This window comes from Nocardia pseudovaccinii (assembly GCF_050942345.1).
Classification (GTDB): domain Bacteria; phylum Actinomycetota; class Actinomycetes; order Mycobacteriales; family Mycobacteriaceae; genus Nocardia; species Nocardia pseudovaccinii.
Genome location: NZ_CP192074.1, coordinates 115,344 through 1,038,089, shown reverse-complemented (window position 1 = coordinate 1,038,089; position 922,746 = coordinate 115,344). Strand labels below are relative to the sequence as shown.

Annotated in this window: 818 protein-coding genes, 12 tRNA genes, 1 other RNA gene, 12 pseudogenes and 4 riboswitches (2 of these 847 running past the window's edge); of the genes and pseudogenes, 389 read left to right on the top strand and 454 right to left on the bottom strand. The window is 65.2% G+C overall.

What is annotated here, in order from left to right; all coding sequences use genetic code 11:
• The 4 genes from ACQPZ2_RS04755 to ACQPZ2_RS04740 form a co-directional block, all read left to right on the top strand.
• On the top strand, window positions 1-33 hold the 3' end of the coding sequence (locus ACQPZ2_RS04755; RefSeq protein ID WP_433524469.1) for an FAD-dependent oxidoreductase. The gene continues 1,635 nt to the left of window position 1, outside the view; 33 of the gene's 1,668 nt are visible here — the last part of the coding sequence; its start codon lies off the left edge, out of view; its stop codon occupies window positions 31-33.
• Window positions 34-47: 14 nt separating this feature from the next.
• Window positions 48-1,550 (top strand): ATP-binding protein, encoded by a 1,503-nt coding sequence (locus ACQPZ2_RS04750; protein WP_433524468.1) that lies wholly within the window; start codon window positions 48-50, stop codon window positions 1,548-1,550.
• Window positions 1,550-1,903: a UBP-type zinc finger domain-containing protein gene (locus tag ACQPZ2_RS04745; protein WP_357476544.1), complete on the top strand. Its 354-nt coding sequence runs from the start codon at window positions 1,550-1,552 to the stop codon at window positions 1,901-1,903. Before ACQPZ2_RS04750 ends, ACQPZ2_RS04745 begins: the two co-directional genes overlap by 1 nt.
• A 72-nt stretch (window positions 1,904-1,975) precedes the next feature.
• A complete protein-coding gene (locus ACQPZ2_RS04740; protein WP_433524467.1) occupies window positions 1,976-2,416 on the top strand; it encodes a hypothetical protein in 441 nt (146 codons plus the stop codon).
• Between the two features lie 99 nt (window positions 2,417-2,515).
• On the opposite strand, the gene ACQPZ2_RS04735 is transcribed toward ACQPZ2_RS04740, so the two are convergent.
• A complete protein-coding gene (locus ACQPZ2_RS04735) occupies window positions 2,516-3,133 on the bottom strand; it encodes a hypothetical protein (RefSeq protein ID WP_063044918.1) in 618 nt (205 codons plus the stop codon).
• A 492-nt stretch (window positions 3,134-3,625) separates the two neighbouring features.
• Here ACQPZ2_RS04735 and ACQPZ2_RS04730 point away from each other — a divergent pair, with 492 nt between their 5' ends.
• The 8 genes from ACQPZ2_RS04730 (at window position 3,626) to mnhG (ending at window position 13,423) form a co-directional block, all read left to right on the top strand.
• Window positions 3,626-5,884 carry an AAA family ATPase gene (locus ACQPZ2_RS04730; protein ID WP_433524466.1) on the top strand — a complete coding sequence of 753 codons (2,259 nt, stop codon included), beginning with the start codon at window positions 3,626-3,628 and terminating at the stop codon, window positions 5,882-5,884.
• 119 nt (window positions 5,885-6,003) lie between these two features.
• Complete coding sequence (locus tag ACQPZ2_RS04725; RefSeq protein WP_433524465.1) at window positions 6,004-7,311, top strand: hypothetical protein; 1,308 nt, start codon at window positions 6,004-6,006, stop codon at window positions 7,309-7,311.
• A 111-nt stretch (window positions 7,312-7,422) separates the two neighbouring features.
• The gene (locus tag ACQPZ2_RS04720; protein WP_433524464.1) at window positions 7,423-10,305 is read left to right on the top strand and encodes a Na+/H+ antiporter subunit A; all 2,883 of its coding nucleotides are present in this window, start codon (window positions 7,423-7,425) and stop codon (window positions 10,303-10,305) included.
• Window positions 10,302-10,673: a Na(+)/H(+) antiporter subunit C gene (locus tag ACQPZ2_RS04715; RefSeq protein ID WP_433524463.1), complete on the top strand. Its 372-nt coding sequence runs from the start codon at window positions 10,302-10,304 to the stop codon at window positions 10,671-10,673. Before ACQPZ2_RS04720 ends, ACQPZ2_RS04715 begins: the two co-directional genes overlap by 4 nt.
• Window positions 10,670-12,274 (top strand): Na+/H+ antiporter subunit D, encoded by a 1,605-nt coding sequence (locus tag ACQPZ2_RS04710; protein WP_433524462.1) that lies wholly within the window; start codon window positions 10,670-10,672, stop codon window positions 12,272-12,274. Before ACQPZ2_RS04715 ends, ACQPZ2_RS04710 begins: the two co-directional genes overlap by 4 nt.
• A complete protein-coding gene (locus tag ACQPZ2_RS04705) occupies window positions 12,271-12,837 on the top strand; it encodes a Na+/H+ antiporter subunit E (RefSeq protein WP_433524461.1) in 567 nt (188 codons plus the stop codon). Before ACQPZ2_RS04710 ends, ACQPZ2_RS04705 begins: the two co-directional genes overlap by 4 nt.
• On the top strand, window positions 12,834-13,094 hold the full coding sequence (locus ACQPZ2_RS04700; RefSeq protein WP_433524460.1) for a monovalent cation/H+ antiporter complex subunit F: 261 nt from the start codon (window positions 12,834-12,836) through the stop codon (window positions 13,092-13,094). The genes ACQPZ2_RS04705 and ACQPZ2_RS04700 overlap by 4 nt, the downstream gene beginning before the upstream one ends.
• On the top strand, window positions 13,091-13,423 hold the full coding sequence (mnhG, locus tag ACQPZ2_RS04695; protein ID WP_433524459.1) for a monovalent cation/H(+) antiporter subunit G: 333 nt from the start codon (window positions 13,091-13,093) through the stop codon (window positions 13,421-13,423). The genes ACQPZ2_RS04700 and mnhG overlap by 4 nt, the downstream gene beginning before the upstream one ends.
• Window positions 13,424-13,430: 7 nt before the next feature.
• Here the strand turns inward: mnhG and ACQPZ2_RS04690 are convergent, their stop codons facing one another.
• From ACQPZ2_RS04690 to ACQPZ2_RS04670, 5 genes are all read right to left on the bottom strand, one after another.
• Window positions 13,431-14,717, bottom strand: a complete 1,287-nt coding sequence (locus tag ACQPZ2_RS04690) for a DUF5933 domain-containing protein (RefSeq protein ID WP_433527324.1) — start codon at window positions 14,715-14,717, stop codon at window positions 13,431-13,433.
• A gap of 209 nt (window positions 14,718-14,926) precedes the next feature.
• Complete coding sequence (locus tag ACQPZ2_RS04685; RefSeq protein WP_433524458.1) at window positions 14,927-16,072, bottom strand: glutamate--cysteine ligase; 1,146 nt, start codon at window positions 16,070-16,072, stop codon at window positions 14,927-14,929.
• 13 nt (window positions 16,073-16,085) lie between these two features.
• Complete coding sequence (sodC, locus tag ACQPZ2_RS04680; protein WP_063044908.1) at window positions 16,086-16,772, bottom strand: superoxide dismutase[Cu-Zn]; 687 nt, start codon at window positions 16,770-16,772, stop codon at window positions 16,086-16,088.
• Between the two features lie 130 nt (window positions 16,773-16,902).
• Window positions 16,903-17,463 carry a LytR C-terminal domain-containing protein gene (locus tag ACQPZ2_RS04675; protein ID WP_433524457.1) on the bottom strand — a complete coding sequence of 187 codons (561 nt, stop codon included), beginning with the start codon at window positions 17,461-17,463 and terminating at the stop codon, window positions 16,903-16,905.
• 227 nt (window positions 17,464-17,690) lie between these two features.
• Entirely contained in the window at window positions 17,691-18,032 is a 342-nt protein-coding gene (locus ACQPZ2_RS04670; RefSeq protein ID WP_433524456.1) for a DUF3263 domain-containing protein, read from the bottom strand.
• A gap of 186 nt (window positions 18,033-18,218) precedes the next feature.
• Between ACQPZ2_RS04670 and ACQPZ2_RS04665 the strand changes: the two genes are divergently transcribed.
• From ACQPZ2_RS04665 to ACQPZ2_RS04655, 3 genes are read left to right on the top strand one after another with little or no spacing between them, the layout of a single operon-like run.
• Window positions 18,219-18,809: a peptide deformylase gene (locus ACQPZ2_RS04665; protein WP_357476583.1), complete on the top strand. Its 591-nt coding sequence runs from the start codon at window positions 18,219-18,221 to the stop codon at window positions 18,807-18,809.
• A complete protein-coding gene (locus tag ACQPZ2_RS04660) occupies window positions 18,802-19,791 on the top strand; it encodes an N-acetylglutamate synthase, CG3035 family (RefSeq protein WP_433524455.1) in 990 nt (329 codons plus the stop codon). The genes ACQPZ2_RS04665 and ACQPZ2_RS04660 overlap by 8 nt, the downstream gene beginning before the upstream one ends.
• 55 nt (window positions 19,792-19,846) lie before the next feature.
• Window positions 19,847-20,662 (top strand): exodeoxyribonuclease III, encoded by an 816-nt coding sequence (locus ACQPZ2_RS04655; protein WP_433524454.1) that lies wholly within the window; start codon window positions 19,847-19,849, stop codon window positions 20,660-20,662.
• A 230-nt stretch (window positions 20,663-20,892) separates the two neighbouring features.
• Here ACQPZ2_RS04655 and ACQPZ2_RS04650 read toward each other — a convergent pair whose 3' ends face one another.
• A complete protein-coding gene (locus tag ACQPZ2_RS04650; protein WP_433524453.1) occupies window positions 20,893-22,815 on the bottom strand; it encodes an acyl-CoA dehydrogenase in 1,923 nt (640 codons plus the stop codon).
• 139 nt (window positions 22,816-22,954) lie between these two features.
• On the opposite strand from ACQPZ2_RS04650, the gene ACQPZ2_RS04645 reads away from it, so the two are divergent.
• The 3 genes from ACQPZ2_RS04645 (at window position 22,955) to fahA (ending at window position 26,146) form a co-directional block, all read left to right on the top strand.
• Window positions 22,955-23,581 carry a TetR/AcrR family transcriptional regulator gene (locus tag ACQPZ2_RS04645; RefSeq protein WP_433524452.1) on the top strand — a complete coding sequence of 209 codons (627 nt, stop codon included), beginning with the start codon at window positions 22,955-22,957 and terminating at the stop codon, window positions 23,579-23,581.
• Window positions 23,582-23,717: 136 nt separating this feature from the next.
• Entirely contained in the window at window positions 23,718-24,974 is a 1,257-nt protein-coding gene (locus ACQPZ2_RS04640) for a homogentisate 1,2-dioxygenase (protein ID WP_433524451.1), read from the top strand.
• The gene (fahA, locus tag ACQPZ2_RS04635; protein ID WP_433524450.1) at window positions 24,971-26,146 is read left to right on the top strand and encodes a fumarylacetoacetase; all 1,176 of its coding nucleotides are present in this window, start codon (window positions 24,971-24,973) and stop codon (window positions 26,144-26,146) included. The genes ACQPZ2_RS04640 and fahA overlap by 4 nt, the downstream gene beginning before the upstream one ends.
• Window positions 26,147-26,149: 3 nt before the next feature.
• Here the strand turns inward: fahA and ACQPZ2_RS04630 are convergent, their stop codons facing one another.
• Complete coding sequence (locus ACQPZ2_RS04630; RefSeq protein ID WP_433524449.1) at window positions 26,150-26,836, bottom strand: TetR/AcrR family transcriptional regulator; 687 nt, start codon at window positions 26,834-26,836, stop codon at window positions 26,150-26,152.
• A gap of 96 nt (window positions 26,837-26,932) precedes the next feature.
• On the opposite strand from ACQPZ2_RS04630, the gene ACQPZ2_RS04625 reads away from it, so the two are divergent.
• Window positions 26,933-28,318, top strand: a complete 1,386-nt coding sequence (locus ACQPZ2_RS04625) for a lipase family protein (RefSeq protein ID WP_433524448.1) — start codon at window positions 26,933-26,935, stop codon at window positions 28,316-28,318.
• Between the two features lie 114 nt (window positions 28,319-28,432).
• Here ACQPZ2_RS04625 and thiC read toward each other — a convergent pair whose 3' ends face one another.
• Complete coding sequence (gene thiC, locus ACQPZ2_RS04620; protein ID WP_433524447.1) at window positions 28,433-30,058, bottom strand: phosphomethylpyrimidine synthase ThiC; 1,626 nt, start codon at window positions 30,056-30,058, stop codon at window positions 28,433-28,435.
• Window positions 30,049-30,175, bottom strand: a riboswitch (TPP riboswitch). Its footprint overlaps the gene before it by 10 nt.
• A 108-nt stretch (window positions 30,176-30,283) precedes the next feature.
• Between thiC and ACQPZ2_RS04615 the strand changes: the two genes are divergently transcribed.
• A complete protein-coding gene (locus tag ACQPZ2_RS04615; RefSeq protein WP_433524446.1) occupies window positions 30,284-30,478 on the top strand; it encodes a hypothetical protein in 195 nt (64 codons plus the stop codon).
• Here the strand turns inward: ACQPZ2_RS04615 and ACQPZ2_RS04610 are convergent.
• Window positions 30,471-30,953 (bottom strand): VOC family protein, encoded by a 483-nt coding sequence (locus tag ACQPZ2_RS04610; RefSeq protein WP_433524445.1) that lies wholly within the window; start codon window positions 30,951-30,953, stop codon window positions 30,471-30,473. The two genes, ACQPZ2_RS04615 and ACQPZ2_RS04610, sit on opposite strands and share 8 nt — an antisense overlap.
• Window positions 30,954-31,020: 67 nt before the next feature.
• Window positions 31,021-31,428, bottom strand: coding sequence for a hypothetical protein (locus ACQPZ2_RS04605; protein ID WP_433524444.1), 408 nt, complete (start codon window positions 31,426-31,428; stop codon window positions 31,021-31,023).
• Window positions 31,429-31,486: 58 nt separating this feature from the next.
• Between ACQPZ2_RS04605 and ACQPZ2_RS04600 the strand changes: the two genes are divergently transcribed.
• A complete protein-coding gene (locus tag ACQPZ2_RS04600; protein WP_433524443.1) occupies window positions 31,487-31,948 on the top strand; it encodes a MarR family winged helix-turn-helix transcriptional regulator in 462 nt (153 codons plus the stop codon).
• A 27-nt stretch (window positions 31,949-31,975) separates the two neighbouring features.
• Here the strand turns inward: ACQPZ2_RS04600 and ACQPZ2_RS04595 are convergent, their stop codons facing one another.
• Both ACQPZ2_RS04595 and ACQPZ2_RS04590 read right to left on the bottom strand, forming a co-directional pair.
• Window positions 31,976-32,515, bottom strand: a complete 540-nt coding sequence (locus ACQPZ2_RS04595) for a YceI family protein (RefSeq protein WP_433524442.1) — start codon at window positions 32,513-32,515, stop codon at window positions 31,976-31,978.
• Window positions 32,516-32,517: 2 nt separating this feature from the next.
• A complete protein-coding gene (locus ACQPZ2_RS04590) occupies window positions 32,518-32,847 on the bottom strand; it encodes a hypothetical protein (protein WP_433524441.1) in 330 nt (109 codons plus the stop codon).
• Window positions 32,848-32,980: 133 nt separating this feature from the next.
• On the opposite strand from ACQPZ2_RS04590, the gene ACQPZ2_RS04585 reads away from it, so the two are divergent.
• Window positions 32,981-35,761 carry an ATP-binding protein gene (locus tag ACQPZ2_RS04585; RefSeq protein ID WP_433524440.1) on the top strand — a complete coding sequence of 927 codons (2,781 nt, stop codon included), beginning with the start codon at window positions 32,981-32,983 and terminating at the stop codon, window positions 35,759-35,761.
• A 17-nt stretch (window positions 35,762-35,778) separates the two neighbouring features.
• On the opposite strand, the gene ACQPZ2_RS04580 is transcribed toward ACQPZ2_RS04585, so the two are convergent.
• Window positions 35,779-37,254: an MDR family MFS transporter gene (locus tag ACQPZ2_RS04580; RefSeq protein WP_433524439.1), complete on the bottom strand. Its 1,476-nt coding sequence runs from the start codon at window positions 37,252-37,254 to the stop codon at window positions 35,779-35,781.
• A 121-nt stretch (window positions 37,255-37,375) separates the two neighbouring features.
• On the opposite strand from ACQPZ2_RS04580, the gene ACQPZ2_RS04575 reads away from it, so the two are divergent.
• Together ACQPZ2_RS04575 and ACQPZ2_RS04570 are read left to right on the top strand one after the other, a co-directional pair.
• The gene (locus ACQPZ2_RS04575) at window positions 37,376-37,945 is read left to right on the top strand and encodes a TetR/AcrR family transcriptional regulator (RefSeq protein WP_433524438.1); all 570 of its coding nucleotides are present in this window, start codon (window positions 37,376-37,378) and stop codon (window positions 37,943-37,945) included.
• Between the two features lie 384 nt (window positions 37,946-38,329).
• Window positions 38,330-38,806 (top strand): DUF1772 domain-containing protein, encoded by a 477-nt coding sequence (locus ACQPZ2_RS04570; RefSeq protein ID WP_433524437.1) that lies wholly within the window; start codon window positions 38,330-38,332, stop codon window positions 38,804-38,806.
• Between the two features lie 83 nt (window positions 38,807-38,889).
• Here the strand turns inward: ACQPZ2_RS04570 and ACQPZ2_RS04565 are convergent, their stop codons facing one another.
• A complete protein-coding gene (locus ACQPZ2_RS04565; RefSeq protein WP_433524436.1) occupies window positions 38,890-39,447 on the bottom strand; it encodes a TetR/AcrR family transcriptional regulator in 558 nt (185 codons plus the stop codon).
• A 39-nt stretch (window positions 39,448-39,486) separates the two neighbouring features.
• Here ACQPZ2_RS04565 and ACQPZ2_RS04560 point away from each other — a divergent pair, with 39 nt between their 5' ends.
• The 3 genes from ACQPZ2_RS04560 to ACQPZ2_RS04550 all read left to right on the top strand — a co-directional run bounded on the left by ACQPZ2_RS04560 (window position 39,487) and on the right by ACQPZ2_RS04550 (window position 43,344).
• Window positions 39,487-40,731, top strand: a complete 1,245-nt coding sequence (locus ACQPZ2_RS04560; RefSeq protein ID WP_433524435.1) for a KasA/KasB family beta-ketoacyl-ACP synthase — start codon at window positions 39,487-39,489, stop codon at window positions 40,729-40,731.
• 81 nt (window positions 40,732-40,812) lie between these two features.
• Window positions 40,813-41,604: a thioesterase family protein gene (locus tag ACQPZ2_RS04555; RefSeq protein WP_433524434.1), complete on the top strand. Its 792-nt coding sequence runs from the start codon at window positions 40,813-40,815 to the stop codon at window positions 41,602-41,604.
• A 234-nt stretch (window positions 41,605-41,838) separates the two neighbouring features.
• Window positions 41,839-43,344, top strand: coding sequence for an SH3 domain-containing protein (locus ACQPZ2_RS04550; RefSeq protein ID WP_433524433.1), 1,506 nt, complete (start codon window positions 41,839-41,841; stop codon window positions 43,342-43,344).
• A gap of 37 nt (window positions 43,345-43,381) precedes the next feature.
• Here the strand turns inward: ACQPZ2_RS04550 and ACQPZ2_RS04545 are convergent, their stop codons facing one another.
• Together ACQPZ2_RS04545 and ACQPZ2_RS04540 are read right to left on the bottom strand one after the other, a co-directional pair.
• Entirely contained in the window at window positions 43,382-43,789 is a 408-nt protein-coding gene (locus tag ACQPZ2_RS04545; protein ID WP_433527323.1) for a VOC family protein, read from the bottom strand.
• Between the two features lie 73 nt (window positions 43,790-43,862).
• The gene (locus tag ACQPZ2_RS04540; protein WP_433524432.1) at window positions 43,863-44,510 is read right to left on the bottom strand and encodes a TetR/AcrR family transcriptional regulator; all 648 of its coding nucleotides are present in this window, start codon (window positions 44,508-44,510) and stop codon (window positions 43,863-43,865) included.
• Window positions 44,511-44,595: 85 nt separating this feature from the next.
• Between ACQPZ2_RS04540 and ACQPZ2_RS04535 the strand changes: the two genes are divergently transcribed.
• On the top strand, window positions 44,596-45,732 hold the full coding sequence (locus ACQPZ2_RS04535) for an epoxide hydrolase family protein (RefSeq protein ID WP_433524431.1): 1,137 nt from the start codon (window positions 44,596-44,598) through the stop codon (window positions 45,730-45,732).
• Between the two features lie 243 nt (window positions 45,733-45,975).
• Window positions 45,976-46,599 (top strand): NAD(P)-dependent oxidoreductase, encoded by a 624-nt coding sequence (locus tag ACQPZ2_RS04530; RefSeq protein WP_433524430.1) that lies wholly within the window; start codon window positions 45,976-45,978, stop codon window positions 46,597-46,599.
• A 74-nt stretch (window positions 46,600-46,673) separates the two neighbouring features.
• Here ACQPZ2_RS04530 and ACQPZ2_RS04525 read toward each other — a convergent pair whose 3' ends face one another.
• Entirely contained in the window at window positions 46,674-47,882 is a 1,209-nt protein-coding gene (locus ACQPZ2_RS04525) for a GTP-binding protein (protein ID WP_433524429.1), read from the bottom strand.
• Window positions 47,883-47,996: 114 nt separating this feature from the next.
• Between ACQPZ2_RS04525 and thiD the strand changes: the two genes are divergently transcribed.
• Entirely contained in the window at window positions 47,997-48,839 is an 843-nt protein-coding gene (gene thiD, locus ACQPZ2_RS04520) for a bifunctional hydroxymethylpyrimidine kinase/phosphomethylpyrimidine kinase (protein WP_433524428.1), read from the top strand.
• Window positions 48,840-49,037: 198 nt separating this feature from the next.
• Here the strand turns inward: thiD and ACQPZ2_RS04515 are convergent, their stop codons facing one another.
• The gene (locus ACQPZ2_RS04515; RefSeq protein WP_433524427.1) at window positions 49,038-49,682 is read right to left on the bottom strand and encodes a TetR/AcrR family transcriptional regulator; all 645 of its coding nucleotides are present in this window, start codon (window positions 49,680-49,682) and stop codon (window positions 49,038-49,040) included.
• 228 nt (window positions 49,683-49,910) lie between these two features.
• Between ACQPZ2_RS04515 and ACQPZ2_RS04510 the strand changes: the two genes are divergently transcribed.
• The 3 genes from ACQPZ2_RS04510 (at window position 49,911) to ACQPZ2_RS04500 (ending at window position 53,932) form a co-directional block, all read left to right on the top strand.
• On the top strand, window positions 49,911-50,549 hold the full coding sequence (locus ACQPZ2_RS04510) for a class I SAM-dependent methyltransferase (RefSeq protein WP_433524426.1): 639 nt from the start codon (window positions 49,911-49,913) through the stop codon (window positions 50,547-50,549).
• Window positions 50,550-50,618: 69 nt separating this feature from the next.
• The gene (locus tag ACQPZ2_RS04505; RefSeq protein ID WP_357476666.1) at window positions 50,619-51,875 is read left to right on the top strand and encodes a bifunctional glycosyltransferase family 2/GtrA family protein; all 1,257 of its coding nucleotides are present in this window, start codon (window positions 50,619-50,621) and stop codon (window positions 51,873-51,875) included.
• Entirely contained in the window at window positions 51,872-53,932 is a 2,061-nt protein-coding gene (locus ACQPZ2_RS04500; RefSeq protein WP_433524425.1) for an ArnT family glycosyltransferase, read from the top strand. The genes ACQPZ2_RS04505 and ACQPZ2_RS04500 overlap by 4 nt, the downstream gene beginning before the upstream one ends.
• A 126-nt stretch (window positions 53,933-54,058) precedes the next feature.
• Here ACQPZ2_RS04500 and ACQPZ2_RS04495 read toward each other — a convergent pair whose 3' ends face one another.
• Window positions 54,059-54,832 carry an SDR family oxidoreductase gene (locus tag ACQPZ2_RS04495; protein ID WP_433524424.1) on the bottom strand — a complete coding sequence of 258 codons (774 nt, stop codon included), beginning with the start codon at window positions 54,830-54,832 and terminating at the stop codon, window positions 54,059-54,061.
• Between the two features lie 217 nt (window positions 54,833-55,049).
• Here ACQPZ2_RS04495 and ACQPZ2_RS04490 point away from each other — a divergent pair, with 217 nt between their 5' ends.
• Together ACQPZ2_RS04490 and ACQPZ2_RS04485 are read left to right on the top strand one after the other, a co-directional pair.
• Window positions 55,050-55,439, top strand: a complete 390-nt coding sequence (locus tag ACQPZ2_RS04490; RefSeq protein ID WP_433524423.1) for a hypothetical protein — start codon at window positions 55,050-55,052, stop codon at window positions 55,437-55,439.
• Between the two features lie 40 nt (window positions 55,440-55,479).
• Window positions 55,480-56,514 (top strand): hypothetical protein, encoded by a 1,035-nt coding sequence (locus ACQPZ2_RS04485; protein WP_433524422.1) that lies wholly within the window; start codon window positions 55,480-55,482, stop codon window positions 56,512-56,514.
• Between the two features lie 336 nt (window positions 56,515-56,850).
• On the opposite strand, the gene ACQPZ2_RS04480 is transcribed toward ACQPZ2_RS04485, so the two are convergent.
• The 7 genes from ACQPZ2_RS04480 to ACQPZ2_RS04450 all read right to left on the bottom strand — a co-directional run bounded on the left by ACQPZ2_RS04480 (window position 56,851) and on the right by ACQPZ2_RS04450 (window position 66,009).
• Complete coding sequence (locus ACQPZ2_RS04480) at window positions 56,851-57,489, bottom strand: TetR/AcrR family transcriptional regulator (protein WP_433524421.1); 639 nt, start codon at window positions 57,487-57,489, stop codon at window positions 56,851-56,853.
• Window positions 57,490-57,493: 4 nt separating this feature from the next.
• Window positions 57,494-58,276 (bottom strand): enoyl-CoA hydratase family protein, encoded by a 783-nt coding sequence (locus ACQPZ2_RS04475; protein WP_433524420.1) that lies wholly within the window; start codon window positions 58,274-58,276, stop codon window positions 57,494-57,496.
• 68 nt (window positions 58,277-58,344) lie between these two features.
• Window positions 58,345-59,505: an acyl-CoA dehydrogenase family protein gene (locus ACQPZ2_RS04470; protein ID WP_433524419.1), complete on the bottom strand. Its 1,161-nt coding sequence runs from the start codon at window positions 59,503-59,505 to the stop codon at window positions 58,345-58,347.
• Window positions 59,505-61,550, bottom strand: coding sequence for an acetyl/propionyl/methylcrotonyl-CoA carboxylase subunit alpha (locus tag ACQPZ2_RS04465; protein ID WP_433524418.1), 2,046 nt, complete (start codon window positions 61,548-61,550; stop codon window positions 59,505-59,507). Before ACQPZ2_RS04465 ends, ACQPZ2_RS04470 begins: the two co-directional genes overlap by 1 nt.
• A gap of 6 nt (window positions 61,551-61,556) precedes the next feature.
• Window positions 61,557-63,155 (bottom strand): acyl-CoA carboxylase subunit beta, encoded by a 1,599-nt coding sequence (locus tag ACQPZ2_RS04460; protein WP_433524417.1) that lies wholly within the window; start codon window positions 63,153-63,155, stop codon window positions 61,557-61,559.
• The gene (locus tag ACQPZ2_RS04455) at window positions 63,152-64,300 is read right to left on the bottom strand and encodes an acyl-CoA dehydrogenase family protein (protein ID WP_397050069.1); all 1,149 of its coding nucleotides are present in this window, start codon (window positions 64,298-64,300) and stop codon (window positions 63,152-63,154) included. Before ACQPZ2_RS04455 ends, ACQPZ2_RS04460 begins: the two co-directional genes overlap by 4 nt.
• Window positions 64,297-66,009: an acyclic terpene utilization AtuA family protein gene (locus ACQPZ2_RS04450; protein ID WP_433524416.1), complete on the bottom strand. Its 1,713-nt coding sequence runs from the start codon at window positions 66,007-66,009 to the stop codon at window positions 64,297-64,299. The genes ACQPZ2_RS04455 and ACQPZ2_RS04450 overlap by 4 nt, the downstream gene beginning before the upstream one ends.
• Before the next feature lie 157 nt (window positions 66,010-66,166).
• On the opposite strand from ACQPZ2_RS04450, the gene ACQPZ2_RS04445 reads away from it, so the two are divergent.
• On the top strand, window positions 66,167-66,310 hold the full coding sequence (locus ACQPZ2_RS04445; RefSeq protein WP_169814675.1) for a hypothetical protein: 144 nt from the start codon (window positions 66,167-66,169) through the stop codon (window positions 66,308-66,310).
• Window positions 66,311-66,467: 157 nt separating this feature from the next.
• Here ACQPZ2_RS04445 and ACQPZ2_RS04440 read toward each other — a convergent pair whose 3' ends face one another.
• The 4 genes from ACQPZ2_RS04440 to ACQPZ2_RS04425 all read right to left on the bottom strand — a co-directional run bounded on the left by ACQPZ2_RS04440 (window position 66,468) and on the right by ACQPZ2_RS04425 (window position 70,052).
• Complete coding sequence (locus ACQPZ2_RS04440; RefSeq protein ID WP_433527322.1) at window positions 66,468-67,259, bottom strand: adenylate/guanylate cyclase domain-containing protein; 792 nt, start codon at window positions 67,257-67,259, stop codon at window positions 66,468-66,470.
• 501 nt (window positions 67,260-67,760) lie between these two features.
• Window positions 67,761-68,519, bottom strand: a complete 759-nt coding sequence (locus ACQPZ2_RS04435; RefSeq protein WP_040696716.1) for an ABC transporter permease — start codon at window positions 68,517-68,519, stop codon at window positions 67,761-67,763.
• On the bottom strand, window positions 68,519-69,463 hold the full coding sequence (locus tag ACQPZ2_RS04430) for an ABC transporter ATP-binding protein (protein WP_433524415.1): 945 nt from the start codon (window positions 69,461-69,463) through the stop codon (window positions 68,519-68,521). Before ACQPZ2_RS04430 ends, ACQPZ2_RS04435 begins: the two co-directional genes overlap by 1 nt.
• 283 nt (window positions 69,464-69,746) lie before the next feature.
• Window positions 69,747-70,052, bottom strand: a complete 306-nt coding sequence (locus tag ACQPZ2_RS04425; RefSeq protein WP_433524414.1) for a hypothetical protein — start codon at window positions 70,050-70,052, stop codon at window positions 69,747-69,749.
• 133 nt (window positions 70,053-70,185) lie between these two features.
• Between ACQPZ2_RS04425 and ACQPZ2_RS04420 the strand changes: the two genes are divergently transcribed.
• The gene (locus ACQPZ2_RS04420; RefSeq protein ID WP_433524413.1) at window positions 70,186-71,373 is read left to right on the top strand and encodes a helix-turn-helix domain-containing protein; all 1,188 of its coding nucleotides are present in this window, start codon (window positions 70,186-70,188) and stop codon (window positions 71,371-71,373) included.
• Between the two features lie 176 nt (window positions 71,374-71,549).
• Here ACQPZ2_RS04420 and ACQPZ2_RS04415 read toward each other — a convergent pair whose 3' ends face one another.
• Genes ACQPZ2_RS04415 through thiO form a run of 3 tightly spaced genes read right to left on the bottom strand, consistent with a single transcriptional unit; the run spans window position 71,550 to window position 73,622 of the window.
• Window positions 71,550-72,323: a thiazole synthase gene (locus tag ACQPZ2_RS04415; RefSeq protein WP_433524412.1), complete on the bottom strand. Its 774-nt coding sequence runs from the start codon at window positions 72,321-72,323 to the stop codon at window positions 71,550-71,552.
• On the bottom strand, window positions 72,316-72,528 hold the full coding sequence (gene thiS / locus ACQPZ2_RS04410) for a sulfur carrier protein ThiS (RefSeq protein WP_433524411.1): 213 nt from the start codon (window positions 72,526-72,528) through the stop codon (window positions 72,316-72,318). Before thiS ends, ACQPZ2_RS04415 begins: the two co-directional genes overlap by 8 nt.
• On the bottom strand, window positions 72,525-73,622 hold the full coding sequence (gene thiO, locus ACQPZ2_RS04405; RefSeq protein WP_433524410.1) for a glycine oxidase ThiO: 1,098 nt from the start codon (window positions 73,620-73,622) through the stop codon (window positions 72,525-72,527). Before thiO ends, thiS begins: the two co-directional genes overlap by 4 nt.
• 57 nt (window positions 73,623-73,679) lie before the next feature.
• Here thiO and thiE point away from each other — a divergent pair, with 57 nt between their 5' ends.
• Entirely contained in the window at window positions 73,680-74,387 is a 708-nt protein-coding gene (gene thiE, locus ACQPZ2_RS04400) for a thiamine phosphate synthase (protein ID WP_433524409.1), read from the top strand.
• Window positions 74,388-74,544: 157 nt separating this feature from the next.
• Here thiE and ACQPZ2_RS04395 read toward each other — a convergent pair whose 3' ends face one another.
• On the bottom strand, window positions 74,545-75,252 hold the full coding sequence (locus ACQPZ2_RS04395) for an NUDIX hydrolase (RefSeq protein ID WP_433524408.1): 708 nt from the start codon (window positions 75,250-75,252) through the stop codon (window positions 74,545-74,547).
• A gap of 114 nt (window positions 75,253-75,366) precedes the next feature.
• On the opposite strand from ACQPZ2_RS04395, the gene ACQPZ2_RS04390 reads away from it, so the two are divergent.
• The 3 genes from ACQPZ2_RS04390 to ACQPZ2_RS04380 are packed head-to-tail and all read left to right on the top strand — an operon-like array spanning window position 75,367 to window position 80,266.
• Window positions 75,367-76,746 carry a hypothetical protein gene (locus ACQPZ2_RS04390; RefSeq protein WP_433524407.1) on the top strand — a complete coding sequence of 460 codons (1,380 nt, stop codon included), beginning with the start codon at window positions 75,367-75,369 and terminating at the stop codon, window positions 76,744-76,746.
• On the top strand, window positions 76,743-77,720 hold the full coding sequence (locus ACQPZ2_RS04385) for a glutamate ABC transporter substrate-binding protein (protein WP_433524406.1): 978 nt from the start codon (window positions 76,743-76,745) through the stop codon (window positions 77,718-77,720). The genes ACQPZ2_RS04390 and ACQPZ2_RS04385 overlap by 4 nt, the downstream gene beginning before the upstream one ends.
• A 5-nt stretch (window positions 77,721-77,725) precedes the next feature.
• Window positions 77,726-80,266 carry a tetratricopeptide repeat protein gene (locus ACQPZ2_RS04380; protein WP_433524405.1) on the top strand — a complete coding sequence of 847 codons (2,541 nt, stop codon included), beginning with the start codon at window positions 77,726-77,728 and terminating at the stop codon, window positions 80,264-80,266.
• A gap of 270 nt (window positions 80,267-80,536) precedes the next feature.
• Here the strand turns inward: ACQPZ2_RS04380 and ACQPZ2_RS04375 are convergent, their stop codons facing one another.
• Window positions 80,537-81,745 carry an acetate kinase gene (locus tag ACQPZ2_RS04375; protein ID WP_433524404.1) on the bottom strand — a complete coding sequence of 403 codons (1,209 nt, stop codon included), beginning with the start codon at window positions 81,743-81,745 and terminating at the stop codon, window positions 80,537-80,539.
• 90 nt (window positions 81,746-81,835) lie between these two features.
• Window positions 81,836-83,908 carry a phosphate acetyltransferase gene (gene pta, locus ACQPZ2_RS04370; RefSeq protein WP_433524403.1) on the bottom strand — a complete coding sequence of 691 codons (2,073 nt, stop codon included), beginning with the start codon at window positions 83,906-83,908 and terminating at the stop codon, window positions 81,836-81,838.
• Window positions 83,909-84,002: 94 nt separating this feature from the next.
• Here pta and ACQPZ2_RS04365 point away from each other — a divergent pair, with 94 nt between their 5' ends.
• Window positions 84,003-84,506, top strand: a complete 504-nt coding sequence (locus ACQPZ2_RS04365; RefSeq protein WP_433524402.1) for a nitroreductase family deazaflavin-dependent oxidoreductase — start codon at window positions 84,003-84,005, stop codon at window positions 84,504-84,506.
• 95 nt (window positions 84,507-84,601) lie between these two features.
• Entirely contained in the window at window positions 84,602-84,901 is a 300-nt protein-coding gene (locus ACQPZ2_RS04360) for a hypothetical protein (protein WP_433524401.1), read from the top strand.
• Between the two features lie 112 nt (window positions 84,902-85,013).
• Here ACQPZ2_RS04360 and fgd read toward each other — a convergent pair whose 3' ends face one another.
• Window positions 85,014-86,024 (bottom strand): glucose-6-phosphate dehydrogenase (coenzyme-F420), encoded by a 1,011-nt coding sequence (fgd, locus tag ACQPZ2_RS04355; RefSeq protein ID WP_433524400.1) that lies wholly within the window; start codon window positions 86,022-86,024, stop codon window positions 85,014-85,016.
• Window positions 86,025-86,360: 336 nt separating this feature from the next.
• On the opposite strand from fgd, the gene ACQPZ2_RS04350 reads away from it, so the two are divergent.
• Entirely contained in the window at window positions 86,361-87,158 is a 798-nt protein-coding gene (locus tag ACQPZ2_RS04350; RefSeq protein ID WP_063047175.1) for an HAD-IIA family hydrolase, read from the top strand.
• A gap of 141 nt (window positions 87,159-87,299) precedes the next feature.
• On the opposite strand, the gene ACQPZ2_RS04345 is transcribed toward ACQPZ2_RS04350, so the two are convergent.
• The 4 genes from ACQPZ2_RS04345 to ACQPZ2_RS04330 form a co-directional block, all read right to left on the bottom strand.
• Window positions 87,300-87,752, bottom strand: a complete 453-nt coding sequence (locus ACQPZ2_RS04345) for a MarR family winged helix-turn-helix transcriptional regulator (RefSeq protein ID WP_063047158.1) — start codon at window positions 87,750-87,752, stop codon at window positions 87,300-87,302.
• Window positions 87,749-88,387 carry a DJ-1/PfpI family protein gene (locus ACQPZ2_RS04340; RefSeq protein WP_433524399.1) on the bottom strand — a complete coding sequence of 213 codons (639 nt, stop codon included), beginning with the start codon at window positions 88,385-88,387 and terminating at the stop codon, window positions 87,749-87,751. Before ACQPZ2_RS04340 ends, ACQPZ2_RS04345 begins: the two co-directional genes overlap by 4 nt.
• A gap of 40 nt (window positions 88,388-88,427) precedes the next feature.
• A complete protein-coding gene (locus tag ACQPZ2_RS04335) occupies window positions 88,428-88,874 on the bottom strand; it encodes an RpiB/LacA/LacB family sugar-phosphate isomerase (protein WP_433524398.1) in 447 nt (148 codons plus the stop codon).
• 88 nt (window positions 88,875-88,962) lie between these two features.
• The gene (locus ACQPZ2_RS04330) at window positions 88,963-89,706 is read right to left on the bottom strand and encodes an SDR family NAD(P)-dependent oxidoreductase (RefSeq protein WP_433524397.1); all 744 of its coding nucleotides are present in this window, start codon (window positions 89,704-89,706) and stop codon (window positions 88,963-88,965) included.
• A gap of 202 nt (window positions 89,707-89,908) precedes the next feature.
• On the opposite strand from ACQPZ2_RS04330, the gene ACQPZ2_RS04325 reads away from it, so the two are divergent.
• On the top strand, window positions 89,909-91,390 hold the full coding sequence (locus tag ACQPZ2_RS04325) for a recombinase family protein (RefSeq protein ID WP_433524396.1): 1,482 nt from the start codon (window positions 89,909-89,911) through the stop codon (window positions 91,388-91,390).
• A 273-nt stretch (window positions 91,391-91,663) separates the two neighbouring features.
• Here ACQPZ2_RS04325 and ACQPZ2_RS04320 read toward each other — a convergent pair whose 3' ends face one another.
• From ACQPZ2_RS04320 to ACQPZ2_RS04305, 4 genes are all read right to left on the bottom strand, one after another.
• Window positions 91,664-93,448 carry a replication initiator gene (locus ACQPZ2_RS04320; RefSeq protein ID WP_433524395.1) on the bottom strand — a complete coding sequence of 595 codons (1,785 nt, stop codon included), beginning with the start codon at window positions 93,446-93,448 and terminating at the stop codon, window positions 91,664-91,666.
• 353 nt (window positions 93,449-93,801) lie between these two features.
• On the bottom strand, window positions 93,802-95,265 hold the full coding sequence (locus tag ACQPZ2_RS04315) for an FtsK/SpoIIIE domain-containing protein (RefSeq protein ID WP_433524394.1): 1,464 nt from the start codon (window positions 95,263-95,265) through the stop codon (window positions 93,802-93,804).
• Between the two features lie 131 nt (window positions 95,266-95,396).
• Window positions 95,397-95,789 carry a hypothetical protein gene (locus ACQPZ2_RS04310; protein WP_433524393.1) on the bottom strand — a complete coding sequence of 131 codons (393 nt, stop codon included), beginning with the start codon at window positions 95,787-95,789 and terminating at the stop codon, window positions 95,397-95,399.
• Window positions 95,790-97,050: 1,261 nt separating this feature from the next.
• Window positions 97,051-98,178 (bottom strand): helix-turn-helix domain-containing protein, encoded by a 1,128-nt coding sequence (locus ACQPZ2_RS04305; RefSeq protein WP_433524392.1) that lies wholly within the window; start codon window positions 98,176-98,178, stop codon window positions 97,051-97,053.
• Between the two features lie 1,141 nt (window positions 98,179-99,319).
• On the opposite strand from ACQPZ2_RS04305, the gene ACQPZ2_RS04300 reads away from it, so the two are divergent.
• The 4 genes from ACQPZ2_RS04300 to ACQPZ2_RS04285 are packed head-to-tail and all read left to right on the top strand — an operon-like array spanning window position 99,320 to window position 101,533.
• Window positions 99,320-99,655, top strand: a complete 336-nt coding sequence (locus ACQPZ2_RS04300; RefSeq protein ID WP_433524391.1) for a hypothetical protein — start codon at window positions 99,320-99,322, stop codon at window positions 99,653-99,655.
• Window positions 99,648-99,866, top strand: coding sequence for a hypothetical protein (locus tag ACQPZ2_RS04295; RefSeq protein ID WP_433524390.1), 219 nt, complete (start codon window positions 99,648-99,650; stop codon window positions 99,864-99,866). Before ACQPZ2_RS04300 ends, ACQPZ2_RS04295 begins: the two co-directional genes overlap by 8 nt.
• A gap of 51 nt (window positions 99,867-99,917) precedes the next feature.
• The gene (locus tag ACQPZ2_RS04290; protein ID WP_433524389.1) at window positions 99,918-100,406 is read left to right on the top strand and encodes a hypothetical protein; all 489 of its coding nucleotides are present in this window, start codon (window positions 99,918-99,920) and stop codon (window positions 100,404-100,406) included.
• Window positions 100,407-100,429: 23 nt separating this feature from the next.
• Entirely contained in the window at window positions 100,430-101,533 is a 1,104-nt protein-coding gene (locus ACQPZ2_RS04285) for a hypothetical protein (RefSeq protein ID WP_433524388.1), read from the top strand.
• A gap of 146 nt (window positions 101,534-101,679) precedes the next feature.
• Here the strand turns inward: ACQPZ2_RS04285 and ACQPZ2_RS04280 are convergent, their stop codons facing one another.
• Window positions 101,680-102,054: a hypothetical protein gene (locus ACQPZ2_RS04280; RefSeq protein ID WP_433524387.1), complete on the bottom strand. Its 375-nt coding sequence runs from the start codon at window positions 102,052-102,054 to the stop codon at window positions 101,680-101,682.
• A 430-nt stretch (window positions 102,055-102,484) separates the two neighbouring features.
• A complete protein-coding gene (locus ACQPZ2_RS04275; RefSeq protein ID WP_433524386.1) occupies window positions 102,485-102,979 on the bottom strand; it encodes an RDD family protein in 495 nt (164 codons plus the stop codon).
• 284 nt (window positions 102,980-103,263) lie between these two features.
• Here ACQPZ2_RS04275 and ACQPZ2_RS04270 point away from each other — a divergent pair, with 284 nt between their 5' ends.
• Window positions 103,264-103,761 (top strand): DUF456 domain-containing protein, encoded by a 498-nt coding sequence (locus ACQPZ2_RS04270; protein WP_433524385.1) that lies wholly within the window; start codon window positions 103,264-103,266, stop codon window positions 103,759-103,761.
• A 34-nt stretch (window positions 103,762-103,795) separates the two neighbouring features.
• On the opposite strand, the gene ACQPZ2_RS04265 is transcribed toward ACQPZ2_RS04270, so the two are convergent.
• The 3 genes from ACQPZ2_RS04265 to ACQPZ2_RS04255 all read right to left on the bottom strand — a co-directional run bounded on the left by ACQPZ2_RS04265 (window position 103,796) and on the right by ACQPZ2_RS04255 (window position 106,601).
• Window positions 103,796-104,095 (bottom strand): DUF4190 domain-containing protein, encoded by a 300-nt coding sequence (locus tag ACQPZ2_RS04265; RefSeq protein ID WP_433524384.1) that lies wholly within the window; start codon window positions 104,093-104,095, stop codon window positions 103,796-103,798.
• 93 nt (window positions 104,096-104,188) lie between these two features.
• Window positions 104,189-105,061, bottom strand: coding sequence for an amidohydrolase family protein (locus ACQPZ2_RS04260; protein ID WP_433524383.1), 873 nt, complete (start codon window positions 105,059-105,061; stop codon window positions 104,189-104,191).
• Window positions 105,062-105,185: 124 nt separating this feature from the next.
• The gene (locus tag ACQPZ2_RS04255) at window positions 105,186-106,601 is read right to left on the bottom strand and encodes an FAD-dependent oxidoreductase (protein ID WP_433524382.1); all 1,416 of its coding nucleotides are present in this window, start codon (window positions 106,599-106,601) and stop codon (window positions 105,186-105,188) included.
• Window positions 106,602-106,954: 353 nt separating this feature from the next.
• Between ACQPZ2_RS04255 and ACQPZ2_RS04250 the strand changes: the two genes are divergently transcribed.
• From ACQPZ2_RS04250 to ACQPZ2_RS04240, 3 genes are all read left to right on the top strand, one after another.
• Window positions 106,955-107,410 carry an Rv0361 family membrane protein gene (locus ACQPZ2_RS04250; protein ID WP_433524381.1) on the top strand — a complete coding sequence of 152 codons (456 nt, stop codon included), beginning with the start codon at window positions 106,955-106,957 and terminating at the stop codon, window positions 107,408-107,410.
• Between the two features lie 65 nt (window positions 107,411-107,475).
• Window positions 107,476-107,592, top strand: a riboswitch (SAM riboswitch).
• Between the two features lie 14 nt (window positions 107,593-107,606).
• Window positions 107,607-108,023, top strand: a complete 417-nt coding sequence (locus ACQPZ2_RS04245; protein WP_040686280.1) for a rhodanese-like domain-containing protein — start codon at window positions 107,607-107,609, stop codon at window positions 108,021-108,023.
• Window positions 108,020-109,234 (top strand): O-succinylhomoserine sulfhydrylase, encoded by a 1,215-nt coding sequence (locus ACQPZ2_RS04240; protein WP_433524380.1) that lies wholly within the window; start codon window positions 108,020-108,022, stop codon window positions 109,232-109,234. The genes ACQPZ2_RS04245 and ACQPZ2_RS04240 overlap by 4 nt, the downstream gene beginning before the upstream one ends.
• 116 nt (window positions 109,235-109,350) lie before the next feature.
• On the opposite strand, the gene ACQPZ2_RS04235 is transcribed toward ACQPZ2_RS04240, so the two are convergent.
• The 3 genes from ACQPZ2_RS04235 to ACQPZ2_RS04225 are packed head-to-tail and all read right to left on the bottom strand — an operon-like array spanning window position 109,351 to window position 110,960.
• Window positions 109,351-110,022, bottom strand: a complete 672-nt coding sequence (locus tag ACQPZ2_RS04235) for a hypothetical protein (protein WP_433524379.1) — start codon at window positions 110,020-110,022, stop codon at window positions 109,351-109,353.
• Between the two features lie 47 nt (window positions 110,023-110,069).
• Window positions 110,070-110,210, bottom strand: coding sequence for a hypothetical protein (locus tag ACQPZ2_RS04230; protein WP_433524378.1), 141 nt, complete (start codon window positions 110,208-110,210; stop codon window positions 110,070-110,072).
• A gap of 3 nt (window positions 110,211-110,213) precedes the next feature.
• Complete coding sequence (locus ACQPZ2_RS04225; protein ID WP_433524377.1) at window positions 110,214-110,960, bottom strand: hypothetical protein; 747 nt, start codon at window positions 110,958-110,960, stop codon at window positions 110,214-110,216.
• 373 nt (window positions 110,961-111,333) lie between these two features.
• Between ACQPZ2_RS04225 and ACQPZ2_RS04220 the strand changes: the two genes are divergently transcribed.
• Window positions 111,334-111,819 carry a hypothetical protein gene (locus ACQPZ2_RS04220; protein ID WP_433524376.1) on the top strand — a complete coding sequence of 162 codons (486 nt, stop codon included), beginning with the start codon at window positions 111,334-111,336 and terminating at the stop codon, window positions 111,817-111,819.
• Here ACQPZ2_RS04220 and ACQPZ2_RS04215 read toward each other — a convergent pair.
• The 3 genes from ACQPZ2_RS04215 to ACQPZ2_RS04205 all read right to left on the bottom strand — a co-directional run bounded on the left by ACQPZ2_RS04215 (window position 111,786) and on the right by ACQPZ2_RS04205 (window position 114,407).
• Window positions 111,786-112,997, bottom strand: a complete 1,212-nt coding sequence (locus ACQPZ2_RS04215) for a cytochrome P450 (protein ID WP_433524375.1) — start codon at window positions 112,995-112,997, stop codon at window positions 111,786-111,788. The two genes, ACQPZ2_RS04220 and ACQPZ2_RS04215, sit on opposite strands and share 34 nt — an antisense overlap.
• A gap of 46 nt (window positions 112,998-113,043) precedes the next feature.
• Window positions 113,044-113,244 (bottom strand): ferredoxin, encoded by a 201-nt coding sequence (locus tag ACQPZ2_RS04210; protein WP_433524374.1) that lies wholly within the window; start codon window positions 113,242-113,244, stop codon window positions 113,044-113,046.
• 518 nt (window positions 113,245-113,762) lie between these two features.
• Complete coding sequence (locus ACQPZ2_RS04205; RefSeq protein ID WP_433524373.1) at window positions 113,763-114,407, bottom strand: hypothetical protein; 645 nt, start codon at window positions 114,405-114,407, stop codon at window positions 113,763-113,765.
• 308 nt (window positions 114,408-114,715) lie between these two features.
• On the opposite strand from ACQPZ2_RS04205, the gene ACQPZ2_RS04200 reads away from it, so the two are divergent.
• Window positions 114,716-117,922 carry a BTAD domain-containing putative transcriptional regulator gene (locus tag ACQPZ2_RS04200; protein WP_433524372.1) on the top strand — a complete coding sequence of 1,069 codons (3,207 nt, stop codon included), beginning with the start codon at window positions 114,716-114,718 and terminating at the stop codon, window positions 117,920-117,922.
• On the opposite strand, the gene ACQPZ2_RS04195 is transcribed toward ACQPZ2_RS04200, so the two are convergent.
• The 3 genes from ACQPZ2_RS04195 to ACQPZ2_RS04185 form a co-directional block, all read right to left on the bottom strand.
• Window positions 117,906-118,667 (bottom strand): ABC transporter permease, encoded by a 762-nt coding sequence (locus tag ACQPZ2_RS04195; protein WP_433524371.1) that lies wholly within the window; start codon window positions 118,665-118,667, stop codon window positions 117,906-117,908. The genes ACQPZ2_RS04200 and ACQPZ2_RS04195 overlap by 17 nt on opposite strands.
• The gene (locus ACQPZ2_RS04190) at window positions 118,664-119,608 is read right to left on the bottom strand and encodes an ATP-binding cassette domain-containing protein (RefSeq protein WP_433524370.1); all 945 of its coding nucleotides are present in this window, start codon (window positions 119,606-119,608) and stop codon (window positions 118,664-118,666) included. The genes ACQPZ2_RS04195 and ACQPZ2_RS04190 overlap by 4 nt, the downstream gene beginning before the upstream one ends.
• A gap of 95 nt (window positions 119,609-119,703) precedes the next feature.
• Window positions 119,704-120,270 carry a TetR/AcrR family transcriptional regulator gene (locus ACQPZ2_RS04185; RefSeq protein WP_433524369.1) on the bottom strand — a complete coding sequence of 189 codons (567 nt, stop codon included), beginning with the start codon at window positions 120,268-120,270 and terminating at the stop codon, window positions 119,704-119,706.
• Window positions 120,271-120,356: 86 nt separating this feature from the next.
• On the opposite strand from ACQPZ2_RS04185, the gene ACQPZ2_RS04180 reads away from it, so the two are divergent.
• A complete protein-coding gene (locus tag ACQPZ2_RS04180; protein WP_433524368.1) occupies window positions 120,357-120,671 on the top strand; it encodes a hypothetical protein in 315 nt (104 codons plus the stop codon).
• Between the two features lie 167 nt (window positions 120,672-120,838).
• Window positions 120,839-121,894: a CaiB/BaiF CoA transferase family protein gene (locus ACQPZ2_RS04175; RefSeq protein ID WP_433527321.1), complete on the top strand. Its 1,056-nt coding sequence runs from the start codon at window positions 120,839-120,841 to the stop codon at window positions 121,892-121,894.
• An 18-nt stretch (window positions 121,895-121,912) separates the two neighbouring features.
• Here the strand turns inward: ACQPZ2_RS04175 and ACQPZ2_RS04170 are convergent, their stop codons facing one another.
• Together ACQPZ2_RS04170 and ACQPZ2_RS04165 are read right to left on the bottom strand one after the other, a co-directional pair.
• Window positions 121,913-122,614 (bottom strand): NUDIX hydrolase, encoded by a 702-nt coding sequence (locus ACQPZ2_RS04170; protein ID WP_433524367.1) that lies wholly within the window; start codon window positions 122,612-122,614, stop codon window positions 121,913-121,915.
• 23 nt (window positions 122,615-122,637) lie between these two features.
• A complete protein-coding gene (locus tag ACQPZ2_RS04165) occupies window positions 122,638-124,140 on the bottom strand; it encodes a PLP-dependent aminotransferase family protein (protein WP_433524366.1) in 1,503 nt (500 codons plus the stop codon).
• 62 nt (window positions 124,141-124,202) lie between these two features.
• Between ACQPZ2_RS04165 and ACQPZ2_RS04160 the strand changes: the two genes are divergently transcribed.
• The 5 genes from ACQPZ2_RS04160 (at window position 124,203) to ACQPZ2_RS04140 (ending at window position 126,270) form a co-directional block, all read left to right on the top strand.
• Window positions 124,203-124,517, top strand: a complete 315-nt coding sequence (locus ACQPZ2_RS04160; protein ID WP_433524365.1) for a hypothetical protein — start codon at window positions 124,203-124,205, stop codon at window positions 124,515-124,517.
• Window positions 124,518-124,569: 52 nt separating this feature from the next.
• Window positions 124,570-125,142 (top strand): methylated-DNA--[protein]-cysteine S-methyltransferase, encoded by a 573-nt coding sequence (locus tag ACQPZ2_RS04155; protein ID WP_433524364.1) that lies wholly within the window; start codon window positions 124,570-124,572, stop codon window positions 125,140-125,142.
• A gap of 71 nt (window positions 125,143-125,213) precedes the next feature.
• A complete protein-coding gene (locus tag ACQPZ2_RS04150; protein WP_433524363.1) occupies window positions 125,214-125,429 on the top strand; it encodes a type II toxin-antitoxin system VapB family antitoxin in 216 nt (71 codons plus the stop codon).
• A gap of 54 nt (window positions 125,430-125,483) precedes the next feature.
• Window positions 125,484-125,852 (top strand): PIN domain nuclease, encoded by a 369-nt coding sequence (locus ACQPZ2_RS04145; RefSeq protein WP_433527320.1) that lies wholly within the window; start codon window positions 125,484-125,486, stop codon window positions 125,850-125,852.
• Between the two features lie 7 nt (window positions 125,853-125,859).
• Window positions 125,860-126,270 (top strand): cupin domain-containing protein, encoded by a 411-nt coding sequence (locus tag ACQPZ2_RS04140; protein WP_433524362.1) that lies wholly within the window; start codon window positions 125,860-125,862, stop codon window positions 126,268-126,270.
• On the opposite strand, the gene ACQPZ2_RS04135 is transcribed toward ACQPZ2_RS04140, so the two are convergent.
• Together ACQPZ2_RS04135 and ACQPZ2_RS04130 are read right to left on the bottom strand one after the other, a co-directional pair.
• Window positions 126,271-126,600: a hypothetical protein gene (locus tag ACQPZ2_RS04135; RefSeq protein ID WP_433524361.1), complete on the bottom strand. Its 330-nt coding sequence runs from the start codon at window positions 126,598-126,600 to the stop codon at window positions 126,271-126,273.
• Window positions 126,600-127,838 (bottom strand): Rieske 2Fe-2S domain-containing protein, encoded by a 1,239-nt coding sequence (locus ACQPZ2_RS04130; RefSeq protein WP_433524360.1) that lies wholly within the window; start codon window positions 127,836-127,838, stop codon window positions 126,600-126,602. The genes ACQPZ2_RS04135 and ACQPZ2_RS04130 overlap by 1 nt, the downstream gene beginning before the upstream one ends.
• A 198-nt stretch (window positions 127,839-128,036) precedes the next feature.
• Here ACQPZ2_RS04130 and hsaA point away from each other — a divergent pair, with 198 nt between their 5' ends.
• From hsaA to hsaB, 4 genes are all read left to right on the top strand, one after another.
• The gene (gene hsaA / locus ACQPZ2_RS04125) at window positions 128,037-129,200 is read left to right on the top strand and encodes a 3-hydroxy-9,10-secoandrosta-1,3,5(10)-triene-9,17-dione monooxygenase oxygenase subunit (RefSeq protein ID WP_433524359.1); all 1,164 of its coding nucleotides are present in this window, start codon (window positions 128,037-128,039) and stop codon (window positions 129,198-129,200) included.
• Window positions 129,201-129,202: 2 nt separating this feature from the next.
• The gene (hsaD, locus tag ACQPZ2_RS04120; protein ID WP_387294520.1) at window positions 129,203-130,081 is read left to right on the top strand and encodes a 4,5:9,10-diseco-3-hydroxy-5,9,17-trioxoandrosta-1(10),2-diene-4-oate hydrolase; all 879 of its coding nucleotides are present in this window, start codon (window positions 129,203-129,205) and stop codon (window positions 130,079-130,081) included.
• Window positions 130,081-130,986 carry an iron-dependent extradiol dioxygenase HsaC gene (gene hsaC / locus ACQPZ2_RS04115; RefSeq protein WP_387294519.1) on the top strand — a complete coding sequence of 302 codons (906 nt, stop codon included), beginning with the start codon at window positions 130,081-130,083 and terminating at the stop codon, window positions 130,984-130,986. Before hsaD ends, hsaC begins: the two co-directional genes overlap by 1 nt.
• A 169-nt stretch (window positions 130,987-131,155) precedes the next feature.
• Window positions 131,156-131,731 (top strand): 3-hydroxy-9,10-secoandrosta-1,3,5(10)-triene-9,17-dione monooxygenase reductase subunit, encoded by a 576-nt coding sequence (gene hsaB, locus ACQPZ2_RS04110; RefSeq protein ID WP_397056443.1) that lies wholly within the window; start codon window positions 131,156-131,158, stop codon window positions 131,729-131,731.
• A gap of 41 nt (window positions 131,732-131,772) precedes the next feature.
• Here the strand turns inward: hsaB and ACQPZ2_RS04105 are convergent, their stop codons facing one another.
• Window positions 131,773-133,281 carry an MFS transporter gene (locus ACQPZ2_RS04105; RefSeq protein ID WP_433524358.1) on the bottom strand — a complete coding sequence of 503 codons (1,509 nt, stop codon included), beginning with the start codon at window positions 133,279-133,281 and terminating at the stop codon, window positions 131,773-131,775.
• Between the two features lie 127 nt (window positions 133,282-133,408).
• Between ACQPZ2_RS04105 and ACQPZ2_RS04100 the strand changes: the two genes are divergently transcribed.
• Window positions 133,409-133,978, top strand: coding sequence for a TetR/AcrR family transcriptional regulator (locus ACQPZ2_RS04100; protein ID WP_433524357.1), 570 nt, complete (start codon window positions 133,409-133,411; stop codon window positions 133,976-133,978).
• A 197-nt stretch (window positions 133,979-134,175) separates the two neighbouring features.
• Here ACQPZ2_RS04100 and ACQPZ2_RS04095 read toward each other — a convergent pair.
• From ACQPZ2_RS04095 to ACQPZ2_RS04035, 13 genes are all read right to left on the bottom strand, one after another.
• A tRNA-Lys gene (locus ACQPZ2_RS04095) sits at window positions 134,176-134,251 on the bottom strand.
• A 4-nt stretch (window positions 134,252-134,255) separates the two neighbouring features.
• A tRNA-Asp gene (locus ACQPZ2_RS04090) sits at window positions 134,256-134,328 on the bottom strand.
• A gap of 4 nt (window positions 134,329-134,332) precedes the next feature.
• Window positions 134,333-134,405: transfer RNA gene (locus ACQPZ2_RS04085), tRNA-Phe, on the bottom strand.
• A gap of 18 nt (window positions 134,406-134,423) precedes the next feature.
• Window positions 134,424-134,499 (bottom strand) — tRNA-Glu (locus tag ACQPZ2_RS04080).
• A 278-nt stretch (window positions 134,500-134,777) separates the two neighbouring features.
• Window positions 134,778-135,509, bottom strand: a complete 732-nt coding sequence (locus ACQPZ2_RS04075; RefSeq protein WP_433524356.1) for a hypothetical protein — start codon at window positions 135,507-135,509, stop codon at window positions 134,778-134,780.
• Between the two features lie 84 nt (window positions 135,510-135,593).
• Window positions 135,594-137,315, bottom strand: coding sequence for an asparagine synthetase B family protein (locus ACQPZ2_RS04070; RefSeq protein WP_433524355.1), 1,722 nt, complete (start codon window positions 137,313-137,315; stop codon window positions 135,594-135,596).
• An 8-nt stretch (window positions 137,316-137,323) separates the two neighbouring features.
• A complete protein-coding gene (locus ACQPZ2_RS04065; RefSeq protein ID WP_433524354.1) occupies window positions 137,324-137,809 on the bottom strand; it encodes a hypothetical protein in 486 nt (161 codons plus the stop codon).
• Between the two features lie 12 nt (window positions 137,810-137,821).
• Window positions 137,822-138,865, bottom strand: coding sequence for a hypothetical protein (locus ACQPZ2_RS04060; RefSeq protein ID WP_433524353.1), 1,044 nt, complete (start codon window positions 138,863-138,865; stop codon window positions 137,822-137,824).
• Window positions 138,850-139,830 carry a hypothetical protein gene (locus tag ACQPZ2_RS04055; RefSeq protein ID WP_433524352.1) on the bottom strand — a complete coding sequence of 327 codons (981 nt, stop codon included), beginning with the start codon at window positions 139,828-139,830 and terminating at the stop codon, window positions 138,850-138,852. Before ACQPZ2_RS04055 ends, ACQPZ2_RS04060 begins: the two co-directional genes overlap by 16 nt.
• A gap of 149 nt (window positions 139,831-139,979) precedes the next feature.
• Complete coding sequence (gene dmpG, locus ACQPZ2_RS04050) at window positions 139,980-141,014, bottom strand: 4-hydroxy-2-oxovalerate aldolase (protein ID WP_433524351.1); 1,035 nt, start codon at window positions 141,012-141,014, stop codon at window positions 139,980-139,982.
• Between the two features lie 12 nt (window positions 141,015-141,026).
• On the bottom strand, window positions 141,027-141,941 hold the full coding sequence (locus tag ACQPZ2_RS04045; RefSeq protein WP_040686235.1) for an acetaldehyde dehydrogenase (acetylating): 915 nt from the start codon (window positions 141,939-141,941) through the stop codon (window positions 141,027-141,029).
• A 10-nt stretch (window positions 141,942-141,951) separates the two neighbouring features.
• On the bottom strand, window positions 141,952-142,737 hold the full coding sequence (locus tag ACQPZ2_RS04040; RefSeq protein WP_433524350.1) for a 2-keto-4-pentenoate hydratase: 786 nt from the start codon (window positions 142,735-142,737) through the stop codon (window positions 141,952-141,954).
• 1 nt (window position 142,738) lies between these two features.
• A complete protein-coding gene (locus tag ACQPZ2_RS04035) occupies window positions 142,739-144,415 on the bottom strand; it encodes an FAD-binding protein (protein WP_433524349.1) in 1,677 nt (558 codons plus the stop codon).
• A gap of 105 nt (window positions 144,416-144,520) precedes the next feature.
• On the opposite strand from ACQPZ2_RS04035, the gene kstD reads away from it, so the two are divergent.
• Window positions 144,521-146,245: a 3-oxosteroid 1-dehydrogenase gene (kstD, locus tag ACQPZ2_RS04030; protein ID WP_433524348.1), complete on the top strand. Its 1,725-nt coding sequence runs from the start codon at window positions 144,521-144,523 to the stop codon at window positions 146,243-146,245.
• 168 nt (window positions 146,246-146,413) lie between these two features.
• Window positions 146,414-147,274, top strand: a complete 861-nt coding sequence (locus ACQPZ2_RS04025; protein ID WP_433524347.1) for a MaoC/PaaZ C-terminal domain-containing protein — start codon at window positions 146,414-146,416, stop codon at window positions 147,272-147,274.
• 333 nt (window positions 147,275-147,607) lie between these two features.
• On the opposite strand, the gene ACQPZ2_RS04020 is transcribed toward ACQPZ2_RS04025, so the two are convergent.
• The 6 genes from ACQPZ2_RS04020 to zapE all read right to left on the bottom strand — a co-directional run bounded on the left by ACQPZ2_RS04020 (window position 147,608) and on the right by zapE (window position 153,144).
• A complete protein-coding gene (locus tag ACQPZ2_RS04020; protein WP_433524346.1) occupies window positions 147,608-148,063 on the bottom strand; it encodes a hypothetical protein in 456 nt (151 codons plus the stop codon).
• Window positions 148,060-149,319: a DUF58 domain-containing protein gene (locus ACQPZ2_RS04015; protein WP_433527319.1), complete on the bottom strand. Its 1,260-nt coding sequence runs from the start codon at window positions 149,317-149,319 to the stop codon at window positions 148,060-148,062. Before ACQPZ2_RS04015 ends, ACQPZ2_RS04020 begins: the two co-directional genes overlap by 4 nt.
• 133 nt (window positions 149,320-149,452) lie before the next feature.
• Window positions 149,453-150,415: an AAA family ATPase gene (locus tag ACQPZ2_RS04010; RefSeq protein ID WP_063042731.1), complete on the bottom strand. Its 963-nt coding sequence runs from the start codon at window positions 150,413-150,415 to the stop codon at window positions 149,453-149,455.
• A gap of 198 nt (window positions 150,416-150,613) precedes the next feature.
• Window positions 150,614-151,108: a hypothetical protein gene (locus tag ACQPZ2_RS04005; protein ID WP_433524345.1), complete on the bottom strand. Its 495-nt coding sequence runs from the start codon at window positions 151,106-151,108 to the stop codon at window positions 150,614-150,616.
• Complete coding sequence (locus ACQPZ2_RS04000; protein ID WP_433524344.1) at window positions 151,105-152,052, bottom strand: DUF4129 domain-containing protein; 948 nt, start codon at window positions 152,050-152,052, stop codon at window positions 151,105-151,107. Before ACQPZ2_RS04000 ends, ACQPZ2_RS04005 begins: the two co-directional genes overlap by 4 nt.
• Before the next feature lie 138 nt (window positions 152,053-152,190).
• Window positions 152,191-153,144 (bottom strand): cell division protein ZapE, encoded by a 954-nt coding sequence (gene zapE / locus ACQPZ2_RS03995; RefSeq protein ID WP_433524343.1) that lies wholly within the window; start codon window positions 153,142-153,144, stop codon window positions 152,191-152,193.
• A 40-nt stretch (window positions 153,145-153,184) separates the two neighbouring features.
• On the opposite strand from zapE, the gene ACQPZ2_RS03990 reads away from it, so the two are divergent.
• The gene (locus ACQPZ2_RS03990) at window positions 153,185-153,787 is read left to right on the top strand and encodes a TetR/AcrR family transcriptional regulator (RefSeq protein WP_433524342.1); all 603 of its coding nucleotides are present in this window, start codon (window positions 153,185-153,187) and stop codon (window positions 153,785-153,787) included.
• A 90-nt stretch (window positions 153,788-153,877) separates the two neighbouring features.
• Here ACQPZ2_RS03990 and ACQPZ2_RS03985 read toward each other — a convergent pair whose 3' ends face one another.
• Complete coding sequence (locus ACQPZ2_RS03985) at window positions 153,878-154,318, bottom strand: NUDIX domain-containing protein (RefSeq protein ID WP_433524341.1); 441 nt, start codon at window positions 154,316-154,318, stop codon at window positions 153,878-153,880.
• A 46-nt stretch (window positions 154,319-154,364) separates the two neighbouring features.
• On the opposite strand from ACQPZ2_RS03985, the gene ACQPZ2_RS03980 reads away from it, so the two are divergent.
• Window positions 154,365-154,577, top strand: a complete 213-nt coding sequence (locus ACQPZ2_RS03980) for a hypothetical protein (protein WP_063042736.1) — start codon at window positions 154,365-154,367, stop codon at window positions 154,575-154,577.
• Window positions 154,574-155,011, top strand: a complete 438-nt coding sequence (locus ACQPZ2_RS03975) for a type II toxin-antitoxin system toxin ribonuclease C26 (protein WP_433524340.1) — start codon at window positions 154,574-154,576, stop codon at window positions 155,009-155,011. Before ACQPZ2_RS03980 ends, ACQPZ2_RS03975 begins: the two co-directional genes overlap by 4 nt.
• Before the next feature lie 76 nt (window positions 155,012-155,087).
• Here the strand turns inward: ACQPZ2_RS03975 and ACQPZ2_RS03970 are convergent, their stop codons facing one another.
• Genes ACQPZ2_RS03970 through ACQPZ2_RS03945 form a run of 6 tightly spaced genes read right to left on the bottom strand, consistent with a single transcriptional unit; the run spans window position 155,088 to window position 162,160 of the window.
• Window positions 155,088-156,275, bottom strand: a complete 1,188-nt coding sequence (locus ACQPZ2_RS03970) for a lipid-transfer protein (protein WP_433524339.1) — start codon at window positions 156,273-156,275, stop codon at window positions 155,088-155,090.
• Window positions 156,275-156,685: a MaoC family dehydratase gene (locus ACQPZ2_RS03965; RefSeq protein ID WP_433524338.1), complete on the bottom strand. Its 411-nt coding sequence runs from the start codon at window positions 156,683-156,685 to the stop codon at window positions 156,275-156,277. Before ACQPZ2_RS03965 ends, ACQPZ2_RS03970 begins: the two co-directional genes overlap by 1 nt.
• A complete protein-coding gene (locus ACQPZ2_RS03960; RefSeq protein WP_433524337.1) occupies window positions 156,682-157,653 on the bottom strand; it encodes a bifunctional MaoC family dehydratase N-terminal/OB-fold nucleic acid binding domain-containing protein in 972 nt (323 codons plus the stop codon). Before ACQPZ2_RS03960 ends, ACQPZ2_RS03965 begins: the two co-directional genes overlap by 4 nt.
• 10 nt (window positions 157,654-157,663) lie before the next feature.
• A complete protein-coding gene (locus ACQPZ2_RS03955; protein WP_433524336.1) occupies window positions 157,664-158,824 on the bottom strand; it encodes an acyl-CoA dehydrogenase family protein in 1,161 nt (386 codons plus the stop codon).
• Window positions 158,809-159,873, bottom strand: coding sequence for an acyl-CoA dehydrogenase family protein (locus tag ACQPZ2_RS03950; RefSeq protein ID WP_433524335.1), 1,065 nt, complete (start codon window positions 159,871-159,873; stop codon window positions 158,809-158,811). The genes ACQPZ2_RS03955 and ACQPZ2_RS03950 overlap by 16 nt, the downstream gene beginning before the upstream one ends.
• A gap of 25 nt (window positions 159,874-159,898) precedes the next feature.
• Window positions 159,899-162,160 carry an acyl-CoA dehydrogenase family protein gene (locus tag ACQPZ2_RS03945; protein WP_433527318.1) on the bottom strand — a complete coding sequence of 754 codons (2,262 nt, stop codon included), beginning with the start codon at window positions 162,158-162,160 and terminating at the stop codon, window positions 159,899-159,901.
• A gap of 165 nt (window positions 162,161-162,325) precedes the next feature.
• Between ACQPZ2_RS03945 and kstR the strand changes: the two genes are divergently transcribed.
• The 5 genes from kstR to ACQPZ2_RS03920 all read left to right on the top strand — a co-directional run bounded on the left by kstR (window position 162,326) and on the right by ACQPZ2_RS03920 (window position 168,710).
• Window positions 162,326-162,988: a cholesterol catabolism transcriptional regulator KstR gene (kstR, locus tag ACQPZ2_RS03940; protein ID WP_387294489.1), complete on the top strand. Its 663-nt coding sequence runs from the start codon at window positions 162,326-162,328 to the stop codon at window positions 162,986-162,988.
• 288 nt (window positions 162,989-163,276) lie between these two features.
• Window positions 163,277-165,847, top strand: a complete 2,571-nt coding sequence (otsB, locus tag ACQPZ2_RS03935) for a trehalose-phosphatase (protein WP_433524334.1) — start codon at window positions 163,277-163,279, stop codon at window positions 165,845-165,847.
• Window positions 165,848-166,037: 190 nt separating this feature from the next.
• Window positions 166,038-166,919: a metal ABC transporter solute-binding protein, Zn/Mn family gene (locus ACQPZ2_RS03930; protein WP_433524333.1), complete on the top strand. Its 882-nt coding sequence runs from the start codon at window positions 166,038-166,040 to the stop codon at window positions 166,917-166,919.
• 10 nt (window positions 166,920-166,929) lie between these two features.
• Window positions 166,930-167,844, top strand: coding sequence for a metal ABC transporter ATP-binding protein (locus tag ACQPZ2_RS03925; protein ID WP_433524332.1), 915 nt, complete (start codon window positions 166,930-166,932; stop codon window positions 167,842-167,844).
• 29 nt (window positions 167,845-167,873) lie between these two features.
• Window positions 167,874-168,710 (top strand): metal ABC transporter permease, encoded by an 837-nt coding sequence (locus ACQPZ2_RS03920; RefSeq protein WP_433527317.1) that lies wholly within the window; start codon window positions 167,874-167,876, stop codon window positions 168,708-168,710.
• A gap of 138 nt (window positions 168,711-168,848) precedes the next feature.
• On the opposite strand, the gene ACQPZ2_RS03915 is transcribed toward ACQPZ2_RS03920, so the two are convergent.
• Window positions 168,849-169,370 carry a hypothetical protein gene (locus ACQPZ2_RS03915; RefSeq protein ID WP_433524331.1) on the bottom strand — a complete coding sequence of 174 codons (522 nt, stop codon included), beginning with the start codon at window positions 169,368-169,370 and terminating at the stop codon, window positions 168,849-168,851.
• Window positions 169,371-169,602: 232 nt separating this feature from the next.
• On the opposite strand from ACQPZ2_RS03915, the gene ACQPZ2_RS03910 reads away from it, so the two are divergent.
• Both ACQPZ2_RS03910 and ACQPZ2_RS03905 read left to right on the top strand, forming a co-directional pair.
• Complete coding sequence (locus ACQPZ2_RS03910) at window positions 169,603-170,778, top strand: acyl-CoA dehydrogenase family protein (RefSeq protein ID WP_433524330.1); 1,176 nt, start codon at window positions 169,603-169,605, stop codon at window positions 170,776-170,778.
• A gap of 216 nt (window positions 170,779-170,994) precedes the next feature.
• The gene (locus tag ACQPZ2_RS03905) at window positions 170,995-171,804 is read left to right on the top strand and encodes an enoyl-CoA hydratase/isomerase family protein (RefSeq protein ID WP_433524329.1); all 810 of its coding nucleotides are present in this window, start codon (window positions 170,995-170,997) and stop codon (window positions 171,802-171,804) included.
• A gap of 10 nt (window positions 171,805-171,814) precedes the next feature.
• Here ACQPZ2_RS03905 and ACQPZ2_RS03900 read toward each other — a convergent pair whose 3' ends face one another.
• The 6 genes from ACQPZ2_RS03900 to carD form a co-directional block, all read right to left on the bottom strand.
• Complete coding sequence (locus tag ACQPZ2_RS03900) at window positions 171,815-172,093, bottom strand: DUF4190 domain-containing protein (RefSeq protein ID WP_433524328.1); 279 nt, start codon at window positions 172,091-172,093, stop codon at window positions 171,815-171,817.
• A gap of 147 nt (window positions 172,094-172,240) precedes the next feature.
• Complete coding sequence (gene rlmB / locus ACQPZ2_RS03895; RefSeq protein WP_063042756.1) at window positions 172,241-173,218, bottom strand: 23S rRNA (guanosine(2251)-2'-O)-methyltransferase RlmB; 978 nt, start codon at window positions 173,216-173,218, stop codon at window positions 172,241-172,243.
• Window positions 173,218-174,645 carry a cysteine--tRNA ligase gene (cysS, locus tag ACQPZ2_RS03890; RefSeq protein WP_433524327.1) on the bottom strand — a complete coding sequence of 476 codons (1,428 nt, stop codon included), beginning with the start codon at window positions 174,643-174,645 and terminating at the stop codon, window positions 173,218-173,220. Before cysS ends, rlmB begins: the two co-directional genes overlap by 1 nt.
• Window positions 174,646-174,709: 64 nt before the next feature.
• Window positions 174,710-175,177 (bottom strand): 2-C-methyl-D-erythritol 2,4-cyclodiphosphate synthase, encoded by a 468-nt coding sequence (gene ispF / locus ACQPZ2_RS03885; protein ID WP_433527316.1) that lies wholly within the window; start codon window positions 175,175-175,177, stop codon window positions 174,710-174,712.
• Window positions 175,178-175,179: 2 nt separating this feature from the next.
• On the bottom strand, window positions 175,180-175,884 hold the full coding sequence (ispD, locus tag ACQPZ2_RS03880; protein WP_433524326.1) for a 2-C-methyl-D-erythritol 4-phosphate cytidylyltransferase: 705 nt from the start codon (window positions 175,882-175,884) through the stop codon (window positions 175,180-175,182).
• 2 nt (window positions 175,885-175,886) lie between these two features.
• Window positions 175,887-176,375: an RNA polymerase-binding transcription factor CarD gene (carD, locus tag ACQPZ2_RS03875; RefSeq protein ID WP_011206964.1), complete on the bottom strand. Its 489-nt coding sequence runs from the start codon at window positions 176,373-176,375 to the stop codon at window positions 175,887-175,889.
• Window positions 176,376-176,809: 434 nt separating this feature from the next.
• Here carD and ACQPZ2_RS03870 point away from each other — a divergent pair, with 434 nt between their 5' ends.
• Both ACQPZ2_RS03870 and radA read left to right on the top strand, forming a co-directional pair.
• Entirely contained in the window at window positions 176,810-177,529 is a 720-nt protein-coding gene (locus ACQPZ2_RS03870) for a hypothetical protein (protein ID WP_433524325.1), read from the top strand.
• Between the two features lie 105 nt (window positions 177,530-177,634).
• Window positions 177,635-179,041, top strand: coding sequence for a DNA repair protein RadA (radA, locus tag ACQPZ2_RS03865; RefSeq protein WP_433524324.1), 1,407 nt, complete (start codon window positions 177,635-177,637; stop codon window positions 179,039-179,041).
• A gap of 110 nt (window positions 179,042-179,151) precedes the next feature.
• Here the strand turns inward: radA and ACQPZ2_RS03860 are convergent, their stop codons facing one another.
• The gene (locus tag ACQPZ2_RS03860) at window positions 179,152-179,832 is read right to left on the bottom strand and encodes a hypothetical protein (RefSeq protein WP_433524323.1); all 681 of its coding nucleotides are present in this window, start codon (window positions 179,830-179,832) and stop codon (window positions 179,152-179,154) included.
• Between the two features lie 121 nt (window positions 179,833-179,953).
• Window positions 179,954-180,577 (bottom strand): carbonic anhydrase, encoded by a 624-nt coding sequence (locus tag ACQPZ2_RS03855; protein ID WP_040686204.1) that lies wholly within the window; start codon window positions 180,575-180,577, stop codon window positions 179,954-179,956.
• 147 nt (window positions 180,578-180,724) lie between these two features.
• Between ACQPZ2_RS03855 and ACQPZ2_RS03850 the strand changes: the two genes are divergently transcribed.
• On the top strand, window positions 180,725-181,636 hold the full coding sequence (locus ACQPZ2_RS03850; RefSeq protein WP_433527315.1) for an A/G-specific adenine glycosylase: 912 nt from the start codon (window positions 180,725-180,727) through the stop codon (window positions 181,634-181,636).
• A gap of 6 nt (window positions 181,637-181,642) precedes the next feature.
• On the opposite strand, the gene ACQPZ2_RS03845 is transcribed toward ACQPZ2_RS03850, so the two are convergent.
• Entirely contained in the window at window positions 181,643-182,395 is a 753-nt protein-coding gene (locus ACQPZ2_RS03845; protein ID WP_433524322.1) for an alpha/beta fold hydrolase, read from the bottom strand.
• A gap of 214 nt (window positions 182,396-182,609) precedes the next feature.
• On the opposite strand from ACQPZ2_RS03845, the gene mhuD reads away from it, so the two are divergent.
• From mhuD to ACQPZ2_RS03825, 4 genes are all read left to right on the top strand, one after another.
• Complete coding sequence (gene mhuD, locus ACQPZ2_RS03840) at window positions 182,610-182,924, top strand: mycobilin-forming heme oxygenase MhuD (RefSeq protein WP_040686177.1); 315 nt, start codon at window positions 182,610-182,612, stop codon at window positions 182,922-182,924.
• A gap of 65 nt (window positions 182,925-182,989) precedes the next feature.
• Window positions 182,990-183,142: riboswitch (cobalamin riboswitch) on the top strand.
• Window positions 183,143-183,173: 31 nt separating this feature from the next.
• Complete coding sequence (locus tag ACQPZ2_RS03835) at window positions 183,174-183,368, top strand: CbtB domain-containing protein (protein WP_433524321.1); 195 nt, start codon at window positions 183,174-183,176, stop codon at window positions 183,366-183,368.
• Complete coding sequence (locus ACQPZ2_RS03830) at window positions 183,359-184,141, top strand: CbtA family protein (RefSeq protein ID WP_433524320.1); 783 nt, start codon at window positions 183,359-183,361, stop codon at window positions 184,139-184,141. Before ACQPZ2_RS03835 ends, ACQPZ2_RS03830 begins: the two co-directional genes overlap by 10 nt.
• A gap of 36 nt (window positions 184,142-184,177) precedes the next feature.
• Complete coding sequence (locus ACQPZ2_RS03825) at window positions 184,178-184,648, top strand: hypothetical protein (RefSeq protein ID WP_433524319.1); 471 nt, start codon at window positions 184,178-184,180, stop codon at window positions 184,646-184,648.
• Window positions 184,649-184,722: 74 nt separating this feature from the next.
• On the opposite strand, the gene ACQPZ2_RS03820 is transcribed toward ACQPZ2_RS03825, so the two are convergent.
• Together ACQPZ2_RS03820 and ACQPZ2_RS03815 are read right to left on the bottom strand one after the other, a co-directional pair.
• Window positions 184,723-185,415, bottom strand: coding sequence for a response regulator transcription factor (locus tag ACQPZ2_RS03820; RefSeq protein ID WP_433524318.1), 693 nt, complete (start codon window positions 185,413-185,415; stop codon window positions 184,723-184,725).
• On the bottom strand, window positions 185,412-186,707 hold the full coding sequence (locus tag ACQPZ2_RS03815) for a sensor histidine kinase (protein ID WP_433524317.1): 1,296 nt from the start codon (window positions 186,705-186,707) through the stop codon (window positions 185,412-185,414). Before ACQPZ2_RS03815 ends, ACQPZ2_RS03820 begins: the two co-directional genes overlap by 4 nt.
• 269 nt (window positions 186,708-186,976) lie before the next feature.
• Between ACQPZ2_RS03815 and ACQPZ2_RS03810 the strand changes: the two genes are divergently transcribed.
• Both ACQPZ2_RS03810 and ACQPZ2_RS03805 read left to right on the top strand, forming a co-directional pair.
• Window positions 186,977-187,879, top strand: a complete 903-nt coding sequence (locus ACQPZ2_RS03810) for an ABC transporter ATP-binding protein (RefSeq protein WP_433524316.1) — start codon at window positions 186,977-186,979, stop codon at window positions 187,877-187,879.
• Window positions 187,876-188,736 carry an ABC transporter permease subunit gene (locus ACQPZ2_RS03805; protein ID WP_433524315.1) on the top strand — a complete coding sequence of 287 codons (861 nt, stop codon included), beginning with the start codon at window positions 187,876-187,878 and terminating at the stop codon, window positions 188,734-188,736. The genes ACQPZ2_RS03810 and ACQPZ2_RS03805 overlap by 4 nt, the downstream gene beginning before the upstream one ends.
• 56 nt (window positions 188,737-188,792) lie before the next feature.
• Here ACQPZ2_RS03805 and ACQPZ2_RS03800 read toward each other — a convergent pair whose 3' ends face one another.
• On the bottom strand, window positions 188,793-189,398 hold the full coding sequence (locus tag ACQPZ2_RS03800; RefSeq protein ID WP_433524314.1) for a TetR/AcrR family transcriptional regulator: 606 nt from the start codon (window positions 189,396-189,398) through the stop codon (window positions 188,793-188,795).
• Window positions 189,399-189,499: 101 nt separating this feature from the next.
• On the opposite strand from ACQPZ2_RS03800, the gene ACQPZ2_RS03795 reads away from it, so the two are divergent.
• From ACQPZ2_RS03795 to ACQPZ2_RS03770, 6 genes are all read left to right on the top strand, one after another.
• Complete coding sequence (locus ACQPZ2_RS03795) at window positions 189,500-190,144, top strand: FMN-dependent NADH-azoreductase (protein WP_433524313.1); 645 nt, start codon at window positions 189,500-189,502, stop codon at window positions 190,142-190,144.
• A gap of 38 nt (window positions 190,145-190,182) precedes the next feature.
• A complete protein-coding gene (locus tag ACQPZ2_RS03790) occupies window positions 190,183-190,503 on the top strand; it encodes a DMT family transporter (RefSeq protein ID WP_063042772.1) in 321 nt (106 codons plus the stop codon).
• 292 nt (window positions 190,504-190,795) lie between these two features.
• Window positions 190,796-191,236, top strand: coding sequence for an OsmC family peroxiredoxin (locus tag ACQPZ2_RS03785; protein WP_433524312.1), 441 nt, complete (start codon window positions 190,796-190,798; stop codon window positions 191,234-191,236).
• Window positions 191,237-191,372: 136 nt separating this feature from the next.
• A complete protein-coding gene (locus tag ACQPZ2_RS03780; protein ID WP_433524311.1) occupies window positions 191,373-191,636 on the top strand; it encodes an SHOCT domain-containing protein in 264 nt (87 codons plus the stop codon).
• Window positions 191,633-192,439, top strand: a complete 807-nt coding sequence (locus ACQPZ2_RS03775; RefSeq protein WP_433524310.1) for an LLM class flavin-dependent oxidoreductase — start codon at window positions 191,633-191,635, stop codon at window positions 192,437-192,439. The genes ACQPZ2_RS03780 and ACQPZ2_RS03775 overlap by 4 nt, the downstream gene beginning before the upstream one ends.
• 47 nt (window positions 192,440-192,486) lie before the next feature.
• Window positions 192,487-192,570, top strand: coding sequence for a pentapeptide repeat-containing protein (locus ACQPZ2_RS03770; protein ID WP_433527314.1), 84 nt, complete (start codon window positions 192,487-192,489; stop codon window positions 192,568-192,570).
• Window positions 192,571-192,597: 27 nt separating this feature from the next.
• On the opposite strand, the gene ACQPZ2_RS03765 is transcribed toward ACQPZ2_RS03770, so the two are convergent.
• The 5 genes from ACQPZ2_RS03765 to ACQPZ2_RS03745 all read right to left on the bottom strand — a co-directional run bounded on the left by ACQPZ2_RS03765 (window position 192,598) and on the right by ACQPZ2_RS03745 (window position 198,983).
• A complete protein-coding gene (locus tag ACQPZ2_RS03765; protein ID WP_387294250.1) occupies window positions 192,598-193,245 on the bottom strand; it encodes a vWA domain-containing protein in 648 nt (215 codons plus the stop codon).
• Between the two features lie 126 nt (window positions 193,246-193,371).
• On the bottom strand, window positions 193,372-195,933 hold the full coding sequence (locus ACQPZ2_RS03760; protein ID WP_063042776.1) for an ATP-dependent Clp protease ATP-binding subunit: 2,562 nt from the start codon (window positions 195,931-195,933) through the stop codon (window positions 193,372-193,374).
• 250 nt (window positions 195,934-196,183) lie between these two features.
• On the bottom strand, window positions 196,184-197,122 hold the full coding sequence (locus ACQPZ2_RS03755) for an esterase/lipase family protein (protein WP_433524309.1): 939 nt from the start codon (window positions 197,120-197,122) through the stop codon (window positions 196,184-196,186).
• Window positions 197,123-197,223: 101 nt separating this feature from the next.
• A complete protein-coding gene (locus ACQPZ2_RS03750) occupies window positions 197,224-198,057 on the bottom strand; it encodes an alpha/beta fold hydrolase (RefSeq protein WP_433524308.1) in 834 nt (277 codons plus the stop codon).
• A complete protein-coding gene (locus ACQPZ2_RS03745) occupies window positions 198,054-198,983 on the bottom strand; it encodes an SDR family NAD(P)-dependent oxidoreductase (protein ID WP_433524307.1) in 930 nt (309 codons plus the stop codon). Before ACQPZ2_RS03745 ends, ACQPZ2_RS03750 begins: the two co-directional genes overlap by 4 nt.
• 275 nt (window positions 198,984-199,258) lie before the next feature.
• Between ACQPZ2_RS03745 and ACQPZ2_RS03740 the strand changes: the two genes are divergently transcribed.
• From ACQPZ2_RS03740 to ACQPZ2_RS03730, 3 genes are read left to right on the top strand one after another with little or no spacing between them, the layout of a single operon-like run.
• Window positions 199,259-206,431 carry an amino acid adenylation domain-containing protein gene (locus ACQPZ2_RS03740; RefSeq protein ID WP_433524306.1) on the top strand — a complete coding sequence of 2,391 codons (7,173 nt, stop codon included), beginning with the start codon at window positions 199,259-199,261 and terminating at the stop codon, window positions 206,429-206,431.
• Between the two features lie 5 nt (window positions 206,432-206,436).
• Window positions 206,437-207,627, top strand: coding sequence for an FAD-dependent monooxygenase (locus ACQPZ2_RS03735; RefSeq protein ID WP_433524305.1), 1,191 nt, complete (start codon window positions 206,437-206,439; stop codon window positions 207,625-207,627).
• Entirely contained in the window at window positions 207,627-208,946 is a 1,320-nt protein-coding gene (locus ACQPZ2_RS03730) for a phthiocerol/phthiodiolone dimycocerosyl transferase family protein (RefSeq protein ID WP_433524304.1), read from the top strand. Before ACQPZ2_RS03735 ends, ACQPZ2_RS03730 begins: the two co-directional genes overlap by 1 nt.
• Before the next feature lie 83 nt (window positions 208,947-209,029).
• Here ACQPZ2_RS03730 and ACQPZ2_RS03725 read toward each other — a convergent pair whose 3' ends face one another.
• The 17 genes from ACQPZ2_RS03725 to ftsH all read right to left on the bottom strand — a co-directional run bounded on the left by ACQPZ2_RS03725 (window position 209,030) and on the right by ftsH (window position 224,330).
• A complete protein-coding gene (locus ACQPZ2_RS03725; RefSeq protein ID WP_433524303.1) occupies window positions 209,030-209,704 on the bottom strand; it encodes a DUF1772 domain-containing protein in 675 nt (224 codons plus the stop codon).
• 136 nt (window positions 209,705-209,840) lie between these two features.
• On the bottom strand, window positions 209,841-210,401 hold the full coding sequence (locus tag ACQPZ2_RS03720; RefSeq protein WP_245672443.1) for an FHA domain-containing protein: 561 nt from the start codon (window positions 210,399-210,401) through the stop codon (window positions 209,841-209,843).
• A gap of 251 nt (window positions 210,402-210,652) precedes the next feature.
• Entirely contained in the window at window positions 210,653-211,012 is a 360-nt protein-coding gene (locus ACQPZ2_RS03715) for a histone-like nucleoid-structuring protein Lsr2 (protein WP_040686163.1), read from the bottom strand.
• 115 nt (window positions 211,013-211,127) lie between these two features.
• Window positions 211,128-212,594, bottom strand: coding sequence for a lysine--tRNA ligase (gene lysS / locus ACQPZ2_RS03710; protein ID WP_433527313.1), 1,467 nt, complete (start codon window positions 212,592-212,594; stop codon window positions 211,128-211,130).
• Window positions 212,595-212,904: 310 nt separating this feature from the next.
• Window positions 212,905-213,327, bottom strand: a complete 423-nt coding sequence (locus tag ACQPZ2_RS03705) for a rhodanese-like domain-containing protein (protein WP_063042793.1) — start codon at window positions 213,325-213,327, stop codon at window positions 212,905-212,907.
• Between the two features lie 8 nt (window positions 213,328-213,335).
• Complete coding sequence (locus tag ACQPZ2_RS03700) at window positions 213,336-213,932, bottom strand: cysteine dioxygenase (protein WP_433524302.1); 597 nt, start codon at window positions 213,930-213,932, stop codon at window positions 213,336-213,338.
• A gap of 179 nt (window positions 213,933-214,111) precedes the next feature.
• Window positions 214,112-214,906 (bottom strand): type III pantothenate kinase, encoded by a 795-nt coding sequence (locus ACQPZ2_RS03695; protein ID WP_433524301.1) that lies wholly within the window; start codon window positions 214,904-214,906, stop codon window positions 214,112-214,114.
• On the bottom strand, window positions 214,906-215,325 hold the full coding sequence (gene panD, locus ACQPZ2_RS03690; protein WP_040686161.1) for an aspartate 1-decarboxylase: 420 nt from the start codon (window positions 215,323-215,325) through the stop codon (window positions 214,906-214,908). Before panD ends, ACQPZ2_RS03695 begins: the two co-directional genes overlap by 1 nt.
• A gap of 14 nt (window positions 215,326-215,339) precedes the next feature.
• The gene (gene panC / locus ACQPZ2_RS03685; RefSeq protein WP_433524300.1) at window positions 215,340-216,332 is read right to left on the bottom strand and encodes a pantoate--beta-alanine ligase; all 993 of its coding nucleotides are present in this window, start codon (window positions 216,330-216,332) and stop codon (window positions 215,340-215,342) included.
• Window positions 216,329-217,273 (bottom strand): Rossmann-like and DUF2520 domain-containing protein, encoded by a 945-nt coding sequence (locus tag ACQPZ2_RS03680; RefSeq protein WP_433524299.1) that lies wholly within the window; start codon window positions 217,271-217,273, stop codon window positions 216,329-216,331. Before ACQPZ2_RS03680 ends, panC begins: the two co-directional genes overlap by 4 nt.
• 435 nt (window positions 217,274-217,708) lie before the next feature.
• Window positions 217,709-218,743, bottom strand: a complete 1,035-nt coding sequence (locus tag ACQPZ2_RS03675; protein ID WP_433524298.1) for a DUF6779 domain-containing protein — start codon at window positions 218,741-218,743, stop codon at window positions 217,709-217,711.
• A gap of 70 nt (window positions 218,744-218,813) precedes the next feature.
• On the bottom strand, window positions 218,814-219,284 hold the full coding sequence (locus ACQPZ2_RS03670) for a DUF3180 domain-containing protein (protein ID WP_433527312.1): 471 nt from the start codon (window positions 219,282-219,284) through the stop codon (window positions 218,814-218,816).
• Window positions 219,285-219,286: 2 nt separating this feature from the next.
• The gene (gene folK / locus ACQPZ2_RS03665) at window positions 219,287-219,823 is read right to left on the bottom strand and encodes a 2-amino-4-hydroxy-6-hydroxymethyldihydropteridine diphosphokinase (protein WP_433524297.1); all 537 of its coding nucleotides are present in this window, start codon (window positions 219,821-219,823) and stop codon (window positions 219,287-219,289) included.
• Window positions 219,820-220,206, bottom strand: coding sequence for a dihydroneopterin aldolase (gene folB / locus ACQPZ2_RS03660; protein ID WP_433527311.1), 387 nt, complete (start codon window positions 220,204-220,206; stop codon window positions 219,820-219,822). Before folB ends, folK begins: the two co-directional genes overlap by 4 nt.
• Window positions 220,207-220,250: 44 nt before the next feature.
• Window positions 220,251-221,078 (bottom strand): dihydropteroate synthase, encoded by an 828-nt coding sequence (gene folP, locus ACQPZ2_RS03655; RefSeq protein WP_433527310.1) that lies wholly within the window; start codon window positions 221,076-221,078, stop codon window positions 220,251-220,253.
• Between the two features lie 80 nt (window positions 221,079-221,158).
• Entirely contained in the window at window positions 221,159-221,749 is a 591-nt protein-coding gene (folE, locus tag ACQPZ2_RS03650) for a GTP cyclohydrolase I FolE (RefSeq protein WP_040686186.1), read from the bottom strand.
• 199 nt (window positions 221,750-221,948) lie between these two features.
• Complete coding sequence (gene ftsH / locus ACQPZ2_RS03645; protein ID WP_433524296.1) at window positions 221,949-224,330, bottom strand: ATP-dependent zinc metalloprotease FtsH; 2,382 nt, start codon at window positions 224,328-224,330, stop codon at window positions 221,949-221,951.
• A 279-nt stretch (window positions 224,331-224,609) separates the two neighbouring features.
• Here ftsH and ACQPZ2_RS03640 point away from each other — a divergent pair, with 279 nt between their 5' ends.
• On the top strand, window positions 224,610-225,557 hold the full coding sequence (locus tag ACQPZ2_RS03640; RefSeq protein ID WP_433524295.1) for a hypothetical protein: 948 nt from the start codon (window positions 224,610-224,612) through the stop codon (window positions 225,555-225,557).
• On the opposite strand, the gene ACQPZ2_RS03635 is transcribed toward ACQPZ2_RS03640, so the two are convergent.
• On the bottom strand, window positions 225,537-226,370 hold the full coding sequence (locus ACQPZ2_RS03635; protein WP_433524294.1) for a DUF1266 domain-containing protein: 834 nt from the start codon (window positions 226,368-226,370) through the stop codon (window positions 225,537-225,539). The genes ACQPZ2_RS03640 and ACQPZ2_RS03635 overlap by 21 nt on opposite strands.
• A 109-nt stretch (window positions 226,371-226,479) precedes the next feature.
• Between ACQPZ2_RS03635 and ACQPZ2_RS03630 the strand changes: the two genes are divergently transcribed.
• Entirely contained in the window at window positions 226,480-226,731 is a 252-nt protein-coding gene (locus ACQPZ2_RS03630) for a DUF2277 domain-containing protein (RefSeq protein ID WP_063042800.1), read from the top strand.
• A gap of 11 nt (window positions 226,732-226,742) precedes the next feature.
• Here the strand turns inward: ACQPZ2_RS03630 and ACQPZ2_RS03625 are convergent, their stop codons facing one another.
• A complete protein-coding gene (locus ACQPZ2_RS03625) occupies window positions 226,743-228,035 on the bottom strand; it encodes a PucR family transcriptional regulator (RefSeq protein WP_433524293.1) in 1,293 nt (430 codons plus the stop codon).
• Window positions 228,036-228,334: 299 nt separating this feature from the next.
• Here ACQPZ2_RS03625 and ACQPZ2_RS03620 point away from each other — a divergent pair, with 299 nt between their 5' ends.
• The 3 genes from ACQPZ2_RS03620 (at window position 228,335) to ACQPZ2_RS03610 (ending at window position 232,124) form a co-directional block, all read left to right on the top strand.
• Entirely contained in the window at window positions 228,335-229,858 is a 1,524-nt protein-coding gene (locus ACQPZ2_RS03620) for an aldehyde dehydrogenase family protein (protein WP_433527309.1), read from the top strand.
• A 65-nt stretch (window positions 229,859-229,923) separates the two neighbouring features.
• On the top strand, window positions 229,924-230,796 hold the full coding sequence (locus tag ACQPZ2_RS03615) for an SDR family oxidoreductase (protein ID WP_433527308.1): 873 nt from the start codon (window positions 229,924-229,926) through the stop codon (window positions 230,794-230,796).
• Between the two features lie 437 nt (window positions 230,797-231,233).
• Window positions 231,234-232,124 carry a LysR family transcriptional regulator gene (locus tag ACQPZ2_RS03610; RefSeq protein ID WP_063042803.1) on the top strand — a complete coding sequence of 297 codons (891 nt, stop codon included), beginning with the start codon at window positions 231,234-231,236 and terminating at the stop codon, window positions 232,122-232,124.
• Window positions 232,125-232,369: 245 nt separating this feature from the next.
• On the opposite strand, the gene ACQPZ2_RS03605 is transcribed toward ACQPZ2_RS03610, so the two are convergent.
• Window positions 232,370-233,740 carry an amidase gene (locus tag ACQPZ2_RS03605; protein ID WP_433527307.1) on the bottom strand — a complete coding sequence of 457 codons (1,371 nt, stop codon included), beginning with the start codon at window positions 233,738-233,740 and terminating at the stop codon, window positions 232,370-232,372.
• A 410-nt stretch (window positions 233,741-234,150) separates the two neighbouring features.
• Here ACQPZ2_RS03605 and ACQPZ2_RS03600 point away from each other — a divergent pair, with 410 nt between their 5' ends.
• From ACQPZ2_RS03600 to ACQPZ2_RS03590, 3 genes are read left to right on the top strand one after another with little or no spacing between them, the layout of a single operon-like run.
• On the top strand, window positions 234,151-236,712 hold the full coding sequence (locus ACQPZ2_RS03600; RefSeq protein ID WP_433524292.1) for a serine/threonine-protein kinase: 2,562 nt from the start codon (window positions 234,151-234,153) through the stop codon (window positions 236,710-236,712).
• Window positions 236,709-238,949 carry a protein kinase domain-containing protein gene (locus ACQPZ2_RS03595; protein WP_433524291.1) on the top strand — a complete coding sequence of 747 codons (2,241 nt, stop codon included), beginning with the start codon at window positions 236,709-236,711 and terminating at the stop codon, window positions 238,947-238,949. Before ACQPZ2_RS03600 ends, ACQPZ2_RS03595 begins: the two co-directional genes overlap by 4 nt.
• The gene (locus ACQPZ2_RS03590) at window positions 238,946-239,659 is read left to right on the top strand and encodes a cyclase family protein (RefSeq protein ID WP_433524290.1); all 714 of its coding nucleotides are present in this window, start codon (window positions 238,946-238,948) and stop codon (window positions 239,657-239,659) included. The genes ACQPZ2_RS03595 and ACQPZ2_RS03590 overlap by 4 nt, the downstream gene beginning before the upstream one ends.
• Here the strand turns inward: ACQPZ2_RS03590 and hpt are convergent, their stop codons facing one another.
• From hpt to ACQPZ2_RS03570, 4 genes are all read right to left on the bottom strand, one after another.
• Complete coding sequence (gene hpt / locus ACQPZ2_RS03585; RefSeq protein WP_063042806.1) at window positions 239,660-240,217, bottom strand: hypoxanthine phosphoribosyltransferase; 558 nt, start codon at window positions 240,215-240,217, stop codon at window positions 239,660-239,662.
• Between the two features lie 49 nt (window positions 240,218-240,266).
• Window positions 240,267-241,286 (bottom strand): tRNA lysidine(34) synthetase TilS, encoded by a 1,020-nt coding sequence (gene tilS, locus ACQPZ2_RS03580; protein ID WP_433524289.1) that lies wholly within the window; start codon window positions 241,284-241,286, stop codon window positions 240,267-240,269.
• 71 nt (window positions 241,287-241,357) lie between these two features.
• Window positions 241,358-241,741, bottom strand: a complete 384-nt coding sequence (locus ACQPZ2_RS03575; protein WP_433527306.1) for a PPOX class F420-dependent oxidoreductase — start codon at window positions 241,739-241,741, stop codon at window positions 241,358-241,360.
• A 47-nt stretch (window positions 241,742-241,788) separates the two neighbouring features.
• The gene (locus ACQPZ2_RS03570) at window positions 241,789-242,382 is read right to left on the bottom strand and encodes a dihydrofolate reductase family protein (RefSeq protein ID WP_433524288.1); all 594 of its coding nucleotides are present in this window, start codon (window positions 242,380-242,382) and stop codon (window positions 241,789-241,791) included.
• Between the two features lie 90 nt (window positions 242,383-242,472).
• On the opposite strand from ACQPZ2_RS03570, the gene ACQPZ2_RS03565 reads away from it, so the two are divergent.
• Window positions 242,473-242,925: a winged helix-turn-helix transcriptional regulator gene (locus ACQPZ2_RS03565; protein WP_433524287.1), complete on the top strand. Its 453-nt coding sequence runs from the start codon at window positions 242,473-242,475 to the stop codon at window positions 242,923-242,925.
• A 51-nt stretch (window positions 242,926-242,976) separates the two neighbouring features.
• Here ACQPZ2_RS03565 and ACQPZ2_RS03560 read toward each other — a convergent pair whose 3' ends face one another.
• Together ACQPZ2_RS03560 and dacB are read right to left on the bottom strand one after the other, a co-directional pair.
• Window positions 242,977-244,092: a zinc-dependent metalloprotease gene (locus ACQPZ2_RS03560; RefSeq protein ID WP_433524286.1), complete on the bottom strand. Its 1,116-nt coding sequence runs from the start codon at window positions 244,090-244,092 to the stop codon at window positions 242,977-242,979.
• Between the two features lie 13 nt (window positions 244,093-244,105).
• Window positions 244,106-245,545 carry a D-alanyl-D-alanine carboxypeptidase/D-alanyl-D-alanine endopeptidase gene (dacB, locus tag ACQPZ2_RS03555; protein WP_433527305.1) on the bottom strand — a complete coding sequence of 480 codons (1,440 nt, stop codon included), beginning with the start codon at window positions 245,543-245,545 and terminating at the stop codon, window positions 244,106-244,108.
• Window positions 245,546-245,758: 213 nt separating this feature from the next.
• Here dacB and ACQPZ2_RS03550 point away from each other — a divergent pair, with 213 nt between their 5' ends.
• Entirely contained in the window at window positions 245,759-246,250 is a 492-nt protein-coding gene (locus ACQPZ2_RS03550; protein ID WP_433524285.1) for an inorganic diphosphatase, read from the top strand.
• Window positions 246,251-246,438: 188 nt separating this feature from the next.
• On the opposite strand, the gene ACQPZ2_RS03545 is transcribed toward ACQPZ2_RS03550, so the two are convergent.
• Both ACQPZ2_RS03545 and ACQPZ2_RS03540 read right to left on the bottom strand, forming a co-directional pair.
• On the bottom strand, window positions 246,439-246,702 hold the full coding sequence (locus ACQPZ2_RS03545; protein ID WP_063042810.1) for a hypothetical protein: 264 nt from the start codon (window positions 246,700-246,702) through the stop codon (window positions 246,439-246,441).
• A gap of 204 nt (window positions 246,703-246,906) precedes the next feature.
• Complete coding sequence (locus ACQPZ2_RS03540) at window positions 246,907-247,059, bottom strand: hypothetical protein (protein WP_433524284.1); 153 nt, start codon at window positions 247,057-247,059, stop codon at window positions 246,907-246,909.
• A gap of 186 nt (window positions 247,060-247,245) precedes the next feature.
• Here ACQPZ2_RS03540 and ACQPZ2_RS03535 point away from each other — a divergent pair, with 186 nt between their 5' ends.
• The 4 genes from ACQPZ2_RS03535 (at window position 247,246) to ACQPZ2_RS03520 (ending at window position 255,629) form a co-directional block, all read left to right on the top strand.
• Window positions 247,246-247,749, top strand: coding sequence for a YbaB/EbfC family nucleoid-associated protein (locus ACQPZ2_RS03535; protein WP_433524283.1), 504 nt, complete (start codon window positions 247,246-247,248; stop codon window positions 247,747-247,749).
• Window positions 247,749-248,069: a WXG100 family type VII secretion target gene (locus tag ACQPZ2_RS03530; protein ID WP_433524282.1), complete on the top strand. Its 321-nt coding sequence runs from the start codon at window positions 247,749-247,751 to the stop codon at window positions 248,067-248,069. The genes ACQPZ2_RS03535 and ACQPZ2_RS03530 overlap by 1 nt, the downstream gene beginning before the upstream one ends.
• Before the next feature lies 1 nt (window position 248,070).
• Window positions 248,071-254,592 carry an ADP-ribosyltransferase gene (locus tag ACQPZ2_RS03525; RefSeq protein ID WP_433524281.1) on the top strand — a complete coding sequence of 2,174 codons (6,522 nt, stop codon included), beginning with the start codon at window positions 248,071-248,073 and terminating at the stop codon, window positions 254,590-254,592.
• A 104-nt stretch (window positions 254,593-254,696) separates the two neighbouring features.
• A complete protein-coding gene (locus ACQPZ2_RS03520) occupies window positions 254,697-255,629 on the top strand; it encodes a hypothetical protein (protein ID WP_433524280.1) in 933 nt (310 codons plus the stop codon).
• A 384-nt stretch (window positions 255,630-256,013) separates the two neighbouring features.
• Here the strand turns inward: ACQPZ2_RS03520 and ACQPZ2_RS03515 are convergent, their stop codons facing one another.
• Together ACQPZ2_RS03515 and ACQPZ2_RS03510 are read right to left on the bottom strand one after the other, a co-directional pair.
• Window positions 256,014-256,232, bottom strand: a complete 219-nt coding sequence (locus tag ACQPZ2_RS03515) for a hypothetical protein (RefSeq protein WP_433524279.1) — start codon at window positions 256,230-256,232, stop codon at window positions 256,014-256,016.
• 260 nt (window positions 256,233-256,492) lie between these two features.
• Entirely contained in the window at window positions 256,493-256,918 is a 426-nt protein-coding gene (locus ACQPZ2_RS03510; RefSeq protein WP_433524278.1) for a DUF4254 domain-containing protein, read from the bottom strand.
• A 405-nt stretch (window positions 256,919-257,323) separates the two neighbouring features.
• Between ACQPZ2_RS03510 and ACQPZ2_RS03505 the strand changes: the two genes are divergently transcribed.
• From ACQPZ2_RS03505 to ACQPZ2_RS03480, 6 genes are all read left to right on the top strand, one after another.
• Window positions 257,324-258,232 carry a helix-turn-helix domain-containing protein gene (locus ACQPZ2_RS03505; RefSeq protein WP_433524277.1) on the top strand — a complete coding sequence of 303 codons (909 nt, stop codon included), beginning with the start codon at window positions 257,324-257,326 and terminating at the stop codon, window positions 258,230-258,232.
• A complete protein-coding gene (locus tag ACQPZ2_RS03500) occupies window positions 258,201-258,419 on the top strand; it encodes a DUF397 domain-containing protein (RefSeq protein ID WP_433524276.1) in 219 nt (72 codons plus the stop codon). The genes ACQPZ2_RS03505 and ACQPZ2_RS03500 overlap by 32 nt, the downstream gene beginning before the upstream one ends.
• A gap of 163 nt (window positions 258,420-258,582) precedes the next feature.
• Entirely contained in the window at window positions 258,583-259,170 is a 588-nt protein-coding gene (locus tag ACQPZ2_RS03495) for a DUF3558 domain-containing protein (protein ID WP_433524275.1), read from the top strand.
• A 10-nt stretch (window positions 259,171-259,180) separates the two neighbouring features.
• Window positions 259,181-259,558, top strand: a complete 378-nt coding sequence (locus tag ACQPZ2_RS03490) for a hypothetical protein (RefSeq protein ID WP_433524274.1) — start codon at window positions 259,181-259,183, stop codon at window positions 259,556-259,558.
• Window positions 259,555-260,823, top strand: a complete 1,269-nt coding sequence (locus ACQPZ2_RS03485) for a hypothetical protein (protein WP_433524273.1) — start codon at window positions 259,555-259,557, stop codon at window positions 260,821-260,823. The genes ACQPZ2_RS03490 and ACQPZ2_RS03485 overlap by 4 nt, the downstream gene beginning before the upstream one ends.
• 252 nt (window positions 260,824-261,075) lie before the next feature.
• Complete coding sequence (locus ACQPZ2_RS03480) at window positions 261,076-261,891, top strand: ESX secretion-associated protein EspG (protein ID WP_433524272.1); 816 nt, start codon at window positions 261,076-261,078, stop codon at window positions 261,889-261,891.
• Window positions 261,892-262,089: 198 nt separating this feature from the next.
• Here ACQPZ2_RS03480 and ACQPZ2_RS03475 read toward each other — a convergent pair whose 3' ends face one another.
• The 5 genes from ACQPZ2_RS03475 to ACQPZ2_RS03455 all read right to left on the bottom strand — a co-directional run bounded on the left by ACQPZ2_RS03475 (window position 262,090) and on the right by ACQPZ2_RS03455 (window position 266,654).
• Window positions 262,090-262,308 carry a hypothetical protein gene (locus ACQPZ2_RS03475; protein ID WP_433524271.1) on the bottom strand — a complete coding sequence of 73 codons (219 nt, stop codon included), beginning with the start codon at window positions 262,306-262,308 and terminating at the stop codon, window positions 262,090-262,092.
• Between the two features lie 258 nt (window positions 262,309-262,566).
• Entirely contained in the window at window positions 262,567-263,322 is a 756-nt protein-coding gene (locus ACQPZ2_RS03470; RefSeq protein WP_433524270.1) for a maleylpyruvate isomerase family mycothiol-dependent enzyme, read from the bottom strand.
• A gap of 124 nt (window positions 263,323-263,446) precedes the next feature.
• On the bottom strand, window positions 263,447-265,240 hold the full coding sequence (locus ACQPZ2_RS03465) for an MDR family MFS transporter (protein ID WP_433524269.1): 1,794 nt from the start codon (window positions 265,238-265,240) through the stop codon (window positions 263,447-263,449).
• Window positions 265,237-265,743, bottom strand: a complete 507-nt coding sequence (locus ACQPZ2_RS03460; protein ID WP_433524268.1) for a MarR family winged helix-turn-helix transcriptional regulator — start codon at window positions 265,741-265,743, stop codon at window positions 265,237-265,239. The genes ACQPZ2_RS03465 and ACQPZ2_RS03460 overlap by 4 nt, the downstream gene beginning before the upstream one ends.
• Before the next feature lie 89 nt (window positions 265,744-265,832).
• Window positions 265,833-266,654, bottom strand: a complete 822-nt coding sequence (locus ACQPZ2_RS03455) for a crotonase/enoyl-CoA hydratase family protein (protein ID WP_433524267.1) — start codon at window positions 266,652-266,654, stop codon at window positions 265,833-265,835.
• Window positions 266,655-266,816: 162 nt separating this feature from the next.
• On the opposite strand from ACQPZ2_RS03455, the gene ACQPZ2_RS03450 reads away from it, so the two are divergent.
• Both ACQPZ2_RS03450 and ACQPZ2_RS03445 read left to right on the top strand, forming a co-directional pair.
• Entirely contained in the window at window positions 266,817-267,290 is a 474-nt protein-coding gene (locus ACQPZ2_RS03450; protein WP_040686103.1) for a YbaK/EbsC family protein, read from the top strand.
• A 33-nt stretch (window positions 267,291-267,323) separates the two neighbouring features.
• Complete coding sequence (locus ACQPZ2_RS03445; protein WP_433524266.1) at window positions 267,324-267,875, top strand: flavin reductase family protein; 552 nt, start codon at window positions 267,324-267,326, stop codon at window positions 267,873-267,875.
• Between the two features lie 33 nt (window positions 267,876-267,908).
• Here the strand turns inward: ACQPZ2_RS03445 and ACQPZ2_RS03440 are convergent, their stop codons facing one another.
• From ACQPZ2_RS03440 to ACQPZ2_RS03425, 4 genes are all read right to left on the bottom strand, one after another.
• On the bottom strand, window positions 267,909-269,111 hold the full coding sequence (locus tag ACQPZ2_RS03440) for a hypothetical protein (protein WP_433524265.1): 1,203 nt from the start codon (window positions 269,109-269,111) through the stop codon (window positions 267,909-267,911).
• Window positions 269,112-269,115: 4 nt separating this feature from the next.
• Entirely contained in the window at window positions 269,116-269,460 is a 345-nt protein-coding gene (locus ACQPZ2_RS03435) for a hypothetical protein (RefSeq protein ID WP_433524264.1), read from the bottom strand.
• Between the two features lie 3 nt (window positions 269,461-269,463).
• On the bottom strand, window positions 269,464-269,976 hold the full coding sequence (locus ACQPZ2_RS03430; RefSeq protein WP_433524263.1) for a YbaB/EbfC family nucleoid-associated protein: 513 nt from the start codon (window positions 269,974-269,976) through the stop codon (window positions 269,464-269,466).
• A 267-nt stretch (window positions 269,977-270,243) separates the two neighbouring features.
• Entirely contained in the window at window positions 270,244-271,566 is a 1,323-nt protein-coding gene (locus ACQPZ2_RS03425) for an aminotransferase class V-fold PLP-dependent enzyme (RefSeq protein ID WP_433524262.1), read from the bottom strand.
• 45 nt (window positions 271,567-271,611) lie between these two features.
• A riboswitch (SAM riboswitch) is annotated at window positions 271,612-271,725 on the bottom strand.
• A 113-nt stretch (window positions 271,726-271,838) separates the two neighbouring features.
• On the opposite strand from ACQPZ2_RS03425, the gene ACQPZ2_RS03420 reads away from it, so the two are divergent.
• Window positions 271,839-272,474 (top strand): LysE family translocator, encoded by a 636-nt coding sequence (locus ACQPZ2_RS03420; RefSeq protein WP_433524261.1) that lies wholly within the window; start codon window positions 271,839-271,841, stop codon window positions 272,472-272,474.
• Between the two features lie 44 nt (window positions 272,475-272,518).
• Here ACQPZ2_RS03420 and ACQPZ2_RS03415 read toward each other — a convergent pair whose 3' ends face one another.
• A complete protein-coding gene (locus ACQPZ2_RS03415) occupies window positions 272,519-273,946 on the bottom strand; it encodes a DHA2 family efflux MFS transporter permease subunit (protein WP_433524260.1) in 1,428 nt (475 codons plus the stop codon).
• A gap of 81 nt (window positions 273,947-274,027) precedes the next feature.
• Between ACQPZ2_RS03415 and ACQPZ2_RS03410 the strand changes: the two genes are divergently transcribed.
• The 3 genes from ACQPZ2_RS03410 (at window position 274,028) to ACQPZ2_RS03400 (ending at window position 279,954) form a co-directional block, all read left to right on the top strand.
• Window positions 274,028-274,450, top strand: a complete 423-nt coding sequence (locus tag ACQPZ2_RS03410) for a MarR family winged helix-turn-helix transcriptional regulator (RefSeq protein ID WP_433524259.1) — start codon at window positions 274,028-274,030, stop codon at window positions 274,448-274,450.
• Between the two features lie 117 nt (window positions 274,451-274,567).
• Window positions 274,568-278,599 carry a Pls/PosA family non-ribosomal peptide synthetase gene (locus ACQPZ2_RS03405; protein WP_433527304.1) on the top strand — a complete coding sequence of 1,344 codons (4,032 nt, stop codon included), beginning with the start codon at window positions 274,568-274,570 and terminating at the stop codon, window positions 278,597-278,599.
• On the top strand, window positions 278,599-279,954 hold the full coding sequence (locus tag ACQPZ2_RS03400) for a M1 family metallopeptidase (protein WP_433524258.1): 1,356 nt from the start codon (window positions 278,599-278,601) through the stop codon (window positions 279,952-279,954). Before ACQPZ2_RS03405 ends, ACQPZ2_RS03400 begins: the two co-directional genes overlap by 1 nt.
• Before the next feature lie 7 nt (window positions 279,955-279,961).
• Here ACQPZ2_RS03400 and ACQPZ2_RS03395 read toward each other — a convergent pair whose 3' ends face one another.
• From ACQPZ2_RS03395 to ACQPZ2_RS03385, 3 genes are read right to left on the bottom strand one after another with little or no spacing between them, the layout of a single operon-like run.
• Window positions 279,962-280,150 (bottom strand): hypothetical protein, encoded by a 189-nt coding sequence (locus ACQPZ2_RS03395; RefSeq protein WP_364479570.1) that lies wholly within the window; start codon window positions 280,148-280,150, stop codon window positions 279,962-279,964.
• Window positions 280,151-280,173: 23 nt separating this feature from the next.
• Window positions 280,174-280,686 carry a DUF2752 domain-containing protein gene (locus ACQPZ2_RS03390; protein ID WP_433524257.1) on the bottom strand — a complete coding sequence of 171 codons (513 nt, stop codon included), beginning with the start codon at window positions 280,684-280,686 and terminating at the stop codon, window positions 280,174-280,176.
• A gap of 53 nt (window positions 280,687-280,739) precedes the next feature.
• Complete coding sequence (locus ACQPZ2_RS03385; protein ID WP_433524256.1) at window positions 280,740-281,117, bottom strand: glyoxalase superfamily protein; 378 nt, start codon at window positions 281,115-281,117, stop codon at window positions 280,740-280,742.
• Between the two features lie 77 nt (window positions 281,118-281,194).
• On the opposite strand from ACQPZ2_RS03385, the gene ACQPZ2_RS03380 reads away from it, so the two are divergent.
• Both ACQPZ2_RS03380 and ACQPZ2_RS03375 read left to right on the top strand, forming a co-directional pair.
• Window positions 281,195-281,464 (top strand): hypothetical protein, encoded by a 270-nt coding sequence (locus tag ACQPZ2_RS03380; RefSeq protein WP_433524255.1) that lies wholly within the window; start codon window positions 281,195-281,197, stop codon window positions 281,462-281,464.
• Window positions 281,465-281,776: 312 nt separating this feature from the next.
• Window positions 281,777-282,832 carry an alpha/beta fold hydrolase gene (locus ACQPZ2_RS03375; protein ID WP_433524254.1) on the top strand — a complete coding sequence of 352 codons (1,056 nt, stop codon included), beginning with the start codon at window positions 281,777-281,779 and terminating at the stop codon, window positions 282,830-282,832.
• A gap of 91 nt (window positions 282,833-282,923) precedes the next feature.
• Here the strand turns inward: ACQPZ2_RS03375 and ACQPZ2_RS03370 are convergent, their stop codons facing one another.
• Window positions 282,924-283,742, bottom strand: a complete 819-nt coding sequence (locus tag ACQPZ2_RS03370) for an alpha/beta fold hydrolase (RefSeq protein WP_433524253.1) — start codon at window positions 283,740-283,742, stop codon at window positions 282,924-282,926.
• Window positions 283,743-283,747: 5 nt separating this feature from the next.
• Complete coding sequence (locus ACQPZ2_RS03365) at window positions 283,748-285,145, bottom strand: FAD-binding oxidoreductase (protein WP_433524252.1); 1,398 nt, start codon at window positions 285,143-285,145, stop codon at window positions 283,748-283,750.
• A gap of 261 nt (window positions 285,146-285,406) precedes the next feature.
• On the opposite strand from ACQPZ2_RS03365, the gene ACQPZ2_RS03360 reads away from it, so the two are divergent.
• The 3 genes from ACQPZ2_RS03360 (at window position 285,407) to ACQPZ2_RS03350 (ending at window position 289,251) form a co-directional block, all read left to right on the top strand.
• Entirely contained in the window at window positions 285,407-286,459 is a 1,053-nt protein-coding gene (locus ACQPZ2_RS03360; protein WP_433524251.1) for an alpha/beta hydrolase, read from the top strand.
• A 365-nt stretch (window positions 286,460-286,824) separates the two neighbouring features.
• A complete protein-coding gene (locus ACQPZ2_RS03355; protein WP_433524250.1) occupies window positions 286,825-288,195 on the top strand; it encodes a S1 family peptidase in 1,371 nt (456 codons plus the stop codon).
• A gap of 60 nt (window positions 288,196-288,255) precedes the next feature.
• Window positions 288,256-289,251 carry a transglycosylase SLT domain-containing protein gene (locus ACQPZ2_RS03350; RefSeq protein WP_433524249.1) on the top strand — a complete coding sequence of 332 codons (996 nt, stop codon included), beginning with the start codon at window positions 288,256-288,258 and terminating at the stop codon, window positions 289,249-289,251.
• A 6-nt stretch (window positions 289,252-289,257) separates the two neighbouring features.
• Here ACQPZ2_RS03350 and ACQPZ2_RS03345 read toward each other — a convergent pair whose 3' ends face one another.
• The 3 genes from ACQPZ2_RS03345 to ACQPZ2_RS03335 form a co-directional block, all read right to left on the bottom strand.
• Window positions 289,258-290,556 carry a YhgE/Pip domain-containing protein gene (locus ACQPZ2_RS03345; protein WP_433524248.1) on the bottom strand — a complete coding sequence of 433 codons (1,299 nt, stop codon included), beginning with the start codon at window positions 290,554-290,556 and terminating at the stop codon, window positions 289,258-289,260.
• A gap of 67 nt (window positions 290,557-290,623) precedes the next feature.
• Window positions 290,624-291,628 (bottom strand): alpha/beta hydrolase, encoded by a 1,005-nt coding sequence (locus ACQPZ2_RS03340; RefSeq protein WP_433527303.1) that lies wholly within the window; start codon window positions 291,626-291,628, stop codon window positions 290,624-290,626.
• Window positions 291,619-291,936: a hypothetical protein gene (locus ACQPZ2_RS03335; protein ID WP_433524247.1), complete on the bottom strand. Its 318-nt coding sequence runs from the start codon at window positions 291,934-291,936 to the stop codon at window positions 291,619-291,621. The genes ACQPZ2_RS03340 and ACQPZ2_RS03335 overlap by 10 nt, the downstream gene beginning before the upstream one ends.
• A 247-nt stretch (window positions 291,937-292,183) precedes the next feature.
• Here ACQPZ2_RS03335 and ACQPZ2_RS03330 point away from each other — a divergent pair, with 247 nt between their 5' ends.
• The 5 genes from ACQPZ2_RS03330 to ACQPZ2_RS03310 all read left to right on the top strand — a co-directional run bounded on the left by ACQPZ2_RS03330 (window position 292,184) and on the right by ACQPZ2_RS03310 (window position 300,162).
• Window positions 292,184-294,499 (top strand): ATP-binding protein, encoded by a 2,316-nt coding sequence (locus ACQPZ2_RS03330; protein ID WP_433524246.1) that lies wholly within the window; start codon window positions 292,184-292,186, stop codon window positions 294,497-294,499.
• 138 nt (window positions 294,500-294,637) lie between these two features.
• Complete coding sequence (locus ACQPZ2_RS03325) at window positions 294,638-295,420, top strand: Zn-ribbon domain-containing OB-fold protein (protein ID WP_433524245.1); 783 nt, start codon at window positions 294,638-294,640, stop codon at window positions 295,418-295,420.
• A gap of 116 nt (window positions 295,421-295,536) precedes the next feature.
• Complete coding sequence (locus ACQPZ2_RS03320) at window positions 295,537-297,963, top strand: ATP-binding protein (RefSeq protein ID WP_433524244.1); 2,427 nt, start codon at window positions 295,537-295,539, stop codon at window positions 297,961-297,963.
• Between the two features lie 344 nt (window positions 297,964-298,307).
• Window positions 298,308-298,937 (top strand): MspA family porin, encoded by a 630-nt coding sequence (locus ACQPZ2_RS03315; protein WP_433524243.1) that lies wholly within the window; start codon window positions 298,308-298,310, stop codon window positions 298,935-298,937.
• A gap of 505 nt (window positions 298,938-299,442) precedes the next feature.
• Complete coding sequence (locus tag ACQPZ2_RS03310; RefSeq protein WP_433524242.1) at window positions 299,443-300,162, top strand: TetR/AcrR family transcriptional regulator; 720 nt, start codon at window positions 299,443-299,445, stop codon at window positions 300,160-300,162.
• Between the two features lie 200 nt (window positions 300,163-300,362).
• Here the strand turns inward: ACQPZ2_RS03310 and ACQPZ2_RS03305 are convergent, their stop codons facing one another.
• From ACQPZ2_RS03305 to ACQPZ2_RS03295, 3 genes are all read right to left on the bottom strand, one after another.
• Window positions 300,363-302,078 carry an ABC transporter ATP-binding protein gene (locus ACQPZ2_RS03305; RefSeq protein ID WP_433524241.1) on the bottom strand — a complete coding sequence of 572 codons (1,716 nt, stop codon included), beginning with the start codon at window positions 302,076-302,078 and terminating at the stop codon, window positions 300,363-300,365.
• Window positions 302,075-303,910 (bottom strand): ABC transporter ATP-binding protein, encoded by a 1,836-nt coding sequence (locus ACQPZ2_RS03300; protein WP_433524240.1) that lies wholly within the window; start codon window positions 303,908-303,910, stop codon window positions 302,075-302,077. Before ACQPZ2_RS03300 ends, ACQPZ2_RS03305 begins: the two co-directional genes overlap by 4 nt.
• A 644-nt stretch (window positions 303,911-304,554) precedes the next feature.
• Window positions 304,555-304,914: an Rv2640c family ArsR-like transcriptional regulator gene (locus tag ACQPZ2_RS03295; protein WP_433524239.1), complete on the bottom strand. Its 360-nt coding sequence runs from the start codon at window positions 304,912-304,914 to the stop codon at window positions 304,555-304,557.
• A gap of 99 nt (window positions 304,915-305,013) precedes the next feature.
• Between ACQPZ2_RS03295 and ACQPZ2_RS03290 the strand changes: the two genes are divergently transcribed.
• From ACQPZ2_RS03290 to ACQPZ2_RS03275, 4 genes are all read left to right on the top strand, one after another.
• Window positions 305,014-305,523, top strand: a complete 510-nt coding sequence (locus ACQPZ2_RS03290; protein WP_433524238.1) for an ArsI/CadI family heavy metal resistance metalloenzyme — start codon at window positions 305,014-305,016, stop codon at window positions 305,521-305,523.
• A gap of 74 nt (window positions 305,524-305,597) precedes the next feature.
• A complete protein-coding gene (locus ACQPZ2_RS03285; RefSeq protein WP_433524237.1) occupies window positions 305,598-305,969 on the top strand; it encodes an ArsR/SmtB family transcription factor in 372 nt (123 codons plus the stop codon).
• Complete coding sequence (locus ACQPZ2_RS03280) at window positions 305,966-306,730, top strand: aquaporin (RefSeq protein WP_433524236.1); 765 nt, start codon at window positions 305,966-305,968, stop codon at window positions 306,728-306,730. Before ACQPZ2_RS03285 ends, ACQPZ2_RS03280 begins: the two co-directional genes overlap by 4 nt.
• A gap of 68 nt (window positions 306,731-306,798) precedes the next feature.
• Window positions 306,799-307,212: an arsenate reductase ArsC gene (locus ACQPZ2_RS03275; protein ID WP_433524235.1), complete on the top strand. Its 414-nt coding sequence runs from the start codon at window positions 306,799-306,801 to the stop codon at window positions 307,210-307,212.
• Window positions 307,213-307,422: 210 nt separating this feature from the next.
• On the opposite strand, the gene ACQPZ2_RS03270 is transcribed toward ACQPZ2_RS03275, so the two are convergent.
• The 6 genes from ACQPZ2_RS03270 to ACQPZ2_RS03245 form a co-directional block, all read right to left on the bottom strand.
• Window positions 307,423-309,885 carry an FHA domain-containing protein gene (locus ACQPZ2_RS03270; RefSeq protein WP_433524234.1) on the bottom strand — a complete coding sequence of 821 codons (2,463 nt, stop codon included), beginning with the start codon at window positions 309,883-309,885 and terminating at the stop codon, window positions 307,423-307,425.
• Window positions 309,886-310,340: 455 nt separating this feature from the next.
• Window positions 310,341-310,526 carry a YnfA family protein gene (locus tag ACQPZ2_RS03265; RefSeq protein WP_433524233.1) on the bottom strand — a complete coding sequence of 62 codons (186 nt, stop codon included), beginning with the start codon at window positions 310,524-310,526 and terminating at the stop codon, window positions 310,341-310,343.
• Between the two features lie 830 nt (window positions 310,527-311,356).
• A complete protein-coding gene (locus tag ACQPZ2_RS03260; RefSeq protein WP_433524232.1) occupies window positions 311,357-311,968 on the bottom strand; it encodes a hypothetical protein in 612 nt (203 codons plus the stop codon).
• A gap of 175 nt (window positions 311,969-312,143) precedes the next feature.
• Window positions 312,144-313,124, bottom strand: coding sequence for a hypothetical protein (locus tag ACQPZ2_RS03255; protein WP_433524231.1), 981 nt, complete (start codon window positions 313,122-313,124; stop codon window positions 312,144-312,146).
• A 611-nt stretch (window positions 313,125-313,735) separates the two neighbouring features.
• Entirely contained in the window at window positions 313,736-314,629 is an 894-nt protein-coding gene (locus ACQPZ2_RS03250) for an IS982 family transposase (protein ID WP_433523944.1), read from the bottom strand.
• Window positions 314,613-315,392 carry a TIGR02679 domain-containing protein gene (locus ACQPZ2_RS03245; RefSeq protein WP_433524230.1) on the bottom strand — a complete coding sequence of 260 codons (780 nt, stop codon included), beginning with the start codon at window positions 315,390-315,392 and terminating at the stop codon, window positions 314,613-314,615. Before ACQPZ2_RS03245 ends, ACQPZ2_RS03250 begins: the two co-directional genes overlap by 17 nt.
• An 86-nt stretch (window positions 315,393-315,478) precedes the next feature.
• Here ACQPZ2_RS03245 and ACQPZ2_RS03240 point away from each other — a divergent pair, with 86 nt between their 5' ends.
• Complete coding sequence (locus ACQPZ2_RS03240) at window positions 315,479-315,739, top strand: hypothetical protein (RefSeq protein WP_433524229.1); 261 nt, start codon at window positions 315,479-315,481, stop codon at window positions 315,737-315,739.
• A 198-nt stretch (window positions 315,740-315,937) separates the two neighbouring features.
• On the opposite strand, the gene ACQPZ2_RS03235 is transcribed toward ACQPZ2_RS03240, so the two are convergent.
• The 3 genes from ACQPZ2_RS03235 to ACQPZ2_RS03225 all read right to left on the bottom strand — a co-directional run bounded on the left by ACQPZ2_RS03235 (window position 315,938) and on the right by ACQPZ2_RS03225 (window position 317,943).
• Window positions 315,938-316,546: a hypothetical protein gene (locus tag ACQPZ2_RS03235; protein ID WP_433524228.1), complete on the bottom strand. Its 609-nt coding sequence runs from the start codon at window positions 316,544-316,546 to the stop codon at window positions 315,938-315,940.
• A gap of 50 nt (window positions 316,547-316,596) precedes the next feature.
• Window positions 316,597-317,079, bottom strand: a complete 483-nt coding sequence (locus ACQPZ2_RS03230; RefSeq protein WP_433524227.1) for a hypothetical protein — start codon at window positions 317,077-317,079, stop codon at window positions 316,597-316,599.
• Between the two features lie 408 nt (window positions 317,080-317,487).
• Entirely contained in the window at window positions 317,488-317,943 is a 456-nt protein-coding gene (locus tag ACQPZ2_RS03225; RefSeq protein WP_433524226.1) for a hypothetical protein, read from the bottom strand.
• A 231-nt stretch (window positions 317,944-318,174) separates the two neighbouring features.
• On the opposite strand from ACQPZ2_RS03225, the gene ACQPZ2_RS03220 reads away from it, so the two are divergent.
• A complete protein-coding gene (locus ACQPZ2_RS03220) occupies window positions 318,175-318,594 on the top strand; it encodes a DUF4231 domain-containing protein (RefSeq protein ID WP_433524225.1) in 420 nt (139 codons plus the stop codon).
• A 52-nt stretch (window positions 318,595-318,646) separates the two neighbouring features.
• Here ACQPZ2_RS03220 and ACQPZ2_RS03215 read toward each other — a convergent pair.
• A pseudogene (locus tag ACQPZ2_RS03215) lies at window positions 318,647-318,907 on the bottom strand (IS256 family transposase); the annotation flags it as partial.
• 125 nt (window positions 318,908-319,032) lie between these two features.
• Here ACQPZ2_RS03215 and ACQPZ2_RS03210 point away from each other — a divergent pair.
• From ACQPZ2_RS03210 to ACQPZ2_RS03200, 3 genes are read left to right on the top strand one after another with little or no spacing between them, the layout of a single operon-like run.
• Window positions 319,033-320,139, top strand: coding sequence for a site-specific integrase (locus ACQPZ2_RS03210; protein ID WP_433523938.1), 1,107 nt, complete (start codon window positions 319,033-319,035; stop codon window positions 320,137-320,139).
• Complete coding sequence (locus tag ACQPZ2_RS03205; RefSeq protein WP_433523937.1) at window positions 320,136-322,355, top strand: tyrosine-type recombinase/integrase; 2,220 nt, start codon at window positions 320,136-320,138, stop codon at window positions 322,353-322,355. The genes ACQPZ2_RS03210 and ACQPZ2_RS03205 overlap by 4 nt, the downstream gene beginning before the upstream one ends.
• The gene (locus ACQPZ2_RS03200; protein ID WP_433523936.1) at window positions 322,345-322,764 is read left to right on the top strand and encodes a DUF6262 family protein; all 420 of its coding nucleotides are present in this window, start codon (window positions 322,345-322,347) and stop codon (window positions 322,762-322,764) included. The genes ACQPZ2_RS03205 and ACQPZ2_RS03200 overlap by 11 nt, the downstream gene beginning before the upstream one ends.
• Window positions 322,765-322,861: 97 nt before the next feature.
• Here ACQPZ2_RS03200 and ACQPZ2_RS03195 read toward each other — a convergent pair.
• From ACQPZ2_RS03195 to ACQPZ2_RS03160, 8 genes and pseudogenes are all read right to left on the bottom strand, one after another.
• Window positions 322,862-323,927 (bottom strand): annotated as a pseudogene (locus ACQPZ2_RS03195) (IS256 family transposase); the annotation flags it as partial.
• Between the two features lie 219 nt (window positions 323,928-324,146).
• Complete coding sequence (locus tag ACQPZ2_RS03190; protein WP_433524224.1) at window positions 324,147-327,608, bottom strand: TIR domain-containing protein; 3,462 nt, start codon at window positions 327,606-327,608, stop codon at window positions 324,147-324,149.
• A 1,003-nt stretch (window positions 327,609-328,611) separates the two neighbouring features.
• Entirely contained in the window at window positions 328,612-328,923 is a 312-nt protein-coding gene (locus tag ACQPZ2_RS03185) for a hypothetical protein (RefSeq protein ID WP_433524223.1), read from the bottom strand.
• A gap of 440 nt (window positions 328,924-329,363) precedes the next feature.
• Window positions 329,364-330,092 (bottom strand): lytic transglycosylase domain-containing protein, encoded by a 729-nt coding sequence (locus tag ACQPZ2_RS03180; protein ID WP_433524222.1) that lies wholly within the window; start codon window positions 330,090-330,092, stop codon window positions 329,364-329,366.
• Window positions 330,093-330,220: 128 nt separating this feature from the next.
• A complete protein-coding gene (locus tag ACQPZ2_RS03175; RefSeq protein ID WP_433524221.1) occupies window positions 330,221-331,306 on the bottom strand; it encodes a hypothetical protein in 1,086 nt (361 codons plus the stop codon).
• Between the two features lie 955 nt (window positions 331,307-332,261).
• A complete protein-coding gene (locus ACQPZ2_RS03170) occupies window positions 332,262-338,609 on the bottom strand; it encodes a PA14 domain-containing protein (RefSeq protein ID WP_433524220.1) in 6,348 nt (2,115 codons plus the stop codon).
• A gap of 433 nt (window positions 338,610-339,042) precedes the next feature.
• Window positions 339,043-339,228, bottom strand: coding sequence for a hypothetical protein (locus ACQPZ2_RS03165; RefSeq protein WP_433524219.1), 186 nt, complete (start codon window positions 339,226-339,228; stop codon window positions 339,043-339,045).
• A gap of 1,311 nt (window positions 339,229-340,539) precedes the next feature.
• Window positions 340,540-340,827 carry a hypothetical protein gene (locus ACQPZ2_RS03160; protein ID WP_433524218.1) on the bottom strand — a complete coding sequence of 96 codons (288 nt, stop codon included), beginning with the start codon at window positions 340,825-340,827 and terminating at the stop codon, window positions 340,540-340,542.
• 359 nt (window positions 340,828-341,186) lie between these two features.
• Here ACQPZ2_RS03160 and ACQPZ2_RS03155 point away from each other — a divergent pair, with 359 nt between their 5' ends.
• Window positions 341,187-342,062 (top strand): GNAT family N-acetyltransferase, encoded by an 876-nt coding sequence (locus ACQPZ2_RS03155; protein ID WP_433524217.1) that lies wholly within the window; start codon window positions 341,187-341,189, stop codon window positions 342,060-342,062.
• A gap of 123 nt (window positions 342,063-342,185) precedes the next feature.
• On the opposite strand, the gene ACQPZ2_RS03150 is transcribed toward ACQPZ2_RS03155, so the two are convergent.
• From ACQPZ2_RS03150 to ACQPZ2_RS03140, 3 genes and pseudogenes are all read right to left on the bottom strand, one after another.
• Window positions 342,186-342,692 carry an SMI1/KNR4 family protein gene (locus ACQPZ2_RS03150; protein ID WP_433524216.1) on the bottom strand — a complete coding sequence of 169 codons (507 nt, stop codon included), beginning with the start codon at window positions 342,690-342,692 and terminating at the stop codon, window positions 342,186-342,188.
• A gap of 511 nt (window positions 342,693-343,203) precedes the next feature.
• Complete coding sequence (locus tag ACQPZ2_RS03145) at window positions 343,204-343,497, bottom strand: hypothetical protein (RefSeq protein ID WP_433524215.1); 294 nt, start codon at window positions 343,495-343,497, stop codon at window positions 343,204-343,206.
• Window positions 343,457-343,648: pseudogene (locus ACQPZ2_RS03140) on the bottom strand (hypothetical protein); the annotation flags it as partial. The gene ACQPZ2_RS03145 and the pseudogene ACQPZ2_RS03140, both read right to left, overlap by 41 nt.
• Before the next feature lie 862 nt (window positions 343,649-344,510).
• Between ACQPZ2_RS03140 and ACQPZ2_RS03135 the strand changes: the two are divergent.
• Window positions 344,511-345,878 (top strand): site-specific integrase, encoded by a 1,368-nt coding sequence (locus ACQPZ2_RS03135; RefSeq protein WP_433524214.1) that lies wholly within the window; start codon window positions 344,511-344,513, stop codon window positions 345,876-345,878.
• A 598-nt stretch (window positions 345,879-346,476) separates the two neighbouring features.
• Here ACQPZ2_RS03135 and ACQPZ2_RS03130 read toward each other — a convergent pair.
• From ACQPZ2_RS03130 to ACQPZ2_RS03105, 6 genes are all read right to left on the bottom strand, one after another.
• Window positions 346,477-346,552: transfer RNA gene (locus ACQPZ2_RS03130), tRNA-Thr, on the bottom strand.
• Between the two features lie 166 nt (window positions 346,553-346,718).
• Window positions 346,719-349,961, bottom strand: coding sequence for a protein kinase domain-containing protein (locus ACQPZ2_RS03125; protein WP_433524213.1), 3,243 nt, complete (start codon window positions 349,959-349,961; stop codon window positions 346,719-346,721).
• Window positions 349,962-350,261: 300 nt separating this feature from the next.
• On the bottom strand, window positions 350,262-351,467 hold the full coding sequence (locus ACQPZ2_RS03120) for a DNA polymerase III subunit delta' (protein ID WP_433524212.1): 1,206 nt from the start codon (window positions 351,465-351,467) through the stop codon (window positions 350,262-350,264).
• A gap of 59 nt (window positions 351,468-351,526) precedes the next feature.
• Window positions 351,527-352,030, bottom strand: a complete 504-nt coding sequence (locus ACQPZ2_RS03115) for a DinB family protein (RefSeq protein WP_433524211.1) — start codon at window positions 352,028-352,030, stop codon at window positions 351,527-351,529.
• A gap of 66 nt (window positions 352,031-352,096) precedes the next feature.
• The gene (gene topA / locus ACQPZ2_RS03110; RefSeq protein ID WP_433527302.1) at window positions 352,097-354,895 is read right to left on the bottom strand and encodes a type I DNA topoisomerase; all 2,799 of its coding nucleotides are present in this window, start codon (window positions 354,893-354,895) and stop codon (window positions 352,097-352,099) included.
• A 354-nt stretch (window positions 354,896-355,249) separates the two neighbouring features.
• On the bottom strand, window positions 355,250-355,456 hold the full coding sequence (locus tag ACQPZ2_RS03105; protein ID WP_011206895.1) for a cold-shock protein: 207 nt from the start codon (window positions 355,454-355,456) through the stop codon (window positions 355,250-355,252).
• Between the two features lie 499 nt (window positions 355,457-355,955).
• On the opposite strand from ACQPZ2_RS03105, the gene ACQPZ2_RS03100 reads away from it, so the two are divergent.
• On the top strand, window positions 355,956-358,274 hold the full coding sequence (locus tag ACQPZ2_RS03100) for a DEAD/DEAH box helicase (protein WP_433524210.1): 2,319 nt from the start codon (window positions 355,956-355,958) through the stop codon (window positions 358,272-358,274).
• A gap of 333 nt (window positions 358,275-358,607) precedes the next feature.
• On the opposite strand, the gene ACQPZ2_RS03095 is transcribed toward ACQPZ2_RS03100, so the two are convergent.
• From ACQPZ2_RS03095 to ssd, 7 genes are all read right to left on the bottom strand, one after another.
• Complete coding sequence (locus tag ACQPZ2_RS03095) at window positions 358,608-358,997, bottom strand: Rv3654c family TadE-like protein (protein WP_433524209.1); 390 nt, start codon at window positions 358,995-358,997, stop codon at window positions 358,608-358,610.
• 521 nt (window positions 358,998-359,518) lie between these two features.
• Window positions 359,519-359,833, bottom strand: coding sequence for a TadE family type IV pilus minor pilin (locus ACQPZ2_RS03090; protein WP_433524208.1), 315 nt, complete (start codon window positions 359,831-359,833; stop codon window positions 359,519-359,521).
• A gap of 62 nt (window positions 359,834-359,895) precedes the next feature.
• A complete protein-coding gene (locus ACQPZ2_RS03085; protein WP_433524207.1) occupies window positions 359,896-360,105 on the bottom strand; it encodes a DUF4244 domain-containing protein in 210 nt (69 codons plus the stop codon).
• Window positions 360,106-360,786: 681 nt separating this feature from the next.
• Window positions 360,787-361,332, bottom strand: coding sequence for a type II secretion system F family protein (locus tag ACQPZ2_RS03080; protein ID WP_433524206.1), 546 nt, complete (start codon window positions 361,330-361,332; stop codon window positions 360,787-360,789).
• Window positions 361,333-361,444: 112 nt separating this feature from the next.
• Window positions 361,445-362,236 carry a type II secretion system F family protein gene (locus ACQPZ2_RS03075; RefSeq protein ID WP_433524205.1) on the bottom strand — a complete coding sequence of 264 codons (792 nt, stop codon included), beginning with the start codon at window positions 362,234-362,236 and terminating at the stop codon, window positions 361,445-361,447.
• Window positions 362,237-362,444: 208 nt separating this feature from the next.
• Window positions 362,445-363,632, bottom strand: coding sequence for a TadA family conjugal transfer-associated ATPase (locus tag ACQPZ2_RS03070; RefSeq protein ID WP_433524204.1), 1,188 nt, complete (start codon window positions 363,630-363,632; stop codon window positions 362,445-362,447).
• On the bottom strand, window positions 363,629-364,738 hold the full coding sequence (ssd, locus tag ACQPZ2_RS03065) for a septum site-determining protein Ssd (RefSeq protein ID WP_433524203.1): 1,110 nt from the start codon (window positions 364,736-364,738) through the stop codon (window positions 363,629-363,631). The genes ACQPZ2_RS03070 and ssd overlap by 4 nt, the downstream gene beginning before the upstream one ends.
• Before the next feature lie 367 nt (window positions 364,739-365,105).
• Here ssd and ACQPZ2_RS03060 point away from each other — a divergent pair, with 367 nt between their 5' ends.
• Window positions 365,106-365,975, top strand: a complete 870-nt coding sequence (locus ACQPZ2_RS03060) for an HAD family hydrolase (RefSeq protein WP_433524202.1) — start codon at window positions 365,106-365,108, stop codon at window positions 365,973-365,975.
• A 492-nt stretch (window positions 365,976-366,467) separates the two neighbouring features.
• Here the strand turns inward: ACQPZ2_RS03060 and ACQPZ2_RS03055 are convergent, their stop codons facing one another.
• From ACQPZ2_RS03055 to ACQPZ2_RS03035, 5 genes are all read right to left on the bottom strand, one after another.
• Window positions 366,468-367,214, bottom strand: a complete 747-nt coding sequence (locus ACQPZ2_RS03055; RefSeq protein ID WP_433524201.1) for an oxidoreductase — start codon at window positions 367,212-367,214, stop codon at window positions 366,468-366,470.
• 253 nt (window positions 367,215-367,467) lie between these two features.
• The gene (locus tag ACQPZ2_RS03050; RefSeq protein WP_433524200.1) at window positions 367,468-369,159 is read right to left on the bottom strand and encodes a dipeptide ABC transporter ATP-binding protein; all 1,692 of its coding nucleotides are present in this window, start codon (window positions 369,157-369,159) and stop codon (window positions 367,468-367,470) included.
• An 8-nt stretch (window positions 369,160-369,167) separates the two neighbouring features.
• A complete protein-coding gene (locus ACQPZ2_RS03045) occupies window positions 369,168-370,121 on the bottom strand; it encodes an ABC transporter permease (RefSeq protein WP_433524199.1) in 954 nt (317 codons plus the stop codon).
• Window positions 370,114-371,040, bottom strand: a complete 927-nt coding sequence (locus ACQPZ2_RS03040) for an ABC transporter permease (protein ID WP_040686063.1) — start codon at window positions 371,038-371,040, stop codon at window positions 370,114-370,116. The genes ACQPZ2_RS03045 and ACQPZ2_RS03040 overlap by 8 nt, the downstream gene beginning before the upstream one ends.
• 64 nt (window positions 371,041-371,104) lie before the next feature.
• A complete protein-coding gene (locus ACQPZ2_RS03035; protein WP_433524198.1) occupies window positions 371,105-372,679 on the bottom strand; it encodes a peptide ABC transporter substrate-binding protein in 1,575 nt (524 codons plus the stop codon).
• Between the two features lie 458 nt (window positions 372,680-373,137).
• Here ACQPZ2_RS03035 and acs point away from each other — a divergent pair, with 458 nt between their 5' ends.
• The 4 genes from acs to ACQPZ2_RS03015 all read left to right on the top strand — a co-directional run bounded on the left by acs (window position 373,138) and on the right by ACQPZ2_RS03015 (window position 378,032).
• On the top strand, window positions 373,138-375,090 hold the full coding sequence (gene acs / locus ACQPZ2_RS03030; protein ID WP_433524197.1) for an acetate--CoA ligase: 1,953 nt from the start codon (window positions 373,138-373,140) through the stop codon (window positions 375,088-375,090).
• A gap of 170 nt (window positions 375,091-375,260) precedes the next feature.
• Window positions 375,261-376,520 carry a Na+/H+ antiporter NhaA gene (gene nhaA / locus ACQPZ2_RS03025; RefSeq protein WP_433527301.1) on the top strand — a complete coding sequence of 420 codons (1,260 nt, stop codon included), beginning with the start codon at window positions 375,261-375,263 and terminating at the stop codon, window positions 376,518-376,520.
• Entirely contained in the window at window positions 376,517-377,032 is a 516-nt protein-coding gene (locus ACQPZ2_RS03020) for a phage holin family protein (RefSeq protein ID WP_433524196.1), read from the top strand. Before nhaA ends, ACQPZ2_RS03020 begins: the two co-directional genes overlap by 4 nt.
• 64 nt (window positions 377,033-377,096) lie before the next feature.
• Entirely contained in the window at window positions 377,097-378,032 is a 936-nt protein-coding gene (locus ACQPZ2_RS03015; RefSeq protein ID WP_084509564.1) for an alpha/beta fold hydrolase, read from the top strand.
• A gap of 297 nt (window positions 378,033-378,329) precedes the next feature.
• Here the strand turns inward: ACQPZ2_RS03015 and ACQPZ2_RS03010 are convergent, their stop codons facing one another.
• From ACQPZ2_RS03010 to nth, 4 genes are read right to left on the bottom strand one after another with little or no spacing between them, the layout of a single operon-like run.
• Complete coding sequence (locus tag ACQPZ2_RS03010; protein ID WP_433524195.1) at window positions 378,330-379,523, bottom strand: MarP family serine protease; 1,194 nt, start codon at window positions 379,521-379,523, stop codon at window positions 378,330-378,332.
• Complete coding sequence (locus tag ACQPZ2_RS03005; protein WP_433524194.1) at window positions 379,520-380,239, bottom strand: NUDIX hydrolase; 720 nt, start codon at window positions 380,237-380,239, stop codon at window positions 379,520-379,522. Before ACQPZ2_RS03005 ends, ACQPZ2_RS03010 begins: the two co-directional genes overlap by 4 nt.
• Entirely contained in the window at window positions 380,236-380,871 is a 636-nt protein-coding gene (locus ACQPZ2_RS03000) for a TlpA family protein disulfide reductase (RefSeq protein ID WP_433524193.1), read from the bottom strand. The genes ACQPZ2_RS03005 and ACQPZ2_RS03000 overlap by 4 nt, the downstream gene beginning before the upstream one ends.
• Window positions 380,868-381,548 carry an endonuclease III gene (nth, locus tag ACQPZ2_RS02995; protein WP_433527300.1) on the bottom strand — a complete coding sequence of 227 codons (681 nt, stop codon included), beginning with the start codon at window positions 381,546-381,548 and terminating at the stop codon, window positions 380,868-380,870. The genes ACQPZ2_RS03000 and nth overlap by 4 nt, the downstream gene beginning before the upstream one ends.
• Window positions 381,549-381,792: 244 nt before the next feature.
• Here nth and ACQPZ2_RS02990 point away from each other — a divergent pair, with 244 nt between their 5' ends.
• Window positions 381,793-382,035 carry a hypothetical protein gene (locus tag ACQPZ2_RS02990; RefSeq protein WP_040686056.1) on the top strand — a complete coding sequence of 81 codons (243 nt, stop codon included), beginning with the start codon at window positions 381,793-381,795 and terminating at the stop codon, window positions 382,033-382,035.
• Between the two features lie 147 nt (window positions 382,036-382,182).
• Window positions 382,183-382,857: a Crp/Fnr family transcriptional regulator gene (locus ACQPZ2_RS02985; protein ID WP_011206875.1), complete on the top strand. Its 675-nt coding sequence runs from the start codon at window positions 382,183-382,185 to the stop codon at window positions 382,855-382,857.
• Window positions 382,858-382,989: 132 nt separating this feature from the next.
• Here ACQPZ2_RS02985 and ACQPZ2_RS02980 read toward each other — a convergent pair whose 3' ends face one another.
• From ACQPZ2_RS02980 to ACQPZ2_RS02970, 3 genes are read right to left on the bottom strand one after another with little or no spacing between them, the layout of a single operon-like run.
• Window positions 382,990-383,784 carry an MBL fold metallo-hydrolase gene (locus ACQPZ2_RS02980; protein WP_433524192.1) on the bottom strand — a complete coding sequence of 265 codons (795 nt, stop codon included), beginning with the start codon at window positions 383,782-383,784 and terminating at the stop codon, window positions 382,990-382,992.
• 9 nt (window positions 383,785-383,793) lie between these two features.
• Entirely contained in the window at window positions 383,794-384,252 is a 459-nt protein-coding gene (locus ACQPZ2_RS02975; protein ID WP_063046861.1) for a RidA family protein, read from the bottom strand.
• An 18-nt stretch (window positions 384,253-384,270) separates the two neighbouring features.
• Complete coding sequence (locus ACQPZ2_RS02970; protein ID WP_085998464.1) at window positions 384,271-384,432, bottom strand: DUF4177 domain-containing protein; 162 nt, start codon at window positions 384,430-384,432, stop codon at window positions 384,271-384,273.
• 423 nt (window positions 384,433-384,855) lie between these two features.
• Between ACQPZ2_RS02970 and ACQPZ2_RS02965 the strand changes: the two genes are divergently transcribed.
• The gene (locus ACQPZ2_RS02965) at window positions 384,856-385,875 is read left to right on the top strand and encodes an ArsA-related P-loop ATPase (RefSeq protein WP_433527299.1); all 1,020 of its coding nucleotides are present in this window, start codon (window positions 384,856-384,858) and stop codon (window positions 385,873-385,875) included.
• Complete coding sequence (locus ACQPZ2_RS02960) at window positions 385,872-387,011, top strand: ArsA family ATPase (RefSeq protein WP_433524191.1); 1,140 nt, start codon at window positions 385,872-385,874, stop codon at window positions 387,009-387,011. The genes ACQPZ2_RS02965 and ACQPZ2_RS02960 overlap by 4 nt, the downstream gene beginning before the upstream one ends.
• Before the next feature lie 113 nt (window positions 387,012-387,124).
• Here the strand turns inward: ACQPZ2_RS02960 and ACQPZ2_RS02955 are convergent, their stop codons facing one another.
• Window positions 387,125-387,448: a WhiB family transcriptional regulator gene (locus ACQPZ2_RS02955; RefSeq protein WP_040686051.1), complete on the bottom strand. Its 324-nt coding sequence runs from the start codon at window positions 387,446-387,448 to the stop codon at window positions 387,125-387,127.
• 368 nt (window positions 387,449-387,816) lie between these two features.
• Here ACQPZ2_RS02955 and ACQPZ2_RS02950 point away from each other — a divergent pair, with 368 nt between their 5' ends.
• A complete protein-coding gene (locus ACQPZ2_RS02950) occupies window positions 387,817-390,189 on the top strand; it encodes a penicillin-binding protein (protein ID WP_433524190.1) in 2,373 nt (790 codons plus the stop codon).
• Window positions 390,190-390,250: 61 nt separating this feature from the next.
• Here ACQPZ2_RS02950 and ACQPZ2_RS02945 read toward each other — a convergent pair whose 3' ends face one another.
• Window positions 390,251-390,715 carry a GatB/YqeY domain-containing protein gene (locus ACQPZ2_RS02945; protein WP_063046865.1) on the bottom strand — a complete coding sequence of 155 codons (465 nt, stop codon included), beginning with the start codon at window positions 390,713-390,715 and terminating at the stop codon, window positions 390,251-390,253.
• A 169-nt stretch (window positions 390,716-390,884) separates the two neighbouring features.
• On the opposite strand from ACQPZ2_RS02945, the gene ACQPZ2_RS02940 reads away from it, so the two are divergent.
• From ACQPZ2_RS02940 to ACQPZ2_RS02910, 7 genes are all read left to right on the top strand, one after another.
• Window positions 390,885-391,847, top strand: a complete 963-nt coding sequence (locus ACQPZ2_RS02940) for a metallophosphoesterase (RefSeq protein ID WP_433524189.1) — start codon at window positions 390,885-390,887, stop codon at window positions 391,845-391,847.
• A 304-nt stretch (window positions 391,848-392,151) separates the two neighbouring features.
• The gene (locus ACQPZ2_RS02935; RefSeq protein ID WP_433524188.1) at window positions 392,152-393,390 is read left to right on the top strand and encodes a hypothetical protein; all 1,239 of its coding nucleotides are present in this window, start codon (window positions 392,152-392,154) and stop codon (window positions 393,388-393,390) included.
• 60 nt (window positions 393,391-393,450) lie between these two features.
• Window positions 393,451-393,524 (top strand) — tRNA-Pro (locus ACQPZ2_RS02930).
• A gap of 484 nt (window positions 393,525-394,008) precedes the next feature.
• Entirely contained in the window at window positions 394,009-394,716 is a 708-nt protein-coding gene (locus ACQPZ2_RS02925) for a GntR family transcriptional regulator (RefSeq protein WP_063046868.1), read from the top strand.
• 10 nt (window positions 394,717-394,726) lie between these two features.
• A complete protein-coding gene (gene uca, locus ACQPZ2_RS02920) occupies window positions 394,727-398,377 on the top strand; it encodes an urea carboxylase (protein ID WP_433524187.1) in 3,651 nt (1,216 codons plus the stop codon).
• On the top strand, window positions 398,374-400,107 hold the full coding sequence (atzF, locus tag ACQPZ2_RS02915) for an allophanate hydrolase (protein WP_433524186.1): 1,734 nt from the start codon (window positions 398,374-398,376) through the stop codon (window positions 400,105-400,107). Before uca ends, atzF begins: the two co-directional genes overlap by 4 nt.
• Before the next feature lie 97 nt (window positions 400,108-400,204).
• Entirely contained in the window at window positions 400,205-401,443 is a 1,239-nt protein-coding gene (locus ACQPZ2_RS02910; protein WP_433524185.1) for an FAD-dependent monooxygenase, read from the top strand.
• A 613-nt stretch (window positions 401,444-402,056) separates the two neighbouring features.
• Here ACQPZ2_RS02910 and ACQPZ2_RS02905 read toward each other — a convergent pair.
• The 3 genes from ACQPZ2_RS02905 to ACQPZ2_RS02895 form a co-directional block, all read right to left on the bottom strand.
• Window positions 402,057-403,517 (bottom strand): catalase, encoded by a 1,461-nt coding sequence (locus tag ACQPZ2_RS02905; RefSeq protein WP_433524184.1) that lies wholly within the window; start codon window positions 403,515-403,517, stop codon window positions 402,057-402,059.
• Window positions 403,514-403,960, bottom strand: a complete 447-nt coding sequence (locus tag ACQPZ2_RS02900; RefSeq protein ID WP_433524183.1) for a Fur family transcriptional regulator — start codon at window positions 403,958-403,960, stop codon at window positions 403,514-403,516. The genes ACQPZ2_RS02905 and ACQPZ2_RS02900 overlap by 4 nt, the downstream gene beginning before the upstream one ends.
• Before the next feature lie 721 nt (window positions 403,961-404,681).
• On the bottom strand, window positions 404,682-406,223 hold the full coding sequence (locus ACQPZ2_RS02895; RefSeq protein ID WP_433524182.1) for an AAA family ATPase: 1,542 nt from the start codon (window positions 406,221-406,223) through the stop codon (window positions 404,682-404,684).
• A gap of 694 nt (window positions 406,224-406,917) precedes the next feature.
• On the opposite strand from ACQPZ2_RS02895, the gene ACQPZ2_RS02890 reads away from it, so the two are divergent.
• Window positions 406,918-408,147: an APC family permease gene (locus tag ACQPZ2_RS02890; protein WP_433524181.1), complete on the top strand. Its 1,230-nt coding sequence runs from the start codon at window positions 406,918-406,920 to the stop codon at window positions 408,145-408,147.
• Window positions 408,148-408,752: 605 nt separating this feature from the next.
• Window positions 408,753-410,102 carry a serine hydrolase domain-containing protein gene (locus ACQPZ2_RS02885; RefSeq protein WP_433524180.1) on the top strand — a complete coding sequence of 450 codons (1,350 nt, stop codon included), beginning with the start codon at window positions 408,753-408,755 and terminating at the stop codon, window positions 410,100-410,102.
• Window position 410,103: 1 nt separating this feature from the next.
• Here ACQPZ2_RS02885 and ACQPZ2_RS02880 read toward each other — a convergent pair whose 3' ends face one another.
• Entirely contained in the window at window positions 410,104-410,622 is a 519-nt protein-coding gene (locus ACQPZ2_RS02880) for a PaaI family thioesterase (protein WP_433524179.1), read from the bottom strand.
• Window positions 410,619-411,512, bottom strand: a complete 894-nt coding sequence (locus tag ACQPZ2_RS02875; protein WP_433524178.1) for an oxygenase MpaB family protein — start codon at window positions 411,510-411,512, stop codon at window positions 410,619-410,621. The genes ACQPZ2_RS02880 and ACQPZ2_RS02875 overlap by 4 nt, the downstream gene beginning before the upstream one ends.
• Window positions 411,513-411,588: 76 nt before the next feature.
• Here ACQPZ2_RS02875 and ACQPZ2_RS02870 point away from each other — a divergent pair, with 76 nt between their 5' ends.
• Window positions 411,589-412,218, top strand: coding sequence for a TetR/AcrR family transcriptional regulator (locus ACQPZ2_RS02870; protein ID WP_433524177.1), 630 nt, complete (start codon window positions 411,589-411,591; stop codon window positions 412,216-412,218).
• 236 nt (window positions 412,219-412,454) lie between these two features.
• Here the strand turns inward: ACQPZ2_RS02870 and ACQPZ2_RS02865 are convergent, their stop codons facing one another.
• Together ACQPZ2_RS02865 and ACQPZ2_RS02860 are read right to left on the bottom strand one after the other, a co-directional pair.
• Complete coding sequence (locus ACQPZ2_RS02865) at window positions 412,455-413,366, bottom strand: aminotransferase class IV (protein ID WP_433524176.1); 912 nt, start codon at window positions 413,364-413,366, stop codon at window positions 412,455-412,457.
• 66 nt (window positions 413,367-413,432) lie between these two features.
• Window positions 413,433-413,852 carry a nuclear transport factor 2 family protein gene (locus ACQPZ2_RS02860; protein ID WP_433524175.1) on the bottom strand — a complete coding sequence of 140 codons (420 nt, stop codon included), beginning with the start codon at window positions 413,850-413,852 and terminating at the stop codon, window positions 413,433-413,435.
• A 94-nt stretch (window positions 413,853-413,946) separates the two neighbouring features.
• Here ACQPZ2_RS02860 and ACQPZ2_RS02855 point away from each other — a divergent pair, with 94 nt between their 5' ends.
• A complete protein-coding gene (locus ACQPZ2_RS02855; protein WP_433524174.1) occupies window positions 413,947-414,510 on the top strand; it encodes a TetR/AcrR family transcriptional regulator in 564 nt (187 codons plus the stop codon).
• Between the two features lie 36 nt (window positions 414,511-414,546).
• On the opposite strand, the gene ACQPZ2_RS02850 is transcribed toward ACQPZ2_RS02855, so the two are convergent.
• Window positions 414,547-415,512 (bottom strand): alpha/beta fold hydrolase, encoded by a 966-nt coding sequence (locus ACQPZ2_RS02850; RefSeq protein WP_433524173.1) that lies wholly within the window; start codon window positions 415,510-415,512, stop codon window positions 414,547-414,549.
• A gap of 69 nt (window positions 415,513-415,581) precedes the next feature.
• Here ACQPZ2_RS02850 and ACQPZ2_RS02845 point away from each other — a divergent pair, with 69 nt between their 5' ends.
• Window positions 415,582-416,325, top strand: coding sequence for a helix-turn-helix domain-containing protein (locus tag ACQPZ2_RS02845; protein WP_433524172.1), 744 nt, complete (start codon window positions 415,582-415,584; stop codon window positions 416,323-416,325).
• Between the two features lie 57 nt (window positions 416,326-416,382).
• Here ACQPZ2_RS02845 and ACQPZ2_RS02840 read toward each other — a convergent pair whose 3' ends face one another.
• Window positions 416,383-417,417 (bottom strand): aspartate-semialdehyde dehydrogenase, encoded by a 1,035-nt coding sequence (locus tag ACQPZ2_RS02840; RefSeq protein WP_433524171.1) that lies wholly within the window; start codon window positions 417,415-417,417, stop codon window positions 416,383-416,385.
• Between the two features lie 2 nt (window positions 417,418-417,419).
• Complete coding sequence (locus ACQPZ2_RS02835) at window positions 417,420-418,685, bottom strand: aspartate kinase (RefSeq protein ID WP_063046385.1); 1,266 nt, start codon at window positions 418,683-418,685, stop codon at window positions 417,420-417,422.
• Window positions 418,686-419,019: 334 nt separating this feature from the next.
• Between ACQPZ2_RS02835 and ACQPZ2_RS02830 the strand changes: the two genes are divergently transcribed.
• Window positions 419,020-419,328 (top strand): hypothetical protein, encoded by a 309-nt coding sequence (locus tag ACQPZ2_RS02830; RefSeq protein ID WP_433524170.1) that lies wholly within the window; start codon window positions 419,020-419,022, stop codon window positions 419,326-419,328.
• A gap of 4 nt (window positions 419,329-419,332) precedes the next feature.
• Complete coding sequence (locus tag ACQPZ2_RS02825; protein WP_433524169.1) at window positions 419,333-419,740, top strand: YjbQ family protein; 408 nt, start codon at window positions 419,333-419,335, stop codon at window positions 419,738-419,740.
• Here the strand turns inward: ACQPZ2_RS02825 and ACQPZ2_RS02820 are convergent.
• On the bottom strand, window positions 419,737-422,391 hold the full coding sequence (locus ACQPZ2_RS02820) for a helix-turn-helix transcriptional regulator (RefSeq protein ID WP_433524168.1): 2,655 nt from the start codon (window positions 422,389-422,391) through the stop codon (window positions 419,737-419,739). The genes ACQPZ2_RS02825 and ACQPZ2_RS02820 overlap by 4 nt on opposite strands.
• Before the next feature lie 159 nt (window positions 422,392-422,550).
• Here ACQPZ2_RS02820 and ACQPZ2_RS02815 point away from each other — a divergent pair, with 159 nt between their 5' ends.
• The gene (locus ACQPZ2_RS02815; RefSeq protein WP_433524167.1) at window positions 422,551-423,150 is read left to right on the top strand and encodes a dihydrofolate reductase family protein; all 600 of its coding nucleotides are present in this window, start codon (window positions 422,551-422,553) and stop codon (window positions 423,148-423,150) included.
• Window positions 423,151-423,196: 46 nt separating this feature from the next.
• On the opposite strand, the gene ACQPZ2_RS02810 is transcribed toward ACQPZ2_RS02815, so the two are convergent.
• Window positions 423,197-423,769 (bottom strand): dihydrofolate reductase family protein, encoded by a 573-nt coding sequence (locus tag ACQPZ2_RS02810; protein WP_433524166.1) that lies wholly within the window; start codon window positions 423,767-423,769, stop codon window positions 423,197-423,199.
• Between the two features lie 33 nt (window positions 423,770-423,802).
• Window positions 423,803-424,378: a dihydrofolate reductase family protein gene (locus ACQPZ2_RS02805; protein WP_433524165.1), complete on the bottom strand. Its 576-nt coding sequence runs from the start codon at window positions 424,376-424,378 to the stop codon at window positions 423,803-423,805.
• Window positions 424,379-424,436: 58 nt separating this feature from the next.
• Here ACQPZ2_RS02805 and ACQPZ2_RS02800 point away from each other — a divergent pair, with 58 nt between their 5' ends.
• From ACQPZ2_RS02800 to ACQPZ2_RS02785, 4 genes are all read left to right on the top strand, one after another.
• Window positions 424,437-425,027 (top strand): TetR/AcrR family transcriptional regulator, encoded by a 591-nt coding sequence (locus ACQPZ2_RS02800; protein ID WP_433524164.1) that lies wholly within the window; start codon window positions 424,437-424,439, stop codon window positions 425,025-425,027.
• A gap of 60 nt (window positions 425,028-425,087) precedes the next feature.
• Window positions 425,088-425,276, top strand: a complete 189-nt coding sequence (locus ACQPZ2_RS02795; RefSeq protein WP_040686020.1) for a DUF1918 domain-containing protein — start codon at window positions 425,088-425,090, stop codon at window positions 425,274-425,276.
• Window positions 425,277-425,579: 303 nt separating this feature from the next.
• On the top strand, window positions 425,580-426,038 hold the full coding sequence (locus ACQPZ2_RS02790; protein ID WP_433524163.1) for an SRPBCC family protein: 459 nt from the start codon (window positions 425,580-425,582) through the stop codon (window positions 426,036-426,038).
• 38 nt (window positions 426,039-426,076) lie between these two features.
• Window positions 426,077-427,288 carry a low temperature requirement protein A gene (locus ACQPZ2_RS02785; protein WP_433524162.1) on the top strand — a complete coding sequence of 404 codons (1,212 nt, stop codon included), beginning with the start codon at window positions 426,077-426,079 and terminating at the stop codon, window positions 427,286-427,288.
• Here ACQPZ2_RS02785 and ACQPZ2_RS02780 read toward each other — a convergent pair.
• The 4 genes from ACQPZ2_RS02780 to ACQPZ2_RS02765 form a co-directional block, all read right to left on the bottom strand.
• Window positions 427,266-428,114 (bottom strand): ion transporter, encoded by an 849-nt coding sequence (locus ACQPZ2_RS02780; RefSeq protein ID WP_433524161.1) that lies wholly within the window; start codon window positions 428,112-428,114, stop codon window positions 427,266-427,268. The genes ACQPZ2_RS02785 and ACQPZ2_RS02780 overlap by 23 nt on opposite strands.
• Window positions 428,115-428,171: 57 nt before the next feature.
• On the bottom strand, window positions 428,172-429,794 hold the full coding sequence (locus ACQPZ2_RS02775; RefSeq protein ID WP_433524160.1) for a GMC oxidoreductase: 1,623 nt from the start codon (window positions 429,792-429,794) through the stop codon (window positions 428,172-428,174).
• Between the two features lie 120 nt (window positions 429,795-429,914).
• The gene (locus ACQPZ2_RS02770) at window positions 429,915-431,492 is read right to left on the bottom strand and encodes an alpha/beta hydrolase (RefSeq protein ID WP_433524159.1); all 1,578 of its coding nucleotides are present in this window, start codon (window positions 431,490-431,492) and stop codon (window positions 429,915-429,917) included.
• A 120-nt stretch (window positions 431,493-431,612) separates the two neighbouring features.
• Window positions 431,613-432,380 (bottom strand): sulfite exporter TauE/SafE family protein, encoded by a 768-nt coding sequence (locus ACQPZ2_RS02765; RefSeq protein ID WP_433524158.1) that lies wholly within the window; start codon window positions 432,378-432,380, stop codon window positions 431,613-431,615.
• Window positions 432,381-432,610: 230 nt separating this feature from the next.
• Between ACQPZ2_RS02765 and leuA the strand changes: the two genes are divergently transcribed.
• Window positions 432,611-434,404 carry a 2-isopropylmalate synthase gene (leuA, locus tag ACQPZ2_RS02760; RefSeq protein ID WP_433524157.1) on the top strand — a complete coding sequence of 598 codons (1,794 nt, stop codon included), beginning with the start codon at window positions 432,611-432,613 and terminating at the stop codon, window positions 434,402-434,404.
• Window positions 434,405-434,727: 323 nt separating this feature from the next.
• Window positions 434,728-436,377 carry an AAA family ATPase gene (locus ACQPZ2_RS02755; protein WP_433524156.1) on the top strand — a complete coding sequence of 550 codons (1,650 nt, stop codon included), beginning with the start codon at window positions 434,728-434,730 and terminating at the stop codon, window positions 436,375-436,377.
• A 490-nt stretch (window positions 436,378-436,867) separates the two neighbouring features.
• Here the strand turns inward: ACQPZ2_RS02755 and ACQPZ2_RS02750 are convergent, their stop codons facing one another.
• Window positions 436,868-437,764: a LysR family transcriptional regulator gene (locus ACQPZ2_RS02750; protein WP_433527298.1), complete on the bottom strand. Its 897-nt coding sequence runs from the start codon at window positions 437,762-437,764 to the stop codon at window positions 436,868-436,870.
• 661 nt (window positions 437,765-438,425) lie between these two features.
• Here ACQPZ2_RS02750 and ACQPZ2_RS02745 point away from each other — a divergent pair.
• The 7 genes and pseudogenes from ACQPZ2_RS02745 (at window position 438,426) to ACQPZ2_RS02715 (ending at window position 445,878) form a co-directional block, all read left to right on the top strand.
• Complete coding sequence (locus tag ACQPZ2_RS02745) at window positions 438,426-439,394, top strand: EamA family transporter (protein WP_433524155.1); 969 nt, start codon at window positions 438,426-438,428, stop codon at window positions 439,392-439,394.
• 487 nt (window positions 439,395-439,881) lie between these two features.
• Window positions 439,882-441,600: a hydroxysqualene dehydroxylase gene (locus ACQPZ2_RS02740; RefSeq protein ID WP_433524154.1), complete on the top strand. Its 1,719-nt coding sequence runs from the start codon at window positions 439,882-439,884 to the stop codon at window positions 441,598-441,600.
• A gap of 214 nt (window positions 441,601-441,814) precedes the next feature.
• A pseudogene (locus tag ACQPZ2_RS02735) lies at window positions 441,815-442,388 on the top strand (pyridoxamine 5'-phosphate oxidase family protein).
• 71 nt (window positions 442,389-442,459) lie between these two features.
• Window positions 442,460-443,695 carry a MurT ligase domain-containing protein gene (locus tag ACQPZ2_RS02730; RefSeq protein ID WP_433524153.1) on the top strand — a complete coding sequence of 412 codons (1,236 nt, stop codon included), beginning with the start codon at window positions 442,460-442,462 and terminating at the stop codon, window positions 443,693-443,695.
• 40 nt (window positions 443,696-443,735) lie between these two features.
• Window positions 443,736-444,455 (top strand): type 1 glutamine amidotransferase, encoded by a 720-nt coding sequence (locus tag ACQPZ2_RS02725; RefSeq protein ID WP_433524152.1) that lies wholly within the window; start codon window positions 443,736-443,738, stop codon window positions 444,453-444,455.
• 75 nt (window positions 444,456-444,530) lie between these two features.
• On the top strand, window positions 444,531-445,406 hold the full coding sequence (locus tag ACQPZ2_RS02720; protein WP_433524151.1) for a DUF2637 domain-containing protein: 876 nt from the start codon (window positions 444,531-444,533) through the stop codon (window positions 445,404-445,406).
• A gap of 46 nt (window positions 445,407-445,452) precedes the next feature.
• Window positions 445,453-445,878 (top strand): hypothetical protein, encoded by a 426-nt coding sequence (locus tag ACQPZ2_RS02715; RefSeq protein ID WP_433524150.1) that lies wholly within the window; start codon window positions 445,453-445,455, stop codon window positions 445,876-445,878.
• Between the two features lie 31 nt (window positions 445,879-445,909).
• Here the strand turns inward: ACQPZ2_RS02715 and ACQPZ2_RS02710 are convergent.
• The 5 genes and pseudogenes from ACQPZ2_RS02710 to ACQPZ2_RS02690 form a co-directional block, all read right to left on the bottom strand.
• Window positions 445,910-447,010 (bottom strand): annotated as a pseudogene (locus ACQPZ2_RS02710) (zinc-binding metallopeptidase family protein); the annotation flags it as partial.
• 4 nt (window positions 447,011-447,014) lie between these two features.
• The gene (locus ACQPZ2_RS02705; RefSeq protein ID WP_433524149.1) at window positions 447,015-447,929 is read right to left on the bottom strand and encodes a transglutaminase family protein; all 915 of its coding nucleotides are present in this window, start codon (window positions 447,927-447,929) and stop codon (window positions 447,015-447,017) included.
• The gene (locus ACQPZ2_RS02700) at window positions 447,926-451,051 is read right to left on the bottom strand and encodes a circularly permuted type 2 ATP-grasp protein (RefSeq protein WP_433527297.1); all 3,126 of its coding nucleotides are present in this window, start codon (window positions 451,049-451,051) and stop codon (window positions 447,926-447,928) included. Before ACQPZ2_RS02700 ends, ACQPZ2_RS02705 begins: the two co-directional genes overlap by 4 nt.
• Window positions 451,052-451,079: 28 nt before the next feature.
• Window positions 451,080-454,724 (bottom strand): DUF2126 domain-containing protein, encoded by a 3,645-nt coding sequence (locus ACQPZ2_RS02695; protein ID WP_433524148.1) that lies wholly within the window; start codon window positions 454,722-454,724, stop codon window positions 451,080-451,082.
• A 523-nt stretch (window positions 454,725-455,247) separates the two neighbouring features.
• Window positions 455,248-455,856 carry a hypothetical protein gene (locus ACQPZ2_RS02690; RefSeq protein WP_063046361.1) on the bottom strand — a complete coding sequence of 203 codons (609 nt, stop codon included), beginning with the start codon at window positions 455,854-455,856 and terminating at the stop codon, window positions 455,248-455,250.
• A gap of 178 nt (window positions 455,857-456,034) precedes the next feature.
• Between ACQPZ2_RS02690 and ACQPZ2_RS02685 the strand changes: the two genes are divergently transcribed.
• From ACQPZ2_RS02685 to ACQPZ2_RS02675, 3 genes are read left to right on the top strand one after another with little or no spacing between them, the layout of a single operon-like run.
• On the top strand, window positions 456,035-456,367 hold the full coding sequence (locus ACQPZ2_RS02685) for a YbaB/EbfC family nucleoid-associated protein (protein ID WP_084509499.1): 333 nt from the start codon (window positions 456,035-456,037) through the stop codon (window positions 456,365-456,367).
• A gap of 13 nt (window positions 456,368-456,380) precedes the next feature.
• Complete coding sequence (gene recR, locus ACQPZ2_RS02680) at window positions 456,381-456,989, top strand: recombination mediator RecR (protein WP_040685989.1); 609 nt, start codon at window positions 456,381-456,383, stop codon at window positions 456,987-456,989.
• Window positions 456,990-457,025: 36 nt separating this feature from the next.
• Window positions 457,026-457,640, top strand: a complete 615-nt coding sequence (locus ACQPZ2_RS02675) for a LysE family translocator (protein WP_433524147.1) — start codon at window positions 457,026-457,028, stop codon at window positions 457,638-457,640.
• A 2-nt stretch (window positions 457,641-457,642) separates the two neighbouring features.
• On the opposite strand, the gene ACQPZ2_RS02670 is transcribed toward ACQPZ2_RS02675, so the two are convergent.
• Both ACQPZ2_RS02670 and ACQPZ2_RS02665 read right to left on the bottom strand, forming a co-directional pair.
• Window positions 457,643-458,287 (bottom strand): hypothetical protein, encoded by a 645-nt coding sequence (locus tag ACQPZ2_RS02670; protein ID WP_433524146.1) that lies wholly within the window; start codon window positions 458,285-458,287, stop codon window positions 457,643-457,645.
• A 102-nt stretch (window positions 458,288-458,389) separates the two neighbouring features.
• Window positions 458,390-459,868, bottom strand: coding sequence for a DUF6882 domain-containing protein (locus ACQPZ2_RS02665; protein WP_433524145.1), 1,479 nt, complete (start codon window positions 459,866-459,868; stop codon window positions 458,390-458,392).
• A 183-nt stretch (window positions 459,869-460,051) separates the two neighbouring features.
• On the opposite strand from ACQPZ2_RS02665, the gene ACQPZ2_RS02660 reads away from it, so the two are divergent.
• Window positions 460,052-460,867, top strand: coding sequence for a MerR family transcriptional regulator (locus tag ACQPZ2_RS02660; RefSeq protein WP_433524144.1), 816 nt, complete (start codon window positions 460,052-460,054; stop codon window positions 460,865-460,867).
• A gap of 16 nt (window positions 460,868-460,883) precedes the next feature.
• Entirely contained in the window at window positions 460,884-461,234 is a 351-nt protein-coding gene (locus tag ACQPZ2_RS02655; protein ID WP_433524143.1) for a VOC family protein, read from the top strand.
• A gap of 38 nt (window positions 461,235-461,272) precedes the next feature.
• Here ACQPZ2_RS02655 and ACQPZ2_RS02650 read toward each other — a convergent pair whose 3' ends face one another.
• A complete protein-coding gene (locus ACQPZ2_RS02650; protein ID WP_387294110.1) occupies window positions 461,273-461,707 on the bottom strand; it encodes an SRPBCC family protein in 435 nt (144 codons plus the stop codon).
• Between the two features lie 313 nt (window positions 461,708-462,020).
• Here ACQPZ2_RS02650 and ACQPZ2_RS02645 point away from each other — a divergent pair, with 313 nt between their 5' ends.
• A complete protein-coding gene (locus tag ACQPZ2_RS02645) occupies window positions 462,021-463,457 on the top strand; it encodes an FAD-binding oxidoreductase (protein WP_433524142.1) in 1,437 nt (478 codons plus the stop codon).
• Entirely contained in the window at window positions 463,454-464,770 is a 1,317-nt protein-coding gene (locus ACQPZ2_RS02640) for a class I SAM-dependent methyltransferase (protein WP_387294108.1), read from the top strand. Before ACQPZ2_RS02645 ends, ACQPZ2_RS02640 begins: the two co-directional genes overlap by 4 nt.
• Before the next feature lie 22 nt (window positions 464,771-464,792).
• Here ACQPZ2_RS02640 and ACQPZ2_RS02635 read toward each other — a convergent pair whose 3' ends face one another.
• From ACQPZ2_RS02635 to ACQPZ2_RS02625, 3 genes are all read right to left on the bottom strand, one after another.
• Window positions 464,793-468,377, bottom strand: coding sequence for a protein kinase domain-containing protein (locus ACQPZ2_RS02635; protein WP_433524141.1), 3,585 nt, complete (start codon window positions 468,375-468,377; stop codon window positions 464,793-464,795).
• Window positions 468,378-468,544: 167 nt separating this feature from the next.
• Complete coding sequence (locus tag ACQPZ2_RS02630; protein ID WP_433524140.1) at window positions 468,545-469,036, bottom strand: SgcJ/EcaC family oxidoreductase; 492 nt, start codon at window positions 469,034-469,036, stop codon at window positions 468,545-468,547.
• 146 nt (window positions 469,037-469,182) lie between these two features.
• Complete coding sequence (locus tag ACQPZ2_RS02625; protein WP_433524139.1) at window positions 469,183-469,677, bottom strand: SgcJ/EcaC family oxidoreductase; 495 nt, start codon at window positions 469,675-469,677, stop codon at window positions 469,183-469,185.
• 92 nt (window positions 469,678-469,769) lie between these two features.
• Between ACQPZ2_RS02625 and ACQPZ2_RS02620 the strand changes: the two genes are divergently transcribed.
• Entirely contained in the window at window positions 469,770-470,222 is a 453-nt protein-coding gene (locus ACQPZ2_RS02620; RefSeq protein ID WP_433524138.1) for a MarR family winged helix-turn-helix transcriptional regulator, read from the top strand.
• Between the two features lie 24 nt (window positions 470,223-470,246).
• Here the strand turns inward: ACQPZ2_RS02620 and ACQPZ2_RS02615 are convergent.
• The 4 genes and pseudogenes from ACQPZ2_RS02615 to ACQPZ2_RS02600 form a co-directional block, all read right to left on the bottom strand.
• Window positions 470,247-471,210, bottom strand: a pseudogene (locus ACQPZ2_RS02615) (esterase-like activity of phytase family protein).
• 395 nt (window positions 471,211-471,605) lie between these two features.
• Complete coding sequence (locus ACQPZ2_RS02610; RefSeq protein WP_433524137.1) at window positions 471,606-473,756, bottom strand: 3-hydroxyacyl-CoA dehydrogenase NAD-binding domain-containing protein; 2,151 nt, start codon at window positions 473,754-473,756, stop codon at window positions 471,606-471,608.
• Window positions 473,757-473,871: 115 nt separating this feature from the next.
• Complete coding sequence (locus ACQPZ2_RS02605) at window positions 473,872-475,086, bottom strand: acetyl-CoA C-acetyltransferase (protein ID WP_387294101.1); 1,215 nt, start codon at window positions 475,084-475,086, stop codon at window positions 473,872-473,874.
• A gap of 1,874 nt (window positions 475,087-476,960) precedes the next feature.
• Window positions 476,961-478,478: pseudogene (locus ACQPZ2_RS02600) on the bottom strand (DNA polymerase III subunit gamma and tau); the annotation flags it as partial.
• 319 nt (window positions 478,479-478,797) lie between these two features.
• On the opposite strand from ACQPZ2_RS02600, the gene ACQPZ2_RS02595 reads away from it, so the two are divergent.
• Window positions 478,798-479,769, top strand: coding sequence for a hypothetical protein (locus ACQPZ2_RS02595; protein ID WP_433524136.1), 972 nt, complete (start codon window positions 478,798-478,800; stop codon window positions 479,767-479,769).
• Between the two features lie 82 nt (window positions 479,770-479,851).
• Window positions 479,852-481,147, top strand: a complete 1,296-nt coding sequence (locus ACQPZ2_RS02590; protein WP_433524135.1) for an ammonium transporter — start codon at window positions 479,852-479,854, stop codon at window positions 481,145-481,147.
• A gap of 76 nt (window positions 481,148-481,223) precedes the next feature.
• On the opposite strand, the gene ACQPZ2_RS02585 is transcribed toward ACQPZ2_RS02590, so the two are convergent.
• On the bottom strand, window positions 481,224-482,396 hold the full coding sequence (locus ACQPZ2_RS02585; RefSeq protein ID WP_433524134.1) for a neutral zinc metallopeptidase: 1,173 nt from the start codon (window positions 482,394-482,396) through the stop codon (window positions 481,224-481,226).
• 4 nt (window positions 482,397-482,400) lie between these two features.
• A complete protein-coding gene (locus tag ACQPZ2_RS02580) occupies window positions 482,401-483,564 on the bottom strand; it encodes a neutral zinc metallopeptidase (RefSeq protein ID WP_433524133.1) in 1,164 nt (387 codons plus the stop codon).
• Window positions 483,565-483,794: 230 nt separating this feature from the next.
• Between ACQPZ2_RS02580 and ACQPZ2_RS02575 the strand changes: the two genes are divergently transcribed.
• Window positions 483,795-485,381 carry a DUF2207 family protein gene (locus ACQPZ2_RS02575; RefSeq protein ID WP_433524132.1) on the top strand — a complete coding sequence of 529 codons (1,587 nt, stop codon included), beginning with the start codon at window positions 483,795-483,797 and terminating at the stop codon, window positions 485,379-485,381.
• Window positions 485,382-485,640: 259 nt separating this feature from the next.
• Here ACQPZ2_RS02575 and ACQPZ2_RS02570 read toward each other — a convergent pair whose 3' ends face one another.
• The 5 genes from ACQPZ2_RS02570 to ACQPZ2_RS02550 form a co-directional block, all read right to left on the bottom strand.
• On the bottom strand, window positions 485,641-486,906 hold the full coding sequence (locus ACQPZ2_RS02570) for an ROK family protein (protein WP_433524131.1): 1,266 nt from the start codon (window positions 486,904-486,906) through the stop codon (window positions 485,641-485,643).
• A gap of 402 nt (window positions 486,907-487,308) precedes the next feature.
• Window positions 487,309-488,742 (bottom strand): MFS transporter, encoded by a 1,434-nt coding sequence (locus tag ACQPZ2_RS02565; protein WP_433527296.1) that lies wholly within the window; start codon window positions 488,740-488,742, stop codon window positions 487,309-487,311.
• A gap of 141 nt (window positions 488,743-488,883) precedes the next feature.
• A complete protein-coding gene (locus ACQPZ2_RS02560; RefSeq protein ID WP_433524130.1) occupies window positions 488,884-489,273 on the bottom strand; it encodes a hypothetical protein in 390 nt (129 codons plus the stop codon).
• 154 nt (window positions 489,274-489,427) lie between these two features.
• A complete protein-coding gene (locus tag ACQPZ2_RS02555; protein ID WP_433524129.1) occupies window positions 489,428-490,141 on the bottom strand; it encodes a hypothetical protein in 714 nt (237 codons plus the stop codon).
• Between the two features lie 113 nt (window positions 490,142-490,254).
• Window positions 490,255-490,848, bottom strand: coding sequence for an HhH-GPD-type base excision DNA repair protein (locus ACQPZ2_RS02550; protein ID WP_433524128.1), 594 nt, complete (start codon window positions 490,846-490,848; stop codon window positions 490,255-490,257).
• Window positions 490,849-491,043: 195 nt separating this feature from the next.
• Here ACQPZ2_RS02550 and ACQPZ2_RS02545 point away from each other — a divergent pair, with 195 nt between their 5' ends.
• Window positions 491,044-491,850, top strand: a complete 807-nt coding sequence (locus tag ACQPZ2_RS02545; RefSeq protein WP_433524127.1) for a methyltransferase domain-containing protein — start codon at window positions 491,044-491,046, stop codon at window positions 491,848-491,850.
• 60 nt (window positions 491,851-491,910) lie between these two features.
• Here ACQPZ2_RS02545 and ACQPZ2_RS02540 read toward each other — a convergent pair whose 3' ends face one another.
• Together ACQPZ2_RS02540 and ffs are read right to left on the bottom strand one after the other, a co-directional pair.
• Window positions 491,911-493,200: an aminotransferase class I/II-fold pyridoxal phosphate-dependent enzyme gene (locus tag ACQPZ2_RS02540; RefSeq protein ID WP_433524126.1), complete on the bottom strand. Its 1,290-nt coding sequence runs from the start codon at window positions 493,198-493,200 to the stop codon at window positions 491,911-491,913.
• Between the two features lie 143 nt (window positions 493,201-493,343).
• Window positions 493,344-493,438, bottom strand: an RNA gene (gene ffs, locus ACQPZ2_RS02535) — signal recognition particle sRNA small type.
• Window positions 493,439-493,579: 141 nt separating this feature from the next.
• On the opposite strand from ffs, the gene ACQPZ2_RS02530 reads away from it, so the two are divergent.
• The 4 genes from ACQPZ2_RS02530 to ACQPZ2_RS02515 all read left to right on the top strand — a co-directional run bounded on the left by ACQPZ2_RS02530 (window position 493,580) and on the right by ACQPZ2_RS02515 (window position 497,429).
• Window positions 493,580-493,667 (top strand) — tRNA-Ser (locus tag ACQPZ2_RS02530).
• Window positions 493,668-494,057: 390 nt separating this feature from the next.
• The gene (locus ACQPZ2_RS02525) at window positions 494,058-494,891 is read left to right on the top strand and encodes a hypothetical protein (RefSeq protein ID WP_433524125.1); all 834 of its coding nucleotides are present in this window, start codon (window positions 494,058-494,060) and stop codon (window positions 494,889-494,891) included.
• Between the two features lie 386 nt (window positions 494,892-495,277).
• Window positions 495,278-496,276, top strand: a complete 999-nt coding sequence (locus ACQPZ2_RS02520) for an NADPH:quinone oxidoreductase family protein (RefSeq protein WP_433524124.1) — start codon at window positions 495,278-495,280, stop codon at window positions 496,274-496,276.
• 148 nt (window positions 496,277-496,424) lie between these two features.
• Window positions 496,425-497,429, top strand: a complete 1,005-nt coding sequence (locus tag ACQPZ2_RS02515) for an RNA polymerase subunit sigma-70 (RefSeq protein ID WP_433524123.1) — start codon at window positions 496,425-496,427, stop codon at window positions 497,427-497,429.
• 151 nt (window positions 497,430-497,580) lie between these two features.
• On the opposite strand, the gene ACQPZ2_RS02510 is transcribed toward ACQPZ2_RS02515, so the two are convergent.
• Both ACQPZ2_RS02510 and ACQPZ2_RS02505 read right to left on the bottom strand, forming a co-directional pair.
• The gene (locus tag ACQPZ2_RS02510) at window positions 497,581-498,312 is read right to left on the bottom strand and encodes a hypothetical protein (protein ID WP_433524122.1); all 732 of its coding nucleotides are present in this window, start codon (window positions 498,310-498,312) and stop codon (window positions 497,581-497,583) included.
• A 123-nt stretch (window positions 498,313-498,435) separates the two neighbouring features.
• A complete protein-coding gene (locus tag ACQPZ2_RS02505) occupies window positions 498,436-500,118 on the bottom strand; it encodes a WS/DGAT domain-containing protein (RefSeq protein ID WP_433524121.1) in 1,683 nt (560 codons plus the stop codon).
• 167 nt (window positions 500,119-500,285) lie between these two features.
• Here ACQPZ2_RS02505 and qcrB point away from each other — a divergent pair, with 167 nt between their 5' ends.
• A complete protein-coding gene (qcrB, locus tag ACQPZ2_RS02500) occupies window positions 500,286-501,911 on the top strand; it encodes a cytochrome bc1 complex cytochrome b subunit (protein ID WP_433524120.1) in 1,626 nt (541 codons plus the stop codon).
• Between the two features lie 82 nt (window positions 501,912-501,993).
• Here qcrB and ACQPZ2_RS02495 read toward each other — a convergent pair whose 3' ends face one another.
• Window positions 501,994-502,203, bottom strand: coding sequence for a DUF397 domain-containing protein (locus tag ACQPZ2_RS02495; RefSeq protein WP_433524119.1), 210 nt, complete (start codon window positions 502,201-502,203; stop codon window positions 501,994-501,996).
• Between the two features lie 421 nt (window positions 502,204-502,624).
• On the opposite strand from ACQPZ2_RS02495, the gene ACQPZ2_RS02490 reads away from it, so the two are divergent.
• Genes ACQPZ2_RS02490 through ACQPZ2_RS02480 form a run of 3 tightly spaced genes read left to right on the top strand, consistent with a single transcriptional unit; the run spans window position 502,625 to window position 504,816 of the window.
• Window positions 502,625-503,113: a DUF309 domain-containing protein gene (locus tag ACQPZ2_RS02490; RefSeq protein WP_433524118.1), complete on the top strand. Its 489-nt coding sequence runs from the start codon at window positions 502,625-502,627 to the stop codon at window positions 503,111-503,113.
• Window positions 503,114-503,133: 20 nt separating this feature from the next.
• Window positions 503,134-504,066, top strand: coding sequence for a tRNA glutamyl-Q(34) synthetase GluQRS (gene gluQRS / locus ACQPZ2_RS02485; protein WP_433524117.1), 933 nt, complete (start codon window positions 503,134-503,136; stop codon window positions 504,064-504,066).
• A 45-nt stretch (window positions 504,067-504,111) separates the two neighbouring features.
• Window positions 504,112-504,816 (top strand): RDD family protein, encoded by a 705-nt coding sequence (locus ACQPZ2_RS02480; protein ID WP_433524116.1) that lies wholly within the window; start codon window positions 504,112-504,114, stop codon window positions 504,814-504,816.
• Window positions 504,817-504,882: 66 nt separating this feature from the next.
• On the opposite strand, the gene ACQPZ2_RS02475 is transcribed toward ACQPZ2_RS02480, so the two are convergent.
• A complete protein-coding gene (locus ACQPZ2_RS02475) occupies window positions 504,883-505,395 on the bottom strand; it encodes a DUF4190 domain-containing protein (protein ID WP_387294078.1) in 513 nt (170 codons plus the stop codon).
• A 29-nt stretch (window positions 505,396-505,424) separates the two neighbouring features.
• Here ACQPZ2_RS02475 and ACQPZ2_RS02470 point away from each other — a divergent pair, with 29 nt between their 5' ends.
• Window positions 505,425-506,207, top strand: coding sequence for a queuosine precursor transporter (locus tag ACQPZ2_RS02470; RefSeq protein ID WP_433524115.1), 783 nt, complete (start codon window positions 505,425-505,427; stop codon window positions 506,205-506,207).
• 180 nt (window positions 506,208-506,387) lie between these two features.
• On the opposite strand, the gene tgt is transcribed toward ACQPZ2_RS02470, so the two are convergent.
• The 5 genes and pseudogenes from tgt to ACQPZ2_RS02445 form a co-directional block, all read right to left on the bottom strand.
• Window positions 506,388-507,629 (bottom strand): tRNA guanosine(34) transglycosylase Tgt, encoded by a 1,242-nt coding sequence (tgt, locus tag ACQPZ2_RS02465; RefSeq protein ID WP_433524114.1) that lies wholly within the window; start codon window positions 507,627-507,629, stop codon window positions 506,388-506,390.
• Between the two features lie 77 nt (window positions 507,630-507,706).
• Complete coding sequence (locus tag ACQPZ2_RS02460; protein ID WP_433524113.1) at window positions 507,707-509,620, bottom strand: ABC transporter ATP-binding protein; 1,914 nt, start codon at window positions 509,618-509,620, stop codon at window positions 507,707-507,709.
• 77 nt (window positions 509,621-509,697) lie between these two features.
• Window positions 509,698-511,425, bottom strand: a pseudogene (locus ACQPZ2_RS02455) (ABC transporter ATP-binding protein); the annotation flags it as partial.
• A 104-nt stretch (window positions 511,426-511,529) separates the two neighbouring features.
• Window positions 511,530-512,024 carry an RrF2 family transcriptional regulator gene (locus ACQPZ2_RS02450; protein ID WP_433524112.1) on the bottom strand — a complete coding sequence of 165 codons (495 nt, stop codon included), beginning with the start codon at window positions 512,022-512,024 and terminating at the stop codon, window positions 511,530-511,532.
• A gap of 38 nt (window positions 512,025-512,062) precedes the next feature.
• Window positions 512,063-512,656, bottom strand: a complete 594-nt coding sequence (locus ACQPZ2_RS02445) for a TetR/AcrR family transcriptional regulator (protein ID WP_063047050.1) — start codon at window positions 512,654-512,656, stop codon at window positions 512,063-512,065.
• Window positions 512,657-512,899: 243 nt separating this feature from the next.
• On the opposite strand from ACQPZ2_RS02445, the gene ACQPZ2_RS02440 reads away from it, so the two are divergent.
• Window positions 512,900-515,197, top strand: a complete 2,298-nt coding sequence (locus tag ACQPZ2_RS02440; protein ID WP_433524111.1) for an MMPL family transporter — start codon at window positions 512,900-512,902, stop codon at window positions 515,195-515,197.
• 184 nt (window positions 515,198-515,381) lie between these two features.
• Here ACQPZ2_RS02440 and ACQPZ2_RS02435 read toward each other — a convergent pair whose 3' ends face one another.
• The gene (locus ACQPZ2_RS02435) at window positions 515,382-515,633 is read right to left on the bottom strand and encodes a hypothetical protein (RefSeq protein WP_433524110.1); all 252 of its coding nucleotides are present in this window, start codon (window positions 515,631-515,633) and stop codon (window positions 515,382-515,384) included.
• A gap of 290 nt (window positions 515,634-515,923) precedes the next feature.
• Here ACQPZ2_RS02435 and ACQPZ2_RS02430 point away from each other — a divergent pair, with 290 nt between their 5' ends.
• Window positions 515,924-516,583, top strand: coding sequence for an EamA family transporter (locus ACQPZ2_RS02430; RefSeq protein WP_433524109.1), 660 nt, complete (start codon window positions 515,924-515,926; stop codon window positions 516,581-516,583).
• Here the strand turns inward: ACQPZ2_RS02430 and ACQPZ2_RS02425 are convergent.
• Both ACQPZ2_RS02425 and ACQPZ2_RS02420 read right to left on the bottom strand, forming a co-directional pair.
• On the bottom strand, window positions 516,522-516,722 hold the full coding sequence (locus tag ACQPZ2_RS02425) for a hypothetical protein (protein WP_063047073.1): 201 nt from the start codon (window positions 516,720-516,722) through the stop codon (window positions 516,522-516,524). The two genes, ACQPZ2_RS02430 and ACQPZ2_RS02425, sit on opposite strands and share 62 nt — an antisense overlap.
• A 163-nt stretch (window positions 516,723-516,885) precedes the next feature.
• Entirely contained in the window at window positions 516,886-517,101 is a 216-nt protein-coding gene (locus tag ACQPZ2_RS02420; protein WP_063047047.1) for a hypothetical protein, read from the bottom strand.
• Between the two features lie 144 nt (window positions 517,102-517,245).
• Between ACQPZ2_RS02420 and ACQPZ2_RS02415 the strand changes: the two genes are divergently transcribed.
• The 4 genes from ACQPZ2_RS02415 (at window position 517,246) to ACQPZ2_RS02400 (ending at window position 518,680) form a co-directional block, all read left to right on the top strand.
• The gene (locus tag ACQPZ2_RS02415; RefSeq protein ID WP_433524108.1) at window positions 517,246-517,533 is read left to right on the top strand and encodes a DUF6191 domain-containing protein; all 288 of its coding nucleotides are present in this window, start codon (window positions 517,246-517,248) and stop codon (window positions 517,531-517,533) included.
• Window positions 517,534-517,599: 66 nt separating this feature from the next.
• Entirely contained in the window at window positions 517,600-517,782 is a 183-nt protein-coding gene (locus ACQPZ2_RS02410; protein ID WP_433524107.1) for a hypothetical protein, read from the top strand.
• Window positions 517,783-518,087: 305 nt separating this feature from the next.
• The gene (locus tag ACQPZ2_RS02405; RefSeq protein WP_433524106.1) at window positions 518,088-518,288 is read left to right on the top strand and encodes a hypothetical protein; all 201 of its coding nucleotides are present in this window, start codon (window positions 518,088-518,090) and stop codon (window positions 518,286-518,288) included.
• Window positions 518,285-518,680, top strand: a complete 396-nt coding sequence (locus ACQPZ2_RS02400) for a type II toxin-antitoxin system death-on-curing family toxin (protein WP_433524105.1) — start codon at window positions 518,285-518,287, stop codon at window positions 518,678-518,680. Before ACQPZ2_RS02405 ends, ACQPZ2_RS02400 begins: the two co-directional genes overlap by 4 nt.
• Before the next feature lie 86 nt (window positions 518,681-518,766).
• On the opposite strand, the gene ACQPZ2_RS02395 is transcribed toward ACQPZ2_RS02400, so the two are convergent.
• The 3 genes from ACQPZ2_RS02395 to ACQPZ2_RS02385 form a co-directional block, all read right to left on the bottom strand.
• Window positions 518,767-518,854 (bottom strand) — tRNA-Ser (locus tag ACQPZ2_RS02395).
• A 62-nt stretch (window positions 518,855-518,916) separates the two neighbouring features.
• Window positions 518,917-519,351 carry a nucleoside deaminase gene (locus tag ACQPZ2_RS02390; RefSeq protein WP_433527718.1) on the bottom strand — a complete coding sequence of 145 codons (435 nt, stop codon included), beginning with the start codon at window positions 519,349-519,351 and terminating at the stop codon, window positions 518,917-518,919.
• Window positions 519,352-519,379: 28 nt separating this feature from the next.
• Window positions 519,380-519,919, bottom strand: coding sequence for a tRNA adenosine deaminase-associated protein (locus ACQPZ2_RS02385; RefSeq protein ID WP_063039593.1), 540 nt, complete (start codon window positions 519,917-519,919; stop codon window positions 519,380-519,382).
• A 57-nt stretch (window positions 519,920-519,976) separates the two neighbouring features.
• Between ACQPZ2_RS02385 and ACQPZ2_RS02380 the strand changes: the two genes are divergently transcribed.
• Window positions 519,977-520,927 carry a prephenate dehydrogenase gene (locus ACQPZ2_RS02380; RefSeq protein WP_433524104.1) on the top strand — a complete coding sequence of 317 codons (951 nt, stop codon included), beginning with the start codon at window positions 519,977-519,979 and terminating at the stop codon, window positions 520,925-520,927.
• A 15-nt stretch (window positions 520,928-520,942) separates the two neighbouring features.
• On the opposite strand, the gene ACQPZ2_RS02375 is transcribed toward ACQPZ2_RS02380, so the two are convergent.
• The 5 genes from ACQPZ2_RS02375 to ACQPZ2_RS02355 all read right to left on the bottom strand — a co-directional run bounded on the left by ACQPZ2_RS02375 (window position 520,943) and on the right by ACQPZ2_RS02355 (window position 529,162).
• Entirely contained in the window at window positions 520,943-521,458 is a 516-nt protein-coding gene (locus ACQPZ2_RS02375) for a putative glycolipid-binding domain-containing protein (RefSeq protein ID WP_040685928.1), read from the bottom strand.
• Window positions 521,459-521,584: 126 nt separating this feature from the next.
• Window positions 521,585-523,804, bottom strand: a complete 2,220-nt coding sequence (locus ACQPZ2_RS02370) for an ABC transporter ATP-binding protein (RefSeq protein ID WP_433524103.1) — start codon at window positions 523,802-523,804, stop codon at window positions 521,585-521,587.
• Window positions 523,801-525,621: an ABC transporter ATP-binding protein gene (locus ACQPZ2_RS02365; RefSeq protein ID WP_433524102.1), complete on the bottom strand. Its 1,821-nt coding sequence runs from the start codon at window positions 525,619-525,621 to the stop codon at window positions 523,801-523,803. Before ACQPZ2_RS02365 ends, ACQPZ2_RS02370 begins: the two co-directional genes overlap by 4 nt.
• Before the next feature lie 263 nt (window positions 525,622-525,884).
• Entirely contained in the window at window positions 525,885-527,804 is a 1,920-nt protein-coding gene (fadD32, locus tag ACQPZ2_RS02360; protein ID WP_433524101.1) for a long-chain-fatty-acid--AMP ligase FadD32, read from the bottom strand.
• 107 nt (window positions 527,805-527,911) lie between these two features.
• Entirely contained in the window at window positions 527,912-529,162 is a 1,251-nt protein-coding gene (locus tag ACQPZ2_RS02355; RefSeq protein ID WP_433524100.1) for a KasA/KasB family beta-ketoacyl-ACP synthase, read from the bottom strand.
• A 239-nt stretch (window positions 529,163-529,401) separates the two neighbouring features.
• On the opposite strand from ACQPZ2_RS02355, the gene ACQPZ2_RS02350 reads away from it, so the two are divergent.
• The 3 genes from ACQPZ2_RS02350 (at window position 529,402) to ACQPZ2_RS02340 (ending at window position 532,001) form a co-directional block, all read left to right on the top strand.
• Window positions 529,402-530,556 (top strand): DNA cytosine methyltransferase, encoded by a 1,155-nt coding sequence (locus ACQPZ2_RS02350; RefSeq protein ID WP_433524099.1) that lies wholly within the window; start codon window positions 529,402-529,404, stop codon window positions 530,554-530,556.
• Between the two features lie 13 nt (window positions 530,557-530,569).
• Window positions 530,570-530,992 carry a very short patch repair endonuclease gene (locus ACQPZ2_RS02345; RefSeq protein ID WP_433524098.1) on the top strand — a complete coding sequence of 141 codons (423 nt, stop codon included), beginning with the start codon at window positions 530,570-530,572 and terminating at the stop codon, window positions 530,990-530,992.
• A 298-nt stretch (window positions 530,993-531,290) separates the two neighbouring features.
• On the top strand, window positions 531,291-532,001 hold the full coding sequence (locus tag ACQPZ2_RS02340; protein ID WP_433524097.1) for a DUF998 domain-containing protein: 711 nt from the start codon (window positions 531,291-531,293) through the stop codon (window positions 531,999-532,001).
• Here ACQPZ2_RS02340 and ACQPZ2_RS02335 read toward each other — a convergent pair.
• Window positions 531,998-533,566 carry an esterase-like activity of phytase family protein gene (locus ACQPZ2_RS02335; protein ID WP_433524096.1) on the bottom strand — a complete coding sequence of 523 codons (1,569 nt, stop codon included), beginning with the start codon at window positions 533,564-533,566 and terminating at the stop codon, window positions 531,998-532,000. The two genes, ACQPZ2_RS02340 and ACQPZ2_RS02335, sit on opposite strands and share 4 nt — an antisense overlap.
• Before the next feature lie 71 nt (window positions 533,567-533,637).
• Here ACQPZ2_RS02335 and ACQPZ2_RS02330 point away from each other — a divergent pair, with 71 nt between their 5' ends.
• Both ACQPZ2_RS02330 and ACQPZ2_RS02325 read left to right on the top strand, forming a co-directional pair.
• Window positions 533,638-534,048, top strand: coding sequence for a RidA family protein (locus ACQPZ2_RS02330; protein ID WP_433524095.1), 411 nt, complete (start codon window positions 533,638-533,640; stop codon window positions 534,046-534,048).
• Between the two features lie 10 nt (window positions 534,049-534,058).
• Window positions 534,059-534,787 (top strand): maleylpyruvate isomerase family mycothiol-dependent enzyme, encoded by a 729-nt coding sequence (locus tag ACQPZ2_RS02325; protein ID WP_433524094.1) that lies wholly within the window; start codon window positions 534,059-534,061, stop codon window positions 534,785-534,787.
• Here the strand turns inward: ACQPZ2_RS02325 and ACQPZ2_RS02320 are convergent.
• From ACQPZ2_RS02320 to ACQPZ2_RS02300, 5 genes are read right to left on the bottom strand one after another with little or no spacing between them, the layout of a single operon-like run.
• Window positions 534,750-535,202 carry a hypothetical protein gene (locus ACQPZ2_RS02320; RefSeq protein ID WP_433524093.1) on the bottom strand — a complete coding sequence of 151 codons (453 nt, stop codon included), beginning with the start codon at window positions 535,200-535,202 and terminating at the stop codon, window positions 534,750-534,752. The two genes, ACQPZ2_RS02325 and ACQPZ2_RS02320, sit on opposite strands and share 38 nt — an antisense overlap.
• Complete coding sequence (locus tag ACQPZ2_RS02315) at window positions 535,199-536,347, bottom strand: molybdopterin-dependent oxidoreductase (RefSeq protein WP_433524092.1); 1,149 nt, start codon at window positions 536,345-536,347, stop codon at window positions 535,199-535,201. Before ACQPZ2_RS02315 ends, ACQPZ2_RS02320 begins: the two co-directional genes overlap by 4 nt.
• Window positions 536,348-536,388: 41 nt before the next feature.
• Window positions 536,389-537,045, bottom strand: coding sequence for a methyltransferase domain-containing protein (locus tag ACQPZ2_RS02310; RefSeq protein ID WP_433524091.1), 657 nt, complete (start codon window positions 537,043-537,045; stop codon window positions 536,389-536,391).
• On the bottom strand, window positions 537,042-537,737 hold the full coding sequence (locus tag ACQPZ2_RS02305) for a TIGR04282 family arsenosugar biosynthesis glycosyltransferase (RefSeq protein WP_433524090.1): 696 nt from the start codon (window positions 537,735-537,737) through the stop codon (window positions 537,042-537,044). Before ACQPZ2_RS02305 ends, ACQPZ2_RS02310 begins: the two co-directional genes overlap by 4 nt.
• Window positions 537,734-538,405, bottom strand: coding sequence for a glycosyltransferase family 2 protein (locus tag ACQPZ2_RS02300; protein WP_433524089.1), 672 nt, complete (start codon window positions 538,403-538,405; stop codon window positions 537,734-537,736). The genes ACQPZ2_RS02305 and ACQPZ2_RS02300 overlap by 4 nt, the downstream gene beginning before the upstream one ends.
• A 124-nt stretch (window positions 538,406-538,529) precedes the next feature.
• Here ACQPZ2_RS02300 and ACQPZ2_RS02295 point away from each other — a divergent pair, with 124 nt between their 5' ends.
• The 3 genes from ACQPZ2_RS02295 to ACQPZ2_RS02285 are packed head-to-tail and all read left to right on the top strand — an operon-like array spanning window position 538,530 to window position 541,569.
• The gene (locus ACQPZ2_RS02295) at window positions 538,530-539,852 is read left to right on the top strand and encodes a hypothetical protein (RefSeq protein ID WP_433524088.1); all 1,323 of its coding nucleotides are present in this window, start codon (window positions 538,530-538,532) and stop codon (window positions 539,850-539,852) included.
• A 3-nt stretch (window positions 539,853-539,855) separates the two neighbouring features.
• The gene (locus ACQPZ2_RS02290; RefSeq protein WP_387295711.1) at window positions 539,856-540,551 is read left to right on the top strand and encodes a response regulator transcription factor; all 696 of its coding nucleotides are present in this window, start codon (window positions 539,856-539,858) and stop codon (window positions 540,549-540,551) included.
• A complete protein-coding gene (locus ACQPZ2_RS02285; RefSeq protein WP_245720862.1) occupies window positions 540,544-541,569 on the top strand; it encodes a sensor histidine kinase in 1,026 nt (341 codons plus the stop codon). Before ACQPZ2_RS02290 ends, ACQPZ2_RS02285 begins: the two co-directional genes overlap by 8 nt.
• Before the next feature lies 1 nt (window position 541,570).
• On the opposite strand, the gene ACQPZ2_RS02280 is transcribed toward ACQPZ2_RS02285, so the two are convergent.
• The 4 genes from ACQPZ2_RS02280 to ACQPZ2_RS02265 form a co-directional block, all read right to left on the bottom strand.
• Window positions 541,571-542,623: an NAD-dependent epimerase/dehydratase family protein gene (locus tag ACQPZ2_RS02280; RefSeq protein ID WP_433524087.1), complete on the bottom strand. Its 1,053-nt coding sequence runs from the start codon at window positions 542,621-542,623 to the stop codon at window positions 541,571-541,573.
• A 522-nt stretch (window positions 542,624-543,145) separates the two neighbouring features.
• On the bottom strand, window positions 543,146-543,763 hold the full coding sequence (locus ACQPZ2_RS02275) for a carboxymuconolactone decarboxylase family protein (protein WP_433524086.1): 618 nt from the start codon (window positions 543,761-543,763) through the stop codon (window positions 543,146-543,148).
• 2 nt (window positions 543,764-543,765) lie between these two features.
• Window positions 543,766-544,089, bottom strand: a complete 324-nt coding sequence (locus ACQPZ2_RS02270) for a hypothetical protein (RefSeq protein WP_433524085.1) — start codon at window positions 544,087-544,089, stop codon at window positions 543,766-543,768.
• 46 nt (window positions 544,090-544,135) lie between these two features.
• Entirely contained in the window at window positions 544,136-545,209 is a 1,074-nt protein-coding gene (locus tag ACQPZ2_RS02265; RefSeq protein ID WP_433524084.1) for a nitric oxide synthase oxygenase, read from the bottom strand.
• Window positions 545,210-545,677: 468 nt separating this feature from the next.
• Here ACQPZ2_RS02265 and ACQPZ2_RS02260 point away from each other — a divergent pair, with 468 nt between their 5' ends.
• Both ACQPZ2_RS02260 and ACQPZ2_RS02255 read left to right on the top strand, forming a co-directional pair.
• The gene (locus ACQPZ2_RS02260) at window positions 545,678-546,784 is read left to right on the top strand and encodes a HoxN/HupN/NixA family nickel/cobalt transporter (protein ID WP_433524083.1); all 1,107 of its coding nucleotides are present in this window, start codon (window positions 545,678-545,680) and stop codon (window positions 546,782-546,784) included.
• Between the two features lie 85 nt (window positions 546,785-546,869).
• Window positions 546,870-547,934: an alpha/beta hydrolase gene (locus ACQPZ2_RS02255; protein ID WP_433524082.1), complete on the top strand. Its 1,065-nt coding sequence runs from the start codon at window positions 546,870-546,872 to the stop codon at window positions 547,932-547,934.
• Here ACQPZ2_RS02255 and hisC read toward each other — a convergent pair.
• A complete protein-coding gene (gene hisC / locus ACQPZ2_RS02250) occupies window positions 547,931-549,013 on the bottom strand; it encodes a histidinol-phosphate transaminase (RefSeq protein WP_433524081.1) in 1,083 nt (360 codons plus the stop codon). The two genes, ACQPZ2_RS02255 and hisC, sit on opposite strands and share 4 nt — an antisense overlap.
• A 96-nt stretch (window positions 549,014-549,109) precedes the next feature.
• Here hisC and ACQPZ2_RS02245 point away from each other — a divergent pair, with 96 nt between their 5' ends.
• From ACQPZ2_RS02245 to ACQPZ2_RS02235, 3 genes are all read left to right on the top strand, one after another.
• Window positions 549,110-549,850: a dienelactone hydrolase family protein gene (locus ACQPZ2_RS02245; protein ID WP_433524080.1), complete on the top strand. Its 741-nt coding sequence runs from the start codon at window positions 549,110-549,112 to the stop codon at window positions 549,848-549,850.
• A 91-nt stretch (window positions 549,851-549,941) separates the two neighbouring features.
• Window positions 549,942-550,031: transfer RNA gene (locus ACQPZ2_RS02240), tRNA-Ser, on the top strand.
• Between the two features lie 40 nt (window positions 550,032-550,071).
• A tRNA-Arg gene (locus ACQPZ2_RS02235) sits at window positions 550,072-550,147 on the top strand.
• A 95-nt stretch (window positions 550,148-550,242) separates the two neighbouring features.
• On the opposite strand, the gene ACQPZ2_RS02230 is transcribed toward ACQPZ2_RS02235, so the two are convergent.
• The 7 genes from ACQPZ2_RS02230 to ACQPZ2_RS02200 all read right to left on the bottom strand — a co-directional run bounded on the left by ACQPZ2_RS02230 (window position 550,243) and on the right by ACQPZ2_RS02200 (window position 559,082).
• The gene (locus ACQPZ2_RS02230) at window positions 550,243-551,538 is read right to left on the bottom strand and encodes a tyrosine-type recombinase/integrase (RefSeq protein ID WP_433524079.1); all 1,296 of its coding nucleotides are present in this window, start codon (window positions 551,536-551,538) and stop codon (window positions 550,243-550,245) included.
• 27 nt (window positions 551,539-551,565) lie between these two features.
• Window positions 551,566-551,964 carry a helix-turn-helix transcriptional regulator gene (locus ACQPZ2_RS02225; RefSeq protein ID WP_433524078.1) on the bottom strand — a complete coding sequence of 133 codons (399 nt, stop codon included), beginning with the start codon at window positions 551,962-551,964 and terminating at the stop codon, window positions 551,566-551,568.
• Between the two features lie 606 nt (window positions 551,965-552,570).
• Window positions 552,571-552,846: a hypothetical protein gene (locus tag ACQPZ2_RS02220; RefSeq protein ID WP_433524077.1), complete on the bottom strand. Its 276-nt coding sequence runs from the start codon at window positions 552,844-552,846 to the stop codon at window positions 552,571-552,573.
• Window positions 552,843-555,824 (bottom strand): PrgI family mobile element protein, encoded by a 2,982-nt coding sequence (locus ACQPZ2_RS02215; RefSeq protein WP_433524076.1) that lies wholly within the window; start codon window positions 555,822-555,824, stop codon window positions 552,843-552,845. Before ACQPZ2_RS02215 ends, ACQPZ2_RS02220 begins: the two co-directional genes overlap by 4 nt.
• Window positions 555,821-557,695: a hypothetical protein gene (locus ACQPZ2_RS02210; protein ID WP_433524075.1), complete on the bottom strand. Its 1,875-nt coding sequence runs from the start codon at window positions 557,693-557,695 to the stop codon at window positions 555,821-555,823. The genes ACQPZ2_RS02215 and ACQPZ2_RS02210 overlap by 4 nt, the downstream gene beginning before the upstream one ends.
• Before the next feature lie 2 nt (window positions 557,696-557,697).
• Complete coding sequence (locus ACQPZ2_RS02205) at window positions 557,698-558,105, bottom strand: pilin (protein WP_433524074.1); 408 nt, start codon at window positions 558,103-558,105, stop codon at window positions 557,698-557,700.
• Window positions 558,096-559,082, bottom strand: coding sequence for a hypothetical protein (locus ACQPZ2_RS02200; RefSeq protein WP_433524073.1), 987 nt, complete (start codon window positions 559,080-559,082; stop codon window positions 558,096-558,098). The genes ACQPZ2_RS02205 and ACQPZ2_RS02200 overlap by 10 nt, the downstream gene beginning before the upstream one ends.
• Before the next feature lie 480 nt (window positions 559,083-559,562).
• On the opposite strand from ACQPZ2_RS02200, the gene ACQPZ2_RS02195 reads away from it, so the two are divergent.
• The 6 genes from ACQPZ2_RS02195 to ACQPZ2_RS02170 all read left to right on the top strand — a co-directional run bounded on the left by ACQPZ2_RS02195 (window position 559,563) and on the right by ACQPZ2_RS02170 (window position 567,623).
• A complete protein-coding gene (locus tag ACQPZ2_RS02195) occupies window positions 559,563-560,267 on the top strand; it encodes a hypothetical protein (protein ID WP_433524072.1) in 705 nt (234 codons plus the stop codon).
• 86 nt (window positions 560,268-560,353) lie between these two features.
• The gene (locus ACQPZ2_RS02190) at window positions 560,354-561,382 is read left to right on the top strand and encodes a TRM11 family SAM-dependent methyltransferase (RefSeq protein WP_433524071.1); all 1,029 of its coding nucleotides are present in this window, start codon (window positions 560,354-560,356) and stop codon (window positions 561,380-561,382) included.
• Complete coding sequence (locus tag ACQPZ2_RS02185; protein WP_433524070.1) at window positions 561,379-563,922, top strand: type IV secretory system conjugative DNA transfer family protein; 2,544 nt, start codon at window positions 561,379-561,381, stop codon at window positions 563,920-563,922. Before ACQPZ2_RS02190 ends, ACQPZ2_RS02185 begins: the two co-directional genes overlap by 4 nt.
• A 166-nt stretch (window positions 563,923-564,088) precedes the next feature.
• Complete coding sequence (locus tag ACQPZ2_RS02180) at window positions 564,089-565,009, top strand: replication-relaxation family protein (RefSeq protein ID WP_433524069.1); 921 nt, start codon at window positions 564,089-564,091, stop codon at window positions 565,007-565,009.
• A gap of 7 nt (window positions 565,010-565,016) precedes the next feature.
• Window positions 565,017-566,030 carry an NlpC/P60 family protein gene (locus ACQPZ2_RS02175; protein WP_433524068.1) on the top strand — a complete coding sequence of 338 codons (1,014 nt, stop codon included), beginning with the start codon at window positions 565,017-565,019 and terminating at the stop codon, window positions 566,028-566,030.
• Between the two features lie 126 nt (window positions 566,031-566,156).
• The gene (locus ACQPZ2_RS02170; protein ID WP_433524067.1) at window positions 566,157-567,623 is read left to right on the top strand and encodes a cutinase family protein; all 1,467 of its coding nucleotides are present in this window, start codon (window positions 566,157-566,159) and stop codon (window positions 567,621-567,623) included.
• A 94-nt stretch (window positions 567,624-567,717) separates the two neighbouring features.
• Here the strand turns inward: ACQPZ2_RS02170 and ACQPZ2_RS02165 are convergent, their stop codons facing one another.
• The 11 genes from ACQPZ2_RS02165 to ACQPZ2_RS02115 all read right to left on the bottom strand — a co-directional run bounded on the left by ACQPZ2_RS02165 (window position 567,718) and on the right by ACQPZ2_RS02115 (window position 581,314).
• The gene (locus ACQPZ2_RS02165) at window positions 567,718-568,140 is read right to left on the bottom strand and encodes a hypothetical protein (protein WP_433524066.1); all 423 of its coding nucleotides are present in this window, start codon (window positions 568,138-568,140) and stop codon (window positions 567,718-567,720) included.
• 138 nt (window positions 568,141-568,278) lie between these two features.
• Window positions 568,279-569,625: a hypothetical protein gene (locus ACQPZ2_RS02160; protein WP_433524065.1), complete on the bottom strand. Its 1,347-nt coding sequence runs from the start codon at window positions 569,623-569,625 to the stop codon at window positions 568,279-568,281.
• A 116-nt stretch (window positions 569,626-569,741) separates the two neighbouring features.
• Entirely contained in the window at window positions 569,742-570,599 is an 858-nt protein-coding gene (locus ACQPZ2_RS02155; protein WP_433524064.1) for a hypothetical protein, read from the bottom strand.
• Window positions 570,600-570,855: 256 nt separating this feature from the next.
• Window positions 570,856-571,290 (bottom strand): hypothetical protein, encoded by a 435-nt coding sequence (locus tag ACQPZ2_RS02150; protein WP_433524063.1) that lies wholly within the window; start codon window positions 571,288-571,290, stop codon window positions 570,856-570,858.
• Window positions 571,291-571,500: 210 nt separating this feature from the next.
• The gene (locus ACQPZ2_RS02145; RefSeq protein ID WP_433524062.1) at window positions 571,501-573,201 is read right to left on the bottom strand and encodes a VWA domain-containing protein; all 1,701 of its coding nucleotides are present in this window, start codon (window positions 573,199-573,201) and stop codon (window positions 571,501-571,503) included.
• A gap of 47 nt (window positions 573,202-573,248) precedes the next feature.
• Window positions 573,249-574,415, bottom strand: a complete 1,167-nt coding sequence (locus ACQPZ2_RS02140; RefSeq protein ID WP_433524061.1) for an AAA family ATPase — start codon at window positions 574,413-574,415, stop codon at window positions 573,249-573,251.
• A gap of 804 nt (window positions 574,416-575,219) precedes the next feature.
• Window positions 575,220-577,073 (bottom strand): BTAD domain-containing putative transcriptional regulator, encoded by a 1,854-nt coding sequence (locus ACQPZ2_RS02135; protein ID WP_433524060.1) that lies wholly within the window; start codon window positions 577,071-577,073, stop codon window positions 575,220-575,222.
• Between the two features lie 103 nt (window positions 577,074-577,176).
• Complete coding sequence (locus ACQPZ2_RS02130; protein ID WP_433524059.1) at window positions 577,177-577,956, bottom strand: hypothetical protein; 780 nt, start codon at window positions 577,954-577,956, stop codon at window positions 577,177-577,179.
• Between the two features lie 102 nt (window positions 577,957-578,058).
• On the bottom strand, window positions 578,059-579,186 hold the full coding sequence (locus ACQPZ2_RS02125; RefSeq protein ID WP_433524058.1) for a lipase family protein: 1,128 nt from the start codon (window positions 579,184-579,186) through the stop codon (window positions 578,059-578,061).
• Complete coding sequence (locus ACQPZ2_RS02120; protein WP_433524057.1) at window positions 579,183-580,298, bottom strand: cutinase family protein; 1,116 nt, start codon at window positions 580,296-580,298, stop codon at window positions 579,183-579,185. The genes ACQPZ2_RS02125 and ACQPZ2_RS02120 overlap by 4 nt, the downstream gene beginning before the upstream one ends.
• Before the next feature lie 116 nt (window positions 580,299-580,414).
• Window positions 580,415-581,314 (bottom strand): hypothetical protein, encoded by a 900-nt coding sequence (locus ACQPZ2_RS02115; protein WP_433524056.1) that lies wholly within the window; start codon window positions 581,312-581,314, stop codon window positions 580,415-580,417.
• A 621-nt stretch (window positions 581,315-581,935) separates the two neighbouring features.
• Here ACQPZ2_RS02115 and ACQPZ2_RS02110 point away from each other — a divergent pair.
• Window positions 581,936-582,751: a helix-turn-helix domain-containing protein gene (locus tag ACQPZ2_RS02110; protein WP_433524055.1), complete on the top strand. Its 816-nt coding sequence runs from the start codon at window positions 581,936-581,938 to the stop codon at window positions 582,749-582,751.
• Window positions 582,752-583,678: 927 nt separating this feature from the next.
• Here the strand turns inward: ACQPZ2_RS02110 and ACQPZ2_RS02105 are convergent.
• The 3 genes from ACQPZ2_RS02105 to ACQPZ2_RS02095 form a co-directional block, all read right to left on the bottom strand.
• Window positions 583,679-584,053 (bottom strand): hypothetical protein, encoded by a 375-nt coding sequence (locus ACQPZ2_RS02105; RefSeq protein WP_433524054.1) that lies wholly within the window; start codon window positions 584,051-584,053, stop codon window positions 583,679-583,681.
• A gap of 386 nt (window positions 584,054-584,439) precedes the next feature.
• Window positions 584,440-584,808: a DUF397 domain-containing protein gene (locus tag ACQPZ2_RS02100; RefSeq protein WP_433524053.1), complete on the bottom strand. Its 369-nt coding sequence runs from the start codon at window positions 584,806-584,808 to the stop codon at window positions 584,440-584,442.
• A gap of 9 nt (window positions 584,809-584,817) precedes the next feature.
• Window positions 584,818-585,675, bottom strand: coding sequence for a helix-turn-helix domain-containing protein (locus tag ACQPZ2_RS02095; protein ID WP_433524052.1), 858 nt, complete (start codon window positions 585,673-585,675; stop codon window positions 584,818-584,820).
• Between the two features lie 629 nt (window positions 585,676-586,304).
• Here ACQPZ2_RS02095 and ACQPZ2_RS02090 point away from each other — a divergent pair.
• From ACQPZ2_RS02090 to ACQPZ2_RS02070, 5 genes are all read left to right on the top strand, one after another.
• Complete coding sequence (locus ACQPZ2_RS02090; RefSeq protein WP_433524051.1) at window positions 586,305-586,778, top strand: hypothetical protein; 474 nt, start codon at window positions 586,305-586,307, stop codon at window positions 586,776-586,778.
• Between the two features lie 225 nt (window positions 586,779-587,003).
• On the top strand, window positions 587,004-587,273 hold the full coding sequence (locus tag ACQPZ2_RS02085; RefSeq protein ID WP_433524050.1) for a DUF4254 domain-containing protein: 270 nt from the start codon (window positions 587,004-587,006) through the stop codon (window positions 587,271-587,273).
• A complete protein-coding gene (locus tag ACQPZ2_RS02080; protein WP_433524049.1) occupies window positions 587,270-587,707 on the top strand; it encodes a hypothetical protein in 438 nt (145 codons plus the stop codon). Before ACQPZ2_RS02085 ends, ACQPZ2_RS02080 begins: the two co-directional genes overlap by 4 nt.
• A gap of 553 nt (window positions 587,708-588,260) precedes the next feature.
• A complete protein-coding gene (locus ACQPZ2_RS02075) occupies window positions 588,261-588,596 on the top strand; it encodes a hypothetical protein (RefSeq protein WP_433524048.1) in 336 nt (111 codons plus the stop codon).
• Between the two features lie 196 nt (window positions 588,597-588,792).
• Window positions 588,793-589,236, top strand: a complete 444-nt coding sequence (locus tag ACQPZ2_RS02070) for a DUF4254 domain-containing protein (protein ID WP_433524047.1) — start codon at window positions 588,793-588,795, stop codon at window positions 589,234-589,236.
• A 10-nt stretch (window positions 589,237-589,246) separates the two neighbouring features.
• Here the strand turns inward: ACQPZ2_RS02070 and ACQPZ2_RS02065 are convergent, their stop codons facing one another.
• Entirely contained in the window at window positions 589,247-590,005 is a 759-nt protein-coding gene (locus tag ACQPZ2_RS02065) for an ESX secretion-associated protein EspG (protein ID WP_433524046.1), read from the bottom strand.
• 1,469 nt (window positions 590,006-591,474) lie between these two features.
• Here ACQPZ2_RS02065 and ACQPZ2_RS02060 point away from each other — a divergent pair.
• The 3 genes from ACQPZ2_RS02060 (at window position 591,475) to ACQPZ2_RS02050 (ending at window position 592,868) form a co-directional block, all read left to right on the top strand.
• Window positions 591,475-591,630, top strand: coding sequence for a hypothetical protein (locus ACQPZ2_RS02060; protein WP_433524045.1), 156 nt, complete (start codon window positions 591,475-591,477; stop codon window positions 591,628-591,630).
• A 237-nt stretch (window positions 591,631-591,867) separates the two neighbouring features.
• Window positions 591,868-592,266 (top strand): hypothetical protein, encoded by a 399-nt coding sequence (locus tag ACQPZ2_RS02055; protein WP_433524044.1) that lies wholly within the window; start codon window positions 591,868-591,870, stop codon window positions 592,264-592,266.
• Window positions 592,263-592,868 (top strand): DUF3558 domain-containing protein, encoded by a 606-nt coding sequence (locus tag ACQPZ2_RS02050; protein ID WP_433524043.1) that lies wholly within the window; start codon window positions 592,263-592,265, stop codon window positions 592,866-592,868. The genes ACQPZ2_RS02055 and ACQPZ2_RS02050 overlap by 4 nt, the downstream gene beginning before the upstream one ends.
• A gap of 14 nt (window positions 592,869-592,882) precedes the next feature.
• Here the strand turns inward: ACQPZ2_RS02050 and ACQPZ2_RS02045 are convergent, their stop codons facing one another.
• The 6 genes from ACQPZ2_RS02045 to ACQPZ2_RS02020 are packed head-to-tail and all read right to left on the bottom strand — an operon-like array spanning window position 592,883 to window position 600,818.
• The gene (locus tag ACQPZ2_RS02045; protein WP_433524042.1) at window positions 592,883-593,692 is read right to left on the bottom strand and encodes a hypothetical protein; all 810 of its coding nucleotides are present in this window, start codon (window positions 593,690-593,692) and stop codon (window positions 592,883-592,885) included.
• Window positions 593,658-595,964: a hypothetical protein gene (locus tag ACQPZ2_RS02040; RefSeq protein ID WP_433524041.1), complete on the bottom strand. Its 2,307-nt coding sequence runs from the start codon at window positions 595,962-595,964 to the stop codon at window positions 593,658-593,660. The genes ACQPZ2_RS02045 and ACQPZ2_RS02040 overlap by 35 nt, the downstream gene beginning before the upstream one ends.
• 8 nt (window positions 595,965-595,972) lie before the next feature.
• Window positions 595,973-596,293 (bottom strand): hypothetical protein, encoded by a 321-nt coding sequence (locus ACQPZ2_RS02035; protein ID WP_433524040.1) that lies wholly within the window; start codon window positions 596,291-596,293, stop codon window positions 595,973-595,975.
• Between the two features lie 60 nt (window positions 596,294-596,353).
• Entirely contained in the window at window positions 596,354-597,289 is a 936-nt protein-coding gene (locus ACQPZ2_RS02030; protein ID WP_433524039.1) for an aminoglycoside phosphotransferase family protein, read from the bottom strand.
• The gene (locus tag ACQPZ2_RS02025) at window positions 597,286-598,416 is read right to left on the bottom strand and encodes an aminotransferase class V-fold PLP-dependent enzyme (RefSeq protein ID WP_433524038.1); all 1,131 of its coding nucleotides are present in this window, start codon (window positions 598,414-598,416) and stop codon (window positions 597,286-597,288) included. The genes ACQPZ2_RS02030 and ACQPZ2_RS02025 overlap by 4 nt, the downstream gene beginning before the upstream one ends.
• Entirely contained in the window at window positions 598,413-600,818 is a 2,406-nt protein-coding gene (locus ACQPZ2_RS02020; protein WP_433524037.1) for an ATP-binding protein, read from the bottom strand. Before ACQPZ2_RS02020 ends, ACQPZ2_RS02025 begins: the two co-directional genes overlap by 4 nt.
• A 428-nt stretch (window positions 600,819-601,246) precedes the next feature.
• Here ACQPZ2_RS02020 and ACQPZ2_RS02015 point away from each other — a divergent pair, with 428 nt between their 5' ends.
• The 5 genes from ACQPZ2_RS02015 (at window position 601,247) to ACQPZ2_RS01995 (ending at window position 611,957) form a co-directional block, all read left to right on the top strand.
• The gene (locus tag ACQPZ2_RS02015; protein ID WP_433524036.1) at window positions 601,247-604,921 is read left to right on the top strand and encodes a DEAD/DEAH box helicase family protein; all 3,675 of its coding nucleotides are present in this window, start codon (window positions 601,247-601,249) and stop codon (window positions 604,919-604,921) included.
• Entirely contained in the window at window positions 604,918-606,456 is a 1,539-nt protein-coding gene (locus ACQPZ2_RS02010; protein ID WP_433524035.1) for a restriction endonuclease subunit S, read from the top strand. Before ACQPZ2_RS02015 ends, ACQPZ2_RS02010 begins: the two co-directional genes overlap by 4 nt.
• A 5-nt stretch (window positions 606,457-606,461) precedes the next feature.
• Window positions 606,462-608,081 carry an N-6 DNA methylase gene (locus ACQPZ2_RS02005; protein ID WP_433524034.1) on the top strand — a complete coding sequence of 540 codons (1,620 nt, stop codon included), beginning with the start codon at window positions 606,462-606,464 and terminating at the stop codon, window positions 608,079-608,081.
• Between the two features lie 94 nt (window positions 608,082-608,175).
• On the top strand, window positions 608,176-609,735 hold the full coding sequence (locus ACQPZ2_RS02000) for an N-6 DNA methylase (RefSeq protein WP_433524033.1): 1,560 nt from the start codon (window positions 608,176-608,178) through the stop codon (window positions 609,733-609,735).
• 107 nt (window positions 609,736-609,842) lie between these two features.
• Window positions 609,843-611,957: an AIPR family protein gene (locus tag ACQPZ2_RS01995; RefSeq protein ID WP_433524032.1), complete on the top strand. Its 2,115-nt coding sequence runs from the start codon at window positions 609,843-609,845 to the stop codon at window positions 611,955-611,957.
• Window positions 611,958-612,341: 384 nt separating this feature from the next.
• Here the strand turns inward: ACQPZ2_RS01995 and ACQPZ2_RS01990 are convergent, their stop codons facing one another.
• Window positions 612,342-613,148 carry a hypothetical protein gene (locus ACQPZ2_RS01990; protein ID WP_433524031.1) on the bottom strand — a complete coding sequence of 269 codons (807 nt, stop codon included), beginning with the start codon at window positions 613,146-613,148 and terminating at the stop codon, window positions 612,342-612,344.
• 889 nt (window positions 613,149-614,037) lie between these two features.
• Window positions 614,038-615,024: a hypothetical protein gene (locus ACQPZ2_RS01985; protein ID WP_433524030.1), complete on the bottom strand. Its 987-nt coding sequence runs from the start codon at window positions 615,022-615,024 to the stop codon at window positions 614,038-614,040.
• 613 nt (window positions 615,025-615,637) lie between these two features.
• Here ACQPZ2_RS01985 and ACQPZ2_RS01980 point away from each other — a divergent pair.
• A complete protein-coding gene (locus ACQPZ2_RS01980) occupies window positions 615,638-616,222 on the top strand; it encodes an IS1634 family transposase (RefSeq protein WP_433527717.1) in 585 nt (194 codons plus the stop codon).
• A 590-nt stretch (window positions 616,223-616,812) separates the two neighbouring features.
• Here ACQPZ2_RS01980 and ACQPZ2_RS01975 read toward each other — a convergent pair.
• Both ACQPZ2_RS01975 and ACQPZ2_RS01970 read right to left on the bottom strand, forming a co-directional pair.
• On the bottom strand, window positions 616,813-618,555 hold the full coding sequence (locus ACQPZ2_RS01975) for an ATP-dependent nuclease (RefSeq protein WP_433524029.1): 1,743 nt from the start codon (window positions 618,553-618,555) through the stop codon (window positions 616,813-616,815).
• A 202-nt stretch (window positions 618,556-618,757) separates the two neighbouring features.
• Window positions 618,758-620,161: an IS1380 family transposase gene (locus ACQPZ2_RS01970; protein WP_433522759.1), complete on the bottom strand. Its 1,404-nt coding sequence runs from the start codon at window positions 620,159-620,161 to the stop codon at window positions 618,758-618,760.
• Window positions 620,162-620,524: 363 nt separating this feature from the next.
• On the opposite strand from ACQPZ2_RS01970, the gene ACQPZ2_RS01965 reads away from it, so the two are divergent.
• The 3 genes from ACQPZ2_RS01965 to ACQPZ2_RS01955 all read left to right on the top strand — a co-directional run bounded on the left by ACQPZ2_RS01965 (window position 620,525) and on the right by ACQPZ2_RS01955 (window position 621,516).
• Complete coding sequence (locus ACQPZ2_RS01965; RefSeq protein ID WP_433524028.1) at window positions 620,525-620,710, top strand: hypothetical protein; 186 nt, start codon at window positions 620,525-620,527, stop codon at window positions 620,708-620,710.
• Complete coding sequence (locus ACQPZ2_RS01960) at window positions 620,685-620,924, top strand: hypothetical protein (RefSeq protein ID WP_433524027.1); 240 nt, start codon at window positions 620,685-620,687, stop codon at window positions 620,922-620,924. Before ACQPZ2_RS01965 ends, ACQPZ2_RS01960 begins: the two co-directional genes overlap by 26 nt.
• 76 nt (window positions 620,925-621,000) lie before the next feature.
• On the top strand, window positions 621,001-621,516 hold the full coding sequence (locus ACQPZ2_RS01955; RefSeq protein WP_433524026.1) for a hypothetical protein: 516 nt from the start codon (window positions 621,001-621,003) through the stop codon (window positions 621,514-621,516).
• 73 nt (window positions 621,517-621,589) lie between these two features.
• Here ACQPZ2_RS01955 and ACQPZ2_RS01950 read toward each other — a convergent pair whose 3' ends face one another.
• The 4 genes from ACQPZ2_RS01950 to ACQPZ2_RS01935 form a co-directional block, all read right to left on the bottom strand.
• Window positions 621,590-621,751, bottom strand: coding sequence for a hypothetical protein (locus tag ACQPZ2_RS01950; RefSeq protein ID WP_433524025.1), 162 nt, complete (start codon window positions 621,749-621,751; stop codon window positions 621,590-621,592).
• A gap of 544 nt (window positions 621,752-622,295) precedes the next feature.
• Window positions 622,296-622,568, bottom strand: coding sequence for a hypothetical protein (locus tag ACQPZ2_RS01945; protein WP_433524024.1), 273 nt, complete (start codon window positions 622,566-622,568; stop codon window positions 622,296-622,298).
• Window positions 622,569-622,676: 108 nt separating this feature from the next.
• Window positions 622,677-623,513 (bottom strand): hypothetical protein, encoded by an 837-nt coding sequence (locus tag ACQPZ2_RS01940; protein ID WP_433524023.1) that lies wholly within the window; start codon window positions 623,511-623,513, stop codon window positions 622,677-622,679.
• A gap of 153 nt (window positions 623,514-623,666) precedes the next feature.
• On the bottom strand, window positions 623,667-624,668 hold the full coding sequence (locus tag ACQPZ2_RS01935) for an NAD(P)H-quinone oxidoreductase (RefSeq protein ID WP_433524022.1): 1,002 nt from the start codon (window positions 624,666-624,668) through the stop codon (window positions 623,667-623,669).
• Window positions 624,669-624,972: 304 nt separating this feature from the next.
• On the opposite strand from ACQPZ2_RS01935, the gene ACQPZ2_RS01930 reads away from it, so the two are divergent.
• From ACQPZ2_RS01930 to ACQPZ2_RS01920, 3 genes are all read left to right on the top strand, one after another.
• Complete coding sequence (locus ACQPZ2_RS01930) at window positions 624,973-626,148, top strand: lactate 2-monooxygenase (RefSeq protein ID WP_433524021.1); 1,176 nt, start codon at window positions 624,973-624,975, stop codon at window positions 626,146-626,148.
• Between the two features lie 194 nt (window positions 626,149-626,342).
• Entirely contained in the window at window positions 626,343-626,750 is a 408-nt protein-coding gene (locus ACQPZ2_RS01925) for a MarR family winged helix-turn-helix transcriptional regulator (RefSeq protein WP_306306451.1), read from the top strand.
• 44 nt (window positions 626,751-626,794) lie between these two features.
• A tRNA-Ser gene (locus tag ACQPZ2_RS01920) sits at window positions 626,795-626,882 on the top strand.
• Window positions 626,883-627,047: 165 nt separating this feature from the next.
• On the opposite strand, the gene ACQPZ2_RS01915 is transcribed toward ACQPZ2_RS01920, so the two are convergent.
• Window positions 627,048-628,100 (bottom strand): hypothetical protein, encoded by a 1,053-nt coding sequence (locus ACQPZ2_RS01915; protein WP_433524020.1) that lies wholly within the window; start codon window positions 628,098-628,100, stop codon window positions 627,048-627,050.
• Between the two features lie 317 nt (window positions 628,101-628,417).
• On the opposite strand from ACQPZ2_RS01915, the gene ACQPZ2_RS01910 reads away from it, so the two are divergent.
• Together ACQPZ2_RS01910 and ACQPZ2_RS01905 are read left to right on the top strand one after the other, a co-directional pair.
• Window positions 628,418-628,945: a DUF4231 domain-containing protein gene (locus ACQPZ2_RS01910; protein WP_433524019.1), complete on the top strand. Its 528-nt coding sequence runs from the start codon at window positions 628,418-628,420 to the stop codon at window positions 628,943-628,945.
• A 64-nt stretch (window positions 628,946-629,009) separates the two neighbouring features.
• The gene (locus tag ACQPZ2_RS01905; RefSeq protein WP_433524018.1) at window positions 629,010-629,360 is read left to right on the top strand and encodes a hypothetical protein; all 351 of its coding nucleotides are present in this window, start codon (window positions 629,010-629,012) and stop codon (window positions 629,358-629,360) included.
• A 19-nt stretch (window positions 629,361-629,379) separates the two neighbouring features.
• Here ACQPZ2_RS01905 and ACQPZ2_RS01900 read toward each other — a convergent pair whose 3' ends face one another.
• Window positions 629,380-630,582, bottom strand: a complete 1,203-nt coding sequence (locus tag ACQPZ2_RS01900; RefSeq protein WP_063039776.1) for a cysteine desulfurase-like protein — start codon at window positions 630,580-630,582, stop codon at window positions 629,380-629,382.
• Window positions 630,583-630,811: 229 nt separating this feature from the next.
• On the opposite strand from ACQPZ2_RS01900, the gene ACQPZ2_RS01895 reads away from it, so the two are divergent.
• The 8 genes from ACQPZ2_RS01895 to ACQPZ2_RS01860 all read left to right on the top strand — a co-directional run bounded on the left by ACQPZ2_RS01895 (window position 630,812) and on the right by ACQPZ2_RS01860 (window position 638,422).
• Complete coding sequence (locus tag ACQPZ2_RS01895) at window positions 630,812-631,420, top strand: bacterial proteasome activator family protein (RefSeq protein ID WP_157124223.1); 609 nt, start codon at window positions 630,812-630,814, stop codon at window positions 631,418-631,420.
• A gap of 319 nt (window positions 631,421-631,739) precedes the next feature.
• Complete coding sequence (gene wzm, locus ACQPZ2_RS01890) at window positions 631,740-632,621, top strand: galactan export ABC transporter permease subunit Wzm/RfbD (RefSeq protein WP_433527716.1); 882 nt, start codon at window positions 631,740-631,742, stop codon at window positions 632,619-632,621.
• A gap of 13 nt (window positions 632,622-632,634) precedes the next feature.
• Window positions 632,635-633,474 (top strand): galactan export ABC transporter ATP-binding subunit Wzt/RfbE, encoded by an 840-nt coding sequence (wzt, locus tag ACQPZ2_RS01885; protein WP_063039778.1) that lies wholly within the window; start codon window positions 632,635-632,637, stop codon window positions 633,472-633,474.
• 287 nt (window positions 633,475-633,761) lie between these two features.
• The gene (glfT1, locus tag ACQPZ2_RS01880) at window positions 633,762-634,712 is read left to right on the top strand and encodes a galactofuranosyltransferase GlfT1 (protein ID WP_063039806.1); all 951 of its coding nucleotides are present in this window, start codon (window positions 633,762-633,764) and stop codon (window positions 634,710-634,712) included.
• Between the two features lie 202 nt (window positions 634,713-634,914).
• Complete coding sequence (rsgA, locus tag ACQPZ2_RS01875; protein WP_433524017.1) at window positions 634,915-636,036, top strand: ribosome small subunit-dependent GTPase A; 1,122 nt, start codon at window positions 634,915-634,917, stop codon at window positions 636,034-636,036.
• A gap of 56 nt (window positions 636,037-636,092) precedes the next feature.
• On the top strand, window positions 636,093-636,797 hold the full coding sequence (locus tag ACQPZ2_RS01870) for a hypothetical protein (protein WP_433524016.1): 705 nt from the start codon (window positions 636,093-636,095) through the stop codon (window positions 636,795-636,797).
• A gap of 185 nt (window positions 636,798-636,982) precedes the next feature.
• Window positions 636,983-637,834: an SDR family oxidoreductase gene (locus tag ACQPZ2_RS01865; RefSeq protein ID WP_433524015.1), complete on the top strand. Its 852-nt coding sequence runs from the start codon at window positions 636,983-636,985 to the stop codon at window positions 637,832-637,834.
• Window positions 637,835-637,894: 60 nt separating this feature from the next.
• The gene (locus ACQPZ2_RS01860; protein WP_433524014.1) at window positions 637,895-638,422 is read left to right on the top strand and encodes an O-acetyl-ADP-ribose deacetylase; all 528 of its coding nucleotides are present in this window, start codon (window positions 637,895-637,897) and stop codon (window positions 638,420-638,422) included.
• Between the two features lie 63 nt (window positions 638,423-638,485).
• Here ACQPZ2_RS01860 and ACQPZ2_RS01855 read toward each other — a convergent pair whose 3' ends face one another.
• Both ACQPZ2_RS01855 and ACQPZ2_RS01850 read right to left on the bottom strand, forming a co-directional pair.
• On the bottom strand, window positions 638,486-640,381 hold the full coding sequence (locus ACQPZ2_RS01855; RefSeq protein WP_433524013.1) for a glycosyltransferase: 1,896 nt from the start codon (window positions 640,379-640,381) through the stop codon (window positions 638,486-638,488).
• A gap of 124 nt (window positions 640,382-640,505) precedes the next feature.
• Window positions 640,506-641,042 (bottom strand): GtrA family protein, encoded by a 537-nt coding sequence (locus ACQPZ2_RS01850; RefSeq protein WP_245720867.1) that lies wholly within the window; start codon window positions 641,040-641,042, stop codon window positions 640,506-640,508.
• 108 nt (window positions 641,043-641,150) lie between these two features.
• Between ACQPZ2_RS01850 and ACQPZ2_RS01845 the strand changes: the two genes are divergently transcribed.
• Entirely contained in the window at window positions 641,151-642,131 is a 981-nt protein-coding gene (locus ACQPZ2_RS01845) for a glycosyltransferase (RefSeq protein ID WP_433524012.1), read from the top strand.
• A complete protein-coding gene (locus tag ACQPZ2_RS01840) occupies window positions 642,128-643,714 on the top strand; it encodes a DUF2142 domain-containing protein (RefSeq protein ID WP_433524011.1) in 1,587 nt (528 codons plus the stop codon). The genes ACQPZ2_RS01845 and ACQPZ2_RS01840 overlap by 4 nt, the downstream gene beginning before the upstream one ends.
• A 1-nt stretch (window position 643,715) precedes the next feature.
• On the opposite strand, the gene rfbB is transcribed toward ACQPZ2_RS01840, so the two are convergent.
• A complete protein-coding gene (gene rfbB / locus ACQPZ2_RS01835; protein WP_433524010.1) occupies window positions 643,716-644,723 on the bottom strand; it encodes a dTDP-glucose 4,6-dehydratase in 1,008 nt (335 codons plus the stop codon).
• Between the two features lie 341 nt (window positions 644,724-645,064).
• Between rfbB and ACQPZ2_RS01830 the strand changes: the two genes are divergently transcribed.
• The gene (locus tag ACQPZ2_RS01830) at window positions 645,065-645,781 is read left to right on the top strand and encodes a hypothetical protein (RefSeq protein WP_433524009.1); all 717 of its coding nucleotides are present in this window, start codon (window positions 645,065-645,067) and stop codon (window positions 645,779-645,781) included.
• Window positions 645,782-646,129: 348 nt separating this feature from the next.
• Here ACQPZ2_RS01830 and ACQPZ2_RS01825 read toward each other — a convergent pair whose 3' ends face one another.
• A complete protein-coding gene (locus tag ACQPZ2_RS01825; protein WP_084508370.1) occupies window positions 646,130-647,137 on the bottom strand; it encodes an alpha/beta hydrolase in 1,008 nt (335 codons plus the stop codon).
• 220 nt (window positions 647,138-647,357) lie between these two features.
• On the opposite strand from ACQPZ2_RS01825, the gene rfbA reads away from it, so the two are divergent.
• From rfbA to ACQPZ2_RS01805, 4 genes are all read left to right on the top strand, one after another.
• Window positions 647,358-648,230 carry a glucose-1-phosphate thymidylyltransferase RfbA gene (gene rfbA, locus ACQPZ2_RS01820; protein WP_063039813.1) on the top strand — a complete coding sequence of 291 codons (873 nt, stop codon included), beginning with the start codon at window positions 647,358-647,360 and terminating at the stop codon, window positions 648,228-648,230.
• 3 nt (window positions 648,231-648,233) lie between these two features.
• Window positions 648,234-648,782 (top strand): dTDP-4-dehydrorhamnose 3,5-epimerase family protein, encoded by a 549-nt coding sequence (locus ACQPZ2_RS01815; RefSeq protein ID WP_433524008.1) that lies wholly within the window; start codon window positions 648,234-648,236, stop codon window positions 648,780-648,782.
• A gap of 108 nt (window positions 648,783-648,890) precedes the next feature.
• Window positions 648,891-650,342: an IS607 family element RNA-guided endonuclease TnpB gene (gene tnpB / locus ACQPZ2_RS01810; RefSeq protein WP_433524007.1), complete on the top strand. Its 1,452-nt coding sequence runs from the start codon at window positions 648,891-648,893 to the stop codon at window positions 650,340-650,342.
• A gap of 78 nt (window positions 650,343-650,420) precedes the next feature.
• Window positions 650,421-650,843 carry a MarR family winged helix-turn-helix transcriptional regulator gene (locus ACQPZ2_RS01805; protein ID WP_433524006.1) on the top strand — a complete coding sequence of 141 codons (423 nt, stop codon included), beginning with the start codon at window positions 650,421-650,423 and terminating at the stop codon, window positions 650,841-650,843.
• Window positions 650,844-651,085: 242 nt separating this feature from the next.
• Here the strand turns inward: ACQPZ2_RS01805 and ACQPZ2_RS01800 are convergent, their stop codons facing one another.
• Window positions 651,086-651,961 (bottom strand): helix-turn-helix domain-containing protein, encoded by an 876-nt coding sequence (locus tag ACQPZ2_RS01800; RefSeq protein ID WP_433524005.1) that lies wholly within the window; start codon window positions 651,959-651,961, stop codon window positions 651,086-651,088.
• Window positions 651,962-652,100: 139 nt separating this feature from the next.
• Entirely contained in the window at window positions 652,101-652,655 is a 555-nt protein-coding gene (locus ACQPZ2_RS01795) for a DUF4282 domain-containing protein (protein WP_433524004.1), read from the bottom strand.
• A gap of 289 nt (window positions 652,656-652,944) precedes the next feature.
• On the opposite strand from ACQPZ2_RS01795, the gene ACQPZ2_RS01790 reads away from it, so the two are divergent.
• The 3 genes from ACQPZ2_RS01790 to ACQPZ2_RS01780 all read left to right on the top strand — a co-directional run bounded on the left by ACQPZ2_RS01790 (window position 652,945) and on the right by ACQPZ2_RS01780 (window position 656,748).
• The gene (locus ACQPZ2_RS01790) at window positions 652,945-653,424 is read left to right on the top strand and encodes a hypothetical protein (RefSeq protein WP_433524003.1); all 480 of its coding nucleotides are present in this window, start codon (window positions 652,945-652,947) and stop codon (window positions 653,422-653,424) included.
• 241 nt (window positions 653,425-653,665) lie between these two features.
• Complete coding sequence (locus tag ACQPZ2_RS01785; protein ID WP_433524002.1) at window positions 653,666-655,915, top strand: molybdopterin-dependent oxidoreductase; 2,250 nt, start codon at window positions 653,666-653,668, stop codon at window positions 655,913-655,915.
• A 215-nt stretch (window positions 655,916-656,130) separates the two neighbouring features.
• Complete coding sequence (locus ACQPZ2_RS01780) at window positions 656,131-656,748, top strand: pyridoxamine 5'-phosphate oxidase family protein (protein WP_433524001.1); 618 nt, start codon at window positions 656,131-656,133, stop codon at window positions 656,746-656,748.
• Window positions 656,749-656,907: 159 nt separating this feature from the next.
• Here the strand turns inward: ACQPZ2_RS01780 and ACQPZ2_RS01775 are convergent, their stop codons facing one another.
• A complete protein-coding gene (locus tag ACQPZ2_RS01775; protein ID WP_433527715.1) occupies window positions 656,908-657,348 on the bottom strand; it encodes a GtrA family protein in 441 nt (146 codons plus the stop codon).
• A 242-nt stretch (window positions 657,349-657,590) separates the two neighbouring features.
• Here ACQPZ2_RS01775 and ACQPZ2_RS01770 point away from each other — a divergent pair, with 242 nt between their 5' ends.
• The 6 genes from ACQPZ2_RS01770 to ACQPZ2_RS01745 all read left to right on the top strand — a co-directional run bounded on the left by ACQPZ2_RS01770 (window position 657,591) and on the right by ACQPZ2_RS01745 (window position 668,438).
• Window positions 657,591-659,045 carry an FAD-binding oxidoreductase gene (locus ACQPZ2_RS01770; protein WP_063039823.1) on the top strand — a complete coding sequence of 485 codons (1,455 nt, stop codon included), beginning with the start codon at window positions 657,591-657,593 and terminating at the stop codon, window positions 659,043-659,045.
• Window positions 659,042-659,803: a decaprenylphospho-beta-D-erythro-pentofuranosid-2-ulose 2-reductase gene (locus ACQPZ2_RS01765; protein ID WP_433524000.1), complete on the top strand. Its 762-nt coding sequence runs from the start codon at window positions 659,042-659,044 to the stop codon at window positions 659,801-659,803. The genes ACQPZ2_RS01770 and ACQPZ2_RS01765 overlap by 4 nt, the downstream gene beginning before the upstream one ends.
• A gap of 352 nt (window positions 659,804-660,155) precedes the next feature.
• Window positions 660,156-662,363, top strand: a complete 2,208-nt coding sequence (locus ACQPZ2_RS01760; protein ID WP_433527714.1) for a galactan 5-O-arabinofuranosyltransferase — start codon at window positions 660,156-660,158, stop codon at window positions 662,361-662,363.
• 229 nt (window positions 662,364-662,592) lie between these two features.
• A complete protein-coding gene (locus ACQPZ2_RS01755) occupies window positions 662,593-664,434 on the top strand; it encodes a glycosyl transferase (protein ID WP_433523999.1) in 1,842 nt (613 codons plus the stop codon).
• Between the two features lie 59 nt (window positions 664,435-664,493).
• The gene (locus ACQPZ2_RS01750) at window positions 664,494-667,937 is read left to right on the top strand and encodes an arabinosyltransferase domain-containing protein (RefSeq protein WP_433523998.1); all 3,444 of its coding nucleotides are present in this window, start codon (window positions 664,494-664,496) and stop codon (window positions 667,935-667,937) included.
• Between the two features lie 87 nt (window positions 667,938-668,024).
• Entirely contained in the window at window positions 668,025-668,438 is a 414-nt protein-coding gene (locus tag ACQPZ2_RS01745) for a hypothetical protein (protein WP_433523997.1), read from the top strand.
• Between the two features lie 64 nt (window positions 668,439-668,502).
• Here ACQPZ2_RS01745 and ACQPZ2_RS01740 read toward each other — a convergent pair whose 3' ends face one another.
• On the bottom strand, window positions 668,503-668,937 hold the full coding sequence (locus ACQPZ2_RS01740) for a pyridoxal-phosphate dependent enzyme (RefSeq protein WP_433523996.1): 435 nt from the start codon (window positions 668,935-668,937) through the stop codon (window positions 668,503-668,505).
• A 12-nt stretch (window positions 668,938-668,949) separates the two neighbouring features.
• The gene (locus tag ACQPZ2_RS01735; RefSeq protein ID WP_433523995.1) at window positions 668,950-669,879 is read right to left on the bottom strand and encodes an NADP-dependent oxidoreductase; all 930 of its coding nucleotides are present in this window, start codon (window positions 669,877-669,879) and stop codon (window positions 668,950-668,952) included.
• Between the two features lie 105 nt (window positions 669,880-669,984).
• Between ACQPZ2_RS01735 and ACQPZ2_RS01730 the strand changes: the two genes are divergently transcribed.
• The gene (locus ACQPZ2_RS01730) at window positions 669,985-670,386 is read left to right on the top strand and encodes a winged helix-turn-helix transcriptional regulator (RefSeq protein ID WP_433523994.1); all 402 of its coding nucleotides are present in this window, start codon (window positions 669,985-669,987) and stop codon (window positions 670,384-670,386) included.
• 64 nt (window positions 670,387-670,450) lie between these two features.
• Window positions 670,451-670,612, top strand: a complete 162-nt coding sequence (locus tag ACQPZ2_RS01725) for a hypothetical protein (RefSeq protein ID WP_169814469.1) — start codon at window positions 670,451-670,453, stop codon at window positions 670,610-670,612.
• A 211-nt stretch (window positions 670,613-670,823) separates the two neighbouring features.
• On the opposite strand, the gene ACQPZ2_RS01720 is transcribed toward ACQPZ2_RS01725, so the two are convergent.
• Window positions 670,824-674,192: an arabinosyltransferase domain-containing protein gene (locus tag ACQPZ2_RS01720; protein ID WP_433523993.1), complete on the bottom strand. Its 3,369-nt coding sequence runs from the start codon at window positions 674,190-674,192 to the stop codon at window positions 670,824-670,826.
• Between the two features lie 375 nt (window positions 674,193-674,567).
• Here ACQPZ2_RS01720 and ACQPZ2_RS01715 point away from each other — a divergent pair, with 375 nt between their 5' ends.
• Window positions 674,568-675,065 (top strand): peptidylprolyl isomerase, encoded by a 498-nt coding sequence (locus ACQPZ2_RS01715; RefSeq protein ID WP_063039842.1) that lies wholly within the window; start codon window positions 674,568-674,570, stop codon window positions 675,063-675,065.
• 60 nt (window positions 675,066-675,125) lie between these two features.
• Here the strand turns inward: ACQPZ2_RS01715 and ACQPZ2_RS01710 are convergent, their stop codons facing one another.
• From ACQPZ2_RS01710 to glf, 16 genes are all read right to left on the bottom strand, one after another.
• Window positions 675,126-676,670, bottom strand: coding sequence for an acyl-CoA carboxylase subunit beta (locus ACQPZ2_RS01710; RefSeq protein WP_433523992.1), 1,545 nt, complete (start codon window positions 676,668-676,670; stop codon window positions 675,126-675,128).
• A gap of 25 nt (window positions 676,671-676,695) precedes the next feature.
• The gene (gene pks13, locus ACQPZ2_RS01705) at window positions 676,696-682,110 is read right to left on the bottom strand and encodes a polyketide synthase Pks13 (protein WP_433523991.1); all 5,415 of its coding nucleotides are present in this window, start codon (window positions 682,108-682,110) and stop codon (window positions 676,696-676,698) included.
• 135 nt (window positions 682,111-682,245) lie between these two features.
• The gene (fadD32, locus tag ACQPZ2_RS01700) at window positions 682,246-684,162 is read right to left on the bottom strand and encodes a long-chain-fatty-acid--AMP ligase FadD32 (RefSeq protein ID WP_433523990.1); all 1,917 of its coding nucleotides are present in this window, start codon (window positions 684,160-684,162) and stop codon (window positions 682,246-682,248) included.
• Window positions 684,163-684,354: 192 nt separating this feature from the next.
• Window positions 684,355-685,395 carry an LLM class F420-dependent oxidoreductase gene (locus ACQPZ2_RS01695; RefSeq protein ID WP_433523989.1) on the bottom strand — a complete coding sequence of 347 codons (1,041 nt, stop codon included), beginning with the start codon at window positions 685,393-685,395 and terminating at the stop codon, window positions 684,355-684,357.
• A 188-nt stretch (window positions 685,396-685,583) separates the two neighbouring features.
• The gene (locus ACQPZ2_RS01690) at window positions 685,584-686,573 is read right to left on the bottom strand and encodes a cutinase family protein (RefSeq protein WP_433523988.1); all 990 of its coding nucleotides are present in this window, start codon (window positions 686,571-686,573) and stop codon (window positions 685,584-685,586) included.
• Window positions 686,570-687,094, bottom strand: coding sequence for a DUF732 domain-containing protein (locus ACQPZ2_RS01685; protein WP_433523987.1), 525 nt, complete (start codon window positions 687,092-687,094; stop codon window positions 686,570-686,572). Before ACQPZ2_RS01685 ends, ACQPZ2_RS01690 begins: the two co-directional genes overlap by 4 nt.
• Window positions 687,095-687,196: 102 nt before the next feature.
• Window positions 687,197-688,999 carry an alpha/beta hydrolase-fold protein gene (locus tag ACQPZ2_RS01680; RefSeq protein ID WP_433527713.1) on the bottom strand — a complete coding sequence of 601 codons (1,803 nt, stop codon included), beginning with the start codon at window positions 688,997-688,999 and terminating at the stop codon, window positions 687,197-687,199.
• Window positions 689,000-689,209: 210 nt separating this feature from the next.
• Complete coding sequence (locus ACQPZ2_RS01675) at window positions 689,210-690,247, bottom strand: alpha/beta hydrolase (protein ID WP_084508382.1); 1,038 nt, start codon at window positions 690,245-690,247, stop codon at window positions 689,210-689,212.
• Window positions 690,248-690,586: 339 nt separating this feature from the next.
• Window positions 690,587-690,859, bottom strand: coding sequence for a hypothetical protein (locus ACQPZ2_RS01670; RefSeq protein WP_433523986.1), 273 nt, complete (start codon window positions 690,857-690,859; stop codon window positions 690,587-690,589).
• Window positions 690,860-691,270: 411 nt separating this feature from the next.
• Window positions 691,271-692,374 carry an alpha/beta hydrolase gene (locus ACQPZ2_RS01665; protein ID WP_433523985.1) on the bottom strand — a complete coding sequence of 368 codons (1,104 nt, stop codon included), beginning with the start codon at window positions 692,372-692,374 and terminating at the stop codon, window positions 691,271-691,273.
• A 454-nt stretch (window positions 692,375-692,828) separates the two neighbouring features.
• The gene (locus ACQPZ2_RS01660) at window positions 692,829-693,836 is read right to left on the bottom strand and encodes an alpha/beta hydrolase (RefSeq protein WP_364480166.1); all 1,008 of its coding nucleotides are present in this window, start codon (window positions 693,834-693,836) and stop codon (window positions 692,829-692,831) included.
• 323 nt (window positions 693,837-694,159) lie between these two features.
• Window positions 694,160-696,103, bottom strand: coding sequence for a flagellar motor control protein ZomB (gene zomB, locus ACQPZ2_RS01655; RefSeq protein WP_433527712.1), 1,944 nt, complete (start codon window positions 696,101-696,103; stop codon window positions 694,160-694,162).
• A 7-nt stretch (window positions 696,104-696,110) separates the two neighbouring features.
• Window positions 696,111-697,043 (bottom strand): decaprenyl-phosphate phosphoribosyltransferase, encoded by a 933-nt coding sequence (locus tag ACQPZ2_RS01650; RefSeq protein WP_063039856.1) that lies wholly within the window; start codon window positions 697,041-697,043, stop codon window positions 696,111-696,113.
• A 1-nt stretch (window position 697,044) separates the two neighbouring features.
• Entirely contained in the window at window positions 697,045-697,590 is a 546-nt protein-coding gene (locus tag ACQPZ2_RS01645; protein WP_387295948.1) for a phosphatase PAP2 family protein, read from the bottom strand.
• An 80-nt stretch (window positions 697,591-697,670) separates the two neighbouring features.
• A complete protein-coding gene (locus tag ACQPZ2_RS01640) occupies window positions 697,671-699,602 on the bottom strand; it encodes a glycosyltransferase (RefSeq protein WP_433523984.1) in 1,932 nt (643 codons plus the stop codon).
• 77 nt (window positions 699,603-699,679) lie between these two features.
• Window positions 699,680-700,909, bottom strand: coding sequence for a UDP-galactopyranose mutase (glf, locus tag ACQPZ2_RS01635; protein WP_433523983.1), 1,230 nt, complete (start codon window positions 700,907-700,909; stop codon window positions 699,680-699,682).
• Between the two features lie 201 nt (window positions 700,910-701,110).
• Here glf and ACQPZ2_RS01630 point away from each other — a divergent pair, with 201 nt between their 5' ends.
• Window positions 701,111-702,316, top strand: a complete 1,206-nt coding sequence (locus tag ACQPZ2_RS01630; protein ID WP_433523982.1) for a hypothetical protein — start codon at window positions 701,111-701,113, stop codon at window positions 702,314-702,316.
• 7 nt (window positions 702,317-702,323) lie between these two features.
• Here ACQPZ2_RS01630 and ACQPZ2_RS01625 read toward each other — a convergent pair whose 3' ends face one another.
• Together ACQPZ2_RS01625 and ACQPZ2_RS01620 are read right to left on the bottom strand one after the other, a co-directional pair.
• Window positions 702,324-702,995 carry an enoyl-CoA hydratase/isomerase family protein gene (locus tag ACQPZ2_RS01625; RefSeq protein WP_433523981.1) on the bottom strand — a complete coding sequence of 224 codons (672 nt, stop codon included), beginning with the start codon at window positions 702,993-702,995 and terminating at the stop codon, window positions 702,324-702,326.
• Between the two features lie 102 nt (window positions 702,996-703,097).
• The gene (locus ACQPZ2_RS01620) at window positions 703,098-703,820 is read right to left on the bottom strand and encodes an SDR family NAD(P)-dependent oxidoreductase (protein ID WP_433523980.1); all 723 of its coding nucleotides are present in this window, start codon (window positions 703,818-703,820) and stop codon (window positions 703,098-703,100) included.
• A 104-nt stretch (window positions 703,821-703,924) separates the two neighbouring features.
• Between ACQPZ2_RS01620 and ACQPZ2_RS01615 the strand changes: the two genes are divergently transcribed.
• Window positions 703,925-704,551 carry a TetR/AcrR family transcriptional regulator gene (locus ACQPZ2_RS01615; protein ID WP_433523979.1) on the top strand — a complete coding sequence of 209 codons (627 nt, stop codon included), beginning with the start codon at window positions 703,925-703,927 and terminating at the stop codon, window positions 704,549-704,551.
• Window positions 704,552-704,644: 93 nt separating this feature from the next.
• Here the strand turns inward: ACQPZ2_RS01615 and ACQPZ2_RS01610 are convergent, their stop codons facing one another.
• The 3 genes from ACQPZ2_RS01610 to ACQPZ2_RS01600 all read right to left on the bottom strand — a co-directional run bounded on the left by ACQPZ2_RS01610 (window position 704,645) and on the right by ACQPZ2_RS01600 (window position 707,100).
• Complete coding sequence (locus ACQPZ2_RS01610; protein ID WP_433523978.1) at window positions 704,645-705,196, bottom strand: hypothetical protein; 552 nt, start codon at window positions 705,194-705,196, stop codon at window positions 704,645-704,647.
• Window positions 705,197-705,343: 147 nt separating this feature from the next.
• Window positions 705,344-706,105 carry a MerR family transcriptional regulator gene (locus tag ACQPZ2_RS01605; RefSeq protein WP_433523977.1) on the bottom strand — a complete coding sequence of 254 codons (762 nt, stop codon included), beginning with the start codon at window positions 706,103-706,105 and terminating at the stop codon, window positions 705,344-705,346.
• Between the two features lie 68 nt (window positions 706,106-706,173).
• The gene (locus ACQPZ2_RS01600) at window positions 706,174-707,100 is read right to left on the bottom strand and encodes an EamA family transporter (protein WP_433523976.1); all 927 of its coding nucleotides are present in this window, start codon (window positions 707,098-707,100) and stop codon (window positions 706,174-706,176) included.
• Between the two features lie 70 nt (window positions 707,101-707,170).
• On the opposite strand from ACQPZ2_RS01600, the gene ACQPZ2_RS01595 reads away from it, so the two are divergent.
• The gene (locus tag ACQPZ2_RS01595; RefSeq protein ID WP_433523975.1) at window positions 707,171-707,707 is read left to right on the top strand and encodes a MarR family winged helix-turn-helix transcriptional regulator; all 537 of its coding nucleotides are present in this window, start codon (window positions 707,171-707,173) and stop codon (window positions 707,705-707,707) included.
• Between the two features lie 168 nt (window positions 707,708-707,875).
• Here ACQPZ2_RS01595 and ACQPZ2_RS01590 read toward each other — a convergent pair whose 3' ends face one another.
• A complete protein-coding gene (locus tag ACQPZ2_RS01590; RefSeq protein WP_433523974.1) occupies window positions 707,876-709,612 on the bottom strand; it encodes a SpoIID/LytB domain-containing protein in 1,737 nt (578 codons plus the stop codon).
• Window positions 709,613-709,883: 271 nt separating this feature from the next.
• On the opposite strand from ACQPZ2_RS01590, the gene ACQPZ2_RS01585 reads away from it, so the two are divergent.
• Window positions 709,884-712,265 (top strand): N-acetylmuramoyl-L-alanine amidase, encoded by a 2,382-nt coding sequence (locus tag ACQPZ2_RS01585; RefSeq protein WP_433523973.1) that lies wholly within the window; start codon window positions 709,884-709,886, stop codon window positions 712,263-712,265.
• 9 nt (window positions 712,266-712,274) lie between these two features.
• On the opposite strand, the gene ACQPZ2_RS01580 is transcribed toward ACQPZ2_RS01585, so the two are convergent.
• Together ACQPZ2_RS01580 and ACQPZ2_RS01575 are read right to left on the bottom strand one after the other, a co-directional pair.
• Window positions 712,275-713,075 (bottom strand): HAD family hydrolase, encoded by an 801-nt coding sequence (locus tag ACQPZ2_RS01580; RefSeq protein ID WP_433527711.1) that lies wholly within the window; start codon window positions 713,073-713,075, stop codon window positions 712,275-712,277.
• 74 nt (window positions 713,076-713,149) lie between these two features.
• Entirely contained in the window at window positions 713,150-714,070 is a 921-nt protein-coding gene (locus ACQPZ2_RS01575; protein WP_433523972.1) for a hypothetical protein, read from the bottom strand.
• 159 nt (window positions 714,071-714,229) lie between these two features.
• Here ACQPZ2_RS01575 and ACQPZ2_RS01570 point away from each other — a divergent pair, with 159 nt between their 5' ends.
• From ACQPZ2_RS01570 to ACQPZ2_RS01530, 9 genes are all read left to right on the top strand, one after another.
• Entirely contained in the window at window positions 714,230-715,207 is a 978-nt protein-coding gene (locus ACQPZ2_RS01570; protein WP_433523971.1) for an ABC transporter permease, read from the top strand.
• Entirely contained in the window at window positions 715,204-716,145 is a 942-nt protein-coding gene (locus ACQPZ2_RS01565; protein ID WP_433523970.1) for an ABC transporter permease, read from the top strand. The genes ACQPZ2_RS01570 and ACQPZ2_RS01565 overlap by 4 nt, the downstream gene beginning before the upstream one ends.
• Window positions 716,142-718,016, top strand: coding sequence for an ABC transporter ATP-binding protein (locus ACQPZ2_RS01560; protein WP_433523969.1), 1,875 nt, complete (start codon window positions 716,142-716,144; stop codon window positions 718,014-718,016). The genes ACQPZ2_RS01565 and ACQPZ2_RS01560 overlap by 4 nt, the downstream gene beginning before the upstream one ends.
• 12 nt (window positions 718,017-718,028) lie before the next feature.
• Window positions 718,029-719,702: an ABC transporter family substrate-binding protein gene (locus ACQPZ2_RS01555; RefSeq protein WP_433523968.1), complete on the top strand. Its 1,674-nt coding sequence runs from the start codon at window positions 718,029-718,031 to the stop codon at window positions 719,700-719,702.
• Window positions 719,699-721,384 carry an ABC transporter family substrate-binding protein gene (locus ACQPZ2_RS01550; protein WP_433523967.1) on the top strand — a complete coding sequence of 562 codons (1,686 nt, stop codon included), beginning with the start codon at window positions 719,699-719,701 and terminating at the stop codon, window positions 721,382-721,384. Before ACQPZ2_RS01555 ends, ACQPZ2_RS01550 begins: the two co-directional genes overlap by 4 nt.
• Window positions 721,381-723,048, top strand: a complete 1,668-nt coding sequence (locus ACQPZ2_RS01545; RefSeq protein ID WP_433523966.1) for an ABC transporter family substrate-binding protein — start codon at window positions 721,381-721,383, stop codon at window positions 723,046-723,048. Before ACQPZ2_RS01550 ends, ACQPZ2_RS01545 begins: the two co-directional genes overlap by 4 nt.
• The gene (locus ACQPZ2_RS01540; protein WP_433523965.1) at window positions 723,045-723,821 is read left to right on the top strand and encodes a hypothetical protein; all 777 of its coding nucleotides are present in this window, start codon (window positions 723,045-723,047) and stop codon (window positions 723,819-723,821) included. Before ACQPZ2_RS01545 ends, ACQPZ2_RS01540 begins: the two co-directional genes overlap by 4 nt.
• Before the next feature lie 205 nt (window positions 723,822-724,026).
• Window positions 724,027-724,764, top strand: coding sequence for a FadR/GntR family transcriptional regulator (locus ACQPZ2_RS01535; protein ID WP_433523964.1), 738 nt, complete (start codon window positions 724,027-724,029; stop codon window positions 724,762-724,764).
• A gap of 108 nt (window positions 724,765-724,872) precedes the next feature.
• Window positions 724,873-725,583, top strand: coding sequence for a sterol desaturase family protein (locus ACQPZ2_RS01530; RefSeq protein ID WP_433523963.1), 711 nt, complete (start codon window positions 724,873-724,875; stop codon window positions 725,581-725,583).
• Window positions 725,584-725,588: 5 nt separating this feature from the next.
• Here ACQPZ2_RS01530 and ACQPZ2_RS01525 read toward each other — a convergent pair whose 3' ends face one another.
• Window positions 725,589-726,146 carry a TetR/AcrR family transcriptional regulator gene (locus ACQPZ2_RS01525; protein ID WP_433523962.1) on the bottom strand — a complete coding sequence of 186 codons (558 nt, stop codon included), beginning with the start codon at window positions 726,144-726,146 and terminating at the stop codon, window positions 725,589-725,591.
• 118 nt (window positions 726,147-726,264) lie between these two features.
• On the opposite strand from ACQPZ2_RS01525, the gene ACQPZ2_RS01520 reads away from it, so the two are divergent.
• From ACQPZ2_RS01520 to ACQPZ2_RS01510, 3 genes are all read left to right on the top strand, one after another.
• A complete protein-coding gene (locus ACQPZ2_RS01520; RefSeq protein ID WP_433523961.1) occupies window positions 726,265-727,020 on the top strand; it encodes a carboxymuconolactone decarboxylase family protein in 756 nt (251 codons plus the stop codon).
• A gap of 155 nt (window positions 727,021-727,175) precedes the next feature.
• Window positions 727,176-728,081 carry a hypothetical protein gene (locus ACQPZ2_RS01515; protein WP_433523960.1) on the top strand — a complete coding sequence of 302 codons (906 nt, stop codon included), beginning with the start codon at window positions 727,176-727,178 and terminating at the stop codon, window positions 728,079-728,081.
• 34 nt (window positions 728,082-728,115) lie between these two features.
• Window positions 728,116-730,356: a heavy metal translocating P-type ATPase gene (locus ACQPZ2_RS01510; RefSeq protein WP_433523959.1), complete on the top strand. Its 2,241-nt coding sequence runs from the start codon at window positions 728,116-728,118 to the stop codon at window positions 730,354-730,356.
• Between the two features lie 365 nt (window positions 730,357-730,721).
• On the opposite strand, the gene ACQPZ2_RS01505 is transcribed toward ACQPZ2_RS01510, so the two are convergent.
• Window positions 730,722-731,297 (bottom strand): maleylpyruvate isomerase family mycothiol-dependent enzyme, encoded by a 576-nt coding sequence (locus tag ACQPZ2_RS01505; RefSeq protein WP_433523958.1) that lies wholly within the window; start codon window positions 731,295-731,297, stop codon window positions 730,722-730,724.
• A 72-nt stretch (window positions 731,298-731,369) separates the two neighbouring features.
• Between ACQPZ2_RS01505 and ACQPZ2_RS01500 the strand changes: the two genes are divergently transcribed.
• The 3 genes from ACQPZ2_RS01500 to ACQPZ2_RS01490 all read left to right on the top strand — a co-directional run bounded on the left by ACQPZ2_RS01500 (window position 731,370) and on the right by ACQPZ2_RS01490 (window position 734,329).
• On the top strand, window positions 731,370-732,299 hold the full coding sequence (locus ACQPZ2_RS01500) for a MerR family transcriptional regulator (RefSeq protein ID WP_433523957.1): 930 nt from the start codon (window positions 731,370-731,372) through the stop codon (window positions 732,297-732,299).
• A gap of 188 nt (window positions 732,300-732,487) precedes the next feature.
• Window positions 732,488-733,132 carry a dihydrofolate reductase family protein gene (locus ACQPZ2_RS01495; protein ID WP_433523956.1) on the top strand — a complete coding sequence of 215 codons (645 nt, stop codon included), beginning with the start codon at window positions 732,488-732,490 and terminating at the stop codon, window positions 733,130-733,132.
• A 159-nt stretch (window positions 733,133-733,291) separates the two neighbouring features.
• Window positions 733,292-734,329, top strand: coding sequence for an alpha/beta hydrolase (locus ACQPZ2_RS01490; protein WP_433523955.1), 1,038 nt, complete (start codon window positions 733,292-733,294; stop codon window positions 734,327-734,329).
• 6 nt (window positions 734,330-734,335) lie between these two features.
• Here the strand turns inward: ACQPZ2_RS01490 and ACQPZ2_RS01485 are convergent, their stop codons facing one another.
• The 8 genes from ACQPZ2_RS01485 to ACQPZ2_RS01450 form a co-directional block, all read right to left on the bottom strand.
• A complete protein-coding gene (locus ACQPZ2_RS01485) occupies window positions 734,336-735,385 on the bottom strand; it encodes an ABC transporter ATP-binding protein (protein ID WP_433523954.1) in 1,050 nt (349 codons plus the stop codon).
• On the bottom strand, window positions 735,382-736,194 hold the full coding sequence (gene modB / locus ACQPZ2_RS01480) for a molybdate ABC transporter permease subunit (RefSeq protein ID WP_433527710.1): 813 nt from the start codon (window positions 736,192-736,194) through the stop codon (window positions 735,382-735,384). Before modB ends, ACQPZ2_RS01485 begins: the two co-directional genes overlap by 4 nt.
• Window positions 736,194-736,973 carry a molybdate ABC transporter substrate-binding protein gene (gene modA, locus ACQPZ2_RS01475; protein ID WP_433523953.1) on the bottom strand — a complete coding sequence of 260 codons (780 nt, stop codon included), beginning with the start codon at window positions 736,971-736,973 and terminating at the stop codon, window positions 736,194-736,196. The genes modB and modA overlap by 1 nt, the downstream gene beginning before the upstream one ends.
• A 5-nt stretch (window positions 736,974-736,978) precedes the next feature.
• Window positions 736,979-737,377 carry a TOBE domain-containing protein gene (locus ACQPZ2_RS01470; RefSeq protein ID WP_063039958.1) on the bottom strand — a complete coding sequence of 133 codons (399 nt, stop codon included), beginning with the start codon at window positions 737,375-737,377 and terminating at the stop codon, window positions 736,979-736,981.
• Window positions 737,378-737,535: 158 nt separating this feature from the next.
• Complete coding sequence (locus ACQPZ2_RS01465; RefSeq protein ID WP_433523952.1) at window positions 737,536-739,077, bottom strand: protein kinase domain-containing protein; 1,542 nt, start codon at window positions 739,075-739,077, stop codon at window positions 737,536-737,538.
• Window positions 739,078-739,164: 87 nt separating this feature from the next.
• Entirely contained in the window at window positions 739,165-739,521 is a 357-nt protein-coding gene (locus tag ACQPZ2_RS01460) for a hypothetical protein (protein WP_433523951.1), read from the bottom strand.
• A gap of 161 nt (window positions 739,522-739,682) precedes the next feature.
• Complete coding sequence (locus ACQPZ2_RS01455) at window positions 739,683-740,531, bottom strand: PHP domain-containing protein (RefSeq protein WP_433523950.1); 849 nt, start codon at window positions 740,529-740,531, stop codon at window positions 739,683-739,685.
• A 110-nt stretch (window positions 740,532-740,641) separates the two neighbouring features.
• Complete coding sequence (locus ACQPZ2_RS01450; RefSeq protein ID WP_433523949.1) at window positions 740,642-741,640, bottom strand: methyltransferase; 999 nt, start codon at window positions 741,638-741,640, stop codon at window positions 740,642-740,644.
• A gap of 618 nt (window positions 741,641-742,258) precedes the next feature.
• On the opposite strand from ACQPZ2_RS01450, the gene ACQPZ2_RS01445 reads away from it, so the two are divergent.
• Window positions 742,259-742,609, top strand: coding sequence for a glycine zipper domain-containing protein (locus tag ACQPZ2_RS01445; protein WP_063039937.1), 351 nt, complete (start codon window positions 742,259-742,261; stop codon window positions 742,607-742,609).
• Window positions 742,610-743,261: 652 nt separating this feature from the next.
• Window positions 743,262-743,492 carry a DUF6400 family protein gene (locus ACQPZ2_RS01440; RefSeq protein WP_433523948.1) on the top strand — a complete coding sequence of 77 codons (231 nt, stop codon included), beginning with the start codon at window positions 743,262-743,264 and terminating at the stop codon, window positions 743,490-743,492.
• Between the two features lie 11 nt (window positions 743,493-743,503).
• Here ACQPZ2_RS01440 and ACQPZ2_RS01435 read toward each other — a convergent pair whose 3' ends face one another.
• Together ACQPZ2_RS01435 and ACQPZ2_RS01430 are read right to left on the bottom strand one after the other, a co-directional pair.
• On the bottom strand, window positions 743,504-744,454 hold the full coding sequence (locus ACQPZ2_RS01435) for an LppP/LprE family lipoprotein (RefSeq protein ID WP_433523947.1): 951 nt from the start codon (window positions 744,452-744,454) through the stop codon (window positions 743,504-743,506).
• Between the two features lie 431 nt (window positions 744,455-744,885).
• A complete protein-coding gene (locus ACQPZ2_RS01430) occupies window positions 744,886-745,806 on the bottom strand; it encodes an NADP-dependent oxidoreductase (protein WP_433523946.1) in 921 nt (306 codons plus the stop codon).
• A 60-nt stretch (window positions 745,807-745,866) separates the two neighbouring features.
• Here ACQPZ2_RS01430 and ACQPZ2_RS01425 point away from each other — a divergent pair, with 60 nt between their 5' ends.
• The gene (locus tag ACQPZ2_RS01425; RefSeq protein WP_433523945.1) at window positions 745,867-746,493 is read left to right on the top strand and encodes an HD domain-containing protein; all 627 of its coding nucleotides are present in this window, start codon (window positions 745,867-745,869) and stop codon (window positions 746,491-746,493) included.
• 69 nt (window positions 746,494-746,562) lie between these two features.
• The gene (locus tag ACQPZ2_RS01420; protein ID WP_433523944.1) at window positions 746,563-747,456 is read left to right on the top strand and encodes an IS982 family transposase; all 894 of its coding nucleotides are present in this window, start codon (window positions 746,563-746,565) and stop codon (window positions 747,454-747,456) included.
• 102 nt (window positions 747,457-747,558) lie between these two features.
• On the opposite strand, the gene ACQPZ2_RS01415 is transcribed toward ACQPZ2_RS01420, so the two are convergent.
• Window positions 747,559-748,746, bottom strand: a complete 1,188-nt coding sequence (locus tag ACQPZ2_RS01415; protein ID WP_433523943.1) for an FG-GAP repeat domain-containing protein — start codon at window positions 748,744-748,746, stop codon at window positions 747,559-747,561.
• A gap of 180 nt (window positions 748,747-748,926) precedes the next feature.
• Between ACQPZ2_RS01415 and ACQPZ2_RS01410 the strand changes: the two genes are divergently transcribed.
• Window positions 748,927-749,148, top strand: a complete 222-nt coding sequence (locus ACQPZ2_RS01410) for a hypothetical protein (RefSeq protein WP_433523942.1) — start codon at window positions 748,927-748,929, stop codon at window positions 749,146-749,148.
• 264 nt (window positions 749,149-749,412) lie between these two features.
• The gene (locus ACQPZ2_RS01405) at window positions 749,413-749,703 is read left to right on the top strand and encodes a hypothetical protein (protein WP_433523941.1); all 291 of its coding nucleotides are present in this window, start codon (window positions 749,413-749,415) and stop codon (window positions 749,701-749,703) included.
• Between the two features lie 85 nt (window positions 749,704-749,788).
• On the opposite strand, the gene ACQPZ2_RS01400 is transcribed toward ACQPZ2_RS01405, so the two are convergent.
• Window positions 749,789-750,439 (bottom strand): hypothetical protein, encoded by a 651-nt coding sequence (locus tag ACQPZ2_RS01400; RefSeq protein ID WP_433523940.1) that lies wholly within the window; start codon window positions 750,437-750,439, stop codon window positions 749,789-749,791.
• 282 nt (window positions 750,440-750,721) lie between these two features.
• Between ACQPZ2_RS01400 and ACQPZ2_RS01395 the strand changes: the two genes are divergently transcribed.
• Window positions 750,722-750,907, top strand: coding sequence for a hypothetical protein (locus tag ACQPZ2_RS01395; protein WP_433523939.1), 186 nt, complete (start codon window positions 750,722-750,724; stop codon window positions 750,905-750,907).
• Window positions 750,908-751,098: 191 nt separating this feature from the next.
• On the opposite strand, the pseudogene ACQPZ2_RS01390 reads toward ACQPZ2_RS01395, so the two are convergent.
• Window positions 751,099-751,354: pseudogene (locus tag ACQPZ2_RS01390) on the bottom strand (IS256 family transposase); the annotation flags it as partial.
• Between the two features lie 125 nt (window positions 751,355-751,479).
• Between ACQPZ2_RS01390 and ACQPZ2_RS01385 the strand changes: the two are divergent.
• The 3 genes from ACQPZ2_RS01385 to ACQPZ2_RS01375 are packed head-to-tail and all read left to right on the top strand — an operon-like array spanning window position 751,480 to window position 755,211.
• The gene (locus ACQPZ2_RS01385; protein WP_433523938.1) at window positions 751,480-752,586 is read left to right on the top strand and encodes a site-specific integrase; all 1,107 of its coding nucleotides are present in this window, start codon (window positions 751,480-751,482) and stop codon (window positions 752,584-752,586) included.
• On the top strand, window positions 752,583-754,802 hold the full coding sequence (locus ACQPZ2_RS01380) for a tyrosine-type recombinase/integrase (protein ID WP_433523937.1): 2,220 nt from the start codon (window positions 752,583-752,585) through the stop codon (window positions 754,800-754,802). The genes ACQPZ2_RS01385 and ACQPZ2_RS01380 overlap by 4 nt, the downstream gene beginning before the upstream one ends.
• On the top strand, window positions 754,792-755,211 hold the full coding sequence (locus tag ACQPZ2_RS01375) for a DUF6262 family protein (protein WP_433523936.1): 420 nt from the start codon (window positions 754,792-754,794) through the stop codon (window positions 755,209-755,211). Before ACQPZ2_RS01380 ends, ACQPZ2_RS01375 begins: the two co-directional genes overlap by 11 nt.
• A 97-nt stretch (window positions 755,212-755,308) precedes the next feature.
• Here ACQPZ2_RS01375 and ACQPZ2_RS01370 read toward each other — a convergent pair.
• Window positions 755,309-755,548 (bottom strand): annotated as a pseudogene (locus ACQPZ2_RS01370) (transposase); the annotation flags it as partial.
• A 150-nt stretch (window positions 755,549-755,698) separates the two neighbouring features.
• Window positions 755,699-756,307, bottom strand: a complete 609-nt coding sequence (locus tag ACQPZ2_RS01365) for a hypothetical protein (protein ID WP_433527730.1) — start codon at window positions 756,305-756,307, stop codon at window positions 755,699-755,701.
• Between the two features lie 1,748 nt (window positions 756,308-758,055).
• Between ACQPZ2_RS01365 and ltrA the strand changes: the two are divergent.
• Together ltrA and ACQPZ2_RS01355 are read left to right on the top strand one after the other, a co-directional pair.
• A pseudogene (gene ltrA, locus ACQPZ2_RS01360) lies at window positions 758,056-758,991 on the top strand (group II intron reverse transcriptase/maturase); the annotation flags it as partial.
• Window positions 758,974-759,057: a group II intron maturase-specific domain-containing protein gene (locus tag ACQPZ2_RS01355; RefSeq protein ID WP_433527709.1), complete on the top strand. Its 84-nt coding sequence runs from the start codon at window positions 758,974-758,976 to the stop codon at window positions 759,055-759,057. The pseudogene ltrA and the gene ACQPZ2_RS01355, both read left to right, overlap by 18 nt.
• A 348-nt stretch (window positions 759,058-759,405) precedes the next feature.
• Here ACQPZ2_RS01355 and ACQPZ2_RS01350 read toward each other — a convergent pair whose 3' ends face one another.
• Genes ACQPZ2_RS01350 through ACQPZ2_RS01340 form a run of 3 tightly spaced genes read right to left on the bottom strand, consistent with a single transcriptional unit; the run spans window position 759,406 to window position 762,403 of the window.
• Window positions 759,406-761,010, bottom strand: coding sequence for a hypothetical protein (locus ACQPZ2_RS01350; protein WP_433521534.1), 1,605 nt, complete (start codon window positions 761,008-761,010; stop codon window positions 759,406-759,408).
• Window positions 761,007-761,330 carry a helix-turn-helix domain-containing protein gene (locus ACQPZ2_RS01345; protein ID WP_433521535.1) on the bottom strand — a complete coding sequence of 108 codons (324 nt, stop codon included), beginning with the start codon at window positions 761,328-761,330 and terminating at the stop codon, window positions 761,007-761,009. The genes ACQPZ2_RS01350 and ACQPZ2_RS01345 overlap by 4 nt, the downstream gene beginning before the upstream one ends.
• Window positions 761,327-762,403: a tyrosine-type recombinase/integrase gene (locus ACQPZ2_RS01340; RefSeq protein WP_433521536.1), complete on the bottom strand. Its 1,077-nt coding sequence runs from the start codon at window positions 762,401-762,403 to the stop codon at window positions 761,327-761,329. Before ACQPZ2_RS01340 ends, ACQPZ2_RS01345 begins: the two co-directional genes overlap by 4 nt.
• Window positions 762,404-762,918: 515 nt before the next feature.
• Between ACQPZ2_RS01340 and ACQPZ2_RS01335 the strand changes: the two genes are divergently transcribed.
• Complete coding sequence (locus ACQPZ2_RS01335) at window positions 762,919-763,230, top strand: hypothetical protein (protein ID WP_433523935.1); 312 nt, start codon at window positions 762,919-762,921, stop codon at window positions 763,228-763,230.
• Window positions 763,231-763,749: 519 nt separating this feature from the next.
• Here the strand turns inward: ACQPZ2_RS01335 and ACQPZ2_RS01330 are convergent.
• Complete coding sequence (locus ACQPZ2_RS01330; protein ID WP_433523934.1) at window positions 763,750-764,364, bottom strand: GNAT family N-acetyltransferase; 615 nt, start codon at window positions 764,362-764,364, stop codon at window positions 763,750-763,752.
• A gap of 112 nt (window positions 764,365-764,476) precedes the next feature.
• On the opposite strand from ACQPZ2_RS01330, the gene ACQPZ2_RS01325 reads away from it, so the two are divergent.
• On the top strand, window positions 764,477-765,433 hold the full coding sequence (locus ACQPZ2_RS01325) for a TetR/AcrR family transcriptional regulator (RefSeq protein ID WP_433523933.1): 957 nt from the start codon (window positions 764,477-764,479) through the stop codon (window positions 765,431-765,433).
• Between the two features lie 35 nt (window positions 765,434-765,468).
• On the opposite strand, the pseudogene ACQPZ2_RS01320 reads toward ACQPZ2_RS01325, so the two are convergent.
• A pseudogene (locus ACQPZ2_RS01320) lies at window positions 765,469-765,564 on the bottom strand (transcriptional regulator); the annotation flags it as partial.
• A 453-nt stretch (window positions 765,565-766,017) separates the two neighbouring features.
• Entirely contained in the window at window positions 766,018-766,914 is an 897-nt protein-coding gene (locus ACQPZ2_RS01315; RefSeq protein ID WP_433523932.1) for a LysR family transcriptional regulator, read from the bottom strand.
• 48 nt (window positions 766,915-766,962) lie between these two features.
• On the opposite strand from ACQPZ2_RS01315, the gene ACQPZ2_RS01310 reads away from it, so the two are divergent.
• On the top strand, window positions 766,963-767,700 hold the full coding sequence (locus tag ACQPZ2_RS01310) for an SDR family oxidoreductase (protein ID WP_433523931.1): 738 nt from the start codon (window positions 766,963-766,965) through the stop codon (window positions 767,698-767,700).
• 73 nt (window positions 767,701-767,773) lie between these two features.
• Window positions 767,774-768,697: an NADP-dependent oxidoreductase gene (locus tag ACQPZ2_RS01305; RefSeq protein ID WP_433523930.1), complete on the top strand. Its 924-nt coding sequence runs from the start codon at window positions 767,774-767,776 to the stop codon at window positions 768,695-768,697.
• Window positions 768,698-769,111: 414 nt separating this feature from the next.
• Here the strand turns inward: ACQPZ2_RS01305 and ACQPZ2_RS01300 are convergent, their stop codons facing one another.
• The 3 genes from ACQPZ2_RS01300 to ACQPZ2_RS01290 all read right to left on the bottom strand — a co-directional run bounded on the left by ACQPZ2_RS01300 (window position 769,112) and on the right by ACQPZ2_RS01290 (window position 772,048).
• Entirely contained in the window at window positions 769,112-769,429 is a 318-nt protein-coding gene (locus ACQPZ2_RS01300) for a DUF222 domain-containing protein (protein ID WP_433523929.1), read from the bottom strand.
• 445 nt (window positions 769,430-769,874) lie between these two features.
• Window positions 769,875-771,032 carry a hypothetical protein gene (locus tag ACQPZ2_RS01295; RefSeq protein WP_433523928.1) on the bottom strand — a complete coding sequence of 386 codons (1,158 nt, stop codon included), beginning with the start codon at window positions 771,030-771,032 and terminating at the stop codon, window positions 769,875-769,877.
• 92 nt (window positions 771,033-771,124) lie between these two features.
• The gene (locus tag ACQPZ2_RS01290) at window positions 771,125-772,048 is read right to left on the bottom strand and encodes a zinc-binding dehydrogenase (RefSeq protein WP_433523927.1); all 924 of its coding nucleotides are present in this window, start codon (window positions 772,046-772,048) and stop codon (window positions 771,125-771,127) included.
• A gap of 130 nt (window positions 772,049-772,178) precedes the next feature.
• Here ACQPZ2_RS01290 and ACQPZ2_RS01285 point away from each other — a divergent pair, with 130 nt between their 5' ends.
• The 5 genes from ACQPZ2_RS01285 to ACQPZ2_RS01265 all read left to right on the top strand — a co-directional run bounded on the left by ACQPZ2_RS01285 (window position 772,179) and on the right by ACQPZ2_RS01265 (window position 776,016).
• A complete protein-coding gene (locus tag ACQPZ2_RS01285; RefSeq protein ID WP_433523926.1) occupies window positions 772,179-772,832 on the top strand; it encodes a TetR/AcrR family transcriptional regulator in 654 nt (217 codons plus the stop codon).
• Between the two features lie 259 nt (window positions 772,833-773,091).
• Window positions 773,092-774,459 carry a serine hydrolase domain-containing protein gene (locus ACQPZ2_RS01280; RefSeq protein ID WP_433523925.1) on the top strand — a complete coding sequence of 456 codons (1,368 nt, stop codon included), beginning with the start codon at window positions 773,092-773,094 and terminating at the stop codon, window positions 774,457-774,459.
• Window positions 774,460-774,502: 43 nt separating this feature from the next.
• The gene (locus ACQPZ2_RS01275) at window positions 774,503-775,258 is read left to right on the top strand and encodes a MerR family transcriptional regulator (protein ID WP_433523924.1); all 756 of its coding nucleotides are present in this window, start codon (window positions 774,503-774,505) and stop codon (window positions 775,256-775,258) included.
• Between the two features lie 195 nt (window positions 775,259-775,453).
• The gene (locus tag ACQPZ2_RS01270; RefSeq protein WP_433523923.1) at window positions 775,454-775,738 is read left to right on the top strand and encodes a hypothetical protein; all 285 of its coding nucleotides are present in this window, start codon (window positions 775,454-775,456) and stop codon (window positions 775,736-775,738) included.
• Window positions 775,735-776,016 carry a hypothetical protein gene (locus ACQPZ2_RS01265; RefSeq protein ID WP_433523922.1) on the top strand — a complete coding sequence of 94 codons (282 nt, stop codon included), beginning with the start codon at window positions 775,735-775,737 and terminating at the stop codon, window positions 776,014-776,016. Before ACQPZ2_RS01270 ends, ACQPZ2_RS01265 begins: the two co-directional genes overlap by 4 nt.
• A gap of 534 nt (window positions 776,017-776,550) precedes the next feature.
• Here ACQPZ2_RS01265 and ACQPZ2_RS01260 read toward each other — a convergent pair.
• Together ACQPZ2_RS01260 and ACQPZ2_RS01255 are read right to left on the bottom strand one after the other, a co-directional pair.
• On the bottom strand, window positions 776,551-777,729 hold the full coding sequence (locus ACQPZ2_RS01260; protein ID WP_433523921.1) for a cytochrome P450: 1,179 nt from the start codon (window positions 777,727-777,729) through the stop codon (window positions 776,551-776,553).
• A gap of 230 nt (window positions 777,730-777,959) precedes the next feature.
• Window positions 777,960-778,544 (bottom strand): GNAT family N-acetyltransferase, encoded by a 585-nt coding sequence (locus ACQPZ2_RS01255; RefSeq protein ID WP_433523920.1) that lies wholly within the window; start codon window positions 778,542-778,544, stop codon window positions 777,960-777,962.
• A gap of 477 nt (window positions 778,545-779,021) precedes the next feature.
• On the opposite strand from ACQPZ2_RS01255, the gene ACQPZ2_RS01250 reads away from it, so the two are divergent.
• Window positions 779,022-779,711 carry a recombinase family protein gene (locus ACQPZ2_RS01250; protein WP_433523919.1) on the top strand — a complete coding sequence of 230 codons (690 nt, stop codon included), beginning with the start codon at window positions 779,022-779,024 and terminating at the stop codon, window positions 779,709-779,711.
• On the opposite strand, the gene ACQPZ2_RS01245 is transcribed toward ACQPZ2_RS01250, so the two are convergent.
• Window positions 779,593-780,018 carry a hypothetical protein gene (locus ACQPZ2_RS01245; protein ID WP_433527729.1) on the bottom strand — a complete coding sequence of 142 codons (426 nt, stop codon included), beginning with the start codon at window positions 780,016-780,018 and terminating at the stop codon, window positions 779,593-779,595. The genes ACQPZ2_RS01250 and ACQPZ2_RS01245 overlap by 119 nt on opposite strands.
• Before the next feature lie 546 nt (window positions 780,019-780,564).
• On the opposite strand from ACQPZ2_RS01245, the gene ACQPZ2_RS01240 reads away from it, so the two are divergent.
• Window positions 780,565-780,795 (top strand): hypothetical protein, encoded by a 231-nt coding sequence (locus tag ACQPZ2_RS01240; protein ID WP_063047801.1) that lies wholly within the window; start codon window positions 780,565-780,567, stop codon window positions 780,793-780,795.
• A 216-nt stretch (window positions 780,796-781,011) separates the two neighbouring features.
• On the opposite strand, the gene ACQPZ2_RS01235 is transcribed toward ACQPZ2_RS01240, so the two are convergent.
• The 6 genes from ACQPZ2_RS01235 to ACQPZ2_RS01210 form a co-directional block, all read right to left on the bottom strand.
• A complete protein-coding gene (locus ACQPZ2_RS01235; RefSeq protein WP_433523918.1) occupies window positions 781,012-781,497 on the bottom strand; it encodes a hypothetical protein in 486 nt (161 codons plus the stop codon).
• Window positions 781,498-782,171: 674 nt separating this feature from the next.
• A complete protein-coding gene (locus ACQPZ2_RS01230) occupies window positions 782,172-782,963 on the bottom strand; it encodes a hypothetical protein (protein WP_433523917.1) in 792 nt (263 codons plus the stop codon).
• A gap of 237 nt (window positions 782,964-783,200) precedes the next feature.
• Window positions 783,201-784,037, bottom strand: a complete 837-nt coding sequence (locus tag ACQPZ2_RS01225; protein ID WP_433523916.1) for a hypothetical protein — start codon at window positions 784,035-784,037, stop codon at window positions 783,201-783,203.
• Window positions 784,038-784,310: 273 nt separating this feature from the next.
• A complete protein-coding gene (locus ACQPZ2_RS01220; protein WP_433527708.1) occupies window positions 784,311-785,150 on the bottom strand; it encodes an alpha/beta fold hydrolase in 840 nt (279 codons plus the stop codon).
• Between the two features lie 600 nt (window positions 785,151-785,750).
• The gene (locus tag ACQPZ2_RS01215; protein ID WP_433523915.1) at window positions 785,751-786,206 is read right to left on the bottom strand and encodes an SRPBCC family protein; all 456 of its coding nucleotides are present in this window, start codon (window positions 786,204-786,206) and stop codon (window positions 785,751-785,753) included.
• A 73-nt stretch (window positions 786,207-786,279) separates the two neighbouring features.
• A complete protein-coding gene (locus ACQPZ2_RS01210; protein ID WP_433523914.1) occupies window positions 786,280-787,059 on the bottom strand; it encodes an oxidoreductase in 780 nt (259 codons plus the stop codon).
• Between the two features lie 176 nt (window positions 787,060-787,235).
• Here ACQPZ2_RS01210 and ACQPZ2_RS01205 point away from each other — a divergent pair, with 176 nt between their 5' ends.
• The 3 genes from ACQPZ2_RS01205 (at window position 787,236) to ACQPZ2_RS01195 (ending at window position 788,560) form a co-directional block, all read left to right on the top strand.
• Entirely contained in the window at window positions 787,236-787,718 is a 483-nt protein-coding gene (locus ACQPZ2_RS01205; RefSeq protein ID WP_433523913.1) for a MarR family winged helix-turn-helix transcriptional regulator, read from the top strand.
• Between the two features lie 74 nt (window positions 787,719-787,792).
• Window positions 787,793-787,936: an Lsr2 dimerization domain-containing protein gene (locus ACQPZ2_RS01200; RefSeq protein WP_433527707.1), complete on the top strand. Its 144-nt coding sequence runs from the start codon at window positions 787,793-787,795 to the stop codon at window positions 787,934-787,936.
• Window positions 787,937-788,131: 195 nt separating this feature from the next.
• A complete protein-coding gene (locus tag ACQPZ2_RS01195) occupies window positions 788,132-788,560 on the top strand; it encodes a DoxX family protein (RefSeq protein ID WP_433523912.1) in 429 nt (142 codons plus the stop codon).
• A gap of 510 nt (window positions 788,561-789,070) precedes the next feature.
• Here the strand turns inward: ACQPZ2_RS01195 and ACQPZ2_RS01190 are convergent.
• Entirely contained in the window at window positions 789,071-790,000 is a 930-nt protein-coding gene (locus tag ACQPZ2_RS01190) for a DUF6585 family protein (protein ID WP_433523911.1), read from the bottom strand.
• A 651-nt stretch (window positions 790,001-790,651) separates the two neighbouring features.
• On the opposite strand from ACQPZ2_RS01190, the gene ACQPZ2_RS01185 reads away from it, so the two are divergent.
• A complete protein-coding gene (locus ACQPZ2_RS01185; RefSeq protein ID WP_433523910.1) occupies window positions 790,652-791,293 on the top strand; it encodes an RNA polymerase sigma factor in 642 nt (213 codons plus the stop codon).
• A gap of 340 nt (window positions 791,294-791,633) precedes the next feature.
• Entirely contained in the window at window positions 791,634-792,476 is an 843-nt protein-coding gene (gene ppgK, locus ACQPZ2_RS01180) for a polyphosphate--glucose phosphotransferase (RefSeq protein ID WP_433523909.1), read from the top strand.
• 85 nt (window positions 792,477-792,561) lie between these two features.
• On the opposite strand, the gene ACQPZ2_RS01175 is transcribed toward ppgK, so the two are convergent.
• Window positions 792,562-793,329, bottom strand: a complete 768-nt coding sequence (locus tag ACQPZ2_RS01175; protein WP_433523908.1) for a pirin family protein — start codon at window positions 793,327-793,329, stop codon at window positions 792,562-792,564.
• A gap of 263 nt (window positions 793,330-793,592) precedes the next feature.
• Between ACQPZ2_RS01175 and ACQPZ2_RS01170 the strand changes: the two genes are divergently transcribed.
• Both ACQPZ2_RS01170 and ACQPZ2_RS01165 read left to right on the top strand, forming a co-directional pair.
• Window positions 793,593-793,730 carry a hypothetical protein gene (locus ACQPZ2_RS01170; RefSeq protein WP_433523907.1) on the top strand — a complete coding sequence of 46 codons (138 nt, stop codon included), beginning with the start codon at window positions 793,593-793,595 and terminating at the stop codon, window positions 793,728-793,730.
• A 328-nt stretch (window positions 793,731-794,058) separates the two neighbouring features.
• Complete coding sequence (locus ACQPZ2_RS01165) at window positions 794,059-794,844, top strand: SDR family NAD(P)-dependent oxidoreductase (RefSeq protein ID WP_433523906.1); 786 nt, start codon at window positions 794,059-794,061, stop codon at window positions 794,842-794,844.
• 81 nt (window positions 794,845-794,925) lie between these two features.
• Here ACQPZ2_RS01165 and ACQPZ2_RS01160 read toward each other — a convergent pair whose 3' ends face one another.
• Both ACQPZ2_RS01160 and ACQPZ2_RS01155 read right to left on the bottom strand, forming a co-directional pair.
• A complete protein-coding gene (locus ACQPZ2_RS01160; protein WP_433523905.1) occupies window positions 794,926-796,293 on the bottom strand; it encodes a zinc-dependent alcohol dehydrogenase family protein in 1,368 nt (455 codons plus the stop codon).
• A 497-nt stretch (window positions 796,294-796,790) separates the two neighbouring features.
• Entirely contained in the window at window positions 796,791-797,693 is a 903-nt protein-coding gene (locus ACQPZ2_RS01155) for a LysR family transcriptional regulator (protein WP_433523904.1), read from the bottom strand.
• Between the two features lie 149 nt (window positions 797,694-797,842).
• Between ACQPZ2_RS01155 and ACQPZ2_RS01150 the strand changes: the two genes are divergently transcribed.
• The 4 genes from ACQPZ2_RS01150 (at window position 797,843) to ACQPZ2_RS01135 (ending at window position 800,985) form a co-directional block, all read left to right on the top strand.
• The gene (locus tag ACQPZ2_RS01150) at window positions 797,843-798,154 is read left to right on the top strand and encodes an EthD family reductase (protein WP_433523903.1); all 312 of its coding nucleotides are present in this window, start codon (window positions 797,843-797,845) and stop codon (window positions 798,152-798,154) included.
• Between the two features lie 599 nt (window positions 798,155-798,753).
• Window positions 798,754-799,086, top strand: coding sequence for a hypothetical protein (locus tag ACQPZ2_RS01145; RefSeq protein WP_433523902.1), 333 nt, complete (start codon window positions 798,754-798,756; stop codon window positions 799,084-799,086).
• Entirely contained in the window at window positions 799,083-800,258 is a 1,176-nt protein-coding gene (locus tag ACQPZ2_RS01140; RefSeq protein WP_433523901.1) for a hypothetical protein, read from the top strand. Before ACQPZ2_RS01145 ends, ACQPZ2_RS01140 begins: the two co-directional genes overlap by 4 nt.
• A 232-nt stretch (window positions 800,259-800,490) precedes the next feature.
• A complete protein-coding gene (locus ACQPZ2_RS01135) occupies window positions 800,491-800,985 on the top strand; it encodes a DUF6933 domain-containing protein (protein WP_433523900.1) in 495 nt (164 codons plus the stop codon).
• Between the two features lie 119 nt (window positions 800,986-801,104).
• On the opposite strand, the gene ACQPZ2_RS01130 is transcribed toward ACQPZ2_RS01135, so the two are convergent.
• Together ACQPZ2_RS01130 and ACQPZ2_RS01125 are read right to left on the bottom strand one after the other, a co-directional pair.
• Window positions 801,105-801,509 carry a type II toxin-antitoxin system VapC family toxin gene (locus tag ACQPZ2_RS01130; protein WP_397036528.1) on the bottom strand — a complete coding sequence of 135 codons (405 nt, stop codon included), beginning with the start codon at window positions 801,507-801,509 and terminating at the stop codon, window positions 801,105-801,107.
• Window positions 801,506-801,742, bottom strand: a complete 237-nt coding sequence (locus ACQPZ2_RS01125) for a FitA-like ribbon-helix-helix domain-containing protein (RefSeq protein ID WP_397043418.1) — start codon at window positions 801,740-801,742, stop codon at window positions 801,506-801,508. Before ACQPZ2_RS01125 ends, ACQPZ2_RS01130 begins: the two co-directional genes overlap by 4 nt.
• 239 nt (window positions 801,743-801,981) lie before the next feature.
• Here ACQPZ2_RS01125 and ACQPZ2_RS01120 point away from each other — a divergent pair, with 239 nt between their 5' ends.
• Window positions 801,982-803,427, top strand: coding sequence for an ATP-binding protein (locus ACQPZ2_RS01120; RefSeq protein ID WP_433523899.1), 1,446 nt, complete (start codon window positions 801,982-801,984; stop codon window positions 803,425-803,427).
• Between the two features lie 318 nt (window positions 803,428-803,745).
• On the top strand, window positions 803,746-806,130 hold the full coding sequence (locus ACQPZ2_RS01115; protein WP_433523898.1) for a TOTE conflict system archaeo-eukaryotic primase domain-containing protein: 2,385 nt from the start codon (window positions 803,746-803,748) through the stop codon (window positions 806,128-806,130).
• A gap of 192 nt (window positions 806,131-806,322) precedes the next feature.
• Here the strand turns inward: ACQPZ2_RS01115 and ACQPZ2_RS01110 are convergent, their stop codons facing one another.
• Window positions 806,323-806,529: a hypothetical protein gene (locus tag ACQPZ2_RS01110; RefSeq protein WP_433523897.1), complete on the bottom strand. Its 207-nt coding sequence runs from the start codon at window positions 806,527-806,529 to the stop codon at window positions 806,323-806,325.
• 1,017 nt (window positions 806,530-807,546) lie between these two features.
• Between ACQPZ2_RS01110 and ACQPZ2_RS01105 the strand changes: the two genes are divergently transcribed.
• Genes ACQPZ2_RS01105 through ACQPZ2_RS01090 form a run of 4 tightly spaced genes read left to right on the top strand, consistent with a single transcriptional unit; the run spans window position 807,547 to window position 809,858 of the window.
• Window positions 807,547-807,786, top strand: a complete 240-nt coding sequence (locus tag ACQPZ2_RS01105; protein ID WP_387290387.1) for a YbaB/EbfC family nucleoid-associated protein — start codon at window positions 807,547-807,549, stop codon at window positions 807,784-807,786.
• Complete coding sequence (locus ACQPZ2_RS01100; RefSeq protein ID WP_433523896.1) at window positions 807,783-808,076, top strand: type VII secretion target; 294 nt, start codon at window positions 807,783-807,785, stop codon at window positions 808,074-808,076. The genes ACQPZ2_RS01105 and ACQPZ2_RS01100 overlap by 4 nt, the downstream gene beginning before the upstream one ends.
• A 2-nt stretch (window positions 808,077-808,078) precedes the next feature.
• Window positions 808,079-809,296, top strand: coding sequence for a DUF6973 domain-containing protein (locus ACQPZ2_RS01095; protein ID WP_433523895.1), 1,218 nt, complete (start codon window positions 808,079-808,081; stop codon window positions 809,294-809,296).
• 7 nt (window positions 809,297-809,303) lie between these two features.
• Window positions 809,304-809,858, top strand: a complete 555-nt coding sequence (locus tag ACQPZ2_RS01090; RefSeq protein WP_433523894.1) for a hypothetical protein — start codon at window positions 809,304-809,306, stop codon at window positions 809,856-809,858.
• 290 nt (window positions 809,859-810,148) lie between these two features.
• Here ACQPZ2_RS01090 and ACQPZ2_RS01085 read toward each other — a convergent pair whose 3' ends face one another.
• Window positions 810,149-812,938: an AAA domain-containing protein gene (locus ACQPZ2_RS01085; RefSeq protein ID WP_433523893.1), complete on the bottom strand. Its 2,790-nt coding sequence runs from the start codon at window positions 812,936-812,938 to the stop codon at window positions 810,149-810,151.
• A 261-nt stretch (window positions 812,939-813,199) separates the two neighbouring features.
• Here ACQPZ2_RS01085 and ACQPZ2_RS01080 point away from each other — a divergent pair, with 261 nt between their 5' ends.
• Window positions 813,200-813,757 carry a hypothetical protein gene (locus ACQPZ2_RS01080; protein ID WP_433523892.1) on the top strand — a complete coding sequence of 186 codons (558 nt, stop codon included), beginning with the start codon at window positions 813,200-813,202 and terminating at the stop codon, window positions 813,755-813,757.
• Window positions 813,758-814,031: 274 nt separating this feature from the next.
• Here ACQPZ2_RS01080 and brxL read toward each other — a convergent pair whose 3' ends face one another.
• From brxL to ACQPZ2_RS01035, 9 genes are all read right to left on the bottom strand, one after another.
• The gene (brxL, locus tag ACQPZ2_RS01075; protein ID WP_433527706.1) at window positions 814,032-816,116 is read right to left on the bottom strand and encodes a BREX system Lon protease-like protein BrxL; all 2,085 of its coding nucleotides are present in this window, start codon (window positions 816,114-816,116) and stop codon (window positions 814,032-814,034) included.
• Entirely contained in the window at window positions 816,113-816,892 is a 780-nt protein-coding gene (locus ACQPZ2_RS01070) for a nucleotidyl transferase AbiEii/AbiGii toxin family protein (RefSeq protein ID WP_433523891.1), read from the bottom strand. The genes brxL and ACQPZ2_RS01070 overlap by 4 nt, the downstream gene beginning before the upstream one ends.
• Window positions 816,889-817,536, bottom strand: coding sequence for a type IV toxin-antitoxin system AbiEi family antitoxin domain-containing protein (locus ACQPZ2_RS01065; RefSeq protein WP_433523890.1), 648 nt, complete (start codon window positions 817,534-817,536; stop codon window positions 816,889-816,891). The genes ACQPZ2_RS01070 and ACQPZ2_RS01065 overlap by 4 nt, the downstream gene beginning before the upstream one ends.
• Window positions 817,537-817,599: 63 nt before the next feature.
• On the bottom strand, window positions 817,600-820,128 hold the full coding sequence (gene pglZ / locus ACQPZ2_RS01060) for a BREX-1 system phosphatase PglZ type A (protein ID WP_433523889.1): 2,529 nt from the start codon (window positions 820,126-820,128) through the stop codon (window positions 817,600-817,602).
• Window positions 820,125-823,673, bottom strand: a complete 3,549-nt coding sequence (gene pglX / locus ACQPZ2_RS01055; RefSeq protein ID WP_433523888.1) for a BREX-1 system adenine-specific DNA-methyltransferase PglX — start codon at window positions 823,671-823,673, stop codon at window positions 820,125-820,127. Before pglX ends, pglZ begins: the two co-directional genes overlap by 4 nt.
• A 43-nt stretch (window positions 823,674-823,716) precedes the next feature.
• Entirely contained in the window at window positions 823,717-827,265 is a 3,549-nt protein-coding gene (brxC, locus tag ACQPZ2_RS01050; protein ID WP_433523887.1) for a BREX system P-loop protein BrxC, read from the bottom strand.
• Window positions 827,265-827,888: a DUF1788 domain-containing protein gene (locus ACQPZ2_RS01045; RefSeq protein WP_433523886.1), complete on the bottom strand. Its 624-nt coding sequence runs from the start codon at window positions 827,886-827,888 to the stop codon at window positions 827,265-827,267. Before ACQPZ2_RS01045 ends, brxC begins: the two co-directional genes overlap by 1 nt.
• Window positions 827,885-828,520, bottom strand: coding sequence for a DUF1819 family protein (locus tag ACQPZ2_RS01040; protein WP_433523885.1), 636 nt, complete (start codon window positions 828,518-828,520; stop codon window positions 827,885-827,887). Before ACQPZ2_RS01040 ends, ACQPZ2_RS01045 begins: the two co-directional genes overlap by 4 nt.
• Window positions 828,521-828,716: 196 nt before the next feature.
• Window positions 828,717-828,908: a hypothetical protein gene (locus ACQPZ2_RS01035; RefSeq protein ID WP_433523884.1), complete on the bottom strand. Its 192-nt coding sequence runs from the start codon at window positions 828,906-828,908 to the stop codon at window positions 828,717-828,719.
• A 973-nt stretch (window positions 828,909-829,881) separates the two neighbouring features.
• Here ACQPZ2_RS01035 and ACQPZ2_RS01030 point away from each other — a divergent pair.
• The 9 genes from ACQPZ2_RS01030 to ACQPZ2_RS00990 all read left to right on the top strand — a co-directional run bounded on the left by ACQPZ2_RS01030 (window position 829,882) and on the right by ACQPZ2_RS00990 (window position 837,853).
• The gene (locus tag ACQPZ2_RS01030) at window positions 829,882-830,418 is read left to right on the top strand and encodes a hypothetical protein (protein WP_433523883.1); all 537 of its coding nucleotides are present in this window, start codon (window positions 829,882-829,884) and stop codon (window positions 830,416-830,418) included.
• Window positions 830,415-830,999 carry a 3'-5' exonuclease gene (locus ACQPZ2_RS01025; protein WP_433523882.1) on the top strand — a complete coding sequence of 195 codons (585 nt, stop codon included), beginning with the start codon at window positions 830,415-830,417 and terminating at the stop codon, window positions 830,997-830,999. The genes ACQPZ2_RS01030 and ACQPZ2_RS01025 overlap by 4 nt, the downstream gene beginning before the upstream one ends.
• Window positions 830,996-831,577, top strand: coding sequence for a hypothetical protein (locus ACQPZ2_RS01020; protein ID WP_433523881.1), 582 nt, complete (start codon window positions 830,996-830,998; stop codon window positions 831,575-831,577). Before ACQPZ2_RS01025 ends, ACQPZ2_RS01020 begins: the two co-directional genes overlap by 4 nt.
• Before the next feature lie 31 nt (window positions 831,578-831,608).
• Window positions 831,609-832,271 carry a hypothetical protein gene (locus tag ACQPZ2_RS01015; RefSeq protein ID WP_433523880.1) on the top strand — a complete coding sequence of 221 codons (663 nt, stop codon included), beginning with the start codon at window positions 831,609-831,611 and terminating at the stop codon, window positions 832,269-832,271.
• A gap of 142 nt (window positions 832,272-832,413) precedes the next feature.
• Window positions 832,414-832,737: a hypothetical protein gene (locus ACQPZ2_RS01010; protein WP_433523879.1), complete on the top strand. Its 324-nt coding sequence runs from the start codon at window positions 832,414-832,416 to the stop codon at window positions 832,735-832,737.
• 81 nt (window positions 832,738-832,818) lie between these two features.
• On the top strand, window positions 832,819-833,472 hold the full coding sequence (locus ACQPZ2_RS01005) for a DUF4352 domain-containing protein (protein ID WP_433523878.1): 654 nt from the start codon (window positions 832,819-832,821) through the stop codon (window positions 833,470-833,472).
• A gap of 110 nt (window positions 833,473-833,582) precedes the next feature.
• Window positions 833,583-834,809 carry a DNA sulfur modification protein DndB gene (locus ACQPZ2_RS01000; protein WP_433523877.1) on the top strand — a complete coding sequence of 409 codons (1,227 nt, stop codon included), beginning with the start codon at window positions 833,583-833,585 and terminating at the stop codon, window positions 834,807-834,809.
• A 1-nt stretch (window position 834,810) separates the two neighbouring features.
• Window positions 834,811-835,173, top strand: a complete 363-nt coding sequence (locus ACQPZ2_RS00995) for a hypothetical protein (protein ID WP_433523876.1) — start codon at window positions 834,811-834,813, stop codon at window positions 835,171-835,173.
• Window positions 835,174-835,480: 307 nt separating this feature from the next.
• Window positions 835,481-837,853, top strand: coding sequence for a DEAD/DEAH box helicase (locus tag ACQPZ2_RS00990; RefSeq protein ID WP_433523875.1), 2,373 nt, complete (start codon window positions 835,481-835,483; stop codon window positions 837,851-837,853).
• Between the two features lie 92 nt (window positions 837,854-837,945).
• Here the strand turns inward: ACQPZ2_RS00990 and ACQPZ2_RS00985 are convergent, their stop codons facing one another.
• From ACQPZ2_RS00985 to ACQPZ2_RS00970, 4 genes are all read right to left on the bottom strand, one after another.
• Complete coding sequence (locus ACQPZ2_RS00985) at window positions 837,946-840,771, bottom strand: GmrSD restriction endonuclease domain-containing protein (RefSeq protein WP_433523874.1); 2,826 nt, start codon at window positions 840,769-840,771, stop codon at window positions 837,946-837,948.
• 508 nt (window positions 840,772-841,279) lie between these two features.
• Window positions 841,280-841,900 carry a hypothetical protein gene (locus ACQPZ2_RS00980; protein ID WP_433523873.1) on the bottom strand — a complete coding sequence of 207 codons (621 nt, stop codon included), beginning with the start codon at window positions 841,898-841,900 and terminating at the stop codon, window positions 841,280-841,282.
• Between the two features lie 346 nt (window positions 841,901-842,246).
• Window positions 842,247-842,588 (bottom strand): DUF397 domain-containing protein, encoded by a 342-nt coding sequence (locus tag ACQPZ2_RS00975; protein WP_433523872.1) that lies wholly within the window; start codon window positions 842,586-842,588, stop codon window positions 842,247-842,249.
• A 4-nt stretch (window positions 842,589-842,592) separates the two neighbouring features.
• Window positions 842,593-843,462: a DUF5753 domain-containing protein gene (locus tag ACQPZ2_RS00970; RefSeq protein WP_433523871.1), complete on the bottom strand. Its 870-nt coding sequence runs from the start codon at window positions 843,460-843,462 to the stop codon at window positions 842,593-842,595.
• Between the two features lie 192 nt (window positions 843,463-843,654).
• Here ACQPZ2_RS00970 and ACQPZ2_RS00965 point away from each other — a divergent pair, with 192 nt between their 5' ends.
• The 5 genes from ACQPZ2_RS00965 (at window position 843,655) to ACQPZ2_RS00945 (ending at window position 846,897) form a co-directional block, all read left to right on the top strand.
• Entirely contained in the window at window positions 843,655-843,924 is a 270-nt protein-coding gene (locus ACQPZ2_RS00965) for a hypothetical protein (RefSeq protein WP_433523870.1), read from the top strand.
• 166 nt (window positions 843,925-844,090) lie between these two features.
• Window positions 844,091-844,558 (top strand): hypothetical protein, encoded by a 468-nt coding sequence (locus ACQPZ2_RS00960; protein ID WP_433523869.1) that lies wholly within the window; start codon window positions 844,091-844,093, stop codon window positions 844,556-844,558.
• Between the two features lie 4 nt (window positions 844,559-844,562).
• Window positions 844,563-845,048, top strand: a complete 486-nt coding sequence (locus ACQPZ2_RS00955) for a DUF4254 domain-containing protein (protein WP_433523868.1) — start codon at window positions 844,563-844,565, stop codon at window positions 845,046-845,048.
• Complete coding sequence (locus tag ACQPZ2_RS00950) at window positions 845,045-845,476, top strand: DUF4254 domain-containing protein (protein WP_433523867.1); 432 nt, start codon at window positions 845,045-845,047, stop codon at window positions 845,474-845,476. Before ACQPZ2_RS00955 ends, ACQPZ2_RS00950 begins: the two co-directional genes overlap by 4 nt.
• Window positions 845,477-846,423: 947 nt before the next feature.
• On the top strand, window positions 846,424-846,897 hold the full coding sequence (locus ACQPZ2_RS00945; protein WP_433523866.1) for a DUF4254 domain-containing protein: 474 nt from the start codon (window positions 846,424-846,426) through the stop codon (window positions 846,895-846,897).
• A 7-nt stretch (window positions 846,898-846,904) separates the two neighbouring features.
• Here ACQPZ2_RS00945 and ACQPZ2_RS00940 read toward each other — a convergent pair whose 3' ends face one another.
• Window positions 846,905-847,666 (bottom strand): ESX secretion-associated protein EspG, encoded by a 762-nt coding sequence (locus ACQPZ2_RS00940; protein WP_433523865.1) that lies wholly within the window; start codon window positions 847,664-847,666, stop codon window positions 846,905-846,907.
• Window positions 847,663-849,426, bottom strand: coding sequence for a hypothetical protein (locus ACQPZ2_RS00935; protein ID WP_433523864.1), 1,764 nt, complete (start codon window positions 849,424-849,426; stop codon window positions 847,663-847,665). The genes ACQPZ2_RS00940 and ACQPZ2_RS00935 overlap by 4 nt, the downstream gene beginning before the upstream one ends.
• A gap of 197 nt (window positions 849,427-849,623) precedes the next feature.
• Here ACQPZ2_RS00935 and ACQPZ2_RS00930 point away from each other — a divergent pair, with 197 nt between their 5' ends.
• From ACQPZ2_RS00930 to ACQPZ2_RS00920, 3 genes are read left to right on the top strand one after another with little or no spacing between them, the layout of a single operon-like run.
• Entirely contained in the window at window positions 849,624-849,944 is a 321-nt protein-coding gene (locus ACQPZ2_RS00930) for a hypothetical protein (RefSeq protein ID WP_433523863.1), read from the top strand.
• Between the two features lie 12 nt (window positions 849,945-849,956).
• The gene (locus ACQPZ2_RS00925) at window positions 849,957-852,230 is read left to right on the top strand and encodes a hypothetical protein (RefSeq protein ID WP_433523862.1); all 2,274 of its coding nucleotides are present in this window, start codon (window positions 849,957-849,959) and stop codon (window positions 852,228-852,230) included.
• Between the two features lie 51 nt (window positions 852,231-852,281).
• Window positions 852,282-852,815, top strand: a complete 534-nt coding sequence (locus ACQPZ2_RS00920; RefSeq protein WP_433523861.1) for a hypothetical protein — start codon at window positions 852,282-852,284, stop codon at window positions 852,813-852,815.
• Between the two features lie 4 nt (window positions 852,816-852,819).
• Here ACQPZ2_RS00920 and ACQPZ2_RS00915 read toward each other — a convergent pair whose 3' ends face one another.
• Both ACQPZ2_RS00915 and ACQPZ2_RS00910 read right to left on the bottom strand, forming a co-directional pair.
• Complete coding sequence (locus ACQPZ2_RS00915; protein ID WP_433523860.1) at window positions 852,820-853,419, bottom strand: DUF3558 domain-containing protein; 600 nt, start codon at window positions 853,417-853,419, stop codon at window positions 852,820-852,822.
• A complete protein-coding gene (locus ACQPZ2_RS00910; protein WP_433523859.1) occupies window positions 853,416-853,814 on the bottom strand; it encodes a hypothetical protein in 399 nt (132 codons plus the stop codon). The genes ACQPZ2_RS00915 and ACQPZ2_RS00910 overlap by 4 nt, the downstream gene beginning before the upstream one ends.
• A gap of 439 nt (window positions 853,815-854,253) precedes the next feature.
• Between ACQPZ2_RS00910 and ACQPZ2_RS00905 the strand changes: the two genes are divergently transcribed.
• Window positions 854,254-855,300 (top strand): hypothetical protein, encoded by a 1,047-nt coding sequence (locus ACQPZ2_RS00905; protein WP_433523858.1) that lies wholly within the window; start codon window positions 854,254-854,256, stop codon window positions 855,298-855,300.
• 127 nt (window positions 855,301-855,427) lie between these two features.
• Here the strand turns inward: ACQPZ2_RS00905 and ACQPZ2_RS00900 are convergent, their stop codons facing one another.
• Window positions 855,428-855,685 (bottom strand): hypothetical protein, encoded by a 258-nt coding sequence (locus ACQPZ2_RS00900; protein ID WP_433523857.1) that lies wholly within the window; start codon window positions 855,683-855,685, stop codon window positions 855,428-855,430.
• 54 nt (window positions 855,686-855,739) lie between these two features.
• On the opposite strand from ACQPZ2_RS00900, the gene ACQPZ2_RS00895 reads away from it, so the two are divergent.
• Window positions 855,740-856,834: an ADP-ribosylglycohydrolase family protein gene (locus tag ACQPZ2_RS00895; protein WP_433523856.1), complete on the top strand. Its 1,095-nt coding sequence runs from the start codon at window positions 855,740-855,742 to the stop codon at window positions 856,832-856,834.
• A gap of 182 nt (window positions 856,835-857,016) precedes the next feature.
• The gene (locus ACQPZ2_RS00890; protein WP_433523855.1) at window positions 857,017-857,994 is read left to right on the top strand and encodes an ADP-ribosylglycohydrolase family protein; all 978 of its coding nucleotides are present in this window, start codon (window positions 857,017-857,019) and stop codon (window positions 857,992-857,994) included.
• A gap of 103 nt (window positions 857,995-858,097) precedes the next feature.
• Here the strand turns inward: ACQPZ2_RS00890 and ACQPZ2_RS00885 are convergent, their stop codons facing one another.
• The 6 genes from ACQPZ2_RS00885 to ACQPZ2_RS00860 all read right to left on the bottom strand — a co-directional run bounded on the left by ACQPZ2_RS00885 (window position 858,098) and on the right by ACQPZ2_RS00860 (window position 861,830).
• Window positions 858,098-858,910, bottom strand: coding sequence for a TY-Chap domain-containing protein (locus ACQPZ2_RS00885; RefSeq protein ID WP_433523854.1), 813 nt, complete (start codon window positions 858,908-858,910; stop codon window positions 858,098-858,100).
• Window positions 858,907-859,389: a DUF6301 family protein gene (locus tag ACQPZ2_RS00880; RefSeq protein WP_433523853.1), complete on the bottom strand. Its 483-nt coding sequence runs from the start codon at window positions 859,387-859,389 to the stop codon at window positions 858,907-858,909. Before ACQPZ2_RS00880 ends, ACQPZ2_RS00885 begins: the two co-directional genes overlap by 4 nt.
• 135 nt (window positions 859,390-859,524) lie before the next feature.
• Window positions 859,525-860,592, bottom strand: coding sequence for a DUF6301 family protein (locus tag ACQPZ2_RS00875; protein ID WP_433523852.1), 1,068 nt, complete (start codon window positions 860,590-860,592; stop codon window positions 859,525-859,527).
• 22 nt (window positions 860,593-860,614) lie between these two features.
• Complete coding sequence (locus tag ACQPZ2_RS00870) at window positions 860,615-860,845, bottom strand: hypothetical protein (protein ID WP_433523851.1); 231 nt, start codon at window positions 860,843-860,845, stop codon at window positions 860,615-860,617.
• A 41-nt stretch (window positions 860,846-860,886) separates the two neighbouring features.
• Window positions 860,887-861,336, bottom strand: a complete 450-nt coding sequence (locus ACQPZ2_RS00865) for a TY-Chap domain-containing protein (RefSeq protein ID WP_433523850.1) — start codon at window positions 861,334-861,336, stop codon at window positions 860,887-860,889.
• Window positions 861,333-861,830, bottom strand: coding sequence for a DUF6301 family protein (locus tag ACQPZ2_RS00860; protein WP_433523849.1), 498 nt, complete (start codon window positions 861,828-861,830; stop codon window positions 861,333-861,335). Before ACQPZ2_RS00860 ends, ACQPZ2_RS00865 begins: the two co-directional genes overlap by 4 nt.
• A gap of 43 nt (window positions 861,831-861,873) precedes the next feature.
• On the opposite strand from ACQPZ2_RS00860, the gene ACQPZ2_RS00855 reads away from it, so the two are divergent.
• On the top strand, window positions 861,874-862,086 hold the full coding sequence (locus ACQPZ2_RS00855; RefSeq protein WP_433523848.1) for a hypothetical protein: 213 nt from the start codon (window positions 861,874-861,876) through the stop codon (window positions 862,084-862,086).
• A 93-nt stretch (window positions 862,087-862,179) separates the two neighbouring features.
• Here the strand turns inward: ACQPZ2_RS00855 and ACQPZ2_RS00850 are convergent, their stop codons facing one another.
• Together ACQPZ2_RS00850 and ACQPZ2_RS00845 are read right to left on the bottom strand one after the other, a co-directional pair.
• Complete coding sequence (locus ACQPZ2_RS00850) at window positions 862,180-862,530, bottom strand: hypothetical protein (RefSeq protein WP_433523847.1); 351 nt, start codon at window positions 862,528-862,530, stop codon at window positions 862,180-862,182.
• A 221-nt stretch (window positions 862,531-862,751) separates the two neighbouring features.
• A complete protein-coding gene (locus ACQPZ2_RS00845) occupies window positions 862,752-862,982 on the bottom strand; it encodes a hypothetical protein (RefSeq protein WP_433523846.1) in 231 nt (76 codons plus the stop codon).
• Between the two features lie 77 nt (window positions 862,983-863,059).
• Here ACQPZ2_RS00845 and ACQPZ2_RS00840 point away from each other — a divergent pair, with 77 nt between their 5' ends.
• Window positions 863,060-863,953, top strand: a complete 894-nt coding sequence (locus ACQPZ2_RS00840) for an IS982 family transposase (protein ID WP_433523587.1) — start codon at window positions 863,060-863,062, stop codon at window positions 863,951-863,953.
• A gap of 21 nt (window positions 863,954-863,974) precedes the next feature.
• Here the strand turns inward: ACQPZ2_RS00840 and ACQPZ2_RS00835 are convergent, their stop codons facing one another.
• Window positions 863,975-864,145, bottom strand: coding sequence for a hypothetical protein (locus ACQPZ2_RS00835; RefSeq protein WP_433523845.1), 171 nt, complete (start codon window positions 864,143-864,145; stop codon window positions 863,975-863,977).
• Window positions 864,142-864,453 carry a hypothetical protein gene (locus tag ACQPZ2_RS00830; RefSeq protein WP_433523844.1) on the bottom strand — a complete coding sequence of 104 codons (312 nt, stop codon included), beginning with the start codon at window positions 864,451-864,453 and terminating at the stop codon, window positions 864,142-864,144. Before ACQPZ2_RS00830 ends, ACQPZ2_RS00835 begins: the two co-directional genes overlap by 4 nt.
• 411 nt (window positions 864,454-864,864) lie before the next feature.
• Here ACQPZ2_RS00830 and ACQPZ2_RS00825 point away from each other — a divergent pair, with 411 nt between their 5' ends.
• The 5 genes from ACQPZ2_RS00825 to ACQPZ2_RS00805 all read left to right on the top strand — a co-directional run bounded on the left by ACQPZ2_RS00825 (window position 864,865) and on the right by ACQPZ2_RS00805 (window position 867,975).
• Window positions 864,865-865,155: a WXG100 family type VII secretion target gene (locus ACQPZ2_RS00825; protein ID WP_433523843.1), complete on the top strand. Its 291-nt coding sequence runs from the start codon at window positions 864,865-864,867 to the stop codon at window positions 865,153-865,155.
• A 34-nt stretch (window positions 865,156-865,189) separates the two neighbouring features.
• Complete coding sequence (locus ACQPZ2_RS00820; RefSeq protein ID WP_433523842.1) at window positions 865,190-865,480, top strand: WXG100 family type VII secretion target; 291 nt, start codon at window positions 865,190-865,192, stop codon at window positions 865,478-865,480.
• The gene (locus tag ACQPZ2_RS00815; protein ID WP_433523841.1) at window positions 865,477-866,934 is read left to right on the top strand and encodes an ADP-ribosyltransferase; all 1,458 of its coding nucleotides are present in this window, start codon (window positions 865,477-865,479) and stop codon (window positions 866,932-866,934) included. The genes ACQPZ2_RS00820 and ACQPZ2_RS00815 overlap by 4 nt, the downstream gene beginning before the upstream one ends.
• 11 nt (window positions 866,935-866,945) lie before the next feature.
• Window positions 866,946-867,233: a hypothetical protein gene (locus ACQPZ2_RS00810; protein WP_433523840.1), complete on the top strand. Its 288-nt coding sequence runs from the start codon at window positions 866,946-866,948 to the stop codon at window positions 867,231-867,233.
• 460 nt (window positions 867,234-867,693) lie between these two features.
• Window positions 867,694-867,975, top strand: coding sequence for a DUF6881 domain-containing protein (locus tag ACQPZ2_RS00805; protein ID WP_433523839.1), 282 nt, complete (start codon window positions 867,694-867,696; stop codon window positions 867,973-867,975).
• Window positions 867,976-869,427: 1,452 nt separating this feature from the next.
• Here the strand turns inward: ACQPZ2_RS00805 and ACQPZ2_RS00800 are convergent.
• The 8 genes from ACQPZ2_RS00800 to ACQPZ2_RS00765 form a co-directional block, all read right to left on the bottom strand.
• Entirely contained in the window at window positions 869,428-869,910 is a 483-nt protein-coding gene (locus ACQPZ2_RS00800; protein WP_433523838.1) for a SitI3 family protein, read from the bottom strand.
• A 16-nt stretch (window positions 869,911-869,926) separates the two neighbouring features.
• Complete coding sequence (locus ACQPZ2_RS00795; RefSeq protein WP_433523837.1) at window positions 869,927-871,384, bottom strand: hypothetical protein; 1,458 nt, start codon at window positions 871,382-871,384, stop codon at window positions 869,927-869,929.
• Window positions 871,381-871,692, bottom strand: a complete 312-nt coding sequence (locus ACQPZ2_RS00790; RefSeq protein WP_433523836.1) for a WXG100 family type VII secretion target — start codon at window positions 871,690-871,692, stop codon at window positions 871,381-871,383. The genes ACQPZ2_RS00795 and ACQPZ2_RS00790 overlap by 4 nt, the downstream gene beginning before the upstream one ends.
• Window positions 871,693-871,715: 23 nt before the next feature.
• Window positions 871,716-872,039 carry a WXG100 family type VII secretion target gene (locus ACQPZ2_RS00785; RefSeq protein WP_433523835.1) on the bottom strand — a complete coding sequence of 108 codons (324 nt, stop codon included), beginning with the start codon at window positions 872,037-872,039 and terminating at the stop codon, window positions 871,716-871,718.
• Window positions 872,040-872,088: 49 nt separating this feature from the next.
• On the bottom strand, window positions 872,089-872,517 hold the full coding sequence (locus ACQPZ2_RS00780; RefSeq protein WP_433523834.1) for a hypothetical protein: 429 nt from the start codon (window positions 872,515-872,517) through the stop codon (window positions 872,089-872,091).
• A 70-nt stretch (window positions 872,518-872,587) separates the two neighbouring features.
• Window positions 872,588-872,728, bottom strand: a complete 141-nt coding sequence (locus ACQPZ2_RS00775; RefSeq protein ID WP_433523833.1) for a hypothetical protein — start codon at window positions 872,726-872,728, stop codon at window positions 872,588-872,590.
• A gap of 471 nt (window positions 872,729-873,199) precedes the next feature.
• On the bottom strand, window positions 873,200-874,993 hold the full coding sequence (locus tag ACQPZ2_RS00770) for a putative bifunctional diguanylate cyclase/phosphodiesterase (protein WP_433523832.1): 1,794 nt from the start codon (window positions 874,991-874,993) through the stop codon (window positions 873,200-873,202).
• A 248-nt stretch (window positions 874,994-875,241) separates the two neighbouring features.
• Window positions 875,242-876,162, bottom strand: a complete 921-nt coding sequence (locus tag ACQPZ2_RS00765) for a hypothetical protein (RefSeq protein WP_433523831.1) — start codon at window positions 876,160-876,162, stop codon at window positions 875,242-875,244.
• 231 nt (window positions 876,163-876,393) lie between these two features.
• On the opposite strand from ACQPZ2_RS00765, the gene ACQPZ2_RS00760 reads away from it, so the two are divergent.
• Entirely contained in the window at window positions 876,394-876,615 is a 222-nt protein-coding gene (locus ACQPZ2_RS00760; protein WP_433523830.1) for a hypothetical protein, read from the top strand.
• Window positions 876,616-876,648: 33 nt separating this feature from the next.
• Here the strand turns inward: ACQPZ2_RS00760 and ACQPZ2_RS00755 are convergent, their stop codons facing one another.
• Window positions 876,649-876,828, bottom strand: coding sequence for a DUF4232 domain-containing protein (locus ACQPZ2_RS00755; protein WP_433523829.1), 180 nt, complete (start codon window positions 876,826-876,828; stop codon window positions 876,649-876,651).
• Between the two features lie 386 nt (window positions 876,829-877,214).
• Here ACQPZ2_RS00755 and ACQPZ2_RS00750 point away from each other — a divergent pair, with 386 nt between their 5' ends.
• From ACQPZ2_RS00750 to ACQPZ2_RS00740, 3 genes are all read left to right on the top strand, one after another.
• On the top strand, window positions 877,215-877,508 hold the full coding sequence (locus ACQPZ2_RS00750; RefSeq protein ID WP_433523828.1) for a hypothetical protein: 294 nt from the start codon (window positions 877,215-877,217) through the stop codon (window positions 877,506-877,508).
• 62 nt (window positions 877,509-877,570) lie between these two features.
• Window positions 877,571-878,008, top strand: a complete 438-nt coding sequence (locus tag ACQPZ2_RS00745) for a hypothetical protein (RefSeq protein WP_433523827.1) — start codon at window positions 877,571-877,573, stop codon at window positions 878,006-878,008.
• Window positions 878,009-878,275: 267 nt separating this feature from the next.
• Complete coding sequence (locus ACQPZ2_RS00740; RefSeq protein WP_433523826.1) at window positions 878,276-878,680, top strand: nuclear transport factor 2 family protein; 405 nt, start codon at window positions 878,276-878,278, stop codon at window positions 878,678-878,680.
• A gap of 478 nt (window positions 878,681-879,158) precedes the next feature.
• Here the strand turns inward: ACQPZ2_RS00740 and ACQPZ2_RS00735 are convergent, their stop codons facing one another.
• Window positions 879,159-879,584 (bottom strand): tautomerase family protein, encoded by a 426-nt coding sequence (locus ACQPZ2_RS00735; RefSeq protein ID WP_433523825.1) that lies wholly within the window; start codon window positions 879,582-879,584, stop codon window positions 879,159-879,161.
• 98 nt (window positions 879,585-879,682) lie between these two features.
• Here ACQPZ2_RS00735 and ACQPZ2_RS00730 point away from each other — a divergent pair, with 98 nt between their 5' ends.
• Window positions 879,683-880,252, top strand: a complete 570-nt coding sequence (locus ACQPZ2_RS00730; RefSeq protein WP_433523824.1) for a TetR/AcrR family transcriptional regulator — start codon at window positions 879,683-879,685, stop codon at window positions 880,250-880,252.
• A 600-nt stretch (window positions 880,253-880,852) separates the two neighbouring features.
• Here ACQPZ2_RS00730 and ACQPZ2_RS00725 read toward each other — a convergent pair.
• The 3 genes from ACQPZ2_RS00725 to ACQPZ2_RS00715 are packed head-to-tail and all read right to left on the bottom strand — an operon-like array spanning window position 880,853 to window position 883,821.
• Complete coding sequence (locus ACQPZ2_RS00725) at window positions 880,853-881,863, bottom strand: TniQ family protein (RefSeq protein WP_433523823.1); 1,011 nt, start codon at window positions 881,861-881,863, stop codon at window positions 880,853-880,855.
• Between the two features lie 6 nt (window positions 881,864-881,869).
• Window positions 881,870-882,898: an ATP-binding protein gene (locus ACQPZ2_RS00720; protein ID WP_433523822.1), complete on the bottom strand. Its 1,029-nt coding sequence runs from the start codon at window positions 882,896-882,898 to the stop codon at window positions 881,870-881,872.
• Window positions 882,895-883,821, bottom strand: coding sequence for a Mu transposase C-terminal domain-containing protein (locus ACQPZ2_RS00715; protein WP_433523821.1), 927 nt, complete (start codon window positions 883,819-883,821; stop codon window positions 882,895-882,897). Before ACQPZ2_RS00715 ends, ACQPZ2_RS00720 begins: the two co-directional genes overlap by 4 nt.
• A 26-nt stretch (window positions 883,822-883,847) precedes the next feature.
• Between ACQPZ2_RS00715 and ACQPZ2_RS00710 the strand changes: the two genes are divergently transcribed.
• The 3 genes from ACQPZ2_RS00710 to ACQPZ2_RS00700 all read left to right on the top strand — a co-directional run bounded on the left by ACQPZ2_RS00710 (window position 883,848) and on the right by ACQPZ2_RS00700 (window position 887,158).
• Window positions 883,848-884,096, top strand: coding sequence for a DUF5372 family protein (locus tag ACQPZ2_RS00710; protein WP_433520634.1), 249 nt, complete (start codon window positions 883,848-883,850; stop codon window positions 884,094-884,096).
• 189 nt (window positions 884,097-884,285) lie between these two features.
• Entirely contained in the window at window positions 884,286-884,771 is a 486-nt protein-coding gene (locus ACQPZ2_RS00705; protein ID WP_433520635.1) for a helix-turn-helix domain-containing protein, read from the top strand.
• 287 nt (window positions 884,772-885,058) lie between these two features.
• Window positions 885,059-887,158: a recombinase family protein gene (locus ACQPZ2_RS00700; protein ID WP_433520636.1), complete on the top strand. Its 2,100-nt coding sequence runs from the start codon at window positions 885,059-885,061 to the stop codon at window positions 887,156-887,158.
• On the opposite strand, the gene ACQPZ2_RS00695 is transcribed toward ACQPZ2_RS00700, so the two are convergent.
• Window positions 887,135-888,370 (bottom strand): hypothetical protein, encoded by a 1,236-nt coding sequence (locus ACQPZ2_RS00695; RefSeq protein ID WP_433523820.1) that lies wholly within the window; start codon window positions 888,368-888,370, stop codon window positions 887,135-887,137. The genes ACQPZ2_RS00700 and ACQPZ2_RS00695 overlap by 24 nt on opposite strands.
• The gene (locus ACQPZ2_RS00690) at window positions 888,370-889,173 is read right to left on the bottom strand and encodes a TnsA-like heteromeric transposase endonuclease subunit (protein WP_433523819.1); all 804 of its coding nucleotides are present in this window, start codon (window positions 889,171-889,173) and stop codon (window positions 888,370-888,372) included. Before ACQPZ2_RS00690 ends, ACQPZ2_RS00695 begins: the two co-directional genes overlap by 1 nt.
• Before the next feature lie 190 nt (window positions 889,174-889,363).
• Here ACQPZ2_RS00690 and mobF point away from each other — a divergent pair, with 190 nt between their 5' ends.
• Together mobF and ACQPZ2_RS00680 are read left to right on the top strand one after the other, a co-directional pair.
• Complete coding sequence (mobF, locus tag ACQPZ2_RS00685) at window positions 889,364-894,208, top strand: MobF family relaxase (RefSeq protein ID WP_433523818.1); 4,845 nt, start codon at window positions 889,364-889,366, stop codon at window positions 894,206-894,208.
• A gap of 1,200 nt (window positions 894,209-895,408) precedes the next feature.
• Window positions 895,409-895,822 (top strand): NUDIX domain-containing protein, encoded by a 414-nt coding sequence (locus ACQPZ2_RS00680; RefSeq protein WP_433523817.1) that lies wholly within the window; start codon window positions 895,409-895,411, stop codon window positions 895,820-895,822.
• Between the two features lie 870 nt (window positions 895,823-896,692).
• On the opposite strand, the gene ACQPZ2_RS00675 is transcribed toward ACQPZ2_RS00680, so the two are convergent.
• Window positions 896,693-897,115 carry a hypothetical protein gene (locus ACQPZ2_RS00675; protein WP_433523816.1) on the bottom strand — a complete coding sequence of 141 codons (423 nt, stop codon included), beginning with the start codon at window positions 897,113-897,115 and terminating at the stop codon, window positions 896,693-896,695.
• Between the two features lie 63 nt (window positions 897,116-897,178).
• Here ACQPZ2_RS00675 and ACQPZ2_RS00670 point away from each other — a divergent pair, with 63 nt between their 5' ends.
• Together ACQPZ2_RS00670 and ACQPZ2_RS00665 are read left to right on the top strand one after the other, a co-directional pair.
• Complete coding sequence (locus tag ACQPZ2_RS00670; RefSeq protein ID WP_433523815.1) at window positions 897,179-898,321, top strand: epoxide hydrolase family protein; 1,143 nt, start codon at window positions 897,179-897,181, stop codon at window positions 898,319-898,321.
• A gap of 515 nt (window positions 898,322-898,836) precedes the next feature.
• A complete protein-coding gene (locus ACQPZ2_RS00665) occupies window positions 898,837-899,481 on the top strand; it encodes a hypothetical protein (RefSeq protein WP_433523814.1) in 645 nt (214 codons plus the stop codon).
• Between the two features lie 153 nt (window positions 899,482-899,634).
• Here the strand turns inward: ACQPZ2_RS00665 and ACQPZ2_RS00660 are convergent, their stop codons facing one another.
• Window positions 899,635-900,204, bottom strand: a complete 570-nt coding sequence (locus ACQPZ2_RS00660) for a hypothetical protein (protein WP_433523813.1) — start codon at window positions 900,202-900,204, stop codon at window positions 899,635-899,637.
• Between the two features lie 73 nt (window positions 900,205-900,277).
• On the opposite strand from ACQPZ2_RS00660, the gene ACQPZ2_RS00655 reads away from it, so the two are divergent.
• Window positions 900,278-900,529, top strand: coding sequence for a hypothetical protein (locus tag ACQPZ2_RS00655; protein ID WP_433523812.1), 252 nt, complete (start codon window positions 900,278-900,280; stop codon window positions 900,527-900,529).
• 86 nt (window positions 900,530-900,615) lie between these two features.
• Here ACQPZ2_RS00655 and ACQPZ2_RS00650 read toward each other — a convergent pair whose 3' ends face one another.
• Both ACQPZ2_RS00650 and ACQPZ2_RS00645 read right to left on the bottom strand, forming a co-directional pair.
• Window positions 900,616-900,921: a restriction endonuclease gene (locus tag ACQPZ2_RS00650; RefSeq protein WP_433523811.1), complete on the bottom strand. Its 306-nt coding sequence runs from the start codon at window positions 900,919-900,921 to the stop codon at window positions 900,616-900,618.
• 185 nt (window positions 900,922-901,106) lie between these two features.
• A complete protein-coding gene (locus ACQPZ2_RS00645; protein WP_433523810.1) occupies window positions 901,107-901,775 on the bottom strand; it encodes a hypothetical protein in 669 nt (222 codons plus the stop codon).
• 210 nt (window positions 901,776-901,985) lie between these two features.
• Between ACQPZ2_RS00645 and ACQPZ2_RS00640 the strand changes: the two genes are divergently transcribed.
• The 4 genes from ACQPZ2_RS00640 to ACQPZ2_RS00625 all read left to right on the top strand — a co-directional run bounded on the left by ACQPZ2_RS00640 (window position 901,986) and on the right by ACQPZ2_RS00625 (window position 906,508).
• Complete coding sequence (locus tag ACQPZ2_RS00640; RefSeq protein ID WP_433527705.1) at window positions 901,986-902,951, top strand: recombinase family protein; 966 nt, start codon at window positions 901,986-901,988, stop codon at window positions 902,949-902,951.
• On the top strand, window positions 902,948-903,799 hold the full coding sequence (locus ACQPZ2_RS00635; RefSeq protein ID WP_433523809.1) for a hypothetical protein: 852 nt from the start codon (window positions 902,948-902,950) through the stop codon (window positions 903,797-903,799). Before ACQPZ2_RS00640 ends, ACQPZ2_RS00635 begins: the two co-directional genes overlap by 4 nt.
• Before the next feature lie 464 nt (window positions 903,800-904,263).
• Entirely contained in the window at window positions 904,264-904,641 is a 378-nt protein-coding gene (locus ACQPZ2_RS00630) for a hypothetical protein (RefSeq protein WP_433523808.1), read from the top strand.
• A gap of 1,516 nt (window positions 904,642-906,157) precedes the next feature.
• Window positions 906,158-906,508 (top strand): hypothetical protein, encoded by a 351-nt coding sequence (locus tag ACQPZ2_RS00625; RefSeq protein WP_433523807.1) that lies wholly within the window; start codon window positions 906,158-906,160, stop codon window positions 906,506-906,508.
• 39 nt (window positions 906,509-906,547) lie between these two features.
• Here ACQPZ2_RS00625 and ACQPZ2_RS00620 read toward each other — a convergent pair whose 3' ends face one another.
• The 5 genes from ACQPZ2_RS00620 to ACQPZ2_RS00600 form a co-directional block, all read right to left on the bottom strand.
• Entirely contained in the window at window positions 906,548-907,063 is a 516-nt protein-coding gene (locus tag ACQPZ2_RS00620) for a hypothetical protein (protein ID WP_433523806.1), read from the bottom strand.
• Between the two features lie 352 nt (window positions 907,064-907,415).
• Window positions 907,416-908,438, bottom strand: a complete 1,023-nt coding sequence (locus tag ACQPZ2_RS00615; RefSeq protein WP_433523805.1) for a hypothetical protein — start codon at window positions 908,436-908,438, stop codon at window positions 907,416-907,418.
• Window positions 908,439-908,505: 67 nt separating this feature from the next.
• The gene (locus ACQPZ2_RS00610; RefSeq protein WP_433523804.1) at window positions 908,506-909,756 is read right to left on the bottom strand and encodes a tyrosine-type recombinase/integrase; all 1,251 of its coding nucleotides are present in this window, start codon (window positions 909,754-909,756) and stop codon (window positions 908,506-908,508) included.
• 125 nt (window positions 909,757-909,881) lie between these two features.
• Window positions 909,882-909,957 (bottom strand) — tRNA-Gly (locus ACQPZ2_RS00605).
• A gap of 99 nt (window positions 909,958-910,056) precedes the next feature.
• Complete coding sequence (locus tag ACQPZ2_RS00600) at window positions 910,057-910,923, bottom strand: NAD(P)H-binding protein (RefSeq protein WP_433523803.1); 867 nt, start codon at window positions 910,921-910,923, stop codon at window positions 910,057-910,059.
• Window positions 910,924-911,025: 102 nt separating this feature from the next.
• On the opposite strand from ACQPZ2_RS00600, the gene ACQPZ2_RS00595 reads away from it, so the two are divergent.
• Complete coding sequence (locus tag ACQPZ2_RS00595) at window positions 911,026-911,799, top strand: helix-turn-helix domain-containing protein (protein WP_433527704.1); 774 nt, start codon at window positions 911,026-911,028, stop codon at window positions 911,797-911,799.
• On the opposite strand, the gene ACQPZ2_RS00590 is transcribed toward ACQPZ2_RS00595, so the two are convergent.
• On the bottom strand, window positions 911,720-912,556 hold the full coding sequence (locus ACQPZ2_RS00590) for a lysophospholipid acyltransferase family protein (RefSeq protein WP_433523802.1): 837 nt from the start codon (window positions 912,554-912,556) through the stop codon (window positions 911,720-911,722). The genes ACQPZ2_RS00595 and ACQPZ2_RS00590 overlap by 80 nt on opposite strands.
• Window positions 912,557-912,564: 8 nt before the next feature.
• Window positions 912,565-913,317 (bottom strand): lysophospholipid acyltransferase family protein, encoded by a 753-nt coding sequence (locus ACQPZ2_RS00585; RefSeq protein ID WP_433523801.1) that lies wholly within the window; start codon window positions 913,315-913,317, stop codon window positions 912,565-912,567.
• 100 nt (window positions 913,318-913,417) lie between these two features.
• Here ACQPZ2_RS00585 and ACQPZ2_RS00580 point away from each other — a divergent pair, with 100 nt between their 5' ends.
• From ACQPZ2_RS00580 to ACQPZ2_RS00570, 3 genes are all read left to right on the top strand, one after another.
• Window positions 913,418-914,335 (top strand): hypothetical protein, encoded by a 918-nt coding sequence (locus tag ACQPZ2_RS00580; RefSeq protein WP_433523800.1) that lies wholly within the window; start codon window positions 913,418-913,420, stop codon window positions 914,333-914,335.
• 42 nt (window positions 914,336-914,377) lie between these two features.
• Complete coding sequence (locus ACQPZ2_RS00575; RefSeq protein WP_433527703.1) at window positions 914,378-915,916, top strand: Rieske 2Fe-2S domain-containing protein; 1,539 nt, start codon at window positions 914,378-914,380, stop codon at window positions 915,914-915,916.
• Window positions 915,917-916,096: 180 nt separating this feature from the next.
• On the top strand, window positions 916,097-916,429 hold the full coding sequence (locus ACQPZ2_RS00570) for a hypothetical protein (protein WP_433523799.1): 333 nt from the start codon (window positions 916,097-916,099) through the stop codon (window positions 916,427-916,429).
• Window positions 916,430-917,011: 582 nt separating this feature from the next.
• Here the strand turns inward: ACQPZ2_RS00570 and ACQPZ2_RS00565 are convergent.
• Both ACQPZ2_RS00565 and ACQPZ2_RS00560 read right to left on the bottom strand, forming a co-directional pair.
• Window positions 917,012-917,968 (bottom strand): DMT family transporter, encoded by a 957-nt coding sequence (locus ACQPZ2_RS00565; RefSeq protein ID WP_433523798.1) that lies wholly within the window; start codon window positions 917,966-917,968, stop codon window positions 917,012-917,014.
• A gap of 793 nt (window positions 917,969-918,761) precedes the next feature.
• Window positions 918,762-920,015, bottom strand: a complete 1,254-nt coding sequence (locus ACQPZ2_RS00560) for an oxygenase MpaB family protein (RefSeq protein WP_433523797.1) — start codon at window positions 920,013-920,015, stop codon at window positions 918,762-918,764.
• Window positions 920,016-920,124: 109 nt separating this feature from the next.
• On the opposite strand from ACQPZ2_RS00560, the gene ACQPZ2_RS00555 reads away from it, so the two are divergent.
• On the top strand, window positions 920,125-920,769 hold the full coding sequence (locus ACQPZ2_RS00555) for a TetR/AcrR family transcriptional regulator (RefSeq protein ID WP_433523796.1): 645 nt from the start codon (window positions 920,125-920,127) through the stop codon (window positions 920,767-920,769).
• Between the two features lie 48 nt (window positions 920,770-920,817).
• Here ACQPZ2_RS00555 and ACQPZ2_RS00550 read toward each other — a convergent pair whose 3' ends face one another.
• Window positions 920,818-922,281, bottom strand: coding sequence for an MFS transporter (locus ACQPZ2_RS00550; RefSeq protein WP_433523795.1), 1,464 nt, complete (start codon window positions 922,279-922,281; stop codon window positions 920,818-920,820).
• A gap of 111 nt (window positions 922,282-922,392) precedes the next feature.
• On the bottom strand, window positions 922,393-922,746 hold the 3' end of the coding sequence (locus ACQPZ2_RS00545; RefSeq protein ID WP_433523794.1) for a putative bifunctional diguanylate cyclase/phosphodiesterase. 1,509 nt of this gene lie beyond the right edge of the window; the window shows 354 of its 1,863 coding nt (coding positions 1,510-1,863); its start codon lies off the right edge, out of view; it ends in the stop codon at window positions 922,393-922,395.

The window sequence follows — 922,746 nt, the reverse complement described above, 5'->3', positions numbered from 1 at the left end:
GCGGTCATGCTCGTGCATCGGTACCTGGCGTGATAGGAGGCTGGACCATGAATTCGAAGGAGACAGCGGATCGCAGCAGTCATCTGGTCTGCGATCCCGCGGAGCTGCGCAGCCTCTTTCTCTTCGAGAAGCTCACCGACGAACAGCTGAATCTGCTGTGCGCCGATGGCCGCATCGAGATCGTCGAACCGGGACTGGTCTTCCGCGAGGGCGATCCGGCCACCTGCTTCTACGTGATGATCGAGGGGGAGGTGCAGCTCACCAAGCTGTCCGGCGGCGCCGAGATCGAGACATCGCGCACCGACTATCGCGGCGCGTACGCGGGGGCGTGGACGGCCTATCTCGGTGACAAGGTCGACCAGGTGTACACCGGTTCGATGTATGTGACCCGCCGGTCGCGGTTCTTCGTACTGGATGCGGGCACCTTCGCGCGGATGATGCACGACTGGTTCCCGATGGCCGTGCACCTGCTCGAGGGCGCATTCTTCGGTAACCGCAACTCCGCCGAGCGGATCGCCCAGCGCGAACGCCTGCTCGCATTGGGCTCGCTCTCGGCGGGACTGACCCATGAGCTGAACAATCCGGCGGCCGCGGCCGTGCGCGCCACCTCCGGGCTGCGCGACCGGGTCGCGGGCATGCGGCACAAGTTGGCCATGATGGCGCAGGGCAAGTTCGACACCGCGTCGCTGGAAGCGCTGGTGCGCCTGCAGGAGGAGGCCGCGGCCCAGGTCGCGAAGGCCCCGGAGCTGACGACGCTGGAGGCCTCCGAGCGCGAGGACATCCTCAGCGAGTGGCTGGATGACCACGGCATCGACGATGGCTGGAACCTGGCCCCGAATTTCGTACAGGCGGGCTTCGATGTGGACTGGCTGGAACGGGTTTCGGCCACCCTGGAGGACTGCCCCGACCAGGTGTTCCAGGGCGCGATCCGGTGGCTGAACTACACCATCGAGACCGAACTGCTGATGAACGAGATCGCCGATTCGACCACGCGCATCTCCACTCTGATCGGCGCGGCCAAACAGTATTCGCAGATGGACCGGGCGCCGTTCCAGGTGGTCGACATCCACGAACTGCTCGACAGCACGCTGGTGATGCTGAGTCGCAAGATCGGCGACGGCGTCAAGGTGGTCAAGGAATACGACCGTGCACTGCCGGAAGTGCCCTGCTACGCGGCGGAATTGAATCAGGTGTGGACGAACCTGATCGATAACGCGGTATACGCGATGAACGGCGCGGGCACGCTCACCATCCGTACCAGGCACGAAAACGACTGCGCCGTGATCGAGATCGGCGATACCGGCCCCGGCGTACCGGCCGACGTGCGCAGCCGTATCTTCGAACCGTTCTTCACCACCAAGCCGGTGGGCGAGGGAACCGGTCTCGGCCTGGACATTTCGTTCCGCATCGTGGTGAACAAGCACCACGGCGATATCCAGCTCGATTCCGAGCCGGGCAATACCCGATTCACGGTCTGGCTCCCGCTGAACCGTCCCGAGGAAATGCCGGACTCCGGCGACCGTTCCGAAGCCGATGCAGGAGGTCAGTGATGACGCAGGAGTTGGAGGGTATCGATCCCGCGGTCGCGCCCAGCGGTCCGGGCTGTATGGAATGCGAGGCGGCTCAGGGCTGGTGGGTGCACCTGCGGCGCTGTGCGCAGTGCGGCCATATCGGCTGCTGCGACACCTCGCCGGAGCAGCACGCCTCCAAACACGCCAAGGACACCGGACATCCGTTCATCCAGAGCTATGAGCCGGGTGAGGATTGGTTCTTCGACTTCCGCTCCGACGAGATGTACAGCGGCGGACCGGAACTGGCACCGCCGACACATCATCCGGTGGACCAGCCTGCCCCGGGACCGCGTGGCCGGGTGCCCGCCGATTGGCAGAGTCGCATCCACTGATCACGCTCCCACCCGGTACCCTGCTCCGGACGCGCCGGAGACTCCGGCGCCGCGAGTCACCGGGGAACGCACGTGATCAAGCGAGTTACCGCCATCGTCCTAGCCACCGGGGCGGTGGCCGTCGCGCTGGCCGGATGTGGCAGTTCGGACGATTCCAGCTCCGACGCGAACGGTCTGCGCAAGGGCGCGACGGGCACCAGTACGCCCGCTGGCACCACGTCCGCGACCGGCGCGGCGCCGACCACGGCCGCCGCAGCACCGACCACCACCAAGACCACGGCGAGCTACCCCTCGCTCGGCCCCGCGTCGAGCACCACCTGCGGTGAGTTCAAGAAGTTGGACAGCACCGAGGAGAAGGAGCTGATCGAGAAGGTGCTCGCGGAGAATCCGGGCAGTGAGTTCGAGGGCAGCCCGAACGTCGCACTCGGCACCGCCAAACTCGTCTGCCTGGCCCCCACCTACGCCGATACCCCGGTCGCGGTGGCCGCCGGAATCGTCGCAAAGGACAAGTAGGGCCGCGCTGCTCGGTCGCAGCACCGGCGGCACATACACAGAACGCGCGTACACAGCGGGCAGGCGCTGTGTACGCGCGTTCTATTTATGGCGCGACGATCAGGGCTGACCGGTGGCGAACGCGATCACGGCGTCGAGGAACTCCTGGCCGCCCATGACGTATCCGCCGATCAGCGCACCGGCCGGGATGCTGATGATCCACAGGAAGGGGATGAAAGCCCCGATGACGGCACCGATGACGATGCCTGGCAGGTTCTTGTTGACCTGCTCCATGAGCCGGTCGTAGGAGCTGATGTCCTTCAGCCCCGCGATGTCCTTCAGCTTCGCGGAGTCCGCCGGGGTCATCGTCGAAGCCAGCGCGACGGTGCGGCCGTCCGCGCTGATCTGCTGGCTCACCGCGATCGGGAGGCCCGCGACCTCGGAGCGCAGCGGCACCTGGTCCACCGTCGCGCCGTCGTCGGACTTCAGCAGAACTGCGGCGCCGTCCGAGGCGAGCTCGAACCGGCCGCTGTCAACCGCCCAGGTGATGGTCTTATCAGTCGGGGAAACCGTTGTGTGGTAGTTGATTCCGTGTGCAACACCAGAAGTCACGTCCCCCCTCGTCACTGCCGCCGGCTGATCGGTCGCCACGGCGGGCTGCCCATTGGCGGTAGCCGCGGTAATCCCCACCGCGGTGACGGCCATGAAGACAGCAGTAGTGATCTTTCCGAACTTCATTCTTGAATTCCCTCCACTTTGTTGTCCCGCCCAGACAAGGGGCGGGACCAGAACGTTAGCGCGCGGAATTCGTTGTCGCACACCGGGGTTCGTCAATCATGAAATCGTGACAATTGCCGAAATTTAGCTATCCGCAGCTCGGCGGTTCGATTTGCGATGCACTCAGGCAACGTGAGTGATGTTTCACATTTGCTCGAGCCGAGCTTCAGCTCCGCGGCGTGTTTAGCCGCGACTAATGCGATCAACTCGGACAGACGTACCAGTCTCCGGGGCGAAATCACTGGCCAGAGCGCACTGCCGCGACTGCACGTCCGATCGGTGATATCGACGACGTTCCCCGACTGTTTTCGGTTCCGTGAGTACATTCACAATTTCGGATTGCCGGGCGCATTAGCGGATCGGGGCACTCGCCATCGGCGATTTTCCGCATAATCTCGGATCTATCCGACGGACCGCCGACCAACCGGGGCCGGACGCGGGCAGAATGACACGGTGGCAGAACTCGCGCTCACCGCTCGACTGAATCCCTCCGCCGCAGACGCCAGGCGCGGGGTAGTCCGGTTACATCCGGAGGCGCTGACCGCGCTCGGCCTGCGAGAATGGGACGGTATCGCGCTGATCGGGGCACGGCGCACGGCCGCGGTGGTCGGGGTGGCCCCGTCAGGCACACCGGCCGGGGTGGCACTGCTCGACGACGTCACGCTGTCCAATGCGGGGCTGCGCGAGGACACGAATGTGGTGGTCTCGCCCGCGACGGTGTACGGCGCCAAGCAGATCTCGGTGAGCGGTTCGGTGCATGCCACCAGGACCATTCCGGCGGCGACGCTGCGGCAGGCGCTGCTCGGCAAGGTGGTCACGGTCGGCGACGCGGTATCGCTACTGCCCCGCGACCTCGGTCCGGATATCAGTTCTTCGGCTGCTACCCAGGCACTTTCGCGCACGTTCGGCATCGCCTGGACCACCGAGTTGCTGACCGTCACCGCGACCGATCCCGGCCGCGCTCCGGTGAGCGTGCAGCCGAATACCGCGGTGGTCTGGGGCGCGAGTGCGGTGGCGGCCCGGGACTCCGCCGATCGGGCGGCGGCCGGGCTGCCGGTACCCGCGGGCGAGGCCGCGCGTGGGGCCACTGAAGCCGCGGCGCTGGCCGCGACCAATGGGGCGGGCGCGGGTTGGACCGCGACCGTCGGCGAGTCGGCCATTCCGGTCGAGGACCTGGCTGGTGCGCATGGGCAGGCGGCGAAACTCCAGGAGTGGCTCAGCCTCGCGCTCGACGAACCGGAACTGCTGAAGGCCCTCGGCGCCACACCGCATCTCGGGGTCTTGATCACCGGCCCGGCCGGGGTCGGCAAGGCCACACTGGCGCGTGCGGTGGCAGCGCCGCGGCGCATTGTCGAACTGGATGGTCCGACGGTCGGCGCGGCCGAAAGCGGTGCACGGCTGCGCGAGGTCGCGGCCGCGGTGGCCGAAATCGGTTCCGGACGGGGCGGAATCCTGCTCGTCACCGATATCGACGCACTGCTGCCCGCACCGGCCGAACCGGTCGCCACACTTATCCTTGACCAGTTGCGCGCGGCGATCGCCGAGCCCTGCGTGGCCCTGCTGGCTACCACCGCGCATCCGGCCGGTGCCGATCCGCGGCTGCGCGCACCCGATCTCTGCGATCGTGAACTCGCACTCGCGCTGCCGACCGCGGCCGTACGCAAGGCGCTGCTGGAGCAACTGTTGCGCAAGGTACCCACCATGGACCTGAAGCTGGACGAAATCGCCTCGCGCACACCCGGATTCGTGGTTTCCGATCTGGCCGCGCTGTGCCGGGAGGCGGCACTGCGCGCAGCGTCGCGGGCGAGTAAACAACAGTCGGAGCCGGAGCTGACCCAACCCGACCTGCTCGGCGCCACCGAAGTGATCCGGCCGCTATCGCGTTCCGGGACCGAGGAACTCGCGATCGGCAGCCTCAGCCTGGACGACGTCGGGGACATGGTCGAAACCAAAGAGGCGCTCACCGAAACCGTGCTCTGGCCGCTGCGCCACCCGGACTCGTTCGCCCGCCTCGGTATTCGTCCGCCGCGCGGCGTACTGCTCTACGGCCCGCCGGGCTGCGGTAAAACCTTCCTGATCCGCGCACTGGCCGGGACCGGTCAGCTCAGCGTGCATGCGGTCAAGGGCGCCGAGTTGATGGACAAATGGGTCGGCGCATCCGAGCGTGCGGTGCGCGAATTGTTCCAGCGCGCGCGCGATTCCGCGCCATCGCTGATCTTCCTGGACGAGGTGGACGCACTCGCGCCGCGCCGCGGTCAGAGCAGCGACTCCGGCGTCGGTGACCGCGTGGTCGCGGCACTGCTCACCGAACTCGACGGTGTGGAACCGCTGCGCGATGTGGTGGTGCTCGGCGCGACGAACCGTCCGGAACTGATCGATCCCGCACTGCTTCGCCCGGGCCGATTGGAACGGCTGATCTTCGTGCCGCCGCCGGATGGCGATGCCCGACTGGAGATCCTGCGGGCCGCCGGGAAATCGGTGCCGCTGGCCGCCGATGTCGACCTGGCCGCGCTCGCCGCCGATCTGGACGGCTATTCCGCGGCCGATTGCAGTGCGCTGCTGCGTGAAGCCGCATTGGCCGCGATGCGCCGGGATGTGGACGCCGCCGATGTCACCGCCGGGGATGTCGCGGCGGCCAGGGCGGTGGTGCGTCCGTCGCTCGATGCCGAGCAGGTCGAGTCGCTGCGCCGGTACGCGGACAACCGCAGATAGCCGATCGTCGCAATCCTCCGGTAATCGCTGTCTTCCTGCATTTTCCGCATATCCGACATATTCGGGCAATATGGGCGCAATCACCGGTTCCCGCGTCGAGCGCGGGTAAGTTCGACCAGGTGCGCAAGATCGGCAATGCGATCGACACGATCACGGCCTTCTTCGGGGCCGCGGTCGCGGGCGTCGCGATGTTCCTGCCGATCACCTTCAGTTGGAGCGCCGACACTTCGCCGTATCGGTTGGCCAGCCTGAACAACAGCGTCCCGCGCGGCGCCGCGATCGGGGTGATCGTCGCGGTGGCCGTCGCGGTGCTGGTGATCACCTTCCACAAGCCGCTGGTGGCATGGGCGGCAGCACTGTTCGGCGCGACCGCCATGGACATCAATCACTTCGCCGGACGCCATGTTTCCTCGGCCGACCTGCTGACCACCCAGAACTATCTGGATTCGATTCTGGCCGGTGTGCTGCTCGGCGCGTTGGGCGCGGCGGTGCTGCGCCGGCCGGGTCCAGCGGCCGGCTTCGCGATCGGCGCCGCGGGCTTCTTCGTCTTCGGTGATCTCGCGGAACTGCTGGAGATCGCCGACGGCAATCCATACGCGGTGCTCGAGACACCGCCACGCTGGCTCGTCAGCATCGCGGTGGTCCTGCTGATCATCAGTACGCTGCGCAATCGGTCCCAGCCCGAGAGATCGAAGCCGCCGCGGATCGCCGTCGAACTTCCGGTCACGCCGATCCTGGCATCGATGGTGCTGGCACTGGTCATCCTGGCCATTACCGAATGGCTGGCGCGGCAGTATCAACATGCGCCGAACGTCAGTCATGCGGTCGAAATCGGGATGGCGGTCGCCGCGACGATCATCGCCGCCACCGCCGCGGCCATGCTGCTACCCGGGCGCGACGGCACCGGAGTGTATCTGGCGGTGAGTCTGGTAGCCGCCGCCGAAGCGATCGGCGGCAATCCGCGGCCCGGGTGGAGCATCGCCGCGCTGATCGCGATCACCGCCGTCGGACTGCTGATCGGGGTCCGACTGCCTTCGACGTTCATCGCCATCCTGCTGATCACCGGACTCGCGGTATTCGCCCTGGTGAAATCCTCCGACGCCCATCGCTATGTGACCGCGGCGGGCAGCGCGGTCCTGGCACTCACGGCCGGTTACTGCTGCGGCACCGCGCGTCCCCGCTATGCACCGAGCGGGGTGCTCGCCATTTCCGCGCTGTATCTGCCGTCGATCATCACGGCCCTGCCGCACGACACCGCCGAATGGCCGCTGAACGGCGGCGCCGACCATCAAGCGCTGGCCGGCCGGACCGCGCTCGCGATCGCCCTCGGTTCGGCCCTCGGGTTGGTGGTGTTGCGCCGATTCCGGCCGCGCAGCCGCCCCAGGCCGGGGCGATCCGTCGACGACGAAACGTTAGCGGATATATAGCCCACCCGGCAGGAGATGGCATACGCCATATTCGCTCGGCCGACGAAACCCCCAGGCTCCAAGTAGGATCATTCGGTATCACCCCGCCGCAACTACCCGACGGAGTGCAGTTTGCTCGGAATCCTGCTCGCGCTCGTGACAGCCGCACTCGCGGCACCGTTGTGCGTGTGGGCGTTGGGGCGCAACGGTTTCTACGTACTCGCGCTCGTACCGTTCGGCTGTCTCGGCTGGGTGATCGCGAATTGGGGTAGGACACAGCGGGTTCGGGTCAGTTGGGCGCCGAGCATCGAGATGAATATCGAGCTGCGCTTCGATTCGCTGGCCGCCATCATGTCTGCGCTGGTGCTCGGCATCGGCGCGGTGATTCTGGCTTATTGCGCACGGTATTTCGAGGACGACGAACTGCGGCTGCAGGTGTTCGCGGCCCAGTTGGTCGCCTTCGCCGGGGCCATGTTCGGCCTGGTCACCAGCGATAATATGTTGCTGCTCTTCGTCTTCTGGGAAATGACGACAGTGTTGTCGTTCCTGTTGGTCGGCCACAATGCCGAACAGGCGGTGAGCAGGCGGGCCGCGATCCAGGCGCTCTTGGTGACCGGGGCGGGCGGGCTGGCGATGCTGGTCGGGATCGTCATCCTCGGTCAGGTGAGCGGCAGTTATCTGCTGTCCGATCTGCTCGCCGGACCGCCCTCGGGCACCGCAGTGGACGTCGCGGTGGTGCTGCTGCTGGTCGGGGCATTGAGCAAGTCGGCGATCGTGCCGCTGCACTTCTGGCTACCGGGTGCGATGGCGGCGCCGACACCGGTTAGCGCGTATCTGCACGCGGCGGCCATGGTGAAGGCGGGCGTCTATCTGGTGGCGCGGTTGGCGCCGGTATTCGCGGAAAGCCCGGCCTGGCATCCGCTGATTCTCACGCTGGGCGTGGCGTCGATGGTGCTGGCAGGGTTGCGGTCGTTGCAGGTCACGGATCTGAAGCTGGTGCTCGCCTTCGGGACGGTGAGCCAGTTGGGGTTCCTGATCGTGCTGGTCGGGCTGGGGACACCGGATGCCGCACTGGCCGGTGCGGCCTTGATCGTGGCGCATGCGCTGTTCAAGGCATGTTTGTTCATGGTGGTCGGGATCATCGATCACGGGGCGGGTACGCGGGATCTGCGGGAGTTGTCGGGGCTGGGGCGGCGTGCGCCGGTGCTGTGCGGGGTCGCGGTGCTGGCGGCGCTCAGTATGGCCGGGATTCCGCCGCTGCTCGGGTTCGTGGGCAAGGAAAGCGCACTGGCCGCGGTGTTGGATGCGGGTGTGCTTGCCGAACCGGCCAGGGCCGCGTTGGCCGTCGGGGTGGTGCTGGGGTCAATGTTGACCGTCGGCTACAGCATTCGGTTCATTTGGGGAGCTTTTGCGGATAGGGAGTTGCCGTCCCGAGAGCCCAAAAGTGGAGACCTGCACGGGGACGTGCGCCTTGCGGAGCAGGGTTGTTCGGAATCTGGTCACTGGCATGCGCCGGGCGCGCAGTTCACGGCCGCACCCGCATTGCTTGCGGTTGTGAGCTCGGTAGCAGGTCTCTGCGCACCATGGATGGACGAACTGCTGAGCCCCTACGCGAAAAGCCTTCCCGGCGTTCTCGATTCGCACCTCGCACTTTGGCATGGCTTCAATGTCCCACTGGCACTGACGATCCTGATCATCTGCGCGGGCATCGTGGTGTTCCAGCTGCGTGATCGCATCGGCGAATCCGCGACCATGCTCGGCAATGCCGACCGCGCCTACGACGCCACCTTGCGTGCCATGGACCGGCTGTCGCTGCGGATGACCGGTGCGGTGCAGCGCGGTTCGCTGCCGCTGAGTCAGGCGGCGATCCTGGTGACATTGATCCTGCTGCCGACGGTGCTGCTCGCGCTCGGCACACGCACCGGAGTTCGCCTGCGCCTGTGGGATTCGCCGTTCCAGGTCGCCATCGGCGCGATCATGGCCGTCATGGCGCTGGCCGCGACGGTGCTGCGCAACCGGTTGGCCGCCGTGCTCGTCGTCGGCGTCACCGGTTACGGCTGCGGTGTGATCTTCGCGCTGCACGGTGCGCCCGATCTGGCGTTGACCCAATTCCTGGTCGAGACACTGACATTGGTGATCTTCGTGCTGGTGCTGCGGGCCTTCCCGGCCGAAATCGACGAAAGCCGCACGGCCGCATTCAAAGTGCGTCGGGCGATCCTGTCCGCGCTGGTCGGCGCGTCGGTCGCGGTGCTGGCCGCTTTCGCGGTCGCGGCCCGCTCCACCGAACCCATCTGGCGCCTGATCCCCGATGCCGCATACACATTCGGCGGTGGCAAGAACGCCGTCAATGTTCTGCTCGTCGATATCCGGGCCTGGGATACCCTCGGCGAGATCTCGGTGCTCGTCGTGGCCGCGACCGGTGTGGCATCGCTGGTATTCCGCAGCCGACGTTTCGGCAGCGCGCCGCGCGCGGTGGACTCCCCGGACTACGATCCGGACCTGATCAGCTGGTTGCCCGCGGGGCGGCTGGTGGATCGGCGTGAACGATCGATGGTCCTACAGGTCACCACCCGACTGGTCTTCCCCACCATCATGGTGCTGTCGGTGTACTTCTTCTTCTCCGGCCACAATGCGCCGGGTGGCGGTTTCGCGGGCGGACTGACCGCCGGACTAGCACTGACGCTGCGCTATCTCGCGGGCGGGCGCTACGAACTCGGCGAGGCACTGCCCGTCGATGCGGGACATCTGCTCGGCGGCGGGCTGGCGCTGGCCGCCGGAACCGCGAGCACCTCATTGCTGCTCGGCGCACCGCCGCTGTCGTCGGCGATCCTGGAGGTGACGCTGCCGGTGATCGGGCACGTCAAGGTGGTCACCGCATTGTTCTTCGATCTCGGCGTCTATCTCATCGTGGTCGGCCTGGTCCTGGACGTGCTGCGCAGCCTCGGCGCGCGCCTGGAAAGTGAGCTGGCCACCGACGAGGACGAATCCGCCTCGGCGCAAGGACGTTTCCAGTGAGTGCGAATCTGACCCTGCTGATCCTGATCGGGATTCTCGTCGCGTGCGGTGTCTATCTGATCCTCGAACGCGCGGTCTCGAAAATGCTGCTCGGCATGATCCTGTTCGGTAATGCGGTGAATCTGCTGATCCTGACGGTCGGCGGACGGGACGGTCGGCCACCCATCCGCGGTGAGGGCAACGATATGGCCGATCCGCTGGCCCAGGCCATGGTGCTCACCGCGATCGTGATCACCATGGGCCTGGCGGCCTTCGTGCTCGCCCTCGCCTATCGCTCCTACATCCTCACCACCACCGACACCGTGCAGAACGATCCGGAGGACGCCGAGGTCGCGGCCCGGCGCGAGGCAGAGGATCCGGAGCATTGAGTCTGCTGACCACGCTCGCGCCGCTACCGGTCCTGGTGCCCCTGCTCGGGGCGGCGGGCACGCTGGTGTTCGGTCGGCGGCCGCGTATCCAGCGCTTCGTCATGATTTTCGTGCTGTCGGTCGTGGTGGGCATCTGCGGGGTGCTGCTGTATCTGGTCGATCGCGACGGGACCACTGCGTTGCAGGTCGGCGGCTGGGGTACGCCGATCGGCATCACGCTGGTGGTCGATCGACTATCCGCGGCCATGCTGCTCGTCTCCGCGATCGTGCTGCTGGCCGTCTCGGTCTACGGTGCGGGCCAGAACATCCGCGACGGTGACGAGCGCCAGCCGACCTCGATCTATCGACCGACGTATCTCGTACTCACCGCGGGTGTTTCGGCCGCATTCCTGGCCGGTGATCTGTTCAACCTGTTCGTCGGCTTCGAAATCCTGCTCGCCGCATCGTTCGTGCTGCTCACCGTCGGCGCGACCGCGGACCGGATCCGCGCCGGTATCGCGTATGTGATGGTCTCGATGGTGTCGTCGCTCATCTTCCTGACCGGCATCGCGCTGGCCTACGCGGCCACCGGAACACTGAACCTGGCCCAGTTGGCGGTGCGCATGGGCCAGGTGCCCAACGGTATTCGAATGGCCGTCTACGCGGTGCTATTGGTCTCCTTCGGTATCAAGGCGGCGGTCTTCCCGCTCTCGAACTGGCTGCCCGACTCCTACCCGACCGCACCCGCGCCGGTGACCGCCGTTTTCGCGGGCCTGCTGACGAAGGTCGGTGTGTACGCGATCATCCGGACGCACTCCCTGCTGTTCCCGGACGGCGGATTGGACGATGTGCTGCTGGTCTGCGGCCTGCTCACCATGGTGGTCGGCATCTTCGGCGCCATCGCGCAGAGCGATATCCGGCGCCTGCTGTCGTTCACCCTGGTGAGTCACATCGGCTACATGGTGTTCGGCATCGGACTCTCCACCGCCGCAGGCCTTTCCGGCGCGGTGTTCTATGTGGCGCACCACATTCTGGTGCAGACGGCGCTGTTCCTGGTGGTCGGACTGATCGAGCGGCAGGCGGGATCGGTATCGCTGCGACGACTGGGTGGTCTGGCGGCGGCGAGTCCGCTGCTGGCGATCCTCTTCCTGGTGCCCGCCTTGAATCTCGGTGGGATACCGCCGTTCTCGGGATTCATCGGCAAGGTCGCATTGCTGCAGGCGGGTGCGGCGGCGGGAAGCGTACTGGCCTGGGTGCTCGTCGCGGGGTCGGTGCTGACCAGCCTGCTGACGCTGTATGCCATGGCGCGGGTATGGAGCAAGGCTTTCTGGCGACCGCGCGTCGAGGCGCCGGAGGGGCATCTCACCGCGGCGAAACCGCCGACGCTGGTGGAGGATTCGACTGATGTGCTCTATGACGAGCGCACCGATCCGGGACGCATGCCGCTGCTGATGGTCGGCTCGACGGCGGCACTGGTCGTGGTCGGTCTGTGCCTGACCGTATTCGCCGGTCCGATTCTGCGCATCGCGGACCGCGCCGCCGACGATCTGAGCAATCCGGCGGTGTATGTCGGTGCGGTGCTCGGCAATTCGCAGGCCGATGCGAAGGGAACGACCCGATGAGCACCGTCCGTCGCCTTGTCCCGAATCGATCGACGGTCGTGCGCATAGGCGTGCTGTTGTGGCTGACGATCGTGTGGTTGACGCTCTGGGGCGATCTCAGTGTGGGCAATCTGCTGGCCGGTCTCGTTGTCGGTGTGTTGATCATGTTGACCTTGCCGCTGCCGCGCGTGCCGGTATCCGGCCGCCTGCATCCGCTGTCGCTGATCGAATTGATCGTCGTCAGTTCGTATTACGCACTGGAATCCAGTCTGCAGGTGGCCTGGTTCGCGATCCGTCCGGCGCCGCCGCCGGTCTCCGGTGTGCTGCGGGTGAATCTGAGTGTGCGATCCGATCTGGTGCTGGTGCTGTGCGCCGATGTGCTCAATCTGATTCCGGGCACCATGGTGCTGGAGATCGATCGGCAACGCTGTGTCTTCTATGTGCACGTCCTGGACGTGAGCAGCGAAAAGGCGGTCGACACGTTCTACCGGATCACCCGGCGGCTGGAGCGGCTGCTCATCTCGTCGTTCGAACGCCCCACCGAATGGCGTTCGGCCCGAACAACTCCGGAGGTGGAGTCGTGAACGTTGTCGCGATGGTGGCGGGCATCATGCTGATGGCCGCCGCGGTGATCGTCAGTTACCGCATCCTGGCCGGTCCGAGCACCCTGGACCGCGTTGTCGGCATTGATTCGCTGATGGCCATCGCCGCCTCCGGCCTGGCGGTCTGGGCCGCCTACAGCGACGACACCACGGTCGTTCCCGCGATCGTCGCGCTGGCGCTGGTCGGCTTCCTCGGCTCCGCGGCGGTATCCCGATTCCGCGTTCGGGATGACGTATGAATCTGTGGCACTTGGCCTCCGGGGTCCTCATCCTGAGCGGAGCGACACTCGCGCTGACCGCATCGATCGCGATCGTGCGCTTTCCTGACACGCTCTCGCGCATGCACGCCGCCACGAAACCCCAGGTCGTAGGCCTGATCCTGGTGCTGGAAGGTGTGGCGATCCAGTTGCGCGGGCACGGCAATATCTGGCTGCTGGCGCTGGTCGGGCTGTTCACGCTGCTCACCGCGCCGGTCATCGCGCATCTGATCGGGCGGACGGCCTATCGGGAGCAGCGCTACCGTGACGGCCTGTTGCGGGTGAACGAGTTGCGGGACAACACGTTGTGAGCTGAGGCTATCGAGCAGCGCCGACCGGAACCTCTTCCGCCTCGAGCACCGGAGCCCCGGCAAACCACGTCGCATGGAATGCCGCGGCCATAGCGGCCAGCAGCGCGAGCACGACAGTCCCGGCCAGCACCGGATATTCGGCCATCGAAACCGCCAGATAGCGGAACGAGAGCAACAGCGCGGCGAGGATCACCGCACCGAACAGCACCAGGCGCATCCGGAACCAACCCCAGCCACGCTCGGGATCGCGCAGTGCGGATTCGACGGTCAAGCACAGCACCGCACCGGCAACCAGATCGACGCCGTAGTGGTAGCCGAAACCCAGTGTCGCGGTCAGCGTGGCGGCCAACCAGAACGCGCCGAGGCAGCGCAGCCACAGCGGAGCCTGCGAGCCGTCCGTGTCCCGGCGGGTGTGCACGAAGACCGACAACGCCCAAGCCGTGTGCATGGAGGGCATGCAGTTGCGTGGCGTGAAGGAGTCGAAGGACAGCGGCGCCGGATTGCGATCGATGGGCGGGACGAAATCGGGCCAGAAGTTGCCCACCTGCATGCCGTGGCCGTCCGCTGCGTAGCCGAACATCGGGCCGACCACCGGGAAGATCACGTAGATGACCGGACCGAGCAGTCCGAGCACCAGGAAGGTGCGCACCAGATAGTGGGTCGGCCACACCCCGCTCGTTACCACCCGGCGCAGCTGCCACACCGCGACGACGATCGCCGCCACCGGCAGTTCGATATAGACCCAGTGCAGCACCGCGTAGACCACCGGTCCGAGCGCATCCACCACGCGGCCCATCACCCAGGACGGATCACCGAGCGCATGGTCGGCCAGCGCCACGTAGACGTCATAGACCTGCGGCCGGCTGACGACCGTAATGTGCAGCCACACATCACCGACCTTGGTGGCCAGCACCAGTAATGCGCCCAGCGCGGCGGCGTGCAGCGCATTGCGGCGCTCCAGCCCGCTCCAGCGGAATCCGGCGACCAGCGCCAGACCGGTGAGCACGAAAGTCGGCCCATTGCCGATGGCGAACGACTCACCACTCAGCAGTCGAACACTCGCCCACACCACGTCGATACCCGCCGCGATGCCGACCGCGATCATCCTGCGGCGCTTGGAGATTCCGACCAGGGCCAGAACGAGTCCGGCCCACGGCACCGACATGGACTTGGGTGTGCCGACATAGTCGTGCCACAGACTGCCGAGCGGCCCCTCGAAATCGTGCCCGATCGAACCCACCTGTAGGGCGATGAGCAGCACCGGCACCGCCGCGATCGCGGCCGCCGTCCAGATCCGCGAGCGCTCGGTATTCGATTTGCGGCGCTCCCGGGTCCCTCCATGGTTACGCTCCGCTACCGCCTCCGGGCCCGTCGCTCGCGCCGCGGAGACGCTGCCACCCTTTTGACTCGGATCTTCGACCAGCACGTCGACCATAGTAAACGGCGAATGAACGCCATCCCCCTGACCAGCTGAACGTCAGCCGACCTTTCGACCAGGCAGAATTACTGGTCCAACTCCTTGACCAGGGCATCGACCACCGCGACCAGATCGCCCTGGGTGCTCGCGGCCACTTTGCGCTGCCGCTGGTACGACGCGCCGCGCTGTGGGATCTCCGCCACCAGTGCGAGTTCGTCCGCACAACCGAGCCGCTTGGCGGTCGGCTCCAACCGCTGCAGCAGATCCATCAGATCATCGGTGACCAACCGCTCATTGCTGTCGTCGTCCACGATGACGATCGCGTCGAGGCCGTAGCGGGCCGCGCGCCATTTGTTCTCCTGGACATGCCACGGCGGGATGGTCGGCAGCGTCTCGCCGTTGTCGAGGCGCTGATCGAGATCGACGATCAGGCAGTGGATGAGTGCGGCCATGGCCGCCAGCTCCGCACGGGTCGAGATCCCATCGCAGACGCGCACCTCGATGGTGCCCCATTTCGGTGCGGGCCGGATATCCCAGTGCATGCCGCCGAGCTGTTCGAAAACCCCGGTCTTCATCTGGTCGTGCACGAAATGCTCGAACTGGGTCCAGTTTTCGAATTGGAACGGCAGACCGGCGGTGGGCAGCTGCTGGAACATCAACGTCCGGTTGCTGGCATAGCCGGTATCGGCGCCCGCCCACATCGGCGAGGACGCGGACAGCGACAGCAGATGCGGATACGACAGCAGCAGCGAGTTGAGGATCGGAAAAACCTTCTCGCCGTGCGAAACTCCGACATGCACATGGACGCCCCAGATCATCATCTGGCGGCCCCACCACTGGGTGCGATCGATCAGTTCGTCGTAATGCGCTGAGCGCGTCAATTGTTGGGCCGACCACTGGGCGAACGGATGGGTGCCCGCGCAGAACAGATCGACGCCGAGCGGATCGGCGGCACGGCGCACGGTATCCATGGTGCCGCGCAGATCGTCGACCGCCTCGCCCACGGTGTTGTGCACACCGGTGACGAGCTCGACCGTATTGCGCAGTAATTCCTTGGTGACCTGCGGGGTTCCGTCGTATGCGTGTAGGTCACCAAGCGAATCGAATACGGCCGCAGCGGTATTCGACAGATCGCGGGTCACCTTGTCGACGAGCGCGATCTCCCATTCGATACCGATGGTCGGCCGGGGCGACCCGGGGAAGGGAACCCGCGCGATTGCTGTCCCGGCCATATCGGTGACCTTGCTACTGGATTACACCGCAGGCGATGCGACCGCCAGCGTCGCCCGTCGCCAGTGTGGTGTCGTCCGGGCCGGCAACGCCGTCGGCGCGGACATAACGGTTGGGGATATTGCCGAAGTTATCGGCGTCGGCGTGGATCATCAGGGCCTTGCCCTTGATGTCGTCCAGCGTCACCGCATCGGTGGTGGTGACCAGTTTGGCCGAACCGTCGGCACGGACCTCGAGCGAGGTCAGGTCGCCGCTGGCCGGATGGGCGTTTGCGCTGCCGACCTGCAGGTGGCCGCCGGCCGACAGGAAGTCACCCGCGGGTCCGCCGGTGGGCGCGACCGAGTTGGGCTCGCACTTGCCGACCTGGTGGATGTGCAGGCCGTGGAAGCCGGGACGCAAGCCGTGCGCCTCGATGCTGACCTGCAGGTGGTTGCCGTCCTTGGTGATGTTCGCGACGGCGACCGAGGAACCCGCGGGGTCCTTGAGGTCGACCTTCACCCCGGTGTTGGCATTCGGGGCGCCCGTCTCGGTGCCGGATTCACCGGCAGGCGGGGCGGACGCACCGGTCCACACGGGCGGCGTAGTTCCCTGGACGTCGCTCGACTCCTGACTGTTCGAGCAGGCGGCGAGGCCGAAGACCGCGACAGCGAGCACCGGGGTCACAGTGCGCCAGGACGGGCGACGAGTTGTGGACGGGGCCATCGGGGGAACTCCTTTACGAGTACCGAGTTTACGAGTAAAGCTGGGTGGACACGTTCGTTACCGGACAAGATGATGCCACGCCCGCCGTGTCGCACCCGTGACCGGGCCGTGTCGCGAGCCCCCGGACTGGTCAGTTGCCCGTGACAACCACCGTCACGCCCGAACCCGACCCACCGGAGCGCGGCTCGGCGGTCGCGCCCAGTTCATCGGCTATGGCCAGTGCGGCTTCTTTCTCGCCGGGGTTATTGCCGTAGTACACAGTCGTATTCGTGAGATTGGGGCCGGGATAGTTGCCTACCTCGGCGACCGTCCAGCCGTTGGCGGTGAGCTCGCCCGCGGTGCGCGAGGCCAGTCCGACAATGGTGCTGTTGTTCAGAACATGTACCGGGACAGCGCGATTCGCCGTGGTTGTCGTCGGCGACGACGTCGTGGTCGACGGCTTCGTGGTGGCCGGCGCCGAACTGGTCAGTGCCGCACTCGTGGTCTGCACCGGCGCGTTGGTCGTCGCGACCGCCGTGGTGGCGGCGGACCGACTCGTCGTGCTCGAGGGATCACCCGCCCCCGAGGTATCGGAATCCGAACTCGATAACGACATCGCGCCGAGGCCCGCGAAAACGATGGCCAGCGCGATCAACACCATCGCCAGCGCGCGCAACGGCGGCCCGCCGGAGGTGGGATTCGGGTAGCTCACGGCTGCGCCTCGCTGGCGCTCGGCTCCGCCGTGCGCCACGGCGCGCTGTGCCTTTGATTCACTCGCTGACGCTCGCTCACGGCTGCGCCTCGCTGGCGCTCGGCTCCGCCGTGCGCCACGGCGCGCTGTGTTGACGGTTCACTCGCTGACGCTCGCTCACGCTAATGACCCTATCCGCAAACCGTCCCCTGTGGTCTCTGCGCAGGGTCCGCTTTTACGGTGGCGCGTCATACCTGGAAGCCGAGCCTCCGAGCGGCTCGCGCCTTCTGCCTGCTCGCCCGCAGTCGACGCAACCGCTTCACCAGCATGGGATCGGCCGCAAGCGCCTCCGGCCGATCCACTACCGCATTGAGTACCTGGTAGTACCTGGTCGGCGACATGCCGAACAGTTCACGAATGGCCTCTTCTTTAGCCCCGGCGTACTTCCACCACTGCCGTTCGAAGGCCAGGATGTCGTGTTCGCGACGGCTGAGGCCGTCACCATCGACTTGCTCGGCTGCCGTGACATCTTCGCTCGCAGAAGGGCCGTCCTGGATCCCGGAAAGATTCCGAGCCGCTGCGCCGTCCATCTTGCTCCCTCGCCGAGTGACCACCAGAGGAAAATGATGCTTGTACGTCGCGGATCATTCAACCACGGGCCGTGGGATTGCCCCAGCACCGTCGCGGCGTGTTCGCTACCGGTCGGTAGCGAGTCTCGACCACCCGCGATCGCGGCGGCTGCGACCCCTGCGAGCCCATCGGCAATAATTGCCCCCATGGCAATCCTCCCCATCGTGATCGTCGGTGACCCGGTTCTGCACAATCCGACCGAGCAGGTCACCCAGACGCCGGAGGAACTGGCCGAGCTGATCGCGGATATGTACGAGACGCTCGATGCCGCCAACGGCGTCGGACTGGCCGCGAACCAGGTCGGCGTGCCGCTGCGGCTGTTCGTCTACGACTGCCCCGATGTCGGCGCCAACGGCTCGGCCGTCCGACGCAAGGGCGCGGTGATCAATCCGGTGCTGGAGACCTCGGAGATTCCGGAGACCATGCCGGATCCCGATGACAATGACGAGGGCTGCCTGTCGGTGCCCGGTGAGCAGTTCCCCACCGGCCGCGCCGAATGGGCGCGCGTCACCGGAACCGACGAGCACGGCGAACCGGTCGAGATCGAGGGCAAGGGTTTCTTCGCGCGCATGCTGCAGCACGAGGTCGGACATCTCGACGGATTCCTCTATGTGGATGTGCTGATCGGCCGCAATGCCCGCGCGGCCAAGAAGGCGATCAAGCGGAACGGTTGGGGCACACCGGGACTCAGCTGGATTCCGGGTACCGTGCCCGACCCGTTCGGACACGATGACTGATCCTGCGGGTGATTCGTTACTGCCCGATATCCAGTTGGGTCGGCGCGTGGTGCTGCGGTACCGGTTGCCTGCGGGTTATCCACAACCGCTCACAGATGTGATCGGGGAACTGGTTTCGCTGGATCCGCCTACCGTGCGAGCCGCGGACGGGCAGGTCGTCGCGGTCGCGGTGGATCGCGTGGTCGCGCTGAAAGCGTTGGGGCCGAGGCCGATTCGCACCAGGGAGATTCGGGCGCTGGAAGCCGCGGCGGCCTACGGCTGGCCCGGTATCGAACAGGGTTGGATCGACGGCTGGCTACTGCGGGCCGGAAACGGCTATACCAACCGCGCCAATTCCGCTGTGCCGCTTGGCAGCTCGGACGGTCCGGCGGCGCTGGGCGCGGATACGCTGCAACGGATCGGCGAGTGGTACACCGCGCATGGGCTGCCGGTGCAGATCGCGCTGCCGGATCGGCTCGCTTCGCTGCCGCCGGGCTGGCGGAGTTGGCGGGAAACCAAGCTGCTGGCGATCGATATCGAGAATTTCGTACTGCCGCAGGGACCACGGATGGTGCGCATCGTGCCCGCACCCGATGACGCCTGGTTGTCGATGCACCGCTACGGCGGCGAAGATCCTGCGACGCAGCCTGTTTCGACGCCGCCGGTGGTGCATGTGCTCACGGCCGTGCACGACGGCGAGGTGGGTTTCGCCTCGCTCGGATTGCCGCAGCCCATCGCGATCGGCCGCGGCGCACTCACCACCGCGCCGGACGGCCGCCGCTGGATCGGCCTGACCTGCGTCGCGGTGGCGGCCGAACACCGCAGGCACGGACTGGGCTCGCTGATCTGCGCGGAGCTGATCCGCTGGGGCGCCGACCGCGGCGCCACCCATGCATACCTCCAGGTCGAGGCCGAAAATATTCCGGCCCTCGCGATGTATCACCAGTTGGGCTTCCTCGACCACCACACCTACCGCTATGCCGCACCGGACGGCTCTCGCTGAACCTACTTCTCCTGCGGTACAACAGACCTATAGCCCATTGCGAAGGAAGGCATCCGTGCGTCTCGCGACCTGGAACGTCAATTCGATCCGCTCCCGCCTCGACCGGGTGGCGGACTTTCTCGACCGCCAGGACATCGATGTGCTCGCGATGCAGGAAACCAAATGCCGCGACGACCAGTTCCCGTTCGAACGCTTCGACGAACTCGGCTATGAGGTCGCCCATATCGGGTTGAACCAGTGGAACGGTGTCGCCATCGCCTCCCGCATCGGCCTCGACGATGTGGCGGCCGCGTTCCCGGACCAGCCCGGCTTCGACAAGGATGCGGCCGAATCGCTGATCAGCACCCCGATCGTGGAATCGCGCGCACTCGGTGCGACCTGCGGCGGAGTGCGGGTGTGGAGCCTGTACGTCCCCAACGGCCGCACCCTGCACGACCCGCACTACACCTACAAACTGGAATGGCTTGCCGCCCTGCGCGCCAACGGCGCCGAGTGGCTCGCCGAGAATCCGGAGGCACAGATCGCCCTGGTCGGCGACTGGAATATCGCCCCGACCGACGACGACGTCTGGTCCGTCGAATTCTTCGCCGACAAAACCCATACCTCCCAACCCGAACGCGACGCCTTCAACGCCATCGTCGAAACCGGCTTCGCCGACGTCATGCGCCCCTACGCCCCCGGCCCCGGCGTCTACACCTACTGGGACTACACCCAACTGCGCTTCCCCCGAAAAGAAGGCATGCGCATCGATTTCATCCTCGCCTCCCCCGCACTCGCTAACCGCGCAGTGGACGGGTTTGTCGACCGCGAGGAACGAAAAGGCAAGAGCCCCAGCGACCACGCCCCGGTGATCGCCGAATTCACCGACTAGGGAGCGGAATTCTCAGCGCTGCGGCAAGCTCCTCGAACTCCGCTGTCGTCATGAGTGCTTCTCGGGCGACGGCCACACACGGACAATAATGCGCCGAGCGTCGCGGCACAGGTGCTTTCATCACCCCACACCCGCGATCACACATGTTTGGTGACGAGCAGCCTGTCGCCGGACCCAGCCGCCGCGCAGGCGGTGATGACGCACGGCGCGCGGGTCTCGAGTCCTTCGGACTAGGGGTTCATCTCGTAGGTACCGGCGTGGGCTCGTGCCTGTGTGAGTACCTGGTCGAATCGCGGGCGGGAGGGGATCGGGCGGCGGACGAGGTCTAGAGCTCGGGTCTGTTGGGACTTGGTTGCGGTGGGTTTGGTGTGCAGGGTCAGGGCGTTCTTGGAGAATTCGCGGACGAAGACGTCGAAGAGTTGGTCCAGCACATCCGTTGTGGTGCCTTCGATTTCGGCCTGCTCCAAGATGAGCTGGGCGTAGGGCACCGCGGTGAACAGTTCGCCTATGGCGAAGAGGAAATCTACATCGCGCTGTTGTGCCGGGGTCGGTGCGGCGGCGGCCAGGAGAGTCTGGAAGGCGAGGGCCTGTTCCAGGAAGAGGGCGACGTTCGGTACGTGCGCGAACTTTTCGAAGACCGGGCGCCAGTCGCGGAAGCGGATTCGGCCGAGGCCGCTGCTCGGGCCCTGCCGGAACAGGAATTCGTCGTCGGCGGCATCGCGGCGGGTTGGCACGGGATCATAACTGGCACTGGCCAATTCGGCGCGCAGTTTGGGCACTGCCGCACCGGCGCGCGGGGTGAGCTTGCGGCTCGACCAGCTCAGCGCACCGGAAACCGCCCGAACCGTCCCCTTGGGCGCGACACCCGTACCGGGCAGGTAACGCAGCGCGACCAATCCGGCATCGGCGGGATGGAACATGTAGTTGGCCATGAATTTCAGCGACAGCGCCATATTCACATGCACGGTGCCTTCTAGCCGCGGCAGTCCGAAGAGCCCGAGCACAGCCATCGGGAAGTACATATCGTTTTCGAAACCGCGGGCCGCGATGACATCCGCGAGATCCTCGGTGATCCGCTGTCCCTGCCGGGTCACGGTCATTTTCTCGATCGCATTGAACAGCAGGTAGCGGCGGTCGTCCGGGGATGCGCAGCGCATGTAGTCGATGGCGCGCTCGCTGTAGAGCTTCATACCGAGCAGCCGCGCGTAGGAATCGGCCAGCAGCGATTGCACCTGCGGGAACTCGGTTACCCGGTGCCCGAACAGGATTCGGTTCTCGGCGTGGGTGATCGCCTCGTAGAAGGCGTGTTCACAGGCGCCGACCGCGCCGAATCCGAGATTGAACTTGCCTACATTGACCGTATTCATCGCGGCGTGGAAAGCATCCTCGCCGCGATGCAGGATGTCCTGCTCGGCGACCGGATATTTCTCCAGATCGAAGGCCGCCACATACATCTGGCTGTCAACGACATTGCGGCGCAACTTGTAGTTCTTGTGTTTGCTGTCCGCAACGAAGAACAGATACCCCTCGTAATCCTCCTGCGTCGGCTTGCTTTCCAGCGCCTTCGCGCTGTCGATGATGGGTTTGTCGGCCCGGCGACCGAATACCGACACCATCCCGGCCAGATTGCCGTTGCCGATGTAATGCTTACTGCCGGAAGCCGTATAGCCGCCACCAGGCTCGGGTGTGAGCACCATATCCGTCGAGTAGACGTCCGCGCCGTGTTCCTTCTCCGAGAGTCCGAAGGCGAAGATCTCACCGGAATCCAGCAGCGCGGCGGCCTTCTGCTTTGCGGCCTTGTTCTCGCTCTGCCAGATCGGGCCGAGCCCCAGAATGGTGACCTGCCAGACGTACCAGTAGGACATGCCGTAGAAGCCGAGAATTTTGCTCATCATCGCGATCCGACCGGTATCCCAGCGCTTGTTCGGATCGCCATTGGCCTCGGCCGCCGGGGTGAGGAAGGTGGCGAAGACCCGCTCCCGCTTCACGAAATCGAGGAAGTCGGCGTACCAGATCCGCTCCCGATCGTCGTGCTTCAGCGCCGCTTTCCCCCTGGCCTCGAACCACTCCACGGTGGCGCGCAGGAGCCTGCGGGTCTCCGCGTCGAACTCGGCGAATTCGCAGGTCTTCGGGTTGAACAGGGTTTCGGTCATCGATGACTCCTCATTGATCGGACAATGAACCCGGCACTTCATTCGCGACTGTAGCATTATTGTTCGCTGATGTAGGAATTTGATCTTCAGGCCCGGTACCAGGGCGAACCCGGTGAGTAACGCTGATATCTTGGTGCCCATGGGTAGCGAGACGGCCGTGCAGCCACGGCAGCGGGCACAGCATCTCGGCCCCGAGCGGCGTCGCCCCCAGGTGCTCGACACCGCGCTGGCGATTGCCGTCGAGCACGGCGTCGCGGCGGTCACCATGGCCGCGATCGCCGATCGGATGAATGTGACCCGACCGGTGGTCTACGCCTGCTTTCCGGATCGCGTCGAGTTGATCGAGGCGCTCATCCAGCGCGAGGAGAGCTTCCTGGTCGGCGGACTGCTCGAGGTGCTGCCGCCCCGGGATGTCGACGCGGGCGAGACCGTATTCGTCGACGGCTTCCGCGCACTGCTGGAGAAGGCAGCCGAGCGACCGGATGCGTGGCGGCTGCTCTACGGCAATCCCGATCCGGCCGTAGCGGATTCGTTCGGGCGCGGTCGCGAGCTCGCCATCGAGCGCTGCACCACGCTGCTGCGACCGACGCTGCGCGCGTGGGGAACCGAGGACGCCCAGCGCAAGTTGCCGGTGCTGGTCGAGCTGTGGGTGTCCGCGGGTGAAGGCGCGGTGCGCACGCTGCTGGCGGGCGAGGGCGGGTGGGATCCGCAGAGCCTCGGGGCCTTTGTCGGGGCGGCCGTGTACCGCGCATTGCGTCACGCCTGACAATTGTTCAGCACTTCACCCCATCGCTAGGCGAAATGCCGCAGAAGGCGGCAGAGGACCGACAAAATGTCCACCGTACCGGCCGTTCCGGCACTACGATGGAAGCAAATCCAGCGGTCCAGCCGGAGGTGCGGTCATGGCGTTCTATCGGCAGGTGGGAGCGGTGCCGCCGAAGCGGCACACCCAGCATCGAGACGACCGGGGACGGCTCTACTACGAAGAGCTGATGGGCGAGGAGGGCTTCTCCGGCGATTCCTCGCTGCTGTATCACCGAGGCCTGCCGCCCGCCATCGTCGATTCGACGGTATGGGAGCTGCCGGACCAGACCCTCACCCCGAATCATCCACTGCGCCATCGACATCTGCGCCTGCACAACCTCTTCCCCGGCGATACACCGGCGGGAACCGATCCGGTTACCGGCCGTCGACTGCTGCTGGGCAATGCGGATGTGCGGATCTCCTATGTGGTAGCCAAGGGTGCCTCACCGCTGTACCGCAATGCCATCGGCGACGAGCTGGTGTACGTGGAATCCGGTGCGGCCGTTGTCGAAACGGTCTTCGGCACCGTCCCCGCGCGGCAGGGCGACCAGGTGCTGATTCCACGCGCGACCACGCACCGCTGGCTACCGAGCGGCCCGGAACCGCTGCGCGCGTATGTGATCGAAGCAGCCAGCCACATCACGCCGCCGAAGCGCTATCTCTCGAAATTCGGTCAGCTGCTGGAACATTCGCCGTACTGCGAGCGGGATCTGCACGGGCCGGGGGAACCGCTGGTCGCCACCGGAACCGATATCGAGGTGCTGGTGAAGCATCGACCCGGCGGTCAGGTGGTCGGTACGCGGATGATCTATGCGACGCACCCGTTCGATGTGGTCGGCTGGGACGGCTGCCTGTATCCGCTCACCTTCAATATCGCCGATTTCGAACCGCTCACCGGCCGGGTGCACCAGCCGCCGCCCGCCCATCAGGCATTCGAGGGGATCAATTTCGTGGTGTGCAATTTCGTACCGCGCAAGGTCGACTACCACCCGCTATCGATTCCGGTGCCGTACTACCACTCCAATGTCGACAGCGACGAGATCATGTTCTACTGCGGCGGAAACTACGAGGCACGCAGGGGTTCCGGCATCGGGCAGGGTTCGGTATCGGTACATCCCGGCGGTTATGCGCACGGTCCGCAGCCGGGCGCGTATGAGCGCAGCATCGGCATCGATTTCTTCGATGAACTCGCGGTCATGGTCGATACCTTCCGACCGCTCGAACTCGGCGAAGGCGCGCTGGCCTGCGAGGATCCCGGATATGCGTGGACCTGGTCCGGTCGCGGACCGCAGTCCGACGGACACCGGCAACCGAATCAGCGCCCGCACGCGAATCAGCGCCGTGGGCCCGCATGAAGACCCGCATCGAGGTTCCCGACAACACCCTCTTCGGTCCGAACAATCTTCCCTACGGCGTCTTCGCGCCGGAGGGCCAGGACTTCCGGGTGGGCGTGCGACTCGGCGAGCAAGTCATCGATCTCGCCGCGGCACTGGAGGATCCGGTATTCGCCGAGCCGAGCCTCAATGCCTTCATGGCGGCAGGGCCACGTCGATGGCGGGAGGTGCGCAACCGGATCCGCGAGCTGATCGATGACGAAATACCCAGGGAGGCCGTGCATCTACTGCACGATGTGCGCACCAAGCTGCCGGTAGAGATCGGTGATTATGTCGACTTCTACGCCAGCATCGACCACGCGACGAACCTCGGCAGGCTCTTCCGCCCCGATGCCGAACCGCTGCTGCCCAATTGGCGGCATCTGCCGGTCGGATATCACGGACGCGCGGGCACCGTCGTCGTCTCGGGGACCGAGGTCGTGCGGCCGCACGGCCAACTCCGAACCACCTCCGGCACACCGGCTTTCGGACCTTCGCGACGTCTCGATATCGAAGCCGAGCTCGGATTCGTGGTCGGAGTCGGATCCGAACTCGGCACACCCATCGACATCGACCAGTTCGCCGAGCACGTCTTCGGCGTCGCGCTGGTGAACGATTGGTCCGCACGCGATATCCAGGCCTGGGAGTACCAGCCGCTCGGACCGTTTCTCGGCAAGTCCTTCGCGACCTCGCTCTCGGCCTGGATAACGCCGCTGGCCGCCTTGGAGACCGCCCGCATTCGGCTGCCGAAGCAAGAACCCGAGCCGCTGCCCTACCTGCGGGGCAGCCAGCGGTGGGGACTCGATATCGACCTGGCCGTGCACTGGAACGGCCAAACCGTCTCGCATCCACCGTATTCCCGGATGTACTGGTCACCGGCGCAGATGCTGGCCCATCTCACCGCGAACGGCGCTGCCACGCGCACCGGCGACCTCTACGCCTCCGGCACCATCTCCGGATCGGAACCGGACCAGCGCGGTTCGTTCATCGAATTGTCCTGGGGTGGAGCCGAACCCGTCACGGTGAACGGGCTGCACCGGACCTTCCTGGAGGACGGCGACGAGGTAGTCATCACGGCATCGGCCCGGGGTGCGAATGCGCGGCGTATCGGCCTCGGCGAGGTCCGCGGGCGCATCTGGCATGCGCGCGAGTGAGATTCAACGCACGGCAGTACGTGCGCCCGCGTCGACAACGGCGATGAACCGCTGCAGATCCTCGATCAGCGTATCGACCGTATCGGGCGCGCCACCGTCGTCATGATGGTGCAGCCAGTCCGCGACGAGTTCGAACATGCCGCCAATAGTCGCCAGCGCCAGAGCGATTCGCTTGCGCTGCGCCTCCGGATCCGATGCCGCCGCGCCCGACCACTGCTGATCGAGAAAGGCGGCCGACCAGCGCCGATTACCGCGCCGTTGCCTCTCCACCGCGGGTGAGATGCCGCCCGCCTCGCCGAATGTCACCTTGGCCAGCCGCGGATCATCGGCAATGGCGTGCACGAAGGCCGCGATAATGGCCTGTGCGCGCTGCGGCCATGGCAGTTCGGCGGAGGCGGTGGCCGCCTCGATAGCCCGCTGCTGAATCTGCTCGGTGATGTGCGTGAGCAGCGCGACGTAGCACGCTTCCTTGCTGTCGAAATGATCGTAGAAACCCTTGGTCCCGACGAACGCGCGCTGACAGATCTGCTCGATCGACGTACCCGAAAAGCTTTGCTCGGCAAATAGTTCGGTGGCCGCGTCGAGCAGTTGGCTGCGCCGTTGCGCGCTGCGCTGCTCGGCATCGAGACCACGGATGCGGCGCCGCGCCGGAGTCGGATCGGGCCGCGCGGCGGATTTGCTGCGGGTCATACCTCGACCATAGCCGGAGCAGTTTCAGAAAGACTTCTTGTTGGTAATAGGAAGTCGTGTTGTAATCACTGTCACGTCGATGAGGAAGGGACAGACGTGGCAGTGATCGATGAGGATCCGATACGTCGGCGCGGATTGCGCGTGGTGGCCGCGCTGGTATCAATGACGATGGCATTGCTGGTCGCAGGCGTCACGACCACGCCCGCCACCGCTGTGCCTGTGCCGCAACAGGATTCGTTCTATCAACCGCCGGAGGGCTTCGAGACGCAGGAACTCGGCACGATTCTGCGCTCGCGCGAGGTGCAGCTGGCGGTGCTGACCGTACTTCCGCTGAGCGTGCGCACATGGCAGCTGCTCTACCGCAGCACCGATCTGTTCGGACAGCCGACCGCCGCCGTCAGCACCGTGATCCTGCCCGCGGGCGCGGATCCGAACCGGTCGCGTCCGCTGGTCTCGCTGCAGTTCTACTACGACAGCGCCAGCATCGCCTGCTCGCCGTCGTTCGTACTGCAGCAGGGCGCCGGGCTGCCTGGCGTCGAAGGCATCCACTCACAGAGCGAGCTGATCGCGATCGCCGCACTGATCAGCCAGGGCTGGGCCATTTCGGTGCCGGACTACGAGGGCCTCGACGGACATCTCGCGGTAGCCGAAGAGCCTGGATATATGACCCTCGACGGCATCCGAGCCGCCGAGCGATTCGAACCGCTCGGCCTCGACGGCGCGAATACCCCGGTGGCGCTGTGGGGTTATTCCGGCGGCGGCATGGGCAGCGGCTGGGCCGCCGAGATGCAGCCGAGCTATGCGCCGGAGCTGAACGTGAAGGGTGCCGCGCTCGGTGCGCCGGTTTCGGATGTCGAATCCCTGCTGCACGTCAACGGATCCATGTTCTCCAGCCTCATCGGCATCGGCGTCTCCTCGCTCTACAACGCCTACCCCAAGTTTCGCGAGGCGACCGATCAGTATCTGACGCCCGAGGGCAAGGCACTGATGAACCGGACCAACTCACAGTGCCTGCCACGCAATGCACTGACCCAGATGTTCACCGATTACCAACGGATTCTGACGATTCCGATCGCGCAGTACCTCGCGCTACCGGAAGTCCGCGAGGTATTCGACGCGACCGTCCTCGGCAAACACACCCCGACCGCGCCGCTGTTCATCTACCAGGGCGTCCTGGACGAGGCCGTCCCGATCTGGACCACCGATCGCCTGAACCAGCAGTGGTGCGCGGACGGTGCGTCGATCGTCTACAAACGCGACCACCTCAGCGAACACCTGAGCCTTCCATCGCTCGGCATGGCCGATACCTTCAACTGGCTGAAGTCCCGCCTGGCTCCCGATGCGCCGGATCAGGTCGGCTGTCGCACCGAGAACGTGGTTTCCATGCTCGCCGATTTCAACGCCCTGCTCACCCAGATAGAGATCAATTTGAACGCCACCTTCGGTGCCCTCGGTTTCCCGATCGGCCCACGCGAACGCTGATCACGCAACTCCCTCGGCACCAATTTGTGCGAATCCACTCCTGAGCGGCGGATTCTTCGTGTACCTTCCAAGGGAAGCCCCGGACCACCAGTTGGTCCGGGGCTATCGCCATTTTTACGACACGACCGGCAAATACACCTGTGCGCCGTGGTCGGCGAATTCAGCGGACTTCTCCGCCATGCCGGCTTGCAGCGCCTCCGTCTCGGTGAGCCCCTGGCGCGCGGCGTATTCCCGCACATCGGCGGAGATGCGCATGGAGCAGAACTTCGGTCCGCACATGGAGCAGAAGTGAGCGGTCTTGGCGGGTTCGGCGGGAAGGGTTTCGTCGTGGTACTCGCGGGCGGTATCCGGATCGAGGGAGAGGGCGAACTGGTCGCGCCAGCGGAATTCGAACCGCGCCTTGGACAGCTCGTTATCCCGGTCCTGGGCGTGCGGATGACCTTTGGCGAGGTCAGCGGCGTGCGCGGCGATCTTGTAGGTGATCACGCCGACCTTGACGTCGTCGCGGTTGGGCAGACCAAGGTGCTCCTTGGGCGTGACATAGCAGAGCATCGCGGTACCCGCCTGGGCGATGATGGCCGCGCCGATGGCCGAGGTGATGTGGTCGTAGGCGGGTGCGATATCGGTGGCGAGCGGGCCCAGGGTGTAGAACGGCGCCTCCTCGCACAGCTCCTCCTCCAGCCGCACGTTCTCCACGATCTTGTGCATCGGCACGTGCCCCGGGCCCTCGATCATGACCTGCACGCCATGTGATTTCGCGATCTTGGTCAGCTCACCGAGCGTGCGCAGCTCGGCGAACTGGGCCTCGTCATTGGCATCGGCGATGGAGCCGGGGCGCAGGCCGTCACCGAGGGAGAAGGTCACGTCGTAACGCGCCAGGATCTCGCAGAGTTCGGCGAAGTTGGTGTACAGGAACGACTCCTGATGATGCGCCAGACACCATGCGGCCATGATGGATCCGCCGCGCGAGACGATGCCGGTGACCCGCTTGGCGGTCAGCGGCACATAGCGCAGCAGCACACCGGCGTGCACGGTCATATAGTCGACGCCCTGCTCGCACTGCTCGATCACGGTGTCGCGGTAGATCTCCCAGGTGAGCGCGGTCGGATCGCCGTTCACCTTCTCCAGCGCCTGATAGATCGGCACGGTGCCGACCGGCACGGGCGAGTTGCGCAGGATCCATTCGCGCGTCTCGTGAATGTTCTTGCCGGTGGACAGATCCATGATGGTGTCCGCGCCCCAGCGGGTGGCCCACACCATCTTCTCCACCTCCTCCGCGATCGAGGAGGACACGGCCGAATTGCCGATATTGGCATTGATCTTCACCAGGAACTTCTTGCCGATAATGGTCGGCTCCAGCTCCGGATGCTTGTGATTGGCCGGGATGACCGCTCGACCGGCGGCGACCTCGTCACGCACCAGCTCCGGCGTGACGCCCTCGCGCGCGGCGATGAAGCGCATCTCGGGGGTGATGATGCCCTGCCGCGCCCAGGCCAGCTGGGTCGGCGGACCGTCGACCCCGGGTTTGGTCCAGCTGTCGCGCAGCTTCGGTAGCCCGGCCTCCAGATCGATGGACGCCGTGTCATCGGTGTACGGGCCCGAGGTGTCGTAGACGTCGAAGTGCTCGCCATTGGTCAGATTGATCCGGCGCACCGGAATGCGCAGGTCATCGACCTCTTGGTAGTGCTTGACGCTGCCTTCGATCGGACCGGTGGTCACGGAATCTACAGGTGTGCCCATGATATCCTCCCTACGCCGGCATTACCCGGTCAGGTTCATACGGTCGACGGCCCTGAACGCCCGAATTGGGCTAGCCGTCCTCTCAGCCCGCTGGTGCGAGCCCCCGTTGGTGTGTGAAATTTTCCCGCCCGACGATACCTTTCCACGTCCGCGCCCCGCCCGGCGATCGGAGGAACATACAGCGAAGCGCCCGAGGCCCGACCGGGCGCCGGTACATTCCTCAGGGTGAAATTCATCCTGGAGGTAGATCTGGATGCCCTGCCCGACGGCGTGGCCGCGCCGGCCGATCTCGCCGATGAGCTCGGCCGGATCCTGCGCTATTGGGGCGGAAATATGAAGCACTACCAGATCACCGAGGGTGACAGCTCCGCGATCTACAACTCCGGATACCGGGAGGTCGGCTCCTGGCAGATCAGCTGACCTTGCCCTCGTAGGCGTCCCGCATGCCCTGCAGGTCGATCTTCTGCATACCGAGCATCGCCTGCGTGGCGCGGTTCGCGGCCGCGCGGTCGGTACTCGTCAACAGGGTGTCGGCTTCGACGGGCCAGATCTGCCAGGGAATACCGTATTTGTCGTTGAGCCAACCACATTCGATCGGCTGGCCGCCGTCGGCGAGCAGTGCCGTCCAGAGCCGGTCGACCTCGTCCTGGCTGTCGCAATTCACCAGCAGTGACATGGCGTGGGTGTAGTGGTAATCGCCGCCGCCGTTGATGGCGGTGAACTTCTGTCCGTTGAGTTCGAAGTCGACGAGCATCGTCAGCCCGGCTTCGCGCGGACCCACCTCGGAGTAGGGCACGACATTGGTGATCTTCGAATCCTCGAACAGCGAACAGTAGAACTCGGCGGCCTCCTCGGCCTGGGTGTCGTACCAGAGGTTCGTGACGATTTTCTGCATGGTGGTCCTCCCGATCGGTGTGCCTGTATTAGTGCCGACGGTGCTGGCGGACGGAATTCATCGCCCGTCAGTAGGACTGGAGCTCGATCAGGGTACCCGCTGGGTCGCGCAGGTGGGCTGTGCGCAGGTTCGGACCCCAGTTCGGTCGATCGGTCGCGGCGGCGGCCAGGGTCGCGCCGTTGCGCAGGCACAGGTCGAGGCCCGTGTCGACGTCGGGCACCCGGCAGACGAACATCACGGCATCCTGCGCGGGTGCGGCGGTGACGGGCAGATCGGTGGTGCCGACGACTTCGGACATCGCGCCGCGATCGAAGAGCACGAGTACCGCTCGGTCGTCGACATCCCAGTTCGCGTAGGGGCCCGCCGCGGTGCCTTTGATCAGCTTCGCGCCGATGAGCTCCGGGAGGACGGCGTTGTAGAAGTCGAAGCATTCGGCGAAACGGGTGACGAGCAGTCTCGAGTACAGGGCGTCCACGCTGTCTCCTTATTAGTAGGTGTATACCTATCGTAGGTTCTATCCTATAATTCTTCGCATGGACTCCGCGCGTGCACTTCCGCCGAGCCTGCTCGGCCTCGAGACCTACCTGCTGTCGCGGGTGGGCAAGGTCGCGCGGGGACGGTTCGCCGATCGGCTTGCGGCGCGCGGGCTTCGGCTGTGGCATATGGCGGTACTCGCCGCGCTCGCCGATTTCGGGCCGCACGCGCAGCGCGATCTGGGCATTCGGCTCGACATCCATCCGAGCGATGTGGCGAAGATCGTCGACGAATTGGCGAGTGCCGGTCAGGTCGAACGCACCCGCGATCGCGCCGATCGCCGTCGAATGTCGGTGCGGATCACCAGGACCGGCCGGGCCCTGCTGCGTGCCCTCGAGAATGAGGCGCGGCAGGTGCGTGACGAGATCCTCGGCCCACTCGGCCAGGAAGAGCGAATTATGCTGTCGGACATGTTGCTTCGGTTGTTCGAGCACACGCACCCGAACTCCGGCGCGGACTGACCCCTCGTCGGCCCGCGCCGGAGATCGTCAGTCCGACTCGGCCTCCGGGCGCAAAAGCACATTCAGGTCGATCGCGATATGCCGTCCGATCATCAACTCCGGCGCCCGGATACCGATTTCCCGCCGGTCCAGCACGGCATGGGCGAACAGCCGGACGGTGTCGTCGGGACCGAGGACGAATCTGGTTACGGTGCAGATGAGTTCGACCCGTCGTCCGCGCACCTGTGCCGTCCCGGCGACTCGCCACTCACCAGCCGGATCCGTGATGTGGTCGGCGGTGAACGTCATCAGCGGATACCGGTCCAGATCGAGCAGGCGGCGGGCACGCAGATCCCGGTCGCGCCGGGCATGCCCGGTGTCGATCGCACCCAGATCGACCGTGCCGGTGACGGTTTCGGGCCTACCGCCGGGTCCGGTGGTCAACCGACCGTCCCGGATCGGCGTCCGGCCGTAGACGGTGCGGCCGAAGTTGGCGACGGTGAATTCGGCTCGGCTGTGCGCCGGATCGACCACCCAGTGTCGTTGGCCGCGTTGCAGCTGTGGCTCGACGAGCAGTGTCCACGTCATGGCTAGCCCCGATCCGCATAGATGTCGGCGGAGACCCGATGGGCGATCACCGGATAGGTCTCCACCCGGTCGGGGCCGGGCAGCAGTGCCATATCCTCGCCGGGCAGCAGTTCGGTGGCGAGGATCGCGCGCTGCGCGGCGAGCAGCACATCCTCGGATTCGGCGAACACCACGATCATCCCGGACCCGTCGTGGCGGCGCAGCTCGTAGGTGGTGAGCAGTCCTGGGACACCGGCGAGCGCCGGTCCGATGCGGTGCCGGGACGCGAAGTCCGCCGCGGCCAATTGGTCGGTGCTGCGTGGTCCGTCGAAACAGACGAGTTGTGCGTACATCGGAAATGCTCCTGATCTGCGGGAATGATGTACTCAGCTTCGGCGGTACGGCAGCGGCGCGAATCAGTGCGACCACGTACGCGCGGTACTGAACCTCGCGCGCGGTCCGCCGAGCGCGTGGATACTGCTGCCTATGCAAGACCCGCTGATCGGTCGTCATCGCGAGCTCGCCCGCCTGCGGGCCGCTGTGCTCGCGGCCGCCGCGGGACCGGGGCGGTTGGTCCTGATCGACGGACCGGCCGGAATCGGCAAGACCCGGCTGGCCGAGCACACCGCTGCGCTGGCCGCCGAGTGCGGGCTGCGCGTCGGCCGTGGCTTCGCTGTCGACGATGCGGGGATGCCGCCGCTGTGGCCGTGGCATCGGCTCGGCCGCGACCTTCCGGAGTTGGCCGAAGCACTGGCGGGTGGCGACGCCGTGCGGTGGGAGGATTCGGCCTCGCAACGGTTTCGGATGTTCACCGTCTTCGCCGACGCGCTCGAAGCGGCCGCGGCCCCAGCCGGACTCGCGGTGGTGCTGGAGGATCTGCACTGGGCCGACCGGACCTCACTACTGCTGCTGCGGCACATCGCCGCCGAACTCCCGCACCAGCGGTTGCTCCTAGTCGCCACCGCACGCGACACCGCCCACGGGCCCTATCTCGAACAATTGCCGGACCTGGTACGGATGCCGCACACCCAGACGATGCCGCTGACCGGACTATCGGTCGAGGAGGTCCGGTATTGGTTGCGCCACGCCGCGCCCACCCTGGATACCGCGGCCGCCGACCGACTACACGAACGCACCGGCGGCAACCCGCTCTACGTTCGGCTCGTCGTCGAATCGTCCGGCGAATCCGATCCGGATCCATTGTCCCGTCCAGGTTTTCGACGGCTGGCATTGGCACAGATCGATCGGCTCGACGCGGCGACCAGGACGGTATTGCGGGCCGCGAGCGTACTCGGCGAGCGGATCGAACCGGAATTACTCGAACAGCTCACGGGCGCCGATGTGGAAACGGCGCTCGATACGGCAGTGACCGCCGGTGTGGTCCGCCACCCCGACAACGGCGCGGTCGCATTCGTCCACGCGCTGATCCGCGATGCGATCTACGCCGAATTGTCGCCCTCGAAGCGAATGTCATTGCACCGCAGCGCCGCCGAGTTGCTCGCCGCCCGGGCCGATGGCGATCCTTCGGCGGCCGGACCGATCGCGACTCACCTGCGAAGGGCGAGCGGCCAGGACACCGACGCCGACTGCGCACACTGGGCTCGCATTGCCGCCGAATCCGCCCGCGCGACGACCGCCTACGACGAGGCGATCCGCTTCCACGAATGGGCGATCGAGGCGACCGGACCGAGCGCACCCGGCCCGCTGCGGGCCGAGCTGTTGATCGAACTCGCGCGCAGCGAATTCGAGGCCGGTCGCATCGACGACAGCATCGGCCATTGCGCACAGGCCGGGGCGATCGCGGAGCAGGCGAGCCGCCCCGACCTCGTCGCGGCGGCCGGGCTGGTGGTGCACGGTATCGGTACCCCGAAGGTAATCGCCACAGTGGACCAACTGTGCCGCAGCGCATTACGCGGCTTGTCCGCCGATTCCGACAGCGCGTCGATCGCCCGGCTCACCGCGCATCGCGCCATGGCGGCCGCACAGATCGGCGAATGCGACCGTGCCAGAGAACTTTCCGCGACGGCCATGGGGACCGCCGAACGCAGCGGCGATCCCGACACTCTGCTCGATGCCATCCACGCCCGCCACCTCGCCCTTTCGGCGCCGCAATTCCTCGCCGAGCGGATGGACCTCGTCGAACGCGCCATCGAAATCGGCGACCGGGCGCGTCAGCCGCTGGCCCGGCTGTGGGGCTATCTATGGCAGGCCTCGGCCGCATTCCAACTCGGTGACCTCGGCCTGGTCGACCGAGCGATCATCGAGCTGGAGCAGGTCGCCGAGCGGGGACGCCTGCCGATCGCCCGCTGGCATCTGCATCGACTCGATGCCACCCGCGCAGCACTAACCGGAGACTTCGTCACGGCCGACGAAAGCAATAACGCCGCATTCGAACTCGCCATCCGGATGGGCGACGAGTCGCTGCTCGGTTTGCACCACGCGTTCCGCGGGCTGATGAACATGGTGCAGGGATATGTGTCCGAAACCGAAGCCGCCGAGCGATTCGCGGCGATGCGCCATGCGCCGCAGATACCGTTGATCCGGATCTTCCTCCCGATGACACGCGCCCTGGCCGGCGATCTCGACGAGGCGCGCGCGCTGTTCCAGGAGTTCCGGGAATTGCCCGGCACCTTCCAGATCGGTCCGCATTGGCTCGGGCTGCTCTACAACCTCGGTTTCACCGCGGTGCTGTTGCGCGACAAGGAAACCGCCGAGCGCACCTACCAGGCGTTCGGCCCCGACGACGGCTACTACCTCGGAGACGGCGGCGCTGTGCTGTGCTCCGGTTCGATCGCCCGCCCGATCGCCGACCTCGCGTTCACCGCCGGACGAGTCGACGCCGCGATCGAGCACTACCAGCGTGCGATCGCGATGGACAGCCGGATCGGCGCGCGCCCCTTTCTGGCGCTGAGCCGCCTCGGGCTGGCCGACGCACTGCGCACCCGGGGCGCGCCCGGAGATCTGCGCGCCGCCCGGTCGGCGATAACCGAAGCGGCACAGGAATTTCGGCGACTCGATATGACGCACCGCCTGCGGGCCGCCGATACGCTGCTCGCCGAGATCGACCGGGCGGGCCGCAACGCGAACCCGCTGACCGCCCGCGAAACCGAGGTCGCGGACCTGCTCGCGGATGGCCTCGCCAACCGCGAGATCGCCACTCGGCTGGTACTTTCCGAGCGCACGGTGGAGACGCATGTCCGCAGCATCCTGGCCAAGTTGGGATTTCAGAATCGAACCGAGATCGCGGCGTGGCGCCTGCGCTCCTGAGCAGGCGCCGTACCGCATCAGGCAGCGGCCTTGCTTTCGGGCTTGTCGATGGCGACCGGCTCGGGAGCCTTGCCGCGCAACGGAACTTCTTCGATGAACCAGGCGATCAGGAAGCCCAGTGCGCAGATGGCGGCGGCGGCCAGGAAGACGTGGCCGGTGCCGGAGGCGAAGGCCGCGAGATAGCCGTGTCCCTCGGTGGGTACATGGCCCTGTAGCGCCCTGGTGAACAGGGATCCGAAGGCCGCGACGCCGATTGATCCGCCCAGGGTTCGGAACAGTGTGACCGCACCGGATGCCGCGCCGATATTCGCCAACTCCACGCTGTTCTGCGCGACGGCGGTGGAAAGCTGCATCGAGAAGCCGAGCCCGGTGCCCATCAGCGCCATGGCGAAACCCGTTGTCAGACGACCGGTTTCGGTGTCGATGGCAGACAGCAGTACTGCGCCCGCAGTGAGGAACAGCCCGCCCAGAATGAAGAAGATCTTGTACTTGCCGGTCGCGGTCATCCGCTTCCCGACGATCTGGGAGACCACCAGCAGCGGCAACATCATCGGCAGCAGGAGCAGTCCGGAGTTCGCGGCCGATGCACCCTGCACCGTCTGCTGGAACAGCGGCAGATACAACACCGATCCGAACATGACCACGCCGCCGACCAGGGCGGTCAATGCGGCCAGGGTGAGATTGCGGGTGCGGAAGATTCCCAGCGGGATCACCGGATCGACGGCCTGGCGTTCGATCACCAGGAATGCGGCCAAGGCGGCCACCGCGAGCACGGCGAGTCCGACGATCCGCGCCGAGAGCCACGCGTAGTCGACACCGCCCCAGGTCGCGATCAGCACCAGGGCGGCGATCGCGGTCGTGAGCGCGAGAATGCCCGCGTAGTCGATGGTCACCTTCCTGCGCGCGGCGGGCAGTTCGAGCCGCCACCACGACCACGCGAAGGCCACCAGCCCCAGCGGAATATTGATATAGAAGGCCCAGCGCCAGTCGAGTCCGTCGGTGATCACACCGCCGACCAGTGGGCCGCCGATGGTGCCGACGGCCATCGTGGTGGCGGTCATGCCCTGATACTTTCCGCGTTCGCGCGGCGGGACCAGCGCGCCGATGACGGCGAATGCGGTGACCGCGATACCGCCCGCGCCGAGGCCCTGCAGTGCGCGGAATCCGATCAGCGCGGGCATCGACCAGGACGCGCCCGCCAGCACCGAGCCGATCAGGAAGACGCCGATGGCACTGAGGAATACGGTCTTTCGGCTGTACAGGTCGCCGAGTTTCGCCCATACCGGCGTCGAGATCGCCGACAGCAGGGTGTAGGCGGTCACCACCCAGGCGACGTGGGACAGTCCGCCCAATTCGCGCACGATCGTCGGCATCGCGGTGCCGACGATCGCGTTGTCCAACATTGCCAGCAGCATCGCCAGCAGCACCCCGGCCAGTACCGATCGGATCTGTCGCGTGGGTGCGGTCTTCGTCTCGGTCATTTCTGCGGACATGGCCGCTCACCTCCTTCTCGGCAGTTCAGGAACTGCCAACCGCTTCAGAAAATCACAGTCGCTACAAAAGTACAACTGCTCCGACTTTGGTGCAGATAGCTCAATCGGGTAGAGTTGCCGCATGACCGCGACGACCGGGCGCAGGGAGCGCAAGAAGGCACAGACGCGGCAAGCCCTGGCCGATGCCGCGACAAAGCTGTTCACCGAACGCGGCTACGACAATGTCGGCGTCCGGGAGGTCGCCGAGGCGGCGGACGTATCGCTGAGCACGCTGTTCAAGCACTTCCCCAATAAGGAATCACTGGTCTTCGACCTGGACGCGGATATCGAGGCCGAGCTGGTGGCGGCCGTCCGCGACCGGACCGCCGGGCAATCGGTCATCCACGCACTGCGCGACTACCTGATGCGCACCCGCACCGCGCGCAGCGACGATCCCGGAATCGTCGCCTTTCATCGCCTCGTCGACTCGACGCCCGCGCTGCGCGAGTACGCGCACCAGATGCTGCTGCGGCACGAATCCGCATTGGCGACCGCGATCGCCGAAGCGACCGGCGCACCGGCGGGCGATCTCGCGGCCGCGGGACTCGCCCACTTCGCGCTGGAAGCCGCCAAAGTCGCGAGCACCAGGGAAGATCCGGCGAGCGCGTTCCACGAGTTGTTCGACCTGCTCGAAAACGGCTGGGGCCGGTAGCTTCCGGAGAACCGGTGCCGAGTTCGTGGTTGAACCCGGAAACCGCGCCCGCCTATCCGGCGGGACCAGCACCGCCGCGGCGGCGGTGATCGCAAGTCCGTCACCGAGTCCGAAGGCATAATCCCGCGGACCGATCCGATCAGATGCTCGCCTAGAGTCCGGCGGCCGCTGCGCTCTGGACCTTCGCCAACCTCAGCAACCCCTCGGACACAGGCACACCTGCACACCCATCCGGTATTCCGTCAGCCTTCCCAGCATTTCAGCTAACAGCACGCTACCGATCCGACCGGTGCGATGGCATGCGGAATCCCGATATCGGTTGACTAAGAGTTCTAGCGTTGCTAGATTCTCTATCAACGCTACAAGCACAGAACGGAACAGCTCATGATCACCACACTCATCCAGGTCGTCGCCATCGTCTCAGTCCTCGCGAACGCCGTCGTCTACGGCACCGACGCCTGCTTCGCACTGATCACGCGGTCGGTGTACGACAAGCTGGACGACCGGACGGTGACCATCTCAGCGGGCTGGGGTCACTACTACGGCGACCGCCGGATGCCGATCGTCGGGATCAGCGGTGTGGTAACCGCCGTTGTGGCAACGGCTCTCGCGGCGATCAGCGGCCACGCGGCAGCGGCGATCGCGGCGGGTATCGCCGTCGTGGCACTGGTGACCTGGCTCGGCATCTACGTTCGGGTGGCGAAGCCGGTGAACACCCAGCAGACCGCCGCGGCGCACTCCGGCGTCATTCCGTCGAATGCTCGTGCGCTGCAGGACAAGTGGAACAGCGTAATCAACGGCCGGGTGGCCCTGCAGTTCACCGCCATCGCCGCGCTCTGCGCCGCGATCGCCCTCGCCTGACGCTCCTCATCGAAAACCCTGTGTCGGCCGCACCTGCAAGGTGCGGCCGACACAGGGTTTTCGCGTGCTCCGAAATATATTGCCTAGCGGATGGTTTGGTCGATCAACCTGCGCGCCGCCCGGTCGGTGCGCTCCACGTCACCGGTTATCAACCGATCCTGAATGATGCCGCGCAGCCCCGAAACCAGCAGCGTGGCAACGGCTTCCGGATCATCGATCGACTCGATTCGGCGCAGCGCATCCGCGAGCGTCCCGATGAAGGTCGCGATCGCGGCATTCGCGTATTCGCCATAGGGACTACCCGGCGCACAGGCCGCCCCCAGCACCTGCAGCAGCACCCGCACACTCGTCGTGGCCTCCCCCGCGATATTCACCGCGCAGAATTCGCCGAGCCGCTCGCGCAGCGAAGCCGCATCGGAGACCCCCGCGAAGACCAAGGCGATATCCGGGCGCTGCGTGGTCAGCGCCTGTACCAGCAGTTCTTCCTTGGTATCGAAGTAGTGGATCAGCATGCGCGAACTGGTGCCGAGTTCGGCGGCGAGCGGGCGCAACGACAGGTCACCGAGGCCGTGGGCAGCGATGTATTCGACGACGCCGGCCAGCAGGTCGGCGCGTTTCGCGTGGTCGAGTGGACGAGCCATGGGTTGACTGTAGCGATTGGTACAGGTATTCATGACATCGTGACTGTAACAATCGCTTCAGAAACTCGCCCGGCCGTCGTGGTCACCGCAGTCGCCGCGACCACATCGATCGCCGATGACATCGACCAGACCTGGTCCGGACTGCTCGCCGGGCACAGCGGTATCGGCATGCTCGCCGACGATTTCGTGGCCGAATACGATCTGCCGGTCCGCATCGGCGGCAAGTTGAAGTCACGGCCGGGCGATCAGCTCACCCGCGTCGAACAGCGCCGCCACTCCTATGTCGAGCAGATGGCACTGGTATTGGGCCGCCAGGTCTGGTGCAATGCGGGCGCACCCGAGGTCGAGGGTGAGCGGCTCGCGGTCGTCATCGGCACCGGGCTCGGCGGCGGCGACGCGCTGATCAATGCCGTCGATTCGATGCGCGACGGCGGCTACCGGAAGGTATCGCCGATGTCGGTGCCGATGGTTATGCCGAATGGTCCGGCCGCGACGGTCGGGCTCGAAATCGGTGCCAAGGCAGGGGTTTTCGCGCCGGTCTCGGCCTGTTCCTCCGGTTCGGAGGCGATCGCGCATGCCTGGCGGCTGATCACTACCGGCGAGGCGGATGTCGTGGTGGCCGGTGGCGTCGAGGGGCATATCGATGCGGTGCCGATCGCGAGTTTCGCCATGATGCGGGCGATGAGCACGCGCAATGACGAACCGGAGCGGGCATCGCGGCCATTCGACCGGGATCGCGACGGGTTCGTCTTCGGCGAAGCGGGGGCACTGCTGGTGCTGGAGTCCGAGCGGCATGCGCGGGCGCGCGGTGCGCGGATCCACGGCCGGGTTTTGGGCGCGGGGATCACCTCGGACGCCTATCACATCGTCGCGTCGGAGCCGGAGGGCATCGGTGCGGCGCGCGCCATGCGCAAGGCGATATGCACTGCCGGACTGCAGGTTTCGGATATTCAGCACGTCAATGCGCACGCCACCTCGACATCGATCGGCGATGCGTCGGAAGCCAATGCCATCACCGCGGTGACGCCGGAGGCATCGGTCTACGCGCCCAAATCCGCACTCGGCCATTCGATCGGCGCGGTCGGTGCGCTCGAATCCATCCTCACCATGCTGACGCTGCGCGACCAAATCGTCCCGCCCACATTGAATCTCGACAATCGAGACCTGGAGATCGACCTCGATATCGTGGCGGGCGCGCCCCGCGAGCAGCGCATCGACTTCGCGCTCAACAATTCGTTCGGCTTCGGCGGCCACAATGTCGCCCTGGCCTTCGGCCGGGCGTAGCGGTGGCTGCTCGTTGCCGCGGGGTAGCGTCGTAGCAGAATCGTTAACCGTACGAACAATCCAGCGGAACGGGACAACGACGTGGCCGACGCCTTCTACACCCCAGATCCGGCGAACCCGAATCGGTTCGTCTCGACCGAACTGACCCGCGGTCCGTGGTCACCCGACGCCCAGCACGCCGGACCACCATCCGCGCTGCTCGGACACGCGATCGAACGCTGTGAGCCGAGGGCCGGATTCCAGGTCGGGCGGGTCGCGGTGGAAATCCTCGGCCCGGTTCCCTTGGAGCCGCTGACGGTGCAGACGCGGGTGGCCCGCCCCGGGCGCAGTGTGGAGCTGATCGAAGCAACCCTGTCCACCGATCGCGGACCGGTCATGCGGGCGAATGCCTGGCGATTCAAACTCGCCGAGCCGGAGCTCGAACTGCCCGAACAGTTCCTGCCGACCGGTGCCCGTCCCGGACCGGATCAGGCAGTGCCGTCCCACTTTCCGTCGACCCAACCCATCGGTTTCCACACCGGCATCGACTATCGCTTCGTGTCCGGGTCGTTCGCCGATCCCGGCCCGGCGATCTGCTGGATCCGGCTGAAGTATCCGATCGTCGCCGGTACCACGCCGAGTCCGATGGAACGCACACTCGCCGCGGCGGATTCGGGTAATGGTGTCAGCCGGGTGCTGGATTGGAACCGATACCTGTTCATCAATACCGATCTCACGGTCACGCTGCACCGACAGCCGGTCGGCGAATGGGTCTGCCTGGACGCCGCCACCTATCCGCAACCGCACGGCATCGGCTTGGCCGAGTCCGCGCTCTTCGACGAGAAGGGTCCGCTGGGCCGCAGCACCCAAACCCTGTTCCTCGGCCCGCGCTAGCTCGGCTGCAACCTGCGCGGTCGAAGATCGCGGCCGTGCGCGGGCGCCGTCGGATCCGGTTAACCGGCAGACCGGATCAATGCCGTGAACGGTCCGAACTTCGCAGGTCGAGACCGCCGTCCGGACTGTTGCTGAGCAATCGCCGCATGTGAAACCATAAATGTGATTCGGTCGACCCGAGACGCCCACCGAGCCGCTTTCGCGCGGCCACCCGGACGCGGGAAGGAGTCGACGATGTTGATGCGTTTCCGACTGGACCCGGACCAACTCGCCGCGGCCATGTCCATCGCCGGGCTGAAGCCGGGACCACGGTCCGCGCTGCCGCTGACGACCCCGCCGTCCGACCCGGCAGCGGCGCTGCGGGACACCGGACTACTCGAAGCGGACGACCGGCTCACCGGACCGGCCGATGCAGCACTGCGGATCGCCGCCGATCCCGCGCATACCACCGCCGTCACCGCCAACCGCGTCGGGCAGGACAACCGGACAGCGGCGCTGCTGCTGCGCGGAGACGAAGAAGGCACCTTCGTCATGCAGGCCGGGACCGGCGACGAGGGCTTCGATTTCACCGTCGTGCCAACGCTCACCCAGGCCACCATGCTGGTCGACCAACTGCTCGATCTCACCTCCTACGGCCCCGGATTCGCCTCGCCGCCGATCGACCTCGATCTCATCGCATTCGCCGCACTGCTCGCCGCCGCCGATGCGGCACAGGAGGCCCGCCTGGCCGGGGTCCTGCGTCGAGACGTCGCGGCCGGACCGCTCGAGCTGCGCGCGCTCGAGCTGGAGGAGCAACTCGCCAAGGGGCTGGCCGCGGGCGACACTCGTTGGGCCTTGTCCGCCGCCCAGGGCGCCACACCGGTCTCGCTAGCGGCGGCGGCCGGCCGGATGACGGAGGGACTGGCGCGGCTGGCGTCGCTCAGCCTTGTTCGACTGGAGGCGCTCGGCAGCTACCGATTCACCGATGCCGGGACCGCGGTGGCACGGTCGTTCGGTCAACTGTTGACGACCGGGAGCATTGCCGTAATGGACGGTGCGGCAACGAAACAGGACGCGCTCGCCCATTTCACGGTGTTCCGATCGACGTTCTCGACCCGGTTCGCATGCTGGCGCGAGCTTGCGGCGCGCAATCCGCGTGCCGAATTGTTGGAGACCACAACCGAAGTCGCGCTCAGGCTGGTGCGCGACGTGCTGGATCCCGCCGTGGTCAAGCCGTTCGCCGGTGGCATACCGGCATTCGACGCGTCTGCCGCACCCACGGAAGCGGTGCCTGCGGTCGAGCGCGGAAGCACTCCGGCATTTCATCCGACCCACCAGGTGCCCGCCAACGGCATGCCCGCATGGGCCACTCCCGACTCGACCCGGCCGCCCGTCGCCCGTATCGAACCGCGCGTCGAACTCCAGATCCTCGATCGCTCCGGCGACTGGGCGAATATCGTCTGCAACAACGGCTGGACCGCATGGGTCGACGGCCGCGCCATCGAACCCCTTGCCGCCCTCTGGTACCCGACCCACCTGGTACCCGAGGGCGGATTGGACGCATGGGCCGCGCCCGATCCGAGCCTCGGCCCCATCACCAGCATCGATCCCGGCGTCGAACTCCAGATCCTGGGCCGCGCCGGGGACTGGGCGCATATCGCCTGCAACAACGGCTGGACCGCATGGGTCGACGGCCGCGCGATCCAACCCCTCGCCCGGCCAGGTGCACCCTGGACGTCCACCGGCGACAGGAACATCTGATGACCCGGTCACGAGATCACGGGACCACCAGAACGAGCTAGGGGCGTGTCGAAATCTGCTGGACCGCCCAGCCATTGCCGTCCGGATCGGAGAAGAAGCAGAAGCCGACATTGTCGAGCGGGTCGGGCACCGGCCGGGGATTGGTGCCGAGCACCTGGACTTCGCTGACCTCGACGCCGCGCTCGACCAATTCGGCGTGGGCCTTGCGGATATCGGGGACGACGAGTTGCAGGCCGTGTATCGAGCCCGGTTCCATCTTCGGGACTCCGCCCTTGCCGATCACAATGGAACAGCCCGAGCCGGGCGGCGTCAGCTGTACGAGCCGGATCTCGTCGCCGATTTCGGTGTCGAAGTCGAGGTCGAAACCCACCTTGTTCGAATAGAAGTCCTTGGCCCGGTCGATATCCGACACCGGCACGATCACGACCTCGAGTGTCCAGTTCATGGCGAGTCCCTTCGCTGCTGTGGACATGGGCATGCCTGAATGTGCAGACCGCGAGCGGCGGCCGAAATCATCGCTATATGCGCGGTTTCCAGCGCCATGCGAATTCACCCGCCTCCGGCGGAGGACCGGGCAGTTCACCTTTTCCCGCGAGCCCCGTGATCAGCATGGCGAGCACGCGTCTGCGCAGTTCCGCGGTTCGGGCCTGGTCCGGCATGGCGATGGCCGCACACGATTCCAGGACGAGACCGAGGTCATTGGCATTCGCATCCGCGCGCAGGCGACCGGAGGCGTGCGCCCGCCGGACCAGTTCCTCGGTGACTTCACCCGAATGCATGACGTCCGGCAGCATCGACTCGTCCGGGGTGAAGGTGCCCGCCAAATGCACGGTCAACGAGTGCACGTCCGCGTCGACGACCCGTTCCAGGAATCCGATCAGACCGTGCCAGCCGTCCGAATCCTCCAGTGCGGCATCGGCTTCGGTGTTGTAGCGGCGTAGGCCCTCGTGGCAGAGGGTGCGCAACAGCACGTCTTTGCTCGGGTAGCGGCGGTAGAGGGCGCTGATGCCCACTCCGGCTCGCTCGGCGACGGCGGCGATGGGGGCGTTGGCGTCGGCGAGGAAGACCGCGCGGGCGGCCTCGAGGATGAGCCCGTCGTTGCGGGCGGCCTGCGCCTTGCGTCCGGGCAGACCCTTCTGAGCTGGGGCATCGGATGTTTTCGGCATGAGTTCAGACTAGCACTTGAAACGGAATGATCCGTTCTGATACTGTTCAAACAGAACGAAGCATTCCGTTTCACAAGGAGTAGAGATGACCGCCATCACCCCCTTCACCATCGACGTCCCGCAGGCAAAGCTCGACGACCTGGCCGACCGGCTGTCCCGGGCCCTCTACCCGAACGAATTGCCCGGCGTCGGCGACGCCTACGGGGTACCGAACGAGCGGGTACGGGATCTCGCCGAGTACTGGCTGGAGCGCTTCGACTGGCGCGCGCTGGAGGCGAAGCTGAACTCCTACCCGCAGTTCACCACCGAGATCGACGGCGAAGATATCCACTTCATGCACATCAGGTCCTCCCGGCCGGATGCGCTGCCGGTGATCCTGACCCACGGCTGGCCGGGTTCGGTGCTCGAATACCTCGATGTCATCGCGCCGCTGACCGAGCCGGAATCCGCCGATGAGCCCGCCTTCCACCTGGTCATCCCGTCGCTGCCGGGATTCGGATTCTCCGGGCCGACTCGCAGCACCGGATGGGGCACCCTCCGCACCGCTGCGGCCTGGGCGGAGCTGATGGGTCGACTGGGCTACGCCCGCTACGGCGCCATCGGCAACGACGGTGGCTCGATGGTCTCACCGGAGATCGGACGGCTGGATTCCGATCACGTCGTCGGAGTGCATGTGACGCAGCTGTTTTCGTTCCCGTCCGGTGATCCGTCGGAGTTCGAGGGGCTGTCCGAGGAGGACATGGCGGCGCTGCAGCACCTGCAGTGGTTCCACGAGAACAAGATGGCCTTCAACGCCTTGCACAGCCAGCAGCCGCAGACGCTGGCGTTCGCGCTGGCCGATTCGCCGGTCGGATTGCTCGGCTGGAATGCGCAACTGTTCGGCGAGAGCCTCGACGAGGAGTTCGTGATCGGCAATGTGGCCATCTACTGGCTGACCGGAACGGCCGGGTCGTCGCTGCGGTTCTACTACGAGAATGCGCACACCGCGCAGCAGCCGAGCGGACCGACCACGGTGCCGACCGGACTGGCGATGTTCAAAGGTGATTTCCAGTCGATTCGCCGGTTCGCCGAGCGCGATCACAGCAACATCGTCAGCTGGAATTCTTACAACGTCGGCTCCGCCCAAGGCGGCCCGAACGATGCGGCCGGACACTACGCCGCGCATGAGGCACCGCAGGTGATCGTCGCCGATATCCGGCAGTTCTTCGCCAAGCTCGGCTGAGCACACAGCGCAACGGCCCGCATCCGTTTCCGGACGCGGGCCGTTGCGCGTTTCCAGCAGAGAGCCTCTCGTATGTCTTCGAGACGCACGGCCATGGCTCGTCTCGCTCTCCGTTGATGTACTGGATTCACCAACAGCTCAACAGTTTTCAACACCCGCGGTGCGAGCGTCAGGCCCGGAGGCGGCAGCCTGCGTAACCACGTAGGGCCCGGGAGCACCGCAAATTCAGCAAAGGAGAACATCATGCGTATCGCAGTCTTCGGAGCCACCAGCACCGTCGGTCGGCTGGTCGTCGAGCAGGCGCTCGAGCAGGGGCACGAGGTCACCGCCTTTACTCGCAATGCGGTCAGTGTCGGACAGCGGCACGAGCGGTTGCACATCGTCGAGGGCGATGTGCTGGATACGAATTCGGTGGAGCGGGCCGTGGCCGGGCAGGATGCGGTGTTGATCTCGCTGGGTGCGGGCCGTAAGGGTGTCATCCGGGCCGAAGGCACCCGCGCGGTGCTCGAGGCGATGGACCGGACCGGCGTCGAGCGCCTGATCTGCCAGACCACCCTGGGCGTCGGCGACAGCCGCGGCAACCTGAACTTCCTCTGGAAGTACGTGATGTTCGGGATGCTGCTGCGCGAGGCCTACGCCGACCACGTCAAGCAGGAAGAATACGTCCGCGCGAGCAACCTCGACTGGACCATCGTGCGCCCGAGCGCCTTCACCGACGGCCCCCGCACCGACGCGTTCCGTCAGGGCTTCCCCGCCGACGCCAAGGGCCTCTCCCTCAAAATCGCCCGCGCCGACATAGCCGCCTTCATGCTCACCCAACTCACCGACCCCACCTACACCCGCCAGGCCCCCGGCATCTCCAACTAGTGACCGAGAATGCCGTGGTGGAGGGGCGCTCTCGACGGTTGCCTGCGTGGACGCATGGTGAACGGTGGTCCAGGTCAGTGCTGGTGGAGAGTGCCCCAGGTGGGGAAGGGGTCGGGGTAGGTGGTCCAGGTGGTGGGGCCCGCGCTGAGTTCGTCGTCGGTGAGGAGGGCGGCGTCGAGGAGGGCGCTGATGTGGGTGGTGTCGAGTTTTATGCCGATGAAGACGATTTCCTGGCCTGCGGGGACTTCGAGGGCGGACCACCAGGCGGCGGGTTCGAAGGTGAGGTTGGGACCGGCTTGGGACCAGATTGCGGCGAGGTCGGGGCGGCTGGCCAGCCAGCAGAACCCCTTGCTGCGCAACATGCCTCGGAGTTGAGTGAGGGCGTCGGCGAGGCGCTCGGGATGGAAGGGGCGGTCGGCGGTGTAGGTGAGGCTGCCGATGCCGTATTCCTCGGTTTCCGGGATGTGGCCGCCCGCCAGTTCCTCGTCCCAGCCATCGGATTCGGCGGCCAGCACCGGGTTGTAGCGGCCGGTCGCGAGCACCTCCGCGAGATCCACCGCCCCCTTCTCGGTGCGCAGCACATGGGCGCGTGGATTGAGCCGTCGCACAGTGGCTTCCACGGTTCCGGCGGCATTGGCGCTGACCAGGTCCGTCTTGTTGATCAGCAGGACATCGGCGAATTCGACCTGATCGACCAGCAGGTCGGCGATGGTGCGCGTATCGCCGTCGCCCGCTTCGAGATTGCGCTCGGTGAGGGCCTGCCCGCGGGCGATTTCAGCGAGGAAGGTGGAGGCGTCCACCACGGTGACCATGGTGTCCAGGCGGGCGATATCGCCGAGTTTGAAGCCGTCCTCGAATTCCCAGTCGAAGGTCGCGGCGACCGGCATCGGCTCGGAGATGCCGGTGGATTCGATGACCAGCTGATCGAATCGGCCCGCGCGGGCGAGCCTGCCGACCGCCTCGATCAGATCCTCGCGCAGCGTGCAGCAGATGCAGCCATTGGTCAGTTCGACCAGCTTCTCCTCGGTGCGGTCCAGGTGCCCGTTGCTCGCTGCGCTCGCCGGCCACGGCCGCTGTGTTGAATTCGGGGCGCGCTTCGCTTGCCCCTGCCCGGCGACGAGTGCGGCATCGATATTGACCTCGCTCATGTCGTTGACGATGACCGCGACGCGGCGACCGTCGCGATTGGCCAGGATGTGGTTGAGCAGGGTCGTCTTACCCGCGCCGAGGAAGCCGGAGAGCACGGTGACGGGCAGCAGGTCAGGGGTCGATGAAGCGGTCATTTCTTAATGATAATGGTTTTCAATTAACCGCAGACCACGCGCCGCCAATCGGGGCAGCACAGAGGTATGCGATCGGGCAGATCGGAATCGCCGGACAACGCTAGGGTCTGGGGTGTGAAATTCCTGCCGCTCGCGCCCGACGGGCAGACCCCGGTTCGCGTACTCACTATCGCCGGGACCGACTCCGGCGGCGGCGCGGGTATTCAGGCCGATTCGCGGACCATGGCCCTGTGCGGGGTGCACGCATGCGTTGCGGTGGCCGCGGTGACGGTGCAGAACTCGGTCGGGGTGAGCGGGTTCCACGAGATTCCGCCGCAGGTCGTGGCCGATCAGGTGCGCGCGGTCGTCGGGGATATCGGGGTCGGAGCCGCCAAGACCGGGATGCTGGCCTCGACCGCGATCATCGAGTCGGTCGCGACGGTCTGTCAGGAAGTCGGGATCGGACGGGATCGGACGCCGCTGGTGGTCGATCCGGTCGCGGCATCCATGCACGGCGATCCGCTGCTGCACGAGGAGGCGCTGGATGCCGTGCGGCACACGCTGATTCCGCTGGCCACGGTGGTGACGCCGAATCTCGACGAGGTGCGGCTGATCACCGGGATCGAGGTCATCGACGATGCCTCGGCTCGGCGCGCGGCGGAGGCGCTGCACAAGCTCGGAGCGCAATGGGCCATCGTCAAGGGCGGCCATCTGCGATCCTCGGAGGTGAGCACCGACCTGCTCTTCGACGGCGATCGCTTCCTCGAGTTCACCGCGCCGCGGATCACCACCGGCAACGACCACGGCGGCGGCGACACCTTGGCCGCGGCCATCGCATGCGCACTCGCCAATGGTTACCCGGTGCCCGATGCCGTCGAGTTCGCCAAGGACTGGACCTACCGCTGCCTGGCCGCCTCCTACGACCTCGGCGCAGGTCACGGCCCCGTTTCCCCGTTGTGGCGGCTATCCGCCTCCTGACGCCCGGCGCACCCGCTGTCATTGGGCATGCGGACTTCGCTGGTGCCGGTGGGTTCCGAAACTTGTCGGTGGGTGGGGTCATACTGTGGGCATCGCAGACACCGTTGGCCTCGACGATGCGGTTGACGAGAACGATGGGGTTCGAAGTGGATGCGGGAGCCGACCGCTAATGGCGCGCTCGCGGTCGGTGCGTACAAGTCAGTCGCTGGAGAACGCGAGGTGCAGCGGTTGGTCCGCGTCCATGCGGATGCCGTTCAGTCGCGCATTGGCCTCGGCCAGTGCGGAGATGATCTCGGCCAGGTAGGCGACGAACTTCTCGATCGGCATGGTGTGTGCCTGTAGCCGGTTCGCACCGAGCCACCAGTCGGTGGCCGAGGCCACCGCACCGAATACCGAATAGTTGACGAGTTCGACGCTGGACACCTCGACGGATTTGTCGGCGAGCAGTCCGGTGAACAGATCCGCGGCCCGCTTGGCCGATTGCCGAGCCGACTGCAGCGCCCGCTCGGATTCATCGGCCCGCTGCGTGAAGTGGCTGTGCAGCATGAACCGGAAAACATTGGGGTGCTCGGAAACCACGAGCACATATTCGGCCGCGCCCCGCCGAATCAACTCCCGCGCAGAATCATTCGTCAGATCGGCGCTGGAAACGATTCGCTCCCACAGCATGTCGCGAACCCGGTCGACAATCGCGTTGTACAGATCGGTCTTGTCCTCGAAGTGCCGATAGAGTTTGGGCTTGGCCGCCCCGGCCTCCTTCGCGATATCGCCCATGCTCACCTCGGGTCCGAACTTGTCCAGCGCCCGAAACGCCGCATCGACGAATTCCGCCCGAACCTTCACCCGATGCTCCCGCCACCGCTCGGTCCGAGCATCGACCCGCCTGGGCGTCCCCGCATCCACTCCCCGCCCACTGCGCATCACAAATCCGACCGTACCAATACCTGCACCCGACCTAGGTAGACGCGGTTGCCGGAACGGCAACAAAGTTGGCGCTGTCGCGGACCCTGCGTACATCATGCGAACAGGGTCGATGGACCGAGATACGCGACTTCGATGGGAGAACGACGCATGACCGAGAGCACCGCTTCTGGCAACACCCAGGAGTTCTGGGAGGGGTTCTATCAGGATCGGGATCAGGTGTGGACCGGCAATCCCAATCCGTTGTTGGTGCGGGAGGCCGTGGAGCTCGAGCCGGGGACCGCGTTGGACCTCGGATGTGGTGAGGGTGCGGACGCTGTTTGGCTCGCGGGGCGCGGGTGGCGGGTTACCGCGGTCGATGTGTCCCCGACAGCGCTGCGGCGTGCGGCTGTGCATGCCGATGAGGCGGGCGTCGGGGAGCGCATCACATTCGCGGAACATGATCTGGCGCAATCGTTTCCGGACGGAGAGTTCGATCTGGTCTCGGCGCAGTTCTTTCATTCGCCGGTGGCGCAGGACCAGGAGCGTACGAAGGTTCTGCGGCGGGCCGCCGAGGCGGTGGGCGTCGGCGGGGTCTTGTTGATTGCGGGGCATGCGGGATGGCCGTCGTTTGTGCAGGATCGGCATGACGTGCACTTCCCGACCATGGATGAGGTGCTCGACGGGCTGGCTCTCGGGCCGGACTGGAACGTGGAGACCAAGGATGCGGTCGAGCGGGAAGTCACGTGGCCGGAGGGGCAGGTGGGGCTACGTACCGACACCGTGTTGCGGATTCGGCGAGTGCGGTAGCCGCGGTCCCCAGGAACCTCACAGGTAGAGCCCAGCTAGGGTCCAGCGCGGTTCGCGAGGGTAGTCACCATGACCGAATCGACGACCGCCGCGCACCGGGCGGAAATGACCGAAACGGTGATCACGCCCGTGCTGGACGTCGTGATCCCCGTCTACAACGAAGAGGCCGACCTGGGTGTCTGCGTGCGGCGGCTGCACGCCTACTTGCGCGACGGATTCCCGTTCCCGGCGCGGATCACCGTAGCCGACAATGCGAGCACCGACGACACCATGCAGGTCGCGCAGTTGCTCGCCGATGAACTCGATGACGTGCGGGTCGTGCACCTCGACGCCAAGGGCCGCGGCCGCGCATTGCGCGCGGTGTGGGAGCACTCCGACGCCCAGGTGGTCGCCTACATGGACGTGGATCTGTCGACCGACCTCAATGCGCTGCTGCCCCTGGTCGCGCCGCTGATCTCGGGCCACTCCGATCTGGCCATCGGCACCCGGCTCGACGCGGCATCGCGGGTAGTACGCGGACCCAAGCGCGAAATCATCTCGCGCTGCTACAACCTGATCCTGAAAGCCTCACTGCAGGCGCGCTTTTCGGATGCGCAGTGCGGTTTCAAGGCGATGCGCACCGATGTGGCGCGGCGACTGCTGCCGCTGGTGCAGGACGGTGAATGGTTCTTCGACACCGAGCTCTTGGTGCTCGCCGAGCGGGCCGGGCTGCGCATCCACGAGGTGCCGGTCGACTGGATCGACGATCCGGACAGCCGGGTCGACATCATCGACACCGCGCGCAAGGATCTACTCGGCGTGTGGCGACTGTTGCGCGGACTGACCACCGGTGCGCTGCCGTTGGACGAGCTGCGCCGCTCGGTCGGCCGTGAACCACTGGTTCCCGGTGTGCCGTTGGGGATGGTCGGGCAGGTGGTGCGGTTCGCGATAGTCGGCGTCATCTCCACGCTCGCCTATATGCTGCTGTACCTGGTGTTGCAGCCCATGACCGGCGCGCAGGTCGCGAACTTCGTCGCGCTGCTGATCACCGCGGTCGGCAATACCGCCGCCAACCGCGCCTTCACCTTCGGGGTGCGCGGGTCGAATGGCGTTGTGTCACACCAATTCCAGGGTCTGCTGATCTTCGGCTTCGGCTTATTGGTCACCAGCGGATCGTTGTTCGCCCTGCACCGTTGGGCACCCGACGCCGCCGTTCATCTGGAATTGTTCGTACTCGTGGTCGCCAATCTCATTGCCACGCTGATCCGATTCGTCGGCCTGCGCTGGGTCTTCCGCAATCCGACCGCCACCCGCACGGCGCTGGTCACCGAGGGCGGACAACAGTGACGGCTACGCTCACGCCACCGTCGACAGCGGTACCGCCGCGATCGCGCCCCGAGCGCGAGATCGGCTGGGAGTACCCGGCTTTGGCGGTACTGCTGCTCGGGACCGGAATCGCCTACCTGTGCAACCTCAGTGCCAGCGGGTGGGCGAATTCCTTCTACTCCGCCGCGGTACAGGCGGGCTCGGAGTCCTGGAAGGCCTTCTTCTTCGGCTCCTCGGATGCGGCGAACTCGATCACCGTCGACAAACCACCGGCCTCGCTGTGGCTTATGGAACTGTCGGTGCGGGCATTCGGACTGAATTCCTGGAGCATCCTGGTTCCGGAGGTCCTGCTCGGCGTCGCCTCGGTCGCACTGGTGTGGGCGACGGTGCGCAGGCCCTTCGGCCCGGCGGCCGGACTCATCGCCGGACTGGCGCTCGCGGTGACGCCGGTCGCCGCACTGATGTTCCGGTTCAACAACCCGGATGCGCTGCTGGTATTCCTGATGATCGCGGCGGCCTGGGCGATGACCAGGGCGGTCGAGGACGGACGCACCCGCTGGCTGGTACTCACCGGTGCCTTCATCGGATTCGGATTCCTCACCAAGCAATTGCAGGTGCTGCTGGTGGTGCCCACACTGGCGCTGACCTATCTGTTCGCCGGTCCGCCCAAACTCGGCAAGCGGATCCTGCAGCTGCTCGCGGCGGGTTTGTCGATGATCGTCGCGGCCGGGTGGTGGCTGCTCACGGTCGAACTGTGGCCCGCGTCTTCGCGACCGTGGATCGGTGGGTCGCAAAACAATTCGATTGTCGAACTCACTCTCGGCTACAACGGTCTCGGTCGCTTGAACGGCAATGAACACGGCAGCGTCACCCCCGGCGGTGGCGATATGCCGCGCGGTGGTGGCGGCGGTGGCAGCATGTGGGGCAGCACCGGCATCACCCGGATGTTCGAACCGGCGCAGGGCGGTCAGATCGCCTGGCTCATCCCCGCCGCATCGGTCGCGCTGGTAGCGGGAATTCTGTTGCGCGGCAAGGCAGCTCGCACCGATGGAAGGCGCGCGGCGCTGATCCTGTGGGGTGGTTGGCTGCTGGTGACCGGGTTGACCTTCAGCTTCATGGCGGGCATCTTCCACCAGTACTACACGGTGGCGCTGGCTCCGGCGGTCGCCGCATTGGTCGGTATCGGTGCGGTTCAGCTGTGGCGGGATCGGCACCGGCTGTGGGTCCGATTGTTCGCGGGGCTCGCGGTCGGCCTGACCACCGCGACGTCATGGATGTTGTTGTCACGCAGCTCGAGCTTCGTGCCGTGGTTGCGCTGGGCGGTGCTTGTGGTCGGTGTGCTCGCGACCATCGCGGTACTGCTGCCCGCACCACGGAAGGTAGCGCTGGTCGCGGCATTGGCGGCCGCATTCACCGGATTCGCCGGGCCCGTCGCGTATTCCGCCCAGACCATTTCGACCGGACACGAGGGCGGGATCCCGTCGGCGGGACCGAATGTCGGGATGTTCGGCCATCGCCCCGGCGACGAGGGCGGCTTCGGTGGTCCCGGCGGCTTCGGTGGTCCCGGCGGTCCCGCTGGCAGTATGCCCGGTGGACGAAACACTGACGGCCGCAATGCGAATGGCGCTCAGGGTAGAGAGGCCACCATGCAAGGCGGCAACGAGGCCGCGGGCAATCCGATGATGGGCGGACCCGCCGGTGGTCTGCTCGGCGCGAGCAGGCCGAGTGAGAAGGTCATCGCGCTGCTGGAAAACAATGGCTCCGACTACACCTGGGTCGCCGCGGCCACCGGCTCCAACAGTGCCGCCGGATTCCAGCTGGCCACCGAACTGCCGGTCATGCCGGTCGGCGGCTTCAACGGCAGCGACCCGTCGCCGACCTTGGATCAGTTCAAGCAGTATGTCGCCGACGGAAAGATCCACTACTTCATCGGCAGTGGCAATCGCGGCGGCGAGGATGGCGGTTTCGGTTTCGGCCGCTCCGGCACCAGCAGCGAGATCAGTAAGTGGGTGGAAGAACACTTCACCGCGACCGCAGTCGACGGCATCACCCTGTACGACCTGACCGCCGCCCACTGATCCACACCGGCGGGATCCGCACCCCTTCGGGGAACCCGCATCGGGTGCGGATCCCGACAACCAGTGCGGGTTGGCACGCAAAGTAATTCGCCCGGTGCGTGTGCCCCGGGCGAATTGCCTTGCGGATCAGGCGTACGCGGCTTCGAGCCACTCCGCGAACGTCGGCCCGGCCAGCTCGGCGTGCGCACCCGGCAGCAGCCCACCGTTCTCGAACTGCTCACGATCCGGATTCGCCGCATCACTCGACTCGATCACTTGGGCAGGCGCACCGAGCTTTGCCGCGAGCAGACCGGCCGCGCCCGCCATGGTCTCCGGCTGCGGACCCGCGATCTCGGGGAACGGCCCGTCGAGCGACTCCGGCACGGGATGCACCGCCAATTCCACCAGCGCCTCGGCCACCGCACGTGCGGCGACCAACTGGGTGCGCATCTTCGGCAGGTACGCGACCTCGCCCTGGGTCCCCCACTGCACCATCACCTCGACCAACTCATGGAACTGTGCCGCGCGCAGAATCTGCACCGGCAGCGGCCCTTCCAGCAGCGCGGCCTCATGCGCCAGCTTCGCGGCGTTGTATCCGGCGAGCGATCCATCGATGCCGATGATGGACACCACGACCAACCGCTCGACACCGGCCTTCCGCCCCGCCTCGTGCAGGTTGCGCGCCGCGGCCCGGAAGAATTCGGTCGCGATGGCCTGGTCCGCGGACGGCGTGCTGGACGCGTCGATGACGACATCCACACCGTCGAGCGCTTCCACGAGCCCGACCCCGGTCTCGATATCCACCCCGTTGGCCCGGGAGAATGCGACGACCTCGTGCCCCTGCTCGTTGAGCACGTCCACGACGTGACGGCCGAGCCGTCCGGTCGCTCCGGCAACCGCGATCTTCTTGGTATTCGACATGATTCCCGCTCCTGCTTTTCGCTGCGCTGTTCCGCTTTCACAGTGAGGACGACGCAGGGCGCACGAGTGTGACATGCCGTTTCGGACCGTTCCTCGAGATCTCTTTACCTGCTTCCTCGAAATCCTCTTAATGCGGCATTCATTCGAAACCCTTTCGCACGCCGCGAACTCCGGGAATGATGATCCAGTTGCGCCAACTCCGACCATCAGGAAAAACGTGAGAAGCATTTCGAGATTCGTCCTAACCGTCATCGGCGCACTCGTCGCCGTCGCGCTCACCATCGGCTTCGCCTCGACCGCATCGGCCGCGCCGGGTGAAGCGCCCCAGCCGACCGCACCGGTCGCGACCGCGCCGATCGCCGCGGCAGCCGAACCGACCCCGCAGGCCGACCTCATCGGGCAGTGCCTGGCGCCCGGCGACACCATCGAGGTCAGGACGCTGGTCGGCGGTCTGGTCGGTGCCACCATCGGCGGCATCGCGGGCCTGCCGCTCTTCTTCGTCGGCGCTATTCCGGGACTGGTCATCGGTGGACTCCTCGGCGTCCTCATCGGTTCCACCTCTTACGCGGTCGACGAGGGCCACATGCAGCAGGCAGGGCTCTGCTGACCGCGAATTCCCTTTAGTGGCAAGCTGTTAGCGTGCGGGTATGAGTTCGACCACCGATCGATTCATCGATGCCGTATTCGATTTCGAGAGCGCGGTGCACGCGCAGGACTCGCAGGCGCAGCAACAAGCTCACTCGGAACTGCATCGCTGCTACCGATCAGCGACTCCGGAAGAGCTTGCGCAGGGCGGGAAGCGGCTCGCGGAGCTGCTGCCCGATGTGCCGACGGGACCGCGAGCGAATATCGCGGTCCTCATCGGCGCGTGCGTCGAGGGTGGTGCGGATCCCGTGGCTTGCGCACCCGGCGTGCTGGCGAATCTCGCGATAACACTCGGCGGCGCAAAGGAATTCGCCGAGAAGTGGACGGCGGCGGCCGATGGCGTCGACGTACCCGACCCCGAACAGTTCGAGCTGGACCCGGACCTGTTCGAGGTCTTCGGATTCGACCCGACGCTGGCGTGGTGGACGCTGGACCTCTGGAGCCGTGCCGGTCTGGCCATGTTGCAGCACAAGGAAGTTCGGCAGAAGTTCGGACAGTCCGGCCGCGAGATCATCCGGGAGCGGCACGACGCACTCGGCGAAATCTCCGACCGGTGGGACAAATGCCTCGGCTACGCGCTGATCGTGCTGGACGACGAGCCGGTCGTCGTGCTGCACCGTGAAACCGGCACCGGCTACGCCATGCGAATGACCGGCATCGGCGACAACTTCCAATTGCACACCCTGGTCGCCGACGCCCTCATCGGCGGCGGACATATTCCGGGCGAGGCACCGGCGGCGGAGGCGGTCGCCATGTGCCGCGATATGCCCGGCATGGTGCATACCACCGGATCGTTCAATCTGGTCGCGCCGGACGGCAGCTGGATCTGGAACGAGGGCACGCCTTCCGATATTCCGGTGGTCGACGGCACCCGCCTGCTGGTCCTGGATCCGCCGCCGTACCAACGCACTTGGCCCGCGGGACGCTTCTTCCCGCATATGGTCGGCGACCTGACGCTGGAACGGGTGCTCACCGCGGACGAAACGGCCGCCTGGTTCCAGCATGTGTCACCGGCCAAGGATTCGAACGAGGACTAGCGGCTCACGCCCTGGTCCGCCCGACGACTCAGCGCCACCCGGCAATCCAGCTCCGGCCCGGCAACTCAACCTCGCCCCGCGACTCAACCCCGCCCGGCAACTCAACCCCGCCCGGCAATCCAGCTCCGGCCCGGCAACTCAACCTCGCCCGGCAACTCAACCTCGCCCGGCAACTCAGCCCCGCCCGGCAACTCAACCTCGCCCGGCAACTCAGCCCCGCCCGGCAACTCAGCCCCGCCCGGCAACTCAACCTCGCCCGGCAACTCAGCCCCGCCCGGCAACTCAGCCCCGCCCCGCGACTCAACCCCGCCCGGCAACTCAGCAGAGCGCCGGGCGTCAGGGCGGTGGGGCGTGCAGCGCCGCGTGCAGCGTGGCCGCCCATTGGGACACGATCTGCTTGCGGCGCGCCGAGTCATCGGTCAGGACATCGGCCAGCCCGAGGCCGCGCGCCATATCCAGCGTCGCCTGAACAAGGTGATGGGCAACCGGATCGGCGTCGTCGACGCCGAGCGCCTCCACTGCCCGCCGATGCGATCTACGCCCGAATTTGGCTTCCAGCGGCACAATTCGCTCCCGCAGCGCGGGATCGGCGGCCGCATGCGTCCACACCTGCAGCGCCGCCTTGAACAGCGGGCTGGTGAAGGATTCGACCAACCCGGCCACCACCGCCTCGGTGCGCTCGACCCCCTCGGCCAGCGCGGCCACCGACTTCGCCTCGTCCTTGGCCTGCTGGGTGCGGGTGTCGAACATGTACTCGAGTGCGGCGGTGATCAGGTCTTCCCTGGTCGGGAAGTGATGCTGGGCAGCGCCCCGCGACACCCCTGCACGTTCCGCGACCACCGAGACCGTGGCCGCCGCCCAGCCCATTTCGGCCAGGCAATCGATGGTCGCCTCGAGCAAGCGCTGCCGGGTGGCCCGGCTGCGGTCCTGCTTGGGTTCGTGCGGCGCCACTGGGGGCCTGGAGATCGCTGCCATGGCGCTATTCTGCCCAGCTCGGTGGACGGCGCTGCAAAAAGGCCAGCATCCCCTCGTGCACCTCGGGCGTGCCGAAGAAGCTCGCCGAGCGGGTGGCGAGCTCCTCGGCGGAGCTGTCGAACTCGGCCAGGATGCCCGCGTTGACCAATCGCTTGGCCTCGGCGAGCCCCTGCGGGGACCCCTTGCGCAGCTCCGCGCACAGCCGGGTCACCTCGGCCGCCGGATCGTCGGCGGTGATGGTGACCAGACCGATCTGTTCGGCGATATCCGCGCCGAACTTCTCGCCGGTGAGGTAGTAGCGACTTGCCGCGCGCGGGCTGAGCCGGGGCAGCAGGGTCAGCGAAATCATGAACGGCGCCAACCCGATTCGCACTTCGGTGAGTGCGAAACTGCTGCCGGGACCGGCGACGACGATGTCACAGGCCGCGACGATGCCCATACCGCCCGCGCGCACATTGCCGTCGATCCGCGCGATGATCGGCTTCGGCGTTTCGACGAGTCTGCGCAGTACGCCGATCATCACCCGGGTGCGCTCGTCGGCGGCCACCGCCGGATCGGCATTGCTGGCCTCGGTGAGGTCCGCGCCCGCGCAGAAGGTATTGCCGGTGTGCGCGAGCACGATGCCGCGGACGGCGGGATCCGCCGCGGCGTCGTCGAGGCCCTGAAGGAGCTCGACGACCAACCGCGACGACAGCGCGTTGCGGTTGTGCGGCGAATCCAGGGTCAGCGTGGCGAATCCATTGCTGACCTCGTAACGCACGTGTGGTGCGGTCGATGTCTCGGTCATCGTCCCTCCTGTAGCGGCATCGGACCCGATCCTTCGTCGACCAGGCATCGGGCGACGAGGGCTGGGTGTCAGTAGGACTTCGGCAGGCCCAGCGAGTATTGGGCGACGAAATTCAGGACCATCTCCCGGCTGACCGGCGCGATGCGGCCGATACGGGCCGCGGCGAGCATCGCGGCGAGGCCGTATTCCTTGGTGAGGCCCGCACCGCCGTGGGTCTGGATGGCCTGATCGAGCGCCTTGATACTCGCTTCCGCCGCAGCGTATTTCGCCATATTCGCGGCCTCGGCCGCACCCATCTCATCGCCCGCGTCGTAGAGCGTCGCGGCCTTCTGCATCATCAGCCTGGCCAGCTCCACTTCGACCTTCACCGCGGCGAGCGGATGCGAAATGCCTTGGTGCGCACCGATCGGCGTCTTCCACACCGTGCGTTCCTTGGCGTATTCGACGGCACGATCGATGGCATAGCGGCCCAGGCCGACGGCCATGGCCGCGCCCATGATGCGCTCCGGGTTGAGGCCCGCGAACAGCTGCATGAGCGCGGCGTCTTCCTTGCCTACCAAGGCATCCGACGGCAGGCGCACGTCATCGAGGAACAGCGTGAACTGGTGGTCCGGCTCGATGATGTCCATTTCCTGTGGCGTCTTGACGAAGCCGGGGGCATCGGTGGGCACGATGAACAGCGCGGGCTTGAGCTTGCCGGTCTTGTGGTCCTCGGTGCGCGACACGATGAGCACGGCCTCCGCCTGGTCCACGCCGGAAATGAAGATCTTGCGGCCGTTGAGGATCCAGTCGTCGCCGTCGCGACGCGCGGTGGTGGTGATCTGGTGCGAGTTCGAACCCGCGTCGGGTTCGGTGATGCCGAAGACCATCTTGGCGGTGCCGTCGGCGAGTTCGGGCAGCCACTGCTGCTTCTGCTCATCGGTGCCGTATTTGGTGATGATGGTGCCGCAGATGGCCGGTGAGACCACCATCAGCAGCAGGCCCGCGCCCTGCGCGGACAGCTCCTCCATGACCAGCGCGAGCTCGTACATGCCCGCGCCACCGCCGCCGAACTCCTCCGGCAGATTCACGCCGAGGAACCCGAGTTTGCCTGCCTCATCCCACAATTCGGTGAGCGGTTCGTTCTTGCGCGCCTTCGGCAGCACGTAATCGCGGAAGCTGTACTTCGCGGCGAGCCCGGCCACCGCGGCCCGTAGCGCCTTCTGCTCTTCGGTTTCGATAAAACTCATCAGTTCTCCTGGGATTCGGTGGGATCGACGACGGCGAGCACGGCGCCGACATCGACCTGCTGGCCGACGGTGACATTGAGGGCGCTGAGCACGCCGGCGGCGGGCGCGGAGATGGTGTGCTCCATCTTCATGGCCTCCAGCCACAGAATCGGCTGGCCCTGTTCGACGGCACTGCCGACCTCGGCGCCGATGCGAATCACGCTGCCCGGCATGGGTGCGAGCAATGAACCGTGCGCGACCTGATCGGCCGGATCGCTGAAGCGCGGCAGTCGGCGCACCGACACGGGTCCCAGCGGCGAATCCACGCAGACCAGATCGCCGTAGCGGGCGATATCGAATTGCCTGCGCACCAGCCCGCGTTCGCCTGGAACCGCGAGAACCACGCGCTCGGGACCTGCCTGCACCAATTCGAGTCCATCGTGACCGTCCACCGCGACACCGGTTCGGGTGAAGCGGTAACCGATGTCATGTGTTCCGCTGGTGCGGCTTTCGTACGATTTGTGCTGCGACTGCGACGGCAGATTCCGCCAGCCCGCGGGCAGCCCGCCGCCGACCCCGGCCGCCTTCCGGTTCGCCGCGGCATCCGCGAGTGCGGCGGCGACGATGGACAGTGCCTCATCGGCCTCGGTCGCCAAAGGCGCGGAGAGTGAATCCAATCCGTGTGTTTCGAAGAATGCGGTATCGGTGTCTCCGGCCAGGAATGCCGGATGCCGCAGCACCCGCACCAGTAGATCGCGGTTGGTCACCAGACCGTGAATCTTGGCCCGCTGCAAGGCCGTTGCCAACAGCCGTGCCGCATCGCCGCGCGTCTCGGCGTAGGAGATGACCTTCGCAAGCATCGGGTCGTAGTGCACACCGACAACCGAACCGTCGACCACACCGGTATCCAGACGCACGCCCGGTCGCTCGAGCACCTCGAATTCGGTTACCACCGAAGGGATATCGAGCCGATGCACCGTCCCGCTCTGCGGCTGCCACTCGTTCGCGGGATCCTCGGCATACAGCCGCACCTCGATCGAGTGCCCACGCAGCGCGGGCGGCGCGGCAGCCAACTCGCCGCCCGCCGCGACCTCCAGCTGAGTCCGCACCAGATCCAGTCCGGTGGTGCATTCGGTGACCGGATGTTCCACCTGCAGCCGGGTATTCATCTCCAGGAAGAAGAAGTCACCCGCCTCGTCGGCGAGGAATTCCACGGTCCCGGCACCGGTGTAGCCGATCGCACCGGCCGCCAGCCTGGCCGCCTCGAACAGCCGCTCGCGCATGGTGTCGATCCGCTCGACCAGCGGCGACGGCGCCTCCTCGACCACCTTCTGGTGGCGGCGCTGAATGGAGCATTCCCGCTCGCCGACGGCCCAGATGGTGCCATGGGTATCGGCCATGACCTGGACCTCGATATGCCTGCCGGTCTCCAGGAACCGCTCGCAGAACACCGTCGGATCACCGAATGCCGATTCGGCTTCCCGGCGCGCGGCGGCGATCTGCGGTTCCAGATCGGCGAGTTCGCGCACCACACGCATGCCGCGCCCGCCACCACCGGCAGAGGCCTTGATCAGCACCGGCAGCTGCGCCGCGGTGACCTCGTCCGGATCGAGTTCGGCGAGTACCGGAACTCCGGCCGCGTCCATCATCTTCTTGGCAGCGACCTTCGAACCCATCTGCTCGATCGCCTCGACCGGGGGGCCGATCCACACCAGTCCGGCCGCCAGCACAGCCTGTGCGAATTCCGCATTCTCGGAAAGGAATCCGTAACCGGGATGGATCGCGTCAGCACCGGTGGCCAAGGCCGCCTCGATGATCAGTTCGCCGCGTAGGTAGGTCTCGGCCGGGGTATTGCCCGGAAGACGAACCGCCGCATCGGCTTCGGCGACATGCGGTGCCGCGGCATCCGCATCGGAGTAGACCGCGACCGTGCCGATCCCCATGCGACGACAGGTCGCGAAAACCCGGCGGGCGATCTCACCACGGTTGGCTACCAAAACATTGGTGAATGGCCCACCCGGCACCCGACCGCCGCCCCTCATCGAATCGCTACGCGATGCAGTCATTTTCCCTCACATCCGGAAGACGCCGAAGCCATCGGCGCCCTTGACTGGGGCATTGTGAATGGCCGACAACGCCATTCCCAATACCGTGCGGGTATCACGGGGGTCGATCACACCGTCGTCGTACAGCCGCCCCGACATGAACATCGGCAGCGATTCGGCCTCGATCTGCGCCTCCACCATCGCGCGCATCCCGGCATCGGCCTCCTCGTTGAACGGAATGCCCTTGGACTCGGCGGCCGCCCGGCCCACGATCGAGATCACACCGGCCAACTGCGCGCCGCCCATGACGGCGGATTTCGCACTGGGCCAAGCGAAAACGAATCGCGGATCGTAGGCGCGACCGCACATGCCGTAATGGCCCGCACCGTAGGACGCGCCCATCAGCAGCGAAATATGCGGCACCTTCGAATTCGAGACCGCATTGATCATCATCGCGCCGTGTTTGATGATGCCCTTCTGCTCGAACTCCTTGCCGACCATGTAGCCGGTGGTGTTGTGCAGGAACAGCAGTGGCGTATTCGACTGGTTGGCCAGCTGGATGAACTGGGTCGCCTTCTGCGACTCCTCCGAGAACAGCACGCCGCGCGCATTGGCGAGAATGCCGACCGGATAACCGTGCAACTCCGCCCATCCGGTGACCAGGCTGCTGCCATAGAGCGGTTTGAATTCGTCGAAATCGGAGCCGTCGACGACGCGGGCGATCACCTCGCGCGGATCGAACGGAATCTTCAGATCGGACGGGACGATGCCGAGCAGATCCTCCTGGTCGTACCGCGGCTCGATCACCTCCGCGCGCGGTGCCGGACCCTGCTTCTTCCAGTTCAGGCGCTTGATGATCGAGCGGCCGATGCGGATCGCGTCCTGCTCGTCGACCGCCAGATAATCGGCCAGACCCGAGACGCGCGCGTGCATATCCGCGCCACCGAGCGATTCGTCATCGGATTCCTCACCGGTGGCCATCTTGACCAGTGGCGGCCCGCCGAGGAATACCTTGGAGCGCTCCTTGATCATCACCGTGTAGTCGGACATGCCGGGGATGTAAGCGCCGCCCGCGGTGGAATTGCCGAAAACCAAAGCGATGGTGGGGATTCCGGCCGCCGAGGCCCTGGTGAGATCGCGGAACATCCGTCCGCCGGGTACGAAGACTTCCTTCTGCGTCGGCAGATCCGCGCCGCCGGATTCGACGAGTCCGATCACCGGTAGCCGGTTCTGCATGACGATGTCGTTCATGCGCAGGTTCTTGCGCAGCGTCCACGGATTCGAGGTGCCGCCGCGCACCGTGGGATCCGGCGCGACGATCATGCATTCGACGCCCTCGACAATGCCGATACCGCACACCACGCTCGCCCCGACGTGGAAGTCGCTGCCCCACGCGGCAAGTGGGCAAAGCTCGAGGAATGGTGAATCCTCGTCGATGAGCAGTTCGATGCGCTCGCGCGCGGTCAGCTTGCCGCGCTTGCGATGCCGGGCCAGCTTGTCCGGGCCACCGCCCGCGACGGCCTTGGCGAATTCGGCCTCCACCTCGGTGAGTTTGCTGGTCATGGCCTCGGCCGCGGCCGCGTATTCCGGCGATGCGGTATCGAGTGTGGTGCGTAGTGTCGTCAAGACTGGTACCCCAATCGTTTCGCCGCCAGTCCGGTCAGGATTTCCGTTGTGCCACCGCCGATGCCGAGAATGCGGATATCGCGGTATTGCCGCTCGACCTCGGATTCGCGCATATAGCCGAGGCCGCCGAACAGTTGCACGGCCTGATTGGCCACCCATTCGCCCGCCTCCACGGCGGTGTTCTTGGCGAAGCACACCTCGGCGATCAGATCGGTTTCGCCATCGGCGCTGCGCTGCACCACATCTCGGGTATAGACGCGGGCCACGTCGATGCGTCGGGCCATTTCGGTCACGGTGTTCTGCACGGCCTGCCTGCTGATCAGCGGGCGGCCGAAAGTCTCGCGGTTGCGCACCCAGTCCAGGGTCAGGTCCAGGCAGCGCTGGGCCTGCGAATACGCCTGCACCGCAAGCCCGACCCGCTCGCTGACGAACGCACCGGCGATCTGATAGAAGCCGGAATTCTCCGGTCCGACCAGATTCTCTACCGGCACGCGGACATCCACATAGGACAGTTCGGCGGTATCGGAGGCCAGCCAGCCCATCTTGTCGAGCTTGCGGCTGACCGTGAAGCCCGGCGTGCCCTTCTCCACCACCAGCAGCGAAATGCCGCCGGAGCCGGGGCCGCCCGTGCGCACGGCGGTCACCACGAAATCGGCGCGCACACCCGAGGTGATGTAGGTCTTGGCCCCATTGACGATGTAGTGGTCGCCATCGCGGCGTGCGGTGGTGGTGAGGTGGCCGACATCGGAGCCGCCGCCAGGTTCGGTAATGGCGAGCGAGCCGATCTTCTCCCCGGCCAGTGTCGGGCGTGCGAAGCGCTCGATCAGGTCTTCATTGCCGGAGGCGATAATGTGGGGCACCGCGATACCGCAGGTGAACAGCGAGGCGAACAGGCCGCCGGAGCAGCCGGCCTGATGCATTTCCTCGCAGACGATCATGGCGTCGATACCGTCACCGCCGGAACCGCCTGCGGATTCCGGGAATTGGATGCCGAGCAGGCCGAGCGCTCCGGCCTTCTTGTGCAGTTCGCGCGGGATCTCGCCGTCACGCTCCCAGGCGTCGAGGTACGGAAGAACCTCGCGCTCGGCGAAACCCCTGACGGTGGCGCGCAATTCGCGCCGTTCCGGCGTATTCCACGGACTCACAGCAACTCCAATGGGATATCAACATAACGCGAGCGCAGCCATTCGCCGAGCCCTTTGGCCTGTGGATCGAAGCGGGCCTGGTAGGCCACACCCTGTCCGAGCAGACCCTCGATAATGAAGTTCACGGCACGCAGATTCGGCAGTACGTGCCGGGTGACGGTCAGCGGCGCGGCCTCGGGCAGCAGTTCCTTGATCCGCTCCACCGTCAGCGTATGCGCCAGCCAGCGCCACTGCTCATCGGTGCGAACCCATACGCCGATATTGGCATTGCCGCCCTTGTCGCCGCTGCGGGCCAGCGCAATCGTGCCCAGCGGTGCCCGTCGAGTTCCGTTGGCGGACAATGGCTCCGGCAGTTCCGGCTCGGCTACCTCCGCCAATTTCAGAGTGTCCGACGCGGGTGCGATATCGACGCGAGTGCCTTGCGGCAGCACCGCCGCATGCGGTACTTCGGCGGCATCGACGAATCCCGGCGTGTACACGCCGTACGGCGAGCCGTTGCCAGGCAGGCTGGTGAAGTTGGTCCCCGGATAACTGGCCAATGCCAGCTCGACCGCGACATTGGAGAACGAGCGGCCGACCTTGTTCGGATCCGGATCGCGAACCACGCAGCGCAGCAAAGCGCTTGCCTGCTCCTCGGTTTCGGCGTCCGGCCGGTCGAGACGCGCCAGCGTCCAGGTCAATTCCGCAGGCCGCACGGGCAGCCAGGACTCCAGTTGTCGTTGCGCCAGTTGGGCTTTCGCCTCGATGTCGAGTCCGGTGAGCACGAACTCCATCTCATTGCGGAAACCGCCGAGAGTATTCAACGAAACCTTGAGTTGCGGCGGCGGCGCTTCGCCGGTCACACCGCTGATCAACACGCGATCCGAACCTTCTTGACTCAGCTCGATCGTGTCCAGCCGCGTGGTGACATCCGGCCCCGCATAACGCGCACTCTGGATCTCGTACATCAGCTGTGCCGCAACGGTATCCACCGTGACCGCGCCGCCCGTGCCCCGATGTTTCGTGATGACGCTGCTGCCGTCCCTGCGCACTTCGGCGATCGGGAAACCGGGCCGTCCGAGATCGGCCAACTCGGTGAAGAAGGCGAAGTTACCACCGGTGGCCTGTGTACTGCACTCGATGACATGTCCGGCCACCACCGCACCGGCAAGCTGGTCGTAATCGGTTCGCCCCCAACCGAAATGAGCGGCGGCCGGGCCGACGATCACCGAAGCATCGGTGACCCGGCCGGTGACCACGATATCCGCGCCCGCATTCAAACATTCGACGATGCCCCAGGCACCGAGATAGGCATTCGCGGTCAGCGGTGACCCGAGGCCGAGCTCGCCCGCTCGGCTGAGCAGGTCGTCACCCTCGACGTGCGCGACCTTGGCATCCAGTCCGAGATCCGCCGCAACCTTGCGCAGCTTCTCCGCGAGCCCGGCCGGGTTGAGACCGCCCGCATTGGTGACGATCTGAACATTGCGTTCCAGCGCCAGCCCGAGGCAGTCCTCGATCTGCCGGACGAAGGTCTTGGCATAGCCGAGGCTGGGATCCTTCATCCGGTCCCGGCCGAGGATCAGCATGGTCAACTCGGCGAGATAGTCCCCGGTGAGCACATCGAGCTGCCCGCCCTCGAGCATCTCCCGCATGGCGCTGAGCCGATCACCGTAGAACCCGGAACAGTTGCCGATACGGATGAGCTCCGGATCGGCGGCCAGCATACTCATCAGCTGGAAGGCCCTCCTGTGCGGCGAACCGTCCCGGCGCGCCGCGTTGCGCCGCCGGTGAAGTCCGCGTTCCGGAGTCCAGCATCACACCCGGTCCAGAAAAAAGCAAGCACGCGTGCTTGTTAATTGCACATGGCACGCGAGGCAGAATGACCAGATGTCCTCCGTCATCCTGTTCGCGCTGGCCGGGTTCCTGCTGGGCGGGGCCTACTCCACCTGGAAGACCACCCGGCCACTCGCTATCGCCCTGCTGGTGCTCGCCGCCCTAGCGACCGCGGGCGCGGTCGCCTGGTTGATGTAAACCCACTCAACACCACGGAGCGAGTCTTACGAGCGACCGTTCGCGGCCCGTCTCGCATCCGAGTGGCCGAAGCGCATGCGACGAAGTCGCGAGTCTCGGCCGCTCGGATGCGAGACACCAGGGGGCCGCGAACACGCGGCGCCGCAGGCGCCGCAAATCAGACAGAGTTCAGGCGGAAGATCCGCAGATCCTCCGGCACGCCGCTCAGTGGTGCGGCGAAGAAACTGCGCCTATACGGCTTGACCGAGAACCCGAGCTCCTCGAGCGTCTCCGGTTCGACGGACTGCAATGTCGCGTGCGAAAGCATGGTGTTGCCGTTGCCCCCGGCCTCCATCACACGAGCGGCGATCGTCACATCCACGCCGAGCCAGTCGCCGCCGATCTCGCGCGGCGAGCCGGTGTGCAGACCGATCCGCATCTGCGGGCGATAACCACGCACGCTGACGTCGGCCAGATTCCGTTTCGCCTGCACAGCGGCACGCACCGCATGATCGGCCGAGGTGAACACGGCCATCACACCGTCGCCCATGCGCTTGACCACCTGACCGCCGCGATCGGCGATCGGCGGCTCGATGGCCTTGGCAACCCCGCGCAACAGTTCGAGGGTCGCCTCATCGCCCGCCGAAAGCGACCAACTGGAGAACGCCACCAGATCGGTGAACATCACAGTTATTTCTTCGCTACCTCGACCGCGACCGACGCGCTCCAACATGGCCTGCCAGACCTGCAGTGCGCCGAATCCGATTTCCCGGGCCGCGCTCGGCGTATCACCGACCAACTTATCCGCCGCGCGCGCCACCGCGCGGGCGCCACCCGGACCCGAAACCGACAGTGGGTCACCGAAAGACGGATCACCCGGCAGTTGTTCACGCGCCTTGCGCAGCACACCGATGATGTCGGGCCGCTGGTTCGCGGCATTCATCAAGGCGGAGAACTGCCCGCGTCGCATTCCCGAGCCGGGACGACGAGCGGATCGGTCCTCATCGGCGGGCACCAACGGTATGGTCACCTCGGACGGAACGCCCCCGTCGTCTTCCGGTTCCGTCCCCGGCTCAGCACCGCCGGAAGGTGTTTCGGTCACGCCCCGAGCGTATCTCAGCCGACCAACCGTCGGCGGGTTACTTATTGTCGCCACCTGCGCCCCCTCGATCAGACTGAGCGGGCACAACGCCGGGTCCGCCAATGGGTAACTCACTGGTTGCTGACTCCGAGAGTAGCCAGCATCGATTCTGGATGGAAGCGGTGCCGGGGTTAGTTTCCGGGATGTTCACATACTGCCTGGATTGCCCGAATACATACACCGACCCGGTGTGGAAGGGGATTCACACACCGGGCCGATGTTCGCATAGTCCGCCGGGCAGTGGCGGACAGTGCGCGGGGCGCTCGGACCTCCCGACAAGGTCGGCACCCGTCACCCGAGCGGCGAGGGAGGGCAACTCGGGTAGTTCAATCATGCATCGCGTTGGTTGACCATAACCAGTGCACCGCCGAAGACAATTGCGACGAAAGCCGCGAAGTAGAGCAGGCCGCCCCACGGTCCCCAGTGCCAGTTCGCGGTCGATTCCGATGCGCTGTAGAAGTGGCTCGCATTCGCGAACGGCAGGAACGGCTGCACATTGCGCCCGAAGCTGCCGAAGGCGCCGAGCAGCGGCTCGATGAGCAGAGGCCAGAGCACGATCAGCGAAATCGCCGCAGCCGACTGCCGGACCAGCACGCCGATGCCGACCGCCAGGATCACGCTGAGCAGGGCATAGATCGGAATGCCGTAGATCTCGCGCCAAGCGTCGCCGCCGGAAAGCGTCAGGTTGTTGCTCGCATCGCCGCCGATCGCCTTGGCGATCGCGAAGGCGGCAAAGGCCAGCACGATCGTGAGCACCGCGCCGTACACGCCGACCAGACCCGCCTTGGTGGCGATCACCTTGGCGCGATGCGGTGTCGCCTGGTAGGTGGTCCGGATGATGCCGAAGCGGTATTCGCTGGTCACGGTCAACGTGGCCATGATCATCAGGACCATCACGCCGAATCCGCTGATCCCGCCGACCGCGGTGGCGACGGTCAGGTCGAGCGCGTTCTCCTTGCCCGAGGACGAGCGGGCCACCGCCGCGAACAGCGCGGCCAAGCCGAGGGCGAGCACCACCACGATCGCCGAGCACCACCACGGCGACCTGGTCGAGGTGAGCTTGATACGTTCCGCTGCCAGCACGCCCATCAGAGCGCACCTCCCATCACCTGGTCGAAGCCTTCGCCGTGGTACTGCACCGCGCCGCCGGTCATCCGCATGAATGCCTCCTCCAGCGAGGCCCGCTGCGGTGCCAATTCGTACAGGGTGATGTCGTTCGAACCGGCCAGCTTGCCGACCGCGTCGCTGGTCACCCCGGCGACGACCAATGCGGCGCCGTCCTGGCCGGTGCCGTCCTCGCGGACGGTCATGCCATTGGAGGTGAGCAGGCTGCGCAACTGCTCGAGCTGCGGACTGCGCACGCGCACCGACTGTTCCGAGGCGCGGTCGATGAATTCCTGGGTGGTCGAATCGGAAATCAGCTGACCGCGTCCGATCACGACCAAATGTTCTGCGGTCTGGGCCATTTCGGAGAGCAGATGGCTCGAGACCAGCACCGTCCGCCCCTCGGCCGCGAGCCGCTGCATGAAGCGGCGGATCCAGAGGATGCCCTCGGGGTCCAGGCCGTTCACGGGCTCGTCGAACAGCAGTATCGGCGGATCGCCGAGCAGCGCCCCGGCCAGGCCGAGCCGCTGCGACATGCCGAGGGAGAAGCCTCCGGCATTTTTACCCGCCACCTCGGAGAGGCCCACCAGCCGCAGCACCTCGTCCACGCGGGACATGGCGATCTCGTTGGAGGCGGCCATCCACTGCAGATGCGCGCGGGCCGAACGGTTCGGATGCACCCACTTGGCATCCAGCAGCGCACCGACGGAGCGCAGCGGATGGTCCAGCTCGTGGTACGGCTTGCCCTGGATCAATGCGGTGCCCGCGGTGGGCTTGTCCAGGCCGAGGATCATCCGCATGGTGGTGGATTTACCGGCGCCGTTCGGCCCAAGAAAGCCCGTCACCTGTCCGGGTCGAACGGTGAAGGAGAGATCTTGAACCGCGACGGTCTGCCCGTAATGCTTGGTCAGGCCCCTCAGCTCGATCATGATGACCAGCTTTCCTCATTGCGCGGCCACGCGCGTCATTAAATGGTGCCGAGTTCAATCATCCTCGAGGATGAGGCGGGCCCCAGGGCCGCATCAGGGAAATCCCTCTGACGGCCATCTCCGTTAACGCGGCAGGTCTCGGAGCGGCTCGACGTCGGAGGTAGCGAACAGGGCTAGTCGTCGTCCTCGTGATCGCGGTCAGGGGTTGGCCAGCACACCACACCAACAAGCACCGCCAGCGGCAACCCGGCCGCCACAGCCAACCCGAGCACAACCGTCCCGTTCATTCGGCAGGGGCGATGGCCGCCCAACGGTGGAACGACAGCCGTGGCAGCACGATCTCCACATCGGCCACGCTCATGATCGCGTTCACCGCAAGCACATTCAGGTGTTCGAGCGACGGCGCGATCACCGCATCGACATCAGCACAGCGCACCTGGTCGACCAGCGGAAGCGGCGACAACTCCGACGGCCAGATCAGCGCGTACCCGAGCCGCTGCGCCAGCCGCCGAACCTGCGCCGCGTCCCAGTCGGCCGCCGAACTGATATCGAGGTCGACCCATCCCAACGCGGTCGGCTCGTCTCGCATCGCATTACCCCCTCGTTCGCATGGTTGGCACCCGCCGCCGAGGACCGGAAAGGTCAACCCGACAGCGGGGCTGACCTGTAGCGTCGCCCTCCGAGCGCCTGCGAAGCGCCACAGCGTGTGGCACTGTTGGGGTATGGATGAGATGGGGGTCGGTGCCCGCACCTCCAGGGCACGCAAGCTCGCGCGGCTGACGCAGATCCAGCTTGCGGCGAAGGCCAACGTCTCGCTGTCGCTGCTACGCAAAGTCGAACAGGGCGACCGGCCCGCCTCACCCGCGTTCATCGCCGCTATCGCCCGCGTGCTGGGAGTGAGCATCGGCGACTTGACCGGTCAGCCGTACACGCCCGACAGCGCTGACGCGGCGGCACACGCCACCATTCCCGAGCTGCGGCGCGCGATCGTGGCATTCAACGACGAACCCCTCACGGGGCCAACCACATTCGACGATCTGACGACGGCGCTCGATCGTGTGCGCCAGGGTATGCGCCGCGCCCGATACACCGATCTGACCGCAGATCTGCCGGACGTTATTCGTGGGCTGCACATGCTCGCCGACAACGAGAACCCCGGCCGCGAACTGGAAGCCATCTACTCGACGTTGGCCTACGCCTACAGCAAGGCCATGCTGTTCGCTTATCAGTACGGCTATCTCGACTTGGCGGGACTCGCCGCGGAGCGCTGTGGTTGGGCAGCCGACCGCAGCGGCGACCCGATCTGGCCGCTTGCCGCTGAGTACAACCGGGCGTTGATCCTGCTGTACTCAGGCGCCTATGTCGCGGGCTCGAAAACCATCGAACGCGCCTACACCGCCAGCGAGCAACTGGACACGACACCAGATCTGCTCGCAGTGCGGGGCGCACTGCACCTGCGTGGGTCGATCCTGTCCGCCCGCGCACTCGACGGCGACACCGCGGAGTCGCACATACAGGAAGCCCGCGGTATCGCCGAGGCGATCGGCGACGACCGGTACCGCAACTACGGGACCGGATTTCGGCCCTCGAACGTCGCCATCCACTCCGTCGCCGTACCGGTCGAGTTGTCCGACGGGACCACCGCCGTGTCACGGGCCGAAAGCATCCGCCTACCTGCCTCGGTGGCACCCTCCCGCGCCGGGCACCACTTCATCGACGTATCGCGCGCGTGGCTGTTGCACGGCGACAAGCAGCGCGCCCTCGGCAGTCTCGAGCAAGCGCGGATGGTGGCTCCGGAATTGACTCGCAACCACCCCCAAGTTCACGAAACGGTTCGTGTGATCGCTCGCGCCCGGCGCGGCACGGACACACTCGCACGCTTCGCCCGATGGGCCAACGTCAAGATCTGAACTCGACATCAGCCCGGCCGACCGCAGACTCCTGCGCGCGCCGAAAGCTGCACATGCCTGTGCGGCGCATCCGCATGCGGCCGGAGGAGTATGCGCGGCTTCCAGTGCTCGCTTCATGCGCCTGACTCGCGCGTATCGACGCGTCGCCGAACAACGCGCGACAGGATCTCCCTGACTCAGCGGGCCGGTGAGGAGGCTTGGGCCCAAAAGCGTTTGGGAATGCGGCCTGCGTGACGGGCCAGGTGACCGGCATTGACCGCGTCCTTCATGGCCGCCGCCATGAGAGCAGGGTGCTGGGCGCGGGTCACGGCGGTGGCGAGCAATACCGCCGAGCAGCCGAGTTCCATGGCAAGCGCCGCATCGCTCGCGGTGCCGATGCCCGCGTCGAGGATGACCGGGACGCCCGCAGCCGCCACGATCATCTCGATATTGTGCGGGTTGCCGATGCCGAGGCCGGTGCCGATCGGGGCGCCGAGGGGCATGACCGCGGCGCAGCCCGCGTCCTCCAGTCGGCGGGCCAAGATCGGGTCGTCGGTGGTGTAGGGCAGCACGACGAATCCGGCGTCGACCAATTGTTCTGCGGCGGTGAGCAATTCGATCGGATCGGGGAGCAGGGTGCGCTCGTCGGCGATCACCTCGAGTTTGACCCAGTTGGTGTCGAGCGCCTCGGCGGCCAGTTGCGCGGTGAGCACGGCCTCTGCGGCCGTCCGACAGCCCGCGGTGTTGGGTAGTGGCATGATCTCGAGGCGTTTGAGCAGGTCGAGGACGCCGGTGCCGCCGACGGCGTCGACCCGGCGCATGGCGACCGTGGTGAGCTCGGTGCCCGAGGCGATCAGCGCCTCCTCCAGCACGGCGAGACTCTCGGCGCCGCCGGTGCCCATGATGAGGCGAGAGCCGAACCGCTTGCCCGCAATCTCCAGTGCGTCAGGGGTTTCCAGTGCGTCAGCCACCCTGAACCGCCGTCAGCACTTCGATCTCCCAGCCACGGCCGACCGGCTCGTCCCAGCGGGACTTCGGGAAAACCGCACCGTCCACCGCGAGCGCGACGCCCTGGCACGGCAGCCCGAGACGATCGAGCAGTTCACGCACCGTGAGGGATCCGTCGAATTCGTGGTCCTGCCCGTTAACGGTGACACCGATGGGAACCGAGGTCATCGAACTCCTCCTGCAGATGTAGCGAGTGACGGCGGGTGCGCCGTCGAAAAACGGTGGGGGTCGGCGGCTTTCGCGTCATCGAGCGATTCGCCATCGAGCAGGCTCAGCACCGCGTCCACGGTGAGCGGCACCGCGAGCATGCCGTTGCGGCCGTGGCCGGTGGCCGTCACGATCCGGTCGGTGAGCCGTCCGATCAAGGGCAGGTTGTCGGGGGTGCCAGGCCTGGATCCGGCACTGGCCTCGGCCAATTCGTATTCGCCGATACCGGGCAGCACCGCCTCGGCGTCGGCGATCAGATCGCGGACTCCGGCAACGGTCACCGTCGTGTCGTAGCCCGCCTCGTATTGTGTTGCGCCGACGACGATTCCGTCCGCGCGCGGCACCAGGTAGACCTGCCTCCCGTGCACGCGCGCGCGAATCACGCGCAGCGGTGGGGGTGTCGCGCCCGGACGATGGCGCAGCCGCAGGATCTCGCCCTTCACCGGGCGGACCGGGAGTCCGGGCCACAGCAGCGACGATGCCGCCCCCGCGGCGAGCACGATTTGGTCGTGCGGCAGTGCGCCCACCGCGTCGACCGTCTCGGCGCGTACCTCGACTCCTGCTGTGCCGCAAGCATTTTGGAGTGCTTCGAGCAGCAGCCGGTTGTCGATTGCGGGTTCGGCGGCGGCGCGCAGACCGGCGCGCACGGTGCGCGTCAGCGCGGGTTCCAGCGCGCGCACACCGGCTCGGTCGAGCACCTCGAGCTCATGGCCTCGGCCGCCGACCCATTCGGCCACCGTGCGCAGATCGGCGGCATCCGCGCCATCCAGCGCGACGGTCAGGGTTTCCTCGGCGACGAATACCGATACACCGGTGGTCGATTCCAGCCGGGCGGCGAAGTCGGGCCAGCGGGCCAGCGAGGCGGCGCCGAATTCGAGGACCAGGTCCTCCCCCGGCCAGCCCTCGGACAGTGGTGCGAGCATCCCCCCGGCAACCCAGGAGGCGCCGGAGCCGACGGCGGGATCGAATACGGTGACCGACCATCCCGCCTCGGCCGCCCGCCAGGCGGCGGCGAGTCCGATGGCGCCGCCACCGACGACGGCCAGAGTCCGCATTTGATCCACCTGCCTCACTATTCGCATCCCCACGGTAGCGCGACTACGGTCGAGCACGTGCAACCCTCCCACCAGTTCCGGCCCCTATCGCCCAGGGAGCGTTTGGCTACCGCCCGGCTGTATCTCTGCACGGACGCGCGCAGGGAGAAGGGCGACCTGGCCAGGTTCGCCGAGGCCGCGTTCGCGGGCGGTGTCGACATCATTCAGCTCAGGGATAAGGGGTCACCCGGCGAGGCGAAGTTCGGCCCGCTCGAGGCCAAGGCCGAGATCGGCGCACTCGCCGAATTGAAGGCCGCGGCCCGCAGGCACGGCGCACTGGTCGGGGTGAACGACCGCGCCGATATCGCGCTCGCCGCCGGGGCCGATGTGCTGCACCTCGGACAGAACGATCTGCCGCCGTGGTACGCCCGGCGCATTCTCGGACCCGATGTGGTGATCGGGCGCTCCACCACAAACCGTGCGCAGGCCGGGCTCGCGGCGGTCGACGAGCACATCGACTATTTCTGCACCGGACCGGTGTGGGCCACACCGACCAAGCCGGGACGTCAGGCGGCGGGCCTGGACCTGGTGCGTTCCACCTCCGACGCCCACCCGACCCGGCCGTGGTTCGCGATCGGCGGCATCGACGCCGAACGCCTACCCGAGGTGCTGGCGGCGGGAGCCGAGCGCGTCGTCGTGGTGCGCGCGATCACCGAGGCGCGGGATCCAGAGGCGGCGGCGCGGCAACTGAAGACCGCGCTGCTGCAAAACGCTCAGATCGGCTGAGACTCGCGTTGGCGCGATCTCGAGGTGACGCTGCTCACCAAGCCTCGGCCCGGCCGGGGCCTGCTCTCGGAGCAGTGCTGCTTCAGAGCGTGCGGCTTCGGCGAAGTCTGGCATTCCAGTCCATGCACTCGCGAAAAAGTACACGCTGGGCCCCTGTTCAGGACAGCACTTGAACTCGGGTGAACGACAAGATCGAATCGGCTGGGGCGGTCTCCGCTTTCGCGCCCGTCCGCACGGCATCCGTCGCATCAATATCCGCGTCGACGATGCGGGCGTAGGCACCTGGGCCTTCGGGATCCGCGTGCAACCAGACGAAGCCCTGGTCCGCGAGGTCGACAGTACGAGGCAGCGCGGCCGCGACCGTACCGGCGTCGTCCACCTCGATGTCGTCGAGGCAGACGCGCGCCGGAGCCGCCCGCAATGCGGGCCAGGAGGCCGCGAAGCCGGGGTGCAGCGGATGGCTGTCGACCTCGCCCTCGGGGACCCAGGCCAACGCACTGCTCTCCCGGTTGCGACTGGTCGGCAGAGTCATCACGGCATCGGCGACAACGGTGGTGTAAGTCCAGCCGCTCAACGCCGTCGCGGTGATTCGCTCGCCGCGCACCCGAACATCGGCGGGATCGATGCCCGCTTCTTCCCATGCCTCGCGAACCGCCGCGTGCACCGGGGTCTCGTGACTGTCACGGGCGCCGCCGGGCAGCGCCCAGGTGCCGCCCTGATGACTCCACGGCGCGCGGTGCTGCAACAACACCGCGGAACCGCCGCCCGCGAGCGGGGCGCGCAGCAGAAGTCCGGCGGCGCCGAAGCGGCCCCAATGCCGCAATCCGTCCGGGCCGCGTGACCAACCGTCACCGTCACCACGCATCTGGTTACCATCCTCATCTAGCCGTCGCGCGGTTGTTTCACACGCCACGGCGCCGGTAAGACCACAATAAGCTCCCAGCAGGAGCACATGTGCGCACCAACCGGGGAGGTGGAGATGGCAGCGCTCGACTCGACGACGGCCCCGCGGCCGCCGTCGGTCACGGCCGATGTCGGGCCCGAGCGGCTGGACGTGCCGCGCGAAGCTGGGCTACGCGCCCATCTGGACCCGGCCAACCTACGATCCTTCGCGCTATCGACACCGGGTCGGCTCATCGCCATCGGTCTGCTGCTCATCGGCCTGTGCTTGGCCGCGGGCATGATGACCGCCGCCACGGTGAGCGATCGCCAGCAGGCACTGGACATCCTGCTCGACGACACCGAGCCGGACGCGAACTCCTCCCACCACCTCTACACGTCGCTGTCCATCGCGGACGCCGCGGCGAGTACCGCGTTCATCGCGGGCGGCCTGGAACCGGAGACCGTGCGCGATCGCTACAGCCAGGCACTGGGCGAGGCGTCCGCGGAATTGGTGACGCAATCGGGCCACGCGGCCGGACAGGCCACCGACGACAACCCGGATACCCGACTGCGTACCGGCATCGCCACCGGCCTGCCGGTCTACTCTGGTCTGGTCGAAACCGCCCGCGCGAACAATCGCAACGGGTACCCGGTCGGCGCCGCGTATTTGAGCGAGGCATCGAATCAGATGCAGACCGTCCTGCTGCCGATGGCCGCACAACTGCAGAGCCATCGCTCCGATGCCGTGAGCGCGGCCCAGCGGCATCACGTGCAGCCGCCGTGGTCCGCTATCGGTGTGCTGATCCTGGCGCTGGGAGCGCTGATCTGGGCGCAGTTCGATCTGTCGAAGCGCTGGCATCGCGTGCTCAATCCGGGACTGCTGCTCGCCTCCACCGGGATGCTGATCCTGTTGGCGTGGACGCTGGTCGCCGGATCGGTCTCGGCCGCGGAGATGATCGGCGGCCGCGACCACGGCGCGGTGCCGAGTTCCCGTTTGACCGAGAGCCGCATCCTGACCCAGCAGGCGCGTTCGGCGGAGACGCTGAAACTGGTGCGCCGCGACGCCACCGGCGATTATGACCGGACCTACGAGTCCAGCGTCACCCGGCTCGACGAACTGCTCAACGGCTATCCGTCCGATGCGCCGGAGGCCGATGAGATCGCGAAGGCTCGTGCGGCGCTTACCCGTTGGCGAGCGGCCCATCAGCGCATGAACGACACCCTCGCCCACGGCGATTTCGTCGGGGCGGCGACGGTGGCGACCGGGGCGGGCCCGGCGGATGCCGCGGCACAGGTGGAATCACTGGACGACGCATTGGGCCTGGCCCTGGACGCGACGCGCGATACGTTGCGCGACAACATCTCCGGCGCGGCCCGATCACTGGACTTCCTGGCGCCGGGCGCGATGGTGTTGGGGATACTCGCCGCAGGCTATGTCGGCCTCGGCATCTGGCCGCGACTTCGGGAGTACCGGTGAACCGCGTGCGCGGGCTACTCGCCGCGCTCGCCGCAATCGCCCTGCTCGCCGGGTGCGCGGCGGGCTCGGACACGATCGATACGAAGATCACCGAATACACCGAACCGCCACTGCCCGCCAAAGCCGTTTCGATACCGACGGACTCACCGATACCAGCCGAACGCGACGAGCAGTGCGGCGATCCGACCGCGAGTCTGCGGCCCACCGGAGCGGGTGCGGCCGCCCGTGGACCGACGATCGATGCGATTCGGGCCCGCGGTCGGCTGGTGGTCGGATTGGATACCGGCAGTAACCTTTTCAGCTTCCGTGATCCGGTGAGCGGCACGATTGTCGGGTTCGATGCCGATATAGCCAGGGAGGTCGCGCGCGATCTGTTCGGTAGTCCGGAGCAGATCGAGTACCGCAGTCTCGGGTCCGCGGAGCGCGAGTCCGCGCTGCAGAATCATCTCGTCGATATTGTCGCCAAGACGATGACGATCAACTGCGAGCGGAGGCAGAAGGTCAGCTTCTCGACCGTCTATCTGCACGCGAATCAGCGCGTGCTCGCGGTGAAGAACTCCGGTATCCGAAGTCTGGCCGATTTGGCCGGTAAGCGGGTGTGCATCGTATCCGGCACCACCTCGCTGGATCACATGCGCCGCGAGCAGCCCCGCGCGGCCATCCTCACCGTGCCGACCTGGGCCGACTGTTTGGTCGTGCTGCAGCAGCGTCAAGTCGACGCGATCAGCACCGACGACGCCGTACTCGCGGGTCTGGCGACGCAGGACTCGTCGTACACCGAGTTGGTCGGCCCCAGCATCAGCGTCGAGCCCTACGGCATCGGAATCCCCAAGGGCAACGACGATCTCGTCCGCTTCGTAAACGGCACGCTGGAGCGCATCCGCAATGACGGCACATGGGCCCGGCTGTACCAGCAATACCTGATCGCTCTAGGGCCGGTCCCAGCGCCGCCCGTCGCGACCTATCAGGACTGACTGCGATGACATCACCGCACGATGCCACCGATTCGACCGAGGGCGAGCCGAAGGAACCCGCCGAGGAATCCGGAGAAAGCACCAGGGCAACCACGTTCGTCGAACCAGATACGGCCGAACCGGGCTCCGCGGCCATCGAAACGATCAGATGGTCACCGGGCACCGGCCCCGAGGCCGAAAACCTGGGTCACGAGGCCACTCCCGGCACCGGGGAGACCGGCGGCGAATCCGCTCGTCGACACTCCGCCTCCGCCGAGACGACCCGTGACCACCCCGCCTCCGCGGAAACGATCCGCCACCAACCCGCGTCCGGCGAAACCGTTCGCCGCGACAATATGGCCGCCGAATTCACCGTCGGCGCGTGGAATGCCCCGGAACCGACCTCCGCCGCGACCATGCGCACCTCCGGCCGCAGCGTCCGCACCGCGCGCTCGCGACCGACCACCCGCAAACTCGGCGCGGGACTGGTCACGATTCCGAATATCCCGCCCGCCGATCCGCGCACCGCGGTGCTCGCCGATCCCGTCGTCTCCGAGGGCAGGCGCTTCTGTTGGCGCTGCGGCAACCCCGTCGGCCGCGCCACCGCGACCCGCCCCGCGACAACCGCGGGTACCTGCGAAACCTGCGGTGCACCATATGATTTCCGCCCGTCACTGCACGACGGCGATATGGTGTCGAGCCAGTACGAGATCCAGGGCTGTATCGCGCACGGTGGACTCGGCTGGATCTACCTCGCGATCGACCGCAATGTCAGCGACCGCTGGGTCGTCCTGAAGGGTTTGCTGCACGCGGGCGATACCGAGGCGCAGGCGGTGGCCGTCGCCGAACGCCAATTCCTCGCCGAGGTGGCACATCCCAGCATCGTCAAGATCCACAACTTCGTCGAGCACACCGGCCCCGACGGCGAGTCCATCGGTTACATCGTCATGGAGTACGTCGGCGGCCGCTCGCTGCGGGATATGCTCGACACCTATCCGCGGCCGGAGCGGATGCCGGTCCCCGAGGCGATCGCGTATCTGCTGGAGATCCTGCCCGCGCTGGAGTATCTGCATTCGATCGGGTTGACCTACAACGACCTCAAACCCGACAACATCATGGTCACCGAGGATCAGGTCAAACTCATCGACCTCGGTGCCGTCGCCACCATCGATGCCTACGGAAATCTCTACGGCACCAGGGGTTTTCAGGCACCCGAGATCGCCAGGACCGGCCCGACCGTGGCCTCGGACATCTACACGGTCGGACGGACGCTGGCCGTGCTGACGCTGAGCATGCCGATGGAACAGGGACGCTATCTCGACGGCATTCCCGACCCCGCCGACCATTCGGTGCTCGAACGCTACGAGTTCTTCCATCGCCTGCTGCTGTGCGCGACCGATCCCGATCCCGAGCGCCGCTTCCCCTCCGCGCGCGTCATGTCTGCGCAATTGGCCGGGGTACTGCGCGAGATCCTGTCCATGGAGACCGGCGCCGAACATCCACAGCTGTCCACAGTTTTCAGTCCACAGCGTGGTAGCTTCGGCACCGAGGAGTTGATCAGCCAAACCGACGCCTATGCCGACGGCATCGCCAGAAGCAATCTGCTGCGCGCCGTCGAAGTGGCTGCCGCCCTTCCGGTTCCGCTGATCGATCCGACGGACGCATCGGTGCCGGTGCTCGCGGCCGTGGCACATCCGGAACCGAACGATGCGCTCGCGGCGTTGCAGGAGGCACATGAGCGCGCAGTGGCCGATCCCGAAAAAACGCAGGAGACATGGGATCTGGAGCTGACGCTGGCCGAGGCCAAGCTCCGGCTCGAACTCGGCGAACCGGCGGCCGTGCTGCAGATGCTGGCACAGCTGCCCGGCGATCACGACTGGCGCATCGACTGGTTTCTGGGCCAAGCCCAGCTGCTCGAGTTGGATTACGAACAGGCCTTCAACAGCTTCGACGCGGTGCTGCGAGTGCTGCCCGGCGAGATCGCGCCCAAGCTCGCACTCGCGGCGACCGCGGAACTCGTTCTGCAGCATTGGGATTCGGACGACCACGAACAGTGGCGGGCTTATGCGGAGAAGTTCTACGCTACGGTCTGGCGCACCGATCGCGCCGTGGTGAGCGCCGCATTCGGCCTGGCCAGGCAGTCGGCCGAGGCGGGTGAGGTCGACGAGGCCGTGCGCGCGCTCGACGAGGTGCCCGCCGCCTCCCGGCACTACACAACGGCCCGGATGACCGCGGTGTGGCTATTGCTCACCGCCGCTCCGATCGCCGAGCTCCCCGAATCCACCCTGCACCTTTCGGCCTCGCGCGTCGTCGGTCTGCCCGGTGGGGAGAGCCGCGCGACCCAGATGCGTGTGCTCGTCCTCGGTGCCGCGCTGGCCTGGCTGCAATCGGGCAATACGCCGAGGACCGACGGGGCGACCCTGTTCGGCGCGCCGTTCACCGAGCGCGAGCTGCGCGCGGGCACCGAGGCCGGACTGCGCGCCCTGGCCCGCAGCGCCCCCGGCCGCAATCACCGCTATGCGCTGGTCGACCTGGCGAATTCCATCCGAGCCAAGACCTGGATCTGATCGCCGCAAAACAAAACCCGGCCGGGAGGGAACGCCGGCCGGGCTCGGATCTCGATTCGCGGAGCAGTCGGCACACCGATGATCCCCGGGGTTCCGCGCTTCCGGCCCGCCCCGGGGGCAGCCGGAGCGGGCACATCGGGAGCGGCGAGGGCATCGCGGACCCGATAGCGGCGGAGGTCCGGCCCCGGTTACGGCGTCCGGCGCGAACCTGATCCGATACCAATACTGCCGCAGCGAGTGTGAGGATTCCGTGAGGTTTTCTTGAGCCGCTCAATCTGCTCGCTGATCTGCGACAACACGGAGTGCGGCCTGCGCGATCGCCAATTCCTCATTGGTCGGCACAACGAGCACGGCGACCTCCGCGTCCGGTGCGGAGATGTGCCGGGCCGCGCGATCTTCGGCGGTATTGCGGTCGGGATCGACTCGGATGCCGAAGCGCGACAGCCCGGCGAGTGCGTCGGCGCGGACCTGCGGGCTGTTCTCGCCGACGCCCGCGGTGAAGGTGATGGCATCGACGCCGCCGAGCTCGATCAGGTAGGCGCCGAGGTAGCGGCGCAAGCGGTGGATGTACACGTCGTAGGCCAGTCGGGCCGCGGGGTCGCCCGCGTCGATGAGCCGCTGCAACTCACGGAAGTCGTTGACGCCGGATAGTCCCTTGAGTCCCGCGTTGCGGTTCAGCATTTCGTCGATCTGGTCGACATCCATGTGGGCCGCACGGACCAGATGCGCGAAGATCCCGGGATCGAGATCGCCGCCCCTGGTGCCCATCACCAGTCCCTCCAGCGGGGTGAGGCCCATGGTGGTGTCGATCGGGTGTCCACCGCGGATGGCCGATGCCGAGGCGCCGTTGCCGAGGTGGAAGATGATCTGATTCAGGTCCGCGGGATCTCGATCGAGCAGCGCGGCCGCCCGGCCCGAAACGTACTCGTGCGACGTGCCATGGAAGCCGTACTTCCGGATGCCATGCGCGGCAGCGAGTTTCGCGTCGATGGCGTAGGTCTTGGCGGCATCGGGCAGGCCGTGGAAGAACGCGGTATCGAAGACCGCCACCTGCGGCACGCCGGGCAGCAGCGCACGCGCACTCTCGATGCCCGCGACGTTCGCCGGATTGTGCAGCGGCGCAAGCGAAGACAAGTCGGATATGGCCGCGACCACGCCGTCATCGATGAGCGTCGGCCGGTAGAACACTTCGCCCCCGTGCACCACGCGGTGCCCGACCGCGCGCACCCCCACGGTGGCCAGGTCGTGGCCGGATTCGGCGAACACATCGAAAACCAGCCGCAGCCCCGCCGTGTGATCGGCGATCGGCTCACGACGTTCGATGGTTCGGCCATCGACCTTGTGCTCGATCCCGGCCTGCTCCTCGCCGATCCGATCGACCATGCCGGACGCGGCGACCACACCCGACTCCGGGTCCAACAGCTGGTATTTGATCGACGACGAGCCGGAATTGATCACCAGCACCAGGTCATTTGTCATACCAGCACCTCCTGCATCACACGCGTGCCCCGCACTCGGTCAGCAACCGCGAACCCGGCCCCATTGTTCCGCCGTGTGCCGCACCGCACATCAGCCTTCCTGCGCCTGGATCGCGGTGATGGCAACCGTGTTGACGATGTCGGCGACGAGCGCACCGCGGGACAGATCGTTGACCGGTTTGCGCAGCCCCTGCAGCACCGGGCCGATCGCGATCGCACCGGCGCTGCGCTGCACCGCCTTGTAGGTGTTGTTACCGGTGTTGAGGTCGGGAAACACGAAGACCGTTGCGCGCCCGGCCACTTCGGAATCCGGGAGTTTGGTGGTGGCAACGCTGGGTTCGATCGCGGCGTCGTACTGGATCGGGCCCTCGACCAGCAGTTCCGGCTCGCGCTCGCGAACCAGTTCGGTGGCGACGCGCACCTTGTCCACATCGGCGCCGCTGCCGGATTCACCGGTCGAGTAGGACAGCATCGCGACGCGCGGGTCGACGCCGAAGCGGGCCGCGGTGTGCGCGGACGAGATCGCGATATCGGCCAGCTGCTCCGAGGTCGGATCGGGCACGACGGCGCAGTCACCGTAGGCGAGCACCCGGTCGGCCAGGCACATGAGGAACACACTGGAGACGGTGGAGACGCCCGGCACGGTCTTGATGATCTCGAAGGACGGCCGGATGGTGTGCGCCGTGGTGTGCGCGGCGCCGGAGACCATGCCGTCGGCGATGCCCTTGTGCACCATCATGGTGCCGAAATACGAGATATCGGCCATGGTTTCGCGGGCGCGCTCGAGTGTCATGCCCTTGTGCTTGCGCAGTTCGGTGTATTCCGCGGCGAATTCGTCGAGATAGCCGGACGTGCGCGGGTCGAGTACCCGTGCGGCCGAGATATCGACGCCGAGTTCGGCGGCGCGGGCGCGCACCGCAGCCTCGTCGCCGAGAATGACCAGATCCGCGATCTTGCGCTGCAGCACCCGTCCCGCCGCGCGCAGGATGCGGTCGTCGTCGCCCTCGGGCAGCACAATGGTCTTGCGGTCCGCCCTGGCGCGTTCGATCAGCTGGTATTCGAACATCTGCGGCGTCACCACGGAGGTATCCGGAATTTCGATGCGCTGCAACAACTCCGACGCGTCGATATGCTGCTCCATCAGGGCCAGCGCGGTGTCGACCTTGCGCGGGCTGCCCGCCGACATGCGGCCGCGGGTGCGGTAGGCGGCGCTCGCGGCGTCGTAGGTGCCCAGTTCGGTGGTGAGGATCGGCAGTTTGGGTTTGAGGCCGTTCATCAGCCTGGCGATGGCCGGATGCGGCAGCATGCCGCCGTTCATGATGATGCCCGACAGCGACGGAAAGCCTTCCGCCTCATGCGCATTCACGACACTGAGCAGCACGTCGGAGCGATCGCCCGGCGCGATGACCACGACACCGTCGACCAACCGTTCCAGAATATGTTCGGCCGTCATGCCGCCGACCATGACCTGCAATGCCTCACGCTGCAGCAATTCCACATCGCCGCTGTACATTTCACCGCCGATCGCGGTACACAGCTCGGCCATGGTCGGCGAAATCAGCAGCGGCACTTCGGGTAGCGTCCACGAGGGCACATCGAAGCCCTTCAACGCGACGCCGACTTCGTCCAATCGCGCTGGATCGCAACGGTTCGCGATGATGGCCACCAAGTGCGCATGTTCGAGGGACAGCTCGTGTGCACACAGCTCGGCCAGCTGCTCGACCTCGTCCGCAGTGCGGCCGGAACCGCGCACGACCAGCAGTACGGGCGCGCCGAGGTTCACCGCGATACGGGCATTGAAGCGCAACTCGCTCGGGCTGGCCACATCGGTGTAGTCGCTGCCGACGATCACCACCGCGTCACACAGCTTCGCGACCTCGTGGAACCGCATCACGATCTCGCTGATCGCGGCATCCGGATCGGCGTGCACCTGCTCGTAGGTGACGCCGATGGCCTGCGCGTAATCGATATCGGCGGTGCTGTGCTCGAGCAGCAGTTCCAGGATGTAGTCCGGCTCGGTGGTCGAGCGGGTGATCGGCCGGAATACGCCGACCCGGGCGGTGGTCGCGCACAGCATCTGGAGCATGCCGAGGGCCACCGTCGACTTTCCGGTGTCACCCTCCGGAGATGCGATGTACACAGCGGATGGAGCGGTATCGGCCATGTCCGCGAGCTTAGTGAACCCGCGGCTACTCAGACCGTGCGGCGAGACGGCGATCACGAATTCCTATTGGCACGAATCCGGATATAGTCCGGGCATGGCTGAGCAATTCCCGAAGCGGCAGTGGGGTTCGAACACCAATTTTCTTGCCCGCCTAGCGACCGAGCTCGCATCTACCAAACCCGGGTCGTGGCTGATTCGGAAGGTCACGCCGCTGGATCGGGCCATCCTCGAGCGCACCGACGCCAAGTACACCCTCCTCGGCCCGATCGGCGCCCCGGTCATGCTGCTGACCACCACCGGCCGCAAATCCGGTGAGCCGCGCACCCAACCATTGCTCTGCCTGCACGACGGCGACACCATCTACGTGATCGGCAGCAACTTCGGCCAGCAGCATCATCCGGCCTGGACCACCAACCTGCTGGCGAACCCGAATGCCACCGTCGCCATCGCGGGCCAGCGCATCCCTGTGCGCGCCACCCTGGTCGAATCCGACAAGGACACCCTGTTCGCCCGCTTCGTCGAGATCACCAGCGCGTACCGCGTCTACCGCACCCGCACCGCCCGAGATCTCCGTATTTTCGCCCTCACCCGCACCTGACCAACCGGACCTGCCACGGACTCGGCACCGCACTAGTTGTCATCCCGTGTGGGTCCAGAGCGCTGATGTGCTCCGGGAATCACCGAGGAGATGACGTGGCTGAGCAGAGTTGGCAGCTCATGCAAGGAAAGCGCCTGATCGGGATGCTGGTCCAGGACGAAGTCGACATGTTCTGGACAGACTGCCACTTCGCGCCGGGCCCCGGCTGGGCGGACCTCCAGCCCCTCTTCGCAGCCTCACGCGACGCCTGGCGAAACGGCGACATGGAGGCGGCGGTCGAAGCCGATGATGCAATCCATGCACAAGGACTTGTTCTCGTGCCGGTTGACAGCGGGGCGCTGCTCACCGAGTTTCTCCTTCGTATCAACGGTGACAAGGCCCGCCTTCGCTACTGACAGTCGCCTCCGCTGGAACATTTCGCCGAAGCTGCGGCGATGCCCGGCTGAATATCAGCGGGCGAGCCCATCGATATTCAGCCGGTACGACCGAGGCCGAAGCAGTTGCGGCTCAGCCCAAAGCGCGCAGGCGGGGTGCGAGGTCGCGCTGGAAGAGGTCGAGGAAGCGGGACTGGTCGTGGCCGGGGGCGTGGAAGACCAGGTGGTTGAGGCCGGCGTCGAGGTACGGCTTGATCTGTTCGACGGCCTGATCCGGATCATCGGCGACGATCCAGCGCTTGGCGATCTGCTCGATCGGGAGGGCGTCGGCGGCGGCCTCCATTTCGATCGGGTCGGTAATCGAGTGCTTCTGTTCGGCGGTCAGCGAGAGCGGGGCCCAGAAGCGCGTATTCTCCAGTGCCAGTTCGGGATCGGTGTCGTAGGAGATCTTGATCTCGATCATCCGGTCGATCTGCTCGACGGCGCGCCCGGCCTTGGCGGCGCCCTCCGCGACGGCGGGCATCAGCTTCTCGGTGTAGAGGTCCATGCCCTTGCCGGAGGTGCAGATGAAACCGTCACCTGCACGGCCCGCATAGCGCGCGACCAGCGGTCCGCCCGCGGCGATGTAGATCGGGATACCGCCCTTGGGCACGTCGTAGATCGAGGCGCCGACGGTCTTGTAGTACTCGCCGTCGAAGTCGGTGCGCTCACCGGTCCACAGCGCGCGCATGAGGTCGACGGATTCGCGCAGCCGAGCGAAACGCTCCTTGAATTCCGGCCATTCGCCGGTGTAGCCGGTGGCGATCTCATTGAGCGCCTCACCGCTGCCGACACCGAGCATGATGCGGTCCGGGTAGAGACAACCCATGGTCGCGAAGGCCTGCGCGATCACGGCGGGGTTGTAGCGGAAGGTCGGGGTGAGCACCGAGGTGCCGAGTTGGATGCGTTTGGTGCGCTCGCCGACCGCGGCCATCCAGGCCAGCGAGAACGGCGCATGCCCGCCCTTGTGCCGCCACGGCTGGAAATGGTCGCTCACCGTTGCGCTGTCCAGGCCGTGTTCCTCGGCCGCCACCGCGATTTCCACCAATTCCCGCGGTCCGAACTGTTCCGCCGACGCCTTGTATCCGAGCTTGAGATCACCCATATGCGCCACTCCTGTCGCTTCGCTCAACGGTCCGTGCGGGAGGTTCCGCACACCGTCGGCCGCCTGAATCCCGCGACCGCATCCCGGTACAACCGCAAGGGCGACACGGGAGTTCCCGAGCCCATCGGCCTACCTGAGCGCTGCGCGATCGGTTCTCACACGGCCTCCCCTCGACCATAGTCAGCGCCATTCGACGAGGTGTGCCGGGTCGCACCTGGGCCATCGCACAGCCGGTGGGCATCACATACCGTCCGCGGGATGCCCACCGGATGTGGGGATGGTCGCATCGGGACCGGTATTCGCGCGGTGGATGGGCGGATAGCCGACAATTGGCTTGTGAGTACACCAGATGAGCCGATCCTGTCCTACCTCACCGATATGGATGGGGTGCTGGTGCACGAAGACCATCTGGTGCCCGGCGCCGACAAGTTCCTGGCCGAGCTGCGCGGCAATGAGATCCCGTTCCTGGTGCTCACCAATAACTCGATCCGCACGCCGCGCGATCTGCAGGCCCGCCTGCGCCACACCGGACTCGATATTCCGGAGGAGGCGATCTGGACCTCGGCGCTGGCCACCGCGACCTTCCTCAACGACCAGCGCCCCAATGGAACCGCCTATGTGGTCGGCGAATCCGGACTCACCACCGCGCTGCACGAAATCGGCTATGTGCTGACCGATAGCGATCCGGACTACGTGGTGCTCGGCGAAACCCGCACCTACTCGTTCGAGGCGATCACCACCGCGATCCGCCTGGTCGACCGGGGTGCGCGCTTCATCGCCACCAACCCGGACGCGACGGGACCCTCCCGCGAGGGTCTGCTCCCCGCGACCGGCTCGGTGGCCGCGCTGATCACCCGCGCGACCGGCAAGGAGCCGTACTACGTCGGCAAGCCGAACCCGCTGATGATGCGTTCGGCACTGCGCCGGATCGGCGCACATTCACAGTCGACGGTGATGATCGGCGACCGGATGGACACCGATATCGTCTCGGGGCTCGAGGCGGGCATGCGGACCGTCCTGGTCACCACCGGCATCTCCACTCGCGAGTCGGTCGAGCAGTTCCCCTACCGCCCGACCCTGGTTGTCGATTCGGTTGCCGACCTCGTCGGTCGAACCGACAAGCCCTTCGCCTGACGCGCGCGGATTCACACCCTGCACCGACGCACACCGAATAAGGGCGCGGGCTCGCGTGAGCGGATTCGCTCAGCCGGTCATCGACTGGGCCGATTGACCACTGGGTGGCAGCGTCGGGGTGAGCGCGTTCGGAATCGGTCATCAGGTCTGGTCGGTAATGGCGTCGAGCGCAGCGGAGAGTCGCGTCATGACCTGAGCGGTCAGCGCGAATTGCTCGGCACCGAGTTCATCGGCGAGACGTTTCGCCATCACCCTGTGCTGTGGATTGATGCGCTTGATCGCCTCGCGACCCGCGTCGGTGACCGCAACGAGTTTGGCCCGGCGGTGCGCGGGATTCGGCTGGAACTCGGCAAGTCCCTTGTCCACCAACAGATCCGCGATGCGTTGCACACTCTGCCGGGTGATCCCCATGGCTCGGGCGATTCCGGCCACCGGCAGCGGTTCGCGCAGCACCGCACCGAGCACCTGCCACCACGCCGCCGTGATTCCCCCCGGAGCGGCCAATTCCTCTGCGATGGCGAGGAATTGACCGTTCAGCTGGAACGAGGTGATCGCGACCGTCGCGAAGAGTTCCTGCTCGGGCGTGTCACTCATACCGTGGCGACCCGCTGCGCCTCGTACTCGGAAAGTGCGGCGAAGCCCGCCGGATCGCTCTGGCCGTACAAGCGGTACCACGCGTCCAGCACATGCGGTTCATAGACATCGAGCCTGCGCAACACCTCGCGGGCGAATTCGAAGGGCGCGGTCGGGCCCGCCGTGATGAGATCGCCGTCCAGTACCGCAGCCCGGTCCAGATAGCGACCGCCGCCCGAATATCCGCTGTAGGCAAGGTATTCCGCGGCCGCGCCGGTATGGGCGTGGTTATCGAGGAGCCCTTCCTTCGCCAATCCGAAGGTGGCACCGCAGATCGCCGCGACCGGAACCCCCGCGTCCAGAAACTCCCGCGCCTTGTGCACGAAGGGCACGAGTTCGCCGGTCTCCCAAGTGTCGGCGCCGGGCAGGATCAGCATCGCGCTCGCGGCGGGCGTGAGATCGGCGAGCACCATATCCGGCACGATCCGCATCCCGCCCGTCGTGATGATCGGATCGGCGGTGAGTCCAACGGTCCGCACCCGGAACGTTCCCGGCGCTTTCTGCCAGCTGGGCCGATTGATATGCGCGGTCGCCGCACCGACCTCCCAGTCGGCAAGCGTGTCGTAAACGGCCGTATGAACTGTCTTCGTAGGCATGACAGTATGCTGTCATATTTGACAGCATACTGTCAATGGATCAACGTCTGCGTTCGATCTTCGCCAGATGCGCGATATTGGCGCGATCCTCCACATCAGTGCTCGGTTCACCGCCGAACCACGCGTCCAGGATCTCCGTCAACTCCGCCCTGGAAGTCGAACGCAGGCTCAGCGCAAGCACATTCGCGTCATTCCACTTCCGCGCACCAGCCGCCGTCACCGCATCACCACACAGCGCGGCCCGGATCCCCGCCACCTTGTTGGCGGCAATAGAAGCCCCGGTCCCCGTCCAACAGCACACCACCCCCTGCTCCGCCCGCCCCTCGGCCACATCCCGCGCCGCCGCCTCGCTGGCCCACGCCCAGTCGTCGCGCTCACTATCCGACAGCGCCCCATGCACCAACGTCTCGAACCCCCGCCGCCCGAGCTCCACCACCAGCTCCTCGGCCACCCCCACCCGCTCATCCGCCGCAACCGAAATTCGCATACCCCAAGCGTAATAACGCCCCCACCGCCCAGCCTCGAAAACGGCGGGTGGCCTGTCCTCGGTCCCGAGGACAGGCCACCCGCTCCGGTCACCAGCCGACGGGACCGAGGCGATCGATGAAGATCCCGGTCGGCCCGTCGGCGTCGATCGTCGCGAGTTCGAGGATCGAGTCGGTGCCCTCGGTGACCGTCAGCTGGCCGGTGTGATTGTTCATATCGGTGGCCGCGAATTTACGATTCGCGACCTCGCCAGGAGTCGCGACATTGAACTTGATCTTCGGCAGTGCCTGGGCGTACCGCACGGTGATCATGTTCAGCGCCGCTTTCGACGAGCTGTAGGCGAGCTCGTGCATCTTCGAGACGGGCTGCTCCGGATCGGTCACGACCGCGAAGGAACCGCCACCACTCGACACCATCACCACCCGCGGATTGTCCGCCACCTGCAGCAACGGCAGAAACGCATGCGTGACCCGGATCGGTCCGTACACGTTGGTGTCGTAGACGGAGTGGATTTCGTCAGCGGTCGCGTCCGCGGGCGCGACAATATTCCCCGGTGCACCGGCGTTGTTGATCAACACATCCAGCCGGTCGGTGTGTTCGCGCACGAGCCGTACCGCATCCGACACCGACTCCTCCGAGGTCACATCCAGCGGCACCATCACGACGTTCACCCCCTCAGCGGCGAGCTCGTCCGCGGCGGCCTGCCCGCGAGCCGCGTCGCGCGAGCCGAGGAAAACCGTCCACCCCTGTTCCCCGAGCCGCCGCGCCGCTTCGAGACCGAGACCCTTGTTGGCTCCGGTGATCAGCACTGTGGTCTGTTCTGTATTCGTCATGCCCACTGAGACGCACCGGACCGCTCGCGCTGTGACAACCTGTGAGCGGCCTCACAAACACCGGGAATCGACACTGTGCACCCACCCGGCGAATAGGCCAGAATCCTGGCAGCGTGACAAGACGCGGAAAGCGGAGGGACCGGCAGTGTCAGCTTGGGGTGAGGTCGTTGTCGGCCTGCCGATTATTTCATAAACTACCCCCATGGCATCGAATCAGAACCAGCGTGCTCGTTCGGCTACCGGGAACGTGCTGCGCGTCGGTGGACGCAAGGTACGCTCGGCCGCGATCTACGCCCGCATATCTTCTGATGTTTCTGGTGAAAAGCTCGGCGTCGCAAGACAATTGGAAGACTGCCGGAAGCTGGCAGAGGAACGCGGTTGGCACGTCGGCGATGAGTACGTCGACAACGACATCAGCGCCTATTCCGGCAAGCCGCGCCCCGAGTATCTGCGGATGCTGGCCGATCTGGAGTCCGGTGCAAGGGATGCAGTCATCGTCTACAACCTGGACCGGTTGCACCGCATCCCGAGCGAGTTGGAGGACTTCATCAGCCTGTGCGATCGGGTCGGTATGCACGAAGTCGCTACGGTCACCGCGGATATCGACCTGGGCAACGATGATGGCCTGTTCATGGCTCGCATATTCGCCGCTTTCGCTGCCAAGGAGTCGGGCCGGAAGTCTGCGCGTGGCAAGCGGAAGGCGCGACAGAGCGCCGAGGCCGGGTTGCCCCATGGCCCGAATCGCCCGTTCGGCTATGAGGACGACAAGGTGACAATCCGTGACAGTGAGGCCGAGATCATCCGCCAGTTGGTGAACCGCCTCATTGCCGGAGAGTCGATGCGCTCGCTTACAACGTGGCTGAACTCCACCGATACGCCGACCGTTCTGGGTGCCGCACGCTGGCGAACGACCACAGTCAAAAGCGTCATCTGCTCGGCACGAATTGCCGGGCTGCGCACCCACAACGGAGAAATCGTCGGACCGGGGATCTGGGAGCCGATCATCACCGTCGAGCAACGGGAGCAGGTGCTTGCCAGATTTGCCGAGAGAGCCCGTTCCGGACGGCGAGCGCCACGTACCTATCTCCTGTCGGGGTTGCTGCGGTGCGGGCGGTGTGACACACCGTTGATGTCCTCCACCAAACACAAGTCTCCTGACAAAAAGGTTCGCCGCTACATCTGCTTCAACGGCCCCGATCGCGGTGGTTGCGGCCGGTTGACTGTCGTCGCTGAACCGGTAGAGGACCTGTTGAGAGATAGCGCGTTCATCCGACTCGACTCTGATGAACTCAGGCAGGCATGGGAAGGCCGTGTGAAGGCCAATCCCGATCTCGCGCAGCTCAATCAAGAGATCGAGGAGGACACCCGAGCCCTCACCGAACTTGCCGAGCTCTATGCCGCCCGCCCCCGTCGCATCACCGCCGCCGAATGGATGGCCGCACGTGATCCGATCGAGGCACGCATTCGTGACGCACGCCGCGCAATCGCCCACGTCGCTGACTCCACCGGATTGTCCGACCTGATCGGCAAGGGCGAGATTCTGCGCGAACAGTGGCCGGACCTGCTGATCGACCGGCGGCAAGCCATTATCAAAGCGACCTTGCGTTATGCCACTATCGCGCCGGGGACTCCAGGAGCGCGCAGTCTCGATATCAACCGTGTACAGCCCTTGTGGCGCGAGTAGGGCATGTCTAGCGGCTGATCGGATTGCCGAAGCATTCCAGTGCCAAGTTCCGCCGATCGTCCTATCGTTCGTCGCCAACGCTACGGGTTCCGCCTTGGCGTGATCGGCACCCCCGTACCCGTGCAGATGGCCCGCCCAGCAACGCAACCACTGTTCGAACCGTCGCCGCATCCCGCTGCACGACCGCCACCCCCTGGCGCTCACAACTTGTGGTCAGCCACTTCATGAATTCTTCTCGGCTCCATGGCCGCTCCCACACATCGGTCTCGGACTTCACAGATCTCGCCCGTCAGCCCCAGTTGCCGAACAACACTCGGCCACACCGCCGCCAGGGTCGTCATCGGTGCCGGGTGGGTATTGCGCGGCGAGCATGGCCCGGTCGTATTCGGCGCGCCAGGCGATGCGTTGGGCTATGGCGGCCATGAGCAGATGCGCCCGCGAGGGGATGCGGGTTCCGGGCGCGATCCTGGCCCAGGTGTAGCGGTGCGGGTCTGGGGTGGGTTTGTCGATTCCCACCGCCGCGAGGGTGGCGCGGACGAATTCCATTCGGTCGGCCTGGTGGTCACCGAGGGTTTTCCCGGTCCACAGTTCCGAGGTCAGCACCCGGTTACCTGGCAAACCCAAGGTTTCGCGTCGATGCGCCCGCGCCTTGCAGCGGCCAGGTTGCATCCGTGATTTCGCACCCTTGGGGACGATCCCGTACAACAGCCACACACTGCACCGTTCCGAACACGGTGTGCGACACAGCGCTTGGTGTAGGCGCTCGTAATGGGCGTGTTGCCGTGCGGTTTTCGCTTCCAGTACCTCACTGACCGATTTCGTGAGGTACTTGCACAGGTAGCCGATATGCCGGTTGGCTTCCTCCGTGCCGCCCAAGATGCCCTTGGAATGCACCTGTGTACCGAACCGCACCAGGTGCGCCGGGTCCTCGTGATCCCAGGTGGTTTCCATCGCGGCATCCCAGCTTCGCAACGGTTCCCGTGTGTCCGGGTCGACGAACGTCTTGCGCTCCCGGTCCCACAACGGCACCCGCGCCCCGCCGTAGACCATCTCGGCCGGCTGCGGCCACCACACTTGGTGATAGGTAGCTTCGGTGACTTGCCGAATGATCCGGTGCGGGATGTCACCGCGGATCGCGATATGCACATGCGGTGCGCCGCGCCGTTGGGGTTCGACGCTGGCGAAGTACTGCACGTTCCAGCCGACCACGCGGCGCAGGTTTTGAATCCAGCGGGAGAACAACCGAGCGAACCAGATCGCATCCCACGCCGCCCGCTCGTAGTCGTAGCTGTCGAGGTCGATGGGGGTGCCGTCGTCGCGATCAACGCGCCCGTAGCTGTCCAGGGTGAGTGTGATCATCATTGAGGGTTTGAACTTGCCCGCGTACTCCCGCCCGAGCGTGCGGTTCTGGATCGGGTTACGCGGCAGTTCCGGCACGTCCGGGCGGCGACGGGTAGACCGAGCACGCCCGGTGTCGGTGTCAGGATCTGCATCACTGTCAGGATCGGTACCGCTGTCAGCATCGTCGGAGTCGGTATCGGGGTCAGGGTCGACCTCGATACCGGCATTGGTGATGTCCTGCGGTGCTGGCGTTTTGCCGCGCATTCCCAAAGCTGCCAGCTGTTTGTCCACCCACACGATTTCCGCGCGCACTTCCTCCGCGTCTTGGGTCCAGCCTTTGGATTCGGCTTCGGTCAACGTCACCATCAGATCAGCCCGGTAGTACATGAGGCCGGTCTGATCGAATGTCGGTTGTGCACGCGGTATTTCGGGTTCGTGGTCCAGGTGCCAGCCTTCGCGGCACTGGGCAAGTCGCAACGCCTTCGCCTTGCTCGCGCACACCGTGCACACCGCTTCCATCGTGTTGCCACACGGCACCGGGATATGCGAGACCGCCCCCGTCATGGTGTCGGTGCGTTCGAGGACCATCGGCCGGATGCACACCCCGAACCGTTTCGCGGTTTCCACCGCCACCTCATCGAACGACGGCCCCCGCTCAGGTGGTTTCTCGTCGCCCTCGCTTGCGTGTGTCTGGCCGTCGCCGACCGTGTTTGTCATGAGATCACCTGTCCCGTCTCGAAGACGCGGCACCAGGCCGAGCGCGAATCTTGGCCCGATGCCGCATGGAATCTAAAAGCCAACTGCCGGAACAGATTTCAGTAGTGAATGTGACGCCGCCGGTACGACAGTCACCAGGCGCTACCCGCGCCGCAAAGTTTTCGAGGATGCGCTACCCGCGCTGAATGAGAATGCCGCTCGCAGAGGATGTTTCGTGATTTTGCCCGGCGCGGCTTATACCAGGCCAACTATCGTTGTCGAAGTGCGTGGTTCCCCTAGTAATTGGGGGTATTGATCAGGGGCGTTCCCATACCGTGAGGCTGGCGATGACCATCGAGGCAGATCGGGTTTGTTCATGCTGCCCCGTCGTCTTGGTCCCTGTCGGCGGGTTTGCTCATGTCCACGATCGGTTCGCCGTCGGTATCGCGCGGTAGCGGCGGGTAGGTAGCCATGATCCAGCGGATATCGTCGTCGGTGACGTGGTAGGCGCGTGCCCGCGTGATGTCGGTGGAGCCTTCTTCTTGGACGTAGGCGACACCGGGTGTCGTTTCCGGGATTTCATCGCACAACGCGCCCCGATCACGACCGGACGGCCCGAACAACATGTTCGGCTGAGTTGGTTCGGCCATGCGCAGCCCCAACCGGCACGGAAAAAGCTGCCTCATCTCAACGATGTCCTTACTCGGGTCCTGAAGACACGCCACGACCGGAGCAGCGACCGCGCGAGACTGGGTCAGCACCACACCCAACAACCGCGAGATTTCGTCTTTGATCTTGCGGTCGCTGTAATAGGCGGTCAGGCTCGCGGCCTCATCGATGAGCACCACCACCAGCGGCTCATCCACGGTCGGTGTGATCTTGCGTTCCCACTTGTCCATATAGATGTTTCCGCGTTCCTGCACCAACTCCACCGCATCCCGCAGGATCGCGACAGCGCCCGGACCGTTATCAGATGCGAAGCGCGCTAACCACTTTCGAGCGGCACCGTATTCCATACCGCCCTTCGGGTCGATCATCCACAACACCACCCAGCCCTCTCGGATAGCTGGACCCAACGCGGCGATCAACGACCACACCACCGAGCCCTTGCCCGAGCCGGTCTCACCGGCCACCAAGATCTGATTGCCCAGCAGCCGCACTTGCCACGGTGTGCCCATCTCGGTCAACCCGATCGTAAGTGCTTCCAGGTCAACGGTTTTCGGCTCCACCCGAGGAAACGGGACCGGTTCCAACAGCCGATCGGCGTGGATGACCTGCACCCGCACCCACCCAGGTTCCGCGAGACGCACCCGCACTCGCAGCGCCCCGAACGAGTGCCGTAACGCATCAGCCTGCTTGGCCCACTGCTCTGCGGTTTGTCCCTTCAACAGCTTGATCAGCAGCTCATCGGCGGTATCGCCGATAGTGACTTTCGCCAGCCGTGGTGTCAGCACGCCGGTATCGAGGATCGTGGTCAGCTTGTGCAGCGCGGTGAGGGTCTTCCAGCCGCGCCGGTAGCGCTTCCACGACAGGTACCGCGACCGTATCCGTCCCCACACCCATCGGCGCCACGAGTTCGGCCACCACGCCCACCACAACACCCACCCAGCCACCGACAACGCCGCCACCCCAACCCCGTACGGCCAGCCCAGCCACCACCACACCGCCCCAGCACCCGCGACCGGGAGCGAGATCATCGGGAACAGCAGTGCCCACCACAGCACATGCGCCAACCCCAGCACTGCCGCTTCGAGGGTGAACATCAATGCTTGGCCGAGATCATCGAGCACCGTTGGTGTCCCGGTAGGGGGTTTCTGATATTCCGCTGAACGGATCATGACAAAACCTTTCGAGATGTAGCGAATGTTCTTGCTCTACAGGCGATTACGACGCCCGGTAGGGTTATGCGGGGTGGGTCCGCTCACGCAGACGAGTGGACCCACCCCGCTTTGTGTGTCAACGCCTGAAGTCAGGCGCTTTTCGCGTTCGAACCGCTCGGGCGAGGCCCGGGAGCCGGGGCGTACCCGGTGGCCCGCACGATGTAGGCCAGGTACTTGAATTGGTCCTGACCAGCGATCCGGGGTTGCAGCGTGACACCGGTCAGCGTGACCGGCCGGAGGTTGTCTCCGATCTCCGCTGCCGTGGGTACCGGTTCCTCATCCGCCAGCAAGATCACTTCATAGCTGGCCCGGCGCGCGGTGCGTTCGGCTGGATCACTCACGGTGATCTTCCACTGCAACAATCCGGTGACAGGGTCACGCTTGTGCGGTCCCGGCCGGTTCGGATCACCGGTATATTCGGTATCCGCACGGACCGGCCCCATCTGGTAGCAGCCAGCGTAGAAATGATTTTCGAACGGCACCGGGAACCGGTATTCCTTCCGTGGATCTTTTTGATCTTTCAGTGATTCAGTAGCCATTGGCGTGGCCTTTCTGGGTTATGTGTTCGATGTGTGTCGAGGACGACCATCAGAAACCTCACAGACGGTCAAGGGCACGGCATCAACCGCGCCGTCAAGGGCTCATGACCAGCGCAACCGGTGGCCCACGCGCCCCTGACCACACCCCATCGACCCGGCACCAGCCCGCCAGCTCCCCACACCTGACGACCCCGCTCGACTTTCCACCTACGCCCCCATGCTCTACTGTGGACACAGCAGAACCTCCGTTTCTGCGACCAGTGATAAGAGGGGACTCCAACACCGACGACCAAATCGCATTGGAGTTTCTTTTGCGTTCACGGCTGTCCCCTCGTTGGCGCGGGGGGACAGCTCGCGAAACTTATTCGGAATTACCGATATGTAATTCTTTCCGCATAATTTTCACCTCCTTTCTCCGATTGCCATGATCGCCCGGTACTCCAGCGGATGTGTGGTCTACCCACACTCGCGCTGCGACATCGATGGCCCAAGACGCACATCCACGAGAGGTCGCAGCCTCGAAGCACATGGCAGGACAACAGAACTCGCGCGGGCAAACCACACCATCACGTACCGCGCAACACTCAGCGGCACGGACACTTCCGCGCGTGAATCGGGACTCACCCATGATCGGGTGCCACTCGACCGATTCGTACCAGGGCAGGCTTGAACCCGGCGTCACCGGAACAACCTCCTCTCTCCCAACGCCGATCCGTGATCATCCCCTGGTGCACTTCCATTGGACCTGCCCCACCAGCACGCGTCAAGCAACCCCCGCAACAAACCCACACGCAAGTCATGGGAAACCGCAACGCATGTCGCGCACGTCACACTCCATGCCATGAATCGGCACTGCTCCGCGATAGACCTGCCCAGCACTGAATCTCCTTGTCCGTCAGTAGAAGACGCCGCAACCGGCCGCGCAGACCACGCGAAACAGCAAGGCATCCGCATCGAAAATCCGTTACCGGAACAAGAGATTCAGAAGAAGGGTGACACCGCCGGGCCGACGCCACGGGCGCTACACGCGCGAAAAGGATTCGGTGACATAAGAAGCGCTGTACCGCGCGCGGGCCGCCACTAACACGCATCACTCATAGACAAGACGGCACCATCGAGCATACGCCTACCCAAGACCTACCCCGGACTGCGCCGAAGCTGCTTGTGCACCAACAACTTACAGTCAGTGATCGGACTAGGCCGGTTACCAGCCACCGCGGCCGCTGAGCATCAGCTCAATCTCAACAACCCGCCGCTCCAACCGCGCCGAATGAATACCATCCGCAGCCTTCCTAGCGGCCCCGATAGTCTCCTGCGCCGCGTCGAAATCTCGGTTTCGCGCGTACGACTCCGCCAGCCAAGTCTGATAGAGCGCGACCTCCCGCGCCCGATCCTTCGGATAGTTGTCGATCGCCCGTTGCAGCAAAGGCCGGGCGCGCGACGGATCGCCCAGTTCCACGAAGCATCGTCCCGCCATCACATCGATTTCGGATCGGTCCATCCAGTACACCCATTCGGGTTCCTCGACACCAGCTGTCCGCCGCCCATAGGTGTCGTCCACGGTATCCAGGGCGCGCATTGCGCCATCACGGTCACGGGCGCGGGCTGCGGCCCATGCCACTCGCTCAGTCAGCAGCGCTGCGACCACCGGTGTGGGCCCCTGTGCCCCTTTGACCGCAGTGCGGGCCAGAAGGACGGCCTCATCCGGGTGGCCGACGTTCGCGATCTGATAACTCAAGCTCGAGAGCAGTTGGCCCGTGAGTATGCGATCCCCTGCCTGCCTAGCTGCTTTCGCGCCGTCCAGATAGGTGTATTGGGCGTGCCCGTAGTACCCAGCATCACTGGCGACCCATCCAACGAGCTGTGAGAGCTCGCCAGCCGCCGTCAAGAGGCGACGGCCGATGTCGTCGGCATAGCTGCATTCGTTGATGACCGTTCGGAGGTCTTCAAGTTCCTTGACGACGAGCGGGAACAGGTCCTTGCCGCCGACCGCGTCGTCAAGATGGCGGAGGTCAATAACGCGCTGCTCAACGTCGTCCGCAAGTGAACGCCCAACCCGATGCCCTACCGCCGAGTGAGTGACCGGAGCGGAATCAGACACCAGCCACTCATGAGCCAGCCGGATCGGGTCATCCGGCGGTGCCGTCAAGGCCGATATGGGGATATTCAACGCACGCGAGTAGGCAACGATGTGCTCCGGCTTCACGTCCCGCTGATCATTCTCCAACATGCCGAGCATCGACTTGGAGAAGTGAGTCCTGGCCGCGACAGCCGACAGGCTGACCCCTTGTGATTCGCGGGCCAGCCGAAGCAGTGAGCCGGGCTTATCCATGGATCTGCGGCACCGATCTGTGGACGCTAGTGGACGCTGAACTTGTTCTCTGTCAAGCCTTCTGACACGAGACTACTACTCAGTGCACGTCAGCCGACGTTTCATCAAGAACCGACGCCCGTGCGCGGCGCTCGTAGCCCGGATGTCGGCCGATTCCCCTGCCTTCATCGGCACGCCAACATTCGGGACGGGTGCAACTAGCCGCCGTACTGAGGGGTCACGATGTCGAGCCCAGATCTACCGCACCGCCCAGCATTCGTTGGCCCGCCGATCCCGTGGCCGGTCGACCGCCGTCGCCATGTTATCGAGCAGTGCATCAACGCTCTACACGAGTGGCAACCCGAGCAAACCCACACCGAACAACCCGACGCAGAGGTCTAAACCGATGGACCACATACCTTTTGGCGATACCGCGCTGTCCCGCTGCCACTTCTACAGACGGGCGTGTGATCTTCCCGCGAATGTCGACCCGCCTCAGCTCGGCCGGATCGTGATGAAGGTTGAGCACGTGGGGGCGCTGACCATGCCCGCTCACCTCGGTCAGTCCGTGAAAACCCATATGCAGCAGCGTGGTTCGGATCTTGGCCCGGTGTGCTCTCACCCACGCCAGAACAGGTGGACATTCCTCATCCGACCGGACATCCCCGATGACACGCGCCTGTTCGCTGAGATGTACCGCCTCGATGTCCAGGTAATACGTGCGGGCGGCACCGTGGCGTTACCGTCGCCAGCCGATCAAGGCACACAGTTCCGACGGTGGATCGAACCGCCACGGTGCACGTTCCGACCGTCTGGGCTTGTCGTCGTCGATGCGATTCGCGCGTGTTCGGGTCGGTATCGGCCCGTGCGGAGGTGGGCCGCTCATGTCTGAATGTGACTGTGGGCCGTGGGTCAAACTCTCCATGTGCGGGATTGGGAGCATCAACGGCAAGACCGGGGAGTTGGAGTCAGTCCAGTGTCCGTCCCGCTTCTGCATGACTATGGCCCCGCTGGTCGACGGGAAGATCGGTGACCATTACGGCATCACGGACCTGCTGTCTCCGTTGCCGTGTCCGTGGATCGGGGTTCGGGTTGTGAATGACGTCGACGACTTCATACCTGATGACTCCGCACCAGTCCCCCCGACACAAGGGCAGCGGCCATGACAGTCAATACTTTGGCTCCGAAGGCGATTGGTGTTCTTTCGCTCGATGTGAGCGGACCGCACCGGTTGCGGGACGAACGAGTGATCACCGAGTTGGCGCAGCGACGCGGTTACGCCCTGACTGGGTTGGTCACCATCGGTGACGACACGTTCATGCCGACAGCCCTCATTGTGGGGACGGCACGCGGCAAGGGAGCAGCGGCGGTAATCGCGCCGAGCATGGCCCACTTCAGCAGTCGCGTCCGGGCTATCGCTCTGGCGTGTGACTTGATCACGCCTACCAAGTTCGTGGCCTGCACGGGCACCGAACGGTTACGGAGCCGTCATGAGTGAACAAGTTTCCCCACTACCGGACGTACCCGACGTGCACCTGAGCGTGTTCCTCCACGGGGTGCGGATGGACTTCGCCGCATGTCTTACCGCCGCACTAACTTTCATCGAAGAGCATCGGGCACGCCACTACGTCGACGCGGTAAATGTGCTCCCTGGCGACACCACCGGCCTTCAGCGCCTACCGAATGAACGACTCTTCCTGTCACCGTGAGATGAGAGACTAACCGGGCACGGACAGTGACTATACGGAGGGATGATCGGCGTGGGAAATGATGAACAGATCGGTTTCGATATCGAATTCGATGACAAAACCCAGGAATTTTTGGATTGGGCCGCACCCGAGCATATGGAATCGAAGATAAGTAGGTTCCTCACCGAAACCGTTCCCGATGTCGCGGACTATTCGACGGATACATGGTGGAAGCCTCCGCTGTTGACTCGCATTCTCGAAGCCGCGAAAGAACTGTTCGCCGACCCGGATGGATTCATTGCGCCCGAGAACCGGGACCGCGCGGACCAGTTCGTCCGATTCCTCGGCGAATGCTGTATACGGCGGAATCCCGGAATGACGTGGACGAACAAGCCGGAATACGGAACACTCCCGCCGCTGTATACCGATTTCGGGCCAGCTGTCCACTATGCCGATACCGGGCTGACAGAGACGCCGAAATCACTGGTGAACTGGCTTTTCGACGATGACGGTCCGAAGATGGTCGATTATTGCATTCGAACGGCTGGAAAACCAGTCTGATTTGAACCAGCGAGGGGGGCGCTGTGCCCGACGAATACGATGCCGCTCGGCGCGACATGTCGAATTACGAAAAAGGACTCTATTTCGAACTCGGTAGAGCGCATATACGAGGTGAAACCCCAGAAAGAGGCTGGGTGCGGCAATTCGCGATATCAATCAACGGCAAGAGTCGCATACTGGATTCAGCCCGCTCCGACGGAAAAGGCGTCAGAAGTGTCGAACGAAAATCGGGAAGAGTAAACGAAGCAGACGCGCGAAAGCAACTCGGCCTAGAGCGGCAAGGGCTCGACTCCAGGCAAGTGACTCACAGCACTTGGGAAACGGTCGAAGGCGAAAAAGTCCCGGATAAAGTGCTCGGCGATATGCAGAAATTGGCGCTTGATTTTCCCGGACGGTTTCGTCACGAGACCGTTTCCCGCGCTGATGCGGCGCGAGCGATACGACTCGGTCAGTCCCTGGTATCTCAGCAACTCGAATTGATCAGGGCATACGAGCTGACTCGTGCCGACCGTGCACGTAAACGGCTAGGGAAAATCCGAGAAATCGTGCGGGCGCGGGAAGCCAAGGCGAAAGACGAGCGCGCTCAAGAGAAAGCGCCTCAGCAGCGAGGAATAACGAAAGAGCGAGACGAGCAGGCGCGGGAGAACAAGGCTCGAGACGAACGCGCCAGGGTCGAACCTGAGCCTGCCACACGGGTAATGCGGGAACTTCCGACCTGGGCGCAGATACTCACCCGAGAAGACAACCGAGATAACGCGCAACCGCCCACCCGCACCGACCGGGAAGCGCAAGCGCTGGAGATGCCCGGCCTAGAGATCAAACCGGGACACGCACAAGAACCCCCGGCACCACCACCCGCACCACAGCGAACCCCGGAGCAGACACAGGCGAACGCTCTGGCACGAGCTGTACAGGAACGCGACAACGCGAGAGCACTAGCAATAGAAAATGGGCTATCGCCACAGATGATGGGCATTCTCGGACTTAACAGCAACGACCCACCCAAGATGATCGACGCCGACGCAGCGCGGATAGACGCCGAGTCTGAACGGAGCCGGTCGATACATCAGCAACGCGAACGTGAACGCTCCGAACGCGAACGCGAAGGCCGACACCGTGGCGAGTAGCGCTGGAATTCTGAGCCCCGCTGTGGCGGATTCGGCTACCCCAGTCCTGGAACCTGCGTGCGAGGTTGCCTGCCGGGATGCGTCGCGGATCGAGCGGGCTTACCGATCAGTCTCGCGAAATCTGTTGTGCCGCAAGCTTGATGACCTTATGTAGAGAGTGAAAGAAGATTGGGAGCCCCCGGAAGAGAAAGAAAAAAGATGAAATGGTCGCAATACTGCGGCCTCAGGCCATACGCGCGATAACACTTCGCCAAGAACTCCTCATACATTGGTCCTTGGCCGTTGTCATTTGTGTAGTTCTTAACCTCTGCGAGAAACATTTGGCCGTCGAACTCGCCGCCACGCATGAAGCCGCCCAAGTCGAACGAAAAGGTCTCTCCTGCCGCCTGATCGAAGGTCAGCTTCGCAACAGCTGCCGGATGAGGGTTGAGCCATCGCGCATCAACTCGCGTAGTCCGGTCAAGCCAACGCTTGGCGTCCTGCGCTCCACGTGCACCCTTAACGTGCAGGCTTTCTCCCACCGCTCCCACCTATAAGAGGCTACTGCAATCGCAGTTCAGTTGCGGTTTCTTGACGAAGCCTGGCGATACACCACCATCCTGCCTGAGGCAGAACCACTTTCGGCTCATGCCTCGGCCGACACCCTTCCTGCCTGTACGCGCATGACGCTCGACTAGATGGGGCTGATGAGCGGCACCCGACAAGTGCTCGCTGCCTGGAATCATCCTTGCGTGGCATGCAGTGTGCCGACCCGGCCAAACGTACCCGCACCTTCGCACCGGTCGCCCGCAGCACCGACGGAATATAGGCTGCATCAGTGGAAACGTACGCCCATCAGGGGTGGTTTTTAGTACTTGTCGGCCTCATCAACAAGACAGCGCCATCGGGCATACCCCACCCGAGAGCTACCCCGCACTACGTCGAAACTGGTTGCGTGCCAACAATTCACGGTCAGCGATAGCGCTGGTAGGCGACAACTTGGGTTCCTCCGGCCAATCGGTCGTGAATTCCCTGGTGCGTAGGGCTTTTCGAGATCGTGTATCCGATGTTCAGTGCTATGGCGAAGGAAATCAGCGCGAACAAATCCGTGTCGGGGGTAGCGATGAGCACTAGCAGGTAGCAGTTGCGGATCAGGGCCGCCGCGAAGCTCGGTTTGCTCGCGTTCCCGGCGCCCCGTACCCGCAGACCCAGCACCCGCATGCCGGGACTCCAACCCACCCAAGCCTGGAACCCCACAAAGTAGAGCAACATCAGGGCCGCAACGATAAGACGGCGGGTGAGCTCGCTCAATCCACCGGTCAGTCCGGTAGCTCCAACTGCGAAGAAGACGGGCAGGAGAAGGACAGTCGAGGCGACAAAATCGATCAACAACGCGGCGAACCGGATCCCTGCCCCCGGCAGTGTTTGTTGTGGTAGCGATCCTAACGGTCGTTGGTCGGCAGCCATGTTTCGGCTCCTCTCGGCTTCGTGCTTGTGGGAGACCCGGTGAGCGGCTCGATTCCCGCCGTGGGCTATTCACCATCTTGTGCACGATCCAGCGACGCGAATACCCAACCTAGGGCTTAGCTCATTAACAGTGCACAACCAAAACCCTTGGGTGATCGATCCCAATCCCAGGGTGCCTATCGACGTCCGACCCTCAGTTGTTGCGGCACTCGTCTGGTTGCAATCGTTCATCGGCCCGGTCGCTCCAACTCGCTGTGGGCCACCGGCACACATAGGCTTGTCCTGTGGAAACGTACGCCCATCAGGGGTGGTTTTTAGTACTTGTCGGCCTGGTAATTCTGGTCGGGCTGGTCGGGATCATCGTCCCGATTCTGCCGGGGGTCATTTTGATCTTCGGCGCCGTTGCCGTGTGGGCGTTCATGACCGGGGGTGCGACGGCGTGGATCGTATTCGCCATCAGCACAGCATTTCTGGTGCTGTCCGGCGTCATCAAATACACCTGGCCGGGCCGGAAGATGAAGGATGCGGGCGTATCCAATCGCGCGCTGTTCATCGGCGCGATCTTCGGCATCGTCGGCTTCTTCATCATCCCCGTAGTCGGGTTGTTCGTGGGGTTCGTTCTGGGCGTATACCTTTCGGAGCTGCATCGACTCCGCGACAACCAACCTGCCTGGCAGGCAACGGTTCACGCCCTCGAGGGTGTGGGTCTGTCGATGCTCATCGAACTCTTCGGTGCGCTGCTGGCGACCGGGGTGTGGGTCATCGGTGCCATCGTGACCTGAGTCGGGGCGAGATCGATGGCGAGTTGCAGGGCTACTAGGCGATGACGCCGACGATCAGCGCGACGATGATTATTACCACTGCCACGACGATGATTGCCGAGGCGATGATTCCGCAGATGTAGCCTGCCATCACCATGCCGCGGCCACCGATCGTGCCGCCGGAACGATCGATGGCGGTCAGTGCGCGCCGCCCCATGAACCAGGCGAACGGCCCGAACAGGGGCCAGATCACCAGGCTCAGAACCCCGAGAATCAATATCAACACGGCCTGGGGATGATCGCTCTGCGGCTGTGGATAACTTGGGTAACCGCCCCACGCTGGAGTTTCGGTCATACAAGAAGCGTATGACCAACCGCGCTGGCGACAGGACGGACTCGGCAAATCAGCGGAAGACGCGGCGGCGACCGGCCCGCGGCCGAGTCGCACTCACTCGATGGCGGGGAACGGAATCGTGTCGGCCGGTTCGAGTCTCGGTAGCTCATCGCGCCGCAGCGGCAGGGTCGGCTGCTCGGTGCGGTGGATCGGCAGGGTAGGCGTCGGATCGGCCTGGATCGCCCGTTCGCGGGCGGGCAGTCGATAGAACGCCCGCGCGTTGTCCTCCAGCACCTTGAACATATCGGTGCCCACCACATCGCAGATCAGATCGACATCGGAATCCCGGAACGGTCGCCCCGCGCGGGTGCCGGGGAGATCGGTGCCGAACATCAGCGCCTCGGGATTGACCGCGTGGATCCGGCGCAGCGTATCGGCCACTTTCATCTGCACCCGACCGAAGCCGGTCGCCTTCACCCGCGCCCCGCGATCCACCAGATCCAGCAGATAGGGCAAACCCTCCTCGGACATGCCGAGATGGTCTATGGAGAACACCGGCAGCTTCGAGATCACCGGCTGCATCGAGGTGAGCATGTTGCCGTCGATATACACCTCGACATGCCAGCCGACGAGGTCGTGCGCGCGCAATGCCTGCAGCGTCATCGCGGTGATATCCGGGGCCGCGCGCTTGACGTTGAACCGCAGCGCACGCACACCGATCCGGTCGAGTTCGATGATCTCTTCGTCGGTGGCGTCGGGGTCCAGCGCGGTGACGCCGACCCACCCCTCGCCGAGCTCCGCGAGCGCCGCTTTCAGGTAGGTCTGATCGGTGCCTTGGAAGGATCCGCTGACCACGGCACCGCCGCCGACATCGAAGCGCGACATACGCTTTCGATAATCGGCGATGGTGAACGGGTCGGGCAGGTAGCCCTCGTTCTCGGCCAGCGCGAACCGCGGGTCGAAGATGTGGAGATGGGCATCGAACACTTGTACAGAATGCCTCAGAGACGGAATTTCCGCTGCCGCAGACCCGACAGATTTTGTGCTGGCGCGCCCGGGTCGGATTGTCGAGAACCACAGGAGGCGACGGTCGCCCCCTGCGGCATTCGTACTAGACCTTGTGCGGCTCGCTGGCGCGCAGCATGTCCTCGCGCTCGACGACCTTGACGCGCTCGCGGCCCTCCGGCTCGCCGAGGGCGCGCTCGTGCGCGTCCAGGCGGTACCAGCCCTGCCACGTGGTGAACGGGATGCCCTTGCTCTCCAGGAATTCGGTGACCGCATCGAGTTCCGGCTCGGCGGCCGGGACGAAGTTCACGCTGTCGTCGAGCAGGCAGGCAACGGTCTCGTTGGCGTCGCCCTTGGTGTGGCCGATGAGGCCGACCGGACCGCGCTTGATCCAGCCGGTGACGTAGGTGGCGGGCAGATAGCGGTCCGCACCGTCGGCGTCCTCGTCGGCGAGGACGCGTCCGGCCTCGTTCGGAACGACACCGGCCTGATCGTCGAACGGCAGGTTGGTCAGGTTCTGCGACAGGTAACCCACGGCGCGGTAGACGGCCTGGACATCCCAGTCCTTGAACACTCCGGTGCCCTTGACATTGCCGGTGCCGTCGAGCTGGGTGCGCTCGGTGCGCAGGCCCGCGACCTTGCCGTCCTCGCCGAGGATCTCGGCCGGGGACTCGAAGAAGTGCAGGAACAACTTGTGCGGGCGGTTACCGACATCGCGGATGGCCCACTGCTCCAGCGTGTTGGCGATCATGTCGACCTGCTTGGAGTGCCGGCGCGCGGCCTCGGAGCCCTCGTCGTAGTCGATGTCCTCGGGATCGACGATGACCTCGATGGTCGGGGAATGATCGAGTTCGCGCAGCTCGAGCGGGGTGAACTTGGCCTGCGCCGGGCCGCGGCGGCCGAAGACGTGCACCTCGATCGCCTTGTTGGCCTTCAGGCCGTTGTAGACGTTCGGCGGGATCTCGGTCGGCAGCAGTTCGTCGCCGGTCTTGGCCAGCACGCGCGCCACGTCGAGTGCGACATTGCCGACACCCAGGACCGCGACCTTCTCCGCCTCCAGCGGCCAGGTGCGCGGCACGTCCGGATGCCCGTCGTACCAGGAGACGAAGTCCGCGGCGCCGTAGCTGCCGTCGAGGTCGATGCCGGGGATGGGCAGCGCGCGGTCGGCGTTGGCGCCGGTGGAGAAGATCACCGCGTCATAGAACGTGCGCAGATCGTCGAGGGTGATGTCGGTGCCGTAATCGATATTGCCGAGCAGGCGGACCTGCGGCTTGTCCAGCACCTTGTGCAGGGCGGTGATGATGCCCTTGATGCGCGGATGGTCCGGCGCGACGCCGTAGCGGATCAACCCGAACGGCGCGGGCATGCGCTCGTACAGGTCGATGCTCACCTCGGCATCGGACTTCATCAACGCGTCGGCGGCGTAGATTCCGGCCGGCCCCGCGCCCACGATCGCGATGCGAAGCGGGCGAGGCCCCGCGGTGTGCGCGCCAGGCCCGGAGGAGGCAGCTTGCGTAACCACGGAGGGCCCGTGCGCACCGCTAGTCGACTCAGCACTCTGTTCGGTCATCTTTTACGCGCACCCTTATGGTCGAAATAATTACGGCGTCAGTCTTAGCTTAGGCTAACTTGACGCACCCTCTCGGTCGCATCTGCTGATGCGAACAGGCGGCCATCTCGGCTATGACAGCAGGCCGCAGTCTCGCGATTCTATCGGTGGCACAGCGCGCACCCTGCGGCGGTGCGTACACCGGGTGTTTGCTGCCCCGGCCCACCTACCGTGACTACCCGCTCTGCGCACATCTATCAAATCCGCGCGGCACGCGTCTCGGGGCCGAATGCCGGATACCGCCGTCCACCAGGGATGATCGACCCATGACAGAGCAGCAGGGCACCGATGAAGAACCCGTAATCGAGGTCGATCAGACCGATCGTCGCTCCATCGCGCCGTTCATCGCGGCGGCCGTCTTCGCCGCTGTCGTGCTGGTCGCGATCGTGCTCGGTGCGGTGCTTTCGCCCGCTGAGAAAAATGTCACAGAATCGGACAAGATCGCGGCCGCGGTGCAGCGCTACGCGGAGGCCCGCGCCACCACCGACAGCACGCCGCCGCCTGCCGTGGCCTGTCCGGGCTTCGACGAGAGCAAGACGCCGCTCGCCGGTCAGTTCGGCGGGGCCGCGGCCGGAAAGTCGATCAAGGTGACCAAGATTGAGAATGCGATGGTCGACGGCGATAAGGCCAAGGCGACGGTGACCATCGCGGTCGACGGCCGGGAAACCCCGGCAACCTGGAATCTGACCCGCTCCCAAGACCGATGGATCGTCTGCGGTTGATTCCTTGTGCGCGGTGCGAAATGGGGTTTGACATGGCGGCCCCTACCCAGGCAATCTCATTTTCAGGTCATGAGTACCAGCGCCAAGCCCCGGCTGGCTGGTCGGCAACCCTCCTCCGCGGTGGGGTGCTCCGGGTGACGACCTGGCCGTGTACCGAAACCCAGGTGCGGCAAGCGTGGATTCACAGGAGGATCGCATGACATATGCCGGTGACATCACCCCACAGCAGGCGTGGGAGTTGTTGCAGGACAATCCCGAAGCTGTCTTGGTAGACGTGCGCACCGAGGCCGAATGGCGTTTCGTCGGTGTGCCGGATACGACCTCGATCGAACGGCCGACGGTGCTGATCGAATGGGTCGACAGCAACGGCGCCCGCAACGGTGAGTTCGTCGAGCAGCTGACCAAGGCGCTGGAGGGGCGGGATCCGGCCGCACCCGTCGTCTTCCTCTGTCGCTCCGGACAGCGTTCCATCGGTGCGGCGGTCGCCGCGACCGGGGCCGGCATCGCCCCGTCGTTCAATGTGCTGGAGGGCTTCGAAGGCCCGATCGATGAGCTCGGACATCGCGGCGGCTCCGGCTGGCGCGCCATCGGCCTGCCCTGGCGGCAGTCATGATCACCGGCGGTTCGTTCGACAAGCCGCTGCCCGAGGGCGTCGGTCCCGCGACGCTCGGCGTGCGAGGTGGCCTGCGCCGCTCGGGATTCGAGGAAACCGCCGAGGCGCTGTATCTGTCCTCCGGTTTCGTCTATGAGAGCGCCGAGGCGGCCGAGGCCGCGTTCACCGGCGATATCGAGCATTTCGTGTACTCCCGCTACGGCAACCCGACGGTCGCCATGTTCGAGGAGCGGCTGCGTCTGATCGACGGCGCCGAAGCATGTTTCGCTACCGCGAGCGGCATGTCGGCCGTATTCACCGCGCTCGGTGCGCTTCTGGGCGCGGGCGATCGACTTGTGGCCGCGCGCAGCCTGTTCGGCTCGTGCTTCGTGGTCTGCAACGAGATCCTGCCGCGCTGGGGCGTGGAGACGGTCTTCGTCGACGGCGATGATCTGGATCAGTGGGAGCAGGCGCTTTCGGTGCCGACCCAGGCCGTGTTCTTCGAGACACCGGCCAATCCGATGCAGACGCTGGTCGACGTGCGCCGGGTGACCGAACTCGCACACGCCGCGGGCGCGAAAGTGGTGCTGGACAACGTCTTCGCCACGCCGCTGCTGCAGCGCGGTTTCGAACTCGGTGCGGACGTGCTGGTGTATTCGGGCACCAAGCACATCGACGGTCAGGGCCGGGTGCTCGGCGGTGCGATCCTCGGCGCCCAGGACTACATCGACGGTCCGGTGAAAAACCTTATGCGCCATACCGGTCCGGCGCTGAGCCCGTTCAACGCGTGGACCCTGCTCAAGGGCTTGGAGACCATGCCGCTGCGTGTGCGCCACTCGACCGAATCCGCACTGCGCATCGCCAGCTTCCTCGAGAGCAACAAATCCATCTCATGGGTGCGCTATCCGTACCTGGAGTCGCATCCGCAGTACGACCTGGCGACCAGCCAGATGAGCGGCGGCGGCACCGTGGTCACCTTCGAACTGAACGCGCCGGAGGCCGAGGCCAAGAAGCGCGCCTTCGAGGTCCTCAACCGCCTGCGCATCATCGATATCTCCAACAACCTCGGCGATTCCAAAACCCTCATCACCCATCCCGCCACCACAACCCACCGCGCCATGGGACCTGAAGGGCGCGCCACCATCGGCCTGTCCGACGGTGTCGTCCGGATCTCGGTTGGGCTCGAGGATGTCGAGGATCTGCTGAGCGATTTGGACTACGCGCTCAGCTAGACGTGACGTTGGTGGCCGGTTTCCGGCGGCAGGCGCCGCCGGAAATGCGGCCGACCTTCTTTACATAGACGTGGATCAGGTGCCAGGACCAGCGGGCGATGATCGCCGCTGGGCACCTAATTCGCAGGTTTCGGCGAAGAGTTCTGCGCCCATTTGGTCGTACCGTCGGGCGCGTTGAGCGTCTCGAACAGTTCCACGGCCGAAAGCATCAGGACCGGTCCCCCGGCAGCAATTGTCCCCAGAATGCCGCCGATCCCCGCACCGGCGATCGCGGCAGGTATGCAGCCGACCGCGAACAGCGGCAGGCCCACAATGCATCCGGTGACGCCCCCTACGACCAGGCCGATCACGGTGCCGACCCATGTGCCGAGCGTGGCGGCGAGCCCCAATCGGGTCGAGAACTCCGCCATCGCGGCCTGGTTCTCGACCGGCGATGCGATCGGCGTCGCGGTCGGCGCGGCGGCGGGTCTCAGCTCACCGGGCGTCAACCGCAGCTCCTTCGCGTCTTTGCTGAGTGTGGAGTCGACTGTGAGCACCTTGTCGCCCACGGTGAATCGCGTTGGCATGACCAGCACGGGTGCGCCGCTCTCATCGCGAATCGTGAACGAGCTGTGCTCGTGGTCGAGTTCGAAGGTCCCTCCCGAGAGCGTGGTTGTCACAACACGTTCCACCGAGGTGACCTTGTACTCGATGTCATGTTCGGCGGGCGCTTCCGCGTGGGCGGTTACCGGCGCGATTGCCGCAACACATGCGATACCGATCGCCGCGATGCGCGAGGTTTCGATCACGAAATGTCCTTTTCTATTTCCTGGTCGGGCATGTTCTATTTCCTGGATCAGGCATGCGAGACGGACCTGCGCATCCCGATTGTCGTTTCACCGCAGGGCATTCCGGTCCCGAGCCAGCAGCGGTCGGCACCGAAGAAATCGGCGAAGTCCTCGATCAGCTCGAAACTGGAGATGGCATCGATGTCCACGCCTCAGTCGCCATCGTGCCCATCCGAGAAGTAACTGGGGACGCACGCGCGATCCAGCCGGGCGGGATACGGGTCGCCCAATCGGACCGGTAGGTGGCCCTTCCGATACGCACGGTCCACGTGGATCTGCGATAGCGGTTCGGAACCGAGTGCCCGGAACTCCCACCGTGATCCCGTGGCATCCGGTTGCCAACCGTCCGGATCGATCGCGTACACCCGCTGGACCAGTCGGTCGACGACGACGATGGCGTAATGGGCGTTGTGTCTCGCGGCGGTGCTCACCCGCCACCATCGCCGATCTCGCTCGTAGAGCACTTCGGACGACCGGAGCGCAGACGGCCCGGCATCCGGCCACGGCTGCGAGATGATGAGCGCAATACGTTCACCGACCGCAGTGAGGGTGCCCCAGCGCTGATAGGTATGCGCCCGGTCCAGGCCAGTGACGGCGGCGACGTCGCCCAGCCCCGCCGTATGGTCGAGGGCGGCGGCGGCAGCTTCCAACATCCCGGCGTCGATCTCGTTCGCGAGCACACTGTGCACTCGCAGCAGGGCCAGTTGGAACTCGCGCGCCTGCACGAATTCCAGCTCACCGTCTTCATAGCGTGTCCAAGCCTGTGGTCCGAGCCCGCTCAGCTGGCCGGCAAGTCCGACGAGAATGGTCCGCACGGATCGTGACAGCCATAACCGTTCAGTTGCCCACATATCACGAGAAAAGGCATACCCGCCGCCTTCTACTTGCACATCGGTCATAGCCAAGGACTCTAGCTCGGAGATCCCCCCAGTTCACAGATTTACCGGATCGATCTTAATTAAATTTGCCCCGAATAGCCCTCTGATAGCTAGATATTCGCTATCGGCCAAGCGGTTGGTTCGTGGCTACCTCTTGCTCGATCTCGAAAGACACCAGCCGAAACGGTCTTCCGGTCCACGACTTCGGCTCGAACAAAACCTGGACCCCCGATAGCAGACCTTGGGCGAAGCGAATGCCCGATGCCCTCCCCCAACCGATCGGCCAGCGTAACGATATGGCATCCCACCAACGACGTCTGGGCATATGTGCGTTCCCGAACACTGTCGATGCTCGAAAAGGGAGTACACACTGATTGCGCCACCGACGAATCCGATGACATCCACGGCCGCCGAACCCGCCGCCATGGCCAACCGGTTCGATTGGTCGATCATTCACGCCGACGACACGCTGGTGGTGACGTTCGGAGCGGAACGGGCCGGAATCGAGCTACCCGCTCCACTGCGAATCGGCGTGGAGTTGTTCTTCCAGGACAACGGCCTATCGGGACCCACCATCGCGATCGGTGGTCCGGTCGGGCGCCATATCCGGCTCGTCACCGGCATCAGCAAGGCCGACCGGGCCATCGAGTACCTCCAACACTGCGGGGCGGTGCTCCACGTCGGCCGCGCCGTATGGCCCCTACCTCCCGTTTCGGGACTCGGCTTCGCATGGTCGGCGGACGGCGGGCACGGCCATCGCATACCTCCGCTCGTAGCGGTCGCCGCCGCGGTTCGAGCGGTACGCCTGTACACCCCCGATGGACTCGAGCAATTTCCGGGGCAAAGTCACCAGGTGACCGGCAGTTCGTGGACGCCGTAGATATTCATGTCGGTCCTGAGTTTCACCTCGTCGGCGGGGATGGCGAGTTCGAGGGTCGGGAGACGACGCAGCAGTCCATCGAAACCAGCGCGCATTTCGATGCGGGCCAACTGCTGGCCGAGGCATTGGTGGATGCCGTGGCCGAAGGCGACCAGACCGCGGGCCCTGCGGTGGATGTCCAGGGTGTCGGGGTTGTGGAAGCGCCGGGCGTCGCGGTTGGCGGCCAGTAGCGAGATGACGACGGTCGATCCCTTGCCGATCGTTTCGCCACCGAGTTCGATGTCCTCCGTGGCGTAGCGATAGAAGATGTCGGCAACGGACAGGTAGCGCATGAGCTCCTCGACCGCATCGGGCACCAACTCCGGGTCGGCGCGCAGTTCGGCCAGCTGCTCGGGGTGCTCCAAGAGCGCGAAGGTGCCCAGTCCCAGCATGTTGGCGGTGGTTTCGTGCCCCGCGAGCAGCAGCAGGAAGGCGATGCCGGTCAGTTCCTCGATGGTGAGGTCGTCATCGCGGGCCAGGTCCGACAGGATGTCCTCGCCGGGTTCGGCGCGTTTGCGCGTGACAAGTCCGGCCAGGTACATGGTCATCGCCCCGTACGCGGCCATCTTCTCCTCGAGCGCCTGGTCCTTGACCAGGAACTTGGCGGAGTTGACCTGGAAGGTGTCCCGGTCCTCGTAGGGAACACCGAGCAGTTCGCAGATCACCAGCGAGGGCACCGGCAGCGCGAACGCCTTGACCAGGTCGACCGGCGGGGTCAGACGCGCCATCTCGTCCAGCTGCCGTTCGACGATGTCGATGATGTGCTCTTCGAGCTGCTTCATCCGCTTGACGGTGAAGGCGCCGGTGAGCTTGCGGCGCAGCCGGGTGTGGTCCGGCGGGTCCATGGCGACGAACAAGCCCGGGATCTGCGGGGAAGGTTCGGTAGCGACCGGCATGCCGGGGGTCTCGTACGGCACGTGGACAATGCCGATGTCCTGGCGAGAGCTGAACCGGGTGTCGGCCATGAGCTGGCGGACCTCCTCGTAGCCGGTGACCAACCAGCCCTCGTGACCGTCGGGGAAGACGAGGGGACTGACCGGGCGAGCCTCGCGCAGCCGGGTGATTTCGCGAGGCGGATCGAAAGGGCCCGCATTGCGTTCCATGGGGAGGCCGTGGGGGACGGGAACCGTTTCACTCATTGGGTTTTCCTGATCAGGTAGTAGAGAAAAAGTTGGAAAGCGGGCGCTAATCGCCGGAGACGATGGTGATCGCGCCGGACGGACACACTTCGGCGGCCTCGCGCACGGCCGCTTCCCGCTCGGGCGCAGGTGTGCGGTCCAGCGGCACCACCCGGCCGTCCTCGGCGTCCTGGTCGAACACTCCGGGGGCGGTCAGTACGCACATGCCTGCGCCGATGCAGCGCTCCCGGTCCACTCTGAGTTCCATCGGTTATCCCTTGTTCCAAATGACCGGGAAGGAGCGCGCGTCGTAGATAAGCGCGTCGGTGCGCAGCTCGATGGCATCGGGGATCGCCTTGTCCCCGTATGGCTTCCGCGGTCCAGAAGCTGAAGTTGCTGAACTATTCACATGAACACTGTCGCCAGCCCGGCTGATATCGACCTGACACCGACCTGACACGTCCACCGAGACGGCGTTCGCCCTGGTCAGACGGCCGCAGCCGCACCCAGCGAATTGCCGGCCAGCACAACGCCGTCCATCTCCGTGACGGTCGGAGCCCCTACCGGCGTTGATCGCCGTACCGGTTCGAAGCGGCCACGTGGCCGTTCGGAAAATCAACGGGGCCGAGATCATGTCGGGCAGCCACACCGCAGTTCGAAGTGCGACCACCGGCAAGCCGACCGCGCCCGGCTGCACGACGCTGATGTGGCGTCGTGCGGCCGGTGAGCGGTATGGCGTGGGCAGCGCCGGTGTGCGGTGCTGTCGTGGCCGCGGAGCCGGGTGCACTAGGCGGCGATAGCGTGCCGAATGATGATGTTGCCGTATGAGTTTCGCGCATAGACCTGCACGGTGTCCTCGTTGCGCTCCGCCCGGCCGACCGGTTGCATCTGGTTCTGCACGGTGCCGTACTGGGCGTTGGTTTCCACCCGGGCCGCGCTGCCCGGATGGATGCCTACCTCCAGCTCGCCCATGGAGGTTTCCAGCCGGAGCACGCCGCGCGATGCTTCGCCGATGCGGATATTGCCCTTGGCGGCTTTCGCGGTCACCGAACCGAGCGGGCGCTCGACGATGATGTCTCCGGCGGCGATCTCCAGGTCGCACTGGCCGAGTTCGCCGGTGCCCAGCAATCGGCCCACACCGGCGGTGCCCTCGAGCCGGGAGCCGGTGGGCACCTCGATGGTCACCTCGATCGACGGGTTGCCGCCGAACGGTGTGTAGGTCCGCCAGTCCTTCGGCGTTTTCACGGTCAGGGTGCCCGCGACGAAATCGACCTCGGTCTGCTCGGCCGCGCGCACGTCGCCCTTCTTGGACGCATCGGCCGGCCGGACATCGACGATGGTGTCGGTGCGATCGGAGGCGATGACCGTGACGTTGCCCGAGAGCACCTCGACGGTGACGGCGATCGGTTCCGGGGTCTGGAATGTAGTCATGGCTGTTACTCCTTCAGCGTGGTGTGTCGGCCGGGTCAGCGGATCCAGCCGGTGGTTGCGGTGTTGTTGACGTGAACACTGTCGCGAGCCCCGCTGATATCGACCTGACATCGATCTGACATGCGCACTGACACGGCGTTCGGCCTGGTCACAGCCGACAAGGAGTGACGGACAGGCACCGGTCCACCCGCGACAAGGCCGCATATCGCGCGATCGGCGGCATCGAATCGCCTGCCCCGCAGCGTGTTCCGCCATCGAAGCGTCGTCACCCGAGGGGCGGCCCGCGCTGACCTCTCGTTCACGGCAGAATGGTCCGGGTGCAGATCGGAATGCTTGGACCGCTCGAAATCCGACTAGACGACGGCGGATTGATCGAGGTACCGGGCACCCGGCTGCGGGCGCTGTTGATCGCCCTTGCGCTCGAACCCGGCCGCGCGGTCCCGAAAGCGACGCTGGTCGACTGGATTTGGGGTGAACAGCCGCCCTCCGACGCGGCGAACGCCTTGCAGGCACTGGTCTCCCGGCTGCGGCGGGTGGTGCCGGACGGGTCGCTCGACGTGCAGGCGGGCGGATACCGGCTGACGGTGCGATCCGACGCTGTCGACGCCGTGCGGTTCGAACAGCTTCTCGACCAGGCACGCGGCGGTGCCGACGCACAACAGGCCGAGCTGCTGCGCGAGGCTCTCGACCTCTGGCGCGGTGCGCTGATGCAGGACATCGGTGTGCAGGACAGTGAAGCCGCCGACGCCGTGCTCACCCGGCTCGAGGGACTGCGCCTGGCCGCGACGGAGGATCTGTACGAAGCGGAGATCCGCCTCGGCCGGGGTGCGGAGCTGGTCGCCGAGCTGACCGAGCTGGTGGCCCGGCATCCGGTGCGGGAACGGCTCGTCGCCGCGCTGATGCGGGCATTGGTCGCCGCGGGTCGTGGCGCCGAAGCGCTGGTCGTGTACCAACGGGCCAGGGAAGCACTCGCCGACACGCTGGGCGTGGATCCCGCACCGGAACTCTCCGCTCTGCACGTTGCGCTGCTGCGCGGCGAAATCGGAGCGCAGGACAACGAACGCAAGACGAACCTGCGGGCCGAGTTGACCAGCTTCGTCGGCAAGAACGGGGACATTGCCGCGGTGCGCGAACTCATTGCGGCACATCGGCTCACCACGGTGACCGGGCCCGGCGGCTCGGGGAAAACCAGGCTGGCCCTGGAAACCGCACGCACCCTGCTCGACGACCTGCCGGACGGGGCCTGGCTGGTCGAACTGGCCTCCGTCGGCGCGGGTGATGACGTGGCGCAATCGGCGATCGCCGCACTGGGGCTCCGGGATGCGCTGCTCGGCGCCGCACCGAATGCGGAACCGATGCACCGGCTCATCGCGGCGCTGCGCGAGCGCGAGACGTTGTTGATCCTGGACAACTGCGAACACGTGATCGACGCCGCGGCGGCATTCGCCCACCGGCTGCTCGGGGAATGTCAGCGGCTGCGGATCCTCGCGACGAGCAGGGAACCGCTCGGCATCACGGGCGAGGCGTTATGGCAGGTCGTGCCGCTGGCGTTGCCCGCCGAGGACGCGGACCCCGGCGAGATCGAATCCTCCTCCGCCGTACAGCTGTTGCGGGACCGGGCCGGTGCGGTGCACAAAGATCTCGCGGCCGATGCCCGCACACTGGCGACCATGGCGCGCGTCTGCCGGGCGCTCGACGGGATACCACTGGCGATCGAACTGGCCGCGGCCAGACTGCGCACCATGTCCCTCGATCAGCTCGCCAACCGCCTCGACGATCGGTTCCGCCTGCTGACCGGCGGCAGCCGTACCGCGATCCCGCAGCACCGGACGTTGCGAGCGGTGGTCGACTGGAGCTGGGAGCTGCTCACCGACGCTGAACGGATGGTGCTGCGCAGACTCTCGGTGTTCTCCGGCGGCGCGAGTTTGGAGGCGGCCGAGCAGGTCTGCGCGGACACGGGCGCGCCCGAAGGGCAGGGGGGCGGGAAAAACACGGCGGTCGAGCGGTGGGAGGTGCTGGAGCTGCTGACCGCGCTGACCGAGAAATCGCTGCTGCTCTCCGTAGCGGACAGTGCTCCACCCGCCGGCTCGGCCGGTGAGCCGCGCTATCGGATGCTCGACACGATCAAGCAATACGCCCGGGAGCGGCTCGTTGCGTCGGGGGAATCAGATCTTGTACGCCGAGAACATCTTTCGTACGTCACCGAACTCGCCGCGACCGCGGAGCCGCACCTGCGCCGCGCCGACCAGCTGGAGTGGCTCGCCACGCTCGAGGCCGAGCACGACAACATCGCCGTCGCGATGCGCGGCGCGCTCGCGGCAGGGGACGCGGCCGGGGCGATGCGGCTCGCGGCGGCAGCGGGCTGGTACTGGTGGCTCAGCGGGCACAAGGCCGAGGGCATGGAGCTGATCACCGCGGCCGCCGACCTGCCCGGCGAGGTGGACGATGAGACCCTGGCCATCGTGTACGGGCTGATCGTGCACTTCATGTCCTCCGGACCCAATGACGAGCGCCAGGTGGACGAATGGATCCACAAGGCTTACCGGTTCAGCCTGCGCAGTCGGTCCCGCTACCCGCTGCTGTCGTTCACCGCCGCGCTGGAACACATGTTGCAGGGACCGGACCAGTATCTGTCCGCGTTCGAACCGCTGCTCACCGACGAAGACCCCTGGGTGCGTGCACTGGCCCGGCTGCTCCTCGGCAGGATGCGGATCGTGCTCGGCCAGGACGGGCGGGAGGCGGACGAGTATCTCGAGACCGCGCTGGCCGAGTTCCGGGCCATCGGCGAGCGCTGGGGGATTTCGTTCGCGCTGACCGAGCTGGCGGATCGCATCGCCGTGCGCGGCGAATTCGCCACTGCCTGCGAGTATTTCGATCAGGCGATCGCGGTGGTCACCGAGGTGGGCACGATCGACGATGTCGTCCGAATGCGGTCGCGGCAGGCTCAGCTGTACTGGCTGCTGGGCGATGCGGAGGCGAGCGCGGCGGCCATGGCCGAGGCGCAGCGGTGCGCGGATCAGTCCGCTTGGCCGAACACACTGGCTGTTCTGGCACTGGAGAAGGCGGAACTGGCCCGGTGGAGCGGCGACACCGAGCAGACACACCGGCAGATCGAGGTCGCGACGACCGCACTGGGCAGCGATGCGGAGCAGGCGCAGATCAGGGCGGTGACACACAACCTGCTCGGCTACCTCGCAGCCGGTCTCGACGAAGCCCGCGAAGAATACGCGGCGGCCTTCCGGGCGGCGTCCGAGGCGGGATACGCGCCCCTCATCGCCCAGGTACTCGTCGGAATCGCGGACCTGGCGCTGCGTGCCGACCGAATCGAGCAGGCCGCGCGCCTGGTCGCGGCGAGTGCCGGAGTACGCGGACTGCCCGATCGTTCCCAACCGGATGCGGCCCGCATCGAGCAGACAGCACGACATCGCCTCGGTGAAGCGCGCTTCACCGAGGCGATGACCGAGGGTGCGGAGGCGGACTGGCGCGAACTGGCCGCGACTACGCTCGCTTGTTGAACGTGGCACGTGACCACAGGTATCCGACGATGGCGAACCCGGCGCACCAGGCCAGCGCGGCGGCCGTGTAGCCGCCCGACGGGTGACCGTTCAGAAATCCACGCAACGCTTCGATGATCGGTGTGAAGGGCTGATACTGCGCGAACTGCCGAACGCCCTGTCCCATCTTGTCGGCAGGCACGACCGCGCTGCTCACAAAGGGCAGCATGATCAGCGGCACAACGCCCATGCCCGCGGATTCCGGGGTTTTCGCAGCCATACCCAAGGCGACCGTGAGCCAGGACGCCGCGAAAGAGGTTGCCGCCATGATGCCGATCGCGCCGAGCCAGTCGAGCGCGGTCGCGGGCGGCCGGAACCCCAGCGCGAAGGCCACACCGATAACGGCCGTGATGGCAACCGCGTTGGTCAGTATGGTGGCCACGACGTGACCGGTCAGTACGGCGCTACGGGAGACATCCATGACCTTGAACCGGTTGATGATGCCCTTGGCCATATCGGAGCTCACCGATACCGCGGTGCCGGACAGCCCGTAGCTGATGGCCAGCAGGATCATGCCCGGTGTCGCGTAATCGATGTAGTGCTCGCCGACATCGAAGGCGCTGCCGAACACGTACACGAAGATCAACATCATCACGACCGGCATCAGAGCCGCGTTGAATACCGTGACCGGAGTCCGGGCGATGTGTTTGAAGTTGCGCCGCAGCATGATCGTCGAATCGGCCAGCGGTGCGGAAATGGTGCTCATTGTGCGTTGGCCTCCGTGGTCGCGTGACCGGTCAGGGAAAGGAAAACATCATCGAGGTCGGGGGTGTGGACGGAGACCTCATCGGCCTCGATCGCGATTTCGGCGAGCCGATCCAGCAGGTGGCGCAGTGATTTCGTGCCGCCGTCGCCCGGCACCCGCAAGGTCAGGGCCTCGTCGTCGCGGGTGGAGCCGGGCAGGATGCCCGCCGCCGCATCCAGTTCCACGACAGTGGTGAACCGGAGCCGGATGTGGCTGCCCGGTACCCGGCGCTTGAGATCGTCGGGACTGCCCTCGGCGACTATCCGGCCCTGGTCGAGCACCGCGATCCGGTCGGCCAGCTGATCGGCTTCCTCGAGGTACTGCGTGGTGAGGAAGATCGTCACACCACCGGCCGTCAAATCCCGCACGATCTCCCACATCGTGCGACGGCTACGCGGATCCAGCCCCGTTGTCGGCTCGTCGAGGAAAACGATTTCCGGCCTGGTGACCAGCGTCATCGCCAGGTCCAGCTTCCGGCGCATACCGCCGGAATAGGTCGCTGTCCGCTTTCGCGCCGACTCCACCAGATCGAATCGTTCCAGCAGCTCGGTGACCACCCGCTTGGCCTCGCCGCCCCGCAGACGGTGCAGATCCGCCATCAACTGGAGGTTCTCTTCCCCCGTCAGCAGATCATCCACCGCGGCGAACTGGCCGGTGACTCCGATCGCCGCGCGCACCGCTTTGGTCTCGGACGCGATATCGTGCCCGGCGACATGCGCCGTGCCGCCATCGGCCTTCAACAGCGTGGTCAGCACGTTCACTGTCGTCGTCTTGCCCGCCCCATTCGGACCGAGCAGCGAAAAGATCGTCCCCGCACCGATATTCAAATCAATGCCATCGAGGACGACCTTGTCCCCGTAGGCCTTCCGCAGCCCGGAAGCCGCAATTGCTGAAGTTGTCATGCGACGACTGTCATCGGCCGACCTGATACTGACCTGACACCGACCTGACACGTCCACTGACACGGTGTTCGACCTGGTCAGCTCGGATTCGAGGGTTAGGCCGTCGGGCCGCAGGCGATGTCGAGGAAGGCTCCGCGGAGCAGCGCGGTGATCCGCTCGGGCGAGGCGTCACGCAGTCCGTCGAGCTGGAGCAAATGTCGGCCGACGACGGTGCCGATGGTGATCGCGCCGATGAGCCCGGCGCGCAGGTCCGCATCGTCGTCGGCCAGATGCTCGGCGGCTTGCCGCTGCCGGGACACCATGGCGAGACGCACTTCGGCGGCGGCATCGGGGTGGGTGAACATGGACCGGATCGCGGCGAGGGCGTCGGCGGGCTGCTGGGCGAGCTTGGTTTCGAGGGCCGTGAGCAGTTGGCCTGCCGCCTCTTCGGGTGTGCCGGTCACCATGTCCTCCTGTTCGAAACCGGAAGCCTGGGCGAAGAGGTTGTCTTTCGACCCGAAATAGCGCATCACCAGTCCGGGATCGGTCTGCGCCTCGGCGGCGATCGCGCGAATGGTGGCCCGGTCGTAGCCGACCTCTGCGAACAACCGCCGGGCCGCATCCAGGATCCGGGATTGTGTGCTCTGCCGTTGCTCGGCGCGGCTGAGAGGGCGAGAATTCATGGGCTCAGTCTACGGCCGTTGACCGAATCGAAGTTCCATGCTAACTTTCAGTCAACAACCGTTGACTGAAAAGAAGGTGGCTCGCCATGTGGCAAACGATGCTGTTGTCAGCACTGTCCGGACTGTTCGGCGCGAATGCGGTCCCGCATTTCGTCAAAGGCATGGTCGGCGAACAGTTTCCGAATGTGTGGGGTAACGATCCGCTGCGCAATGCGGTGGCAGGCACCTTCGGACTCGCACTCGCGGTCGTCATCGGATACTGGGCCGACCTACCGTCGCATGTCTACGCGGGAATCGGTGCAGCCCTGCTGGGCGCGCTGCTGATGGCGGTATTCCACGGCCGCGGCGGGGCTTATCGACTCAACTCCGCCTTAGGGCTCGCGAACCCGTCTCGCATATAGCTTCGGCGTTATTGTCATACTGTCAATACAGCCTCGGGTTGCCCGGGGAGCGCTGGATCAACGACGAACCGAGGTAGGGCGTGACCACACCATCCACCGCCACAGGGTTTACCCACCCCGCCGGCTCCGCCGGCTGCCATCCCCCTGGACAGGGCCCGCTCGCGGGCATCAAGGTCATCGAGCTGGCCGGTATCGGCCCCGGTCCGCATGCGGCGCTGCTGCTGGCCGACCTCGGCGCCGATGTGGTGCGGGTACAGCGGCCCGGCATGCTGCCCGGCTTCATGGAGCGGCCGCAGTGGCGCGGGCGCACCATCGTCGAGGCGAATCTGAAGGATCCGGCGGATATCGAGAAGGTGCTCGCACTCGCCGAGAAGGCCGATGTGCTGATCGAGGGCTTCCGGCCCGGCGTCACCGAGCGCATGGGCCTCGGCCCGGATGCGGTGCTGGCACGCAATCCGCGGTTGGTCTACGGCCGGATGACCGGCTGGGGTCAGGACGGTCCGCTGGCCGAACGCGCCGGACACGACATCAATTACATTTCGCTGACCGGTGTGCTGCACGCCATCGGCCGCAAGGGCGAGCGGCCGGTGCCGCCGCTGAATATGGTCGGCGACTTCGGTGGCGGCTCGATGTTCCTGGTATTCGGCATTCTCGCGGCCCTTGTGGAGCGGCAGAATTCCGGTAAGGGGCAGGTCATCGATTCGGCGATGATCGATGGGGCGCTTGCTCTTTCGCACATGATCTGGGGCATGCGCGGCATGGGTCTGTGGTCGGATGAGCGCGGCACCAACCTGCTCGATACGGGTATGTCGTTCTACGACACGTACGAGACCTCGGACGGCAAGTACATGGCCGTCGGGGCGATCGAGGCGCAGTTCTACGCGGAACTGTTGCAGGGCTTGGAAATTGATCCCGAGGGCCTGCCGATGCAGCTCGATCCGAATGGCCAGGATCAGCTGAAGAAGCTGTTCACGGAGAAGTTCAAGACCAAGACGCGCGACGAGTGGGCCGCGATCTTCGACGGCACCGACGCGTGCACGACACCGGTGCTGACCTTCACCGAGGCAGAACAGAATCCGCACATTGCCGCCCGCACCGGATTGATCGAGATCGACGGTGTCGTCCAGCACGCGCCGGCCCCGCGCTTCTCGCGCACCCCTGCCGGTACGCCCACCCCGCCGCCGAGCGAGGCGACGCCGATCGAATCCGTCTGGGTGGACTGAAAACTACGGCCTTCTGAGCTAGTTCCGCGTCCATTCCGGCTGGGCGAAATGCGCGATCCGTGCGGCGTCGGGGTCTCGGCCGAGCAGTATGACTTCGCGGAACTGCCAGAGCATGGCACCGGTCGGTGCGTGGATGGTCATGTTCTCGGCGAGGCGCATCTGCAGGAGACCGGGGCCGTCGTAGGGCACGGAAGGGGCATCGGGCCGCAGATCCTGTTGTCGCACCGCCTCGTTCGGATGCACCCAATGCGGGACATCGTCGGCGGCCAGCCGGGCGAGATCCACTTGATGGACCGAGTGGACCTCGTCCGGACTTGGCCGCAACTCGGACGCGTCGGCGAGAGCCGCCACGATCGGCGTGATGACGAAACCCGATGCGGCGGGAAAGTCGTCGAGCCTGCCGAGCAGGTCGGCCGGGCTCGCGGTCAGTCCGAGTTCCTCGTGCAATTCACGTATTGCCGCCTGCTCAACGGTTTCCCCGTCGTCGACCCGCCCACCCGGCAGCGCCCATTGCCCGGCATTGCGCCCGCGATACGCGCGTCTGATGACCATCACCGACGGCGGACCGTCTACCGCCACCACGCACAACAACACCGCCGCGCGGCGAAGACCCGGTGCGTCGGCAACCTCCGTATGCGGAAATCCGCCCAACCGCGCGCTCGCCAACTCACGGAAGCCGTCAACACTATCGGGGACACGCGGTCCCGAAATGAGATCCATACCCTCGATATTGCACTACCCGATCAGTAGCAGGTGAGCGGTTGGAGGGGGTCGGCGGCGCGGGGGGTGAGGGCTTCGTATGCGGTGGCGATGGACTTCACCGCCAAACGGAGTTCGGGTTCGGGGTGGGTGAAGGGCAGGCGGATGAAGCGTTCGAAGGCGCCCTGAACACCGAATCTCGGTCCGGCGGCGAGCAATACACCGTGGTTGGGGGCGGTGGCGGCCAGTGCCGTCGAGACCGGAGCCGGTAGCTGCGCCCAGACCGACATGCCGCCGTCGCCGACGATCGTGCGCCAGTCCGGCAACTCCTCGCCGAGCGTGGCGAGCAGGGCCGCACGCTGGGCGCGGAGTTGATCGCGACGGCGGGTGAGGATGGTGCCCGCATTCTCCAGCAGGTGGATGGTGGCCAACTGATCCATGACGGGCGTGCCGAGGTCGACGGTGGAGCGGATGCCGAGCAGTTTGGTGATCAGTGACTGGTTGGTGCGGATCCAGCCGACGCGCAGACCACCCCAGAAGGATTTCGAGGCCGAGCCGATGGTGATGATCTCGCTGCCCTTGGCGAAGGCCGCGACCGGCGGCGGCGCGGTCCGGTCGGTCAGGCTCAGGTCCACCATCGACTCGTCGATCACCACGGTCATCCGGGTCTCACGGGCGATGGCGGTCAGTTCGGCGCGGCCGTCGGCGTCGAGCAGCAGGCCGGTCGGGTTGTTGAAATCCGGCACCAGGTAGGCCAGGGTGGCCGCGGTTTGCCTTGCGGCACTGCGGATTCCGTCGAGATCCCAGCCGGATTCCGGGGTTTCGGGACGCAGCGGCACCGGCACCGGGCGGGCGCCGACATCGCGGATCGCCTCGATGGCATTCGGATAGGTCGGGTGGTCGATCAGCACCCGGGCCGCGGGTGCGGTGAGCACATTGAGCAGCAGGCGCAGACCGTGCTGGGCACCCAGGGTGACCAGGATCTGGTCCGGTTCGGTGGGCAGGCCGCGTTCGGTGTAGCGGCGGGCCAGTGCCTCGCGCAGCGCGAGCACACCGACCGGATCCATACCATGCGTGCCGAGATAGGCCGGAAGACCTTGCAGTGCAACGGAGTACGCCTCCTGCATCTCCAGGGGCGCGGCCATCGCGGCGTAGGTCATATCGATGGTCGGCAGTTCCGGTTGCGCCATCATCGCCAGGATGCTGCGGGCCGGTTTGGTGCCGTCGTGCTGCACGTCGCGCGGGAGGGCGACGGTACTGCGCGAACCCTGACGGCTGATCAGGTAGCCGCGTTCGCGCAGCAGGCTGTAGGTGGAGGTGATGGTCGTGCGACTGACGCCGAGCGTGGTGGCGAGGTCGCGCTCACTGGGCAGTGCGACGCCGAGCGGTGCGCGACCATCGTGGATGAGCAGGCGGATGCCTTCGGCGAGAGCCAGATAGGCCGGGCGCGTCGACCGGCGCTCCCCCGGTTCGCCGTTCTCGTCCGCACTGCGCCAACTCCCCAGATCGCGGGCAAGGCTGGCGGCACCGATAACTCTCGTCGACATAAAGTCCAGTATTAGCGAAGTGGATATTCAATGACAAGGCCAGTGCGCGCACCCTTGCTTCTATGACCGCCCTCGCCACCCTCCTCGTCATCGCCGCCTTCGCCTATCTCGTCCACCGATTCGCCCCGCGGCGCCCGAGCGAGGTTTTCCGCCTCGAACGGTTCCACGCGCCGGGCCCGCTGACCGACTGGTCGCCTTCCTACTACGAAAACCAGCGTCAATACGCGGATCTCACCGCGATCTACGGCCGCAACGATGTGCCGGATCCGGACGCTCCGGCCCTCACACATCCCGAGCGGACCGCGCAGCGCCGGATCTCGAACCCGAGTTGCGGGGCGGTGAAGCCGACCGTCGGTGGTATCCAGGCCAGTTTTTGAGAACTGGACTGGTCTGATCGAAGATGTCGGACCGGGCGTGCACACTGACCGTATGAGTGCTTCCGCTCGCCCGGTCACCGGGTCGGCGCTGTTCGAAACCGCGATCGGCACCTGCGCGATCGCCTGGACCGACGACCACGTATTCCGATTCGGACTGCCCGAGGCGAGCCCCGCCGCGACGCGGACCCGGATCATGCGCCGCAGCAGCCGAATTCCGGACACCGAGGAAATTCCGGAGGCGAAACCCACCGGCCCGATCGCCGAAGCCATCGCCCGCATCCAGGCCCACCTCGCCGGGAAACTCGACGATCTGCGCTGGATTCCCGTGAGCACCAATGGAATTCCGGAATTCCACCGCACCGTCTACGAAGTCACCCGCGCCATCGACCCCGGCCACACCCTCAGCTATGGCCAGGTCGCCGACCGTATCGGCGCACCAGGCGCGGCCCAGGCCGTCGGACAGGCCCTCGGCCGCAACCCGATCCCTCTGATCATCCCCTGCCACCGAGTCCTGGCCGCCGACCACGCCCTCACCGGCTTCTCCGCCCCCGGCGGCATCACCACCAAACAACGCCTCCTGGAAATCGAACGCACCCCCGGCTTCGGTGAACCCACTCTCTTCTGACCAGAATCGCCTCGACCGCGTATATCTGCGCCGATATCCTTGATATACGACTAGATATCAAGGGGTTGCGCATGGCTCGGACTGTGATCGATGTCGATGATCAACTGCTTGCCGACGTCTCGAAAACGCTGGGTACCAGCACAAAAAAGGACACGGTGAATTCGGCGCTCCGTGAAGTGCTGGAGAACCGGCGACGGATACTTGCCCTGATACGACTGCAGGATGCCGCCGCCGACGGCGCCTTCGATATGGGTCTGCTCGAGGACAAGCGGAACTACCGGCGGTGAGCGCGGCCCAGTTCTTGATCGACACCAGCGCATTGGTGCCGATCATGAAACAGGATCCGGGCGCCTTCGCAACGTGCGGCAGCGGCGGGGCTGATCGCTGTTTGCCCGATCGTCGAGCTCGAGTTCTTCTACTATGCGCGTTCCATGGCCGATCGGGAACAGACCGTCGGCGACATGCGGGTGCTGTTCGGCTGGGAACCCGTCGATGATCGGGCCTACGCCCGCGCCTGGGAGGTTCAAGCCGAGCTCACCGAGCGGGGACGGCATCGCAGCGCGGGCCCGGTCGATCTCGTCCTCGCGGCCACTGCCGAGTTGCGCGGGCTGACTTTGCTGCATCGCGATCACGACTTCGACTGCATCGCCGCGGTGACCGGTCAGCCGCATCAGTGGCTGGGCTCCCAGAAAACCGTCGATCGGGCATAGTCTGGGCATGAGTGATGACCGACCGGCGCTGGCTGTCGCACTGGATTTGGAGCCGCATCCGGAGGGCGGGTGGTATCGGCAAACCTGGCGTAGTGCGGTGGAATTCACGCCCGAGGGGTACCCGGGGTCGCGAGCCAGTGGAACCGCCATCTATTTCTTGCTGATGCCTGGTGAGCGGTCGGCGCCGCACACGGTGCGGTCGGATGAGGTGTGGTTGTGGCATCGGGGCGGGGCGCTGGTGCTCGACATCGGGGGCGAGGAGGTTGTCCTCGGGCCCGATGTCGAGCACGGTCAGGTACTGCAGGCCGTGGTGCCCGGCGGGGTCAGTCAGGCCGCGCGGCCGACTGGCGATGAATACGTGCTGGTCAGCTGCGTCGTTGCGCCGGGATTCGACTTCGCCGACTTCACCCTCGACTGATCAGTCGATTTCCAGCACACCCTCGTCGACGGCCCATTTGATCGTCTTCTCCAGTTGCGCACAGGTTTCCGGACGTCCCGGCCCGTGCCCCTGCGCGCTGAGCCTGGCGAAGACCGGGCAGCGCGCGGCCGGATTCTCGGTCCACTGCACCGAGGTCTGGTGCGACGAACTCTTGCGCACCAGCACCTCGCTCTGGCACGACTGACACCGCAGCGGCGTCAGCCCCTCCTCCAGATAGCGCTGCTTGTCGACGACGGTCTGGGCCTGCACCGCGGCCCGCCGCGCCGGTTGGTCGGCGAAGTCGGGTGCTTTCGCCCAGGTTGCCGCCATCAGACGCCTGCTTCCGCTTCCGTTTCCCGCTTGCGCCGCAGGTTCTCGGCGACCTCGGCCTCCCACGCTTCATTCGCCTTGGTGGTATCCACCTCGAATTCGAAGCGCTGGGTCATCTTGTCGGTCACCTCGGCCAGATCCACATAGAACTGGTCGTACCACCGGCGCAGCTGGTAGACGGGGCCGTCCTCCTCGCAGAGCAGCGGATTCTCGACCTTGGACTTGTGCTTCCAGATCTCGACATCCTGCAGGAACCCGACGCTGATGCCCTCGGTCATCTTCGCGGCCAACTTATCGGCCATCTCGCCGTCGACGCCCTTCGGCTTCTCCAGCGAGACACCCCACTGCAGCACGAACGAATCCTGCGTCACCGGGTAGTGACAGTTGATCAGGACGCTCTTGACCTCGTATCCGCTGTAAATATTGACCAGCGGATTGATCATGTAGGAGGGCCCGAAGTACGACGCCTCCGACTTCAGCAGGGTGTCGCCGCCATACTTGGAGGCCATGCCGATATCGGGACGACCCTTGGTCTCCAGGAACTGAGTGGCGATATGCCCCTCGAAGACATTCTTGAAGTACGTCGGGAAGGCGAAGTGGATATAGAAGAAGTGGGCCATATCCACCACGTTGTCGATGATCTCGCGGCAGTTCGCGCCCTCGATCAGCAGGGAGTTCCAGGTCCATTCGGTCCACCCGCTGTCGAGTTCTTCGCTCGGGTTGCCATCCGCGTCGGTATAGGGCCCGACGATGTGCGGAATGGTGATCTCCGGCGGCGGCGGGCTGCCCTCGTGGTCGTGCCAGACGAAAAGCTGTCCATTGCGCTCGAGCGTGGTCCATTTACGGGTCCGCGCCAGCGGCGGCACGCGCCGCGCGTAGGGAATCGCGCTGCATTTGCCACTGGTGCCCGACCAGCGCCAGTCGTGGAACGGGCAGGCGATGTCGCCGTCCTTGACCTCGCCCATGCTCAGGTCGCCACCCATATGCCTGCAGTAGGCGTCCAGCACCCGGAGTTCGTCATTGCTGTCGACCCAGACGACGAGCTTGGTTCCGAACACCTCGACCGCGTGCGGCTTGCCGTCGCGGAACGACTTCGCCAACCCGAGGCAATGCCATCCCCGCGCGTATCGGGTGGGCACGGAGCCCACATCGAGCTCGCGGACCTTACCCACCCCGTCGGCTGCGCCTCCTGCCGTCCCCCTTCCCTTCGCACCGCTCCCCAGTGGGGTAACTGCCATCGCGATTCCTCCTCCTTCTGTACTAGAACACGTTACAAAAATGTCGCGTTCCACGCCAGCGATTCCGTCGACCACCTGCGAATCGGTGACGAATGCCCCTTATGGTCACCCGTTCTCGACAGAAATAAGAACCTGTTCTAGTCTCAGAGGCAAATGAGTACCGGTTACCAATCCGACCAGGCAGGAGCAGGTCCCGCGATGACGCAAGAAGTGACCGAACGGGTCGAAGCACTGTTGCCGACGCTGCGCGAGCGCGCACAGGAAGCCGAGGACCTGCGGCGCATCCCCGACGAATCGATGAAGGCACTGCAGGAGACCGGCTTCTTCCACCTGCTGCAGCCCAAGCAGTGGGGCGGCCACGCGGCCGATCCGGTCGTGTTCTACGACACCGTTCGCAAGCTCGCCAGCGCATGCGGCTCCACCGGCTGGGTGGCGGGCATCGTCGGCGTGCACAACTGGCACCTCGCATTGTTCGACCAGCAAGCGCAGGAAGATGTGTGGGGCGAGGACAACGAGGTCCGGATCTCCTCGTCGTACGCCCCGATGGGCGCGGGCACGGTTGTCGACGGCGGCTACATCGTCAAGGGCGCGTGGGCCTGGTCCTCGGGCTCGGATCACGCCACCTGGGCGGTGCTCGGCGGTCCGGTGATCAAGGACGGCAAGCCGGTCGACTTCGGCAGCTTCCTTATCCCGCGCACCGACTACCGCATCGATGACGTGTGGAATGTGGTCGGCCTGCGTGGCACCGGCTCCAATACCGTTGTGGTGGAGGATGTTTTCGTGCCGAAGCATCGGTTCCTCAGCTTCCGGGCGATGAGCGAGCTGAAGTCCCCCGGCCTGGAACAGAACACCGATCCGGTGTACAAGATGCCGTGGGGCACAATCCATCCCACGACCATCTCCGCGCCGATCGTCGGTATGGCATACGGCGCGTATGCCGCCCATGTCGAACATCAGGGCAAGCGGGTGCGCGCGGCCTACGCCGGTGAGAAGGCCAAGGAAGATCCGTTCACCAAGGTGCGGGTCGCCGAGGCCTCCAGCGATATCGATGCGGCCTGGCGTCAGCTGTCCGGCAATGTCGCCGACGAATACGCACTGCTGGTGGCGGGCAAGGAGATTCCGTTCGACCTGCGGGTGCGAGCACGCCGCGACCAGGTACGCGCGACCGGCAGGGCGATCGCCTCCATCGATAAGCTCTTCGAAGCCTCCGGCGCCACCGCACTCGCGAACGGCACTCCGCTGCAACGCTTCTGGCGCGACGCGCACGCCGGGCGGGTGCACGCCGCCAATGATCCCGAACGCGCCTATGTCATGTACGGCACGCACGAATTCGGGCTTCCGGTTACCGACGGCATGGTCTAGCCGTGACGGCGACAACCGAACTCACCTTCGAATCGACCTCGCGATACGCGCAGGCGCGGCCCGATCTGCGCCTGCACTATCACGAGGCCGGAGTCGGCAACGGCCCGACGATCGTGCTGCTGCACGGCGGCGGGCCCGGCGCCTCCTCGTGGTCGAACTTCGCCCGCAATATCCCGGTGCTGGCACGCGAGTTCCACGTGCTCGCGGTGGATCAGCCGGGATTCGGGCTCTCGGACAAGCCGACCGAGCATCCGCAGTACTTCGCGCACAGCGCCTCGGCGCTGAAGGATCTGCTCGACGCGCTGGAGATCACCGGCCGTGTACACCTGCTGGGCAATTCGCTCGGCGGCGGTACCGCGGTGCGCTTCGCGCTGGACTATCCGGATCGGGCGGGCAAGCTGGTGCTGATGGGTCCGGGCGGGTTGAGCGTCAACCTGTTCGCACCGGATCCGACCGAGGGCGTGAAGAACCTCGCGAAGTTCAATTACGAGCCGACCAGGGAAAACCTGGAGGCATTCCTGCGGATCATGGTCTTCGATCAGTCGCTGATCACCGACGAGCTGATCGATGAGCGCTTCGCCTCGGCCAGCACGCCCGAGGCGCTGGCCGCGACCAGGGCGATGGGAAAGTCCTTCGCCGGAGCCGATTTCGAGCAGGGCATGATCTGGCGCGACGCCTATAAGCTGCGCCAGCCGGTGCTGCTCATCTGGGGCCGGGAAGATCGGGTGAATCCACTCGACGGCGCGCTGGTCGCGACGAAGATGATCCCACGGGTGCAGCTGCACGTTTTCGGTGGTTGCGGGCACTGGGCCCAGCTGGAGAAGTTCGACGAATTCAACCGGCTGGCAACGGATTTCCTTGCCGGTGTGAAGGAGAAGTGATGGGCATTCGATCACTGGCGTATCTGCGCATCGAGGCCACCGATATGGCGGCCTGGCGCGAATACGGGCTCAAGGTGCTCGGCATGGTCGAGGGCAAGGGCAGCAATCCCGAGGCGCTCTATCTGCGCATGGACGACTTCCCGGCTCGGCTCGTCATCTCGCCGGGCGAGAAGGATCAGCTCCAGGTCTCCGGCTGGGAGACGGCCAATGCCGCTGAACTGCAGGATATTCGGGACCGGCTGGATGCGGCCGGGGTGCCGTTCAAGGAGGGCACCGCACAGGAGAAGGCCGATCGCCGGGTCTACGAGCTGATCTCGTTCGAGGATCCCTCGGGCAATACCCTCGAGGCGTTTCACGGTGCGGCACTGGAACACCGGCGCGTGGTCAGCCCGTACGGACACCGATTCGTCACGGGCGAACAGGGACTCGGCCATGTGGTGCTCAGCACCAAGGACGACGCCGCCGCGCTGACCTTCTACCGCGATGTGCTCGGCTTCCGGCTGCGCGACTCGATGCGGCTGCCACCGCAGATGGTCGGGCGGCCCGCCGACGGCGAACCGGCCTGGCTGCGCTTCTTCGGCTGCAACCCGCGCCACCACTCGCTGGCCTTCCTGCCCATGCCGACCCCGAGCGGCATCGTGCACCTGATGCTCGAGGTGGAGGGCTCCGACGATGTCGGGCTCTGCCTGGATCGCGCACTGCGCAAGAAGGTGAAGATGTCGGCGACGCTGGGCCGGCACGTCAACGACAAGATGCTGTCGTTCTATATGAAGACACCGGGCGGCTTCGACGTCGAATTCGGTTGTGAAGGTCTGGAAGTCGACGACGCCGACTGGATCGCACGGGAATCCACCGCGGTCAGCCTGTGGGGTCACGACTTCACGGTTGGACAGCGGCAGCCGTGAGCGAGCTTGCGAGCGAACAATCCAACACAGCCGAGCTCTCGCTCGCGCCGGAGCGAAGCGGAGGCGTGAGCGAGCGTCGGCGAGTGAACCAAACAACACAGCTGCATCGCATTGTGGAGCCGAGCGCCAGCGAGGCGAAGTAATGCTCGACAGGGCGAGCGGGGAGACCATGACGACCGACGAATATCCGGCGATCGACGGGCGACAGTTCCGAAATGTATTGGGGCAGTTCTGCACCGGCATCACGGTGATCACCACCTTCGATGCCGATGCGGCCCCGATCGGGTTCGCCTGCCAATCCTTTGCCGCCCTGTCACTCGACCCACCCCTCGTGCTGTTCTGCCCGACCAAGACCTCCCGGTCCTGGGCGGCGATCGAACAGTCGGGAGGCTTCTGTGTGAACGTCCTCGCTGAGGAACAGCAGCAACTGTGTGCCCGCTTCGGTTCCCGCGAACCCGATAAGTTCGCCGAAACCAAGTGGCACACCTCGGAACTGGAGCTCCCGCTCCTGGACGACGCATTGGCCACCATCCAGTGCAAGGTGGACAGCGTCGTCGACGGCGGCGATCACTACATCGTGATCGGCCGGGTGCTGGCCCTGTCGGAGTCGACCAGCTCCGGCAGGCCGCTGTTGTTCTACCGCGGCCAGTACACCGCCATCGAACCGGATAAGACCGTCCCGGCTCCCTGGCGGCACGACCTGGAGCATTTCCTCACAACGACAACGCTGGACACCTGGCTCTGAAAATATGGCCCCGCCCGGAATCACCCGGGCGGGGCCATATTTCACTCCGCAGTACGCGTGCTGCGGAAGGTGAGGGCGACGGCGAAGGTCAGCGCGGCGATGACCACGGCACCGGCGAAGGCGGTCGTGATGCCGCTGACCAGGGCGTGGTGTGCCGAACCTCCGGCATCACGGGCGGCGGTGCCGAAGACGGTGACCAGAATGGCGAGGCCGAGGGAGGCGCCGGTCTGCTGCAGGGTCTGCAGCGCGCCGCCCGCGGCACCGGCTTCGGTCGGCGCAACGCTCGACATGATGATCACATTGAGCGGTGAAAAGGCGAGGCCGATACCGCTTCCCATCAGGATCATTGCGATGAACAGCATCGGGAAGTAGTCGGTGTCGACCGTCAGCCGGGTCAGCAGCACCAAACCGGCCGCCATCAGCAGCGTGCCGATTACCGTCACCGGTTTCGGACCGAAGCGCGGCAGCAGCCGCGGGATCAGCCGGATCATGGTGAACATCATCAGCGCGGTCGGCATGAAGGCGAAACCCGTTGCCAGCGCGCTCAATCCGCGCACTTCCTGCAGGTACTGGGTGAGGAAGAAGAACATCGACATACCGGCCATCGGGCCGAGGAACATATTGGCGTAGGCCGCGGCGCGATTGCGATCGACGAACAGTCGCAGCGGCAGCAGGGGCTGGGCCGTGCGCGCCTCGATGGTCAGGAAGGCGATGATCAAGGCCGCGCCGACAGCCAGCCAGATATCGGTGCCCGCATCGCTCCAGCCGTGTGATGCGGCGCTGATGAAGCCGTAGACCAAGGCGGCGACGCCGCCGGTCGCGGTGACCGCACCGGGCAGGTCGAGGCGGGCGGGCTGACGCCCTGCGGCGGGAGCGACGGGCTCGGAGGCGGCGGCGGAGCGTGACCACGGAGAGACCCGCGAGCGCCGCAAATCCAACCCAGCATCCGGGAGATAACGCAGCGCCAGCACTACAACGGCCAGTCCGAAGGGCACATTGATGAACAGCGCGGAACGCCAGGTCAGCCATTCGGTCAGCAGGCCCCCGACGATCAGACCGATCGCGAAGCCCGCACTGGACATGCCGGAAAACAACGCGAGCACCCGCATCCGGGCCTTGGGTTCACTGAATGTGGTGGTCAGCAGCGCCAGGGTGCTCGGACCGGCCATGGCCCCGCCGATGCCCTGCACAACACGGGCGACGAGCAGCCAGGTGGCCGATGGCGCCAGCCCGCCCGCCAGCGAGGCCAGGGTGAACAGTGCCGTACCGGCGATGAACAGGTTGCGACGGCCGAACAGATCACCGGCACGGCCGCCGAGCAGCAGTAGACCGCCGAAGACCAGGGTGTAGGCGTTCATCACCCAGGACAGGTTGGTCGCGCTGAAGTGCAGGTCGGTGCGGATGCGCGGCAGCGCCACATTCATCACGGTGATGTCGAGGATGATCATCAATTGGCAGGTCAGCAGCGTGACCAGCACAATGCCGGACCGAAGCCGACCGGCACTGGAGATTGCGGGCACACGGGTGTCCGCGGACATGGTGGTGGACAAAAGAACGCTCCATCGAATGGGACTCAAACGGAGGGAGCCTCCGCTTCCGATAGAGCTATCATATGGAGGGTTCCTCCAGTTACGCAAGCCTATCTGGAGGGTCCTTCCGTTTTCCAGTGGAGGGAACATGGCAGCACCGTCGACAGGACGGCCGATGCGCGCGGACGCCCGGCGCAACTACGAGCGGATCATCACATCCGCTCAGGAGGCATTCGCCGAGCAAGGTCCCGACGCCCCGCTGGAAGAGATCGCCCGCCGCGCCGGGGTCGGCATCGGCACGCTCTACCGGCACTTTCCCAGCCGCGAGGTGCTGGTCGAAACCGTATACCGTTCCAGCATCGAACAATTGAGCGCCCGTGCTCACGAGCTGCTCGAAACCCATTCGGCTGCTGCGGCTTTCGAGACATGGCTGCGTGAACAGGTGCAGTGGGTGATGGACAATCGCAGCCTCGCGACCACGATGAAGGCCGGGATGGACAAGGGCTCACCGACCTTCACCCTGTGTCGAACGTTGATCACGGATGCCGCGGCCGCGCTGCTGCGAGCCGCACAGGATTCCGGTGATATCCGTCACGATATCGAGCCGCGCGATCTGCTCAGGTTCGGCCACGGCATCGGGGTCGCCTGCGAAACGGTTCCCGAGGCCGCCGGTCGCATGCTCGATGTGACGCTGGACGGTATGCGCCCGCCGAAGTAGCGCGTGGTGGAAGGCCGAGGTGTCGATCCCCATCCCATTCGCATGGGACCAGCCGTTTTCAAGACGGTGACGGACGCCGGTCCGCATGACTTTCCGGGCGCATGTGCGCGGAAAGACGAGGGCACGATCCCCAAGGTTTTCAGGCCTCGATTCGCTTAGCAAGCGATCCCAGACACCCGTCTGGTCGACTTTCCCGGTGGTGCGCCCGGTAGGGCTCGAACCTACGACCCTCGGATTAAAAGTCCGCAGCTCTACCAACTGAGCTACAGGCGCATCGCGACCTCGACGGGAATCGAACCCGCGTCGTTCTGATCGACAATCAGAGTGCTCGACCAACAGAGCACGAGGCCATCGTGGTTTCTGAAGGATTCGAACCTTCGACACCTCGGGCTTCAACCGAGTGCTCTGCCAACTGAGCTGAGAAACCGTGGAACGAAAAATGTTGTGACGCAGATCGGAATCGAACCGACGTGGTCCCTGAATGAAAGTCAGGTTGCCCATACCAACAGAGCAACTGCGCCGAAAAAGCAGAAGGGCCGCTCCCCGGCATTTGCCTGGTGCAGCCCTGTGACACAAGAGATCTATGTCATGGACCACCCGGCTCATCGAACGAAAGACCCTGGGACAGAGCACTTTCCAAGGCAGCATCGAACAAGCGCGCACGCTCATCGAATTTCGCCTTGGTGGTCATTGCCGGGTCCTTCCCTTCAACATCGGTGTACCCAAACATAAGCACGGCACCGCACGATCGCAACCGAATTAAATCGGCCACTCCTGCCGGAATTGGTCGCGGAGTCCGCTAGGTGAGCGACGTGCAGGTGGCGGCATCCGGCAATTCCTCTGCGAGGAAGACGGTTTGGGCCATCATCTTGAAGCCGGACATCTGTTCGCGGAAGACCTCGATGGACTCTTCCGGATGGACCGAGTCGATGACGGCGTGGGGACCGATGGCATTGAACTGATGGCTCACGCCGCGGGGGATCTGCATATCGACGAAGGAGCAGGGCGGGACGATCAGGTTGTATCTGGTGCGGTGCAGACCGGGCGGGGTATCGGGTAGATCGTCCTCGAATTGGTCGGGCGCGAAGGGCGTAACTCCTTCGACGTCGGTTACGCGGAACGGCGAGAGGCTGCTCACCCGGATGTGGGTGTCCGGACCGGTCATCATGCGGACGAAACGCAGGCCGGTGTGCAGATGCATGCGCGAGCAGATGCCGCGTTCCGCGGCATTGTAGAAATCCATGATGTAGCGGTCGGCGAAGAAGCCGTCGAAGGGCGACTCGATCATGTAGACGTCGCCCTCTTCGAAGGTCTGCGAGCGGATGATGCCATCCGCGTCGGGGACGGTCGCGGCGCGGCTCGCCTTCGCATTCCGGACGATCTGGGCGAAGGCCTGTACGACGACCGCGGCGACCTCCGCGGGGAATTGCGCGACGGGCGTGACGACATTGCGTCCCGCGTCGACGAATTCGGCAAGGTCGTGGATCTCGTTCTCATCGTCCGCGTGGTGTTTGATTCGGGGATCGGACATGCGGCTCCTACCTCAACCTACGAATGCGACTCACGGCTGCGCCTCGCTGATGCTCGCGCACGGCTGCGCCTGCATGACGCTCGCTCACGGCCCGACTTCGAAGGACCGCAACCACAGTTCCAACGACAGCACCAGCCACAATTTGCCGCCTTGCCTCGGCAGCAGTGCGCCATCACCGCGCAGCCACGAGCGGATGGTGTCCGCACGGAACAGGCCGCGCGCGCGTGCGGACGAGCCGAGCAGCAGGTCGTGTCCGAGATCGCGCAGCGGCCCGGAGAGCCACTGCTGCACCGGAACTCGCATACCGCTCTTCGGGCGGTCCACGATGGTCGCCGGAAGTAGATCGCGCACAGCCTGTTTGAGAATCCACTTTTCGCTGGTACCGGCCAGCTTGAACCGGCCAGGGACGCGGAAGGCGTGGTCGATGACCGCGCGGTCGAACAACGGTGCACGACCCTCCGAACCGCTCGCGGCGGTGAGTCGTTCGACCTTGGTGAGGATGTGATGCGCGCCTTTGGTGCGCAGGTTGGTGTGCAGCAGTTGGTTCAGCAGGCTGGTCATCCGGCCCTGGCGCAGGTAGGGCGAGAGCAGGTCGGTCAGTGGCGGCGCCTCTGCCAGTGCGGTCAGGACGTCGGGGCTGAGTAGCACCGGCAGGTCGCTGTAGCACTTGCGGTAGCTGTCCAGATAGGCCAGCGCTCTCGCGTCCGGAGACGGGTCGTCGCGAGATAGTTCGAAGATCAGCATCGGCAGGTTCTTCGGACCGCCGAAGACCGGATCGCCGCCCTCGCCGTTGAGCACGACCCGAATGCCATCCGCGGCAACGGCTTCCGCAAGCATCAGGTTGGGTACGGTAAGTGGGTCGCCGACCGGGCAGTCGAGTAGCGACACAGTCTCCGCCAATCGCGACGCGACCGTTTCACCTGGCACGGTGAGCACTCGATGTTCGGTATTGCAATGTGTGGCAACGAGTCCGGAGTACGCGAGTTCGTTCGGCGTGGTCCCGCCGAAGCTGATGGAATACGAGCGCACACGCTGATCGTGCAGTTTGGCGGCGAGAGCGGTGACGAGACTGCTGTCGATGCCGCCGGAGAGCAGCACCCCGACCGGCTCGCCCGCGGGCAGTCGTCGGGCGACCGCGTCCTCGAGTAGTTCGCGGAGTTCGAGTGCGTGGTCGGCGGCCGATCGGTTGTCCTCGACTTCCACTGGCTCCCAGTAGGTTTCCTCGGTCATCGAGCCGTCGCCGTGCAGCCGGACACAGCGTCCCGGCAGGACCTCGTGGATGCCACGCAGCAGCGTCTCGGTTCCCGGCAGGTAGGCGAAGGTGAGGAAGGAGCGAACCGCGGGCAGATGCAGACCGGTCCGCAGGCTGGGCCATCGGTGCAATGCGCGTAGCGATGTGGATGCGGCCCAGCCTTTGCCCGCGCGTGCGTGGAATAGCGTGCGGGTGCCGACGTGATCGCGGATCAACACCAGGTCGTCGCCGTCGGCGATGGCGAGTGCGAACATGCCATCGGCGGCGGCGATTCCGTCGAGTCCTAGACGGGCGTAGCAGTGCAACAGCAGTTCAGCGTCGGCGCAGTCCGGCGGTGCGTCCGTGCCGAGTCGGGCGCGCAGCTGTGCCGCGTTGAACAGCGTGACCTCACCTACGGCCGTCAGCTCACCAACAGTGCAGGGATATGACGCAATGCCCGGACCATCGAGTAACCCCAGCGCATAACGACCGGTCACCGACACCGGATCGCCGCCGACCGCCCGCACCTGCTCGGCCGGATCGTCCGGCGTCAGGAATGCACACCAACGAGACATCTTTTCCCTCAGCCGAAATCGCCGCCGTCGTCCCCGCCGTCGTCATCCCAACCGCCGTAATCGCCGCCCCCGTCGCTGGAACCGGACGACTGCGCGGCCGCCTGGCGGCGCAACTCCTCCTCTTCCTCGGCACTCATCGCACTCGGCGGCATGACCAGCGCGCCGAGCAGCGCACCGCCCGCCACCGCGGCCAGGATGCCGCCGAGCCGACCACCGAACGAGGACCGATTGACGGTCAACGCGCCGTCACCCCAGAGCGTCCGCCCGAACCCCGCCTCCCTGCCATAAACCACGGATCCGTTGCGGTGCGTACGCTTCACGATCTTCGGCCCGAGCCCCTCATCGGTCCCCGAGTTACCCCGATCATCGCGCCAGGAGACCACCCCCTGCGCACCACGCGTCCGCCACTCCTGACGCCCATCGGCATACCGCCGATGCACGGACCCGTCAGCAAGCAACTCATCGGTATACGTAATCTGCCGATGCTCCGGCACAGCACTTCCCTTTCATGCGGCGGGCCAAGTCAGAAAGCCCGTCGTTCGGGCGCGGCGCAGTTCGGGCAGGCCGGTGCGGGGTGGGCGAACCTCGCGGACGAGGCGGTGCACGGTGCGCAGAAGCGATGCCGGGCGCACCGCTTCGACCTCGACGAACCGGCCGCGGCGTAGCCATGCGCGTTCCCATGCGTCCAACTGCGCTGCCTGAGCGCGCTGGACGTCGCGCGCACACGAATCCACGTGCGTCGCCCACGCACTCGAGGCCGAGTCGGGGCGCAGAACTTGGCGCTCGCTCGATCGGACCTGCGCCGTTTCAGCACTCGACTCAGGATCGTGCAACTCTGCACGATCCAGCGAATCCACGGACGCGATCTGAGCACTCGACTCCGAGCGGTGCAACGCTTCGCGCTCCCGCGGATCGATCTGCGCGGCAACGGCACTCGACATCGCGCCGCGAAGGTGGGTCAGGTGCAAGGTGCCTGCTTGACGGGGGCGCAGGCCCAGCGGGACTACTCGTACGCCTTCCGGAATCTCGGTCAGGTCTGCCAGCCGGGCCGGGAAGGTGAGGCCGTTGGGGCTTGCGTCGTGCAGGAGGTAGATGGTGCCGTCGACTCGGGCGAGCATTTCGGCGATGCCGGGGTCGAGGGGGAGTTCGGACGCGCTGAGGACCGGGCAGGCGGATTCCATGGGTAATCCGTTGGCGCGCAGCATTTGTGCTATCGCGTCGGACTCGCAGACGAGTAGACGGGGCAGGCCGTAGTCGAAGAGGTCGGGTTCGGGGGTGTGGAGTCCGGCGCGGGTGGTTCGGGGTGGCGTCGGTGTCAGTAGGCCCGGGAACTCTTGACGGTCGAGAGCGGTGCGGAAGGTGGCGTAGCTCAGAGGTGCGGGGACTGTGAAGGCGAACCGGCGTGGCGCTCGATGCGTCGGCGTAAATACGCGGCAGAGCTCGTAATAGAGCTGACGCTCGGTGAATCGGATGACGCTCGGGGCGGCGGCGCGGTCGGCCGCGATGCGGAGCAGCCGATCGAGCACGTGCTGCTTCACCGGGTCGGCCACGTGAGGAAACCTACCTCGCGGGCGGCCCGGCGATCCGGATCGGCCGCATCCTCGATCCGCTCGACCGCCTGTTCCAGCACCATGAGCAGCTTCGCGGGCGGAATAGCGGCGATCGGCGACCACCACCCCTCGGCGAGCCATTCGATCTCCGCCGCCGACAGCGGCTCACCATGCAGAAATGCGGTGTCCTGCGGCTGCGGCTCCCGCAGCCGCAGCGCCGACGCATTGGCCAGTACCGCACGCGGTGACAGGCCGACCACCACGGCCCGGTTCCCGAGCGCGACGCGAGCCTTCCCGGCAAGCGCGATGCCGGGCAGGCTCGCATCGTGCAGCACGATCACCGGCACATCCGGCGGCAGCTGATCGATGCGGTCCGTCAACGCCATCGCCCAGGTCTGCGACACATTGTTTGCGGCAAGGCAGGCGAGCACGCTGCGATCCGGGCACAACACCGCGAATCGAGGCCGGTCCACGGCCGGTGGCCGCACCAACCCCTCGTCGACCGAGCCGGGCGGCGGGCCACCGTAAATCGGCGTCCACCGACCGACGACATCCCGGCGGAAGATGTCGTACGACACCGGCATTCGCACTGTGGCCCGGCTCAGGAACCACGGCCGCGCCACGCCGATTCCGACGATGGCCAGCGCAAATACCAGCGCGCCGAGCGGGAACACCACACCCGGCGGCGCCGCGCCGCTCACCATCAGGAAAAAGGCGACCACGACGATGGCCACCCCGACTCCGATACGCACCCGCTTGAACACGCGCGCCACATCCGGAACCTTCTTGCGTCCGGCCGCATACCAGAGCTGCACCAGCGTGTACCGCAGTCCGCGCCCGTCACCGAGCCGCTCGGCGAGCTTGCGCATCCGGATATCGTGCAGCCCGAGCGGACTTTCCTTCGGTTCGAGCGCGAATTCCCGCTTACACGTCGAACAGCGCCGACCGCCGCGCTCCTTGCGCAACAGGTTCGCATTGCAATGCGGACAGATCACAATTCATGATCGCCGATGCCCCCGCCCGTCCGCGACCCCCGAATTCGAATGTTCACCTGTCGCTCGCCGTAACCGCGAAAAGGCCGCGACCGAACCGGTCGCGGCCTTTCGCAGAGGGATCAGGCAGAGACAGACGCCTCACGCTGAAGTTCGAGCGCGATATCGATCAACTGGTCCTCCTGGCCACCGACCAACTTGCGCTTACCCGCACGCACCAACATTTCGGCAGCCGAAACCCCATAGCGCTCGGCCTGACGCTCGGCATGCTTCAGGAAGCTGGAATACACGCCCGCATAACCCATCATCAGAGACTGGCGATCCAGCAGGCATTCCTGCGGCATGACCGGCCGCACCACATCTTCGGCCGCATCGGCGATCGCGAAGAAATCGATACCGGTCTTGATACCGAGCTTGTCGCAGACACCGACGAACGCCTCGACGGGCGTATTGCCCGCACCCGCGCCGAATCGCCGCGCGCTGCCGTCGATTTGCTTCGCACCGGCGCGAACCGCATAGATCGAGTTGGCAACCGCCAGATCCAGGTTCTCGTGCCCGTGGAAGCCGACCTGGGCGTCATCGCCGAGTTCGGCGACCAGCGCCGCGACCCGGTCCGAAACCTGTTCGAGCACAAGCGCACCCGCGGAGTCCACCACGTAGACGCACTGGCATCCGGCATCGGCCATGATGCGTGCCTGCTTGGCGAGCGCCTCCGGCGGCTGGGTGTGCGACATCATCAGGAAGCCGACGGTTTCCAGCCCCAGTTCCCGCGCGAGACCGAAGTGCTGGATCGATACGTCCGCCTCGGTGCAGTGCGTGGCGATGCGGCAGATCGATGCGCCGTTGTCCTGGGAGACCTTGATGTCCTCTTTGACGCCGACGCCGGGCAGCATGAGCACCGCGATCTTGGCCCGCTTCGCCGTCTCCGCGGCGATCTTGACCAGCTCCTGCTCGGGAGTGCGCGAGAAGCCGTAGTTGAACGACGAGCCGCCGAGGCCGTCGCCGTGCGTCACCTCGATGACCGGCACACCGGAGCCGTCCAGCGCGGTCACGATATTGCGCACGTCGTCGGCGGTGAACTGGTGGCGCTTGTGGTGCGAACCGTCACGCAGCGACGTGTCGGTGACGCGGATGTCGAGTTCTGCGGAATATGCCATGGTTGAGCTCCTTTACACCCGGGCCGACAGAATCTGCTTCGCCATGACCTCGCCCACCTGGGTGGCGGCCGCGGTCATGATGTCGAGGTTGCCCGCGTAGGGCGGCAGGAAATCGCCGGCGCCCTCGACCTCCACGAACACCGAAACCTTCGCCATCCCACCGGAAACCACCGACGGCGGGTCGAATTGCGGCTCGTTCAGCAGCCGGTAGCCGGGCACGTACTTCTGGATATCGGCGACCATCCGATGGATGGAATCCGCGATCGCATCGGTATCGGCGTCCTCGGGAATCGCGCAGAAAATGGTGTCGCGCATGATCATCGGCGGTTCGGCCGGGTTCAGAATGATGATGGCCTTGCCGCGCTGTGCACCGCCGATAGTCTCCACACCACGCGAGGTGGTCTTGGTGAACTCATCGATATTGGCGCGGGTGCCCGGTCCGGCGGACACCGACGACACCGAGGCGACGATTTCGGCGTAGACCACCGGCACCACCCGCGATACCGCCGCGACGATCGGAATGGTGGCCTGACCACCGCAGGTGATCATATTGACGTTCGGCGCATCGAGATTCGCGCCGACCAGATTCACCGGCGGCACCACGGCGGGCCCGACCGCGGCGGGCGTGAGATCGACCGCGCGAATTCCGGCCTCGGCGTATTTCGGAGCGGCCGCTCGATGTACATATGCCGAGGTCGCCTCGAATACCAGATCCGGCAGTTCCGACTGCGCGAGCAACCAGTCCACGCCCTCGTGCGAGGTTTCCAGCCCGAGCCCGCGGGCGCGCTTCAAACCCTCGCTCTCCGGGTCGATTCCGATCATCCACTTCGGTTCCACCGTGGTGGAGCGCAGCAGTTTGTACAGCAGATCGGTGCTGATATTGCCGGATCCGACGATCGCGGCGGTGACGGTCCCCGTTTCGGACACGGCAAGCCTCCTATTTGAATTGCAAACGGACAGAACCGAGTCCGGCGAACTCGGCGTGGAACGAATCGCCCGCGCGGGCATCGATGGCGCGAGTGCAGGAGCCGGGCAGCACAATGTCGCCCGCCTTCAACCGCACCCCGAAACTGGCGACCTTGCGCGCCAACCAGGCCACCGCGATCACCGGATCGCCGAGCACCGCATCGCTGCGCCCCTCCGCGACCACCTCACCATTACGGGTGAGCACGGCGTCGATGGCCTTGATATCCAGGTCTTTCGGCGCGACCCGCGCCGCACCCAGCACGAAACCGGCCGAGGACGCGTTATCGGAAATGGTGTCGGCCAGCCCGATCTGCCAATCTTTGATCCGCGAATCGATCAGCTCGATGGACGGCGCGCAGGCGACCGTCGCTGCGAGCACATCGGCCTCGGTGCATTCTTCGCCGGGCAGATCCGCGCCGAGCACGAATCCGACCTCGACCTCGACTCGCGGAATCAGATAGCGCGAGGTCTCGACCGGAACATCCTCGAAGACCTCCATATCCGCGAGCAGATGACCGTAATCGGGTTCGTCCACACCCATCATCTGCTGCATGGCCAGCGACGAAAGTCCGACCTTGTGCCCGACCACCTTCGCGCCGTTGTCGAGTTTGCGCCGGATATTGATCAGCTGGATCTCGTAGGCGTCGACGACATCGATATCCGGATGCCTGGCGATGAGCGGGTCGATGCCGACCCGATCGCGTTCGGCGGCCTCGAGTTCATCGGCCAATTCGATTCGTACCGCGTCGGACAGCACGCTAGTTTCCTTCCACTGTTGTCGCTTCGGGCACCGCTGCCCGCGAAAGCACTTCGGCGCCTGCCACGAATCTGCCCGCACGCCGACCGGAGAAAATGCAGTCGGCCAGGGACAATCCACTGACATAGGAGTCCGAGCAGATACCGACCGCCGTCCGGCCGGCCGCGTACAGGCCGGGAATATCGGTTCCGGCAGTGGATTTCACCGCCCCGGTGTCCTCATCGACGACGACTCCGCCGAGGGTGAGCATCGGGCACGGATTGACGACGCTCGGTTTGATACCCACATCCAACAACCAGAACGGCCCGGCCCCCACCGTTTTGGTGAACTCGGCGGGCTTGCCGACCGGATCGGGCGCACCGTTCGCGATCGCGGCATTGTGCTCGGCGACGGTGGCACGCAATCCGTCGGCATTGATACCGGCCTTCGCCGCGACGGCGTCCAGAGTTTCGCCGCGCACGGCATTGCGCCGCATGGCCTCGAACTGCCCGCGCTGGAACCAGGCCGACTGCGTCCGAATCTGTGAGATCGCGGTGCGCATGAGTCCGTCGTCGGCGAGCAGCCAGCCCTTACCGCCGTGTTCGGTGATCAGTGCGTGGCCGACCGCGGCACCGTAGCGGGTCTCATCGATGACCCGGCGACCTTCCGCATCGACCAGCACGGAACCGGTAAATGCACTGGGCGGCAAGATGAATCGCCACGCCGAGACATTGCCCATCCGGTCCGTCGCCGCACCGACCTGCTCGGCCATCCGGATGCCGCTGCCGTCATCACCGGTGGTGCCCAGCGCGAGTCCGCCGCGGTATTGCGGCCCGTACTCCCGCAGCATCTCCCGATTCGCGATGAATCCGCCCGCGCTGAGCACCACACCGCGACGGGCCTGAATCCGAATTCTCGTGCGGTACCTGCGATCGAGCTTCGCGAGCTGGCGCTCCATCGCCTTGCGCAGCGGCGGATAGTAGATGCCCGGCTTGGCGGCGATTTTCGCTATGCGGGTGTAGCGATCCCGGACCCGCCCAGGGGCGTCGCGCAGTGACTCGCATTCGACGCCGATCACGGTGCCGTTGTCATCGGTGATCAATCGCGTTGCCTGCGTGAGGGTTTCGACCCGAACCCCGCGTCGCGACGCCGAGGCGGCCAGCGGACCGGTGAGCTTCTTGCCGGACGTGCCCTTGCCCTTGACCCGGTGACCGCGCTGCGCGGGCGTCGCGACCTCGCGGCCGTAACCGGAGACCTCACTGCCGGAGTAGTAGAGGTAGTAGCTGTCGTTCGGATACGACGTCTTGTACGGACACAGCGACGCCTCGAACGGCACACCGTGTCCCTTCAGCCATTCGATCAGCGCCGGACTCTCGTCCACGAACCGCCGCAGCGTCTCGGGCGTGACCGCCGTGCCGACCTCACGCTCGAGATAGGCCAGCATCTGCTCGGGCGTATCGCGCACCCCGGCCTCGTGCTGCACGGAGGTGCCGCCGCCCGCGTAGATGATGCCGCCGGACAATGCCGACGCCCCGCCACCGGCGAAACGCTCCAGCACCAGCACCTGCGCACCCGACTCGGTCGCTTCCAGCGCGGCCGCGGCCCCCGCCGCGCCGTAGCCGACGACGACAACGTCGGCGGTCAGGTCCCATTCGCCGCTGGCGACTGCTCGCAGGTCGCTCGAAACAACACCGCCCATGTACATCACTCCGGTCAGAAACTGAAACAAGTTTTCTCGACGAATGGAACGTCGAGTGCGTCTTCTGCCACTCAACATAGACCAAATGCGGTCCCATTCTATAACGTGTTCTACATGACTGATCCGGTTAACGATCCGCGCAGCTACGATGTGGTGGTGGTCGGCAGCGGTGCTGCCGGAATGACTGCCGCCCTCGCGGCGGCCCACCATGGGCTGAGTGCGGTGATCATTGAAAAAGCCGCGCATTACGGCGGTTCGACCGCACGCTCCGGGGGTGGCGTGTGGATCCCCGGCAACAAGGCACTGAAGGCCTCCGGTCGTCCCGACGATCGCGAGGACGCCCGCACCTACCTGCACAGCATCATCGGCGACGTGGTGCCCAAGGACCGGATCGACACCTACATCGACCGTGGCGCGGAGGCCTTCGACTTCGTCCTCGACCACACCCCGCTGAAGATGAAGTGGGTGCCCGGCTACTCCGACTACTACCCGGAGGCCCCGGGCGGCCTCGGCCAGGGGCGCTCGTGCGAGCCCGCGCCGTTCAATGCCAAGATCCTCGGTGAAGAGCGGTTCAACCTCGAGCCCCCGTATGCCAAGGCCCCGCTCAATGTCGTCGTCATGCAGGCCGACTTCGTCCGGCTCAACCTGATCCGTCGCCATCCCAAGGGCATCATGCGGGCCATGCGGGTCGGCGCCCGCACCTACTTCGCCAAGTGGACCGGCAAGCACATCCTCGGCATGGGACAGGCGATTATCGCCGCCATGCGCAAGGGCCTCATCGACGCGAATGTGCCGCTGCTGCTGAACACTCCACTGACCGAACTTGTCGTGGAGAACGGCGTGGTCACCGGCGTCGAGGCCGAGCACAACGGCGAGACCGTGCGGTTCACCGCCAAATACGGTGTGGTGCTCGCCAGCGGCGGTTTCGAGCACAACGCCGAAATGCGCACCAAGTACCAGCGCCAGCCCATCACCACCGAGTGGACCACGGGCGCGGCCGCCAATACCGGCGACGGCATCAATGCCGGGATGGAAGCCGGCGGCGCGGTCGACTTCATGGAGGATTCCTGGTGGGGGCCGACCATCTTCAAGGGCGGAAAGCCGTGGTTCGCGCTGGCCGAGCGGAATCTGCCCGGCACCATCATGGTCAACGCCGACGGTAAGCGATTCGGAAATGAGTCCGCTCCTTACGTCGAGGCTGTGCACACCATGTACGGCGGCGAATACGGGCAGGGTGAGGGTCCGGGCGAGAACATCCCCGCATGGTTGGTGTTCGACCAGCGCTACCGGAACCGCTACATCTTCGCCGGACTGCAGCCTGGTCAGCGGTTTCCGTCCCGCTGGATGGAAAACGACCTGATTGTCAAGGCCGATAGCCTCGCGGAGTTGGCCAGCAGGATCGGCGTGCCCACCGAGAATCTGACGTCGACCGTCGAGCGGTTCAACAAGTTCGCCGAGACTGGTAAGGACGAGGATTTCGGCCGCGGCAACAGCCACTACGACCGGTACTACGGCGATCCGACGGTGAAGCCGAACCCGTGCCTTGCCGGGCTCGTGCAGGGTCCGTTCTACGCGGCCAAGATCGTGCCGGGCGACCTCGGCACCAAGGGCGGCCTGGTCGCCGACACCGCCGGGCGGGTCCTGCGCGAGGACGGCACCGTGATCGAGGGTCTGTACGCCTCCGGCAATAGCGCGACCCCCGTCATGGGTCATACGTACGCGGGCCCCGGCGCGACCATCGGCCCCGCGATCACTTTCGGCTACCTGGCGGTATTGGATATCGCCGAGCGCAAGAAGCAGCAGTCGGCCAAGGCCACCGCCGAGGCATAGGCGTGGCGTCCCACGGAGCGGACGCCACCTTGCCCGTCGCGGCCCGGCCACCGCACGATCGATCCGAGGCAATTGCCACAAGGGCCTCGGATCGCTGGGATACGCCCACGACGGGTCGCCCGCATGCCGCAGGTGATCTGTCCACAAGCATTCACAAGGGAGAACTCGATGCCCATCGACCCGAAAATCGCGCTCGGCGCGGAACTGCCGAGCGGGGAGTTCACTTGGACGCCATCCGAAGTGCAGCTCTACCACCTGGGCCTCGGGGCTGGCACACGCTGGTCGGATCCGGCCGAACTACGCTACGTCGACGACCGCGATCCGCAGGTACTGCCGACCTTCGCGACCGTGGCACCTACCTTCCACGACACCGAGCCACCGAAGGTGCAGTTCCCCGGCATCGACATCGATCTGGCGAAGGTCGTGCACGGCCACCAGGAAATCGAAGTGCACCGCCCGATTCCGGCCGCGGGCAAGGCGACCATCACCAGGCGCATCACCGAACTCTGGGATAAAGGCTCCGCCGCCGTCGTGGTGCAGGAGCATACGATCACCGGTTCCGACGGCGCACCGCTGTGGACCGCACGCTCATCCATCTTCGCCAAGGGTGAGGGCGGCTTCGGCGGCGAACGCGGCCCGAGCACCAAGGCCGAACTCCCCGACCGCGCCCCGGATTTCGACGTCACCACCCCGACCCTCCCCCAGCAGGCCCTGCTCTACCGCATGTGCGGCGACCGCAACCCCCTGCACTCGGATCCCGAATTCGCCCGCGCCGCAGGCTTCCCCGCCCCGATCCTGCACGGCCTGTGCACCTACGGCATCGTCTGCAAAACCGCCACCGACACCGTGCTCGATTCGGACGCCAGCCGCGTCACCGGCTTCCGCGCCCGCTTCGCGGGCGTCCTCTACCCCGGCGAAACCATCCGCACCCGAATCTGGCGCACGGACGCCGAACTCATCATCAGCGCCACCGTCGCCGACCGCGCCGACGCCCCCGTCCTCGCCGACGTCAGCCTCCGCTTCACCTGAGCACTGGACGTCTGATCACGATGTACTGGTGGAGGCAAACGCCCGAGAGCACCCCTCCACCAGTACATTTTCGGGACAAAGGGAGGCCTGGGCGGGCAGCATTGCGTCGGCCACTTCAACCCCAACCACATCCTCGAGGCTTAGGAGCCTCGGTGCCTAGGTCGCAGGATGCGACTATGACCTCAACTGGGCACGCGCGCGGCCCCGTCGTCGCGTGCCCGTTTGATTGCGACGAGTTGCGGCCAAGGCGAAAGCCCCTCCACGAATGCATTCTCGAGGCACAGGGAAGCCTCGGTGCGGGGTAAGCCTAGGCTGCGGGATTCCAGCATGACCTCAACTGCGCGCGGTCGCGGTCTCATCGTTGCGTGCTCGTTTGATTGCGACGCCCTGAATGACCAAGGCGTACAGCAGGATCACCAGGATCGGGGCGGCGATCGGGACCCAGGCCAAGCGCAACGGGAGCAGCGCCGCGCCGACAGCTACCGCAGAAAATGCCACCGCGCCGGTGACGGATGGGACCGTGGTCGGGACAACGCCAACCGGCGCGGACACCGTCGCGGTATTCAGCAGATAAGCCGTAGCCACCAAACCTGCTGCGGCAGCGGCCAGTACACCCGTATCAGCCACGGCGAGCACCCCGATCGCGAGGAGCACCGCGCCGACCGCGGGGAGCCGGAACCACCAGCCCGCCACCACCAGCGCCGCCGCCGGAATCCCGGCCCATGGCGTCATCAAGGTCACCGAGGTCACCAGTAGCACCCCGGACAGAACGGCGAGGAATCGAATCATCGGCGCACCCTTACGGTTCGGCGATGGTCCGGGATCAATCGCATGACCTGATCCAGTCGGGCGTCTTCGGTCCAGGCCACGATATCGACGCCGACGGTTCCCATATCCCGATACATCGAGGCGCGCTCCAGATTCCACATCCGCGCCAGGGTCGGATCGAGATGCTCGTGGAAAGGTGTGCCGCGCAGGACATCGACCACCACCACCACATGTCCGCGCTTGCGCAGATCGATCAGCGCGAGCGCGAACTGAGTGTCCAGCAGGGTGGTGAAAGCGACGATGATCGCACCGAGCGGCACGGCCGCATGCGGCGCCAAGGTGCCGGTGGTCGGGATGTGCTCATCGCCGACATCGAGCACGGTATCCACGATCCGATAGAACTGCCGCCGCCCGATATCCGGGCGCAGCCAGCGCGGGGACTGGCCGAGGCAGACCACCGCGGTCCGGTCACCGGCCTGCAGCGTCGACTGCACCACCTGCGCCGCACCGCGCACCGACAGCTCGAGCGAATCGGTGGCCGGGCCCGGCGCCTGCTGCGAAGTGTCAACCAGCACAACCACATCCGCGGACCGGTTGGTCAGCCGCTCGGTGACATATAGTCGCCCGCGCCGCGCACTCACCGGCCAGTTCACGATGCGGAGCTGATCGCCGGGCGCGTAGGCACGGATATCGGCGTACTCCACGCCCGGACCGTGCTTGCGGGTCAGGTGAGTGCCGAGCCGTTCGGGAAGTTCGGTGCGCGGCAACTTCATTCGCTGCGGGTCGGTGATCGGGTAGACGAACAGTTGTCCCGCGGGCAGCACCGCGGAGGCCACGGACAGCCCCGCCGGGCTCAGCGCGGTGACCCGCACCGACAGCGGATAGCGACCCCAGCGGTCCGCCGTCAGAGCCAACCGCAGCCCGGCGGGCGCCGTCCCGGAATCGATCGCCTCCTCGATGTCGATCCCGAGTCCCGCGAACTTCTCCGGCTTCAACCGAAGCAACGCGTGACCCGATTCTACGAAGGCGCCGATCGTCGTGACGATCTCCTCCGTCTCGAAGCACCGCAGCGTGCCGCCGCCGTCCACCTGGATCCGGGTCCTGGACTGCTGCCACGGCGCGGTCGCCAGCACACCGAGCAGTGGAGCCGCGAAGACGACCAGTTGCCAGCGACCGAGCACCACCGCGAGTAGCAGCGCCACCGCCGCGCTCACCGCCAGCATGAACACCAACGGCGCTGGACGCCAGCGCAATTCGGCCTCGACGGCGGCACTCATATCCCGATGCCGCGCCCCGCCCGCCATCGGCTCGTCCCTGGTCGGTGGTCGCGCCGCCATGGCATTGGCCGCCGCGATCCCTTGGATGACGGGGGCGGTGGAATCCGGCTGGGTCATGCCCTTTCCCGCCGGATCATGTCACCGACGCGCGCGGAACCGGCAGACGGCGCAGCAATTCGGTGATCACGTCCTCGCCGCGGATCCGGCGCACCCACATCTCGGGCCGCAAGGTGATCCGGTGCGCCATGGCCGGAACGGCCAGCGCCTTGACGTCTTCCGGAATCACATAGTCGCGCCCGAGCAGCAGCGCACGGGCCCGCGACATCTGCACCAGATCGAGTTCGGCGCGCGGACTCGCACCCACCTCGACCTGCGGATGCGCACGCGTCGCACCGGCCAGCGCGACCACGTAGCTGACCACGTCCGGATGCACCGTGACGAATTCGACGGACTGGCGCATCTCCAACAGGCCGTTCGCATCGACCACCTGCACCACCTGCGGTGTCGCCGAACCGCGCTCCAAGCGGCGGCGGATCATCTGGCGTTCGTCGTTCTCGGACAGATAGCCCAGCCGCAGCTGCATGGCGAACCGGTCCAGCTGCGCCTCCGGCAGCGGATAGGTGCCCTCGTATTCGATCGGATTATCCGTGGCGAGCACGATGAAAGGCTGTGGCAGCGGGAAGGTTTCGCCGTCGATGCTGACCTGGCCCTCGGCCATCGCCTCCAGCAGCGCGGCCTGGGTCTTCGGTGGGGTGCGGTTGATCTCGTCGGCCAGCAGCACATTGGTGAAGACCGGTCCGCGCCGGAAATTGAACCGGCCCGTGGACATGTCGTAGATGGTGGAGCCGAGCAGATCGGCGGGCAGCAGGTCGGGCGTGAATTGCACGCGGGTGAAGTCCAGGCCGAGCGCGGCGGCGAAGGACCTGGCGATGAGCGTCTTGCCGAGGCCGGGCAGATCCTCGATCAGGATGTGACCGCCGGCAAGTACGGCGATCATGATCAGCTGCAACTCATCCCGCTTGCCGACGATCACCCGGGACAGTTCCCGGAGCACCGCCTCGCTGCGCTGGATGGTCGTGTCCATCGGCATCGTCATATGTCTACTCGCACTTGCCTCAAACCCATTCTCCTACGACGGTATTCAATTTGGCAGGAGCGGGGCCCTACATGGTTACGCAAGCTGCCTCCTCCGGGCCTGACCGCTCATGCCTGCGCCTCGCTGGCGCTCGGCTCCGGCATGCGCGTTGCGCGCTGTGTCATGATTCGCTCACTTCGTTCGCTCATGCCGGGTCGATTACATCTTTTGCAAGCAGCGCAGGATTTCGTCCAGCGCCGCCCGCCCCGGTGCGGGAGTCGTCTGATCCCGCAGTGCCGAGTTGGCCGGATCGACCCAGCGCCACAGTTCCGGGCCGAACTGCAAAATTCCGGCGGCCTCGGTCGCCTTGCGGTTCTTGGCGACCCGCAGGCCGGTGGACAACTCGAACTCCTTGGCCAGCAGCGGACGCAGATGCCGATCCCAGTCGGCTCTGGTGCCGTCCGCGCGATCGGCGAGCATCTCCGCTCTGGCATGCCAGTGCCGCAGCATCTCGGCGGGACCGTTGTCGATATCGTCGGATCCGGTATCGGTTTTGATGGCCGAACGGCCGGTCAACGACCAGATGAGCTGAATCATGGCCAGCGCCACCGGAACTCCGGCGGCGATGAGCAACGCACCACGGGCCTTGCCGAGGGTGATGAGCTCGATCAGCACGATGAGGATCAGCGCACCGATCACGATCGCGCGGTTCATACCATCTCCCCTTGCAGATCGGCCAGCACGATGCGCAGCAGTTGTTCGGCCCGCATCCGCTGCCACTCCAGCATCGAATGCGGACTGAACCTGGCCTCTTCGAAGAGCGCGACCAATTCCCTGGCCGACGCGTCGTGCAGTGCACCGCGCTCGAAGGCGCGGGCCAGCACCTCCATCGGGGTATCCGATGCAAGTGGCGCGGCCGCGCGATCGAAAGACAGCCCACGTTCCATCGCGACGTAACAGGCGATGATGGCCTCGCGCGGATCCTGGCCGGGCACATTCATGGCGGCCAGACCCATCTCGGCCGCCCTGGCCAGCGAACCCGCGACCGTCGGCGCGGCCGGCGGTACCGGAACCGGCACCACACGCGGCTTGCGCTGCCCCGCCACCGCGACCACGATCAGCCCGATCAATGCCCCGCCGACCAGCACGGCGGCAGCGACAATGGCCACCAGTAGTGCCGTCCCGGTGAGGTGCTGGGTGGGCGCGCCGTCGGGGGTCGCGGGGGCGGTGACCGCTTCCTGCGGGGTGCGGGTGGTGGTACCGCGCGGCCCCGATGACGGCGTCGGCTCACCCTCGCGGCCGAATCCGACGAAGAAGACCGCCGACGCCGCCGCGACGATCAAGGAAACGACCGCCAGCGCGGCCAGCACCAGTAGGCCGGTGCGGCCGAGCAGTCCATGTCTGCGCTCGGAATCACGATCCACCTCCGGCATGGCCAGCGGCAGTCGGTGCTGGCTGGCGATCACCCCGGCGATCAGGATCACGACCGATACCGTGAGCAGTACCGGCATCAATACCACCGAAATCGCCGATGGCACCGTGCGGTGATCGCCGGAATCATGGGCCCCGGGAATATGGCCGCGCAGCGCTATCGCGGCACACGCCAGTAGCGTGATCAGCACGATCACGCGCGATATCGGCGCTCCCGCCCTGGCCACTTGCTACCACCACATCTGAGTACAGCTCTGAACAGGCACATAGTTACATGCCGAGTGGTCCGCTCGGGAGTGAATCGAATACTTAGGATCGGCTCCTTTTTTATCCGTAACCGGCAGTGCACTCGAGTGGGTGCGCAGCTAGCGGAGCCCGATGGATTCGGGCTGACGGAGTTCGCTCAGGCGGCTTGCGGTCCGTGCCAGATCGGGGACGGTGGGAACGTCTGCCACCAGGTCGGATAGTGCGGTGCGCGCCTCGAGGGTGAGTTCGAGATCGGCGTCGTAGAGCACGTCGACCAGATTGGTGAAGCGCATCGCCCAGTCGGACGGGACCTCGCGCAAGGGTGGGACGTTGCGCAAGGTCCATCGGTGAAAGCGCTGTGCGAGTTCGACGTAGTCCGAGGCGGCGGTGGCGGTGCCGCACAGGGCGGTGAAGTCGAAAGTGATGGCGGAGCCGTCGACGGCGTCGGCCCGGATCTCGCGGGCACCCGAAACAACAACCTCTGCGGAGTCGGCATCTCTCGCATCGTCGATGCGGTAACAACCGGACGCGAAGCCAGTGCCGCTGTGCGCGGCGCGGGTGCGGTAGTCGAGTGGGCCGTCGACCGAGACGATATCCAGATGCGCGCGGATGCGCGCGATGGCCGGCAGGAAGCGGTCGTGGAACAGCGGGTTGGGCAGCAGCTGCTCCGGCGGGTAATTCGAGGTCACCACCAGGACGATGCGGCGCGCGAATAGGGCGTCCAGCATGCGGGCGATCAGCATGGCATCGCCGATATCGTGCACGTGGAATTCGTCGAAGCAGACCAGTTCGGCATGATCGAGCAGGTTGTCGATGGCCTTGTCGATGGAGCCCGATTCGTGTGCCGCGGTGTGCAATTGGGCGAAAAAGTTGTGGAAGTGGAAGCGGCGCTTACGGTTCGACGCTATGCCCGCGAAGAAGTCGTCCATCAGCATGGTTTTGCCGCGACCGGGTCTGCCGTGCAGGTAGACGCCGCGGTGCCGCTTCATCGGCCTGCCGTGCCGGTCGAGCAGTCCGAGCAGGCGTGCGCGCGCCCGGAGCTGATCGGTATCCAGCGTGACGTTGTCTGCCATGACATCCTCCTGATCCTCTACAGTTGTAGAGGATCGGCAGATGCGGCCGCCAGAGAAGGTGATGATGTCCACAACCGACCGACGCGCGGCACTCGTCGACGCCGCCATCGATGTGATTGCCAGCCAGGGCATTCGAGCGCTCACCCACCGCGCCCTCGATACCGCTCTCGAGCTGCCCGGCGGCTCGGCCTCCTATTACTTCCGCACCAAACGCGCGCTCATCGAGGCGATCGCGGACCGGATCACCACCCGCTCCCGCGACGACTTCGCCGCCGCCGAGCTCACCCCGTCACCATCCCTCGAGCCCGATGACATCGCGAAGGCCATAGCCACCTGGCTCGACCGCTTACTCGTCGACCGTCGCAATCACCTGATCGTCCGGCATGCGCTGATCATCGATCTGCTCGGCGACCCGCAATTGCACCGGCGGCTGACACACAGCCTTTTCTCGACCGAGCGGGCGCGAGAACTATTCCACGCCCTGGGTTTTCCCGATCCCGATGCGGCCGCCGCCGACTTCATCGCGGTACTCGAAGGCGCGGTGTTCGATAGATTCGCCGGCGCGCGGGCCTATGTTCCGGCAGGCACCCGAGACAGCGTCGACCAGCTCGCAGCTGTGCTGTCCCGCCAACTCACCCCGTAGTCCCCAGGGCTACTACGCCGAGTCGCTATAAGGGCGTGCCCGTTGCGAACCCGGGCTATCCCGCCAACTGACACCCCGTCGATCCCGGAGCTACCTCGTCCAGCCCAACTCGCTATAGGGCGTGCCACTCGTGAAACCACGGATTCCGGTTGCGGAATAGCGAATCAGCGACTCTTCGGGCAACGCTTCGAGCGAAAACCAGCGCAGCCCATAGCTCTTGTCCGGCTCGCGATTCACCGGCTCACCCGCCCAGCGCAGCGCATGGAAGAACAGCCCGAGCCGGGCTTCCCGCCCGGAGCTGGTCACGTGTGCGGTATGAATCAGGCGCAGCTCCGCGGGGTCTATGACGACCCCGATCTCCTCTCCCGCCTCACGCGCGGCAGCAGCGGTCGCGGACTCGCCGGACTCCAGCTTCCCCGCAGGCAGATGCCACAGACCGTCGAACTCGTCCGGACTGCGCCGCCTGCTGAGCAACAGCTCACCGTCGCAGACGAGCAGAATATGCACGTCGACAAGATGACGCTCGGCCATCAGGCTCCTCCCCTGCTTGCGCGTGTCGCTCGGTATACTAATCGGTATGACCGCTACAACCATCAAGGTGCCGAAGGCAACCCGCGACCGGCTGCACCGGCTAGCGGCCGCCCACGGATTGACGCTTGCACAGCAAATCGACCGACTGATCGACGAGAGCGCGAAAAAACCTCGCCCAACGATCGGCGGCTACCGCAGCGACCGGCCACTCAACGCTGAAGAGATCGACGAGGAGCTGGCCCGAGGCTTCGGCGAGTGACCGCACTTATCATTGACACAAGTGCCATTCTGGCCTCATTCGACGAGGCGTATCCGGAGCATCCAGCCATCGCACACATCCTTGGCGAGGCCGTCGACCTGCTGGTTGTATCGCCATTCATCGTCGCCGAAGCCGACTACATGCTGTCGTCGCGGCTTGGAGCCGATGCTGCCCGCGCCTTCGGCCAGGATGTCGTGACAGGCGCTTATGAGCTGGCCGAGTGGACCGCCGAGGACCACGCCGTCGCGGTGGCAATCACACGTCAATTCAACGGGCCGAAGGATTACATCGGAATCGCCGACGCGTCGAATGTCGTACTAGCAGACCGTTACCGCACCACCGCGGTTGTGACCCTGGACCAGCGGCACTTTCGCCAACTCCGCCCGCTCTGGGGTGCTGACCAATTCACTCTGCTCCCCTACGACGCCAACTGATCAGGTCTCGGAATTCGGCATCCACTCTTCGACCCGATCATACGACGGACGGATCTCGGCGAATGCCGAGATCCGCTCAGTTCGCGCTGAGTACCAACCCCGAGGTCGGGACGCCCGTGCCCGCGGTGACCAAGATGTGCTCCAGGTTCGCCACCGGGTTGACGGAGGTGCCGCGGATCTGCCGCACCGCCTCGGCAATCCCGTTCATGCCGTGGATATAGGCCTCGCCCAGCTGTCCGCCGTGGGTGTTCAGCGGTAGGCGGCCACCGACTTCGATCGCGCCGTCGGCAATGAAATCCTTTGCCTCACCGCGTCCGCAGAAGCCGAGTTCCTCCAGCTGCATGAGGACGAACGGAGTGAAGTGGTCGTAGAGGATGGCTGCTTGCATATCCTCCGGACCCAAACCACTCTGCTCCCAGAGCTGATCGCCGACCAGACCCATCTCCGGCAGGCCCGTGAGGGCGTCACGGTAGTAGCTGGTCATGACATATTGGTCGGCACCGGAACCCTGTGCGGCAGCGGCGATTACGGCCGGACGCTGCGGCAGGTCCCGGGCCCGCTCGACGCTGGTGACCACGATCGCGACACCACCGTCGGACTCCTGGCAGCAGTCCAGCAGATGCAGCGGTTCGGCGATCCAGCGCGAATTCTGGTGATCGTCCAGGGTGATCGGCTTGCCGTAGAAGAAGGCGGCCGGGTTCACCGCGGCGTGTTTGCGGTCGGCGACGGCGACGCGGCCGAAGTCCGCGCTCGTCGCGCCGTAGACGTGCATATACCTGCGGGCGACCATGGCCACCTGCGCGGCCGGTGTCCCCAGCCCCTGTGGATACGACCAGCCCGCATCAATGCCCGAGGAGGTCGGGGCGGTGGCCAGCGCGGTGGAGAACTGGCCGAAGCGCGATACCGAACGCTCGTTGAAGGCGCGATAGGCGACAACCACATCGGCGACGCCGGTGGCGACCGCCATGGCGGCCTGCTGAATGGTCGCGCAGGCGGCACCGCCGCCATATCCGATGTGGCTGAAGAACTTCAGCTGTGGGATACCGACGGCGCGTGCCACGGCCGCCTGGGTATTGGTATCCATGGTGAAGGTGGTCAGGCCGTCCACATCGGCGGGAGTGAGGCCCGCGTCGGCGAGCGCCGCGGTGACCGCCTCGGCGGCCAAACGCAATTCGCTGCGGCCGGAGTCCTTGGAGAAGTCGGTGGCGCCGATGCCGACAATGGCGGCGCGGCCGGAAATCCCGGTGGTGCTGTCAGCGGTCATCATGGCCTCCGCAGTGCGATAACGGCTTTCGCCGTGATGTGGTCACCGAGGCTGTCGCGGCCGATGACATCGATATGGATGTCGTCGCCGTGGATCGCGGAGACGGTGCCGGAAAGTGTCAGCGTGTCACCGGCATACAGCGGTACCCCTAGACGCAGCGCGACCGATTTGACGATGGCGCGCGGTCCGGCCCAGTCGGTGACGAAGCGCTGCACCAGCCCGGTATCGGTGAGGATATTGACGAAGATGTCCTTGGAACCACGGGCGACGGCCTTGTCCCTGTCGTGGTGCACATCCTGAAAGTCCCTGGTGGCCAAGGCTGTACTGATCACGAAGGTCGGATCGGCGGTAATGACCAACTCGGGCAGCGCGGTGCCGACCTCGATGGTGGCCGGTTCGACGTAGGTCATGCGATCACCCGCCAGACCGGCAGCACGGCCTCGTCGTCGAGCTTCTCGAACTCCACCTGCACCGGCAGGCCGATCTTCACATCGGCCGGATCGACGCCGCGCAGCTCACCGAGCATCCGCACACCCTCCTCCAATTCGACCAGCGCGACCACGAAAGGCAGTTGCCGCCCGGGCACTTTCGGCGCGTGATGCACGACGTAGCTGAACACTTCACCGCGCCCGGCGGCGACGACATAGTCGGTCTGCTCCGACTTGTCCTGCCACAGCGCCGGGATCGGCGGATGCCGCAGCGTGCCGTCCGGCAGCCGCTGGATCCGCAGCTCCCCGACCTTGGTGCCCTCCCAGAAGAATTCGGTATCCCAGGAGACCAGCGGTTTGACCCGTTCGCCCGCGGGCGCCTTCGGCGCGGCACCGGTGCCGGGCGCGAATTTGAGCAGCCGGAACAGCATTTCGGCAATGACCTCGTCACCGACGTGCCAACTGGTCTGGAAGGTGACGAACCAGCCATCGCCGAGCGCGGTCTTCTTCGGCCCGCGAATCTCGGAAAGCCTGCTGGTCACCGAGATCTGCTCGCCGACATTCACATACCGGTGATAGGTCTGCTGACAGTCGGTCGCGACCACGGAGGTATAGCCCGCGCTGTCGAGCAGGTCGGTGACCTGCGCCATCGGATCATCGGCCGGACGAGAACCGTTGAGCCCGAACATGGTCCACACCTGTGCCATGGCCGGTGGGGCCACGGTGCCGGGATGTCCGGCGGCACGCGCGGCCTCCTCGTCGACGTAGATCGGATTCCGATCCCCGAGCGCCTCCACCCAGTTGTTGATCATCGGCTGGTTCACCGGGTCACGCCCGAGGCGTGGCGCGCAATCACCCGCCGCGATGATCTTCTCGGCGGCTTCGGTAATCGCTTCCGGAGTCATGGTTTCCGGCACGCGCGGCTCCTTGTCGTCGTCCGTATCGCGCATCGGCGCGGATTCATCGAGGTACCCGAGGCAGTTTCAGCCCGGAGGAGGCGACCAGTTCGCGCATCACCTCGTTGACGCCGCCGCCGAAGGTCACCACCAGATTCTGTTTGGTTCTGCGGTCCAGCCAGGTCAGCAGTTCGGCGGTGTCCGGATCGGCCGGATCGCCGTAATGCCCGACGATCTCCTCGGCCAACCGGCCCGCCTCCTGCAGCGATTCGGTGGAATACACCTTGGTTGCCGAGGCATCGGCGATCACGGTGGCCTGGTCACCGTCGACGGTCGCCGCGACCTGCCAGTTCAACAGTTCGTTGAGCCGAGCCATGGCGTGCACGCGACCGAGCGAACGGCGCACATCCGCCTCGGCGAGCACACCGCGCGACTGGGCCCATTCGCGCGCCCGGTCGTAGAGCTGTTCGATCTTGCCGGACGGGCCGAGGCTCACCCGCTCGTGGTTGAGCTGGGTGGTGATCAGTCGCCACCCCTTGTTCTCCTCGCCCACCAGCATGTCGGCGGGCACCCGGACATTGTCGAAATACGTGGCGTTGGTGTGGTGCGCACCATCGCAGGTGATGATCGGCGTCCAGGAGTAGCCGGGATCGGTGGTGTCCACGATCAGGATGGTGATGCCCCGGTGCCGCGATTCGACCGAGCCGGTGCGACAGGCCAGCCAGACATAGTCGGCCTCATGCGCACCGGTGGTGAAGATCTTCTGCCCGTTGACGATCCAATCGCCGGATTCGTCGCGCACCGCACTCGTGCGCAGCGCGGCGAGGTCGGTGCCCGCCTCCGGTTCGGAGTAGCCGATCGCGAAATGGATATCGCCGGAGAGGATTCCGGGCAGGAACTTCGCCTTCTGCGCGTCGGTGCCGAAGCTCTGCAGCGTCGGCCCGACCGTCAACAAGGTGACCAGCGGCAGCGGAACATCCGCGCGCACCGCCTCATTGAAGAAGATCTGCTGCTCCATCGGCCCGAAACCCTGGCCGCCGAACTCCTTCGGCCACCCGACACCGAGCCAACCGTCCGCACCCATCCGGCGCACCACCGCGCGGTAGGCGTCACCGTGGCGGTTGATCGCCATCTCGGCCTCCTCCTCGGGAGTGACGAGATCGGCGAAGTACGCACGCAATTCATCGCGCAGCTTGCGCTGCTCCGCGGTCAGATCGATGAACATCTGGCCCCCAATCGATCGAGTCGGAACGATTCGCCGCCGAGCCAGCGGGCGATGTCCTTGGCCTGCGAGAAGTAGCGGTGCATCGGGTGGGTCACATCGACCCCGAGGCCACCGTGCAGGTGATGGCATTTCTGCATGGCCGCGGGCAGTTCCGAGGTCACCGTGTAGGCGAGCACATCGAGGTCGTCATCGATGCGCTCCTGATGCTGGGGCGTCGAATCAGACTGTGCCAGTGCCCAGTTCGCCGAAACGGCGGCGGCGTGCAGGGTCCGCGAGACGACGTACACATCGGCGATCTGCTGTGCGACGGCCTGGAATTCGGCGAGCGGCCGATTGAACTGCCGCCGGGTCCGCAGGTGCTCGGCGGTGAGCACGAGCGCACCTTTGAGCAGTCCGTCCGCGGTCGCGCCGATCGAGGCGACGGCCAACCGGTGCAGTTCACCGATGCCGCCGGGCAGCAGTTGCTCGGCCGGAATCTCGACCTGGTCCAGGCGCACCGAACATTCCGGAATCCCGCCGGAAGCCGGTGACGGTGTCAGGGTGAGTCCGGCCGAATCCGAATCAACCAGTGCGATACCGGAATTCGTCGGAATCAAGAGCCAGCGCGCCTGCTCCGCATACGGCACCGCCACCTTGTGACCGGTGATGCGCACGGTGTCGCCATCGGAGACCGCGGTGGTCTCCGGCTTGACCACGAACGGATTCGCACGCTCGCTGAGCGCGGCGGTGAGCACCGCACCCTTGGCGACCTCGGGATAGACCCGCTCGGCGACGCTGTCCGGCAATGCGGCCAGTAACGGCAGCAGGCCGAGGCCCAGGGTCGGCATGGCGGGCACCGCCACCGCCTCGGCGGCCAGTTCGGTCAACAGGACCGAGACCTCCGCCAAGCCCATACCGTCACCACCGAACTGCTCCGGCAGCGCGAGCGAGAGTAGTCCGGTCTCGATCAGACTCGGCCACAGCTCGATATCGCGTGCCGGTTCACGCTCCAGCAAACTCACGACGACCTCGGCCACGGCATCCTGGCCCTCGTCCCGGGTGAAGTCCACGCTTTACTCCCAGTTGGTTGGTCGACTAGCTGTCCGCATCGCGAGGCAGTCCGAGGATTCGCTCACCAGCCACGGTCAACAGAATCTGCTCGGTTCCACCAGCGATCGACAAACACCGCGTGAGCAGGAACTCTTTTACCACCTCTGAGTCCTGCGCACCGGTTGGACCTGCCGTTTCCACCGCGAATTCGGCCACTGCCTGGCGGTGCCGGACACCGACGAGCTTGCGCACACTGCTCTGCGCTCCCGGATCACCGCCCGCCAGCATCCGAACCGCGGCACGCTGTTCCAGCAATAATCCAGCGATCGCATCGGCGACAAAGCCGCCGAGCCGATCGTTCAATAGCTCCGCGCCGGGCCCGGTGGCGGGCAGTTTGGCGATGAGCTCCTCCAGCACCGGCCCGATCCCGTTGCCGCCCATGGCGACTCGTTCGGTCGACAGGGTCGAGCGGGCGATCTTCCAGCCGTTGTTCAGCGCGCCGACCAGACCGTCGTCGGGCACGAAGACGTCATCGAGGAAGACCTCGCTGAACCGCGCCTCCCCGGTGATCTGCACCAGCGGACGCACCTCGAGTCCGGCACTGCGCATATCGACGAGGAAGTAGCTGATGCCGCGGTGCTTCGGTGCGTCCGGATCGGTCCGGGCCAGGCAGATCGCCCAGTTCGCCCGATCACCCAGCGACGTCCACACCTTCTGTCCGCGCAGCACCCAGCCGCCGTCGACCTTCTTGGCGGTGGTGCGCAGCGCGGCCAGATCCGAACCGGCCTCCGGCTCACTGAACAGCTGACACCAGACCACCTCGCCGCGCAGCGTCGGCCACGCGAAGCGGTCGATCTGCTCCTGGGTGCCGTGCTGCAGCAGGGTCGGAATGGCCCAGCCGCCGATCGCCAGATCCGGCGACTCCAGGCCCGCGCGCCGCAGTTCCTCCGAAATCACCAGTCCCGTCATGGGATTCGCGCCACGCCCGTACGGTGCGGGCCAGTGCGGCATGGCGAGCCCGGCGTCGACCAGTGCATTGCGCCGCTGATCGGCAGGCAGCGCGGCGATCGCGGCCACCTCGGCGGCCAGCTCGTTCGCATTGCTGTCGTCGACCTCGACGCCGGCTGTGTTCGATTCGCGGCGCTCCCGGGCCCCTCCGTGGTTACGCTCCGCTGCCTCCTCCGGGGCCGTCGCTCGCGCCGCTGTGTTCGATTCGCGGCGCTCCCGGGCCCCTCCGTGGTTACGCTCCGCTGCCTCCTCCGGGGCCGTCGCTCGCGCCGCAGAGGCGAAGACCCGATCCGCACCCGTAGTCCGACGCTGCCCCGCCCGGGTCAGCTCCGTGACCCTGGCCCGCCAGCGCGCCGATCCACCGAGCAGCTGCCGCAGTGCGGTGGCCCGGCGCAGGTAGAAGTGCGCGTCGTGCTCCCAGGTGAAACCTATGCCACCGAGCACCTGAATGCAGTCCTTGGCGGTCTCGACCGCGGCGTCCAGCGAGATCGTGGCGGCGATGGCGGCCGCGATGGGCAGTTCCGCACCGCCCTCGTCGACCGCGGCCGCGGCATCGGCCGCGACGGAACGGATCAGCTCGGCCCGGCAGAGCATCCACGCGCAAATGTGTTTGAGCGCTTGGAAAGAGCCGATCTTGCGCCCGAATTGCTCACGCACCTTGGCGTATTCGACGGCGGTCTCCAGGCACCAGCCCGCCACACCGGCGAGCTCGGCCGAAACCAGTACCGCGAGAAGATCTTCCACCGCATGCGGCGACTCGAACACCCGGTCCGCGGGCACTCGCACCTCGGCGCAGTGCACACGCGCCAGTGGCGTACTCGGGTCAGCGGGTGCCAGCGCCTCGACACGTAAGCCGTCGGCATCGGGCCCGATCACGCACCAGCGCAACCCATCCGGCGTCTGCACCGGCAACAGCACCGAAGTACCCGGCGCAGCGCCGAGCACCGATTCCCAGACACCCGTGAGCAACAACTCATCGGATGCGACCGGTACCCTCACCACGTCCCCGACAACGAAGTCGAGCGCAACACCGCACGGCATATCCTCGGCGAGCGCGCCCGCGGTGACCAGGTTCGCCAATGCGGTGGACAGCACCGGCCCACCGACCAGATCGTGCGCCGCCTGCTCGACCAATACCGCCAGGTCGGCGACCGATCCACCGAGGCCGCCTGCCGCTTCGGCAATGGCGACCCGGAAAATTCCGAAGTCCGCCAACCCGGGCCAATATGCGCGCCAGAAGTCCGTCGGCTCGTCCCGCATTGTTGCAATAGGACGTACCGATCCGGCCCATCCGCGCATCGACTCCTGAACGGCTTTATGCTCGTCAGTGGTGGCGATGGTCACAGTCCGTACCGCCTTTCCGGCGTGACTCCCACACCTAGAACATGTTCTAATATCCTAGCTGGGCGGAAGTCAAGAGACGACCGATGCCCGTTGCCGGAATGCAGGAAAGGACTCTCATCAATGGCCAGTCCCTCCCGATCGCAGCCAGCCGATTCGAATGCGGCCGGGCAAGCATCGGCCACCGCGACGGTCACGACGCTGAGCGAGGACGAGCTCAGCTCGGCCGCGCAGCGGGAACGGCGTAAGCGAATTCTGGACGCGACGCTCGCACTGGCCTCCAAGGGTGGTTACGACGCGGTGCAGATGCGCGCGGTGGCCGAACGCGCCGACGTGGCGGTCGGCACGCTGTACCGGTATTTCCCGTCCAAGGTGCATCTGCTCGTTTCCGCGCTGTCGCGGGAATTCGAGCAGATCGAGGGCAAACGCAAACCACTTGCCGGCCAGACGCCGAACGAGCGCATGCATCTGCTGCTGACCCAGATCACCCGGATGATGCAGCGCGACCCCTTGCTCACCGAGGCGATGACGCGTGCGTTCATGTTCGCCGACGCCTCGGCCGCCGCGGAGGTCGACCGGGTCGGCAAGGTGATGGACCGGGTATTCGCCAGGGCGATGAACGACGGCGAGCCCACCGAACGCCAGTTGGCGATCGCGCGGGTCATCAGCGATGTCTGGCTGTCGAATCTGGTCGCCTGGCTGACCAGACGCGCCTCGGCCACCGATGTGACCGAGCGACTGGAACTCACCGTGGATCTACTGCTCGGCGACAACGGCGGCCGCTAGCGACCGCTTGCTGGTCGCTCGAAAAGGCCAGCCGCCAGCTAGCACCGGTCAGCTCATGCCCGGCAAATCGACCGGGCCTGTCGCGCAGCATCAATCGAATCGGCCGACGTGAACCTGCACACGCTGGTGGTTGTGTAAAAACGCGTCAGCTGGGCAGATCCAATACGGGGCGGCTAGACGCGTGCGCAATCATGCGCACGCCACGCGGCGCGCTTCGGTGCGGCAAATTCAACACAGTATTGTCACGCGTGCCCCTGAAAAAACTCCTCCGATCACTAGGTTGGATGCGTGAGCGCACAGGATCTGCCACTGGAACTTCGCCGTGCACTGTCGACGGTCGCGCGCGTGCCACGGCTTTTGGTCGCATCGGACTACGACGGGACGATCGCACCCATCGTGTCCGACCCGGCGAAAGCTTTTCCACATCGGGAATCGGTAAGCGCGCTACGAGCGCTTGCCGGTCTCACCGGAACGACCGCCGCCGTGATCTCCGGCCGTGCCCTGCGAGATCTCGCGGCATTGTCGCGACTTCCGGTCGAGGTGCAACTTATCGGTAGTCATGGTTCGGAATTCGATGTGGGTTTCGTGCATGCCATCGACAATGACGCCAAACAACTGCTGGTCGAAGTCCAGACCAGTCTGACGCAGATCGCCGCGGAAAATCCCGGCGCCAGCGTCGAGATCAAACCGGCCAGCGTCGCGCTGCATGTGCGCAATGCGAGTCCGGAAATCGGGCTGCGCGCGCTCAAAGCGGTGCGCCAGGGTGCGGCCTGCTGGGTCGGCGTGCAGGTGACCGAGGGTAAATCGGTTATCGAGCTCGCGGTGATCCAGACGGATAAGGGCGTCGCGCTCGATACCGTCCGGCATCAGGAGGGTGCTTCGGCCGCGGTGTTCTTCGGCGACGACGTCACCGACGAGAAGGCCTTCCGCATGCTGTCCGGCCCGGATGTCGGCATCAAGGTCGGCGACGGCGAGAGCCTGGCCAAATATCGGGTCGACACCACCGAGGCGGTGTCCTGGGCGCTGGCCTTCCTGCTCGAGGAACGGCGCACCTGGTTGGCGGGGGCGAGCGCGCCGCGCATCGAGCGGCTGAGCATGCTGGCCAGTCCGCGCTCGGTGGCGCTGCTCACACCCGACGCGACCGTCACCTGGTTCTGCCACCCCGAGCCCGATTCGGCCGCGGTCTTCGCCCATCTGCTCGGCGGACCGCAGGCCGGACACTTCACCATCGAGCCGGAACGTCCCGGTCTGCCGCTGTCGCAGCGCTACATCGACGGCACCATGACCGTCGAAACCCGCTGGGCCAAACTGCAAGTGGTGGACTACCTGCCGCACGATGTGGCCCCCACCCGCACCGACCTGACCCGGGTGATCACCGGCGACGCTAAGGCCGTCGTAACCTTCGCGCCCCGACCGGAATTCGGTCAGGTACCGGTCAGCATCGAAATCGAATCGAACGGACTGCGCGTAGTCGGCACCAACGATCCGATGGTGCTGCGCTCCCCCGGTGTGCACTGGCAGATCCATTCCGACGGTATGCACAGCTCCGCGCGCGCCGTCGTCGATCCGTCCCGCGGCCCGATCGTGCTGGAAATGCGCTGCGGCACGCAGGATCTCGCGCCCGCCATGGTCAGCGAACCGGAGCGGCGCAGGGATGCCGAGGACTACTGGTCCAAGTGGGCGGCCAAATTGCAACTGCCGCCGCTGAAACCGGATCTGATGAAGCGTTCGGCACTCACGCTGCGCGGGCTGGTGCACGCGCCGTCGGGTTCGATCCTGGCCGCCGCCACTACCTCCCTGCCGGAAGACATTGGCGGCGTACGCAACTGGGACTACCGCTACTGCTGGCTCCGCGATGCCTCGCTGACCGCACAGGCGCTGGTTTCGCTCGGCTCGCTGACCGAGGCCGAGGAGTTCCTCGGCTGGGTGCACCGGGTCCTGGAGACGCTGCCCGGTCCGGAACGCCTGCACCCGCTGTACACGCTCTACGGCGAAACCCTGCCGCCCGAGGCATCGATCGATCAGCTGCCCGGCTATGCGGGTTCGCGTCCGGTCCGCGTCGGCAACGCCGCGAATATGCAAGTGCAGCTGGATGTTTTCGGTCCGATCGTCGATCTCATCGCATCGCTGGCACACGGTCGCGAGGCGAAGGGGCTGACCGACCCGGACAAGTCGCTGCCGGACGCCGACTGGGAACTGGTGCACGCCATGGTCTCCGCGGTGCAGCGGCGCTGGCAGGAACCCGACCACGGCATCTGGGAGATCCGCGGCAACCCGCGCCACCACGTGTACTCGAAGGTGATGGGCTGGCTGACCGTGGACCGGGCGATCACTCTCGCGCAGCGGTTCCAGCGTCAGATCGATCCGCTCTGGATCACGTTGCGCGACACCATCGCCGACGAGGTGAAGTCCAAGGGCTGGAACGACGACGTCCAGTCCTACACCGCCGCCTACGACGGCACCGATCTGGACGCGGCCACCCTGCACATCGGCCTCAGCGGACTGATCGACCCGTCGGATCCGCGTTTCGCGGCGACAGTGGTCGCCACCGAGGCGGAGCTGCGCAGTGGCTCGACGGTGTACCGGTACCACCACGACGACGGCCTGCCCGGCGGCGAAGGCGGCTTCCACCTGTGTGCGGCCTGGTTGGTCGAGGCGTATCTGCTGATCGGTAAGCGCTCGGATGCCGAGGCGCTGTTCGCGCAGCTGGTCGATGTCGCCGGACCGACTGGTCTGCTCAGCGAGGAGTACGACCCGGTCGCCGAACGCTCACTCGGCAACCATCCACAGGCATACAGCCATCTCGGCCTGCTGCGCTGTGCACAGCTGCTGGGCAAGCCGGTGGAAGCGCTCGTCTGAGCCGACCGCCACACAGTTCCGGGCCCGCGAACCGATCGGTTCGCGGGCCCGGCCCGTATCCGGGTCGAGTGACGCGGCAAACATCGACTCGTGCCGAACCGGGGCCTCCTGCTACAGTTCAAATGGTAACGATTTCCATTATGATCTAGAGCACGCTCAGATCTGCCGCACTGCCAGGAGTACCCCGCGCGTGAGCACACGGATTGCCATCAGATTCGCCGGTATCGCCGTGGGGGTAGCCACCGCTCTGGCGCTCACCGCCTGCGGTAGTTCGAAGGATTCGGATAAGCCGAGCGTCGTCGCGTCCACCAATGTCTGGGGCAATATCGCGGCAACCATCGCGGGCCCAGATGCCTCGGTGACCGCGCTGATCACCGATCCCGCCGCCGATCCGCATTCGCACGAAACCTCGGCCGTGGAGTCGGCCAAGATCAGCGATGCCGATCTGGTCGTCTTCAATGGCGGCGGCTACGACGAGTTCATCGAGAAGGCGATCCAGGGCAAGGACAAGCGCACCGTCGACGCATTCGAATCCCGCACCGACAAGAGCGACGAGAACGAGCACGTCTTCTACGACATCGGCACGGTGAGCACGGTCGCCGACCGGATCGCGAGTGCCCTCGGCGAAATCGACTCCGTCCACGCCACCGCCTACGCCGACCGCGCCGCCGCATTCAAGAGCCAGCTGAGCGCGATCACCGCCGCCGCCACCAAGATCGCGGGCGAGCACCCGAAGACCCCGGTGCTGCAGACCGAACCGCTGGCGCACTACCTCTTGGTCACCGCCGGAACCCAGGATCTGACCCCGCACGAATTCCAGGAGGCGATCGAGCAGGAAACCGATCCGGCTCCCGCCGCTGTCGCCGCCACCCAGGATCTGCTGACCGGTAAGAAGGTTCGCGCGCTGATCTACAACATCCAGACCGAGGACAAGATCACCAAGGATTTGCGGGCGCTCGCGCAGTCGAATGGCCTACCCATCGTCGAGGTGACCGAAACGCTGCCCGGCGGTGTGGATTACATTCAGTGGCAGACCAAGAACGCCCAGGCCCTGGCCCTGGCGCTGGCCTGATCGCAATCGCATGACTAGGGGAGCCACGCTGACCACCGAAGACACCGACAAGGTGGAGCGGCGGTCCGATACCCGCTCAGCCGCCGTCGAACTCGATTCCGCCAGCCTGTCGTTCGGCGAACGCAAGCTTTGGCAAGGACTGGATCTCGAGATCGCACCTGGTGAATTCGTCGCGGTCCTCGGGCCGAACGGATCCGGTAAGACCTCACTGCTGAAGGTGCTGCTCGGTCAGCTCGCGCTCAGCTCCGGCACCGCCGATATCGCAGGTGGGCCCGCACGGGCGGGCAATCCTGATATCGGCTATGTGCCGCAACAGAAGACGATAGATGCCGGTGTGCAACTGCGCGGGGTCGATCTGGTCGGACTCGGCGTCGACGGGCACCGCTGGGGCCTCGGACTGCGGCGTCGCGCCGAGCGCAAGCATAAGGTCCGCGCGGCCATCGCCGATGTGGGCGCGGAGAAATTCGCTTATGCGCCATTGGAATCCATGTCCGGCGGCGAACAGCAGCGGCTGCGGGTCGCACAGGCGTTGGTCGGCGATCCCAAGGTGCTGCTCTGTGATGAACCGCTGCTGAGCCTCGATCTGGCGAATCAGCGGTTGGTTTCGGAACTGATCGATCGACGCAGGCGGACCCATGACACCGCAGTGCTTTTCGTGACGCACGAGATCAATCCCATTCTGCCGCTGGTGGATCGGGTGCTGTATCTGGTCGACGGGAAGTTCCGGATCGGTACGCCGGACGAGGTGATGACCTCGGCGGTGCTCTCGGAGCTGTACCAGACCGAGGTCGATGTGCTGCGGGTGCGCGGGCGGCTGGTCGTCGTCGGCACCGGCGACACCATGGACGCGCTCGGTGCGGCCGGTGCCCAGCACTGCGCGACGCTTGCCGATGAGCTGCCCGAATCGGCCGGGGTCCGTTCGTGAACGACAAGCTGTCCGATGTCGTCTCGAAGATGTTCGACTTCACCACCACCGCGGACCTGCTCTCGTATTCCTTCGTCCAGCAGGCGGTACTCGCGGCCGCGCTGCTCGGACTGCTGGCCGGTGTGATCGGGCCGCTGATCATCAGCAGGCAGATGTCGTTCGCGGTACACGGCACCAGCGAGCTCTCGCTGACCGGTGCGGCCGCCGCGCTGCTCGCCGGAGTCGGGGTCGGGCTGGGCGCGATCGTCGGCTCGGTGGTGGCGGCAGTGCTGTTCAGTTTGCTCGGCACCAAAGCCAGAGAACGCGATTCGGTGATCGCGGTGGTGCTGTCGTTCGGACTCGGGCTCTCGGTGCTGTTCCTGTGGCTCGGTCCCGAACGCGCCGGATCGAAATTCTCACTGCTGACCGGTCAGGTGGTCAGCGTCGGCTACAACGGGCTGGCACTGCTGCTGACCTGCACCGTTTTGGTGCTCGCCGTACTCGCGGTGGTGTACCGGCCGCTGCTTTTCGCGAGCTCGGATCCCGAAGTCGCACTCGCCCGCGGGGTTCCGGTGCGGGCGCTTTCGGTGGTGTTCGCGGTCATGCTCGGCATTACCGCGGCCTTCGGTGTGCAGATCGTCGGCGCGCTGCTAGTGCTCGCCCTGCTCATCACGCCCGCGGCCGCTGCGGCGCAACTGACCGCGAATCCGGTGCGCGCCACCGTGCTCGCGGTGGTGTTCGCGGAAACCGCGGCGGTGGGCGGCATCCTGTTGTCGCTCGCGCCCGGCGTTCCGGTCTCCACCTTCGTCACCACCATCTCCTTCCTGATCTACCTGGTCTGTCGCCTTCTCGGCCCCCGGCGCCGTCAGGCCGCCCGCGCCCGCTGACCCCGCTCACCAACCCGTGCCGGTGCCGCCCACTTATCGCTCACCGCGCACGGGATCATGCGTGCCGCGCACGGCTACCGGCACAGCGCGCGGGCCAGGTGCCCGCGCTTGGCGAGCACCTGGCCGGTGGGCGGTGGATCAGACCGTGAACAGAGCGATCAGGACCACGATCGAACCGCCGAAGACGATGACGTGGCGCAGGTTCTGCAGGTACGGGGTCACCCAGCGGGGAAAGGCGGCTTCGGCGACGTCGAGGAAGCGCTGGACGCCGATGCGGGCCAGTTCCGGGTCACCCTTGCGGGCGAAGGCGGCCTGGACGCTCTTGGCGGCCGTCAGGTTGCTGTACAGGATCGCGACATTGCCGAGCAGCACCAGCACCTGGAAGATCCAGGACAGTGTCCGGCCCCAGTCGTTGCCCGCCAGATTCAGCACGGCCATCGCGGTCATCACCAGTGCGATCCCGACCGGGGCCCAGGTCTCGTGGCCACCCGCGTCGAACCGCATACCGTTCTCCCCGAGGACCCCGGGGCGCACACCCTGACGGGCCAGCTCGGCATCGGCGGCGGCCTGGGCGGCGGCTCCGTAGCGGTGGCGCACCAGCGGAATGCTGACGAAAGCGAGAGCGATCAGCAGTTGGGCGACGGCTGCGACGGTCATCATGGCGGTTCTCCTCATCGGGTTGTTCGTCGAGTGGCTCCTCGAATGACCGAACGATCTCCCGCCGCGCTGACAGCGCGCTGACACCTGATCGGCCCGCGCTGACAACAGCCATCAGCGCAGGTCAGCAAGGCTCTAGTCGGCCGTAGCAACCGTTTGATGGCAGTCGCCTTCAGTCGAACGCCCCCGGTTTCGTATGCTCGACCCACGCGCCCCATCTAACGAATGGTGACCAATGATCGACTTCACGATTCCCGCCGAACTCGCCGCAGAACGCGACCGGGTCCGCCAGTTCGTCATCGACAAGATCGTCCCCTTCGAGCGCGATCCGCGACTCACCTCGCACGGCCCCACCGACGAATTGCGTCAGGAACTCGTCGAGCTGGCACGCGCGGAAAAACTCCTGACCGTGCAGGCGCCGGAAGCCCTCGGCGGGCGCGGCCTCACCCATATCGAGCAGGCCGTGATCTACGAGGCGGCGGGCTGGTCCACCCTCGGCCCGGTCGCCATGAACTGCGCCGCGCCCGACGAGGGCAATATGTTCCTGCTCTCCAAGATCGCCAACCCGGATCAGGTCGAGCGCCACCTCGCACCCGCCGTCGCCGGACACCGGCGCACCGTCTTCGCGATGACCGAACCGGACGGCGCGGGTTCGGACCCGAATCAGTTGGCCACCGAGGCCGTCTTCGACGGCGAGAACTTCACCATCAACGGCCGCAAATGGCTCATCACCGGCGCGGACGGCGCGAAGACCTGGATCATCATGGCGCGCGTCGCACCGAACCCGCATGTGCCCGACGGCCCGACACTGTTCCTGACCGAAGGCGACCAGCCCGGCATCGTGATCGAACGCACCATGAACACCATGGACCGCAATTACGTCGGCGGTCACGGCGTGGTGCGCTTCGAGAATCTGGTGCTGCCCAAGGACGCGCTGCTCGGCGAAACCGGTCAGGCACTGCGTTACGCCCAGCTGCGACTGGCTCCGGCCCGGCTCACCCACTGCATGCGCTGGCTCGGCGCGGCCGAACGCGCACAGTCCATCGCTGTCGAATACGCCAGGACCCGCACCGCCTTCGGCAAACCGATCGGCGACCACGAGGGCGTTTCGTTCATGCTGGCCGATAACGAGATCGCACTGCACCAGTGCCGCCTCACCATCTGGCATGCTTGCTGGCTGATGGACCAGGGCGAGAAGGCCAGGCATGAGAGCTCGATCGCGAAGGCATACGTGTCCGAGGAGTTGTTCAAGGTCGCCGACCGCTGCGTACAGGTGCTCGGCGGCATCGGCATCAGCGATGAGACGGTCGTCGAAATGATCTTCCGCGACATGCGCGCCTTCCGTCTCTACGACGGCCCCACCGAGGTGCACAAGTACGCCATCGGCCGCCATGTGTTGCGGCTGCGTTGATTTGCCGCGCCTGCGGCGCGGCGTGTTCGCGGCCCCCTTCTGTCTCGCGTCCGAGCCGTCGAGACTCGCGACTACGTCGCATGCGCTTCGACGGCTCGGACGCGAGACGGGCCGCGAACGTCGCTCGTAAGACTCGCTCCGTGCGGGGTGACCAGTGCTTGAACGGCCTTTGCCAGGCTCGGCACGCAGCCCCATAGGTCGACTAACATGCCAGGCATGAGTTCGGAACTGCTCGTCGATGTCTCCGCGGGCATCGCCGTCCTCACCCTCAACAGACCCGCACAGCAGAATGCCGTCACCCCGGCCATGGCCGCCGAATTGAGTGCGGCACTGCAGCGTTGCGACGTCGAGGATGCGATTCGCGCCGTCGTCATTACCGGTACAGCACCCGCGTTCTGCGCGGGTGCGGATCTGTCCAACCGGGTCGGCGAGGTCAGCGCGACCATCGAACCGGCGCCGTGGCGGGTGCGCAAACCGGTGATCGCAGCGGTGAACGGGCATGCGGTCGGCATCGGACTCGCGCTGGCCCTGCAATGCGATCTGCGGTACATGGCACAGGACGCCGTCTACGGACTGAATCAGGTGCGTCGCGGGGTACTCGCCGACGGCTACGCGCACTGGACGCTGCCGCGGCTGGTCGGCATGGCCAATGCCGCCGACATCATGCTGACCGGTCGCACCTTCGACGGCGACGAGGCCAAGGCCATGGGCCTGGCCAATGGCTGCCTGCCCGCGGGCGAGGTGCTGCCGACGGCACTCGCCATCGCCCATGACATCACGAACGGCGCGGCGCCGCTGCCGGTGGCACTGTCGAAGCGGCTGCTATGGGAGAGCCTCGGTATGAGCCCGGCCATGGTCGGCCAGCTGGAGACCGATCTGAACGAGCACGTCGGCAAGAGCATCGACGGCGGTGAGGCGATGGCTGCATTCCGGGATCGCCGCCAGCCCAATTGGACCGGCAGTATCAGCGAGGAATGGCCGGCCTGGGACAGCACGGGCGACAAGCAACGGCCCAGCCTGGATTGACCCGCTCGGGTTACGCGCGGCCGCCGACCAGGATGAGCAGGAAAACGATCGCCATGCAGACCATGAGGATCGTGCCGACAACGCCGAGGATGTAGCCGACCAGCACCTGGGCGCGGCCGCCGTAACCGCCGTGGGACTCCTCGATCTGGTCGAGCGCGCGTCTGCCGAGCGCCCAGGCCACCGGTCCCAGCACACCGCAGCAGAACAGACTCGCCGCACCGAGCGCCAGCACCGCCGTTGCGTGCGGATGCTCGATCGTCTCCTGGGGAGCCTGGTTCGGGATGACCACGAGTCGAATTCTACGGGGCCGGAGTCGATTTGCGGTTCAACCCCGGCGGCCGATTTGCCCGATCGACCGCGATCGGTGATTTGCGGTCCGCCCGTTGCGGTTCGAACGCGTCGCCGATTCGGCGGTGCACCAGCCGACTTCCGGTGCTCAGGCCCGGCGCTGACGCGCGATCTCGGAGAGTACGACCCCCGCCGCCACGGAAGCGTTCAACGATTCCACCGGACCCGCCATCGGAATGCCGAGGATCGAATCACAGGTCTCGCGAACCAGCCGGGACAGGCCCTTACCTTCCGAGCCGACCACGACCACGGTGGGAATGCTGCCGTCGAAATCATCGAGGATGGTGTCACCGCCCGCGTCGAGTCCGACGATCTGAAACCCCTGCGATGCCCAATCCTTCAGTGTGCGAGTGAGATTCGTCGCGCGGGCGACCGGAAGCCGGGCCGCGGCACCGGCACTGGTGCGCCAGGCCACCGCGGTTACGCTGGCGCTGCGCCGCTGCGGAATCAGCACGCCCTGGCCGCCGAAAGCGGCCACCGAACGGATCACGGCACCCAGATTGCGCGGATCGGAAATATTGTCCAGCGCGACCAGCAGCGCGGGTTCGGCCGAATCCTGGACCCGCGCAACCAGATCATCCGGATGGGCGTACCGATACGGCGGCACCTGCAGCGCAACACCCTGATGCAGTCCATTGGCGCTCAACCGATCCAGATCGGTGCGTGGCACCTCCAGGATCGAAATGCCCGCATCTGCGGCAATCTTCACACTTTCGGTGAGCCGGTCGTCGTTCTCGGTGCCCACCGCGACGTACAGCGCGGTCGCGGGCACACCCGCACGCAGACATTCGACGACCGGATTGCGGCCGAGCACCATCTCCGGACCGTCATCGCTCTTGCGTCCAGCCGGGCGAGCACCACCGCGCGGACCCGGCCTACCTTGAGCCGCGGCCTTCGCCTTGGCGGCCGCGCGCTTGGCGGCGGGATGTTTGGTGCGCGCCTCGGCGGGCGGGGTCGCACCGCGCGGTTCCAGACCGCGCCGACGCTGTCCACCCGAGCCGACGACCGCGCCCTTCTTGCTGCCGCCCTTACGAATCGCGCCTCGACGCTGCGAATTACCTGCCATCAGTTCGCCTTTCCACGCTGTACCGCGCCCGGCGAATGCTGTGCCGCACCCAGCGACCATTCCGGACCCTGTGCGGTATCGGTCACTTCGATTCCGGCGGCCTGCAACCGGTCCCGCGCCGCATCGGCGCTGGCCCAGTCCTTCGCGGCGCGCGCCTGCTGGCGGCGGTCGAGTTCGGCGCGCACCAAGACGTCCAGGGCATCGAGCGCGACGGAACTGTCCTGTGGGCTGTACCACTGCGGGTCGAACGGGCAGACGCCGAGGATATTCAGCATGGCCCGGACCTGCCCGGCCAATTCGACCGCCTCGTCGATCGCACCCGATTCCAGCGCCTTATTGCCCTCGTGCACAACGCGGTGCACCTCGGCCAGGGCCCGCGGAATCGCCAGATCGTCGTCGAGTGCCTCGGCGAACGCATCGGTCCACTTACCGACCGCGATCTCCCCGGCCCGTTCGGCCACCCGGTGCACGAACGCCTCGATGCGCTGGTACGAGGCCGCGGCGTCGTAGAGCGCCTTGTCCGAGTACTCCAGCATCGAGCGGTAGTGCGCGCTGCCCAGGTAGAACCGAAGTTCAACGGCCCGAACCTTTTTCAGGACATTCGGCACCGAGAGCACATTGCCGAGCGATTTGGACATCTTCTCGCCGCCCATGGTCACCCAGCCGTTGTGCAGCCAGTACTGCGCGAAACCGGCACCGGCCGCCTTCGACTGGGCGATCTCGTTCTCATGGTGCGGGAAGACCAGATCCATTCCGCCGCAATGGATATCGAATTCGGGGCCGAGATAGAACTCGGCCATCGCGGAGCATTCGAGATGCCAGCCGGGCCGACCGGGACCCCACGGCGACGGCCAGGTGGGCTCACCGGGTTTGGCGGCCTTCCACAGCGTGAAGTCGCGCGGATCGCGCTTGCCCGCACCGGCGCTCTCGCCCTGGTGCACGTCATCGAGTTTGTGCCCGGACAGGCTGCCGTACTCCGGATAGCTGACCACGTCGAAGTAGACGTTGCCCTCCGAGGCATAGGCGTGCCCGCGCTCGATCAACCGCTGCATCAGATCGATCATCTGGGTGATGTGGCCGGTCGCGCGTGGCTCCACCGAAGGCGGCAGTACGCCGAGGGTCTGGTAGGCGTTGTCGAAGGCGCGCTCATAGGTGGACGCCCACTCCCACCAGGGCCGGCCCGCTTCGGCGGCCTTGGTCAGGATCTTGTCCTCGATATCGGTGACATTGCGGATGAACCACACGTCGTAGTCGTGGGCGAGCAGCCAGCGCCGTAGTACGTCGAACGCGACTCCGCTGCGCACATGGCCGATATGTGGTTCCCCCTGCACGGTGGCGCCACAGAGGTACACCGAGGCACGGCCGGGGACCAGTGGCGCGAAATCGCGCATGGTCCGCGTGTCGGTGTCAAAAAGGCGCAGAGTCACGGAAGTCGATCCTAGCTGGTAGATAAGGCCGTTCACGGAGCGGCTCAGGTCGGCGGAGGCTGGATCAGCGACACTCTTGTAGCAGGGCGGTAGCCACTGCCGCAATGCCCTCGCCGCGACCGGTCAACCCGAGGCCGTCGGTTGTGGTGCCCGACACCGAGACCGGGGCGCCGAGCAGCTCGCCGAGCACCTCTTGGGCCTCGGCGCGACGCGGTCCGATCTTCGGCCGATTGCCGATCACCTGGACCGCCGCGTTGACGATTTCGAAGTCCGCCTCGTCAAGGAGCCTTCGCACTTCTTTGAGCATGGCCGCACCGGAAACGCCTGCCCATTCCGGCCGTCCGGTACCGAAGACCGCGCCGACATCGCCGAGTCCGGCGGCGGAAAGCAGCGCATCGCACAGTGCGTGCGCGGCGACATCGCCGTCGGAATGTCCGGCGCAGCCGTCGTCGCCCTCGAAAAGCAGACCCGCCATCCAGCACGGCCTGCCCGCTTCGATGGGATGGACATCGCTGCCGATGCCGACGCGCATACTCATGACAGACCCACCGTCCGGGCACCGTCGAGCACGGCATTCGCCAGCAGCAGATCGAGCCGGGTGGTGATCTTGAAAGCCATGGGGTCGCCCGGAATGGTGCGCACCCGGGTGCCGAGCAGTTCGACCAGCCCCGCGTCGTCGGTGGCCTGCAGGCGCTCATCGGCATAGGCCGCGCGCAGCAAGTCGGCGGCGAAACCCTGCGGAGTCTGAATGGCGCGCAGACCGGCGCGGTCGGGCGTACCGGTGACCTCGCCGCGCGCGTCGACGGATTTGATGGTGTCCACCACCGGCAATGCGGGCACGACGGCTTCGGCACCGGCGCGCAGTTCCGCGACGACCCGGGCGATCAGCTCGGGCGGGGTCAGTGCGCGGGCGGCGTCGTGCACCAGGAAGTGGGCGGCATCGGGGGCGGCGGCGATACCGCAGCGCACCGAATCGGTGCGCTCGGCGCCGCCGATGACCACGCACACCGACTCCGAGGGCGGCAGCAGGGCAACGGCGCTCTCGACGAGTTCGGTGGGGACCATCACGATGATCCGGTCGACCGCCCCGGAGGCGATCAGGCCGTCGACGGCCAGCCGGACCATAGGTGTGCCGCCGACCGTGACGAACGCCTTGGGTGTCGATTCACCCAGACGAACGCCACGGCCGGCGGCAGGCACCAACGCAACGACGGATCCGTCGCTGTTAGAAACGTTCACGGTCAGGAAGCCGCGGCGAGAACCTCATCGAGGAGCGTCTCGGCCTTGCCGTCATCGGTCCCCTCGGCGAGCGCGAGCTCACCGACGAGGATCTGACGGGCCTTGGCCAGCATCCGCTTCTCACCCGCAGACAGGCCGCGGTCCTGCTCCCGACGCCATAGATCGCGAACGACCTCGGCAACCTTGTTCACATCGCCGGAGGCGAGCTTCTCCAGGTTGGCCTTGTAGCGGCGAGACCAGTTAGTCGGTTCTTCGGTGTGCGGCGCACGCAGCACCTGGAAGACTCGGTCGAGACCCTCCTGGCCGACAACGTCGCGCACGCCGACATATTCGGCGTTTTCTGCGGGAACGCGAACAGTCAGGTCACCTTGGGCGACCTTGAGGACCAGATACTCTTTTTGCTCACCCTTGATGGTGCGAGTCTCGATTGCTTCGATCAGCGCCGCTCCGTGGTGGGGGTAAACGACGGTGTCTCCGACCTTAAAAATCATGTGTCCCGTGCCCCTTTCGATGTTCACAGTTTAACATGCGACTCGGTAACGGCGCGATCAACTGTGCAGGTCAGGGCCACAACGAGCCAACCGCGGGGGTTGACAGAACCGGTGCGGTGTGCATTGCGTTGTGCCAGAACAGGTTATCGACCGGCGCGGACAGCACACCGGACGGTCCGCGAACCCAGCAGCGTGTCCGCCACCGCGCCGCCGCCACGCAAAACCGTTACCCAACGGATGCCGAGCAACGGGGTGTCCGAACCATCCATCTCTGGGAACCACCACGGAGCGAGTCTTACGAGCGACCGTTCGCGGCGGCGCAGGCGCGGCAATTAGACACAGCCCGCGCGCCCGCGCCGCGGAGGCTACTACTACGCTGCCTAGTTATTACTCTCCCTAGCGGAGTGAGCCCGGTCGACATGGAGGGACAACCCGTGACTGCCCTGAAAGCTGTGACCGCCTCGACAGGGGCGCGTCGTCGCATGGTTTCGGTTGCCGTGCTCGCCGCCGGAGCAGCGCTCGTGCTGTCCGGCTGTAGCGCAGGCCAGATCTCGCAGACCGCGACCCAGGTCGCCGCGGTCAACGGCAACCACGCCGACATCGACCGGATCTCGCTGCGCAATGTGCACATCGTCTTCCCGGCCACGGGCACCGACTACACCAACACCAAGGGCGGCAAGGCGATCATCGCGCTGTCGGTCGTCAACAACGGCGAGACCGTCACCGACGAGCTGACCAGCATCACCACCGACCTCGGCACGGTGAAGATCACCCCGCCCGCAGGCGCCTCGGCCTTCAAGATCGCCCCGCAGCAGACCGTCGTCGCGGCGACCTCCCCCACCAGCGCAACCGCCGCCAAGTCCGACGAGCACGGTGCGACGCCGAGCAGCACTGCCGCGCCGACCACCAGCGCCACGCCCGACTCGCACGGGGCAAGCGACAAGACCACCGTCGATCCGGAGAAGAAGCCGGGTCTGATCGAGATCACCGGTCTGTCCAAGGACATCATCCCCGGCCTCACCTACCCGGTGACGTTCAACTTCAAGCAGAACGGCACCGTGACCGTGCAGGTCCCGGTCGACGCCGGTGCGGTCACCGAACGGCACGAAGGCCAGACCGCCGCGACCGAGGGCGAGCACAAGGGCGGACACTGATCCGCTGACCGCCCCCGGGCAACGTACGGCTGTCGCGCATTCGCGCGGCAGCCGTTTTCGTATCTGTCGAGCCCGCTTGTCGGGGGTGGTACGTAAGGTGCGCCTGTGGCCAAGACCAAGTCGATCTTCCGATGCTCCGAATGCCGGTACGAGGTCGCCAAGTGGGTGGGCAAATGCCCGGACTGCGGCGCATGGGGCACCGTCGACGAGGTAGCCGGATCGGCGGCGACCGCGGCATCGCCGATCGGGCGCAAGGCCATGCTGCCGAGCACCGCCGCCGCGCCCATCTCGCATATCGATTCGAAGGTCACCAAGGCCAGGCCGACCGGTGTCGAGGAACTCGACCGGGTGCTGGGCGGGGGCATCGTGCCCGGATCGGTCGTACTGCTCTCCGGTGAGCCCGGAGTCGGCAAATCGACGTTGCTGTTGGAGGTCGCCCACCGTTGGGCCACTCAGCGTGAGGAGAAGTCGCTGTATGTCACCGCCGAGGAATCGGCCGGACAGGTTCGGCTGCGCGCCGACCGGACCAATGCGGTGCACGAAAGGGTCTATCTCGCAGCGGAATCGGATCTGTCGATCGTGCTCGGCCATGTCGAACAGGTGCGCCCGACACTGCTGGTGGTCGACTCGGTGCAGACCATGCTCGTGCCGGAGGTGGACGGCACCATCGGCGGCGTCACCCAGGTACGCGCGGTGGCGGCGGCGCTCACGTCACTGGCCAAGGCGAGCGGGATCGCGGTGCTGCTGGTCGGACATGTCACAAAGGACGGCAATGTCGCGGGCCCGCGCACGCTCGAACATCTGGTGGATGTGGTGCTGCAGTTCGAGGGCGACAAGAACTCCACACTGCGCATGGTGCGCGGCATCAAGAACCGATTCGGCAGCTCCGACGAGGTCGGCTGTTTCGAATTGCACGACGACGGGATCTCCTGCGTCACCGATCCGTCCGGGCTGTTTCTGCACCACCGCACCGATTCGGTATCGGGTACGGCGGTCACGGTCGCGATGGACGGTAAACGGCCGCTGGTCGCCGAGGTGCAGGGCCTGACCGTGCACACCGAGATCCCGAATCCGCGGCGGGCGGTGAGCGGGCTGGACTACAACCGGGTCGCGATGGTGCTCGCCGTACTGCAGAGCCGCGGGCGGGTGTTCCTCGGCAAGCACGACGTGTACGCCGCGACCGTCGGCGGCATGCGCCTGCTGGAGCCAGCCGCGGATCTCGCTGTGGCACTTGCCATTGCGAGCGCCGAACGCGATCAGGCGCTGCCGGTCGGCTGGGTCATCCTCGGCGAGGTCGGGCTGGCGGGCGAGGTGCGCCGGGTCACGGGATTGGAGCGCAGACTCGCCGAGGCCGAACGCCTCGGCTTCACCACCGCCCTGGTGCCGCCCGGCTTGGCACGTACCAAGAGCGGCATGAAGATCCACGAGGTGACCGACGTCAAGTCGGCCATCCGCCTAGCCGGTCTGCGCAAACAGCGCGCCGCAACCACCGAGACCGCCCCCGACTTCTGAGCCGACAATGACTCTCGGACAACCTGAGTGATCACGCACAGCCAGTGGCTATCACGCGCAAGCCATAGCCTGTGCGCGATGACCACTGGATATGTAAGAGCGACCGAGGGTCAGGCGATGTTGAAGGGTTCGGCGGCGCTGCGGAGTGAGCCCAGTTGGGCGACAACGGCGTACGCGCCGGGCGGAACCTGGACGCGGTCGCCCGCACAGTTGGGTTGGGAGGTCGAGCCCGACCAGGTGACCATGAAGGCCGCCTGCTCGCCGCGGTTCAAGGTGCGGACGTCGGGGGCGCCGTCCGGGTAGCAGTCGGTGCTCGACCATAGGCGGCGCTGGCCGTCGAGGCTGGTCACCGAGACCTGCTGCAGTCCGGAGCCGACATCGCGCGAACAGGCCGTGGACGAGATATTGGTGATCACGATGCCGAATACCGGATTCTCACCGGTCTTGTAGGTCGGCTGCTCGACGGTCACCTTCACCGCGAGCGACTGATCCGGACAGATACCCGCGGCGACCTGGCTGGCGCTCGCGGCCGCAGCGGTAGTGCCGGTGGGCTTCGCGCTGGATTCGCCGGTGGTCGGCGACGGCGTCGAGGAGGATGCGCCCGCGGGCTTATTCGTCGCCGACGCGGAACTGGTCGCGGCCGCCTTTGCCGCACCGGGCGAATCGCCGCCGCGCGTGACCGTCAAGACCAACCAGATCACCAGTGCGAGCGCCACGACCAGAACACCTACGGCGAGCGCGCGGCGTCGCCAGTAGATCTCCGGAGGCAGCGGTCCATTCGGTTCCAGCACGGAGTCAACGGTAAGGGCACGATCCGGTACAGCGACTCAGGACCCCGGCGTGTCGGATCGGAAAACCCGCGCGCGGCAGGTAAATTCCGCTCCCACCGCTGGATGTCTCGGATCGGCCGGATCAGACCAGCTCACCGATATTGCCGACGACCCGCTGCAACTTGACTTCGCCCTCGGCCAGTTTGTATGTGACGCAGGCGATCGCGCATTCACCCGTGGCAACGCGCTGCGAAATGATCATCGAGCGCTGCATGAGCAGCCGGCTGGTCTCCACCACATGCCTGGCCTCCATCTCGTCGACGGTGGACAGCCCTTCCCGGCGCCCGATCAGAATCGACGGCGTGACTCGCTCGACCACACTGCGGATGAATCCGCCGGGCACCTCGCCGCCGTCCAGCGCGTCGATGGTGGCCTTCACCGCACCGCAGCTGTCATGGCCGAGCACCACGATCAGCGGCACATTCAAGACCTGCACGCCGTACTCGATCGAGCCGAGCACCGAGCTGTCCACGACATGGCCCGCGGTGCGCACGACGAACATATCGCCGAGGCCCTGGTCGAAAATCAGCTCGGCCGCCACGCGGGAGTCACCGCAGCCGAAGAGGATCGCGTGCGGGTGCTGGCCGCTGACGAGCTTGGCCCGGTCGGCCGCGCCCTGACTAGGATGCAGCAGGTTGCCGTTCACGAAGCGTGCATTGCCCTCGCGAAGGGATTTCCAGGCACTGATCGGGTTGGAATCCGGCATACCGACCATTGTGCACATCGCAATGGTTACCAGCGAGTCCGGTTCGTTACGGCTCGGCAAATATCGACCGGCCGCAGGACAATAGGAACGGTGAGGGCAGTGTCGGAAGGCGGCGCAGCGCAACAGCGTGCAGGCGGAAAACCCAAGATCACGACGGGTGCCAACCGGGTGGATGCGGAATCGTTGCTGGACTGGTATCGGGAGACCGCGCGGGATCTGCCGTGGCGGCGCAAGGACGTCACTGCCTGGCAGATCCTGATGAGCGAGATCATGCTGCAGCAGACGCCGGTGGTACGGGTCGAACCGATCTGGCGGGAGTGGGTCGCGCGCTGGCCGGTCCCCTCCGCCATGGCGGCCTCGTCGCAGGCCGAGGTGCTGCGTGCCTGGGGCAAGCTCGGATATCCGCGCCGGGCGCTGCGGCTGCACGAATGCGCGAAGGTGCTCGCCGAGGAACACGGTGACGAAGTGCCGACCGATGTGGATGTGCTGCTCGGTTTGCCGGGTATCGGCGCGTATACCGCGCGCGCGGTGGCCTGTTTCGCCTACGGACAGCGGGTTCCGGTGGTGGACACCAATGTTCGCCGGGTGGTGGCGCGTGCGGTGCACGGGCGCGCGGAGGCCGGTAATCCGTCGTCGCGCGATCTGCCCGAGACCGAGGCGCTGCTGCCGCACCGAATCGACCATGCCGCAATATTTTCCGCCGCGCTGATGGAACTGGGCGCGACGGTGTGCACCGCGCGCACGCCCGACTGCTCGCGTTGCCCGCTGCCGCAATGCGCCTGGGTTTCGGCGGGCAGACCGGTCTCGGATGTGGTGCGCAAGACCCAGAAGTACGAGGGCACCGATCGTCAGGCGCGCGGTCGGCTGCTCGACGTGTTGCGCGACGCGACCGGTCCGGTCGAGCGAATCCGGTTGGATATGGCCTGGACTCGCGACCCCGGCCAGCGCGACCGAGCTTTGGACTCCCTGCTGGTCGACGGCTTGATCGAGCAAACCTCGGACGGGTTGTTCGCGCTGGCCGGTGAGGGCTGGACAATCGGGGTTTCGAGGCCGGGCTGAACAGCCTCATGCGGGAAGGTTCAAAACTTTCCGGAGGAAGGCTTCGACCTCGGTGCGGTAGCGCTCGGGTTGGTCGTCGTGCACCAGATGGCCCGCGTCCGGGATGCGGACGTAGGCGGCGTCCGGGTGGACGTCGGCCATCTGTCGCATCTGGCCCTCGGGGGTGATGGTGAATTCGCCCTCGATCAAGAGAACGGGCGCTTCGACCGCGCGCCATTGCGCCCAGAAGTCGCGGGTCCCCCACTCCTCGGAGATATCGCGGAAGGTGGCGACCGAACCGTGCAGGCGGTAGCCGTCGGGGCCGTGCTCGAAGGAGTCGAGGAAGTAGCGCCCGGCGACCGGGCCGAAGTAGTCCAGCACCGCATCGGCATCCGGAAACGGCTGCGGCCAGGACTCGATCATGGCCGCCCAGTTCGCTGCGGTGCGGCCGCGGAAGTCGGGGGCGATATCCTCGACCACCAGCGCGCGCACCCGCTCCGGATATCCCGCGGCGAAAACCCAGCCGTGCAGACCGCCCATCGAATGGCCGATGACCACCATGGGTTCGGAAATTTCGGCGGTGGCCGCGGCGAGGTCATCGATGAAGGCCTCGGTGGTCAGTTCCACGGGCGCGGGACGACCGTGACCGGCGGCGTCGAAGGTGTAGACATGGCCGAACTTGCGCAGCCAGTCGAGGTGATCGCGCCAGGTGCGGGCACTGCCCATCAGTCCGTGCAACAGCAGGATCGGCACCCCTGCTCCACCTTCGTCATACAACACTGTGACATTTTGCAGCGCGGCCCCCTGGTGTCTCGCATCCGACCCTTTCGAGCGACCTGCAAGCAGTCGCTAGCGGCGCAGCCGAGACTCGCGACTTCGTCGCATGCGCTTCGGCCGCTCGGCTGTGTCGATGGCCGCGCCTTCGCGCGGACGCGAGACGGGCAAGACTCGCTCCGTGGTAGCCGAGTTCATCGGCGAACGTATTGTCGAGCGCATGGCTGTTGTGAAGATCAATGCGATCGAGGTTCCGGAGGGCGCGGGCCCCGAGTTGGAGAAGCGATTCGCCCATCGCGCGCACGCGGTCGAGGGCTCGCCGGGCTTCCTCGGCTTCCAGTTGCTGCGGCCGGTAGCCGGGGAGAACCGGTATTTCGTTGTCACCCAGTGGGATTCGGAGGAGTCGTTCGCTGCGTGGCGCGACGGTCCCGCGCGCGAGGCCCATGCAGGCGAGCGGCAGAAGCCGGTTTCGACGGGTGCCTCGCTACTGGAATTCGAGGTCGTACTGGACGTCGCGGCCAAGTCCGCTTCCTGAAACCGCTGGGCAGACGCGGCGCGCGACTCGCCCATTCCGGCCTGGGCAAGTTACCCGCCGTGTTGACGGCGGGTGTGGACAGATGTCACAGTTCGAAATGACAAACGCGAGGGTGACGCGGTAATTCGGTGAAATTCCGGAGCGGTCGCGCCACTGTGTTCTTGCACCGAGTCCTTGGTGCCGGAAAGCCAGACACCGGCACCTTCGCACCGAACAACTCACGGGACGCGCATCCCTAGGAGGACTCGAATGGCTATCGCGCATTCACCGATTCGGGCAACTGATTCACTCGGCACGCTGCTCATCGCAGTGGGCGTCGTTCTTCTCGCATTGCTCACGCTGTACCTGGTCGGCTTCGACCAGGGCGTCATCTCGCGCAGCGGGATGTACCTGCATGAGCTCATGCACGACGGACGTCACCTGCTCGGTGTGCCGTGCCATTGATCGGATCGCTCAAGACCCTGCTGCTCCGTGGCCTGCTGGCCGGTCTCATCGCCGGTCTGCTGGCCGCGACAGTGGGCTACTTCGTCGGCGAACCCAAGATCGACGCCGCCATCTCCATCGAAGAGGCCAATACCGCCAAGGCCGCCGAGCACGCCCAGGAACCGGCCGGGCATACGCACGGTGACGAGGAAGAACCGCTGGTCAGTCGGTCCGGACAGAAGTTCGGGCAGTTCCTCGCGCTCGGACTCGCCGGGCTCGCGCTCGGGGCGATCTTCGCTTCGGTCGCGCATTTCGCACGCCGGTACACCACCTTGTCGGGGCCGAAGCTCGCGCTGGGATTGGCATCGGCCGGTTGGACCGCGATCGTGGCGGTGCCGTTCTTCAAGTACCCGGCCAATCCGCCCGCCGTGGGTGAACCGGACACCATCAACCAGCGCACCCTGCTGTGGTTGGCGGCGGTGCTACTCGGACTCGCTGCCGTCGGTATCGGGCTGTACGTCTACAAACTGCTTGCCGCGCAACTCGGTACGGTCCGGCTGATCGCCGGGGTCGCGGCGTTCGTCCTCGTCGTCGTACTCGGGTACGTCCTGTTGCCCGGTGTGAACGAGGTGAAGGACGACTTCCCGGCCGTACTGCTGTGGCAGTTCCGTGCCACATCGCTCGGCGAGACGGCCACCCTGTGGGCCTGCCTCGGCCTCGGTTTCGCGGCGCTCACCGAATTCGCCACGCGCGATAGCACTCCGGTACGAGAAACAGCCGCTACCGCGGGCTGATCCGGAGTTCGGACCGCAAAAGGCAGTGTCGGTCGCATGACCGGCACTGCCTTTTCCGTACAGCCACGAACCGACCCACCGCGCTCGGTTTCCGTGGCGTTCACCGGCCTCGTCGTCGCGCTGCTCTGCGGCGTCGGCGAGGCCATCACCTACACGGCCGTGCAATTGGACCGCCCGAACGCCGATATCGGCTCGCTCGCAACGGGTCTGGCCATTCGCGGCGGCATCTACCTGGTGGTTCTCGGCGTTGCCATCCAGATGGCGCGCGGTGCCCGCTGGGCCAGACTGGTGCTCACCTTCGGCATCGGCGTAATCGGCCTGGCCTCGCTGATCATCGAACCACTGGCAGCCACGTTGTCCGCCAAGCAAATCGGCGACCTGTTCGCCGACCTCACCGCATCCGCGGTGATCACCGGAACCTTCCGCACCGGGCACATCCTGGCCGTCCTGGTCGCCATCCCCGCCATGTACCACCCGACCGCGCGCCCCCACTTCCGGCGCACCTAGATGGCCTCGCATACCCAGTGCCTATCTCGCACCGGCTATTTGGTATGCGAAGTAGTCACCAGGTATGCGCAGACTCACTGCCACCGGGGCCGGACCAGGCCGGATTCGTAGGCCATGACCACGAGTTGGGTGCGGTCTCTGGCGTCCAATTTCATGAGGATGCGGCTGACGTGGGTGCGGGCGGTGGCAGGGCTCATGAAGAGGCGTTCGCCGATTTCGGCATTGGTGAGGCCCTCGGCTACCAGGGTCATGACCTCGCGCTCGCGGTCGGTGAGTTCGGTGAAGGCGGCGGGTGGGGGTTGTTTGGCATGGGCGGAGAATTCGGCGATGAGGCGGCGGGTGACGCCGGGTGAGAGCAGGGCGTCACCCGCGGCGACGACCCGGATGGCGCGGACGAGATCGGCGGGTTCGGTGTGTTTGACCAGGAATCCCGTCGCACCCGCGCGCATTGCTTCGAAGACGTATTCATCGAGTTCGAAGGTGGTCAGCACGACCACCTTCACCTCGGCGAGTTTCGGATCCTCGGCGATCATCCTGGTGGCGGCAAGGCCGTCCAGGACCGGCATTCTGATATCCATCAGGACCACGTCGGGGGTCAGGCTGCGGGTCATGCGGACGGCCTGTTCGCCGTTGTCGGCCTCACCCACCACCTCGATGTCCTCCTGCGCGTCGAGCAGGGCGGCGAAACCGCCGCGCACCAGGGCTTGGTCGTCGGCAACCAATACCCGGACAGGCCCGCCCGTGTCCCTCGAATTGCCGCCGTTCATCGCGCCTCCTCCTGAGCCCCCACCTGGGTCGGTAGCCGGGCCACCACGCGGAATCCGCCACTCGGCCGCGGACCCGCGATGAGCTGGCCGCCCAGGGCGTGTGCGCGCTCGCGCATGCCGAGAATGCCATTGCCGCCGCTCGCTCCGGACTTCGATTGTGTGCCGGTGGCGCGAGCGTTGTCGATGGTGATCTCGACCGAATCGGCGGCATAGCGGATGGTTACCGCGGCCGGTGCGCCAGGCGCGTGGCGGACCACATTGGTCAGCGATTCCTGGATGATGCGGGCCGCCGCCACATCGACGACGCTGGGCAGTTTGTGTGCGGTGCCGATAATGCGGGTGTCGACCGTGAGACCGGCGGCGCGGGTGCGCTGCAGCAGTGCGTCCAGGTCCTCGATGCTCGGGGCCGGGCTCCGCGGGGCGGGCGGCGGCGGAGCTTCGACGCTGCGGGCATCCGAATTATCTCGGGCCCGCTCGGAATCGGGGCGTGCGGGCGCGGATTCCGGCTCGACCTCCGAGTCGCGCACTTCGGCCGCGCTGCCACTGCGGATCGAGTGCAACAGCGTATGCACCTCGGCCAACGCATCCTTACTCGCCGCTTTGATTGCCGCGAGCGCCGATTCGGCCTGTTCCGGTTTCCTGTCGAAGAGCTCCAGCGCCACCGAGGACTGCACATTGATCAGCGAAAGACTATGCGCCAGTACATCGTGCAGTTCGCGCGCGATCGCGAGCCGTTCCTCGCTGGCCCGCCGTTCGCGCTGCGCCTCCTCATCACGGCGTGCCGCCTCGGCCCGCTGCCTGCGTGCCACCAGGACCGCTTGCCGCTGGCGGATCCCCTCCGCGATCGCGACCAGCACACCCAGCCAGGCGATCATGCCGAAGGCCAGCCACGGGTCGGCCGGATGCCCGACCAGCGCGGGCAGCGGCCAGACCAGCGCAAGATAGCCGATCGGCGCGAGCGGATATGTCCACCAGCGCGATCCGACGATCGCGGCAGTGATGAATGCGATCACCAGCGAGACGAAGATCGGGCCGTAGCCATAACCGCGCAGCAGGTACACCGCGCAGGACGCGATCGTCACGAGCAGCGCGGGCAGCGGGTAGGCACGGCGTAGCAATAACGCCACCGGTCCGATGAGCAACAGCACATAGCCGAACGCGTCGAGCGAGTGCACTCCGGTCTGGCGCAGGTTGGCATTGCGTCCTCCGGCGACCTGGATCGCCGCGACGACCAGCGCGAGCACCCAGTCCTGAACGACTGGGCCACGTTTCGATTCCCCTGGCGCTGTCACACTTGCAGCCTATTAGCCCGGACCGGCCACGACGTCCGCCGCGCTACGTATGCTCCCCGCCTCCCCGAGTATTTGCCGGGCATCGGCGCCGCAACGGTCGCGTCGCGGGCCGTCGGTCGAGGTGACCGCCAAGAGTGGGCGTTCACCTGCGCGCCTGCGAAATCGGTCGTCGCGCCCGCTGCCACGGCGCCTCGTAGGCCGCGGTACGTACGCCGAGCACCGCCGCGCGACGGATGCGTCACCCCTGGTCGGGGGCGGATTCTCGGTGCATGACAGATTCCGTCGTGGTCACCGCAGGGCTGACCAAACGCTATGGCACCCACGCCGCCGTCGACCGCGTGCATATGCATGTCGCACCCGGCGAGATCTACGGCTTCCTCGGTCCGAACGGCGCGGGCAAGACCACCACGCTGCGAATGCTGGTCGGATTGATCCGTCCGACCGAGGGCTCCGCCACCGTGCTCGGACATACCCCGGGCGATCCGGCCGTGGTCCGCCGCATCGGCGTCCTCATCGAGGGCCCGGGCTTCTACCCCTACCTCACCGGCCGCGACAACCTGCGGGTACTCGCGAAATACGGCGGCCTAGCGCGTGCCGACGTCGAGGACGCACTCGACCGCGTCGGGCTCGCCAATCGCGCCGACGACAAATTCCGCACCTACTCCCTCGGCATGAAGCAGCGCCTCGGCGTCGGCGCGGCCCTGCTCGGCCGTCCCGATCTGCTGATCCTGGACGAGCCGACCAATGGTCTCGACCCGCAGGGCATGGCCGAAATGCGCGAGCTCATCACAACTCTCGCCGGTGATGGTCATACCGTGCTGCTGTCCAGCCACATGCTCAGCGAGGTGCAGGAGATCTGCGATCGCGTCGGGGTGATCTCCGGCGGGCAACTGCTCACCGAATCCACGGTCGCCGAATTGCGCGGCGCCTCTTCGCTTTTGCTACGGGCCGAACCGCTCGAGGTGGCTTTTCCCGCAGTGCGCCGAGCGGTCGGCGAGCGCTCGGCCATGTTGACCGCGGGCGGTATTCGGATCGAGGCCGGTGCGGACAGCGCGCCGGTGGTCGCGCGAGCGGTCGTCGAATCCGGCGCGGATCTGCTGGAGCTGCGGACCGATGAAAAGTCCCTGGAAGAAGTGTTCTTCGAAATGACCCAATTGGAGCCTGCGAAATGAACGGGACCGTGAAAGACCTGATGGCGAGCACGAGAGCGGAAATGCTGCGGCTGCGTAAGTGGCCCGCATTCTGGATCATTCTCGGCACCTGGATTCTGCTGAATCTCACCTTCGCCTACCTGTTCAACTACCTCGCCTACTCCTCCGGCGATATGAAGACGATGTCGAACGGCGTGCCCAAAGACGTGCTGCTGCACCAGATGTTGCCCGCCGCGGTGCCGGAGGTGTTCACCCAGGGCATGGCGATGTTCGGTGGTGCGCTGATGCTCATTCTGGGCGCATTGACCATCGGTAGCGGATATGGCTGGGGCACTTGGAAAACCGTGCTCACCCAGGGTCCGTCGCGGACCGATGCGATCGGCGGTGCGCTGATCAGCTTGGCGGTCACGGTTATCGGACTGGTGTGTGCCGCGTTCGTCGCGGATATCGGGGTCGCCTCGGTTATCGCGATAACCCGATCACAGTCGCTCGCACTGCCAGACCTCGGCCAGGCGGTGTACGGAATCATCACCGGCACAGCGATTCTCGGGATGTGGACGCTGGCGGGCGCACTGATCGGGGCGATCGCACGCGGTCCCGCACTTGCCGTCGGACTCGGGCTGGTGTGGGTACTGGTGGTGGAGAACCTGCTGCGCGGTGTCGCGGCGATCTTCAGCCCGATCAAGGTGCTCACCGATCATCTGCCCGGCACCGCGGCAGGTTCGATGGCGGGTGCGATGCGGACCGTCGAAGGGCCGTCGACGCCGGGGGTGCTCGACATCCTGTCGCGGACTCAGTCGCTCATCGCGCTGGTGGTGTACGTGGGACTCTTCGCGGCGGGCACGACGTGGCTGGTGCGGCGGCGCGATATGGTCTGATCCCACAGGCACCGAAAACCGTTGGCGGACAACAGTTCGTCAGCGGTTCGGCGCATTCAGGGCTCGGACAGCACGGAGCGGGCCAGTTCGGCCAGCGCCGCCGCGATCTGCGCGGAAGTGAGACCCCGCGCCCGCTGATGCCGGTAGACCTCGGCGGCCAACGGCGCGAGCAGCGAATCGACCATGGCGTCCGGTTCCCCGACGCCTGCGGCCACCAACAGCGACCGGACGTGCAGGAACCAGAAGCCGTACGCACCGGTCGCGAACCGCGCGCCGCCGGTCTCCGCGCCGAGCACCAAATCCGCGTGCCCGTCCAATAATTCGACCATGGCGGCATAGAAGGCGGCGAGCCGTTCGGCGGGTGGTGCGCCGGGGCCGAGCGGTGGTTCGCCGCGCAACAACTGCTCCTGCAGTGCGCGTTCGTGTTCGTCGAGCAGTGCGACGGCGATCGAATTCGTATCCGGATAGCGGCGATACAGCGTGCCGCGTCCGACCCCCGCCGCCTTGGCGATGTCGTCCATCGTGACGGTGCGCGGATCTCGCGTTGCGAACAGTTCGGCGGCCGCGGCGAGCACCTTGGCCCGGTTGCGGGCCGCGTCCGCGCGCTCGGTAGGCACCGTGGGTTCCGAATGCCCGCCGAGCAGGTCTATATCGCTGTTCACCGGCCCGACTGTACTCGACTTTCCAAGCAAGTGGACAGATCGTCCGGTTATCGGTACGGTTCAACCGGACATAGTGTCCAGTTAAATGCACGGGAGAGATCGTGAGCACGTTGTTGCACCTCGATGCCAGCGCACGGCGTCGTTCCCTCAGCCGGGAACTGAGCGCGACATTCGCCGAGGCGTGGCGCACCGAGAATCCGGAGGGCGGCTATATCTATCGCGACCTGGCGGCTGACCCGGCGCCCTTCATCGACGAGGCATGGACCGAACTCTGCGATGCCGTCCTCGCCCAACCCAGCACTGATCTGAACCGCCTCGCCGAACTGGTCCGCACACCGCGACAGGCCGCCGCCTGGGCGATTGTGGAGCCGCTGCTGACCGAGGTACTGGCCGCCGATGTGATTCTGATCGGCACCCCGATGTACAACTACTCGATCCCGGCAGCGCTCGAGGCCTGGCTCGATCAGGTGACGTTTCCGCGAATGTCCTCGGGTGACAGGCGATTCGTTGTCGTCTCCGCACGCGGCGGGTCCTATGCACCCGGCGCCCCCAAGGCCGCCTTCGACTATCAAGAGCGCTATCTGCGCGATTTCTTCGCGGGCCATTTCGCCGTCACCGACACCGTCTTCGTCAATGCGGAACTCGCCAATTCGAGGCAGGACCCAGCACTCGCGCATCTGCGCGGCAAGCATGACGAGTCCTATTCGGCCGCGATGGAATCCGCGCGCTACCTGGCCAGCCGCTAGCGACTGCGCACAGGTCGCTCGAAACGATCGGAGTACCGATGAATTGGATCATTCTCGGCATCGCCGGACTGGTGGAGATCATCTGGTCGCAGAGCATCAAGCCGACCGAGAACTTCACGCGCCTCGTCCCGACCGTCATCTGCTTCGTACTCGGCGCGGTCGCGGTGTATCTGCTGTCGCGGGCCATGCAGACCCTGCCGGTCGGCACGGCCTATGCGGTCTTCACCGGAATCGGCGCGGTGGGCGCGATCAGCCTCGGTGTCGTGATCAACAAGGACCCGATGAGCGCGGGACGGCTGCTGGCGCTGTCGCTGATTCTCGGCGGCATCGTGCTGGCGCGCGTCACCAATCCGGAGTGAGCAGCTCCGGCGGTCCAGTCCGAACCATGATCGAACCAGTGTGGGGGCCAGATCTACTTCGGTACTCGACTTCGCTTGGCGCACGCGGGATTTGCCGATAAGGCGGCCCGCGACCGGAATTCCGAGGCCTGGCCGCTGGTACTCGAACAGCTCGATCAGCGCACGACCGAGCCCGCCTGACCATCACCTCCTGGTGCACTCGATTCGGACTGCTGCCTCCGCACGCGTCGCCGGGGCGGCGGGGGTAGGTTCGACTGCGAATTGTGATTCACACATCTTCGAAAGGACCGTGATGCCCACACGTACCGCGCGCACCGCTTGGACCGGTGGCCTCCAGGACGGCTCCGGCCAGGTCGAGCTGGCCAGTTCCGGTGTCGGCAAGTACGACGTCTCCTTCCCCAAGCGCGCCGCCGACGACGCCGACGGCACCACCAGCCCCGAGGAACTGATCGCGGCGGCGCACTCCTCCTGCTTCGCCATGGCCCTCTCGGCCCAGATCGGCAATGCCGGTGGCACGCCCGAGAGCCTGGACGTCACCGCCGATGTGACCCTCGGCCCGGATCCGGACGGCGGCTTCCGCATCAGCGCCATCAAACTGACCGTCCGCGGCCGGGTATCCGGCCTGGACGCCGACGGCTTCGCCGCCGCGGCGGCCGCCGCCAAGGCGGGCTGCCCGGTCAGCAAGGCCCTCGCCGGGGTGGACAGCATCACCCTCGACGCCGCCCTCGCCTGACTTCCCGGCTCCTCGCACAGCCAGCCTGTGCGAGGAGCCCAGTGGTTATGCGAGCGCCGCGTACGCGCACAGGCGTAGGGCGAATATCGTCGGCAGGCCGATGTCCGGGTGGCGGTGTCGGGCGCAGGGTTGGGTCATGAACATTTTCGCGCAACCCGAGGCCATGACCTTCTTGGCCGATCACTATGACGGCGGATGGCATCCCTGGCCGTTCTTCTGGATCTTCCCATTGCTGTTCTGGGCCACCGTCATCGTCTTCTTCGTATTCGCGCGGCGGCGGTTCCGGGGTCACCAGAGTGGAATCGGTACGCTGCGAACCGCATTCGCGCGCGGCGAGATCACCGAGGATCAATATCGGAGTCGACTGGCGGTGCTGCGCGAACGCGGAGGGAAGTCATGACCATCGCCTTCGGCATCATCATCACACCGCGTTCGGGCTCCGAATGGGCCCGCGCGGTACAAAGCGCCGAACAGCAGGGCTATCAGACGATCCTCCTTCCGGACACCCTGAACACCCCGTCCCCCTTCCCCGCACTCGCGGCCGCCGCCGCGGTGACCACCACCATCCGACTCCGCCCGAACGTCTTGGCCGCTCCGCTGCGCAATCCGGCCGCCACCGTGCGCGAAACCGCCGCACTGCAACTGCTTTCGGACGGACGATTCGAACTCGGCATCGGGTCGGGGCGTCCCGATGCGAACGCCGAGGCCGAACGACTCGGCATGCCTTGGGGTTCGCCTGCCCAGCGCCGCGAGCAACTCATCGCCACCGTGGCTGCCGTTCGCGAACACCTCGATCCGGCGCCGCCGATCGTCGTCGCCGCGAATGGACCTCGAATGCTCACTGTCGCAGCAGGTTCAGCCGATCGAGTGCTACTTGCCGCGGGGCCGGATGCGACCGAGGCCGATCTTGCCGAGATGGTCCGGATCGTGCGCGACAATACCGATCGCGATGTGCGCTTCACCCATCAACTGGTCGGTATCGGTGACGAACTGCCGTTCTGGTTGAGCAAGCGGCTCGGACTCACCGCGGACGGACTGCGCGCGGCCGGATCGGCGGGTGTGCTCGACGGCGATCCGGCCACGGTCGCCGAGGTGCTCGAATACCGCAGGGAGAAGTACGGCATCGATGAACTGATCGTCCCCGGCGAACTGGCGCAAGCCTTCGCCCCGGCGCTCGCCCTGTGCACGAACTCGTCCGACTAACCGGAAGCCCCTAACCCGCCACAGCGCCGCGGTCGCAATTCTCGCGACTGCGGCGCTGTGCTGATATGCGCTGTGCTGATATGCGCGGGGCTGATATGCGCGGGGCTGTTATGCGCGGGGCGCTGTGCTGATATGCGCGCCCGTCATTGCCTGCGAAACTACTGCGCGTCCGGATTGGCCGCCTGGCGTTCGGCATCGGTGAATCCATCCACCGCCTGCCCCGGCGCGGCCATACTGCGCCGCGCCGAATATGCCGCGGCCGACGCGAATGCCCCGGCCGCTCCGGCCGGTGTCGCACCGTAGGTCAGCGAGCGCCGCGGATCGAATCCCAATTCGGACCCCACCGCTACCGCATCCATATTCGCGCCGAGGAATACGAAATCCCAGGAGTACACCTCCTGTTGCTGCGTAATCAGCGCCCGCACCGCGGCATGCGTCCATTCCCGGCTGGAATTCTCGTGCCCATCGGTGAGCACAACGACGATCACCGTGCCCGGCCGCTCGTGCTCGGGTCGAGCCGAGAGTTCCCGGCCGATATCGGTCACCAGCCGCCCCACTGCGTCGTACAGTGCGGTTCCACCGCGCGGCTGCAGGCTCAGCGGCGGCACCTCGGCGATCGGCCGATTCGCATAGACCAGTTCGTATTCGGTATCGAACTGCGCGAGCGTCACCAGCGTCGTCTTCGGTACCTTGCGCTGTTCTTCGATGTAGGCATCGAAGCCGCCCTCGGTGTCGGTTTTGATCGCCTGCATGGAACCCGACCGATCCAGCAGAACCGCGATCGATGTCAGATCTGAATTTGTCACCTAGCACCCCCGTGATAGTTGTCCGAATGACCGCTCCCCACGGTACGCCGCCGCTCGGACGTGCGAATTCCAGAAAAATGCCGCCCACCGGAAATCCGGTGGGCGGCATCTTCTAGCCGTTGCGATTTACTCGCCGGCGGCCTCGGCCGTGGTGGTGCCTTCGCCCGCACCCGTGAGCACGACCTCCGGCTTCTCCTCGGTGGCTGCCGCCTTGGTCAGCTTCGCCTTGCCGGTGAAGGTGAACTTGGCGTTCTCGCCGGAGCCCTCGCCGTCCCAGCCCTCGACGTCGACCACGATGGTCTGTCCCGGACCGATCTCGCCGAAGAGGATCTTCTCCGACAGCTGGTCCTCGATCTCGCGCTGGATGGTCCGGCGCAGCGGACGGGCGCCGAGCACCGGATCGAAGCCGCGCTTGGCAAGCAGTGCCTTGCCCTGCGGGGACAGCTCGATCTCCATGTCCTTGTTCTTCAGCTGCGTGGCGACGCGGCCGATCATCAGATCCACCATCATCACGATCTGATCCGTGGTGAGCTGGTGGAAGACGATCACGTCGTCGATGCGGTTGAGGAACTCGGGCCGGAAGTGCTTCTTCAGCTCGTCGTTGACCTTGAGCTTCATCCGCTCGTAGTTCGAACCCTCGGCGTTGGACTGGGTGAAGCCCAGGCCGACCGCCTTGGAGATGTCCGAGGTACCCAGGTTCGAGGTGAAGATCAGCACGGTGTTCTTGAAGTCGACCGTACGTCCCTGGCCGTCGGTGAGACGACCGTCCTCGAGGACCTGCAACAGGGTGTTGTAGATCTCCTGATGTGCCTTTTCGATCTCGTCGAACAGAACCACGGAGAACGGCTTGCGGCGCACCTTCTCGGTGAGCTGGCCGCCCTCTTCGTAGCCCACGTACCCGGGTGGGGCACCGAAGAGCCGCGATGCGGTGAAGCGGTCGTGGAACTCGCCCATATCGATCTGGATGAGCGCGTCGTCGTCGCCGAACAGGAAGTTCGCCAGCGCCTTGGACAGCTCGGTCTTACCGACACCGGACGGACCGGCGAAGATGAACGAGCCCGAGGGACGCTTCGGATCCTTCAGACCGGCGCGGGTGCGGCGGATCGCCTTCGACACGGCCTTGACCGCGTCCTCCTGGCCGATGATCCGCTTGTGCAGCTCGTCCTCCATCCGGAGCAGACGGGTGGTCTCCTCCTCGGTGAGCTTGAACACCGGGATACCGGTCCAGTTGGCCAGCACCTCTGCGATCTGCTCGTCGTCGACCTCGGCCACGACATCCAGATCACCGGAGCGCCACTGCTTTTCGCGCTCGGCGCGCTTGGCGACCAGCTGCTTTTCCTTATCGCGCAGCCGCGCCGCCTTCTCGAAGTCCTGCGCGTCGATGGCGCTTTCCTTCTCCCGGCGCGCATCGGCGATCTTGTCGTCGAATTCGCGCAGGTCCGGCGGGGCGGTCATGCGACGGATGCGCATCCGCGCACCGGCCTCGTCGATCAGGTCGATCGCCTTGTCCGGCAGGAACCGGTCGTTGATGTAGCGGTCGGCCAGGGTGGCCGCGGCCACCAGCGCGCCGTCGGTGATGGAGACCCGGTGGTGCGCCTCGTAGCGGTCGCGCAGACCCTTGAGGATGTTGATGGTGTGCTCGACCGTCGGCTCGCCGACCTGGACCGGCTGGAACCGGCGCTCGAGTGCGGCGTCCTTCTCGATGTACTTGCGGTACTCGTCGAGGGTGGTCGCACCGATGGTCTGCAGCTCACCGCGGGCCAGCTTCGGCTTGAGGATCGAGGCGGCGTCGATCGCGCCCTCGGCGGCACCCGCGCCGACGAGCGTGTGCAGCTCGTCGATGAACAGGATGATGTCGCCGCGGGTGTTGATCTCCTTGAGCACCTTCTTCAGGCGCTCTTCGAAGTCACCGCGGTAGCGGCTGCCCGCGACCAGGGAACCCAGGTCGAGGGTGTAGAGCTGCTTGTCCTTCAGCGTCTCCGGGACCTCGCCATTGACGATGGCCTGGGCCAGACCCTCGACCACGGCGGTCTTACCGACACCGGGCTCACCGATGAGGACGGGGTTGTTCTTGGTGCGGCGGCTCAGCACCTGCATGACGCGCTCGATTTCCTTCGAGCGGCCGATGACCGGGTCGAGCTTGCCCTCGAGGGCGGCCTGGGTCAGGTTGCGGCCGAACTGGTCGAGCACCAGCGAGGTGGACGGGGTACCGGCCTCGCCGCGCGAACCGGATTCCACCGGCTCCTTGCCCTGGTATCCGGACAGCAGCTGGATGACCTGCTGGCGCACCCGGTTGAGATCCGCACCCAGCTTCACCAGCACCTGCGCCGCGACACCCTCACCTTCACGGATCAGGCCGAGCAGAATGTGCTCGGTGCCGATGTAGTTGTGGCCGAGCTGCAGCGCCTCGCGCAGGCTCAGTTCCAGCACCTTCTTGGCACGCGGGGTGAACGGGATGTGACCGGACGGAGCCTGCTGGCCCTGGCCGATGATCTCCTCCACCTGGCTGCGCACACCCTCCAGCGAAATACCAAGGGATTCCAGCGACTTCGCCGCTACGCCCTCGCCCTCGTGGATCAACCCAAGCAGGATGTGCTCGGTGCCGATGTAGTTGTGGTTGAGCATCCGGGCCTCTTCTTGGGCCAGGACAACGACGCGCCTCGCGCGGTCGGTGAACCTCTCGAACATCGCTCCCTCACTCTCCTGCTCCGAAATTCTGGCATCCGACGCTTCCGTGGCGTCAGCCTGCCATGAAGCCCGGGGGTTGCGGCCCCGGCCTCCACTCTAGTTGGCAGGGGATTACGCCGCCTCCAGTCCACCCTATTGGGGACCGGCGACAACACGGTCATTCACTCATAACGTGCTAGTTGCGGGATACGTTTCCGCTCAGGTTTTGCCCTCAGCGAAATCGCCGCTCGCCGCTTCCCAGCCGTGGGTGTCACCCGGTGAACGGCGGGACGAACTCGCACGGCACCTCGCGCGCATGCGCCGGATCGAGGGCGTTGAGCACGAAGCGGGCGGTGCGCGGACTGCCCGCGATCGCCAGATGTTCGGAGAAGTCGATCGCGCAACCGTCCTGGACCACGATATTCGTCGCGTTCGGCCCTGGCACGAAGCCCGAGTCGTACGGGACGACGATCTCGTCCAGGCTGCCCATGATGTTGGTGTAGGTGATGCCGGGAACGTATACGCCGTCGCTGTTGAGATCCCGCAGGAAGGTTGAATCGCGTAACAACTCGGTGCAGGCCTGGCACAGCGAACCCGCCGCAGCCTGGAAGTACGGCCCGGCGCCGAGCCGGTCGGCGAATGCGGCCACATCCGCTCCGCCGCCCGCATTGGTACCGCGCCAGGCCGGTGCGATCGATACATATTTATCGATCTTGTCCGCACCGCCGAGCCGCTTGGCGTAGTAGTTCGGCAGCACCGTGCCTTGCGAATGCCCGACCACGTCCACCTTGCTCGCCCCGGTCGCCGCGAGCACCCGATCCACGAACGCCGCGAACTGCACCGCGCTCTGCTCGATCGGCAGCATCCCGCCGACCGCGGAGATCGGCCACGGCAGATCGTAGGCGCCGTAGGTCAACGAGAAGACGCAGTAACCTTCGTTCGCGAGCAGCGGCGCGTACAGCCCCCAATTCGTCTGCGCCCCACCACCCGTACCGTGTGCGAGCACCACCGGATTCGGATGCGCCGCACTGGGCTGACACCCCCAATCATTCGAACCCGGCAGCGAGCCACCATGATTCACCAGCTCATTCGGGATTCCGGCGAAGAAGTTGTAGTCGACCGGATATTCGGCCTGCGCACTACCACCCGCACCGACCCACAGCACGGCCAGCACGGCAACGACGATTGCGGACCCGGAAACACGCCGCATGGAGACCTCCAAAATCTGGAACGTGTTCCAGAACGTAGCGCAACTTATCGTCGCACCCGAGGCAGTTGAGACAACTCACGGAAGGAATCGCCGAGCGAAGTTCAGTGCGCAGCCAAGAACCGGGCGATCTCGATGGCGAGCCGCCGGGGTTGGTCCAGCGGAATACAGGTGGCGCTGTCGGCGATCTCGACGAGTTCACCATCGCCGAAGGCGGCCGCGAGCCGGGCGCCGTGGTCACGCGGCATGAGCTTGTCCCCGACAGCCCAGACCACGAGGGCGGGGCCGTCGAATCCGGCGACGGCCGCCGCCCATCGCTCCAGTTGATCGCGGGAATAGTCGTCGGACAGGATCTTTCGAACGTCTCTGCGCACCTCGGCCTCGGTCGCGAAGGGCAGCTGCCAGCGCTCGGACAGCTCCGCCGGAATCGGGCGCAGGGAAGTCGCGTCATTGCCCGCCAGCATCCGGCGCACCGCCGCACGTCGCGTCACCCAGCCCATCGCGGCGAACGCGCCCGGCACCCGGGCGGCCCTGGAGAAGGCCCGGCCCGCCGCCCCGGGCGGATAGTTGTCGAACGCTTCACAGGCACAGGCGACGATCGCTCGCAGCCGTTTGCCATAGCCCTCTGCCAGCATGACTTGAGCCGCGCCCCAATGGTTTTGCACGAGCGTCACGCGATCCAAATCCAAGCTCGCGCAGAAGTCGTCGACCAGCGCGGCGAGTCCGCGCACGGTCAGATCGGCATCCTGGCGCATCGGCAGGCGATGACTGCCCAGCGGCCATGTCGGCCGGATGTAGCGAAAACCCGTCGGCAGCTGCGCGACCACCCGATCCCACACCGCGGCATCCTTCATCGCACCGTGCAGGAACACCACCGGCGCACCCTCGCCCGATTCGACATATTCGATCGGCCCTGCGGGCAGCTCGATCACCTTCATCGCGTGCTCATCGCCGAAACAGTCTGCACCACGGCGGAATTGCTCCCGGTCGACTTGGCCAGCACCAAGTCCAGGATGCGATCCGGCAGCAGTCGGGCGGCGAGGGTGGAGGCCAGCGAGTCCAGGCCGACCCGGTACCTGGTCTTCGGATTGCGTGCTGTCAGAGCATGTTCCACCGCCTTGGCGAACTGCTCAGGCTTGGTCCTGCTGGACTTCGCCAGTCCCTCGTTCATCGCGACGAAGGCCGTGAAGCGTGCGCGGTAGAGCGCGGCGATATCGGGCGGGGCCTGTTCGAGCACGCGCTCCGCGGTATCGGAAACCTTGCCCCAGATCGGGGTCAGGATCGCGCCCGGCTCGATCACCGAGACGCTGACCGACTGGGCCGCGAGTTCGCGCCGCAGCGAATCGGACAACCCCTCCTTCGCGAATTGCGATGCGGCATAGGCGCCGAGAAACGGCGAGGCCACCCGGCCGACACCCGAACCGACATTGACGATCCGGCCGACCGGACCGGCCGTGGCGGTGCCGACGCGCAGCAGCGGCAGGAAGGTCCGGGTCACGGCGACCGCACCGATGACGTTCACCTCGAGCTGATACCGCAGGTCCTCGCTGCTGAGGCATTCCAGCGGCGCCGAATAACAGACGCCCGCGTTGTTCACCAGACCGAGCAGACCGTCCGCGCCACAGGTCTGCGCGATCCTTTCCCCGGCTGCCGCGATGGCACTTTCCGATGTGACATCGAGATGGATCGGAACGAGCCGCTCGGACTCGTTCGCCAACTCCTTGCCGACGACATCCGATCGCACCCCAGCAAACACCTGGAATCCCTTGGCCGCGAGATGGATCGCGGCCACCCGCCCCAATCCTGACGACGCACCGGTGACGAGAACCACGCCGCGCGGTCCAACCGAATTGGTCGCTTGCATAAGTACCTCATATTCGTCAAACAATCGGTCGCCGAGGGTGAAAGTTGTCACGATCGGCGACATCTGGATAGGTCGACACTTGCTACCCACGGGTAGGACAAGTCAAGGTAGGCACATCTGGTCGTGCGCTGCAAGCGGGCGGGCGAATGTGCGCAACGAAGCGCGGGGGTTCGGACTTCGCCACTTGAATTATCTTCGGTCACACCGGATTTCGTGCTGCCTAACGAACATTTGGCTCGGCAGTTGTGCGCCGAGACAAATGTAGGAGACGTTCGATGGTCATTCGTTCCAATTCATCCGAGTCCACCGAGAAGTATCGGCCGCTGACCGCGTATCAGCGTGACCTGATGGCGGTCGCATCGCGCCACCCAGACCTGCCGATCGTGCAGGCGTCGGGCTACAGCCACATCGACACAGCGGTCGAAACGGAACGGATGCGCCGATGTGCGGAACTGACCTTCCTCCGCAACGACGCGCCGCGCCTGCGCATCGAGTTCACCGAAGGTGAACTTCGGCAACGTATCAGCAATGAATTGCCCGAGCTCGAGGTGCACGATTTCTCCGGCGCGCCCGATCCGGAACAGGCCTGCCTGGACTGGATGCTCGCGGCCAATCGACGCACCATCACCGCGGATTCCGCGATGTTCCGGCTGGCGATTCTCATCGATACCCCGGAGTCGTTCTACCTCTACGGTCGCATGCACCACGCCGTCGGCGATGCGTGGACGATGAATCTCCTACTCGGACAGATCATTACCGACTACGAGAGCAAGACTCCCATCGACCACCTACCCGACTACCAGATGCCGTCGTATCTGTCGTTTGCCGAACGGGAGGAGGAGTACCGCGGGTCCGAGCGCTGGTCCGCGGACCGCGAGTGGTTCACCGGCTATCTCGACGGCGTCGTACCCGCGCTGTTCTCGCGCACGGCCTCGTTGGACACCGTCCGGCGCGGGTCGCAGACCTTCCGGGTAGATCCGGAACTGGTCGAAGCGATTCGCCGCACCGGGATCTCGATCTTCTCCGTGACCTCGGCCGCCATCGCCGCATATCTGTCGACCGTGCACCGCACCGATGAGATCGTGCTCGGCGTGCCGATGCTCAACCGGAATACGCCCGAGGACATGATGACCGCGGGCGACTTCACCAATATGGTGCCGCTGCGGGTGCGCTTGGACGGCGACCCGACCCTGCTACAGGTGGCCACGCGCATCGCAGGCGAGGTCCGACAGCTCAAGAAGCGCCAGGGCTTCGCCTACGGCGACATCGTTCGTGCCCTCACCGAACGTCACGCGGTCATGCCGACCCTGTTCGACGTCACCTACTCCTACAGCCGGATGCCGTCGTCCGACCACATCGAGCGATTGATGGAGCGCTCCCGGATCTTCTCCGCGGGCACGGTGGCCGAATCGGTGAATATCGTTGCCGTCGAGCACGAACGCGATGGCCGCCTGGACCTGCATATCTTCGAATCCCAGGATGTTTTCGACACCGACTTCCCGATCATCGCGGCAATTCGGCAGGTCACCGGATTGCTGCGCGCGGCATTGGCACGACAGGATGTCCCCATCCGCGAACTCGACTGGCTGCCCGACGTCGATCGGGCCGCGCTCGCCGCCCTCGAAAATGGTCCGACCGTCGACTTTCCGGACACCACGTTGGATCGGATCTTCGCCGAACAGGCGGCACGCGATCCGGACGCGATCGCGGTGGTCTTCGAGGACACCGTGCTCAGCTACGGCGAACTGCTCGCACAGGCTGATCGACTCGCCGCGGACCTGGTCCGCCGCGGCGTCCAGCGCGATGAGCGAATCCCGGTGGTGCTGCGGCGTTCTCCCGATCTGCTCATCGCGATCTACGGTGTGCTGCGGGCGGGCTGCGCCTATGTTCCGATCGATCCGAACTATCCGGCCGACCGAATCGCCACCGTCGTCCAGGAGAGCCGGGCCCGATACGCCATCACCACGCCGGACCTCGACGTCGCCGCGACCGGCCCGGAGCTCACCCGGCTCACCGTCTACCCCGAATACGACGACGATCCGGGCGAATCACGCACCGCGCCATCGGATTTGGCATACGTGATCTTCACCTCGGGCTCGACCGGTAGGCCCAAGGGCGTGATGGTCGAGCATCGGTCGGTCGTGAACCGGCTGACGTGGATGCAGAATCGGTACCCACTCGACTCGACCGATGTGATCCTGCAGAAGACACCGGCGACCTTCGATGTGTCGGTATGGGAACTCATGTGGTGGACAACGGCCGGGGCGCGCGTCGCACTGCTCGAACCGGATGGTGAGCGCGATCCGCGTCGGATCGTCGATGCCATCGAAGCACACGGCGTCACGGTCATGCATTTCGTACCGTCGATGCTCGGACCGTTCCTGTCCGAACTGAGCCGTGATCCCGCAGCACTGCGGCGGGTTTCGACGCTCGAACGCGTCTTCTGCAGCGGTGAGGCGCTCCCCGCCGAGTTGGTGTCACGGTTCGGCAAGGTCTTCGCGGCGCTGCCCGAAACACCGCAATTGGTAAACCTCTACGGGCCTACCGAAGCCACCGTCGACGTTTCCTACTTCGACTGCCCCACCGGTGCAACGGAACTCGAGGTCGTCCCGATCGGCCGCCCGATCGAGAACATCACACTGCTCATCCTCGATGACAACGGGAGACGCGTTCCGCTCGGTATGCAGGGTGAGTTGAACATCGCCGGAGTCGGCGTGGCGCGCGGCTACCTCGACCGCCCCGATCTCACCGCCGCCGCCTTTGTCGACGATCCGTCGGTACCGGGCGGTCGTCGCTACCGGACCGGCGATATCGCCCGCTGGCTGGCCGATGGCACCATCGAGTATCTGGGCCGCCGCGACGATCAAGTGAAGATCCGCGGCAACCGGGTGACGCTCGGCGAAGTCGAGAACCAACTGCTGGCCTGCCCCGGCGTACGAGCCGCGGCCGTGATCGACCAACCATCGCAATCCCACGGTAGCTATCTGATCGGCTATTTCGTCACTGAGTCGGCGGGCAGCGCGAGCGACGAGACGGTTGCCGCACATCTGGCCCGCCACCTCCCCGCATATATGGTGCCGAGCCGGATCATTCAACTGGACGAGATCCCGCTGACCGCCAACGGCAAACTGGACCGCCGTGCGCTGGCCGCCTCCGGCGCGCACGCGGTTACCACCGTGGGTGCGCAACCGCGCAGCGCAACCGAACGGGCACTGGTGGAACTGTGCGCTCAGGTGCTCGGCGCCCGGATCGGCATCCACGACAACTTCTTCACCCACGGCGGTGACTCCATCCTGGCGCTGGCCCTGCGCACCGCCGCCGAACAGCGCGGGCTCTATCTCGATGTGGATGTGCTGTTCACCAAGCCGACCATCGCGGAACTGGCCGCACATGTCGCCGACCATCCGCAGTCGACTCCGAACCATGTCGCGGCGCGGTTCGAATTGCTGCCGCTGGTCGACCGGGCCGCGGTCGACTTCGCCGCGGACGCGTTCCCGGTCACCTCGCTCCAGCTCGGCATGCTCTTCCACGCAGCCGAGCGGGCGGATTCCACCCTGTACAAGGACGTATTCCGATACCGGGTGGCAATGCCGTGGCGGGAGACGGAATTCCGAGCCGCCGTCGACCGGCTCGTCACCCGCCAACCCGCCTTGCGGTCATCGTTCGATCTGACCTCGTATTCGATACCGCTGCAGATCGTGCACCATCGGGTCGAGCAGGTGCTGTCGGTGGCCACCGACGCCGATGCGCGCGAGATCGACCAATACATCCAGGAGCGTAGGCATTTCGCCTATGACATCGGTGCCGCCGCGCTGTTCCGGCTGCGCGCCTATATCCACGCCGACACCATCGACCTCGTTCTGAGCTTTCATCACGCCATCCTGGACGGCTGGAGTGTGGCGAATCTCATGCGATCGTTGCTCCAGGATTACCTGAGCCACATCGGTTTCCAGATTCCGGCACTGGACCAGCGAGCGCTGTCTTCCACCGTGCTCGCCGAATACGCCAAGGCCGAACAGCTGGCCGAGACCGACGCCGGGCATGCGCAGTACTGGCAGGAGTTCCTCGCCGGTTCGAATCCGACGGCGCTGCCATCCGCACTGGCCCATCTGCCCGTAATCGATCCGATCGAGAAGCCGCGGGTGACCCATGTCCTACCGCGCGGCCTCCAAGCCGCGGCAACCCGGTTCGCGACCGAACATCAGGTCACGACGAAAGCATTATTCCTCGCCGCGCATTGCCTCGCCCTGCGCGCACTGACGGGCCACGTCGACGTGACCACCGGTGTGATCGGCCACGGCAGGCCGGGCCGGGCCGACGCGGAATCCGTTGCGGGACTGTTCCTCAACACACTCCCGATACGTCTCGACAACACCGCCGTCACCTGGCTCGCTGCCGTCGAGCAGGTCGCACAGCGCGAGCGCGACCAATATCCGCACCGACGCTATCCGCTGCGCGCGATCCTTGCCGATATCGCCGCGAGCGGATCCGGCCGGTCACACGGCAGTTCGGTATTCGAGACGGCGTTCAACTTCGTGAACTACCACGTCTTCAGCACGGTCACCGCAGTGGCGGGCATCGAGTTCCGCGGATTCGACGTACGCGAGGAAACGAACTTCCCTGCGCTGCTGACGGTGGCCACCGATCCGCGCGATGGACGGATGCTGATCCGTGTCGACGGCGATACCTCGCTCACCCGAGAGCAGTGCGACACCCTGGCACAAACCTGCATCCGGATGCTCACCTGCATTATCGACGACCCGGCAGGTCCGATCGATACGGGCAGCGCCCGGATCCGCGCCGCCGATGTGGCACAGCAGATCACCGATCGCGCGGCACGCCAGCCGGATTCGCTCGCGGTCCGGTCGAATAGCCTGACCTGGACCTACGACGAATTCGCCGAGCGCGTCGACATTATCGCGGGAAAGCTGGTCGCACTGCGACTACCGCCGCACGCGCGAATCGGCGTGCTGATGAACCGGCGACCAGAGCTCATCGCCACCGTCGTCGCGATCGCGAAGGCGGGCGCGGTATGTGTGCCGCTGGATGTGAATTATCCGGAGCACCGCCTGCGGCTGATGATCGACCGGTCGAAGCCGGCCCGGATCATCGCCGACGCCGAATACGCCGAACTGGTCACCGACCGGAACCTGCTGCTGGATGCCGGAACACTCACCGGCGCAACGGGCGACCCCGTGGGGCCATTGCCCGTCATCGCCCCCGAAGCGCCCGCCTACGTGCTGTTCACCTCAGGATCGACCGGCGAACCCAAGGGCGTGGTGATGCCGCACCGGGCGCTGGCCAATCTGGTCGATTGGCAGAACCACACCGCATCGGGGACCCGCGCACTGAGCACCATCCAGTACGCACCGCTCAGCTTCGACGTCTCCTTCCAGGAGATCTTCGCGACGCTGGCCGCGGGCGGGCTGCTGCGGCTCGCCGAAGCCACCCATCGCTCGGATATGACCGCATTGCTCGACACCGTGATCACCGAGAATGTACAGCGGCTGTTCCTGCCGTTCGTCGCGCTACAGGCATTCGCCGAAACCGCCATCGCCACCGATCGTTACCCGACGGGTTTGCGCGTGCTGGCCTCCTCCGGTGAGCAGCTGCGACTGACGCCGGAGATCCGGACACTGCTCGCCGCACTTCCGGACGTGCTACTGGAAAACCAGTACGGCCCAACGGAAACCCATGTCGCGCTGAGTCAGCCGCTCACCCGAGCGCCTTACGAACTGCCCGCATTGCCGCCCATCGGCTACCCCATCGACGGCGCCTCGGTGCACCTGCTCGACGATAGGTTGCGTCCGGTACCGACGGGCATGATCGGCGAGATCTACCTCGGCGGGCTCGCGGTCGCGACGGGCTACGAGGGACGGGGCGGCCTCACCGCACAACGCTTCGTGCCTGCCGGACCGAATGGCGAAATCGTCTACCGAACAGGCGATCTCGGCTTCCGATTGGCAACCGGCGCGGTGGTGTGCCAAGGCCGCGCGGACAGCCAGGTGAAGATTCGCGGCTTCCGGGTGGAACCGGCCGAGGTGGAATTGCAGATCGGCGCCCTGACCGGGGAATTTCCAGGCATCCGCGAATCGGCCGTGGTGGCGCGCGAATTCGGCGGCATCGACGGTGTGCTGACCGCCTTCCTGGTCGGCGACGAACTGAATACCGATGTCCCCGCCTTGATCGCCCGGCTGCGCACAGTTCTCCCCACGCACATGGTGCCCGCCCAGTTCGCCTGGCTGGACGAGCTGCCGAAGACGCCGAGCGGTAAACGCGACGACCGCGCCCTGCGCGAAATGCGCCTGGATTTCGTCGCGGACGCGGCCGACTACACACCGCCACGCGATGAGATCGAGGCCGCCGTCGCCGAGATCATGGCCGAATTCGCGGGGTTGCCTACTATCGGCGCCGACCAGAACTTCTTCGACGCGGGTGGTACCTCGGTCGGGGCCATGCGCGTGGTGCTGAGTATGAGTCGCCGCTGGGATACCGAAATTCCGCTGGACACCTTCGTCAACGCCCCCACCGCGGCCGCACTCGCGGCGATCGTCCGCAATGACGGTCGCCGCGCCTTCGATCCGCTGGTCACCTTGCAAACCGGGAATCCGGAGGTGGCTCCGCTGTTCCTGGTGCATCCGATCGGCGGAAATGTGCTGTGCTATCTCCCGCTGACCAAACACCTGCCGGATGATCGTCCGGTATACGCCCTGCAGGCCGCGGGCGCCGATATCGGCAGTGAGCCGATCCGGTCCATGGAGCAGTTGGCCGCCTCCTATATCGAGGCGATCCGGCGAGTACATCCCGGCGGGCCGTGCCATCTCGCCGGTTGGTCGTTCGGCGGCTATGTGGCGCTGGAAATTTCGCGTCAGCTGCCGAAATCCGAAGTGGCCAGTCTCACGCTGCTCGACACCATTGCCCTGCGGCCCGGCGAACGCGCACCCATCGCGGAGAAATCCCTGATGCGCTGGTTCTTCCAAGAATTGCTCTGGTATGCGCGCGGCGCGGGCGCGGCCGCCTTCGATTTCGAAGACGAGATCGAGGACACCGACGAATTGTTCGCGCGCATGCTGGCGGAGGCGATCGAAGCCGGAATTCTGCCCGCGGACAGTTCCGCCCGCTCGATCCGTCGGCTGTACAACATCTTCGAGGCGAATTCGACTGCGGCACGTAACTATCGGCTGAAACCACTGGATCGCGATGTGACCCTGCTGCGGGCCGAAGAAGGTCTGCCGCCGGGGGTCGATATGGCCCATCAGATCGCGGGCACCATGTACAACAGCGATTCCAATGGCTGGGGGGATTACGTCGTGGGATCGCTCGACATCGTGTCGATCCCCGGCGATCACCTGAACATGATGATCGATCCGCACGTCGCGGCGCTGGCCACCACACTGGCGGGCGCGCTCGACGCGACGGAATCAGTGACCAGCACGGTGGGGCGGTAATACGAATGGGCAGGACGAAAGCCATCGTGCTCGGCGCGGGCATCGGCGGTCTGACCACCGCCGCCGCGCTGCGCCGTGCGGGCATCGGTGTCGAAATCTTCGAGGCGGCACCGCAACAGCGCAAGACCGGAACCGGCCTCGGGCTGGCATCGAACGCGACCGCCGTGCTCGACGCACTCGGCATCGAGTTCGGATCGATAGCGCAGACCATGCGCAAGTTCGAATTGCGCACGGCGGCAGGCGAACTGATGCGAGAGATACCGATCGCGGCGATCACTGCCGAACTCGGCACCCCGATCATCACCATTCACCGCAACGAGCTGATCGACGCCATGCATGCCGCTGCGGGCGATACCCCGATCCACTACGACGCGCGCGCCACCGGATATGCGGTGCGCGCGGACGGCGGTGTCGAGGTGCGCTTCGCTGACGGCCGCAGCACCGTCGGCGATCTGCTGATCGGCGCCGACGGTATCCGATCCGTCGTGCGTGCCCGATTGCAAGGCGAGCGACCACCGACGGAGTACGGATATCTGTGCTGGCTCGCGATCATCCCGTTCCGCCACGCTCGGATAACCGAGGGCTATGCGGGCCACTATTGGGGTCCCGGTCAGCGTTTCGGTCTCATCGATATCGGTGGCGGCCGCGCCTACTGGTGGGGTACCAAGAATATGCCTGCCACACAGGCGCGCGACTGGCGCGGCGGTAAGGACGACATACTTGCGGCCTTCGCGGGTTGGGCGCCCGAGGTGCGCCAGGCGATCAGGGAAACCGACGAAGCGGCGATTGTCGCGGTGCCCGCCCAGGACCGGCCGTTCTCCACGCATTGGGGCACCGGACCGGTCACCCTGGTCGGCGATGCCGCGCATCCGATGCTGACCAGCCTGAGTCAGGGCGCCGGGTCAGCTATCGAGGACGGCTACGTACTGGCCAGGAGTCTGGCGGTGCGCCTGGCTTCCGGCGGCGATGTGGCCGCCGGACTGCGGGATTACGAGAAGGCGCGGATTCCGCGCACCAGGGCTCTCGTGGCAGGTTCCCGACGCCTCAGCATGACCGAACAACTGGCCGATCCGGTGGCGTGCGCGGCGCGGAACCTCTTGCTGAAGTACGTTCCTACCACGGTGCTGCAGCGGGTCAATATGGAGCCGATGCGCTTCACTGTGGAACCGATGCCTGCGCCGGAACAGGTGAATTGATGCCGATTTCGCTGGCACGACCACTCAGCCCGATCGAACGCTGGTATTGGATTCTCGATCAGGTCTCGCCGTTGAACGTGATATCGCGCGTGCGGGTGCACGGTGAGCTGGATACGGCGACATTGCGCACGGCCGCCGAAGCGCTGGCTCGGCGGCATCCGTTGCTGCGAGTCGCCATCGCGGCGGACGCCGAGGGCGCGAACCCGAGATTCGTGCCGACCGATGCGGCGATCACGGTGCGCGCCATCACCGGCGACGACCGCACCTGGGAGCATGAGGTCGACGGTGTCGAACTCGCCGAATCGACCGATTGGACGCGCGGACCGCTGGCCAGGATCCTGCATGTCGCGGTGCGGCTCGACGATGGCAGCGCCGCGCACGACCTGGTCTTCGTGGTATCCCACGTCATCGCGGACGGTACCTCGGCGCTCACCCTGCTCCAGGATCTGGTGACCTTCGCCGCGACCGCGCCGGGCGCGGTCACCGAACTCGATACCTTCGATCCGCCGGAACAGCGGCTGCCGAGGAAGTTTCGCGGTGTGCTCGGCGCGGCCCGCTCCGTGCGGGTCGCGCTCGCGGAGGAGCTGAACCGTGCCGCCGCTCGGCCGAGGCGACTCGAGCCCCAAGCCGGCGTGGCCCCCTCGGCACGGCGCACCCGCCTGATCCGGCGCGAACTCGGCGGCGACGAACTCGCGCGGCTGAGCGCGGCCTGCCGGGCACACGACGTCTCCGTGCACGGAGCCCTCGGTGCCGCACTGACCTCCGCCATCGGGGCGCAGCTGACGCCGGGGCGCGCCGACAAGCTGAGTATCGGCTCACCGGTCGACTTCCGCGGCGAGTTGGCGCCACCGGTCGGGACGCAGGAGGCGGGGGCCTATGTGTGCACCCTGCCCACCGTGCTCGAATATGGTCCCGCCGTCGACTTCTGGTCCACTGCGGCACGTTTGAACAAGGACCTGCGGGAGCGGTCCTCGGCGGACCGATGCTTCGCTCTGGTCTCGATGCTCGGCGTCGTTACACCGAAGTCGTTGGCGCACAGCGCCAAGACCATGCGAATGGCCGAGCAGCGCGGACCCGGCAATATCTGTCTGTCGAATATCGGCCGCTACGATTTCGCGCACCGGATCGGCCCGTGGCGGTTATCCGGTGCCCAGTTCATTGCCGGGATCTCGATGAGCGGATACTACGTCGGTACGGTGAATTCCAGCCACGGCGCGTTGTTTTGGAACTTCACCTATATCGAAGGGATCGTATCCGAGGGGCGCGCACGGCGAATCGCGGATGACACGCTGGATCTGGTCCGACAAGCATCGTCCTGACCACGGGCAACCCCGAAAACCGCCGTCGGCGAGCCGATCACTGATCGACCCGCCGACTGCGGCAGAGAACTGGCGGTGGATTCCTACGCCAGAGAATGCGCACCCATCGGCTGCAAGCCGGGCTGTCCCTGTCCGAATCCGTACTGCTGAGCCATGATCGGCGCCCGGTACGGCTGACCGGCGGACTGCGGACCGACACTCGGCATCGGCCGAGACTGCGAAATCTGCTGTGTGCCAACCGTACCCGCGGCTTGCGTGCGGCCGTGCTGAATACCGGCCACGAACAGCGCCCCGGTCAGCACCAGGAAGGCCAGTGTGTGCAGGATGGCGCGGAGGATATTCCAACGGACCCAAGCGGATTCGAAATCGGCGCGCACCTTTGCCAGGTCACCGATCTGGGCCGGGTCGCCTGCCGCCGCGAGTTGGTCGTTGAGTGGGACATTCAATCCGGAGGTGACCGCGAAGGCGATCACATTGAGTGCCAGGGCCACACCGAGCCAGATCAAGGTGGTGCGGTGTTCCTTGCCCAGGTGCAGCGCCGCCGCGAGCAGGGTGAAGCCGACGGTGCCGAGGAATCCGAGCATGAACCACGGGTTGATGATGACCACATTGATCTTCTGCATCACATCGATCAGCACGCGATCGTCGGTGCGGTTCAGCGCAGGCATCACCGATATCGCATAAGCGTAGAAAACGCCCGCGATCAAGCCGGTTGCGAGGGTGGCCGCCACCAGCGCGGCGAGTCGTAGCGCGAACATGAATTTCTCCTGCCTCGGAACCCGGACCTGATCCGATTTGCTCGGTCCGGCGATGAATCAAGTACACCGGCAACCGTCGCGACCATCCATGGTTCAAGCGCTCGGCTACCTAAGCGAGAGTCCACGCCCGCCCGCGTCACAAGTCCCGGTCGGAGATCAACCCACTTTGCATGGCCAAACCGGCCAGTCGGACTCTTTTCTGATTCTGCGGCAGATTTTCCACACCGAACTTGGCGAACAGTGCCCGCAGATGTGTCTTGATCGCATCGACGCTGAGGAACAATTCCTCGGCGATCTGTTGATTCGAAGCCGGGGTCGCGAAACCCGCGCCGTTCTTATATGGACGGCACAGCGCGACCAGCACCGCGCGCTGGGTATCGGTCAGTGAGCGCAGCGTGGGAATAGTGCCGGTCGAGGTCCGCGTCGCATCGTCGACAACGCCGCCGAAATCGTGGAACGAGACCAGCGAGGTACCGACCCGGATCCGATCGCCCGCCATCAACCGACGCCGCCCGACGAGTCGCTCGCCGTTGACGAAGGTGCCGTTGCGGGACAGGCCGTCATCGACGATCGTCCAGTGCGCGCCGAGATACTCGACGGCAGCATGCAGCCGCGAGACCTCCGCGTCCCAGCGCAGCGCCAGATCGGCCTGCGGGGAACGTCCGATGGTGACGCGCTGCTGGTCCGGGGTGAGCATGAACTCCTGCTGCCGACCCGAGTCATCAGTGAATCGCAATAGCGATCCGACGAAACCAGTCACTGCGCCGATACCTCATCTCTCCATACCGCCAGTGACGCTCTTCGCACAGTTCCATGGTGCCGCGTCCTGGTACCGCGAGCAAGATCGAGTCGACTCCGAACCTTCCTCATATCGAAGGCCTATCACAAACGAGACGCCGCCCGGGCGTCGCACGATTCGCCCGGGCGGCAGCCCAATTAAATAAGAACTCAGCCCTTCGCGGCCTTGTTGTACGCATCGGTGATGTCGGCCGAGATACGACCCCGCGCGGACACCTTGTGTCCATTCCGGCGCGCCCACTCGCGAATTGCAGCGCTTTGTTCACGATCGATCGAGACCCGGCTCTTTGCAGCTCCGGGAGCAGCGACCGCAGCCTTGACCCGCCGCCGACCACTGACCCGCCGAGCACTCGAAACCCACTCTTCCAAGCCGTCGCGCAGCTTCGCCGCATTTGCCGACGACAGGTCGATCTCGTACGACACACCGTCGATCGCAAACTCAATGGTCTCGTCCGCGATGGACTCACCATCGACATCGTCGATCAGGCTAACGGTGACCTTCTTTGCCATGAGATGAACGTCCTCTCGAAATCGTGCGACCCGCATACTAGGCCGATTACCCGAGGCAAGAATACCCCGAATTCGAAAAATTCCAAGACGAGGGCCGAACTATGCAATCCGATCGTCAGCGAGTGACTGGACGCACAATTGGGAACAGTATCGTTTCCCGGATTCCCAATCCCGTGAGTGCCATCAACAAGCGATCGATTCCCATACCCGTACCCGTTGTCGGAGGCATGCCGTGCTCCATCGCGGCGAGGAAGTCCTCGTCGAGTGCCATCGCCTCGTCATCACCTTGTGCGGCAAGCCGCGCTTGATCCACGAACCGCTCGCGCTGGATCACCGGATCGACCAACTCCGAATAGCCAGTTGCCAACTCGAAGCCGCGCACATAGAGGTCCCACTTCTCGGTAACTCCGGGCTTGCTGCGATGCTGTCTGGTCAGCGGTGATGTCTCGACCGGGAAGTCACGCACGAAAGTCGGGGCGTAGAGCTTGTCACCGTACTGGTGCTCCCACAGTTCTTCGACAAGTTTGCCGTGGCCATAGCCCTTGTCCTCGGGAATTTCGAGTCCGACCCGATCTGCGAGTGCAAGTAATTCCTCGATCGAAGTTTCCGGAGTCACCGATACACCCAGTGCGTCCGACAGTGAGGGGTACATCTCGACCGTCGCCCACTCACCGCGGAGATCGTATTCGGTGCCATCTGCAAGGGTTACCACCTGCGTGCCGAAGACCTCCTCGGCAACTTCCTGCACCAATTCCCGAATCATCCGTGCGGAGTCATCGTAGGTGCCGTACGCCTCATAGGTTTCCAACATTGCGAACTCTGGGGAGTGCGTGGAGTCCGACCCCTCGTTCCGGAAGTTCCTGTTGATCTCGAAGACCTGTTCCAGGCCACCGACCACACAGCGCTTGAGGAACAGTTCGGGCGCAATTCGCAGGTAGAGATCGATATCGAGGGCATTGGAATGGGTGACGAACGGTCGCGCCGCCGCACCGCCGTGCAGCGTCTGCAGCATCGGCGTCTCCACCTCGAGGAAGCCGCGGCGCTCGAGCGCGTTGCGCATCGCGCGCACCACCGCGACCCTGGTCCTGGCCATTTCCCTGGCCTCGGGGCGCACGATCAGATCGACATAGCGCTGCCGAACCCGCGACTCCTCGTTCATCTCCTTGTGCGCCACCGGCAGCGGCCGCAGGGCCTTGGCCGACATGGCCCAGGAATCGGCCATAACGCTCAATTCACCGGTTCGTGAGGAGATCACCTCGCCGTGCACGAATACGAAGTCTCCGAGGTCTACATCGGCCTTCCAGGCCGCCAGTGCGTCGGCTCCGACACCGTTGAGGCTGATCATCGCCTGCAGTTTGGTGCCGTCACCCTCCTGCAGCGTCGCGAAACACAGCTTGCCGGTATTACGCAGGAAAATGACGCGCCCGACGACACCGGCCTGCAGACCGGTCTGGGTGTCCGGCTCGAGCTCCGGATAGGCGGCCCGAATTTCGCCGAGAGTATGTGTGCGCGGCACCACCACCGGATAGGCATCACCGCCATCGGCGATCAACCGCTCGCGCTTCTCGCGCCGAATCCGCATCTGCTCCGGAACATCGTCCGCAGCGGGCGCGGGACGGTTGGCTTGCCCCGCAGGAACCGAACCCGCGGAGCGACCGGATGAAGGCGTGTTCGGGTTGCTCACGTTCAACAACACTAGCGGGCACCGGAAATCGATTTGCGGGCCGCCCGGGCACGACCGACCGCTAACGAATCAGCGGGGCCCGGAACGGTCCGTCATGTCCTGTTTCGCGACCTTCTCCGGGACGCCGAATAGCGGGCGCACTCCGGCAATCATCCGAAAGCCATTGCGCGCCCGTATGTTTCGAGATGGAAGTGGTTTCGGCCCGAATTTACAGTGTTGCCAGCGCCTCGACCTCGCGGGCGAAGTGCGGTGCCCGGACCCCGACACTGAGCAGACCGGCCGCCTTCATTGCCTGATAGCCACCGATCACATCGGTGGCCCGATGCAGGCCGAGTTCCTGCAGCGCGGCCGCGGCGAGACTGGAGGTAAAGCCCTCCGAGCAGACGACGATCCATTCCACATCGTGATCGGTGGCCAGTGCCAGCCGGGCCGAACTCGACGGATCCAAACGCCATTCCAAGACATTCCGTTCGATCACCAGCGCGCCCGGCAGTGCGCCCTCACGTGCGCGCTGCGCCTGCGGCCGGATATCGACCAGAATCGCGCCCCGATCGAGCGCCTGCGGCGTTTCGAAGGCATAGATCCGATTCAGGCGGGCCCGCGCGTTCTCGAGCATCTGATCGATGGACAAACGGGTCATCACATATCACCTTCGGGCTGGTCGGTGAGGACGGTTCGGGAGCGCCGCAGGGTGCCGTGGCCGGTCACCTCGTAATAGGACATGGCGGTGAGCGGCGGTGAATAAGCGTGCACGCTGAGCGTCGGATCGAGCGGCCCGGCAGATTCCATTGCAGCTGGCGCGCGCATCACATCGTGCACCCAGCCGATCGGGAACGAGGCCTGGTCTCCCGCGGTCAGCGTGCGCCTGCGCAGTTCCGTTCCGTTCCAGCGGAATTCCGAGAGCGCGCCGCTGAGCACGGTCAGTGCGCCGAGCGAACCGGCGTGGTCGTGCAATTCGGTGGACTTGCCGGGAGTCCAGCTGATCAGCCAGACATCGACCTCGTCGTCGGAAAGCAGCCGAGTGGCCCAGCGCTCATCGGCGGGCCAAATTCCATTGGCGGGCAACAGATGGTCGTAACGTCCCGCGAGTACGTCTTCGGCGCCCTCGTCGGTCAGCCGGAGCAAATCGGCGGGACGCAGGCGGGTGGGTAATGCGGAGGAGACGGCACGATCCAACGGCGGGGTGGCCGAAAGGGCACTACGTGCGGAATCGAGGGAAAGAACAGAAGAACGCATCAGCGAATCTCCAGGAGTATGTCAACGGTCGAGGGACTTGGTCAGCCTCGAACGGTCGAGGCAGGTCAGCCTCGACAACACTCCTGGGTGCTCACGCGGGAATACACGGATGCGAGTGTAGCAGCGCGAAAACCGGCGGCAAAGCGCCTGGTCATGCGTGAGCACTCCGGGTGGGCATATCAACTGCCCCTACGGCGCTGATTGCGCTCGTAGACCAGGCGCAATCCGGTCAATGTGAGATGCGGCTCGTGGTGGTCGATGGTCTCCGATTCCGGCACGATCAACGGTGCGGTGGCGCCGGTCGCGACCACCGCGACATCGTCACCGGCGAATGCGTCGAATTCATCGCGAATCCGATCGATCAGGCCGTCCACCAAACCGGCGAAGCCGAATATCGCGCCGGATTGGATGGCCTCGACGGTGTTCTTGCCGACCACCGAACGCGGGCGCGCCAACTCCACCCGGCGCAATGCGGCACGCTCGATGAGCGCCTCGCTGGAGATCTCCACTCCCGGTGCGAGCACACCGCCGAGAAACTCGCCCTTGGCCGACACCAGATCAACGGTGGTGGCGGTGCCGAAATCCACGACAATCGCGGCCGTGCCGAAACGATGATGTGCGGCAAGGGTGTTCACGATGCGGTCCGCGCCGATTTCCTTGGGATTGTCGACGAGCAGCGGAATACCGGTTCGCACACCGGGTTCCACCACCACATGCGGCACATGATCCCAATAGCGATTGAGCATCGATCTGATCTCGCGCAGTACCGGCGGCACGGTGGACAACGCCGAAACTCCGACGATCTCCTCGACCTGATCGCCGACCAATCCGCGCACTTGCATGGCGAATTCATCCGCGGTCAGCAGCGGATTGGTATGCATCCGCCAGTGCCGCGCCAACTTCGCGTGATTACCACTGCCCGAGAACAATCCGAGCTCGATGCTCGTATTTCGGACATCGATGGCCAGCAGCATCAGACGGTGGTCAGTGAGCGCGGGGTGACCAGACCGGAACCCGCCGGGGCATGCGCCGGATCGGAACCGAGATCGGTCGCGCGATTGTGCTCGTCGACGAAGACGACCTTCGGGGCATATTCCTTCAGCTCCGCCTCGTCCATCATGCCGTAGGCGATCAGGATGACCAGATCGCCGGGATGCACGAGATGGGCGGCGGCGCCATTGATCCCGATAACACCGGAGCCGCGCTCACCGGCGATCACATAGGTCTCCAGCCGGGCGCCGTTATCGATATCGACAATGCAGACCTGCTCACCCTCGAGCAGATCGGCGGCGTCGAGCAGATCCTGGTCGACGGTCACCGAACCGACATAGTGCAGATCGGCGTGGGTCACCGTGGCACGGTGGATCTTCGACTTCATCATGGTGCGCAACATCGCTGTCGCCCTTCCTAAATATTGGCCTGGGCAGGCTGGGAGTCGGTCGCGGCGGTGCGCGAATCGGGAAGTGTGGGGCCGCTAGCGACTGCTTGCAGGTCGCTCGAAACAACACTGCCGCCATCGACGGAGGCGCCGAGCGCGATGGCCGTGTTGTCGATCAGGCGGGTCGAGCCGACCTTGGCGGCGATGAGCAGTCGCGCATTGCCGTTCGCGGGGGCGGGGCCGAGCGTGGACGACCGCAATTCGAGATAGTCGGCATCGACACCGGGGGTCGCATCGAGCACTGCGCGGGCGGCCGCCAGCACGGCATCGGCGCCGAGCGCGCCCGCATGCCGACCCGCGGCCAGCGCCGCCGACAGAGCCAGCGCCGATTCGCGCTGTGCCGCATCGAGATACCGATTGCGGGAGGACAGTGCGAGACCGTCGGGTTCGCGAACCGTCGGCAGCGGCACGATCTTGACGTCCATATTCAGATCACGCACCATCTGCCGGATCAGCGTGAGCTGCTGATAGTCCTTCTCGCCGAAGAAAGCCTCGGTCGGGCGCGCGATATTCAGCAGCTTCGCGACCACCGTCAGCATGCCCGCGAAATGCGTCGGGCGGCTGGCTCCTTCGAGCTCGGCGCCTATCGGGCCCGGATGCACGGTGGTGCGCGGCCCGTCCGGATACATATCCGACGCGCTCGGCGCGAATACCAGCTCCACACCCTCGTCGCGCAGCAACTCGACGTCGGCGTCGAGGGTCCGCGGATATTTGTCCAGATCCTCGTTCGCACCGAACTGCAGGGGATTCACGAAAATCGAGACGATGACCACCTGATTGGTCCGCTTGGCCCGGCGCACGATCTCGAGGTGTCCCTCGTGCAGTGCGCCCATGGTCGGCACCAGGCCGACGGTACGGCCGACCCCGCGCAGGGCCTTGGAGACCGCGGCGATCACCTCGGGATCGTGGTGCACGGTCAGCTCGCCGCGGCGGTAAGCGCCGCGCAATTTCGGATCCATCATCGGCCTCCTTCCAGCAGCTCGATCAGAGCCGGATTGGTCTTGGCGCGTTCGGCCGTGCGCAGCGATATGGCGCGATAGCCCGCGGCCAGCCGTATATCGACCGCTTCCAGAGCGGTCAGATGGGCGGCAACGGCATCCGCATCGCCACGCGCCACCGGGCCGGTCAGCGCGGACTGACCGCGGCGCAGGGCATTGTCGAGCGCGGCGGAGGCCAAGGGGGCGAGCAGGCGTTCGGCCAGACCGTTGGGTTGATCGTCGACGATCTGCTGGCCGAGCAGGCCGGGGCCCGCCAGCGCGGCGCGCAGTGCGTCGACCGCGTCCAGGATGACCGTCACCAGGTGATTACTGCCGTGTGCGAGCGCGGCGTGATAGAGCTGGCGATTTTCTTCCTGCACTCGGACCGGCTCGCCGCCCATTTCGATCACCAGCGATTGCGCGATGGCGAAGCCGATTTCGTCGGCGGCGGTAATGCCGAAGCAGGCATTGCCGAGCCGGGCGACGTCCTCGTCGTGTCCGGTGAAGGTCATGGCCGGATGGATGGCCAGCGGCAGTACGCCACGCTCGGCCAGCGGAGCAAGCACGCCGACGCCATTGGCGCCGGAGGTGTGCGCGACGATGGTGCCTGCCCGGACCACCCCCGCGGATGCGAGCCCGCGCACCAGCCCGGGTAGTTCGGCGTCGGGTACGGCAAGCAGCAGCAGTTCGCTGCGTGCGGCCACCTCCTCGACCGGCAGGATCTCGGAATCGGGTAGTCGGGTGCGGGCCCGATGCACCGAGGCATCGGAAATGGCGGCCACGCCGAACACCACGTGTCCGGCACGCTCGAGCGCCGCGCCGAGTGCGGAGCCGACGCGTCCCGCCGAGACGATTCCCACCGTCAAGCGTGCAGGCGCGGGGTCGCCCGAAGCAGCGTTGTCAGGGTTGACGCTTCTCGAGGTCAACGTTGTCCTCTCGATGTCGTTCCAGTCCCGGACAGCCGGGTACCAGACGTTCCGCACCGAGAATATCGGCCCGTGGCTTGCCGATGCCACGGGGCACCGCGTGATTTACAACGCAGTGCTGTGTCTGATTTGCCGCGCCTTCGCGCGGCGTGTTCGCGGCCCCCGGGTGTCTCGCGTCCGAGTCGTCGAGACTCGCGACTTCGTCGCATGCGCTTCGACGACTCGGATGCGAGACGGGCCGCGAACGGTCGCTCGTAAGACTCGCTCCGCCGTGGTCGCGGATGACGGATCGTTCGGCACTCCCGGCACACGCACGGGGCAGACGAGTCCCGAGCCCACGGCGCATGCGCTTCGGCCCCTTGGCCGCGAACGGGCCGCTCGTAAGACTCGCTCCATTCAAGGGCAGGATGCGGATCCGTCACCGTTCGACGTGGATCAGCGCCCAGTGCGTCCCTTTTCTTCGGACTGCAGGTTCGCCATGATCTCGGCCACCGAAAGTCGGCGCGAGGAATTGCCGGAGTCGGCGTTCGGATCGACGCGGCGACGGCGGCGGGAGGTGGCGGTGCCCAGCGGCGGGACGGTGGTCGTCGGGTGCTCCGGATGTGGCGTCGGGGTGGACGGCTCCGGTGGCTCGGCTTCGGACGCGGTGGGCTCCGGCTCCGAAAGGCGCGGCGGCACGGTGTACTCCAACGGCTGCAGCCGCGGGGGGACACCGGTCTTTTCCGGATCCTCGGTGAACGCGTCGGCCCAGCCGCCGGTGGTGGTGACTGGGTCGTTGTCGACCTCGGCGTCGGCGATATCCGCATCATCGAAATCGTCGGCGGAGACGATCGCGGTCTCCGCGGTCACCGGGTCGTCGAAGGGGCTGGCGAACCGCGGGGGCTCCGGATGATCCGATTCGAAGACCGGGGTAAAGGTGCTGGGCGATTGCTGGAACGCCATGTCCAGCCAGGTGTCGGCATTCGCCGAGCTATTGTTGGCCGAATTTCCGAATGCGCTCGGCAACTCTTGAATCCGGGTCGCATCGGCGCGCAATGCGGGTCGATCCATCGGCAGATCACCGTCGAAGAGCCGCTGCAGACTCTCGCGAAGCACGGTCAGTTCGGCGCGCAGCGCGGCCATTTCGGCCGCATCGGCACCCACTTCCGCGCGCACCCGCGCTTCGACGCCGAGCTCGTATTCGCGTCGGGCGGTCACCTCGCGTTCCAACTGGAGCTCGTACACCGTCTGCAGGTCACGGACCTTGGCCTTATCGATCGTGGCTTCCTTGCGGTACCGCGTCGCGGCCAAAGCGCCGACGACGGCCGCCCACAGCGCCGCCACCAAGCCGATCCGAACAAACTGCAGACGGTCACTGAAAACCAGGAAAACGCTGGCAACCAGACCGAGCAGAATCAATACGCCGATGAACAATTTTCCCGCGTCGTCCCGCCGTCGACGAGAGGTGCTGCTACGGGAGGGTGAAACCATGCACGCCAGGGTAGCTTGATCAGCCAGCCGCGCCCAGATTCCCGTGCGGTGATTCCGGCGAGATTATTTGCTATGTAGTTGCCGGATCGTCTGAAGGGTCCTCGGGAGCCCGACAGCAATACTCCAGCCATAGCGCCGCAGCAACCAAAGCCACCCCCGCCAGCATCCCGACAATGGCGCCGGGACTATCCGCACCCGCCGCATTCAAGGTGCCGCGCTGCGGAAAGACCCAGAAAAGGAACCCGAGCCAGACACCGGCGGCAAGCGAGCCGACCTGCGCGGACGCCTTCGCGAGCGCGACCGCGCGGGCCGCGGTGATCGGATGCAACTGGTGGCTGCCGTCGCCGATCTGATGTTCACTGACCCGTCCGCGAATTACGAAGCCGAGCGCGACTTCGATCGCGGCGACCGGATAAAGCGATGCGCCCGCGTAAATCGAGATCGGCGGGAAACTGCCATAGGCCATCCGCGTGAGCACCCAGGCGATGAGCGCCGCGATGACGACATTGGCGATGAGATCGAGAATCCGGGTCGGCTTCAGTTTCACGACGCCGATCCCTCCGCGGCGGCCGACAGCACGAATTCGGTCGGCCGGACTCCGGCGCGCTCGGCCGCGTCGAGTTCGGCGAGCCGGTCGCGCACCGGCCGGGCGGTTCCATCGACATCGAGTTCCGCGTCCGGCTGCACATCCAGCCAGGGGATGAGCACAAAGGCCCGGTTGTGCGCCTGTGGATGCGGCAGGGTCAATTCCGGATCGCCGCTGCGGCACACCACGCCGCCCTCGGCACACCACACCACGTCGACATCGAGAGTACGTGCGCCCCAACGCACCTCGCGCACCCGCCCGGCGGCCTGCTCCAGCTGTTGTCCGATGCGCAGCCAATCGTGCGCACCGAACTCCGGATCATCAACCAGCACAACGGCATTGAGATAGTCGTCCTGATCGACCCCGCCCCATGGCGCAGTCGAGTACACCGGCGAAACCGCGACCACCCGATCCCCCAGCCCCTCGACAACACTGCGCAGATGTGCGAGCCGATCGCCCAGATTCGAGCCGATCGACAAGACGGCGCTACTCATGCCACCACTCCCCGCTGCCGCGAGGTGACCACGCGGACATCGGCGAAGGTATGCGGAATCGGCGCGGACGGTTTGTGCACGACGACCTCGACCGACTGGATGCGGGGATCGGTCATCACATCGTCGGCGATCTCGGCGACCACCTTTTCGATGAGATTGCGCGGCGGGCCCTGGATGATCTGCACGGCGCGCTCGGCGAGGACACCGTAGTCGATGGTGTTCGCGAGGTCGTCGGTGGCCGCGGCGGCGGCGAAATCGGTCCATACCGTCAGATCGACCAGGAACTCCTGGCCGTCGCGGCGTTCGTAGTCGAAGCAGCCGTGATAGCCATAGGCGCGCAGGCCGCGCAGCTCGATCCGGTCCAGCTGCTCGGGCCCACCCATCTCCCGGCCACCACCCCTCATCGAAGCGCTGCGCGATGCTGCGGTCATAGATCGGCTCCTCTGGTGCTGTTTCGGGCGGCACGCAGCCAGGCGTCGGTCACGGCAATAGCATCCAGCGAGGCGCGCACATCGTGGACGCGGACACCCCAGGCGCCGTGCAGGGCGGCCAGCGCCGACACCGTCGCGGTGGCGGTCTCCCGGCCGTCGGGCGGGCGCGGCCCATCGGCATCGGCGAGCAGGGCGCCGAGGAATCGTTTACGGGAGGCGCCGATGAGAATCGGCAGCCCGTGGCCGACCAATTCGGGCAGTGCGCCGAGCAGCGCCCAATTGTGTTCGGCATTCTTGGCGAAGCCGAGGCCGGGATCGAGTACCAGCCGGGACCGATCCACGCCGGCCGCAACGGCCAGATCCACCTGTGCGGTCAATTCGGCGAGCACCTCGGCGACCACATCGTCGTAGTGGTCGGCCGGACCGGTGTGCCGATAGTCCGCGCCCGCCCGCCAGTGCATGAGGATCCACGGAACCTCAGCTGCCGCAACGACTTTCACCATATCGGGATCGGCGCGGCCACCGGAGACATCGTTGACGACCGAAACTCCGGCCGCGATCGCCGCCTCGGCGACACCGGCCCGCATGGTGTCCACACTGGTCGGCACACCGGCAGCTACCAAGCCGCGAATGACCGGAACCACCCGCGCGGCCTCGGTTTCCGGGTCGATCCGCACCGCACCGGGCCGGGTCGACTCGCCGCCGATATCGATGATGTCGGCGCCCGCCTCGTACAGCTCTATGCCGTGTGCGATGGCAAGGCTCGGATCGAGATAACGGCCGCCGTCGGAGAACGAATCGCTGGTGACGTTCACGACGCCCATCACCACGCAGGAGCGACTATCGCGCGGCGCGACACTGCTCCGGAGGGAATCGGGGGCGTGGGTCGACACCGCGCGGTGCCTCACTTCCGCAGGATCAGATCGAGGGCCTCGGCCCGCGAGGCGGCGTTGGACTGCAGCAGACCGCGCACAGCGGAGGTGGTGGTGCTGGCGCCGGGCTTGCGGATACCGCGCATGGCCATGCACAGGTGCTCGGCCTCGATCACGACGATGGCGCCGCGCGGATCCAGCTTGCGCATGACGGCATCTGCGATCTGGCTGGTCAGCCGCTCCTGCACCTGCGGACGCTTGGCGTACAGATCGACCAGCCTGGCCAGTTTGGACAGTCCGGTCACCCGGCCGTGCGGGCCCGGAATGTAGCCGACGTGCGCGACGCCGTGGAACGACACCAGATGGTGCTCACAGGTCGAATACAGCGGGATATCGCGAACCAGCACCAGTTCCTGGTGGCCCTCGTCGAAGGTGGTGTTCAGCACCGCATCCGGCTCGGTGAAGAGCCCGGCGAACATCTCCCGGTATGCGCGGGCCACCCGTGCGGGCGTATCGATCAGGCCGGGCCGGTCCGGATTCTCACCGACCGCGATCAGCAATTCCCGGATCGCGGCCTCGGCGCGGGGCTGGTCGAACGGGCTGCCGGTCTCCAGTGCGATCAGATCCGGTTCGGCCGGGCCGACACCGTTGTACTTGACCGGTTCGTCGAATTCGTCGAAAGCTTTGGCATTCGCAACGGCACCACCGCTCACATGCCCGGGCCCACCGACGTGATTGTTGGCCGACAATCGAGGACACCTCCAAAATCTCGGGCGCGAGCAATCTCCCCGCACCCAGATGGTCGAGCCTAATCGGCACGTGTCAGTGCCGACCGTTCGGTCCATCCCAATCGTGGTTCTCGCCCTCGTTATTCCCGGTGCCGTTGGCGGGCTCGTCATAGCCGTCGTTGCCGCGGCCCGGCTGACCCCATGGCTGCTGCGGCTGCGGGTAGCCGTGGCGCGGCTGCGGCTCACCCTGCCAGCCGCCGTAACCGGGCTGACCCGACTGCTGCTGCGGCTCGTCGCGCGGCGGCCAGCCCGGAGCGGACCAACCGGCCGGAGCACCGTAATCCGGCCGCGAGCCGTGCGTCGCGCCCTGTCGCGGATAAGCCGGGGAGGGCGCCTGCGGCAACGGGTAACCGGGCGCGGGCTGCTGGGGGTGACCGCCGCCATAGCGCGGTTCCTGATAACCGCCGTCCGGATAGCCATTGGCCGCGGCGGGTTCGCGCTGCGGCAGCTTCGGCAGGCCCGGCGCCTGCGGGGGCCACGGCTCGCCGCGTTCGGCGGCCAGTTCACCCGGGGTCTTCACCGGGGGCTTGTCCGACGGCACGCGCTCGCCGAAATCGTTGAACGCGGTGATGCGCGGACGCTTCTCCACCGCGGCGAGGATCTCCTCGAGATCCTTGCGGTGCAAGGTCTCCCGCTCCAGCAGTGCCGTGGCGAGCACATCGAGCACATCGCGGTACTCGTTGAGGATGGCCCACGCCTCGGTGTGCGCGGCCTCGATGAGATTGCGCACCTCCTCGTCGATGGCACCGGCAACCTCGTGCGAGTAATCCGAACCCATGCCCATCGAACGTCCGAGGAACGGGTCGCCCTGCTCCTGGCCGTAGCGCACCGCGCCCAGCCGCGCGCTCATGCCGTATTCGGTGACCATCGCGCGCGCGATCTTGGTGGCCTGGTCGATATCCGAGGACGCGCCGGTGGTCGGCTCGTGGAACACCAGTTCCTCGGCCGCGCGGCCGCCCATCGCCATGACCAGGCGGGCGATCATCTCCGAGCGAGTCATCAGGCCCTTGTCGTCCTCGGGCACCGTCATGGCGTGGCCGCCGGTGCGGCCGCGGGCCAGAATGGTGACCTTGTAGACCGGCTCGATATCCGGCATCGCCCAGGCGGCCAGGGTGTGACCACCCTCGTGGTAGGCGGTGATCTTCTTCTCGTGCTCGCTGATGATGCGGCTCTTGCGGCGCGGACCACCGATGACGCGGTCCACCGATTCCTCGAGCTGCTCCCCGCTGATCACCGCGCCGTTCTCGCGTGCGGTGAGCAGCGCGGCCTCGTTGACGACATTGGCCAGATCCGCGCCGGACATGCCGACGGTGCGCTTGGCCAGACCGTCGAGATCGGCCTCGGGCGAGATCGGCTTGCCCTGCGAATGCACCCGCAGGATGGCGCGCCGTCCGGCCAGATCCGGATTGCTGACCGGGATCTGCCGGTCGAAGCGGCCCGGCCGCAGCAGCGCCGGATCGAGGATGTCGGGGCGGTTGGTCGCGGCGATCAGGATGATGCCGGTGCGATCGCCGAAGCCGTCCATCTCGACGAGCAACTGGTTCAGGGTCTGCTCGCGCTCGTCGTGGCCGCCGCCGAGGCCGGCGCCACGCTGGCGGCCGACCGCGTCGATCTCGTCGACGAAGATGATGCACGGGCTGTTCTGCTTGGCCTGTTCGAACAGGTCGCGCACGCGGGAGGCGCCGACACCGACGAACATTTCGACGAAGTCCGAACCGGAGATGGTGAAGAACGGCACCCCGGCCTCGCCCGCGACGGCGCGCGCCAGCAGGGTCTTACCGGTACCGGGCGGGCCGTAGAGCAGCACGCCCTTCGGGATCTTCGCGCCCAGTGCCTGGTAGCGGACCGGGTTCTGCAGGAAGTCCTTGATTTCGTACAGCTCTTCGACGGCCTCGTCGGCGCCGGCCACATCCGCGAAGGTGGTCTTGGGCATGTCCTTGGACAGCTGTTTGGCCTTGGACTTGCCGAAGCCCATCATGCCGCCGCGACCACCGCCCTGCATGCGCGACATCACAAAGATGAACAGGCCCAGCAAGATCACCATCGGCAGCACGAACAGCAGGATCTGGGTGAACCAGCTGTCCTGCTTGACCACGGTGTTGAACGGTGCGCCGGACTTCTGCACGGTGTCGAAGACCTGGTTGGAGGTCTCACTGCCGCCCGGATACTTGGCAATGATCTTCTTGGAGCCGGAAGTCGCGTCGTTCCCGTTGTTCAGCTCGATGCGCAGCTGCTGCTCACGATCGTCGATCTGGACGTTCTTGACGTTGCTCTTGTCGTTCAGCTGACTCAACGCCACCGAGGTATCGACGCTCTTCCAGCCGCGCGTGTCATTGCCGAAATAGCTGAACGCATAGATCACGAGCAAGATGCCCGAGACTATGGCCAGGGTGCGAAACACAGTCTTGCGGTTCATAGAGCTTAGGCCGGGCGGCCAGTCCTTTCCGGGTGTCTCCGGTGCATGCCTAGCGTGGCGTCGGGCGCGTCCCGTCCGGTAGTTCGGATGCGGACATGCCACGTTACCGCGTACGGTCTAGTCGATACATCGCGCAGTTCGGCAGCTGGTGTAGTTCGACAGGTAAACGGTCGGGGAACGTCCGTGGTTCCCGAAGTCTCCGGTCGGGTTACGCCAAGTGGTCACAATCATGTCATGTTCGGCCTATCGTGAGCGACGACACATAAGAGCGCAGGGGGTATGGACATAGTTGAGCTACGGACACCCACAGCGATACTGCGGCACGGCCGTGGACGACTGATCGTTCTACGCCCGGGCAGCGATGGCGAGCGCGTCCTCGATGTGCCGGTCACCGATCTGCTCAAGGTCCGGCTGAACCGCCGCGCCGACGATGCCGTCGTCATCGAGATCTATCTGCGTTATCCCACGCCCGTGCTCACCGGCGTGCCCGCCGACCGCACCCCGCTACCGGTATTGATAGCCGAACACGATTTCCCCGCGGCCGCCGAGATCGTCGAGCGCATCAACGGTCAGATTTTGGCCAGCCAGCGCATCGATGTGGCCGCACCCGATCTGCAGCCGCCCGCCCCGCAGTGGGGTAAGAGCGGGCCGACCAGAGCCGATGTCGATCGAGCCGTGCGGCGGATGGCCCCCAAACGCGAAGCCAAGGCGGCGATAGCCGCCCTGCACCGCTACGTCACCATCGACGAATACGTGCTGGAGACCGCCATCGTCGTCGCACATCCGCCCGCAGGCACCGGCCCCGGACTGCTGGCCGCGACCACCGGACGGCTGCTGTTCATCTCCATCGGCCCCGGCGACAGGTACGCCCACGAGCTACCCATTCCGGTCGTCATGTGGGCTCGCACCACCGACGGCGCCGTCACGACACCCGGTGAGATCGGCCCGGTGCGCGGCGAGACCGGCATCGATGTGCACGACGGAAACGTCACGTTGCATTTCACCGGCAACGATCGAGCCGATACCGAGCGCGTCACCTGCGCGGTGAATTTCGCCGTCCGGCGCGATTCGGCCGACGGCGCGGCCGGACCGGCCGATCCGGGCGTCGCGCAGCTCTATTCCGAATGGGAATTGCTGGTGGAGCGGCATTCTCTCGGCATGGTCGATGACGGACAGTTCCAGCGCTACGGCCGCGGGATTCTGCGCTCACTCCCCGACGGGCACTGATTGCAGCGTGATCCGCCGCCACGGGCTGGTCGGACGCAACCACAGGCGCAGCAGTTCCATGCGCCGATCCACGCCGCCGTTCTTGAGTTCGGCCAGATCCTCACAGGCCTGCCAGTAGGTCCAGCCGGTCAGGTAGGCATCGCCGAATTGGCGCCAATTCTGGTATTTGCGCTGAGCCAGCGGCAGCGCCCGCATCAAATAATCCCAGGCCACCTCGGCGTCGAGATAACCCGCGGTGAAGGCCATTCGGGCCACCGCGACCACCCGGGCCAGATCCCAGGCATGGATATCGCTCGGCAGCGGACGGGCCAGATGATCGGTGAAACCGATTTTGATCGCCTGCGACCAGATGTCGTAATCGCGGACCAGCGCCTCCGGATTGTCCATCCCCCGGAACGAGCCCACCTGCCGCAGGAAGGCGCGGTGCCGATCGGCCCGCTCACCGAACCGGTCGCGTTCACTGGCATTGATCGACGCCATCACCAGCGGATGCACCATCGCGTACAGCGGCGCGTGCATACCCTCGAGCAACTGCTCCATCGAGGCCTGCGCCTCGGTGCCGTCGGTGATGCCCCATGCGCCGGTGAGCGTATCGATGGCGAGTTCACGCCGGTCACCGAGCGGATGGTCGCGCTCGGGACCGAGCAGCAGCGCGTCGTGGAAGGCATCCCAGCGCACCGAATAGAAGCCGCCGAGTGCAAGCGCACGCAATTCGTCATCCGATACCGCCGCGCCGGACCAGTGGTCCTCTTCCCGCTTGTCGAGCTCGTCGTAGGGGAATGTTGTCAAGGTGGGTACACCGCGGGCAGGCATACCCCCGATTGTTCACCATCGATCTTGGATGGACCTGTGTAATCGCTCGGCTTTGTCGGATCTGTTTCTTGGCCTGCCTTACCCCGACCATGGGCAGTAGTGTGCTCCCATGAGTAGCAACATCACCCTCCTTCGTGGCCTGGATCCTGCGCCTACCGAGCAGGAAATCTATGCTGCCGCACTGCAGTATGTGCGTACGGTCGGTGGCGTGTCCGGCCTGAGCACCACAACCAAGGCAGCCGTCGACAAGGCGGTGAACGCCATCGCGGCGGCGACCACGCAATTGCTCGCGGATTTACCGGATGTGCGCGTCGCACCGGTCACCGAACCGCCACTACGCCAGGTCGCGGAGGCGGAGTAGTTCGTAGCGTTTCAAGGTAGGGCGTCTGCGCCGTAGGTGGCGACGCAGGCCAGTGCGATCTCCAGCGGCAGGCTGCGCGCTTCGATCGGATGGCCGAGCAGTTCCTCGATCCGCTGGATCCGATAGCGGACCGTGTTCTTGTGCACATCGAGTAATTTCGCCGTGGCCTCCGGGCTGCGATGGCTTTTCAGATATGCGTGCAGTGTTTCGCGCAGTCGTGTGGCATTGACATCACGGCCCGCCAGTGCGCGTAATTCGCGCCCGATCAGACCGCGCATGGCCGCGTCGTCGGCGCCCGCCAGATAGGCGATCTCCACCTCGCGATATGCGGTGACCCGCGCTCGATCCGCTGGACCGCGCTCGGCGACGTGCCTGGCCGCGACGGCCTCGTGATGGCTCTGCCGGAACCCGGCGGTCTGCGGCGCGGGCACCCCGAACGCGGCCCGCACCGGCGGCTCGACCTGACCGTGCACGATTCGCTCGATCTCCCCTGGCACCGCCAATTCGGCGGCATGCGCGTCGTCGTCCAAACCAGCCCAGGCCCACATGCCGCTCGCGCCGGAGGCCACGGTGAGCACGTGGCCACTGCCGAGCGCTGTGCCCAATCGCGTCGCGACCCGATCCAGCAGCCCGCTCGCCTCGCTGTCCTGCTCACCGGTGGTCTCATCGGTCCACAGCACAAATGCCAAGTGCTGCTTGGCAAGTCGATAGCCGAGCCGGACCGAGGCCTGGTCGATATCGAGTTCGTCACCGGCGAGCAGGGCACGCACGATTTCGGTGCGCCGGTTGAGCGCGGCGCGCATGACCCGCTCGCGTTCCTCCATGTAGGTATCGGTGAGCGTCTCCACCGAAATGCTGACCCATCTGGTGGAACGCTCGAACAGTCGCAGCATTACCGCCCGCTCGATCTCGGGCGGGGGCTGCCGTTCGTCGACGGCGTCGGTCATGTAGTCGAGTACCGCCTCCTGCCCGACGTGATAGGTCCGCAGCAGCAGCCGCAGGTCGTAACCGCGTCGGGCGAGGGTTCGGGCGAAGGCGTGTGCCTCCTCCGGCAAGGCGAATTCGATGGTGTCGCTGGTGAGATTGGCCAGCACCACCCGCGCGTGTGCGCGGGTGCTCGCAGCCAGGTCGCGGCGCATATCGCGATCGGCGAGTTCCGGGATATGCGCGATGATCGCGTTGTCGAGGCGATCGACGACCTGTTCGAGCGCCCGGGTGCGCATGGTCTCGTAGACGTATTCGGCCAGCCAGTCGCGAACCACCGCGCTATTCGGGCTGATCGCCGCCGGGCGGCCGGTGGTCATGAAACCTCCGGGTTGTACCTAGAGAACAAAAACAGCCTCATTCGTTGACAAATCGGGCCAAGAAAGTCCGAGAACCTTGTGCCACGATCATAGGTCAGTGAACTGATTCACAGCGATCAGCACAACGTCAGTGGGAGAACAGCGTGACCGATACGGTGCCCGGCGCGGCCGAGAAGAAAACTGCGCGTAAGACAACGGCGAAACAAGACGCGGCGCGAGCGACGGGCGCGGAGGCAGTAGCGGAGCGTGACCACGGAGCGCCCCGGGAGCGCCGCGAATCGGACACCGCTCCGGCACCGATCGAGGTACGCAATCCGGGCACCGGGGCGGTGGTCGGGTCCGTGCCGAACGAGAGCGCTGACGCGGTCGCGGCAAAGATCCGCGAATTGCGCCTGTACCAGCCGGAATGGGAGGCCATCGGCCCCGACGGGCGCAAGGAATGGCTGCTGAAGCTGCAGGACTGGATCATCGACAACACCGAGCATCTGGCCGATGTGCTGCAGGCCGAGGCGGGCAAGCCCCGCGTGGACGCGCTGATCGACCCGGCCTTCTCGACCGATCTCATCGGCTACTACGCGCGCCGGGCCGGGAAATTCCTCGCCGACGACCATCCCTCGCCGCACAGCCCGCTGGCCCGGGTCAAGAAGCTGACCACCGTGTACAAGCCGTATCCCGTGGTCGGCGTGATCACGCCGTGGAACTTCCCGCTGGCCATGCCGGTCATCGATGTGATCCCGGCGCTGGCCGCCGGTGCCGCGGTGATCCTCAAGCCGTCGGAGGTGACTCCGCTTTCGGCGATCGAATTGGCAAGGGGCTGGGCCGAAATCGGTGCGCCGCCGGTTTTCGCCGTGGTCACCGGCGCTGGTGCGACCGGTGCCGCGGTGGTCGAGAATGCCGACTACATCCAGTTCACGGGTTCGACCGCGACCGGGCGCAAGATCGCCGCCGCCTGTGTCGAGCGGTTGATTCCCTACAGCCTGGAATTGGGCGGTAAGGATCCGGCGATTGTGCTGGCCGACGCCGATCTGGATCGGGCCGCGCACGGCATCGCCTTCGGCGGCATGTTCAACTCGGGCCAGGTCTGCATTTCGGTGGAGCGGGTGTATGTCGAGGCTCCGGTCTACGACGAATTCGTCGCCAAGCTCACCGATGCGGTCGAGAATCTGCGCCAGGGCCTGGACGGTCGCGAGTCCAAATACGACGTGGGCGCGCTGGCCAACGAGAACCAGGTCCAGATCGTGCAGCGGCATGTCGACGAGGCCGTCGCGGCGGGCGCCAAGGTGACCACCGGTGGCAAGCGCACCGGTGTCGGCACTCTGTTCGAACCGACCGTGCTCGTCGATGTCGACCACACCATGTCCTGCATTACCGAGGAGACCTTCGGCCCGACCCTGCCGGTGATCAAGGTCGCCGACGAGGCGGAAGCCGTTCGGCTGGCCAATGATTCGATCTACGGCCTCTCGGCCTCGGTCTGGACCGGCGATAAGGATCGCGGCGAGCGTGTGGCCCGTGCCCTCGAAGCCGGAGCGGTGAATATCAACGACGTCTTCGTCAACCTGTTCAGCTTCGCGCTGCCGATGGGCGGTTGGGGGCAATCCGGTGTCGGCGCACGCTGGGGCGGTCCGAACGGAGTTCGCAAATACTGCAGGCAGAAGGCGATCACCACGCCGATCCTGCCGACCCAGCAGAAGGAACTGCTCTGGTTCCCGTACCAGATGCCGAAGGTGCTGTTCGGGCTCGGCGCGATGCGTGCCGCGGGAGCTCGCGGACTGCGTCGCATCGACATTGCCGCAATTCTGAAACTCAAGGGAGACAACAAGTGACCGCGGAGCGAGCGAAGGGCCCGGAGGCACAAGGTGGGGGCCGTCAGAGCGGCGCCCCGCAAGGGGTGCGCGCGCACGGAGGGCACCGGGAGCTCCGCAAATCCAACACAGACGGGGCGAAGGTTCGCGGCAAGGTCGTCGTCATCACCGGTGGCGCGCGCGGCATCGGACTGGCCACGGCGACCGCACTGCAGGCGCTCGGCGCCAAGATCGCGATCGGCGATATCGACGAGACCACGGTCAAGGAGTCCGGCACCGCCCGCGATTTCGAGCTGTACGGGCGGCTCGACGTCACCGATCCCAGCTCGTTCGAGAGCTTCCTCGACGAGGTCGAGCGCACCGTCGGCCCGATCGACGTGCTGATCAACAATGCGGGCATCATGCCGACCGGCAGATTCGCCGATGAGCCGGACCAGATCACCCGCCGGATTCTGGATATCAATGTCTACGGCGTGATCCTCGGCTCCAAGCTGGGCCTGGCCCGCATGCTGCCGCGCAAGCGCGGACACATCATCAATATCGCCTCGCTCGCCGGCGAAACGCATATCCCGGGCCTGGCGACATACAACGCCAGCAAGCATGCGGTGCTCGGCTTCACCGACACCCTGCGCGAGGAGTACCGGGGTTCGGGTGTCGCGTTCTCCTCGGTGCTGCCGACGCTGACGAATACCGAACTCGGCTCCGGCGTGAGCGGCCCGAAGCTGCTGCGCCCGGCCGAACCGGAGGAGATCGCCGATGCGATCGCCGCGCTGATCGCCGAGCCGAAGTCCAAGGTCCGGGTCACCGCGGTGGCCGGATTCCTGTCGCAGCTGGTGAATCTGCTGCCCGAGCCGGTGGCCGATGGACTGGCCAGGGCGCTGGGTTCGAGCAATGCCTTCCTCGACGACGTGGACGTGGCCAAGCGCAAGGCCTACGAGGATCGGGCACGCAGCCTCTGAGCGATCGACGAAGGCGCCGTGGCCGGGTCATCGACCACGGCGCCTTCGCGCGTCCGAACACCCCCGCGACTGCCGTCTCCGGACCGTTCGAACGAGACAGCAAACAAAATTGTGACCAACATCACTTCAGCTACCCCTAACGGCATCACCCTCGTTGCGGGCCGGTTTCCCGACAGTGACCGGCCACACTTCAGCACCTCCCCGGCGCGGTCCACAGACCCCATCGTCGCCGCATCGTTGCTGGTCATATGCCCAATTAACTTGCGCGCGGCAGCGCGGGTCCCGAGTGCTGGAGATTCGCGGAGTCGATGATGCAAATGACCATGACAAGCCATATGCTGTGTCTAACAAACCTGCCGACTGTTTCGGCTGCCATATCCAGACTTTCCGGCCTCAATAGGCTGGAAATTCAGGACCGATTCTGATAGCAAGGGGCTATGGACCCGCATTTGCGCGACCTGCGGTATTTCGTCGCCGTCGCTGAGGAACTGCACTTCACCAACGCCGCTCAGCGGCTGCACATCGCTCAACCCACCCTCTCGCGTCAGATTCGTCAGCTGGAACGCCAGCTCGACGTGGTCCTGTTCGACCGCAACCAGCGCAGCGTCGCGCTGACCGTCGCGGGCAAGGAGCTACTCGAAGGCGCCCGCAAGATCCTCGAGCTGTGGGAGGTCACCAACGTCTCCCTGCAGGAGGCGGGTGAGGTGCTGCGCGTCGGCATCCAATCCGCGCTCGGCCGCGGGCTGCTCAACGATCTGGAGAGCGCGAGCGGGCACCGCCTGGCGCTGCACGCCGCCTCCTGGACCGACCCGTCCAGTGGTCTGGCCGGTCGACAGGCCGACCTCGCTCTGGTCTGGCTTCCACTACCCGATCCGAACCGATACCGCTGGCAGGTGCTGCGCACCGAGCCGCGCTGGGTGCTGCTGCCGGAGAACCATCCGCTGGCCGAGAACGACACCATCGACTTCGCCGACCTGCTGGACGAACCGTTCATCGCACTGCCCACCGAGGCCGGTGCGGTGCGCGACTTCTGGCTCGGCAACGATGCCCGCAACGGCCGTCAGCCCAAGATCGGCGCCGAAGCGGCGACCCCCGAGGACAAGCTGGAGGCCGTGAGCCTCGGCCTCGGCGTCTGCCTGCTGGCCGAGAACAATGTGCCGATGTACCGCTGGCCGGGTCTGACCGCTCGCCCGCTCGCCGGACTCGCCCCGTGCGAACTTGCGGTGGCCTGGCGCGCCGACGACAACCGGCCCACCATCCTCGAATTCGCCGCACGCGCGGTGGACGGTGGTTTCGCGGTGCAGCATCAGCCCGCTATCGCAGGCTGATCGCTCGTCCCGGTCAAGCTCCTCCCAGCCCGACGGAGCGAGTCTTACGAGCAACCCGTTCGCGGCCCGTCTCGCGTCCGCGCCGAAGGCGCGGCCATCGAACACAGCCGAGTCGTCGAAGCGCATACGACGCAGTCGTATGTCTCGACGGCGCCGTCAGCGACTGCTTGCAGGTCGCTCGAAAGGGCCGGACGCGAGACACCCGGGGCCGCGAACACGCCGCGCCGCAGGCGCGGCAATCGGATTTAGTCGTTCACCGTTCGCTTCCAGGGGTGGATCGACTCGAGTTGAGCCGCGAGGCGCAGCAGGATCGATTCACTACCGGGCGGTGCCGTGAGTTGGGCGGCGACCGGTGTTTTGGATCTCGGGTGCATTCCCATCGGGATCGAGGCAGCGGGCCAGCCGACCAGATTCCACAGCGGTGTGAACGGTGAATACCGAGCGCTGATAACAACATTCGCGAGCCAACCGAGAGTGTGCCAGGCCCTGGCCCGGGGTGGCGGGGCGGCGAGCGTCGGGGTGATCACCACGTGGTAGCGCTCGAAGAAATCCAGCAGTTGCGCCTCGACCCGGTCCACCTGCGCCGGGCGTACCAGCCGCAGCCGCTGGACGAGCCGACCGAGTGCGATGTGGCGGCGGGTGCGCCGCTGCAGACGTTCGGGGCGGACGAGATTCGCGGCCTCCCGCGCGCCGTATGCCAACCAGCGCAGGCCGACCGAAACGAGCGATTCGCCGTAGGGCAGTGTCACCGATTCCACCAGGTGCCCGGCCGCGGCGGCGGCCGAAGCAGCGGTGCGGGCCGCCGCGGTCCAGTGCCGATCGACCCGGAACATCCGGGACGGTGGCGCCACGGCCAGCCCGATGCGTAGTCGGCCCGGCGGTTCCAACTCGGCTAGGTCCGGACGCGCGGCCAGCACCGACAGCATGAGTGCGGCATCGCCGACTGTCGTTGCGAGCACACCGTTTTCGACCATCCCGGACCAGGAATCGACGCCTACCTCGGCCGGTACGGTGTGCCGCCCCGGCTTGAGCCCGAACACCCCGCAGCAGGCCGCGGGAATGCGCACCGAACCAAGCCCGTCGTTGCCGTGCGCCACCGGCACCAACCCGGCCGCCACGGCCGCGGCCGAACCACCGGACGAGCCACCGGAGCTGCGGGCGGAATTCCACGGGTTCCGACCGATGCGGCCCTCGCTCTCGGTCGTACCCCACAGGCCGAGTTCGGGGACCGCGGTCAGCCCGACCACCACCGCGCCCGCGGCCCGCAGCCTGCACACCACCGGGTGGTCGGCGGTCGCCGGGCGGGTATCGGTCGCGGTGGAACCGGCGAGAACCGATTCACCCTCGACCGCGATGTTGTGTTTTATCGCGATGGGCACACCCGCCAGCGGCAGCAGATCCAGATCGGAACGCTGTTCCAGCGCGAGTGCCTCGGCCCGTGCTTTAGCCGAGCGAACGACCGTGAACGCATTCGTCTTTCGGTTCTCGGCGGCGATCAGATCCAGCGCGGTATCGACGGTTTCGGTCGGCGTCAGCGAGCCGTCACGCACACTCGCCGCGATTGCCGCCGCCGGACCTCGTGACAGGCCGGTTTCGCGTGGCATGCTGGAATCCATCGAAGCATGTACGGCGTCGGTCCCGCCCACCGCGACCCCACGGGCGGCCTGCACCTCCGGGGCTTCAACAGCCTCCGGAGCGGTCGAATCCGTCGCTGTCGGATCCGCCGCCGCGACGCCACCCGCCGCGGCCGTCACGGTATTCGATTTACGGCGCTGTTCCCGGGTTTTTCCGTGGTCACGCTCCGCTACCGCCTCCGCGCCCGTCGCTCGCGCCGCAGTGTTGTTCATGTGCTGGTTCTTCCCCGTCGCATCGTTGTCGAAATCGGGTGATCCACTGTTGTGGCGCAAGTTATCATTTCGATTACTGCTCGGGGGACGATGTCGTCGGGTGTGGCGGAAATTCAGCGACACATCCACCGAACGGCCACTGCGGATACTCGACATCCGCTCAGCAAGTAGGTCCGAAAATGAGTGCTGATCCCGAAAATACGCACCGAACCGATCTCGACACCGAGCCGGCCAGAGACTGGGGCGAGTCGCCGTCGCATACCGAGAACGATGTGGTCGAGGCCTTCTCGACCGCATGGGAATCGGCGCGCCGGCCACCGGAGATCGCCGACTTTCTGCCCGATGCCGAATCCTTGCGCCGGGCCGCCCTGATCGAATTGATCCGCGTCGACCTGCGACATCGCTGGATCCGGGTCCCCGAGACGCCGACGCCGCGTAAACGGCTTTTCGACTACTGCGCCGAGTTTCCGGAACTCGAACCGGGCGGCATTCCGGCCGGTTTGGTGTACGAAGAGTTCGTCATCCGCAGACACAGCGGTGAACGTGTCGATCCGAAGGATTATCTGCGGGAATATCCGGAACAAGCGGCGGAATTGCGCGCGCTGCTCAATGTCGACGACATCGACCAGAGCACCCGCCGGGCGGCGCTGGAGGATTCGGTGCTGACCGAGTTCGCCAATACCCGCGCGGCGGCCGAACTGAGCCGGACCGTGCAAGCCGATCAAACCGTCGGACTGAACCAAACCCAGCAGTCCGTTCGTAATACTGACGTGACGCGCACGACCGTCGGTCCGACCGAGACGGCGACCGCCATTCCGACCACGATCGGAACCGGTCCGGGGAAATTCAACGCCCTCGACCGGATCGAGATCGGCCAATCCATCGACGACTTCGACCTGCTCACCGGACTCGGCAGCGGCGCATTCGCCCGGGTATTCCTGGCCAGGCAGCGATCATTGCAGCGCTTGGTCGCGGTGAAGATCTCCGCCGACCACGGCACCGAACCGCAGACCCTGGCCCAGCTCGACCACGACTACATCGTGCGCGTCTTCGATCAGCGGCTGCTCGGCACCGATGACGCCCGCGATCCGGCCATGCGCCGACTCCGGCTGCTGTACATGCAGTTCCTGCCCGGCGGCACCCTGCTCGGCGTGCTGCGCTGGGCACGCGCGACCCCACCCGCCGAACGCAGCGGACAACTACTGCTGGACGCGGTCGACGCGGCCATGGAGGAGAAGGGCGAAATCCGCCCGACCGATTCCAGCGTGCGCGCCGAGATCGCCGGACTGAGCTGGCCGGAAACCGTGGCCTGGCTGGGCCGCAGATTGGCCGAGGCGCTGGAATACGCCTCCGCGCACGGCGTACTGCACCGCGATGTGAAACCGGCCAATATCCTGCTCACCGCGGAGGCGGTGCCGAAGCTGGCCGATTTCAATATCAGCTTCAGCCGCAATGTGGCGGGCACCAGTCCGGTGGCCTATTTCGGCGGCTCACTGGCGTATATGTCGCCCGAACAGTTGGAGGCCTGCCACCCCGGCCGCGAGCGCACGGCCGAGGATCTGGATACCCGTTCCGATATCTACTCCCTGGGCGTGGTGCTGTGGGAATTGCTCACCGGCGCGAAACCGTTCGACGATTCCACCGCGGCTGACCACGGCGACGATACGGCGCTCGAGGGCATGCTGGAACGCCGCACCGTCGGGGTGGACGACACGGCGCTGCAACGCGTTCCGGCGAATTGCCCAGCGGCGCTGCAGCGGGTGCTGCTGACCTGTCTGGAATCGGACCGGACACGGCGCTGGGCCAATGGCGGTGTGCTGGCCAAGCAGTTCGACCTGTGCATGGACCCGAGGGCCCGGGATCTGGTCGACCCGCCGCCCGGCAGTTGGCGGCTGAAGTTGCGCGCGTGGCGGCTGGTGATCGTGTCGCTGGCCATCGGCATTCCGAATATCCTCGCCTCGGCATACAACATCCAGCACAACCAGCATCTGATCGTGGACCGGCTCCCCGAGGACGCCGGGCGCACCTTCATGATCATCACCACCGTGGTGAACGGAATCTTCTTCCCGCTCGGGGCGGCGCTGATCCTCTATATGTCCCGGAGAATGCTCACGGTGCCGCACGGGCTGCGCCGCCACCGCCGCTACGACGCCGAGACGCTGCGCCTGGCCAGAGCGGATTCCCTGCTGTTCGGCGACCGCGCGGTGTGGGTGGTCTTCTCGCTGTGGGTGCTCGCCGGGTTCACCTTCCCGATCGCGCTGCAATTGGCGGCCGGGGACGTGCCCGCCCGCGCGGTGGTGCACTTCCTCACCTCGATCGTGGTGTGCGGCGCGATCGCGATGGCGTACCCGTTCTTCCTGGTGTGCTTCTTCATGGTCCGCTGCATCTATCCGATCTTCCTGCGGCACGGGGAGATCAGTACCGAGGACGCGGTGTGGCTGCGCGGCCTGGATCGCCGCGCCAACGGATATCTGGCGGTCGCGGCCTCGGTGCCGTTGCTCGCGGTGGCGGGCGTGACCTTCCTGCCGCCCGGCGATATTCCGATGGTGATCGCCGCGGTGCGCGTGCTCTGTGTGGGCGGCATCATCGCGTTCATCGGCTCCTACCTGCTCTTCCGGGCACTGGAGGCCGATCTGCGCGCACTGGAGCGGGTCGTCGCGCCAGCGGATTCCCTTGACCGCGATCATGTTTCGGCGGACCGGGAGCGCGACAGGCCGGCCGTGCCGGAGCCGCGATCGTGACAGCTGCCGATTTCGCGGATCGAGGCGAGACCGACCCCATATCCAGATTCACCGAAGATTGGCAGCACTGCCTGCGTGGCGAGCGGACCGAACCACCTCCGATCGTGGAGTACGTCCCCGACGGCACCCAGGCGCGGCTGGCGGTACTCACCGATCTGGTTCGCATCGATCTGCGCCACCGCTGGGATCGGGAAGGCCTCGGCAAACGCATCGCCGAGTACCGCAAGGAATTTCCCGAGGTCGAGCACAGTGCGGAATTGGTCGATCTGCTCTGTGAGGAGTTCCTGGCCCGACGCCGATACGGCTCGCTGGAACTGGCGGATTTCCTCGCCGAATATCCGGAGCTGGCGCAGGATGTGCGCGCGCGGCTGGCCGTTTACGCCGACGACGACGCCGCTACGGCCGATACCGAGCGAGCCGCCGCGCTGGTCGCCGGTCTGACACCGGGTCATCGGATCGATGACTTCGATCTGCTCACCGATCTGGGCACCGGCACCCTCGGCCGGGTCTTCCTCGCCAGGCAGCGTTCCATGCAACGTCTCGTCGCCGTGCGGCTTTCGGCGGGCCGCGCGGCGGGCGGGCACAGCATGGCGCAACTGGATCATCCGCATCTGGTGCGCGTTTTCGATCAGCGCCTGGTCACTGCCGCGACACCGGAGGCCCCCGCATCGACCCGGCTGGTCTACATGCAGTACCTGCCCGGCGGTACGGCAGCCGGAGTGCTCGCCGAGCGGCGGCGCGGCCCGGAATCCGAGGGCGGTGCCCTGCTGCTGCGCGCCATCGATGCCGCCATGGAGGCCAGGGGCGAGATCCGGCCGTCGGATTCGAGTGTGCGCGCCGAAATCGCCGCACTCAGCTGGCCGGAGACGGTGGCCTGGATCGGCAGACGACTGGCCGACGCGCTCAACTACGCCGAGCAGCACGGCGTACTGCATCGCGATATCAAACCGGCGAATGTGCTGTTCACCGCCGAGGGTATCCCCAAGTTCACCGATTTCGCCGCGCGCACGGCGGCACCCCGCACGGCGGCGAATCCGCTGGCCGCCGAACCGGATTCGCTGCCGTACCGCTCCCCCGAACAACTCGCCGAACTCCTCGATCCGGCCGCACCGCCGTCCGGCCGCAGCAGCGATATCTACTCCCTCGGCGTGCTGCTGTGGGAAATGCTCACCGGCGCGATGCCGTTCGACGATCCGCCGATACCCGCCGATCCGGACGCCCGCGCCGCAACCATCGCGACCATGGTCGCCCGGCGCGAGCGCGGCGTCACCGCGCAGACGCTGGAGCAGCTGCCCGCGGACACCCCGAGCGCGCTGCGGCGGGTGCTGCTGGAATGTCTGCGGACCGATCCGCAGCGCCGCTGGCGCAATGGCGCAGAACTCGCCGCGCAACTGGATCTGTGCCTGGACGAGCGCGCCAGGGAACTGGTCGATCCGGCACCGACCAGTTTTGCGTACCGGTCGCGTGGCTGGCTCATACCGATCCTCACGCTGTGCGTCGGCGTGCCGAATCTCCTTGCCAGCGTCTACAACATCAACCTGAACAACTCACTGATCATCGATCGGATGACCGCGGCCGACCAGGAACGGTTCGCCGCGGGCGGCCTGATCACAAATCTCATCGCCTTTCCGATGGCCGGATTGCTGCTGCTTTTCCTCACCCGCCGCCCGCTGACCATCGGATTCCGGCTGGCCCGCGGTCACGAATACTCGCCGCGCACGCTGGCCGCCGCCCGGCGCGACACCCTGCAGATGGGTGACTGGGCGGTCTGGGTGCCGTTCGGGTTCTGGCTGCTCGCCGGGCTGGTGTGGCCTTTGGCGCCGGTATTCTTCGGGGTCGAGCTACCGCGCGCGACCTTTTTGCACTTCTTCGCCGCACAGGTGGTGTGCGCCGCGATCGCACTGGCGTATCCGTTCTTCCCGATCATGGTTTACGCGGTGCGTTCGATTTATCCACAGCTGCTTGTGCGCGGCGGCATCGGCGCCGAGGACGAGGAGCAGCTGCGCAAACTCGCCAAGCGCGGAAACTTCTATCTGGGCGTCGCCGCATCGGTGCCGCTGCTCGGCGTGGCCAGCGCGACCTTCGTCGAGGCCGCCGATCTGGATTTGGTGATCGTTCCGGTGCGGGTGCTCAGCGTGGGTGGCATCCTGGCATTCGTGCTCACCTATCGGTTGTTCCGGATGCTCGAGGCCGATCTGCTGGCCTTGGCACGTGCGATTCCGCAGCGGAAGCGATGACCGACCCGCGGCCGTTCAGACGGCTGGTCAGCCTTTCTCATGTCCACGATCCGGCGACGGCGCCGCTGTTTCCCGGTGATCCCGAATTCCGGACCGATATTGTCGCGACGGTCGCGAACGACGGCTATTACCTGCGCTATATCCAGCAGGGCGAGCACACCGGAACCCATTGGGGCGCACCGATCCACTTCCATGCCGACGGACTGGCCGCCGACGAATTGGATCTCGACGATCTGTTCTTGCCCGCAGTGAAAATCGACGTGCGGGACCAATGTGCGAACGATCGGGATTACGCGATCGACATCGCTGATCTGCGGGAGTGGGAGGGTCGGCACGGGCGGATACCCGATGGCTCGGCGGTGGTGGCCTGGACCGGGTGGGACGAGAAATGGGGAACGCCGGAATTCATCGGAACCGGCGAAAGTGCCGATCACCAACCGGGATTCGCGGTCGAGACGGTGAAATGGTTATTGCGGACCGGACGGCTGGGGCGGCGTGGCGCGCTCGGCATCGATACGTTCGGACCCGATCTGGGGACCGACGACACCTATGAGGTGTCGAAGCTGCTGTATCGCGAACATCGGATCAGCTTGGAATGTCTGGCGAATCTCGCCGAACTACCCGTCACCGGCGCCTGGGTATTGGTCGGCGGTGCGCTGTACAGCGGTGGGTCCGGTTCGCCCGCAACAATATTCGCCATGCTGCCCTGATTACGCGCCGCCGTAGACCTTCGGGTCGAGTGTGCCGATATACGGCAGGTCGCGGTAGCGCTCGGCATAGTCGAGGCCGTAGCCGACGACGAATTCGTTCGGAATATCGAAGCCGACGTGCGCGACTTCCACGTGGGTGCGTAGCGCGTCCGGCTTGCGTAGCAGGGTGACGACCTCGAGCGAGGCCGGATTGCGGGTGGACAGATTGCGCTTGAGCCAGGACAGCGTGAGACCGGAGTCGATGATGTCCTCGACGATCAGCACGTTGCGGCCCGCGATGTCCTTGTCCAGGTCCTTCATGATGCGCACGACACCGGAGGACGAGGTGGACGAGCCGTAGGAGGAGACGGCCATGAATTCCATCTGGGTGGGAATCGGCAGCGCCTTGGCGAGATCGGTCATGAAGAAGATGGCGCCCTTGAGCACGCCGACCAGCAGCAGATCCCCCTCGGGGGCATCGGCCGGATAACGCTTGGCAATCAGCTCGGCCAACTCCTGGGTCTTGGCCGCGATCTGTTCCTCGGTGATCAGCACCGACGCGATATCGCCCTCGTACACGTCAGTTGGTTTCCCTTCCCTGGTGTCTCCCCGGCCGACCCATTATGTGTCATCGGCTCCCTTGCAGACGCAAAGTCAGCCTGCCATGTTCGCGCGCCGCGACCAACCTGCGCCCCGGCTGCCCGCCGCCCACCGCGACGCCACCCTGTCCGCGCCATGCGGTAATCAATTCGTCAACCGCCTGTAAATGCTTGTTGGTCAGGGCTTTAGCGCCACCGGCCAGCAACCAGGCACGGATAGCGCGCCGGCGCAAGGCCGCGGGGGCAGTGGCGAGGGTCTCTATCGAGAGGGTCGGGCCATCACTCGCCGGACCGGCGCTCGCGGTTCGTAACAACTCGTCGGCCAGCGCGTCCAATACCGCACCGTCATCGCGCAACTGCTCGGCCGTCCGCGCCAGCGCCCCCGCGACCCCACCGCCGAGCACCTCCTCCAGCAGCGGCAGAACCTCGTTCCGCAACCGGACCCTGGTGAACTCCGCCGCCGAATTGTGCGGATCCTCGAACGGCGTCAGTCCGATATCGACACACAACTGCCTGGTCACCGCCCGCCGCACCCCCAACAGCGGCCGTCCCCACGGATCAACGAACGCCGCCATCCCCTGAATCGACCGCCCACCCGATCCCCGCCCCAACCCCAGCAACACGGTCTCGGCCTGATCATCGAGCGTGTGCCCGAGCAGCACCGGCAACCCACCCCGCGCCCCGTCGAGCGCCGCATACCGAGCCGCCCGCGCCGCCGCCTCCATTCCCCCGTCCGCACCGACCTCGACCGCCAGCACATGTGCCGACCGACACCCCAGCGCCAACGCCGCGGCCGCCGCCTCAGCCGCCACCCTGTCCGACCCCGCCTGCAACTGATGATCCACGACCAGCGCGTCGACCTGCCCTGCCTCCGCTACCGCAGCCGCCGTCAATGCCAGCGAATCCGCACCACCGGACAACGCGACCGCCACATCACCCGTCGCATAATCGGCCAGCCATCCCCGCACCGCCCGCCGCACCTCGAGCACCGCCTCGGTCTCGGGCAGCCGTCGCGAATTCCCTGGCATCGCTCCCGCCGTCCGGCTCATATCCGGAGACTACCGATGACCAGTGCCCTCGATTCGCTCGGCAAGCTCCACGATGGGGCCTTCGCCACCGCTCATGAGACGCCTACCGTCTGCCGCTCGGGTTCGATGATTGCGACCACGCGCTCTTTGTCTCGTGAATACGGCTGACCGATGTACTTGTCGGCCAACCGGTCGATGATCGTCCAGGCCGCATCGCCTTCGAGCCACTCGATGACACGGCCGCGCAGGATGACCGGCTGGAACGGGTTGTCGGCCGGTGTCAGGGAGAGCGCGACCCGCGGGTCGCGACGCAGATTGCGGGCCTTGCGGCTGTCCGGGCCGGTGAGGAACACGATGTGGTCGCCGTGCGTGCCGACCCAGACCGGGATGGAATGTGGGGCACCGTCCGGCAGGACGGTGGCGAGGTGGGCGATAGAGGTGCCGTCGAGGACGCGGCGTACGTACGGGTCGAGCATCGTGGTCATCTCCTGGCGTGGGTTCCGGATGGGCTGGTCGTCGGAGGTCATCGCACTACCTCGTAGTGCAGGTGGGTGATGCCGGGCGCCGGGACGGCCTCGACGAGGCGCAAACGCACGTGCTCGGGCAGCGACTGGAAGAAGGGGCGTCCGTCGCCGAGCAGGACCGGAACCTGATGCAGGATCACCTCGTCGACGAGTCCCGCCCGCAATGCCTCGGTCACGACACCGCCACCCATCAGGCCGACGTCCTTGCCACCCGCCGCCACACGGGCCGCCGCGATCGCGTCTTCGATGCCGGTCGCGATAAGGGTCTGCCGGTCGGTCAGCTCCGGTGCCGCCCGATGGCTGAGGACGAAGAGCCCGGCCTTCGGGTGTGGACTGCCGCCGCCGAAATGGTCGGAATCTTCGTAGGTGTTGCGGCCGGCCACGACCGCGCCCACCCGTGCGGCGAGTGCGTCGAATACCCGGGCGCTTGGCTCGCTCAGCCCGAACCCGTCGAACACCCGGCTCGGTGTGTCGCCGTTGAAATACCAGTCGAAGAGCATCGTCGCGTCGCCGAGGCCGCGCCCGGCGCCAGGATCGCGGCCCGTGATGTAACCGTCGACCGAAACCGCGTGCGCGCTGATGACCTTGCTCATCTCCGCAATCCTCTCTGAGTTCCCTTAAGAGACGCTATGACCATAACAGTCAAAGTTCCCTAAGGGAACTCAGATGGCTAAACTGGTTTTATGCAGCGCACGGACTTCAGCAAAATGGCGTGCTCGATCGCGCGCACGCTCGACGTCATCGGGGAGCCCTGGTCGCCGCTGATCCTGCGCGACGTATGGGTCGGACTCAGCCGGTTCGAACAGCTCCAAGCCGACCTCGGTATCTCACGCAAGGTCCTGACCGAGCGGCTGAACCACCTCGTCGACCAGGGCGTGCTCGACCGCCGCCCCTACGACCAGCGACCGCGTTACGAGTACGTACTGACGGAGAAGGGCACCGAGCTGGTCGACCTGCTCATGGTGATGACCGGCTGGGGAGACAAATGGCTCGCGGGCGAAGCCGGTCCGCCGGTGCTCTACCGCCACCACGCCTGCGGCGAGATCAGCAGCGTCGACCTGCGCTGTGCCCACTGCGGCGAGCCGATGCACGCGAACGACATCGACCCGCTGCCAGGCCCCGGCGCAGCCGTGTGATGCACCCGCTGGCACGAACCGAAACACGTTCGGGCGCAAAGCAATAGAGAACTACCCGAGGACACGCGCCACCCAGCGCTCAGGGGCCTCGATCTCCGTTGCGAGCGGAAGGGTTTCGGGGTTGGTCCAGACGGTGTTGAACTGGGCCATGCCGACTTGCGCCACCACCGCGTCGACGAATTTCTTGCCGCGGACGTATTGAGCGACCTTGGCGTCCACGCCGAGCAGGGCACGCAGCAGGCGTTGGACCGGGTTGGTGGGGCGTTTGCGGCGCTTGTCGAAGGCGGCGCGGATTTGTTCGACGGTCGGGATGACGGCGGGGCCGACAGCATCCATGACGTGGTCGGCGTGGCCTTCCAGGAGGGTCCCGAGCATCAGCAGGCGGTCCAGGGCTTCGCGCTGCGGCGGGGCCTGGGTCGCACGGAGCAGGCCGACGACGCCGCGGGAATTCGGGTCCTCGGTGCCGGTGCCGCGACGACGGTCGCGCACCTCTTCGACGAGGCGACCGAGCATTTCGGCGAGCGGTTCGTCGCCGACTTCACCGAGGATGTCGACATTGGCGCGCATGTAATCGGCCAGCCACGGCGCGGAGGAGAACTGCACCCGGTGGGTCACCTCGTGCAGGCAGACCCAGAAGCGGAAGTCGGTCGGCGAGACACCGAGTGCGCGCTCGACGGCCATGATGTTCGGCGCGACGAGCAGCAGCGTCCCATCGGGTCCGGTGAACGGGTCGTACTGGCCGAGGATCGCGGTGGACAGGAAGGCAAGCATCGCGCCCGCTTGCACACCGGCGGGTTTGCCTGCGAGCAGGCCCTTGTCCGATACCTTCCCGGTGCCGGTCAGCTGGGCCATGGAATCGGCGGCCGCATTGATCCAGCCAGGCCGGTCGACGATCAGGGCCGAGGGCACCGGCTGATCGTCGAGCAGACCGCTCACCTCACGAACCGGCCCCTCCGCCCGCACCGATGCCTCGGCCAGCTCGCTCACTACCTGTTCGGCCGAGTATCGCGAGGTCCGCGGGCCGGACGGCACCAGCGCGGCGCCGGTGCGCGCGGCAAGGCGCCAATCGACGGCACCGGAAAATCCGGAGCGTCTGCGCTCGGCCGGAGCGTCCGCACCCGAATTCACGGCGGGCGCGGCGCCCGATTTGTCAGTGCCTTCGAACATGGTCAACCACCCGTCACGAGCATCCACAGTTACGCAGCGTGCCGGCGATGGCGTCCAATGCGGGCCGGCTCAGCTCCGGTGGCCGATCGTTCGACATCAATGCGAAGGTCAATACCCGCCCATCGCTGTCCAGCACATACCCGACCAACGTGCTCGCCACCGACAGAGTTCCGGTCTTGGCCCGCACCCAGCCCGCGCCGCCCCGGTTCTGCGTGACATAACGGATGCTCAGCGACCCCGTCGCACCCGCGATGGGCAGATCGTCGAGCAGCGGCGCCAGGGTGGTCGCGATCCGATCGTTTTCCGGCCTGGCCTTGGTGTTGCTCGGTTGCACGGCATTGGCCCCGCTCGGCTTCGCCGCGGTCGAGATGATCTTGCCGAGCAGCCGGGCAGGCACCCGGTCCTCGGTCGACAGGCCGCTGCTATCGCGCATCGAAAGTCCGTTGAGATCGAATCCGCCCTTGCCGAGCGCGGTTTCGAGAGCGGTGACGGCTCCGGTGAACGACGCCTCGTTACCGGACGCGACCGCGATCTCGCGGCCGATGGCCTCGGCGAGCACATTGTCGGAATGGACCATGGTGTCGCGCAACCGGTCCCGCAGCGGCGCGGATTGCACGCTCGCCACCTCGGTCGCACCGGCGGCGGCATTGCCGATCCGCACCTTGGCGGGATCGAGTCCGAGTTCGATTGCCAATCGCTGTCCGGTGGCCAGGGCCGGAGTCGGGGTGCGCGGCGAGTACTCCACCAGCGGGTCGAGGCGGCCGCCGTCGAGCATGACCGGATCCATCGGTGCGATCGAACCCTCGCCGATATCGACCGGATCCCAGCCGGGCGCCATGGGCGGGCCGGAATACGCGGAGGTGTCGACCACGATGGTGTCGACGGGATGGCCGGAGGCCTTGATCTGTGACACCAGATCCGACAGCCGCGGCCCGTTCGGGTAATACCCATTGCCGTCGGGCTGCGCGGTCAGCGTCGGATCGCCGCCGCCGACGAGCACGAGTTCATTGGGTGCGGATCCGGTGACGACGCGGGTGGTCACCCGATGATCCGCGGGCAGGGTGAGCAGGGCGGCCGCGGTGGTGAGGACCTTGGCGGTGGACGACGGAATCATCGGCTTGTCGGATTCGGCGCTCCACAGCACGGTCGCGGAGTCGGCATCGGTGACCTCACCGGCGAATGCACCGAGGTCCGGATTGGCAACCACCTGCGCGAGTGCGGCGGCGACACCGGACGGAGTCGGCGCGGGCGCATTCGAGGGCGCCGGCGCGACCTGCGGCAACGGTTTGACCGGGTCGGGCGGCGCGGCGATGGTGAGCCCGCCGTGCCGGAATTCCTCGGTCCACGGTTTGACCGCGATCACCACGCCTGCCCCCGCACCGAGTAGCAAGGCCAGCATGAACGCGACGCCGATCCAGATATTGCGGCGTCGCTTGGCGGCCAAGCCACCGATATTCCTATTGCTGCCACCCACCACGTGCCCGCCGTCTCTCCGTCTCGTATCGCTGCACCGTCACACCGTCGCCGGTCCACCCACCTACCGCACCCAAGTGCCCGCGGACCACACTATCCTCGTTCCGGCACCGTTCCCCCCGAACACCTGTCGAGTCGGCGTTCCGACGACCGCGACGCGACAGTCCCTCAGAAGCATCAGTAAGGAGATGGCGTGGAGTTCGACGTCACCATCGAGATCCCCAAGGGTTCTCGGAACAAGTACGAGGTCGATCACGAGACCGGTCGGGTCCGGCTCGACCGCTTCCTCTACACGTCCATGGTCTACCCGGCCGACTACGGCTACATCGAGAACACCCTCGGCGAGGACGGCGACCCGCTGGACGCCCTGGTCCTGCTGCCGGAGCCGGTGTTTCCGGGCTGCCTGATCGAGGTGCGCCCGGTCGCGATGTACAAGATGGTCGACGAGAAGGGCGGCGACGACAAAGTCCTGTGCGTGCCCGCGGGCGACAAGCGCTGGGACCACATCCAGGACCTGGCCGATGTGCCGGAGTTCGAACTGGCCGCGATCAAGCACTTCTTCGAGCGCTACAAGGATCTGGAACCGGGCAAGTTCGTCAAGGGCTCGGAGTGGGTCGGTCGCGCCGAGGCCGAGGCCGAGGTGGAGGCATCGATCAAGCGGCTGCAGGAGCACGGCGGCCACTGAGTCTTGTTGGGGCGGTGGATAATTCGCTCCTGACCGAAAGCGGAAAGTCCGGTGCGTCCGGACTTCCCGCTTTCCTCGTCATCGCGGCACGATATCCAGGTGCCCCGAAGCGGATGGAGACAAACGTCAACGACTGAGCGCCACGGTTACGGGGTGCTGCCCGGGGCGCTCGTGACTACGTCGTCGGGCTACGAGTTCTCCCCCGGTTCCCTGGTGACGGGGAATGGATTCATGTTGTCGTCGAATCCGGGAACATCACGCATCTTGTCACGAAGGCTGTCCGGTGCGTAGTTGCCGGAGTTGTCGAGGCTGTCGAGATAGTCCCAGCGCAATTTGGCAAATCTCTCTCGGTCCTCGGGTGACAGCGCAGCCTGTTCGGCTTCGGATTCGGCACGGATTCGTGCGAACACCTCGGGATCCCAACCCGGCGGGGTCTTCTCGGTACCACTCATTGTCATGCACCTCTTCTATAAGTCGTTATAACTGAGTGTCATCGAATCGCCTGCTGCTCAGCCACTCATCGAACGAAAGGCTTTTGGTGGACGCCCGTTGCGGCAGTTCGGGATTGACTGAGCTGTTGCCTCCCCTTCCAGCGTTATCGCCGACGGTATCCGCCCAGCGGCGTCAAAGGCAATGTCGAACACGGGTTGTCGAGGTCACTGCCCGGTTCGGTCGTAGTCGACGGCGAATGTGCGCAACCCCGCGACTGAGAACTGGTCGAGGGCAGCGTCCACGTCGAACCGCGCCGGGTCGAGCGGCTCGGCAATGGTGTCGACAGTGACGGCCCTGCGTCGGCGGCCGCAACCCATACTGCCACCGCGTTTCTCGCTCTACGCCCTGGTCCCCAGTATGAGACTCCGTAACGGGTCCGACGCTGCCGCACCGTTTGCCCTTCACAGGTGCCCAATGTAGAAATCATCCGATCGATGGAACCGACAGCCACTGCGCCGCGTCGGAACTATTGACAGATCGATTTCCGGGAAGTGGGTGGGCGTATGGCCGGCAGCGAGCAGAACGCACTGCGTGCGCGCAACGACGCGCTGCGCGACCAGGTCGATTCGCTGATGGAAATCTTCGAGCGGCAGCGCCGCGAGCTCGCCGACGTGCAGTCCCGCCTGGCCGCCACCACCGGCGAGGCCTGGTCCAGCGACAACCTAGTCCGGGTGGTCGCCAATATCTCCGGCATCCCGCTCGAAGTACATCTGACCCCGGAGGCCTTCAAACGCTCCACGCCGGAAAAACTGGGCCACTCCATAACCGAGGCGGCTCAGGCAGCGGCCGCCGCAGCCGCCACACAGTCCCAACAGGCGTTCGCCCCCATTCAAGCACTCGCCGGCGACATACCGGACCTTCCCGATCTGGTACCCGGGGCACCCAGCATCAACGACCTGTTGCAACCATCCCGGCCCGAATCCACGTCACAGCCCGCGGCACCTCCACCGGACAGCGACGACGAAGACGACTACTACCGCAGCCGCTCCTATCTGCGGGACCGCTGATGAGCAGCCTGAAGGCAGACCCGGACGCCCTGCGCGCCACCCAGCCGAAATTCAGAGATGTGGCCGAGCGCGTCAAGACCGCCGCACAGAATCTGCGGCGGGTCATCGACGCCGAGGGGCCGTGCTGGGGTTCGGACACGCCGGGCACGGAGTTCGCCAAGGGCTACGCCGAACCGGCGAAGAAGACCTTGGAGCAGGTCGGAAATCTGTCGGATGTGCTGTCGGGCCTGGGCGACAACGTAAAGACCATCGCCGACCAGTTGCAGCAGCAGGACCAGCAGCGGGCCGGCGCGCTGACGCAACAGCGGTCCGAGCTCTGATATGGGGATCGAGATCCCCGACGAACTGCAATGGGTCGCCAAATACGTTGTGGGCGCTGGAGATTGGCCCGAGGGTGACGAAACCGCCATGCGCCGGATCGGCCACGCCTGGGGCGAGCTGGCCACCGCTCTCGGAGAAATCCGAACCGACTCCGACCACGTAGCTCAGGCCGCGCTGAACGCATTGGAAGCCGGCCAGACCCACGACGCGTTCGACAGTTACTGGAATCAGGTCGACGGCCAGGAAGGCATGCTGCCGCAACTGATCGAAAGCGCCAAGGAACTGTCGGACCAAATCGACGATGGCGCAGCCGATATCGAGCACACCAAATACGTGATCATCGGAGCGCTCGTAGTCTTCGCGATCCAGATGATTCAGGCGATAGCTACCGCCGCCACCGGCATCGGCGCCCCGGCCGCCGCCGCGGAAGAAGCCGCCTTCCAGGTCGCCACCCGGCTCACGATCCGCATGGTGATCAAAGAGCTGATTCAGAAGCTGATGAGCAGGGCCACCGCCAAGGCCGCCTTCTGGGGCGTCATGCAAAGCGCCGGCGTCGATCTGGGCGCGTCGGTGTTGCAGATGGCCCAGGGTAAGCGCGGCGGTCTCACCCTGGATGAGGCGAAAAACCTTGGCCGCGAGACGCTCACAGGCGCCATTGGCGGCGCGCTCGGCGGGGCGCTCGGCTCCGGTGGCGTCGGTAGTCACGCGGTCGACGCTGTCGAATCCAAAGTGGGCAAATTCGCGACGCAGACCGCGACCGACGCTGCTGCGGGCGCGGTTGGCGTAGTAGCAGGCACTGCGGCCACGGTACCGGTCGGCGGCAAGTTCGAACTCGACCCGACCACAGTCGCCACCTCGTCATTGGCCGGCGCCGCCGGCGCCACTGCCGGTCAACACGTCGGCGGCGCGATCCACGAGGCGCGCACCTCCGGAAACGACTCCGCCTCAGGCCATTCCGGAAATACCGATCACGACACCGGTAATCGCGCACCGACGAGCCCGTCCAGCAGCGAGAACCCCGGCGGAACTTCCTCAGCTGGACAACAACATTCAGGTGCTGCGGAACCTTCACCTACCAGTGCGACAGGGACACAACACACCTCACAGGACACGGGGAATACGACCGCACCCGGTTCGCACGACACCAGCAACACGACCACGCCCAGCTCGCACGACACCGGCAACACGCCCGGTTCACACGGCACCGGCAACACGCCCGGTTCGCACGACACCGGGAATACGTCCTCCCCCAGTTCGGACAACGGCGGTAGTACTCAGCCCAACTCACACACAACCGAGGCACCCGCTCCCACACACGACGACAACAGCCCGACCGCCACCCAGAGCTCGGAAGTCGGTGCTCCGCAACATAATCCGTCAACCAGTGGGCAGGAAGTCGGCAGTACGCCCACGCACTCCGAGCACCCGGTCTCATCCACTCACGACAGCGCCACAACACAAACCCCCCACGACAGCACTCCGACGCAGACCGCTCACGACAGCGCCCCCGTCCAACACGATTCCAGCGCCAACACCCAAGGCGCACATCAGCCCTCGCCGACCGCACACGAGCCGTCCTCAGCTCACCATGACAACGGCAGCCCGACCGGCGCCAGCCTCGACCTACCACCGGTCGACAGACCGCCGACAACTACACCCCACGACACCGGAACCGTCGCCAACGACAGCGCGACCACACAACACGACACCACCCGCCCGAGCCCGCACCAGAGTTCGCCAACTGGCTCAGCACAGCACGATGTCAACGCGAATACCACTGGCTCACAACATGATTCGTCCACGACGCAACCGCTTGGCCACACATCCACGCCCTCGCACACCGACAGTACGAGCAGTGCGGCGGGCCAACCACATCCGTCCGGCGCCGAGCCGACCGTCTCCGCTTCACCCAGAGGCGCGGATCAAACAACTTCCACCACAACGCACCAGTCCAACCAACCGGACAGCACTGCGGCCTCCACACAGGTAAGTTCCGCCGACACCGCCACCACAACGGGTTCATCCACCGGCATGCCCGCCACGAGCGGCAGCCTCGGCACCCACGCCGGAGCGGGCTCCAACGCCGCCGAGGGCCACCGCTCCAGCATCCCCAACTACACCCCGACCACCGACACCGCCCACGCACCATCGCGCACTGGCACCTCCACTGCCCCAGGCCATCCCAATGCCAGTCCACGACCGGAACCCGCCAGGGCCGACACCGCCCGGCCGCGCACCGACCGCACAAACCTCACCCCCGACATCCCTCGTGCCACGCCACCCGATCCAGCCCGCACAGCACCAGCACGCCCCGATGCGGCCGCACCCCGTGCCGACCGAAACCCCACCCACACCAACACCCCGTCACGCGCACCGCACGAGCCACCGGTTGCGGCACCGCGCAGCGGCGAACGCTACGACACACTATGGGGACGACACGATGGCGCTACTGATCTACTACAACCGAATCAGGAACGACCCGAACGAGGTGGAATACCAGTTCGGGGAGACGAGGGACAATCTCGACCGCGTCCTGACGATCGACACGACGAACAACACCGCCCGCACGGACCAACCGGAGGACGTGATTCTCCGGTCCGCGGCGGGACAGATCACGCTCCGGGCGAAACGCGAGAAAGCGTGGCCCCAGAACGGGGTAATCGCCTCTTAACCGAGGGCGGCGAGCGCCGCGACACATCGGTCCCCGAACCGGTCGATAGTCCATCTCGGGGTGCAGCGCCTGGTGAAGGTGAGCACGGTACCGATCATCCGTCCCTCGACGGTAGTGGTGAGAACGTGGCGCCGGAGCAGTCTCAGAGCGGCGGGACAATTCGTCCGCGGAACCCGCTTGATTATGCCGCCCAAGATAAGTGGGCACGCGATGCGTACGAAACCATCCGTGCGTCGGGTGCCGATGTGCACGACATGGCCGAGAACCTGTCGGCGGTGACGCGCGGCGATGGTTCGATCGGTTTCAGCGAGCATGAGCTCGGACAGGTGAAGCAGCATCTGTTCGAAGACGACCACAAGCTGAGCGTGTTCGACGACGACGGAAACGTCGTAGGTTACGAGAACCGCCGCTTCGATGCCGATCCCGATATCGCCGAGGCTTGGATGCGGCTTTCTCGCGGCGAGCCGCTACCAGCCGACATCAGGCTGCTGGAACATGAACTGGCAGAGGCCGGATACCTTCGGGAGTACCCGGATGCCAGCTACCACGAAGCCCATGCTCACGCCAATACGAAGGCAAACTGGGAAGACGACATCCCCGGGCGCACCGGCGAGAACTACCAAGATTGGGGAGACAAAGATGGCGCTGTACGTGGTCTACCGGAAGACCGCGGAAACCGAGACCGAGGTGACCTACCGGTTCGGGAGCAACGAGACAGAACTGAACCGGGAACTGGTGATCGAGAAGAACGGCTCGGCCGTCAGAGCGGTGGACGCAACGACCGACCCACTGGTGATGAAGGTCGCCGCACGAATACTGGCGCGGAAGGGGACCGATCCGAACTGGCCGGGCGGAGGCGGAATCCAGGCCTGAACGACCAATCGCCGGAGTCTCCTCGCGAGGAGCGACCCGCCGGTCCGACACACCAGGAGGCGCCCGAGTCGCAGCCTGACCCGAGTTCGACGCCGGAGGAACAGGCCGCTAAAGATGCCTGTGATCGGCTACCACAAGCTGAACGCGAGGCCATCGAGGACTACGCCGGCGACGCATACAACGAGATCAACCGCCATTTACGGTTCGGCGAGGAACTTCACACGGTCTCCCCGGAGACCATCGAGTTGATTCGCAGTGGTCTGGACAAGCTCCCGGACCATGTCGGACCGGTGAAGAGATCGATCATGCTCGCACCGGAGGCCATAGAGAAGTTCTGGTACGACAACCGGCCCGGCGCGGTCGTCGAGGATCCAGGGTTCGTGTCGACGTCGAAGACCCAGTTCAAGTGGAACCCGAACGTCAAGCTGACAATCGTTTCGGCTACCGGGAAAGACATTTCGTTCCTGCGGCCTCCCGGCAAGCGCGGTGAAGCAGAGGTCCTCATTCCAGACGGCAGACAGTTCCGCGTGCTGGATCGTGAGATGGACTCCGACGGAACCCTGCACATCACATGGGAAGAGATCACCGATTCACCACGGTCGCCCGACAGCAGCGATTCGGACAGTGCTTCAACTCCGCGTGACCTGGAACCAGATCAGCCTTTCCCGCAGGAATCCGTTCCGGACAGCAATGTGGCCTTCTCGCTCGACCTCTCGGATTCAGCAGCGCCGGTCGAACCGCACCGGTCCGAGTCGCCACCTGGCCACGAGCCGAGTGCGCGCGAAAAGCTCGCTCCCTACGAACCACATCCCGAGCCGACGTCCGAACGTCCCTCTGAACCTGTGCATTCGGAAGGGTCCCGCCGTATCGAGGACTCTGACCCTGACGGGTACGCCCCGCGTCCTGAGGGGAAGTCCGACGATCACCATGTCCCCTCCCGCGTGGATGAGCAACAGCACAGCCCGGCGCATGACAGCGATCATCAGCCCAATCCCGATCGCCCCAAATCCCTGACGCCGCATCTGAAAGACCGCTTCGAAGAACTGCGAACCCTTGCCACGGAGATCGGGCTGGCCGACCGCGACCCCGCCCGGCAACACGAACTCCCCGGTCTCCGCGCCGAATTCGCCCACCGATTCGACAAACTAGGACTGCTGGACACAGACCCGTCGAGCACACCCTGGAGACTGCTCGACGAGCACCAACCAGAACTCGCCAAATACATGGCGGATCACCAAAGGTACCTCCTTCCGGCCCCTTCCGAGGCCGTAGAACGTGCTCCCGACAGCCACTCCCGAAGCAGCGGCGTGGACGGAATGGAAATCCAGCGCACCCCGGGTGAGCACTCGACCGAGTCCGGGTTGCCTGCAGATCTCTCACCAGCGAGAAGTGCGTCCGTTGCCCACCCGGAACAACCACGCCCACAAGAACATCCGGCAAACCACGAACACACACCAGAACACGCCAGAGCCGGCGAACATGCACCGGAACACCCCGGTACCCGCGAGCACAACCCGGAGACCTCCGACAGACCGAACCAACCGTCACACGCCCAGGACCGTCCTGCGAGCGCACCCGAACACCAACCGACCCGCACCGACCACCCCGAAACACCGCACCGCCCAACCGAACCCGATACGGCACCGCGATGGGCCCATCAAGACCCGAACTACCACCTGAACGCCGCCAGGCTGCCCGACTGGTGGCCCCACGCGGGCGAGCACACCACGCCCCGATCACCCGAACCCGATACATCCACCCCAGCAAGAGCCACTGAGACCCAACCCGCGGCCAGACCCGATGAATCCAGCCGCCCGAACCCCGCGCCCTACCGCTCCGCTAACGAACATCTCACGCGTGCACCCGAATCCGAACCTCCGACACAATCGGCGCCACGTGCCCGGCCAGACAGCCCTGCCGAGGCGTCCCACCCGACAACTCGCCCGAATACGCAGCATCCCGCGCCAGCCGCTGATGGACATCGACCGATGCCCGACGAAGGCCAGGTTCACCGTGACGGTGTCAGGCGTTTCGGCACGGACGACGCCGGCCAGCGATACGGCGACAACCGTCTGGCCCGCGCGCTACACAGCCTGCCATCCGAGCTGCGCAACGCCGTCTACAAGTACACCGTGCAGTCGTTCCCGAATGGGTTCCTGCGAGGACACAATCCTGCCGAGGCGGTGGGCAGGCATTTCGATTTCCTGCGCCGCGAAAGTCACGCTGTCGCCGCACTCACTCACGCGAACCACGGCCGGATGCCGACGAAATCCGACCTGGAAGCATTGGCGCGCCGCCCAGACCTGAACCCCTATCAGCGTCAGTGGGTTGACTACCTGCGCGCACAACCGGACACCCAAACTCGGCTGGACAAGCTCAAGGAGAACGAGCAGAACTGGGGTTTTCTGCATCACTATTTCGAAGGTCCACCGACGGTCGAACGGTTCAATCAGCTGATCGCGGAAATCGATGCGGCAATCACGACGCCGCTTCCGGAATCGGTTCAGGTGATACGCGGACTCCATGACATCTCGTTCTTGGAGACAGCCGAGGGACATCTCCTGGGCAACGGCGATCCACGGGCATTGATAGGTACTGTGCAGGCCGAACGCTCCCACATGTCAACGTCCCTGGGCACCAACCTGACTCAGGTCGACGGGCACAACTACCGCATTCGAGTCGAGATGAACGTCCCCGCTGGGACCCCCGGCCTGTGGATGGGGCGCAACAGCCACTACCCCGATCAACGCGAACTGATACTGCCCCGAAATCTCGAATACCGGATCACAAATGTGGTTCAGACCGGCTGGATCCTCACCAAAAACGGTCACCAGCCCACATATACGGTGCACGCTGAGGTGGTGCAGGCTCCGCCTACAGCTTGGGGTACCTCCGATGCAACCAATGTCACGTCAATTTCCGAAGACGCCGATACGGACGAAACCGAATATCCAATAATTCCACCCACTGGAACATGAATGTTATTCGAACTGCATAACAGAGCGGAGGTCTCCCGACGAGTCCTTCGATGACGCGACAGCGGCATACTTCTAACAGACCCACCAGCGACGGAGTGCCGACGATGACCGAACCACCGTTTTGGATGCAATCACACAACCCCGACGAGCGGCACCATCCAGGCATGCCGACAAACCAGACCGGCCCGACCCCGTTTGATGCATCGGACTACGAGTACGATTGGAGCCCCGAACCGCCGCCCGGCACACCGGAGTATCCGTACGATCCATGGAAAATCTCTCCGAGGCGGGAAGCGTACGAACGGTGGACGCGTAAACCGCTGCTGGCTTGGCCGGTCGTTGTGCACGGCGAATTCATGGGTGTCGTGTGGGCATCGAAGGAGCACGACTCGGCAGCGGTCCTCCGTCTCCTCAGCCGTCCTGACGGTTGGATGGACGTCTGGGAGGCCCGACTCGATGAGGCCTATCGGCAAGGTTTGCGCCCGACGGACGCGGTGGGCCGTTGGATCGGCGCACCCGAAGATCCGGTCGGCGGCCACATCCCCAGCGACGTTCCCCCATACGAGGCACCGAATCTTGCGACCCTCTACCAGCGAATAAACCCGGGTGGCCCGCCGGCCCCGAACCCGTGGATCCAGGATGGCGAGTTCCCCGATGGAACTCCTGTCGATCGTTCACAAGGATGGGGACCGCTGGTCAGTTCACCGCTGTCACGGTATCCAACCGACACGCAGTCGCCGGTCCGATTCTTCCCCGTAACGAAGAACGCGACAGTGCTCGGCTACCTGTGGGCATCAACGACCGGTGAAGCCGCCGACTACCTCCCCCGCAGTGCAGCTGGAGCAGCGGGTGTAGCAGCCGCAGGGCTCTGGCAGTTGTGGCTGAGCCGAGCCTATAAGGAACGATTGTCGTCACTGCAGGCTCTAGACCGCTGCCAGAACATGCCGGAGGACCATTTGTCCGGCGTCATCGGAGGCCATGCCTCACTCAGCGAGCTTCCATCCCTCGATCAGCTGAAAAGCATTGCTCGGCAATAACTTTGCCGACATTTCCGAAACGTTCGGTAAGACGCCATGATAGCGCGGGTGATCAGTCTGCTCAGCAGTCTCCAGGACAGCGGCACCTGCGCCACGAGATCGATTGCCGCCTGCGCGGTCATGCGGTTCGGTTGAGCAGTGCCTCGATCATCGCATCGTGGCTCCAGCGGATGGCCAGGTGCCACAGCAAGTACCGTCTGGATGGAAGTCCAGGAGACCCGAGCCCATGAGCAATCGGCGGACGGATTCGGTAGAAATGAATCCGCGCGCCCGAAGATCCGGTCAGTGGTCCCCTGAGCACAACGAAAAGCGGGAAGTCCTGTTCGAACTTCCCGCTTTTGATTATGGTGCGGTGCCGCCGATTTCGGTTATCGGCGGATCAGGTCAGTAGTAGATGTAGAGATCCCAGCCGCTGTAGGTTTCGACGCACTCGTAGTAGTAGCCGCCGGTGGTTGGCGAGGCGCCGTCCGCCGCACACGCCGCGGAGGTGGCGTAGGTGCCGTAGTAGTAGCTCGTGGCCGCGGACGCGGTTGCTGCCGTCGACACCCCGGCGACGGCGGCGATGGCGAGAAGACCGGCCGCGATGAAGGACTTGATTCGCATTTCACTGCTCCTGAAAGCGAGGTTGATTGATTACCTCGCTTACATTAAGGACAGCAAACGCCCCGAACAGCCAACCCTAGGGCTCGAACAACCACCCCCTTGGGCAATACCACCTTCCCCACCCACCCACGCGCCCAAGGCTTCTCGGCCACAGCGTCGCCGAGAATGTGTCCCTGGAAGGCGGCTGTCGATGTTTGCGTCCACCAGTACATGGTGATCTTGAAGTGCCATGTGGCGCGACGACCCTGTGGTGCGGCGGTTCACGGGCCGCCGGGGAGTCGGCGACGGCCCTCGGCGAGGTCGTGCACCAGATCCTCGTAACCAATGGCCAATTCGACCAGCGCCTCCCAGGCGTCGCCGAGGTCGTAGTCCGTTGCGCTCGCCAGGGCGGCGTAGGCGATGGCGGTGAATTGAGCGAGCCGGTCGATCACCGCGCCCAGCGTTTCGGTGTGCACCGAGGTGCTGCCATGCGCGGGCGGCAACTGCGCACGGACCCAATGATTGATCTGGTGCACCAATTTCCCTCTCCCACAATCGATATCATCGCTGCGACCGCTGGCTGCGAGTCGACTCTCGTGCAGGCACGTGAGTTCATAGGCGGCGTGTAGCAGCGGGTGCGCGGCGTGCTCGACGCCGCGGCAGGCACGCAGCACCTCCCCCTTGGTCGGCAGCGGTTCGATCAGCAAGTACATCCTCGGTGCGCACGCGGCCGGATCGCGTCGGCGACCGCACTATGGTCCTCGGCATCCGCGACTCGCCTCGGCACGTTCGGGTGCGCGCGGTCGAACCTCGAGATGCGCGGCCGGTCTCGGTGGTCCATCGGTTGCCTCGATTCGTCTCGGTGAATTCGAAGCGCCCGGCCGAAACTGCGGATAAGCGGCAATCCGTTGTGATCCAATAGGTTTCTCGAGTTTCCTACGGCTCTCCGACCGGGCGCGGCAACAGCACAGCACGCGACAGGCGGAGGAGTCAGCGTCTATATGAGGTCTGCATTCGAATCGCGCCAAAAGGCGAGGACAAGTTCCGTGTCCGCGGATCGGTACATCCGCGGCCACATCACACTCGTTTCCGAAAAACTGAAGTAGGGGGCCATGACGGATTCCGGAAGTACGGTGCCACGACGACAACTCGGCCGCCATCTGCGTGACCTGCGCTTACAGGCCGGGATAAGCATGCCCGAGGCGGCGCAGCTGATCGAACGCGGCACGACGACCTTGCAGCGGTTGGAGACCGGGCAGGCGAATCGGATACGGCTGCTCGATATTCGAGAGCTGTGTGCGGTGTATGACGCGGAAGAGGTGGTTACGGCAGGGCTGCTGGGGTTGGCGCAGCAGGCGTCTGGGAAGTGTTGGTGGCATGAGTATGGGAAGTTGATTCCGCAGGACTTCAACGTCTACGTGGGGCTGGAGGCAGCGGCGAGGCGGCTGACGTCGTATGCGCCGGATGTCGTGTTGGGCTTGCTGCAGACTCCCGGCTACGCGCGTGTCCTCGCTCGTGACGTGTACCCGAACGACACCGAGGACGAAATCAATCGCCGCGTGCAACTGAAGCTTCGGCGACAGCGCGCAATCACTCGCAAACGGCGGCCAGTCGAACTGAAGGTAGTTCTTTTGGAGTGTGCTCTGCGTCGGGTCGTCGGCGATGCCAGGACGATGAGCGCCCAATTGCGGCATCTTGCGGACGTTTCAACATTGCCGAACGTCTCGCTGCGTATCCTTCCGCACTCGGAGGTTACCCCCTTGGGTGATCCCATCGGGCTGTTTACGATCGTCGACTTCGATGTCGACAAGAAGGGAGAGCCGATCGAGCCATCGGTTGTCTACCTCGAAAACTTCACGGGGGATTTGTATTTGGAGTCACCACATCATGTCCAGCGCTACCATGTTGCCCATGACGCCATCTGGCGGCGAGCGCTGGACGAGACCGCAAGCAGGAGCCTGCTTCGGCAAATCGCAAGGGAGTACGCCGGTGACCAACAAGTACGACGTCGACCTGTCTGAAGCCCGGTGGTTCAAGAGCATCCGCAGCTCGGGCGGCAAGGATTGCGTCGAGGTCGCCTTCCTGGTCGACTCCCTCGTCGGTGTGCGGGACTCGAAAAGCCCGGACGGTCCAGCACTGGTCTTCACCCCCGATCAGTGGGATGCCTTCACTGCGGCCGTCTCCGATGGAAAGTTCAGCCAGTCCTGAGTGATCGATACGAAGCCTCCCGCACGATGTGAGTGCGGGAGGCTTTCGGTATCCGATCATGCCTCGTCTCATTGCCGGTCTCCTGCGCCAGACGGTAGGGTTGCGGGGCAATGGGGGATTGCGTGTGGCCCCGCAGGACGGGTGGCAGCGAAGGGGTTCGCGGATGGTCGGTACAGCGAAGGTGCCGCGCACTGCGGCCCTGATCCTCGGCGCGGCGCTAGTGCTTGTCGGATGCAATGACAACGCAGGGGATAGCGCCCCGTCGCCGAGCAGCACGAAAGCGTCGGCAGGTACGACGGCGGCCGCCACTACATCAAAAGATTCCGAAGCAGCGATCTGGAATCCCTGTGACCTACCCGACTCCGCGATATCCGCACTTGGACTGAACACCGCCAGCAAAGACAACACCGTCGCCGGAGTCGACCCGACGGGCTGGAAGGTCTGTGCTTGGCAGGCCGGAGCAAAGACATACGACTTCACGATTTTCTCGTCCACCCACACGCTGGAAGAAGTCCAACAGCGAAGCGACCGCGAGGGTTTCACACCTACAACCGTCGGCTCGCACCGAGCGCTGCAATACCGGGTTGTAGGCGACAAGCACCAGCTGAAGTGCTATATCAGCGCAGAAGTACCACACGGGATGGTCGACTTCCTAGTCGTGAACCGGTATCTCGTGCAAGGCGCGAGCGAACCATGTGCCGAGGTGCGCCGACTGAGTGACGCTTTGGTCGAATACCTGCCTAAAGGTTGAGGAGGGGGAAATGATCAATGGCGTTGATCCGAGTGAATGGACGCGATTGCTCGACAAGGCAAACGCCGGTGAGCTCTCACTTGATCCAGAAGTAGGGAAGGGGTTGGACAAGGTCTGCGACGACCACCTCGACCGCCTTCGCAACGTCTACACCAAGATTGAGGCGATCAGCCAAATTACTGGGTTTGGCACATTCAATTCGGGCCAGATCTTGGAGAAGAAGTTCTCCGAGACCGCTACGGGAACCGACCGGTCCCTGGACACGGTGATCGAACAGCACATCGAGTCCGTCGAAACCGTGAAACAGGTTGTCGCACAGGCAATCGCGAACTTCGTCGCCCAAGACCAAGACCGCGCCTCCCAATTTGCGCAGGTGACTCCGGAATGACCTACGAGGACTACCAACGCCGGGTGATCGAGGCCCAAGAGCAGTGGAACCGGGACCGCGACTGGATCTACAAAACAGAATCGGGCTACAACGGTTTCGACGGCGAGACACAACCGCCGCACATCACGACTCCGGACAGCTACGACCATCTCACCCTCGAACAAATGCAGACCGCCGTCTCGGCGATGAAGCCGAAACTCGTCGATGACGCGGTCACCATGTGGGCGAATATCGGCGCGGACCTGACCGGCACCTTCGAGGTCTTCAAGCGCGAATTCGGTCGCACGATCACCGGCCAGAACGGTTACACCGGATGGACCGGTGCCGCCGCGCAGGCAGCCACGACCGCAGTGAACAACTACTACGACAAGTCTGTCCCGCTGGCGCAGGCAGCCACACTGACCAGTCTCAAGCTCTCGGAAATGAAGACCGGCCTGGAGCAGACCCAGGCATTGATGCCGGGGCTGACCGAACGTCCGGATATCGCGGGAAAGACGCTACCCAAAGACGGCGTCATGAAGACCGGCGAATACACCAGCACCGAGGCCGAGCAAGAGGGGCGCAGAATCCTGCGCACAGTTTACGGCCAGGTCGCGGGCCAGACAGATGTCGGTGTCCCCTACATGCCCACCGCGCCGACGATCACCGATGGCCCCGGCCCGGCCACCCCGGGCCGTGATCCCGGTGGCTCACAGGGACTTTCAGGTTCCGATGACGGTTCCTCGGGTTCCGGTAGCGACGGCACGGAGGGCTCGGGCAACCAGGGCCAGGATTCGGTCCAGCCGACGAGCGCCGACGAATCCACAACCCCGTCGACGACAACACCGGACGCCACCACCGCCGCCAGCACCACGCCCCAAAGTACGACTGCGACAACGCAATCCGCCTATCCAACGACCGCGACCCCGAGCACGCCCACCCCGGGCCTCAACACGCCTGGCATCGGAACCACCACCGGCCGCCCAACCGGCACCCCAGGCACCACCCAGGGCAGCCCCGGCCGCAGCATCAACGGCACACCAGCGACCGCGACGACCACAGCCGCCGCAACCACCCGCCAGAGCACCGCGACAACAGGCCGCTCCGGCATGTCCGGCATGGGCGCCCCCGGCCAGAGCAAGTCCAACGACGAAGACCGCAAAAAGGGCATCCCCGACTACCTCATCACCGCCGAACACGGCCAAGAACTAACCGGCCTGGACTCCCCGCCCAAAACCATCCCCCCGGTAATCGGCGCAGGCCCCGACGATGCGACCCGCTACTAACCCCGTGCCCACCGGATCCTCCCAACGCCGTACCCAATACCGCACCCCCGCAGGTCAATTCGCACGCTACACGCGAATTCGCGGGCCAATAGCGTGCGCTCCGCGCAAATCGATGGGCACCAGCGGCCCGAGCAAGACAGCACACGCGGCAGGTGAATCGGCGCATGGCGGCACCTGAGCGAGGCCGGGCGGCGAGAACGACGGAGTGGGTAAGCGCGCGGAATGACAATCGGTGAAGGCGGCGGAGTGGGCATGGACAGCGGGACGGCGGTCGGCAGTGGCGATGGGGTGGGTAGGCACAGGCTCACCGGACTGGAGTTCGAAATCCTTTGGGCCGCATATGGTCGCGACCGCCTGCCCTATCCACTGCACTATCGCACCGATATCGCCGACTTCGATGAGCTGAAGCGCCACCGGGAGGCCGCCGTCAGTTCCCTGCTCGCCAAGTACTCGCCCGAGCTCGAACGCGCCATCGAGGTGTTACTAGAGCCGGATGTCCGTGTCGAGTCGAAGGGATTCGGGGGTGCCGATCTATCGCACACCTACCGGTTCCACGGCGCGATCCATGCTCATGCCGGTGCCGCCCTACACCAATTCCCCGGCCCGAATCCGGACACCGGCGGCGATGTTCTCGTAACCTATTGCACCGCAGAGCAAGTCGCCCGCTACGCAGTGGCCGCGTTACCCGCGTGCGGACCCGGCACCCACCCGCCGTTGGAGATCCGCCGCGCGGAAATCACCGCCGAGCGCGACCGCCACATCCGCCGCGCCCACGACCTCGGCCCAATCGACCAGCTCGACCGCATCTTCCAGCGCCCCCGTTCCGCCTTCGGCGAAATAACCATCTGCCCCGGCCCAGCCCTCGACGCACGCCCTACCCCGGCCCGCGGTTTCTGGTGGATGGACTACCCCGACGGCCGCTACTACGTGAAACCCGGCGACCCCATCATCGCCAAACCCATAGCCCCCCACGCCATGTCCACCGAAATCCACCGCCTCACCACCCTCACCCAGCGCTACCACCACGAAGACCGCGAACACGAAGAATACCTCCGCACCCGCCACTGAACCGGCCCACGCCGCCATGGCTGAGACCGTAGGATCCGAGGCCCGGCAAGTACGTCAAGGGCTCGTAGTGGGGCGGTCGCCCCGAGGCCGAGGTGGAAGCCACGCTCAAGCGGCTGCAGGAGAACGGCGGCCACTGCAGCACAACGAAAAGCGGGAAATCCGGTGCGTTCGGACGTCCCGCTTCTCGATCTCGTTCGATCAGTAGTAGATGTACAGTTCCCAGCCGTTGTAGGTCTGGACGCACTTCCAGTAGTTGCCGCCGGTTCTGGGCGAAGCGCCGTCCGTGGCACACGCCTTGTAGGTGGTATAGGTGCCGTAGTAGTAGCCGGTGGCTGCCGACGCGGTTGCTGCCGTCGACACCCCGGCGACGGCGGCGGCGGAGAGAAGACCGGCCGCGATGATGGACTTGATTCGCATTCCACTGCTCCTGAAGCGAGGTTGATTGATTACCTCACCTACGGTAGGGACAGCAAATGTCCAGCACAGCCAACCCTAGGGCTCGGACAACCGCCCCCTGGGGCAATTCCACCTACTCCACCCTGTGTCCGGAGCGGGTCCGGTACGCCGCCGCGAGAACCAGGATGCCGCCATCGACGCGCGTATGGAAAGCTCAGTGCCGTAAGAGCATTCGGCTGCTCAGGGTAGGTGCGAACGGAAACCGACAATGCCGAAGGTTCAGAATTCGATGCGTTCCAGCCAGGTCGTGAGCACGGACAAATCCCCGGAGATCTGCAACCGTGGGCTGTCGACCGGGATCCGGCGTAGCAACAGGAGGAACAGAGCCACGGCGGTACCGTGAACCGTCAGCAATGCCGGTGCCGGGCTGTCGCCGATGGCGATCGTGTCGCCGGATCGCACAATTGTCCAGCTGTCGTCGGTATCGACGGCGCGTAGGCGCAAGCTGGCGCCTACCTCGAGCGGTGTCTCGAAGCGCGGCCCCCTCTCGACGATCTCGAGGAACTCCGACAGCCCGTCAGCGCCGAGTTCGGGGGCGATGTTCACCTCGCGGTCGAGGGCGAGCAGGGCGTCGGCGCGGTGCGCGGTCGCCTCGTGCAGGCGTCGGCGCACCCACCACTCGGCCGGGCGCGGGGGGCCGAACGGCGTCCACACCGGGACGTCGGAACCCACTGTGTCGATATTGTCGATCACCGCTCGGGCACCCGCTCGCAGCCATCGGTCGGCCTCATCCATCTCGCGTGGCCGACGGACATCGGGAACCTGCTGGAATTCCAGGAATTCGGTGGCCCGGTCGGCGATCATCGCTGCGGCCCAACGGTTTCCACCGCCAACGTGAGCGATCAGGTTGGCCAGGGTCCAATCCGGGCAGGTCGGTATCGGCGTCTTCGGGTCGGCGGACCGATACAGGTCGGCGAGTAGATCGGTCTCGTCCAGCAATGCTTTACGCAATGCCGTCGCGTCGAGAGATGTCACGAATTCGACTCTAACCACAAATCGATTCGATGAGTCCTGCGAACACCGCTGCCAGGAACCGTGAAACGGATCGCGCCCGGCCCCGGAGACTGCCGGGGCCGGGCGCGATTCACTGTGGACGGATTCAGGCGGAACCGACACCGCCGGATCTCGGCCCGGCACCGTCGGTAGCACTCACCGCATCCTCGGGCGGGCTGATTGCCTCGCCCCCGGCGGTCAACAACCCGGTGCGCTCGAGCACATCCGGCCCGGCACCGTTCGCCGACACATCACCCTTGGCCGCCTCGATACCGCCGACCGTACGCAGCGGCACTTCCTTCCAGAACAGCACCAGGATCAGCCCGAGCAGTGCCATGCCGGTCACCGACAGGAACACCGTCGACATCGATTCCGCGAAACCGACCTTGAACGGCCGCGCCAGTTCCGGGCTGAGCTGCTGCACGATCGAGCTGTCCTTCAGTACCCCACCGGCGGCCGAAGTGTCCTGCGCGAGAAGACCTTTCGCGAGCGCGGCGTCGGCGGGATTGCTGCTCTGCGCAGCCTCGACCACCGCGTGCTGGAAGGCCGGATCGGTGGCCGCGGACCTCATCTCGGTGGAGATATTCGGCGTCAACTGCGCGAAGAGGATCGAAAGGAATACCGCGACACCCATCGTGCCGCCGATCTGCCGGAAGAACGTGGCCGCAGCGGTGGAGACGCCCATATCCTTGGGCGGCAACGCATTCTGCACCGCTATGGTGAGCGGCTGCATGAGATTGCCGAGTCCGAAACCGGTGGCGGCCATGAAGATCATCGCGACCCACAGCGGGCTGTCGGCGTTCACGAAGTGCAGTAGAAACAGGCCAAGCGTCAACACGGTCGCGCCGATGAGCGGGAAGATCCGATAACGACCGGTGCGCGAGATCAGCTGGCCGGATACGACCGAGCCGGTCATCATCCCGAGCACCATCGGCAGCATCTGCAGACCCGCCAGCGTCGGACTGGATCCCCGCACCACCTGCAGGTACTGCGGCAGCAGCGAAATACCGCCGAACATCGCCGAGCCGACCACGACCGAGATCACCACGCCGAGCGCGAAGGTCTTATTGGCGAACATCCGCAGCGGAATCAGCGCCTTATCCTTCATTGCCTTCTCGACCAGCACGAACCCGATGACGCCGAGCACACCGATCACGTAGCAGAGGATGGATCGTCCACTGCCCCAACCCCATTCGCGGCCCTGCTCGGCAACGATGAGCAGCGGCACCAGTCCGATCGCCAGCACGAGCACACCCCACCAGTCGACCCGGTCGGTGGAATGCGGCCGCTTCGGCAGCTTGAGCACTCTGGAGACGACGCCGAGCGCGACCAGACCGATCGGCACGTTGACGAGGAAGACCCAGCGCCAGCCGCTGATCCCGAGGATGCTGTCCTGTCCGGCCAGCACACCACCGAGCACCGGGCCGATCACGCTCGAGGTGCCGAATACCGCGAGGAAGTAGCCCTGGTACTTGGCGCGTTCACGCGGGCTGACGATATCGCCGAGGATGGTCAGCGCCAGCGACATCAGGCCGCCCGCACCGAGTCCCTGGAATGCGCGGAATGCCGCGAGCTCGTACATCGACTGCGCCATCGTGCACAGCAGCGAACCGACCACGAAGATCGAGATCGCCGCCATGAAGAAGGGCTTGCGGCCGAACATATCGGACAACTTGCCGTACAGCGGCGTCGCGAGCGTCGCGGTGATCAGATAGGCGGTGGTCGCCCATGCCTGCATCGAATAGCCGTCGAGATCGTCGGCGATGGTGCGAATCGCGGTGGAGACGATCGTCTGGTCCAGCGCCGCGAGCAGCATGCCGAGCAGCAGACCGCTCATGATGGTCAGGATCTGCCTGTGGGTGAAACCCGTGGGCTCCGCCACGGTGGCCGGTGCGGTCACGAATCGTTCTCCGTCCGAAGGTCGTAAAGGTTGTGGTCTTCGCGCATGGCCGCGATCATGGCGGGCTTGGCCTGCTCGTAGTCGTCGACGAACTTCCGCAGCAGCCCGGCGAAGGTGGCCCGGTCCTGCGGCGTCCAAGCCGCCATCACCCGGGTCAGGTTTTCGTGTCGACGCCTGCGGATCCGCTCGGCGACCTCCCGACCGTGCTCGGTGACGACCAGTACGGTGGCGCGGCCGTCATTGCGATCGGCCTGCCGCTCGACCAGCTTCCGTTCGACCAGATGGGCGATGTGCCGACTGACCGTCGACGCATCCGAATGCACCGCATCGGCGAGTGCGCCCGAGCGCATCGGCCCGTCACAGAGCAGCCGGAACAGAATCGCGAAGGCCGCGGGATCCACGCCGTCCCGGCTGCGCAGCTGCGCCGCGGTCCGATCGCGCATGCGCTGTAGCCGGGTGAGCTGCATCGCGATCGCCTCGACCGACAGCCCGTCCTCATCCACTCGACTCACCTTTACTTGCGTCAATCAATTAGTTGCGTGATACAAGTATGTGTGCGAGCCAACGGCTAGGGCAAGCGAATATGCGGCCTTTACCGGCCCTTGAACTCCGGCGCTCGCTTTTCGAACACCGACTGGATCGCCTCGGTCAGATCCTCGGAGGGCAGGAATGCTGCGTTCCACGCGGAGACATAGCGCAACCCGGCGGCCACCTGATCCTTGGTGCGCTGCTCGAGCACATCCTTCGCACCCTGCACTACCAGCGGCGGATTCGCGGCGATCTCGCGCGCGATGGCGTGCGCCGCGTCCAGTACCGCCTCCTGATCGGCGAATACATCGTTGACCAGGCCGATCTTCTCGGCACGCGCCGCGTCGATGTCCTTACCGGTGTAGGCGAGTTCGCGCAGATGTCCCTCGCCGATGATGCCGGGCAGCCGGTGCAGCGACCCGATATCGGCGACGATCGCGACCTTCGCCTCACGCAGGCTGAACTTCGCGTCCGCGCTCGCGTAGCGGATATCGGCGGCGGCGATCAGATCCAGCCCGCCGCCGATGCACCAGCCGGAAATCGCGGCGATGACCGGCTTGCGGCAATCGGCCACCGCGGTCACCGAAGCCTGCATCCGGCGCACCTCGTAGAGGAAGTCGGTGCGCGGCGCGGCCAGCGCCTTATCCGCCATCAGCGGACCGAACGTACCGGCCATCGCAGGCAGGTCGAGTCCGTAGGAGAAATGTTTTCCGGAACCGGTGAGCACAATCGCACGAACCTCGGGATCGGCGTCCAGCTCACGGAAAATCTCCGGCAGCTCCCGCCAGAAGTCCGGACCCATGGCATTGCCCTTGCCGGGGCCGGTCAGCGTGACCTGCGCGATATGGTCCTTGGTTTCAACGGTGAAAGCCTGCCAATCAGTCATTCGTATAGCGTAAAGCAGATGCGGCCGAGCCAGCCGACCAGTCCGTGCTGCCCGCAAATGCTGTGCAAAGTCGGTGCGCCGCACTGGTTCTCCGTCGTACATCCCGACCACTGACCGAAAACTCGACCGGCATACTGCCCGCAATCGCTCTACTCTGGTTCCATGCGCAGGTCGCTTCCACCAGTCGCATGCCGGGTCGCGGATACCCTGATCGCGCGCGGCCACCATGGTGTCATCGTCACTCAGCCCGCCCCCACGCCCACCGCCGCCGATGCCGCGCGGGCACTCGGCGTCGATGTGGGCGCCATCACGAAATCGCTGGTGTTCCTCCTGGATGATGATCCGGTGCTGCTGCTTGTTTCCGGCGCACACCAGGTCGACCTCGGGCGCACCGGCGAACGGCTGGAAGGCAAGCTCACCCGCGCCCCCGCCGCGATGGTGCAGGAGGTGACCGGTCAGCCCATCGGCGGCATCGCACCGGTCGGCCATCCCACCAACCTGCCGACCTGGGTGGACAACGTGCTGTCCACGCACCGGGAGGTCTGGGCCGCGGGCGGCCATCCGAACACCGTGTTCCGGACCTCGTTTCGCGAACTGGTGCGCATCACCGCCGGGCTTCCGATCGACGTGGACTGAGCGCCACATGAGCACCGGGCGTAGTTTCGTCATGTGACTGAAGCTCAACCCCCCGCCACGGACATCCAGATTCCCGATGATCTGAGCGGTATCACCGCCGAGCTGTATCGCGCCTCCATGCGGCACTATCCGGCGGGCGTCACCGTCGTCACCCTGGGCTCCACGAACGGCCCGGTCGGCTTCACCGCGACCTCCTTCGCATCGCTGTCGCTGGAGCCGCCGCTGGTCTCGTTCAATATCGCCCACACCTCGTCGAGCCTGACGGCACTGCAGGCGGCCGACTCCGTGGTGGTCCATTTCCTCGGCGAACACCAGCACGATCTGGCCAAGCGCTTCGCCCGCACCGCCGATCAACGCTTCAGCGACCGATCCCTGTGGACCACGCTGGACACCGGTGAGCCCGTGCTGCACGGCACGCCCATCTGGATCCGCGCCACCATCCAGCAGTTGATCCCCATCGGTGACCACACCCTCGTCGTCGGCCTGGTCACCCGGGTCCACGACAACACCGACGAACAGCCCAGCGCCGCTCCCCTGCTCTACTACCGCGGCCGCTACTACCGCCCGACCTCGCTCGAAGACTGAACGCGACCGGGCGGATTCACCTGCGCGGCAACGCTATAGATCGAGCGATGAGCCGGTGCGCACGTCGATGTGGAAGGTGTCACCCGCACCCATATCCAGTGATGAGGGTGAGGTCGAGGTCGGGGTCAGCTCGTCTTGGCCGGGTTCCTTCGGTGGTGGATCAGTGGTCGGCTCAGGTGGACTCACGGGCGAGGTGCTCGTGGTATACGGACCGTGCGTCGACGTCGGCACGGTCGTGTCGTGGATCGAAGTAGGCGTCGGCGTCGTGGACGGTGCCACATACGGCGAGTGCTGCGGCGAAGAATCATCGGTCGACGTACCGGCGGTAAAAGTCGTGCCCCCGGGCGACGAACTCACATACGGCGCGTGCTGCGGAGTCGATGAATCGTCGCCCGATGTACCGGCGGTGAAAGTCGTACCCCCGGGCGACGTGCTCACATAGGGCGCGTGCTGCGTGGTTGTCGTGTCCGACGTGTCGGTCTGTTGCGAACCATCGTGCAGCGCCTTGTAATTGCGCGCCGGCCCGAACACCGTGGTGGTGAGCTGCTCCGCCAACTTCTTCGTATCGGTGGAATTGAACCCGAGTTTGTTCAGCGCCCCCTGGATCGCCCCATCCAGTGCCCCGCGCTCGCCCGATTCGACCAGCCGATCGACGTCGTAACCGTCGCGCGTACCCATCTCGATCCCGATGGTCTGTCGCAGGAATTCCATTGCGGTACTTGTCAATGCGCCGGTGGCCGCCTTGATCACCGTCTGGGTGAGGATCTGCTGGATCAGCTTGCGCAGCGCCTGTGTGATGGCGGTGCGAATCGCGACCTGCATCGCCGCCGCCTCGGCCGTACTCGCACCGAGGGTCGGCACCGCCGCCGCGGCGGCCGCGGCCAACTGAATGGCGGTGTAGATCAGCATCGAGATGATGTACAGCTTGATGGCCAGAATCAGCGATGCGTAGATCCGCAGTGCCAGGGCGATATCGCGGAGCAGATCGGTGAGCGTCTCGACCGCCTGCATCGTCTTCTGCCGATAGCGTTCGATCGCGTCGTGGGTCTCGCCCTCGATATGGCCGAGTGCCTCTTGGAATTTGGTATCGATCTTGCCGGAGTACTTCTCCAGCGTATTCGCCATCGCCTCGGCCTTGTTGCCCAAACTGAACAGCTTGGTCTCATCCGCCTTCGGCCAGCGATAGACGACGACCGCCGCCACCGGCTCCAGCGCCGCTGGTATCTGCAATCCCATGCGGTTATCCCTTGCCGTTCTCGTCGAGAAGACCGGTGATCTTCTCGACGGCCGACTCGAAGTCCCCATCGGTCGTAGTCACGGCATCCGCGACGGCGGTGAAACGTTTTTGGAGCGATCCGAGCAGGCTGACCACGCCGTCGAGCATCTCGGTCGCATCCTCGACAGGGCCCAGGAAGTTCCGCAGGAAGGCCTGTCCGAATTCGTCATCGCCGATGCCATCGCCGTCCTCGCTCAGCGCGCTGGTGAATTCCGCTACCTCGGTGGCGAATTCGGTGCCCAGCGAACCGATTTCGGTCGCGATCGAACGGAACTGCTCGGGATCGAGCCGGAAGTTGCTGTTGCCCATGACCTACCAGCCCTTCCAGTGCGGGCCCTCGTCGTCCGGATCCGCGTCCAGCCGCCGGGGGAACTCGATCTGCGGTTCCGTTTCGGGCTCCGGCGGAGGCGGCGGCAGGATATTCCCGTCGGGCCGGGCGATCGTCGGCAGTTCGCCGAACGGATCCTCGGGCAGCCCGACCTCCGATACCGCCGCCAGCACCGGCGCCAGGCGCGCGTCGAGCTGCTCCTTGGCGGCCCGGGCCGCGGCCTGCGCCGCCTCGGTCATCGCCGCACCGAGCCGCTCCGGATTCGAGCGCTTGAACGCCTCCGGCGCCACCCACACATCCAGCGGAATGCCCGCCGAATTCGCCGTCACCCGAACCAGCTGATCCTGGGACCAGCCCTGCACTGTCAGGTTGGCCAGCTCGGATTTCGCCGCGCCGAACTGCTCTAGCTGCCGCTCATAGACATCGGACATCTGGTCGACTCGGCCGCGCATCCCGTCCGTCCAGGACTGGAGCGCGTCCCGCTCTGCCGAATTCATTCAGCCGCCTTTCCGTTCCCCCCGCCCCGGCCGGACGAGTGCCATCACCCTTCTAGACGCAAGGGCTGGAGTGGCGGTTCCGTGGTGGCGCAAATTGTTCGGTGAATTCTTCAGAGCGAAGCCTGCGTGCCCGAGGGATCACGCCAGCCTGGCCGAATCCGCTTGCGAGGTCCCGCGCATGTTCTTCCGATGCTCGTGGATTCATCCGGTCCTCGGACCGCGTCGGCCGATGCCGCGCGGCGGCTACGACTGCGCGGGCGGCTCCGATCAGCCGATCGAGCAGGGCGCGGCACCGTCGTTGGCATCGGGGCGGGCAAAGGGACGGGTCTCGGGTGTCGGATTCCAAAGTCCGTCAGTACTGGCGTATTTCCACGACGCCCCCTCGTCGACCAGGGTGGCGATGGCATCGACCAGCCGATCCACATCGCCGGAGCTGGTACCGAGGCCGATGCTGGCACGCAGCGCACCGTCCAGGCCGAGCCGCTCGAGCAGCGGGTGCGCGCAGAAGCGGCCGTCGCGAATACCGATGCCGTGTTCGGCGGAGAGATAGGCCGCGACGTGTCCGGGGACGAATCCGTCCAGGGTGAAGGCGACGATGCCGACGGTGTCGGGGCTGTCGTCCCAGATGCGCAGCAGGCTGACACCCGGAATCGCGGACAGCCCGGCGCGCAGGCGATCGGCGAGCCGTCGCTCATGCGTGGCAAGGGTTTTCGGATCGATCGCGCACAGCGCGTCACATGCGGCGGCGAGTGCGGCCGCGCCGAGGACATTCGGCGAACCGGCCTCGTGACGCTGCGGTGCCGATGCCCATTCCGCGCCGGTAGTGGTGACCTCGCGGACCGCCCCGCCGCCCGCCAGATACGGTTCGGCGGCATCCAGCCAATCCCGGCGTCCGACAAGCACTCCCGCGCCGAACGGTGCGTAGAGCTTGTGACCGGAAAAGGCGAGGTAGTCGATTCCGGTGGCGCGCAGGCTGATTCGACGATGCGGTGCCAGTTGCGCGGCATCGACCAGTATCCGCGCACCGCACTGGTGCGCGATGGTGGCCAGGCGCTCGAGCGGCAGCACCTCACCGGTCACATTCGACGCGCCGGTGACCGCGAGCAATGCCGCCGGCTTACTGCACAATTCGGCGATCAGCTGACGGATCGTCTCCTCGACGGTCGCCGCGGCCTTGACGACGCGGCGACCGCGCCGGGTCCAGGGCAGGAAGTTCGCATGATGTTCGATATCCAGCACCACGGTGTCGCCGGGCACACAGGCGGCGAGCAGATTCAGCGAATCGGTGGTGTTGCGGGTGAACACCACGACCTGGTCGTCGGCGGCGTCGAGGAAGCGGGTGACCGAACCGCGCGCGGCCTCATAGCACTCGGTGGAGATCCGCGAGGCGTAACCGGCGCCGCGGTGCACGCTCGCGTAGAACGGCAGCAGCTGCTGCACGCGGTCGGTGACCTGCGCCAATGCCGGTGCGCTAGCGGCGTAGTCGAAGTTTGTGCAGGTGGTCGTTCCGCCCTGCACGAGCGGCACCTGGAGGTCGTCGCCGGAAACCCGGGCGAGGGAAGCACAGCTCTGCTCAACTACAGCGGTCATCACAAATCCCATCGGCTGTAGGACCCGAAATCAGGTGATCATCCGAGTCCGCGCTTGCCGCACCCGGTCGGGCTGCGGCCTGGTCGTCACCCGGAGCACCCCACCGCGGAGGAGGGTTGCCGACCAGCTAGCCGGGGCTTGACGCTGGTACTCATGACCTGAACCGAGATTGGCAGATGCCGCACCGCCCTGTCAACCGGCTCCTTTCTGCATATACATGCAGTCTAATAAATAACCTTGCAATCCAGGGTGATGTGCGGTCTGATCGAGAGGTGACGCTTTCCCTGCTGCTCAGCTTTGTCGGCCTGTGCATTCTGCTGTCGATCACGCCCGGCCCGGATTCGTTCCTGGTGCTGCGATTCTCGATCGTGGACGCGCGCCCTGGCATTGCCGCGGCGATCGGCTCGGCATTGGGCGGGATCGTGTGGGCGGTGGTGGTCGCGGCGGGCGTCGCCGCCCTGCTGGAACAGTCCGCGACCGCCTACCGGATGCTCAAGGTGATCGGCGGAATCTACTTGGTGTACTTGGGCATTCGCGCGCTGATCGATCACCGCAAGCAGCGCAGAGCGGGCACCGCCGCGGCGTCCGGGCAGTCGGCCGCGGGGGCCCCCGCCTCGATCCGATCGGCATTCGCCGCAGGCCTGGTTTCGTGCATGTTCAACCCGAAGGTCGGGCTGTTCTACCTGGCGGTACTGCCGCAATTCCTCACCGATGTCACGTTCTCGAACACTCTCGCGCTCGGGGCCATCGAATGCTCCATTGCCGCCGTCGAGATGATCCTGCTCGCCGTGCTGGCGTCACGAGCGGTTGCGATGTTGCGCCGCCCACAGGTTCGCGATCGGCTCGAACAGATCAGCGCGGCCGTTCTCGCCGCACTCGGCATCGGCACGGCCGCTTCCGCCGCGTGATCCGTCATGCGCCTGGCCGGTCGCCACCGACCAGGCGCACGGCGTTACCGGTTCGGCTGAATCTCCTTGCGCCACAGCAATAGTGACGCTATCAACGAGATGACCGACGCTGCCGTGAGCCACCAGAACGCTTGCCGGAACCCGTCATCCACCGACAATCCCGCAGCGGCCGCGCGATACAGCACCACCGCGAGCAATGCCGCTCCGATCGACCCACCGACCCGCTGCAGAATATTCACGAACGATGCCGCATCCGGCAGCTGCTCGGGCCGTGCCGCGGCGTAGGCCGCAGCGATGATCGGCACCCCGGTCAATCCGGTCGCCACGCCGCGGATCAATAGAAGTGCCTGCACGACAACGGGATTCATCGAAGCATCGCCGAGCGCGAACGGCACGGTGACCGCGGCCGTCACTACACTGCCGACCACCGCGACCACGCCCCCGCCGTACCGATCGGTCAACCGGCCGCCGATGGGCAACGCGATGATGCCACCGATCCCGAAGGACATGAGCAACAAGCCCGTCGCGATGAGACCGTCGCGGTGCAGCACTTGAAAGTACAACGGCAGCAATAGCATTGCCCCGAACAGCGACGCACCGGCGAAGAAGTTCGCCACATTCGCCGTCGCGAATACCGGATGCCGGAACAGTCCGACATCGAGCAGGCTCCCGCCACCACCGCGCACCGACCGCACCACGAACAGGCCGAGCGCCAGCACCCCGACCACCACCGACACCCACACCGTCGGCGCGGAAACGCCACCGCGACTGCCGAATTCGCCCAGCCCATAGACCAGCGCCGACAGCCCGACCGCGATCAATGCGAATCCGGTGGCATCGAATCGACCGCCGTTGCCCGACGCCTGCGCCCGCGGTAACAACCGGCGCCCCAGGACGAATGCCACCAGCCCGAACGGGATATTGATCAGGAACAACCACTCCCAGTCCAGATTCGCCAGCATGACGCCGCCGATGGTCGGCCCGACCGCGGGCGCTGCGACCACCGCGATGCCGACGACACTCATCACCCGCCCCAACCGCTGCGGACCCGCGACCTGCCCGAGCAGCGTCTGCCCTGCGGGCACCAATAGCCCCGCGGCCAGACCCTGCGCGATCCGAAAACCGATGAGCCAGCGGATATTCGGTGCCAGCGCACAGAGTCCGGAGGTCACCGTGAATCCGGCGAGCGCGGTCAACCAGACCCGGTCCATTCCGAATTGCCGTCCGAGCCAACCGCACAGCGGCAGCGTGACGGCGAGTGCGAGCAGATACCCGCTCGCGATCCACTGGGCACTGTCCAGCGCCGCACCGAGATCCGTCGCGATGGAGTTCAGCCCGATATTCACCAGCGACGTGTCCAACATGCTCATGACGGCGCCGAAGACCACCACACCGGCCACCCGCCAGACCTGCGCGGGAATGGGTTCGAGTGCGGGCGCGGTGGCGGCGACTGCCGTTCGGGTATCCGACATGGATCCTCCGCTATTTGTAGACAACCTAGATTGCGGAGATTATCAACAATCTAGCTCCTCAACAATAGATACAATTACCGAATGCCCGCTGACCACATTCATCCCCGCGGCCTGCTCCGCTTCCCGACGTACGCGCTCGGCAAGCTGCACAAGGCCGTACACGCCGAGATGGGCACGTCATTGCGTGAACACTGGGTGCTGGTCTGCCTGGAGGAATTCGACGACCTGTCCCAGCAGCAGGTCTCCACCGCGCTCGGCATCGACCGCAGCGAGGTGGTCCGGCTGATCGACGGCCTGGAGGAGTCCGGATTCGTCACCCGCACCCGCGATTCAACGGACCGGCGCAAATACCGGCTGTCCATCACCCAGGCCGGACGCGCCGAGCGCCGCAAGACCGATGAACTCATCGAAGAGGCCGCCAAGCGGGTGCTGTACCGCCTCGACGAAGACGAGCGGCAGACCCTGCACCGCCTTGCATTGAAGGCGCTGGGCGAAGAACTCTGACCGATACCGCAGGTACCGTAGACAGTTGGTCACCGTGGCGTTTGCCCACTGGTAACCCTGCTGTGAAACAACAACGAGGAAGCGCTAGGCAGGTCTATGAGAGGTGGGCAGGACGTGATGCTGCGGCCGCAGGTCGACACCGCGGCGGGCACAGACCCGACCGACGGGCTCCGCACGCCCGAACCCTTGCTACGCGCCGCACTCGCGCCGCAGGCCAGGACCCTTGTCGACATCCTCAACAGCACCGCGCAAGCCCACCCGGAGGCGCCCGCGATCGATGACGGTCGCGTGGTGCTCAGCTACACCGAATTGCTGGCCGAAATCGACGCCGGAGTCGTGCGCTTGACCGCCGCGGGTGTGCATCCCGGCGACCGCGTCGGCGTGCGCATGCCGTCGGGCACGCATGAGCTTTACGTCACTATTCTGGCGATCCTTTTTGCCGGTGCGGCGTACGTCCCGGTGGACGCCGACGATCCGGACGAGCGCGCCCGGCTCGTCTTCGGTGAGGCCCGCGTCACCGCGATCGTGACCGCGGCAGGCATCGAGCCGACGGCCGTCGAACGGCCCGAGTCCGCTGACGCCTCGACGGTTCGCCCCACCCCCGGCGACGACGCGTGGATCATCTTCACCTCCGGATCCACCGGAACCCCGAAGGGCGTCGCGGTCACCCACCGCAATGCCGCCGCCTTCGTCGACGCGGAAGCGCGCCTGTTCCTGCCGGATGCCCCGATCGGACCGGACGACCGGGTTCTCGCCGGACTCTCGGTCGCCTTCGACGCCTCCTGCGAGGAAATGTGGCTGGCCTGGCGCAACGGCGCATGCCTGGTGCCCGCGCCGCGCACCCTGGTCCGTACCGGCGCGGATCTCGGTCCCTGGCTGGTCCGCCGCGAAATCAGCATCGTCTCGACGGTTCCCACCCTCGCCGCGACCTGGCCCGCCGAGGCGCTCGACCCGGTCCGGCTGCTGATCTTCGGCGGTGAGGCGGTGCCGCCCGAACTCGCCGAACGCCTTGCCGGAAAACCCGCGGCGCGAGCGACGGGCCCGGAGGAGGCAGCGGAGCGTAGCCACGCAGGGCCCCGCGAACGCCGCACATCGGATACAGATTCGGAACGCGAGGTCTGGAATACCTACGGCCCCACCGAAGCAACGGTGGTCGCCTGTGCGGCGCTGCTCGACGGCGGCTTCCCGGTCCGCATCGGACTACCGCTGGACGGCTGGGATCTTGCCGTCGTCGATGCCGCCGGAAATCCGGTGGACGAGGGCGAATCCGGTGAACTCGTGATCGGCGGCGTCGGCCTGGCCCGCTACCTCGATCCGGTCAAGGACGCCGAAAAGTACGCTCCGCTACCGTCACTCGGCTGGGAGCGCGCCTACCGCAGCGGCGATCTGGTTCGCAAGGACAGCGCGGGTCTGGTCTTCCTCGGCCGCGCCGACGATCAGATCAAACTCGGCGGCCGCCGCATCGAACTCGGCGAACTCGACAACGCCCTGCAGCACCTACCCGGCGTCACCGGTGCCGCGGCCGCGATCCGAACCACCAAGGCGGGCAATAAGATCCTGGTCGGCTACCTGACCGGCACCGCTCCCGATTTCGACCTCAGGGCCGCCAGAGCCCAGCTCGCCGAACAACTTCCGGCCCCGTTGGTCCCCCGGCTCGCCATCGTCCCCGACCTGCCCACCCGCACCTCGGGCAAGGTCGATCGCGACGCTCTGCCGTGGCCGCTGCCGAACACCGCCGAACCCGACACCGCGACCGGCGATCTCACCGAAACCGAGCAATGGATTGCCGGACTGTGGGATTCGATTCTCGGCGCCGAGGTCACCGGTCCGGATACCGACTTCTTCGATCTCGGCGGTGGCTCGCTATCGGCGGCGCAACTGGTCACCGCGCTGCGCGAACGTTATCCGCGGATCACCGTCGCCGATCTCTACGACCATCCTCGCCTCGGCGCATTGGCCGAACTGCTCGACGAGACCGCGCCGAGCGCCGCCGTCGAGGAACGCATCGTGCGCCCGACGCCGCCGCGCGCCCAGTGGACCCAGGTGCTGGCCACCATCCCGCTGACGACCCTCACCGGACTGCAGTGGCTCACCTGGTTGGCCATTGTCGGCAATATCGCGGGCTGGTCCGGCTCGCTGCCGTGGTTGCCGCATCTGTCCTGGTGGTGGACGCTGGCCGCGTTCCTGCTGTTCATCTCCCCACCCGGTCGCATGGTGATCTGCGCGACCGGCGCTCGGATTCTGCTGCGCGGGGTGCGGCCCGGCAGTTATGCGCGCGGCGGATCGGAGCACCTGCGACTGTGGGCGGCGGTACGACTCTCGGAGGCCAGCGGCGCCGAGAGTCTCTCCGGCGCACCGTGGATGGTGCCGTTCGCACGGGCGCTCGGCGCGAAGATCGGCACGGGCGTCGATCTGCACACCCTGCCGCCGGTCACCGGCATGCTCGAACTCGGCGACGGCTGCAGTGTGGAGCCCGAGGTCGACCTGTCCGGCTATTGGATCGACGGCGATGTGGTGCACATCGGACCGATCACCATCGGTGCGGGCGCGGTGATCGGCGCGCGCTCGATCCTGTTGCCCGGCAGCAAAATCGGTAAGAATGCCGAGATCGCGGCCGGATCTTCGGTATCGGGCAGGGTGAAGGCTGAACAGGAGTGGGCAGGCTCGCCCGCCACGAAAGTCGGTAAGGCCCAGCATCGTTGGCCGTCGCATACTCCGGCGCGGGCCGCGCACTGGGTCGCGATTTTCGGCGTGACCTCGATGGCATTGGCGGCCATGCCCATTCTCGGTCTGGCCACCGGCGGCGCATTCATCGCCTGGTTCATCCGCGATGCCCGCACACTCGCGGGTGCGCTCGGCAAGGGTTTCGCGATCCTGCCTGTCGCAACACTGCTGAGCCTGGCCGTGTACGCGGTGGCCACGGTCATCGCGGTCCGGCTGCTCAGCATCGGACTCACCGAGGGTCATCATCCCGTGCGCAGCCGGGTCGGCTGGCAGGCCTGGGCCACCGAGCGGCTGCTGGATTCGGCGCGCACCTTCCTGTTCCCGCTCTACGCAAGCTTGCTGACCCCGCTGTGGCTGCGCCTGCTCGGCGCGAAGGTCGGTAAGAGCGTCGAGGCGTCCACGGTGCTGCTGCTGCCGAAATTCACCACCGTCGCCGACGGCGCGTTCCTCGCCGACGACACCATGATCGCCAGTTACGAACTCGGCGGCGGCTGGCTGCACATCGGCGACGCGAAGGTCGGCAAGCGCGCCTTCCTCGGCAACTCCGGTATGACCGCACCCGGCCGACGGGTGCCGAAAAACGGGCTGGTCGCCGTACTTTCGGCCGCACCGTCCAAGGCCAAGGCGGGTTCGTCCTGGCTCGGCAGCCCACCGGTGCGACTGCGGCGCGCCTCCGAAAGCGGCGATACCGAACGCACCTTCGATCCGCCGCTGCGGCTGAAGGTGTTCCGCGGCATAGTCGAGACCTGCCGGCTCGTCCCGGTGCTCGTGAGCTTCGCCATCGGCCTGGGCGTGCTGTTCACGCTGGCCTGGATCGCGGAATCGGCCGGATACCTGATCGCCGGACTGCTCTGCGGTTTCGTCCTGATGGCCGCCGGTGCGATCGCGGGGGCCAGTGCGGTCACCGCGAAGTGGTTACTGGTCGGGCGAATCCGCGCCGAGGAGCATCCGCTGTGGAGTTCGTTCGTGTGGCGTAACGAGGTCGCCGACACCTTCGTCGAAACCGTCGCCGCGCCGTGGTTCGCGCGCGCCGCGACCGGTACCCCCGTACTGAATCTGTGGCTTCGTGGACTCGGCGCGAAGATCGGACGCGGGGTATGGTGCGAGTCCTATTGGCTACCGGAGGCGGACCTGGTGACACTCGGTGACGGCGCGACCGTGGAACGCGGCTGTGTGGTGCAGACCCACCTCTTCCACGATCGAATCATGGCCATGGACACCGTGACCCTCGACGCGGGCGCCACCCTCGGGCCGCACTGCGTCGCCCTGCCCGCCGCAGGCATCGGCGCGGGCGCGACCGTCGGCCCCGCCTCGCTGGTCATGCGCGGTGACACCGTGCCGCCGTCCACCCGCTGGTGGGGCAATCCGATCGCGCCGTGGTCGAGTGCGGCGCCGAGCCTCAGCGAGGCGGGAGCGACCTCCTGATGGCGGGCAAGTACTACGAAGAGCCCGTCGACGAATACCTACCGCAGAACGGAAATTGGGGCTACCGGGTATCACGGTACGAACTCGAGATCACCTATAAGGTCGCCAGTAATCGCATGGCAGGCCGAGCTCGGATCATCGCGGTCACCGACGCAGTCCGTGACCGTTTCGCGCTCGACCTGTCCCAGTCGCTCACCGTGTCCAAGGTGCTCGTCAACGGCACCAAGGCCGCGAAATACTCCCACCAGCACGGCAAGCTCGTCATCACACCGCAGCACCGCATCCCGGCGGGTGGGGTGCTCGAGCTGGTCATCCAATACGCCGGGCTGCCGAAGCCGGTGCGCGGGCCGTGGGGCGAGGTCGGCTGGGAGGAACTGACCGAGGGCGCGCTGGTGGCAAGCCAGCCCAACGGCGCCGCGTCCTGGTTTCCCTGCGACGACCACCCGAGTTCCAAAGCCAGCTACCGGATTTCGATCACCACCGACACCCCGTACTACGCACTCGCCAACGGCACCTTGATGCGCAAGCAGACCAAGGCCAGTCAGACCACCTGGGTCTACGAACAGTCCGAGCCGATGTCGAGCTACTTGGCGACCATCCAGATCGGCCAGTACCGCAAGCACCGCATCGACACCCCGCGCGGTTCGGTGCCGATACAGGCCATCATCCCGGCCCGGCTGCGCGCCAGCTTCGACCACGACTTCGAGCGCCAACAGCAGATGATGGAAGTCTTTTCCGAGAAGTTCGGCCCGTACCCATTCGAGGCCTACACGGTCGTGGTCACCGACGACGAACTGGAAATCCCCATCGAGGCCCAGGGCATCTCCGTCTTCGGCGCCAACCACTGCGACGGCCGCCGCGGCGCGGAACGCCTTGTCGCACACGAACTCGCGCACCAGTGGTTCGGCAACAGCCTCACCATCTGGCAGTGGCGTGACATCTGGCTACACGAAGGCTTCGCCTGTTACGCCGAATGGATCTGGTCCGAAGCCGCGGGCGGGCCCACCGCGGACCAATTGGCCCGCGCCGCCCGGCACAACCTGTCCCGTGAACCGCAGGACATCATCATCGGCGACCCCGGCCCGCGACGTATGTTCGACGACCGCGTGTACAAACGCGGCGCGCTCACCCTGCATACGCTGCGCCTGGAACTCGGCGAACTCGCCTTCTGGGATCTGCTGCGCGAGTGGACGATCCGGTACCGCCACGGCTCGGTCACTACGGAGGAATTCACCGATCTGGCCAGCCACTACAGTCTGGTGCCGCTGCGGCCGCTCTGGGACGCGTGGCTGCTCGGTGAGCCGCTGCCGCAACTGCCGCCCTCCGGCGGGCAGGTCGATACGACATCGCGCTGAGGCGCCGTCAGAAGACCAGGTAGCGCGCGGCCAGTTCTTCGACCAACGGATCGTCGTCGGCGACGCTGTTCAGCGCATCGAGATCGGACTCGACCGAGATCAGGCGCGGATCGTCCTGTTCCGAGTCGGGTGTGCCGTCCTCGGCGAGCTGGCGCAATAGTTTCGCCCGCACACGTTCCTTCAGCGAATCACTCATATACGAAGCCTGCCTGAAAACGGCTAGACCGGCGTGAGCCAGGTCCCCCACGGCGTATTTCGCAACACCGTATAGCCGATGAGCAGCGCGAAGAACACCCACATTGTGGTGCGGCCGAGTCGAGGTAGTCGCATCCGCTCACCGCGCCAGGCACGGATCGACCAGTCACCGATCCACAGCACGAAGGCCAGCACCAGCGGCAGCACGAGCAGATTGCTGTGTATCGCATCGAGAATTCGGCCGTCGGTCAGATTGTGCATGCCCCGCATGCCGCCGCAGCCGGGGCAGTAGAACCCCGTCAACGCATAGACCGGGCAAATGCCATAGGAGCCTTCGCCATGTGGATCGCGGAAGTGCAGCAGCAGCGCCGCCCCGATGCCGACGCCCGCGGCGACCAGCGGCCAGCCCATAGCGCGCAAGCCGGTGCGCCTGGCCTGCTCCGGTTGCGCGGCCGACTCCGGGCTCACCACCGACTCCGGGCTCACCACCGACTCCGGGCTGTCGACCGGTTCCGGCACCACATGCGTTGTCTTCACAAGAATCAACGGTAGCCTCGGCCCACCTGACACCGCCACAGCTCAGGGCCGCCTTATTCGGGTTGCGCGAACCGCAACGTATTGCCGAACGGATCGGCCAATTCGAACCCTGGCCCGCCGGGCCCATCCTCCGGACATCCCGGCTTCGCGTACCGATAGTCCTTGCCCGCCAGCTCGGCATGCAGTGCCTTGATGTCGTCCACCGCTATCCACACCACCGTTCCGGGAGTGCCGTCACCGTGATGCTCACTCAAATGCACCTTCGCCGACGACCGCGACACCTGCGCATACAACGGAAAGTTCGCACCGAACCGGTGTTCCCAGTCCACAGTGAATCCCAGATAGTCGCGGTAGAACTCGTACGCCTTGGCAATATCGAATATGCGCAGCACCGGAATCGGCGCCGCCAATCGGACCGCATCGGAAGCCATGCGCGAAATCATCGCAGCAGCTACCGACATGATCGATTCGGTCCGGCATTTCCGCAGCTAGAGTAGAATTTCGCGACGTGGAAGCCGCTGGTGTTACCCGGCTCGACGGATTCGGGGTCAGCGCGGCTCGCAAGCTCGAATTCGGGCATGTGGGCCACTGGTACGCACCTCCGGACAGCGATTCCTCCGGCTCGGTCGCGGTCGAAATAGACCCCGGAGACGGTTCGTCCGTTGTCGTTTTCGTGCGCGCCCCCAACCGCCGCGACATCCCCGGTGATTTCCATCCGGACGACCAGGTCTGCCTGGTGATGCCCGAGGATATCGCCGATTTCCTGACTCCCAGCTGACCGCCGACCGCACCCGGTGTCGGGATCCGCGCCCCAGAACCGGGCCGATCCCGAGAACGGGTGCGCGATTGCGGGGTGGGACAGGGGGATTGGGGGCAAGACAGGGTGGGCGGCGGGGGTAACGGCTGCCTCGGGCACAGGCGATATCAAGGAAGAAGAGCTCGTGCTCAATGTTTCTTCCAGTAGGACTATTGGCCGACCTAATTTCGGGTATCCATCCGATAGAACCAGGATTTCCGCCACCGGGGCGCTAGCAGTAGCAAGCACTCAGCTTGCACTGTACTGTGGCGGCAGACACAAAGGAGTGCTCGAATGCTGGTCAAGTCGATGAGGACGCTGGCGGAAGTGCGCGGAGACGAACCGTTGACCGCCGCCTACCGTGCTGGACTACGGTCGCGGACATACCGGACCACGTCGCTCAACAAGCCCGCCGCCACACCCGAGATCATCCCGGTCACCACCGTGGACGGGGCCAAGCTCAGGGTCCATGCCTACGGTCCCGCCGACGGCGACGTCATCGTCTTGATCCACGGCTGGAGCTGCTGCATCGAGTACTGGAATCCGCAGATCAATGCCTTCGCCGACCGCTACCGCGTGCTCGCCTACGATCAGCGCGGCCACGGCGAGAGCACCCTCGGCAGCACCGGCCCGGGCGCGCAGACACTGGCCGACGACCTCGAAGCAGTGCTCGAGGCCGCTCTCCCGGTCGGCAAGCGCGCCGTCCTCGTCGGCCACAGCATGGGTGGAATCACCCTGCAGGCGTGGGCATCTCGCTATCCGGAACAGGTCGGTCGGCGCGCCGCCGCGGTCGTCATGGCCAATACCGCGGCCAGCGATATCCGGTACGAAACCGACCTGCTGCCGCTGTTCAACAAGCCGCTCATGGTGGCCGAGCGACCGGTGACGGTACTCGGCGCCAGCATCCGTGTCCCGCTCGTCATCGCGGAAACCGCACTCGCCGCGCCGATTCCGCTGCCGGGCGGGTGGCCGGTCAGCGCGGTATTCAAGGCCCGCGTCATGTCCAAGCCCGCCACCCGTGACGAGGTGGACTTCGCACTCGGCATCGTCCGCTCGTGTCGCCCGCTCACCCGCGGCCTGCATGCCGCGGCCCTCGCCGACTTGGACCTGGGCGATGCCGCGAAGCACCTGACAGTGCCGACCACGGTCATCGCGGGCGCCGAAGACCACCTGCTGCCCGAGCGCATGTCCCGCCCGATCGTCGAGGCTCTCGCCAAGGCAGGTCACCTCGCCGACTACCAGGTCTGGCCCACCGGCCACCTCGGCAATATCGAGGCCGCGGACCGCTTCAACACCCTGCTCGCGGACGTGGTCCAGCGCGCCGACCCACGCACGGCCGCCGCGGGCTGACCCCAACCTCTGCTGGGGCTGGTCGACGGCGCCCGGCCCCAGCGGAAAGTTCCTGGAATACCGCTCGTCACCGTCGTTGCCGGGATAGGAACTACTTATTGATCGGATGTTGGCGCAGGAAATGGCGGACCACGGCGTCGAACGCCTTCGGCGCCTCGAGGTTGCAGCAGTGGCCGACACCGGGAATCACGACCAACTGCGAGCCGGGGATGCTCGCGTGCAATCCCTCGGCGATGCGCAGCGGCGCTCGCTCGTCGAGCTCGCCGTTGAGGATCAGCGTGGGGACGGCGATGGTGGGTAGCACGTCACGCAGGTCGGCCTCCGCGAATGCCGACAGTATCGCGACCATGCCGCTCGGCCGGGAATCGGACATGATCGCCAGCATCTCGTCGATCCACTCCCGCGGGATCGGCGTGGCGAAGAATGTCGGGAGGTAGGACTCGGCCCACTCGGCCGGTGGCCGCTGGGTCTGCTCCCGTATCCGCCGCACCCGCTCGTCCACCACATCCGCGGGCAGCGATCCCGCCCACCCGGCGTACGCGCCGACGAGAATCAACGAGCGCGGCACATCGGGGTGGCGGCGATACAGCTCGATGGCCAGGCCGCCACCGAACGACAGCCCGAGCACATGTGGATGTCCGATCCCGAGTTCCCGAATCAATCCCGCCAATGTGTCGGCGTAATAACCGAGGCGCACACCTTCCGGCGGATCGTCGGACCTGCCGCATCCAGGTGCATCCCAGGCAATGACCGTGTACTCGTCGGCGAGCGACTCCAGCTGCAGCCGCCACGATCGGCTGTCCTCCCATCCGCCGTGGAGCAACACCAGCGGCGGACCGGCACCCACCATCCGGTAGGCGATCGACTGCCCATCGACCTCGATCCGAGCTGAATCGGCCGCGACCTTCATCGCGATCAGCCCGGCTTGATATTGGCGTTGCGGTGGAAAACATTCTCGGGGTCGTACTCGGTCTTGATATCGGCCAGCTTCGCGTATTTGGCGAGTCCATAGGATGCGCGGACCCGGTCCTCGCCCGCCTCCGCCATGAAGTTGACATACCCGCCCTGGTTGGAAGCGAAGGGGCACAGCGCTTCCCAGGTCGAGCGCACCCACGCCCTGTCGGCGGCCAATATCTCGGCGTCGGGTGCGGCGGCTTCGATATTGCATACGTAGTGGGCCGAGCGCGCGCCGCCGAATGCGGTGTCGTCCTCGCCGACGGCAGTAAAGGCGCCATCGAGTACGAAGATCGGCATGAACGAGAGCGGCGATGTCTTCTGCCCCGCCTGCGCGGTCAGAATCGCGATCACGTCGTCGGAGAAGTCGTCGAGATCGAGCGCCTTCTCATATCCGTGGATACCCCACGGCGCCGCCACATCGAGCATCGACTGCAATCCGGTAAAGGGAATCGGCGCAATGAATTCGAAGAGCGGGGCGAGCGCACTGCGGATCGGCGCCACCATCTCGGCATGTTCTTCGGCAGTGCCGTAACCGGCGACGATAAGGGCATGGCCCGGCACGAAGTGGTACTGCTCCGGCACGAAAGGTTCCGGCGGCGCGGATAAAGCGACGCCGACCAGCACTCCCGACCTTGGCGGCATCGTCGGTATGAACGCACGAATCAGATGTAGCGCGGCATCCCCATCCGTCAGCGGCCAGAAGAAGAATCCGACGTGCACTTCGGGCCCGATCCGATGCGTGCGATATTCGAATTCGGTGACGATTCCGAAGTTTCCGCCACCACCGCGCAACGCCCAGAACAGGTCCGGATTCTCACTGCCGGACGCCCGCACGATCCGGCTATCGGCAAGGACGACCTGCGCCGAGACGAGATTGTCGATCGACAGTCCGGCCACGCGGGTCAGCCAACCGATGCCACCACCCAGGGTGAGGCCACCCACGCCGGTATCGCTGATCACGCCGCCGGGCACGGCCAGTCCGTACGCCTGGGTCGCGGCATCCATATCCGCCATCGTCGCGCCGCCGCCGACCACGGCTCTCCCGGCTATCGGATCCACCACGACGCGATTCATCACACCGAGATTGATCATCAGGCCGCCGTCGCAGACCGCCGTGCCACTGTAGGCGTGGGCACCGCCGCGCACCGCTACCTCGAGGTCGTTTTCCCTGGCGAAAGCCAAGGCCGCGGCCACGTCCTCGGTGGAAAGGCACTGGGCGATCACTGCGGGCCGCCGGTCGATGGCCCCGTTCCAGATGGCCCGGGCATGGTCGTAACCCGCGTCGTCAGGAGCGAATACCGGCCCGCCGATCGCGGATCTCAGTGCTCTGAAGTCGAAACTCATTGTTTGGGTCATGGCATTTCTCCAGCCACCGGTCCCCGACCACTCGTGGAAGAGCGGGTCACGCTGTCCGCGTCGCCGACTCTTGCTGCGGCACCGACACGTAGGTGGTGCTATCCGAATGCCACGCACACAACCAGCCCATCCGGATGATGTGGCGCGCTTGACATATTAACGCTGGTGCACGGCAGCCGTACCTGGTTTCGGTCCGGTGCCGACCTACCGGCGACGTGTCGGTGCGGCACCGGCCGGAATCTTGGTGCTAAAAGCTTGGGTATGGACAGGGGTGTAATCGGAGGAATACATAGATCGGTAGTCGGCATCGCGTTGGTGGGGATGCTCGTCGGTGCGACGCTGGGTGCGCCGTCGGCCTTTGCCGAGGCCACCACATCCACGCAGATTTCTACGGATACGGCGTCGGACGACGGTTCGCACATAACCGGCGTCGAGTACATCGACGACCGAAATATCCGACTTCAGGTCTATTCCGCGGCGATGGGCGCTGAATTTCCGGTCGAGATCCAGCGGCCCGCGGACGACTCGGTTCCCCGGCCGACGCTATATCTATTGAACGGTGCGGGCGGCGGTGAGGACGATGCATCGTGGCAGGCACAGAGCGATGCGCGGCAGTTCATGTCGGACAAAGATGTCAACCTGGTCCAGCCGATCGGCGGCAGGTTCAGTTACTACACCGACTGGCTCGAGGACGACCCGGTACTGGGCCGCAATAAATGGAAGACCTACCTTACCGATGAATTGCCACCGCTGATCAATGCCGCACTCGGCACCAACGGAGTCAACGCGATCGCGGGAATTTCCGCTTCCACCGCCACGGTATTGGCATTGCCGATCGCCAGACCCGACCTCTACCGAGCGGCTGCCGCATACAGCGGCTGCGCGCAGACAAGCGATCCGATCGGTTCCAGGTTCCTGAAGCTCGTGATCGCCTGGGGTGGCGGGAACGCCGACCACATGTGGGGCCCGGTCGGTTCGCCCGAATGGACGGAAAACGATCCATACCTGCACGCCGATAAATTGCGCGGCATCGATCTCTATCTTTCGTCAGGTAATGGCCTGCCCGGAAAATATGACACGCTGAACGGCGCGCATGCCGAGCCCGGCCTCGACGGACTGACAAATCAGGTTCTGCTCGGCGGTGCGATCGAAGCAGCGGCGAATTACTGCATGAAGAATCTACAGGCGAAACTGATATCGCTCGGCATTCCGGCGACGTACAACTTCGACGAGGGCACGCACTCGTGGGGTTATTGGGAAGACGAATTGAAGCGGTCGTGGCCGGTCCTCGAGCACGGACTCGGCTTGTCCTAGCGCATTGAAACCGAACCCGGGACGGAGCCCTTTCGGCGTCCGCCCCGCGTTCGGTTGTCAAGGCTAGAGGATGGAGAAAATAATACCGAGCAGTGCGCCAATGGCCGGTCCGAGAATGCTTCCAAGACCCAGCAGCAGCACGAGCGTCCTCCTATTTTCGGCGGGGTGGCGATGGACCGGTGCGATCATCCCAAGCGCCGCATAGTCGACAGTTCAACGGTCTCGGCGTGTCGGCAAGTTGTCCGGCGTAGACATCGGGCTCGACCGGCGCGGAAACCGACACGCTATGAACCAAATAGTCCGATTTGTGACGCATGTGACATAGCGTCATCGAATACTTCGGCGCTTGGTCAGGAGGCGGCTCGATGAGGTCGGGTATTCGTACGCGGCGGGCAGCGCTCGGCTGCTGTGCCGCATTGGCAATGGCGGGTTCGATCGCGCATCCGGCAGCAGCCGCACCAAAGCCCGATACCGCCCCGCTACCGCCCGGACTGATCGCCGCCGTGGCGAGTGACCTCGGAATGGATGCGCGCGAATATCTCGTACGCGCCGAAACCGCCCGGCGGCTGGCCGAATTCGCACAGCAGGCCCGCGCCGCATACCCGGCCGTATTCGCCGGGATCCGGATGAGTGACGACCGTCCGATCGTCTCCCTCGCCGAAGGTGAGCGCACGGCGGACGCCAAATCCATCGCAGAAAAGGCCGGATTCAGCGTGGAAACCGTTGCCGACAGTGAGCGCACCCTCGATGCCCGCCGCGTCGCGTTCGAACGTTGGTTATCCGGTCAGCCGAGCACCGTCGTCGACTCGATTGTCGCCTACGGCATCGACGTGGTGACCAACAGTTTCGCCGTTCGCCTGGCCGATGACGTGCGGTTGCCGACCGATATCGGGCCGATCCAGTCGGTGACGGCCGTACTGCCGGAAGCCCGGACCGACGACACCGCCATCGGCATCCAGGCGATCGCGGGAATCGAAGCCGACGGCGACATCATCGGTGGCCAGCCGTTCGGCATCAAGGTCGACGGAAAAGCACACAGGTGCTCGTTCGGCTTCAATGCCACCGACGCCGACGGCAATGCCGTGAATATCACCGCCGGACACTGCGACCCGAACAACGTTGTCGAACCATCCGCGAAAACCACTGAGCCCCAACGCGTCTACGAATTCAAAGAAGGACAGCTCGGCAAGGAGATCGGTGACTTCACGGTCTCCCGGTTCGCCCCCGAGGACTACGCGATCGTGCGGATCAACGAGACCTACGCGCCGCGCTTCCGGAACAACCTGGTATCCACCCAGAAAATGGATTCACCGGCGCAGGCGCCCGACCTGAATGTGAACGGCGGTAATGCGGGACAGTCGCGAGGCGCCGGTTCGGATGTGCTGCGCATCGACGGAACGACCGAGCCGGTTGTCGGAGCGGCCGTGTGCAAAACCGGCTTCACATCCGGATATTCGTGCGGGACGGTGCTGGCGGCCGGGCAAAAGGGCCTGTTACGCGGTCACGGCGACCAACCGGTCAAGATCGAGAATATGTTCTATGCCGCCCTCTGCGGACAGCGCGGCGACAGCGGTGGACCGATCTTCGCAGGCACCAAGGCACTCGGCCTCAGCAGCGCCATCGTCACGGTGAACTCCTCCTTCGATCTCGGATGCGGCCACGTCCCACTGCTGCTCGGCCAGCCGATCAGCAGTGTGCTGCAAGACAATCCGGGTTTGACCATTCGGACGAACTGATTCAGGCGAGCTCATGACACCCATCGATATGGAAGGCAAATACATCTAAGGAGCGAATCGATGCTGCGCGTTGTCGCGGCCGCCATCGCGGTCGGAGCACTCATGGTTTGTGCCGGTCCAGCCGTTGCCGAGGGTTTGGGCGGCAGCGTCGTCACGTTCGCCAATGCGCCGAACGACGAGGGTGCAACGTCCGCTGACAGTCTGGCCGAGAGCGGCACGACATCCGCCGACGGACTGAGCAACAGTGCCGCCACGCCCGCCGATGCCCCCGACAACAGTGCCGCCCCGTCCGCCGACGGTCTGGGCGGGGGCGTCAGCACTTCCGCCGACAGTCCGAACGACAGCGTCACCCCATCCGCCGACGACCAGGATGGCAGCCCCGCCACGCCGGCAGACAGGCTGAGCGAGCACGTCGGCACGCCCCCCGACAGTCCGAACGACAGCCTCACCCCATCCGCCGACAACCAGGATGGCAGCCCCGCCACGCCGGCAGACGGGCTGAGCGAGCACGTCGGCACGCCCCCCGACCGGCTGAACGGCAACACGACCACGCCCGTCAACGCCCCCGACAACGGTGCCTCTGCAGACAGTCCGGGCGCGAGCGTCGACACTTCAGCCAACGGCCTGGACGACAGCCTCGCCACCTCCGCCGAGGAGAGCGACGATACTGCGCCCGCCGACGAGACCGACGACACTATCGCCGTCACTCCCGCCGCCAGCCCGCCAGACAGTGGAACAACCCCTGCCGGACTCGCGCTCTCACTGGTCCGCTTGGGCACCAGAGCTCTCGCCCTGACAGTGGTACCACTGCACCAGTTCCCAGCCTTCGACGCCGTCATCACCCACGAAAGCGGTTGGGATGTCTTCGCCATCAACCCGAAAAGCGGCGCCTACGGCCTCGGCCAAGCACTGCCCGCCGAAAAGATGCAAACCCACGGCGCCGACTGGCGCTTCAACCCGCTGACCCAAATCCGCTGGACCTACGACTACATGAACGAGCGCTACGGCAGCCCCGACGGCGCCTGGGCATTCTGGCAGGCACACCACTGGTACTGACCAGTGTCAGCTCTTTGCCGGAGCGCGGTGCAGTTCTTTCCGGTCGTAGTAGCGAGTGACGACGCCGCCCACGACGAGTCCGATGACCAGGCCGAGCAGCGTCATCCAGATCGCCCGGGTCAGTCCGGCGGAGCCGTCGGCGTTGAAATACAGGATGGCCCTGATGCCGAGGTACACCTGGTGCATCGGTTCGAAATCGGCAAGCCAGGCAACGGATTTCGGGATCGCCTCGATCGGAATGGTGCCGCCGGAGGACGGCAGGCCGAGCACGATGAACAGGATGAGGTTGACCAGCAGACCGGCGGTGCCGAGCGCTGACACGATCGACAACGCGGTGACGCCGACCGCGATGATCGCGAAGGTGCTGTAGAGGAACAACAGCAGCGGCCGATCGATCGGCATGCCGAGCCAATGCCCGACCGCCATGAATATCCCGGCCACGACCGGCGCGGTACCGGTGATCACGCCCCACTTCAACAGCAATGTCCCCAACCGGGAAATCGGCGTCGGCGGATAGTGCACATACCAGGGACCGAATTCGGTCGGTGCGAAACCGAGCGACGAATCGACCATCCCATTGATCACCATGGCGCCGGTGAATCCGGCCAGCAGCACCATCATCGTGTAGAAGAAGGCCGTCAAACCGCCGCCCGTACCCGACGGCAGGGGATGGAACGGGGTGACGACCACATCGATCGGCTGCGCCAGCATCAGCCGACTCAGGCCGACCAGTTCCGGCGCCGATCCGGACGATTGCAGCTGGGTCTGCACGGTCTCGGTGAGCTGCTTGCCGACGGTCTGATTCGCTTGCGCGAGTGCGCTTCCGGCCACCGTCTGCACGACCTGGGATGAGAACGCACCGGACCGCGGATTGGTGTACACCGTGATGATCGGCCGACTGACATCGCCGGGCACCACGCTGGCGGCGGCGAAAATTCCGAGCCGCTTGGTGAAGTCGCTCGGAATGACGATCGCCCCGTACACATTGCCCGAGTTCAACTCTTGCTGCGCCTCGTTGATGCCGAGCACCCGCAGATCGACTTTGTCGCTCGGCGTCTGCCGCACCAGCGCATCACTGATCTGCTTGCCCACATTGGTCGGCTTCCCGCCGATCAGATCCCCGCTGTCCTGATCGACCAATGCGATCGGAAAGCTGTGCAGATGCTTCGACGGATCGACCACATACGCGAGATACATCGTGGCCAGCAGGGCCATGAGCAGCGACACCACAACCGCCGGTGCGAGCCACACACGTGCGCGCGATCGACGAGAATTCGTCTGCTCGACCTCTTCCGGGTTCGTCATGACAGCACCGTAATTGCTGGATCCAGACGAATGGGGTGATTGCCGAACTGTGTCTGAGCGGGGCGGGTCAAGCCACAATCTGGCGGTGGAACAGACCCAGGTCGTCGATCGCGGCTCGGGCGTCGGAAAGGAAATCCGAGGCGACGTGGTGGACGTGCGGCGCGCGGTCCCAGACCTGCAGCTGTACCGGGACGTCCGCTTCGACGCAGCGGCGGGCCAGCATTTCCGCGTCGGGCAGCAGGCATTCGGTGGAGCCGACCTGGATCAGGACCGGAGGTAGACCGGTGAAGTCGTGGTTGACCGGCGACCATGTCGGATCGAGTTCGCCGTCGAGGGCGACGCCGCGCCGCACGATTGTTTCCAGGATCCGAGTAGGGATATAGGAATCGAGGTGCCGGTTGGGGTGGGCGTTTCGGGTCGTCGAATCGAAGTCGGCCCACGGTGCGATCGCGGAGATACCGCCGGGCATCGGCAAGCCGCGTTCCCGGATTGCCAGCATCAGCCGGAAGGCCAGCCCACCGCCTGCCGAGTCACCGGAGACGATGATGCGCTCGGGTTGGAAGCCGTGCTCGAGCAGGTAGACATAGGACTCGACGGCGTCGTCGAGGGTCTCGGTGAAATGCGCGCCGGGCAGGTGCCGGTAGTCGACATTGAATGCGGGCATCCGGCTCGCGCGTCCGATTTTGGCGACGAGGCGCCGATGGGTGTTCAAACCGCCGCCGATAAACCCACCACCGTGGAAGTACAGCAGCGCCGAATCTTGTCGCTGCCACGGGGCGGGCAGATCGTCGTTCCACAACCATTCGGCGCGGAAGTTACCCAGCTGAACGGTCCAGCGTTTGGTGCCTTTCGGAGGCACGAGTGCGGCAGCCGGTAGATCAATGAGCCGACTGAGCCAGAGTGCGCGCGCGAACCGGCCGTGACCACCTATCAGCGCCAGGGTTGCCAACCCGAACCCGACTGTGCCGCGCAGCAGCGGATGGGCGATTCGAGTTCCGATACTTGCTTGGTTGGCTGGTTCGACAGTCGGTAAGGATGCTTCGGGCCGCGCAACTGCCGCGGTCACGACCATTGCCATTGTCTGCCCTTATTCGGGCATGGCGGAATAAGGGTGGTCCAGAAGTCGCGGCGCACCGCGTCCCACAGCTTCGTCAGACCCGGATGGAGTTCTCGTGCTTGCACGAGATCCGGATAAGCGGCCGGGCCGAACGAGAGCACCGGCGAAGCATCGGATGTGTCGTGCACGGCGACGATCGAGATCAGGCGATTCTGGATCAAACGCCACGTCACGCGCAGTCCGTCGAATTCGGTTCGGCATACGTCATCCATGGCCGACCCCCGGTTGTCGTGGATGTAGCTCGCGTCTTTGGCTACCCTCATCGACGGGGCACGCTCGGTGAGATGTCAAGGTCGACCTCCTGCTCACAACTGATAGATCGAGCCTCACAGATCCGGCACACACTGACATGGGTAGAAACACCCACTTCTCCACCCAAATCCGCAGTTCGCGCATGTTGAGACCGCATTAGGACGCACCGATGGGTAGCGCTCCGGCACCAACCGGTTCGGGAACGACCTTCGCAAACCGGGCCCTTACAGGGCTCCCGGCACGGTTAGATTAGGTCTCATGGGGCGAAGTAAGCCCACTCGCGTGGTCGGTAACCTGCCATTCGCGGTGACAAGTTTCGTCGGACGGCAACGGGAGATCCGCGAGGTCCGCGAGCTGCTCGCGACGGCTCGGTTGGTCACGCTCACCGGTGTGGGTGGTGTCGGAAAGACTCGGCTCGCCAGCGAGGTAGCGGCCGCTTCCGGCCGGTCGTTCCCGGACGGGGTATGGCTGGTCGACCTGTCCGCCGTCGTCGATGCCGATCTGGTGGCACAGACGGTGCTGACCAGCCTCGCGTTGGTGGACGTATCGAACCGGACCATCGAGCAGCAGCTCGTCGAGTACCTGGCGGATCGTCAGGCATTGATAGTGCTGGACAACTGCGAACACCTGGTGGATGCGTGCAGCGCGCTCTGCAACGTGCTGCTGCGATCCTGTGCCGGGCTGCGGATTCTGACCACCAGTCGCGAGCTGCTCGACGTCGCGGGCGAGCACGTTTACACGGTTCCGACGCTGTCGATGCCGACCCCTTACGATCCGGTGACGCTCGGGGGGCTGACCGCCTACGATGCGCCGACGATGCTGGTGGAGCGGGCTCGGGCGGTGCGCCCGGACCTGACCCTGACCGAACGTGATGCGGATGTGGTGGTGCGGGTCTGCGAGCGTCTGGACGGGATTCCGCTCGCTATCGAGCTCGCCGCGTCTCGGCTGCGGTCGCTATCGCTGCCCGCCGTCCTGGACCGGCTCGAGGACCGATTCTTGCTGTTGGCCGGTTCGGTCCGGGCCGCTGTGCCTCGGCAGCGGACGCTTCGGGCCCTGATCGACTGGAGCTACGAACTGTGCCTGCCGACCGAACAGTTGCTGTGGGCGCGACTGTCGGTGTTCTCCGGTGGCTTCACCCTCGCCGCGGCCGAGGGCGTCTGCGCTGGTCCCGACCTGCCGCGCGAACGCATTCTGGACCTGATCGACCATCTGGTCGCACAGTCGATCCTGGCGCCCGTACCGACCGTCGGCCCACCGCGGTATCGGATGCTGGAAACGATCCGCGAATACGGCTCGCATCGGCTGACCGAGCGGGATGAGACCAGCGCCATGCGCAAACGGCATTGCGACCACTACCTCGCACTCGCCGAGCAGATCGCCGCAGCCTGGAACGGCCCCGGCCAAGCGGCCGGTCTGGCCGAGTTGCGCGCCGAACGCGACAATCTGCAAGCCGCGCTGGACTGGGCGACGAGCACACCGGCCGCCGTCCGCGAAGCACTGGCGCTGGTCACCGCCCTGCGCTATCACTGGTGCACCGACGGGTTCCTCGGTGAAGGACGGCGATGGATCGATAAGGCGTTGTACACTGCCGACTACTCCGGCCCGGAGCGAATCTCCGCACTGTGGGTGGCGGGCTGGGCGCGGTTGCTGCTGGGCGACATCGATGCGGCCACTGTGGCGCTCGACGAATGCGCTGAGCGCGCGGCGGCGGTGGGCGATCGCCACGCGCTGGGCTGGGTGACCTGTCTGCGCGGCACAGCCCAGTTGTTCCCCGGACATCTCGCACCGGCCATCGCAGCGTTCGAGCGGGCCGCCGAGGATTACACGGACGATGACGAGGTGGTCCGCATGACCCTGTTCCAACTCTCCATGACCATGGCACACGCCGGTGACCACAGGGCGGGAGCGACGGCCCGCCGCGGCATCGAACTGGCCGATCAGCAGGGCGAACGGTTGACCAAATCCTATTCACTGATGGCCCTCGGCTACGACCAGTACGTCCGCGGCGAATACGACAGTGCGGTCGAGTCGACGCGTGCCGCCCTGGAGATCCAGCGCGAATTCAACGACCATGTCGGCGCGGCGCTGATGATGGAATTGCTGGCCTGGATCGCCGCTGCCCGCGGCGAATACCGGCACGCGGCGCGACTGATGGGCGCGGTCGGATCGGTATGGCGGCGCATCGGCACCTCGATCGCGGCGTTCGGACCACATCTCGGCGCACAGCACTCGGCCTGCGAGCACACCCTCGCCAAGTCACTGCGGCAGGCGGAGCACGACGCGGAAAGAGGACACGGTGCGGCACTGGATCACGCCCACGCGATCCAATACGCACTCGATCCCAGCCAGGCCGCCCAAGAATCGGACGAGCACGAAGACACCATGCTCACGGCCCGCGAGCGGCAGGTGGCCGAACTCGTCACACAGGGCCTCAGCAACCGGCAGATCGCCGAACGGCTCGTGCTGTCGACGCGCACCATCGACCGGCACCTGGAGAACATCCTCTGCAAACTCGGCTACTCGTCTCGGGCACAAATAGCCGCCTGGACCGCGCGCACGCATCGCCTGCGCTAGCCCCTCGACCGGGTCGCGATACGGACCGGTCGGCAGAAATGGGTATACCCGTGGTAGTTCTACCGTGGTGTTCGGGTGCCGAGAAGGCGACGCTTGGTGGGGACAGCATCCATGGCTATCACCACACCGAGGTTTCCCATGTCCGAGCAGACAGACGAGTACGGTGGCAGACCCACCGGGACCGATACCGCAATGATGATCCGGCGCTGTGGACGCTGTGACAAATTGTTCGCGCCGCTGACCGCCGAATGTTCGTCGTGCCGGTCCTGGGATCTCGAGTGGTCGCCGTCGTCGGGCCTCGGTTCGATCGTGTCGTGGCGGCTCGTACACCGAAGTGTGAGCCGTCCGCACGCCCAGGTGGTGCCGTTGACCATCGCCATTGTGGAACTCGACGAGGGGCCGTGGGTGTACGCGACGATCGAGGGTGACGTCGCACCGTCCGCGAATCTGCCGATCCGGGTGCGATTCGAGCCGCGTCCTCGGATCGATCGATTCCCGGTGTTCACCGTCTGCCGTGCGACGCCGGATCCGGATGGCACCGTTCGTCCCGCGGCACAGCGCGTGTGTGCTGCGACCGATATGCGCCCGACGCATCGTCCCCCTGTCGAACATCGCTACGACGCGTGGTGGGTGCGGACCTCGCTGCGCGAGTGTGAGCTCATGGAAAGCACGAAGGCCCTCGACGCGGCCGCGAAAGCCCTGATCAGCTTCGCGATCCGCTGGGCGCCGTTCGGCGGCGCCACGGCAGGCGAACTGCTTGTGACCTTCGGCGTGACCCGGCGTCGGTTCCTGCACATGGTGGATGAGGCACTGGACCCACGACACACCGATAGCGTCAAGGTGCGCGGGTTGAAGCATCATTTGCGGGACGCCTTGGCACAGGCCTGGCAGATGAGTCCCACCGCGCTCCCTACCGCCTGATGTAGAAGAGCAACTCGCGATCCGTTCACCTTTGTTGGCGATACGCTGACATTGTCGAAAGGTGAGCGCATGGCGCCCGGTGCTCGCGCACATGCCGAGTGGATTTCCCGCCGCTGATGACAACGGATGACCCACTCCGGACCCGCCGCGACGCGATCGCACCCGTCACGGCCGATTCGCGCGCGTCCGGGCTCGAGGACGCGTCGCAGATCCGGGCATGGGCCCCGCCGCCACCGCTGGCGGGCGGCCGCACCGGCGAGCTGCCGCTGGAGCTGACCAGTTTCGTCGACCGCCGCACCGAGACGGCGGAGGTGAAAAATCTGTTGTCCACCCACCGACTGGTGACGTTGGCCGGGATCGGTGGCGTCGGCAAGACCCGGCTTGCGCTGCGAGCGGCGGCGAACGCTCGACGCGATTTCGCCGATGGGGTCTGGGTTGTCGAACTGGCCGACGTGCGCGAACCGTCGATGCTGGTCGAAATCGTGGCGGCCACCCTTGGCCTGCTCGACCAGTCCGACCAGCCGTTGCTCGACGTGCTGGTCCAGTTCCTCAGCTCGCGGGAAATGCTGCTGGTTCTCGACAACTGCGAACAAGTGGTGGCGGCCTCGGCGGATCTGGTCGAGACGCTGTTGCTGGCCTGTCCGAATCTGCGGATTCTCGCCACCAGCCGCGAGCCGCTGGACATCGCCGGGGAAGCGACCGTGCGGGTCTTGCCGCTGACGGTCCCGGATCCCGACCACGAACCCGCATTTCGCGGCCTGCCCAAATACGACGCCGTGACATTGTTCGCCGACCGCGCCGCCGCGGTGGTGCCGGGCTTCGAACTCTCCGAGGACAACAAGACCACCGTGGCGCGGATCTGTTCCCGGCTGGACGGATTGCCGCTGGCGATCGAACTCGCGGCCGCTCGGATGCGCGCCATGTCGCCCGAACAGATCCTGCAGCGGCTCACCGACCGGTACACGCTGCTCACCCGCGGTAGCCGCACCGCGCCGACGCGACAGCAGACGCTGCGGTGGTGCATCGACTGGAGCTACCAGCTGTGCACGCCGGTCGAGCAGCGGATATGGGCCCGGTTATCGGTATTCGCCGGCGGCTTCGAACTCGATGCCGCCGAGGAGGTATGCGGTGTCGACTTGGCGCCGGACGGTCTGCTCGATGCGCTGTCCTCCCTGGTGGACAAGTCGATCGTGATCCGGGAGGAACCCGATGGCGTCGTGCGCTTCCGGATGTTCGAGACCATGCGCGACTACGGTCGGGAGAAGCTGCAGGAGAGCAGCGAATACCGGGATCTGCGTCGACGCCACCGCGACTGGTACGAGCGATTGGCCCTGGATTCGGAGGCGGGGTGGATCGGCGACCGGCAGCTCGGCCGGCTCGCGCGGCTCGACCGTGAACAACCGAATTTCCGGGACGCGCTCGAGTTCTGCCTTGCCGAAGACAGTGCGGAAGCCGCCGAAGCCGGGTTGCGCACCGCCGCCGCCCTATACCTGTTCTGGAGCTTCCGGGGCCAGTACGGCGAAGGCCGACGCTGGCTCGACCGCATCCTGTCCCACCCCGCCGCGCACTCGATACCCGATCGCGTCAAAGCACTGCTCGCGAGCACGATCATGGCGGCGGTTCAGGGAAACCTGGAGCGCGCCGCCGACTTTGTGGAGCAGGCGCGCACGCTCGCCGAACAGGACCCCGCGCCCACCACCAAGGCGCTGGCCGCGGCCGCCGAGGGAGCCCTGGCACTGTATCGACGTGAACACGCTCGGGCGGTATCCGTGCTCGAGCCCACGCTCGCGGTGTTCGAATCGAATACGCGAGGGCATCGGTATATCTCCACATTGTCGATGCTCGGCTGGGCGTACGGACTCCTGGGAGATGCAAAGCGATCGATCGAATATCGCGAGCAGATACTTTCCATCACCGAAGCGTGCGGCGAATCGCTGTTTCGGTCGACCACGCTGTGGGGGAGCGGCATTGCCGCATGGCAGCAGGGCGAGCATTCGCAGGCAGAAGAAGTGCTGCTGGAATCGCTGCGAATCAGCCGGCACATACCCAGCCCCCTCGTCGCGGCACTTGCCATCGAGGCGCTGGCCTGGACCGCCGACAATGGTGAACGCGCGGCCATGCTGATGGGTGCCGCGGAATACCTGTTGCGCTCCGCCTCAGGCGTCACGACTTTCTTCAACGAGCTATCCCACTTTCACGACGAATGCGAGCGCAAGGTGCGCCGCGCACTCGGTGACCGAGGATTCGATGCCGCGTTCCGCCGCGGACAAGCCATGGGGTTGAGCGCCGCGGTGTCCTACGCCCTGCGGGAACCACCGACCACCGCACCACACGATTCAGCAACGACGCTGACCAAGCGCGAGCTGGAAGTCGCGCACCTTGTCGCCCAGGGACTCACCAACAAACAGATCGCCGCAAAACTGGTGCTCTCCCAACGCACCGCACAGCACCACGTCGAACACATCCTGAGCAAACTCGGATTCAATTCCCGCACCCAGATCGCCGCCTGGATCGTGGACGAGGCCGAGCACGAGCGTTCTTGACCGTGCCGCCCGGGTTGATCAAAACCCCTTGGGCCCAGCACAACTGGCTAGGGTCACGACGATCCCGTCAGGCACCGGGATTCTCGAGTCGCGCTCCGTCGATGTCCGGCTTGTCGACAGGCCGGATGAGTAACAGGGCTCATGAGATCAGTTGTCCCGTAGATGCGGTAGGGTCTGCCCGAAGGTTCGAGTGCTGGTCCCGTATCGAACCTCCTGCGCGGGTAGACACTTCGAGTCCCGGTGTCGCGAGCGATCTATTTCTACGGAACAGTCTGTGTCGGTAATTATTCGACTGGAGTGGCATGACCAGGAAATATCTCAAGTTTATTGCATCGCTCACGGCGATGATCGGTGCAGCGACTTGCATTGCCAACGCACCCGCCGAGGCGGCACCTGGCGAAGCCGGTGCCGGTGGCATGCACCTCGTCGCGGCGGTGGATGTGAACAATTTCGCCCTGGCCGGAGACGATGTAACACAAGGAATCCCGTTCGTGCACGCGGCCAAAGTGTCCGGGGATTACTCGGTGTCTGTCAGCGGCGGTTCAACCGTCCGCGATGGGGAAATTGCGATCGGATACTTGATCGGTTGCGCCGTGGATATCTCCGAAGGCGTCACCATCGGGATTGCGCCGAGCGTCGGCGTCAGCGCGGGTATCGCACCCTCGCTCGCGTTGACCCTCGGCGACTCGACCAGCGTCACTGTTGCGATTCAACCGAGTTTCGGCGTCAATGCCGGTCTCGCCGGAGCGATCTCGGTAACCGTCGTACCCGGGCGGGTCACGGCGGCGGTTATCGGTGCGGCCAGCCTGGATCAGGACGCAGCGTTCCCCTACACATTCAGTCACACCAATACGCCACTGAACGTCAACGGATGCCTGTCGCCCGCATCAGCCATGCCGTTCGTCACCGCGCGCGTCGACGGCATCAACGGAACCGCCCAGACAACCGGCTACGGAACACAATTCACGTTCTAGACGACACTGCCGCCGCAATCGCCGACCCCCTACAACGACCGCGGGGAAGGGATCCGGGGGTCGGCCCTCCGAGCAGCCCGAGCATTCCAAGTTCGGAGCAACACGAACGGCGTGATCACGTTCCGGGTCGGGCCACGCGTCTCTGTCTTTCTCGCACAACCTGGGAGTGAGCCGTTCAGAGGGATCGTCTGGAAGGGTCGACCCCAAAATCAGCGATTCCGTCGATGCGGGTCCGCCGCCCCGTCACCAGGCGCGATGACCGACCCATCGGCCTGTTCGGCTTCAACTCCTGGCAACGCTTCCACCGCGACGCGGTGCTGCGCGGCACCATTTTGTTGGCGATGGTCTTTGCCCGCTGTTGCCCTCTCCTCCAGCCACAACACCCGTGCGGCGTCGGTGAACTGGGTGGCGCTTCCAAGGCCAGGTATCCCATGCACGCCGCAAGTGGCTGTCTGTCGTTCGGATGCCGCGCTCCCGGCTGCGACTCATCGTGGAGGATGGACAGATGCCCGCAGAAGCACACCCTGCGAAGAGGGTCGGCCGACCACCGCGCTTGTCCGTGGAGGCGATCATCGCCGCTGCCGATCGCATCCTGGAGACAGAAGGGCCGGACAAACTGTCGATGCGGCGCCTGGCGAGTGAACTGGATAGCGCGCCGATGACGCTGTACTACCACGTGCGCGACAAAGATGAGCTGCTGCTGCTCGTGCTGGAGGCGCACGCCAAGCACATACCGCGCCCGGACCTTCCGGACGATCCCCGTGAACGGCTCACCGCGACAGCTCTCCTGCTCTACGAATTGCTCGCCGAGCGTGCTTGGATCGTCGAAGTATTGACCGCCGACGACCTTTTCGCCCCCGCCGCCCTTTGGTTCGTCGAAATGATGATCGGCGCCGCCGTCGATCACGGCTGCACACCCGAACAAGCCGTCGACGTTTACCGCACGATCTGGTACTACATTGTCGGCAACCTGATCATCCGGGTGAACAGCAGACGCCATCTGGCCCGGACCGGCACCCCGATCTATCGCGACCGAGCCATCGCCGATCTGACGACCGACACCCACCCACACCTCGCGGCAGTCGCCGATCGCTGGGCCGAACTCACCACCCGTGATTCACATCGACAAGGCTTGGCCGCGCTCGTCGACGGATTGCTGCCGATCCGCCCCGACGTGCCCGATAACTCGGCAGCCCGGACGAAGCGAGGCCCCGCACACCAGTAGCCCGCCGCGGAACAACACCGCCACCCGAGTCTGGTCCGGGTGCTATTGCGATGCGCGAAACAGAAGATCCATGCTGTCTACCCACGCGGTGTCACCCTCCGGGAACTGGACGCCAGACAGCACCTGTCTGGGGCGAGTAGCTCTGGCACAGCATGCTCTGGCGGAAGGGTCCCGCAGCGAGTGTCGATCAACTTCCCGGCTCACTCACCCGCGACCGGCGTCAGGGAGATATTCCAGAACTCGGCGTAGCGGCCACCGTGGTGCAGGAGCTCGTCGTGGGTGCCTTGTTCGACGATTCGGCCGCCGTCGAGGAAGACGATGCGATCGGCGCGTTGAACGGTCCGCAGTCGATGCGCGACCAGCACCACCGTGCGGCCCGCCATCAGGCGCTCGATACCGTCGTGGACAGCGGCCTCGTTGACCGGGTCCAGTGCCGAGGTCACCTCGTCCAGTAGCACGATGGGCGCGTTCTTCAGCAGTGCTCGCGCGATCGAAACACGTTGGCGCTCACCACCGGACAGCAGTGCGCCGCCTTCACCGACATCGGTCGCCCAGCCGTCGGGTAGTCGCTCGATCACCTCGTCCAATCGTGCCGCCGTCGCCGCCGCCCGGACCTCGGCATCCTCGGCGTCGGGACGGCCGAGGCGCACGTTGTCCTCGATGGTGCCGTCGAAGAGATAAACGTCTTGGAAGACGATGGCGATCTGCGCCATCAACACCTCGGTCGCCATCGCGCGCACGTCCACCCCGCCGATCCGTACCGCGCCGGTGTCCACGTCGTAGAACCGCGCGAGCAGTTGCAGCAGGGTGCTCTTACCCGCACCCGAGGGGCCGACAACGGCGAGCCGCTCGCCGTGTGGCACCGACAGCGACACGTCGTCGAATACCGTGCGATCGCCGTGGCCGAAGGTGACGGATTCGAACTCCAGGTCGTGGCTCATGGGTTGAATCGGTTCGGGAGCTTGCGGCAGCGGTTCGGTGCGCAAGACCGTGTCCAGTCTCGCCAGCACGGATTGCGCACCGCGTAGTTTGCCACCGATTTCCGACAGTGACAGCAGCGGATCGGCGCAGCGGGCGGCCAGCACCAGGATCGCCAAAAGCTCTGCCGTGCCGATATTTCCGCCGAGTGCGAGGTAGGCGCCCAGAGCCAACAGCGCGGTGAACATCACCTGCACCGTGAGGGTCAGGCCCACTACGCCCGGTAGCGCCGACAAAGTGGTGCGGCGGGATATGCGCTGAACTTCGTGCAGCGAGTTGTCGAGCAACCGGAAGCGTTCGGTGGTGCGGCCCCCGGCCCGCAGCACCGGCTGGGCCTGCAGATATTCGATCACGCGCCCGCTGGCCTCGTGGTCGCTTTCGTGGCGCTGCGCATCGTCGGCGGCCATCGAGCGTCCGGACCAGATTCGGATCGCCGCAACGATCGGAGCGGCCAGCAATGCGGCCAGTCCCAGTTGCCAATTGAAGGCGAACATCACGACCACGATCGTCAAGGGAGTAACCGCGGCGGAGATGAACGGTGCCAGCAGATGCGCGATCACGCTCATCGCCTGCAGGACACCGCGACTGGCCAGGACCGACACCTCGCCCACCCGGAATGCGCTGTACCAGCCGATCGGCAATCGGGCCAGATGGTCACCGAGCCGGTGATACATGCCGCGCAACAGCGTTGTCCCGACGCGGAAACCGGACAGGTCGCTGCGGTAGCGCAGCCCCGCGTAGACCACGACGACGGCGCCGAAAGCGATCAGCCAGGGCCGGGCGTTGGCCGGTTCGCTCCCGAACAGTGCCCGCAGCACCGGAACCAGCAGTGCGTAGGACAAACCCTCGACTACCGCGGTTGTTGTCATGAGGGCCAAGGTGCGACGCACCGGCCCGGCGTACTCGGGTCCCAGTACGCGCAGCAGCATTCGAATCATCGGGGCTCGTCTCCTTGTGCGCCACAGTGGATTTCGATCTTGTCGATAGTCACCGACCGATGTGATCGCCAGAACGCAGCGAACCTTCCGTTCCGCGCCAGCAACTCGGCGGGCCTGCCGCGCTCGACGATGACCCCGTTCTCCAGCACCACAACGGTGTCGGCGTCGGCAATCGTTTCCAGGCGATGAGCGATGACGAGAATCGTGCGATCACCCGCAAGCGCCGAAAGTGCCTGACGCACGGCCTGTTCGGTTTGCGGGTCGGCGAAGGCGGTCGCCTCGTCGAGTACCAGCACGGGTGTGTCGGTGAGCAGTGCGCGGGCCAGTGAGATTCGTTGTGCCTCACCACCGGACAGTTCGACCTCATCGCCGATGACCGACTCGTATCCGCGCGGCAACTCGAGGATTCGATCGTGAATATTCGCCAGCCGGGCGGCGCGAACCACCTCGTCGAGGTCGGCATGGGGCACCGCCAGCGCGATATTGTCCGCGATTGACGCCCGCAGCAGCCGAACATCCTGGAAGACAAAGGAAACCATCCGATACAGCGCACCGCTGCCGAGCTCGCGCAGGTCGACGCCGCCGAGCAGGACCGAACCGTGGGTCGGGTCGAAGAACCGCGGCAACAGCTGGACCAGCGTGGACTTGCCGCTGCCCGACGGCCCGATAATCGCGGTGCGGGTGCCGGGCTCGAGTACCAGATCGATCCCGCGCAGCACCTCGCGATCGGCGTCGTAGCCGAAGCGGACATCACGCAGTTCCACCCGGTGGCCTTGTGCCGCGATCGGCTGCGTGGGCTCGGGAAGTGACTGCACCGCAAGCACTTCCCGGATCCGTCCGACCGCGCGCCGGGCGGACTGCAGATCGTCGAAGCCGTGGCCGAGGGCCGCCACCGGAGCGGTCAGGCCGAGGCCGAGTAGCAGGAACGGCAGCAGGTCAGCCGGGGCCATGCCGCCGCTGATGATCAGTACCGCACCACCGATCAGCACGACCAGCAGCACGAACGGCGGTGACAGCACCAGCTGCATCCCTGCGGCGACCGCGGAGACACCGCGCACCCACCGGTAGAAGGTGGCGACGAAATCGTCTGCGGCCGTGCGGAATCTACGGTGGGCGCGCCCGGCTCCGCCGAACGCCTTGACCACCGCGATCCCCTGCACGAACTCGACGACCGAACTCGAAATCCGCCCCATGGCCGCATCGAACTCCTCCTGCTCGCGCAGTCGGATCGGGGTCATCATCAGGGGCACCAGCGCGACTGCCAGCACCACCGGTATCAGCGTGATCAACGTCAGCCGCCAGTCGATGGTGAACAAGTAGATCAGCGACACCAGCGGTACTACGAATGCGGAGACGAGTTCGCCGGGGGTGTGGGCGATGAACGGGTGCACGGCACCCACGTCTTCCCCGACGACCTTAGCCAGCTCCCCGGTCCGGCGCCGGGAGAACCAGCCGACCGGTACGCGCCCCAGCCGCGCGGCCAGTTGCCTGCGAAACGACAGTTGCACCCGGCCGTCGAGAAGATGCCCGATCCCGGAGGATGCCGTCGTGCACAGCAGTCGGACGAACAATCCGACCGCACCCGCGATCACCACGAACCAGACATGACCGTGATCGACCGGGTTGGGCGACAACAGAATTCGACCCAATTCGATAACCGCCAGCAGCGGCGCCAGACCCGCGACAGCACCGATTACTTGAAGGATGACAACGGCGGCGAAACTCCCCAGGTAAGGGCGCAGCAGCTCCGCCACGCTTGGTCCGGCCGCGAAATCGGCATCCGATGGTCGTGTGGACTGCTCGCTCGCCTCGGCGAGGCCAGTTGTGGTCATCGCTAACCCCTCTCTTTTTAGTACGCGTACGAATAGAGTACATGGGCGGAATGAAAGTCGGCTCCAGACGGAAGGTGCCGGACAGTGATGAGTGAGATCGATCAGCGGTTCGAAGAGCATCGGAGCGAGGCACTGCAGCTCCTGGCGGCGGCGCTCGATTCCGAGGCGTCGACGTCGAGTGCGGTGCAGCGCAACATGATTGCCACTACCCACGTGCATGCCACGCTCGAGCCGTCGCGCAGGACATGCGAGAACGGCGCCCGAGCCAGGAGATGCGGCCGACTGCGGGACACAGACCGCGGATCGTGGTGATGGATCCCGAAATTGATCGCGAACACCCGCCGCGATCGACCGACCGTGATCGTGGATCTTCCCGGTCGACCCGGTCTCAGCGACCCGCGTCGGCCACGCCGAGCCCGGCTGCCCTGGTGCGGCCGGTTACATCCGACTCACTTTGAACCCGAAAGTCACTGTGGCTTCAGCCATTTGGATGCTACATCCCAGCACGGAACACACACGCGACATGCTGCGGCGGTTCGTCGCTCCCGGCGAGGAACCATCCGAGACCGAGGTGGAACGGATGACCCTCATGGCCACCAGCTGTCGCACCACTCTGGCCACACCACCTGTTACGACGCCTGCGGTCAGGTGCAGCAGTTGGGATCGAGGACAACGCAGAGCGCGGAGAGGGCGTCGCGGCGGACGCGATGGAAGGTATTCATGCCCCGGCGCTCGGATTCGACCAATCCGGCAGTACGGAGTTGGGCGAGGTGATGACTGACGGTCGACTCCGACAACCCGACCACCGTCGCGAGGTCGCGGCTGTTCTGTTCGCCGAGAGGGCTGGTGAGCAGTAGCGACATCAGCCGGATGCGGGCCGGATCGGCGATTGCCTTGAGTCGCAAGGCGACTTCCAGGGCGGTGTTTTCGTCGACCGGGGCGGCGGCGACGGGTGCGCAGCAGACCGGTGCGGACATGTCGATCACGGGCAAAGCCTTGGGCATACATTCAAAGCTACCGACTTTATTGACATATGTCGAAAAGGTGGCAGACTCGACTTCGTCAGCTCTTCGACATATATCGAACTCCTGGAGGTATCGGCCATGTCCCGCGTCCAACTCGCCCTCAACGTCGACGACATCGATCGGGCGGTGCAGTTCTATTCGACCCTGTTCGCCACCGAACCGGCCAAGCGCAAGCCGGGCTACGCGAATTTCGCCATCGCCGAGCCGCCGTTGAAACTGGTGTTGATCGAGAACCCCGGCCACGGCGGCAGCGTCAACCACCTCGGAGTCGAGGTCGAGTCCTCCGACCAGGTGCACACCGAGATCGCCCGATTGTCGGGCGCGGGGTTGTTCACCGAAGAGCAGATCGCGACTACGTGTTGTTTCGCCGCCCAGGACAAGGTGTGGGTCACTGCGCCGGACACTGAGCGCTGGGAGGTCTACACCGTGCTGGCCGATAGCGAAACATTCGGTGTTGCACCGCAATTGAGCGACGCCGAGGCGGTACAGGTGTGCTGCGGAACGCCGGAGGAAGCCGCTGCCGAGGGGTCGTGCTGCGGCAGCTCGGCCAAACAGGAGGCGCAAGCGTCCGGAGCCGGCTGCTGCTGATCGAACCCCGCACGGTGAGCGAGTTCATCGAACGTTCGCTTGCCCTCGGATTCGACGCTCGTCAATATCGATGAGTGTCTATATCGGAATTGCCGCTGGTTGGCGTGGCCGCGTCGTGTGCGGTCACGCCCATGGTCCGTCAGCCCTTGACCGCCGACTCGGCTGTCGCGTTGGCGGGAGTGTTCAAGGCGCTGGCGGACCCGGTGCGGCTGCGGCTGCTGTCGGTGGTGGCCAGCCACGGCGGGCAAGAAGTGTGCGTGTGTGAGTTGTCGGACGGGTTCGATATCAGCCAGCCCACCGTCTCGCACCATCTGAAGGTGTTGCGGGAGGCTGGGTTGCTGTCGTCTGAACGCCGCGGTTCGTGGGTGTACTACCGCGTCGAGCCCGCTGCATTGCAACAACTTTCCCACCTGCTGGATGGCGGCGTGCCCGCGGTGGCACGGTGAGTATCCGGTTGGCGCGGCGGTTGGTGGCCGAATTCGTCGGTACGGCGCTGCTGGTGTGTGTGGTGGTCGGCTCCGGCATCGCGGCCCAGCAACTATCGCCCGGCAACAGCGGCTTGCAGTTGCTGGAGAACTCGACCGCCACAGTGTTCGGCCTCGGTGTGCTGATTCTGGTGTTCGGGCCGATCTCGGGAGCGCACTTCAATCCGGTTGTGTCGGTGGCGGATTGGCTACTCGGCCGACACAACGGCACCGGACTCGGGTGCCGCGAACTCGCCGGATATGTCCTGGCGCAGACAGTTGGAGCCATTGCGGGTTCGATGCTGGCCAACACCATGTTCGATCTCGCCGTCGTACAGATATCCACCCACGACCGGATCACCAGCGGGCACCTGGTCGGGGAAGTCGTGGCTACTGCCGGGCTGATCGCGGTGATTATCGCGCTTGCCCGCACCGGCCGCGCCGCGTTGTCCGCAGCGACGGTAGGTGCGTTCATCGGTGCGGCGTATTGGTTCACCAGTTCCACCAGCTTCGCCAATCCCGCCGTCACCGTCGGGCGTATCTTCTCCGACACCTTCGCCGGAATCGCCCCGGCCTCCGCGCCCGGCTACATCGGGGCCCAAATACTCGGCGCCGCACTGGGACTCGCCTTGATCGTCTGGCTCTATCCCGATGCATCGGACGTCGCCGCCGACATCACCACACCGCAGGATGCTTCCACGCGCAGCACCAATAACCTCGCATCACAGCAGAGCTCGTCATGACCGAAACTTCGGCCGTCGCCTGCTCGCCGAACTCGACATCCCCGTACGCTGAAAGGGCTACCGACGCGATGACTTCCAAACCCAGCGTCTTGTTCGTCTGTGTCCACAATGCCGGACGCTCCCAAATGGCGGCCGGATTCCTCGCCCACCTGGCAGGCGACGCCATCGAAGTCCGCTCAGCCGGAAGTACCCCAGCCAGCGCGGTCAACCCGGTCGCTGTCGCCGCCATGGCCGAAGTCGGTATCGACATCGCCGACCAAACACCGAAAATCCTCGCCCCGAGCACCGTCGAAAGCTCTGATGTGGTGATCACTATGGGCTGCGGCGACGCGTGCCCCTACTTCCCCGGCGTCACCTACCGCGACTGGAAGCTGGACGATCCCGCAGGCAAAGACATCGACACCGTCCGGCCGATCCGTGAACAGATCGAGCACCAGGTCCGCAGCCTCATCACCGAACTCGGCATCGCCCTGACCGCATGACCACCCCAGCCGGGATCCGCATCACCGCGATGCGCCTCGAACACGCCGACCAAGTCCTGACCGGACCGTTCACGAACGCAGGCCGATGCGGATCGGGAGCGGTCGATACATCAGCGGCGCGAACGCTCGGAGCGTGGACGAGAAGGCCGACACCGGGGCGGCTAGCGCATCCGCATACGGGAGCGTGACCGCATTCACGGGAGGAGCCAGTCAAATCCGCGCGGGGCGGGCACCGCGCCGCCGTGGCCGCAGCTGGTACAGGCGATACCAGGCCAGTGTGAGGAAGACGGCCGCTAGAGCAGCGACGACTCCCATGTCGAGCAGCCACGTGCCGAGGGTGTGTTTCCAGAGCGGGTCGGGTCCACCATCGTGCGGTGAGAGGGTGTCCAGGTCGAGACTGGCCGCTCCTGCTCCGTAGCCCCAGCGGGATGGCGACAGGTAGGACAGCTGTTGCAGAACGGGCGTGCCCGGCAGTCGCACCAGACCGCCGGTGAGCACGAGTTGCGCCATCGACAGCACGATCAGCAGCGGCAGTGTCTTCTCCGATGTGTTCACCGAGACCGACACCAGCAACCCCATCGCCAGCGACGCGATGCCGAGCATCGCCATCACCAAGATCAGCTCCACCTCGACCGAAGTGAATATCCCTTTGGGCGGGAGTCTCTCACCGATGGTGCCGATCAAGAACAACACCGCCGACTGAAGGACGGTGATCACGCCCAGCACCAAGAGCTTCGACATCAGGTAGACCCCTGCCGACAGGCCTGCCGCGCGTTCTCTGCGGTAGATCGTCTGTTCCTTGACGATCTCGCGAATCGAGTTGCCGGTGCCGACGAAGCATGCACCGAATATCAAGATCATGAGCTTGGTCGGGGCGTCGGTGTTGGTTCCCGGTGCCCCGGTGAACCCCTCGCCCGACGGGATCGCGGCGATCAAACCGCCCAGCAGCAGCGGCATCACGCCGAGCAACGCCAAATAGCTGCGGTCCGAGGCGATCACCGCCAGGTAGCGTCTGCACAGCGTGCTGAGCTGGCTCAGCTTGGACTGCGGCGCGGGCGGCGGTGCCGGTGGGCGCTGCGATTCCACCGGGCCGACTTCGTCGGTCAGTCCGACCGCTACGTAGTGCTGGAAGCGCGGAGAGTCTCGGAACTCACCGGCCCAGTCGCGGTCCTCCTCGCGGTCGAAGGCTTGGAACACCTCTGCCCAGGTGCGCTGCCCGAATTCCTGCAACCCCTCTGCGGGCGGTCCGTAATAGGCCAGCTTGCCCCCGGGTACCAGGACCAGGAGGCGGTCGCAGGAATCGAGGTTCGCGACACTGTGGGTGACGACGATGACCGTCCGTCCGTCGTGGGCCAGTTCGGACAGCATTTCCATGACCGTCTTGTCCAGGCCCGGGTCCAGGCCGGAGGTCGGTTCGTCGAGGAACAACAGGGACGGTCTGGTCAGCAGTTCCAGCGCGACGCTCACGCGTTTGCGCTGCCCGCCGGAGAGCCGATCGATGCGGGTGTCGGCGTGCCGCGACAGGCCGAGTTCGTCGAGCACTTCGTCGACTCGCTGTTCGCGCTCCTCGCTGCGGGTGTCACCGGGGAAACGCAGCTCGGCCGCGTACAGCAGGGCACGTCGCGTCGGGAGCTGGTTGTGCAGGATGTCCTCCTGCGGAACCAAGCCGATCCGGTGTCTCAGCTCTTCGTAATCGGTGTAGAGGTCGCGTCCGTCGTAGCGAACGGTCCCCTCGGTCGCGGGCCGCAGCCCGGTGACCGCGCCCAACAGCGTCGACTTGCCCGCTCCGCTGGGTCCGATGACCCCGACAAGTGAGCGCCGTGGGATGGGAAAGCTCACCTCGTCGAGGAGCACTTTGCCCTCCGGTGTCCGCACGATGAGGTTCTGCACCGAGACCGAGATGTCACCGGTGTCGACGGACTCGCGCAGTTCGTTGCCGACGAGTCGGTAGGTGGTGTGGCCCATGCCGATCAGGTCGGATTCGGACAGGTCCGCGGCGTCGATCCGGTGGCCGTTGACGTAGGTGCCGTTGTGGCTGTCGAGGTCGACGACTCGATACCTGCCTTCGGCGATCACCTGCAGTTCGGCATGGTGGCGAGAGACCATGAGGTCGGCCACGACGATGTCGTTGTCGGCGGCGCGCCCGATCCGAAGCGTTTCCGAGATGATCCGTACTACCGCGCTGGGATGGGCGGCCGGAGGCGACGACCGCGACACTCGCCGGGGCAGGCCCGGCTCGAACTTGGTGATCGTGGCGTCATCGTCGAGGTCATAGCCGGGATCCGGGACGACCATCGTGTCCCCACCGAAATCAGCATCGGTCTCGGGTTCGGAGCCGGGTGATGTTTCCAGCGAGCATGACAACTGCGCACCGTCTTTGGCGTGACCGAGCTGGAAGGTCTCGTCGTGGTCGATCACCATCCGTTCGACGCGGTGACCGTCGAAAAAGGTGCCGTTGAGGCTGTGCGCGTCCTCGATTTCCCAACCGTGCGATCCCTGCTCCAGCACGGCGTGCAAGGTCGAAACACGCGGATCGGTGACAACGATGTCGGCGGTCGGATCGCGGCCGATGTTGTATGCGCCCCCGGCGCGTAGTCGATAGACGCGTTCTCGGGTCTGCACTACAAGAACCGGCGATTCGGAGAATTCCGTGGAGGACTGGTCATCCGCCATAACTGGAGTATACGACCGCGCCCAACTGTCGCGGCGATAATCGGCCACACCAGCCTCTCGCAGTGTCCGAGTTCCGCGCTGATCCACACCCACCTGACCAGCACAAATCCACCCCGGCGAGCGGAGAGGTGACTTCGTTCGATCTCGCCGAATCCGCGGCGAAACCGCTCGACGGACACTCGGCCAATTCCGGACGAAGAAATGCTGGTGGAATTCGAAATACCGATCCGATAGACCTGATACAAGGTCGAAGCCGATTATTTCCCATTTTGTTTCGGGCACCGAATTTTGTAACGTCCCATATTTCACGCCGACAGCGGTCGACGGTCGATGTCAATGCTGCGACCGTCTGGTGTGGGGCCTGCTGGACGCAACCGTTTTCCGCACCGAGCCGGAGCAATTCGCAGGTTTGTGGACGCTTCCGACTTCGACCGAACGCAGGTGTTGGTGGTGGGTCAGGCGCGGCGTGGTGGATACATGATGATGGTGACACCGAGCAGGCAGATGAGGGCGCCAGTGAGGTCCCAGCGGTCGGGCCGGAAACTGTCCGATGCCATGGCCCAGGCCAGCGAGCCTGCGACCAAGACGCCACCGTAGGCGGCGAGTATGCGCCCGAAGTCGATCCGCCTCAACAACGACATGCTCGAATGGCATCTCCGCCCAACTGCCCGTCGGCATTGCACCAGCGGTGTAGCCTGCCCGGCTCCTGGAACGGCTGCTCGATCGGCACAAGGCGATGGGCCTAGCACCCTCAGCATCCCTGAGGATGTGACCGCACACAGCCTCCGTGGACTGTGGCGACGATTCTGGATGACGCTGGGCCCGAGTAACAGTGGATGCTCTCGGACACGTCGATTACGCAGTGGCGGTACACGGCCCGGGTCGAGTACGCCACGCGACAACGGATGCCTTGAACCATGCGGTCAGCAATCCGGGCTGATCAACGGCCACGTCGAGCGAATTTGTTGGGACTCAGTTGGGAGTTGCAGCCAGAAGGGCAGCAGTTCACAGCCACCCAAACCCGGTATCTACCTGGGAAAATGGAGCCGCCTGGGGGAATCGAACCCCCGACCTTTTCATTACGAGTGAGTCCGGCAGCGAGGTCTAGCGTCCAACTGGTGCCTTCTCGTCCAGGTCAGAGGCACTTTCGGGTCCCGCTGATATTGCCGGGTCCGGCCGGTACCTGCCTGTCTTGGCACACTGGCGGCACGCTGGAAATCACTTCCTGACCTGCGCTGGTTGCCAAGAAAGCTGCGGCATCGGAGCAGCGCAGGACACAAGCAGCGTGGGTTGTCGGAGTCCCCACCACATAGGACCGGCACCCCGACGGGGGCATCACCAGAGGCGCGGCGCCAGAGATGAACCGGCGCAGGCTCCGGTTGAGGTGCTGGCGGTCGAGGCCACCGCGCTGTCGATGAACGAAGGCAGATGTTGATGCACCGAGCACTTGCTGTTCGGCTGTCGGTCACGCTTATCCACTGACGTAGCGGCGTACGAGGGCGGAGAACCGGCTTGGGGTCGCGGATCCGGTGAATGCTCTGGACCACTTGCCGCGGTCGATGTTGTCGATGAGCAGATGGAGGGCCGTTGCGGCATCTTTTCGTGCGCCAAACAGGTTTGTGTCGGCCATCTTCCAGTTGCGGATGTGCTCATGGTGCTGGTGGACGATTTCGAAGAGTGTGGCGAGGTCAGTAACGTCTTTGTCGGTGTATCGACTCCGCCAGGCGAGGGCTTTGAGAACGACCGCGGCTTCGATGTCGGGTACCGGGACGGTGAACTCGATGGTGTCGCCAGCGGCCAAGGTTGCGGTGGCGTGGGCGATGACCGCGTCGGCCACGGCGGCGAAATGGAGACCGGGAACTGCGTCGAATGCGCGACCGGCGACTTCGCTGGTCTGTCGAGCATTGTCATATGCGGGGACGAGGATGTCGACGTCCAGCCGTCCCTTCGAGGTGGTCTTGGTGTAGCGGTTGCTTGATTCGAGTTCGTAGCCAAGGCAGAGCATGTTCTGGTGTAGGTGTTCTACCGTAGCGATGAGTGCCTGTTTTTCCATCCCGGCATCCGCATCGGCGGTACCGCGCAACTGCCAGCCCTCAAGTGGGTAGATGTGCTGCAGTAGTTGGACCATATGTCCGCCGATAACCCGGTAGGAGTCCTCGGGAAGCTGCGCAGCTGCGGCTGCGAGGTCGGCCAGCGCGAGAAAGCCGCGGTCGGCTGCGTTGCTTGTGGAGACCATACGGAGGTGCGCGCGTCGATGATCAGACACCAAATGCTCCGGTCTCGATCGCGGCATGCAGACGAGTCGCCGCTTCCTCCGTGGTCGGTGTAGTGCTGGTGTTGAGCAGATCCCATAGCGTGATGGCGGCATCGGCAAGTAGATGACGGTCGGCGTAGCGCGCGCCCAGTGCGGCGGCGATGTGGATCACGGTCGGGTCTTCGGGCACAGCCACCGTCATGGTCGCATCGTCCGGGGTGGTCGGCGAGAAACCGACAGGTGTGAAATCGACGATCTCGGGCAAGTACAGACGCACGGTGGCGGGGAGCTGCCAGGGCGCATACTTGTCGGCGGCGAGATCGCCGGAGACGACAGCTTGCAGTTCTAGTTCGTCCAATAGCTGCAGCGCTGTTGTCGCCTGAGACGCTGGGTCGTCCAAGCCGTACCAGTAACTGACTGTCCCGCCCGGACCGGCATAGCCGTCCAGCCAAGCGTCGAGCGCACCGTCGAGTGCGATCCATCCCTGCACGTTCCGAAGGACCTCGGCGGGAATCCTGTGCAGGCCAAGGGAGACTGCCTGCTGGCTGATACCGACCGTCGCGGCAAGTTCGGACTGCTGCAGGGGGCGAGACGACAGCGCTAGGACACGCAGGATCGCCTGCTGTCCCCACCCGCTTCTGCGATGTCCGGCGCTATGCCCGGGGTCGACGGGCTTCAGCAGCACTCGCCCGCCGATGATCACTTGTTCAGGCTGCTCGGTGACTAGATCGAACTCCCCGGCAGCCGCGGCAATCACAACGTCGGGCGTCGCTGAGGGTGCCACGTACAGTGTGCGCCGCCCCAGAACGGCCATCCGCGCGGTCAAGCTTTTGCGAGAAAGCCGCCGCCGCGTTACTTTCAAATCGAGGTGAACGGTGCCCGACTCTGGAACTTTCAGCAGTAGGTCCTTCTCAGTACCGGCAGCGACGTCAACACCCGCGCGTCGCAACAATGGCAGCAGAAGAGCAAGCAGATCACGTTCCAAGCAGGCCTCATATCTCATGCGATGGTCAATGTCAAACAAGCATACACGCAGAACCTGCACAACACTTGTTTGACAAATCGGTAAACGAAGGCGTATGCGAAGCAGATTTGAGACTGCGCGCACATTTGGCCGACTGCGTCGGCCTGGCTCGGGCACCCGACAGCGCTCTTCGATCATCGCCATGTCGAAGCGATGATCTTGTGGTGATGCCTGATCGGTCGGTCTACCTGCCTACTACTCCTTCTCGTGGTCTCAGTACCCTGCAGCGGACTCAGGTCGACGGGCGGCCGTGACCTGAGTAATCCGACGGTTCGGATTCCATTTCGTTCCATTGCATCGTCCCTTCCCTGAATAGGATGGATCGAAGTCCCAGCAGGCGAGGGGTCCGCTTGGTCCGCCGCCAGCGCGAGCATGTCGGCATGCAGGCGTGACAGACTGTCCGCGATAACCTGTGCAGCCTCACTCGCACTGTCTGCGACTCTGGTCCTCGGGTCTGAGATCTTCGATCAGCTGGTCCAAGAGCGCTTCTTCATGCAGCACGACTCTGTGTTGGCGGTATAGCTCACGGAGGTTCTCGAGCTGCGCTCTAGACGAGTAAGTCCGAAGGCCGGTCAGTGATCGTAAGCGATCAGCGACCGGGTGATTGGTGCGCCGATCAGGGTGTTGTGCCAGATCGCGGTGGCCATCGCCAGGATGCGCTGGGCAACGCGGATCGCCACGCCCTGGTAGGAACGTCCGCCGTGGTCTTCCAGGTCGAGCTGGCCTTTGAGAGTGTCGTTGACCGACTCGATCAACTGGCGGACCTTCTTCAGTAACGGCTCACCGTATCGGGTTTTCTCGTCCTTGCGGGACGGGCGAAGCATGGTGATCCCGTACTCGCCCACCAGCGTTTCGAACTCACGGCCCGCGAAGCCCTTATCGCAGATCAACAGGATGCCCTCGTGCTCAGCGGCTACAGCTGAATCGACTTCGAGCATGGCCGAAAGCACCTCGCGTTCACCGATTTTCGGGTCTGCTAGGGCCCACAGGATCGGCATTCCGGCCGGGGTACACACCAGATACAGTTTCAGCCCCCAGTAGAAGCGGGAGTGGGAAGCGCAGTAGCCGTAGCCGGCCCACCCGGCCAGCTCCGACCGCTTCACCGTGGGTCGGGACATGCCACACGGCACCGGAGTCGAGTCCACGATCCAGCAGTCGTCGAGCCAGAAATCGCTGGCGCGAGCCAGCATTCGGATCACCCGCTTGACCAGTCCCAACGCGTTGCGCAGCCGCTTGTTGTACCCGGACTGCTGCGGCAGGTACGGGAACATCCCGGTCAGATGCTTGCGGGCGTAGCGCAGCCAGTGCGATTCGGAGGTGAATCCGAGCAGCGACTGGGCCACCGCCAGGCACACCAGTTCCGAGTCGGTCAGCACCGGTGGCCGCCCCGTCCAGCGTGGACCCGCCAATTCATCGTCGATTTTCACGTACAGTGCGGTCAGGAGGGCGTCAAGGTCGTTCGTCACACAATGGTCTTCGGCGCCCTCCGTCCATGTCCAGGCAACGCCGGGACTTCGGACTTACTCGTCTAGGGTCTCCGGCAGATGCTTCCAAGCCGCCAATTCCGAGGTATCGGCGGTAAGTCGGGACGCCGTAGTGCCACAGAGTCGCATCGGGGGCTGCGGCCATGAGGTTTTCGACGATCACCAGTCCCGCGTCATCGATGTCGGCCCGGACGGACAGCGCGCAGCCTGCGGTGGCGAGTCCGACGACAAGGTCGATAGCAGCGAGTGAGGAGTTGCCGTCAGTGCAGACGGTTGGTGGGCAATTCGGGCCATATTCGTGAGCGGCTGCTTCCACCACAGAGACGTTCTCGCAGACGAACACGGGAGTGCTCGGTGAGACCGACCAGTTTCCGGTGATCGAGCGAAGAGTCAACCACACTGGCTCCCCGGTTGGTCCGCACCAACGCGTCGCCGGTGCCTCGCCGGTCAGCGGAAGGTTAAGGGTAAGCACTCTGGAGGACACCCCGTCGCAACGAACACCGGCGGCTGCCCATGCGGCACGCCAGTGCCGGTCGGGTCTAGTCGGTTTCGGGAGCCCATGTACGTGGGCTAGCAACCGAGCAACGGCACGGCCCAGGTCTTCCCGGTAGTCCAGCGCGTGAGCGTTGCCGAAAACGCTCGCCGCCAGCTGGGCCAACCTAACCCCAGCCATCGGTTCTGGGAGGGCGTCCCAGACCGCGAGGACACGGTCGACAAAGAGATCCACTCGCGACTCGGCGAGCATCGGAACAAACCGTTCCCGCACACTCCACTGGCGCCGCACACGCACCAGCCCTTCCGAGTGGACGGACAGGTAAGTAGTCACCGATTGTGATCGCCAGGCTCGTGGCGGTTCCAGGTGCCTCCGGCCTGATGAAGTCGTTTAGCAAGTGCGCAGGCCAGAAACATGAACTCGGACCTCGCTGTGCTGCAAGGTCATGGGTCGGCCGCCGCGATGAGCCGCTGGTGCGGATCGTCGACGTTGAAGTCGTCGGCGTCGGGCGCGAGCGCATCGACACCATCACGGCCGAAGAAGTTCGCGCCGAAGGATTCCCGGACATGACGCCGGAGGAATTCTTCGAATTCTTCTGAAGCACCCACAAGGGTTGCGCCCCCGAATCCATCATCACCCGAGTCCAGCGGCGCTACCTCAACAGTTCCGAATCGCGCTAGCGTTGATGCTGTAGAAGCCTGGCAGTCAACGCATCCCGCAACGAAGAGGACCTCGGCGGAAGTTACCCGGTCGGGGTCCTCTCGTCGCTGTACGGCTGATCAGCAGCGTCGAGGATGCTATCCGGCCTTTCTCACGGTCTGACCGAAAGGACGAACCCACCGGGTTCCATCCTCGTCGTCGAACGCGATGTCGGCCCGCACCTGGCCTTGGCCCTCGGCGAGGTACACAACCTCGCTAGGCGTTTCTGCGGTCAGCACCCGGGGAAACGAGTCAGCCATGGTTGCCTGGAGCTGCCCCAAAACCGCAGACGCCTGCGGACTGGAGGCCAGATAGCTCGCCATCGTGCCCCCATAGGCGCCCAGCCCTGCCGCCCCTCCAGGTGAGATTCCGCCCAAACCGGAGTACATCTGTGCCCGGTTCCCGATGGCCCCTAGCCCGCCCTCGAGCGCTTGACCCAGCAGCTTCTCAAACACATGGGAAAGTGATACTCGGTCCTTCGCGGGCACGCACTGGGCTCCAGTACGGTTCCCGAGGTCATCGACAATGTAGACGTCCACGTCGAGATCGGTGATCGGCCCTTTGGTGCCGTTGTTGACCTTTACGGTCCAGAGGTTCTCACCGAGAGGATTCTTCTCAACCGATGCCGTGACCGCGCGGACTCGGCCAGCGTTGCCGTCCGATGAAGCTGCGCCGATGTTGGTGATGACGTCGCGGCCAGCGGTCACGTCGTTCTGGGTCGAGGTGAAATTGTTTTGCGCAGCGGCAGTTTCGCCGTTTACCGCCGCGCCTGGGGAGGGTGGGGCGGCTCCTGGACGGCCCGGACCTTCACCCCACGGATCGACACGAACCCGTCGGCGCTCACGTCCTCAGCCGTCACGCCGCTGCCGCCTTCAACATCGACGTCGACGACCTCGACGTCCCCACCAGCGGCTACACGAACCAGGCTGACACCCACAGTTGCTGTGGCTTCCGGTGCGTGCTCGGCGATTTGTCGCAGCAGCTCCTGTGCCAGGGCCTGCAGCTCGTTGTCCTGACCGGCACCGGCCTGGCCGAGTTTCTTGGCCAGCAGTTGGCGCCGCAGCTCCTCCTCCGGCTCGGATTCGACCCCTTCGACTTCCGCGGTGACAGCCCCGTAGCGGTTGCTTATGAATTGCTTCAACGCCGCGTACGAATCGACTACCACCTTCTTGGCGGTCTCACGCCCCCCTTCAGACGCCCCCAGAGCCACCGCCACCGCGACCATAGTCAGCGGATCCATCCCTAACCCACCTCCAGCTTCGAAACGGGCCGCCCCTCATCGGCGACCAACCGTCCCAATCTAGTCGATTTCCTTGCCTCACCAGGCCAGACACGCGGCCCGCCGATCAGCCCAGTGTGGTGGAACTTTCCGCGCGGATTCCACACTTGGAGTGGAACATCCGGTCTCGGTTGCTCTGAAAGCCGGTATCTGTCGGTATATGGATGACGACATCGAATTCGACGACCACGACTAGCTGCGTGAGGGCCGTGGGCGAACTGTCCGAGAACGACGAGTTCGCCCACGGCTACGAAGTCGGATACTCGATCGGCTGGGTGAACGGCTACGCCCATGCCGGGTTCGAGGCCGAGGAGCAGGCTGCGGGCGGCGTCCATGTTCCCGGCGAGTGGTCACTCGACACCAGGGGCGCTACACCAGCACGTCCTGGTTCACATGGGTGCCGTACTGGATCTCGAACAGATCGTCGGTGTCCTCGACAGGAATCGAGTCTCGCTCAACCCGCTCCTGCCAGCGAACTGGCCAGCGCGTGCTTGAGCCAGACCAGCGCAGGCCATCGAGAGGGATACCTGCGAGGTTCACTGTGCTCAGATCGACCCCAACGAAGTCGTTCAGCATGTGCTCGAACTCGTTCAGGCGATCAGCAACCTCCCGTAGCCATGACTGCTCGTCGGCGATCACTGCAGCCTGTAGGACAAAGTCCCGGACACTCTCCACCCACGCTTCGCCGAAAGGTTCCACGGCCCGGTCATGACTCCACCTGATCAACCAACCATCCAGACTCTGGGGGTTTGGCTCCACCACAGTCTTGGGTCCGTAAATGCAGCGCACGCCCTCGACGAAACGGACGAAATCGGAATCGTCCATGTCTTCCCGAATCGTATGCGCCACCGCCCTGCCCTGACGGCACGATCGCGGCCGCACCCATCCGCGCGAGCAGCGGCCGCGCCGGTTCGCCAAGGACCGAAAACGAACGTCACACTGCTTCCGGCGCCACATCACAAGATCGTCGGGCCGCGCTGAGCCAGGGCCCAGGGACTTACGGAGTGACTCTGCGATGAGCGCCCATTGTTGACTGCTCCCCATAGACTGCCGCTCATGGATGAGGAGCGGGCCGATCCGGTGTGGGAGCGGTTGGTCGGCCAGTTGAACTGGTACGGCGCGAAAAGCGCTGCAGCCCAACGTGCCTACAAGCAGGTCAAGCTCGGTCAGATCGTGGTCGGTGCCGTAGTGCCTGTGGTCGCATTGTCCGCACCGGCTGTTGTGACTGCGGTGCTTGCCGCGGTTGTGGTGGTGGCCGAAGGTGCGCAGCAGCTGTTTCAGTGGCAAACGAATTGGTTGGGTTATCGCTCCACTGCCGAGGCGCTCAAGCATGAGAGGTTTCTCTACCTCGCCGAGGCTGGGCCGTATCGGGACGTAGATCGTCGAGCGGTGCTCGCAGAACGTGTCGAGAACCTGTTGGGACGGGAGAATGTCGAATGGGTGGGCTCGAACGCCAACCATCCAGAATCGAGTTGAAGTTCGCGACTATGCGCGGGAGAAATTGTCAAAACCTGTGTTTCGGTTAGGTTCAGGCGACCTCTGTTCGGGTGGTGTCGGCCGGGTCGGTTGACGGCGGCGGGGTGATGTCGCGGGGGCGTTCGAGCAGCTTGCCCTTGTGGAACAGGGCGCCGTTGCGGACGAGCGCGACCAGCTCGGGGGCGTTGACCTTGCGCCAGCGGGCCTGCGCTGCCTCGATCAGCTTGTAGGCCATGGCGATTCCCGCTGCGCGTGCACCCGGGCCCTTGGTGACCTTGGTCCGCAGCCGCACCGACGCGAAGGTCGACTCGATCGTTATCTTGAGTGCTCCGTTGAGTGTCTTCGATGTCCGGCAGGGGGTTTCGGACGTGCGGGTTCTGGCTTGTGGACGTGGTTATCTGCAGCGGTCCAGGAGGCAGAGCGTGTGGAGGTTGCGGAGTGCTTGTGGTGCGGGTGGTTTCGCCGGTTACGTCGCGGGAATCGTGGACGGTTCTCGGTGATGATGACCGGCCGGTGCAGCCGGTGGAGCGGTATCTGGCGTATCTGACCGGGATTGAACGGTCACCGAACACGATCAAGGCGTATGCCCACGACCTGAAGGATTGGTTCGAGTTCCTTGCCAGTCGTGAACTGGATTGGCGGTCAGTGTGTTTGGAGGATGTCGGGGCGTTCGTCGCCTGGCTGCGGACCCCGGTGCAGGCTCGTGATGGCCAGGTGGTGGCGTTGCCGTCGGTGGCGCCAGCCTGCAGTGAGTCGACGGTGAACCGGAAGTTGTCGGCGCTGGGGTCGTTTTATGTTCATGCTGCCCGTGACGGTGTCGATGTGGCAGAGTTGTTGTCGTCGTGGCAGGTCGGCGGCTCGCGGGGCGGGTGGAAGCCGTTTCTGCATCACGTCAGCAAGTCGATGCCGCAGCGGCGGCGGGCGGTGTCGTTGAAGGCTCCGAAGAAGCTGCCGCAGGTGTTGTCGCCGCAGCAGGTGCAGGCGCTGCTGGATGGGTGCGAGCATTTGCGGGATCGGTTGCTGCTGGTGGTGCTCTATGACACCGGGATGCGGATCGGTGAGGCTCTGGGGTTGCGGCACAACGATATTGCCGCTGCTGAGCGGGAGATCACGGTCACCCGACGCGACAACGACAACGGTGCCCGCGCGAAGTCGATCATCGAGAGGACAGTTCCGGTCAGAGCGGAGTTGGTGCGGTTGTATGCCGACTATCTGCATGCCGAATATGGCGATCTCGACAGCGATTACGTGTTCGTCAATCTCTGGGGCCGTCCGCTGGGACGGCCGTGGACCTATGCGGCGGTCTACGACCTGGTGCGCAGGTTGCGTCGCCGCACCGGTGTCGATTTCGACCCGCACTGGATCCGTCACACTGCCGCCACCAGGATGCTGCGTGACGGCATCAGTCTGGAGGTTGTCGCGAAGATACTGGGCCACTCCGACACGACCGTCACTGCCACCACCTATGGGCATCTCACTGTCGAAGATGCCCGGGCGGTGATGCAGAAGGCCGGCTGGTTCGACGACCGGCAGGTCGCCTGGTGACCGCGCCGTCCGCAGACCAGCCGCAGAGCCTGCTCGGCAAGCTGATGGCGACTGTCCGTGCCGAGTTCCGCAGTGAGACATTGATTTTCGATCCAGAAGATGCGGTGTTCGGCGGTGGCCCATGCCGGGTGAACGGCTGCGACCGTCATGCTCGCGGGCACGGGCTGTGTCTGAATCATCGAGTGCGATGGGACAAGCAGGGACGCCCGAATCTGGCGGATTTCATCGCGGGCGCCGACCCACGGTTGCAGCGGCAACGGCCGAACCAGCGGTGCGCGGTCATCGGCTGCGGTTACGGCTCCGCCCGGAAGGGCTTGTGCCAGTTGCATGCTCAGCGGTGGGAACGGGCCCGGCGGCCCGACCGGGACGCTTGGATGGCCGATCCGCCGACGATCAAACAGCCACCGCCCGGGTCGACCTGCCGCATCCGGCACTGCGAGCTCTGGCCGGAAGCATGCGGGCCGTTCTGCCATTCCCATACCGCAACCTGGCGGACCAACGGACGCCCCGACATCGATACCTTCGCGGCGAGATTCGAGCCCGGCTCGGTTATTCCGGGCGACGAGTCGATCCGGCTCGGCGGGCTGCCACCGCAGCTGCGGCTGGAAATCCAGTACACGCTGCAGCAGCGCCGCGACCGGCGCGTCGGCAAGCTGCAACCGAGCGTCGTCACCCGCGTGGTCCGGCTGCTGGCCGCCTCGTCGGCGACGTCGTTGCTCGACCACGACGAGGACACCTGGCTGGCGATCGCCGATGGGACCGTCAACGACAGCCTCGGGCGGGCGCTGCTGCTCTATGCGCGCCGAGCCGTCGCCGATCTGGCCGAAACCGGCGGTTGGGAAGCGGAATACCCGCGCGATATCTGGCGGATGCATCGGCTCGGCTTCGAGGGCCGCCGCACCCTGCGATTCGATCGGATCGCTCAGCCCTGGCTGCGGGAGCTGGCCAAACGCTGGGCCAGACTGCGACTTTCGAGCGGGCTCGGATTGGAGGCTGGCGGCGCACGGGTGGTGGTCGCGATCAGCCGGTTCTCACGCTTCCTGACCACCGTCGACGTCGACGACATCGGCCAGCTCGACCGTCAGCTGCTCGAACGCTACCTGGCCGATCTGCACCGCGAACCGCATCCTCAACACCGCAGTACCCACATCGGCCTGCTGAACGGTTTCTTCACCGCTGTCCGTCAACATCGTTGGCACTCAGGGCTTCCTGCAACAGCGTTGTTCTTCCCCGCTGATCATCCCCGCCGCCCCGACAAGCTGCCGCGAGCCCTGGCCGAGCAGGTCATGACCCAGCTCGAACAGCTCGCCAACCTCGAACGCTTCGACAACCCCGCCTACCGGCTGATCACCATCATCCTTATGCGCTGCGGCCTGCGGGTCACCGACGCACTGCGGCTGCAGGACGACTGCGTCACCACCGACACCGACGGCGCCCCCTACCTGCGTTACTTCAACCACAAGATGCACCGCGACGCCCTGGTGCCCATCGACACCGACCTCGTCGACGCGATCGGGCAGCAGCGCAAGCGCATCCTCGATCGCTGGCCTGCCGGCACGACGATCCTGTTCCCCAGGCCCAGCAAGAACATCGACGGAGGCCATCCGATCAGCTCGTCGACCTACCGGATGGCGCTACTACGTTGGCTGGGCGACTGCGACATCCGTGACGAGCACGGCCATCGGGTGCATCTCACGCCGCATCAGTGGCGTCACACTCTCGGCACTCGATTGATCAACCGCGACGTCCCCCAAGAAGTCGTGCGCCGCATCCTCGACCACGATTCGCCCCTGATGACCTCCCACTACGCCCGATTGCACGACGACACCGTGCGCCGGCACTGGGAAGCAGCCCGCAAGGTCGACATCACCGGCCGCGCAGTCACCTACGCCCCGGATGGGCCGCTCGCAGATGCCGCCTGGGCCAAACAACGCCTCGCCCAAGCGACCCAGGCCCTGCCCAACGGCTACTGCGGGCTGCCGCTACAACGTTCCTGCCCGCACGCCAACGCCTGCCTGACCTGCCCGATGTTCCTCACTACCAGCGAATTCCTGCCCCAGCACCACGCCCAGCGCCAACAAGCTCTCGAGCTGATCACCGCCGCCGAAGCCCGCGGCCATCAGCGCCTGGCCGAGATGAACCGCCAAGTGCTGGGCAACCTCGACACCATCATCAGCTCTCTCGAAACCCCGGAAACGACCGAACATGCGCTCTGACAACAGTATTCACCTCACCACCGCCGCCAAACGACGCCACGAATTCACCCGCGCCAAAGCCATCGCCGCCCTGCATGAACTTGACCGCGCCGGCGCACGAATCACGTTCGAATCCGTCGCCGACGCCGCTGGAGTCTCCCGCTCCTGGCTCTACTCCCAGACCGACCTCAAAGACGAGATCAGGCGACTGCGCGCCCACAACCAACCCCGACACACCACCGCGACCCCGGCCCGGCAACGCGCCAGCGACGACTCACTGCGTCAGCGCCTCGATATCGCCCTGCGCCGCAACCGCGAACTCGCCGACGAGAACCAGCGGCTGCGCCGCCAACTCGCTCACGCCCTCGGCCAACTCCGCGACACCCCACCCCAAACACGTCGCGATCCAATAACAATCGGCCCCTGCTGAACCCGCCACCGACACCACCCGCGGGCACGTCGCCGACACCGTCCACAACACGAAACACCAGCTCGCAGAACCGAATCTGCTGCGGACTCAAGATAACGATCGGGTTCGTGGTGCGCAGGTGGATCCAGTGCTCGGCCGGATAGCGGTAGAACTCGAGCAGCACGTCGGCGTCATCGACGATCTTCGCCACGGCTTTGGGATACTTTGCGCCGTAATCGATGTCGAATGCCTTGATCGCGATCTGGGCGCGATCGATGTCCTCGGCGTTGTAGATCTCCTTCATCGCCGCTACCGCGCCTGGATGCGCCGATTTCGGCAACGAGGCGAGCACATTCGCGGATTTGTGGAACCAGCAGCGTTGCTCGCGGGTGGTCGGGAACACATCCCGCAACGCCCGCCAGAACCCGAGCGCGCCATCACCGACCGCCAGCACCGGAGCGGTCATGCCGCGACGACGGCAGTCCCGCAATAGATCGGCCCAGGATTCGGTGGATTCGCGATAGCCATCGCTGATCGCGACCAACTCCTTGCGGCCGTCGGCGCGGACGCCGAGCATCACCAGCAAACAGAGCTTCTCCTGCTCCAACCGGACTTTGGTGTCGATGCCATCGACCCACAGATACACGTAATCGGTGCCTGAGAGGTCGCGGGCGGCGAACGCTTTCGCCTCGTCCTGCCACGACGCGGTCAGCCGGGTGATCGAGGCCGCCGACAATCCGGCCCCGGAACCGAGGAACTGCTCGAGCGCGGGACCGAAGTCACCGGTGGACAGCCCGTGCAGATACAGCAGCGGCAGCACCTCGCTGACCTGCGGGGAGCGGCGACACCAGGCGGGCAGGATCGCCGAGGAGAACCGTTGGCGCTCACTGGTTTCAGCATCGACGCGGCGGTCGTCGACCCGCGGCGCCTTCACACCGACCGCACCGGCGGCAAGTGAGCACCCGCCGTTCGGCATGGTAGCCGTTACGCACCACCAGCCGGTGGCCGTTCTCGTCCACGTGGCCGGCGAACTGGTCGATATAAGCAGCGACCTCGGCTTGCAACGCTGCAGCGAGCATCCGCCGTGCACCCTCGCGCACGATCTCATCGATCGGCGAACCCGACACATTCACCGACGCGCCGTCCTGATTGGACTCGGCGCCACCGTCGATTACCTTGAGCATGGGACGTACCTTCCCGCCCGGCGTTGGCGCGCCAGGCGATCGAACCCGTTGTCTTTCAGATCATCCGGGAAGGTACTCCCTCCCGGTCATCCACAGGTTTCGATCATTGCTCGTATGCGCGGCGGTCCCTGGATAACGTCTGAGTGCGTTCGGTGTTGACCGGTTGATGCTTCCGGCCCGCCCGGTCTCGTGTTCTTCACCGTGAGTTTTCCGCCCTCGTCACCGGTCGGGACTAATGGGGAGACCTGGGCACAGTTCGATGTAGTCGATGTCTGGTGATATCCAATCCCGCCAATGTTTTCGGCTCATGTTGGAAGTCAGCTTGGAACACAGCGCCTTGGTTGACGCGGACAGGATTGGCCAAATCTTAACGGTGGAATCGTCTGCGGTGGAAGCGACCCATCGTCCGTCGGGACTGAACGCCACACCCGACCCATCGCCATATTGGTCACGCCAAGGTGCGCCGATCGGCTTACCGGTCGCCGCATCCCACAACCTCACCATGCCGGCTCCTCCGGTGGAGACGATCTGTTGCCCGTCCGGGCTGAAGGCCACGCTGTACACCGAACTGGTGACCCACGGCGTCCCGATCGGTTGCCCGGTCTCCGCATCCCACAACCGAATTGCGCGGTCTCCACCGCCGGAAACGATCTTCTTGCCATCTGGGCTGAAAGCCACGCTGAACACACAGATGAGGCCCGTCCACGGTGCGCCGATCGGTTGCCCGGTGCCCGTATCCCACAGCCGGACCGAGCCGTCGTAACTGCCGGAAACGACCCGCTTCCCGTCGGGGCTGAACGCCACACTGCGCACTTCGTCGGTGTGGCCTACCCACGGGTCACCGATCGGCATTCCGGTTGTCGCATTCCATAGCCGGATGGAGCGGTCGGCGCTGCCGGAGACGACCCGTGTCCCGTCCGGGCTGAAGTTCACGGTCAGCACCACTCCGACGGATTCGGTCATCGATGGACCGACCTGTTGTCCGGTGGCCACATCCCATAATCGGATCGTTGAATCGTTGCTGCCGGACACGACCCGTCTCCCGTCCGGGCTGAACGCCACAGCTCGTACCCAACCGGCGTGGCCCGTCCACGGCGCACCGATCTGCGTCCCGGCCGCCGCATCCCACAGCCGAAGGGAGCTGTCTTTGCTACCGGAGACAACCTGCCTGCCATCCGGCCTGAACGCCAGGGCCCATACCTCACTGGTGTGACCTATCCAGGGCGCGCCGATCTGCTTCCCGGTCGCCGTATCCCACAGCCGGATCGTGCCGTCGCTATTGCCAGAGACGACTCGCTGGCCGTCCGGGCTGAACGCCAGACTTTTCACGGCGCCGACCCCGGATGGTGGGACGACCCGGTGCCTGGTGGCCGCGTCCCACAACTGGATCGTGCCTTCGTTGCCACCGGAGACGACTCGTTTGCCGTCGGAGCTGAACGCCACAGCGGACACGTCGGAGTTTGCCTCGGCGATGGTACGGAGGTGGTGCCGTGCGTAGAGCGCATCGAGTACCGCTGTGTCGGCCTGTGGTTGTGATGTGAGCGCATGTGCAGCGAGTAATTGCTGGAATGCACGGATATCGCCGTCGGGTCGTGCGCCACCGAGCATCGCAGCACTTTCCGCGATGAGGCGCAGTGCAGTTGCGTCACGGGCACGAGCGTCGGCCCGGTCGCTGGCGATGTTGGCCCGCCAGAACCCGACCCCAGCCAGTACCGCGACGACAACGGCGACGACCAGCAACGCGGCCAGTGTCCGCGCTCGACGACGCAGCGCGGCGACGCGGTCGTCTTCCCGACCGCGAGAGGCGAGCAGGAAATCTCGGGTAGGTGCGAGTCGGCGCCGGAACTCGGGTTTCCCGGAGAGCGTTTCCGCCTCAGTGAGCCGGGTGCCTTCCCACAGCCACGCGTCGTCGCGCTCGTTGTGGTCCCACGCGTGCGCTGCATGTTCAAGGCGGTCGGCGGCTTTCAGGTCGTCTGCCTGCTCGCGCAGCCACCCGGCCAGTTCGTTCCATTGCCGCAGCAGGCTTTCCAGCGCAACCTCGACGACAATGTGACCGTCGCGGTGGTCTTTGACGAGCAGACGTTTGTTCACGAAAGCGTCGATGAGCGTGCGGCTTTCGTCGGGAAGTTCGTCCCAGCGCGCGATGCGACGCATCGGCTGGTCGTTGTCAGGATTGATCGTCGCCATCGCGGGAACGAATGCCGACCGCAGCAACTCCAACTGCGACTGCCTGGTAGCCGGGTCGACGGACAGAAGTGCATCGATCTCGGTCTGCACCACACGGTCGAACCCACCCAGCGCTGTGTATTGCTCGAGGGTGAGGGTCCCGCTGGACGCGAAATTGTCGTAGAGCCGGGACAAGGTCAATGCCAGCAAGGGCAGGGTGTCTGCGCCGTGATCGCCATCCGCCAACAGCCTGTCCACCAACGGAGGTTCGATCGTCAGTGCCGCTTGTTTGTCGGCTCGTGCGGCGGGGCCAGTGATCACTTCCTTGAACTGGGTGCGGGGCAACGGTTTCAACTCGTTGAACACATAGGTGTGCACACCATCGAGTTGAGGGGTGTTCTGCAACTGTTCGTAGCGATCGGTGCGGATGGTGAGCGCCACGATCATCGACAGCCGTTGTGCGTCATCGTCTTCCGGCGCGGCGAGCAATCGGCCCAGCAGGGTCAGGAATTGTTCGCCCTCGACACCGGCGGTTGCCACGAACAGTTCCTCGGCCTGATCGATCGGCAACAGCAACGTCGGTGCGACACCGGCGGGTGCGAGCAGTCTGTCCCGCGCAGCATGCTGCATTTCGATCAGCCAACCACGGATTCGCTCGATGTCATCGGGTAGCGCGGACTTGATATCCCCGAGAGCGGGCGCGGTCAGCCCCAACCGAGCCCGGGTAGCGCGGATCGCCGCGCCCAAGCCGTGGACACCGGTGAGCGCGTGCTGTTCTGGCCGCACCAGGTCCAGCACGAGAAACTGTCGATCCTCACGTAGCAAACGCGGCAACAGCCCCGCACGTAGGAACGACGACTTCCCCGCTCCCGACGGACCCACCACGGCGAACACCGACTCCGCCCCGTCTGACCGCATTCCCCTCAACCGGTCCATGCCCTGCATGATTTGCGCGTCTCGACCGAAATACACTGCGGCATCTACCGGATCCAGCGGCTGCCAACCCCGATACGGTGACCGGCCCGGCTCATCCGGTGGCGGCCACGAAAAATTCTCGGCACCAATCCCAGCCTCGCCCAACCCCGCCAACAGCCGACGCAGACCCTCAGCACCGAACCGGACCGGCTCGGGATGACCATCGACTCGGATTTCGGTGGCCGGTCCGTCCCCGAAAAGATCACAGCGTTGCCACTCGCGCGTCTTGTCCGGATCAGTGGTCGGTTCCAGCCGTGCGCAGAAAACCCGCTTGCCCAGGTTCACCGCGGTCAGATACTCGGCGACACACTCAGTCGAGCTATGCCAATCCCGAGAGGTCAAGCAGATCACGGCTTCGCAACGAGTAATGGCACGACGCAGAGCATCCCGCCAACGCACGCCCTGCGGGATCCCGGCCCGTTCATCGAGGTCCAGGAAGATGTCCTCAGCCAACCCTGGCCGCTGCTCGCCCAGCCAACGCGCCAGAGCGATCGCCTGCACACTATCCCGACTCGAATGACTCAGGAACACCCGCGTCATCGCGCCCCCTCCGCTCCGGAGAACCTTTGACTGCCAACGCTATCCGGCCGGGTCACCATACAACCGTCGATAGACGGACACCCAGCAACAGCGCACCACCCTGGATCAACATGCCCGGACCGCAATGGGCGCACTGGTTGGGGTCTTGAGGTCGCCAGGCCATCTCGCCTCCCACGCGGGCATTGTCGCTCACCGATCCGCCAGCTCGATCCGCGGCCGAGAGCCGGAGTTGACGAAAACCGTAGGTGAGTGTGGCTGCAGCGGGGAGCGTACTCGGCCGGGGATAGGTACGAGTTCTCCTCTGCCTCAGGCAAGCTGGCGGCTGTCCGTCAGAACAGGCCGATGCTTATATTCAGCAGTGCATCGGCAGTGCAGAGCGAACAACCCGCGTTCTAGAAATCATTCGACGGCGACACGATCACCATCGTTGAAAACAACGCGACTACCTGAAAAATGATGTTCGGCCTCCGTCGAGCCTGAATCCGAAGCTGCGCAAGGACCGCGAACACCGCACCCGTTCACCACCGGGCGTTTCACGTCGGCATCTTCACTGCCGCACAACATATCAACCTGCTCGGCCATACCCTGCGGCCGAGCCCTACCTCACCCAAACGACCGTGCCGGGTCAATCGCGCGCGGTCTCACACCCGGTCACCGAGAACCCATCTCACCTACACCAATGAATCCCATACGAATAGACCCACACAGCACACCCAACAACGACCGTCGCGCAAACGACCACCAATCTCTAGATATTGCACCCCAACACCAGATCAGCTAAACACTCGCCCTATGCAGTCGGAACAAAACCGGCCACACGACACCGCCCGTCTCCACCTGCAGCACCTTCATCCACTCGCCGGCCGTTCGCTACATACTGTCCTGCCAAACCCCGACAAGTCGGCAACCCAGTCACCCGGATTGAGGCCAGGACACCACTGACCACCGCGACCTGCAGCGACCGCACGCGGCGACGCTGGTCCCGGCTCTGACCGAGCAAGAATTACTTCGGGCAGCCGGTAGTGGTCGGGTTGGTGAGACACAAGGCCGAGCTACCAGTGCTGGCACTGCCGGTGGACAGAGGGGTGGCGGCTACGTTGCCGGCACCCAGGGTGATTCCACCGCTGGCCGACGAACCAGAGTCGCTGCTACCGGTAGCCAGCAACTCGAGTAGCCCGACCCGATTGCTCGACGAGCCGGAGCCGACGGCGGTGGCGGCCGGAGCCGTCTCGGCAGCCGAGGCCGTCCCCGCTACTCCCAGCATCAGACCCGATGCCGCGACAACGGCAGCACCGATCCAACGAACCTTGTGCATAAAATTTCTCCTCATCAGAAAAGTGCATCGCAACCCATATGGTCCCCACTGAGGTCGCGGCCGAGTAGATAAACTCTGCGGCCATTAATTTTTAACACGCTTCCATTTGGGATGACAACTCGAAAAGGGAAACTCATCAAAATTACTCTGTTCCTCAGAGAAGGCGTGCAGCGATATCATCCACCCATTTACAAGCACGTCGAATCACCCTCTCGCCCACTGTCGAGAAGGAAGGTGATTGAGGTCCTGTGACACCGAACCACCACGTTGACCACGACTGCAGTAGCAGCAGAAAGCGGATACCCGATGCGAGACAACGTACGGGCGAATTCGCAATTCAGTGCGACAGCATAAAGTTATCCGCATTATGCGGTTCGGCGACCGGAAGCCACGCAGCGCTCGAATACAGGCCTCAGTGACCTTTCGATCGGATTAGGGGCCTATTTTGCATAGGCTGTCGCCGTGGCTCGTATTTGGCTCACGTAGGAGTCGGAGTGGTTGTAGGCGAATATGGCTTTCCTCCAGCCGCGGGCAGTGGCCAAGTCGCCGCCGGATGCGCACAGGTAGCGTCCTGCGGCCAGTGCCGCGTCATCGATGTTGTCCGGGCTACCCCTTACGTCGTTGGAGACGTTGGGTGTGGTTTTCTCGAGGATGCCCGTCAATGTTGTGTAGTCGGTGTCGGCGCGCACGCCCCAGCGTTTCCAGGTATCGGGGATGAACTGGAACGGCCCGGAGGCCTTCGCGTATACGGTGCGCCCGGCACGAGCTGTGGCGTCGGGATCGATGATGCGGGCGTTGCCGTTGGTGCCATCGAGTGCGACGCCGCGGATCGGTGGTTTCACTTGGCCGTCGATCGCTATCTGCGCACCCCGGTGGCGGCCGTGGTCGCTTTCCACGCGGGCGATGCCGGCCAGGGTCGTCCACCCGAGGTGGCAGGCGGGTTGCGTTTTCGCCAGGACCACCGTGGCGTAGCCGTAGGCTTGCAGTGCTCGCGCCGGGATCCCGGACTTGTCGGCGCGGCGCTGCGCCCAATCCTTGAGCGGGTCGCTATGGCGGCTACCCGCGACGAGCTGGATCGCCGGGACCGGGTCGCCGACGCCTGGTACCGCACCGATGGTTTCACGTTCTGTCCCTTTGCCGCATCCAGCGACGGCCACAGCAGTGATCACTGATACCAGCAGCCCGTAGCGACCTCCCGGGACGCGTCGTTGACCCGGGTTCAGCGTGAATCTGCCGTCGGTCTGTGCCTGATTCCCATCGTCACGCCCGCGGCGTGCGCGCGACCGGGGCCGGTCGTCTACCCGCACGGACGTGGTGAGGAGCTCGTGTTGGCAGGCTTCTTCGACGTCGTCGTCGATGGCTGCGGACGCTGCGTCTGTGTCACTGATGGCCGAGCGGTCGTTGTTGTCGTTTTCGGTTTCGTGGTGGTTGTCGCCGGTGGGCGGCAAGAGGTCGACTTCGGCGTGGTCGTTCTGGTCACCGATGGCGCCGCGGACCGGGACGTGCTCTGCGCCGGGACGGTGACGGTTACGGTGACCGTGGACGGCTGGACAACCACCGTTTGCGGGGTATCTGTCCTCGGCTGCGGTGATGGGGCCTGCACAGACACGCTGCCATTGAGCGAGACGTTGGGCCACTGCGATGCCGCCGAGGTCTCGGTGATCGTCGACGGGGCAGGCGTCTCGGTTTGCGTTTCGGTGGTGGTCTCGGTCGCGACCGAATCCGCACTGACGGCCCCGACCGGGGCAGTCTCGGTAATCGTGACAGCGTCCGAAGCGACCGGCTCTTCGCTGGCACCGGCCGCGACACTCAACTCCTCGCCCGGCGGGGGCACATCACTCGGCGTCTCGGACACCGAACCCGACGCCGTCGGCGTGACCTCAGTGGTGCTGTAACCGCCGGGCAGCAGCGCGGTGATGTCATCGAAGCTCTGCGTCCCCGACAACTCCGACGCATCAGCGGCATCACTGACCGCATCGGAGTCCTCCCCGCGCACCCCGGTCGCTACCCAAATCCCGATCCCCACAGTGATCAAAGCAGCCACCGCCGCGGCGTAGGGCAGATGCCGACGAGCATCGTCGGTCTTCACATACTCGACGAACTGCCGCCAACGCCGAACAAGACGCGGCCCCGAATCGTCAACAGGGTCTACCTCGACATCACCTGAGGTCGTGCCGTCCACGCCCGTTCCGGCCTCTGGTACGCCGTGCTCATCGAAGGCATTCGATGGGAGCGCGATGACCTCGGTCGCCTCGGGATCATGGCTTTCGGGCTCGTTGTCCTCGAACATCTGCTCGTCATCGAAAGTGTTCTCTGGTACTCGGATGACCTCGGTTGCCTCGGGATCCCCGCGTCCGGCCTCGTTGTTGTCGGCTACTCGCACCACGCACTGCTTTCTTTCTCTATACGCACCGTTCGCGCATTGACCACCTGCAGAAGAACCAGCACGTCACATCCCCATCGGGCACGCGATCTCACATGACGGATCACTCGACGTGCCCCTGGCCGATCGCCTTTCTCCACAGCCACCGGCCAACTCCTCCTGGCACTTCTACCCCGGGGCTTCAGGAGCCGGTCACCACGCCACGGATGATCCGGCCAAGGAAACCCGCCACAGCCCCTTCAACGGATCCACTGCCATCCCCGCCATCCTGCGACCCGGTATTGAACGAGCCCGACGACCCACTGGCCGACGAACCCGAAAACCCCGGCCCCGAAAACGAAGAACCACTGCTCGCCGGACCCGCATGCCCGGACCCATCCGAGCCGTGATCGGCCGGCTGGTCCACGTCGGTGTACGGAGTCAACGGAATCGGCTCTGCGGTCGCAATCGCCGCCGACAATCCAAGTGCACCGACCACAAATCCGGCAACGATTCCTGCACGGAATACATTCAATCTGTTCATTGATATGACGCCTTTCAGCTGTCTGACATGTCGCAAGCCGGTACGACAAATACAAATGACAATCGGGTGGCTAATTCACTAGCCAGGTGTCGCCGACGGAACATCTACCGCCGAAGAACTAACCGAACCACGACTTATTTCAGCCTATGCAACAGGACTTCCAGACAGCATCCTGGTCACAGCCGATCCAGCTCGGCGCCGTTTCGATCGAAGATTATGTACTCCTCGCCGTGAAGCACCCACACACTTATGCCCGACGGAAAACCTAGAACTTCGATCGATCCGACCGCATGTAGTGGTGCGCGCAGAACGACGTAGTCACCGTCAGAGACTTCGAACAGAGTCCCAAGGGGCTCGAATTGAACCATGATGGTTGCCCCTGGGACCGACCCGAACTTGAGGTCGACTGTTTGTGGTGTTGAGCTCATCTCATCACCTCTCATTTTTGTATGCTTCGAGTATTTTATCCAGCATTTTTACCCGCTCACCAGCCGTTTCCGCTCCGTAGCCGCTTTCAGCACTTTGGTTGTAGAAGTCCCGTAGCGCTTGCGCGTCTGCTTTGCTGGCAAGGCCCCGCAGCTCTGCATCAGATTTTCCGGCAAGACTTTCCACCGATGGCTTCCCATTGCCCCAGATCGGGCGGCCGACGTCAGCCATGCTTTTGCCTCCTTCCATTTTGGGAACATCGGCTCGTGGGCCCCGCTCCTGAGGGGGCTTCGGCGTTTGGCCTGGTGCGGCGGCTTGGGTAGGCGTTGACGATTTGGCGTCTGCCGGGACGGTCTTGCTTTTGTTGTTGTCGTCGTCTTTGGTGGCTTCGTTGACGATGATCGCTGCAGCTCCTGCACCGAGTGCCATGGCGGCGACTACGGGGCCGCCGACCACTGCGCCCACGCCGATGGCGGCACCGACACCGATCCCGACTGCCAGGTCTCCGGGAGAGATGGAAATCGTTCCGGTGAGATCCAAGGAGTTGATCGGGTCGCCGTTGACGTAGTCGTAGCTGTTAGCCGATCCGCCGGGAACTGGGTCGACCTGCAGGAACCTGCCCAGGATCGGCAGATAGGTCCGGGCTCCCATTTCAAGGGCTTGCTGGCTGGCGACGTGTTCGATCGGAACCGTGTGCTGGCCGAGGTATCCGAAGTCCATGCCACCCTCGGCGGTGGCCGGGATGGGGATGTCACCAATAGCGCCGCTTACCGGGTCGATGTTCTGACCGAACGGGTCGTACAGGTGGAGCGCGCCGGTCCGAGCGCCGGTGCTATCAGCAGTGAACAAGATGTCGCCATGGATGTTGGCGTAGGACCAGTTGGTGGTGTTGGTCTGGGTGTAATTCTTGGTGAGTAGGGCTCCGCCGGGCAGTTTCAGCATTCGCTGACGCAGATTTCCGGATCCGTCAAGAACGAAGTCGGGGCCGCCGGAGTCGCCGATGAAGCCATAGCGAGTCACCTGCTCGGGGTTTGTGGTGTCCTGCACCGAGCGGCCCGAGATGCGGTCGGTGACGTCGCGCGTGTAAGTCACCGAGCGTCCGGCCGCGGTCGTGGTGGACACGTGCCGGTTGGTGGAGTCGTAGCCGAGTGTGTCGGTTCCGACCGTGATCGCGTTGCCGTAGTTGTCGTAGGTGAACGACAGGTTTGTCGCTCCGTTAGTAGACAACAACCGGTCGGCGTCGTCATAGCAATAGTTGGTGATCGCGGGAGCTGCGCCGTTGAAGCTGTCAGCGAAGGCCGTACGGTTCGTGTTCAATCCCGCCTTCTGGTTCGGACCGCACCCGTTGTCACCGGCGAACGCGTAGGTCAGCTGGTGGGACGGCACCGTGGCCGCGACCAGTCGACCGACACCGTCGTAGGTGTAGCTGTTGTTGTAGCTACTGCCACCATTGGCAGAGTCGGTGATGGTTTCGTCGGTGATGCGCAGATCCCGAGAACGGGTGACCGTATCGACCAGCGTGGACCCGGAGACCGTCCAAGACAGGTTTGCAAGCGCGCCGGCATCGTTATGGCCGATCGCGAGGTTCGACCCGTTCCCGTACGCCACTGCCACCAGGATCCCCGCGTTGTAACCGGGGGTAGCGACCGTAACTCCATCCAGGTCCAGGCGGGTCAGGCGAAATGCGTCGTTCCACTGGTAGTTCAGAGTGGAGCTGACCCCTTTGGCGGTGGAGGTCTCGCTGGTCTTTCGCCCAGCGGCGTCGTATCCAGTCGTGGTGGTTACCCCGTTGGCGTCCGTATAGGACGTGACCCGGCCGAGCAGGTCGATCACGGTGGTGGTCGATCCGCTGTCGTCGCTAACCTTTTTCTTCAGCGGGTCACCACCGACGGCGTAGTCGTAGTTGACAGTGCGCGCCGGTTGGTTACCCATCGCGGGGAACGACTTCTTGAGGGTTCGACCCCGAGCGTCGTAGGTCAGACATGACCACGGCTCATTGTTGGTTCGGGTGGCGACGATACGGCCCGTTGCGTCGTACACCGTCTCGAGCGCGTTTGCCGAGCCGCCCGAGTTTTTGGACGTGCGAACGGTTTTGACCCGCCCCCCTTGGTTGACGGCTGCAGAGTTCGAATCACACGGGTTCGCCCGAGTTTCGGTGTCCCCGTAATAGGTGGAGCTGGCGCGTTTGTCGGGGTTGGCGATGTCACCCGCCGGTAATGTCGCGCCCAGTCGACGCAGAAAACCCTGGCCGGGCTGCTCGAACAACGAACGGCTGGTCAGGTTGACCCCGCCCGGGTCGCCAGTCTTGGACACCGCCAACCCGAACACCGGGTCGATGCCGTTGGCCGGGTCCGAATAGCCGGTAGCAATCATGGTCGACGGTGCGCGTTCGATGCTGCCGCCGGAGCTGCTGTCGGTGGCCCGCGTCGTCTCGAGCCCGTAGCGGGGCGCGAGGTTCTGTCCCGGTACGGTCACCGCGGCGCCGGCACCCGGAGGTGTCCAGGTGAAGTCGAGCGCGCCAGATGTGCCGCTACGGTTGTAGTAGTCGACGCGGATGCGATGCCAACTACCAGCTGCGGTGTTGGTGTAGGTGCCGTTGACGGCTGTGGCGGTCTTGTCGATCCAGCTGTCGACGGTGAGGACGTCATCGATCCACAACCGGACGCCGTCGACAACAGTGAGCCCGAGTTTGTACTCGCCGGTCGTGGGGAACTTGATGTCGCCCATGAACCGGCCAGACCAACCCGCGGTGTTCGCTACTGGTGGCGTCGAACCCCAATTACGGCTCAAGCTGCCGTCAGTGGAGCCGACGCCCGTCGTCCACTCTTTCGGGACACCGGCCAGGAATGGGTTGTCGTAGAGGGCGGCCTCCAAGCCGACCAGATTTTCGTCGTATGCCTTGTGGGTGTGCGGGGTGGTCGGTGCGCACTCCGGCTTCGGCAGCTGTCCGTTGAAGCATGCCGCCGGAGCCGGGCCGTACCCGTCTGTAGGCCGATTCGCGTGGTCGTAGAGGACTGTCGACCGGCGACCGGTTGTGTCGACCGCGCCCGTCATTTTGTCTTTCGCGTTCCATTCAGCGCGGACCGTGTCACCGTTCGTGTCGGTCGATGTCAGCCAGCGGCCGGCATCGTCCCAGCTCACGGTGCGCACACCCGTCTGCTGGATCCCGGCAACGTCGACGTATGCCTTCTTGCCGGGAATGTCGTAGCGATACGTGCGCGCCACCCGAGGTGCGAGGGTGCGGCCGTCGGCTGACGGTGCGGTGACCCGGATCGCTCGTGAGTGTGGGGGCTGCTGGGGGTTATCGAGGAACCCGTCGTACTCGATCAGCGTGCGTTCGGTGTTGCCAGAGAACGACGCCTGCGTTGCACGCCAATCGACCGCCACACTGTCGCGGGCCTCGTTCAGCGCACCGACACTATCGATCGCCTTGAGTTTCTTCTCGGTATCGCCACCGGCCTGGTCGTAATCGAGCTTCGCGGCCTCCAGATTGAAGTAGCTGTAGTCGCGTATTTCGGAGCCGGGGTTCTCGATTCGAGCGAGGGCACCCACCATGTACCAGAGGCGTGTTTCTGTGCCGTCCCAGTACTTGATGCGGCACAGCTTCTGCATCGGCGCCGGGTATGCGCCCGTAGGGAACGAGGCACCGCCGTAGCAGCTGTTGCTGTCGTCGGTGTTGTAGTACAGCGTGTGCGCCCGGCCCGATACCGGATCTTTGATTTGGGTCAGCCGGGCTGGGGTGCCGCTGTAGAGGTACTGCAGTGACGCTGGTTTCTTGCTGTCGTCCACCTTCGACACAGCCGCCAGCGTGCCGTCGACGTTGAACACCGACACCACGCCGTCCCTGGTGACCGAGATTCGGCCACCGGCATCGACAGCGAGGACACCGTCCTCATCCTTCGGCGGCATATAGCCGCTGGCCGAGGACTTGACCCAGGTGTGTTTGCCGCCCGCGATGTCGGTGAGCACGACCGACCCGTCGAGCATCTCAGCGTAGCCGTAGTCACTGCTCATCAAGCCGAGGTTCCATCCGCCCGGAAGCGGGGCAGGCTCTTGGGAGTACAGCCAGTCCGTCGTCGCGATCCGAGGGTTCAGGTTGTGGGTGCGCTGACTGGTGCCGGTGGTGCTCTTGGCCCACAACACCATCCGCGGTTTGTCAGTCGAGCGGTGATACAGCTCGATCTTGATCGGCACGCGCTGGCCGGCAGTCAACGACACATCGGTGGTCTTCTTCGCCGTCGCTGTCGAGAAATCCGTGCTGACAGTCGCAGCGTTCGGGTTGTCGTAGACGACGTTGTTGTCGACCCAAATCTTCGCACCGTCGGCATGCGAACCAGCGAAGCTGAAGTCACCGGTCACCGGCGCTTGGAAATAGCCCTCCCACCGGACGACGAACCACTGCTTGTCCAGCGCAGCGGGCATCGGATCTTCCTTCCACGGAAGGTTTTCCGATACATTGCTCCAGATGTTGCCCCAGTCCAGATTCACTTGTGCTTCGCTGCGGACCATCACCGGACTCGGGTCTGCGGCGCCATTGTGATCGGCGTCGTTGAAATACGATGCCCGCACACCGTGGGAGTCTCCGGTCTGCCGCGAGTTGTACGTGAAGGTAACACCTGCGGAACCACCAAGCGCCTCGAAAACCGGTCCCGCAGCCTCGGTATAAAGGTTGCCGTTGAACAGATTGACTGTGACCGGCCCAACCTTGTCGCTCGGTGCCGGTCCAGGTCGACCCATGCGCTTATCAACGGTGAAGTGTCCGACCCAGTTCGATGGCGTCGGCGTCGCCCCACCGGAGGGCACGGTCGCCACGGTCCAGGAGTAGCGGCCGCCGTCGCGCAGAACATATTGGGGAACGGTCCATTTCGGGGTGTTCAGGCAGCCGGAGTCGACCACGCTGCCGGAGCGGCCGTCGAAACCGGTGGAGACCTTGAAGCAGTACATAGTCCCAGCCGCGGCCGCGCTGACCTCCAGTGTCGGAGTGTCGGTCGCGATGATCGCATCCTCCACGGGACCAACGAGATTCACCGACGGACCCGCAGGCGGCGTTCCACCGTCGCTGTAGTCGACGATCAACGCCGCCAGCAGCTGCTTGTAGGAGTAGGTGTCGGTTTCGGTACCACCCAACATGAACCACAGGTTCTTGTCGGTGGCTTTGGCGCGGTCACCGACCACGTTCGTCAACGCTGACGTGCTCAGCGAACCGTTTTCACCGATGCTGGCCGATGCCAACTCCTGACCGAGCGCGCCATAACCCAACGGTGAGGTCGCTTGATACAGGGTCAGTTGCGAAGCGGGTTTCATCTCCGCCAACGGTGCGAGCAGCTTCAGGTCCATGCGCGCGCCGGTGATGGTCTTGCCCGCGAGTGGCTGCAGGTTGTAGCGGATCGCGGTACGCCAGAAGGCGTTCTGGCCTTGCGCTGTGCGAGCGTTGCCGGTACGGATACCGCAGTCGTCCTCCGCCGTGCAAGGTGCGGCGCCTTGCCGGTAGGCGATCGCCTCGGACTGCAGGCCGAAACCGAATGTGTAGGTCGGGTCCACCACGATCGGGAACTTCCGGGCGGAATCCTTCAACCACTTCTTGTCCACCGTGACCGTGAGCTGCCATGCATCACCATCGCGGGTCAGGGTGTATGTGCCACCGGTGCGGGCCGAGCCCTTCTTGTCCTTCGCGTTTCCTGAAGAGTCCCACACTTCGATCGGCGGCAGCGCCGCCACGACCTTGCCCGACTTGTCGGAGATCTTGACCGTGCGACCGTCGACCTTCGGGGTGAGATCGCCGGTGTTGAGCTTGAAAACCCACCGGCCCTCACCCACCGCGGACGCCTTCTTCAGGACGATCGATTCCTTGATCGCATCCGCCGAGACTTCATAGGTCACATCGGTATTCAGCAGCGCGTTCGCATACGTCGCGGTCGATCCAGTGACCTTACGGCCAGCCTTGTCCGCACCCTTGAGCTCCAACGTGACCGGGGTGCCGTTCTGGTTCACCCGGAATAGCGCCGGGTCGTTGGCGAACTCCGCGAGTTCGATCCCGACCTCGGTACGCGCCGCGGCGACCCGCTTGGAATCCTTCTTCTCCACCAACCGGGTATCGACCGGGTCCCAGCCACCCTTGCCGTTGGCAACACCGAGCGGAACCTGTGACAACACCAAAGTCTTGGTGCCATTGACGTTGGTGAACTCGATCGAATCCGCGGTCCGGCCAGTTTCTTTCGACGTCTTCGGATCGAAACTGCTCTTCCCACCGGAACCTCCACGTGCGAGCAGCGGCGTGAAGTCCGCTTCCGGGGCCGGGGCAGGCTTGCTCTTCGCGTCAGCCTTAGTCTTGGCGGCGGAAAGCATCAGCGGCATAGTCCGCGGATCCTTGCCCTTTGGCGCCGCGAACGCTGCCGGTGACACAACAATCTGCGTCACCGTCGCGATCAACAACATCACCAAAACAATTGACCACGCCACCGCACTGCGGAAAAGCCAAAAGACGGATAACCAGCGCACCAAAGCGCCGCCCCGACGGGGAACCCTCATCACCACTCCACACCAAACACCGAGCCCACACACAGGCTTCACACAGCCTTCACAAAACAGGCGAAGCGTAACAACAGGGCAAATGCCCCTCGACAGAAGAAACTGCGACCTGGACAGGAGGTGGTGTTAATTACGTCACAGCTAGGCCTGCCCGCGAGCCACTTGACCTCTTCGGCTGGACCGATCATTCAATTCGTCTACGGCGCAGCATGTTTCAGGCGAGCCCGTCCTGAGCATCGTGCCAGATGAGATTGACCTGTCAACCAAGCGAATTCGACAATCCAGGTATTTTTACGCCGATCACCGATTGATAGACCAGACCGTGAAACAGCCCAGTTGACATACTATTTGGATGTGCTAGGCCAATTTTGCTCGATTCGAATACCAGTAGCGGCAGCAAGTTAAACCATTGCAGCCATGCGGTTTTCGTGACCACAGCAATCACGGCAACCATCCTGTTATGGATCGAAACTACGGTGCGATACGTTGCCAGCCAACAATATTCGGCCTTACGGTCGAGCCGACCCGCGCGTGGTAGGTCACATAGAGCCGGGGGCGGCCACAGCCTGCAGGTAGCGTGACTCAACTGTAGCGATCCGGCAGCCCCACCCAGGAGCCGGTTTCGGGAATACCGCAACGAAACCGCTTGCACAGCAACCACAATGCCGGATCGACAAAACTGCGGCTCTCAATCGTCCCCCACTTAGCCCGGCTCTCTATCATCAGCGTCGGCCGAGGTAGGAGCCTTACCCCACTCGACCGCCACCATGACACGTGCCCCAGCAGCGGACCAGCAAAAGGCGATCCAGACCCAGAAGGCTTGCACTACAACAATTTTCAGACGATTCCGAACTCGAATCGTGCGTCGTTACCCGTAGCGCAGACGCGACGACCACAGTTCCGACCGTTCGGGCTTCACATGCCCAAACTATGATATATGTCACTCACTTGCAGAATTCGGCCACAGCCTCTGAGACGCAATCGGTAGTTCCCAGAGACCTGGCGCCGTCAACCCGAGCCGAAGCTGGCTTCCGGCGGACATGAACGTCACCGGCTTGGACGTGCTGGATGATCACCGACCGTAGCGCCCTGTAAACGCCGGGTCGGGGCTGGCTCGTAAGGTTCCTGCGGCGCGTTGTGGTTGGCCCGCTGGAGGTTTGCGCTCCGGCCGACGCCGGTCACGGGTCTGAGTCAACAGAGGCGTCGAGTGACATGGGCCGAAAACCGGAACTTCGCCTGCGTCTTCTTGATCGAACGAGAGAAGGGAATGCGGTTGACGGTCGCGACCGCTTGACAACGCCGAGTTGCGTGTGTCGTTCGGGGCCGAACTGTGTCGCCCCTGAGCAGCACGAACTTCCGACACGCCAACCTCGACGACACGCCAACCTCGACGACGCGCTACGCGGAGTCGCCAAGCGGCACGGTCACGGACGAGCACACGAAGTCCCGTAGTGCTTGCGCCTCTGCTTTGCTGACAAGACCCCGTAGTTCGGCATCAGATTTTCCGGACTACCAACGATGGCTTGCTATTTCCGCTCCTCCCGTGAACCAGCGTGAGTACACGTCGTGACGGCGGAATTTTCCATGATCCGCCTCCGCAGGAAGCGCTGAGATCTGAAAAGGCTCTCGGTTTTCCCAACGAGAGATGACAGCAAACTTATTTCATCGAACTGACAAACCTTCCACAACGAACCCGACGCGACTACGGGCCGGTAATGCGTGATATTCACCACCGGATGACCACGAAATGGCGGCCTTATAGCCTGCCGATCTCCACCATATGTCGATCCAGAATGATGTGTTCGTCGGACCAAACGCGATCTTCAGGGTAAGCGACCCAGACCTTGATACCAGAAGGCAAGACCTCCACTTGGAGCGCGTCGATCTTATTTCGTGGCGTTCGAAGGATAATGTAATCATCGTCGGCCAGATCGAACCAAGTTCCCAGCGGCTCGAACTGCACGGTGATCTTCTCTGCACTGCCAGCCGAGAACCGAATTTCTACAATCTCAGAATCCGCCATACCACTTCCCATCTCGCCCATCAACAACCTAACATCCCATCCCACGCATCAATGACCTCTCGAGCCAATACCCTCCTGGCTCGAGGCGGGTTCATTCCAGTGTTGGTACCTACTTCATCTGCTCTTTATGCTTTCCCCTGCAACCGCATCCGCATAAATATCTCGGACTCTCATGGAGTCCTCTCGGCTCCCACTGCTACTACTATCCCCTTCCTTCCACCGGCGCCTCCACCGATGATTCCACCGGTTGGCCCGCCTTCACCCGGGAACATATCCACTACGAACCTCCCCATTCACTTCCTCCAGCCGCGGCTGAAATGGGTTGCCGTGTATCGAAATTGGTTCGAGGATGAACCAACCAGCACCAGGGAAGGGACATCATGGCCACGCGACGCGATTGCGAAGAGCCTGAGTATCTCGTTCGCCTGCAATCGTTGGCGCAGCGTGCCTGGTCACCCGAGCGTCGGTTCCACATCGGAGACATCGCGTGGGGCTGGCACTCGATCCCCGGCGCGGAGTCAGCGTTTCGCGTGGCGCTCTGGGAGGAAGACAGCGTGGCGCTGGCCTGGGCGTGGGTGGAACTGCCCGGTCATTTGGAACTACTCGTCGACCCGGCCGCGACCAACCTGTTGCCGCAACTGTTGGACTGGTTCGAAACGGTGGCCCCGGGCCCCGCACGGTCTTGCCTGGTGATGGAGACCGACCGTCACGAGCGCGCGGCATTATCCGAACGTGGTTACACAGTGCAGGACAACGGACCGTTCTTCCGACGGCACACCCGTGACCTGACCGAACTGCCAGCACCGCCGCCGCTGCAGGACGGGTTCGTCATCACCCCCGTCGCCGAGGACGACGCCGAGCGGCGCGCCACCGCCCACCGCGCGGGCTGGTCGGACTTCGGTTCCCGCGTCACCGCTGACAGCTACCGAAATGTCATGGCCACCTACCCCTACAGGGCACAGACAGACCTTGTCGTCGTCGCGCCCGACGGCGGGTGGGTCGCTTCGGCATTGGGCTGGTACGACGATCTCAACGAGGTGGGTTTGGTCGAACCGGTCTCCTGCGCCCCCGCGTTCCGCGGCAAGGGCCTGGCCAAAGCAGTCAATATCGCCCTGCTGCACGTATTCCGGTCCCTCGGGGCAACCCACGCGGTGATCCTGCCCCGCGGTGATCAGGCATACCCAGTGCCAGCGCGCCTGTACCAAGCCATCGGCTACCAGCCTGGCCCGCGCACCCTGCTCTACGCCTGCCCCTGACCCACAGCAACACTGCTGTCGAAATTCCTTCCTGTGCCAGCGCAGTTGGGCCTGGGGTGGGCCAATTGGAGTGGGAGAGCGAATTTGGGTTTCGCCACTGAAGTTGGGCCAAGTCAGCGGTGGTCAAGTAGCCGATCGCTGGCCGTTGAACTCCGCTTCGCGGACGAGGCCGTTGACAAACGTCGCGAAGTCAGGTGCGAGCACGGTAATTCGATATCCGACTTCGGAATCGACATGAACCACGCTCGGCTCTCCGCCGCCGCGGTAGTCGAGGGCGATCATGTCGTGACCGGCCGACGGGCAATCCGCGAAGTAGATCCCGATATCGGGATATCCCCACTCCTGAAGCCAGAATCGACTTCCGGTTTCCCCACACAAACTGAAGTCGGCCGCGCGGCCGATAGCCGCCAGTGAAGCCACTGCAACGTGGTCTGCCGCCCAGGTTGTCGAGTTGTCGGCGGGATGAACCGAACGTTCCAAATAGCCACCATTGTGCGTCCGGGCCAGGGCGATGTAGGCGGGTGGGAGCCGCAGACCCAGTGCGGCCTCGACCGACCGGACCAAGTCGTCGTCGGGAGGCGCCTCGAAAGGCGGATAGTCAGGGCTGAACAGCCCGGACAGTTCAATCATGTGCGGACCCTATCGGATCAACGTATCGAGATCGCGCTGTCCAGGCGTGGAAGATCTCGTGGACCAGCCAGTGACCGATCTGGCGGCGTGGTCGATGCAGGATGTTCCGGCCAGGTCGCGGCCTGTGCACCATCGACGAACCAGGAATCCACCGGAGCCGAAACCAAATCCCGCTCCCATCAACGGAACTCGATCAGAACGGGCCAACCGTAGCGGCAGAGACTCCCCGATGGGCCAACTTCGATGGCAATGGTCCAAATTCACTGACAGAGCACATCATTCGTCATCACCACTGAATACCAGTGCCGTCGAAATTCGCGAACAACCGGCGTCACAGGATTGGCGAACGGAGCGAGCCGACGGTACGCGGAGTACACCACCACTACATGCAGTTCGGTCTCGCTGATGTCCGTTGCCAGTTGGTCTGACGTATTGACATCGTTCTGGCGCAAGTGAGGGGCTTCTGCCTGCCAACTAGGCTGACGCGGTCCGGTGGTGCTTGGGAGTTGTACTACAGGCCGTCAATCGCGGTTCCGAGATCCGCGCCGTAGCTGGACCAGCAGAAGATCGGCTCCCCTGGTTCGCCCCGATGACCCATGTACCACTCGCCGTCGTCGACGGACCGCGCGAGACACAGACCGGTGAAGCCGATGATCAGATCGACTTCCAAGGACACTCCTTGGCTAGGTTCGAGTGGCGCCAGGAATACCAAGGTGTTGGGATCCAACAACTCCACGGTGCTGTCCTGCGCTCGTCGCCGCACCTCATCGATGGTCCACCCATTCGGAAGCGTGCCCTTGTCCACCACCTGATTGTTGCCGAAGCGACGCCCTACTCCTCGTCTGGGTGGACGAGCCGACCCCTTGAGTGGGCGAGCGTTCGCAGTCGGTGTCGATGATGTTGCCCCCGAAAGTGAGCCGGTCCACGATCGCCGCGCAGAGCCGTGGATTGGTGAAGGCAATCTCTTCTATTGTTAATTGGGGATGATTCACGGATCGGCCTGTGAATCGAGGCCTAACTTGATACCGGAATCATGGTCTTCGCTGCAGCCCAACTCAGCGAAGAAAACAGATCGTGCCAACTGACCAATGGCGCGACAGTGCAGGTGCTGAAGGCACACCCGAGCATCTGCTCAACGAGCCAACCGCCTCGGCCCCCGACGCAGCCCGACTCTTCAGTGTCGGCGGGTCTAGTGTCTACGGGGCGGTGACATCAGGTGCAGGGCCGACTATTCGAGTCGGCATCCGAGTGCGAATCCCGTCCACATGGGTACGCCGATTGCTCCCATTGACCACCGAGCCGGGCGCCAGCGACGCCCGTAGGACGCCATCCTCGCCCGCCGCATGCACAACCAGCCCTCATCCACCGTGCATGCCCCTTCTCCCTGCGGTAGCAACCAACACCTCCCCGATCCGCCACCGCGGTCCGCCGACTCATGCCGACACCGTGACCACAGATCGAGCCATCAAGGCAGCCCAACCACAACGGCTCCGACAACTTGCCCTGATGGCGTCGCACTGGGTGACGGTCAGGAACAACGGTTCTCGCGGCACAGCGAAGGCACTGCCCGAGGAACCTCGCGCTACGGCGCCGCACATCGAACAAAACGACTGCACTCGACGGCAACTCGAACTCGCCAGACTTCGAGTACTCCCGCGCCATCGCCCCTCGCCACGCCATCTCTGATCGCGCCGCACGCGAACAACAACGGAACCGAGAGCTTCACTTCAGATGCGATCGACCGACAACCCATAACAGTTCGCCGCCCACACCACCCGAGAAAGCGAATCAGCCACGTAGACAAGGAGAAACAGCGACATGACCGAAGCCGCGTCAGCCAAGAAACGCCGACGTGCCGAACCAATCGACACCCGCACCGCCAAAAACGGCACCGTCACATACACATTCCAGATCGACGTCGGCACCAAACCCGACGGCACCCGCGACCGGCAACGCTTCACATACCGCACCATCACCGAAGCACGACGCGAATACCGCCGCATCGCAACCGAAGTCGCCGACGGCCGCTACATACGCCTCACCGACCTCACCGTGAACCAAGCATGCGACGAATGGATCGCCTCCCGCCGCACCATCCGCCGAGTCACCCTCAACAACTACAAAAGCCACCTCAAACCAGTCCGCCGGTTCTTCGGCGGCCGCAAGCTCGCCGAACTCACCAAACCCGACGGCGACAAACTCGTCGAATGGATGCTCACCACCGCCCGCGTCGACCAACGCCGCTACGACCCCGACTCCCTCACAACCCGCATCGCCGACTACATCGCCCAACATCCCGACGGCGTCCCCGCCCGCCTGATCCAGGCCCAATTCCCCGAAGGCGACGCACACACCAGCCTGTCAGCACTCATCCGCACCGGCCGCATCACACGAATCCGTCGCGCGGTCTACACCGCCGCGCAAACGCCCTCGAACGAACAAGGAGTCAAACCGGTCACCGTCCGGACCACCCTGACCGCATTCAGCATGGTCGTGCAGTCCTACGTCGACCAAGGCGCTCTACCGCGCAACGTGATCGCGCTCGTCGAACGACCACCCGACGACATCGCCGAACACGACGACGACGCCATCGAAGGCAAATCCTGGACAGTCGCCGAGATCGAAGCATTCCGCGAATCCGTTAGGACCGAACGGCTCTACGCCTGCTGGCTACTGTCCTGCTACGGGATGCGACGCAGCGAAGTACTCGCTGCACGCTGGACCCGATTCGACAAGACCTCACTCCGCGTCCGCAGAGGCCGAGTCGCAATCGGCTCGGAAACCGAAGAGAACCTACCCAAATCCCGACGCGGCCGCCGCGACCTTCCCACACCACCCGACGTCACCGAAGCTTTGACGGCCCTCAAGACACTGCAGCAAGCCGAATGCCAGGCGCTGGACATCCCCTGGACCGACGACCGGCTCATCGCCGCCCACGAAGACGGAGCACCCGTCAGACCCGAGTGGTACAGCGACGAGTTTCAACGGCTCCGCACCCGCGCCGGACTCCAGCGCATCCCCTTGAAGCACCTTCGCAACACCTCGGTATCACTCATGCTCGCACGCGGCATTCCCCCACACATCGTCGCCGCCTGGCACGGCCACGACCCCGCGATCTCACTATCCATCTACAGTGACGCGCACCCCGAAGACTTGAAAGCAGCCGGAGCCGCGCTCTTCGAATAGCCCGACGCCAACACGCTCCGGCATCGACACACGGGATGGCAAATGCCGTCCCAGACGAAGCAGAACGACACTCCGACCCCTCGATGTGCCTGCGACGCGCGGAATCTTGAAAGCTTCGGTAAGGACAATACGGCCGTATTCGCTGGACGGGATGATGCCAGCGGGACGTTAAAGCTCTCTTTCGCTATGAAAAGGTCGCAGGTTTTGGCACGCCTGCAGGGTCCCGAGATCGCCATGCCGGTCCATCCCCTCCAGCGCTTGACACGCCGGCGGCGCCGACACAGCAGCACCACCTACACCACACACTCGCGATGCCTGAACAGGTCCCGCCGCTGACCGAAAACTGTTGTGACCAGGGCGAATACGCTCGCAATATCCTCCAGGCGCCGCGCGAAACAGCTCAACGATCGCTGCCGCCACCAGCATGGGAAGTTGCAGCCTGGTGCCCCATGAGCAGCCAATCTCACTGTCTCTCCAGCGACCCACAACCGATGATCTGAAGCCAACTAGTGGCTGTTCTGCGGGGACTTCTCCCGAGCGTTGGCACACTGGCGGCACCGAACACTATTCGTAAACACCGTTAAAATACCCTCTGACCTGGAGCCGCCTGGGGGAATCGAACCCCCGACCTTTTCATTACGAGTGAAGCGCTCTACCGACTGAGCTAAGGCGGCGTGCCTTTCGGCCACGCGAGTCTATCGTCTCGGCGGTCGGATCGCGAAAACGGGAGGTCATCGCAGCGCGAACGCAGACCGGACCGGGCGTCCGGCCAGTCCTCCAACACCGAGGCTCGCGACGCGCACCACGTCGCCGATGCGGCCCGCCGCAAAAGAAGAGGGGTCAGGATTCAGGCTGCTCGGCGGCCCAGGCCGCAATCTGTGCGCGCGAGGTGAATCCCAGCTTGGTCAGGATATGTTCCACATGTCCATCGGCGGTGCGCTGTGAAATCACCAGCCGGGCGGCGATCGCCTTGTTGGTCAGACCGTGCGCAACGAGATCGGCGACTTGGCGCTCACGCTTGGTCAGGTTTCCTCCCGAACGAGAGGGCCGCGCGGTCGCTTCGGCACGCCCGCCGAGTGCGAAGCCCACTGCGGCAGCGAAACTCATCGCGGCGCCTTCTTGACGGGCCGCCTCGAATGCTCGCGCGCCGAGCATCTCGCGACTGCTGCGCGCGCATTCCTCGTGGTAGACACGCGAACTGGGAAACATGAAGGTGACACTGCCGACGATGCGGCTCAGCGTATCGGCGGCGCCCAGCAGCACAGCGGCGCGCCGGGCATGGTCCCTTTCGGTCGCGATCCAGGCCAGTGTCTCCAAACAGGCCGTCACAACGAGCGGATCGGACACCAGTCGGCCCGCTCGAATACCCTCCCGCAAAAGGTGTTCGGCGCGGTCGGGCTCACCGTTTCGCCACACGGCAAATCCCAACGCCCACGACTCCCACGACCGAAACATCGTCTCACCAGCGGATTCGGTGATCGCGAGTGATCTTTCGTGACAAGCGATGGCCCGCGCTATATCTCCTCGCAGCGCATAAGCCCATCCGAGCGGAGTCCGAGCGTCCAGCTGCAACCTGAGGTCACCGGATGCCTCGTAGTAGTCGATGGCATCGGTCAGGAGGGTAGCCGCGCGAGCCAGATCGGCATCACCGCCCGCAAGACAATTGGCGCCCTCGATATTAGCGAGCAGGGCTCTGACCAGCGGGTCGGCCGTCTGCTCGGCCAGGCTCTCGAGCTGTGCCAGTTTGTCGGCGGCGGCCGGAATGTCCCCCTGCGTGACGACCAACGTGTAGAGGGCGTGCAGCGCTTTGGCGCGGATAGGGGTCTGCACGCCGGTCGAATGGGCGAGCGCGCGTTCACACCAGCGGCGTCCCTCGCCCTGCCGCCCACGCAACATCCAGAACAGATACAAAGCGGTGGCTATCCGCAACCCGCCGTCATCCGATTCGGACAGGCTGAATTCCAGCGCTTTCCGCAGATTCGGCAGCTCCCGATCCAACCGGGCAACCCACGTCAGCTGGTGCGGCCCAATCCACTCCGCCTCTGCCGCGAGTGCCAACCGCTCACACCAATCCCGGTGCCGCCGAACGTATTCCGAGTATGCTCCGCTGTCCTCAGCTTGCTCCCTGCCGTATTCCTGAACGGTCTCGAGCATCCGAAAGCGGACCGTGCCATCGGTTTCCTCGCGTATCAGGATCGACTTGTCGACCAGTGCGGACAACGCGTCGAGCAATTCCGCCTCGGTCAGCTCGGTGCCGCATACCTGCTCGGCGGCATCGAGCTCGAAACTGCCAGCGAACACCGACAGCTGGTCCCACAATCGCTGCTCGACCGGCGTGCACAGGTCATAGCTCCAGCCGATGCACCACCGCAGGGTCTGCTGCCGCACCGGGGCACTGCGACTCCCCCGAGTCAGCAGGGCGTACCGGTCGTCCAGCCGGGACAGGATCTGGGCGGGCGACATCGTCCGCAATCGGGCCGCGGCCAGCTCGATCGCCAGCGGTAACCCATCCAGCCGGGCACAGATCCGGGCCACGGTCAGCCTGGTGTCGTCGGCTACCTCGAAGCCCGGCACGGCCGCGGCAGCTCGTTCGCCGAACAAGGTCACCGCGTCGTAGCGGGCTGCCGCTCGCAGCGTCGGCTTGTCGGTCGGATCGGGAATCCCCAGCGGGGGCACGGCGAATATCGATTCCCCGCCGACGCCGAGAGCCTCCCGACTGGTCGCCAGAATCCGCACCTCCGGGCAGGCCCGCAGCAGCGACTCGGTCAGCTCCGCGACCGCCTCGATCATGTGCTCGCAATTGTCCAGCACCAGCAGCAGATTGCGCGATGACAAGAATCCCATCAGCACCTCGAGTACCGGCCGGGCAGCCTGGTTTCGCAGGCCGAGGGCGGCGGCCACGACATCGACCAACAATGCCGCATCCCGCAGATCACCCAGGCCGACCAGCCACACGCCGTCGGCGAAACTCCGCCGCACCTTGCGGGCGACCTGTAGTGCCAGCCGTGACTTGCCGACCCCGCCGATCCCGGTCAGAGTCACCAGACGTGACCCCGCCAGCAGGTTCTTGACCTCGGCTACCTGGATCCGCCGATCGACAAAGCTGGTCAGCTCGAGTGGCAGGTTCCCAGTACGATCCCATGCCGCGGGCACCGACATAACAACCGCCGCATGCTCGGCTCCTGGTTCGGCCTGCAGTGCCATCTCATCGACCGCGAAACCATGATTGCGCGCCACCTGACGCAGTTGCTCGCCCAGCACCGCGGCGGTGGGGCGGTCCCGCGGTTCGCGCGACATCGCCGCCTCGAGCACCGCGCACACATCGTCCGGAATTCCCCGCTCGCGCAGATCCGGGATCGGTTGCTGGGTGATCCGCAGAAATTGCGCAACCACCTGCTCACCGCTGCGGCGCTCGAAGGCCGCATGCCCGGTCAGCGCACAGAACAACGTCGCCCCCAGCCCGTACACATCCGAGGCCCGGCTCGGTGCGTCCCCGCCGAGCACCTCCGGCGCGGTGAACGCCGGTGAACCGGTGACCGTGCCGGTCGCCGTCTCGAATCCACCGGCGACGTGGGCGATCCCGAAGTCCGCCAACGCGGGCTCACCGTAGTCGGTGAGCAGGATGTTGCCCGGCTTGATATCGCGGTGCAGAACTTCTATCCGATGCGCCGTTTCCAGCGCACCGGCGATCTTCACCCCGAGGTGTAGCACGTCGCCGAGCGATAACGGACCGTCGCGGCGAATGCGCGTGTCGAGGGAGCCGCGAGCATGGTATGGCATCACCAGATACCGGCGACCGCTTCCGGTCTCGCCAGCCTCCAGCATGTCGACGATATTCGGGTGCCCGGTCAACCGCCCCATCACACGTTGCTCGCGGAAGAAGCGCTCCCGATTCTCGTCGAGTTCGCCCGTGAGCACCTTTACCGCGACGGCGCGATCCACGGAAAGCTGGGTACACCGATACACCGCCCCGAAACCGCCCCGCCCGATCTCCTCGGGGTTCTCGAACCCGGCAGCCCGCAACTCCGTGACGACATCAAAACCGACATCACGCTGCGTCTTGAACGGATCAATCTCGACCATCGGCAACTCATGAACTCACCCAGCGGGCACCTGCCAGAATATCCCCACCGGTCCACGTCGGCCGAACGACCGACTGGGCTCTCGTGGTCGTTTCGCACCGCGGTCATGTGCTGCGCGATCGACTGCAACCAGGACCCGGAACAGAGTGGCGTGCTGAACGGGCTGACCTTGACCGGCTGAGAACGGCCTAGGCCAGCCCGGCGACTCCCGGTGATGCGTTGTACTTACCAGTGAAGCGCTCTACCGACTGAGCTGAGGCGGCATGGCGAATCTGTCGTCTCGGTGCGAAAACGGTAGCGGTCACGCGGATTGGGCGGAGATGAGCGTGGCGACCATGGCGGCGAGGGCGAAGCGGGGTTTGACGTTGAGGTCGAGGGCCTCGCGGCAGGCGAGGACGGCTTCGATGGAGCGGAGCAGCCCCTCGGGGCGGACACAGTCGGCGAGGTCGTGGATCTGGTCGGACATATCGGGGTGGGTGAGGGTGACGCCGGAACCGTTGCGGGCGGCGCCGAAGCGGACGGCCAGCGCGTCACGGTAGACGCCCGCGACGTCGATCAGCGCGCGGTCCAGGGCATCGCGTCCGGTGCGGGTGGCGCGGGATTTCTGCCTGCGCTCCAGGTCCTTGAGGACACCGGCCGAACCTCGGGTCGCACCCGCGGCGCCTTTGCCGGTGCCGCCCGCACCGAGTGCGGTCGCCAATTCTTCGCGCTCACGTTCGTCGCGGGCCGCACTCATCTGCTTGGCCTCGTCGTCGGCGGACTTCACCAATTCATCCGCTGCCGCGTAGGCGGCACCGGGCCGCGAAACCGCACCTACCAACGCCAGCGCCCGCTGCCGACGAGCACGCGCTTCGTCATCGGTGGCCAACCGCCGAGCTCGCCCGACATGACCGCCGCTGACCGACGCCGCCCAGGTGGCGGTCTTCTCATCGAGTTTGTCGCGCTCGCGCAGCACCTGTGCGATGGCGGGCACCGAGGGCGTCACCAGATGTACATGCCGACAGCGCGACCGCAGCGTCACGGAGATGTCCTCCGGATCCACCGATGGCGCGCACAGCAGGAATACCGTCCGATCCGGTGGCTCCTCGACCACCTTCAACAGCACATTGCCCGCCGCCTCGGTCAACCGGTCGGCGTCTTCGATCAGCACCACCTGCCATCGACCGGTACTCGGCCGCCGCGAGGCGATCTGCACGATCTCGCGCATCTCCTTGGTGCTGATGCTCAGCCCTTCCGGAATCACCCGCCGCACATCACCGTGTGTTCCGGCCATCGTGGTCGTGCACGCATGACACCGACCACATCCGGGCTCCCCCTCGTCCGTGCACTGCAGCGCAGCCGCAAAGCACAGCGCCGCAACGGATCTCCCCGATCCGGGCGGTCCGGTGAACAGCCACGAATGCGTCATCGCGCCATTGCCGGTCCCCCCGCGCGCGGCGACCGCGGCCGCCCGCAATTCGGACTCGACCGCATCCTGCCCAACCAGCCGATCGAAGACACCCGCCACGCGCTACACCCTAGCCGCCCCCGCCGACAGCCCCGGCCGGACGGCTGAACGGATCCGCATCAGGCTCGCTGGTAGGTGGTATTGGCACCGTCGAGCGCCTCCCGAATGATGTCGGCGTGCCCACTGTGGTGGGCGATCTCGCGCAACACGTGCAGCAGCGTGAACCGCACGGTCCACCACACGCGGTCGGGCGTCCACGGTGTCGTCGGGGTCGGAATGGATGTGCTCAGATCCGGCTCGGTGCGAATCAGCTTCGCGGTCGCCTCCGCCACCTCGTCCCAGGCGGCCAGCAGTCCCGCAACCGTATCGTCGGGCGCCATCACATATTCACCCTCGAATTCGGCCAGTTCCTGCTTCGCCGTCTCATCGCGCTCGACCACGACCTTTGTCCAGTGCCGCTCGCAGTTGACGACATGGTGCAGCAGTCCACCGAGTGTCAACTCGCTGACGGTGCTGCGCTGACGTGCCTGCTGCTCGTCGAGACCACGCAGGGTGATTCGAAACAGCTCGCGCTGACTGTCGAGTGCGAGGATGAGATCTTCGCGTTCCTGATCGATGGCCATGGCGGCCCCCTTCCCGATCGAGCTTCGATACCGGGCGAGGCTACGGCAAGGCACCGACGAAAACCGTCAGGACTTCTTCGCGGCCGTCTTCTTTGCGGTGGTTTTCTTGGCGGCGGTCTTCTTTGCCGCCGTCGCCTTCTTGGCCGGAGTCTTCTTCGCCGCCGCCTTCTTGGCCGTCTTCTTCACCGGACCACGCGCGCGCCGATCGGCGAGCAATTCCGAGGCCCGCTCATCGGTGATCGAATCGACTTCGTCGCCCTTGCGCAGGCTGGCATTGGTCTCACCGTCGGTGACGTACGGACCGAAGCGCCCGTCCTTGATCACCATCGGCTTACCGGTGGCCGAATCGTTCCCGAGCTCGCGCAGCGCCGCAGCACTGGCGGCCTGGCGTCCGCGCCGCTTGGGCTCGGCGTAGATCTTGAGTGCCTCGTCCAGCGTCACGGTGAAGATCTGGTCTTCGTTGAGCAACGAACGAGAATCGGTGCCCTTCTTCAGATATGGGCCGTAGCGCCCGTTCTGCGCGGTGATCTCCTCACCGGACGCCGGATCGGCGCCGACAACGCGCGGCAGCGACAACAACTTCAGCGCATCGTCGAGTGTAATCGTCGCCAGATCCATATCTTTGAACAGCGATCCGGTCCGTGGCTTAGGCGCCGCAGCCTTTTTCGCGGTCTTCTTCGCGGGCGCGGGTCCGTCCTCGGCCGCGGGCTCCGGCAGGATCTCGGTGACGTACGGGCCGAAACGTCCTTCCTTGGCGACGATTTCGTGTCCGGTCGCCGGATCGGTCCCCAGCGAACGTCCCTCCTGCGGCGTCGAGAAAAGCTTCTCGGCGACCTCGGGAGTCAGCTCGTCCGGCGGCAGATCATCGGGCAGATTCGCCCGCTGCGAAATCGAATCCCCTTCCGGGTCATCGGGATCGGCAACCATCCGCTCCAGATACGGTCCGAACCGACCGACCCGAACCACGACGTCGCGACCTTCGCCATCGACGAACAGCTTGATCGAATTGACCTCGCGGGCATCGATATCATCGAGCCGCTCACCGACCATCCGCTTCAGACCGCCGGAGCGCGCGACCGAACCCTCGACACCGTGGTCGCCGCCGAAATAGAAGCTGGACAACCAATTTCCGCGCTGCTCACGCCCGCCGGCAATGGCATCGAGATCGTCCTCCATCGCGGCGGTGAAGTCGAAGTCGACCAGCCGACCGAAGTAGGCCTCCAGCAAACCGACCACCGCGAAGGCAACCCACGACGGAACCAGCGCACTGCCACGCTTGTACACATATCCGCGGTCGAGAATGGTCTTGATAATCGACGAATACGTCGAAGGTCGACCGATGCCGAGCTCTTCGAGCGTCTTGATCAACGAGGCCTCGGTATACCGCGCGGGCGGATTCGTGCTGTGCCCATCGGGATTCAGCTCCACCGCCGTGACGCGCTCGCCCTCGTCGAGTGCGGGCAGCCGGGATTCGGCGTCGTCGGACTGACCGCCCGCCTCCTCGTCGACACTCTCGACATAGGCCTTGAGGAAGCCCGGGAAGGTGATGGTCCGACCGGAGGCCGAGAACACGCATTCCTCGCCGGTACCCGCGACACCGGTGATCCGCAGTGTCAGCGTGGTGCCCCTGGCATCGGCCATCTGCGAGGCGACCGTGCGCTGCCAGATCAGCTCATAGAGCCGGAACTCGTCATTATCCAACCGCGCATGCAATTGACCCGGGGTCGCGAAGGTATCGCCTGCCGGGCGAATCGCCTCGTGCGCCTCCTGCGCGTTCTTCACCTTGCGGGTGTACTGCCGCGGCGTCGGGTGCACATACTCGGCGCCGTATAGCTGGGTCGCCTGCGACCTGGCCGCGGCGATCGCCGACTCCGACAGCGTGGTCGAGTCGGTACGCATGTACGTGATGTAGCCGTTCTCGTACAGCCGCTGCGCGACCCGCATGGTCCGCTCGGCATTGAACCGCAGCTTGCGGCCCGCCTCCTGCTGCAGCGTCGAGGTCATGAACGGCGCGTAGGGCTTGCGCGTATACGGCTTGGCCTCCGCTGAGGAGACCACCAGATCGGCGCCCTCGAGCGCCTCAGCGAGACGGCGGGCATATGGCTCGTCGAGGACGACCACGCCATTGCCCTTGAGCTGCCCGTCCGGTCCGAAGTCCCGGCCGGTGGCGACCCTGGTCCCGTCGACGCTGACCAGTCGCGCCCCGAAGGTCCGCGGATTGGTGGCGTCGCCGTTGTCGCCGCCCGCATCCAGCTTCGCCGCGATATCCCAGTACTCGGCCGAGCGGAATGCCATCCGCTCGCGCTCGCGCTGCACGATCACCCTGGTCGCGACCGACTGCACCCGGCCCGCCGACAGCCGCGGCATGACCTTCTTCCACAGCACCGGACTGACCTCGTAGCCGTACAACCGGTCCAGGATGCGCCTGGTTTCCTGCGCATCGACCAGATCGTTGTCCAGATCGCGGGTATCGGCCGCGGCGGCCAGAATGGCGGGCTCGGTGATCTCGTGGAACACCATGCGTCGCACCGGCACCTTGGGTTTCAACGTCTCCAGCAGGTGCCAGGCGATCGCCTCACCCTCACGGTCGGGGTCGGTGGCGAGGTAGAGCTCGTCGGCATCGGCCAGCAGACTCTTGAGCTCGGAAACCTTGGCCTTCTTATCCGGACTCACCACATAGATGGGTTCGAAGTCATTGTCGACGTCGACGCCGAGGCGCGCCCAGGACTGGCCCTTGTACTTGGCGGGCACGTCCGCCGCACCGCGCGGCAGGTCCCGGATATGACCGACCGAGGCCTCGACCGTGTAATTGCGACCCAGATAGGGCGCTATTTTGCGGGCCTTGGTCGGGGACTCGACGATCACGAGACGACGCAGGGGACGGCCCTGGTCGGCTGCACCGCGGTCTCGTGTTGCCACCGGCGAATACACCTTTCCTTATCGACCCGCGCGGCGCTTTTTCGCGCTGTGCGCGGCTGGGGCAAGCGGCGGCGACGGGGAGGACGTTGCCACCAGACACGTTTATACCTTGACGCGACGTGTGGCCGAGCGCTTGCGACTCGAACCACAGAGCGTACCTGCGTCGCTGGTGATCAGTATGCAGTGCCTATGGCGATACGACCGCACCGCAGGTACGCGTCGGTTTTTGTCTTACCCCAGATATAGCTCGTCCCTCACCTCCGTTGCCGGTGGTGAGGGACGAGCGGATTGTTTCGACGCTCAGCTGAGCGCGCGAACTCCGGTGGCCTGCGGGCCCTTGGTGCCCTGGCCAACCTCGAACTCGACCTTCTGGTTCTCCTCGAGGGTGCGGAAACCCGACCCCTGGATCTCGGAGTAGTGGACGAAGACGTCAGCGGAGCCGTCCTCCGGCGCGATGAAGCCGAACCCCTTCTCCGCGTTGAACCACTTCACAGTTCCCTGTGCCATTCTGTTCCTTCTCTTTTCTTACCGGAACGGCGGACAAGTAGGTTCATCCACCGGGTCCGTTCCGACCGCTGTACTGTTGGTTCCCCCTGCAGGAAAGCACCAAGCACACCGTTCGCAACATCGATCCTGCTGACGGTTTGGACTTTGGATCCGTCCCTCGAACACAGAAGCTTGCGACCAGGAACTAGTGAACCATGTCTTCGAGCAATTCAACAGTCGAGTTACCGACAATTTGCAAAAAAGTTGATCTTGCGAATGCGCAGGTGAGGGACACAATGCCGGAATCCAGACTTGTGGTTCGTTTGCTTACGGATAACCGAGCCAGTATCTGGCAAACAGCCTGTGACCCAGGTCGCTATTTGGTATCGAAATGGCAGGTAGGGCTTCCCAAGCGCACACGTTTCACACTTTCTGCGCGTGTCGCGGAGCCCGAGTCGTGAATCCGACCGACCCGGCGACTCGGCCACGCGCCAGCAACGGCCGAAGTTACGGGGCATCGTTGCTGAATCGTGTCCTCGACGGGGCGCCCGACGACGACCCCCGTCTCACCCATGTCGTCGAGCTCGCCGCACGGCCCGCAGCCACGACTACCTGGCCGGATTGGGCCGCGCCCGACGTCGTCGCCGCGCTGCGAGCCACCGGAGTCGAGGCGCCGTGGACTCATCAGACCAGGACCGCCGCCCTCGCCGCGAGCGGCCGGCACGTTGTCGTCAGCACCGGCACAGCATCCGGGAAATCGCTCGGCTACCAACTACCGGTACTCACCGCACTGCGCGAGGATCCACTCGCCACTGCCCTTTATCTGGCGCCGACCAAGGCATTGGGTGCTGATCAGCTGCGGGCAATAGCGGAATTGACGCACGAGGGGCCGTTGCGGGATGTCCATCCGGCCACCTACGACGGGGACACACCGGCCGAGGTCAGGCAGTGGGTGCGGGCCAATGCCCGCTTGATCCTCACGAATCCGGACATGCTGCACGTCGGCATGTTGCGCTCACATCAGCGCTGGGCCAGGGTGTTGCGCAGGCTGCGCTATGTGGTGGTCGACGAATGCCACGCCTACCGGGGCGTATTCGGCTCGCATGTGGCGCTGGTGTTGCGCAGGCTGCGGCGGATCGCGGCACATTACGGCGCGGATCCCGTCTTCATACTGTGCTCGGCCACCACGGCCGAGCCCGCGGCTGCGGCATCCCGGCTGATCGGCGCGCCCTGCGCCGCGGTCACCGAGGACGGATCGCCGCAGGGCTCGCGCACCATCGCACTGTGGGAGCCGCCGCTGTTGACCACCCTGACCGGCGAAAACGGTGCGCCGGTTCGGCGATCCGCTACATCGGAGGCGGCCAGGATCATGGCCGATCTGGTGGTCGAAGGCGCGCGCACGCTCGCATTCGTCAGGTCGCGGCGGGCCGCCGAGCTGACCGCGATCGAGGCGCGCAGGCTGCTCGCCGACGTCGATCCAGAGCTCAGCAAACGAGTCGCCGCCTACCGGGCGGGTTATCTCGCGGAGGATCGGCGCGAACTGGAGGCCGCGCTGTCGGACGGGTCGCTGCTGGGGGCGGCCACGACGAATGCGCTGGAGCTCGGCGTCGATATAGCGGGGCTGGATGCGGTCGTGATCTCGGGTTTTCCGGGCACGGTCGCCTCGTTCTGGCAGCAGGCCGGGCGCGCGGGGCGGCGCACGCAGGGGTCGCTGGTGCTGCTGGTGGCCAGGGACGATCCGCTGGACACCTTCCTTGTCCACCACCCCGAGGCGCTGCTGGACAAGCCGATCGAGGCCACCATCACCGATCCGCACAACCCCTATGTATTGGGTCCGCAATTGCTGTGCGCGGCGTTGGAACTCCCGCTCACCGATGACGAGGTCGACGAGCTCGGGGCGGGCGGGGTGCTCGCCGATCTCGCAGGTCAGGGGTTGATTCGACGCCGCAACGGCGCGGTGCGCGACGGTAGCGCGCGCTGGTTCGCGACGGCCGAGGCGCAGCCGCACGATGCTGTCGACGTGCGCGGCGGCATCGGCACACCCATTGCCATCGTGGACGGCGAGACCGGCAGATTGCTCGGCACGGCCGATGCCGGAAGAGCGCGAGCGACGCTGCACGAAGGGGCCGTTCATCTGCATCAAGGCGATACCTACCTGGTCGATGAGCTGGATCTAGAGGGCGGTGTGGCCTTCGTGCGCAGCACCGATCCCGGCTGGACCACGAGCGCAAGACAGGTCACCTCCATCGCCGTCGACGCGGTGACCGAAGAGCGCAACCACGGCCGGGTGACGACCGCATTGGCGCAGGTCAGCGTCACCAGCCAGGTAATCGGGTATCTGCGCACGCTACGCACCGGCGAGGTATTGGATCTGGTCGAGCTGGATATGCCGGAGCAGACGCTGCCGACGCGCGCGGTGCTGTACACGGTGACACCCGAGCTGCTGGCCGCGGCAGGCCTGGATACGCCACGGGTACCGGGTGCGCTGCACGCCGCCGAACATGCGGCGATCGGTCTATTACCGCTGGTCGCGACGTGTGACCGGTGGGATATCGGCGGCGTTTCGACCGCCGAGCATCCGGATACCGGACTGCCGACAGTATTCGTCTATGACGGGCAGCCCGGTGGTGCGGGCTTCGCCGAACGCGGGTTCGCGCAGCTATATCGCTGGTTGTCGGCCACGCTCGCGGTGATCGAGACGTGCACCTGCGCAGTCGGATGCCCGTCCTGCGTACAGTCGCCCAAGTGCGGCAATGGCAACCATCCGCTGGACAAGGCCGGTGCGGCCCGCCTGCTGGCCGCGGTTCTGGGTGAACTGGCCGCCGATACGGGCAACTGAACAGCACGGCGAAGGCACCGCACTCGATTCGTGACAGCGCCGACCCCCGAACGTGATCACCTGTCCACGTTTCCGGGTGGTCACCAGGGGTTATAGGCACGCGGCGGCGTGCCTCGCGCCTGCGGCGCCGGGCGTGTCGGACCGCCGAATAAAGAGGATTAGATTCATGTTAACTGAGGTATTGCCACGGCCATTACCGTCCGACGTGCAGATTCATTCGATTGCGTTCCGCGGTTACTAAGTAAATTGAGGCAATGGCGTATTTATTCGAGCATCGCAATTACCGAATTCCGGCATCGTGAAGTACCACTGGCGAGTGTAAGTACGTACCGGTCACACTCCGACTTCTACAGGTCCGGCACGAGCAACCGCGCGAACAGTCCGCTTTCCTAACAGACCCATTGGTACATTCCCTTCAGCAGTGACGATCACATCCCACTGCACGACTTCACACTGCTGAATCCGCACTCCCATCCGTCGCGCAATCTCCGCCGCTTCCGCACATCCGACATCGGCCCCTCGCGCGAGTTCCCCCGCTGCCGCCAATGCCGCCAAATCCGCCGCAGCCTGCGCCCGATGCCGCGCTACTACAACCGACCCAACCTGAGCGATCAATAGCGTCGCGCCGATCAAAGCAGCCAGCGCGAAGCAGGCGAACATCGTCGCAACGCCGTCGTCCCGCCGCACCTCACCGACCGCGTTCGCTTTGCGCGCCTGCTCCACTCCATCGAGGCCGTCCGCACCCCTGGAAGCAATCGCATCGCACCCGTGGTCAGTTCGGTTGTCCGCCCGGAATCCCCACGAGTGACGACGCTGCCCCACACCTCCGAATGCACAGTCGCTGCGCCGACGGTCGATTCGATCACCAGCCCTGGCCTGCCGCATCAGGACGCTATGTCCACTGGCACCTCGGCCACCTCCGAGCGAGGGTGCTCCGCACCCGCGGTCGACTCGTACGTCCCGGGCTTGCCGCACTGCGATGTAAAACCCGTGCGTTCCGTCTGATGTAAACGCACTGGACCAACCGGCAGCGGCGGCGCAGCAGCGACGTGCTGTGCACCGGTCGACGATGCCGCTGCGATTGTGGGCGCCTCGTTGGCAGAGCGGGTTGTTCGGCGGAACTGCTTCTACTGCTCGGTCACTGGGCATCCTTACTGCCGCGGTTCGGGGGCGCGGCACGTCGCTGTCCTTCATCTGTGTTGTGCCCGGTAGCACGTCGCGGTCCATTGGTCGGCCGTTGTTGGTCACGGCTCGGCTCCTGGCTCGCGGGTAGCGACGGCCTCGGCGCGTATGACCAGTAAGGGCAGCAGGGGTGCGTGGGCGGAGACCGCCGCGACTACCCGGTCGCCCTCACTGCGCAGCGAGATGTCGGCGGTCGGCGGAGCTACCCGCCGCGCCGCCGACACCGCATTCGCTTGATCACCGCGGGCAGCCAGCCTGGCCGCTTCGCGAGCGGCGTCGACACAGCGCACCTGCGTCGACGCCGCGAGCAAGGCACCGACGCACAGCACCACCGCAAACACGATGGCAGCCAGCGCGATCGCCGCCTCAACCGTCACCGCACCCCGATCGTCACCGAGATGCGTTGCACCACAGTAGTTTAATCGACAACTACCCTGCGCTAGACCGCGGTATTCAACGCCTTGTCGATGATCTTCGTCAGCGCGTTCACAATGCTGTCCCCGGTCACCACCCCATACAGCACGGCCCCGAACGCCGCAGCCGCAATAGTCCCGATCGCATACTCCGCCGTACTCATCCCGTCGTCCGCGACCAGCACCCGCAGCACTCCAGCCCGCACCTCCGTGCCAACGGCCCTCAGCCGAAGCATCACCCGATCCCGCATCATCCCCGTTCGCACCGTCTTCCCCTCTCATTCCCGCCCGCGCGGCCACTCCGCGCCGACACGCTCTTCCCGGCCGCGCACGCCCCGGCACCGCACCACACTGCTCAACCGTCCCGAGCAACGCACTCGGTAGCTCCGCGACGCCACCTTCAACACCGCCGCGTTCGACAGAACCGTGCGTGCCCTGCACCGGGTCGACAATGTCCCGCGCACGCACTCCGCGCCCATCCGCTCTTCCCCGCCGCGCACGCTCCGGCACCGCAGCACACAGCTCAACGCTCCCGAGCGCAGCACCCAGCAGCTCAGCAACGGCACCTTTGCCGTGATCGACAACGCCCCGCGCGCGCACTCCGCGTCCATACGCTCTTCCCTGCCGCGCACGCTCCGGCACCGCACCACACAGCTCAACGCTCCCGAGCGCAGCACCCAGCAGCTCAGCAACGGCACCTTTGCCGTGATCGACAACGCCCCGCGCGGCGGTCTCCGGCGCGATCGCGCCCAGGTAGGTCCTGCTCCGAATGGGCATCCCCAACTCGGTAGTGCCCCGTGCTGCGCTGTCCGGGGCAGCAGAACCGTCGGAAGCGGTACCGCCTCGCTGGGTCGTTCGCAACTCGGTCGTTCGCGAACCTGCCGCTGGTGATGCAGTACTTCTCTGCCGTGTAGTTCTCATAGCAGTCCGCCTCCGAGGACGCGGCTCGCGAGGCCGATTACTACGGGGACGATGCCGAGGCAGACGAAGGCTGGGAGGAAGCAGAGGCCCAGGGGGCCGCCGATGAGGACACCAGCGCGTTCGGCGCGGGCGGCGGCCGCATCTTCGACTCCGCTGCGGCGCTGTTCGGCCAGTTCGCCGATGGCGGTGGCGAGTGAGGCACCGGAACGGGCGGAGCGCCGAGCCATGCGTGCCAGCGAATCGACCTCCTCGGCGCCTGGTTGGTCTGCGCCGTCGCGGGCCACCTGATCCCAGGCGGTTGCCGCGTCCGCGCCCAGTGCCAGCAGGTCGGCCGCCTTGCGCAATGCCGCGCCGAGGGCTGGCGGCGCGCTCGGTGCCACCGCGCGGGCCGCAGATGCCATCGGCAATCCCGCTCGTAGGCAGGCGGCCAGCAGGTCGAATACCGAGGCTATGGCCAGCGGATCGCTGTTGATGCTGCGCGGAGATACCAGGGCGACCGGCTGTGGAACCGACTCTCCTAACGCCCGCAATCGTCGATTCATCGCAACTCGTCCAGGCAGCACGACCAATGCCATTGCGAGCAAAAGCACTGGCGCACTGGTGATCCCAATCATCCCAACCCCTTCGAATCCGTGAGTGACCAGCAGATTTGTTTCATACGAAGACCTTTCGCGTGATCGCGTCGGTCCACAGCAAGCCGATGCACGCCAGCGCCGCGCCGAGTGGCAGCAGTACGGTTCCGGCACCCGGGCTCAGCAGCACGTGCAGTGGAGCGGCACCCATCAGTTGGCCCAGGCCGATACCGAGGAGCGGTAGGCCCGCCAGGACCACCGCTGTGGCGCGAGCACCGGCGAGCGCGGCCGTGGTGCGCGTGCGAAAACGAAGGCGCCCCAATAGGTCCGCGCGAGCAGCCGAGAGCAGTTCCGCGAGAGCTAGACCGTGGCGCTCGGCGACCTGCCACGCGTCGGCGATCCTGGCGAGTTCCGCGTCGACGATCGAATCGGATTCGCGCAATCCGTCCGCACCGGAACCACCGAGTCTGCTGCGCGCCGCGCTCACCGCGAAGACGCGTGCGGCCTCCCCGCGCGACTCCTGCGCGGCCACCTCCGCCGCCGCACTCGGATGCGCACCTACCCGCAGCTCTCCGATCACCGCCTCGAGCGCGTCCAACAGATAGGCGCACTCCGCACTGCGCCGCCGCTCCCGACTCGCCCGCCGCACCCGAATACCGACCATTCCCCCAACCAGCACCGCCGCAACCAACGGACCGACACCAACGGCCGACGCCCCCGCGACGACAACAGCGAAGGCCACCCGAAACCCACTGCCCCGCCGAAACTTTCGGGCACCGGCCGACGCCGTGAACAGCCTGACGAACCGACGCCGCGAACTCGGCGGCGGCGCCAGCAAAACCACGATCGCCAGACACACCAATCCCGCGATCATCGACCGAACCGTTCGCCGACCAGACACCGCGACGGCGCCATCCGACCAGCAATTCCCGAGTGCACCGCTGCCGCGATCAGGCTGGACCGCAACGCTGCCGGAGTCGCGTCCGCGCGCAGCACCGGCACCGCATCCGACGACGGGACCACAGGCACGCGCGACAGCGAAGCCGTCCGGGTTGCGAGCGCCGTGCGCTCCATTCCCGCATTCATTGGTCGAGCCGTTCGTCTAGGAGACGGGTGAGGGTGGGGGCGGCGGGGGTGGACGCTTGGTTGGCGTGCCAGGCGGCGGCTATGGTGACCCGGCCTTGGGAGTCGCGGTCTACGATGCCGATTTCGCGGAGGCCGCGGGAGCCGTCGGCTCGGCGGTGGACGTGCAGTACGACCTGGACGGCTGCGGCGAGTTGGCTGTGTAGGGCGGCTCGGTCCATACCGCCCAGCGCGGCAAGGGCTTCCAGGCGGGCGGGGACCTCGCGGGGTGAGTTCGCGTGGACCGTGCCCGCGCCGCCGTCATGGCCGGTGTTCAGGGCCGTCAGGAGGTCGACTACCTCTGCGCCGCGGACTTCACCGACGACGATTCGGTCGGGTCGCATTCGCAAGGCCTGCCGCACAAGATCGCGGACGGTTACCGCGCCGACGCCCTCGACGTTCGCGGTGCGTGCGACCAGGCGCACTACGTGGGGATGCGGGGGCGCCAGTTCCGCGGCGTCTTCGACGCAGATGATGCGTTCGTCGGCGGCGACCTCGGCCAGTAGGCCGGACAGGAGCGTTGTCTTGCCCGCGCCGGTTCCGCCGACCACCAGGAAGGCGAGCCTGGCCCGAATGATCTGCTCCAGTAGAAGTTTCGCGTCGGCGGGTACCGCGCCCGCCGCCGCGAGCGCATCCAGTCCCTGTGTCGCCGGACGCAGCACGCGTAGCGACAGGCAGGTGCCGCCGTGTGCCACCGGCGCCAACACCGCGTGCAGCCGGACTCCGAACGAATCCCCCAGTGCCGCTTCCCTTCCGGATAAGCGGCCGTCCACCCAGGGTTGCGCGTCGTCGAGCCGCCGCCCGGCCGACAGCGCCAACCGCTGTGCCAAGCGGCGCACCGCCGCCTCGTCCGGGAAGACGACCGAGGTGCGTTCCAGCCCACGGCCCCGGTCGATCCACACCGCATCCGGCGCGGTCACCAGCACGTCGGCGACCCTGGGATCGTGCAGCAGCGGCTCCAGCAGCCCCGCTCCGGTCATCTCGGTCTGCAACAGCCGCAATGCCCGCAGCAGATCGGTGTCACCGAGCACGCCACCCGCCTCGGTCCGGATAGCAGCCGCCACCTGCGCAGGATCCGGATCCCCCGACGCTCCCGACAACCGTTCCCGCACCCGATCCAACAACTCCGACGTCACCAACGCACTCATCGCAGCCCCTTCTCAGCCGGAGCGCTGAGCACCCGGAGCACTGCGTCCGCAGCGTCGCGGAGAGGCCCGCGGCGCAAAGTAAGCCCACCGCGTTCGAGGCGGGCGGCGAGGCCGGGCTGAGCTCGGACGGCGGCGAGGAGGGGGAGGTCGAGGACCTCGGCGACCTCGTGGCCGCGGAGTCCGCCGGGGGCCGGGCCGCGGACTACCAAGCCCTGGTTGGGATTTCGCCTACCGATATGGGCGGCGACCGATTCGGCGGCGGCTACGGCGCGCAGGCGAGCGGGGACGACCAGGACGACGAGGTCGGCCGCATCGAGTATCTGGTCGGCGTGTGGGCCGCGTTCGCCCGAGATGTCGCATATCACCAAATCGCCTGCGGCACGGCCCGCTTCGATGACGGCACGGACGGCGGCAGCGCCGATTTCGGCGGGCAAGCGTCCGGCACCGCCGCGGCCGCAGGACAGCACCGCCAGTCCTGGGACGGCTGCCGGCAGTGCGCTGTGCAGTGCGGCGGCCGACACCCGGCCGTCCTCGATCACCAGATCCGGCCAGCGCAGTCCGGTCCCGGTTTCGATGCCGAGCAGCAGGTCGAGACCGCCGCCGAGGGGTGCGCCATCGACGAGCACGGTGTCGTGCCGGAAGCGCTCGGCGGCGGATCGCAGTCCGGTCGCCGCGGCCAACGTGGAGGCGCCCGCACCGCCGCTGGCACCCGCGATCGCGACGACAACACCGTCGCCGACGCGGTATTCGCCATGCTCAGCAAACTTCTCGATAAGTCCGACCGCGGCACCGGGGAGCGCGATGACGCGTTCGGCACCGACAGCCGCGGCGGCCTGCCAATCGGTCAATCCGGGTTCCCCGTCTGTCACCAGCACGATGCCGATCCGCCGGAGATAACCGGCCCGCGCACAGTTCTCGGCCGCCACTGTGTCGAGGATCACCAGAGGCGCCGCCACCCAGGTGTGCCGACCGACCGAGAGCGCGCGCTCGTCGAGCTCGCGCTCCGCGGCCGCCGCGACCCGGCGCACCTCATCGCGCAGTCGGGTGTCCTGGATGAGCACGAGCGCGGGCGGCGGCGTGAGTGCCGGGGCGGCTTCGAGATTCATGCAGGTCAGCGTGCTCGAAGACGTAGCCGAGCAGAAGATGCAATATGCCGAATGTGGATAACTCGGGGGGTGTGGATAAATCCGGAGGCCCGAAACCGGGGGAACCTACCCCGAAATAGAGGACGGCCCCAGCCGGGGGGGGAGGAGGCTGGGGCCGTCGGGTTCAGCCCCGGGGGGTCGGGCTGAACGCGCCTGGACTATGTCCAGGTGCCAGCAATACTACACCCAAGCCCGGGCCACAACGCAAGTCTGTCGACGGAGAACTTTGTGGCCACCACCGGCCCGGCGTCTCCGGGGCAAACCCGCCGAACAAACCAGACGCCCGACCCGTCCGACAGCCTCGCGACGGCATGCATATTCTGAACGGGTGACGGCCGATGGCGACCAGACAGAGCTCGAGGACCAGACGGCACGGGACGCGACGCCGGCGAAGCGACCGAGCGCCGGTGGCGAGCGCGTGGCCGCCTTCTTCGATCTCGACAAGACGGTGATCGCGAAATCGAGCACCTACGTGTTCAGTAAGCCCTTCTACGCACAGGGCCTGCTGAACCGGCGCGCGGTGCTGGAGAGCAGTTACGCTCACTTCCTGTTCATGCTCTCGGGCGCCGACCACGATCAGATGGAGCGCATGCGCGCCAATCTGACGAATATGGTCGCGGGCTGGGATGTGGAGCAGGTGAAATCCATTGTGGCCGAAACACTTCACGAACTCGTCGACCCGCTGATCTATGCCGAGGCCGCGGATCTCATTGCCGACCACAAGATCCGGGGACACGATGTGGTGATCGTCTCGGCCTCGGGCGAGGAGATCGTCGGTCCGATCGCCGAGGTGCTCGGCGCCTCGCATACCGCGGCGACCAGGATGGTGGTCGAAGACGGCCGCTACACCGGCGAGGTCGAATTCTATTGCTATGGTGCGGGTAAAGTGACCGCGATCGAAAAGCTCGCCGCCGCTGAGGGTTACGACCTGTCGCGGTGTTATGCCTACTCCGATTCGGTGACCGATCTACCGATGCTGAGCGCGGTGGGGCACCCGACGGCGGTGAACCCGGATCGCAATCTGCGACGCGAAGCGGTGGCCAAGGGCTGGCCGATTCTCACGTTCTCCAACCCGGTCTCGCTGTGGGCGCGTTTCCAGAGTCCGTCCTCGACCACCCTTGCCGCGACGGCGGCGGTCGGGCTGAGCGCGGTGCTGGCCGGGGCGATCAGCTACCGGCTGTTACGCAGGCGCCGCTGAGCCATTGCCGTCCGGTGCGGGCCGCGAGGCTGGCTGCCGAGGGGCGCGACGGAGGCTTGCAGACATATCACAGAGGCCGCTGCGACCAGGCATTTAACCACGAAACGCCGGTAGACGCGCCGGTTATTTAATGTTTTTCCAAGCCTTGATGTGAGGGCAGTCACAGGTGTAGAAAGGTAACTACGGAAGGGCGGAAGGCCTGAGCGGAACCGGAAGAGAAGGTTCAGCTCCCCGACCTACCCTTCCCAGCACGGGCACCAGGCACCCACGCGGAGCGCGCCGCGACAAGGGCAGAAGCGTTGTGGGCCTGCGAGATCCGGGTTTCGACGGCGAAGGCCTCGCACAGGTTGCGGGGATGAACCGGCCGGAGTTCGGATAATCGCCGAGGCCGCAGAACACAACCCACCTAGCACGCTTGGTAACCGGGTATCCGTGCTAGCGGGCGGTGAGGTCGTCAACGACAACGCCGCCCGCTTTGATGTGTGCAGCCCCCTATCCGGATGCCGCATCGGCGATCGATGTCGCTTCGCGCGCACCGTCTTCGAAGGCGCCGCAGCACAGGATGACCCAGCCGCCCACCGCATCCGGGGCACCCGAGCCGAATCCGGCCACCGCATCCAGATACTGCTGACGCCGCCGCAACCAGAACACCTCCGGTACGCCGAGGCTGTGCGGGTCCAGCCCACTGGACGCGGCCACCAGTCGAGAGGCCGCCCGCGCCACGATGCCGTCGGCCGTACCGAACGGCCGCAAGTTCAGTAGCTCACCGTGCACGACCGCCGCGATGACCGGTGCCGGTGCCTTGGATCCGAGCACGGTCTGCACCAACAGGTCGAGCCGTTCGGCCACCCCGCCGTCAGCGCGCGGCCGCCCGAGCAGTGCCTCGTCGGTCACCAGATCGGCCGCGGCCAGCAGATGCAGCCGGGCCAGCGCCTGCAGCGGTGCGCGCTGCCAGGTGCCGACCAGATTCCGCAGCGCGTCACCGTCGAGCGCCTGCCCGACCCGCAGTGAGCCGGCCAGGATCGGATCCCCGACCCGGCCGTCGGCGGGCAGCTCGGTACTGCCGCCTTCGATGGCGGCGGATGAGCGCGCGGCACGCACGGCCGCCTCGGCGGCCGTGGTCGGCCAGCCCCGCCGGTTCGCCTTGTGCCGGTGCACCGCGGCGAGCGCGTCACGCGCCTGGTCGGCGGCTTCGCGCACTCCTGGCAGATCGACGAGGGGCTGTAGCGGATCGGTCACTGAGACATTCTGCAGCGCCTGCGGCGCTGCGTGTTCGCGGCCCCCCGGTGTCTCGCATCCGACCCTTTCGAGCGACCTGCAAGCAGTCGCCAGCGGCGCCGTCGAGACATACGACTGCGTCGTATGTGCTTCGACGACTCGGCTGTGTTCGATGACCGCGCCTTCGGCGCGGACGCGAGACGGGCCGCGAACTCCTCGCTCGTAAGACTCGCTCCGTCGGGGTCCGGTCCGCGAGGTATCTATCGCCCCTTGGTCAGCCCGCCAGCAGGTCCCGCCCGGGAATGGCGTCGAGCAGGCGGCGGGTGTACTCCTCCGTGGGGTTCTGGAAGACCTCGTCGGTGGTGGCCGCTTCCACGATCCTGCCGGTTTGCATGACCAGGACGTCGTCGGCGATCTGGCGGACGACGGCAAGGTCATGGGTGATGAACAGATAGGACAGACCCAGCTCGGCTTGTAAGTCGTTGAGCAGCTTGAGGATCTGGGCCTGGACGAGGACGTCGAGCGCGGAAACCGCCTCGTCGCACACCACGACCTCCGGGGAGAGCGCGAGCGCACGCGCCACCGCGACGCGCTGGCGCTGGCCACCGGAGAGTTCATTGGGGTAGCGGCGCATTACCGAGGACGGCAGCGACACCTTGTCCAGCAGATCGCGCACCGTTGCCTCACGTTCCTTGGCGGTGCCGATTTTGTGCGTGCGCAGCGGTTCCTCGATGGTGCGGTAGATCGAGTACATCGGATCCAGCGAACCGTAAGGGTCCTGGAAGATCGGCTGCACTCGGCGGCGAAATGCGAACGCGCCCTTGCGATCCAGCTTCGCCACTTCGCGACCGTCGAAGGTCACCGAACCCGATGTCGGTTCGAGCAGACCCAGAACCATCTGTGCCACCGTCGATTTGCCCGAACCGGACTCGCCGACGATGGCTGTGGTCGTGCCGCGCTTCAGCCGGAACGACACATCGTCTACGGCGACGAAATCCGTCGACTTCCACGGCGTACTACCCCGAATCTTGAACGCCTTGGTCAGCTTCTGTGCGACCACCACGTCATCGGAGACCGCCGCGATTTCGGCATCGGCCGCCGCGACCTCTTCCGCGACCTGTACGGCCTGCTTACGCACGGCTATGCGCTCACGCACCGAGGACAGCCGCTGCGAGGCGAGCGAGGGCGCGGAATTCACCAGCTTCTTGGTGTAGAGGTGCTGTGGTTCGCGCAGAATCTGCAGTGCCGGACCGGATTCCACCACCTTGCCCCGATACATCACCACCAGGTGCTCGGCGCGTTCGGCGGCCAGGCCGAGGTCGTGGGTGATGAGCAGGACCGCGGTGCCGAGTTCGCTGGTGAGTCCGTCGAGATGGTCGAGGATCTGCCGCTGCACCGTCACGTCGAGGGCGGAGGTCGGCTCGTCGGCGATCAGCAGTTTGGGTCGGCAGGCCAATCCGATGGCGATGAGCGCGCGCTGGCGCATACCGCCGGAGAATTCGTGCGGATACTGGTTCACCCGGCGCGTCGCATCCGACATCCCGGCTTCCTCGAGCAGTTCGATGGCGCGCTGCTTGGCCGCCTTGCCTTTGGCAATGCCATTGGCCTCCAAGGTCTCTCGAATCTGGAACCCGATCTTCCACACCGGATTCAGATTCGACATCGGATCCTGCGGCACCAACCCGATACCGCTACCGCGGACCGCGACGACCTCCCGTTTCGACGCCTTCGCCAGATCCTTGCCGTCGAACCTGATCGAGCCGGAGGTGACCTGCCCGGTGCCGGGCAGCAGGTCGATAATGCTGTGTGCGGTCGTGGATTTCCCGGATCCGGATTCGCCGACGATGGCGACGGTCTGGCCCGGATACACCGTCAGACTGACGTCGCGCACCGCCGGAATCTTCTTGCCCTCGGAGGAGAAGCAGACGTTGAGATCCTCGATTTCGAGCAATGGTTTATCCGACATCGCCGCGGTCACCTCTTCCTCGCCTTCGGATCGAGCGCGTCCCGCAGCGCGTCGCCGAGCAGGATGAAGCTCAGCACCGTGAGCGCCAGAGCCGTAGCGGGATAGAACAAAATCGGCGATCCGCCGCGCAACTCGTGCTGGTTGGTATTGATATCCGAGCCCCACGACACGATCGTGCGCGGCAGGCCGACACCGAGGTAGGACAGCGTCGCCTCGGTGACGATGAACGCACCGAGCCAGATCGTGGTGACCACGATCAGCGGCCCGGCCGCATTCGGCAGCACATGGCGCAGCAGCGTGCGTATTCGGGAGACTCCCAATGCCTTCGCCGCCGTGACATATTCGCTGTTCTTCGCCTCGATCACCGCACTGCGCGCGATGCGTGCGGCCTGTGGCCAGGTGAATGCGGCCAGGATGAGGATGACGGTCCAGATCGTGCGCGAATCGAGCAACTGCATGATGACGATCGCGGCCAGCATCAGCGGAATCGCGTAGAAGATCTCCGCGATGCGCGATACCACCGAATCGAGCAACCCGCCGTAGAAGCCCGCGAGGGCCCCGAGCATGCCGCCGACCAGCAGGAATACCGTGGTGGCACCCAAACCCGCCATTACGGAAGCTCGCGCGCCGTAAACGGTTCGGGTGTAGACATCGCAACCCTGCTTATCGAAACCGAACGGATGTCCGGGCCCGCGCGGATCCATGCTGAAATCGCCGTTGCAGTAGCGCGGATCCTGATCGGAGAACAGGCCGGGCCACAGCACCACGATGGCGATGAACACGATCAGCACCGCGGCCACGATGAAGATCGGATTGCGGCGCAACTGCCGCCAGGCGTCGTGCCAGATGCTGGTCGGCGAACCGGTATCGACGACCTGATCGGTGGCGAGCACCTCGACTTCATCGGGCGGCGCGACGAAATGCTGCTGCCGGTCCGGAGCTTTCTTCTCGAGCTCAGGCATATCGGATCCTCGGGTCGAGCGCGGCATAGAGCAGATCGATGATCAGATTCGAGATCAGGAAGATCACGATGAGCACGGTCACGAAGGAGACCACCGTCGGCGGCTCACCGCGGGTAATCGCCTGGTACAGCGTCCCACCCACGCCCGGGATGTTGAAGATGCCCTCGGTGACGACCGCGCCGCCGATCAACGCACCGAGATCGGCGCCGAGAAAGGTGATCACCGGAATCATCGAGTTACGCAGAATGTGCACGGTGACCACGCGTGGGCGACTGAGCCCCTTCGCGGTCGCGGTGCGCACGTAATCGGCGGACATGTTCTCCGCCACCGAATTTCGGGTCAGCCGGAGCACATAGGCGAACGACAGTGACCCGAGAACGAATGCGGGCACGAGCAATTCACCGACGCTGGCCTTACCCGTGACGGTCACCGGCGCGATACCCCACTTCACACCCAGGACGAACTGGGCCAGGAACCCGATCACGAAGATCGGCACCGCGATGATGATCAGGCTGACCACCAGCAGCGTGGAATCGAACAGTTTGCCTTTGCGCAGTCCCGCGATCAAACCGAAGACGACACCGAAGACACCCTCGATGAGCACCGCCATGAAGGCCAATTTGATGGTGATCGGGAAGGCGCGGGCGAGTTCGTCGCGCACCGGCCGACCGGAGAAGGCCGTCCCGAAGTCGAGGGTGAAAATGCCCTTCAGATACAGCAGATACTGCACGATGAACGGACGATCCAGGTGATAACGCGCACGCAGTTGGGCCTCCACGGCAGGCGTCATCGGCTTGTCGCCGGCCAGCGCGTGAATCGGATCGCCCGGAACTAAGAAGACCAGTGCATAGATGAGCAGCGTCGCCCCGAGGAAGACGGGGATCATTTGGAGCAGACGCCGCACGACATACCAGGCCATTTCGTCTCCTGGGTGAGCGGCGCGGTCGTGCCGTCGGAATGTGCGGCACGACCGCGCCGAGCGGCTACTTCTCGATGTTTTCGAAGTCGAACAGGCCATTCCAGGCCAGGTCGGCCTTCTTCACCTTGTCCGAACGTCCCGCCGCGGCAAGATAATCGAGCACGGGGATATCGGCCATATCCTTGATCAGCAACGCCTGCGCCTGCGCCACGATCTTGTACGACTCCTCGAGTGTCGGCGCGGCCAGTGCGGCGTCGAGCAGGTGGTCGAATTCGGGGCTCTTGTAGTCGACGTTATTGGTCTCGGAGTAGCTGTAGTACTGCGAGGTGAGGAATTGCAGCATGGTCGGGTAGTCGCCCTGCCAGCCGTAGCGGAACGACTTGCCGATCGTCTTCTGGTTCACCAGATCTCGGATGTTCTTGAACGTCGGATACGGCGCACCGACGGCATCGATACCGAGGGTGTTCTTGATGCTGTTGGCCACGGCCTCGATCCACGCCTGGTGGCCGCCGTCGGAGTTGTAGGCGATTTCGTAGCGCCCCGACCACGGCGAAATGGCATCGGCCTGCGCCCAAATCTTCTTGGCCTCTTCGGGGTTGTACTTCAATACCTCCGAGCCGGGCAGATTGCCGTTGAACCCGGGCAGGGTGCTCGAGGTGAAGTCGCGCGCCGGAATCTTGGTGCCGTTGAAGATGGTGTCGCAGATCTGCTGCCGGTTGATCGCCATCGAGATGGCCCGGCGCCGCAGCAGCCCTTCCTCACCGCCGAAATGCGGGACATTGGACTGGACGCCGATGTGCTGATTCTGCGCCGACGGCTCCAGGATCGCGCGATCGCCGAGGTCCTTCTTGTACGAAGTCAGCGCGCTGTCCGGAATGGTGTCGAGGGTATCGAGATTGCCTGCCTGCAGATCCGAGTAGGCGGTATCGAACGACTGGTACATGACGAAGCGCAGACCCTTGTTCTTGGGCGCACGGCCGCCCTTGTAGTCCGGGTTGGGCACCATGTCGATCTTGACGTTGTGCTCCCAGGTCTGGAACTTGTACGGGCCGTTGCCGATCGGGTTCTCACCGAAGGCCTTCATATCCTTGAACGCGGCATCGGGCAGCGGATAGAACGGCGCGTAGCCGAGTTCGGTCTCGAAGTCGATGGACGGCGACTTCAGCTCGACGGTGAAGGTTCGGCCGTCGACCACCTTCAGCCCCGACATCGTTTGTGCCGTGGGCTTTTCCGCCGACACCTCGTCGAATCCGACGATCGGGGTGAACGCGTAACTCTGCAGCTGACCGTTGGTGCCGAGGGCGCCGTAGTTCCAGGCGTCGACGAAGGACTTCGCGGTCACCGTGCTGCCGTCGGTGAACTTCCAGTCCGGCTTGATGGTGATCGTGTAGGTCTTACGGTCGTTCGTCTTGATGGACTCGGCCATCTCGTCGTGCGCGACACCCTTGCCGTCGTAGTACTTCAGACCCGCGAACAGCCGGTCGACGACGCGGCCGCCCATATTCTCGTTGGTATTGGTCGGCACCAACGGATTCTGCGGTTCACCACCGTTCGTGGTGACGATGTCGGCGTCGGCACTATCGCTCGACGAGCATGCGGACAGTCCCAGGCTTGTGGCCAGCAGGACTGCCGCGGTCAACGCTGTAGCTCTGTTGAATCTCAACGCGTTCTCCCGATTTCGAGACAGGCGAAGGGGATCCGCGACGACGCATGAGCATCTGCCCAGCGCGCCTCGACTCGATCCGCCTTGGAATGCCTGGGACGTTAGCTATTCGAAGCAGCCTTGTCACCCGATTGACAGAGGTTCGTTCCACTTGTTACCAATCCGGCAACATCGTCGAAACGCGCTAAACATTAAGAAGAAGACAGCCATCCGCCGGAAGTATGCCTCCGTTGGGGCTTCCGGTATCCGGAGCTGGTTGGTCTATGACGATAGCTACCGAAGGCTCGGTTTGTCAGCGGATCGCGCAGGATACCCGCCGCGGTGACGCGATGGAAACCCATTGGACACAGCAGGCGCGGGCTGGATCACAGTTGGTTACTGTCGAAATCGACTGCGACTGCCAGCACCACGGGGCTACGTGAGGAAGAGACGAGATGACCGAAACCACCGACCACCGGGACTCGTACGCGCCGACCGCGGCATTCGCCGCGGCGGCGAATGCCGACGCGTCGTTGTACCAGCGGTCCACGGCGGATCGCGACGCGTTCTGGGCCGAGCAGGCCGACCGGCTGCACTGGGAGCAGCCGTGGACACAGGTGCTGGACTGGAGTGACGCGCCCGTCGCGAAGTGGTTCGTCGACGGCAAGCTCAATGTCGCCTACAACTGCGTGGACCGCCACGTGCTCGACGGGCACGGCGATCAGGTCGCCATCCACTGGGAGGGCGAACCGGGCGACTCCCGCGACATCACCTACGCCGAACTCCTCGCCGAAGTTTCCCGCGCCGCAAACTATCTGACCGAGCTCGGGCTCGAGGCGGGCGATCGAGTCGCCATCTATATGCCGATGGTTCCCGAGGCGATCGTGTCGATGCTGGCCTGCGCCCGGCTCGGGCTGACGCATTCGGTGGTATTCGCGGGCTTCTCCCCCACCGCGCTGCGCCAGCGCGTCGACGACGCGAGCGCCCGGTTGATCATCACCACCGACGGTCAGTGGCGGCGCGGTAAGGCCGCACCGCTGAAGGAGGCCGTCGACGAGGCGCTCTACGCCAATGGCGATGTGCCGCACACTGTCGAGCATGTACTGGTGGTGCGGCGCACGGATATCGAGGTGCCGTGGACCGAGGGCCGCGACCTGTGGTGGCACGAGACCGTCGCGCAGGCGGCCCCCGAACATCAGGCGCAGGCCTTCGATGCCGAGCACCCGCTGTTCATCCTCTACACCTCCGGCACCACCGGTAAGCCCAAGGGCATCCTGCACACCAGCGGCGGATATCTCACCCAGGCGTCCTACACCCACCACAATGTCTTCGACCACAAGGCCGGACAGGACATCTACTGGTGCACCGCCGATATCGGCTGGGTCACCGGGCACACCTACATCGTCTACGGACCGCTGTCGAACCGGACCACCCAGGTCGTCTACGAGGGCACGCCGAACTTCCCGGATGAGCACCGGCACTGGAACATCGTCGAAAAGTACAGCGTCACAATCTATTACACGGCACCGACGCTGGTTCGCACATTCATGAAGTGGGGTAGGGAGATTCCGGCCGCACATGACCTGTCCAGCATCCGGGTGCTCGGCAGCGTCGGCGAACCCATCAATCCGGAGGCCTGGCGCTGGTACCGCGAGGTGATCGGCGCGGACACCGCGCCCATCGTGGACACCTGGTGGCAGACCGAGACGGGGTCGATCATGATCTCCCCGCTGCCGGGCGTCACCGCCGCCAAGCCCGGTGCCGCGATGACACCGCTGCCCGGAATCTCGGCGAAGGTCGTCGACGAAGAAGGCAAGGCGGTCGAGCTCGGTGAGACCGAGGCCAACGGCTATCTGGTGCTCGATCAGCCGTGGCCGTCGATGCTGCGCGGCATCTGGGGCGATATGGACCGCTACCGGTCCACCTATTGGGAGCGCTACGCGGAACAGGGCTGGTACTTCGCCGGTGACGGCGCCAAACTCGATGCCGACGGCGATCTGTGGGTACTCGGCCGGGTCGATGATGTGATGAATGTGTCGGGTCACCGAATCTCCACCGCCGAGGTCGAATCCGCGCTGGTCGGTCACTCCGGCGTCGCCGAGGCCGCGGTGGTGGGCGCCAGCGATGCGACCACCGGACAGGGCATTGTCGCCTTCGTGATCCTGACGGCCGAGGCCAAGGACACCGGCGACGCGCTGATCGGCGAACTGAAGGCGGAGGTGTCGCGGGAGATCAGCCCGATCGCCCGGCCACGCGAGATCCACGTGGTACCCGAGCTGCCCAAGACCCGCAGCGGCAAGATCATGCGGCGACTGCTGCGCGATGTCGCGGAGGGCCGCGAATTGGGCGACACCTCGACGCTGGTCGATCCGAATGTCTTCGAGGCGATCCGGGCCAGCCGCGCCTGAGTCGGCACATCGCGTACGGCCGGTGACGGAATGCGTCACCGGCCGTACCCGTTAGAATTGCGTCAGGTGTGCCGGGAAGCCTGGTCGGCATGCGGTCGCGTACCTGAAAGCCGGATCGGTGGGATTGCGCGTCCGCGGTCGGAGTCCACCCTGGCGGAAGGTTTCCCGTGATCACCCAAGTGCGCTCGGAGCTGACCCGGTATCTACGCACCGAAACCGTTGGTGGCGCGATACTTCTGATCGCGGCTGCTGCCGCGTTGCTGTGGGTGAACTCGCCGTGCGGCCACAGCTACTTCACCGTCACCGAGTACGTCCTGCCGATCAAGGCGTTGCATCTGGATCTCACCGTTGCGGACTGGACCAAGGACGGTCTGCTGGCCATCTTCTTCTTCGTCGCCGGACTGGAGCTCAAACGCGAGCTGGTGGTCGGCGAGCTCGCCGATCCGAAACGGGCCCTACTGCCGATCATCGCGGCGGTCGGCGGCGTGGTCACCCCGGCGCTGATCGCATTCGCGGTCGGATTCGGCGTCGACGGGATGGACCGAGGCTGGGCGATTCCGGTGGCGACCGATATCGCGTTCGCGCTGGCTGTGCTGGCCATGACCGGATCCCGGATTCCGGCAAGCGCGCGCGTCTTCCTGCTGAGCCTCGCGGTGGTCGACGATCTGCTCGCCATCATCCTGATCGCGGCGCTGTTCACCACGACACTGTCGGCGCTGTGGCTCCTGGGCGCGGCAGCCAGCTTCGCGATGTGGGCGCTGGCCCAGCACAGGCGGATATCCACACCGCTGCTGTATGTGCCACTGGCGCTGGTCTCCTGGTACGCGCTACACCAGGCGGGCATCCATCCGACACTGGCCGGTGTCGCGCTCGGCCTGCTCACCAGGGTGCGCAAGGATCCGGGCGAGACCGAAGCCCCGGCAACGCGGCTCGAGCATATGATCCAGCCGATCTCGGCCGGACTCTGCGTGCCGCTGTTCGCCTTGTTCGCCTCCGGAGTTCCGTTGGACGGCAAGGTTTTCCAGCACCTGTTCAGTGACAGGCTGCCGCTGGCCATAATTCTCGGACTGCTGCTCGGCAAGACTGTCGGTATCTTCGGAATCAGCTGGGTGGCAATTCGATTAGGCCTTGCGAAGCGTCCGGTCAGCCTCGGCTACCGGGACATGTTCGCCCTCTCGGTGCTCGGCGCGATCGGCTTCACCGTTAGCCTTCTGGTGGCAGAACTCGCGCTGGCCGACGTCGGTGACGGCTCGGCCGTCGAATTGGCGAAGGCCGCGGTGCTGGTGACGTCAATGACGGCGTCGCTCGCGGGTTCGGCGCTACTGTTGCGGCGTGGGCGTGTCCACCAGGCGCGGCGGGACGCGCGTGCGATAGAACGAGAGACTGAGGCGGAAGCAGTGCCGGGACAGGGAGAAGGGTCGACCAAGTGAGTTTCGCAAACGGTGGTAACGGGGATGAGTCGCGTCGCGACCGCACTGTGACCGCGATTCCCCTCTCGGACGCCAACCCGGCCGGGTCAGCGAGCTTCGGCGCCCTGGTCCGCGATGCCACCGAGCAGATGTCGACGCTGGTGCGGGCCGAGGTCGAGCTGGCCAAGGCCGAGGTGACCGGGGAGATCAAGAAGGGGCTGCAGGGCAGCGTCTACTTCATCCTCGCGTTGACCGTGCTGCTGTTCAGCACCTTCTTCTTTTTCTTCTTCCTCGGCGAGCTGCTCGATGTCTGGCTGGCGCGCTGGGCGGCGTTCCTGATCGTGTTCCTGCTGATGATCGTCGCGACGGCGGTGCTCGCCCTGCTCGGCTATCTGCGGGTCAAGAAGCTGCGGGCGCCGGAGAAGACGATCGATTCGCTCAAGCAGGCGCGCACGGTGCTGCCGAGCGGATTCGGCTCGCACGAGGAGCCCCTCGCGCTCGCGGAGCCGACGCAGCCGAAGTCGCTCGGGTAGCGGCCGGAGCGGCACGGCAGCGTCGACTAGGCGGTTGGCCGGACCCCTACTAGGCTCGGTCGGCGTGTCGTCGAACTCGTTTCCCGATCCGTCCAGCGTCCGTTACGACGGTCCGTGGACGCATCGGGACGTGCACGCAAACGGCATTCGCTTCCATGTCGTCGAGGCCGAGCCGGACCGCCCGGACGCACCGCTGGTCGTGCTGCTGCACGGATTCGCCGACCTCTGGTGGTCCTGGCGGCATCAGCTGACCGGACTCGCGGAACTCGGCTACCGCGCGGTCGCGGTGGATCTGCGCGGCTACGGCGACAGCGATAAACCGCCGCGCGGCTATGACGGTTGGACGCTGGCCGGTGATATCGCCGGCCTCATCCGCGCCATGGGCTATTCCGAGGCCACGCTGGTCGGACATGCCGACGGCGGCCTGGTGTGCTGGACGACCGCGGTGCTGCATCCACGACTGGTGCGCTCGATCGCACTGGTGAGTTCCCCGCATCCGGCCGCGCTCAAGAGCGCGGTACTGCGGGACCGCCGTCAGCGGCGCACCTGGCTGCCGAATTTCCTGCGCTATCAACTGCCGCGCTACGGCGAACATCTGCTGACCACCGGCAACGGCTTCGAGGTCGAGCGGCTGCTGCGCCAGCGGGTGAGCCGAACCTGGTCGGGCACCGCCGAATTCATCGAGACGGCCGATCGGATGCGTTCGGCCATCCAGATTCCGGGCGCGGCGCACTGTGCGCTGGAGTATCAGCGCTGGGCCTTCCGCAGTCAGTGGCGTCCGGATGGTCGGCGGTTCATGGCCACCATGCGGGTGCCGATCCGCATTCCGGTGCTGGCCATGCGCGGTGAACTCGACGGCTACATCCTGCCCGCGACCTTCCAGCGCGGCCGCCGGTTGTCACCGCAGCGGCGACAGGTCGTGATTCCCGGCGCGGGTCACTTTGCGCACCAAGAGAACCCGGAAGCCGTCACGATGGAGTTGGCCAAGCTGCTCGGCTGAGCAGGTTCCAGCCTGGACAATTCGTCGAGCAGGGTGGTCCGGACATGTCGCGCCACTGCGATGCGTCCGAGCGATGCTCAGCGTCGACACCGATTTCACGCCGGACCGTCTGATCGCAACCATGGGCCGCGCAGCCCTTGCCGATCAGGTCATTGTCGGCGCCGCATGCAACGGGACCGATGTTCGAGCGTTGGCGGCCCGCGATCACGCCTTGGAGACCGCCGGAACCTCGGCACTGTGGCCGAATTGGGTCCGATCGGGGCGACCGGCTCGCATAGCCGGTCGCCCCACCCGGTCTCAGCTCAGTACGCAGGCTCCGGTCTGGATCGGCGAATTCGACCCGGGCGCGGCCTCCAATTGCGCACGCACCTCGTTCAGCGTCAGCACATAACCGGTGTCATCGTCGGTGACAGCGGCACCGAAGACCACACCGAGCACCTGTCCCTCGGTATCCACCAGCGGCCCACCGGAATTACCGGCCCGCACCAAGCCGCGGACGGTGTAGACCTCACGCTCGACCGTGCCGTTGCGGTAGATGGTCGGCCCGGTCAGATCCAGCGTCTCGCGCACCCGAGCCGCGCTGGCCGTGTACGGTCCGCCGCCCGGGTAGCCGAGCACGATGGCACTGTCGCCGGAGTGCGCGGCCGAGGGCGCCTGCGGGACGATCGGCGCGGTGAGGCCGGGCACCGCGAGCACCGCGACATCCTTGGACGGATCGAACAGCACCACCGTCGCCTCGAGCGGGCCGCGCGCGGTATCCACGCTGACGCTCGTCGTACCCGCGACCACGTGCGCATTGGTCATCACGCGTTCGGGCGCGATCACGAAGCCCGAACCCTCCAGCGCCCGCTGGCAGCTCGGCGCCACGCCGCGGATGCGCAGCACACTCTGCTGCAGCGATGCCGCGACCGGGCTGGCGAGCACGCTGGGGTCCGGCGGTTCGACCGCCGCGATCGGCGCGCGACCGAACGGTCCGATGACATCCGGCAGCCCGGAAGTGTTGAGCAGCTTGGAGAATTCGTTCGGCAGCCGCCGCAGCCAACTCGGGGAGACATCGTTGACGTCGGCGAGCACCTTCGAACCGTTGATGGCCGCGGCGATTGCGGGCTGGGACGAGGTGGCCAGCGGCAAGGCCAGCAGCCATGCGGTGACCAGCACCGCGACCGCCTGCAGCACCGCGCCGACGGCGCTGTCCACACTGCGGGTGAACGGATGTCGCATACCGCCGCGCGCGGCGCGGCCGAGCACCATGCCCGCGACCTCACCGACGATGACCAGCAGCACGATCAACAGCACGCCGGTGAGCACCCGCGGTCTGCCCTCGTTGACATGGATCAGAATGTGCGGCGCGATGAGAATGCCCGCGACCGCGCCGAGTACGACTCCCAGAAAGGCGAGCGCGGAGGCCACCGCGCCCTGCCGCCAACCGGAGGAGGCGGCCAGCAGCGCGAGCAGCAGCACCGCGATATCGAGCCAAGCCGATGAACTCATAACGTCATCCCTACGGCCGCCAGCGCGGACTCTAGATCGCGAACATCGCTGTGGTCCCAGTCCCGTTCCCACCCGGCACTCTTGCAGATGCCCGCCAGAATGCCGCCGGTCAGTCCCCACACCAGCATTCCGTCCACCTGGAATGCCGGACTCTGATAGCCGAGGCTGCCGCGCACCATGAAGCGATTCGCCGGGTCCAGCAGGTCGGCGAGCGGCACCCGCACGACGCGTTCGGTCTCGGTGTGGTTGACCACGTGGACCGCCCTAGGGGTGTGCCAGTAGGCCACCACTGGGGTCACGTCGAATCGGGACGGGGGCACGAAAAGCTTCGGCAATACCGCAAAAGGTTCGACGCCCGCACGCGCCAGCCCGGTCTCCTCACAGGCCTCGCGCAGGGCGGTATCGATCGGACCGGAGTCGCCCGGATCAACCGCGCCGCCGGGAAAGGCGACCTGACCGCGGTGCTGGCGCATGGTGGAAGCGCGCTGGGTGAGCAGCACATCCGCATCGGCGGGCAGCCCGCCCGGCGCCTCGGGATCGGCTTCGGGCGAACCACTGAACAGCACGAGCACTGCCGCCTGCCGCGGTGTTGTGCTGATCGTCATGGCCCGCCGGACCGCCCGCGCCAAGGACAGCGTGTCGGTGGAATCGGTATTCGGGTCCGCCGCTCGGCGCAGCCATTTCGGGATGCTGTCCGGCATGGAGATCTCGGTCATGCCGCAACTCCCAGATTATTCGCGACCGTATCGGCGATATCGTCGACGCCGTTGAATGCCCGCACCACCACCTCGGCGACCGAACCATCGGCACGCAACAGCACCGATACCGGCAGCACCGCGGGTGCACCGACCGCGGATCGCACCTTGGTGCGTTGGTCGAGGACGCCGGGCAACGTCACCCTCAGGTCGGTCAGCAGCGCGAGCGCCCTCGCCTCATCCGGATCGCTGTGCACGGTCAGCACGGTAATCGCGTTTCCGGCCCGTCGCGCGTACTCCTGCACATCTGGCAACTCTTTGGCGCACGGTCCACACCAGTACGCCCACAGGTTCAGCAGTGCCGGTTTGCCCGCGAGTGCGGCCGCCAGGTCGACCGGTTTGCCGTCGGACAGACAGGTCAGGGCGAGTCCGGCAAGCGGCCCGCGTCCCACCGCATCCGCCGCGGGCGTCGGGCAATTCGCGAGCCCGGCGGCGGTGCGCCCCTCGACCGACGCGCTCGCAAGGGAATTCGCCGAGTGGTCGCCGCTCGTCGCGGTGTCGTCGTCAGCGCGGGGCCACAGCGCGACCGCCAAGGCCACCACGGTGATCAACCCTGCCAGCGCCAAGCGCGCCGCGACAGGTATTCGTGTCACCGGCCCACCAGCTCGAGCAGATGCTCCGCCTCCGGACCCTTCACCAGCTTGGCCGCGGTTTCCGGATCGGTCGGCCCGACCCCGAACGACGGGCAGTCCTTGGCCAGAATGCAGACACCGCATGCGGGCTTGCGGGAATGACAGACCCGGCGCCCGTGGAAAATCACGCGATGGGACAGCATTGTCCATTCCTTGCGTTCGATGATCGCGCCGATGGCGTGTTCGACCTTCACCGGATCGTCCTCGGTGGTCCATGCCCAGCGGCGCACCAGCCGACCGAAATGGGTGTCGACCGTAATGCCGGGCACCCCGAAGGCGTTGCCGAGGATGACGTTGGCAGTCTTGCGGCCGATGCCCGGCAACTGCACCAGTTCGTCGAGGGTGTGAGGCAATTCACCATCGAAGCGCTCGACCAGCGCCTGCCCGAGCCCGATCAGCGAACTGGTCTTGTTGCGGAAGAAGCCGGTCGGCCGGATGTATTCCTCCAGCTCGGCGCGGTTTGCCTCGGCATATGCACGGGCATCCCGATACTTCGCGAAGAGCGCGGGTGTGGTCAGATTCACCCGCTCATCGGTGCACTGCGCGGAAAGTATTGTCGCAACCGCCAATTCGAGCGGTGTAGTGAAATCCAGCTCACAGTGCGCGTCCGGAAAAGCCACCGCGAGAGTGCGGTTCATCCGGCGGGCCCTTCGGGTCAGGCCGAGCTGGGTTTCCGCTTGTCGCGCTCGGGATTTGCGCTTCGGCGCGGGGACCGCGGCGGGTTGCGCATCGGTCGCCTCGACGGCAGGCGAAGGCCCGCTCACGGCAGCAGTGGAGGGGGAGACACGCACGCGTCCACCATACGGAACCACTCCACAACGGTGCCCTCCTAGATCTCTTGCCGTGTTCCATCTGAGACCTAGACCGTGTTTACTGCTCGTCATGCAAGGACTCGCTGTGGTGCTCTTCCCAGTGGTGCTGATGCTGTTTGCACTGGGCATGGAGCGGGTCGAGAATCGGCTCCGCAAACTTCTCGAACCCGACGAAGAGGTTCAGCAGTACCTGGACAAGGCAAGTAACGCCGAAGTGAAGGAGCTGACGAAGCTCGGACTGCCCGCCGCGGTGGCACGGATGCGCAGGCGTCGGTCCCGTGGCGAAGAGCTGGACGTCGCACGCGCCAGCTGAATCCCCTACCAACCGGTACCTGGCACGCCGCGCAATCGACTCGTTACGTGGTGTCTGTCACTACGCTGCTGTAATGCCGCGTAGACTGCGCTGTTGGCCGAATCGCTTCGGTCCAGGACAGAGCCATTTCCCATAAGGAGCACATTCGTGGACGAGGCCCTCGCCAGAGCAGGCATCTTCCAAGGCGTAGAGCCCACCGCGGTGGCGGCTCTCGCCAAACAACTGCAGCCCGTGGATTTTCCGCGCGGCCATGTCATCTTCAACGAGGGCGAGCCCGGCGACCGGTTGTACATCATCACCTCCGGAAAAGTGAAGATCGGACGACGTTCCCCCGACGGCAGAGAAAACCTGCTGACCATCATGGGTCCGTCGGACATGTTCGGTGAGCTGTCGATCTTCGACCCGGGTCCCCGCACCTCGACCGCTACCACCGTGACCGAGGTCCGTGCGGTCACCATGGACCGTGACGCACTCAAGTCCTGGATCGACCAGCGGCCCGAGATCGCCGAGCAACTGCTGCGCGTTCTCGCCCGTCGTTTGCGCCGCACCAACAACAACCTGGCCGACCTGATCTTCACCGACGTCCCCGGCCGGGTCGCCAAGGCGTTGCTGCAGCTCGCGCAGCGGTTCGGCACCCAGGAGGCCGGTGCGCTGCGGGTCACCCACGACCTCACCCAGGAAGAGATCGCGCAGTTGGTCGGCGCCTCCCGCGAGACCGTGAACAAGGCTCTTGCCGACTTCGCGCACCGCGGCTGGCTACGGCTGGAGGGCAAGAGCGTGCTGATCTCCGACTCCGAGCGCCTGGCCCGCCGCGCGCGCTGACGCTCGAATCCGACCGGCGACCGGACACCCGGCCGCTACGAAGACGCGTCGCGGCAGGTGACGGCCGCGGCATCTGAACGCAAAAGCACGCTGAGTTCAGCTACCAAATGAACTCAGCGTGCTTCGGTGTTCCTAGTTCTGCTCGGCGCGCAGGTATTCCAACTGCGCTTGCACCGAACTGCGCGCCGCCGGCCAGAGCCGCTTGTCGACGTCGGCATAGACCTTGCGCACAACCGACATCGCACCCGCGTTCGGTCCGAGCGCGCGCAGGGCCGCGCGCACCTGATCGAGCCGCTCCTGCCGATGCGCGATGTAGTACCGCGCGATCGGTTCCAGGTCGGGATGATCCGGACCGTGTGCGGGTAGCAGCGCGCGTCCCGCACCCGCCTCGACCAGCTTGTCCAGCGATGCCAGGTAATCGGCGAGGGCGCCGTCGGTGGAATCGAGCACGGTGGTGCCGAAGCCGAGGATGGTGTCACCGGTCAACACCGCGTCGTCGAGTACGAAACTCACCGAATCCTTGGTGTGGCCGGGGGTATCGAGGACGGTGATCCGCAGTCCGGCGGCCTCGATCACCTCGCCGTCGACCAGCGGCGCATCCGAACCGCGCAGGAATTCGGCGGTCCTGGCCCGCACCGGCGTACCAGCCAGCTCGACCAGCCGGTCGATACCGCCGGTGTGATCGTAATGCCGGTGCGTGATCAGGGTGAGCGCGATATTGCCGTCGGTGAGGCGGGCGAGTGTCTCGCTGTGCGCCTTATCCTTCGGTCCCGGATCGACGAGGACGTATTCCGATTGTCCCGGCGCGCGCAGCAGCCAGGTGTTGGTCCCCTCCAGCGTCATCTGGCCGGGATTGTCCGCGAGCACGACGGCCGCGGTCGGCGTGACCTGCCGCAGCCGACCGTATGCGGGATGGGTGAGCGTCATCGATCCTGTCTAGCGCACTTCGGCGATCAGTTCGACTTCGACGGGGGTGTTGCGGGGCAGTTCGGCGACGCCGACCGCGGAGCGCGCGTGCACGCCCGCATCACCGAAGACCGCGCCGAGCAATTCCGAGGCGCCATTGACGACCTGCGGCTGATCGGTGAATCCCGGTGCGGAGGCGACGAATCCGACGACCTTCACAATGCGCACCACCGCATCGAGCCCGACCAGATCGTGCACCGCGGCAATCGCGTTCAGCGCGCAGAACTTGGCCGCCTCCTTGGCCTGTTCGAGCGAGACCTCCGCGCCGACCTTGCCGGTCGCCGACAGCTGGCCGTCCACGAACGGCAGCTGACCGGAGGTGTAGACCAGCGATCCGGTGCGGATCGCCGGAATGTAGGCGGCGACCGGCGCCACGACCGGCGGCAGGGTCAGGCCGAGTTGGGCGAGATTCTTCTCCCACTGGGTCATAAGAGCAGGTCCCTTCGGTTACTTGGGGCGCTTGAGGTAGGCGACGTGCTGTTCACCGGTCGGGCCGGGCAGCACGGTCACCAGCTCCCAACCGTCGGCGCCCCACTGGTCCAGGATCTGCTTGGTCGCATGTGTCAGCAACGGAACGGTGGCGTACTCCCACACCTTCGAATCACTCATGGCTGTAACTTTGGCAGCGCCTTCGGCGCTGCGTGTTCGCGGCCCCCCTCTGTCTCGCGGCCGAGTGGTCGATGCTCGCGCCTGCGGCGCATGCGCTTCGACCACTCGGCCGCGAGACGGGCCGCGAACGGTCGCTCGTAAGACTCGCCCCGTACGGGGTGACCAGCGCCTGAACCGTCTCTGATCGGCCCGACATGCTGCGGCGTTGAATGCGGCGCCTTCGGCGTGAACGCAAGACGGGCCACGAACTCCTCGCCCACAAGACTCGCTCCATGCGGTGTCGATAGAGCGGGCCATCTCCCCTACGGCCTCGAAGTCCCGCTGTCTGGGACGACTGCTCCGGAAAATGAGGCGCTGACCATATCGCTGGGACGCGATGTCAGAACGGGTTATAGGCTCGCGATCGTGGGAGTACCAACAGCAGTGCCTATTTCGGCGGAGCCAGGGCCGGAAACGGGTTGGCCGGAGCGCGCGGATAAGGCCCGCTTGCACTATGTCTCCGGCAAAGGGGGAACCGGTAAGTCGACGGTCGCCGCCGCACTGGCACTCGCCCTGGCCGCGGGCGGACGGCGGGTGCTGTTGGTCGAGGTGGAGAGCAGGCAGTCCATTGCCCAGTTGTTCGATCTGCCGCCGCTGCCGCCCACCGAAACCAGGATCGCCACCGCTGACGGCGGCGGGGAAGTAGTCGCGCTCGCTCTCGATATCGAGCACGCCTTCCTCGAGTACCTCGACATGTTCTACAACTTGGGCTTCGCCGGGCGGGCGATGCGCCGGGTCGGCGCCATCGAATTCGTCACCACGATCGCACCCGGTCTGCGCGATGTCATCCTGACCGGCAAGATCAAGGAATGCGCGGTCCGGGTGGATAAGCAGGGCAAGCCCGTATTCGACGAAATCGTCGTCGACGCACCGCCGACCGGACGGATCGCCAGCTTCCTCGATGTCACCCAGGCCATGGTCGAGGTGGCCAAGGGCGGGCCGATCGCCTCGCAGGCCGAGGGCGTCTCGAAGTTGCTGCACTCCGATCAGACGATGATCCACCTGGTCACCCTGCTCGAGGCGCTGCCGGTGCAGGAAACCGCCGACGCCGTCGCCGAACTCACCGCCAACGACCTGCGGATCGGCACCGTCATCGTGAACCGGGCGACCAAGGGCCAACTCCCGGCCGACGTGCGCAATAGAGCCGCACAGGGCGATATAGACCGCGATGCCATTCGCGCCGGACTCACCGAGACCGGAATTTCCCTGTCGGACCAGGACTTCCAGGGCCTGATCACCGAAACCGTCGAGCATTCGGCCACTTTGCGGGCACAGGACGAAAGCGCCGCCGAACTCGCGCAGGTGGATGTATCGCGGATGTATCTGCCCGCGCTCGCCGACGGCATGGATCTCGGTGGCATCTATGAACTTGCCGAACATCTGAGCAAGCAGGGGGTCCGATGAGCAGTCCGAATGTGGCCACGCCACTAGATGTTTCGAGCATTATCGCCGATCCCACCGCCCGGGTGGTGGTCTGCTGCGGCTCCGGCGGCGTCGGCAAGACGACCACCGCGGCGGCGATCGGATTGCGCGCGGCCGAGCAGGGTCGCAAGGTCGTGGTACTCACCATCGACCCGGCACGTCGGCTGGCCCAGTCACTCGGTGTCGCCGATCTGGACAACACCCCGCAGCGGGTGGCGCTCGGTCCGGAGGCCAAGGGCGAATTGCACGCGATGATGCTCAATATGCGGCGCACCTTCGACGATATGGTGCTCGAGCACACCAGTCCGGAGAAGGCGGAGCAGATTTTCGCCAACCCCTTCTATCAGACGGTCGCCTCCTCGTTCGGCGGTACGCAGGAGTACATGGCAATGGAGAAGCTCGGTCAGTTGGCCGGGCGCAAGGAGTGGGACCTGATCGTGGTCGACACTCCCCCGTCCCGCAACGCGCTCGATTTCCTCGATGCGCCGCAGCGGCTCGGAAACTTCTTGAACGGCAGGATGATCCGGGTCATCATGGCTCCCGGTCGCGGTGTCACCCGATTGGTGACCGGTGCGATGAGCCTGGCCGTGCGCGGTGTTTCGACCATTGTCGGTGGGCAGATGCTCAAGGACGCGTCGAATTTCCTCCAGTCGCTGGAGTCGCTGTTCGGTGGTTTCCAGGATCGCGCGGATCGCACCTACGCGATGCTGTCCAAGCCGGGCACGCACTTCCTGGTGGTCGCGGCCGCCGAACCGGATGCGCTGCGCGAGGCGTCCTTCTTCGTCGACCGCCTCTCGACCGAACGCATGCCGCTGGCCGGACTGATCTTGAACCGGACCCACCCGATGCTCAGTTCACTGTCCGCCGATCATGCGCTGACCGCCGCCGATCAGCTCACCGAAACCGATCCGCTGACCGCCGCGGTGCTGCGCATCCACGCCCAGCGGGTCGCTACCGCCAAGCGCGAGCAGCATCTGCTGCACCGGTTCACCGGCGCGCATCCGCGGGTGCCGATCGCCTCGGTGACCGCCCTGCCCTTCGAGGTCTCCGATCTGGAGGCACTGCGTGCCGTCGCGGCGCAACTCACCGATGCGCATCCGGTCGAGGTGACCGCCTGAGGCGTTGTCGGCGGCGAAATCGATTGAGCGACCGTGTCATTCTGATGTCGGTTTGATATAGACCCATTAACGAAGCCGAGCCCGCAATCGCGGGCTCGGCTTCAGTTCCAGGATTAGATTGCGATTTGATGTTGACGCTGGGCTTGGAAAAAGTCCGCCCAGGACGTCACCTCCGGGTGCTGCTTGAGCAGCGCACGACGCTGCCGTTCGGTCATTCCACCCCACACGCCGAACTCGACTCGGTTGTCGAGTGCGTCGGCCCCACACTGCATCAGCACCGGGCAGTGCCTGCAGATCGTCGCCGCCTTGCGCTGCGCCGCGCCGCGGACGAACAGTTGATCAGGGTCTACTTCCTTGCATCGGGCCTGGGCTACCCAGGCGATCCTTGCTTCGGCCTGCTCTACGTCCAATCGAGCGATGGGGGTTGTCATGTGCATTTGGTGTGCCCCTTTGCAGTCCGAACACCGGGTCAACGGCGCTCCAGAATCACGTGTCAGTGTCGCAGCAACCCAAACCCCGCTGCGAACTGCACCACATTCCACTTTGAGTGTTAGCTCTATCACACTGGGTTCTCAATCTAGGTAAAGGTATGGCTTCTGCGCAAGACCGTCCCGAGACTTTTTGGTACGTCCGTCCCTGCAACCGTGATCCAGAACCGGGCGGTCGACTCGACCTGCGGCCCGTCCCTCCGCGACACGCCGGAATCCATCCCGCGACACGCCCAATCCGGCATGCGAACTCCAGGATCCGAGCTACTCGCAAACACACCCGAGAGCGCCGGATCGGCACCCCGTAGTCTGGGTCCGTGCCGATCACACATACGCTCGCGAGGCTGGCCGGCAGCTGCGCGCTGGCCGCCGTGCTCGTCGCCGGGTTGTTGTTCCCTCTCGCAGGTGGTTTCGGGTTCGTCTCCAACCGCGCCGCCGACGCCGTCGACAATGTGTCCGCAGAGCTGGTGGAGGGCACTGTCCCCGCCGTCTCGACCATGGTCGATGCGAACGGAACGCCCATCGCCTGGTTGTACGAGCAGCGCCGCTTCGAGGTCCCCAGCGACAAGATCTCCAACGATATGAAGTTGGCGATCGTCTCCATCGAGGATCGGCGCTTCGCCGAGCACGCGGGTGTGGACTGGACCGGGACCATGCGCGCGTTCGTCACCAATACGAGCAGCGGCGAGGTGCAACAGGGTGCGTCCACCCTCGATCAGCAGTATGTGAAGAACTTCCAGCTACTCGTCGTCGCCAAGACCGACGCCGAGCGGCGGGCCGCCATCGAGACCACGCCCGCACGCAAACTGCGCGAGATCCGGATGGCGCTCACGCTGGACCGAGAGCTGACCAAGGACGAGATCCTCACCCGATACCTGAATCTCGTCCCGTTCGGTAACTCCTCCTACGGCATCCAGGACGCGGCGCAGACGTACTTCGGCGTCGACGCCGCGAACCTGAATGTGCCGCAGTCGGCGATGCTCGCGGGCATGGTGCAGTCCAGCTCGAAGCTGAATCCCTACACCAATGCCGAGGGTGTGCTGCAGCGGCGCAACACCGTGTTGGACACGCTGATCCAGAACATCCCCAGCCGCGCCGACGAATTCCGCAAGGCCAAGTCCGAACCGCTCGGCGTGCTTCCCGAGCCCAAGGGCCTGCCGCGTGGCTGCATCGCCGCCAACGATCGCGGCTTCTTCTGCGACTACGCGCTGCAGTACCTGGCCAATGCCGGTATCAGCCGCGAACAGATCAATACCGGTGGCTACACGATCAAGACCACGCTCGATCCGGCTCTGCAGGATTCGGTGAAACGCTCGGTCACCGAGGCCGCGAACCCGAACCTCGACGACATCGCCCAGGTGATGTCGGTGGTCGGGCCGGGACAGGATTCGCATCCGCTGCTGGCCATGGCCAGCAGTCGCACCTACGGCCTGAACCGCGATGCCAACGAGACGGTGCAGCCGCAGCCGTATTCGATGGTGGGTGACGGCGCGGGCTCGATTTTCAAGCTCTTCACCACGGCCGCGGCCATGGAAAAGGGCCTCGGCATCAACGCCCAGCTCGATGTGCCGGGCCGGTTCGAGGCGAAGGGCATGGGTAACGGTGGTGCGCGCGGCTGCCCGCCTGCCACCTATTGCGTGCAGAACGCGGGTAACTACAAGTCGCCGATGTCGGTGACCGAGGCGCTGGCCACCTCGCCGAATACCGCGTTCGTCAAGCTGATTCAGGCCGTCGGGGTCACCCCGACCGTCGATATGGCGGTGCGCCTCGGCATGCGCTCCTACACCGAGGCGGGCAGCTCGGGCCACGGCAACCAGAGCCTGGCGGACATGATCAAGGAACAGAACCTCGGCTCGTTCACCCTGGGCCCGGTCGCGATCAACCCGCTGGAGCTGTCGAATGTGGCCGCCACCTTGGGGTCCGGCGGCCGGTGGTGCCCGCCGTCGCCGATCAAGGAGGTGATCGACCGCTCCGGCAAGACGGTGCCGCTCACCCAGCAGGCCTGTGAACAGGTCGTCGATCCCGGACTGGCGAACACGCTGGCCAATGCCATGAGTCAGGACGACATCAGCGGCACCGCGGCCGGCGCGGCGCGGGCGACCGGCTGGAACGCGCCGCTGTCGGCCAAGACGGGAACCACCGAGAGCCACCGCTCCTCGGCGTTCCTCGGCTTCACCAATTCGCTTGCGGCCGCGGCCTACGTCTACGGCGACAGCCCGACACCCGGTGAGATCTGCTCGTTCCCGCTGCGCAGCTGCGGCGATGGCAATCTCTTCGGTGGTAATGAACCCGCTCGCACCTGGTTCAACGCGGTCAAGCCGGTGATCGGGAACTTCCCGCCGCCCGCGCTGCCACCGCTGGACGACAAATATGTGCGCGGGTCCAACCAGGCCCAAGTCCCCGATGTCGCGGGCATGACCCAAGGTCAGGCGACTGCCGCACTGGTCGCCGCGGGCTTCCAGGTCTCGCCGGTGAACAGCACCGGTGCGCCGCCGAAGGGCACGGTGATGGGGACAGCGCCGAATGGGTCGGCGATTCCCGGGTCGGTGATCACGATCTATATCAGCGACGGGACGGACCGGGCGCCCGCGCCGGCACCCGGACCGGCACCCGCGCCCGGTCTTCCGATTCCGGGTATTCCAGGCATTCCGGGATTACCGAGTATTCCGGGATTCCCAGCCCCTCGATAACGCTTCATGAATACGAAAGCCGCCGACCTGGATTCCGGATCGGCGGCTTTCTTCTGTACGGCTACAGACGCGACTTCACGGCGGCCGAGATGCGCGAGCCGTCGGCCTTACCGGCGGCGATCGCGGTGGCGGCCTTCATGACCTGGCCCATCTGCCGCATGCCCGGGCGCTCGCCGAGCTCCTGGGCGACCTGCGCGATCGCGGTGTCGGCGACATCGGCGACCTCGGCGTCGGTCAGCTGCGTCGGCAGATATTCATCGATGATGCGCGCCTCGGCGTGTTCGTTGGCGGCCAGTTCGCCACGCCCGGCCTGGGCGTATACCTCGGCCGACTCGCTGCGTTTCTTCGCCTCTTTCTGCAATACGGCGATGACCTCGGCGTCGGAGAGCTCACGCGCCTGCGAGCCCGCGACCTCCGCGGTCTGGATGGCGGCGAGCAGCATCCTGAGGGTCGCGAGGCGCAGCGTGTCCTTGGCTTTCATCGCGGCGGTCATATCCGCACGCAGCTGCGATTTGAGTTCCGACATGTGCCACACGGTAGCCGTTTCCCTGTTCCCGGCCCACTACATTTGGCGTTCGACTCGGATTCACCACACTCCCCGCACCGACTGCTTGCGGGTCGCTCGAAACGGCCAGCCGACCGCTTGTGCGGAAACACACTCGGCGTTCCGCACCGGGGTCACCTATGCTGGGCAAATGCCCGTAATCTCGACCTCCGCCATCCGACGAACCGCGTTGGGAGCCGCCGGGGCCGCGGTGGCCGGTATCGGCTACGCCTCGCTGATCGAACGAAATGCCTTCGTACTGCGCGAGGCCACGATGCCCGTGCTACAGCCGGGCTCGTCGTCACTACGGGTGCTGCACATCAGCGATCTGCACATGATGCCTGGTCAGAAGCTCAAGCAGCAGTGGCTGCGGGAGCTGGATCGGCTGGAGCCGGATCTGGTCGTCAATACCGGCGACAATCTTTCGCACCAGAAGTCGGTGCCCGCGGTGGTTCAGGCCCTCGGCGGATTGCTTTCCCGCCCGGGCCTTTTCGTTTTCGGCAGCAATGACTATTTCGCGCCGGTCCCGAAGAATCCGGCGAAATACTTCAAGAAGGATCACCGGCGGGTGTATGGCGCGCCGCTGCCGTGGAAGGATCTGCGGGCGGCGTTCACCGAGCGCGGCTGGCTCGATCTGACCCATGTCCGCCGTGATGTCGAGGTCGCGGGCATTCGAATCGCGAGCGCGGGCGTCGACGATCCGCATTTGCAGCGTGATCGGTACGACACCGTCGCCGGTGCGCCCAACCCGCTCGCCGTGCTGAGCATCGGCCTGACCCACTCACCCGAACCCCGGGTCCTGGACCGCTTTGCCGAGGACGGCTACGACCTGGTGATGGCCGGACATACGCACGGCGGCCAACTGTGCCTGCCCGGATACGGTGCGCTGGTCACGAACTGCGGTATCGATCGCTCGCGGGTGAAGGGTTCGTCCAAGTGGGGCGCGCACACCCAACTGCACGTCTCCGCGGGTCTGGGCACCTCGCCGTGGGCGCCGTACCGCTTCTGCTGCCGTCCCGAGGCGACGCTGCTGACCCTGGTCGCCGCACCGCCGAAACGTCCCAATGCCGATAGCGGACAGGGCGTTTCACCCTCGGAAGCCGTCGCCCGCTGAGTTCCGCTGAGAGCGCGTCCGAGAACTCTGTCGGTGGCCTGTCTCATCCGGGGGCGTAGAGCAGCACTGCCCCGGTCCGGGAGCCCGAAGCGCGAGCCCCGGTGATCAATGCCCGTGGACGGGAGGGCTCTGGCCTGCATCGCGGTGTGGGTGAAACCAACCCGGATGAAGCGGGAACCGCAGTGCACACCAGGTGGTGCGCACTGCGGACATCCGAGCAGGATGGTGTCGGGAACCATCGATGAGGGGTTTCCAGACACGATGTAAGGTCCTTTGCCGAGACTGACATCAGGCAGGGGACAGTGTGAGTGATTTCGACGACCGGCGCGAAACCGGTACGCCGTATCAGCAACAGCCTTATGGGACAGAGCAATTCGGCCCTGCGCTGGGACAGCCCGGATCCGGGACGCAGTCGGGGGCCGACACGGGGCACGGCGCATTCGGTGCGCCGGTCGAGCTCGATCCGGCCGCACTCTCACCGTTCGGCCCCGAACCGACGGCCACACCGTGGAGCGGCGGCGTCGCACCGGCCCTGCCCATGCCGTGGCAGCCCGAGCAGCAAACGGCAAGCGCCCCTGGTCAATTCGATCCGACCCTGCAGTGGGCGCCGCAACCCGCCGCGGCATGGCAGCCGGGCTCGGCGACGCAATTCCAGCCCGGCGCAACGCCATCCGGACCGCACGGCGGTATGCAAGCTCCCCATGGCCCGGGCGGTGGCCCCAATGCGTCCTTCGGTGACCGATTCGCCTCGGACCTGGCCGCCGCGTCGAGCGCGAACCGACCGAGTCGCGGGCGCCGCACCGCATGGATCGCCGCCGCGATCGCGACGCTCGTGGTCGCGGGCGGGGCGACGGCGGCGATAGTCACGGCCAACCACGGCTCGGACGACACCGCGGCGCAGAATCCGGTTCCGTCGATGGTGAGCGCACTGACCCCCACGGGTTCACATACCTCACATACGCCGACCCAGCCGACGACCACCAAGCACGCCCCCGCCAATAACGAGACCCCCGTCGTACCCGGTTACCAGGTCGTGGTGGCCTCGGACCTCGGGGCCGCCTATGACGTACCCGCCGACTGGACGGTCGCCCCCGACGGCAAGGTCGGCGGCTTCGGCGATCCGCCGAACGCTGTCACCGGCAAGGGGCTGGCCACCGACGGGAAGAGCTACTGCCCCGGCTCGACCCGCACCGTGGCCTTCCTGACCGGCTCCAAGGACACCGATTCGGCAACCGCGGCAACCGAACTCGGCACCAGGACCGCCAAGATCGCCTACACCAACTCACCGGGCGGTACCCCGGGCGCCGCACAGCCGCTCCGCTCGCTCGACGGCTCCCAGCAGGGCATGTTCGTGGAGACCAAGGGCACCGCGACCAAGGTCAATCCGGGCTGCGCAACCGAATACTCGGTCTATACCTTCGCCACCCCCACCGATAGCGGCAATTTCGTCATGGTGATCGCGGCCGACACCGGCGTCCCCAATGCTGTCGACGCGGCCACCGCGATGCGCATCTTCACCAGCATTCGCCCCCATGGAGGGTGATTGACCTGCGGGTTTAACGTCTGGACGTGAGCTGTTGTAAGCTACTCCAGGTTCGCTTCACGGGGTGTGGCGCAGCTTGGTAGCGCGCTTCGTTCGGGACGAAGAGGTCGCAGGTTCAAATCCTGTCACCCCGACTCGTGGTTGAGACGAACGGTTCCGCCCCCGGCCCGCACAGGTCGGGGGCGGAACCGTTTTCGCTGGTTGGCCCGGCGATCCGGCGTCGGCCACCACACCGCGCAGGCGATGACCGCTAGTAGCCCGCAGACCAGGGCGAGCAAGCCAACGATCACGAACGCATCCATCCATACCTCCCGAGACTCCTCGTAGGTGCACCCGGCGTCGCGACCGATCGGCACCGACCGGCACGGAAGTGCCCGGCTGTCATCAGCCTGCGGGGACAATGTGTCCTGCGGTGGTGCGGCGACGTTGCCAAGTGTTGCTGTCTGCTCCCCCTCACTGTGCACCGCCGGTGCGAAATTCCGGAAGGCGGCACGCCGAAGGAACGCGCGATGGTTCCGATATGTCCCCGGTCGTCCGATATGGGCGGTGAGCAGACTCTTACCGCTTGCTAACGTGCGGTCATCTCGATGAAACGCGAGGTCCATAGCGTATACACGCATGTCGACACGGGTGGCCACACTGGCGGATGCGGCGGGACGACCGCTGCGGGATGTTGTTTATACGACTTTGCGCGCCGAGTTGATGAACGGGGATATCCGATTCGGCGAGCGCCTGACCGAGCCCAAGCTGTCGACCCGGTTCGGTATCTCGCGGACCCCGGTCCGGGAGGCGCTGACCATGCTGTGCTCGGACGGCCTTTTGCAGCGGGAGGAATACGGCTTCACTCCGGTGCGGCCGAGCATTCCGTTGATCCGGGACCTGTACGAGCTGCGAATCACCTTGGAGCTCGGTGGAATTCAGCGCGCCATCGATAATCCGGCGGTCGTGCACGATCATGCGTTGCTGGCGGCCGAGCGCGAGGCCTGGCTGGCCCTGCGTGCGGATCCGCCCGAGCAGGAGCCCGGTTTCGTGGTGCGCGACGAGGAGTTCCACGTCACGCTGTTGACGGCGGCGGGCAATGCCGAGCTGGTGCGCTCGCTGAAGGCGGTGAATTCGCGGATCCGGCATGTGCGGATGTACGACTTCATGGTCAACAACCGGATCGAGACCACCATCGCCGAGCATCTCGGAATTCTGGATGCCGTTCTGGCACAAGATCTTCCGCTGGCATATCGACTGCTGCACACGCACATCGGGGAATCGCTCGATGTCGTTCTCGATCGGGTCACGCGGGCGATAGCCGCGATGTCCTTGGCAACTGAATAGGGAGTTTCCGGTGACACTGGAATTCGATACGCTTCTGGTCGCCAATCGCGGCGAAATCGCCTGCCGGATCATGCGGACGGCGCGTGCGCTCGGTCTGAAGACCGTCGCCGTGTACTCCGACGCCGATGTCGGTGCTGCCCATGTCGAAATCGCCGATGTCGCAGTGCATCTGGGGACCAGTCCGGCAGCGGAGTCCTACTTGCGTGCCGACCTGGTCGTCGAGGCGGCGCTGTCGACGGGTGCGGGCGCGATTCATCCCGGATACGGATTCCTTTCGGAGAATGCGGATTTCGCGACGGCGGTGACCGAGGCCGGGATCGCATTCGTCGGGCCGACGCCGGAGCAATTGCGCATCTTCGGCGATAAGCACACGGCGCGACAGACGGCCGAAACCGTTGGGGTGCCGCTGATTCCGGGGAGTGGACTGCTCGAATCGGCAGAACACGCGGTGGCCGAGGCCGAACGCATCGGCTATCCGGTAATGCTCAAGGCGGTCGGTGGCGGCGGTGGCATCGGCATGCAGGCCTGCGGCAATGCCGACGAGCTGCGGTCGGCGTATGTGCGCGTGCAGCGTCTGGCCGCGACGAATTTCTCCTCGACCGGTGTTTTCCTGGAGCGGTTCGTCGCGCGGGCAAGGCATATCGAGGTGCAGCTTTTCGGTGACGGTTGCGGGCGCGTGGTGAGCCTCGGCACCAGGGATTGTTCGCTGCAGCGGCGCAATCAGAAGGTCATCGAGGAAGCGCCCGCACCCGGACTCGCGCCGGAGCTGTCGGAGCAGTTGCTCGCGGCGTCGCGGGAGTTGGCCAGGTCGGTGGGGTACCGATCGGCGGGCACAGTGGAATTCGTTTACGACGTCGAGCGCGGTGCGGCCTCGTTCCTGGAGATGAACACCCGGCTGCAGGTCGAGCATCCGGTGACCGAAGCGGTGACCGGAGTCGATCTGGTCGAGTGGATGCTGCGGCTGGCGGGCGGGGACAGCTCGATGGTCGACGAACTGCCCGAGACCGGGCCGCCGATCATCGGATGGTCCGTAGAGGCGCGTGTCTATGCCGAGGATCCAGGGCACGAGTACCGGCCGAGTGCCGGGTTGATCACGGCCGCGACCTTTCCGGTGGATGCGGCGGTTCGGGTCGATACCTGGGTCGCGACCGGCACCGAGGTCAGTCCCTACTACGACCCGCTGCTGGCCAAGGTGATTGCGTCGGGGACCACTCGCGACGCGGCCTTCGCGGGATTGAGCGATGCGCTGGCCGCGACCAGGATCTACGGGGTCCAAACGAATCTGCCCCAGTTGCGGGCGGCGAGTGCTGATTCCGTGGTGCTCGACGCGGACCACGTCACGACGACACTCGCCGATATCCGGCCCGCGAGCCATCGCATCGATGTGCTGCGTGGTGGCACGATGACCACGATCCAGGATCATCCGGGACGAATCGGCCTGTGGCAGGTCGGAATTCCGCCATCGGGTCCGATGGACGACCTGTCGTTCACCCTGGCCAATATCGCCGTCGGCAACCCCGCAGGTGTGCCCGCACTGGAATGCACGCTCCAGGGTCCACAGGTGCGTTTCGCCGATACGACCGTGGTCTGCGTGACGGGTGCGTCGACGCCGGTCACGGTGGACGGACAGGCGGTGCCGATGTGGCAGCCGGTTACCGTCCCGGCGGGGTCGGTACTCGATATCGGCGTACCGTCGGACGCCGGATTGCGCACCTACCTCGCGGTACGCGGCGGCATCGATGCGCCGCTCTTTCACGGCAGCGCCGCCACCTTCACCCTCGGCGGCTTCGGCGGCAGCACGGGCAAAGCCCTCGTCACGGGCGATGTGCTGGGAATCGTCAGGAATCAGCCCGAACTCACTGAGCCACAAGTGGTTCCGCTCGATGAGCGGCCCGAATTCACGCACGTCTGGCAATTGGCCGTCGGTATCGGGCCACAGACCACACCCGCCTATTTCACCGATGCCGATATGGACCAATTCTATTCGCACCCTTGGAAAGTCGGCAGCCACGCGAATCGCACCGGCATTCGGCTGGAGGGGCCGAAGCCGACCTGGTCGCGCACCGACGGTGGCGATGCGGGATTGCATCCGTCGAATCTGCACGACAACCCGTACAGCGTCGGAACATTGAATGTCTCCGGCGATACCCCGATCCTGCTCGGCCCGGACGGTCCGAGCCTCGGCGGCTTCGCGTGCCCGCTCACTGTGATCTCGGCGCATCGCTGGAAGCTCGGCCAGTTGCGTCCCGGCGATACCGTCCGCTTCGTGCCCGTCGACGACGACCTGGCCACCGCGCTGCGCCGTTCGAACACCGCCCGTGCCAAGGCCGAAGCCCCAACTGCGGCGCTGAGCCTGCTCACCGGTTCCCGCGCGTCGGCCGGACTGGACGATCATGGCATCCTCGGCGCCGTTGCGGCGGGTGCGGATCGCCCGCAAGTCGCCTATCTGCGCGGCGGCGATGACAATATTCTGGTCGAATACGGCGAGATGGTGCTGGATCTAGGCCTGCGCATGCGGGTGCACGCACTCGCCGAGGCGCTGGCGGGCACCGGCCTGCCCGGCATCATCGATGTGACGCCAGGTGTCCGTTCGCTGCACATCCACTTCGATCCCGAAGTGCTGCCGCAGTATCGACTGCTCGGCACGCTGACCGACCTCGAATCCGAACTGCCCGCAACCCATGACCTCGTTGTGCCCAGTCGCACGATTCGATTGCCACTGTCGTTCGACGATCCCTCGATTGCCGAGGCCATCGATCGATATCGCAGCGGGGTCCGCGATACCGCGCCCTGGTTGCCTTCGAATACCGAATTCATCCGCCGCATCAATGGACTCGACAGCGTCGAGGATGTGCGTGCCGCGGTCTTCGATGCCGAGTACCTGGTGCTCGGCCTGGGTGACGTCTATCTCGGTGCGCCGCTCGCGGTTCCGCTCGATCCGCGACACCGGCTGGTCACCACCAAATACAACCCGGCGCGCACCTGGACACCGGCGGATGCCGTCGGCATCGGCGGCAAGTACCTCTGCGTATACGGTATGGCATCACCGGGCGGCTATCAGCTGATCGGCCGGACGGTGCCGATATGGTCCAGCTACCGGCAATCCGCACCGTTCGAAACGGGCACTCCGTGGCTGTTCCGATTCTTCGACCGCATCGTCTGGGAGCCGGTGACTCCCGAGCAGCTGCTCGAACAGCGCTCGGCCGCCGCGGCCGGGCGTTTCGACGCCGAGGTCAGCGATGGCACCTTCGCATTCGCCGACCATTTGCGGATGCTCGCCGAAAATGCTGAGGCCATAGCGGAATTCGAAACCAAGCAGGCCATCGCCTTCGATGCGGAGAAACAGGCCTGGCGCGCCGCTGGGGAATTCGAGCAGAGCACGATCGTCGAGAGTGTGCCGGAACCCGCTACCGACCCACTGGCCGGATTGCCGCCGGACGCAACGGTGGTCACCGCACCGATGATCGGCAATGTCTGGCGGGTGGAAATCGAGGTGGGCCAGCGTCTCGGCGCGGGCGATCCTGTTGCCGTCCTCGAGGCGATGAAACTCGAATTGCCGGTGCACAGCCCGGGCACCGGCACGGTACTGAAGGTACTGGCCACCCCAGGCGCGAAAGTGGAACCGGGAACCCCACTAGCAGTGATCGGAGCCGCCGAATGACCGCAGGCGTCCTAGGCAATATCGAAGTCCATGGCACGCCGACCGCGCGGGTCGCGGCCGCGTATCGGCGCATCGCGGAGGTCGATCGGCCGGAGGTGTGGATCACGCTGCGTGCCGAGGCCGATGTCGCCGCCGAGGCCACGGACATCGAACAGCGGCTCGCCGCGGGTGAATCCTTGCCGCTGGCAGGGGTGTTGGTTGCGGTGAAGGACAATATCGATGTCGCTGGACTGCCGACCACCGCGGCCTGCCCCGAATTCGCCTACACCGCCGAGGTCACCGCGGCGGCGATCGAGCGCCTTGTCGCGGCGGGCGCATTGGTTCTCGGCAAGACCAATCTGGATCAGTTCGCAACCGGGCTCGTCGGTACGCGCAGCCCATACGGCGCGGTTCGCCATGCGCACGATCCGGAGTTGATCTCCGGCGGGTCCAGTTCCGGATCGGCGGTCGCCGTAGCTCTCGGTATTGCGGATATCGGAATAGGTACGGACACAGCGGGTTCCGGACGCGTTCCGGCTGCACTGCACGGAATCGTCGGTATCAAGGCCTCTTTGGGGATCATCCCGGCACACGGGGTGGTTCCGGCATGTGTGGACTACGACGCCGTGACGGTCTTCGCCACCGACCTGGACAGCGCGGTCGCGTCGGCCGCGGTCATGGCCGGGCCGGAGCCTCGGGATCCGCGCAGCCGGTCCTGGCCCGCCGATGTTCCGCTCGCCGCACCGCAGACCATCCGGCTGGCGATCCCGCGCGCCGAGGATCTCGTCGCGCTCAGCGACTCGTACCGAAATGCGTTCGCCCGCACCGTATCCGCGGTGACAAGCGCCGGGATAACGACCGAGGAGGTCGATATCTCCGGGATGCTCGATGCCGCGCTTCTGCTCTACGACGGCGCGATCGTCGCGGAACGCTATGCGGCCGTCGGCACATTCCTCGATACCGCGCCGGCGAGCGCCGATCCCACCGTGACAGCCATCATCAATGCCGCGCGAGCAACGACCGGCCCCGGATTCGCGGCTGATCTGGATACCTTGGCGCGAGCCAAGGCTGCGGCGGCGGTGACTTTGCGGGGGTTCGCCGGGCTGCTGTTGCCGACGACCACGGAGCATCCGAGTATCGCTGCGGTACAAGCGGATCCGTTCGGCATCAACCGACGGATGGGCACCTTCACGAACTTCTGCAATCTCCTCGATATGGCGGCCGTCGCCGTCCCCGGCCTACCCACCGCGACCGGCGCACCCTTCGGCGTGATGGTCGTGACGCCCGCCTTCGCCGATCAGGTCGCCGTCGACATCGCCGCCCGCATAATCGGCAAGGACAACGCCCCGGCACTCATCGAAGACGGTGTCGAGCTGGCCGTCTTCGGCGCGCACCTGCGCGGACAGCCGCTGCACTGGCAGTTGGAGGAGATCGGCGCGCGTTTCACCGGCGAGATCCGCACCACCGACGCCTATCGCCTGACCGCACTCGACACCACACCCGCGAAACCTGGACTGGTGCGCCACGGCCCGGGACTCGGTGCGCCGATCCTCGGCGAGCTGTTCCGGGTATCGGCGGCGGGACTCGGCCGCTTCCTCGCCGCGCTGCCCGCGCCGATGGCGCTGACCAGTATCGAACTATCCGACGGCCATACGGTCATCGGCTTCGCCTGCACTTACGATGCCGCAGGTACCGCCACTGATATCACCTCCTACGGCAGTTGGAAGGCCTACTTGCAGCACCAGAATTAGCCGCTGACTCAAACGTCTTACACATTTGTACTAGACAAACGTGCAACACGTCTGTTAGACATATGTGCAAGACATTCGAGCCAGTGAGGAACAGATCATGAGCAACACCAACCCCGCCACCAACCGCCCGCGGGTCCTCGTCTGCGGCGGCGGCATCGGCGGCAATGCCGTTGCCCTGCAACTGCTCCGGGCCGGGATCCGGGCCACCGTGGTCGAGCGGGCGGCCGCGCCCCGCCCCGGCGGGCAGGCCGTGGATCTGCGCGGTCCGAGCGTCGAGGTGGCGGAGCGGATGGGGCTCATGCCGGGTATTCGCAAATTCCAACTGGACGAGCGCGGCATGGTTTTCGTGGACAGCGAAGGCAAGGAACTGCTGCGCATGGCAGCGGAGGTTTTCGAGGGCAAGGGCTCGGTCGCCGAGATCGAGATCACCCGCGGCGACCTGAACCAGGTGCTGCTCGATCTGCTCGACGAGGCGGGCGGTGTCGATTACCGCTACGGCGAATGGGTTACCGAGATCAGCCAGGACGACGCGGGCGCCGATGTCACCTTCGCCTCCGGCAGCACCGAGCGGTTCGACATCGTGATCGGCGCGGACGGGCTGCATTCCTCGACCCGGCGCCTGGTCTTCGGCCCTGAGGAGGATTTCTCCACCTATCTCGGCGGCTACATGTCCTTCTTCACGCTGCCGACGCCCGGCTATGCGGAACAGCACTGGATCGCGATGAACTCCCTGGTCGGCGCGACCGGTGTGGGACTGCGCCCGGATGCCGATCCGGCCACCTGCAAGGCACTGGTCGTCATTCGCGACTCCGCGAATCCGGCGCTGCGTCGCGATGTCGCGGCACAGCAGCAGCTCATCCGCGAGCGGCTGGCCGACGGCGGCACGATCGCGAGCACCGTGCGCGATGCCATGGCCACCGCCGACGACTTCTACTTCGACGAGTTGGCCCGCATCGACGTCCCGAATTGGTCCAAGGGCCGCGTGGTGCTGCTCGGTGACGCGGGTTACTGCGGTTCGCCGCTCACCGGGCAGGGCACCGCGATGGCACTGGTCGGCGCGTACGTCCTCGCCGGTGAAATCGCCGCGCACGCAACCGATCCCGAAGAGGCGCTGGCCCGCTACGAAGAGGTGCTGCGGCCGTTCGTCGCCACCGCGCAGGAGCTGCCGCCGGGTGGTCTGCGGTCGATGACGCCCCAATCGCGGTTCGGCATTCGCGCGGGTCTGTTCGTCAGCAGACTGATGACCACCAAGATCATGAAGCCGCTCATGATGAAGATGCTCACCAAGACCGAGAGCTACGAACTGCCCGATTACTCGGTCCAGACGGTCGGCTGACCGCTCGAGGCCCGGCCGGGCCGGTCACCCCTCGTGAACCGGCCCGGCCACATACATCCTTGGATGGGATCGTCGGCACGCACCGAATGGTTACCTTCGGCAGCGGCGACGGATTCGCCGGTCAGCTCCGGGAAGAGCCATCCGAAGTGGTTGCCCCCGATAGAGCGCCAGCGGGCCGGTCACCCCTCGTGGACCGGCCCGGCTGGCACTACCCCCGTGACGCGACCTGTTACCCCTCGTGAACAGGTCGAGCCCGGTTCCCCACCCCCGGTTGTGGCTTGTGTTGCGGTGTTGACACAAACAATGCCGTCGCGGGCTTGTTGGGCACTTAAGAAGACCTTGCAGGAACAAAACCGCAGGTAGTCGCATTACTTGTGGAAGATCCCGATAAGTTTGCGGCGCGGTGGCGCGAATCGGCGGATGATGGAGCATGAGGGCGCCAAGAAGAATGGGAGCGGCGATGGAAACCGTGGTTGTCTGGGTGCTGGCCACACTGCTCTATTGGTGGGGCCTGTTGTAGTTCCGAGCCCTGGGGCCCGTGGATTCCCCATAACGAAAAGCTCCGCCTCCGACCGAAATGGTCAGGGGCGGAGCTGTTTTCGGAGCCGAGTTATCAGCCGTCCAGTCCGGCGCGGACACCTTCCTCGACGCGCTTGCCGAGCTCGGCGTCCACGTTCTTCCAGTATTCGAAGACCCGGGACAGCACCGGCTCGCGCACACCGCCGAGCACATGGCCGACGATATTGTCCACTAGACGATCTCGCTGCTCGTCGTCGAAAACCTCACGGACCAGGGTGCCCGCCTGGGTGAAGTCGCCGTCCTCGGCGTGTTCGAGATAACCGGCACGTACGACGGCCGGGTCGAACTCCCAAACGCCGCCATCGGGCGCCCGCTCCGGATCCGCATGCGGGCCACCGAACGAATTCGGCGCGTAGACAGGCACATTCGCGTCGTTGTAGTCGTAGCGCATAGCGCCCTCCTTGGAGTAGGAGTTCACCTCCGCGGCGCGTGCGCGGTTCGGCGGCAGCTGCGCGTAGTTGGTGCCGATGCGGTAGCGGTGCGCGTCCGCGTAGGCGAACACCCGGCCGAGCAACATCTTGTCGGGCGAAAAGCCTATGCCGGGAACGACATTCGAGGGTTCGAAGGCGGCCTGCTCGATATCGACGAAGTAGTTGCCGGGATTGCGGTTCAGCGTCCACTTGCCGACCTCGATCAGCGGGTAGTCCCGATGCGACCACACCTTGGTCAGGTCGAACGGGTTGAAGCGGTAGCCCTCGGCTTCGGCGACCGGCATGACCTGCACGTACAGGGTCCAGCTCGGGAACTCGCCGCGCTCGATCGCCTGGTACAGATCGCGGCGGTGGTAGTCGGCGTCCGCACCGGCCAAGCGATCGGCCTCGGCCTGGGGCAGGTAGTCGACGCCCTGATCGGTCTTGAAGTGGTATTTCACCCAGAAGCGCGCACCGGCGGCATTGATCCACTGGTAGGTGTGCGAGCCGTAGCCGTTCATATGACGGTAGGTCTTCGGGATGCCGCGGTCGCCCATCAGCCAGGTGACCTGGTGGGCGGTCTCCGGACGCAGGGTCCAGAAGTCCCACTGCATATTGTGATCGCGCAGGCCGCTGCCGGGCAGGCGCTTCTGCGAACGAATGAAGTCCGGGAACTTTATCGGATCCTTGATGAAGAAGACCGGGGTGTTGTTGCCGACGAGATCGTAGTTGCCGTCCTCGGTGTAGAACTTCACCGCGAAACCCCGTGGGTCGCGCCAGGTGTCGGGGCTGCCCTGTTCGCCCGCGACGGTGGAGAACCGCGCCAGCGATTCGGTCCGCGCACCCGGCTGGAACAGCTTGGCCTCGGTGTAGCGGCTCACGTCATTGGTCACCACCAGTTCGCCGTATGCGCCCGCGCCCTTGGCGTGCACGATCCGCTCCGGCACCCGCTCCCGATTGAACTGGGCGAGCTTTTCGATGAGGTAGTGGTCGTGCAACAGGATCGGACCCTGGGTGCCCGCAGTGAGCGATTCGTTATCGCTCGATACCGGCGTTCCGGTGTTGGTGGTGGTCGGCTTGGTCATCGGCAGCCTCCTTCGCTGAGTTGTGTACGGCAGGTCGGGCACAGACCCCAGAAGACGACCTCGGCCTCGTCGATCACGAACCCGTGCGCGTCCTCGGGTTCCAGGCAGGGGGCCGCGCCCACGACACAGTCGACATCGACGACCGTGTCGCAGCTTCGGCACACCAGATGGTGATGGTTGTCCGCGACTCTCGTCTCGTACAGCGCGGGCGAACCGGCGGGTTCGATGCGCCGCAGGATTCCGGCCTTCACGCAGGCCCGGAGCACGTCATAGACGGCCTGCGTGGATACCGAGCCCAGAGTTTCGCGGACGGTGGCGGCCACCCGATCGGCATCCGAATGCGGTCGGGCCGCCACCGCAGCCAACACCGCGACCCGTGGGGCGGTAACCCGCAGGCCCGCCGCGCGCAAGCGTTCGCGCGGTTCGGTGAGGTTGGTGTGCATGCATCCGATGGTTACGCATTTTCTGGAGTTAGTCAAGAATTTGGATAGTTCCAGAAAAGAAGCTTGTCGTGCGGGCCCAGCCAGCGGATGTGGCGGCGGTCATGGAAGACCCCGGGCGACTGGGGGCTTCGAGACGCAAGCGGGACGCCGATGCCGCGCACCTCCGGGCACCGACGCCGCACGCCTCCAAGACAGAGATGCCGCACACCTTCAGCGCACAGGTGTCGACACCCCGGGGCGCGGACGACCCACAGCTTCAGGGACGCCGGTGACGCACACACCCAAGACGCAGACCGACAGCGCAGACGACGCGCAGCTCCCAAGGACGCCCGTGACGCGCAAGTTCCCGGGGACGCGCACCTCCGGGCACGAAGATGCCGCACACCTCCAGGGCGCACACACCACGCACCCCGCAGACGACGCGCAGCTCAGGGGACGCCATGACCCACACACCGCCAAGATGGGAGATCCGCACACCCGGGCGCAGACAACGCGCACCCCTGGGACACAGACGACGCGCAGCTCTGGGACGCCGTGACCCATACACCTCAAAAGCGGGAGATCCACAAACCTCAGGGCGCAGACGACCCGCAGCTCCAGGGACGCCGGTGACGCGCACCCCTGGGACGCAGACGACGCGCGGTTCCAGGACGCCGACGATGCGCTGTCCCCCGGATGGGGTGCGGGTTGGTGTGGCCCGGGTGGCTCGGCCGGGCCTGTTTCAGGAGCGGAACTTCTTGGCTCGCATGTACTTCGCGAGTTCGTCGTAGGTCCCGTCGTTATTGGCGAATTCGATTACGTTGCGGGCGGATTCGAACCAGGGGCCCGCGCTCGGCTTGATCTGGCTCAGTGCGACCTCGATATCGGCCATGCCGACGGGACGCACGGTGCCGGTGCTGATCGAGTCGGCCATCGCCAATTGTGTTGCCGAGGTACAGATGTGGGCCAGATCGGCACCGGAGAAGCCATCGGTGCGCCGCACGATCGCCGGGAGATCGATGCCCGCGACCGGACGATCCTTCAGGTGGTAGTGCAGGATCGCGCGGCGCGCGTCCGAATCCGGCAGGCCGACCAGGATCATGCGGTCGAACCGGCCGGGGCGGCGCAGGGCGACATCGAGGTCCCAGGGGTGGTTGGTGGCGCCGAGGATGTAGACGCCGTCGTTGCTGCGGGTGGCCGAATCCATCTCGTTGAGCAGCTGATTCACCACATTGCGCATCCAGGCCGAACCCGACATCTGACTGCGCTTGTGCCCGAGTGCGTCGACCTCGTCGAGGAACAACACACAGGGCGCATTGCGGCGGGCCATTTCGAAGACCTCGTGCAGATTGCGCTCACCGGAACCGTGGTAGATATCGAGGATGTCGGCGATTTCGATCGGGTAGAAGTTCGCACCGAGTTCACCGGCGACCGCCGCGGCGATGAAGGTCTTACCGCAGCCGGGCGGGCCGTAGAGCAGCAGTCCGCCGCGCGCGGAAGTGCCGAAAGCCTTGGCGAATCCGGGATTTCGGATCGGACCGAGCAGGGTGAGTTCGAGCTGACGCTTCACATCCTGCATGCCGCCGACATCGGCCAGCTTGACCGTGGGCTTCTCGAATACGCCGACATCGGAGTCTGTGACGAATTCCCGCGAGCCCTCATCAATGAATGCGGGGGCGATGATATCGCCGACCTGCTCTTCGGCGGCCGCCCAATCATATTGCGACGGATCGTCTTTCGCCTCATCCGGTGCCGACTCGTTCGGCATGGTGTTACTCGGCGTCGGCTCGCTCGACGTCGGCTGACTCAGCGTCGACTCGCTAAGCGTCGGCTGATTCAGCGGGGGCTCGCTCGGCGACGGCGGGCTAAGCGTCGACTCGCTCAGCGATGGCTGATTCAGCGGGGGCTCGCTCGGCGACGGCTGATTCAGCGGGGACTCGCTCGGCGACGGCGGGCTCAGCGGGGACTCGCTCAGCGACGGCTGATTCAGCAGGGACTCGCTCGGCGACGGCGGGCTCGGCGTCGTCGACTCGCTCGGCGTCGGCCGGGTCGGCGCAGCGGGGGTCGCCGCACCACTTGCGAGCGCAATCGTGCACTGCTGCAACAACTCCAGCACCCGAGCATGTCCGGGTTCCTTACTCAGCGCGGTCGCACACTGGGCCAGCGCCTCGGCATGGCGGCCACGATCGATCAGCAACTCGATGACCCGCACCCGCAGCGCGAGCACCTCTGGACTGCGCTCCAACGCTGCCAGCATTTCGGTCAGCACCAGATCATCGGACACGCCGATCCCCCTCTTCACCTCGTGAGCTCGTTGATTCTAGATTGCGTATGCGACTCCGTACCGGCCCGAACCACCGCCCGCGGGTAGCCGACAGGTCCAGGGACCTGCCCGTCGAGCGGCCGTGCCGCATCTGACCACGGCCGCGGGGCGCGGTGGCGTGCCGCCCGCAGTTCTGCCGGTGCATATCCGGTCTCGGGTGGGAGGACGCCGACTTCTGCCATGCTGGCAAAGGCCGGGCGCTAGCTCCCGCTGGTGACGTGAATGACGACACAGCTCGAGTTGCTCAACGGATACCGATAGGTCTGTTCGTGGCAGTGGCAGCCGTATGCGTCCATAACGCGCAGGCAGGTCCGCGCGCTGCCCAGGCAGCTGGGAATTATCGGGAGGACGCGCATCGTGGTGGATCCGACCAGGTGATTTTCGTTGTGCGCATCACATCGCATTTCGTGGAATAGATCCGGACGGCGGACCGTTGATCACCTCTGTCGGCGTCCGGACAGCCCCGGGCCTCACCCCATTCGTCGCTACGAGCGACCACTCGCCGAGAGGCGCTTGTGGGACGTCGGCACTCGAGTCGTGACGTTGGCGTGGCGTCCGGCGACTCAGCGCCGCCAGGTTTACCAACCTGGCGGCGTTTTGTAATTCCGGAGCGGCTCGGCTCGTGGTCGACCGCGATGTGGTCGATGATGCAGCCATGGCAACGCACAGCGACGCGCTGCGACGCAGGCTCGGGCTCACCGACTCGGTGGTCATCGGGCTCGGGTCCATGGTCGGCGCCGGTATCTTCGCCGCACTTACTCCCGCGGCGGGCGCGGCGGGCAGTTGGCTGCTGCTCGCATTGGCTGTGGCCGCACTGCTCGCTTACTGCAATGCGACGTCCTCGGCGCGGCTGGCGGCGCGGTATCCGGTATCGGGCGGGACGTATGTGTATGGACGCGAGCGTCTGGGTGCGTTCTGGGGATATCTGGCCGGGTGGGGATTCGTCGCGGGTAAGACCGCATCGTGTGCGGCGATGGCACTGACAGTGGGCGGATATGCGTGGCCGGAACATTCGCGGGTCGTCGCGGTCGCGGCAGTTGTCGCGATCACCGCGATCAACTACACCGGCGTGCAGAAATCGGCGCTGGCCACCCGGATCATCGTGGCGGCGGTACTGGCCGTGCTGGTGCTGGTTGTCGCGGTCGGATTGGTCGGCAGCCATTCCGCCGCAACGACTCTGCCGGACCGAATCGGACCGCGCGGAGTCCTGCAGGCCGCGGGATTGCTGTTCTTCGCCTTCGCGGGATATGCCCGCATCGCCACCCTCGGCGAGGAGGTGCGCGACCCGCAACGCACGATTCCACGGGCCATCATGATCGCGCTCGGGATCGCGCTGACGGTCTATGCGCTGGTGGCAGTGGCCGCGTTGGAGGTACTCGGGTCCGCGGGCCTCGCGCATGCGATCGATCCACTGGCCCGGGTGGTCTCGACGGCCGGGGTGTCCGGGCTGGCCCCGGTGGTCCGAGTCGGTGCGGTGCTCGCGGCAGCCGGATCGCTGTTCGCGCTGATACTCGGGGTTTCGCGCACGGTGCTTGCGATGGCACGCGACAGATATCTGCCGGGTTCGCTGGCCGCCGTGCATGCGCGATTCGGTGTGCCGCATCGGGCGGAGTTGGCGGTCGGGGCGGTGGTGGCCGTCATCGCGGGGACCTTCGATTTGCGTGCGGCCATCGGGTTTTCGTCGTTCACGGTGCTGGTGTATTACTTGATCGCCAATGTCTCGGCGGCGACGTTGACCGAGGATCGTCCGCCACGCTGGGTGCCGCTCATCGGCGCGGCGGGTTGCGTGATTGTCGGGCTGTCGCTTCCGCTCGTTTCGGTGCTGACCGGTCTCGCGGTCCTCGGCGTGGGCGCTAGCTGGTTCGCGGTACGCACACACCGCTGATGTCTGGCTGCGGCTTCCACCCGGGTCAGTGCTGACCGGACGCACGGTCCCTCCGTAGGCGCTGACAGGTTCGCGGTACACCGTCTCGTCCAGCAGTGGCTTCCACTCGGGTCGATACTGACCAGACACACGATCCCAGCCGTGGACGCTGACTCATTCGCAGTACGCACACACCGCTGATGTCTGGCTGCGGCTTCCACCCGGGTCAGTGCTGACCAGACACACGATCCCAACCGAGTGCCCTGACAGGTTCGCGGTACGCACACCACTCCCGCCTAGCTGTCGCAACCACACGGTCCGATACTGACCAGACCACACGATCCCAACCGTGGGCGTTGACTCATTCGCAGTACGCACACACCGCTGACATCGGCGGGCGCTTCCGCTCGGTTCGGTACCCAACGGAATCGCGGTCCTCGCCATTGGCACAAGGTGGTTCGCGGCACGGACACGCCGCGGATGCCGTCCGAAATGCGGATCGATTTGTATGAGCGGTGCGCGGAAGATGCGTTACGACGTCGAGCGGCGCGCCGAGTTGGCAATTGACTGAGACGCATTCAGCCTGTTGCCCGGTCTGGCGAGGTCGGTCGCGATAGCCTTTGCACATGGGGCGCATCTACGGATTCCTGGCCGGAATCGCGGCGGTATCGCTGGTTGCGGGAAGCGTTTTCGCCGGAGGTGCGCAGGCCACGCACACCGAGCAGCTGTCATGTGGGGTGTCTTCCGGGCGCGAGCCGGAACGGGCGGCACCGGAACAGGTTGGACTGGATTCGGGGCGGCTCGCGGAGGCATTGGAATTCGCGAGCGGCCGTAATCGGTTGAATGTGCAGGTGTTCCGGCACAATTGCCTGATCGGTGCGGGGCCGACGAACGACCAGACCGGGAATGTCGCCTGGAATATCTGGAGTGCGACGAAGAGCATTGTGTCGTTGCTCGCCGGAATAGCCTGGGATCAGGGGAAACTCGATATCGAAGCGCCGATCGATCGCTATCTGCCGCCCGGACTCGGTGATAAGCAGCATCGGTCGATCACCGTGGAGAATCTGCTGACCGAAACCTCCGGCATGAAGGTGGGCGTGCTCACCGAGGGCGTCACCGGGGTGATTCCGATCGATCCGAATAGTGCCGTGCAGGCGCTCGGCGTGCCGTTGGACAATCCGCCGGGCACGACATTCAGCTACAGCCAGCGCAATGTCGATCTGCTCGCCTACGTCATCGAATTGGCCATGGGTGAGCCATTGCAGCAGTTCGCGCAGCGTGAGCTTTTCGATCCGCTCGGCATCGAACGCGGCGATTACTACTGGGCGCGCGACCGCGCCGGGCACACCTACGGATACGCGCATCTGATGATCCCGCCGAACGATTTCGCCAAGCTCGGACTGCTGGTGAGCAATAACGGCAGCTGGGGCAGGCAGCAAATCGTTTCCCAGACGTATCTGCACAAGGCACGCCAACCGTCAGCGGCGAACGATTGCTACGGCTATCTGTTCTGGGTCGGACCGGGATGCGCCGAGACCGCCGCCTACCTGCCCGCCGACATCTACTCGATGTCGGGGCTCGGCATGCAGAACGTCTTCATCATGCCGAGCCTGGATTTGACGGTGGTGTGGACCGGAGTCTTCGGAAATGTCAGCAACGAGGGCATTTCGGGAATTGTGCAGAACACCGAGGAGCTGCCGTACGAATTCTTCCGTCGGCTGTTCGGTGCCTTCGAAGTCCGTCCGGTGCCCGATCCGGGTCCGTATGTGGAGCCGCCGCTGCGTCTGGATCCGAGGCGGTTCGTGGATACGAATCTGCTGATCGCGGTCTTCGGCATCGGACCTGCGGCATATCCGGGCTGCAATGTCTTCAGCTGCCTGAACTATCCATTGGCGCCACCGTTCGCCGATACCGCACCCGGGTGCGCCATCCTGGTCTGCCTCGGTCCGGATCCGCGCACGCCGGGCATCCGCTGAATCACACGCCGAAGAAAGGGATATCGCCTTCCTCAGCACCCTGCGCGAAGAAGTGATCCGGCGAGACCGCGATGAACAGGGCATTACCCTCGGCGATGAGTTCACCGCCGTGTTCGAGGCGGGCGTGGATATGCAGTTTGCGCTCGCCTTCGCGCCGATCGAGGATCGCGGTCACGATCATCGGCCGGTGCAGCGGTGCGGGGCGCACATAATTCACCTCGAGCTTGGCGGTGACCGCTGGAACGCACATGGTGGTCGGCACCGTACCGGACGCCTCGTCGAGTACGGCCGCGATGACACCGCCATGTGCGACGCCCGGAGCGCCCTGGTGGCGTTCATCAAGGGTGAAATGGCCGATGATGCGGTCGTTTTCGAGGTTCAGTGCGATGCCGACGGCCGCCGGATTCCGTGGTCCACAGCCGAAGCAGCCGTCCACATGTGGCGGCAGCGGACCGTCGGGCATAGGGCTGTTCAGAGGATTCGGCTGGCGCACAATGCCGCAATCCGCGCTATTGCTCACGCCGCCTCCGCCGCACGTCGAATATTGTTCATGATCTGCTCTTTCCGCCACAGCGCGACGACGCGGGTGATGGTGGGAACCGGTCCTGGCAACACTCGATCTACGCCGCGGATCACGACGGCGTAGCGGCGCAGCCACCGCTCGTCGCGCGCGGTCCATGCGAGGCCGAGCCGCTCACGCAGGATCGGCGGCAGCACACCGGTATTCACCCAGACCGCCAGCGGTCCGACGATTCGCCACATGACGAGCTTCCACAGCCAAACCGGAATCGGCGCGTGCACCGGCGGTCGAGACATCGTCTCCAGCACATCGTCGACGCTCGGGTGATATTCGAGCCGCTCGCGCACGACCCGGTCGAACCATGCCTCGAAGGCGGAAAGATTCTCGGGCACAGCGCGTTCCGGGAGTCCCGCGAGTAATGCGGTGTGCCGCCAGCCGTCGTACAGGTCGGCGCGCTGCGACTCGGTGAGTCCGGATCCGAAACGAGTCGCGACGATTTCGGCGGCCCAATGTGCGGTGGCCAGGACGAAGAAATAGGCCTCGGGTTCCCAGGCGTGATAGCGCCGACCCGCGTGATCGACACCGCCGATGCCCTTGTGCATGGCGCGGATGTCGCGGCCGTAGGCGGCGGAGTCGTCGCCGTAGAAGGCCAGGGCGAGGGTCGGCCAGTACGAGCGGTCGAATCGGCCGATCGGATCGGTCTTGAAGATCGAGTGTTCGGCCACGCCCGAGCCGATCACCGGATGCGCTACCTGCAGCAACAATGCGCTCGGGGCGAGCATGATCAATCGCCAGTCCGCGGCGAGGCGGGCGGTCAGCGAGTCCCTGCTCAGGCCGGGTAGGTCGGCGTGCGATGCGTTCAGATCGGACGCTTCGGCGAGTCCGGTCATGCTCACCCCTCAATCAGGAACCAGTTGTCTCTCGAATCAAGCTAGATTCAGGAAACAAATGTGTCAAGATTGGCGGATGGCATCCACGGCGCGCACCTATGGCGGGATATCGGCTGATCAGCGACGCGCGACCCGTCGTGACCAGCTCCTGGAGGCCGCCTTCGAGGTAATGGCGACCGAGGGTGCGGCCGGACTGACGATCCGCACGGTCGCCAAAGCCGCCGGACTGTCCACCCGGTTCGTGTACGAGAGTTTCACCGATCTCGACGATCTGATCGGGGCCGCATTCGAGCTGGCTTTTCGCCAGTTCTCGAGCGCCGTCGGTGCGGCGGCAGCGAGCGCGGCACCGGACCGTCGGGCACAGGTCGACGCGGTGGTCCACGCCATGGTCGAATTCTTCCTGGCCGCGCCCGCCAAGGGAAAGATCCTGTCCACCAAGGCATATGGGCATCCGGCCGTGGCCGAGCGGCGGCTGACGCGCTCGGAGGATGTGTCGCTCGCGTTCCGCGGAATCCTGGCGCAGCTGGTTCCCGACCGCGCTCCAGAGGATCCCGCCATCGACCTCACCGCACGCTTTCTGGTCGGCGCGTTCGGCGACACTGTCACGGCCTGGATCCAGCAGGCGCTGCCCTACCCCCGCGACAAATTCGTGCACGACAACGTGGAACTGTTCCTCGGCACCATCGCCGCCCTCGACCGCTTGTGATGCCTACGATCCCGCCAGGTAATCCCGCGCTGCCGCTGAGGATCGAGCACCTCGCATCGCGCCGACCTCGCACACGGTAACGCTGCGTCAACTAGCCACGGCCGGGATCACACACCGAGCCGCCCTGCGCGGAGGGAATCCCACTCGGCGCAATGGAATTGAGTGCGTCGCACAGCAGGCGACCACCTCGCACACGGTAGACGTTGTGCGAGGTAGTGACGGCTTCTGCGGGAGCGTCAGAGGGGGGTGAGCCAGTTGTGGTGGGTGTCGGTGCGGAGGGCGGCGGTGTGGCGTTTGCGGAGGGTTTGGGTGAGGGGGCCGGGGCGGCCGTCGGCGATCAGGCGGCCGTCGACTTCGGCGACCGGGGAGGTGCCGGATGAGGTGCCGGTGACGAAGACTTCGTCGGCTATATAGAGCTCGGTGAGATCGATGGTGCGTTCGACGATCGGGATGCCGTCTTCGGCGGCGAGGGTGAGGATGGTGCGGCGGTTGATGCCGTCGAGAATGTCGCAGGACACGTCCGGGGTGATCAGGGTGCCGTTGCGGACGAGGAAGATATTGGCGGCGCTGAGTTCGCACACGTGGCCGTTGCCGTCGAGGAAGATGCAGTCGTCGTTGCCGCTGTCGATCGCATCCTGTTTGGCGAGTACCGAATTGACGTACGCGCCATTGACTTTCGCCCGCGAGGGAATCGCATTGTCCGGAATGCGCCGCCATGGACTGGATTTCAGCCGCATACCGTCCTGGGGCACGATCGGCACCGCGTCGTAGACGAAAATGCTGACCTGGATGGCGCAGCCGCGGACCCGGGTGCCTGGAATCGATTCGACGACATGCACTGTCGCGCGAACGAATACGTCCTCGGTCGGCGCATTGGCCGCGACCAGGTCGATGATCGCCGTGCGGAATCGGGCGAAGTCCCATTCGGCGGCGAACCGGTCGATGCCGATGATCTTGCAGGATTCCTCGAGTCGGCGGAAATGGTCGTCGAGCCGAAATGCGGTGCGTGCCGATCCATCCACAAGCACTGGAAACACTGTGTACACGCTGAGCCCATACAGCACTGCCGACGATGCGACCGCGACCGACGCCTGTTCCGCGTCGATGAGCCGGTCGCCGAAGTACACCTGTGGATAAGGATTCGCCATCGGCGCAGGCTAGCAGTGGGCACCCGGGCGGAGCGACGGAATTTCGGCCCGCCCGGGCCTGCCGGGTCAGTTCTCCACAAGCCGGGCGAAACGCGCCGTATCCATGTAGTCGCGGAACAGCGTGATCTTGCCGTCGCGGACCCGTACGACATTGACGGAGGTGCGAACTCGCGCCCGCTCGGCGCCGGGCACCGTCATATCCACCTCGTTCTCCACGAAAACCACCTCGGGATCGGCTGTTTCGTACACCTGTGGATAGATCCCGTGCACCTCGATTCGCGAAATTCCGGACCAGCGCTGCGCGAGATGCGCGCGTATCTCCTCGCGCCCGACCAGCCGGTTCGGCATTCCGGGAATCACGAAGGGGATCTCGAACACCGCCTCCGGGGCGAGCAGCTCGACGAATGCGTCGGCATCGCGCGCAGGCAGCTCCCGGAACAGCCGTTCAACCAGTTCACGAGGGCTTTCCACCGAAGTCTCCACCATGAAAACACCTGTCTCAAATAAGCGGAACGTTGACCCCGCTTATCATCCGGAACGGTCGCCCCGCTTGTCAATGCCTCCAGTAAACTCAGCCCTCATGACCGATCGCGAGGAACCGCGCCCGCTACGCGCCGACGCGCGCCGCAATCGCGACCGCGTACTCGCCGCCGCACAGGAGGCCTTCGCCGCCGAGGGCATTGCGGTCCCGCTCGACGAAATCGCCCGCCGCGCTGGCGTCGGCGCGGGCACCGTCTACCGCCACTTCCCCACCAAAGAAGCGCTTTTCGAAGCCGCGATCGTCGACCGCGTCGAGCGAATGATCACCTATGCCCGCGAACTCGCCACCGCCCCCGACCCCGGCAAAGTCTTCTTCGACTTCCTCGACCGCATGGTCGCCGAGGGCACCGTCAAACGCGACCTGGCCGAAGCCGTGGGCGCCGACGCCCCCGAAAGTCGCAAACCCGCCCACGATCTGAGGGTCGCCATCGCCCAATTACTCACCCGCGCACAACAATCCGGGGACGTACGACGCGATATCGATATCGACGACCTCATGCGCGTCGTCAAAGGCACCTTCTTGGCCGCCAACGCCACCAACACCACCGCGGAGCAACGCCGCCGCACCTTCGCGATCGTCTTCGACGGACTACGGCCCCACTGACCGAACCGGGCGGGCAAGGCGCGGTGAGCAGGACCGTTATCGACTCGCGCTGTCCCAGTCGACGGCCGACAGATCGTGACGTGGCGCGCGGCAGGCGTCGATGATGATCTTGCGAGCCGCACGACCTTCGGGGCTGGGCATGAGCGCGTAGTTGTGCGGCAGCCCCGGGCCCTCGTGGTAATCGACCGGTACCCCGGCGGCTTCGGCGCGGCGGGTGAGGGTTCGGGCGTCGGGCAGGACCATTTCGTGGGTGCCGGAAAAGATGGTCAGGGGCGGCAGTCCTTCGACGGGGCCGAACAGGGGGCTGACGCGCGGATCGCGCAGGTCGAGGCCGTCGGCGTAGATGCGCGCCACCTCGGCCATTCCGGGCCGCTGATGCAACGGATCGACCTGTTCGAGCTCGGCCACTGCCGGGTCGGAAAGGGTGGCGTCGAGCCATGCGGAGATCAGCACGACCCGAGATGGTTGCGGCCCACCCTGATCGCGCAGGACATGTGTTGCCGCCAGTGCCAGCAGGCCGCCCGCCGAATTGCCCATCACCACGGTCTTGCCGGAGCCGCGCTGTTCGATCGTGCGGGCGAGTATCGCGGCGGTGGTGGCGACCATGTCCGCGGCGCTGCAATGTGGGATCAGCGGATAGATGGGGACAACGACCTCCGCCGGAATGGCAGCGCCGAGTTCGCGGACGAAACTCCAGTGCGGGCGCACGATCTCGGCGAAAAACCCGCCGCCGTGCAGGAAAACCACGCTGACGTCGGTGGGTCCGGCGGTCGGCGTGACCCGGAATACGGGCCAACCGTCGAGATCATCCCGGGTGACGGTCGCCGCCTTGCGCAGGAACGCCGGGGGCCGGACCTCTTTGACGCGACGGTCGCGCTTTTCCAGCGCCGCATGAATCCCTTCCGCGCTGCCGAGCATCCGCTTCTGGCCGCGCGAGGCCAACAGCGCGGTGATAGCCCTGGTCTGCCAGCTCGGCTTCGCGGTAACTCCATGGGTTGCCATATCCGTTCATCTCCTGTCGTTGCGGCTCGCATCGGCTGATTGCGCCGGGCACCGATTAGCCTGACGAACATGACTGGGACCGCGCTTTCACAAACCTGCGGTGCGCCGGTGCTGTGGATGCGGCCCGCGCATGTCGGATATCTGGGCCCGGAACTGGGCGTCGGGATGCATGCCACGTCGATCGGGTATCTCGGCCTGAGCTTGGACGGACCGTTCGCGGTGGAGACGGCCGCGGATGAGGCGATCATCACCCGCAGCGTGTTCATACCGGCTCGGGTACCAGCCCGGATCGTCTCGGAGGGCCGGATCGCATTGCTGTTCGCCGAACCCGGCATCGCGATGATCGCTGGGGTCACCACCGTTTCGGGTAGCAATGTCGAGTCCGCGGCTGTCGATCCGAGCGCGGAAGCCGTCCTCATCGCCGCCGCCCGAACCGGAGTCGCCGAGCTGGAGCGCCTGATATCGGTTCGGGAATCGGCCATGGACCCCCGAATAGATGCCATTGTCCGCGACATTCGTGACGACCCGACCGCGCACATCCGCGCCGAGCACGCGGCCGATGCCGCCGGAATGTCGGAAACCCACTTCCTACGAACCTTCGCCGCACACACCGGCACCACATTCCGCCGCTACCGCCAATGGGCGCGGCTCCGAATGGTTTTCGCGAGCCTCGCCGCCGGACACGACCTCACCCGCTGTGCCGCCGATGCCGGATTCGCCTCCCCGTCACACCTGAGCGAGACCTTCCGGCGCACCTTCGGGCTGTCACTGACGGCACTGCTCAGCTCGTCGGTGACATTCGATTTCAGATGACCGAAAAGCAAACGGGCCGTTCGGATCTCACGATCGGAACGGCCCGTTCGGTCAATGTCAGCGCTGGGCCAACAGGACTTCGGCGATTTGAATGGTGTTGAGGGCGGCACCTTTTCGGAGGTTGTCGCCGGAGATGAACAGCGCCAAACCGCGGCCTTCGGGGACGCCAGGATCCTGGCGGATGCGGCCGACGAGGGAGTCGTCCTTGCCCGCCGCGGCCAGGGGGGTCGGCACGTCGGTGAGCTCGACGCCGGGCGCCTTGGCGAGGATTTCCTTGGCGCGCTCGACCGAGATCGGTTCGGCGAATTCGGCATTCACCGACAGCGAGTGTCCGGTGAAGACCGGGACACGCACGCAGGTGCCGCTGACCAGCAGGTCGGGCAGGCCGAGGATCTTGCGACTCTCGTTGCGCAGCTTCTGGTCTTCGTCGGTTTCGAAGGAGCCGTCGTCGACCAGCGAACCGGCGAGCGGGATCACATCGAAGGCAATCGGCGCGACGTACTTGTTCGGGGCCGGGAACTGCACCGAACTGCCGTCGTGCACCAGCTTTTCGGCATCGTCGACCACGGCGCGCACCTGGGAGACCAGCTCCTCGACACCGGCCAGGCCGCTGCCGGAGACCGCCTGGTAGCTCGAGATGACCAGGCGCCGCAGACCCGCCACATCGTGCAGCGGCTTGAGCACCGGCATCGCGGCCATGGTGGTGCAGTTCGGGTTGGCGATGATGCCCTTGACCAGATTGCGGGTCTGCTCCGGATTCACCTCGCTCACGACCAGCGGGACCTCGGGATCCTTACGCCAAGCCGACGAGTTGTCGATCACGGTGACACCGGCCGCCGCGAAACGCGGGGCCTGCACGCGCGACATGGTGGCGCCCGCGGAGAACAGCGCGATATCCAGGCCGGTGGGATCAGCGGTCTCGGTGTCCTCGACCACGATTTCGCCGCCGCGCCACGGCAGGGTCTTACCCGCCGAGCGGGCCGAGGCGAAGAAACGCACCTCGTCGGCCGGGAAGTTGCGCTCCTCCAGCAGTTTTCGCATGACGGCGCCGACCTGTCCGGTCGCGCCGACGACTCCTACCCGTACACCCATGCTTATCGTCCTGTTCCCGCGTGGACGACGGCGACCTCGTCGCCGCCCAGATCGAAGGCCTTGTGCAGCACCTGCACGGCCTCGTCCAGTTCGGTGTCCTTGACCAGCACCGAGATCCGGATCTCGGAGGTGGAGATGAGGTCGATATTCACGCCCGCGTTCGCCAGCGCCTCGCAGAAGGTCGCGGTGACGCCCGGATGGCTCTTCATACCCGCGCCGACGAGGGAGACCTTGCCGATGTGGTCGTCGTAGAGCACCTGCGAGAAACCGATCTCGTCCTGACGCTTGGTCAGCATCTCCACCGCACGCGCGCCCTCGGTCTTGGGCAGGGTGAAGGTGATATCGGTCTTACCCGTCTCGACCTTGGAAATGTTCTGCAGGACCATATCGATATTGATCTCCGCGTCGGCGATCGCGCGGAATACCTTGGCGGCGTAGCCAGGTTCGTCCGGCAGGCCGACCACGGTCACCTTGGCCTCGCTGCGGTCGTGCGCGACGCCCGTGAGGATTGCTTGCTCCAAGGGGATGTCCTCCATCGATCCATAGACGTAGGTGCCGGGCTTGTCGGTGTAGGACGAGCGCACATGCACCGGAACGTTGTAGCGGCGCGCGTATTCCACGCAGCGCAGCATGAGTACTTTCGCGCCGCAGGCGGCGAGCTCGAGCATCTCCTCATAGGAGACCTGCTCGAGCTGCTGCGCGTCGGGCACGATCCGCGGGTCGGCGGTGAAGACGCCGTCCACGTCGGTGTAGATCTCGCAGACGTCGGCCTCCAGCGCAGCGGCCAGCGCGACCGCCGTGGTGTCGGAGCCGCCGCGGCCGAGCGTGGTGACGTCACGGCTGTCCTGGCTGACGCCCTGGAAACCGGCGACCAGCACGACAAGACCTTCGTCCAGCGCGGCGCGCACCCGGCCCGGGGTGACGTCGATGATCTTGGCGTTACCGTGCGATCCGGTGGTGATCACACCCGCCTGCGAGCCGGTGAACGAGCGAGCCTCGGCGCCGAGCGAATGAATGGCCATGGCGACCAGCGCATTGGAGATGCGCTCACCCGAGGTGAGCAGCATGTCCATTTCCCGAGCCGGCGGTGCAGGCGCCACCTGCTGCGCCAGATCGAGTAACTCGTCGGTGGTATCGCCCATGGCCGAGCAGACAACCACCACGTCGTGGCCCTGCTTCTTCGTCTCGACGATCCGTTCAGCGACGCGCCGGATACGCTCGGCGGTCGCTACCGAGGATCCTCCGTACTTCTGAACAACGAGAGCCACGACAGGGTCCTCCAAGATCGACAATCAGCTGCTAACAGCACCCCAGCGTACCGGCCGAGGCCCAGCGGATCTGTTCCTACCTCCTCAGCCCGCGAGTATCGAAGGGGCCGTTCGCGAATCGAACTCGGCCGAAAGCGCAGCCTGCCTCCGGCAACCCATGCCATTCGGGAGGCCGCGAACAGCTGTAGGTACCACGCGGGTGGTACCTACAGCGTAGTATCGAGGAGTGGGGTACGAATGGTGGTACAGCGCCTTCGCCGTTCTCGCAATGGCCGGGATCGAGCGCCATGGGGGTGATCGAGGTGCGCTACGCCGATAAGCGGGAGAAGACGCGATGAGCACACTCGAATGGCCCGGAACCCCCGAGGAGATGGACGCCGTCGCTACGCGTCTGGAGTACACCGACGAAGAGGTCGAGCTGCCGCCGAAACCCGGCCCCGACGGGGTGATGGTGTCGCGATCATTGAAGATGCCGAGCGAGTTGGACCAGCGCATCAAGGACGCGGCCACCGATCGCGGCATCACGCAGTCCATGTTGATGCGCCAACTGCTCGAGACCGGCCTCGCCGCGATCGAGCATGACCACCCGATCTCGCTCACCGACGCCATCCGAGCCCTCGCAAGTCTCCGCAAAGCAGCTTGAGCCCATGAAAAGCACGGTGATCGAGGTGACCACGGGACGATCCGAGGTCGTGTACGACATCACTGCACAGTGCGCGTCGTTCGCGCGCGAGGCGGGCGAGGACGGGCTGCTGCACATCTTCGTGCCGCATGCCACGGCCGGGATCGCGATCATGGAACTCGGCGCGCGCAGCGATGACGATCTGCTCGCCGCATTGCGCGACCTGCTGCCCGCCGACGATCGCTGGCGGCATGCCCATGGCTCCCGCGGACACGGCCGCTCCCACGTCATGCCCGCGCTGATCCCACCCTTCGCCACCGTGCCCGTCATCGGCGGCGCACTGACCCTGGGCACCTGGCAATCAATCGCGATGGTCGACCTCAATGTCGACAACCCGGACCGCCAAGTGCGCCTGTCATTTCTGCGCGGCTAATCACTGGGCGCGAGCCGGGCGAGTTCGGTGCGATTGGCGATCCCGAGCTTGGCGTATACGTGGGCCAGATGCGTTTTCACGGTGCCGCGGCCGATGAACAAACGCGCGGCGATCTCCGGATTGGTCAGGCCGGAGACGGCGAGTTCGACCACGGAACGCTCTGTTGGCGTGAGGCTTTCCCAGCCGGAATCGGGGCGGTTGCGTCTGCCACGGGCCCGGGAGATGTAGTCGATCGCCGCCCGCAACGACATGATGCGGCCGCGCTCGAGGTATTCCAGCAGCCGCGTTTCGTCGGGGATATCAACGCGGACAACAGATCCGGCGTCGGCACGAGCCCGTTCGGCCGCGCCGAACAGCAAGCCCGCCGTCTCGAACGACGCACGTCGCAGCGCCACAGCCGCGAGAGCCGTCAGGCTATCGGCGCAGGCGAGCACCAGGCCGTGTTCGTCTCGAATTCGCAAGGCCTCGTGGTGCATTCGCATTTCCTGCTCGGTATCCGGAGCCAGTAATGCCCGCTGCTCCAGCACAGCGGCATGCACGGACGGCAGGGCCGTGGTGAGCGGTGTGGCCGACAACCGGTCCAGCAGATCGGCCGAATCCGCTGCCGCTCCCGATTCCCGCAACGCACGAGCGAGTACCAGCCGCGTCCACGGGGTCAGTTGATCGTCGGAAGGCCGCTCCTGCCAACGACCTTCGTGACGGCACCAGGCAGCGGCCTCGGCGGGCCGTCCGGCATCGAGTTCGAGTAAGGCGTGCGCCCGCTCCCAACCGGGGACGAATGGCGGTGTCTCCGCCCCCTCGACGAGCCGATCGATCGGCGCGAGCGCCGCGCCCGCCGACCCGGACCTGCCTGCCCACAGCAGGATTTCGGCGAGCGCGGTGCGGGCCAATGCAATGCGATGGAAGTCGCCCAGGGGTGCCGCGGTGGTCACGGCCTGTTCGGCGAGTTCGATGGCGTGGGCCAGTGCTCCGGATTGCGCGGTCGCCAGTGCGAGCCAGCCGAGTGCGGACGAGGCGATGGCGCGGTCGCCACGCCGGAGCAGTCCCGTTACGGCGGGCTCGAGCTGTTCGATCGCGTCGCGGTGTTCGTCGCGCAGTAGGTGAACCAGGCCGATCAGTGCCTGGGTGGCATCGGTGACGAAGCCGTCGCCGGCCCGTTGCGCGTCTGCGCGCACCGCCCATGCTTCGGTGCGCGTGCGCTCCAGATCGAATCCGATGGTGCCGATGGCGATGAGTGTGCGGGCCAGCAGGCCGACATCCGCCAGGCCGAGCTGTTCGGCTAGTTTCGCTGCGGCGCATGCCTTTTCATAACCAATCGGCCCGGGTAGCGCGGTGTCGGCAACGAGCGCCTGGGCCAGCAGCACGCGCGCCTGGGCCTCGTCGCGGGTGCCATTCCCTTGCGCCGCCGCATGTTCCAGTAGCCGAACGCCGTCGGCGGCATGCGTGCCCAGATGCCACAGCCACGCCACCGCGGCCGCTAATCTACGGCCCGCTGTGGCATTGGGCTCGGCCCGATCCAAACCCCATTCGATGGCGGCACGGACATTCGGATATTCGACGGTGAGCAGCGCGCGCCACTCGTCCTTATCCGAATCCAATAGCGGCGCAGCACTTTCCACCAGCGCAAGCATCAGCTCCAGATGCAGATCGCGCAGCGCCACGGTCTCCTGCGCCTCGTCGAGCCGCAGCAGCGCGTAATCGCGCACCACACCGAGCATTCGGTAGCGGGCGACCAGTCCCGTCGTATCCGCCGACACCAGAGATTTGGCGATCAAACCACGCAATGCCCGCAGATAACGCTGGACCGGAACGTCCAGCCGTTCGGCCAAACCGGAAATCGCCTGCGCGGCGAATCCGGGCTCGAAAACACCGAGGCGCCGGAATAATTCGCGCTCATCCCGGTCCAGCAGGTCGTGGCTCCAGCGCATCGATGCGGTCAGCGTCGCCTGCCGGAAGGGGGCGCGTCCGGTGTCGTCATCGAGGAATGCGAACGGATCCCGCAGCGAATCCGCCAACTGCGCCAACGAAAGAGTGCCCGCCCAGCCTGCGGCGAGTTCGAGGGCCAGCGGCAGCCGATCCAGCCGGTCGCAGACCCGGCGCGCCGCCGCCAGCGCGTCCGGGCCGAGTTTCGCGGTTCCTGCGCGGTCCGAGAAGAGATCCAGTGCATCGGCCAGGTTGAGTGCCGACAGGCGATGCACCTTTTCACCGAGTAGGTCGAGCGGCACCCGGCTGGTGGCGAGCACACCGACGCTCGGGCAGCGCGCCAGGATGGCCGACACGATCCCCGCTACCGGTTCGCGCAGGTGCTCACAGTTGTCGACCACCAGCAGGATGCTGCGCGCGGTCAGTTCCCGAGTCAGCGTGTGCACAGGGTCGGCGGCCAGCGGTACGCCGAGGGCCGATGCGATGGCTCGGGTGACGCCGTCGGCGTCGCGTTCGTCCTCCAAGCCGATCCAGCGAATGCCGTCGGGCCAGGAATCGGCGAGCGCAGCGCAGGAGCGCAGGGCCAACCGGGTCTTACCGCAGCCACCCGGGCCGACCAGGGAGAGCACCCGTCCGGGCGCGACCGCCGAGGTGAGCGTGGCCAGTTCCTCGGCGCGGCCGACAAACGACGACAGCTCGGGCGGAAACTGCTGGTCGGAGTCGATCATCGCGCCTCGGAGTCTGCCACGACCGCCCGCGGCCGACCACCGGGTATCTGCCACCTGCCCGCGCGAATATCGGCCAGCTGGCAGATGTTCGGGGGTGGCCGCGCCGGAAGTATTCATTGCAGCGGCGCACGGGGCGCCACCGAAACAAAGGAACTGATCATGACCGAGACCAGCACCCGACGCGTCATCGCCAATATCTCGCTGTCGCTCGACGGCCGGACCAACGGCAGCGGTGGCGACTACGACATGAGCTGGATCGTGCCGCACGCCGTGAGCGACGCCTCCCGCGATCAGATGGTCAAGCTGACCACCACCGCGACCACGGCCCTGCTCGGCCGCAAGAACTATGAGGGCTTCGGCGGCTACTGGCCGACCGTCGCCGCCGACGAGAACGCCGAGCCCCGCGACAGGGCCTTCGCTGCCTGGCTCGATGCGGTGGACAAGGTGGTCTTCTCACACTCCCTGACCGAGACGCCCTGGCCGAACTCCCGCATCGCCGAGGCCGATCCGGCCGCGACGGTCGAGCGGCTGCGCGCCGAATCCGGCGGCGACATCGTGGTACTGGCCTCCGGCAGCGTGATCAACAACCTGCTGGCGGCGGGTGAACTGGATCGGCTGATCATCACGCTGTGCCCCGAACTCGTCGGCGGTGGCGCACGACTGTTCGAGGACGGCGTGCCCGCAACCAACTGGTCGCTCACCGATCTGTCCACCACGGATTCCGGCGCGATCGTTCTGGTCTATGACAAGGTCGCATGAGGGTGCCCGGCGCCGTGGCGGCACACTGCCGCCACGGCCCGGGGCATCAGGCTCTGGTGAGCCAGGTGACCTGCGCACCGCTGCCGAATTCGGTGCGTTCGATGGGTGTGAACAAGGTGGGGTCGAATTCGCCCGCGAAGGCCTGGGTTCCGGTTCCGGCCACCACTGGATAACTCTTGATGACGAGCGCATCGATCTCGCCGAGTAGCTGTGCGGCGAGCTTGCCGCCACCCGCCAGCCAGATATCCAGGCCGTCCTCCTGTTTCAGGCGACGCACCAGGCCGACCGGATCGCCATCGACCAGTTCGACATCCGGGTCATCGATCCGGCCGAGGGAACCCGACACGATGTACTGGCGCATGTGCGCATATGGGCTGGTCACGCCGATCGCCTGGGCCGGAGCATAGGTGCCTCGACCCATGACCAAGGTGTCGAACTTCTGATTCGGCGCATCCACCGCCAGCCCGATATGCGGGCGCACATGGGTCGGCAGGGTCTCCGGATACTCCGCTTTGATCCAGTCCCACATGTCGTCCACCGGATAGAAGCTGATGTCGTCGCCGGGCCCCGCGATATAGCCGTCGAGGGACATGCCGACGTAGTAGACGAGTTTTCGCATATGAATACCTCTTTCGTGGTGCGTGCTGGATCGTCAGGCCCGGGAGAACCAGCTGACCTGGGCGCCGTTGCCGAACTCGCGGCGCTCGGTCGGCCTGAACAGGGTCGGGTTGAACGCACCCGAGAAGGCGGATATGCCGCCGCCCGCGACGACCGGATAGCTCTTGACGATCATCTCGTCGAGTTCGTCGAGCAGCGCCCCGGCCAGCTTGCCGCCGCCGCACAGCCAGATATCGCCGCCCGCTTCGGCTTTCAACCGTCGCACCAGCCGGACCGGATCGCCCGCGACCACCTCGACCTGCGGATCATCGATCGGGCCGAGGGTGCTCGAAATGACGTACTGCCGCATATGCGCGTACGGACTGGTGCCCCCCTCGGACAGCGCGGGCTCATAGCTCGCGCGGCCCATCAGCACGGTGTCGAACCGCTTACTCGGTTCGTCCACCGCCATCCCGACGTGTGCCCGCACCTGACTCGGCACGAAGTCCGGATACTGCCCCGTGATCCAGGTCGCCATCTCGGCGTCCAGCGGATAGAAGTCGAACTCCCCTGCCGGACCGGCGATATAGCCGTCGAGCGAGACGGCCACGTAGTAGACGAGTTTTCGCATATCAATACCGCCCGATCCGTTGTACTCTAACTGAAGTGGTTTGAAGGTAGTACTACAGATGGAGTGGTGTCAAGTGCGGACGAATCCGGAGCGGCGGCAAGCGCTGCTCGATGCGGCGATCGAGGTGTTGGCGAAGGAGGGGGCGCGCGGGCTCACCTTTCGAGCGGTGGACAAGGAGGCCGGGGTGCCCGCGGGTACGGCGTCGAACTACTTCGCCAATCGTGACGACCTGTTGACCCAGGTGGGCGGGCGGTTCTACGAACGGTTGACGCCGAGCGCGGCGACCATGGCCGACCTCGCGACGGGCCCGAAGACGCGAGCGCATATCACCGAGCTGATGCGCGAGACGGTCAGTCGCATCGAGGCCTTCCGCACCGGCTACCTGGCCATGCTCGAGCTGCGCCTGGAGGCGACGCGGCGACCGGAGTTGCGGGCGGTCATGACCGAGGCGGTGCGCGCGGATCTCGATTTCAATGTGCGCAACCACCTCGAAGCCGAACTGCCCGGCGACGAAAACTCGGTGATTCTGCTGTATCTGGCGCTGAATTGGCTGATCGTGGACCGGCTGACGCTACCGGGAATCTTCACCGAGGCGCAGAGCCAGGAGCTGATCGAGGCCGCGGTCGATCGACTCGTCGGCAACGAGTGAAACGCCGCGTAGTACGGGGAACCCTTGTGACGCGCGTCACCGTCATTCGATAATGGGGCGATGATGGCGAATGTCGGAGACCGGCTCCTCGTACACGGCCACGTTGTGGGACAGAGCGATCGCCACGGCGAAATCGTCGAAGTCCGCGGGCCTCAGGGCGCACCGCCGTATGTGGTGCGATTCGATGACGGGCACGAATCGCTCGTCTACCCAGGCCCGGACGCGATCATCGAACCAACGCCGCACTGAGCCGCCGCACCCCACGGGCCCGCTCGCCGCGGGCCCGTTACCTCCTGCGCGGCCGAAGATGCGAATACCTTGCGCACGATCGACTTACGCCCCGTCAGCTCCTACGGCAAGTCCACTGGACCGGCGATATCGCGATTCGTTCGAAAATACTGAACCGTAACTTGTTCTCGCCGTACATAATCGACCGTGATCCCCCCGAGATATGCGGCCGATGTGGCTTCGGGCACTGCCCGCTCAGTTGACTTGCGAATGTGTCGCTGGGCACAATTTGCCGATGTAGTTGGGCGGGGGCGGAGGTATGGAATGCGTACAAAGACCGATATCCGTTTCGTCGTCGACGCCGATCCCGAGCAGGTAATGGATGCACTGGCCGCGGTCGAGATGCTCCCGGAGTGGTCGACCTCCTACAGCGACGCCCGGGTCGCGAGCCGCGACGACAACCTGCGACCGCGCCGGGTATTCGTCAAAGCGGAGCTGATGGGCGGCTCGGATCTGCAGGTCCTGGAGTACGAATGGACCGAGACCCGCTCGTCCTGGGAGGTCGCCGACAGCACCCGAGGGGTGAAGGGCGGCGGCTGGTTCGAGGTCACCGAGGGCGAGCAGGGCACCGACGTCTGGTACCACGTCGAGCTCTACATCCCGATCCCCGTTCCGGGCATGCTGGTGAGCCGGACCATGCGTCGCTCGAACGAGGCGGTCGTGCAGAACTTCATCGAGTTCGCTGAGGGCTTCACCGAGAACGAGAACTATCAGGCCGTATAGGAACGCACCTGTCGCATTCGGATGCGACGATGTGAACCATGATCGGTTCCAAACGGGCACGCCTGCTGCCAACGGCCGAGGATGCGTCGGTAACTCAGCTCGAGTTGTTCTTCGACCTGGTGCTCGTCTTCGCGTTCACTATGGTCACCGGCCTGGTCGCACACGACACCAGCGCCAAGAACATGCTGCGGGCGGTGCTGGTACTCGCGGTCATGTGGTGGCTGTGGATCGCCTACTCCTGGCTGGGCAATGTGGTGCGGGCGGACGAGGGCATCGCGCGGGTCGCCATGTTCGTCGCAATGGGTGGCGGATTTCTGGCGGCGCTCACTATTCCGGAGGCCTTCGACGATGCGCCCGGCGGCTGGTTCGGCCCGCTGGTCTTCGCGATCGCGTATCTGATTGTGCGCCTGGTGCATCTGGCCATGTTCGTGCTGGCCAGCGCCGAGGATTCGCAACTGCGCAACCAGGTGCTGCGCTGGAGTCTCGGTTCCATCACCATTGGAACCACCCTGCTCGTCATCGCCGCCATGACACATGGGACAACGCAGATCGTGCTGTGGATCGCGGCGATCGTCGGCGATATGGGGTGGACCCTGCTGGCGGGCGAGGACTGGCGGCTGAACTCGGCGAGCCATTTCTCCGAACGCTACGGGCTGATCGTCATTGTGGCGCTGGGTGAATCGATCGTCTCGATCGGCATCGGGGTTGCCGGACTGCCCATTTCGTGGCCGATCGCGGTCGGATCCCTGCTCGGCCTCGCGGTTTCGGGTCTGCTGTGGTGGGCGTACTTCGATGTGGCGGCGCTGTCGGTGGAGCACGAGTTGCAGCACGCCGAGGGCGAGCGGCAGATCAAGATCGCCCGAAACTCCTACACCTTCTGGCATTTCCCGATGATCGCCGGAATCATCGGTCTCTCGCTCGGACTGAAGAAGGTGCTCTACTACGTCGGCGACGAATCGGCGCACAGCCTGAAGGACGCGCTGTCCGGGATACCGCTGTTCGCGCTGTACGGCGGTGTGGTGCTGTATCTGATCGCATTGGTCGGGTTCAAGCAGTACGCGACCGGGAACGTCACGGTGCCGCGCCTGGTGGCCGCCGGACTGCTGCTCGCGCTGACTCCGGCGGCCTGCGCGCTGCCCGCGCTGGCGTCACTGGGGCTGCTGTGCGGTGTGCTGGTGCTGCTGATCGTCTGGGAGACAATGCGTTACGCGGCGCCGCGCGACGAGATCAGGCACGCGGCACACGGCTGAGGTGGTAACGCACGGTCTGTCCGTGCGGCGTCGGGCCGTAATTGGACGGCGCGACGCGCACCCCGGCGTGCACGGCGTCTCGGATCTGATCCACGTTCTCGCGGATCATGTCCGAGACCAGCTCGTCCGTGCGTGGATCCGCCAGCACCTGGAAGACGATCCGGAATGTGGTGTCGGCGACGAGCCGGATGATCTCGTCGTGGAACGGGATGTAGCGGACCCGACCGGCCTGCGGATCGTTCTTGATGAGTTCGAGGATCATCTCGTCCATTTCGGCGCGGTTCTCCTCCAGCGCCGCCGCGATATTGCGGGTGTAGTGGCCCGTGCGCAGCACCTGCGCGACCTCGTCCATAATGGCGATGGTCATGGGGCGCTTGATGACATCGACGATGGTCGTCACGAACCGGTTCACCACCGCGGCGGTGACGCGATCGCCGAGGGCCCGATCGGCGACCCGGCCGAGCCGGACCGCGATCACCACGATCCGCAGTAACCGGAACCCGCGGAAGAACGGGCTGGTCACCGGGATCATGCCGAGCACTTCGTACCAATAGACGAATGGGAACGTCCACGGCCAGCCCGCGCGGCGCCAGCGCCAGAGGAATTCGGCGGCGAATATCGCGCAGACCGAGTAGTCGAGCACCACGATCACGCGGTAGGTGTGCGCGGAGACCTCGAAGAAGCTGACCCAGGTGACCAGCACGACCGAGACGATCGCCAGCGCCAGCATCACCAGGTCCGACCACAGCGCGGGCGGCTTGTGTGGAAAATCCAGCTTCGGTCCGTCGTCGAGGCCGGGCGTGGTCGGCCTGGTCGGTGTTGCCACGTGAGGATCCCTTCGACGCCGAACGGTCCCGCCGACAGTAATACGCGCCGCGCCGGGCTACTTCCCAGCGCGGATGATCGCCTCGATATTGCGTTCGGCCAGTGCGGTAATGGTGAGCGAGGGGTTGACCGTGCCGGTGCTGCCCGGGATGGCCGCACCGTCCATCACGTACAGGCCCGGATGACCGTGCACGCGACCGTTGCCGTCGGTGGCCCGCCCGAGCACCGCACCACCCAGTGGGTGCGCGGTGAACAGCGCGTTCGCGTCGTAACCGAGTGCGCCGTATTCGACGAGGGCATTGGAGCGTTCGGCGATCCGATGATCGACCGCGCGGGCGGCGGCCACGATATCGTCGCGGTTCCCGGTCGACCAGGACAGTCCGACCGTATTGCGGGCACGGTCGTAGCCGAAGCGCGCGCGAGCCGGATCGAGCACCATGCCCAATGAGGCGAGCGCGCCGGTCTCGAACGGAATGCCGGGGATGTACCAATTTTCGAGCGTGAGCGGCACCGCGGATTCGTCGAGGATCCGGCTCGCGCTCGGCACGCCCTGACCGAAACCGGCCAGCTGGCTGGCGCCGCGAGCCAGCACCACATCGCCGTTGGTGCCCCAGCCGTCGCCGATGTGCTCGTTGAGGTTCGGCAGTGCGCCGGTGGCCTGGGCCCGCACCAGCAGCTCCGAGGTACCGACCGAACCCGCGCCGAGGAACAGGCGGTCACAGGTGATGGTGCGGGCGCCGATCACGTCGCCGGTCGGCGAAAGTTTTGTCACGGTCACCGAATAGCGGCCGCCGGATTCCTGCGCGATGGCGTCGACGCGGTGCCCCGGATAGATTGCGGACTTTCCGGTGTCCTCGGCGTAGCGCAGGTAGTTCTGGTTCAGGTCGAACTTCGCGCCGTTGGAGTTGCCGAGATTACTGCGCGCTACCGTCGCGGAAGGCCTTGTGGTACCGGCGATTTCGCCGCGCAGCACATCCCAGTTGAAGATCGAGTCATTGGCGACCGGCTCATAGCCCGCCCTGCGCACCTGCTCGTCCCAGGCCCGGGAATGCGCGAATGGTGAAGCGGCGTACAGGTCCGCCGGAATAGGGCTGAGCCGCAACATCTCCCGCACGCGCGGGTAATAGACGCGCTCCATTTCGCCGTAATCGACGGTGCCGCCGAAGACGTGGTCGAAGAAGCGGCGCTCGGGCGCGACCATCGCACCGGAGAAGATGACCGAGCCGCCGCCGACCGCCGCCGCCCGCCACACATCGATGCCCGGGTACTGGGTGCAATCGAGCACCCCGCCGAAGTTGGCGAAATGCGTCGGCACCTTGGTGACGCCGGTGAAGTTGGTGCGATGCCAGAAGCCGCGGCCGTCGGGCAGATCGTCACCGGTGAAGATCTCGCGCCACGGATCGTTCGGCCAGCGCGAACCGCGCTCCAGCACGGTATTGGCGATGCCGGCCTCGGCCAAGCGCAGTGCGGTGACCGAAGCGCCGAAGCCGGAGCCGATGACGATCGCGGGCGAATGCTCGGGCGGATCGGGAAGTGGCGCAAAGATTTCCGGTACCCACATGCGGAAAAGGTTGTCCCACATCGGATCTGCGGCATCGGCTGTCGCCCTGCCAAGTACGGTTCCCGCGACACCCAGCATCGCGGCCGCACCGGCTGCCTTGAAAAAGGCACGTCTGTGCACCCCGGCCACCTCCCTCATCACGCATGGCCGAGCGCAGACTACCGGGATTCGGGAGTCCTGAACAGTGGTGGTGGCAGGAATGCGGGCGATCTTGGTCGAGCGGTTTCCGGTACTGGCGTTTCAGTCGGCGAACGGGGCCTCGTCCGGCTTGCAGGTAGCGCCGGGCGCGGGGAGTTGCAGGTCCACGAGGTAGTGCTCCTGGAGCCTGCCCGCGCAGTCGCTCACCACCAGGTGCCCGTAACCACCCTCGACGATCACCAGCCTGGCATTGACCAACTCCTGCTGCGCCCGGCGGGCGGCCGTCAACGGGGTGACCGGATCGAAGCGGTTGTTGAACAGCAGAGCGGGCTTATCCGAACGCAGAATCCACGGACCGGTGATGCGCTGCGGATACCCCCCGGCCGATGCGGGCCAGGCACCGCAAGCCTGTCGCAGGTACAACCACATGGCACCGTAATGCGGTGCGAAACTGGCGAGTTCGGCTGCCATGGCGGGCCATTGCTCGGATTCGCGGCCAAAGCTGTTGTCCGCGCATGTGATCGCGGTGAAGGAGTCGAGGAAATCCTCGGTGAACCCACCCACGTCCAGAATCTGTTGTACGACATCGGGATTGCCCGCCGGGCCGCGCTCCAGTTCGGTGAGCAGTTCGGCCAGCGCGGGCCAGCCCTCCTTGATGTCGTAAAGCATGGTGGCGTGTGCGGGCAGCACCTCGGTGAGCGTTACCGCACGGGTGCGCTCACCCTGGCCGACCACGATGGGGCCCTGGCGCAGGCGGTCCAGAACGGCGTCGTTGCGGACGCGCAATGCGGCGGCATCGGTTTTGGTCGGCCCCGCGAACACGCAGCGCGGTTGTCCCGCTTCGGCACACAGCCGCAGGAACTCCGCGAGCACCTCCTCGGTGCCCGCCGCGGAGTCGGCGATCTGGGCGCGCGAATCGTTGGTGTAGGCGTCCGGGTCGATCATCGAGCCGAGTTGCAGCGCGCGGACCCGGTCGCCGAACAACGCGCCGTAGACCTCGCCCAGATAGCTCGCGTAGGAACCGCCCGTGTAAGTCATGGTCGCCTCGCCGACCGCGCGGCGCAGCAGATCCAGATCACGCGCGGCATCGACGGTGGTGAGGTGCGCCAGCAGCTCCGGGCTGTGCGCGGCGCAACCGGCGGCCAGTTCGCGGGCATTGCGCGCGGCGGCGGCCTCCTGTTCGGCATTCGCAGGCGGGAGCAATATGCCGGACCAGAACCGGTGCTGCTCTTCGGAATTCGCGAAACAGCGCACCTGACCGCTGCGGCCGATGCCGCGCTGATCGAAGGTGATCACATCGAATCGGCGGGCGACCTCACCGGCTGACAACTCACCGTGACTCGCCCATTTGAAGCCCGAACCGCCGGGTCCGCCGACCGCGCTGAACAGGGTGCCGATGCGACGGTCCTTATCGGCGGCCGGCTGTTTGACGACGGCCAGCGACAGCGTCGCACCATTGGGCTGCGCGTAGTCGATCGGGACCGCGGCCGTCGCGCACTGATACTTGCTCAACTCCGTTTCTGGGCACTGCGCCCAATCGAGTTTCGGAGTCGGCGCCGCATCGGCCTGCGCGACCAGTTCGGCGACCTGCGTAACCGCGGCACTGTGCCGAGAGCACGAAACCAATGACGGCACCAATACGGCCGCCAGTGCCAACCCGACGATCTTCCACCCGCGCATAACGATCATCCTGCGTTGCGGACCCGACCGCCGTCGTCCTCCTTTGGGACCAATCCCGCTGCGCGACAAGTGCGACCGCACTAGGGGTTTCGCATCTCGAGTGCCACGTACATCCTTCGTCTACGTCATCAGCAGTCGGACGACGGCAATGCTGCCCACCACGACGATCACCGCGCGCAATGCGGTGGGCGGCATCCGCCTGCCCATCTTCGCGCCGAGCTGACCGCCGATGATCGAACCGACCGCGATCAGCGCGGCGACCCGCCAGTCGACATCGGCGATCAGGGTGAACACCACCGCGGAGACCGCGTTCACCAGCAGACCGAGCACATTCTTGACCCCGTTGAGCCGCTGGATGTCCTCGTGCACGAACACCCCGAGCAACCCGATCAACAACACACCCTGGGCCGCGCCGAAATAGCCGCCGTAGATGCCGCACAGAAATATCGCGACGTACAGGACCAGGCCACCGTGTTCCGGCGCCGGACCCGCATCGGCCGCGCGGCGCTCCTTCACCCAGCGCGCCAACCGCGGCTGGACCACGACCAGGATCAGGGCCGCGATGATCAGCACCGGCACGATCGCCTTGAAGGCCGCGGCGGGCAGAATGAGCAGCAGGATCGCGCCGGTGGTGCCGCCGAGCAGGGACGCGCTGCCCAGCCGGACCAACCTGGCCCGCTGGCCCTCGAGTTCGCGCCGATAGCCGTACGCCCCGCTGACGCCACCGGGGACCAGACCGATGGTGTTCGACACGTTCGCCGTGACCGGCGGAATCCCGAAGGCGAGCAGCGCCGGGAAGGTGATCAGGGTGCCCGAGCCCACAATCGTGTTGATGCCGCCCGCCGCGATGCCCGCGCCGAAGACCGCCAGTTGTTCCAGCCAAGTCATGTGAAGTACCTCCAGCCGGTCGGAACGCTAATCGTTACGTCGGATGACCGGACGATGGGGACCGGGCTTTCGGCAGTGCGCCGGGGCACGGTAAACTCGCCGACATCATGCAGCGGGCACTTCTTCTCGGCCGCCGCGACGGGGTCTGATCGGACTGGCCTCCCGTCGCGGGGTTCTGCCGCGCCGGTCGACCCGATAACTGGGATCCACCACACCCTGGAGAAAATCGCATGTCCCCCGCTGACGCCTTTGTATCCGGCTCGCGCACCATTACGGCACCGAGCAAGCCCGCCCCTGCCGACCAGCCCGCCTGGAACCGGCAGAAGAACTCCTCCATGCCGACCTTCCGCTACCGGCCCTTCGCGGAGGAGGTCGAGCCGATCACACTGCCCGACCGCACCTGGCCGGACAAGATCATCGACCGCGCCCCCGGCTGGTGCGCCGTCGACCTGCGCGACGGCAACCAGGCCCTGATCGACCCGATGAGCCCGGCCCGCAAGCGCCGCATGTTCGACCTGCTGGTGCGGATGGGTTACAAGGAGATCGAGGTCGGCTTCCCGTCGGCCAGCCAGACCGATTTCGACTTCGTCCGCGAGATCATCGAGGACGGGGCGATTCCCGACGACGTCACCATCCAGGTGCTGACCCAGTGTCGCGCCGAACTGATCGAGCGCACCTTCGAGGCGTGCGCCGGTGCGGCCAATGTGATCGTCCACTTCTACAACTCGACCTCGGTCCTGCAGCGGCGTGTGGTGTTCCGCGCGGACCAGGCGGCGGTGAAGAAGATCGCGACCGATGCCGCGACGCTGTGCCTGGAGGTCGAGAAGCGCTACCCGGACACCAACTGGCGCTACGAGTACAGCCCGGAGTCCTACACCGGCACCGAACTGTCCTACGCCAAGGACGTGTGCGACGCCGTCACCGAGATCATCGCGCCCACCCCCGACAAGCCGATGATCATCAACCTGCCCGCGACCGTCGAGATGGCGACCCCCAATGTGTACGCCGATTCGATCGAGTGGATGAGCCGCAACCTGGCCCGCCGCGATTCGATCGTGCTGTCGCTGCATCCGCACAACGACCGGGGCACCGCGGTGGCCGCCGCCGAACTGGGCTACCAGGCCGGTGCGGATCGCATCGAGGGCTGCCTGTTCGGCAACGGTGAGCGCACCGGCAATGTCTGCCTGGTGACGCTGGGGATGAATCTGTTCTCCCGCGGGGTGGATTCGCAGATCAACTTCTCCGATATCGACGAGATCCGCCGGACCGTCGAATACTGCAACCAGCTGCCGGTGCACGAACGCCACCCCTACGGCGGCGACCTGGTCTACACCGCGTTCTCCGGTTCGCATCAGGACGCGATCAACAAGGGCCTGGACGCGATGAAGGCCGCGGCCGACGCTGCCGAATCCGATGTCGACGACATCGTCTGGGAGGTGCCGTACCTGCCGATCGACCCGAAGGATGTGGGCCGCACCTACGAGGCCGTCATCCGGGTCAACTCGCAGTCCGGCAAGGGCGGCGTCGCCTACATCATGAAGACCGATCACGGGCTGGTGCTGCCGCGCCGGCTGCAGATCGAGTTCTCCCAGGCGATCCAGAAGATCACCGACGGTGAGGGCGGCGAGGTTTCACCCAAGGAGATGTGGGATGTCTTCGCCGACGAATACCTGAGCCCGATCCGGCCGCTGGAGCGGATGCGCCAGAAGGTCACCGCATCGGAGACCGACGGCGGCGTGGACTCGATCACCGCGGTGGTCAAGGTCGACGGCGTCGAGCAGGAAGTCACCGGCGCGGGCAATGGACCGCTCGCCGCATTCGTCGACGCGATCGCGACGGTCGGATTCGATGTGCGAGTGCTGGATTACTCCGAGCACGCGATGTCCGCGGGTGACGACGCGCAGGCCGCGGCGTATGTGGAGTGCGCGATCGGCGACAAGGTGGTGTGGGGTGTCGGCATCGCCACCTCGATTACCACCGCGTCGCTGCGGGCAGTGGTGTCGGCGGTGAACCGGGCGCACTGAGCCGCTCGAGTCGATCCGGGTACTTCGGCTCAGGCCGGAGAGTACGGTGGGAATCGGGCGCCCAGCGGTGACATTTTTGTTGCCGACCCGGGCGCCCGGCTCTCGATCTTGCTGTTGGACAGCGTTTTCGAGTTACGGCTGGTCGCCGTGCTTCACGCGGCGCGGCGGCCGTGTATACCACGGCGCGGGGCCGAGTACCCCGTGCTAGCGTTGATTCGCACTTCAAGCGCCGAGCTCTCTGCTCGAATTCCCGAGCAGATGGGGGAACTGTGACAACTAACGACCACAACCCGACTTCTCCGCCCTGGCTGCAGAGTCATTCGGTGGACACGGCCGAGGTCACCACCGACTCCTCGGCGCCGGACGAAACATCCGAATCCGTACCCGTCGACGCGGAGCCAGCGACCGACGAGCACGAGACCGCCGAGGTCACCGAACAGCCCGATGAGTCCGAACAGTCGGAGCCGGGACAGTTCACCGGATATCCAGGCGGCCCAACGGATCAGAACAGCTACCCGCAGGCCGGAGTTCCGCAGCAGCAGTACGGACCGTCCGATGGGTTCGCGCCGCCCGGAACGCCGTACAGCACAGGTCAATTCGCGCAGCCGTATCAGCCGGGTCCCGGCCAGAGCGGTAACCATCCGGTGCAGCCCGAGCCGTCCTATGGCGAATATCGCCAGGAGATCGGGCCCGATGGACTGGTCCGGCGGGTCCCGGTGGAAAGCCAGGCCGAGCCGCCCATTTACAGCTGGGCGCCGCCACCGCCGGTGCAGCAGCCACCGATGTATCAGCAACCGCCCATGGGGCAACAGCCCCCGATGGGGCAGCCGCCCATGGGTCAGCAACCGCTGCCGTATGCCGAACAGGGGCCGGGCACCGGTCTGATGCCGTATGGCGAGCAAGGGCCGGGCACCGGGATGGTGCCGTATACCGAACAGGGACCGCCGCCGGGATGGCAAGGCGGCCCGCCGAATACGCAGCAGCCGTTCCAGCCGCAGCATGTGCCGCAGCCGGGTCAGCCGGGACATTCGGTCAATGACCTGAATCTGCTCAAGCGGGCGCGCAAAGCGCCGCGCGGTGGTTGGCGGCGCGCGGTGCACAAGGCCTCCGGCGGCATGATCAATCCGGGCGAGTCTGCGGCCGATGTCGTCTACCGCGATCTCATCGATCGGGTGAATCAGCCGGTGCGCGGGGACTATCGCATCGCGATCCTCTCGCTCAAAGGTGGCGTGGGCAAGACCACGACCACGGTCGGGCTCGGATCGACGTTCTCCTCGGTGCGCGGCGACCGGGTCATCGCGATCGATGCCAATCCCGACCTCGGCACGCTGGCGCATCGGGTGCCGCGGCAGACCCGCTCCACCGTGCGCAATCTGCTCGAGGATCACCACATCACCAGGTACTCCGATGTCCGGGCGCATACGTCCCAGGCACCGAGCCGACTGGAAGTGCTTGCCAGCGAACAGGATCCGGCGGTTTCCGAGGCCTTCAGCGAGGCCGATTACCGCCAGGCCATCGGCATCCTGCAGTCGTTCTACAACATCATCCTCACCGACTGCGGCACCGGTCTGATGCATTCGGCCATGGCCGGTGTGCTCGATATGGCCAGCTCGCTGGTGCTCGTGACCTCACCCGCCATCGACGGCGCCCGCAGCGCCTCGGCCACCCTGGACTGGCTGGACCACCACGGCTACGGCAAGTTGGTCGAGCGAACGGTGGTGGTGGTCAACGCATCTCGCCGCGGCGCCTCCACCGTCGACCTGGACCAGCTACGCAAACTGTTCCTCGACCGCACCCGCGCGGTCCAGGTGGTGCCCTTCGACGACCACCTCGCCGAGGGCGCGGAGATCGATCTGGAACTGGTGAGCAAGCCGACCCGGCGTGCCCTCCTGGAACTGGCCGCCATGGTCGCCGACGATTTCGGCTACATCGGCACCCAGCAGTACCGGCCCGGTCCGCCCCGGCACCACTAGCTTTCGAAACCCTTGCGGCCCCGAGCACTTGTCGGGGCCGCATCCGGGTCCGAAATCTGCTGCCGTACCCCGGAATTCAGCTGCCGCACAGCGGCTGGAACCCTCGCACAAGTTGCAGCCTATGCGACAGCACCACACGCTATGCGCCAACGGATTCCACCGCGCGGGCACGACAGTCGCCAGCCCCGTGATCAGCGGACCTCCCCGAAGTCCGGCTGGCGCACAGGTAGTGAGCACGGCACATAGGGGTGCGGCCTCTGCGAGTCTGAAACCTGCCACCCCGTCCACGGCGCACAGGATGCACGCCCGTGCGACAGCACCACACGCTATGCGCCAACGGATTCCACCGCGGGGGCACGACAGTCGCCAGCCCCGTGATCAGCGGACCTCCCCGAAGTCCGGCTGGCGCACAGGTAGTGAGCACGGCGCATACGGTGCAGCCTCTGCGAGGTGGTGATCGGGTGTGCGACAGCAGGCTGCCCGGGGTGGGCTATTCGGCGGCGATTTCGGCGGCGGCGGTGTGGAAGGCCTGCATGACGGTGGCTATGGCGGGGCGGGTGGCGGCGTGGGGGCGGGTGGCGAGTTCGTACAGGCGGGCGGCACGCACGCCGGACAGGCGTAGTACGGCGAGGTTCGGGTGCACGACGGCCCAGCGGGGCATGAGGGCGACGCCGTAGTTCGCGGCCACGAGGGTTTCGATGACGCGGAAGTCGTTGAGGCGCTGGGCAATACGGGGTTGGACGCCGGTCATGGTCGCGATTGAGCGCAGCACGTCGTCGACCGGGAAGCCGCCGCGGACGCTGAGCCAGGTCTCCTCGGCGAGTTCGGCCGGGGTCACCTCGGAGCGGGTCGCGAGCGGATGGGTCGGTGCGACAACGACATCGGTGGGTTCGCGCATGATGACCGTGGTGCTGACGCGAGGGCCCGCTATACCGGGCGAGCGCTCGTCGCGGTGGGTGAGGACGATGTCGTAGTCGGCGAGCAGCCGCGGCACTTCACTCGGCGGCAGGTCCTCGTCGCGGGCGACGACCTCGACACCGCTGTCGGCCAACGCGGGCAGCACGCGCGGCAGTAGCAGCGCCGCACCGGACGGGAACAGCGCGACTCGAACCCGCCCACGCGCGGACCCGCGATAGTGCGCCATCTCGGCCACCGCACGGTCCATCGCGGCAAGCACCTCGTCAGCGCGCACGACAAGCGCCTGCCCCGCATCGGTCAGCCGAACCCGCCGCCCATCGGGCTCGAGCAACGCGACGCCAGCCTCCTTGGCGAGCACCTTGAGCTGCTGCGATACCGCCGAAGGCGTCATCGAAAGCGCCTCGGCCACAGCGGCGATCGTCCCACGATCCGCGAATTCCCGCAGCACCCGCAATCGCTCGACCGCCATCGGCGGCCCGACCCGTACGTTTTCAGCCGCCTGCGACATGCGCCGCTCCTATAGCCGACAGCGAACCTGCGATCCCTGGCATCCCCGCACCACCCGATCGAGCAGCCGCAGCATGCGCCAACACTGCCAACGAACGCGACGCCGCGACCTGAGCCGTAGCCGTCGGCGACCCCGCGGCATACGCCGCTCCTGCGCCCGATAGCGAACCTGCGAACCCTGGCATCCCCGCACCACCCGAAAGCGCACCCACGGCATGCGCCAACACTGCCAACGAACACGCCGCTGCGACCTGAGCCGTAGCCGTCGTCGGCGTCGGCGTCGGCGTCGGCGTCGGCGTCGGCGTCGGCGTCGGCGTCGGCGTCGGCGCGGCATACGCCGCTCCTGCGCCCGGTAGTGAGACTGCGATCCCTGGCATTCCTGCGCAGCCCGATCGCGCGGCCGCAGCTTGTTCCGATATTGCAGCCAGGGGCGAGGCTGCGATCTCGGTCGCAAGTGCTGACACCGACGCCGCGACAGCGCCGAGCTCGCCGGTGTTGCCGACCGATCGCGCGGAGTCGGGAGTCAGAGAGGGATGACTGCCGGAAACCATTAAGTGATGCTACATCGATAGTGCATATTTATTCGATTGTTCTTATCGATTTCATTACCGACGATAAGGAATGTGACCAATCGTGACCGCTTGCTCGGGCTTACCGTTGTCCTGTTCTGGGGGCTGAACTTCATTGCTATTCGGGTGGGGCTGGACCACTTTCCGCCGTTCTTCTTCGCCGCACTGCGGTTCGTGGTGATCGCGGTGCCGGTGCTGGCGTTCGTGCCACGACCGAAGGTGCCGCTGCAGTGGTTGCTGCTGTATGGGATCGGGTTCGGGATTCTGCAATTCGCGTTCCTGTTCACCGCCATGCGCGCGGGCATGCCGACGGGGTTGTCCTCACTGGTGCTGCAATCTTCTGCGCCGTTCACGGTTGTGCTGGGTGCGCTGTTCCTGCGGGAGCGGTTGCGGGTGACACAGTTGCTCGGCATCGGCGTCGCCGTTGCGGGCATCGTGGTGATCGGGCTCGATCGCGCACAGCATGCGGCGCTGTTGCCAGTGCTGCTGACGCTGGCGGGCGGTCTCGGGTGGGCCTTCGGCAACATCGGCTCGCGTTTGGCCACGGCCTCCGGCGAGGTCAACCCACTGCATCTGACGCTGTGGATGACGGTTGTGCCACCGATCCCGATGTTCGCGCTGTCCGCGTTCATCGAAGGGCCGACGACCGGCCTGCATGCGCTGACCGATGTCACGTCCCCCGGCGGCTGGCACGCGCTGCTCGGCCTCGCCTACATCGTCGCGCTCGGCACCATCGCGGGCTCAGGCCTGTGGACCTACCTGATGAGCCGGTATCCGGCGAGCACGGTCGCCCCCATGTCCCTGCTCGTCCCTGTGGTCGGCATCCTCGCCGCCTGGGCCGCCTTCGGCGAGGACCCGACGCCGCTGTCACTGCTCGGCGGAGCCATCGTGATCGCGGGCGCGTTCGCGGCGACGAAGGCGGGACGGCGCGATGCGAATACCACAGCGGCGGAACCGGTTTCGCCCGCTACCCCGGCGCCGGAGCCGACCCTCGGCAAGCAACCCCGACTGGTGGACGCCTGAGCCGACCGCCAAGCGATCGCCACAGCGGCGCAACCGATCCCGACCGCGCCCCAGCGCCAGAGCCGACCCTCGGCAAGCAACCCCGGTTCGAACGGCCCAGAGCTATCGTGCAGGTCCATTTCCGTCTCGCCAACACAGCCTGCGATAGTCAGCCCAGCCCAGCCGCACGCGATTTACCTGCCCCCTTTCGCCAACACCGCCATAACGATGCCCTGACCTGCGAAGTTTGCGTACAACCCCGGTTCCAGAAACCAACTCGACCCGGTCACACCGCCCGGTAGTGTCTGCCCCGCTGTATTCGTGACCTGGTCGAATGCGAGGCCGACCGGGTCCGGCGGTAGGGGTGGGTCGGCTCACCCACAAGCTGCCGCTTTACAGTGTTTGGCGGCGGTAGAGATCGGTCCAAAGGCTTAGGGCAGCAAAGAAGCGCATGGCACATCAACAGTGGACCGTTTCGCGAAGAACGATGCTTCGCGGCACGGTTGCGATGGGGGCAGCAACGGCGGGGGCGCTGGCGGCCGGTGGGCTGAGACCCGCGCCTGCCGCGGGTAGTCCCGGCGGCGGGCGGGTCGCGGTGCTCGGCGGCGGGGTCGCGGGATTGACCGCGGCACATGAATTGGCCGAGCGTGGATTCCAGGTCACTGTATTCGAGAGACGTGCGCTCGGGGGCAAGGCGCGCAGTATTCCGGTGCCGGGCAGCGGGTCTGGCGGACGGCCGGATCTGCCCGGTGAGCACGGGTTCCGCTTCTTTCCCGGCTTCTATCAACACATTCCGGACACCATGCGGCGAATTCCGTTCGCGGGCAATCCGAATGGCGTTTGGGACAATCTGATCGGCGTGCCGGAGGCACGTTTCGCCCGCCGCGGCGGCGATGATTTCCGGCTTCCCCTCGGCCCCAAGGCTCGCACGAATTTCACTCCGGACGCGTTCCGCGAAACGATGGGCGCGGCGATCGCGACCGCCCTGAAAATGCCCGCCGAGGAAGGCGCCTACTTCGCCGATCGCCTGCTGGTATTCAACTCCAGCTGCGACGCCCGGCGGTTAGGACAGTGGGAGCACACCTCGTGGCGCGATTTCGTCGGCGGCCACCAGCGCTCCCACGAATTCCGCGCCCTGCTCTCGCGCACGCTGACCAGCATCATGGTCGCCGCGAAGGAGGATGTCGCCAGCGTCCGCACCATCGGCACCATGGGCGAACAGTTCCTGGGCAACCCCTTCGAAATCGGCAACGACGGCGCGTTGGACCGGGTGCTCAACGGGCCGACCAATTCGGTGTGGATCGATCCATGGGTGCAGCGACTGCGCGACCTCGGCGTGCAATTCGCGCTCGGAGCCGAGGTACGCGGACTCGAGGTGCGCGATCGGCGGATCGCCTCGGCCCGCATCGTCGATGAAGACGGCGCACAGCGCAGCATCGACGCCGACTATTTCGTGGTCGCGTTGTCCGCCGAACGGGCCCGCGCGCTCTGGTCGCCCGACGTGCTCGAGGTGCGCCCGGAACTGGCCGCGATGGATCGCCTCTTCGTCGACTGGATGAACGGAATCCAGTTCTATCTGCGCAGGCCGATGGATATTTCCCACGGCCACACCGCCTATATCGATGCCCCGTGGTCGCTCACCTCGATCACCCAGAATCAGCTGTGGACGCGCAAACTCACCGAATTCGGCGACGGCACGGTACGGGACTGCCTTTCGGTCGACATCTCCGATTGGAACTCCCCCGGCATGCTCTACGGCAAGCCCGCCAAGGAGTGCACGCACGAGGAGATCGCGCGCGAAGTGTGGGCGCAGCTGCGGGCGCATCTGAACGACCGCGACGACCTGTTGCGCGATGCCGATCTGCATTCCTGGTTCCTCGATCCGGGCATCAGCTGGCAGGAATCCCAGCGGCGCAATGCCAATGCGGATCCGCTGCTGATCAATACCGCCGGGTCGTGGGAGTGCCGGCCGCAGGCCCACGGCGCGCTCGAGAACCTGTTCCTGGCAGGCGATTACGTGCGCACCAATGTCGATCTGGCAACCATGGAGGGCGCCAACGAATCCGCGCGCGACGCGGTCAATGCCATTCTCGACGTTTCGGGTTCGAATGCCGAACGCTGCCGCAAGTTCACGCTCTACCGAGCCAACGAATTGGAGCCGCTGCGCCAGATCGATGCCGACCGGTACGCCGCGGGCCAGCCGAACCTGTTCGACGTGCGTCTCTGACCCGTGACTCAATGCGCGGATCACCGTAGAGTCAACGTGATCACTGATTTCGTAAGCACATGGGTAACTCGCCGGGTACGCCCAAGACTTGTTCAGCACGTATCCGGCGGCCCGGAACGGGGGTCTACACGTGCACAACGACCGGCAAAAGTTCCGGGGAGGCGGGGGAGTGATCACCGACCCGGCCGAGCTGCGGCAGTTGCTCGGGGAGGTCATGCCGCGAGCCGCGACGAAGGAGCGCATCGCACTGCATCCCCGCGACCGCGACTGGATCGCGGCCACCCCGTTCATCGCCCTGAGTACCAGCGATGCCGACGGCAATTGCGACACCTCACCGAAGGGCGATCCGGCCGGTTTCGTGAAGGTGCTCGACGACACCACCATCGCCATTCCGGAACGGCCGGGGAATCGCAGGGCCGACGGCTACCTGAATATCCTCAGCAATCCGCACGTCGGGCTGCTGTTCATAATTCCGGGCCGCAGCGAAACGCTGCGCATCAACGGCCGGGCGCGGCTGGTTCGCGACGCACCGTATTTCGACGACATGGTGGTCAAGGGCCATCGGCCGATCCTGGCGATCGAGGTCGCTGTCGAGCAGATCTTCTTCCACTGCGCCAAGGCGTTCATCCGCAGTCACCTGTGGGAACCGGAGCAGTGGCCCGGTCGACAATCTGCCCACTCCCGCTCAGCTCGTCAAAGAGGTCCAGACCAATGTGACGGAGTCGGTGGAGGAATTGGAGCGCTACTACTCGCCGGAGAATTACAACGCCAAGCTGTACCGGGAGTGAGTACGGTCACTGCGGCCGAGCGGGTGGGCCGCAGCGAATGCGCCGCCGGGCAGAACACATAGACTCGCGGCGTGGCAGACATAACGGTGCGCGGGCGACTCGCGCTGCGGGCGGCGGCGGCAGCGTCGTGGGCCTCGCAGAAGGCGGGCCGCGGCAAGGGGTCGATGATCGGCGGGCTGATCGCCCTGCAGATCGATAAGACGATCATGGATCAGCTGGGCCGCGGGCGGCGCACCGTGCTGGTGACCGGCACCAATGGCAAGTCGACCACCACCAGGATGACCACCGCCGCACTGAGTACCCTCGGCAAGGTCGCCACGCAGGCCGACGGCGCGAATATGGACGCGGGCATCGTGGCCGCGCTGAGTGCGCACCGCGGGACGCCGCTGGCCGCGATCGAGGTGGATGAACTGCATCTGCCGCACGTCACCGATTCGCTGAATCCGTCCGTGGTGGTCCTGCTGAATCTCAGCCGCGATCAGCTGGATCGGGTCGGCGAGATCAATATGATCGAGCGCAAGCTGCGCGCCGGACTGGCGCGGCATCCGCAGACCGTGGTGATCGCCAACTGCGACGACGTGCTGGTGACCTCCATTGCCTACAACCACCCGAATGTGGTGTGGGTCGCGGCGGGCAGCGGTTGGTCGATGGATGCGACGAGTTGTCCGCGCAGCGGTGAGCCGATCGTCTGGGAGGGTGCGCATTGGCGCAGCACCGGCACGGATTTCGAACGGCCCGAACCGAATTGGTGGCTGGACGGCGATGAGCTGGTCGGACCCGACGGTGTCCGGCTGCCGCTGAAATTGGCGCTGCCCGGACGGGCCAATAAAGGCAATGCCGCGCAGGCGGTCGCCGCGGCGGTCGCCCTCGGCGCGGATCCGGCGGCGGCGGCGACCGCGGCGGGTACGGTGCGCGAGATCGCCGGTCGCTATCGGACGGTGCAGGTCGGCGAGCACGCCGCCCGGCTGCTGCTGGCGAAGAATCCGGCGGGCTGGCAGGAGGCGCTGTCGATGATCGAGCCCGATTCGGCCGGTCTGGTGATCGCCGTGAATGGGCAGGTGCCCGACGGCGAGGATCTGTCCTGGCTGTGGGATGTGCGATTCGAGCACTTCGAGGGCATTCAAGTGGTGGCCGCCGGTGAGCGCGCCACCGATCTCGCGGTGCGCCTGACCTATGCCGGAGTCCGGCACACCACGGTGCCGGATCCGTTGCATGCCATCGCATCCTGCCCGGCGGGACGGGTCGAGGTGCTGGCCAACTACACCGCGTTCCGCGATCTCAACCGCGATCTGGAGGGCCAGAACTGATGGAAGCATCGCGTAGCGATTCGATGAGGGTGGTGGCCGGGTGACGGGCGGGCCCGAATCGACCGTACGAATCGGCTTGGTGCTGCCCGATGTGATGGGCACCTACGGCGACGGCGGCAATGCGCTGGTGCTGCGGCAGCGACTGCGCATGCGCGGCCACGACGCCGAAATCGTCGAAATCACCCTGTCCGACCCGGTTCCCGAGTCGCTCGACATCTATACCCTTGGCGGAGCGGAGGATTCGGCGCAGCGCCTGGCCACCCGCCATCTGCAGCGCTATCCCGGCCTGCAGCGGGCCGCCGCGAAAGGTGCTCCGGTACTCGCCATCTGCGCCGCCATCCAGGTGCTCGGCCACTGGTACGAGACGTCCACCGGCGAGCGCGTCGACGGCGTCGGCCTCATCGACGTCACCACCTCCCCGCAGGCCAAGCGCGCCATCGGCGAGGTGACGACCACCCCGCTGCTCCCCGGCCTCACCGCCGCCCTCACCGGCTTCGAAAACCACCGTGGTGGAACCAAACTCGGCGGTGACGCCACCGGGCTCGCGCACGTCACCCGCGGTGTGGGCAACGGTGTCGGCGACGGACTCGAGGGCGTGGTCCAGGGCTCGACCATCGGCACCTATATGCACGGCCCCGCCCTCGCCCGCAATCCGGAACTCGCCGACCTCCTGCTCGCGCGCGTCCTCGGCGTGGATGAACTCTCCCCACTGCATCTTCCGGAGGTGGACCAACTCCGCCGAGAACGCCTGCGCGCCTGAGCGTCGGGGCAACGCGCCGCGCTTTTCGCCGGGTGCCTCGGCGGAATACGGAGTGATGCACGATACGCTCCCGCTATGGCGACGATCACATCTACGGAATCGGAACTGCTCGAGGAACAGTCGGCATCGACGGATCGTCGGCCGTCCTTGGTCACCCGGCTACGGGCATGGCGGCCGCGCCCGCTACATGCTTCGGCAATCGTCACGGGCGTCGTCGCACTCACCTCATTCGAAATGTCTTTTGCCGCATTGCACGACCTGTCGGTGCGAAACCTGGTGGCTCCGGCGCTCGCCGCGAACGTGCCGATCGCCATCGACGGACTGGTCATCGGTTCGATCATTGCCACCGCCACCTTCAAGCGGCGCAGTTCGGCTTGGTGGTACGCCACCGCGCTGTTCGTCTTCTGGACCCTGGTGTCGGTGGCCGGAAATATCGAGTACGCGCGCGAAATCGGGGGTAGCCCCGTGTCTTTGTCGCTGTACGCCGGTATGCCGTTGACCATGCTTTTCGCGGTGCATCTCACCCTGATGCTGTTCGGGCGCGGACGCGAGCGCACACGCGCCGCGGAGCAGGCCCCGGCAGCGCAGCAGCCCCCCGCAGAGCGGGAGGACCGCACACCGGCGATGTCGGCGGACCTCGCACCGGTAACGCCAGAAGTCCACGGCGAAGCGGCAGAGCAGGATTGGGATCTCGCGGCAGAGCAGGATTGGGATCTCGCGGCGGAGGACGATCGGGACGGTGCGGCGCAGGACGATGGGGATTCGGCATCCCAGCAAGAGCGTGTCGTGTCCCCGCGGGGCGCCGCGATCCTGGAGAATACCGACCCGCTGCCCGTCGCTCCGAAAAAGCTGCTGGCCAGCGCACTGCCTCGGACAGCAGCCGCGCCGCGGATCACTCCGACATTCGCGACCAACGGCGCGGGCGGCAAGACAACGATCAACCCCTTCTGACTCGAAACTGCTTCAGCCACAATCGGACACGTCGATGGAGTAAGCGATGGCTTTTACCGTTTGGCAAGACCAGGGCGTAGAACAATTCCGGGAGGTCGCGGGCCGGCTGGCGTCGGTGATCCAGAGCGGCATAGATCGCTCGGGCGCGTTGAACCAGTTCGCGGAATCGATCAGCAGCGGAGAAACATTCACCGATCTGATGATCGAATACGCATCCCGGTGGTTCACCGAAACCGGCGGGCGATCGACCTTGATCGGTCCGGAGTTGTTCTGGTTGCTGTCGGAGCCGAGCCCGCGCCGGGTATCCGGCGCCGGCCTGCGTGTCCAGGATTCGTATCTGGATACCGAATTGACGGCCGGACAGCGAGCCCGGATTTTGCTGCTGATCTGCGTATACGAGGCGCTGGCGCAGAATCAGTGGGGACCGGAAGGCATGGCGGAGCACGTGATCGCGACCAACGGGGTCGGCTAGGTCAGCGGGGCTCCGGCGTGGTGCAGAGGTCGTGTACCAGGCGCATTTTTTCGAGCACCGGATCGGGCAGGACGAAGGGATAGAGATCGTCGTGGCCCATTGAGCGGTTGACCATATTGAGCGACCAGGCCAGGGGCAGCCAGAGGTCGATAATGCGGTCGAAGCCGGCGCGGCCCACTTGCGGACGGTCCAGGGTCGCGCCGGCGGGGGCGATGCCGAACGCGGCGGCGGTGTCGAGGGTGTCGCGGATGTGCAAGTAGTGCGCGAAGGTTTCGGCCCAGTCCTCGGCGGCGTGCATGGTGGCGTAAGTAGAGACGTAGCCGGTTTCCCAACCCGCGGGTGCGCCCTCGGAGTAGTGGCTGTCCAGTGCCGCTTGGTAGTCGGCGTCCGGATCACCGAACAGATTCCGGAAGCGTTGCGCGGCATCGTCATCGGCGACCAGCACCGAGAAGTAGTAGTGGCCGATTTCGTGGCGGAAATGGCCGAGCAGAGTGCGGTACGGCTCATCCATCTCGATGCGCAATTGTTCGCGATGCGGGTCGTGAGCCTCGGCCAGATCCACGGTGATCACACCGTTCTTGTGGCCGGTGACGACGCGGTCGATGGCGCTGGAGAGCAGGTCGAAGGCCAGGCCGGTTTGCGGGTTCCGGTCGCGGCCGATGATCGGCAGACCGAGTTCGACCAGTTCCATGATCAGTCGGCGCTTGGCGGCCTCGGCCTCGGCGAAGGCCTGCAGGCCCGCGGCGTCGAGATCGTTGGGGCGGGTACGGGTCAGGCGGCAGGATTCGCACAGTCGCGGTCCCTCATTGCCGTCCGTGGGCGACGCGGTGATCTGCCAGGGTTCCTCCGACGTACCCGATGGAGCCGGCACGATCGCACTGACCGAGACCTCGGTACCGGGCACGGGCACCAACCAATTGCATTCCGCCACATGCAAGTTGTCGCAGAGCCGGAACCGGTCGCGATCGACAACGCCCTTCGACCGATCCACCGCCGCGTCGCCCGGCGGATCGCCGATCACCACCAGCGCGCGATCGGCCAGACTGAAACCCAATGGGCTGGAACAGGACAGGCACACCGAATTCTCGAAGGCCAGCTGTTGTCCGCAGTTCGGACAGGTGAAATCGCGCATATCGCTACACCTCTACCGGCGCCACGTCGACGGATACGGTGATCGAGCTCTCCTTGGCGTCGGTGTAGATGATGCCACGCAGCGGCGGCACATCGGCGTAATCGCGACCCCATGCGACGGTTACGTACCGTTCGTCGGCGAATTGGTCGTTGGTGGGGTCGAAGCCGATCCAGTGACCGGTCCGGTCGTGTGCGGTATCGCCGGGGACCCATATCGCGGACCAGGCGTGCGTCGCGTCCGCGCCGACCATGCGTTCCTTACCCGGGGGCGGATCGGTCGCCAGATAACCGGACACATAGCGCGAGGCCAGTCCGTGTGCGCGCAGGCAGGCCGCGCCGATTCTGGCGAAGTCCTGGCAGACGCCCGCGCGTGCGGCGAAGACGTCGGCGACCTTGGTGGAGACCGTCGTCTCGCCGGATTTGTAGGTGAAGTCGTCATAGATGCGGGTGTTGAGTTCGGTTACGGCTTCCAGTAGCGGCCTGCCGGGTGTCAAGGATTCGGCGGCGTATGCGGTGACCTCGGGGGTGATCTCGGGCGGATGCAGGTCGAGGGTGAATTCCACCGCCAATGGGCCATTGGCGGTGGACGGGCGGGCCTGCTCCCAAGGCTTACCGGTGGCGCTCACCGCGGTTGCATCGGGTATGTCGACCTCGACCACGGATTCCCCAGTGACCATGAGCTTCGTATGTTCCGCCGTCACATGGAAATACGAGGTGGTGTTGCCGTACACGTCGGTGCCGATCGAGCGGTCCGATGGCGTCGGATCGATATGGATCTCATGCGAGAGCAGACGCTGTCCGGGAAACTCCCGCGGCGTCAGATAGGCGCGCCCATAAGAACTGGTGACTTCGTCGGAGTATTTGTAGATGGTGCGATGCTCGACCCGGTAGTGCCGGGCGGCGGCGTTGCGCGCGATCATCCAACGACCCTCGTACTACCCCACAGCGGCTGGATGCCGACCGGCAGCGCCAGTTTCGTGGTCTCGAAGGATTCGGAGATCTTGCGCAACCGCAAATGCACGCCCTCCAGCAACTCGGCCAGTTCGGTACGTCGGCCCTCGGCATCGGTGACATCCAGATCGGCCGGATCCACCCGTCGCAGCATGCGCTGGGCATCGGCCAGCAGTCGTTGCGGGCGTGAGGATCCCGACGCGCCCGGCAGCGCCTGGAAGTCGGCATCGAGCTGATCGAGCTGATAAGCCAGCGAGCGCGGATTCCCGGCATCGAAAAGCAGCAGTCCGGCCACCGCCGATACCCGCACCGAATCCCGGTGCCGCCGCCGGTAACTCACCGACGACTCGGTCGCCTTCAGCACCGTCTCGGTGACCACCCGCTCGGCTTCCGGCGGATAGACCGTCGTCAGCGCGGCCCCCAGCAATGCGGTCAACGACAGCCCCCGTTCGATGCGCTTGCCGATATCCATGACGTACCAACCGGTATCGCGCACCAGCGATTCGGCACCGATACCGGCCAGCGAAAGCAGCGCCGCCAACGACAGCGAATGCACCGCCGACAATGCCGATTCCTGATCGTCACCGGTGAATCGATACTCCTCCAGCGCCCGATCCACCGCACCCAGAATCATCCAGGTATCCACCGACAACTGATCGCGCACCGCCCGCGCCGCCGACCCGTACCGATTGATCGCAAACGCCATCGACCCCGGCATATCCCGATCAACAGTCAACGCCACCAAATAGTCATGCCCCTCCCGCCCCTCCTCGGGCACCACCGACCGCGCAGTAATCGCCGCAATCGGCTTCGAGGGGTCAGCCGAGCCCGACGCCGCTCCCGCGGCACTCGCCCCTCGCCCACCCGACTGCGACGATCCCGGCTCATCGGAGCCTGAAGCCGCTGCCCTGATGTCCGGTCCCCGCGCGGCCGACTGCGTTTGCGATCCGGGGGCTTCCGATGCGGCCGGACCGGACCCTGGCAGCTGCGCACCGGAATTCGCATCCAACCCGGGCTCGCCGGAACCAGACGGCGCTCCCGTCGCCTCGGGCCCGTGGCCAGCCGAGGGCGACGCAGGCGGTTCCGCCCCGGCCGGACCCGACGCCCCTGCTGCACGAGGACCGGGTCCTGCCGCCTGCGATTGCGTTTGTGACCGTGCAGCTGACTGGCGCGGCTCCGCACCAGTCGCACTCGGCTCCGCAGACACATTCTCGACTGCCCCGGCACCATGCACACCACCGGGCAGCACGCTGAGCGGAGCCGGCGTGCCGGTGGTGTGGGCCAGCGCGGCCATGAGTACGGGTAGGGCGTCGGCGCCTTCCAGCCAGGGGCGGTAGCGGTAGTCCTGGTAGCAGTTGTGCGTTGCGATCAGTTGGCGTACAACGGCTTCCGCGCGTTCGCCGTAGCGACCCATCCAGAACAGGTCGTTGAGTACACGGGGGGAGCTGACCGGTTCGATAGCCGGGGCGCGGCGTTCGCGTTCCTCATGGGCGGGTTCGGTGCTGATGGCGGCGACGGCGGTCGGGGCCGCGCGGACCCAAATGTCTTTGGCGGCAACCTTTATGACCACCCGCTCGGGTTGCAGGCGTTGGCGCAGTTGGCCGAGGCCGCCCTCCATTGCGGTATAGCCGCCGCGTCGGGCGAGCGAGAACAACCGCATACCGACCGGCGCCGAGGCGAGTCCGCCGTAACCCTGCACCGCGGGCGCGACCGAGAACTGCGCGGGTTCCTGTCCGACCCACTGCCAGCCGCGGTCCTCGATCCGAGCGGCGAGTTCCGTGCGTTCCGCATCGGACAGTTCCGGACCGAACAGCGTCGCACCGTCGACCGCCGAGCAGATGATCAGCCGATCCAGATTCGCGATCAGATGCGACCGTTCGCTGTCATTGCCACCCCAGTACGTCGGCGCGCTCTCGAGCGCCAACTCCTCTCCGAGCAGCGCCCGCGAGATCCGCGGCAGGAATCCGGCCAGCGCCGGATTCTCCAGCAATCCGCTGCCGATCGTATTCACCACGGTCACCGCACCACGTCGCAGCACCTCGACCAGCCCGACCACCCCGAGCCGCGAATCCGGCCGCAGATCGAGCGGATCGGAGAATTCGGCGTCTACCCGGCGCAACACCACATCGACCCGCTTCAGCCTGCCGAGCGAGCGCATCCACAGCGCACCATCGCGCACCACCAGATCCGCACTCTCCACCAGCGGAAAACCCAGCGTCGAGGCGAGATAGGCCTGATCGAAAGCGGTTTCGGAATGCACACCGGGACTGAGCACCACGACGACCGGATCATTGTCATCGGCCATCGGCGCGGATTCGATCAGCATCAACCGCATGGCCCGCGCGAACGGCGTGAGCGGACGCGGATTGGAATGTTCGAAGGCCTCGGGAATCGCCGTCGAAACCACCCGTCGATCCGCCAGCGCGTATCCGGCACCCGACGGCGCCTGCGCCCAGTCGGCGATCACGCGGAACTGTCCGTCGCTCCACCGGCTGAGATCGCAGGCGTGCAGGAACAACTGGTGCCGCCCGGGAATCGTGATGCCGTGCGCGGCCCGCACATATCCACGATTGCCGAACACCACCTCCGGCGGCAGCAGACCGGTGGTGATGGTGCGGCGCGCGCCGTAGATATCGGTGAGCACCTCGTCGAGCACCCGCGAGCGCTGCACCAGCCCGGCCTCCAGCCGGATCCAGTCGTCGGCGGAGACCAGCAGCGGAATCGGATCCAGCCGCCAGGCGGTCGGCATGGGCGGTTCGCCCGCCGCGCCCACCTCGGTGTAGTAGATGCCGTCGTCATCGATGAGCCTGCGCACCCGGCTGTCCAGCCGCCCGAGCCCGGTCGTGCCCAATTCCACGAAATCGGCGGACAGCTCCGACCACATGCGCCGCACACCACCCGCGGGATCGACCAGCTCGTCGTAATACCCGCCCGTCGGCCGACCGCATTCGTCGTAGCCCGCGGTATCCGCGCCCTCGGCGCGATATCTGGCGAACTGTTCCACGACCTGCTCGCGGACACTCAGCCGTCCGGCATTCGACAGCGTCGTCTCGGATTCCCGAGCACCCGAGCCGCGCGCTTCGTCGCGCATAGTCACCGCGCCGACCTCCGCCCCTCGCCTACCGATCGCTGACCAGTCCCCACACCGTGCGCGCCCGGCGCAGATCGAGGATGCCCGGCGCGCCGATGTCGATGGACTGTGCTGCCATCTTCGCACGTAGCACCCCTGGATCGACCCGGGAAGTGGTGTGGCCCGCCGCCTCGAACCGCCGGTTGCGGCGCGATTGCGCGGCCACCGCGTTGACCGGTGGCTCGTCAAAGGCCATGCCGCCGGGGTGCGCGACGTGATAGGTGCAGCCGCCGCGGGACAACCCGGTCTCGGCGTCGATCAGATCGAATACGAGCGGCGCGTCGACGGTGATGGTCGGGTGCAGCGAATTGGGCGGCTGCCATGCGCGATAGCGCACTCCGGCCACTTGCACATCGGCCTTGTCGGTGGCGAGCAGCGGCACCGGCATCCCATTGCAGGTCACCATGAGGCGGTCGCGGTCCGCACCGACCACCCGGACCTGCAACCGCTCCACCGAGGAGTCGACATAGCGGGCGGTGCCACTCGCCGCGGTCTGTTCGCCGAGGGTATTCCACGGCTCGATCGCGCCGCGCAGTTCGAGTTCGACATCGCCGAGCACCACGGTCCCGATGCGCGGGAAGCGGAATTCGGTGAAAGGGTCGAGCCAGCTGGTGTCGAATTCGATGCCGTGCGCACGCAGGTCGGCGGCCACCTCCGCGATATCGGTCATCAGGAAATGCGGCAGCAGATAGCGGCCGTGCAGATTAGCGCCATGCCGAATCAGTTTGGCCTGCAATGGTTCCGCCCAGAACCGGGCGACCAGGCCGCGCACCAGCAGCGACTGCACCATGGCCATCTGGAAATGCGGCGGCATCTCGAAGCCGCGCAGCTCCACCAATCCCAGTCGGCCCCTTGCCGTTTCCGGACTGTAGAGCTTATCTATGCAGAATTCGGCGCGGTGGGTGTTGCCGGTGAGGTCGGTGAGCAGATGACGCAGCGCCCGATCGATATGCCACGGCGCATCCGAATCCCTGCTCAGCCGAGCGATTTCGGCGAAGGCGATCTCCAATTCGTACAGCGCGTCCTCGCGGCCCTCGTCCACCCGAGGCGCCTGTGAGGTCGGACCGACGAAGCGACCGGCGAACAGATACGACAGCGCCGGATGCCGCTGCCAGTATGTCAGCATCGAGACAAGCAGATCCGGACGGCGCAGCAGCGGTGAGCGCGCGGGTGTCACGCCGCCGAGTGTGATGTGATTGCCGCCGCCGGTTCCGCTGTGCGTCCCGTCGACGTCGAAGGATTCGGTGCCGAGCCGGACCAGTCCGGCCTGCTCGTAGAGCGTCGAAAGCAGTTCGGCCTGTTCGCCGAAGGAGGCGGTCGGCTGCACATTCACCTCGATCACGCCGGGATCCGGTGTGACCGAGAGGGTGCGCAGCCTGATATCGACGGGCGGGGCGTAGCCCTCGAGCACCACCGGCTGACCCACCGCCGCCGCGGCCGCCTCGACGCGCTGGATCAGCTCGAGGAAGTCGTCCAGTTCTTCCAGTGGTGGCAGGAAGACGTGCAGTCTGCCATTGCGGACCTCGCCGACTAGTGCGGTGGTCGGCTCCCAATCCGGGTCCTCCACCACGGCGGGTGGTTCGGTCCGCGGGAACTGTAGCGGTCCCATGAACAGCGGATCACTGTCCGGGCGTGGACGCGGCGGCTGCCATGAGACGGCATCCAGCGGCAAGCGCAGACCGGCCGGAGAATCGCCCTCCGACAATACGATTCGCCCCTCCGGCTGGTCGGGTGACTTACCGCGCCGCATCCGCCAGTCGGCACTCGCCCACCCGGCGCCGTCCGCGCGGCGATACAGCGAAAGCAGATAGGCGGCGGGCGCGGTCACGCCCGTGTCGAGCCGCGCCAACAGTTCCTTGCGCGCTTGCGCCGAATCCTGTTCCAGATCATCGGCCGGATCTACCGGATCACCTTCGGGCGCACGGACACTGCCCGCCAGCCGGGCCAGCGGGTCCTCGTAGGCCGGACGCACCTGGGTGTCCGGCAGTCCGAGACTTGCGGCGACATGCGCGACCAGCGCGCAGGCGGATTCGGGACCGGCGGGCGCCGGCCACGACGTACGAGTAGTTGATCCGGTGCCGGGAGCCGACTCATTCCCGGTCGACGCGGGAGGGCATCCACCGCCTGGAACATTCGAATGAGGCTGCGGCCCTGACGAACTCCCGAGGCCACTGATCGAACCATGCTCCAGCACAGCAAGTTTCCCGACGCCATCACCTGGCCCGAACCCCACCGCTGAGCCATCGCTCGACACCGCGCCGTCAGCCGAAGTCGACTGCCGCCGTGCCGTATCCCCCGAGTGCTCGGCCATCGGCTCCACCCTGACGGACTCCCCCTCCGGCACCAAGGCAACCATCCGCGGTGGTGTCCACGGATCGGCAAGCAGATCCTGACGCGTCCAGACCGGTTCACCATCGGCGCGCCACGCGACCGCAATCTCCCAGCGCGGCAACGGTTCTCCCGGATACCACTTACCTTGCCGATACTGCGTCAACCCGGTCGGCGCATAGATGCGACGCAACCGATCGGCGAGATCGACGGCACGTTCGCGTTTGCGCGGCCCGTCCGCCTCGGTCGTCCATTCCGGGCTGGTCTGATCATCGATCGATACGAACGTCGGCTCGCCACCGATGGTCAGCCCGACATCGGCCGTGCGCTCGTCGACCGCCGCACCCGCGGCCGTGATCCGCTCCCACTGGGATGCGGTGTAGGGCAATGTGGTTCGCGGATCCTCATGGACCCGCCGCACGGTATTGGCGAAATCCATGGTCGTCTCGGTCCGGCCGGTCGCGCCGGTGATCGGCGCCGACGAGGTCGGATGCGGTGTCGCGGCCAGCGGTATATGCCCCTCGCCCGCGAATAGTCCGGAGGTCGGATCGAGGCCGACCCACCCCGCGCCGGGCAGGAACACCTCGGTCCAGGCATGCAGATCGGTGAAATCGGCGGGCGGTCCCGACGGCCCGTCGAGTGCGGGCACGTCCTGCGCCAACTGCACCAGATATCCGGAGACGAACCGCGCCGCCAGCCCGAATTCCCGCAGGATCGACACCAGCGACCACGCCGAATCGCGGCACGACCCGATCGCGCTGCGCAGGGTGTGGTCCGGCGATTGCACACCGGGCTCCATCCGAATCGTGTACCCGACGTCATCGCGCAGCGCCTGATTGACCGCGACCAGGAAATCGATGGTGCGCGGCCGATCGGTCGGCGTATACGCGCGCGCCCATTCGCGAACCAGCGCACCGGGTCCCGAACCCGGCTCGGATTCATCGACCGGACGCAGATACGGATCCAGATCCGCGACCAGCTCCGGGCTGTAGGCGAACGGAAAGTGCTCGGCGTAATCCTCGATGAAGAAGTCGAACGGGTTGATCACCTCGAGATCGGCGATCAACCCGACGGTGATGGACAACTCCCGCGCCGGATTCGGAAAGACCAGCCTGGCAAGGAAATTCCCGAACGCGTCCTGCTGCCAGTTGCAGAAGTGATCGCCCGGGAGGACCCGCATCGAGTACGCCTCGATCTCGGTCCGCGAATGCGGCGCGGGCCGCAATCGCACTACATGGGGGTGGACCTCCACCGACCGGTCGAAGGTGTAGGTGGTCCGGTGTTCGAGCGACACCTTGATGCCCATGCAGCAAGTTCATCACAACCGAGCCAGCTGTGTTCGAATTGCGGTGTTCCCGGGGCCCTCCGTGGTTACGCAAGCTGCCGCCTCCGGGCCCGTCGCTCACGCCTGCGCCTCGCTGGCGCTCGGCTCCGGCGGCCGCGATGCGCGCTGTGGCACGGTTCGCTCGCTGCGCTCGCTCACACCGCGGAGACGCAGCATGAACAGTCGGTTTCCGGACAGCCGCCGTCCCGATGCCGTCGCGCGACACGCGACCGATCTCCCACCACCTGTCCGGGGCGGGTGCTATGACCGATTCACGAACCGATCTCGTCTGGAGGCCATATGCGCGCGCCGACGTGTCCGTCCTGCGAATCCGCCATCGACCACTGTCACGGAACCCTGATCGTCCACCTCGGCCGCACCGCCGAATGCACCGATGCGGACTGCATCGATCTCGCCCACGCACGGCACGCATTCGTCGTCGACTGCGGTGACATTGCCGGAGGCTGCGCCTGCGCGGCACCGGATGTCACGCGCACCGCCCGAGCTAGTAGGTCAACGCGAAGGTGAGCAGCAAGGTGGTCTGGAAGTAGCCGCGCCACCAGGAGTAGCCGAACCAGACATTGGGCGTGATCTCGCGGATCTCGTCGTAGACCTGCGGGGTCGGTGACGGGGCATAGTTCAACGCCCAAGTCGGCCCGCCATCGGTGATCGCGGGTGCGGTGTAGACATCGGCCTGCCAGGCCTCGAGGCCCGCCTGGGTGACCCGGTTCACCAGAAAGCCACCGTCGGGGCCGGTGTAGAACGTCTTACCGATCCACAAGGCCGGGGCCACCACCTCCATGATGGGCGGCCTGGTCACCCAGCCGTTCGTAACTCCCCTCGGCACCTCGCCGCGCGGTGCGTTGCGGAAGATCGCGTCCTGCTGTTCGGCCGAGCAGCGCGACCGCAGCGAGTCGATGGTGGCGGCCGGATTGTCGGGATAGAGGACGCACCCGCCGCCATAGTCCACCGCCGTGTCGACGACCTCGGTGTCGGCAACCTCGGGGTCGACGATGCCGGAGTCGGCGGCGGCGAGGCCTGCACCCAGGAACAGACTGGGAAATCCCAGTGTGAGCACCGCGGTGCCCATGAAAATAACTCGGTTTGCGCGCATTGCTGTCTCCAGAACTCACCACACCCGGGTCCCCGACCCGGTATCGATCGTAAGACGGTGGCCTCGCAGACATCTGATTGAAAATCGAACTGTTATCTGGCGGCTCGGGGCTGCGGGCACCGCTGTTGCCGCGCCCACTAGGCTGGGCGACGATACTTTCCGCAGAGAGGAACAAGCCGTGCAGCCCGGTGGTCAGTTCGATATGCAGCAATTACTCGCCCAGGCGCAGCAGATGCAGCAGGCGGTGATGCAGGCCCAGGCCGAGATCGCGGCGACCGAGGTGCAGGGACAGGCCGGTGGCGGCCTGGTCCAGGTCACCATCAAGGCGACCGGTGAGGTCGTCGCGCTGAGCATCGATCCGAAGATCGTCGACCCCGACGATGTCGAGGGGCTGCAGGATCTGGTGATCGGCGCGGTCAACGACGCCATGTCCAATGCGCAGCAGCTCGCTGCCGAGCGGCTCGGCCCGCTGGCCGGTGGCGGGTCGCTGCCGGGTCTGCCCGACTTCTGATCCGGGGACGTCTTTGTACGAGGGCCCCGTCCAGGATCTGATCGACGAATTGGGCAAGTTGCCCGGCGTCGGTCCGAAAAGCGCGCAGCGCATCGCATTTCATCTGCTCCAGGTCGAGCCGCCCGACATCGACCGGCTGCAGGCCGCTTTGCAGAAGGTGCGCGACGGCGTGCAGTTCTGCATTGTCTGCGGCACGGTCTCGGATAACGAAATGTGCCGCATCTGTTCGGATCCGCGCCGCGACCGCACCATGATCTGCGTGGTCGAGGAGCCGAAGGATGTGCAGGCCATCGAGCGCACTCGCGAATTCCGCGGGCGCTATCACGTGCTCGGCGGCGCGCTCGATCCGCTCAGCGGCATCGGGCCGGATCAGCTGCGCATTCGAGAGCTGTTGGCGCGCATCGGCAATCAGGAGGACGGCGTCGATGTCAGCGAGGTGATCATCGCGACCGACCCGAATACCGAGGGCGAGGCGACGGCAACCTACCTGGTGCGGATGCTGCGCGATTTTCCGGGCTTGTCGGTGACGCGTCTGGCATCCGGTCTGCCGATGGGCGGCGATCTCGAATTCGCCGACGAACTCACTCTCGGCCGCGCGCTATCAGGTAGGCGGGCACTGTAGCTTGCGTTCGGCCGGGCACGGGTTACTGTGTCGGGGATGAGCATCGAGTTCTTGCTGACCACGCTCGTCATCGTCGCCACACCCGGCACCGGCGTGTTGTTCACACTGGCGGCCGGACTTTCCCGGGGAACGAAGGCCAGCGTGATCGCGGCCTTCGGCTGCACGCTCGGCATCATTCCGCACATGGTCGCGGCCGTCACCGGATTGGCCGCACTGCTCAATGCGAGTGCCGTCGCCTTCCAGACGCTGAAGTATCTCGGTGTCGCCTACCTGCTGTACATGGCGTGGAATACGTTCCGGGACAAGGGGGCACTTGCCGTGCCCGAGGAAGAGGCCGGAACGCCGTCGGCCCGACAGGTGATCACATCGGCGGTACTGCTCAATATCCTCAACCCGAAGCTGACGATCTTCTTCTTCGCCTTCCTGCCCCAGTTCGTGCCGATCGGTGCCTCGAATGCGTTGGCGCGCATGCTCGAACTGAGCGGGCTCTTCATGCTCGCCACCTTCGTGGTCTTCGCGGTCTACGGCGCCTGCGCGGCCGCCGTGCGCAACCAGGTGATTTCCCGGCCCGCCGTGGTCACCTGGATGCGCCGGGTATTCGGGGCCTCGTTCATTGCCCTGGCCGGTCGCCTGGCAGTACAGAATCAGTAGCGTCAGACGGTGATTCGACTCCAGGGCAGGGCCTGCAGCCGGGTGCGGGCGTCGGTCGCCCAGTCCCAGATCAGGTCTGCGACGGTCTGCGGGTCGGTGACAGTGATGCCGAAGTGCTTCTCCGGGGCGCCATCTCGATATTCGAGGGTGAATGTCCCGGACTTGTCGCGGTAGGTCTGAATGTAGACCTGCTCGTCACGTTCGACGACCAGGTACGGATTCGGCGGGGCCAGCTCGGAAATCCACTGGTCGGCAAGGGCTTTCGTCAAATAGGGGAACTCGCCCGCCCCACCGTGGGTGACCAGCGCGGGCACATGTCCGGCCGGATCCATCAGCCAGGCCAGCTGCGGATCGTAGACGGCGTAGTTCAGCGGTGTCGCGATCTCGAACAGCAACTGCCGGACGAATCCGATCGCGTCGTACGGGCACGGCACGTGCAGCACCGCACCGGTCGCCGCGCCGCCGACCGGAACCGTGCTCAGGAATCCGTCCTGGTCGGGTAGTTCGGCATTGCGCCTGTTCAGCTCCGCCGCCATCGCCACGACCGGTTCCGTCTCGGGTCGCCCCTGCTGGGTAGCCAGATACACGTCGACCTGCGCGATCGTCATCGCGACACCGGACGGCAACAAGACGTGGTCGTAGCTCACGCGGCCAGCGTACTGGGGCCCGATGAAGTCGCTGCAGCACGTCGCTTCGGCCCCGGAATCCGGCCCGGCCCCACGTGTTCTTCAAGAAGCCGCGCGACCACGTCAGCGAACGGTCGGCGCGCTGCCGATCAAACCGTAGCCAACTCGCCCGACCGCGCCGTCGACGCCGAAATCGACGCGCACCTCGTACAGCCCGAAATGGCCCGTCAATCGGTGCGGCTCATCGAAATACAACGTGGGGATGCCATAGTGCCGGAAGTAGCCGACAACCAACTCGCGCATGACACGGTATCGGTTCCCCGAATTGGTCAGTGGGTGCACCATATTCGCCGCGGCATCGAAGACGGCGCAGGCCATCTCCGGATCCGTAGCAGGCGGGACAACGCGCTCGTCGATCAGCGCGACGGCGTGGTAGCCACCGTCGCCGGGAACAAATGCCCAGCCCACGGCGCCGCCGAGCTGAACAGCGGCGGCCGACAGCAGATCACAGGTGTTGTCGTCGTGCGGCATGGTTGCCGTGAGGTCGACGCGGTCCGCGGCGAGCTGGTCCGCACCGTGCTCGCGTGCCAGTCCGCGGACCGCGACGCTCCCCGCCCAGTCGTTGTCGGCCCATACCCACGTTCGGGAACCCCGGTCGTACCAACCGATTTCGACGGCCGCCACCGACAATTTCGGCAATTCGGCAAAGCCGAAGCGGCCACCGACCGGATCCCAGGTCGCCTGCGGATGCTCCAGCTCGGTCAGTTCCTCGGCGAAGTCGAGTAGTCCACCCTTCAGCCCCATCGTGATCGCCACCGCGGGTGCCAGCTCGACCAGCAGAGCGTCTGGGATGAACGGAGGCGCGGACGAAGGAGGCCGCGGTGCGGGTGTCTGGTCTGGACGATACGGCTGGTCGTCCGGGCCGATCATGCTCGCATCGATGATGTTGTCGCTCGCATCGACACGTGCGACCAACCGGTAGTAGTCGGGCAGTGTGAGTTCTATGCCCTCCGGGATCGGGCGAGCGACCAGCTCATGTGCCCTGGCATACCCCGTGACAACGTCTCGCGTTCCGTCGCCGGGCAGCAGCAGCGCCGCCATCCGCAGATATTCGCATACGCGTGCCGGATCCGGCTCGGCGTAGGTCAGGGTCTCATCGTCGGTGACGAGGTAGGTGTACGCACGGCCCCCGTGGTTGAACATCATCGCCCCGCGGGATCGCAGCACGCCGAGGGCGATCAAGGACAAATGATCAGCAGCGAGCTTCGGGTCCCAGAATTCGCCCAGATCCAACAACTCTTCGGTGAACTCCGGAATCCCGTGCCGCACACCGATATCACGCAACCGCGTCGAATGCGCCACGCCCGGCAGTCCCGCAAGAGCCGACTTCGCCCACGCCCACATGAACGTCAGATCCTCGGCGAAGGTCCCCAGCTGGCCGGAACGGTGCAACGCCCGCTCCCCGGCCCATGCCGTGCCCGCCTCGTGATCGATCCTTATCTGCCCGTTAGGTACCTGCTGTTGAAACGCCGAATATTGCTCGATCGCCACACCGAGATGGCCCCGCGCGAATGACAACAACGCAGCACTGAAATTGTCCATCTCAGCCGACGCTAGCAGGACTTCCGGCGGGCGGTCAGTCGAAATTGCGCGCCACGACTCGTCGATCGCGACAGCGCCGCGACCGAGATCGACCGCACAATCCCGCATGGGTGCGATCCGCGCCCGGCACGAAATTCGCGGGTCCTTGACTCTCCTGTAGCTGGAGGGTGTTCGCTGTGAGATATGGCAGCGACAGTGTCGATCGGAGAGTTCGCGAGGTTGACGTATTTCAGTGTGAAGACGCTGCGGTACTACCACGAGGTCGAGTTGCTGGAACCGGTCGCGATCGATGCGGGGTCGGGGTATCGGCGGTATTCGGTCGATCAGGTCGCGCAGGCGCATCTGATCCGTCGGCTGCGGGAGCTGGATATGCCGCTGCCGGAGATCAAAGCGGTGCTGGCGGCGCCGGATACCGAGTCCCGGGATGCCGCCTTGCGGGCGCATCTCGAACGCATGGAAGCGGAGTTGCGGCGCACGCAGTCGGTGGTTGCTTCGCTGCGCTCACTGCTCACACCGGCCGCGCCGATCGCCGTCGAATACCGGTCGATCGCGGCATTTCCGGCGCTCGCATACGTCGATTCGGTGAGCCGAGATGCGATCGGCGACTGGTGCGCCGCGGCATATCCGCTGCTGCACGAGACGTTGGCCGCGACGAATATCGCGCAGGCCGGTGTCGACGGCGCGACCTATTCGATGGAATTCTTCGAGGACGACGCGGGCGAGGTCGCCGCTTTCATCCCGATTCCGGCCGACCCGCGGATTGCGCTACCGAGCGAACTCTCGGTCATCGAACTGCCCGCGCGCCGGTTCGCGATCGCCGTGCACTCCGGCCCGTTCGACGATTTCGACCGCACCTACGGCGCCCTCGGCAGCCATGTCGCCGAACACGACACTTCGCTCGCCGAACCCGTCCGCGAGCTGTACGTCCTCGGTCCGGGCGAAATCGATGACCCCAACGCCTACCGCACCGAAGTCTGCTGGCCGATCGGTCGGCTCTGAAAGAGGGAGAACCGCAATGACACTCACGATCGGGCATATCACCTTCGACTGTGCCGACGCCGCGACGCTCGCCGGTTTCTGGTCCGAGCTGTTGAACCGTCCGCTGGACGAGAACGCGAGCCCGGAGTTCGCGACGGTCGGGATGGCCGAAGGTGTGGCGCCGGTGCTGATGTTCATCCAGGTGCCGGACAAGACGCCCGGCAAGAATGTGATCCACCTGGACCTGAAGGCCGCGGACTGGCGCGATCAGATCGATCGCGCGATCGGCCTCGGTGCCAAGCACATCGGTGATTTCGACGAGTACGGCACGCAATGGGCGACGCTGGCCGATCCGGAGGGCAATCTCTTCGATATCGCGGCCGGATAAGAAGAAGGCCCGACGCGTGTCGGGCCTTCCCTGCTATCTCAGGAGAGTTCGCGCTGCAGGTTCGCGAGCACCTCGGCCTGAATCTTCTTCAGCCCCAACGGCGCGAAGATGCCTTCGAAGATTCCCGCGATACCGCCCGCACCCTTCCACGACGTGCGCAGCGTGACCTGCGAACCCGTGCCGTCCGGCGTCACCGTCCAGGTGTTGACCAGCGTCGAATTCGAATCACGTTCGGTCACGATGGAATCCGAGACCGACACGACCGCGTGGATGTTACGGGACCGCTTCTCGGTGGCCTGCAGGGTCCATTCGGCGACGGTGCCCGCGCCCTGACCACCCTCGACCACCTTGTAGTCGCGGTAGTGCGCGGAGAGGATGCGCGGACGCACCTTCTCGTAATCCGCGATGGCCTCGAGTGCGCGCTGCGGATCCGCCGCGACGGCGATCGAACTGCTGGCGCTGACCTGTCCCACGATGAGCTCCTTGTCCGGGCAGTGATTTGCCTCTATCCTGCCCTGTCCCCGCCGCTGCGCAGCGACCAGGTCGGTCCTGTTGATCACCGCGCGCCGACCGGTCCGCACTGTTAGGCTTCCCGATCAGATTGCGCCGGAGGGGATCCATGCAATATGTCGTGCGAAGCGGGTGTTCGAAACCGCCCGGACCACCGCCGGACTGACACGGCGAGTCCCGGGTATTCCCGATGCAACAGATGCGTGACATTTATCCCTCGTCGGTGACCTCGCAGTGGCTTGTGTTACCGGTGCGTACTAGCGTCGAGGAGTGGCAGTGAGTCTGTTGGGGAAGGCCGGGCCCGCATCGGCCGCACACGAATCAGGGTTCGCCGCGCATCGAGCGGGTGTGGACCGACTGTTGGCCAGTTATCGCGCGATTCCAACGAACGCCAACGTGCGACTGGCTAAGAAGACCTCGAATCTGTTCCGGGCCAGGGCCAAGAGCACCGCGCCCGGCCTGGACGTTTCCGGCCTCGCCAGGGTCATCGCGGTGGACGCGGAAGCCAAGACCGCCGACGTCGCCGGGATGACCACCTACGAGGATCTGGTCGCCGCCACACTGCCCTACGGCCTGGCCCCGCTGGTGGTGCCGCAGCTCAAGACGATCACCCTCGGTGGCGCGGTCACCGGCCTCGGCATCGAATCCAGCTCGTTCCGCAGCGGTCTGCCGCACGAGTCGGTGCTGGAGATGGACGTGCTGACCGGGGCGGGCGAGATCATCACCGCGACACCGGATGGCGAGCACGCTGACCTGTTCCGCGGCTTTCCGAACTCCTACGGCACCCTCGGCTATTCGGTCCGCCTGAAGATCGAGTTGGAGACCGTCCAGCCCTATGTGGCGCTGCGCCACGTCCGCTTCCACAACCTGCGCGAGCTGGAGTCCACCCTCGCCCGCATCGTCACCGACAAGACCTACGACGGCGAACGCGTCGACTACCTCGACGGCGTGGTCTTCACCGCCGACGAGAGCTATCTGACACTCGGCCGACAGACCGACGAGCCCGGCCCGGTCAGCGACTACACCGGCATGGACATCTACTACCGGTCCATCCAGCACGACTCCGACCGGCCCAAACGCGACCGGCTGAGCATTCACGACTATCTCTGGCGCTGGGACACCGACTGGTTCTGGTGTTCCCGCGCCTTCGGCACCCAGAACCCGAAGATCCGCCGGTTCTGGCCGAAGCGCTACCGGCGCAGCAGCTTCTATTGGAAGCTCATCGCACTCGATCACAAGTACGATATCGGCGACAAATTGGAGGCCCGCCAGGGCAATCCGCCGCGCGAGCGTGTGGTGCAGGACATCGAGGTTCCGGTCGAGCGGACCGCGGATTTCGTCGAATGGTTCCTGCGCGAAATTCCGATCGAACCGATCTGGCTGTGCCCGCTGCGACTGCGCGAAAACGACGCATCGGCAACGGGGCGTCCATGGCCGCTGTATCCGCTGCAGCCGAACCGTACCTACGTCAATGTCGGATTCTGGTCCGCGGTGCCGACCGTCGCGGGTCAGCAAGAGGGCAAGGCCAACCGCGCGATCGAGCAGACCGTCACGGAGTTCGACGGGCACAAATCCCTGTACTCGGATTCGTATTACGGCAAGGATGAATTCGCGGCCCTGTACGGCGACGAGACCTACACCGAATTGAAGAAGCGCTACGACCCGGACCAGCGACTGCTGGATTTGTATTCGAAGGCGGTGCAACGCAAATGACTACATTCAAGGACCGTTCCGATGTCTTCGCGGACCTCGGGACAAAACTCAGCATTGCCGAGATCTTCGAGACGCTGATCGACGGCGATGTTCCGATTCGGCTGACCGCCTACGACGGCAGCGCGACCGGGCCGGAGGATTCGGAATACACCCTGGAGATCAAGTCGCCGCGTGGGATCAACTACCTGGCCACCGCGCCGGGTGATCTCGGCATGGCCCGCGCCTACATCGCCGGCGATATGACGGCCACCGGCGTGCACCCCGGCGACCCGTACGACATTCTCCGGGCGATGGACGGGCTGAAGTTCCGTCGTCCGTCGGCGCTCGCGCTGGTCACCATCGCCCGCTCGCTCGGCTGGGAGCGGCTCAAGCCGATCGCACCGCCACCGCAGGAGACGCTGCCGCGCTGGCGCCGGATCGCGCTGGAGGGCCTGCGGCACTCCAAGACTCGCGACGCCGAGGCCATCCACCACCACTACGACGTCTCCAACACCTTCTACGAATACGTCCTCGGCCCCTCGATGACCTACACCTGCGCGACCTACGGGGACGAGAACTGGACGCTGGAGCAGGCCCAGGAGAACAAGTACCGCCTGGTCTTCGACAAGCTGCGGCTGAAGGAAGGCGACCGGCTGCTGGATATCGGCTGCGGCTGGGGCGGCATGGTGCGCTACGCGGCGAAGCGCGGCGTCAAGGTCATCGGCGCGACCCTATCCGCGGAGCAGGCGGAATGGGCGCAGCAGAAGATCGCCGAAGAGGGTCTGTCCGACCTCGCCGAAGTGCGGCATTCCGACTACCGCGATATTCCGGAGGTCGACTTCGACGCAGTCTCCTCGATCGGCCTGACCGAGCACATCGGGGTGCACAACTACCCGTTCTACTTCGACTACATCAAGAGCAAGCTGCGCGAGGGCGGCCTGTTCCTGAACCACTGCATCACCAGGCCGGACAACACCCGGACCACCAAGGCCGGTGACTTCATCGACCGCTACGTCTTCCCGGACGGCGAGCTGATCGGCTCCGGCCGGATCATCTCCGAGATCCAGAACATCGGCCTCGAGGTGATCCACGAGGAGAACCTGCGCGAGCACTACGCGCTCACCCTGCACGAGTGGTGTAAGAATCTGGTCGCCAACTGGGATGCCTGCGTCGAAGAGGTCGGCGAGGGCACCGCGAAGGTGTGGGGCCTGTACATGGCCGGTTGCCGACTCGGCTTCCAGCGCAATGTGGTTCAGCTGCACCAGGTGCTCGGCGTCAAGCTCGGCCCGAACGGCGAATCGGGTCTGCCGCTGCGTCCGTGGTGGCAGCCGTAATCAACGACCGAAACTGCCCGCCCTAGCCCAGGAGTTCATCCAGGAACAGGGCGGGCAGCGTCGTTTCGCCGGATTGTCCCGGTGTCGCGCGCGCTTCGGTGCGCAGCACGCGCAGAATGCCGAGCACACCGGGGCCCGCATCCAAAAGCGGCATGGTCCAACCGTGTTCGGCGCAGGTGGCCGCTGCGGGCAGCAGCAGTCCGGTGGCCTCGCCGACCCAGCCGGAGGCGGCGAGACATTCGGCGAGCAGCAGTACGGTATCCAATTCCGCACGGGGACGGTGCTGTTCGACCATGCGAGCGTGCAGCGCGCGGGCCCGGCGCACCGCGCGATCGTCGGCGCGCAGCTGACGTTCGGACAGCAGCGCGCGGATCGCGGCGATCTCCTCCGCCTCGGCGGCCAGCGCCGCCGCGCCCGTCATCCGATGGGCCTGGTGGATGGTTCCGGATATATCCGATTCGTATCCGGTCGCGGCGTCGGCGACCCGCCGGGCCGCGGTATCGGTCAGCAGTCCAAGGCGCAGCCGCTCGGCGCGGATATGCGCGGCGAGCCGGATCAGTCTGTTATCGGCCGCGATTCGATCGCCCTCGTCCAGCCGCGCCGTTGCGGTGTACAGATCGCCGAGCGCGGCCTTGACCCTGGCGCCGACCACGAAGGTGGAGATCAGGAAGTCGACTGGTCCGACCCGGGTGACCAGCTGATGACTGTCGTCGAACAGCCGATCGGCGGTATCCAGATCGCCCCGGCGGTAACTCATTTCGCCGAGCAGCGCCGCGGCCACCCGCACCGCATCGGAGCGCGGTCCCGACCGCTGCCGTGCGGTCTCCCACGCCTGCTGGAAACAGCTAGTGGCAGTGGCGATATCGAGCTGTTCATAGGCCGCAGCGCCCTTGCCGCACAGTCCGAAAACTTCGCCGAGCGGATCCTTGGATCGAGCGTGATACGGCACCGCCCATTCCTGGATTTCCTGCGCACCGTCGAAGTCGAATTCGCACAAGCGCACGAAGGAGGTCAGATTAGCGGCGGTCGATACGGTCCAGGCGGGCAGTTCATCCGGCTTCTCCAGGCATTCGGCCACCCGGTCGAGCACGCCTTCGGTGTGGTCGCGCGCGATCTGATCCGAGGCCGCGAGCACCGCCGCCTGACAGCGCTGCCGGTTCACATCGGCATCGGCGGACGACCCCCGCGCCAGCACATTGGACAAGCGGCCCAAGGCCGCGCGCGCCGCGGCAGGCTGCTGCAGATTCACATTCGCCCTGGCCACGGCCATCAGCAGTTTGGATCGAGAAGCAACCTGCTGCACCGGCAGTTTCGATACCGTCCCGAGCAACGTCGCGAGGCGGGACTTATCGATGAGGTCCATGCCGCCGCTCTCGAGCAGGTCCAGCGCCATTTTCAGATCCGTCGCCGCCAGCGCGTGATCGACCGACTTGCGCAGCAAGTTGTGTTCGGCGTACCAGCGAGATGCCTTGCGGTGCAATGCCCGTAGCTTGCTCGGATCGGCGCGCTCCAACCGCGCCCGCAGATGTTCGGCGAACAGCGGCTGCATCCGGAACCACTCGGGATCGTGGGCGATGCGCCGGACGAACAACTCGCGCTGTTCGGCCTGCTCGAGCATCGATTCGCCGTCCGGGTCCTCCGACAGCGCCGAGGCCAGCGAACCGCTGACCCGCTCGGTGATCGAGATCGAGGTCAGGAAGTCGAGCATCTTGGGTTCGAGGGTGTCCAGGACGTTTTCGGCGAGATACTCGCGGATGCCGTGACTGCCCTCGGCCAGATTCGCGATCAATCGATCCGGATCGACATTGCCGCGCAACGACAAACTCACCAGCTGGACCGCGGCGGGCCAGCCGTCGGTGGTCGTGTGGATCTCCTCGACCTGGTCATCGGTGAGCGCGAATCCATTGCGCTGCACCAGGATTTCCTTGGTCTCCTCGGTGGTCAGGCGCAACGCCGAGGAGCCGATCTCGACCAATTCGTCGTGCACCCGCATCCGACTGGTCGGCAGACCCGACTGGTCCCGACTGGTCACCACGAAGCGCAAGTGGTGACATCCGTTGTCCAGCAACGCGTCCATCGCCCGCCGCGCGCCCGCATCGCCGACCCGGTGCCAGTCGTCCACGATCACCACGACGGTGGTCCCGCTGGCATGGATCTCATCGATCAGCGTGGAGATGACATAGGCGACCGCGTCGGCGGGCCGTTCCTCGAGCACCTGGTCCAAACCCTCGCCGATATCCGGACGAACCCGGCGGATCGCCTGGATGAGGTGGGCCAGGAACCAGATCTCGTTATCGTCGTCCCGGTCGACACCGAGCCAGGCCACCGGGACCCCGCCATCGGTCAGCTCATTGCGCCACTGCGCGGCGACCGTGCTCTTGCCGAATCCGGCCGGTGCGTGGATGACCGCGAGTCGGCGGCGGCCACCAGCGCGCAGCGTGTCCAGCAGGCGCGGGCGCGGCACCGGCTCGCGGGCCGGAGTCGGCGGGCGGAATTTCGTCGTCGCTGTCGGGGGCAGTGTCGGCGCGACCGAGGTCGAGTTGGCTGGATGCTGGGAGACCGCGGGACGCAATGTCAACGGCCAGCTGCGGCGTGCGGTCACCGCCGGTCGCGTTACCGTCACCTCGGCCGCGTTCGGATGTTCCGTCTCATCCGGCGCCACCTCCGAGGTATCCAGCAGCGCCATCTCATCCGGCATCTGATCGTGCTCGCGCTGCACCGTGCGCAGCAGCTCACCGAACTCGAAGGCCGACGCGGGCCGGTTATCCGGATCGGTGTCCATCGCATGCTGGATGGCATCGGCGACATCGTCGGGGATGTCGTGGCCATGCAGATCCGGCACCGGCTGGGTGGTGATCCGCAGGAATTGCGCGACCACCTTCTCCCCCGATTGCCGTTCGAAGGCGGCATGGCCGGTCAGCAGGGCGAACAGCGTAGAGCCGAGTCCGTATACATCGGAGAGCACGGTGGGCTCGTCGCCCTTGAGCACCTCGGGCGCGGTGAAGGCGGGTGAGCCCGTGATCAGCCTGCTGGAGGTGCGGAAACCTCCCGGGATTCTGGCGATTCCGAAATCGGTCAGTTGTGGTTCGCCGTAGGCGCTGAGCAGGACGTTCGCGGGTTTGACGTCCCGATGCAGGACCTGGGCCCGATGCGCGCTCTCGATCGCACCCGCCAGCTTCACCCCGGCCCGCAGGGAATCCGCCCAGGTGAGCGGACCCTGCTCCCGAATGAGCTGTTCGAGCGAGCCCCGGGTGCAGAAGGGCATCACGATGAACGGCTGGCCGGTCGGGGTGACATCGACCTGCAGGATGTCGACGATATTCGGATGGCCGGACAGCCGGCCCATCGCCTGCTCCTCGCGCAGGAAGCGTTCCCGGCTCTCGGCATCGATCTCCGAGGAGAGCACCTTGACCGCGACCACCCGGTCCAATGCGTACTGGACGCAGCGGTACACCACTCCGAACCCGCCCCGGCCGATCTCGACCGCACCCGACAGGCCCATCGCCTCCAGCTCGTCGACGATATCGATGGGCGCATGCCGCTGTGTGTCGGATTCGGCCGAAGTCGATTCGGCGTTTGCCTTGCCCGAACGCATCTGTGGATTCACGTGACCACCTCGAATTCACATCGAATCGGCGTCACCGGCGACCGAGAAACACACGGACATCGGACATCGCGAAACGATCTCGCGATGCCCGATATGTCACGCATACTCCAACGTAGCGCGGTATCAACCCGAGTGGGTGGCTTTCGAAACAGCGTGGTTACGCCCCCTCAGCGCTCCGCCGCGGGCCTGGTCGCCGGATCGTAGAGAAACGAGATCCGCTCCATGACGTTCTTGCGCTGCGTGTTCTGGAACGCGGCGATCAACCAGCGACCGTCTTGGCGAACCATGGTGTAGGTCTGCGTTTTCGACAGATCGTCCGGCTGTTTCGGATCGCCCTGGTAGGTATCGCCGCGACTGGTGACGACGGCGGTATCCGGGCCGTAGAAACGGATGCCGAGAATCGAATCGGTGAGTTCGGTGCCCTTCTTGAAGCCCTTGAACAAGGCGCGGTGACCCTCGACGATATCGGCGCGCCCCTGGTAGTAGGTGCCGACGAAGCTGGTGTAGGTGGCGTCCTCGGTGAACAGGGCGCCGTAGGCGTCGGCATCGCCGCGCCCCCAGGCGTCGGTGAGTTGGTCGAGCAGATCGCAGATTGCCCGGGCCGACTGCGGCGCGGGCGTGGTGACGGTGGTGCAGGCGGTCGTGCCGAGGTTGTGCACGTCCGAGGTCTGGTCCAGCTAGAGGTAGCCGCCGCCCGCGGCGACACCGAGGGTGATGGCGGAGGCGGCCAGGACGCGGGAGACGATGCGGCGACGATTGCGGGGTGCGGGGGCGTTCATGGCGGATCCTTTGGGGCAGTGGGGGTTCAGCGCTCGGCGGCGGGGCGGGCGGCGGGGGTGGACAGGTAGGTGATGCGTTCCATCAGCTTGTTGCGTTTGGTGTTCTGGAAGGCGGCGATCAGCCAGCGGCCGTCGCGGCGGACCATCGTGTAGGTCTGGGTCTTGGTGAGCTGCTTGGGCTTGCCCTTGTAGGTGTCGCCGTGACTGTTGACCACGGCGGTATCCGGGCCGTAGAAGCGGATGTCGACGATGTCGTCGGCGAGCCGGGTGCCCTTCAGTACGCTGCCGAACAGGGCGCGATGCGAGGCGACGATATCGGCGCGACCGCGGTAGAGGGTGCCGAGAAAGCTTGTGTAGGTGGCGTCTTCGGTGAAGACGGTGCCGTAGGCGTCGGCATCGCCGCGGCCCCATGCATCGACCAATTCCGCGAGTACGGCTTCGATCGCCTGGGTGTCATTGCTGCGCCCACCCGTCGCCTGACCGCCGCCCCTCATCGAATCGCTACGCGATGCCGCATTCATTTTGCCCTCCATGTTAGATTTCTTCTTGTAAGAGCTTTCTTCATTGAAGAAGTCTCTTCGTTGAAGAAGAGATTAGAAAGATGGAGGTATCCGTGTCAACACCTGCCATGCGCCCGGACGCGAGCGAGGTCTACCGCCGCTATCTGAGCGCGGTCATGCTGCACGGACAGGCCGGTGCGCGCGCCGTCGACCTGGGCGCGACGGACCTCTACGCCCTGAACATCCTGGAACTCAACGGCGCCATGACGCCCGGCGAACTCGGCGCGCGCAGCGGACTGACCACCGGCCCGACCACCCGCCTCATCGATCGCCTGGAAGACGCGGGCTATGTCCGCCGCGTACCGGTACCCGGCGACCGCCGCAAGGTCATCGTCGAATTGATCGACAAGCCAGCCGATCTCGACGAAATCCTGGCGCCGGCCCGCCGCGCCATCGGCGAAATCCTCGGCGGGTATTCCGCCGAACAGCGTGAAGTGCTGTTCGACTACTTCACCCGCGCCGCGGACGCGTACTACCAGGCGACGGAGGATCTGCGGCCCAGCTGAACTACGCGCCAGCTGGCCGACCTGCTACCGGACGGCCAGTGCCACGATCTGGGTGACCTGCCTATCCGAAAAGTTGTTGTCGCTGACCAGGATCAGGGTGCGTTCGCCCGACGGCAGGCGCGGCCCCCAGGTCATGCCCTCGATATTGTCGATGGGATCGAGCCCGAGATCGGCGAGGTCGACCAGCAAGCGCTTGGCGACCGGCCGGGCGGTGCCGAGCGGCGCGTCGAGGACGTTGGTCGCGCCACTGGTATCGGCCTCGTAGATGCGGATCTTATTGCCGACGCCGAGCATGTAAGAGCGCTCCAGGACAAGGAATTTCGCGGGATCGAGCGGATCGGCGGCCAAAATCGAGGCAATGCCGTTCATGCCTTGGCCCGGCTCCGGACTCGACTCGTCGAAGACCGGCTCCATCGGGTAGGCGTACTGAGCGAGCAGCGGACCGAACCGCGCCTGCACCGTAATCCGTGAAGTAGCACCGGTTTTCGCCGTTGCGACAGGTCCGTCCTGCAGCAGCGGGCCCTCCACGGCGGTCACGAACAGGGCGCCACCCGCCGCGAAGGTCGCACCCTCGAGCGCGAGATTCTGGCGCGGGCCGGTGGTCGGGCGTACGCTCGTTCTCCGGAATCGGGAGTTCGGCGGCGAAAGTGCCATCCAAGTGGGCGATTCGGACCGAGGGGTCGGCGAGCACGGCATCGGTGCGCTCACCCTCCTGCGTCCAGAAGTAGTCACCGGTCCACGGATCGACCCGAATCTCCTCCGGATCCAAGGACTTCGGCGCGTACAGCGAGCCTTCCGGCGTACGCAGCGGGCGGGTACCGGTGAACATCACCGGACCGACGCCGCTGTCGTCCACGCCGAATCGCGCGGTGTAGAAACGCGCCGGATCCCGCTCGGACCTGTCGTCGCTGATCAACACATATTCGCCGGTGCTCGGCTGAAAATCGACACCGGACAGGCCGCCGACCGTGGTGCCCCGAAAGTCCATGTCGAACGGAATGATCTGCTGGCCGAGTATGCGCACCGGTGCGACATCGGACGCGACCGGCTGCGGCGCTGCGTCGGCAACCGGGGCAACAGCACATGCGAGCGCGACGGTCGCTACAAGCAGGGACCCTTTACTTCTGACCACAATCAACCACCGTATCCACGAGGCCGGTCGCGCAGGTTAACGGCATCCGAAAAGGTGTTGGCGCTGACCAGGATCAGCGTGCGCTAGCCCGACGGCAGGCACGGACCCGCTACTCCTGCACGGTCTGATTGCCCAGCCAAGTCTCCGGCCCGGAAAAGACGAAAGCCCGCCACCGCGAAATGCGGTGGCGGGCTGACCTTTTCGAGCGACCTGCAAGCAGTCGCTACGGCCCGTTGCGAATTACCGCGTGACTACTTGCGCAGCGAAGCCGGTACCTCGAAGCGCTCGCCGTAGGTCTTGGCGAGGTAGTCGGCGCGCTCGACGAAGGCCGCCTGGCCGCCCGGGTAGCCGACGATGTACTGGTGCACACCACCGGTCCAGGCCGGGAAGCCGATGCCGAAGATCGAGCCGATGTTGGCGTCGGCGGTGGTGATGAGCACACCCTCGTCGAAGCACTTCTGGGTCTCGATCGCCTCGATGAACAGCATGCGGTCGATCAGATCCTGCAGCGGCACACCGAAACCGGCGGTGGTCTTGAAGTGCTCGCGCAGACCCGGCCACAGGCCGAGACGCTTGCCGTCCTCGTCGTACTCGTAGAAACCGGCCTTGCCCAGGCGACCCGGGCGACCCTGCTCGACCAGGTAGTCGATGACATCCTGCGCCGGGTGCCGCTTCACACCCAGGGTGTTGTCACCCTTCTCGGCGGCCTCCAGGCTCTCCTTGGCGATCTTCTGCATCAGCGTCAGGTTCAGCTCGTCCGACAGCTGCAGCGGCGCGGCCGGGTAGCCCGCCTGCAGACCGGCCTGCTCGATGGTCGCGGGCTCGATGCCCTCGTTGAGCATGGCGATCGCCTCGTTGACGAAGGTGCCGATCACGCGCGAGGTGAAGAAGCCGCGGCTGTCGTTGACGACGATCGGGGTCTTCTTGATCGCGAGGGTGTAGTCGAACACCCGGGCCAGCGCCTCGTCGGAGGTCTTCTCACCCTTGATGATCTCCACCAGCGGCATCTTGTCGACCGGCGAGAAGAAGTGGATGCCGATGAAGTCCTCCTGGCGCTTCACACCGGTCGCCAGACCGGTGATCGGCAGGGTGGAGGTGTTCGAGCCCAGCAGCGCGTCCGGGGTGACGATGTCCTCGATCTCCTGGAACACCTTGTGCTTGAGCTCGGTGTTCTCGAAGACCGCCTCGATGACGAAGTCGACACCGGCGAAGTCGGCCGCATCCGCGGACGGCTTGATCCGGTCCAGCAGCGCCTTGGACTTCTCCTCGGTGGTCTTGCCCCGGGAAAGGGCCTTGGCCTCGATCTTCTCGGAGTAGTTCTTGCCGCGCTCGGCCGCCTCGATGGTGACGTCCTTCAGCACGACCTCGTAGCCCGCCTTGGCCGAGACGTAGGCGATACCCGCGCCCATCATGCCCGCGCCGAGCACGCCGACCTTGCGGATCTCCTTCTTCGGGACATCCTTGGGCCGCGAACCGCCATTGTTGATCGACTGCAGGTCGAAGAAGAACGCCTGGATCATGTTCTTCGCGACCGGGCCGGTCAGCAGCGAGACGAAGTAGCGCGATTCGATCAGCGACGCGTTGTCGATATCGACCTGCGAACCCTCGACCGCGGCCGACATGATGGCGCGCGGTGCGGGCATGTTGGTGCCCTTGAGCTGCTTGCGCAGGTTGGCCGGGAAGGCCGGGAGGTTGGCGGCGAAGGCCGGGCTGGAGGGGGTGCCGCCCGGGATCTTGAAGCCCTTCTTGTCCCAGGGCTGCACGCCACCCTCGGGGTTGGCCTTGATCCACGCTTTGGCCGCGGGCACCAGTTCCTCGACCGAGCCGACGACCTCGTTGATCAGGCCGATCTCCTTGGCCTTGCCGGGGCGGTACTTGTTGCCCTGCAGCAGGAACTGCATCAGCGCGCCCTGCAGGCCGAACATGCGCACGGTGCGGATCACACCGCCACCGGCGGGCAGCAGGCCCAGGGTCGCCTCGGGCAGACCGAGCTGCACGCCCGGCACATCCGCGGCGATCCGGTAGTGGGTCGCCAGGGTGATCTCCAGGCCACCGCCGAGCGCGGCGCCGTTGATCGCCGAGACGACCGGCTTGCCCAGGGTCTCCAGCCGACGCAGCGCCGACTTGATGGTGCCGAGCTCCTCCATGAGGGCCTGGCCGTCTTCCGGGCCGACCTTCATCATGTTCTTCAGGTCGCCGCCCGCGAAGAAGGTCTTCTTCGCGGAGGTGATCACCACGCCGGTGATGCTGTCCTTCTCGGCCTCGAGCCGGTCGACGGTCGCGGTCATCGACGTCTTGTACAGCTCGTTCATCGTGTTGGCGCCCTGGTTCGGGTCGTCCATCGTCAAAACGACGATGCCGTCCGAATCCTGCTCCCAACCGATCATGTTGGTCTCGCTCACAGCTCTGTGTCTCCTGTGTCTAATTGGCGGCGCTCGCGGTCCCTACGTGGTTACGCAAGCTACCGCCTCCGGGCCTGCGCGAACGCCGCCGTGAATTCTCAGCTGTCGGTTGGGGTTAGACGCGCTCGATGATCGTGGCGACGCCCATGCCGCCACCGATGCAGAGGGTGACCAGCGCGTAGCGGCCGTTGCGGCGCTCCAGCTCGTCGACCATGGTGCCGGTGATCATGGCGCCGGTGGCGCCGAGCGGGTGGCCCATCGCGATGGCGCCGCCGTTGACGTTCAGCTTCTCGTCCGGGATCTGCAGATCCTTCTGGAACTTCAGCACCACCGAGGCGAAGGCCTCGTTGATCTCGACCAGGTCGATGTCGTCGAGGGTCAGACCCGCCTTGGCCAGCACCTTCTTGGCTGCCGGGGTCGGACCGGTCAGCATGATGGTGGAGTCGGCGCCGCTGGTCGCGGTCGCGACGACGCGCGCACGCGGGGTCAGGCCGGAGGCCTTGCCCGCCTCTTCCGAACCGATCAGCACCAGCGCGGCGCCGTCGACGATGCCCGAGCTGTTGCCACCGTGGTGGACGTGGTTGATCTTCTCGACGAAGTGGTACTTCTGTAGCGCCACGGCGTCGAAGCCACCCATCTCGCCGACCACGGCGAAGGACGGGTTCAGCTTGGCCAGATCCTCGGCGGTGGTGCCCGGACGCATGTGCTCATCGTTGTCGAGGACGACGAGGCCGTTCTGGTCCTTGACCGGAACGATCGACTTGGCGAAGTAGCCGCCGGTGGTGGCCTTGGCGGCGAGCTCCTGCGAGCGCACGGCGTAAGCGTCCACGTCATCGCGGGAGAAGCCCTCGATGGTGGCGATCAGGTCGGCGGAGACACCCTGCGGCACGAAGTAGGTGTCGTAGTTGGTGGCCGGGTCCAGCGCCCAGGCGCCACCGTCGGAGCCCATCGGCACGCGGGACATGGACTCGACGCCACCGGCGAGGACCAGGTCGTCGAAGCCCGAGCGGACCTTCTGCGCGGCCAGGTTGACGGCCTCGAGGCCGGAGGCGCAGAAGCGGTTGAGCTGGAAGCCGCCGACGGTGTCGGGCAGGCCGGCCACGGTCACGGCGGTGCGGGCGATATCGGCGCCCTGGTCACCCACCGGCGCGACGACGCCGAGGATCAGGTCGGAGATCCGGTCCTCGTCGAGGTTCGGGAAACGGCCGCGCAGCTCCTGGATCAGACCAACAGTCAGGTCGATCGGCTTGACCGAGTGCAGCGAACCGTTCTTCTTGCCGCGTCCGCGCGGGGTGCGGATGGCCTCGTAAATGTAGGCCTCTGTGGTCATATCGGAGTGTTCCTTCCTTAAGGGTGCGGCGGCCGAACATTCGTCCGTCCATGCGAGTGACCTCGCCGATCGGTCCGGAGACCGACCGTCCTGACGCTGTACAAAAGTCGACAAGCAGCGGCGATGACGAGTTCTTGATACCCGCATGCCTCCGCATACCATAGAACTTCGCCACACCGCGGCTCGCGGCCACCCGTTCATACTACCGTGGTGTGCGAACTCCGGTTAACTTAACGTCTCGTGAACGAGGGTTGTCAACCATCCAGCCGTGTGGCACCCAGCTCACTTTTGAGCAACTCCAGGGCCACCTCATCCGGGTCGCGTCGATCCCCTGGCGCCACCGGGGTCTGCGATTCGGCCAGCATCTCCTGTTCCTCCTCCGGAGTGGAGGGCGGCGGGACGCCATCGATCGGCGCGTAATCCATCGGGCCCGGGTCATCCGGTAGATCCGGGAAGTCGGGCGGCGGAATATCGTCGTCGCCGCGGAACGACCGTGCGTCACCACTCGGTGCGGGCCGCTGACCAGGGCCCGCCGCCGGATCGGCGGCCGCCGCCCTGGCCTGGCTCGGCCGCGAGAACCGCGGCGGGGCGGGTGCATCCGAAGCGCGTCCGGCCGGGTTGCCGGATTCACGTCCCGGCGCACCAGCGGCCTGCTGCCCGGCCTGACCGCGCCCCCGGCTCGCCTTCGGCGCGGCAGCCGCGGGCCGAGGCGCGGCCCCACCCGCTTCCCAGCGAATCGGATGATCGCCGCCAAGCACGGCCCGCACCGCCGACCGCACCGCCTCCACATTCCGCGGATCCGACAACCGCTGCGCCAACGGCGCATGCTGATGCACGAATACGATCACCTCCCCCTCGATCCGCGCCACCGACGCCCCCGACAACAACGCCTGCACGGTAGGCCCGAACTCCCGAACCTTCGCCCGAATCTCCCCCCATGCCCCCTCCACCGCCCGCAACAAATCCCCATCCCCCTGCCCACCGGCCTCCGCACCGACTTGGTCCGCGAAAGCCTGCGCACTGCTCTCCTGCGCGGCACCTTGCGCGCTCCCCTGGTGATCAGCAGCTTGCGCGCCGCCCTGCGGGGCCGCACCACCCGGTCGCGCGAGAGCGCGAGCGGCGCCCGCAGGCCCCGCGCCCGCCCCGGGCGTCGACTCACTCACTTGCGCCGCACCAGTCGCGGTCCGATCCGCTACATCTCGCTCCGACCGTTTCACCGCAGCGTCATGGTGCGCTGCGGCACTCGCGCCTGCGCCACCGGTCTGCTCGCTCGCTTGCGCCGCACCGGCCTTGGACGCCGCCTGATCCGCGGCAGCCTGGTCGGATTGCCGAGCCGAAATCGACTGCGCAACTTCCGAATTGGACGGCGCTGAACCTTCGCCAACCGCTGCGGCCCCGGCGTAGTCGCGCTGTCGCGGTGCAGTTTTCTCAGAGACCGCCTGCGTCCCTTCGGATTCCAGCAATCCGGCGGCAGCCTGCGAACCCGCGTCGTCCGCCGGGTCGGCCGCACCTCGACCGGGTGCGGTGGCTCGATCCGCAGATTCGACACCAGAAGACGCGAAGGCCTCATTACGTGCGGCATCGGTCGGGTCAACGCCAGCACCCGACGAAGCACCAGAGCGTGCTTGTCCCGCGGACGCCGCATCGACAGGTGCCCCGCTCGTCCCGGCCGAGGCATCGACTCCGGCCAGCTCTGCCGCACCGACCTGTTCAGTGCTCGAACCTCGGTCGACAGCCGTGCGATCGGCACCCGCCCGCGTCTCGCCGCGCTCGGCCGTCGAATCATCCGGCACGAAAGCGAATCCGGCTCCCGCATCGGCTTGCCCTGCGGCTGCACCCTGCTCTGCAGAATCCTGGCGGGCGGCCGAAGCCGCTGCCGCCAATGGGGTCTGTGCTGCCGCAGCGCTCGGTCCGATCGCAGGATTCGGCCCACCTGCCGGACCCTCTGGATCGGCACCATGCCTGGCGGTCGAGTGCTGTTCCACAGCAGCTGCGCGCTCTGCAGGCAGGCTCTGCCCCGGGCCACCAGCCTGCGCGGAAGCACCAGCCTGCGCGGGAGAACTCGCTGGGCTGGCGCCCGTGCGGGTGGCGTCTTTTTCGCGGCGGGCGGCGGCGAGGAGTTCCGCGCCTCGGCGGCGGGCAGGTTCGTTGGACGAACGCGGCGGTGCCGATTGGGCTGGGGCGTCGGGCCGCGCCGGAGCGGACGGGGCCGCGGCGGTGGGCGGCGCCGTTGCTCCGGTGGCTATGCCGCGTTCGAGGCGCTCCAGGCGTTGCAGGGTCGCGGATTCGGCGTCGGAGACCGATGGGAGGAGCATGCGGGCGCAGACGATTTCGAGCAGCAGGCGCGGGGCAGTGGCGCCGCGCATTTCGCCGAGGCCCTCGTGCAGGAGTTCGGCGTGCCGGGCCAGGGTGGCCGGGCCGGTGCGTTCGGCCTGTTCGCGCATGCGATCCAGGACGTCGCCGGGGCCGGAGACCAGGCCGCGGTCGGCGGCATCGGGGACAGCCTGCAGCAGGATCAGGTCGCGCAGACGTTCCAGCAGGTCGACGGCGAAGCGGCGCGGATCGTGACCCGCCTCCATGACGCGATCGATGGTGCCGAAGAGGGCGGCGCCGTCGCCGGCGGCGAGCGCGTCGATCGCATCGTCGATCAGCGCGACATCGGTGACGCCGAGCAGCGAAACCGCCCGCGAATAGGTGACGCCCTCGGGACCGGCGCCCGCGAGCAACTGGTCGAGCACACTCAAGCTGTCGCGCGGCGACCCACCACCGGCGCGAATCACCAACGGGTACACCGCCTCCTCGACCGACACCTGCTCCTGCTCGCAGATCTTGCCGAGCAGTCCACGCATGGTGGCGGGCGGCAGCAGCCGGAACGGGTAGTGATGCGTGCGGGACCGGATAGTGGGCAGCACCTTGTCCGGCTCGGTGGTGGCGAAGATGAAGATCAGATGGGCGGGCGGCTCCTCGACGATCTTGAGCAGCGCATTGAACCCGGCCGTGGTGACCATATGCGCCTCGTCGACGATGAATACCCGATACCGCGACTCCGCGGGCGCGTAGAAGGCCCGATCACGCAGTTCGCGGGTGTCGTCGACACCGCCGTGACTCGCGGCGTCCAGTTCGATCACATCGAGATTCCCCGGACCACCCGGCCCGAGCGCCACACAGGACGGGCAGACGCCGCACGGTGTCGAGGTCGGGCCCTGCACACAGTTCAACGAGCGCGCGAGGATGCGCGCCGAGGAGGTCTTGCCACAGCCCCGGGGACCGGAGAACAGATAGGCATGACTGATGCGACCGGTGTCGAGCGCGGTACTCAGCGGGTCGGTGACGTGCTCCTGACCCACCACTTCAGCGAACGTTGCCGGTCGGTACTTCCGGTACAGAGCCACGGCCAGAGGTTACCGGCGCCCACCGACAAAGCACATTCCCCTCGACCGACAGGCCGGGCGCGGCGCGATGCCGGGCGTTTCGCGACAGAAATGTGATGTAGATCACAGGATGCTCGGATCTTTGTTAGCCCCCACTGATCAGCGCCGAAGGCGGCAAAGTCGGAGCAATCGAAGATCGAGAACGGACGAACAGCGAACTTTGGCGCCCGTCCAGTGCACTTCGCGGCGATTAGTTGAACTCACGCCCCGGTTCTGGAGCTCTTTGCGGAGATAACGAATCAATCAACGGGCATGACATATACGCAATCGCCTGGCTACCGTGGTTAGCGGCAACTTCGGTAGCCAAACCTTCATCAGGTTGGTGGCCCCGGCCGGTCCCTCATCCCGACCGGGGCACAACCTGAAATCCACAATTCCGGCGCTTTTCGCCGAACTCACACCACTTCCACCGGAGGAAATTTCCACCGTGCCGTCGTGTGACGACATCGCCGCCGCCTGGCTTTCGAGCACCGATTTCGCCGACGACCATGCCGCCGTCGACCTGCTCAGCCGGGCGATCAGCCCGCAGGACTTCGCGATCAAGCGCGATTCGCTACCGGTGGCCGCGGCCGCCGATCCGTCGACCGCCGCCGCCATCCTCGAACTACTGGAACGCGGCCAGGTGCCGACCATGGCGGCGATCCGCACCCTCACGGCGCAGAACGAGATGCGCCGGGAGGCCGAACGGATCGAACGCCTCGGTCGCCGGGCCCAGCGCAGCATCGATGACTTCGGCCGGATACTTGCCCGGCTGGCCGAGGACCATTGGCTCGCACACGGCGCCGGCCCCACCCGACGTGACGTACTGCAGTCCGAACCGGTGATGACACTGATCCGGGACCGGATCGGCGATATCGCCCCGACCGCGGTGAAACACCTCTGGTTGATCGAGCGCGCCCAGCGCGCCGGCTGGATCGCCTCCAACGCCAATGCCGGATCGCTTTGCGCCGCAAGACGTTTCTACTCCGGTAAGTACGGCAATCGGGTCTCGCTGCGACCGGTCAATACGATCGGCACGATCGTCGCGACCTACCTGCGCGACTATCTGGCCGAAAATGACCGCGCGCCGCGCTGGTCCACTCTCGCCCACGACCTGCGCGACGATCGCGGCCGTCGGCTCTTCCACGACACCGCCGACGCGCGCATCCAGCGCCGGTGGCTCACCACCGCCGAATGGATGGCCGAGAGCGAGGACCTTCCGGTGCCCGGGCGACGCGGTCTGCGCGCCTTGGCCAAGAAGGCGCGGCGCTGAACTGTCTGGGCCGACACCCAGCGACGATGTGAGCATTCGGTAACTTCTTCGCAACGCATGCACGCGTGGAAGGAGTTACCCCGTGTCCTCAACCATCGATCCCGCGGCCACCGCCTGGCTGCTCGTCAGCACGGCCCTGGTGCTGCTGATGACGCCCGCGCTGGCGATTTTCTACGGCGGGATGGTGCGCTCGACCGGCGTACTCAACATGCTGATGATGAACTTCATCGCGATCCCGCTGGTGACCGTGGTGTGGCTGCTGGCCGGTTACAGCCTGGCCTTCGGCGAGGACGCGGGCGGCGGTCTGATCGGTGATCTCGGCCACTTCGGGATGGCGGGCATCGATCCGAATTCCGTTCACGGCACCGTTCCGGAACTGCTGTTCGCCACCTTCCAGCTGACCTTCGCGATCCTGACCGCGGCACTGGTCAGCGGTGCGATCGCGGACCGCGCGAAATTCGCGGGCTGGATGGTGTTCGTGCCGCTGTGGGCGCTGGCGGTCTATGTGCCGATCGCGCACTGGGTGTGGGGGCCGGACGGGTGGCTGGCCTCCTTCGGCGCGCTCGACTACTCGGGCGGCATGGTCGTAGAGATCGCCTCCGGTGCCTCGGCGCTGGCGCTGGCCCTCGTGCTCGGCCCGCGCATCGGCTTCAAGACCGATGCGATGCGTCCGCACAACCTGCCGTTCGTACTGCTCGGGGCGGGTCTGCTCTGGTTCGGCTGGTTCGGTTTCAATGCCGGGTCGGCGCTGTCGGCGAATGGTATTGCGGCAGCGGTATTTCTGAACACCCTGGTCGCGGGCTGTCTGGGCATGCTCGGCTGGCTCGCCGTCGAGCAGATCCGCGACGGGCGGCCGACCACCTTCGGTGCGGCCTCGGGTGTGGTGGCCGGTCTGGTCGCGATCACACCTTCGTGTGGTTCGGTGAATACGCTCGGATCGCTCATCGTCGGTTTGGCTGCCGGTGTGGTGTGTTCGTTCGCGGTCGGCTGGAAATTCAAGGCGGGCTACGACGATTCGCTCGATGTGGTCGGCGTGCACTTCGTCGGCGGCATCGTCGGCACGCTGCTGATCGGACTGTTGGCCAACCAGGTGATGACCGGTGGGGTCGAGGGTCTGTTCTACGGCGGCGGACTCGCGCAGTTCGGCAAGCAGTTGGTCGGCGTACTGGTGGTCGCGGCGTATGCGTTCGCCGTCTCCTTCGTGCTCGGCAAGGCCATCGACCGCTTCCTCGGATTCCGGGTCAGCAAGGAAGACGAGTCCGCGGGCATCGACTTCGCACTGCATGCGGAGACCGCGTATGCCGAAGGCGTGCACGGACATGCGCCGCGGCGCTTGGGCGAGGGGCACTTCGGGCAGACGCCGGGTGGCGATCACTGATACGAAACACCAAAGGCGCCAGGACACCTCGGCCGAGCGCGAAGTCACGACGTGGCTGTTGCGGCCACCGACACGGTTACGCGACGTCGTCCGAGGATGCCAGCCAGGTATTGCACTGGGGTGTCCGGTCGGTCTTGTAGCCCTGTGCGAACCAGTCCCCAGCGTTCTGCCCGGTGCCGTGATCGCGCGCGTCACCCTTCTTGTCGCCGCGCCCATACGTGTCCTGCGTGGCGCGAGCTCCCTGCGCATCGGTAAAGGCGCCATCGTAGACCGATGTGCCGACGTACATTCCGGAGAAACACTGCGCTTGCAACTCCAAGCGGCGTGACAACTCCAGCCCTCGAGCGCTGCGGGTGCCCGCCGCGCTGCGTTCGGTATTCATCTGCTGTGTCATCCCGGAGATCGCCTGCACGTGATGGCCGTACTCGTGCGCGAAAACCGCCAGGTAGATCACCGCATCATTGCCGTACTGCTCGACCTGGATGTGATCGAGCGGCATGTAGATCGTATGGTTCGCCGAACAGTAGAACGCCGCATAGCTGCCACCGGATGAGGTACACGGCGATGGCTCGTCCTCCGCTCGGGCGGGCGCCCGAACATTCGGGCTGGAGAAGGGCAGATTCGACCGCTGCAGGGCGGGCCGCCACTTTTTGTCCAGACAAGCCGCGGCGGCCTCGAAGAACCGTTGGGCCGCGGCAGCCGTCGCAGCCCAGGACGGGTAACCGCACTCGACATTGATCAGCCCAGTGTCGGTGTCACCGAACAGCGGATTATCTCCGAGCTTCGCGACCGGTTGCGGCCCAGCGGGTTTCGTCGTCGTCGGCGCGGCGGCGCGACTGGTGGTCGCCGCCGCGGCGCTCGATGCCTGGCTCGGCGAGGAGGTCGACGAAGTCGGCGGCGTGTAGGTGTAGCTCGGCGTCGGCGGCGGGTAGGCCGACGGGCGGTTGCGCTTCTTCTCGTTGTCGGCCGAAATCGCCGAGGCGGCAAACAGTCCGACGACCAAGACGATGGCCGTCAGTACACCGAGCAGCGCACTGAGCCCAGCACCCGAACTCCGGCGTCGCGGCGGGTACGGACGCGGCGGATAACCCGGCCGCTGATACGGCATCGGCGGACCGTACGGCGCCGCGTAAGGCGGACGGTAACCGGGTGGATAACCCTGTGGCGGACCATATCCCGGCGGTTGCTGATATCCGGGTTCGGGTTGATATCCGGGCGGCGAACCGTAGCCGTAGGGTGGCCGCGTCATCTGGTCACGACACCGAACTGGCCGATGCGGTGAACGTATTGCACTGTGCCGCACGGTCTTTGTCCACGCCGATCTCGAACCACGTGCCACCGTTGTCCGCGGTACCGTGATCGCGCATATCGCCGCGCTGGTCACCGCGGCCGTGGGCGTCGCGGCGGGCGAGGGTGATCTGCCCCGTGGTCAGCGAACCGCCATTGGCCGAGGAGCCGAGGTACATGCCGTCGAAGCAGTTGGCCTGCAACTCGATTCGGCGCGACAGCTCCAAACCCCTCTCACTGCGCACGCCCGCGTCGACGCGATCGCTGTTGGCCTTGCGCAGGATTCCGGCCATCGCCTGCACGTGGTGGCCGTATTCGTGGGCGAAGACCGAGAGGTAGACGATCCAGTTGTCCTTGAACAGATCGGTCTGCAGCTGACTGAGCGGCATGTAGATCGTCTTGTTCGCCGGGCAGTAGAACGCGGCGAAATTACTCGTGGAACCGGTGCACGGCGTGGTGATGCCGTCCGTGCTCGCGCTGACATTCAGTGTCGGCGACTGGAACGGCAGATTCTTCTGTGCCAGTACGGGTTTCCACGCCGACTCGAGGCAGCTCGCGGCGGTTTCGAAGAACTTGCGCGCGGTGTCCACCTGCGTGCTCCACGGTGCGTACGAGCACTTCGCCGGGATCAAGGTGGTGTTCGGATCGGTCAGCAGGGGGTTGGTTCCGGTCTCCGATACGCCGCCGTTCGAATCCGGCGTATAGGTCATGCTCGGACCGGGGCCGGACGCGGTGCTGCTGAGCCTGCCATGCGAAAACGCGCCACGCACCAGGCCACCCGCGACCACGAAGACGATGATCAGCAGCAGCGCGATCCATCCGCCGCCGCCCTTGCGCTTCTGTGGTGGACGTCCGGGTGGGCCGTAGGGCGTCGGCGGCGGCATCGGCGCACGCTGTCCGTATCCGGGCGCCGGATAACCGGGCTGCTGGCCATAACCCGGCGGCGGACCGTAACCGGGTTGGCCGTAACCGGGTGGATAGCCCGGCTGCTGGCCATATCCGGGCTGCCCATAAACGGGCTGCCCCGGCGCGGGACGATATCCGGGCTGCCCATATGGCGAACCGGGACGCGGCGGAACCGGTTGTCCACCAGGCGGAACCGGCCCGTAGCCGTACGGTGGTTGGGTCACGCCCCCGTACCCCCTCATCTCATGATCGCCTACGGTATTGAATTTGCGGCGCTCCCGGGTCCCTTCGTGGGCCCGCCCGTCACCCACCACCACCCTCAACGGGCGGCCGACGGCCGACTGTACCTATCCGAGCGCTACCGCCTGCGGGCCCGTCGCTCGCGCCGGGCTGCTGACGCAGCTTAGCAACTTGTCTAGAGTAGGCAGCCATGCTGACTTTTCGGGGGGGCGCCGTGAGCGCGCTGCTTCTCGCCGCTGCGGGAATGCTGGCCGCCGCACCGGTTGCCCACACGGAGCCCGCAACCGATGGCGTCGATATTGTCGCGGATCTGAAACTGAGCCGCGAGGGTGTGCTCGAGGTCACCGAGAAGGTGACCGTCCCCGCCGACAGCGGCTTCAAAATGACTCTGCCGCTGCGCCTCAAGGTCGGCAACGATGTCGAACGCGTCTTCAAAGTCACCGGTGTCGATACCAAAGGCCCCGGCACCGCGACGGTCGCGAACGACCTGTTCACCATCGATGCCAAGCCGGGCGAATCGACGTTCACCTACGCGATCCACAACACGGTCAGCGACGCACCCGGCACCCAGGTCTTCCGCTGGCTGGGCACCATCAATGCCGATGTCGCATCGATCGACGCATCCTTGATCAGCCCGAGCTACGAAATGGGCGTGGTGGACTGCAAATTGGGCCCGCCCGGCAATCTGCGGCAGTGCTCCGATCTGCAGATCGAGGCGGACGGGGTGCTCTACTGGCGCCAGACCGACCTACGCAAGGGCGACAATATCGACCTGACCCTGCAGCTGCCGCCCGGCACGGTGCCCGCCAACGCCGATATTCGCGACAACAGCGAGGCAGGCGCCTTCTCCTTCACGACTCCGGTGCTCGTCGCATTCGGTGTGCTGCTGCTCGCACTGGCCGCGATGGCGGGCTATGTGCTCAAGACCAGGCGGGAAAACGCCGCCGCCACAGCCGGTTCGGAGACGATCGATCCGCTGCTGCGCGACGGTACGCAGGTCCAGTTCACCTCGCCGGACGGTATCCTGCCCGGCGAGGCGGGCGTCTTGCTCGACGAACATGCCGATCCGAGCGATATCGCCGCGACGGTGATCGACCTCGCCGTGCGCCGGTACATCTGGATCACGCCCGTCAGCGATAGCGACTGGCGCATCGACCGGGTGAACGCACCCGATGACCAGCTACGCGATTACGAGAAGGCGGTTTACCGCGCACTGCTGCCGGACGGCACCGATTCGGTGACCGTCGGCGAGTTGCGTGCGCCGGGACGCCTGCAGTCCCAAACGGTGCGCAGCGCAATGCTCGCCGATGCGGTCGAACGCGGCGCTTTCATCGATCGGGCCCGCATCGGATTGCCGATCCTGTTGGGTGGGGCACTGATCGTCGCCGGTATCGCCGCGACCATCGCCTTGGCGCTCACCTCGGGCAGTGCACTGGTCGGCGTCGCAATCCTGCTCGCGGGCGTCGCGACGGTATTGCTCCCGCGATTCCTACCGGTACGCACGGCCCAGGGCCGCGAACTCGTCGGCCAGATCCGCGCACTGCAGCGCGGCCTCGACGCGACCACCCGCGACCAGATCCCACCCGCCGACCAGGAATTGGTCTTCTCCCGCGCACTGCCGTTCATGGTGATCGGCGGCCGCGCCGACAACTGGATCCGCGCCTTCCGCGACCTGAACCTCGCCGCCGACTCCCAGCCCGGCCTCTACTGGTTCGGCACCTTCGAACGCGACCGCAACCTGCAACGCTTCGCAGGCCACTTCCCGTACTTCATCACCGCCCTCGAAGGACTCTTCGCATAAGCCGGTGTCCATCGGCCCATGCCGAGCCGCCCGGTGGATAGCCGCACGTACGAAGCATCCGGTCGAGCGAGCGAACAACCGGGCCGACACTGCGGTTCGCGGACTTCCCGATGTGCAGATCGCCGGACGGTCGTGCTCGTCGCGGCGGGCGCAAGTACGCAAGGCGATTGATCAGGGCCAGGTGGAATACCGCGGCGGCACAATGCAATTCGACCGGCCACCGGGGTCGTCCCAGTGGCCGGCCGATCGTTGCCGTCGATCAGTCGTTCAGTGCTGTGCGGTGGATGGCGGCGAGGGGGTCGGCGTAGATGGCGCTGAGTGAGGTGACCACCGCCGCGAATTCCTGCACCTTGCCGCCGAATCCGCTGATGCGGATGTCGGTCGGTGGAAGTTGGGAGGACTGGGTGAAGGCGCGGGCAACGTGGGCGACCGCGGGGCGGTAGCCGGTGAACGCCTGGCCGCCGAGGATCACGCGGTCCGGGTTGAGCATGTCGCGGACCATCGCGACGGTGTGTCCGAGGATGGTGGCGCGCTCGGCGAGCAGCTCCTGTGCATCCGCCGCGCCCGCCTCGGCGGCGCGGTACAGGTCGGCGATGGTGGTGCCGCCGGTGCCCTTGTGCGCCGGAATGATCCCGCGCCCAACGGCTCTGGCGTGCAGCGACCGATCACCGACGGTCACCTCGAGGCAGCCGCGCCGTCCGCAGGCGCATTCGACATCGGAGCCGGTCGGGAAGTGCGCGATCGAACCGGGGCCGCTACTGGGGGTATGCACCCGGCCGTCCAAAGTCACTGCGATACCGGCGGTTTCGCGAACATAGAAGTACAGGCTGCTGCCGGGGCCGGTGGTTCCCCGCGGCTCGCCGGTCGGCAACAGCAGTTCCGACGCGGCCATCGCCTCGACGTGCGGGGCAACCGAGACCGGCAGCTCGAGCACCTCGCCGAGCACCGAACCGACCTGCGCCCCTTGCCAAGCCAGCTTGGGGTGATCGACGACACCGGTCGCCGCATCGACCCGTCCACCGATCGCCACACCGGCCCAGAGTGGTTTGCGCCGATGCCAGCGCTGCAGGAAGGCCTTGGCGCTGCGCGCGACCGTCGTGGTCGCGAAGTCCTGACCGGTCTGCGGCGTCGCGATCGCCAGCCCGCCGAGGATGCGCCCGCGCAGATCGGCCGCGACGATCTTGGTGACCGCGGCGCCGATGTGGATGCCGAGGGTCAGATAGGCCTCGTGGTCGATTTCGAACGGCACCCGCGGACGGCCGACCGCACCCGATGCGGTCAGGTCGGGTCGCTCGCGCAGCAGTCGGGCGGCCAATAGCGCCGAGACTTGGCGGTTGACCGTCGCGATGCTCAAACCCGTTGTGCGCGCGGCATTGTCACGGGAGACCGGACCGCCGGTCGCGGCGCGCATCACGGCTGCGGCCGGATTGTCGGCGATGCGGAGTTCCGGCGCGATGACGGGACGCTGGACACGGACACGACCGGTTACGACCCTGGAGCCGGATCGATCAAGGGTGAGGGACATATGAAGATTCCTTGCTGAAGTCCCGTACCACGGGACGTGCCTACACGTGCGGCGGCGGGGCAGCGCACGAGCCGAAAAAGCGGCTCAGCTGCAGCAGGAACAACACAGTTCGCGAGTCAACGGCAGTCGCAGACCCAGTGCGGCGGTCACGTAGGTGACCCGCAGTGCGGTCGGACGGCTCGAAGACATGGGATCAAAGTTAACACCGAAATCGCCGCGCACCAAGCCCTATCGGCGGAGCGGGAACTCCGCGGATGCGTGGTTCGTTCCGAAATCCTTGGCGCGCACCGGGTTCCGAGCAAATGTGGCCCAGAGCACGATTTGTCCGAAAAAGCCGAATGGGGGTCGCCGCTTCGGCGACCCCCATGGGGTGACTGGCTCGCCCGATCCCGGGCTGTTCGGTTACGCCGCTTCCACGACCAACTGACGACGGGCCAGCAGTGCGGTGGCCGAGGCGACCAGCCCGACCAGCGCGACCACGGTGACGAGGTACAGACCCGGCCGGTACTGCGCGATGCTGGTGGCGGCGCCACCGCTGATCAGCCCGGTGACCACGGCGAGCACGACCGCGCCACCGATCTGGCCGGAGGTCTGCACCAGTCCCGATGCCAGCCCCTGCTCGTGGTCTGCGATGCCCTCGGTGGCCTGCACCATGACCGAGGAGAAGCCGAGCGCGAAGCCGAGACCGAGCAGCAGGAACGCGGGCAGGTAGTCCACGACGTAGGTCGGGTCGGCGCTACCGCCGAAGGAGATGAACCAGACGTACCCGATCACGAACGAGGTCATCGAGGCGATGATCATCGGCGTGGTGCCGTAGCGGTCGATCAGCTTGCCCGCGACCGGCGACAGGATCGCCACGATAATGCCCGTCGGAGCCAGGGCCAGCGCCATCTTCAGCGGCTCCCAACCCAGGGTGTTCTGCAGGTACAGCGACACGATCGTCTGGAAGCTGATGTAGGAGCCGAAGATGGCCAGTGCGGCCAGATTCGCGCGCACAATCGACTTCACCTTGAAGATGCTCAGCCGCACCAGCGGGTGGGCCACCTTGTTCTCCACCACGAAGAACGCGCTGAGCAGGGCGACGGCGATTACCGCGGTCGCGACAACCGTTGCGGTGAGACCCTTTTCGGGTGCGGTGACGATGGTGTAGACGGCGGCCAGCATGCCGCCGGTCAGCAGTGCGGCACCGGCGAAGTCGACGCGACCCTGTTCCTTCTCGATATTGCGCGGCACCACGAAGTAGGCGGTAACCACCACGGCCGCGACGACCAGCACCGGGACGTAGAAGGTCAGTCGCCAGTCGATGCCGGTGAGCAGACCCGAGACGATCAGGCCGGAGGCGTAACCGGTGGCGCCGAAGACCGTGAAGATCGACAGTGCGCGGTTGCGATCGTGACCTTCCTTGAAGGTGGTGGTGATGATCGAAAGTGCGGCGGGTGCGGTGAATGCGGCGGCGACGCCCTTGATGATGCGGCTGGCGATCAGCAGCGCACCGTCGTCGACCAGACCGCCCGCGAGTGAGGCGAGTCCGAAAACCACCAGGGCCGTGAGGAATACCTGTCGACGGCCGAGCAGGTCGGCAGCGCGGCCACCGAGCAGCAGCAGGCCGCCGTAGCCGAGGATGTAGCCGTTGACGATCCACTGCAGGCTCTCGGTGTTGAGCCCGAGTTCGGATCCGATGGACGGGAGGGCGACGCCGACCATCGAGACGTCGAGTGCGTCGAGGAACATCGCCAGACCGGCGACGAACAGCACGGCCCACAACGTCGGGCCCCAACGGCCCGGGGTGTGCTCGGTAGATGCGGCGGTCCGGGTCTCGGATGCGGTAGCTGTCATAGTCACGTTCGGTAATTTAGATGCATGCGCATTAAATGTCAACGCAAGTAATGCGCGCGCATAAAAGACCTGGTCATGATCTTGCCGATCGACACAAAAGGCCTCGCTCAGTACTGAGCGAGGCCTGTGTCCGTGGCGGGATCAGCCCGGGTGGACGTAATGCTTGGGCCCGAAGTGGCCGGTCCCGCTAGAGCCGGCGTACGGCAGGTCGAGCGGGGCGATATCGAGCTTGTGCGGGTTGCCGTCCAGGTCCGCCTGCCAGCAATCCTGCTGTACGCCATGGAAACTGGTGCAGACGATCCGGGTGCTCGTACCGAACGGTGAGGTCAACCGGTTCCGGTCGGAGAATGGATTCCAGTAGTCGGGATCGGATTGGACCGCGAAGTCCTTGGTCTCATGGACCTCGAGTCCGCCGTCGCCGTTCGAGGGCCAGTCATCGGCAACGGCAGTACCCGCACCGATCAGCAGCGTGACACCGGCCGTCGCGAAGAGTAGGGCGATCCGCAGAACACGCTTGGTTTCGAAGCTCATCACTATCCCCTTCCGCTTCCAGTGTCTCTGAACAGCCAGAGCATGCTAGCCGGGTCGGCCCGGTCTTCCCGGCCACAAGAAGGCCCCGCCCAGCGAGAGGTACTGGGCGGGGCCTGTTTCCGTGGCGACGGTGGGGCCACGGCTGCCGTGCGGCCTATTTCGCCGGGACGAACGGCTGGTTGATGGTGGTGAAGTACTGGATCGCCGCACCGATCGCGACCGGCGCGGTCACCAGGATCTGACCGGCCAGGGTGCCGAGGGCACCAACGGCGATGATGCCGCCGAGGCAGCCGACGGCGGCGGCCGGAATGAACGGACCGAACAGGCCGACGATGGTCGCCGAGGCGACAGTGGCACCGGCGATACCGCCGAGCACGCAGCCCGCCGCACCACCGATGAGACCGCCGGCCAGCGTGCCGATGGTGGCCGCCGCCGAGACGGTGCTCGTGAAGCGGGTCCACGCCGCGACCTCACGGTCGTACGGGGTCTTCCAGGGGGCCTGGTCCTCATAGGGCAGCGCGACCGGCTTGTAGACCGCCTGTTCGCGATCGATTTGCGGGGTCAATGTCGCGGTGCGATCGGAAATCTGTGCGGCGATCGGGAATTCGAAGTCGTCGATCCGGAACCGCAGCGGGGTGCCCGCGAGCACGGTGCCATCGGCCGCCTTGATCTCGAAGACATCACCCTCGACCGCCAGCGAACCCGCGTCGGTCTTGATAATCGATGAATCGTTTACCGCTTCCGCGGTGAAATTTATTGCGCTGTCGTCGCTTTCGGTCACGGCCGGGGCGGCGCCCGAGGTGCCCGCGGCCACACCGGTCGCCATGGTCACCAGCGCCGCGACGACGGCGAGTTTCCTCATCTTCATGTACTGCGTTCCCTCATCTAGGTGTTGCTACCGAGGGAAAAGCATCGACGAGAACTCAATCGGGCACGAGGGAAAAATGCAGGCAGATTCGAATAGGCAAACCTCGAGCGACTTCAGGACTTCTTGGCCGCGGCCTTCATCTGCTTCTTGAAAGCCCTTACTTCCACAAGGGATTCGCTGTCGACGATATCGGCGGCCGAGCGCCGGGAGCCCGCTTCGGAGTAGGCGCCTGCCGCTGGCTCCCAGCCCTTCGGCTGCACACCGAGCTGCTTGCCGAGCAGCGCGAGGAAGATCCTGGCCTTCTGATCGCCGTAGCCCGGCAGGTCCTTCAAACGGCGCAGCACCTCTTTGCCGTCCGGATCACCCTGGGTCCAGATGCGTTCGGTCTTGCCGTCGTAATGCTCGACCACATAGCGCGCGAGTTCCTGGGTGCGGCGGGCCATGGACCGGCCGTAGCGATGAATGGCGGGCGGGGTCGCGCACAGTTCTTCGAACGCCTCGGTATCGGCGTCGGCGATCCGCTGGATATCGAAGCCGTCCATGCGGTCGGCGATCTTCTTCGGCCCGCGGAAGGCGTGTTCGAGCGGGAACTGCTGATCGAGCAGCATGCCCGTCAGCAACGCGAAGGAATCCTCGGAAAGGAGTTTGTCCGCCTCCGGCTCCTGGGCGAGACACAGCTTGACAGTCGCGGACTTCGCTTTGGGCACGGGACTTCCTTTCGCTGGTACCGGACTTCTCCGATCATCTCACTCGGAACCGTTGCGTGGTCCGGCCCACCCGGATCGATGGCATGCCCGAATCGTGACCCACCTCACAGTCCTGCCGTGCGATGCGGTCGGTGCCGAAGTAGGCTCAGCGCCATGCCTCAGACGACGGCAATACCTAGAGACGGAATCGGGCCCATGAATATGCAGGGGTTACGCCCGGATCGCTTCGATAGCGCGGGCCAGGATCAGTTGGTCGACGTGCGGGATCTGCAGGCGGCACTGCCGGGCATCCGCCGACTGCGCACGTGGGCACATGAAGCATTGGCGCTACAGCCCGGCGAGAGTGCGGTCGATGTCGGATCAGGCACCGGCACGGAGGTCATCGCCTTCGCGGATGCGGTCGGCCCGACCGGCACCGCGATCGGTGTCGAACCCGATCCGCAGCTGCTGACCTCCGCCGAACGCCGCGCCGAACAGGCCGGTTCGACGGCCAAGTTCCATTCCGGCGACGCCTACGGGCTGCCGTTCGGCGCGAAAACCTTCGACGCCGCGCTCTGCGAGCGGGTGTTCCAACACCTGACCGCGCCGAGTCGTGCCGCCAACGAGATCGCTCGGGTGCTCAAGCCCGGGGGCCGTGTGGTTGTGATGGACAGCGACTGGGGTACGGCAATCGTGCATCCGGGCGACCGTCACGTGGTTCGCGAGGTGGTCGACACCCTGATCGCCGCGACCACCAACCCTTTCTCCGGCCGCAGGCTACCCGGCTTGCTGACCAAGGCCGGTCTGGTTATCGATGAGGTCGGCTCGCACGCACTGGTACAGGACCGGACGGTCGGCGCGGGCGCGCTGGTCAACCGCATCTCCGCCATGGCGGTCGCGCGCGGTTCCATCACCGAGGCACAGCGCGAACAGCTCATCGCGGATCTGGAACGGGGGGCCGAAACCGGTGACGTCCACCTATCGGTGACCATGTTCGCCGTACTGGCGCATAAGCCGCACTGACATTCGAGCGAAAACACAACGGGCGCATACCGATTCGGTATGCGCCCGTTGTGTGTCCAGCTATTTGCCGAGCAATTTCTCGGTGGCCGCGAGCAGTACGCAGGTGGCCAGACCGTCCATCGCCTTCTCCAGTTCCGGCAGCTGCGGGAAGCTGGGGGCGATGCGGATGTTCTTGTCCTCCGGGTCATTCCGGTACGGGAAGGCCGAACCGGCCGCGGTGAGCGCGATGCCCGCATCCTTGGCCAGCGCGATCACCCTGGCCGCGGTGCCCTCCAGGACATCGAGGCTGATGAAGTAGCCGCCCTTCGGTTCGGTCCAGGACGCCACCTTGGACGCGCCGAGCCGATCCTCCAGAATCTTCAGTACCAGTGCGAATTTCGGTTCGAGGATGGCGCGATGCTTCTGCATATGCGCGCGCACGCCGTCGGCGTCCTTGAAGAACCGCAGGTGACGCAGTTGGTTGATCTTGTCCGGGCCGATGCTCTTCTTCGCCGCGTGCTCGAGGTACCAGTTCAGGTTCGGCGTGGACGCACCGAGGAAGCTCACCCCCGCACCGGCGAAGGTGATCTTCGAGGTGGAGGCGAAAACAATGGCGCGGTTCGGGTTTCCGGCCGCGGCCGCCATACCGAGCACGTCGAGGACGGGTGCGGCGGTATCGGTCAGCGGATGCACCGCGTAGGCGTTGTCCCAGAACAGGCGGAAGTCCGGCGCCGCGGTTGGCATCGAAACCAACTCCTGGACAACCTCTTCGGAGAAGACGACGCCGGTCGGGTTGGAGTAGTTCGGCACCGCCCACAGACCCTTGATCTGCGGATCATCGGCCACCAGTCCGGCGATGGCGTGCACATCCGGTCCGTCGTGACCGATCGGAATCGGAATCATCTCGAAGCCGAGCGCCTCGGTGATCGCGAAGTGCCGGTCGTAGCCGGGGCTCGGGCAGAGGAACTTCAGCGTGGACTCGGCCACCCAGCGGCGCTCGGAATCCGGTGTGCCGTACAGCAACGCGTAGCTGATCACATCGTGCATCAGCTCGAGGCTGGCGTTATTGCCCGCGATCAGGTTCTCGACCGGAATGCCGAGCAGCTCACCGAAGATCGCGCGCAATTCCGGGAGACCGTGCAGCCCACCGTAGTTGCGGCAGTCGGTGCCGGTGCCGTCCTTGAAATCGCCGGGACCGGGCAGCGTGAGCAGTTCCGCGGAGAGGTCGAGTTGTTCCGGCGAAGGTTTACCCCTGGTCAGATCCAGCGTGAGCTTCTCGGTCTTGAGCGTCGCGTAATTCGCGGTCTGGGTCTCGTGTTCGGACACGAGCTCCGGGGGGCTCATCAAACCGATCTGCGTTTGCCGGGGCATCCTGAGCAGCCTTTCGAAGCAGCGAAGGGGCGATTGACGTCCGAGCCGATTACCGCGGTCGGACCCGTTGATCCAGCCGAGCGCGTTCGACGTCCGGCGGACCGTGTTCACGTTACCCGGCGGTTGCTCCGAATTGGAGTGAATATAGGGGACCCCGCGCACCCGGCAGAGCCCGTTGACCCTTGCTGCCTTCCGGCCCTGGGGGAGTTCACAGGATGCGCGCCGCGCGGGATCCGTATGCAAGTGTAGCGGGCGGATCCGGCAATGATCACCACCGGGGTGGACCGCAAGGGGTCGAAACGGGGCCGAACTGGGAGTTCCCCGCCCCGACCAGCCCCAATTTGGTGACCGGCCGGGGGCACCCGGTATGCTGCTGCACGGAGGATTCGCCTAGTGGCCTATGGCGCTCGCCTGGAACGCGGGTTGGGTTAACGCCCTCAGGGGTTCAAATCCCCTATCCTCCGCCACGGCGAACGCCCCTGACAAGCCAAAGTTGGCTGGTCAGGGGCGTTTTTCGTATTGTCCTCGCTACGCTCGCGAACGCTCAGCGTCGCCTGTTCAACGCGAATTTCGTAGCCACTCTCTCGGGATTCAGCTCCGACTGCTCGGAGGGTGCGACCGAGTCATGTTCATTGTCGCGGCATGGATGGCGGACATGGACACCACGATCCAGCCTGCTGAAATGCCCGGAAAGTCCTGATGGTGGCCCTGATTCGAACCTGTCACCGCATTCTCGACCATCCAAGACGCCCCCGTGATCCGAATGCGAATCAACAAGTTCTCTGCACTGTGAAAGGTAATAGATGGGCACAGGCAAGCACAGAAAAGTCAGTCCGCGTCAACAGAAGATGGGGTCGATGGTCGTGGCGGGAGCGGTTCCCGTTGTTCTCACCATGGTGGGGAGCAACGGAACCGCGAACGCCGAGCTCGACCGGCACGTTCCGGTGAGCCAGACCGAGCACGGCGGCCACGTTGCCTTCGTGGCCGACGACACGGATTCGGCCGAGGCGACCCCCACCGTGCTGGCAGAGCAGACGAAGCAGTCCCCGGACTGGCCCGACGCCCAAGTGCCGAATGTGCGCCCGTACCGGGGAACACGAATCCCGGACGACACGCGCAGTTCGCTGCAGTGGGCGCGACCGGTACCGAAAAACGAGTATCTATCGCCGATCGAGTCGCTACACGGCCCGGTCCCGGTCGCACCGGTGCCGCCGATCGCGCCGCCGCCGGGCATGTTGCGTTTCGGAAACGTACAGGTCGAGGCACCGGATTGGCTGCCGAGGGAGCCCGCCATCCAACTCAACGACGCCGCGGCGGTGACCGAGGCCGATCTCGCAACGTTCTTCGACTCGGTGGGTATGGAGCGCACTCGCTCCGATCGCGTCGCGGGTCAGACCGTCGGCTCCGCGGCGCTCGGTGCTGCCGCGGGCGCAACGGTGGCGAGCCCGTTCGCACTGATCGGCGCAGGTGTCGGCGGTGCACTCGGTCTGCTGATCGGTGTGCCTTTCGCACCGATCGGTCTCGCCGCGGGGCCCATCGGCGCCGCATACGGCGCGGCCCTCATGGCGGCACCGCTCGCCGCCATCGGCGCGGGTATCGGCGCAGTTCTCGGTGCGACGCAAGCCCTCACCGCACCCCCACGAGCTCTCGGCCCAGCTGAGGCCGCCACAGGCGAACCTACGACCGATTGACAGAGGTTCTACCTTCTCGAACAGGTCGCGATACCGCCGGAAATGGACCGGCAGACATATCGGCTGCGGCACCAGGCCCCCTTGGCCTGTCGATTTGCGACATGGCAAAGGGGTCCTGACCTGCTGCTGTTTTCGGACCACTTGTCGACCGCTATTTCAGGCGCCACCCGACCCGGGTGTCGACGCGGTTGGCGGCAGCACACCTCGCTCTCGTCGACTGCTGCCGAGGTCGCTCTGCCGCATGGCGTTCGCGCGGGATCACCGGTTCGTCGATGTTCGGACGATGCGCGGCTGCCGATTCCTTTCTGTGGCGACCGTGGTCTACATGGTCGACGGTGCAGACCGCCGAAGCGGCCGACCGCGACACACGCCGAGAAAGAGAGCTGATGGCTGTGAGTATTCCCGCCACTATGCGCGCCCTGCAGCAGACCTCGCTGAAGGGGCCGCAGGATATGCGTTCAATCATCGACGCACCGGTACCGGTGCCCGGTCCGGGCGAGGTCCTGATCCGGGTCGCTGCCGCCGGTGTCAACTTCGCGGACATCTCGAGGGCCTACGGCACGTTCCTCGACGGTCCGCAACCACCGTATCTGGCGGGTTTCGAGGCGGCGGGCGAGGTCGTGGCGGTGGGTGCGGCAACGACCCGCCCGCAACCAGGGGCCCGGGTTATCGGCGTCGGCTACGGGGCTTTCGCCGAGTACATGGTCCTGCCCGCGGCTGCGGCGGTGCCGGTGCCGGACGGCTGGACGGCCGAGCAGGCGCTTGGCCTGGTCGTGAACTGGCCCACCGCGCTGGCCGCGCTCAGGCCGCTGGGCCGCATCACCGCCGGGGAGACCGTGCTGATCCACGCCGCGGCGGGCGCGACCGGCCAGGCCGCGGTGACCATGGCCAAGTACTACGGTGCGACGGTCATCGCCACTGCCTCGCCGGGCAAGCACGAGACTGTGCGGGCACTCGGCGCCGACCACGTCCTGGACTCCCGCACCGAGGACCTCGCCGCCGAGGTATTGCGGCTGACCGGAGGCATCGGCGCCGATCTGGTGCTCGAGTCCGCGGGCGGCACCACCTTCGACGCCAGCTTGGCCGCGGCCAAGCGGGTCACCGGCCGCATCGTCGTCTACGGCGTGGCAGGCGGTGAAGCCGCGATCACCAACTGGGAGTTGGTGTACAAGCACCAGGTTCACATCATCGGCCTCAACATCGGCGTGCTGAGCCAGGCCGCGCCACAGATCTTCGGCGAGCTCATGGGCGAGATGTCCGCGCTCATCGCCGACGGCGTACTCACGCCCGCTCGCCCCACCGCCTACGACTTGGCCGACGGCGCGAAGGCTCTCGCGGAACTCGAATCCCGCGCCACCACCGGCAAATTGGCCCTACTGCCGTGACCACCCCTGAGCTGCGTTTCGATTCCTTCGCAACAGCATCCCGGTCGTAATCAGCGACCGTCCCGACCGGCGGGACCGGTCCGGACAAGGAGCAGCCTGTGGATTCCATCGCGCACCCGGCCGACCGGCCGCGGCCTACACTCGCGACATGACGGCGCGCGTGCCGGAGGCGGCGAACCAGGACCGGTTCGCCGCTGAAACCGAGCGGTTCCGCCGAGAGCTGCTGGCGCACTGCTACCGCATGGTCGGCTCGTCCCAGGACGCGGAGGACCTGGTACAGGAAACATATCTTCGAGCATGGCGTTCCTACGCCGGCTTCGAGGGCCGCGCGTCGATTCGGTCCTGGCTCTACAAGATCGCCACCAATGTCTGCCTGACGGCGTTGCAACCGCGTCGGATCCGGGTGCTGCCCTCGGGACTGACAGGGGCTTACGACGGACCCGATCGACCGCCGAGTCACGTTGCGACGGGCGAGGTCTCGTGGTTGGAACCGCTGCCGGACGGGTGGATCGCCCCGGCCAACGACGATCCGGCCGCGGCGGTGGTCGCGCGCGAGTCGCTACGGCTGGCACTCATCGCGAGCCTGCAGCACCTGCCCGCCCGCCAGCGCGCGATCCTCATCCTGCGCGAGGTGCTGGCATTCTCCGCGGCCGAAACCGCGGAGATCCTCGGCACCACTACGGCGGCGGTGAAGAGTGGTCTGCAGCGCGCCCGCGCCCGGCTGGACGAACTGGATCCGGAGCCCGAGAAACTGCTCGAACCGACCGACCAGCGGGCGCGTGCACTGCTCGACGGCTACATCGCAGCCTTCGAGCGTTCCGATGCCGGTCTGCTGGAACAAGTGCTGCGCACGGACGCCACGCTGGAGGCGACGCCATTCCGCGAATGGTACGCAGGCCGGGTGAGGTGCATGCACATGCTCGACGCGTACGTGCTCGGCACACCCGGCGACTGGCGGATGCTCGCTACAACAGCCAACGGCCAGCCCGCCGCCGTCATCTACTACCGAGAGGCCGACAGTGTGTTCCGGGCAAACGGCATTGTGGTGCTGGCCCCAACTACCACCGGCGTCTCCCGTGTGATCGCACTCCACAATCCAGCGCTGAACGCGATGTTCGGCTTCCCGGACGTGCTCGCACCGAACGAGCAGTAGAAACTGACTCGATCCTTGAACTGGCATTCGAACCGGCGCACCGACTGATGGGCTTACTCTCGGGATCCTTGCGATAGCCGGGCCCGCTCGAACAGCGGCTCGGACATTCGGCCGGGGGTGTCCAGGCAGCCAAGGCCCAGCGCCGACAGGATCAGCTGCCGAACACCGTGGTCATGATCTGGGTGGCCCATTTGTTCATCGGCTGAACGACATTCAGGTAGGTCCAGCGGGTGGGGCGGACGACGGTGATGCGCCAGGCGGTGGCCAGGGTCATGAGGATGGGGTGCAGGATTATGCGGTAGATGGCGCGGCAGGGGGTTACTACGAGAAGGCCGACGATGGCGGTTGCGCCGAGCCAGCCGTAGATCAGGGCGGTGCGGAGTAGCCGCCACAGGGGGTACAGGATCCAGTGCCAGAGTTGGTAGGCAGGCCAGGCGACCAGGTATTTGCACCCCAGGTACAGGACCCGCAGGGTGATGGCGGCGATCGGGAGCAGGATGTTTTTCGTGAGCCAGTTCGAGGCTGGGCGCAAGATTCGGCGCCAGAGGAAGACCTCGACTGCGCGGCGGAGGGGGCGCAGGAAGTAGTCGAGGGCGAAGGTGGCCAGTGGGGTGAGGACCAGACCCCAGAGGACGTAGTGCAGGAGCCAACCCCAGAGGAAGTCCTTGACGAAAGCCCGAGCGGGGCGGAGCAACCAGTGCCAGGCGAGGTGGCAGATCGGGTCGAGTAGGTGGCTCCAGATGTAGGTCAGGGCAGCGGCGGTGATGCGGCCGAGCAGCTTGACGCCCTCCCACACCAGGCGCAGTGGGATCAGGAGCACGATCGCGATGAGGCGTGCGATCCACTGGCCCGCCGACGTGGAGTCGGTTGGTGATGTGGTCATGGTTGCGCCCCGCTCGATTGCCGCCGTAGCTATCTCCGCCCGAAAAGGTAGGCGTTCAATGCATTCCAACATGTCGATGTCGCTCGGACATGAGTAGAAGTACTTGCCTCGGGCTGCGGTGAATCACCCGGTCGAGGTTTCGGGCTCTCCCAATCCTCCTATGGCACAGTCGAATACCTCGTTCAGCGCATCGCGCAGCAGGTCGACGTAATTATCGATGTCCGGTAGCGCGGCGGTGTCGGCGTGGATCGAGACGGTGACGGTGTCGCCGAGGCCGTGTACACCGTGGGTCAGGTGCATGACCGAGCCGATTGCGGGGAAGCCACCGGTGAATCGGACGGGTGCGCCGCAGAAGGTCAGGTCGGCGGGGCCGCGGTGGACGCTGGACACCACGGTATGTCCGGCGATGGAGTCGGGGACGGTGTCGAGCGGGTAGCGCTCGATGTCGCGGCGCAGTAGTGGGGCGGGCGTGACGGCGGTGACGCGATCCTGTGCGGTGAGCAGTGGATGCTGGGCGCGGGTTCGGCGATCGGCGAGGGCTGCGGCGATCTTGTTCGCGCGAGCCAGTAGGTCCGGTTCGTCGATGAACAGGTCGACACCGAGACTTCGATAGTTATTGCGAGCCGCTATCCGATTGTCGGACAAGGCCATCGGCACTTGCGCGCCCAGGCGGTCCGCTCGCTCACCTCGCGCGGTCAGATAGCGATCGAGTGCGATCGACACGGCGGTCAGCGCGACCACGGTCACGGTGCAGCCCGGGATGCGCAGCCGTTCGGCATCGCAGACGATCATCCGCGCCTGATGGGCGTGCCCATCTGTCGAATCGCTCCGGTTGAGCAGACTCGGTGAGAACGCGGGCCCCGGCCCCGGAAGCCTTCCCGCAGTGGTCAATTCGGCCAATTCCTGCTGCGCCCGAAAGGCCTGATAGCCACGAATCGCTGTGCGCGCGAACTGAATCGGCATCCGAAGCAGGGCGGGCACCGAATGCACATACATGGGATCCACCGGCGCCGCTTCGGCCACTGCCGCACCGAGGCGTCGACCGAAGTCGGCAGCATGCCGACCCAGCGCCCGAGCAACCGAATCTCGCAATACAGCAACCGGCGCGGCACAAAAGGCGCCATCGGCAACAGGCGCGGCTTCGGCAATCGGCGCAGCTCCGGCGGCTTGCTCAGCCGAAACGAACCGCTCGACCCGAGCAACTGATTCCGACACCACAGCAACCGGGGCAGCATCGACAACCGGGGCCGCACCGACGACCGGCCCGGCGGCGGCGACCCGCTCGGCCGCCACGAACTGCCCGTCCCGCGCGGCTACCTCAGCCCGATGACCCGCACCAACCTCGGAAAACAACCCCCGGGCGATCTCCGCACCCCGTCGCCCGTCCGCCAACGCGTGCGAAATCTGCAATACAGCTAACATTGCCGGTCCAGCACCCCCCGGCGCACCGACGACCCCGCGAAACACATGTAACCGCCACGGTCGCACCGCGGCGTCCACGCCGGTACCGAGCAGTTTGCCGAGCACCTCACACACACTCGGCCAATCCGGTTCCGGAAGGATATGTTCCACAAATTGCTCGGCACGGAATTCACACCGAACCCATGCCGGATAGTCCAGATCTCCGGGCAGCTCGCGCAGCCGCACCGACAGGTCGGCAATCTCCGCACTGCGGTGCGCGACGAACTCACGCAGTTGCGCACCGGAACGCCCGGAATCGTCGAAGCAATACAGCATGAAGAGGTCATTTCGGGTACGGCCCGACAGCCAGTACATCGTCGCGTCCTGGGCGGCCACCGTACTCACGACTCGACGATATGACACCGGTCAGCGGCAGGTATCGGCAGGCACCGGGAAACTGAATGATCTTGTTCCACATTGCGGTTCAGGGAAACCTATCGATTCCCGGCCGATCCCCTGCTACCGTCTGTAGTAGAACACATACCACCACTCACCAGAGCGGGGTGTCGGCCATGGCTATTGACATAGGTCGTAAGGCAGGCGAACAAGCCAACTCCTTCGACGAGCGATATCAGGCCGCGAGATTCATCAAACGGTCGATCAACAAGGTTTTCCCGACCCACTGGTCGTTCTTACTCGGCGAGATCGCGCTCTACAGCTTCATCATCCTGGTGCTGTCCGGTACCTATCTGACGCTGTACTTCGACCCATCGATGGCCGAGGTCACCTACAACGGCGCCTACCAGCCGCTGCGCGGGGTATCCATGACCCGCGCCTACGAGACGGCGCTGAACCTCTCCTTCGAGGTCCGCGGCGGTTTGTTCGTGCGCCAGGTCCACCATTGGGCCGCACTGCTTTTCGCGGCCTCGATCATCGTGCACCTGTTCCGGATCTTCTTCACCGGCGCGTTCCGCAAGCCGCGCGAAGCGAACTGGGTACTCGGCTCGCTGCTGCTGATCCTGGCCATGTTCGAGGGGTACTTCGGCTACTCGCTGCCCGACGACCTGCTCTCGGGCACCGGCCTGCGGGCGGCGTTCTCGTCCATCACGCTCGGCATTCCGCTCATCGGCACCTGGATGCACTGGTTGATGTTCGGCGGCGACTATCCGGGCGAGATCATCCTTCCGCGCCTGTTCATCGCGCACGTGCTGCTGTTCCCCGGCATCATGCTCGCGCTGATCGCCGCGCATATCGCGCTGGTCTGGTATCAGAAGCACACCCAGTTCCCGGGTCCCGGCCGCACCGAGCGCAATGTGATCGGCACGCGCATCGTGCCGGTGTTCTCGCTGGATCAGGGCGCGTTCTTCGCGTTCACCCTCGGTGTCGTCGCACTCATGGGCGGGCTGCTGCAGATCAACCCGATCTGGGCCTTCGGGCCCTACAGCCCGGCCAAGGTATCGGCGGGCACCCAGCCGGACTTCTACATGATGTGGACCGACGGCATGATGCGCCTGATTCCGCCCTGGGAGCTGTATCCGGGCCGCTATACCGTGCCCGCACCGTTCTGGGGTGCGATGATCATGGGCTTGGTCTTCACAGTGCTGATCGCCTATCCGTGGATCGAACGGCGCCTGACCAAGGACACGGCGCGCCACAACCTGCTACAGCGCCCGCGTGACGTGCCGGTCCGCACCGCGATCGGCGCGATGGCGATCACCTTCTACGTGGTACTGACGCTGTCCTGCGTGAACGACATCATCGCTTTCAAGTTCGACGTCTCACTGAACGCGACCACCTGGGTCGGCCGGATCGGCATTCTGACCCTGCCCGCGGTGGCCTACTTCGCCGCTTACCGCATCTGCCTGGGCCTGCAGCGCAGCGACCGCGCGGTGCTGGAGCACGGCATCGAGACCGGCATTATCAGGCGGCTGCCGCACGGCGAGTACATCGAGATCCACCAGCCGCTCGGTCCGGTCGACGAGCACGGTCACCCGATTCCGTTGACCTATCAGGGCGCGACGGTGCCGAAGAAGATGAACAAGCTGGGTTCGGCGGGCAAGCCGGGCACCGGCGGATTCTTCCGACCCGATCCGTGGCAGGAGTCCCGCGCGCATATGGCGGCCGAGCACGAGGAAGAGCGCAAGCAGCTCGCCGTGCTACGCACAGCTCAGGAGGAGACCGACGGCCAGCACCACTGAGAAAGGACCGCTGAGCACCTGCGAAGGCCCCGAGTCCGTGCCGACCCGGGGCCCGTGCTGTTGGTTCGGACGTAGCTGTTGTTCAGGCGCGTCCGAACTCCCCCTTTGACATTCCGTTTAGGAACGCGTTCCACTCGCCGGGCGTAAACGCCAACAACGGACCGTGGCCGTTGTCTTTGGTGTCGCGGACCGCCACGTTGCCGTCGACGAGAAATGCGACTTCCACGCAGTTCCCGTCGGGGCCGCTGTATGTGCTCTTACGCCACACAGCGCCCGTCAAGTCAACTTCCACGCCACTAGCTCCTTTGCTGCGTCGAGAACGAGATTATTCTTCTGACATCGTTCTAACTAGCACCGGCATCCGGCGCGGAACGCCGAATCCCGCGGTGCGCCTTGCCAAAGCGCGCGACTTTCACGGTGCGTCGTGATCGCACTTGCACTTCGAGGTGAATTCACCTCGCGGGGTCGCCCCCGCGCGCTAAAGAGTAGCAGGTTCCTTGAGAATTTGCCGATCTCTTGCCCATTCAATGCTCGCATTTGCCAATCTTGCGAAGATGATGAGTTGCGGGAACATTGCCGGAAGATGACATTCATTCATATGTTTGCTGGGCAGCAAACTTTTTGGGATGTGATTGCTCCGTGATCCGTCAATTAATCATGATCGAACCAACTCGGGTGGACGCCTTCGACTCCAGCCGTGGATGATGGGCAGCATGGTCGAACGCCCGCGCGACGAGGCAGGTCGCGCACGTAATCCCCGCCCACGCGACCGGTTCGGGCGGCCGCTGCCGGTCGGCAGCGTCGGCGTGCCGCGAATTCCGGACGACCTGAATCTGCCGCCCCAGCAAACCCTTTCCTACGCCCAGCAACTGCTGGATGACGGCCTGGCATTCAACGCACACGAGGTATTGGAGGCCGCGTGGAAGAACGGGCCGTTCGCCGAAAGGATGCTGTGGCAGGGTCTGGCGCAATATGCGGTCGGTCTGACCCACATCCAGCGCGCGAATCCGAAGGGCGCGCGCACCCTGCTCACCCGTGCGGTGACCCGGCTGCGCGCCTATGCGGCCGACCGAAACACTGCTGTGCCATATGGAATCGACCGCCAGGGTCTCATCGCGCACGCCGAGAACCTGCTGGCCGCCCTCGACAGCGGAACCTCGATTACCGAAGACCGACTCAAGCCGCGTCTGCTGATCCGGTGACCCGCACCGGAGCCCCTAGCATGGCAAACGTGCCAGTAGTCAGAAATCCAGCAGGCAGATACGCCCCGAGCCCGTCCGGCGATCTGCACATCGGAAATCTGCGCACCGCGGTGCTGGCCTGGTTGTTCGCACGATCGACCGGACGCCGCTTCATGCTCCGGATCGACGATCTGGATCGCGTCCGGCCGGGCGCCGAACAGCGCCAACTGGCGGATCTCGCCGCGATCGGACTGGATTGGGACGGCCCCGTGGTCCGGCAGAGCGACCGGCTGCCGCACTATCGAGCGGCCATCGACCGGCTCACGGCGGCCGGGCTCACCTACGAGTGCTATTGCACCCGAAGGGAAATCCAGCAGGCCGCGACCGCACCGCACGGACCGCTCGGCCACTATCCGGGCACCTGCCGTGATCTGACCGAAGCCGAGCGGGCCGCACATCGCACCGACGGACGCCCAGCCGCGCTGCGGTTGCGTGCGAACGCAACCGAATTCGAGATCACCGATGAATTGCACGGGCGCTACCGCGGCCCCGTCGACGATGTCGTACTGCGCCGCGGCGACGGAATTCCGGCATACAACCTGGCCGTTGTCGTCGACGATGCGGAACAGGGCATCGATCAGGTGGTCCGCGGTGACGATCTGCTGCCGTCGACCCCACGCCAGGCCTACCTCGCGACGCTGCTCGACCTTCCGGTTCCGCACTACGCACATGTTCCGCTGGTGCTGAATGCCGCGGGCAAGCGACTGGCCAAACGCGACGGCGCGGTGACACTCGCCGATCAGCTCGCCCTCGGCAATACACCCGATCAGGTCGCGGCCGCACTGGCCAGTTCCCTGGGCTATCCCCCGGTTTCGCCCGCCGAACTACTCGACGGGTTCGACCCGGCCGCTCTGACCCAGGAACCGTGGATACTCGATGAGAATGGGTTGTTGCAACCCGCGCGATGTCCGTAACGTACGCAATCGACCGATCTACTGATCACTGACGAGGACACACATATGACAAGCGGTGGGTACGACCCCAACCAATATCCGCAAGGCGGGCAACAATACCCAGGCGGCCAGCAGTACCCGCAGGGTGGACAGCAGCCCCAGTACGGCCAGCAGCCGCCGCAGTACGGACAGCAGCCCCAGTACGGCCAGCAGCCCCAGTACGGTCAGCAGCCGCCGCAGTACGGACAGCAGCCGCAATACGGTCAGCAGCCGCAGGATCCCTACGGCCAGCAGCAGCCCTACCCCCAGCAGCCCTATGGCGAGCAGCCGGGATACGGATACGGCGGACAGCCCGGTGATATCGGCGCCCGCATCGGCGCCCGCGTCATCGATCACCTGATCGTCGGCATCCCGATCTCCGTCATCATCACGCTCATCCTCGGCTCCGGACTCGGCGGGCAGATCGTGACCGGTCTGGTCGGCGCGATCGCAGGGCTCGCGTACTTCGTCGGCATGGAGACCTCGCAGGGCACCACCCTCGGCAAGAAGATCCTGGGCCTCAAGGTCGTCGCCCCCGGCGGCGCGGCGAAGATCACCCCGGAGGTCTCGCTGAAGCGCAACCTCTATGTCGCCCTGGGCATCATTCCGTGCATCGGTGGTCTGGCCGAGCTCGGCCTGGTCATCTACATGATCATCACCACCTCACAGGACCCGAACAAGCAGGGCTGGCACGACAAGTTCGCCGGCGGTACCCAGGTCGTCAAGGCCTGATCGCAGACCCCGGATACAGCTCAGGGGCGCTCCCGATTTCGGGAGCGCCCCTGATGTTTTCGAGTCTTATGTCGTCGAGAGCGCGACGTTGAGAATCACGTAGACGATGGCGAGCACGATGCCGCCCGCACCCACCCAGATACCGGCCAGCGCCAGGCCGCGGCCCTCCTGTCCGCGCTCCTTGATCTGGTTGAGCGCGATGACACCGAGCACGATCCCGACGATCGAACCGATGCAGGTGCACAGCCCGACCACCGAGGCGACCAGCGAACCGATGGCGAGTCCATTAGTGCCCTGGGCCTGCTGCGGATAGCCGTACGGCTGATACGCGCCCGGATAGGCCGGGGTCTGCGGGTACGGCTGCTGCGGGCCGGCGACCGGCTGCTGCGGGTAGCTCGGGTACTGCGACTGCGGCTGAGGTGGCGGCGTCGGAGCCGGCTGCTGCGGGTACTGCGGCGCGGAAGGGTACTGCGGTGCCGAGGGGTACTGCGGTACCGACCCCTGGGAGCCAGCCTCCGGTGACACGCCTTCGCCGCCGTACTGTTTCCACCATTCGTCGGAATCGCCGGGATTCGTCATTGGTACAGCCTATTCCACAACCTGGTTGGATGAAGCGCGTGAGTGAGTCCAAAACAGTCGAAGAACACCCAGAATCTGGGGGCCCCGCGGCGGCCCACGCGGCATTCGCCGTCGCCGCGCGGGGCTACTACACCCCCGTCGTCGCCCTGTTCACCGCGACGCTGATCATCTCGAATATCTGCGCGACCAAGGGCGTCCAATTCTTCACCGATCATTCGGTGAAGCTGGGCCCCATCGAGATCCTGCCGATCTCCACCGACGGTGCGTGGTTCCTGTTCCCCCTGGCCTACATCATCGGCGACGTCCTGAGCGAGGTGTACGGCTTCAAGGCCGCCCGCCGGGCCATCTACTACGGCTTCGCCATCCTGCTGCTCGCGGTCATCTGCTTCAAGATCGCCATCGAGCTGCCCGCCGCCACCTTCTACGACAATCAGGAAGCCTTCCGATCCGTCATCGGCACCACCCCGCAGCTGGTCGCCGCGGGCCTGGCCGGGTACTTCGTCGGCGAGATGCTGAATTCGGCCTCGCTGGTATTTATCAAGGAGAAGACCAAGGAGAAGCACCTGTGGGCGCGGCTGATCGGCTCCACGGTCGTCGGCGAATTCGGTGACACGCTGATCTTCTGCTCGATCGCGGCCACCGCCATCGGCATCGACAGCTGGGGACAGTTCGTGAACTACGTGATCGTCGGCTTCGTCTGGAAGACGCTGGCCGAGGTCATCGTGCTGCCGATCACCTACCGCGTGATCGCCTTCCTGAAGAAGCACGAGCCGAGCTACGCACCGCGCGAAACTCCCGCGCTCCTGAGCTGAAAGGTGTAACGCCGCAGGCCCGCTCGGCACGCAACCACGGCGGAGCGAGTCTTACGAGCGACGTTCGCGGCCCGTCTCGCGTCCGAGTCGTCGAAGCGCATGCGACGTAGTCGCGAGTCTCGACGGCTCGGACGCGAGACACCAGGGGGCCGCGAACACGCCGCGCCGAAGGTGCGGCAATCAGACAGGGCTGCGACCTTTCCAGCGACCTAGCGTTTCGGCCTTGAACTCGTCGAAGCAGCCGCCCTCGATGCTCTCGCGAATCCGGTCGACGAGCCGAATCGTGTAGCGCTCGTTGTGAATCGTGCACAGCGTCGAGGCCAGCATCTCCTTGGCCTTGAACAGGTGATGGATATAAGCGCGGGTGTAGTTCGCGCAGGTGTAGCAGTCGCAGGTCTCGTCGATCGGGGTGAAGTCGCGGCGGAATCTGGCGGTATTGATATTGAATCTGCCCTCGGCGACATAGATCGCCGCATTGCGTGCGACCCGGGACGGGTTCACACAGTCGAAGGTGTCCGCTCCGTTCTCCACCGCGACGAAGATGTCCTCCGGTTCGCTGATGCCGAGCATGTGCCGCGGCTTGTCCTCGGGCAGTTCATCGCAACACCAGCCGACGATGGCGCCGAGATTGTGTTTCTCCAGCGCGCCGCCGATGCCGTATCCATCGAAACCCGTTCCGGCACTGCCGCGCAGTGATTCCAGTTCCCGACAGGCCTTGCGCCGGAGATCTTCGTACTGCGCGCCCTGGATCACCGCGAACAGCGCCTGATACGGACGATGGGTGCGCGCGGCGGTCAGGCGTTCGTGCTCGTCGATGCAGCGCTGCGCCCATTCGTGCGTGCGCTGCAGCGACTTCTCCTGGTAGGCACGGGTATTCAGCAGGGTGGTCAGCTCGTCGAAGGCGAACATGATATCCGCGCCGAGTTGATGCTGGATGCCCATCGAAACCTCCGGGGTGAACCGGTGTTTCGAGCCGTCGAGGTGCGAGCGGAAGGTGACGCCGTCATCGTCGACGGTGGCCAAACGCTCTTTGCCTTTGGCGATCACGTCATCGCTTCGGACGTCGACCGCCTCCATGGCCAGCACCTTCTTGAAGCCGACACCCAGCGACATCACCTGGAAGCCGCCGCTGTCGGTGAAGGTCGGGCCGGGCCAGTTCATGAATTTGCTCAGCCCACCCGCCTCGTCCACGATGTCCGGGCCCGGCTGCAGGTACAGGTGGTAGGCATTCGCCAGCAGCGCCTGCGCGCCGAGTTCCCGCATGGTCTCGGGCAGCACCGCCTTCACCGTCGCCTTGGTGCCGACCGGAATGAATGCGGGCGTCGCGATATCACCGTGCGGTGTGCTGATCACGCCCGTTCGACCGTGTCGCCCCGGGATGCGGGTACCGACGGTGAATGAGAAAGCTCCAGGATCAGCCACGCTGTACATCCTCTCAGGCACGCCGCAGTACCCCGCATCATGCTGTCGCACAGCCAAGAGCTGTGCGACGTCGCGGGTCAGGCCTCGGCGGCAGCCGCGGCGAACTGGGCGTTGTAGAGGCGGTAATAGGCGCCGCGTTCTTCGAGGAGGCGCTCGTGGTTGCCGTGTTCGACAATGCGGCCCGCCTCCATGACGACGATCAGGTCGGCGTCACGGATGGTGGACAGGCGGTGGGCGATGACGAAGCTGGTGCGGTCCCGGCGCAGGGCGGCGGTCGCGTGCTGGACCAGCGCCTCGGTGCGGGTGTCGACCGAACTCGTCGCCTCGTCCAGGACCAGGATGGACGGCTTGGCCAGGAAGGCGCGGGCAATGGTGATCAGCTGCTTCTCGCCAGCGCTGACGCCCGAACCCTCCTCATCGATGACCGTGTCGTAACCGTGCGGCAGCGCGTGTACGAAGCGGTCGACATAGGCGGCGCGGGCGGCCTCGAGAATATCCGCCTCGCTCGCATTCGGATTGCCGTAGGCGATGTTCTCCCGGATGGTGCCCTTGAACAGCCAGGTGTCCTGTAGCACCATGCCGATCCTGGAGCGCAGGTGATCGCGGGTGATCTCGGTGATATCGACGCCGTCGATGGTGATGGTGCCCGCGTCGAGCTCGTAGAACCGCAGCAGCAGATTCACCAGGGTGGTCTTGCCCGCGCCGGTCGGACCGACGATGGCGACCACATGTCCTGGTTCGGCGACCAGCGACAGCCGCTCGATGACCGGCGTCTCCGGTTCGTAGCGGAACGACACCGCCTCGAACTCGACCCGGCCGCGATCGACCGGGCGGGTGTTCTCCATGACCGGATCCGCCGACTGCTCCTCGGCATCGAGGATCTCGAAGATCCGCTCGGCCGAAGCGACACCGGATTGCAGCAGGTTGGCCATCGCACCGATCTGGGTCAGCGGCTGGCTGAACTGCCGGGAGTACTGGATGAAGGCCTGCACCTCACCCAGCGACAGATTGCCGGTCGCCACTCGCAGCCCGCCGACCAGCGCCACCAGCACGAAGTTCACATTTCCGAGGAACATGATCGCGGGCATGATCAGCCCGGAGATGAACTGCGCCTTGAAACTCGACTCGTAGAGATCATTGTTGCGCTTGTCGAATTCCTGACCGACCTCGCGGTTGCGACCGAATGCGGTGACCACCTCGTGCCCGGTGAAGGCCTCCTCGACCTGGGCGTTCACCATGCCGGTGTACTTCCACTGGTTCACGAAGTGCGGTTTGGAGCGTTTGGCGATCTGCGTGGTGACCACGATCGCGGCGGGCACGGTGAGCAGGGCGATCAACGCGAGCAGCGGCGAAATCCAGAACATCATGATCAGGATGCCGACCACCGAGAACAGCGAAAGGATCAGCTGGCTCATGGTCTGCTGCAGGGTCTGCGACACATTGTCGACGTCATTGGTGACGCGGCTGAGCAGGTCACCGCGCGGTGTGGAATCGAAGTAGCGCAATGGAAGTCGATGGATCTTGTCCTCGACATCGCTGCGCAGCCGCTTCACGGTGCGGTTGATGACGATATTGAGCAGAAAGGACTGCAGCCAGCTGAAGACCGCGGCGCCGGTGTAGAGCAGCAGCACCAGCATCAGCACCCGGCCGACCGCACCGAAGTCCACACCGACACCCGGGGTGACATTCATCGCGCCGAGCATGTCGGCGAAGGTGTTGTCGCCCGCGGCCCGTAGGCGCTGGATCGCCTCTTCTTTGGTGATGCCACTGGGCAATTGGCGGCCGACGACACCGTCGAATACCACGTTGGTGGCCTTGCCGAGGATGTAGGGGCCGAGCGTATTCAGCACCACCGAGATGATCGCGAGCCCGACGATCACGCCGACGTACAAGCGCTCGGGCGCCAGCCTGCGCAACAACCGCTGCAGCGACGGACCGAACGATTTCGCTTTCGCATCCGGCGCACCGGGATTCACCGCTCCGGGTCTCATCGGATCTCCTCCCGCCGGGTCCGATACCCGTCACCGCTCGCATCGGGCGGCGATACGTTGCGCTTGGCGAGCACGACGGCCTCCTCGGCGCCGAGCTGCGAGGCGACGATCTCCTGGTACTCCGCGCAATCGCGCATCAGCTGCTCATGAGTGCCGATCCCGGCCATCACTCCGTCCTCGAGCACCACGATCTGATCGGCATCGCGGATGGTGGTAACCCGTTGCGCCACAATGATTACCGAGGCATCCCTGGTCTCCGGCCGCAAAGCCTCGCGCAGTCGGGCATCGGTGGCGACATCCAGTGCGGAGAACGAATCGTCGAACAGGTAGACTCGCGGCTTCTTGACCAGTGCCCGCGCGATGGCCAACCGCTGACGCTGTCCACCCGAAACGGTCGTACCGCCCTGCGCGACAGGTGTTTCCAGACCCTGCGGCATATCGCGCACGAAGTCGGCGGCCTGGGCGATCTCCAGACATCGCCACAGTTCCTCGTCGGTGGCGTCCGGTTTGCCGTAGCGCAGATTGCTCGCGATGGTGCCGGAGAAAAGATATGCCTTCTGCGGCACCAGACCGATCTGTTCACGCAGCACTTCGAGGTCGATATGACGCACATCGGTGCCGCCGACGTAGACCGCGCCATCGGTCACATCGATGAGCCGGGGAATCAGATTGAGCAGTGTCGTTTTGCCCGCGCCGGTGGAACCGACGATCGCCGTGGTCGTACCCGGCTCGACCTGGAACCGGATCGCGGACAGCACCGGTTTCTCCGCACCGGGAAAGGCGAATTCGGCGAATTGCAGATCTACCTGCGCCGGATCGCCCTTGAACGGCTGTGGCAGCCGCGGCGGCAGCACCGAGGTTTCGGTCTCGAGCACCTCACCGATCCGGTCGGCCGAGACGGCCGCGCGCGGCGCCATCATGGCCAGGAACGAGGCCATCATGACGGCCATCAGAATCTGCATGATGTAGGACAGCATCGCGGTGAGCGAGCCGATCTGCATTTTGTCTTCGTTGATCAGATGTCCGCCGAACCAGATCACCCCGACCGCAGTGATATTGCTGATCAGCATCACCAGCGGGAACATCAGCGCCATCAGCCGCCCGACCCGCAGCGAGGATTCGGTGAGTTCGGTGTTGGCCACGCCGAAGCGCCAGGTCTCCTGCCGTTCGCGCACGAACGCGCGCACCACCCGGATACCCGTGATCTGCTCGCGCAGCACCCGGTTGACCTCATCGATCCGGTGCTGCATATCGCGGAAGCCGGGCACCATCTTCGCCACGATGACACCCATCGAAATGGCAAGTGCGGGCACCGCGATGAGCAGCAGCCAGGACAGCCCGAGGTCTTCGCGCAGCGCCATGAAGATGCCGCCGATGCACATGATCGGCGCCATCACCAGGATGGTGGCCGACATCACGATCAGCAGCTGAACCTGCTGAATATCGTTGGTATTGCGGGTGATAAGCGAGGGCGCGCCGAACATGCCGACCTCGCGCGCGGAGAAGGTGCCGACCCGGTGCAGCACCGCGCCGCGCAGATCCCGGCCCGCGCCCATCGCGGCCTGCGCGCCGAGGTAGACCGAGCAGGCCGAGGCGATGATCTGCACGCCGGTGACGGCGAGCATCCACAGACCGGTGGTCCAGATGTAGCCGATATCGCCCTTGGTGACACCTTTATCGATCAGGTCGGCGTTCAGGGTCGGCAGGTACAGCATCGCGATGACCGAGATGAGTTGTAGGCCGACGACGCCCGCCAATTGGGCCCGGTAGGGGGCCAGATGAGTGCGAAGCAGTCTGATCAGCATGATGAAAAGGAGGCTACCGGCAATCCGTGCGGTCCGTCGCGAACATTCCTGACCAGCAGTGATGTTCGCGCGCGAGGCTTTCGGCCGGTGTGCTCCGATTCGAATTATCGCCGCGCCCAGGCACCGGGATCCTCGGTCAGTGTGCCGACGAATCCCGGCAGCCGGTCCTGCGCGATGTCATCGATGGAGACATTCTCCAGCACCGCGCGAATATTCACCCGCAGCGCGATCCACACCCGCTGCAACGGTTCGGCCGCACCCGGATACCGCACATCCTCCGGACGTTCGCCGCGCACCGAGGCCAGCGGGCCCTCGATCGCGCGGATCACATCGGCGATGGAGATCTGCGCGGCCGGGCGGGCCAGCCAATAGCCGCCGTCCGGGCCGCGCCTACTGGTCACCAGATCAGCTCTGCGCAATTCGGCGAGGACGGTCTCGAGCACCTTGGGCGGGATATGCTGCGCGGTCGAAATCGCCTCGGCCTTCACCACCGGGGCGACCTGCACGGCGACCCGACCCGACGCACGGTGGATCTGCGGTGCGCGGGCGATCTCCAATAGGGTCCGCACCGCGTAATCGACCCTCGCGGTGATGTGCACGGCGGCTACTCCCTGGCTTCTTCGGTGTTCGAACGAATCTACGCGGTGTGGCAGCCGGTCAGTACACAGGTGGCCGCATCCAGAAGTGTGCGTTCCACCACCGAATCCTCCACCCCCGGCACGAGTTCGGTGGACAGCAGCGCGACCCCGAGCACTTCCAGTGCCGCACTTGCGCGCAGCTTGGCGACATCGTCGGCGCCGGGTCCGGCGAGCCATTCGCGCAGCACCCGAGTCGAATCCAGCATGTCCGGATACCGGTCGGCCATGACATTGATGATCGCGACGGTGTCGCGGACGCACAGCGCACCCGCGTCGCGATGGCGGATCATGCCGCGCAGATAGGCGCGCAACACGGCGCGCACGCCCTCCTCGTCGTGCGGGACGGCATCGATATCCTCGATCACCGAGCGCATGTGATCCACGATCGGATCGACGATCGCCAGTAACAGATCTAACTTCGAGGCGTAGTGATAGTAGAGCGAAGCCTTTGTGATTCCTACCGCATCCGCGACCTCGCGCAGGCTCGTCTGTTCGAAACCCTTGGCCCCGAACAGCTTTACCGCAGCATCGCGAATGGCCATTTTTGTGCCGCCACCTGCGACAACAGCGTCGCCCGCGTCACGAACAATCATGGGATGATCCTCTCACCACTTATGCGCTGAGCTAACGTTGCCACCAGAATTGAGGTTGTACCTCCGCTTAGCTCCTGGGTAGTCTACCTACCGCACGGTAGGCAGAAAGCGTCAATTGGAGGCGGGGGCCGGCAGGGCAATCCCCGCGAGTGCTTGTCTACGCGCCACGAATCAGCACGTAACCAGCCATCCGTAGTGACTGCTTGCAGGTCGCTCGAAAAGGTCAGCTAGGAGAACCCTTTCGTGTCCGTTTATCTGTATAGATGGGGGAAGTTCGCTTTCCGCAGGAAATGGATAGTGCTTCCGGTCTGGATTGTCCTGTTCCTGCTGCTCGGCGGCCTCGGCGCGCAACTCAAGGAGCCGATGACCAATGACTTCAGCATGCCGGCGCTGCCGTCCGCCCGTGCCAACGACATTCTCGACAAGCACTTTCCCGGCGCCTCCGACGCCTTCAAATTCGACGCCGTCACCGGCACCTACGTCATTGCCGCGCCCGATGGGCAGAAGCTGACCGATCCGGCGAACCGGGCGGCGCTCGAGGCCTTCATCGCCAAGCTCGGCACGCTCGACATCGTTGATCACAGCAAGCCGGTAATGGATCCGGTCGAGGCCGCCGAGAAGTCGGGCTGCATCACCGACCCGGATCCGTCCAAGTGCAGTGGCGCACCGCTGAACGTGCTCAGCAAGACGGCGCCCGACTCGGTCGCGTTCTTCAGCGTCCCGTTCACCATCAAGAAGTTCACCGACGTCACCGACGAGCAGCGCGAAGCCGCCTACAACGTCGCCAGCGATGCCCGCAATGCCGGGCTGCAGGTGGAGATGAGCGGCTCGATCGCACAGAAGAACGAGGGACCGAGCGGTAAATCCGAGCAGATCGGTATGGGCATCGCGCTGGTCGTCATGATCATCGCCTTCGGCGCCATTGTCGCCGCCTTCGTGCCGATCATCACCGCGATCGTCGGCCTCGGCGCGGCCACCTCGCTGATCTTCCTCGGTACCTCGGTCATCGAGGTGCCCAGCTTCACCACCTTCCTCGCGTCCATGATCGGCATCGCGCTGTCGATCGACTACGCGCTGTTCATCGTGTCGCGGTACAAACATGAACTGGCGGTGCAGGATTCGCCGGAGGAGGCGGCCGGTACCGCACTCGGCACGGCGGGTTCGGCGGTGGTGTTCGCCGGTCTGACCGTCATCATCGCGCTCGGCGGACTCAGCATCGTCGGCGTCCAGTTCATGACGTTCATGGGTCTGGGTGGTGCGATCGCCGCGGCGTTCGCGGTGCTCACCGCCATCACGCTGATGCCCGCGCTGCTCGGCGCGTTCGGCCGGTTCCTGTTCAAGCCGAAGCTGCCGATCGTGGCCCAGCACGATCCGGAGGACGACAAGTCGATCACCAACGGCATGCGCGTCGGCCGTTTGATCGGCCGGGCGCCCGCGGTGACGCTGCTGCTCAGCGTGGTCGTGCTCGGCCTGCTCGCGGCCCCCGCCGCCGGTCTGAACCTCGGCCTGCCGGGCGATGACAGCCAGCCGAAGACCTCCACCATCCGCAAGGCCTACGAACTGCGCACCGAGGGCTTCGGTGAGGGCAGCAACGGCGTGCTGAATGTCGCGGTGGACCTCACCAATGTGCCCGCCGACCGGCGCGAGGCCGCGGTGAACGCGCTGCGGTCCAAGCTCGCGTCGTACCCGGGCATGGATTACGTGACCGAGCCCAAGTGGAGCGGTGAGGACAAGGCGGGCGCACTGCTCGACGGCGTGCCGAAGTCGGGTCCGAACAACCAGGCCACCAAGGATCTGGTCAGTGACGCCCGCGATGCCGAAGCGCAGATGCAGTCCGAGTACGGCATCGAATACGGCATCACCGGCACCACGGCGATCTTCGCCGATGTCGACCATGTGCTGCTGAGCAAGATCGTGCCGTATCTGGCGATCGTGGCCGGTGCCGCATTCCTGCTGCTGATCCTGGTATTCCGCTCGATCCTGGTGCCGCTGACCGCGGCGCTCGGCTTCCTGCTCTCCATGGCGGCCACCTTCGGTGCGACCGTGCTGATCTTCCAGCAGGGCAAGCTCGGGCTGATCGAGGATCCGCATCCGCTGGTCAGCTTCCTGCCTATCATGCTGATCGGTCTGGTGTTCGGCCTGGCCATGGACTACCAGGTGTTCCTGGTGACTCGGATGCGCGAGGAATTCGTCGACGGCAAGTCGCCGAAGGAAGCGATGATCGCCGGTTATCACCACGGTGCCCGAGTCGTCACCGCGGCCGCGATCATCATGATCTCGGTGTTCGGGTCCTTCCTGCTGGAAACCGACATCACAGCAAAGTCGATGGGCTTCGCATTGGCGGCGGGCGTGTTGATCGACGCGTTCATCGTCCGGATGGTCGTGATCCCATCGCTGCTGGTGCTGATGGGCAAATGGTCCTGGTGGATTCCGAAGTGGCTGGATCGGATCCTGCCGAATATCGACGTGGAAGGCGCGAAGCTGCGTGAGCTGCAGCAGCGGTCCGCGGAAACCGTGAGGGTGCCCGTCGGCGTGAGCTGATCGGAACTCCCGGCTCGGCCCCGCACCCGGATTCGGGTGCGGGGCCGAGTGCGTTCACCACCGAGCTGAGCGACCGGCGCCCGACGAGGTACGACAGCCGGTCTGGGGGGGCTGAGTTTCGAATTGGGAACGCTCCCACTGGAATTCGCCGATGACAACTCGAATTCCGTTGGGAGACCCGGCATTACTGACTGGGCTGCGGGAGGTTACACTCCTCGACCCTCGGGTTCACCCCCATGTAGTTGAGCGGACCGGCCAGCGCCGTCACGGCAATGGTGCCGAAACCAGCACAGTTGATCGGGGCGCTGTCGAAGTTGTGGCGCTGAACTGCGGCGACAACGCCGACGGCCAGCCAGATCATCAGAAGCATCGCAAACAGTCGCGCACCAGCGGAAGGCGCTGGTCTCGGATGGGTCACACGCTCGCGCATGGTCATCGCTTCCTTTCGCACTCGCGTACCAACTCGGATACCCGCACGCGAGACGATCACTCTCCGGCCGGATGAGCGCTTGTGCCGATCACCACAGATCGGGCATCGATCGGCAAGGTAAGCACCGTTTTCGAGAAGCCGACCAGTCCATTGTCATTTACTTAGGACACCTAGCTTTTGGGCCGTGAAGGTTCAGCCACGTGCGGCTCGCGCGGTGCCCACGCCCATCCTCATCCTCGCCGCTATGGTCAGTATCCAGCTGGGTGCGGGCTTGGCCAAGTATCTGTTCGAGATCAATGGCGGTCACCCTGGATTTCCTCGGACCGCTCACCGTCGCGGTCATCGCCTCGCGTCGCCCGCGCGATCTGATGTGGACGCTGGTGGCCGGGCTGGGCGTGCTGCTGATGATGATGAAAACCGGCGGTTCGGTGTCGTGGACCGGCGTGCTGTTCGCGATTGCCGCGGGTGCGGGGTGGGGCGCCTACATCACGTGCAGCGAGGTGGTCGGGAGGCATACCTCAGGACACGACGGTTTGGCGCTCGCGATGGCGTTCGGCGGTCTACTGGTGCTACCCGTCGCCTTCGCCAACGCGAGCCCGGCGCTGTTCGATCCCCTGGTGCTCGCGGCGCTCGCCGTTGTCGCGGTGCTCTCGTCGCTGGTGCCGCACGCCATCGAACTCGAAGCGCTGCGACGGATTTCGGCCGCCACCGTCGGTGTACTGATGAGTCTGGAACCAGCGGTCGCGGCCGCGGCGGGACTGCTTTGCTCGGCGAAGATCTCGCGCTCGTTCAGTGCGCCGGTATCGGCCTCGTCATCATCGCCTCGGCGGGTGCTTCCGGCAGTGATTCGACGAAAGCTCCTGAGCCACAACGGAATCTGGAGCCGGTGCCGATCTAGGGACTCGGTTGCGGGACATTGCAATCGGCGATCTTCGGGTTCACGCCCATGTAGTTGAGCGGGCCCGCGAGGACGGTCAGGGCGATCGTGCCGAAGCCCGCACAGTTGATCGGACCGCTGTCGAAGTAGTGCCGCTGCCCCGAGGCGACAACGCCGACGACCAACCAGAGCACGATCAGCACGCTGCCAAGTTTCATCTCGCCCATATCTCTCCCGCAAACCGCGCGTACGGGTTTCAGCGAATTGTCGCATCTTGCCGGGCGTGGGCGGGCGCGCCCGACCGCACGGCATGTCGCCGCCCGGCAGAGCGCGCCCTGAGCCCTGAGGGTGGCCGAACCCTCGGAACTCAGCCCTCACGCATTACTGGCTTGGTTGGGGCACATTGCAGTCGGAGATCTTCGGGTTCACGCCCATATAGTTGAGCGGACCGGCGATCACCGTCACCGCGATCGTGCCGAAGCCGGCGCAATTGACCGGACCGCTGTCGAAATAGTGCCGCTGCCCGGCGGCAACGACGCCGATCACCAGCCAGATCAGCACCAGCAGACTGCCGAATCGAAAATAGGGCTCTCTCATCTAACTCTCGCGAATCAATCCCGCGCGGCTCGTACTGCACCGCATCATCGCTGCGCACCCTCCCCGCGCTTACCTAACCGCCGTATACCCGCCCGCCGCCGACTTACCCAGGAACTCCACAGCCGGCGGATACGTTGCTGCCACATGGCGGATTTCCTGGGCTGGTCCATCCCTGGCTGGGTCCTACTGCTGATGGCCGTCGCCCTCTACGAAGCCCTGACGCGAAAACGCCGCAAGCGCCGCAACCCCGTATCCGGCACCTTCACCGACGAGTTCACCGCCATGTTCTACGGGACGAAGCGGATGGAACTGGACCACCGGGACTCGGTGTCGATGCTGCGCGACGAGCAAGCGCAAGGTGCGCCGCCTCGAGTCGGGGTCGACCTGGACCGGCAGACCGTTGTCCTGCGGCGGCAGGATTCGGAGCGGTAACCCGGACCGAAATCTGTTGCGCGATCAGTGAGCATCTTCTGGAGCCACGCGCATTACCATCGAGGTATGGGTGGTATGAGGATCCACATTGCCGTCCGACGTCCAGAAGTGGTCACGTTCATCGATGCGCACAGTGACAATCGGACCGCGAGCGTCGTGGAGGCGCTGAAGCGCGTCCAACGCCGCAGGTCGGCCGATGCCGAGGCGATCACCATCGGTGTGCGCCAGGCTTTCCCGAACGCGAACTAGAGACGATCGGTCCCCCGGACCCGGCCGGAAAGGTGCGCTGGGTCCACGCGAGAACTCGTGCGCCGGGCGCTGAATCAGGCTGCGGCAGTAGCGATTACAGCCGCAACTCACACCTTGTCCACCGAGTCGAGTACACGCAACGGTCTGGCGCACCGCAGCGTGGCGAAACCCGGACATGGGATCCTGTCTCGACCCGTCGGCAGGGCTGACCGAAGCGTTCTACAGCGGCAGCATGTGCGACCAGTCCGTTCCCGTGTGATCGAAACACTCGATCGGCAGTGGTACCACGGTAGTACCATTGTCATATGGCGATGAACCTACGACTCACCGAGGACAACGAGACGGCCGTCCGCGACCAGGCAGAGCGTGAAGGCGTATCCATGAACGCGCTCATCAACAAGGCTGTGGCCGAATACGTCGCGCGCTGGCAGCATCGGGACATGGTGCGGACCGAGATCGGATTCGCGATCGCTGAGCATCGCGAACTTCTGGACAGGCTCAAGTGACCGAGATCCGATACATCGATCTCGAGGATGTTCTCGAGATCGCCACCGCCGCCACCGAAGGGGCCGCCGCCGTCCGCGACCCCGGTCTACTCCAGGCTGCTGTATTCCGTTATCGCACAACAGTATTCGGCGAAGACGCCTACCCGACGGTGTTCGACAAAGCCGCTGCGTTGCTCGAATCCCTGACACGTAACCGTGCCTTCGTGGACGGCAACAAGCGGACCGCATGGACATCGATCGTCGTGTTCCTCGGTCTCAACGGCCAGCGCGTGACGCTCGAGAACGCGCCCCTTCTCGAGACGTACCCTTTCGTGATCGCCGTCGCCACAGGTGAACTCGACACCATCGAAGAGATAGCGTCGCGACTGGCGAAATTCGCCGGACACCGATAATCGAAGGAAACGACGACAGGCGGGCCAGATCTGACCCGCCTACGCGAAAAAGCCCCGACCTGTGGAAACCAGGTCGGGGCCCTCAGCGGTGGCGGAGGGATTTGAACCCTCGGAGGGGGGTTACCCCTCACACGCTTTCGAGGCGTGCTCCTTAGGCCGCTCGGACACGCCACCGCCGACAACCATACCGGACGGGGGGCGGATCGCTAAATCGGCTGTAGCGGGGGTGGGAGGGGTCAGCGTTGAGTGCGGAAGAAGGCGTCGAGGAGGGCCGCGCATTCGGCTTCGAGGATGCCGCCGCGGACTTGCGGGCGGTGATTGAGACGGCGGTCCCGGACTACGTCCCAAAGGGAGCCGACGGCACCGGTTTTCGGTTCCCAAGCGCCGAAGACCAGGCGGCCGACGCGGGCGAGCACCAGCGCGCCCGCGCACATGGTGCACGGTTCCAGGGTTACCGCGAGTGTGCACCCCTCCAGGCGCCAACCGTCGCCGACGACGGCGGCGGCGCGGCGCAGGGCGAGGATCTCGGCGTGCGCGGTCGGGTCGCCGAGGGCCTCCCTGGCGTTGGCCGCGCGCGCGAGCTCCCGGCCGTCGGCACCGAAGACGACGGCACCGACCGGTACGTCGCGATCACCCGCATCGGCTGCGGCGGCGATCGCCGCGCGGACCATGTCGGTGTCGTCGGTGAGCAGGCTCACGTCAGCGCGGCAGCTTGTCCAGCACGGCCGTGAGTTCGTTGGCGAAACCGAGCCGCTGGGCGATCATGCCGAGCTGCTCATCCGGATAGAGATCGGTCTCGGCGAGGATCACGCTGAGCACGGGTTCGGGCAGGCCGAGGTCGGCGAGGACGCCGAGGTCGCCCTCCTCCCACGGCTCGATATCGTCGAGTTCGTCCGGATCGATGTCCGGAATTTCGATATTGAGGGCCTCGAGGACATCGGCGGCGATGTCGTAGTCGATCGCGGCCGTCGCATCCGAGACCAGCATCCGGGTACCGCTCGGCGCGGGCCGGAGCACGATGAAGAACTCGTCATCGATATCCAGCAATCCGAACACCGCACCGGAACTGCGCAATGCTTTGAGTTCTGTTTCCGCCGCGGACAAATCGGTGAGCGCGGCCTGACTCAGCGGACTACACCGCCATTGTCCTTCTTCGCGGACAACCGCCACTGCGAACCCTTCCACGTCGTCGTATTCATCCGACGCAGCCTTGTTCGTGCCCGAGCGCTGTGCTGCCATGCCGCAACGGTAGTCGGCTCGAGCCGAAATGTTGAAGTCGTATGCGAATCTGTTCCGATGACTCCTGACCAGAAAGCACCGGTGTGTGTCCTCGGGACAGGCTTGATCGGCGGTTCGCTGCTGCGCGCCGCGGTCGGCGCGGGCTATGACGCTTGGGGTTACAACAGGTCAGAGGCGGGTGCGCAGGCCGCGCGGGCGGACGGATTCGATGTCACCGGTGATCTGCTCGGGGTGCTGACCCGGGCCGCGGATACCGATGCGCTGATCGTCGTCTCGGTGCCGATGCCCGCGGTCGACCACATCCTCGCCGAGGTGGCCACCTTCGCGCCGCGCTGCTCGCTCACCGATGTGGTGAGCGTCAAGGCGCCGGTGGCCGAGGCGGTGCGACGGCACGGGCTCGCGGCTCGCTACGTCGGCGGGCATCCGATGGCCGGTACCTCCGAATCCGGTTGGGCGGCTACCGATCCCGGCCTGTTCCGTGCCGCGGTGTGGGCGGTCGGCGTGGATGAGGGCACCCATCCGGAACCGTGGCTTCGCGTAGTGCGCTTGGCGCTCGCCTGCGGTGCCGTGGTCACCCCGGTGATCGCGGACGAGCACGACCGGGCGGTGGCCCGGATCTCCCATCTGCCGCATGTCCTGGCCGAGGCGCTTGCGGTGGCCGGTGCGGCGGGCGGCGAGCTGGCGCTCGGACTGGCCGCGGGTTCGTTCCGCGACGGCACCCGAGTCGCCGCCACCGCCCCCGACCTGGTCCGCGCCATCTGCGAACCGAACGCCACCGCCCTGCTGGATGTGCTGGAGGAGACGCTAACCGTGCTCGGCGCCGCCCGCGACAGCCTCCGCGACGAAGGCACCCTGGTCGACCTCGTCGAAGCCGGGCACGACGGCCGCGAACGCTATGCAACCGCCCAGCGCTGGGAGATCACCGACATCCGCCCCGGCGACCACAACTGGCTCGAAGCGCTGCGCGAGGCGGGCCAGCGCGGCGGGGTGATCACCAAGCTGGACTGATCGCACAGCAGCGGGTCAAATGCGCTCGGCGAGACCCGGGTAGTCGAGGAGGAAGCCGTCGGCGTCGACGGTGACGGTGGCGCTGGAGACGGGGGAAAGGACGCTGATGCCGGTGGCGCCGCTGCTGTAGGTGAGGCTGGCTTCTTGGACCAGGAGGTCGGGGAGGCGGACGTAGACGACCGGGACCTGGATGTTGTCGACGCCGTTCTGCAGGCCGAAGCGGCGGATGGGGAGGGTGTTGAAGAACGGGCTGAGTACGACATCGACGTCGAGGGCGCCCGCGAAGGTGGAGCGGACGTGGCCGCCGCCGGCGTCGACGAGCCAGTAGTTCTCCTCGTCCCTGGCGATCGAGGCCTGGCGTTCCCCGGCAGCGGTGGTGCTGCGCAGGGACAGCCGCTTCGTGACGCCGTTCTCGTCGGTGACCAGGTCATAGGACGCACTGAACGCGGGATGGTCGGCGCATTCGCCGCCGATCATGCGACCGGCGGCGCGGATGCGGTTGCCATTGAGCGTCACGCGGACGGACTCCATCCGTGACGCGTTGTGCGCGCGCCACGTGAGAATCGCCGGCCACCGCGATGTCGCCGGTTGGCTGTCGGGGCCGAGGTCTGGGTTCGTCACGTATCTACCGTAAGCGACGCACGCGCCGTGCCCGCATCACACCAGCGACTCTCGCCATGCCGCGTGCAGGCTGGCGAACCGGCCGGTGCCCCCGATGAGCTCGCTCGGCGTGCCGTCCTCGACGATCCGACCCGATTCCAGCACCAGCACGCGGTCGGCGATGGCGACCGTGGACAGCCGGTGCGCAATGATCACGGCGGTGCGATCGCGCAGCACCGTCTCCAGCGCTCGCTGGATCTGCCGCTCGCTCGGAATGTCCAGACTCGAGGTCGCCTCGTCCAGCACGATCACCGCCGGATCCGCGAGGAACACCCTGGCGAACGCGACCAACTGCCGCTGCCCCGCCGACAATCGCCCACCGCGTTTGCGCACATCGGTGTCGAAGCCCTCGGGCAACGCGGTGACGAACTCGTACAGCCCGACCGCGCGCGCCGCCGCGAACACCTCCGCAGCACTGGCCTCGGGCCGACCGAGCCGAATATTGTCGGCCACCGATCCGGAGAACAGATACGACTCCTGCGTGACCATCACGACATTGCGCCGCAGATCCGCATCGGACAAGCGCCGCAGGTCGATACCGTCCAAGGTCACGGTGCCGCCCGACGGGTCATAGAACCGCGTCAACAACTTGGCCAACGTGGACTTGCCCGCACCGGTCGCACCGACCAGCGCGATCACCTGCCCGGCCGGAATCTCCAGCGAGAACTCCGGCAATACCGGACGCGCTCGCCCGCGCTCCTCGGATTGCGGCACAACACCTTCGGCCTCGGCAGCTGCCGCACCACCGAACGTCGAGCCAGCCCCGCTCGGCAGCGCCGCACCAGGGCTGTCCGAAACGATCTCGGCAGCCGCCACGCCCCTCAGCGTCGTCCCGACCGCGCTCGACTGCACACCCCTGGGGCTCTCCGATCCGATCTTCGCGAGCGAGCGACCAGTGGATTCCGACAGTTCGAGATCGGCCTGCGGGGTGCCATCCACCGCGGACCCACCCCCGCTCGACAACACCGCATCGGAGCCCTCCACCACCGTGCCCGAATCCGAGTGAGCGAGTATCGCATCCGACGATTCGGAGGACGCCGGGGCTGGAGATCCGTAGCCGAACCACACTCGGTCCATCCGCACGGCACCGGTCGCCTTCGCCAAGGCAATCGGCTCCTTTGGCTCCCGAACCGAGGGTTCCTCCTCGAGCACACCGGAGATCTTCTCCAGCGCGGCCGCCGCGGACTGGTATGCATTGAATACCTGGGCGAGTTCGTCGAGGGGACCGTAGAACTCGTTGAGGTACAACAAGTATGCCGCGAGGACGCCGACCGCGAGGTTGCCCTCGATCACCTGCCAGGCGCCGACCACGATGACGATCACCGTGGTCAGATTGCCGAGCAGGCGGGTGAGACCGGCATAGTCGCCCATGCCGCGCATCGCGGCGGTGGTGGCCTGGAAGTATTCGGCGTCCTCGGTTGCCAGCACCGATTCGTTGCGGGTCTCGCGACGGAAGGCCTGCACCGCGCGCATGCCGCCCATCGACTCCACGAACTGCACGACCACTTTCGCGATGGCGCCGCGGGTGCGCCGGTAGCCCGCTCGCTGCCTGCGCTGCGCCCAGCGGGTGACCAGCGCCAACGGCACGAACCCGAGCAGCACGATCGCGGCGAGTGTCTGATCGAGGTAGATCAGCAGCGCCGCGATGGTCAGCACCGAAAGGATCGCGCTCAGTGCCTGATTCAATGCGCTCTCCAGCAACTGCTGAAGAGTTTCGATGTCACCGGTCAGTCGTGCGACGACCTTGCCGGAGGTGTACTGCTCGTGGAAGGCCACGCTGAGCCGCTGCATATGGGCGAACAGCCGGACCCGCAGATCGAAAAGCACACTCTGGCTGAGTCTTCCGGAGATCCGCAGGAAGACGAAGGTGGTGCAGACGCCGACGCCGACCGCGCAGAGGTAACCCGCGACGGTGCGCGCCAACGGCGCCCAGTTCCCAGCTACGCCCTCGGCGATGCCGACGTCGAGCCCGTGCGCGACGAATAACGGCGCCGACACCATCGCGGCATTGTCGAGCACGATCAGCAGCAGGGCGAAGACCGCGAGTTTGCGGTACGGCCGGACCAGGCTCAGCAGCAGGCGCCGAGATCGACCGGCCAGCACCAGATTTCCGGTCTCGGTGACCGTCTTGTCCTCGTTGGCGATGCCGCGCCAGTCGGCGACCTCGTCGCGGTCGGCCGAATCGTCGGCGGGGACGGTGGTTTCGGTGGTGGTCATGATTCACCTCCCATCAACTCGCGGTAGCGACTGCTGGTTTTGAGTAGTTGATCGTGGGCGCCCTCGGCGACGATCCGGCCGTCGGCGAGCAGCGCTACCCGGTCGGCCAGTGCCGCGGTCGAAGGTCGGTGCGCCACAAGCAATGTGGTGGCACCGGCCAGTACTGTGCGCAGCCGCTCCTGTACGCGCTCCTCGGTCTCCACATCGAGTGCGGACAGCGGGTCGTCGAGCACCATGATCCGAGCCCGCTCCCCGGTGCTTGCTCGCGCGAGCACCGCGCGGGCCAGGGCCAGCCGCTGGCGCTGACCACCGGACAGGCTCAACCCCTGCTCACCGATTCGGGTGTCCAGCCCCCACGGCAGGTCGTTCACGAAATCGGTGGCCTGGGCGACGTCCAGCGCGCGCCGCACATCGTCGTCGGTGGCCTCCGGATCGCCGAGCGCGACGTTCTCCCGCACACTCGCCGAGAACAGCACCGGCTCCTCGAATGCCACCGATACCAGCGAACGCAGATCGGACACCCGCATCGACGCGATATCGATGCCGTCGATGGTGATGGCGCCGTCGGTCACGTCGTAGAGCCGCGGAATCAGGTTGAGCAGCGCCGTCTTGCCGCTACCGGTCGCGCCGACCAGCGCCACCGTCTCACCCGGGCGCACCTTCAGCGAAATATCCTGCAGCACTTCACCCTTCGCGTCCGGAAAGGCGAAACGCACACCGTGCATGGTTAGTTCGCCGACGATCCGCTCCGGCAGTGCCACCGGATCCGCGGGATCCGTGATTTCGACGGGGGTGTCGATGATCTCCCAGAACCGGTCCGCCGCCGTGCGCGCATCGTTCCACTCGGCGAGCAGGAAGCCGGTCCAGATGATCGGCCACTGCAGAAAGGTCGCCAGCGTGATGCTCGCGACCAGGGTGCCGAGTGTCATCATCTCGTGTGCGACAGCGTAACCGCCGTAGCCGAGGGCGAAGGCGATGGCCAGCTGCGGCAGGCACACCATCGTCGACCAGAGCGTGGCATCCAACCGCACCTTGAGCAGTTCGGTCTGCTGCAGTTCCCGTGACTGCGCGGTGAACCGCCCGCCGAAGAACGCACCGCGACCGAATGCCTTCAGCACCCGGATGCCCTGCGCGGACTCCTCGGCGGTGGTGGCCAGGTCACCGGCCTGATCCTGCGAGCGCCGCGACGCCACGCCGTAGCGCCGCTCGAATCGCAGGCAGACGTAGGACAGCGGGATCGCGAGGACCGCGAAGGTCAGCCCGATCTGCCAGCTCAGCGCGAACAGCACCACCAGACCGATCGGGATCACGATGAAGTGGATGATCAGGAACGGCCCGGCGAATGCGACGAACCGCTTCATGGTGCCCATATCGTCGACCGCGCGGGAGAGCAACTGGCCGGACTCCCAGGCATCGTGCCGTCCGATCGAGAGCGTCTGCAGTTTGCGGAAGATCTTGGCGCGCATATCGATCTCGAACTGGGCCGCGGGCTTCGCGATCAGCCACCGCCGACCCCATACGCCGCACGCCTCCAGCAGACCGAGCGACAGCACCAGCAGCACCGGAAACACGACGCCGCCGAAATCGCGGCGCTGGATCGGGCCGTCGATGATCCGCGCGATGACCAGTGGAATCATGATCGCCGTCAGGGTGGCGAGCACCGCGAGCGTGGTGGCCCCGAGCAGTGTGAACCGATGTGGCCGCAGATACGGCCAGAACCGGCGAAGCGATTGCAGGCGGCCCGGCACCGCGGCGGCGGGCCGCTCCGGTCTGTCGACCTCCGTGTCGGCCAACGGCGCATCGAGCGTGACGGACAAAGCTCCCCCTCGTGATCGTCTTGGATTGGCTGTGTCGCGAACGGATCCCCGGTGATGTTCCCATCGGGGTCCGACATTTCAGCGTGGCATCAGTCCCGAGATCGGCCAACCGATTTTCCGCCACGTCAACAGCCAACAACCTCGAGTAACCTCGAGGTCAAGAACCCCCGCAACACCCCCGAACGCACCGCACACGACATCGGCGCCCGGATTCCCGGGCGCCGATGGCCGCTACTTCAATTCTACCGCCGGATAACCCGAGCTCAGACGTTCATGTGCGCCGATTCCACCGGCGCGTCCGGGAAGTCCTGCTGCTGATGGCCGCCGCGCAACGTGCCCTCCAAATACGCGACGCGGCAGGCGCGCCGGGCGATCTTGCCGCTGGACGTGCGCGGAATCGAGCCCGCCGGAACCAGCAGCAGGTCGCGCACCGTGACGCCGTGGCGCTGTGCGATCGAGCCGCGCACGATATCGGCGATCGGCTGCGGATCCAGCTTCGCCGCGCCGGTACCGCGCTCGGCCACGATGACCAGCTGTTCCGAAGTGTCATCGGCGTCGAAGGCGAGTCCGGAATGGCTGCCCTGTTCGAATACCGACGCGGGCAATTGATTCGCGGGCACCGAGAATGCCGCGACGAATCCGGGCCGCAGTGCGGTGTTCGATTCCTGCGCCGAGAATTCCAGATCCTGCGGGTAGTGGTTGCGACCGTCGACGATCACCAGATCCTTCACCCGGCCGGTGATATACAGCTCGCCTTCCAGGTAGACACCGAAGTCGCCGGTGCGCATCCACTTCGCGTCCGGATCGGTGCCCTGTGCGTGACTGCCCTCCGGTAGTCGCTGCGCCAAGATGTTGTGGAATGTCGCGACGGTCTCATCCGGCCGACCCCAGTACCCGATGCCCATATTGTCGCCGTGCAGCCAGATTTCGCCGACTTCGCCGTCAGCGCGCTCGATGCCGGTTTCCGGATCGACGATCGCCGCCCACTGCGATAGCGCCACATAACCGCAGGACACCTGCGCGATCGAATTCTCCGTGCCCTTGGGCACTTCCACCATCCGGCCCGCATTGAGCTCATGGCGATCGACGTAGACGACTTTCGCCTCGTCCTGGGCTTTGGTCGCGGAAACGAACAAGGTCGCCTCGGCCATGCCGTAGCACGGCTTCAGCGCGGTCTTCGGCAGACCGTACGGCGCGAACGCCTCGTTGAATTTCTGCATCGACGACACCGAAACCGGCTCGCTGCCGTTGATCAGCCCGATCACATTCGAAAGATCCAGTTCCTCATCGGCTTTCGGCTTACCGCGAGCCGCCGCATGTTCGTATGCGAAATTCGGTGCGGCCGCGAAAGTTCCGGCGCCGTCGGAGGCGGCGGCCAATTCCTTGATCCAGCGATACGGCCGCCGCACGAAAGCGCTCGGCGACATGATCGTGATGAATCCGCCGCCGATGGTCGGCAGGATCACCGAAAGCAGACCCATATCGTGGAACAGCGGCAACCAGGTGACGCCGCGCGAATTCTCTTGTACCCCAATGGCATCGATCATCTGCAGCAAATTGGTGCCGACCCCGCGGTGGGTGATCTCGACACCGGCCGGGGTTCTCGTGGAGCCCGAGGTGTACTGCAGATAGGCGACGCTGTCGATATTGATTTCCGGTCGCATCCAGGTCGAGCCGACGCTGTCCGGAATCGCGTCCACCGCGATAATCCGCGGACGCTGGGCCGCCGGGAGGTGCCGGAAGAAGTTCCGCACCCCCGCCGCGGCCGAACCGACTGTCAGAATCGCCGATGGTTTGCAGTCATTGAGCACCGCATGCAGGCGATCGGTGTGACCCTGCTCCTCCGGATCGAACAGCGGCACCGCGATATTGCCCGCGTAAACCGCCGCGAAGATCGAGACGACGTAATCCAGCCCCTGCGGGGCCAGCACCGCCACCCGATCACCCTGCCGAGTCACCTGCTGCAGCCTGGCCGCGACGGCCCGCAGCCGCACGCCGAATTCGTGCCAGGTCAATTCGATGTACTCGCCGTCGCGCTCGCGCGAGTAGTCGATGTAGCGGTAGGCGAGCCCGTCGCCGTTCTCCGCGCTGTGCTTGTCGACGAAGTCGATCAGGGTCTTGTCGTCCCGGATTTTGATATTGCCCTGATCGTCCAAATAGTCGTCGAAGGTCTCGTCGATCATCGCCTTATCCTTTTGCCAACGCAGGCACTCGGGCCGTGCGATTACACCGAACACAGGTCGATTACGAAGCGTCGGGAAGGCTAGCAGGTACGCCTTCCCGACTCGGCTCAGTACCGCCCGAAAGCGATCGCGACGTTGTGCCCGCCGAAACCGAACGAGTTGTTCACGGCGTAGTCGATTCGTCCGGGTCGGGCCTCGCCCTTGACCACATCGAGCTCGATTTCCGGATCCTGATTATCCAGATTCAGCGTCGGCGGAACGATTCCGTCGCGCACCGAGAGCACCGTCAGCACCGATTCGAGGGCGCCGACCGCGCCGATCGAATGGCCGAGTGCGGATTTCGGCGCGTAGACCGAAACATGGTCGCCCACGGCGGCATTGATGGCCTGCGCCTCGGCGGTATCGCCGATCGGGGTCGCGGTCGCGTGCGCATTGACATGGCCGACATCGCTTTTGCTGATACCGGCCTTCTGCATGGCCCTGGTCATCGCCCGCGCGGCGCCCTTGCCCTCGAGATCGGGGGCGACCAAATGGAATGCGTCGGAAGTGATCCCGGCACCCATCAGCCGTGCGTGAATCGTCGCGCCGCGCGCCTTGGCGTGCTCCTCGGTTTCGATGACCATCATCGCGCCCGCCTCACCGAAGACGAATCCGTCGCGATCCTTGTCGAACGGTCGCGAGGCGGCCCTCGGGTCCTCGTTGCGGGTGCTCATGGCGCGCATCATGGTGAATGCCGCGATCGGCACGGCCTGGATGGAACCCTCGACCCCGCCGGCGACCACCATGTCGGCATCGCCCATCACGATCATCTGCCAGGCATTGGCGATCGCCTCCGAACCCGACGAGCAGGCCGAGACCGGCGTCACCACACCCGCTTTCGCACCGAGTTCCAGGCCGACGCAGGCGGCCGCGCCGTTGGGCATGATGCGCTGCACGGTCAGCGGCGACACCTTGCGATAGCCGCCGTTCTGCAGCCGGTCGCGCGCCTCGGTGATGAATTCGCCGCCGCCGAGGCCGGTGCCGATGGCGACGCCGAGGCGGTTCCTGTCCACCTCCGGACTGCCCGCATTGCGCCACACCTCACGGGCCAGCACCACGGCCATCTGCTCCACATACGACAGCTGCTGCCGCTCCTGCCTGGTGAGGCAATCCGCCGGCTTGACCTTCAGATGTCCGCCGATGCGCACGGGTAGCTCGAACTGCTCGATAAAGCTGTCCTCGAGGACATCGATGCCGCTCTCGCCGTTGAGCAGGCCCTTCCAGGTGGAGTCGACATCACCGGCGATCGAAGTGGTCGCCGCCAGACTGGTCACGACAACGTTGGGATAGTTTCCGTTCTTGGTGGACGGAATCTGCATTTCGCTCACTTTCCTGGCGTCACTCTTGGGATAAACCGGGAACTGCGCGTGGAAGGTCATCGAACGACCGAGCAAACCGTGATTCGACCGTGAGCATTGCTCGGGGTATCCGGTCGGATCGGGTGCTCGACACATTACCGTGGCGGCCGCTGGTCGTCGCATTCGATGCTCGAGTAACCTGCTGAGCGGATACGCAGCGCTGGTGGTTCCGAGCGATCCGCGAGCAACCGCGAGAAGGGATGACTGTGACGGGCGGGCGGATGGTCGGGCTGTTCGCCGGTATCGGCGGGCTGGAGCTCGGCCTCGGGCGCCACGGCTGGCACACCGAGCTGCTGTGCGAAATCGATCCCGGTGCGCAGGCGGTACTCGCCGCGCGCTTTCCCGGTATTCCGTTGCAGGGGGACATCACTCGGCTGCGTGCCCTGCCCGCCGGGACCGAGCTGGTCGCCGCCGGATTTCCCTGCCAGGACCTGTCGCAGGCCGGACGCACCGCTGGCATCACGGGTAAGCGCTCCGGTCTGGTGGACGAGGTGTTCCGGCTGGTACGCCGTCAGCGTGGACCGCGCTGGCTGTTGATCGAGAATGTGCCGTTCATGCTGCAGCTGGGTCGCGGGGCCGCCATGCGGCACATCACGAGCGCGCTGGAGGAGCTCGGCTACACCTGGGCATACCGGTTGGTGGACGCGCGCGCGTTCGGGCTGCCACAGCGCCGTCAGCGGGTGCTGATGCTGGCCTCGCGTACCGAGGATCCGCGCCGGGTGTTGTTCGGCGACGATGCGGGACCGCTCGATCTCGGTGACCCCGAACAGGATCCGTGCGGCTTCTACTGGACCGAGGGTGTGCGCGGGCTCGGCTGGGCGGTGAATGCGATCCCGACGCTCAAGGGCGGTTCGGCACTGGGCATCGCGAGTCCGCCCGCGGTGCGGTTGCCCTCGGGCGAGCTCGTCACGCCGGGCATCGTCGACGGCGAGCGGCTGCAGGGCTTCGACGCCGACTGGACCGAACCGGCGACCACGGTGCCCGGAATTCGGCACGGACACCGATGGAAGCTGATCGGGAATGCGGTGAGCGTGCGGATGGCGTCCTGGGTCGGCGCGCGGCTGGCCGAGCCGCTGGACCCGATTCCCGGCGACGAGCCGTTGCCGCCGGGACGGCCGTGGCCGGTCGCCGCGTGGGGTCGCGCCGGAAACGCCTATCGGGTGCCGGTTTCGACCTGGCCGGTGCACCAGCCGTACGAGGACCTGCAGCATTTCCTCACCGATTCACGACTGCTCTCGGCCCGTGCGACCGCCGGGTTCCTGCGGCGCACCGGAATGGGCAATCTACGGTTCCCGCCCGGATTTCTGGCCGATGTGGAAAGTCATCTCGATCGGATGGGCGGCTGGGCGGCATGAGGTTCGAGACGTCATGAACCCGGCTCGGCATCCGCTCACCGACGCCGCGACCAGCGCGCGGATGGCCCGTCAGCGGCGGACCGGAACCCGGCCCGAACTCGCGCTGCGCCGCGAATTGCATCGGCGCGGACTGCGCTATTACGTCGATCGGGCGCCGTTGCGCGGGCAGCGCCGGCGGGCGGATCTGGTGTTTCCCCGGCTGCGCGTGGCGGTGTATGTGGACGGATGTTTCTGGCATCGGTGTCCGCAGCACGCGACCGATCCGAAGAACAACGCGCAGTGGTGGGCGGACAAATTGAGCGGAAATGTGGCCCGTGACCGGGCCACCGATGCGGCGCTGGCAGCCGAGGGGTGGCTGGTGATCCGTGTCTGGGAACACGAGGACGCCATTGTGGCGGCGGACCGGATCCAGACGGTATTGGCCGCGAGACGCTAGCTGACCCTTTCGAGCGACCTGCAAGCAGTCGCTAGCGGCGTTCCCGCACCCGGACCAGCGAGCGCGGCGCGTGCGCGGCCAGGTAGCCCGACACCGCCATTACCGTCAGCACCAGCATTCCGGCGATGGCCGTTGTGATTCCGATCATGGGGACCTCCTCAGTTGTACCAACCATCGCCGACGGACCTGACAGAACCCTGTGTTCGAGTTGGTAATGAGGTGTGTGGCAGACCTGTCGGTGCGGACACACGCATCTACTGTTGATCACCGGACCAACGAGGAGGCGGAGAATGGTCCAGTGACTGATAGCCGGAGGCTCGCCGAACGACACGTCCGGGTGGCCTGCGGGCTCATCGCGGCCGCGATCGCGATCGCCGGACTCTGCTATTCGTCGTGGTTGCTCGAGTTCGTGCTGAAGATCGACGTCGATCCGGTCAACTCGTTCCTCAGCGAACTCGATGCCGTCGGCAAACCGCATCGCGAGTTGTTCGCGACCGCCGACAAGATCGTCGGCGCATTGCTGATGCCCGCCGCGATCGCCGGACTGCTGTTATTTCCGCGCCGCAGATTCACCACCATCGGCTGGGTCGCGCTGTTCTGCTTCGGCGCCGCGACCATCGGCGACGTGCTGCTGCCGCTGCGCGACTGCACCCCGCAGGACAACACCGAATGCGGCGGCGGTGGCAGCGAACTGTTCCCGCAATTGCATCAGCCGCACGCGCTGACCAGCACCGTCGCGGTCACCGCTATCGCCGTCGCGACCTTCGCGTTCAGCGTGGCCGCCTTTCGATACCACCGCTGGCGGATCCTGCGCGAGGCGGGCGTGGTGGTGCTGGTGATCGGGTCGGCGGCGACCGTGTGGATGTTGGTCGCCGACAACCTGACCGGCAATTACGCGCTCGGTATCGCCCAGCGGATCCAGGTCGGATCGATGTCGCTGTGGCTGATCACATTGGCGGCCGCGGTGATTCTGGAAGGCCGCGAGTGGGTCGAGAGTGATTCGAGTTAGCCGACCTTGATCTCGACCGTGTGAGTGTCGAGTTTCGCGGGCAATTCGGTCGTGTCCACCTCGAGGATTTCGCCGGTGTCCTGCAGGCCGTTGGGCAGGGTCTTGGGTTTCAGGCCGAAGGGTGGCTGGTCGCCCTTGCTGGCGGCGAGGCCGAAATCGCTGTCGTTGGCGATGTAGAGGGTCTTGCCGCCGTCGAGCGTCGCGACGCCCTCGATCTTGTCGTGACCGAAGAACTTGCCGTCGGCGTTCAGGCTCGTGACAAGGGCGGCGAAGTCCAGGTTCGCGGTCTTGGCAGCGGGGGTGACGCCCACTGTCTTCAGCGCCGCCGTCGCGTCATTCGTCGAAACGGAGCCGACCAGGGTTTCCAGCGGCTTGCCCTCGATCTGAAGGCCGCCACGTTCCGGATCATATTGTGCGCCCGGGACCTTCGAGTCCGGGCCGACGTCCGTGGCGCCGGAGATATCAATGGTCCACAGCTTCTTATCGGCCTTCGGAGGCAGGTTGCCGTCGCGTTCGTCGACCAGGAAAGTGGTGGCGCTCAGCGCGGTGATCTCGGAGTCGGCGACCTTGGTGGTCTTCGGATCCTGCAGCGGGAGGACGAATTCCTTGACCGCCTTGGTTTTCAGGTCGACGGTGACGATGCGGGTCATCGGCACGTCTTTGGCCGAATCGCCGAGGCCGGGAGTATTCAAGCCGCTCTGCACGACGCCGACGAGGGTGCCGCCGTCAGGGGTGATGGTCAGGCCCTCCATGCCCTGGTTCGGGGTGCGCAACGAAAGTTCCTTGGGCAGACCCGATCCCGGGGCGAATCGCTCCAGCTCAGCACCCTTGGCGTCGAAATGCACCAGGAACGGGCCGTATTCGTCGGAGACCCAGAAGGTTCCGTCGGGCAGGGCGACCAGCCCCTCGGGGTCGAGGCCATGGTCGGTAGACGGCAGGACATTTCCGGCGAGATCCTTGATGGTTTCGCCGGTGCTCGCGGCGACGTCGACCTGGCCGTTGAACGGGGTGCCGTTGGCGGTGTGCAGATCGATCGTGGATTGCAGGACCGCGCGATTGCCGACCAGCTCGAATCGACCGATCTTCGGCACGAAACCCGGTGTCGGGGTGAGTTTCTCGTTCTTGCCGGGACCGTCGACGTTGGGGCCGCGATCGGTGAGTCCGTAGAACTCGCCCGCTGCGCCGGGCACCGGGGTCCATGCGGAGCCGTAACCGCTGGCCTGCACGGTGGTGCCGCCGAATTCGCCGAGCGGCGCAATGTCGGTGGTGTACAGGCGAACCGCGTCGGTGGTGGTGACCTTCAGCTCGTCGGTGCCGGTGTAGCCCGCCTTCGGCTGGTATACCAGTGCGCCGTCGAGGCGACGGGTCAGCGTGCCGTGTTCCGGATCGGCGATCGTCACGGCGGCGGTGCCGCCGGTGGCGGCCAGCAGGTCGTCCAGGGAGATCACCAGCGGCTGGTCCTTGGCCACGGTGAAGTCGGCCTTGGTATCCGAGGACGAGCAGCCCGCGGCCAGCACGCCCACACAGAGGACGGCGACCGCGGTGATACGAGAGTGCGCTTTCATCGTGTCTGCCTATCGCAGACAGCCGACAAAAGCCCTACGTCCGAATGTCCAGTTGATGTCATGCTGTCGCCATGGGTTATCGGATGAATATCGCGTCGGGCTCGGAGTTCGAGGATATCGTCGGCTACTCCCGAGCGGTGCGCGTCGGCGATACCGTCGCCGTCAGCGGCACCACGGCATCGCTGCCCGGTGGCAATGCGGTCGGCGGCGACGATATCGGCGAACAGACTCGAGAAGCACTGCGCCGCATCGGCACCGCGCTCACCGAGGCGGGCGCGAGCCTGGCCGATGTCGTTCGGACGCGGATCTTCGTCACCGATATCGCTCGCTGGCCCGAGGTCGCGAAGGCACATTCCGAGGTATTCGGCGATATTCGCCCGGCCGCGTCGATGTACGAGATCAAGGCGCTGATCACGCCCGCGCTGCTGGTCGAGATCGAGGCGGACGCGATTTGTGCGACGCTTCCGCGTTCGGATCGCTAAGGTCGGTTCGGTGACCAGCGACGCGCCGGAGACCACCGTTCAGCTCGAAACCGTCGCCGCGGCGACGAACCGTCTGCTCGACACCATCCGCGGGCTCGACGATGACGTGACCGTGCCCTCGCTGCTGCCCGGGTGGACGCGGGGACATCTGCTCGCGCACCTCGCACGCAATGCCGACAGCCTGGTCAATCTGCTGCTCTGGGCGCGGACCGGAATCGAAACACCGCAGTACGCCAGCATGTTCATCCGGGATGCCGATATCGAGGCGGGCGCGCCGCGGCCACTCGCCGAGCAGTTGGCCGATAACGAAACGTCGGCGAATCGCTGGCTGGCGCTTGCGCAGACCGCTCCCGAGGAGGCGTGGACGGCGACCGTCCGGACCAGGCAGGGGCGGGATATTCCGGCGACCGAGGTCATTTGGATGCGGCTGCAAGAGGTGGAGATCCATCATGTCGATTTGGCAGCCGGTTACCAACCTGGTGACTGGCCGGAGGATTTCGTTGCTCGGCTGCTTCCGCGGGCTACTGCTGATTTGACGAAGGGGTTTGCCGCTGAGGGTGATCCGGCGACCGCGTTCGAGGTGCGAGCCACGGATACGGGTTTCACCGCGACCATCGGGAGCGGGTCTGCGGACCACACCGTCAGCGGGCCCGCATCTGCGCTGCTCGCCTGGCTCCTTGGCCGTTCCGAAGGCAAAGATCTCAGTGGCGTGCTGCCGACGCTTCCCGCATGGAAATAGCATCCCGAGGTCCACGGCGGGACCGGCGGGCCACCGCGTGGGCGAGCAAGACCAGCGACCACACGAGGATCAAGGCGACTGCCAGTCCGACGGGATAGTCGCGGTCCAGGACGGTGGGATTGCTCGGCATGCCGTCGCCACGGTCGAGGACCGGGAGGGCGATCAGTACCAGCGCGACCGAGCAGATGGCACCGCAGGCGGTGACGGCCCACCAGGTGCGTGGCAGCAGGTGGCGAGCGGTGAGCCCGAGTGCGGCGCAGATCGGGGCGAAGACCGCATCGTGCAGCAGGATCCCGCCCGCGAACCAGATCGCGATCGAGTCGAGATCTGTTGGGGGTAGGTCGAATAACGCGCTGATGCCGTACCAGCCGAGCCAACTGCCGAGGAGCAGGAGCAGTATGCGGGCCGTGATCATGGCAGCACCTCGATTTCGGACAGCCATTTCGTTTGCAGGACGCCGGGTCGGTTGGGTGCGATGAGACGGCATGGGTAGCCGTGGTCCAGGTCGAGGGTTTCGCCATTGATGGTCAGGGCTACCAAGGTGCTGTCGTCGACCGCATGACGTTGCGGGAGAATCGAACTCCCGTAGATGCCGGTTTGCTCGAGCGAGCGGAAGCGGATATCGCCACCGGCATAGTCGCCGACCGCCGCCAGCAAATCCAGCAGGCGCACCCCGGACCAGTCGGCTCCCGCGCTCCAGCCCTCGACGCAGGCAATCGGCAAGCGGGCCTGAGTCTGCGGCAGGGAAAGCAGTTCGTCCCTGGCGAATTGGCGCTGCCGATCGCCGATGGTGACCGTCAACCGGTACTCGGGATCACGGGCCCGGTCACCAACCCCGGCTGCCGTGGCCGATCGGTTGACCGGAACGCCCTGTGGCCCGTGCCCACTGCGCGGCGCGAGCACGGCAGCCCAGCGCAGGAACGGAATCGTCTGCCCGGCAACAGCCAACCCCGCTGCGACGGCAGCGACACCGGCACCCGTCAGCACCGCACGTCGCGAGATGTGCGGCCGGGTACCGGTGTCGGCGGGCGGTTCGGTCGGGGATTCGACCAGCCGATGTTGCAGCGCGTCCCGGATGACGGGAAGTTTGACGGACAAATGCACGGCGAGTGCGCCGACGGCGACATAGGCCATGGCGTAGTGCGCGGTGGGGAAGAAGAACTTCCACGGGTAGTACTGGGCGATATTGAGGAGCCCGGTCGACAGCTGGAAGATCGTTGCGCCGACCAGGATCGCGATGGAGCCGCGTTCGAGGATTCGTAGAGCCGAACCGATGATCGGGCGGTGGAACAGTCTGGGGTACACCGCCCAGAGCTTCACCAGCAGCAGTGGGATCGCGGCGACACCCGAGATCACATGCGCGCCCTGGGTTACCCGATACAGCCAGACTGGATGGGCGGGCCACCAGAACCAGCTCGGTGGATGCTGAATCCAGTGGCTGAGCAAACCGGTGCCGAAGCACAGCAATATCGCGCTGCCCAGAGCGATCCCCACGCGACTCGCGACCGCGGGTCCGCGTGCGGTTGTCACCCGTGGGCGCGCGGTAGCCGGGAAATTCATACGAAATCGCCCTGGTGATTCCATCCAGCTGCCGCGCTTCATCACAACGCCCACCGACTACGCGAAGCGGGCCTGCCCGATCGCAACCAGGCGATATGCCGACCGGACACCTCCATCGCCGTCACCATGCGGAACCCGGCCGCCGCGGCCAGCTCTTCCGCGCGATCGATCCCCACGCGCGCCCACGGAAACCATTCCCCCACTCGGTCTCTCGTCTCCAGCCGAATCGGATTCGACACCACACCCGCACCGGGACGGGCGAATTCGACCACGGCGATGCCATTGCGAGCGAGGAGTTCGCCCGCGCGGGTCAGCAAGCGGACCGGATCGCCACCGATCCCGATATTGCCGTCCGCCAGGATCGCGTACGACCAACGGCCGGAGCCGGGCAGCGGTCCGAACAGGTCGCGCCGCAATGCGGGCGCTCCACGAAATCTGGTGGTGGCCACGGCCATCGGCGAGATATCGACACCCAACGCGATCACTCCGCGCTGCAGCAGGGCCGTGACCAACCGTCCCGGACCGCATCCCAGATCGAGCGTCGGTCCATCGCAACAGCAGGTCAGCGCGGCATCGGCCGGACGGTCGGCGGCGTCGAAGCCCAGCCAGCGCCGGGTGCGCAGGGGATGGCGTCGTCCGTCCGTATCGCGTACCCAGCAGTCCTCCCCGGCCAGCGCGAGATCGAAGATATCGCTCATCGGGGTGCCAGCAGGGTGTGGTGCAACTGGTGGATCAAGCGCGCGAACCGCCCGTCGGATTCGCGCGCCACCTCCAGTGCGTCGGCGAAGGTGTCGACATCGTTGTAGCGCGGCAGCGAGCGCATGCGAAGTCCACAGCTCCGCATGGCTTCCAAGGTGAGCTCGCCGGTTCGATCGGTCGACATGGGAACGTCGACGAGCGTGCGCGCCGCCTGAGGTGTCGGCAGCCCGAGTGCCCACCAGCCGCCGTCGTCGGCGAGACCGAGCAGTGCGTCACCGCGCAATACCAGCTCGCGCGCGGCCCAACTCAGCACCTCCGGGCCGATCTGTGGTGTGTCCATGCCGATCTGCAAGACCGGCAGCCCGTATCGCGCGGCATCGGCGTGCGCGTTGGCCAAGCGTTCGCCGAAAGACGTACCACGCTGCGGGATGACCTCGAAATCGGTCAGTGCCCTTGCCACTTCATCCGCACACTCCGCATCCGCGAGCTCGCCGGCGAACGCGACGACATGGTGCGCGACCGGACTCCGCGACATCGACTCCAAGGTGTCCAGCAGCGATGCCGCAGCGACTCGGGCCGCATCGGGAGGCGAAAGCGGCGGTGTCAGACGTGTTTTAGCGAGACCGGCAATCGGGGCCTTGGCCAGCACGAGCAGTGTCGCGGCCACGGGCGAGGGTCGAAAGTAATTCATCGCAGCACCGCCAGGAAGTCGCGAGTGGCGCGCACAGTGCCGAGCCACGATCCGGATACCTTCGAAACTCCACCCGCCCGTGGCCGATACGCGATATCGCGCTCGACCACACGCCACCCCGCCCCCGCCGCGCCGATCAGCAGTTGCAGCGGATATCCGGAGCGGGTGTGCAGCGGTCCGAGGGAAAGCAGAGCGGCCCGGCGGGCCACCCGCATGGCACCGATATCGTGCACGGGGAGCCCGTATCGGCGACGCAACCGCCCGGCGATGACTCGATTGCCGAGCCGCGCATGCCACGGCCACACACCCCGGCGCACCGGCTTACGCCGTCCGACCGCCAAATCGGCACCGGCACGCACCAGTTCGACCAGCGGCGGCAACTCCCTCGGATCCATCGATCCGTCGCCGTCGAGAACGGCGACCAAATCCGTTCTGGCCGAGGCGATCCCGGCTTGCACGGCAGCCCCGTAGCCAGGGCTCGTCTCGGATACGACAGTGGCGCCGCACCGGCGGGCCACCTCGGCCGTCGTATCGGTCGAACCATTGTCCACGACCAGCGCATGGAACCCGGCCGGGATGGCCGCGAGCACACCTGGCAACGCCTCAGCTTCGTCTCGGCACGGGATGACAACGGTCACGCCGCCCGGGTTGTGGAGGGTCTCGGTCACCTTCTCGACGCTAGGCCAGCCCGGCCGGATCAAGGCCGCAAAACTGGTGACGAAACAGTGACGTCCGCATTCAGAACCGCTCGAGCACCGGTTTTCCCGGCGCTTCGGCCCTATGGTGAGGGTCGTGCATGACGTGACGGAGGCTGCGACACGGCCGCGCGGCCGGATACGTGGCGAGTATCTGGGGGCGGGCATCGCCGCCGCGCTCACCCTGACAGCATTTCTGGTACCGCGAATTGCCAGCGAACATTGGCGGAGCAAGCTCTACGCGGGTTCGGCCCCTATCTTCGGCAACTGGTTGCCGCATGTCGGCTGGGGTTCGGTACCGGCCATCGCGATCGCGGTACTGGTCATCCGTTTCGGTCCTGGGATGGCTGATTCGCTGCCCTGGCGAAGGCTGCTCGCCACGTCTTGGGTGACTGCTCTGGCCTGGGCCTTCGCCTTGGCCATGATCGACGGCTGGCAGCGCGGATTCACCCGGCGACTCGCCGACGGCCACGAATATCTGTACGAGGTCCCCGGCGTCCGCGATATCCCGGCCATGCTGCGCGGATTCTCCGGCCGCATCCTGGATTTCCAACCGGACTCCTGGACGACCCATGTGTCCGGGCATCCACCCGGCGCGCTGCTGTTCTTCGTCCTGCTCGATCGCATCGGCCTGCGCGGCAGCGGTTGGGCGGGACTGGCGTGTGTGCTGATCGGATCCAGCGCCATCGTCGCGGTCGCGGTCACGCTGCGTGCGCTCGGCGCCGAGGAACGAGCCCGAAAGGCATTGCCTTTCTTGACAATAGCGCCCGCCGCGATATGGATCGCGGTTTCGGCGGACGCCATGTTCGCGGGCGTCACGGCATGGGCGGTGGCCCTGCTGGCGATCGCGATCCGGCGGCCGTGGGTCGCGGTCGCCTCCGGTGTGCTTTTCGGGCTCGGCATCTACCTCAGCTACGGCCTCGTGGTCATGGCACTACCCGCCGTCGCGGTCCTGGTCGCGAGCCGAACCGGCCGACCGCTGCTACCTGCCGTATTCGGTGCGCTGATCGTCGTGGTTGCCTGCACGCTGGCCGGTTTCTGGTGGCTGGACGGCTATCACCTGGTGGTCGAGCGGTACTACCAGGGCATCGCCTCCGAACGTCCGTACGCGTACTGGGTCTGGGCGAATCTCGCCGCCACCGCCTGTGCGGTCGGCCTGGCCACCGCCGCCGGTTTACCGCGCGCGCTGCGCAGACCATTCGATGCGACCGGGCTCTTGGTAGCTGCGGGATTGTGCGCGATATTGGTGGCAGACCTCAGTGGCCTGAGCAAGGCGGAGACCGAGCGCATCTGGCTGCCGTTCGACGTCTGGCTGCTCGCCGCGACCGCGTTTCTGCCGCGGTACACCGCCCGAGTCTGGCTATTCCTGCAAGCGCTCGGCACGCTCGTACTCGCCCACACGATCCTGACGAATTGGTAATCCATGAGCATTCTGATCGCCGACGACGACCCACTGGTCCGTGATGTGGTGCGGCGCTATCTCGAACGCGACGGACTGACCGTAGTGGAGACCTCGGACGGCGCCTCGACCATGGCACAACTCACCGAACCCACCGGCGACCCCGTCGAACTGGCCGTCCTCGACGTGATGATGCCCGCCCCCGACGGCATCGAGATCTGCCGCGCGGTGCGTTCCGGACCACGACCGGACACCCCGATCATCCTGCTCACCGCACTCGGCGACGAGGACGATCGCGTGCTCGGCCTGGAGGCGGGTGCCGACGACTACGTCACCAAACCGTTCAGCGCCCGCGAACTCGCATTGCGGGTCGCCTCGGTGCTGCGGCGTTCGCAGGCGACGCGGCAGCCGAGCACGGAGGTACTGCGCGACGGCGCGGTCGAGGTGCGGCCGGATTCGCAATCGGCGCTGGTGGACGGCAGGCCGGTCGACCTGACCGCGCGCGAATACGATCTGCTCGTCTTCCTGCTACGCCACCCGCACCAGGTGTTCAGCCGGGAGGAACTGCTGGCCAAGGTGTGGGGCTGGGATTTCGGCGACCTGTCCACGGTCACCGTGCATATCAAGCGGCTGCGGGCGAAACTCGGTGACCGGCACCGGATCGAGACGGTATGGGGCCGCGGCTACATCTGGGGCCGGAATGGAGAATCCAGTGCCTGAGAACACACTGCAATTGATCGGCTACGTGCTGGCCTGTTCGCTTCCGATCGTCGCCATCGGCGCGGCGATCCTGCGCGCCACCAGCAATCGATCCATGACCGCGAGCATGGCCGTGCTTGTGCTGATCCCGACGCTGTCCACGCTCGCGGGCATTATCGGGGTCAGCGGGTTGATGTTCACCGATGAACTCGAGCGCACGGCGGTCGTGCTCGCGGTCGTCGCGGCGGTCACCGTGCCCGCCGCCCTGCTGCTCGGGCGAGAACAGGCCCGAAAGACGGTCTGGGAGAAGCAGATCCGCGAGCAAGAGCGGATGGCGGAGCGCTCGCGCCGCGAACTCGTCGCCTGGGTGAGCCACGACCTGCGGACCCCGCTGGCCGGTATCCGTGCGATGGCCGAGGGACTTTCCGACGGCGTGGTCACCGGCACCGACGATGTGGCGCGCTACGCGGAACAGATTGTGCGCGAAACCGATCGGCTGTCGGTCATGGTCGATGACCTGTTCGAAATGTCGAAGATCAATGCGGGTGCGTTGCGTTTGGAATTGGAGCCGGTCGATCTGCGCGAGTTGATCGATGAGGTATTGGCCGCCAACCGACCGAATGCCGAACGCGCCGAAGTCCTGCTGCGCGCGGAACAGCCGGACTCCGAAATCGTTGTCGCGGCGAGCGATCGAGCCCTCGGCCGCGTGCTCACCAACCTGGTCTCCAATGCGATCGCGCACACCCCACCAGGCGGCGAGGTAGCGATATCCGCGGGTACCTCCAACGGCGAGGCTTGGGCGCGCGTCGACGACACCGGCCCCGGAATATCCGAGGCCGATCTGCCACGAATATTCGAGGTCGCCTATCGCGGCACGGCCGCTCGCTCCCCCGTCGCCTCCGACGGCGTGTCCTCCGGCAGTGGTATGGGCCTCGCGATCGCCGCCGGTCTGGTCGAAGCCCACCACGGCGACATCAGCGCCGAGAATCGAGAGCAGGGCTGCCGCTTCGAAGTTCGGCTACCGCTCAACGGAAACTGAACTACGCGACCGGCGCACCCGCCCCGGCAACCGCCCGCAGCGGTGCGAAGGCGAATTCGGCAAGACCGGCGTGCGGATCCACCCGTGCGGTGAATCCAAGAACGCGTTGCGCCTGTTCGGGGCTCGCGACGATATGCCGCACATCGCCGGGGCGATAGCGTCCGGTGATCACCGGTTCGGGACCACCGCGCGCCGCGGCCAACGTGGTGGCTACCGCGCCGATGGTGATCGGACGTCCCGAGGCGATATTGAGCGGCACGAAACCGGTATGCGCGTATTCGACCGCCGCGAGATTCGCCGCAGCGATATCACTGACGTGCACGAAATCCCGCGCCTGCTCGCCGTCTTCGAAAACCTGCGGCGGCTCACCTGCCTCCAGTGCGGATCGGAAGATCGCGGCGACTCCGGAATATGGTGTGTCCCTCGGCATATCGGGGCCATAGACATTGTGGTAGCGCAATGCGGTGACCCCGGATTCGGTTACCGCCGCCCACGCGGACGCGTAATGCTCCTGCGCCACTTTCGCCGCCGCATAAAGACTCCGCGGCCGCAACGGAGCATTCTCCGGCACCGCCTCCCAACTCACAATCTCATCCGAATCCGGATCCCGATGCTCGAACATCCCGCGCTCGAGATCCCCGCGCCTGCGCACCCCGACCTCAACGGTCCGAGCCCCGCGATATCGCCCCTCCCCATAAACCACCATCGATGAAGCCAGCACCAACCGGCGACACCCGGCCCGATCCATCGCCGCCAGCAAAACCGCGGTCCCCAAGTCGTTATGACTCGCATAAGCGGGCGCATCCTGCGCACTCACACCCGCACCCACCACTGCGGCCTGATGACAAACCACATCGATCCCCCGCAACACCGAATCCAGCGCGTCCGCATCCCGCACGTCGACCAACCGGACGTCCTCCGGAACAACCGCACCGACTCCGTGCGCCGCGGGCAGCATCACATCAATCGCCACCACCTCATGCCCCGCACCCACCAACTCCCGATGCACACGCGTCCCGATAAAGCCCGCCGCCCCGGTCAGCAATACCCGCATTTCACCACCACCCCGAGTCCTTGTGCCCAACCCGCCCGCAACCCATTCCATCGTTTACCGAGGTCATGCCCCCGATTCTGCAGCCAAGCCCGCGAAATTCGCCGCAACCCGGCCACGCCGTCAGACTTTCGTCACGATCCCGGGCTGCGGCCCGACCGACCGTCGATGCGAACCGACGGATCGTGCCGCAACTACCGAATTCCGCGATCGCCGCAGCGGCGGCCTGCGGCGCGGAAGTCGTGACTCGATATGGGCCGAGTTGTTTCATTCGGCACCTCGAAACTCGCGGCAGCCACCCACCTCGAGCACGCCGTAACGCTCAGCTAGTGCCGCGTCCAGCTAGCTCCTGAGGTAGTCGAAATCCGTCGAGCACAGTGGTATGGCGGTGCCGCGGGGCGTGTCGTGCAGCGTTTCGACTGCGCTCGGCGAGCGAGCCGGATCTGATGGCGCGGCAACCTATCTGGACAGGCACTAGAAGGCCGACTCCGCCGCTTGCCGAAACACCCGCGCGAGCAGCAGATTTCAAGCGCCCCGGGAAAGGTAGCGGACGGGAGGCGGGGTTCGGTAACCGAAGGCTTTGATGAAGCGTGCGCCGATTTGGGCTTCGTCGGCTTCGAGCGCCTCGGCGCCCACGGTATTCATCACACGGTTGATGACGTTGAAAAGGGTTGCCACCCAGACGGCTTCGTCGAACGCCTCGGCGGTGACGCCAGCCGCACGGACTTTGTCGGCGTCGCCCGGGGTGAGGCCGTCGGGATCGCGGACCATTTTGCCGACGAATTCGAGCATGGCACGAGCTTCGGGGCGCAGGGGCGAGTTGTCGCCGTCGGCCAGGGCTTCATCGACCAGGTCCGAGGCTATATAAGCGCCCGCGATACCTCGGTGGGCGGAGTCGCAGAAAGGGCATTCATTGGACTGGGAGGTCCTGGTTGCGAAGATTTCGCGTTCGGCGACGGTCCAGAAGGATTCACCGCGCATGGCGTCCTGGATGAGGTCGGACAGCGGGGTGCCGAAATAGCGGTGCCGGTAGCAGATGACCTTCATGACCGCGGGAACCTCGGTGCGACCCAACCGGTGCATGGTCGCGAACATGATTCGGGCCGGAAGTTCTTGACCGGATTCGACTGCGTCGAGCCACATTTTCAGCACCCCTCCCAGGAGCGGCGGGCGGCGCGCAGCCGTCGGTCGGCGGCGCCGTAGGCCGCGACCACGGCCGCCTCGAAGATCTCGTCGTCGCTGCGTCCCGCCTCGGCCAGCGTCGTGATGTTCTTCTCGGTGAGCCGATACGAACGTTCGGCGACCAGCTCGGCGAAATCGGCGAGATCATCGGGGACCCCGGCCGCACCTTCTTCACCTGAGGACCGCGCCCGAATCGACCGCCGCACCTCCACCGGCAGCCGTCCCGGCGCACCTTCGAGATGCGCGCCGAATTCTTCCCATTTCGAGCCCATGGAACGCCGTGCCATGGCCCCATTCTTGCCCATCGACCGCACTGCCGCTGCCGAACGAAGATCAGATTTCACCTTCCCCGCCGAAGTCCCGCCGCACGAAATTCGGGCGCAGATCCGGCTCGGGTTCGTCGTAGTAGCGGTGGAAGGTCGGGGTCGCGCCCGACGAAATCGGCGGATTGACCCAGCTCCAGTCGGTCGGGCATTTGCGGCCCGCGGCCTGCTCCCGATCGACGTGGTCGCAGAACTGCTTGGCGACCGTGTGATGGTCGACGATATACACCCCGGCCTTCCGAAAGCTGTACAGCACAGCACGATTCAATTCGACCAGGGCTTGGTCGCGCCACAGTGAACGCTCGTATCTGGTATCCAGGCACATCATTTCGGCAATGAGCGGCAACATGTTGTACCGGGTGGTGTCACTGAGATTGCGTGCGCCGATTTCGGCTCCCATATACCAGCCGTTGAACGGTGCGAACGGGTAGGTGATGCCGCCGATCTCCAGATTCATATTCGAAACCGCGGGCAGCGCATGCCATTTCAGACCCAGTCCCGCGAACCAGTCGAATTCGGGATGTTCGAGTTCGACCTCGCGGGCCAGTTCGGGCGGGATGTCGAACCAGCGGATCGGCTCGTCCGGAGTGCTGATGAGCACCGGCAGGATGTCGAAGGGCGTGCCCGCGCCGCGCCAGCCGAGCTTCGTGGCGAATTCGGTGATCGCGATATTGGCCGGATCGCCGGTGACGGTGCCGTCACCGTTGCGATAACCGGCGTAGCGGATGAGTTGTGGACTGACGATGCGGAATTCGCGGCCGTCGGCCTGGCGCGGTGGTCCGACGGTGATCATTGATTGGATGGCGCCGCCGTTGGTCGCCATATGCAGGTGCTGCCAGCACACCTCGGCCAGATCGCGGGCCGAGCGCACCCGCCGCGCGTCGAGCAATTTCAGTGATCGCCAGTGTTTTCGCCCCACGCAGCGAGCGTGGTTGCGCCACGCGAGCTTGGCGCCGATCAGGATCTCCTCGGCGGTCTGCACGTAGCTGCCGGTTTGTTGGAGTTGCTCCACAGCGGTGCGGCGGCGGTTCGTGGATAGATGCGCGAGTTCGGGCAATCGGAAGAACTCATCGCACTCCCGCATTCGCCTTTTCAGATCGAGGCCGAAAGGTTTTGTGTCAGCGGAGCTTTCGAGCGATATGACGGGTAACGCTTGATTCACGGTTTTCTCCGGTCGGGCATCAGGTACTGCGGCTAAACAGACAGGCATTGATCGAGCAGAGAATTTCGCGCGCGGAGCGCAGCTGACACCGGGCTACGCCGGAGGTCCGCGCGGTAGCCTCCGCGTTGCGGGGAACCGAGATGCGGCAGGCGGTTTCGGAAGCGGAGCCGCGCAGGCTGTCGGGTTGCCGATCGCGCGCACAACATCATGACCTGGCTGCTGCCGTTTGCTGTCCACGATCATGCTCGTCCCAATCGACGCCTGAAAACGCCCGCACAGCAGCCTAAGACCGGTGTGCTGGCCGTGTGCCTGAATTCGACGTAATGCCTGTTCGGAATCTGCCGGACACTGGCAACTGTTTGCCGATCGGCCCGAACCCGACCGACCTGTATGTTGCGCACGCAGTACCGTTATACGAACGGTTCATCCAGCAGTGAGGATTGGCTCGTGCGCAGCGTTGTCGGTATGGCGGTGACCGTGCTGGCGCTGCATGTCATCGGCTGGGGGACTCTGCTGTTATTCGTGGCGCCGGGACATCACGTGGTGCAGGGCGCGGTGTTCGGAGTCGGTCTCGGCGTCACCGCATACACCCTCGGCATGCGGCACGCCTTCGACGCCGACCACATTGCCGCGATCGATAACACCACCCGAAAGTTGGTGGCGGAGAACGGCAAGCACAGGGTGCAGACGGTCGGCTTCTGGTTCGCGCTCGGCCATTCCAGCGTGGTGTTCATCCTGGTCGCGCTGCTGGCGTTCGGGGTGCGGGCACTGGCGGCGAATCTGGAGGACCAGGATTCGGGGCTGCAGCGGTGGACCGGGCTGTGGGGCACCGGCGTCTCGGGCACCTTCCTGATCGTCATCGGTCTGCTGAATCTGGCCTCGCTACTCGGCATTTGGCGCGTCTTCCGACGGATGCGGAAGGGCGACTTCGACGAGGCGCAACTCGAGCGCGAATTGGACAGCCGGGGCTTGTTGAACCGGGTGCTCGCGCCGGTGGTGCGGCTGGTCGAGAAGCCGTGGCAGATGTTTCCGGTCGGGCTGCTGTTCGGACTCGGCTTCGACACCGTGACCGAGGTCGGGCTGCTGGTGATCGCGGGCGGCGCGGCCGCGACGGGGCTGCCTTGGTATTCGATTCTCGTACTGCCCGTGCTGTTTTCGGCGGGTATGGCGCTGTTCGATTCGCTCGACGGCTCATTCATGAGCTACGCCTACGACTGGGCCTTCGCCGAACCGGTCCGCAAGATCTACTACAACCTGGTGATCACCGGACTGTCGGTGGCGGTCGCACTGCTGATCGGCGGGCAGGAGATCGTGTCGATCTTCGCCGAACGGCTCGAAGTCGAATCCGGAATCGTCGCGTGGATCGGGAATCTGGATCTGGGTGATCTCGGCTACATCGTGGCGGGTCTGTTCGTGGCGACCTGGGTGGTCGCGGCGGCGATATGGCGCTTCGCCGGAGTGGAACGCCGCTGGCAGGGTGACCTTGCCCCGAAGTAGCCAGTCCGAGTGCCTCATATCACATACCAACCGGCATGTTTATCGCTGGCGCGCCTACTTTCGCATTTCTGGCAGGATGGGCGCCATGCTGTCTCGGCGCGAGGTGCGGCGTTGGGTCTCCAGCGCCATAGTTGGCGTCGCACTGATTGCCGGTGCGGCGGTGTTCGGTCCACCCCCGGTGCTAGCAGCGCCCGGCGACCAGCCCCGCCCGAATACCGGCTCAGCGGATGGTCCCTCCCCGGCGGAGCCGACCGTCCCCGGTGTCGAGCAGGCTTCGATCGATCGGATCGTGCCCATCAACGACCGGTGGCTGCGGGTGTGGGTGAATTCACCCGCGATGAGTCGCGCGGTCGAGGTGCAGGTGCTGCTGCCGCGCGAGCAGAACCATCCGCGGCCGACCGTCTACATGCTCGATGGGCGCAGTGCCGAGGCGGAGAGCAACAACTGGACCGAACTCGGGCACGCGGACAAATTCTTCGAAGACAAAGACGTGAACGTGGTGCTGACGGTCGGCGGACCGGCCAGCTTCTACACCGACTGGCAGCGCCCCGATCCGGTGCTCGGCACCAATATGTGGGAGACCTTCCTGACGAAGGAACTGCCGCCGCTGATCGATGCGAAGTTCAACGGCAACGGACGCAATGCCGTCATGGGCGTCTCCATGGGCGCCGAGGCCGCGATGATGCTGGCCTTCCGGCAGCCGAAGCTGTACACGGCGGTGGCCGCGCACAGCGGATGCTTCTCCATGGGCACCGATCTCGGACAGGCGCAGGCCCGTGCGGTGGTCGCGACCTACCGTGGCGGACCGGACAATATGTTCGGCGATCAGCACGATTCCGCCTGGCTCGACCACGACGTGCTGCTGCACGCGGAAGCGTTGCGCGGCAAGGCGATCTACCTGTCGGTCGGCAGCGGACTGCCCGGTAAATACGACACCCCGAACAACCCGGATCTGGTCAGCACCATCGGATTCGGCGGTCCGCTGGAGGCCGCGACCAATATGTGCACCCGCAGGCTGGCCGATCGGCTCACCGCGCTCGGGATTCCGGTCACCGCGAACTTCCGGGCGACCGGCACGCATTCGTGGCCGTACTGGGCCGACGAGTTGGGCCTGTCCTGGCCCACGATCTCCCGGGCGTTGGGCGTTTAGCCGATTCCGAAGCGCGCCAACACATCCGGATCGGTCGCGAACCGCAGGAACTGCTCGTTCTCGTGCGGATCACCGGTGGTCACCCGCACACCGTCGGTGCCGTACGGCCGCAGCAGCACCCCCGCCTCCGCGCTCACCTCACCGTATTCCGCGCTGCGCTCGCCCAGCGGCAGCCAGAGGAAGTTCGACTCGCTCGGCGGCACCTGGTAGCCCGCGGCCAGCAGTGCGTCGCGCACCCGATCGCGTTCGACGACGAGATTGTCGGTGCGGTCGAGTAGCTCGTGCCGCGCCTCCAGCGAGGCGATCGCGGCCGCCTGCGCGATCCGGTTCACGCTGAACGGGATGTGCACCTTCAGCAGCGCGGTGATCACCGCCGGATCGCCGACCGCATAACCCGCGCGCAGCCCCGCCAGACCGTACGCCTTGGAGAAGGTCCGCAGCACAACGACATTGGGCCGATTGCGGCCCAACTCGACACCGTTCGGACGCTGCTCGGGGGTGAGCCGCATGTATTCGAAATAGGCCTCGTCGAGCACGATCAGCACGTGCTCGGGGATCGCGTCCAGGAAGCGGACCAACTCGGCCTCGCCGACCGCGGTGCCGGTCGGGTTGTTCGGATTGCAGACGAAGATCAGCTTGGTGCGCTCGGTCACCGCGGCGGCCATCGCATCCAGATCGTGCACATGCTCTCGCGTGAGCGGCACCTGCACGGCGGTCGCATTGCCGACCTGGGTGACGATCGGATACGCCTCGAAGGAGCGCCAGGCGAACAGCACCTCGTCGGTCGGTGCGTCACAGGTGATCTGCACCAGCTCCTGACACAGCGCGACGCTGCCGCAGCCGACCGCGACGTTCGCCGAGGAGACGCCGAGGAAGTCCGCAATGGCCGCGCGCAGCTCGGTGACCTGATTATCCGGATAGCGGTTCGCCAATTCCGCGGCCTCGGCGATGGCCTTCGCGGCGGAGGGGAGCGGACCGAAGGTCGTCTCGTTGCTGGCGAGCTTGACCGCGCCCGGATGGTTGCGGCCGGGGACGTACGCCGGGATCGAATCGAGGTCCGGCCGGATGTGCGCTGTCACCGTTCAACCATATGCCGGGTCCAGGAAAATCTGGGCGCCAGGGCCGCTCACGTGCAATTTCTCGCGAAGATCAGCAGATCCACCTACCCTTGTTTCATGTCGGGCATTTACGACGATATTGCGCCGCTACGTAGTCGCGACGACATCATTTCCGGTTCGGACCCACAACCATCGACCGACGATCGGCTTCGGACCGCCAGCGCCCAGGTGCCCATCACGGTGGCCGAGCCGGAGGGCAATGCGCGCGGCGGCATCGTGGTGCTGCACGAGGCCCGGGAGTTCACCGGGACATTGCTGGAACTCATGAAAGCCCTGGCGACCGAGGGCTGGACGGTGGTAGCGCCCAATCTGTTCCATCGCATAGACGGCGAGCCCGCGCAGGAGGTTTTCGGCGACGAGCTCTTCGACGATTTCGACGCCTGCTTCGACTGGCTCACCCGCCGCGGCGTCTTCCCGGACTGCATCGGCGTGCTCGGCTTCGACCACGCGGGCACCGCGGCCTTCCTGGTGGCGACCAATCGCCCCGTCGGCGCCGCGGTCAGTGTCGCCGCATCCGGCATCATCGAACCGCTCACCGACGAGGCCGATGCCCTCATCCGCGCGGCCCCCGATCTGCAGGCGCCTTGGCTCGGACTCTTCGGCGCCGACGACCCGGACACCCCACCCACCCAGGTGGACCAACTGCGGGACGCCACCGCCCGCGCCGCGGTCGCCAGCCTCGTGGTGACCTATCCGGGGCTGCACCACCGAGCCGACCGACCCGGCGGTGAGGAAGACTTCGATCTCATCGATTCCCAGACCCGGATTTTCGACTGGTTCGACAGCAATCTTCGGTGATTACCTGGCGTTTTGCGATCTGGACGTCGGCTACTGTAACCTTCCTGTTCGGCGGTTCGAAAGGACCGGTGCCCTCGAAGAGAAGGCTCCAGGAGGCGTGCCAGAGCGGCCGAATGGGACTCACTGCTAATGAGTTGTCCCTTCACGGGGACCGGAGGTTCAAATCCTCTCGCCTCCGCCACACCCCGGTTCGCCGGGGCTATACAACTGAACACAGGCATGCGCCCGTAGCTCAACGGATAGAGCATCTGACTACGGATCAGAAGGTTAGGGGTTCGAATCCCTTCGGGCGCACCATATTTACCAGGTCATGACCTTTTTGAGGTTGGATCAGTCCGTAATATCGGACCACCACCAAAGAAACACCAAGAATTCGGCACCAAAAATATCCGTCACCTGGCCGTGCCTAGTCCCAGCTCCAGCACGGCCGAGGAGTCCGGTGCCTGCTCCGGCGAGACAATGTAATGCCGCTCCGTGACACCCTCACGAGAATGCCCCAACTGCTTCGCGGCTGTCTTCGAATCCGACGCCTCAGCGATCAGCGTTGCGACCGTCTTCCGGAATGTGTACTGAGTTACATCCTTGTACAGAGTGCCTCGTGCGTCCCGCCATGTCCGATTGAAGTTGTGCGGATCGCGGAGCACTCCACCCCGGCCGGGAAAAACGAGCGGAACCTTGTCCTCAACCTCCACCACACTGCCACCCACTTCGCGCAGCGCCTTCACCTGACACATCCGCCCGTGCAGCGGGTCGGCTCGCAACCGCTTCAACATGCGGGTCGTGAACTCGGGAAGGGCAACGACGCGGTACCCAGCATCGGACTTCGCCCATTCCTGCCGGAACAGCCCCTTCCTGGTGAGCCTGACGACGGTCGCCGACACGGTGAATGTCGCCGGTTCCGCCTCGAGATCGAACTGGTCCCAGGAAGCCGCCAACGCTTCTCCCGGGCGCACGCCGGACCCGAGGATCAAGTCGGCTACGTCGACCACGACCCGATCACGCTTCGGGCCGTGCGTATACGCGGCAGTTCCCGGAATCTTGTTCCCTGCCAGCCACTCCTGAAGCTGAGAACGCAAGCCGTCCAAGCGTTCCCGTTCGATGATCTGGGGCTTGGTCGTGCGTCTGCGCATGCGGGAGGTGTCACGTACGGGGTTCTCCTGGAGGGCGCCGTATCGGACGGCGACCCCCATGATCCCGGTCAGAATGACCTTGTGCAGTCGCGCCTTCGACTTCAGTCCGGCAGCAACGATCGACTGGATGTGTTCATCGAGTCGGCCTGTATCCGCTTCCCACACACGAAGATTGCCGATGGCGGGACGCAGCTTGACCGCATTCTTTTGAGCGCGCTTGTCATCGCTCGCATCTATCTCAGCCTTATATCGGTCGTACGACTGCTGGCCTACGCCTTCGTCTCGTTCCACCTCGTCAAGCCACATGTCCATTAGGACAGTGAGGCGGGTATCCCGGGTGACCTTGCCGCGGGTGCGGCCCTTGTACTGCTTCTGACGGGCCGTGAGCTTCTTCCGTAGCCCCGTCTTGGCTTTGTTCTCCGTTGTTCCGGATGCATCTACGAGGCGGCCCTTGCCGTCGTAGTCTCGGAACGTGGCCCAAGCCCTCCAACTCCCGTCTTTCTGCTCTTTGGTGCCTATGTCGCCGTAGCTGCCGAGTTCGGTGGCTGGTCTTGGCACTGCGGTTTTCCTTCCTTCGGGGTTTGCTTACGCTGCTTCGGGCTGCTCGTCGGTATGCACCATGCGGGCCTCGAGGTAGGCGTCCAGGTCTGTGAGCCGATACATGCACGAGTTGCCGGATGGCTTCGAGTAGCGGGGGCCTTGCCCCTTGGCGGCCCAGTTCGCAAGGGTGCGGGGGTGAACACCCATGTATTCACCTGCTTCTTCACGAGTGAGCCATCGTTTGCCGCTGCCAGAGTCGGGCGAACTCACACCGCCGGACCGGGTCGGATCCTGCAGGTCGGCGGCGGTCGACGTGGGGCCTGCATGCGCAGTCCGGTACACATCCCCGCCGCTAGCGGCAGCATTACCGTTCCCATCGAAATAGGGTTGCGTTAGGCTCCTTCTTCCCGCCGATTGGCGGAATTGCCCTGGCCCAGTTGCCATTCAGTAACCTCCTATTGCCCCTGCGCTTGCAGGTCAGCCAGCATCTCGCCCTCGTGACCCTTCTGCGATACGAATCTCGATGTCCGCCTTGGGAACTGCGGCGTCGCGGGGCCAAGCAGCCCATGCCCCCGGCGCGGTCGCACTCCGACGCGACAACAGCGACTTCCACGAACGCTTCGAGAGGTCGAGTTCTTCTGCCGTATAGGTCATTTCATCCCTTTCCCGTGTGTCGATGCCGTTTCCGCCGTGTCCGAATGCGGGTCCATGAACGCTCCCTACACCCGCCGTCGTCAAGCGAACCCCCGGGATTGCCCGCACGTGCGGCGTGCCTGCGGGATGTTCGGCACGACTCGTATCGGGCCGTCGCGCCGCCGATTCCCGGTCGGGCACATGGGAATCCGGCCACGCCGCAAAATGGCGGCAGACGCGCATTCCCGGCGGCGCGATACCTGATCCGGTCCCGGCGTCGGGTGTGCGTGTAACCCACCACCGGGGTGCATGGAATCTGGTCCCCGCGATCGGCGACAGCGCCGCGCGTCGGCATCCGGAAGGAGATGGTCGTGTGACGGCGCACCGGGACGGGGCTGCCTGTCGGGGGAGGTGTGGTCACGCGGCCGTGCGTTGCTCGAACACACTGGTGTGTGCGTGGGTGAGATCGGTCAGCAGCAGCGCAACCGCGAAGGTGGCCTGCGCGTGTTCGACACCGTTGCCGAAGGCGAGTAGTTGCGCGACGTGCGAGAGGGGAAGGTCGCTGACCCAGCCGGGTGGCAGTCCTTGCAGCCATTCCACGAATACGGGGGCCAGGTCGGGTACCGAGTGCAGCCGTCGCGGTGGGGTGGTCTGGGGCTGTGCTCGACGCGGGTGTGGCAAATCCGAGCTCATGCCGTCCGCCCGTCGAGGAATACCTCTTGTCCGCTGTCGGCATCGATGTCGTCATCGAGGTCTGCGGTAGCGGTCCCGGTGTCGCCGGGTTCGGTGAGTGGAGGCAGCGGTGCCAGCGTGTCGAGGTCGATATTGGTGTCGCCGTCATCGCCGGTGGTGGCGAGTTCGCTGGGATCGGTGGTGATCACAGCGTTTTCGGTGAGTGAAGCCAGCGATCCGAAGACGGCGCGGTCGGTGCCCCCGACAGCGAGCAGACCGCTACCGCGAGCGGCCGACAGCAGAAAGTGTTGTTCGCCGTCGGAGAGGTGGAACGCGGCGGCGACCTCGTCGATAGCTTGGGGGGCTTGACGCAGCAGGATCTGGGTGGCGGCGTTGGACACGATCGCCCGGCCCAACTCGGTGGACAACACGTCGGCGCAGTCCTGGGTGGCGACGGTGAGTCCGGCCCAGTGTTTGCGGAAACTCTTCGCGGCCCGGAACAGGAACTGCGCTCCGGCGGGCTGGCGCATGAGCAGCCACGCCTCGTCCACCGTGACCATCCGGGGCCGCCGGTCGGCCGGGTTGGACACTCGCCGCCAGGTCGCGTCCAGCACCAGCAGGGTGCCGATCGTCTTCAGCTCCTCGGGCAGTTCCCGTAGCGAGAACACCACCAGCCCACCCTCGGGATCGGTCGTGGTCGGCCCGTCCAACAACTCGGCATACGCTCCACCGCCGACGAAGGGATGCAATCCGGCGGCCAGCTCCTCGGCGGCGGGTGTGGCGAGGCGGGTGAGTTGTTCACGTAATCCGCTCAGGGTCGGTGCGGGCCGAGTCCAGGTGGCGGAGTCGTCGGTGATACCGGCCGCGGTGTAGGTGGCGGTCAGGGCGATGTCGAGTGCCGCCCGCTGCGCGGCGCTCTGGTCGCCGAGCAGAACCTGGATGAGGGTGTGCAGGAACAGTTTCCGTCGTGTCAGGGCATCGGCGGGGGCGCTGCGGCGACCGTCGGGGCGGGTGTGGATTTCCAGATCGAACGGGTTGAGCCGCTGCCCGGGTGCCCCGAGGCGGATGTGAGTGCCGCCCACTGCTTCGGCGAGGCGCCGGTATTCGTCTTCGGGGTCGATGATCACTTGCTCGATACCGCGATAGAGCGAGCGCAGGATCTCGGTCTTGACCAGATACGACTTCCCCGCTCCGCTACGGCCGAGCACCACCATGTTGTGGTTGTGGGCCTCGGGGGCGAACCGGTCCACGAACAACAGCCCCGACGCGGCGTCACGGCCATAGAGCACACCCTCGGGGCGGGCGGCCCGGACCGGATCGGCCACCGGCAGTTGTGGGGAGTCGAACGGGAACGCCGCCGCGAGCGCGGTGGTGTCGAAGCTGCGCCGCACCCGGATCACATCGAGGCCCAGGGGCAGGGTGGTGGCCCAGGCTTGAGCGGCGCGGTAGGCAAGGGTGCAGGTGTCCACGAGCAGGCTCGCGGCCAAAGCCCGCACCGCGGCGACCTCATCGGCCAGCTCGGCCTCGGTGTCGGCGTGCACTGTGAGGTACACACCCACCCGGAACAGCCGCGCCTCCGCCCGCGCCACCCGCGCCGACAGTTCGGCGGCGTCTTCGACCGCGACGTCGACGTGCGGGTCGGGCAGGCGGCCCCGACTCGTGTCGTGCATCCGGGACGACTCCAACCTGGCCAGCTGGCGGCGCAGCCGGGTGGCGGCGGTGACCGGGTCGACGGGGTCGATGTGCACGGCGACCTCGACCCGCCCGGGATGCGACAACAAAGGTGCGAGCCAGCCCGCTGTCACTTCCCGTGGATATCCGGTGACCGCGAGGGTCGCCGCCCAGTCGCCACCGATCTCGAGATGCCGGGTACCGATCGTCAGCGACTCCGGTGCGAACCCCGCCCCTTCTTCGGGCGCGAACGGGTCGTCGGGGAAGGAGTCGGGATCGGCGTCGGTGAATGCGGCGGCGGTGATGATGGCGTCGCGGGGTGCGACGTCGGCGGCGGCCGATACCAGGCCCTCGGGGTTGGCGCAGCTGGTCAGGACAGCGGTGGCCTGCACGTCATCGAAGGCGGTGACACTGATCCCCAACGGGCTGAGGGTGTCGGCGGCCTCGTTCATGCGCCGTAACAGCCGCGACTCCGCGCCACGACGCGCGGCGGCCGACAGGCCACGCCGAGCCCGCCCGCGTCCGAGCAGTCTCATGCCCGGCGAGGTCGCGGCGGCGGGGTTGTCGAGGGGTTCGCGCCATACCAGCAGCACCTGGCGGCGGGTGAGGTTCTCCCCGGCGGCCAGTTCGGCGAGGTGGTTGGCGTGGTCGTGGGCGGCGGCGGCCAGGTCCGGGGACATATCGGCGGTGGCGGTGTGCAAGCTGGTGAGGTGTGCGGTGAGGTCCAGGCGGGCCGAGCGCAGCAGGATCTGGACGGGTTGGCGCAGAGTGTGCAGCCAGCCCGCGAGTTGCCCGACGAGGCTGTCCTGTTCGGCCGGGGTACGCAACGCGAGGTTGAGGGTGCCCGCGACCGCAACGACAGCCAGCCCATCTGGCCCCAGGTCGATCACCCCGACGCCACCGGCACTGCTGCTGGTGACCGATTCCGGTAACCGCAACTGCTGCGCCGACAATGCCGCCGGAATCGGCGGGCGTGGCCGGGCTCGCGTGGCCCGGTCGGTGATCCAGCGCGGTGCGGTCGCGATCGCACTGCCGTCGGGTGCGGTCACCAGGTGACGCGAACGCCATCGATGTCGGATCGCGGCCCACAGCAGCAGGTCGGCCGGGAGCCCGTCACGGCGGGTCAGGATCGCGACGGTGACCACGGCCGCGATCGGGGCGGCGGCGGCCAGGAACACCAGCGGCGCGATCACGGCCCGGGTCGCGATCCACACCGAGTACAGCCCCAGTGCGGTGGTGGCGAGGATGGCGAGCTGGCGGGCGGTGAACGGCCCGATCAACCGGTCACTGCGCTCGACATCGGCGGGGATACGCACGATCGTCGTCATAGAAGCTTTCCTCCTCGGGGAGCACGCGGCGCGCGGCGACGCACCGGCAGATCGGGCAACGGCAGATGCAGTTGCCGCCCGGCCGACCGCGTCGGCGCTGGTGGTGGTTGGGGTGGTGTGGGCGGTGGTGGTGTAGGCCGGATGCGGGTCACCGGGATCGGCAACGGGTACTGGCCGCTGCGCAACGGCCGGAGGCGGTCGTAGGGGTCCGCTGGTGCGGGTGTCTCGAAGTCGAACGCGAGTTGTTGGGGTCGGCGGGCTCGTGGTGTCTTGGCCCGCGCTGGTGGTCGTGGTGGTTCGGCTGGTGGGTTGGGCCGGACCCGGGTCGCCGGGATGGGCAGTGGGTATTGGCCGTCGCGTCCGGGACGGATCCCTCGGTAGGGGTCGGGTGAGGTGAAGTCGAAGGCGAGTTGTCTCCCGCGCGGGGAGCGACCTGATGTGGTCTTGGACGCGGCGGTCGGCTGTGCGGGTGCGGGGGTCGGTTGCCGCCGGACTCGGTGCACGCCTTCCAAGGGCAGCATCAGCTGCCCGTCGCGGGTAGCGCGCACCCGCGCGTAGGGGTCCGGCGGCCCGGATGCGGCGGTACGTCGCCCGCGAGGTCGCGGCTGGGAGGGCGTGGCCGCAGCGCGCCTGGTGTTGCCGCCTTTGAGTAGGCCGAAGGTTTTGTAGACGACGTAGCTGCGCACGAGCGAGCCGACGAGGGTGCGGCCTTGGCCGATCCGCAGCACCGACAGCAGCCAGAACGGGGTCTTGATCAACACACCCATCAACGCCAGCGCCACGATCAGATCGACGATCCCGTTCGCGTTCGGGCCGAAGAAGTTCCATCCACCCGGGGACAGGAACACCCGCAGCACCGTCACCAGAGTCAGCGACTGCACCACCTGGATCGCCAGGCACGCCGCGAACGACCGCCACCACCACCGCGCCACCATCTCGAGGCCGGGCAGCGCGTGACACATCAACGCCAGCGGGGCCGCGACCACCAAGATGACGGTGACCGCGACGCGCACCACGTAGGAGACCAGCAGCACGACCAGCATCACCACCAGCACGACCAGCAGCAGGATCGTGAAGGTCCCCGGCGCCGTGCCGCCGGTCGAGGCCAGCTGGGTCAACGCGGCGGCGGCGGAGTCGGAGTCGACACCGTCACCGGCGAGGGATTGGGCCAGCGCGTTGGCGAACCCGATCGCCAAGGTGGCGATCACCATGCTCATCGCTGCGGCGATGAACCCGAGGACCAGCCGTGGCACCAGCTCCCGCCACGACCATCGCGTCTGCAGGGTTTCGCGCACCATCAGCAGCACCCCGGCGGCCATCACCAGCAGCCCGTACAGCGCGAGCACCAGCTGCGACGATTGGGTCCACAACGCGCCGACCTGCGGCAGATCGGCCGGTTCGGGGGTGGTGAGCAGGGTGTGCGATACCAATTCGAGCAGCGGGTTGAGCGCGGAGTCGACCAGACGCTGGAAGAACCCGTCGATCGCCTTCGCCACACACCCGGAGATGTTGCTCACCCCGCACTCGCCGGCCCCCGGCCCCGACCCCGTCGAGCCCGGGGTGGGGACCGTGGAGTCGGGGACGCCCGGGGTGGGCGAGGTCGGGCTGGTGGTGGGTGGAGGCGTGATCCAGCGCGACGGAGGCGCCGTGGTCGGGGCCGGTGTCGTGGTGGTGGGTGCGGGTGTCGCCGGAGCCGAGGGCACCGGCACGGGCGGCGTCGGTGGTGGTTGCGCGGCGGCACTCATCACACCGGTCAGGGTGATCAGCACCGCGGCGAGCGCCACCGCCACGGTGGCCGCAGCGGCCCGGAGGATGCGTTGTGCCCGCCGCAGCGAAGCGAGGGTGGGCCGGGCGGGAATCGGGGCGCTCACAGTCAGGCCCCCACGATCGATTTGAGGACTTCGACGATCAGCGGTGCCAGCATCGCCAGCGCGTACCCGAGGCACGCCGCGCGGAAGGCGCTTTTGGCCTTCTCCATCTCGGCCGGATCACCCGCCCCGATCACATAACGCGCCCCCGCGACCGTCAGGCACACCGTCGCCAGGGCGGCGAGGATCCCGATCAGCCAGTTGCGCAGGTTGTCGAGCACCTGATTCAGCGACGACGCGATCGCCAGCACCGAAGACTGCGGTGGTGTGGCCGCCGCCGAACCGGCCGCCAGCACCAGGATGACCGCCACCGCGCAGGCCGCCACGGGGATCGTCCACCATCGCCGGACACTCCCGCGCCGCCCCCGGCCCACGAGTGCTGCGACGGTATCGGGGAGTCGGGTCACGCGCATGACCGCACCTCCTGGTCACCGATGGTCGGATCCACGGGAGCGGGCGAGTGCCCGGCCTCGCCACTGCCGGATTCCGGAGTCCGCCGCCTGCGCGAGGCCCGCCCGCGGACTCGTTGTGCCGACCGCCCGGCGAGGTCGGCGGCAGCGGCGCGGTCTTCGCGTGGCGGTGCGTTGAGTGCGTAGGCTTCGATGGCGCTGGTGTATCCCGCGTCCAGGGCGCGCTCGCCCAGCCAGGCGAGGAGTCGGGCTTCGGCGCGTCGGCGTTGTTTGTGCAGCTTCCAGTGGGAGTGCCCGCGTTCGGCGGCGAGTGAGGTCAGCGAGCGGCGCTCCCACCGCGACACCACGATCAACTCCGCCGCCGCCGCGGTGATCACCCCGGCGGCGACGGCCTCGGCGAGCACCGTCTCGGGGTGGCCGGGCTGGGCCAGGATCACCCGCGCACGGTCACCGAGCAGGTCCAGGGCGAGGGCGAGGTCGGCGACCGGCTCGGTTTCGGTGTCCCGCTGCTGGGCCGCCCTGATCGCGGCGCGGTAGACCGCCCACCGCAGCCGGTGCCACAGCACCGGCCGATCCAGCTCGACACAGCCCAGGTGCGTGAGGAACCCCGTCAACACCTCGGACTCGATGTCGTTGCGGTACCTGGTGCCCCGCGCGGCGAACAGCCTCGCCATTGCCGAAAGCATCGGCACCGCCAGAGCGGCGCACACCAGCGTCGCGTCGCCACCTTGTTCGCGAGCCCGCTCGATCAGCCACACCCAGATCGCGTCGACCTGCTCGATCGGCAGCGCCCGATCCCACAGCAACTCGCGTAACCCGTCCCACGACTCGACCGGACTTCCCGGCGGGCTCGGTACCGGTCGCGGGTCGGCGGGCAACGGCTGCCCGGCGATCCGGTCGAACGCCGTCCACACCACCGCCAAAGGCGACCGCTTCGACCCGCTGCGCCCTGAAGAATTCCCGTACTTCGAATTCGTCACCATCAACTCCCTGCTCGGTGGAAAAACGAAAAACTTTCGACCTCACAAGGACACCGGAGACCCACACCCAAAACACACCCAAACCACCCCCAAAACACACCCGCGATACACCCAAAACACATCCGCGACACCCCCACCCGGATGCGTTACCAACCGGCACACCACCGGATCCGGCCGGTCACATGCCCGGATGCAGCCCTGCTACCAGGGTTGGTGTATCGGCGGGTGTGTTTTGGGTGTGTTTTGGGTGTGACTCGAAACCGGCTGTGGCAATCATTCAGAATCTGCGGAAAAAAATTTTGTATTAGATCGAATGCCCGGAACGCTCCGCGCTTTCCGAGAGGCGATCGTGCGGACCGATTTCGGTCCCACACAAAATTCGTTCGAAAAGTTTTGTTCGCGTGTGTCCAAAAATGGCGTTTTCGGCGGAAGTGAATTAGTAGAGACAGTTTTTCTTCCCACCGTCAGGAGCGCTCCCGCATGACCGCGAAATCCCGCCAGCATCCATCCCGGTCCGCCACCGGCCACACGGCCACCTCAGCCACGTTGGTGGTCCCCTCGACCCTGTGGGCCACCGGAAGCGACCCCCTCGGTCCCACCGACCGATGGCCCACCCCGATCCTGTCTCGCGCGGTGCGCGAGTTCTCCGCTCCCGGCGACCGGGTGTTGTTGATCGGCTGGCCCGCCCCCATCACTCGCGGCCCGCTGCGCGTGGCAGAGCCGGACACGGCGGCGGCGCTGGAAACGGTGCAGACCCTGGGCCGCCACCCCAACAGCGACCCAAACCCCGCCACCGGCACCGGCACCGATGAGGCGGTGGATCTCGTGGTGGTCAGCCTGCTGGCCGATCACCTCGACCCGGTGGCCGCCGCCGAACAGATCGCCACGCTGGCGGTGGCGCGGATGGCGATGGGCGCGCTGCTGGTCGTGCTCGGTCGCTGCCGCCACAGCCGCTCCGGGGTGCTCATCGACCCGGCCGGTGCGGTCGTGGCCGCCGCCCAAGCCGCCGATCTGCTCTACCTCCAGCACATCATCGCCGTCCCCGTCACCGGCACCACCATCACCGCCACACCGCCCGCCGACGCACCTGACTCGGGCGCCGATCGGGGGGTCGCGCACGCCGTCGCGCACACCGACGTATTCGCGTTCCTACTGCCCCGCTGCGAGGAGCCCCTCCCGCAATGACACCTCCCGCCATCCCCGTGCCCCCACCACCGGCGTCGCAGCCACGCCGAGGCGCCACCGACCGACCGATCTCGCGAAGGACCCCGATGACTCTCGACTCCACCACCCCCGACACCACAAACCCCGGCACAGTCGACTCCGGCACCGCGACCGGGACCGGTCCCGCCGTGGTGCCGGTGTCGGTGTGGGCGACGGCCCAGAACGCGCCCACGGTGCAGCGGCGGGGCCGCTATCACCCCGACAGCGTGGCCCACCCGGCGAAGATGTTCCCCGCGATCGTCCAACACGCCGTCGCGACCTACACCCGTCCCGGTGACCTCGTGCTGGACCCGATGTGCGGGATCGGCACCACACTCGTCGAAGCCCTCCACCTCGGCCGCCACGCGGTCGGTGTCGAATACGAGACACGGTGGGCGGAGTTGGCGCGCACCAACATCGGGCTCGCCCGTGAGGCGGGTATCGATCTCGATGCCGCTGTCTACACCGGTGACGCCCGCAAACTGGGCACCCTGCTACCGCCCGAGTTGCGGGGGCGGGTGGATCTGGTGATCACCTCTCCGCCGTATGGCGACTCCGTCCACGGCCACGTCCGTGTCCGCGCGGGCGAAGGTGTGCACAAATCCAACCACCGCTACGGCGCGGTCCTCGATCGCGGCAATCTCGCCAATGTCGGGCTCGGCCGTCTGCTGTCGGGGTTCACCCGCATCCTGACCGGTGCCGCCGAATACCTCGCCCCGGGCGGGCATGTGGTGATCACCGCGCGGCCGTGGCGGCAGCACGCGGAGTTGGTGAATTTGCCCGCGCACCTGATCACCTGCGGCACCCTGGCCGGGCTGGTCCCGGTCGAGCGCTGCGTCGCGCTACTGGGGCGGCTCGCTGACGGGGATCTCGTCGCTCGCAGCAGTTTCTTCCAGCGTGATTTCATCGTCAAGAACCGTGCGGCCGGGCTGCCGATGCACCTGATCGCGCATGAGGACGTCGTCATCCTCCGCAAGCCCGAAAACTGCTCGGCGACAACCGAATCCCGGGGTTCTCGTGCGGTACTCCAGTATGGCTCAGCCCCGTTCTGGGGCGCGGGTGCGACCGCTGGCGAGTCCGGGGCGGTGGCCGCGTGAACACCATCATTGCGAGCCCTGAGCGGGGGTGGCTGGGCCGGTTCATTCTCACACCTGGTGCGGTTCTGCGTGATCTCGCCGACACCATCGTGCACGGCGTGTTCTCGCCTGCTGCGATCGCAGTGGTTCTGGGGGTGGCCGGGGTGCTCGCCGCGGTGCGGGCGGTGGCGAGGCTGCGGCGACGCCGGCTGAGTGCGCGTGCTCGACAGGTCACCGTGCTCACCCCACCCGAGGTCGACGCGAAAGGCGCGCTCGCGTTCTGGTCGCATCTGATCGGGCAACTGCGCCCGCCGTGGGCGCGGCTGCTGTTGGGGCAGCCGCATCTGGGGTTCGAGTACACCGTGACTCCCGAAGACGGGGCCGCGATCCGGCTCTGGGTCCCCGGTGCCATTCCGCCCGGGTTGATCGAACGCGCGGTCGCCTCCGCGTGGCCCGGCGCGCACACCGACACCAGCAAGACCACCCGACCCCCGCTGCCCGACCCCGCCAATGACACCCGGCGGATCATGGCGGGAGGTGAGTTGCGGTTGGGCCGCCGTGAAGGGTTGCCGTTGCGCACCGACTACAGCGGCGATCTGGTGCGGGACCTGATCACCGCCGCCGACGACCTCGCCCCCGGCCAGGCCGCGTGCGTGCAGATCCTCGCCCGCCCGGTCACCGGCCGCCGCGTCGCCCGCGCCACCCGCAAAGCCGGGGCCGCCGGAGCCGCCGGGGCAAGCACCGGGTTCGTGGTCGCGCTGTTGCGCGATGTGTTGAACCTGCTGGCCCCGGGACCTCTCACCCGGCCCGCACGCCCGAGCGGCACGACGGGCGCCGCAAGCGGGGCGGCGGGCGACCGGCAAACCGCGATGGAGTACACCGCCGCCGCCCGAGCGGCTGCGGTGAAAGCGCGCGGCCCGCACTGGGAGACCGTCGTGCGCTACGCGGTCTCGATCCCGGTCCCCGACCATCCCGACCGGGCTGCGGTCTCCCAGGCGCGGTCGGTGGCACGAGGACGCGCCGACGCCCTCGCCACGGTGTTCGGGGCCTGCACCGACCACAACTACTACCGACGACGCCACCGCATCCGACTCGCCCGGCTGCTGGGCGAGCGGCGGCTCGGGCGCGGGGACGTGTTATCGGTACCCGAACTCGCCACGATCGCGCACCTGCCCACCGACGACGGGCTACCCGGGCTGCAACGCGCCGGAGCCCGCGCCCTGTCCCCGGCACCCCAGATCCCCACCGCCGGACCACATACGAAACCACTCGGTGTCGCCGATACCGGTGGTCGCCGCCCGGTCGGGGTCAAGGTTTCCGACGCCCGCCACCACCTACACATCCTCGGCCCCACCGGCGTCGGCAAGTCCACACTGCTCGCGCGGATGATCCTCGATGACGCCGACGCCGGACGCGGGACGATCGTCGTCGACCCGAAAGGCGACCTCGTCACCGACGTCCTGTCACGGCTGCCGTCCCGCCTCGGGGATCGGGTCGTGCTGTTCGACGCCGACTCGCCGGCACCGCCACCGTGTGTGAACCCCCTCGACATCGGCCGGATCGGGCGCGCGGGCCTGGATTTGGCGGTGGACAACCTCGTCACCGTGTTCCACCGCATCTTCAGCCAATGGTGGGGGCCGCGCACCGATGACATCATGCGCGCGAGCCTGCTCACCTTGTGCGCCCAACCTGGTACCGCCACCCTGGCCGATCTGCCTCGCCTGCTCACCGAACCCGCCTTCCGCAACCGGGTCACCCGCACCACCGCCGACCCGGTCCTGCGCGGATTCTGGGACAGCTACGAACAACTCACCGACACCGGCCGAGCCCAACTCATCGGGCCACTACTCAACAAACTGCGGGCGTTCCTACTGCGACCGTTCGTGCGCTCGGCCATCGCGGGCGGACCCTCCACCGTCGAATTCGCCGACATTCTCGACCACGGCGGAATCTGCCTCGCCCGCTTACCGAAAGGCTCACTCGGGGAGGAGACCAGCCGCCTGGTCGGCTCCCTGCTCGTCGCCCGCACCTGGCAGGCGGTGACTGCCCGCGCCCGCATTCCCGCCGCAGACCGCCCCGACGCCGCGCTCGTCCTTGACGAGGCGCAGAACTTCTTGAACCTGTCCACCCCGGTCGAGGACATGCTCGCCGAAGCCCGCGGACTACGCCTGTCACTGCTACTGGCCCACCAGAACCTCGGACAGCTCTCCCGCGAGCTGCGCGACGGCATCTCCGCCAACGCCCGCAACAAAATCATCTTCGCCGTGTCCCCCGACGACGCCCGTGATCTGGCCCGCCACACCGACCCGTGGCTGTCCGAGCACGACCTGACCCATCTCGACGCCTTCCACGCCGCCGCACGGCTGCTGGTCGACGGACAGAACGCGCGACCGTTCACCCTCACCACCCGGCCGTTGCCAGCGCCGACTCCGGGGCGTGCCCGTGAGATCGCCGCCGCCGCCCGCGCCCGCCTCACCACACCCGACAACCCCGCATCCGGCGGCAAACCCGCCGTCCCGAACGGCGCGGCACCCGCCGGACGCGACCCCCGGCTGCCCTAACGGGCCACACCCCATCCGCCCCGCCCCCGGGGACGAGGACGCCGTTCCCCGCGTCCTCGTCCCCGAGAAAGGCTCAACCACGCCGATGATCGCCCACCCTGATCGGCAAGCCGATTTGCGCGCGCCCCGCCCCGCCCGATCCCGGCCCTCGGGATCGGAGAAGGTGGTGGTTCCGTTGACCGGCCGTGACCGCTGGATTCTGCGGATGCTGCACGAGCATCGCGTCCTGACCACCGGCCAGCTCGCCGAGCTGGCCTTCCCGACCCCCAAGATCGCCCGCCGCCGCCTGGCGATACTCCACGACTACCGGGTCCTGGACCGGTTCCGGCCCCTGCGCACCCGAGGCAGCGCCCCCTCTCACTGGACACTCGCACCCGCCGGAGCCACCGTCCTCGCCGCCGAAGCCGCAACCAGCGTCCGCGAACTCGGCTACAACCACCAACAAACCCTCGCCATCGCCCACAGCCTGCACCTGACCCACACCCTCGGCGTCAACCAATGGTTCACCACCCTCACCACCCACCACCACGACGGAGACGGTCGGGTGGTGGCGTGGTGGTCACAGACCCGCTGCCAGCGGCTGTGGGGCGACCTCGCTCGCCCCGACGCCTTCGGCCGCTACACCCACACCGGGCTGGTGTTGGACTTCTTTCTCGAATACGACCTCGCCACCACCGCCCTGCCCCGCGTCGCCGCGAAGCTGCACGGCTACAGCGAGCTGGCCCGCACCACCGGCGTCATCACCCCCGTCCTGCTCTGGATGCCCACTCTTCTGCGCGAATCCAGCGCGCGCCACGCCGTGGCCCAGACGTGGGCACGGCTGCCCGACCCCGACGCGGTGCCGGTCGCCACCGCCGCCGCCGAACTGCTGGCCTCCATAACCGATCCGAGCCCCGCCGACCGGGTGTGGCTGCCCCTCGACACAACCGAGACCAGCCGTCTGCGCCTGCACGAGCTGGCCGCGGTGTGGCCGCGCCGCACCGGGCCGGGCACCGATATCGACGCCGAGCCCAGCGCGGCCACCCTCGGCGGGCAGGTCATGCTCGCGCCGCCACCACCACATCCGCCGACCCTCGAGGGCCGGTGAGAAGGCGATGCTGGTCAAGGTCCTCGGCGCGGGATCTGCCGCGGTCGTGTTCTGTGTCGTCGTGATCGCCGCCGTGGTCACCACCGTCATCGTCTACGACCAGCCCCTGCCCGCCCCCGGCTCGTCCGCGGGGGCGGGCAGCACACCGAGCCCCCAAGCGCGAGAAGACATCCCACCGGAGCTGCTGGTGCTCTACCAGAACGCCGCCGGTGATTGCCCTGGCCTGGACTGGTCGGTGCTCGCCGCGATCGGCAAGATCGAAACCGACCACGGCCGCTCACCGCTACCAGGCGTGCAGACCGGGGAGAACTCCGCCGGGGCCGGGGGGCTGATGCAGTTCCTGGACCCGACCTTCGATGCCGTGGTGACCAGGCACCCCTTGCCTGCGGGTGGGGCGAGTCCGCCCTCGCGCTACAACCCGAGTGACGCCATCCACGCCGCCGCCCACTACCTGTGCGACTCCGGCGCACCCGCTGATCTGCGTGCGGCGATCTTCGCCTACAACCACGCCGACTGGTATGTGGACCAGGTCCTGGCCCAAGCCAGCCGTTACCGGCTCGACCCACCACCGGGCAGCGGCGACTGCCGAACCGTCCAAGCCTCCAGCCCCGCTGCCGCACAAGCGATCTCGTTCGCGTGCGGCCAGCTCGGCCAGCCCTACGTGTGGGGCGGCAACGGCCCCGCCATCAACGGCGGCTGGGACTGCTCCGGGCTCACCCAAGCCGCCTACCGGACCTCCGGAATCACCTTGCCTCGCACCACCTACGACCAAATCCACACCGGCGCGCGCATCCCCGAAAACCAGCTCGCCCCTGGTGATCTCGTGTTCTACGGCACCACCGACAACAACGTCCACCACGTCGGCCTGTTCCTGGGAGCCGGGCGGATGGTGCACGCGCCGGATGTGGGACAGCCGGTCCAAGTCAGTGACTACCGCTATCCCGGTGACGACTACTACGCCGCTACTCGCCCCGCCGCCATTCCCCCTGCGGCACAGAGCGATTCGCGCGCCTCACCGTAGCCCGACGCCGGGGCTCGCTGTTCGACGAATACCGAACACTACCCCGACCTTTCGAAAACGTCTCGGAGACCACGAATCCCGGCACCAGGACACCGACTCCAACCCCGGACAGGAGATCGCATCACCATGCGCACCCGCCACCACACCCACTCTCGGACCGCCCGCACCCACCATTTCGCTCGTGCGCTGCTGTGCGCCGCCGTCGCCACCGCGACCGTCGTCGGGGCCGGTGTCGCCGCCGCAGACCCGACACCGGCCCCCGCCGCCGCGAACTGCCCGCGCTGGACCGCGCTGCTGGTACCGGGCACGTCCGAGACCACCCCGGCCGCCGACCCGGCGCGGCCGGTGGGGATGCTCGCCCCGCTCGCCGAGGGCCTGGCCGCGCGCTACGGCAGCGCCATCGACGTGCGCACTCTCGCCTACACCGCCGACGCGGCCCCCTACGCCACCTCGCAAATCCAAGGCGGACAAGCACTCACGGCCACCCTCGCCCGATTGTGCTCGGGTACGCGGGTGGTGCTCGCCGGCTACTCCCAAGGCGCCGATATCGTCGGTGACCTCGCCACCGCGATCGGCAACAACCGAGGCCCAATACCCGCCTCCCGAGTCGTGGCGGTCGGACTCGTCTCCGACCCGCGCCGCGACCCCACCACCACCCAGCTCGGGGATCCCGTGTCCGGCCAGGGCATCGCCGGTCCCCGCCCCCACAACTTCGGTGACCTCACCGACCGTGTCCGCACTCTCTGCGCCGAGGGTGACCTCTACTGCTCGACCTCACCCCAGGCATCACCGGCCCTCACCGCGGTAGGCCGCGCCGTCACCTCCACCCCAGTCCCGGACTCGACGTCGGCCGCGATGCCCAGCACGAGCACGGGCACGAGCGGGACAGCACCGGCCACGATCCCGGCCTCAACCGCAGGACTGAATCCCTCGCAGGTCATCGAGCAGGTGGTCACCGTGCTGGGTGGGCTGGCCGGGTTCGCCGCGAACCTGCCCGCCATCATCAATGACCTCGCCCAGCTACCCGCGCTCGTCGCCACCGGCGACATCCCCGGCCTGCACCGGGTCGCAGGAGACCTGAACAACCAGTTCAACCCCCTGGTTAGCATGGTCGCCGGTATCGATCTGCATCTGGTGGCTCGGGCGTTGATGTTGGCCGCGCCGTTGGACGCCTCGGGCTGGGTCGGGGTCGCCGCTCAGATCGTCGGGCTCCTCGCGGGTCTGGACATCGGACGGATCGCCACCGACATCGGGCAAGCACAGGAGATCGCCTGGAGCGCCCTTCAGAAACTCGCCGCGGGTGACCCTCTCGCGGCGCTGCTCACGCTGTCGGGAGTCGTCACCGTCGTCACCGTCGTCACCGACATCCTCGCGGCCACGGCTTCCGCGTTCACCGGAACCCAGTTCGGCTCGCTCGCCCAGACCTACACCGCCACCACCAGTCCCGCTACCAGCACCGCGCTGGGCGATCTGGCCCGCCAGGGCAGCGACGCCGCCCGATTCGCCGCCACCGGAGTCCACGTCAACGGCTACGCCACCGCCACCGCCGCGCTGCTGGACTGGCTCGAACACGCCATCGATCACGCGACATAGACCGACACACCAGCCCTTGCACAAATAAAGCGGCCGGTGGGGCCGAGCAGATCTTCTGCTCGGCCCCACCGGCCGTTTCAGGGGTGCGGGCGGGTTAGTGGTTCATCGGGTCGTGGCGGGGGCGTGTGTGCGGGTCTGGGGCATGGTTGACGCGCAGCCGCCACGTCGGCACCAGCGCGACCGGGTCGTCGGGGGCGGGGTAGGTGGTGGTGACCGCGCGGGCAGCGCTGCCGGGGTCAGTGTAGGTGATACCGGTCAGCGGCCCCGTGGTGATCCGTACGGCGGCGATCCCGGGGTGGTAGTCGGCGTCGGTGCGCTGGTTGCGGTACACGGTGAACACCGGAACCCACTGTGCTGGTGCATCGGGTTCGGCGGGTTCGGTGGGGGTGGTGAGTTGGCGGGTGGCCTCGGCGGTGACCGCCAGCCACATCTCGAGACTGTCGACGCCGTGGCGCGACGACGCGAACACCTGATGCAACGCCGCCGCGACGACGGCCGGGGTGGAAGTGATGATCATGACCGGTAAAGCCTTTCCATGAAATGACAAACGAGATCGGACGAGATGACCGGTGCCCGGCACCCCGGGGCCGAGCCCTTGGTCCCGGGGCCGCACAAGGCAGCGGTCAGGCGGTGGCGAGGGCGAATGTTGTGGAATTCATCGTCGATCCGTTTTGAGGGCCAGGGCTACCGTCCAACGGTGCGGGCCTATGCGATCGATGGCCTTGGCCGTGATGTCGTCGATGTGCTCGCTGAGCGGGCTGTTGGGGTGTCGAGCCCACTCGAGGGTTCGCCGCTCGGCTTGTTCGGCGTTGTCGGCGTCGATGGCCACGACGACGACTCGGTCGCGGTCGGGGCAGCCGGGGTCGTGGCTGAGCCGCTCGACATGCCAGCTCACCGACGGTGCCTCGGGCGAGCCGACCGGGGACGGACTCGGCGGTGTGCCGATTGGCGGTTCATCGGGTGTTATCAACTCTGCCAGGGGCATTCGAGGAGGCGTTGGCGATGAATTCATGATCGCGTTGGCGGCGGCCGACGGGTTGTCGAAGACACGGCCGTCGGGCAGCATCAGTCCGTCGGCGGTGATCACAGCCGAGAGGCTGGAATCGGGCATTGTCAGGGTCTGGCCCGGCTTGAGTTGTCCGGTGTCGAGCAGTTCGCGGATGGTTACCCGTCGGGTGCGCGGGAACGGGAACGGGTCGTCGAAGTCGTGGTCGAGCTGCCATGACGGCGCGCATTCCGTGCAGATGGTGCCGTTGTCATGCTCACACGCGGTGGGCGGCACGATCCGCAGACGAACATTGCGGGTGGCCTGTACTCGTTCTCCGGTGTCGAAGTAGGTGAACGACTCGTCCAAGTGAGCGATCAGCACCCGCTCGTCGGGCTCGTTGTTTCCCACGTCTGCGGCACCGACAGACCCGACGGCATCGGCGGGTGCGGGCGGGGTGTCCGGGACATGGTGGGCGATCACGTCATCGCCAGCGGTGAACCGGTACACGACTCCGCTGGTGATGCCGTTGTCGTAGCCGTCGAGCTCATCGATCTCGACCGCGACGTTGTGACCGTCCTGGGTTGTCAGCTCCGGCGACAGTGTCGCGTGCGGCCCGGTGATCGCTTGCGCGTGTTGCCACGCAACCGCGTATTCGGCGAGGGTGCCGCACACCACCTCGCCGTTCTCTTGGTAGGTGTAGCGCGGCCCCAGGCTTCGGATCGCGGCGGCCACGATGTCGCCGGTCTTTTCCGTGCTCGCCGTGTCTTGTTTCCATATCTGGTATGCCGCAGCGATTTCCGGGTGCCGCTGGCAGAGCGTGTCGACGATAACCTCACGAGTCAGACGTTCGTTGGTCCCCAGCCCGCCCGGCTCTTGGAGGAACACACGGTTGAATTCTTCGAGCTGATCCAAGAATTCGAGGGTGTATCCGAGTTCGGCAGTGCTCTTACTGTCGGCGTATTTGGTCAACTCGGCGCGCGCCTGTCCGTCGGGCGGGTGGCTGGAATTCGTCATTGAGAGTCTCCTGTCATCGGTGGATCGGTCGATGCGATTCGATAAGGGTGCGAATGTGGGGCGAAACACGTGGCATCGGTCGTTTCAGTTGCCCCGATGCCACGCGTGTCGCTCGGTTACGTTGCGGCGAAGCGGAATTTCTTCGGCGCGGCCGATGTTTGTGTGGCGACATCGGTTTCGGTGAGCTTGACCAATGCGTTGTGCACGGCCCCGCTCGATCGGGTGATCGCTTTCCCGATCTGGTGGGGGCTGAATTCGGTGTCCGGGTGATCGCGCAGGAAGTCCTCCACCTGTCCCCGCAGCGCACCCGGAGCCAGCCGCTCCGGTGACTCGGGTTGCGCCGCTGCCGCATCGGGAACGGGGGCTTGGGTGTCGGGGGCAGGGTCGGCGGGTTCGTCGCCCGTGGGGGCGGCTACGGCCGGTTCCGGCTGTCCCGTGTCCGGCTGTCCCGTGTCCGGCTGTCCCGTGTCCGGCCCGGGGTCGGCGGGTTCGGGCGCGGTGCCGCTGTCGGGCTGCGCCGTCGCGCCGGATTGCGAAGACACCGAACCGATCACGGGTTCGCTCGCCTCAACGGCAACGGGTTCTGCTTCCTCAACGGCGGCGGGGGCGGTCGGCTCAACGGCAACCGGTTTCGTCCCGGCGGGTTCGGCGGGTTCGGCGGCGGTGGCCTTTCCGACGGTGGTCCAGGTTTTGGCCGCTCGTGGGGAGTCCGGGTCGCGGTGGGAGCGGGCGGTCCCGGCGGTTTCCCAGCCCAACAGGATGCGTCGCGCGGTGGAACCGGCGATCCCGGCCGCACCCGCCAACTCGTCGGCGGTGAATCCGGGATTATTGCCCAACGCCACCCACAACGCTTTCTCGGTGTCGGTGCGCAGCACGGGCACACCCGCGACCGGATCGCCGCCCGCAGCGGTGGTGGTGGTGGTGGTCGGGTCGGTGGTGCCCGGTGCCGGGCGGGTGGTGTTTTTGTTTTTCATTCGTGCGGACATGACGGGTCCCTCCATGAATTACGGGATTTCGGTGGATGTTTCGGTCATGTCCCGGCCGGGGCGGAAACCACGCCGTATCGGGGAAAATCCCCCGGGGGTTCGGCGTCGTTCCCATCACTATGGACGCTCGATACCCGTGCCGATGTCAAGCGGAACGTGAAAACAATGATCCACGACCGAATTCCTCTCGTCTGTCGCCGGAATTCGAATATTGCGAGAGGAATTCGACTCTTCCGCATTTTGGTCAGTCGTCGTCGGGTATCAGGTCGGCGGTGGTGAGGTCGGTGTGCAGGTCGTGTAGTTCGGCGAGGTCGGCGTCGAGTTCGCGGGCGTCGAATTCGGCTGGGTCGTCGCCGGGGTCGGGCAGCTGCCCGTGGCGCAGGGTGGTGGCCAGGGCGGCGAGCCGCTGAGCGAGTGCCTCGGCCTGGTCGGCGAGCTGGTCACGCCGCGACTCGTGGAGGTCGGATGCGTGGGCGCGCTGGGCCGTGAGTAGCTCGCGCATCTGCTGGTGCCATCCCTCGCTGCCGCCGTCGGCGGGCAGCAGATGCCACGGATGAGCCCGACCACGCGCGCCTTCCGGTGTTCGCACCCAGCACACGAGGATGCCGTTGCGGAGGTGCACATCGGTGACCGTGGCGCGTAGGTCGGGCTGATCGGCGGGTGTGACCTCATCACCCACCCGGATCGGGCAGTCTGTCAGTCGGCACCGGGGGCTGTGAGGATGGTTGCGGGGGCGGTTGCCGTGTCATCGTCTGTCATCGCGGGGGTTCCTTCCGGGATTGCATGGGTTGTCGAAAATGCTTGCGGGGAAGCGAGATTCAGCGGGTACCTGAACGGGCGGGCCGCTAGCGTGGCGCGGGGTTCACTGCCCCGCGCCACGGTGGCGGGGTTATGCGGTGCGTACCGCTGCCACGGCGGCGCGGGCGATAGCGGCGGCGGTGTCGGCGGGGTTGGTGAGTATGTGCACGGTCGCGCCGGTCAGCGGTTTGGCCCGTGTCACGTTCGGGGTCAGCCACAGCACCGCGCAGCCGTTGGCGCGCAACCGGTCCAGTCGCTTCTGTGCGGCGGCGCGGGGCTCGGCACGGAAGCGGCCGTCGGAGATGATGACCAGCAGGCGGGTGTTCTCCGGTCGGGATAGTCCGAGGGCACCGTCGAGGGCATCGATGGCGGTATCGATGGCCTCGTAGAGGGCGGTGGCGGCGAAGTCGGTCACCTTCTGCGGCGCGGTGCCGGGGTAGGTGACCGGCAGCACCTTCTCACCGAAGGTGAGTGTGGCCGTTTCCGCTGGCATCACTGCGAGTTTCGCGCTGGTGGCGATGATCCAAGCAGCGGAGGCCACCTCAGCGGTGTAGTCGTCCATCGACCCCGACACGTCACACGCGATCCCGATCCGCAAGGGTGGCACCGGAACGGATTTGCGGGTGGTGCGAGTGAACGGTTGCGCGGTCGGAACCGCCCCGGCTGCGCGTTGGGCATCACGCGCCAGCACCCCACGCATCCACAACCGGCCCGGCGGCAGCGCCGAGGTGGTCTTGGTGACCGCACGCTCGCGCTGGCTCGCGGTATTCAGCGCCCGCGCCAGCACCCGCGCGGCGGCTCGTTCATTGTCGCGAGGCACACGGGTGGTGCGCCCGGTACTCCGGCCAGTGCGGGGACGTTTGCCGAATACATTCGCCGCTGTCGTGTCGGCGCGGTCGGTGTGGCGGGCCTCCTGTCGCGCGGCCCGGTCGGCGACGTCTGCCGGGTCGGGTGGGAGTGGATGCGCGGCAACGTTTTTCGCGACGTTCCCGAGTGCGCCGGTGACAGCTTCGCCCAGTGGGGAGCCTGGTTGCGGGGTGGTGTGGGGTTCGGGGCCGACCAGTGCGGCCCAGCGTCGCCCGAGTTCGATCATGCCGGTGGTGTTGGTGTCCGACAGGCGGTGCGCGATGCGCCACAGGGTCCGCAATTGCCGCAGGGTGTCGCGGCCGAGCACGGTCTCGATGGCGGTGGTGGCGGGTGCGCATTCGGTGGTGTCGAGTACGCCCGCGTCGATGCGGGCCAGCATGAGCGCGGCGGTGTGGGCGGCGGCGTAGCGGGTGGGCGCAAGCTGGGCGGTGGCCAGTTCGCCGCCGGTGTCGGCGAAGACCAGCTCTCGGGTGCTCGCGCGCAGCCAGTGCCGGTCGGTGGGTCGGCGGCGTAGTTGGGCGGCCTCGATGCGGGACTCCTCCAACAGCAGTGCCGCCCCTACGATTTCCGGGTGCGCGGTCGGGGGTGGGGTCCAGCGGCTGTGGGTGGCGTGAGCGCATTCGTGGGTGAGCGCACCCCAGGTGGGGGCGTAGCGGTTGCGGTCGGCATTGCGCCACGGGCGGGCGGTGGCAGGGTCGATGCCCAGGTTCGCGCCCTCGATAGCGATGGTGGCCAGGGCCGGAACGAACATCGCGAGCCCCCCGTCGGCTGCGCCGGGGGCGATGACCACGGTGAGGTCGGCGCGGTCGGCGATTGCCGGGGTTTCGGTGGTCATCGCATCGGACAGGGTTTCCCACCCGGTGCGGGCGGGTGGTGCGGCGGTCGGGGCGGTGGGGGTGGTGATCACGTGCGGGGCGGTGGTCATGGCGGGGGGTGTCCTATCTCCGAGTAGTGGTGCGGGGGTGTGGGTTTTTAGAGGCGGGTGCCCAGGGACAAGGGCTCGAGGGTGGCACCGAAAACGGTTTTGACGACCTCGGCGACGATGGCGCGGTCTTCCTCGGGCGCGGTGCCGATGAGGTTGGCGGCGGCGGTGAGTGCGCTGGTGGCGGTGGCGATCTTCTGGAACGCCAGCAGTTCCCGCAGTTGCGGTGCCCACCCGATCTCCGCTTTGGCTTGGCGGGTGGACAGATTGCGGGCCACCCGCACCGCTAACGGATTCACCCCGAGGCTGGTGGCGAGGTCGTAATCGCTCGAGACCTGCACCTGGAACGCGAAACGGCTCGCCAGGGCATCGGACAGGGTCGCCCCGTGCACTCCGGGGTTGTGGCCCGCGCAGATGTAGAACCCGGGCTCGGCTGTGATGACCTCGCCACCGTTGGCTTTGATCACGATCTCGCGGCGTCCGTCCATCGCCGGATACACACACGACAGCACGCTCGGGGCGATGAGGGTCGCGTCGTCGACGAACAGCACCCTGCCCTCACGCATCGCCCTCACCAGTGGGCCGTGCACGAACACGAAGGTGCCGTCCGGGGCTTGGGTGTACTCGCCCACGAAATCAGCGACCGTGGTGTCGCCATCGCCCTGCATGGTCAGCAGGTCACCGAACGCAGCCTCGATCAACGACGTCTTGCCCGTTCCGGGCGGCCCGTACAGCAGCACCGGGACCTCACCGGCGCGCATGGTCCGCAACACATCCACATCAGCGCTACCCGCGAGCTTGCGCGGGTGGTAGAGCATCCCGTTCGGACGCGCCACCGGCCCGCTCGTCGGTTTGCCAGCACGGGGCCGCTTACGCGGGGCGGGCACGGCGGGGGCGGGGGCCGCCGGGGCCGGGGTAGCGGGCGTGGTAGGGGCCGCCGGGGCAGGTGTGGCGGGGGCGGTAGCGGCGGCGGCGGTGTGGGAGTTGGCGCGGTAGCGGCGCGGTGCGCTTCCGGTGCGGTCGGCGTGACCGGCGGTGGTCAGTGCCTCGAGTGCGTTGCCGACAGCACCGGAGGAACGCGCCAGGGTTTTCGCGATCTCGCGGGGGGAATGCTCGCGCCCCGGATTATCGGCCAGGACACCGGCGACCATGCGCCGCAATTCACCATTACCCAACCGGGCACCGGAAGCGGGTACCGGGGCAGCGGGTGATGTCATTTCATCTCCTGAAAGTCGAACCCAATTTCACGTACACATCACGCGGATCGTGGCATACGTGTGGCGAGGTCACCAATGGGATTTTCGTGAATTCCCCGGCGAATTCCGGGGCACGTCTCGACGCTAGCTCGGCTCGCAGCGCGACCGCAACCCGAAAACACAATAATTTCCGGAATTTCTTCCGCGAGCCTGTCTATTCGACAATGCAAGGCAGGAATGAAATGCGCACAGCCAAGCTCAATCGAGACGACGACACCGACGACGAAATAAAAAGATAAAGAAAAAGAATGACAGAGATGAACAGGACAAAGGGGGACACATAGATATCCGCAAGGGTATGAACAAGCCCGGCATGGACGCGAGGAGGCCGGGGCGACCGCCGGTGAAGCATGTCTATATAGCTTTGTATATAGACAATCCTGGATGACATCCAGCCGGAGATATACCGTATGAGCAGGGGTTTCGCCGCGTCCGGGTGGGGCGTTTTGACCGCCCCACGGAATGCCCCACCGAAGACCCCACGGAATGACCCACCAATTGACCACGCCAAGATCGCGGAGCAGTGACCCGTTCCAGAATTTATCCACGACGTCGCCCGAATAAGTCTCGAATACCGAGAATCAAATGCATATCCATCCCGGATCGGACGATTATTCAAGGACGGAACAGCGACATTGTCATTATATAAACAATTCTGTCCAGAATTAGTGTTGCACGACGAGAAGATTTGTGATTCCGAGTATTTCGGGTGTGCGGCCACCGTTTCTCTCACCTCCGTCCGATGGTGATCGGTGTTGATGGATTCTATTTTGTGGTGTGGCGGAGGTGTTCGAGGAGTTGGTGTGTTTCGTGGCTCGGGGATTCGCCGATCTCGGCGAGTTTATGGGTGAGCAGTGAGTAGGTGCGGGCGAGGGCGTCGTGTTCGCCGAGGCGGGCGTGTAGGCGCAGGATGTCGTGCCAGAGGATTTCGTTGTAGGGGTCTTTCTCGATGGCTGTTTCGAGTAGGCCCAGGGTGGCGCGGGGATCGAGTTCGGTGTTGCGTGCCAGCCAGCTCAGTGCGTTGAGACCGTCGCGGCGCGCGGCTTCGCGCAGCGGTTCGACCCAGGCGTCGGTGAGGTCGGTGGCCAGGGCGGTGGTCGCCAGAGCAGCGATGCGGCGGCACGCGGCGGCCTGGTCGGTGTCACCGCTGGCGCGGCGGCGTTCGGCCACGGCCGCGGTGAGTTCCCAATAGTCGACGGTGATCCCGATCTCGGAGAGCCGGTAGTGCAGCCGGTCGTCGGTGAGCAGTCCGGTGACCTGGCCGTCGGTGGCGGTGGCGATGGCGGTGCGCAGACGGCTCAAGGTGTTGGTGAGCGCGCCGCTGAGCCGGTCGGGGGGATGCTCACCCCAGAGGACATTGGTCAGCTTGGACCGGCTCAGTCCCTCGGGGTGCAGGGCGAGCACGGCGAGGACCTCCCGGCTGCGTGGCTGCAAGCGGGCGGTGATCTCCACATCCTCACCGCCCCCGGGTGCGCGCCAGAGGATCCGGGTCGGCCCGAAGATCCTGATCGCCAGCACAGGCTCGCCCCTGCGCTGCGCTGTGCTGGGGATCGTCGGCGGCGGGCTCGGGGGCTCGGGATGGTGTTGCGGGGCACCGGGGTCGGCGGGTCGGTCGTCCTCGTGCGGGTGGGTCTGGGCCTCGGTGTCGCTGGGTGCGGTGTGACCCGGTGCCGGTACGCGGACGGGAGCGGAGGGGGGCTGGGTGCGGGCCGCAGCCGTGTCCGGCGACGGTCGCGGGCCTACGGGCGCGGGTGTGGTGGCGGGGTCGAGCCGGTACACCGTGGGCGACGGGGCCGAGCCGCGGCGAGCGACGGCGGCGGGCTGGCGGGTCGGCGGGCGAATGCACCGTTGCTGGGCGTTGCTGGCCGGTCGTGTCGGACGTAGCTGTTCACGCACGGCCGCCGCGATGGTGCGGGCGGCCGGGAGCAAACGAGGACCGCGACGCGGCTGCCGAGTCCCGTGCACCAGCGCTACGGCCGAGTCCCGCGCGCTGGGCAGGACTCCCAACACCGGCAGGGCAAGGGCCGTGGCGAAGTCGTTGTGCGGGCTGGCCCCGATGAGCAGCACACCACGGCTGCGGCAGTACTCGGTGAGTCGCAGGATGCGCAGGGCGGCGCGTTCGGGATCTGTGCGCTCGGGGCGGACCACGACCAGGCAGGCGTCGGCGGCGGCCAGGACCGGCGCGAGGGTCGAATCCGGTTCGAACGCACCGCAATCGGCGAACACTGTCGCCCCGAGGGCTCGCCAGCTTGCGTGCGTACCGGCCAGCAGCGAGGCGGTCAACCCCGCGCGAGTCGCGTCCGGGCCGGGTGGTGCGGCCAGTACTGGCACGCCGTTGGGCAGGAACTGCACGTGCTCGAGCAGTCGGTCGGCCTGCACGGGTGCGTTCGGGTCGATGGTGCGAGCCAGGCTCGCCAACCCCAGATACGGGTCAGTCCCGACCAATTCGGCCAGCTGCCCGCCTGCGGTGTCGGCCTCCACAACCAGCGCGGCCTCGCGACCGGGCCAGGCTCGGGCCAGAGCCACCGCCGTGGTCGTGGTGCCGGCACGCGGCCCCAGCCCCGCGACCGCGATCAGCAGCGGCGCCTGCGAGCCCGCGCCCGCCGGTGTCGGGCTCACGAGGACACGCTCGTGCCCGCCACGACAGAGAGTGTCCGACGGCACTCAAAGTTCCGACGTAGCGGGCGGATTCGGCGGGTGGGGGTTTGTGCTGGCGTTGTGGTCATCCCTGCCCCTGGACGTTGCTGATCAGCAGTCCACCACCGTCACCGGGGCGGGTGTTGATGACCTGGAGGTAGTCCACCCGTTGCCGGTCTGGACCCAGCTGCACCACGTGCACGTTCGCGGTCGTGGCCGAGATCGGGGTGATCGCCACGCAATGGGTGCTGCCTATCGGGATCGAGGCGATCCCGGCGGCGAGCTTCTCGGAGTTGATCCCGGATTCCGGTGCCAGCAGCGGCATCGCGGCCTCGGCGCTGCGATCGATGTAGTAGGCCGCTTCGAACGCCGCGATCACTCCCGCGACGGTCGCGGTGGTGTCTGCGGGGCGGTCGGTGACCAGGGTGCCCGACAACCCGGTGCACGCCCCCTCGGTCGCTGCTGCTGTCGCGCTCGGCGCTACCGCCGTGACGCGCACCGGATCACCGTTATTGCGTGCGTCGTCGGCCCATACGGCCACCACACCGATCATCACGGCCACAGTGGCCGCCAACGCGGCCCACACACGCCGCGGCACCCGATACCCGCCCCTGTTCCACAGTGGCCGTGCTACCGCTGTGTCTGCCGCGTCAGGAGTCTGTGGCAACGCCACCAGCCAGCGACCACCCTCTCGTGCCGATGGTTCCGGACTCGCCTCGACCCCGACCCCGGCCTCGGAATCAAGATCGGGGTCGGGGTCGAGATCGGGGTCGGACACCAGGTGCAGGGCCGGTGCCATTCGTGGCTGCTCGAGCCAGGCCCACGGGTCGGGCTCACTGGGCTTGGGCTTCTTGCCGAACATCATTGACCTCCCCCTATTGGGAGTTGTTCTCGCAATGGTTGATTCGCCGGGCCTGCCCGCACCCCGGGAGGGGGGTTCGGGGTGCGGGCAGGGTTCCCCGGGTCTCTAGGGGCGGGCCGCGTGCTCGGAGTCCGGCGGAACACGGCCCGTGTCCGGCGGCCGGCGAGTGATGTCCTCGCCGAGTCTGGCGAGGACATCGCTGCTGGCGGTGCTCGCGGTGTCGAGGTGGCCGGCGTCGTACTCGCGCCAGGAGACCTCGGCTCCGCGTTGCCGGTAGGCGATGAGGGTGCGACGCCCGGCCTGCACCGGGACGATCGCATCGGCACTGCCGTGATACAGATGCAGCGGCACCACGGGCTTGGTGTGGGCGAGGGTTTCCAACGCCAGCACACGTCGCCACCACTGATCGTTCCACGGGTCGGTGCGTCGGCACCAGTGCGCCAGGGGTTGCGGGAACTGTTGCAGCAGTTCGGTTCTGGTGAGGTGTTGTGCTTCGCCTACGGCGGCTATCGCGTCCTCGGTCAGCACGTGCCGCAGCGGGATGTGCTCGTAGGCTCGCGACAGTCCGATCAGCCCGGCCAGCCCCACCGCCGCGCCCGCGCCCTCGCTGAACGCGGGGGCCAGTGCCGCGAGGTCGGAGGCGACGGCTCCGGCGGCGATGCCGCGCAGATCCACCTCGGGTGCGTACCAGGGGTGCAGTTCCCCAGCGGCAGTGACCGCGCGCCCGCCGTCGGCGTATCCCCAGGCCAGTACCGGTGCGACCGGAGCACCGAGGTCCGCACCGCGATAGACCGCACGCGCGAGATCGAGCACGATCCGGCCCCCGGCGCGGGCGGCGAGGAAGGTATGCGGTCCGTGGCCGGTGACGCCGAGTCCTTCACCGTCGGGCACCGCCACCACCCACCCCCGCCCCAGTGCCGCTTCGATCCCGGCGGTGTCGGGTTCAGCGCCGATCGCTAGCAGCTGCGACGGCGCGCACACCCCGCCTAGTCCGCGAAACTCCGGGCAGTACACCAGGATCGCAGTGGCACCGGGCTCCGCGACCGCCTCCGGAATCAGCACGATCCCCGACGCGGGGATGCGTTCGGCACGGGAATTGGTGGACACATAGACGATCTGCCACGCCCCCGCCGCCTTGGTCAGTTGTGGAACGAACACCGGCCGCGTCCGCACCAGGTCCCCGGGGCGGCCGTCAGGGGCGAGGGTCGGGGTGTCGTAGAAGTCGCTGGTCATGGCTGCCTCCCGGCGAGGTCGTGGGCGAGTGCGGTCATCCACGCGACTCCGCTGGCGAGTTGTCCGGCGGCGGCGTAACCGGTGTGGCGGCCGATCACGTCGGAGTATCGAAGCCACACAGCCGGATTCATCAGATCGACGTTGTCGGCGACCAACTGCCCCCACGCGCCCGAGAGCTGCCCGGCCAGTTTCGGCAACTGCCCGACCGGATCCCCCGCCACTAGCCCGGTGATCTGCGCCCACCGGGCCGTCGCGGCCCCCGCCTCCTCCGGAGATGGTGGTGGAGTGCGGGGGTCGGCGGCGGCGGTGAGCCGCTCGGCGAGACTGGCCTCGGGCACGTAATCGACGACGCCGGGACCGATCCGGAAGTCGCGGTTGACCACGGTGGTCCAGGCGTCACCGAGCACACCCGACAGCAGTGCCTGGATCGAGCCGAGCGCTGCTAGGGGATCACGCAGGTCGGCCTGGGCGGCGATCTGGGCGGCCATCCGCAACAGGGCGGCGTGATCGGGTGCCGCGCAACTCAAGTCGCCATCGACACAGATATCGGCCACCCGGCCGGTCAACGCGCCGTAGCTGACACCGTCGGCGGCGATCCCGTGCCCGGAGGTGGGCGCGGTGGTGATCGCCACCCCCGACACCGCCACCCCGGACGTGCCCGGGGCGGGGTCCGGGGTGAGTTGGCCGGGGCGGCCGGGGAAGACCGCCGATCCCGGGGCGCGGTCGGGATCGGAGTAGAGAGCGATGCCCGCGACCCGCTCGGCCGGGACCGGTCCCTCGCCCGCGCCGACAGCCCGCGCGAATTCCGACACCACCTGCGCGCCTTGGGAATACCCGACCGCGGCCAATGCGGTGTCCGGGCACGCGGCGGCGATCTGGTCGGCGGCGGCTTCGAGCGCGGCGACGCCCTCGCGGACCGAGTCCGCGTAGGCGTCGGTGCCGCCGCCGGTGCCGACCGCGCCCCCGAACCCGGCGGGATAGGCGATGTAGCTGCGCGCCACCAGATCCGGGACAGCGGCCACCACAGGACCGAGCAGCGCGCCGAGCATGCCGGTATCGGCCAGCGGGTCCGCCCCGGGTGAGGACTGCCCGGTGCCCTGAACCCCGAGCACCCACAACAGAGGGCACCCCGGTCCAGGCGGGGGCGGTTGCGCCGATCCCGGCCCGGGTGCGCACAACGCACTCGTGCAAGCCGCCAGCACAACCGCGGTGAGGACACGGATCCCGGTCATGGTTGGCCTACTCCCACACCGGCCCCGAACCCCGCACCCACTGTGCCAGCGGCCACCGCGCCGACCACGGCGGCGGGAACACCGGCCACGATCGCACCGACTGCCGCGCCCACCGCCGCGCCCACCGCGGTACCGGCCACACCGGAGGTGATCGTTCCGATGACCGGCACCGCCACCACCGTGCCCAGTGCGGCACCGGCGATTCCGCCGATGGTGCCGCCGACGAGGCCGCCGACGACTGCGCCGAGGGCTGCGGCCGGTGCTCCGGCAACGACCGCGCCACCAGCACCACCGAGGGCGGCACCACCCAAAGTGGCACCGCTGACCCGATCGGAGCGTCCGGCGGGGATGCCGACCGAATCCAGGGCAGTCGCGACCTGTGCCTCAGCGCCTGCCGCCGTGTCGTTGATGGCGTCCGCGCACTCCGGGGGTAGCCAGTCAGGGCGCGGTGCTTCCCATTGCCCGACTCGAATCGTGTTCTCCGGCGCCTCGATCGGTGCTACCGGTTCCACCGGTTCGGGCAAATGCAGATCCTCGATCGCGATCGGCTCCACAGGCTGATCCACCGCTGGTGCTGGGCGTAGCCCGGATCCGTTGCGGATCTCCGGGGGTTGGGAGTAGTACACCGGCGGGGGCGGTACGGGTTCCGGCGGCGGAGCTGGGGTGGCTGTGCCGGGCTGTGCGGGGCTGGTGACACCGGGCTGATCAGTGATCGCCGCAGGCGTACTCATCGCGCTCGCGGTCGCTGCCGACAGCAGCATCACGATAGGCACCGCACCAGCGACAACCGTCCTGCCGCCACGAGACAGACTGGTGTGCACGCGGTTTCGGTGCACATCGCCGATTACACCGCGCTGCGGCACATGTGAGCGGGGGGATTTCCGTAATTTGGACATGCCGAATAAACCCTTCATCGGTCAGGGCGATAAATGAGAAAGAATGGTGAATAAGCGGGGGCGGGCGCGTGTCTTCGGCGGCCCTCCCAGAGGCGAAAGTGCTTCTGGGAGGCCGCTTCTCAGGTGTTCACGTCACAGGAAGGCGAAGATGAGCGACAGCACCTGTGCTGCCACGGTCAGACCGTTGGACAACACGATCAGCCCGTCGTTCAACATCTGGAGGGGATCCACGTTGGTTTCCTTTCAATCGGTTTGAACTTACTTCTCTATCCAAACCGTGAAACCGCTTGGAATGCCAGGGTTTACGCTCACCTATTTTTAGGTGAGGATCAGATCGTCAAATTGCTATTCTGGGCTTGTCCAGCGGGTTTGCCGGTGAATTGTCGCTGGAATCGTCAATGAATTTTTTTGCTGGATCGTCTGCGCGGCACACTGATTCGCGGCCGGAGCACGACCATGGATGGCTTGTGGTGAGCTACCTCATTGCGATCTCACGACGAAAAACCTTGTCGTGTTAGAGACCGTCTGGTAGGAACAAGAGATCATCTTGGGGGCAACCAATCATCGTAACCTTTGCTAGATCTCTTCCGGAAGACTCTAGAAGGACGGGGGGCTCTGCACATGAGCCAGAATCCAGCACATCGTGCACACGACCACACACGACGCGGGCCACTACCGCACATCCCGACCCTGGGCAGCACCTGCTTCCACATCCGCACCGAGTTGGGGCTCTCACGCAAGGTTGCCAAGCAACGTCACGGGATCAGCACCAGCTACCTGGCCGACATCGAAGCCGACCGCACCACACCGAAACCTGAAACCCTCGAAAAGATCATCGCCGGTTACGAACTCGATCCCCCGCGCACACGAAACCTGCGTGAGCTACTCACCCCCGCCGAGCACCTGCCCACCACCGATAGCCTTCGCCGGTGTGTGCACGACGACGTCGGCCTCATGACTTACCTGGGTGCGCTCGAGCGACGGGATCTTTTCGCAGCCTATGTCGACCCCTTGTGGAACATCCTGGCCTCGACCGACGGATTCCGATCATGGCTCGCGGGTATCGGTGAGAACGGGAATGTGCGGGCATGGGTGTTCAGCCCGCACGCCCGCGAAATCCTGACCGACTGGCGCTACGAAGCCAGCCGCACCGTCGCCGTCGTCAGAGCAGTGTTGGGCACCTACCGCGACTCCGAACAAGCCCGCGCCCTGATGCGCCACCTTCGCCCCATCCGGGACTTCCAGCGCTTCTGGAATTCCAGCACCCAGGTCGCCTACGGCCGCCACGTCAACGACCTGCTGCACCGACGTGACCCCGACAGCCGCGATCTGGCGTCCTACCGCATCAGCATCGCCGACCTGACCCAAAACCAGCACGTCCAGCTCGTCACCGCCATCGGCCAGCCCTACTCCGGACCCGAGCCCACCGACATCTGAAGACAATCTTCGACACGCCGGGCAGACACGCCAAGACCGTGGTGTCGCATCGCGCGGCGATCACCCCACCTTGAAACATTCGCCGCACCCGCGACGACGCGGAACCATCGGCGGCGCACGCGAACCCGAGCCGGGCCAGTATCTTGAGCAGTGTCAGCAATCACACAGTTGATAGCAACAATCTCTCGTCCTGGACGACTGCCGCTGAAACTGGATAAGGCGGTTTGCTAGCAGACAACTACTGCATTGAAGTCTTTGTCTCATGACCAGAGTCGCGTCATATCGAGCAAGACCAGCACCGATCACACGGAGCAGGCAGGCCGCAGTGGTGTGCGCCCAGCAAGCAGGTCGTTGTGCTCCGCAGGGCCCTGGTACATGCCCGCACCGTAGTAGCCGCATCGGGCGACCTCACTTCCGCGCATCGGGCTCGACTTTCGGCTCCTCAGTGTTGGCCGGTGCGAGCGCGAGGTGTTCGCCGGGTGGGAGTTCGGGGCGCAGGGGCGGGGGCAATTTCGTGCTAGCTTCAGCTCCCGATGCGCTCGAAGCACTTGAGTCGCGCGGACTTGTTACTGAATGGCGGCTGGTGTACGGCCACCCTGAAAGACGCAAGCGCTGGGAGATTGCCCGAGGCGCAAGCACTCTGGCCTTCTGGTAGCGCACGGCCCGAGGCGATCGCGGCGTCCCGCACAGGAGCGCCGACAGATTCTGGGTGGTCCTGTCCGTCGTAGTCCTCGGTACCACCATGTACTGGGCCGAACCCGACCAGCCGGGGACTCCCGGATCCGGCTCGGCTCCGGCGACGATCGAACTGCTCAACTCGACGTCGACCGTGAAGGACTGCCAATCAATGGTGCTCAGAACCACAGGCTGCATCTGTGGTACCCCTTCGCCCACACCCGATTCCGACACTAACCTGACTCGATGTCTCTACCGTTCGATCGCGGGCTGGCCCAGTTTGTCGAACATGTGCTCAAGTGCCCCAAGGGCGGTCTCGATATCTCGACAGTATCGCAGCTCCCGCATGATGCGTCCGCGAAACGGTGCCCGCTGTTGGGCTTCGATCGCACGAACGTGGTCGAGGTTCCATACTTGGCGACCACTCGCTGTGATCTCGGTGCGAGGACCGAAAAGCGACTCCAAATCCTGCTTGCGGTAGCCGCACAGTCGTAGGTCTACCTCGGAGATCATGCCCGCCTCCGCCAGGTCCCCGTCGTCGTTGACACGTTCGGAGGTACCGCGATATTCCGCCATGATCAGTTCATCCTCGAGATCGGAACCACGGACGTCGAAATTGCCGGACATAACCAAACCCCCATGAGGTTCGGGACGAGTCCTCCCCGCCCGTGCTTGCCACCGAAATCTACAGTGCGCCAACCCAACACACCAGAAATTGCCGATTCCGTGGTGCCGATTACATGGTTTCGGCTAGGCGCGCACCGTGCGTGGTGCACGCCCCGGGCCAGTGGTCAGACGGCTGGTCCGATTTCGTGGGCGGTGGCCGGTTCGGTGACGATGTACGTACGGTCGCGCGGGTCAACGGGTCGGCTTTCTCTTGGCGACAGCCACAGCACCGCGCACCCGTTCCCGCGTAGCCGGGCGAGTCGTTTCCGTGCCCTGGCACGGGGTTCGGGCGAGAAGGCTGACCCCTCCGCCACGAGTTTTGAGACCCTACCTACAGATAGAGGTGATCAGGCGGCGGTTGCGAATTCGCCGTCCCCGACTCCTGCTGTGAAAGCGATCCACTCGGCAGCCGTGAAGGTGAGCGTGGTGCCATTCGCAGCGGCAAGGCTTACTTCGCGTGATTCGTGTCGGGTAATGACAGGAAGACCGACCGGAATCTTGACATCGTGCCGTATGGCCGCGTTGAGGAACGTATCCCAGTGCTTCGCAGGTATCTCGACGATCGGCTCAGCTGCGAGATCATTGGCGGGATTCCGCCTGTACTTGCTGTCGCGGATGAACACCGATCTGCCACCGAAAGCGACTTCGACGCATTGGCCACCGTTCGTTCCGCTGTAGCTCGAGGTCCGCCACACCAGGCGGTCCTGGGAAGTCATTCCATACTCCTACGCTCGCTTGAGGCGATCCATGCGCCCGCGGACTACCTGGGCGGACTCCTCAATCGGCAAAGCCAGAGATCGGAGTCGATCTGCAATCATTTTATACATCGCGACCTGGTCCTGATCCTGCACGTAAAGGGCGCCTGTCTGATACTCGATGTACCCAAGGCTGAGCGCTTCGTCGAAGTTCAGGAGCGTGAAATCGCCGTCGAGACCAACATGAACGGCCGTGCTGGTTGGCATGACGCGAAGTTCGACGTTCTCGCGTTCCATCAGCTCGAGCAGATGCTGAAGTTGCTCGACCATGACCGCCGGGCCACCCACCAGCCTGTCGAGCGTGTGCTCCTCGATGACAGCCTGAAGACGCATTGGGTTGGTCTCGTTGGCTAAACGCTGCCGCGCCATGCGCGCCCGAATCGCCTGCGGTAGATCCAATGGCGCGATCTGACGACCACCGCTGAGCAGCGCAGTCGCGTAACCCTCGGTCTGAAGCTGACCGGTCAGGGTCATCGCTTGGTAGGTGAATTGGCTCGTCGCCAAGCCTTCGAGACCGACGAATGCCTTGAACCAGTTCGGCAGAACCTCACTGAAGGGTGCCCACCATGTGGCTTGGTCTGCTCGGCCAGCAAGAGACGCGATGCGATCGATCTGATCAATATCCGCTCCGTAGAGGCGCATCAGCTTCGCGGACTCGTCCGGCTGTTGCTGGTACTTACCGGTCTCCATGTTGTTGATCTTCGGCTGAGTGCAGCCAAGCTCCTTAGCAGCATCTGCCTGGCTGACCCCGGCACGCAATCGCGCAGATCGCAGCTCATGCCCGATCAAGAAGCGTAGCGCTGACGGGTCCGAGCGGCTGACGGTCACTCCTGGGTCCTCCTGAGATCCAAAGTCGTGCGACCCAGTATTCACCACAGCTTGAAGACTACCCATTCCGGAATTCATAAGCTCTTGTATGTGCTTATATATTTGCTTATCGTCGATGAACGGCGGTTCGACCGCAAACAACGACCGGGAACAGGGATCAGCTATGACCGTTCTCCACGATTCGAAGGTGCTATGCAGCGACCGCACCGCACACCGCGCCCGCAGTGTGCGCGTTGGCGCATGGGTAGTCAGCTACCTGCCGGAGCGGATACTCACCGAGCGCCAAGCTGTTGCAGCTCTGCTCGCGGCCGAGGAACTTTCGGCGATTCAACAGTGCGCCCAACCACTCGGCCTGACTGCACTCGAGCTTGTGGGCATGGCAGCAACGGAGTGCACCTGGCCGCTACCTGAGCAATCGCGATCAGGTCAATCGCGTACCCGTTTCGGGAGGGGGATTTCCCGATGATGCATGGGAGGGCGTTGCTGCGTGTGTCAGGTATCGCGGCGTTCAGTAAGGGTGCGGCACGTGGGCGGCGTGATGCCACGGAGCACGCGTGGAAGCCGATCCAGTCGCGGTCGGTGCAGCTTTCGGTGGTCGATGAACCGCAGGGTCGTCATCGGAGGGGGCGGTGATGTTCGAGAGCTGCCACAGCGTGGGCGAGGTAGCCCACGTGTATCGCGGGTTGGGGTTCGCGGTGTCGTGCTCGTTCGACCGTGTTTCGGTGATCGCGACTCCGGCGTTGGGGGCGGTGGCGATGCCCGCCGGTCTCGGCAAGCAGGTTCGCGAGGCGCTTCTCAAGGAGATCCGGTGCGTGTCGGTACCGATCATCAGCTACTCACGACCAAATCGCGAGTGGGTCTTCCTCGTCGGCCCGGCGTGGGGCGGCAGACTCGGGGTGCGCACGCTGGCCCAGTTGCAGGAGCGTGGGGTGCGAATCCGGGAGTCCGGCGAACGGGTGTGGCTTCCGATGACCGACCAGTCCACCGGCTGGTACTGGGTATCGCAGCCCTCGACGGCACATTCATTGCCGTCGCGGACCAGCGTGATAACCGCTGCCCGTCGGCTCCTCGGCCCGGCACGGTCTTCTGTGGTGTGGCGGTGAGCTATGCACCCCATTCCAGGTCCGGCTGGGAGCGCGACGGTCTCGGGCAGTTCCGAACCCGATGCGGCAATACTGTTCCCCTCATGTGAGGCGTTGTTGTCGGCGATCCGGGGACATCACGTAGGAATCCATCCGCTGGCGAAACTGGCGCACGAGTTCGGGCTGCTGTATCAGCGACGGCTGGCCACGTTCGGCAGTGAGTGTCGTTGCTGCGCAGGTGGACTCGTGCTCGCGGTGGATGTTTGGGTCGCCGACCGGCTGCCGATCCCGCATCCGGGGGCGAGGATGCACACCGAGACGCTGGGAGCGGTGATAGCCCGGTTGGCCCAGGCCCAGGTATACGCCTACCACCTGCTGATGACGATCGATCCTGCCGCCCCGGCCGTGCACGCGGCCTGGTACCGGCTGGCGGAACTGGTCGATGGCTACACCGATCTGACCACCGACATCGCGCGGCGGGCACGGCGACTTCCAACCTTGGGGGATCGCCGGTGACCTTCCCCGGACTTCCCGACAAAGATGCCGTGCTGGCCGCCTGCCGAGGGTTCCCCAACATGACCGACCATCCGATGCTGGACGCGGCAGGAGAACTCGCGATACTGCATTCCACCCGCGAACACACGCCGCTGAGCGCACTCAAGGATGTCGACCGGCAACGCACCCGCGTAATGCTTGGCATCGACCAATGGGTGGTGACGACCATCCCGGTCCCGTTCCCCGCCGCGCGCTTATCAACCCACACCATGGGGCAGGTCATCGACCAGCTCGCACAGCTGAGCGTGCACACCTATATCGCGCTCGCCGCCGCCCCGGAGGAACTGTTCTACGACGCCTCACTGCGGCTCGCTGAGGCCGCCGGCGCGTATCAAAACCTCGTCGACGAACTCGCGTGCGGTCTCCGCCGACTACCTCAGCACCCCACGCCGTAGTCAATGCCACTGTCCCCACAACATTTTCACCGACCAGCGCTGTTCGTCCCGTGAAAGGTAGGAGTGCACTGCCCCATGTTCGATAACCCAACGCATCCCGGTGAGCGGCCAGAGAAGGACGACGATCGGTCGTGCATTTTCTGCCGTCCCTCGGACCCGACTGTGAATCGAGTGATCGCCCGCCACGACACCTACGAGGGCTTTGTGAAGTGGATGCGTGAGGGGGTGCGTGTGTGAACTGGCGACGTTGGATCCAACCGCATCCACCACACACGCTGGCTATCTCAGGCCGCGCGACCTCTCGCTACCCCCCGCCCGCACCCAGGTATGCCACGGCGGTCGGCAACCATGTGCGGCTGTATGCCGATTGCGGGAGCGCGAAGTTCGACGACGACAACCGATTGGTCAGCGTGGCGTGCCCTGCCGTGTTCTGCGGCTCAGTCCCGGTGTTCGACAACCGGATCGGCGAACACTACACATGGGACGCCCAACCATGCCGGTGGATCGGAGCGCTGATCATCAACGACACCATCGCTGCGGCACGGGCAATCTCATGAACACGCCAACGGCTCTCGATCCTGACGGTGCGCACCTGCACAACTGCCTCACGGACCCGGGTGTGCTCACCGACAACGACGCGATACGCGCCATCAGCATCCACCACAGCTGCCCACCTCAGTGCCTGGTTCTCGGGCGGGCGCTGGACACCCTTGGCACGAAATACACCTCGATCCCCGGACCGTGCCGCCAGTCCAGCGTCGTCGAACCTCGGCAGCGATCCGCAACCCCGCCTCTGCGATCAGAGGAATTCAGCGAACTGGATCACCACCTCGCCGACCAACTCCGGAAACTCCAGAACCTTCAAGCCCACATCGAGGAGACGAAATGATCACCTCCACAACAACCTTCGCGCGCACACGGACGCGGATCACGCACTGGCCCACGCTGAATAATGCCTGCGCCCATGCAACCGCGATTCCGCAGGACCGTCGACAACAACAGCGGCGGGTGCCGCGAGCACAGGTTTCGGTGACCGCAGATTCCGGTCGGCGGGCCCACACGGTGAGGCAGCCATGAGGACACCAATGCCGTCCAAGGACATGATCTTGCAAGCCTGCGCTGGAACAGTGGCCATCCAGCATCCGATCCTGCAAGCCGCCTACGAACTGGCCAGCTTGCACGAGGCCCGCCTGGACCAGAAGGCCGACATCGGCGCGATCGACCACGAGCGCGACCGACTGGTATCCCGCATCGATAGCTGGGTGACCGCCGATCAACCCCCAGCGTTTGATGCCGCACACCAACACACCGAGACGGTCGGCATGGTGATCGACCGGCTCGCTCAGTTCTCCGTAGACGCCCGCTCCGCCTCCATGCAAAGCACGTCGACACTAGTTTCTCGCTACACCCAGCATCGCCTCACCGAACTCGCCGCGGGCTACAGCGATCTGTGCTTCGAGATCGCGGCCGGAACGCGCCGACTGCCGGACTTCTCATTCCCTGTGACGGAAGGAGATTCGGCCAAGTAGACGGACAGCATCAGGATCCGTTCGCGGCGTGACGATGCAGCTCACGAACGATGACTGTGGGAGAAGCGGGTGTGACGGTGGTGTCGTTGTCGTCGACGTCGATGAGGTAGCGACCAGCGGCCGGGTGGTCACTGCGGATATCGATCCAGCTCAGGTAGTCCTGTGGCTGCGGCCGTTGACCGTGGGTGTGGCGTTGGATCCGGAAGTGGCCCTCGGCGGTGCGAGGAAGCCGCAGCAGAGCGCGGATGCGTTCTTCGACGGCACGTTCGCCGTTGGGCGCTGGTTTCCATGAGGTCGGCGGCTGTTCGCCACGCACTCGTGGCGTGTAGCCGATCATCGTTTCGACAGCACCAGACGGGGACGGCGGCATGGTCGCGGCGATGTGCTTGGCGAGGTGGTGGCGTTGGGTGACAACGAGTTTGATGTCGCCGCCGAAATCTGGAGTTGGACCGGATTTTTGGAACAGGATGACGCCGAGGTCTGCCGTCGCCACGCCGAGCGAGCGAACTCGCTTGGGGGAGTTGAGGGATCGACCTTTGCAGACGATCCGCAGATCAGGATGTGCGAGAACCCGAAGGGGCCCGGTCAGATCAGGATCGGCTCCACGTGGGTAGCGGACGCTGATCTCCTGGATCAGCCGCGTGTATTCCTCTGCGGTCGTGGCTGATTCGAGGATGCTGATCGGGTCCGGATAGACGTCGAGCCCGGTTTCGGTCCAGATCCACGCGAATTCGTCCGGAGTGAAGCTCCACACCGTCTGGGTCTTCACTACTCGGCGCCCGACCTTCGCTTCTCGGGCTCAGCGGCTGACCCCTCCGTCGCCGCACCGGCATCGTCTGTGCTCCACCCGTATTCGGCGAAGAGGTCATCGAGGGAAGGACCCGTCCCGGAGAACCCAGCCGACTCGGCGGGCTCTGCTTCGGTGTCCGGGGATGCAGAGGGTTCCGACGCTGGCAGCGTATTTGCGGCCGGCGCAGGAGCGGCGGCGACCGCGGTCCGCGGCTCGACGGGCGCAGCCTCAACGAAAGTCGGTGGTGTTGGTTGCGGAGTGCGGACTGGTGTTGGCGGAATCGCTTCGACGATGGCAAACGGATCTGACTCGGGGAAACCGGCATCACCGATCACTTCGACCGGTGTGTCCAACCCCTCGGTCCAGTCCGAGGCGACTCCCCGCAGATAGTCGGGAGCGCGGTGCTCACCGTCGCCTTCACCGTCTTTACGTCGAGCACCGGCACCAGGCGCCATTGGCCCGGAAGTGCCCGTCCCAGTCCGAGTTGCTGCCGCCGCGCCCGCGGCAGAGCCGACCGCCCCAGGAGCAGCAGCACCAGGTGTTCCTGGAACCGACGAACCCGGGCCACCTATCCGAGGACTTGCGCCGGGACCGCCAAACCCGTTTGCGCCCCTCCTGAGTCCGGTCAGCCCAGACGCTCCGGGCGAGCCGAGGCCGTTACCGACACCCGCAGGCGTCGTTGTCGTGCTGGGAACGGTGCCCGTCGACTCCGGCATGCGCACCCCTGCCGGACTCGTACCGGATGACTGGGTCGCGCTCGGTGACGACGGATCAGACGTGGCGTTTTGCGGTGCCGTAGCACTATCAGCGCCGGATGGATCTTCAGACGTGCCGGAGCCGGTTCCCGTGTGTCCGGGACCGGTTCCATTGTTCGCGCCGATGACGCCGGGGTCCACATTCGCCCCGATCTGCGGAACCGTCGCATATGTGGGCACCCCAGATCCCGCCGGAGGAAAGGTCTCCTTATACACACTGTTCAGCGCCCGGATGGCCGCTTGCCGTGCCTCTTCCCGCGTGCGATCGACCTGATCGGAGTACTCAGGGTTGATCAGGCCGGGCAGCACCGACTGCGCAGGATTGTCCGGATCGAGTCCACCTACTACTGACGACGGCGGAGCCGGGACGGCGATACGCACCGCTTCCGCAGCCCACGCAAGGGAATCCAAGCGCTGGCTCATCGTCTCGAACACCCGCCCCACCTGGTTGGCAACCGCCGAATACTGCTGCGACGCGCTCTGGGCAGCTGACCCGCTCGCGCCTTGCCAGCCCCCGTTGCCGAACACCCGGTTCAGCCCCATCAGGTTGAACGTGGACAGGTTCGCGAGTTCGGAGAATGCCTCGAACCACGTCCTGCGCAATGTTTGCAGGCCCGCCGCGTCCAAACCGCCTTTACCTGTGCCATCACCGTGGACTGCGACGTACATCGCTTCCAGCGTCATACCCTCGAAATGCTCTTCGGACTGAACATAATCCGGGTCGGCACCCGCACCCAGACCGCTCAGCTCCGCATCATCACGACGCGCCCGCGACTGCGAATCGGCCGACCGCTGCGCGGCCACCTGTACATCACGCTGGTCCAACAAGTCCTGCAGACCGGGAATTGACGACGTGCTCGGCTTATCCTGATCGCCCATCGTGGTCCCCCTAGGCATCACCCATCGTTCTATGCGGAGACTACACGACCACAGCCAGCAGATCTTCGCCGTTGAAGCTCGGCCGAGCTGCCCGAATCCGACCACCTATCTGCTGACCCGACAGCGACTTTCGGCCGAACGTCAGCAGGCCGAACCTGATATCGACTTGTGTAAGCTTCTTCGGAAGTCAGCAGATTGGGGGCATCGGTGACCAAGACGAATCTCGACTTCGGTCAAGCCGAGATCAGCGCGTTCAACGAAGCGGCACGGTCCGGAACCCTTCACTTCGACGAGCAGTCCGTCCGGGAGGCGGTTCAACTCTACGGCCAGATGATCATTGGACTGAGAAAGATCCGCGAGAAGCTCCGTGCTGCCACGGACAGCAAGGGCTTCGGCGGATTTCCTTCCGGAAAGGAACTGCAGGACGGCTTCTCGAACAAAGCCGCAGAGGGGATGCAGGTGATCAACCAATTGATTGACGGAGCGATGCGGCTGCAGGAGGCATACCTGCGCGCCGGTCGACTCATCACCGAGGCCGATCAGGTCAACGCGGATAGGACCAAGATTCTGGAGGACGCGTCAGGCATGGGCGGCGGTACGCAATGAAACACACGAAAATCGCTGTGACGTTGATGTTGGCGGCCCTCGTGGCCGCCGGTTGTTCGGGTCGCAACAACACCGACGAGCCGACTGAAACTGCCACGTCAACGTCCGCGAGGCCGAGCATTGCCGTATCCGTCAAACCGGCCCCCGAGCAACCCCGCAATTCCCGAAGCCCAGTGAAGTACGACCCGTGTTTCGAGATCGGCGACGACACCATCACGAAGGCCGGATTCGCCCCGAAAACCCGCGAACGCATCGACCAGATTCATGATGGTTACGCGTTCATTGGTTGCACCTTCGAACGCCAGGAAGATGTATATGGCAAGACAGGCGGAGTGGGTTCATTGACGATATCTTCGACCAACGTGACTCTCGACGAGTTCCTGAAGCGTGAAGGCAACGCTGCCACAGAAATCAAAGTCAACGGCCGCGACGCTATCACCTATCGGACACCCGAAGCAGAAGCATGCAACGTCGTTATGACCGGACCGGATGCAACGATTAATATGGCGGTCAGCAGCACTCTAGCGCTCACACACTGGAATGCGTGCGACCATGCTCAGGAGATCGCAGCGATTGTCGAGTCAGGCTTGCCCACCAAATAGTTCACTCCGACTTCTCACGAGGACGGCCCGATCCATTCCGGATATTGTGTCGCCAGCGGCTCCGGCGGCATCGTGGCACCGGGCGCGACTTCGTAAAACCGCCTGTTCCCTACCCGAATCAGATAGGGAAACTTTTCGCTCCACCAAGTGAAGCAACTGTCCGGAGTCTCGTCTCCGCCCAGGAATTTTATTCTTTTGATCTTCCAGGTTCCCAACACATTCCACGCAGGCACCCTGCCCCCGCCAGCGGAGTCGTTTTCCGTAGATTCATCGCGCCGACCAGGTGCCCCGGCGTCGGTCCCGCTGTTTTCAAGAGCGACTCCCTGACAGAAAGTGTGAGCACTGCTTTCCTCTCCCGGGATTGCCTCTGGCCGGGTGTAGAATCGGCACACAACAGCTGAAACTCTATGGCTGTCAGCGGCGTAGTTCGTAATGTGCAGATATTCCGTTCTCCGCTGTTGGGGCAAAGTCCCGTGTTCAGAGTAGAAGGTCGTTTCGATATCGTAATTGCCGGGATCGTGAGGCGTTTCAAAGGCGGCGGCATATCCCGGGAAAGCTACGTCGATTCCACCGAACAGCGTGAGATCTCCTGACTCGACGGTGGCGCGCACCAACTCGGCGCCTCTGCTGAACAGGTCGACTCCCGGGTCGGCGGACCACACGTCGGAGTTGATCAACTCCAGGTTCGTGCGTGTGGGCGTTGCGGGCGTCTGCTTGGCGTCGTCAGTGGTTGAGCAGCTTGCCGATAGCACCAGCACCGCGATCGCCGCGACGCCGGATCTGCGAGGGTCACCCATCTTTTCGAACCACGTCGGAGTACCCATTGCGGATCTGATGGCCGTCGCCTCCTCCCAGTTGGGTGACCAACCATTCGAACGCGTCCTTGCGTTGCGGGTCATTTCCGAGCTTGTCTCGCATCTGCTCGTAGTTGAGCAATTGCCCGTTTCCGTCCAACATCCACGACTGCTGGGCAGGGATCTGCGGCAAGGGAAGCCCGATGTCCTGACGCGCCTTGAGAATGGCGTAGTCATCCCGATAGAAATCGGCGCCAGACAGGCCAGCAAGCGCGGCGGGACCCGGGCGACCTCCGGTGAATGCGTCCTTCAGCGTGTCCCCGCTGCCGTTGACGAGGGCGTATGCGAATTTCTCGGTAGTACCACCGAAACCGGACCCAAAACTGAACGCCGCCTTACCAGCATCGAACCATGCCGCTTTCCGCTTATAGCTCGCTTCCTCTTGCGCATGCTGATCGTCGTATTGATCCTGAACCTCGATCATGTTGCCCTTGTCGATGAGCCCATGCAGCCTACCGGCGGTCGACAACCAGCCACCGGCATCGGGGTTTGTCGGGTCTGCCCCGAACTTGGTTTCCTGCCGCAGCACTTCAGCCACCGCAGCCCCATTGAACAGCTCTCCCGCTTTATCATCGGTGTTCATCAGAGCGAAAATGTTGGCCGATCCGCTGAAACTGTTGTTGCCGTTGGGATCAGCCCAGGACGTGTGGTCCGAGCGCAGCAGATCGAAGCCGGGCTTGTCGGGCTGGTCAGCCCCAGCCAGATCCGGCACATACGGTGACATGCTCTTCGATATCGATTGCAGCAGATCAGGATTCAGCTGCCCCGCCGACTGGCCGTCGGTATTGGGAACATTCGACAACAACTTCCACGCCTCGTCGGTGCTGGTTGCCTCAGCCACGGACTGCATGATCCGGCCGGTACGCACCGCGGACTGCACATCGGCCGGGTTCCCCGGGTCCTCGACGGTGGCGTCGTTGTCCCTGAAGGTGAACAGCGAGGACACCGCTTTCCCATCGTCGGGCCATTGGTGGCTGAGGGCATCGGAAACGAAGTCCTTGCCGTTCGGGCCGGCGACAACCGACTCGACAGCCACCTTGTCCTGCCCCACCGCGTTGAAGATTCCCTCGGTAATCGCGGAGGTATCACTTGCACCCTTGCCGTCGACAGTGAACGACGTCAGCGCGCTGTGCTGCAACTGTTCATGATTGACCTGCGCGCCAAGATACTGTCGACCGACATCGAGCAGTTCGCTATCGATCGCGGACCCGTTCCTGAGTTGAGGATCGCTGACTCTGACCATATTGGCGACGGCCTGATTGTCCGCCACGCCGTTCAACTCGATACTGCGGGTTGTTCCACCGGCCGTATTGTGAAACTGGTTTACCACCAAGTCTTTTCGTGTCAAAGATGACTGGATCTGCTTGGGCAGTTGATCCGCGCCGCCGTGCTTCGGTATCGCTGGATCATTGGTGACACCGGCATTGATCTTCTCGTTCGACACGATCTGGAATGAATTCGCCAGTGCCCGTTGCCCATCGGGTGGCAGCTTGGCCATGATCTGTTCGATCTCCTGCGGGCTCTTGCTATCCAGAGACCGACTGATCTGAGTCAAGTACTCCATCTGTGACGCCGGGATCGTCGCTGTGTCACCCCGCTGCAACGCCGCAACCTGCTCCGGCGCCAACTGACCAGCCTCGATCAAGCGCTGCACGCCGTCCGGCCCCAAGCGCATCGGACTGTCCGTCAGGTTCGCCCCGTCCGCCTTACCCTGCTCGACGCCCAGCGCAGCCGTGGCAACGAAGGCCGTGCGTAGCTCGGCGCGGGCGTTGTTCAGGTCGTCGCGGACCTTACTGTCGGCTTGCACGGTGGAACGGACAGCGTCGTTCAACTCGTCCTGCAGGACAAGAAGTGCCTGCTTGTCCTCGTCGCCGACCGCCGTTCCGGGCGGAATGCTCAACGCGAGGGTGTCGGCAATGGCATAACCACGATGAGCCGCTTCGATCAGCGCACCCCGCGCACGACGCAGTGGGGCATCGATCTCGTCGTAACCCTGTTTGGCGCGCTGCGCGACAGCATTGATCTTGTCAGCAAGGGTCTGCATGGTCTTCTGGTCGGCTCGCGCACGGTCCTGCGCCGCGTGAGCACACCGGCCATCCCAGTAAGCACCGTTCACCTTCGTGACGGCCTCGACGTATCTGTCGAACAGGTGCTCAAGGTCGATGCCGAAAGTGATCCACGAGTCGCCGAGCGCGATCAGCTTTGATGGATCAGTGTTCTCGATCCAGCTTTTCGGAGTCATCCTCGCCCCTACGCCGTCCAGTCGCCGGTGGATTTCCGATAGAGATCCATAATGTTGGCCGCGTTGTTCTCGTCGGCGTCCTTGAACTGCTGGGCAACATTGGCCATCACGTCACCGGTCTCGCTCAATCGCTCCTTGAGCGTTGGGATGAGAACCCCGAGCAGTTGTTCGCTCTCGAGCAGCAATCCGGCACCCACAGATTGCAACTGCTCAGGCGAGCTGACCTCAGCAGTCCGCTTCGGCTTGACGCCCTCGGCCTCACGAGCCAGGTCGTGCAGCGTGGCTCCGAGCTTCCCCAACTGCTCCAGATCAGCCTTGAACGTAGCCATACGCCCCCCAATTCAACGGTGGAACTGTCCAGCTTTGAACCCTCAGCACCCTACCTCAGCTCAAACGGTCCGGACTTGGTTGATGATCCGCACGGGGTCAGCGTTCTCGATGAAGATCTCGATTCGTTCGGCAGGCGCGGGTTGATAGGGACGATATTCGGCGACAGCGAAAACGAATGTCCATGCGCGCAAACGGACGTCGTCCAGTAGCGGGTGACTGTTCAGGTGATCGAGTCGCTCTGAGATGGAGGTAGGGCCGTTCTGGATCGCGATCCACAGGCCTGCTTCGGCGTTGATGTCACCGACGGCTCCGAGGGGGTCAATGGCGTACAAGGTGGCGGGGCCTTGAAGGACGTTCTTGGCTTGCAGGTCTGCGTGGAGCACGTGCCGGGTCGAGTTTGTGTGTAGCAGTGCGTCTAGGACGTTCTCGGCGTGTGCGAGATGGGTTGTGGCGCCGAATCGGTTCATCGCTTCGGCGTATTGGGGGTCGGCGAATCGTTCACGGGCCCAGTCCATACGCATGTGTGCGATGTCGGCGAGGTCTTTGAGCTCGGGTGGTTCGGGCAGGTGGGATTGATTCAGTTGGGTGAGTAGTTCACCGAATTGGGTTGAGTCGGTCCCATCATTGTCGGGCCAGGCGATAGCGCCGGGGATGATGCGGGTCATCAGGAAAACTCCGGATGTGGTGGCGCGCTGCAGGACTGCTGGTGCGGCGTTTGCTGCGGCCCAGCGTTGCAGGAGCGCCATCTCGGTGTATCCGGATTCTGGATCGACGGGAATCTTCAGCACCGCTGGCGTGCCGTCAGCAGCAGCTGTGCAGTAGACGCAGCAGGACATGGCTCCGCTGTCAGCGATGCTGTCAAGGGTCAGATCCCATTGCTGGGCATAGTTGGCGATGCGTGCGGGCAGCCCGTCCAGCCAGGATCGTCCGTCTGGCTCGCCGCGGAGAAAGATGATCGCCTTCTCGAGCCTGTCGGGGATGGGAGGCACGATCATCGGGGAAGTACCTCCTGTATCCGGGCGGTAAGGGTTTCGATGTCGCGCTGGTCGTTGTAGACGTGGGTGGATATCCGCAGCAAGCATTCACCGGCTGGGCCGGGACCGACCCATGTTCGCACGTCGGCTGGGTGCAGGGCTGCTTTGACCTCGGCCACGCTCACACCGTCGAGGATGAACGATCGCATCCGTGGTGGCAGGTATTCGGTGGTCGCGGTCGGTCGTCCGCCGAGGCCTGTGATGGCATCGGATGCGATGTCAGCGACGGTTTCGCAGTACGAGAATTGGTCGCCGTCGTGCCATTGGTTCCACTGCGCTATAGCGGTGTCCAGGCATAGGCGTGGGACGGGGTCAAAGGTTCCCGGCCACGAGAATCGTTCGATCAGGTCGGGACAGTCCCATGTCAGCGATACTTCGGCTGGCCGGACCTGGTCGGTGAGTTCGGTTGCGAGCCAGAGGAATCCGACTGGTCGCAGTGTGGGTAGCCATTTGTGGAGGGTGCCGAACATCGCTGTGACGCCCCATTGCGTCGGGGCCATGGGAATGTGGCCGGGACCGTGCGCGGCGTCGATAATCAGTTGACCGCCGCGGTGTTTGACCCACTGTGCGATGTCGGCGACGGGTAGCCCGATGGCCGCCGACGAGGAGATCAGGCTCATCTGCAGATAGGTCACCGAGCCCGGTACTCGAGCCGTCAGCTCGTCCAGTAATTGCTGCGGACCGTGGAATGGCAGCGACACCGGGACGATGACCAGGCGTACACCGGTCTTGGCGCACGCGAGCTCCCAACCCCGCTGGATAGAGGAGTACTCGGTGTCGAGCACGACGACCGTGTCGCCGTCCGCCAGTGGAAGCGACTCGATGATCGCGGCCGCACCGGATGTGGCATTGGTGCACAACGTTGTTCGGTCCGGCTCGAGCGCGAACGTCGTTGCAACGAGACTCGTCTGGGCCCTGAGCCGTTCGGTGAGCTCGGCGCCGAGATGACGGGTCGGGTCGGACTCGATGTGCGCGCGGATGCGTTCGGCTTCGGTCATCACCCGCCGTGAGGTGAGGCCATAAGAGGCGTGGTTGAGCTGGATCAGGCCGGGAGCGAGCGCGAATTCCTCCTGTGCCGCCGGTTTCATGACCCGGCCACGTTGCTTCGGATCGCGGCGCGTAGCTGAGACAAGCTGGTCACGTCGAACCGGAAGATGGCATCGGCCGACTGTGCGTCATCCTGGGAGACACCGAGTTCAGTGACAGCGAAATTGACAGGATCCCAGTCCGGGCGCCGACGTCCCAGCTCGAGCAGGAGGTCGGCGAGTCGGGTGCATCGATCCGGTGCGAGGAGATCCTCGCGGCAGGCACCGCGGAGTTCGGCGAGCAGCCGATCCCCGGCCGCTGGCCCATACAATTGTTCGAGTTCGTGGATCTGGCAGGCCAGCGTGGTCGCGACCCGATCGAGCGCCGAAGCCAAGCTGACATCAAGGTATCGGGCGAATGCTTCGGCGGATTCGGTGAGCCGGTGTTGTAAGCCGAGGACCCGGCTGGAATCACGCAGATGTGGCGGATTCTCGCTGGCGACCCCGGAGGTTTGCGACATCTGGGCCAGCGCTTCGAGCAGCTGCCAGGAGCGGTCGAGTTCCAGGCAGGCCATGGTTTTCTTGCTCAACCAGTGCAGCGCTTCGTATTCGGCGTATGGGTGCATGGTTGTTCGAGCCACTTCGATCGCGAGCATTAGCCAGCGCTCAGCATCCACGGGCTCGTAGGCGGCCAGGTGCGCGAGTCCGCGATGCCCATATGCTCGCGACTGCACTTTCGCGTCGGCACCCATCGCCGTGACCGCAACGCACAGCTCGATACACCGCAATGTGTCTTGTATCGGACCGCACAATTCGACTTCAGCCTTCAGGATCAACGCCTCGCCGCGGATGTCGCTCGGTTCGGCATGGGCAGCGATCAGGCCGTCGAGCACCTGGCTGGTCTGATCCCAGCGGCAGGTCATGCGCAGATTGCGGGCCCACAGCAGCCGCACGCGTGCCTGCAGCGCTGGGGCCACCGTTTCGGTCCCGACGCAGGCCAGTGCCGCTGCGCAGGCTTGGGTGCCACCGACGTGATCGCCCTCGGCCGACAGACATTCGGCAAGCAAGGCATAGGCATCGAATGAAGGGGTCTGCTCGACAGCGATCCGCGCGAGGTCACGCGCCTTAGACACCGCACCCAACGTGAACTGGCGGCGCGCCGCAGCCGACGCCAGCGCACCCGCTTTCGCGCGGTTGCCTGCAGCAACAGCTACCGCAGCGGCCCGGACCTGTAATTCGTCGTCCCAGTCCGGCTCGGCCTCCAAGATCTCCAGCAGGCGGGCGTGGTGTCGTCGCCAGCGAGGTGCGTTGGAAGCCCCCCGCTCGCGCAGGATTTGGGCGAACAGCGGATGGTGGATGAGATAACGGTCGAAGTCCGCGCGCGGGTCCGCGGGCCGCACCAGTCCGTGTTCGGTGAAAAGCACATGCAGACGCTCGTACACGTCGTCGATATCCATGCGGGCTAGTCGCGCGAGGTAGTCGACCTCGAAGCTGTAGCCGATCAACGCAGCGATCTCGAGCAGTTGCTGATCAGCACCGGTCAGATACGACAGTCGCTCTTCCAGGACCGCAGTGATCTGCCGCGGTGCTGATCTGCCCGCCCGATCACCCAGACGCACCAACGACTCGGCGAACAATGGGTTGCCCGCACTCAGACGGACAATCCTGGACACCACATCACGGGCAACGGAGGTCCCGCTCGCGGCCTGTCGCACAAGCAGTTCTGTATCCGAGCTCGACAACCTGGGCAGATCAATCACCCCGGTCTCCGGACGGTACCGGCACAGCCGAAGCACTGCCCGCTGCAACGGATGTGTCTGTTCAGCCGAGTGCAGCTGATCAGGGCGGTAGGCCAAGACCAGAATCAACGGACCTTTGACCCGCAGCGCAATCGTGGTCAGCAAGTCGATGGTGGCGGTGTCGGCCCAATGCAGATCATCCAGGACCATCAGCACCGGGCTGTCGGTGAGCAGGTCTTCGATCAGGCGTAGGAGTTGGTCGAGTCTGCTGTCGATTTCGGTCCGCTCGTGGCCGGACGCGACAAAGGCTTGCCCGGTGCGCACACCCGCTGCCAGGAGTTGCCCGACTACCGGAACCGACTCGATCCAATCCGGGGCATGCTGGCGAAACGACGACGCGACCCGGTCGAGCCGAGTCCGCGACCCGGAACGCTCCGCCGATGAGGTCAAAGACCGCAGACACTCGCGGACAGCTTGAAAAGAGTCCGAGGCAAGGGAATTCAGCATCGCCTGCCCATAACCGGACAACAGACCAGCCTCCGCATGCTGCTGCACCGCGCGGTGGGCAAAGGTCGCCAGCAAACTGGTTTTACCGACACCGGCCTCACCACGCAGCACGACCACAGCACTCTCGTTGGCTTGGATCGCGAGCTGTACATGATCTAGGAGTTGGGACAGCTCGTCGGTGCGGTCGACCAACGCAGGGGGCGCAGCGAGGCCCGACAAGATTTCCCTTCCCACTCGTCCGACGGGTGTGTTCACGAATCATAGTCCCGGACTGAGGAATTCACCGAACAACAACGAGGACGAGGTTCATCGCGGCCACGTCCAGTCAGGCGAACAACATCGACTCGAACGGGCGGCCACCACCTGCCACGTGCCAAATAGGAGAGACCAGAACGGCACCCGCAGACCAGCATTGAGCGACAGGTCGAGTCTGCGGCGGCAAACATAGAACGGCGAAGCAGCGGGTGACCACCCCAGATTGCGTGCAGCTGCTGATGCTTGCCGCAGAGGCCGTTGGAGGGCGGTCCAGCTGAGTCCAACGTAGGAGGCTGGTGAATCGAAGGTGCCCCGGTAGGCTCGTAGACCAACCGGGAAAGATTGTCATTCCGGGGTCTGAGCGGAGCGGGCCCGTAGGCAGAGGGGGCAGCATGAACGCGGTCGGGACGACCAGCGGCCAGAATCCAAACCTGGTGCGTCTAGCCCGTCAGTCGCGGAACTTCGGCTTCCTGCTGCCCCATGTGCCGCTGCTAGTGGCTTACGGTGCCGCTGCCGAGAGCTACGTCTTCACCGACCCAAACACCTCCCTCATCAAGTCCAGGCAGTTCGGCGAGGCACTCGCCGCTGATCTGATCCGTAGGGCTCGCATTCGGAACACGGGTACCACCCAGTTCGAGCGCCTCAAGGCGCTCGACAAGGAGGGCTACCTTCACGGCAATGTAGGCGCGACTTTTCACGAGGTACGCACTCTCGGCAACAACGCCAATCACAAGGACTACGACAACGCTGACGATGCCTTCCGCGTACTGAACTGTTGTTTCCGTCTCGGCGTCTGGTACCACCGGCTGCTGACCAGCTCACGCGAACAGATCGCCTTCGTGCCGCCGGATCCGGACTGCACCCCCGCTGCGCATAACCGTCGCCTGCGCGAGGAGGTCACCCAAGCCCGCCAGGCCCTAAAAGAGACCCGGCTCACCTACGAGAACCAGGCTTCCCACGCTGAAGCAGAACATGCGGCCAGAGCCGCGGCCGAGCAGGAGCTAGCTGCTGCACGGGCTGAGCGCGATGAGATGGCCCGCTCGATCGCCATGCTCCAGGAGCAGCTGAAGTACGTCGAGGAGGCCCAGGAAACGGACTATGCGCGACAGCGCCGGGCTGAGGCCACCGACCGCGCCGCTATTTCTGCTGCTGTCGCCGAGCGTGCCCGTCTCCTGGACAACGCGGAGCAAGCAGCGCGTGATCCTCTCACCGAGGCGCAGGTTCGTTCTCGCCTCGACCTGATGTTGGTCGCGGCGGGTTGGCAGGTGCAGGATGTTGCCGAGCAGAACCTGTGGGCACAGGGCGACCATCGGGGCAGCGGCGTTGCCGTCCGCGAGACCACTACTGCACGTGGACGCGCCGACTACGCACTGTATGTGGAACGCAAGCTGGTCGGTGTTATCGAGGCCAAACGCGAGGGCTCGGACCTCTCGGCTGCCGAAGTCCAGGCCGGCCGTTACGCCGACCATCCCACCGACGCCCAGCAGCGCCTCGCCGCCTGGCAGACGCCACTGCCGTTCCGCTACGTCAGCGACGGCGGAGAGACTCGCTTTCGGAACATCCTCGATCCCGATTCACGCACCCGCCGAATCTTCTCATTCCACCAGCCGCGTACCCTCGCCCGCTGGATGCGCCAGGCCGAAGAGGACCCCCAAGCTCCCAGCTACCGCGCCCGTCTACGGCTCCGCCTGCCCGAGCTAGACGAACGTCCTCTACGTCCGGCTCAGATCTCCGCCGTCCACGGCGTAGAAAACTCGGTAGCTCTCGGCCAGGGTCAGCAAGGTATGGGGCAGTCCCGCTCCCTGGTGCAGATGGCCACTGGCGCCGGCAAGACATACACCGCGGTGACCTTCTCCTACCGGATGCTGAAGCATGCCCGCGCAGAGCGCGTCCTCTTTCTCGTCGACCGCAATAACCTCGGCGACCAAGCGGTCGCCGAGTTCGAGAACTACCTCACACCAGACGGCGGACGAAAGTTCGCCGACCTCTTCCACGTACAGCGGCTCGGCGCCGAGGGCATGAAGCCGTCCTCCAAAGTGGTCGTTTCCACCGTCCAGCGCCTGTACATGGAACTCACTGGCGAACGTCCGGCGGGCTTCGCCGAGGACAGCGAGAGGGAGCAACCGTACGAGGTTCCTGGTCCGGTCGAAGTCGGCTACAACCCGGACATCCCGCCGGAGTCCTTCGATCTGATCATCGTGGACGAGTGCCATCGCTCCATCTACGGCAAGTGGCGCTCCGTCCTAGAGTACTTCGACGCTCCCATCGTCGGACTCACCGCTACGCCCGTCGCCCAAACCTTTGGCTATTTCAATGGCAACCTGGTCAGCGAGTACACCTATCAGGAGGCCGTCGCTGACGGCGTCAACGTCGACTTCTCGGTCTATGAGATCAGCACTCGGATAACTGCCGAGGGCGGCGTCATCGCCCAAGGCATCATCCCGGTGCGTGACCGCCGCACCCGCCGTCAGCGCTACGAGGACCTGGACGAAGACGTCGAGTACGGGGCAAACCAGGTCGGGGTCGGGGTCATCACCAAGGACCAGTTGCGTACGGTCATCCGTACGTTCCGGGAACGGCTCTTCACCGAGATCTTTCCCGAGCGGGCCAAGCACGACCGAGCGACCGACGCTCTACTTTGGGACGAAATGTACGTCCCAAAGACCCTGATCTTCGCGAAGAACGACAACCACGCCGAGGAGATCGTGGAGGTTGTCCGCGATGTCTTCGGCAAAGGCAACGAGTTCTGCACCAAAATCACTCATGCAGCAAAGAGAGCGGACGAACGCCTCGCGCAGTTTCGCAACCTGCCGCAGCTACGGATCGCCGTCACCGTCGACATGATCGCCACCGGCACAGACGTCAAGCCCCTGGAGTGCCTGCTCTTCCTCCGGGACGTGAAGAGCTGGGCCTACTTCGAGCAGATGAAAGGCCGGGGGGCCCGCACCCTCTCCCTCACCGACTTCGAAAAGGTCACTCCGGGCTCCGGTCCCAAAACTCGTTTCGCGATCGTCGACGCGGTTGGTGTCACCAAGAAGAGCAAGGTCGACGCAGCTCCGCTGGAACGTCACACCGAGAAGCAGGCCAGCCTGGAGAAGCTACTGCGCAAGACCGCCGCCAACACGATTGAGGAGGAAGAGGTCTCGACTCTCGCCTCCCGACTCGCCAAGCTTGACCTCCAGATGACATCTGAGGAGCACGGTGAGATCGAGCAGCTCGCCGGCGGCCGGCCGCTTAAAGAAATCGTCCGCAGGATGGTGCGGGCCGTCTCTGCCGACGACCAACTGAAGGTGCGCGAAGCTGCAGAGCTGACCGGTCGTGACCCCGAGCAGGCGGTGCGTGACCTCATCGAGCACGCGGTCCAGCCCCTTGCTGCCTCGCCGCAACTGCGCGCCCGGCTGCTGGAGATGCGCCGCGCCAAGGACATCCTTTATGACGAGACCAGCCGCGACGAACTGGTGAGCGCGGGCGCTGTCAAGGAGGACGAATCCACAGCCCGAGAGACGGTCACCAGCTGGCGGAAGTACCTCGTCGATAACAGCGACGAGGTCGCCGCACTGACCATCGCCTTCAGTCCGGACTCCGACGTCCCCCCGGCTGCGGCCCTACGCCGGCTGCAAGATATGGCGCGCGCCATTGCCCGCCCGCCGAGAGCTTGGACCCCCGAGCGGCTCTGGACCGCGTACGAGCAGGTAGGGGAGGCAGTCCATCGGGGCGCCAGCACTCGCAGAACCAATGCCGACCTGATTTCTCTCCTCCGCTACGAGCTGGCCGGTGGAGCAGAGCACGGCGCCGCGCCGCCGGTGCCGCATGAGGAGCACATCCGCGAGCGGTACGCCGCCTGGCTCACCCGTCAGGAGCAGGCTGGCATCCACTTCACCAACCGTCAGCGCTGGTGGCTCGACCACATCGCAAACGCCACAATCGAACGTGTACGCTTCGACACCGCTGACCTCGATTACGCCCCATTCACCATTCGTAACGGCACGGATGGCTTCCTGGCTGAATTCGGCGAGCGCCAGGCGGAACACATCATCGACGAACTCGATAGGGAGCTGAGCGCGTGACGGCCATTGCCGCGAAAGCGGAGGAAATAGGAGAGGCCGGGAGCAGGACATTCTGCGGGGGTGGCAAGAGTCCCGACGACGCGAGGGGCGCGAAGCTGCCGCAGGGGTGGACACTGGCGACGATCGGCGAGCTGTGCCATGTCAATCCGCGCGGATTTGACGAGGAGCCGGACGATGACGACCTAATCTCGCGGGTTCCGATGGCAGCAGTCGAGGCAGAATCTCGACGGATGGATCCTTCCGAGACGATTCGCTACGGCGAATTCAAAAAGAAGTCGTTGACTCGGTTCCAGGAGAATGACGTCCTTTTTGCGAAGATCACTCCATGCATGGAGAACGGAAAGATCGTGAAGGCGACGGGGCTGGTAGGCGGTCGCGCGCTCGGCAGTACCGAATTTCATGTACTGCGCAGCCGTGGAGGAATTCTTCCGGATTATCTTGTGCATTATCTACTCCAGCGGAGCGTACGAATAGCTGCGGAGCCCCATATGTCCGGCGCAGTAGGCCAGCGCCGAGTTTCACGCCCCTACCTTGAGGGCCTTCAGATCCCAGTACCACCCCTCGCCGAACAGCACCGAATCGTCTATGAACTGGATGAACAGTTGGCCCATGTAGAGGCCGGTGAAGCATCGACCCGTACCGCACTACTCAAGTCCAACCAGTTCATCGAGCAAGTCTTCTTGCTGGGAACCGGCGGCGCCCTCGACGAGGTAGAACGATTTCCGGCGGGCATCTCACCTGCCGACACTGACGACGGCGACCTGCCCAACCTCCCCGCAGGGTGGTCCTGGAAGCGGCTGGGTGAGATTGCCGCGGTTGTGGGCGGCATCACCAAAGACAGCAAGCGGCAGCATGACCCCGAATATGTGGAGGTTCCGTACCTGCGCGTAGCCAATGTCCAACGAGGACGGCTGGTCCTCGACAGAGTCGAGACAATCCGGGTACCGCCGACCAAGGCAGAAGCTCTCAAACTCCAGCAAGGCGACGTGCTCCTCAACGAGGGCGGTGATCGTGACAAGCTCGGTCGTGGGTGGGTCTGGGAAGGTCAAATAGACAACTGCATCCATCAGAACCACGTGTTCCGGGCACGTGTCTTAGGCGATGCAATCTCTCCCCTGTTCCTTGCCTGGCACGCAAACAGCTTCGGAAAGAAGTGGTGCGATCGAAATGGTAAGCAGACGGTAAATCTGGCGTCGATCAGTCTGCGAAAGATTAGGCTCCTTCCGGTTCCGGTGCCTCCACGTTCGGAGCAGGACCGCCTCGTCAAGGTTATCGAGAGCCATGTCCAGGAGGCTGCGGAATTACAGCAAGCAGTCCGAGCCACGCTCGAACAGGCCGTAAACCTACGCGCCGCCCTTCTTCAGGCCGCGTTCACCGGCACCCTGGTCCCCCAGGACCCCGCCGACGAGGTGGCCTCAGCACTACTCGCCCGTATCAAAGCCACACGGGCAACAGGAGCTGGCAAGAAGCAACGGCGCGCTCCGGATGCCTGCAACCCGACCAACATCCCCGATCAGGAAGAACTGCCCCTGTGAGCATAATGAGCAGCATCGACAAGCCCGTTGCCGCCCCGCTCGCCAACGAGGCTCTACTCAGGCCCGCTCGCAAACAAGCGGAGTCCACCAGCACTCTCGTCAACCGCCTCTGGTCGTACTGCGAGCTGCTTCGCCATTCCGGCGTCTCCACCCTCGACTACGTCGAGCAGCTCACGTATCTCCTCTTCCTGAAGATGGCGGACGAGCGGGCCAAGCGCCCCGCCAAGTTCCGAAAGAACATCACTGAGGAGCCCCTCGTTCCCCCGGGCCGGGACTGGACCAGTCTGACGACTCGCTCGGGCGACGCGCTGCTCGACCACTATGAGTTCATCCTGAAGGATCTCGGGCAGCGTAGCGGCACCATGCTCGGTGAGGTCTTCGCTAAATCAAGCAACAAAATCCACGAGCCTGCCATCCTTGAACGGTTGATCAAGGACCTGATCGACCCATACCGCTGGACCACTGAGGACCAGGACCTCAAAGGCGATGCCTATGAAGGCCTTCTCCAGCGTGGCGCCGAGGACCGCAAGACCGGCGCTGGGCAGTACTTCACCCCACGTCCCCTCATCGACGCTATGGTCGACTGTGTCAAGCCTCAGGTCGGTGAAACCATGACTGATCCTGCCTGTGGCACGGGTGGCTTCCTCATCGCCGCGCATGCGCATCTTGTCACCCATTACGAAGAGCAGCTCTACGGCGACGAGGGCCGCAAACTGCAGACTGGCGCGATCACCGGTTACGAGTTGGTCCGCGAAACCGCTCGGCTGGCGCTGATGAACATGCTTCTGCATAACATCGGCACCTCAGAGGCCAAGCCGCTGATCACTGTGCAGGACTCGCTCGCCAAAGCTCCCGTTCGGCACTACGACGTCGTCTTCGCCAACCCGCCCTTCGGTGTCGGCTCGGTTACCGGCGAGGCATACACCGCGCGCACTGACTTCTGGATCCAGACGACCAACAAACAGCTGAACTTCGTCCAGCACATCTACAACCTGCTGGCAACGAACGGCCGAGCCGCGGTCGTCCTGCCGGACAACGTCCTGTTCGAAGGCGGTGCTGGCGAGACCATCCGCCGCAACCTGCTCAATATGTGTGACATGCACACTCTGCTCCGACTGCCTAGCGGCATCTTCTACGCCAACGGCGTCAAGGCCAACGTCCTGTTCTTCGACAAGACCGGTCAACGTACCGGCGGCCGCCCCGGTACTCGGCAGCTGTGGGTTTATGACCTTCGCACCGACCAGCGCTTCACCCTCAGGCAGCGGCAGCTCGGCCGCGAGCACCTCGACGACTTCGTCGCTGCCTACCACTCCGGTGGCACAGACCGTTCCGCTCGCAAACCCACTGAGCGCTTTCGGGCTTACGATTACGAAGAACTGATCACCCGTGACAAGGCTAACCTCGACCTGACCGTTCTCCGTTCAGAATCGGACTCCACCAACATGGCTCTTGCGTCCCCCGACGTGATCGCTCAAGAGATCGTGGACGAGCTGGAGGCCGCCCTGGCCGAGTTCACCTCCGTCGCCCGCGCCCTGAAGAAGAACTACGCATCTGGTACTGGCACAGGCGTGGTCACTACCGGCACTACCGAAGACGACCAACCAGACGAGACGCTGGCGGGATAGTCCCGTGCTCCCGTCACCTGCGCCGGTCTGGGTGATGGAAAGGCGACCAGCGCATCGACCGGGCGAATGCGACAGTGGAAGGAACCACGGGAGAATGACTACGGGGCGGGGCAACACAGGCGTGGGGAATGTGGTCGGCGGCGCGGGGATGTCTTCGCAGCGTGCACTGCCGGAACAGAGCTGGACCGCCGGGCAGATCGTCCGCCGTTGGTGGGCTTTCTACAACGAAAAGACCAGTACCCGCGCGCTCACTAAGATCGAGTTCGCGGAGCACATCGCTTACCTGCTCTTCCTCAAGATCGATCATGAGCGGACCAATCGCCCAGGCAAATTCGCCGTCCGTCCTGTGGCTCCGTCCGCCGACACCTGGCCGCGCCTCGTCGAACACAGCGGCGAAGCGCTCCACGCCTACTTTGCCGGCACAATGCAGACACTGGGAACCCCCGAACCAGACAACCAGCGCCGCACCCTCGCGAGCGTTCTTTTCCACGACGCCCAACCCTGGAACATTGACCGGATGAGCGAGCTGAGACAGCTCATCACGGAGGAAATCGCTCCCTACCGCTGGTCCCAGATCCCAGATATCGAGCTCGGCCGCGCCTTCGCGCAACTCCTCTCGGACTGCTACGACGACATGCTAAAGAAACGGGAGACCGGACAGTTCCTGACCCCACTGCCACTCCTCGCCGCTGTCGCGAAAGCCCTTGCGCTCACCCCAGACGATCGCGTCATCGACCCGGCTGGCGGTATCGGCAGTACCTTGATCGCCGCCCACCGAGAGATGGCGAGCTATGGCACAAGGGTCGACGACGCGGCAATCGCCGGCGCTGACATCGATCCCCAGATGTGTCGGCTCGCCACCATCAACGTGCTTCTGAACACCAAGCGGCTTTTTGCCGGAATGCCTCCGATGCTGCGTACCGACTCCCTCTCCCGGAAAGGGCGGGCGATCCATCGCCAAGACCCTGACGTCGTCGCGACCGTTGCAATATGCAACCCGCCATTCAAGAGCACCGATGCCGCCGTCGACACTACCCACCGCGATGACTTCTGGGCCCCAAAGGCAGACCTTCCCACCAACTTTCTCCAACACATCGCCATCACCCTGCCGAGAGAAGCCCGCGCCGCCGTCTTCGTCCCTGACAGCGTGCTGTTCAGCAGGGGGGCAGCCGCCACTATCCGCCGGAACCTGCTCAACCTGTGCGATGTACACACCCTGCTACGCCTGCCGACCGGTATTTTCCGGGGTACCAACTCCAAGGCGAACATCCTCTTCTTCAACACATCAACGCCTCGGCCCACCGGCGAGCCTGCCACTCGCACCTTGTGGGTATACGACGCCCGCACCGGAAATCACCGCGCGGACACTGTCAATCCTCTCACCGAGGACGACCTCGCCGATTTCCTCGCCGCTTACCGTCCCGGGGACCCCGGCCGTACAACCCGAACCCCCTCCGTGCGATTCAAGCCTTACAACGTGACTGAGCTCCTCGCCCGCCCTGACGTCAATCTGGAACTCTGGGCCGACGTCGCAGAAGTCAGCGATGATCTGGCACCTCCACGTGATATCGCTGCCGCCATAGTCGCCGAATTGAACAGCGCGAGCATGAGTTTCCAGGCTGTCGTGGACTCCTTCGACCCCCGCCATAGTTAGTCATCACGCTAAACCGCCACAGTGTTCCACAGTGTTGTTGACACCTGCCCCGGAGAACCATGAGCATCCCTCCTCGCCGCCCCGACGTCCCCACACAGGTTCGCCAGGTGGCAAACTTCTTAGATTCGACGTACGGCGATCTCATCGACATGAGCGATTTCGGCAACCGTAGGCCGGAGGATCTTGTCATCGCCCGGCGGTCCCGCGCCCTTGCTGCACACGCCGTGCGCATGGTGACGGACTGGACGCCCGCTCAGTCGGCGGCCTGCGTGATTGACGGCGGAGGCGACCAGGGAATAGACGCGATAGCCGTAGATGAGGACCGTGCCCACATCTACCTCGTCCAATCCAAGTGGAGCGAGACGGGAACAGCAAAGGCTGACGAAACTGCGGTTCTGAAGCTATTTTCCGGGCTCACGTTGATCGACTCCGGGGAATCGCGGCAATTCAACCCACGTGGCCGGGTGTTGGCCGTTCAGGCCAAAGAGCTTCTGATTTCGGATGTCACCAAGGTGACCCAGGTAATCATCCTCATGGGGACAAAAGAGCTCGCGCCGGGAGTCCGCCAGGCCATCGCGAACGGCGAGAGGGACTTCAACCACGACGGAACCCACGTCTTCCATCGTGCAATCCACTCACCGGAGATATACGCCCGAGCCCGCGACGACCAGAGGCCCGAGCCGATCACCCTCGAAGTGACGCTGTCCCCCTGGTTTGCCTGCTCCCCTTCGGACCAGCAGGCGTACCAGGGCGTTTTGCAGAGCGAGCAGATCCTGGAATGGACGCAGTATGGCAACCGGCTCTTCGACTACAACATCCGTAACCCGCTTGGCGTGACACCCATCAACAGCGAACTGGTGGAGACGCTCACAGAGGAGCCCTCCAACTTCTGGTATTTCAACAACGGCATCACGATCCTGTGCGACTCTGTGCTGGTCGAGAAGGGGTCCAAGAAGCAGCCGGAACGTCTTCCGCTCCGGCTGACCGCGCACGGCGCGAGCGTTGTGAACGGAGCGCAAACCGTGCGCGCAATCATTGACGCGGCTAAGGAGGACGGAGATTCTACGTCAGCCGAGGTCGGGGTCCGAATCATCGTCACTGGCGGCGATACCGACTTTGCAAAGCGCACCACCCAAGCCACCAACCGGCAGAACCACATCGAGGACCGCGACCGCATTGCGCTCGACCCTATCCAGGCCGTGCTAATCGAGGAGTTTCGGGCAGAACTTGACCTCGTGTACAGCGTTCGACGAGGCGACTTGGAACCTCAAGGGGACGAGGGGTGTTCTGTCGTTGAGGCAGCGACAGCGCTGGCGTGCGCACATTCCGGAAGTCGCTTCACCGCCCGATTGGTCGCGGCAGACTCCACCGACGTGCTGTGGGAGCGCGGTACTGGCGGAATCTACGACCCTCTGTTTCGCACGATGCCTGGAGTCTTCGAGATCTGGAACGCAGTCCGGGTTCTCCGCGAGACCCGCAAGGCTCTCCGGCCAGTGCGCGAACAGTACGAGAAGCGCGGAGCAGCCATCATTGATGACGGCAGTTTCCTGCTAACTCATCTCGTGTTTCGGCTGCTGCTGGAAGAGGACGCTGGAATCGGCGAGCCTGATCCATCGGAAGAGGATGCCGCCTGGTTCGCCAAGGCGTACAGGCGCATCCCCGAACTGCTGACGCGCACAGTACCTGTGCTGCTTGGCGTTCTGGACACTCGGCATGGAACCCGCTCTGACCTCAAACGAGTGTGTATTGATGACTCGGAGTGCGCAGCGTTGGTGACAGACATTCTGGACGTACTGTCCGCAGGTGGCGAGACGCAAGACGTATCTCAATACCTCCGCAAGAACGAGCAGCCGCGTAGGCCCCGCCGGCCCAACTCAGTCCACGTGATCGTTAACCAGCGGGCGCTCCCGGAGGGCGCACCGCTCCGCCTCAGCCTCCACGTCCCGGCCGAGCAGGAAGCACTGGAGGCATGGCTCGCAGCGAACCCCGTCCGATCCCGGGCCGCATGGACCAGCAACACCAACAAGGCACTCATCTGGGAGTACGACCGACAGCGCTATTCCCCCAGCGGCTTGGTCTCGCGCATGTGGGAACTCGCAGGCTGGGAAGAACGTCCTGTCTCCAACCAGGGCACTTCTCGGTGGATCACCCAAGACGGTGAAACTCTCGCCCAGCTCGCTGAACGCCTTCTCGGAAACCTAGAGGGGGAAAGCGGCATGTAGACGCCGCAACGAGCACCCTGAACGATTGTCGACAAAGTCTTACCGCGCGGTCCAAAGTATCCGCGCCTACCCCGAAACAGTCAGCGGTCGGTATCGACATCGGTCACGTAATTCCCCCACCTCGTCTGTTAGGAAGGCATGACAGGGCGGCCGATCGGTCACGGCGGCCCGCAGGGTCCGGACCGCCCAGCGGGTGAGAACGGTCGATGTCCTCGTACCCCTCGTGGGCCGCGAGGCGCTCCGACGGCCCTGCCTGTTGGTCCATCCAAGCAGCCACTGCCAGGTCTCATCCCAGCGATCCATAACTTCCTCTCCTCTGCCCGGCGCACTGCTACCTATCGCTGCAGGAGCGATGCTGTTTCAGTCGGCCCTCCCGCTGGCAGTTCACGAGGAAGACGTACCTGTCCCGAGCGCGGCGAGGATTACGCGAGAGAACCCGAAGTACAGGTGGATCAGCCCGAGCATCGAAACCATGAAGTTGTGGTGCTGGATGCCTTCCTGGTCAGGATCGTCGGCGAGCTCGTCGTAGTCTTCGCTTCGTTTGCCGAAGTGAATCAGTTCGCCGTAGTTGAACAGGTTGATGATGTCGGTCGGGTTCACATCCCCGTACATCTCCTGCTTCTCAATCTGGTCTGGTCGGCAGCCGTTCTTCTCAAGGACCATCCGGCACACGATATTCAGGAGTGGTCGGTTCATCAGCTGGCCGCGAGCTCTTCGCCACTCCGCGATGATCCCCATACGCTTCTCGGCATCCACCCCGGTCTCCTGCTTTGCGTACTTCGCGAGAATGTTCGCCACATTCGAGAAGTCGGGATCGCCGGCGCTTGAGCTGTGCAACTGCCGGAACCTCACCGAGAACCCGACGGCCACCTCATCCTCGACGCGGTCGAAGATCAGGTTCGTATCGCCGCCCTCCATGGACAGAGTGAGGCCGCCTTTGTGGCTGACGACGCTATAGGTCGAGGTCTTCTCGCAGACTTGGACGAATCGCATCAGGTTCCGTCGATCCGCCTGTTCGACTGGCTGCGTAAACGCCGGAAACTCTGTCGGATCGGGCAGGTCGAAGGCGTAGGTGAGATGCTGCCAGTTGTATTCGAAAGTCGACGGATCGGTAGCTCGTTCGATCAGCGGCGGCTTGAACTTCAGAGGCACGGGCAAGATCGAATCCTGGTGAGTGATCCAGTTGGTCACAAGCGTGTCACCACTTCTTCGTCTCGGTTCAACCTGCAACTCCGGCAGTGGTTGCCGCTGCTTCTTGGGGGGACGTGGGGGCTTTGGCGGCCTATTCGGGTTCTTCCGTCCGTACTTCTTCCTTGACAAACCGGGCGCCCTCTCGCTGGTAGATTCCTGTACTTGGTAAAGCATGACCAATTCCTCACCGCCCGAACACGCGGTTTTGCGGGGCTACCGCCTGGTGCAGATAGATCCCGGATACCGAAGCACCAGGGCCGTACTCATCCCTGATGTCGGTGTCGGGTGCGACGATGTTTCTCGGGATACCAGCCGTACGAACGGTTTTCAGGGGGCCGCGCCATGACATCGAATGAACTTCCACGCCACTGCGACGAGTGGACCGATCAGGACTAACGCATCATCGCGGGCGGGCTATCCGCAGGCCTGTCCGACGCTGAGGTGGCGAAAGCGGCTGGTAGGACGATCTCGGCAGTCTAGTCTCGGGCCAGGTATCTGGCCGGGCAGGCACAGTCCGAGCGTCAGCGCGGCGTGGAAGCGGCTCCGGGAGAAGTTCTACCGCGATCCGGCTACGACTGGGAATCGGTGGCCCGCAAGGCGCACGAGAACAGGAGCCTGCCCTACTGGGATCAGGACAGTGAAGACCGGCTGGCGCACGTCTGGGACGAGAGCCGCCGCCCCTCGAGGTCTTGGTTGCGACGCAGCCCACGGCCGGTGGCGCGGTCGATGGCGCAGCTGGAGGCCGAGCTGGGCCATCGACGAGTACGAGGTCACCAAAATGACGCTATCTCGGTCTGACGGAGTCGTTCGCCGAAGATCGTCGACCGCCTGGGCGCCTCACCGGACGGAGCGCTCGCGGCCAGAGCGCGCCCAAGCTAGAAGACCGCGGTCAGGACGCCGTGGTGGAAGCCGTAACAAGCACCTCGGTGAGTTCGGTGAGGTCGTGCAGCACGGTGGTGCCGTACTGCTCAGCAAGTCCGAGGTGATTGATATGCCTGGACCATTGCCGTTCCGTCACCACGACGTCGCAGTAGGGAACGGCTATCGACAACGCCAGGATGTCGTTGAGGTCGTTCTTCGTCCACGGCTGCTGCGGGTTGCGGAGCCGCACCCGTCGCAACTCGCTGGATACCCAACGACTTGGGATTCTTTGCAGCAGCTCTCGGATAGTTTCCTTATCGCGGAACACCTCGTCCATGGAGATTCCGTGGCGCTGACAGCGCTCCATGAGCGGGTCGATGAAGTCGGCTATTTCGCTGGTGATCGCGTAGTCGTTGAGGCGATGGCGCAGATTCTGTGTTCTGAGGTGATCACTGAGCGTGGTCTGCGCGTCGACGAACTTCTGCGCGCCATCCCGGATCGTGCGGGCAGTTTCTAGCATCAACCGATCGGAGTGGGTCGGCGTAGGCGGCGACCCGAGGACGAACAACTCCGCGACCCACTCGCGGGCCTCGGCCACCGCAGCGCGCCATCCGGGCGGGAAGGCACCGAGTATCGAAGGGTCGAGGTGGCCCAGGTCGACATTCGTGTTGAAGGCGTGATTCATCCCGACGCCGAACAAGTTCACCTGCGCGGTGACGGCCTCGCCGGTCAAGAAATGCTCGATCTCCGCGGGGACGACCACTTGGACGGGCGCGATGCAATGGAACTTCGAAAGCAGGGCCATCGTCCACGCCAGATCGAGGCGACTCGTGGATTTCTCACGACTCTGTGTTTCGTAGTAGTGCGCGCAGGACAGCACGAACGACGCATACCCTCGCGACACCGCCTCGGAGGCGAGGTCGTACACGTCCTGAAACTTCGTGCCCTGGTGATGCCCCACTCGACATTTGGACAGGTCGATCCACTTCGCCTGATCGAGGTAGACACGCAGCATCTTTCAATTATCCCTGCGCTGTCCAGGGGGCTCAGCGGTCGAATCCGCGATCCTGGGCGCGCGCCATACATGCCCCCGACCAGGCAGGTACCGACATCAGTTGTGCTGATCATGACGGTAACCGCAGCCGCCCCACAGAGGGTGTCCTGGAGAATCCCATGCGTAGCAAGGGGACTGAATGAATACCTTGTTGTGTTCGAACTACTCCGCCTGCTTCGAGATGCCACCATCAAGGCCGACCCGCAGATCGTGGTCGGCCTACTCGTCGACCGCGCCGGATTCCCCTTGGAAATAGGTTGTTTCGAAGGAAACACCGAGAAACCACCACCATCGTCCCGATCATCGAACGGTTCCGGGCTCGCCACGGCCTCCAGGACACACCGATGGTGATCGCCGCCGACGCCGGCATGCTGTCCGCGACCAACCTCAACGACCTCGACGCGGCCGGGTGCTCGTTCATCGTCGGTTCGCGCGTCACCAAGGCCCCCGGTGACCTGGCCTCGCATTTCCATTGGCACGGTGACCTCTTCACCGATGGACAGATCATCGACACCCTCACCCCACGACACGCCAAGAGCACCGTGAACTCGAAGTCCACACGCGCGGAACCGGTCTGGGAACCAGAAGCGCACCGAAGGCATGGCGGGCGGTCTGGCAGTACTCGACCAAACGAGCCGTCCGCGACAACCGGACCCTCAACGCCCAGGAAACCCGCGCCCGCGCCGTCATCGACGGCACTACACCCGCCAAAACAACCCGCTTCGTCACCCTCCGCGGCGACGCCCGCACCCTCGACCAGGCCAGTCTCGAGCGCGCCCGATCCTTGGTCGGGCTCAAGGGCTACGTCACCAACCTGCCCGTCACGGTCATGACCGCGACCGAGGTGATCGGCAAATATCACGATCTATGGCACGTCGAACAATCATTCCGCATGTCGAAAACAGACCTGCGGGCACGACCGATGTTCCACCACACCCGCGACGCGATCGAGGCCCACCTGACCATCGTGTTCACCGCCCTCGCCATCGCCCGCTACCTCCAAGACCACGCCGGCACATCGATCCAGAAACTCATCCGCACCCTACGGCCACTCCAAGAGATCACTCTCACCATCGCCGGACAACCCCACACCGCCGCCGATCCCCTCACAACCGACGCCATCACCATCCTCGAAAACCTCGAAATCCCCTACACCTGAACGGCATTGGCACACTAAACGGTGCAAGTCAGGCCTGAGTGTCCTCGTGATTGTCCTCGGGGTGATACCGCTGCTGATCGCAACGACCCTCGACTACTTCAAGGCGGCGTATCAGGGACGTGGACATGGATAGCACGGCCACAACATACAGGCGTTGCCCTCGTAGTATCAGCTGGGCTATTGGCAGGATGGAGGACATACCGGAAAGTCGGTGTAGGAGCCCAACTCCAGAAACCGAGGTACCTGCCATTCGCCACGTACGCCATTGTGGTCTACGCCTTGTGCGGCTTACTTCACAGGATTCATCTCGCTGGCATCCGCGCAATCGCTGCAAGGCCCCGATCTCATCGTCATGGTACCAAGCTTCATCCTCGGACTGCTTGTCCCGGGAATCGTGATCGTGCTACTCACTGCGTCCGTGCCTAGGTCGCTTCGGTGATAAACAGACGCGACAGCGGTGACCCGCCGCTCGGGAATTAGATGATCGCAACGTACGGCCAACTTCGTCTCAGTCTGCCGTGCGACTGCAGAACGGCAAGCAGCAAGCTTCGCGCCCGTGTGCCAAACCAAGTCGACGAACATGCATAACGTTAGCTCAAACGGGCCTCAATACCGAGTATTACTTGCGCCATCTCGTCCGGTATCTCACTCTTCCGCAAACTTACGGACAAGGCGCGCGCGCTGACTGCTTTATACCCGCCAGCCTGCAGTTTGATATTGATGGCACTAATCAAGTCTTTGCCCGGAACGATGCCGCGCCGCCACGTCCCGTCTGTCCAATATTTATCGAACTCCGCCTGGACGCGAGAGTATGTTGTCGCAAGGTGGATGCCTTTCGGATGGTCAGCAGCCTGCTCTCGTGCCAAAATTTCCGCGAATACTCCCCCTTTTAATGTCTGGACTGATTCCTCAACGAGGATTTCGACCTCGCCGATCGCCAGGCCGGTCAACCTTGAGATTGCGGACGGGGAGACTAGATAGCTCTCGATCTCATTCCGGCTCCAGATATGTGCCGAAACTCCTTGCCTTTTGAATTCGTCAGCGATAGCTTTGACCGACGAATCGCTCAAATAGTCTCGATCTAGTATTACCGATACATCCACGGAAGAATCCAGAACTGTGGTGTTCAGCCAACCAAATGATTCAGCCAAACGACGCTTAGAGGACCCGCCCATGGAAACAATAGTCAACCCGGACTCTCGATGAAATTTTCGTGCACCAAGTGTCTTCGCGATGTTTGACAGAATTTTCATATCGTGACCCTCAACGAATAGCGCCACGCGCGACCGTAGCACTTTTGCAAGCCTCAGATTGAACCCAGAGCCAAGCGAGTCATTTAGCCCAGACAGCTCAGAATCGCTGCCGATTCGCTTCGAGGATTTTCTGTTCCTATCGATAATGACGACCGAGTCGCGATTTGATTCAGCCAAAATTTCGGGCGCGTGCGTCGCCATTATGACCTGTGAATCGCACCCCTCCAAAATCTTAACCAACCGACGCTGGAGATCAGGATGAAGGAATACATCCGGCTCATCTAAAATTAGCGAGGATACCCCGCGATGTCGCCATATATGAAATAGCAGCTGAAGCCATATCTGCATACCGTCCCCAGCCCAGTATAACTCTTTCTCTACCTTAGACTGTGCCTCGTTGAAGTAAAGATCTAACTCGGGCTCGCCCATATGTGATTTTACAAGTTCGACCCTCGTAATCTCAGGACTGTTCTCGATTAGATAGGAACAGAACTCTCTATACTCCAAAGAATCCGCTAGCTCCATCTGGTACAGCTGGTTGCGGAAGTGTTTACTTGCCAGACGCGTTCCTAGATTATCGCGGACGTACTTTGGCGAGAGTACAACCTCGCGATGCTCGACTGGAGTTAGGGTCTGAACAACACCGATCGTCGGGTAAAAATTCTTTATTACACTAATCGACGGCGGTTGGGCACCAGGAATCTGCTCGAGATAAAAATACGGAAAGAAATCCTCGCCCAAGGGCCATACGGCATAGAGAGCTGCCTTGTTCTTGAAGTGCAACTCAACCCGAGATTCTACGTCACGGAATTCGTGTGCGACATTCTCATCGGTAAAACCGCTCGAAGCGATTGAAATACGATAAGCGCGAACACTTCTTCCTCGTAATTTGTCTTGCACGACAGCATCGGTATTTCGCAGCTTGGCATGAGAAAGCAACTGGGCACACAAACGCAATGCGCCGATGGCGGTACTCTTACCCGCATTGTTCGGGCCTACCAAGATTGACGCATCACTCGCAAATTTAAGCGAGAACTTCTCGAAGCCCTTATAGTTCGTCATCTGCATCCGCGCGATCACGGGTGGATCCCCTCACTTGAACACCGCGTTAACATACTACATTTCCAGAGTATTCTCTCTAAGCCTCGATCCATGGACTCGGGTTTCGGGCTGGTCTGCGCGCCGGAGGCGCGCAGACCAGCGGGTTTCGGGTATGAGGTAGCCGCTGGTCTGCCCAGCATTTCCACGTGGATCTCGGTTCGGGCCGGTTCTGGCCGGGTGGTCAGGTAGTGACGGGTTGTGGCGGTGTGTAGCCGATCGTGTTGTGCCACAACATGAGCCATGGCTCGACCCAGGGCCAGTGGGTGGGCAGATGCAGAATCGGCCGACGTTGCGGGCGGGCCAGTCGGGCGGGGATGTTGACGATTTTGCGGCGCAAGGTAGCTGCGCGGGCGCGGCGGTGGTTGCCGCCGGCGAGGGTTCCGGCAGCGCGCAGCAGGTTATGGGCGATCCCAGCGCAGATCACCCAGGCGGAGTTGGCACCGAATTTCCCGGACGGCATATGGGCCAGGGGACCGTCGATGAGGTCGGCGAAAACGGTCTCGATGACGGCGTGTTTGCGGTGGGTGATGTCGGCATCGGCAACCGGCTCTTGCGAGTTGGTCAGGAAGGGGTGGTGACGCCACACAGGGAACAGCGCGTCGGGGTAGCGGGCGTCTTTCACCCGCCGCACGATCAGCCGGGCGGTGACGCGGTCCTTGGTGGAAGCAAAAGCGGTGTAGGAGGTTTCGGCGACCTCGGCGTCGGAGATCCACTCGCCTGTGTCGGGGTCGCGGACCGCACCGGGATAGCGCACCGGGGTCCACGCGTCATCGGGAATCGAGGCGATCGCTTTCTTCACGGCCGCGTTCTTGGTCAGCACCAGCGAGAACAGTGCCCCAGCCCGCAGCGCTGCGCGCACGACCCTGCGGTTGCCATAGGCCGAATCCCCGCGCACCACGATGGTGCCGGTGGCCCCGGCGGCGCGGGCGACGCCGATCGCTTCTGTGACCATCGACCCAGCTCCTTTGCCGGAGCCGGTTTTCCCGGCGCGTAACCGCATCCCGGCAACAACCGGTGCCGCGAGGTCGGTGCTGAGCGTGGCCGCCAGGGGTGAAAGCCCTTTGCGGAGAACCTGTTTCCCGGCGATCTTCGCATGCCCGTAGGACGCGCCCTGCTTCTGCTTGCCATAGACCGGGCGCAGCAGCGAATCGATATCGACGAAACACCGTGTCTGCGCGCCGGGCAGCAGATCGGTACGGGCGGCCAGCGCGGACAGGTGCTCGCGCATCACCGACTCCAACTGCTTGGCATGACCAAAGCTGAACTCGCGCAACAGAGTTCCCACCGTCGAGGGCGCATACACACCACCGAACAGGTGCCCCATCCCGCCGCTGCGCAGCAGGTCGATGTCATCGATACTGTCCGCACCCGCGCACATCCCGGCGATCAGCGTGGCCAGTTTCGGGGCCGGGTTGGCCGACCCGGAAGTGATCCGCGGCGAAGCTATGGCGACCTTGTCAGCCAACATGCTGGTCAGGCCCGTTTGCTCGGCCAACGTCATCACCGGGACCAGCCCAGCCACCGAGACGAGATTGTCGTCATCGAACACTGCCGAGCCCTCGGCGAACGTGTGAAACAATCGCACTGAAAGTGTCTTTCCGATCTTGCAACGATTGATGCGTGAGAACACCAATCATCGCAGCTCGGAAGGCACTTTCCCTATTCCGGGGACGGCCCACCACTGATTACGTCCACGGATCGAGGCTAAGGTGTCACATTCTGTCTGTCACAGTACAGATGTCGATCCCTCGCCTCGGCCAAAATAGTACTAATTGCCCCCTGAAGCAACGGGTTTACATCAACGCCTATCAACAGGACTCATTCGTTGCCCGCCGCTGCAGCTGCGGGTTGACGGAACCCCGTGATTCGGTCCATATAGACCGTGTCTCACATGTATGTAGTTCGATGTGTCTGCTCTGAAACTTGCTGTGTTGCATGATGTTCGGTCGTGGTGGATGCGTTGTCGCGGCAGTTGGTATCGAACGAGCTGTGGGAGCTGATCGAGCCGCTGCTGCCGGAGTCCAATCCGCGTCCGCAGGGCGGTGGTGTGGCCCCCGTGGATCAGCGGGCGGTGTTCATACGTGCTGGCCAGCGGTTGTGCCTGGCGGATGCTGCCGCCGTCCGTTCGGGGTGACGCCGCGGACGGTGCACGCCGGTTCACGGCGTGGACAGAAGCCGGGGTGTGGCGGCGGCTGCATCGGGGTGGTACTCGTCGAATGGGTAGCCCACGATTCGCAGGCGCTCCAACCCTGGTGATAGCTATCCCGGCGTTGCGGTCCCCGCGTGGGCCGCGGCAACGCCTGCCGGACGAGCTGCACGCGGGCGGCTGTGAGAGACCGACTTGGTAGGCGTTCAGACCCACTGTAGCGGATACTTTCCAGATAGTTACTATCAATGTTTCTACAACTACATTACAGTGACGGCATGGCCCAAGAGGACACCATCGTCGTTTTCACCGCCAAGAGCCCCCAGCGGATCATCCGCGAAGGAGGATCGGAGGCATGGAGGCTGGATATCGTGCGCGCCAGGCGATGTGAGTGGCTCCTGGTCACCCAGAACCGTCACAACCCGGGCGAGCAGTTCGACGCAAACCAGTCTCACGGAAGCGGGTTCCTCCTCGGACGCATCTCGCGCATCATCCCAGCGGTGTACGAGCCGCTACCCGAACGGTGGATGATCCGGGTCAGCGAGTACGCGCTCATCGAGGCTCCGAACGCCTGGGGAGGTTGGCGGAACCCCGTCCGCTATACCTCGCTCGAAGAACGGGGAATCAGCCTCGACAGCGTGGATTTCGTGGAGATGCCCGACCCGGCCGCTCCGGCTCAGCCGAGCACAGCACCAGCACCGGCAATGGGTCTGACGATCGTGCAGGCCAAGGCCGGGCTGGCGGCCACCTACGGGGTCGAGACCGGCGCCATCGAGATCATCATTCGCGGATAGACCCAGCGCTTGATGCCGTCGTCGGGCAAGAGGAAAACAGAGGTTCGCGGCCCTGCCCACCGAGACTCCGCGGTCACGGTTCGGGTACCGGCAGCTTCAGACGTTTTGCCGCCGCGCACAGCCCATTGAACCCGTATTCGTCCGCATCTTCCTGGTTCTCCATGCTGTACTCGCGCCCTTTCGGCAACTGCCGTCTTATGAACGGGGTCGGCTTGGCGCTCAGGCGTTGGGACACCGCATATCCCCCGATGTCCAAACGGTGGCTGTGATTGGTGAGTAGCAACCGCGGCGCGACTCGCGTCGGGTGCGGTGGCTAGGACGCTCAGTGGGAACGGAAAACCGTTTGGATTGCGTCACAGGAGCGATGCAGACTCAACCCATCCCAAAATTACCCCAAACTTTCCGGGTGACTGCCTGTGATTCTGGGTGATCAAGCATGCAGTACATTTCGACATAACCGCAGGTAAGGCAGTCACGTAGGATTGCAGATGATCAGGGGTGAACACAGAAAAACCCCGAACCCTTAACAGAAGGTTAGGGGTTCGAATCCCTTCGGGCGCACTTCACTCGCGGATGGCTCATGCTCACGGAGAGCGTGAGCCATTGCTCGTTTCGTCATGTTTTGTGGGGGTGGAACCCCCACACCCCGACCCCGGAGGGCTTCGCCCCCGGACCCCCTGTCTGGCCGGAGGGCTTCGCCCCCGGACGGTCATCCGGCACCGGCTGTCCGTTGTTGGTGGTCGAGCTGTGCGCTGATCATTTGCGTAGGTCGCATTCGCTCAGCCTTGCTTTTTCTTCTTCTTGCGCTGAAGCTTCTCGATCTCTTCGTGTACGTCCGCGCCGCATTCCAGACGCAGGTTCAAGCGAAACCCATGGGACGTCTGGACACGTCGACGGCGAATCGGGGGTGGTGTCCATGTCACCCACATCTCACTCAGACCGGCAGTCCAGTCACTCACCTCGACAGCGATGTGGACGTCCAGCTTGTCCCCCGGCCGAAGCAAAGAAGCCGCCCCGATAACACGAACATCGCCGCCCGGACGATCGAACATGTTGACGGAAACCCTGGCAGCGCGTGCCTAACTGTCACCGCGTCCACGCCCATCGCGAATAACAGCGTGGCGCAGGAATTCCGGAGATCATGCAGCTGCGGGCGGACATCAGCGACGAACCCAACCTTGTGCGCGGTCGGCCAGGTTCCACCACGAAACGAACTGCGCATCTTCGGATTTCAGTTCCCAGCGCGCGGCGAGCCCATCGAAGAACGCGTCGTCACCGGTCTTTCCGCCTTTCGGCTCTCCGATGTAGACCAGCCGTTCGCCACCTGCGGCCTCGAATGCGGCAAGCGCGTCGGACGCCATCGTCTCGCCCCAGCCAGGCGGCCAGCAGAGGAACAGCACATCGTCCGTGCCGCCGTTGGGACGCGCAGCGAACGCATCGAGATCCCCGACTCCATGCCACACGTCCGACTGACCGGCTGCACCGAGAAACGACACATTCTCCGTCTTGTCCGGCGGTTCCGAGTCGTATGCGTCGACGCCAACTCCCGCCTGGGTCAGCTGGGCCGCCCAATACCCGCGCCCGGCACCCAGTTCGACCACCTTGCGGTCATCGCAGAACTGAGCCACCCACTCAACCGTCTCCGGAGACGGGATGGCGTATGCGTAGGCGGCCTGCAAGATTGTCTGGGCGAACCCCAGCCGCACGCTGCCCTTCGCCCGACCGCCGTTCACCACACGTCGGCCTTCGTACTCGTACACCGACGGCGCGACGATCTCCCAGTACGGATTCGCGCTGACCGACCGGCCACCGGTCAGGTAGTGCACGAACCGCAAATCGAACGCGGCGTCGGCCCGATCATCCCCGGTTCCCGACAGCATGGGCGCGGTATCCGAGTACTCCGCCACCTTCGGGTACTCGCTGCGAAGCCGCTCCTCATCACCGAGCAACGCCGCCAGTTCGTCCCGCCGATCCGCCGTCAACGCGAGCTCAGTCATCCATCAATTCTGGCCTCACACAGCCCAATTCATGAGCACTTCCGCAGGCTCACTGGGTGTGGACACCCCTGCACGCACAAGCCCCGCCATCCTCGAAGCAGTGCGGGGCGGGGCTGTCGCTCAGCGGAGCTGCGGCTGCTTTCGGGCCATCGTTCAGGCCTCCCGGACGTTCAGGACCACCTTGCCGAAGGTTTCGGAGGAGTCCAGGAGGCGGTGGGCCTCGGCGGCTTCGGTGATCGGGAGTTCGGCGTGGATGACCGGGGCGATGGTGCCGTCTGCGATGAGGGGCCAAATGTGGCGGCGAAGTTCGGCGATGATGGCCGCCTTGCCGCCGGGGCCGGTGGTGGGGCGGTTGCGGACGTTGTTGGCGTGGATGGTGCCCCATTTGGACAGCAGCGCACCGAGATTCAGCTCGGCGGTGACGCCGCCCTGCATGCCGATCACCACGAGGCGGCCGTGCGGTGCCAGCGCCTCGACGTTTCGGGACAGGTAGGCGGCGCCCATGATGTCGAGGATGATGTCGGCGCCGGGGCCGCCCGCACCGTTCTCGGCGCGGATCGCGGCGACGAAATCGTCCTCGCGGTAATTGATCAGGACGCTCGCGCCCAATTCACGGCACAGCTTCAGCTTCTGCGCCGAGCCCGCAGTGACCGCTACGCGGGCGCCCTGGCTCACCGCGACTTGGATAGCGTGCGTACCGATTCCGCTGCCGCCGCCATGGATCAGCACCAACTGCCCCGCGTCCAGCCCGGCGGTCATCGCGAGGTTCGACCACACCGTCGCAGCCGCCTCGGGCAGCGCGGCGGCCGCACCCAGATCGAGCCCGTCGGGCACCGGCAGCACCTGCGTCGCGGCAACCACGACCTTTTCCGCATACCCGCCGCCGGACAGCAGCGCACAAACCCGATCGCCGACATGCCAATCCCGCACCCCGTCACCGACTTCGGCGATGACCCCCGAACATTCCAACCCCATGACCTCACTGGCCCCGGGCGGCGGCGGATAGAACCCCCGTCGCTGCAGTAGATCCGCGCGATTGACCCCCGCCGCGGCAACGTCGATCAGCACCTCCCCATGCCCCGGCACCGGATCCGCCGCCTCGCCCCACTCCATCACCTCGGGTCCCCCGAACCCGTTCAATTCGATAGCGCGCATCGCTTCATCCTGCCCCCATCCACCCATCCTCGCGAGCACACATCCCGTGTATCGGGTATGCGGCTCCCACAAGCGCCGCACGCGCGGGCAGGTAGTGCCCAGGTTCCGCCCTGATGACTCGCGGTGCCACAACAACACCGCAGAACCGCCGCCCGAGATCAGGCACGCAGCAGAAGTCCGGCAGCGCCTGAGTGTGCGGCTCACCCGAGTGCCGGACGTCGGTCCCGCTGGGATGGTTGGCGTCGGCGGCAGCAATATGCCGAGCTGCCTGCGGGGATGAGGGCGGGGGACTAGCGTTCCCGCCGTGAGCAGCTTTGTCGACTTCCAGAACGAGATCTACCTGGGTGGACTCGGTGGCGCGGTGCCCGAATTGCCGTTGACGGCTGCGGGTTTGGAGGACCGGGCGCGCGAGGTGCTGAGCAAGGAGGCCTTCGCGTATGTCGCGGGGAGTGCGTCGGGCGAGCGGACGGCGGCGGCGAATCGGTCCGCGTTCGACCGCCACCGGATCGTGCCGCGGATGCTGCGCGGCACCTCGGGGCCGGGTGCGCGCGATTTGTCGGTGGAGGTGCTCGGGACGCGACTGGCCGCGCCGGTGCTGACCGCGCCGGTCGGGGTGCTGGAGCTGCTGCACGAGGGTGGTGAGGTGATCGTCGCGGAGGTCACGAAGGAACTCGGCGTCGGCACCGTGCTCTCGACGGCGGCCTCGTCCACCATCGAGGACGTCGGCGCGGCGGCCGGTAGCTGGTGGTATCAGCTGTACTGGCCCGCCGATAACGAGCTGGCCAGATCCTTCGTCGAGCGCGCGGAACGGGCGGGTGCGTCGGCCATTGTCGTCACCGTCGACACCCCGAGCCTCGGCTGGCGGCCCCGCGATCTCGAGCTCGCATATCTGCCGTTCCTGCACGGCAAGGGCATTGCCAACTATCTATCGGATCCGGTCTTCCGCGCGAAACTCTCGGCGCCGCCCGAAGAGAGCGCGGACGCGATGCGAGCCGCGATCCTCACCTGGCGCGGCCTGTTCGGCAACCACGCCCTGCGCCCCGCCGACCTCGCCCACCTCCGCGGGTGGACCGATCTGCCGATCGCGGTCAAGGGCGTCCTGCATCCGGACGACGCCCGTCAAGTCGTCGACGCGGGTGCCGACGCGGTGGTCGTCAGCAACCACGGCGGCCGCCAGGTCGACGGCGCCATCGCCGCACTCGATGCCCTCCCCGCCGTGGTCGCCACCATCGGCGACCGCGCGGACATCCTGTTCGACTCCGGCATCCGCACCGGTTCGGACATGCTCACAGCGCTGGCGCTCGGTGCGAAGGCGGTGCTCTACGGCCGCCCATGGGCATACGGTCTCGGCATCGCGGGCCGAGCGGGTGTGCGGCACGCGCTGCGCGTCCTGCTCGCGGACTTCGACTCCGTCATGGGCCTGTCCGGATGCGCGAATCCGGCCGAGCTCGACCGGTCATTGATCGCGACAATGCGCTGACCCGCTCGGCCGTCGGGCCATAGTTCACGATTTGATTAATCGTGTGTCCAGGTCTTTCACGGGACCGCTAGGTTGGGCGTTTGTGCAGTTCAGGCGCGCATAGAATGGGACTCGTGATTCCAGAACCGAGCAGTCACGCGCCTGTCGAGCCGAAATGGCTCTCGTCGTCGCAGCAGCGTGCCTGGCGGGCCTATATGGACGGTAATCAGCGCTTGGCGACGGCACTGAACCGTCAACTGCAACGCGACTCAGATCTCACCCTCGCCGAATACCGGATCCTCGTCCTGCTCTCCGAGGCCCCGGACCGTTCGTTGCGCATGAGCGAGCTGGCCGACGGCGTGTTGTCCTCGCGCAGTCGGCTCACCCATCAGATCCGCCGCCTGGAGACCCAGCGGATGGTGCGCCGCAATACCTGTCTCGAGGACGGCCGCGGGGTACTCGCCGAACTCACCGAGGAAGGTATGCGTCGGCTGGAGGCCGCCGCACCCGGTCACGTCGAGGCGGTCCGCCGCAACTTCATCGACCTACTCGGTCCCGAACAACTCGAGATAGTCGGCGAGGTCTTCGCCCGCGTCGACCACGAGATAGGCAACTCCGACTGACCCCTCGGCAGACAGCGCACGGCAACGGGTAATCTCGTTGGCCTGGAGACGTGGCAGAGCGGCCGAATGCACTCGCCTTGAAAGCGAGCGTCGCGAGAGCGACCGGGGGTTCAAATCCCTCCGTCTCCGCCAAAAGCTATAGAGCAGAGCCAGTTTCGGTATCCGACTCCTGCTTGCTTCGCGGCACGTGTGGTCGCGCGACTGCGCAGAGTCGCACTGACAGGCGCTATTCGGCTTTTCGTCCCACGCCTGAATCGAGGTCTGGTCGACGATGCGCCCGTCGCGGGTCCGTGCTGATCAACCGGTCGTCGTGACCATCAATTCGCTCAGCAATCGCAGTGCGTGGTCCATCTCCGCTTCGGTCATCCGAGCCATACCGCACGATGTGCTCAACCCGCCGAAGGGACGCGGGTAATACTTCCGCGCTTGCGTCAAGGCCGAACGGATATGGTCCGGACTCGCCTGCTCGTGCACGATGCCTGCGTAGATAGTCGCGTCGGCGGTCAGCTGTTCCAACGGCTGATAGATGTCGGGGTTGTCCACATCGGCGAACGGCAGCACGTCCGCCGCTGCCAGCGGAATGTGAATGCCCTGCAGCGTCCTGCCCTCGGGCCATGCCGCCACGATGGCGTTGACCAAGAGCACAACCGGCTCGAACCCGTTGATCTGCTTCAGCCACGTGCTGTGCTCCCAGTCGCCACGGCACAGATGGATCGTGACACGGGCGCCCTCCGGCATCCGGCGCACGAATGCGGCGAGATCCGAAGCCAGCTCAACGGCTTTCGCGGCCCGCTCTTGCGCCGACTCGATCACTTCGATCGTCAACATGCGCCCGGGACTCTCGAGCTGGAACACCACATCGCCATCGAAAAGCCGGTGAATAGCGAAGATCTCTTCCAGCGCCGGTTTCCGAAACGACTCGTAATGCTGCTCGAGTCCGGCCTCACCCAGCGCGAAGTACGCGTGATCGTACGGATCGACAATGCACGCCTGATAGCTCTTGCTGCTGCCGCGTTCCTCGATCATGCGCTCCAGAATCGGCTTGGCCGCCTCGGCTTGGTCGAAATACCCGAGCAGCACCGGCGGAATCTCGAGCTCCCGCTCGCCGGTGTACTCGTAACCGGGCATACCCGGATACGCCAACTCGATGTTTCCGTCCTTCACCTTCCGCATTCCAGGAAGCGCGAAGGTACTGCGCAGCCTCGGCATGATCCAACCGGGAAAAGCCGTGTCACCCTCCGGAAATGACGGCAGATACTCCCACATCGTGCCGAATTTCTCCATCGCGATCTGTCGTGTCGGCGCGTTGGCGCTTCCCACCAGGTATGTCACGGGCAGTGAAAGAGCCATCGGGTGTCCTCTCCGTACAGATGTGCGGGGGACTATAGCGCCGACGGGCTCGGCTCGAGTCCCACTCTCCAGCTTCGATCGGAGTCGTGTCAGACGCGAGATCCCCTGTCTTGCAAGCAAACTCATAGAATCGGCGGAGCCGCTCAACACTCTCGGACGCCCTCCCGGTGCTGGGAACCGCAATGCTCTTCGCGACCGTACCGCCAGAAACCGAGTCGAGCGCAACGGTTTAGTCCGGTGCACGGCTGCTGCGAACCGGTGGTCGGCTTTTCCTGATCGCCGGGTGCGGTCATGACGGCTCGTCGATAATTGGCGGCGTGCCTCTCACCGAAGGTCTCGGCTCCGGCCAGTCCCGCTCCGATGAGCCGAGTCCGCCTTTGATAGCGCCGGAGGACTACATCACGGATCGCTTGGAGCAGTACCAAGGTTGGTATGACAAGAAAGCCGTCACGATGAAGGCCAGGCATTTGCAGATCCGGGTCCTCGCAGTGGGCGGCGGCGTGACTGTACCCGCGCTTGTCAACCTCCCGTTCGCGTGGGCACCTGTCGTGGTCACGGTGGTCAGTCTCGTTGTAGCGGCGTCGGTTTCGCTCGAGAGCGTCTTCAAGTATCGAGAGCAATGGAAGAATTACCGGTCGACCGAACAACTACTCGGCCACGAGAAGGTCTACTTCCGTACCCGAACAGGACCGTACGAGCACTTGGGCGACGCCAAGGCCTTTCGGACCCTTGTCGAACGAGTCGAAGGCGCAATCGCCGCCGAGAACTCGGCAACGCTGAACGTTATGACGACCGCCCAACAGGCGAGTGAGCCGACCTATCCTCGCGGTGTGGCGTCCAGCTGACCGCTTCCGGATCAATGCGCCCCGGGCAGTTGCGTGACATATCATCGATGTCATACTCGAATGTATGTTCGATAATCGACATCGAGACGTCTGGCGGCCGTACTCCCCGCTCCTGCCGATCTACGTCGACATCGATCGTGTGCTTCCGCCCGATGGATCGCCGACCCGCGAGGTATCGGCGCGGGTGAAGAAGTACGGCCTGGTCTTGTCCGGTCGGATGGCGGCCAGGCAGCGGGCGTGGCATCGGCTCGTGGACGGGCGTTGGGTGGCCAGTATCGAGGTGCCGGTCGAGACCAACGGGCAGTGGATCTATCTGGACTTCATCGCGTCGGCCGACGCGGTCGCGCCACGCGAGGGCGGCGACGCGATGCCGGAGCGACCGAGCAATCAATGGGGGCAGCCGAAGCGATACTGACTACCGGCAGCGCCCGGACTCACTCCAGGGCGGCGAGGGCGCGGCCGAGTTGATCGATCTCGAATTTCGTTGTGTACGGGGCCAACCCGACGGTTACGGCGCCACCTTCGTCGTTGACGCCGAGGGCGTCCAGCAACCGGCTGCCGCCGTGGACGCCGCTCAAGGTGCCGATGCGGGCGTCGGCGAGTTTGGCGGCTACCTTTTCGGCTTGCATGCCCGCCATGGTGAAGCTGACGGTGGGGATGCGGGTGGAGGCGCGGCCGATGACGGTCAGATTGGAGATTTTGTCGAGCACGTCCATCAGGTGCTCGAAGAGTTGATCGTGGTAGTCCTGCAGCGAGGTGATGGAGATTTCCAGGCGCTCGCGGCGGGTGCCGCGGGCGCGCTCGTCCAGGCCCGCGAGAAAGTCGATGGAGGTGGTCAAGCCAGCGAGCAGGGCGTATTGGTGGCCGCCGACCTCGAGGCGTTCGGCGCCTTTTGCGTAGGGGTTCAACGACATCGACGGAATACGGTCCAGGAAGGCCGGATCGCGGAAAACCAGCGCGCCGATCTGCGGACCACCCCACGCGGGCGCGCTCAAAGCGACCACATCGGCATTCAGTTCGTCGATATCGATGAGGGCATAGGGCGCGGCGCCGATGCAATCGGCGACGAGCAGACCACCTACCTCGTGCACCCGATCCGCCGCGATTCGCACCCCGGGCGCCGAACCGACGATCGGCGATGCCGCGGTCAGCGCGACCAGCCGGGCGGTCGGGCCGATCAATTCCTCGAACTGCCACGACGGCATCTCACAGGTCTCGATCTCGACCTCGGCCCAGCGCACATGCGCGCCGTAGCGATTCGCGATCCGCAACCACGGCGCGACGTTCGCCTCGTCATCCAATCGCGACAGCACTATCCCGGTGCCGAGGCCGAGCCGCGAACTCAGCGACTCCGCCAGCCAGGCCAGCAAAACCGCACGGTCCGGTCCGAGCACGACGCCCGCCGGATCAGCGCCGACGAGATCCGCGACGGCCTCGCGCGCCGCGTCCAGAATCGCGGCACTGCGAACGGCGGCGCCATTGCGGCCGATATGGGAAAACGAAGAGGTCCGGAAACCTGTTGATACGGCACGAGATACCGAATCCGGGACCAGCATTCCGCCCTGCGGGTCGAGGTGGATCCAGCCGTCGCCGAGGGACGGTATCAGGCCCCGAACCCTCGCGACGTCGTAAGTCATGTTGGCCACTCTAAGGGCAGCGGGCGAGGCTGGGTAACCGCGTTCCCCCTCACCGGCAGGCGGGGGTGCAGTGAACTGGGACTCAGCATGGCAACCGACTTTCAGCAAATCCGAACCACACGACCCGAACAGAATAGACGCCGCCTCTGCGCCGCGGCACCGACCCGGTGACCCGATCGAAGGGCGACCGACTTAGCGCGTTCGCGGCGGACGCGACATGATGGGGACCATGACGCAATCGGATGGAGCACCCGAATCCATTGTCGTGATCGGACCCGACGGCAGGCCACTGGCTATTCCGGTCGAGTCCGGCTCGGACACGCCCTTCACCGCGCAGGTCGTTACCGACGGTAATGAGAAATCCGACAATGCGGACAATAAGGATGACGTCGAGGAATCGCTCGCCGATATGGTCGAGCAGCCCGCGAAGGTCATGCGCATCGGGACCATGATCAAACAATTGCTCGAGGAGGTCCGCGCGGCTCCGCTGGACGATGCCAGCCGGACCCGGCTGCGTGAGATCCACAAATCCTCGGTGCGTGAACTCGAACAGGGTCTGGCACCGGAATTGCGCGAGGAACTGGAGCGGCTCACGCTGCCGTTCACCGATGACGCGGTGCCATCGGATGCCGAACTTCGCATTGCTCAGGCCCAGCTCGTCGGCTGGTTGGAAGGCCTTTTCCACGGCATCCAGACGGCGCTGTTCGCCCAGCAGATGGCGGCGCGCGCGCAGCTGGAACAGATGCGGCAGGGTGCGCTGCCGCCCGGCATCCACGCGACCGACCCGCGCGGGGGCCAGTCGAACTCGCCGATCGGCGGCTCCGGACAATATCTCTGAGTCGATCCGAGTCGAGTGCCAGCCGGTCGGCGGTGCCTGATTTGCGGCGATCGCGGGGCCCTACGTGGTTACGCTTCGCTACCACCTCCGGGCCCCGCCGCTCACGCCGCGGGAAATCGCGAGGGTAGTGTCGAGCACCGTGCCGTCCGCTGCCGCCCGCCCCGACTCGGTCTCCGATGCGAATACGGCGCGTCCCGATGAGAGCTCGGATCGTCCTGAAGAGGGTTCAGTGCGTTCAGATACCAGCCAAGCGCGTACCGACGAGAGTTCCGATGAGACCTCCGTGCCTACTGAAGAGAACACCGCGCCGGAGCATCCGGTGAGCTCCGACGCGGAAACGCCCGCGCCGGAGGAGGCCGTCGCGGCGAGCGCGATCGTCTCGGACTCGCAGACCTTCGGGCGCGCGTTCAAGGATTTCCGCGGCGGCTTCGCGCAGCGCGAGCTCTGGCTGTCGCTCGGCTGGCAGGACATCAAACAGCGCTATCGACGCTCGGTGCTCGGCCCGTTCTGGATCACCATCGCGACCGGGGTGCAGGCCGCCGCGATCGGCATTCTGTACTCGGCGCTGCTCGGCCAGTCGATCAAGTCGTATCTGCCCTATGTGGCCGTCGGCATCATCATCTGGAATGTGATCCAGGCCAGCATCCTCGAGGGTTCGGAAGTCTTCATCGCCAATGAGGGGCTGATCAAACAGCTGCCGTCGGCGCTGAGCGTGCACGTCTATCGCCTGGTCTGGCGGCAGTTGCTGTTCTTCGCGCACAACATGCTGATTTATCTGGTGGTGCTGTTCGCATTCGGCGTCTGGGAAAAGCTGCACTGGACCGCCATTTTCGCGATCCCCGCGCTCGGGCTGTTGTTCCTCAACTCGATGTGGGTCTCGATCGTGTTCGGCATCTTCAGCACCCGCTACCGCGATATCGCGCCGATCCTCGGCAGCCTCACGCTGATGCTGTTCGTGCTGACGCCGGTCATGTGGAATACGAAAAGCCTGGAAGAACAGGGTGGTCAGGTGAGCGAGCGCGCGAAGCTGGCCGAAATCGTGCCGACCTTCCATTACCTGGAGATCGTCCGCGCGCCGCTGCTCGGTGATGATCAGCATCTGTATCACTGGGTGATCGTCGGCACCATTACCGTAGTCGGCTGGATCGTGGCGATCTTCGCCATGAAGCAGTACCGTTCGCGCGTGCCGTACTGGGTATAGGAGATCGGGCCCGATGACCGACCATGTGAGTATCGAAACCCGCCAGGCGTGGGTCGAGTTCCCGATCTTCGACGCCAAATCGCGGTCGCTGAAAAAGGCATTCCTCGGCAAGGCGGGCGGTGCGATCGGCCGCAATCAGTCCGATGTCGTGGTGGTCGAGGCGCTGCGCGACATCACCCTTTCGCTGAAAGAGGGCGACCGGGTCGGCCTGGTCGGACATAACGGCGCGGGCAAATCGACACTGCTGCGGTTGCTTTCGGGAATCTACGAACCCTCGCGCGGCAGTGCTCGCATCCGCGGCCGGGTGGCGCCGGTATTCGACCTCGGCGTCGGTATGGATCCGGAGATCTCCGGCTTCGAGAACATCATCATCCGTGGGCTTTTCCTCGGGCAGACGCGCAAGCAGATGCTGTCGAAGATCGATGAGATCGCCGAATTCACCGAACTCGGCGAATATCTGTCGATGCCGCTGCGCACCTATTCCACCGGTATGCGGGTGCGTTTGGCGATGGGCGTGGTGACCTCCATCGATCCGGAGATCCTGCTGCTCGACGAGGGTATCGGCGCGGTGGACGCCGAATTCATGAAGAAGGCTCGGATCCGGTTGCAATCACTGGTGGCCCGCTCGGGCATCCTGGTGTTCGCCAGCCATTCCAACGAATTTCTCGCCCAGCTCTGTGATACCGCCATGTGGATCGACCACGGGCAGATCCGTTTGCGCGGCGGTATCGAAGAAGTGGTGCGTGCCTACGAGGGCCCGGACGCGGGTAATCACGTCGCCACCGTGCTGCGCGAAATGGAAGCGGAACGGAAAATGGGAACCGAGCGAGAATTGGAGCGGAATCAGGCATGAGTGAGCCGACCGGGCAGAACGCCCCGATCGACGCGGGCCGCGAGGGCCCGATCGACTCCGTGCCGGATTCCGATGCACCGACCTCGAGCGCCCCGGTGAAGGGCGCCGTACCGCACAACGCAACACCGCAACCCGCAGCACAGGCCTCGGACGACTCGGCGGTGCAGCCTGCAGACGCGACCCCGCTGCCCGGAGACGACGCAGCACCGCAATCCACGCCTCAGCCTGCGGACAACCAAGCGGCGCAACTCACAGACGACTTGGACGACGACCCCTCCCCCGCACAGATCGAAGCCGCGCGCACCCCGGCGGGCACCGGACCCGACGCCAAAATCGTCGCCGTAGTCGTCACCCACAAGCGCCGCGAATTACTCGCCGAATCGCTGAAAGTGCTTGTCTCCCAGACCCGTCCGGTGGACCACCTGATCGTGGTCGACAACGCCAATGAACCCGAGGTCGCGGAGCTGGTCGCCCAGCAGCCGGTCGAGGCCACCTACCTCGGTTCGGCGCACAATCTCGGCGGTGCGGGCGGTTTCGCGCTAGGCATGCTGCACGCGCTGACCCTCGGCGCGGACTGGGTGTGGCTGGCCGACGACGACGGCCGCCCCGACGGCTCGGAAGTCCTTGCCACGCTGCTGGATTGCGCGGGCCGACACGGTCTGGTCGAGGTATCTCCGGTGGTCTGCGATATCGACGAACCGGACCGGCTCGCCTTCCCGCTGCGCCGCGGTGTGGTCTGGCGGCGGCTACGTTCCGAGCTAGGCGATGAAGACTTCCTGCCCGGCATCGCCTCGCTCTTCAACGGCGCGCTGATCTCCGCCAAGGCGGTCGATCTGATCGGTGTTCCGGACCTGCGGCTATTCGTGCGCGGCGACGAGGTCGAGGTGCACCGCAGGCTGGTTCGCTCGGGTCTGCCCTTCGGCACCTGTCTACAGACGGCCTACCTGCATCCCAACGGCGCCGCCGAATTCAAGCCGATCCTCGGCGGCCGCATGCACACCCAGTATCCGGACGACCCGGTCAAACGCTACTTCACCTACCGCAACCGCGGCTACCTGATGTCCCAGCCCGGTATGCGCAAACTGCTACCCCAGGAATGGATCCGGTTCTCCTGGTTCTTCCTCGTCACCCGCCGCGATCCGGCCGGTCTGCGCGAATGGTTCCACCTGCGCAGCCTGGGCCGCAACGAGCAGTTCGGCAAGCCGACCCCGGACCAGAAGCCCACCGACGAAAAATAGATTGCGCGGGTCTGCGCGCCATGCCAAAGTTGGCGAGCAACGTCGAGACGAGAGTGAGGAGGTGGAGATCGTGACACGGACCGTTCGGATTGTCGTGCCCGGATCAGCTGCGCAAACGCACGCTGTCGCACGAATTTCCGCCTCAGATACCTCTCGCTGAGTCCGGTTCGGGCTCGGCGCCCGACGAAGGATTCCTTCCATCATGGTCGACCACGACCTCCTCGTCCCTTACGGCTGGACCGAAGCCGTTGCCAATGAATACAACTCGCTCATCCACGATGGGTGCGTCCCCGCGCGGGTGATCCGCATGGATCGCAGCGAATGCGATGTCGCGACACCGACCGGACTCACGCGCGCCCGTTGCCAGCGTTTGATGTGGCCTGAGCGGGGGCCGTCCGTGGTTACGCAAGCCGCCTCCTCCCGGCCTGACCCGCTCAGGCGGGGTTCGGATTCCGAGATCAGCGGCCTGTGCACCGGCGACTGGGTGAGCATCGATGCCGAACTGAATGTGCGACAGCTACTGCCGCGCCGCGGCGCGATCATGCGCTCGGCCGCGGACCGGCGCGCACAGGGCCAGGTGCTCGCCGCGAATGTCGATACCGTGCTGATCTGCAGTGCGGCCGACGGCGACATCGACCTCGGGCGGATCGAGCGCATGCTCGCACTGGCCTGGGAGAGCCGCGCACAACCGATCGTAGTGCTCACCAAAGCGGATGCGGCGCTGGATATTCCGCTCGACGAAGTGCAGGCCGTCGCGCCCGGTGCGGTCGCTCTCGCGGTCAGTGCGAATACCGGATCCGGACTCGATGTGCTCACCGCGATGCTCGACGGCACCGTCGCGCTGATCGGTCCGTCCGGCGTCGGGAAATCGACGCTCGCCAATGCCCTGCTCGGCCAGGAAGTCTTTGCCACCAACACCGTTCGCGCGGTGGACAAGAAGGGCAGGCACACCACCGTGCATCGGGAGCTGCGGCCGCTGCCCGGCGGCGGCACGCTGATCGATACGCCCGGACTGCGCGGCATCGGACTATGGGATGCCGCGGAAGGCATCGAGAAAACCTTCAGCGATATCGAATCCATCGCGGCGCACTGCCGATTCGACGACTGCGCGCACAACGGCGAACCCGGCTGTGCCGTACGGGAAGCCATCGACAGCGGCGCGCTCACCCAGCGGCGCTTCGACAGCTACCGCAAACTCGAACGGGAAAACGCCTGGATGGCAGCGCGATCGGATAAGCGGCTGCAGGCCGAACGCGCCAAGGTGTGGCGCGATATCCGCAAGCAGCAGCGGCAGTTCTACCAGGAGAGAAGCTCGAAACGCTGATTCCGCGGAATCACGGTAGGGTCGGCACGCACAAATCGCTAAACGGGAGGGTTCCGATGAGTTACCCCGGCGGGTATCCGCCACAGGGCCAGCCCGGGCAATGGCCCGGACAGCCCACATATGGTCAGCCGGCGCCGCAGGGCGCGCCGAATCCCTACGGTGCGCCACCGCAATACGCGCCGCCCGCGGGGCAGCCACCGATCAGCCAACCGCAGGTGCCGCAACCGCCGTACGGCAGTCAGCCGCATATTCCGCAGCCGCAGTACGGCCAGCCCGTGCCGCCACAGCCGTACGGCCAGCCTGCTCAGCCCTATGGGCAGCAGCCGTACGGCCAGGCGCCCTACGGACAGCCGGTTCCGCAGCAGGCACCGGCCCCGCCGGGCATCACCGTCGAGGCCTCCTATGAGTGGTTCGCCTTCCTGTTGGCGATCACCAAGCCGAAGATCCTGATCAACGGTCAGCGGGTGCCGAATACGCGGTGGGGTCAGAACCATATTCCGGTCGGCCCGGGGCAGTACCACGTGAAGGTGACCACGCCCTGGCTGTTCGATATGGGCCCGGCGAATGCGACGGCCGCGATTCAGGAAGGTCAGGGCGCACGGTTCTACTACAAGCCGCCCGCGGTCATCTTCCTCGGCGGTGCGATCGGCCCGGTTCCGCAGAAGACGCCCGGCGCCATCTTCATCTACCTCAGCTGGGGCATCGTGGCATTGATGATCCTGTTGAACATCGTCTTGATCGCAGGCGCATCCAGCATCTGACAACGGCGAAAGGGCGTCGGGACCTCCGGCGCCCTTTCTTCGAACACCCTATGCAACTGGTTGCATAGGGGCCTGGGTTACCCTTGACGTGCACAACACCCGTCGGCGACTGCTCGCCGGTCGCTCGAACGGGTCGGCACGGCCGAGGGCGCACCCACCCGCGGCCCGGACGACAGGAGCAGGTCATGACGGAACCGGGATCGAAGCCGCTCGCGGGCGCGACGATGATCATGTCGGGCGGCAGCCGTGGCATAGGTCTGGAGATCGCCAAGCGAGCCGCCGCCGACGGCGCGAATATCACCCTGATCGCGAAGACCGACCAGCCGCATCCGAAGCTGCCCGGCACCATCCATACCGCGGCCGCGGAACTCGAGGCGGCGGGCGGAACCGTACTGCCGTTCGTCGGCGATGTGCGCATCGATGAGTCGGTCGCCGAGGCCGTGCGCCAGACCGTAGAGCGGTTCGGCGGCATCGACATCGTCGTCAACAACGCCTCGGCGATCGACCTGTCCCCCACCGACGCCATCTCCATGAAGAAGTACGACCTGATGCAGGACATCAACTGCCGCGGCAGCTTCCTGCTCTCCAAACTCAGCATTCCCGCGCTGCGCGAATCGGCCGCGGCGGACCGCAACCCGCACATCCTGACCCTGTCCCCGCCACTCAACCTGGACCCGAAGTGGGCGGGCATGGCGCTCGGCTACACCATCGCCAAGTACGGAATGTCGCTCACCACACTGGGTTTGGCCGAGGAACTCAAGGGCGACGGCATCGCCGTCAACTCACTGTGGCCGCGCACCACCATCGCCACGGCCGCGGTCAAGAATCTGCTCGGCGGCGAGGAAATGATCGCCACCTCCCGCACCCCCGACATCTACGCCGACGCCGCCTACCTGGTCCTCACCTCACCATCGAAGGAGACCAGCGGCAACTTCTTCCTCGATGACGAAGTACTCGCCGCACACGGCATCACCGACCTGGACAAGTACCGCGTCGTCCCCGGCGACGCCGAACTGACCACCGACCTGTTCCTCTGACCGGCCGAGGGTGGCGCGTGGCTCCGAGCAACCCCGCGCCTACCCGCTACCGTCGATGACGTGACTGGACAACCGAATCCGGCCGAGATCACGCTGGTCCGCGGTGATATCACCGAGCAGGTGGTCGACGCGATCGTCAATGCGGCCAATTCTTCGCTGCTCGGCGGCGGTGGTGTCGACGGCGCCATCCATCGAGCGGGCGGGCCCGAAATTCTCGATGGCTGCCGGAAGTTGCGCGCATCGCAGTACGGCAAGGGGCTGCCCACAGGCCAGGCCGTCGCCACCACTGCCGGTCGGCTGCCCGCGGACTGGGTCATCCACACCGTCGGCCCGGTCTGGTCGGCAAGCGAGGACCGCTCCGCCCAACTCGCCTCGTGCTACCGCGAATCACTGCGGGTGGCAGACGAATTGGGCGCACGCACCGTCGCGTTCCCGGCCATCTCCACCGGCATCTACCGCTGGCCGATCGACGACGGCGCGCGGATCGCCATCGAGACGGTGCGCGAAGCGACAACGAACGTGACCGAAGTTCGCTTCGTCCTCTTCGACGAGCGCGCGTACACCGCATTCGAATCCGCACTCCGCTGAGCACGATCGGCACGCGCACCGTTCGGCGCGCCGCGCGATCATTTCGTGCGCGGCGGCATCGGCTCAGTTCGGCTCGATGCCGTAGAGGCGCTCCCAGTTCTCCCGGCTGGTCAGCTCAGGCATCGCCGCGCGGTACTGCCGGGTGAGGCTGGGCAGTTCGCGGCGCAGTCGACGCAGGACGCGGATGGTGCGGATGAGCAGGGCGCGAGCGCGCGCCTTGTCGCGCTGCCGGACCCGGACACCGGACTGCGAGGCGTCGGTGACCACGACGTGGTCGAACAGCGAAACGTGCCACCAGTGCGCGTCCTCGCGGGTGACGCCGACCAGCCCGTGCTGGGTGCGCCCGGTCCACTGGGCGATGGCCCGCTTGATCAGCACCGCGGTGACCCGACTCGGTTCGCCACCGGCCCGACGCAAATTGATATCGGCCGAGCGCACCGGCGGAGTCGCAGCGGGATGCTTGATGGTCTCGGCGTAGTCGCCGCGACTGGTTCGAGCGGCGGCCAGCGCGGCGATTCCACCGTCGCGCAGGACCTTCGGCCCCTGCAGGAAGTCCTCGATGCCCTGCAGGGTGGTGTGCACCAGGCCGTACTGCATGGCGACCAGATGTTCGGCCAGACTCCGGAACAGCTGGCGGGTAATGGCTTTGCCGTCGAGATCGGTGTGCAGTGAACCGACGATCAACGAGTTGCGCGTGCTGAAGTAGCGCGCCCAGTCGTCGTAGTCCTTCCAGTAGAAGTCCGCGTGCCATACCGCGGCGTTCGGCAGCGTCACCGTGACGAACCCGTGCTCGCGGGCCCGGATGCCGTATTCGACATCGTCCCACTGGAAGAAGATCGGCACCGGCAGCCCGATCTCGGCGACCACCTCGGCCGGGATGAGGCAGGTCCACCAGGCGTTGTAGCCGGCGTCGACGCGGCGCTCCTGGTTCTTCTTCAGCATGCTGGTGTTGCGCAATGCCTTCGGCACCTTCTGGCCGTGCTTGAGTTCGTGCAGATGCACTTCCTCGGCGCCGACATTCAGGTAATCCGGGTTGAGCAGGAACAACATCTGCGCACCGACCAGGGTCGGTTCCACGGTCATGTTGGCGAAGGCGTTGAGCCGCAACACCGTTTCCGGTTCGCAGAGGATGTCGTCGTCCATCAGGATGACGTCGGCGTGCTCGTTGACCGCGGACACCTCGTAGAGGCCACGGGTAAAACCGCCCGCACCACCGAGATTCGGCTGCCGGATATAGCGCAGCTTGTCACCGAAGATCGGCAGCGTCTCCTGGAAGCGCGCCTGGGTCTCCACCAGATCGGTGCCTTGATCCACCACATAGACCGCGTCGATGGCCTCCAGAATCGGGGCGTCGGAGGCCAGCGCGGCCACCGTCTCGGCGCAGTCCGCGGCCCGGTTGAAGGTGCAGATCGCGATGGCGACCGGGCGCATGTGGTCGGGTGCGGTGGCGGACCAGGTCTGCGCGGAAATGCCGAGTTCGCCGCCGATGGCATCGAATTCGAGCCACAGCGCGCCACCGTCGACGTACTGGTCCAGCGGTGCGGTCAAGGTCAGCGGGCCGCTGGTGGTGATCTCGGCGGTCTCGATGATCCGGCGGTGCCCGGCGATATCGGAGGCGACCACCCGGACGCGGGCCTTCTCGGTCACATCGAGCACCATGCTCGCCCACACCTCGGTGACCGTGGTCCAGCGCTGCCAGTAGCTGGCCGCGAAACGCCCGAAGTAGGTGTTGGTATGCGCGGACGCGCCCTTCTCCAGTCTCAGCTCCAGGCGTTCCCGATGTGCGCGACCCTTGACGACGGCGTACAGCTCGTCACTCACCTTCGCCGACGGACCGGTGAAGATGCCGCGCTGCAGCACCAGCCGATCGGGCGCCTGGTGGTCGACGCGCAGCGAGGCGGGCGCGGTCGAAGGTTGGTCATTTGTCTCGGTAACGGCCTGGGTAGCCGACTGATCCATGAAGTCCTCGAAATCGTTTTGGTGCCGACGGGACAGACACGCCCCTGGATGCCTTCGCGGCGGGTGCGAGGATATCAATCAGGCTCGGCGACTGCCTGTCCAGGAACCGGGGCGGTCCTGCTATTTATGGTTGCTTGTCATTAGCCGAACTGTCCGAAGAACCGACGAATACGAATTTGTCGTAGGCCCAGTAGCGGAATACCACCGCGACGATCTGGCCGATGAGCGTGCCGGAGATGTTGTCCGACAGCGGTGAAGACAGGTCGAGCACATAGCGGGAGAACCCCAGACAACCTAGTTGCAGGCCGATAGCGACAACATTGAATATGGCATACAAGAGGTACTCGCGCCCGGGATTATCGGATTTCTTGTGGCCGAAGGTCCACCACTTGTTGCCGAAGTAGGTCACCACCGTGGCCACCGCGATCGCGATGATCTTGGCGGGCAGCGGCGCGTGGTAGAGCACGCCCTCGCCGCCCCAGAACACCAGCAGGTTGTAGGTGCCCGCGTCCACGAGGAAACCGATCGCGCCGACCACCAGGAAAGCGCCGCCGCGCCGCAGTGCGGCGATCACCTTCGCGGTCAGTGGCTCGTCAACGGGCGTCGATTGCGGTGAGCCGGACCGTTCGGAGAATGACACGGGCTGCTCTGGGTAAGACACCCGGCGACGGTACCCCAGTAGGCTCGGTGAACCGAGTGAGCACCAATAGGTACCGCCCTGTACCCTCCCGGTGTTCCCCATTCACCGCCGACATCGAGGATTGACCGGGTGGACTCCACCGAGCTCCGAATTGCCGCAGTGGTGCCATGCCACAACGAGGAGGCTTCGGTCGCCAAGGTCGTCGCCGACCTGCAGGCCGCCGTGCCGGGAATCGTCGTCTACGTCTACGACAACCGCAGCACCGACGCGACCGCCGAGCGGGCCCGCGCCGCCGGTGCGATCGTGCGCCACGAACACACCAAGGGCAAGGGCAATGTGGTGCGCCGCGCCTTCGCCGATATCGAGGCCGATATCTATCTGATGATCGACGGCGACGACACCTACGAGGCGTCGGCCGCGCCGCTGATGATCAAGACACTGCTCGATGGTCCGTACGACCATGTGCTCGGCGTCCGCAAACAGGACGAGGGCGCGTCGGCCTACCGCTCCGGCCACGAGACCGGCAACAAGGTGCTCAACGGCGTGGTCGGAAAGGTGTTCGGCGAGAACGTCGACGATATGCTCAGCGGCTTCCGGGTGTTCTCGCGCCGATTCGTGAAGAGCTTCCCGGCCGTCTCGCGCGAATTCGAGATCGAGACCGAGCTGACCGTGCATTCCCTGCATCTGCGGGTGCCGCAGACCGCGGTTCCGGTCGGCTTCCGCGATCGGCCCGCGGGCAGTGAGAGCAAGCTGCGCACCTACCACGACGGATTCAAGATCCTGGCGCTGATCATCGGCCTGGCCAGACATGAGCGACCGGTCGCGTTCTACGGACTGTTCGGCACGCTGAGCTGGCTGGTCTCGATCATTCTGACCATTCCGATCGTGGTCGAGTTCTACAACACCCATGAGGTGCCCCGATTCCCGACGCTGTTCCTGGGATTCACCTTGCTGCTGCTCGGCAGCCTGGCCTGGACGGCGGGGCTGATCCTGGACGGCATCCGGCGCTCCCGGCACGAGGCCGCCCGGCTGGTCTACCTGCGCTACTCGGCCGTCGGCGCGGACGACGCGCATGGTGGTGAGGTAAACACCGGTGGAGCCGAGCGTTGACGACCTCGGCGGATCGAACCGCGACCGCTGCGAATCCGGAACCCGAGACCACGGACAACGATGTAGCGACAGCCGAATCCGCTGCCGCCGAACCTGATTCGAGCAGACCGAATCCAGCACGTGATTTCGGACGCCGCATCGTGGCCCGCTTCGGCACCGCGACGGTCGCCTTCACCATCGTCGTCACGGTCTTCGGCGCACTGTTCGCCTGGATCACCCCGCCGTTCTGGGGCCACGACGAAATCACCCAGTTCGGTCGCGCCTACCAGGTCGCGCACGGCGGCTTCCTGCCGCAGCGGATCCACGACGATCGCGGCATCTCCTATGGCGGCGATGTGCCGATCAGCATCACCCAGCTGATGGGCTACGCGCTGCACGACTACAGCACCAATCCGGAAGAGCCGGATCAGATGGTGGCCGATCCCGGCAGTTACGCCCGGATGGAAGGCGCCGCGGTTTCCAAGGCCGAGGAGCCGGTCTGGTTCACCAATACCGCCGCCTACTCGCCGGTGCCGTATATCCCTGCGGCCATCGGCATTCGGGTCGCCGAGCTGTTCGGACTGAATGTCGGCGCGATGATGCTGCTGACCCGGCTCGCGGGCCTGGCCACCTACCTCGCGCTGGTCGGATTCGGTCTGTGGGCACTGCGCGCGCACCGGGTGCAGTGGCTGGCGTTCACCGTCGCCGTGCTGCCGATCGCGGTCTTCCAGGCGGGCACCGTCACCGCCGACACCATGACCAACGCACTGGCCATCCTGGTTTCGGCATTGCTGGTCAAGGCGCTGTTCCTGGGTGACGGTCTCGGTCGCACCGAGACGGCCGCGCTACTGGGCGCGACCCTGCTGCTGCCGGTCAGCAAGCCGACCTACGTGCTGCTCGCCATGCTCGTGGTGCTGGTGCCGACGAACCGGTTCGCCCTCGGCGGTGCGGCCGGTTGGAAGCGTTTCATCCCATGGGGTTTCGCGGGACTGGGCGCGCTGGCATTCGCGGTCTGGATGAAGATTGCGGGACCGACTACCGACGGTATGGGCCTGATGCGCCCACAGCACCAGTGGAACTCGGTGCGGCCGAGCGATCAGCTGCACGGGATCCTCACCGACCCGGTGAATTTCGTGAATACCTTCGGCGAGAGCATCGCCCTGCGCGATCAGCGGTGGTTCATCCAGTTCTTCGGTGAACTCGGCTTCGCCTACATCGATGTCCCCGCATTGTCGATATTGGCCTGCCTGCTCGCCTTCGCGGTCAGCATCGGCATCGCGGATCGGATGAATACCGCGACGGCCACCTTCCGGCGCACACTGATCGTCGCGCTGACGCTGCTCGCGAGCGTCGCGATGATCTACATAACGCTGTACATGTCGTTCACACCGGTCGGCTACTACATCATCGATGGTGTCCAGGGCCGGTACTTCGTGCCGCTGGCGATCGTCGCACTGGTGCTGCTGCTGCGCTGGATGCCGTTGCGGCTCACCGACGTTCGCGGCCAGACCCCGACCAGGGGTCCGGCCGTCGCCGTCATCGCGGCCACACTGGTAGCGCTGATCGCCGCGCTGTGGAAGTACTACTCGATCGTCTGGGGCTGACTCAGGCGTTGATGGTCGTTTCGCCCGCCTCGGCGTAGGCGCGCTCGGTCGTGGCTTTGGCTGGGCGCCACCAGGATTCGTTGTCCCGGTACCACCGGATGGTCGCGGCGAGCCCGGCGGCGAAGTCGGAATAGCGTGGCGTCCAACCGAGTTCGGTGCGCAGCAGCGTCGCATCGATGGCGTAGCGCTGATCGTGACCCGCCCGGTCGGTGACGTGATCGAAATCGCCCGGATCGCGGTCGAAGGCCTGCAGGATCATCCGCACCACGGACTTGTTGTCGAGTTCACCGTCCGCGCCGATCAGATAGGTCTGCCCGATTCGCCCGCGCTCCAGGATGTCCCACACCGCGCGGTTGTGGTCGTCGACGTGGATCCAGTCACGCACCTGATGGCCGGCACCGTAGAGCCGCGGCCGCACGCCGTCGATGAGGTTGGTGATCTGACGCGGGATGAACTTCTCCACGTGCTGATACGGCCCGTAGTTGTTACTGCAGTTGGAGATCGTCGCGCGGACACCGAACGACCGGGTCCAGGCGCGCACCAGCAGATCGCTCGAGGCCTTGGTGGCCGAGTAGGGGCTGGACGGGTTGTAGGGGGTGTCCTCGTCGAATGCGGGTCCGTCCGGTGTGAGATCGCCGTAGACCTCGTCGGTGGAGACATGGTGGTAGCGCACGTCGTGGCGGCGTACCGCCTGCAGCAGCGAGTAGGTACCGACGATATTGGTCTGCACGAACGGCCAGGGTTCGGCGAGGGAGTTGTCGTTGTGCGATTCGGCGGCGAAGTGGACAACGGCGTCGACACCGCTGACGAGTTCGTCGACCAGATCCAGATCGGCGATGTCACCGTGCACGAAGTCGACGCGGTCGGCCACCGGCTCGAGCGAGGTCCGGTTTCCCGCGTAGGTCAAAGCGTCAAGGACGGTTACGGTGGCGTCGGGACGCTCTGCCACGGTCTGTTGGACGAAATTCGCACCGATGAACCCGGCCCCGCCGGTTACGAGCAGTCGCACCCCATGACCTTACGTCGGCCACTGGTGACTGCTTGCAGGTCACTCGAAAAGGTCAGCTCGACCCGCTGCCGCCGGATCCGTCCGATCGGATTCACCCGCGCGAACAGGGTTTCAATCTGTGACGTTAGTCACTCTGGTCGAGTGTAAAGAAGGACACGTGGTTCAGTTCTTTGTGAAAAGGCATGGTCAACGTGCACATTTCAAAGAACCCACCAAGCCTCGAGTCGCGATGGTGAACAAAATTTGAATTAACGGTCACAACGGGTTCACCACTCGTTAGCTGGTCTAGATTTCGATCGTCTAGTCCCCTCCGAACGCTTCACATCGAGGTCCAAAACAAAATGCTGATGAGGAAATTCGCCGCGACTTCGGCTCTGCTGATCGCCGCCATGGGCGTCACCGCGGGCACTGTCAACGCGGCACCGGCGGAATCCGCCGACGCCCCGATCAACTTCACCGCGAACGCCACCGACACCCAGTCGATCATCTCGATCGACTCCGGCTCGCTGGTCGTCGAGGACAACGCCCTCAAGATCAAGGCCGCCAACGGCACCACCGTCGCGGGCACCCCGCTGACCTTCCGCGTCGACGACTTCGAGTTCCCGATCGCCGCGGACATCGCCGACCACACCGCCACCCTCACCCCGCAGCTCGACATGGCGAAGGCCACCTACAAGCCGGTCGCGCTGCCCTACGAGGACCAGGCCCCGTTCAAGAGCCAGTACGACCGTGAGCTGGCCGCCTTCAACCGCATGAAGGACACCATCGCCATGGGCGCCACCATCGGCACCCTGGTCGGCGGCCTCGGCGGCGGCGCCCTCGGCTGCGTCCTCGGCGGTATCGCCGGTGCCACGGTCGCCTCGGCCACCATCGTCGGTCTGTTCGGCGCGTTCATCCCGGCCGCGGCCGTCGGCTGTGTCGCCGGCATCCTCGCCGTCGGTGCGCTGGGCACCCTGCTCGGTCAGATCTTCATCACGGCTCCGGTCGCGATCGGTGCGGCGATCCAGTACTTCGCCACCACCAGCGCGCCGTTCAACGCGCCCGCGCCGGCGAAGTAAGTCACAACGGCTCTGCACAACTGAAAAGAGCCCAGGAAACCCCGCCCGGTCATCGATCTGGCGGGGTTTCTGCTGCTGAACTCCGCCCAGCCGAATGGCAGGGCGGAGTTCACACATAACGCGGGCTGTGATCTGCCGAGCATCGAAGTAATTTCTGCCGACGCCCAGGTGAACAAAAAGTAAATCAAGTTGAACCGAATGGCCATGCCGGGTATTCGCCGAAATTCGATTCTCCGAATAACGGAATGGAATTCTTGACACAAGTTCCAACTAAAGAACCCCGCCCCGGACCGCCGCCGAAAGGCGAGGTCCGGATGCGGGGTTCGCGACTCGTCCGGCCGATCCAGGTCAAGCCGTCCGAGCCTGTTGGGGCTGCTCGAGGCGGGCGCGCACGAACCGGGAGACCCGGGCCAATGCCATCCTGCTCTCGGGCAGATTCGGGGCTATCGCCATGAAGGCATGCACCTGACCGCGCCAGATCTCCAGCGCGTTCGGGACACCGGCCGCGGTCAGCCTGCGGGCCATGAGCTCGCAGTCGTAGCGCAGCATCTCGTCTTCGGCGGTGATCAGCAGCACCGGCGGCAGACTCGCCAAGGCGCCGTTGACCGGCGACGCCAGCGGATCCAGCACCCCGTCCACCTCGGCGCCGATCCGCACCACCGCCTCCAGCGCGGACAGCGGCAGATAGGGATCGCGCGCGACATTCATATAGTCGCGCTTGGCGGCGTAGTCCAGATCGAGCAGCGGGCTCAGCCCGATCAGCCCACCCGGCGACGGCAGCCCGGATTCGATCGCGCGCAATGCGGTGGCGAAGGCGAGGAAGCCGCCCGCCGAATCGCCCGCGAACATGATCCTGGCCGGGTCCGCGCCGTGCCGCAGCAGCCAGCGGTAGGCGGTCACGCAGTCCTCGATCGCGGCGGAGACACTGTTCCCGGGCAGCTGGCGATAGTCGACATTGACGACCGGCAGTCCGGTGCGCCGGGCCAGGCTGGCCGCGATCGGGCGATGAGTGCCGAGACCGCAGACGGCGAAGCCGCCACCGTGCATATACAGCACCGCGCCGTGCCGCAGGGCGCGCGAGCCGCCCGAGGGACGCAGGATCTCCATCCGAAAACCGTTCAGCGTCACCTGTTCTCGATCGACTCCGCGTGGCTGCGGCCGCAGTCGCGCCAGACCGTCGATCGCGAGAGCACCGATCGGGATGGTCGTGCGGCTGACCGGAAACATGCGCAGCACCGGCCGCACCGCACCGAGGCAGGTCGCCAGCAGCAATCGGGCCGATGCGCTCGGACCGTCCGGGTTCATCAACAGACCCGGATCACCTGCGTCGAATTCACTCCCGCTGATCGCTACCATCGCGCACCTACCTCACACTGGCGCGCCGAACCCGACCGAACGGTTCTCAGGCGAGAGTCGACGCTGACATCTCACACGCTGATGTTTCACAACACCGTAGCGTGATCTACGCTACATATATCGCCCGCCGCGCCGGATCACCAAACGTTCGTGATCAATTCGTAGGCGAGTCGGAACCTCGCCGAAGCCGAGCTGGATGCGCCTGGCAGACTCGATGACCATGCGCGGAATCATCTTGGCCGGTGGCACCGGATCCCGGTTGCACCCGATCACGCGCGGGGTGAGCAAACAGCTGGTCCCGGTCTACGACAAACCGATGGTCTACTACCCGCTGTCCACGCTCATGCTGGCGGGCATCAGGGACATCCTGGTGATCACCACCCCGGAGGACGCCGACGCGTTCGCCCGCCTACTCGGCGACGGCTCACAGTTCGGCATCTCGATCACCTATGTGGTGCAACCGGAACCGGACGGACTCGCCAAGGCGTTCGTCCTCGGCGCCGACCACATCGGCGGCGAGAGCGCCGCATTGGTCCTCGGCGACAATATCTTCCACGGACCAGGCCTTGGCACCAGCCTCGAGCGCTTCGCCGCGATCGACGGCGGCGCGGTCTTCGCCTACTGGGTCTCGGATCCGACCGCCTACGGCGTCGTCGAATTCACCGAGGGCCGGGCGGTATCGATCGAGGAGAAGCCCAAGGTGCCGCGGTCCAACTACGCCATCCCCGGGCTGTATTTCTATGACAACGATGTCGTGGAGATCGCGCGCGGGCTGCGGCCCTCGGCGCGCGGCGAATACGAGATCACCGATATCAATCGCGCCTATCTCGAACAGGATCGGCTGCGCGTCGACGTCCTCGCCCGCGGCACCGCCTGGTTGGATACCGGCACCTTCGACTCGCTGCTCGACGCCGCCAACTACGTGCGCACCATCGAACAGCGCCAGGGCCTGAAAATCGCCGTGCCGGAAGAGGTCGCGTGGCGGCAGGGCTTCATCGACGACGAACAGCTGTGCGCGCTGGCCGAACCGCTGGTTCGCTCCGGCTATGGAACGTATCTGCTCGATCTGCTCGAGCGCGGACGGGATTGGTGAACGATGGAGTTCCGTGAACTCGCCGTGCCGGGGGCATGGGTGATCACCCCGCGCCAATTCGGCGACGAGCGCGGCATGTTCTGCGAATCGTTCAAGGCCTCGGAATTCGAGAAAATGACCGGTCGGCCGTTCGATCTGCGCCAGGTCAACTGCTCGGTCTCGGCGGCCGGTGTGCTGCGCGGCATCCACTACACCGAGGATCCGCCGGGTCAGGCCAAGTATGTGACCTGCGTGCGCGGCGCGTTCCTCGATGTCGTCGTCGATCTGCGACCCGGGTCGCCCACCTACGGACGCTGGGACAGCGTGGTGCTCGACGATGTCGATCGGCGCTCGATGTTCCTGTCCGAGGGGCTCGGCCATGCGATCCTGTCGCTGGCGGATCACTCCACCGTCACCTATCTCTGTTCGATCGAGTACACGCCCGAATTCGACAGGGATATGGATGCCTTCGATCCGCGGCTGGGCATCGAATGGCCGAAGGTCGGTCTGGACGGTCGCCCGCTGACGTATATCCGATCCCCGAAAGACACTGCCGCTCCGCCCTTCTCGTGAGCTGAAGCACTTGGAAAGGGACGAACGTCGCCGCCTCCGATGAGGAGAGATGCGGTGTATGGGCGCGTTCTGGTGAGCAGTGTCGGTGATGTCTGCGATGGTGGAGGCATGACGAGGGATGTGACGGTGTTGCAGGGGTACCGGTGGTTCGCGCTGGATCCGACCCCTGACCAAGAGGCGATGCTGCGGTCGCACTGCGGAGCGCAACGCAAGGCGTTCAACTGGGGTTTGGGGTTGGTGAAGGCAAATCTCGACCAGCGCGCCGCAGAGCGCTCCTACAGTCTGGCCGAGGATGAACTGACGCCGCCGGTGGGCTGGTCGGCGTACGGTCTACGCAAGCGGTGGAATCAGACCAAAGACGTCGTCGCACCGTGGTGGCGGGAGAACTCGAAAGAGGCCTACTCGTCCGGTCTGGCGAATCTGGCTGCTGGGCTGTCGAATTGGGCAAAGTCTCGGTCAGGGGACGGCAGCGGGGCGCGGATGCGTTTCCCGCGGTTCAAATCCAAGCGCTCGGCGATGTCGTGCCGCTTCACCACTGGCGCGTTCGGCTTGGCCGATACCGATCGCCGACATGTACGGCTGCCGCGTATCGGCGTGGCGCGTACCCACGAGTCCACCCGCAAACTGGCTCGCCATATCGAGCGCGGTACTGGCCGGATCCGATCGGCGACCGTATCGTTCACACGGGGCCGCTGGTTCGTGTCGTTCTCCGTCGAAGTCGAGCGCACCCACCGCAGCCCGACCCGGCCCGACGCAGTCGTCGGTGTCGACCTCGGTATCACGCACCTGGCCGTGCTATCACAACCGGTCCTCGGTGTCTCTGATGCCCGTGGCATGGTCGCCAACCCACGACATCTCGAACACGCCCAACGCGTGCTGCGGCGACGGCAGCGCCAAGCCGCTCGTCGCCGATGTCCGGACAGGCGCACCGGAACCCAGCCGTCGAAACGCTGGCAGCAGTCCAACACCAAGATCACCAAGCTGTACGCGAAAGTGGCGAACTGCCGTGCTGACGGCCTGCACCAGCTCACCACCGCGCTGAGTGACCGGTTCGGCGTGGTTGTGGTCGAGGACCTCAACGTGGCCGGAATGCTACGCAACCATCGGCTGGCTCGCCGGATCGGCGATGCCGGATGGGGTGAGCTGCGCCGCCAACTCGACTACAAGTCGGGCTGGCGCGGCGGCACACTGACCGTCGCCGATCGCTGGTATCCCAGGTCGAAGACCTGTAGTGCGTGTGGCGTGGTGAAAGCCAAACTGCGCCTGAGTGATCGACTGTTTCGCTGTGATGGGTGCGGTCATCGCGCCGATCGCGATCTGAACGCCGCCCAGAATCTGGCCGCACTCGCGACCCGGATCCACCATGGCGCGTCCTCCCCGAGTTGCGGGGCGACGAGAAACGAGCTCGCTGGAAACCCATGTAAGACCAACCTGCGTTGGCAGCGGGTACCGCCACGGGAACACCCTCGAGGTGAACGTCGCGTGAGCAATCACGCGACTGCCGATGAAAGCGCAGCCCCACGCACGGCCATCGGTAACGGTTGCTGCAGAAGTCATTAGAAAATACATGCACACACATTAAATTCTCCTGCATTTAATGCGCTTGCATCGACCGACAACGGGCACTAGAATGCGGTCATGTCGAAGCCGTCGACAACACAATTAGCGGGGCGCGATGTGGCGCCCACCGGGTTGGTCGCCGAGTGGCGTGAGCTGCTCGACCGGCACGCCGCCGTGAGCTGTGCGCTCGAGAAGGAGTTGCAGGGCAAGCACGATATCGGCCTCAGCGAATTCGAGACGCTGGATCGGCTGGTCGACGCCGCCTCCGGCGACTATCGAATGAGCGATCTGGCCAACGACATCTACCTGAGCCAGAGCGCCCTCTCACGCGCGGTGGCGCGGCTGGAGCGCGACGGACTGGTTTCGCGCAGCATGTGCGCCGAGGATCGGCGCGCGATCTTCGTCTGCCTGACCGAGAAGGGTCGCGAGGTCTACGAGTCGGCGCTGCCGACCCATCGCGACGTGCTCGAGCGGACCTGGGGTAATCGACAGAAGTGCTAGATAGCTAGATCCACGTCTTCCCAGCCACCGAGGAGCGAGTCTTACGAGCGGCCGTTCGCGGCCCGTCTCGCGTCCGAGTCGTCGAAGCGCATGCGACGAAGTCGCGAGTCTCGATGACGCCGCCAGCGGACTGCTTGCAGGTCGCTCGAAAGGGGCCGCTAGCGACTGCTTGCAGGTCGCTCGAAAGGGTCAGCCACGAGGCACCAGGGGGCCGCGAACACGCCGTGCCGCAGGCGCGGCAATCAGATACTGTCGCGCGCTTCCTCGATACCGGTGCGCGCATCCGCGGCGACCGACTTGATGTTCGCGAAAGCCGTTCGGTAACGCTCGATTTCGTGATCTTTGTCCAGGTACACCGGGCCGGTAAACGCCTCGACGTAGACCACAGGCGGCTCCCGCAGCTCCACCTGCGCGGTATCGGCGAATTCGAGTAGGACGAACGGGCCGGAATCCATGCCGTCGTGATAGCCGGAATCCGAGGGCACCAACTGGATTCGCACATTCGGCAGGTCGCACATGCGCCGCAGATGTGCGAGCTGTTCGACGGTCACCTCGGCACCACCGACCCGCCGCCACAGCACCGATTCGCTGATCACCACATCCAGATGCAGCGGCGAGTCCTTGCGGGTGAGCAATGCCTGCCTGGCCATGCGCAGCTGCACCCGACGTTCGATTTCGGTCTCCGACGCCTCCGGACGCGCGGACTTCAGCAGCGCGCGGGCGTATGCCTCGGTCTGCAGCAGTCCGGGGATCAGCTCGTTCTCATAGGTGGCCAGGGCTCGCGCGGCCTCCTCGAGACCGATGTACACCTCGAAACCCTCGGCGATCACATCGCTGTAGCCGGTCCACCAACCCCTGGCCTTGGTCTCCTTGGCCAGTGCGGTCAGCGGTTCGACGAGATCGGTTGGCGCACCGTAGATCTTGCACATGGCCTCGACGTCCAGGCTGCGCAATGAGGTCTGCCCGGTTTCGATCCGCCAGATCTTGGCCTCGGACCATTCGAGCTGCTGGGCCGCCATCCGGGTGGTCATCCTGGCCCGATTGCGCAGATCACGCAGATGTCGGCCGAGCTGCCTGCGCGGCATGGTCGATCCGGTGGTGCCCTGCGGTAAAGCCATGCTTCCCCCTCGCGATATCCGAACAGCATTGTTTCACAGTAAATCCGACACAGGTCACGATCGGTGTCGCACGCAGGCCAACGGCGCAACAGCGACGAACAGGTTCCCGCAGCCGATGATCCGGCAATTCAGCCCGGTTCTACTTGCGTGCGCCACGCTTGCCGAAGCGCCAGAACTGCACGGCGCGAACGTCTTCGGAGAGCTGGTTCACCGGCTCGGCGACATCGGAAAGCGCCTGGAACAGATCGTCGGCGAGATCGGCGATGTGCTCGACCTTGGTGGCCAGCTTGGACGCGTTCTCCAGGAATTCGAGCAGCAGGCGTACAACGGCCGCGATGGTCAGGCCGAGCGGTATCGCGATCAAGGCGGCCAGCACGCCGAGCACCGCGGAGACCTGCCACATCAGCACCGCCAGTGCGATCGGGATGCCGATCGCGAAGGCCAGGCCGAGCATGTAGGCCAGCGGCAGCAATGTCCTGGTCGCGGGGCGGTGGAATTGCACGTCGAGCAGGCCGCGGGCCGCATCGGCGGTCCAGGCCCGCGGACTTTCGAACGGTTCGGCGGGTTCGGGCTCCGCGGTGCGCGAGAAGCGCTTGGACGCGGTCTCTTTCCAAGTGATCCAGCGTGATTCGGTTTCGAACTCTGCCGAATCCGCCGCCCCGTCACGATTGGATTCATCTCGCCCGCCCGTCATCCGACCACCACCCCCCACCGAATCGCTACGCGATGCTCACCCATATGGCGATCCTTCCCTCAATCCGACGCCGGGCCAATAGGAGTGGATTCACACCGACAGGTACGGCCGCATGGGACGGCGGCACGGCCCATTAAAAGAGGTATCTCGGTGATAGCCGATCACTACCGGGTGAGACGAACCCGACAGTCACCAAGATCTTTTGTACAACCCGTAACGCCCACCCCACCCCGCCCCGATACCTCCCACGTATGCAGGACCCAGATCTATCGGGGAATGGAGAAAGACAGTGCGCACCACGTTTCCGACTTCCGCATCGGCGGCAGAGATGACTGCCGCGGCGCAGGACTACATCCAGCGCGGGTGGACGATCGCTGAAACGACCAACGGAATCTGCCTGATCACGGATGAGGATCTGTCGGGTATCGAGATCGGCGGTGAGCTGGCCGGTGAGGTTCGCCAGTTCCTGCGCGCGAACAACCTGACCGGTCCGGTTATCGAGATTCCTGGCGCCGAGCGTCGCGAGATCCACTTGGTCACCGGCCTGCGCAAGGCCGCGATGGCGCTGGAGGCACTGCGCGAGGCGGGCGCCACCGTCTACACCGACGGCGACGGCATCCCGCTGCCCCCCACCCAGCTCACCACCGGCGAGGCTTGCTGGGGCGTGGCTCCCGGCGAGGCCCGCTGGATCCCACCGGTAGTCGCGATCGGCGCGGCGGTTCGCTCGGCGCTCTCGCGTCGCACGACCGTCAGCACCGTCGCCTGCTGAGCTCGTCCGCCTCCCCGCATACTTGGGCCATACAAGTGGGGTGTCGCTCGGCCTGCGTACAGGTCCTGCGTCGAGCGCATGATCAGTCCTGGACGTACCCGACGAGTTACCCATGTTCTCGCGAAATCAGTCGTTACGTTGGTGCCGTTCGACTGATTCGCGGAACATGCCGGAACGGTTCACGCACGCATATCGACCGTTCTTGTTTCACTTAGATCCATCGCGCGCGATGATGGGGGCTATGGCCCAGCTCACTGATGACTCCCGGACGCTTTTGCGGACCTGCCCGCTGTGCGAGGCGGTCTGCGGACTCGAGATCACACTCGACTCGAATGACCATGTGACCTCGGTTCGCGGGGATCGACAGGATCCGTTCAGCAAGGGGTTCATCTGCCCCAAGGGGGCCAGCTTCGGACATCTCGACGAAGATCCGGACCGGCTGACCGAACCGATGATCCGAGACCGGGCCACCGATACCTGGCGCACCGCATCCTGGACCGAGGCATTCGAGCTCATCGCCGCACGCTTCCCGGCGATCGTGGCCGAGCACGGAAATCAGTCGGCGGCACTGTATCTCGGCAATCCGAACGCGCATACCGTGGCCGGGGCGCTGTATGTGCCGGTGCTGATCCGGGCGCTCGGCACCAAGAATCTGTTTTCGGCGAGTACCGCCGATCAAATGCCCAAGCAGGTGGCGAGCGGGCTGATGTTCGGTGATCCGCTCACCGTGCCGGTGCCGGATCTGGATCGCACCGATTATCTGCTGATGCTGGGCGCGAATCCGCTGGAGTCGAACGGATCGCTGTGCACCGCACCGGATTTCCCGGGCAGGTTGAAGGCATTGCGCAAGCGCGGCGGGAAATTCGTCGTGGTCGATCCGCGGGAAACGCGGACCGCGAAGCTGGCCGATGAGCATCTGTTCATCAGGCCGGGTAGCGATGCTTATCTGTTGTTCGGGATCGTGCACACATTGTTCGAACAAGGTCTGACCGATATCCGCGTGGATGTCGCGGGGCTGGACGAAGTGCGCTCGGCCGCCGCGGATTTCACGCCCGAGGTGGTTTCGGAACGGACCGGAATTCCCACCGAGACGATTATCCGTATCGCGCAGGAGTTGGCGGCCGCGCCGACCGCGGCGGTATATGCGCGAATCGGCACCTGCACAGCCGAATTCGGCACGCTGACACAGTGGTTGGTCGAGGTGATCAACGTGCTGACCGGCAACCTCGACTCACCCGGCGGCGCCATGTTCGCCAAAGCGGCAGCGGGCGGCATCCCGCGCACCAAGCCGTTCCGCATCGGGCGCTGGGCCAGCCGGGTGCGCGGGCTGCCCGAGGCAATGGGAGAACTGCCGGTGGCGACCCTGGCCGACGAGATCATGACACCGGGCGCGGGGCAGGTGCGCGCGCTGGTGACCGTCGCGGGTAATCCGGTGCTGTCCGCGCCGAGCGGAGTCCGATTGGATACTGCGTTCGCGCAACTGGACTTCATGGTCAGTGTGGACCGGTACCTGAACGAGACCACCCGGCACGCGGATGTAATCCTGCCGCCGCCGCGCTCGACGCAGTCGCCGCATTACGACTTCGCGTTGCTGCAGTTCGCGGTTCGCAATTACGCGCGGTACTCGCGGCCGCTGGTCCCGCTCGGCGATCGCCCTTCGGAGTCGGAGATCCTGGCCAGGCTCGGGGCCGCACTCACCGGGCAGCCCGCCGGACCGGAGGCGCTGAACGGCGTCGATGAACTGATCATCGCGGGCATGCTGCACAAGGCGGGCATACCGGAGCGACGGCCCGAACTCATCGGGTCCAACAGCACCGAGCAGCGCATCGACCTGATGCTGCGGCTCGGGCCGTATGGCGAGTGGAATGCCGGCGCGAGCGACGGGCCCGGAGGCGGTAGCCTGCGTGATCACGAAGGGCCCCGGGAGCGCCGAGATCAATACAGCGCGCTGAATCTGCAGGTGCTGCTGGACAATCCGCACGGTGTCGATCTCGGACCTCTGCAGCCGCGCCTGCCCGGCGTGCTGCGGACGGCGTCCAAGCAGGTGGAGTTGGCGCCGCAGCCGCTGCTCGACGACGTCGCGCGGATGCGGGCCCGGCTCGCCGATGCCGCGCCGGATGTGGTGCTGATCGGGCGGCGCCAGCTGCGATCCAACAACAGTTGGATGCACAATATCCCGACGCTGGTCAGCGGGTCGAATACCTGCACGCTGCATATCAATCCGGCGGATGTGGCGCGGTTGGGACTCGGCGATACCGCCGTGGTGAAGTCCGCCGCGGGGACGCTGACGGTACCGCTGGAGCCGACCGAGGCGATCATGCCCGGGGTGGTCAGCTTGCCGCACGGCTGGGGACACACCGACAGCACGCAGACGGTGGCCCGGGCGCATGCCGGAGTGAACGCCAATGTGCTGACCGATGATTCGGTGGTGGATGTGCCCTCCGGAAATGCGGTCTTCAATGGCGTTCCGGTGACTTTGACCCCCGCCTGAGTTGCGCTCGATTCGACCGGCCGGACAGTAAAAGTTCCGGCCGGTCGGATTGTAGCTATTTTCTGGAAACCCGTCCGCTAACTAAAGATTCAGTGCATTCTCAACATGGATTTTGCTGTGTTGCCAGACTAAAATGGACAGGATTTCGGTTTAGTCGCGGGCTCAGCGTCGAACCCGTTGCGGTGCGCCGGATTCCAGCTACCAGAGGGGGCGCGATGCCCGGTACACGTTGTGGCAGTGACGGTGAGCACGAACTACAGGACAGGTACGGTACGCAGGACCGCGCCGAACGTTTCTACCAAGATCAAGTACTCGATCAGCTGAACCCCGCGATGATCGAATTCATCGCCAGGATGGATATGGCCTTCATCGCCACCGCGGACAAACACGGCGAATGCGACGCAAGCTTCCGTGCGGGCCTGCCCGGCTTTCTGCACGTGATCGACGAACGCACTCTTGCCTACCCGGAATACCGCGGCAACGGTGTGCACGCCAGCCTCGGCAACATCCTGGAGAACCCTCACGTAGGCATCCTGCTAATCGATTTCGTCCAGGATCTGATCGGATTGCACATCAACGGTTCGGCACGGATCGTGGACGACACCGCGCTGCGCCACAACGTCCCGGAACTACCCGAGAACGTCAAGGGGCGAGCCGCACAGCACTGGGTGGTGGTCGATGTGGAAGAGGCCTACATCCACTGCCGCAAACACATCCCGCATCTGGTCCCCGCGGCGCGTGAGCAGCGGGAGTGGGGCACCGACAACGTCCGCGCCAAGGGCGGCGATTACTTCGGGGCGAAGGCACAGGTCAGCGCCCTTATTCCACGCTGACCGCCTGCTTGACCCAGACGGAGCGAGTCTTACGAGCGACGTTCGCGGCCCGTCTCGCGTCCGAGTCGTCGAAGCGCATGCGCCGTAGGCGCGAGTCTCGACGGCTCGGACGCGAGACACCAGGGGGCCGCGAACACGCAGCGCCGCAGGCGCTGCAAATCAGACACCGAGTTTGAAGATGACCAGGCGCTGCACGACGAAATTGATGACCGTCGCGGTGCCCTGGGCGATGACGAAGGCCAGCGGCTGGCGCCACCAATCGCCCGGCAGGGTGGCATAGAGCACCTGGTTGATGCCGACCTGGACGGCGAAGGTGACGGCATAGAGGATCACCACCGCGATGAAACGGGCGCGGCTCGGGGGCGCCTGGAAGGTCCAGCGGCGATTGATCAGGTAGGCGGTCGTGGTGCCCGCGATGAAGCTGATCGATTTGGCGACGCTGACCGGAAGGCCGATCAAGTTCAGCAGGAAGCTGTAGATCCCGTAGTCGACGATGGCCGAGAGGCCACCGGTGAGGGTGAAGCGGATGATCTGGGTTTTGAGGTCGACATCGGTGCTGGGTTCGATTCGGCGCTCCCGGGTCCCTTCGTGGTCACGCAGGCTACCGCCTTCGGGCCCGTCGGTCACGCCGGCCGGCTCGTCGACCAACGGCAGTTCGGCCGGGAGCGGCAGCTGGGGTTCTGCTTGCACGCCGACGAGCGTAACGCCGGTGACCCGCGGCACGCGGACCGAGCACCGATTGGACACTTGTCCTGCGCGACGCAACCACTGTCGGACCTCACATACTGGGGAGTACGGCGACGCCGACCGCATATCGGCTCATGCATGTAGCCTCTATGCCGATGTCCACGAAAGCTCCGACCGCCACCACAACCGGTAACTCCGGCAATGTCGCCGACGGCACCTACGCGCTGCCGACGCGGACCAAGGCATTGACCGGGTGGGGTCGCACCGCACCAACATCTTCCGAAGTGCTCTCGACGAGCGATCCCGAACTGATCGCCAAGGCCGTCGCCATGGTCGCCGAGGACAACGACTCCAAGCCGGCCCACCTGCGTCGCGGCATCATCGCGCGCGGGCTCGGCCGCTCCTATGGCGATCACGCGCAGAACGCGGGCGGCCTCGTCGTCGATATGACGGCGCTGAACAATATCCACCGGATCGACCGGGATACCCGGATCGTCGATGTGGACGGCGGCGTCAGCCTGGACCAGCTCATGAAGGCCGCGCTGCCGTTCGGGCTGTGGGTTCCGGTGCTGCCCGGCACCCGTCAGGTGACGATCGGCGGCGCCATCGCCTCCGATATCCACGGTAAGAACCATCACAGCGAGGGCAGCTTCGGCAACCACGTGCGCTCGATCGATCTGCTCACCGCAGATGGGCAGGTGCAGCACATCACGCCCAAGCGCAATGCCAAGCTGTTCTGGGCGACCGTCGGCGGCAACGGACTCACCGGCATCATCCTGCGCGCGACCATCGAGATGGCGCCCACCGAGACGGCGTACTTCCTCAACGACGGCGTGAAGACCACGACGCTCGACGAGACCATCGCCGCGCACAGCGACGGCAGCGAGGCGAACTACACCTACTCGAGCGCGTGGTTCGACGTGATCAGCCCGCTGCCGAAGCTCGGCCGGGCCACCATCACCCGCGGCCGCCTCGCCAAGGTCGACGAACTACCCAAGCGCCTGCGCAAGAAGCCGCTGAAGTTCGACGCGCCGCAGCTGATGACGGTGCCCGATATCTTCCCGAACTGGACCATGAACAAGCTCACGCTCCAGGCCATCGGTGAGGCGTACTACGCCATGGGCGGCAATTACACCGGCAAGGTGCAGAATCTGACGCAGTTCTACCACCCGCTCGACATGATCGCGGAGTGGAACCGCGGCTATGGTTCCAACGGCTTCCTGCAGTACCAGTTCGTGGTGCCGACCGAGGCGGTCGAGGAGTTCAAGCGGATCATCATCGATATCCAGGGCTCCGGGCACTACTCGGCACTGAACGTTTTCAAGCTGTTCGGACCGGGTAATCCCGCACCGCTGAGCTTCCCGATGCCGGGCTGGAACATCTGCGTCGACTTCCCGATCAAGCCGGGTCTGAACGAGTTGGTGAGCGAGCTGGACCGCCGCGTCATGGAGTTCGGCGGGCGGCTGTACACCGCGAAGGATTCGCGCACCACCGCGGAGACCTTCCACCAGATGTACCCGCGGATCGACGAGTGGATCAAGATCCGCCGAAGTGTCGATCCCACAGGCGTTTTCATGTCCGATATGGCGAGAAGGCTGGAGCTCCAGTGATTAATGCCGTAGGCAACCCGCAGACCATCCTGCTGCTCGGCGGTACCTCGGAGATCGGGTTGGCGATCTGCGCCGAGTACCTGCGCAAGAGTCCGGCGCGCATCGTTCTGGCCGCGCTGCCCGGTGATCCGCTGCGCGAGGACGCCGTCTCCGAGCTGAAGTCGGCCGGTGCGACCCAGGTCGACGTCATCGACTTCGACGCGCTCGACACCGAGAGCCATCCCAGAGTTATCGACGCGGCCTGGGACGGCGGCGACGTGGATGTCGCCATCGTCGCGTTCGCCCTGGACGGCGATCCCGAAGAGCTGTGGCAGAACCAGCGCAAGGCCGTGCAGGTCGCCGGAATCAATTACACCGCCGCGGTTTCCGTCGGTGTACTGGTCGGCGAGAAGATGAAGAAGCAGGGCTTCGGGCGGATCATCGCCATGTCCTCGGTGGCCGGTGAGCGGGTGCGTCGCTCGAACTTCGTCTACGGCTCGACCAAGGCTGGACTCGACGGCTTCTACCTGGGACTCGGCGAGGCGCTGCGGCCGTACGGACCGCGTGTGCTGGTGATCCGGCCGGGCATGGTGCGGACCAGGTTCTCGGCGCACGTCAAAGAGGCTCCGCTCACCGTCAACAAGGAAGATATTGCGGCACTGGCGGTTTCGGCGTCTCAGCGGGGCAAGGAGCTCGTCTGGGCGCCCGGCACCTTCCGCTTCGTGATGATGATCCTGCGGCACATCCCGCGCCCGATCTTCCGCAAGCTGCCCATCTGATTTCCCCGAGCCGCACCCTGTCGGCCGCGCATTCGTTTGCGCGGGACAGGTGCGGCTCGTCTATATCAGCAACACGCGGTTCCGTGGCTGCCCGGCGAGTTCGGTGCCGACGTGACAGCAAGTCCGGCATCAGCGCACGCCACTGTGCCATTTCGGTGGATGCCATCGTCGCGGTTCGCCGGGACCGGTCGATGCGGCATTCGGTACCCTGCCGGTGCGATCGGCCGGGCGGCGTGGCAAGTTCGGAGCCGACCTCGAGCCGTCGCATTGTCGAAGGAGCACTCCGTTGAGCACAGTCACGGCAGAACGCGCCGAGCACTCCGCACCGGAGCGCGGCCGTGGGTCGCTGCTGATCCGGCACATCGGCTCCGGGGTCGGCGAGGCGCTGCTGGCCGCCGTGGTGGCCGCGATCGTTGCCGCCGTTGGGCTGGTGGCGTTTTCGATGGTGCAGTGGCCCGCGTTCAACTCGTCCAATGTGACCAGGTCGTTGACCACGGTCGGACAGGTCGGCGCGGCGGTGCTGCTGGGGGCGGCGATCTGGCTGGTGCGGGCGCGGCGGTGGCCGTGGGTGGCGAAAGTGCTGTCCTGGGTCGGGATTTCGACGTTCGTCACGGTGACATTGGGGATGCCGCTGGCGGCGACCAAGCTGTACCTCTTCGGCGTCTCGGTGGACCAGGAATTCCGCACCGAATATCTGACGCGGCTGACCGATAGCGCGACGCTGCACGATATGACCTACGCCGACCTGCCGCCGTTCTATCCGGCCGGATGGTTCTGGATCGGCGGTCGAGTGGCGAATGTGCTCGGAATGGACGGCTGGGAGGCGTTCAAGCCGTACGCCATCGGTTCGCTCGCGGTGATCGCGGTGATCGCACTCGTATTGTGGTCCAAGCTGATTCGCGCCGACTGGGCGATCGGAGTCAGCGCGGCGACGACCGCGGTGACAATCGCTTATGCCTCGCCGGAGGCTTACAGCGCGGTCATCGTGCTGCTGCTGCCGCCCGCGTTGATTCTGGCGTGGGGTGCGTTGTATCGGCCGCACGAGCTGTCGGGCGACGAGTTCGGTACCGCGGCGGTTGTTGGTGGGGCTTCGGCGTCGGATGGCACGGCTGCAGCGAGTAGCGCCGCCGTATCTGGTGACGCAGGCGCAGCGAGCAGTAATGCGGCAGTAGGTGGCAATTCGGCGGCATCAGGCAGCACCGCCACATCGAGTAGCTCCGCTGTATCTGGTGACGCAAATAATGCGGCTGTAGGCGAGGCTTCGGCGTCGGGTGGGGCGACTGCATCAGACAGTGTCGCCGCAGCTGGTGGTGCGGCAGGCGGGGTCGGAACGGCCGGAGGCTGGGGCGCGGTCATCGGCGCAGGGCTGTTCCTCGGGATGGCCGCGTCGTTCTACACGCTGTATTTCGCGGTGGCGGCCTTTGCGGTCGGGCTGATGGGACTTGTCTCGGCGGGGCTTGCGGTGCGGGCACAGCGGGCCGCGGACCGAGCGCGACGCGGTACCGGCGACGGTGGGTCGGGTTCGGTGTGGCGGGCCGCGGTGCCGCCGCTGGTTCGGCTGGTTGTCATCGCGGCGATCGCAGGTTTGGTGGCGCTGGTCGTGTGGCTGCCGTTCGTATTGAAGATGCTCGGTGGGACGATGCCGAGTTCGGGGACGGCGTTCCACTATCTGCCCGAGGGCGGGGCACAGTTGCCGTTGCCGATGGCGGAGTTCTCGCTTTCGGGGGCGTTCTTCCTGCTCGGGACGGCGTGGTTGGTGTTGCGGGCGGCGTCGTCGCGGCGGGCGCAGGCGCTCGGGATCGGCGTGGTTGCCATCTATCTGTGGTGTCTGCTGTCGATGACGGCGACCGCGGCGGGTACCACCCTGCTCTCGTTCCGCTTGACGCCCGTGCTCGAAGTGCTGCTTGCGGCGGCCGGTGCATTCGGGTTCGTCGAAGGCGCGCGGGCGGCATATCAGGCACTCGATGAGCCGGGGCGGTTCAAATTCGCCGTCGTCGTGGTCGCCATCGTCGGTGCGCTCGCGTTCACCCAGGACATTCCGCAGGTGCTGAAGCCGGAGATCACCACGGCATACACAGATACCGACGGCAACGGCGAACGCGCCGACAAGCGCGCACCGGGTGCGGCGTCGTACTACCGCGAAATCGATGCGGCACTGATCGCGCAGACCGGCCGTCCACGCTCGGATTCGGTGGTGCTCACCGCCGACACCAGCTTCCTTTCCTTCTACCCGTACTCCGGCTTCCAGGCGCTCACCTCGCACTATGCCAACCCGCTGGCCGATTTCGCGGGCCGCGCCGCCACCATCGAGTCGTGGAGCAAGCTGAACTCCTCCGCCGCCCTGGTCGACGCACTCGGCAAGACCCCGTGGCGCGCACCGGATGCGTTCCTCTTCCGCAGTAGCGGGGACACCTACACTCTGCGCCTGGCCAAGGACGTCTACCCCAACGACCCCAATGTGAAGCGCTACACCGTGAGCTTCCCCAAGGAACTCTTCGCGGACCCGCACTTCACCACCACCAATATCGGGCCTTTCACCTTGGTCGTCGTCAATCGCTGACGCCGTACACCCGGGTCATCAGCGCGGCCGGAGTGCTCGCTCGACGCATGATTTCGCGAGGACATGGGTAACTCGTGGGGAACTGCTGACCCAGCCGGGCACTGACCGGCGGCCACCAACAGCGGCGTCGCGGCACCCGAGTCCGTCCTGAAGGCGCCGGGGAGGCGGTTCACAGGGTATTCGGTTACGGTGGATCGCTGATCTGACCAATAACGGGGAGAAGTTTGTTTTGCAGGTCGAAGCACCACCAGCAGTAGGCGTCGTCACCAAGGGATCGACACCGGCTGGCGGGGCCAGACCCGAGCAGCGCACCGGGAAGCGGAGACGGATCCGGGTCGATCGCAGTGATCTGGTCGCCTCGGTGAGCTATCTCGCATTGGCCGTCACGGTGCTGTCCGGACAGTGGCGCAACACACATAGCGGGTACCTGATCAAAAGCGGTCAGGACCAGACCATGTGGGAGTGGTTCTTCGCGGTCACCGCACATTCGGTGGCGCATCTGGAGAATCCGCTGGGCACCGATCTGCAGAACTTCCCGGCCGGGGTGAACATGATGGCCAATACGGCCATGTTCGGGGTCGGGGTGCCGTTGACTCCGGTCACGCTGCTGTTCGGACCGACCGTCACCTTCGTGCTCGTCCTCACGCTCGGCCTCGCCTCCACCGCCTTCGCCTGGTACTGGCTGTTCTCCCGGGAATTGGTGGAGTCCCGGCTGGCCGCCGCGATCGGCGGACTTTTCTGCGGTTTCGCGCCCGCGATGATCTCCCATGCCAATGCGCACCCGAATTTCGTGCTGCTCGCGCTGCTTCCGGTCATCGCGCTGCTGTTGATCCGCATCGCACGACGTGTGCCGGGTGCGGAGACGACCGAGCCATGCAGGCGAGTTCGTGATGCCGTCGCGCTCGGCTTCCTGGTGGCGCTGCAGATCGCACTCGGCGAGGAACCGCTGCTGATCTTCGCACTCGCCTTCGGACTGTTCGGCCTCGTGTACTACCTGCACACACCGCGCACGGGCTGGCAAGTAGTGCGTGCGCTCGCCCCGACCATCGCATTGGCCGCGGGGATCACCTTGATGCTCACCGAAATTCCGCTGTGGTGGCAATTCTTCGGGCCGCAGAGTTATCGCTCGATCGACCACGGGCCGATGGGCAACGATCTGAAGGCCATCGTGCAGTTCCCCGCCGAATCGCTCGGCGGGATGTTCGCGCCCGGCCAGTACGTGTCCATGAACGACACCGAGCAGAACGCCTATTTCGGCTGGCCACTGCTGCTGTTGCTGCTCGTGGCGGTGGCGTTGCTGTGGCGCGACCGGGTGGTCCGGGCGGCGACCGCGGTGATGGTTGTCTTCGGGGTGCTGTCACTCGGTGCGACGGCCATGTTCGGCAAGGTGTCGACCGGGATCGAATTGCCCTGGCGCTGGGCCGAATTGGTCCCGCTGCTCAATACGGTGCTGGAGACTCGGCTGACCATGGCCGCGATTCCGGCCATCGGTGCGGTGCTGGCGTTGGCAACCCAGCAGGCGGTCACCTGGTGGAAGCAGTCGCCGGTCGACTGGCGGCCGCTGGCCTGGTTCCCTGCGCTCGGCTTGGCCTTGGCTCCGCTCATCCCAACCGTCCTTCCGGTGATCGAGCGCGCACCGACTCCGGAGTTCTTCGCCGACGGGACAGTAAAGAAGTACGTGAGCGGCGGCTCGGTTGTCATGGTGCCGCCACCGCGTCCCCCCGACGCGCAGGCATTGCGCTGGCAAGCCGACGCCGACTTCGACTTCCCGCTCGCCGGGGGCTATTTCGTCGGCCCGACCGGCGCGAACAAGAAGGGCATCTACGGACCCGATTTCCGACCGACCACCGCCCTGCTCGTCGGTGCCCTGGACACCGGGGTGGTACCGCCCATCGACGCCGACACCCGCGCACAAGCACTCGACGACCTGCGCTTCTGGGAGGCCGACGTGGTGGTCCTGCCCGCCACCAAGAACTCCGAGGTGCTGCGCACGACCGTGACGCAACTGCTCGGCGTCGCGCCGCGACAGGTCGACGACGTGTGGCTCTGGGACGTCCGGCCGCTGCGATAGGCGGCGGCGGTGATCTCGGTGGCGAGCGTCACCAATGCGGGTAGCTAGCATGGTGCCTCGTGCGACCGGACCGAACTTCTGCAGCGTTCACCCGAAACCGCCTGATCGCCCTCGTCTCCGGGTTGCTCGGATTCGTACTGGCACTGTTGACGCCGTTGCTTCCGGTGAAACAGGATCAGGCCGCGCTCGACTGGCCCCAGGCGGGCCGTACCAGTGTCGAGGCGCCCCTGGTTTCGTATGTGCCGCTGCGGTTGGATGCGACGCTGCCGTGTTCGGTGGTGGCCGCGGCCGGGTCGGGCACGGTGCTGTCGACCATTCCGCACGCCTCGGGCCAGGCCAGCGCCAAGGGACTGATCGTCTCGGTCACCGATGGCACGCTCGCGGTGCTGCAGCGTGATGTGCCGCTGCTGTCCGCGCCGGTCGCGGAGATCGCCGGGTGCGAGTCCGTCACCATTACCACAACGGCGGCCGCGACCTCGGTCGAATTCGTCGGTGCGAAGCGCCAGGACGGTACGCCCTTCCGCAACACCATCACCCGCGATATCCGCCCGCAGGTGGTCGGTGTCTTCACCGATCTGGATGCCGCGAAGCTCGATGGCGCGAAGCTGCACGCCGATATCGATTCCCGCTTCTCCTCGACGCCGTCCGCGCTGAAGCTCGGCGCCATGATCGCCGCGGCGATCTGCACGATCATCGCGCTGATCGCATTGCACCTGCTCGACAATGCCGATGGCCGACGGGCGCGCCGGTTCCTGCCCGCGCACTGGTGGCGGTTCACCCTGGCCGATGTGGCGGTGCTCGGGCTCCTGGTGCTGTGGCATTTCATCGGCGCGAATACCTCCGACGACGGCTACATCCTGAATATGGCCCGCGTCTCGGAGCATTCGGGATACATGGCCAACTACTACCGTTGGTTCGCGGTGCCCGAAGCGCCGTTCGGCTGGTCCTACGAGGTGCTGGCCTGGATGACCAAGGTCTCCGATGCCAGCCCGTGGATGCGGCTGCCGACGCTGGCCGCCGGCTTCGTGTGCTGGATGGTGATCAGCCGAGAGGTGCTGCCGCGCTTGGGCGCTCGAGTGCGCAGGCACAAGGTGGCGCTGTGGACCGCCGGTCTGGTCTTCCTCGCGTTCTGGCTGCCCTACGACAACGGTCTGCGGCCCGAACCGCTGATCGCCGCGGGTACACTGCTGACCTGGTGCTCGATCGAGCGGGCGATCGCGACCGGACGGCTGCTGCCCGCCGCGGTCGGTGTGCTGATCGCCGCGTTCTCGCTGGCGGCCGGTCCGACAGGACTGATCTGTGTGGCGGCGCTGATCGCGGGTTCGCGGCCGGTCCTGCAGATCATTATTCGGCGGGCGCGCGATGCGGCTGGCACATTGCTGGATTCCGCGCCCAGCGCGAAGCAGAGACCTGCGGCAGCTGCCGCAGGATCGGCCGACGAACCCGACACTGTCGGAAGAGAGCCCGCCTATGCCGCGAATCCTGGTGGGGACCAGGGAAATCCGAGTGCCGAACGGTCAGGGCGACAAACCCGCGTCGATGTGCGCACGGATCGGAGCACCTCACGCCTGGCCACCTTCTTCCGATATGCCGCGTTGCTGGCACCGGGCCTGGCCGCCGGAACGCTCGTGCTGGTCGTCGTTTTCGCCGATCAGACGCTGGCGACGGTAATGGAAGCGACCCGGGTGCGCACCCTTGTCGGGCCGAATGTGGCCTGGTTCGACGAGCGGACGCGGTGGGATTCGCTGCTGATGCTCTCGCCGGACGGATCGCTGGCGCGGCGCTTCGGTGTGCTGATCATGCTGCTGTGCCTGCTGGTCTGTGTGCTGCAGGTGCTGCGAAAGGGGCGGATTCCGGGAACGTCGCGTGGGCCGTCGGTGCGGATTCTCGGCATCGTCTTCGCCTCGCTGCTGCTGATGATGTTCACGCCGACCAAATGGACCCACCACTTCGGCGTGTACGCCGGGCTGGCCGGATCGCTTGCGGCGCTGGCAGCGGTAGCGGTGGGCACCAATGGGATTCGCTCGCCGCGCAACCGCGCGCTGTTCGCGGCGGCCGTGCTGTTCCTGCTGGCGATCACCTTCACCGGATCCAATGGCTGGTGGTACGTATCCAGTTACGGTGTGCCGTGGTGGGACAAGGCGCCGCTGGTCGCGGGTAAGGGCCTGTCCACGCTGTTCCTCGGGCTCAGCGGGGTGGCGCTGATCGTCGCGGTATGGCTGCACTATCGCGAGCCGTACCGCGAGAAGACCGATGCGCCACGCCGTTTCGAGCGTTACGCTTCCGCGCCGTTGACGATCGCGGCCGCGCTGCTCGTGCTCTTCGAGGTGGCATCGCTGGCCAAGGCGGCGGTCACGCAGTACCCGGCGTACTCGATCGCCAAGTCGAATCTCGAATCGCTGAGCGGCAATACCTGCGCGCTCGCCAACGAGGTGCTGGTGGAGACCGATACCGCGAATTCGCTGCTGCTCCCCTACACCGGCTCCCCCGCCGACGGATTGTCCGCCGAATCGAAGGGATTCACGTCCAACGGGGTCGCCTCCGACCTCACCGCCGATGCCGAGGAAACCGTCACCGGCGGTGCGAATTCGGTGAACAAGGATTCGAAGAACAAGACCACCAAAACGACCGGTGCGGGCACCGGCGGCGGCACCACCCAGCAGGCCGGAATCAATGGCAGCACGGTGGCATTGCCGTTCGGCCTGGATCCGGCGCGGACCCCGATCATGGGCAGCTACCAGGACGGGGCCGATCAGCAGCAGGCCAAGCTCACCTCGCAGTGGTACCGCCTCGATCTGACCGACAGCATGCGCGATGACCCCGCCTACCAGGTGCTCGCCATAACCGCGGCGGGCCGGATCCGCTCGATCGATGCCGACGGTGTGCTCACCTACGGGCAGGAACTGCACCTGGAGTACGGCGTGCGCGGAGCGGACGGCGAGGTACAAACGCTCGGGTCGGTGGATCCGCTCGATATCGGGCCCGCACCGTCCTGGCGCAATCTCCGTGTGCCACTGGACAAGTTGCCCGCCGGAGTGAACGCGGTGCGATTGGTCGCGGTCGACAACGACATCACCCAGAAGCAGTGGCTGGCCGTCACCCCGCCCCGGCTGCCGCATCTGGCCACGCTGAATTCCGCTGTCGGCGAAACCGCTCCGGTCCTGCTGGACTGGCACGTCGGCCTGGCCTTCCCCTGCCAGCGCCCGTTCGACCACCACGACGGCGTCGCCGAGGTCCCCAATTGGCGCATCCTGCCCGACCGCGTCGGCTCCGACGCCTCCAATGCCTGGCAGGACGATATCGGCGGCGGCCCCCTCGGCTGGACCGGTCTACTCCTGAAATCCCAAACCATCCCCACCTACCTCACCCACAACTGGACCCGAGACTGGGGCTCCCTCGAACAGTTCACCCCCTACGACCCCACCGCCATCCCCGCAACCATCGCCACCACCGTGAAATCGGTCAACGGCTGGAAGAAGGCCGACCCGATCCGGGCGCGCTAGAGTCCGGTGGGCATTCCCACCCCGTCCCGGCGTGGTCCGCGTGATTCGCAAGGCGATCATGTCGTGCGACTGTCAAGGAGGTGTCTGATGGCGTACACAGTTCGTGTATCCCGAGAGGGTCGGTGGTGGGCACTGGCCATTCCCGAACTCGGCGAGGACGCGCTCACCCAGGCGCGACGACTGTCCGAAGCGGAGCGCGAGGCCAGGGACTACATCGCCGTGACCATGGATGTCGCGCCGTCGACTGTCGAGGTCCGCGTGGTCCTCGATGATGTCGGGCTGACCGCCGAGGCGCTGGCGCGGTCCGAGGAACTGCGCGCACTGCGCGCCGAGGCCGATGACATCCAAGAACAGATCACGGCGAAGTCGGCGGCGCTGGCCAAGGAACTGACCGCGAAGCGGCTGCCCGTGCGCGACATCGCGGCACTGATTGGTATTTCGCACCAGCGCGTGAGTCAACTTCATTTCGGCCTGAACACAATTCGATGGGCTGGGGGATGAGAACGCATCGGCGAGACATGGAGGCGGGCGCTCGGACCGCGGGCGTGGGCCCGCGACGGATCGCTCAGTCGACGAGGTCGCTGGGGTCGGTATTCGCTCCACACAGCACGACACCGATTCGTTCACTGTCGCGTGGCTGGTATGCCCGGGTAGCCAGCGCCGCCAAGCCGGTCGCCGAGCCGTGTTCGACGACCAGTCGATGCCGCTCCCACAGCTGCCGTCGCGCCCGTACGATCGCTTCGTCGTCGACGACCACCGAGCGCACGTCTGTGGCCTCGGCCCAGGCCAGCGCGGCAGCGGAAACCCTTGGCGCGCCGAGCGAATCGGCCGCGATGGAATCCACGTCCACGTCGAGCACCGCGCCGGCAGCCAATGCGGCATTGAGCGCCCGGCTGCCGTCGGGTTCCGCCCCGACCACTCGAATGCCGAAATGGTCGGCGACCGCGGCGATTCCGGAGAACATGCCGCCCGCGCCAACCGCGAGGACGATTGTGTCCAACCCAGCAAGGGTTCAAGGAACGAGGACGAGGCGGCCGCGGAGACCACCTGCCGCGATTCGCCGGTGGGCGGCGGCTACCGCGTCCAACGGGTAGGTTTCGGCTACGCGGAGGGTTAGGTGGCCTTTGTCGACCAATGCGACGAGTTCGTCGAGTTGGGAGCGGTCGGCATGGACCAGGACGGTGGTTACTTCAGTGCCGCGCAAGGGGATCGGGGTGGCGGGGACGCTGATGGAGACGAAGCGGCCGCGGGCGCGGACGGCGGCGAGGGTTTCGGGACCGAGGGCCGCGGCGTCGAGGGCAGCGTCCACGCCGCCGGGTACGAGTGCTCGGGCTACATCCGGAAGGTTCGCTCCGCGGGGGATGAAGTCGGTGGCGCCGAGGGCGCGGACGGTGGGTTCGTCGGCAGGCGAAGCCGAGGCGATTACTCGAATACCTCGGGCGGCAGCCAGTTCGACCGCGAAGCCGCCTACCGCGCCTGCGGCTCCGGTGACGAGGAGGGAATCGGCAGGTGTGAGGTCGAGGGCGGCTAAGGCCTGGAGAGCGGTGAGGCCGTTCAGCGGGATGGTGGCCGCGGCGGTTGCGGGCACGGAAGTCGGTGCGGGGGCCACGTTTCGGGCTTCGAGGACGACATAATCGGCTTGCGCTGCCAACGAGACGTCGAGACGGTCGCTGATGCCGATCACTTGCTGACCCACCGTGAAATCGACACCGGCACCGGCAGCATCGACGACACCGGCGATATCCCATCCGATCCCCCACTGATCGCGCGGCGCGGCAAAAGGGGTACCGCCGACGCCATTGCGGACCATGAGATCCACCGGATTGACCGTCGCCGCCGCCACTTTCACCCGAACGGCACCGGGCCCTGGCTCGGGCGTCGGCACTTCGATGATCTCCGCGACGGCCTCCGGACCGGGTCGACGGACTACGACTGCGCGCATGGCGCTCCTTATCGCTTGTCGGGTTACGTCGACAAACCTAGAGCAAGCTACTATCTATCAGGTAGTAGTTACCCAGAAGTGCGTAACAGGCAGCAGGGGAATCAGATGGCGACAACAACCGCGGCACAACGCCGCAACCAGGCAAAACAGCGATACGACGCCTACGTGGCCGAATGCCCCACGCGCCAACTCCTCGACCGCATCAGCGACAAGTGGGTCAGCCTGATACTCAACGCCCTCGCCGACGGCCCGCTGCGCTACGCCGAGATCAACCGCGTCATCTCCGGCGTCAGCCCCAAAATGCTCACCCAAACCCTGCGGACCTTGGAGCGCGACGGCTTACTGGAGCGCCGGATCACCGCCGAGGTGCCGGTCCGCGTCGACTACGAACTCACCGCACTCGGTCACAGCCTGCGGCCTGTGATGCGCGCCATAAAGACGTGGGCCGAGGAGCGCATGGACGAAGTGCTCGCGGCCCGCGCACGTTACGACGGTGAACCAGCGTGACCATGTCGTAAATGTTGGCCGCGAAAGCCTTCCCACACGTGAAGCTGGCCTTAACCTTTTATTCATGACCGCGGCCTTCGATGATATGGATCTGCGCGACCTCGTCGGACTGCTCACCGAAGATGAACAACGGGAGCTTCGACCGGCGCTGCTGCGCGTGTTATCCCGCCAGACCCCGCAGGAGCTACTCCGTCGTGAACTGGGCCTTCGTATGACGAAGGTCTGACCCCGCCGGATTACCGAACACCATCCACCAGGCCGTCGCGTCGGACAGCACAGCCGACGCCGCGGCCTTTCGTCGTTGCGGACGCTGTTGGCCTGAGCGCCCGGAGGCTGTGGGCCCCTCGGAACCGGGGACGAGTGGGCGCTGAGTACATCTCGGTCCCCGAAACGAGAACAGGCCCGCCGAATTCGACGGGCCTGCCTTCATTCACGACCTAGAACACACGCAGTTGGCCGGGCGACCAAAGCCCCGAACGGCTGGCCGTACCCGTATCCAACTTGGCCGGAACCGCATTCGGGTAGTACTGGTCGTACCGCTCCAGCGAACCCCAGTCCCGCGCCCAGTCGTTCTTCAGATACGTCGGAACGGTGCTCGACTTCGCCAGCATCTGGCTGAAGCCGAGCAGCCCGCCGAATTCCTCGGCCTGCCAGGTATTCGTCGAGCTGATGGCCAGTGGCCGGTCCGGCAGGATCCGGTACCCGGGCACCTCGGCCACGCCGTTCTTGTGGTCCAGCGGCCGCTGGCACGGGAACTGCAGCCCGACCGCCCAGTCCAGCAGCACCGGCTGCTCGGAGCCGATGAAGCTGTTGAGCGTGGCCAACTTCGGCATCCGCGGCGGAGTGAACGCCAGCCACTGGTCGCCGATCAGGATCGGGTCGTTGGCGACAATGCGCACCGCGTCGGCATCGGGCGCGATCTCGTCGAGCGGGATGCGCAGGTTGCGCCACGACGGGAACGGACCGATATCGCGCGGCAGGTAGGTGCCGAGCATCTGCACACTGCCGTCGGGCAGGTGCTTGCCGTAGTCGACGGTCAGCGACTGGCCGTACCGGGTGTCGCCGGTGTCGTCGATGGACAGGATGCGACCCGCGGCCGAAATGACCACCAGCGGACGATCATCCGAGCGCGGCGCCAGCTGGTACCAGCTGGAGACCAGATGCGCGGGCTGCTGCACGCCCGGCTGGTAGCTGCCCATTACCGGCGTGGTGGCCGGATCGAGGCCGAAGGGCAGGGTGGCCCGGCTGCCGTTGACACCGGTCGCGCCGAAACCACCGTCGGTGCCCGCATTCTGACCGTCCGCGCCGACCGGGCCGACCGACTGGGTGGAGGTATTGCCGGTGCCCGGCTTCACCTCGATGGTGTCGGCGCTGAGCTTCTCGGGCACACCGTTCGGATCGAAGCCGACCGGATCGGGGCCGGCCAGCGGATCACCGTTCTTCGGCGGATTCGCCGGATCGACGATCGGCGTGAGCATGCCGTTGCCCTTGTTCACATCCGGTTCCACCAGCACGTCATTGGCGAGGCCGCACGAATTGCCCTGCACCGCATCGAAATTCGAGCGCGCCAGCGAATACGCCGGGTACTGCGACACCGCGCCCTTGAGCAGCGAGCACACCTCGAGCAGCACCATCAGCGCGGCGACGACGGTCAGCGGGATGGCGGCGAACCTGCGAATCCGCTTGCCGCGCACCGACTTCGCCGACGGCTGCGGCTTGGTGTAATCCTCGCGCAGCGCCGACCAGCCGACCAGTGCCAGCGCCAGCCCGAACAGCACCAGCATCAGCGTGTTCGACTGGTAGCCGTGCAGCGAGATCCGCTTGTCGAACCACGGCACACCGAAGCTGGACACGTACCAGTAGCCGTTGATACCCGAGAAGGCGACCGCAAGCACGAACAGCAATCCGGCGAGGAAGATCGCCCGATTCTTCCTGGCCCGCAGCGCACTCGCCGAAACCGCCACCGCGGTGACCGCGGCCAGTGATCCGGCGATGCCCGCGTACGCGCCGAAGTGGTGGGTCCACTTCGTCGGATTGAACATCATGAAGAAGATGGTTCCGAAGACCACGCCCATCAGCCGCCAGGTCGGACCGCTCGCGATGCCGGGAACCTGCCTGCGCCGCAACAGCACCAGCATGGTGGTGAACAGGCACAGCAGCATGATCAGGAAGGCGAAGCGGCGCGACAGTGATCCGTCGACGGTCTCCACGAACAGGTAGTAGTAGCGCAGGTAGTCCTCGTACCAGGCCAGGTTCGGGCCGGTTACCTGCCGCACCCGGTTGGCCTCCTGGATACCCGCGAAGGTCTGGTCGGTGTAGACGACGATCAGCACCAGCAGACCCGCCGCCGCGATCGGGGCCAGCAGCGGCAGCGTCGAACCCCACTTACCCACACCCTGCGCCGCGAATTGCCGATGCCGTCGCACCACGATCCGCACCAGCGGCCGGATACCGGCGAGCAGCGCCGCCACACACATCAGACCGGTCGGCGCCGCGGCCAGGGTGAACGCGGCCACCAGAATCGCCACCGCGGCCGGAAGCAGTCGACCCGTCGCAATGGCCCGCTCGATCGAAACCCAGGTCAGCAGCGCGCCGAGCGCGACGATCGGCTCCGAGCGCAGACCGTTGTCGAACGGCAGCCAGAACGCCAGAAAGACCAGCCCACCGGTCCACAGCGCCACCTTGCTGTTGCGCACACCGCGCCCCAGCCGGGGCACCACCTCGCGGCTGATCACCATCCAACAGAGAATCGCGCAGAACAGCGCGGGCAGCCGGACCCACGGGCTCGCGGTGGAGATCTCCGAGAAGGCCTGGATGACGTAGTAGTACCAGCCGAACGGCGCCTCCGGCACGCCGTACCAGCGGAAGTAGTTGGCCATATAGCCCGCGTGCGGCGCCACCCGCACCATGCTCAGGATGTAGCCGTCGTCGGAGGTGTTGGCGCCGACGAAATGCCACAGCAGCAGCGTCCCGACGACCGCGCCGTCCGCCCAGTTCGGCTTCAGCCAGTTGGCGGGCAGGATCCGGCGGTGCCCGCGCCCGTCACTGCCGTCGAGCCGAGCCAGTGCGCCGAGCGCGATCAGCGTGCACAGCACCGCCGCGATCATCGCGATCAACTTGACCGGGGTCGGGCTGGAGGAGAACCGGGTGTCCACCGTCATATGGAACGAAAGGCCGGTGGGCACCGCGCCCTTCAGATCGGTGAACACGCCGACCACCTGCGGCCGCAGATCACCGTTCAGCTGCCCCTCGACCGGAACCTCGACCTTCTGCGTCGTCCCGGGCGCCGCGCCCTCGACCGGCCGCTCGATCGTCGTGGTCACACCGTCGAACGACGCCCTGGTCCGATTGATGTCTGAGCTGATGGTGATCGACGTGCACGCGCCCAGCTGCGCACGCTCGGCCGAGGCGACCACGGCATTGCGGTCGACCACATCCACCGTGGTGTCCGAGACCCGCACGAACATCGCCTCGAGCGAAGCCCGGTCGCCCTGTGGCGGCGCGGTAGCCAGCAGCATCCCGCCGTAACTCGGCAGCTGATCGATTGCCGAACACGGAATGCGCGCGTCGAGATCGATCGGCACCTGCGACATGAGCGGCGCCTGCACGCTGTTGAGGGCGCCGTCCTGCGGCCAGTTCAGCGTCGCGGTGGTCTGACTGACCGGTAAGAACGGAGCTGCCAGCGCGAACAACGCGCCGAGCACGCCGGCGACCAGCGCGACGAGGCGCGCGGTTCGGAAATCGCTCGGTGCGACTTCGGGCGCGGCGGGCGGTTTTGTCAAGACAGCGGTAGCGGCGTCGGGCACGGTTGGCAATGCTAGCTGTGTTGGATTTGCCGCGCCTGCGGCACGGCGTGTTCGCGGCCCCTCGTGGCTTGCGTCCGACCCTTTCGAGCGACCTGCAAGCAGTCGCAAGCGGCGCGGCCGAGACTCGCGACTGCGTCGCATGCGCTTCGGCCACTCGGACGCAAGCCGGGCCGCGAACGGCGCATGCTCGATCTCGCTTCGCTCGAAAACCTGAGCTGAGCCGCGTGGTCGGCAACGCCGATATGTGCGGCCACAGCGAACTGGAGGCTGCGAAAGTGCGCACACGGGTGCGGCTACAACGCTGGCGACCTTCATGGTCAGCAAAGTCGACCCGAACTGCTGACCGGTTGCCATAGGGATGGAAAGGTGGGCTTTATGACAAAGGTGAATCTCGAAACCAACTACGGACCGATCGTGCTGGAGCTCGACGACGCGAAGGCCCCGAACACCGTCGCGAACTTCGTGAATTACGTGAACGCCGGCCACTACAACGGCACCATCTTCCACCGCGTCATTCCGGGTTTCATGATCCAGGGCGGTGGCTTCACCCCCGAGATGCAGCAGAAGGGCACGCAGGCCCCGATTCAGAACGAAGCGAACAACGGCCTGAAGAACGACAAGTACACCGTTGCGATGGCCCGTACCAACGACCCGCATTCGGCCACCGCGCAGTTCTTCATCAACATCTCCGACAACGGCTTCCTGAACCACACCGCGCCGAACCCGCAGGGCTGGGGCTACGCGGTCTTCGGCAAGGTCGCCGAGGGCTCCGAGGTGGTCGACAAGATCGCCGCGGTATCCACCGGTTCGTCGGGTATGCACCAGGATGTGCCGCAGGACGACGTCATCATCGAGTCGGCGACCATCGCCTGATTTCCGCTGCCACGAAGAGCATCGGGCCGTATCCCCGCCGGGGGATGCGGCCCGATCCCGTCAGAGCGGCAGGAGGTGGTGCTTGCGTGGGTTACGGACGAGGGCCTTATCGCGCAGCAGGTGGAGGGCGCGACGCAGTTCCAGGCGGGTGGTCGACGGTTCGATGACGGCGTCGATATAGCCGCGCTCCGCGGCGACCCACGGGGTCGCCACGGTCGCGTTGTAGAAATCGATCATCTGCTGACGCACCGCGGCGCGCTGATCCTCCGGCGCCGCATCGATCTGCCTGCGGCCGATCAGGCTGACCGCGCTCTCCGCGCCCATGACCGCGATCCGCGCGGTCGGCCAGGCCAGATTCACATCCGCACCGAGCTGTTTCGAACCCATCACCGCGTATCCGCCGCCATAGGACTTGCGGATAACCACGGTCACCTTCGGCACGGTGGCCTCGACGTAGGAGAACAGGAAGCGGCCGCCGCGCTTGATGACGCCGATCTTCTCCTGTTCCACACCGGGTAGGAATCCCGGTGTGTCGACAACGAATACGAGCGGAATCTCGAACGCGTCGCACATCCGCACGAAGTGCGCGGCCTTGTCCGAGGCCCTGGCATCGAGCGCACCGGCGGACACCATCGGCTGATTCGCGACCACACCGACGCTGCGGCCGTCCACCCGCGCGAATCCGGTGATGATATTGCGCCCCGCCGAGGCGCCGATCTCGTGGAAATCACCGTCGTCGAATATGCGCAACAGGATGTCGTGCATGTCGTACCCGGAGTTATCCGAGTCCGGGACAATCGAATTCAGCTCCAGATCCGATTCGGTGATCTCCGGCTCCAGCCCCGGATTCACGATCGGCGGCTGTTCCTGGCAGCTCGTCGGCAGGAAGCCCAGATACGCGCGCACCCATTCGAACGCGGACTGCTCATCATCGGCGACGTGATGGATATTGCCGTACTGCGCTTGGCTATTGGCGCCGCCGAGTTCCTCGAGGCTGACGTCCTCGCCGGTGACCTCCCGGATCACGCCGGGCCCGGTGACGAACATGTAGGCCTCGTGGGTGGCCACCACCACGTCGGTATTGATCGGGGCGTACACCGCCCCACCCGCGCACTTGCCCAGAATCATCGAAACCTGCGGCACCATGCCCGATAGTGGCTCGGCGCGGTTACCCAGCTCGGCGTACCAGGCCAGTGAGGTCACCGCCTCCTGCACCCGGGCGCCGCCGGAGTCGTTGATGCCGACCACCGGGCAGCCGACCTTGGTCGCGAACTCCAGGACAGCGGCGACCTTGCGGCCGAACATCTCCCCGACCGAACCGCCGTAGACGGTCTGGTCGTGCGAGAAAACCGCCACCGGCCTGCCCTCGACCAGGCCGTGCCCGGTGACCACACCGTCGCCGTACAGTGCCGATGGATCACCCGGCTTGCGCACCAGCGCACCGATTTCCACGAAGGTACCCGGATCGAGCAGCATATTGATCCGGTCGCGAGCGCTCGGAATTCCCTTTGCAGCCCGCTTCGCCACCCCCGCTTCGCCCGCCGGTTCCTGCGCCAATTCAAGTCTTTTGCGCAGGTCGGCAAGTTTCTCGGCAGTAGTGCTCACTTAGACCCTCTCATCAGGTGCACCCCTACGGGGCAAAAACGGCAAGCTTCGCGGTGAGGTCGGCTCCGATCTTTCCGATCCGCGGCTCGTCAACGATCTGGAGGTGGTCACCCGGGATATGTATAACCTCGAGGTTCGGAATGTATTCATCCCAACCGCCATTGGGTCGCCGATCCGCGAAACGCGGCTCCAGCTCGATCGCGCCGTCGTGGTAGCGATCGGCGAGATAGAGCACGACGTCACCCTCGTAGCGGGTGGGGCGCAGCTTCTGCAATGCGCGATTCTCGATCCATGAGGTGCGCTGATGTTCGAGCACACCGCCCGGAATCTTGGTTCCACTGATCTTGACGAGATCACTGATCATCTTGAACTGATCTTCGTCATCGGCCAGCGCCAGTTCTTCCAACTGCTCCTGCGGCAGTTCGCCCTCGACCCCATAGGTCTTCTTGGCGAATGCCTGGTAGCGCTGGATACGGCGAATCCGTTCCTCCGGGCTGTTGTCCTCCGGCTCGGTCGGGATGGCCAGGTCGATCAGGCCGACCATGCGAACGTCCGCGCCCTCGGCACGAAGGAGATGTGCGACCGCCAAGGCGAGCACCGCGCCCAGCGACCAGCCGTAGAGCACGTACGGGCCGTCACCCTGGATGCGGCGCAGCTGCGGCACGTACTGCTCGGCACGGTCCTCGATATCGCCGTCGGCACGTTCGATGCCGTACATCGGGGTGTCGGCGGGCAGGCGCTTCAGCAGCGGTTCGTACACCAGGGTGTTGCCACCCGCAGGGTGGAAGACGAAGACCGGCACCGCATCCGAGCCCTCGGCGCGCGGGCGCAGCGTGCGAACGAACCCGTCCACATCCGCGCCGCTGTCCTGCAGATTGCGCACGATATCGGAGAGTTGCTCGATGGTCTCGCAGTCGAGCACGTCGTCGACGGTGACCTCCGCCTTGATCCGCTCGGTGAGTCGGGCCGCCAACTTCTCGGCGACCTCTTCCTCCAGGATCGGCAGGGTGTTGAAAATGCCACCCGCCGACTTACCGGTGACGATCGCCCAGGTGGCGAAGGTCAACCGCTCGGCGGCATCACGCGGCGGCACATCGTCCTCATCGCCACCGGCGGGCTGACCACCGAAGATCGCAGCGGCAGCCACGGCCTCGGCACCGCCCACCGCGGTGGTGTCCTCGGTATCCAGAGCGCGTTCGATCGCGGTTTCGTCGGCCTCAGCCGCAACGGCCTGCGCGGAAGTGGCCGGGGCAGGCGCGGCGGTACCAGCGACAGCACCGGTGATACCGGCGGCCGTCTCCGCCTCGACGACGATCTTCTCGGCCTCCGCCTCCACCGAGGTGTTCTCGGCATCCAGCGAAACCTCTTCACCGGCAGCGGCATTCGCCACAACGGCCGCCGGGTCCGCACCGGCCGCGACCGCAGCGCGCGCCGCGGCGATGAATCCGCCGTCGACCGCGATCTCCTCACCGGCCGCCTGCTTATCGGCGATCGCCTGCACCTCGTCGCGGTGCTCGATGGCATAGCGCAGCACCTTGCCGACCTCGTTCAGGTTCGCATCGCGCACGGCCTGGATCTGCAGCTGCGGAATATCGAATTCGTATTCGACCCGGTTCTTGATGCGCATGGCCATCAGCGAGTCGAGGCCGAGCTCCATCAGCGGGATCTCCATCGGCAGATCCTCGACCGCGTAACCCATGGACTCGGCGACGATCAGCGCCAGCCGCTCCTCCAGCGTCTGGGTGCCCGCCGGATCCCAACGCTCACCGAAGGTTTCGACGACCTCCAGATCGGCCTCGCCGGTGGTCGCGACCTCGGTTCCCGGAACCGCAGCGGCGACAACGGGTTCGGGCAGCGGCGCACCCGAGACGACGACCGCCTCGAACAGCAGCTGGAAGCTCGCCCCCGCGCGCGCATGCACCTGCACCGACGCGCCACCGAGGTGCGGGATCAACGTGGTGGTCAACGTTCCGGTGGTCGGCAGCACCGCGTGCGGGACCGACGCGCCCAACGAGACCTCGCTGAGTACCTGTGCCGCAGCGGTTTTCACCAACACGACGAGATCGGTGACGGCCGAGGCCTGCACCTCCCACACGTGCCTGCCGTCCGGCAGCGCGACATGCGCACCGGGCACGCGGGCATTGCCGCTGCCACCGGCCATCTTCGCCTTCGGCCAGTACTGCTTGCGCAGGAACGCGGTGCGCGGAATATCGGCGTAGCCGCCCGCGGGCAGCAGCGACGGCAGATCGACGCGATGCCCGTGCACGTAAAGCTGTGCGAGCGCGGAGATTACGCCCGCCGACTCGTCTTCCTTGCGCTTGAGCGTCGGGATGAGCTGCGCATCGTGCACCCCCGCCGCGAAGGTCGTGCCCAGAACCTGCATCAGCGCAACGGAATTCGGCGCCAATTCCAGGAAGGTGGTGTGGCCGGTGTCCACCGCGAGCTTCACCGCATTGGTGAAGTACACCGAGTGGCGCATGTTCTTGACCCAGTAGGCCTCGTCGTGCACCGGATCGCTGCCGGGCCGGTAGAACTCTTCCTTGTCGACGGTCGAGTACAGGCCCGCCGTCAACTTGGTCGGCTCGATACCGGCCAGTTCCGCCGCCAGCTCGCCGAGCAGCGGATCCATCTGCGAAGTGTGCCCGGCGCCGCGAGTCGCCAGCACGCGGGCGAATTTGCCCGCCTCCTCGACCTTGGCCACAATCGCCGCGACCTGATCCTGCGGACCACCGATCACGGTATTCGTCGGCGCCGCGTACACCGCGCATTCGACATCCGGATAGTCGACCAGCATCGCCTCGACGTCGGCGGCACTCAGCTCGACCAGCGCCATATTGCGCACATCGTCATCGCTGATCATCGCCTCGCCCTCGCCCATCAGGCGCGAGCGGGCACAGATCACGCGCACCGCGTCCTCGAGCACGAGACCACCGGAGATATAGGCCCCGGCCACCTCACCCATCGAATGACCGACCACCGCATCGGGTTGCGCGCCGTGCGCGCGCAGCAGTGCGGCCAGACCGATCTGAATGGTGAAGATGCCGACCTGCGAGGTGCCGACGTTGTAATCCTGAGCGTCGTCCAGGATCATCTCGCGCACCGAATACCCGGCCTCGTCCTGCACCAGCTCGTCGACCTCGTCGACGGCCTTGCGGAAGATCGAATTCTCCAGGTAGAGCTGCTTACCCATCTTGCGGTGCTGCGCGCCGAATCCGGACAGCACCCAGACGGGGCCCTGCACAGCGGGCGCGTCCGCGGTGAACACACCGGGCCCGGGCTTCCCCGCAGCGATCGCACGCAGACCAGCAACGGCCTCTTCATGGGTCTTGGCGATAACCACGCCACGCGAACGCCAGTGGCTGCGCTTGGCCAGCGAACGCGCCACATCCTCGAGCGGAGTGTTACGGCCTTCTTCGGTCTCCAGCCAGTCGGCCAGCTCCGTGGCGGCGCGGCGGCGGCGCGAAGGCAGGTAGGCCGATACCGCAAGGATCACCGGCAGCGGTTCGGCCCGCTCGGTCGACCATTCCGCAACGGCCGCTGCGTCTTCCGCAACCTGCTCGGCACTCTCCGCGACTATCTGATCGGCCTCCGCGACCGCACCTGTGGTCTCGATGTCCGCGTCTATCGTTTCGCTCTGGTCTGCCGCCTCGGCGACAAGTTCCGCGGTCTCGTCTTCTGAGCCCGTGACCTGGCTCCGATCGGCCGCAGTCGGAGTCGGCTTGTATTCCTGGATGACCACGTGGGCGTTGGTGCCACCGAAACCGAAGCCGGAAACACCGATGGTCGCGGTGCCGCTGTAGCGCGGGAATTCCGTCGCCTCGTCGACGACCTTCAGGTGGGCCTGCTCGAACGGGATGTACGGGTTCGGCCCGGCATAGTTGACGTTCGGCGGCAGTATGTTGTTCTGCAGCGCCATGACCACCTTGGCCAGGCTGGCAGCGCCCGCACCGGACTCCAGGTGCCCGAAGTTCGTCTTCGCCGAGCCGAGCAGCGCCGGCTTGTCGTCGTCGCGGCCACGGCCGACCACCCGGCCGAGTGCGTCGGCCTCGATCGGGTCACCGAGCAGCGTGCCGGTGCCGTGCGCCTCGATGTAGTCCACCGTGGACGGCGCAATGCCTGCGTCGCGGTAGGCACGGCGCAGCACATCGGCCTGGGCATCTGGGTTCGGTGCCACGATGCCGTTGGACCGGCCATCCGAATTGACCGCCGAGCCCTTGATCACCGCGAGAATCTGATCGCCATCACGTTCGGCGTCGGCCAAGCGCTTGAGCACAACGAGACCGGCGCCCTCGGAACGGACCATGCCGTCGGCGTCGGAGGAAAACGCCTTGATACGACCGTTCTTCGCGACCGCGCCGATCGAATCGAATCCAAGCGTGATCGCGGGTGCGAGCAACATGTTCACGCCGCCGGCCAGGGCCAGATCGGCATCACCATCGCGCAGTGCGCGCACCGCTTGGTGCACCGCGACCAGCGTGGACGAGCAGGCTGTGTCGACAGCGACCGAAGGCCCACGGAAGTCGTAGAAGTAGGAGATCCGGTTGGCGACGATGGCGGAGGATCCACCGGTCAGCGCATATGCATCGGCCGAGGCAGGCGCAGTCGGATCGGACTGGCCCAATCCGAGTGCAGACACCAGCTGGAAGTCATTGGTAGAAGTGCCGACGAAAACGCCGACCGGCTCGCCCTTGAGTTCGCTTGCGGGAATCCTGGCGTGCTCCAATGCTTCCCAGACCAGCTCCATCATCAAGCGCTGCTGCGGATCGACCCGCTCGACCTCGATCGGCGACATAGCGAAGAACTCCGCATCGAAGCCCTTGACTACGTCTTGGTCGAGGTAGCCGCCCAGGGTATTGCTCTCGGCGACCTTCGCAGCCACCGCCGGGTCGTCGGTGAACTCGTCCCACCGACCCTCGGGACGCTCCCGGATCGCGTCACCGCTGTTGATCAGGAATTCCCAGGTCGACTCGGGGGTATCGCCCGCGCCAGGCAGCCGGGTGGACAGGCCGACGATCGCGATATCGTGCGCCTCGCCCGGCCGGTAACCGGCGGTGTAGAACGAATCGTCGGCGGATTCCTGCGGCAACTCCGGCTCACCGTTGACGACGACCTCGGCCAGCGACGCGATGGTCGGATGCTGATAGACGATCGTCGCCGTCAGCACCACACCGGTCAGCTCTTCGATATCACCGCCGAGTGCGATGGCATCGCGTGAGGCCAGCCCGAACTCCTCCATCGGCCGATCCACCGTGATCTGCTCGATCGGTTGACCGGTCGCGTCGGCGACCCAGCGTCGCAGCCACTCCCGCAGCTCCGCGACGGAAATATCGGTCCGCGGGGCGGATTGCGAAACGTTCCCGGCGCCAGTGGGATCGATCGCGTCCGCATCGGCGAGCACGATCTCGGTCGTCTGGTCGGGCGTGCCCTCGTTGTCAGCCATCAGTTCCTCAAGCTACCTGTCTGCGTACCGGGCGGATCGACGCCTGCCGTGGGAAGCCACGCCGAGCGTCGATAATCGGGACCGATCTTTTCGAGCGACCTGCAAGCAATCGCTACGGCTACCACCCTCGGGCAATTACTCTTCCGGTGCATCGGGGAAGGCCTGCTGGGTGTAACCACCCCGCAGCGTTCCCTCCAGATAAGCAGTCTTGCAGGCGCGTCGAGCGATCTTGCCGCTGGAGGTCCGTGGAATCGAACCCGCGGGAACCAAGAGCACGTCGCGCACGGTCACACCGTGCCGCTGGGATACCGCCGCGCGGACCGCGTCGGCGATGGGCAGCGGGTCGGCCTTGCCTGCGCCGGGTCCGCGCTCGCCCACGATGACGAGCTGCTCGGAGGCATCGTCGGCATCGAAGCTCAGGCCGGAATGGCTGCCCTGTTCGAATACCTCGACGGGCAGCTGGTTCGCGGGCACCGAGAACGCGGCGACGAAACCGGGCCGCAGCGCCTTCGAGGCCTCCTGCGCGGAGAACTCGAGGTCCTGCGGGTAGTGGTTACGGCCGTCGACGATCACGAGGTCCTTCACCCGCCCCGTGATGTACAGCTCGCCCTCGAAGTACACGCCGTAGTCGCCGGTGCGCATCCAGTTGGCGTCGGCCGTGGTGCCCTCGGTGTGGCTGCCCTCGGTGAGCCGATGCGCGACCTTGTTGTGGAAGGTCGCCGCGGTCTCGTCCGGACGACCCCAGTAACCGATGCCCATATTGTTGCCGTGCAGCCAGATCTCACCGACCTGACCGTCGGCCAGCTCATGCCCGCCGCCGTCGGAATCGACGGTCTCCGGATCGACGATGGCGGCCCACTGCGACAGCGCGACATAACCGCAGGAAACCTGCGCGATGGCGTTCTCGGCGCCCTGCTCGACCTTGACCATGCGACCGGCGTTGAGCTGGTTGCGGTCGACGTAGACGACCTTGGCCTCGTCCTCGGCCTTGGTCGCGGAGACGAACAGCGTCGCCTCGGCCATGCCGTAGCAGGGCTTGATCGCGGTCTTGGGCAGGCCGTACGGGGCGAACGCGTCGTTGAACTTCTTCATCGACGAGGTGGTCACCGGCTCACTGCCGTTGATCAGGCCGATCACATTCGACAGGTCCAGCGATTCGCCGTTCTTCGGCAGGCCACGCGCGGCGGCGTGCTCGAAGGCGAAGTTCGGTGCGGCGGCGAAGGTTCCGGCACCGTCGTTGTGGGCGGCCAATTCCTTGATCCAGCGGTACGGGCGGCGCACGAACGCACTCGGCGACATGATGGTGATGTACTTGCCGCCCACCGCGGGCAGGATCACCGTCAGCAGTCCCATATCGTGGAACAGCGGCAGCCAGGTGACGCCGCGCGAGTTCCAGTCCAGGTTGATCGCATCGACCATCTGCAGCAGGTTGGTGCCGACCGCCCGGTGGGTGATCTCGACACCGGCCGGGACGCGCGTGGAGCCCGAGGTGTACTGCAGGTAGGCGATGTCATCGACGGCGACATCGGGACGCACCCAGCTCTCGCCGACGGCGTCCGGAATCGCGTCGACCGCGATGATGCGCGGACGCTGGGCGGCGGGCAGCGAGCGGAAGAACTGGCGCACACCGGCCGCGGAGGAGCTCGCGGTCAGAATGGCCGAGGGTTCACAGTCGCCGAGCACCGCGTGCAGGCGGTCGGTGTGGCCCGGCTCGTCCGGGTCGAACAGCGGCACCGAAATGGTGCCCGCGTAGATCGCGGCGAAGAAGGAGATCACGTAATCCAGGCCCTGCGGGGCCAGGATCGCGACCCGGTCACCCGGGTTGGTCACCTGCTGCAGTCGAGCGGCCACCGCGCGCAGCCGAATACCGAACTCACGCCACGTCAGCTCCTGCGCCTCACCGTCACGCTCGCGCGAATAATCGATGTAGCGGTACGCGAGGGTATTCGCGTCGTTGCGGGTGTGCTTCTCGACGTGGTCTACCAGGGTGTGATCATCGGGAATACGAATGTTCCCGGTCTCATCCAGGTAATCGTCGAAAGTCTCTTCCATTCCTTCATCTCCTCCGAGGCACACGCAGCAAGACGGCGACAACGCCGCTGTTACCTGTGAGGCCCCGACTCGCTATCGCCCGCGGGTGCTCTACATGCGAGAGCCAGCCTGCAGATTTTATTGCGGTCTGCGCGGTAGACCGCTATCGGCTAGATGTTCTCAAACCAGAGTCATGTTACAGAGAAGACCGGGTCACTCCCCCCGCAGCAGCGGAATAATCGGCGCGAACGCGTCCATCTGGGTTGGGAACACACCGACATAGGACATCGATGTGAGTTGCCGCACCTGACGGATCTGTTCGGCGATCTCCTCGAATGTGCCGATCGCCACATACGGCGAGGCGAGGATTTCCTCGACCGACAGTTTTACGTCGACCTCGAGGTCGGGGTGCAGTCCGCGCTCGATCGCGGACAGCGCCATCTCGGCGGTCTTCTCCCGGTCGTCGGTGATGACGATCGCGGTAATGGCCCAGTTCAGCTCGATATCGGCGAAACGCGGACCCGCGACTTCCTTGATCAGGTTCACCTTCTCGATGGTCTTCTCCAAGGTGATGCCGGACAGCAGGCCCTTGCCGTTCTTGGTGGTGACCGGAACGACCGAGACGATGTCGGCGTGCTTGGCGGCCAGGCTCAGCATCTTCGGACCGCCACCGCCGGTGCAGATGGGCGGGCGCGGCCCCTGCCGCGGCCGTGGCGTGCCCTTGATGCCGTTCACCTGGTAGTACTTGCCCGCGAAGGTGCATTCCTGGCCACGCAGCAGCACATCGAGGATGGTCAGGGTCTCGTCCAGCTTCGCGAGGCGCACGCCCGGCGATTCGTACGGCAGACCCGCGGCGACGAATTCGTCCTGCTTCCAGCCTGCGCCGATGCCGACCTCGAGGCGGCCCTTGGACAGCACATCGATGGTGGCGAGGTCCTTGGCCAGCACCACCGGATGCCGGAAACCGTTGGCCAGCACCGAGGTTCCCAGCCGGATCCGCTCGGTGGCCTGGGTCAGCGCGCCGAGTGCGGCGATCGGGCCGATCTGGTCACCCAGGTGGTCCGGCACGACGAAGGTGTCGAAGCCGTACTCCTCGGCCGTCTGCGCGGTCTGGACGAACTTCCTGGCCCCGCCCTCTTGCTTATTTCCCTCGCCCGCGGCCGCGAAGCGGAAGGGCCGCAGCGGAGTACCCAGCGCGGTCAACTCAGCATCCGCTTCACGGCTCGCCGTGGTGGCCGGTGCGGCTTCTGTCATGAACTCATGCTCCTGGCTGTAAGGAAATGTGGGCGCGACGCCGGGGCGCATCGTGCCCACGCTTCTGGGGGCTCGAGGGCCGGCGTCGCGATCATCAGGCGCACTTTACAGCGTGCGACGCAACTCCAGTACGGTTGTCGCGGTCCGCCCGCTCGAACACAGGTTGTGACCGCGTCCGCTGTGCGATCTCACGAATGCACCGGGTGTGGTGCTCCTTCTATCAAACCGTTGGCCCAGTTCACCGTCCACTGTGTCGCAGTGGTCCCATCGCCGTCCACCACGTAGCCGTTGTAGAGGCTGTGCACCGGGTTACCGACCGCGCGGACCAGGGTCAGCACGCTGCCGACGATGTTCAGGGGACTCAACGCATCGCGCGGCGAATCGCAGATCATGTCGCCGGGCGCGCAGATGGTGTAGGTGCGATCGGCGAGCGAGCCGAAACCACCCGAACGCGCGCCGGTCATCGTGATCCCGGGCACCTTCAACCCGTTGAGCGAAACCTCGGCGCCGACTCCGGCGGGCGCGGTGCCGACCTGGATGGCCTGGCCCGGTCCGTTGTCACCGGTGCGGCGGCCGTCAGCGATCAGCATGACGCCGAGCACCTTGTCCGCGGGTACCGGTCCCTTGCCCGCGCCGATCTGGTTGGCGATATCGCCCGCGATCACCGCACCCTGGGAGAACCCGGCAACCACATAGGTGGTCAGTGGACAGTCGCGATACCGATTCGCCATCGCGTCCTGCGCGCGCTGCCAACCCTCGGAACGGCTGTTGTTGTACGACTGCTGGCCGTCCGGCGGAATCGCGATCGGATTGGAGAACTGCGCGACGTACGGAACGGTGTAGACATCGAGCCGTCCCTCCGGGAACTGCTGCGATACCGGCCCGGAGACGTTGAGCATCAACGAGATCGGATTGGCCGTCGGATTGTGCGGATCGTCGTTGCTGTTCGATTCCCAGGTACCGGGTATCGAAATCATCTGCACGTCGGGACACCAGGCCGGCTGGGAGGTCGGCGGTGTCGGCGGCGGCTTCGGACCGGGCTTCGGCTTGCGCAGCGGTCCGGCGAGCACGAACCACAGCAGCAGCGCGATGACGACGACGAGCACCACCAGACCGATGAAGAGCAGGCACCCCGCCGGTTTTCGGGACCGGCGGGAGGCCGAACTGCGCACACTCACTGGCAGTACGTCGACTTAGCCGTATCGATGTAGATCTTTCCGGCCTGCTCCACCGGCATCTTCGCCGGATCGAAGGACGGATCCGATCCGGCCATCGCGGTGGCGAAGGTCATCAGATCCTGATCGGAGGCATTCGCCGCGACGCCCTGGCAGACGTAGGTGCCGATGCTCAGCGCGATATCCGGACTGGAGGGGGTGATGCCCGCGGCCTTGAGCGCGTCGAGGAACTTCTTGTCCTTATCGGTGAGCTTCGACGTGTCACCAGGTGCGGCATTGGTCGGCACGGGCTGGGGGCGCTCCGGCGTCGCCGTATCCGCGGGCGTCTCGGGGGCCTGCGACGGCTGACCGGTGGCACCGCTGGTCGGGGCCGGGGTCGAGGCGGAGGTCGTTGCCGCCGCCGTGGTGTGGGACAGCGTCGGCGTGCTCGACACAGTCGAATCGTTATTGCCACAGGCGGCGAGCAAGCCGGTAGCGGCGATCCCCACGACTACGCCGATAACCTTTCCGCGGGTCCGATGCATGAATTCGTGTCCTCGATCTGTTCGCTAAGGGGACGGGTCGCCACCCAGGCTAGAGGAAAGCCGAGCATAGGTGCAGGCGGTCGGCAAACAGACCGGTTGGAATTAAATGCCGTGGACTTCGGGTTTGCCGTCGCGCACCGTAATGAATCCGGTCTGGAAATTCTGCTGGCTACCCCCCGGAACGGCGAACTCGTCACTTGTCGGGTACCCGAGCCTGCCGTTCTCGTAGCCGACCACCGACCACATATCCATGATCGGACCCGAACGCACCGGCCACGCACCCGACAGCGGGCTCCAGTAGATATTTCCGCCCTCGAACTTGGAGTAGCGACCGAAATCCTTGCTCGGGGCCTCGTCGGCGGTGGGGAAGCCGAGTTGGCTGTTCTCATAACCCAATTCGGCGTACTTACCCAAGATCATTCCCTGCACATGATGCACACCGGTCTTCGCGCTGTAGTAGAAGGGACCGTTTTCGAAGGACTGGACCACACCGTCCTTATCGGGGGCCTTGGTCTCCGGTCCGGTGGGATATCCGGCCGGGCCGCGCTCGAAGCCCTGCCGACCCCATTCGTCGAGAATCGCGCCGCGCACCACCTGGGCGCCGGTCCGCGGGGTCCAGTAGAGCAGGCCGTTCTGGAATGCCTGCATGCGTCCGCGGCCGTCCGGCAGCCCGCGTTCGTCATCAGCGGGCAGGCCGAGCGCACCGCCCGGGCCGAGCGCGGCCTGGTAGCCGCCGCCGATCATGCCCGCGACCGCGTGCGCGCCGTCGGCCTGCGAATAGAAGACCCGGCCGCCCTTGAAGTCCTGTGCGGTGCCGCCCGCCACCTGGTACTCACCGGTAACGCATTCGCCGAGCCAGCCGTTGCCGCTCGCCAGGGCGGCGATCGCGCCGCCGGTCTGGCAGGCCGGTTTGTTCGGGTCGACCCCGAGCGCGGCAGCGGCCTGCGGCCAGGACTGACGCATTTCGAAATCCCAGTACGGCCACGAATGTGTGCCGGAGGGACGGTAATTCACCTGGGCCGGGATGGACAGCTTGCCGAGTTTGGTCACGAAGTTCTGCGAAGTCAGCCGGGATAGGATCTCCAACCCCATGCCCGCGTAATTGGTGCTGACCCCGGGAATACCGCTGGCCTGGTCGAACGGTCCGATCGAGCCGTTACCGCTGGAGATATACAGGCTGACGCCCTTGAGCTTGTCCGCCAGCGCATACGGGTCGTGGCTCTCCCACTCCGGACCGCCCGGCGGACCCCACATGGCGGCCGAATCGAAGCCACCCGCATCGTGCATGGCGTACTGGATCGCCTGCGGCATCCCGAGGGTGGTCGTAGTGAGCACACCGGAGTACGACGCGGCGTATTTCGCGAAGTTCGGATTGCGCCCGGCCAGGAACATCGCGGCCGTGCCGCCCATCGAAATGCCTTCCATGCCACGCACATCCGTGGTCCGCCACTGACTCTCCAGCAGCGGCGGAAGTTCCTTGGTCAGGAAGGTTTCCCATTTGTAGTTGTGACCGTTGTCGGGCTGCAGCCAGTCGGAGTAGAAACTGGACTGACCACCGACCGGCAGCACGACCGTGACGTTCTTATCGGCGAAGAAATCCACCGCACCGGCGTCGTGGGTCCAGCCACTCTCCTCATCGGTGGCGCGCAGACCGTCGAGCATGAACAGAGCCGGGAACCTGGCGTCCGGATGTGTGTTCCAATCCCGGGCCAGCAGCAGCTGCACCTGGATGGGGGTGGCCATCGATGGCGAATTGATCCACAGCGTCACCCGCCGGTCGGTCAGCCACACCACCCGCTGCACCGTCGCGCCCACAGCGGGTGCGGCGGCGGGCTGAGCGTTTGCGGGTGCGGTGCTCGGGGAAAGCCCTGAGGCGAGTGGGATCGCGATGGCGGTGGCGAGCATCGCGACCCGGCCACGGGTCACACGTCCGCTACGTCGCCCGCGCCACCCACATCTGCCGAATGCAAGTCCTGCCACAAGTGTTTCCTACCCCGGTTGCGGCACGGTTGCGGGTAAGACACGCGGACGGGCTTATCCGCCTGGCGAATGCGAAACGGCGCCGCCGCTTCCGTTCGGAAGCTGACGGCGCCGTTCGGCGTCTAGATCCTTAACTCACCAACCGCCGGTGGCGTCGAGGATGCCGTTGTGGGAGTTCCACAGCTCACCCTCCCAGTACTTCCACGAGTGGGTACCCGCGGCCGGGAAGTCGAACGTGGCCGGAATGCCGAGCGAGGCCAGGCGAGCCTGGAACGCGCGGGTGTTCACCAGCGACAGCGCCTCCAGCGCCATACCGTTGGCGGTGTTGAAGTAGCCGACGGCCGAGTTCGGGTTGTCGTACTGACCCGGCAGACCGCTGGCCGCCGAGATGTACATCGGCAGACCCTTCAGCTGCGGGGCGAACACGAACGGGTCCATCCGCAGCCACTGCGAGCTCCACGGCGCGGCCATCGAGTCGACGTTGTAGCGGCCCGCGTCCAGCATGGCGATGCGGATCGCCTCACGCATGCCCGGCGCGGAGATGTTCAGGTAACCGGAGTAGGACGCGGCGTACTTGAACTGGTCGCGGTGGTAGGCGGCCAGCGCCAGCGCGGCCGAGCCACCCATCGAGAGGCCGACAACCGCGTTGTTCGTGCGCGACACACCGTAGCCCTCGAGGAAGGCCGGGAGTTCCTTGGTCAGGAAGGTCTCCCACTTGTAGGTGGTCTTCTGGCCGTTGGTGTTGCTCGGGCTGTACCAGTCGGCATAGAAGCTCGACTGGCCACCGACCGGCATGATCAGCGAGATGTTGTCGTTGCCGAACTGCTGGAGGGCGTTCGTCTCGAACGACCACGCATTGCGGTCGTCACGTGCCCGCAGGCCGTCGAGCAGATACAGCGCCGCGTTACCGCCGCGCGCCGCCCACTGCACCTGGACCTTGATCGGACCCATCTGCGACGGGACCATCAGGTCCTCTAAGCCGCCCGACGGCGTCCGCAGCGCGGGGCCGTGCACCGGCGCGGCCAAGGCAACGGTCGGGCCCGTCACGCCTGCGGCGATCGGTAGCGCCAACGCCGCCGCACCGACAGCCAGAATTCGATTCCGCCAACCACGAGGGGTACCTCGCCGTCCCGACTTGGTTCTCTTCGGCGCGGCCGCCCTGCCGAAACGCATGAATCCTGCTCTCTTTCTGCTGTTGTGGTGTTGCCCGTAGCCCTTGCGGGCCGGGCAGCACCCGTGCTGCCAACGAGACGCGCGTCACATGCCAACCGGTACCCGACATTCCGGCACAAGAGACGGCGCTACAACGATCTGGTCACACTTGCGCTCGCTGGAGGTTATTCGACGTGCGAAGCCTTAGCAAGACCGGGGTATTCGAGTGGCCGAATTCCGCCCGTTCACAAGCTGTGATCGTGCGGAGACCCTATCGCGTTCGTGCGGAGATGTCGTGTCGGAACGGGAATTTCGGACAAAGATTAGGGGGTCACTAGGGAGTCCGAATCCTGACCCCGGCTACCGGCTCGGATCCGGCCGCAGCTCGAGCACTCGATCAGCCCAGTAGTGCCGGGCGTGCACGCCGACCGCCGGGCAGCGGAAGACCGCGTTCGTCGGGCCGCGGAAATCCAGCCGGACCTGCCGCAGCGCCTCGCGCATGCCGTGCGCCGAAATATTCAGGTAGCCCGAATACGAACCTGCATAGCGGAATTGGATTGCCCGCCGATCGGAATGACAACGTTGATATTCCACTGCGGCAGCACCGAGGAGATCTGCCAATACGAATGCCACCCCAACCGCCGAGCTCCGCAGCCAGCCACCGGCAACTATTCAGCGCACCCTGCGATGCCGCAGCGATTCGACCTTTCGCCCGTGCGAGCACTACCGCTCGCCGCTGTCGAGCATGAGGATCAACACTCGACACCGATAGTCCCGCACAGGAGGTCTCGGCGTTATTACTCTTCTACAGGCACGTGCTCGAACCAGAAGCCGCCGCGATGTCGGAGTCCGGGGAATCACCGAGCGAACTCTTACACGAACCTTCGCCGGGCATGCGGGACCGAAACTCTCTAGCCAGCGATCATCCAGCCAACCAGCGGGCAAATGCTCGATTCGGACCAAAACAAAGCCGCCCGGTCCGTGCACCGGGCGGCTTGTGCACCGCGACACATACCCGCGGGAGCGATCGCGGCGGCCGATAACTCAGCCGATATTGGCGGACATGTCCGGAATCATCCGATAGGCCTCGTCCTGCCAGTTGGTCCACGCATGCAGACCGGCGGGCGGGAACGAATACACCACGTTCTGCGCCCCCAACGACATCATGCGGACCTGAAATGCCCTGGTATTCGCCAAGGCGAGCGCCTCGAGCGGCGAGCCCCTGAGGAGACGATCCGCGGCAACCGGGAATGGAATATTCAGATCCTCGGGCATCGGCAGCGCACTACCGGCGGCGACCCACACCCGGGTGCCGTTCTGGATCAAGCGCGGCGCGAAGACGAACGGATCCATCCGCAGCCACTGCGGACCCCACGGCGGCGCCATCGAGTCCACGTTGTAGCCGCCCGCGTCGACCATCGCCGTCCGAATCGCCTCCCGCATACCCGGCGCCGAAATATTGAGGTAGCCCGAGAACGCTCCGGCGAAGCTGAACTGGTCCGGATGATAGGCGGCAAGCGTCAGCGCCGCACTGCCACCCATCGAAAGCCCGAACACACCATTGCGATTCGGGTTGAAGCCCAAGCGATCCCGCAGCGCCGATCGCAGCTGCTGAGTCAGGAACGTTTCCCAGTCGTAGCGATAGCTCTTCCCGGGTCCTGCCAAAAAGGCTTCCGTCGCACCGGATCCGGTGGCCGAACCCATCGAACCGGGCGTGACGCCGAAGAAGTTACTCGGCGCATTCCAGTCCGCGTAGAAGCTCGACATGCCGCCGACCGGCATGACCACATTGATATTCCAGCTCGCGAGGATCTCGGGGACGTTGGTCTCGATCTCCCAGCCATTGAGCGTTTCCGGTGCCCGCTGGCCGTCGAGCACGTAGGCGACGCGGTTGGTATTGCCGTCCGCAGCGCGCAGCACCCGGCTCTTGATCGGACCCATCACCGGGGAATCGACCCAGAAGTCGAAGGCCGCCGGGTTGAGGCCCGCCGATGCGATGGCGCCACTGCCCGCTAGGGAGATCCCGAGCGGCAACAGCATCGCCGTCGCCACACCGAGCACCCATTTCTTCGCCCAGGAACCACCGGCCGCCCCGGCCGACGAACTGGCCGAACTCCCGGGCCCACGTTGCCAGCGCACACTTCGCATTCGACTCGACCTTTCGTCCAGACGGCCAGTCGGCAAATTTTTAGCAATTTCGACTGACGCCTCATCGGGCACAAAGACAGCCAACCCTGTCCAAAACAGACATACCACCTGCATACATACTGGTCGCACATCAATCTCCAGCGAATGCTTCTATGTTGCTGAAAAGTGATCCAACCCACAACTATCGAAGGCATCCAGCAGCTGATTCGTTGTCAATGGGGGTTTCGGACGGATGCGAGCAAACAAAAACCGCCTGGTGTGCGAACACACCAGGCGGTCAGATCACCGCACTACCAGCCCAGCTCGGAGCGAGTCTTACGAGCGACGTTCGCGGCCCGTCTCGCGTCCGAGTCGTCGAAGCGCATGCGACGAAGTCGCGAGTCTCGACGGCTCGGACGCGAGACACCAGGGGGCCGCGAACACGCCGCGCGGAGCGCGGCCATCCAATACAGCTTTACCCGATGTTGGCGGAGAGATCCGGGATCATGCGGTAGACCTCGGACTCCCAGTTGTGCCAGTTGTGGATGCCCACGGACGGGAAGCTGTAGGTGACATTCTGCGCACCCAGCGTCGCCATCCTGACCTGGAAGGCCCGGGTGTTGACCAGTGCGAGCGCCTCCAGCGGCGTGCCCTGAATGACGTCGATCGGCGAGCTCGCGTCGGACGGACCGGGCAGTGCGCTGCCCGCGGCCACCCAGAGCCTGGTGTTGTTCCGGATCAGCTGCGGCGCGAAGACGAACGGATCCATGCGCAGCCACTGCGGGCCCCACGGCGGCGCCATCGCGTCGATGTTGTAGCCACCCGCGCTGATCATCGCGACGCGCAGCGCCTCGCGCATACCCGGCGCGGAGATGTTCAGGTAGCCGGAATACGAACCGGCATAGACGAACTGGTCCGGATGGTAGGCCGAGAGCGTCAGCGCGGCGCTGCCGCCCATGGACAGACCGAAGACACCGTTGCGGGTCGGGCTGAAGCCAAGGCGATCACGCAGGGCATTGCGCAGATCGCTGGTCAGGAAGGTCTCCCACTTGTAGGTGTTCGACTTGCCGAGGGTCTCGTTCCAACCCGAGGAGCCGGTCATCGCGGACCCAGAGGACGAACCGTTGGCCGAACCCGACGAACCGGTGCTCAGGCCGAGAAAGTTACCCGGCGCGTTCCAGTCCGCGTAGAAGCTGGACGGACCGCCGACCGGCATGACGACATTGATATTCCACTTGGTCAGCTCACGGGCGACCTCGGTCTCGATTTCCCAGCCGTTCAGGTCACCGCGGGCCCGCATACCGTCCAGCGCGTAGACCACGCGCCCGGTATTGCCGTCCGCCGCGCGGAAGATCCGCGACTTGATCGGACCCATGCTGGAGTCGACCCAGAAATCGAAACCGTCCGGGTTGAACGCGGCCGACGCGGAACCCGCCGGACCTGCTACTGACACCCCGAGCGGCAGCAAGATAGCCAGCGACATCAGCACCGACCGCTTGAGCCACGAACCGGCTCTACGGGTTTTCAGACGTCCATTCCGCGTCTTTTGCCCGATCACGCCTCGCATCTGGTTTTCGGCCTTTCGTTATGCGGTCGTACTTCGACCGCGTCTCTGCGTTGACCACTGGATGGGCCCATGTCGAATCGGAAGCCCCAACGGGCGTTCCCACGTACCATATCGCGACATCGATGCGGTGGCGTTATCAAAAAGAGATAAAGCGATATGCGCCACGTTTATTTGCCCTGGTCAGTGAAAGAACTGGGACCCACGGAGATCCATGGGCCCCGTGTGACAGGAGTTGCGTCCTACCTTTGCGGTTGAGGATACGGATCCACCAGTCCGCACCGCTCGATCTCGTACTTCGGCACGCGATCGATCCGGTATTTCGCGAAGTGCAGTGCGTGGATCAGGTTGTGCTTGAAGCGACCCCAGGTGAGCGGATCACGGTAGGAGATATTCAGTGCCACGGTGTCCGGGCAGCTCATGGCGGTACGCGCCTGGGTGACCCACTTCTCGTCCATGTACCAGGGCATCCACGGATGCCGGTCGACCATGCCGGTATCCACCACGACCCAGTCCGGATACAGGCTCTTGTCGTGGCCGATCCGGCCGTCGGTGAGCCGGTCGGTGTGCGCGGCCAGCGGATAGGCCAGACCCATCTGGTCGATGACGCGCACGTCCAGCGGGACGTTCATGCTGGTCATGCCCAGATTGAGGAAGTAGACGGTATGCCCGGCGCCGCCGTCGGGAATCGGCTGCGGCGGGGGCGCGACGTACCAGAACATGAACGACGGCGAGTTCAGCAGCAGACCGCCGTCGGGAGTCTCGGCGATGTTGTTCACCATGGCCCGCACGCGCGGGTAGTCCAGGTAGTCCTCGGCCAGGATCGGATGGTCGTGGCCGGTATTGAGGACGTAGTAGACGCGCTCGTCGACGATGCCGGAGGCACTGATCTTGGTGCCGGTCTTGATGGCCGTGGTGTTGGCCGCGAACAGCGCCCAGCCCGCGGTGCCGAGCAGCGCGAGTGTGATCACCGCGAAGGACCAGTCCCTCGCAGCGACCGCGCGCAGACCGCCTTGGCGGTTGAAGGAGGCAAGCTGCAGCCGGATCGGCACCACGGCGACCGGCAGCAGCAGGCAGAACAGCTGCGGCAGCAGCATCCGGCCGTGCATGAAGTCACCGCCGACGCGCAGGGCGTAGATCGTGAGGACGAATCCGCTGCCGAGCATGAGCGCGACCACCGCACTCGGCGAGTGCAGCCATTCGCGGACTCGGCGCACCGTCCAGCCGCGCTCGTCGGTCGCCTTGTCGGCACGCGCCGAGCGGCCCGCGACCACACCGAGGACCAGCAGCACCAGCAGCGGCACCCACAGGTAGTACGGACCGACCAGATCCCAGAGGTATTTGAAGCCCTGCCCCCACTTGGCGCCGCCCGCATCCTTGGCGACGGCGGTATTCGGATAGGGCAGGCCGTAGTAGCCCATCCGCCAGACCTGGTAGCACAGCGGCACCAGCCCGGCGGCGGCGACGATCAAGCCGCGCAACACGATCGGGTGCAGCCGGGACTGCGGCATCGGGGCCAGGAAGATCATCAGCAGCGACAGCGCGCCGACCAGCGTCATCTCCGGACGGATCAGCGGTGCGAGTCCGGCGAGGAAAACCAGCCCGAACAGCGCGGGCAGCTTCACCCGCTCGGTCTGACTCCAGCGCACCAGTTGCCACCACAGCAGGCCGAGCCAGCAGATGACCAGACCGCTCTCCAGACCGGAGGTTGCGTAGTCACGGGCGGGTGGCAGGGCGATGTAGACGAATACGCCCGCGGGCAGCAGCAGCGCCGATTCGGTGCCGCCCCACAGCCGCGCGGCACCGAGCATGGCGAAGACGATCGCCAGCATCGATACCGTGAGCGCGACGCCGAGTACGACGTACTCCAGCCTGGCCCTGGTGAGCCAGCTGAAGAACCACACCAGATAGGTCCATGCGGTACTCGTGTTGGTCTCGACGCGCTCGCCCTCGTTGAAGACCGGCCCGTTGCCCGCCAACAGATTCCGCACCGTGCGCAGCACGATGAGGCCGTCGTCGGCGATCCAGCGTCGCTGCCAGGCGCCGACCGAGAATAGTGCGACGGTGAGCGCGATCCCACCGACGAAGGTGGCTCGGGATAGCCTGGCGAACCGCAAGGCCGAACGAGCCGGCCCTTCGGCCGGCTCCTTCGTCACTTGTTCTGTTCGCTCCACTCCCTCTACCAGCAGTTCGTCAGGTGAGATAGACAGCGACACCTACCGCTCCGATCCAGGCGATTGCGAGGAACTGGAGGATGCGATCCCCCAGCGCGATCTCTTCGGGTTCACCGGCCTCGCCGCCATCGACGTCGACCGCGTAACGCAGGATTGCGATGGTAAACGGAATCATCGAGATTGCGAACCAGTTGGTGTGCTTGAGGCTGTCCTGTTGGAACGCCCACAGACCGTAGAACACCACCACCGCGGTCGCGGCGAGAGTCCAGATGAAGCGCAGATATGTCGGTGTGTAGTACTCCAGCGACTTGCGGATCTTGGCGCCCGTGCTCAGCGCGATCTGCAGTTCGGCATAGCGCTTACCCGCGGCCATGAACAGCGAGCCGAACGCCATGATCAGCAGGAACCATTGCGACAGGTCGATATTCGCGGCCGCGCCACCGGCGACCGCGCGCAGCAGGAAGCCGGAGGACACAATGCAGATGTCCAGCACCGCCTGGTGCTTGAGGCCGAAGCAATAGGCCAGCTGGATGCCGATGTAGACGGCCATCACCACGGCCAGATGCCAGGACGCCAGGAACGATCCGGCGATCGAGCCGACCAGCAGCACCACCGAAAGCAGGTAGGCCAGATTCACCGGGACCACGCCCGCGGCGATCGGGCGGTACCGCTTGGTCGGGTGCGCCCGGTCCGCCTCCACGTCGAGCGCATCGTTGACCAGGTAGATGCCCGAGGCCGCCATGCAGAAGACCACGAAGGCGATGCCGACATGGCCGAGCACGCTCAGTTCGGTCGCGGTATCCGGACCCGCGGCCAGCGGCGCGGCGAGCACCAGCACGTTCTTGACCCACTGACGCGGACGGACCGCCTTGAACAGCCCGCCGCCCAGTGTCTTGGGCGGACCCTTGACTACTGCTTCGGCTAGGTCCGTGCTGGTCGGCTCTTCACTCATGTCAACGAACGTCTTTTCTTGTGCGGTCACTATCGAGTCTCTTTTCGGCGGCAAGCACAACAGCGGCGGACGCGGCGCCGAGCGCGGAACCGGCGAGCACGTCGGAGGGATAGTGCACCCCGAGCACAACCCGGGAGAGCAACATCGGTGGGACGAGCACCGCAGGCAAGGGTAGCCCGGTGAGTCTGCCGAGCAACACCGCCGCTGCCGTGGTCGAGGTCGCGTGTGAGGACGGGAAGCTCAGCTTGCTCGGCGTCGAGACGTTGACCTGCACCGATGGATCATTGGGGCGCGGACGCCGGACGATGCGCTTGATGACGATCGATGCCGCGTGCGCGCCGACCGCGCCGACCGCGACCCCGGCCCACTGCCTGCGCCGCGGTTTGTCGACGAGCCAGCCCGCCGCCGCGATGCCGATCCAGCCGAGCGCGTGCTCACCGAAATGCGACATGCCGCGCGCGGCCTTGATCACCTCGGGCTTGGTGCCGATGGTCGCCTGGACCGCGTTGATGATCTTGACCTCGGGCGGCTGGGGCGCCGACGGCACCGCCGATACCGGGCCGCTGTGACCGTTCGCACTCGAGTGCACCGCGGTGTTGTCGTCCGCGGCGGTGGCTTCCAGACTCACTACTGCTCATCCTTCGTATCGATACCGAAGACGTTTTCCCAAGCCGCCGTGCTGGTCAGCGTCGGGTGAGCGGCGCGGTAGCGCTGCTGCATCTCCGGGAAGCGGGCCGCCAACTCCTTGCGCAGCCGCATGGCCTCCTTGAACAGGCCAAGGGCCTGACGCGGATCGCGCTTACGGTAGACCACGCCGCGGCCGTCCGCGGTGGTGACGGTGACGCCGTCGATCTGCGACAGCAGGAACCAACGGGCGTCCAGCGTAGGCACATTCAGCTGCGGACGCTCGTGATGCTCGGCATGTGCCGGGCGGAAGTTGTGCATGACGCCCTTGGCCAGGCGGACCACCTTGGCGATCGGATTCGCCGGTTCACCGACCGCGCCGACGCCGATGTGGCTGGCCAGCGGCAGTTCGGTGGACGACGGCAGGATGACCGCATCCGGGTACTGCTTGCGCATTTCGTGCACTACGCCGAGGGCGCTCGGCAGCAGTTGGAACAGTCGCTCCGGTCCGGCGAGGAAGTCCTTGATCGCCAGATTCTGGATGGCGACCGTCGAATACTCCAGGCAGAGCAGGTGTTTCAGGGTCGCTTTGACGGTGTTGACGACCATGCCACGCCCGTTGCCCGGCATGTGCAGCGAGGCGACCACCAGGCGGTTGCGCAGGTGGAAGTACGCCTGCCAGTCGATCGCGTCGTCCTTGTCGCTCCAGGCCATATGCCAGACGGCGGCGCCGGGCAGGGTGACGGTGGAGTAGCCGTGATCGCGGGCGCGCAGCCCGTATTCGACGTCGTCCCACTTCAGGAACAGCGGCAGCGGCTGACCGATCTCCTCGGCGACCTGGCGCGGGATCACGCAGGTCCACCAGCCGTTGAAGTCGACGTCGATGCGCCGGTGCAGCAGCTTGGAGTTGTCGCGGTCCTTGAGCGGGTACTTCGAGAAGTCGTGGTCGTATTCGACATTCGGCGCGGAGGTCCACATGAAGATGCCGCGATCCACGACCTCGCCCATGCTGTGCAGGTGTGAGCGCTCCTGCAGATTGAGCATCTGCCCGCCGACCAGCATGGGTGATTTGGCGAAGCGGGCGAAGGCCAGCGCGCGCAGGATCGAATCGGGTTCGATCTCGATATCGTCGTCCATGTAGACGATGTATTCGGCGTCGGTGGTTTTCAGCGCCTCGTACATGACCCGGCTGTAGCCGCCGGAACCGCCCAGGTTGGGCTGATTGCGAATGGCGAGCCGGTCGCCGAGCACCGCGGCGGCCTCGGCGAAGCCGGGCTCGTCGACCACCTTGCGGTTGCCCTGATCGGCGACGATGACCGCGGCGATCTTCTCCAGCACCAGCGGGTCCGAGCCCAGCGCGCCAAGGGTTTTCACCAGATCGGTCGGCCGGTTGAAGGTCGGCATGCCGACCGCGATGGTGCCCGCACCGGGCGCCTCGACCGGCGCGTACCAACCGCCCGCGAGCAGCGTGACTGCCGTATCGGTGGTGATGTCGAACCAGATCCAGCCGCCGTCCTCGAACGGGCCGAGATCGGTCTCGAATTCCACGTGCACCGATTCGGTGCCGGGCGCAACCGCGAATTCCTTGCCCTGCACGTGGATTCGCGAGCCGTCCGCCTTCGAACGGTAGACGTCCACGCGGCCGTGCCCGGCGAGTTCCAGCCGCAGCACGACCGAGTTCAGGATGCTCCAGCGCCGCCAGTAGCTCGCGGGCAGCGCATTGAAGTAGGTGCAGAACGACACCTCCGACTCCGCGCCCACCGACAGCGAGGTACGGGTGGTGGCGTGCGCGCGCCGGGCATTGGTCGGCGACTCCTCCAGGTAGAGGGTGCGCACGTCCAGCGGTTCACCCGGCCGAGGCAGGATGATGCGCTGCAGCAGCGACTTCGCGCGGGTTTCGGTGGTCATATCTTCCAGGATCGATTGGGAGGTCATTCGTCGCTTTCAGCGTCAGTGCGGGACACCCGCACCCGGTCGGCTTCGATGAGCGGGGCTTCGCCAGTGTCGCTCATCTACGCCTCCTGGTCCGCAAGAGGTTCGCCCGACTCCAGGTGCGGCCGCAGGACATTGTCGAACATGCTGAGCGCGCTGCCGATCGCCATATGCATATCCAGGTATTGGTAGGTGCCGAGGCGACCACCGAAAAGCACCTTCGCCGCTGCGGTTTCCTTCTTCGCCAGCGTCCGGTACGCGGTGAGCTTGGCGCGGTCCTCCGGTGTGTTGATCGGGTAGTACGGCTCGTCACCGGTCTGCGCGAAACGGGAGAATTCACGCATGATCACGGTCTTGTCGTTCGGGTAGCTTTCGCGCTCCGGATGGAAGTGCCGCGGTTCGATAATGCGGGTGTAGGGCACATCCGAATCGTTGTAGTTCATCACCGAGGTGCCCTGGAAGTCACCGGTTTCGAGCACTTCGGTCTCGAAATCGATGGTGCGCCAGCCGAGTTCGCCCTCGCTGTAGTCGAAGTAGCGGTCCACCGGTCCGGTGTAGACGACCGGGGCGTCCGGGTTCTCGGCGCGGATCTGCTCGCGCACGTCGAACCAATCGGTGTTCAGCCGGACCTCGATGAGCTCGGCGGCGGCCATATTCTCCAGCCACTTCGTGTAGCCCTCTTTGGGCAGACCCTCGTAGGTGTCGTTGAAGTAGCGGTTGTCGAAGGTGTAGCGCACCGGCAGGCGGGTGATATTGCCCGCGGGCAGTTCCTTCGGATCGGTCTGCCACTGCTTGGCGGTGTAGTCACGCACGAACGCCTCGTAGAGCGGACGGCCGATCAGCGAGATCGCCTTCTCCTCGAGGTTCTGCGCGTCCTTGGTCTCGACCTCCGAGGCCTGGTCGGCGATCAGCTTGCGCGCCTCTTCGGGCGTGAAGTAGCGGCCGAAGAACTGGGAGATCAGACCGAGGCCCATCGGGAACTGGTAGGCCTGCCCCTTGTGCATCGCGAAGACCCGATGCTGGTAGCCGGTGAATTCGGTGAACTGGGTCACGTAGTCCCACACCCGCTTGTTCGAGGTGTGGAACAGGTGCGCCCCGTACTTGTGCACCTCGATCCCGGTCTGCGGCTCCGGCTCAGAGTAGGCGTTGCCGCCGAGGTGGTAGCGACGATCGATCACCAGCACCCGTTTACCGAGCAGATTGGCGGCGCGCTCGGCGACGGTCAGCCCGAAGAATCCGGAGCCGACGACGATCAGATCGAACTGAGAGACGGAGTTTGCGGAGTTACCCGGGGACGATGCGACGGTCACGGGTGCCCAGCGTATCGGAAGTCCGCGCGCGGGCCGGGTGGAGTCGCGACCTGCGCGCACTCGGCGACGGATGCCATCGGAATTTCTCCTGGTGTTTGCCGAAACGAATACGCCGCCGCAATAGAGCCGCTATTACATGCGGACGCGAACTGATCACGTGTCCAGTTCGACAGTCGCCAGCGGCCCGACCCGGAAGACCTGATGATGCGGAAATTCCATATCCCGTTCCTCGCGCTGTTCGCGGTGCTGGGGGCGGCGGTAGTCGTCCCGTCACCCGCGAACGCGGCGGAGTTCGACTCGCTGGCAGCTACACCGGTTGCGGACACGGTGTGCGTCGGGGGTGCACCGACCTTCGACGACATCGTCACCGCCGCCGCGACCGCGCTGCGCACGGCGGTGCCGGGCGAGCAGGTCGCCGCCTTCGACCGTCAGGTCGCCGATTTCCGCGGCACCATCGCCGCGGTGCGGGTGCATCGGGACGGGCTGCCGGTCGCGCCGTCGACGGTGAACGAGCGCACCGAATTCCTCGACGACCCGATCGTCACGTATTTGGTCAACGGCCTCGACGCGGTGCGGACCGGGCGGCTCGACACCACCATGCCGGTATCCCGGCTGACCGTGAACGATGTGATCGAGGTCTTCATCCTCGCGACTCGGATCGTGAAGATTCCTGCGCAGTTCGCGGCCAGTCTGGTGCCCACGGTCGGATTTTTTCTGAAACCGATCGTCGGTGCGGTGTTCACCGGCGTGAAGTCGCTGGCGCGCACCGTGCAGGACTTCCTCGCCGCGAATTGCGCAGCGCCGAACGCGTACCCGAAGCTGGTGCTGGACGAATCCGTCTACACCGAGCACGTCGAATTACCTCGGGCGCTGGCCGATCTCGCCGACACCGTGGTGCGCGCGGACGGAACCTGCACTCCCGTAGCCGAATTGACCACCCGAACGCTGGTCGAACGCACCAGGGCCTTCCTGGAGCAGGCCGATCTGCCGCTGGATCGAGCCGGGCTGAATGCCGGGGCCGAGTCCCTGCAAGGCTTTCTGCGCGACAACCGGGTCGCGAAGCTGGCACTGATGCGCCGGACCGAGGAACTGGGGCCGATCGTCGATGCGCTCGACTACGGTCCGGTGACCTTCCTGTCCAACCTCGGTTTCGATCTGTACGAGGGTAAGGCGCTCGACACCGTCGCTTTGGCGGATGTGCAGGTGGAGAACGCCTTCGACCTGGCCACACTGACATTGGATGTGACGAGTCTGCTGCTCACCGTCGCAAATTTGGCGACGGGTTGGACCGGGGTGAGCGACGCTATACTCACGCCGTTGTCCATCGTGCATACGGTGGTCTTCGCGCCGACTACATACGGTGCACCGATTCTGAAGGGCGTCATGCAGTCCATGTGCGCGGTGTAGTGCCCGTTCACATCGCCAGCGTCGCCATCCCCACGTCTATGCCCATACGCTGCACCGCCTTCGCCTTGGTGCGTATCAGCGCCTCACGCGGACCACGTGCGATATCTCGGGCGAGGCGGCCCACGGCATCCATCAGCTCCGCCGCGGGTACGACCTCCGCGACCAAGCCGATGCGCAGTGCCTCGGCGGCATCGATGCGTCGGCCCGACAGGGTGAGATAACGCGCGGACGCACCGCCGACCAGCTCGGCCAACGGGCGGTAGAGCACATCGGAGAAGGCCTGTTCCGGATGTGCGAAAACCGCTGTCTCCGACGCGATGCGGATATCGCAGAGGGTCGCCAGATCGAATCCGCCCGCGAGGGCCGGGCCGTCGACCGCGGCGACGGTCGGTAGCGGGAAGCGCAGGACGGTGTGGTGGAACCGGTCACTGGAGGGCCAAAGCGCCTGCTGGACAGCGGGATCCGGGGAGCCGAATTCGCGCAGATCGAAGCCCGCGGAGAAGACGCCGCCCGCGCCGGTGATGACGACGACCTTGACCGACTCGTCGGCGGCCAGCGCGTCCAATGCGTCGCTGACCTCGTCGCGCATCGCGATGGACAGCGCGTTCTTCTTGGCAGGCCAGTTCAGTGTCAGCGTCGCGACCGCGTCTTCGGATCGGGAGATTTCGGTGAGTTGCATGCGAATCCTAACTAGAGCGATCGTCATAGTTTTGGGTCCAGATTATGAAGATCGCTCTGGTTGAGCCTTCGAACAGCCGATCCGGCGGGCGCCACCGTAGCACTACTCCGGAAAGCCGATATCCGACTCGACGGTGTCGCGGTCGGTGTACATGCGCCAATAGTGGTCGCCCAGTTCGGCATTGGTCATGCGGACGATCTCGAGTCCGGCCGGGAACAGTTCCGGCTGCTCGTCGACCAGGCGCTCGGCCTTGCTGTTGCCGATCAGCGCGCCGATATTGAGCAGACCGACATAGACGCCGGTGCCTTGCAGTTCGATCGCGAGCTGACGAATGTAGGTGCGCTGCGCGCCGAGTGCGACGCCGAAATTGGACAGATACGGGACCGGATACCTGTCGGCGTATCCGGACGAAAACAGCAGTGCCCCTTCGCCGCGCTCGATCATCGCGGGCGCGAGCGCGCGGGTCATCCAGATCGGTGAGTAGACCTTCAATTCCAGCGGGATGCGCAGGTTGGCGGCGTCGACATCGAGGGTGGTCGGGATGCGATTCACCGCATCACCCGCCGCGCCGTGCATCGCGACATCGATCTGCCCGAACTCGGCCGTGATCTTGTCGACCGCGCTGTACAGCTGCTTTTCATCGGTGAGATCGGCCGGGAAGGCAGCGGCCTCGATGCCCTCGGCGGCCAGTTCCGCGACATGTCCACGGGCCTTGTCCGGATTCCGCCCGATGACCGCCACTCGGAATCCTTCCCGGCCGAACCGCCGTCCGGTCCCCATGCCGAGCCCGGGCCCGAAGCCGAATATCGCGATCGTCTTGGTCATACTTCCTCGCTAAGTTGAGCAGGGGTTCAAGTTAGCTTCGACCGTAGCATTAAGTTGAACCTATGCTCAAGATAAATCGAGTACCGGATTTGTAGGATCGGCGAATGCCCGTGGACAAGCCGTTACGCAGCGACGCCCAACGCAACCGGGACGCGCTCGTCAACGCCGCCCGGGAGGTCTTCGAAGAACGCGGCCTGGATGCACCGCTCAAGGAAATCGCCGCCCGCGCCGGCGTGGCCATCGGCACGCTCTACAACCGCTTCCCCACCCGCGACGACCTCATCGCCGCCGCCGTCGAGGACCGCATCGAAGCGGGCGGCCGCATCGCCCGGGAGGCGATCGAAATCCAGGACCCCTGGGCCGCTTTCGTCTACCTGGTCGAGAAGGTTTGTGAACTCCAAGCCGCCGACCGCCTACTCAGCGACCTCGCCCTGCGCGGCGCCCCCAGCCCCGCGATCGCGCGCGCCCAGGAATACGGCCACGGGCTGATGCGTCAAATCGTCAGCCGCGCACAGGAATCCGGTGCCTTACGCCCCGACTGGGTCCTGGAAGACATAGCCTTCATCACTTGGTCCCACACCCGCATCATCGAAGCCACCGCCAAAATCGCCCCCCAAGCCTGGCGCCGCCACCTCGCCCTCGTCTTGGACGGCCTCCGAGCCACCGCCGCCCACCCCCTCCCGGTACCTCCCATCACCGAAGATCAGCTGATGCAGGCGCTCAAAGGCTAGTACCGACGCATCCGAATGCGCCGGTGCGGCGGAAACAACCTGTGGGCCGAGCTCACTGATACCGAGGGGGGGTTTCGTTCGACGCGAGCGCGGTCAGTAGGTCAGCGCGGGGTGGGACGGGCGAGTGGGGCGGGCGGCGGTCCAGCGAGCGGCGCTTTTGTTGGCACACAGGACGAAAATGAGGAGGGGTTGGATGAGGTCTAGAGCGGTGCGCAGCAGGTCTTCCTGGATCAGGGCGGTGATCTGGCCGACCAGGCCGAAGAAGAAGGACGACGCCCACAGTGGGTGATCGTCGGTGGACCACCAGAAGATGCCGAGGCCGAATTCGTAACCGGTGAGCGAAACGGCAAGTCCGACAATGCCGATCGCGATCGACAGACCGGACGCGACGATCAGGGTGTAGCGCCCGGTCTCGGCTCGACGCCAGAGCTGGACACCGCCGGAGATCATGACAGCGGCCATCAGCGCCGCCCCGAGCGTGGTGAAGATGACGAGCGAATTGTCGAACCGGCTTCGATTGCCGATGAAATCGACGACCAGCCAGGTGCCCCCCACCAGGCTCCGCAATCCGTACAGCACCGCAAGCGCCGCGCCGATCATCGCGACCGCCCCACTCGGCGGCCGATCCCCACTCCGGTAAAGCATCGTCGGCACTCCTCCCCACCTGGTTGTGGACGATCCGATCCTACGGCCGCAGACCGGTCTCCGGCGTGCTGTCGAATTGCCCCGCCACGAGGGCCCCGGCGAACCCGGGGTAGGGCGTCCGCTGGATGCGGACGCCCTACGCTGTTGTTATCGCAGGTTGGCCTCGGCGTACGCGTTCATCGCGTCGCGCACGAATTCGGTTGTGCCCTCGCCGTGTACGTCGTAGTTGGCCGCGAAACGCGGGTCGGCGACGTACATTTCGCCGAGTCCGGTGAAGTACTCGTACGACGGGCGGCGCTGCGAACCGACCCCGATCCAGTCGTAGTGCCGCGCGACGACGGCTTGGACCTCGTCGCTGTCCGGGGCGAGTCCGGCGGCGTGCGCCCGGCCGTAGTCGGCGGCGATATCCAGGTGGGTCTGGAAGTGCGCCTGTTTATCCGCCTCGGTGAGCGAGCGCCACCAGCGGTCGCCGCTTTCGTAGGCGGCCTTGCCCCAGCGTTCGATCACCTCATCCTTGTACCGAGTGTGGTCGAAACCGTCGAAAACCTCTGCTGCCATGAGTTGTTCACCTCGTTCCGTCTTGTGCAGCGTGGTGGTCACCGACTCGATCTGGCGCCGGATCCGATCCTGTTCCTGCCGAAGCAGTTCCAGGTGCGCGCGCAGCGCGGCGGCGGTGTCCTGTTCGCCTGCGAGAACTTCGGCGATGACCGGAAGGCCGAGGCCGAGTTCGCGCAGCAGCAGGATGCGTTGCAGCCGAACCAGAGAGTCCTGGTCGTAGTAGCGGTACCCGTTGGCGCCGATCCGGCTCGGCGGCAGCAGCCCGAGCTGCCCGTAGTGGCGCAACGTTCGGCTGGTGGTACCGGCCGCCTTGGCCAGATCCTGGATGGACCATTCGGTGCCCGTTCGCATGACCTGTTCTCCCTTCTTTCTCGTCGGTACAACCAGCTTGCAAGTTGACGTAACGTCAAGGTCAACCCTTAATGTACGTCCACCGACACTCGAGGTGTGACCACGGCAGGTTCGATCCGCGGCTTTGCGGCCACCTGACCGAGCAACGTGCCGCCGAGCGCGATACCGAGTCCGACCACTTGCAGCGGGCTCAGCGCTTGGCCGAGCGCGATCCACCCGATCACAGCCGCCGATACCGGGCTGAGCAGTCCGAGGAAGGCGACCGAGGTCGCGGGCACCTTGGCGATGCCGCGGAACCAGAGGAAGTACGCCAATGCGGTGCCGATGACGCCGAGGTACAGGTAGCCGCCGACGGCCCGGCCGTCGAGTGCGGGCGGCGCACCCTCGATCAGAGAGGCGAGCGGTGCGATGAACAGGCCGCCGGCGGTGAGCTGCCAACCGGTGATCGCGAGCGGTCCGACACCCTCGGGCCGACCCCAGCGCTGGGTGAGCACAGTTCCCAGCGCCATGGACGCCGCACCGGCGAGTCCGGCGATGACACCGACCGTATCGAGCTGCGCATTGGCGCGCAGCACCACGAGTGCGACCCCGAAGACACCGATCAGACCCGCGATCACCTTGCGCCCGTTCGGTTTTTCGGCGAGGACGACGGTCGCGAAGGCAAGTGCGAACATCGGCGCGACCGCGCCCAGAACACCGGCCACACCGCCGGGCAGCCGGTACGCGGCGAGGAACAACAGCGGGAAGAACGCGCCGATATTGAGGACACCGAGGGCAGCGGCGCGCCCGAGCCAGACCCCGCGCGGCAGCACGCGGGTGACGGCGAGCAGCGCGAGCCCAGCGGGCAGGGCGCGCATCAGCCCGGTGAAGAGCGGACGGTCCGGCGGCAGGAATTCGGTGGTCACGGCATAGGTGGAGCCCCATGCGATCGGGGCGAGTGCGGCGAGCGCCAGGGTGCCGGCGTACGAGTCACGCGCGGTGGTGGTTGTTGTCATGTTGGTCGCTCCTCATTGATAATCTCAACGTTGAAATATCTACTCGACGAGATACATCACCGTCAAGTAGATGAATGTTGAGATAATCACTATCGAGAGGAATGCCGTGGCCGACGCGATCGATCTGTTCACCGCGCACTGGAACCGGGAACGGCCGGACGTCGACGTGTCACCGATGGCAGTGATCGGGCGCATCCAGCGGCTTTCCCGCCTGTTGGAACAGGACCTGAAGAAGTTCTTCGCCGGACACGGAATGGAGTTCTGGGAGTTCGACATGCTCGCGACCCTGCGTCGCTCCGGTGGCGCCGACGGACTCACCGCGGGCGCGCTCAACCAGGTCGCCATGCTCACCTCGGGCGCCATCACCAACCGCATCGACCGCCTCGCAGCCAAGGGCCTGGTCGAGCGCGCACCCTGCCCAGAGGATCGCAGAGCAATCCGCGTCCAACTCACCGCCACCGGCCGCACTCTGATCGACGACCTACTGCCCTTGCACATGGCGAACGAGCAGCGCCTCCTCGCCGCACTCGATCAGCAGGACCGCGGTCACCTCGCCGATCTGCTGCGAACCCTGACCGAATCGCTGGGCGATACCGCGTCGTCCTGATTCGACGACTGCCCGACTACGCCCGTCACAACTCCTGTCGTGCAGGCGAATTCGCAAATAGCGGCACCGGCTGAGGCAACCAGGAAAAGTCGCGGCCACCCCGCACCGAGTCAATCGCGCGGAAGCCACGGCTACCCGTGGACCGCGGCAATCGGTCGCGTGATGCGACTAGAGCTCCTCGGCTGGTTCCGATTCCTTACTTGTCGGCGCGGTCGAGGGGATTGCAGGAGCGCGTGGGGGTGGCGGTGTTGGGGTCAACGCCGTGGTTGGGGCGACGGTGGTTCCGGGTGGGACCGCTACCTCGGGCGCAAAGGCAGCGCCTGGTACTGCGTAATGTCCCGGCAACACGGCATTTCCGGGCGCGAGCGCGTCGCCGAGACCTGCGCTCTCGGGCATGCCATTCGCACCACCCGACAACGCGCTCCCGGGTACTACATTGCTGTCAGGCAGCACGCGCCCGGGCGCGGTGGCACTGCCAGGCACGGCGTTCGCGCCTCCGGGCACTGCGCTTTCAGGTGAGCTATTCCCGCCGGGCCGTACTGCACGTCCGAGCGGTGCGCTTTCGGGCACGCCATTCGCGGTACCGGGCACTGCGCCCTCGGGTGTGTCATTCGCGCCAGGCGGCACGGCATGCTCGTTACTGCCCGGCGGAACGGTGCCGCCCGGTTTGCCCTCGTGCGTATCCGGGGCCAGCTGCATCAGCGTCGTGAAGTCGACGACCTGGGCGCCGAGCGTCGGTGTCGCGATGATGACGCCGTTGGTGAAAAGCCGGTAGGTACCGCCGTTTTGGGGTAGCGCCATTTCCGGGCCGAGCGGCCGGCCGACCGCGCTGTTCGCGCCGCCGATCCGGCGGTATTCGGCATCGATCGGGGATTCGGCGACGAGGGTCTGCTTGCGGGGGTCCACAGGATTACCCGCGCCGACCACCGGGGTGCCGAGTTCGGCGGGTGTCGGTCCGACATCGAAGGCGTAGATATCGGCCGGTTCCCCACCGTCGGGTGCGGAGGAGTACTCCGAACGCAGGATTCGGCCGTCCCGCAAAAGCACCGTCCCCGCGGTCGATGCGATGGCGGCGGTCGCGCGCGGATCCTCCTTGGCAGTGCCGGGATACTCCTGACAGTCGGTGGTATCGCAAGTCTGCGCGTATGGGTGGCGGTGCTCCGCCAGCGCGTACGAACGTGCCGCGATCGCTTGTGCGCGAAGGGCTTCCGTCGCTCCCTTGTCGACCCAGTTGGCCTGTACCTCCGCCGGGACGACGCCGAGCAGATAGTCCTCGACGTCGACGCGGTTCACCGTGCGCGCCTCACCGTTTTCCATGGCAACGCCGAGTGAGCCGCGATATGCCGAACCACCGCACAGTGTCAGGTGTTCGGCGGCGGGACGGTTGGGCCGCGGGTTGAGCGGATAGATCCACGGGTCGGCGATCGCCCGCTGCCACAGCACCGCACCGTCACAGCCCATCGTGACAACCACATTCGCGCCGCCGTCGGGCAGCGCGGTGAGATGCGCGACCTGGCCGCGCGGCAGCATTTGGCCCGCGACTCGCAATCCGGCGTCGGCATAGACGTCCAGCGTCGAATCGTCCTGGGCGAACAGCCGCACCCCGACGGTGGTCGCCGAGATTTTGCCGAGCGTCGCGCCCGGGTAGTAGTGATCGAGGATGCGTTCGGCGGTCCAGCCGTCCAGGGCACTGTCGAACGCGCCGACCTGACTCATACCTCGCCCATGGCCCGGTCCCGCCAACGGCCGGACAGGGGCGTCGGTCGGCCAGACCCAGAACGCGAGTACTGTGCCCGCCAGCACGGCCGCACCACCGGTGACCAGCACCGGACGGATGGAAATCGGAGTTCCCGGTATCCGTCGCCCGCCAATTCGCCTGCGTGGCGCACTCGTTTTCACCCGCATTTTTCGCTCCCCCCGCGTCGCGTCATTCCGGTGCTGTTTACTTCGCATCCGTTCACTCCCACGGTTTTCCAGGACCTGATCGGTTCGATACCTGTCGGCATGTCGTTCCATCCGGCCGCAAATCGAGAGCTACATTCGAGCAATCACATAATCCTCAACCAGAGGTTTAGACATGTGACAGTTGTGAACTAGTGTGGTCGTTGATGCATCAGGAAGCAACCCTGACATTCATGCAGATGATCGCTCCGGTTCGACCTGATTGGAGATGCTCGTGCCGTACCGCAAACCGAAACGTTCCTACGTGCTCCCGGTTGTCACCACACTTGCGGTAGCGGCTCCGCTCGCGACGTTCACGCTGAGCGATTCGACCGATTACCGCGCGACAACCGATAGCGAGCTCGCCGCAATCCCCGCGCAATTGGCCGAGGTGGTTCTCACCACGGCGCCGGACATCACCCTTCCGCTGCGCGAACTCACCGGTCTCGACCTGCCTGATCTGCACCTTTCAGATCTACGCATGCTGCCGATTCCGGAATCCATTCCGGTTCCCCAGGGTTTGCCGCTGCCGCCCGGTATCGAGCTGCCGACAGAAATTCCCCTACCCAAGCTCGACCCCGAACACAGCACACCGAGCCAATCGGTTCCCGGCCAAACGGTTCCGGGCCAATCGCTACCTGGCCAAACAGTTCCGGGCCAGAGCACACCCGCCCAATCGCTCCCCGGCCAAACGATTCCGGGCCAGAGCACACCCGCCCAATCGCTCCCCGGCCAAACGATTCCGGGCCAGAGCACACCCGCCCAGTCGCTCCCCGGCCAAACAGTTCCGGGCCAGAACAGCCCCGCCCAGTCGCTCCCCGGCCAAACCACGCCAGGTCAATCAGCGCCCGTCCAGACCTTCCCAGGTCAGACCCCCGCCCCAGCTCAGGGCACAACCCCCGGTCAACCCGCCCAAGGCCGTTCCCCAGCAGCAGCCTTCATCGCCGATCCCGCCCAGCTCGAGCCCGACGTCACCCCCGATACACCGGCACTGTCACCCGGCGCCGTCCCGCCGGAACTCCTCAGCCAGGTGGGTGCGCAGGTCAAGGAGCTCAGCCGCGATACCCCGTTCAGCGTTGTCGCACTGACCGCGCACGACCTGGCGAATACCAAGGCGTTGGTCCGGGCCCGTCAGTCCGATGGCGGTTGGGGTCCCTGGTACGACGCCGAGGCCGTGGACACCCGTCGCAACGATCGGGCGACGGGCGGCACCACCGGCACCGAACCGATCTACGTCGGCAATACCAATTCCGTGCAGATCCTGGTAACCCGCAAGCCTGCCGTGGCGGCCGTACCGCGTCCTCCCGTCGCGGGTGACGCGGAGGGCGCCGTGCCGATGCTGCCCACCCCGGCCGCCGGACGTTCCGATGATCCGGCCCAGACCGCCGCCGCACTGACGGCGGTACTGATCGATCCGGGCCGCGGCGCAATCGATAGCGCACTCAAAAATGTCGCCACGGCACTTCCCGGTGGCGGACCCAATATCATCACCCGATCCCAGTGGGGCGCGGACGAATCCATCCGCTGCGAGGAACCCACCTACGACGACCAGCTCGGTGGCCTCACCGTGCACCACACCGCGGGCCGCAACGACTACACCCCAGCCGAATCGGCGGGCATCGTCCGCGCGATCTACACGTATCACGCAAAGACGTTGGGCTGGTGCGATATCGGCTATAACGCACTGGTCGACAAGTACGGCCAGATCTTCGAGGGCCGCTTCGGCGGACTGGATCGCCCGGTGCAGGGCGCGCACGCGGGTGGGTTCAACGAGAACACCTCGGGCGTCGCACTGATGGGCAACTACGAATCCGAGGAACCGTCGGAAGAGGCGATCAATGCGATCGGCCGGTTCATCGGCTGGCGGTCCAAGATCGCGGGCCTGGATCCCAAGGGCTACACCACGATGTATTCCGAGGGCACCGAATTCACCTCGTATGCGCAGGGTGAGGCGGTTCGGCTGCCGGTGGTGTTCGCGCATCGCGATGTCGGCAATACCAGCTGCCCCGGTGACTCCGCCTACGCCGATATGGACCGCATTCGGGATATCGCAGCGGGCATATCGGCGCCGTCCCGCACCTCCACCAAGCCGCAACAGCAGGCACAGGCGCCGACAACCCAGCAACCGCAGATGCAGACCACCCCGCAGAGCGATATCGCCACGCTGGCCGCACTCACGGCCAAGCTGCTCGGCATGGTGAATCAGAATGCGATCGCCAGGCACTGGGCCGATAAGGGCGGTCCGGACGGTCCGCTCGGCAAGCCGGTGTCGGAGCCGCTGCCCGCCGCGCAGGGGCAGCAGTACGCGAAGTTCGTCAACGGGTACGTCTATACCGGCCCGAACGGTCAGGTGTTCGAGGTCATGGGCGCGATCCTGGATCGTTTCCTCGCCCTCGGCGGAGATGGCGGGCTGCTCGGGCTGCCGATGAGCAACGGCTACTCGGTTCCGGACGGGCTGCGAACCGACTTCCAGTACGGCTCACTGATTCTCAACCAGCTGACCGGCATCATCACCACCGTCTGGAAGACCTACAACGACACCTACCAGCAGCAGGTCAACCGCAACCCGGTCGGCCAGGTCGTCGCGCCGGGCCCCGATCCGGTCCCGGCCAGCTGACCGGGGCGTTCACACCCACCAGCGCTCGAGCACTTGCGCCACACCGTCTTCGGAGTTCGCCCCCGTGATCTCGTCCGCGGCGGCGATCGCCTCCGGATGCGCATTGGCCATCGCGACGCCGTGGCCGACCATGGACAGCATCGGAACATCGTTGGGCATATCGCCGAATGCGATGATCGCCGAATGTTCGACACCGAGGCGCTGGGCGACGATGGTCAGGCCGGACGCCTTGGTCACGCCGGGCGCGGAAATTTCGATCAGGCCGTGGTCGGTCGAATAGGTGATATCGGCGCGGTCGCCGATCAGCGGTGCGAGGACCGCGCGCATATCGGCGCTGAGGGTGCCGCGTAGTCGGACCAGCATTTTGATCGCAGGCGCATCGATGACCTCGGCGCGCGATACCTCGGTGTCATCCGGATTCAGCCAGGCATGTTCGTATTCCGGCGAACTCACGAATTGTGGCGTCACCGCGTCGTGCGCACTGGCGCCGACACGTTCGGCGGCCAGACCGCAGCCGGGCAGTGCGCGTTCGGCCAGGTCGGCGATCCAGGCCAGGGTGTCCACGTCCAGGGTCCGGCTGGCGAGCACGCGGTCGGCGGCGCTGTCGTAGATCACCGCACCATTGCCGCAGACGCACAGCGGCGCATACCCCAGCCCGTCGACCACCGGATCGATCCAGCGCGGCGGCCGTCCGGTGGCGAGTACGAACGGCACGCCATCGGTGATCAGGGCAGCCACCGCCGCCTTGGTTCGCGCGGTGACCCGCTCGTCGTGATCGATGAGGGTGCCGTCCACATCGGTGGCAACCATCTTCGGCTTGGGCAGGTGCAGGCGCGTCACCTATTCCATCCTGCCGGACGACCATCTCGGCGGGGTCGCGGCTATCACTGCGACGGCGGTCGCCGCCACGGGGAGTCCTCGGCCTTCATCGTCGGGTCGGACTGCCGTTTCGCCAGATCTGATGGCGGAGAATCCGGTGCTGCCTGCGGATTCGCTCCCCATTGCTGCTGCGCGCCCGCCTGATCGGTACCTGCTTGCGGATACGGGGGAACATCACCTGACGGACCGTATTGCGGATAAGGCGATGGCGGATAAGGCGTCGAACCGGACGGGTACCCGGCCGGTGGTACAGCGGGTCCGGACGGATACCCAGCCGGTGGCACGGCAGGTCCGGACGGATACCCAGCCGGTGGCACGGCAAGTCCGGACGGATACCCGGCCGGTGGTACAGCAGGTCCGGACGGATACCCAGCGGTTGGAGCACCAGGTCCATACGGATACATAGCCACGGGCGGCGCGGACACCGGGGTGTGGTTGAGCCAGCGCGTTGTCGGGGGCACGAGGGCGAGCACCGCGGTCGCGATCGGGAAGATCAACCCGATCAGACCACCGATGCCGCCGCCGATCTCGGCCGCGCTCCCGCCCGAGGTGGTGTAGTGCCGGGTTACCGCGAACTCCGTGATCCCGGCGATCACCACCACCGCGCATCCGGCAACGACGAGCACCCGACCGAGCTGGCGCCTGGTGAACATCATGATCGCGCCGACACCGAGCAGGAACGCCGTAACCACGGCGATCGAACCGGCCACCAGCAGGTAGGTCTTGATCCAGCTCTGCGCGAGCAGGCCGGTCGAGTCGTACTCCGAGAGATCCAGGTCGGTGAGCCCGAGCACGATATTGAAACCGCCGCCGAGCAATTGCCCCACACTGCCGATACTTGCCAGCACCCCGGCCGTGATCGCGGTGCCGCCACCCGGTGCGGGTGCCGGGACCGATGGATAAGGCTCATATTGCGGATAGCTCATGGAGTCCCCTTTGAGCACCGGAAAAGCCTGGACATACCGGTCTCCACAGAATAGAGGACATGCCGATCTCACGCGTGTCACGCACGCTTGCACGCACGTCCTTATGATCAGGGACAAATACTCGATGCTGGCCCGACCAGCCGTAGGACCAGAGGACTGATGACCGGCTTCCTGCTACGACGCGCGTTCAATTATGTCGTGCTGTTGCTGCTGGCCTCGTTCCTGACGTTCAGTCTGGCGTCGCTGACGTTCACGCCGCTGGACAGTCTCGAACAGCGCAATCCACGTCCGCCGCAGGCGGTGATCGATGCCAAGGCCGAACAGCTGCATCTCAACGAGCCGATTCCACAGCGCTATATCAGCTGGCTGAAGGGCATCCCGCAGGGTGATTTCGGCCAGACGCTGGCCGGACAGCCGGTCAGCGAGGAACTGCCGCGCCGGGTGCTGGTGAGTCTGCGGCTGCTGATCATCGGTTCGGTCGTCGGTACGGTGCTCGGGGTTTTGATCGGTGCGGCCGGAGCGATCCGGCAATACAAATTCAGCGACTACTTCACCACGGTCGTCTCCCTACTGGTGCTCAGCACGCCGGTGTTCTTGCTCGCCACCTTGCTGAAATACGGTGCGCTGGAAGTGAATACGCTCACCGGATCGCAGATCTTCCTCTATACCGGCGAGACCTCGGCGAACAAGATCAACGGTTTCTTCCCGCAATTGCTCGACCGCCTCCAGCATCTGGTGCTGCCGACGGCCGGTCTGGCTCTCGGCGCGATGGCCGGTTACAGCCGCTACCAGCGCAATGCCATGCTCGACGTGCTGCAGAGCGATTTCATCCGCACCGCGCGCGCCAAGGGGCTGACCCGCAACAAGGCGCTCTACAAGCACGGCCTGCGGACCGCGTTGATCCCGATGGCGACGCTGTTCGCCTACAGCCTCGGCGGTTTGATCACCGGCGCGACCTTCACCGAGAAGATCTTCGGCTGGCACGGCGTCGGGGAATGGCTGGTCAATTCGATCAATGCCCAGGACCTCTACGTTGTCGTCACGGTGACGGCATTCGCGGGTCTTGTCGTGCTGGTGTCGGGTCTGCTCTCCGATATCGTGTACGCGATTCTCGACCCCAGGGTGCGTGTGGGATGACAGAAGCCGAAATCATTGTCCAGAGCGCGCCGGAGGTCGCGGCCGCCTCGGGTCGCCGCAGGCTCGTGCTGCGGCGTTTCCTGCGCAACAAGGCCGCCGTCGCGGGCGTGATCGTGCTGCTGATCTTGGTGTTGGTCGCCTATGTGCTGCCCTACTTCTGGACCTGGGACTATCAGGAACTCGACGGCACGGCACTGCGCAAACCGCCCTCTGCCGAGCATCCCTTCGGCACCGACGCCATCGGCCACGACGTACTCGCCCAAACCCTGCGCGGTATGCAGAAATCGCTGATCATCGGCTTCTGCGTCGCCCTCATCAGCACCACCATCGCGGCGCTGACCGGTTCGATCGCCGGACTCATCGGCGGTTTCACCGATAAGGCCATCATGTGGCTGGTCGACCTGCTGCTCGTGGTGCCGAGTTTCATCATCGTCGCGCTGTTCGCGCCGAAGACGAAGGGCAGCGGGTCCATCCTGCTGTTGATTCTGCTGCTCAGTGTCTTCGGCTGGATGATCAGCGCACGCATCGTGCGCGGCCTGACCATGAGTCTGCGTGAACGCGAATTCGTCAAGGCCGCACGGTATATGGGCGCGCCGACCAGGACGGTGATCCTGAGTCATATCCTGCCGAATATTGCCTCGATCCTGATCATCGACACCACGCTGTCGGTTGGCGCGTCGATCATGGCCGAAACCGGGTTGAGCTTCCTCGGATTCGGTGTGCAGTCGCCGGATGTCTCACTCGGCACGCTCATCGCCTCGGGCACCGCATCGGCGCTCACCTTCCCTTGGCTGTTCATGTTCGCCGGTGGACTGCTGATCGTCATCGTGCTCTCGGCGAATCTGGTCGGTGACGGCTTGCGGGACGCATTCGATCCCAGTGCCAAACGGGCTCGCTCGCGCAAGAAGGCTGGGTCGGAAGAGAAGGTAGCGGCATGACGGACCCAGCGGACAAGGTCTCCACCGAAAAGAACTCCACCGCACCGCTGTTGGAGGTCTCCGACCTGCGGGTCTCCTTCCCCAGCGAAGAGGGCCGCATCGACGCGGTGCGCGGGGTGAACTACACCGTCTCCGATGGCGAAGTGCTCGCGATCGTCGGCGAATCCGGATCCGGCAAGTCTGTCTCCTCGCTCGCGGTGATCGGATTGCTGCCGGAGCAGGCGCGGATCAACGGTTCCATCCGGCTGCGCGGCCGCGAACTGCTCGGGCTCGGCGATCGCCAATTGTCCAAGCTGCGTGGACGTTCCATCAGCATGGTGTTCCAGGACCCGCTCTCGGCACTGACACCGGTGTATCGGGTCGGCGATCAGGTCGCCGAAGCCCTGCTCGCACATACGGATATGACCGGTCGAGAGGCCTCGGCACGGGCCGTCGAACTGCTGGACCTGGTCGGCATTCCGGAACCGGCTTTGCGCGCCAAGGCATTTCCGCACGAGTTCTCCGGCGGTATGCGTCAGCGTGTGGTCATCGCCATGGCCATCGCCAACGACCCCGCGCTGATCATCTGCGATGAGCCGACCACCGCACTCGATGTGACGGTGCAGAAGCAGATCTTGAATCTGCTGCGCAAGGCGCGCGATATCACCGGCGCCGGTGTCATCATGATCACCCACGATATGGGCATCGCCGCCACACTCGCCGATCGGGTCGCGGTGATGTACGCGGGGAAGATTGTCGAAACCGCTCCGGCGGCAGAGCTTTTCGCCGCGCCACGGATGCCGTATACCGTCGGCCTGCTCGGCTCGATACCGCGCATGGACGGTCCGCCCCGCAGCCCGCTGATCCCGATCGTCGGCGCACCACCCGCTATGCACGCGCTGCCGCCAGGCTGCTCGTTCGCACCCCGCTGCCCCATCTCGATCGATGACTGCCGTGCGGCCGAGCCGCCGTTGGAGAAGACCGGCCCCGGCCATTCGGCCGCCTGCATTCGCACCGCGGAAGTCACCTCCGCCGATCTGTTCGAGGCGTACCGCCAGGAGATTTCGGAGCCATCCGCCGAAGCCGATACCGATGAGCGTGTGGTGCTGCGGGTTTCGGATCTGGTGAAGACCTATCCGATCACCTCGGGCGTGGTGTTCAAGCGCCGTAAGGGCGAGGTCCGCGCCGTCGACGGCATCAGCTTCGAGGTGCGCGCCGGGCGCACATTGGCGCTGGTCGGCGAGTCCGGATCCGGAAAATCCACCACACTCACCCAGATTCTCGACCTGGTGAAGCCGCAAGAGGGCACCATCGAGATCATGGGCAGCGACATCGCGACCCTGACCAAGGCGCGCAAGCGGGAGATCCGCCGGAAGATGCAGATCGTCTTCCAAGATCCGACGGCCGCACTGGATCCGCGGCTGCCGATCTTCGACGTGCTCGCCGAACCGATGCGCATCGATGGCCGGCCCCGCACCGAAATCGCCAAGCGGGTACCGCAATTGCTCGAACAGGTCGGTCTGCGATCCGAACACGCCGACCGCTATCCCGCCGATTTCTCCGGTGGCCAGAAGCAACGCATCAGCATTGCCCGTGCGCTGGCCCTGGATCCGGAGATTCTCGTGCTGGACGAACCGGTGTCGTCACTGGATGTGTCGATTCAGGCGGGTGTGCTGAATCTGCTGCGCAACCTGCAGACCGAACACGGTCTGTCCTATCTGTTCGTCTCGCACGATCTTTCGGTGGTCCGCAATCTGGCCCACGATATCGCGGTGATGTATCGCGGGAAGATCGTCGAGGCCGGGCCCGCCGAACAGATCTTCGACCGTCCCAGCAACGAATACACCCGGGCGTTGATCGATGCGGTCCCGGTGCCGGTCGTCAGCCGATAGAGGGAGAGCGCGATGCGATCGAGAACCCGAACCAAATGGGCGGCACCGGTTGTCGCACTGGGTTTGATCGCGGCGGGCTGTGGTTCGGGCGGCGATTCGACGGCGGGACTGTCGGATACGCTCGGCACCACCAACGACATCAACCCCACGAGCGTCGACGAAATCCGCGACGGCGGGAATCTGCGCCTGGCGACCACAACGTACCCGGCCAACTGGAACACCCTGTCCAACGACGGCAACGACGAAGAGATTGCCAATATCGAACGGCCGCTTATGCCGCGCTCGTTCAATACCGATGCCGCAGGCCAGTTGTCGGTCGACAAGGACTATTTCACCGATATCGCGCTGACCAACACCGACCCGCAGCAGGTCACCTACACGATCAATCCGCAGGCGGTCTGGTCCGACGGCAATCCGATCACCTGGGAAGACATCAGATCCGAGGCCAACGCGCTCAGCGGTAAGGACAAGCGATTCCTGATCGCCATCACCAACGGCTTCGAATTCGTGGACAAGGTGGAGCGCGGCGTCGACGACCGCCAGGCCGTTCTGACCTTCAGCCACCCCTACGCCGAATGGCGCGGCCAGTTCGCGGGCAATGCCTCACTGTTCCCGAAATCCGTTACCGCCGACCCGGATTCGTTCAACAACAGCCTCGCCGATGCGATGGGGCCGAGTGCCGGACCATTCCAGGTCGTCTCCACCGACCGGTCGCAGGGCCGAATCGTGCTGGGCCACAATCCGAAATGGTGGGGGGCAAGGCCCAAGCTCGACACCATCACCTACAGCGTGCTCGATCACACGGCCTGGACGACGGCGCTGCAGAACAACGAACTCGACCTGGTGCAGCTGACCACGGTCGACGACGTTCAGACGGTGCGCAATACCGGCGGCCTGGTGGTGCGTCGCGCCCCGGGTAATCGCTGGCGCCACATCACCTTCAACGGCGCGCCTGGATCCATCCTGTCCGATGCCAAGGTGCGCGTTGCCATTTCCAAGGCCATCGATCGGCAGGCGATCGTCACCGCGATTCAGAACGGGCTGGTCGAGAATCCGAAGCCACTGAACAATCACATATTCCTGCAAGGTCAGGCGGGCTATCAGGACAATAGCCTCGGCTTCGATCCGACCGCCGCGGCGCGCGAACTCGACGAGGCGGGGTGGAAGCTCAACGGCGATGTCCGGGAGAAGGACGGGCGCAAGCTCGTCATCCGCGATGTCATGTACAACGATCCGACCTGGGTGCAGATCGCCCAGATCATCCAGCAGAACCTCGCGAAAATCGGCGTGGGGCTGACCATCGACACGAGGCCCGGCGCGGGGTATTTCACCGATGTCATCCAGCCCGGCGATTTCGACGCCGCCCAGTTCATCTGGGTGGGTGATGCGTTCGCGTTCAGCAGTATTCGACAGGCGTACTACTACGACCCGAACGATTTGCAAGGCAATTACGCCCGCGTCGGCTCGCCGGAGCTCAATGCCCTGATCGATCGCACCCTCTCCGAACTGGATCCCGCGAAGGCGCTCGAGCTGGCCAATGAGGTGGATCGCAAGGTGTTCGAGGAGGGTCATTCGCTGCCACTGATGCAGAGCGACGGCAGCTACGGCGTCCGCGCGAATCTCGCCAATATCGGTTCCCCCGGCCTCGCGTCCTACGACTACACCAAGATCGGATTCGTGAAATGACAACAGCACGCATCGCCCGGCAGCGCCGGGTGGCAATTCGGATCGCGGCACCCGCCGTCGCCATCGCGCTGATTCTGTCCGGCTGCGGGTCGGGCGAGGCCGTGACGGCGGGTTCCAGCTCGATCGGCACCGCCAACGACATCAACCCGAAGGACGCCGGCGACCTGCGCGACGGTGGAAATCTGCGGCTGGCGCTGACGAACTTCCCGGCGACCTTCAATGCATCGCACGTCGACTCCGACGGTGAGGTTTCCGAGCTGGTCGGGTGGACGCTGCCGGGCTCGATCAAATCCGATGCGGCGGGCAATATCACCACCGATACCAACTATTTCACCGAGATCAAACTCACCAATACCAATCCGCAGACCATCGTCTACACGATCAACCCCAAGGCGGTCTGGACCGACGGGACGCCCATCACCTGGGAAGACCTGAAATCCCAGGCCGAGGCGCTCAGCGGACGCAATCCAGCCTTCCAGGTGAAGGCAACCCAGGGCTACGCTCAGATCGGAACGGTCGAACGCGGTGCCGACGACCGGCAGGCAATCGTCACCATGGCCCAGCACTATGCGGAATGGCAGGGCAATTTCGACATCCTGTATCCCAAGGCGTCGACCGCGACCCCGCAGGCCTTCAACGACGTCGACCGCAATGGGCTGCCGGTTTCGGCGGGTCCGTTCATGATCTCGTCGATAGATAAGGCGCAGCAGCGCATCGTATTGAGCCGCAATCCGAAGTGGTGGGGTGATACACTGAAGCTGGATACGGTCACCTACAGCGTGCTCGATTACTCCGCCCGGCTGAACGCACTGCAGAACAACGAACTGGATTCGGCGTCGGTTTCGGGCATCGATGAAGTCAAGACGGCCTCGAACGCACCCGGCATCAAGGTGCGTCGCGCGCCCGCGCTGCGCTTCTCGCACTTCACCTTCAATGGCGCGCCCGGCTCGATACTCGCGGATCCCAAACTGCGCGTTGCCATTTCGAAGGGTATCGATCGGCAGGCCATCGCGACCTCGGCCCAGCAGGGCGTCGTGGTCGATCCCAAGCCGCTCAACAACCACCTCTTCATGGTTGGCCAGAAGGGCTATCAGGATAATGCGGCATCGGTGGCGTACAACCCCGAGCAGGCCGCCAAAGAACTCGATGATCTCGGGTGGAAGCTCAACGGCGACGTCCGCGAAAAGGACGGCCGCAAGCTGGAAATCCGCGATGTGATGTACCAGCAGGAGAGCTGGGTGCAGATAGCACAGATCGCGCAGCAGAATCTGGCCAAGATCGGCGTCAAGCTGCTCATCCAGACCTACCCGGGCAATGGGCTCTTCACCGATGTAGTCGACCCGGGCAACTTCGACATCGTCCAGTTCACCTGGAGCGGTGGCATCCTCCCGCTCGGTGCGCTGCCGCAGATCTACGCCTTCGACCCGGCGAATACGTTGAGCAATAAGGGCAAGATCGGCTCGCCCGAACTGAATGCGCTGATCGAGCGGACGATCGCCGAACTCGATCCCGAAAAGGCCATCGAGCTGGCGAACGAATGCGACAAGATGATCTTCGACGAGGGCTTCTCGATGCCCATCGTGCAGTCCCCGGGCACCGTGGCGGTGCGTGAGGGGCTGGCCAACTACGGCGCCTTCGGCCTCGCGTCGGCCGATTACACCAAGGTCGGGTTCGAGAAATGAGATTCGCAACCGCAGTAGCAGTTCCGGTTGTCGCGCTCGGCCTGATCGCGACCGGTTGCTCCGACAACAGCATCGCCCTGGGCACGATCGATATCGGTAGTACCAACGACATCAACCCCAAGGATCGCAGCGAGCTGCGCGACGGCGGGAATCTGCGCCTTGCCATCACCAACTTCCCGGAGAACTTCAACTATCTGCATATCGACGGCACCACCGACACCACGGCCTCGGTGATCAATCCGACCATGCCGTCGCCCTGGGTGAGCAATGCCGCGGGAGAACTAACCGTCGATCACAATTACTTCACCGACATCAAGCTGACGAATACCAGCCCACAGCAGGTCACCTACACGATCAACCCGAAGGCCGTATGGTCCGATGGCACCCCGATCACCTGGGAGGATCTGCGATCGGAGGCGGCCGCGCTGAGCACGAAGGACCCCGGCTTCCTCATCTCCTCCCCCAGTGGCTTCGACCGGGTCGAGAAGGTCGAAAGAGGCGAGGACGACCGGCAGGCGATCGTCACCTTCGATAAGCCGTATGCCGAATGGCAGGGTCAATTCAGTCCGCTGTATCCGAAGTCGGTCACCGCCACCCCGGATGCGTTCAGCAATGCCGACCACGACACTCTCCCGGTCAGCTCGGGTCCGTTCATGCTCACCGGCATAGATCGCGCGCAGAACCGGATCACGTTGGGCCGCAATCCGAAATGGTGGGGCGATACCCCGAAGCTGGATACGATCACGCTCAGCGTGCTCGACGATTCCGCGGTGTTGCCCGGGATCCAGAACAACGAGATCGACTATGCCTATATGTCCGGCATCGAGAACGTGACCGGGGCGAGGAACTCCAAGAACGTGGTGGTGCGGCGCACGCCCGAGCCCAGTTGGTCGCACCTGACCTTCAACGGCGGCAAGGGCGCCCTGCTCGAGGACCCGCAACTGCGCATTGCCATTTCGAAGGCAATCGATCGGCAAGCCTTGGTGACCGCCGCCCAGAACGGTGTCGTCGAAAATCCGACGCCGCTGAACAACCACATCTATATGAAGGGGCAGAAGGGCTACCAGGACAATTCGGCTCCCATCGCCTACGACCCCGCCGAGGCGGCGCGGATGCTCGACGCGCTCGGGTGGAAGCTCAACGGCGATGTCCGCGAAAAGGACGGCCGAAAGCTGGAACTGCGCGACGTGATGTACCAGCAGGAGGCCTGGGTGCAGACCGCGCAGATCGTGCAGCAGAACCTGGCGAAGGTCGGGGTGAAGCTGACCATCCAAACCGTACCCGGCCAAGGGTTGTTCAAGGACGTGATCGACCCGGGGAACTTCGACATCGCCCAATTCAGCTGGGGCGGTAGCGTTCTACCGCTGGGTGTGCTGCCACAGGTCTACGCATATGACCCGAACAACCCCAACAGTCAGGGAAGCAATAAGGCCCGCATCGGATCCCCGGAATTGAATGCGCTGATCGAACAGACCATTGCCGAACTCGATCCGGCGAAGGCCGTCGAGTTGGCGAACAAATGCGATCAGATGATTTTCGCCGAAGGCTATTCGGTGCCATTGCACCAAGCGTCGGGCACCTACGCGGTGCGCGACAACCTCGCCAACTACGGCGCCTTCGGCCTCGCCTCCCCCGACTACACCAAAGTCGGCTTCCTGAAGTGAAATTCGGACCGGGCCACCCCCTGGCCTATCCGGTCTGCGTGACGATCGGCGCCCTGGTTGTCTGCCTGGCCTGGGCGCCGTTCGGCGATTTGGACCAGGTGGCGGCATTGGCGACGGTCGCGCTCGGAATTCTGGGCTATACGGGTTTTCAGCTCGCCAGGGCATTGGGCTACCTGACGAACGGTTTGACGGATATCGGCCCACCGCGCGGGGATCGCAGGAGTACGGCTCGCAGCGATGGCGGCTCACAGTTCGGGATGGACGAGAGTGCGGATTCCGGCCGCAGCAGGGAAATCGAAGGCGGCCACGGTCTGCGAACCGTAGAGATCAAACGGGTGCGACAGCAGCATCGGCTCGTCAGCCGAAGCTGGCTCGAGATCACCGAAAACTATCGAACTCGCTGGTTGCCAGTGTTTTTCGAGCCAGCGCTGCTCGGTATGACGGAGACCGAAGCCGATGTGACCGACAGCTCCGTCGACACCGCCACACAGCACCTCTATCCATCCGGAAAGGCACGGACCTCCGAACCGCCGGGCCGCCTGATCGACAATCCCTCCCGTCGCGATCCCGACGCTGCAATTCTCGCCACCGATTCCGCGCGGATCCGCCGCCGCCTCCTGCTCGACGCCCAATCCACCGTCGCCGCGCCTTTCGTAGCCCTCATGTGGATCTACGTCGCCGCGGGTGGCTTCATCGCCTTTCTCGCCGCCACCTCGGTAGCCGCCGCCACCGCGATCTGGCTCGCCGCCATTCGCGGCTCCGACCCCAGCTGATCCCGAATCGCCCACGGCGACACCAGCGGCCGACCGACATCGGCCCTCGCTCCAAAACCTGACCGGTGTTGCGCCATCACGGACCGCACCGACACGTCGAGCTGAGCCGCGCATCGGCACGACCACCCCCAGGGTGCTGACCGAGCGATTGCGCAAACTGGTCTGACCACTTGACCTCCTGACCTTTTAGGCGCAGAGTGGCGGTATGGCGTTGCAACCTGTGGTCAAGCGGTCGGTATCGGGCGATGTATTCGAGCAGATCGCGGCGGATGTGCTCAGTGGGGAGTTGGCGCCCGGCGCGACGCTGCCCAGTGAGCGGCAGTTGGCGGAGGCGTTGGGAGTTTCGCGGCCCGCGGTGCGGGAGGCGCTGCAGCGGTTGGCGGCTGCGGGACTGGTGGCGGTCCGGCAGGGAGATGCGACCACCGTGCTGGACTACCGGCGCGGAGCCGGGCTGGAGGTGCTGCCGCGACTGCTGGTTCAGGCCGGTGAGCTGGAACCGAAGGTCGCGCGCAGCATTCTGGAAGCGCGGCTGCACAACGGACCGAAGGTGGCCGAACTCGCGGCGATCCGGCTCGGCAGAACCGAGTCGGCCACCGTGCGCGCCGCCCTGGATCGTACGGTCGAAGCGCTTGCCGCCGAACAGGATCCGATCGCACAGCAGCGGCATGCGATGGAGTTCTGGGATCACGTCGTCGACGCCGCCGACTCCATCGTCTTCCGGCTGATGTTCAACATGCTGCGCGCCGCCTATGAACCCGCGCTCGCCGCGCTGGCCCCGATCATGTCCGCCGAGGTGGGCAATGTCGAGGCCTATCGAAACCTGGCCGCCGCCATCGAGGCCGGTGCGCCGGAACAGGCCTCGAGCACCGCTCGGGCGCTGCTCGAACCGGCGACTACGGCCCTGATCGAAGTATTGGAGGGCACCGAAAACATCGAACGCTGACGGCGATAAGCGATCCGGAGTCGACATCCCGGATCACCGCGGCGGTTCGGAATATCGCTCGGTCGCCACCGACTGGACAGCACCGACTGGCTCCATCGAGGAAATACCATGACGAAACCACAATCATCCAGCAAGGACTCGACAACGACGCACGAGCGTGTGCGTCAGGACGAGCGACCCCTGCGCCGCGGCCTCACCCTCGCCGCCGCCTTCCGCGAATTCATCCGGCACCCCTCGCCGTGGCTGATCGGCACCACCCTGGTGGCGGCGCTGGTCGCCCGGATCATCGTGGGCGACTGGCAATCGACCGATGCGCTGGTACCCGCCGTCATGCTCGCGATCTTCCCGGTCTTCGAATGGATCGTGCACGTCACGGTATTGCATTGGCGGCCGAAGCAACTCGGCCCGATCCCGATCGATAGCGAACTGGCCCGCAAACACCGTGAGCACCATGTGGATCCCCGCAATATCCCGCTGATCTTCATCCCGACCAAGACGCTTTCGGTACTGGTTGTCGTCCTGATCGCGATCGCGACCCTGGCCTTCCCCCGGCTCGGCCTCGGCCTGACCTTCCTGCTGATGATCACCGCACTCGGCCTCGGCTACGAGTGGACCCACTACCTGATCCACACCGACTACAAGCCGAAAGGCTCGCTCTACCGGGCGGTTTGGCGCAACCATCGCCATCACCACTACAAGAACGAGCACTACTGGTTCACCGTGACGACCTCCGGCACCGCCGACCGTCTGCTCGGCACCTATCCGGACCCGGCGACCACCGAAACCTCACCCACCGCCCGACATCTCCATTCCGCCTGACGGGCTCAGTCCGTCGCCAGCAGGCGGCGTGCGATCGCCCCGGCACGGTTCGCCGCTGCCGGGGAGTTCTCGCGTACGGCCGTAACTATCGCACCGTCGACGAGCAGCGCGAATTCGGCGGCCAACTCCTCGGCATCGGACCGGCCTGCGGCGGTGAGGGTTTCGCCGAGATAGTCGACGACGCGTCGCTTGTGCCGATCGGCGGCCCGATGGGCGGCCGAGTCCGGGTCGGCCACCTCGACCATGGTGTTGATGAAAGCGCAGCCGCGGAAGTCGTTGCGGGCGAAGCGTTCCGAGAGTGCGTCGAAGACCGCGAGCGGGCGGTCCGCCGGGTCGCTCGCCTTCGCTTCGACGGATTCCCGTAACCACGCCAGCCAGCGCCGATCCCGATCCTCGAGTACGGCGACGACCAGGTCGTCCTTGCTCGCGAAGTGGCGATAGAAGGAGGCGCGGCCGACGCCGGACTCCTGCAGCAGGCGATCGACGCCGACCGCCCTGATGCCCTCGGCATAGAAAAGTTCCTCGGCCGTGGTGAGTAGTCGCTGCTTGGCCTGTGTTGCCATGGCATCACCATACCAGGACGGAACCGATCAGTACCATCTGATTTGACACATTCGGCACCGATCAGTACCGTTCGATTCGGTACCGATCAGTACCATCACGTTCGAGTTTGGAGTCACGATGTCTCGGCTACCGCTTGTATCGACCGAAATCGCCGACGCCGAGCAGGCCGACCTGCTCACCGAGGTGCAGCGCCAACTGGGCCGGGTTCCGAATCTCTACGCCGCCATGGCGAACAGCCCCGCGACACTGCGCGGATACCTGAACATGCGCGACGCGCTCACCCGCGGCAAGCTCTCGGCCCGCATCCGCGAACAGCTGGCCCTGCTGGTCGCGAGCGAAAACGGTTGCGACTACTGCGTCGCCGCGCACAGCATGCGAGCGGGGCGGATGGGTTTCACCGAGGAGGCCATCGCGGCCACCCGTGCGGCGCATGCCGATGATCCGCACGCGGATGCGGTACTGCAGGTCGCGCGCGAGGTGCTGCGATCGCGCGGCCGGGTCGACGATCACGTCATCGACTCGGCCCGCGACCGTGGCGTGAGCGATGCCGAGATGAGCGAGGTGGTCGGTCATATCGCGCTGAATGTCCTGTCGAACTACTTCAATCATGTCGCCCAGCCGGAGCTGGACTTCCCTCCCGTCGAACCCACGAAAGGCAACACGATGAACGCGAAATGGCGTAAGGCCACCAAAGTCGCCCTGATCGACGGATATTCACTGCTCGACCGGGATGGACAGCCGGTTCGGACGATCGATGACGTCGAGGTGTCGATCGAGGGCGGATTCCTGCACATCAAGATTGCCGAGTCGGCCGAGGTACAGGTGGTTTCGGCGCCCGCGGTGGCGCTGGTCACTTACCGCCCCGAAGCCTGAGCATCGCAGCCGAGAGCCCGGCCCGGTCCAGTACCGAGCCGGGCTCTCGGCTGCATACCCGCACCCCGTACCATGTTGACAACGTACCCTAGGGGGGTATGGTAGATCCGAGTTCGACGGGACGGTCCGCCGAACGATCCGAACGGAGCCCCCTGATGAACGCAGCAAGCAAGTTCACCGGCTTCACCCTCGGTCTCGCGGCGGTCTTCGGGATCGCACTGGCCGTCGGTGCCACGCTCGGGCCGGAACCCGCCGAGTCCGCGCACGACGCGAAGGCGCACGAGGCCATGAGCGAGTCCGAGGAGCTGCCCGCCGGACTCATGGCCAGCGAAAACGGCTACACCCTGCGCTTGGACACCCCGCAGACCACCGCGGCGGCGGATCTTCCGCTGCGGTTTCGCATCCTGAACCGCGACGGCGCACCCGTCACCAGCTATGTGCGCAGCCACGACAAGGATCTGCACCTCATCGTGGTCCGCCGCGATATGGCTGCCTTCCAGCACGTGCATCCGGTACTCGACCAGGCCGGAGCCTGGAGCGTCCCGCTGGATCTCACCCGCGCCGGTGACTACCGGGTCTTCGCCGACTTCACACCCGATGGCGGTAAGAATCTGACACTCGGCGCCGATCTTCGGGTCGCGGGCAACTACGACGCGCAGGCACTGCCCGCGCCGTCGACTACCGCGCAGGTCGGCGAGTACACGGTCGCGCTGAACGGCACGGTCACGCCGGGCCAGGCCTCGAAGGTCGTGCTCTCGGTCAGCCGCAACGGCAAACCGGTCACCGATCTGCAGCCCTACCTGGGGGCCTATGGTCACCTCGTGGCATTGCGCGCCGCCGACCTCGCCTACCTGCACGTCCATCCGGAGGGCAGCCCCGGCGACGGTGTGACCCCGGCCGGACCAGGCATTACCTTCTACGTCGATGCGCCGAGCACGGGCGACTACCGGCTCTTCCTGGATTTCCAGCACCAAGGCGTGGTTCGCACCGCCGAATTCACCCTCTCGGTTGCCGGTTCCGCGCCCATCCCGGCAGCCGAACCTGCCGGACACGGCCACTGATCACTACCCTGAGTCGCACAGAACGGAGCACACGATGACCACCGCGACACAACCATCCGCCGGACAGGTCGAATTGGTGATCGGTGGCATGACCTGCGCGTCCTGCGCCAATCGCATCGAGAAGAAGCTGAACAGGCTCGACGGCGTCACCGCGACGGTCAACTATGCGACGGAGAAGGCGCGGGTCGACTTCAGCGGTGATATCTCACCGGAGCAGTTGATCGCCACCGTCGAACAGGCCGGTTATACCGCCGCGCTGCCGATCGAGGAGCCCGCGGAAACGGCCGCGGAAGAGGATCCGACGGCGGCGCTGCGAACCCGGCTGCTGGTTTCGCTGGTGCTGACGGTTCCGGTCATCGCGCTGGCGATGGTGCCCGCACTCCAGTTCGACAACTGGCAGTGGCTTTCGCTGACGCTGGCCGCGCCGGTCGTGGTGTGGGGCGCACTGCCCTTCCACCGCGCCGCGTGGGCCAACCTGCGGCACGGCACCGCCACCATGGACACCCTGGTGTCGATGGGCACGCTCGCTGCGTTCGGCTGGTCGCTGTATGCGCTGTTCTGGGGCACGGCCGGGATGCCCGGCATGAAGCATCCGTTCGAGTTGACTATTGCGCGGATGGACGGCACCGGCAGCATCTACCTGGAGGCCGCGGCGGGCGTCACCACCTTCATCCTGGCCGGGCGCTACTTCGAGGCGCGCTCCAAGCGGCGGGCCGGGGCGGCGCTGCGGGCGCTGCTCGAGCTGGGCGCGAAGGAAGTTTCGGTGCTGCGCGGTGGCGTCGAGCAGCGAATTCCGGTCGAGCAGTTGAGCGTTGGTGACACCTTCGTGGTGCGGCCCGGTGAGAAGATCGCCACCGACGGCATGGTCGTCGAGGGTTCCTCGGCGGTCGACGCCTCGATGCTCACCGGCGAATCAGTGCCGGTGGAGGTCGGTCCCGAGGATGCGGTGGTCGGCGCGACGGTCAATGTCGGCGGCCGGATCGTGGTGCGCGCCAATCGCATCGGCGCCGACACCCAGCTGGCTCAGATGGCGAAACTGGTCGAGGACGCGCAAACCGGTAAGGCGCAGGCGCAGCGGTTGGCGGACCGGATCTCCGGGATCTTCGTGCCGATCGTGATCGCACTGTCGGTCGCGACGCTCGGATTCTGGTCGGGCACCGGCGGTTCGGTCGCCGCGGCCTTTACTGCCGCGGTCGCGGTCCTGATCATCGCCTGCCCCTGCGCCCTCGGGCTGGCCACCCCGACGGCACTGCTGGTCGGCACCGGTCGCGGTGCGCAGCTCGGCATTCTGATCAAGGGTCCGGAGGTGCTGGAGTCGACCCGTCGGGTGGATACCGTGGTGCTCGACAAGACCGGCACCGTCACCACCGGCAAGATGACCCTGCTGGATGTCATTGCCGCCGAAGGTGAGGACACCGCCGAGGTGCTGGCGCTGGCCGGGGCGCTGGAGGATTCGTCGGAGCACCCGATCGCCCAGGCGATCGCCAAGGGCGCCCGGGATAAGGTCGGTGCGCTGCGGCAGGTCGAGGATTTCGCGAATATCGAAGGCCTCGGCGTGCAGGGTGTGGTGGGCGGCCATGCGGTGATCGTCGGGCGCGCAAGGCTGCTCGCGGACTGGTCGCAACACCTGGACGCCGACCTCGAGCAGGCCATGCACACTGCCGAAACCGATGGCAGGACCGCCGTCGCGGTGGGTTGGGACGGTCGGGCACGTGGCGTGCTCGTGGTCGCGGATGCGGTGAAACCCACTTCCGCCGAAGCGATCTCGCAGCTGAGGGCGCTCGGTCTCACCCCGATCATGCTGACTGGCGACAATACCGCCGCAGCGAAAGCCATTGCGGCGCAGGTCGGTATCGATGAGGTGATCGCGGAGGTGCTGCCCGCCGACAAGGTCGACACCGTCAAGCGGCTGCAGGCCGAGGGCAAGGTGGTGGCGATGGTCGGCGACGGCGTCAACGATGCCGCGGCCTTGGCCCAGGCCGACCTCGGCCTGGCGATGGGCACCGGAACCGATGTCGCCATCGAGGCCAGCGACCTGACCCTGGTCCGTGGTGACCTGCGCGCGGCCGCCGATGCGATCCGGCTGTCCCGCAGGACCCTCGGCACCATCAAGGGCAATCTGTTCTGGGCTTTCGCCTACAACGTCGCGGCGATTCCGCTGGCCATGGCCGGACTGCTGAACCCGATGCTCGCGGGCGCCGCGATGGCGTTCTCCTCGGTCTTCGTGGTCAGCAACAGTCTGCGCTTGCGCGGCTTCCGCTCCACCGCTCAATAGGGATCGGGCGGGACGGCGTGCACGGCCGTCCCGCCCGATCCCATCGCTCACTGCAGAATGCCGCTATTTGCCAGACCCATCGCGGCACTTCCGGTGGCCCATGCGGCAGCGGCACTTCCGGTCATGCCCAAAAGGGAAAGCAGAATCATCGGTTCGACCTTTCGTAGAGCAACGATCAGCAATCGAAAACTACTGCGACCCAATGGCGTCCACAATCAGCTGCGCGATACTCTCGGCAACCTCTCGCGACATTGCCAGTCAATTCCCAGCAAGAAATTTCGCGTTCTACCGTCGGTCACGTTGCGGAAACAGCGCTGCGCCTGCACCGGTGAGCTGGTCCCGTGCGTGCTGGCGATTGGTCACGATCAGGAGCAGGGCGGCGACCGGGCCGGTGATGGTGGATCCGTCGCCCGCGGCCCAGTCTGTGTCGGTTGCGACGAGGCGGTAGCCGGTGAATTTCTTGCGGGCGTGGAATGGGCGCCCATTGTCCAGATTCGGTGGATGGCCGCTCGTGCGGCGGCGACCGGCATATCGCGGGTGATGCCGAGTGGGACCGCGATGTCTTGGCCGTGCACCAGTAGGTCCATCAGGCGATCGGCCGGTGTGGTGCCGACCGCCGTGACCCGTGCGTCGATGCTGTCGCGCAACTCGCCGAGCAGCTGCTGGGTCGTGATGTGGTCCGCGTGACGAATGGCGGTATCGCGGATCGCCCGATCCAGGCTGCCGCGGGCGCGGATCACATTGATCAGGATCCAACCGATGGAGGCCCGGGCCGACAGCACGACGTGCGCGACGACGTCGCGCACCCGCCAGCCATCGCACAGTGAAGGATGGTCCCAGTCGGCTTCCGACAGCGGCTCCAATAGCTCGACCAGACCGGCTCGCTCGGTGGCGACTGCCCGCCAGATCTGGTCGGTGCTCATCATGGTGTCCTCGGCCATCCGCGTATCTCCTTGTCCCGGTGGGTGTTCCAGTAGGGTAGGAACTCCACCGAGGTGGAGGTTCCAGCGAATGTGACCGAGAACACACACCGCGACGGCCTCGTGAGTATCGGGGAGCTGTCGCGAGTCACCGGGGTACCGGTCCGCACGCTCCGCTTCTACTGCGACAACGGGGTGCTGGAGTCGCGGCGCAGCGGGGGCGGGCACCGGTTGTTCGATCCGGCGACCACGGTGGATCAGGTGTTGCTGGTGCGTCGGCTCCGAACGCTCGGCCTGAGCCTGCCCGCAATCATCGAGGTTCTCACCGGCAGCCAGTCGATCGCCGATGCGATCGCCGCGGAACGCGCCGCACTCGACACCGAACTCGGCGTGCTGTCCTGGCGGCGTGCATCGCTGCGCGCGGTCGAGGATGCGCCACCCGCCGAACGCGCCCGGCGGTTGGAACTGCTTGCGTCCGTACAAGATCGAGACCGCGCACACGACAATCTGGTGACGTTCTGGCGGACACTGCTCGCCCCGATCCCACCGGCACTGTTCGACGGATTCATCGCGATGAACGTCCCGCAGCTACCCGCCGATCCAACCCCTGAGCACATCGTCGCTTTCGCCGAACTCACCACCCACATCACCGATCCCGCAAGCGCCGCCGCGATGTCACGGCAGCTCTGGCGGACGAACCCGACCCGAATCCACGACAAACTCGCACTGGTCACCGGTGTCGCCGAAGCATGCGCGGCCGTGGACTCGCTCGGCACACGACCACATCCGGGCCCAGAACTCGACCGGTTCATCCACGCGCACGCCACCGCCCGGCGCGACCGCGACACTCCAGGTCTGCGACACCGGCTCCTCGACAACGCACCCGACAACGACCCGCACATCCATCGCTACTGGAAACTCACCGCCGAAATCACCGGGACCACCACCGCCGGAGCTGCTCTCTACTGGCTGTACCAAGCACTTGCACAGTGGGCCGATATGGCCGATGACGTCCGCGCGTGACCAGCGGTAACTAGTTCGACCCAACCGGAATGCGGCGATCGCGCCCGGCAGCTGCTCGGGCGATAGACGGCGGTCGGTACGGAGTTCGGCCTCTGAATCGTCGCGAGTCGACCCGCAACTGGTTGCACAACGGGATCAGTTCGGGTAAATTTCCAACCGATTGCAAATTGCAATCAGAAGGGATCCCGATGACACAGCTGGTTCGAGTTCAGAACTTCACCGTCTCCAGCGATGGCTACGGCGCCGGCGAGGGCCAAACCCGCGAGCGCCCATTCGGCCACGCCGATCCGAGCGCGCTCATGTTCTGGGCAGGCGCCACCGCCCACTGGCCCAACCGAACCGACCCAGGCGGCACCTACGGCCTCGACGACTACTGCACCCGAGACTTCACCAACAACATCGGCGCCGAGATCATGGGGCGCAACAAATTCGGTCCACAGCGGGGTCCATGGGAGAACTACGACTGGCAAGGCTGGTGGGGCGACGAACCCCCGTTCCACACACCGGTTTTCGTCCTCACCCATCATGTGCGCCCCTCGATCACCTTGGGGGAAACCACATTCCACTTCCTCGACGCGTCTCCGAAAGACGCACTGGCGCGGGCATTCGACGCCGCCGAGGGCAAGGATGTGCGAATCGGCGGCGGTGTCGCCACAGTCCGGGAATTCCTCGACGCCGATCTCATCGACAACATGCACATCGTCGTCGCACCAGTCGAAATCGGTCGCGGCGAAAGGCTGTGGACCAGCCCCGACGAACTCATCGACCGTTTCCATCTGGAGCAGATCCCGAGCCCGAGCGGTGTGGTGCATCACTTCTTCTGGCGAAGGTGACGCAACTCTCGACCACACCGCCCAGCAACCCCCAGGACTGGGGGCTTCCGGCCGCATCCGGCTTCCGATTCGATCTACGGTAGTAACGATTGCCCATTCGGTGGACTGCCTAAACGGGCTTGAACGTTGCGCGGATGCGATTTTCAGGAGAGACGCGGTATGCGATTCAGAGTTCTCGCTGCGGCGGCCGCCGCTGTGACGGTCGTCGGCACGGGAGTGAGCTTGGTGGCGCCTGCGGCCTCGGCCGCACCGATCAACAGCTCGGCCAAGGCACCGGATGGTTCCTACATCGAGAAAGTAGAGACCCTCGGCGACCGCAAGCTGCAGCTCGAGGTCCACTCGACGGCCATGGATCGGACATTCCCGGTCCTGGTGGATCTGCCCGCGGACAACTCGGTCCCGCGCCCGACGCTGTATCTGGTCAACGGCGGCGGCGGTGGCGTCGACGGTAACGCCTCATGGGACCAGAAGACCGACGCCAAGCAATTCCTCGGCGACAAGAACATCAATGTCGTCGAGCTGATCGGCGGCCGGTGGAGCTACTTCGCGGACTGGCGCGCGGCCGATCCGGTACTCGGGGTGAACAAATGGCAGACCTTCTACACCGAGGAGCTGCCGCCGATCATCGATGCGGCGCTCGGCACCAATGGCAAGAACTCGATCGCGGGCTACTCGATGGCGGGGACATCGGTGCTGATGCTGGCGATCACCAAGCCCGGCCTGTTCCAGAATGTCGGCGCCTACAGTGGCTGTGCGCAGACCAGCGATCCGGTCGGCCAGAAGTTCGTGCAGACCACGGTCGAAACGTGGGGCGGCGGTAACCCGGACAATATGTGGGGCCCCGCCGACAATCCGCTGTGGCAAGCGAACGATCCGGTCCTGCACGCGGACAAGCTGCGCGGAACGAACCTCTGGGTTGCGGCGGGCGGCGGTCTGCCCGGCGCGCACGACGCTCCCGGCGACCCGTTCATCATGGGCGACGACAAGTACAACCCGATCAGCGTGGCCAACCACGTCGTCGTCGGCGGCATCATCGAGGCGGCGATGAGCGCCTGCTCGCACAACCTCCAGAATCGGTTGAACCAGTTGGGGATTCCGGCGACCTTCGACCTGCCCCCCACCGGCACCCACACCTGGGGCTATTGGCAGGACGACCTGAAGCAATCCTGGCCGGTACTGTCCAAAGATCTCTACTGACCTGGATCACGCCGGGTAGGTGTGGGTTTCGGTGGCCTTGACCGCGGCCCACATGGGCGCTCCGATCTGAAGACGCAAATCGGCGACGGTCGCGGCGGTGACGTCGGCCAGCACAGCTGGGCTGCCATCGAGGCGAACCCGGGTGGTGTTGGCGTGCTGTTCGAGCCCGACCACGGTGACCGGCCAGGTATTTCGCGGGCTGCCCGTCGGTTGTTCGAGGTGCAGGCTCACCGCGCTCGGCGGGAACGCGACATGTACAGCGCCCTGCGCGGGTTCGGCGACAGTCAGTGTGCCGCCGTCGTGGAGATCGATCGCGTTGCCGTGGGCTGTGCCGCGATAAAGGTTGAGGCCCACCAGGTTTGCGACATAGTCCGAGCGTGGTCTGCGGGCGACCTCGGTGGGCGGACCTTCCTGGATGATGCTGCCGTTTTCGACGATGACGAGGCGGTCGGCCAGCACCATGGCATCGAGCGGGTCATGGGTGACCAGCACGGCGTGTCCGGTGTAGTCGGCGAGATGATGGGCAAGATCGGAGCGAACCTGCAAACGGGTGCTGGCATCGAGTGCCGCCAACGGTTCATCCAGCAGCAGCAGCCGCGGATCGGTGGCCAGCGCGCGGGCCAGCGCGACACGTTGAGCTTGACCGCCCGACAGCGCACGCGGTTTGGCGTGCAGGTGCTCGGCCAGGCCGACTCGCTCGAGCCAATGCTTCGCGCGGTCGCGAGCGGCCCGGCGATGGTGCCCGCGGGCGCGCAGTCCGAAGGCGACATTGTCCTGGGCGGACATGTGCGCGAACAGCAGGTAGTCCTGGAATACCACGCCGATCGCGCGCCGCTCGGCCGGGATGAACAGCTTCGGCGGTGCGTCCCAAGTGTTTTCGTCGAGACGAATGCTGCCAGCGGTGAGTGGGGTGAGTCCGGCCAGCGCCCGCAGCGCGGTGGTTTTGCCCGCACCGTTGGGGCCCAGCAGTGCGACGACTTCTCCCGGCGCCACGGTGACGGCGATGTCGAGTTCGAATTTGTCTCGGGTGATGCGTATTTCGGCGTCGAGGGTCATAGCGCTCCTCGCGTCCACCGGTCCCGCAACGCGGCCAGTACGACCACCGACACGGTGAGCAGCACCAAGCTGAGCACGATCGCGTCCTCGGGATCGGTTTCCAATGCGAGGTAGACCGCCAACGGCATGGTCGTCGTCTTACCCGGGAAGTTGCCCGCGAAGGTGATCGTGGCGCCGAACTCACCGAGGGCGCGGGCCCAGCACAGCACCGCACCCGCGATCACACCCGGCATCACCGAGGGCAAGGTGACCCGCCGGAAAGTCAGCCAAGGCGACGCACCCAGGGTGGCGGCGGCTTCTTCGTAGCGTGGGTCGGCTCCCCGCAAAGCACCCTCGACGGAAATCACCAGAAACGGCATCGCCACGAACGCCTCGGCGACGACAACCCCGGCGGTGGTGAAAGGCAATGAGACACCGAACCATTCATACAAGTGACGGCCGATGATCCCGCGCCTGCCCAATACCAGCAGCAGCGCGACACCGCCGACCACCGGCGGCAGCACGAGCGGGACCGTCACCAGCGCCCGCACGAACCCGAGTCCGGGGATTTCACCGCGAGCGAGCAGCCACGCCAAGGGAATCCCGAAAACCAGGCAGACGACAGTCGCCGAGCTCGCGCACACCAGCGAAAGACGCAGCGCCTGGCCGACTTCGGCGCTGAACAACCGGTCGGGCAGACCGCGCCAAGGCGCGCGCAGCAGCAGCCCGGCCAGCGGCAACAACAAGAACGCCAAACCGCACACGGCGGGCAGCACGAGAACGAGCGGTCGCCGCCCGCGCGCTACCCGCCGTCGCGCCGACGTTCGGATCACGGGTTGTCGAATCCCGCCTTGGTGAACACCGTGCGCGCTTGGTCGGACCGGACGAAATCGACGAACGCCGCCGCGGCCACGGAGTTGGGGGCCTTGGCAAGCGGCGCTACCGGATAGTCATTGATCGCCTTGTCCGCCTCGGGGAAGTCGATGCCCTCCACCTTGTCACCGGCGGCCTTCACATCGGTGCGGTAGACGAGCGCCGCATCCACCTCACCGAGGGTGACCTTGGTCAGTACCGCTTTCACGTCGGCCTCACGGGTGTCGGGCTGCGGGTTCACACCGGCGACCTCGAACACGCTCTTCGCGGCGGCACCACAGGGCACCTGCTCGGCACACAGCGCGATCTTGGGTTCGGTCTTGCCGAAGTCGGCGAGACCGGTGATGTGGCCGGGATTGCCCTTGGGGACCGCGATTTCGAGGCGGTTGCGCACGAACGTCACCGGGGTGGCCTTGATATCGCCCGCGTCGACGACCTGCTGCATATTCTTCGGCGCCGCCGAGGCGAACACATCGACCGGGGCGCCCTGCTTGATCTGCTCGGCCAGCGCCGAACTCGCACCGAAGCTGTAGACAACCTTGACGCCGGGGTGTGCGGCCTCGAACTGCTTGCCCAACTCGGTGAACGTCTCGGTCAACGATGCGGCCGCGAATACCGTCACCGTTCCGGAGATCTTGTCGGTGGGGGCCGGATCGGACGACTTGTCCGATCCACAACCGGCCAACGTCAACGCGACAGCTCCGGTCAGAGCAACCGCACTCAGCGAACGAATCATCCTCGTCAACTTTCCGGGATTTCTACAACAACATGGGTGGACTTGACCGACGCGACCGCGACGCTGCCGACCTCCAGGCCGAGTTCGTCGACCGAATCGCGACTCAGCAGCGACACCAATCTGAACGGCCCGGCCTGCATCTCGACCTGTGCCATCACCGTGTCTTTCACGATGCGTGTCACGATCCCGCGCATCCGATTCCGCGCCGAGACCGCCACCGTGGCACCCGGCTCCGGGGCCTCCGCGTTGGCCCGCAGAAATTCCGCCAGCTCGCGGCCGCTCACACCCTTGCGCCCGTTGTCCAGCTGAATCGCGTTGAGCCGTCCCTGATCGATATACCGCCGCACGGTGTCATCGCTGACACCCATCAACGCAGCAACCTCACTGATCCGCAGATTCGACACAATCGGCAGCATATTTCCGTATCCACGGAATGTATAGCGGAATGCACACGCGCCAGCGGATCGTTATCCATACCTTCGCGGGGTGCTCGGGCCGTGCGAGTTATCCGAAACACGACGTCGGCGAGAGATCCGACTCCGAGGTGCCGGTCGGCTTGCGGCTAGCCGACCGGCACGGTTACGCCAGAGGACGACGGGGCGCCGTGCAGGACCAGCTGGCTCGGGGTGTCGTTCTTCTTGTCGTTCTTCTTGCCGTTCTTGTCCTTGCCGGGGAGGTCGAAGGCCAGCCGGATCGTGCGGGTACCGCCGGGATCGATCTGGCCGCCGCCAGGGCCGGACGGGTTGAGCTCGGTGGTCGCGGACGCGTCGGGGGCGAGGGAGCGGCCAGCGGCGGTGCTGAGGCGCTGATCGGCGACACGGAAGACTTGGCCATGTTGGGAGACGTTGGTGACCGTCAGCGTCACGATGGTGTAGGAACCACCCGGGGCTACCGAACCGGTGCGATTCACGTTGGACGCCACCTCGGTCACGGTGAAAGCAAAGTTCCCGTCACGCACCGCACCGGCCGGAACCGGTCCACCGGTCGAGGGCGGCGGCGAATTGGTCGAGGCCGCGGCGGGCGTCGTCGTGCCTGGAGCGGAGTCGGACCCGAGGTCGCTGCTCAGCAGCCACAGTGCCGCCGCGGCGACCAGTGCTAGACCGGCGGCGATCGGTAACCATCTGCGCACCAACAGCTTTCGCCGAGGCGCTGGTGAGAATGTCCGGGGCTCGGGCGATGGCGCCGCCGACAGGGGCTCGGCCAAGGTCGGGGGCGGGGCGACGGCGGTCATAACGCGGGTAGGCGGGTGACTGCCCGATCTCGCAAAGGCCGGTTGCGCCGACGCGGGCCCGCCCAAAGCCGCATTTGCGGCGGCGGCGAACTCCCCCGCGCTGGCATAGCGTTCCACCGGTTTCTTGGCCATCCCGCGGGCGATGACAGCGTCCAGCTGCGGCGGGACACCTCCGGCAGCCCGCGACGCACGCGGTGGTTCGGACATCAAATGCGCATGCATCTGCTGTGCCGGATCACCGTCGCCATACGGCAGCTTCCCGGTGAGGGTTTCATACAGCACGCAGGCCAGCGAATAGACATCCGAGCGGACATCGGCCGTGCCGGTGAACCGCTCCGGCGCCATATATCCCAATGTGCCCACCACCAGGCCGGTGGCCGTGAGGGCGCTGCCGTCCGCGGCGCGGGCGATACCGAAGTCGATCAGATATACGAAACCGCTGGTGTCCTCGAGGATATTGCCCGGCTTCACATCCCGATGAACAAGCCCCGCCGCATGAGCGGCATCCAGCCCCTGCGCCGCCTGGGCGATGACCTCGACTGCCCGAGCAGGCACCAGCGCACCCGACCGCAGCCGCGTGGCCAGATCGATGCCCGCGATGTAGTCCATCTCCAAAAACAGATGCCCATCGACCTCACCGAAAGCGTGAATCGGCACGATGTGGGGATTGCGCACCTGGGCGCCCAGCCGCGCCTCGCGCTCGAAACGACGCCGATAGCCCGGATCAGCGGAATACGCCGCAGACAACACCTTCAACGCGACAGCGCGACCGGTGCGGTCGCGCGCCAACCACACCTCACCCATACCGCCACGACCCACCAAGCGTTCGAGGTGGTAATTCCCGAACGAGCCGCCAGCGCTCTGCACCGACACACCCTGACCGTATCGCTGCGAATAGTTGCCCCCGCGACCGGGAGCGCGGATGGCGTGATCTTCGGGACTGGTCCCGGACGTGATGGTTCAGGCCGCCGTCGCCTCTAGGCCGGAGGGACTGCGGAGTACAAGGTCGATCGTGATGTCCATGCTGCTGGCACCGGTGGCGAGGTCTTTTTCCTGGAGAAGAGTGACGGCTTTATCGGCACTGGCGCGGGTCGGGTGCACGGAGATGTGCCGTCCTGCACGCAGTCCATCGATGACGAGCACCCACACCTTTTCCGGGTTCAGCCGGGCGGCGACCTCGCCGAGCGGGTCGAAGCCGATCCGGTCGATGACCTCTTTCAGGTCCGCCGCCCAGCCGCGGCCCGCCGGGCACACCTGCAATAGCCATACGACACCCTCCCTGTCTTCCCCTGGCCGACAGCATGTATCACCGGCCACAACTGCCGAGTATGACCCCAGGCACCGACACCATGCGGCTATTCGTCGACGATATGCGCTGCTACGCAACTACTTACCACGGCACGTCAAGGCGCTCCCCTGGTTCGGATTGCGGATCCCAGATATGGTCGGCGGCTCCCGCTCGACCAGCCGGAGAATCTCTATCGTGTCCAGAAGTGCTCAGGTCGGCGGCCTGGCCGGAATCCGAAGTGCTCGACCATAGCCATCGCCTCGGGGAAATTGTCGGCGAGCGCTTCTGGGAGGTGGGCGTCGCTGCCGAATGTGACTGCGCGCCCGCCTTCTTCACACCACCATTGCGGGATCCATGGCCGAAGTCTGCGGGTGTTCATCTCCAACGCTCTCCCACTGTCGGCGATGGCCCGCATCGCCACTCGAAACCCATCCTCGAATCGGCGCGGGTCGAACGGGCCGACCTCCGCAGTCGGCCAGGCGCGCACCGCGTAGTCGATGTGACTGAACACCGCGAACGCATCGGATCCTGCGACCATGCGCGGGATCTCGTCGAGGTAGGCGCGTATCACCTCGTCCGGGGGCCACAGCCGAAACAGGGTGTTGGGTTCGCTGCGGTCCTCGCCGATCGGGAGCGTGTGCAGGGAACCGTTCACACGGTCGAGGACGGTCAGGTCGAAATTCGTCGCTTGTTTGTCGAACAGGTGAGGCTGTCCGAACTCCACGCCGGTGAGAATGCGCAGTTCGCGGAACAGGTGTCGGCAGCGCTCGATGCAGTCGAGGTAGCCCGCCATGTCCAGGGCCGGAGGACGCAGATAGCCGTCTTCGTCCAGCAGGTGTCGTTGGTGTGGCATGAGGTCCTCGACGCCGGTGCGCCATGCGTCGTCGAGGTCGAGATGTTCGGTGAAGATCACGGCGGGCAGACCGATCGCGACGGCGCGTGCGCAGGTTCGCTCCATTCGTCCCGCAGCGTCCGACGCGGGACCGCCTGTGTCCCAAGACCATTCGCTGTGAACATGACTGTCGGCCGGAAGGAGCATGGATACAGGTTCGCACTCTCGTCCTACTCTCCCTAGCCGTGGGCGACGGCCCCTCAGATGCTGTCGACGAGCCGGGCAGCCCGAATTGGAGCGGGGTGTTGGATCAGTAGTCAAGTGGTGGCGGTGAGGCGGAACTCCAGAAGACACCGCTGCTCGGTCAGGTCGATCACGGTTTCGAGGGCCAGTCCGTGAGCCGAGGCAAGGGCGCGGAACTCATCGACCCGACGTTCGCGGCCGCCGAAGATCACGAGCATCGCCAGATCGAACTCGGTGTTCGCCCGTCGGCCGCCAACCGGTTCGATGACCAGGATCCGGCCGGTCGGGTGGACGGCCTCAACGCACCGGCCGAGGATCCGGTGCGCGTGTTCGTCGTCCCAGTCGTGCAGGATGTCGCACAACAAATAGGCCTGCGCCCTTTGCGGCAGCGGGTCGAAGAAACTACCCGCGCTCACTCGAGCTCGGTCCCCGACGTGGTGCGCGCTGAAGGTACTGCCTGCCTCGGCCGCGGTGGGTTCGAGATCGACCAGGTGGCCGCACATACCAGGGTGAGCGGCCAGAATCGCGGCGAGCAAAGTTCCGTGACCGCCACCGACGTCGACGATGGTGGAAAAGCGACCCCAGCCGTAACCGGCGACGATCCGCGGGATCTGTTCACGGAACCGATCGGTCATCTGCTGGTCGAACGAGGCTCGCAAGTTCGGATATCCGGCGAGGTCGGCCCAAAAATCCTGCCCATAGCGGCGTGCATAGCCCGCCTCGCCGGTAGTGACGCTGTGCAGCAGCTCGACGAACGCCAAGTCGGCACGGCCACCAGCCATGTCCAGGTGCAGAAGATTGACCAAGCCGTTGTCGGCGTCCCTGCACAGCGCTGCCCCGTAGTCGGTGGTCCGGTAGCCGGTGGACGCACGCTCGATAATCTCAAGGGCCGCAAGATGTCCCAACAGAAGCTCGAGCGCCACCGATGACACGTCGAGTTCGGTCGCGATCTGCTCGACAGCGGCCCCGTCACCTCGCAGCCGGTCCGGCAGTCCCAGGGTTACCGCAACACGTAGCGCCATCGGCGTGGCCAAACCCGCTAGATTTCGGATCGCGGCGACGTTGTCGTTCACGAAGGTCAACGGTGACATACCTGTCAACCGAGAATCAGATTTCGCCAGCCGCCGGAACCCGGCCCCTTGGCCCCGGGCAGTACGCGTCCGTCCACGGTCCACACGGCGTACGCCGCCAGCCGGAAAAACTCATCCGTGCACCGTATTCCGGCCACAAACGGTTTGCGAGCCTGCTCGGCCGGGCGACTCTAGTCCGTGTGCGATTACGGCAGTTATTCGCGAATCCGCGTGACGTGTCGCCACGTGCGTGCACCGAAGATATTCGCGAATGGACGACAACAGGGACACATGAGCGTTTCGCGCTCGGCCGAGCTTCTACCTCTCTCGAACATCCGATAATGCCGGATGTGCGAATGCCCATTCATGCATCGGAGCTATTTCGCCCGAGCACTCCGGCGCTGCCCTGATCCGACGGAACCAGGCTTTCCGGTCAGATCTCTGGTCATTACTTTGTTATGCCGGTACTGTGCGAGTTCGCATGTAGCGCAGCATCTTCGGGCGCGGTGCGCAATAGTGGCTGCTCGATGCTGTCTATTCATCGGAGCAGCAAGAGGCAGTCTCCCCTGATGAAGTAGTGGAACTCGGTTGTTCCGAGGGCCCCAAAAGGTTAGGAAAACAATGTTCCGTTCTGCCCTGATCAAGACGAGTCGCGTCCTTGTAGTGAGTGCACTGCCGTTGGCTGCGGCCGTCGTATTCGCGGGCGCGTCGTCCGCCGACGCGGGTCAGGCTGCTGCTGCGGCTCCGGCGGCATCGGTTATTGCCCCGATCGCCGGGCTCCCGCTGGAGGATGTCACCACCAACCCGGACGCCCAGTACCCCGATCCAGTGCTGAACGGCGCGGCTGCGGGCGCTGCGATCGGCTCCGCCACCGGTTCCTTCATCGATCCCGTGCCCACCCTTATCGGCGCCGTGATCGGCGGGATCATCGGCTCGATCAACCCGGGCGTCATCCCCCAGGTACTGCCCTGATCCCCTAGGGCACAAGTCTTTTCGTCGAGTCCGAGCAGTTCGCGCTGCTCGGACTCGTCTCATACACATAGTCAGTCCTGCTGGATCGAGTACGCGCCCGGCGCACCGATCGCGCTGCGCAACGGATTCGCAGCACCGAGACAAACCAGCCTCTGGTGATCTCGGCACCGCGTTCGGGACAGTCGCTGTCCGGCTGCGTCACGGCACGCCTACCCAGAAGATCTGCCTGGGCTGGTGAAGTTGGATCACCTGTCCTGCAAGGTCATCCGACGATCCATAACTCGACATGCACTACTTTGCCGAATATCGTGCGTGCGTCATCGGCCGCTGTGTCGTACGGCCCAGTTCGGGTTAGATCTGGCGGGGTGTTCGCGTCGGGGTAAATAGCATCGGAGTGGCAGGCGGCAGCACCCAGCGACGGCCATTGGCGAGTTCCGCTCTCTTGGTGGCGTGGCGCGATAGCGTCGCGTACCCGATTTCGGCGGTTTCCTGGCGATTATGTGGACGCATTTACTTCGCGGTCCAGTCCGCGCACGGGCATCGAATGTGACGAAGTCCGACGTGGAATGTGATGCAGATCATTGCTCGAGAAGGCGTGGTTGGGCATCGTCATCAAATCGTTTTCGGAAAGAACCCGGTTGGAGATGCCTACATGGCCGACCACAATTTTGCTTACGACCTCACGCTGGACGAGACACGACGGCGCAGCGCCGTCGTCGCGGCGCTCGGTGACGACTGGGATCCGGTCGCGGTGCTCGCCGAGGAAGATCTGGCATACGACATGCTGTACTCGAATCTCGACGATGAGCAGCAGCGGATCTACGACGAACTCGTCCAGGCCGGGATCCTGCCCAATCGGGCGACTCGCCAGATTGCCGACTGACCTCACGACGCTCAGTGGCAGATCTTGTCCGCGACATCGGCAGGCACGCCGATCTCGGTGCAGTGCAGCGCACTGCCGAGGTCCACAGGCTTCCAGCCTCCGTCGGCCGCTACGTAGTGGAACAAGACTTGGGCTCGGTTGACAGTATTGTTGTGGGTTCCCGTATGGGCCATCGCCCACTCACCCGCACAGTCGATTCGATCCTCGAGTTCGATCGGCGTCGCCAACCGCGACTCGATATCGGTGCCTCGCAACGCTTCGAGCAATACGGCCTTGGTAACCGGGCACACCGGCGGCACGCTCGCTGAACTCGGATCGATCACCTCCGTCGGAAAGTCACGGTCCGGGGTCACCGTGCGATCGTCCGCGCCCAGGGTGAGTGTGACAATGACCGGCCCACCCGAGGGACAGCAGCTGGCGTCTTTACCCGCCAGCCAACGGTATTGGACCCGGACGCTGCGATCGGACGAGCCCACCACCTGCGTATAAGAAGTCGACTTCTTGGTCGCGGTGCCCAGATAACCCGCGTGGTTGAACAGCATCACGTGCCAGGGTGAGCTAGCGGTGCCGTGCGGAGTCCCGGCGAGCACCCAAAGTATGGCGGGACAGGCGCCGATGGCGGCATCTGTCCCGCTGTCCGCGTAGAACCCGTCGCCGCCGACACCAGGACCGAGTGTGCCGAGCGCGGCTGTGACCACCGCCGACTTCAGATCGACGCATCTGCCGCTTCCGGCAGTGGCAGGAGCATTGTCACCAGCAGGCTGCGTGGCACCTGGTGACTGCTGCGTGACGGGAGGCTGAGCGGATCCCGGCACGGCAGCGGTCGCGGATCCCGGCACGGCAGCGGTAGTGGAGTTCGACATCGACGACGTCCCGGACGTCTGCGTCGTCACTCCATCCTGACATGCCGTCGCCAGGGTCACCGCCGCAGCCGCCACGATGATGCCGATGATCCTTTTCATCGAATGTCCTTCCCCTCGGTACTACCGAACACTTCGCGTCCTGAATGAAGATCGTTGCGCCCCAACTTTTATGGGCACCCCAGCAGGCGAGCCGAGCGGGAAGAACCGGAGCACGGGAGCACGAAGAAGGTGGCGTACACACCTGCCAGCAGAGTGCATGCTCCGACGAATCCTGCTGCGCCCCTACTCGAAAGCCTTTGTTCAAGAAGCGCCTTCATGACGGGCCGTGGCGGCCACTGCCAGAGTGATGCCGTCATACATGTGGAGCAGCAGGGCAGAACGCAGGCCATGGGGAGCCTCGAGGAAGAGACGGCGCGCGAGTTCGAAGTCTTCGATCTTGGTGGCGTCGGTACTGCGAGAAGGTCGTCGGTGTTGGGCCGGAGTTCGGCTAGGACGGACCGTGCGCGCGGATCACGTCCGACCGGCGAGCGTCAGTCCGTGGTCACCTCGATGATCGTTCTGCCGCGGGTGCGTCCGTCGGGGCTGAAGGCCGCGGGGGCGTCGGCCAGGGGGCGCACGGCGTTGACGAGAGGGATGAGCCGGTGATCGTGGAGGCGGGTGGCCTGTTGGGCCAGTTGCTCACGGTTGGGTTCGACGACGAAGAAGATGGCCCGGCCGTCGTGGGGGTGGATGGTGGGTGGACCGGAGATGGTGACGAGGGTGCCGCCGGGGCGTAGTAGCGCGGTGGAACGGTCGCGGATGTCGCCGCCGATCACGTCGAGTACCACGTCGACCTCGCCGACGTCCTCCAAGCGTTCGCCGTCCAGGTCGACGAACTGATGGACGCCGAGATCGCGTGCCACGTCCTGGTCGGAGGCTCGGCCGGTGCCGATGATGTGGGCTCCTGCCTCGTGGGCCAGTTGTGCGGCGACGGAGCCGACGGCACCACCGACTCCGTGGATGAGGACCGTCTGGCCAGTTTTCAGGTGAGCATGGTCGAACAGGGCCTGCCAAGCTGTCAGACCGGAGATCGGTAGAGCCGCCGCGGCGACGTGGTCGACATCGGCGGGGAGCGGGGCCAGGTTGCGGGCCTCCACAGCGGTGTACTCCGCGAGCGAACCGTCGCGAGCCCAGTCGGTCAGTCCGAAGACGTGCTGCCCCACCGTGAGACCAGTGGTGCCGTAGCCGAGCTCGACGACTACACCTGACAGTTCGTGGCCGGGGACGCTCGGGGTACGGTCGCGGCCGGCGCGGTCGGTCCATGTCCTCGGCCAATCCAGCTCGCCGCGGGTGAAGCCGGCGGCGAGGACTTGCACGATGACGTCGTTCTCAGCGGCTTGGGGGTGGGGCAGATCGGTCAGGGTCAATCCGCGGATGCCAGCTTCGCGGTCCCGGACTGTGACGGCTCGCATGAAGGTCCTTCCGGTAGTCGTTGTGCTGGTACGGGCCGTTCCACGCCGTACTGTCGAAGTATGGTCGTTTTGGGCGAGCTCGTGATTCCTGACACGGCTGCCTCATCGGCTGCGTTGGAGGTGGCCTCCGCTTACCATTCCGCCGCCTTGCTGAACCACTCGCGCCGCGTCTACGTCTGGGCGGCTGCCTACGGCAGGCAGCAGGGCATCCGGTACGACGCCGAACTGCTGTTCGCGGCCGCGATGTTCCACGACATCAGCCTGGTGCCGGAGTTCGACAACCACACCCTCTCCTTCGAGGAGGCCGGCGGCCATGTCGCCCAGGTGTTCGCCGCCGGTGCCGGTTGGCCGAGCGAGCGGCGCGAACGCCTCGGCGAAGTCATCGTCAGGCATATGTGGCCTGACGTGGACGTGGCCGATGATCCTGAAGCTCACTTGCTGTGGCGGGCGGCGGCGTTGGACATCGTGGGGAAGAACATCGACGATTTCAGCCCCGCCTTCCGTGCCGAGGTACTCCAGCAGTACCCCCGGCTCGGGCTCGGCGACGAGTTCCTTGCCTGCTTTCAGGCTCAAGCCGACCGGAAGACCGATAGCTCCGCCGCACGCGCAATGCAGTCCGGCCTCGCCACCAGGATGGCCGCGAACCCTCTCGACGCTGGTCCCGCGCACACGCCGGACGAAACCTAGCAACTAGACGAGTAAGTCCGAAGTCCCGGCGTTGCCTGGACATGGACGGAGGGCGCCGAAGACCATTGTGTGACGAACGACCTTGACGCCCTCCTGACCGCACTGTACGTGAAAATCGACGATGAATTGGCGGGTCCACGCTGGACGGGGCGGCCACCGGTGCTGACCGACTCGGAACTGGTGTGCCTGGCGGTGGCCCAGTCGCTGCTCGGATTCACCTCCGAATCGCACTGGCTGCGGTACGCCCGCAAGCATCTGACCGGGATGTTCCCGTACCTGCCGCAGCAGTCCGGGTACAACAAGCGGCTGCGCAACGCGTTGGGACTGGTCAAGCGGGTGATCCGAATGCTGGCTCGCGCCAGCGATTTCTGGCTCGACGACTGCTGGATCGTGGACTCGACTCCGGTGCCGTGTGGCATGTCCCGACCCACGGTGAAGCGGTCGGAGCTGGCCGGGTGGGCCGGCTACGGCTACTGCGCTTCCCACTCCCGCTTCTACTGGGGGCTGAAACTGTATCTGGTGTGTACCCCGGCCGGAATGCCGATCCTGTGGGCCCTAGCAGACCCGAAAATCGGTGAACGCGAGGTGCTTTCGGCCATGCTCGAAGTCGATTCAGCTGTAGCCGCTGAGCACGAGGGCATCCTGTTGATCTGCGATAAGGGCTTCGCGGGCCGTGAGTTCGAAACGCTGGTGGGCGAGTACGGGATCACCATGCTTCGCCCGTCCCGCAAGGACGAGAAAACCCGATACGGTGAGCCGTTACTGAAGAAGGTCCGCCAGTTGATCGAGTCGGTCAACGACACTCTCAAAGGCCAGCTCGACCTGGAAGACCACGGCGGACGTTCCTACCAGGGCGTGGCGATCCGCGTTGCCCAGCGCATCCTGGCGATGGCCACCGCGATCTGGCACAACACCCTGATCGGCGCACCAATCACCCGGTCGCTGATCGCTTACGATCACTGACCGGCCTTCGGACTTACTCGTCTAGAGGACACGCGTCTCGAGTTCTGGATCGCGCTGGAAGTCGCAAAGGCAGACGGCGCCCGCGGGGCCTGTCGAAGTCGATCAGGCCGCGTAGTTGATGGGGGGCCCAAAGGTACCGTCGCCCTTGCCATAGCGCAGGGTGATGTTCCCTGAGCCGGTGTTACCGATGACCGTGTCGATCTTTCCGTCGCCGTTGAAGTCAGCGAGAATCGGGGTGGACAGGGGGACGAGCCCGCCGGAGGGGTATGTGTGGGGGACGCCGAAAGTGCCGTCACCGGTCCCCAGCAGGACGCTGATACTGGAGGTGCCACCGTTGGCGACCAGCATGTCGAGCTTGCCGTCGCCGTTGATGTCGGCGAGGTCGAAGCATTGCGGGAGCAGGCCGCCAGTCGAGTATGCCTTGGGCGGCCCGAAGGTCGCGTCCCCCTTGTTGAAGAGCGTGGACACGGTGCCGGCAGCGAGGTTGGAGAAGAGGATGTCGGGCTTGCCGTCGCCGTTGATGTCGCGCGCGATGCCGTACCAGGCGGTCAGGGCGCCCTCGCTGGACGTGGTCGGGGCGGCGAAGGTGCCGTCACCGCGGCCGCGGTAGATCTGGATGGTGCTGTTGACGTAGTTGCCGCGTAGCAGGTCGAGGTTGCCGTCCCCATCGAAGTCTGCGGCGTCGGCGGACCCAGAGCCGACGCCCAGGTTGCTGGAGTAGTTGACGGCCTTGGCGAAGGTGCCGTCGCTGTTGCCTAGGAGCACCGACATCGATGGGGCCTGGTTGGAGGTGGCAAGGTCGGGGTTGCCGTCGTGGTTGAAGTCGCCGACGGCCACCGCCCCAGGTGCGAGGTCGGTCGGGTAGTTGACGGCATTGGCGAAGGTGCCGTCGCCATTGCCCATCAAGATGGAGACGTCGTGCGAGGTGAAGTTGGTGACGGCCATGTCAAGCTTGCCGTCATGGTTGAAGTCCGCAATGGCGACGTAGTCCGCCTGACCACCGGTGGTGTAGCGGACCGTGGGCTGGAAGCCCCCGCCGGGCTTACCCAAGAAAACCGACACGCCGTTCCCGAGAAGGAAGTCACTGAATACGACGTCCGGGTAGCCGTCGCGGTTGAGGTCGGCGACCGCGGGAACCGCGGGGCCAGGGTTGAGGTCGGCGACCGAGGCGCCCTGGTCGGTGAGCTCATCGGCGGATGCTTGGGTACTCGTGAAGGCGTTTCCGGCCAGCGCGGTGCCGGCCGTCGCCAGAAAAGCGAGAGCGCTTACGACGAACCTGGTGCGTGACAATTGTTCTCCCGATTGTCCGAGATTGGCCCCGACTTATGTGCTGCCCCATCCTGCGAGAAGCGGGCGCCGGGAACAACGCCGATTCGGCCCGCTTACGATCACTTTCGCTTATCGAGCCATCGGTTCTCGCCGTATGCCCGACCGACCAGGTTCTCCAGCGCACCGCTGTTCCACCGCAATATGGCCGCGGACCTGAGCCGCTGGCACGATCTCGCGGGGATCTCACCCGCCCTTCGCCTTCGGCACATCAGCAACGCGTGCGTCGCGGTGATCGCTGCACAGGTAGAGCAGCAGACTCAGCGCCAGGTTGTAGACCCCTCGCCGGTCGTCGTGCGCGAGTTCGCCGAAGCTTTCGTACTTGGTCAGATCGGCGATGCTGTGGCTGCCGGAAAACGATCTTGATCAGCTTGGACTCAAAACTACTGTCTGCTGTGGCGAGCCTCGGCGTCCCGCAGCTCGATCCGGTCGGCGAATCGGCAGTCCACCACCGATGCTCCACTGTCCGCACAGCGGGCGAGTAGCGCTGGACGTGCGAGCGACACTTGCCGCGCACCAGACCCAGACTCCGCATGAGCACGCAGCCTCGGTGCCGGGGTCGAGAAGACGAACGACGACACGACGGCAGCGTTCGTCCCGGCGCGGGGAACTCGGGTTACCGTCCCCAGCATGGACATCGCCCTCGACCCGCCCGTGACTGTGGTGCTCGAATACGTCGATGCCTTCAACAACGGGGACTCGAAGGCGATGGCGGCTCTGTGTGCCGACCCGATGCAGATACTCGAGAGCGACCCCGAGAGCTTCGGCCCGGACCTGAAGGAGGCGTTCGCCGGGCAGAGCGCAGGACTGTGCGGCGCCGCGATACCCGGCGCACTGTGGCTTTATCTCGACATCTGGAACCAGGTGGTGATGCGGACCTGCTCGGGTCAGATTGGCGTGTTGGTCTGGGGAGGCAGGTAGCGTATCGAATCACCTTCGTGCGCAACTGCCGACCGTCTCAGGCCTGTTGGCCTTCCTCGCTTCAGGCTAGCGGTTTCGTCACCGGCTAGTACACTCCGCCGATGGGGTGGTCGGGCACTACAACGCTCGCGCTGTTGAAACAGAACCAATACCAGTCGCCGCTGAGGTGATGGGATGCGCCTGTCGCGGGCCGGTGGCCAGAAAGATTGGCAAAGCCACTTCCCATCGAGCAATAGGCCGCCATAGGGCCAGTCCTGAAGTAGATGCCGTCGCTGAGGCGTTCCACACCGCGAATGCGATAAAGGCCGAGGCGGTCACCTTCGAACGTCCGTGGATCGATCCCGGCACTCACCTGCTGTGCCGCATCGTCGAAGGCGTGCGCCGAGAAGTGCCAGCGCACAGCCATTGGCAGGTCTGCGCTCCATAGAATGGCCGTGAGCGCGACTATCAGTGCGGGAGCAGCCAGGGGGCCGAGCTCAGGTACCCGAAGCCGCCGGGATCGGACTGCCAGGATCGGGTAGACGATGACCACGCACAACACCACAACCACCACGAATGTCCCCCCGAGGATCAGCAACGGCGACAACGACATCAGATCGGCGCTGGCCGGCTTGCTCGCCGAGACGAGTATCCCAAGGCAGGCCACGATGGTGCAGACGAGCAGAAGATACCTGCGAAGCCGTGACCGGCATCGTCGGTTCCCCGGTCGGCTTTTCTCGGTTTGGGCCGTGCTCATGCCGGGAGCCTAGACTCCAGCCTGAGATCGTGGGTGTCGGCGTGTCGCCGCCGGTGAAAGGCTGGCACCACGCCGTCAATGCCGAGCGAACCTTCCCTCGGCGTTGACACACCTGCCTGTCGAATTTGTCTGTAATACAACCAAATTCGCCGTGGCCGTCGCGCACAGCCTCGCGGATGATCGGTGGCAGGCCGGTTTGGAGGACCTGACGGGTTGTGGGCGTGTAGTTGCCGGACAAGAACTGCCCCGCTATTCATCGCAGTCGTTGTCGCGTGCGGGGAGATGCTCCAACTGGCTGCTGTCAGCTTCGGATTCGAGTTCGGTCAGAAGCGTTTCGAGGCGGGCGGCAATTGCGTTGTGCCGCTCAGCTTCTCGGGGCCATCCGCGGTCGGTGGCGTCCTCGGCGAGGGTGTGTTCCAGACAGAGTCGATCTTTCAGGCGGGGGTTGAGGTGGTTCAGGCTGCGTGAGTCTGGGGGCGTTCGACGAGGTGACCGCGTTCGAAGCGGGCTGCGTGGTTCGGGTCGCGTATGTGCGCCGAATGAGCAGCGGTCCGTCGACATCGAGGAAGAGCAGCGGGCGCCCTTCGTAATCGGTCACGGGCCACACGGTGGCGGCCGGTCGCCGAGAGATATCGGAAGTCTGTAGGTCGGCTATTACAGGCGACTCCCGTTCGGGTGCGGTCTGCGGGGCTGGTTGACGGCGTGGGGGTGATGTCGCGGGGGCGTTCGAGCAGCTTGCCCTTGTGGAACAGCGTCAGCGCGGAGGAGTGCGACGAGTTCGGGTGCGTTGATCTTTCGCCAGCGGGCCTGCGCTGCCTCGATCAGCTTGTAGGCCATGGCGATTCCGGCCGCGCGTGCACCCGGGCCCTTGGTGACCTTGGTCCGCAGCCGCACGGAAGCGAAGGTCGACTCGATCGTTATCTTGAGTGCTCCGTTGAGTGTCTTCGATGTCCGGCAGGGGGTTTCGGACGTGCGGGTTCTGGCTTGTGGACGTGGTTATCTGCAGCGGTCCAGGAGGCAGAGCGTGTGGAGGTTGCGGAGTGCTTGTGGTGCGGGTGGTTTCGCCGGTTACGTCGCGGGAATCGTGGACGGTTCTCGGTGATGATGACCGGCCGGTGCAGCCGGTGGAGCGGTATCTGGCGTATCTGACCGGGATTGAACGGTCACCGAACACGATCAAGGCGTATGCCCACGACCTGAAGGATTGGTTCGAGTTCCTTGCCAGTCGTGAACTGGATTGGCGGTCAGTGTGTTTGGAGGATGTCGGGGCGTTCGTCGCCTGGCTGCGGACCCCGGTGCAGGCTCGTGATGGCCAGGTGGTGGCGTTGCCGTCGGTGGCGCCAGCCTGCAGTGAGTCGACGGTGAACCGGAAGTTGTCGGCGCTGGGGTCGTTTTATGTTCATGCTGCCCGTGACGGTGTCGATGTGGCAGAGTTGTTGTCGTCGTGGCAGGTCGGCGGCTCGCGGGGCGGGTGGAAGCCGTTTCTGCATCACGTCAGCAAGTCGATGCCGCAGCGGCGGCGGGCGGTGTCGTTGAAGGCTCCGAAGAAGCTGCCGCAGGTGTTGTCGCCGCAGCAGGTGCAGGCGCTGCTGGATGGGTGCGAGCATTTGCGGGATCGGTTGCTGCTGGTGGTGCTCTATGACACCGGGATGCGGATCGGTGAGGCTCTGGGGTTGCGGCACAACGATATTGCCGCTGCTGAGCGGGAGATCACGGTCACCCGACGCGACAACGACAACGGTGCCCGCGCGAAGTCGATCATCGAGAGGACAGTTCCGGTCAGAGCGGAGTTGGTGCGGTTGTATGCCGACTATCTGCATGCCGAATATGGCGATCTCGACAGCGATTACGTGTTCGTCAATCTCTGGGGCCGTCCGCTGGGACGGCCGTGGACCTATGCGGCGGTCTACGACCTGGTGCGCAGGTTGCGTCGCCGCACCGGTGTCGATTTCGACCCGCACTGGATCCGTCACACTGCCGCCACCAGGATGCTGCGTGACGGCATCAGTCTGGAGGTTGTCGCGAAGATACTGGGCCACTCCGACACGACCGTCACTGCCACCACCTATGGGCATCTCACTGTCGAAGATGCCCGGGCGGTGATGCAGAAGGCCGGCTGGTTCGACGACCGGCAGGTCGCCTGGTGACCGCGCCGTCCGCAGACCAGCCGCAGAGCCTGCTCGGCAAGCTGATGGCGACTGTCCGTGCCGAGTTCCGCAGTGAGACATTGATTTTCGATCCAGAAGATGCGGTGTTCGGCGGTGGCCCATGCCGGGTGAACGGCTGCGACCGTCATGCTCGCGGGCACGGGCTGTGTCTGAATCATCGAGTGCGATGGGACAAGCAGGGACGCCCGAATCTGGCGGATTTCATCGCGGGCGCCGACCCACGGTTGCAGCGGCAACGGCCGAACCAGCGGTGCGCGGTCATCGGCTGCGGTTACGGCTCCGCCCGGAAGGGCTTGTGCCAGTTGCATGCTCAGCGGTGGGAACGGGCCCGGCGGCCCGACCGGGACGCTTGGATGGCCGATCCGCCGACGATCAAACAGCCACCGCCCGGGTCGACCTGCCGCATCCGGCACTGCGAGCTCTGGCCGGAAGCATGCGGGCCGTTCTGCCATTCCCATACCGCAACCTGGCGGACCAACGGACGCCCCGACATCGATACCTTCGCGGCGAGATTCGAGCCCGGCTCGGTTATTCCGGGCGACGAGTCGATCCGGCTCGGCGGGCTGCCACCGCAGCTGCGGCTGGAAATCCAGTACACGCTGCAGCAGCGCCGCGACCGGCGCGTCGGCAAGCTGCAACCGAGCGTCGTCACCCGCGTGGTCCGGCTGCTGGCCGCCTCGTCGGCGACGTCGTTGCTCGACCACGACGAGGACACCTGGCTGGCGATCGCCGATGGGACCGTCAACGACAGCCTCGGGCGGGCGCTGCTGCTCTATGCGCGCCGAGCCGTCGCCGATCTGGCCGAAACCGGCGGTTGGGAAGCGGAATACCCGCGCGATATCTGGCGGATGCATCGGCTCGGCTTCGAGGGCCGCCGCACCCTGCGATTCGATCGGATCGCTCAGCCCTGGCTGCGGGAGCTGGCCAAACGCTGGGCCAGACTGCGACTTTCGAGCGGGCTCGGATTGGAGGCTGGCGGCGCACGGGTGGTGGTCGCGATCAGCCGGTTCTCACGCTTCCTGACCACCGTCGACGTCGACGACATCGGCCAGCTCGACCGTCAGCTGCTCGAACGCTACCTGGCCGATCTGCACCGCGAACCGCATCCTCAACACCGCAGTACCCACATCGGCCTGCTGAACGGTTTCTTCACCGCTGTCCGTCAACATCGTTGGCACTCAGGGCTTCCTGCAACAGCGTTGTTCTTCCCCGCTGATCATCCCCGCCGCCCCGACAAGCTGCCGCGAGCCCTGGCCGAGCAGGTCATGACCCAGCTCGAACAGCTCGCCAACCTCGAACGCTTCGACAACCCCGCCTACCGGCTGATCACCATCATCCTTATGCGCTGCGGCCTGCGGGTCACCGACGCACTGCGGCTGCAGGACGACTGCGTCACCACCGACACCGACGGCGCCCCCTACCTGCGTTACTTCAACCACAAGATGCACCGCGACGCCCTGGTGCCCATCGACACCGACCTCGTCGACGCGATCGGGCAGCAGCGCAAGCGCATCCTCGATCGCTGGCCTGCCGGCACGACGATCCTGTTCCCCAGGCCCAGCAAGAACATCGACGGAGGCCATCCGATCAGCTCGTCGACCTACCGGATGGCGCTACTACGTTGGCTGGGCGACTGCGACATCCGTGACGAGCACGGCCATCGGGTGCATCTCACGCCGCATCAGTGGCGTCACACTCTCGGCACTCGATTGATCAACCGCGACGTCCCCCAAGAAGTCGTGCGCCGCATCCTCGACCACGATTCGCCCCTGATGACCTCCCACTACGCCCGATTGCACGACGACACCGTGCGCCGGCACTGGGAAGCAGCCCGCAAGGTCGACATCACCGGCCGCGCAGTCACCTACGCCCCGGATGGGCCGCTCGCAGATGCCGCCTGGGCCAAACAACGCCTCGCCCAAGCGACCCAGGCCCTGCCCAACGGCTACTGCGGGCTGCCGCTACAACGTTCCTGCCCGCACGCCAACGCCTGCCTGACCTGCCCGATGTTCCTCACTACCAGCGAATTCCTGCCCCAGCACCACGCCCAGCGCCAACAAGCTCTCGAGCTGATCACCGCCGCCGAAGCCCGCGGCCATCAGCGCCTGGCCGAGATGAACCGCCAAGTGCTGGGCAACCTCGACACCATCATCAGCTCTCTCGAAACCCCGGAAACGACCGAACATGCGCTCTGACAACAGTATTCACCTCACCACCGCCGCCAAACGACGCCACGAATTCACCCGCGCCAAAGCCATCGCCGCCCTGCATGAACTTGACCGCGCCGGCGCACGAATCACGTTCGAATCCGTCGCCGACGCCGCTGGAGTCTCCCGCTCCTGGCTCTACTCCCAGACCGACCTCAAAGACGAGATCAGGCGACTGCGCGCCCACAACCAACCCCGACACACCACCGCGACCCCGGCCCGGCAACGCGCCAGCGACGACTCACTGCGTCAGCGCCTCGATATCGCCCTGCGCCGCAACCGCGAACTCGCCGACGAGAACCAGCGGCTGCGCCGCCAACTCGCTCACGCCCTCGGCCAACTCCGCGACACCCCACCCCAAACACGTCGCGATCCAATAACAATCGGCCCCTGCTGAACCCGCCACCGACACCACCCGCGGGCACGTCGCCGACACCGTCCACAACACGAAACACCAGCTCGCAGAACCGAATCTGCTGCGGACTCAAGATAACGATCGGATTTGTGGTCCTCGAGTGGATCCAGTGCTCGGCCGGATATTCGAAGAACTCGAGCAGCACGACCAGGTCGCCGGTGGTCTTGGCGAACGCCTTCGGATACTTTGCGCCGTAGTCGATCTCGAACGCCTTCACCGCCAGTTGCACCTTGCCGATACACCCGGCCATGTAGATGTCCTTCATCGCCGCGAGCGCGCCCGGGTGCGCCGATTTCGGTAGCGAGGCAAGCACATTCGCCGACAAGGGTGCAGGGCGGATGGTGGCTCAGGCGATCGGCACCGCCCGTGCGGCCGGGGTGAGTCGGGAGATTCTGATCCGCGGGGCTTCAGCTTGTGGCCGGGCCGTGATCGCCGCGAGCTCTCCCGATTCGTCGCGCCCAGAGGTGCATCAGCTTCCGCGTGTCGCATCCACTACACAGGCATCCACAGCTCGCACCCGCTCGTCTCCCGGCGAAATACTCAGCGGTGACGACGAGGCTTTCGGGAATTGCGAGTTGCTCCGTGCGCCACCGGTGGAGGCGAACACGACGTGGTCGCGCAGGATCCACACGTCCGAACGCTCTTGCATCTGTCCAGATGCGTCGACTGTCGTCGCGCCGAAGAACGTGAGACGACCGTCAATGATCACCGTGGCGTTGGTGAACCGGTAGCCATCCATGGTCAGGCCCGCTTGCACCTGCGCGACGACATTTTCCGACGCCGGTGCGCATCGCGGATCCGACAGGGAAACCGGCGCAGCGGCCGGTGTGGTTTGCTGAGCGGTAGGCGCTGAGCTGCTCGTTGTAGTCGCCGCAGTCGATTCCGACTCTTCCTCACCCAGGCCGAGCGCCTTTGAGATGAGCACGACGACGACTATCAGTGCGAACACACTGACAACGCTGGTGATCAGGGCGCGTACCACAGCCTTGGATTGCCCGCGTATGCCAAGGCGTTCGTCTGGTTCGATGGGCATGGAATCCTTTGTGCGATTGACGGATCGAGACTGCGCCGCGAGCACCTATTGCCCCTGCGCACGAGGCGGGGAAGCATCCTGTTCACGGCACGCCACGGCAACGTTAGCGCTATAGGAACCGAGTAGCTCGCTGATCTTCACTCATGAAATCGTTCCACGACGTGACCAGCAATGAAGCACTACAACAAGTTTGGCCGACGTGTGGCCCTGCCTGCTCGTAGTGCCGGGGGAATGTGCTTGAACGTCCGAGACGGAAGTCGGGAGGGCTGTACTGATTCATCGAATCCGCGACCTACCGGTCGCGTGGCCCTAGCGGTGGATCGCCTGCATTGTGTTCACGGGCCCCTTGGTCGCCGACACGAACTGTCGCATGTGCTGCTACCTCGACCATCGCGAACCCCAAGCCGGTGCGGGCCGGATGCCGAGCCGCCGCGGGCACGTTGCTGGTCGAGGATGAACTGGAACTCGTTGCGGGCAAGCGGGGCGCGACGAAACTCGGGTTGGGTTTGATGCCGCGCGGGCGATGCATGCCCGGACCGCAGCGTGACGCTGCGCCGATCCGCGCGTCCACCGAGTACAAGGCACGCGCGGGCATCGTTGCAGACGGTCGAATCTGGCAGCTGCACAACCGAAGCCGGACAGCATAGGCGGTCATCGACGGTGCAGATGATCAGTTCTCGGCCACTGAGACTGCCGCCGAACATGCTCGTGCATATCGGAACCGACCCGGTCGCGCCGCTCCGCACGGCCACGTGGATCCAGAGCCGCGGCTGCGATACCAAGCAACACCAGCACGACGAGGACGCCCACGATAGATCCGCCGATCAACAACAACTGTTCCCTATTCCCTTGACAGGTGCGCGGCGCGAATACCGCCACCAGTGAGTGATAGTCCTTGCGGCACAAATACTTCCATGCCATACCTCCACAAACCGGCCCCGCCCGTGTCGTTTGCCACCGTTGTGGGTTCTGACGCAGATAGCGTTTGCGCCGTGAGGCGCTGTGTTTCGAATGGAGGTGAGAGACCCCCATCGCTGGCCTGTCGTAGCAGGTCGGTGGAGCTGAGGGCAGCCTGATCCGGGTGGTGCCGGGGAGGGTGGGAGCAGCCCTGACGAAGCCGGGACGGGCCAGTACTGCCAGATGGTGTGTGTCCGGCGAGCGGGATGAAGAGGAGTACGCGAGGAACCAGCGTTGTTACGTCCCTTTATGCGCCGCCTGCTCAAATCTGGCGGATATGGGCAGGATGCGGTGTGTCCCTGCTGTTTACGGTTGCGGCGGGGAACTTCATGGCCGGTTTACGAAAGCTGGTCTGGAGGCCACGGGGAATGTCTACGGCGTACCCGTGGCGATGCCGCAGGGACACAGTTGGGCTCCTACTTCGTCGAGCGAAACACAGTGAACACGGGAACCACTCGGTCAGACTCCCTGGTGGCGCAACAATCCGGTTGCGCCAGTTGGGGATAGACGCACCGACCGTCGAACGGACCGGGTGGGGCGGAGCCGCCGTAGTAGTCCGAGGCCGGGAAAGCCGGTCACATGGCGAAGGGCGGCAGCGGTTTTCGAGAAAGGCGGAGACTGTAATGCCGAAAGACGCGCCACCGAACGGTGACGCCATGCCGGTGGACCCTACGGGGCCGCGCCGGCGGGTATCGGAGATGCAGGCCAAGCTTCACCGTTGGGCGGCGGCCGATCCTGGCCGCCGGTTCGACGACTTGTTCAACTTCGTGCACGACCCGGCAACGCTGATCGTGGCGTTCGACCGGGTCGCGGGCAACCACGGAGCCCGCACTCCCGGCGTCGACGGCATGACCGTCACCGACGTCGACGAGCACATCGGGGTTCCGGGGTTCCTGGACGATCTGCGGACTTCGTTGAAAGATGGGTCCTTTCGGCCGTTGCCGGTGCGGGAGCGCAAGATTCCCAAGCCGGGTGGGTCGGGGAAGGTGCGCCGTCTCGGGATTCCGACGGTGACCGACCGGGTCGTTCAGGCCGCGCTGAAGCTGGTGCTGGAACCGATCTTCGAGGCCGACTTCGAGCCGGTCTCCTATGGGTTCCGGCCCAACCGGCGGGCGCAGGACGCGATCGCCGAGATCCACTACTACGGCACCCGCGGCTATCGGTGGGTGCTGGATGCGGATATCGAGGCGTGTTTCGACCGGATCGAGCACACGGCCCTGATGGACCGGGTTCGGTTGCGGGTCAAAGACAAACGGGTCCTGGCGCTGGTCAAGGCGTTCCTGAAGGCGGGGCTCCTCACCGAGCTCGGCGAACACCAGGACACGATGACCGGCACTCCGCAGGGCGGCATCCTCTCGCCGCTGCTGGCCAACATCGCGCTGAGCGTGCTAGATGAGCATGTGATGGCGCCATGGAAGCCGGGCGCGACGATGGCCAGCGAGGCCAAGCGGGCATACCGTCGCCGAAAAGGAGCGCCGACGTGGCGGATCGTCCGCTACGCGGACGACTTCGTCGTGCTGGTTCATGGGACCAAGGACGATACCGAGGCGATGCGTGAACAGGTCGAGGAGGTGCTTTCGCCACTGGGACTTCGGCTTTCGCCGGAGAAGACGGTGGTGCGGCACCTGTCGGACGGGGTCGATTTCTTGGGATTCCACATCCAGTGGCGTCGCAAGCGTGGCTCAGACAAATGGTTCGTCTACACCTTCGTCGGTGACCGGCCCATCCGGTCACTGAAGGCGAAAGTTCGTGCCCTGACCCATCGGCTATCGCAGCAGAGTCTGGGATATGTGATTATGCGGCTCAACCAGATTCTGCGCGGTTGGTCCAACTCGTGATGCTGCAAACCCGGCACCATTGGGGTTGGAAGGACATCCGCCGCCGGTTCGTTACCGTCACAGGGCGGTGGCAGCCGATCACTGCGGTGGACGGGACCGAGTTGTTCGATCTCAACAGCGTGACGGTGAGCCGTTATCGCTGGCGGGGCAACAAGATCCCGAACAGATGGACGGCCCTTCAACCAGCCTGACGGCAGAAACCGTGGAGAGCCCGTTGCGTCGAGAGGCGCACGGCGGGTTCGGCGAGAGGTTCGGGCTTTGCCCGGAGTTCACGCAAACTGAGGGTTCTTCGGCGGGAACCCAAGGGTATTCAAGGGATTTGGGGCGAGTCTGTCCTTGGGTTCGTGCTTAACCCGGCGGCTCGTGTTCCTCGGCGGGGGTTTGCAGGAGTTGCCGCGCGGCGGCGCAGTATCGGATTGCTGTGCTCTCTTCGAGTCCGAATACGACGGCCAGGTGCAGGGGGTCGGGACCGTGGGTGAGCGCTTCGTCGAGTTGACGGTCGACACGCAAGGCTTCTAGGGTGGCGGCTTGCCGGCGGAACGGCGCGGTCAGCGCGTTGACGCTGATGGCTCGGGTATTCGAAGCGGTCTGTTTGTTAATGATCAGGTGCGGGTTGGCGGTGTTCGGCCAGCGTTTCCGCCGGTCTTCGAGCCAGTCGAGCAGGAGCCGGTGCGTGAGGTCGTCGAGCGGGCGGGTCACAGAGTTGATGGTCAGCCGCCGGTTGCCGAGGTTGACATCGTCCAGGCGCAGGGTGCGGATGGCTTCGGGGCGCGCGGCGTGGACTGCGGCCAGGGCGAGCGCGATCCGGGCCGCGGGGGTGATCGCAGCCTTGGTCGCGTCGTCGATTTGGTTGCCGCGCAAGGGAATAATGATCGGATCGCCACGGCTTCCGAGGCGGACTCGTGCTGCGGGGTCAGCGAAGATGGTGCCGTTTTTCTTGCAGTGCCGCGTCAGCGAGCGCAGCGCGCCGAGGGCTTGGCGGCGACGGTGGCCCCGCAAGGCGCCGACGACCGCTCTGACGTCGCCAGGGGTGACTTCGCGCAGATGGTCGTAGCGGGTGGACCATTCGACCAACACGGGATGGGCGGCGCGCACATAGACCCGGACGGTGTGGATATTGCGGGGCTGGCGGCGGGGCCCGCCATGCCGTAACACCTGCGCCCAGCTGCGGACGTCCGCGGCGATACCCGGCGCCAGGGTGGCGAGTTTGTCCTCCAGCCAGCTGTCGAAGGCCGGGACACGGTCATCGACCAGCAAGCCGATCTCGCCGAGTACCTCGGCGACCCGGTCGATGCTGACGCCGTAGCGGTGCAGCACGCCGATCAACTCCGAGTAGCGGAACTGTTCGCGGTCGCCGTGTCCGGACAGCAGGATGACCAGCGCCCGGTCCAGCTCAGCGACCAGCTTGGTGTTCCAGCCACGGCCCTCACCCAGCACTCGGGCGACCCGACGCGCACGGACCAGCGCGGGGCTGGTGAGCTCGGCATGCTGGGCCCAGTCGAAAGCCCTGCCGGCCCCTGGCAGATGCAACTGCAGTTGTCCGCCGGTGTCCGTCTCCGGCTCTGATGACGGCAGGGCGGCGACAGTCGTCCGGAGGCGGGCGCGCAACCGCACCCCGGAGCGCGGGCCACGCATCTTGGTCATCCCCGCGAACCACAACTGGTGGCAGGTCACCCGTGCGAGATCGTCCTCGGTGACGATCAGCGGATCCGCGGCCAGCGCGGCGGCCTGCAGCCAGCACAGCCGGCAATAGCCGTTCTTCAGCGGCACGACCCGAGCACACACAGCGCAGAGGGCGCTGGGGTGGCGCCGCCGGAAGTCGTAGCAGGCGCGGCAGTAGCCGCCATACAACATCCCCCAGGCCAGGCATTCGGGGCAGCTGTCCGCCTGGTTGTTCGATGCCCGCCGGGCAACCCGCGTCTGCTCGAGCCACTCCGGTCTGCGCCTGGTCACTCGGGTGGAAGTGACCGGCCGTCACGGCGTTTGGGCGTTACCACCATCCCACCGGTTCCGGTCGAGACCGTCGGCTCGACGTCGGCGACCGGCCGATCGATCTTGTCGGGCTCGGCGATGAGGAGTTCCTCGACTCCGCAGCCCAGCACGGCGCAGATGATGTCCAGGTCTTCGAGCTTGATGCTGGCCGGGTTGCCCGACCACAGCCCGGACATCTTCCCGGCACTGATCGCCAGGCCGTGCTGGGCGAGCTGGCGTTGCAGCTCGCTGGCTTTCCAGATGCCGCGGTTGGCCGCGGCCAACCGCAAGTTCCACTTCATATCCCCAGTCCCTTCAACCGTTGGGCGGCGCGGTCCTGCCCGGCAAGCCACGCGTCCTCGACATGCGTGCGATGAACATGGATGTAATTCATCGTCGTGGCAACCCAGGAGTGGCCTAATGTTTCCTGGATAGCGATCAAATCCATTCCACCCGAATACAATTCGCTTGCGCAGAAATGGCGCAGAACATGCGGAGTCAGACTCTGCGGCCATTCCGGCAGATGCCGGACCGCGGCCTCCGCCAGTCCGGCCCGCAACGTCTCGCTGCTCACCCGGGCCGCGGTGCCATCGGCGTTACGGCGCTCCGAACAGAACAGCGGCGCACCCAACCGCGCGGGATCGTCGCCGAGCTGGCACCACACGTCCTCGACGAACCAGCGCAGGGTCCGGCCAGCGCCGTTGATCAGCGGCACCATGCGTTCGCGGGGCCCGGAACCCCGGGCGCCTTTGCCATGGCGGACATGGAGTTTGCCGAACCTGCCCAGATCCCACTTGATATCGGTCAGATCCAGATGGCGCGCCTCGTTCACCCGCAACCCCACCTCGCTCATCAATCTCGCCGCGGCGTAGTTGCGGGCAACGGGCCCGAACTTACGGCAGGTCGCCAGCTCCCCACGCCACCCGGCGAACAACCGCGCGATCTGCTCGGCGGCCGGCGGGATTCGCAGCTTGGCATGCAGCCGCCCCCTGGGCCGGTTGATCTCGTCGATCGGACACTCGACGACACGGCCGGTCAGGTTATGGATCTCGATCTTGTGCCGCAGTTCCAGGAACTCGAAATACGTTCTGATCGCCTGCGCCCGAGCAAGTCTCGTGGGGATCGGCACCGGACGCAGCACCGTGCCGAAATACACGTCCGCGTCCGCGGGCAGCATGTCCCACAACGGTTTGCTGAACCAGGTCCGCACCTGCTCCAAGTGACTGACGTCCGAGCGAATTGTGTTGTCCGACAACCCAGCTGCGCAACGAGCCAGGACAAACCCCGCGAACACGTCGGTCTCGAACCGTTCGATATCCTCCGGGCCCGCCGCCGCACGCACCTCGCGCAGATCCCGCACGACCGACAACCCCACCGCGCCTCCTGGCCTTCAGTTCCACCGCTGGAGCATCATCAAACGCGAGAGCTGCTCGGAATACCTGAAGTTGAGTCAGAACGGCCAAAAACCACCAGAGCACGGAAAACCCCAAGGCCAGCAAGGAAACCGCGACCAAAGACCCCAACGAACTCCGGGGTTATTTTTTAGAGACGGAGTCGGAGCAATCCGACCACCGCGCCCCGGGCCTACTCAGCGACCGCTCTGGTCGGCGTGTCACCGCAAGATCCGTCACGATAGGGTGACGGTGGCAGGCGTGCGTTGATCTTGTTCGAATCTTGTTGCCGCACTTGAACGATCTGCTGATCCAGGATGTCCGAGCCGAGGCAGATACCGTGGTCGTGGATGCTGCTGTCGCCACCTCGATGGCCCGGTGCGCCGGATGCGGAACCTCATCGGGCCGTGTGCATTCCCGTTATCGCCGCCGGCTCGCCGACGCCGCTGTCGGCGGGCGCAAGATAGTCCTGTAGCTGATCGTGCGACGGTTCTTCTGCGTGAATACCGACTGTCGGGCAAAGACTTTCGCTGAACATGTCGACGGGCTCACGGTGAAACGGTCACAGCGCACCGATCAGCTGACCGCGATGCTCACCAGGATCGCGGTGGCACTGGCGGGACCTGCCGGGGCTCGCCTGCCAGCCCAGTTGGGGTTGCCCGGCAGCCGGGATACGCTGCTGCGGCTGGTCCGCGCACTACCCGACCCGCCGGTCGGTGCGATCGCCGTGCTCGGTGTCGACGATTTCGCCGTCAAACGCTACCGCAGGTACGCCACCCTCCTGCTGGATATGGCCACCCACCGACGCTAGGCAGTGCTTTGGAAGATCGAACCTGGACCTGCTCCGGAAGCGAATACTACTCAGCCACAACGCGTCCGGATCGATTACAGAAATCCAGCGCCCCACGAGGTGATCATGCTATCTGCGTCAGAACCCTTCCCCCCCGGCAGGCGAGAGCGAGCCGACGACGGGCTGCCCGAATGTCCTTGTCGACACGCGATCACAGGCTAGCCGATTTGCCGCCACGACTGGATCCCTTGCAAAGGCGGCAGCTTCACGGGAGGTCAGGGTTTCGACGTCTTCGACGCTGTGGGCACACCACATCGAGTCGACCTCCGCCAAGAACAAGACGACCCGGCATCCGAACCTCGATGACCATGCCACTCATGCCCGACGCCAGTACAGCAACTAGTCCCCCAAGTCAATTCGCGCCAGCACCGGCCCCTCCATCATTGCGACGGCGCCTCGGGCAGGTTCGACACATCTCTCGGGATCGCCGATGGGCGGTGGTGCGCAATGCCTTTCATCGCGCTGATTTCGGTGCGGGGCTCAGCCGCGAAACCACATCGGCCACAGGGTGGGGCCGCCGTCGGGGAGCGGGAGCGCCGCACCCGTGCGGGCGAACCCGAGGCGTTCGTAGAGCTGCGACGAGCGAACCGTACTGGCTTCCAGATAGACCGGAAGACCCTGCGCTGCCGCCTCTTTCAGCCTGTTGCCGATGATGGCCCCGCCCGCGCCGTGCCCGCGCCACTGCGGCACGGTGGCAATGGCGTAGAGGTAGCGGTGCGGGAACTCCCGCGGATGGTGTTCGGCGAGCAGGGCGGTGACCGCCGCCATCCGGTGCAGCGGTCGCAGGTCGCTGCCCTCGGCCCTGGTCCTGGCCTGCGCCGCCTCCTCCTGGTACCGCTCGATCGAATCCACCTGCTGCCACAGCGAAACCGCGCGAATGTCGCTACCGGTGCCCGCGATCCACACTTCGTCCCGGCCGATGGTCTCCTCGATCAGAATGGGCGCATAGTCCTTTTCGAAGGCCGTCATGATCTCCGGGTGCCCGTCCGTCACCCAGGCGGAGACCGCCTCATCCCGGCTGGCTTCGGCGAAAGCGGTCGCTACCGCGGCGACTTCGGACAGCTCTGCTCGGCGCACCCACTGGCCGTCGGTCATGGCGTACCTCCTGAATTCGGAACACTGTGTGTACTGGCCAAAGTAGGTGGAAAATCAGGAATTGCTATTATTTCGTCACACTTCCGGCGTGTGATGAAAAAGGGATCAGAACATGCTCTGCGCGAATTGTGGCGGCGCGATCGTCCAAGCAGCCAAGGGCCGTAGGCGGCGGTACTGTTCCCGCTCCTGTCAGGCCAGGGCGTACCGGGCTCGCCGGGCCGAACTCCCCGCCGCCCCGCGACGTCGCCCCGCGACCGAGCTCACCACAGTGGGCATTGTCCGGGGGGCGGTGGAGCTGGCCGACCGGGCGGGGATGGACGGGCTCTCCGTCCGGCGCCTCGCCACCGAGATGGGCATTGCCACCACCGGGCTCTATCGCCACTTCTCCGATCGGACCGCGCTGCTCACCGCGATGGTCGACCTGGTGCTCGCCGAAATACCCACCCCGCCCGCGGAATTAACGCACTGGCGGGACCGGATCAGGTACGAGGCGCGCCAGGAATGGCAGCTGTACCACAGGCATCCATGGATGCTGCCCACGCTGGCGCGTACCCGCCCGCCGGTCGGCCCGGCCCTGCTCGACATCCTGGAACGCACTTTCGCCGCGCTGAATCAGCCCGGCGTGCCACGCGAGGCCGTGCTGTCGATCTACCTCTCGGTGTCCGGCTTGGTCCAGGGACTGGCGATGCTGCCCCTGTCGGAGGAGCGGCGAACCGAGCGCACCGTGCTGGAACCTTCGGAGGAAACCTGGCGCGCGATAACGGAATTGGTGACGCCGGACAGCTATCCGATCCTAAACGAGCTGGCCGACTTCACTGGCCAGCGGAACGGGCCCGGCATCAGCACTACGTCGCCACGCGCCGCCACAGCAGCGCCCGGCCCCGAATCAGCCTGGCCCGCACTCGAATTCGACGATCTCTTCGAATCCGCCCTGGCCCTGCTCCTCGATGGCATCGCGGCCCGCTTCGGCCTACCCGAACCCGCTGACGCTCGAGCGGATTCGGCCCCGGAGCCCAAATGCGGAAAGGGCGCGGTGGAGAAAATGACCTCCACCGGCACCTCGAAGTAGGCCGCGATCCGCAACGCCAGATGCAAGCTCGGGCTACGCACACCGCCCTGCAGGTACCCGACCGTCTGGTAGTGCACCCCGAGCGCCTCGGACAGCTCTCGCCGCGAGATGCCACGCTCGGCGCGCAGCATCGCGATGCGGTTTGTAGATAACCTCGGTAGACACTCTGCAGCTCGATCACGCCGGGCGGCGGCAGCGAGCACGACACCGAGATCGTTTGAGCAACGGGCTACGACTGCTGGTCAAGCACAGCGGCGTCCTGCTGGGCGATTCCCGCGGGAGACGCCTGCACTTTCTCGACGCCGTCACCCCCGAACACGGCCACAATCATCTCGACCTTGAACACGGAAATCCAGCGCCCCCGAGGTGATCACGCTATCTGCGTCAGAACCCCGTTGCGGGACCACCGCATTGCCAGTCGTGGGACCACCGATAGCAGAACAGAAGTGGAACAGGTTATTGCGCTGTCGGGCGAACGCTTCGCGTTCCCGAACGACTTACGCTGATTTCCGGATGTGTCCCAAATCCGGATGTATCCCGAAAGATTGGTGATGCTCGGTACGGCCGGCGAACAGTGGTGTCGGTCAGAGGCGTGTCGCGGTGTGGACGAGGTCGGCAACGGCTTTGGATCTGCTGTGTGGTGGCCAAGCGATGACGGTCGTGACGGCCGGTGCGTCTGGCACGGGCACGACGGCATGATCGTCGCGTAGCTGGGTTCGCAGCGACTCGGGCACGACCGCGCAGGCCAGTCCGAGCGCGATCAGTTGGAATAGTTGGGTATGGTCGCGCACCTGCGGGCCGGGGCCCTCCGGATAGCTGCCATCCCGTCCAGGCCAGCGCGGCAGGGGCAGGTTCGTCAGGGTGTTGACCTCGGCCAACGGCAGATGCGCCCGGTTGGCGAGGGGATGACCCGCGGGCAGGACCACGACCTGCTGTTCGGTGTGCAGGTCCTCGGTGTCGAATCCGGCCGTCGTGTCGTAGGGCCGGTGGAGCAGAGCAACGTCGGCACGCCCGTTGCGTAGCAGGCCTTCCGGTTCGCCGGGCCCGCAGAGCATCACCTCGACTGCGACAGCGCCCGGTTCGGCGGCGTAGGCGTCCAGCAGCTTCGACAACAGTTCTCTGGACGCTCCTGCCTTGGTGGCCAGCACCACACCGGGCCGGTCGGCAGCGGCGCGGCGGGTGCGGCGCTCGGCGGCTTCGACCGCTTCGAGGGCGAGCCGGGCCTCCCGCAGTAGCACCGACCCGGCCTTGGTCAAAGTGATTGCGCGAGCGGCGCGGTGCAGCAGAACGACTCCGAGCCGCCGTTCGAGCTGCTGGATCGCCCGCGACAGCGGTGGTTGCGCCATGGAGAGCCGCTGTGCCGCCCGCCCGAAGTGCAACTCCTCGGCGACGGCGACGAAATATCGCAACTCCCGCGTCTCCACCAGGTCATGGTATCCGGCGATGACCACGACCAATACCCGTGCGGTATCGCGGCCCACCCGATGGGTCTTGGACGCTGCACCCGGAATCGCCGCAGGATCTGCGGTGTGAGTGAACAGACGATTGCGCTGGTGACCGGCGCGAACAAGGGAATCGGATACGAGATTGCCGCTGGCCTGGGCGCGCTCGGCTGGCGAATCGGTGTGGGCGCGCGTGATCGGCAACGCCGCGACACCGCGGTGGAGAAGCTGCGCGCGGCCGGAGTCGATGCGTTCGGTGTGCCGCTGGACGTGACCGACGATACGAGTGTGACCGCGGCGGCCAGTTTTATCGCCGACCACGCCGGAGGTCTGGACGTCCTGGTCAATAACGCGGCAATCGTCGGCGATCATCCACAGACACCCACCACGGTAGATCCCGCGACCCTGCGGACCGTCGTGGAAACCAATGTGATCGGTGTCATTCGGGTGACCAACGCGATGTTGCCGATGCTGCGCGATTCCGCATCTCCGCGCATCGTCAACATGTCCAGTAGCGTCGGTTCTCTCACCCTGCAAACCACGCCCGGTCTGCCCAGTACCGAGATCGGTTCTTTTGCCATCACCGCATACATGGCATCGAAGACGTTTCTCAACGCCGTCACGGTCCAATACGTCAAGGAACTGGGTGACACCAACATCCTGATCAACTCCGGCTGTCCCGGTTTCACCGCCACCGACCTCAACGGCTTTCGCGGCATCCGTACACCGCAACAGGGTGCGGCCATCGCGATTCGCCTCGCGACCCTGCCCGACGACGGCCCGACCGGCGGATTCTTCGACGACGCCGGAGCGGTGCCCTGGTGACAGGCCCACCGGTGGCCACCATTCCCGTTCTCGAAGTCAGCCGCGCGTCGTGCATCGGAGGAGAAGCAAGACAATGACAAAGGCAGTCAGATACGACGAGTTCGGCGGAATCGAGGTCTTGCGGGTCGACGATGTCGACCGCCCCGTGCCCGCGGCCGAGCAGGTCCTCGTGCAGGTCAAAGCGGCAGGCATCAACCCCGGTGAGGCAGCCATCCGAACCGGCGCGATGGCTGACATCTTTCCCTCGACCTTTCCGTCCGGGCAGGGCAGCGATCTCGCCGGGGTTGTCGCGGAAGTCGGCGTCGAAGTCGACCGATTCTCGGTCGGCGACGAGGTGGTCGGGTTCTCCGAGAAGCGGGCCGCTCAGGCCGAGTTGGTCCTGGTCGACGTCGACAACCTCACACCCAAACCGAACGACGTCCCTTGGGAGGTGGCGGGGGGCCTGCACGTCGCCGGGGTGACTGCATGGGGGGCAGTACATTCCGTGCAACTCGACAAGGGGGAGACCGTTGTCGTCTCCGCAGCAGCCGGAGGAGTCGGCTCGCTCGCCGTTCAGCTCGCGCGCCGTGCCGGAGCCACGGTCATCGGCCTGGCGAGCCAGCACAACCACGAGTGGCTGCAAAGCCACGGCGTGGTCCCGGTCGTATACGGTGACGGCGTCATCAACCGGATCAAGGCCGCCGCACCGGGCGGCATCGATGCCTTTATCGACACCCACGGCGGCGGGTACGTCGAACTGGCCCTTGCTCTTGGCGTCGCGGTCGAGCGGATCGACACCATCGCCGATTTCGCAGCGGCCGCGAAGTACGGAGTCAAGACCGAACCCGGAACCACCGCCAGGCCCGGCGCCGAGGTACTCGCCGAATTGGCCGCCCTGATCGCCGAGGGCCACCTCGAAGTCCCGATCGCGAACGTCTACCCGTTGACACAGGTCCGCCAGGCCTACACCGAACTCGAACGCCGACACACCCACGGCAAAATCGTGCTCGAGCCCTAACCTGTACCAACCCCGCACCGCCGCATGGGCATTGGACGCGATCTCCCTCTACGTCAGCGCCTACGCCCTGGAGCGCTTCAGCCTCGCCTACACCCTCGGACGAAACAGCCCTGACCCTCGGCTTGCCGAAGATCACCAGACCGCACCCACTCGGTCAGGACTGCTCCGCGACGAGGCCGCGAAACCGATGTCCCGTACCCAGGAATCGGCATATCAGTGCGCGCACGTGGCTGAGATGACTCGCCGCGTTGACCTTTGGTCGTCCAGCGGCAGTTCGAGCCGCGCCTCGAGCTCGAACAGAAACCGCTACCTCATCGGCTGGGGCGGCCGACTGCCCCGGTCCCAGCTGAACCGGGTTCAGTGAATCGGGCCGGAAACACCGTTAGATCCACCGTCCCGCACCCAGGCTCGGCCTCAACCTGCCGCCGTCAGTGCCCACCACGCCTTTCTGGAACGCGAGCGGGCTTGCGGGGCGGCGTATTCGATTCGCCGACGCGCCTCGGAGGCACTGATCCGCAGCAGATCACTCAATAGCTCCGCTGTATCCAGGTAGCCTGTGTCGGCGGCGAGACCACGGCGCTCGGCCTCGGCGACGGCCGCGACCATAGCCGCACCCAGTCGACGTCGGCGGCGTTCGGTTTCGACGAGGGTGCGCAGCAAGTCGACATCGGCCAGTTCCGACCATCTCCGTGGCGGAGCATCCGGTGCCACTGCAGTCGAATGTGTGTTCACCCGAAACAGACTACCTCATTCTCGAACATGTGTTCGATAATCGCTTTGGCTGGGTACGCCGTGTTCGGGCAGCGCCGCGACAGAGTGTTGGTGATGGCCGGGCTGGATGCTCGGGCTGTTGTTGCGCGCCGTGCCGAGTTTCAGCCGAATCCGACATCGCCGATCACAGATCGACAGAATGCGCATCGGGAAACGATGCCAGCCAACCCATTTCGGGTAGCCAGTTGACACGCGGTAATCGGCACGAGGGCGCGTTCGGCGTCAGCGTGGGGAGTGCCGGTACCTGGTGTCGCGTCGCAGTCCAACCTCTGGCGAGTTCCGTGGCGCTCCCGCTGCAGGCGACGCCGACAGCTTGTCACTCGTTGATCTAGTGAGTTCCGCAGCAGCGCTGGCCTTTTCGGGAGGAACGGGCTGCATGCGAGTTCACGTCAGGGCGAGGGGCCACTCAGCGGTGCCCGCCGGTGTGATCGTGGGAGCAGGTGTCGGTGCGGCGGCCGTCCACAGTGGTGGCTGCCTGCCCCGCGCCGTGGCCTTCCAGGGCCGCGAACGGTCCGCACTGGTTGGCGGTGATCCAGACGTGGACCATCGGATTGCCCGCGCCGGGGTTGATCGAGTTGGGCGGGCAGGTGCCCTGGGCGTCGGTGACACCGGCGACCTGGGGACCGTCGGCGCCGCTCTTCCAGCAGAGGTTGTCGTGGACGTGCCACTGCATCAGGGGCCCGCCGTAGTCCACCAGTTCGGTGTCGTCGATCTTCTTGCCCTTGGCGATATACATCGCCGAGACCAGGGTCCGATCGGCGCCGTCGACCCGGTAAACCAGGGACTCTGGGTGGGTGGCGTCGAGGAATCGGTCGTCGCGGATGTAGCCGGTGTTGATGTAATGCTCGTAACCGGTGGCCGAGTCGCCGATGGAGCGAAAGCCCAGTGCGCCGATGGAACTGACGTCGGCGAACGCGGGCAGCTGGTCGAGGGTGCTGCGAATCAGGGCGGTCGCGCGCTGCTCCTGCGCGGCGGTCACGCCGGGCACACCGGACACATCGACCGGGGTCGCCGGATCCCACGGCCGCGGCCATGCGGTGCCGGTCCCATGGTCCGTGTGGTCGCCGCCGGCGGCATGGGTGTGGTCGCCCGCGTCGTGGCTGTGCACATGTCCGGCGCCGCCGAGCATCGCCGCGACGGCGAGGGCACCGGCCAGACCCGCGGCGGTCGCGGTCGATGCCGTGGGCAATGACGCGTCTGGGCGCGCCAGGGCGACGGTCGCACCGGCAATCGCGAGCGCCCCCAGCGCCGCGCAGGTGCTGTCGAGGAACTGCGGCGCCTCCGCCGTGCCGAGGCCGTCGGGCCACGGCAGCCCCGCGAACCGCGTATACCCCCAGATCACCACCGCGACGAGGTTCACCCCGATCACCGTGACCGGCACGGCCTTTCGCGTGCTCAGCGACGCCAGCAGCCCGGCCGCGCATTGTGCTGCCGCGAGCACGACCATCAGCCGGGCGAGGGTGGCGTGCTCGGTATGCAGTCCCGCGGCGAACAGGTGCAACGCACCCGCCCCGACCGACGCCGCACCACCGAGCAGCAGGAATCCGTTGCGCCCACCAGCCATGTTCGATCTCCTTCGTTCGCCCTGGACGCTACTGTTTCGCGCGCTCAACGGCACATGCGTGCGTTGGTATTTGCGGTGAGAGGCGGTGTCGCCTATTTCGCCGATGGTGTGAGCGCGATTCTGCCGAATACCTCTCCGGTTTCCATTTTCTGGTGCGCCAGCACCGCTTGTTCCAGGGAAAGCGTCTCGTGCACAACCGCTTCCAGTTCGCCGCGAGCCGCGGTGGCGAACAGTTCGGCGGTCACGGCGCGTCGGTCGGGTGCGGGCACGGTGTCGGCGCTGAAGGTCGCGAATGACAGCGACTTCTTGAAGGCCGCGACCATCTCCGCGCCGAAGTCCGCCGGTGGCATGCCTGCCATTACTCCAACGGCCACCATGCGACCGTTCGGCTCGAGCCTGGTGAGGAACGACGGTAGATCCGCGCCTGCGGCGATGTCGATGATGACGTCGTAGCCCGCGGGAGCGTTCTCTGCACCCCGGCCGGCGCGGTCGAGCACGTGGGTCGCGCCGAGCTTGCGCAGACGATCGCCGCGCTCGGCCGATGAGGTCGTGACCGCGACCGCACCGGCGCCGCCACGAGCAGCGAGCTGGACAGCCATGACTCCGATGCCACCGGCTGCGCCACGCACCAGCACCGACTCGCCGCGTGCGAAATGCGCATGGCGCAAAGCGAAATGGGCCACCATTGCCGAGGTGCCGAGTGTCACCGCATCGACAGCCGACATGGTCTCCGAGAGGGGGACGAGCGTCTCGGCCGAGGCGACGGCGCGCTCGGCGTAGCCGCCGCCCTCACCGGTGAACGCCCACACGCGCTGACCGATCCACCCTGTGTCGACACCCTCGCCGACCTCGGTCACGGTGCCTGCGACCTCTTGGCCGGGGATGTGACCGGGCGTGGCTCCGTAGGCAGCCAGCGCGCCACTTCGGATCAGGGCGTCGATACCGCCGACACCGATCGCCTCGGTCGTGATCGATACCTGTCCGGCGGCCGGATTCGGGTCGGGGAGCTCGACCATCGCGAGGACCTCGGGACCTCCGAACGCTGGAACCATCACTGCATGCATTGGTTTCTCCGTGTTCTGTTCGATCGGTACAGACCAACCGAACGTAACGGACACCCCCGTCCGTTTAGCTAAAGTGAGAGCAGTGACCACTCGTTTGCCTCACACCCTGCGTTCCGACGCCCGGGACAACCGCGAACGCATCCTCGACGAGGCGCGCGCGGTGTTCGTCGCCAACGGCCTGGACGTGCCGATGCGGGAGATCGCCCGGCGCGCCGAGGTCGGCCCCGCCACCCTCTATCGCCATTTTCCGACCAAGGAGATGCTGGTCGCCGAGGCATTCACCGATCAGATGCTCGCCTGCCGGACCCTCGTGGACGAAGGGCTCGCCGACCCCGATCCCTGGCACGGCTTCTGCCTCGTCGTCGAGAAGCTCTGCGAGCTGCAAGCCCGCGACCGCGGCTTCGCCGCGGCCTTCATGTCCGCCTACCCGCATGCGATGGACTTCACCGCGATCCGCACCTCCTCGCTCACCGGCGCCGCCGAACTGATCCGCCGCGCCAAGGACACCGGCCGCCTGCGCCCCGATATCGGCCTCGACGACCTCATCCTCATGATCATGGCCAATAACGGCATCCACGCCGACACACCGGCAGCACGAACCGCGGCCTCCCGCCGCTTCGCCGCCCTCATGATCCAAGCGTTCCAAGCCTCACCGGCGTCCGCACCGCTACCACCGGTGCCACGATTGATGCCCGCGATGCCCCGCCGCAAATCCGAGAGGTCAATCACAGGATGACCGCAGGGCGACGCCCGGTCCGGTTCAAGCATTACGCCAAGGGGCACCTATGAAGGAATCTGTCTTGGCGGCACCCGAAGTCGACGATTTGATGCGTTCGTCGACACTCGAGTTTGCAGTCATCGCTGCTCAATGGTTGATTGCGCTGATCGGGTCGGTGCGCCGTGGGATCGGGGCCCGGACTGGGTGGGGACGCGACCCGAGGCGTCCGGGTCAAGGACTTGACCTTGCCCCCGGGGCAAGGCTCGAGCATGGTGGCATGAACGAGAAAACACAGCAGGAACTGATCGAATTCGTTTCCGGTGCGGCAGAGCAGCTGGGTGTGCCGGGTGTCGCCGTGGGGGTGTTGGCCGACGGGCGGGAAGAGTTCGCCTGCCATGGGGTGACGAGCATCGTCAACCCGCTGCCGGTCGATGCGGACACGATGTTCGTGGTGGGGTCGGTGAGTAAGACGTTCACCGCGACCGCGTTGATGCGGCTGGTCGCCCACGGCCGGGTGGAGTTGGATGCGCCTGTACGCCGCTATGTTCCGGAATTCGCCACTGCGGATGAAATCACCGTGTTGCAGCTGCTCAACCACACGGCCGGGCTGGAATGGAAGCTCGGCGTCGATCCGGGCGAAGGCAACGATGCTCTGGCGCGGCACGCGGCCGAACTCGCGGCCACGCCGCTTATCGCGGAGCCGGGAGGTCGGGCGTCCTACAGTCAGGCGGGGTTCAACCTGGCCGGACGCATCGTCGAGAACGTCACCGGGCTTACCTTCGAGCAAGCCGTCTTCTCGCTGTTGTTCGAGCCGATCGGGCTGGCACACAGCTGCTACGCGGTCAACGATGTGATGACTCGGCGGTTCGCGGTCGGCCACAACGCCGACGCCGACGGCAAGTTCGCGGTGGCCCGGCAGTGGAAGGACAACCGCTCCAACAATCCCGGCGGCGGTGTGGCGACCTCGGTGAGTGATCTGCTGCGGTGGGCGAGATTCCATCTCGGCGACGGCCGCACCGAGTCCGGTGAGCGCCTGCTGCCCACCGAAGAGCTGCATCGGATGCGCAACCAGACCGTGGAACTGCGCGGGACCACCTTGGGAGATGCGTTCGGGATCTGCTGGTTCCTGCGCGACATCGACGGTGTCGCGACCATCGGGCACGGTGGATCGGGCAACGGCCAGTTCGCCGACCTGCTCCTGGTGCCCGAGCACGATTTCGCTGTCACCGTGGTGTCCAACGCCGGCCCCGACGCCGGACTCGCATTCAACCGAGCCGTGGTCACCTGGGCGCTGGAACACTACCTCGGGGTGGTCGAACGCGACCCGGAACCGCTGCCCTACGACCAGGCGCGGGCAGCAGAGATCGTCGGGCACTACGAGAACGAGATGATGCGGCTCACCCTCGACAGCGACGGGACAGGACTGACGATCGCCTGCGCCATCAAACCGGAGTTCCGCGCCGCCACCGATACCGAACTGCCGCCCGACCTGCCACCGGCTACCCTCGGCCTGCTGCCCGGCGACACCGGCGACTACATCGTCACCGACGGAGGCCTGGTCGGACAGCGCGGGTTCTTCACCCGCGACCAGGACGGCGTCGTCACCGGGATCGATCTCGCCGGACGACTGTTCGCCCGAGCGTGAAACCAGCCGCAGACGACCGGTGCATTGGTGAAAGGAAACGCGCATGATCACCATCGGACAGCTCGCGCGGTATGCGGGCGTGACGACCAAAGCCGTGCGCGTCTACCACGACCGCGGCCTGCTACCCGAGCCCGAGCGAGACTCCTCCGGCTACCGCCGCTACCGCGCCGAAGACGCCGTGCAACTGGTCAAGATCAAGACACTGGCACGGGCAGGCGTCCCCCTGGCGCGAGTCAAACAACTGCTCGCCGCGAGCACCGGTGAGTTCACTGCGGCGATCAGCGAGATCGACCACCAGCTCGCCGAACGCGCCCAAGAGATCCGCCGCACCCGTGAGCAGATCGCCGAACTCGGCCGCGGTGACGGCCTGTTCGTGTCCACCGACGTCGCCGAATATCTGCACCGCCTACGGCAACTCGGCGTCAGCGAGCGTGCGGTCCAGATGGAACGCGACATCTGGATCCTGCTGCAATCGGTGGCCCCCGAGCAGGCCTCGGACTGGATCACCGACAAGCTCGACTCCATCGACGATCCCAAATTCCAGGCCATATACCTCGACTACGACGCAGCGTTCGACTGGCCGACCGACGACCCGCGCCTGCCGGACCTGGCCGACCGCACCCAGCGGTGGCTGGCAGACCGGCGCACCAGGGCAGGCCGGACCACCCCGGAGCTGGACCCCGCACTGATTCGCCTGGTCAACGACTCGGTCGGGATCACCTCACCCGCCTGGCAACAGCTGGCACACCTCGCGCACAAGGCAGCCGCCGAATGGCACCTCTGCCTCGGCACCGGGTAGCCCGCGGGTAGGTGCCGCGACTGAAGAACCTGCCCGGTTCGAGGGCAAAGCTGTGCGGCCTGGTTGGCCGATCGGATCTCGGCCAACCAGGCCACCTTGAACCGGCCCTGTTCGATGGACACCGAGGGCGCTCGCGGACGGCGTTCGCCCTTGCGGTTCGGGGCGGGAAAAGTCAATCCCTTCCAGAGCTGACAGATGCTGAAACTCCTTGCCCGCGAAGCCTTTATCGCCGATCAGATCGCATTTAGCTGGCAGCATCGCATGGTCACAGGCGTGCCCGATCAACTCGATCGCGACCCCGCGTTCGCCGATCTCGGGGTCTGCCAGGCACCAAGCCACCGACACACCGTGCGCGGCAGTGATCAGATACAACTTCACCCCCGAACAAAAGTGATCAGGAGCTGGAAGACGAGGCATACGCCGCCGATGATGCGCTCCGACAACGCTATCGCGCTGGGACGAAACGAGAATAAACAGTGAGCGAATTCTATGTTGAAGACATCTTCCCGGTCAGTTTCAGACCGAACCCATTCGTCGTCGGCCGGGCGGTGGGAGACTTCACGATCGGCCAACAGGTCGAGTTACACAAGAAGGATGGAACGACCTACCAGGGAATCCTGGAAGCGCTCGACTTCCACCAGTCCGCGCCGGGCAAGTTCTCGCTCGTCTTCTCCGCGGAGGTGTCGTCTCGAATCGTACCCGGCGACGTGGTCGCGACACGCGATCGTGAACATGGCATTCGCGCCGCTGAAGACTGAACGCGCCGGTGTCGCACGAGGCGATAGACCGCCAGCGGTCAACTCCCGGCGCCGAGCAAACGGGAGCGAGCGACGGGTTCGGCACCCGCGACTCGAATACGTCGACGAGGCGCCGATGAACGACTCACCGCTGCTCATGGCCAAGGCGCCCGCGAACATACGCCGCATGTACCGCCTCTTGAACCTGCTGCCGGGCATGAAACGGTCCACCCGCATCGTGCGGTTCCGGTTCTGATAAAACGACCTGCGACACGAAGAGCCACCGATGAGCGCCGCCACCGAAATCATTGCGCCGCGACCGGATGGCCCCTGCCACGATGGTATCCCCGAATCCCCGCCGAACAGGTTGGGATCTCGGGACGTTTCATCCACTCCAAAGACCCGGTGGAAACGCGATGTCATCTGGGGCGCCACCGATGACCGACAGCTGGTTGGCGTTGGTCGAGCCATCCAGCCGGTAGCAGAATCATCCGTATTGAGCGGGGTCCCAGGTACGGGTCGGCTTGTTGGTGATGATGAACCGCAATGCCTTGATCATGATGTCACCTCCTTCCTGGGGCTCGGTCGGGCGCGGACAGGACTTGTGGGGTACCGCCGCAGGGTGAACGGCCTGGGGATCGCGGCATTGGTCACGATCGGGCGGGTATCACCGCCGCCGATGACGCGCAGAGAGGTGTTCTCGATGACGGTGGTGGCCGCATCGGTGACCAGGTCGTGGGCGACCGCGGCGCCGGCGCAGGTGAAGGGGCCGGAGCTGAAGGGCACAAATGGGCCGTGTTCGCTCGGTCGAATCCAGCGGTCGGGTTGGAATGCCCCTGGCCTGGTCCAGTGTTCGTTGTCGTGATGGAGCAGATAGGGGCTGACCGACAGCAGGTCGCCGGTCTGGAAGGCGATCCCCCCGAACTCGGCGGGATAGGGGACGGGACGGCTGACCATCCAGGAGACCGGCCGGTGCCGCAGGGCCTCACGTACCACCCAGTCGACAGGCCAAGGCCATCGTGAGCCGGGAGAGTGGAGACTGCCCAGCAGCACCGACCACGCGAGCGAGTAGCCCAGCGGTCCCACAATGGACCGGAACATCAGCACATACAGCTGCGCCACCGTTGTATCGGCAACGCCGTCGGGACAGGCACCGATCACGGCATCGAGCAGATCCCGTGGTTCGGCTTCCGCAGTGCGCCCGGTGGCGCTGCGCCGGTCCCGGATCTGCTCGTTCAGCGCGGTGGACAGCTTGGCGCGCAACAGCTGCGCCCGCGCCCGCTGCGCCATTCGGGCCGGGCGAAGCGCGCCCACGCGCGCATTTCGCTCCAGTAACTGCCGCAACTCGGGAGAACCATCGGGGTGCAGCAACACGTCCGCGGTGCACCGATACACCAGCTCGACCCCCGCTGCGGGCCAGCGGGTGACGGAGGGCATTTCGATCACCGCCGCCGCCAAGGACTCGCGATACTCGGGCGTATGCGTCCGCAGAAACGCGCGCACCGCGCGGCCGAAATCGACCTGAGCAGACCGCGAAGGCAGCATAGAACCGAAGAACCCGGACTTCCCCGCATTGAAAGCGCGGTCACTCAACACCGTCAGCGCCAGATCCGTATCGCCGACACACCACCCGCCCCACGGCAGCCCGAACACCTCTACCGGGCTGGTCCGCCGCAGATTCTCGAGGAAACCCAACGGATCACGCCGGAATCGGCGCATCTCTGCAAAACCCATCGGACGGTCCTCTCATAGAGAGGGTGAGCGATTCATCAGATGTTTTCGAGCGGATTTATCCACTGGCTGTGCGTACAAACGCAGATCAAGCATAGTCCCGACTAATTTTGACCAATTAGACCGTGGAGGTCGACCACGAGGCGAGTACCCGCCTGGGCCTATCGAACACTGTGCCAGCAGTGATATCGGTTCACGATCACCCGCGACCGCCGGCAACCGGTCATTGAGGTCTAACCGGTGCAAACCTGATCCGCCTCGGCGAGGGTTCCCGTTGCCAGGCGCGCGTACATGAACATGTCGCGGCGTCGATTGCCGACCTTCTGCCACGATCTGAGGAGCCCTTCGCATTCGAAACCGGCTCTCTCCGCAGTGCGGATCGAAGCGCGGTTCCAAGGTTCCACATAGAGCTGGAGCCGTGGGATATGCAGCTCTTCCAGTGCCCAGGTAGCCATTGCCGCCAGAGCATGCGCGGCGACGCCATGGCCGCGGGCAGAGCGGACCACCCAGTAGCCGAGCGATGCGCGGCCTTCGTCGATGTCCCTCAAGCACAGGTCGATACTTCCCAGTGGTGTGTTGTCCGGTCGCCGGACGATCACCATCGGGTATCCGGTTCGATCGGTCGCTCGTTGCCGCTGGCGTTCGACAAACCGCGTTGCGGCCTCGCGCGAGAAGGTCGCCGGCACCGTGGTTATAGGAATCAGGTCGTCGGCAGAGGCTTCCGTAACAAGCTCGAAGTCTGCCGCAGACAACGACCACGGGCGGAGTTCCAAGTCTGCGGTGGCTCTCAGATGCGGTATTTGCAGAGCATCGTCCATGGTCAGCCTCCCCACAATATGCACAGGATATCGGCCCGGTGTCTCACCATTACCACTTCCATTTCCGAGTACCGCAGGCACACGCCGACCCCCGCAATTCGATCGCCTCCGGCAGGCATCGGCCGGTTCACCGCGCGATAGAGGACGGAGCCGAGCCGGAAAGCTGGGCAGGTCGGCGACTACCCGTCCCGAAGGTAGTACCGAACTCCTCGGGCTGAAAGGCACTACTTCGATCCGGGCGAACGTCACCTCGCCCGGCGGGAAGTCGCCAATGATATGGCGCATGGATGCGGTCACACGTGACACATCGCATGCCGCCGAGCCACGACTGCCTCGCCCTCCTCTACCCCTCGTCGTCAGTCGAACCGGCCGAGCCGATGCAACAAGTCGATGGGGCGATCTCGACACCGAGCTTGGTGAGCACGGCGCAGACCGACTCGACACCCATCGCAGGCCACCGGGCTCCCGCCGACCCTGATGCTCGCTGATGAATTCGACGATCAACGCCCGGGCCGGTCCAGCTCGGCCGCGAAGAGCGGTATGCCTTCGTTGTCGCGACATACAAGAAATCTGGCAAGAATGTCGACCGTGCGGAACTGTGGCGCTGCCTCGACTACCTGCGCCCCGGGCGACACCCCAGTGGTGCCGTCGATGGATCGGCTCGGCCGCTCGCTGCAGGATCTGATCTCGATCGTCGCCGGACTCCGCAAGCGCGGCACCGGATTCCGGTCCCGACACGAAGCACTCGACACCACCACACCGGGCGAGTGCCGGGTCTTCCACGTCTACGCCGCGCTCGCCGAGTTCATCCGCGAACTCATCGTCGACGGCACCAACGAGGGCTTGGCCGCTGCTCGCGCCTGCCGGCAGCGCCTCGGTCGCCCACCAGCTATGTCCCCGGAGCAGACCACGCACGCTCGCGCCATGCTTACCCGCCCCGATGCCACGGTGTCGTCGATCGCACGCGTTCTCGGCGCGCTCCACGATCTACGAATACGTGCCCGAGCTCGGCACTGGACAGGCGAGCCTCGAAGCCGAACCCACCGAGCTAGTCGTCGTCGTGCCCGGCGAGTTGCCGCCCCAGTAGCCTGGCGGCGTCGACGATGTCACTCAATGATTGGTCATACCTGGGGCCGTCGTCGTCATCGAACTCGAGGGCCTCGGTGAGCCGGAGCGCGTGTCGCACCATGACCTGCTCACCCACCACGACGAGCCCGCCGATAGTGCCCGTGCTGCCGATCTTGGTGAGTGCGGCCACGAGATCGACCTGGTCGGCCCTGGCGAATGGCCTATCGATGTGGATCCAATCCCCGCGATTCGTGGCGACTACCCGTCTGATCACGACATCCGGTGCGGCCCAGTCTTCTTCAGCGTCCAAGACCTTGATGCTGATGCTGTCGGGCTCAATGTGCGCACCGTAACTGTTCTCGGCAATGAGTTGGACCAGAGTGTCCCACTCGTCGCTCTGTTCCATGTGTTCCCCCGTCCACGATCAGCAACGTCCCGCTGAAACCAAGCGTAGCAGGATCCGCTGCGGCAGAAGCGAATTCGTCCAACCGATACGATGCCGTACCCGACTGACTCCGACCACCGATAGTGACCTGGGACGGGAATGTTATCTGCGGTCGAGCGCGCTGCGTAGTTACGTGTTGGGCGTAAATCGCCAACTTGGCGGCGCCATCACGGCGTGGCCGTTTTCGTTCGTGTCACAGCGCCTGTGCGCCTATCTCTCGGTGGGCGTTCTTGACCGCATCAACGATCTCCGCCCTACGCCGACAACCTCTGGCAGCTGCGTCGACACCCTCTACATCATCGAGTTCAACGAGGTCGACGGCTCGAACCTGCAACATCACAGCTCGATCAGTCGAGATCGACCCCAGCCTTCCCGGTGGGCTCCGTCATCGCGCACCGTCATCGCGCCGCCACCACGATCGAGTAGATCACTACCCTAGCGACTCCGAATCTGCACAAACAGACTGCTCCGTATCTGATGCTCGACACAACGACCGAAAGGACAGCCATGAACAAGATCGCCACCACCCTCGCCACCTGCCTCCTCGCGGTCGGCGCCACCGCCGCCCTCGTCACCGGCATCGCCGCGGCCAACCCTGGCGGCACCTACATCGGCAACTACGCCACCCTGGCCGCCTGCGAGGCCGACGGCCAGTCACCCAGCACCGGAGGCACCCACTACGTCTGCGAGCTGCAGGCCGACGGCACCTACGACCTGTACACCGGCGTCCCCGCCTGACCCCGGTCCACGACCAGGCGCTCAACACGCCATCCCCTTCGGGTCCCCGTAGTAATCGCCGAAAATCCAATGAAGCTCGCGTAGCGGCTGGCCTTGCAGCCGGATCAGGCCGACCGGCCTTCACGGGCCGATCGTCGTTGATTCCCTTCACGGCCACGAATGGCTGGCGGTCAGCTGGCTTCGCGCTTCGCCGATCTCGCCCTCGGGTCGGCGAATTCAGTACTGGTCCTGGCCATGTGCGAGCGGATTCGGCTCGGATTCGTCCGCCGCGATCCCGCGGCCTGTTGCCGGGACCACGCACAGGACGAGAATCAGCAGGCTCACCATGATCGGGATGAACAAGTAGGCGAAACCGCTGTTGAACAGTTGCGCGATACTCGCGATCAGCCCCACCCCGGACGCAAGGATCAACAGAACTCGGCCCGCAGTCCTTTCCGCCAGCAGCAGGAATCCGCCGACGTACCAGAGCAGGCCGATGGCCACGGCGACGATCCCCATGATGATCTGGTTCCTGTACTGGCCGATCTCGACTGGCGATTCGCGGGCGCGATCTTCGATGCCGACCATTACATAGAGGATCCACAGGATTCCGGCGATTCCGGTCAGCACACCGAGGATCAGCGCGATGAAGGCCGCGGTGACCGCGGTTGCGCCCCGCAGGTCGGGCTTCGGCAACTCCAGCTGACCATGCGGGTCTTTCATAGCCCAATCCCCTTCTCGTTTCGCACGAACCTACTGTGCGGGCAGTAGCGATTGTGCGATGTGTCAGTAACTTCTCATCACGAGAAACGCAGTGCTCGACGCCTCGACGGAGCTAGGCGTGTCACGTTCGACGGACGGTGCTGCCTCGATGATTCGGGTTCGACCGACCACCTATCGAACAGCGCTTGGAGGTTGGATTTCCGGTGATCACTACCAAAACCCCAGAATCGCTCGACAGCTCACGATCGCCCGGCCGGCGCACCCTCACCAGAAACGACCAACGAAGCCGACAACCCCGAACACGTCGCCGACCTCGCCGACGAATTCCACCCCAGCACAACACCTGATGAGCACCCTGCCGCGCTGAAAACCGAGAGCGCAGCAGGGAAACGCACGGTCTGGAGGAGACCTCCAGGTGTTGCCCTGCACCTGCCTCCAGGCCGTGCCCACCAGCGACACAGCATCTGCCGGTTGCCAGTTGATCTGGTGTGCGGTCTCGCCGATGAGCCGCGATACGTCAGGTATGGGCAGATTGTCGCGATCGTTTTCTGCCGGATCGGTGACGCAACCCGAGTTGCAGCACCCTCATTTCGAGGGAGCTAGGTCAGCAGAAAGGGGGTGGATCGGTGGCGGGATTCGAGCCCACGACGCGGGTGACGGTGTCGGCGAACGTGCTACGACTTCTTCAATCCGTCCAGCGCCCTGCGGGCTTGGTTTTCGGCGATCGCGGCGAGCTCGTCCCGGTTCACCGGGGCTTCACCCTTCGCCCGCAGGACAGCGACTTCCACTCGCACCGAGACATTGCTGTCCTGCACGCCCACGACGTAGGTCATTCCGTTGCCGGTGTCCGTGGTCGCGGTATGCCAGTAGCCTGGACCGCCGATTCCGGTGACCTCGCCCGAGGCCCGCCCCGATCCAGTGGCGGCGGTGTCGGTCTGTTTCCAACGGTCGTAGGCGGGGGCGGCGTCGGCGCCGGTGATCTGGGCCTGGAGGCCGATACCGGCTTCATCGACGGTGGCGTCGTCGGGGACGGTCGAGGGGCTGGTGTAGCGGATGGCGCAGTACAGGTTGCCGCCGTCGGAGTTATTCGGCGGGAATTCCTGGTGCACAGGGGCTTCCCTCGGGGTGGACGACCACCTGTGCAACGGCGCGGGGTCGACAAGATCACACGCGTTGGTGATCCGACTCATCGAATAGATCCCCGGCGCCGGTTCCCGACGGGATGTCATCGTGGCCGCAGCCGCACTGGACGAGGCCGAGGTGCTGGACGGGGCTGGGGCGGCGGCGGACCCGCTGTCTGTGTCGCCGACGACGACACCGATCACCACACCGAGACCAAGCACCACCGCCAGCCCGAGAACACCGACAACGATCAGACCCGTTCTGCCAGTACGCGGCGGGTACGACGGTGGTGGTGGGCCGTATCCGGTAATGGGCTGACCGGGGGCGGCCCCGGGCGCAGGCATGTACCTGCCCGAGTCCGGGACGCCCCAGCCGCCAACTGGCGGATCAGGTTGTCGCACAGCAGGATCGGCGCCATCCGACGTCGACCGATCGTCAGGTCCGCACTGGGAATCGGTCCTCCCCATAGCCCCTCCGGTTCCGCAACGGGCGCCCCGTCGACCTCGACTCCAACCCGATCGTATTCCAGCCACCGTCCGTCGTGCGCACCGTTCCCACCGGTCCGCTCGAGCCGCCGGACTCTACTTCTCCCGCAGACCGTCCAGCGTCCTGCGGACCTGGGACCTGGCGATCGAATCGAGTTCGTCCCGTAACACCGCGGGAGAACCCTGCTCACGCGTGAGGGAGATCTTCACCCGCACCGAGACATTGCCGTCCTGCACACAGACGACGTAGGCGATGTTCGCGACGAGATTTCCTCTGACTTCGGAATACCAGTAGCCCTGATTACCAATTCCGGTGACCTCACCGGAAGCCGACTCCGCTTCGGGTGTGGCGACATCGGCGTGCTTCCAATGGTCGTAGAAGGGCGGCGCCGCACCATTGGTGAACTCGGCCTCGACGCTCATGCCCGCCGTGTTCATGGGGAACTCGCCGGCGGTCGCGCTGGTATACCCGGCATCGCACTTCAGGCCGCCGCTTCCGTAGGCGGTCGGCCGCGTTTCCCTATGCTCGGGAACACCTTTCGGCGTGGGTGACCACTTGGTCAACGGCGTGGGATCGACAAGATCGCAGGCATTGGTGATCGCATTCATCGAATAGGTCCCGGCTTCCCGCCGGGCGGTAGCCGAGGCCACGGCGGACTCACTGCTACTGATGCCGCCACGACCGACGACGACGCCGATCGCCACACCGAGCCCCAGCACCACCACAAGCCCGAGAACACCAGCGATGATGAGAACCGTTCGTCCGCTGCCGGTCGATGGTGGCGGATACGACAGCGTCGGCCCATATCCCTGGCCAGGTGGCCCGTCAGGCATGACCCAGCCGCCAGCCGACGGATCCGGTTGCCGCACAGCGGGATCGATGCCGCCCGGCATAGGCGACTGACCGTCAGGTCCGCGCTGGGAATCGGTCATCCCTATAGCCCTTCGATTCCGCAACGGGCTCCCCCGTCGCCCCGCAACTCAGAGCCGATCGTATTCCCGCCACCATCGTCGCGGGCAGCAACGGTCGGTGCCGCTGCCCGTGTCAGCGGCCAGTTGAAAACTCGCCACTGGCGGCGACATAGTGCGGAGTTATGTGGCCGCCCCAGCAAACGAGTGGCGGCGACGATCGAGCTTGGCGACTCTCCGATCATGCGGCTACTTATGGTGCATTCCGCCGACTCGGGATGCCTCCCAACCGGGTGGCTACAGCGCGAGCATGGCGGCAGCGACCCGGTCGACCTCGGCGTGGCGCAGAGCGGTACCCATGTCGTCGAGGACGAGCAGTCGCGCACCAGGGATTTCGGCGGCGAGGACCTCGCCGTTGCCGACCGGGAAGAACGGGTCGGCGCGACCGTGCACCACGAGCGTCGGCACGTCGAGCTCACCGAGCCGGCCCCGCCAGCGCGGGGCGCAGTCGATCCGGGAGAACACCATCCCGAGCTGGTTCGCCTGGTGCACCGCGGGATCGCTCGACGGTGTCCGGTCCCAGATTCGGGCCGCCGTCGCCCGCGCGTCCTCCAGATCGTTACCCATCGGCTCGGCCCCCGAGGCGGCGAACGCCGCGACAGCGTCGCGGTCGGTCCAGTCCGGCCGTGCGCGGGAAAACAGTTTGCCCATGACCGCGAGGTCGTGGTCCGGCAGGTCCTCGTCGACCGGGCCCGGCGCCACCGGCCGGGTGCCGACGAGGGTCAGTGCGGAGAACACGTCCGGGTGGTCCAGCGCGGCGACCTGAGCGACCATCCCACCGACGCCGACGCCACCGAGATGGGCGGTCCCGGCTCCGAGAACCTCGACCAGTGCGGCCGCGTCGGCGACAAGGTCCCGCAGGTCGTAGGAGGGATTTTCCGGGTCGAGGGTTGTCGACGCGCCGGAGTCACGCAGGTCGTAGCGGACCACGTGCCGCCCGCCGGACGCGAGCCGCTCGCACAGCGCGTCGGGCCAGGACAACATCGTTGTGCCGCCGACCAGCAAGACCAGCGGATCGTCCGCGCGGCCGAAGCTCTCGATGCCGAGATCCACACCGTTCGCCCGCACCGAGGTCATGCCCAATCGAAACGGTCTCACCATGCCTGGACTCCTGTCTGTCGGTATACCCAGAGGTATCGACGACAGATTCGCCAGAAAGTCATCGGTGGAGCCGAGATCGTATCCACACTCCACCGCAATCGCCCCGGATCGGGGAGTATCCGTGTTCGCTGGCCATTCCGTCAGTTGATGAAACCACCGCGTCGTGCGCGGAGGCCGTGGAGTAGTCGCCCGGTTGACTGCCGGTCCAGCGACGGAGCGGCGTGCCGTCTCCGCGCAGCCGTGGGGGACTGCCTGGCAGCCGCCGGGCGACCTTGTCGGTGTCGGGGCCAGTCGGCGAAGGGTATTGCGCTCGTGGATCTTTCGGACACGCCCGGCGGTGGAACAATCGCCTGGCGTGGCTGGACAGGCCGGAGGCATCGCGCACGAGCCGAGTCAGCTCGGCGGCGGTTCCCACCACGGGGATCGACGAGCACACCAAGGCCCTCATTGCCGGATACTGGGCCCGCGGTTTCAGCTGGGCAATCGCCTTCAACACATCCGCTACTGCCGTCACGCGTGCGTTCGAAATCGATGCCTGGCAGCGCCGAGGGCCCGGTTCCAGCCGACGTGCCCCTGCTAACCGACGCGCTGCTCGCGGGCGTGGGCGTCGAGGCGGGCGAGTTCCTTGGCGTAGATGCGGTGCACCCTGCGCGGTGCGATGATCCGCTCGACGAAGCCGGCGACGCCGGTCTCGCCATCGAAACGGGAGGTGATGTTCACCAGCGCCTGCTCGCCTTGCGGGGTCACGGTAAACGTCGTGACGAGGCCGGAGCCGTTGGTGTCGGTCTGGACCAGGGTTCTGCCCGGCTCCGGCTCGGTGACCTGCATCCGGAGTTCCCGGACGCCCCCAGCGAAGTTGATCTTGAATCGGACGACGGAGCCCGTGCCCACGCCGCCCTGCTCGACTTGGAAGTCGTAGAAGGGGGGCGGCAGGAACCGAGAGTGAAGTTGCATGTCTGCCAGGTACTGGTAGACCTCGTCCGCGGGAGCGTCAATAGTGCGCTCAGCGGACGCGACGACGATGTGAGCCATGAGTCTGGCCTCCATGTTTGTGGGTTGAAGTGCTGGATTCGGCCCGCCGCTGCGGCGGGGCTCGATAGCTGGTTCAGACCGTCTTGATGGTGCCGCCGTCGATGACGTAGTCGGCGCCGGTGATGTTGCCTGCGACGTCGGACAGCAGGAACGCGACCAGGGCGGCGACTTCCTCGGCTTCGCTCATGCGGCCGGTCGTGATGTTCTGGGCCTTCGCGAGTTGCTGGACGAATTCGACGAGGCTGATGCCGGATGCGGCAGCCAGTTGGGCGACCGGGCCGTTGGGGTTCTCATACACGGTGGTGCGGACCAGGCCGGGGGAGATGGTGTTCACGCGCACGCCCTGGGGACCGAATTCCTCGGCGAGGGACTTGCCGAGCGCGGTGACCGCCGCCTTGACCGCGGCGTAGCTGGCCGGGACGCCCAGGGGCATCCGGGCGACGGCGGAGGAGATGTTGACGATTGCACCGCGGCGCTCGATCAGGCTGGGCAGGGCCGCGCGCGTGGCACGGACGGTGGCGAGCACATTGATCTCGAACATACTGGTCCACTGGGTGTCGCCGCCGTCGAGGAAACCGAGGGTGGCCGCGTCGCCGCCTCCCACGTTGTTCACCAGCAGGTCGATACCACCCAGCTCAGCCAGAGCACTGTCGACGAGGGCGGAGACCCCCTCGGCGGTGCTCAGATCGGCCGACACCGCAAACGCGCCGGTGTCCTTCAGCTCGGGGGTGACGGTGCGGGCGGCGCCCACGACCCGGACGCCTTCGTCGATGAGGGTCCGCACGGTGGCCAGGCCGATGCCGCGGCTGGCACCGGTCACGATCGCTGTCTTGGCAGTGAGGTTGAGGTTCATGACACTCCAATTCTCGAACTAGCAGGTGAAAGGGATATTTCGGCCAGGGCGGCGCGCCTTGGCCCGGCCGGGTTCAGGCGTTGAATCCTCGTCATGAGGCCCGACCCATGTTGTTATGGCCTGAAATGTTCAAGTCATATATATCATGGGTTGAAGTAGTTTGCTAGTCTGGAGTCATGACGATGCTGGACGTGCAGGCCGCAGCGCAGTGGGAGCTGGGCAAGCTCGTGCACGAGCTGGACATGCAGAACAACGCCCGCATGCGCGAACGCGTAGCCAAACTCGGACTCACCCCCGCGCATGCCTCGGCGTTGTGCGAGCTGACCGGCCCGATGACCATGCGTGAGCTGGCAGGGCTGATGGCCTGCGAACCGTCGAACGCCACCGTCGTGATCGACAAGCTCGAGGCCATGCGGCTGATCGAACGACGCCCCCATCCCACCGACCGCCGGGCCAAGCAGCTGACCCTGACCCCCGAAGGCGCCCAACGCCGGGCCGATCTGCTCGAGCTCCTGAACGAGGAGCCTTTCGTGACGGGCCTGACCCGGCAGGAACAGGACATACTCCGGGACCTGCTGCAGCGAGCCATCTCCCGCGCGGAATCGCCCAGAGCTGAAGGTGTCCGCAAGCAGACCGCGCCGACGAGCACAACGCACTGAGCCACGCAACACGGTCGGACAAACGCGGATGACCCGTCGTCCCCTCGAGGTGTCGACGCACCGCTTCTCACTCGATCGCGTACGAAATCGACCTGACGCCTGAGAACTACGACAAACTGGAGGCGGCTCTGCGCCCGTTCATCGAAAGTGGCCGCAAGGTCGGCCGAGTTCGGCGGCGGGCACACGAAGAACTCGAGGTCGAGCCCAGTTCCGAATAGGGGTAGTACAGCTCTACGGAATCCGGCGCTAAGCCAGTACCGCAGATAATGCACCCCCGGGCCAGTACAACCAAACCCGCTGGTTCAGCAGCGGTTCCGAAAATCTTCGCGGACAGCGATGACTCCTCCGACGGTGCTCCGTCCTATCTGTTGAACGCGCTACCAACCCGGCGCGACCGACTAGAAGGACCAAAAATGACCACCGCCAACCTCTCCGACGACATCACACCCGACCGTCCCGGCAAGATCGGCAACCGCGCTCTGTGGACCCTGCAGATCCTGCTCGGCCTGTTCTTCATCATCGCCTCCGGCGGGCCGAAGCTCGTTATGCCGAACGCCCTGACCGACAACGCCCCAGAGAATCTGACCATCCCCCTCGCGCTGCTCGTCTTCATCGGAGTCGCGGAGGTCGCGGGCGGTGTCGGCCTGATGGTGCCACGGCTCAGTGCCCTGGCTGCCGCGGGGCTGTCGGTTCTCACCGTGCTCGCCGCCGGGACGCAGGCTTTCGTCGCCGACAAGCCCTTGATGGGCATTTTCCCGCTGGTGCTCGCCGCGATCTTCGCCTGGATCACCTACCAGCGCCGCGCCACCATCACCGACCTGCGCAACTCGCTCTCGCGATGACAAATCCATACCTACGACCCGCGATCGGTGGCCCACCCACCGATCGCCGGTCGTGCGTTCTCGGATCGGGACGTTGTCACCGGAATAGCCTGCACAGCAACGGTTTTCGTATGTCGGAGCCCACTTTCAAGAAAGTCACGCTAAACGGTTTCGCCATGACCGAATCCGGGGGCGAGGAAATAACTGCCGAATCCGGCACTAGCGGGTTATCGCACAGACGCCGGACCAACATCACAGCCGTGGCCAGCGAAAACTGTCCTCGCTCCGGGCGGCCGTTCGGTTCGGCACCAGTTGCCGAGTGTCGATTCTGTAGGAGAAACCACCTGGCTCAACAGATTTGCGGATGTAGTACTTCCAGCGCCACCTCGCTTCGGACGGCAGCTATCCCCGCACAACATGATCAAAGACAAGTCAGACTTGTACTCCCCGAGAGTGTCGATGAGCCTGCGGACCGAGGTGACATTCAGTAGATGAGACCTGGACGCATTCAGTGAGCGGCGACCAGGCGCTTCACGACTGTCGGGCCGACTCTTCCGTCCTGTCCCTGCGCAAGGTTTCCACGAGGGTGACCAGGAGGACGAGGTTGGGGATATCCTCGTCGAACTCAGTTTCTGATACTTCGTTCCCCGCGTAGCTGAGGCCCACACAGCCGAAACTCATGACGGACACGTAGGTGAAGCGCGATACCTCGGGCCAGGGCACCATGGTGCCCTTGACGGATATCCCGGACCGGTCGACGACGAACGGTCCGAATTCGAGGCGGCGACCTTCGGCGATATCCTGCAGCATGGCCGGGAGTCGCACCCGGGTCACAGTCCGCTGGATCGTGGAGACCAACTCGGCGACGCCGTCGAATTGATTCTCGGTGATCTTCAGTTTCGTGCCGTCGCGGTGTCGCACAGTGATTGTCGGGTCCAGTCGGAGCGACGAATCGAGTTGGGAGCCATTAGATTTGACGTATCGTCCGATCTCGCCGTAGATATCGGCTTCGTCCCAGCGGATCGTGTGCGCGTCCGTGGTCGTATCGAAATGCACCAGCCCACCGTCGAACAGGTGGATCCGGAAACTTGTGGCAGAAAGCGCCCGCTCGAGCATGTACAAGGCAGCGCTGCCGGTCAGCAGACAGACGGGCAGTCCTATCGCCCATCGTGCGCCGCCGAGGTCCTCGGCCATAGGGCCGGAGAAGAAGAACAGCACCACGCCCGCGGCCGTTGCGGCGGCAGGCAGCGCGGCCCCCCACAGACCCGTGACGATCTGCCCGAGCGATGCTAAGTATCGACGACGCTCACTGCCGAGCCCCGCCTCGGTGGCGAGGCGCCCGACGTCACTTTCGCGCTTGTCCAGCGTATGCCGCTGCCACAGCAGGATCGGCAGCACCAGTAACCCGATCAACACGAACATGCAACCACCGACGACAATGATCCCGACGGCTTTCGGCATGCCGGATGCCTCCCCACATCGATTCCGCGCGGCCCTGGCGGCGCCGCGCGGGGCAAGTGTAGATCGGTGAGATCGCCCATGTGCGTTGAATTTCACCGACCGACTCGACTTCACGACCACGCTGGACCGCGTCAGCGCCGGATCCGGCCAAACTGTTGGCGAATCCCGACAACATCGCGGCGAACACCTGTTCGTCAGGCCGCAGCAGCGAGATGCCGTCTACCAGGTGCAGCCGCGCCGCACCCGGCGCTCCACCACCGTTCGAACCCATCACGCCACCCTCTCGGAGAATCGCAGGTCAACGCGCCGCTACGGCAGGTCGCAACCCGCCGCCGGGGTTGCCCCGAGTACCCATCGTCACAGGCCGAATGGTTGAATTCCCTTGGCGGTCGCCATAATTGCCAGGCTTTGGAAGCGGAAGTTCTGTTTGTACGGCCTGAGCCAGGAGCTCTCTTGTACCGCTGGGGATTTGGCCGCTGCTGTCCGTGATCCTGGCCGTCACATCCCTGACGCTCGTGGCATTGTTCAGGGCCAGACGCGAAGACATCCCCGCTGTGTTCGCTTCTTTCACACGAGGTTTCGGTCTGCACCGAAGCTCAAACCGAAGTCTTTGCGGGGCATCCGAGGTCCGCGCGGGCACCGACGGCGGTAGTGGCGGTCATTCTGGAGGGAGCAACCCTCACCAGGAGTAGCCGTGAACAAGCGCGGTGCGCATCCGGACCCGGTGCAGCGTCGTGGAACCAGTCAGGTGGCTCGCGTCAGCTGGCCGCGGCGCTGCGCGATGCGCTCGACACCATTCCCGCCCCGGCTCGTGCGGTATTCGTCTTGATGGACATCGAGTACCTGACGACGCAGGAGGTAGCCGCGACGCTGGGGGTCTCCGCTGCGAGCGTCCGTCGGCGGCGGGCGCAGGCGCTATCGATCCTGAGAACCCCGAGCCCCGTCCACAACCTCGCGCAGTACCGAGCGGACTTGGCGGCCTACCTGCACGACGTTGACCTGAGCGCACTGCTGGGGCAGCCGCTCGGCCGCGGAGCTCGTCATCGGTGCGATCAATGCGACCAACCGCTCGGGCGGCGCGCCAGATCCGGTCGCCCACCACGATATTGCAGCAACGCGTGCCGTCAGCGTGCCCACCGCCTCCGCCGCAGCCAGTCATACGTCAGCTTTACGCACCTCACCGCCGATCTCGACCCCGAGGCCACCGTGCACGCCGACGCAGCACAGCAGCATACAAAAGGGTGCACGTACCTTATGTCGGGGTCGCCCGCTTCTTTTCGAGGCTGGAAATGATCGAACCGGGCATCGTGCCGATCGGCCGCTGGTGTCCGACACATCTGATGGCAGTTCGGAGTTGATGTCGACCCCGATGGCCTCGATAGAACTTGATGTTCTCGCTGTCGAACTGCAATTGGACCGGCCGCTTTTGCAGGTAGCAGGAATACCGGCCCGGGGGGAGAATAGATTCTTGAATCCTTTGCGCCCTTTTTCGATGGAATACGGGCAGCCCGCCGAAATCTCGGCCTCGATATCCGATTCGTGACCAGGGGACTCGATGAAACCCACGGTAACGACCAGCCCGGAATCTGTGGAGGGAGCTGACCTCGGGCCGCCGCCACGTACTGGAGCGTCCATGGGCGATACCACCGCTTCGGTCACCGAAAAGCCGAGCCAGGCTAGGCCGCATCGCTGGGGCTTCGGCATCGACGTGGGCGGTACCGGTGTGAAGGGCGGCGTCGTCGATCTCGGCACCGGGCAGCTGATCGGCGACCGCTTCAAACTCCCGACCCCGCGGCCGGCTACTCCGGAGACTCTCGCCGACACGATCCGCGAGGTGGTGAAGCACTTTCAGTGGGATGCGCCGCTTGGCGTCACCTATCCGGGTGTGGTCAGCGGCGGCGTAGCCCGTACCGCCGCGCACCTCGACAAGTCTTGGATCGGAGTGAACGCCCAGGAGGTGATCAGCGCCGAACTCGGCGGACAGCCGGTGACCCTGCTCAACGACGCCGACGCGGCGGGATTGGCCGAAGTCGAGTTCGGTGCCGGCAAGGACAACGACGGCGTCATTGTGCTGCTGACGTTCGGCACCGGCATCGGTTCGGCGGTGATCCATAACGGTGTGTTGTTGCCCAACACTGAATTCGGTCACATCGAGGTCGGCGGAATGGAGGCCGAGCGTCGGGGTGCCGCGTCGGTCAAGGAAAGGCACGGCTGGAGCTACAAGCGGTGGGCCCCGGAGGTGACGAAGGTGCTGGTCGCCATCGAAAACGCGATCTCGCCCGACCTGTTCATCGCCGGTGGCGGGGTCAGTCGCAAGGGCGACAAATGGATTCCGCTGCTGAAGAACCGCACGCCGGTGGTGGCCGCCGCGTTGCAGAACACTGCGGGGATCGTAGGGGCAGCAGTGGCTGCGTGTGCCGATCCAGCGTGCGCAACCAGCCCGCTCGGCGGCAGCGGTCGTCTTCCCTGGGCTTGATCAGCGGGGCCCGGCCGTGGTGGCGGCGGATGTTGAACCCGAGAAAGTCACATCCTTGCCCCTGACGGTGGATGGGTACCGAAGGTCAGAACTGGACGGTGGCGTGCATTTCCCAGACCAGGATCTCGGCGGGCTCGCTCGCGGTGACCTGCTGGCCGCCGGTGGCGGTCAAGCGCACCGCGTCGCCGGTACGCAGCGGGCCGGTACCCTCCAGTGTCACCGCGCCGCGGGCCACGAACAGGTGCAGGAACGGCGCGTCGGGCAGGTGCACCGACTGTCCTGGGGCGAGCCGCGCGGCGTACAGGGCCGCGTGCGAGTTCCGGATCCGGATCGCGGCGTGGCCATCATGTTTGCGCATACCCGAAGCAACCGGCAGCAGACCACCGGACAGCAGTTCCGCCTCGATCTCCAACTGCTCGTAACCGGGGGTGATACCAGCCTCGTCGGGCGCCACCCACATCTGCACGAAGTGCACCGGGTCCTGGTGGACGTCGCCGCTGAGCCGCCAAGAGTCGTTCTTCTCCGAGTGCAGGATGCCGGTGCCGGCGCTCATGCGCTGGGCCAGGCCGGGGTAGATCACGCCGTTGTGGCCGGTGGAGTCCTGGTGGACCAGCGACCCCTCCAGTACCCACGTGACGATCTCCATGTCACGGTGTGGATGTGTGTCGAACCCCGTACCGGGATCGACGATGTCGTCGTTGTTGACCAGCAGCAGCCCATGATGAGTGTTGGCCTGGTCGAAATGGTGGCCGAAGGAGAACGAGTGCTTGGAATCCAGCCAGCCGAAGTCGGACTTGAACCGGTCCTCGGCGCGGCGGATGTCGACGGTGGGAGTCAAGTCGATGGTGTTCACGAGGTGCCCTCCTCCAAGATCGGTGCCGGCCTGATCGCCGACCGGCAATTTGGTTTCCATGGAAACTAACCCGCGTCGGAGCGAAACCATTCCGCCATCGATCATGTGGGCGAGAAAAGGACTGGATCGGCTACGAGAGGACCAGCCCTGCAGCCCCGCCCGATCGAATTCCAGGCCGGAACCGAGAACCTGCTCTGCTCGGGTCAGAAGAGCTTCAGCAGGTGCAGGTCGTCGATGTACTTGTGGATGAGGGCGGGGGAAATGTGGGGGCCGAGCTTGGCCTGCTGCACGGCGGCGCGGAAGACGTCGGCGGGGAGGACGGAGCCTCGGGTGAGCTCTTCGGGGGTGCGGTAGGCGTCCAGAAGCGGGAGGAAGGATTGCTGGCGTTGCTGCTGGGATAGGGCCAGCAGGGCGGCCCGGAAGCGGGACAGCCATTCGCCGAGGTCCTCGAGCCCGGGGTCTGCCCGCGCACGTCGAGCAGCACCTGGCCACCATGGCGCTGCTGCACCGCGCCGGACGCTACGACCGAGCCACCGACGACGTCGAGAAGATCACGGGACAGCCATCCACGGTTGGGCGGTACATTGCCGAACACTCGGAACTGTTCTCATAATGCTCGTGATGGGCGGCGTTGTGAGGATGCTCGGCACACCATCTTCAACGGCACAGCGCTGAGCCGGGCGTAGCGTGTTCGGGGTCACAAACCGAGCTGGCGACGGGAGCAGCAGCATGGATCTACATCTGTCGGGCAAGACCGCCGTGGTTACCGGCGCCAGCAAAGGTATCGGGCTCGCGATCACCCAGGCGCTGGTGGACGCCGGCGCCCACGTCGTGGCCGGATCACGCAGCCGAGGGCCTGGTCTCGGGACGCTGGAGGAGGTCGGGAAAGTGACCTTTGTATCCGCCGATTTGTCGCAACCCGGCGGTGCGGATGACCTGATCGCGGCTGCGGCAGACCGCGGTGGCATCGATGTACTGGTGAACAACGTCGGCGCGGTCACCGTGCAACCGGGTGGAATCGCGCGCGTTACCGACGACCAGTGGCAGGCATCCTGGGATCTCAATGTGATGGGGACAGTGCGGCCGACCCGGGCCGCTCTGCCACAGATGCACCGCCGTGGCGGTGGATCGATCGTCATCATCGGATCCGTCAACGCGTACTACCCGGATCCCGGGATCTACGATTACTGCGCCACCAAGGCCGCCGTCACCAATTTCGGCAAGGCTTTGTCAAAGGAATTGGGGCCGAATAACATTCGCGTCAACTCCATCAGCCCCGGACCCGTGACGACCGGGCTGTGGCTCGACGAAGGTGGAGTGGCCGACACGATCGCCGACGCCAGCGGTCAGACCCCCGAAGAGGTCAGGTCCGCGACCGCGGGTGCTGCCGCCATGGGCCGGTTCACCACTCCGGAGCAGGTTGCCGACCTGGTGCTGTTCCTGGCAAGCGACCGGTCCGCCAACATCACCGGATCCGATCTGAGGATCGATGGTGGCTTCGTCACCACAATTTGAGGCCGACCAGTCGCATGCGTTCGTCCGGCGTGAGTGGCACATGGTGGAGTGCGCCCAGGGGCCATGCATATCTGGCGCCTTCTACGGTTCGAAAACCAGCAGCGGTTTGCCTCCGTGTGCGGGAGCTTCGGCCAAATAGACTGCCTCGCTGAACTTTTCGACGAGAATCGGCTGGCCCTCTGGCACGCGCAGCGCGCCGCTGTCGGCGAGCTGAAGTGTCCGGTCGATCGCTGCGGCCATCCGATCCTTCGGGGTCTCGATGAACCAGCGGAACAGCCAGAACCCCCGAACGGTCTTGGTTTCGTAGATCAGTGAGCGCGCGAAGATGGGGATGGTGAGTTTGTCGGGATCGGTTTGGCGGTGTGTAGACAGCGCACCGTAGACGACCAGCTCACCGTGCGGTTCGAGTGCACGCGACACGTCCGCACCCACCTGACCGCTGACACAATCGATCGCCTTGGACACGCCGTCGTGGCCTGTTATGTCAGCCACCCGTTCGCGCAGGTCCTCATCCTCCGTGCAGATCACCGCGGTGCCCCCCAACGCGAGGATGTCCTCGACAGCGGATCGACGGCGGACCACGTTGAGGGTCTTGAAGCCGGCGTGGGCCCCGAGTTGGATGACCGACTGGCCAACGGTTGAACCGGCCGCCGTCTGCAAGAGCCATTCACCCGGTCGAACATCGAGCTCATCACCGGTCAAGATCACGGCGGTGAGCGGATTGCTGAGAATCTGGGCAGCCGTGGAATTGCTCATGCCATCGGGAACAGGCAAGACCCGCTCGGCATCGGCAACGACATACTCCTGCCACGTGGCCCTGACTCCGACCGTGACGACGCGTTGCCCGACGGTCAGATCGTCTGTGCCGCTGCCGAGTTCGTCGATCACGCCGACGGATTCGATTCCGGGTACGGTGGGGAACTCCGGGGTGAATCCATATCTGCCGCGGATGGTATGTAGATCGCTGGCATGGACAGGTGCGGCGGCCACCCGGATCCGGACCTGGCCGGGACCGGGCTCCGGAACCGGGCGGGTCTGCAGGTGCAGAACCTCGGACGGTTCACCTAGCGTGTCGGCGACGACCGACCGCATCGTTCTCATCTTCCTGACGCTCCTTCGGTCGGATCCAGATCCCACAGCGGTTCGGCGTGCATAGCGTCGGCCCCGCCCTTCGACGGCGAAGAGTCGGATCAGCGGCCCAATTCCAGCCCTACCAGCTCTAATGCTGCCACCACGGCGGGGCTGTCGGGGTCTGGACACTCGGCTGGGTTCGGGCGCGATGGTCCGCGCGAGATCAGTGGTGCGCGTCCGCACGATCGTCGCCGATCCGAACACCGGCACCTCGAGGATTGCGGCACAACCGAATTCGCAGATCACGAAGCCGTTCCAGAGTTCACGACCCGCATGTTGAAGCGGTTGCGAGCCGTTGGAGCATTCTTGTGAGGGCATCACGGAGCGGCATTACTTCGTCTCGCCGGAGCAGGCACCGAACTCATCGGCCGTGCTGGAGCTGGGATTGGGCACCGCCAGCTGAGGAATCCGCCGTTGGTGGTGCCTTTTTGGTGTTCTTTTGGTGACGGTTCAGCAGAGCGGAACAAGCCCGATCGTGATATCGGGGCTGACCTTGCCGCGACCCGCGCGTCCGTTCGGGCGGTTCGCCGGGACCGCGGCATCGTGGAGGATGGCTACCTCCCCTGCTCTGGATGTCACCTTTGCCGGTGACGACCTCGTGCTCCGGCTGCCCGCGCCGGCTTACCTCGCTCGCTTCTCCGCGGTCTCACGCATCCACACCAAATCCGAACTGCGCCTGTACTTCTACTGGTGCAGCCACCACCAACTCACCCACTCGCGGTGCCGGACGACAGACGGGGCGTATCCGGACCTGGCCGACTTCACCATCGATGACGCCGGGCAGCCGAGGTCCGTCTCGCGTAATCTGCTGCGCGTCAGTTCGGCAGCCAGTGCAGCTCGTGTGCCAGGGTTTTGGCGACGGTGCGGATGCGGCGGTGCAGTGGTGACTGCACGCGCGGGAGGACCAGGTGGATCGTCAAGGTGGGTGCGCCCTGCAGCGGTCGCCACGTGAGACCGGCCGGTTGTGTTGTGACCGCGGCTTCACCGGCCGGGGCGAGGGTGAGCCCGTCGCGTAGGTCGCGCTGAGACATGTCGAAAGAGACTGGGGGCGTGTGGAATCGGGGGCTCGGCCGGGTGTCGCGGAACAGTGCGGACAGCTGATCGTGGATCACGGGGTTGGCCGTACGGTCGGGCAGTCGCAGCGGATACGCGGCCGCATCGGCGATCTCGATCTCCGGGTGTTCGGCCAGCGGATGATGCTGTGCCAGTTGGACCCCGACGCGCAAGCGCCGCAGCAGGAACCGGCGCACGCCACGACCCGGCTGTTCACCGCGGGTGATCCCCGCATCGATGCGGCCGTCGGCGACCGCGGGGGAGATCTCCGGTGTCGCCATGGGGACCGCGCTGACCTCGAGTCCCGGGCTGCTGCGAATGAGCCTGTCCACCAGGGCCGGTGCCGTCTCGGCCCCCGCGCTGAGGCTGTATCCGATGCGCAGCGTGCCCAGTTCACCGGCCCCCGCATTCCGGGCGGTGTCCCATGCCCGGTCCAGCGCCGCCAGCGCGGGCGGCGCGGACTCCGCCAAAGCCGCACCGGCCGTGGTCAATACGACGCTACGCGTGTTACGAACCAGCAGGCTCGTACCGAGTTCCGCCTCCAATCGGCGTATCCGGGCACTGAGTGCGGGCTGCGCGATACCGATCCGTGCGGCCGCGCGGGTGAAGTTCAACTCCTGCGCCAGCACCAGAAAGTACCGCAGGCTCACCGTATCCGGCGCCACATGCCTCCCTGCCAATTGATAACGATCCGTTCTGAGTCTATCCCGTCCCGGTCTTTCCCCCGACCGCACATCAAGCCCTAACCTGCACATATGACGATTCAACTGACCGCGGTACTGGACACCGCGCTCACACACACCGGGAGGCAGTCATGCACAAGTTGCTAGTCCTGTATCCCAAGCCCGCCGACCCTGACCACTTCCGCGACTACTACGTGACCAACCACCTTCCACTGGTCATGAAATGGCCCGGCCTGCTTGCGTGGCGCTACAGCTTCGACGTGGCGGCGACCAAGGGAGAAGCGCCGTATTTCGCGGTCTTCGAAGCCGACTTCGCTGACGCCGCCGCCATGGCCGCGGCGCGGTCGTCGTCGCAAGGTCAGCGGCTGTCCGCCGATGTCGTCAACTACGCCACCGGCGGTGTGGTAGTCATCGACTATCCGGTGCAGGACGGCACCAGCTGAGGCAGGACGGCACGCTCCGGGACGCGTTCGGCCGGCCATCGCGGCCAGGTCCCGGCTATCGACGGAACGCCGTTCCCAGTTGCCGTTTCGTAGAGCGTCGAAGGTGGGCCGATGTCCTGGCCGGCGAAGACGAAGTTTTCCCAACCAAACTGGTCAGCCTCGGGCAAGGGCATCGTTGCTGTCCAGCTGTCGTGACCGCACGTGGTGACGTGGTGACGTACGCGCCTACACCAGGGTAGCTCACGCTACTGACCTGGCGTTTTGATGGAGCGGATGACGGGATTCGAACCCACTGGGACGCTTCACAAAAGCCCTGGTCAATCGCCTGAGCTAACCCAAATGTCGGGCCTCAACAGACCTTTCAGAACTCTTCATTACGTTGCGGGACACCAAGCTACCACCTGTCTGGTGACATAGTCACCCTCCCTCACCGGTGACGGGATATCGCCCGCACCGGATCACGGACGGGACTGGCTTGGTCATTGCATCATTGAACCTGATGTGCCACATAGTGTTCGGCTCGGACCGGTCACCGACCAGCAATGGCATGACCATGACTATCCTCGCCGGATATTGGACACATATGGACGGGAATGTCGATGACTGTGGCGGGACGTTGGCGCATCATGGCGATGGACTTGTGGGATCGCGAAGCCATCGATCTTGTCGAGCCTGGATTCATGGAGTTCCACTCTGGTGGGACAGGTGCGTTCGGATTCATCGCCGTGCGCGGGTGGATGGATTACCGCATCGGGATCCGTGACGGTCGTGAGTGCGTGGAGTTCAGTTGGGAAGGTGATGACGAGGGGGAGCCCGTCAACGGTCGCGGCTGGGTTGTCCTGACCGAATCTGCCACGCTGCGCGGACACCTGTTCTTCCATCTCGGTGATGACTCCGCTTTCACCGCAGAGCCGTTCGAGGTGCCGTCGTGAGTGAGTACCAGTACTACGAGTTCGTCGCCCTCGACCGTCCGCTGGACGACCGTCAGCAGGCGGAGGTACGAGCCTTGTCCACCCGGGCGCATATCACCGCGACGAGCTTCGTCAACGAATACCACTGGGGCAGTTTCCGGGGTGATATACGTCGGATGGTCGAGCGCTACTACGACGCGCACCTATATCTGGCGAATTGGGGGACTCGCCAACTGATGTTCCGACTGCCACGCACACTGCTCGATCCCGAGGTGGCAGAACAGTACTGTCTCGGCGACTGTGTCACCGCCGAAACATCCGGCAGGAACACCATTCTCGGCTTCTCGAGTGAGGACGAGTCCGGCGACTGGGTGGAGGACGCGCAGACTTCGTTGTCGGCCATCGTCGGAGTACGCGCCGATCTTGCCGCCGGAGATCTGCGACCACTGTATTTGGCTTGGTTGGCCGGGTACGGCATGTGGGAACGCGATGAGTGGGCCTTCGACCGCGATCATGATGACCAACTCGAGCCGCCGGTGCCGCCGGGACTGCGTACACTCACCGCCGCTCAGCGGGCGATGGCCGACTTCCTGCGGCTGGACCGCGATCTGCTGCACGTCGCGGCGTCGGCGAGCCCCGACCTCGACGCGGTGGCTGATGATCCGCGTGCGCTCGCCGCATGGATCGCCGATCTCGATGTGGCAGAGAAAGATCGGCTGTTGCTGCGTGTCGCCGACGACGACGCCGCGAGTGTCCATATGGAACTTCTGCGCCGATTCCGCGAGTCCACGACGGCCGCACCCGACCAGGCGCCACGGCGTACCGTCGCTGACCTGCTCGACGGTACGGCCCGACACCGGAGCGAGCGGGAACACCGTGAGGCAGCTGTCCGGGCCGAACAGCACGCTCGGTTCGAGGCCCGGCGGGCACGTCAACGCGAACGGCGGTTGAACGAACTCGCCCGCGACCAGGACGGTGCCTGGCAACGAATTGAAGTAATGGTCGCGACCAAGAAGTCCGGCCAGTACGACGCGGCGATCGAGCTGCTCACCGACCTGCGCGATCTCGCCGAACGGGACGGCCGCACCGATGTCTTCGCGCGGCAGGCGAGAGCATTGCGTGAACGGCACACCAGCAAGCCGGCCTTCATCAGACGTCTGGTCACTGTCGACATCGAGGCGAGTCGGGGCTGATAGGCGGTGCGCGATCGACTTCGGTGCCGCAGACGGGTAAACAGCATTGAGGCGACACGGACGGCGACTCGCCATGGGCAGAGCGCGACCTCGCCGGGGTGCGGTCGCAACTGCGGTTCGGGAGGTTGGCTTGATCGGGTGTCGGTGATGCGGTGCGATGGGAGAATTTGTGCGATGAACGCTTCCCGCCACCGCGAGACGCTACGACCGTGAAAGGCCCGACCATCGCGAAATGATCCTACGGTGTACGAAGAAACTCTTGGCTGTCATCGGCGCCCAGCGGCTCACCAAGCCGCCGCCCGAGGCCGATCCCGATGACTGGTACGCCAACCTGCTGTGGTTCAACCGCCGCAAATGCCTGCTGCTGACCCACTCCGCGACCTTGTTCACAGTCTTCGAGGCGGATGTCACCACCGCCGAACTGCGCGCCACGGGCGCACTTGCGACCCGTCTCATCGAACGGGAACTCCACGACGAGCAACTACCCCTCGAAACATTCGCCGACACCGGAAAACACGAACTCGTCCTCGCTACGACAGCGGACCGGCAAGTGCTCGGCTGCATGAATGACCTGGCCTTCACCTGCCGGCACATTATCGACAGCTCCGGCGGTCTCGGCGATACCGACCGCCGACATCTCAACCGGAGCCTGCGCCGCGTCATCTCGAGTGCCCGCGACTACCGGCCGCCGATCGAACTCGTCGCCAAGGGGTGGACAGCGAGATGAATCGTGTTACTCGACATCGAAATCGAAGCCGGTCAAGATATGCGCTCGTCGGTGGGGACAAGTGCGCTCGCGCAGGTCGCGACACCGAGGGGCTTCGCGCCATTGGTACGCACCCCGAATCAGAGCAACGTCACGCGGATGTCTGGTTTGGTCTGTTCGGCGGCTTTGGCGAGCCGGGCATCGAAGGTTATGAGCGGAGCGTCGTGTAGGACGGCGACCGCCAGGTAGGCCGCGTCGTATACCGAGACGTTGTGGCGCATCGCCCAGACCGTATGCAACAGAGAGACATCGGTTCCTACGTAGACGATCTGCATAGCGGCGAGCGCCCGGAACGCGGCGTCGGCGTCGTTGGCGGTCAAGCGATTGCCGAGCACGGCTTTGCGGAGGGTGCGCAGCACCTCCAATGGCATGTGCGCGGGAGCGATCCAGTCGTCGTCTGCGAGCATCGCCGCTCGCGCGGTGTTGCCCTGAGTCGCAGGGCTCGACAAGGCCATAACCATGACGTTCGCGTCGACGACGATCACTCGTCGTCCTCGCGGCCGCCACGAATCTCCTCGACGACATCCTCAGCGCCCATACCGAGGCTGCGGTGCCCTGTCAAGCTCTCGAGCAGATGCTTGTTCCGCTCGGCACGCAACTCTCGTTCCAGCAGGGCACGTAGGTACACCTGAGTGGACTGACCGCGGGCTGCGGCGCGTGCGGCGATAGCGTCCCGCACTTCCTCGGGCACGTCCTTGATTTGAATCGCAACGACCATATCTACAGGCTACATGCGAATGTCATGCGCATGTAGAGATAAGGTGCCTCTTTGGCGACACCGGATCGTGTACCGCCTTCCACCTACGCAGTGGATCGAGGCTGGATTCAGTTGAGGCATCGCCGGGGCGAACAGTCTCACCGAGCCTTGTTGGCGACAGCCGCCGAACACAGCTGATAATGTAGATTGTATCTACATAGATCGTGTCTACATAGATTTGGATTACCTTAGGGGCTCCGGTGGCAGCATCAGGTTTCGTCGGCCGAAATACCGAGCTAGGACTTCTGAGGACTCGCTTGCAGCGTGTCGCGGAATCCCGCCGAGGTGTGGCCGTTGCGATCAGAGGGCGGCGGCAGGTCGGAAAATCGCGACTGGTTCAGGAGTTCTGCGACGCGGAGCAAGTGCCGTATCTGTACTTCACCGCCACGAAAGGTATGCCGGTATCCGAATCGCTGGCGACGTTTCTCGCGGAATTGAAAAGATCGGGGATCGCAGAGAATCCCGAGACCCTCCCCGAGACAATCGGCGGCTGGCCCGACGCCTTCCGGCTGCTGGCCACCACGCTCGGTGATACACCGACAACTGTCGTAATCGACGAATTACCTTGGCTGGCAGAACAAGACACGGTTTTCGATGGCGCGTTGCAAACGGCATGGGACCGGTTGCTGCAGCAACGCCCGGTTTTGCTGCTACTCCTGGGTAGTGACATCCATATGATGGAACGCCTCACCGCCTACGACCGCCCGTTCTACGGGCGAGCAGACAACCTCGTCCTCGATCCGCTCAACCCAGCCGAAGTCGGCCACGCACTCGGCCTCGACGCCGCTGAGAGCATCGACGCACATTTGATCACCGGCGGGCTGCCAGGCATCTTGCGTAGCTGGCCGCATGGGCTGTCGCCGCTCGAGTTCGTGCGACGCGAATGCGACGATCCTGCTGCACCGCTGTTCGGAGTACCCGAGGCCACTCTCCTCGCCGAGTTCCCCGCACCCGACCAAGCGCGACGCGTACTCGAAGCGATCGGAAGCGGGGAACGCACCCACGCCACCATCGCGGCTTCGGCGGGCAGCCGCAGTGGCGCATTGCCTTCCGGGACGTTATCGCCTCTACTTCATCGACTCTCGGTAGAAAAGCAGGTGCTCTCGGTAGACGAGCCACTGTCGATCAAACCCGGGAAACCGGCACTCTACCGAGTCGCTGACAGCAACCTGCGGCTCTACCTCGCAACCCTGCGCTCGGTTCAGGACCTGGTTCGGCGAGGGCGAGTCGACGCGGCCTACGAGTTGTTCGCTCGACGCTGGAGCACCTGGCGCGGCAAAGCCGTCGAACCCCTCGTGCGAGACGCCCTCGAACTGACCGCGCTCGCGGGAGCACTGCCCTGGAAAGACATCACCGCGGTCGGCGGCTGGTGGAACCGCGCCTTCAACCCAGAAATAGACCTCATCGGCACCGACCGCTCCCCCGTCGCCAATCGAGTGATCTTCGCCGGATCGATCAAATGGCTCGCCACCCCATTCGACCACCACGATCTAGCCGAACTCACTCGCGGGGTCGCCAGTATTCCAGGCTTCGTCCCGCACGAAACAGCATTGGTCGCAGTGTCCTCAGCCGATATCGAGCGCACCCTCGCCGACACCATCGACCTGGTATGGAACGCCGCTGACGTGCTCTCCGCATGGAGTTGAGGAAAGCCGCCACAACGTTTGCCAGCAACCTGTCGACCAGATCATTCAGCCGGCTTCTCGAGCCCGGCGACGAGCTTCTCGGCGGTTATCGAGCGCTCCGCGATATGCAGCAGCGACTCGCGGGTGTGCACAACGATCATGCATACGATCTTCACCACTGATCCTCGTCGTGGCGCAGTGCGGCCCAGGCACACCGGAGTTTCGTCGCGTAGACGCGCAGCCAGGCCCGCAAACCAGCATCCGGATAGGCCGGAGTCGCGTCAGCGGGACACACCGATAAGTGGATCAAGCGGTAGAAGTGACAGCACGGCACACTGGATGGCCGTGGAACGCTTCCCCGGCGAGCTCGAGTCCCTCCGTGCCGACAACGCCCGCCTGCGGCGGTTGCTCGACCTCACCGAAAACCAGGCGCGCGCAGCCGATCCGGACCAGACCGCAGTGACGACCCCGGTCGACATGCGTTCTGCTCCGGAAGCCAAAGTTCAGTTCTACCTCGACTTATTCCGTTGCCGCCCCGATATTTACGCGATTCGCTGGGAGAACCGCCAAGACGGTCGATCAGGCTGGATGCCCGCGATCCGGGGACGTTGGCGCACCGGCATGTCACGATCGGAAGCGTCGTACCTGCCGCTCACCGACGAGGTCGTCGCCGCCCATCTGCGCGGGGCGCACCATATCGGCTTGTATCCGCTGGGCGACGACGACACCTGCTGGTGGGTTGCCGCGGACTTCGACAAAGACACCGCGATGCTCGACGCCTTGGCATACCTCAAAGCGGCCCGCACCAAGGACATCCCCGCAGCGCTCGAGGTGTCGCAATCCGGCCGAGGTGCGCATGTGTGGATCTTTTTCGCACAGGCCACCGCCGCTACCCTAGCTCGACGGATCGCCACCAGCCTGCTCGCCGAGGCGATCCAACTGCGCGGCAGCATGAATCTGTCCAGCTATGACCGACTGTTTCCGTCCCAGGACACGCATACCGGCCGTGGCATGGGCAATCTCATCGCCGCACCATTAAATGGAACCCGACGCCAGCACGGCACCACCTTGTTCCTGGATCCAGCCACTCTCGAACCTTTCGAGGACCAGTGGGCCTACCTGTCGAGCATCCCGCGACTGTCACCGAAACAAGTTGCCGCACTTGCCGACACGCTGCCCGAACCAAAAGTCGGACACGATGTTCGGCGCCTGCAGCTGCCGACCTCTTCGCGGATCATGCCACGCCCAGCAGCCGTGGTAGGCGCAACATTCGCAGCCAGACTCCAACTGACCGCTGCTGATCTGGGCCCCGCCATGATTTCGGCAGTCAAGCACGCCGCGTCCATCCCGAACCCCGAGTTCTACACCCGCCAGCGCGCCCGCCGAAGCACCTGGGACACACCACGATTCCTGCGCAGCTACGACGAAACCCTCGACGGCGACCTCGTACTCCCCCGCGGACTATTGCCCTTACTCACCACACTGGTCGAATCCGCCGACAGCACACTGCGCATCGAAGACAACCGAATCGAAGGCGTCCCACAGTCGTTCCATTGCTCGGCGGAATTGCGGCCCGAACAGCAAGCCGCAGTAAGCGACATCGAGGTCGACGACACGTGTGTCGTTGTCGCACCGCCCGGTACCGGCAAAACCGTCATCGCCTGCGCCGCAATCGCTTCCCGGGCCACGACCACACTGATCCTCGTCGACCGCAAAGCCCTGGCCGACCAATGGCGGACCCGGATCGCTGACCACCTCGGATTCAAGTGTGGACAAATCGGCGGCGGCCGATCCAAGACCACCGGCGTCATCGACATCGCCCTGCTCCCCACCCTGGCACGCCGCACCAACGCAGCCGAACTCACCAACGACTACGGATTCGTCATCGTCGACGAATGCCACCACATCGCCGCATCCGCCTTCACCGAAGTCCTCAACCAAATACCCGCCCGATACTGGCTCGGACTCACGGCCACCCCCTACCGGCGCGACCAACTCGACGACCTGATCTACCACCAACTCGGCTCACGCACCCACACCGTCGACAGCCCCGCGGCAGGACAACTACCGACCAACGGTGAAACGCCTGCACCCCACCCCGTGCTCGAGATTCACCCGACACAATTCGCCTACAACGGCGACGCCGATCCATCCCAACCGGGCGGAATGGCCGAAATCTATCGGGCGCTGGTCGCCGACGAAGCCCGCCTACAGCAGATCACCACCGACATCCAGACCGCGCACCACGCCGGCGCACAAATACTGGTACTCACCACCTGGGTCAACCACCTCGAAGCGATCACCGACCGCCTCACCGACGCAGGCTGCCACGACATCATCGTTCTCCGCGGCGGCATGAAAGCCCGCGACCGCCAAGCAGTTACGGAAACGATCCGCACCCGCCAAGCCGATGGATCACCGCTGCTACTCATCGGCACCGGCTCGTTCATCGGCGAAGGCTTCGACTGCCCTGCCCTCGACACCCTCTTCCTCGCATCCCCTATCTCATTCAAAGGACGCCTCGTCCAATACGTCGGGCGCATCACCCGACCACATCCCAACAAATCCACCGCCACCGTCCACGACTACCACGACATCCGTACCCCAGTGCTCGCATCATCACTGCACAAACGCGCACCCGGCTACGTCACCCTCGGATTCCCCGACCCGCGCAAACCCCACAACTGGAATACGGTCACAACGCCGCCGACAACAACTACATGAGTCATAGACACCCAAGCCGGGCAATGGAATTAGCTGAATGGCAACGGTGAGATCCCTCAGCGGCCGAAGTCAATTCATTCAGCGACACGAGCAAGTCACGGTCACGATTGAAGCTGCGTTCACGAGCGCCCAGGCATAACCATGCCGACGAAGATCCGACGCCGCGCGACGCAGCGCAGCCTCGAGTTGGTTTCACGCGAACCGAGACGACGCATGACCAGCCGCATCACCGAGTGGCGCGCCAGGACGAGAAAGCAGCCAGTCCTGAACGGCCTCATCCACCTCCACCTCGGCGGCCTCCGGTCGCATCCGACGTATGCGGGCACGCTGCATACGTACACCGAACTCATACATCTCCAACGCGAAGGGCAGCCGCTGGCCCGGCGATTCCTCTGCCACCGTACCCAGCCTACCGTCCGAAACAGCTCAAGCCCGTGCCTGAACAGCAGTTTTGCATCAGCACGGATAACGAGACTCCAGACAGACCCAATCGCGCTGCCACACCAGGAAACCGCAAGCCAAAACGGAGGCGGCGATCACGTCCGACAGAAAGCCTTTACGGCGCAAACAGATCGAGCTAAAGTATGTGTGAAGTACGCTTCCGAGTTCTCACTCATAGTGAGAGCGGATGACGGGATTCGAACCTGTTCCGGCGCTGCACGATTCGGCTGGTCAATAGGCTGAGCTAACCCAAATGTTGGGCCGCAACAGACCTTTCAGAACTTTTCAGTACGTTACGAGTCACCAAGCTACCACTGTTCTGGTGACACAGTCACCATGCCTTTTGCCGCCACGATCTTTCGGGGTGGTGACACCGTCACCACTCACACCGGCTGACGGGATGTCTCCCGCACCGGATCACGGGACTGGCTTGGACACCGCAATCGGCGTGGTGAACGGCTTGGTCGCTGCACACACCGAAAACTCTGCGCCTAAGGCGCTCCGGGGCAACTTCGGCCACGCCGTAGCCTACGCAGGCCACGCCGACACCCACACCAAGGGAGCAACCACCACCTACACCCGCGCCGGAATCGAAGAATGCGCACTGGCGCTCGCACTCATGACCAACGAACCCCACCCCCTCTCACATCCCCACGAAGACCTGAATCCCACCCCCACTCAATGGTAGAACTTCTGCTTCTGGCACAACGGGATTCGGCACTCTGCGATCATCTTCGCTTACCTACTTCTACCAGCATGAATAGCTCATGGCTATCTTCTCTTGAATCATGCTGTGCCGAACCGGTTTCGGGTGGATTCGGCTGAAAATCAGGAGTAAATACGGAGTGCCGTACGGTCCTTGCTACGACCACGTGAGGCACTGTGAAGCCCCTGGGCAGTAGCCGGAGCCCGATCTAGGTAGGCTCTCGGGGAGCGCCACTCGACGGGGGAACAGCGATGAATAGCGATGAGCGGATGCTCGAGATCGAGCGGATCAATGAGCGGCTCGCGGCGGTGCGTGGCTCCGCGCGTTCCAGAGACGGCAGTGTGAGCATCGAGACGGATGCCGGTGGTCGGATCACCGATCTCTATATCGCCGACTATGCGATGGATAACGGCCCTCAGCACCTGGCCAACCTGATTATCGACCGTCACCGTGTCGCACTGGGCAATGCCGAAGCTGCAGCCGTGCAACTGTTCGAGGAGTCCAGGTGAACGTCGACCCCGCGAAGATGCGCGCACTCGCCACGTCCGTGCGGATGAATGCGGGCAGGATCACGACGAAGACGCCGATCGCGAAGGTGAGCCGTGATCTGGCTCGGGAGCGGATGGCGGGTTCGAACCTGGCGGTCAAGGTCGAGGAATCGCTGAAGGCGCTGGATACGGTGCTGGCCTACCACAATCGCCGCCTGAGCAGCTTTTGCGGCAGCGTGGAGACTGCCGCGGGTGTCTATGAGCAGACAGATGCCGACTGGGCTGCCCAACTCAAGCGGCTGGGGGGCTGACGATGGCGGATGACAATTCGCTGACCATATCCAAGGTGCTCGGGTGGGACCTACGCTATCTCGGTCAGGTCGTCGACATGATGAACGAGACCTACAAGTTCATCGAGACCGAGGCCACCGCAGCGGGAAATGCGATAGAGCAGTCCGGCGACTACTTCGACAGTTCGGCCGGTGACGCGGCACGACGACGCGGCCAGGAAGATCGCACTGACACGATTCAGACCTCGGACGTCATCGAACAGATGGCGTCGAAGCTCAGCTCCCTGGTCTCGACCTTGGAGACCAATATTTCGACGATCCGAACCCGCAAGGCCGAAGCCGAGGAGTCGAGATGGGATCTGTTCGTCACCGAGGACGGCCACGTCAAGTCTCGTACATCGAACGCCGACACCTACCGCGACTACGTCCCGTTCGGTGATGTCGCGGTAGTTGCGAAGGAAATCGTCACCCGGCGTCTGGACAACTTCATCTCGGCAGCCTTCACGCTCGTGCAAAGAGCGGATCAGGAAGGCGCGGAGATCTACATCAAGGAAATCGAGAAGCTGTCCGACCGGGTGAAGCAGGGTCTGGTTGTCAAGCCGGACGATCCGGAACTCGCGAAAATCCTCGAGGACTATCAAACCGATGTCTCCACAGGGCTGCCGAGGCTCTGGCCGGTCGGGTGGCCAGCCGACATCCTCAAGGATCACGGCATAAACGTGACCCCTTCGCTGATGACCTCCGAAGAGATCTCGGCCATGGAGAACCTGCTGCAGAACCAGGGCGTCGACGCGGTCGCAAAAGCCCTCACCCTGCCCGACCTGGCCAGGAACGCTGCCTTGGCGGAGTATCCGGACTCGGTGGCCGATGGCCAAGGCGATGCCTATCGGCACATGTACTGGAACGCTCTCATGTCGCAACAATTCGGTGAGGACTGGGCGCAAACCTACGCCACGGCCCACGAAAAGACCGGCGGCAATACGCCGCAACGTGAAGCAATGGACCTCTACAACAACGAAATCGGGCGCGCGATCGGGGCAGCCAACCCCAAAGCCACTCCCGAGGAATTGGCCGCGCTGGTCGGACAGCAGATCAAAGATGGCAAAGCAGTAGTCATCCAGACTTCGAATGTCGATGGCAGTCAACTGCCCGCCCCGCAGATCACCTGGAGCAATCGGGTGACCGAGGCGATGACCGGATCGCCCGCTGGCGTCGGTATTCCGCTACCCGGGAGCAAGTGATCATCTGATGAGAATCGCAGCCCTGGCCATCGCCGCCGGTTTGATACCGGTGCTACTGACCGCCGGATGTGGGCCGGACCGGTCCACTGATAACCGGGAGACGACGAGCAGCGACTGTCGTGCTTCGTTCGACGTGCGATCGGGCGGATCATCGCCAAGTGGCGGTTTCACTCTTCTGACCGCCGCAAGGCAGGCAGCTTCCGGAGATGTGCCGGTCAAGATGGTGGAAATCACCCGAGCCGCCGGTCTCCAGGACGAGTGGGACACCATGGTGGTCGTTACGCCGGGCATGAAAGCCGAAAAGCTGAACGAACTCGCCAATACCCCCGGAATGTGCTGGCAGAACTTGCCCGCTCCATACAACGACGACAAGCCGACGACGGCCTACTACCTGTTCCTTCGTGGCGGGAACCCCTTGCGGGTTGCGACCTGGTGGTTCCCCACCGATGACGAACTGGACTTCCGCTGGACGAGCACGAAAGTCGTGTACCCGGATACCGTGCTCACCCCGCTGCACTCACCCGGCGCCGATCCCAAACTCCGCGTGGCTCCCGCGAATTGAGCCGAATCCGCGGATCGCGGGATGGCGTCCGCGGCGACCGGAAAGGTTCCCCCGCGACCATGCGAGGTTGACCGCCATGCGGAACGACCGGGTCCGCCGAAAGCCCACCGCAGGGGGTCGCGAACGCATTTCAGCTGGTAGATAACGGTTTGCGAGTCGGACGAGGCTCGAACACTGGTCCGGCGCTTCAGCCGGTGGTGAGGCGTGACGCTGACCGAGAACCGCCCAGCTCAGACTGGATTTCGGCCGTAGAAAGGGCAGCGCGCAGCGGTGACCTCAAAGACCGATCCTCAAGTCGTTCTGGGAAGCCGCCCTAGGAACCTGCGGACCTCGGCCTGTTCGCCGCTCCCGGTGGTCGGCAGGCGCAGCAGCTCGAAGTTGTAGCGACGGCAGATCTCCTTCTTCAGCGCGTCGCGGGCGCGCTGCTCCGGGTTTGCTTCATGGGTGCTGAATCCGTCTACTTCTATAGCGCCCAGGTTCGCGTTGGTGATCCGGTTGTAGATGACGAAGTCGAAAGACGATCGGCGCTCTGCGAACCTGCGGTGCTGATCGTCGAGCCGGTCCAGGTTGCGCGGGAACACATTCCGCAGAAGGACCTGCCGGTGTATCGCCAGGTGGCCGTAGTCGGGTTCGGCGAGCACGCCTTCCAGCATGGTGAGAGCGATGTCCTCCGAATCCCACTCGGTACGCCCCCACCTGATATAGGTGTGTTTTCGCCGCCGCTCCGTGTAATCGATGTACAGCAGGTCGAAGATTGACACCACATCGCTGTCTACGACCGCGTTGTCCGGGTCCCGGTACCGGATATAGCCGATCAGATCGCGCAGGTGCCGACTGGCCGGCAGCTCCGTAGGGTGTGTGACCAGGACGAACAAGCGCATCGCCCGGGATACTGCCACATTGATCAAGTTTGGGTCGTCGGCGAACTTCAAGGCTGCCCGGCTGCTTGGGGTATCGTCCAGCACCGTGGTCATGACGACCGCATCCTTTTCCCTCCCTTGGAATTTGTGCACGGTGTCGGATTCGACGGACTCGATCAGGGCGTCGGTCACCTTGTCCGCCTGACGGCGATAGGGAGTGGTTATCCCGACTTCGTGCGGGGGGATATCGGTGGATATCCAAGGCAGGACCTCATGTCGGATCACGTCTATCTCGCGCTGGTTGCTCCGCCCGTTCGACTTCGGGTCGTCATCACCATAGATATGGCGCATGTGGTTGCCCGGGGCGGTCCGCACCACTGCCATCGGCGCGAACCCCGGCGTGCTGCGCGTGTAGGGAATCAGCTGGCCCCTGTAGAACTTCCGGTTACAGAACTCGATGATGTCCGGATCGCACCGATAGTGTTCACGCAGCATTTCCCGGGGCAATTGATCGCGGTACCGTTCGATGATCGAGGACAGGATGCTGCGCCGGTAGTCGAAGGCCGGATCGGGTGCTGGAGGGGGATCGGTGAGGCACTTGGTGACCGGCGGAAGCTGTTCCAGATCGCCGACCACGATAACGTTGCGCGCACATGCCAGGGCCGGGCTCACCGTCACCAGATCGACCTGTGATGCTTCGTCGATGATCAGGTAGTCCAGTAGGGCCGAGGGGCCGAGGCTGTTCTGGAGCGAATGGCAGGTACTCAGGATCAGTGGGTAGTCGTGGGTGAACTGCCCGAAATTCCGCCGATAGTGCGGTGTGTAGACCGTCCGCGACGACGAACTATACCGGGCGCGTAGCGCGTCACCGAGCAGCTGCCGGGACAGCCGCGCCTGGTCGGCCAGCAGCGTGTCGAACTTCTTGCTCTCCAGTGTTTTGGTCAGTTGCTCGGCCTGCTGCTCGAGTTCAGCGATCTTCTTCTCGTAGTACACGCGCTGAATTCGCAGCACGACCTCGGTGTCGTCGGCGTCGACCTTACGCAGCGCCCGGTACCTGAAGTACCGGTTCATCGTGTCCACCAACCGCCCCCACCCGCTGTCGCGGATCCATCGCGGATCCGTGTCGGCGATGAAATCGAGCAGCTTGCCCGCACTATAGCGGCGCAGCAGCGGCAGATCGTCGACGTTCGGTACCTCATGGCGGTCGAAGAACGACTGGAAGTGCCGTTGTTCGAGCTGGTATGCGTGCAGTCGGTGCCGCAGTTGGGCGCGCAGACGATCCTGTTCTTGCAACGCGGCGAGGCGTCGGTTCACCTTGCCGAGTTGGTCCGCGGCATCAGCGCCAGGTGCGGGACCGGCACGCAGCATCGCATCGACCGCCGCGTTGCGTGGCTTCTGGCTGGCGAAGAACTCCTGCCGCTTAGTGGTGCGCCCCAGATTGGCAGCCACCATCCCGAAGCCTTCCTTGGTCAGCTTCTCGAAAACGTTGTCGACGGCGGAGTTGCTGAACGACACCACCCCCACCGTCGCGCCAGGACGACAGATCACCGAGGCGATGATGTTGAGGATCGTCTGCGTCTTCCCGGTTCCGGGCGGGCCGTCGATCACCGAGATCGGATACCGCAGAGCATTGAGCACCGCCGCACTCTGGCTGATGTTGGTACGGAACGGATACACCGGCAACGGCATCTCATCGTCCGGCCTGGGCTCGATCGGCGCCTGCTCGAGGATGCGGGTCAACGCGCATTCGGGGTGAATGAAGCTCAGGCTCTTGTGGTTTCGGAGTAGGGCGCCGGAATCATCGGTCAGCCGTTCTGCCACCGTTTGCCAGTAGGTCAGGACGTCGTGGGAACGAGGCATAGTGGCGGCGTTCGGCAGCACCTCTATGCGATCCGCGCTGTAGGCGTTCCATCCGCCCTTGCTGTTCAGCACATGCCACCATGATCCGGCCTCCGGCGGGCCTGTGAACAGGTATGCCTCGGTCGCCTCCACTGCAGATCCATCTACGAACAACCGCACGTGCGACCCCATCGACACCGGGGCAGGCCGGTCGAGGATCGTCACTCGCTCCCACCTGAACAGATAGTCCTTGGACCTGCCGAACCGCAGCCGGACCCGCTCCAATCTGGGTTCGCATTCGGTGATGTCCAGGGTCTTGTCCTCTGGGACCCAGTCCTCCTTCCGGCGGATCACGACCGCTATCGCCCGTGGATCGACCATTGAACCCCCTTCGCTTCCGCATCCGCGCTTGCTTCGCGCCGCTCCGGCTGCGGCTCCACCTCCCGCTAAGCGGCCACGCTACCGGCTTCGGTCGAAAACGTCTGCCTAGTAGCATAATTCGTAGATCAGAGCGGATCTGGCCCGGTTGTCCGCGCATCTCATCCCGGCCCGCCGCCATGAAAGAGACTGCACACAAGGATATTTCGTGCATTCTCGAAGTTCGAGTCAGTTCGGAGCCTGTACAGAGTGGGTGGGGCCCAGATGAGAGCGAGTGTCACAGTCGAGGACGCCAACGGCAAGTGGATTGTTGCATTCACTCACTCCGATCGAAAGCTCCTCGACGCGATGAGAGAGGCGGTACCCCATGGCCGCCACTGGGACCCAGGTAACAAGCACTGGCTGGTCACCGCCAGCTCTCAAGTCATGGCGGACCTATGCACGCGATTCGAGCAGCACGGTGCAGCGGTCACCAAGCCCGACACCCTAACCCAAGACCCGCCCGATGGTGGCGATCGCAGTTCTGCCGAGTACTGGGAAAAACAATTCCGAGCCATGGACGATGCCGCCCGTCGGTTACATGAGCAGATCCAGCAACTCATCGACGAACGCGATGATCTCAAGGAGCAGCTGAAGACAGCGGCGCACCAGTCGACCACTGCGAACGGTTGGGCAGAAATGCTGTTCGACGCTGTCGGACCAACCCTGCGCAAGTCTGTCTTCAAGGCCTTGACCACATGCATGCATCCCGACAGGGCGGGGGCGACCGGCCACACCTTGCAACAACAATTGAACGCCGCTTACGACAGGACGCGCCGTTGACAGGGACTGCACCGAGAACACCCAACCCGACCACACCTCTCACGATGAATCGCGGGTTTGGTGCTCACACGAAAGTCGTCGAAGGAGAGCAAGGTGGCATTTCGAAACACCCGCGCAACGCCACCGAAAGCGTAGTGGGCCTTCCAATCCCGGATCGCCCCTCCGAGACCACGAAGTGTCCCGGCGAAAGCCTGCGTATGTCCACCTGAGATCATCACACCCCTCAAGGCCTACACGGACACCACCAAACCTCACAACCGTCAGTTCCGGGTCACTATGACCTCAGGTACGTGATTGTGCATGCCCTCATCCGGCGTCGGTCCTGCCGTTTCAACCGGATGTCGAAATTGTTCTTCTTCGTGAACGGCTGGAATATATCAAGACCGCGCCCGAGCTGGATACGCCATCCGGTATCGGTGGTGATTTGACGATCGTGCAGGCCCTTTTCGAAGGCGCATGTGAACTCTACGCCGACCTCCTCGACGGCGTCCTTGATGTCGGACAGGCCCAGGAACTGTGTCTTTCGCACTTCCGCTCGGTCGATTTCTTCGGCCGTACGTAGGTGCACCGCGACTGTCTCCTCCGCAGGCTTGGCGGCGACGATCTCGACGAGCAATTCATATAAGTTGCGCAGCTGGTGGGGTGCGCGAATGTACGGATCGACGATCTCGATCGATGTGGCTCCCTCGAGATGCGGAATAAGCAGCGTCTCGAACGAATAACCCAATGCATTATCCGGAATATCAAGTGCGCCAGTACGCAGCGTGTCCACTGGCGGTGGGGTGCCGGACACGGGCTGCGCTCCGCCCGGCGATTCGGCTGCATTCAGGTCCGGTGCCGCACTGTCCCCTGTCGTGCGGTGGTACAGATGCGGGAAATCGAGTTCCTCCTGGGTGGGCACGGCCTTCCAGGTGCCCGCAGCGTCCTTGTACCCGAAGCGGACGGCGTCCATGGTCCGGTCGATACGCAGGATCTGATCCTTTACGCGCTTTCGTCCTTCGATCGCGAACCGGAGCAACTCCTCTACCTCGGCAGTCGTCGCACCACGGTGGGGATGGATCAGCTTCATCAGGCCTGAGAACGTCTTGCGGACGCCGTCGCGGTCGCGTGTCGAGATGTCCTCGGACAGCACGAAATCAGGCGTGTAGGCGTCGGAGAAGTCCTGGGTCCGCAGGTGGCGTAACGCCTCGGCGAGGTAGTCGACGACGAATCCATACCCGTCGGTGAACAGTTCCCGCCGGATGATCTCGACCTCCCAGCCGGGGAGGTAGCAATGGAGTCGATCGAGGTATGCGGCGTCATAATAGGACTCCGGCAGCACCTCGAACAGGTCGGAGTGCGCAAGCATCGTCGGCGCCGGCCGAGAGGTGTTGCCGACGAACACCATCGACGCCTCCGCGGGAATGGTGTCGACACCGCGGGAGAACGTCTTGTTCGCCATGTAGTTCTTCATGATGTCGACGAGTGCCTTGTCAACGCGCTTCTGCCCAGCGAACTCGTCGAAGGCCACGACGTCCCAGAACCCCACCAGACCGACGCGCCCGTTGGCGTTGTTGACGAACAGCTTCGGAACGGTGACCTCGCCGCCGGAAATGAGCATTCCGTGCGGGGAGAATTCCGAGTAAACGTGCGATTTGCCAGTGCCCTTGGGACCGAGTTCGACGAGGTTGTAGTTGCGCTCGACGAAGGGGATCAGCCGGATCAGCTGCAGCAGCTTGCCGCGCGGCGACAGCCGCTCCGGGTCGAACCCGATGCTCTGCACGAGCAGGTCGATCCATTCCTCGGTGGTGAATCGCACGCGGGCGGCGAGGTAACGGTCGAAGTCGAATTGGCCGAGCTGAATCGGCTTGAGTCCCGCGATGATCCAGCGGTCATCATGCGAATCGCCGGGTGAGTATTCGATGTCGACCATGCACCACACACCGCCGGTGAGGAGCTTGGGATGCTGCTTGACGGTCCGGTCGTCGATGGGCACCGCCTTCAAGCCCAGGTTGGAGAAGGACGCGGTGTGGATGTCCTTGCGGTCGTCGAGGACGACCGCAACCTTGTCGATCACCCTGTGTCTGCCACGGTCTCGGACTGTCGACTTCACGAGTTCCGCTTCGCCGCGGTGCACGTAGTGCTGGGCAAGAATGTTGCGCACGCTCTCGATGCCGGCGTCGATCGTCGCCTCGTCGTCGGTGGCGCAGTACTGGGCGAGGAGGAATTCGAGAACGTAGCCGGGGACGATGGCGTTGCCGCGGACACGGCCCACCAGATCCTTGCGGACGACCAAGCCGGGGAACGCCGCGTTGGCCTTATTGTCCAGGGCAGTGAGTCCGGGCTGCGCCGCTGGTGTGTCGTCTGCGGGGTCGGTCACAGTTCTTCGTCTTCCTGCTTGATGTCGTGGTCGGTTGCGCGTGCCCACGCGTCCCGGACAGTGGTAAGTGCCGTTGTCGCTGTCACGGACAGGCGAGTTTGACCAGCCAGCTGCGAAACCCAAACGTCCTCGCTCGGGGGCCGGTCGAACAGGTGACGACCGGGCGGCCTGTTGGTTGGCCCATGTCGCTTAAACAAGTGGGACGTCTCCGTATCGATGGCCCCAATTCCGGCGAGCGCCCACAGGTCCCACAGGTCACGCGACGCGCGCCGATCGTGCCACGTCGCGGTCTTCGCGGCGGCGAAGGCGGGCAGCGTGGGCACCGACAAGCGGGCCGGTGGAGCGCCGCTGTAGCGCTGTTCGAGTGGGCGAAGCTCCGTGGGCCACACCGTTCTATTCCGAGAGGACAGCAACTGAATTTTGACGGACAACCCGCCGCCGGTGCGGAGGTTCGCCGGCTCGGTGTCACGAACAGCAGCGAGCCTGGGCTCCCATGCCAACCGACCGTGGCTGCGCGCAACGGCTCGGGGGAGCGCAGCGTCGATTTCGGTGGCCAGCTCGGTGCGGTTGCCGATGGCGACAAGGTCGATGTCCTCGCTGAGGCGCCCGTTCGCAAGGTGTGTGCGTGCGAGCGCGGTGCCACCGACGAAGTGGAGTCGATCCGCGAAGCGGTCGGAAAGCGCCGCGAGAAGGTGGGAGATGAGGTGGTCACGTTCCACCTGTTCTGGTGGTACCCCGAACCGTGCGGCGACGGTGTCTCGTTCGTCGAGATTCACGACTGCGCTCCCGCCCAGATCTCGGCTCGGCGCAACGCGGCGACGAGGCGCTGCGGCTCCGCAAGCTGCTCGAGCCGTTCTAGGTCACTGCGACGGTAGAGAGCAGCGATCGCGGCGGGGACGTCAGTCTCCGCATTGCCGAGAAGTGGCCGTCGGGCCAGGTCGAGCACTGTTTGTTCGGGTGTCGTGGCCAAGACAGGGCCCAGCGATGTCTCCACGCGTTCCGCGTCGAGTGCCTCAGTGTCTCGTTGCACGAACCGAACGGTGGCGGGGCGGTCGGATAGTGCGATCGGCCTGTGCTGGCCGGGAACGGCGACCACTGCGGTGGCCAGCGCCCGTGGAATCGCACCGAGCAGGCGGGCGGCGCTGATGCCCATTACGACTGCACGGTCGGGCCCATAGATCGCCGATGCAATCCCCGCAGCAGCAGCTTCGAGACCGGGCAGCCACGGGCGTCCCACCTGAGCCTGCGGTACGACAATGTAATAGCCGTGGGCCACTCGGTGCAGGATGCCCCTGTCGGCGAGTCGCGACAGTTCGGGACGGGGGTGGGCGTACACGTGGGCGGCGTCCTGTGGGCGGACGGTCCGCAGGGTGAACCGCGCCAGCTCGGCTGGCAGTGGTGTCCCGCGCGTCTGCTCCAAAGCTCCCCCTTTGCTACGCGTTTCGTAGGCTCCTACCCTACGAAACGAGTACTGAATCTGCAATCATAGCGGGTCGAAGAAGCTGCCGAACCCACGCTGCAGGGACGCGGTGGTGTGGCGGTACTCGGTACGGGTGCCGTTGGTGAGCTCGTCGGCACGGATGTACACCGGCTTTCCATTGAAACTCTCGGCGGCCTCGTTCAGGACGAGTTCGACAGTGAGGCTCCGATCCCGCAGGTCCTCGGCGGTGCTGTCCACAACCACGGTCCGCTCGCCCGATAGCGCCGTCCCGTCCTCGGCATACACGCCAACGATCAGAGACCGCGCTCGACGCTTGCCCGTGACCACTTCCCGCTGCAGCAGGGTGACGAGCACGGTGCTGGAGGTGATGGTGGGGCTGCTGACGTTGACATCGACGGTGACCTTGCTGGTTTCCTTGCTGCGAGACTGGGTCAGCGTCACCAGCGGCACGACGATCTCCTGCAGAGTGGCACCGCCGTGCACGTACTGGTAGCCCGCGCCCTGCATCCGGAGTCGGTGCAATGACCGCGGCACCTGCACCTGCAGGTCGCCGTCCAAGCCGAGTTGCGCGGCCGACCATGTCGTGAACGATGGGTGTTCCCGCAGGCCGCGGCCGAGAACATAGCGGCGCGTCCGGTCGACGATTTGCTCGCCATGCGCAGCTTCGCTGAGGTAGTCGCCGGGTTCGAGGTCCGAGTCCTGGTAGAGAAAGCCGTGGTCGGCGGTGACGAGGACGCGGCTGGCCCGGGTCTTCCCGCTGCCGAAACGTTTGATCACCCGCGCGATCTCGTCGATGGCCCGGTCGCATGCCTCGGGTGTCTGGTATGGCGTCTTGTGCCCGGCCGCGTCGATGACGTCGTGGTACACGATGACGGCGTCGTGAGCGGACCACAGCACGGCCCGGTCGGCGGCGCTCATCGACATCACGGCCGCGTACTCGACTGCCGCGGCGTTCACGCTTGCCCACAGCGCTTTACGGGCGGGCAGTCCGGAGGTCTGGGCCCCGTCGGCGCGCACCGTGCCGTCGTCACCCAACTCGAGCCCGGTGTGCGGCAGCATCACGGCCATGCCGAGTTGGGTGTACGACGGAAGCGGAGCGAGACGCGGTTCAATGGTGGCGCTGAACCAGTCGTCGCCATTCATGCGGGCGGCGAGTTCGGCGCCAACCTCGTAGCGCAGCGCGTCAGAGACGACGACGAGTGTCTTCGCCTTGGCGGGCAGGTCGTAGCGGGCAAATCCGCGGAGCCGTTCGATACCGGGGACATCCCAGTCCCCGAGGGTGTCCACCTGCTGTTGCCAGGCCTGCGCGAGGGGGCGCTGGTAGTCGTGGACGTACCGATGTTCGACCCGGTCGGCGAGACCAGCGGGCAGGTCGGTCTCGGCACGGTTGCGGTGGTGGCGGAACCGCCGATACGCACCGTCGACGCTCGACCAGGTGTCGGCGTAGCTGCGGATGCCGTCGGCGGGGTCCGCGATGACGGGCGCGAATGTTTCGATCCGGCTCAGGCAGTCGGACGCCGCGGCAAGCGCCAGGTAGGCGTGTCGGTGCTCGTCGTACCAGGTTGTGGTAGAACGAGTTCGAACCAGTTCGGCGATCCGGTCGGGTGGCAGTCCACGGTCGAGGATGGCGGCGGCAAGGGAATAGATGACAGCCTCGTCGACGACCGGAAACACGTCGCGAGCGGCGAGGTCCTCGACTGGCGGCGGGTCGGAGCGGAGGCGTTCGCCGATGTTGAGATCGGCTTGAGCGCGTTGGGCGAGGTCGGTGAAGATGCGGCGCAGCTGGCGATCGTCGCGAAGGCGTTCGAAGTCGATGCGGGCCGGGTTGCGTGCATCGGGCCAGTCACGCCAGGCCTGGTCGAACAGCCAGGTGGCGAGGCCGGCGACGGAGGGCTCGGTGGCAGCGTAGCCGTAGATCCTCGCACACCCCGTCCACAGGTAGTCGGTGAGCCCGTGCTTCTGCAGTGTTTCGTATCCCTCGGACCGATCGGCGACGTGCTCGGCGAGCAGATCCTCGACAATGTGGTGCAACCGATGGCCGTCGAGGTCGAGGACGGCGGCACTCATGAAGGCGCGCAGTACGTCGGATAACTTGTCGACCGGCAGATCCGGTGGTAGTTCTGTGAGTTGCGCGCGGATGCGGTCGATGCGGTGTGTGTCGTCGAAGACGCTCAGGTGAGCAGCGACGACGTCCGTCACACCTCTGTCGGCGAGTCCGAGGTCGTAGACGAGGATCGCGGTGGTGTCGGCAGTGAAGATGCCGTAGCCGACTTCGAGGTCGAGCAGCCAATTCTCGCGCAGTTCCGGCGGTTGGCCAGTGCGGTATACGAGGTGGCGCACGGTTTCGGATGTTCTGGCGTCGAGTGCGGTGTAGACGCTGTGTTTGACGCCGAGTTCGTTGCCTTCGACGCGGTGCACAGTCAGGTCGAGACCGTGTTCGGCGATGACCTCGGCGATCGTGTCGACGTGTGGTGCGTAGTCGCCATCGACGTCCCGCCAGGTGAGCACCGGAGTGTTGGTGAAGCGATCGACGAGCAGTTCGGCGATGCGCGCCGCGGATGCGGCGCTCACAGTCCGTTGACCTTCCGCAGCACGTCCTGCAGCTTCGGGTAGTTCTTTTTCACGCCGTCGTCGAGGTCGAGCTTCACTTCCGCAGTCGACAGCGGAAACAGCTTGGTGGTGATCCATTCCCGGATCTCGCGGCGCTGGGTGGTGAGCAAGTCCCGTTCCTTGCTGAGCTTCGTCGCCTCTGCCTTGCTGGCGGTAGGCAGGGCGTGCTCGATGGTTTCGAGGCGGGCCTGCTGCTTGTCCGTCATCTGGTTGGCGTAGCTCTCACGGATCAGGCCGAGAGTAGCGGGCGTGTAGCGGTGCAGGTAGAAGAGCGCGTTGAAACCCTTCTCGGTCTTGATGTTCGACGACACCTGCCAGTAGATGGGCCGCTTAGAGTACATCTTGACATGGTCGTTGTAAAAGTCCTTGAGGAAGTAGTCGCGCAGCGACTTCCGCTTCCCTGAGCCGAGTGCGTACTCCAGCCATGCAACGTTCGCTTCGACGTTCTCCTTGCCGAACGCGACGGCGAGGAACTCGCGCATCCGAGCGACGATGTCGTCCTCGAAGTAGGGCTCGGCGGTTATGGGGATGATCCCGTCGGAGTCTGGCCGGAACCGTGTGTTCTGCACCTTCTCATCGAAGTCGGCTATGGTCGCACCGGCGGTGGCGAGGATCAGTCCCGGCTCGCCGACGCTGTAGCGCCCCATCATGCAACCCACCGCGTACGAGACGAGTTCCCGCGCCAGGTCCAGGTCGAACAGGGCCCGATACTCGTCGTCGGCCCGTGCTGCGCCCTTGGCGGGGGCATACCGGAAGTACGGGTTCTGGGTCAGCGAGATCCGATTGAGCGGAACGTCGCACTCCACCTCGTCTTCGAGCTCGTACAGTTTCGCGAAGTAGCGGTTGTTTGCCTCCTCCAACTCCTGGGCACGGTTCGTGGCTGCGAGCGCATCTTCCCAGCGCGCTATGGCACGGCCGTCGAGGGTGCCGATGCCTTTGACAACGAGGGGGTTGATCTCGAATCCCCATGATGTTTCGTAGGCATTCCAGTCTGCACGAAATAGATGTACAAGCTCATCGACAAATTCGTCAACCACGAGCGAATCTGCTTCAAGAGCAGGCATATTGGAGATTTGACCGACTTCATAGTTAATGGTCGGCGAAATGCTCGAGAACAACACTTGAAACACTGACGAGTTCGCATAGGCCGTCACTGAATTTCGCATCCGATCATCGGGGAAGAACAGCGAAGTACCTGCTACATCAAATATGAATCCACTGGGGAACTGACGGAAGGCCGCACCACTAGCAGAGACCTTTGGCCACGAGACCGAGGGCGCAAAGAAGTGATCGGGGTTGCGAATGACGGAGCGCGGACGGAAGTCCCATAATTCCTTTCCATCATTCTCCCAATTGATGACGTAGTCCTGATTTCCCCACCATTTGCGGAATGACCCGCCTTTGTTATACGGGAACCACTTCCGACCTGACTCGCGAGCTTCGTCCCGGCTAGACATGCCGTAGCCCGTACGGTCGCTCGACACCTCAAACCATTGCCGGAGGAAGCGGTTATTGTCAGCGGTCGCAAGTCCCTGCCGTGGTGAGGAGATATCCGCCAATCGCATCCCCTTGGAGAATGCAGCCTTCATTCCCTCCGACAGCCAGTACACGATCGGCGACTCGGGAATCGATGCAAAGTCATCCATGGATGCGGTGAACGCCAGACTATGCGGAGCCAAGGAAGCTACGTCCTTCATTAACGCACCCTTCTCACGTTCACTTCGCCCCTCCACAAGGCGCCAAAACCGGCCGACATGGCTGGGCCTTGCCTCGATATCGAGGACAAAGGCGGTCGTCTGCACTACCTCGCCGCTAATCGAATTGAACCCGCGGGTTCCGAGGTGCGCCATCGAGGAGAGGTGACCCCATGCCGGGAGAGTTGCTCGGAATTCCTTGTACGACGTCAGGAACATCCATGAGTGCATCGTCACCATCGCGACTGACCCTGACGGCAACGCGAGCTCGGCGTTGCGTTCGATGAACATCGCGTACAGGTCCGGCTTGGTGTCGGGGAAGTGCTTCTGCGCGAACGAGGCCAGTTCTGCGCCCATGTGGTTGTAGCCCAAGTACGGCGGGTTGGCTACAACCACGTGGTACTGGTTGGACGCTAGTACCCGCGCCTGACGTCCAAGTGCACGAGCCTTCTCCATCAGTACAAACTCAAGCTCGCTGGCAATCCCCTGCTCAGCGTCAGGCTCTTCGTAGCCCTCGATAGCGTCGATGAGGGAGTCGAGCGCATCTGAATCGACGCGAATCAGCGAGCCGAGGATGTCCGCGTCCTTGAACGAATGAACCAGTCGAGCCAACGGCTCCCGCTTCTTCGGCGCGACTGCGCCGGTGATGAGTTCCGCCTCCAACTCATCGAATTCGAGCGGCGTGACCCGAACGATATCCGGCTGTACCGGCCGACCGTCATCATTGCGGCGGGCGAAGAACCGGCGATCTCTTGCTCGTGCCTTCATCGCCAGCGCAAATGACGCAAGCTGCGCGGCGCGTTCGTCAATTTCGAGGCCCCGCAGGTTGTGGGTCAGGATCAGCTGCGGGATGGAGTTGGGGGTGTAGCCCTCTTCTTCGTAAATGCGGAACAGCAGATCGAACGCGTAGGTAAGCATGTGGCCTGACCCGCAGGCCGGATCCAGCACCCGGATCGCCTCCGGGGATGACACGGTGACTCCGGTATCCTCCTGCCCCTCAACAGGTTCGATGTAGTACTCCATGTGCTCGCGCAGTCCACTGGTCGGTCGGGAGCGCAGCCATAAGCGACCAAGGGAGTTCTGCACCAGGTACCGCACGATGTACTCCGGCGTGAACAACTGTGTCACCGCCGGCAGTTCAGCGGCGTCGATTGCGACATTGGAGTCATTGATCTGGTCCTTGAATTCGGAGTTGTAGAACTGGTACAGCCAGCCCACCACCTCCACGTTCTCGCAAGCCGCAATATCCATCACCTCGACGGCGCGTGCACGCACCGATGTCGGCGCCAGCATGTCCAGTGGTGTGAGCAGCCGGATCCAATCCACCGCAGCCGGGAACACTTCCGGCATCGGCTTGTGCCACGACCCGAACATCGCACTCAGCAACAGGACGTACGCTTCAGCGTCCGGGTCGGTGGACGTCCGCTTCCCGGTCAGAAGATCCACCACCGTCGCCTGGACATGCGGCGGCACCTCGTCCGGGAACTCCCCCGTTTGTGCGCGGGTGAGGATCTCCGGCAGCGCCGACGCGGACGCGGCGGCCGGGGACACGACCCCGAACGGCCCGGAGAATCCGTTCGCGTCCATGTAGCGGGCTGCGGTCAGGCGGTTGAACCAGGTGTAGGCAGCAGTCTCCACCACCCAGGCGAGACCGTGCTCGTCCACGGCAGCTCGCAATGCCCGCACGTCGTGCGGGTACTCGGCTGCGGCCTTCGGGTCATCTAGCAGCTGCTTGACGCGACCGCGCATCTGCTCGATCAGCGTGGTTCGCGAGGAGACGGCGAAGGTCTTCAATACGGCGGTGTTCTTCATCGTGTGCCTTCTCGAGCGGTATCAAGTGTCTTCGGTGCGCGGCTCACAGGACGATGGTCTTACCGTCGTCGAGTGCCGCCAGCAACCTGGCACGCAGCCGCTGCACATATAGGTCGACCTGGTCGGGGCTGGTGAGCATCGCCGGAACTCCCTCAACTGCGATCGCAGTCAGCCGCACCGTCGACTTTGCAGCGCTCTTCGACCTGGTCGTCCCACCGCCGCCGTCAGTCGCGGGGACGTTCCCGCCTCCCTCTTCACCGTCGGCTGTAATCCCCAGCTCAGCTGCAGGAGAGTTGATCAGCACCTCGATCGCTGACTGGTAGGCGGTATCGAACGACCTCCGAGCCAGTGCCACCTGCCCTCGGGTCGTGTGCCCCCCAAGGCCGTCCAGAACGGACCGCAGCGCACCTCGGGCCTGTTCCTGCGCCTTGCCTGTGGAGTCGAGGAACGCTTGCTCCCGCAGCAGTGACTCCAGGCGATCCTCGACGAGGCTGCGTAACGCGGCCCGATCGGCGGTGACCGCGGCATCGAGGCGCTCGACCAGACGCAGATGCAGCTGCTTGATCTGTGGGACACCCCGGTAGAACGTCGGACTGTCGAGTGCAGACCGAAGGGCTTCGACATCGCTGCTATCGACGTCATCGATCTCGGCGCTGCGCCGTTCCAGGAATATGCGAGCATCGTCAACGATGCCGCGCTGCTGTCCGCGCAGGAAGCCGCGGATCGGGTCCAGCACATTCTCTTTGAGGTCGAGCAGCGCGCCGGAGTCGGCGAGAAAACCGTCGAGGTACCAGTCCTCGTCGCGACTCACCGCGGACCGGATAGCAGCCGAAGCGTCAGTGACGGCTGCGCCGAACGGATACGCAAGCTTCGCCCAGTCGTCGAGTTCGGCCACATCCTCGCTGAGCGCTGCTCGCACGCGGCTCACCAATTCCTCGGGCGTGGCGGGCCTCTCGGAGGTGTCGCAGTATTCCCCTAGGAATGCCTGGAGTTTGCGCACCTTAGCCGGATCCTGTGCAAGCACTTCCTCCACCGCGATCAGGCGGTGCTTCTTGGTGCTGCGCAGCTCCTCGGCGATCTCGGTGCGCACCAGGAGCCGACTGTCGAGTTTCAATCGGACCAAACCGGTCTTCGACCCGTGCGCAATCGCGGCCAGGACCGTCGTCATAGACCAACCAAACGACGGGCGTGCAAAGTCGTCCACGAGGGAACCGACCGTAGATGCGGTCTGGCGCACCTTCGCGTTGCGAACAGACACCACGATCGCCCCGGCGAGGGTGTCGAGCGTCGAGACGACGTCGAGATCGAGTGTGGCCTCGTCCCGAAGGATTCGGCCGAGATCGGTCTCCTTGAGAGTGGAAATTCCCCGTGCCTCGTTGATCCGCGTGTACCGGGACTCGATGGCCACCTGCAGCGCCGCGTGTACACGGTCCTTGGGGGGCCCGCCGCCGATGTCAAGAACGCTTCCGTTGTGCACCAGATCCGCAACCGCGACGGCTTGCCGGATTTCACCGAGCACCTCCCGCTGGCGTTCCACGTTGGCACGCTCATGGGAGTCCAGGATCCGCCTACGAGACTCTGGCAGCGTCGATTTCGTTTGCAGCCGCACGTAGTCACGGGTCCGCACGTACAGGTCGATGTCATCGCGGGTGCGCTGGCTCAGGTCCAGCACCACGAACACCGCCCCGGCATGGCCGATCGAGTGGTGTTTGACGTCCTCGAGCGGGTGCCCGCTGTATGGAGTGACGAAGCGCACGCTCAGCTCCTCCGAGCGTCCCTGCCGCTCCCCGTCGAGCATCCGTTCCAGGCCCAGATCGACGCCCGTGGCCTCGTACCGTACCTTCGCGCCGACGCCCGAAGCATTCACGATCTCTTCGTTGAGCAGTTTTTTGATCGCAGGGTCGTTGCGCTCGTGGTTCTTGATCGCCTTCTCGACGTCCTGTTCCTCGTTGGTGAGGTAGGCGTAGGTCGAGCCGGTGCGCTGGACATAGGTATTGGACTCGAGCAACCGCAGAGCCCGCTCGATGTCCTCGTGGAGTGCCGCGACATTCGTCTCGATCGCCGGCGTGAGCAGCACCGCCAGGGACTGTGGGGTGCCCTCGAACTGCTCGATGTACTTGGTCATCAGCAGTGCCTTGATTACGCGCAGTGCCAGGTCCCTGTCCGGCCCGTCCAGATTCCGAGCCGCGGTCGCAACGTTCTGTTTGACCGATGCGTTCACCGACTTCTCGATGCCGTCGTAGAACATGTCGAATGTGGCGAGAGCACCGACGTCGGCAGCTTTCATCACGGATCCGATGTCCCTTGTCACGCCGAGCAGCGATCGCTCACCCACCGATGCGTGCCGGCCGGTGAACGCGTTGAAGTCCGATAGTCCCCGCATCGCGTCGTGGAAGAGCTCGAACTGGTAGTCGACGAACGGGTAGATGCCGACGAAGTCCTCGACGGTCGAGTAATTCCTGTAGGTCCGCTGGTCCTGGAAGGCGAACAGCGAACGGAAACGGTCCTCGTTGGCCGTGTAGACCGCACCGAGACGGGTGGCCCCGTCCGGAGTCTTTTCGAGCAGGCGCTTCGAGACCACCTCACGCACGTTCTTCGAATCCAGTTTCAGCTGAATCGCGAAGCGCGCCTGAATCTTCGAAAAGTCCTGCTGCTGCTCCTTGGTACGGTCCCCGATGATCGAATCCATGACCTCCTGCGAGGTCACCATCACCCACGCGCGGCCTCGGCACTTGACGTAGAGAGACTCGGCAATCGTCTGCAAGCTCAGCATCAGCTTCGTGTCCTGGCCGATGAACTGACCGATCTCGTCCACGTAGAAGCCCACCCTGGCCTGCGATTCGGGCTGCTTGTCGAGCCACTCCGCGACCTCTTCCGCGAAGGACTCGATCGACACGCTGTAGTTCTCCCGGTAGGCCGTCAGCGGGCGCTCTAGCAACGCGCCGGTAGCTTCCGCGTACGCCTTCTCCACTGCGGGCTCGACGAGAACCGCGAGCTCGCGGCCCTGCTCCCACGGCTTTCCGTAGGTGCCCGCGAATGCCTCCTTGAACCGATCGAACACACCCAGCCCGGCGAGGTCCCGCTCGAAACGAGCGATGTACGGAGTCTTACCGAAGTAACCAGCAGCCTCGTAGAACACCTGCACGAACACCTTCAGCAGCGCGTCGGGCTGGTTCTTCTCGTTCTTGTCGACCTTCTCATCGATATTGAACAGCAGTGACCGGGCCGGGATCGCTGCGGACCGTTCCAGTGCGCCCCGCAGGATCGCCTCGTACGCGGGCACCTTGTCGAGGAAGGTGTCGACAACCTTCGTCCGGGCGATACCGGCGCCGCCCACATCACCGAGCAGATAAGCCAGCATCTTGAGCAGATGCGACTTACCCGAGCCGAAGAAACCAGCAATCCACACGCCGTTGGACTCCGGTTCGCCCGGGTGCGTGTACGCCTCCAGCAGGTCGGTGAGGTGCTTCGCCACTTCGTCGGTGACAACGTACTCGCGCACTTCGGTCTCGAGCTGAGCGGAACTCGACGCCTTGACGACACCGTCGAGCGGCCGATCGATGTCCTTCGCGAGGATCTGCTCGATGTGCATCAGGAGTGCTCCAATTCCAGTAGATCAAATGCGCGGTAGTAGTCGTCATCGGTGAGCCGATCGAACAGGACCAGCGATGACCCCTGCGTGGGTGACTGGCGGTAGGTTCCCGGGAACATGAGAACCACAGGCAGGTCCGCCAGCAGAGGTTGCAGGGTGTTGAGGACCGTGTGTGCCCGGACCAGGGGATACAGTCGGCCGACGTTCGACAGCATGACGACCTGCGGCCGGGGTCGCTGTTCCTCGACAATCCGGGCAATGCGGGGCGACAGGTGCTCCCGCGGCGAGATCACATTGCCGACAGCTTCGCCGAACATGTCCTTCGGCAGTACGGACTCGTGTTCGAGGATCTGCGCCCATTGACCGGTCTCGGTCCACAGTTCAGTTGTCAAGCGCCACAAGTCGATGTCACAGACCTCGATGCCTTCCTTGCGTAGAAGCTTGACAAGCCGACGGTGTTCGCCAGCAACATTCGGCTCGTCGGACGGCCGATACGCCAGTACAAAGTAGGGAACCTCGCCGATCTGCCCCTTCATCTCCAGGAAGCTCTGCGTCCGCACCACCCGGTGTGCGAGTTCGAATCGCGCCGTGAGCGGCAGTTCATCCGACAGTCGAGTGGTCACCGTGCTCCGTCCCGGCCGGCGAAAGCGGCCACCTGTGCATCGTGGATCGGAAAGCTCAGCAGAAGTTCGTCACCTACAGCTGCGACTACTGCCGACACCCCCGGCGCAGGGCATATCGGAAGGACCCGATTTTCGTTATCGAGCAGTCCAGCCTCACGCAGCATTCGGAATGTATTCTGACGCAACTTGCTTCGCGTTGAGTCGGCCACATCTCGAAGCGCGTCCACCCAGGACGACTGCAGGTTCCAGAAGGTGTCGAAATCGGCAAGGCCAACGATGCCGCGCCCCGACACGAGTCGGTCACGGACTACCTCCCGACCGAAGTCACGCAGAAAGCGGTAACGCAGGCATGCCGCTAGCCACATCAACTGCCGTGAATCGTCGACCGATCCGTGTGCAACCAGTTCCACGCCCGCCGGAGGGAGTTCGCTGAGCCGCTGTACGACTTCACGCGTCACCCGTAGGGTCGATGCGGCGGTGCGTTGTTGAACGAGGTTCCACTCGACCGCCTGAGCGCGCGCAGTCGCCGCATCAGGCGTCGCGACCAGCAGTCCCGCCATCGCAACTGCTTCAGCGCGCAGCAACCCACCCGTCGTGAATGACAAGCGGTAAGCGCCGTTAGTCACGAACACCCTTCCAATCGACTGGTCGCGGCCGCGTCGGGGAGACGCGCCACAGCATGATCGTAGGCAGCACAGGAACCCAGTTCTGCCGAGCCGTACGACACTAGTCGATGGGCCTATCGAGTTCCGATCGAACGTGCCATCGCGGAACAGGTCGAATGTCCAGGGGGACGCCGACTGGGGTTCTCCGAAAAAGTGGACGCGCTCAGCTTGCATTCGGGGCGGCGTTGAGGGATGTCGATGACGATGTTCGTTGCTGAAAACCGTTGTCGGCGAATGCCTTGCGTCGTGATGCTTTGGCATTGCTTGCCGACCAGGCGATCTCGGCAAGCGCCACTGCTTCCGCACGCAGCAGCCCGCCTGTCGTGAACGACAGGCGGTAGGGGCCGTGGGACACGAGAACCGCCGGTCCGCATGTGGGGTGCGCTGCTTCGAAAACCCTATGCCGCGGATCGAAGTGATCGGACCAACAGCGAGCACCTGCCTACGACGAGCTGCACAGGATGCAGCCGTCGATCTGCGCGCATACGCCCACGTCGGCATGGATGACAGGGTCACGGCACAGTGCATGAAAACCTCGGACTGGATCACCGAAAGCATGGCAGCCCGGACCATCCGAGCCAAACAGCATGACACGGGGGCGAAGCGCTGGCAAATCAAGGACATGCGAGCCGGCCCGAGCCCTTGGCAGCCGCCTGCGATGACACGAGAGTCCTTCTCGCAATAAGACATCCGCAATCGCAGCGCAGTTGCAATCACATCCCTGCTGTGGCATTCTGATCTACTCGGATCGTCCGGGTCACCCTTCACGGTGATCGCGATGGGAAATCCAATGCGTCACGGGCACAACAGGACCCATTACACTTCGCAACTACCGGGCGGACGCCTGAGTGCATATCCACTTGACCCGGCATTGAAATTGCCATAAGCACAAGCACCGGCATCGATATGCACTATCTATGCACCGATGCCATTGGCCGCGCTCATTTGACAAAGTAACGAATCGCAGCCGCGACCAGTTATTTTAGCCGCCGTCGCCAATTGCTCCTGTTGTATTGGATGCGCCGTAATTGTCGATGGCTTCATAAACCAGCGCTACGACAGCTCACCTCATTAGCTGTGCGCAACCCCAGCCACCGACATCGAATCTGCCGACACTTGTCACGTGCGGAGAACGGGTAATAGCCAGGAATCGTCCGACGCAAGTAATCATCATCCGCGACAGCGTGTAGCTCCGCTGACGCGCCTTCCAGCCAAAGCTCACCCGCCTCGGCGTGATCTCGCACGCCCATCACACGGCAGCGGATGCCGTGCTGTCTTCCCGAATCAGATCGGAGTACAACGTAATGCTGCCGAAAATTACTGGATCAGTGGATCTTTCATCGCTTCTGGTAATTCTCGATCAAGCGGACGGTCAATTGATCATCTGGCACGTCGAAACCGGACCGAACCGCAGCCTGTCCCGGCTATCCGGCGCCTGGGTTCTCGACAACAGTCGGATCACGGACATTCGGAGTCTGGTGCACGACCGCCCGGCAGTTCAATGTCGCAGCACTATCGTTCTCCCCCAGGGGATTACCAGTTCGGCGCTGGTGGATCTCGACGCCACCGTGCAATCGGTGCGCACCGAGATCGCCACCGCCGACAAGAAGTTCGTCGAATACCAAGCCACGGTGAAGAACTCACTGGTACAGCCGGACTGGCCGACGGCTCATCATCCCGCCTCCACATCGGGCACCGTCGAAGCGACAACCGAACTTGTCACTCCCGCACTGGTTCTCGCCTGCGGTATCGCCGAGCTGTCCGATACCTGGGCAGCCTTCGAGGCGCTGCGACTGTCACGTGCATACCTCATCTCCCTCGGCGGGCATGCGGCGCGCCCACTCCCCCTGAAAGAAGTTCGATGACCAGCAACATGTCGTTCGCAGCATTCGACGTCGAAACCGCCAACCCCAAATACGGCAGCATCTGCTCGATCGGTATCTCGATCGTCCGAAACGGCAAGCGGGGCGCCACCTACTCGTGGCTGTGCCGACCGCCCGCACCAGTCGACACCTTCGCACCCGTCAACGTAAGCATCCACAAGATCACGCCGGCGATGGTGGCCGGTCAGCCCACCTTCGCGCAGCGGTGGCCCGAGGTCCTGGCGACGATCGGTGACCTGCCAGTGGTGGCGCACAATGCGCGCTTCGACATGAACGCGGTCGGCCAGGCGTGCGAGCACAGCCTCCTCCCGCTGCCGACCTGGCAATACGGATGCACTCGAATATGGGCCGAACAGCAACTGCCACTGCCAAAGTACAAGCTCGAGACAGTCGCCGCGGCGCTCGGGGTCGAGCTGAAAAACCACCATGATGCCGGCGCCGACGCAGCGGCGGCCGCCGACATCGCTGTTCGGTTGGCGAAGCTGGCGGGCGCGAACGATCTAGCCGAGCTCGCGCAGGCCACTGGTACACGGCTCACTCGGCTCGGAAAGGCGCAGCGATGAGCCAGCCGGTAGCGCCTTTGCGTGAGGCCACCTTGGCATCCTTGTCCACGATCCGGACCAGGAACCTTCGAGCGCTAACCGACACACTCAACGAGCTCGAACCGGACGACCACGTGGCCGCGACGATCCGGTCTCCCTTTTACGGCCTGTTCATCGTTCGTGGTCGGGTCGTTCGGTCCTGTGCGACCGACCGGCTGCTCGTGGGCGGTCAACACCTCGGCACCACCGGGCGCGCGCGAAAACCCTTGCCGGAGTTGTTAGCGCTTGCGCCAGCCGAGGACGGGCCCAATGACATTGCGGACGAGATGTGTGTCGCCGACATCGCACACGGCGACATCATCGCAGCCAATTTCAACCAACATCCGTACGGGCGCTTCTCCGTAACCGGCTTCACCGTGCACGCCCCGGCCGCCGCAGACGCACTCATCACCGGCGGCTGGTATCTCACCGGTCGCGAGCTCCGCACGGCCGCACCGCGATTGCTCGCGCTGCGACTAATCGCGGATGCGCAGTCGCACGAATTGCCGATACCGGCTCGCATCACACGTTGGCCCGAGCCTGACACCAACTCCCACTGAACCCACGAATCACAATCTGAGGAACAAGACAATGAGAATCAAGAAGTTCGCCGCAACCGCAGCACTGACCATCGCCGCCATCGGGATCAGCTGCGGGACTTCCAATGCCCAGCCCCTCGCCCAGCCGGACGTCTCGGCGGAGGCGCTACCCAGCAATACACAAGGCACCGATCACGGTGTCGCCTACAACATGGACCGTGGGCGTGACGGCAAGACCCTCACCGCTGTACTCACCGGGGGCACCTTCGATATCGCCGAGAACACGATCAACGTGATTGCCGCTGATGGCACCGTTGTGAGCAGCCTCCCGCTGCAGTTGCCATTGGGCGACCACGAGGTCACCCTCACGCCCCAGGTCGATGCCAACGGAACGAAACTCGTAGCCGATGTTGCCGCGAACCCCATCGGCTACTGGCGAAAGACGTCACCGCACCAGCGCAGCATCGAGGCGGGCATGGGTATCGGCGCGGCGATCGGCGGTCTCGGCGGGGCCTTGCTGGGCATCGTGATCGGCATCGCCACCATGGGTCTGCTTATCCCGATCACCTTGCCAGTCGGCCTGCTCGTCGGTGTTCTCGGTGGTATGGCCGTCGGCGGCGCTGCAGGCGCAGCCATTCCGAATTCCGATGTCCCCGACCAGTGGGACTACCAGCAGGAATGTCACGGCACGGGCGCCTACCAATACTGCTGGTAGTGACCGGTAGTGGGCGGTGCGATCGGAGTCGCGCCACCCACACCTGGATGGTCCGCGATGGCATCGCCCCCTGCCCGAAGAGGCATCGCAACAACCGACAGACCTGGACCGTATCGGTCTGGCTCATCTCGAGGACAAGACAATGATTCGCAAATTGATCGCAGTACTGCTCGGCGCCGGACTCGCCGGAATTGTCGCCACCGGAAGCGCGCACGCGGCTCCCCGTAACTCTCTCCACGAAGGGATGCAGGTCGTCGGCGAGGATGTGCAGCCAGGCCTGTACCACACGCAGGGACCAAGGCCTGGCGACTACGGCTTTTGCTTCATCGAATGGTTGCCCTACAAGGGCGCGAAGTCTTCGGAACTGACCGACATCGAGTCCTACGACGGTCCCTCCGATGTGCGGTTGAAGGCCGGCGACATTATCACCGTGGACGGCTGCGCATGGGTTTACGAATCCGCCTGACAGCGAACGGAACTCCGGCACTCGGACCGACCGGTAATCCACTGCATTCATCGCCTGACCGACGGCACGATGAGGAAACGCATGAACTATCAAAACCCGCAGCACTACCCGTACTACCAAGGCATTCCTCCACGCCCGATACCACCGCCGAAAACGAGACTGAGCCCGGACGTGATCCTGCTGCTCATCGTCGGCGGCATCATCCTGCTGTGCGGAGCGGGCGCCCTCACTGGCACCGGCTCCAAGAAGGCACAGCCCACACCGGCAGCGGTCGCACCGACGAACGCCGGCAACACCAGTGAGGCGAAACCCGCTGCGACAACTTCAGTTCCACCGGCACCGGGCCTCAACACCCCGGTGCGGGACGGCAAGTTCGAATTCGTGGTCACCGATGTCCAGTCCGGTATGAAAACGCTCGGCACCAACCCGTACCTGCAGAAGACAGCACAGGGTTCGTACACCATCGTGTCCATCACTGTGCGCAATACCTCGAAGGTCCCGTACGGCTTCTCCCCCAGCGACCAGTACGTATTCGACACCCAGAACCGCAAGTTCGGGAACGACAGCACCGCCGCGATCAACCTGCAGGCCGACACCAGCCTGTACGCGGACATCAACCCCGGCAACAGCATCACCGCCCAGGTCGCTTTCGACCTGCCCGCCGACGCCGAGCCTGACCACATCGTTCTGCACGATTCGATGTTCTCCGGCGGCGTAACGGTTTCGCTGCGATAGCGATCCAACATGGACGTCAACTATTTGTAAATGTCTGCAAGACAAGGAAATTCATCATGACCGATAATCACATGGGACTCATGGAACACGACGGCCTCGATAAGGCCCTCTTGGCCGCCTCGGCCGATGCGGCAGCGGCGGGTGCCCGGGTCTTCCCCTGCACTGTTTTCCGACAGGGGCATCGAACGATGATCTCGACTTCGTTCCCCTACTCTTTCCTCGCCCACCAGGTCGTCTCCGAATCCGTCGACAGGGGAGGCGATCCCGCCAACACGACGAATCGGCCGCTGATGACCGATCACGTGAAGAACATCAACCACTACGTGCGGGAGAACCCTACCGACTACATCCTCCCGCCGGTCACCCTGAACGCACGGCAGCTGCCCGCACTTCATGTCCCCCGCGGCAACTTCAAGAACCGCCTGGGCTTCATGGTTATCGGTGACAATGTCCGCTTCTATGTCACCGACGGCCAGCACCGCATCACCGCAATCAAAGGCCACGGTTCAGGTCGATCGGCGATTCCCGGGCTGGTGGACCTGGGGGCCGGATTCGAGGATGACTGCCTCGCAGTGCTCATCGTCGTCGAAGACGAGCTCAAGCGAATCCATCAGGATTTCGCCGATGCCGCCCAGACCAAGCAAATTCCGGCGAGTCTGCTCGCGGTATACAACACGCGAGAGCCCGTCAACGGTGTTCTTGCCGACCTCGTCGAGGGGACCCGATTGTTCCGCGGTCGGGTCGACGCGACATCGAAGACCCTGCCCAAGGCGTCACAGGCGGTGTTTCTGCTCAACCAGGTTCGACAGTTCGTCAAGGAGTTGCTCCTCTCCGACTACGCCCTCGCGGAGGATTCAGTCGCCAGGCAGAGCGCGCAACTCCTCGGAACCAAGGCCGCCCGCGACGAATTTGTCACGGATGCAATCACTCTCATCGAAACCATGTCCGAGCACATGGATCCGTGGCGTGAGATCTGCGAACTGCCAACCAGCGGCGGACCGGCCAACCAGGTAACGGACTTCCGGCAAAAGTACGTCAACATGACGGCGACGGGGCTCGTCGTCATCGGTCGCGTCGCCTACGAAATCCGCAAGAGCCCCGATCTCGGCTGGCGACTCGAACAGTACAAACGCCTCGCCATCGAGATCGACTGGAGGCGCAGCGCAACGATCTGGCAGAACAACATCATCTCGAAGGACGGCAAGGTATCCACCCAACGCGGCCCGGTCCGCGAAGCGGCAAACAACGTCAAGGCCCAACTCGGCTTGCTTCCCGCCCTCTTCACCAGCAGTGAGGCCGTCCGTCGAGGACCACGGCGCATAGCGGCAACCCCTTGACGTGGATTTGCTGCACGACACGATGGCCGCCCTGCTGAGCACTTCGACGTCGGGCAAATCTATTCTCCTTAGTCGACTTGCGCCGGAGACAGATCAGGCCAGATACGTTCAGGTGCTCACGATGCCTCGGTCCAAAGGCATGGAGTTCTTCCGCGTCATCCTCACCGGGGTCAGCGAACCGAACATGCCCGCAGCAAGGACCCTTCGCGGCATCCTCGAAGAGAAGTTAGCTTTCTGGAGTTCACGTGGCAATATCCCGAACCGCTCGCAAACAGCAAGCGATCCAATCGGTTATCGCGAGTGGCCCTTTGACGACGGATCAATTCCTCGCGGAGCTCGCAAAGCGAGGATTTCATATCGATAGTAGCGAATTATTCCTTTTCTGTAATGAATACAGATTGGCAAACTTCGATTCTTCGACCAAGAAATGGTTAGCTCCCGGGGCAATCGGTGCACCAGAGCCTCCACGACCGGAACGACGCGAGGCACAACGACTGCGGGCAAAGCAACACCGGCCGCTGAGCATCGACAGTTCCCGCGAGCTCGAGGCCCTACGCGACAGTGTGATTCGTCCGTCCGACGAATCCGAGCCCACCCGATACCCCGTCGATCCGCAGTGGCCCACAGTAGCGGCCACGGCGCGGACAGCTCTGCTCCATGAACTCCGCGAGGTGACCAGCCATCGGTCCCAACAGGAAATCCCGCTGGTGGCAGGCGAACTCATCGAGGAAACGCCGACACGGATGATCGTGCGCTACGAGATCCAGAGCGGCGACAATGTCCGCGAAGGACTCATTGCCACCCTCGTCCCGGAAGAGGGGGTGAAACCCCGCACCGAAGCGGTCGAGGCCGAGGTGCTGACCCAATACGGGTCGGAAATCACTCTGAAACTGCCTGCCGACACCATCTTTCGAGAGCGCGCCCGGCTGCGATGCGACCTGTCGTGGCTGGTTTCCCGGCAGGTGGCGGCCCTGAATGAACTGGCGGGCAATGGCGTGCCAGGCTTTCATACCGCTGCCGCACTGAGCGCAGTCGGGCCTGGCGGCTTGCTCGAAACGGTGGCGCCGATCGCACCACATCCCGTCGCGGGGCTGAACGAACGTCAGCAACGTGCGGTGGCGCACGGGCTGCAACCACGAGTCACCTGGCTGTGGGGGCCGCCCGGCACAGGCAAGACGACGACACTGGCAGCCTTGCTCGGTGAACTGCTCGACGCGGGAAAGTCGGTGCTGTTGACCGCACCCACCAATGCCGCCGTAGACGTCGCGTTGAAGGCACTGCTGTCACGACGTCCCGGATTTGCCGTCGGCGAGTTGGCGCGGATCGGCGTCACCGACGAGCCGGCACTGCTCGGTCTGCGCACACCCGTCGTGCTCGACGAGATTTCCGCAGCTGCCGGAGCGGAACCCGCGCGTCGCTTGGTCGAGGTGCGTACATCGCTGTCGGAGTTGCGCGAGCGTGCCCACGCCTTGGACGGGAAATCCGTTGAGATGCAGGCCTTGGCACGCAAAATCGCCGATCTGACAGAGTTCCGACGCGGACTGGAGAATCTGGTTCAAGATTTGCGAGACCAGGTGATCCGCGACGCCAGACTGATCGCTTGCACCACGCATCAGGCACTGCTGCGTGACCTGCACCGCAAACACTTCGACACCGTCGTGATCGACGAAGCCAGCATGGTGACCGCGGCGATGGCCATGCTCGTCTCCGGAGCCGGCAACGGACACACGGTGATCGCCGGCGACTTCCGCCAGCTCCCACCGATCGTGCAGGCCACGACGCCCGAGGCTCGGGAATGGCTCGGCCTCAGCGTATTCGAGAAATCAGGCATCGCCGAGGCCGTACAGGCCGGACGACCGCCCGCGAATCTCGTGGCGCTCAATCAACAGCATCGGATGCGGCGCCAGATCGGCAACGCGATCGGTGAGGCGTTCTATCCGGAAGCGCGGCTTCGCACCGCCCCCAGCGTGCACCGCCGAACCGCACGCACGATACCCGCCGACCAATCGCAGCTCGTTGTCGTCGACACCACCGGGCTCGTCGCTCCGGTTGCTCGCCGAGGCGGCAGCTCGTCCCGCTACAACCTAATGCACGCACAACTCGCGGCGAACGCGATCACCCAAGCCGGCAGTGGCGCCACCGAACCGGCAAGCCTTGGTCTTATCAGCCCCTTCGCGTCCCAGGCCAGTTTGTTGCAGGCTCTGGCCCCTGCCGACGATCCTCGCCTTCTCGCCTCGACGGTGCACCGATTCCAGGGCGGGGAAACCGATGTGGTGGTCTACGACGCAGTCGACAGCACAGGCAGCTCACTCACACCGCACCGCTGGTTCACCGAAACGCATGTGGGCAGCGAGGGCGCGCGCCTGCTCAATGTGGCGATGAGTCGTGCCCGCGAACAAGCGATCCTGCTGGCAGATATGAGCTTCCTGCGTCAGAACTGTCCGCCACGCACTCCCGTGCGCGAGTTCCTCACGCATATGGATGATTATGCTGAGGCGCGAAGCTGGCGACAGGTCGCTTCTGGCTCGGGGGCAACCGAACCGGAATCCGATTTGGCCCGGCTACTCGACGACCTTTCTCGAGCAACCAGCAGCATCGACATCTTCACCGCCACCACCGACGGACCGTTCACCCATCGCATCGTCGAAACGCTTCTTGCCACAGCGGAAGACGTGAAAATAGCGGTCTGGTACAGGCCCGACGATCCGAGCAGCACAGCCCGGGTCGAAACGCCACTGCGCCACCACCACACCATGCTGCATCCCCTCCGTCCGTTGCGAGAATCGTGTGTGGTGGTCGACTCGGTAGTGTGGTCGGCGGCCGGGCCGATCCTCGGTCGGTCCACCAGCGCGATTCTGCGAACCGACCATCCCGCCCTGGCCGACAGCGTCCGCCGTCAACTACTCCGGCGTACGATCGCAGGCGTGCCGGGCACGGGGGAACACGCGGAACGCTGCAAGTGTGGGCGTCTGCGAGCACGGGAAGAGATCACCGGCGGTCCGCGCGCCGGTGTGCACAGCGTGTGCTCGTCGTGCAGGGATTGATCGGTGCCCGTTCCCCGATTCCGAAACCGCCTGCCGTGCAACCGATGAAAAGGAACGTCGCGTCGGATTGTTCGCCATCCGGTTCCGGGACATCAGTCCCCGATTAAGGCCGCCAGCAGATTCGGTTCCGCATCCTCGACTCCGAACACCTGGTACCCATCAGCCTGGAGCCCCTCAGCTCGATCGGCGTCCTCGCCTTCGACCAGCACCACTTTGCGATCCAGCCAGACTGCTCCAACCGGCCAGTGATGCGTTCCCAGCTCGACACCGAACTCGGGCTTGCCGACTCCGCGCTGCGCCAGTGTCGTCAATAGTTCCAGCACCGCTTCCGACATGAATTCCGGTATCCCGCCCCACGGCCCCGGATGTGCGACCGGTCCGCCGCCCATCTCAGGCGAACGCTCCAGTGCGACATCCCGAAACCAGAGAAGCGCGTCGAGAAGAAGCTTGGTATCAGCTGCCTCCGTGATCGCGGTAAGGGCAAAGCCTGGGCGCAGGTCCAATTTGCCTACCGGGATATCCACGCCGGACAATTTGTTGAGGCGAACACGGAATCTGTTACGTAGCCGGGTTTCGGTGAATGGATCACGCGCAGCGAGGTGCTGAAACACAACTTCCAGCTTCCCGGAACCACCGTTACCCGGATAGACGACCAGCGGCCAGATCAGGTCGGCGGAGTCACGCTCGAGCATAAGGAAACAACTGGTGGATTTGACACCAGTGCCGAAATCGAGGTGACCACCACTTGATTCCCAGAATCGCAGTAGTTCACGAACGGTATCTGCGACCGGTTGCGAGTTGTTCTCCTCAAGTTGGGAGAAGAACCGATCGCGACGAGCGCCGACGCTCGAAGCAGTTTCGCTTTCAGCCCCGGCGACATCGAAGTCGATCATGCCGAGCAGGTCGGCGAGGTCGCGGGCAGACACACGCTGGCTGGGCGAGGCAATCCCACTGTCGCTCACGGTAATGCCCTCCGCACGAAGGACATCGAGTACGTCACCGCGGTCGTCCCCTTCCGGCCAACGGAATCCTTCAGCTACCCGGCCACCATGGTCCAGTACACGATGCGCGTTGAGGTGAGGTCGCGTCATCTGTTGGCCGACTGCGATCGGGCTCGATCCGACCAATGCTGCCAAATCGCCATAGGTAGTCCAGGTCCCGACCGGCAAAGCGGCCAGCGCGCGACGGAGCAGGCTCCAGTCCCGACTCTTCTCGACACGGTCGACATTGGCGATCGGCGCGGGCCACAGTTTGATCGCCTGATCCGCGAGTTCGTCAGCACGTGAGGCGATCTCGGCCGCACCCCAGCGCTGGGTCGATGCGATGCGCCGGTTCATCTCCAAGTGGCTGCCCGCGAGCAGATCCTGTTTGCGTTGGAACGGATGATTGGACAACCGCGAATTCTCGGCCGTCAGCGTCAGGTTGCCCAAGGTGTGCACCAGCCGCTCGTGCAACTCCTCAGGCGATTCACCATCGGCGGCCAGCACCTCGAGCCATTCCGATCCGGGTTGTTGCGGCAGCACATGTTCGATGGTGAGTTTGGCGTTCGTGAAGTCGACCGGTTCGGGATGCTCATAGCTTTCCTCGAGCCGCTGCAGGACCAATCGCCGCTGATCCCACTTTCCTTGCCAAAAGAATGGTTTCGTGGCGATGGCCTCCCGCAGTTCAGCGTCGGTCGACCAGTACCGACGAGGCCCGGACAAGGCGTGGCGCAAACCGTCGACGACCGACATTCCTTCGGGAAGCTGGCCCGGCAGCTCCTGGAAAATCCGGTTCAATCCCTGCGTCGGCCGCTGGCAGATCATGCGGCGGATCAGGAACGATTCGATGTAGGACAAGGCTCGAACGAGCTCTACCGAGGTGATCGCGCCAGTTTCACGCTTGTCCAGCAGCATCATCAGCAACGGATGAGTCGTCGCCGCCTGCCACTGGTCGATCCGGCGCAGGTAGCGGCGCACCTCGAGGTCGGGTTCGTGGTCAGGCTCGACAATGCGTCGGAATTGCTGTGCCCGGCGGTGCAACTCGCGAACATACGCCTCGATATCCGCTTCGGTCTCACCGTTGGTGCTCAATCGCTTCTGTTGCGCCGAGTACATGTCTTGGCGGCGAACCCGCACACCGCCATCGAGCACCAGCTGCAGCCACATAAGCTGTTCCAGCTGCTCATTGCTCAGACTTCGCTGCAGCGGCAACCAGTAGGTCTGATAGACGTACTCGCCCCTCTTGGGGAGCCGCATGAACAGATAGTTGCGGACCAAGTCTGCCTGCGAGAGCTTCAAGCCAGTGTTGTTGAGCGACTCGAAGATTCGGTGAACGTTGTCATCCCTGTCGGCGACAACCTGAACCAATGTCAGCCGCGTGGTAATCGCCTTCTCGATACGCGAGACGTCACGCGGGTCCGTAGGATCCTCCGCAGCGACAAGAGCCTGACGGAAGTACCGGTAGGCCGCACCGACGCGATCCCCACCGCTGCCGCCATGCGTGTTGCGGACATGCTCGCCGTAGGCGACGCGGTCAGCTTGCGTCGGCAGCAGACGGAAGAACTCGTCCCCTTCCTGGAACTTATTGATCAGATACTGCTCGTCGATCCGCTCCCGCTGGCGCGGATCCGCCACCGCCAGGTGATCCCGAATCGCCGCCAGCGCCAAACTCAATGTCGTCAACCGCTGCTGGCCGTCCACCACCAGCCACCGCGCGAAGCTCGCATCATTCAACGGCGACGGCGCCAATACCACCGAACCGCAGAAGTGCGTGGTCCCCAGATCCCCATCTGCCAGCAAGTCGGCCTGCTCGCAAATATCGTTCCACAGCTGCGCCAGCTGCTTGTCCGTCCACGAATAGGTGCGCTGATACAACGGGATCTGAAACTGCTTCTCCCCCTGAACCAGTGCAGCGAACGTTGTCTCCGACGCCTTCATCTCACCCCTGATCCCTCACCCGATTCTTCGCCTCGAGACCCTACCGGATGCGGGTGGTGCGCAACCGGGATCAGCGGTCACGAAATTCCTCCAGTTAGAAACGCACACGACACTCATGGCCTCCGCCTTCGGTTGGGCCGCTTCACCTTCGGCATCTGTCGGTAAATCTCTCGATGCGGCACGTCGGACCACCGGGAATTGGGCGACAGCGCGGTCGTCATTCGCGATCTAGAGAATCCAACCGCTCCAGTCTGAATGTTCGCGGCCTCGTTGAAGCCAGAAGAGCCCATAGAAACTGGCGACGTCGGGCTTGCTGATGACCGCGAGGATGGGGCTCTACCGCATGTCACGCGTTCGGCGGTGTGATCGCCTGTGCAGGGTCGACGTCAGGGTAAGCGTGCACCATGCCGAGCACCGAGCGCGCGGGTAATGGCAAGCAAGAGACTGAGATTCGCGACCCTGGAGGTCGACACGGCGATCCACTTCCCCCGCTTGCCTCGTTTCCGGATTACACGGAACCGTTGGAGAATGTCATTTCTTCGAGATCCGGCCAGGCCAGGAAATTGCGTCCCCAGTACACGCCGTTGACGTCTACGGACAGTATGCCGCAGCCGACTTTCTCGCCGCGTTGCAACGCCTGCTCGGCGAGCGGGATCTGCGCCGCTGTGACCAGCGGGTCGACCGTCGCGGCGAAGCGTTCCAGACCGCTGAAGCAGGCCGCTTTGCTGCTGTGCTGTCCGTCCCGCGAGATGTCGAACCTCCGGCCGTCGCGGAGGGTGAACCAGAACCTGTGGTTGGTTGTGGTGAATCCGCTGGTCGTGACCGTACGCTGTGATGATTGGGTGAAATCCGCGATGTCGGCCCAGCGGAACTGATCCAGCCGTTCGGTTTCCCAGCCGTCGATGCTGTGCTTATTCTTGCGGCGACGCTGCCAGATCACGCCGTTCTGGTAGACGAACACCCCGTTGCGGTCATCGTTGCTCGCTTTGTGCGACGCCCGCATCAGGGATGCGGTCACCCCGGGGCCGGTCGCGTCGGAAGATTCCGGGAATGCGGCAATCAGCTGCCCCAGGCCAGCTGCGTCGACAGCCTGCACGACCTCGACAGGAGTGCTGTTGATGTCGGCCATATTCTCCCCGGTGCGGCGAAACAGACTGCACTGTAACACGATTCATGAGCGGTTCAACCGCTAATAGGACGGTCGCAGGCACACAGCGACCGGGCATCGTCATCCCAAGGTCTATGTTGCGATACACCCGCAGACTGATGTCAGTTGGTGGCCGCCTGACCAGGCCGGGAGACACGCGCACACCGCATTCGAACGGAAGATCACCCCTTCATGCGCTGTGCAGTCCAAATCCTTTTGGCCTAGAACCCAACTCGCGAAGCTTCCCACCCGCAGGTGGAGAAAGCGGAATCCATGGCCAAACTGGCCATGCCGTGGCGAATCATTATGTAGACCTACGTGACCTGCGCTAGCTCGATTTGCCAGGTAGGTCAAACTCGCCCGCCGTAATGCCCTTAGTGAAGGCTTCCCACTCTTCCGCGGTGTAGGTCAGAGCGACTCCGTGATCACTGACCACAGCAGTACCGTCATCGTGAGCTGTGATGGCCACGTTGCCGGCGACTGTCCCTGTCGACAAGCTGACTGCCAGGTCGAGGACGGCGGGCCACTGCTCTACCGGGACGGTGATGATCGGCGAGCTGCTGTCTGGGTACTTGCTGTCACGTATGAGCACATGTTCGCTTCGGAAGGCCACCTCGACACATGTCTTGTCGCCGCCGCTGAATGTGGATTTGAAGAAATCTGTGCTCACCTACTTACCCTATCTGGCGTGCAGTTCGGTCGATAAGTTGTAGCGATTCCTCGCGGCTGAGGGCCATAGCCAGCAATTGGTTGTGAAGGTAGTCCAATGCGTCGACTCGTCGGGGGTCCGTGGCGACTTCGCCGTAGATGGCGGTTTCGAGCCACCCCGCTTTCGGTAGCCGGGAGCTCTCGAACTCCAAGATGTGGAACGTGGCTGCGTTAAGGCTGGCGATGCCCCCTCCAGTCGCGAACGGGATGATTCGCAGATCCAGGGTGTCCGGCAAGGCCTCGATCAGGTGTTGAAGATGCCGCAACTGGGGCGCGTGTACCTCGCGTGGGTCGCCAACCACATAGGCCAGTGCAGCCTCGCCCATCACTACGTTCAGCTGGACTCGATCGGGATCCTGAAGGCGCCGCTGTCGTCCAATGCGAGCGTGTACACGTTGTTCGACCTCGGTCGGACGACCAGTAACCACGCTGGATTTCATGAGGACACGGATGTAGTCCTCCGTTTGCAACAGGCCGGGAACGACACCGTTCTCGAAGCTGCGAATGCTCTGAGCTCCGTCTTCCATGCCATAGAAGCGCAGTAATTCGTCGTCGAAGAGCGCCGAGTACTCGTTCCACCAGCCGCGCGTCTTCGCAACCGCTCGGAGATTGAGCAGTTCCTGCTGTTCGTCGGGCTCGAACTCGAGAAGCTGCATGAGAATCTTCAGCTTCTCTTCGGTCAGTAAACCCTTGAAGTTGACAAGCTGAGACCAGTAGGTGGCGCCGATGTCTAGGGCGCGTTGGATCGCGCTGGCTTTGATGCCGCGATCAGCAATCTGTTGCTTGATGCGGATCATCAGCTCCCAGCCAGCAACCACGGATGACGTGCGGGCCATCGCGTTTCCTTCCCTTCCGGTGAGGTCGCCCCACGGTACAGGACTGAAGGCCACTTGAACCTCCGCATTTGTATTGAATACTGAAATTCAGTGACGTATCGTACTGTGTACTACACAACACAGTTCAAAGCTCACTTCGACACGGTTCGGAGGGATCGGGGAACGATGGCAGTACACGTAGTCGGCCATTTAATGAGCAGCGACAAGACCGAGCATCAGGCGCGCAACGTGGGCAATGGCGACTGGGTGGTGAGCTTTCTCGCCGGGCGAACGCTCACTACCGAGCGGGCGGCAGCAGCGCTTCAAGCAGCGGAAGAGCTGATCGCACTTCAGATGCACGCGGCAACTCTGGGATTGACCGCATTGGAGTTGGCGGGCATGGCAACAATGCCGTGCAGCTGGTCAGCTCGTCAGGCGGCGCAGCCCCATCATTCGCACCCATTCCAGAGGTCGCCGCGATGAAGCATGGTCAGGCGTTGCATCGGGGTTCGTGGATCGCTGATTTCAGCGCAAGTGCGGCACACGGACGCCGTGATGCTGCGGAGCAAGCATGGGAGCCGATCCCGTCACGGATACCCCTTGCCGGGCGCGGGCACGGGGATGGCCGCCACACAAAAGGCGGCCGGTGATGTTCGAGAGGTGCCACGGGCCGCGCGAGGTGGCGTATCGGTACAGCGCCCTTGGCTTTCCGGTCGAACTCACGTTCAACCGGGCATCGTTCGTTACGACAGCCAGCCTCGGTGCGGTAGTGATGCCTCCGGAGTTGGGTCGAGCTGCGCGCCAGTGGCTCGGCGATACCGCGACGGTGCCGATCATCACCCACGCAAGAGCCGGACGTGAATGGGTGTTCGTGGTCGGGCCGAACCGGGGTCGAGGGCTGGGCGCACGGTCTCTGGCCGTGCTCAGGCAGGACGGCGTACGGATGCTGGCCATCGGCAGTCGGGTGTGGCTGCCGATGTCGGACTCCCCCACAGGTTGGCATTGGGCATCACCCCCACGAGAAGGCGCGCGGTCCGTGCCGCCGCGGACGTTTGTGCTCCAAGCCGCACAGCACGTACTCAACGACCGGGCGCTGTCGTCGGCGCGGCGGTGCTGACGCCATGGCTGCCACGCTTACCCGACCTGCGGCAAGACCACCCGTGATCGCCGAAGCCCTGTCGTTTCCGAGCGATGACGAGTTGTTGTTGTCGATGCGGGGACGCCCAGTCGGGGATCATCCCCTCTCGCCGCGTGCCCGGGAGTTCGGACGACTACACGAACAGCTGCTCGCTCACCAAGACCAAGCGGCCGAGATCGGTTGCCGTAGACGCGAACTCGCACTGGAGATAAACCTCTGGGTGGCAGAGCGTGTTCCGGTACCGCATCCGAACGCACCCCTGCACACCGAGACTATCGGGGCGGTGATCGACCGGATGACCCAAGCCCAGGTCCGCGCCTACGACCTATTGATGACCCTCGATCCGAGTGACCTGCGGGTGCACACGGCGTGGTATCGCCTAGCCGAGTTGGCCGATGGCTACACCGACCTGACCAACGAAGTCCTGAACCGGTGCCGACGCTTGCCAGTTTTGGGGGATTGCTGGTGACCGGCCTTCCCGACAAGGACATGCTGCTGGCCGCGTGCAGAGGGTTCCCGATCATCAGCGATTACCCGATGCTGGACGCTGCCGGGGAGCTTGCTGTCCTGCATCAGACCCGGGAACACACACCATGGTGCGCGGTCGAGGAGATCGACTGGCATCGCGCCAGGTTGATGCGCGACATCGATGAGTGGGTGCTGCAGGCGACGCCGGTTCCGTTCCCGACCGCGAAGACCCACACCCACACGATGGGTCAAGTCATCGACCAGATCGCCCAGCTGACGGTGCAAACCTATATCGCGCTCGCCGCCGCCCCGGACGGGTTGTTCGACGACGCCCGCGCACAACTCGACGAGCTCGGCGGCGCTTACCAGGACTTGGCAGATGACCTCGCGCGCGGGGTCCGCCGCCTACCCCAACTCACGACCCCATGATGACAACGACTGTCCCCCAACACCTTTCCCACCCAATGACCAACTACCTGACCAACAAGGAGAACCCCACATGTTCGATAACCCACACGCTCACCACGGGGTCCTCGACTGGATACACGAAAGGGGGCGTGCATGAACTGGCACCGTTGGCTCCGCCCTCACCCACGTCCAGCCGCCGACTGCGAAACCCGCGTATCTCACCACACCGCGCTGGTGCACATCGCGACCTGCGGAGAGGTGAAGCTCCACGCCGATTGCGGGCAAGCAGAGTTCGACACCGAGGGCCGGTTGGACCGGGTCGTCTGCCCGGCCGTGCTGTGCGGGTCGGTCCCTGCGGCCGACCACCGGATCGGATGGCATCTCACCTGGGACACGCACCCGTGCCGGTGGATCGGATGGCGCATTGTCGACGACAGCGTCGAACCCGCGCGGGCAGCGTCATGAACACCGCGGCAGCACCGGAGCGGACCGCCCGCCGAACTTCGCCGACTGCCTCACCGGCCCAGGCGGACTCGCGACCGACGATGCGTTCGGTGCAATGAGCATGTACCACCCCTGCCCACCACGATGTCTTGTTCTCGGCCGGGCGTTGCGGACCCTCGATGTCGAGTGGTCTCCGCCATCGCCATACCCCTGGATCGACTGCTGATAGCGAACCGACGCATCAACCTACGACCGAGGTGCCGAGTCCGCGCGCGATCAGCGAGCTCGATCAACTCCTCGCCGACATACGCCGTGAGCACCACCGCCTCACCGCCACAGCGACTGCCCAGAAATGACGTCTAGACCAACAACATTCGAGCGCGAACTGCCTAAGACGTGCCGAGAACGGAGCGACGTATGACCCACGACGAGAAATCCCGGCTCAAATCTGCTCAGCCCCAACAACTTACAGGTTATCGTCCCTGCAATCATCTCGGTCTGCCAACCTACTGGGCGAGGCGGTCATGAGGACGCCGCTGCCTTCCAAAGACATGATCTTGCAAGCATGCGCGGGCTCTGTAGCTATCGAGCATCCAGTCCTGCATGCCGCCTACGAGCTGGCCAGCCTGCACGAAGCCCGTTCGGAAGGTAGTGCCGATGTCTGTGCGATCGACGGCGAACGCGCTCGCCTGGTGAGCAGGATCGATGAGTGGGTTACATCGGCCAATCATCCAGCCTATGACGCCGCGTACCTGCACACTGAGACCGTTGGCATGGTGATCGATCGCCTCGCCGAGTTCTCGGTCGATGCCCGCGTCGCATCGGAGCCGGGCATCCCGAGGCTGCAGTTGCGCTATGCCCAGCGTCGTCTCGCCGAGCTTTCCGTCGCCTACAGCGATCTGTGTTTCGAGATCTCCGCTGGAACCCGCCGATTGCCGGACTTCTCATTTGCTACGACAGAAGAAGATCCGACCGACGTGCCAGATCCACCGAACTGAACCGTCGTCACAGGTGATCAAGCTCGGCGCGCCGAGACAGCTCATCGGCGATAACCTCCGCCGATGCCGGGACGACGAAGGTGTCGTTGTCGTCGACGGTGATCAGGTAGCGGCCCGCCGCAGGATGGTCCTGGTGGACATCGATCCAACTCAGATACGACGGCGGGTGCGGTCGCGGTTCATTGAGAAACCGTTCGATGCGTAGGTGTCCCTCGGCGTTTCGTGGTAGCCGGAGCAGGGTGCGGATACGTTCTTCGACCGGCCGGTCGCCGGTGGAGGTGTTCTTCCAGGAACTGGGTGGCTGCTGTCCCCGGACGCGTGGCGTGTAACCAGCCATCGCCCCGGCGGCACCGGCGTGGGCGGGGGGCATGGTGGCGGCGATGTGTTTGCCGAGATTCTGACGGTGGGTGACAACCAGTTTGATGTCGCCACCGAAATCCGTTGTTGCGCCTGGCTTTTGGAACAAGATGACGCCAAGGTCGGCGACAGCTGCGCCGAGTGATCGGATTCGCTTGTGCGAGTTGTGAGATCGGCCTTTGCACACGATCCGGATGTCGGGGTTGGCCAGGACGCGCAGCGGTCCGGTGAGGTCCGGGTCGCCGTGGCGTGGATAGCGGGCGCTGATCTGGGCGAGAAGTTGGGTGTATTCGTCGTGGGCGGTGGCCGATTCGATGATCCTGATCGGGTCCGGGTACTCGTCGAGTCCGGTTTCAGCCCACACCCAGGCGAATTCGTCCGGAGTGAAGGTCCAGACCGTCTGTGTTCTCACTGGTTGGCGCCTGAGCCCGACGTCTCGGACTTCCCGGTTGCCTGATCACCCGCGGCGGTGTCCGCGCCTGCTATCGGGGTGTCCGAGGTGGTGTCCACGTCCCAACCGTATTCGGAGAGAAGATCATCCAGCGACGGCCCCGCGCCGGAGAATCCGGCGGATTTCGCCCCACTCGCCGTATCTCCTGGATCCGCCGCGATAGCGTTGTCATCGGCCTCCGGTGTGGGCCCGGTCTGCGGCGGTGCCGCCGTGGTGCCGGGGGCGACCTCCGCTTGCGATCCACCGGGAGTGTTTCGCGTCGAAAGCGCGGGCTCTGTTCGGACCTCGGCAGGTTCGATTCCGGTCGGCGCCACGTCGGACGCCGCGGATGGCGGGCTGAAGTCATACGCACGTGCAGGCGGTGTCCACGTCGGCTCGGCGGTGAACAGCGGATCGCTATCGGCAACGAAGTCATCCCCGATCACCTCGACCGGCGTGTCGAGACCCTCGGTCCAATCCGACGCGACACCACGCAAGTAGTCCGGCGAGTGGTGCTCGGCGTCGTCTTCACCGTCTTTGCGCCGCCCTGCGGCACCGGGTGCCCCGGCCGAGCCGATACCGGAACGGGCAGACGCGGTGGCCCCGGCTCGCGTTGCTCCCGCCGCGGGTGCTGCCACACCGGGTACCCCCGGAACCGAGCTACCGGGCCCGCCCGGGCGGGAAACGCTCCCGGGCCCGCCGGCGGTGTTGCGGTTCGTGCCGTGCCCGGCATCGGTGGGAATGCCCGATCCCGGTCCCGTGCCCGTCGACGTCGGGCCATTTCCGAGGCCGGTGGGGGTGGTGGCTGTACTCGGGCTACTCGCAGTGCCTGTGGTGCTGGTGCTCGCTGGCGCTGTCGTGGTCGGGGTGGAGCTGGACGGCGCCGCGGCACTTGGCGTTGTCTGATTCTGCTGCTGGGAACCAGAGTCCTCTGCCCCGGTACCGGTCGTGCTCGGCGCGTTGGCACCGGAGCCATCGGTGTTGGAACCATTGCCCACACCCGGCCCTTGGGCGCCGCCGACTTCGGGCACGACGAGATAGGTCGGCACGCCCGCACCGGCTGGCGGGAAGTTGCCCTTGTACACGCTGTTCAGAGCGCGGATAGCGGCCTGGCGTGCTTCTTCTCTCGTGTCGTCGAGCTGGTCGGAGTAGCTGGGGTTGACCAGCCCCGGCAGCACGGACTGCTGGGTGTTGTCAGGATCCGCACCGGCCGTCACCGTTGTCGGGGGCGCGGGCACCGCCAGCCGCACGGCTTCGGCCGCCCACGCCAGCGAGTCCAGTCGGCCACTCACAGACTCGAATACTCGCGCGACCTGATTGGCGACCTTCGAATACTGCTCCGACGCTGTCTGCGCGGCCGAACCGCTGGCACCCTGCCACAGCCCGTTGCCGAAGATCCGATTCATCCCCATCAGGTTGAACGTCGAGGCGTTCGCCAACTCCGAATAGCAATCGAACAAGGTCTGCCGCAGGGTTTTCAAACCCGCTGCGTCCATGCCGCCGCCGTCGGCACCGCCATGGACTGCGGCGTACATGGCCTCGAGGGTCATCCCTTCGAAGTGCTCTTCGGTGCGCACGAAATCCGGGTCGGTACCCGCACCGAGATCACCCAGCTCGGTGTCCGCGCGCCCGGTCCTGGTCTGAGCGTCCGCGGCCTTCTGCACAGCAGCCTGGGTATCGCGCTGATCCAGCAGATCCTGAATGCCGGGAATCGCTTGCGCGGGCTTGTCGCTATCGCTCATTGTGGTTCCCCCTGGATGAGCCCCCGAAGCCTATGTCTGAGGCGAGCCAGCCTAACATGCACCGCCACACATCACGCCCGAGGCATCAGCCGAAATCCGTACTGGGCTCGACGTTCTCGGCATCAACAGGTGCTGGCGCGGGTGTTAGTGTGGCCTGGTCGTGAGTTGGTTCCAGTCGCCACCACCCGGGGGAGCATATGGGAACGTTGAAAGCCGATCTGGAAATCCTCGAGCAGCTCGCAACCCGACTGCACAACCTCGCCGACGAGGCCGCGAAAGTACGGCCGAAGCGACCCATCGGCCCCCACACGAGCCCGGTCCTGGTGTCGGTCACCGTGGGTGAACAGATCACCACCGACCTGCTCATGCACACGTTGCTGCCCACCGTGAAAGAACGGCTCGGCGAAACCGGCGATGTCATGGCCAACGTCGCCCGCGAATACAAGAACACCGACGACAACCATGCCGACCAGATCATGGACATCTACCGCCAAGCCACCGGCGACTGGAACCCGTAAGGCGGCAAAACCATGGACCCGCGGACCTTCATCAACACCGCCAAACCGGAAATGCTCACCGAACTCGGCGACGCCTGGATCGCCCTTGGCGCCGACTTCGAGGAACTGTTCACCCAATACGTCGACGCCGTCACCAAAGTCAACGGAACCCACTGGGAAGGCCGCTGCGCTGATGCCGCCCAGGCCCGCGCGCTCGCCGACCAGAAAACAATGCAAACCCTCGCCGACAAGCTCGACGCCCTCGGTCAACGCGCCAAACAAGGCTACGACGAAATCAACGCCCCACTCCGCCGCGCCCGCGGAGCCCTCACCGAAGCCCAGAACCGCCGCTACCTCATCGGCAGAACCCTCTCCCTCACCCACCCGGACGCCAACCCCTCGGCCGAGGAATCCCAGAAACTGCTGGACCTGCAAGCCGAACTCAACGACGCCGTCCGCGCCACCATGCAAGCCGACATCACCGTCCGCAACGACCTCGACACCGCCCGTGCCGACCTACGTGCATCCTTCATCTCCGCCGCCGCACTCGGCGCAGTCCAAGCCAGCGGTGACGGCAAGCAACTCGCCGACGACCCGTCGAAGCTGAGTCCCGAAGCGGTGCAACGCATTACCGAAGCCGGGCACCTCACCCCCGAGCAGATCGCGGCTCTCCAGCGGGGCGACACCACCACCATCCCCGCATCCCAAATGGAGTATCTGAACCAGATCAGCCGATCTCTCGATGGCAAGAGCACGACCGAAATTCAGCAGATCATGAGCAAGCTGCCACCGGATGCGCAAAAGGCGTTGGCGAACTCGTTCCAGATCATCTCCAACCCGTCGGTTAGCGCGGGCCCCGTCGCCGCCGACGATAAGCAACTTCCGAATGGCGGCAAGGGCGGCCTCGGTCAGATACCGAAATCCATGCACGACGTGCTCACCAACCACTACGACGTGTCCCAGGGCAAGCCCGCGCCCAATATCGGCGGCCTCGGTTTGTCGAAGGTGACCGAGATGATCGGCCAGGCCGACATGGGTTCCATGCCCGGCAGTGAGATCAACAAATCCCTGCTCCAGCGCGCCGCAGAGATAGCTCCCCAGGTCGACTCCCACACGCTGATATCGACCGACCACCGTGATGGCTCGGCTGATGGACTCGTTCAGCGCATGGTCGAGGTCGCTGGCCAGGACAAGGGGGCTGTGCACGACGTCCTACACGGTGACGGGCTCGAACCAGGCAACACCACGAACAAGATCCTCGATCCACTGATGCGGCATCACTGGAACGACGACGGCACAGCTGTCGGCAAGATGCTGTCCTGGATCGAAACTGATGCAACGTCCGCAGATGTCGGCACCTCCAGGCGTGCGGGTGAGGCTGCCTCCGGTCTCGCGGAGTACGTCGCGAAGGGACCTTCGGATCTGCTGCACGTCGATGGAGGGAAGTCGCATTCGCTCGGCGACATCAATCCCCATGCGGTGCAAGGGATCTCCTCCGCGCTGAGTCCTTACATCGCGAACTTGGCAGGTGTAGACGGCGAAAAGTACCTCAACACCCCCGGATTCAAGGCTCCGGACGGTGCAGATGACGTCTATCGTGCGGGCGCTCAGAAGATTTTTGCGGTGATCGATTCGGACAAGGACGCCGCGATCCAGTTCAATGCCAGAGCCCTCGATACCGCAGGACAGCTGCAAACATTGTGGACCCAATCGGTTTTGGCGGACCCGAACACGTCTGAGAATGGCTTGGCGACCAGTTCTGGAATCCTCTTGGGGCTTGTGGACAAGGGGATAGATACCGAACTCAACGCACGGAGCGTAACTGGCGTCGGGGATGCGATACACAATTTCGCCGACAAGGGCGCCGCCTACGACGGGTTCAAGGGGGCAGTGACCAGCGGCGTGAAGATGATACCGGTGGTGAAAGACCTCTTTGGCCCCGTCATCGACATGAGCAACAGCTACGCGAAAATGAACCTCATCGGCATGTCGTACACCCCACCCGATACAGGCAGCTCACACGTCGATAATTCTCATGAGTTCTTCCCTGCACGTCAGTTCTATCAGGTGGCCCAGGTGATACAGGCGCAAGATGGAATCTTGCCACACGATCCTCGATATAGCAGCTTATTCGAGGCCGACGGCAGGTTGAAAGATTACCAGCACAGCGTCGGTGCCGCTGGTAGTGGAATCGAGCTTCATAGCGAATTGATGAACATCTTGAAGACCTATAAAGGCGGCGCCTTAAAGGACGAACTACAAAATATGTCGACCCTGGTTCTTCAAGGGCGAGAAGGCGTCAGATGAACGTCATCATTCAGCCTGTGGCGAGTGCTCCGGAGACGGAGGGAGCAAAACATGAATCGGATAATGGCGGTCTGCCTAGCGGTCGCGGCAACGATGCTGATCGCGGGTTGCGATAGCGGTGATAATAGAAATGACGCACCGGATGCACCTCGGCACACATTAAAGGAGTTTTGCGATCCGCTGGTGGAGTTCTTCAACACTGAGCTTCATATCGAGGGGTTCCGATCCACGGATGGCCCTGCTGCGGACAAATTGATGGAGAAGGGTAGCTATTGCATCTTCTCTTCTAAAACTACATGGAGTGGTGGTGCGTGGATTACTCCCCTACGTGACGATGGGGTGTCAGTCGAACGCGAATATCGGGAGCAGCATGGCTACGAGCCCCTCGCCGGGCATTCCGCTGAGGTCTGGATCAAAGATGGCCGCTTGAAGCCGAGTGGTGCGCTCGGTATTGCTACAGAGGTTGGCAAATGGAATGGATCGATCGAAGTTGCGAACGGGGCGGAAACTCTGACGATCACGGATGAACAGATCGGAACCCTTGCCGAACTAATAATCCGCCTCACCCGCGATATGGGCAACTAGCAGCCTATTTGTTGCGCGGAAGCGCTGATTCGATTACCTCGGCGATCTCCTGGGCGTGATCACAAGCTCGCCAGTCTGTCAGCGCCGCCGAGCTGTCCACCCTCACGTTAATGCTTGCATCGGGGCCATTCATCACGACGTAGCAAGCTTCTTCCGCTGGTCTTCGATAAGTGATCGCATCGCGGCTATTTACCTTTATTTCGGATGCGGAAGATCCTTCACGTGTGCGGAATTCGTCAACGGGAATATTGCCCGAAGTGACCGTCAACGACCCCACTGAAAGGGTCTGGCCGCGGACGTCCTGTTTTCGATCGAAGGTGCAACCGATGAACGCGTAATTATCGTGAATCTGGTCAGCTCGCTCACGAGTCCTTGGATCGAATCCTGCCGTTGTTACGGTTGCATCGTCGATTTCGGTGCATGGATCGAATACCACTGGGCTGCGACTATTTCTTGGCTGAGTAGGTGCAGATTTCACGGAAACAACGTTGCTAGGCTTCGTCGACGAGGTTGCATCTACCGTTCTGTCACTGTCGCGGCCAGTGCAGCCTGCCGACAGGATGGCGATAGAGGCCAAGGCCAGAGCGGTGCGGATATGTTTCATTGAAGTCCGTTGTTTGTGGCCGACGATTCTTCAAAGATCTTTATCCTGTTTGCGTTAGCTAAATCGGCTTCCGAAATCAGCCTTCCAGCGCGCAAGTACGCTTCTTGCAGTCGCATGGCTCCATCTATCAGTTGGTTTACTACTTCGACGCCTTCGGCCGCCTTCTTCGAAAAGCCGTCACGAAGTTGCAGACCAGATGGGAAACCACCGAAGCCCTGTAGATCGTTCATGCTGCCCAGCTTCTTGCGGATACTCTTCAGCCTGTCGATCATTTGGTCGTATAGCTGCACCGCCTCGCGGACGGCCCGCTCGTCGAACTGGATGACTCCGGCACGGGCGGCCTCGTTGAATGCCGCGATCTGGGCTCGGCCGTAGTCGATCTGCGTTGTCGCCATCGCTGCCCCCAATCGAGTGTCTTCAGCGAGGGTATCAGCCCATGCCGCCGATGAGTTCTCGCCGAATTCGCGTACGCCCTTGCCGCCTCGACGTGGCGTTCACACGGGCGGAGTGACGTAGGTGAGCGGACATGACAGACCCCCGAACCAAGGGGTAAATCGGGGACCTACATCAGAACGCTACGCCGTGAATCCACTCTGAGAAGCGGATTGGCCTCGTAACTCGACGTCGGCAATGCCCTGACGCGCGGATACGCACGAAGCAGGAACGCGATCAACGCGTGCACCCGCCCGTGCGTACCCGCGACTCCAACCGTCCCCAGTGCTCCGACCGGTCGGAAGTTGATCGGCACCGCTAGCGTCTGTGACAGCTGGGCAGGTCTGAATGATTTGAGTTCACCCGACAACCAGTGCTGCAACGGTCAGTAGTATCCGGCGGGTGAGGAAGGTACTCGCCGTGGTCGCGGCCGTTCTGTCCTGTGGGGTCACAATCACCATGTCGTCGTGCTCGTCATCGGAGTCGCAGTCGACTGCCGCGTCAGCCACCTCCGTGCGAAAGCAGTACCCAGACTTTCTAAATGCGGCAACGAAGGCAACGATCGCCTACCGCGATACTATCCGCGGGTTGGATCCGTGCGGCTATCTCGATCAAGGAGCGATCAATCGGATCGGGACACCGAAGTACTTCGGCGCCGATAGCGACTTCAGTCGATGCACTGTCTCATTCAGTCCTCCTGCCGGACCGCTGGATATCGACAAGATCAGTGTCGAAATGGGGGGCATGCGACAGCCCGGCTGGGGCACGCCTCACGATGTCGGGGGAACCACGGTGCGGACCAGTGACTCGGGTGAATTCTGTAATGCTTACATATCCTTCGATGACCACCAGGACATCGCATTCCGTGTGTTCACCAAGGGCAGTTTCATGGGCCGCGGGCCGAAGGTCGATATGTGCCCGACAACGCTGGAGATCGCGACAGCGGCCATCCCACACCTATCAGAACGACCGCTACGAGCCGAATCCCAACGCGCCCACATGAACTCGAAACTCGCCAAGCTCGATCCGTGTGCGGTTCTCGGCATGGTCGGCCAGGACCACCCCAACTTGGCCGTCATGGCGGGCCCGGATCCATGGGGATGTGCCTTCCGCCTGACGAGAAACGACAGCTCGACCACTCAGCGCCTGCGGTACCTATATTCCGTCGACACACATGTGACGCCACTAGACGACAAACAGAAGGCAACGACGATCGGCGGATTCTCAGCGAACGAGAAGCCCGGCCCCCGCTACACCCAGTACGCCGACACCTGCGAGATTTCGGTCTCAACTGATCCGCAACCGCCGGTCCCGGTCAAGGACCGAGACCTCCACACGCCCGAACGAAATATCAACATCATCGAGGTCCGCGTCGACGGCGGCGGCTGCGACAACGCCCGTGCCACCGCCGAAGAGCTCGTCAGGCTCTACAACCAGCTTCCCGGGTAGCCGTGGTCTCGCCTCCACAAGCGCGGCGTCGACATTACGGTTCGTCGCTCACAGCAGCTCAACGAACTCAGCTCGGATGTGGGATCTAGATTCCGTACGCCCTACCAGGGTTCACTGAGCATACGAACTACGTCGGTGCCGTCCTGACCGACACCTGCCGCGATACTTTCACGCTGTCGGGGCCGGTGATCAACAAACAACCGAAACGCTCGGCAAGTTGGAGCTGGCCGACGATGAGATAGCCATAGAAGCGCCAGCGCTGGATTTCGACCGCGCAAACACCAACCAAAAGGTAAGCGCCGCGGCATCCGGGCCTCAAACGGGCATACACCATCGTCGAGTTGACGAGAACTACTTCGAGTAACTCTTCAGGGTTTCGGCCCATCGGCCAGCAGATCTACTCTGCTCGACCGACAGGTTCAGATCGGTGCAAGGATCGGTGGCCGTGCGGGAAGACGAGACGTTGTTCGATCGGGTGCGTGGGGCGATGTTGGGTGGGGCGGTTGGTGATGCGCTGGGGTGGCCGATCGAGTTTTTGCAGTTGGCGCAGATCAGGGAGCGCCATGGGGTGTCCGGAGTCACCGGTTTCCTGCCTGGCCTGTTACCTGATGCGCCGCAGCAGATTACCGATGACACGCAGATGACGTTGTTCACCGCCGAAGGCTTGCTGCGTTGTCCGCCCGGCGCGGATCCGGCTCCAGTGCTGCGGCGCGCGTATCTGCGCTGGCTGAGCACCCAGGAACAAGCCAAGCCCGCACCCGAACCCGACGGCTGGTTGGCCGGGCGGCAGTTCCTTTATGCGATGCGCTCGCCGGGCCATGCGTGCACGAGCGGGTTGCGGCTGCAAGCGAAGGAATATCGGGCGCCGCATCTGCCCGGTGAGCGGGGGCCGGTGAATCCGAATTCGAAGGGATGCGGGACCGTGATGCGCTCAGCGCCATTCGGTCTCGCCGCTCTCGGTCCGCACAAGGCGTTCGACGCCGCGATGCGATGCGCCCAGCTCACCCACGGCCATCCGACCGGCTATCTTGCCGCGGGCGCGTTCGCGGCCCTGATCGACAGCGTGCTGAGTGGAGTCGAACTGCCGATCGCCGTGCGCGACATCATCATCCGGCTCACCTCGATCCCGGCCGACAGCTCCGAGACGGTGTCCGCCCTGGCCGGTGCGCTGGCGTTCGCTCATCTCGGCCCACCGACGCCGGAGCGGGTCGAGCAGGTCGGGCAGGGCTGGGTCGCGGAGGAGTGTCTGGCTATCGCCGTCTACTGCGCGCTGTACGCGTTCCGGACCGGCGACGTGCGTGGCGCGCTGCTGCTGTCGGTGAACCATTCCGGCGACTCCGATTCCACCGGAGCGGTGGCCGGCAACCTTATCGGTGCGGTCCACGGATTGTCCGCCCTGCCGCCCGAATGGGTATCTGCGGTCGAGGGACGCGACGAATTGGTCCAGATCGCCGACGATCTCGTCCTGAACTTCTTCTACCGAGACCGTTCGCGCCTCGAAACCCGCTATCCGCTCGACACTTCGGTGAGCTGAACTGAACTGAGCGCCAAGCGGCTTCGAGGTTTCGGCGCCGTCGTGTCGCGTGTACATCTGATACATGCGGTCGACCTCGCGACCGCCTTCGATACGAACTGCCCAGAACTTCCGGATAGTTGCCTCGATCACACATTCGCCATCGGCGTAGATCGTCTTCGCCTTGGTTATCATCGGACGCGATGCATGTCGAGTTGATGCTTGATTCTTTGGATGGACTGTCGGTGGCGGATGCTTTAGGCCAGCAGTTCCCGATCATGCGCCGATCCATCGCAGATCTTCGGGCCGGTAATCTTCCTGCCGGGCCGTGGGGGTGGACCGATGACACCGAGATGGCTTGCTCTGTGGTCACCGAGCTGTGCAGTCGTGGCGGGATCGACCAGGATCGGCTTGCTACCGCTTTCGCGCGACGCTTCGACCCCGCCCGTGACTACGGCTTCAACGCGGTCGGCACGTTGCGCCGAGTCCGTGATGGCGTGCATTGGCGCGAGGCGGCCGCAGCCGCGTTCGGTGACGAGGGTTCCTGTGGCAACGGTGCGGCCATGCGGGTTGCCCCGTTGGGTGCCTTTTATGCCAGCGATCCGGAAACCGTTGTCGCCGAAGCGGTCCGGTCGGCGCAGGTGACGCATCTGCATCCCGAAGGAGTCACCGGTGCCGTCGCGGTCGCACTCGCCGCAGCCCACGCCGCACATGCCCGCCTCACCGGAACACGGCCCACACCGACCGAATTCATTACCGGCGTCTTGGACCGCCTCGACCACAGTGACACGACCCGGCTGATCCACCGCGCCCGCACCCTGCTCGGAGCCCCCGCCGCCGAAGCCGCCAACGAACTCGGCAACGGATCTTTGGTCACCGCGCAGAACACGGTGCCGTTCACGATGTGGGTCGCGGCCACATATCTACACGACTACCCTGCCGCAATCACCACATGCATTGCCGCAGACGGAGACATCGACACCACCAGCGCCATCGTCGGCGGGATCGTCGCCGCCTACACCGGCAACCGCACCGGACCGATCGTCGGGATACCCCAAACGTGGCTTACCGCGCGAGAGCCGTTGCCCCACTGGTGCAACACGATCGCTCGAACACGCGGACGCAAGAATTCCGTATTCGGGCGCGCTCGACGATGGCTGTCCGGCGCATCGTCAAGATGACCACAATCGATCCAGTCGGCATCGGCCACCTGCGAGGGCCCGCGGGACATCCCTGGCCGTGTGACAGTAGAGCCATCAGCAGGTACCGGCAGTCCCGCAAAGATCATGAAAATTCACGGACTTCGACAACGTCGAGACCGACAGACCGGGCGGCGGTATCGAACGTTTCCTGCCATTGGTCCACGTCGGTGCTCTCTACCAGGGCATCGGGCATAACCTCGACGCTGATGGACCACTGGTTTTCGCCGTCGCGCCACAGCTCGGCCAGCTCTGAGGCGTTCCCGCCCGCGCCGAGCTCACGTGAACCGAACCGCGTGGCCTCAGGGTCATCGAGACGGCCGCGGCGGCTCAGGCCGAGCGTGTCACGCAACCGCTCCAGTCGAGCGTGGTCGAGTTCGCCCGAAAGGATCAGCAGCAACCGGCGTTTCGGCCTGACCGGGAGTTCCTCTATCGGCGAGGCAGGCTCATCCTGAGTTGGTGTCAGCCCCAGCAGCGGCAGGGCGAGGTCGGCGTTTCCCTTGTTCTCGTTCCACGCCTTATACGTCAACTGTGCTGGGGTAGCGATCCCGAACGCATCCCGCAAACCAGAGGCGATCATCGTCGCCAGCCTGCGATAGTCGGCCCGTAGCGCAGGCCACGCCAGGTTGTATGACCAGTTGTAGTCGTCGCGCCCGGCAGGCGGCTGCCAGCCCAGGTCGGCGATGAGGCTAAGCCCCGTAGCATCAGCCCGCACCTCAGGGTCCAGCATGTCGGGGCCGGGTAGTTCGGCGCACAGCTCGGTATCGGTCTGAAAGAACTGCGCATACCGGCGCCGGTCCGAGTTCGGTACACGCTCCCTGATCGACACGACCGCACCAGCAGGCAGCGACGCAAACTGATCGGCCAACCTCTCGGTGAACTCGCCCCAGCCCGTCATGACCGTTCCGCCTCAGCCAGCGCGTCTCCCTCATCGTCGAGAGCCAACTGCTCGTTGGGCACCAACTCCAGATCCACCACACTCGGAAACGCTCTCAGTGTGAGCGTTTGCTGCGGCCCTGCCCACCGCACCTGAGGATATTCACCCGGTATCCGCGCGGTCGGTACACCGAGGGAACCCGTGAGGACACGCGTCATACGCACGAAGGCATCCCACACGTTGTCGGCCTCATCGGAGTCGCTGTCGGTCACCGACTGCTCGATGTGGTGGGCTTGTCCGTCCCAGCCGTCGACACGGCCGCTCGCCAGACCGAAGCCGACGTCAAGGCGTACCGCATGTGGACCGATCCGCTCGACATGCCAGCCGAATTCCGCGGCCAGGTCCGGCACGTCGACCAAACGCCAGGACCACTGCATCGACCGCAACCGAAGCGCCAACTCGACAATCTCGGCGTCGTCCAGCGCTCGCCATCCCGTCATGACCTGACCCTATCGTCACTCTCGGATACGGCTACTGCCACACGAATCAGATTGCCGCACAGACGGTTGCCGCCCTTCCCGAGTCAGCAAGAGCACGCAGCCGGCCACCGTTCCCGTCGCGAGGACAGGACGTTGTCAATCCTCCTGGTCGAGGGCACTGAGCCAGTCGTTGGTTACCAGCTGTAACCGGACCGTGTGGTGGAAGTCGATCAACCGCAGCGTCGTTTCCGGACCGGCCCAGCGGATTTCGGAAACTCTGTTGTCGAGGAGATCGGTTGGTTCGCCGATGGATCCGGTCAATACCGCCGCCATCCGGGCATAAGCCGCCAATGTGCTGTCGCGGCCCTCCGGTGTATCAGCCGCCTGGGTGGTGACGGTGACTTCGATGCGTACCGCGTCGCTATCGAAGCCGATGATGTCGACGGTGTCCGGGCCGAGACCGGCGGCGAACTGAACCCGGTCCGGCGAGTGGATCGTGGGGTCTTGCCAACCGAATACGATCACCAAGCGCAGTAGATCGTCCATTCGCCATGACCAGACCAGCGTGCGTAGTTTCTCGGCGAGATCGGCGATCTCGTTGTCGGACAATGCCTGCCATCCGACGGGCCGTGGCGTGGGCCGCGCGACGGGTATGTGGTCGGCGACGAAGAGGGGTTTCGACGCAGGTCGGACTGCGGGGCGTGTCAGCAGCTCTTCGATGGCCGCCGCGTAGTCGAGTGTCAGGTCGTCTTCGGAAGTGATACGCGCTCGTGGCGCTTCGGGGGGCGGTGTGCCGAATGTGAAGGTCGTACCCCACATTCGTGTTCTCGATTCTTCCAGAAGTTTGCGTGCGCGCTCCAGTAAGGCCGGGCTGGGCGCTGCGTCGCTTACCGTTGCGTCCGCTGATACGTGCCGACCGGTGACAGTCAGTCCTGCTGCGCGGCAACCGACTTCGACGAGCCCGATCGATGTCGAGATGTCGGAAAACGGGAGGGCATCAATAGTGATGGACCATTCATCGGCGCCGGTGCGCAGCAGCGTGATAGTGGTGGCGCGAATGGACGGGTATCGCGGGTGGTTTCGGACCCGGCACCCCAATTCGCTGCCCACGGCATCCTCGGCAACACCCGAGGGGGCAAGCCCGATGACCGCTCGGAGTTCCTCGAGTTGGCCTTGATCGAGCCGACCAGTTGTGACCAGGCGAAACCGCCGCACCAGCTTCATTCAAGGCCTCCCGAAATTGCCTTCACGACTGCACTACGAGGCGGTCGGGTATGGTGCCGCTGTCCAGCCACACCGTTGCGATCTTTCTCGCAACGGCCCGATAGAGCATATCGTCGGCGCCGTTCTCCGACGCGATTACCTCAGTGGCCTCGTTCAGGACCAACGTGTACTGGCTGCCGTGTATATCCGTGTACCGGTAGCGAACTCGTTCCTCGTTCACATCAATCTTCTCGATTTCTGCGTACAGCGCCACTGTTATGCCTTCCTTGTCCCGACAGCTCGGATGACAACCGATCAAACCTGACGTGCCAGCCCGAGCAGTGGCAGGTGAAGGTCGCGTTCGTCCTCGTTCTTGTTCCATGCGGTGTAGGTCAAGGACCCCGGGTCGGTGATTCGGAATGCGTCACGGAGTCCGGTCACCACCATTGCCGCCAGCTGGCGGTATATGGCTGTATTGACCGGCCATGGCAGCTCGACCCACCAGTAGGGACCGTGGTCGGAATCGGGTTCCTGCCAGCCTGTCTCGATGATCAGGCGGTGTCCCGTTTCATCCGGCCGTGCGGTGGGTTCGAGGAACTCATCGCCCACCAATTCGGCCAGTAGCTCGCTGTCGGTCTGCGCGAACTGCGCGAACCGCTGGTGGCCTGGAAGAGGTCCCGCCTCGACGATCTTCACAATCGCGCCCGCGGGCAGTACCGCTAACTGCTCGGCCAGTCGCTCGCCGAATTCCGTCCAACCCGTCATATCAGGCCCTGCTGTTCGAATTCGATGGATCTATCGAAAGCCGCCAGCGAGGCGTTCGTCTGATACATCAATTGGACGGTATGTGCGAGACTCAGATTCTTCAGCCGCAATGTTGTTTCCGGGAAAGCCCAACGGATTTCTGCGGTTTCCCCGGGTATGCGGGCGGTCGGTTCGCCGAGGGCGCCGGTTATGGCATCGGTCATCCTGGCGAACGCGTCACGCACCATTGCTCGGCCGCTCGCGTCCTCGCTCGCGGAGTCTGTCACCTTCAACTTGATGGACTCGGCTACCCCGTCGAGGCCTGTTACCGCACCGCTGCTCAGCCCGAAACCGCAGTCGAGCATGACCCAATCCTTCCGTGCCACCAACATCTGCCAGTCGAACCTAGCCGCTAACCCGGGCACATCCTGCAACTGCCACGACCAGTCCAACGACCGCAAGCCGGTAGCCAATTCGACTATCTCATCATCGGTCAGCGCACGCCATCCCGTCACGGATCCCCTTATACATATCGCTGGATCAGACAGCCGGTACTACATGAAGACCGGAAATCCGATCATCGCCAACCTGATCGATGTCATGGTCATGGCCGCCGAAATCAACCGGCTCGTCACGCTCACGCATTGTTACCGCGAGGACCGCGCACATGACGAGTACCTACGATTGCGGAAAATGCCGAACTCGGTGCGACTGAAAAAGCTTGATCAATTTGAGAGTTGTGTGGAATCTGCTCAGTGTCTTTCCAGGTGACTGGGGCTTGGGAGGCGTGTTAGTGCTGGCGCGGAGGTGGGGTTCAGCTGCAAAGGCCTGGTTGAGTATCTGGATCTATCTCGTGCCACTGGATCAGCTGATGGTGTGTTCCTCGCTCAACGGGTTGCCGGCCGTATCGACTTCCTCATAGTCGATGCTGAATTCGAGTTTCGCGTTTCGGCACTGTTCGGCAAGCTCATGTAGCCGGGAAACGGCGGCCTCGATGGCTCCATCGATATGGCCTTCGAGGAGGAAGTAATTAGGCGGAGTCTGTGGCGATGCCTCATAGCAGAGCAGTTCGAATTCGTCTGTTTCGTAATGCGTTTCCCATCCTCGGCGAGGCCGCATACATAGATCGTCGGTCGAGAGCCACGATCGTAATACCCGCTCAACAATTTCCGGATTACCGGTTTCGATACTTCCGTGGAACGACGTACTCGGCACGCGTCTACTCCAATCCGCAGCTCCGGCCGATGTTTGGCCTCTTCCGGTCGCGCTGTCGGATCGCCTCCAGCACTTGGAATATCAGAGTGATGGTGGCCCGCGGCCGGGGTGTGGGAGCAGGGGGTAGGGAAGGCGTGCTCACCTTCACCCGGTGCTGCACCCCGAAGATGAACTATCGACCGGTTCGGGGACCGATGTGTCGCGGCGCTCGCCGCCGTCGGTTAAGAGGCGATTACCCCGTTCTCCGGCCACGCTTTCTCGCGTTTGGCCCGAAGCATGATCTGTCCCGCTGCGGAGCGGAAAATCACGTCCTCCGGTTGGTCCGTGCGGGCGGTGTTGTTCGTCGTGTCGATCGTCAGGATGCGGTCGAGATTGTCCCTCGTCTCCCCGAACTGGTATTCCACCTCGTTCGGATCGTTCCTGATTCGGTTGTAGTAGATCAGTAGCGCCATCGTGTCGTCCCCCTAGACGAGTAAGTCCGAAGTCCCCGTGATGCCCGGACATGGCGGAGGGCGTCGAAGATCATTGTGTGACGAACGATCTGGACGCCCTCCTGACCGCACTGTACGTGAAGATCGATGATGAGTTGACCGGACCGCGGTGGACTGGGCGGCCTCCGGTGTTGACCGATTCGGAACTGGTGTGCCTGGCGGTGGCGCAGTCGCTGCTGGGGTTTACCTCCGAGGCGCACTGGCTGCGGTATGCCCGCAAGCATTTGACCGGCATGTTTCCGTATCTGCCGCAGCAGTCCGGCTACAACAAGCGGCTTCGGGCGGCTCTGGGCTTGGTCAAGCGGGTCGTTCGGATGCTGGCGCGGTCGAGTGATTTCTGGCTCGATGACTGCTGGATCGTGGACTCGACCCCGATACCGTGCGGGATGTCCCGACCCACAGTGGCGCGCTCGGAGCTGGCCGGGTGGGCCGGTTACGGCTACTGCGCGTCGCATTCACGGTTCTACTGGGGTTTGAAACTGTATCTGGTGTGTACCCCGGCGGGGATGCCGATCATGTGGGCCTTAGCAGACCCGAAAATCGGTGAACGCGAGGTGCTTTCGGCGATGCTCGAGGTCGACGCGGTCGTGGCGGGTGAGCACGACGGGATTCTGTTGATCTGCGACAAGGGTTTCGCGGGCCGTGATTTCGAGACACTGCTGGGCGAGTACGGGATCACCATGCTGCGGCCATCCCGCAAGGATGAGAAGGCCCGTTACGGTGAACCGCTGCTGAAGAAGGTGCGGCAGTTGATCGAGTCGGTCAACGACACCCTCAAAGGGCAACTCGACCTGGAAGACCACGGCGGACGCTCCTGCCAGGGCGTCGCGATCCGCGTCGCCCAACGCGTGCTGGCGATGGCCGCCGCGATCTGGCACAACCACACGATCGCCGCACCGGTCACCCGCTCACTGATCGCCTACGACCACTGACCAGGCTTCGGACTTAGTCGTCTAGTGTGTCGTATCTTCGTTGACACCTGGGCCAGTGAGTTTCGGTTTGTCGTTCCAGATCGCCTTATCGAAGACGCTGTTGCCGTCTTCCTCGAGGAAACGTGCAAGGTCCTGCTGCGCTTTGTCCAGGCCGGCTTGATACTGCCGCTCATACTGTTGAGGATTGGTCATGCCGATCCCAATTCGACTTCGGCTGCGGCAATCTGGGCACCATGCCCCTGATCGGTGGCCACTGTCGTGGTCACCGCCTGCCGCAAAGCAGCCACCGTAGCGCCGGAAGACTCGGACCATGACTGCAGCATCGTGACGATCCCCTCGACGCCCGCCGCGAGCTTGTTTCCCTGCTCCAGATAGTCCTGCCCGGCATGAGTTGCCTCGAAACCAGCACCCGCGATGCGTGTCGCGTGCCCCTGGGTGGCATCTACCGCCTGTTCAATCGTGCTTGCCATACCAAGCACCGACTCCCGGACGAAAAGCACTGCCCCTCCTCATCTTCCGATGTCACCCACAGAATGCCAACCCATCGAGCCCCGTCACCTTCATGATCATGACACAACTGAAAGGAAGCGCTCGATTTGAAAGACATTGCCTTGCAATGCCTTTACCCCGGCATGGCAGCGGTCGTGGATTCGGCGTGCGAGATCACTCCGTTGTCAACGCGGATTGCTCGACTCGGCGTGGGCGATGTTGCGGCGCAGAGTGTTCCGTGACCTATCCGGCGACTAGCTTGTTCCATCAGCGGCCACCGACGCATGCTTCGGATCGAGAGGTCCCCGATGGAACCGAACGTGCATGGTCCGCGTCTAACCTACTGGGACCAATACCGACCGACGACTGAGAGGGTGTGCATGGCTGAAGATTCATCGGCCACCGGGTCACCGTTTGGGATTGTGCCCGACCATGTTTCCGATGCCGGACAGTATGTGCAGCGGACCGCGCAAACTCTCGTCAACGGTGTGCGATCAGCTGACGCCGACGTGCAAGGGCTGATGACGAGCTGGAAAGGCACAGCGGCCACCGCCTATGCGGCGGGCTGGGAGGAGACCCGCGACGGCGCCTTACAGGTGCTAGAGGCCCTGAACACCATGGCTGAACTGCTCGGTGTCGTGGGTGTCGAATACACGGCCACCGACACCACCAACGCCGCCGGACTGCAGCAATCCTGCCTGGATCTCCCGTAGCTGTTTCCGCCGTGACCGAACAGGACTGTGGCACATGAGGTATCAGGTCGATCTAGACCACCTGGACAACGTGAACGCCCGCATCGGCGGACTGAACGAATTCCTGCGCGAATCCCTGCGCGAGATCGATGAGCGCATGGCCGTGATGCAACAGAGCTGGAACGGCAAGGCCGCCGACAAGCAAGCCGAGGCGCATCGGGAATGGGCTACTGCGGCGCAGGAGGTTCGGGAGGGAATCGAGGCCATGCAGGCCGCGGCCCGGACTGCGCACACCGCCTACGGCGACGCTGTTACGGCCAACCTGCGCACCCTGGGGCGGGCGTGACCGCAACCGTTCTCGATGTCGATTCCAGCGTCTACTACGAAGCGGGTGACCGGCACAAAACGTTGGCCGGTGAGTGGTTTTTCGGCGTTGACGCGTTCTGGTCGAAGTTGAACGAATGCGGCAATATGACCGGGTCGTATTCCGAGGCGAAGAAGTGGGCCGAGTCCTACGACGCGCGCGCGGCCGAAGCGTTGAAAATGGTCAGCGATCTCGCGTACGCGACGTTCAACTACGGCCAAATCCTGATCAACCTGGGGTACAACCACGCGGTGGCCGAATGGACTGCCGCGGGTTCCACCGGCGCCGCGCCGCAAACACCGGCCAAGGCTTTTGTGGGCTACCCGTGCCGTATCCCGCTGCCCTCGGCGGGTGGTCCCGGTAACGGGTTGATCGATGGCGGGGTCAAGCTGGTCGAGGCCATCGGCATAACGGTGCCCGATGGCAACGCCGATCTACTCCAACGCGCCGCCGACACCTGGGCTGCTGTCGCCGATGCCGCACCAGTGGCGGCCATGGCCGCGGGCCTGGAGCAGGCCGCCACCCAGTTCGAGGCCATCACCAGCCCCGAAGTCTCGTTCATCGATGAAGACATCCGGGCGCTGAAAGCAGCGGCCGAAACCGCTACCCGTGTATTCCGCGAACTGTCCGGCTCGACGCGTGACCACCATGACGGCCTGGTCGAGATGCGCACCAAGATGATCGAACTGCTGAAACAGCTCGGTGAGGAACTGCTCAAAGAGCTGGCGATTTCGGTGGCAATTGCGGCTGCGTCATCAGTGGTGACTTTCGGTATCGGCGCGGCGGTGGCCTCGGCTCGGGTTGTGTCGATTGCCGCCAAGATGGGCCGCCCTATCCGCATCGTGATCGACGCGTTCAAATCCGAACACAACATCGCAAAAGGCGTGCGGGCCGAGGAAACCCTCGGCAAACATGCCGACGATGTGAACCGGCTCAAAGGGCTGAAAGCGGACAATTTCAAGGCACCGCCGCGGGCCTCGCTGACCGCCGAGGATGAGGCGCTCCTGCGGCAAGGCGTTAGTGACTCGCGCGGCAATTCGCTGACGGCCGCACTCCGCCGCGGTGACGCCACTCCCGAACAGCAGCGCCAGGCCGACGCCCTCACGCAGGCAATGAACAAGCTCCCCGCCCACGAGGGGCCCGTGGTGCGTCACACCAATATGCGCCAAGACCTTCTTGACCAATACGTGCCCGGCCAACGGGCACCGTCAGATCCCGGTTTCATGTCTACGAGCACTAACCCCAAAGGCGCGAACGACTTTATCGTCGAAAATTCCAAGGTCGAATTTAATATCGTGAGCAAAACGGGCCGCGATTACAGTCGGTACGGAACTCCGGACGAAGTCCTATTCTCGCCGAATACCCAGTTTCAGGTACTCGGCAAAACGCAGCCCGATGCGAACGGGCGCGTCGTCATCACCATGGCGGAAATCTAGGAGAGCATCACATGCCTAAGAAAATTGGCGGCAAAATCGTTTACACCCCCGAAGAGGCCGAAAACCTTGGGATGAGAATGCTGACACCGGAGGAAATCGCACGCGCCCAGGCCAGTCTCGACCAATTCCAGAAAGACCGTGCCGCGGCCGGACCTGCCACCGAAGGGACCTCACCAGGGTTCGGCGGCCGGTTCTCCGACGACTTGGACGGTACCGAATGGGAGGGCTGGACCCTGGACCCGAAAACCGGCCAATGGCGCGACCAGAACGGCAACCCGGTCGATGAGGGTAAGGCGTGACGAGGGACAAGCGGTACTGAGCCGAACGCCGAGCGGGCCGCCGCGGTTCCCTACGCGGCGGCTAGGTGAGATAGCCATAGGTGGAGTGGCTGTTATGCACGACTTGGCGCGGGTCGACCCGTAAATCTCGATCACGTCGAATACCGAGGGCAATGCACATTCTGGGGCCACCATGAGTTCGCGATCAAAGACGGAAACGTCTACGACACTTGGACAGGTCCCTAGGCGAGCCGACCGGTGTGTACCGCAGCCACGTCCGACACGGCGACAATCTAGCCTTCACCCACCTGGGCAGAAAGGCCCAATTTGGAATTCTCTGATCGCCTCCGCGTGGACTAATATCCCTTCTTCCGAAGGGCGTATCCCGAAGATTATCGAGGTGGCTGGTACGCCGGCGACCGGCGGAGCCTCCGCTTAGACCCTTGCAGGACGAATCATTCGGTCCGGAAGGAACTCAAACATGCGATACGTGAAGGTCGCCTGGCACCATGATTTCGAGGACGAGCCCGTCGAATACTTCCACGAAGTCGGCGACGACAATTGGGAAACACGAAGAGTTCAGGTTTACCGCGACGGACACGTGGAATGGGCCGACGAAACCGATGAAACCGCGACCGCTGGAGTAGCGGAGGTACCGATCGCTCCAATCGAAGAAATAGCACAACAACCTGAATTCGAAGCCGAAGAAATCTCTCGGGGTCAATTCGAGCGCGAGTGGTCGCGAACTCGCGCAGAGCTGTAACGCTTTGCCCCGCAGAGCGACAGCGACGATTATCAAATTCTTGTACCTGGAAGCCGAACGCGCAGTTGACCAGATCCGATATCGAAAACGCATTTCACCATGCTCTCGACGCCTTGGCATGTCTGGGCGAAATCGAGTGGGCAGGAATCGATCCAGGCTTCGACGAATCGAACTTGCGAAGAACCCCGCCATATGCGATGTGGCGCTACGGAAACGAACCCGACGACACCTGGGAGCGGATCATGTCTACGATCGCATCCTATAACGGTGACGTAGCATGGAGTGTGGACAAACCTGGACGCAACTGGGTCATCAAACCAACCCGAGTTACCGAATTGTCAAAGACGACGGGGCTCGACAATCGGGAACTGATGTATAGAATCATCAAGAATGATCGGCAATTCTGCGAGGATTCGATACGCGACTTTCAATCGCTGTTCGCGTTCTTGAAATCAAGTTGGTCGTAGTTTGAACCTACCCGACACAACCGGACTACGACCATCTATCAGAATAGAGGCCGCTGATGTGAATGATTCGACGATCGACGAAATGCGGCGGGACTTCGCAGACCGAGGCCGTGCGGAAATTTCCTTCTTGGTTAGCCGGATGCCGTCGAATTCACGAGCAACCGCCCCATGGATGGCGAAGGAAACGATCGGCTGCGTCGCTCCTCGAGCGCATCGAGTACGGCTTGGCCGAGGGGCGTGAGTGTCGAGGGCAAGCGATGTGAGCTGGCGCGGTTGAGGAATGCCGCCCAGGTCTTGCTCGAGCTCGTTGATTCGGTTGGCGAGGGTTGGTGTGCTCCACGCACCGAGCGCTCAGCACAATTCAGTCATTGAGTGGGTGAGTTCGGCCCAACACCCCGAACCGGTGGTGGATCAGCGAAGATCCTCACGGGTACGCGCGGAAGGTCGAGTTCCTTGCGGGCACTTTCAACGAACCGCTCGAACGCTTGACGCGCCGGTGTCCGCGCTTGGTTCCAGTCGAGCGTAGAACGGATTGTCCGCTCGTGATCGATCGGCTCACATAATTCTCTGTCGACGCCCGCGCTGCCGCCGAACCGAACCTTCCTGCGCTGCAACGTCGCTATTCCCACCTTGCTCTCACCGAAATCGCCCTGGTCTACAGCGATCGCTGCTTCGAGATCGCGGCGGCAGGGCGCCGGCTCCCTGGCCTTTTATTCCCCTGTGGCGAAAGATTATTTGTCCGATCTGCCCGATATCCCGAGAGTTGTTGTCAGAGGTGTCCAGCGCGGCGCGAATATGCGGCTTGGTCAGCGACGACCTCTGCTGATGCCGGAATGATGACGTCTCCCTTGTCAAGCGCTTCAGCCACGGTGGGTACGCCCGTTCCTGTGCTATCCCCCTGAGGAATTGTCGGCCGAGTCACGCGGGAATTTGATTCGCTGTTCTATTGCAGTGCTATGCAATCAAAGGTGCGGGTGGATTCATGTCAACAAAAGTGAAAATCCTCGCGTCGATACGGCAAGGTGATCATGGCCAAGCGCGTCGGATCCCAAACCAGCTCGTCCGGCTTCAAGCTCAAATCGCCATTTCGCCGCAGTAGCCACACACTTTCAGAGTCCTCCAGGTACAGAAGGGCATCACCGTCTATGCGCTCGAGCAAGCCCGAAACAACTCGAACCATGTCGTCGCCTTGAGTCGAGGTTGGCATATCCTTTCCATACTCGAATCGCACCAACACGGTCGGAGTGAAACCGAAGTCCTCCTCGACCGGGTCTCCCCAGCGGGAGGGCACCGACACGGCAACGCGAATCCAAGTTCCGTACCGAGTTAAAATACCTTGGCGAATCAGAAACTCCGCAGGGGGCTCCGTATCGATAACTTCCTTGCTCCTAGCGACCTCAATCACCGCATGGGCGAAGTCATCAACAGAGGCCGGAATTGCCATCTTGAAGATGTAGCACAGTGACACTCAAAACCTCCTATCATCACGGGAAGAAGGGGACAATGTTACCACCCCTGTCGACGATTATTACTTCTTTAAGGCCTTGAATTGGCCAGTCACGCAGCTGAGACTTAAGCGTCGTCAGGTCGACGCTGCTATCGGACAAATTCAGAACGATCCTATCGGCCTGCCCGGAGGTTACCTTCCCCTCGATCGTCGATGCAATATTCCTGGCGTTGCCCGTTGTTGGTGCATAGTTATCGAATATCTGGCCCTCGATCTTGTAGTCTGGATTCTTGTTACCAGGTACCGAAGGATTCTGTTCGACCTTGTAGCCACCCTTGGCCAGAGTGTCGGCAGATTCGTTCTCGCGCGTGAGGGCGCGAACGTTTGCCGGATCCTTATCATTGGGGTCTATCGGCGTTCTTCTGCCCCCAGGAGTAGCGTTCGGGTCATGGGTGCCGGAGGGTTTGGTTGTATCCGACTTGGTAAAGCCCCTCTTGAGCTTCTCGACCAATTTGGTTGAGAGTTCTTTGATGCGCTGGATGGATTCTTTGGTTTTGGTGGTAGCCCGCTCGATCTTGACCGCAGCCCGGAGTTTCGCCGCTTGAACAGCCCTCTTGATCAGATCGGCGAACTTATCGATGATCTTGGCTACTTTCACGGCGGTTTTGGCGGCCACCGCCGCCGCGCCGACGCCGAAGCTGACGCAGGAAGCGACTGCCGCGAAGACGAGGTCGACGGCGACTTCCGTGGCGAGTTCTACGGCGAGGTCTTTGACCAGCTGCACGAGCTCGTCGCGCATGTCGTCGTGAGCTTTTTTCTGGTCCCGGCAGGCTTGGGCGAGTTCGCCATAGGCGCCCGCGAGATCACCTGCGGCAGTTTTCAGTTCGCGGAGGTCTTCATCGATGAAGTTCGCGTCGGGGGAGGTGACTTGTTCGAACAGGGCCGCCGCGCGTTCGATTTCACCCGGAGTGGCGGTAACGGTGCCGTTGGTGGCGAGGTTGTTCCAGACATCGCCAGAGTGTGACAGCTTGGTCGTGTCGCCATCAGGAATAGGAATGCCGACTTTCACGGCCAGGTCGAGGCCGTCGTCGACGAGTCCGCGGCCGGGTCCGCCCGCAGAAGGAGGCACCAGCAGCGAGACGAGCTCTTGCGGAGAGAGGGTGAACGAGGGGTTCAGGTTGGGAGCAGTGGGCTCGGGTTGCCCGCTGTTCGGGTCGTGGTCGGCAAGCGCATGGTTGTAGCCGGCCTGTTTGAGTACCTGGGCGTAGCCGTCGAGCGCCAAAACCATGTCGATCGACATCGTGTAGATGTCTTTGCATTGCTGGTCATAGGACTCGGCCCACTTCTTACCGTCGCCGACACTGCCGGCCATGTTGGTGGTGTCGCCGAAAGACCTCATTGCGACCTTGAACGCCTCGAAGTATCCCGAGGAGGCTTTGGCGCAGATGTCGGCGGCGTCGTAATAGGTCTGCGCCGAGACGTCGAGGACCGTCACGACCGACTGCCCGAACTACGGCCGAGCATCTGCAGGTTCGTGGTGATCGCGGCCTGGTAGCGGTCCCGCGCGGCAATGGCTGCGGTGCGCATGGTCTCGATGCCCTCGGCGACCTCACGGGCGCCGGTCACCCACTTGGTGAACGCCTCGTTGGCGGCAGTAGCGGATGGGCCGGTCCAGCTGGACTGCAATGCGCCTGTGCGTTGCTGGATGCCGCTGACACTTTCGGTGAGGAACCCGACGAACCCCTTGAGCTGCGTGGCGATGTCGTCGAGCTCGGTCAGATCCACCCGGAACGAATCAGCCATGAATTTCATCCTCCCCCAACGCCTTACGGCAAATCCAACGAACTCGTGCCGGCGGCGCGCTGTGTGTCGAGCGTGATGTGGGTCTCAGCGACCACGCCGAGAAGTTCAGCCAACGTCGCCAACGCCTCCAGGACGTTTTCCGCGCCCTTGCGGGTCTCCTCCCATCCGGAGCGATAGGAGGTAGCAGAGTTTCCGGTCCAGCTCTCCAGCAACTTGCTGACATCAGCGTCGATAGAGCGGAGCCCGTTCACCAGCTCCTCAGCTGTCAGTTGCACGTAACGACCAGCATCGGTGACCTCGGCTGGAGCGACATCGAACGTTCCATCCCAGGAATTCGATTGCGCCACATAACCTCCCCAAGCCGGACACTGCGAATCTACATCAAGTCATACCGCTCTATAAGTTCCAAGTCATTGAGTGCGCCTCCCCGTAGCCGCCGCGCCGGTCGTCAACAACCACAGACCCACTGCCGGAGATCCCGTTCGTCATGGGCGAACTCAACCAGCGGGGCATCGCATGCGAGAAGACTGCAGGTACCTGGGTAGCGCACCCATACGTTGACGCCGTCGACAGCTGTAAGGGAAGACCGGCCAACACCGATACGAATTGTCTCTGGGCGGTGGAGCTTTCGGCAGATATCAACTCCGTACACAACCGTGCTACCGCCTCGTCACGAACCGCTCGTTTCGCCGCGATCTGGTCCTCGTCCTGGGTTGCCGCCAGATCGGCCTGCATCATCGTGATCTGCATCGACGCCAGCGCAACAGATTCCGCCCACCCCCACACGAACTGGCCGTTGTCGGGCTCGTCGTCCGTGTTCACCACACCCCCAAGCCTTTTCTACAGAACCCACCGACGACTCCTGGCAATCGGGCAATTTCGACCGAACGCACCGTCACGGCTGCGGGACCTGCCTACGTGGTGCCGACGCTTTCGTCGAGTCGTACTGGATCCGCTGGGCGGCCACGTGGAACGGCCCCGCCCATGCAGCCGGATTCCGGCGCAACCAGGACATGGTCGAGCTCGGTGCCAGCATTCGCCTCACCTTCATCCGCAACCACAGCCGTAAGGTTGGTCGGCTAGTCGGTTCGGGTGCACTGTTCAGATCGACCTTCAGACCCGCAAACATGGTGGCCAACCAGAGGAGTAATGAATGCCAACAGGTCCCGGCGGCCCCACCTCCTGGTACGGCACACACCAGCACCTCTCGTCGCACCAGCCCTACCAGCTTGATCAGTTCCAGGAGAACAGGTTCGTCGGCCGGGAATGACATCGGTTCCAGCCGACCCGATTCGACACAGTCGCCCGGAAAATGCGGGAGCCGGCGCCCCGAAAGCCATCGAACCACTCATCATGCAAGTGCGCGAAGAACTAGCACATGACCTCATGGTTGGCGCCGGGCACGGCTACTTCGGCTTTCGCGTAAATAGATAGCCAGGGAGCCGGGCAACTCCACGGCTTGGCGCGGCCGCGACGGGACCGGTGCTTGGTGTGCATCGTCAGTCCGTCATTCGGATCTACCGCTTCTGCGGTGTTCGAGGCTGAACGGGATTTGCATCGTGTTCAGGTGTGCTTCGATCTCCTCGGCGGGCAGTGGTCGCGTGATCAGGAATCCCTGGGCGCGATGACAGCCCAGATCGAGCAAGGTCCGTGCGGCTTCGGCGGTTTCGACTCCTTCTCCGATGATTTCGAGTCCGAATTCGTGGGCCAGTCCAATGATGGATTCGACTATGGCGCGGTCCTCCGGGCTGTTGTTGAGGCGCTTGACGAAGCTGCGGTCGATCTTGACAGTGTCGACGGGAAGTGCCTTGAGGTGCGACAGAGTGTTATAGCCGGTACCGAAGTCATCGATGGCGATCTGCACGTTCAGGCGCTTAAGGGCGTGCAGGGTCATGTGGGCTCGGCTCAGGTCCTCAACAGATACGTTTTCGGTGATCTCCAAACACACCGAGTTTCCGTTGAGCCCGTGCTCGCGCAGGGCTTGCTCAACACGCTCGACGAAGTTGGGGCTGGTCAGCTGCTTCGGGGATGCGTTGACCCGCAGTACTACATCCGAAGCGAACCCGCGGCGGCGCCAGTCGGCGAATTGTGCGCATGCATTGCGGATAACCCAGTTGCCGAGTTCGTCGGCGAGCTTGGTGGTCTCGGCTACCCCGACGAAGATGTCCGGCAGCAATAGGCCTCTGGTGGGATGCTGCCACCTGACCAGTGCCTCCACTGCGAGTACACGACCGTTGCGCAGGTCGACCTCAGGTTGATAGTGCAGCACCAGAGAGTTGTCCGAGACCGCACTGCGTAGGTTGAGTGTGATGTGGTCTGCGAGCTCGAATTGTTCGTAGAGCGTGTCGGTGAACACGGCAACACCGTTGCTGTCTTGTGTCTTCGCCGCTCGCAGCGCCAGATCCGCCCGACGCAAAACGTCGGCTGGTGCATCGCCGGGGATGCCTACCGCAACACCGATGTCGACACCGTAGCTGACAGTTTCTCCGTCGATCGTGACACCACCGCTCAGTCCGTGTTTGATCCGGGAAGCCAGGAGTTCGGCGGAGTAGTTGTCCATCGGCCTGTTCGGAACGACCACGAACTCATCGCCCCCGAACCGGACGATCATGTCGTTGAGTTCCAGTTGCTCCCGGAGACGCGAGGCGACATCGCGGAGGATATCGTCGCCGGCGGTGCGCCCGAGGTAGCTGTTGACAAGCTTCAATCCGTTCAGCCCGACACACAGCGCCGCGACCGGTCCCGGCCGGCCAGCGCGAAGCCGTTGGCCCAGGTAACCGAATAGGGAGTGATGGTTGGGCAATTCGGTCAGTTCGTCGTGGGTCGAAAGATGCCGCAGCCTGGCCTCGGTATCGACTCGTGCCTGCGACTGAGCCAACAGTGAGGCGATCACCGTCAGGACAGCCAACTCCTGGCGGCTCCACGCCCAGTCACCGTGCTTGACGAAACCCAGCAGCCCGATCGAATCACCATGCATCACAAGCGGCACCACCGCAGAGGTGACGTACTGATCGAAGTAGGACTCTGCGCTGGTGAGCATCGGCTCGGTCAGCTTCTCCACCGCGTGGAAGGGGGAATACGCCTGGTCGAAGTACACGACGTTGAGTGGGTCCGGATCCGGTGCCGACCTGCGCGGCCACTCGGCCACCAAAATGGTCGCTTTGCGCTCGCGGTCGATGCGCCGCAGGTAACCGAAGTCGACATCGAAATGCGCGATCAAATCCGCGAGCACGCGCTCGATCGTCGTCGGCATGGTGACCTCATCGACGGCCGCGAGTTCGGAAGCGATTTGTGTAACCAATGATTCCAGTAACCGTGAGGCAGGGCGGTCGTTGCGGCCAGCGGACGATGTCGGCTTGTCATACCGCTCCGGTACGGCGTGCTCGACGGTGTCATGGCCCAGATCAAGTTGCGCGCGAATTCGGTTGACTTGGTTACGAGATGCTCGGTTCCGCAGTCGGCGAGGCCCTTCTTCCCCGAGTGATGACCGCTCGATGAGGTCCTGAGTATGGGCAGCAAGTCCCGCGGCAGTGGTGAGGTCGTGTTCTTTCATTCGTGGGTCCTCAGGTTGAGTCGAGCGTGCTCGCGAATCTTCCGTAGTCGGTGTTCGATGACCTTGGTGGTCAGATTCGCATTCGGGAACAGATCTGCGATTTCACGCTGGGTGTAGCCATGCGCGACTTTCAACACGATGATCCTGTCGGTCGGTGACAGCGTCGCAAGGAACTCCAAGATCGCCATTCGCTCGGTCACCACCGACATCGGATCGGCGCCTGAGCGGGATCCCGAGCAACTGCGGGTATCCACCAACTCCTCGATGCCATTAACCCCATGGGAGACAGGCTGATTGGTGCGCCTCCATCGGAGGTCTTCCTCGAGGACGCGTCGGAACTCGAAAAGGCAAGCCGTGAGAAAGAACGTCCGCAGCATCGCGCCCCGACATGGATCCCAGCCCTTTTCCGCACGCATGTGACCTTGGAATTTCGTCAGCGCGTCGACCACCGTCCGATCGATGATCTCGATTCGGCGGTCCCGATCTACAACCAATACTCTGCGTTCGTCGGCGTCGGCTTTGAGACCGATCCTCTTCTCGGCGAGCCTCCGATAGATCTCGCCGGTACAGATCCACGGGTGCAGAACCTGGGTGGCGTACTCGATCAATGCGGTGGCCACCCAATCCCACACGGGGCCCTGGACTTCCTCAGAGCGCAACAATTCGAACAACTCACGTTCGGCAGCCGCTTGATCCAGCACCTCCAGAGCCTGCTCAACAGGAGCCGGCGGCGGACTAGCCGTGCAGACTTGACATAACGAGCATGGCGACACCGTCGTCTCCGACGGTGTTTTCCCATGCTTACCAGCATGTTTCACAACCTCGCGAGCCCACTCGGCGCGGTCCTTGGCATAGGAACCTCGCTGGCCTACGAGATAGCTGTCCGGATCATTTCTATCCGGGGGTACGGCCTCCACATCTGATGTCCCCATGCGTTTCCTCCTCCGCGCACGCGCCATCCCCTGCAACGGCCGCCGACAGGTGTTCGTCTCGGCACGCGGTCGCGCACCGACACCACAGTTGTAGGGGCCTGTGGGCTGATCCCCCCGAAACTCGAAAAATTCTGTGGAAACGCCATTCTCCGGGGGATCTCACAACTCACATCACTACTAGATCGGGGTGAGAGCACAAACCGGAAGGACTCGTTGATGCCGATCCCCCCATCCACGCCCCGCCCCAATCGCAGCGCCGCCTTCGACCTGGCAGCGCTGGCACTGATCCTGATAGCTGTCATCGTGCTCGTGGTCCTGAGCAACGACACCACCTCCGCCCTCGCTACCGCCGGCGCAACCACCGCACTCTGCTACCGGACCTGGCGCGGGCACACGACCGAAAACCGCAATGACCAAACCTATAGGCGCAGAACATAATCCGACTAGCATGCACCTAAAACAATGTCCGGGCTACCGTGACCCGGTGACATAGAAGACACCCGCGAGACCTTCGAGTGCACACGGACCGGACCCGTTGTTGGTGAACACGATCGGGAACTCGACAGTCCCAGCAGCGGCGGTTTCCGGTCCGAGAACGGCCGCCAGATCCGCTGTCCGACATTGCGGTGCAACAGCATCCGAATCGCGCACGGCCGACGTCCCAGCCGCCGACGATCCCGAAACCACCTGCAGGGGCCGGATCTGCGCTGTAGGTCGTCGTATCCGACGCCGAGGGTTCGGAACCGCAACCGCTCGCCATCACGGCCGTAGCCGCAATGAGCAGCCACCACCCCATCCGCAATCTCCTCACAACAGATCATCGCACTCCGCGAACAGGAAAATGCGCAGCGGAAATGCACTCACCACAACCGGATACGCCACGACCGATCAGAACGGTCGCCGGTGCGAAGAGCCGAACATCCCAGGCGCCGGATACACACCAGTCACCAGAGCATCCGGCTCCATCACTTCCGCTCCAGGACCGCATATCGAGCGGTCTCGCGATGGGCGGCATCCATCTGTCAGCCACCGGTGTAGTGACAGTGCACAAACCGGCCGAGAGTGCCGAGCCACGCATCATCGCCGAGTACCAACTGCACGTGCACGACCGCTACAACTGGGACGGTGACAAGAGCACCGAGATCGCCGGTATCACCGTCTCGGACAAGCGCATGGGAGCGCTGCACACGGCGGGCTTGGCGCGGGAGTACGACATCGCAGGATCCAGCGGGGTCCGGCGATACGAGGGGACAGTACCGTCGAACGGACCGGTGAACCTGCCAGGGGCGCCCGGCGGCCGCGACGGCGAGAGGAGTGATCCCACCCGATGAGGTACCCAACACCTGGAATCCGGCAGATAAAGCTGGCCGGTGTCGTCGCCGGCCTCATAGCCATGACGGTCGGCATGACCGGCTGCAGCAGCGAAAGACATGACGGCGACCACCGGTCGCAGCCGACCCAGACCGCAAACGACACCAACACCGCCAGGGAGGCTTCCGAATTCGGCGGGATCGTCATTCCGGACAACGCCTCCGTGCTCGGCGCCCGATCCGAGCACGGCCGCGACACGCTCTACCAGCTAGCCATATCCACCGATCCGCAGGGCCTAACCCTGCTGCTGGCCACATCGAAATTCTCCGCGCCGCTGACCAAAGTTTTCCGCGTGGCCGAGACCACCATTGCCGGTCCGCCTCTGGAGACTTCGCCCTCGCTCCTGCAAGCCGAGGACGTCTACCATCGCCCCGACGGACAGTCGGTCAACCGGATCATCATCGTGGACGAGCGCGACCCGTCGAGCCGCTTCGTCCACATCCAACTGTTCGACACATGATCGGCGTCCTCAGCCAGGACGAGGATCAGGTAGACCACCAACGCGGCGACGAACAGAAGCCCCAAGAGCACAGCCGCAGTGCGTTTCTGCCAGCACTCAGCAAGGGCCGCTGTTCCACAGTGGATCTGGGACTTTCGACCACGCGACGGCGACGGCAGCCTGGAACCGGTTGTCGCCCCATCGCTGGCCTTCCGGGTCGAGAAGACCAACGACGACACGACGGCAGCGTTCGTCCCGGCGCGGGGAACTCGGGTTACCGTCCCCAGCATGGACATCGCCCTCGACCCGCCCATGACTGTGGTGCTCGAATACGTCGATGCCTTCAACAACGGGGACTCGACGGCGATGGCGGCTCTGTGTGCCGACCCGATGCAGATACTCGACGGAATGTCACCGCATGTGTGGCAGGGGCCGACAGCCAGCGAGGACTGGTGGCAGGACGTGTGCACCGAGGGCGAGCACACAGGAGCGTCGGGCTACCACATTGCTCTCGGCGAACCACGACACGTCACCGTCACCGGCGACCACGCCTACGTCGTTGTTCCCGCCACCATGACGGTCGATCTACAGGGCAAGCAGGTAACCCAAACCGGCTCGACCTTCACCGTCGCGCTCGGCAAGGTGGAGACGCAATGGCGGCTCACAGCCTGGGCGTGGACAAAGGGCGCCTGACGGGGTCGGCTCGACGACGCTGGAATTGTGTGCGCCCGTCGACATCCGATGTGAAGTGAAGTTGCTTTGGTCCGCGGACGCCGCTCAGGTTCGGCACGCGCACGCGATCTGCCCGCCACAGCGTCCTATGCCCCGGGAACCGCAACGTATATCTCAACTCCGCACCCCTCACCGCAACCAATCTCCCTGAACAGACCAAATATTGTCCGGTCCGTGTGGACCTTGCGGATCGCTCCGAGCCGACCTGCGACCCGAAGAGTTCCCCGAACACCGTCGACGGCGCGAGTGTTCAGACCTACCTTGCGGATTCGGTATGGGTATCGCGGTCCCGCAAAGCGGTTGCACGATGCCGAGCCCCTCTCCTCGGTGGTCACTCGCCTTCTCCTGCTGCGGCTCGTCGCGACTGGCGGGTATGGCTACGCTCGCGGCTACACAGGCACCGTGCCGCAGATCCCGTATCGCGGTGCCGTCGGCAGCCTTATGCCGTCCCGGCGGCTGCGACCGCGGCGATCAGGGTGTCGCCGGTGTATGCGCGACCGCCGATTCCCCAGCCGCCATCGGGGGCATTGAGGATGTTCACCCAGGTGTCGGCACGATTGTGCGAGGGAATCGTGAGCGCCTCGACGATGTCGGTGGCAGCCATGATGAACGCGGCCCGGCTCTGCGGATCAGGGAGACCGATATTGGGCAGCTTCAGCTCGACCATGACAATCCGCCGGTTCACCCCACCCGCGTAGATGGCGTGGGGTGGCAGCAGATGCACTGTCCCACCGATGATTCCGGTGAAGAAGTCATTTCCGGTGCCACCACTGACCTCGAGCAGGGCCGCGGTGAGCCGGGGCAGAATTTCGCACTCGCCGGACTCGGTGAGAGCTCCGGTCGGCGCGGTGACGGTGATGGGCATAGCGGCCTCCTCGAACTAATCGCTAGTACGTACGTACTAGCGATTGCTAGCGTGCAGTAGGATGGACGTACTAGTCAACGTTTCTTCCGGAGGAACTCATGGCAGCAGATACGCGGGACCGGATGATCGGCGCCGCCATCGATGTACTGCGCACAAAGGGTGTCGCGGGAATGTCGTTCACCGAGGTTCTCGATGCCAGCGGCGCGGCGCGTGGCGCGATCTACCATCATTTCCCCGGCGGTAAGGCCGAGCTCGTCGCTGAGGCCGCGACACGAAATGGCCGCGACGTGTGCGGACATCTGGCGCAGTTGCCCACCGACGACCCGCTGACAGTGGTCGAGACTTTCCTCGCCTCCGTACGGCCGGTGGTCGATGCTTCGGCCGAGGGTGCGGGCTGCGCGGTTGCCGCTGTCACCATCGATCCGGACAGCGGAACGCTGCGCGATGTAGCGTCGGACGTCTTCGACTCGTGGACAACGACTCTCGCGCAACGGTTGACCGCCGCAGGTGTAGACCACGATACCGCCGCCGACCTGGCGACGACCCTGATCACGCTACTACAGGGAGCACATGTGCTCTGCCGCGCCGATGGCAGCCTCGAGCCGTTCGACCGGATAACCCGCACCGCAACAGATCTGATCCGGCACCGCTATCCCCGAGGTCGGTGACCGCCCGAGCAGTGCACCACCTCGTCGAGCACATCAGGTGGGATATATGCGACCGCAGCTTGCCCTCGGCCGTGGTCCAGAACAACCAGAACGGCCGAGCCGCGATCCCTACCACACTCAGCTCGAAGTCCAGCCGCACCAACCGATCTCGTTCCAGCCACGACCCATAGCCCACATGCCCATCAGTCGTCGCCGTCCACCAGCACACCACATGATTGCACCGCCCCTTGCACAAGGGGAACCCGCGCACCGGCAGACAACCCTCCAACAGCACCGACCACACATCTGACCACGGTCACCGCTGTTCGCCCACGCAAGACCGACATCGACGATCGAGCACCACCCACTCGGCGGCCTCGACGCGCCGCCGGGCACCACGTTCAGACTCGACACGAGTAGGCAGTCTCACCCACCACTCCGGTCTACGCCCTCAGATCCCGCAATCTATGTCCGAACTCCGCACCCCCTCACCGCAAACTATCCCCACACACACAGCAACCAATCCCTAAATAGATGTCGGTTCTCGCTTGGTCTGTCGGGACTGTGTTTGTTGACCTGCGGTTCGCCATTTGCGGTGTCGTCGTGGTTGGTCATTGCTTCTCATTTGAAGTGGCGGATTTCGGGGAACGGGATTTCCCGGCCGGTGGTGGTTCGGGTGGTTTGCCAGTGGTTGTGACGGGTTTCTTCGTGCTTTCGACGCTGCTCATCGACCCATTGCCTTGCTGGTGAGTCCGGCTGGCTGATCCTCTCGGCGAAGCCGAGAGGCTGTCGCAGGCGCCGGCTCAGGAGCCGATAGAACGGTCGGATCTGGTAGTCGTGTTCGGCCAGGGCGATATAGCGTCGCCACTTCAGGTTGCAGGTCACCTCGGCGATGGTGATCGTTTCCGGTAGCACGATCACCGAGTCCGGGACGTGTGCCCCATCGACGGCCAATGCCGCGCGGCGGCGCTGCCATTGCTCGTGTAGCGAGTCCAACAGGTTGGTGAACCGCATGGTTATGGTGAGCCATCCGACCGGAATTTGCTCGGCCCACCAGATTTCACCGCGTGCCCATCGGGCATCTTCAGCGGACGCGATCAGCCGTTGGCGGCGCTTGATCGCGGTGACGATTTCCGGGGTTTCGGTGAGGTCGAGTTGGTCGGGGTCGTATTTATGGGTGGCGACCCAACGTCGATGACGGCGGCAGAACCCGGGAGCTCGATGCAGATAGACCCGGATGTCGGGTGTGCCTGGTAGCCGGGCGATGCATCGTTCGCAGGCGCGGCGGATGCCGTTGCTATCGGCAAACACCTGGAACGCCGGCGACCGGCGATCTGGTTCACCGCAACTCTGTTCGAGGGTGGGTAGCCGTTGTCGCAGGTCCTCGAGGTCGATACCGCTGAAAGCTTCCAGACGTCGTTGGGCGGGTTCGTTGAGGGTGACGTCGCGGTTGGCGATCATCGTTTGCGAGAGCGCGGTGCTGAGTGGTTCGCCCAGTGGCCGCAAAAGTGTTGTCGGGCGGTCGAGTTCGTTCGCGGCGGCGAGACGCAACACATAGGACAGGGTGGTCTCGCCCTGGACCGGGCGGACTCGGAACGGCAGCGGCGCCGCATCGTTTTGCCAGAGCTCCACCCGAGCTCACCGCTTGGGTCGGCGCGGCGGCTCGTATTGGTCGTTGGCGGCGATGTCGAGGATGACCGCGTCGAGGTGGGTCCTGGTGATCTTCTCGCTGCCGTCGCTGATCGCGTCGTTGGCCGCCTCGTAGATGAGTTGATCGAGACTGCCGATCATGCCGCTAGTGCGGGCGTGCAGGTAGGGCGCCAGTTCGATCAATGTTCCCGCCGTGTGATGGTGCAGACGCAGTGAATGTTCCATCGTGGCAACAAGTTTGATCCAGTCACGTTTGGCCTCGGCGGTGTGGTGGGCGAACGGTTCGGTCGAGACCGGGATGAACCGGCCGGCGATCTGGCGACCGCGGACCCCGGTGAACAAACTGGTCTCGGCGAGGTCGAGCCCGGCATAGACGAACGTCGCCGAGATCGTGTCGAAGAAATACTTCAGCTGATCGGAGGCGTCTTTGCCCTTGCGGGTGGTCAGGTCGAGACGATGGATCTCATCGACGAGGACCAGCCCTGTGCCCGCGCGGCGCATCACCGCCGCGACGGTGTGGGCCAACGCTTGGGGGCTGTCGTGGCGCCCGACCGGCAACCCCAGGAACACCGCCATCTCCGCGGCCAACGCTTTGGGGTTGGCATCGGGCGGGACGACGATATAGACAACCGGAATCCGGTCGGGGATGCCAGGATTGCGGCGCTCGAACTCGACCTGGAACTTCTTGCCCAACTGGGTGATCGAGGTCGACTTGCCGGTGCCGCTGGAACCGGAAACGATCAGCCCGCGACGGCCCAACTGCTTGCCGCGGTTGTTGATGATCAACTTCGAACCGGTGTGGATGATCTTGCGGATATCGGGGGTGGCGACCAACAGCAGCGAGGAGTGATAGTCCTGGCGGGCGTCGTCGTAGACTTCACGCTCGAGCCCGTCCAGCTTGCGCCAGTCGGCATCGGAAAGCAGCTGCGGCGGTTCAGGGTTGGCCTGAGCGATGAACGCCGACCAGCCCTGTTTGGTGGCCAAGGGATGACGCGAGTAGAGCATCGATTCACTCACCAGCGGACCTCGCGATCATCGAACGGGTCGAACATGCCGAACGGCACCACCTCATCGGCGGCGACCTCCACCGATTCCTCGACGGAGCCGCCGGTGGTGTCGGTGGCCGCGGGCACCGCCAGTGGTGGTGGCGGTGGGTCGGCGGGCCAGTCACCGATCGACGCGGTCAGTTCGGCAGGCAGATGGTTGGTCATCGCCCGGGTGGACACGGTGCGCGCCAGAGCGCGCGTCGCGTGCGGGCCGGCTTCGGCGCGGCGCAGCAGCGCTGCCAGAATCACCGCCACCGCCATCTCGTTGGCGTCGTCCACGCCCCGATCGGCAGCGATCTTGCGGGCCGCGCGCCACGTGAAATCAGCGAACGGTTGCCCGACGACACCCTGATGGGTCCAGGGAACGGTGAACCAACCTTTGCCGCGGTGGTTGCGCACCCAGATCCGGGAAACGTCATAGGGGTCGTAGTGGACCTCCCAGCGCCCGCCCCGGCTGGCGACACCCGAACTCTGCCGCGCCCAGGGCCGCAGTTCGGGACTGTTGTAGGTGCGGTAGTCGATCTGGATCCCGCCGTCACCGATCGCCCGCCAGTCCGCGGGCAGCAGTTCGATGTAGTCCTGACCGGTCAGGGTCACCGGAACATACCCCGCCGCCGCGACCATCGCCGCATAGAGGTCATTCGGTGAAATCGCCTTATCAGGAGTGAACGGATGACGCAGCCCCTCATGCGGGCGCGTCTGCCACCCGGCCAGAACCCACTCGTCGAACAGTTCCTGCAAATCCGGCAGCGACCAGACCGCGCGTTCGCCGACATCAGCACCGCGCCGGGTGACATCGCGGCCGGTGTAGCCACTGACATGCTGACAGAACAACGTGTTGATCGAGGAGAACGTCCGCTCCACGATCGCCTTGGACCGAGTCGTCGAATGCACCCGATGCCCCTGATACGCGACGTGTTGTGCGTGTAACCCATCCCTTCCATCCGTGGTGCGGGCGGGAGTTCGAGTTCGTTGCGCTGCGCAACAACTGGGGCGAGGACCGGGTGTGCTTCCACGACGAGCGCGGCGAGTTGAAGTCCCTGCCCACTGCCTGGACCGACGCGGCCGAGCCGGACCCGTTCGTGATCATGGCGGCGGGCCGCTGCGCGTTCCGGGTCGGCGATCTACTCGCCCTCGCCGTCATGATCTCCCAGCTGCACTCGGCGTGATCGGCCTGTCAATCAGACTACGCCGCGAGTGTCAGGAAGATTATGCCGAGAGGTTGGATAGCGTCCGATACATTCTGAGATGGCAGGCAGTAATTCCTTGATATGACTGGACTTTCGTAGTGCTTCTCGGCTAGCTTCCTTGATCGTGTTGACAGAATCCTATTGACACATGGAAGGGTGGAGGTTGGCGTGGCCAAGCGGCGTGAGGATCAGAAGGCGCGGGCGTTGCGGGAGTCGCGGACGCTGAACCCGCGCCCGGAGGTAGTGTCCGACGAGCGGTTCGCGTCCTCGGAGTTCTTCGACGCGCGGGACATGGTGCAGGTCAAGTACGAGATGGTGCGCCGCGTCGAGGTCGATGGCGTGCCGGTCGCCCGCGCGGCGGCGGCGTTCGGGTTGTCCCGCCAGACCTTCTACCAGGCCGCTGCCGCGCTGGCCGAGGGCGGCCCGGCCGCCTTGGTGCCCGGCAAGCCCGGCCCGAAAGGGCCGCGCAAGCTCACCGCCGAGGTCATCGACCACTTGGAGGAGCTGCTGGCCACCGACCCTGCCAGACGGCCTGGCGAACTGGCCGAGCGGATCGAGCAGCGGTTCGGAATCCGGGTGCACCCGCGGTCGGTCGAGCGGGCGCTCGAGCGCCGCCGCACCGAATTCGAGGAGGGACCCAAAAGCGGCCCCTGAACCCGCGCGGGGCGAGGGCGCCGCGGAACGATACGAGCGGCTGCGGCGGGCCGTGTTGTCCGGTCGGCCCGGTGGGCACCGGCTGGGTTGGGGTGTGCTGGCCGGGCGCGGCATGGCCGCCTGGCTCACCACGCAACAGCAGATCCTCGTTGCCCCGCAACATAATTCGCGAGATATCCCTGTCAGGCAAGCGATCGTGCCATCAGGCCGGACCGATGAGTTGGTTCGGGTGATGGCCGGCATGGCGCTGGCTTGCCTGCGCGCACCACACGATCAAGGAGCAGTTGATGCACACCCTCGCCGCGAACGCGGCAGGCAAGGTCGGCCACGAGCACCTGCGGCGTGACGCCTACCTCTATGTTCGCCAGTCCAGCCTCAAGCAAGTGCTGACCAACACCGAGTCCGCCACCCGGCAATACGCGTTGCGCGGCCGGGCAGTGGCCCTGGGCTGGGCCGAGTCGCAGATCATTGTCATCGACACCGACCAGGGCCAGTCCGGGGCCTCGGCTGCCGACCGGGAAGGCTTCCAGCGCCTCGTCGCCGAGGTCGGTATGGGCAGAGCGGGGATCGTGCTGGGCCTGGAGGTGTCCCGGCTGGCCCGCAACAACACCGACTGGCACCGGTTGCTGGAGATCTGCGCCCTGACCGGCACCCTGATCTGCGACGAGGACGGCCTCTACGACCCCGCCGACTTCAACGACCGGCTGCTGCTCGGCTTGAAAGGCACGATGTCCGAGGCCGAACTGCACTTTCTCAAAGCGCGGCTGCGGGGCGGTCAACTATCCAAGGCCCGACGCGGTGAGCTGGTCATGCCGCTGCCGGTCGGCCTGGTCCGCGACGGCACCGGCACAGTCACCCTCGATCCCGACGCCAGCGTCCAAGGCGCGGTGGCGCGGGTGTTCGACACCTTCGACGCGACCGGGTCCGCCCTGGCCGTGGTCAAGGCATTCGCCGCCGACGAACTGTTGTTCCCCCGCCGCCTGGCCACCGGGCCGCGCAAGGGCGAGCTGTCCTGGGGCGAGCTCGAGCACTCCCGGGTGCTGCAGGTGCTGCACAACCCCCGTTACGCCGGCGCGTTCTTTTACGGCCGCCACGCCCACGCGCGCAAGCCCGGCGGCGGGCAGAGCACCCGCGTGCTCCCACGCGAGGAATGGACCGTGCTGATCACCGACGCCCACGTCGGCTACATCGGCTGGGAACGGTTCGAGGCCAACCAAGCCAGACTGGCCGCCAACGCCACCGCCCACGGCACCGACCGCCGCGCCAGCCCACCCCGCGAGGGCCCCGCCCTGCTGCAAGGACTCGTGATCTGCGGCAAGTGCGGTGGCCGGATGACCGTCCGCTACCACCAGCGCAAAGACCAACTCACGCCCGAATACGTCTGCCAGTCCGAGGGCATCGCGCGGGGCAAGGCGATCTGCCAGCGCGTCCCCGGCGCCTCGATCGACGCCGCCGTCGGCACACTGCTGCTGGACACCCTCACCCCACTGGCCCTGCAGACCGCCCTCGCGGTCTCCGACGAACTGGCCGCCCGCGCCGAGGAAGCCGACCGCATCCGCGCCACCACCGTCCAACGCGCCCAATACCATGCCGACCTCGCCCGCCGCCGCTACCTTGCGGTCGACCCCGCCAACCGCCTGGTCGCCGACCAACTCGAAGCGGCCTGGAACGCTGCCCTGCGCGAACTCAACGACGCCACCGAAACCTACGAACGCGCCCACCACAGCCACAACGGGCCCCTCGACCAAGCCCAACGCGACGCGATCACAGCCCTGGCCGCCGACTTCCCCGCCCTCTGGAACAACCCCAACACCCCGATGCGCGAACGCAAACGCGTTGTCCGCCTGCTGATCGCCGACGCCACGCTCGCCCGCAACGACACCACCATCACCGTCCACATCAGACTCCGCGGCGGCCAGGACCACACACTGACCCTGCCAATCCCGTTGGCCTCCTGGCAGATCCGCCAAACCCCCACCGAAGTCGTCACCGCCGTCGACACACTGCTCGACGAACACACCGACTCCGAGATCGCCGCCATCCTGACCAACCAAGGACTCACCAGCGGCACCGGAGGACCCCTCCACCTCGGCATCATCCGCCACATCCGCCACGCCTACCAGCTACGCAGCCACACCCAACGACTGCGCGACCAGGGACTGCTCACCCTCAACGAGATCGCCCGCCACCTGGCCATCAGCCCCAACACCGTCAAGACCTGGCGCAACAGCGGGCTGCTCACCGGCAAACGCGCCAACGACAAAGGCGAATACCTCTACCAACTCCCCAGCCCCGACCTCGCCCGACCACGACCCGGACGCCCACCCCGCAAACCAACCCCCGCCACCACAACAACCACCGCATCAACCACAAGGAGCGCAGTATGAAGCCAGAGGTTTGTCCGTGGCCGTCAACTGGTGGGCAGGCTGAACCGAGATGCCCAGGGTGTCCGCCGCCCGCAGGAACACCTCCGACAGAAACACCTTCCCGTGATCGACCACCACGGTGTCCGGCACGATCACCGGTTTGGCCGCCGCCAACGCCAACCGCGCATCCAGCGACACCATCCGCCGATGCGGGATCCGCGACGCCGACATCGCCAACGCCTGATCCCATCCCGGGCGCATCGGTTCGGGAACCATCACCCGCGCCAGGATCAGTGCCGCGTCAACGGCTTTCGCCCCGACCGGGCGCAGCACCCCCGCGCAGATGGTGCGGGTGGCGATATCGATCGCCAAAACCAGCTCCGCGCGCCCGATCACACCGTCGTCCATCACCGCCATCACATCCAGCGGTGTCGCATCCAACTGCACCTGCTCACCCGGCCGCGCCGCCAGCGTCGCGGTGTAGACGCGGTCGGGTTTGTTCGCGCTCTGCCGACGCGTCACCGCCGACCCGAAAGTGTGGCGCCCCTTGGACAACACATCCAGCAGCCGATAACACGTCGCCTGCGACGGCATCGCCACAACACCTTCACCGTGCTCATCATCGAGCAATTGCCGGATCTGACGGATAGCACGGGTTTTCGTGCCCGTCGACGTCCCGGTCTGCGCCGCGACGACCGCGGTCGCCGCCGCCACCACCCGCGCATCCACCTTCCCCGTCGGTGTCAACGTCCGGACGTAGCGCGAATCGACCACACCCCACAAACCCTGCTCGCGGTAGCGCCGCCGCATCCGCTGAACCGTGCGGGCACTGGTCTTGCGGCCCGCCGCAGTCAACTCCGCCGCCTTCGCCTGCTCCCGCGCGGTCAGCGTCTGCGTCACCGGGTCGTACTCGGCCCGCGCGGTCGCCGCCACCCCAGCACCCGGCGGTAGGCCCGTCTCGACTTCGATGACGTGGCGTTCCCATTCCCTGGCCTCGGCCAGCACCGCCTCCGGCAAAGTGTCGAGCAGGTTGAACGGTTCGACCTTCGGTGCCGGACCCGACCCGACCAGCTCGAAATCCGCCGCCGCCAACAAATACGGCAAGGCGACCACACTCGCCTCCCCAGCATCCGACAACAACCGGATCCGGGTGCCGGAGATGGCGACAACGGTGTGGCCCATCCCGCCGAACACCACCTGATCCCCCACCGACAGCACACTCGGTCGCTCCATCACCGACCACCCGCCGACAACAACCCATCCGACAGACTCGCCACTTCCGACAGATCCGCCACCTTCGGCGCGACCCGCACCAGCGTGCGATGCGACAACACCACCGCCAGATCCGCCACCAGCCACCGACGCCACAACAAGTGATAGAGCACCGGCAGCGTTCCCAACGGATCACCCGCCGACTCCGCGCCATCCATCAACAGCCCCGGCCCCTCGAACACCGCCAGCAGCCGCGCCGCCACCTGCTCATCAAAACAACGCGGATGCCGATACCCCGCCAGCCAACGATGATTCGCCGCGACCACCGGATCCACACGATCCCACACCGCGTACTCCCACCCCACCAACTCACACGCCCGCGCCGTCGCCGCGAACGCCTCACGATCACGCTCGGCAATCAACTCGAGCGGACGCGAGTCCAGCACCAGCACCCGCCCGTCCTCGAGACGCACCAGGAAATCCGGCGTGTGCCGTCGCGAACCACCGTCCCCACCCACCCACATCAACCGAAACGGTTGAGACACCAGATCGACCACCGCGGGATCGAAGTCCAACGCCACCAGATGATCCCGCTCCACCCACGACTCGAACCCGATCCGCCGCCCCAACGTCGCCGACCAATACCAGCCAGGAAAGTTGCGTTGACCCCGATACGAAGGGAACGACCGCACCGGCGCGGCGATCTCCCCGACCACCTCCGGCAGCGACCGCCACCACACCCTGCGCTCGACACCGGCCCCCGTCACGAACACGGCCTCGAATTCGTCAGCGGCGCAGCTTGTCTCAACTCTCCGTCCCAGCATCAGACCATCCTCGCCACATCAGCTGAGAATCCGCCACCCCACCGCCACATCACATGAGAACTCGCCACATCACATGAGAACTGACAATAGACAAATATCCACACACCCTCAAATTCCCCCTCCACACGCAATTACAACAGGCAGACCTTTTGCATCGAGGATAACGATTAGATAACGACCAGGGCTTTTGGTGGATTTGCCACTAAATAGGCGAACTTCAACCCTAGCTTTTATAGCAGACATCGTGCTTCCTGGATGTATGACCGCGACACTTCATAAGGTTGTCGCTGGAAACGGCTACCTCTACTACCTCCGCAATGTCGCCGCGAATGATGCCTCGGCTCGCGGCCGGTCCAGCCTGGCCGACTACTACTCGACGCGTGGTGAGTCACCGGGGCGCTGGCACGGTGCAGGCTTGGCCGCGTTGGGGATTCAGCCCGGCGAGGAGGTGACCGAGGAACAGATGAACGCGCTGTTCGGGCTGGGTCGTCACCCGAACGCCGACCAGATCGAAGACCGCGTGTTCAACGAGGAGATGAACAAAGGCGCCAAGCTCAAAGACGCCGAGCGGGCAGCCGACAATGCGTCACGGTTGGGGCATCCTTTCCGCGTCTATTCCGATGTCAATGAATTCCGGAAACGATGCGCGCAAGCCTACGAAGCACACAATATCGCGCACGGTTCGGACCCTAGTGACGCTATTTCCGACGACGAACGCGCACAGATTCGCAGCACAATCGCGACGAAAATGTTCACCGAACACTACGGACGCGCACCCATGGATGCACGTGAATTGTCGGGCTGGATCGCACGCAACTCACGACCACAGACGACGGCCGTCGCCGGTTTCGACGTCACGTTCAGTCCGGTCAAGAGCGTCTCGGTGTTGTGGGCGATCGCGCCGCGAGAGGTCGCGGAGAAGGTCGAAGCCGCCCACCATGCCGCCGTAGATGACGCGGTGCACTGGTTGGAGCACAACGCAACGTTCACGCGGCTGGGCCGCAACGGTGTCCGCCAAGTGGATGTCGAGGGCCTGGTCGCGGCCCGGTTCGCGCATCGGGAAAGCCGAGCCGGTGACCCTGACCTGCACACACATGTGCTGATCGCCAACCGTGTCCGCACCACCGACGGGCGGTGGCGGACCCTGGACGGTGCGATGGTGTACCAGGCAATCGTCACCGTCTCCGAGATCTACAACACCCGGTTGGAGATGCATCTCGAAGAAATGGTCGGTGTCGAGTTCGCCGAACGTCCCGGTATGGATCCGTCGAAACGTCCGATCCGTGAAATCGTCGGCGTCCCTGAACGGTTGAGCCAGTTCTGGTCCCAGCGCGACGCGGCGATCACCCAGCGGCTCGGGCAACTCACCACAGCATTCCAACGCAAGTGGGGACGCGAACCCATACCCGCGGAGCTGTTCGGATTGATGGACCGCGCGACGCTGGAAACACGCCCCGACAAGCAACAACTACGCACACTCTCGGAACAACGCGCCGACTGGCGAGCCCAGGCCCTCACCCTGCTGGGCAGTCGGGAAGCGTTGGCACGCATGGTCTCCACCGTGCTGCACCCACCGCACCACGCGCGCCCTGTGGCGGATGCGGCATGGATCGCACGCACCGCCGACTACGTCCTCGAGACGATCTCAGCGCAGCGATCGACCTGGCAACGCCGCCACATCCGCAGCGAAACCGAACGCCAACTCCGCGGCCAGATACACCTCGAGGACTGCGAACGCGTCGCTGAAGCGGTAGTGGCGCAGGCATTGTCACCGACATCGGCCATCGCTCGTGGTGATCCCGACATCGCCGATCAACCGCGACTGCGCGCGGTGCCGATGATGTTCGCCCGTCGCGACGGCTCCAGCGTGTACACCACCGCAGGCTCCCAGATCTACACCTCAGCACAAGTACTGAGCGCCGAACAGCAGTTGATCGACCTGGCGGTGCAGCCCGGTGGCCGCCCATTGCCGAAACCTATCGTCACGCAAGCGGTTCGCGCCTACAACAGCACGAACCCGGACAGACCGCTCAACGCCGGTCAGATCGCGGTCGTGGAGGGCTTCGCCACCTCAGATCTGCGCGTACGCACAGTCGACGCACCGGCCGGTTCCGGGAAGACAACAGCCATGTGTGTACTCACCGACGCATGGCACGCCAACGGTGGCACGGTCGTCGGACTCGCTCCCACCGCCGCAGCCGCATCCGTGCTGGGCGAGTCCATCGGCGCACGCGTCGAGACCATCGACAAACTCCTCGACGTCCTCACACGCCACACCCCCGCACCCCGGGACAGCGACGCGAACCGGTTACCGCCGTCGCTGCCGCAATGGGTATTGCAGATCGACCAGAACACGTTGGTGATCATCGACGAACACGTCAAAGTCGGGAACCTCAAACGCCTACGCCTGCTGCAGTTCCTCGCGTCTCGGGACGCGACGATCCGCTGCCTGGGTGACCCGAAGCAGTTGCCCTCGATCGAAGCCGGCGGCGCCCACACCGACATGAACGACGCCGCCAACACCCACAACCTCACCCTCGACCACGTCGTCCGCTTCACCTCCCCCGCCGAAGCATCCGCCAGTCTGCTTCTGCGCGAAGGCGATCCCGCCGCACTCGGCTTCTATCTCGACCACCGTCGCATCCACTCCGGCAGCCCCGCCACCACACACGACGACGCCTACATCGGATGGAGTTCCGACCACTCGAGCGGCCGCGACACCATCATGCTCGCCCCCACCCACGACATCGTCCGTGAACTCAACCAACGCGCCCGCGACGATCGAATCGCCTGCACCGGTACATCAGTCGGGCCGGAATGCGCACTCGCCGACGGCCTGTGCGCATCGGTTGGTGACACGATCGCCACCCGCCGCAACGATCCACGACTGCATCTTGCCGACGGTGATTGGGTTCGCAACGGATACCGGTGGATCGTTTCCCGCGTTCACGACGACGGCAGTCTGACCGTCACGCGCCTGCGTTCGCGTCGCGAACTCGGCAATACGGTGACACTTCCGCCGCAATATGTGACCGCACATGTGCGCCTCGGGTACGCGATGACGATCGATTCCGCGCAAGGCGTGACCGCCGATACGTGTCACGTCGCGCTCACCGGATACCAAACCCGCGCACAGTTCTACGTCGCGATGACCCGCGGCGCGCACGCAAACCACTGCTACCTACCAACAACATTGGACGCCAGCGAAGGATCTATCTTCACCGAACCAGCAGTATTTCCGCGCACCGCGGTGGAAGTACTGCTGCGCATCCTCGGCCGCGACAGCCCACAGAAGTCCGCGCATACCGAACTACGGGACGCACTCGATCCGTACCGACGGATCGGCCGCGCGGTCGATATCTATATCGACGCGATCGGCCTCGCCGCCGAACATGCCCTCGGCCCAGACGAACTCACTCAGCTCGACATCGCTGCGGAAGCATTGCACACCGGGCTCACCGACACCCCCGCCTACCCGATACTGCGCCAGCACCTGGCGACAATCGCACTGACCGGTCGCGATCCGATCGCCGCGCTACACACCGCGGCCGCGAGTCGGGAACTCGATACCGCCGATGATGCTGCCGCAGTTCTGGATTGGCGACTGGATCCAACCGGCACACATTCGTGTGGTGTCGGGCCGCTGCCGTGGACACGCGGACTACCCCACGCACTCGACGACATCGACGCCGGTCATCTGTCCGCCCGAGCGCGGATCGTGACCGACCTCGCCGACCAGATCCGAACCGACACCGCTACCTGGTCTACGACAACCGCACCGCATTGGGCGCGCCCAATCATCGGTAGCGACCGCCAACTGCTCGCCGAGCTCGCAGTCTGGCGGGCATCCCTACACATCGACGACCGCGACCTGCGCCCGACCGGACCACCACGCTATCCCGTGCTCGAACGCGAACACCAGCAGCTGCTCGATGCCCGCGTCATCGACGCCATCGGCGACATCCATCTACCCGTCAACCGGTGGTCACCACTGGCCAAACAACTCGACGAACGCATCACCAGCGATCCATACTGGCCGGTCCTCGCCGACAAAATCGACCACGCCGACCGCGCCGGAATAGACATCGAAACACTCCTCAGCGACGCCGCAGCCCTACGACCGCTCCCCGATGAAATGCCCGCCGCGGCACTCTGGTCACGCCTGGAACTCCAAACCCCCACACCCAACATCAGCGATAGACCATCCCGGACCGCCGACGAGCCCCCAGTTCTCGACGAACACACCACCGAACAGGCCAGTACCGATCCGCTCCAACCTCACGTTGGGGCAGCCGTCGACCACACACCCGACACCGAACTCACACTCGACGCGCTCGGGATGCTCAATGATGCCGAACTCGAACAACACATCGACGAACTCCACCTACACATTGCCCTCGCCGAAACCGAAGCCTTCATCTACCACCCGTACATCCCAGCCCTCGACGCCGAACGCGAGGCCGAGGCGGCCGCACGCCATCAGCAGGCAGCTAAACAGGCCATCCGCGACGCGCAGACCAGCATCAACGAACTCCGTGCGGCCGAACAATCACTGCAAGCCATCACCACCGAACTCGACCACGCCCGAACCACACTCAGCTCCACACCCGCCTATCGACGTGGTCAACGCCGCGCACTCCACACCCAGATCACAACCCTCCAAACCGAACAACAGCACCGCACCCACGCCCGAAACTCCGCGCACACCACCGCACGCAACGCCCAACGAGACGCGCTCCTACTCGCTGGCCCCGCCGAGGACTGGGAACACATCCTGGCCCAACCCATCACCGAGCCGACATCCACCACACCATCCGAGCCTGCCTACGCCGACACACTGACGGCCGAATATCAGCAAGAACTCGACCAACTGCAATCCGAACAACACCGACGCACCCAACTCACCGCCACCCAAACCGCCGCCGAACAACGACTACGCCAACAACACAACGCCCCCGAGGACGACTCCTGCGACTACTTCGACAGCCCTGTCGAACCTCACTATCCGCAGCCTGACCACGATCTCGGTCTGTAACGAAGCTGCATCGACCACCTACTGCGCGCGCCCAAGCGAGATCGCCGCATCGAAAAGCCCCCGCGTCCAAAACATTTGGCGCAAAGCCCGTGATCGCAGTACGGCGACACAAATGACCAGCTCACAGCCTCCGGACTAGCGAAGTCGCAGCCGATCAGGTTTCATGGTCATAGGGAGAATCGCAGACAGGGCACAACCGAAGCGATAACTCCATGCATACAAGCGGTTTCCAGACGCACGGATCACCGATCCGCGTCCACCCCAGCTTCCATCCCGTCACCTCGAACGCAACGGTGCCCGCACCGCTCGCCGATATCCGCGCGCGCCCCACGGCACCCGTTCCATGCACCCATCGTGTGGCGAATCAGGTTGCCGCAGATGGATAGTCACTCACGCGAACAGTCGGCCAACACCAGCGCCGAGGGATCCCCGCCACACGAACCCACCTACCCAGTCGAGGTAGGCGCACAGGCTCTCGGCAAATCACGACGGTGGTACCTCGCACAACTCAGAGCGGGCAACCTGCCCGGCCACAAAGCAGGCCGGACATGGTTCCTCACCGCCTCCGACATCACCGCCGCCATCGAGCAAACCAGCAAACCAATCACGCCAATCCGCCGACCACCCCATAGACCGTCACCAGAAAACGCGACAGACCAGCCGCGCCACCCTATCCACCGGCGACGACCTCGACGACGAATCCCGCCGCAACAACACACCTGATGAGCACCCTGCAGCGCCGAAACCGGCAGCGCCGCAGGGAAACGGCACGGCCTGGAGGGGACCGCCAGGTGTTGCCCTGCACCTGCCCCCAGGCCGTGCTCCACCACCCGAAACGCAGCACAGGATCGCCGAACTCCCACCACCCGCATTGAATTTGCGCTGGTTCCGTACGACTCAGTCGTCACACGCCATCACGGACGAACCGGCAGGTGCTCGAACGCGGAGACCATCTGCCGATGACCCAAGAACCCATCGAGGAATACGCTCGTCGAGCCGGTGTCGACCGGGCATCCGCGTACACATGGCCAGTTCCGCCGTGACGTGCGCTAGTTCAACGACGTGGAGGCCAGCGCAAGCACCGAACGGAGACATATCGCAATGGCCCCAGCGCATTTGCCGACGAACAGGCACTACTACAGAACTTGATGCACGAGCGCGGCCACATCGACCAACGACCTGCGACACGAAGAGCCACCGATGAGCGCCGCCACCGAAACCATTGCCCGCGCGATCATCCGCGATCACGGTCGGCTACTCGTCGCACGCGAACGCGGCAAAACACGGACCTTCCTCCCCGGCGGACACGTCGAACCCGTCGAATCCGCACTCATCCGCGAACTCGCCGAAGAACTCGGAACCGCAGGCAGGATCACCGCCTTCGCCGGTGTAATCGAGCACAGGTACACCGATCGTGGCAACGCACACCACGAAATCAACCTCATCTTCGACGCAGAACTCGACGCCACACCGTCCAGCCAACAAGACCACCTCGAATTCGACTGGCTCCCAATAGACCAGATCGACACCACAGACCTACGCCCCAGCGCTCTGAAAGCCCTCATCGCCAGCGGCAACACATCGTTCTGGCACAGCTGGAGCGACGACAAATAACGCGGCCGCGGTCAGCAGGCCTCGATCCGACGAGGACGAACCACGGAATCACGCCCAGCGGATGCAACGCGGCGGCGGAACGAATCAAATCCCGCGACGAACCGCCTACGCCCGAAGAGGCATCGTGGACCGACCTCCACGACCTACTCATGCAAAATGACCTGAGCGACATCGAGGTTGTCGAGCAGGTGGCAGCACTATCCCCTAATCGAGCTGAACCGGGACAACGAACGATACGAATTGCGCGACACCGCCAAAGTGCCGCTCAGCTCACCTCGGTCCGAATCTCGCCAGTGCCGCGCGATGTAGATCACAGCGACCGATCTTCCCCGCCGACGTTCGAAGAGCCGGAATGCCCTGTCGCGTAGCCAAATACGTGACGCGTGAGAGGCAATACCGCACATATCTGAACCGACCGCCGCACTCGGACTGGCGAATCCGCGTCCAACACGCTTTCATTGTCATAGGGGAAGACTCGCGGATCGGCCTGTAGCGAGGTCACAACTCAATGCAAACAAGCGTTTTCCGGACGCAAAGGTCACTATCCCGCGTCTGGCCAGATGCCTATCCCTCAGAATCGGCTGCAGCGCCTCCCCTATCGCTCGCCGACACCGACGGGCCGCCTTCGACCTCACACCTGCGACGGTCTCACCCTGCATCCAATCAGGTTGTCGCAGATGGATAGTCGTCCAAATGAACCGTCCACCGAAGCCGGTCACGAGGTATCACCCCCACACGAGCCCACATACCCAGTCGACGTAGGCGCGCGGGCTCTCGGCAAATCCCGACGCTGGTACCTCACACAGCTCAGAACAGGCAACCTACCGGGACATAAGGCAGGCCGGACGTGGTTCCTCACCGCCTCCGACATCACCGCCGCAATCGACCAAACCAGCAAACCAACGAAACGGCTCCCCCGCCCGGCCCGCACGCCCGCACCAGAAACGATCGACGGAGCCGACTACCCCGAACAGCGACGACCACGCCGACGGCCTCGCCGACGAATTCCACCCCAGCACAACACCTGATGAGCACCCCGCCGCGCTGAAAGCAGACAGCGCAGCAGGGAACAGCACGGTCTGGAGGAGACCGCCAGGTGTTGCCCTGCACCTGCCTCCAGGCCGTGCCCACCAGCAACAACGCATCTGTCCGTTGCCAGTTGATCCGGTGTGTGGTCGCGCAGATGAACTGCGATACATCAGGTATGGGCAGATTGTCGCGATCGGTCTCTGCCGGATTGGTGACCTGCAGCAGCGACAGGAGTTCGAGCAGCCGGGCTGAGGTCTCCAACACACGACACACTCTTCCTCAAACCTAGGGCAGAAGCTGTCCTAGCTGGGTCTTAGTGTGATTCTCATGAGCACAGAGATCACCGCCTTCCGGATCGTTGTCCCCCAAGAGCAGCTCGACGACTTGAATCGGCGATTGGACGCCACCCGCTGGACCGACGCGGATCCCGGTGCGGGGTGGCGACAGGGCATCCCGCTCGACTACACCAGAGAGCTGGTCGACTACTGGCGCAACATTTACGATTGGCGGGCCCAGGAGGCCCGACTCAACTCCTTCCCGCAGTTCCGCACCGAAATCGACGGCCACGACGTGCATTTCATCCACGTCCGATCGGCAGAACCCGACGCATTGCCGTTGGTGCTCACGCACGGATGGCCCGGATCGATCGTGGAATTCCTCGATGTGATCGGGCCGTTGACGGACCCGGTGGCCCACGGCGGCAAAGCAGAGGACGCCTTCCACGTCGTCGTGCCCACCATCCCCGGCTACGGCTTCTCCGGGCCTGCCGTCGGCTGGTCGACCGCACGGGCCGCGCAGGCATGGGCGGAACTGATGCGCCGACTCGGCTACGACCGCTACGCCGCGCACGGTGAAGACACCGGCGCCGCGATCTCCCGACAGCTGGCGGTCATCGACGCCGAACACCTGGTCGCCGTGCATCTGACGATGATCGCCTCCGCCACGGTCACCCCGGAGACCGCCGACCTCGACAACCCTGCCGAACGGCGTGCCCTCGAGCTGGTCCGGCGCGCCCAATACGAACTCGGCGCCTACGCGATGCTGCAGGCAAGCCGCCCCCAGACCCTGTCCTATGCCCTCGCCGATTCACCGGTGGGCCAATTGGCCTGGATCATCGAACGCTTCAAGGACTGGACCGACTCCACCAACGCACCCGAAGACGCCGTCGACCGTGACGCAATGCTGACCAACGTCATGATCTACTGGCTCAACGGTACCGCGGGATCGTCGGCGCGCTACTACTACGAAGGCGCCGCCACGTGGGGAGCGTCGGAACCCGAGACCGACGTGCCGGTCGCCGTGGCGGTGATGCCGCACGACCTCGGTATCCCGGTCCGCCGCATCGCCGAACGTAACCACAACATCGTGCGCTGGACCGAATTCGACCGCGGCGGCCACTTCGCCGCCATGGAAGAACCCGACCTCATCGTCGACGACCTGCGCGCCACGTTCCGCGAATACCGCAAATAGACACGGAATCTCGGCGATCCACGGCGAACACGTCGGACCGGCCAGTGGCGATGACAAGTTCGCCGTGTACAGCCGACCCGTGTGCCTCACCCTCCGAGGCCAGGCGGGTGTTCACGCCCAAGCCGCCGACGTCATAGAAACCTCCCACAGCACCCTCGTCATCGGCACCACCCGACCGTGTTCACCAGACCGCCACTCAACGGCGCGAGAACACCGCCAATTTCCGCCGCGAGTCACAGTTCTGCCCCTTGGTGGACACTCGTCCGTTGCCGACCCCGCCGATCGGATCGAGTGCATCACCGTCGAGGACGAGCGTGGCGGCCGGTCGAAGGTATCGGTCATGCCCGGACTGTACGAGAAAGGTCTGGCACTTGTTGGACACCAAGGGTTTTCGACACGTTTTTCAGACACTCGCGGCGCGAGGCCGACCAGGACTTCCGGTCCCGGCGGCCCGGTGTCGATAAAACGAACGTTTCACGACACGGACGGTCTTGCCGTGTCCGTACCATTGGCAAGTGTTTACGGCGCAAGTTTTGGTCGCAGCGCCCGCTGCCGCGGTAGCTCTGTTCACCCTGTGGAAGACCATCCCCTCGACCCGCCGCCTTCACATGCATAAGGCAGAGCGTCTCGCCAAACTCGTCGAGGCGGCAGGCGATGACTGCCCGAAGATCCTGAAAGTGAAGCTGGCGCAGGAAGTCCACTGGGTCGCTGCAACGTATGCGATCCGCCTACGGGGCTCCGACTTCAGATTTGCCGTCTACGTCACCGCGGGGAACATTGTCTTCGTAATCGGCTGGGTGCTCCTCATCTCGTGGCTGCTCGACGGATCGATGGCGTTGTTCTTCGCACTGGGCTTGCTGGCTGGGGCGTTGAGTTTGGTCATCGACCACCCTGTCGAGAGGCTTCGGGACTGGATTCTCGTTCGGCGGACCCTCTACGCCCTTCTTGGCGGTCGTGGCGACATTCCTCAGATACCAAGGCCTTCACGCCTCTTCGGGATCGGAGTACCCCCGCTGTGGGACGTGGACGACTGGGTCCTCAAGGTCTTTGGTATCGAGCCGCACCCATCGACAATCAAGGCCAACGACATGACCGCACTGCGCGCCGAGATCGAGAACTGGTCGAGACGCCGCCGCTGGTACACGCGCTGGAAGAATTGAGCACGGTGGCGTTTGTTGTGGTCATCGACGCGACTTGATGTCGAGTCAACACGTTGAGTGTCGAAAAAAGATCAATTCTCGACACCGCCGGTGGCGCCGCCACAGGCCCGGGACGCTGCGCCAAGCCCAGCGCCCGGGTGCCGCGAGGCGGATTCACGACGGAAACCAGAAACTGACCAGCGCTCCCGCTGGGAAGGTGCCTACATCACTGCGAAGATCCTCGAACACCTCCTCATGCGCATGTGCGATCGCCTTCGCTCGGGCCTCTTTCTGGTCCACCGGAGGAAGACCCACGGGTTCGGCAAGAACCCCGGCGAGCTCAGCATCCTCGAAAGCCGCCTCGACTGCGGCCGCGTGCAAGGTCCGGCACTGCTCTGGTTCCTCCTTCACGTTCAAAGCTGCGAGCGCAGTCAGAAAGGCCAGCGGCCGATTCGGATCCAGTGCGCGCTCACCACTCAGGTATCGGGCGATCCAATCCGCCGGAACCTCATGAGGGTTCCCCGTCCGCGAGGTGGCCAGGATCCACGCCCACTGCCAGGCGTAGGTAGCTCGCTGGAACTCGTTGATGTCGACCATGTCGATGTCCTTCCCGTCGGTGCGCTCACTGTCGATCACGCGGTTCGAGGAAGAAGGTAGAGAGCAGGGGTGCAGAATGTTGCAGTCCTCAATCCAGGATCGCCAATCATATTGGGCTACAACATATCTAGAGGACGATTGCCCCAATGCCGGATGATGTTGGTGAAAGTGATCCAGCTCGACACCCGGCCGTGTCAGCGCCCTGGCGCACCATGGGGCCATGGGTACGCACGAGGCCACCAACGCGGCCAATGCCGAGGCCGCCCGCGCCGCGGGATGGCCAGAACTCACAGGATTCGATCGGCAAATCCCTTGGGCTATCACCATTCGCGCGGACAAGATGCGTGCATTCGACGCCGAAGTCGATGAGGCGTCGATGTCCGACGCTGACCGGTCCTCCGGGAGGCGCTTCTTCGCCAGACCCAAGCCAGCGAATGGATCGATTGCCGCTCTCACCCTTGGCAGGCGCTAGCCTTGCGCTGGCTCACCCCTGACGAGCGCGCCGCCCTGCTCGCAAGGGGTGCGGATCGTCGCTGACGGTCCGCCGGATTCTCGGGCTCAGTTCCAGGGGGTCGGCCCGGTCTGTGATTCCCACGCTGCGAGTGCTTTTGCTGGTATGAGCAGGATCCCGGCCTTGGCCGCGTACGCGCGTGCTTGCGAGGTGAAGGTGTGCGCGGTGGTCACCACGGCCGCGACGTCGGCGCCGTGGATGGTGTGCGCGGTTCCGCCGAAGCGCTGAACATCTTGGCTGCCCACGCTGCGGCCGTTGCGGTACCGCTTGGCCTGCAGCACGATTCGGTGGCTATCCGGTGCCCGCGCGATCACGTCGGCGCCCAGATGGGGTGACCGTAAGGAACGTGTCACCAGGTACATGAACGCTCCCGAAACCCGGTCGAGAGGGGTTTGGGGTGGGTCGTTTTGATCGACCCATTTAACGACCCCAGAACACGCCACCTAGCGACCCACCTGAAGCTCTGGGGACCTCACCAGTCCGGACCCCGGAGTAGGGGCCGCTACGAGTCCGCTGCCGGGAACCCCTACCGGCGAAATCAGTCGCGAAGCGAGGTGACCAGCATCGCAATCCCGGCCCCGGTGAACAGGACGGTGACCCCCGCCAGAACGAAGAACTCGAAATTCGGCTCCGCCCCGTTGGCAAGCAGGGTCGGCACGAACACTCCGAGCGGCACGGCTCCGGCGAAAGACCACGCGGCCAGCCGGAAAGCCCCCATGAACACCCCCACCGTCTCGAACCCCCCTGCCAGCGCCACCCCAACCCCCACGAACGCCAGCCACAGCCACCACCCCAGCCGCCCGGTCTGACGCGGGTTGTACGAATCAGACTGCCCGTCGATGACGATTCCGACGACCTGCCCCTCCCACACCCGCAGCGTCGCCTGCCCACCTTCCCGGGCCTTCCCGAAAAGCTCGCCGTTCACGTCGTGCGAGTGCTTCTCCCCGTCGCGCACCCAACTGATCTCGAGGTGATTCGTCGTGCTCGTGCTGGTGGTCCCATCGCTGTTGTGCTGGGTGGAAGTCGTTGTGTACGTACGCCTCTCGGTTACGGTGACGACCTCTTCGTCGAAGCAGCTCCCTACGCGCTTCTCACACGCCACCTGATGCCGATACTCCCGCGTCTGATGAAACGGATCCACGGCATGCACCAGCGCGAACACCGCCAGCCCGCCTCCGACCAGGAACACCAGCACCCGACCAACCATCGCCCCTCCAACCAGCTTCCGATGACGCGCCTGCAGCAAGTTCGATCCCGCGCTTCCCCGAAGAGCCTCCAACACTACTGCCGCGGGCTCTCCGACATGCCGGAGTCCCTTACCCCAAGCAAGGAACTTTCGACTCCGGGTCCGCGGCGTGACACCAGTCGGGGTGACTCGCCGAAAATCCAACGATGTTCGGCATAACAAGACGTCGAGATCCAAACCGACCAGCTGCTCGCCCTCGCCGTACCACGCGAGCGGATCTTCATCGACAAGGGATTCTCCGGCACCACCCGCTGCAACCGCACCGGCCTGGACAACGCGCTCACCGCGGTCACCTCCGCCGCCGCAGCGGTCACGGACCGGCAAGTTGTGCTGACCACAACGAAATTCGACCGGTTCGCGCGCAATATGGCCGAGGCCGGCGAGATCCTGACCAGTCTGCGCCAGCGCGATGTCCTGTTCGGGCTCGGCAGCCAGATCTACGACTGGGCCGACCCGTTCGGCAAACCGTGCCTGCAAACCCTCGCCATGGTCGCCGAATTCGAGGCCAACCTGAACCACCTGCGCACCCGCGAGGGCATGGCCAAGGCCCGCGCGAAAGGCCGCCTCAAGGGCAAGCAGCCGAAACTGCCTCTCGCCGCATGGAAGACGATTCACCGCCGCTACCACGACCCCCACGCGACGCGAGCCTTGCCGACCTCGCCCAGGAATACAGCGTCGGCCGCTCCACCATCCACCGCATCATCAGCGGAGCCGCACTACGCGCGTAGCGCTCATGTACCTGGTGACACGTTTCTTACGGTCACCCCCTATGCGCTGGAATGGTCGCGGTGTTCCATAGCAGTCCGGCGCGCCGCCGTGACGCGCGCGCGGTGCTCGATGCCACGAAACGACGCGGCCTGCGGCAATGACGCCCGGATCGGGTCAGCGATTCCGTGCTTGTGTTCAGAAAACGATCGGTTCTCAACGCTTACTCTCGTGGCGCTGCGATCGGTGGCCAGTAGGTCAGTTGACGATTCCGCCCGTTGCCCGGATGACAGTGCCTCTACGCACGCGCCAGGCGGGCCTTTTCGACGGTGGTCTGCTGGCTGCTTCAGTCGTGCGCTGACCGAGATCTCCCTGGCGCCGCTGGTGGGCGGGAGCCACCAGGGAGATTCTCTGGTTATTTCCGGCGGGTGATCCGCCGTGTGCCGCTCAGCGTGCCGAGCACCAGACCGAAGGTTTCGACGGCCAGCTGCCAGTCGGCGAGCAAGCTGAACGAGGCCACTGGCGAATGGGAAGCCGACAACAGGCTGATCTCGGCGCAGATGTCGCCCCGGGACCTGATGACACCACCGTGTATTCAGCGCGTCGATGCCTTCGTCGAGCTGTATGTGCAACGCACCGGCAAGGACCGCGCACCGGTCGACCGGGAGCTGAACACGCTGTATCAGGCCGCGTGGACCCACCGCGAGACGGTCAGGAAACAGGCAGTCGAGGAAGCGGTGAAGTCTGGCCGGCGCGCACCCGGCCACGAACAGCTCCATGAACAAGAGCAGACCATCGCCGTACTGCGGGACCAGCTGCAGGACAAGGAAAACGAGCTGGCGCGGGTGCGTGACAAGATCCGCGAGCTGCGGGCCGACCGTCAGGCGCAGATTGAGCGGGCGCGGACTCTGGAGACCGAAGTGACGGACTTGCGTGCCCAGCTCGACGCTGCCACCGACGAACTGGGCGGCGTGCGGAACGACCTCAACAACTGGAAGCAAGAGCTCGCACACTTCGAGAAGAAGCTGCTCAGGACCGAGTTCGAGCGTGATCAGCAGGAGGGTCGGATCGCCGATCTCGAGGCTGGTACCGCAGACACCCACGACACAGTCCGGCAAGACATCGCCACAGACTCTTCGATAGTCAGGGCGAACATCGCCGACATCGATCGAGGGCTCCGGCTAGGAGCAGAGCCCTCAACAGAATCCATTCGAGAGTATCGACAGATGGCCGTGTCGCTGATGATCTTCTCTGGCCTCCTCGCGGCCCGACTCCTGTAGGTGTTCTGGCTACCCCTCCTCACAGGGTCCTTCGTGCCGAGTGGCGAAGTGCTCCGAGAAGTCGTCTACCAGCATCTGTATTCTCTGCTGACGGCACTCATCGGGGCTTGGTCCCTCAGCGTCTTCAGAAGGCGGGCGGCGCCGACTCCGGCGCGGGAAACAGGTCGCGACCTCAAAGAACCGGGCTTACCACCCGACCATCGCTCGAGACGTCCTGCCACACCGCCCACAGCCGAGCGTGTCGAAAATTGATTCTCAACACCGCTGCTAGGTGACTACGAGGCCGCCGCCACAATGGGTGGCCAATCCTGCGGTTCGATATCGGCGGGCTTCTGCTGTCCGATAATTATCGGCTTGCAGCCCAACTCTTTGCTCGATCGAACGGTTGGTATTTGTATCAGTGTTACGTTGAGCAAAGGAGAATGACGGTGTCCGAGCGAAACTCCCGCTCCAGGAGATCGGTTGTGGTGATCGCGGCCGCGGGGCACACTCTCACCGCCGCGTCCGCGTGCAGTAGCGTCGTCGACCATTTCAACAGCCCCTACGATCCCGGTACTGCCAAGGTCGGCGACTGCTTCGGTGGAAAGCACCAGGCTATCGGTGGAGGCACGAACCTGAGCAAGACGGTGTCCTGCGGGAACCCCGAAGGGTACTACCAGGTTTCGGCGGTCCTCGGCAACGGCAAGAGCGCCGAGTGCCCCTCCGACCGCAGCCCGGAGGGCTACTTTTCCGGGTGGTGTCGATCGAGGCTCGTACAACACCAATTACTTCGAGACCGGCGAGAAGACTTTCTGCCTGCTCTGGCACAAACCGAGTTTATCTGCGATCCCACGTTGTCCTGACCAGCGTGAATACCCTCCAATGAATCCTGAAGCTCCGGCTAGGTGCCACATGTCGATTTATGCTGCAGGGTTAAAAATGTTTCTCAACAACGGTTTTGAAAGGGTTTGCCTTGCATCCACGTGTTCTACGGACATCAAAGAGAGCGGCTGCGGTCGTAGCTACGCTCGCAGCTGTCGCGGGTTTGACTCTGGCTGGCGCGCCCAACGCGGCTGCCGACGATCGGGCCACGTTCGACCTCACCTTCTATGCGACCTACTACCGCGGCACGATCGAATTCTCCAACCGGTCGGTCCTCATCGCCGGGAACCTCAGAGGACTGAGCACCGGTTGCCGCCGGGGATGGGCTACCCCAAGCGGTAGCGACGGGACGCCCTTGGGCCCTCCCCACAGTACGAGCCTCGCGTGCACGGGGCCCGTTTATCGGGAGATCCCGCTCACGGCAGACGTGCCGGGTGGAGCCGGCTGGGTCGATGTCTGGCTCTTGGATGAGGCCGGCAACGGCCTTAAGTCCTGCAGACTCCAACGCGGATGGGATCGGTGCATAATCAACGATGGCCCTCTCGAATAATCCTCGCCGACCGCAGACGAGGCGATCGCCGGGGTGCAGCGCGGTCTCGACCGGGCCGTGCACCTACTCACTCGGCGCCAGCTCGCAGGTGCTCTGATCACCGCTTGGCCCAGCTCTCGAAACTGCCCGTGCATGAACGGCTCACCCCGTCCAAGGGCAACTCGACGACGACGCCGCCATCGCCGAGGCGTCGGCGGGCCCCGCCTCACTTCTGTCCTGCGGTATCGGGCTCGGTTACGTCTAGGGGTCGCCGTAGCATCCGCCGAAAAAACACCGGATTTGCTGATCAGGAGGCCTATTTCGGCTCATCGAGGTTGCTGAGGAGGTGCCATTAACGTCTTCCCCAACAGGTATCCGCCGGGCACTCGAAATGCATCAGAATAGTGCCCTACCAGGGGTTCCTGCGACTGGCCGGCCAGTGCTGATGCCCTGGGCTGACAGGTGGCAGTCCGAGTCGCGCCCATATCCGCCCAAAATTCGGCGAGTTCTACGGGACCCCCTACTTTGGGGCTGGGGCCAGCTTCAGGATTCCCAGCGCCTTGTTCGCCAGCGCGCGCAACGCGGTCGTCTTCGTACCTGCTTGGGCGCCAACGGCGCTCACCCACCCGAGCATCGCTCGATTCTGATCGAAACCACCCCCCGCCCGGCGCTGAATCGCGGAATATCACCGCTGAAAATGCCTGCGGATGTTGAGAATCGATCGTTTTCCGAACGCCCGCATTTCGACCGCGCATCTGCTCGAATCGGTCTGGCGCACAACCTCGGCGGGGCGGAGGCGGTGGCGCTGCTGGAAGCCCCGGCGTGTGAGCACGTCGGCGGATCGTGCTGCCCAGGTGCCGACCGAGCAGTTCGGTGATCAGGATGCCGTCATTTCGATTCGATAAGCCACCGGCGCCAATCGGAAACGGATACTCTCGTCCGGAGAGCGACCAGGATGGAGCCAAGGCGTGGGTTGGTTCAAGAAGAAGACCGCACAACGCGATTCTGCCGCGGCACCGAGCATCGAGCGAATGCTGATCCTGTACGAGCGAGCCGAACCCGAACCTGGCCAGATCGAGCAGCTCGTTCAATCCCTCGAGTCGGGCTATCTCCATGCCAGACTCGGCTATTTCGATGCCAGCCTGAACGTCGCTCGAATCACCACATACCGGCTGGACTCGCCTACCTCGGACGTGGCGCTCGCTGTCGTCGCCCAGCGTGTCGGCGACGTGCTGGAGCGAACAACCACACATCCGTTGGAAACGCCCTGGGGTCCGATCGTCCTTGCCTGCGTTTGGGCGGGTGGTCCGCCAGCCTGAAGACTGTCTACCGTTCGAGTAACCGGAGTATCTCTGCCGTCAGGCACGCCCACAGCATCCGTCTTCGACAGCAGCGCCACGCGGGCGGTGGACGAATCCGCCCGAACCCCCGGCGAAACCCGCTCCCTCGACGGCGAAGTAGGTGTTGGTGCCGGTCTTCCAGGTCTTGGTGACCTGATAGCTGCCGATGGTCCGTTCGTCTCGGGCAGCCGATCGGTAGTCGTCTCCGCTGTCGGAGTCGGCCCGGAGTTCCGCGAGCGCGCGATCGAACGACGGCTGAGCAAAGTGCCATCGCGCCTCCAGCGGACTGACGACGAATTGCGGTCCGATCACCGCCGCTACCAGGAGCGGAGCAGCAATCACCCAGAGCCGCGAACCCGCCGGGCGCCAGAGGCTGACGATCACCAGAATCACCCACGCGATTGCCAGCATGGCGAGCAGCGCAATGAGTCCGAGGAATAAGGAGCTTCCGCCGCCGTTCGGGTTGCTCCCGATCCAGGCGAGGCCGACGAGCACGCAGGCCGTAGGCGCGAGATGTATCCGGAGTGCCGTCATCGCGCCTCGTTCTGTGTGTTGCCGATGTTTCGATATGAGGGTGCCATGGGAGCTGCGCACAAAGGTGACGAAAATGTGCAGATACGGCATACCGGCATCAGATGTACTGAGTCGGCATCAGATTCAGCGTCCATCGCATCAGATTCAGTGAACCGGCATCAGGTCGACTGAGCCAGGACAGCACCGCACGGCTTCCGGTAGCACAATTACCTGTTCGACAACCGATTCCGTTGTTATCGGCGGTCAGAACCTTGCAAGGATGGATGGCCCACGGAGGAAACCGCGCGCATGCAACCATGCCGTGGCGTCGTAGTTCACGGCCGGGAAGACGCAGCGGCGGCCCGGTCCATCTTCAGTCCTTGTCAGACGGCTGCTGTTGTGGGCCAACCAGATCGGCATCGGCCGGGCCTTGTTCGGCCTGGCGATCGGTGGGCATCGAACCGATCTGCCCGCGGTATGTCCGTAGGATCTCGCTGACTTGTTCGCGATGTTCGCGCGCGGCGCGGTCGGCCATTGCGTGGGCGGCCGTGATCGCCCGGGAGTACTCCACATCACGCTGCTCGAGCTGAAGTCGGTGTTCAGCAGCCTGGTACTCGAGCCGATGTCGCAGCGTCGCGTTCTCCTCAGCCGCAGTCGCCGCGTAGACGACTTCGGTATCTCGTTCGCCCTCTGCGCGAGCCTGCGCCGCGCGGGCTGCGTCGAGGTGTCCGCGCATTTCCTTCAAGACCGCTTCGGCCTCCTCGTACACCCGGTCGCGATCAGCTTCAACTTCGGCGATGCGCTCTTGTGCGTCGGTAGCAGCTTGTGCTGCAAGGTCTTTGGCCTGCTGTGCTTCCTCGGCGGCTTCGTCAGCGGCGGCTAGGGCCAGCTCCTCGAGCTCGACCGCACGTTCGAGCCGGCGCGCCATGATCGTGGCCGCTTTCTCCGCATCGGCGCGAGCCTGTTCGGCGGCGGCGATGCGGACAGTCGCGTCCCGTCGAATCTCGGCGATCTCACCGTCGATAACCGCAGGGTCGGTGACCTCGGCGATCAATTCACCGGCGTCGACGAGCATGGCTGCCAGTTCCGCGCGTGTCAGTTCGATGCGGTCGACAAGGTCGGCGAGGGCGTTCATGCCGTCGGTGACCGGCCGCAACGGGCGCTGCTCCATGCGTTTGACGGTCTTGTCGTCGGCTTTGCGCTTGTGGCGCAGTGCTTTCTGGGCGGTGTGGTCGGGGTTGTCGCAGTATTTGCGCGGTGCGCCCGGTCTGCCGCTGGTCGGGACGGCTGTGTCGCATGTGCCCCCGTTGTCCACGGGGAACTGGCATCGCGGCGGGGTGTCGGTGGTGATGGTGCGTGGGTTGACGGCTTTCAGCATCATGGAATTCCGTTTCATTCCACTTCATTTCATTCCCACACTGCGGTCATGAAATGAATCCTGGTGGGCAGGTGGAGTAGCTGGTTCAGGCAACGATGTGCAGCATCGCGGCGCGGGCACGGGGCAGCCGGTTGGCGATGACTTGGGCGGCTGCGGCGCTGGCGCGGCGGTCGTTGTGGCCGTAGCGGGCATCGGTGGTGTTGACCGACTTGTGCCCGGCGTCGCGGGACACGACGAACAGGGGCACGCCGTCCTGGAGCTTCCAGGAGATGCCGGTGTGGCGCAGCGTGTACGGGGTCAGCCGCTTGCAGCGCATCGAGGCGACGGCATCGGCGAAACGCTCCAGCAGATACTCCGGCTCCGCGCCCTTCCATTGGGCGTTGGGGCCGAACGGTTCGAGGTTGCCGTCGGCGAGGGCGCGCAGGCGGCGTATGGCGGGCACCCACGCTTTGGCGTAGAAGTAGCCCGCGCTGATCGGGGTGTCGTTGCTGGTGTGGACCAGCAACTCCTCCCCCGGCCGGTCGAGGTCGAAGCGCTCGAGGGTTTCCAGCGGAACCGTGACGGTGCGAATGCCGCGCGAGGACTTCGGCTTTCCCAGCTTCATCTCACCGCGGAGGTACTTCCACGCCTTGTTGATGCGCACATCGCCGGTCCGCTTGTCGATGTCGCGGATCTGGATGGCGGTGACCTCGCTGGGCCGCGCCATCGAGACCAGGTTGAACTCGGCGTGCGGACGCCACCGCGGCGGCATCAACTGCTCGAAGAGCTCCCACTCGTCGTTGTCGAAGATGTCGAGCTCCGGCGCGTCATGGCGCGGCAGCCGGATACCCAGGCACGGGTTGTAGGGGATCAACGGTGACGGGCGTTCGGCCACAGCGGCGTTCAGCCCGGCGGAGAGGAATCCGTGTTTGTTGTGAATGGTTTTCGCGCCGTTGCCCTTGTCCTGCTCCAGGTGCACGATCCACGCCGCGTCCAGATCCTGATTGAACGCCGTGATCGGCAGCGAGGACCCCATGAACGGTTCGATATCGACGTCGATATAGCGGAGGTAGCCGGCGCGGGTGCGTTCCTCGATACCGGTCAGGCGCGCGGTGTACTTACGCAACCACCCCACCAGCGTCATGGAGCCGACCGCAGTGCCGAGCTGGATCTCGCGGATCCGGCGCGCCTCGGCGACACCGACCACCTCGGCCAGCTCACACCAGCGCGCCGCGGCCTCGAAATCGTCGAAGGTCTCCGAGGTCGAGCGTCGACGCCCGGTCTCGTCGTAGTAATGGAACGGAACCTGCCAGGCGATCGAGCTGTTGCTACGGGGTCGCGGGCGGGGTGTGAGCATGAAGCCTCCAGAGCCGGTGGGTGCCCTGAGAAGCCAGTTGTGACCGCAAGTGGTGACGTGGTGACACAGGTGGTGACATACACGTCTACACCAGGGTAGCTCACGCTACTGACCTGGTGTTTTCGTGGAGCGGATGACGGGATTCGAACCCGCGACCCTCACCTTGGCAAGGTGATGCGCTACCAGCTGCGCTACATCCGCATGCGCTTCGTCGAGGTCCGGGAGGGCCGCAACGGCGTGCGTCCAAAACTGTAGTCCGTCATTGCGTCCAAATGAAAATCGGACATTCGACGTGGCGCATCAGGGGACGCGGTGCTCGGCGCGAGCTGTAAAGAAGGAGGCGTGGTCGGCAGCCCATTCTGCGTAGCTGCGGGGTGCGCGGCCCAGAACTTGATGGACGTCGTCGGTGAGCGTCGCGTTGCCGCCCGCGCGGACATAGGCCTGGCCGGCCAGTGCTCCGTCGGCGAATTCCGGGGACATGCCTGACGAGATCATGTGTTCGCGCGCAACGTCTTCCGGCACGTCGACCACATCGAGCGGCTGACCGAGGATTGTCGCCAGTGTGGCGACCTGGTCGGCGCAGGTGAGCAGCGCGGGACCGGTGAGGGTGTAGATGCGTCCGGAGTGGCCGGGCGTCAGCAAAGCCTCGGCGGCGACTGCGGCGACGTCACGTGGATCGACGACGCCCTGGCGGCCGGTACCGGTGAGATTCGGCACGGGATGGCCGGATCGGATGGGATCGGCCCAGCTGAACGTGTTGGAGGCGAAGCTGGTCGGACGCAGGATCGTCCATTCGAGACCGCTTTCGCGGGCCGCTTGCTCGCCAGGCATATGCCAGGTGCCGACGCGGCCGAGTTCCGGATCGCCGGTGCCGATGGCGGAAAGTTTGGCGATCCGGCGGACGCCCGCGTCGCGAGCCGTGCGGACCAGCTGGCGATCGGTTTCGGCGTCGTCGGGGCCGAGGACACCGACGAGGAAGGCCGCATCCGCGCCGGTCATCGCGGCGGCCATCGAGTCGGGGTCGTGGTAATCGCCCCGAACCACCTCGACCCCGGCGGGCACCCGCTCCGGATTCCGCGTCACCGCGCGGACCCGCACCCCGCGGGCGGCCAGCTGACGGACGATTTCACTGCCGATAGTGCCCGTGGCACCGGTGATGACGATCATGTGGAGAGCCTGCCGCCGAGGCCATCGGGTTCGATAGGAAATTTCGGCACGTCTTCGAGCGCTGTATCCGGCTGTGAGCTGCTTACAGTGGGTCGGGTGACCATGCAGCTGGACCTGATCGAAGCCACGGTGCCCGCGCCGGAATCGCTGCGTCCGTGGATCACCGAGCTGGGACGGTTCCCCACCGCCACCGACGCGTCCCTGCCGTTCACACATGTGCCGCATGCCGGGACGACGATCGTGCTGCGTGCGGCCGACCGCCCCGACGCATTGGTCCTCGGTCCGCAGACCCGCGCCTCGTACTCCAAAGCGGATAAACCCGCTGGCTGCGCCCGCCTGCGCCTAGCCCCCGGCGCCACCCGCCAACTACTCGGCATCCCGGCCGACGAGCTCGCCGATCGTGTCGTCCGCCTCGCCGACGTCCCCGGCGTCGCCGCCGAATTGGCGAACGAACTCGCCGCGCTGCCAACGGAAGAGGTCCTGCCATTTCTGGAAGCGGTTCTCCCGCAACGCATCTCCGACGACCCGACTCAACGCACGCACCGCGAACTTCTCCGCGATGCGGTAGCCGCTATATCCGCAACGCCATCGGTCCACGACCTCGCCACCGGCCTCGCCGTCAGCGAACGTCAACTACGCAACCTGTTCACCAACGGAATCGGTATCTCGCCAAAGCATTTCGCCAGGATCGGCCGCGTCCGCCAGATCCTCGTCGATGCGAGCGACACGGAGGTTTCGTTGGCCGACGTCGCAGCCGTCCACGGCTACTACGACCAATCCCACATGTCGGCGGACTTCAAAGCGCTGATGGGTGTGCCACCGGCCAAGTTCTTCCAGGGGCAGGTGCCCGCACCGACCCCGTGCCGGTCTGCCTGACGAACTCAGCGAGTTTTCGCTGTGCCGCAGCGCGACGTCGGGCCATCTCTTCCCGCTCGAGCACCGCGGCCTCGGCGAGAGTGGGCGCACGGCCGCCGAGCCGGGCCGGAACCCAGGGCGCACCCTCGGGCATCGGATAGCCCGTTTGCGCCTGTTCGAGCAATTCGCCCATCCGCGTACGTATTTCAGCGGTCAGGTCGTCGGTCGATTCGGCAGGCGAGATCGGATCGCCGATGCGGATATTGATCGGGAAACGATGGCGGCCGAGTTTTTTCGGGAAACCCTTGGTCCAGATCCGGTGCGCGCCCCAGATGACGATCGGAATGACCGGCACGTCCGCGTCGATCGCCATGCGGGCCGCACCGGATTTGAATTCCTTCAGTTCGAAACTGCGGCTGATGGTCGCTTCCGGATAGACCACGACCAGTTCGCCCTCGCGCAACGCCTCGAGAGCGCGCCGGAACGACGCCGCCCCGGCCGCGCGATCGACGCCGATTGCCTTGCAGTGCTTCATGAGAAAGCCGACGATGCCGTGCTCGAGCTCGGCCTTCATCATGAAGCGGACATTGCGCCGCGATTTGCGCCCGACCAGCCCGACCTCCATGAAGTCCAGGTAGGCGGTGTGATTCACGGTGAGTACGGCGCCGCCGGTACGCGGGATCCGGTCCTGGCCGATGATGTCGATGCGCAGACCCTGCACCGCGAACATCGTGCGAACCAAACCGGTGAGAATGTCATAGACCGGTTCCCGCGACATAGTTTCCCCTACAACGAATCCTCGGCTGCCCGGCGCGCCGCCTTCTCCTGGGCCTCGGCGGCATCCATGGCATCAGCTTCTTCGAGGGTAGGCGCACTGCCGCCCAAACGTGCCGGTACCCAGTACGCACCGGGTTCGTGCGCGTAGTCCTTCTGTAGGTCCAGCAGCATGGCCTGCATCGTGCTGCGGAGTTGGGCGGTGAGTTCGGCGGCGGGCTCATGGGGCTGGATCGGTGCCCCGACGGCAATGGAGATCGGAGTATTGGTGCGACCCAGACGCTTCGGGAAGCCCTTGGTCCACACGCGCTGGGCGCCCCAGATGACGATCGGGATGATCGGCACGTCCGACTCGATCGCCATGCGCGCGGCGCCGGATTTGAAGGCCTTGATCTCGAAGCTGCGACTGATGGTCGCCTCCGGATAGACGCCGACCAACTCGCCCTTGCGGAGGTATTCGAGTGCCGCCTGGTACGAGTCGGCCCCCGCGGACCGATCGACCGGAATGTGCTTGAGCGCCCGCATGATCGGACCGGAGATGTTGTTGTCGAACACCTCCTTCTTGGCCATGAAGCGGATGTACCGCTTGGGGGTGCGTACCGGCAGACCCGCGTAGGTGAAGTCCATGTAGCCGGTGTGGTTCACCGCGAGGACGGCACCACCGCGCGCCGGAATATGTTCAGCGCCCTTGACGCTGAACTTCAAACCTTCGACAAAGAAGACGGTACGGGCAAGCCCGATTATCGTCCGGTAGACGGGTTCCACAATTCCGCTAGCGTAGTCGCTGACTGTCCCATCCGGCAGAGCCGCCGCGACCGCGCGCGTCTGACCCGTCGCTCAACGTCTATGAAAGAGGACCCTCGAAGTGGAACGCGCCCGCCCGATACCGCGTGAACGCGACTGGAAGGACCCGCGCGAACGCGACCGGAGAGGGCTGGTGGCCATCGTGGGTGGTCTGGCGCTGACCGGTGCCGTACTGCTCACCGGCTGTGATTCCGTATCCGGCATTCCCGGTGACGAGCCGGAGCAAACGTCGGCGCCGACCGCCACCACGCAAGCCGCCGCGATTCCGACCACAACTCCTATGGTCGTGGCGCAGGCGTTCGCGGTGCCGGTCGGCGCGGTCCCCGGCCTGCCCGGCGCGACGGATGTCGCGGCGCGCTTCGGGGCCGTCTTGGCTGGTTCGACACCCGCCGAATTGCGGTCCAAGTGCTGGATGCTGGCTCCGGGCAATGTGGCCGATATGGCCACCGAGCAGAAGGCGATCTTCAAGGCCCTCGCACAGCCCGCGACCACCGCACAGAACACCGTCACTTGGCAGAACGCAGGAACGACCGTCACCTTCGATCGAAGCGAAGTGATGGCGGCCACAAAGGATTCGTCCCAGATCGTCTGCCCGTGGGTGGCACAGGATGGTGCCGAGGCCGGACCCAACGAGGCCGATGCCAGGCATACCGTTCGCCGCTACCTGGCACGCTTCGTCGGAACCCCGCTGGATCCCTCGGATAAAGAGGGCACATACCCGCTGGTCTGCAAGGCGAACCCGGCGAACTGGGACCCCAGCGGAACCGGCAGTCCGACAGCTCCGCCACTGGCCAACAACCCGGGCAAGCTCACCGGAATCACGAAATTCGCCGATCAGGAAATCGGTTCGGAGCGGCTGCGCACGGGCTACGTCACCGTCGAGGTTCCGGTCACGAACTCCTCGGGTGTGACGCAGACCCGAACCTTCACCTTGACCGCGGGCAACGAGGGCTACTGCATCGGCGACGTTTCTGCTTAACCACTACCCTTGATGGCTGGTAACGGTCAGGAGGAACAGCTCGTGCAGATCACCAGCGTCGGACACGCCGGATTCCATATCGGCACCGCGGCCGGGTCGATCCTTTGCGATCCCTGGGTCAATCCCGCGTACTTCGGTTCGTGGTTCCCGTTTCCGGACAACACCCAGCTGGACTGGGACGAGCTGGGCAATTGCGATTTCCTGTACGTCTCGCATCTGCACCGCGACCACTTCGACGCGGCGCACCTGGCGAAGCACGTCAACAAGGACGCGACCGTGCTGCTGCCGGACTACCCGGTGCCGGATCTGAAGCGGGAACTGGAGAAGCTCGGCTTCCACAAGTTCTTGGAGACCGAGGATTCGGTGAAACACCGGGTGGCCGGACCGGGCGGCGAGATCGACATCATGATCATCGCGCTGCGCGCACCAGCCGACGGGCCGATCGGCGACTCCGGGCTGGTCGTCTCCGACGGCGAGACCACCTGTTTCAACATGAACGATGCCCGTCCGGTGGATATGGATGTGCTGCACGACGCATTCGGGCATATCGATATCCACCTGCTGCAGTACTCCGGCGCGATCTGGTATCCGATGGTCTACGACATTCCCTCGCGGACCAAGTCGAATTTCGGTAAGCAGAAGCGTCAGCGCGGAATGGACCGGGCGCGCAGCTATATCGAGCAGGTCGGCGCCACCTGGGTGGTGCCGTCGGCGGGGCCGCCGGTATTCCTCGACGACGAGTTGCGCTACCTCAATGACGATCGCGGCGACGAGGGCAATATCTTCCCGGACCAGATGGTGTTCCTGGAACAGATGAAGATCCACGGCAACGAGGGCGGAATCCTGATGATTCCGGGTTCGGTCGCCGACGTGCGCGGTGCGGAACTCGCGCTGACCCATCCGTTCGAGCCGGGCCTGATCTATGACAACAAGGCCGAATACATCGAGCTGATGGCACAGCGTTTCGCGCCCGTGCTGGCGGCCGAAAAGGCTGCGTGGGCAACGGGTGACGAGCGGCTGCTGGAACCGCTGCAGGCACTGTTCGAGCCGATCATGAAGCAGAGCGATCTGATCTGCGACGGGATCGGCTATCCGGTCGGGCTGGTCATCGGTGACGAAACCGTGGTGCTGGACTTCCCCAAGCGTGTGGTGCGCGGGCCGGTCGAGGGCGAAGGCAAGTACCGGTACGGCTTCCGGATCCCGCCGGAACTGGTGCGCACCGTGCTGCGCGAGGAGGAACCGGACTGGGTGAACACCATTTTCCTGTCCACCCGATTCCAGGCCTGGCGCATCGGCGGCTACAACGAATTCCTGTACACCTTCTTCAAATGCCTCACCGATGAGCGGATCGCCTACGCGGACGGCTGGTTCGCCGAGGCACACGACGATTCCGCCTCGACGGAATTGGCCGGCTGGGAAGTCCAGCGCCGCTGCCCACACCTGAAGGCGGATCTGTCCAAATTCGGCGTGGTCGAAGGAAATAACCTCACCTGCAATTTGCACGGGTGGCAGTGGGACCTGGAATCGGGCCGGTGCAAAACCTCCAAGGGGCATGAGCTGCGCTCGCGCAAGCTCGTCTGAATCCTGAGCCTCAGGGCCTTCTGCCGACTGCCAGTCGGTGCTGAAATTCGAGGCAATCCAGCCGCTCACGTGGTGGTGGCGACTACTGTGCGCTCCTAGAATCAGAAGCGTCGGGGAATAGCAACGATCTCAACGGTCGGTGAGTCAGGTCCGCGCGACGGCTCACCGGAAGCAGGCACCATGATCACCAACAAGGCGCGCGGCAACGGCACGTGCCGACTAATCGCAAAGGTCGCACTAATTGGAGCGGCGATGACGGTTCCGATGACGGCAGCGGCGGCTCCCGCCATGGCAATGCCGACACCTGGACCCGGTGTAGTACAGACTGATTGCGACTTCGACTTCGACTTCGACGGCTTCGACACCGGCAAGCCCTGGCACGGCCACGGCAACCCGTGGAAGTTCCACGGGAACCCATGGAACGGCTGGGGCAACCAGGGGTGCGGCTGGGGCAACCAGTGGCTCTTCCCTCCGGGTTGGTTCTTCCCCCCAGGCTGGTTCGGCAGTAGCTAACCGAACGAATCCGAGCGCCGCGAGATATCTCCCGGCGATGTCAGCCATTGCGGTTGCCGTCGCCTGGGTGACCCCTGTTCGGGCGCATGCCCTCGAGCTGGGCCCCGCCGCGAACCCACAGGTGCGACAACCGAACCGACCCGGTGCCGGGAGACCAGCCGAAGACAAGACGGCCTCACGATGCCGGGATCGTCCTCTCGAGCACATGGCCATGGCTCGCGTACCGACGCATTGCTGCCCCGGGCCTGGAACGAGTAGCGCGAGACACTCGGGACGACCCGCGAGCCCTGACGACGGCCGACCTTTCGGCGCATCGATGACCCACAACATGAGACAACCCCCTTGGTGCCGGAGCGCGGATGCTGAGACCGGCTCGCGCGCTCGGTCATGCGCCCACATCGGTGCGTCGACTGAGCCTGTCCCGCGAGCTTTGGCATTACGCGTCGGCAACTGAGCCTGTCGAAATTGCAGGGCGAGCCACTGGGATCGGCCTCGCAAGCGTTTTGCCTAGACATCGACACCTCGATCACCGGAACTGCAGGCAGGGACTGCCTGCCGGAACTCGGAGCGCGGATGCCGGGGTCAGGTTCGCGAACGAGTGGCGACGACGACAGCGACGAAGGTCAGGGCGCAGCCGATTACGGCGGTTGGTGACAGTCGAGCGCCGGTCGGGGTGAGGAGGTCCAGGGCGATCGAGGCCAGGAGTTGGCCTGCTACCGAGGTCAGGCCGAGCAGCAGAACACCGATCCAGCGCACGGTGACGGCGGCAAGGGCGATGAAGGCGACACCGATGAGTCCGCCTAGATAGAGCCATGGCTCACTGGGGAATTCGGTCGGCCAGCCGGTGCCGAACAAGATGCAGGCCTCGATGGCGAACAAGGCTGCCGTGCCGACGCCGAAGTTCACCAGGGTGGCGGAGAACGGGCCGCCGACCGCGCCGACGCGACCGTTGACCGCCTGCTGCCAAGCCAGTCCGATTCCGGCGAGCGCGGGCAAGAGGATCAGCGCAGCGGTGGGCCCGGTGCGCAACCATTCGGGCACCGCCGCGGAACCGACCGGCGCACCGGACCCTCCCGCCGCGGCGAGGACCACCGCGACCATGGCCAGCGCCGCGCCGCCGAGGCGCGAAACCGTGACCGGGGTGCGTCCGTTCGGCGCCAACCCGAGCCGGTCCACCGCCAGACTGCTCAGCAGTTGACCGCCGACCGTGGCGACGGTGAAGGCCGTGACGCCGATCGCCGCAACGGTAAGTCCTTGGCACGCAACGAAGAACGCACCACAGAGCCCACCGAACAACTGCACCGGCCGCAACTCACCACCGGCCACCGCCCGCCGCACCCGCACCAGCCCGTCCCGCAACCGCCGACTGACCGCGAACGCGATCAGCAACACCACCAGACCGAGGCCGAAGCTGATACAGGCAGCCGCGATTCCATCCTGCAACCGCACCCCCAATGCCCCATTGATCCGGCCCTGCACCGCCACCCCGACCCCGATGCAGAACCCGAAGGCCAACCCCACCTTCGCCCGCGCCACCATCCCCGCACCGTACCGCCACCGCCCGCACACCCCGGGCCGCGCCACAGCGCACCGCACACCAGGAGGATCAGACACTCCTTCGCTGGAGATCGCAGCCCCGAATTCGCCCCGGAATGGCCGGTCCCCCTCGATGCAAGTCGGCCAGGGGATGTTCGTCCGATGCGTCCAGCGCCTGCACCATCAGCCGAGTCGAGCACCGACGGCCCCGCCCCCAACCAGCCGAGCAGCAATAAAAGCGCTCGGACGCGGATCACGCCCGCGAGCCTGCACGATCCGGAACGCACCGACCGACCAGCAAACGACGTTCGTGCACGCCCATCGCGGCAACAGCCCGGGCCGCGGCCCACCGGCCCTGCGGCTTCCTGCATCGCTACGCCACCGAGCACCGCCACAGCCGCCTGGCCCGCCACACCCCAGCCACGGTCCACCACAACACCGCCACCGAAGTCCACCGGCAGCGGCAAACAACCCTGGACCGGGACCGCCCACCCTGGACGGTTCCAGCGCCGACCACACCCACCACCAAACCCAACAGGAATCAACACACGCCTGTCCCAGGCAGGTTGACAACTACCGCGCAACCTATGCGAGGCGATCACACGATATGCGACACCGTCATTCGGCTGCATCGCTGCGTGCGTAGTGCTTCGAGCGGGCTGGCAGCGCCACCACTTTCAGGGCGGCTCGTGGCGACGCACTGTCCGCAGCCATCCGCCGAACGCCATCGCGAGAGCTCGCGGTGGCATCGGTCAGAGCGAGCCGCAAGCCGACCACTCGGCCCATAGGCCATCGGTTACCCGGCGCGCAGGGTGGTGCGGGCGGCGTACGTGTCGTGACGGGCGTAGGTGCGGTCGCCACCGTTGCGGGCGATGGAGCCGCAGACCAGGCGGGCGCGGATGCGGGCACCGAGTCGCTCTTGGAAGCGGGTGGCGCCGGGGATGAGTTGGCGAGGCACTTCCAATGCACCGTTGACTACGGCGGTGGCCATGACGGCGCTCTGGAAGAATTTGCTGTTCTCGAGGCCGAGGAAATCGGAGTTGGTCGGGCCGAGGACGATTCGGCTGTAGGCGACCATGTAACTGGTGATCACCCGGCGGATAACGCGCTGAGCTGCGGTGTCGGTGCCGATGAACAGACCACCCGCGGCCGGGACCAGGGCCTGGGCCAAGCGGCGGGAGTCCTCGTCCGGGATGAATTCGGTATCGGCGAGGATCCAGAATGCGCGCCAGGTATCGGTTTCATTCGTCGGCAGGATTTCGGCGTCTATGCCGAGCAGGAAGCCGACGTAGCGCCAGAGCTGGAATACGGCATCCTTCTCCTGCGCCGAGAAACGCAGGCCGAGCGCCTGTGCGCCGACCAGATTCGCCATCGAGAACAGCCCGAGCGTGCCGACGGTGAGCACCTGGTTCACCGGATGGTCCCAGGCTTCGTAATCCCAATCGGAACGTCGATTCATACCCGCCCGAACCAGCGCGTGCATCAGCCGCACCCGCAGCACACTCTTGTAGCCGACCTGATTGCGTTGCAGCCCACCGGGAGTCGTGACGTCGAGCCACCACTGAGTGGTTTCGGCCAGGCGGCGCGGTGCCATGGCGTCGAGGTCGCCGGTGCCGACGAGGGTCTTGTCCGCGCGGGAGGCCAGATAGCCGCCCATCAGCGCGAACATGCCCATCGCGATGCCACCCCAGACGCTGGTGCGTTCCACGACCCGGGCACCGCGGTCGATCTTGGTACGGTCCAGCCAGTACGGGTCCGTCTCGACCCGACCGAAGAATGCCGTCAACTCGGCGGGCGCATTCGGCACCGCATCGATACCGCGCTCCACGGCCATCTCGAACATCCGCCGACCCTCGCCCACCGGCAGCCGCTTGAACATCGCGACCACATCGTCCGCGAGCGGATCCCCGACCTGTGTGAACCGGCGGAACGAATCCCGCTGCGCCGCGGTGCAGCGCAGATCGCCGGGCGCCAGCACCGGCACCGCGTACCGGAACGGGAACTCCGTGAACAGCGGCGGAGTAGGCAGGAGCTGGTTGTCATGCGTCATTGCATTTCACCCATCGCAAGAGAGGTTCGCGCCCGGGCCGAGCACATTCTGACAAGACCGTCTCACAAATTCGAATATCTGGCAAGGATCCATGCCAGAATGGAGCGCAATGGCTACTACCTCGCGGTCCTACGGCGGCATACCGATCGAACAGCGCCGCGCCCGCCGCCGCGCCGCACTGCTGGACGCCGCGCAGGAAATCATCGGGACCTCGGGATTCGCCAAGCTCACCGTCTCCGGGCTGTGCACCCAGGCCAAACTCTCCGAGCGCTATTACTACGAGAGCTTCACCGACCTCGACACCGTGTTCAGCGAGTTGTTCGAGCGCATCGTCGACGAGATCGGCCAGGCCGTGGTCACCGCATTCATGGGGACCGATGCCGACATCCGCGCAAAGACCCGAGCAGCCATCGCCGCGGCCGTCGACCTGATCGCCGACGATCCACGCAAGGCCCGCATCGCCACCGTCGAAGCGCAACTGAATCCGGCGCTGCTCAGGCGCCGGGCCGAGGTGATGCGCTCGTTCGCGGGCATCATGATGGCGGTCTGCGCCGAGGAGATCGGTGCCGACATCGTCGAAAGTGCCGGTGACCAAGCCGAATTCGCCGCCACCCATCTGCTCGGCGGGCTATGGGAGACCACCAACAGCTGGCTGGCGGACACCCTCGTGATATCCCGCGACACGCTGATCGACCGCTCCACCGATCAGTTTCTGCTGACCGCGACCCATCTCATCGAATCAACGCTCAGCTGACGGACGGATGATGGTGCCGCCATCGGCAGCGGTGTTACGCGAAGATACCTACGAATCGGACTTCCGACGCGGTAGCGAGGAAGGAATCAGCAGGGCTATCACGAGCATGGATGCACCGAGCAGCGCGACCGTTGTCGACATCGACATCGACAGCCACAGCGTCGCGACCGCGGCGAAACCGAATACCGCCAGCGCGACAACCTCCGAGGCGAGTCCGGACACAGAAGTGACCGTCGCACGTGCCGGGCCTTCGATCGCATCCTGCAATCGAGCCCCCGCCACGACACTGGCGTTGTAGACGATGCCGTAGGACACGCCGATCGCCGTAAAACCCACGCCCGCAAGCACATACACCGCGCCCGGCCAGCGGACGGCGAGACCGGCGACCACTGCGCCGCCGACGAACAGCACACCACCCAGCGCCACCGCGATCGCCATGGCGCGCGCCGACATGCCCTCGGTGCGCCCCGCCATCACCGAACCAACCAGCGAACCGACAACCGTGATACCGACCAGCACCGGCACCACCGCCGTCTCCACCCCGACCTCCTGGGCGAGCAAGGCGAAGTACTCATCGAAGGCCGTGACCCCGAACAGCAGCGCCCCCAATGCCACGCCATTACGCACGGCACGCACCCGAATCGCCTCCCCCACACCGGTTCGCAGCATATTCAGATACGTCGCGAACGGCCGTGATTCCGTCGAGATCGACGCAGCGATATGAACACCTGGTGATCCGGAATCGGCTGTCAGCGCGGGTCGTCGCCGAAGGGTTCCGTCCGCCGCCACGCTCCCACTCCGCGCCGGACCCTGTGCACTGTCACGATCCAACTGCCCAGCCGCGGCGACCACCCGGGACGCGCTCGACTCCTGCACCCCGACCTCGCGAGTTGGGGCAACCACGATCTCGGACGAGCCAGCCGAATCATCCAGATCCTCGACCGCCGCGGCAGACACAGCTTTCGGCGCGCTCGGCAACGACAGCCCGACCAGAGTGTGCACCGCCGCGAACGCGACACTGCACCAGCCGAGCAACGGATAGCCGCCCCAGATATACAACGGCGTTGCGGCGAGGATCGCGATCACGATCGCGGCTTCCGATGCCGCCCTGGCATAACCGATGATGCGCGGATACGCCCGCTGCTCGTTCCGGGCGACGAGTTCGTCATAGAGCAATGCCTCGAACGTCCCCGACACCAGCGCGCCCGAGGTACCCCACAGCACGAAGCCGACCGCGAAACCCAGATATGTCGGCAGCACAGTCCAGCACGCGAAACCGGCGGTCAGCAGCACACCGCTCGTTACGAGCAGCCCACGCCGCGACACCGTATCGGCCCAGGCACCCGATGGCACCTCGAGCAGGAAGGCGGTCACCGACCACATCGCCAGCAGCGAAGAGATCTGCCCGGTACTCAAACCATGATCCGCGAACAGCACCGCGTACAGCGCATATAGCGGAATGAGATCACCGATGCCCTTGAAGAGCACCGCCCGCACCGTAAGCGCGCGCACATCGATCCCGCCGGTCCGCGACCTATCGAATCAATAGCCGTAGATAAGCAAACGCATACCGTCAGCCTGACGACCCGCCCCCGAGCACGTCAAGCGATTTTCCGGACGCACTCAGCCGAGCGGCAACCACCCGTTGGCGGTATGCAGGTCCCCATCGCCGAGTTCCCGATCATTGAGCCCGGGGCCGACCCGCCCCTGATGCTCGTTCAGATCGGTGATCAGTTCCGAGACCGGATGCGAATCGCTGTAGTGATAGCCCTGGGCCAGCGCGAAACCGAGTTCGGTCAGCACCGCGGCCTGGTATTCGGTCTCCACGCCCTCCGCGATCACCTGCAGGTCCAGCGCACTGCTCAGTGCGGCGATCACGCCGAGCAGTGGCGGCGCGGGCGAGTCCGAGCGGATCGCGGCGACGAAGGACTGGTCGACCTTGAGGATGTCGCTTGGCAGGGTGGCCAGGCGGCTCAG

Excerpts from the sequence above, each read along its gene's own strand:
- ACQPZ2_RS03455 (WP_433524267.1), bottom strand. The coding sequence starts at position 266,654 with ATGACTGATTGGCAGGCTTTCACCGTTGAAACCAAGGACCATATCGCG.
- ACQPZ2_RS00810 (WP_433523840.1), top strand. The coding sequence starts at position 866,946 with ATGCCTAAGAAAATTGGCGGCAAAATCGTTTACACCCCCGAAGAGGCC.
- ACQPZ2_RS03360 (WP_433524251.1), top strand. The coding sequence starts at position 285,407 with ATGGACAGGGGTGTAATCGGAGGAATACATAGATCGGTAGTCGGCATC.
- ACQPZ2_RS04450 (WP_433524416.1), bottom strand. The coding sequence starts at position 66,009 with ATGAGTATGCTGGCCGCCGATCCGGAGCTCATCCGTATCGGCAACTGT.
- ACQPZ2_RS01425 (WP_433523945.1), top strand. The coding sequence starts at position 745,867 with ATGGTCGTTTTGGGCGAGCTCGTGATTCCTGACACGGCTGCCTCATCG.
- ACQPZ2_RS03070 (WP_433524204.1), bottom strand. The coding sequence starts at position 363,632 with ATGAGTGCGTTGGTGACGTCGGAGTTGTTGGATCGGGTGCGGGAACGG.
- ACQPZ2_RS01870 (WP_433524016.1), top strand. The coding sequence starts at position 636,093 with ATGAGTTACCCCGGCGGGTATCCGCCACAGGGCCAGCCCGGGCAATGG.
- ACQPZ2_RS04100 (WP_433524357.1), top strand. The coding sequence starts at position 133,409 with ATGGCAGCACCGTCGACAGGACGGCCGATGCGCGCGGACGCCCGGCGC.
- ACQPZ2_RS04010 (WP_063042731.1), bottom strand. The coding sequence starts at position 150,415 with ATGACGATGCCGATGGACACGACCATCCAGCGCAGCGAGGCGGTGCTC.
- ACQPZ2_RS01235 (WP_433523918.1), bottom strand. The coding sequence starts at position 781,497 with ATGAAAGACCCGCATGGTCAGCTGGAGTTGCCGAAGCCCGACCTGCGG.
- ACQPZ2_RS02955 (WP_040686051.1), bottom strand. The coding sequence starts at position 387,448 with ATGCACATGACAACCCCCATCGCTCGATTGGACGTAGAGCAGGCCGAA.
- ACQPZ2_RS04180 (WP_433524368.1), top strand. The coding sequence starts at position 120,357 with ATGTGGCAAACGATGCTGTTGTCAGCACTGTCCGGACTGTTCGGCGCG.
- ACQPZ2_RS03335 (WP_433524247.1), bottom strand. The coding sequence starts at position 291,936 with ATGAGGGTAGCCAAAGACGCGAGCTACATCCACGACAACCGGGGGTCG.
- ACQPZ2_RS04575 (WP_433524438.1), top strand. The coding sequence starts at position 37,376 with ATGACCGCGACGACCGGGCGCAGGGAGCGCAAGAAGGCACAGACGCGG.
- ACQPZ2_RS01650 (WP_063039856.1), bottom strand. The coding sequence starts at position 697,043 with ATGAGTGAAGAGCCGACCAGCACGGACCTAGCCGAAGCAGTAGTCAAG.
- ACQPZ2_RS01695 (WP_433523989.1), bottom strand. The coding sequence starts at position 685,395 with ATGACAGAAGCCGCACCGGCCACCACGGCGAGCCGTGAAGCGGATGCT.
- ACQPZ2_RS02260 (WP_433524083.1), top strand. The coding sequence starts at position 545,678 with ATGTTGCGCACGCAGTACCGTTATACGAACGGTTCATCCAGCAGTGAG.
- ACQPZ2_RS00570 (WP_433523799.1), top strand. The coding sequence starts at position 916,097 with ATGATCACCAACAAGGCGCGCGGCAACGGCACGTGCCGACTAATCGCA.
- ACQPZ2_RS01955 (WP_433524026.1), top strand. The coding sequence starts at position 621,001 with ATGGCCCAAGAGGACACCATCGTCGTTTTCACCGCCAAGAGCCCCCAG.
- ACQPZ2_RS04340 (WP_433524399.1), bottom strand. The coding sequence starts at position 88,387 with ATGCCTACGAAGACAGTTCATACGGCCGTTTACGACACGCTTGCCGAC.
- hsaC (WP_387294519.1), top strand. The coding sequence starts at position 130,081 with ATGGGCATTCGATCACTGGCGTATCTGCGCATCGAGGCCACCGATATG.
- ACQPZ2_RS01325 (WP_433523933.1), top strand. The coding sequence starts at position 764,477 with ATGCTCTGCGCGAATTGTGGCGGCGCGATCGTCCAAGCAGCCAAGGGC.
- ACQPZ2_RS04375 (WP_433524404.1), bottom strand. The coding sequence starts at position 81,745 with ATGACAAATGACCTGGTGCTGGTGATCAATTCCGGCTCGTCGTCGATC.
- ACQPZ2_RS02515 (WP_433524123.1), top strand. The coding sequence starts at position 496,425 with ATGACGGCGCGCGTGCCGGAGGCGGCGAACCAGGACCGGTTCGCCGCT.
- ACQPZ2_RS03475 (WP_433524271.1), bottom strand. The coding sequence starts at position 262,308 with ATGCGAATCAAGTCCATCATCGCGGCCGGTCTTCTCTCCGCCGCCGCC.
- ACQPZ2_RS02665 (WP_433524145.1), bottom strand. The coding sequence starts at position 459,868 with ATGGACAATTTCAGTGCTGCGTTGTTGTCATTCGCGCGGGGCCATCTC.
- ACQPZ2_RS04070 (WP_433524355.1), bottom strand. The coding sequence starts at position 137,315 with ATGTCTCGTTGGTGTGCATTCCTGACGCCGGACGATCCGGCCGAGCAG.
- ACQPZ2_RS01555 (WP_433523968.1), top strand. The coding sequence starts at position 718,029 with ATGCGATCGAGAACCCGAACCAAATGGGCGGCACCGGTTGTCGCACTG.
- fadD32 (WP_433523990.1), bottom strand. The coding sequence starts at position 684,162 with ATGGAAGAGACTTTCGACGATTACCTGGATGAGACCGGGAACATTCGT.
- ACQPZ2_RS02525 (WP_433524125.1), top strand. The coding sequence starts at position 494,058 with ATGGTCGTGGCGGGAGCGGTTCCCGTTGTTCTCACCATGGTGGGGAGC.
- ACQPZ2_RS03945 (WP_433527318.1), bottom strand. The coding sequence starts at position 162,160 with ATGCGCGGATGGGCCGGATCGGTACGTCCTATTGCAACAATGCGGGAC.
- ACQPZ2_RS04275 (WP_433524386.1), bottom strand. The coding sequence starts at position 102,979 with ATGGCTGCCGACCAACGACCGTTAGGATCGCTACCACAACAAACACTG.
- ACQPZ2_RS00960 (WP_433523869.1), top strand. The coding sequence starts at position 844,091 with ATGTTCGAGAGGTGCCACGGGCCGCGCGAGGTGGCGTATCGGTACAGC.
- ACQPZ2_RS01960 (WP_433524027.1), top strand. The coding sequence starts at position 620,685 with ATGCTGCCGCCGTCCGTTCGGGGTGACGCCGCGGACGGTGCACGCCGG.
- ACQPZ2_RS02510 (WP_433524122.1), bottom strand. The coding sequence starts at position 498,312 with ATGACCACATCACCAACCGACTCCACGTCGGCGGGCCAGTGGATCGCA.
- ACQPZ2_RS03605 (WP_433527307.1), bottom strand. The coding sequence starts at position 233,740 with ATGGATTCCAGCATGCCACGCGAAACCGGCCTGTCACGAGGTCCGGCG.
- ACQPZ2_RS02305 (WP_433524090.1), bottom strand. The coding sequence starts at position 537,737 with ATGAATTACTTTCGACCCTCGCCCGTGGCCGCGACACTGCTCGTGCTG.
- ACQPZ2_RS03085 (WP_433524207.1), bottom strand. The coding sequence starts at position 360,105 with ATGCTTCGGCTGAGGGCCGTTGGCACGGAGGTGCGGGCTGGAGTGCTG.
- ACQPZ2_RS02800 (WP_433524164.1), top strand. The coding sequence starts at position 424,437 with ATGGAGTGGTGTCAAGTGCGGACGAATCCGGAGCGGCGGCAAGCGCTG.
- ACQPZ2_RS04315 (WP_433524394.1), bottom strand. The coding sequence starts at position 95,265 with ATGATCCGTTCAGCGGAATATCAGAAACCCCCTACCGGGACACCAACG.
- kstR (WP_387294489.1), top strand. The coding sequence starts at position 162,326 with ATGGCCAGTCCCTCCCGATCGCAGCCAGCCGATTCGAATGCGGCCGGG.
- ACQPZ2_RS04495 (WP_433524424.1), bottom strand. The coding sequence starts at position 54,832 with ATGTCGAATACCAAGAAGATCGCGGTTGCCGGAGCGACCGGACGGCTC.
- ACQPZ2_RS00670 (WP_433523815.1), top strand. The coding sequence starts at position 897,179 with ATGAGCACAGAGATCACCGCCTTCCGGATCGTTGTCCCCCAAGAGCAG.
- ACQPZ2_RS02205 (WP_433524074.1), bottom strand. The coding sequence starts at position 558,105 with ATGCGCGTGACCCGACTCCCCGATACCGTCGCAGCACTCGTGGGCCGG.
- tnpB (WP_433524007.1), top strand. The coding sequence starts at position 648,891 with ATGACGAGGGATGTGACGGTGTTGCAGGGGTACCGGTGGTTCGCGCTG.
- ACQPZ2_RS03345 (WP_433524248.1), bottom strand. The coding sequence starts at position 290,556 with ATGACGAACCCGGAAGAGGTCGAGCAGACGAATTCTCGTCGATCGCGC.
- ACQPZ2_RS03960 (WP_433524337.1), bottom strand. The coding sequence starts at position 157,653 with ATGCGCGATACGGACGACGACAAGGAGCCGCGCGTGCCGGAAACCATG.
- ACQPZ2_RS01620 (WP_433523980.1), bottom strand. The coding sequence starts at position 703,820 with ATGACCAAGACGATCGCGATATTCGGCTTCGGGCCCGGGCTCGGCATG.
- ACQPZ2_RS04215 (WP_433524375.1), bottom strand. The coding sequence starts at position 112,997 with ATGAGTGAAACGGTTCCCGTCCCCCACGGCCTCCCCATGGAACGCAAT.
- ACQPZ2_RS03780 (WP_433524311.1), top strand. The coding sequence starts at position 191,373 with ATGAACATTTTCGCGCAACCCGAGGCCATGACCTTCTTGGCCGATCAC.
- ACQPZ2_RS01405 (WP_433523941.1), top strand. The coding sequence starts at position 749,413 with ATGGACATCGCCCTCGACCCGCCCGTGACTGTGGTGCTCGAATACGTC.
- ACQPZ2_RS02820 (WP_433524168.1), bottom strand. The coding sequence starts at position 422,391 with ATGATCGACTCCGACCAGCAGTTTCCGCCCGAGCTGTCGTCGTTTGTC.
- ACQPZ2_RS04550 (WP_433524433.1), top strand. The coding sequence starts at position 41,839 with ATGTTGATGCGTTTCCGACTGGACCCGGACCAACTCGCCGCGGCCATG.
- ACQPZ2_RS02925 (WP_063046868.1), top strand. The coding sequence starts at position 394,009 with ATGTCGACACGGGTGGCCACACTGGCGGATGCGGCGGGACGACCGCTG.
- ACQPZ2_RS04660 (WP_433524455.1), top strand. The coding sequence starts at position 18,802 with ATGACTGATCCTGCGGGTGATTCGTTACTGCCCGATATCCAGTTGGGT.
- ACQPZ2_RS02975 (WP_063046861.1), bottom strand. The coding sequence starts at position 384,252 with ATGACCCAGTGGGAGAAGAATCTCGCCCAACTCGGCCTGACCCTGCCG.
- ACQPZ2_RS04015 (WP_433527319.1), bottom strand. The coding sequence starts at position 149,319 with ATGAGTGCCGCCGTCGAGGCCGAATTGCGCTGGCGTCCAGCGCCGTTG.
- ACQPZ2_RS03270 (WP_433524234.1), bottom strand. The coding sequence starts at position 309,885 with ATGGCGGATGACCAGTCCTCCACGGAATTCTCCGAATCGCCGGTTCTT.
- ACQPZ2_RS04470 (WP_433524419.1), bottom strand. The coding sequence starts at position 59,505 with ATGAGTTTTATCGAAACCGAAGAGCAGAAGGCGCTACGGGCCGCGGTG.
- ACQPZ2_RS02560 (WP_433524130.1), bottom strand. The coding sequence starts at position 489,273 with ATGAGCTTCGAAACCAAGCGTGTTCTGCGGATCGCCCTACTCTTCGCG.
- ACQPZ2_RS02715 (WP_433524150.1), top strand. The coding sequence starts at position 445,453 with ATGGCTTTTACCGTTTGGCAAGACCAGGGCGTAGAACAATTCCGGGAG.
- ACQPZ2_RS01865 (WP_433524015.1), top strand. The coding sequence starts at position 636,983 with ATGACGGAACCGGGATCGAAGCCGCTCGCGGGCGCGACGATGATCATG.
- ACQPZ2_RS04435 (WP_040696716.1), bottom strand. The coding sequence starts at position 68,519 with ATGGGCGTGCTGGCAGCGGAACGTATCAAGCTCACCTCGACCAGGTCG.
- ACQPZ2_RS03405 (WP_433527304.1), top strand. The coding sequence starts at position 274,568 with ATGCTGCGGCCGCAGGTCGACACCGCGGCGGGCACAGACCCGACCGAC.
- ACQPZ2_RS03310 (WP_433524242.1), top strand. The coding sequence starts at position 299,443 with ATGCCCGCAGAAGCACACCCTGCGAAGAGGGTCGGCCGACCACCGCGC.
- ACQPZ2_RS02110 (WP_433524055.1), top strand. The coding sequence starts at position 581,936 with ATGAGCCAGAATCCAGCACATCGTGCACACGACCACACACGACGCGGG.
- ACQPZ2_RS02840 (WP_433524171.1), bottom strand. The coding sequence starts at position 417,417 with ATGGGTGTACGGGTAGGAGTCGTCGGCGCGACCGGACAGGTCGGCGCC.
- ACQPZ2_RS02565 (WP_433527296.1), bottom strand. The coding sequence starts at position 488,742 with ATGACAGCTACCGCATCCGAGACCCGGACCGCCGCATCTACCGAGCAC.
- ACQPZ2_RS02385 (WP_063039593.1), bottom strand. The coding sequence starts at position 519,919 with ATGGCAGCACAGCGCTCGGGCACGAACAAGGCTGCGTCGGATGAATAC.
- ACQPZ2_RS01080 (WP_433523892.1), top strand. The coding sequence starts at position 813,200 with ATGAGAGCGAGTGTCACAGTCGAGGACGCCAACGGCAAGTGGATTGTT.
- ACQPZ2_RS03005 (WP_433524194.1), bottom strand. The coding sequence starts at position 380,239 with ATGACCGAGATCTCCATGCCGGACAGCATCCCGAAATGGCTGCGCCGA.
- ACQPZ2_RS01730 (WP_433523994.1), top strand. The coding sequence starts at position 669,985 with ATGGCGACAACAACCGCGGCACAACGCCGCAACCAGGCAAAACAGCGA.
- ACQPZ2_RS01745 (WP_433523997.1), top strand. The coding sequence starts at position 668,025 with ATGGCGTACACAGTTCGTGTATCCCGAGAGGGTCGGTGGTGGGCACTG.
- ACQPZ2_RS04170 (WP_433524367.1), bottom strand. The coding sequence starts at position 122,614 with ATGGATCTCATTTCGGGACCGCGTGTCCCCGATAGTGTTGACGGCTTC.
- ACQPZ2_RS03715 (WP_040686163.1), bottom strand. The coding sequence starts at position 211,012 with ATGGCAAAGAAGGTCACCGTTAGCCTGATCGACGATGTCGATGGTGAG.
- ACQPZ2_RS00925 (WP_433523862.1), top strand. The coding sequence starts at position 849,957 with ATGGACCCGCGGACCTTCATCAACACCGCCAAACCGGAAATGCTCACC.
- thiO (WP_433524410.1), bottom strand. The coding sequence starts at position 73,622 with ATGCGGACTCTGGCCGTCGTCGGTGGCGGCGCCATCGGACTCGCCGCC.
- ACQPZ2_RS02855 (WP_433524174.1), top strand. The coding sequence starts at position 413,947 with ATGACCGATCGCGAGGAACCGCGCCCGCTACGCGCCGACGCGCGCCGC.
- ACQPZ2_RS03675 (WP_433524298.1), bottom strand. The coding sequence starts at position 218,743 with ATGGTTTCACCCTCCCGTAGCAGCACCTCTCGTCGACGGCGGGACGAC.
- hsaB (WP_397056443.1), top strand. The coding sequence starts at position 131,156 with ATGACGACCGACGAATATCCGGCGATCGACGGGCGACAGTTCCGAAAT.
- ACQPZ2_RS01590 (WP_433523974.1), bottom strand. The coding sequence starts at position 709,612 with ATGCGGGTGAAAACGAGTGCGCCACGCAGGCGAATTGGCGGGCGACGG.
- ACQPZ2_RS03790 (WP_063042772.1), top strand. The coding sequence starts at position 190,183 with ATGAATTGGATCATTCTCGGCATCGCCGGACTGGTGGAGATCATCTGG.
- folB (WP_433527311.1), bottom strand. The coding sequence starts at position 220,206 with ATGGGTGGGCCCGAGCAGCTGGACCGGATCGAGCTGCGCGGCCTGCGC.
- ACQPZ2_RS04580 (WP_433524439.1), bottom strand. The coding sequence starts at position 37,254 with ATGTCCGCAGAAATGACCGAGACGAAGACCGCACCCACGCGACAGATC.
- ACQPZ2_RS00910 (WP_433523859.1), bottom strand. The coding sequence starts at position 853,814 with ATGGCGACAACGCAGATCGACTACGGCCGAGCCCAGATCGCGGCATTC.
- ACQPZ2_RS01270 (WP_433523923.1), top strand. The coding sequence starts at position 775,454 with ATGCTGAAACTCCTTGCCCGCGAAGCCTTTATCGCCGATCAGATCGCA.
- ACQPZ2_RS01770 (WP_063039823.1), top strand. The coding sequence starts at position 657,591 with ATGTCCACGAAAGCTCCGACCGCCACCACAACCGGTAACTCCGGCAAT.
- pglX (WP_433523888.1), bottom strand. The coding sequence starts at position 823,673 with ATGAAGAACACCGCCGTATTGAAGACCTTCGCCGTCTCCTCGCGAACC.
- ACQPZ2_RS02165 (WP_433524066.1), bottom strand. The coding sequence starts at position 568,140 with ATGATCATCACTTCCACCCCGGCCGTCGTCGCGGCGGCGTTGCATCAG.
- ACQPZ2_RS03190 (WP_433524224.1), bottom strand. The coding sequence starts at position 327,608 with ATGACGCGGGTGTTCCTGAGTCATTCGAGTCGGGATAGTGTGCAGGCG.
- ACQPZ2_RS01150 (WP_433523903.1), top strand. The coding sequence starts at position 797,843 with ATGCACAAGTTGCTAGTCCTGTATCCCAAGCCCGCCGACCCTGACCAC.
- ACQPZ2_RS01345 (WP_433521535.1), bottom strand. The coding sequence starts at position 761,330 with ATGAAGTGGAACTTGCGGTTGGCCGCGGCCAACCGCGGCATCTGGAAA.
- ACQPZ2_RS02585 (WP_433524134.1), bottom strand. The coding sequence starts at position 482,396 with ATGACGCGGCCACCCTACGGCTACGGTTCGCCGCCCGGATATCAACCC.
- ACQPZ2_RS01195 (WP_433523912.1), top strand. The coding sequence starts at position 788,132 with ATGACCACCGCCAACCTCTCCGACGACATCACACCCGACCGTCCCGGC.
- ACQPZ2_RS02625 (WP_433524139.1), bottom strand. The coding sequence starts at position 469,677 with ATGAATGCGGCATCGCGTAGCGATTCGATGAGGGGCGGCGGTCAGGCG.
- panD (WP_040686161.1), bottom strand. The coding sequence starts at position 215,325 with ATGTTGCGCACCATGATGAAGTCGAAGATCCACCGTGCCACGGTGACC.
- ACQPZ2_RS01105 (WP_387290387.1), top strand. The coding sequence starts at position 807,547 with ATGCTCGAGATCGAGCGGATCAATGAGCGGCTCGCGGCGGTGCGTGGC.
- thiC (WP_433524447.1), bottom strand. The coding sequence starts at position 30,058 with ATGGGCACACCTGTAGATTCCGTGACCACCGGTCCGATCGAAGGCAGC.
- ACQPZ2_RS01190 (WP_433523911.1), bottom strand. The coding sequence starts at position 790,000 with ATGCCGAAAGCCGTCGGGATCATTGTCGTCGGTGGTTGCATGTTCGTG.
- ACQPZ2_RS03315 (WP_433524243.1), top strand. The coding sequence starts at position 298,308 with ATGATCGGTGCAGCGACTTGCATTGCCAACGCACCCGCCGAGGCGGCA.
- ACQPZ2_RS02025 (WP_433524038.1), bottom strand. The coding sequence starts at position 598,416 with ATGAAACCGGCGGCACAGGAGGAATTCGCGCTCGCTCCCGGCCTGATC.
- ACQPZ2_RS03080 (WP_433524206.1), bottom strand. The coding sequence starts at position 361,332 with ATGAATCGACGATTGCGGGCGTTAGGAGAGTCGGTTCCACAGCCGGTC.
- ACQPZ2_RS02190 (WP_433524071.1), top strand. The coding sequence starts at position 560,354 with ATGACTCTCGACTCCACCACCCCCGACACCACAAACCCCGGCACAGTC.
- ACQPZ2_RS03400 (WP_433524258.1), top strand. The coding sequence starts at position 278,599 with ATGGCGGGCAAGTACTACGAAGAGCCCGTCGACGAATACCTACCGCAG.
- ACQPZ2_RS04705 (WP_433524461.1), top strand. The coding sequence starts at position 12,271 with ATGAGCACCGTCCGTCGCCTTGTCCCGAATCGATCGACGGTCGTGCGC.
- ACQPZ2_RS03735 (WP_433524305.1), top strand. The coding sequence starts at position 206,437 with ATGGGCAGGACGAAAGCCATCGTGCTCGGCGCGGGCATCGGCGGTCTG.
- ACQPZ2_RS04685 (WP_433524458.1), bottom strand. The coding sequence starts at position 16,072 with ATGGCCGGGACAGCAATCGCGCGGGTTCCCTTCCCCGGGTCGCCCCGG.
- ACQPZ2_RS04220 (WP_433524376.1), top strand. The coding sequence starts at position 111,334 with ATGACATCCACGGCCGCCGAACCCGCCGCCATGGCCAACCGGTTCGAT.
- ACQPZ2_RS01780 (WP_433524001.1), top strand. The coding sequence starts at position 656,131 with ATGCCCGGTACACGTTGTGGCAGTGACGGTGAGCACGAACTACAGGAC.
- ACQPZ2_RS03010 (WP_433524195.1), bottom strand. The coding sequence starts at position 379,523 with ATGAGTTCATCGGCTTGGCTCGATATCGCGGTGCTGCTGCTCGCGCTG.
- gluQRS (WP_433524117.1), top strand. The coding sequence starts at position 503,134 with ATGGCAAACGTGCCAGTAGTCAGAAATCCAGCAGGCAGATACGCCCCG.
- ACQPZ2_RS03430 (WP_433524263.1), bottom strand. The coding sequence starts at position 269,976 with ATGAATTCGGCAGAGCGGGACGCGCTCCAGTCCTGGACGGACGGGATG.
- ACQPZ2_RS04480 (WP_433524421.1), bottom strand. The coding sequence starts at position 57,489 with ATGGCAGCGATCTCCAGGCCCCCAGTGGCGCCGCACGAACCCAAGCAG.
- ACQPZ2_RS03630 (WP_063042800.1), top strand. The coding sequence starts at position 226,480 with ATGAGTAGCAACATCACCCTCCTTCGTGGCCTGGATCCTGCGCCTACC.
- ACQPZ2_RS01715 (WP_063039842.1), top strand. The coding sequence starts at position 674,568 with ATGACAAAGGTGAATCTCGAAACCAACTACGGACCGATCGTGCTGGAG.
- ACQPZ2_RS04155 (WP_433524364.1), top strand. The coding sequence starts at position 124,570 with ATGAGTGCTTCCGCTCGCCCGGTCACCGGGTCGGCGCTGTTCGAAACC.
- ACQPZ2_RS00555 (WP_433523796.1), top strand. The coding sequence starts at position 920,125 with ATGGCTACTACCTCGCGGTCCTACGGCGGCATACCGATCGAACAGCGC.
- ACQPZ2_RS03955 (WP_433524336.1), bottom strand. The coding sequence starts at position 158,824 with ATGTTCATCGATCTGACCGCGGAGCAGCGCAAGCTGCGCGATGAATTG.
- ACQPZ2_RS01090 (WP_433523894.1), top strand. The coding sequence starts at position 809,304 with ATGAGAATCGCAGCCCTGGCCATCGCCGCCGGTTTGATACCGGTGCTA.
- ACQPZ2_RS03775 (WP_433524310.1), top strand. The coding sequence starts at position 191,633 with ATGACCATCGCCTTCGGCATCATCATCACACCGCGTTCGGGCTCCGAA.
- ACQPZ2_RS03695 (WP_433524301.1), bottom strand. The coding sequence starts at position 214,906 with ATGCTGCTGGCCATCGATGTCCGAAATACGAGCATCGAGCTCGGATTG.
- ACQPZ2_RS01605 (WP_433523977.1), bottom strand. The coding sequence starts at position 706,105 with ATGCGAACGGGCACCGAATGGTCCATCCAGGATCTGGCCAAGGCGGCC.
- ACQPZ2_RS04165 (WP_433524366.1), bottom strand. The coding sequence starts at position 124,140 with ATGTCGACGAGAGTTATCGGTGCCGCCAGCCTTGCCCGCGATCTGGGG.
- ACQPZ2_RS03590 (WP_433524290.1), top strand. The coding sequence starts at position 238,946 with ATGACCGACCCGCGGCCGTTCAGACGGCTGGTCAGCCTTTCTCATGTC.
- ACQPZ2_RS01565 (WP_433523970.1), top strand. The coding sequence starts at position 715,204 with ATGACAGAAGCCGAAATCATTGTCCAGAGCGCGCCGGAGGTCGCGGCC.
- ACQPZ2_RS04425 (WP_433524414.1), bottom strand. The coding sequence starts at position 70,052 with ATGCGAGACGAGCCGACCGCGTTGGGATGGGTCGACCTCGATATCAGT.
- ACQPZ2_RS02545 (WP_433524127.1), top strand. The coding sequence starts at position 491,044 with ATGAATATGCAGGGGTTACGCCCGGATCGCTTCGATAGCGCGGGCCAG.
- ACQPZ2_RS01570 (WP_433523971.1), top strand. The coding sequence starts at position 714,230 with ATGACCGGCTTCCTGCTACGACGCGCGTTCAATTATGTCGTGCTGTTG.
- ACQPZ2_RS01915 (WP_433524020.1), bottom strand. The coding sequence starts at position 628,100 with ATGGCTCTTTCACTGCCCGTGACATACCTGGTGGGAAGCGCCAACGCG.
- ACQPZ2_RS02175 (WP_433524068.1), top strand. The coding sequence starts at position 565,017 with ATGCTGGTCAAGGTCCTCGGCGCGGGATCTGCCGCGGTCGTGTTCTGT.
- ACQPZ2_RS03325 (WP_433524245.1), top strand. The coding sequence starts at position 294,638 with ATGTCCGAGCAGACAGACGAGTACGGTGGCAGACCCACCGGGACCGAT.
- ACQPZ2_RS03275 (WP_433524235.1), top strand. The coding sequence starts at position 306,799 with ATGACTTCCAAACCCAGCGTCTTGTTCGTCTGTGTCCACAATGCCGGA.
- ACQPZ2_RS04540 (WP_433524432.1), bottom strand. The coding sequence starts at position 44,510 with ATGCCGAAAACATCCGATGCCCCAGCTCAGAAGGGTCTGCCCGGACGC.
- ACQPZ2_RS00645 (WP_433523810.1), bottom strand. The coding sequence starts at position 901,775 with ATGGTTGGTCGGGTGCTGGTGTTCCTGGTCGGAGGCGGGCTGGCGGTG.
- ACQPZ2_RS03610 (WP_063042803.1), top strand. The coding sequence starts at position 231,234 with ATGGACCCGCATTTGCGCGACCTGCGGTATTTCGTCGCCGTCGCTGAG.
- ACQPZ2_RS02810 (WP_433524166.1), bottom strand. The coding sequence starts at position 423,769 with ATGCGAAAACTCGTCTACTACGTCGGCATGTCCCTCGACGGCTATATC.
- ACQPZ2_RS01515 (WP_433523960.1), top strand. The coding sequence starts at position 727,176 with ATGAACGCAGCAAGCAAGTTCACCGGCTTCACCCTCGGTCTCGCGGCG.
- ACQPZ2_RS00775 (WP_433523833.1), bottom strand. The coding sequence starts at position 872,728 with ATGCTGGCACCGAGCTCGACCATGTCCTGGTTGCGCCGGAATCCGGCT.
- ACQPZ2_RS04020 (WP_433524346.1), bottom strand. The coding sequence starts at position 148,063 with ATGATTCGATTCCTCGCCGTTCTGTCCGGGGTGCTACTGGTGACCTCG.
- ACQPZ2_RS03625 (WP_433524293.1), bottom strand. The coding sequence starts at position 228,035 with ATGACCACCGGCCGCCCGGCGGCGATCAGCCCGAATAGCGCGGTGGTT.
- ACQPZ2_RS01735 (WP_433523995.1), bottom strand. The coding sequence starts at position 669,879 with ATGCGCGCAGTCGTAGTCCGTCGACCCGGTCCGGAGGCCGTCGCGGAG.
- ACQPZ2_RS03805 (WP_433524315.1), top strand. The coding sequence starts at position 187,876 with ATGAACGGGACCGTGAAAGACCTGATGGCGAGCACGAGAGCGGAAATG.
- ACQPZ2_RS00620 (WP_433523806.1), bottom strand. The coding sequence starts at position 907,063 with ATGACGGCACTCCGGATACATCTCGCGCCTACGGCCTGCGTGCTCGTC.
- ACQPZ2_RS03410 (WP_433524259.1), top strand. The coding sequence starts at position 274,028 with ATGCCCGCTGACCACATTCATCCCCGCGGCCTGCTCCGCTTCCCGACG.
- ACQPZ2_RS03050 (WP_433524200.1), bottom strand. The coding sequence starts at position 369,159 with ATGTCGGATAAACCATTGCTCGAAATCGAGGATCTCAACGTCTGCTTC.
- ACQPZ2_RS03910 (WP_433524330.1), top strand. The coding sequence starts at position 169,603 with ATGATCGACTTCACGATTCCCGCCGAACTCGCCGCAGAACGCGACCGG.
- ACQPZ2_RS03245 (WP_433524230.1), bottom strand. The coding sequence starts at position 315,392 with ATGCTCGCCGAGTCGCGAGTGGATCTCTTTGTCGACCGTGTCCTCGCG.
- ACQPZ2_RS02310 (WP_433524091.1), bottom strand. The coding sequence starts at position 537,045 with ATGAGCGATATCTTCGATCTCGCGCTGGCCGGGGAGGACTGCTGGGTA.
- ACQPZ2_RS03745 (WP_433524307.1), bottom strand. The coding sequence starts at position 198,983 with ATGCAAGCGACCAATTCGGTTGGACCGCGCGGCGTGGTTCTCGTCACC.
- ACQPZ2_RS01215 (WP_433523915.1), bottom strand. The coding sequence starts at position 786,206 with ATGGCTCACATCGTCGTCGCGTCCGCTGAGCGCACTATTGACGCTCCC.
- ACQPZ2_RS03135 (WP_433524214.1), top strand. The coding sequence starts at position 344,511 with ATGACCGAAGCCGCGTCAGCCAAGAAACGCCGACGTGCCGAACCAATC.
- folP (WP_433527310.1), bottom strand. The coding sequence starts at position 221,078 with ATGGGCGTCGTGAACGTCACCAGCGATTCGTTCTCCGACGGCGGCCGT.
- ACQPZ2_RS01935 (WP_433524022.1), bottom strand. The coding sequence starts at position 624,668 with ATGCGCGCTATCGAATTGAACGGGTTCGGGGGACCCGAGGTGATGGAG.
- ACQPZ2_RS02415 (WP_433524108.1), top strand. The coding sequence starts at position 517,246 with ATGGCGGATTTCCTGGGCTGGTCCATCCCTGGCTGGGTCCTACTGCTG.
- ACQPZ2_RS02280 (WP_433524087.1), bottom strand. The coding sequence starts at position 542,623 with ATGCGGGTATTGCTGACCGGGGCGGCGGGCTTTATCGGGACGCGTGTG.
- ACQPZ2_RS04585 (WP_433524440.1), top strand. The coding sequence starts at position 32,981 with ATGCAAGACCCGCTGATCGGTCGTCATCGCGAGCTCGCCCGCCTGCGG.
- ACQPZ2_RS04190 (WP_433524370.1), bottom strand. The coding sequence starts at position 119,608 with ATGACAACTTCAGCAATTGCGGCTTCCGGGCTGCGGAAGGCCTACGGG.
- ACQPZ2_RS03365 (WP_433524252.1), bottom strand. The coding sequence starts at position 285,145 with ATGACCCAAACAATGAGTTTCGACTTCAGAGCACTGAGATCCGCGATC.
- ACQPZ2_RS02330 (WP_433524095.1), top strand. The coding sequence starts at position 533,638 with ATGGGTTATCGGATGAATATCGCGTCGGGCTCGGAGTTCGAGGATATC.
- ACQPZ2_RS04565 (WP_433524436.1), bottom strand. The coding sequence starts at position 39,447 with ATGGCTCGTCCACTCGACCACGCGAAACGCGCCGACCTGCTGGCCGGC.
- ACQPZ2_RS00595 (WP_433527704.1), top strand. The coding sequence starts at position 911,026 with ATGCAGCTGGACCTGATCGAAGCCACGGTGCCCGCGCCGGAATCGCTG.
- ACQPZ2_RS01825 (WP_084508370.1), bottom strand. The coding sequence starts at position 647,137 with ATGGTAGCGATCAGCGGGAGTGAATTCGACGCAGGTGATCCGGGTCTG.
- ACQPZ2_RS04210 (WP_433524374.1), bottom strand. The coding sequence starts at position 113,244 with ATGGAACTCAGAGTGGACCGGGAGCGCTGCATCGGCGCAGGCATGTGC.
- ACQPZ2_RS02940 (WP_433524189.1), top strand. The coding sequence starts at position 390,885 with ATGCCCGTAATCTCGACCTCCGCCATCCGACGAACCGCGTTGGGAGCC.
- ACQPZ2_RS03300 (WP_433524240.1), bottom strand. The coding sequence starts at position 303,910 with ATGACCACAACTGGCCTCGCCGAGGCGAGCGAGCAGTCCACACGACCA.
- ACQPZ2_RS03515 (WP_433524279.1), bottom strand. The coding sequence starts at position 256,232 with ATGCGAATCAAGTCCTTCATCGCGGCCGGTCTTCTCGCCATCGCCGCC.
- ACQPZ2_RS02785 (WP_433524162.1), top strand. The coding sequence starts at position 426,077 with ATGATCGGTTCCAAACGGGCACGCCTGCTGCCAACGGCCGAGGATGCG.
- ACQPZ2_RS02070 (WP_433524047.1), top strand. The coding sequence starts at position 588,793 with ATGCCGTCCAAGGACATGATCTTGCAAGCCTGCGCTGGAACAGTGGCC.
- ACQPZ2_RS02870 (WP_433524177.1), top strand. The coding sequence starts at position 411,589 with ATGGCATCCACGGCGCGCACCTATGGCGGGATATCGGCTGATCAGCGA.
- ACQPZ2_RS00820 (WP_433523842.1), top strand. The coding sequence starts at position 865,190 with ATGAGGTATCAGGTCGATCTAGACCACCTGGACAACGTGAACGCCCGC.
- ACQPZ2_RS04200 (WP_433524372.1), top strand. The coding sequence starts at position 114,716 with ATGGTCCGGGTGCAGATCGGAATGCTTGGACCGCTCGAAATCCGACTA.
- ACQPZ2_RS01210 (WP_433523914.1), bottom strand. The coding sequence starts at position 787,059 with ATGAACCTCAACCTCACTGCCAAGACAGCGATCGTGACCGGTGCCAGC.
- ACQPZ2_RS03920 (WP_433527317.1), top strand. The coding sequence starts at position 167,874 with ATGTTCGACTTCACCACCACCGCGGACCTGCTCTCGTATTCCTTCGTC.
- ACQPZ2_RS03530 (WP_433524282.1), top strand. The coding sequence starts at position 247,749 with ATGAGCAGCCTGAAGGCAGACCCGGACGCCCTGCGCGCCACCCAGCCG.
- ACQPZ2_RS02155 (WP_433524064.1), bottom strand. The coding sequence starts at position 570,599 with ATGAAAAACAAAAACACCACCCGCCCGGCACCGGGCACCACCGACCCG.
- ACQPZ2_RS01165 (WP_433523906.1), top strand. The coding sequence starts at position 794,059 with ATGGATCTACATCTGTCGGGCAAGACCGCCGTGGTTACCGGCGCCAGC.
- ACQPZ2_RS01375 (WP_433523936.1), top strand. The coding sequence starts at position 754,792 with ATGCGCTCTGACAACAGTATTCACCTCACCACCGCCGCCAAACGACGC.
- ACQPZ2_RS03370 (WP_433524253.1), bottom strand. The coding sequence starts at position 283,742 with ATGAAGGTCGCGGCCGATTCAGCTCGGATCGAGGTCGATGGGCAGTCG.
- ACQPZ2_RS04595 (WP_433524442.1), bottom strand. The coding sequence starts at position 32,515 with ATGACGTGGACACTGCTCGTCGAGCCACAGCTGCAACGCGGCCAACGA.
- ACQPZ2_RS03265 (WP_433524233.1), bottom strand. The coding sequence starts at position 310,526 with ATGTCGTTGTTGAGGCGGATCGACTTCGGGCGCATACTCGCCGCCTAC.
- ACQPZ2_RS01240 (WP_063047801.1), top strand. The coding sequence starts at position 780,565 with ATGAACAAGATCGCCACCACCCTCGCCACCTGCCTCCTCGCGGTCGGC.
- ACQPZ2_RS04750 (WP_433524468.1), top strand. The coding sequence starts at position 48 with ATGAATTCGAAGGAGACAGCGGATCGCAGCAGTCATCTGGTCTGCGAT.
- ACQPZ2_RS02980 (WP_433524192.1), bottom strand. The coding sequence starts at position 383,784 with ATGACGCTCACCCATCCCGCATACGGTCGGCTGCGGCAGGTCACGCCG.
- ACQPZ2_RS02705 (WP_433524149.1), bottom strand. The coding sequence starts at position 447,929 with ATGATCGCGCGCAACGCCGCCGCCCGGCACTACCGGGTCGAGCATCGC.
- ACQPZ2_RS03570 (WP_433524288.1), bottom strand. The coding sequence starts at position 242,382 with ATGAGCAAGGTCATCAGCGCGCACGCGGTTTCGGTCGACGGTTACATC.
- ACQPZ2_RS03725 (WP_433524303.1), bottom strand. The coding sequence starts at position 209,704 with ATGTTCGCGCTACGACTCGCCGCGCTGGTGGCGGCCACCCTCGCAACC.
- ACQPZ2_RS01925 (WP_306306451.1), top strand. The coding sequence starts at position 626,343 with ATGGACGGTAATCAGCGCTTGGCGACGGCACTGAACCGTCAACTGCAA.
- ACQPZ2_RS04650 (WP_433524453.1), bottom strand. The coding sequence starts at position 22,815 with ATGACCGAAACCCTGTTCAACCCGAAGACCTGCGAATTCGCCGAGTTC.
- ACQPZ2_RS01205 (WP_433523913.1), top strand. The coding sequence starts at position 787,236 with ATGACGATGCTGGACGTGCAGGCCGCAGCGCAGTGGGAGCTGGGCAAG.
- panC (WP_433524300.1), bottom strand. The coding sequence starts at position 216,332 with ATGATGGATCCGAAATTGCGCGGCGCTTACCGCCGCGGCGAGCTGACC.
- ACQPZ2_RS03640 (WP_433524295.1), top strand. The coding sequence starts at position 224,610 with ATGGACATAGTTGAGCTACGGACACCCACAGCGATACTGCGGCACGGC.
- ACQPZ2_RS04380 (WP_433524405.1), top strand. The coding sequence starts at position 77,726 with ATGACATCACCGCACGATGCCACCGATTCGACCGAGGGCGAGCCGAAG.
- ACQPZ2_RS03045 (WP_433524199.1), bottom strand. The coding sequence starts at position 370,121 with ATGCCTGAGCTCGAGAAGAAAGCTCCGGACCGGCAGCAGCATTTCGTC.
- ACQPZ2_RS01115 (WP_433523898.1), top strand. The coding sequence starts at position 803,746 with ATGGCCGTGGAACGCTTCCCCGGCGAGCTCGAGTCCCTCCGTGCCGAC.
- ACQPZ2_RS03970 (WP_433524339.1), bottom strand. The coding sequence starts at position 156,275 with ATGACCGCTGACAGCACCACCGGGATTTCCGGCCGCGCCGCCATTGTC.
- ACQPZ2_RS03075 (WP_433524205.1), bottom strand. The coding sequence starts at position 362,236 with ATGATCGCGGGATTGGTGTGTCTGGCGATCGTGGTTTTGCTGGCGCCG.
- ACQPZ2_RS04510 (WP_433524426.1), top strand. The coding sequence starts at position 49,911 with ATGACCGAGAGCACCGCTTCTGGCAACACCCAGGAGTTCTGGGAGGGG.
- ACQPZ2_RS02795 (WP_040686020.1), top strand. The coding sequence starts at position 425,088 with ATGATGGCGAATGTCGGAGACCGGCTCCTCGTACACGGCCACGTTGTG.
- ACQPZ2_RS02425 (WP_063047073.1), bottom strand. The coding sequence starts at position 516,722 with ATGAAACTTGGCAGCGTGCTGATCGTGCTCTGGTTGGTCGTCGGCGTT.
- ACQPZ2_RS00855 (WP_433523848.1), top strand. The coding sequence starts at position 861,874 with ATGAAGACCGGAAATCCGATCATCGCCAACCTGATCGATGTCATGGTC.
- ACQPZ2_RS03575 (WP_433527306.1), bottom strand. The coding sequence starts at position 241,741 with ATGCTCGACCCGTACGTACGCCGCGTCCTCGACGGCACCTCTATCGCC.
- ACQPZ2_RS02275 (WP_433524086.1), bottom strand. The coding sequence starts at position 543,763 with ATGTGGCTCGACGCAGTCGAATCCGGTCAAGAACTTCCGGCCCGAATC.
- ACQPZ2_RS00835 (WP_433523845.1), bottom strand. The coding sequence starts at position 864,145 with ATGACCAATCCTCAACAGTATGAGCGGCAGTATCAAGCCGGCCTGGAC.
- ACQPZ2_RS02960 (WP_433524191.1), top strand. The coding sequence starts at position 385,872 with ATGAGCAGTCCGAATGTGGCCACGCCACTAGATGTTTCGAGCATTATC.
- ACQPZ2_RS04300 (WP_433524391.1), top strand. The coding sequence starts at position 99,320 with ATGACAGTCAATACTTTGGCTCCGAAGGCGATTGGTGTTCTTTCGCTC.
- ACQPZ2_RS02030 (WP_433524039.1), bottom strand. The coding sequence starts at position 597,289 with ATGATCGTGCCTCCCATCCCCGACAGGCTCGAGAAGGCGATCATCTTT.
- ACQPZ2_RS02990 (WP_040686056.1), top strand. The coding sequence starts at position 381,793 with ATGCAAGGACTCGCTGTGGTGCTCTTCCCAGTGGTGCTGATGCTGTTT.
- leuA (WP_433524157.1), top strand. The coding sequence starts at position 432,611 with ATGTCCCCCGCTGACGCCTTTGTATCCGGCTCGCGCACCATTACGGCA.
- ACQPZ2_RS00745 (WP_433523827.1), top strand. The coding sequence starts at position 877,571 with ATGACGGTCGGCATGACCGGCTGCAGCAGCGAAAGACATGACGGCGAC.
- rlmB (WP_063042756.1), bottom strand. The coding sequence starts at position 173,218 with ATGGCAGGTAATTCGCAGCGTCGAGGCGCGATTCGTAAGGGCGGCAGC.
- ACQPZ2_RS00885 (WP_433523854.1), bottom strand. The coding sequence starts at position 858,910 with ATGACGGGCTGGGGCGAGTTCACCGAGAGGTTGGCCGATCAGTTTGCG.
- ACQPZ2_RS02850 (WP_433524173.1), bottom strand. The coding sequence starts at position 415,512 with ATGGCAACCCATGGAGTTACCGCGAAGCCGAGCTGGCAGACCAGGGCT.
- ACQPZ2_RS02370 (WP_433524103.1), bottom strand. The coding sequence starts at position 523,804 with ATGACCACCACCGAAACCACCGTCCCCGCCGACGATTCGGCCGACCGC.
- ACQPZ2_RS03560 (WP_433524286.1), bottom strand. The coding sequence starts at position 244,092 with ATGTTCGAAGGCACTGACAAATCGGGCGCCGCGCCCGCCGTGAATTCG.
- ACQPZ2_RS02195 (WP_433524072.1), top strand. The coding sequence starts at position 559,563 with ATGACCGCGAAATCCCGCCAGCATCCATCCCGGTCCGCCACCGGCCAC.
- ACQPZ2_RS02145 (WP_433524062.1), bottom strand. The coding sequence starts at position 573,201 with ATGACCACCGCCCCGCACGTGATCACCACCCCCACCGCCCCGACCGCC.
- ACQPZ2_RS01290 (WP_433523927.1), bottom strand. The coding sequence starts at position 772,048 with ATGGTCGAGCTCCCCGACCCGAATCCGGCCGCCGGACAGGTATCGATC.
- ACQPZ2_RS04250 (WP_433524381.1), top strand. The coding sequence starts at position 106,955 with ATGACAGAGCAGCAGGGCACCGATGAAGAACCCGTAATCGAGGTCGAT.
- ACQPZ2_RS00740 (WP_433523826.1), top strand. The coding sequence starts at position 878,276 with ATGGACATCGCCCTCGACCCGCCCATGACTGTGGTGCTCGAATACGTC.
- ACQPZ2_RS04150 (WP_433524363.1), top strand. The coding sequence starts at position 125,214 with ATGGCTCGGACTGTGATCGATGTCGATGATCAACTGCTTGCCGACGTC.
- ACQPZ2_RS02040 (WP_433524041.1), bottom strand. The coding sequence starts at position 595,964 with ATGACTCCGAAAAGCTGGATCGAGAACACTGATCCATCAAAGCTGATC.
- ACQPZ2_RS04535 (WP_433524431.1), top strand. The coding sequence starts at position 44,596 with ATGACCGCCATCACCCCCTTCACCATCGACGTCCCGCAGGCAAAGCTC.
- ACQPZ2_RS01025 (WP_433523882.1), top strand. The coding sequence starts at position 830,415 with ATGACCAGCAACATGTCGTTCGCAGCATTCGACGTCGAAACCGCCAAC.
- ACQPZ2_RS01015 (WP_433523880.1), top strand. The coding sequence starts at position 831,609 with ATGAGAATCAAGAAGTTCGCCGCAACCGCAGCACTGACCATCGCCGCC.
- mnhG (WP_433524459.1), top strand. The coding sequence starts at position 13,091 with ATGAATCTGTGGCACTTGGCCTCCGGGGTCCTCATCCTGAGCGGAGCG.
- ACQPZ2_RS02770 (WP_433524159.1), bottom strand. The coding sequence starts at position 431,492 with ATGCGCGGGTGGAAGATCGTCGGGTTGGCACTGGCGGCCGTATTGGTG.
- ACQPZ2_RS04735 (WP_063044918.1), bottom strand. The coding sequence starts at position 3,133 with ATGAAGTTCGGAAAGATCACTACTGCTGTCTTCATGGCCGTCACCGCG.
- ACQPZ2_RS02170 (WP_433524067.1), top strand. The coding sequence starts at position 566,157 with ATGCGCACCCGCCACCACACCCACTCTCGGACCGCCCGCACCCACCAT.
- ACQPZ2_RS01610 (WP_433523978.1), bottom strand. The coding sequence starts at position 705,196 with ATGCTTTACCGGAGTGGGGATCGGCCGCCGAGTGGGGCGGTCGCGATG.
- ACQPZ2_RS03220 (WP_433524225.1), top strand. The coding sequence starts at position 318,175 with ATGGATGAGGAGCGGGCCGATCCGGTGTGGGAGCGGTTGGTCGGCCAG.
- ACQPZ2_RS02825 (WP_433524169.1), top strand. The coding sequence starts at position 419,333 with ATGAAAAGCACGGTGATCGAGGTGACCACGGGACGATCCGAGGTCGTG.
- ACQPZ2_RS02740 (WP_433524154.1), top strand. The coding sequence starts at position 439,882 with ATGGGGGCAGCAACGGCGGGGGCGCTGGCGGCCGGTGGGCTGAGACCC.
- ACQPZ2_RS02790 (WP_433524163.1), top strand. The coding sequence starts at position 425,580 with ATGCGTACAAAGACCGATATCCGTTTCGTCGTCGACGCCGATCCCGAG.
- ACQPZ2_RS03915 (WP_433524331.1), bottom strand. The coding sequence starts at position 169,370 with ATGATGACCGTCGCAGCCGTCGCCCAACTGCTGATCGCTCTCGCTTTC.
- ACQPZ2_RS02765 (WP_433524158.1), bottom strand. The coding sequence starts at position 432,380 with ATGACTTGGCTGGAACAACTGGCGGTCTTCGGCGCGGGCATCGCGGCG.
- atzF (WP_433524186.1), top strand. The coding sequence starts at position 398,374 with ATGACCGCAGGCGTCCTAGGCAATATCGAAGTCCATGGCACGCCGACC.
- ACQPZ2_RS03155 (WP_433524217.1), top strand. The coding sequence starts at position 341,187 with ATGGCCACGCGACGCGATTGCGAAGAGCCTGAGTATCTCGTTCGCCTG.
- ACQPZ2_RS01660 (WP_364480166.1), bottom strand. The coding sequence starts at position 693,836 with ATGTCGCTGGCTATCTTGCTGCCGCTCGGGGTGTCAGTAGCAGGTCCG.
- ACQPZ2_RS03320 (WP_433524244.1), top strand. The coding sequence starts at position 295,537 with ATGACAACGGATGACCCACTCCGGACCCGCCGCGACGCGATCGCACCC.
- ACQPZ2_RS03040 (WP_040686063.1), bottom strand. The coding sequence starts at position 371,040 with ATGGCCTGGTATGTCGTGCGGCGTCTGCTCCAAATGATCCCCGTCTTC.
- ACQPZ2_RS04505 (WP_357476666.1), top strand. The coding sequence starts at position 50,619 with ATGACCGAATCGACGACCGCCGCGCACCGGGCGGAAATGACCGAAACG.
- ACQPZ2_RS01430 (WP_433523946.1), bottom strand. The coding sequence starts at position 745,806 with ATGCGAGCCGTCACAGTCCGGGACCGCGAAGCTGGCATCCGCGGATTG.
- ACQPZ2_RS02475 (WP_387294078.1), bottom strand. The coding sequence starts at position 505,395 with ATGACGAATCCCGGCGATTCCGACGAATGGTGGAAACAGTACGGCGGC.
- ACQPZ2_RS03435 (WP_433524264.1), bottom strand. The coding sequence starts at position 269,460 with ATGGGCAACAGCAACTTCCGGCTCGATCCCGAGCAGTTCCGTTCGATC.
- ACQPZ2_RS03225 (WP_433524226.1), bottom strand. The coding sequence starts at position 317,943 with ATGGACGATTCCGATTTCGTCCGTTTCGTCGAGGGCGTGCGCTGCATT.
- ACQPZ2_RS00790 (WP_433523836.1), bottom strand. The coding sequence starts at position 871,692 with ATGGCTGATTCGTTCCGGGTGGATCTGACCGAGCTCGACGACATCGCC.
- ACQPZ2_RS02490 (WP_433524118.1), top strand. The coding sequence starts at position 502,625 with ATGGTCGAACGCCCGCGCGACGAGGCAGGTCGCGCACGTAATCCCCGC.
- ACQPZ2_RS01785 (WP_433524002.1), top strand. The coding sequence starts at position 653,666 with ATGGCCCAGCTCACTGATGACTCCCGGACGCTTTTGCGGACCTGCCCG.
- ACQPZ2_RS01095 (WP_433523895.1), top strand. The coding sequence starts at position 808,079 with ATGGCGGATGACAATTCGCTGACCATATCCAAGGTGCTCGGGTGGGAC.
- ppgK (WP_433523909.1), top strand. The coding sequence starts at position 791,634 with ATGGGCGATACCACCGCTTCGGTCACCGAAAAGCCGAGCCAGGCTAGG.
- ACQPZ2_RS01010 (WP_433523879.1), top strand. The coding sequence starts at position 832,414 with ATGATTCGCAAATTGATCGCAGTACTGCTCGGCGCCGGACTCGCCGGA.
- ACQPZ2_RS00965 (WP_433523870.1), top strand. The coding sequence starts at position 843,655 with ATGAGCAGCGACAAGACCGAGCATCAGGCGCGCAACGTGGGCAATGGC.
- ACQPZ2_RS02420 (WP_063047047.1), bottom strand. The coding sequence starts at position 517,101 with ATGAGAGAGCCCTATTTTCGATTCGGCAGTCTGCTGGTGCTGATCTGG.
- folK (WP_433524297.1), bottom strand. The coding sequence starts at position 219,823 with ATGAGTAGCGCCGTCTTGTCGATCGGCTCGAATCTGGGCGATCGGCTC.
- ACQPZ2_RS01245 (WP_433527729.1), bottom strand. The coding sequence starts at position 780,018 with ATGGAACAGAGCGACGAGTGGGACACTCTGGTCCAACTCATTGCCGAG.
- ACQPZ2_RS00930 (WP_433523863.1), top strand. The coding sequence starts at position 849,624 with ATGGGAACGTTGAAAGCCGATCTGGAAATCCTCGAGCAGCTCGCAACC.
- rfbA (WP_063039813.1), top strand. The coding sequence starts at position 647,358 with ATGCGCGGAATCATCTTGGCCGGTGGCACCGGATCCCGGTTGCACCCG.
- ACQPZ2_RS03990 (WP_433524342.1), top strand. The coding sequence starts at position 153,185 with ATGCGGCCGCCAGAGAAGGTGATGATGTCCACAACCGACCGACGCGCG.
- ACQPZ2_RS00915 (WP_433523860.1), bottom strand. The coding sequence starts at position 853,419 with ATGAAACATATCCGCACCGCTCTGGCCTTGGCCTCTATCGCCATCCTG.
- ACQPZ2_RS04265 (WP_433524384.1), bottom strand. The coding sequence starts at position 104,095 with ATGACCGAAACTCCAGCGTGGGGCGGTTACCCAAGTTATCCACAGCCG.
- ACQPZ2_RS03925 (WP_433524332.1), top strand. The coding sequence starts at position 166,930 with ATGACTAGGGGAGCCACGCTGACCACCGAAGACACCGACAAGGTGGAG.
- tilS (WP_433524289.1), bottom strand. The coding sequence starts at position 241,286 with ATGAGCCGGACGGCGGGAGCGATGCCAGGGAATTCGCGACGGCTGCCC.
- ACQPZ2_RS01550 (WP_433523967.1), top strand. The coding sequence starts at position 719,699 with ATGACAACAGCACGCATCGCCCGGCAGCGCCGGGTGGCAATTCGGATC.
- thiS (WP_433524411.1), bottom strand. The coding sequence starts at position 72,528 with ATGACCTCGGTTCCCATCGGTGTCACCGTTAACGGGCAGGACCACGAA.
- ACQPZ2_RS04075 (WP_433524356.1), bottom strand. The coding sequence starts at position 135,509 with ATGTCCGATCCCCGAATCAAACACCACGCGGACGATGAGAACGAGATC.
- ACQPZ2_RS03290 (WP_433524238.1), top strand. The coding sequence starts at position 305,014 with ATGTCCCGCGTCCAACTCGCCCTCAACGTCGACGACATCGATCGGGCG.
- ACQPZ2_RS01230 (WP_433523917.1), bottom strand. The coding sequence starts at position 782,963 with ATGCCTGCGCCCGGGGCCGCCCCCGGTCAGCCCATTACCGGATACGGC.
- brxC (WP_433523887.1), bottom strand. The coding sequence starts at position 827,265 with ATGCACATCGAGCAGATCCTCGCGAAGGACATCGATCGGCCGCTCGAC.
- ACQPZ2_RS02060 (WP_433524045.1), top strand. The coding sequence starts at position 591,475 with ATGCTCTTCGGACTGAACATAATCCGGGTCGGCACCCGCACCCAGACC.
- ACQPZ2_RS03835 (WP_433524321.1), top strand. The coding sequence starts at position 183,174 with ATGGCTATCGCGCATTCACCGATTCGGGCAACTGATTCACTCGGCACG.
- ACQPZ2_RS01330 (WP_433523934.1), bottom strand. The coding sequence starts at position 764,364 with ATGACCGACGGCCAGTGGGTGCGCCGAGCAGAGCTGTCCGAAGTCGCC.
- ACQPZ2_RS02130 (WP_433524059.1), bottom strand. The coding sequence starts at position 577,956 with ATGATGTTCGGCAAGAAGCCCAAGCCCAGTGAGCCCGACCCGTGGGCC.
- ACQPZ2_RS00560 (WP_433523797.1), bottom strand. The coding sequence starts at position 920,015 with ATGACGCATGACAACCAGCTCCTGCCTACTCCGCCGCTGTTCACGGAG.
- ACQPZ2_RS03480 (WP_433524272.1), top strand. The coding sequence starts at position 261,076 with ATGGACAGCGGGACGGCGGTCGGCAGTGGCGATGGGGTGGGTAGGCAC.
- ACQPZ2_RS03305 (WP_433524241.1), bottom strand. The coding sequence starts at position 302,078 with ATGATTCGAATGCTGCTGCGCGTACTGGGACCCGAGTACGCCGGGCCG.
- ACQPZ2_RS03450 (WP_040686103.1), top strand. The coding sequence starts at position 266,817 with ATGCGCAGGTCGCTTCCACCAGTCGCATGCCGGGTCGCGGATACCCTG.
- ACQPZ2_RS04330 (WP_433524397.1), bottom strand. The coding sequence starts at position 89,706 with ATGACGAATACAGAACAGACCACAGTGCTGATCACCGGAGCCAACAAG.
- ACQPZ2_RS02410 (WP_433524107.1), top strand. The coding sequence starts at position 517,600 with ATGGGTGGTATGAGGATCCACATTGCCGTCCGACGTCCAGAAGTGGTC.
- ACQPZ2_RS01395 (WP_433523939.1), top strand. The coding sequence starts at position 750,722 with ATGCTCCAACTGGCTGCTGTCAGCTTCGGATTCGAGTTCGGTCAGAAG.
- ACQPZ2_RS02290 (WP_387295711.1), top strand. The coding sequence starts at position 539,856 with ATGAGCATTCTGATCGCCGACGACGACCCACTGGTCCGTGATGTGGTG.
- ispF (WP_433527316.1), bottom strand. The coding sequence starts at position 175,177 with ATGCGCGTCGGCATCGGCAGCGATGTCCATCCCATCGAAGCGGGCAGG.
- ACQPZ2_RS02265 (WP_433524084.1), bottom strand. The coding sequence starts at position 545,209 with ATGCGGGAGTGCGATGAGTTCTTCCGATTGCCCGAACTCGCGCATCTA.
- ACQPZ2_RS02900 (WP_433524183.1), bottom strand. The coding sequence starts at position 403,960 with ATGCACACCAACCTCACCGAACCGCGCGAACGCTTGCGCGCGGCGGGC.
- ACQPZ2_RS02375 (WP_040685928.1), bottom strand. The coding sequence starts at position 521,458 with ATGGAGTCCGTCCGCGTGACGCTCAATGGCAACCGCATCCGCGCCGCC.
- ACQPZ2_RS01505 (WP_433523958.1), bottom strand. The coding sequence starts at position 731,297 with ATGGCCGAGGACACCATGATGAGCACCGACCAGATCTGGCGGGCAGTC.
- ACQPZ2_RS03785 (WP_433524312.1), top strand. The coding sequence starts at position 190,796 with ATGCCCACACGTACCGCGCGCACCGCTTGGACCGGTGGCCTCCAGGAC.
- ACQPZ2_RS02720 (WP_433524151.1), top strand. The coding sequence starts at position 444,531 with ATGGCGACGATCACATCTACGGAATCGGAACTGCTCGAGGAACAGTCG.
- ACQPZ2_RS03160 (WP_433524218.1), bottom strand. The coding sequence starts at position 340,827 with ATGGGCGAGATGGGAAGTGGTATGGCGGATTCTGAGATTGTAGAAATT.
- ACQPZ2_RS03355 (WP_433524250.1), top strand. The coding sequence starts at position 286,825 with ATGAGGTCGGGTATTCGTACGCGGCGGGCAGCGCTCGGCTGCTGTGCC.
- ACQPZ2_RS01145 (WP_433523902.1), top strand. The coding sequence starts at position 798,754 with ATGACTGTGGCGGGACGTTGGCGCATCATGGCGATGGACTTGTGGGAT.
- ACQPZ2_RS00695 (WP_433523820.1), bottom strand. The coding sequence starts at position 888,370 with ATGGAGCGACCGAGTGTGCTGTCGGTGGGGGATCAGGTGGTGTTCGGC.
- ACQPZ2_RS03565 (WP_433524287.1), top strand. The coding sequence starts at position 242,473 with ATGCAGCGCACGGACTTCAGCAAAATGGCGTGCTCGATCGCGCGCACG.
- ACQPZ2_RS04195 (WP_433524371.1), bottom strand. The coding sequence starts at position 118,667 with ATGAGCACCATTTCCGCACCGCTGGCCGATTCGACGATCATGCTGCGG.
- ACQPZ2_RS03540 (WP_433524284.1), bottom strand. The coding sequence starts at position 247,059 with ATGGGTTGCGGCCGCCGACGCAGGGCCGTCACTGTCGACACCATTGCC.
- ACQPZ2_RS03985 (WP_433524341.1), bottom strand. The coding sequence starts at position 154,318 with ATGGCCGAGCGTCATCTTGTCGACGTGCATATTCTGCTCGTCTGCGAC.
- ACQPZ2_RS01805 (WP_433524006.1), top strand. The coding sequence starts at position 650,421 with ATGTCGAAGCCGTCGACAACACAATTAGCGGGGCGCGATGTGGCGCCC.
- ACQPZ2_RS00865 (WP_433523850.1), bottom strand. The coding sequence starts at position 861,336 with ATGACGGGTTGGACGGAATTCGGCGAGCGACTGGCCGAGCAGTTAGCG.
- ACQPZ2_RS02945 (WP_063046865.1), bottom strand. The coding sequence starts at position 390,715 with ATGTCGGAACTCAAATCGCAGCTGCGTGCGGATATGACCGCCGCGATG.
- ACQPZ2_RS03385 (WP_433524256.1), bottom strand. The coding sequence starts at position 281,117 with ATGGCTTCCGATGCGGTCCGATTGGCGGCGCCGATTCCGGTGCTGCGC.
- ACQPZ2_RS01575 (WP_433523972.1), bottom strand. The coding sequence starts at position 714,070 with ATGAGCTATCCGCAATATGAGCCTTATCCATCGGTCCCGGCACCCGCA.
- ACQPZ2_RS02905 (WP_433524184.1), bottom strand. The coding sequence starts at position 403,517 with ATGACCAAGCCGACCACCACCAACACCGGAACGCCGGTATCGAGCGAT.
- ACQPZ2_RS00615 (WP_433523805.1), bottom strand. The coding sequence starts at position 908,438 with ATGAAACGGAATTCCATGATGCTGAAAGCCGTCAACCCACGCACCATC.
- ACQPZ2_RS01295 (WP_433523928.1), bottom strand. The coding sequence starts at position 771,032 with ATGGCTGGTGGGCGCAACGGATTCCTGCTGCTCGGTGGTGCGGCGTCG.
- ACQPZ2_RS01525 (WP_433523962.1), bottom strand. The coding sequence starts at position 726,146 with ATGGCAACACAGGCCAAGCAGCGACTACTCACCACGGCCGAGGAACTT.
- ACQPZ2_RS03820 (WP_433524318.1), bottom strand. The coding sequence starts at position 185,415 with ATGAACGGCGGCAATTCGAGGGACACGGGCGGGCCTGTCCGGGTATTG.
- zapE (WP_433524343.1), bottom strand. The coding sequence starts at position 153,144 with ATGGCAGACAACGTCACGCTGGATACCGATCAGCTCCGGGCGCGCGCA.
- ACQPZ2_RS02640 (WP_387294108.1), top strand. The coding sequence starts at position 463,454 with ATGACTACATTCAAGGACCGTTCCGATGTCTTCGCGGACCTCGGGACA.
- ACQPZ2_RS03905 (WP_433524329.1), top strand. The coding sequence starts at position 170,995 with ATGAGTTCGGAACTGCTCGTCGATGTCTCCGCGGGCATCGCCGTCCTC.
- ACQPZ2_RS04430 (WP_433524415.1), bottom strand. The coding sequence starts at position 69,463 with ATGATCGAGCTGAGGGGCCTGACCAAGCATTACGGGCAGACCGTCGCG.
- ACQPZ2_RS00880 (WP_433523853.1), bottom strand. The coding sequence starts at position 859,389 with ATGACGGGATGGCGAGCGCTGGACGACGCCGAGATTGTCGAGTTGGCG.
- ACQPZ2_RS01985 (WP_433524030.1), bottom strand. The coding sequence starts at position 615,024 with ATGCTGCGTGTCTACCTCGATCAGGCGAAGTGGATCGACCTGTCCAAA.
- ACQPZ2_RS02445 (WP_063047050.1), bottom strand. The coding sequence starts at position 512,656 with ATGATTGTTCGTGACGCGGGCGACGCTGTTGTCGCAGGTGGCGGCACA.
- ACQPZ2_RS01280 (WP_433523925.1), top strand. The coding sequence starts at position 773,092 with ATGAACGAGAAAACACAGCAGGAACTGATCGAATTCGTTTCCGGTGCG.
- ACQPZ2_RS02380 (WP_433524104.1), top strand. The coding sequence starts at position 519,977 with ATGACTCCTGACCAGAAAGCACCGGTGTGTGTCCTCGGGACAGGCTTG.
- ACQPZ2_RS02390 (WP_433527718.1), bottom strand. The coding sequence starts at position 519,351 with ATGGTCCGCGCGGCGATCGCCGCCGCAGCCGATGCGGGTGATCGCGAC.
- ACQPZ2_RS01225 (WP_433523916.1), bottom strand. The coding sequence starts at position 784,037 with ATGACCGATTCCCAGCGCGGACCTGACGGTCAGTCGCCTATGCCGGGC.
- ACQPZ2_RS00845 (WP_433523846.1), bottom strand. The coding sequence starts at position 862,982 with ATGGCGCTACTGATCTACTACAACCGAATCAGGAACGATCCGAACGAG.
- ACQPZ2_RS01800 (WP_433524005.1), bottom strand. The coding sequence starts at position 651,961 with ATGGCTTTACCGCAGGGCACCACCGGATCGACCATGCCGCGCAGGCAG.
- ACQPZ2_RS04365 (WP_433524402.1), top strand. The coding sequence starts at position 84,003 with ATGGCTGAGCAATTCCCGAAGCGGCAGTGGGGTTCGAACACCAATTTT.
- ACQPZ2_RS01640 (WP_433523984.1), bottom strand. The coding sequence starts at position 699,602 with ATGACCTCCCAATCGATCCTGGAAGATATGACCACCGAAACCCGCGCG.
- ACQPZ2_RS01485 (WP_433523954.1), bottom strand. The coding sequence starts at position 735,385 with ATGACCCTCGACGCCGAAATACGCATCACCCGAGACAAATTCGAACTC.
- ACQPZ2_RS02050 (WP_433524043.1), top strand. The coding sequence starts at position 592,263 with ATGAAACACACGAAAATCGCTGTGACGTTGATGTTGGCGGCCCTCGTG.
- ACQPZ2_RS04645 (WP_433524452.1), top strand. The coding sequence starts at position 22,955 with ATGGGTAGCGAGACGGCCGTGCAGCCACGGCAGCGGGCACAGCATCTC.
- ACQPZ2_RS03395 (WP_364479570.1), bottom strand. The coding sequence starts at position 280,150 with ATGAGTGATTCGCTGAAGGAACGTGTGCGGGCGAAACTATTGCGCCAG.
- ACQPZ2_RS02225 (WP_433524078.1), bottom strand. The coding sequence starts at position 551,964 with ATGGCAACTGGGCCAGGGCAATTCCGCCAATCGGCGGGAAGAAGGAGC.
- ACQPZ2_RS00945 (WP_433523866.1), top strand. The coding sequence starts at position 846,424 with ATGAGGACGCCGCTGCCTTCCAAAGACATGATCTTGCAAGCATGCGCG.
- ACQPZ2_RS02075 (WP_433524048.1), top strand. The coding sequence starts at position 588,261 with ATGAACACGCCAACGGCTCTCGATCCTGACGGTGCGCACCTGCACAAC.
- ACQPZ2_RS02270 (WP_433524085.1), bottom strand. The coding sequence starts at position 544,089 with ATGGCACGGCGTTCCATGGGCTCGAAATGGGAAGAATTCGGCGCGCAT.
- ACQPZ2_RS00970 (WP_433523871.1), bottom strand. The coding sequence starts at position 843,462 with ATGGCCCGCACGTCATCCGTGGTTGCTGGCTGGGAGCTGATGATCCGC.
- ACQPZ2_RS02000 (WP_433524033.1), top strand. The coding sequence starts at position 608,176 with ATGACTACGGGGCGGGGCAACACAGGCGTGGGGAATGTGGTCGGCGGC.
- ACQPZ2_RS01495 (WP_433523956.1), top strand. The coding sequence starts at position 732,488 with ATGACACAGCTGGTTCGAGTTCAGAACTTCACCGTCTCCAGCGATGGC.
- ACQPZ2_RS01665 (WP_433523985.1), bottom strand. The coding sequence starts at position 692,374 with ATGCGAAGTGTGCGCTGGCAACGTGGGCCCGGGAGTTCGGCCAGTTCG.
- ACQPZ2_RS00985 (WP_433523874.1), bottom strand. The coding sequence starts at position 840,771 with ATGAAGGCGTCGGAGACAACGTTCGCTGCACTGGTTCAGGGGGAGAAG.
- ACQPZ2_RS01680 (WP_433527713.1), bottom strand. The coding sequence starts at position 688,999 with ATGCTCGCCACCGCCATCGCGATCCCACTCGCCTCAGGGCTTTCCCCG.
- ACQPZ2_RS02655 (WP_433524143.1), top strand. The coding sequence starts at position 460,884 with ATGACACTCACGATCGGGCATATCACCTTCGACTGTGCCGACGCCGCG.
- ACQPZ2_RS00590 (WP_433523802.1), bottom strand. The coding sequence starts at position 912,556 with ATGTCGCGGGAACCGGTCTATGACATTCTCACCGGTTTGGTTCGCACG.
- ACQPZ2_RS02675 (WP_433524147.1), top strand. The coding sequence starts at position 457,026 with ATGAGCATCGAGTTCTTGCTGACCACGCTCGTCATCGTCGCCACACCC.
- modA (WP_433523953.1), bottom strand. The coding sequence starts at position 736,973 with ATGATTCGTTCGCTGAGTGCGGTTGCTCTGACCGGAGCTGTCGCGTTG.
- ACQPZ2_RS04245 (WP_040686280.1), top strand. The coding sequence starts at position 107,607 with ATGACATATGCCGGTGACATCACCCCACAGCAGGCGTGGGAGTTGTTG.
- ACQPZ2_RS02005 (WP_433524034.1), top strand. The coding sequence starts at position 606,462 with ATGAGCAGCATCGACAAGCCCGTTGCCGCCCCGCTCGCCAACGAGGCT.
- ACQPZ2_RS02255 (WP_433524082.1), top strand. The coding sequence starts at position 546,870 with ATGCTGTCTCGGCGCGAGGTGCGGCGTTGGGTCTCCAGCGCCATAGTT.
- ACQPZ2_RS00920 (WP_433523861.1), top strand. The coding sequence starts at position 852,282 with ATGAATCGGATAATGGCGGTCTGCCTAGCGGTCGCGGCAACGATGCTG.
- ACQPZ2_RS02160 (WP_433524065.1), bottom strand. The coding sequence starts at position 569,625 with ATGACGAATTCCAGCCACCCGCCCGACGGACAGGCGCGCGCCGAGTTG.
- ACQPZ2_RS01520 (WP_433523961.1), top strand. The coding sequence starts at position 726,265 with ATGTCTCGGCTACCGCTTGTATCGACCGAAATCGCCGACGCCGAGCAG.
- ACQPZ2_RS02890 (WP_433524181.1), top strand. The coding sequence starts at position 406,918 with ATGGCAACGCACAGCGACGCGCTGCGACGCAGGCTCGGGCTCACCGAC.
- wzt (WP_063039778.1), top strand. The coding sequence starts at position 632,635 with ATGACCGACCATGTGAGTATCGAAACCCGCCAGGCGTGGGTCGAGTTC.
- ACQPZ2_RS01410 (WP_433523942.1), top strand. The coding sequence starts at position 748,927 with ATGGCCGCGGACCTGAGCCGCTGGCACGATCTCGCGGGGATCTCACCC.
- ACQPZ2_RS01675 (WP_084508382.1), bottom strand. The coding sequence starts at position 690,247 with ATGCGTTTCGGCAGGGCGGCCGCGCCGAAGAGAACCAAGTCGGGACGG.
- ACQPZ2_RS02660 (WP_433524144.1), top strand. The coding sequence starts at position 460,052 with ATGGCAGCGACAGTGTCGATCGGAGAGTTCGCGAGGTTGACGTATTTC.
- ACQPZ2_RS04640 (WP_433524451.1), top strand. The coding sequence starts at position 23,718 with ATGGCGTTCTATCGGCAGGTGGGAGCGGTGCCGCCGAAGCGGCACACC.
- ACQPZ2_RS01020 (WP_433523881.1), top strand. The coding sequence starts at position 830,996 with ATGAGCCAGCCGGTAGCGCCTTTGCGTGAGGCCACCTTGGCATCCTTG.
- ACQPZ2_RS00760 (WP_433523830.1), top strand. The coding sequence starts at position 876,394 with ATGCCGATCCCCCCATCCACGCCCCGCCCCAATCGCAGCGCCGCCTTC.
- ACQPZ2_RS02035 (WP_433524040.1), bottom strand. The coding sequence starts at position 596,293 with ATGGCTACGTTCAAGGCTGATCTGGAGCAGTTGGGGAAGCTCGGAGCC.
- ACQPZ2_RS04295 (WP_433524390.1), top strand. The coding sequence starts at position 99,648 with ATGAGTGAACAAGTTTCCCCACTACCGGACGTACCCGACGTGCACCTG.
- ACQPZ2_RS04590 (WP_433524441.1), bottom strand. The coding sequence starts at position 32,847 with ATGTACGCACAACTCGTCTGTTTCGACGGACCACGCAGCACCGACCAA.
- ACQPZ2_RS02970 (WP_085998464.1), bottom strand. The coding sequence starts at position 384,432 with ATGAGTGATTCGAAGGTGTGGGAGTACGCCACCGTTCCGTTGCTGACA.
- ACQPZ2_RS03760 (WP_063042776.1), bottom strand. The coding sequence starts at position 195,933 with ATGTTCGAGAGGTTCACCGACCGCGCGAGGCGCGTCGTTGTCCTGGCC.
- ACQPZ2_RS02430 (WP_433524109.1), top strand. The coding sequence starts at position 515,924 with ATGGCGGTCACCCTGGATTTCCTCGGACCGCTCACCGTCGCGGTCATC.
- ACQPZ2_RS03545 (WP_063042810.1), bottom strand. The coding sequence starts at position 246,702 with ATGAGTGGTACCGAGAAGACCCCGCCGGGTTGGGATCCCGAGGTGTTC.
- ACQPZ2_RS03520 (WP_433524280.1), top strand. The coding sequence starts at position 254,697 with ATGACCGAACCACCGTTTTGGATGCAATCACACAACCCCGACGAGCGG.
- ACQPZ2_RS01615 (WP_433523979.1), top strand. The coding sequence starts at position 703,925 with ATGCCCGTGGACAAGCCGTTACGCAGCGACGCCCAACGCAACCGGGAC.
- ACQPZ2_RS01440 (WP_433523948.1), top strand. The coding sequence starts at position 743,262 with ATGGCCGACCACAATTTTGCTTACGACCTCACGCTGGACGAGACACGA.
- ACQPZ2_RS01725 (WP_169814469.1), top strand. The coding sequence starts at position 670,451 with ATGACCGCGGCCTTCGATGATATGGATCTGCGCGACCTCGTCGGACTG.
- ACQPZ2_RS01900 (WP_063039776.1), bottom strand. The coding sequence starts at position 630,582 with ATGACTTACGACGTCGCGAGGGTTCGGGGCCTGATACCGTCCCTCGGC.
- ACQPZ2_RS01945 (WP_433524024.1), bottom strand. The coding sequence starts at position 622,568 with ATGTTCGATCGTCCGGGCGGCGATGTTCGTGTTATCGGGGCGGCTTCT.
- qcrB (WP_433524120.1), top strand. The coding sequence starts at position 500,286 with ATGGCTATTGACATAGGTCGTAAGGCAGGCGAACAAGCCAACTCCTTC.
- ACQPZ2_RS04670 (WP_433524456.1), bottom strand. The coding sequence starts at position 18,032 with ATGGACGGCGCAGCGGCTCGGAATCTTTCCGGGATCCAGGACGGCCCT.
- ACQPZ2_RS02335 (WP_433524096.1), bottom strand. The coding sequence starts at position 533,566 with ATGAAAGCGCACTCTCGTATCACCGCGGTCGCCGTCCTCTGTGTGGGC.
- ACQPZ2_RS03185 (WP_433524223.1), bottom strand. The coding sequence starts at position 328,923 with ATGCACAAGGTTCGTTGGATCGGTGCTGCCGTTGTCGCGGCATCGGGT.
- ACQPZ2_RS02435 (WP_433524110.1), bottom strand. The coding sequence starts at position 515,633 with ATGACCATGCGCGAGCGTGTGACCCATCCGAGACCAGCGCCTTCCGCT.
- ACQPZ2_RS01400 (WP_433523940.1), bottom strand. The coding sequence starts at position 750,439 with ATGAGCACGGCCCAAACCGAGAAAAGCCGACCGGGGAACCGACGATGC.
- ACQPZ2_RS01580 (WP_433527711.1), bottom strand. The coding sequence starts at position 713,075 with ATGGTTGCCACCGATGTGGACGGCACCCTCATCGATCACGACGAGCGG.
- ACQPZ2_RS02700 (WP_433527297.1), bottom strand. The coding sequence starts at position 451,051 with ATGCGCGACGAAGCGCGCGGCTCGGGTGCTCGGGAATCCGAGACGACG.
- nth (WP_433527300.1), bottom strand. The coding sequence starts at position 381,548 with ATGAACCGCACTCTCGCGGTGGCTTTTCCGGACGCGCACTGTGAGCTG.
- ACQPZ2_RS04570 (WP_433524437.1), top strand. The coding sequence starts at position 38,330 with ATGATCACCACACTCATCCAGGTCGTCGCCATCGTCTCAGTCCTCGCG.
- ACQPZ2_RS02405 (WP_433524106.1), top strand. The coding sequence starts at position 518,088 with ATGGCGATGAACCTACGACTCACCGAGGACAACGAGACGGCCGTCCGC.
- ACQPZ2_RS04025 (WP_433524347.1), top strand. The coding sequence starts at position 146,414 with ATGCCCATCGACCCGAAAATCGCGCTCGGCGCGGAACTGCCGAGCGGG.
- ACQPZ2_RS04140 (WP_433524362.1), top strand. The coding sequence starts at position 125,860 with ATGAGTGATGACCGACCGGCGCTGGCTGTCGCACTGGATTTGGAGCCG.
- ACQPZ2_RS02910 (WP_433524185.1), top strand. The coding sequence starts at position 400,205 with ATGAGCAACACCAACCCCGCCACCAACCGCCCGCGGGTCCTCGTCTGC.
- ACQPZ2_RS02125 (WP_433524058.1), bottom strand. The coding sequence starts at position 579,186 with ATGACCAGCGACTTCTACGACACCCCGACCCTCGCCCCTGACGGCCGC.
- ACQPZ2_RS03635 (WP_433524294.1), bottom strand. The coding sequence starts at position 226,370 with ATGCCTGCCCGCGGTGTACCCACCTTGACAACATTCCCCTACGACGAG.
- ACQPZ2_RS02460 (WP_433524113.1), bottom strand. The coding sequence starts at position 509,620 with ATGAGACCCGGAGCGGTGAATCCCGGTGCGCCGGATGCGAAAGCGAAA.
- ftsH (WP_433524296.1), bottom strand. The coding sequence starts at position 224,330 with ATGAACCGCAAGACTGTGTTTCGCACCCTGGCCATAGTCTCGGGCATC.
- ACQPZ2_RS02220 (WP_433524077.1), bottom strand. The coding sequence starts at position 552,846 with ATGAGCTCGGATTTGCCACACCCGCGTCGAGCACAGCCCCAGACCACC.
- ACQPZ2_RS01085 (WP_433523893.1), bottom strand. The coding sequence starts at position 812,938 with ATGGTCGATCCACGGGCGATAGCGGTCGTGATCCGCCGGAAGGAGGAC.
- ACQPZ2_RS02860 (WP_433524175.1), bottom strand. The coding sequence starts at position 413,852 with ATGGTGGAGACTTCGGTGGAAAGCCCTCGTGAACTGGTTGAACGGCTG.
- ACQPZ2_RS01560 (WP_433523969.1), top strand. The coding sequence starts at position 716,142 with ATGACGGACCCAGCGGACAAGGTCTCCACCGAAAAGAACTCCACCGCA.
- carD (WP_011206964.1), bottom strand. The coding sequence starts at position 176,375 with ATGATTTTTAAGGTCGGAGACACCGTCGTTTACCCCCACCACGGAGCG.
- ACQPZ2_RS03230 (WP_433524227.1), bottom strand. The coding sequence starts at position 317,079 with ATGGATCCGCTGACTATGGTCGCGGTGGCGGTGGCTCTGGGGGCGTCT.
- ACQPZ2_RS03425 (WP_433524262.1), bottom strand. The coding sequence starts at position 271,566 with ATGACCGCTGTAGTTGAGCAGAGCTGTGCTTCCCTCGCCCGGGTTTCC.
- ACQPZ2_RS04325 (WP_433524396.1), top strand. The coding sequence starts at position 89,909 with ATGGCATCGAATCAGAACCAGCGTGCTCGTTCGGCTACCGGGAACGTG.
- ACQPZ2_RS01160 (WP_433523905.1), bottom strand. The coding sequence starts at position 796,293 with ATGCCCTCACAAGAATGCTCCAACGGCTCGCAACCGCTTCAACATGCG.
- ACQPZ2_RS04335 (WP_433524398.1), bottom strand. The coding sequence starts at position 88,874 with ATGCGAATTTCGGTTGCGGCGGATGAGCGGGTGGGGGTGGCCGAGGAG.
- ACQPZ2_RS02115 (WP_433524056.1), bottom strand. The coding sequence starts at position 581,314 with ATGTCCAAATTACGGAAATCCCCCCGCTCACATGTGCCGCAGCGCGGT.
- fahA (WP_433524450.1), top strand. The coding sequence starts at position 24,971 with ATGAAGACCCGCATCGAGGTTCCCGACAACACCCTCTTCGGTCCGAAC.
- ACQPZ2_RS03750 (WP_433524308.1), bottom strand. The coding sequence starts at position 198,057 with ATGAAGGTGATCGAGCTGCCCGCAGGGCCGATCGAATATGTCGAATCG.
- ACQPZ2_RS03495 (WP_433524275.1), top strand. The coding sequence starts at position 258,583 with ATGGTCGGTACAGCGAAGGTGCCGCGCACTGCGGCCCTGATCCTCGGC.
- ACQPZ2_RS01795 (WP_433524004.1), bottom strand. The coding sequence starts at position 652,655 with ATGACGGGCGGGCGAGATGAATCCAATCGTGACGGGGCGGCGGATTCG.
- ACQPZ2_RS01275 (WP_433523924.1), top strand. The coding sequence starts at position 774,503 with ATGATCACCATCGGACAGCTCGCGCGGTATGCGGGCGTGACGACCAAA.
- ACQPZ2_RS01940 (WP_433524023.1), bottom strand. The coding sequence starts at position 623,513 with ATGACTGAGCTCGCGTTGACGGCGGATCGGCGGGACGAACTGGCGGCG.
- ACQPZ2_RS04445 (WP_169814675.1), top strand. The coding sequence starts at position 66,167 with ATGTCCTCCGTCATCCTGTTCGCGCTGGCCGGGTTCCTGCTGGGCGGG.
- ACQPZ2_RS02605 (WP_387294101.1), bottom strand. The coding sequence starts at position 475,086 with ATGACCACAGAGGCCTACATTTACGAGGCCATCCGCACCCCGCGCGGA.
- ACQPZ2_RS02320 (WP_433524093.1), bottom strand. The coding sequence starts at position 535,202 with ATGATCACGGCCCGCATACTGCTCCTGCTCCTCGGCAGTTGGCTCGGC.
- ACQPZ2_RS03490 (WP_433524274.1), top strand. The coding sequence starts at position 259,181 with ATGATCAATGGCGTTGATCCGAGTGAATGGACGCGATTGCTCGACAAG.
- ACQPZ2_RS00890 (WP_433523855.1), top strand. The coding sequence starts at position 857,017 with ATGCATGTCGAGTTGATGCTTGATTCTTTGGATGGACTGTCGGTGGCG.
- ACQPZ2_RS01220 (WP_433527708.1), bottom strand. The coding sequence starts at position 785,150 with ATGACCTCGGTGCGGGCGAACGGTGTGGATCTCGGCATCGAGAGCTTC.
- ACQPZ2_RS01135 (WP_433523900.1), top strand. The coding sequence starts at position 800,491 with ATGATCCTACGGTGTACGAAGAAACTCTTGGCTGTCATCGGCGCCCAG.
- pta (WP_433524403.1), bottom strand. The coding sequence starts at position 83,908 with ATGGCCGATACCGCTCCATCCGCTGTGTACATCGCATCTCCGGAGGGT.
- ACQPZ2_RS03485 (WP_433524273.1), top strand. The coding sequence starts at position 259,555 with ATGACCTACGAGGACTACCAACGCCGGGTGATCGAGGCCCAAGAGCAG.
- ACQPZ2_RS03720 (WP_245672443.1), bottom strand. The coding sequence starts at position 210,401 with ATGCTCACCCCGGACCAGCAGCGCGTCACCATCGGACGTTCCCCGCAG.
- ACQPZ2_RS04665 (WP_357476583.1), top strand. The coding sequence starts at position 18,219 with ATGGCAATCCTCCCCATCGTGATCGTCGGTGACCCGGTTCTGCACAAT.
- ACQPZ2_RS00610 (WP_433523804.1), bottom strand. The coding sequence starts at position 909,756 with ATGCTCACACCCCGCCCGCGACCCCGTAGCAACAGCTCGATCGCCTGG.
- ACQPZ2_RS02245 (WP_433524080.1), top strand. The coding sequence starts at position 549,110 with ATGTCGGGCATTTACGACGATATTGCGCCGCTACGTAGTCGCGACGAC.
- ACQPZ2_RS02315 (WP_433524092.1), bottom strand. The coding sequence starts at position 536,347 with ATGAATTTCCCGGCTACCGCGCGCCCACGGGTGACAACCGCACGCGGA.
- ACQPZ2_RS01005 (WP_433523878.1), top strand. The coding sequence starts at position 832,819 with ATGAACTATCAAAACCCGCAGCACTACCCGTACTACCAAGGCATTCCT.
- ACQPZ2_RS02805 (WP_433524165.1), bottom strand. The coding sequence starts at position 424,378 with ATGCGAAAACTCGTCTACTACGTGGCCGTCTCGCTCGACGGCTATATC.
- ACQPZ2_RS00565 (WP_433523798.1), bottom strand. The coding sequence starts at position 917,968 with ATGGTGGCGCGGGCGAAGGTGGGGTTGGCCTTCGGGTTCTGCATCGGG.
- ACQPZ2_RS01530 (WP_433523963.1), top strand. The coding sequence starts at position 724,873 with ATGACGAAACCACAATCATCCAGCAAGGACTCGACAACGACGCACGAG.
- ACQPZ2_RS03730 (WP_433524304.1), top strand. The coding sequence starts at position 207,627 with ATGCCGATTTCGCTGGCACGACCACTCAGCCCGATCGAACGCTGGTAT.
- ACQPZ2_RS03700 (WP_433524302.1), bottom strand. The coding sequence starts at position 213,932 with ATGCGTTCTTCTGTTCTTTCCCTCGATTCCGCACGTAGTGCCCTTTCG.
- ACQPZ2_RS01625 (WP_433523981.1), bottom strand. The coding sequence starts at position 702,995 with ATGCAACTCACCGAAATCTCCCGATCCGAAGACGCGGTCGCGACGCTG.
- ACQPZ2_RS04600 (WP_433524443.1), top strand. The coding sequence starts at position 31,487 with ATGGACTCCGCGCGTGCACTTCCGCCGAGCCTGCTCGGCCTCGAGACC.
- lysS (WP_433527313.1), bottom strand. The coding sequence starts at position 212,594 with ATGCGGATTCGGCGCGAGAAGCGCGAGCGGTTGATCGCCGATGGCGGT.
- ACQPZ2_RS04035 (WP_433524349.1), bottom strand. The coding sequence starts at position 144,415 with ATGGGCGGTGTTGTTTCGAGCGACCTGCGAGCAGTCGCCAGCGGCGAA.
- ACQPZ2_RS02105 (WP_433524054.1), bottom strand. The coding sequence starts at position 584,053 with ATGTCCGGCAATTTCGACGTCCGTGGTTCCGATCTCGAGGATGAACTG.
- ACQPZ2_RS01255 (WP_433523920.1), bottom strand. The coding sequence starts at position 778,544 with ATGGACGATGCTCTGCAAATACCGCATCTGAGAGCCACCGCAGACTTG.
- ACQPZ2_RS04345 (WP_063047158.1), bottom strand. The coding sequence starts at position 87,752 with ATGAGTGACACGCCCGAGCAGGAACTCTTCGCGACGGTCGCGATCACC.
- ACQPZ2_RS02480 (WP_433524116.1), top strand. The coding sequence starts at position 504,112 with ATGACAAGCGGTGGGTACGACCCCAACCAATATCCGCAAGGCGGGCAA.
- ACQPZ2_RS02215 (WP_433524076.1), bottom strand. The coding sequence starts at position 555,824 with ATGACGACGATCGTGCGTATCCCCGCCGATGTCGAGCGCAGTGACCGG.
- ACQPZ2_RS01815 (WP_433524008.1), top strand. The coding sequence starts at position 648,234 with ATGGAGTTCCGTGAACTCGCCGTGCCGGGGGCATGGGTGATCACCCCG.
- fgd (WP_433524400.1), bottom strand. The coding sequence starts at position 86,024 with ATGGGTGATCTCAAGCTCGGATACAAGGCGTCGGCGGAACAGTTCGGA.
- ACQPZ2_RS03350 (WP_433524249.1), top strand. The coding sequence starts at position 288,256 with ATGCTGCGCGTTGTCGCGGCCGCCATCGCGGTCGGAGCACTCATGGTT.
- ACQPZ2_RS02100 (WP_433524053.1), bottom strand. The coding sequence starts at position 584,808 with ATGACTTCCCAGGACCGCCTGGTGTGGCGGACCTCGAGCTACAGCGGA.
- ACQPZ2_RS04545 (WP_433527323.1), bottom strand. The coding sequence starts at position 43,789 with ATGAACTGGACACTCGAGGTCGTGATCGTGCCGGTGTCGGATATCGAC.
- ACQPZ2_RS03525 (WP_433524281.1), top strand. The coding sequence starts at position 248,071 with ATGGGGATCGAGATCCCCGACGAACTGCAATGGGTCGCCAAATACGTT.
- ACQPZ2_RS02570 (WP_433524131.1), bottom strand. The coding sequence starts at position 486,906 with ATGTCCCTCACCCTTGATCGATCCGGCTCCAGGGTCGTAACCGGTCGT.
- ACQPZ2_RS04475 (WP_433524420.1), bottom strand. The coding sequence starts at position 58,276 with ATGACCGAGACATCGACCGCACCACACGTGCGTTACGAGGTCAGCAAT.
- ACQPZ2_RS04395 (WP_433524408.1), bottom strand. The coding sequence starts at position 75,252 with ATGCGTGGTGACGGTGACGGTTGGTCACGCGGCCCGGACGGATTGCGG.
- ACQPZ2_RS02045 (WP_433524042.1), bottom strand. The coding sequence starts at position 593,692 with ATGGGTACTCCGACGTGGTTCGAAAAGATGGGTGACCCTCGCAGATCC.
- ACQPZ2_RS03170 (WP_433524220.1), bottom strand. The coding sequence starts at position 338,609 with ATGCCGCTGATGCTTTCCGCCGCCAAGACTAAGGCTGACGCGAAGAGC.
- ACQPZ2_RS04390 (WP_433524407.1), top strand. The coding sequence starts at position 75,367 with ATGGCAGCGCTCGACTCGACGACGGCCCCGCGGCCGCCGTCGGTCACG.
- ACQPZ2_RS03105 (WP_011206895.1), bottom strand. The coding sequence starts at position 355,456 with ATGGCACAGGGAACTGTGAAGTGGTTCAACGCGGAGAAGGGGTTCGGC.
- ACQPZ2_RS00700 (WP_433520636.1), top strand. The coding sequence starts at position 885,059 with ATGCACACCCTCGCCGCGAACGCGGCAGGCAAGGTCGGCCACGAGCAC.
- ACQPZ2_RS03150 (WP_433524216.1), bottom strand. The coding sequence starts at position 342,692 with ATGATTGAACTGTCCGGGCTGTTCAGCCCTGACTATCCGCCTTTCGAG.
- ACQPZ2_RS02885 (WP_433524180.1), top strand. The coding sequence starts at position 408,753 with ATGGGGCGCATCTACGGATTCCTGGCCGGAATCGCGGCGGTATCGCTG.
- ACQPZ2_RS02350 (WP_433524099.1), top strand. The coding sequence starts at position 529,402 with ATGACTGTGACGGGCGGGCGGATGGTCGGGCTGTTCGCCGGTATCGGC.
- sodC (WP_063044908.1), bottom strand. The coding sequence starts at position 16,772 with ATGGCCCCGTCCACAACTCGTCGCCCGTCCTGGCGCACTGTGACCCCG.
- ACQPZ2_RS04630 (WP_433524449.1), bottom strand. The coding sequence starts at position 26,836 with ATGACCCGCAGCAAATCCGCCGCGCGGCCCGATCCGACTCCGGCGCGG.
- ACQPZ2_RS00805 (WP_433523839.1), top strand. The coding sequence starts at position 867,694 with ATGCGATACGTGAAGGTCGCCTGGCACCATGATTTCGAGGACGAGCCC.
- ACQPZ2_RS01125 (WP_397043418.1), bottom strand. The coding sequence starts at position 801,742 with ATGGTCGTTGCGATTCAAATCAAGGACGTGCCCGAGGAAGTGCGGGAC.
- ACQPZ2_RS04005 (WP_433524345.1), bottom strand. The coding sequence starts at position 151,108 with ATGAACCGCGCGATCGTGATCGGTGCGCTGATCCTCATCGTGCTGATC.
- ACQPZ2_RS03340 (WP_433527303.1), bottom strand. The coding sequence starts at position 291,628 with ATGGTCGTGACCGCGGCAGTTGCGCGGCCCGAAGCATCCTTACCGACT.
- ACQPZ2_RS04135 (WP_433524361.1), bottom strand. The coding sequence starts at position 126,600 with ATGGCGGCAACCTGGGCGAAAGCACCCGACTTCGCCGACCAACCGGCG.
- ACQPZ2_RS03600 (WP_433524292.1), top strand. The coding sequence starts at position 234,151 with ATGAGTGCTGATCCCGAAAATACGCACCGAACCGATCTCGACACCGAG.
- ACQPZ2_RS00875 (WP_433523852.1), bottom strand. The coding sequence starts at position 860,592 with ATGAAGCTGGTGCGGCGGTTTCGCCTGGTCACAACTGGTCGGCTCGAT.
- ACQPZ2_RS02015 (WP_433524036.1), top strand. The coding sequence starts at position 601,247 with ATGAACGCGGTCGGGACGACCAGCGGCCAGAATCCAAACCTGGTGCGT.
- ACQPZ2_RS03415 (WP_433524260.1), bottom strand. The coding sequence starts at position 273,946 with ATGTCGGATACCCGAACGGCAGTCGCCGCCACCGCGCCCGCACTCGAA.
- ACQPZ2_RS03200 (WP_433523936.1), top strand. The coding sequence starts at position 322,345 with ATGCGCTCTGACAACAGTATTCACCTCACCACCGCCGCCAAACGACGC.
- ACQPZ2_RS02845 (WP_433524172.1), top strand. The coding sequence starts at position 415,582 with ATGACTGGGACCGCGCTTTCACAAACCTGCGGTGCGCCGGTGCTGTGG.
- ACQPZ2_RS04745 (WP_357476544.1), top strand. The coding sequence starts at position 1,550 with ATGACGCAGGAGTTGGAGGGTATCGATCCCGCGGTCGCGCCCAGCGGT.
- pks13 (WP_433523991.1), bottom strand. The coding sequence starts at position 682,110 with ATGGCTGACAACGAGGGCACGCCCGACCAGACGACCGAGATCGTGCTC.
- ACQPZ2_RS02695 (WP_433524148.1), bottom strand. The coding sequence starts at position 454,724 with ATGGGCATCAAGGTGTCGCTCGAACACCGGACCACCTACACCTTCGAC.
- ACQPZ2_RS03330 (WP_433524246.1), top strand. The coding sequence starts at position 292,184 with ATGGGGCGAAGTAAGCCCACTCGCGTGGTCGGTAACCTGCCATTCGCG.
- ACQPZ2_RS04240 (WP_433524380.1), top strand. The coding sequence starts at position 108,020 with ATGATCACCGGCGGTTCGTTCGACAAGCCGCTGCCCGAGGGCGTCGGT.
- ACQPZ2_RS02520 (WP_433524124.1), top strand. The coding sequence starts at position 495,278 with ATGGCTGTGAGTATTCCCGCCACTATGCGCGCCCTGCAGCAGACCTCG.
- ACQPZ2_RS01895 (WP_157124223.1), top strand. The coding sequence starts at position 630,812 with ATGACGCAATCGGATGGAGCACCCGAATCCATTGTCGTGATCGGACCC.
- ACQPZ2_RS04420 (WP_433524413.1), top strand. The coding sequence starts at position 70,186 with ATGGATGAGATGGGGGTCGGTGCCCGCACCTCCAGGGCACGCAAGCTC.
- ACQPZ2_RS02875 (WP_433524178.1), bottom strand. The coding sequence starts at position 411,512 with ATGACCGGACTCGCCGAAGCGTCCGATCTGAACGCATCGCACGCCGAC.
- ACQPZ2_RS00980 (WP_433523873.1), bottom strand. The coding sequence starts at position 841,900 with ATGGCCGACATCAACAGCACTCCTGTCGAGGTCGTGCAGGCTGTCGAC.
- ssd (WP_433524203.1), bottom strand. The coding sequence starts at position 364,738 with ATGAATCTCGAAGCCGCCCCGGCACTCACGCCGCCGCCCGCGCTCGTG.
- ACQPZ2_RS01250 (WP_433523919.1), top strand. The coding sequence starts at position 779,022 with ATGCTCGCTGATGAATTCGACGATCAACGCCCGGGCCGGTCCAGCTCG.
- ACQPZ2_RS02555 (WP_433524129.1), bottom strand. The coding sequence starts at position 490,141 with ATGAAGATGAGGAAACTCGCCGTCGTCGCGGCGCTGGTGACCATGGCG.
- ACQPZ2_RS01600 (WP_433523976.1), bottom strand. The coding sequence starts at position 707,100 with ATGACAACAACCACCACCGCGCGTGACTCGTACGCCGGCACCCTGGCG.
- ACQPZ2_RS01455 (WP_433523950.1), bottom strand. The coding sequence starts at position 740,531 with ATGCTCCTTCCGGCCGACAGTCATGTTCACAGCGAATGGTCTTGGGAC.
- ACQPZ2_RS04160 (WP_433524365.1), top strand. The coding sequence starts at position 124,203 with ATGACCGCCCTCGCCACCCTCCTCGTCATCGCCGCCTTCGCCTATCTC.
- ACQPZ2_RS00655 (WP_433523812.1), top strand. The coding sequence starts at position 900,278 with ATGGGTACGCACGAGGCCACCAACGCGGCCAATGCCGAGGCCGCCCGC.
- ACQPZ2_RS01260 (WP_433523921.1), bottom strand. The coding sequence starts at position 777,729 with ATGGGTTTTGCAGAGATGCGCCGATTCCGGCGTGATCCGTTGGGTTTC.
- ACQPZ2_RS02140 (WP_433524061.1), bottom strand. The coding sequence starts at position 574,415 with ATGACATCACCCGCTGCCCCGGTACCCGCTTCCGGTGCCCGGTTGGGT.
- ACQPZ2_RS04530 (WP_433524430.1), top strand. The coding sequence starts at position 45,976 with ATGCGTATCGCAGTCTTCGGAGCCACCAGCACCGTCGGTCGGCTGGTC.
- ACQPZ2_RS04130 (WP_433524360.1), bottom strand. The coding sequence starts at position 127,838 with ATGGCAGTTACCCCACTGGGGAGCGGTGCGAAGGGAAGGGGGACGGCA.
- ACQPZ2_RS03505 (WP_433524277.1), top strand. The coding sequence starts at position 257,324 with ATGACGGATTCCGGAAGTACGGTGCCACGACGACAACTCGGCCGCCAT.
- hsaA (WP_433524359.1), top strand. The coding sequence starts at position 128,037 with ATGACGCAAGAAGTGACCGAACGGGTCGAAGCACTGTTGCCGACGCTG.
- ACQPZ2_RS04305 (WP_433524392.1), bottom strand. The coding sequence starts at position 98,178 with ATGGATAAGCCCGGCTCACTGCTTCGGCTGGCCCGCGAATCACAAGGG.
- ACQPZ2_RS01830 (WP_433524009.1), top strand. The coding sequence starts at position 645,065 with ATGCTGATGAGGAAATTCGCCGCGACTTCGGCTCTGCTGATCGCCGCC.
- ACQPZ2_RS04485 (WP_433524422.1), top strand. The coding sequence starts at position 55,480 with ATGAGTTCGACCACCGATCGATTCATCGATGCCGTATTCGATTTCGAG.
- ACQPZ2_RS02830 (WP_433524170.1), top strand. The coding sequence starts at position 419,020 with ATGAGCACACTCGAATGGCCCGGAACCCCCGAGGAGATGGACGCCGTC.
- ACQPZ2_RS00690 (WP_433523819.1), bottom strand. The coding sequence starts at position 889,173 with ATGCTGGGACGGAGAGTTGAGACAAGCTGCGCCGCTGACGAATTCGAG.
- ACQPZ2_RS02865 (WP_433524176.1), bottom strand. The coding sequence starts at position 413,366 with ATGGCGAATCCTTATCCACAGGTGTACTTCGGCGACCGGCTCATCGAC.
- ACQPZ2_RS00735 (WP_433523825.1), bottom strand. The coding sequence starts at position 879,584 with ATGCCCATCACCGTCACCGCGCCGACCGGAGCTCTCACCGAGTCCGGC.
- ACQPZ2_RS04320 (WP_433524395.1), bottom strand. The coding sequence starts at position 93,448 with ATGACAAACACGGTCGGCGACGGCCAGACACACGCAAGCGAGGGCGAC.
- ACQPZ2_RS00680 (WP_433523817.1), top strand. The coding sequence starts at position 895,409 with ATGAGCGCCGCCACCGAAACCATTGCCCGCGCGATCATCCGCGATCAC.
- ACQPZ2_RS03375 (WP_433524254.1), top strand. The coding sequence starts at position 281,777 with ATGCTGGTCAAGTCGATGAGGACGCTGGCGGAAGTGCGCGGAGACGAA.
- ACQPZ2_RS04465 (WP_433524418.1), bottom strand. The coding sequence starts at position 61,550 with ATGACTGCATCGCGTAGCGATTCGATGAGGGGCGGCGGTCGGGTGCCG.
- ACQPZ2_RS01595 (WP_433523975.1), top strand. The coding sequence starts at position 707,171 with ATGAATGTTGAGATAATCACTATCGAGAGGAATGCCGTGGCCGACGCG.
- ACQPZ2_RS02355 (WP_433524100.1), bottom strand. The coding sequence starts at position 529,162 with ATGCAGATTCCGTCCACCAAGAACGGAAACTATCCCAACGTTGTCGTG.
- ACQPZ2_RS01545 (WP_433523966.1), top strand. The coding sequence starts at position 721,381 with ATGAGATTCGCAACCGCAGTAGCAGTTCCGGTTGTCGCGCTCGGCCTG.
- ACQPZ2_RS00900 (WP_433523857.1), bottom strand. The coding sequence starts at position 855,685 with ATGGGCCGAAACCCTGAAGAGTTACTCGAAGTAGTTCTCGTCAACTCG.
- ACQPZ2_RS01685 (WP_433523987.1), bottom strand. The coding sequence starts at position 687,094 with ATGCATCGGACCCGCGGAAAGGTTATCGGCGTAGTCGTGGGGATCGCC.
- ACQPZ2_RS02540 (WP_433524126.1), bottom strand. The coding sequence starts at position 493,200 with ATGCCCCGGCAAACGCAGATCGGTTTGATGAGCCCCCCGGAGCTCGTG.
- ACQPZ2_RS03740 (WP_433524306.1), top strand. The coding sequence starts at position 199,259 with ATGGTCATTCGTTCCAATTCATCCGAGTCCACCGAGAAGTATCGGCCG.
- ACQPZ2_RS00955 (WP_433523868.1), top strand. The coding sequence starts at position 844,563 with ATGGCTGCCACGCTTACCCGACCTGCGGCAAGACCACCCGTGATCGCC.
- ACQPZ2_RS03825 (WP_433524319.1), top strand. The coding sequence starts at position 184,178 with ATGACCGGCACTGCCTTTTCCGTACAGCCACGAACCGACCCACCGCGC.
- ACQPZ2_RS01630 (WP_433523982.1), top strand. The coding sequence starts at position 701,111 with ATGATGCGGAAATTCCATATCCCGTTCCTCGCGCTGTTCGCGGTGCTG.
- ACQPZ2_RS03535 (WP_433524283.1), top strand. The coding sequence starts at position 247,246 with ATGGCCGGCAGCGAGCAGAACGCACTGCGTGCGCGCAACGACGCGCTG.
- ACQPZ2_RS02345 (WP_433524098.1), top strand. The coding sequence starts at position 530,570 with ATGAACCCGGCTCGGCATCCGCTCACCGACGCCGCGACCAGCGCGCGG.
- ACQPZ2_RS03440 (WP_433524265.1), bottom strand. The coding sequence starts at position 269,111 with ATGGGATTGCAGATACCAGCGGCGCTGGAGCCGGTGGCGGCGGTCGTC.
- ACQPZ2_RS03115 (WP_433524211.1), bottom strand. The coding sequence starts at position 352,030 with ATGGCCATCGATCAGGAACGCGAAGATCTCATCCTCGCACTCGACAGT.
- ACQPZ2_RS04225 (WP_433524377.1), bottom strand. The coding sequence starts at position 110,960 with ATGACCGATGTGCAAGTAGAAGGCGGCGGGTATGCCTTTTCTCGTGAT.
- ACQPZ2_RS01490 (WP_433523955.1), top strand. The coding sequence starts at position 733,292 with ATGCGATTCAGAGTTCTCGCTGCGGCGGCCGCCGCTGTGACGGTCGTC.
- rsgA (WP_433524017.1), top strand. The coding sequence starts at position 634,915 with ATGGTCGACCACGACCTCCTCGTCCCTTACGGCTGGACCGAAGCCGTT.
- ACQPZ2_RS04440 (WP_433527322.1), bottom strand. The coding sequence starts at position 67,259 with ATGCGACGCGGGCAGTTCTCCGCCTTGATGAATGCCGCGAACCAGCGG.
- ACQPZ2_RS03980 (WP_063042736.1), top strand. The coding sequence starts at position 154,365 with ATGACCGCTACAACCATCAAGGTGCCGAAGGCAACCCGCGACCGGCTG.
- ACQPZ2_RS01905 (WP_433524018.1), top strand. The coding sequence starts at position 629,010 with ATGTTCGATAATCGACATCGAGACGTCTGGCGGCCGTACTCCCCGCTC.
- ACQPZ2_RS01305 (WP_433523930.1), top strand. The coding sequence starts at position 767,774 with ATGACAAAGGCAGTCAGATACGACGAGTTCGGCGGAATCGAGGTCTTG.
- ACQPZ2_RS04610 (WP_433524445.1), bottom strand. The coding sequence starts at position 30,953 with ATGCAGAAAATCGTCACGAACCTCTGGTACGACACCCAGGCCGAGGAG.
- ACQPZ2_RS04185 (WP_433524369.1), bottom strand. The coding sequence starts at position 120,270 with ATGAATTCTCGCCCTCTCAGCCGCGCCGAGCAACGGCAGAGCACACAA.
- ACQPZ2_RS03125 (WP_433524213.1), bottom strand. The coding sequence starts at position 349,961 with ATGGTCGAGATTGATCCGTTCAAGACGCAGCGTGATGTCGGTTTTGAT.
- ACQPZ2_RS01855 (WP_433524013.1), bottom strand. The coding sequence starts at position 640,381 with ATGGATCAGTCGGCTACCCAGGCCGTTACCGAGACAAATGACCAACCT.
- fadD32 (WP_433524101.1), bottom strand. The coding sequence starts at position 527,804 with ATGATCGACGAGACCTTCGACGACTATTTGGACGATCAGGGCAATATC.
- ACQPZ2_RS02470 (WP_433524115.1), top strand. The coding sequence starts at position 505,425 with ATGAAGCGCGTGAGTGAGTCCAAAACAGTCGAAGAACACCCAGAATCT.
- ACQPZ2_RS03965 (WP_433524338.1), bottom strand. The coding sequence starts at position 156,685 with ATGACCTACGTCGAACCGGCCACCATCGAGGTCGGCACCGCGCTGCCC.
- ACQPZ2_RS03810 (WP_433524316.1), top strand. The coding sequence starts at position 186,977 with ATGACAGATTCCGTCGTGGTCACCGCAGGGCTGACCAAACGCTATGGC.
- ACQPZ2_RS03295 (WP_433524239.1), bottom strand. The coding sequence starts at position 304,914 with ATGCCCAAGGCTTTGCCCGTGATCGACATGTCCGCACCGGTCTGCTGC.
- ACQPZ2_RS02750 (WP_433527298.1), bottom strand. The coding sequence starts at position 437,764 with ATGGCGGTCGAGCGATTGCGGGTGCTGCGGGAATTCGCGGATCGTGGG.
- ACQPZ2_RS00730 (WP_433523824.1), top strand. The coding sequence starts at position 879,683 with ATGGCAGCAGATACGCGGGACCGGATGATCGGCGCCGCCATCGATGTA.
- dmpG (WP_433524351.1), bottom strand. The coding sequence starts at position 141,014 with ATGGCATATTCCGCAGAACTCGACATCCGCGTCACCGACACGTCGCTG.
- ACQPZ2_RS04525 (WP_433524429.1), bottom strand. The coding sequence starts at position 47,882 with ATGACCGCTTCATCGACCCCTGACCTGCTGCCCGTCACCGTGCTCTCC.
- ACQPZ2_RS01535 (WP_433523964.1), top strand. The coding sequence starts at position 724,027 with ATGGCGTTGCAACCTGTGGTCAAGCGGTCGGTATCGGGCGATGTATTC.
- ACQPZ2_RS02690 (WP_063046361.1), bottom strand. The coding sequence starts at position 455,856 with ATGCGCGCAAACCGAGTTATTTTCATGGGCACCGCGGTGCTCACACTG.
- ACQPZ2_RS01435 (WP_433523947.1), bottom strand. The coding sequence starts at position 744,454 with ATGAAAAGGATCATCGGCATCATCGTGGCGGCTGCGGCGGTGACCCTG.
- ACQPZ2_RS01510 (WP_433523959.1), top strand. The coding sequence starts at position 728,116 with ATGACCACCGCGACACAACCATCCGCCGGACAGGTCGAATTGGTGATC.
- ACQPZ2_RS03755 (WP_433524309.1), bottom strand. The coding sequence starts at position 197,122 with ATGCGGCGTGTTTCCGGGTCCGCAATCGTCGTTGCCGTGCTGGCCGTG.
- mhuD (WP_040686177.1), top strand. The coding sequence starts at position 182,610 with ATGGCTGTTGTGAAGATCAATGCGATCGAGGTTCCGGAGGGCGCGGGC.
- ACQPZ2_RS02815 (WP_433524167.1), top strand. The coding sequence starts at position 422,551 with ATGACCGAGACCAGCACCCGACGCGTCATCGCCAATATCTCGCTGTCG.
- acs (WP_433524197.1), top strand. The coding sequence starts at position 373,138 with ATGACCGAAACCACCGACCACCGGGACTCGTACGCGCCGACCGCGGCA.
- ACQPZ2_RS01445 (WP_063039937.1), top strand. The coding sequence starts at position 742,259 with ATGTTCCGTTCTGCCCTGATCAAGACGAGTCGCGTCCTTGTAGTGAGT.
- ACQPZ2_RS00935 (WP_433523864.1), bottom strand. The coding sequence starts at position 849,426 with ATGAGCGATAGCGACAAGCCCGCGCAAGCGATTCCCGGCATTCAGGAT.
- ACQPZ2_RS04205 (WP_433524373.1), bottom strand. The coding sequence starts at position 114,407 with ATGACTACATTCCAGACCCCGGAACCGATCGCCGTCACCGTCGAGGTG.
- ACQPZ2_RS00600 (WP_433523803.1), bottom strand. The coding sequence starts at position 910,923 with ATGATCGTCATCACCGGTGCCACGGGCACTATCGGCAGTGAAATCGTC.
- ACQPZ2_RS03855 (WP_040686204.1), bottom strand. The coding sequence starts at position 180,577 with ATGCCGGATTCCAACCCGATCAGTGCCTGGAAATCCCTTCGCGAGGGC.